Raw genomic sequence first — 922,746 nt, forward strand, 5'->3', positions numbered from 1 at the left:
TTCAATGAGGAGTATAAAATGTTAGATTATTTTGCATTGTTTTTAGTGTTTTTAGTGTTTTTTGTTATTTTAGTGCTGTTTTACGGAATCATCGTAGTACACGATATCCCTTATGAAATTGCAGTTCACCGTCAACATCCCCATCAAGATGCAATTCATGTTGCCGGTTGGATCAGTTTATTTACTTTAGGTGCTATTTGGCCGTTTTTATGGATTTGGGCGACCTTGTACAAGCCAGGAATCGGTTGGGGTATGGTTCACCATACCTCTGATAGCGATATCAAAACAAGCAAATTAGAACTAGATATTCTTGAATTACAAAAGCAGGTCGAATTACTAGCTAATAGCCAAATTAAAGAAACCAAAGGGATATAATCATGGATATGCTCATTATTTTAACCTACACAGCTCTATGTGTGGCTATTTTCAAAACGTTTAAGATCCCATTAAACAAATGGTCAGTACCAACCGCTGTTTTAGGCGGCGTAGTTCTACTGTCTTCTATTATGATTATTATGAACTATTTACATCCCTATGCTAAATACGGCAAAGAAGTGTTTGCAACTATCCCCATTACACCATTAGTTGCGGGTAATATTAAGTCTGTAGATGTTATTCCAAATATTGAAGTTAAAAAAGGTGACGTGCTGTTTACCTTGTATAACGAGGAACAAACAATAGCATTAGAAAAAGCTGACGCTGCGGTAGAACAAGCAAAAAATCAAGTACTGCAAAATGACCAAGCATTACTTGCTGCTACAGGACAAGTTGCAAAAGCTGATGCAAATAAAGATAGAACCAAAGCAAGCTATTATCGTTATATGGAAGGGCACTTAAAAGGTGGAGAAAGCTCTCCTTTTACTCAACAAGAACTGGATAACAGAAGAGAGTTTTATGAAGCCGCGCTGGCAAGTCTCGATTCAGCTCAAGCGACTGAAAGAAAAGTCCGCTTATTAACAGAGTCGAATATTTTGGGTGAAAATACTCAAGTTGCTCAGTTAAAAGCTGCTAGAAACAGAGCTCAGTTAGATCTTGAACGTACTTTTGTTCGTGCTCCAGTTGATGGCATGCCGACCCAAGTAGCACTTAGACCCGGAATGCGAGCAGGTATATTAGCACTTCGTCCGGTGATGAGCTTTATACCAACCGAGAAACGCCGATTTGCCGCCCGTATATGGCAGAATTCATTACTACGGCTAGAGAAGGGCTTGGACGCTGAAGTTATTTTAGATGCAGTACCTGGACACGTTTTTAAAGGTAAGGTTGTTGAAATTTTACCGGCAATGGCTGAAGGTGAATACCAAGGTAATGGCGTACTAAGAGGTGCAGGCAGCCTAGCAACTCACGGTTTTACTATTGCAATAATAGAACTAGAAGAAAACTTGGATGATTACAATTTACCACGCGGGGTTCAAGGTCAAGCCGTCGCTTTTAACCCTAAAGGAGATTTTTTACATACTTCTATGGTGCGAAAAATATTATTTCGTATGATGAGCTGGATAAAGTACGTTTATCCAATAAAGTAAACCTTCTTGCGCGCAATGATTGAGAGCTCTGTTCGTTAGTAATGATTATTACTGACTGTGTCCAAGATATGGTAAAAGTAGTGTTATTGCACCAATAAATTCAGAAGTTTTAGGTTTTAATGTAGGGGCTATTGAGATAATACTAGCCCCAATCATTATGCTACAGCTGACACTGACTTGAGTACTTAACGAGTACGTTTAACTACCTTAACTTTAATCCAGACCAAGCACGCGTCAGCGCCCAAACGGCTAAGATAATAAAGGTGGTATGTACAAAGGTAAAGTAAGTAATAACATAAACCCAAGTCCAAGCGGATTCAAAACCACCTAAGATTACCATCAACACTGAAACAACACCGAGGGCAATAAAGGCAATAATATTAAGCTTGATACCTAATTTTGCGTGATAGTGACTTATGCTGTTTGGTGGCATATTCTTGATTGCTAGTATTAACCAAATAAAGGCAATGCCTGGCAAAAAAGTGAGGTTTAAAATTGAAGCAAGTGCGGCATTAGAGGCCTGTTTAATTTGTTGTTTATCAACCGCAGTTATTGTATCCGTTTGTGGCAATACCATAAGTAATTCCTTTACGTTAATTCGTTTACTTAGCAATAGCAAAAACTAAGAATAAAACCAAGGATAAAATTATTACTTTGGTTGAAAGTTGTTTAAGAACAATAAACATTCTAGTTTTTAGCTAGGTTTACTCAAAGTGTATTCAACTCATTAATTAGCAACACGTTGAGGAAAAGAGGTCATACAAAGGCAAATATTATCGGCCTTTGTGTACTTGCTGTATTAATCGTGACAACTCAATATGGAACATTATAACTCCACCACAAAGACTACCGAAGTAAAGATTAAGCTGTTGTGGCATTTCCATTAAAGAAAATATCAAAAAAATCAATGGAGCCTTGCTCTAAATCAATTTCATTTGGCGCTATTGCCATATCAGGAATTGATTCTATAGCACCAGCAATAATATTTTCTGCGACCAATAAATTAACGTTTCTAATGGTTTTGTCGGTAATGCCAGAGCGGATCATCTCACCAAACAAGTTCTTTACTTTACTGGCATTAGTTTCCATTTCTTTTCTTTTATCAAAAGGTAACGACCATATTTTTCAGCTAAAGGTGCGCTAAAGTATTCTTGTTATTCGCAAGTACACAAAGCACGTTCACGCATAACAAGATTGAACATTTATGCGGTTATTCTACTTTGGTAATAATGAGATAAAAAAGCTCATCTCCAAGGCTTTTTCTTTTAAACTTTTAAAACGTCCCGAGGCGCCACCATGGCCGGCCTCCATATCTGTTTTAAATAACAACAAGTTGTCATCTGTTTTAAACTCTCGCATTTTTGCTACCCACTTCATTGGTTCAAAGTATTGCACTTGTGAGTCGTGCAACCCCGTGGTGACAAGTATATGCGGGTAGTGTTGAGCACTAATATTATCAATGGGCGAATAAGCTAAAATACTTTGATAAGCCTGTGCTTCGTTCGGGTTACCCCATTCGTCATATTCATTGGTGGTTAGCGGTATGCTTTCATCGAGCATAGTCGTTAATACATCTAAAAAGGGCACATGGGCGCCAATACCTAAATATAGCTCAGGTGCTTGATTGATCACAGCTCCCATTAATAAACCACCAGCACTGCCGCCAGAAGCAAATATTTTATCTTTAGCACCATAACCTTGTTCAACGAGGGCTTTAGTAACATCAATGAAATCATTAAAGGTATTTTGTTTATGCGCCATTTTACCGGTTTCATACCATTCTCTTCCCAACATTTCTGAACCACGAACATGGGCGATAACGTAAACAAAACCTCGGTCGAGTAAGCTTAACGTTTGACTGGAGAAATCAGGGTCTATGGTAATGCCATACGCACCATAACCGTATTGTAATAGTGGGTTAGAGCCATCCTTTTGAAAAGTATCACTGCGATAAACAATGGACACAGGTACTTCTGTACCATCACGTGCGGTAATAAATAAGCGCTCGGATTGATAATCTTCTTTGGTAAAGTCACCTAAGACTTTTTGCTGTTTAAGCAGCTTTCGCTCACCGGTAGCTAAGTCAAACTCAAATAAAGAGCCAGGTGTTGTTAAACTTGAATAATATAATCTTGCGGTGCTACTTTTCGGCTCAGGGTTATCACCAAGACAAGCAAAATAACACGGGTCATCAAAAGACAAAGGATATTGATGACCTGCATTTTCACCCTGAGTAGTGTGAACAATAAAACGAATTTGGCCATGTTCACGTTCGGTAACCACAGTGAAGTTTTGGAATAATTCAATACCCTCTAGTAACACATCTTTTCTGTGAGGGATCACTTCTTGCCAGTTATTTATATCATGAACCTGACTGATAGCAGCTTTCATTAACTTAAAGTTTTTAGCTTGAAAATTGGTCACAATATAAAAGTGTTCACCCATTTTATCCGCATGGTATTCGTGTTGTTCTTGATACGGAAAGAGCTCTTCAAACTCACCATCAGGCTCATCAGCACTGAGTGCTAAATAATGTGTTGATTCAGTGGCATGTAAACAAATATAAATTTGAGAGTCATCTCTGCTCTTATCTAAACTCATGTAAAAACTGTGATCGTCTTCTTCATAAACAAGAACATCATCAGATTGTGGCGAGCCTAATTTATGACGGTAAACTTGCGTACCTAATAAGGTCTCTAAGTCTTTCTTTACATAAAATACGGTTTTATTGTCATTAGCCCAAACAATTTGTCCTTCAGTTTCAATGAGCGTATCGGGTAAATAAGGGTCGTCAGAGTCAGAAGATTTGTTCAGGTTTTTAAAGTAAATGGTGTAAATACGACGACTGTCAATGTCTTCTGATATTGTCATTAATTGATCATTAGGGCTGATGGATAAATCCCCTAAATCATAAAAATCATGGTCTTTGGCTCGGTCATTAACATCTAATAACAGAGTTTTGTTTTCACCAGTAAAGCTGGTTGAACGGTAATAATTTGAATACTCTTGTTCACCATTAATTTCGCTGTGATACCAATATTTACCATCTTTTTCAGGCACGGTATTATCGTCTTTTACGATACGGGCTTTAAGCTCTTCAAATAATGACTCTTGTAACGATTTTTGCTCGGCTAACATAGCATCAGCATAGTTATTTTCATCATTTAGGTGTGCCAATACTGCTTCATCGCTACGCTGGTCATCACGCATCCAATAATAATTATCCACACGATGATGATTATGAATTTCCATTTTATGAGGAATTTTTTTAGCTATTGGTGCGGTAATGTTTTTGTTTGACGTATCTGATGTAACTGAAGATGTTGGCACTAAGTGCTCCTAGGTAAATGATGTGGTATCAATGTTGTTAATTAATTGTCTGGTTGTTAATGATCTTAATCAAAGTTTCACCAAAACAGTCTTTTAACGGCAGATAATTATCTTTATAGTATGCCAAAAATATTTAGTAACTATTATATGTATGAAAAACTGGGAAAAAACAGCACTCTAATTGATGCTGATTATAACAGTATTATGCACTCTTATATTAAAGGATTATCTCGATGCAAGTAACCGCTAAAGTGACCGAAACAACAACTATTTCAGCGGCCGAGCTAGCCACTATTGGTAGTTTTTTCTCAGGACTAGGCGCTGTAGTCTTAGCTATTGTCACTATTTACGCAGTATATAGATGGAAAGCACTTAAAAAGAAATTAATCAATTGAGCGTTTAGAACATAGCGTCTAAAACTCACCATAACCACTGTTTGCAATAACACCGCCATCTAGTACTAATGTGTGTCCCGTCATCCAACTTGATGCTTGTGAGGATAAATATATGGCAGCGTCAGCAATATCTTCTGTTTGACCTAAACGCTCTTTTGGCACCATTTTTTTATCAAATTGTGCTTCTTGTTCGTTAACAATATATTCAGTTAACTTACTTAGGAAGAACCCCGGAGCTATCGCATTAATGTTTATATTGTCTTTCACTAAATCAGCAGTAAGGTGATGTGTCATTTGAATAATTGCCGCTTTACTCGCTGCGTATGAATAGTTGTTTGCTTTAGAGTTGTTGATACCATTGATTGAAGCGATATTAATAACCCTCGAAGGACTGTTACTTGTGGCAGAATCGGACAATAATGCTAATAACTTTTGTGCGACAAAAAAGGGTGATTTGGCAATAAAACTCATCACCTTATCCCAACCTTCTTCTGGAAAATCTGCAAAGGGTGCGCCCCAAGCAGCACCGGCGTTGTTGACCAAAATATCAAGCTGACTTTCATGTGAACTATTCATTACTTTAATATCATATTCATAATTCGGTTAACCCACTTTAATTGTTACCACAAAGCGGTCGGATTTATGAATCATCATCCTTTTTAATTACCACTCTGATACGAAAGCGGACGTTATTCTCTATTCTAATTCCCATATATTTTCTAAAGATTCACATGCGCCATATTACTGATAAGTCTCAGTATTAACCCGAAAGCCATCGGATTATATTGTAATGCATTGATAATTGTATTGAATTTCATGTTGGGTATTCCGGAGACTTCTCAGTAATATCCAAGCTTTAACAAAATAAAAAATTTTCAGTATATACATCATTGAAATTATGGGATATTAATGTGAATTAAATGTTATTTATGGTGCGTGTGTTACTGAGACGTATACATAATAAGCTGTTAGGTATTCAAATGAGCAGGAAGCACATTTTAAAGCATAGTATTTTAATCTTTATGCTTTTAGGGAGTTTTACTTCTTTAATCTCAATACCTCTTATTGGTGGAAAAAACTTATTTAATCCTGAGTATTATTCTAACGCTAGCCTTTTTGCTGCAATATTAATGTATGCACTTGCCATTATTTTTGGTTCTGTTTTATCCTTACCCGCCGCTTTTATCAATTATTTTTTATCAAAATACTCTTTCGAAAATAAATTCCATGAGTACTTCTTTAAATCTAGGCTTTTAACATTTTTATATGGTGTAGTTAATGGGTTTATTATTATGGTATTTCTCGCTCTATTTTCCATGGTAAGGGAGTTCAAATTAGAATTTGAGTTCGATGTTTTTCTTTTTATTTCATTACCCTGTATAGTCTCTTCAGTATTTTTTTGCTTCTACAGGCGCAAGAATACCTAACAAGAAAATAAACAAGGACAGTGAAGTTCCCCCGTTTTAGTGGACACCTCCTCATAACATTGAGGAGGCTAAAATGCCTAGATATACCCAACCTAAAAAGACGTGGTTTTACCCTGTTAATTTCAAAATTAAAGCTGTCGAGCTAAGCTTACGAAACGACATGTTATCTAAGGATGTTGCTCAAGCGTTGGATATTCACCCGTTAATGCTAAGCCGTTGGCGTAAAGAATACCGAGAAGGGAAGTTTAAAAAAAACCAACACTATCAGAGCAATAGTGAACTCATGAGTAAAATCCCCACAAAGAAAGAACTAAATAAAATTAAACAGCTGCAAAAAGAAAACGACCGTTTAAAAATGGAAAATGATTTACTAAAAAAGTGGCAACGGTATCTGGCGGAAGTCCATCAGAACGATTTGGATTCATCGAAAAACACAAAGAAGCCTTAGGTGTTAAATACCTTTGCTCATGGCTTGATGTCTCTCGTAGTGGCTTTTATGCATGGCGACGACGTCCACGTTCAATGCGTGCTATTAATGATGCGGATTTACTTTTAAATATCAAACAAGTCTTTAATAACAATCATCAAACCTACGGCAGCCCACGCGTATTTCATGCATTAAAGCGTGAAGGTATTACAACGAGTGAGAAGCGTGTTGCACGGTTGATGCGAGAAAATGGCTTACGCGCTAGAGCGCTCAAGACTTATAGCAGGCCAGCTAAGGTGAAGTTCTTTTATAAAGCGATCAAAAACAATCGTAAAAACATAAGTAAGCCTGATGCTATCAATCAGCAATGGTCGGGAGATATTACGTACCTGAAAGTAGGAGTGCGATGGTATTACTTAGCCGTTGTATTAGATTTATTTTCACGTCGTATCATTGGTTGGGCTTTTGGTCAGAACAAATCAACAGCGCTGACACTGAAAGCGCTGCAGCTAGCAATAAAGAAGCGTAAACCGACACAACCCTTGTTATTTCATACTGACAGAGGCGCTGAATATCGAGCACATGTAGTGCAGCAGTTCTTAGTTAAACATAACATTACGGCGAGTATGAACCGTCCAGGTTGTTGTACTGATAATGCTGAAGTTGAATCATTTTTTCATTCATTAAAAGCTGATTTAATCAGAGGGAATGTCTTCGCGACTACTGATAAATTACATTCAAAATTAAAAGGTTACATGAACTATTTTTACAATAGACAACGATTGCATTCAAGTTTAGGATATAAAACACCTGCTGAGTTTGAATTGGCGGTGAATTAAAGTGGATGGTGTCCACTTTATCGGGGGAAGATCACAGTTAACATTTGGCTACGTTTCGCTTAGCTACACAATTTCAGCCAACTATTACTTAGCCTGTTATTTGGGCGTTAGCTTTAAAATCAAACTGTAGTATTTAATTAACTAAAGGAATAACAAATGAAAATAAGGATTATATCTGCCATTTTAAGTACTCTATTCACAACAAGTGTCTTAGCTGATACATCAGGATATTATGCAGGTGCATCAGTTTTAAGTGCTGAAACTGACTTAGCTGGAGAGTCTGAATATAATTCAGGCTATGAGGTTCACTTGGGGTACAAAATAAACTCATCGTTTGCTGTTGAAGCAAGCTATCTAGATCTAGGTGGTTATGACACGACCAAGTCTAATGTGAAATACTCAATCGATAGTGATGCAATTTCACTCTCAGCACTTTATACATATCCTATCGGGAATTTTAATCTTATAGGAAAACTAGGCTATTTCTCCCAAAGTAGTGATGTAACGGCAGTTCCAATTACAAATAACTTTTCAGACGACTCAAGTGGAGGAGTATTATTTGGAGCAGGCCTTTCATATAAGTTCAATAAAATGATTGAGATAAAATCAGAATTTAATGTGGCGTCAGATACAAATTACGGTGCAATAGGATTAAATTTTTATTTCTAATCAAAGCTAAAAGTTGTTAAAGCAGGACAAATAACAGTTGGTTTTTGCTCCTGCGTAGCTTATTTTAGCCAACTATTTTTTCCTGTTAATCAAGCGTTAGTGCTATCGAGAATTGATTTGTATATTAAACATCGAGATATATTTTTGAAGCATTTAGAGCTTCTTCATAAGCTTATCGAAAAAGTTGAAGATAGCTCTGTAAATGAATCAGAGTTGCTTAATGCAAGACTTGTTGATGATATGTTTCCATTCAACGTACAAGCAAAAATCGCAACAAATTTTGCTTTAAGAGCTTGTTGTCCTTTATCTGGTAAAGAATATAAAGAGTTAGAGGGTGATATTGATAGTTTTTGCGGACTTAAAACGTATGTTGTAACCGCAATTGATTATATTAATAAATTGTCTGAACCAACATTAGAACAGCTAAACATCAACGTTCAAGACACTGCTGGGTTTAAAGAAATATCTATGCCAGCTTCAGAATATATGTCTTCATTTGTGCTCCCCAATTTCTTTTTTCATATCAGCATGGTATATGCTATTGCAAAGAACAATGGTGTTTCAGTTACAAAAGGTGATTTCGATGGAATACACCAGTATCCAAAGGGATTTAGTTGGGAGGCATGACAGCACTAAGAGGGTGTATAAAGTAACAAATAACAGCTGGCTGTTGTTCGTGATTCAAATATTTTAGTAAACAATTTTTAGCCGTTTATTGGGGTGCGTTACATGCTTTTAAAACTGTCGGTTTTATAATTTCAACATGTTTCAGTATCAAAAAGTACCAATAAAAATCACTTGACATAATATGTCTTACTGGTTATTTTTGACATAATATGTCAAAAAAGGAAGTAGAAATGGATATTTGGAATTTTTTTACAAGTTTTATTGTGCAGTCTATAGCGTTTTTGACCCACGAAGTGGGTGTTGGTGAGGCTGTGGCAATCATTTTGTTCACTCTGATAGGTCGCTTGGTTTTAATGCCAATTAATCTTTTAGCTATGGCGAATATGTATAGAAATAAAAAGGCAATATCAGCATTAAAACCAGAATTGGATAAAATAAAAGTTATACATAAAGATAAACCTAATGAAATAGCCAAATCTACAATGGCGTTATATAAAAAGAACAACATTAAAATTCTAGATAAAAAGAGTGTTATTAATATCGCCAGTCAGGGCGTTTTTGGTTTTGGCATGTTCCAAGCTCTTCAACAGATAGTGTTTAATAGTAAGTTTGCTTGGATTGCTAATATTGCAAAGCCAGATGTTGCACTCGCATTATTGGTCGGAGTTATTACCTATTTTTCTATGATCATGATGCCTGGTAGTGCTGAGCAAACAAGCACCTTATTATTTATTATTCCCGCTATTATTTGTATTATTACCTTAATCAGTTTCCCATCAGCTATCGGCTTATATTGGGCAACATCTAGCGTTACAAGTTTACTGCAATCATTGGTGCTTAATAACTATTTTCAAAAACAAGAAATCAATAAAGCGATTTAATCTACAGTTGGCTGTTTTTCGTTCCTCAAACATTATAGCCAACTATATTTTCTGCTTAAGCAAGTGTTAGCAATACATCAGCAAGGAGTAGCAATGCAAGCAAGTAACGAAAGTTCTGAAGCTGAATCTCAAGTTAAATCAAATGAAATGGAATTTTATGTAGTATCCCCAAAAAAATTCTTAATTTTATTCATCGGCACATTTAGTCTATATACCGTTTATTGGTTCTTTAAACATTGGAGCCAATACAAAAAAAGTGCGAATGAAGATATGTGGCCAATTATGAGGGGAATATTTTCTATCTTCTTTACTCATTCTTTGTTTGCTTTATTCGAAATGAAATACACAAACAAAACTGGAGAAAAGCCTAAAAGCATTAATTATTTGGCAACCATATATGTGGTATTTACTATTGGTTGCCAAATTTTTGGTCAATTTTCAGATAATGGCTACGGCAACCCAATAACCTTTTACTTTAGCTTATTAATTCTACCTGTATCGTGTTGGGTTTTGTATCAAGCGCAATCTTTGGCAAACTTTGCTGGTGAAGATGTACATGGCGAATCAAATAGCAATCTAACGGGCTTAAATTATTTTTGGTTAGCATTAGGAGTTGTATTTTGGTTCTTGGCTGTTTTCGGTTTGTATGCAACCCTTGTTGGCATGTAACCGTATTGCTAACCAGCCAATTAAGCGGGACTGCTCACCGTTTGCTCGGTTCCGTTCAGCTTCACTTTTAACATACAATTCTTAGCCCCTTATTGGGCCGTTTGGCATCAACAGAGTATCTGACTATGGCGTTTCCTGTTAAGAAAGTAAGTGTCCCAATTAACAGTGAGGTATTTAAAACCCTTAGTGGTTCCTATTACTCAGACTCATACTATTTTTGTTCAAGCAAACCAGGCAGAGTTGCACTTCAAATTTGGATAGACCACGCATCTAAAATACCTAGTTGGGTTAATTTTTTAATGGCCAGTCGAAATAAAATTGTATCAGTATTTGGGTTGAATAATATTGGTCATTTAGGTGACTTAGACGCAAATAAACTACTTTGTGAATATCAAGTAGGTGATAGGGTTGGGATCTTTACCTTACTTTTTTTAAGTGACAATGAAATTATTTTAGGTGATTCGGATAAACATTTGGATGTAAATGTTTCCGTGTATACCGAAGTGGGTAAACCCCATGAAGTTTCAATGTCGACTGTGGTGCATGTTCATAATTTTCTTGGTAAATTATATATGTTTTTCGTGAAGCCTATGCATAAATTAATAGTACCTTCATCCATTAAGCGAGCGGAGGGCTCAGATGCCTGAACCAGATCCATTGAGAATCAAGACGTTTACCACACCGAAAGATCTCGGTGAGTGGCTAAAGGTGAATCATGGCTCTGAAAGAGAACTATGGGTGAAGATATACAAAAAAAATACTGGGATTGAGAGTGTGACTTGGAATGATGTCGTGATCGAGGTTCTATGTTGGGGTTGGATTGATGGTATCAAGAAGTCAATCGATGACCAAGCCTATCTTCAGCGCATTACTCCCAGAAAAATGCGAAGCAATTGGTCTAAAAGGAACACAGAGCATGCTGAACGATTGATAAGTGAAGAGCGGATGATGGAATCAGGACTCGTGCATATTCGTGCTGCAAAAGCGGACGGTCGTTGGGAAAACGCCTATGTAGTAAGTGAAATGGAAGTACCTGCAGATTTCCTGGCGGCACTGGAGAATAAGTCGAATGCTAAAGCGTTTTTTGAAACGCTCAATAAATCCAGTCGTTATGTTATCGCTTACGGATTGATAAGTGCAAAGAAGCCCGAAACCAGACTAAGGCGGTTTGAAAAATTCATGAATATGCTTGTTCACGAAGAAAAGCCCAAATAAGTATGACTCGGCATAATTAGTGACTAAAGCTGGGCGTTATCGATACAAACTCTAATCCGGATTTAGTCTTAGCCCTTTAGTACTAATGTCTCGAATGTGATATAAGGTAGCATTCTCAGAGCAGATAGACATGTTAGTTTTGGTGTTTTTGCCGCTTGTGCTAATAATTGAACTTGGCAACATCGTTCCATTGCAATAAACCACCACACGGCTGACTCGACCGTTTCACCGACTGTTAATAGGCCATGATTTTGTAATATTTCCGCTTTATTGTCAGTTATCGATTGAGCGGTGTCTATTGCACCATTGATAGTCGTTCGGTCATGATCTTGGTATTTCTCACGATTAGTTAACGATTCCACGTCAAACATCTCGTCAAGGAAAAACTCAATATCGCAGCGGTTAAGAATAGGTGCTGACATAATATAGTCCAATCAAAAAATCATAATTGGACTGTATAATAATGACGAGTAAAAGGTGTCACCTAGGTGACAGTGCAGGTAACTTTATAATAAGCCAGTCAGACTATGCCAATCTAAAACTAGTCTAATTTCATTTTAATGACTAATAATTTTGTTCGTTGGTTTTAATTAATTACTTTAGTTTGATGTAAAGTAACTATCTACAGAAAATTATCCTTTACCTTTTTATTAAAACAGCTCAAAATAGTTTCATAAAAAATACAAAAGAAAACATAAGTCATTGATTTTGTTAGCGTGTAAACACTAAAGAATCACATGTTAAATACATGGAAATTGGTATATAAGTTTATGAATTATAAAGATATAAGTAGTATTTTGTTTGTGTGTATGGGCAATATCTGTCGTTCACCCAGTGCTGAAGCTGTTTTTAGACATAAAATGCAAGCAAAAGGTTTGGCATTAAAAGTTGATTCTGCGGGTACTGTGGGTGCACATGCGAAACAAAAACCTGATCATCGCGCTCAAAAAGCGGGTGTTGCGCGCGGTTATTCTTTTGATGGCATTAAAGCACGTAAAGTGACGGTGCAAGATTTTACCGACTTTGACCTTATTCTAGCAATGGACTATGACAACGTTGAAGAGCTAAAAAAAGTAGCGCCACCAGCGATGCATGACAAAATACAGCTAATGCTAAATTTTGCTAGCGAACATGAAGAAGATCAGGTGCCAGATCCGTATTATGGCGGCGCTAAAGGTTTTGATTATGTGCTAGATCTAGTGGAAGCAGCAAGTGATGGTTTGTTAGAGAAAATATAATTTGTTCGCCTAGCTTTAGCTATTAGTTAATCTTTTCTGTTAACAACAATAGATGAGTGCGATCTTTTATCACCGCATATCACCATAATCAAGAAACACCACAATAAAAAAAACCTTAGCTTTTGGCTAAGGTTTTTTATTTGAATAAAGGTAAACTGATTTACATTTATTCGAAACGTGTTTTCACCGAATCAGCCAATAACGCTAATATAGTGTCACTGACAGTTAAATCAATACAAGCATCAGTAATACTTTTTCCGTAGGTTAACGGCGTACCAGCCTTTACTGCTTGATTACCTTCTTCAATAAAGCTTTCAATCATGACACCAAAAAGGCTGTCTTCACCTTGGCTTATCTGATCAGCAATAGAGCGCGCAACATCAATTTGTTTATTGTGATCTTTATAGCTATTACCATGGCTACAATCAACCATAATACTTTGCGGTAATGATGCTTTTTCAAGTCTCTGGCGAGTATCTTTAATATCAGCAGCATGATAATTAGGTACTTTGCCACCACGTAAAATTACATGAGCAAATGGATTACCATGGGTTTGGTAAATACACATTTGACCACTTTTATCCGGAGAATATAATACGTGTGGAACGCTTGAGGCTTGAATAGCGTCAAGGGCAATTTTAACATTACCGTCAGTACCATTTTTAAAGCCAACAGGGCAAGACAGCGCAGAAGCTAATTCTCGGTGAACTTGGCTTTCTGTAGTACGCGCACCAATAGCGCCCCAGCTGATTAAATCAGAAATATACTGACCGGTAACCATATCTAAAAATTCAGTACCTGCAGGTAGTCCTAAGTCATTAATTTCGACTAATAAGTTACGGGCAAGTTTTAGCCCTTTGGCAACATGAAATGACTTGTCTAAATCAGGATCGCTAATTAAACCTTTCCAACCAACGGTAGTACGTGGTTTTTCAAAGTAAACGCGCATAACAATGAGTAATTCATTTTTATACTTGTCACGTAATACGGTGAGTTTTTTAGCGTAATCAATTGCAGCTGTGGTGTCGTGAATAGAGCAAGGGCCGATAATGACTAATAAACGCTTGTCTTCACCACTAATGACCGCTTCAATTTCTTTGCGGCTTTGCATAATAAAATCTGCAGTTGCCGTACTTAAAGGAATTTCTTCAGCAAGCTGTGCAGGGGAGACTAAATTTTCAATTAGCGTGGTGCGTAATTCATCAGTTTTAATGGTCATGAAATTCTAATATATCGTTAGATTAAGTTTGGTTTACTTTGGCTTCTTTAAAGGTTAACAGAAGGCCGCGTATATCGCGCATACATAAAGTAATTTATGCGCGATAACATAGCTAAATTAGTCGCTAATGTGAACTGTTATTACTCATTAGAAGTAATAAAAGCTGAATAACTCATCGATAAATTGATATAAGACTGTTATTCGTTATTTAATTTAATATTTGTAACGCTGTAAGCCTGTTTCAGTCAGTATCTTAGCGGTTATTTCTTCTACGGAAAGCTTGGTGGTATTGATGAAAGGTATCTGCTCATTTTTATAGAGTTTTTCTACTTCTCTCACTTCCATACGACATTGCCTTGCTGAGGAATATTTACTGTTAGCCATTCGGCCATCTCTAATATCAATTAAGCGCTGTGCATCTATGGTTAACCCGAATAACTTTTTATGAAAAGGCTTTAAAAAGGAAGGGATTTTAAGTTCTTCCATATCATCGTCGGTAAACGGATAGTTTGCTGCTTTGATGCCATATTGCAGTGCTAAATAGAGTGAACTTGGTGTTTTACCTGAGCGTGAAACCCCTACCAATATAACATCTGCTTCCTCATAGTTGGTGACGTTTGAACCGTCATCATTAGTTAACGCATAGTTCACCGCTTCAATTCGGTAATCGTAGCTCTTTTCGTGAATGCTGTGGGTTCTATGGGTTGTAGGTTTAGCTTTTATCGCTAACTCTTTTTCAAGTGGGGCAACAAACGGTTCTAAAAAATTATACAGGACGGCATCACAGCTCTCAATAATTTCACGGTTCTCATTATTTACAAAGGTATGAAACACTAACGCAGGTTTACCACCGCGGCTGGTTGCTTTGTTAATCCGCTCTTTTGCAGCGAGCGCTTTCTCAGTGGTTTCGATAAACGAAATGGTATGGTGCTCAAATTCAGTAGGGAAAAGTGATAGTAGTGCGTGACCAAAAACTTCTGAAGTTATGGCGGTACCATCCGAAATGTAAAAAGCTGATCGCATAATTAATTCTTCTTATTGAATCGTTATTTATAAGTATTGGTGTTGTTTTGAACGTTTTAAACCCATCGACGAAACATTTAAGCAACATCACTTCATTGTTGCTGTGATATATACCCGTTCCACTTGAAGATGCAGGATTCAGCTGGAATTATAAACGCCTTTAGGCAAGGCATTGATTGAAGAGAATGGTTGTTCCCTTCTCAAAATCAATAACGTAGCATACAGCGTTTCTAAACCAGCCCTTTGGGGATGTCTGAGCAAATCATGCGCTTCGTTGCATCTATTTTTAAGGGAACAACCCTTAATAAAAAGATGCGTCTTGATCATGAATCGCTCAGTCACCCTGAAACTCGCATCTTCAAGTGGAGCGGGTATACAATGCAATAACCATTATTTCATCACAGCGCCATAAATTGAAATAGCTCAAGCACTCTGGAACCTACATCTTGATTGGTGAAGGGTATAATGAAAACTTTTAAGTTATATTTTATTTTGTCTTTTAGTTTGTACAACTGGCAGTGTAGAATGTATTCAGCGACAAATAAATAGATAAACAAATAATCAAATTTATTTTTTAATTGGAGAAGTGACGTGCAAGAAAATGTTCTTTGGTATCAAAGCTTAGGCATGAACGATGTAGACCGCGTAGGTGGTAAAAATGCATCGCTTGGTGAAATGATTTCGAACTTAGCTAATGTTGGCGTGCAAGTACCTACTGGGTTTGCGACTACGTCATTTGCATTTAATGAATTTTTAGAACAAAGCGGTATTAATGAAAAAATTTACCAACTCCTTGATGGTTTAGACGTTGATGATGTTAATGAGCTAGCCAAATGTGGTGCTGTTATTCGTCAATGGATTATTGATACGCCATTTCTTCCTCAAATGCAGAATGATATTGAAGCTGCATACGCAAAACTTGCCGGTGACTTCTCTGAAGATGCTTCTTTTGCAGTACGTTCTTCTGCTACAGCAGAAGATATGCCAGATGCCTCTTTTGCCGGCCAACAAGAAACCTTTTTAAACGTTCGTGGTTTTGATTCAGTCATGATTGCTATTAAGCATGTTTTTGCTTCATTGTTTAATGACCGAGCTATTTCATACCGTGTTCATCAGGGCTATGACCATCGTGGTGTTGCCTTATCTGCTGGTATTCAGCAAATGGTGCGTAGTGATATTTCTGCTTCAGGCGTTATGTTCTCTATTGATACTGAGTCTGGCTTTGACCAAGTTGTTTTCATTACCTCAAGTTTTGGCTTAGGTGAAATGGTGGTGCAGGGTGCGGTAAACCCTGATGAATTTTATGTTCATAAACCAACCTTAGCTAAAGGAAAACCTGCAGTTGTACGTCGCAATATTGGTAGCAAAGCTATTAAAATGGTGTACTCAGATAGCCAAGAACATTCTAAGCAAGTTGAAATTGTTGATATTGATGAAGCTGATTCTAACCGTTTTTCATTAACCGATGCTGAAGTTGAAGAACTAGCTAAACAAGCGGTTATCATTGAAAAGCATTATGGTCATCCAATGGATATTGAATGGGCAAAAGATGGCTTAGATGGCAAGCTATATATTGTTCAAGCACGTCCTGAAACGGTTAAGAGCCGTGAAAATGCCAACGTAATGGAACAGTTCCAATTAAAAACTGATGACAAAGTAGAAGTTGTTTGTGAAGGACGTTCAATTGGTCATAAAATTGGTAGCGGTGAAGCGAAAGTTTTATCGTCACTGGCTGAAATGGACAAAATTCTACCGGGTGATGTATTAGTTACTGATATGACTGACCCTGATTGGGAACCTATCATGAAACGCGCCTCAGCGATTGTAACTAATCGCGGCGGAAGAACTTGTCATGCTGCTATCATTGCACGTGAAATGGGTATTCCTGCGGTTGTTGGTTGTGGTAATGCGACTGAGCTTATTAAAGCCGGCGATAACATAACAGTTTCGTGTGCTGAAGGTGATACCGGTTTTATTTACCGTGGCAAACTAGATTACGATGTGAAAACGTCTGAAATTAATGATATGCCAGAGTTACCACTTAAAATCATGATGAATGTTGGTAACCCAGACAGAGCTTTTGCTTTTGCCCGTTTACCTCATGCTGGTATTGGTTTAGCGCGCTTAGAATTTATTATCAATAAAATGATTGGTATTCACCCTAAAGCACTGCTTAATTTCGATACTCAGCCTGCTGAATTACAAGATGAAATTAATGATATTATCGTGGGTTACGAAAGCCCTGTTGAGTTTTATATTGCTAAGCTAACTGAAGGTATTTCTACGTTAGCAGCCGCATACTCACCAGAGAAAGTGATTGTGCGTATGTCTGATTTCAAATCAAATGAGTACGCTAACCTTGTTGGCGGCGAAGCGTTTGAACCACATGAAGAAAACCCTATGATTGGTTATCGTGGTGCTGCGCGTTATATCTCTAAAGATTTTAGAGATTGTTTTGCCCTTGAATGTGAAGCGATAAAACGTGTTCGTAACGACATGGATTTAACTAATGTTGAAGTAATGATCCCGTTTGTTCGTACGTTAGGTGAAGCCGCAGCCGTTATTGATATTTTAGCTGAGCATGGTTTAAAACGTGGCGAGAATGGTTTACGCATTATTATGATGTGTGAATTACCATCAAACGCGCTATTAGCTGATCAGTTCCTTGATTATTTTGATGGATTCTCTATTGGTTCAAACGATTTAACTCAGCTAACGCTTGGTTTAGATAGAGACTCAGGTTTAATCGCGCATTTATTTGATGAGCGTGACCCAGCGATAAAAATATTACTAGCGATGGCGATAAAAGCCTGTAAAGCACGTGGTAAATACGTAGGTATTTGTGGTCAAGGACCTTCAGATCATGAAGACTTTGCTGCTTGGTTAGTAGAGCAGGGCATTGATAGTGTCTCGTTAAACCCAGATACCGTATTACCAACATGGTTATACCTTGCAGAGCAGTTAGCGAAAAAAAGCTAATAAGCCGTAAGTTATCATTTAGTAAGAAAAGTCAGTTTAGTATTATGGCTAATACTTTTCTGATGACATAAAAAGCACGTTAACTTCTTTGGAGTAACGTGTTTTTTTATGTCTATAGATCATGAGTTATGGGATATGAGTTAAGAGATTTGGATTTGGCAGGCAAGTCATGAACACAAACTCATCTTCTACTTTAGCGTTGTTAACGAGCTAGTTCAGAGGTTTCAAATGGTTGGCTAGAGCAGGGTGATGCGTTTTTATAATGAAAAAAACTTTGCTGTTGGCTGACATGAATATGACTAAAACTAACGCTTTTTGCATCGGTGCGGTGCATACAAGCAGACAAATGACTTTTGTCAGGTTGATGGCTTTGATGATAAATTGCTAAGTCAGCAACACTCCTCATGGGCATTCGGTTTGCGAGGGCTAGTCGAGACGTACTGACATGTTCAAATTCAACCGATGAGGAAGTAAAAGGACTGTTTAGTTCTATTTTAGTTAACTGCTCGCCATTCCATTGCCACGTTTGTTGCACAAATTGGCCACTAGCATCGAAACCAAAGGCTAATAAGCTAAATGATGCATAATCATTAAGTGTTGACTGCGACAGTGCTTGATGCGCCTCTTGTAGCGTTTTTTTCGCTGACAAGGTTTTCACTAATAGTCCACGGCTGATCAAAGCGCCTTGAGGTTTAATACCTTGATAATAATTTAACAAGCATAAACTTAAGCCAAACTCATTAGTGCTTATCCAAGTGCCATTTCCATCGGGATCAATCGGCATTAAGGTTGAGGTATTATTTATGGTTAATGGCTTAGGTGCTATGGCCAAGCTTCGACTTCGTTGTTCGTCGCGGTTAAAAAACACATGATAATCATTGTTATCAACCAGCCAACTTACGGTGCACATGTATCACTCTTTTGCTGTTGGCTACGCAAAAAAGTGGCAGTGGTTGGTGCCACGCCAAATTCATTGTTAACGTCATGCCCTAAAAACTTTGCAATAGCTGCCATCAGCGCTAAATGGTGCGTTAAATGACTTGAGGCAAAGCATAATTCACGTCCCATGGATGATGCCATTTGTGCTGATTGCTCACTACACACTGATACTTCACTTTGAACGGTAGTTGGCAAGGTCAACAAGTCTGCATCGAATGTTATAAGCCACTGGTGTATCACGTTTAATTCAATAAGGCCTTCACTTCGAACAGTCTCAAGCGCTAAGCCTCTGCGGCGGATATCGTAATTAATTTTTTCTAAATTGTCACTGCTCATTAATGCCATATAAACGTCGAGAATATGACGTAAATGTTGACCAATTGAGCTATTAAATAAAGGCTTAGGCGCCATCATATAGGCTTCATCGCTAAGGCCCGTGATAAAGTCTATCATTTGGTCTAATGATTCGATGCTACCGTTAATTATTTTATTCATTATTCAATTCCGACTGCAAATGTGTTTGATGTCGTAAGGGATACATCCCATACAACACTGCTATTGGCGCTAAACACCAATAAAATAAAGCTAAGGTATTATCCGATTCACCCATTATCATTAAAACCAATGACAACAGCGTAAAAAACACCACAAGCCCTCTTTGAGACAAATAACTTTTCTTTATGATAAATGCTAAGGGTTGCTGTGCATTAGCATCATCAAAAAACTGTTTGTTAAAACTCAACCTAAAAAAAGTGGTTAAAAAGGCAATAACAATAATGCTCGCCAACAAAACATAGTGTTCGGTGAAGCTGGTAACACTGCCTCTAATAACCCAGGATACGGCATATAACACGATGGCTGAGTAGAACACGTAGCGTTGATTTAACTTATCTATGGTATTTTTAATTCCCCAAAAAATGATACTCAATACAACCGTCAATCCAACCACCAACAAACCCAGATCCATTACATTGTTGTCCGTGATGAAAAATAGCGTTAATACCCAGAAATAACTCTCACAAAATAGAAAAACACCATCGATGGTAAAGACTACTTTTTGTCGCCAATCGATTATGGCAGCGTTATCAATTGGCGTTAGCTGACTCTCGTTATATTTAGCCTGTTTACATAAGGCATAATATGCCGCTACTGAGAGTAAGGTACTAATAACCAATAACCACAGTGTTTGTCGCTGTGCGAGAAAATACCCGCCCATTAATATGCCTATTTTTAAAAATATAACGATAACAATCTGAAAGTTACCGAATTGTTTTCCTGTTTTATTTTCTGCTTGGCTGCCGGTTTTAGATTGGGTCATAGCACTAAATAAAGTACGTTGGGTGATCCAATAAAAACAATTGTAAATACCGTTAACCAAAGCTGCTAATACAAACACTGTAACGCTGGATTCTATTAAAAAGATTATTAGGATTAAACTAGCAACTAAAGCTAATTCAGCCACAAAAGAAGCAATTAAAATAGTGCGCCAATGGCGGCGATCATATAGTGCTTTCCAGCCCATAAGGGCTATCATAAAACCAACACCCGTCAGTGCTATAAATGCACTAACTTCAGTTAATCGATAACCTTGCTGCCATAACAAAACGGGAATGAAAAACGGTAACAAACCTATTAATAGTGAATGAATACCAGCAAAGCGATAAAATAACCGAGCAACTCCCGTCATTAGAAAATATCTGCCTGACTAATATCAAGCTGTTCAAGCTGCTTAAAATAGGGTGTTAAATCTTCTTTCTTACCAAAACGAGGGTAATCATGCATTTTTAAATAAGGTCGTGAGTTCACTTCTAAAAATATGCATTTTTGATCGCTATAATCTTTGGTAATGTCGTGTTCAAAAATAACATCAATGCCTAATATATTGGCGTCAAACAAGTCTAGTACTTTTAAAAATAACGCTGTGTTTTTCATCGATATAGTTGTTTTATCAATCGTTTTAACAACACCACCTGGTGCTAATGAAATACGATAAAACAAAGTGATCACTTCACCTTCAGCAGGAATGTCGTCTAACGTTAAGTTTTGTTTCTTCAAAAACTTAACTGTGATGGCATTTTTCTTAAGGGGTGAAATACACGGAAACAGCTTCATTGATTCACGCACTACATTTTCTTGATCAATAAGTTGATGAATTGTCGTTTTTCCGTCGCCCATAACAAAGGGAGCAAAACGTTCAATCACCGACATTACTTGGCCTTTAATGACTACCACACGGTAGTTTTTCCCTTGTAAATACTGCTCAACCACTGTTGTTGGCCACCACAGTTTAGCCAAAAAAATGGCCTTGTATAATTGTCCATAGCTAGTAATAGGAAAATGACTGCCACGAGAGAAACCACTTACATTGGGTTTAATAACTAATGGAAATCCATGTTCTTTAGCAAATTGATGAGCAACCCAAGGGTTAAAGAATATTTTACCCTGGGCATGAGGAATACTGCCTTTTGAAAAGACATCGCGCGCCTGTTCTTTAGAGCGGCAGCCCTTGCGAGTTTCTAATGAATTGTAACTGCTGCATCCACCCATGAATTTTTGACTGATCCACGCGTAAATAAATTTCTTAATGGCTTTCATTGCCAACCTCATTTTCTTTTATGGTATGTTGACGCATCAACCCTAGTTTTCTGAAAAATATTGCCTTATGAGGCTGATTTTTAGGAATTTGTTTAGTGACATTTGCCAGTGCGTACATGGCGTTAAAAACAAAACGTATGTTGTCAATTGTTCGGCGCTGCTGACACAATAAAACGAGCGGCATTGGCACGAATAAGTTAATTTCTATTACCTCAAACTCTCCAGCCACTAACGCTGCTATTGAGTTTGCACGAACACCCAGTCGAGAAATTTTAAATTTACCAATGGCGCTTGCGTGTTGAGATATTTTTTCAAGCTGCTCGCGAGACAATTTTGGCGTAATGTCATGGTATTGCGTTGTTTCGTTATAAATCCCGTTGATTGGGAATTTAGCTGAACTTGTATTATTCACCTGTGTAACCGATAACACCGCGTGTTTGGCTAAATTTTGATGGTTGGCAATAGTGAATATTTCAAATTCAATCGCACCACGCGCTGCCTCTTGAACCAAATAACGCATGTTGCTTGCCTTGCGTTGCAGGCGTAATTGCTGCATTTGCATTAAGTTGTCGGCACGAGATATCCCTCGTGAATTTTGACCCCATTCGGGTTTAACAAATACAGGAAATTCCGTTGGCTCGCGCGTACCGTCATCCACCCATTGCTCCACGCGCCACTGATTAGGGATCAAACGGTCGATATCTAATTTAGAAAATAGTCCCTTACTTTCATTGAAGTAAGGGGCGTTTAATCGAAAGTAATACCAAGGTTTAACGCACAATCGAATGCATGATACGACGTAGCTTAAAATAAGTAATATTCGAATAATCATCTACCTACACAGCCTTAGTTATTGGTTAATTATACTGACGACGTACAATGGCGCCATTAAGGGTTGCTGAAATAAGCCCTAAAATAAATATAGATACTGCCGCATAAAACAGTGAACCACCGTCGCTTATGCCGTTATGCAATACTTCAATGCCTAATGGTGTTACTAAGTGAAAAAACATTGCACCCGCCATGACACCAGCGGACAACAAGCCACCAAGGGTATGAATCAATGCGCGTGATGGTACATTTTTTACTAAATTGAGTTTTTTTACTGCCCAAAAGGCAATCGGAGATAACAATAATAACGATGCAGTCAGTTCGAATATGCCAACAGCGACAGCGCCATGGCCGACAAACCATTGGCCAAGGCCAGGATTTATTGTTTCTTGCATCCATACACCTATGGTACCGAATATATGTTGGGTATCGGGATGACCAGAAAATTTATATGGCAATGAAGATAAAAATACCTTACAAGTCCATGCGACAACGACCCAACTAAAAATGGGGATAATGCGATTTTTCATAATTATTCTCTTTCTCTATTAGGCGGTTATTTTAAAAGTTCAGGCCAGTTATTATCGGCTTCAATAATGAATTTTTCAGCGTCTTTTAACCAATCTTCTTTAACTGCAGCGTTATAGTTTAAGTAAAGTTTATTATCAATTATTGTCCACTGTAGAGGATCACCACTGGCTGTACGGCCATCTGCAGCAGCCCAAGCGCAATAACCACCGTATTGTGGCGCATATTTTTCTGGATTCGCTTTAAAAAGTGCCAAATGGGCTTGAGAGCTAAACTGCCAAGTTGCTTTTTTGTATTCAAAGCTATAGTCGCTATCTCCTTTTACTGGCTTACCTTGTTCGAAATAAGCGACTGAGTCGTAACCCGAAACGGCAACATCACTGAAATACTCTGTATATATTTCTGATTCAGCATGGGCACTTGCGGTAAATAACAACAAACAACTCATAAAGGTGAATGCGGTAAAATTTTTAATGATCATGTTCATGTTCAATTCTCTTAAATTTTTAATAGTACGATTGGGCATATAGATAGCCTTTCAAGCCTTTTTCTTTCAATGTTTTTATTTTTTTGTGATATTAATTCAATTAATTGAATAGTACTTCAATCAAAATTACTTACCTTTGAGGGGGAAAAACACAGACATTGGTAAAAATAGCGATCGTGTTAACTTAGGCATTTCATCCAAAAATTTATTATTACTCATTAAATTTTACTGAAAACACCTACTTTAAGATCCGTTTTTTATAGGAAATGGTGGCTGATATTCAAGATGCGTCAAAAGACTTAGGTAGAGAATTATCTATCTCTTCTACTTATTGCTCAAAGGTTGGTGTAATAATTTTTTGAATCATGATCATTGCTGAATTAACAGAAGTGTTCATATAGTCTTATATACCCGTCACCATTCAAAGTGTAGGATTTCAGTGGAAATTAAAATCACTTTAGGCAAGGAAGATAATTTAAGCATAGTCATTCTATGGTTTGATTATTTAACGCCGTATAAAATGATTTTAAACCCATCGAAGAGGCGCTTGAGCAACATCACTTAATCGCTACTGTGATTTATAATGGCGCTACATGGATGGTGTTATTAGAGAATGCAGGAGCATATTCTCCTGAACAACCATTATTTCATCACAGCGCCTTGAATTGAAATTGCTCAAGCACTCTGAAACCTGCATCTTGATTGGTAACGGGTATAAATAAATATTCATTTTTCAGTGATATTATTGAATATCTGCCTTTTAATGCAGTAAAAATTCATTTTCAACATGATATACTCGAAGCATTGTCCTGTTTAAAAGAAAAGTTAAGTCGTTATGCTTCCCCATATTAGTCATCAAAATCATCTTCCTCCTTTATATAATGATTTTATTAGTTCATTAAAAGATAAAAACTTTACTGGTGATATTAATGCCAGTTACAGCGCGAGACTATCAGTCGCAACCGACAACAGCATTTACCAGCAGTTGCCACAATTGGTTATTCAACCACGTACTCAATCCGATATTGTTTTACTGGCTACAACAGCAAGTAATGAGCAATACCTGAGTATTAAATTCAGTGCACGTGGTGGCGGTACCGGTACCAACGGGCAAAGTTTAACACCAGGTGTTGTGGTTGATTTATCTAAATACATGAATAAAGTATTAGAGATTAATGTTGAGGAAAAGTGGGTACGTGTCGAAGCGGGTGTGGTTAAAGATCAGCTTAATGATTTTCTACGTCCCCATGGCTTTTTCTTTGCTCCTGATTTATCCACCTCGAATCGAGCAACTGTTGGCGGTATGATCAATACCGATGCTTCTGGGCAAGGCTCGTTAGTTTATGGAAAAACGTCTAATCATGTTTTAGCACTAACGTCGGTACTTGCTAATGGTGAGGTCTTAAATACTGAGCCAATGACATTAGCGCAAGCTCAAAACTTAGCTCAGAAAAGTACTGTTGAGGGCGAAAGTCAAACCCAAACTCATGCAAGCTCTCATTCAACGTCACACGCGACTTCTCATGCAAGGATAATGGCGCAAGTGCTTGACTCATGTATTGAAAATCGCGAATTAGTGTTAAAGACATTTCCACGATTAAATCGTTTTTTAACGGGGTATGATTTAGAGAACGTATTAAAAACAAATGATGATGGTGACATTATTGGCGTTGATTTATCACGCTTGATCACTGGCTCAGAAGGTTCATTGGCATTTGTTTGCGAAGCAAAGCTAAACATTAATCCTATTCGTGTTGCTAAAACACTCATTAATATCAAATACGATAGTTTTGATTCCGCACTTCGTCACTCTCCTTCGCTCGTTGAAGCCAAGGCAACGTCAGTAGAAACGATAGATTCAAGGGTATTAAATCTCGCGAAACAAGATATTGTTTGGCACAGTGTCAGTGACTTAATCACTGATGTGCCAGGAAAAGTGATGGATGGCATTAATGTTGTTGAATATAACGGCGATAGCATTGAAGGCTTAGCCGCTCAGGTTGCACAGCTCACTTCAGGCCTTGATGTTTTAATTAGCAAAGATGGTTCATTAGATAAGTCATCAGAAAGTCGTGGCGTCATTGGTTATCAAGTGACTTCAGACCTTGCCAGTATTAACAAAATTTATGCCATGCGTAAAAAAGCGGTTGGTTTGTTGGGTAAAACTGAAGGCAGTCAAAAACCGTTAGCCTTTGCTGAAGATACCGCCGTACCACCAGAAAACCTTGCTGATTTTATTGGTGAGTTTCGTGCACTACTTGATGGTTACGAGTTAAATTATGGCATGTTTGGCCATGTCGATGCGGGGGTATTACATGTACGCCCAGCCCTTGATATGTGCGATCCTGAGCAAGAAAAGTTATTACGTACCATCTCTGATAAAGTCGTTAAACTAACCGCTAAATATGGTGGTCTAATGTGGGGTGAACACGGTAAGGGCTATCGCAGTGAATATGGCCCTGAATTTTTTGGTGAACACCTGTTTAACGAGCTAAGAAAAATCAAAGCAGCATTTGACCCGCTTAATAGAATGAACCCAGGTAAAATTTGCACACCATTTGACTCAAGCGAGCAATTGGTGAGCGTTGATGATACCAAGCGCGGTTTTTACGATAGACAAATCCCTGTGACGGTTAAAGAGTCATTTACTGCCGCTATGGATTGTAACGGCAATGGTTTGTGTTTTAACTATGATGCCGATAGCCCAATGTGTCCGTCGAGTAAAATTACTCGAGATAGACGTCACTCTCCTAAAGGACGCGCTGGTTTAATGCGTGAATGGTTGCGTTTATTAGAGAAGCAGGGCGTTGATATTCTAAAACTTGAAGACAACATTAATACATCGAAAAGCATCTGGTCGGTTAAAGAGATACTAACGAATGCTGCTGATAAACTTCGACTTAATTTTATTAGTAAACCACAACAAGATGAAAATGGTAATGGTGACTTCTCTCATGAAGTAATGGAGGCAATGCAAGGTTGTTTAGCGTGTAAAGCGTGTGCAAGCCAATGTCCTATTAAAGTCGATGTACCCGATTTTAGGTCACGGTTTATTAATATATATTACTCTCGTTATGCCAGACCATTAAAAGATCACCTTGTCGCTAACGTGGAGATACTTGCGCCGTTAATGGCTAAAGCACCTAAAATCGTTAATGCGGTACTTAACACTGAGCTCTATGACAAGTTATCAGCCAAAACTATTGGTTATGTTAATACGCCATTATTATCAGTGCCTACCTTAAAAAAACAAGTGAAAAAAGCAGGCTTCTCTGGTTTTGATTTAACTAAATTACAGGGGTTAACCACGCAGCAACGCAAAGGTTATGTACTGATAGTACAAGATCCTTTTACCTCATTTTATGATGCTACTACGGTAGAAAGTATGATGAGCTTGATTAAAAAATTGGGTTTAGAGCCGATTTTATTACCTTTTAAACCAAATGGTAAAGCGCAACATGTTAAAGGGTTTTTAGCGCGATTTGCTAAAACAGCAAAATCAAGCAGTGACTTTTTAAATCAACTAGCGGCACTCGATATTCCAATGTTGGGAATGGATGCTTCGATGGTCTTGTGTTATCGCGATGAATACGCGAAAACCTTGCAAGAAAAACGTGGTGATTTTTCGGTATTACTGGCTCATGAATGGTTATTAACTTTTATTAAAGAAGATACGGCTTTTAAAGGGGCATTTAGCTCAACAGAGCACTCAAAAGCTCAGGCATTTAAACTCTTCTCTCATTGCACCGAGAAAACAGCTTTAGTGAACAGTGAAAATGAATGGCAATCAATTTTTGAACACTTCGGTTTAGCCTTAGAAAAAGTCAGTGTTGGTTGTTGTGGCATGGCAGGCACTTACGGGCATGAAAAAACTAACTTAGATAATTCGAAAGGTTTATTTGAATTAAGCTGGCAGGCGAAGTTAGAAACGCTAGCGAGTGAACAAGTATTAGCAACTGGGTTTTCTTGTCGATCACAAGTGAAACGTTTTAGTGATTTAAAAGCCAGACATCCTGTAGCGGCCATCTTGGATTCTTTAAGCTAAAAGTCAGAAAATTAATGCACTTATTGGACAAGACAATGATCTTGCTCAATAAGTGCTGATGTTTAATGTTGATATATTATATTTATATTATTTTAACGTTTTGCAGAGTGATTTATGTCAGAGCAACGCTTAGTTCTACTATTAAAAATTTCTATTTGCATTGGAATATCTCTGATTCTGCTAGGGATTTATTTACACTCATTTAGTGATTATATGGAGTCACTCGGCGTAACAGGCATTATTATTAGTGCTATGTGTATTGCCTTTGGTTTGGTATTTTCTTTACCGACAAAAATGTATCTAACCTTTCTTTTAGTTAAACGTGAAAGCGAAGCAAAAGAGCAATAAGAGGTAGTAATAGGAAGTAAGCGTTAATTTCACTTCATTTATTCGGTATAAATATATTTATTGTTAAAGCCATACTAAAAGAGCTATGGGTTTGTGTGCCAGTTTTGACCATATCTTCAATCAACTCCTGTCTAAAAACGTTTATAATTCCCGTTAAAACCTCCATGCTTATGTAGTTTGACTATATATCATTAAAAAAGCCGTTATTACTGCTACCTAAAGCCAAGTTTTCGTGTAAAATCAATCGCATTTTTATTATTTAAATTAGTCTATTGGTAAATGGCTTAACTAGCTGGCCTTTTTTCATAAGAAAAGCTAATTAAAGTCGTTTATTTACCCCGTTTTAGAGGAAATCATGAACTTAGACACCACCACCATAGATAGCATTGTAGCGCAGGCTGAAGTTGCCATTGCACAAGCATCAGACCCAACAGCACTTGATCAAGTGCGTGTTAACTTTTTAGGGAAAAAAGGTTTATTCACCGAGCAAATGAAAGGTTTAGGTAAATTACCGAAAGAAGAAAAACCTAAAATGGGACAAGTAATCAATATTGCTAAACAAGCAGTACAAAAATTACTAACCGAACGTGGTGAATTATTACGTGCCCAAGAGATTAAAGAAAAATTAGCGGCGGAGTCTATTGATGTCACTCTACCAGGACGCGGCACTCAAATTGGTGGTTTACATCCAGTAACTCGCACTATCGCACGCATTGAAAGTTTCTTCGGTGATTTAGGCTTTGAAGTAAAAGATGGTCCAGAAGTTGAAGATGATTATCATAACTTTGATGCCTTGAATATTCCTGAACATCATCCTGCACGTCAAGACCATGATACTTTCTACTTTAACCCTAAATTAGTATTACGTACGCAAACATCTGGTGTACAAATTCGTACTATGGAAGTTGAACAACCACCATTGCGTATTATCTCTCCAGGTAAAGTATATCGTAACGATTATGATCAAACGCATACGCCGATGTTTCATCAAGTTGAAGGTTTGATGGTAGATAAAGACGTTAGTTTTACTCACCTTAAGGGAATTTTGCATGATTTCTTGCATCATTTCTTTGAAGAAGAAGTAGAAATTCGCTTCCGTCCTTCTTACTTCCCATTCACTGAACCTTCTGCGGAAGTCGATATCATGGGTAAAAATGGTAAGTGGTTAGAAGTATTAGGCTGTGGCATGGTTCACCCAAATGTTTTACGTAGTGTTGGTATAGACCCAGAAGTTTACACTGGTTTTGCTTTTGGTATGGGCGTTGAACGCTTAACTATGCTGCGTTATGGCGTAAATGATTTACGTGCATTCTTTGAAAATGATCTTCGCTTCTTAAAACAGTTCAAGTAGGAAAACTCATAATGAAATTTAGTGAATCTTGGTTACGTGAATGGGTTAATCCTGCACTTTCTTCGGATGATTTAGCGCATCAAATAACAATGGCTGGCTTAGAGGTTGACGGTGTTGATCCGGTAGCAGGCGAATTTAGTGGTGTTGTTATTGGTGAAGTGGTTGAATGTGGCCCACACCCTGATGCAGATAAGTTGCAAGTAACAAAAATTAGTTTAGGCGATTACAGTTCTACTACGGTAGAAAAAGGCGAGTTAGTTACTATCGTTTGTGGTGCTAAAAACTGTCGTCTAGGTTTAAAAGTTGCAGTGGCAACGGTCGGCGCAGTATTACCAGGCGACTTTAAAATTAAGAAAGCAAAATTACGTGGTGTACCTTCTTTTGGTATGTTGTGTAGTGAATCTGAAATTGGTTTAGCTGATGACTCAGATGGCATTATGGAATTAGCAAGTGATGCGCCATTAGGTCAATGTGTCCGTGAATATTTAGACTTGAATGACGTTACTATTGATGTCGATTTAACAGCTAACCGTGGTGACTGTCTAGGCCTTAAAGGTTTAGCTCGTGAAGTAGGTGTGTTGAACTCTTTAGAAGTTAGTGAACCAACAATTACTGCTGTAGCGCCAACAATTGATGATGTTATTACCATTAATATTGAGGCTAATGAAGCATGTCCTCGTTATTTAGGTCGTGTTATTAAGGGTATTAACCCTAACGCAACCACGCCACTTTGGATGGTAGAAAAACTTCGTCGTTGTGGAACACGTTCAATAGACCCTGTTGTTGATGTTACTAACTACATCTTACTTGAATTGGGTCATCCAATGCATGCCTTTGATTTAGCCAAACTAGACGGCGGAATCAATGTACGTTTCGCAAATAAAGACGAAAAATTAACATTATTAGATGAAAACGAAGTCACGTTAAAAGAAGGTACTTTAGTTATTGCTGATGAGAACAAAGCATTAGCCATGGCAGGTATCTTTGGTGGACTTGAATCAGGTGTTACCAATAACACCACTGATCTATTTTTAGAAAGTGCATTTTTTGCACCGTTAGCTATCTTAGGTAAAGCGCGTCAATACGGCTTACATACAGACTCTTCACATCGTTATGAGCGTGGTATAGACCCAACGTTACAGCATGACGCAATAGAACGAGCGACTGAATTATTGCTAACCATTGTTGGTGGTCAAGCAGGCCCAGTTGTTGAAGCTAAATCTGATGCAGATATTCCACAAACAAAAGACGTAAACTTACGTCGTAAAATGTTAGATAGTCGCATTGGCCATCATATTGAAGATGCACAAGTGAGTGAAATTCTTACGCGTCTTGGTTTTACTGTAACCACTACAGGTGAAGGCGAAGCTAAAGTATGGCAAGTGATTGTGCCAGCATATCGTTTTGATATTAAAATCGAAGTTGATTTAATTGAAGAAGTGGCACGTATTTTTGGCTATAACAATATTCCAAATATTGCGCCAAAAGCTACTTTGAAAATGTGTGAGCAAAAAGAAGCTAACCTTTCTTTATCAAATCTGAAACAAACATTAGTAAATCGTGATTACCAAGAAGCGATCACCTACAGTTTTGTTGATCCGAAAGTACAAGCCTTATTGCACCCAGGACAAGAGGTGATGACGCTACCACATCCAATTTCTTCTGAAATGTCGGTAATGCGTCTAAGTTTATGGACCGGTTTGTTACAGTCGATGGTTTACAATCAAAATCGTCAGCAAGGCCGCATTCGTTTATTTGAAACTGGCTTACGTTTTGTTCCAGATGAAAGTGCAGAAAACGGTGTTCGTCAACAAAACATGATTGCAGGTGTTATTAGTGGTCTTCGTGTTGATGAACATTGGAGCATGGAAAAAGCGGCAACCGACTTTTATGATATTAAAGGTGATGTTGAAGCTTTATTGGCACTGACTTGTGATGCACAAGGTTATGAGTTTTCAAAAGCTGAGGTTGATGCTTTACATCCGGGACAAACGGCGCAAATTACTAAAAATGGCGTTTTTGTCGGTTGTGTTGGAACCTTACACCCTGAATTAGAAAGAAAATTAGGCTTAAACGGTCGAACATTAATTTTCGAACTATTATTGTCTGAAGTTTTAGTGCAAAAAATCCCTGAAGCCACCGATATATCTCGCTTTCCTGCCAATCGCCGTGACCTAGCAATAGTAGTAAAAGAGGATGTTGATGCAAAAAATGTGTTACAACTTATTGAAAAGGTTGGCGGAAATTATTTAATTGATCTAAACTTATTTGATGTATACAAAGGTCAAGGCATTGATGACGGTTTTAAAAGTCTAGCCATAGCCCTAGTATTACAAGATACCAGTAAAACTCTTGAAGAAAAAGACATCACTGATGTCATTGATAGAGTTGTTGCAACATTAAAAACAGAACTAAATGCATCACTGAGGGACTAAGCAATGGCGCTTACCAAAGCAGAAGTAGCAGAACATTTATTTGAAAAAGTTGGGCTGAGCAAGCGCGACGCAAAAGACATGGTTGAAATCTTCTTTGAAGAAATTCGCGAAACTTTAGAAAGCGGTGATCAAGTAAAGCTTTCAGGTTTTGGCAATTTCGACCTACGTCTTAAAAGCGAACGCCCTGGTCGTAATCCAAAAACGGGTGAAGATATTCCAATTTCTGCCCGTAAAGTGGTTACCTTTAGACCAGGCCAAAAACTGAAAAGCCGTGTAGAAGACGGAAATAGTGACTAATAAATATAGCGACTAAGATAAGGAATGTTAATTTCGCTAATTTAAGCTGAATAATTTAATTATTCATTTTTACTTCCTTATTCTGTAGGTGAACCAGTACTTGCTGAAATAAAATAATAAAACCCGTATTAGTGAAAGCTAATACGGGTTTTTTATGGATAAAATAACACTAAAAGGTGAAGGAGCACTGGTTAATTAATTTAGTATTAGTGATTAATGGTTTTAATCACTGTTAAGGTTGATTCGCTCTTTAGGAATAAAATTAGCTACATCCTCTTTTTTAGAGGTACTAGCATCAATTTTACTAATTAATACCTTAGCATCGCTTACAGAAAAGCTTAACGGTATGTTTTCTGCGTTACTTTCCTTGAAAGCCAATTGATTTAATGTAGAAGATTGCACGCAACCAGCTGTGTAAGTTTGCTTATTTATTAATAAAGCATATTGATAGAGGTATTGCGTTGCTATTAAGTAATTTTTGTCAGCTACTGCATTTAAATATTTACTACGAAGTAATCTTTGCTCGCGTTTAGTGAGCTTGTTATATAAAGCGGATAAATAATGACGCTTTGTGACCCCTAGCGAAATAAGTATTAGTAACACTATTATGACGATTGAATTTATGACTGTTTTAATAGTTAAATTAAATGACTTTAAAGGATTACCGGTACTAACTTTGCTTAAGGCCCCGTCAGAAACTGTCCATTTGGATGATGGAATCAACAAACGCTCCAGTGTGTTGCTTTGGCTATTCCACCAGTAGATAACTTGTTCATCGATTACATAATGTCCCGGCTTTTCAAAAATATAAGTAAAAGACTCTACCCGAGTACCTAATAACGTACCTCGATTAGACTTATCAAAAACTTGAGCAGGTTTGTGATAAATGCTGATTCCATCTAACGTGGTTTTATTACTCGCCACCTTATTATCCGTCGATCCATCATGCGGTGTTAGATCAGTAGCTCCTAAATTATTCGCTACCAAGTTAATTGGCTTTATCATCATTGCTGGTGTGTCATCGGCGGTAATTGTTATCGTCTGCGTGATGGCTTCTCCTACCGCATAGTTCTTTTCTTCATCGAACTGCCCGTCAACAATTAGCGTTACCTGTGGCGAAACGATGAAATTTTCAATACCCTCAAGCGCTTTCGGCAAATCAATAGTAAAACTACTTTCTTGGGTACTAAGTTCGCCGCTGACTATGCCATCGTGTTCAGTATTAATGGAGATGTCTACATTAATCGGCTCAATTCGATAAGTACCAGATACCGAAGGATATAGGGTGATTTCATGGGTTTGTGTTGCCCACGTTTGACCATTGGTGCGTTTGCTACCATTTATTGTTGTCGTATTGTTTGCCTGCATCACGACATTTTTCATGGTGAAATGTTGAATTTGGCTACCTGTCGCAAACCATCGAACTGTCGATACTTCGATCGCAAGTATGAGAGCTTGTCCGACTATTTGTTGTTCTTTTCGATTAACCTTCAAGTTAATCGTTAACTTACCTTGATTAACTAAATCTTCTATATCTTGTGCTGCTGTCGCGACTGGTATTATCGTTAGCTGACAAATCAGAACAAGGAAGGTGAGTAGGGAAATCAATTTTTTATTCATCATTAACTCCTTTATTCTCATCTTTATTATTATCTTTATCAGTGGTTATCTTTTTATGATTAACAGCTTCTTGCTGCATATAAAATTTTTGAGATAAAAAATATGCTGGGTTTTTTTGTACTTGTCTCAACCACATTTCATTTAGATTCGGATCAAGAAGAAGTTGCTCTGCACTGAGCTGTTCTATTTCTTGCTCTTCGGGGGCTACTTCACGTTCAGCCCCATCGCCAGTTTGTGGTTCGTCACCTAACTCTTTTATTGACTCTCCGTCTTCTTGTGCCTGACTAGCAGATAAACGGTTTACTTCATCAATGATGGCCTGAACGATTTTAATGTTAGTGTTTGCGGCACTATTTTGGGGAACAATTGTCAATATTTGTTGATATAAGTTACGAGCACTTAAGTATTCACGTGCATGGGCAAGGGCATTTGCATTGGCTAATTGACTTTCGATATCCGTAAACTGCCCATATAGAGTTGCTGCATTTTTATATTGCTCAGCGCCATAACTACTATAGGCTTGCCATTGAGTACTTTTAAATGTGTTACTTGCCTGCTGGTAATGTCCCAAGTTAAACAGTAGTTGTCCTTGTTGATCACGGGTAAGCCAAAAATCAGCAAATTGCTGTGGTTTTACATAGGCGAAAAGGCAAGTTGCGATAACTACTATGCTAATTAATGTACTTTTATTAACGTAACGTTTATTAAGGTAGCTTCGCTGATTGGTTCGTACTGAAAAGTTAAACCACAGTGTTGATATTAATTTTACCATTGCAGAGTCCATCCTTTTCTAAACCAGAACAAGAAAATACCCGCCACAACAAATACCATAGGGTAACCCGAGTCATGCCATGGCCTGCTATTGTCATCAACAATAACAAGATTGTGCTTAATGTAGTTATTAACCCGGTTAACATCACTGTTATCATTACTCATTAATATCAGACGACCATTACTCTCACTCGTTAATGCCTTCAATTGCTCAAGTTGTAAAGGAATAATATCAGCAGTTAATGTTGCTGATTCCTCTTCCGATTGTGCTGATTTACCTATGCCCCAAACAAGTAGTTGTGCTCCTTGTTTGTTAAAAAACGTTTTAAAGCTATTTACCGTATTACTGGTTGCGCCATCACCTATTAATAAAACGGTGCCAGGCACGTTAGAAGTTGCTAATAAATTATCGACTAAAGGGATAATCGTTTCTGGTAATTTACCGGCAACAGGCATGACTTTTTCATCTAATGCATCAAGAAAGTGGCGGATCATTTCTCTGTCATTAGTTATTGGCATGACCACATGAGCACTACCAGCAAAGGCAATGAGCGCTGTTTTACTATCGCCCCTGAGTTCAAGTAATTCGATGGTTTTTTGTTTTGCGCGTAATAATCTTGATGGTTGCACGTCGCCTTGTTCCATGGTTTTAGATACATCAAGTGCTATGATAAGTGGTGCATTATTCTCACTAAAAGGTGAGGGTTGTTGTTGCCAAGTAGGTCCCATTAGCACGATGCAAAGTGGGACTGCTAAGATTAAGGACATTTTCTGTGGAGACAACCAGTTGTTATTATTACCGCTCACCGTTAAGTGCGACAATACTTGAGCCGACATTAAAGACCGCCATTGCGCTAAACTATCATCGCGTAGTGAAAAGGCGCGAATGATGTAAACAATAATGATGAATGCTAACAACCAATAAGGGCGCAGAAAGTGAAAATGCTGCATATTATCAAAAAATAGCGATAGGTCATCAATCATGATTTACCTCTCAGCACGTTACGTTGTTGTTTGGATAATTGTAGGCGGATTCGAATATTAACAATAAATAAAGCCAGCAGATAAATACTGACAAATAATACGATAGGGTAATGATGAATACTGACTCTTGGCCTAAAGGATAGTGAGTCAAATTGCTGTGGCTCAAGTCTATCAATCTCAGCATAAACTTTTAATAATTCTTCACTGTTTAGTGCTTGAAAACTTTTACCTTGGGTAATTTCTGCCATTGCTTGCAGAACCTCAAGATCTACTTTCTCTTCACCAACAGCGCTTGGATCGCCAATGGCGATGGTATATATCTTAATATCTCGTGCAGCAGCAACTTTAGCGGCTTCTACTGGCGGAACTTTTGAAGCAGTATCATTGCCATCAGTTAATACAATTAACACACGATTTTGGGTGTCAGATTGTTGAAAAACGCTGATGGCTAAGCCAATGGCATCACCAAAAGCGGTACTTTGACCTGCCATGCCAATATCGCTTTCGTTCAGTAAAGCTTGCCATGTAGCTATGTCATCAGTAAAAGGGGCCTGCAGATATGGCGCATCACCAAACAGGATAAGACCTAATCTGTCATGTTCGCGACTTTTAACAAAGGCATTGAGCACATGCTTAACAGCGACCAATCGATTAACTTTCTCACCTTTACCTGTGTCGTTTGTACTGCTTTTTGTTGCACTAGAATCAGTGTCATTTTTTGCTCTATTCGTTAGCTCATTGGTGTCGATAGGTAAGGTGAAATCTTCGACTGCCATAGAGCCGGATAAATCGACTGCTATCATTAAGTCACGCGCGGACTTTTCTTGATTAATCGGTGCACCAATCATTTCAGGTTTAGCGATAGCAGTGACAATACACAGCCATGAGAAAGCAACAATTAATCTTTGCAGGTTATTGCGATTAAGTAATACCGCGCCACTTTGTGGTTTTTCACCGGTTACATCAACAAGTCGAGCAAAGTAGGGCACCTTAATGGATGATTTTCGTTCTTTATAAGCAGGTGCAAACAACGTTACAGCAAAAGGGACTATGAGCAATACAAACGCCCAGGGATAAACAAACTCGATCATGTTGCCACTCCATCATCTGTATCACTACAAGCTGGTGTTACTTCAGTTGCAACGGGCAATTCATGATGCTTGATCCATAATTCTATTTGTTGGCGTAGTTGTATCAGCCCTGTATTAAACGGAATATTGTTAAGGTCTATTTTGTCCATATAGGCAAGTTGAGTTAATAACCTTTCACAAGAGTAATAATCTGATGAAGACAGCGCTTCTTTTTCATGAAAATGGCTTTGACTACACTGTTGGTCGAGCCATTTTACCCAAGGTATTCCCCTTAACACCGTAATTTCTTGTTTGCATTTTATCGCAAAAGAAGTATTAGGGTTTTCGCCAGTATCATCGTTACTTTTATCTCCACCATTGTTATTATTAATAGGAAAGGAGTTACTTTCTTTCAATTGACGATTATTAGCGAGCATCGCCGTTTTCCTAAGTAATGCGGGTAATTGCCTAATATCTTCTTCATTAGAAAGAGAGCATTGAGCAAGCCAAACAAGGGCTTCGCGTCGGTAAGCGTTAGCCTGATAATTCTTCCATGATAGATAAACTTTTTTGATAATAAGCATTATCAATAAAATAAAAAGTAGTTGCCAAGCAATCGTTTGAGGCCAAAAGCTAATCATGTCTGGTGCTTTTGTTTCGACAATGGCCTCGAGTAAATAATTACCCCAAGGTTTTTCAAAACTCATGATTTAATTCCTGTGGTATGTCCTGTTTTAGCGCCAGTTTGACTTCCTGCTTTGTGACCAAGGGCTTTACGTAGTTGTTGTTCAACAGGAGCAATGGTATCTATTTCGATTAACGGGATACGGTACTTTTTCGCCGCTTTGACATAACTCTCTAACTGACGAGCTATTTCAGCTTCATAATTTTTTTGAACGTGCTTTTTCTCTGAAGAAAACTGGATCTGTTGCACACCATCACTGACAATCATTTGTGACATTTTGGGTAAGGTCTGCTCTAAGGGATCAAAAATGTGACAGGCAATAACTTCATTATGCTGCCTTAATTGCTTAACAAAATCGGTGCTTTTATCGTTAAAACCATGGCCATCACCAATTAAAATGATTAAACCATTATGACTTGAGACTTTATTTAAGGTTGCCAACATTTTGTTATAGGACTCGCTATCGTCAACTTGTTGGTGAGCATTATCTTTGCTCGACAGGTCGATGGATAACTCGTGATTTTTCTTCAATACTTCAGCGAGTAAATTGACAACATGTTGTCTGCCACGCTTAGCGGGTATAACTTTGGTTTGTTGATCATTATAAATAACTGCGCCAATGCGATCACCACTATCACTTATTTGCCAAGCAATTAAAGCGGAAAGCTCAGCGGCAATCACTGATTTCATTTTATTTGAACTACCAAAGAACATCGTCATACGTTGATCTATGGCTAAAAATACATTGCGCTCACGCTCTTCGGTGAACACCTTGATATGGGGTTTTCCGGTTCTTTGCGTGACCTTCCAATCCATAGAGCGAATATCGTCGCCTGGACGATAATGGCGCAGCTCTTCAAAATTGAGTCCGCGACCACGAAGTTTAGAGACGTTCTTACCACTTAAGGCACTGTTTGCTGGCTGATTGGGTGTAAACGAAAAGCCTTTAGCTAAATACTTGAGACGACGTAATTCATTTAAGTCAACGTAAATTGCTGACTTATCTTTAGAGTCATCTGCAGACTTTTTTTTATTAGGAGGTGTGTTGGTGTTCATCTGAACCCCTTAGGCAACAGCCACCTGTTTAAGTATTTCATCTATTACCGCATCAGCAGTAATACCGTCAGCTAAAGCGTCGTAACTGAGTACTAAGCGATGGCGTAGAACAGAATGAGCCACAGATCGAACATCGTCAGGGTCAACGAAGTCTTTTCCGTTTAGCCAGGCTTGCGCGCGGGCACATTTATCAATGGCGATACTCGCTCTTGGACTTGAGCCAACAGTTAACCATTGCTGCAACGGAGAGTCAGGATATCGTTCGGGTTTTCTCGTTGCCATAACGATGGCTACAATGTAATCGATGATGGCTTGACTGGCATGGATGGTATGGATTTCATCTCGGGCAGTGAAAATATGTTCAGGACTAATATTTTCAACAGTTTGTACGCTCTTTTCTTCGCTGCGTACTAATTTTATGATCTCACCTTCAGCAGCATCATCGGGGTAATCAAGATTGATTTTCATGATGAATCGATCCATTTGCGCTTCTGGTAACGGGTAAGTACCTTCTTGCTCAATTGGGTTCTGGGTTGCTAATACCATAAAAAGTTCAGGTAATTTGTAGGTTTTACCGGCAACGGTGATTTGTCTTTCTTCCATCGCTTCTAATAGTGCGGCTTGTACTTTAGCAGGCGATCTATTGATTTCATCGGCAAGTAACAGATTATTAAAAATAGGACCTTGTTGAAAAGTTAGTACGGGTTTGCCGTTAACTTCTTGGTAAACTTCTGTGCCAGTGACATCAGAGGGTAATAAATCGGGCGTGAATTGTACTCGACCAAGATCTACGGCAAGAGAGCGTGCTAAGGTTTTAATTGAACGGGTTTTTGCTGTGCCGGGCAAACCTTCTAATAAAATATTACCATTAGTTAACAGGGCAATAAGTAGCGAGTCTACAACATGTGACTGACCAATAACTGATTGCTCAATTTGTGTTTTTAATAATTGTAACTGCGCTAGCGCATTAGACTTATTACTCTCTTGGTCATTCATTTTGCTACTCATAAAACAATCCTTTTTTATTCCACTTTAATTAGCTCATTTCCTAACAGTTAGCTAACAAGTAGCTAATTGTTTTACATAACGGAAACCTTATTGATTTAACTGTTGCCTAAGCGTTTGCATCACATTACTGGGCACTAACGGGGCAAGTTGTGCTAAACATTGTTTTGCTAAACCGCTTTTATGGCGGACTTGCATGTCACATAGCGCATATAAATGTTGCGGGTTATTACTCAGTTGAAATGCTTGATACAAAGCACCATAAGCGGCACTAGGTTTCTGCTGCTCTAAACTTAAGCCATAAACATAAAAATAATGACTATTTTGGGGGGCAAGTTGTGTAGCAATGGCTAATGCTTGTGCTGCTTTTACTTTATCTTGAACCCTAATATACGCGAGTCCTAAATTATAGGGCAGGCTGGCATCATCAGGGTTTGCGGATTTTCCTTGCTGCAATATTTCAATACTTTTTTGGTTTTCGCCTCGTTGATAATAAACTTGGCTCAAATTAAGGTAAGTTCGTGCAAAATGTTTCTCTATTGCGATGCCTTGTTTGAAAGCTTTAATGGCTTGATCGTATTGTCCTTGATAGGCGGCAATAATTCCTCGATTAGAATGAGAAAAACTACGATCATTATTAAAATGCTGACTTTCGATATATTCATTCAGGGCGGGTGTTAATTGTTCTTTTTGTGGTACGGATAAGTTTTGCCACAAACTGGTTAAGGCAAAAGCAGCATTGATTCTTACCGATAACACTTTGTCGTTTAATAAAGGTGATAATATGCGCCACTTTTCAGCAGCAGCCATATTTTGAGCCCCTTCGATTGCACCTAATCGTATATTTTCATCAGGGTTTTTAACGGCTCTAGCAATAGCGATAATAGTATTGGTATTAGATACGCTAGCCATTTTAGTTAATGCAGAGGCGCGGATAATGCCAGCATAACTGATAGTCTGAGCAATGCGAGATAACTCTGAGGAAACGCCTTGAAGTTGTTGCTCATTTAACGCTAAGTTAATAGCAGAGAAAACCGCGACAAAGTCTTTTTCAGTTTCAACCGTTGATTTAGGATACCAAGCATTAACCTTGCTAGCACTCCATTGGCTATCTTTATTCTCATGACAACTTAAACAGGTATCAGGTGTGCCTAATTTCTGGGCTAAATTAGGCGTTGGTATATGAAAGCCATGATCACGTCTGGCATCAATTTCCATATATGTCGTCTCAGGCATATGACAATTAACACATTGTGCACCAGTAGAGCTTTCAGGATGTTTATGATGTTGTGTTGATGCGTAGTTATCACTTTGATGACACTGCAAGCAAAGTGTTTCGATTGGAAGTTTTAATTGTGCAGTGTGCGGGTTATGACAGTCGCTACATACCACGCCATTTTTGTACATTTTTGACTGTAAAAAAGAACCATAAACAAAATCTTCGTTGTAGACTTGTCCGTCAGGGTGATAATTGGTGCTTGAAACTAAATCAAGTAAATAACGCTCACCAAAGGCATTACCTTTTACATGGTCGTTAGTACTTACTTGAGTTCGTCTGCTATGGCATTGCGCGCACACTAATACTTGTTGGCTATGTTCAATACTTTTTGGAGTTAAGGTTTTTTTATTGCCTTTTGCTTGCCAGTTTTGTACTGATTTTGATAAATCATGGCTAAAGCCTTTGCCATCTAATGGCATGTTATTTATTGTGTTTTCAGATTTATCTTTAGATTGCTTAGCCCAAGTCAAATGTTCACTGGCGGCCCCATGGCAGCTCTCACAAGCGACATTAATTTCACTAAAAGTAGTATTGTAGGAATTTGTTTTGATATCAAAGTTCTTATCTACATTGGTTGAATGGCAGTCAGCACACATGTAGTTCCAGTTTTGACCAGTATTGGTCCAAAAGAATTCTTGATGTTTTTCAGTCATATCGGGATAAAGGTTGAACCATCGTTGTCCCCCTTCTTCTTTGACTCGAGAGTCCCAAGCGAAAGGTATCAGCTGAACTCGGCCATCATCGAACTCAACCATATATTGTTGTAGTGGCTCATAACCAAAAGTATATTTAATTTGATAGTCATGAAACTTACCATCTTCACCTTTGATATTGACCCAGAACTGAGGGCCTTTTTTAAAAAAGGTATTCAGCTTGTCAGACTTTTTATCTTGTGTAGCCAATGTGGCGTTATTAAAGTCACCTAAAACACTTTTGCTATCGGCATGTTTCATTGACATATCATGATGTGACCCTTGCCAGTCTTGATAGGCTTTTTCATGACAACCAATACAGGCTTTTGAACCAACAAAAGTTTGAGCAAAACTTTGACCTATAAAAGTATTAAGTACTAAAAAAAGCAGTCCAAAATAGGCGCTTTTTGGTGATTTTATCATGTGGAAATAATGCTCCAGGAAATTATTTAACATCTAAATTTTGCTCATGACTAATCTGAATCCGATGTCTGCCATACGTACATTATTAGTAGCGCCATCACGCATGAATACTAAGTTTTCTGTTGCGGAAAACTCATAACCGCCACCGCGAATAACTTTCATTGCTTTTTGTTTAAGGTTTTCTTTATCACCCATAAAAGGGTTATGACTCTCTGTGAAGGTATAAGCTTGTCGGCTCATGTCATCAAGACAAAATTCCCATAAATTCCCCGTCATATCGTATAAACCAAGTTCGTTAGGCTTTTTGAGGCCAACAGGGTGGCTTTTATTTTTTGCGTTATCAGCAAACCAAGCAACGTCATTAATATTGTTTGAACCACTGTATCGATAGTTTTGAGACTTATTGCCACCTTTTGCAGCATACGCCCACTGAGCTTCGGTAGGTAAACTAAATTCTTTACCAGTAGCACTATTTAATCGTTCAATAAATAAAAGCATATTAAACCAACTTATGTTATTTACCGGACACTTATCACAGGCGAAGAAACTATTGTTCCACCCCATAATTTGCTCGAACAGATCTTGAGTTAATTCATATTTCCCAATGTAAAAAGCATCAAGACTGACTTGCCTGACAGGTTTTTCACGGTTTCTCGCTAAAGGTGAGTCAGAGCCCATCGCAAAGCTACCTGCTTCAACTAGTACCATGTTTTTCATTAACTCATCGAGCATTGGTTTAGGTAACGAAAATACCCGTTGTTTTTTATTTTCACTTTCAACTTTATCAGCAGATGATTCTATTAACGCTTCTACGGATTTTGCATGACCTACTAGGCTTACAAATAATAAGCTAGTAATGATGGAGAACTGTAAAATAGCGCGTAGTGAAGGCGATGAAAATATATAAAATTTGTTCATAACAACAGTGGATTCTTACTAAAGTAAAGTGGATATAAGTTGATGGAAATTAAATATTCTAATGAAAAAATTCTTACTTTATAACAGTCAACGAACAGCTATAAAGTAAGAAAGTTAAAGCCATCAAAACAGTTGATGGCTTTGCTTTCTGCAACATTAATATTATTAAGTGGTTATAAAATCACTCAGTTATTAATGAAGTTTATGGCACGAAGCTTCCTGGTTTTTGACGCTGAGGAAACTCTTTAAACGTTGCTTTAAATTGAGCAACTTTCATCATAGCAGGGGCCATTAAAAACATGTGTTCAGCCCACCATTGACCATAACCTTCAGACTCATGATCCATACGTTCATAAGGGTCCATTCTTAGGTTGAATATTTTAGGTGCACGTAATGTTGTCCATGGGTTTTGCCATACTTCTAAACCATGTGCTCGTTGTTCTTTAAAAACGAATTTATAATCTTCGTATCGTAATCCAACAATGTCACCAGTATCTGAAGAATAGATAAACTCTTTACGAGGACCTTCTTTGGTTATATCTAAGAAGTGCGGTAAAAAGTTATAGCCATCAAGATGCACTTTGAATTTAGTGCCACCAACGTTCGTGCCTTTCTTGAGTTTACTTTTGATGTTTGTATCACCAGCAACAGCTAATATAGTTGGCATCCAATCGATTAATGAAATCATTTCATTAGAGACTTGGTTAGGCTTAATTTTACCCGCCCATTTAACCATCATAGGAACACGGTAGCCGCCTTCCCAGTTGGTGTTTTTCTCACCTCTAAATGGCGTGTAACCACCGTCAGGCCATAAGGCTAATTCAGCGCCATTATCTGTGGTGTACATAATAATAGTGTTTTCAGCTATACCTAGTTTATCAATTTTATCCAGTAATTGACCTACATGACCGTCATGTTCAACCATGCCGTCAGCATATAAACCTTGGCCAGTAACGCCATCAGACTCAGGCTTTAAGCGTGTCCAAACATGCATACGGGTAGAGTTGAACCAGACAAAAAATGGTTTTTTAGCGGCGTGAGCTTTATCGATAAACTTAAGTGCGGCGCCTAAAAACTCTTCATCGATAGTTTCCATACGTTTTTTAGTCACAGGGCCGGTATCGGTAATTTTACCATCGGCAAAGGAATGGATAGCACCACGAGGACCGAAACGCTTTTTAAAGGCTGGGTCTTTAGGGTAATCAGGATGCTCTGGTTCATCTTCTGCATTTAAGTGATAAAGGTTACCAAAAAACTCATCAAAACCATGGTTAGTCGGTAAATGCTCATCTTGGTCACCTAAATGGTTCTTACCAAATTGGCCGGTCATGTAACCATGAGGCTTAAGTAATTCGGCAATGGTAGGGTCTTTTTTATTAAGCCCTTCTTTTGCACCAGGTAAACCTACTTTAGTTAAACCTGTACGCATAGGGTGTTGTCCGGTAATAAAACCAGCGCGACCCGCAGTACAACTTTGATCACCATAGGAATCAGTAAAAATAATGCCTTCATTAGCAATACGGTCAATATTAGGGGTTTTATAACCCATAATGCCGCGGTTATATGCACTGATGTTAAATGGGCCGATATCATCGCCCCAGATGGCGAGAATATTAGGTTTCGCGGTATCGGTTGTTGCCATTACTGCACTAGAAGCAGCAATTAAACTTAAACCTAAAACCAGTTTCTTTAACTTATTTTGAGTTACCATTTCTTTTCCTTTTCACAATGGATAAGTATATTGTTCAACGGTTAATGAGCAATATGCGAATTAGTATCATTTCTAATATTACACAAATTTTTTGATAAATCTATTGTTAATGAGAGGTCAATTTGTAGCCGTAGTAGTTGTTTTTACTATTGTTTATTACATTTTTTATAAAATTAAACAGTAATGTAAAGCAAACTTAAAAGCCCAATAAACATTGGGCTTTTAAGTATAGGTAAATAGCGTATTATTTACCTTCAGATTTTTTCAAAAAAGTATCATATACCGCTTCAACTGACCAAGAGCCAGTAGGTTGGCTAGGTGGATAGTCTTTAAAGGTTGATAAAAACTTAGCTGTTTCTGATAAACCTAAATAGATATACGGCGCTTTATCAATCATCCAATCGTAGTAAGAATTAGAGTTTTCTTCAGCTTTACTCCACGGGTCACGACGTAAGTTTAAGATTTTAGGCATTCTTAGCATAGTGAAAGGTTCTGTCCAAAGGGCCAAGGTTTTACCACGATTTTCTGCATAAACCATTTTCCAATCACCAATACGAATGGCAACAGGGAAACCTTCATCATTTAAATAATGATAAATGTTGCGTGGGCTTTTCTCTGTTTTACCCGTAAGGTGGGGTAGCATATTATAGCCATCAAGATGAATTTTTGATTGCTTATTACCAAAGCGACGTTTGCCTTTAAGCATGTCTTCTTTGAGTTTAGTATCACCTGCAGCGGCAGCTAAAGTTGGCATCCAATCTAAATGAGCCATCATTTCGTTTGAAATTTCACCGGCTTTAATTTTACCAGGCCAGCGCACCATCATTGGAACACGATAAGCACCTTCTTTTTCACTGTTTTTTTCACCATCAAACGGTGTTATACCGGCATCTGGCCAAGTATTGTAGTGCACGCCATTATCGGTAGAGTACATGACAATTGTACTGTCAGTAATTTTTAACTTATCAAGTTGATCTAACATCATGCCAACATGATTATCGTGAGCGACCATCACATCGTTATAGAACCCTTGACCTGAAAGACCCACATGTTTTGGATTGATGTGTGTTCTAAAGTGCATGCCTGCAGTATTAACCCAAACAAAGAAAGGTTTTTTAGCTTTCACTGCTTTATCAACGAATTTCATGGCTGCAGCGACAAATTCATCATCAGCTGTTTCCATGCGTTTTTTAGTTAAAGGGCCGGTATCTTCAATTTTACCATCGGCATAAGAGTGAATAACACCGCGTGGTCCAAATTTTTTCTTAAAAGCAGGATCTTTAGGGTAATCAGGGTCTTCTGGCTCTTCCTCTGCATTTAAATGGTAAAGGTTACCAAAAAATTCATCAAAACCATGATTAGAGGGTAAATGTTCATCTTTATCACCTAAGTGGTTTTTACCAAATTGACCTGTGGTATAGCCCTTAGCTTTTAACATTTCTGCAATAGTAATATCTCTATCTTGAATACCTTCTTTAGCGCCAGGTAAGCCAACTTTTGTCATGCCGGTACGTAAACCTGATTGTCCAGTGATAAACGTTGAACGACCAGCGGTACAGCTTTGATCTGCATAATAATCGGTGAACATCATACCTTCTTTAGCTATGCGATCGATGTTAGGTGTTTTAAAACCCATTATACCGTGGCTGTAGGCACTGATATTGGTACGTCCTATATCATCGCCCCAGAAAAATAAAATATTTGGCTTCTCCGCTGCTGTTGCGGATGCAGTCGCTATCAAGCTTGCACCCATCATCAACATTTTTAATTTATTTTTAATCATTTTTTCTTCCTTATGATGATTACCAAAGAAACAGGTTATTTTTGATCTGCAAAAATAACAATGTTCGTATAAATTACCAACAATACGTTATTAATATGATGTTATTTCTTAATAAAGGCAATAATTTAACAGTAACTTATACGTAGTATTTAGTTATTTAGTTATTTAGTTCACTTGATTTAATAATAGGTGTAATGTGAATATTTGTTGTTTTTTGATTAATTATCACAAAAGTTAATGAAAATAAAAAAGCCCAATAGTTATTGGGCTTTAGCCATTACTGACAGAACGTTAAGAAATCAGCAATTATCGGTTTGGACTTAGTTGTTGTATTTTTTTTAGTGCAGCCTGTGTTCTAATGCTTTTATAACCAATATTACTCGCACTTAAACTACTACCTTCTTGGAAAGGATATTTGTCAATAGTTGACATGAACTGTGCAACTTGTTGTTGTGCCGGGACAAATAACCACATGTTATCCGCATACCAACGTAAGTACATTCCTGACTCTTTTGCAGCCGTTTCAAAGGGATCTGCATGTAAGTTGGTAATGGTAGGCCATGCAGGGACTTTACGGTATGCAGTGCTAATTCCGCCTTCTTCTTCTGCAAAGGCAATTTTCCATTCATTCCAACGTACAGCATTCAAATCACCGGCAGCATTGAAATATAATTTACTCGTGCGCGGAGATGCTTTTTCTTGGCCTTTAAAGAAAGGTAAGAAGTTATGACCATCAGGATGAATTTTCCATTTTTTACCGTTAGCTTTGTAACCTTTTTTAAGCTTGTTAACTATGTTTGGCTCACCCGCTGCCGCTAATAGTGTTGGCATCCAATCTTCATGAGACATCATGTTATTAAATTTACTGCCTGCCTTGATTGTACCAGGCCAGCGAACGAGTTGAGGAACACGCATACCGCCTTCTGTTGTCGTTCCTTTTTCGCCTCTAAATGGTGATGTACCGCCATCAGGCCAAGTAAATTTTTCTGCACCATTGTCGGTTGAATAAATAACAATGGTATTATCTGCAATTTTTAAATCGTCTAATTTATCAAGTAATATACCCACTTGATCATCATGTTCTAACATACCATCAGCCGTTAAACTTACGCCTGACTTACCGCGATACTTTTCTTGCAAACGTGTCCATACATGCATACGAGTTGAGCTATGCCAGATAAAGAAAGGCTTTTTGGCTTTATGCGCTTTATCAATAAACTTCAAGGTACCCGCTAAAAACTCTCCATCAGCTGTTTCCATGCGTTTACGCGTCATAGAACCTGTATTTTCTATTTTTCCATCAGCGAATGAATGGATAACACCGCGAGGACCATATTTTTTATGAAATTCTTTATCTTTAGGATAATAATAAGTTTCAGGCTCTTCTTCGGCATTCAAATGATATAAATTACCAAAAAACTCATCAAAACCATGATTAGTCGGTAAGTGTTTATCTTGATCACCTAAATGGTTTTTACCAAATTGCGCAGTCATGTAACCTTTTTCTTTTAGAAGATCAGCAATGGTAGGTGTCCAATCGGGAATACCGTGTGTTGAACCTGGCATACCAATAGTTAATAAACCGGTTCTGAAGGGTTCTTGACCTAAAATGAAAGAAGCACGGCCAGCAGTACAACTTTGTTGTGCATAATGATGGGTAAACAAAGCGCCTTCATCAGCAATACGGTCGATATTTGGTGTTTGATAACCCATCATGCCTTGGTTATAAGCACTGATATTGTAATAACCAATATCATCACCCCAAATAGCTAGTACATTAGGCTTAGCTTTGTTGGTTGTTGCTGCTGCACTGGTGGCGATGGCAAGTACACCTATGCCTAGTGCTAACTTCTTAAGCCGATTATTCATTTCCATAGTATTCCCTTTAGTTACAGTCAAAATTCTAATTATTATGGTGAAAAACTCAGTAACGCATCTTACGTATCCAGTGAAAACGTCGGTTATAGTCTCAAATTTAGCGTCAGCGTAAAAACTTACTTAGGCTAATTATTACTCAGAATGTAGCGTTTATATAATCGACTGAGAGTATCTTCAGCTGTGGATTTATCTACGTTGATTGCGTTGTAGCGAGGTTCAAGTAATGCAGTGTCGCTTTGTTATTGCCACATTATATTAACTCGGTTAACATTTAAGTATGCAAATTCCGAAAGGATTTAGTTATAGTTAGTGCGATAAATAAACTAGATGGTTTATAGAAAAAGGACTTTTGATAAGCAATGGATCTTCAAAAAACAATTCACAGCGATAAAAAAATAAGAGGCATGTCGACCTCTGATATTGATGAGCTAGCCCTATTTCAAGAGAATAAGAACCGTCGTTATACCCAGTTATATACTGGGCAATTACAAGGGGATTACCTGGAGATCAATTTAGGGAAATTACAGGTCTTTCGTGAAAATCTTAATGTAGGCGCATTGATAGAGGCGACGCCCGCGAAAAACTTTGTGCCTTTCGCTGCATTGCTTTCAAACAGAAACGATACAACTTTTTGTGGTAAACATATTGAACAAAACGCTATTCTCCAAGCCACCGGTGGTGATTGGGATGTCAACTTTAAAAATCATTTAAATGTGATCGCCGCTGTTTTTGATAGAGATACATTTTCCCATGATATTCACATGCTCACGGGGCAAGAAATTCCAAATGATTGGCTAATTAGTAAAGCCTGCCTGACAGATCCCCTTGCATTAACTCAATATGCGACAGGGGTAAATAATATTATTAATGTAATAAAAGCAAAGCCTGAGGTTATAAAAACCGAAAATTCATTACGTATGATAAATGATACTATTTTAAGACTGGCATATAATGTTCTTAAAGTCACAACACCCTGTACTGAAAAACGAGTAAACCAGTCAAAGCGTTGTGAAGGTGTTCGTCATGTCATGGATTACTTGCACCATTATGGGCAGAACATACCAACAATTCCTGAACTGTGTAAAGTAGCCAAATTAAGTGAACGAAATCTTCAATACGGTTTTAAAGAATACTTAGGGGTAACGCCTATACGTTATTTGAGGTTATTACGATTAAATGGTGTCAGGCGTGATTTATTAGTTAATCGCGGTAAAAAAGATAAAATTGTCGATGTGGCACTTGATTGGGGATTTATAGAATTAGGTCGTTTCGCAAGTGAATACCGTCAACTTTTTCAAGAGTTACCCTCTGCGACACTAAAAAGACTTAAGCTAGAAAATTAAAAGATAAGCTGTTATCTGTTACTCATTAGTAGAGATCGACATACTTTTATTTTGTTCACCATACACACTCTTGCGATTTAATAAGTGCTCGTGAGTCGAAACCTAGTAATGTGAGATATCCTCTTTGTGGTGATTCATTGTAAGTGACTTAAAATATGGAATTTTGTGTGTTACGGAAATTGCATATTATTCAATAGGGTAACATGCTAACTTAGGTTTTCATCTACTCATAATGTTTAGACTAAAATTTTGTAATTGTTAACTGATAGGCGATAAAGGATTATTAAAAATGATAACAGTAAAGACAAAAAATAAAACTCATCTTGGACTTTTATTGTCCACAGCAGCACTTTTAGGCAGTAATGTTGCATTAGCTCAAGCGGATAAACCAAAACTCATTTTACAAATTACCGTTGATCAGCTCCGCGGGGATATGCCAACCGCCTATCTAGATAAAATGGGAAAAGGCGGCTTTAGATATCTGCTCGATGAAGGCATAGTTTATAAAGATGCTCATCACGATCATGCTAATACAGAAACTATCGTTGGTCATGCAACGCTTGCTACCGGAGCACTGCCAGCAGTACATGGCATGATAGGTAATGTCTGGTTTGATGATAAATTACAACGTTTAGTCTATAACGTTGAAGATGCTAATTACCCATTGTTATCAGCAGATGCAGGGGTTAATCAAAAAACAGAAATTGATCCCACACAGCGCACAGCAAAATCGTCAGGTCGTTCCCCAAATAATATTCAAGTTTCTACCTTTAGCGATGAGCTAAAGATTGCCTCAAATGGTAAAGCTAAAGTCTTTGGCGTATCAGTAAAAGACCGAGGGGCGATCTCCATGGCAGGACATATGGGTAAAGCCTTTTGGTTCTCTAAAAAATCAGGAGAATTTGTTACCAGTGAATATTATTATGACAAATATCCTGAGTGGGTAACAAATTGGAATGAAGCAAAACCCACTAAGAAATATCATCAGAAGCCGTGGCAGTTAAGCCAACCTCAAGATAAATATGTATTTGCAAAACAAGATGATCAAGCATGGGAAACTAAATTCCCCGGTTTTGGCCGAACTTTTCCGCATCAATATGGCGATATGAGTAATGCTTATTTCAATACTTTTCTAACCTTAAGCCCTGCAGGGGACGAGCTGACGTTAGATTTTGCTAAAGCAGTAGTTAATAACGAACAGCTAGGACAGGACGAAGTTACTGACTATTTATCGGTAAGTTTCTCATCAACAGATTATGTTAGTCATATTTTTGGACCTTCAAGTTTAGAAGCTGAAGATAATATGCTGAGATTAGACCGCACGTTAGCCAATTTACTCACCTTTATTGATAAAAAAGTGGGTTTAGAAAATACCCTTATCGTATTATCTGCCGATCATGGCGCTGCTGAAGTACCGGCATATTTATCGTCATTAGGCATGAAAACTGATGTGGTTGCTCCTAAAGAATGGGATAAAGCACCGAGTATGAAAGCCCTTAAGAAACAGTTTGGCTTTGATACTGCGTTAATTAAAAGCTACTTTCATCCTTACATATACCTTGACCGAGATTTAATTGCTGAACGTAAGCTGTCGTTAAAGCAAGTTCAAAAAGCTGTTGCTATGGAAGTTTCAAAATTTGATGGTGTTGCGCTTGCTGTAACGAGCAGCGATATAGAGACTGGTAACACTCCCCAAGATTATCTGCATACTTTAGTGGTTAATAACCACAGTAAAAACCGCTCTGGTGATGTCTATGTTGTACTTGAAGCCCATCGTTTTGTTGCTGATATGGAAGGCTTAACTGTGGCGGCGACCCATGGCTCTCCTTGGGGGTACGATACTTTTGTGCCACTAATTTTTGCAGGGTTTAATATTGATGATGATAAGGTCTATAGACGAGTGAGTACCACCGATATCGCAGTAACGTTATCAGCAGTACTCGGGATTAAAGCACCATCAGGAGCCCAAGGGCAGATTCTTGAAAAAGTACTTGATAAGGATTAGTACCCAATATTATAGTCAGAAATAAGCAGAATAACTTGGCCGTTATTCTGCTTATTTTTATTATAAAAAGTAATTTACTTATTATAATTACGAGGTCGTATTGAATTTTAAGGAAAATTAACGCTTTAAAGTAAACTAATTATCTTAATGATTAGGCTAAATTCACTTTCTAATTTAAAATTAAGTTTTTACCGCTAAAGAAATGCCATGCGCCGCTCTAGTTATCCCGACCAAGAAGTCAGTTCCATCAACTGGCAAGCATTCAAACTTATTTTACCTTACCTATTCGAATATAAAAAACGTATTGCGTTTGCTATGTCATGTTTAGTTTTTACTAAAATAGCCAGTGTTTACCTGCCTTTCATATTAAAAGATATCGTTGATACATTAGACGCTAATAGTACAGGTACTGATTCCGCTTTAATTATTGTTCCTTTAGGTTTAGTGGCCGCTTATGGTTTAGTGCGGTTATCCATCGTAGTTTTTGCTGAAATCAGAGATACGCTATTTGGCCGAGTTACTGAAAGAGCTATAAGGCGCATTGGTTTAAAAGTTTTTCGTCATTTGCATTCCCTTGATTTAGATTTTCACCTGAATAGACAAACGGGAGGATTATCTCGTGATATAGACCGAGGCACTTCGGGCATCAATTTTTTAATGCGCTTTATGGTCTTTAACATTGTACCCACCTTGCTTGAAATAGTGATGGTGGTGACTATTTTATTTGTGAAATATGGCATATGGTATGCGGTTATAACGCTTTCCTCAATTATTGCCTATATTGCTTATTCAGTTTTTGCCACTGAGTTACGAACTCGCTATGTCCGTGCAGCCAACATAGCAGACTCATCAAGTAATACTCGTGCTATTGATAGTTTACTAAATTACGAAACGGTGAAGTATTTCACCAATGAAGAATTTGAAGCGCAAGCTTATGATCAACAGTTGTCAACGTGGGAACAGGCAAAAATTAAAAACCGTTTATCTTTATTTGCTCTAAACGGTGGCCAAGCACTCATTATAGCCGCAGCTATGACTGCCATGCTGGCGCTTGCAGCTAGTGATGTTGCTGCAGATGTTATGACCCTTGGAGACTTTGTTCTGATAAATGCCTTTATGATGCAGTTATTTATGCCACTTAATTTTTTAGGCTTTGTTTATCGCGAGATAAAGGGCTCGCTGGCAAATATTGAAAACTTATTTGGTTTATTAGCTAAAGCACCTAAGGTACAAGATGTTCCTGACGCTGCAATGTTAAATTTGGCAGAGCAGGGTGATAGTTCGGTTACTGAAGCGAGTATAGTTTTCAATAACATTGCCTTTGCCTATAATGCCAAGCGACCTATCATTAAAGGGATTTCTTTTAAGGTTAATGCAGGTGAAAAAGTTGCTGTTGTTGGTCAAAGTGGCTCAGGTAAGTCAACCTTAGTAAAATTGTTATTTCGTTTTTACGATGTTGACTCTGGCAACATTCAGATTAACGGGCAAGATATCAGTCAAGTGAGTCAACAATCACTACGTAGCCATATTGGTATTGTACCGCAAGATACTGTGCTTTTTAACGACACTTTATTTAATAATGTACAGTACGGTTGTCCAACAGCCAGCGAAGATGAAGTATTAAAAGCCATTGAACTAGCACATTTATCTGAATTTATTAGCAGTTTGCCTGATGGGTTAGAAACGGTAGTGGGAGAGCGAGGATTAAAACTTTCAGGTGGTGAAAAACAACGAGTTGCCATTGCCCGTACAATCTTAAAGAATCCACAAGTCTTGGTGTTTGACGAGGCAACCTCCTCACTTGATAGTCATTCAGAACAAGCTATCTTAACCGCAATAAATGAAGTGACTAAAAGTAGAACCAGCCTTGTCATCGCACATCGCCTATCAACCATCATTGATAGTGACAATATTATTGTCATGAATCATGGTGAAATAGTTGAGCAGGGTAATCATCAACAATTACTCGAACTTGAAGGTCAATACAGTAAAATGTGGCAGCTACAGCAATCTTAGCGCTAGCGAGTCATGAAGATGAACTACAACAAATAACAATGTTAGAGTAAGAACGTTATGAATAAAGACGAAGAGCAATTAACAGACCAACAATCATCAGTGGAAGTTGATGCAACCAAACAATGGCTAGATGAAATTATAATAGGATTGAATTTTTGTCCTTTTGCGAAAAAAGAATTTGTTAATAACACTATTTGTTATTTTAAATCGGAAGCTGAGCAAGTTAAACCTGCTTTACAAACAGTGATAGAACAATGCCATTATCTACAAGAACATGAAGAGATTGAGACGACTCTGATCATCTTTGCAGAAGGATTTCGTCGTTTCGACCGCTACCTCGATTTAGTAGATTATGCCAATGACTTGATTATTGAGTCAGGTTTTGAAGGTATATTCCAGTTAGCAACGATGCATCCTGAATACTGTTTTGCGGATGATGATTTTGATGATGCGAGTAACTTTACCAATCGTTCTCCTTATCCAATGCTGCATATTATCCGCGAAGCAAGTATGGCAAGAGTATTAGCTGTGTATAAAGATCCTGAAAAAATACCTGAACAAAATATGGCCTTAGCGGAGCAAAAAGGTAGTAATTATTTTCAAGACGTTTTAAAACGCATACATCAAAATCACCCACAAAAATAGTTTGTATTTCAAAGCTAAACTATAAGCTTTGAAAACAGATTTGCGGAAAACTATTTAAAGATAACCAATCAATACGCTAAATTACGTTTGGTTAACGCTATTGTTTGGTTGAAACTTATACACTGTTTGTTCGTTATATAACATGTATAGGTTAGCGTATGAAAACTAGTTACCACGGTAAAGAATATCGCTTTAATTGCTTTGAAGATCTTTGGGCGTTTTACCGCGTCATTCTAGTACAGCAATCTATCCAACGTATAACGATCAGTAGCTAATTGCTTACACTGCAGGCATAGCGTATTAGTTGACTAAGGTCGCTTTATTCAAATTCTGAGGTAAAATGAAGCACTTTTCATAAATACTCCTGTTGAAATATGCCCGTTTTAGAACAATTCTTACTTATCGCTATGGTCCACTTTCTAGCTGTAGCAAGCCCAGGTCCTGACTTTGCGCTTATTTTAAAACAAAGTATTCGCTATAACAGACGCATTGCCATTTATACTAGTTTCGGTATTGCCGCGGGCATTATTGTTCATGTTACTTATTCTTTGGTCGGCATAGGCCTTTTAATTGCCAGTGATGAGCGTTTATTTACCGCATTAAAATATATTGCTGCCAGCTATTTTTGTTATATAGCGTGGCACTGTTTTAAGTCTAAAAAACCTGATAGTGAGTCATCAACTTTTGCCAGCGAAGATCCTGATAATAATGCGTTAACACAGAACGAGATAACAAAAACCGAGACGACAATCGATAACCCATCGGCTAAAAAAGCCTTTTTTAGTGGTTTTTTAATCAACGCCTTAAATGTTAAAGCAACATTATTCTTCGTGAGTTTATTCTCCGTAGTAATAGCACCCGAAACACTATTGAGTATCAAAATTGCTTATGGTGCTTATTTAGTTGTAGCTACAGCGGCTTGGTTCTGTTTCCTCTCTTATATGTTAACTCAAGAGAGAGTTCGTTACGTTTTACAGCGTAAAGGCTATATTTTAGACCGTATTATGGGGTTAATCTTATTGCTATTAGCGATTCAACTTGTGTTAAGTGATCTTAATTAACCGCTATTTATTTTTCAGTTTACCTTTGTTTGTCTCTTCAAATTGCCGTTAAATTGAGCTGTGAGCAATCTGTTATCATTTCCAGTATAATAGATGACAAATGTAGTATTAATGAATTAAAAAGGGTTAGCTTTGCCAGAAGAAAATATAATTGTGTCCATTGGTGGTAGTGTTGAGCGTGCTGTAAAAGGCGAGTACTCAATTAATGTTAAAGCTATTTTAACCGAAGCGTGGCAGCACACATTACAGTCGAGAATGTCTATCAATATAGGTCTGCTTTTAGTCACTGTGTTCGGTATGATAGTGTCGTTTATTGCGAGTAGTTTTTTTGGTGGTATTGAGCGTGTTATCGAAGACCCTCAGTCGCTGCAACTGATCAATGTCATTGTGACTATTGCTGTATGGCCTTTTATGGCTGGCATAGAAATGATGGGTGTATTCCACGCAGTGAGCAAACCAACAAAAATCAACATGGTACTCTCATTCTTACATCGTGGAAGTTGGGTTGCACTTTGTGCGCTATTAACCTCTTTATTGATTAGTCTCGGTTTTCAATTGTTAATTATACCCGGTGTGTTATTAGCCGTACTACTGTCACTAACGATACCTTTAGTGGTAGAAAAGAATCTAACCCCAGTACAAGCTATTGCTTTATCTGTTAAAGCATTACGCTTTAAGATCATGCCACTATTAGCTATTTATTCGGTACTGTTTTTGGCTTTAATTTCGTTAGCTTTTCCTATCGCATTATTGATCGAGTCGAGTTTGGCACCACTTGCCGTTATGGTGTTTTTATTTGGTCTGTCTTATTTAGCACCATGGTATTACAACATTAAAGGTGTCTTGTATCGTGAAATATTTGGTGTTTATTCCGAGCAGAAGACTACTGATACGGCATTAAGTCATTCCGCCAATAAAGACTCTGATCACAATGGTTCAGATGATACTTTTTCTGCCTAATTTAATCATAAATAAGGAGTTTTTATGAAAATAATGTTATTCGTTCGTTTTGTCGCATGTTTTTCGTTAGTCATTGCGGTAGTCGCGCCTTTTACTTTTTTAGTGCCTAAACCTTTAATTACTATCGTAGAGGTCGCTGTTGAACCTGTTACTGATAAGGTTGTTGTTCAGGTTGTTGAAAAAGTAAAAGTAATAGAGAAACCATTACATCAGGTAAATTTACCTGATTTTGCTGCTATTTATGATATTCCAACAAAAAAACGTCAATTCTTTGATTTTGTTCGTCCAGCAATAGAAGCAAAAAATAACGAATTAGCTGAAGATAGATCGAAACTTGAGCATTGGCATGAGCAGATCTCACTTGGTTTAGGGCTTACTGTAGAAGAACAAACGTCACTGCAAACCCTTATCAAGGCTTATCGTATTAATAAAGAAGCTTCAACTTTACAGCAGATTAATGATTTGTTGATACGTGTTGATATTATCCCTACTTCATTGGTATTGGTTCAGGCTGCTAATGAGTCTGCTTGGGGAACATCACGTTTTGCCCGTATAGGTTTAAACTTCTTCGGTATTTGGTGTTATAGAACGGGCTGTGGCATGGTTCCAGGAGGGCGTAATACTGGAGCCAAACATGAAGTAGCTGCATTTCAAAGTGTTGATGCTGCTGTTTCAGGCTATTTTAATAATATAAATAAGCATAATGCTTATCATGTGTTTAGAACGATTCGTGCTGAATTAAGAGCGCAAGACCAGGCGCTTGATGCTGAAATTTTAGCAACAGGCTTGTTACCTTATTCTGAGCGTGGTGTGCAGTACGTGTTAGATATAACTGACATGTTAAGACATAACCAACGTTACTTTGTTAAGCCTGCTAGTCAGCAACAGACTGCGTCAGCAGATTAATAATTTAAGTTTATTAGCTAAATAATCTTTCAAACGTTTAGTTCAGTTATTTAAAAATTAATAAACAAAAAACGGCCAATGTTATTAACATTGGCCGTTTTTATTTGTGTTGCTTTAGCGAATCAGTTAAAACTTAATCCAACTGCAATTAACTATTTTACTTCAACTACATTGAGCAGCTGATCAGCATTAGGTTGATTTTTCGTAGACAAGTCTTGTGGTGCTTCAATCGCTACTTCATCAAAGGCAGTATCACCACCATTAATAATACCCGAAGTACTGTTAATGCTTTTAAAATCAAACAAGTTACTGTCGCATAAATGTGAAGGAACTACGTTTTGCATTGCAGTAAACATAGATTCAATACGCCCCGGAAATTGATCATGCCAATCGTTTAACATGCGTTTTATATTTTGTCTTTGCATATTGGGCTGAGAGCCACACAAGTTACACGGGATAATAGGGAAATGTTTTAATTCACTGTATTGAATAAGCTCACTTTCTTTACAAAAGGCTAAAGGGCGTATAACCACATGTTCACCATTATCAGAGACAAGCTTTGCTGGCATTGCTTTCATCTTACCGCCATAAAACATGTTCAACATTAGGGTTTCAATCATGTCATCACGATGATGGCCTAGTGCTATCTTAGTGGCACCAATCTTTTTAGCTGCTTTGTATAAAACAGCACGGCGTAATCGAGAGCATAAACTACAAGTCGTTTTACCTTCAGGTACTTTTTCTTTGACAATACCGTAAGTATCTTCTTCAACAATATGATACTCAATACCGAGTTTATCGAGATACTCGGGTAAAATATGCTCAGGAAAACCTGGTTGCTTTTGATCTAAATTAACCGCAATGATGTCGAAATGAATGGGAGCAGATTCTTTTAATAGCATTAAAATGCTTAACATGGCATAGCTGTCCTTGCCACCAGACAAGCAAACCATCACTTTATCGCCATCTTCAATCATGTTGTATTGCGCAATGGCTTGACCAACATTACGCCTAAGTTTCTTTTCTAATTTTATAAATTGTGTTTTTTGAGTTGGCGATAGTTTCGTTGTGGGTAAGGTTAGCTGTGCTTCTGTCATGTTTTTTACTTTATTGATGTGAATTAACGGCGGGAATTATAGCAGTTTGATAATACCAATTGCACTAATGAAGTGATCATTTTTCGATGCTCTATATCCAATAATATCGTTTATTTCAAGCCCAGTAGTCAGCGATTACCCCGCCAAAGATCTTATGTAAGTACATTAATTGACTACTAGAGAAATAGCCATAGGAAAGATGCTGCCTTCAATACAAACCAGTAGCCAGTTTTACTTTAACACTACACACATATTTAGCGCTTATTTTAGCTCAGTATTTTAAAATATCCTTAATATAAGCTTTATTCAATAACCGTTATATATGTTAGAATTTAACAATATTACTATTTAAAATTATTAGGCGTATTTCATGTCTGAACACTCAATTATCGACATTTGTGTTGAACCTATAGAACTTTATAAATTACTCAAAATTTCCAATATAGTTGGCGATGGCGAAGCTAAAACCCTGATCAGCGAAGGTAAAATTTTAGTAAATAAGAAAGTAGAAGTGCAAAAGCGTAAAAAAATTCGCCGTGGCGATGTTATCGATTTTGACGGTAAAACGATTGAAGTTGCTTATACTCCGGCTAAAAAAACAGCAGAGTTTATTAGTACCGTTGTTTCAGCGAATAATAAATCAAAAATTAAAAAAAGAGCTAAAAGTAAGGCGCGTGCTATTGCAGCAGTCACTGCCAGTGACTCATCGAAAGAACGCCCGAAAAGAAAGCCTACTTCAGTTTAATTATTTGTTAAAAGTTCAGAGTCATTTAAAATAAATAGCAGTTTTTTAATTGGGGACAACTCAATTCCCGTGAATTTAAAAATAGCATGAGATAGCTTTAGATATAGATAACCGAGAAGCTTATTAATAAAGGTTTTTCGGTTTTTTTTTGAGGTTATTAACCCCTAATTTGGTGCTGCGACGGGACTCGGTTTCCGCTATGTACACTTTTGTATATGGTTCTTTGTTGTTGTTGTTGTTGTTGTTGTTGTTGTTGTTGTTGTGGGTGCTCGTTGTTACCTCTGGTGTTACATTTGACGAAAGTTATTACAGAACTGACCATAAACTAACTAAGCCTATTCATTAGAAAAAATCATATGAAATTAATGATCATTTTGTGCTCAAAGTGGAAGGTAGAAGTAAGTTAGGTTCCAACTTCCGCTATTGGCTCATGAGTAGTCATTATAAGTTGGATTTACAGAGCTAATTTTCACCTCTTTCTGACCTATTATTAGAGTTAAAAAACAATCTGATAATGGCGAGTTTGTACTTAAAACCTTAAACAAGCTGTTTTACCAACTCTTCAACACCTCTATATGCATTGCTAAGCGACTCCCCATGTCTTGCATCAGCAAATTCTTGGTACTCAGATTTAATCTCGTAAAACTCTTCCACTCCTAAATACTTACTTGCTGTTTCAACATGTGGTGCTAAGAAATTCATCTTTTCTCTAATGCCACCAATTTCAAAGCCAAACTCGCCGCTAGAAGATATAAGAATAAGCTTTTTACCAGACATTATTGGCTCAATAGGAAAGTCACCTCTGGCCAAATCAAAAGTAAATGTTTTATTTATGCGTACCACTTGGTCAAACCAAGCTTTAAGTGCAGCTGGCATGCCGTAATTATACATGGGAGAAGAAATGACAATTATGTCAGCTTGATCCACTTCATCAATTAACGTATCAGATAAAGTCAAAAGTGATTTTTGTTCTTCACTTTGTTTTTCATCAGGTGTAAATACAGCAGCAATCCAATCTTGGCTAATAAAATCAGGTGGGTTTAGCCCTAAATCCCTATAGATAACTTTATCTTTACTATTTAAAGTAATCCACTTATCCATAAAATGAGCTGCAAGTGATTTTGAAATCGAATTGTACTCTTTAACATCGTTATCTGTTCTTCTCGCACTTGTGTCTATATGTAGTAGTGTAATCATGTTTTCATTAATCTGTTTGAATAATTTGTGGACCTATTTTGGTTGGATTACTTCTTGTTGACAAACGATGAATACTACCTTATAGATGAGTAAAACTTATCTATGAGATTTAAAATGCATTCCCAACTTCCCCCCTTAAATAGCATAAGAGTGTTTGACGCTGCGGCTAGATTAGGAAGCTTTAAAAAAGCTGCTGAAGAACTTCACGTAACACCAACAGCAATTTCACATCAAATTAAAACACTAGAAGAAGCGCTTGGTACTTTATTATTCGTACGAAAAACACGAGTTATCGAGTTAACCCCAGAGGGTAAACTATTAGCCGAAACTGCATATAACATTTTACAACAATTGACTAATACCATTAGTGAGATATCAAATACTAAAAATATAATTACAGTGAGTACGACGTCATCTTTTGCAGCAATGTGGTTGGTGCCAAATTTAAGCAAATTTAATCAATTGTATCCAGACATTGACGTTGCAGTAAAAACAGGTGAACAAGTTGAAGACTTAGAAAAAGATAGAAGGATAGATCTCGCTATTAGATATGGTACTTATGATAATCCATTGAAAAACTCAATATTATTAACTACTGAGGAAATAGGTGTATATGCCACGCCTAACTATATTAAAAGCATAAATTTATTAGGAAGTGCGAATCTATTAGAAACTAAATGGGACAATAAAAATCTTACCGAGATTTCTTGGCATACACTATTTAAAGACAATAATAACCATGAACTAGTGTACAAAACTCGTCAATTCACTCAAGAACACCATATTATTCAAGCAGCATTAGCTGGGCAAGGTATTGCTTTGGTGAGTTCCCTTCTTGTTCAAAATGCAATAGAACAAGGCTGGTTAGTTAAATATCACTTTACTGAGAATAGAAAAAAAATAGACGGGTTTAGTTACTATCTAGTGATTCCTGAGCACAACCTGCGCAGCAAAAGTATCATGGCATTTAAAAACTGGGTCGTAGATGAATTAATGTAGTTTAAGGAGAATTTTTTCCACTATATGGACCTCCCTGATACCTTTTAGATATTAATGTCCGCTTACATATCGTTTAAGTGCCTAATTCTGGGGTATTTCAGCTCCCGCACATGTTTCACCGCATTTTCACAATATGAATGATTTTCTCCCACATGATTCAACAGCCATCAATAGACTGATACGGATTGCCTTACCCTCGCGCATGCACGCCTCGACGGACAGCACTATTTTGGTGCAAAGAAGAACCCTTCAACACTGTAACCGCTATAGATTACCAGACAGTGGTTACTTTTTTTTGTCGTATAAAAAATTAACTGTTTGTAATAAAACAGTTAATTATTAAATCGAAATAGATGGCATGGCTGTTGCTATCTATAATTTGACAACAATCAACAATCAACAATACCCAAACGAGCGACTTACCGCTTCAGGAGCACAACATGCAGACCATCACCGCTGAAACCATCATGGACCGTTCACCGTTATCATTCCGCCCTGATAGCGGGGTGATCGTCGCCCTGCGCCAGCTGCTAACCGCCAGTCTGTCCGGTGCACCAGTGGTTGATGGCGATAACAATCTAATCGGCTTTCTGTCCGAAGCTGACTGTATGCGCGGCGCGCTGATGGGAGGCTACTTCTCGACCATCGGCGAATTAGTTCGTGACCGGATGACAACCGAAGTTGAATCGATCGGTACCAATACTAACTTGGTCGATGTCGCAGAGAAATTCTTGCACAATAATCGCAGGGTACTGCCAGTGGTTGAGGGAGGCAAAGTGGTGGGGCTGGTGCAGCGCCGCGGCGTACTCGAGCAACTTCTGGAGCAAATCGACAGCAAGGGCGAGCAGGTTGAGTATAGGAAGAAAAAACGTCATTTATCCTAAAATCTAAAGTATGAATCTGAGCTCATTTAATTAATTTATAATTACTTTGTCTGCTGGTGTTACGGCCATAGATTTCACATATCTGCCGTCAAAACTTAAATTATCTTTATCGCTTTATATGGTCCAGCAGCGCTAATGTATTCTATGTGGCATTACTCGTCCTTAAATATCTAATCGTTTTGCCGCTTTATATTCCGAGTGCATAAATGCCCAAACGGATATGATCCCAACGGCGGAAATCAAGATTAGCATATTCATAAAGCTAGACCAGCCACCCGAACTATCTGCCAGTCTTCCCCCAATAAAAGCAAATGTTGCACTGGCCGCAAAGCCGAATGCATCAATTAAACACACCAATGTCGCACTATGGGGGCCGCCGTATTCAATAGAAAATATCGACATGGGTAGGTAATAGGCTGGTGAAATTGAAAAAGCGAATAAAAAAATGGCTCCCAGCGCAACTAAATAGTTAATTTCAGCGCTTAAATTAAATAAAGGTAAATACTGTAAGGTAAGCACGCTCAATAAACTTAGTATGAGCGATAGGGTTAATACTGTCCTGATCCCCCGCTTTGAAAAGCGGTCGTAAAATGCAATAGAGGCTAAAAGCCCGGTCAGAGACCCAACTGGAAATACTGTAGATGCCATTGCTGCCTGTGAGGGCGTCAGTCGGTAGCTTTCCATAAGATAAACCGCAACAAAGTCCAAAAAGGCCATCATGCACGTAAGCACCATTAACATTATCACCACGAGTCAAACTCTGGGGCTTTTTGCAAATGCCACTAGTCCATCAATCGTGCCAGTACCTTGGAGAGGGTGATTATATTTGTTATTCAGAGCCTGTTTTGATGCAATGGTCAGCTCAAAATTATCGGCATTGGTTTCGTTCTCTTTGAAGAAATTAGGGTTATCTGGTTTTTCTTTCAGGTAAAAATAGCAGCCGACTAAAATGACGAGTGAAAAAACCGATGCGATAAACGCTACCGTTCGCCAATGCATGAAGCTCAACAGCCAACCGAAAAATAGAGTAGCTAACACTACACTAAGTCGCGAGCTAGTTGATAGGATGCTCCAAGCTCGTCCATAATGTTGAGGGTGATACCACTCTCCGACCAATTTAGTTAAACCGGGCCAACCCGAAGATTTAGTGCAATAAAGCAGAAATGAAAATCCAGTAAAAGCCATGACATTGGGTGACAGCCCAAATGCAATGACAAACACCGCAGTAAGAAAAATGCCGATTAAAAAAGTAAAGCGTCCACCAATCTTATCGGCAAGAGGTCCCCAGATTAGTTTGCCAACCAATGCACCTATGGTGCCATAAGCCGCAAAATCACCAAGGTTTGTTTTTGTTAACCCCAAGGACTCATCGGCAAGCAAGGCAGGGCTGAGAATTGTGACCATTTGACGACAAATCATCATGGCGGCATAACCCAGATACATGGATACTAGAATATTTAATTGCTGTGGCGGTCGGTTAGACATAATTTCTCTTCGACTGTCGTCATTATAGCCGATGGCTATTTCTACAAAGCGATGGCTCTGTTAGGGTTAATTGTTAAGCTTTATCTGACACTAAGTTATTCAATTGCTTACGTCAACTTTGCGAATATAGCGTGCATAACCTTTCAAATATTTATGTCCGATTACCTATCGATAACACACCTGGTTTTGAGTAACATCGGCTAATAGATTTTGTCTTCAAAGTGGCAGGAAACGTCCATGCCTCATGAACTATTTGTGATTTATATATCAATTTTTTCTGATAGTTCAAGTGCGTCATCTACTTCTATACCAAGATAGCGAACGGTACTTTCTAGTTTTGTATGACCAAGAGAAATCTGAACTGCTCTCAGGTTTTTGGTTTTTTATAGAGCAAGGTTTATTTAGTGCGACTCATAGAATGAGTGCCGTAGGATGTTACATCCAAGCCAATACCGGTGATCCATTTTTTGACTATTCTGGCATATTGCCGAGTCGTTAAATGAGATCCATTTTTGTAAAGTTGCCCTCGTTTTTTTATTATCTCAAATTGAACGGGAGTTCCTGTCTTTTGTTGAATTAACATTGCTCGAGATTGAATGTTTTCCCCATGAGCAATATCCGACACTTTGAGTTAAATAAAGTCACATGCTCATAATTTACAATCCAGAGCTAAATTAAACATTGTTAATTCACGGAGGTTATCTGCCAGATAAAGTCTGGTTCTAATAGACCAAACCTCCTCAAGTTTAAGGAGAAAATTTTGACCAATAAGCTTTCCTTTATGCCAGCTAGGCTATGGGGTTTAAGGGGTTATGTTGTACATGATAGTGCTCTTTTGATTAAAGGAACTATAAGTATGGCTCAATGCTAATGGTCAAAGTTGTGTAGGTTTGTAGAGGTTATCAGCTCGCCAAACCTAATGTGTAGTGGGATGTTGAATTTGTTCCCTTAACTAGAGGTGTTTTCATGCATCTCATAACTACTTAGGTAATCTGTTTCTTTAATCCCTATTTTGGTCAGTAATGTGGATACCTGTTTATTTGCCATCAAGTTTTATTACATATCGTTCACGAACAAATAAACCAATCCAAATACCTATTAACATCCCTATAACTGCGACGATTCCACCCGGAGAAAAGGTTGGTAAGGCGAGTAAAAGTTGTGAATCATTGCCTCCAACGGCTAACGATGCGCCAATACCCATACAAGTTCCTGCCATAATATGTAATAACCATTGTTGCCAACTTGACCGTATCAATTCAAATTTTTTCGTACGCCAAGCAGCTGAAAACATACCCACTAGCAAAGATAAAAATAATAAATAACTCTCTACTGGGGGCCATAAAGAGTCATTAATACCTGCTAGTGCATGGCTTACTTGATATAACAGCCCAGATGGTGGCCATTTAGGATCGAAAAGAAAGACAAAGCCCCCGATAAGTCCTATTGCCATCATTGTCAGCCATAGTTTTCTCCTCTGCTTATTACCAGTAAAAGCCCAAACTAACGACGCTACTGAAATAGAAACAAGTATGGCTAATGTTATATTGGTAGATAAGAACAGTTTTATATGACTGGTAGAAGGACTCCACTGTGCCAAAATTGTCCACCCAATTAGCCAACCCAATATAGTGAAAATCATTTTTGAATCACCACGAGATAGTTTACTCAAAGTGGAGACGCCACAGCCTTGGTTGAACGCGGTACCAAAACCAAAAATAACACCACCAATGGCAAACCAGCTATTGGCTTCATAAGTTTTAAAGTTTGTATGAATACCAAAGTAGTTAGCGTAAATCATGGCTATCCAAGTGAGAACACCACTCAAAAGCAGTGCCAGGAGAAACTCTGGTTTTCCACTCTTAAATTCGTTAACGCCCCTCACCATACACAAACCGATAGACTGCGCTAGAAAGCCAATAATACAAACAAGTAAGAGCGAAATTGGTAGCAACATCATAATTTCCATGTGATTTTATCTAAGGAGCCAATTGTTTGTCCTAAATATCCGACTATGAATACAATAACTTAAAAGTACAAATGGTGGGGAGTTTAATATCATTTCTTAAGCTCACTTTTAGGAATCTATAAATTAAATGTAATTAAAACTATAGAATAAATAAGAGTTATTAGTGCGAAATATTATTTTTATTACCAATTGGAAGAATGTGCAAAAGTAAAAGTTATATCAAGAAAGTAAAAAGTGAATGTTTATGATTTATATCAAATAAACTCATTGATTTAATACAAGTTGTTGACAATACGTTACATTTACTGCAATTTAGATGTGCATAATGGATCATAAGCGAACCTTCATATTAAGGAAAATAAGATGTATTTCTTTCAACAAGATTCTTATAACAAAACACTTTTACTAGCAATAATGTAAGAGTAAGTAACATTATGATGAGTTACCGCTATTTTTGAATTTACTACTTTATGTTTAATGCCAACTTAAGCTTATAAATAAATGAGTTAGACTAAGTCCGAGCCTGTCAATAACAAGTGGAATTAAGGGATAAAATGTTACTTACAGAAATAAAAAGTCAAATACAAAATGAAGGTTATTTTGTTGGTACATGGGATGTTATCGATGAGGCTATTGATATTTATATTGAGACACCTTCTGGGATTGATGAGTTTAAAGAGTTATTAAGTAATTCAGGCTTAGAGTGTTTTCCAAAAATTGTAAATGGTACTGTTGCCAATATAGAGAAGTCTTTAACTGCAATCCCACTTGTAATATTCAACAAAGGTATCCCACTCCAGAAGGATAAGAGTGAGATTAAGTATGCTCTTTTAGTTGGAAAAATAGCAGCTGTAATGGCCAAAGTGGATGGCGAAATCGTTCAAGAAGAAGTATGGCAAATTAGAAAGGATATATATAAATTATCATTTTTAAGTGAATCAGAAAAATACAGAGTATTTATTCGAAGCGTCTATGCTCTTCAGCTTAAATCCTCCAAAGAAGAACTCATGGAAGATTTTTCAATACTCTCCGCCAAAGCGAAAAAACAGGCTTTACGTATCGCCCAAGACATTGCAATATCTGATCATTATATAGACAGGAATGAAATACTTTTATTATCTGAGTTATATCGCTTGTCTGAACTTCCAACTAATACAATGACTAAAGATTTAAGAGAGCACGCTAAAAATAAGAATGTAACTTTAGAGGGTAAAAACACTCCAAAGCAGGAAGAGCCTGAATTAGTTATCGAGTTAGATGATTCTTTTGAAGAAATGCTAAGTGAATTTGAGAATTTCTAATGACTTTTAAAGACCTTTATATTCCATTAAATTTAACTACGGGTTATCAAAACCCCAATGACGACTTTTTTTCACCTGTATTGTCATGTGCGAGAAAATTTGATGTTGGGGTAGGGTACTTTTCATCAAACTGGCTTGGTGATGTAAAACAAGGGATTCATCAATTTGCATTAAATGGAGGGAGGAGTCGTTGGATTATTTCTCCCAATTTGAATTTGAAAGATGCAGAAGCTATGAATCTAGGCTTTGAGCGGAAATCGATTGAACAAATGCAAAATGATATGGAAAACATTGTTTTAGATGAATTGGCCTTAATGGACATTGATAGCCGTACTCTTTTGAGTAATCTGATCGTAGCAGGTGTTTTAGACTTTAAAATATCTTACCCATTAAGCGGTGGAAATAATCTTTTTCATGCAAAGATGGGCGTTGCTATTGATGAAGAAAACAACCAAATTGCTTTTAATGGTTCATTTAATTTAACAGGTAATGCCAAAAGTAATTGGGAATATATTGACGTATATACGGATGAAACATCTCGCGAGCAACAGCGTATCCTTTCTATTCAAGAGAGGTTTAATACAATGTGGGTAGGAGAGGATTCTTTTTACCAGGTATTTACACCCTCTAAAAAGCTATTAACTGGTATTGATAGCTTCTCAAATGAAAAGAATAAAATTTACCCTAAGCATAATAAAACTGATCATATCAATTTACGCCCCTATCAAGAAGAAGCGATTAAAAACTGGGGAGAGAATAAAGGTCATGGTATGTATGTTATGGCCACAGGCTCAGGAAAAACCATTACAGCATTAGCCACGGTTAAAAAATTAATTACTCGCGTTAAAAATGCTAATCAGCCATTATTTATTGTATTTGTATTACCTTTAAAACACCTGTTAGATCAATGGCACGAAGAAGCCGCTGCATTTGGTTTTGATGCAATAAAGTGTTACGAAAACAGTCTGAATTGGAGAGAGCCTCTTAATGCTAAATTATCACATCAACTAATACAAAAGTCAGGCGTTGTAAAAGCTATGGTCACTAATGCAACGCTAGCCAGTGACAATTTCCAAAGGGTTTTACAAGGTATAAAAGTACCTATTATGATTGTAGCTGATGAGGCCCATAACTTAGGCTCCCCTACATATTTAGATGCTCTCCCAAAGAATGCCGATTATCGCTTAGGCCTAACAGCTACGCCTCTTAGACATAACGATGAAGAGGGAACAGAAGCATTATTTGATTATTTTGGTGATGCAGTATTTGAATTCTCTTTAGAAGATGCAATAAATGCCGGCTTCTTAGTTAAATATAAATATTACCCTTCTATTTGTGAATTTAACTACGACGAATACCAAGACTATAAAGCTATCACTACAAAGTTAAATAATGATGAGCAGAGTAAGTTTGACGCTGATAATGAGATGGAGGAGTTATTAGGTGGTGCGTCTAATAAACTGATTATATTGCGAAAAGAACTCGAAAAACTTAAAAAGAATAACCAGTTGCAACATACCTTAGTTTATTGCGGTTCCCATACCGATGATGAAGGTAGTCGGCAAATTGAAAAAATAGTAGGTATGTTAGGCCATGAACTAGGAGTTAAAACCCGTAAATTCACTGCATCGGAGAGCCTTGAAGACAGAAAATTAATATTAGATCAATTTGCAAGGTGTGAGCTTGATGCCATTGTCGCGATTAAATGTTTAGATGAAGGTGTCGATGTTCCGGCTACTAAGCAAGCCTTCGTTATATCTTCAACTTCAAATCCAAGGGAGTTCATTCAACGAAGAGGTCGCGTATTGCGACGCTCACCAGGGAAAGACGAAGCTGCTATATATGACTTCATAGTCACTCCGCCTGCTGGAGATGTTAATCCGGCTCTTATTGAAAAAGAGATACGCAGAGGACTTGAATACAATTCACTTGCAGAAAACAAAGATGAGAATGAATCCCTTTTATTAAACCTTGCAGACTTACACGGAGTAGAACTGTAATGAAAAGTCAGAAAGAAATTATTAGTCAGCTGAGCAAAGAAGAGCAGCTGATATTACAAAATGTTATGACGCTAGAACAAACAAATTTGTATATCAAAGACTTAAAGGAAAATCGTTCAAAAGAGAAAGAAGTAATTGAAAACGTGGTCAAATTAATTGAAAGAGAGATACGTAATGAAAATTAAAATGATTACGATTAAAAACTTCAGGCAGTTTTGGAAAGAAACAACTTTAAACTTCTCTTGCTCTACCACCAAAAATGTAACTGTGATTCATGGTGCCAATGGTAGTGGTAAAACGTCATTGTTAAATGCGTTTAAATGGTGCTTTTATGGAAAAACTGATTTTGATACTGGTACTGAAAATATTTTAAATGAAGCTGCGATTCAAAGTGCAACAACAGGCCAAGAGATAGAGTTAATTATCTCAGTGATGTTTGAGCAAGATGGTTGCAACTATGACGTGAGCAGAAAAGCACTATTCAGAAAGCTACCAAGTAATAAAGTCGAAGATTTAAAAACCATTGAATTCAAAATTCAAAAAACCATGGAATCAGGTGAAACAATCACTATAGACACCCCAGACTCCGAAATTAATAAAGTACTCCCTGAAGGCTTACATCCATATTTTTTCTTTAATGGAGAACGAATTGAAAAGTTAGCAGGTGTAAATGAAAGTGGTCAAATAAAAGAAGCCATAAAACGACTGATGGGACTTAAACAAATTGAGCGCGCAGAGCGACATTTGAAAAAAGCATCGGAAAGCTTTCGCAAAGTAAATGCTCAATCTTCAGACGCGACATACCAGTCACTGTCTGAAGGCGTCGCTAGATTAAATGATGATATAGAAAATTCGAAAAAAAAATTAGCGGATTTAAATTTTGAATACCGCGAAAAATCAAAACGAAAAGAAGATGTTGAAAAAAAACTAGAGACCTACAAAGAGTCTAAATCTTTACAAAAAGAGCGTTCATTATTAAATGATTTAAATGAGAATATATTAGCTGATATGGCGTCAAACGTACGACAACGTAAAGAGCTGATTGATAAAAACAGAGCAGTTGTTTTATCACAAGGCTTAGTAAATAAGTGTGAAGCATTAGTCGATCTTAATCGCAAAAAGGGTCTTTTACCCTATAAAGTAAGAGCTCCATTTATTGATGACTTAATTGAACAGGATAATTGTATTTGCGGTCGAGCTATACATGGAGAAGGCAAAGCTTTACATGCACTAATGAAAGCTAAAGAAACAGCAGGTAACGATGAGCTTGATGAAGTCTACTCTAGTGTTTCGTATCTACTTAAAAATCAAGCCGGTAATCTAGAAGAATATAAGACTAAATTGCAAGAACTCACTATTACACAAGATGAACACAGAAAAAACAAGAAGAAAAACGAAGGTAAAATCTCTGAGATAGGTTTAAAGATAGGCGCTATCAAAAACAGTGAGGTTAATGAGCTTGAAGAACGCCTCGAGACGTTAACGAAAGAACTAAAAGATATGGATTTTGATATTCGTACTTTAGGAAGAGATATTCCAGATTTAACGAATAAAGCGGCCAGTGAAACTAAAGCGTTAGAGAAATTAGAAAAAAAACAAAAAGAACACTCGTTAGTTGTAAAACGTATTACAGCATCAAACAATGTAGCTAAAGTGTTTAATGAATTAAATGATTATTTTACCGATCAAGTAAGGAACAATTTATCTGATAAGGTAAATGAAACATTTGGCCAAATTATTCGTAAAAATGTAAGAGCATATATAGATGACGATTTTCAATTGAAAATTGAAAAACAGTCCAAACATGGTGATATAGAAGCTAAAGAACAATCAACAGGGGAAAAGCAGGTTACTAGCTTATCATTTATTTCAAGTATTATTTCGTTAGCTAAAGAGAAGCATGAACAAGGAGGAAAGTTTTTTAAAGGTGGATTATATCCTCTTGTAATGGACTCACCTTTTGGCGCTTTAGATGACGATTACCGATTTAAAGTCGCTGAACGGGTTTCAAATCTAGCTGATCAAGTCATAATTTTTGTTTCTAATTCACAGTGGAATGGCAATGTGAAAAAAGCATGTGCAGACCGAGTTGGTAACTCATATCGCTTAATTCATCATGCAACAACCGATGTTGCCAAAAACATCGATAATAACGAATACCTACGCTATTCAAGTGATGGTTTCGAGTTCTCTACATTGGAGGAAACATCATGAGTATTGAGGCTAAACGTTTAGATGATGTTCGTATTAGACGTCCGAAACAACATGATGATTTATTACTTATTTTCAAACAAGATAAAATATTCGCATCAAACAAGAATGCACTCGTATTTGCTGCTTCTTTAGGGTTTAAAAAGCAACAGCGTCAATCATTTGATGAGAGTAGTGAGCCTATAATGTTACGAATATTTGATGATAATACAGATATACCTTTTATCTATTCATTGGCGTTAGCTGAAACAGACGACATATCAATGATGACCAAGAATAAATTTAAAGAGGCAGTATTAATATTTGAAGAGTATGCAAATGGCGGACTTTCATATATTAGGTCAGTGTTAGACCCCGCGACTGCCTTAGTATCTTTAGAAGCAATCATTTCAGAGTTAGATGAAACCAACACAGAAGATATGTTTAAAGATTGGTAACACCCCATACTAACAAGTTGATACAAGCCAAATACATTAAAAAACGATATTGATTTAAGTTGTTATGTAAAATAATAACTTAAATCAACATTACGTGATCTGTTGAGTAAAATAAGTAGCTCATAGAAAGGAATATATATGTCTCATAGCATCATCCCCGCATCCCTTGCTATTAAATCAATGCGTGACAATGGTTATAAAACGGCTGCTCACGCCATAGCAGAGCTCATTGATAATAGTCTTCAAGCTAAAGCTAAAACAGTACAATTACTCTGTATCGACGGTTATACCGTCAATACCAAACGAAAACTTCAACAATTAGAAGAAATTGCCATTTTAGACGATGGTATTGGAATGAGTCCTAAAATTTTACAAGAGTCATTACAGTTTGGTGGGTCAAGCCATAGAGACGACCCAAACGGCATTGGTAAATTTGGTATGGGTTTGCCTAACGCTTCAATCTCACAATGTCGAAGAGTAGATGTGTGGAGCTGGAAAAACGGTAAAACATACAAAACATTTTTAGATGTAGATTTAATTGAGTCAGGAGATATTGAATCTGTACCTGTACCAGTCGAAGAGGAAATACCGGATAAATGGTTAGAGGCAAGTAAAGCCTCACAATCCGATTCCGGCACACTTATTGTGTGGTCAAAACTGGATAGAGTAAACTGGAAAACTAGTAAATCTATTTATACTCATTCAGAGAGGTTAGTTGGGAGAATGTATCGATACTTTATTCAAGAAAATAAATGTCAGATATTATTTAAATCTTATCTTGAAAAAGTATCACTAAGCCTTTCAATAGAAGAAGTATTTAAAGCTAATGACCCTCTTTATCTATTAAAGGGAACATCACTTAAAGCGTTACCCGTTCCGTTTCAAAATGACTGTTTATTTAGAATATTTGAGAAACCACAAGAAATAGAAATTGATTTAGGTGATGGAAAATCATCTGTTGTAACCATTACCTATTCTTTTGTAGACAAAGAATGTCACAGTAGCATTCGTTCATTACCTAACATTAAAACTGAAGTGGGCGGGACTGAATGGGGTAAACATTGTGCTGACAATATTGGTATTTCAATTGTTAGGGCAAAGCGCGAGTTGGAGTTAACAAAAATACTCACCAATGGTAAACCGCAAGAGCGTTGGTGGGGAGTTGAAGTCGCTTTTGAACCTGCATTAGACGAGTTTTTTGGCGTAACAAATAACAAGCAAGCAGCTGTGAACTTTGAAGATATAGATCTTAAAAAAGAAGCACATCTAAATGGCTATGAAGATGATGAAATTGAGTTTCTGAAGGTATTTAAACATGAAGATCCATATCGTTGGTATATGCATAAAATTGTTTCTGAAATAAAACGTAATATTAAACATCTTCGCAAGGAAACTCCGAGTGATAAACGGTTAATTGGTGACGTAAATTACGCAAAAAATGTACCTTATTCGGAACAAGTTTCTGATGTTGTTATCACATCTAGAGTAGATCGGGGTTATAAAACAAAAGAAGAAGAAACTGTTTCAACAGAGAGTAAAGACGACCAAATAGCATTACTTGCAAAGGAGTTTGAATTTACAAGTAACTTACCAAAAGTTGAAGCAAAACAAAAAGCGGCAAATGCCATTGAAAATAATCATAAGTTGAAATTTTTAGAAGGTAAATTAATAGGCAATGCTTTTTTTGATGTGACATCAAAAGCAGGGATAACTTTGGTGACTATCAACGAAGATCATGAGTTTTATGAATTCTATACACGATTGTCGCAAGAGCACGGTGAATTATTAAAACTATTACTTTCTTCTTGGGCACGCTGTGAAGGTGAAGCATCGTCAAGACAACAGAGAGATATGCAGGACATTAGAGGGCAGTGGGGCAGGATGCTTTCCGATTTCTTCTTTGATTTAAAGTCAGAAGCATAAGTAACTTATTGTGTGCGGTTAGGAGTATATACAATGGAAAATGTTCTAGAGAATAAGCTTGTAAATATTAAAAGTTGGAAGCTTGGTAGTAAAACAGCAGTGCACAAACCATTGTTGATATTGTATGTACTCAGCCAATACAAAAAAGGCCATAAAAGGCTCTTTAATTTTGAATATGAGCTTTATGACCAAGTAAAATCTTTGCTGGAAAGATATAACCAAAATTCAAAGAGTCAGCATCCTGAATATCCATTTTGGCGTCTTCAAAAAGATGGCTTCTGGGAAGTTAAAATTCAAAAAGAAGTTTCATTAACTTCCAGTGGTGATGCACCTAAGAAAAAACTATTTGAAAGCAAAGCTGAGGGAGGATTTAAGCCTCTGTTTTATGACAAACTATCTTGTGATAAACATATAATAGATTTGTTGTCTCTATCTCTTTTAAAAGCCCATTTTACGGAAAATTTACAAAATGCCTTAATCAAGTATTTTGAAATTAATTTAACACCACTAGGTACAGAGAATCTAAGTGAAGATCTTTCTACTCAATTCAACTATGGTTCGCTATTAGAAGAGCTAATCTCTGAATTTCACATGTAATCTCTTTTATTTAAATGACTAACTATATAAATATAAGTTACCTATTGATTGTTAAGTGTTTTCCCCGTACATTACTTGAAATGTAATTTATATGAAATCAGTGCAAATGGATGAGCCGATGATTTATACCTCACAACTTCCCAAGCATTTGACACATGCTAAAGGAAGGTCATGTTTACGTTATTCTATCAACGCAAGATATCACCCATTTTAAAACCAGTGAGAATGATTATTCAGCTTGCGTATTAAGTTGGATTGATCACCGTGTTGGACAAATAAAAAATCAAGATATTAAATCCATATTCAATAAAGACGATAAAGCTAATCAAGAACAATTGATGAAATCAATAGGTGAGCTTGATAAGCATTACAGTCTTTATGTTGACGGTGATAAGAAAATACAAAAAATTAAAGATAAAGCATTTTGGGAGTTGAACTAAAAGATATGGCAAATATTAATGATTACAAATTACTTAGAGTAAAGTGTGAACGATATTATCAAGAATTAAGCAAGCAGACAGGAACAAAAGTTAAGTCAGATAATGACAAATCACGATTAGGTTTTTATTTCTTTATTTTAGATAACTTATTTGGACTAGCTGAAGCTGACGAATTAATAAAACATGTAACTGATACTGATTTTAATACAAAGTTAGGGGAAGATAGGAACGATGATTGTGGAATAGATGCAGTCTATATTGACTATGAACAGAATATTATCAATCTTTTAAACTTTAAATATCGTGATAATTTCAAATTGGATTCTAAGCAGAAGCTTAATGATGTTATTAACTCTACAAAATATATAAACGCAATTTATTCAGGCGATATTGAAGATTTAGAAGGAAAACCGAAAGAGTTTGCATTAAAAATAAAAGGCCTTTATGACAGCAAAGAAGTGTGGAAAACTAATCTTTATATTGTTAGTAACGATACATCCCCCGTTGATGTAAATGATAAGCATATAAGGAATGTTGTTAAGGGTTATGATATTGAAGTTAATCCAATATCTTTAAGTGAAATTACTGATCTTATGTCAATAAGGCCGGAGCCAATAAATGCAACATTAATATTACCTAACGATGCATTGATGTCATATGCAGAAAATGATTTATCAACATCTAGATCTTATATTGCTAGGTTAAAAAGTAGTGATGTGGTGAGAATTACATGTAATAACTCAAAACTGAGAGATCAATATGATCTTGAGCACTACGATGAATTAGAAGATGTACAATTAGATTTTAGTGTTTTATTTGATAATGTCCGTGGGTTTGTTCAAAAATCAAAGTACAACACAAATATCTATAAATCTCTTGAAGACAACCCCAGCAAGTTTTTTATGTATAACAACGGTATTACCATTGTAGCAAAGGATATAAAGGCTATTCCAGTTAATGGACAAAGTCAGATGAAAATTACCATTAATAATTTCCAAGTTTTAAATGGTGGTCAAACAGTTAGAACTATTCATAACTTCAATAAAGACAATGAGCGAAATATCATTGATTACCTCTCCAAAAGCGAAGTTCTAGTGAGAATGTTTATGATTGATGAAGAAGAAGGGGAAGTAAACAAGATAGCTGAGTATACAAATAGTCAAAATACTATTTCGGCCCCAGATTTAAGATCACTCAATCAAAAGCAAATAGAGTTGGAAAACTACTTACGAGAAAAGAAAGTAAATTATGTTAGGAAATCTGGTGATATAGGTAAAGAAGACCTGGATTATGAATATACAATATCTATGGTGAGGTTTGGCCAACTTCTTTTCGCACTATCTGGAAACCCAGAGAAGTCTACAAGTAGTAAAAAAAGTATCTTTGGTAAAAAGTATGATGAAGTTTTTTCAGACGCAAGTAATTATTTAGAAAATTCTTATTCTATAATTAAGAACTATCACGATATTAAAGCTGCCTACAGTAGGTTGGCTTATGAAAGTATAGATATAAAACATTATTACATTTTGTACTTAAACGACCTTTACCCTAAAATTTCAACAGATACAAAAATTGAAATATTAGAGAAACAAATTATAGATTTCAAAGTTGAAAAAGAAACAACAGCTGTTAGAAAAATGAGTAAAGTTCCGTTCAAGGAAGCACTAATTGAAGTATTAAAAAATGAAATAGTCTAAATAAGAGACGTTTTAAACGCCCTCGTTTTAATAGGGCGTTTAAAACTTGACGTATCTATTCAAAAATAGCCTTTTCAATTTTATTAGTTCTTGGTCCACTTCTAGGAAGGATCTTTTCACCTTTTACAGACCACATAGCTTCACCTAAGATTGGTCCATTTAAATAGAGGTTTTTGGTGAAAACCTGTTTGATAATCACTTCTAGACCTAATTGTTGTTTATTCATTTGCCTTAATATGACATCAACGTATATATCCCACCCAACAGGACGAAATAAGAAGTGACCTCCAGTTTGGTTATTTCTAAAGTCACAAGATTTTTTTAAATTGGATGAAACAGCTCTCAATTCTTCACAATAAAAAAATGTTAAATTATAAAATTTGCAAACAAAATCAAAAGCTTCTTTTCTGGACTTTGGCTTATAATCATCTATCTGTTCAATGGGTTTATTAGCTACAAACGAAACCAATTTTTTTACATTATCATATATGTTTACAATTGAAGTTATACTTGAATTATCATTAGGCTGTATACGTCCCGACTTAAAAGAGATATTCGATTCTTTAAAGTGTGTGAAATGAGATTCTTCTATTAACCACCTGGTTATGCAAGCAGGTATATCGTCCTCATCAAGAGCAATAATTGCATCCTTACTAACTTTTTCAGCTTTTTTATTTAAGGTGGTAAATAGCCTCCTCGATTGTTTAATCCCTTCATCAGAATCTAAATGCCTAACGACAATCACATTTAATAACTCTTCACCAAGGGAAGGATCTATTTTCAGGGCTTGTTTTATGCCTTCTACGCGATGTTGACCATCGAGTGCAAAAAATGTTTCTTTCCTGTTTACAGATAAAAAACCAATACAGTGCTCGGCAAAATCAGGGAATTCAAGCTGTAAAGCTTCTTCGCTCGATGGCCGTAGGTTACTTATTTCATGCCAACTCGGCTCACCATTAAAAACGGCAACAACTAACGAATTGAAAAATCTATCTTTGTTGTTTAATAAGTAATCAGATATTTCCTTTCCGCGATCGAGTTTTAACTCTCTTTGTATTTGTGTGGATAGTTTTTTTATCCGATGTAGATCATGTGCAAATCCGATTAAATCGTTAATATCTGATAAGCGCATCATGCAACTATATGTATCCCATGATCCTATCTTCCCCTTTAAACAAGGTAAAACTAATTTACTACTTTTCAAATTCTTACACCTCGAACAAATGAACGAACTTTAGCCGAAAAGTCAGCTTGATTACAGGGGGGAATAAATACATCAGCTAATGCTGACTCTACTAAAGCAGTTGAGCTACCATTATCAACTTCTGCATAATGGTAAACGAGATGCTCTTTAAAGTAATTAATTAGCTTCTTAACTTTAGGTCTACCGCTATAACCAGATGGGCGTACATAGTCTTTAAATCTTTTTTCAATAGTATTATTTGTGCCTATATCTCCCGCTTTTCCAACATACATAACATATGAGTTTGTAGGTAGGTTTGGAGTGTTAAAGCATACAGAAAACATATACACACCTTGATGAGCAGGAAAGGTATGATCTGCGTGATCTGTATATTTAACCGTCTGCCAGTTTAATGGGGGTAAATTATTAGCGTTTTCTAAAAACATAGGGGTGAGTATGAATTCAAAACTATTTTTAAAATAACTTAATACTAATTCAGTTTTTTCAGAAGGGGTTAACTTTGCGATAAAATCTTCAGTATCATCATATATACTTTGCATTTGCTACTCCTTTATCAAAGGGATGCAATAAAGCTAGAAGTAGCTTTATGATTCCTTAATGCTGCTATCCCATCTTCGACATGTGTAGCCCAAGCAGATTGTAGCGCTTTACCTTCTAGTTTTGGGTATTTTAGCTTTAGTACTTGCTCGGTAATTAATTGTGTTTCACCGAGCCAAGTTATTTTGTCTAACGTTAAACTACCATCGAGTTTCTTTTCATCAGCCTCAGTAAACGTAAAGCCTGATTCAACAGAGCGAAAAAAGGCAATACGTGCCGATACATTTGGTGTGATATCGGTATTACTTTTTAAACGTTTTAATTGTTCTTCAACGGTTTTAGTTAATTGCATGCGGTTAGGTAACATTAGACAGCCTCCACGTAGTTTGTTGTTTGTTGTGTCTTCCAAAAATAGCCTTCAGCTAATTTAGATGCTTTAGTTTCACCATTGAATTGAATTTCATAAGCGTGTGAAATACTGTCGCCAAATTTACCTTGAGTAAAGTACTTTTCATCTACTTCGGTGTCAGTTGAAAGAATTATTACTTGATGACTGGCATCAGGGAAGTATTGTTCTATCAATTTGTCTCTGTGGTGCGAATCTAAACGTCCTAATGGTGTATCAATAATGATAGGCAGCTTACGACCTGAAGTTTTCCCAAGCGCTTCTAGAATAGCGATAGCGTATATTTGTTTCTCGCCTGCGGAAAGCTCTTTACGGTTAATGGTGTTGTTGTGCTCATCAATTAACTCAACATCAAACGTGGTGATATTAATACGTGCAGAGATATTTAAATCATCTTTTCGGGCAAGTTTTTGATAACTTTTAATGAATTCAGCTTCAAGCTGTTTCACTCGTATTTCAGTTAACTCTTTGGCAAATTTTTCAAGTAATGAATTGGTGTTCTGCGCATTAGTTACGGCTTCAGATACGTTACTTGCTGATTTATATTTGTCATGAATTTTTTGAATCGATTTAGCGAGTTCAACCGCTTTTTCTATTTCAGATTTTGCTTCCGTTAATTTATTATTTCGCGCTAAAATTGCTTTTGTTTTTGATTCATTGAAGGCTGTAACCTCTTGAAGTTTATCTGCAACACGAGATTCGTCTGGTGCTCGGGCGATATTAATTGCTGCGCCATCTAAGGCAAACTCAACACTGGTAAGTTGTGATTTAAAGTGTTCAAATTCTTTACGCGACTTTGGTGCGGTAACTTCAATTTGATGAATTATTTGACCACGTTCGCGCTCTGATAAATCAAGCTGTAATGCTATGGCTTCAGAAGTGTTTGATGTGGTTTGGTAATTACTTAAACAGGCTTCTATAGCTGTTTCTGCACTTTGTTTCGCTGCGTTATTACCAGACAAGCTTTCAATAAGTTGAGACTTATATTTTGTAAACTCATTTACAAAAGCTTGTTTTTGCTTTGTTTCTGCTTCGGCGTCTAACGTTTTAAGTAATTTGTTTAAGGTGTTTTTTGCTAGCGTAAAAGGTAGAGAGCTTTCCATTTCTTTACGAATGCTTGCTTCAAGGTTAGCTTTAGTCAGTTGTAATTCATTAACTTTAGCTTCTTCTTGTACTTTTGTTTTAGCCCACGCGCCACCTAAACTCATTACATCGCTTTGCGCTTTTAAAATGCTATCGTTAATTGCGCTAATGGGTACAACAAGTGAGTCAGCATCATGAACTAAACTATCGTAACTATCTTCATGATTTTTTCTTTGCTGCTCCAACTGCGCAATTTCATTTTTAACTTTATCTGGCATTGATTGGCTTAGATGAGGTTTTAAGAAAATATTTAAATCATTTTTTAAGCGTTCAATAACATCAATACCTAATAGTCTTCTAACGGCTGTTTGTAATACCGCGCCCGATTGGTCTTCAGCTAAGTCAGCAATTTTTTCACCATCAAAAAAGAATAAGTCGGCAACACCAATAGGAATTAACTCATTTAAAAACGCTTGGCATTGCTCGTAACCTAATGCAGCTTCAGCTACCTCATTTTTGTATAAGGCTAATTTGTCTTTTTGACCTTTTTTCCAGCTGCGGATAACTTTATATTCGTTTTCTACACCTTGCTGGCTATAGGTAAACACTAACTCAATTGAAGCATTGTTGTGTTGAATACCGTTACCTTTATGAATTAAGGCTGCTAATTGCTCTTGGTATTCTGTTGAGGTCATATTAAAACCAAATGCTGCACGGCCATAAAGGGCAACGCGGACACCAGTTAAAATTGAGGTTTTACCCGCACCATTTAAACCACCAAATAAGATGATAGATTTATCTTCAGAGGTTGGCGCAAGGCTAATATCGTTCACGCCATTAAATACACGAAAGTTATTTAAAGTAAGGCTTTTGATAATCATGTTAAAACTCCTTCTTTAATAATGCTTCAACGGTGGCAAGTTTGTCATTGAGTGAGCTTATTTCTTCTTGAAAAACATCATAACCAGCTCTACTTTGTTGGTCATGTAGCTTATCTTTAATTTCTTCTAATGTGCCCCAATCTTGTTTTAAGATGGTAGCCACTTTATTTTGTACGCCGCTACGTCGGCTAAGACCTTCCATTGATATTTCTAGGTCAAGCAGCTTCATTACCATTTGTGGTACAACATTATGTTGTTGTCCCAGCTCAGTAAGAATGTGGGCACCTTGTTTATCAAAGGTTGAATTGTCGTTATAAACCCAATTTAAATCTTTACCGTAAACACTACGGTAAATACCGGGTAATGAGTCATCCCAATCAGGTTCATTAGGATCGTTTAACCACTCTTGGCGAATAGCGTGTAACTCAGGTTTAGTGATTAGCTCAACCTTGTGTCCGGCTTTATTAAATTGCTTCTCTTGTACTAATAACTTTCTAAGCCAGCGTTTACGGTATTTTAACCAATAAGGGCCCGGTACATGGGCGCGCTCAAGGCTAATATCATCACCATCTTTAGCACGTTGGAAGTTCACTCGGCCGATGCGACGTTTATAATTTCGGTATCTATCTTTGTTCGTTATTATATTTGTTTTGGCTAATATATTTCTTCCAATTAGGAGAGGCTCCATCCAAGCTTCACCATTTTGAATTAGGCTCTCCATTGCTCTATCACGTGTCACTACTGTGCATGTCCAGCAACCAAAGCGAGAATTACCACAAGAAGGAGTACTGTCATCAATAACCATTGGGCATTCGCCTTGGTCAGAGGCATCTTTATATAAATTCCAAAGTGTTAGGTTTTTAGACGCCCATGGGTTTTGCCATTCTAGATCGTATTTGTCAGCCCATTTTTTACCGATACCAAGTGGGGATGTTGTTACTTCAAGACTACAGGCTCTAAGTATTTTCCAAACATCGTCCATACTCCATGTATCAATCGGTGTGTAAATATAAGCGTTTGCAAGGGTCGTATGGCGAGCAAAGCGGGAGTTTTCTATTTTATGTTTTGCAATAACTTGGGCACGTGAAGCACTTTCTTCACTACGAGAGCCTAGTGTTACAATCACTTCATCATGCTGAGAGATTTTACTTTTGATAAAGTCACTCACAGGATTTATTTTCATACGCTCAGTACACCAACGAAAACTCTGGGTCGGTGCTGGGTAACCTTTACCGAGTAAACATGCCCAAAAGGATTGGTTCGCTTCAGGCATTACTTTATGGGTGCTGATAGGTAATTGGTCAAGCTTAGCTTGCTTATGTATAGCCGCTAATGAATTATCTATATGATCTACTACTTTTGGCGTTTCTACTAAGGTATCTGATGCAACGAGGTAAATATTTTTAGTACGTTTTTCCTTTTCTAGCGCTAACACAGATAAATAAATCAAAGTGGCAACAGCAGAAGAGTCTTTACCACCACTGTAGCCAATAACCCAAGGGCGATTATCTAATGTATAGGCTGATTGCACTCGATGAATTATATCGATTAACCTTTGGCTAAGGTGAGGTTCATAATCAGCAATTTTACCGTTTTGAAATATCAGTTTATCTAAGTACTTTTGGCATTCTTGAGCATTTAAAACGATTCGTACATCTTTGTATTCATCAACTTCACTGGGAAGAATATTATTTTCTTTAGCATCTTTCTCTATTTCATCAGGCGTTCTTTTGACCTTTTTGTAACGGATACCTTCAAGATCATCAATATATTGGTTTATTAAATTCACGCACAGGCTTAACGTGTTTTCAGCCTGCCTTAAGTGCAATTCTGCATTGAGCGCGTTTTGATGCTGCTGCTCTAAATGCTTATAAACATTGCTAATTGAAGAGAAAGAATCAGTTTTTGACTTATTAACAAGCGCTAAATAGGCTGATATAGCCTTTTTTTGCTGTTCATTCAAAGGTGATTTTTTAAAATGTAATTTATTAATTTCTGATAACTTTTCCATGTTATCAGTAACTTTACTATTTTTAGGTATTTCTGAAAATAAAGAATAAACGATGTTGATTAACGACTTAAGTTTAAGCGTGTTCTCTTCTACTTTACTTCTCAATAAAACTTTTTCCGACATGTATTTCGGTAAATGGTCCTTTAATTTAGGAGGTAAAGTTTTCCAATTTTTGTATCGTTTGAACCCAGAGAAAAACTCATTATTTACGTAATCGAGTTGCTCATCATCTAAGTTGTCTGCTTGAAATATGTTACTCATTTTTGTGCCTGTAATTCTAATGTGCGCTCTTCAGGAGATAACGCTAAGCCAAGTTCAATTTTTAATGCATTTGCAACTAATTGAATATTTATTGTCGCTTTGGATAAGCGGCCTTGTTGATTGATACAACGTTTCGCAAATGTTGTATTGGATTTACGCCAATCAACTTTATCTAATTTTTTTAACGTATCACGCCATTCATCGGGCTGAGCCGTGATTAAGGTATGTCCCATAACTCCAAGAGCATGAAGACCTATACCATGTGCATGAATATATTCTTGCCTAAATTGTGAAGGTGATAGCTCTTTGTTACATACCATTTTCCATTCAGGCGTGAAACTAAATATGGTTTGCCAAAAGTCAGCAGCTATTTCTTTTTCTTGCTCTGAATAAGGCTCTTTTGGACTTTTTCCCATTAGGGAACGGGTTGCTTGTTTAATACCACTTAATGTGAAAAGTTTTCCGCTGCTAGAGCTGATATTGGACTTTTCCATCTCGGTAAAGCCTTTAAATGGCTGTATATTGGCAGCAAGATAACGTGCCACTTCAGAGCTGGGATCGCGTTTGTCGTAACAATCAGCAAGCGATGTATTTGGTTTAACAGCATACTTATTTAAGTCAACAAACATTTGTTGGCTACGTACTAATCCTTCATCAACAAAAAATAGGACCGGTATGTTATCGGATCCGAGATCAGGGTTTTCTTTTAATGCTTCTTCAATCGCTTTACGACGGTGTTGTCCATCGTTAATGAGTATTTGAGCATCTAAAGGAACCTTTAATATACCAAGGTTTGGCGTGTTAACGGGGTCACTGTCAGTGAAGGTAACGGTTGTATCAACAGACACTGTTAGTGCAGAGAACACATAATCGTTAGGGTTTTCTACCAAATACTTAACCATGGCAGGAATTCTTGATTTATTGAGTGTTCGCTGTGCCCTAAGTTCGGGTGGAACTTCTTCTTCATCGAAAACAAATATTTTGGGAATCGTTCGCAATGGACACGTTGCAATATAAAAAGGCCTGCCAGCTTGCGTGCCTCTTACCGCTGGAAATGAAAAACAATAGCCTGAATCTTGATGGTTGTTCATAATTACGTACCTAACGTTAGTTTTTTACGTTACTTTAATGGTAGTACGTAATAATTATTACGTTATATTGTTTATTTATAATAAAAGCACCGTTATTCTAGTTAGGAATAATAACGTTTTGCTGTCAGTAAAACCAGTGTTTTTGATAGGTAGGAAATGAAAAAACGTTACTTTGATTAAGGTTTATTCAATTTATAAAATTTATTACCTTTCAGCACTATTCCTTGGTATTGGAATATTTTTTGTAGAAGCTCCCAGTCAGGTAATTGTTCTAGCGGTAACCCTTTAAGTTGCTTAGTTATTCGGTTTTCAAACGTTTTTTGTTTGTTATATTCAGTGCAGCTATTCGGTAAGTAAGTTGATTTATCGTATAGCGGTGGGTAAGGGTATTCATCACCATAAAAGAAAAAGTCGATATCTAAATCGAGCAGGCGAATTTTAATGCGCTCGGTAAGTAGTGGCAGCGCTTTGTTATTAAAATCATCGTATTTGAGTAGGGTTACTTTACCTGAGCGAATATGTACTTTAATCACATCTATATCGTCTATGTCACCATAGAGTTGAATGGCGCAACCCACATATACGCGTATTACCGCTGGCATTTGATTAAGTAAATCCCGGTTGAACGAGTATGACTTACTGTGTTGTAGCTTTCCGCAATTAAACTCTTGGTATGCTTGGCTACAAGCGTTGGCGATGCTTTCTGGATTTCCTACTGAAAAGAGTAGTGATTGTGCTAGGGCTATGGCTTGGCTATATGATTCAAAGAGCGCTTTTATATCTCGCTGTAATCTGGCTGGCATGTGAGACTTAGCTTTACGTTTTTCAAATAAACTCAAAGCAAAATATACCAATACATGGCTACGACGCTGTTTTTGTGCCTGTTCAAAGCTCGCTGGGCTCATGGTGGCAGCCATTAATTCAAACGCTTTTTTATGACTACCCATTACGCGACGTAAATTATCGCTGCATTCAAATTCATCGTTAGCGGGAATTCTTCCGAGAATTAGGCATTGTCTCCAGAAGTCATCAAGTAGCTCACTGTGTTTTTCATAGAGTGATTTTTCTTGTGCCTTTGACGATAATTTTGTTGGCGAAGGTCTAGTCGTTAATTGCTGCCAAAGTGCATCAGCAGGTTGTTCATTACGTTGATATTGTCTATTTAAGTAAAATTCTTCTTCGAGTGTTTTATCTTTGAAAATGGCAAATATGCCTTGGCCTAAAGCAACCGTTTTAGCTTTTAGTGCTTGTTCAATGTACGATCGAATTTCTGCTTGGTTATAATACTTTTGAAAAGTATTCCACTTAGTTATCACGCCATCTTTATAGCGAGTAAATTGCTCTAACTTGGCTGCGCCCGCTACCATCACAGAAACAACCAGTAATTTATCACTTAGTTGCCATGCATTTTTAAGGGTTTGTGTACGCTCGTTCACGTCTTCAATAACATTTAATACAAAGCCTAAATTAACAATGTCACTATTAATTTTCTTACCTTCAGGTTTGTGAACTGGATCCCAGCTATTGATATTTAAACCATGCGCTTCAAGTTCGTTGGCATCGTCGCCCTTGCCACAACCATAATCGAATATGCTGTAATCACCCTCTAAAAGGTTATGTCGTGCGAGTCTTTGAAAAGGGGCTGAAAGTTTGTCTCTGTTTATTGCGGTTAAGTGTCTAGCAATGGTGTTGGGCTCAATGTTATCTGTTTGCACTTCTTCATCTGTGGAAGAGGAAATTGTTGCCAGAGGTTTGAGCCTGCCTTCGGGGTTTAGTTGGTAACCTTTACGGTTGATAAGCTTTTGCCATTGTTGTTTAAAACCTATGGTTTTGGTGTTTTTGTATAGCTCAATTGCTTCACCTTCCGTGGTTATTGCTTTGAAGGATTCTATTAACGGATAGTTTGTTAAAACAAAAGTTTCTTTACGATGCAAGATCGGTGGGTTATCTGATTTTTGGTAGTTAGCTTTCCGTTTAGTTAGCTCTTCTAAGTCAATTGTTATGCTTGTATGAAGTGCAGGGTAAGCGTATGTATCAAAGTCGGGATAGTTGAGCAGGGTTATTTTAAAGTCACGCTTATAAAGTTTAAGTAAATTCCAAGGTTCGGTAATATTGAGTTTATTGATGGTGTCTAAAATATAACTTAGTAATGTTACTGATAATACTGATTCAATTGCAGAGCGGTGCAGGTAAATAGCTGTAGGTAACTTTTTTCCCCCCTGTAGTGATTTAACCTGCTCGCGGTACTCAATAAATTTCATTAGTAGGCTATTTGGATTGGTTCTTGTTTATTGGCTTCTGCTCGATTTGACTCTGATTCATTTGATACAAAAAGGCATTACCTTGCTTTTTAAACGTTAGTTTATCGCTTTCTCTCAGATGCATTAACTCACAGCCGGAAATATTCAGCAGCTTTTGTACTTCTTTACTGGTTAGCCAAACGTTAGTCATTTATATTAATCTTTTTTGTTGAGCGTTATTTCAATTCTTTAATTGTTATAAATTTTTGCTTTCAGCTAACTACTATTACTTATGTAGCACCTGCTAGCTACTATTATTTATGTAGCACCTGCTAGCTACTATTATTTATGTAGCACCTGCTAGCTACTATTATTTATGTAGCACCTGTTAGCTACTATTATTTATGTAGCACCTGCTAGCTACTATTATTTATGTAGCACCTGCTAGCTACTATTATTTATGTAGCACCTGCTAGCTACTATTATTTATGTAGCATCTGCTAGCTTCTATTATTTATGTAGCATCTGCTAGCTTCTATTACTTATGTAGCTCCTGCTAGCTTCTATTACTTATGTAGCTCCTGCTAGCTTCTATTACTTATGTCGCTTCTGCTAGCTTCTATTACTTATGTCGCTTCTGCTAGCTTCTATTATTTATGTAGCTCCTGCTAGCTTCTATTACTTATGTAGCTCCTGCTAGCTTCTATTACTTATGTAGCTCCTGCTAGCTACTATTACTTATGTAACTCCTACTAGTTACTATTGCGTATGTAACTCCTACTAGTTACTATTGTACATGTAACTCCTACTAGTTACTGTTGCGTATGTAACTCCTACTAGTTACTGTTGCGTATGTAACTCCTACTAGTTACTATTGCACATGTAACTCCTACTAGTTACTGTTGTGTATGTGACTCCTACTAGTTACTGTTGTGTATGTGACTCCTACTAGTTACTGTTGTGTATGTGACTCCTACAAGTTAGTTAGTTAGTTAGTTAGTTAGTTAGTTAGTTAGTTATTAAACCTATCGCCTTGGGAGGTAATAATGTTAAAAGCCGTAATTACTGGTGACTTAATCAAATCTAGAAAGATAGCAGCTCAAGATTTCGATGTAATTAGATATCGTTTAGAACAAGTTCTAACCTATTTAAGTGACAAGTACGACGCTGAGTATGACGTATACAGAGGGGATTCATTTCAAATTATATTTCCAAGTATGAATTATTCGATAACAAGCGCTTTGCTAATAAGACTAGCCTTAAAATCAGTGAAAACATCGGGACAAAAATTTGATGCGAGGATCAGTATAGGGCTAGGTACCGTAGAGACTCAAAGAACAAAACTGCGAAGTTCTACAGGAGAAGCTTTTAATTTATCAGGTATAGGGCTAGATAAGCTTAAGGGGCAGAATATAGGCGTGTTTACCAATTCAACAGAATTTCAAAGTAGAATTAGTCTGTTGATTAAATTTGTTGATGCAAAAATAGATAATTTAACCCAAGTGCAAATACAAGCTCTCTATGAGTACCTTATAGATGAAAATAATAACCATGATGAGATAGCCAAAAGGCTAAATAAATCAAGGGTGAATACAACTAAGCTGTTAAATATGGCAAGCTACCAACTATTTGATGAGTTTATAGACACATTTGAAACGCTAAAGAGTGAATTAATACATGAGTGAATCTGTTTTATTGTTAGCCTTATTGTTACTTGCTCATATTCTAGGGGATTTTTATTTTCAACCTTCGTCTTGGGTTGAGAATAGGTATGAAAAGCACCTGAAGTCTATTCGATTATATCAACATGTTTTAATTCATACAGTTTTTGTATTTACCATTTTGCTTTGTGCAGGGTACTCATTAGATGTTGTGTGTTATGGCAGTGCATTTGTCTTAGTTACTCATTTGTTTATCGATGTTGTGAAGTCTTATTTACCACGTACTTCAACTTACTTTTTTCTCGACCAAGTAATACATATTATGATGCTCGTTATTGTATGGGCATGTATTACCAGTGACTATGATAAAGTCATAGCCCATCTTTTTCAGAAGGTTGATTATAAATTTGTGGTAGTGCTGATTGCTTATAGTGTGGTGCTTAAGCCTGCATCTATCATTATTAGTATGTTACTTGAGCAATGGAGTGAAATAGCCAAGGGTAACTCAAATAGTGGTGAAGAAGAAGGAAGTCGCATAACAACAGTTGAGGGTGAAGATATTAAGTCGCTTGTTTCTGCGGGTAAAGTCATAGGTATGGTTGAAAGGGTTCTGATTTTGACTTTTGTGTTATTGAATCAATTCTCTGGTGTTGGTTTTTTATTAGCAGCTAAATCAGTATTTAGGTTTGGCGATTTAAAAGAAAAAAATGATCATAAAATGACTGAGTATGTGATGTTAGGTACCTTGTTAAGTGTCACCATTACTCTATTTATAGGGTTAATTACTTTGTATATAGTTAAGGGAAGTTTAGGCATTAAATAGCGCTTTTAGTACTGTAAAAAAAGGATTTATATTTTGGAAAAAGAAAGCTTCAAACAAGAATGTACTCGCCAGTTACTTAACTACTTTGAGTTACTTAACTACTTTGAGTTACTTAAAAAAAACAAGCTTAATACTGGGCTTAAGCATCGAGTGCAGGGCTTTATTAATGCAGGTGAATTTTTAGGTATTATTACTCGTTCTGAGGCTATTTCCTTAATGGACGAAACACACTTTTCAGTTTTCGGAATAACTAATGAGCAGCGCACAGCTCGCAAGGCTGAAATAAAGGCTGTAAGAAGTGGCCATGAAGATAGTATATTTGATATACCGGCGATTGAGCGATTAGTTAAAAGGTAAGTTGTATTCTTAACTTTTCTACGGTATCGATTAAAGGAATCTCCCAAAAGGAGGATATCATTATTTCTTGACTACTTGGAAATATACGTAACTGAATAATTATAAAAGGTTATTTAAGTTTTTAGTCTATAGTGCGATAATGATTTTAAGTTGTAATTATTAAAGAAAACAGAATGGAATCGACCTTTAAAGAACCCGTTAATGAATGCCAGCCTGGCTCATATAAAGTAAATATGGACTCTGAACAAACATCCTCCCATGAGAAAACACCTCCTACACCAGAGTTAACTCAATTAGAGCTGATTGCTCAATGGCGCCTTAATCTTCAACAATTATTGAAAGACCTCGGCTTCTCATCTTCTGAGAACAATCTTACTGATGAACTAAAGGGCTTATCGTCTGATATTAAAGATAAGTTAGATTATTTAAATAAAACAGATTGTTTGCTTCAGGAATATGATGACTTTACATTGTCTGATGCTGGCTTTGAGAAATATAAGTCGGCTAATTTAGCTATTGTTCGTTACTTGACTCAGCTTCACCAAGAAAAAAAATCTAAAGAGAAAGGTGATAAAAACGTAAAGTTTTACTTCTTCTCTCGATCCAAACATATTAAGCAGCAAGTAAATACCATTCCTTGGTTATTTGCACTTTTTCATTTGGTACTACTGATTGTTGCAACATTAGCGCTAACTATTGGTGGTATTGCAGTAGCGGTATTGAGCCAAATGAATGGAATAGTGTTGATATTTTTAGCGGCAATTGTATTTACTCTTATTGGTATAGTAAAAGACAAAGTTAAAAGTTACAAAATAAGTGCATTAACACCTTTTCGTTTTATAACAAGCTTACTTAGTATTTGTTCATTAACAACGGTACTTTATGCACTGATACTTATTGCTGCTCCTGCCATTATAGCTTGGGAGTTCAAGCCATTTTGGCGTGATGACGTAATGATAATTGGCTTGGGGATTTTTACTTTTATTCTGTTCGGTCACTCTGTTGAGGCCCCAGAAGAAACAGCTAAGTTATCAAGTGCAGAGGCTATAAAGTAATGTTGCGTTTAATTATTGTTTTATTACTGTGTTTTTATAGTTTATCTGCCAGTGCAGTAGGTATTGATATAGACAAAGCATGCGAAGAGCGAGATGAGCAGAAAAAAGCATTGCTCAGTAAAATGTCTACGTCAATAACCGAAGCTTTTCTTGCGGGGCAATGTACTGGTTATCAGCAAACTTATTATAGAAGCTCTTATAATGCACACTCTTTTGAAGAGCTATCTATGGCTTGCTCTGAATTTGTTGAGCAAAAAGAAGCACTACTGCCTTTTAATATGAGTACTACGTTGAAGGAAGCTATGTTTGCAGGAATGTGTACCGGTGCCATATATAAGGTGGCAGAAAATTGTGGTGTAGATGAACAGTATATTCAATACCTTGTTATTGCAAAGGGCATGAAGGAAATGAGCGAGAGCCAAGCTGTAGTTCATATTATTACAGGACTGAGATGCCGATAAGGGATTATGATGGCGAGAAAAGGTAATAGCATTGCTGCGATAGCATCAAGGGCATTAGGGATTGAGCAAAAATTTCTACCGGAGCGTTTACGTAATAGGCTTAATTATTATGTTAAAGATGAGAGCTTAAAGGAACAACTTTTAGATGAACCTGATACATCTTCTGAATCCGTAGATTATAAATCTCGCACCGTTCGTGCAGGGAATAAAAATTTCATCCGAAACTTAGTCATTCTTGATACCTTGTTTGAGGATAAAAGAGTAGTAACAAAATGGTTAAATGGGGCAGAGCTTCCTAAAGGTAAGCTGGAACAACACTTTGCTGAGTGGCGTGCTAAAAAAATGCTTTATCAAGCATTAGAGTCTCGCTTACCAGAGTTAAGTGAATTTTTATCTAAAGGTAATATTGACTGGGTGGAAGATGAAATTCCTTACCCATTTAGTGATGGAGAGTTTACCTCTGTTGAATTAATTGCCAATGTTATTACTGCTGACAACAATCCTTCACCGTACGATAGTGCGATTAAAGCGGTAATAACTAATCAATTTGGTGAGCTAGGGCAAATATTGGAACATGCTTCTGCAGAGTTTTTAAATGGTGAAGGGCAGTGGTTAAACCTTCTATATCAAGCTAAACGGAAAGAATACGAAGAATTCCATACACTCCTAAATAAATATTAATATATTTCCAATAAACTCTTTTTTGTGAAATTCACAGTTTGATACTTGCTCCTGAAGTCACCGCACAGTGTGGTGAACTATTGGAGTACAAGCAATATGTATCATTTAATTCTTTTTTCATTGCTCAATGCGAGCAATGAGCTCTCTAACTATGATTCTGTTATTAAAGCAAACCTACTGGTAATTGTATCAGGAGGTTCACATGAATAATTCGCAAGACGAATTGGTTATTAATTATCATATTACAGAGGTCTGTAATTATTCATGTAAATTTTGTTATGCCAAGTGGGACCGCCCTAACGAAATACATACTCAGGGGGAAGATGCTGAATTAATGCTTGAGAAACTGGCTAGTTATTTTTTTAATGATGCTGGCAATAAAGTAAAGGCAGTGTTCCCTTATAAAAATGTTCGTATAAATTTTGCTGGAGGAGAGCCTTTAATTCTTAAAAAACGCTTTTCACAACTAATCATAAAAGCTAAGGAATTAGGCTTCAACTTATCGCTTATCACGAATGGACATTATTTAACTAATACGTTTATAGATAATTACGGCTCTTTATTCTCTATGATTGGTATTAGTTTTGATAGCCAGTCTGTTAATACTCGAAAAGGCATTGGTCGTATAGATCGTAAAGGTAACTCTTTTGATTCAGCTGTCTTATTGAATACAGTTGCACGGTTTCGTCAAGTTAACCCAACCATCACGATAAAAGTAAATACTGTTGTTAACAGCTTAAATTATCAAGAATCATTTTGTACGTTAATTAATGAGTTAAAGCCTGATAAATGGAAGGTTTTTCAGGTTCTCCCTGTGTTGAGTAATCAGCTTTTAGTTACTGAGGAACAGTTTTCTGTTTTTGTAACAAATCACGATAAGTTAGAAGGGGTGATGGTTGTTGAAGATAATGATGCGATGACTAACTCTTATTTAATGATTAATCCTCAAGGTCGATTTTATCAGAATAGTCAGACACAAGATGGCTATCAATACGGTGATTTGATTTTGGATGTTAGCGTTGAGCAAGCATTAAGTGTTTGTGAAATTAACTGGGAAACGTTTATTAGTCGGTATAAAAAAGATGTCATTAATGATGTGGTTAATCTGATTAGTAATGGGGAATACCAGTTCAAACAGACCAAAAACTCCTTCACTATGAGACAAGGAGAAGTAGCATGAGTAATATTATCGATGATGAGCAGTTTGCTGGGCTTTTTAAAGAGTCGATTGCTTCAGATTATAAAGATGCACTTTTGTTTATGAAAGCTGATCCTGATATTAGTTTAATGAAGTTTCGCAAAATACTTGAGTCGTTATGTTTATTGTACAAGGAGCATTCTAGCTATGAATTTGAGAGTGTTAATTTATACGATCAAATAGAAGAGTTAGCAGGTAACAACATCATTGCTGGTGTTACTAGGGAGTCATTCCATGAAGTTAGAACTTTAACTAATGAAGGGGTCCATATTTCTTGTGATATTGGTTATGAAAAAGATGGCATCGCAGTTAAAGAAAAATTAGACATAAATGCTATTGAGTCAAGAAAAGGAATACTAAATTTATTAGAGCATGCATTTTTGGGATTAGGTATTGATAAAGCTCTACCAGCTTATGAAATGAAAGTTGCAGGAGGGCAAGAGCAGAAAAACTTATGGTTTATGAGCCTAACATCCAATAATCATAATGATCATTTTCGTTTAGGTGAGTTATACCTAAAGTTAGCTGAATGCTATGAAAGGCTGATGCTAGATGACAATACATTTATTGAGCGGTCAAATTCAATGTTTTTTTTTGCTGCGGAAAGTTATAAAGCGTCTTTTCAATTCTGTTCAAAAAGGAGTATCCCTTCCGTTATAGACTCTCAGGGAAAGGGCATTTCAATTTCACCTGAAAGTTGTGACGCATTATTTAACTACTCGCTTTTATGCTTAAAAGGGAAGGTTGATAACCAAGGGGCTGTAGAAGCAAAAATCATTTTACGAGCTCTGATAAAAAGAGGGTTTACCGATGCTTATTCTTATTTAGGCTGGCAAAATTATGTAGATGAAGATTATAAAAGTGCATTTAAATACCTTAATCACAAAAAGGTAACTCAAAACGTTTACACGTTTCATAAGTTAGGTATCTTATATTCTGAAGGAAAAGCTTGCCCCATAAATATTGATAGAGCTATTGATTGTTTTCAAAGAGCATCTGAGTTGGGAGATACCGAGTCAATGTTTGAGCTAGGTAAGTTGTACCATAAAGCTACTGAGGTTGATAACAATGATGCCCTTTCTCAGGAGTACCTAGGAAAAGCGGTTGTTAGAGGGCATATCGATGCAGTGATGTATCTTGATGATAACTATTTGAAGCTACAAGATTCATTTAATAAGGTTGTGGAGGAAACTATAGTAATGTTAGATGAAGCACTCCTACAAGCAAAAAAAACACCAATTAAAGCGAATAGTAAACAGGGTAGAAATGAGGGTTGTTCTTGTAACTCTGGAATAAAGTATAAAAATTGCTGTGCTACACAGTAACTTAACTTACTTGAAGTTTTACAGGTAAAGTTTTTAGTGAAGGCCTCCTCACAACATGAGGAGGCTTATTTTTTTAAAAGGGTTTTATAGCATGCTAACTAGCAGGAAAGCCTAGCATTTTTTATGCTACTTAACGTGCTCTGTATAGACATATACAATGAATTCTTGTAGTTTTACATCTACTTTCACATGAAAGTCTGGAACATTTAAAAACACGAACCAAGGATTATAAATGGAGTTTAAGCAACTGCTTGCGCAGGACCCCGCCGAATGTAAAATACATTTTGTAAGTAGCGCAGGTCAAGGAGAGGCTGTTTTAGACATATATTTGGCAGGGGAGTTCGAAGAAGACCAACAATTCCAAAGAAGGAAAAATTTCTCTAGAAAATATGTGATTTCATTAATTGGTTTAGAGAGAAACACATACTACCTTTTTGCTGGTGTATTTGAGGTGTTAAGTGTGGAAAAAAATAAAGTAGGCCAACTACATTTTGGAGATTGTCTCTGGAAGTATAATACGGTTGAAGTGCCGGGATATGAAAAGCTAGTAGGCCGATTACTAGTCAAACCGAAAGACACAATTGGGCAATCAGTTTATAGATTGGCATGTGGTATTATTGACGATATAAATGTGTTGGAATATTTATCTAAACCTTTCGATTACTCAAACTTGAATAGTACAAGCAGTACTAAAAGTACTGAAAAGGGCTTTAAGCAAGAGGTGGAAGAGGCTTACGACTTACCACTTGATATAATTAGACAAAAAAGTAAAAGCTACCCTTCTAAACCTAAAAAAATTAAAACTTACACCTCAACATTTAAACGAAACCCTTTTGTGGTAGTCGAAGCACTTCGTAAGGCTAATGGGATTTGCGGTAGTTGCCTAAATAAAGCTCCTTTTATAAGCAAGTCTACAGCTAAGCCTTATTTAGAAGTACACCACATAAAAATGCTCGCTGATGGAGGTGATGATACTGTCGAAAATACCATTGCCCTTTGCCCTAATTGCCATAGAGAAAAGCATTTTGGATAATTCAGAGTGTAAATGACTAGGTAAAGTATTTTAGATTTAATGTAGAGGGGGTTATAAAGCTCACTCCAATATGATTTTTGTGTAAGGTTTAAAGTAATCTAACAGGCATGGTTTAGAGCCGTTGGGTTTAACCCTTAACAAAACCGTCGCCGTCACTAAGCTTGTACAGCTTATCTTTGGGTTTAGCTTGCTTAACCTTTGTGTTGGTTAGTGGTTTTGTTAATTTGGCCATTTTGGAGTACCGCAACTTGATAGATTTGTCTGGTACTCCTAAAAAGTGGGGATGTCACGGAACTGCATGAAATAGCTTTAGACATAAAAAAACCCGTAAAGCCTTTGGTTATGGGCTTTACGGGTTTTCTTAGAGGGTTATTAAACCCTAATTTGGTGCTCGCTACGGGACTCGAACCTGTGACACCTTGCATGTCATGCAAGTACTCTAACCAACTGAGCTAAGCGAGCACATGTTGATAACTCAACGAGCGCTATGTTAGCTTTTGGTTAATCGCCTTGCAAGTAGTTTTGTTTAATTCAATTGAAAAAAAGATTCGTTTGCTGGTTTTACCAGCAATATGTCCGAAAGTTGTGCTAGTCATCTATTTTACCTGAAGAAATATGTATCAAGGTGTCAGTTTCTTCCGGCACAAAAGTATTATTTTTAATTCGCTCTTGAATTATTCGTAAGCGCCAAGCGAGCAATATTGCTGCTGTGGTCAAACCAACAATAAAACCAATCCAAAAGCCATAAGGTCCTATTCTTGGAACAATCCAATCGGTGACACCTAAAATTAAGCCTACAGATAAACCCACAAGCCAATATGATACAAAGGTTATATATAATATAGATTTAGTGTCTTTATAGCCGCGTAATGCGCCTGCAGAGACAACTTGAATAGTATCTGAAAATTGATAAATGGTAGCAAGTAACATTAAACTGGCTGCTAATTCAATAACGGGAGCTTCTGTACTGTAAATACCAGCAATTTGTGTTCTAAAAAGTACGGTTATTAGCGCCGTGATACAAGCGAGGGCTAAGCCCAGAACGATAGAGTACATGGTGTAATCTCTTGCTTGTTTGAAGTCTTTATTACCAATAGCAAAGCCGACTTTAATGGTGGTAGCCATGGCTATGCTTAACGGCACCATGAATACTAGACCAGTAAAGTTTAATGCTACTTGATGACTTGCGACCACTTGCGCGCCAAAGGGCACTAAAATAATAGCAACAATAGCAAAAAGACTCACTTCAAAAAGAAGTGATAAAGCGATTGGAATACCTAAACCTAATATTGCTTTGATTTCTGCTAATACGGGCCAATAAAACGCACTAAATAAGTTTGCTTGTTTTAGTACCTTTGAATAAAAGCAATAAATAAGCATACTGATAAACATAGACCAGTAAACGAGTGCTGTGGCTACTCCACACCCAGCACCGCCTAGAGCAGGCATGCCAAATTTTCCATAGATGAAAATATAATTAGCAGGGATGTTGACCAGTAAACCTATGATACTAATAATCATCGTTGGCTTAGTGTATGAAAGGCCTTCGGAATAATTTCTTAGTACAAGGTATAAACAAAAGCCAGGAGCACCCCAAACAATAAAACCTAAGTAATCGAACATCAACTCTTCAAGGTTGCTCTCTAAAGTGACGAGTGGTGACACTATAGGAATGAGTAGGTAGTAGAGAAGTATCAGTGATAAACCTAACACTAAAGATATCCAAGCGGTTTGATAGGTTTGTTCTACTATTTTGCTATAGTTTTTGGCACCGGCCAGCTGAGAAACAATAGCAGAAAGTGCCATTATTAAGCCATAAATGGTCAATATAAGTGGTAACCAAATACTATTCGCTACGGCAACCGCGGCCAAATCAGTAGCGCTGACGCGTCCGGCCATAACAATATCGACAAAGCCCATTAAGTTTTGAATTAATTGCGCGATTAAAATGGGATAAGTGAGTTTTAATAAGCTTTTACTATGGGTGAAGAAATCAGCTAAATTCATGTCATTGGTTACTTTAGTAAAGAAGAAGGGGAGCGATTATCGGTATTGCCAAATTTCAAGCATCATAGATGAGATAGCCTGAGCAAACAAGGCAAACAGTCTCTTTAAAAGTAAAGTAATCCAGGTTTTTATTAGTACAATTTACAGAGTCTTGAATGAGGATGTCTAGAAGACTTGCTCATCATCACTATCTACGGTTAATTGAATCTTTTTTCTGTATTCATCAACATGCAAATTGTAGTGAATCTCCATACAACAAGAAGGGCACTCATCGTAATAATCTTGATCACCAGCAGAGGCATCTAGGGTCGCGTGCAAATGATGACCACAGTGAGGACAAGTAATGCGTTTTTCACTTAGTTTAATGGTCATATAGCCTCCGTAAGTAAGGGGTATTCGATTTCATATAATCGAGTTTATTCAGTATAACTATTTTTAATTAAATGACTAAAAAACAGTCGAAATTTTTTCTGGAAAACGAGTATTTGTATATCTACTTATTATCTTAAATTATTAGTGTAATGGTAATGACATAATTCTTGATAAGGTTGCTTTGGCTTGATCAATATAAATGCCGCCGAAAATATTAGCGTGATTTAAAATATGGTAAAAATTATAGACTAGTTTTCTTTGTTCGTAACCATCATCTAAGGGATATTCTGCTTGGTAGCCATGATAAAAATCATCAGGAAAGTGACCAAATAGTTCGGTCATGGCAATATCCACTTCTCGGTCGCCATAATAGCAAGCAGGGTCAAATATCATAGCTTGTTCACCAGAAAAACCAGTATTACCTTGCCACAAGTCACCATGAACCAGACAAGGAGACACTTGATGGTGCAGTAATGCGTCGTGACAAACTTGGGTAATATGCTCAATATTACCTAGCATAATGGAACGCTCAGACAGCAATTGTAATTGCCAAGCAATTCGTTGATCAGAAAAAAAGGTTGTCCAGTTACTGCTCCAATGATTGGGCTGAATTGTACTGCCAATGAAATTATCATGTTGCCAACCGAATTGACCGTGGCGATTTTCGTAATGCATTTGAGCGAGCTGTTGACCAAGTTGATACCAAAGCATAGGTTTTGCTTTACTAAAGTCAATATAATCGAGTACTAAGAAGCTCTTGTCTAAACTAGTGCCTATAGCTGTCACGTTAGGACTGGCAATATTCGCTAAGCTATTAAGTTGTTTTAATGAGTATGCTTCCGCTTGGAAGTTTTCTAGATAGTCTTTGTTGTTGATTTTTAGAAAATAACTGCGGTGTCCGTCAGTTATTTTGAATGATAAATTTGGAGGTGGCTCTTTATTATCATATGAACAAGTGAATGAGGAACTGCTGGCCGGTCTTGTCGATATTTCTTTTTTTTCTGAAATATAAAATGACTTCCCAGTTTCAACGCTAATGGCTTGTTCAATGCTATGCCACATAGTTATCTCCAAGAGTAATTATATGTTCTTTAGTATAGCTGCTTTCCTACAGAGTGTTGTCTTGAAAAAAAATATTTATTTAATACATTTTAGTCATCTGACTGAGTCTCTAAATATTGGATTTTATCTGCAACGCCATCCCATTTTTTAGCCTGTTCTAATGGCGGTTTTACTTCGGTAATTCTGGGCCAGTGTTTTGCTAGTTCGGCATTCAGTTCAATGAATTCTTGCTGGTCTGCGGGTACTTCATCTTCTTGGTAAATAGCACCTGCAGGGCATTCAACAGGACATAAGTCACAATCAATACAATCATCAGGGCTAATCACGAGAAAATTAGGTCCTTCATAAAACGCATCAGCAGGGCACACTGCCACACAGTCAGTGTATTTACATAATATACAGTTATCGGTTACTACAAATGCCATGGCTTTATCTAAATTTGTTAATTTTTATCTTAATAATGGTGTGGATCATACCTTTGTTGGGAGCAAATTCAATCTCTTGTTTATAAAATGATGGCGTACAGGTAAAATAGTGAAAAATATTACTCTTCCTATGCTGGATCTCAACAGAATGATTCGTTTAACCAATATTAAACTTCCGCTTGATCATCAAGAGCACGAACTTGAACAAGCAATTTTAACTAAATTATCAATAAAAGCCGTTCAGTTAATAAAATTCACCGTGTTTAAACGTGGTTATGATGCACGTAAGAAAAATAGTATTTTCTTAATTTATACCCTTGATGTTGAAACGAATGTTGACGAAGCGCTTCTTGCAACATTTATTGCTGATACCCAAGTAAAAGAAACGCCAGATATGGCTTACAAATTTGTTAGCCAAGCACCAAAGAACCTTAAAAATCGCCCAGTTGTTATTGGTATGGGACCTTGTGGTTTATTTGTAGGTTTAGTGTTGGCACAAATGGGCTTTAATCCTATTGTGTTAGAGCGTGGTCAAGAAGTTAGACAACGCACCAAAGACACTTTCGGTTTTTGGCGTAAAAAAATATTAAATACTGAATCCAATGTGCAATTTGGTGAAGGGGGAGCAGGTACATTCTCAGACGGTAAGCTTTATAGTCAAGTTAAAGACCCTAAGCATTATAGTCGTAAAGTGCTTCATGAATTTGTGGCAGCGGGTGCACCTGAAGAGATCCTTTACGTAAGCAAACCCCATATTGGTACGTTCAAATTAGTAACTATGGTTGAAAAAATGCGCGCCAAAATTTTTGAACTTGGCGGTGAAGTTCGATTTAACCAGCGAGTAGATAAAATTCACTTTACTGATGTTGAAGGTAATGAATGTACCGCGCAGGGCATTGAAGGTTACCAAAACAAAAAAGTGACAGGGTTAACTCTCTCTAATGGTGATCATATAGAGACTAACTATATTGCTTTAGCTATCGGACATAGTGCTCGTGATACCTTTAGTATGTTATTTGATGAAGATGTTTACATGAAAGCAAAACCCTTCTCTGTTGGCTTTCGTATTGAACATGAACAAGCGGTCATAGATGAAGCACGCTTTGGCAATAATGCCGGTAATGAAATTTTAGGCTCGGCAGATTACAAGTTAGTTCACCATTGTAGTAATGGCCGTTCAGTTTACAGTTTTTGTATGTGTCCAGGGGGAACTGTTGTTGCCGCTGCCTCGGAAGAGGGCCGTTTAGTGACTAATGGTATGAGCCAATACTCTCGTCTTGAGCGTAATGCGAATAGTGCTATTGTTGTGGGTATTGAACCGGAAGATTTCATCACCAGTGAGTTTGCTTCAGATAGAGATTATGTACTTGCGGGTATGGAATTTCAACGTAACTTAGAAGCAAAAGCGTTTAAACTTGGCGGCGAAAGTTATGATGCGCCAGTACAGCTTGTAGGTGATTTTCTTGCAGGACGTAAAAGTGGCGAACACGGCTCAGTAGCCCCGTCTTATAAACCAGGTGTAACTTATTGCGATTTAAGTGAAACCTTACCCGATTATGCGATAGCTGCAATTAGAGAAGCACTGCCTGCTTTTGATAAAAAAATTAAGGGTTTTTCAATGGCCGAAGCAACATTAACCGCAGTAGAAACTCGAACTTCATCACCTATTCAAATTACGAGAGATAAAGAGACCTTACAAAGCCTTAACGCGCAAGGTCTTTACCCTGCTGGTGAAGGTGCGGGTTATGCGGGTGGAATTTTATCTGCAGGTATTGATGGTATTAAAATTGCTGAGGCAATGGCATTAGCTATTACAGCTGAGCAGTAAATTAATGTTCCTATGCACATGGCTTAGGGACGTCATCCCCGTGGTATATTAATCGGGGATCCAGTTTTTAGTTTTATTGTGCCGATGGATTCCCGACAAGAGAACTCGGGAATGACGATGAATGGATTAAGGATGATTGAAATCTGACTAAGCTTTTGATGTCTTGGTTATTGGTGATGCTCTCGTCGTTATTCGTTAAGGTTTATCAGTTAAAGGTATTGTAGATAATTCAGTAATCCCTTTTATTGTTTGTTGTTGCCATTTTTCTTTTGGTAATTGTCGCCTAATATTTCGCATACTTTTCCAAATAGATTTAAGCGCTAGATGATCAGCCAACCACTTTGGTGTCTCCCCCCGACCATCAGCAATAAAAATATATTCAATAGCAATTTCACTACCTTCCTCTTCTGACTGCTTAGGCATTATTTTCCAATGAGCACTGTGGGTTTTAACTTGTAAGTAATCCTTTAAATTGCTCACAGCCAAAAGCATATAGTCTTCAACGTTTACGGCATCTGTTAATTTTATCTCAACACTTAAGTCATCGTTTTGCCAATAAAGAGAATTGAGTATTAAAATTCTTGCCTGTAAAGGCCAGATTTTAGTCAGTTTTATATAGAAGCTATTTTCTGTCGCTGAATATTGCTTAATTATTTTGCTTTCACTGGCATTAACTAACCAATGTTGGGTGTTATCGACATTTTGTAAAAAGAATAAAAACCCAGAGATACTTGATTTGACTGTCGCCGTAGCCTTAATTTCAATTAGCTTGTCGTCAGTTTGACCATTTATTATAGCGGGACGGTAACTAACGCTTTGTGCGCTGGTTTTTTTCCATAACTTCCATGGGACTTGTGCGGCATAGGATAACTGTAGAGAACTAAAAAGTAGCAGTATGATAAGACAGGACGTTTTTTTCACTAAATTCAGCTGGTTATTAAATTATTTATCAATAGTATTACTGATTTTTCGGTAAAGTGCTATGTAGATTCGGCGCTGATAGTTTTGTCATTTATTCCACAAACATAACTTTGTTATAGGATAGTTTTGACAGCAGTCGAATTTAAAGCAGGTATAAACAGTATTAATTGTTCAAACCTTGTTGAAAACCCTTGTTTAAAAAGGGTAAGGCTTTTACAATAATCGGGTAAAAAACCTAATTTAAAAAAAGAGCTATAGGCTCTTTTTTATGTTCAGGATGAACATAAAAAAGCTATTGCAGGACGCAGCGGCTAATACCATTTATTTTTTAACTATTAAAACTCAAGCGACGCTTCGTGTGCGCCGCCACTGATAAGGAAAAACATGCCTGTAATTACTCTCCCTGACGGTTCACAACGCTCTTTTGAAAATGCTGTATCTATAATGGATGTTGCTCTTGATATTGGTCCTGGTCTTGCTAAAGCAACCATTGCTGGTCGTATCGATGGAAACCTTGTAGATGCCTGTGAACTAATTACTCAAGATGCTTCTTTGCAGCTTATTACGAGCAAAGATAGCGAAGGTCTTGAGATCATTCGTCACTCATGTGCACATTTATTAGGGCATGCAATAAAACAGTTATACCCAAATGTTAAAATGGCTATCGGTCCAACGATCGAAAATGGCTTTTATTATGACATTGATCTTGATGAATCAATTAGTGAAGATGATTTAGTTAAGCTTGAAAAGCGCATGACTGAACTAGCACGTACTGGTTATGAAGTTGTTAAAAAGACAGGTTCTTGGCAAGATGCTTATGACGCCTTTACTGAACGTGGCGAAACATACAAATTAGCCATTCTTGATGAGAACATTGAGAAAACAGATACACCGGCTTTATATCATCACCAAGAATACATTGATATGTGTCGTGGTCCTCATGTACCAAGCATGCGTCATTGTCATCACTTTAAATTAATGAAAGTTGCTGGTGCCTACTGGCGTGGCGATTCAGACAACAAAATGTTGCAACGTATCTATGGCACAGCATGGGCTGATAAAAAGCAACTTAAAGCTTATATAGTACGTTTAGCGGAAGCTGAAAAACGCGATCATCGTAAAATTGGTAAAACATTAGATTTATTCCATTGGCAAGAAGAAGCACCAGGCATGGTGTTTTGGCATAACGATGGTTGGACTATTTATACTGAGTTAGAGAAATTTATTCGTGAAAAGTTACACGAATATGATTACGACGAAGTTAAAGCACCAATGATGATGGATAGAAGTCTTTGGGAAAAATCAGGTCACTGGGACAAATATGCTGATGGCATGTTTACTACTACCTCAGAAAAGCGTGAATACGCAATTAAACCAATGAACTGTCCTGGTCATGTTCAAATTTTTAATCAAGGTTTGAAATCTTACCGTGATTTACCATTGCGTATTGCTGAATTTGGCTGTTGTCATCGTAATGAGCCTTCAGGGTCTTTACATGGTTTAATGCGCGTTCGTGGCTTTACTCAAGATGATGCTCATATTTTCTGTATGGAATCACAAGTTCAAGCTGAAGTTAAAAAATGTATTGAAATGGTATATGACGTCTACGGCTCGTTTGGCTTTGAAGATGTTGTTGTGAAGCTTTCTACACGTCCAGACAACCGTATTGGTAGTGATGAAATCTGGGATAAAGCAGAAGCAGGTTTAGCACAAGCATTAACAGACAGTAATATTGCCTTTGAATACTTACCGGGTGAAGGTGCTTTTTACGGCCCTAAAATAGAATTCACTTTAATGGATTGTTTAGGTCGTGCTTGGCAATGTGGCACAGTACAACTTGATTTTGCATTACCAGAGCGTTTAGGTGCAACTTATGTTGGTGAAGATAACGAAAGATATACTCCGGTAATGATTCACCGAGCAATTTTAGGTTCATTAGAACGTTTTATTGGTATTTTAATCGAAGAGTTCACTGGCAAGTTTCCAACATGGTTATCGCCTATTCAGACAACAATTATGAATATTACCGATAAACAAGCACCATATTGTGAGAAAGTTGTTAAAAAACTAAAAGAAAATGGCTTTAGAGCAAAAATAGACTTGAGAAATGAGAAGATAGGCTTTAAAATCCGCGAGCACACTTTGAAGCGAGTTCCTTATTTATTAGTTGTTGGTGATAAAGAAATGGAATCCGGTGAAATATCCGTTCGAACTCGAAGTGGTGAAGATTTAGGAAAAATGTCGGTTGATGACTTTATTGCTAAGTTATCTGATGAAGTTAAATCTCGTCAGTAAAACTAAAATAACGATAAAGTTATAAACGGATAACATAATAAAAGCAAAATAGTCTGCCTTTTCTATAATTCTATAGAATAAAGGCAGAGATTAAATAAATTAAAGAGTTCTTTGGAGGAACATGGCTATTAAAGGTGGACAACGAGGCGGGCGTAAAGAGCCAGCTCATCGTTTGAATGAGTTAATTACAGATATCCTAGACAACGAAATTCGTTTGATTAAGTTTGACGGAGAACCTGGTGGCATCGTTACATTAGATGAAGCAATGGACCAAGCGGATGACGCTGGTGTTGATCTTGTTGAAATTAGCCCTACTGCTAAACCACCCGTTTGTCGTGTGATGGATTACGGCAAGTTTATCTATGAAAAAGCTAAAGAACAGAAAGAACAACGTAAAAACCAGAAACAAATACAGGTTAAGGAAATTAAATTCCGTCCTGGTACAGATGAAGGCGATTATCAGGTGAAATTACGTAACCTGAAACGCTTTTTAGAAGGCGGCGACAAGGTCAAGGTAACATTACGTTTCCGTGGCCGTGAAATGGCCCACCAAGAGTTAGGTTTACAACTTTTAACGCGTGTTAAAAACGATTTAGAAGAGTTAACCGTACTTGAGTTCTTCCCGCGTCGTGCGGAAGGACGTCAAATGGTGATGGTTTTAGCCCCTAAAAATAGATAATCCTTGGTTTGACAAGTAATTAAACTTTTACTTTTTATTAAATAGAAGTTTAATTCACCAATTTTATCTTTACGCTGGTAGTACAGGCTTGCAAGTAAATTGATTGTTTTCACGTTATATTGTGATAAACGTCAGTTTCGCCCTCGCTACTTAATATTTGGCATATACCTTTTTTTTATTAGAAACGGTATAAATTTGAGAATTATTCACATGCCTAAAATGAAAACCAATAAAGGTGCTGCAAAGCGCTTTAAAAAAACAGCCTCTGGCTACAAGTTCAAACAAGCTGGCCTTCGTCATATCTTGACTAAGCGTCGTACTAAAGTTAAGCGTCATCTTCGTGCTAAATGCATGATCGCCGCATCTGACATTAAGTCAGTTAAAAAACTTTTACGTCACGGTTAATTAGGAGAGATAGAAAATGGCTAGAGTAAAACGTGGTGTACAAGCTCGTGCACGTCACAAAAAGGTTCTAAAGCAAGCTAAAGGTTATTACGGAGCACGTAGTCGTGTTTACCGTGTTGCTTATCAAGCAGTAACTAAAGCAGGTCAATACGCTTACCGCGATCGTCGTCAACGTAAACGTCAATTCCGTCAGCTTTGGATCGCTCGTATTAACGCAGCAGCTCGTCAAAATGGTTTATCTTACAGCAAATTCATTAATGGTCTTAAAAAGGCTTCTATTGAGATTGATCGTAAGATCCTAGCTGACATCGCAGTATACGACAAAGCAGCATTCACTTTCTTAGTTGAAAAAGCGCAAGCTTCTTTAGCTGCTTAAGTAAAGTAATGTAGGCTTAGCTAAAATTTAGTTAAGCTTAAAAAAAAGGACGCTTTATAGCGTCCTTTTTATTTTTAAAAGATAGTGTTTAATTAAAATTATTTTATTACAGTCCATTTCTACATAATAATTCTTACCATTGTGATAGAAACCTTAAGTAACGTTAGTTAAGCAGCAATTTTTATACGTGCTGAAAATATTTAATCTTTAACCAAAATAAATAATCAAGAGAACTAAGTATGAACCTAGCTGATAAAGTTTTAGCTGTTAATAACGATCTTCCTATCCGTACGGATTCACCTGTACATAGCGGTAAAGTACGTTCTGTTTATTGGTTAACAGCAACAGATAGCAAACGTCTTATCGAAGAAAAAGGCTATGATGTTCCCAGTGATACTTCGTTAGCTATTATGGTGATAAGTGATCGGATTTCTGCTTTTGATTGTATTTGGTCAGGTGAGAATGATATGCGTGGTGTTCCTGGTAAGGGCGCAGCACTTAATGCAATATCAAACCATTGGTTCAAAATGTTCAAAGAACAAGGTCTTGCCGATAGCCATATTCTAGATATTCCACACCCGTTTGTATGGATTGTACAAAAAGCTAAGCCGGTAATGATTGAAGCCATTTGTCGTCAATACATTACAGGTTCAATGTGGCGTTCATATACTAAGGGTGAAAGAGACTTTTGTGGTATTGAATTACCTGAAGGATTAGCGAAAGATAGTAAGTTAACTTCACTACTACAAACACCTTCTACTAAAGGTATATTAGAAGGTATTCCCGGTGTACCAGCGGTCGATGATGTAAATATTACTCGTAAAAACATTGAAGATAATTTTGAAGCATTCAACTTTAAATCAGTCGATGATATTGCACGGTATGAAAAACTGCTTACTGAAGGTTTTGATGTTATCTCTACCGCTTTATCAAAAATAGACCAAGTGTTTGTCGATACAAAGTTTGAGTTTGGCTATGTCAAAGATGTTAATGGCGATGACAAACTGATTTATATGGATGAAGTAGGTACGCCTGATTCTTCAAGAATATGGGATGGCGAACAATACCGAGCAGGTAAGGTTGTTGAAAACTCCAAAGAAGGTTTCCGACAGTTACTATTAAACCATTTTCCGGATGCTGATATTTTATTAAACAAAGATCGTATGAGTGAGCGTGAAGCATTAGCACGTGACAATAAACTTCCGCTATCAGTGCTGATGGATGTATCAAAAACTTATACCGATATAGCAGAAAAAATTACCGGTAATAAAATTGTTTTATCTGATAATCCTAAAGCTGAAATTATTGCCATTTTGCGTGAGCAGTATCAGTTAATTGATTAGTTTTTAGCTAATTTAATTAATAAAAAAACCAGCTTAGTGCTGGTTTTTTTATATCCATTTATACATCAAAGATAATAAGCCTTAATAATGCGGCCTAATCTTTGCCACCTTTTTCAATTATTTCTCGCGCCATTTCATCAGCAATGATACCAGTAGGTCTTGCTTGAGCGTCTGCTTTAGCGTAAATATCTAATAAAGTGTGATAAATATCGCCAACCTTTTCGGTCGCTTTTTCATGATCATAATTATTTTCAAACGAAATATTGATGATACCACCTGCATTAATCACATAATCGGGTGCGTATAATATACCGCGTTCTAACAAAGCTTGATCATGGCGAGGCTCGGCTAATTGGTTATTCGCACAACCTGCGATAATTACTGCCTTTAAACGGCTAAGCGTATCATCATTAATAGTGGCACCAAGAGCACATGGGGCATAGATATCGACGTCTTGATCGTATATTTCATCTAAGCCAACTATGGTGGCATTAAACTCAGTAGCAGCCATGTCTAAAGCTGTTTGATTGATATCAGTGATAACAAGTTCTGCCCCAGCTTTGTGCAGGTGCTCACATAATTGATAACCTACGCTACCTAAACCTTGAATGGCGACTTTTAGACCGGTTAGATCATCACGATTAAGTTTATGTTTTACTGACGCTTTGATACCGAGGAAAGTTCCAAGCGCGGTAAAAGGTGCAGGGTTACCACTTTTGCCTTCTGTGCCTGTTACAAACGGGGTAACGCTGTTTGTGATGTCAATATCACTGGTAGTAATATTGACATCTTCTGCACTTAAATAACGTCCATTTAGTCTATTTAATGCTTCACCAAAGGCTTTGAATAACGCTTTAGATTTTAGTTTTTTAGCATCACCAATAATGACAGACTTTCCTCCACCCATGCTAAGACCAGCCATAGCATTTTTATACGTCATACCTTTAGATAATCGTAAAACATCAACCAGGGCTTCATCATCGTCAGCGTAATCCCACATTCTACAGCCACCTACAGCTGCTCCAAGCTTGGTACTATGTACGGCAATTATAGCCTTAAGACCACTTGCTTCATCGCTGCAATAAACCACTTGCTCGTGGTCGTCAAAATCGGGTAAATCAAATAAAGCCATTGTTTTTCTCCATTCTTTCTTGCTAGAAAAGGCAATTTAAATGTGTTGTAATGTTGTTAAGGAACGATAGCACCTAGAAAATACTCAAGCTAGTTACTGATAAAATTAACAATTTACACTTAGGACGCAAGCTGTAAGCGAAAAGCTACAACATGCAAATTTATCGTGACAAACAGCGTTATGCTATAAATAACTAATCTAAGATAAATTCGAATAACTGAGAATTAAAATGACCGAAGCAGTACAAATGACAGAAGCGCAGCAACAGCAATGGATAAAAACGCAATATCAAGTTGCTACTAAATACCTAGCCGAGAAAGGTGTTGTTACACAGAGTGTTCAGGTTGATGAGAGTCGTTATTTAGTACCGATATTAGCATTGTGGAAGTTAACATCAATAGACGGTAATAAGTTTTGGGTTTTATGTGGAGACTTACCTAGCGATCACAGCGGTGTTGATGTTGCTCCTAATGCTCGTGAAGCATTAAGACATTTTTCCTTAAAGTGGCAAATGCAAGCTGAAAACTTATTACAAGCGAAGAATGAAGAACAAAATAAATTTGCTCATTTATTAATTGGTCGTGCTGATGGTTTGTATAAGTTATTTAATGATGAGTCATTGTGGCAATCAAAATAAATCACATTAAGTGGTTTTAGATAATGGTTGTTCCCTTATCGAAATCAATAACGTAGCATAAAAAATTTCTAAACCAGCCCTACGGGGATGTCTGAGAAAACCATGCTTTTCGTTGCATCTATTTTTAAGGGAATAACCCTTAATAAAAAGATGCGCCTCGATCATGAATCGCACAGGCATCCTGAAATGCGCATCTTGAAGTATCATGGGTATAGAAATAAAAAAAGAAGGCAGAGCCTTCTTTTTTATAGTCAAAACATGAAAGAAAAGATTATTTTAGTTCATCAATGAAAGCAACTGCACGGCCAATGTAGCTAGCAGGTGTCATTTCACATAACTGAGCTTTAGCATGTTCAGGTAATTCAAGCGTCATGATAAAAGCACGCATAGAGTCGCCATTAACACGTTTGCCACGAGTTAATTCTTTTAGTTTTTCATAAGGTTTTTCAATACCGTAACGACGCATAACCGTTTGTACTGGCTCTGCTAATACTTCCCAATTACTGTCTAATTCAGCTGCTAAGTTAGCTTCATTTACTTCTAACTTACTAATGCCTTTTAATGTAGCACCATAAGCAATCATTGTATGAGCAAAACCAACACCTAAGTTACGTAGCACTGTTGAGTCAGTTAAGTCACGCTGCCAGCGAGAGATAGGCAATTTCTGCGATAAGTGAGTGAATAATGCGTTTGCAATGCCTAAGTTACCTTCTGAGTTTTCGAAATCAATAGGGTTAACTTTATGTGGCATAGTTGATGAACCAATTTCACCAGCGATAGTTTTCTGCTTGAAATGACCCATAGCAATATAACCCCAAATATCACGATCAAAATCGATTAAAATGGTATTAAAACGTGCGATTGCGTCAAATAACTCAGCAATATAGTCATGCGGTTCAATTTGTGTGGTAAATGCGTTGAATGATAAACCTAATGAAGTAACAAACTCATTAGCGTATTCATGCCAATCAACTTCAGGATAAGCGCTAAGGTGAGCATTATAGTTACCTACAGCGCCGTTAATTTTACCTAACATTTCAACGTTAGCAATTTGCTCACGTTGACGTTGTAGACGCACATAAACGTTAGCCATCTCTTTTCCTAACGTGCTAGGTGAGGCTGGCTGGCCATGAGTACGACACATCATTGGAATCGTTTTGTATTCAATCGCTAAGGCTTTCATCGCCGCTAAAATGTTATCCATTTCTGGTAATAATACATTTTCACGACAATCAGTTAACATTAATGCGTGTGATAAGTTGTTGATGTCTTCTGAAGTACAGGCAAAGTGAATGAATTCAGTCACAGCGTTTAATTCAGCGTTATCAGCAATTTTATCTTTTAAGAAGTATTCAACCGCTTTTACATCATGGTTAGTTGTCGCTTCAATTTTTTTGATCGTTAAAGCATCTTCTTCACTAAAGTTAGCAACAATATTATTTAATACATCATTTGCTTGTTCAGAAAATGCAGGAACCTCTGCTATTGCGCTAGTAGCTGCAAGTTTTTGTAACCAACGTACTTCAACAGTAACACGGTATTTAATTAGGCCAAATTCACTAAAAATAGGGCGTAATGATTTTACCTTGCTACCATAACGACCATCTACAGGTGATATTGCACTTAATGCTGAAAGTTCCATAATTTTTCCTAGGTTATATTAATATTCTCTTTAATTAATCGGCTTAATTTAAGAGTTAAATAGTGTTTAAATTTTATCGAATAGATTTAAGTAATTCTTTTGCGGAGTCGACTATTTTCTTACGACTGAGTAATATGTGGCGTCTTTTACCGCCGACTTGTCGCCATAATACGGCTGCACGAATACCCGCTAATAGTAAGGCTCTAATTTTATATTGGTTTACATTTTGCTTTAAAATACTTGGCTCGCCAGTGACCTGAATTTTATGACCTAGCGGGCTAATAATATCGCTATAAATACTAGCAAAGCTCGCCGTTAAAGTGTCACTGGTCAGAGTGTAGTGCTCAAGTTGCCGCTCGATTGCGTTTATACGCTCACCGAGAGCATTAAGCTGTTTAGGCTGTTTAGCAAGACGTCTTTCTAGATTTATTAAGCTAATGATATAGCGAGTTAATTCGGGATCTTTGTGCTTTTTTGCACTACTTGTACCATTATCATTGCCTAAGTGGTTGATTAAGAGCTCAAGTCCTGTCTTGATATTATCGATCTCACCACCATAAACCGCTAAGGTATTTACTGGCGAAGTTTCAATGATACTTTGTAATAAAACACTGAATTCTTCATCAGTGATTTGACCTGTACGGGATACTTGTTGTACTTGATAAGCTACTTGGCAAATAGCGGCAAAGGTAATTGTTTGATCTTTCATTTTTTCTCTAGTATTTAGTTTATCTAGTCATTAGATGGGCTTGGCTTAGGCAATGCCTATAAGTTAGCGAATAAGGGTATCAATAATACCACCGCCTAAACAGACATCATCTTGATAAAATACAACGGACTGTCCAGGAGTCACTGAACTTTGTTGCTCAGTAAAGTCTATTTGATATTCTTCGGTAGCAGAGTCGGTTATAGGAGTAACAGTGCAGGAAACATCTTCTTGACGATAACGAGTTTTCACTGTGCATTGAATGCTAGATGTTAGTGCTTTTCTATCAACCCAATGTAATTGATTGGCAATTAGGCCTTTAGAAAATAGGCGAGGGTGGTTATGCCCTTGTCCAACAATCAGTACGTTGCGTAATAAATCCTTTTCAACAACATACCAAGGCTCTTCACCTGCATCAGCTAAACCGCCAATGCGTAGACCCTTGCGTTGCCCTAAAGTATGATACATAAGCCCATCATGATGACCGACAGCAACACCTTCTGCTGATTCAATAATACCGGGCTGAGCAGGTAAATATTGACCTAAAAAGTCTTTAAACTTACGTTCACCGATAAAGCAAATGCCAGTACTGTCTTTTTTGTTATGGGTGATTAATCCAGCTTTTTCTGCAATAGCACGTACTTCAGGCTTTTCAATATGGCCGACAGGAAATAAAGTGTGCGCTAACTGTGCTTCGTCGAGTGTGTAGAGAAAATAACTTTGGTCTTTGTTATTATCAAGACCTCGTATCATTTTCCATGAATTATCGCGTAGCTCACGTTGAACGTAATGTCCTGTAGCTATGTAATCTGCACCTAAGTCTTCACAAGCAAACTCTAAAAATGCTTTGAACTTTATTTCTTTATTACACATGATGTCAGGGTTGGGTGTACGTCCAGCTTTATACTCAGCAAGGAAGTATTCGAAAACATTGTCCCAATATTCAGTAGCAAAGTTGATAGTATGTAATTTGATATCTAATTTGTCACAAATAGCCTGCGCATCTTCTAAATCTTGGGATGCAGCACAATACTCATCAGTATCATCCTCTTCCCAATTTTTCATAAACAAACCCTCTACTTGATAACCTTGCTCTTTAAGCAAATAAGCAGAGACAGAAGAGTCGACACCTCCAGACATACCAACAATGACTTTGGTTTGTTCTGGGGCTTTAGTATTTGAGGCTGTTAACATGTGTTTTGACCAATAGATTTATTAAAAGTAAGTGTACTGAAATAAGAGGCGAAAAATTATAACATGCACAACTAGTAGGATATAGATTAAAGATTAGATTTTAGCTGCGATAACGGAATTTTATTGCCAGCTAAGTAATCTTCGACGCACTCTAACACCATAGGACTACGTAATTGAGCACTCTTTTCTTTTATTTGCTCAAGAGTAAGCCAATGAGTGTCAATGATTTCATCGTCTTGTGGTTGGCCTTTTAGCCATTGCTCTAACTCAACAACAAAACAAAAACGTAAAAAATATAGCTTAAGATCAGGTCGGTGAAAATAATAAATACCGCATAAAAAATCGGGTTCTACTCGTAATCCTGTTTCTTCTAGTACTTCTCGCTTTATGGCTGCAGTAAGACTTTCATTTTCTTCTAAATGCCCAGCAGGTTGATTAAAAACGACTCGACATTTTTCTTGTTCTTCAACAAACAAAAATTTACCGCCGTGATGGATAACGGCAGCAACAGTTGTATTTGGTTTAAATTGATTTATACCATGGTCGTTTTCATTAGATATATTAGGATCAGATGTGAGGGCGCTGTTGTTACTGCTCAACTTTATATTCCCCATTATTAATATTGTCTAATGTCCAGTTACCAATACGATATCTAATGAGTCGCAGGGTAGGGAAGCCTATATTTGCTGTCATCCGTCTAACTTGTCTATTACGACCTTCTGTTATGGTAATTTCTAGCCAAGTCGTTGGGATACTGGCACGCTCTCTTATAGGAGGGTTACGTGGCCAAACGTTAGGTTCGAGCATAATGGCAACTTTAGCCGGTTTAGTCATACCATCCTTTAATTCGACACCTTGACGTAATTTTGCTAAATCTTGTTCTGAAGGCGCCCCTTCAATTTGTACCCAGTACGTTTTTTCTGTTTTCTTAACTGGATTGGCAATCTGATGTTGTAATTTTCCATCATTGGTAAGTAACAATAAGCCTTCACTATCTCTATCTAATCTTCCTGCGGCATATATACCTGGTATGGTAATGAAATCTTTTAATGTACGACGGTTGTTCTCATCGGTAAATTGACAAAGCACGTCAAACGGTTTGTTAAAAAGCACGACTATCTGCTTTTCATCAAGTGGTCGTACCTTTCGCTGCTTTTTAGCGGTATGTCTTGTATAGCCTTTGCTTTGATTCATTTGTAGACTAATTTTCCTTTAAAATATGTGATGCCTTTCTGCCTGGCTATATTAATACGCTTTGAATTACTATACTATGTGCGCGCAAAAAATAAATTTTAGCTTGGGTGAATATGCATTAAATTCTAATAGATATTTATGTGTTCACCGGAGCTTTTTGGCTAATTAAAGTAGGAATCTCAATGAGCACTGATAACTCAAAAATCATTTATACTATTACCGATGAAGCGCCTGCCTTAGCGACGTATTCTTTATTACCAATTATTCAAGCTTATACTGCTTCTTCAGGCATTAACGTTGAAACACGTGATATTTCTTTAGCCGCTCGTATCTTAGCTAATTTCCCAAAATACTTAACTAAAGAGCAGCGCGTTGATGATGCATTATCTGAGTTAGGTAAGTTAGCTAAAACTCCAGAAGCTAATATTATCAAGTTACCAAATATTTCAGCGTCTATTCCACAATTAGAATTGGCTATTAAAGAATTACAAGCAAAGGGTTATGACTTACCTCATTATCCTGCAGAACCACAAAATGAAGCGGAAGAATCAATTAAACTAACTTACGCTAAAGTTTTAGGTTCAGCGGTTAACCCGGTATTGCGTGAAGGTAACTCTGATCGCCGTGCACCTGGTTCTGTTAAGCAATACGCACGTAACAACCCACATTCAATGGGAGCATGGTCTCCTGAATCGAAATCACATGTTGCTCACATGGAATCTGGTGATTTTTACGGTAGTGAAAAATCAGTAACTATTGATGGCGCAACGAGTATAAATATTGAGTTTGTTGCTCAAAATGGTGACGTGACATTATTAAAATCAAAATTACCATTACTTGATAAAGAAATTATCGATGCTTCAGTAATGAGTAAATCAGCATTAATCGAATTTTATGAAACTGAAATTGATAAAGCTAAAGAAGAAGATGTTTTACTTTCATTGCATTTAAAAGCAACCATGATGAAAGTTTCAGATCCAATTATGTTTGGCCATGCAGTTAAAGTATTTTATAAAGATGTATTTACTAAACATGAAGCTACCTTTGATCAGTTAGGTGTCGACGCTGATAACGGTATCGGTGATGTTTACGCTAAAATCGCACGTTTACCTGCTGCTCAAAAAGCAGAAATAGAAGCCGATTTACAAGCTGTTTATGCAACTCGTCCTGAAATGGCTATGGTTGATTCTGATAAGGGTATTACTAATTTACATGTGCCTAGTGATGTAATCATTGATGCATCAATGCCTGCTGCTCTTCGTGCCTCTGGTATGATGTGGGCACCGGATGGAAGTCAAAAAGATACTAAGTTTATGATCCCAGATCGTAACTATGCTGGCGTTTTCTCGGCTGTAGTAGATTTTTGTCGTGAAAATGGTGCTTTCAATCCAACGACAATGGGTACAGTTCCTAATGTTGGCTTAATGGCGCAAAAAGCTGAAGAATATGGTTCACATGATAAAACTTTTACCATGTCAGCTACCGGTGTTGTTCGTGTTGTGAATGATAACGGTGATATCTTGATTGAGCAGAATGTTGCACAAGGTGATATTTTCAGAATGTGTCAGGTTAAAGACGCACCAATTCAAGATTGGGTTAAATTAGCGGTAACTCGTGCTAAAGCAACGGGTACTCCAACTGTATTTTGGTTAGATGAAAATCGTGGCCATGATGCAGAAATGATCAAGAAAGTTAATACTTATTTAGCTGACCATGATACTAACGGTTTAGACATTCAAATTCTTGAACCTGTTAAGGCTTGCGAATATACGCTTGCACGTGTTGCTAAAGGTGAAGATGCAATCTCAGTTACGGGTAATGTATTACGTGATTACTTAACTGATTTATTTCCAATTTTAGAACTTGGAACAAGTGCTAAAATGCTTTCTATTGTGCCATTAATGAATGGTGGTGGTTTATTCGAAACTGGTGCTGGTGGTTCTGCGCCTAAGCACGTTCAACAATTCGAAAAAGAAAATCACTTACGTTGGGATTCTTTAGGTGAGTTTTTAGCACTTGCAGCATCACTTGAACATGTTGCAATATCGACAGGCAATGCGAAAGCACAAGTATTAGCTGATACATTAGATTCGGCAACGGGTAAATTCTTAGATACCAATAAATCACCATCTCGTCGAGTTGGAGAGTTAGATAACCGTGGTAGCCATTTCTATCTTGCTATGTATTGGGCACAAGCCATTGCAGAGCAAACTACAGATACTGATCTTAAAGAAAGCTTCACAGGTGTTGCTCAAGCACTGACTAAGCAAGAAGAGAAAATTGTAGCTGAATTAAATGCAGCTCAAGGTCCAGCTATCGATGTTAATGGCTATTATTTTGCGGATACGCAACTTACAGAAAAAGCAATGCGCCCAAGTGAAACATTGAATACAATTTTATCTGCATTGCTCTAAGTCAATTTATTGCTTTAAAATAAATATGTAGTTAAGGTGCTAGTAAATAGCACTATATTAATCAAAAGCTAAAATATAATGTTTAGTTTTTGATTATCTTTATTATTATATTTAAGTCTAATTTATGTTTATTCATTGTAATGATAATAGGTATCACTAAATAGTGATTAGTGCCTTATCCTTTTTTGAATTATTTTAGTAAAATAACCTTTTTATACTTGTTTAATGTGGAGCTCGCCCTATGACTAATCAAATCATCATCCCCACTACCGGAGATAAAATTACCTTTGTTGATGGTAAGTTATCAGTACCAAATAATCCGATAATCCCTTTTATTGAAGGTGATGGCATTGGTGTTGATGTAACACCCCCAATGCTAAAAGTTGTGAATGCAGCAGTTGCTAAAGCGTATGCCGGCGAAAGAGAAATTGCGTGGATGGAAGTCTATGCGGGTGAAAAAGCGACTAAAATGTATGATAGTGAAACGTGGCTTCCTGAAGAAACACTTGCCATATTACAAGAATATAAAGTTTCTATTAAAGGACCTCTAACTACACCCGTAGGTGGTGGCATGAGTTCTTTAAATGTTGCAATAAGACAAATGCTTGATCTTTACGTCTGTCAACGTCCTGTTCAATGGTTTACTGGTGTTCCAAGTCCAGTAAAAAGACCTTCTGAAGTTGATATGGTCATCTTTCGTGAAAATACCGAAGATATCTATGCTGGCATAGAATATAAAGCGGGTAGTGATAAAGCGAAAGCGGTGATTGAATTCTTAACTGAAGAAATGGGTGCTAGTAATATCCGTTTTACTGATAACTGTGGTATCGGTATAAAGCCAGTATCAAAAGAAGGAAGTCAACGTTTAGTAAGACAAGCGATTCAATACGCAATTGATAATGATAAAGACTCGGTAACTCTGGTTCATAAAGGTAATATTATGAAATTCACAGAGGGCGCTTTTAAAGATTGGGGTTATGAGCTTGCTCGTGATGAATTTGGCGCAAGTTTGATTGATGGCGGACCTTGGAGTACGCTTACAAACCCAAATACAGGTAATGAGATTATCATCAAGGATGTTATTGCTGATGCCATGTTACAGCAAATCTTGTTACGTCCTGCTGAATATAGTGTTATCGCCACTTTAAACTTAAATGGTGATTACCTATCTGATGCTCTTGCTGCTCAAGTTGGTGGTATTGGTATTGCTCCTGGAGCTAATTTAGGCGACGAAGTTGCTGTATTTGAAGCAACTCATGGAACAGCGCCTAAATATGCCGGTAAAAATAAAGTAAATCCTGGTTCTGTAATTCTTTCTGCAGAAATGATGTTAAGACATATGGGCTGGCTTGAAGCGGCTGATTTATTGCTTAAAGGCATGTCAGGAGCAATCAAAGCGAAAACAGTAACCTATGATTTTGAGCGCCTTATGGATGATGCGACGTTAGTCTCTTGTTCAGCGTTTGGAGATTGTATTATTGATCATATGTAAATATTGATCACATATACTATCGAAAATCATCCAATAAAAAACACAGCTTAATAGCTGTGTTTTTTTATCTTATTAGCGTAACATTTTATATTTATTCTAGTTCGCCATCAGCTAATTTGATACTTGCTGCATGATGACCTTTAGGGCCATCATTTAGTTCGTAATCGACATCCTGTCCTGCTTTTAATGTTCGATATCCATCCATCTCAATAGTTGAATAGTGTGCGAAAATATCTTCTCCGCCACTATCTGGGCGAATAAAGCCAAAACCTTTCGCATTATTAAACCATTTAACTGTACCGTGTGCCATACTTCAACTTCCTTCTATATCCTTTAGTATTCAATTATGTTTTACTTATATTTTGGTACCATGCTTTAAAAGAGTAGTTAAATATAAGTAAGTGCATAGACAACAGACTAAGCGACTAAAAACTAGCCACCTATAGAATCGTAGATAAATTAATAAATTTGTCAAGTTTAAAAGCTGTTTTTTTTTAATTATTTTAAGCTTAATTGCACGAAAAGTTACAGCAAAAGTAAAAAGTAGAGACTAAGATAAATATATGAGCAACTGGAAAGAGTTATTTGACACCGAAGGCATTGTAGAAGAGTCAGTTAAAGAGCAAATAGAAGAGCCGGCTAAATACTATGTTTTTTTACTTAATGATGACTACACCCCAATGGATTTTGTTGTAGACGTCTTGTGTAACTTTTTTAATAAAAGTGAAGAGCAAGCAACAGATATAATGTTAACCATTCATTATAAAGGAAAAGCCCTTTGTGGCACATATACTGCTGAAATAGCAGAAACAAAAGTAGAACAGGTTGTCCAGTACGCTTTTGAAAATCAGCACCCTCTTAAGTGTGTGATGACAAAAGCCTAAAGTTATAAATTGGAGTAGTTATGCTAAACAAAGACTTAGAAGTATCACTTAATTTAGCCTTTCGCCAAGCTAAAGAATCTCGCCATGAATTTATGACTGTTGAACATTTATTGTTGGCCCTATTAGATAATCCCTCAGCGATCGAAGCACTTGGTGCTTGCGGAGCGGATTTAACAAAACTTCGCAAAAGTTTATTAGACTTTATCAGCGAAACAACACCTACGATTCCTGTAAGTGAACATGAGCGTGAAACTCAACCTACGTTAGGCTTTCAACGGGTATTACAACGCGCTGTATTTCATGTGCAATCATCAGGTAAAAATGAAGTCAGCGGCTCAAATGTATTAGTGGCAATTTTTAGCGAACAAGAATCACAAGCCGCTTATATCTTGAAAAAATCTGATATTAGTCGTTTAGATATTGTTAATTATATTTCTCACGGTATTGCAAAAATTGATGATGAACATTCCCCACATACTTTGGATGGGGAACAGCAAAGCGAAGAAGAACCGCGTACCATTGATAACTTTTCGGTAAACCTTAATGAAGAAGCGATAAAAGGTAATATTGATCCTTTAATTGGTCGTGACGATGAACTTGAACGTACTTTACAGGTGTTGAGTCGACGTAGAAAAAACAATCCGCTGTTTGTTGGTGAGGCTGGTGTGGGTAAAACGGCTATTGCTGAAGGTTTAGCTAATTTAATTGTCAATAAAGAAGTGCCTGAGTTTTTAGCTGATGCGACCATTTATTCTCTAGATATGGGGGCATTACTCGCAGGTACTAAATATAGAGGCGATTTTGAAAAACGTTTTAAATCATTATTAAAAGAGCTAGAAGCAGATAAGAATGCTGTGTTATTTATTGATGAAATTCATACTATTATAGGTGCCGGTGCGGCTTCTGGCGGTATGATGGATGCTTCTAACCTGCTTAAACCGTTATTGTCAGCTGGGAAAATTCGCTGCTTAGGTTCGACGACATACCAAGAGTATCAAAGTGTTTTTGAAAAAGACCGAGCCTTAGCCCGTCGTTTTCAAAAAATTGATATTGCGGAGCCGAGTGTTGCTGATACCACTAAAATACTGCAAGGTTTAAAAGAGAAATATGAAAGCCATCATGGCATTCGTTATACTAATAAAGCCTTACATGCAGCAGCTCAGTTGTCAGCTAAATATATTAATGAAAGGTTTCTTCCTGATAAAGCCATTGATGTCATTGATGAAGCGGGTGCTAAGCAACAACTTGTTGCACCTAATAAACGTAAGAAAGTTATTAATAATACCGATATCGAAAGCATTGTTGCAAAAATGGCGAGGATTCCTGAAAAGTCAGTATCACTTACTGAAAAAGATGGACTTAAAAATCTAGACCGAAACTTGAAACTTGTTGTGTTTGGTCAAGATCAAGCTGTTGATGAGCTTTCGTCTGTTATTCGGTTATCTCGAGCAGGGCTAGGTAGTGAAGAAAAACCAGTAGGCTCTTTCTTATTTGCCGGTCCTACAGGTGTTGGTAAAACAGAGATAACACAACAGTTAGCTAAAATATTGGGCATAGAGTTGTTACGTTTTGATATGTCAGAATATATGGAGAAACATGCTGTTAGTCGTCTTATTGGTGCTCCCCCTGGATATGTAGGTTATGAGCAGGGTGGTTTACTAACTGATGGGGTTATAAAGCATCCTCATGCGGTCGTCTTATTAGATGAAATAGAAAAAGCTCATGAAGATGTTTATAACATTCTATTGCAAGTGATGGATCACGGTACACTAACCGATAATAATGGTCGAAAAGCCGACTTTAGAAACATTATTCTGGTGTTAACAACTAATGCAGGGGTACAAGAAACGGTACGCCAATCTATCGGCTTTAAACAGCAAGATCATAGCCTCGATGCATTAAGTGAAATAAATAAAGTCTTTTCACCTGAGTTTAGAAACCGCTTAGACAACATTGTTTGGTTTAATCATTTAGACAACATTGTTATTCATCAAGTAGTAGATAAATTTATTGTCGAATTGCAGGCTCAGCTTGATGATAAAGGCGTTTCACTTGAATTAACCAAGCAAGCTAAACAATGGTTAGCTGAAAATGGTTATGATAAAGCCATGGGAGCAAGACCGATGGCTCGCTTAATACAAGAGCACTTGAAGAAAACACTAGCAAATGAGTTGCTCTTTGGTGAATTGACCCATGGCGGTACTGCTAAGGTCGATGTTAAAAAAGATAAATTGGTCTTTAATTTTGAAAATAAGCAAGAATTGATTACTGCGAAATAATAATTCAAAGGTAACCGATTAAAAACCTAACGAGTTCGTTAGGTTTTTTTATGTCTGTCATTTAGTCTGTTATCGATAGGGGAGTGGCTATTGATTGATAAATGGTGTCATTACACTTTAATGTGGCTCCCAGCTCATTATATAGAATGACTCGAACTAGTGGCACATGTCGGTTTAAAGAGAGCACAGTCCATCGCTTTGCCGATAATACTATTAAAGAATCAAGTAGCTCTATTATCGATGTAACTTTTCTTCAGACGAAAAAAAACCTGCATATAGCAGGTTTCGTTTCACATTTTAATGTGGCTCCCCAAACTGGGCTCGAACCAGTGACACATGGATTAACAGTCCATCGCTCTACCAACTGAGCTATTGGGGAATAAACTTTTTTAACTTCTGTTTATTAATGAAGTTGAATGTGGCTCCCCAAACTGGGCTCGAACCAGTGACACATGGATTAACAGTCCATCGCTCTACCAACTGAGCTATTGGGGAATAAACTTTTTTAACTTCTGTTTATTAATGAAGTTGAATGTGGCTCCCCAAACTGGGCTCGAACCAGTGACACATGGATTAACAGTCCATCGCTCTACCAACTGAGCTATTGGGGAATAAACTTTTTTAACTTCTGTTTATTAATGAAGTTGAATGTGGCTCCCCAAACTGGGCTCGAACCAGTGACACATGGATTAACAGTCCATCGCTCTACCAACTGAGCTATTGGGGAATCGCGTTAACCTCAGTGGCTAACGGGGCAGAATAATAAAGACCTGTGGCCTATGTGTCAACACAAAAATAATAAATTATTGAAATAAATATTGTTTGTTGAAGATGTGTTCAGAATAGGTTCTTTTACACCACTATTAGACGGTTTTTTGTACTCCTTGATAACTTGGTAATTTTTTAGCCTGATAATAGTGTAAATACTTAGTTATCCACGATTCCTGTGGATAACTATGTGGACTAAAGTGTAAGTTTACGTTGCTAAGACGGTTTGATTGGCTTGGCTACAAGTCAATAAAAAACTACAATGTTTTTAATTTCCTTAATTTCAATAGCTTATGGTGGTTGTGTACTTTATTTAATAATTAGATTGATTTTTAACCACCTCATTTTTTAACTATATTACTTGTGTTTTATTATTCCTTGATATCCCAATTGTATAAGTTTGAGGTTCTTTTAGTTATGACACCTCAATACAGGAATGTGTTACGTATTTATTATTATGGCATTAAGCTAACAATCGTTTTTGATAAAGGGGGGGGATCGGATAAATCTACACTAGGTAAAAGTTAGTTAATCTTTTACAATGTACTGCTACATATTATTTACCCTGACAGACTCATAGAATCACTGATAATATTAAATGACCAAAACTAATACTGTTACACCTAATAAAAAACGAGTTAATCTACTCGAAGACCCTGTTGCTAATACTTTAAAGCGTATGACCATTCCAATGATATATGGCATGGTGCTTTTGATGACATTCAACTTAATAGATACATTTTTTGTTGGACTTCTCGGGACACAACCCCTCGCAGCTATCAGTTTCACATTCCCTGTTACCTTCACTGTACTTAGTTTAACTATTGGTTTAGGTATAGGAACCTCTGCAGTTATCGCTAAGTATTTAGGGAAAAAAGATACAAAGTCTGCAAAAAATGCGGCAACAGCTGCATTGTATTTAGCCGCAATTATAGTTGCGTGTTTATCCACAGTGGGTTATTTCATTACCGATCCATTATTTACTTTACTTGGTGCCCAGCCATCTTTATTGCCTTTAATTCATGAATATATGGATATTTGGTATATCGGAAGTGTGTGTCTAATTGGTCCTATGATAGGCAATGCAGTATTACGTGCATCAGGAGATACTAAAACACCCAGTATGATAATGGGGAGTGCCGGACTGATTAACGCCATACTTGACCCTATTTTTATTTTTGGATTCGGGCCAATCCCAGCGATGGGTATACAAGGTGCAGCAATTGCCACATTAATTTCGTGGATTTTTGGTTTAGGTTTCGTATTGTACATTTTAACTAAAAAGCACGATCTTATTCATACAACTATGCTGCCTATAAAAGAGCTGATTGTTGCCTGTAAAGATATCTTAAAAATAGGTCTGCCTGCTGCAAGCGCAAATATGTTAACCCCCTTAGCTGCCGCAATTATGACTGCAATAGTGGCTTCTTATGGTGAAGCAGCTGTAGCAGCCTTTGGTGTTGGCTCAAGACTTGAATCAATAGCTTGTTTGATAGTACTAGCCTTATCGATGACTTTACCTCCATTTATTAGCCAAAATTTTGGAGCGGGTCAATTACATCGCGTCGAAACGGCTTACAAAGTTGCAATAAAGTTTATCCTAGTCTGGCAAATAGTCATTTATATTATATTAGCTCTATGCGCACATTGGATCGCAAGTGTTTTTACCAAAGAGACTGAAGTTGCCGATTTAATTAAACTCTTTATTTGGATACTCCCACTAGGGTATGGTTTACAAGGCATTATCATATTAACTAACTCATCATTTAATGCTTTGCATAAGCCAATGATTGCTTTGGGGTTAAGTGTCATACGATTATTTGTTTGTTATTTACCATTAGCCTATATAGGTAGTTTGTTTTACGGCTTAGCGGGTTTATTTGCCGGTGCTTTGCTTGGCAATGTATTAATGGCCATGATTTCTTACCGATTATTTAGCAAAGAGTTTATTCATAATGAGTCAGCTTCACCGGAGCAAGTGGTATGAAAAAATTAACTATTTGCTCAGAATATACTCCTAGTGGTGATCAACCAACAGCGATAAAGCAACTGTTAGAAGGTATTGAGTCGGGTTTAGCCCATCAAACGCTTTTAGGTGTAACCGGCTCAGGTAAAACTTATACCATTGCCAATGTGATTGAAAAACTTAATCGACCTACCATGATGTTAGCGCCCAACAAAACGTTGGCGGCGCAATTGTATGGTGAAATGAAGGAATTTTTCCCAGATAATGCCGTTGAATACTTTGTTTCATATTATGATTATTATCAGCCTGAAGCTTACGTGCCAACGACAGATACTTTCATAGAGAAAGATGCTTCAGTTAATGAACATATCGAGCAAATGCGGCTATCGGCTACTAAGGCACTGTTAGAGCGCCGAGACGTGATTATTATTGCTTCTGTGTCGGCTATTTATGGTTTAGGTGATCCTGACTCCTATTTAAAAATGATGTTACATATCAGTCGAGGTGACATTATAAACCAACGCGATATTTTACGTCGTCTCGCTGAACTACAATATACTCGTAATGATGTTGCTTTTGCGCGTGCCACTTATCGAGTGCGCGGTGATGTTATTGATATTTTTCCTGCTGAATCTGACCGGCTGGCTTTACGTGTAGAGCTATTTGATGAAGAAATAGAGCGGATAAGTCAATTTGATCCGCTAACAGGACAAGTTGAAAGAACACTGGATCGGGTAACAGTATACCCAAAGACACACTACGCAACGCCTAAAGAGAAAATCATAGCAGCAGTAGATAAAATTAAAATAGAGCTGAAGCATAGGTCACAACAACTCAAAGATAATAATAAATTAGTCGAGGAACAGCGCCTTACTCAACGAACCCAGTTTGATATTGAAATGATGACTGAGCTTGGTTATTGCTCTGGTATCGAGAACTATTCTCGCTATTTATCAGGGAGAGAAGAGGGAGGAGCACCACCAACCTTATTCGATTATTTACCTGATGATGGTTTACTTATTATTGATGAATCTCATGTTACCGTGCCACAAATTGGCGCTATGTATAAAGGAGATAGATCGCGTAAAGAAAACTTGGTGGAATATGGCTTTAGACTACCGTCCGCTTTAGATAATAGGCCAATGAAGTTTGAAGAGTTTGAAGCGATCTCTCCACAAACAATTTATGTCTCGGCCACACCAAGCAAATTTGAATTAGAGAAATGTGGTAGCGATATTGCGGAACAAGTGGTTAGACCGACAGGGTTACTTGACCCAGAAATCGAAGTTAGACCGGTTGAAACACAAGTTGATGATTTATTATCAGAGATAAATAAACGACTACCGCTAGACGAAAGGGTCTTAGCCACTACATTAACTAAACGTATGGCCGAAGATTTAACGGATTACTTGTATGACCATGGCATTAAAGCGCGCTATTTGCATTCAGATGTTGATACGGTTGAACGGGTAGAAATTATAAGAGACTTTAGACTAGGTAAATTTGATGTTTTAGTGGGTATTAATTTACTTCGTGAAGGTTTAGATATGCCAGAAGTATCTTTAGTGGCAATTTTAGATGCGGATAAAGAGGGCTTTTTACGTTCCGATCGTTCTTTGATTCAAACGATTGGCCGAGCTGCGCGTAATCTCAATGGTCGAGCAATACTGTATGGAGATAGAATTACGGGCTCTATGCGACGTGCTATTGATGAAACAGAACGACGTAGAGTGAAGCAACACCAGTACAATTTAGACAACAATATTACCCCCCAAGGCGTTGTTAGAAGAATTACCGATGTTATGGGCGTGGGAAGTTATAGTGATGCTAAGTCACTTGATAAAGTTGCAGAAGCTAATACAAATTATCATATTAACCAGCAGGCGGAAGAACCTCTATTAACCACGTCACAAATTGACACTAAAATAGTTGAGCTTGAAAAGCTAATGCAGGGGCATGCGCAGAATTTAGAATTTGAACAAGCTGCTGCTATGCGCGATAAGATAGCAAAATTACGAATACAGCAACTATCTACTTAACTTGAACTAGCTAAATATCCAATCAAGGTTTCATTTTATTTGATTCTCAAGGCAAAGCGTTAATGAATAGCTGGCTATTTATCGATGTTTTAACGATGAGAATCGCATAAAGAGGAATGTTGAGAAAGTACCGCTTCTCCAAAGTTCAGGTTATTTAAATAGAATTCAGATTATTTCAGCTCTTGTATTGAATAATGACCGAGAATATTAGCAATCGCGTCACTACTACAGTGTGGAAGGTGGCTTATCTCTTCTATTATTTGGTCTTGAATATCGACAGGAAACAATAATAGCCGTTCCATATAAAGGTGGGCCTGAGTTTCATTATTTGAGTCAATCATCTGCTTTAAAAGTCGTGCTTGATACTTCCAAGTCGCACTCATAAGACATCCTCAATTATTCATTGAACACCTTCTAAGTTTAGAGCTAAAGCGACCTAACGGTTATAAAATTTTTGTCTTAAAAGTAAATAATGGAAAGATAATAATCTATAGTTAGATATGCTATTTAAAACATTATGTTAAATGGTTCACAAAATAGAATAAAAGAGGATTCTGTCCGAATTGCCGCTGTGGAGGAACCTCTCGTGATGATTTCCTCGTCTGAATCGTGTAAAACTTCGATGACACATCTCTTCATCAATTGCTAACTTATCAGCAAAATTCTACTAAATATAGCTGATAAAATAGCTGATGTAGTTTGACTCTGATTCAAAGATAGTCGCAATATGTGCACCTAATTTTGTTTCAGGCAGAGTTTCATTTTTGTAATTTACTCTACCTGAAATTAGTTCAACGTTCTTTATTCGTATGGGATTGGGTCAGTGGCATTGTTTTCTTCAAAAGCTTCTAAGCGCTCTTGGCACGAACCGCATTTCCCACATGCTTTCTCTCGACCGTTATAACAGGTCCAAGTATTACTATAATCTAGCCCCATTTTTATACCATCAGCAAGGATCGCTGTTTTATCGACGCTTAAATAAGGACTAAATATTTCAACACTTTCATAATTTGCAATTTTACAAACATCATTCATTTTTTCAACGAATTCAGGACGACAGTCTGGGTAAATAGCATGATCGCCCGAATGAGCACCATAATAAACCTGCTCTGCTCCAACCGATACAGCATAAGCTACGGCTAACGAAAGTAAAATCATGTTACGGTTAGGCACCACAGTTGACTTCATACTTTCTGCTTCGTAATGACCTTCAGGAATATCAATGTCATCTGTTAATGAAGAGCCAGCAAGTAATTGATTGATTGCTGAAATGTCGATTACCTTATGGTTAACCGCTAACTCTTTACAAACAATGCTAGCGCACTCCAACTCTTTTACGTGGCGTTGGCCATAATCAAAGGACAAAGCAAAGACTTCTTTTCCGTCTTTTTTAGCACGGTTTAATACAGTAAAGGAATCCATGCCACCAGAATAAATAACAACAACTTTTTCAGCCATTTGAAAGCTCTCTTAATTGATCTAAGGTATAATAATAAACAACTGTTATTTTACTTGAAATAAGTAACAGGCTAAAGCAGAAAGTGAATACCACATAAAATAAACCACATTGCAGAAGAGAAAACCATAACACCCATGAACTATAAAATTAATGAGCTTTTTGAAACCATTCAAGGGGAGGGCTCCTTCACGGGCCAGCCGTCAATTTTCATTCGACTACAAGGTTGTCCTGTCGGATGTTCGTGGTGTGATACTAAACATACTTGGGATATAGAACTAGACGACCAAGTCAGCCCTGACATTATGTTAGCTAAAAAAGCTGAGACTTCTCAGTGGGCTAATTTTTCGGCTGAAGATATTCTAGCGTTAGTGAAGGAAAAGCATTTTAAAGCAAAGCATATTGTTATCACTGGCGGTGAACCTTGTATGGTTGACCTAACGCCACTTTGTGAAACCTTTGAAGACCTAGGTTATAGCACGCAAATTGAAACATCTGGTACCTTTGAAATTATTACCACAGAAAAGTGCTGGGTAACCGTATCTCCTAAAATCAAGATGCGCGGTGGTTATGATATTTTAGCAACCGCTATGTCACGTGCTAATGAAATAAAGCACCCCGTTGCTACAGAGCAAAATGTAGATGATTTAAAAGAGCTATTGGCAATGCATCAGGTTGAAAATACCCCGGTATATCTACAACCAATTAGCCAAAAGAAGCGGGCAACCGAGTTAGCAATAGCAACATGTATAGCTAACAATTGGCGCTTATCGGTGCAAGTTCACAAATATATTGGTATCGAATAAAGGAAACTGGGTCGCTTAGTTAACCGGTAAAAACTCTGGGTACGCGTTTAGACACTCGAGTTAATAATTCATAATTAATGGTATCGCTGTTTTGTGCAACGATATCAATACTTAAATTTTTGCCCCATAACTCAACTGTATCTCCGATTGCAGTATGCTTTAAATCTGTAATATCTACAGTGATCATATCCATTGAAACACGGCCAACGAGAGGTGCCTGAGCGCCATTAATAAATACAGGTGTACCTGATTTAGCGTTGCGAGGATAACCATCAGCATAACCAATAGCTACTGTTGCTAGTTTCGTTTCTCGTTCAGCTTGCCAATTGTTGCCATAACCTACTGATTCACCAACGTTCACTGTATGTATTGCAATAATATTAGCTTGTAATGTCATAGCGGGGATGAGTGGTTGGCTTTTGGGACTATCACCTATAGGGGATGCACCATAAAGTGCTAAGCCTAATCGATTGTAATGACCATGACTTTCGGGCCAGTTCAAAATACCTGCAGAGTTGGCCATACTATATTTACAACCATGTTTTGCAACTAATGCCTTTAATTTAGCGAGTTGCTTGGCAGGTCTAGCACAATCAATTTGGTCAGCTGTGGCAAAATGTGAACATAATACCAAGTTATTTATTTGTTGAGCTGATAATTGCGACATAACGTTGTCAATTTGCTCAACTTGGAATCCTAAACGGTTCATTCCCGTATCGACTTTTAGCCAAAGTTCACCAGAAAATTCAGGGGTTATTGATTTTAGCCACTCTAGTTGATAATTACTGTGCAGCATTAAAGCAAAATTATTTTCTAACGCTATCTCAAAGTCACTTTCGTTAAAAGGACCTTCAAGAATGAGTACCGTGTTTTTAATGCCAGCATCACGAAGCGCTAGCGCTTCATCAATAAAAGCAACCGCAAATACTTTAACTTTTGAACTTAAAGCGTGAGCTACTTTACTGGCATCATGGCCATAAGCATCAGCTTTGAGAACGGCAATGGTATTGCTGTTACTTGCAAGATTATCAAGATATTGATAATTTTTAACGAGAGCGTCTAAGTTGATAATGGCTTGTGTCAGTCTGGAAGTATAACTCATGTGATAATTCTAATGTTTTACTGATGAATAGTGGAGGAAAGTAAAATTAAGGCAACGAAATAAATGTCGTTAATTTTTCTATTTATTATAAGTTATCCGTGTACCATGATCAATATTGCGGGCCTTAGCTTAATCCTTGATTTTATGGTTAAGCGATTATATTTAAAACAAGATCCTAGTAACCATAACGAGAGAATTTCATGAACACGCAAGCAAAGTTAGTTAATGAGCTTAAAAATATAACAACAGAAGGACAAAACCCTAACACGCTAGATATAGACTTGCTTGATTCACTTGGCGTACTTAAAAAAATAAACACAGAAGATCAAAAGGTTGCTTCAATTGTTGGGCTGTTACTCCCTGAAATATCCCAAGGGGTTGATCTTATTGTTGACGCTTTTGCTTGTGGTGGTCGATTAATTTATATCGGTGCGGGGACTAGTGGGCGGTTAGGCGTACTTGATGCGGTTGAGTGCCCACCTACATTCAGTGTATCGAGTGAGCAAGTTATAGGTATTCTTGCGGGCGGTGCTGGCGCTATGTATAAGGCAGTTGAAGGTGCTGAAGACAATAGAAAACTGGCAATTGATGATTTGAAAGCGATTAACTTATCGAGTAAAGATATTGTAGTGGGTATAGCTGCCAGTGGTCGAACGCCGTATGTGATATCAGGAATGGCTTTTGCCAGAGAACAAGGCGCTAAAGTGATAGGTGTTAGTTGTAGCGCTAATAGCAGTTATGCACAAAACTGTGATATTAATATTTGTGCTGTCGTTGGCGCAGAAGTATTAACTGGATCCACCCGAATGAAGTCAGGCACGGCACAAAAACTCATTTTGAATATGCTTAGTACTGCCAGCATGATCCGCAGTGGCAAAAGCTATCAAAATCTTATGATTGATGTGAATGCCAGTAATAAGAAGCTTTATGCACGTGCTGTCCGTATTGTGATGCAGGCGACAGAATGTGATTTTGATACAGCAGAAATGGCACTAGCCCAAGCAAATAATCAAACAAAATTAGCCAGCTTAATGGTCTTAACAGGCTTAGATAGCACTCAAGCAAAAGCTGCGTTAGCTTCTAATAAAGGCTTTTTACGTAAAGCGGTAGAGCAACAAGGCTGTTAATGTAACGTCTATGAAATTAGTTAATCCTATCAAAGTAATTATCTTATTCCTTAGCTTTTATGCATGTTCTTTTATCTTGCCTGTTAGTGCTAATACTAGCAAACCGGTAGAACACAATATAATTGTTGGCGCGGAGCAAGTTGAGCAGTATCTTCCCCAGCTAAAGGGAAAAAATGTCGCGTTAGTAGTCAATCAAACATCTAAGGTCTTTGACGAACATTTAGTGGATGTTTTGTTGAAGAAAGATATAGATATTAAGATGATCTTTGCACCCGAACATGGCTTTCGTGGAAATCGTGATGCGGGTGAAAAATTTGATTCAAGTATTGATACTAAAACGGGCATACCGCTCGTTTCTCTCTATGGTAAAAACCGCAAGCCATCGTTAAGTACGATGAAAAACCTCGATGTAATCATTTTCGATATTCAAGACGTTGGAGTCCGTTTTTACACTTACATCAGTACTATGCATTATATGATGGAAGCCGCGGCTGATGCGGGAGTTGAATTCATGGTGTTAGATAGGCCTAACCCTAATGGCGCCTTTGTTGATGGCCCGATACTTGAAGAAGAGTTTCGTTCATTCGTAGGCATGCATCCAATCCCTTTATTACACGGAATGACTGTGGCTGAGCTTGCGCTTATGATTAAAGGAGAAGGGTGGTTAACAAGTGAAAAAGAGCTTTCTCTTACCGTTCATAAAGTACAACATTATCAAAGAAATTCCCCTTATAGTTTACCAATAAAACCAAGTCCTAACTTGCCAAATGCGCATTCAATTGCTTTATACCCCTCATTAGCCTTTTTTGAAGCAACACCTGTTAGCATTGGCCGAGGAACGCCTTTTCCATTTCAGGTGATCGGTCATGAAAATATACATATTGGCGGCTTTAATTTTACCCCCATTTCAATGCCAGGAGCGGCGAGTAAACCTAAATTCATGAATATAAGGGTACAAGGAGAGGACCTTCGCCAGGTTGTTAGTCATGGTTTAAATTTGCGTTATATTTTGAGCTGGTATAAAGCCTTTGCAGAGAGAGAGGTTACTTTCTTTAATAGTCCAAAATTTATGGATAAATTGGCGGGTACGGATAAATTAAGGAAAGCCATTATGGCAGGAAAAAGTGCAGAGCAGATTAGATTAAGTTGGCGAGCGGGAATTATCGATTTTAAGCAAAAACGCAAACCTTACCTGTTATACCACTAATACTAGAATTAGTGGTTATCCCCTTAAGAAATTATTTAAGCTGCTGTTTTGTTACTGCCGGTATTTTTTACCTTATATAGCGCTTTATTTGCACGAGTAATTAAATCATTAAGATCTTCATCATACATTTGTGCGACAGCGGAACTACAGGTTATTTTAATATCATTTGGCCAGGTGGCTTTCTGTATTCTTGCTCTTATTTTATCTGCAACATCAATCGCTTGAGATAACTCAGTGTCTGGGCATACTAATAGAAACTCTTCTGAATTCCATCGGGCTACCGTATCACTGGAGCGACAGGTATTATCAACTTCATTGACAAACTGCTGTAGAATTTTATCTGCTGTTTTATGACCATAATTTGGATAAAGATCCTCAAAATAATCGATATTGAGGAAGATAATGCTTAGTTTTTGTAGATCAGTGGGCGCCAATTGATCAAAACATTTTCGTAATCCAATGCGATTTAGTGCGCCTGTTAGCGGGCAACTCATGGCACCAAATTCAATAGTTTGACTCGCTTGCTCAGGTATTTCAACCTCCACTTTTTTAGCTGGTACTAAGCGTCGAATAACATAGCCCAACGCTATACTCCATAACATAATTAATACGCCAACAAGTGTTGTTGTGCCAATATACTTGCCTTTTAATTCAATGCGTTCAACGGTTAACTCATATTTCCCTGGCTGAACTTGCACAGAGGGTGTTATGGCAATGGAATAAATATTTGAAAAATCAGTACCACCATTATTTAGCATTAAATTATGACTGTTATTCCACCATTGAGGGATAGAAAAATCAGATAGTTTTAGCCAAATAGGGTTAGTTACGTATGCTTCTAAATACTCTAAGCTATTGTGTTTTAATATTGTTTCGTTTCCTTTTACAGAATAATTAGTATTGAAGTTACGTAGCTCAATACGAGTACCCGGTTGTGTTGGGTGACTATGCTTAATCCATAAGCCGATTTGCTCATAATTAGATAAGTCTAAACCAGTAAAGGGGGCTTGTTTGCTCAAATCTTGTAGATTTATGATTAATTCACAATAAGACTGAGCTAGATGAGATTTTGTTATTTGGCAGGTGAATTCAAGACCATGATTGGTTTTTACTACTTTAGCAACCGATGCACCCAGCACTTCACGATCATCCACAACCTTAATATCTGCAGCATTTAAATTGATTACCTTATGCTTATCAATGTTAAGAAACAGTAATGCTAAAATGAGTAAAGATAAAAATATCAGTGAAATAGCGGCATAAAGTTCTTTGCTTTTCTGAGGATTATTTGCTGTTTGCATAGAAAAACTGTTCCTTAAACTAGGTGAGCGTGTTCAATCGTTTTATCTCAAAAGGTAAAATTAAGATAAATTTTATTTGAGGATAATTGAACATCAAAGCAGTACTACCTTAAAAGTAATACAGCATTAGTAATATTACCAATATCATTAGCCTATAGCTAAATTAGTAATGATCAATTGATTTACATCAAAAGGGTTACAGTCTTTAAAGTAGTGACATGTTTATAGCTATTACCATTATTTTATTGGAATCCTTTGAATTGAAATAATTCAAAGGATTCTGCACCATGTATCTCAATTGGTAAGGGATATAAAACCACAGAAAAAGGCATTGAATAAAGGCTGTTCCGGTAACCTGTTTTCACTAAAAAGAGGTATACCACTCAATAGATAGTTAAATTATCTAAATAATTCTTGGCTTGAATTATGCGTTTAATTGTACGATTTACAGCTAATGAAAATTAAAAAAGCTTTTGTTTATATTGAATATATTAAAAATAATATTAATCAGAACATTGTGAATATCCTTTAAAATATACCCTTAACTGACTAATTCAATCCATTGCAAAAATGCTCTTATAGGCTAAACTTTTTGTAAATTAGTAAAAAATATTTACTTTGCCAATGTATATCGCTGTTTGAGGGGTAAATATGGATTAATTTTCATACTTCGGGGGTATCATTATGAGTCAATATTTTCTCACCACCTGTTATCAATCAGCATTATCAGTGGCGCAATTTATGCCACAGAGAAAAACCAACCTTTTAATCGTTTTTTATCATTTCCTATGTATTCAATTCAATATGCCGTCGCCAATTGGTTTATATCTTCATAAATCAGGCAATTCTTCATTAGCAAATTTTAAAATGTACTTATCCTTTTTAGATTGTTATCGATCCTTTTGCCTCTGGTTTGTTATCTCACTTTCATCGTTTAAATGTGTAAGTGCCCTCATAAAGATATCAATACCTCGAGATCTCTACCCAGAGACAGACAATTATCTCGTTGATTATGGCTAATCCTTAGTGGGTGCCTAAACAAGAACAAATCAACAGTTACATTTTGAATAAAAATAAATAGTTATACATTTCAGGTACAAAAGGGAAAGTATTATGAATAGTTTTACCAATAGAGAGCAGATTACCATTCCTCAACAATTTGCGCTTCGTTCTTGGGTTTCTCTAGAACCCGGTCTAGAGGAAAATGAGTGGGTATTGATAGACAACCGCAGCGGAGCTATTTGTACCTGTAATGACAGTGCAGGGGTATTGTTGGTCGCTTTACAAAATGGCACCACTTGCGACCAACTAGCTGATGCATTGACCAGTCGATTCGATGTGTCGGTTATAGAAGCCAGACAAGATGCACTACTTTTCATTCAACAACTCAGTGGCACAGGATTTGTTTATGAAAACTTCTAATACTCGAGTCGCCATTTCTGGTTTTGGTGGTCTTGATATTCCACATGCAGGAGCCAGTGTTGCTCGTGCATTACGTGCAGGTTGGCAGGGACCACTTATTATTGATGCTCTGGTTGATGATTCCGCTATGACTGGAGCTTGGCAACCCGGAATAGTTGATACAGTGACACGAATCCAAAGCCCTCTTAAAGGAGATGAAGCGTTTTATTTAAGCTTAATCAATGCACAAAAAAAACTAGGATTTAATGCTTTTATCCCGTGTTTAGAACAAGATATTGCTGCCACGGCAAGACTAGCAGATCGACTACATAAAAATGGCATAAACACACTGGTACCCAATGCCGATAAAATGGCTCAGTTGAGTCCACTTACCTTAGCTTCTTATCTACACCAAAATCATATCGCATACCCTCACAGTTTAATTGCCCACCATTTGCATGAAGTCGCACATTATGCCGATCATCTTGGTTATCCTGTGCTAGTCAAAGGGGCAGAGTTGGAATTAATTGCCCATAACGCCGAACAGGTATTACGTTTTTCATCTGCGGTGCTTGAGCGAGATAGACGCTCAGGAGTACTACTACAGGCGCGTATTGCCGGTGAAGCTTATTCGCTGGTTTGCCTCATTAATCAAGATGGTGAGCGCATTGAAAACCTCTCATGTAGAAAACTGGCTATAAATAGTAATGGTCATTCGGTTTGCAGCAGCATCATAGATAGCCCAGAGTTAGAGGCGCAAGGACTGGAAATCATCAAAAAGCTAGGTGCTCAGGGACCTATAACTTTAGATTTAATCCACCCAACTGGTGGTTCAGTTTACTTTTTAGAAGGCGTCAAATCCTGTCTCCCTGATTGGTGTATGCTGGCTCATTGGGCCAATAAAAACTTAGCCGTAGAACTACTGAAACTATTAACTGAACCTGAGGTTGATGAAACGATAGTCCCATTAAATCGTTCAAATGAGGCCCCGTTGTTAGTTCGTAGTATCACAGAAGACGTAGTGCGACTCGATGACATGCAACATCTGGATCGTCATGGCCACATAAATATGACAGAAATGAATAACTGTCAATCACCAAGTAATAACAACAATAAACCAATAACTAATGGAGGCGGACTGCGTGTCGCGGTTACCGGAACCAGTAGTTTTGATCTTGTTAATTCGGGTATTGGCGTTGCCAGAGCGTTGCGCAGTGCTTCTGACGACTTGCATTTAATTGGTCTATGTTATGGCACCTTTGATTCTGGGGCTTATAACAAAGAGTTGTTTGATGTTTGTTTTCAGTTACCTATAACAGAAAATGAAAATACCTTATTCGAGCGTTTTAAAAAAATTATTCAAATGCAGCCCATCGATGTGTTGATTCCTTGTTTAGATGGCGAAATACCATTTTTTATTAAATTTGCCGATGAGCTAAAAAGAATGGGCGTTCATACTTTATTACCCAATTTAGATAGTTTTGAAAAACGCAGTAAAACACAACTATTTAGTGGCATTTATGAGGCGGATCAACAGGGCTTTATAATCCCTGAAACTATTAGTGCCCGTAATGAAGATGAAGTATTAGCAGCCGTTAAAAAAGTCGGCTTACCTGCCGTGGTAAAAGGACCTATCTCATTTTGTGTGTCAGTCATTGATGAAAGTCAGGCAAAAGCTGCATGGCACACACTCTATTATGATGGAATGAAAGAGGTCTTGATTCAGCCAATGATCAGCGGGCCAAGTTTTGCAGTGGCTACCGTATGTAACCATCGGCACGAACCGCTAACGATGCTAACGGTAAAAAAATTGAGTTTATGCCCCAAGGGCAGCACCTGGCGTGCCATGCGTTTGCCACAAGTAGAATTAGAAGCAGCCTTTGCCCGCTTCTTAAAAGAGATCAAATGGGTTGGGCCGGTAGAGGGCGAATTCATTAGAGACGAGATCCTAGACCGTTTTTATCTTATAGAGATTAATCCACGTTTTACTGGCTGGATCTATTACTCAGCAACACTAGGATCGAACCATCCCCAGCAGGCTGTCCATACCGCACTAGGTGAAGAAATCATCCCTGAACCAGACAAAACAAATCTGGTATTTGTAAGAAGTTCTACTGAACTACGTTTACAGCCTTATCAGTTAGCCTCTTTTTCGACCAAGGGATATCTACATCATAATCGAATTGCTTCAGACCAAATTAAGGAAAATTGATATCATGACAATTGCACTTAAACCCTATCATCGGCCAATTATAGAGGTTTTGCCATTTTTGGCTTTGGAGAAACACCAACTCCATAATATAACGGTAGCAGCAGATGAACCCTTAACTCTGGATACTGTTGGGTTATTGCAAAAGTTTGGCTCTCCACTTTATGTAGTTTCAGAACAAAGATTACGTCAAGATTTTAAAAACTTCAAACGCAGTTTTAGTGATGAACACGTTAATACCAAAGTGGCATATTCCATAAAAACTAATTACTTACCAGCAGTTTGCGCCATACTTCGTCAAGAAGGTGCCCAAGCTGAAGTAGTTTCTGGCATGGAATATGAGTTAGCACGCACCTTGGGTATCCCGGGCAAAGATATTATATTTAACGGGCCCCATAAAACTCAGTCAGAACTGAAATTGGCACTTAGCGAGGGGGCATTAGTAAACATTGATAATTTCAATGAACTAGAACACATAGACAGAATTTCTGAGGAGCTCATTACTCCGGCTAGAGTGGCTATTCGAGTGAATTTTCGTTTTGGAACTAACCCTTGGACCAAATTTGGCTTTAACAATGAAAATGGGGAAAGTTTAACAGCGCTCAAGAAAATTTCCCGCAATAAAAAGCTTCAATTTGAAGGATTCCACTGCCACGTAGGTACCTTTGTTTTGGTCCATGAACTTTATGCCAATGCCGTCGAAAAGCTCATAGAATTAGCAAAACAAGCACGAGAAATAGGGCTCAACCCGACGAGTATAGATATTGGTGGGGGCTTTCCTTCGGCCAATACGCTTAGACCTGAGTATGACTTACCCGGAGGCAGTCAACGTGCAAATAATGATTACTTGCTACCTTATGCGGAACATATTTTCGGGCAATTACGTAAACATAGTGAGTTGTTTGGAAATAACCCAACATTGATACTAGAGCCTGGACGAGCGATAGTCGATGCCTCGACACAACTCTTAAGCACCGTCATTGCAAAGAAAGAAATAATTGGAGGTCGAAACGCGGTTATTATTGATGCAGGGGTTAATCTGGTTCCTACCGTTTGTTACTACAATCATCAAATAAAGACAGTTGCCGCAACGAAAAGCGAAGAAAGAGGGTTATTAAAGCCAGTCGATATCTTTGGTCCTTTGTGTATGCAAAGTGATAGATTGCGTGAGCAAATATTGATGCCTGCATTAAATGTCGGCGATCATCTCAGTATCGGTAATGTTGGTGCATATTGCCATACTCAGTCGAATCAGTTTATTCAACCCAGACCCGCGACCATATTATTAGGTGAGCATGGGCCAGAACTTATAAGACGTGCCGAGACTTACAAAGATATATTTGCGCTTGATCTATTACCAGGCCGACTGCGTGATGATAAATGTCAATTTTAACAATCATTTTACCGTTCAATGCAGGTCATTCGCCCAACTTGCCTTTTTAGACCGAAAAACGTCTGGTCTATTAATTTTTTTAGCCATTGCCATGGTTTCTGTGTGGTCGGCTGTTGCCGCTGTGGTTGGTGTATTAATTAACAATAGCGTAAGCCTCGTCATTAAAGATTATACTGTGCAAGAATGGAGGCTTGGCATCGCAGGTTATAACGGCGCAATAGTCGGTATGTATTGGGGTGACTCTATATTTAGCATCATGGGGTTGTGCTTGTTTCTTGTTACATTGCTAATTTGCCTGTTGATTGAATTTCGATTACGCGCTTTGCTCATTCCAAAGCAACTGCCAATATTGTCTCTTCCCGCTATGGTTAGTATTTTGGTCATGGTATTCACCATTTCATTGTTTTCCTTCGATACAAATCATCTTTTATTTACAGGGGCGGCTGAGCCTGTCTTGCAAACATATAGCAGAGAAGTTGCGATAATTCTCGTGGTGTCCGCTATGGCGTATCAATATCCGCTAGCCACGTTACAAACCCTTGGGATCAGCTTAACAGGTGGCCTCGTAGCTCAATGGTTAACGGGATTAAATTTATATGCTTTGGTCGACTTATGGGCAATTAACTTAGTGCTGGCTTATTTCTCGATAAAAACGCTATTTTTAAAACATGCTAGGTTAGCTACTATCGCGGCAATATTTAATGCGCTGTTAGCTTGGATTATTTGGTATTTCTGGTTAATCACTGGATTAGAACAGTTAAGCGCGCCTCTGTTAATCCCCTTTATCATGAGCAGCTTGATAACACTAAGTTTGTACAGACAATATATAAATCATAACTTACTACAAAGCGAGCTTTGGAGAACATTTAAGTTAATGCTAATCAATCGCTTAAGGGCTAAACAATGTGTGGCTATTACGGGCTCAGGAATACGTAAAGGAACACTACCAGATTATCCCTCCGGGCAATGGTTAGATCCCAAGGTCCCAATCACTAGTTATACTTTGGCTGAATTTAAAGCATCGAAACGTTGCCGTTATCTCTACTGGAAAGCATCCTATGACTATTATCAGCAAGCGTTGACAATTAACAAAAATAACATTGATGAACAACTCGATTATTTGTTGAACCATTATTTATCGGGGTTATTTACTGAAACAGTTGATAGCCTTTTTAATACTGAACAGCATCCGGTTTACGAATGTTATGGTTCAATAAAAAGGTTATATTGCCTTGATTGCGCGAAGCAGCAAGCGTGGCCTCCTATACCTCTGTGGTCACAACGCGATCTTCATTGTCAACATTGTTCGGGGTTATTAAAGCCACAAATTCTGGCTGCAGATGAAAATATTGACTCAGAATGTTACCAAGCCTTGCAAAAAAATATGATGGAATGTGGCTGTTTGTTGGTGATTGGTGTACCTACAATAACCCCCGTAGTGTCGATGATTATCGAAAACGCCAACGCTAATAAAATACCCATTATTTTTATCGGTACAATACCCTTTGGTTATTTCGTAGAAGAAAAAGATGTACAGCTCACAGGTGACATCGCGCACTGGCTAGCAGAGATTAATGGGTTCATAAATCTACTCCATCCGTTGAAGTGGGGCTGTAAATGGAAAAAATGACAACTATCCTGACCAAGTTAAAACTAATCGTGTTTCTCGCTATCTGTATGGCGGTTATAGCGCTGATATTATTGCAGTTGCCTGAAAATCAGCAGGGAAAAGTTATCTTGTTGTCGAACACTGACTCGGAAGATAAATATTCGATGTCAGCTACCTTAATGCACGCTAAAGGAGTTGGACCCCATCCTGCTGCTGTTTTACTACATGGCTGTTATGGAGTTTCAAATAAACACCATCAGTGGAGCAAAACCCTGAATGAATGGGGTTATACAACATTGATTGTAGATAGCTTTAGTTACTTAGGTATCAAAGATATTTGTACAGCCGATGACAAAATATGGCAACAGTTTAACCAACGAAGACCAAAAGATGCTTTGGTCGCACTAAATTATTTACAATCTCTCAGTGAAGTAAATCCAGACAACATTGTTTTATTCGGCTGGTCTTATGGCGGTGCCATAACATTAAAAGTATTAGAGCAGAATTCTGCTACAAAAAAGCAAGGTTACAGTGCTGGCATCGCATTTTATCCGAGCTGTTGGCAGTACCAACAGTACCTAATGTCGGGTAAACAATATAAAGCTAATGTACCTGTACGCATTTTGATGGGTCAAGACGATGAATGGACTCAACCAATTCATTGTCAGCAACTATTAAATAACAGTAAAGCTGATTCACAACAGCAATTATGGACGTTTACTGGGGCGTATCATAATTTTGATGATCAACAACAGCGCTACCAGTTATTAAATAATGTTCGGCGAGAATCAAAGCAACAGCCCTGGGGAAGTGTCCGTGTTGGTTATAACAAACAAGCACACCTTGATGCACAAGCAGCTGTACGAGAGTTTTTAAATAACAACTTAAGTGAGTAAAACAAAGATTGAATATTTTATTGAGAATGTTTAATTGGAGGATTGAGTTCTACCAGAATGTAGAGCCGCTCCATGGTTAGCTTTCCTCTAACAAAGCAAATAGCCGACTAACAGTTCAGTTAAGCGAATTATTGCTTTTAGGTAACCTAAACGGAGCAACTATACGCGCTAGACAATATTATTTCTTACCGTAGAGCTGTTCAGCTTTGTTATACATTAACCATGAAGTGACTACATATTTCTCATCAGAAAGTGGAATATGACCTTTATGTGTATGAGTAAAACCCGCAGGAAAAATAACTAAAGAACCTTTTTTAGGTTTAACTTTTATTCCTTGATAATGAAATTCAGTTTCGCCACCTTCTTCGACATCATTTAAGTAATACAAAAAGGCTAAGACTCTGTGTAGTGGTTTATTGTGCGGCAGTTGCGGAAAAATTTCTGAATGCCAGTAATGATAACCACCAACCCCTTGTTCATATTTTTGAACAGTAAAGTTGTCGTAGCAAAAAACGTACTGGATCAGTTGGTCTAGATAAGCGGTGCCTAAACGGTCAAAGTTCTCTTTAGTCACTGAAGCAGGCATGCCTGTTTCTGGATCTGTCACCGTTGGATTCAGTGCTGAAATTAATGCCATATAATGCTCAGTTAAATAAGCTTTTACATGGGGATAGCTGGCATTTACAAGTTCAAGTTGCAGTGCTTGCCACTCTTTATCAACCATAGTGACATCATGACTATCTTTTAGGTCTGTATTCACACCGCTACCAACTCGACCACTAACGACTTTATTACTTTTTTGATGGCCTTGCATGAGTTTGTCGCAGAGTTCATCGGATAGGGCATTGTTAAACACACCAATAAATTGGCTCATAAGAGATCCTTTAAAATATTATCCAGAGGGATAATGACATGTTGCTTTCACTTTTTCATTAATTATTTAACATCAAAATAAAGATCTGTTAACACTATTGCAACAAATGTAAGGTTGGTGTTATATTTTTATGGCTTTGATGAAAAATCATTGTGTACTGAATTTGTATAAAAAAATCAATAATTATAATTAACGTACTAGGAAACAAACATGTCAAATAATAAAAAATGGCTTAAATTAGCAACAAATAAAACAGTAGTACTCACTACAATAAGTGTTCTGTCACTATCAATATCGTCGGCGCTTCATGCAGCACAACCCGTCGGAGTACAAACCACAGATAATTTATTATCTGCAGTCGCTAGCTCACCTTTACCGAAGCGTTTTATTATCAAATATAAGCAATCGGGTGATTCTCAATCAGGTAACCAAAGTGTTATGAATAACGCTGCAGGTTTTAGCGATATGGCAAGCCCTACAGCTTTTGCTCAGTTAGCGGCAGTTAAGACAAAATTAAATAAAATGGGCGCTAAAGTTAAAGGCGAATACCCAGACATCAATATGATCAGCGCTGAATTGTCTACATCCGATGTAATGAGCTTAGCGGTCGATGATAATGTTGAATACATAGAAGAAGATTTACAACGTCGTTTTATGGCTCAAACCGTACCTTATGGTATTGGTATGGTTCAAGCTGACCAAGTAGATGATACGGTTGCATCAGCTAACTCTGGTGGTAAAAAAATCTGCGTTATTGACTCAGGTTTAAACTTACCTCATGAAGATATGGGCGCACAAGGCGGCACCATTACCGGTACTAGTGATAGCGGAACAGGCAATTGGTTTGATCACGGTGGGCCGCACGGCACTCACGTAGCAGGAACTATTGCAGCACTGAATAATGGTATTGGTGTTCGTGGTGTTATTGGAACCGATCCTAATTTACATATTATTAAAGTCTTTAATGAAGCAGGTTGGGGTTATTCTTCTGACTTAGTTAGCGCGATTAATAAATGTGTAACGGCTGGCTCAGATGTTATTAACATGAGTTTAGGTGGAACGGGTTCAAGTGTTAGTGAAAAAAATGGCATCCAGGCCGCTTATGATGCAGGTGTATTGCTTATCGCAGCAGCGGGTAATGATGGTGTTGCAACTAGCCCTACCGATGTAGAAAGCTATCCAGCATCGTACGACTCAGTAATGTCAGTAGCCGCTATAGATAGCGCTAAAGTATTAGCTGATTTTTCTCAGAAAAACAGCCAAGTTGAAATATCAGGTCCAGGTGTTGATGTTTATTCAACTTACCCAGAAGGACTAGGATCAGTGGTTGAAGTGTCAGTTTCAGGCACGGCTTATTCGGCCAATGCCATGGAAAACCAAGGTAATGCTACTGGTTCTTTGTATGACTTTACTACCGGAGAAGCAATTGATTCAGGCGCTAGCGGTAGTGTTTGTTTAATTCAACGAGGTAATATTTCTTTTCACGATAAAGTTAAAGCCTGTCAAGACAGCGGTGGTGTAGGTGCAATTTTATATAACAATGCAGCTGGCAGCTTCGGTGGCACTTTAGGCGATACAAACGCAACGAGTATTCCTAGTGTTACCGTGTCTGATACCGATGGCGAAGCAATGTTAGCGAATATTGGTTTAAGCACTACAGTCAATATTGGCGCTGGTAACTACGGTAAAATGAGTGGTACTTCAATGGCGTCTCCACATGTTGCCGGTGTTGCTGCGCTAGTTTGGAGTCATCATCCAACCTGTACTAACGTTGAAATACGTAATGTACTTAACGCTACCGCACAAGATCTTGGCGCGACAGGACGTGATGTTAAATTTGGTTACGGTTTAGCCCAAACTAAAGATGCCATTGACTATATTGCTGCTAATGGTTGTGATGGAAGTGGTTCAGGTGGCGGCGGTGGTACAACACCAGATGATACCGTACTCGAGAATGGTGTTGTTAAAAACGGTTTAACTGCTTCTACAGGTAACGAATTAGTCTTCACCATGCAAGTACCTGCTGGCGCAACTGATATCAACTTTGCTACGACTGGTGGTACTGGTGATTCAGATTTATATGTGAAGTTTGGTGCAGAGCCAACAGACAGTGTTTACGATTGTCGTCCATATAAATCAGGTAATGTTGAATCATGTGCAAGCACACAAGAAGGTGGCACTTATTATGTGAAACTTAAAGCATATAGTGACTTTTCCGATGTTACTTTAACAGGTAGTTTTACTGAACCTAGCACTGGTGGCGGTGACACTGTTAATCCAATTGATAGCACAGTGAACGATGTTACTGTTGCTAGAAGATCATGGACGCGTTACACCCTAGACTTAGCAGAAGGTTATGCAGATTTAGCGGTAACACTGTCAGGTGGTTCAGGTGATGCAGATTTATATGTAACGCAAGGTAAGCAATCAACAACGTCTACTTACGATTGTCGTCCTTATAAAAATGGCAATGATGAAAGCTGTAACTTTACCGCACCTGCTAGTGGCACTTGGTACATTGATATCTACGGCTATTCAGCAGCATCGGGTTTAACGCTTAACTTACAAGCGACACCAGAGTAATTTGATAAGATAATTTCAGTTAATAGAATGATTTAATAACTGATCTAATAAATGATTTAAAACTGTTAATTTAAATAATTGGTAATCAAAATATTAAAAAAGGGTAACGCAAGTTACCCTTTTTTTGCTTGTTATAAAGTGTAACGATAGCGATCAACTTTATTGACGGGCTTAACTTTATTGATTAGCATAAGCGTCGAATATTCTTACATTTTTAATAGTAGAGCATACGTTACAGATGAAAAACACTTGGATTGGCTTAGTACTAGTATTATTGATTGCATTGCAATCATATGCTGCTGTGGCTGATTCAAATGAAAGTCATGTAGTCGATTCTCAACATATTCAAACAGAACATTCCCATGATAGTGATGATATCGAAATTTCCGATGAATCATCTGACTCTGAACATAACATTAAAGATTGCCATCATTGTGGTCACTGTCAAGGCGCTCACACTCAATGGGTTGCGACTAATAAATCGACACTACCAACCCCTGAATTTATCATCACCAATCAATATTTTTATACTGATCATTTAGATAAAGTCTTCACAGAAGAACCTGTACGCCCCCCAATCGTTTAATTTAATTTTAAAACTAACTCCGTAACAAATTTATTCTTAACTAGCACTTAGCTTAATTTAATTTAAGTAAGCCTAGTGGGTTTATCTTGGTTTAGTTGCGGCATTTTATTATTAAATTAAGAGATTATTATGAAATCTTTCTCAGTAAAATCTGCTGGAATCGTATTATTGATAGGCTTCTCAGCAAGTTTATCTGTTAGTTGCTTTGCTTTTGCCAAGTCAACGTTATCAAGTGAATGGCTTGATCAACAAATCAATAAACACCCTGATATTGTCTCAGCACGTGAGCTCATGAATGCTGAGTTTTACAAAGCACAGGGCAGTAAGTTACCACTTTACAACCCCGAACTATCTACAGGTTATGAACGCGAAGGTGATGGCAATAATTACAATATTGGTATTAGCCAAACGATCGACTTGTGGGATAAGCAGGTTGTTAATGTTGCCATCGGCGATAAAATATTAACGGCGGCCAGTAAACAATTTACTTATGCGATAGCGCAAAAAAAAGCACAAGCCTTAAAAGCACTTATTAATTGGCAACTTGCCATGGATAAGTCATCACTTGCGTTTGAACAAGAACAACAATTAGAGATCTTGCTTAAAATTGTGACTAAAAGGCAGAAAGCGGGTGATCTTGGTCAAGTTGATGCTGAGCTAACCTTCTTAAATTTGTCGCAATTACTCAATAAAACGGCCCAAATACAAGCACAATTAACCCAAGCGCAAGCTCAAGTTAATGAGTTATTGCCTGATTGGCGTCCTGATACGCAAGTATATCCAGAGCAGGGCTTGGGCGTTACAAACTTTCAAGTAGCTGAACAGTGGTTAACGCAGCACCCGCAAGTATTAGCCTCTCAAGCACTATGGCAGATGCAAAAAAGCAAAGCTCAATACGCCATGCTTGAAACCAAAGCCGATCCTACCATTGGAATAAGTGCCGGAAAAAATGATGTCGATAATGTCATCGGAGTCACTTTTTCCATGCCACTCAATATTCGTAATGATTACCAAGCCAATGCCAAAGCTGAAAACCAACAAGCTAACGCTGCCGAGGCAAGTTTTCGTTCAGTAATGCGCAAACAAAAGTATTTAATACAGGCAAGTACCGCCTCATTAATCTCTAATAAAAAATACCTTGGTCGTTGGCAGCAGTTAATGCAAGGGCGCGGCGAACACAGCGCTCAGTTATTGCAAAAACAATGGCAAGTAGGTGATTTAAATACCTCAGATTATTTATTGGCATTACAACAAAGAGCGGAAGGTTTATACGCGGGTATTGAATTACAAGCCCAGTTCAAAATAAGCGAAGTGCAATGGCTACTCGATGTAGGTCAATTAAGTGTGGCAACCAAGCTATTAAACTAAACCTATTATCTCACTTTACGCTGCTCGATAAGCGTAAGTTGTTACAGAATTTGGAATTAAAAAATGAAAAATATAATGACGAATATTACCAGCAATAAAGTTTCTAAAAAAATGAAACTCATTACCTTAAGCAGTTTATTTATCGGCTTAGCTGTCGCTTCAACCACTGCATTATCATACAAGGATACCGCGCTAGTAAATGCGGCGTCGGTAGAGCAATCAATCGAAATAAAAATTGACCATGATCATGACGCTGAAAGTGAAAACGTACTTGATAAAAGTGGTCATGAACACGGTAGTGATGACAGCAAAGACGATCATGCGACTGAGGAAAAATCTGATGACGGTCATGACCATGGTAGTGAAACAGCAACTAAAGCAACGACTGAAGCAGAACATGAAGAAGGCATAAGTTTTAGTCCTGAAAAAATGGCACTCGCCAATATCAAAGTGACTAGCTTAAAGCCGGCAATATTCGCCAAAAGTGTCTATGCACCAGGAGAAATAAAAGCGAACGGTTATACCAGCTATATTGTCTCCCCACGTACTGAATCGGTAGTGATCAGTCGTCATGCCATTTTGGGTGAACATGTTACTAAGGGTCAGGCTTTGGTTACATTATTTAGTGAATCAATGGCTGAAGCACAAGCACAATATCGTGTTGCATACAGTGATTGGCAGCGCACTAAAAAGTTGGGTCTTGGCACGGTTAGCGAAAGCCGTCTGTTAGCCAGTGAAACAGATTATATCTCTGCTTATGGTCGATTAACTGCCTTTGGTTTAACCAAAGCAGCCATTAAAGATATTGTAAAAAACAACTCTTCAAACCTCGGCGAATATACCTTAGTGGCTCAGCGTTCTGGTGTGGTTTTAAGTGATGATTTTTCTCAAGGGCAGCGTGTTCCTGCAGGTGAAAAAATCATGGTATTGGCTGATGAAAAAGACTTATGGGTTGAAGCGCGTGTTTCGCCAAATAAAAAGTTAAGTCTTCCTATTGGCACCATAGCAAAAGTTGAGTTTGCCGGGCAAATACACGTGGCTAAGGTCATTCAAGAAGCCCATACCATTGACCCAAGTACCCGTACCCGAATTGTAAGATTGTCGGTTGAAAATACTGACGACAGTTTGCATTCAGGCATGTTTGTGAATGTTAATTTTCAGTTTGATAGCAAAAGTCCCGTAATAGCGGTACCAGAAACGGCATTAATGCGCGGTGCAGATGGTGATTGGACGGTATTTGTTGAAGACCACCCAGGTGAATTTAAAGCGGTTGAAGTTGAATTAGGCCAGCCATTAGGTAATTACCGTCAAATTATCGGTATCGCGCCGAATACCCGCGTGGTGACAAAAGGTGCATTTTTTGTTGCGTCAGAAATAGCAAAAGGCGGATTTGATCCGCATGGCCATTAGGGAGGAATAAGATTATGTTTAATAAAATGATTGATTGGTCGATCAATAATCGACTGTTAGTAATTATCGCCCTGATTGCCACGATGGCAGCTTCTATTATGGTGATCCCAAAACTAAACTTAGATGCTTTTCCTGATGTAACGAATGTTCAAGTAGCGGTAAACACAGAAGCACCGGGCTTAGCTGCAGAAGAAGTAGAGCAGTTAATAACCTATCCAATTGAAGCGGTAATGTATGCGTTGCCTGATGTAGAGCAAGTACGCTCTATTTCAAAAACGGGTTTATCGGGTGTTACTGTTGTCTTTAAAGAAGGTACAGATATCTACTTTGCTCGCCAGTTAGTATTTGAGCGTTTACAAGCGGCAAAAGAGTTAATTCCTCAAGGCGTGGGCACACCAGCAATGGGACCAAACACCTCAGGTTTGGGTCAAGTTTTTCAGTATTTGTTAATTGCAGATAAAGATTCTGGTTATGATTCTATGACCTTAAGAAGCTTGAACGATTGGATAGTAAAGTTATTGGTTATGCCAGTAGATGGTGTTACCGACGTCTTATCTTTTGGCGGCAATGTCAGACAGTATCAGGTCAACATTGAACCGAGTAAATTGTTGTCATATGAGTTAACGCAAGACGATATTGTTACCGCACTCGATAACAATAATGCCAATGTTGGCGGTTGGTACATGAACCGTGGACAAGAGCAGTTAGTTATTCGTGGCACAGGTTGGTTTAATAGTGGCGAAGCAGGTTTAGCTGATATCAGACAAGTACCGGTTAAAACGGTTGATGGTACTGTGGTGACTATCGATGATGTGGCTAACGTTGCATTAGGTAGTGAAATACGCCAAGGCGTGGTTACTATGACGCGCAGAGATGCACAAGGTAACATTGAAAACTTAGGTGAAGTGGTTTCAGGCATAGTATTGAAACGAATGGGCGCAAATACTAAAGCAACAATTGACGGTATCAATGCACGTATTCCTATGATCAACCAAGCACTACCTGAAGGGGTACGTTTTGAACCTTTCTACGACCAAGCAGATTTAATTACTAAAGCGGTTGATACCGTAGTAGAAGCATTAGCGCTCGCATTTATATTTATCGCTATCGTACTTGCACTGTTTTTAATGAACTTGCGCGCAACCTTTTTAGTGTTAATTTCAATTCCTATTTCAATCGCTATTGCCTTAATGGTGATGTCTTGGATGGGTTTATCGGCAAACTTAATGTCGTTAGGTGGTATTGCTGTTGCTATTGGTATGTTGGTTGATGGCTCTGTTGTGATGGTTGAAAACATGTTCAAACATCTAAATAGACCAGATTCAACACATTATAAAAATGCTCAAGTGAGAACGTTAGGTACAGATGCTGATCCCCATGATGTTGAACACGATGAAGAGGGTATTCCTCTACGATTAAAAGAAGCAGGGAAAGAAGTCGCACGTCCGGTATTTTTTGCTGCCTCTATTATTTTAGTGGTTTTTACCCCGTTATTTAGCTTTGAAGGGGTGGAAGCTAAACTGTTCCAGCCGATGGCTATCAGTATTATTTTAGCGGTTATTTCAGCTATTTTAGTAGCACTGTTCGTGGTACCAGCCTTAGCAACTTTTATGTTCAAGAAAGGTGTTAAAGAAAGAGAAAGTTTTGTCTTAAAACCATTAGATAAGCTTTATCGCAAGGGTCTCAAAGCGGCGATGAAACACACGAAAGTGGTCATTATTGCCTCATTCTTGTTACTTGTGGGGGCGGCATCTTTAATACCACAAATAGGGACGGAATTTGTACCAGAATTAGAAGAGGGTACTATTAACCTAAGAGCAACATTAGCGCCATCAGCAAGTTTAGAAACAGCCTTATCGGTTGCACCTATCCTTGAACAAAAGTTAATGGAATTCCCAGAAGTTGAATATACCCTAAGTCGGATTGGTCGTGCTGAAATCGGCGGTGATCCTGAGCCAGTTAATAACATCGAAATATACATTGGCTTAAAACCTGTTTCACAATGGTCCAGTGCCGAAAACCGTGTTGAGTTACAAGGTTTAATGGAAGAGAAGCTTGAACAATTCCCGGGGTTATTACTTAATTTTTCACAACCCATAGCGACACGTGTTGATGAATTACTGTCAGGGGTTAAAGCGCAACTTGCCATTAAATTGTTTGGACCAGAGTTGGATATGCTGGCGAGCAAAGGTCAAGAAATTGAAGCGGCAATCAAACAAATTGATGGCGCAAGAGATGTAGCTTTAGAGAAAATCGCTGGTGAAGCACAGTTAGTGATTAAACCGAAAAGACAGCAATTGTCACGTTTTGGTTTGTCGGTTGGCGATGTCATGGAAGTAGTTAAGAATGGTATTGGTGGCGTTAGCGCTGGCCAAATAATCAATGGTAATGAACGTTACGATATTTATGTTCGCATTGAAGAAAAATACCGTGATAACCAAGAAGCTATTGCAGACCTTAGAATACAATCACCTACAGGTGCTTGGGTACGTTTAGGCGATATTGCTACCGTCAGTTTTGAATCCGGCCCACCACAAGTGCGCCGTGATGATGTACAGCGACGCGTGGTAATTCAAGCCAATGTTCAAGGTCGAGACATGGGGAGTGTTGTTAGCGATATTCGCGCAGTTATTGATAGCAAAGTAGACTTACCTGCAGGTTATTCTGTAGTGATTGGTGGTCAGTTTGAAAACCAACAACGCGCGCAGCAGCGACTTGCTGTGGTAGTGCCTTTATCACTGGCGTTAATAGCGTTACTACTTTACTTTGCCTTCGGCTCTGTTGGTCAAGCGATGCTTATTTTAGTGAATGTACCCTTGGCCGTTATTGGTGGTATTTTCTCACTGTATATTTCAGGTCAATACTTGTCAGTGCCAAGTTCAGTCGGCTTTATCACCTTATTTGGTGTCGCCGTGCTTAATGGTGTCGTGATGGTAGAAAGCATTAACCAGTTGGTAAAAGATGGTATAGATACCTCAAAAGCTGTTTTTGATGGGGCAGTATCACGTTTACGTCCTGTATTAATGACCGCTATTACCTCGGCATTAGGTTTAATCCCAATGCTGATGTCCAATGGCGTTGGCGCTGAAATTCAAAGGCCTCTGGCGAGTGTGATTGTTGGCGGTTTGGTTACCGCAACCTTACTCACCTTGTTTGTGTTACCGGTTTTATATGCTTGGTTCTCAAAAGCCAAAATCAAAGATCTTAGAGGATAATTTATTAAGCTAAAGGGTAACGCAAGTTACCCTTTTTTATAATGATGAAAAATGTAATAACAAGAGTGATATAAAAGGCAAAATACGATTGATTTAATTTAGGCGAACGAATTAGCTCAACTCGTTATAAAAAATATCTCTTAATAGCAAAAGAATCTAATTTTTATTTTTGTGTTCACTGTTTATTTATACAAGTCGCTCTAATTCCTTCTTTCTACAAGAAAGCGTGCAAATTGCCTCCTTTCACACATCAACCACTTGCACCCTTATTTTTAACTCATTGATCTATCTATAACAATAAAGTAATCTCTTTCTATTATAAATTATGGACAATTTATCCCAGCTTGTAGAAAGAAGGAATTTTGCCTCATAATAAACTGTTATAAGCCAATCGCGTTTTCGTACTTAGGAGTTTTTGTGAATCGATTAATGATCCAGCCCATATCATTTCTACTTTTGATTTCATTAATGACAGTTTTGGTTTCTTGTAATAATCTTGATGCAATTAATTTTGAGTCAAATACAAAGGCTGACATTGACGAATTTATAGATGAAAAATCCGGTCAGGTGGTTTCTATTTCCTTAGTTGATGAAGATAATATTTACCAATACCATTTTGGAAAACTAAATAATGGAAGTACTCCAAACAATCAAACAGTTTACGAACTTGCCTCCATTACAAAAACTTATACGGGGTTAGTTGTTGCTAAAGCGATTCTAGACAGAAAAATTGAGCTAAATACAGATATACGTCATTACCTTAAAAATAATGAATATGAAAATTTAGAGCTATCAAATAAGTATATTACTTTCCGACATCTTGTTACTCACACCAGTGGGCTCCCAAAAGATTTTGCTTACAGTGAAGAAGATGCAGCTAAAGGAATTATCGTTGAAAAGTTATCAAAGTATTCCCGAGATAAATATTTTGAAGATTTAGAAAAAGTGAAGCTTAGCTCTATCCCTGGGGCGCAATACCAATATTCAAATGCAGGTACTAAATTAGTTGCATATATATTAGAGTCCGTTTATAAAAAACCTTTTGAATTACTTGTATCAGAAATTATCACTACTAATTCGGGAGAGATAAGTACGGAATTTAGAAGTATTAATTACGAACAAGATGAAATTACCATCGGTATAAATAAATATGGTGAACGTATGCCTTTGCTCAGCCCATACTCATGGGCTGAAGGGGGGTTAACTTCAACAGTAGAATCTGTAACGAGCTATATCCAGCATCAACTATCATCAAGCTCAGAAGTTACTCTTTCTCATAAACTCCTTGATGGCGATAAAAATGGTCACGGTAGAGCATTTTTTTGGAATACATATGAGTACGATTCAAGTGAACAAATGTTGTACCATAGCGGTGGCTCATTAGGTACGTCTAGTTGGCTTGCTATATACCCGAAGAAAAAAATGGGTATCTTCATCATTACAAATATTTCTACTAAAAGCGCTCAGGAAGAACTAAATATTTTGTCAAATAAGATTGTTGACAATTTAATGGCATATAACAAGGCATTAAAGTCGGATTCGTAACAGTTTGCTCGGTTCCACTTCGTTTCACATTTTAGCAAACTGCTACTCACCGCTTAATGCGGCGTTATGTGCTTAAATCAATCGGGGTATTATGATACTAGGTCTATTTGTTATTTCTCTGTTAGCTTTAAAAGCTCTAAGTGTTATTAGCGTGTCATGGACGGTAGCAATTATTATTTCTGCTGCGCTTATTGCCGTTGATATTAGTTTTTACTTCCACAAAAAACATCTTTTAGCTGTAATTACTAGAGTCGCAGATGCCGCAGACAATGTTATAGGTGATCTCGAATATCAAATAGGTAATAAAGAAGATAAAGAGTAGTAATCACATAACAAGAACATCAAACGGAAAAATTACAGTTGGCTTTTTTCGTTCTTAAAAAATTATAGCCAACTATATTTTTCCGCTTATGTAAGCGTTAGGAGTTCAAGTGGATTGGAAGATTACTCTAGCATTGGCGGGTTGGTTTTTTGCTATTACTCAATTTTCTTTTACTTACAGAGAAACTAGAAATAAGAATGAATCAGAGTTACTCGAAAAGACTCTAAATTATTTTAATCAAGGAGCTCAAGCCAGAACTATAGGTATTAGTTTAGTTGAAGGGATTTGGATCAAAAAACAGAAAAACTTAGATATAATTTTACCTGTACTTTTTTCCCAAGTTTTGTATTTGTTGACAGAAGTGAAGAACTCAGCTCAAGAAAGTAGAAACTTGTTTAGGCTTCTTAGCTTAATCGAAATAGTCCTTCCTCATGCAAATAGCTCAACTAATGAGCTTGCTGAAATATCAGAGGCATTAATGTGGGGAGCGCAAATGGAAGAAGGTGTAGGTGTTTCAGGTGTAAGTCTTCGAAGTTGGTTTGTTAAATTTAACAACGGTGATACTGGCATGTGGGATGCGGAGATAGAGAACTCCTAACAAGTTACTCAAACGGGCAATGAACAGTTGGCTGTTTCACTCCGTTCACAATTTTAGCCAACAGTTTTTTTCCGCTTAACGTGGCGTTAGAGTTTTCTATAGTTTGGAGTATTATTCTGCATGGAACTCAATATTAAACCTATAAATAATGCTCTTCGCATTGCTATAGTGAATCATGTGATTTTCTTAGTACTGATGTATTTTCCAATTAATAATTGTGATTATTCACCTTACGGCTGTTCACCTGAAAAAGGATTATCGGAGGCCTTACTTTATCTTCTTATCTTTGGTTTATTAGCGATTATTGAAGGCATTATGCTCTTAGGTATAGCTGCAAGCATAATAGATAAATCGATCCTAAAAGTATCGCAGTTAAATGCATTTGTATTTCTAGTTACTTTTGTTGTATCTACTTACACGTTGTTAGACTTTTACTATGCACGTATGTAGCAAAAAACTCTAACAAGGCATTAAAGCAGGACAAAAAACAGTTGGCTTTTGCTCCTTCGTCGCTTATTTTAACCAACTATTTTTTGCGGGTAACACCAAGGGCCTAGCAGAATATCGCACTTCACCTCTCCGAAACCTATAAAGGGATAAGATGAATAGACTTTGTGGTCTAGATTTATTGCGCGCCATTGCGATTATCTGGGTAATGCTTTTTCATGCTACTAAATATGGCACACCATCTAGGGAGTTTTCAGGGCTGGGTTGGATGGGTGTCGATTTATTCTTCGTACTCAGTGGTTTCTTAATAGGAAGTCAATTATTTAAATTGGTTGCGCAAAAGCAGGAGATTAGTTTAAGTAAATTTTACTTAAATCGCGTCTTTAGAATTCTTCCCGCATATATTGTAGTTTTAACAATTTACTTTTTAGTTCCTTTCACTCGGGAGGGAAATGGCTTACAACCCTTATGGCAATTTTTAAGTTTTTCGGTCAATTTATTTATAGATACGTCCAACAGCAATACATTTTCACATGTTTGGTCACTATGCATTGAAGAGTATTTCTATTTATTTTTTCCGATAGTTGTATTGCTATTAATGCATCGAAGTAGCTTTACTAAAATCTTAGTTTTATCATTATTTATTGTTGCCTTCGGAATGTATTTACGAGGATATATCTGGGTAAATGAATTAGGTTGGGGGCAGTCATATATCGAAAATATATATTATCCTACATATACGAGATTAGACGGCCTTTTAGCTGGTGTGTTAATAGCAGCACTTAAAGTGTTTAAACCTAAGTTGTGGAACTTTATAATGAACCACTCTAATAAAGTTTTATTTGTAGGTATTTCAGGGTTAACGCTTGCGGTATGGATTTTTGAAGCTCGCTTTGGATATATGGCAACAGTAATTGGTTTTCCAATACTGTCTTTTAGTTTCGCATTTTTGGTTGCTGGAGCATCTAGCCCGTATTCCGCATTAGGTAAATATAAAGTACCAGGATCCTATTTTGTGGCTACTTTAGCTTATAGCCTTTATCTGACTCATAAATCAGTATTTCACATGGTGAATACAACCATTGGAAAGCAATTAAGCGCGAATGGATATGTCACATTCTTTGTATATGGGGTGGCAGTTTTTTTAGTTGCCATCATTTTGTATGTAATTGTAGAGCGCCCATTTCTTAAACTGCGTACTGCGGTCATAGCTTGGGATAGCAGAAGCTCTTAAAAAAGTAACAGAAATAAACTCGTAATTTGATATAAGAAAGGCCTTATATTTGGCCCTATAAGGCGTTCAAACGGACAAAAAATAGCTGGCTGTTTTCATTCCTCATCACGATAGCCGACAATCATTCGCCTGTTATTTAGTGCTGTTTTTCTAATCTCGTAAATTGTGCTCATGTTTAATGACATCAATATCATCACTGAAATCACTAACGTTTTTATTTACCATTATCTAGCGCCTCTAATCAACTGCTATTTAGAGGCTATTTTGAGCTTCATGCAAATAATGAGTATGCTACTTTTCACCGCAATACATTTGGTTGATTTTTAGATACCATTTTTCAACATGCTCACTGAAATGTGACACTTGGAATGCTTGGCTAGTTTCAATAAGCCATTTTAAAGTTCCGAAAACTATAAAATCAGCATATAAGGGAGTAGAACCACTAATAAACTCTGACTTAGTTAAGTAAGTATCTAAAATACTGAGCTTGCTTAGTAGACTTGCTTTAGCTGTTTCATGATTTTCCGACTGTATTAATTCCAATTTGTTACCGAAAAACTTCTCGCGTGATGTTTTAAAGTAATCTTTATCTTTTTCCTGCAAACAATCATGAATATCTGCAATGGCCATTTTCGCTATATCGCCATGTAAGGTGTTTGCCCAAGTTTCAATAAACTTAGCTAAGGCTTTACCTTCATTGGAATTAAATAATGAGGGTTTTAATGGATATTTTTCTTCTAAATATTCAACAATGTCAAAAGATTCATTGAGCGCAAAGCTTCCATCATGTAACACCGGCACCGCTTTAAATTCGCCATTAGATATATCTTTTATCTCTGTAAACGCAGTATCAACGCCGGAAAATTCTACTTGCTTGTGTAATAATGCTAGGCGTACTCGCCAACAATAAGGGCTAAATATTAGATTGTTTTTACCTGCTAATTCATAAAGCTTGATCATTTTTAAGTCTCGTTGATTAATGTCGTTAGGGTTACTTAATTACATAGTAAATTGGATGGCTGCTCATGTGTTACATGACTATGCTTTTTAGTTTTAAGCCATGTTAGGTTATTCAAGCTACAGTAAAAGCTGATAATTTTCAATTTGCTTTAGATAACTTTGCTAGTGTTCCTTTATTTTCTCCGGTGTACTTTAATTGACGTTTTACTGATACATCTCAGTAATATCCAAGTTAAGAGATAAATTAATCTTTTTCAGTTTATAAAGCTTTGAAATTATGTGATATTAATGCCTATTGAATTATTTTTATGAGATAGAAATTACTGAGAAATATCTATAATAAGCTGTTTTGTTTTTCTCAGGGTAGGTGGTTAATTAAACTATGGATAGTAACGAGTTAATCATTCAATTGGATGTAACTATAATTTGCCCATTATTAGGGCGTTACACGTACAAAAAAGGGTTTGAACATGAATCTAAAATTTAAGTTAATATTCTCAGCAGCTATTCTTATTTTGATAAATGGGTGTAGCACTTATAGCGCAGAAGATTATGGGGATTCTGATGTCAGTAATAAAGAATCTTTATGTATAAATATGGAGCCGTCTCAAGAGATGAAATGTAAGGAAAGAGAAAATAGCTTACTAATCGGATTAGGTGCGGACAAAAATTGTAATCACCCATATGAGTATGAAAAAAACAGATGTAAAAGAGAACAAGAAAATCAACAAAAGGCACTTGACGAATCGCTTAAAAAACACATAAATAAATAGTACGTATAACCAGCGCTTCAAACGGAACAAAACAGTTGGCTTTGTTTCGCTTCACGATATATAGCTAACTGTTCCGCGCCACTTATTACGGCGTTATGTGCAAATACGTTATACGCAGAATGTATTACTGAATATATTGGTACTCAGGTATTACGAAGAAGAGAATTATGGTTTTAGGTTTTAATGCGTTAGAAATTATCGAGTTTACTAAGATATACTTGGCTATTTTCTATTCAATCGTAGCAACATTTTATACTTTTAGATTGATTAACAAGAAACGACAGAATGGTAAATCATTGGTGTTTGCAGGAAAACCGTTTTGCAAGACTTGGTGGAACCATATTGCCTTTCGTTTTTTCCGTATCTCTATATGGATGGTATGTTTATTTAGACTGTTTTACCCTAATATTGATAATTATTTGGGTATGATAAATATCCTGGAGTTACCATCAGTTATAACACTAGGGTTAATATTATTAACGGTTGGCTTCCTCTCTACTGCATTAATTCATTATAGTTTAGGAAAAGAATGGCGTTCTGGTATTGATCCTTCTGGACCAGCCAGAGTTATTACAAGTGGGGCTTATCAATTTTCACGTAACCCAATGTTTGTTTGTATAGCCGTTGCGCAACTAGGTTTTTTCTTCGCTATGCCTTCTGTTTTTTCATTGGTATGTTTAACTATTGGTTTATACACGCTAAACAGTCAGACTTTAGAAGAAGAGATACATTTGTCTCAAAAATTTCCTATAGAGTACGCTACTTATGTATCAAAGGTGCGACGTTGGGTATAAGTTGATAAATAGCACACAACAGGGCGCTCAAGAGGGTAAATTTACAGTTGGCTTTTTTGTTCACTCCGTTCACCTATTATAGCCAACTCTATTTTGCCCCTTAAATGGGCGTCAGTCATTAAGGGGGTTACTTGAAAATTTCTGAGTTACATGAAAAAGAGCTTTTAGTTGCAAAATCTTTATTAGAGAATCCAGGACTTGCTGCAAAAATAACTAACCTTATAGGTACTCCTATTGAAAAAGGTTTAGATTTACTTCCTGATGATTGGAGTAAAAATATAGCTAAAGTGACAGAGAAATCTCTAATTAAGGCATCTGATGCTGCGATATTTACGATGAAAGATATTCCTGGAGAAGGATCGTCTAATATTTGGCATAAGTTGGGAGTTGCAGTTAGTGGTGGTGTCGGTGGTTTCTTTGGCTTGGCGGCAATAGCTGTTGAACTACCTATTTCAACATCAATAATGTTGCGTTCTATAGCTGATATTGCTCGTAGCGAAGGTGAATCGATTACAACACCTGAAACTCAAATGGCTTGTTTAGAGGTGTTTGCATTGGGAGGGCCAAGTGATCTAGATGATGGGAGTGAGTCAGGGTATTTTGCGATAAGAGCAGCACTAGCAAAGTCAGTTGCTGAAGCAACAGAATTTATTCTAAAAAAGGTATTACCGATGAAGCAGCTCCTATTTTAATTAAATTAATTGCTAAAATCGCTGAAAAGTTTGGTGTTCAAGTTACTCAAAAAGCAGCTGCACAAGCCGTTCCTGCTATTGGTGCAGCTGGCGGCGCAATCATAAATACTTTATTTATTGATCACTTTCAAGACATGGCTAGAGGTCATTTTATTGTTAGAAAATTAGAACGTGTATATGGATATGAAGTAGTCAAAGACGCATATGATGCATTACCTAAAAATGGCTAACAAGTTACTCAAACGGACGAAAGACAGCTGCCTGTTTCACTCATCTCCATTTTAGCCCACAATTTTAGTCTCTTAATGAGGCGTTAACTATGAACATCCTAATGAACTTTGTGTATCCCATAGTAATTCGGCATAACGTTCGATCGGAATGTTCATTTGCTCTTGCAAGCATTGACCTCTAGTAAGTAGTTCTTCTCTATTTATCGAAGGGATGTCGTTTTTGAATGCGAGTACGATCGTGTTTCCACTGTCTACTTCGAAACAGAGTAGTTGATTTTCAAATTCGAACGCGAGTAATTCATCTAACTCTTCTCGTAAGTTAAGTGTCGTATGGCAGATATTGAGCACGAGGACACCGTGTTTGTTGAGTGCATTTTTACAATCACGCAAATAGGATAATTGTATTTGTTTCGGCTCCATGCCTTGTGAGTTGTATAGATCTGAAAATATAATGTCGCTTTTAATAACGGTATTTTTCATGTAGTTCACAGCATTGTCTATATGAATAAAGAGGCGGTCAGTGTCGGGCAAGTAAAAATATTCTTTTGCGGTTTTAGCGACTGCTTCACGGTACTCAATCGCGTGTACATTCAGTTTTGAGAAACTACTGAGCAGGTTCTTTGCCATAGAGCCTGCACCTAATCCTATGACGGTGGCTGTTTTTACTGTGGGGATAAATAATAAACCCGCCATCATGGCTTGGGTGTAGCCGAGATGTAATCCATTAATGTTATTGAGTTTCATGCAACTTTGATATATTTTCCCATCAAAGCTGAGAATTCGGCTGGTCTTTGTTTGGTACACATAAATCGGGCCGTGCTCATCTGCTGTTGATAAGATACATTTTCCATTGATATCCATGGTATTTTTAAGACCTTTTAAATCCGTGTATTTAGCTGGTAGGGTATTATAATGAAAAATAGCAATGTCGAATGAGTCTGCTCTATAACAAGCGTTTTAACAAGGACAAAAAATAGATGGCATTAAAAGTAGATTTTAAACAGTTTCTTGACGAAAAGGGCGAGGTACTAGCGCTTACGGAACAGGCAAAAACGGTATTCAACTTTCTGACTAAGATAGTGTTATCGGTTTCTGAGAATATCGAACAGCCACTCATTGACGTTGATTTAAATTGTAATACCCGAGGGACTGAACTGTCATGTGAGGGAAGTATTGAAGCATCATGTAGCTCAATAAATATAATTGAATGGCATTGCGACACCTGTGAAGCGTCTGGCACTATTTCTAATTGGAAAGGAAGTATGTGGGATATTCAAAAAAGGACAATTCATTAGTCCGTGAGTTAGCTTCGTAAATCAGTTTCGTAAGTCAGCTTCGTCGTTCAAGTTTTAAATTCAGCTTCGACTCTCAGCTTCAAGGAAATTAGAGGGTTCATTAAACTTGATAAAAGGTGCAAATAGCTGTGATCAACAACAGCAATATTGTACTATTTTTTTAGAATGAAATTTAATTGCTAGCTATGGATAATAAAACACAGGAAAAAGCCGACTTTACCCTTGCCAATGCCTATGGTGGCGTTGAAATGGTTCGCGCCGATTATAAAGGTCAAGCGTTCTCTAAACATGTGCACGAAGGTTACACGATTGGTGTGATTGAAAAGGGCGCACAACGCTTTTACCGTAGTGGTGAAATTCATACCGCCGATACAAACTCTATTATTTTGGTTAATGCCGATGATGTACATACGGGTGAGTCTGCTTCATTGGGTGGTTGGCAATATCGTGCCATGTATCCTTTGCCTGAACATTTTGAAAATATCAGTAACGACCTCTATGACAAGGGAAAATTTGCGCCATATTTTGGTTCTTCTGTGATTAACGATCCGCTATTAACAGATCAATTAAGACTGTTATTTAATCAAGTAGATAACAATGCTTCGCAGCTACTAACAGAAACTATCATGTATAGCTTGATGTTAAGGTTAACCTTAAGGCATTCATCACTTCGCCATGTGCCAAAAGATATTTCAGGCAGCAAAGCAAAACTGCTACGGGTAAAAGAGTATTTAGATAGTTATCCCGCTGAAGATATATCGTTGAAACAATTGGCGATAATTGCGGGTTTAAGTCAATACCACTTTATTAGACAATTCAAAAAAATGTTCGATCTTGCCCCGCATAGCTACCAGATACAGGCCAGATTAAAGAAAGCAAAAACGTTACTAAAAGCGGGGGTTAAACCCGTTATGGTGGCGAGTGATTGTGGCTTTCATGATCAAAGCCATTTCAATAGACACTTTAAAAAAGCCTTAGGTACTTCCCCTAGTAAGTTTCAAAAACAAGCAGTTTTGTACAAGAACTAAAAACGATTCCCCTGTAAACTCTTTCAAAATATTGAAGGAGAGCGTTAATGCCAAGTAGAACAGCTATTGCTGAGGGATCTACCCCTAGTGATTTTAAAATTATGTATCAAGCCATCGTTGATATATTCCCGCTTTCACTCGCTGTGGTGCCTTGGGGAATTCTGTGTGGCTCATTAGCAATCACTGTCGGTTTAACCCAGTTACAAGCGCAACTTATGTCATTGTTAATTTTTGCGGGCGCAGCTCAACTTGCCGCATTAACTATGATGGGCGCAGTTGGTTCTTTATCTTCGATGTTTTCCTCAACCTTTGTTATAAGTTCCAGACATTTGCTTTATTCAGCTGTTTTTCGAGAACATGTTAGAAAAAGTTCTTTAGGTCTTCGTTGCAGTATTGCCTTTTTTCTTACCGATGAAATGTTTGCGGTAACCTGTGCTTATATGGCGAAGCATAAAAAATTTAGTGCTGTTTACGCACTCAGCTCTGGTATTACTTTTTATGTATTTTGGAACGTTGCAACTTTTACAGGCATTGTTGCTGGCCAACATATCCCAAATCTTGAACATTTAGGGTTGGAATTTGCGATAGCGGCAACCTTCATTGCGATAGTTATTCCGACAATCAAGAATAGATCGACCTTGATATCCGTTATCAGTAGTGGTGTAAGTGCGATTGTACTTTCAATATTTATGAAGGAATATGCGCTCATCGCAGCCACCTTTATAGGTATGTTTTGTGGCTATTTAACAAAAGAAAAGAGTGTTATTAATGAATGATTTTTGGTTAGCCTTACTCGGCATGACATGTATTACTTTTACCTGTCGATACTTCTTTTTCTCAACCTCAGTACCGTTTGAACTTGGACCAAAAGTAAAACGCTTACTTAGTTATACCGCGCCTTCTGTATTAACAGCGATGTGGGTCCCGATTGTTTTTCTTGGACATCAAGAATCTAATGGTGATTTTATTACCAGCCCTTTTTTAATCGCCGGAGTTACTACTGTAATCTTTAGCCTGAAAATAAAAAATACGTTGGCCATTGTCATTTTTGGTATGAGTGTATTTGCTTTGTTGAAAATATTTTTCTAAGTGGGTAAGCAAAGTGCAGGGAGTAGCATTCCTTTTACAGTGAGCAAAAACCCTACTTAAGTGTCATGGACTTAATTTCTCTAATAGGTAAGCTTAGTTAAGCAATATAATGCCAACTAGGAGTATTTAGATGTTCACAATAATTAGAACTTTTGTCACGAGTGTATTGATACTGGCTACGTTCGTTTCACCCGTCAGTTATAGTGCCTCGACCTTAAGTGGCACCAAAACAATAAATTTAATCGCTAAAGACGGTCAGCGTATAGCTATTGGCAATATCGAATTTTTACCTTCATCAGATAAAATTAAGTATCAGTTACATATTGATCATACTCGTTTTAAAGATTATTTTTTATCGATGAAAGAGATGAAATGTTTAGAAGGACCTGAACTCTGGTGTCATATCCGATATCCCTATGCGCAGCCTCGTACTGTAACACGGGACGATTTACGTTGGTTAGAGCACGACTTGCTCTTTATGTTCAAGAAAAATAATGAGTTTGGGGCTAACTTCTGGAATGGTGTTTATTATTCGATGACGATAAAAGAAGGCGTTATTCTGGGTGAAGCACAAGCGATAGACCTTAACTTGCTTTCAGCACCGCCTGAAGATTTAGATACGCCTTTTTACTCTGAAGACTTACGAGATGAAATAGAACGCGTACAACGTTGGTTACCTGATTTAGAAATTCGTTAATTAATTACTGTGTCATGAGTGAACTAAAAAAGAGAATAACAGTTTAATGTTATTCTCTTTTTTATGATGAAATTGATTGAAGAAATAATTAAACGACAGGATTTGTTTCTTTTAACGCTAATATTTCATCTTCTTTACGTTGAGACACTGTACTGCGCTGTAAAAGCCAACAAAGCAGATAAATCAAACCATAAATCACCATGCCACCAGCGAGAACCCCATTCCATGTGCCATATTGCCAACAGGCAATTAAGTAAAAGCCACCCAGACTGCCGCCAACGTAATAGTGCACAAGATATAACGCAGTTGCTGTTGCTTTAGCGGTTTCCGCTTTTTGACTCACCCATGCATACGCAAGTGAGTGGGTGAAAAAAGAGCCAGAGCTAATAAGTAATAAACCGATCAGCATAGTGTATAGTGAATCATATGCGGCAACCCACATACCTAACGCACTGACGGTTGTCCCTAAAAGCATGCCTTTGATCGGACTGTATACTTGGCTCCAACGACCACTGATCTTTGCTGTAATAGTACCGCTGAGATAACACAAAAATATCATCGACGTTAAGCTGATTGACAATGAATAGGGTGCTGCGACAAGACGAAATCCCATGACTGTGTAGAGGTTAACGAATATTGCAAAATTCAATCCACCTATCAGCATAGCCAACCATAATTTTTTTTGTTTTAAGTGACAGATCACTTGTCTGTTATGGCTACGGAATTGTCCTTTCTTTTGCGTAAAATATAGTTGCTCAGGCAACAGTCTGTTCACTAAAACTGCACCCAATAAGCTGGCAACAGCCATACCAATCACCGCAATTTCCCATCCCCAATATTCAGTGATAAAACCGCCGTACAAACGACCCGTGATCCCGCCTAAAGAGTTGGCACTAATATAACTGCCAACGGCAAGCATTAGTGCTTTCGGGGTAAATTCTTCAGCCATGTAGGCCACAGCAACCGCTGCAAAGCCAGCAATAGATATGCCCATTACCCCGCGCACTAGGGTTAACATCAACAATGAATCTGTTAGCAACATTGCCAAGCCAGCAAAGGGCAATAAGAAAAGGCTTAGCATCATCACGTTACGACGACCAAATATTTCTGAGCCGATAGCCCATGGCACCAACGTCAGCGCTAAGGTGAAGGTACATGACGCTAGTAGCCAGTTTATTTCAATGGCACTGGCGTTAAATTTTTCAGCCATCAAGGGCAACATCGGCTGGAACATGTATAAATTACAAAATACGAGGAAAGATCCTAACGCTAACGCAAAACTTGCACGGCGGTAGGCGGCGGTTTTTATTTCAATCATGGTGACGAGCTCGGAAAGTACTGTTTAATAACATGCACTATTAGATGAATTAATAAAACAGTAGCAATATTAATTTAATAATTAAAGTATATAATAACTATGACTACGATAACTAAAGGTTATAGCTATGAATACACGGTTACTGACGTACTTTGTCAAACTTGTAGAAACAAAAAACTTTACTCGCGCTGCTGAACAGTTACATATTGCGCAGCCGGCATTGAGTGTTGCTATCAAAAAATTAGAACAGCAACTAGACCTGCCGTTATTTCATCGCAATGAACGCAAAGTAACACTGACTCATGAAGGTGAAGTATTACTTGTGCATGCTCGTCTAATTCTTCAGCAAATAAGTGATGCTAATATCGCGATGGCTGAATTAAAGGGTTTTGAAAAAGGCGAAGTAAAACTCGGCGTTCCTAGCATGTTAGGGTCATACTTTTTCCCTGAAATATTAATGGCATTTAAACGAAAGTACCCCAATCTTAAGCTCACCATCATTGAAGCAGGAACACAATCCATTCGCCAAATGCTGTTAGATGGTGAATTAGACTTAGGCGTTATACATAACGAAGATGTGCCTCAGCGACTTGAAACCGAGCATTTGGTTACCTCGCAAATGGTCGCAGTAGTGAGTGAACGGCATCCTCTGGCTTCACAACCCTACATAAAATTTGAAGACTTCTTTAAAGAAGATTTGGTGATGTTTAAAGCGGGATATTTCCATCGGGAATTTATTGACGAAATTTGTGAAAAATATCATTTCAAGCCGAAGATATCCTTCGAAACAAATTTGTTGCCAATGATGTTAAACATAGTGCGACATGATTTTTCGATATCAGCCTTGCTTGAACTAGTTACTGAACATGAAAACGGCGTCGTTGCTATTCCATTCGAAGAGCCTGTACATCTAAATATTGCCATGGCTTGGCGGAAAAATGGCTATTTGTCGTTAGCAGATAGAGCATTTCTAGAATTCGTTAATGAATATGGTAAACACGCTTAAAACTATTTAACCTAATTACTTGTGCGTTGAAATTAACCTTACAAAAAACAGATAAAATATCCGTTACTACACTTAGTTTACCTGTTCAGGTAAACTAACGGATAATTCTCCATTGCACAGTCTCTTACCGTTTTTATGCGCATTATTCATACCTCAGATTGGCATCTTGGCCAATATTTTTACGGCAAAAGCCGCGCCAATGAACATCAACAATTTCTTACCTGGTTATTAGCACAAGTTACTCTACATAACATTGATGCGATTATTGTAGCGGGTGATATTTTTGATACCTCAACACCGCCAAGTTATGCCCGTGAAATGTATTTTGATTTTATTGCCAAGCTCCATGTGACCCAATGCCAGCTCATTATTTTGGCCGGAAATCATGATTCTGTCGCTATGTTGTCTGAATCACAGGCCGTATTAGCAAGCTTGTCTACTCGTGTTATTACTCAGGTAATACCCGCGTCGCTGAGTGAAGATGAGCTTGAAGAGAAGGCACTTTCACAACAAGTTTTTCCATTACATGATGCTGATGGGAAAACCACAGCCATTATTTGCGCCATTCCTTTTGTTCGTCCGCGTGATGTGATCAGAAGTCGAGCAGGGCAGTCGGCAAGTGATAAGCAGCAAAGTTTACAACAAGCGATTAGCGATCATTATCAGTATTTATATCAACAGGCACGCAAGCAAGCTGACGCGTTTGAAAAAACGGAGGGCATTGTCTTACCGATTATAGCAACCGGGCATTTAACGGCGCTTGGCGTATCAATAAATGACAGTAAAAGTGATTCCGTAAGAGATATTTATATTGGCTCGTTAGAAGCCTTTCCAGCCAGTGCCTTTCCCCCAGCCGACTATATAGCTCTTGGCCATATTCATAGAGCACAACAGGTAGCAAAATCAGAGCATATTCGTTATTGCGGCTCGCCTATTGCGTTAAGTTTTGATGAAGCCAAGCAAGATAAACGAGTGCTGATGGTTGAGTTTACGTCAGGAAAACTTAATCAAGTTGAAGCGCTTATTGTGCCGTGTTTCCAACCACTATACATGGTGAAAACATCGGTAGATGAGCTTGAAACTTCACTTCAAGAAACACTGGTCGCATTTGAAGAACGCCAAGTAGCGGAAAAGTTTCCTGCGAGTGTTAAGGCTTGGCTTGATATTGAAATTGATAATGGTGATCACTTAAGTGATTTATCGCAGCGAGTCACTGAACTAGCCGTAGATATGCCTTTTGAAGTGTTATTAGTTCGTCGATGTAAAAAGGCGCGTCAACGACGACAAGCGCAATTATCGCAGCAAGATAACAGCACCTTGAGTGAGTTATCGTTAACAGAAGTCTTCGATTCACGCTTATCTCAACTTGAATGGCAAACGGATGAAGAAGTCGCACGTAAAACACGGTTAACACAATTATTTACAGAACTGTCGGTGGAAATGAAACAAGCCGCTTCCATTACGAATCAAAAAAGTGATGCGGATAAAGCGCTAATTACTAGTTCATCAGCCCAGGCAGAGTCGACATCGCAAAGTGTTTTATCAGAAGAAGAGAGCACAGAAGCTGAAAAAGACAGTGCTATCGCTGAAAAAGACAGTGCTATCGCTGAAAAAGACAGTATGACGCCTGAATCACTAGAGCAACACAATTCATGAGAATATTAAGTTTACGCTTTGAGAACATCAATTCACTCAAAGGCAGTTGGAAAATAGATTTTAGTGAAGCTCCTTTTGATAACAATGGTTTATTTGCTATTACCGGTCCTACTGGGGCAGGTAAAACAACTATACTCGATGCCATTTGTTTAGCGCTTTATCATCAAACACCACGTTTAACCGTGTCTAAAAAACAGAATCAGTTAATGACTCGTCACACCAGCCATTGTATGGCTGAAGTTGAGTTTGAAGTAAGAGGCCAAGGTTATAGAGCTTTTTGGAGTCAAAAACGCGCCCGTAATAAACTTGATGGTAACTTATTAGAGCCTGTTGCAGAGTTAGCTAAACTCGATGGCACCATAGTGTCTGATAAGCTTAAAATGGTGCGTAGTGATATTAGTGAGTTAACAGGGCTTAACTTCTCACGTTTTACCAAATCTATGATGCTATCTCAGGGAGAGTTTGCTGCCTTTTTAACATCACAACCGAATGACCGTGCGCAATTATTAGAGCAGCTTACGGGTACTGAAATATATGGCGACATATCTAAGCAAGTTTTTGATAATCATCGCAGTGCCAGTGAAGCGCTAAAAATTTTACAAGCGGAAAGCCAAGGTGTTTCTTTGCTTGATGATGAGCAAGTAAAAGCGCTTGAGCAACAATTAACAGAAATTACTGAGCAAGAGAAAACGGTAAACGCGCAATTACAACAAGCGCAACAAGTTAAAGCCTGGTGCACTAATTTTTCGGTCAATGAACAAAACCAGCAAGCAGCGAAAACACAACTACTTGAAATAGAAAAGAAAGAGTTAGCCGCAAAACAAGATCTTGATTTACTGACGCTGTCGTCATTAGCTGAGCCGATTAAAGCACCGTACGAAAAGATGGTACATTATCGTGAACAATATCAGCAAACCTTACAACAAGTGACCAGTCAAACAGAACAATTGGCGATACTTGACCAAGATATTGTCGTGAGTGATGAAGCGTTAACGCTACTAAAAAATCGCCATGGTGAGGCTGAAGCACAACGCAAAGTAATTGAGCAAGTATTGCATGATAAAATTCAACCACTTGACCATAACATTACCCACCAACAAAATGCATTAACCGAAACAAAAAACACCATAGCCGAACAAAGCGAAACACTTGGTGTGAATGCTAATGCGTTGACTGCCTTAGAAGCAGAGCATCAAAAAGCACAAGAGACTGTTCAACAGCAACAAGCGTATTTATCGCAAGGGCAGGCGTTAGCAAAATTGCCAGAAAAATTGCCTTTATGGCAAAACCAATATCAGCAGTTAAGTCAACTGCAAGCTAATGTTGTGGCGTTAGTTAACGAGCAAGATAACACCGAAAAAGCGTTATTAACCTTGCAAACTCGACAAAAAGAGCAACAACTTCAGATCACGCAAAGTGAAGATGAGTTAAAGCAACTGAATAGCCGTAAACAGCTGATGGGTGACAAAACACAACAGCTAATTCAGCATAGCCAAGCAGCTCAGGCGATCCTATCAAGTAGGGTTACCAGTACTTCCACTAGTACTGGAAATAATGATAAAGGTGAAGGTGTCGTTAACGAGTTAACCGGTGGCATGCTCAATCAAGCGATTCTAGACCGTCAAAATCAGCAACTTGCTTTAAAACAAGCACAACAGTTGGCGCAGCGTTTTCATGTCCTAACACAAGAACAGCAGGGGTTATCTGGGCAGCAGAGCCAAGACAATCAACAGCTGGTTATCACTGAGCAAGCGCTGGTACAACTTCGTCAACGTTATAGCGCTACTCAACAGCAGAAAAAAGATGTAGAAACCTTACTCGCTCAGCAGCAAACTATTATGGCGCTGAGTGAACATAGAGCAAAACTTCAGCCTGAAGAGTCTTGCCCATTGTGTGGTTCAACAGATCACCCAGCGATTAATGAATATCGATCCCTTGACAGTGACGAACATCAACAGCGTTTAAGCCAATTAACACTTGAGCGAGCGCAACTTGAAAAGCAAGGTAAAGAGCTAAATGGCGTTCAAGCAAATTTAACTGCGCAACTTGAAATGCAGACAAATCGTTTGCAAGGCATAACAAGCGAACAAAGCAATTTAGCGCAAAACTGGCAATCGCTAAATATTAATCAGTACGTTTTATTAAGCCAAAATGAACAGTCATTTTCATTACAAAATGTTGATGTTGAACAGTCAATTAATCATCAGCTAACGATGGTGTTTGGGCAGCTTGAAGAGTTACTTTTATTGCAAACATCACTGCAAGAAAATAGCCAGAACCAGCAACAAAACAGTGAGCAAATTAGCCATTGTGAAAAGCAGTTGTCGACGCTATTTAATCAGCTACAACTATTGCAAGAACAAGGTAAGAATCAACAAGGTTCAAAACAAAAGTTTACTGAAGAATTACGCTTGAAACAACAGGCGTTTTTGGAGCTGAATGCTCAGTTGTTAGCTGACATTAAAACGACTGAAATAACACTGCCTCTTGGTGGCGTAAATGAGAAAATAAAGGAGCAAGACCAGGAACAAAATCTGGAACAAGAACAAGCGCAGAAGCTAGTCATTTGTATTGATGAAAAGTGGCTTGAATCATTGAGTAAGCAGGGCGCTGATTATCAGCAAACCGTGACGACTCACCAAGCGGCTAAAACTCAGCTTGATAGTCTTGTAAATGACCTCGGGTTGTTAAAGCAGCAAGTTGTTCATCAACAAAATCAAGTTACCCAGATAAAAAGCCAATTAACGCAACAAGAGAACGATTTAATACAAGATTATTCGTTACGCGTTACTCACTTTGTTGAACTGGGTATTACAGGTGAAGATATGCAAGACTCTGTTTTATTAAGAGAAAGTATTAATAGTCAACGAGAGTTGAGTGAAGCTGAGTTTACTGTAGCTGATCAACGCCATAATGAGAAAAAAGCAGCTCAACAGCTTAACAGAGGACAGTTAACCACCTCGAAATCTTTATTGGATAATCTATTTCCTAAAAATGACAATGCAAAAAAGGACTGGTTAGCATTACTTACTGACAGTAAGTTTACTGATGAGGAAGAGTTCTTATTAGCGCTACTTAGCGCCGAGAGAAAGCATGATTTAACTAAGCTCGCAAACGACATTGACGATAGTAAAAAACAAGCAAAAATCTTGCTGTCACAAAGTGAAAAAATAACCCTTGAATTGAATGTTAAAAAAGATACGTTGAGTGAAAAAGGGGCTGTTGATTTTGTTGAAAGTTCAGTATCAGAATCATTGGTAAATTTGTCAGATTTGTTGAAACAATGTCAGCAAAATATCGGGCAGTTTAGTCAACAAATTGAACAGGATAATAGTAACAAAATTCAACAGAAAACCTTGCTAGAAAAAATTAAATTTTCACAAGATGCTTTGGATGTTCTTAGTCACCTTAATGCACTTATTGGTTCAGCTGATGGTGCTAAATTTAGAAAGTTTGCACAAGGCTTAACACTCGCTAATTTAGTCCATCTTGCCAACGCACAATTAGAACGTCTCTTTGGTCGCTATCAACTTCAATGCCAACAAAATGATACCTTAGAATTAGAGGTACTCGATACCTGGCAAGGGGATACTGCGCGTGATATTAAAACTTTATCTGGCGGTGAAAGCTTCTTAATAAGTTTAGCGCTCGCTTTAGCACTATCAGATTTAGTCAGTAATAAAACCAGTATCGACTCTCTCTTCCTCGATGAAGGTTTTGGCACCTTAGATAATAACACCCTTGAAGTAGCACTTGATGCGCTCGATAACTTAAATGCTAGTGGCAAAATGATTGGTGTGATCAGCCATGTTGATGCCTTAAAAGAACGCATTGGCGTGCAGATTAAAGTTAAAAAACTCAGTGGCCTGGGAGTCAGCAGTTTGGATAAACAGTATGAGTTTCATGCTGAAACTGTTAGCTAACGATTATTGATTAATTATTATTGATCATAAATAGGAAAGGGTACATTTTTGGAAATTTGGATTTATTTCACTTTATTAGCCGCAACAATGCAGGCTGTAAGGACCGCAGGACAAAAGCAATTATCGGGTAAGCTCAATTCCATGGCCACCACAGGTGTACGCTATGTATTTGCCTTACCTTTTGCATGGGCCTACCTATGGTGGATGCTTGATTTTAGACAAGTAGCAGTACCAGCACTCAATAACGATTTTTTACAATACGCATTAATTGCTTGTGTGATGCAAATAGTGGGCACCGTGTGTTTAGTCGCCGCCTTTCGTTACCGTAACTTTGCTGTGGCAACGAGTTTAGCTAAAACTGAAGCAATACAAGTGGCGATTGTCGGCGCTTTAGTATTCGGGGCTACACTGTCTGGCTTAGGTTGGTTTAGTGTCATTGTCGGTGTGGTTGGCGTGTTTTTAGTGTCTAAAGTGCGGTTTAACTTAAGAGATATCTTGGCTGATTCGCAAGGTCTGATTGGTATGGGATATGGTTTAGCGGCCGGTCTTGGTTTAGCTATCACCACTTTGCTTATTCGTGAATCAAGTTTGGCACTTAATACTGATTTGATGGTAAGCGCTGCGGTTACCTTGGTGTTTATGATCACGGTGCAATCGGTTATTTCACTTATCTACGTATACATTCAAGATAAATCACAATTACCGCTGATGATGAAGCACTGGCGGTTATGCTTATTTGTTGGCGTTACCAGTGTATTAGGATCAATAGGCTGGTTTACTGGCGCGAGTTATCAAAACGCTGCCTATGTAAAAGCATTGGGACAAGTTGAGTTTTTTATTACCTTGGCATTAACTTATCGGGTATTTAAAGAAACGGTCACCCTAAAAGAATACCTAGGCATGTTCCTCATTGTTTTAAGTGTGGTTATCTTACTACTGTGGTCGTAGAGTCTGGTCATCAAATTAGGTCATGAGCAAAGGGTATCAAATTGACTTGATTACTCAGTAAAGCAAGGTACACTGCTCACCATAACATTGAAGATTATACTCACACGAGTATTTACATAAATATTAACAAAAGCATTAAAGAAGAGATTACTATGAAAATTGCTGAAAAAACCGTTGCTCACTTTCACTACACCCTTAAAAATGAAGCGGGTGAAGAAATAGAATCATCAGACGGTCATGAGCCTTTAACCTATTTACATGGCGCTAACAATACTTTACCAGGCTTAGAGAAAGCTTTAACAGGTAAAGAAAGAGGTGAAAAGTTTTCGGTAACTTTACAACCAGAAGACGCTTACGGTCCGTATCAAGAAGGATTAGAGCAACGTGTACCAGTTAAACATTTACACGGTTTAGTCAGCAAAAATGCTAAATGGAAAAAAGGCATGACTGCTGCTGTGCAAACTGACGCAGGTCAACGCCAAGTTACCGTACTAAAAGTGGGTAAATTTATGGTTACTGTTGATATCAATCCACCATTAGCGGGCAAAGTACTGACTTTTGATATTGATATCGTTGACGTACGTGAAGCGACTGAAGAAGAAATTCAACATGGACATGTTCACAGTGCTGATAGCAGCTGTGGTCATGATCATTAGAGTCCATTAGATATTAATTAGCCGTTGTTACGGCTGAATAAAGACTAAATAAAAAGCGCTAAGTAGTTAAACTACCTAGTGCTTTTTTTATTTGAAAATTTAACACAACTTGACCTTTAATCAATTTATAATGAGTTATTGTTCAATTTGAAATCTTTTATTTAAAGTGTGAAGTTCTTTTGTCTATTATTCCTAACTTTATCGGTAAACGTTGGTTAAAAATATCATTACGCACAACTCACCTAGTTGGTTTTGCTGGTGTTTTTGCTTCGATTTTGACCGGAACAGAACAAGATGTTTACTGGGGCATCACTATTGTAAGTGGCTTAGGTTTAATATACCCGCTCCACTTGAAGATGCTCGTTTCAGGAAATCTGAGCGATTCATAATCAAGGCAAATTTTTTTATTAAGGGTTATTCCCTTAAAAAGAAATGTAACGCAGAGTATGATTTGCTCAGTCTTCCCCAAGGGGCTGGTTTATAAACGCTTTATGCTGCGTTATTGATTTCGATAAGGGAACAACCATTCTCTTCAATCAATGCCTTGCCTAAAGGCGTTTCTAATTCCAGCTGAATCCTGCATCTTCAAGTGGAACGGGTATAAGCCTCGAAGCGTTATCTAACTTTGTCTGGTTTGTACAAATCAGGGCGCTTGCTATGTACGTTAAATTGACCCTGCTTACCTGTGTTTTCTTTTTTGATGAATATACCCGTTGCCAATCAAGATGCATGTTTCAGAGTGCTTGAGCAATTCTAATACAAGGCGCGCCTCTGTAGTAATGGTTATTCCCTTACAAAGAGGCGAAACGACGTAGTGGTGTTGCTCAAGCACTTCTTCGATGGGGTTAAAAACGATTTAAGTGGCGTTATTCATTTGAACAAGGGAACAACCATTGTTTATAATAAATGCCTTACCTAAATCATTTTTAGCTCCCACTGAAATCAAGCACTTTGAATGGTAACGGGTATATGCTTGGCATTGTTTAGTTGCGATAATTATTATCTCAGGCATGATCTCCCATGCACCCAGTTCAGTGCGTTATTATTCATTTGTTCATGGTAAGAAAATTACTTCATTAAACGACACCAAAGGATAGTTTCAATTGAGTCATTCCCCGTTATTAGAAAAAACTGTTGAGTTATTACATGAAGCAACTATGCAAGCGCCAGTGCTTGATCTTGCCTGTGGTAGTGGCAGAAATGGGCTTTACCTTCTAAATCAAAACATCCCTGTGGTTTTTGCCGATATAAAAGAGTCGGCTCTAGAGCAGATTGAAAGTACAGTAAATCGTCATTATTGCGAGGAAAAATCAACGGCGAACTTTTGGCAAGTTGATTTTGAGCAAGACAGTTTTGAACAAGAGGAGTTAAAGCCTTTAGCGGGTAAGTCGTTTTCAGCGATTATCGTTTTTCGTTATTTGCATCGACCTCTATTTGAACAAATCAAACAAGCTGTTATCCCTGGTGGTTATGTTGTGTATGAAACCTTTACCGTAGACCAGCCACAATTTGGCCGACCTAAAAACCCTAATTTTTTATTAAACCATGGTGAGCTGGCTAAACTCTTTTCTGATTGGGATATTATCTATAGCTTTGAAGGCGTCATTGATGCAAAAAACGCTGATGCTAATAATGAATCAGGAAAACAAGCTATTGCCCAGATTATTGCAAGGAAACCATTGTTCTAATAAAACCATTGCGGTAAGGAACCCTTATCAATTTTAGATAAACACTAACTCGCCAAAGTATTCAGGTCTATGATAATCAGGCTCAGATACATCAATATTGTTCCATACTGCGTACTGTGGCTCTGTTCTACCGCCACAGCGATAGAAGTTGGCAAACCACTTAGCTTTATTCACGCTTTCGCCAGTTAGTTGCTCAATTGCTGCAAAGGGTAGAGCTATTTCAACACACCACTCATGATCATGTTCACTTTCTATTTTAACCGGTGAGCTAATACTACTTTTACGTTGGATTAAACTCGCGGCTTCAAGGCTGATAAATTGACGATTATCGCGTCCTTCACCATAAGCGAGATGAAGTGTGCCACAACAATTCACTTCTAAGTTAACGTAGCTACTGCCAAGAATTCCGGAAGGACTAAAGAAGAACTCCACACAAGAATCTTCACAGACAAGCATGTTATTTAATTCGGTTTGTTTGGCGAAGCTGTATTTGTCTTGGGCAATTATCTGGATGAACAAAGTTTCGTTATTTGCAGTCAGCTTTACTTGTGTGTTTTGCTTTCTGCCAGCTTGATACCATGGGAAATGATTAATTTCTATGGCATCTATTGTTTGCCAATCAGGGCTGAAGCTGGCCGATTGGTTAGTCGATACTGTTTTGTTAATAATATACTGGCTCATTGTTTATCTCTACTTATCGAGTGTTTAGCAGAATATGGCTCAGCCACTTGTTTGCTTTATCACTTGGTGACTTGAGTAATGTTTAGCACTAATACGGTATCTAAGGTGATCAATTGCCATTGGATATTTAAGTCATATAAACTCATGCCATAAACTTTATCATCAGTTTTACCGCGTTTATAGGCAGGTCGAGGATCTTGTTTTAATACTTGCTCTATTAATAATCCTAATTCACTATCACGTTGTTGATATTTTATCAGGTCAGCTTGCATTTGCTCACTAAATACAACGGATAAAGCGGCATCAGGTTGCTCTTGTGCAAAACCTGCATCAGCATCAATAATCGCGTCAGAATAGGGCACATAAGGCTTTATATCGATAATAGGCGTGCCATTTAATAAATCTAAACCAGAGATATGTAAAATGGTTTGCTTTTTTTCTGTCACAACCTTATCGAGTTTCACTACGGACATGCCAATTGGGTTTGGCCGAAAAGTTGAACGGGTTGCCAGTACACCTGTTTTTACATTACCGCCAAGTCGAGGCGGGCGTACCAAAGGCTTCCACCCTTGTTCTTGTGTGCCATGAAAGACAAAGAGTAACCATAGGTGACTAAATTGTTCAATATCACGAACTAACTCATGATTATTAGCGTCACCAAGTAGCACTACTTTACCTTTTGCCGCACTGACTAAATTTGGCTGACGAGGTATGGCAAACTTCTCTTGATAGGGCGACTCAATGACGCCAATGGCATCAAATTTAAAGCTTTGTGCATCATGAGTGGTTTCGCATGTGTTTGACATTTTATTGTTCTACTTGCTCGTCAGGGACAGCTAATCGATAAGCTTTACCGTAACAAACAACTTGTGCGACACAATGTTTGGTTTCTATATCAATACAGCTAGTAAAAATAATGGCGTTGGCTTTTTTCAAATAAGCAGCTTGTCTCGCTTGTGTACGCGCATTAATTGCATCGGGTGCGGCAAGATGTGGCTCTTTTTGGCAATCTTCACCTTCAACCAAACCTACATATTGATAATTTACGTTAAAATCTTGTTCGTCATTAAATATTTTAACTTTACTAGCGCTAAAATATTCCTCGGCATTATCAGCCTTAACGTTGCTTTCAAAGGTATAGTTACCTGTACATCCCCCAAGCATAGTTGTTAATAGAACGACTGTTAGTGCTAATTTTAAAGGTCTTTTTGGGATAGAAATAAAGCTCATACAATTTCCTGAATTAAAAAGCATTAGATATTAAAAAAGGTATAGTGAAACTCGTATCTTGAAGTATCATGGGTATATATATTAAAAAAGGTATAGTGAAACACCATACCTTTTTTGTTAAATATTTTTACTTAAGATATTACTTCAAGCATTACTTGAGGTATTACTTAACACGCATACCGGCTTTAGCGCCATCATCTGGATTTAATATCCATAAGTCTTTATCACCAGGACCAGCAGCAAGTACCATGCCTTCTGACATACCAAAACGCATTTTACGTGGTGCTAAGTTAGCAACCATGACCGTATGCTTGCCGATTAAATCTTCTGGATTGTAAGCCGACTTAATACCCGCGAAAACTTGACGAGTTTCTGTGCCTTCTTCATTAAGTGCTAAAGTTAGCTGTATTAATTTATCAGCCTTTTCAACATGTTCAGCATTAATGATTTTAACTATTCGTAAATCAATTTTTGCAAAATCATCAAACTCAATTTCTTCAGAAATTGGGTCTGCAGCTAAAGGATCAGCAAGAGCAGCTGAATTATCAACTACTTTAGCGGCTTTCTTTTTCTTAGCTGGCTTTTTCTCTTCTTCTACTGGTGCGCCTAAGCTATCTTTTGAAGCATCAGTCATCGCATTAACTTTATCCATATCAACACGTTGTAATAACGCTTTGAACTTATTGATTTTATGGTCAGTTAATAAGGTTTTGTGTCCTTCCCAAACAAGCTCGTCATTTAAGAAAGCAGCGGTGCTATCTGCAAGTACAGGTAGTACAGGTTTTAAATAAATCATTAGCGTGCGGAACATGTTGATACCTAATGAACAAATGTCTTGCACTTCTTGTTGCTTAGTTTCGTCTTTAACAAGCTGCCATGGTTCTTTTATAGCAATATATTCATTTACTTTATCAGCAAGCGCCATTATTTCGCGCATACCACGGCCGAAATCACGTGATTCATAATGAGCAGCAATACTATCACCCGCAGCCATTACTTCATCCGCTAGTGCTTGATCATCAATGTTCGTTGATAACATGCCATCAAAACGTTTGGTGATAAAACTGGCACAACGAGAAGCGATATTAACCACTTTACCCACTAAATCAGAGTTAACACGTTGAACGAAGTCTTCAAGATTTAAATCTAAGTCATCAATCTTGTGCGTTAATTTAGTCGCGTAGTAATAACGTAAATATTCTGGGTTTAAATGATCTAAGTAAGTACGACCTTTGATGAAAGTCCCTTTAGATTTAGACATTTTCTCTCCGTTCACGGTAACAAAACCATGAGCGAAAACAGCCGTAGGCTTGCGGAAATCAGCGCCTTCTAACATGGCTGGCCAAAAAAGGCTGTGAAAGTTAATAATGTCTTTACCGATAAAGTGATATAGCTCGGCGTCTGAATTTTTATTCCAAAAGCTGTCAAAATCGATAGTAGAGTCTTTATCACATAGGTTTTTAAAACTGCCCATATAACCAATAGGCGCATCTAACCAAACATAGAAAAATTTACCTGGAGCATTAGGTATTTCAAAACCAAAGTAAGGCGCGTCACGGCTAATATCCCACTGCTTTAAACCTTGTTCGAACCATTCAGTCAGTTTATTCGCTACTTCTTCTTGCAATGCACCACTGCGTATCCAGTCTGATAACATGGTTTCAAAAGCAGGCAAGTCAAAGAAGTAATGTTCAGAATCTTTTAATATCGGTGTAGCACCTGAAATAGCTGAACGTGGGTTAAGCACTTCTGTTGGTGAATAAGTCGCACCACAGTTGTCACAGCTATCGCCATTTTCATCTTCACTTTTACATTTCGGACAAGTACCTTTAACAAATCGATCAGCTAAGAACATGCCTTTTTCAGGATCATATAACTGAGAAATAATGCGGGTTTTAATATGACCTTTCGCATGTAAAGCGTTGTAAATTTTTTCAGAGTATTCTTTGTTTTCATCGCTATGCGTTGTGTGGTAATTATCAAAGCTAATATGGAAGTCACTAAATTCTTTAATACGCTCTTCACGCACACCATTGATCATTTCTTCTGGTGTTATGCCAAGCTCTTGCGCTTTAAGCATAATTGGCGTGCCATGAGCATCATCAGCACAGACAAAATACGTTTCATGTCCACGCATTCGTTGAAAACGTACCCAAATATCGGTTTGAATATGCTCTAACATATGGCCTAAATGGATAGAACCATTGGCATAAGGAAGGGCACAAGTAACTAGAATTTTGCGCTTTTCTGCTAAAGAATGCGATGCAGTGTTTGATGTAGCTTCAGATAAAGTAGTGTCAGACATGAAAAATAGTTGTTTTTGATGGTAATAATGTCGGCAATAGTACAGAATTTAGCGATGATTTTCATTAGTTGAATGCAACTAATTTCGCTATTTCTCTTATAAAGGTCTCCAAATGACTATGTTTGGTAAAATTTTTTCAAAAAAAACGCCTAAAACTGACATTAAATCAAACGGTGAAGCACTTAACACATCCGAAATTGAACAGTTTATTAAAGACACATTATCGCATTATATTTCAGACAATTTTCCACATGGTGTTCTAGCCGTTTGTCAGCAATTGAGCATCACCCAAAAGAAAAAAATCACTATCAAGCTACTTATGCCATTTGTCTGTCAAGGTGAATTAGATTTGTTGGCACAAACGTTAAGTGAAAATTTAGCGCGCACTGTTAATTTTGAAATCGACTTAGCAATAAAACCAGTGCGCCAATTCTCGCTGGGTAATGATAAAAATAAAGCAGGGCAAGAGGGGATGCTACAAGGTAAAGTAGCTAATATTATAGCCATCGCCTCAGGTAAAGGTGGCGTAGGTAAGTCAACCACTACGGTTAATTTAGCGTATGCCTTAATGTGCGAAGGTGCCCGGGTAGGGATTTTGGATGCGGATATATACGGCCCATCAATTCCTTCCATGCTTGGTCTTAAAAATGAGAAACCAAGCTCTAGTGATGGCAAACTTATGACGCCTGTAGATGCCAAAGGTTTGAGTGCCATGTCTATTGGCTTTTTAGTTGATGAAGCTGATGCCACCGTTTGGCGAGGTCCTATGGCCAGCTCTGCATTCAATCAATTATTAAATGAAACCGATTGGCCAGCGCTTGATTATTTACTCATTGATATGCCACCTGGTACGGGAGACATTCAATTAACCTTAGCGCAGAAGGTACCTGTTGCAGCTGCTGTGATCGTAACCACACCACAAGATATCGCTTTAATAGATGCTGTTAAAGGTATTGCCATGTTTGATAAGGTTAAAGTGCCGGTATTAGGTATTGTCGAGAATATGAGTTATCACCTTTGCGAAAACTGTGGCCATAAAAGTCATATTTTTGGTGAAGCAGGCGGTGAGCATATGGCAGAAGATCATGAAACAAAACTGTTGGGACAATTGCCGTTAGATATTACTATTCGCCAAGATGCTGATTTTGGTGAATCTGACATAATTGAAAATAGCGCTGGTGAAATAGCCAATCATTACCGTAAAATAGCCCGAAATGTTTCGGCACAATTATTTTTACAGTGTGACACTGCCAGCCCATTAACCGCGACTGTAGCCCATAAGGCTTAAGCGCAACTAAGGTAAAGACAAGCCATTATGAGATTATGTGATAAAGATATAGAACAATACCTTGATGATGAGAAGATAATTATCGAGCCAAAACCTGACAGTTCAATGATCTCAGGCGTCAGTGTTGATATTCGTTTGGGCAATGAATTTAGAGTTTTTCAAGATCATACCGCTCCGTATATTGATTTAAGTGCTCCTAAAGGTGAAGTCCAAGAAGCGATGAACTCAATTATGAGTGATGAAATATTCATTGCTGATGGCGACGCCTTCTTTTTACACCCTGGAGAGCTAGCATTGGCTGTGACTTATGAATCAGTGACATTGCCAGATAATATTGTCGGTTGGTTAGACGGGCGATCTTCACTTGCCCGTTTAGGCTTAATGGTTCATGTAACCGCGCATCGTATTGACCCCGGCTGGTCTGGTCAAATAGTCTTAGAGTTTTATAACAGTGGTAAATTACCCTTAGCGCTACGTCCAAAAATGAAGATAGCGGCGTTAAACTTTGAAACTATGTCATCAAGCGCCGCACGCCCTTACAATAAACGCGAAGACGCAAAATATAGAGATCAAAAAGGCGCTGTTGCTAGTCGTATCAGTCAAGACGAGAAAGTTAACAAGTAAAGAATCATAGAGTTAGTTAGTCAAATAGCGAGCTTAGCTCGCTATTTCTATTTTAGCAGGACTAGAAATTTGATTTACGCAGGTTTCTAGGGCATGAATAAGTTTTTCATTATCATGATGGTGTGGCACTTTGTTATGAGTTAAATCTTGGCAAATGACATTAACTTTATCTGAGCTAATTCTCTCATCTTGGCAAATAACGCTGTCAACTGGCATGCAACCGATATTTCTTTCAATCCAGTTAAGCTTCTCATCTAATGTTAATTTAGCGGCAGGGCTCTGCTCAGCAACAATATTATCGATAAAAACACAATGTCCTTTACGTTTATCTATTGCTTTGGCGATATCTCTCACTAAAAGTGGTGGTACAACACTGGTTAAAAAGCTGCCTGGACCTAGAATGATAAGATCAGCATTCTCAATCGCATCAAGACAGGGCTTAACCGACTTAACTAATGGCGCCAACATTAAATCGGTTGGCATTATTGGCATTTCATCTACAGAGAGTTCACCGAGGCGACAACGTCCTTCAGGATAAAAAGCCATTAAGTCTGTTGGCGTTTCAGACATAGGTAATACTTGTGTTCTAACACGTAATATACGGCGCACGAGTTTAATTGAATCCATAGGGCTAGATTGCACTTTGCCCAGACCATATAGAATCAAGTTACCCAGGTTATGTCCACCAAGCTCATCATTACCTTCAAAGCGAAAATTGAATAGCTGACTACCAATGGAATTTTGATCCACTAACTGAGTTAAGCAATTACGTAAATCACCCCATGCAATAGTACTACTTCTTTTTCTTAGTCTGCCTGTTGAACCACCGTTGTCGGTAGTCGTTACAATCCCGGTGAGTTTGTTACCCATAAAAGATAGGGTACAAAGCACACGGCCTAAACCGTGTCCGCCGCCAATGGCGACAATGTTAAGTTTTTTGAGCTGCATACGGTTTGCTGCTTTCATTATGTATGGCTAAGTAAGACAAACCATACCGTTAAATAGCAAAAAGATAAAGTAACTAAGCGTAAGGAAAGCAATATACCTATACCCGTCACCAATCAATATGCAGGTTTCGGAGTGTTTAAGCAATTTCAATTCAAGGCGCTATGATGAAATAACCTTGGTTTAAAATGAATGCCTTGGCTAAAGCACTTTTAACACCCACTAAAATCTTTCACTTTGAATGGTAACGGGTATGTACTCGTTACCATTCAAAACTGATGGTATAAGGTTGTGAGGCATCCAATTTTGATGTTGCAGTAAAGAAATAGGGGATTACCCCTATTTCTTTACTGCGCTAAAACTGTAATGACTCACAAACGCTGCGAAATAAATCTTGAAGTAATTTGGTGACCTACATTTCGGATGTTGAAATAGAGTGAACAATGGTTTGTATGTTGAGGACAGATAACGAGCTATTTTTAGCTGTTCAATAATTACACTATCATTACAGGAAGTTAGTTAAAATTAGATAAGAAATAACCACCTTGGTTATTATGCGATCAGTTAATGCAATTCTTTATAAATAAATGCCTTTTTTTATAAATAAGTGTTGACAGTTTCTTAGCTGCTGCTTAGAATGCGCCTCGTTTTCAGCAAGTGTTAGGTCCACTGGTTGAGAGCATGTTTGATAGCTATTAGGCCAGTTATTGAACGACTCGAATATTTCGGGGCTATAGCTCAGCTGGGAGAGCGCTTCGCTGGCAGCGAAGAGGTCTGCGGTTCGATCCCGCATAGCTCCACCATATTAGGTTTTTTGTTAACGTTAAACTCTTGAGTTTTCATTAACAAAAAATAGATAGTTTAATTGGTTTGTTAATATTATTTATAATGTAAACGCTAATTTGTGTCCCTATCGTCTAGAGGCCTAGGACACCGCCCTTTCACGGCGGTAACAGGGGTTCGAATCCCCTTAGGGATGCCACTATTTTCTTTATCTCTTCTATTTATAGGTGAGGTAAAGGCAATTAAGTTTGCTTAAACTTATAAAAAACTAAGCAATGTTTTGAAATAGTATTTATCAATGTTTACTTTGAAAAATCTAGTTCTGTATTGGGTAAAGTCGTTCGGTCTCACAGGCTCAACACTCACCTAACACAAAACTAACGAAGTATACTTCGAAAAAGCTAGTTCTGTGTCCCTATCGTCTAGAGGCCTAGGACACCGCCCTTTCACGGCGGTAACAGGGGTTCGAATCCCCTTAGGGATGCCAATTCTCTTTTGAGAATGAGCATTAAGTAAAAAAGTTGCTTAAACTTTTAAAAAATTAAGCTGTTCTGAAATAGCATTATGCTAGTTCTGTGTCCCTATCGTCTAGAGGCCTAGGACACCGCCCTTTCACGGCGGTAACAGGGGTTCGAATCCCCTTAGGGATGCCAATTCTCTTTTGAGAATGAGCATTAAGTAAAAAAGTTGCTTAAACTTTTAAAAAATTAAGCTGTTCTGAAATAGCATTACGCTAGTTCTGTGTCCCTATCGTCTAGAGGCCTAGGACACCGCCCTTTCACGGCGGTAACAGGGGTTCGAATCCCCTTAGGGATGCCAATTCTCTTTTGAGAATGAGCATTAAGTAAAAAAAGTTGCTTAAACTTTTAAAAAATTAAGCGGTTCTGAAATAGCACTATGCTAGTTCTGTGTCCCTATCGTCTAGAGGCCTAGGACACCGCCCTTTCACGGCGGTAACAGGGGTTCGAATCCCCTTAGGGATGCCACTTTTATCTATACCTGTAAAGGAATGATGAAAGAGAGCATGCAGTTATCTTATTACTGTTAAGTCCTGTATTTTAAATACAGTATTTAAAATAAGAAATTAGAGTTTTAGTTTTTCAATGTCTTTAATTATTGACCTTGATGAAATTAAATCAGCAGAGTGATCTGCTAGATAGTTTGAAATGATTTAGTGTTACTAGTTAAATCAATCAGTGTCCCTATCGTCTAGAGGCCTAGGACACCGCCCTTTCACGGCGGTAACAGGGGTTCGAATCCCCTTAGGGATGCCACTTTCTTTCTTGAATGAATGAGTAAGCGAGTAACTACACAAGAAAACCCACGTAATATGTAAATATTACGTGGGTTTTTTTTTGCCAAATTTTTAGTGCTTATTATTTTATACCAAGTCCATTAAGTTATTTCCCACTCAGCGAGAATTAAAAGGCTTAAAGGCAAGGCATTGATTGAAGAGAATGGTTATTCAGGAGAATATGCTCCTGCATTCTCTAATAAGCTGCATCCATGCAGCGTCCTTGTCAAAATCAATAACACAGCATGTAAGCCTTTACTTTTTATTAGGTACTCGCCCTAGGGAGCTTGTCAGAAAAGCAATAACTGCACAAATTTGTGAGATATAGAATGACTATACCAGCAAAAATTATGTTTGTTATAACTCTTCTGACATAGCTCTGAGGTGGGAATAAATTTAATGGAATTGGTATTATTGTGAGTTTATCGTTGGCAGCGTTTTATTTTCACTTTATAGTATTATTAAATATGAATTTTCATCTGATTGAATTGTAATGAGGAAGTAATATGCTCAAAATTAACTATCCTATAAAAGGCGCGTGTCAATGTGGACAGGTGACCTATCAATTATTAGCTGCACCACTTATGGTCGCTGCGTGTCATTGCCGTGAATGTCAAAAGCTATCAACAAGTGCTTTTAGTATTACAGCCGTAGTTAATGCTACCGATGTTGTTTTTTCTGGAGAAATGTCAGATTGGAGTCGCTTGGCTGATAATGGCAATACTAACGGGGCAAAATTTTGTCCATGCTGTGGTAATCGTATCTACCATTTTAATCCAAATTTTCCTGATAAAATAAAATTAAAACCGAGTACGTTAGAAGATACTAGAGTCATACAGCCCACTATGCATATTTGGACCAGTGAAAAACAAGCATGGTTTAAATTGCCATTAGACTTACCCTCTCATGAAAAGCAACCGTTCTAATTCTCTTAATTGAATATTCGTCATAAGTATTACTAGAGCGTAATGAAAAGGATAATGGATGTCAGAAAATAAGAAAACCTCTATCTCTCTTGTGTTAGGTAGTGGTGGCGCAAGAGGGTTAGCGCATATCGGTGTTATACATTGGCTAGAAGAGCAGGGGTTTGAAATTACTTCTATTTCTGGTTGCTCAATGGGCGCACTCATTGGTGGTATTTATGCAGCGGGTAAACTTGATGTATTTGAGCACTGGGTAAGAGACATAAGCAAAGTTGATATATTTACCTTACTGGATTTATCGTGGCAAAAAAATGGCTTGGTTAAAGGTGACAAAATAATTGCGACTCTTACCGAGTTAGTAGGAGACATCAACATTGAAGAACTTCCCATTAAATATACAGCGGTTGCCGCTGATATCGCTTATGAAAAAGAAGTCTGGTTAAGCTCGGGTAGTTTATTTAGTGCGATTAGGGCTTCTATTTCATTACCACTATTTTTTACGCCCTTTCATTACAATGGTGTGGACCTAATTGATGGGGGTGTACTTAACCCGGTGCCCATTGCCCCTACGTTTAGTGATAACACTGATTTCTCAGTCGCGGTGAATCTAGGTGGAAGTATTAAAACACTAAACGATGCAGAGACTCAGGTAAGCCTTATCGAAAATAAGCCTTCGAGTAAATTGGATAGTTTCTTAGCGCGATTTAAGAGTAAAGCTGTGTTACACAATGCGAATGAGTGGGGCGCTTATGACGTTGTCAATCAGGCGTTCGATGCTATGCAGAGTACTATTGCTCGACAAAAATTAGCGGCATATCCAGCGGATTATTTTGTTGAAATAGCACGTAATGCGTGTGGTACATTAGAATTTCATCGTGCAGATGAAATGATAAAGCTGGGTTATGATACCGCACAAGCTTCGTTAACTACGCTAAAAAATAATGAGTGAACAGTTTAACTTTCTAAGAATTAACGGTTTAAGAAGTACTGTTCCTCTTTTTCATTAAGTGCCCATACTATAAGGAATATAACGTGCTAAATGGTATTCATCATGTGGCAATTATCTGTTCTGATTATGAAAAATCTAAAGATTTTTATACTCGAATTTTGGGATTTAGAATCATTGCAGAAAACTATAGAGCAGATCGAGATTCTTTTAAATTAGATTTAGCATTAGCTGATGGCACTCAAATTGAGCTGTTTTCATTTCCTGGTGCACCTAAAAGGCCGAGCTTTCCAGAAGCTCAAGGACTTAGACATTTGGCTTTTAATGTCGAAAACGTTGAGGCGGTTAGTCAGTATTTGACGAACCTGGGTGTTGATGTTGAATCAATTCGAGTGGATGAGTATACGGGTAAACAGTTTACATTTTTTAGTGATCCTGATGGTTTGCCCTTAGAGTTGTATCAGCAATCTTAATTCGAAAATATAAATGTGAATACACCGTTTTATAATAAAACTTATGCATTATGCGTGATACAAGGGAAATGAAATGAACTATCAAGACGTTATCGATTTTTGGTTTAAAGAAATAGAGCCGGCTCGCTGGTGGGTTAAAGAGTTAAGCTTTGATCAGGAGATATTAGCAAGATTTTCTGACCTTCATCAGTCGGCAATACAATGTGAATTAGTGCATTGGCGTAAAACAGCCTCTGGTCGCCTTGCCGAGATTATTGTCTTGGATCAATTTTCACGGAACATGTATCGAGATACCCCACAATCCTTTGCTTACGATGGAATGGCCTTAGCTCTAGCACAAGAAGCAATTGCTTTGGGCGCAGATAAAACACTGGAGCCGATAGAGAATAGTTTTTTATACATGCCTTTTATGCACAGTGAATCATTAGTTATTCATGAAAAAGCCATAGCGCTTTATCAGGCTAATGGCATAGTGAGCAATGTTGAATTTGAAGGCAAACATAAAGATATTATTGAGCGTTTTGGTCGTTATCCACATCGAAATATTATCTTAAATAGAGAATCTACCGACGAAGAAGTTGAATTTTTATCGCAACCTAACTCCTCGTTCTAATTTATATTGTTAACCCGATGACTAAAAGCAGGGCGCTCGGGTAACATATTTTGGTACCTCATGTTAAAAGTCATTTGGTTAAGCTTAATAAATAAACTAACTAATGAACAAATCAAGAACAATAATCTTCAGAGAGTTTAGAGATTAACTTTGTTTGCTGGTTAAGGCGAAGGTTATACAACCCATAAGCGACTCCCGTGACTACTTCTAGTAGCTGGGGAGTGCGTTATCATACTTCAATAATTAATAGTCCTACTATCTACGGGCTTTACTTAACCATCAATGTTTCCTGATCAAATTATTTTATTGTTAAAATTTTAACTAAATTTTACTGTAACTTTAAAATTGTCGACAATTATACTTAAGTCTACTTGATTAATTCAAGATTTCAGATATTATTGATTCATATTATTTTGTTTGTCGACAATGTTATGTGATTCGACAACATTACCTTAAAGTTAATATTTAGGTTCATAAGGCACATTATGCTCTTACAAAATCCAACCAAACAAGCCGCAGTGACTACTGCTGATAAAGTTTTTGAGCAGCTTCAATTTGCCATTGTTGAAGGTGAGATGGCTGCGGGTAGTAAAATAAGTGAGCCTGAGCTTGCTAAGCGTTACCAAATAAGTCGTTCCACATTGCGTGAAGCGTTAAATCGTCTTGAAAAATGTCATTTAATAGAGCGCAAAGCAAATGTTGGCTCACGTGTAGTTGATTGCACCATAGAAGGTTTACTTGAGTTATATATAACGAGAGAAGCACTTGAAGGTATGGCATGTCGCCAAGCGGCATTAAATATGACCGATGAAGAGATAGAACATATGCAAGATATGCTCACTCAACATGCAGGTGATAAAGCGTTGCAAGATGGCGTAGCTTACTACCAAGAAAAAGGTGATCTTGATTTTCATTATAAGGTTATTTTAGGTAGCCATAATAAACAATTAATCGAATTGATTTGTGGCCAGCTATATCACTTAATTCGTATGTATCGTTGTCAATTTGGTATGAATAGCCCTAGAGCGAGTCGTGCTTTTGATGAACATTCACGCATAATCCAAGCAATTGCAGATCGAGATGGAGAATTGGCAGAAATGCTAATGCGACGTCACATTGCTGCATCACGTAAAAATATCGAAAACAAAATATCAAAAGAAATCGCTCAAAAAGAGCAAAACAAAATACAACTCATCAAGTCTTAAGAGGAAATATATCATGACTAGTCAATTATCTGCAGGCGCAAAATTTCGCCAAGCGTTAGTAAATAACAAACCACTACAAGTTGTAGGCACAATCAATGCTTACAGCGCTATGATGGCTGAGCAAATAGGTCATCAAGCCATATATTTATCAGGTGGCGGTGTAGCCAATGCCTCTTATGGTTTACCAGATCTTGGTATGACGTCATTGAATGATGTTGTTGCTGACGTACAAAGAATTACCGGTGCTTCAAGTTTACCTTTACTTGTTGATATCGATACGGGTTGGGGCGGTGCGTTTAATATAGCTAAAACTATTCGTGATATGGAAAAAGCAGGCGCAGCAGCTGTTCATATTGAAGATCAAGTAGCGCAAAAGCGTTGTGGTCATCGTCCAAATAAAGAAATTGTTTCAACAGAAGAAATGGCTGACCGTATTCGCGCCGCTGTAGATGCACGTATTGACCCTGATTTTTTCATTATGGCCCGTACAGACGCTTTTGCTCAAGAAGGTCTAGAAGCGGCTATTGAACGTGCTAAAGCATACGTTGCAGCAGGTGCTGACGGTATTTTTGCAGAAGCGATTCAAACAGAAGAGCATTATCGTGCTTTCACTGAAGCTTTAGATGTTCCTGTTCTTGCCAATATCACTGAATTTGGTCAAACAGAACTTTGGAATAAAGAACAATTAGGTGAGTGGGGTTGTGCGATGGTGCTTTATCCATTATCAGCATTTCGTGCCATGAACAAAGCCGCTGAGTCTGTTTACAGAACATTATTAAATGATGGTGATCAAAAAGCTGAAATTGACAACATGCAAACACGCATGGATTTATATGACTACCTTGGTTACCACGATTATGAGCAAAAACTAGATTCGTTATTTGCTGATGGAAAAAATAAGTAATTTACCTATAAAAATATTAAAGAATGAGGAAAGAATTATGTCAGATAAAAAAATTAGTGGTGCAGGTTTACGTGGTCAAAGCGCAGGTGATACGGCTCTTTGTACTGTTGGTCAATCAGGCAGTGGTTTAACCTATTGTGGTTATGATATTTCTGATTTAGCTGATAATGCTACCTTTGAAGAAGTAGCTTATTTATTATTCAACGGTGAATTACCTACCAGTGGTGAATTAGCTGAGTACAAAGCTGAATTACTAGCGATGCGTGATATTCCGCAAGCATTAAAAGAAGTATTAAAACTAATCCCTAAAGAAACACATCCTATGGATGTTATGCGTACCGGTTGTTCTTTTTTAGGTAATGTTGAACCAGAAGTTGATTTTTCTGAGCAAAATAAAGCAGCTAACCGTTTATTAGCGGCATTCCCTGCAATCATGTGTTACTGGTATAAATTTTCTCATGACGGTGTTGAAATTGATTGTACTACTGAAGAAGCGTCACTTGGTGGTCACTTCTTACGTCTGCTTAATGGTGAAAGCCCATCTGCACAGCATGAACGTGTTATGGATGTTTCGTTAATTTTATATGCTGAGCATGAATTTAACGCGTCAACATTTACTGCCCGTGTTTGTGCATCAACCTTATCTGATATGTTCTCTTGTATTACTGGTGCAATCGGTACTTTACGTGGACCACTTCACGGTGGCGCTAACGAAGCGGCTATGGATATGATCCAAAAGTTCACTTCTCCTGCGGATGCTAAAGTTCAGATGGCTGGAATGCTAGAGCGTAAAGAAAAAATTATGGGCTTTGGTCATGCAATCTACCGCACGTCAGATCCACGTAATGTCATTATCAAAGCATGGTCTGAAAAACTAGCAGCAGAAAATGGAGATACATCACTTTATGATATCTCAGTTGCTTGTGAAGAGTTCATGTGGGACACGAAAAAATTATTCTGTAACGCTGATTTTTTCCATGCTTCGACTTATAACTATATGGGTATTCCAACTAAACTGTTTACTCCTATTTTTGTTTGTTCACGTCTAACTGGCTGGGCTGCACACGTAATGGAGCAACGCTCTAATAACCGTATAATCCGTCCAAGTGCTGATTATACTGGTGCTGAACCACGTACAGTTAAGCCTATCTCTGAGAGATAGTAGAGACTGGTTATTTGCCACAACTTCATCGTTATTGAATGAGTGGCAAATACCATTACTTATACCAATTGCACTAATAAATTGATCAACTTAGAGTTATATTAGCGAGCTTAAAACAATCAAAATTACTTAAACATAGTCGTTCTATATTTCTTTAATTTTGAGCGGTTATTAGTTTGCTAATGAACTCCCAAAGGGCGAGTATAAAAGGCCTACACGCAGCGTTATTGATTTTGAGAAGGGAATAACCATTCGCTTCAATCAATGCCTTGCCTCTAAGCCTTTTAATTCTCGCTAAGTGGTCAATTAATTAATGTACTTGGTATTAATTGAGCTTTAAAGATTTAAGCAATGTATACCCGTTACCATTCAAAGGGCAGGTTAAGGCCCTTGTAGTTGAACACCTTGATTGGTAACGGGTATATGTTATTTGACAATTCTTTTATTTGATATTTTCCTGGATTAACTTATGAATTATGATTACCGCAAACCGCTTCCTGGTGCGAATATAGATTTTTTTGATACGCGTGAAGCAGTTGAAGCCATTACTCCTGGTAGCTACGCCAAACTACCTTATACCTCTCGTGTTTTAGCTGAGCAATTAGTCCGTAAATGTGATCCAGCTGCACTTACCGATTCTTTAAAACAACTTATTGACGTTAAGCAAGAGCTTGATTTTCCATGGTACCCAGCACGTGTTGTTTGTCACGATATCTTAGGTCAAACAGCTTTAGTTGATCTTGCTGGTCTTCGTGATGCAATCGCTGATCAAGGTGGCGATCCGTCTAAAGTTAACCCTGTTGTGCCAACACAGTTAATTGTTGATCACTCTCTTGCAGTGGAAGCGCCGGGTTTTGACCCTGACGCGTTTGAGAAAAACCGTTCGATTGAAGATCGTCGTAACAAAGATCGCTTTAAATTTATTGAGTGGAGCAAAACAGCGTTTAAAAATGTTGATGTCATTCCTGCTGGTAACGGCATTATGCACCAAATCAACTTAGAGAAAATGTCGCCTGTTATTCAAGCACGTGATGGTGTTGCTTTCCCTGATACTTGTGTTGGTACCGATTCACATACACCACATGTGGACGCTTTAGGTGTTATCGCGATTGGTGTTGGTGGTTTAGAAGCTGAAACAGTAATGCTAGGTCGCCCATCAATGATGCGCTTACCTGATATTATTGGTGTTAAGTTAACGGGTAAACGTGCGCCAGGTATCACAGCAACCGATATGGTGCTTGCGATCACTGAATTTTTACGTAACCAAAAAGTTGTTTCAAGCTACTTAGAATTTTTCGGTGAAGGGACTAAAGATTTAACCATCGGTGACCGTGCAACTATCTCAAACATGACACCAGAATACGGTGCATCTGCAGGTATGTTCTACATCGATCAACAAACGATTGATTACTTGAAGCTTACTGGCCGCGAGCCAGAGCAAGTTAAATTAGTTGAAACATACGCAAAACACACTGGTTTATGGGCTGACGATTTAGTTGACGCACAATATCCACGTGTTATTGAATTTGATTTATCAACGGTATGTCGTAATTTAGCAGGTCCATCTAACCCACATCGTCGTTTAGCGACAGCTGATCTTGTATCAAAAGATATCGCTAAAAATCTTGATGCTTGTAAAGCACAAGAAGCTGAAGGATTAATGCCTGACGGCGCGGTAATTATTGCAGCAATCACTTCTTGTACTAATACCTCTAACCCACGTAACGTTGTTGCTGCTGGTTTAGTTGCAAAACGTGCAAACGAGTTAGGTTTAGTACGTAAACCTTGGGTTAAGTCATCATTCGCTCCGGGTTCAAAAGTTGCAAAACTATACCTAGAAGAAGCCGGTTTATTATCTGAAATGGAAAAACTAGGTTTTGGTATTGTTGGTTATGCATGTACTACTTGTAACGGTATGTCGGGTGCCTTAGATCCGAAAATCCAAGAAGAAATCATCGACCGTGATTTATACTCAACTGCAGTATTATCAGGTAACCGTAACTTTGATGGTCGTATTCATCCACACGCCAAACAAGCTTTCTTAGCGTCGCCACCATTAGTTGTTGCTTATGCGCTTGCCGGTACCATGCGTTTTGATATTGAAAAAGATGTACTTGGTCAAGACCAAAATGGTAATGACATTACTTTGAAAGATATCTGGCCATCAGATGAAGAGATTGATTCAATTGTTGCATCATGTGTTAAACCTGAGCAATTCAAAAAAATCTACACGCCAATGTTTGATTTAGGCGCTTTTGAGCCTGCTGAAAGTCCATTATATGACTGGGATCTTACCAGTACTTATATTCGTCGTCCTCCTTATTGGGAAGGTGCCTTAGCGGGTGAACGTACAATGAAGGGCATGCGACCTTTAGCAGTACTTGGTGACAACATCACAACCGATCATTTATCACCGTCTAACGCTATTCAGTTAAACAGTGCTTCAGGTGTTTACCTTGATAAAATGGGCGTTCCACACGAAGACTTTAACTCATACGCAACGCATCGTGGCGATCATGAAACAACACAACGTGCAACATTCGCTAACCCGAAATTGTTCAATGAAATGTGTCGTGATGATAAAGGCGAAGTTAAGCAAGGTTCACTTGCACGTATTGAGCCTGAAGGTACTGAATCTCGCATGTGGGAAGCGATCGAAACTTACATGGAACGCAAACAGCCATTAATCATTATCGCTGGTGCTGATTACGGTCAAGGTTCATCACGTGACTGGGCAGCAAAAGGTGTTCGTTTAGCGGGTGTTGAAGTTATCGTTTCAGAAGGCTTTGAGCGTATACACCGTACTAACTTGATTGGTATGGGCGTGTTACCACTCGAATTTACCAAGGGTGACACACGTAATACTTATAGCATTGATGGTACTGAAACTTATGATGTTGAAGGTACTACCGCTCCAGGTGGTGCTATGACTGTGATTATGACGCGTACAAATGGCGAAATAATTAAAATTCCAGTGAAATGTCGTTTAGATACAGCCGAAGAAGTTACCGTGTACAACGGCGGTGGAGTGTTACAAAAGTTCGCCACTGATTTTCTTCAATCAAATGCTAGCTAAGTCTCGCTAAAATAATCATTTAAGCGGCACTTAACAGTTATGTTAGTGCCGCTTTTTTATTAATTAAATAAAAGGTAAACGTGATGTCTCACGATTCTCAAGTGCATAAACCTCAAGTGAAAATTCCTGCTACATACATTCGTGGAGGTACCTCTAAGGGCGTATTTTTTAATTTAACCGATTTGCCAGCAAGCTGTCAGGTTCCAGGTAAACCTCGCGATAACATGTTATTGCGCGTTATTGGTAGCCCAGATCCATACGGTAAACAAACCGATGGTATGGGCGGAGCAACCTCTAGTACTAGTAAAACGGTAATCTTAGCTAAATCAGAACAAGTGGGTCACGATGTTGACTATCTCTTTGGGCAAGTGGCCATTGATAAAGCGTTTGTTGATTGGAGTGGCAATTGTGGCAACCTTACTGCAGCTGTTGGTTCTTTTGCTATTAGTTCAGGATTAGTGAGTGCAGACCGAATACCTGAGAACGGTATTTGTGAAGTGCGAATTTGGCAAAAGAATATCAGCAAAACGATTATTGCCCATGTACCAATCACTAACGGTGAAGTACAAGAAACTGGTGACTTTGAACTCGATGGCGTAACTTTCCCTGCAGCTGAAGTGAAAGTTGATTTTGTTGCACCGGTAGACCCAAGTGAGGCGATGTTCCCTACGGGTAATTTAGTTGATGATCTTGTTGTACTTGATATCGGCACGTTTAAAGTGACTATGATAACAGCGGGTATTCCAACCATTTTCTTAAATGCAGACGAAATAGGTTATACAGGTACCGAGCTTCAAGAAGCAATCAATGGTGATGAAAAAGCGTTAGCGCGCTTTGAGACCATTCGTGCTTATGGCGCAGTGAAAATGGGCTTAATCAGTGATATTTCTGAAGCTGCCTCACGTCAACATACCCCTAAAGTAGCGTTTGTTGCACCAGCACAAGCATATACTTCTTCTAGTGGTAAAAATATTGCGGCTAGTGATATTGATTTACATGTACGTGCACTCTCTATGGGTAAATTACACCATGCCATGATGGGGACAGCTGCTGTTGCCATTGGTACTGCAGCGGCCATTCCAGGTACTTTGGTCAATATAGCGGCTGGCTCGGGAGAAAGAAGCGAGGTAACTTTTGGTCATCCATCAGGCACGCTAAAGGTTGGCGCACAAGCTGAATGTGTTAATGATAACTGGACGGTTAAAAAAGTGAGTATGAGCCGAAGTGCTCGCGTACTTATGGAAGGTCAGGTAAGAGTACCTGCATTGTTTGAATAGATTTGAAGCGGTTTAATGTTTGACGTAAAGATTTATTTCGTAGGGTTTGATCATCTTTTTATTGATAACGCTTATATGAATATCTTTTAGCATTGACGAACTGTTATAAAATAAAAAGCGCAGATTACTCTGCGCTTTTTTTTATCTAGTAATCGCTAGAATTAGTATTAGAATTTAAATTCAGCACCTGCATAGTAAAATGCACCATTAAATCCAAAAGGAGCCGAACGACGTGAATAAGTAAATACGCCAGGGCTACTTACTACAACATCGCCACTTGCATCCACTATTGTTCCTGAACGTGAGTTACCTATAGTGTTTTCATCAGGGTAAACATCAAACAAGTTATTACCACCAATGTTAAATGATAAGCTCTCAGTTACTTGATAGTTAACACGTAAGTCAGTTAATACTTCAGCACCGTAAGTTTGTGTGCCTCCGTCAGTAACTGTATATTCACCATAGCGGTTAAAGGCTAAATTAATACTTACATCACCAATAGTATACAAACCACTTAAGCTAATTCGATCTTGTGGTTGCCATTCTTCAATAATAGAAACGGCTTGCTCTGAAAATACATCACTTGGATCGATACCACCCAATGCACTGTCTGGTGGTGTATAGATGTTTACCACATCAGTTTCAGTAAAGTTTGCGGCAGCAGTTAAATTAAAGTCACCACCGAGTAGTTCAGTATTCCATGTAGCAATGATATCAATACCTGTCGTTTCAGTATCAGCACCATTTAGGAAAAACTGACCTGCACCAGCGCCGGATGCAATAAGTGCTGCATCTAAAGCGGGTGATAAACCTTGACCTAGGGAGTTACTTAATACGATTCGATCATCAATATCAATTGAGTACCAGTCGATGGTTAAGTTAATATCATCGGTAATATTAATGACAGTCCCTAAACTAAAGTTAGTGGCTTCTTCTTCTTTTAATTCAGGTATACCTATTGCTTTAGCTAGGTTTGAGTCATTGCGAAAAGTACCCACTTGAACGGCAATTTGATCGCCGCCAGGATTAGCAGGGTCTGTTTGGAACTGAGTACTTATGTTGTCAGTGTAAAGTTGTTGCATTGATGGTGCTCTAAAACCTGTACTCATGGCACCACGTATAGCAATATCCTCAGTGATAGACCAGTTAGCGGCTAATTTGAAGTTGGTACTGTCGCCAAAGCCTTCATAATCATCGTAACGTACAGCGCCGCTGACGATTAAGTCTTCAGTAACTTCAGTTTCAGCATCAATATAAAATGAGATGACATCGCGGGTTTCATCTACGGCTTGCATTGGCGCTGTACCACCAAACCCTTGCGTACCGGCAGAACGGTCATCAGGATATAAGCTATTGCCAAATTCATCGGTATCATAGTCGCGATAAGAGTATTCATCACCGGCAGTTACTTTAAACTCATCCGTTCTAATTTCCGCGCCCATGGCTAGTGAAAAGTATTCATAGTCTTGGGTATAATCAAGGTTTAATGTTTGCAGTGATAACTCTAATCCGTATGCTGACGCTTGGCGCGGAATCGATGCTCTAATTTCATCTGCGCTTAAACTTGAGCTGTAACGTAATGAGTTAGCAAAAGAAGAGTTAATGGTGTTACTGGTAACATAATCAATATTGTTCTGCCCATAGGTATACGAAAAATCTAAAGACGAGCCATCTGAAAATTCTGTTTGATAACCAAAATTATAAGAAATGTCTTTTATTTCAGTATTAATTTTAGGTAAAAAACCGGCTGGAATAGTGGCATCGCCATCTTGTAGTGGGGCATTACCGCCATTGTTATTGTTATGGCGGAAAAATGCTGCTGATTCATTATCGCGATTCGAGTAAGTGAGGAAACCATACAATTCACCATCACCCAATTCATAACCGCTATTAATGGTTAAACCAAACTGACTGGCATCGGCATCACCAATTCTAAAGGTAGACCGAGTTGCTGTTGCTTCTCTAGGGTCGCCTAATAATAAATCACCATTAGCCTGCTCAATACATCCTGAGAATTGACATGAGCCATGCAAGCCTGCACGATTAGTAAAGCCACGATCTCTAAAGTTAAGGGTTGTATTAAGGTAACCATTATCTCCTAAGCTAAAGCCCTTAGAGATGTCTACATTGGTTGTTTCACCATCACCTTCTGAATATTCACCATAAGATACCGCTACTTTACCGCCTTCATCGGCATCATTTAGTACGATATTAATAACACCTGCTATGGCATCAGAGCCATATTGTGCAGCAGCACCATCACGTAATACTTCAATACGTTTGATTGAAGCTGCAGGGATAGCATTCATATCAGTACCCGCTGTGCCTCGGCCAACAGAAGTGTTGATATGAATTAAACTGGCTTGGTGACGACGACGACCATTAATTAGTACTAGGGTTTGATCCGGACCCAGGCCTCGTAATGTTGCTGGGCGTAAAGCATCGGTACCATCACTAATAGAGGAGCTAGAGAAGTTAAATGATGGGGCAATGGCTTGGAGCATTCGGCCAACTTCTGTCTGACCAGTATTTGCTAACGCTTCCGCTGATAAAATATCAACAGGCACAGGTAAGTCTTCGACAGATCGACCAGCCACTCGGCTACCGACTATGGATATTTTCTCTACTTCTTCTTCTTGTGCTTGAGCTGGTTCTTGAGCTAATGCTGTTTGGCTGGCTGCACCGAGTAAAATCGGTATTAGCGCGGCATGTATGTTTTTATTTCTCATTGTTATATCTCTCTTGTTATGTGAATCAACTTGAATGCTCAGTTGACCAGAGTTATTAACAACAGCGATTAGACCAGAGCCATTTAATAATTTTTTTAGGCCCGGGTTAACAGGATAATAACCTTTCAAAGTATTTGCTTGATATTGCTTGGCTAGATCAAAGGAAAAAATTATCGTTTGATTGGCCTTTTGGGCAAATGCAATTAAAGCTTTATCAGCTCGTTGTTTATTAATATCAAAGCGAATTAGTTCCTCTGCCTGGACATGACTTATTGTTGATAACATCATCACTAAGGAGATATTAAGCAACAAGGCATGCCTAAACGAGGCTTGATTCAGACGAAGTTTATTTCGCCAACTGTGCAATAGTAATAAACAGTTAAGCAGGGGGAATCCTCTAATTTATTTTTTGTTTTTTTTTATATTGTTCTATCTGTAGTTAAATAGCCAGTAAAAAATACCAGCTATTTATCAAGTAAATAAGAGAGGATTTTCGAGATGATGGTGATTATTCTGCGGAGGACAGTAAAATAGTGCCGCTGGAGTTTTTGCGATAAATAATGCCAAAGTTACTTTGTAATGAGGTTAATAGACCATCAATATCCCCGGCTTTGAAGTAACCCGCGACAGTTAACTCAGATAGTTTACTGTCAACAATCTCAAAGTTACTGGAGGTATAGCGGCTAATCTCAGCCAGTGCCATTGATAAAGGCTCTCCTTCAAAAATAAGCATACCTTGCTGCCAAGCTAGGTCACGGTTAATTTGATCTAAAGAGACTTTCTCGACTGGTGTTTTAGTAATCGGTGCTGAATTTTCTGCTATCACCGCTTTTTCACCAGAGATGACTAATGTGGCTTCAAGTATATCGGGCATAAATGCCGTACTCACTGAAAGTAAGGTGTCTTTAATATCAGTGATTGAAGTTGTTGCTTTGGTAATTAATACTTTTCCTTCGGTAACAACTAATTCCATTGCTTGATTATTGTTTCTTTGGACATTAAATATTGTACCCAGTGCAGTAAAAGACTTTTCACCAACGGTCACGGTAAAAGGACGATTTTTATCTTTAGCGACATCAAAACGGGCTTCGCCTTGCACGAGTGTAAGTAGGCGTTGTGTGGGGCTATAGTCTACTTTGATAAGACTGTTAGTATTTAACTGAATTTGAGAACCATCTTGTAAAGTAAAACTTGTCTGTTCACCCACTTGAGTTTTCAAGGTTTGAGTTTGGGTTAATGTCTGTTCATGATAAGACGGTAAATAAGGTAAAAATGATTCATTGACGAAGGTATTGATACCTATGATAGAAATAATGGCGACACTTGCTGCTAGGGCGATAGCAGAGTATTTGTTTCGTTGATTGCCTACTTTGGGTTGTATTAACGGAAATAGATCACTTAATTCATTCAAAACACTTAAATCATCCCAGTAAGAAGCCATCTCAAGTAGCGCATTATGATGTTGAGTCTTTTGCTTACACCACTCAACGAGCTCTTGTTGTTCAGATGCACTTAATCCTCGATCCATACGACTAATCCAAAGACAAGCAAGGTCTTGGATACTATCTTCTTGGATAATACTGTCATCTTGTTGTTTGTTATCTTTACCGAATAGTTGGCTTACATTACCCATTCTTATTACTCTATTTCAAAACTGTTTTTTTTACTTGGAGGCTATGAACTTGGTGATTTTGTTTAGCACCTTTAACACTATGACCGTGATTCATTCGTTTTATATACTTTGTACTTTTAAGGAGACCCTGTGCTATGTGTTTTTCGACTGTGCTCTCACTCAAATTTAAATAGCTAGCAATTTCTTTTTGGCTTAATCCGTAAACTTTTTTTAAAATAAAACATTTACGCACTGAACCTGATAGTTGATCGGTTGCTCGACAAAAAAATAAGAACTGTTCTTTGCTTTCATAATCGTCTTCAACTTTTCCGCTAGTTAATTGAACAGGTGGCTGAGAAAAATCCTCTAGAGAATCATTATATTTATTGTCCCATCGAGCTACATGGTTCAACGCAAGGTTTTTTGCCGTTTTGAGCATATAGCTGCGAACGTACTTAATTTCTTGCTTTAAGTCGGCTTCATAAGTCTTAATAAAGGTTTCTTGGACGATATCATCGATATCGTCCGCTTTGACGATATGACTAATCAAACGGCCCATATTTCTTTTAGTACTTAGAAAAAGGTTAGTTAATGTCGAGTTTCTTGCCATCCATGTTTGCTCACTACATTTTAACTTGCATGGATAATACGCATGGGGTTGAATGAATGTCTAACCTTTATCACATCTTTTTTCTTTTATTTATTCGCTAGGCAGTTTATAAAGAGTAATTACATATCACCGCTATAAAGGATTCAAGCTTGACTACAATGACCACCCCCGCAAAATTTTTGAACAATTCACTACTAAGTTATCTTTGTGCCAGCCTCCTGCTAGGCAGTTTTATTGCTGTTAAGGCTAACGCTGCGACATTAACGGTTACTGATAATCTAATATTACGTGACGTTGATGACAAAGCCGTTGAACATGGTTTTTTATCAAAAAAACGAACGATTGATTTAACTCAAGGGAAACATACTTTAGTCATTAAATATAAAGATGTTTTTGAAGATTTAGATATGGGTGAGGATAGACTGGTAAAGTCTGATTATTTCGTCGTTAAACTGGTAGTAGAAAATCAGCAGGAATTATTTTTATCGACAAGTAAAATTAGTGATTTAGCTTCGGCCGAGCGCTTTGTTCAATCACCAGAAGTTATCTTGCTCGATGAAAACAAACAAGAATTGGTGTTAGAATTAGAGACACTTAGTGATTATAAATTGGGTAAACAGGTAACTAAAGTAGTTACCACATTATCAGCCCCAGTAGTTATCTCTCAAAGCAATAGTCCAACCATAACTACTGCTGTAGATAGCCAGGCCTTTAATAACAAAGTTATCAACAAGGTAGACACGGTTCCTATGCTCAAATACTGGTGGCAGAAGGCTAGCAAAGATGAGAAAGAAGACTTTCTTAAGTTTATCAATAAAAAATAAAGCAGTTAAGTAGGAAACGTCCTCCTTTTTACAACGATTCACCCGTTATCATTTAATATACATTTTCAGATTTTGCTGGCCTACTTGGTTTTAGGCGCAGCAATGAATGGATTACAACCTCCAAAGGCTAGTATTTTTTTAGGTAACGGGTTCAGTACATTCACCACTTAAATTAAGGCGCTAACATGAATTTGTTATCTTTTCGTTCACCTATAAATACGTTGTTAAACTTAAAGCGCATAACATCGTACTCGACACTTTTGATTTGCTCATTGTTACCAAGCTACGCTTTTTCTTTTGATGATACAGGGATTGAAGTTTCAGGTCAGGGCAGTGTGGTGGTTATACCTGATCAATTTTCATTAACGTTAACAATTACTGAACGTGGTCGCGTACCGAATAAGTTAAAAGCATTAGTAGATAAAAAGAGTAATTCAGTCGTTAATGCAGCTAAAAGCCTTGCAGTAAAGGACAGAAATATAACTTCTGCACGGGTTAATTTACGTATAGTGGAAGAAAAACCCTCAATTCAAGTGCAGGGCCTTGAACTTAATAACGCTAGGCAAGGCAGTGTTTATATTGATGGCCAAAGTATTAATCAACAAACAAATACTGTTAATGGACAAAAAAGACCATTATTTGAATTAAGTCGTCAAATTACTGTTAATTTTAATAAAATTGATGACTACGATAGTTTTATAACGAAAATTATTAAAATAAATGTCAGTCATATTTCCTCACTATCTATGAGTGTCGAGGGAAGAGACGAGTATTACCAACAAGCTTTATTAAAAGCTATTAGCCATGCAAGGAAAAAAGCTCAGCGTATGGCTGAACAGGCAGGGCGAAAAATAGAAAAATTACAATTAATTAGAGAGCAGTCAAGTAATCATTATCGTCCTATGTATGCAGAGGCAATGATGAAAGACTCAAGTCCAAGAGCGCATTCATCATTAATCGGTAGTCAAAGCATTACCGCCCGTGTTTTAGTGAAATTTAGCCTTCAAGATTGATAAATGAACTAATAACTCGGAATAGTTGGCCATTTGTTCGAGAAAAGCTTTAATTATCGTGTGTTTTTAGGTATGTTAGCGCTTTTTATCATAGCTTTCTTCAATGGTGCCTTTAAATGAGTAATCAAGCTGAATTTTATCATGAACTATTAGGGCAAACTAAAGCGCTAATAAACGATGAATCTGATATTATTGCAAACATGGCAAATATCAGTGCTTTGCTGTTTGAGCGATTAGCTGATGTAAATTGGGTTGGCTTTTATCGTCTTATTGATGATGAATTGGTGCTTGGTCCTTTTCAAGGTAAAGTCGCTTGTATTCGAATTCCTGTCGGTAAAGGCGTTTGTGGTACTTGTTCTTTTACAGGAGAAGTTCAGCGTATATCAGATGTTCATCAGTTTGATGGTCATATTGCTTGTGATGCAAGTAGTAATGCTGAACTAGTTGTTCCTGTTAAAATCGCTGGTAAAGTGATTGCTATTTTAGACATTGATAGCACAGTGTTTGATCGATTCAACCTAGAAGACGAACAAGGCATTGTGTCGATAGTACAGGCTTTCGAGCAAAATATTACTGCTATGGACAATGCGTAAGTTTACCCTGTAGTCTAAAATTTATAGAGAAAGTGAAAGTTTAATGAAAGAATTTGTAGTCATTCATGACTATCTAGTAACCCAAGAAATTGTTGGGGACTGGGATGGTCAGGAAGAAGAAGTTGCTGAGCGTATGAATGAAATTTATCATACTATGTACGACTTAGCGGATGAAAATATCGATACGGAAGTGTTAGAGCAGTTGTTGGCACTCATTTGGGATACCTGGATAGGCCAAGAAGCGATTGCTGAAATAGAAACAGATGATATATATGATTGGTGTAAGCATGTGCTCGATAATCCTGAGCAACATCTTCAATCTGAAGAATAAAGAAAGATAAACATTGGCGCTATTTTCTTGCTAGAGTCGTTCTTGATAGAGTGATTCTTGTTTAAAAATAAAATCAGCTTAATTTAATTAAAATTGTAAAAAAGTGTAGCTATGGAAACTGAAATTAAACGTACAAGTACGAAAGACATCATTGCTTATTTAACTGAAAAATTCCCAGAGTGTTTTTCAATTAAAGGTCCTGTTAAACCCCTTAAAATTGGTATATTCCAAGATCTAGCTGAAAAGCTTGATGATGATGAAACGGTGAGCAAAACACGTTTACGTCAAGCATTAAGACATTATACAAGCAGCTGGCGTTATCTAAAAGTTATCAAGGTTGGTAATTCACGTGTAGACGTTGATGGCAAAGACGTTGCTGAAATTGATGAAGATCAAGCAGCTTATGCCAGCAAAACGCTTAAAGAAAGCCAAGAAAAATTTGGTAACAAAAAAGCGACAGACAACGATGCCAAAAAGCCTTATAAAGGTAAACAAGGCTCAACAGAAGCAGCTAATAATAAGCCAGCTGATAAAAAACGTGAATCAACTAAATTTAAAACAGTTAAGTCAACACCGAAAAAAACTGTGAAAAAAGAAGTAGAGCCACTTAAATCTGTTGAATCAACTACAATTAACGTAGGTAGTAAAGTTAGAGTGCAATTGGGTAATTCACCAATGAAAGCGACTATCACTGAAATTTCAGGTAAAGATATCAGTGTACAACTTGATTCTGGCATGGTTATCAAAACTCAACTACAAAATATCTACTTGTAAGCAGTCAAAAGTCGCCATAATTAGGTTTGGCGGCTAGGCCTAGCAGAAACCGTTAGGTCACTTAGAAATTGAATAGGAAGTTAATGCATGCAAAAATTTTGTCGTATCGCTCTCGCCGTATCTTTATCGTTAGGTTTATCTGTAAGCGCTATTGCGTATGAAAAACCAATCACTCCAGAAGAACTCCCTGTACTCATGCCTGAATCTCAGCATGCTACAGCAAGCAAGCGCATTACGGCACGATTCACTCGTGCGCATTATAAGAAAGTCACCATTGATGATGCTCTATCAGGTGAAGTTTTTGATCGTTTTATTAAACAACTCGATTATGCGAGAAATATTTTCTTAGCAACTGATATTGATGATTTTCAGAAATATCGTCTTGAATTCGACACTGTATTGACACGTGGTAAGTTGGAAACCGCTTACGATATTTATAACCTAAATATGCAAAGACGTTTAGAACGTTATGAATATGCAGTCAGTTTATTAAATAGTAAAGGCGATAAAAACCCTTTCAATTTCACCAAAGAAGAAATTTATTCTTTTGATCGTGAAGACGCACCTTGGCCTGCTAGTGAAGCTGAGTTGAATGAATTATGGCGGTTAAAGGTTAAATCAGATGTTTTAAACCTGACATTAACCAAGAAAGAATGGCCAAAAATTAAAGAAGTATTAACTAAACGCTATGAGTACGCGATTAAACGTTTAAAGCAAAGTGAAAGTGAAGATGCTTTCCAACTTGTAATGAATAGCTTTGCTCGTGTTGTTGAGCCACATACTTCATATTTATCGCCGCGAAATGCAGAACGATTCCAAGTTGATATGAACTTGTCACTTGAGGGTATTGGTGCAGAGTTACGTTCAATTGAAGATTATACTGTTATTCACCGTGTTGTTACGGGTGGACCGGCAGATAAGTCTAAACAATTAAAATCAAAAGACCGTATTGTGGGCGTTGCCCAAGGCGATAAAGATTTTGAAGATGTTATCGGTTGGCGCTTAGATGATGTAGTCGAATTAATTAAAGGTGCTAAAGGCACTACAGTTCGCTTACAAATATTATCAGGTGATAGTGACGATGAAGCCAATATTAAAGTGGTTTCTATCGTTAGAGATATTATCAAATTAGAAGATAGAGCCGCAAAGTCAGAGGTTTATCTTGAAAATCCAGATGTGGCAGACAGTAAAAAATTAGGTGTTATTACTATACCTAGCTTTTACAACAACCTATCTAAAGATGTAAAAAAAGAAATAGCCAAACTTAAAGAGCAGGAAGTTGAGGGCATCATTGTTGACCTTCGCGGTAACGGCGGCGGCTCATTGAGCGAAGCGACTTTATTAACAGGTTTGTTTATCGATAAAGGTCCTGTTGTTCAAATTAGAGATGGCGCAAATCGTATTCAAGTAAATAGTGATCGCGATGGTGTTAGCTTTTTTGATGGTCCCCTAACTGTAATGGTTGATCGCTACAGTGCTTCAGCCTCTGAAATATTCTCTGCTGCCATTCAAGATTATGGTCGTGGTGTCATTATTGGTGAACATACTTTTGGTAAAGGTACAGTGCAACAACACCGAGGTTTAGGTCGCGTATATGACTTATATGAAAAGCCTTTAGGAAGCATTCAATATACTATTGCTAAATTTTATCGTATAAATGGCGGTAGTACACAGCATAGAGGTGTACTACCTGACATCTCTTTCCCTGCTGCGGTAAACCCAGAAGATTGGGGCGAAAGTAAAGAAGAAAACGCACTACCTTGGGATCAAATTCAAAAAGCCAAATATTCGCCGTTGAATGAACTCAATACAGATATTGAATACCTGAGTTCACTTTATCAGCAACGTATTAAAGAAAATCCAGAGTTTAATTACTTATTGGAAGATATTAGTATTTATCAAGCGGAAAAAGATGATAAAACTATTTCATTAAACCTTGTAACACGTAAATCTGAGCGTGAAGAACGTAAAAGTAAACGTTTAGTACGTGTTAATGAACAACTTGTGCTTTTAGGTAAAGAGAAAGTAACCGATTTAGATGATTTATCTGATGAACTTGATGATTTAGACCCATTTTTAGATGAGGCAGCTCGGATAACATTTGATTTTGTATCTTTAGGTAAAATCGCAAAAAAATAATCAGTATTTGCATAATTAAGCCGCCCATCGAGGCGGCTTTATTTTTATATAAAGCCTACCGTTAAATAACTACAATAATAAAAGGTTTACATTACATGTCTGAGTTAAATCTCCCAAAACAACCAAGTATGCTCGATGCAAGCATTCCAGTGATCACTTTAATTTGTTTACTTACCCTCGCCGTATTTTATTTTGGTGACAACTCGTCTTATGGCCCGAATCAAATAGCACTACTTATATCCATGGGCGTTGCTATTATTGTCGGCGTAAAAAATGGGCACAACTGGCACTCTATTGAAAAAGCCATTGTAAATGGCATTTCTCTTTCCCTTGGTGCGGTTTTAATCTTATTAGCCGTAGGCTCGCTGATTGGTACTTGGTTATTATCGGGTACCGTACCAACAATGATTTATTATGGATTACAGTTATTAAATCCATCATGGTTTTATGCTGCGGCCTGTGTAATGTGTGCGATCGTCTCTATGAGTATTGGTAGTTCATGGACTACTGCAGCTACAATCGGTGTTGCTTTAATTGGTATAGCTCAGGGATTAGATTTATCTCCGGCTGTTACTGCAGGTGCTGTTATTTCTGGTGCTTACTTTGGTGATAAAATTTCTCCACTTTCAGAGACAACAAATTTAGCTCCGGCTATCGCAGGTAGTGAACTTTTTGCTCATATCCGTTATATGTTTTGGACAACCGCGCCTTCTATTGTTACGGCGCTAGTCTTGTTCATCATTATTGGACTTAATGAAACTATCACAGTAAATAATGACAGTATTGATTTGTTAAGCCAGCAGTTAGCAGAACAATTTAATATTTCGGTCTTTAATTTAGTGCCACTCTTGGTTTTATTAACGCTGGCCATTAAAAAAGTACCTGCCTTTCCCGCAGTTGCAATTGGTGCTTTGATTGGTGGCGTTTGGGCATTGGTATTTCAACAAGAGTTAATCGTACGTTTAGGCGGAAATACCGATTTGATTACAGCAAATGTAAAAGTGATCTGGACGGCGTTTTTTGACGGGGTGGTGATTGAAACAGGCAACAGCCAGCTAGACTCATTACTCAGTGGAGGTGGTATGTCTTCTATGTTAAATACTGTTTGGCTTATCATGTGTGCGTTAAGTTTTGGTGCGGTATTAGAGCACTTAGGTATGTTGAAAAAGTTTGTTGAGGTTATTTTAGCTTCAGCTAAATCAACCGGTAGTCTTATCGCGAGTACTGTGGCCACGTGTATCGGCACTAACATTTTAACCGCGGATCAATATATGGCTATTGTAATGCCTGGTCGTATGTATAAAGAAGAATACGAGCGAAGAGGTTTAGATCCCTTGGTGTTAAGCCGTACTCTGGAAGATGCAGGTACCATTACTTCACCACTAATCCCATGGAATACTTGTGCCGTTTATATGTCAGGGGTGTTATTAGTTAACCCACTTGATTATATGTTTTATTGTTTCTTTAACTGGATTAATCCCATCCTTGCTGTTATTTATGGCTTTATTGGTTTTAATATAAAGAAACTAACGACTAAAACGGCTAAAGAAACAACTCAACAAGCAACAGCTTAATTTTCATCTCCAAAGTAAGGCTCTATTATGTCATCTATTTTATCAGACACAGCACCACGGTTTTTAGCGGACTACCGCCCAGCTGACTTTACTATTAATACAGTAAATTTAACTATCCATTTAGATGATACTTGTAGTCAAGTGGTCAGTGAATTGACCATAGAGCGAAAAGGTGACGTTCAACAAGCATTACAACTAAATGGTGAGCACTTAACATTAGTATCATTAGTGCTTGATAATCAGGCGCTCAGTAAAGATCAATATCAAATTAATGAGACGTTATTAATTATCCCAGCAAGTAGCTTGCCAGATAGAAGCCATTTTACGCTCATTATTACTACCGAGATAAACCCACAAGAAAACACGGCGCTAGAAGGGTTATTTAAATCAGGTGATGCTTTTTGTACTCAATGTGAAGCTGAAGGCTTTCGACGCATCAGCTATTATCTAGATAGACCTGATGTGATGGCAACATTTACCACTAAGGTTATCGCTGATAAAAACCTATATCCCTACTTATTATCTAATGGTAATAAAGTGGCGAGTGGTGAGTTGTCGGCCAATAAACACTTTGTTACTTGGCATGACCCCTTTCCAAAACCTTGTTACCTTTTTGCCTTAGTCGCAGGTGATTTTGACTTACTTGAGGATAACTTTACGACGGCGTCGGGCCGGGAAGTTGCCCTTGAGATATTTGTTGATAAAGGCAACTTGGCGAAAGCTGAACATGCCATGACGTCACTGCAAAAATCAATGGCATGGGATGAAGAGACATTTGGTCTTGAATATGACTTAGATATCTACATGATTGTCGCGGTAGACTTTTTTAATATGGGTGCGATGGAAAACAAAGGCTTAAATGTTTTTAATTCTAAATACGTACTTGCAGATAGTCATTGCGCAACAGATAGTGACTATTTTAATATTGAAGCGGTTATTGCCCATGAGTATTTTCATAACTGGACCGGAAATCGCGTCACCTGTCGTGATTGGTTTCAACTAAGCTTAAAAGAAGGCTTAACCGTGTTTCGAGATCAGCAATTTAGTGCCCAAATGCATTCAAGTGCGGTGACTCGTATTCAAAACGTACGCGTATTACGTTCTCAGCAGTTTGCTGAGGATGCAGGTCCAATGGCGCATCCAATACGACCTGAAAAAGTACTTGAAATGAATAACTTTTACACGCTAACAGTCTATGAAAAAGGCTCTGAAGTTATTCGTATGTTGCATACATTGATTGGTGTAGATAAATTTAGACAAGGCATGGACTTATATTTCTCTCGTTTTGATGGGATGGCTGTGACTTGTGATGATTTTATCAATGCTATGAGTGATGCTAGCGGTAAAGATTTAGCTCAATTTAAGTTATGGTATAGCCAGTCCGGAACACCTGTGATTAAAGCACAAGAAATGTTTGACTCACAAACTAACATTTATACATTAACTTTATTACAGCAATCACCAATAACTAAAAATCAACAGAATCCACAAGCTTTACATATTCCAATCAAAGTTGAATTAATCAGTGACAATAATGACGAGGCTTCGCAAAGTGAGTTATTAGAATTGACCCAAACCGAGCAAAGTTGGCAGTTTAGTGGTTTTACCAGCAAACCAACGTTAGCAATGCTTGCTGATTTTAGTGCGCCAGTTAAGTTGATTTTTGATCAAAATAATACCAGCCTATTAACCATTATGCAGCAAGCTGATAATAGCTTCTGTCGCTGGGATGCAGGTCAGAAATTGTTAATGTCATACTTACATCAATTAACGTTTGATATTGATTACACTATCCCTAATGAATTAATCAATGCAATCAATGCAATCAATGATATGTTAAATAGTGGTGGCGATCGCGCCTTCATTGCGGAGCAATTATCATTACCGAGTTTCGATGAAGCTGCTAGTTTGATGGTTGATATTGACCCAATAGCATTGACTAATGCGATAACCACACTTGCTACTTTTATTGCGCGAGGTACTCAGCAACAATTACTTGTTAGCTATAAAGCTTGTCAGCAGGACGATTTAAAAGATAATGCTGTAGCGAATAGAGCATTGAAAAATGTTTGTTTGTCCTATTTAAGCCTTTTACCTGAATACCAGTACTTGGTTACGCAACAATACCAGCAAGCGACGAATAATGATGACATATTAAAAGAGAACATGACTGATAGTTTGGCTGCTTTAACCTGTAGCTCAAAAAATAATTTAGACGATTTAAATGAACAATTAGAACATTTCGAAAATAAGTGGCAACAAACTACATTAGTTATGGATAAATGGTTTGCCCTGAATGCTAGCGTGGTCAGTGAAGATGTTTTTACACAACTTGCCAACCTTTTAGAACATCCACAATTTAGCTTAAAAAATCCGAATAGAGCACGCTCGTTAATTGGTGCTTTTGCAATGAATAATCCTAAGTATTTTCATTGTCCGACAGGGCGAGGTTATCAATTCTTAGCTGATCAAATTGCTAAATTAAATGAAATTAATCCACAAGTGGCCTCAAGACTAATAACACCGTTAATTCAATTTAAAAGTTTTGCCCCTGCACATCAAAAGTTAATGAAAGCAGAGTTAGTTAAATTACAGGCATTAACCAACTTGTCTAATGACTTAAAAGAAAAGCTTGATGCTGCACTCAATGACTAATTCAACTTATAATATCACTTGGTAGTAACGTGCTTTGATTTCAAATTAGCACGTTACTAGTATTTATATCCGTAAATGTATTTAATAACATGAAATATTACTTCTCTCTTAAAATAACGACTAATGAATTTCTCCCTTACTACCAAGGCACAGTTCAAAATGTTGTCGTCACAACGACCCAAGGTGTTAAAGTGCAATTTCCTGCTATGCACCTACGAAAGTACCTTACCGTTAATGGTATTCAAGGAGATTTTTGTTTACAAACTCAACAAAATAAATTTTTATCCTTATCTAAACTGAATTAATTTCGCTTCAGTGTTATTAAATAGAGTAATCACTTGAAACAGTGGTCCGACCATTCGCCTTGTGTATTTACAATCCTAAGTTAAACAAATAATCGTTATTTCATGAGCTTATAAAACAAACCTAGTATTGTAATATTTAAATTTCAAACGCACGTTTAAAACAATGCATTAAAGCGGGCATTTAGTTGAATGCAAGTCATTAAAATATAGCGCTTTAACTCCAATGTTTACGCTTGCTACCTAAGTCAAATGATGTAATTATTGCTGTCGTTAGATAAATAATATAACAAGAACTAACTTTTGATTACATTAATGTAGATGAACTTTCGGTGATATTTTATCTTTTAGCATCATGTTCTGAACAGGGGAGAGAATAGATGAAAAACAAGCCTCAACATGGCTTTGCCAAAAAACCTTTAGCTGTAGGTATTGCTGCCGCGCTTTCAATGTCGTTGTTAACTTCAATGGTTAATACTGCTCAAGCAGCAAGATGGGAGCTCGGTGATGTAGAGATCAGTTTTGATTCTACTTTTAGTCTCGGCTCAAGCTGGCGAACAGAAGATAGAAACTGGAATGACAATATAGGTAAGTCTAACAATGCCAATAGCGCCTTAGGCTTTGATAATACTTACAGACCTTACTCACCACTCAATGTGCCTGTTAAAGAAGATGTTTGGAAAGGTGCTGGTGGTTATTCTACCAATGGTGATAACGGCAATTTAAATTATAATGCCGGTGAAAGTTTCTCCAAAATATTTAAAGGTGTTCATGAATTAGATATTCACTATCAAAATGTTGGTGTTTTTGTTCGTGGTATGTATTTTTATGATTATGCCATGATGGATGATGATAGAGCATCCTCTAATGCGCTTACCGGTAATGTTTTCGATCCCTGTCGTGATAGCGAAGCGAAAAAACAAGTCTGTCAAGATATCCGCCTACTCGATGCTTATGTTTATGGTGATTTTGAAATCGGTGAAATGCCATTCTCAGTTCGTCTTGGTGATCAAGTCATTAGCTGGGGTGAAAGTACGTTAATTTCACATGGTATCAGTGAGATCAATGCTGTTGATATTGCACGTTTACGTGCACCGGGTGCTGAATTAAAAGAAGCATTTATTCCGGTTGGTTCCTTATGGGGCTCATTGGGCGTTACAGATAACTTCAACATTGAAGCCTTTTATCAATACGCTTGGGAGAAAACTATTTTACCACCACCAGGTAGTTATTTTTCGACCAACGACTTTGCCGGTGACGGTGGTCAATACAATAATGTTCAACTTGGTTTTGGTGGCAATCCTGACATGAACTTAGATTACCTAATGGCTGGTCTAAATGAAATTGGTGAAGGAGTTCGAACAGGGAAAATATCACCCACGCAAGCTGCTGGAATGTATGGTGCTTATGCTACTAATCTTACCTTAAGAGCACCAGGCTCTAAAGCTGAAAATGATCCTGATGATGGCGGCCAATATGGTTTGCGTTTATCTTGGTTCTTACCTGAATTAAATGATACTGAAATAAGTTTGTATCATGTCAATTATCATAGTCGTCGACCAATATTCTCAGGCGTTACCGCAGATTATAGTGCTGCATCAATAGGCGGAGATATTGGATATCTTGTAGGAAATGAAATTAACGAAGGTAACTATACTGAGTTAAATAGTTTCTCTCGTGTTGAGTTAGATTATGTAGAAGACATTAAAATGTACGCAATGAGTTTTAACACAACCTTGGGTACAACAGCCTTTGCCGGTGAAGTAAGTTATCGTCAAGATGAGCCGCTGCAAATTGATGATGTTGAACTACTATTTGCTGCAGTTCCTCAGCAAGTTTATAATTCAGGAAACCCTGCGGGCGCCGCACTAAATGGTGTTTCGCAAATGGTTAATGCTGATGGTAATCCTTTCGGTCCTGGTGAAAGAGCAAATGGTTATATTCTCTCTGATACTATGCAAGCACAAATGACATTAACGCATTTGTTTGGACCAACGTTTGGCGCGAGTCAATTAGTAGGCCTCATTGAAGTCGGTGGCATTAATATTAATGATATGCCTGAGCAAAGTGAATTACGTTTAAATGGCCCAGGTACCGCTCGCAGTGGTGGTGTTAGTAATGGTGCTCCAGGTTTAAACAAAGCGTTACAAGATGGTGTTGAAACTAACCCATTCCCAACAGAATTTGCTTGGGGTTATCGTGCAATAGCTAAGTTTGAATATACTAACGTTATCGCTGGTATCAACATAGCGCCACGTGTTGTATTTTCCCACGATGTTAGTGGTATTACCCCTGACCCATTGTTTATGTTTATTGAAGGCAGAAAGTCAATGGCGCTAGGAGTAACCTTTGATTATCAAAGTCGTTGGTCAGCCGATTTGAACTATAACAGTTTCTTCGGTGGTGTTGGCACCACTAATAAGATGGAAGATCATGATTATGTTTCTTTCAGCGTAAAATATTCAATCTAATTTAAGGCAGAAATCATGAGAAATAACATGAATAGAGTCAAACTATTATCATTGACCATCTCTATGGTCTTATCGGCGGGTGCTTTAGCAAAAATACCAGCTGATCAAGCGGCAACATTGTCGTCAGAATTAACTCCTTTAGGTGCTACACGTGCGGCTAATAAAGATGGTTCGATTCCAGAGTGGACAGGTGGTATTACTAAGCCACCTGCTGGATATACTCCAGGTGATCATCATATTGACCCTTATCCAACAGATAAAATTGAATATACTATTACAGCGAGTAATCTTGCAGATTACAAATCGTTGTTAACACCGGGACAAATTAAATTATTTGAAACTTATCCTGACACCTATAAAATGAATGTTTATCAAACACGTCGTAGTGCTTCATATCCAGAGCATGTTTATCAGGCTGTTAAAGATAATGCGACACGTTCAGAATTAGTTAAAGAAGGTAATGGTATTAAGCAAGCTGCTGTTGGTATTCCTTTTCCAGTGCCAGCAAATGGTCTTGAAGCTATTTGGAACCACACATTACGCTATCGTGGTGAAAGTGTTACTCGTCAAGCGGGTCAGGCTGCACCGACAGCATCAGGTAGTTTTACTTATGTTGGTTTAAATGAAACATTGTTATTACCATACAGTGTTCAAGGTGCTTCACCAGAGGAGCTTGAAAAAACTAATATTTTGTTTAAGTTCAAACAAAAATTAACTGAGCCTGCTCGTCTAGCTGGTACCGCTTTATTAGTTCATGAAACTATGGATCAAATTAAAACACCTAGACAAGCATGGACCTATAATACGGGTCAACGTCGTGTACGCCGTGCACCGAATGTAGCTTATGATGCACCAGGTACAGCGTCAGATGGTTTAAGAACCACCGATGATTTTGATATGTATAATGGCGCACCAAACCGTTATAACTGGACTTTAAAAGGCAAGCAAGAATTATTGATTCCTTATAACGACTATCGACTGCATAGTGATAAAGTTAAGTATGAAGATATTCTACAGGCAGGGCACATTAATCCAGACTTAGTACGTTATGAAAAGCATCGTGTTTGGGTAGTAGAAGCTAACCTTAAAGAAAATACTCGTCATATGTACAAGAAGCGTGTTTTTTATATCGATGAAGATAGCTGGCAAGTAGCGGTTACTGATATTTATGATAATCGCGATGAGCTTTATCGTGTAGGTGTAGCACATGCTATCAATTATTATGATGTACCAACACTTTGGTCAACGCTTGATGTGTTTCATGATATTCAATCACGTCGTTATATAGCGATAGGGTTAGATAATGAAGCTAAAATGTATGACTTTTCTAAAAAGCTTAACGAGCGAGATTTTACTCCCGCTGCGCTAAGACGAGAAGGTCGTAGATAATCAGTAATATGAAAACGGCTGACAGATGTTAGCCGTTTTTTTTAGTGTTAATTTTGCACTTATCGTAAATTTAACTTAATTTAGTTCTATATTTATTTTTATCATTAGAAAAGTCAAAAGAGTGTTGTTATGCGTTTATTAGTTGCTTTTGCAGTTATATATTTTATCTCGATTTCTCCTGTTTGTGCTGAAAATACAGCGTCAACTATCAATATCCCAACTCCAGCAATAGAGTCTCCATTAGCAAGTAAATCATTATTATTAGACATTTCACTTATTGGTCAAGAAAAGCTAGTAACGGTCGGACAGCATGGCCATATATTACTTTCTAACGACGGTAAAAAATGGCAACAAGCCAATGTACCTGTACAAGTTACATTAACCAATGTGTTCTTTTTAAATAAACAGTTAGGTTGGGCTGTTGGTCATGACGCAACGATATTGCACAGCCAAGATGGTGGGCTCAATTGGCAAGTTCAACAATATTTACCTTTACTAGAAAAACCCCTTTTTGATATTTATTTTAAAAACCCTCAGCAGGGAATTGCTGTTGGTGCTTATGGCCAGGTATTTCGCACCAATGATGGTGGTAGCACTTGGCAAAACGAATTTCATCAAGAGATTTTGTTAGCTGATGATGTTGAATACCTTAATGAATTAAAGGCTGAAGATGAAGCCGCTTATCTAGACGAGATTACCTTCATTTTGCCGCACTTTAATCGTTTGGTTCAAGACGGTAGCAGTTTATTTCTATTAGGTGAAACAGGGTTATTGGCAAAAAGTGATGACTTTGGCCTGACCTGGCAACAATTTGATAACTTTTATCAAGGTTCTTTTTTCTCATTGGCGCGAACGAAAACGGGTAATGTTTTAGTCGCAGGCCTTCGTGGCCATGTTTTTCGTAGCCTCAATAATGGTTCGCAGTGGGATGAAGTTCCCACCAATACCACTGCATTATTAAATGATATTGTTTTTGCTAATGATGAGCGAATTTTCATTCTAGGAAACAATGGTATGTTGCTTATTAGCACCGACGATGGTGAAAGTTTTAGCAAAATACCTCAGCAAGATGGAAAAACGTTAATCGCGGGTGTGTGGTTTAAAGGTCAGTTAATTGCAGTCTCTGATGTTGGTATTAAGGTAGTTGATTTATCTCAAGAATAATTACAGCTACGTAAAACACACAAAATATAATAAATTTAATAAAGTTCGGAATGTATTAATATGAAAATTTCTCTGGCTAACCGTATTGAAGTAGGCCTATTTCGTCATAAACTCCTGGTGTTAATGTTATTCATTATCACCAGTGCTTTTTTTCTCTTCCAAGCGACTCAAATTAGACTCGATGCTTCGTTTACTAAAAATATACCGCTAAACCACAGTTACATGAAAACCTATTTGAAACATAGGACAAACTTTGGTGGTGCGAATAATATTCTAATCTCTGTCTGTGATAGTAATGGCGATATATTCAACGCTGATTTCTTTAACGCCTTAAAAGGTGTACACGACAAGTTGTTTTTCATTCCTGGTGTTGATCGGATCCAAGTAAAATCACTGTTCTCGCCTAGTACTCGTTTTGTCGAGGTCGTTGAGGATGGATTTGCCGGCGGTCCAGTTATCCCCGCAGATTTTCAACCATCAGAAAAAGGCCTTGGCGTAGTTAAGGGCAATATAGAGAAAGCAGGTATTGTCGGTAGTATTGTTGCTGACGATTATAGTTGCGCTATGGTTAAAGCGGCTTTATTAGAATTTAATCCTGATACTGGTGAAAAATTAGATACGCTTGAAATAGCAGAAAAACTAGAACAAGAAGTTCGTCAAGAATTTGAACGCGATAATATCAGTGTACATATCATTGGTTTTGCCAAAATGGTCGGCGATGTTGCTGAGGGTGCTAAGGGTGTAGTATTATTTTTTGCCCTAGCAATAGCCATTACCGCAGTGATGGTCTACATTTTTTGTCATTCTATTCGTTTAACGGTTTTACCTATTCTTTGTTCTTTAGTTGCCGTTGTTTGGCAAATGGGCATGTTATCAAGCCTGGGCTTTGGTCTTGATCCTATGTCGATATTGATTCCCTTTTTAGTTTTTGCCATTGGTGTGAGCCATGGCGTACAAATGATAAATTCGGTCGTTAAAAAAGTTGCAACTGGTTTAACGCCTGCTTCAGCAGCTCAAGCAAGTTTTCGAGCATTGTTGATTCCTGGTGGTGTAGCATTACTCTCCGATACGGTTGGTTTTTTAACGCTACTCTCTATTGATATTGGTATTATCAAAGAACTTGCTATCACCGCTTCGATAGGTGTGGCGATGATTATTTTAACTAACCTTATTTTATTGCCAGTATTACTTTCATTTACCAAAATAAAAGTGAGTGCGAAAGTTGGTCAATTAAGTGAACAAAGTGCTGTGTGGTCATTTATGGCTAGTTTCGCCAGTAAAGGTCCTGCAAGAATAATACTGTTCTTTACGGCTATTTTATTCGTTGTTGGCTTTTATCAAGGCCAAGGTTTGAAAATCGGTGAATTACATGCGGGTGCTCCGGCGTTACATGAATCTTCACGTTACAACCAAGATACTTTCTTAATTACTGATAGGTATGCAATTAGTGTTGATTATATGTCGGTAATTATTGAGACAAGCGCTGATGCATGTACTTATTACGATACCATGTCAACGATAGACCGCTTTCAATGGCAGATGGAAAATGTTGCGGGTGTGCAATCGGCGGTCAGCTTATCTTCTATCTCTAAAATTGTTAATGCCGGTTACAACGAAGGCAATCCAAAATGGCGAGTGATTCCACGTAATCAGCAAACGTTAGTGCAGTCCATTGCACGGGTACCATCGTCTAGCGGTCTTCTTAATAGTGATTGTAGTGTTATGCCAGTGATTTTATTCTTAGAAGATCATAAAGCAGATACGATTAACACTGTCATTGAAGCAGTTAAAGTTACCGCTAAAGAGTTGGGTAGTGAACACGTTCAATTCAAATTAGCCTCTGGGCCAGTCGGTGTTATGGCCGCAACGAATGAAGCGGTTGCAGAAGCTCAGTTACCTATGATGCTTTATGTTTACGGTGCTGTCATTGCATTGTGCCTAATTAGCTTTAGAAGCGTCAGAGCAACTTTAGTCGTTGTTTTACCTTTATATGTAGTTTCTACGCTAGCTCAGTGGTTAATGACGGCACTTGATATCGGATTAACCGTCTCTACCTTACCTGTTATTGCATTGGGCGTTGGTATTGGTGTCGATTATGGTATCTATATACTATCTACCATGAGTACTAAGCTAAAAGAGGGCATGAATGTCCATGATGCATACCTTGAAGCATTAAAAGAGCGTGGTAGCGCTGTACTTATTACCGGCTTAACTTTGGCCATTGGTGTGTCGACTTGGTTTTTCTCAGATTTGAAATTTCAAGTAGATATGGGAATATTACTAACCTTTATGTTTTTGGTTAATATGTTGGCCGCTATTATTATTTTACCTGCACTCTCAGCCTTTTTATGGCCAGAGAAAAGGAATGATAAAAAATAAGAATCGTGACTGAATAGTTTTCGCTGAGGACATCAATGCTAATATAAAATGTTGCCACTAAGTTGTTATATAGCAGCGTTCAACATTTACAATTTTACTTTACATGACAAAAAGCACTTAATTAAATACTTAACCGTATAATTAAGTGTTTTTTTTTTGCTAAAATTAAATAAAAAAAATTTGGCTATATTGCATAAATAAACAATAAAAAAGCTGTTTAACCAGTATCTATTTATGATAACTGCATAAACATAATTAACTGTAAAATAAACGGTTCGTTTACTGCTACATCCCTTAAGAATTAACTCACTAAAATACAAAATAACACTCGCAAAAGCCTAAATTTATTCATAAAATCCGATGGATAGTCTATTCTGATAGACATTATATAAAAATATAAAGTATAAAGGTTATTCTTACGACTGCTTTGGTCGAAAGCATAAACTTTATCAAAACCAAAAATCAATTATTTAAGCTTTTTTTAAAAGGGAACATCCATGGCGTTAGTAAACGGTTCACCCTCGGTTATACTTAGCAATGTTGCACAACTTATCCAGCAAAAAGTAAACGACAAAACAGCTCCCTTAGTAGAGCAGTTTGCTAATTTATTGTACGGAAACTTGTCATCTTTAGATCTCGACCATCGTAATGAAAGTGATATGTATGGTGCGGTGCTTAGTTTATGGAGTTCACTTAATGAGCATAAAGATGATGCTCCTGTTATTCATGTTTTTAATCCTTCAGTAAGTAGAAATGGTTGGAAATCTAGCCATACGATTATTGAAGTGATAATTCAGGATATGCCTTTTTTAGTCGATTCTATCCGCATAGCCTTAAATCGCTTAGGCGTGTCGCCGCATTTAATGTTAAATGCTCCCCTTAAAATTACTCGTGATAAAAAGCACGAAGTAATTGAATTAGCACCTATTGTTGACAGTAAAGTCAAAGCAAGTTCAGAAGAGACTGTGTTTTTAATCGAAATTGACCGTCAATCAAGTCAAGACGAGTTAGACGCGATCAAAACTGCCTTACTCTCTGTTGTAGAAGACATTCGTTTAACAGTCAGTGATTGGAAACCAATGTTAACTTGTTTAAACAAGGTTATTGCTGATGTTAAGAAAGGTAAATATCCAGGACTCAAAACGGATAAAGAAGATACTTTAAGTTTCTTAAATTGGATTTCAGAGAATAACTTTACCTTGATGGGTTATCGTTCATACGACGTTAAAGCCGTTAAGGGAGATATTTCATTAGAAGCGAATGTTGAATCAAGCCTTGGTTTGATGAAAAACTCGCAAGGTTCTAAATCTCGCTTAGTATCTAGCTTAAGTGAGACTGGGCGTAAAGTAGCTCTAGATCAAAATCATCTTATTTTGACTAAAACTAACTCTAGTTCACGTGTTCATCGTCCCGCCCAGTTAGATTATATTGGTGTTAAACGTTTTGATGATAAAGGCAATGTTGTTGGTGAAGAACGCTTTATCGGGCTTTTCGGCTCTGCTTATTACACTAATAGTGCGTTAGATTTGCCCTTTATCAACTCTAAAGTAATGTCTGTTTGTAAAGCGTCTCCTTTTGCAAAAGGAACTCATAATTATAAAGCGTTGATTAATATATTAGAAACGTATCCAAGAGATGAGATATTACAGTCTTCTGTAGATGAGTTACTTCATAATGTAACGGGTATCTTGCAGATGCAGGAACGTGATTATACCGGGTTGTTTGTTCGTCGCGATACCTTTGATCGTTTCTACTCGTGCATGGTGTATGTTCCAAGAGAGCGTTATAACACCCAGCTACGTATGGATACGCAAAAATTATTGCAAGAAGTGTTTAATAGCAATGAAGAAGTCGAATTCACTACCTTCTTCTCAGAATCGGTTCATGCAAGAACCCATTATATTGTTCGAGTGAACTCAACGAAAGCAGATATAGACGTGAAAGAAATTGAAAAGAATTTAAATGAAGCGGCTCGTAACTGGGATGATAAGTTAGTCAGTGCTTTAGGGGCTAATCGTGGTGAAGCTGCAGCGAAAGCATTAAGCCGTAAGTACGTTAAATTTCCACAAGCGTATAAAGATGAAGTATTACCAGGCTCAGCTATTGTAGATATTGAGAAGCTTGAAAATATCAATGCTGACAATGAGCTAGAAATGCTTTTCTATCAACCGCTTGAAGAAAAACCGGATAGCCGTTTTGTTAAGTTAAAATTATTCCATAAAGGCGAACCTATTCACTTAAGTGATGTGTTACCTATGTTGGAAAACTTTGGTTTACGTGTTATCGGTGAAAGACCTTATGCGATTAAAACAACAGAAGATGAAGCGAGTTGGATTTTAGATTTTTCAATGTACCTAACAGGTGAAGGGAAATTTGATGTCTATAAAGTTAGAACGCTGTTCCAAGATGCTTTTGCCAAAGTTTGGCATGGTGACTTAGAAGACGATGGTTTTAACCGTCTTATTTTAGGTGCTGGTATTGAAGGACGTGCAGTCTCTATTTTACGAGCCTTTGCTAAGTATGACCGCCAAATTGCGGGTCGCTTTAGCCAAAGCTACATTGAAAATACTTTCTCACGTTACCCTGAAATTGCTGAACAGTTGATTAAACTATTTACTTTGCGTTTTGATCCAAAGAGTAAAGCAACAGCCATTGCGAAAGAGAAAACAACGAATAAATTATTAGCTGAAATTGAAAGTTCACTTGATAACGTCGCTAACTTAGATGATGACCGCATAATTCGACGTTTTGTTGAAATGATTAATGCCACTATCCGTACTAACTATTTTCAAGCAGATCCTGTTAAAGGTGATAAATCATATATTTCATTTAAAATATTGCCTGAGCAAATAAGTGAAATGCCACAACCTGTGCCAAAATTTGAAATTTTTGTCTATTCTCCACAAATTGAAGGTGTACATTTACGTGGTGGTAAAGTTGCTCGTGGTGGTTTACGTTGGTCAGACAGAAGTGAAGATTTCCGTACTGAAGTACTTGGTTTAGTTAAAGCGCAACAAGTTAAAAACAGCGTTATTGTTCCTGTTGGCGCTAAAGGTGGTTTTGTATGTAAGCAACTACCTAATGGCTCTCGTCAAGAAATCTTTGAAGCAGGTAAAGAGTGTTACCGCACCTTTATTCGCGCCTTACTCGATATTACTGACAATATTGTTGGCGGTGAAATAGTTCCACCAAAAGATGTCGTACGTTTAGATGAAGATGATGCTTACTTAGTTGTTGCCGCTGATAAAGGCACAGCAACGTTCTCAGATGTTGCTAATGCTATATCTGATGAATATAACTTCTGGTTGGGCGATGCCTTTGCCTCAGGTGGCAGTGTTGGTTATGACCATAAAGCTATGGGTATTACAGCCAAAGGTGCATGGGAGTCTGTGAAACGTCATTTCAGAGAAATGGACATTGATTGTCAAAGTTCTGATTTTACCTGTATTGCTATTGGCGACATGGCGGGAGATGTATTTGGCAATGGTATGTTGTTATCAAAACATATTCGTTTACAAGCTGCATTTAACCATATGCATATTTTCATTGACCCAAGCCCTGAAGCCGCAAGTTCGTATGTAGAACGTGAACGCTTATTCAATTTAGCCGGTTGTACTTGGGAAGATTACAATAAAGAGCTAATTTCTAAAGGCGGTGGCATTTTCAGTCGTCATGTTAAATCTATCAAGCTTACCCCTGAAATTAAGAAAATGATTGGTACGCAAAAACAGAGCATGGCGCCTACTGATTTAATGCAAGCGTTACTAACAATGAAAGTTGATTTACTTTGGAACGGTGGTATCGGTACTTACGTTAAAAGTAGCAAAGAATCACACTTAGAAGTGGGTGACAGAGCTAATGATAATTTACGAATCAACGGTACTGACTTGCAAGCCAAAGTTGTCGGTGAGGGTGGTAACTTAGGTTTAACTCAATTAGGACGCATTGAGTATGCTGCCAATGGCGGTCGTATTAACACTGACGCCGTTGATAATGCTGGTGGAGTTGATTGCTCAGATAACGAAGTAAACATTAAAATATTGCTAAATAGTTTGGTACAAAATGGTGACTTAACTATTAAGCAACGTAATAAACTTCTTGCTGATATGACTGATGAAGTCGGTGATATTGTTATTGAAGATTGTTATCGCCAAACACATTCATTATCTATTACAGCAATGCGTGGCGTGAATCAGTTAAAAGAACAAGTTCGCTTTATCCATGAACTTGAAAGAGCAGGTAAATTAAACCGTGGTTTAGAGTTTATTCCTGATGATGAAGAAATTGCTGATAGGTTAGCACAAGGTCATGGGTTAACACGTCCAGAACTCTCTGTATTACTTGCTTATAGTAAAATGGTTCTCAAAGATGATTTCGTCCATGTTGAAATTACAGATAACCCTTATCATAATAGTTTACTTATTGAAGCGTTTCCTAAACAGTTACGCGAAAAATATCAAAATGAAATGCAACAGCATCCATTACGTGCAGAAATTATAGCCACTAAACTTGCCAATAAAATTGGTAACGATATGGGCTTTAATTTTGTTAACCGCATGCAAGAAGAAACGGGAGCAAGTATTGCTGAAATAGCTAATGCTTATACTATTGCCAGTGCCGTATTTGAGCTAGGAGAGTTTTGGAATCAAATTGAAGTATTAGATAATCAAATATCTACTGCTATTCAAACCGAAATGTTGTACCAGTATCGTAGAACAGTTCGACGTGTGACTCGATGGTTCTTGCGTCATCGTAATAAATCGTTGTCGATTGCAGAGTCAATTACTTTGTATCAACCAACGTTTGCTATCATATCTGAGCAGTTAGCAAGCTTTATGATCAGTGAAGAAATTGAAGCTTTAGAGCGAGTGGCGAGTGACTTAGTTGAGTCAGGCGTTCCTAAAGTTATTGCAAAACGAGTTTCTCAATTAAGTACTTTATTCTCGACTATGGATATTGCAGAAATAGCCCATGAAAATAATTGTACTGTAGAACAAGCTGCCAGCTTGTACTTTAAGCTTGGCGCTCGTTTAGAGTTACATTGGTTCTTAGATCAAATTACTCGCCAACCCGTTGCAAACCACTGGCAAGCACTTGCTCGTGCATCCTTTAGAGAAGAGTTAGATTGGCAACAGCGTTCTTTAACTTCGGTTGTATTGCGCTGTCAATGTGATGCGCAATTTGCGGATTTAGAACAGTTGCTTACCGTGTGGATTGATACTAATGAACAACCACTAGAGCGCTGGAAGCATATTTTAGCTGACTTTAAAATTGGTCAGTCTCATGATTTTGCTAAATTCTCAGTAGCCTTACGTGAATTAATGTTATTAAGCTTAAATTGCCAGCCTGTATCACCAAAATAAACGTCAAAAAAACATTGACGTAAATTTATTTTGGCCAATCAAAGCTAGCATATTGTAATGTTAGAGTTAACTGATAAAATCCTCGCTTAGCGGGGATTTTTTATTTTTATTATTCGTAAACAAACCGAGGCATTATGTTTTATCCAGCCATTCGTAAAGTACTTTTTCAGTTTGATGCTGAAACCATCCATGAATTAACCATAAAGGGTTTGAAGAGTACGGGGAAGTCACCGTTTAATGCCTTTTATAAGCAAACTGTGCAAGACAAACCATTAACTGTTATGGGTATCAATTTCCCAAATCCTGTTGGTCTAGCGGCAGGACTTGATAAAAATGGTGAGTGTATTAATGCCTTTGACGCGATGGGGTTTGGTTTCGTAGAGGTGGGCACAGTAACACCACGACCGCAACCAGGTAATGATAAGCCGCGTATTTTTCGTTTGCCAGAGGCTAATGCAGTAATAAATCGCATGGGCTTTAATAATAAGGGGGTGGATTACTTAGTATCGCAAGTACAAGCGGCAAACTTTAAAGGCATTTTGGGTATTAATATTGGTAAGAACAAAGATACCCCTGAAGAAAATGCTAAAGATGATTACCTTCACTGTATGCGAAAAGTCTACGACTTAGCCACTTATATCACGGTGAATATATCGTCTCCAAACACGCCTGGCTTGCGTTCACTGCAATATGGAGATGCATTAAATGAACTATTGGCCGCGTTAAAAGCAGAGCAGACCATACTTACTGAAAAATACGGCAAGTATATACCGCTCGCCGTTAAAATTGCGCCTGATTTAACGGGTGATGAAGTGAAATCGATCGCTAAATCTTTAATTGATAATGGTATAGATGGCGTTATTGCGACGAATACTACCTTAAGTCGTGAAGGTGTTGAAGGTCTTGAATTTGGCACTGAGCAGGGTGGTTTAAGTGGTCAACCGGTTAAAGAGAAAAGTACTCTAGTCATTAAATTACTCAGTGAAGCGCTTAATAATAAATTACCTATTATCGGGGTGGGCGGCATAGCATCAAGTGATGATGCCAATGAAAAACTTGAAGCGGGCGCAAGTTTGGTGCAAGTCTACACTGGCTTTATTTATCAAGGACCACCTTTAGTTAAAGAAATTGTGAATGGTCTATAACAGGTTTTAACGGCAAGTCTTTATGTATTATGTCGAATATTATCCTTTTGTTACAAGTTCTTACTTGCTGTAGTGAGCCAGTAGGCTAGACTAGCCGGACAAAAGGAATAAACAATAATTATTAACAGAGAGTATATCAATGAGTTTCCTGAAAAAAAGTGTTTTAGCGTTAACAATTTCTACCAGTTTAGTGGTTGCTACGGCAAGTTTGGCGCAGCCAGCAAGTTCTGAAAAACATGCTGTTTATGCAACTGAGTTACGTCAATCAGTGTTTAAATTATTAGGTGGAAACATGGGGCCATTAGGCGCGATGGCGAAAGGAAAAATTCCACTTGATGCTAAAGTTGTCGAAAAAAATGCAATACGCATAAATCAATTATCTTTAATGATTGCTGATTATACTCGTACTGATACCTCTAAGTTTGATGTAAAAACAGAAGCTTTAGCTAAAATTTGGCAAGAACCTGAACATTTCAGTAAAAATATCGACCTATTAACAGTCGCTTCTTCTAAATTAATTATTGCTGCTAAATCTAATAATGAAAGTGAAATTAAAAAAGCTATTGGTGGCGTTGGTAAAACCTGTGGTGGTTGTCATGATGACTTTAAAGAAGAATAATTACACGCGTAGTTATTAAATAAAAGTTACTATTTTAAAAGCCTTTAACACAGTTAAAGGCTTTTTTATTATGGCTAATTTACGATTAAAAAATATATATGAAATAGCTAAATGGGCTATTATTTTAAGAGAGAAATAGCTTAAGGAAATTTGCAGTTTTACTCTAGAATTATGTAAATATATGTATTAGACTGGAATAGCTTCTATTTTTTAAATAAGTATTATTTAACATAACTTTATAGGGATTTATTATGAAAAAACTTTTAATAGCATCAACATTATTAATATCTACTTCTGCACTAGCAGATGCACCTGGTAGTCAATCTTGTGGTTGGGGTAATATGCTTTTTGCTGGTCAATCGGGTACTCCAAGCCATGTTCTTGCTGCTACAACTAACACGTCAACTGGTAACAATACTTTTGGTATGTCATTCGGTTCTAATGGTTGTTCAACTAAAGGCACATTGACTTACGGCGGTAAGGAAATGATTGATGTTAGTATGATTATGGACGAATTCAGTGAAGATGTTGCTCGCGGTGATGGTGAAGCAATAACTGCTGTTGCCGTTTCTTTAGGTGTTGCAGAAGCAGATCGGGCTTTATTCAAATCAACGTTACATAATAACTTTAATACATTATTCCCTTCAGAAGAAGCAACAACAGAACATGTAGTAAGCTCAATGTTTTCTTTAATGAAAAATGATGCGACTTTAGTTAAATACACCGTATAGTATTAACTGCTATCGATGATAAAAGGCTACTGTAGGTGGCCTTTTTTAATTATATTACTTTTCTATTTTTCGTTAAGTTAACTCACTATCTCTATTCCTATTAAATATAATCTATGAAATTCAAAGTTGTCCTTCTCTCAATAATATTACTTTTTTTAATCTCTTCAAAAGCTAATTCGCAACCACATAAAAATATTACTCAGTTGGCTAAAACAGAGCAATGGCGTGCATTGTTACATATAAATTTACAAACTGAAGCTGATGAACTTGAAAGCTACGTTGATGATGTAAGTTTCTTTTTAGCGATAGATGGTGCAAAAAATCCAGAAAATGAATTATTAGCGACAATAGCGTCACTAAAAAAGCGGGATGAAATACAATGTAAATTCCCAGCAAGAACATTATTTTTATTTAATAATGTCAAAGGTCTTCGTGAAGAAGTTAAACCTTATGTTTGTCAGGAGTATCTGGACTGGCGTAGCACTCTAAAGACGACGAATGTAGTTTTAGTGTTTGCTTCAGCGCAATTAAATAGCCCTTCATCTATGTATGGTCATACTTTTCTACGTTTTGACCCCGATAATGTTGAACAAAACTCAACCTATCTTTCTTATGCATTAAACTTTGGCGCCACAGTACCTGAAGGTGAGGGCGGTTTTTTATATGCAGCAAGAGGCTTAACCGGTGGTTATCCGGGATACTTTGCGGCTAACCCATATTTCGAAAAAATTAAAGAATATAGTCGGTTAGAAAACCGTGACTTGTGGGAATATAAATTAAACTTAACGCAAGAAGAAATAAATACCATGTTGGCTCATATTTGGGAGCTACAAGGCATTAGTTTTGAATATTATTTTTTTGATGAAAACTGTTCGTTTCGTTTGTTGGAGCTACTTGATGTTGCAAGACCTGGTTTAAACTTGGCCAAAAATTTTCCGGTGACAGCAATGCCATTAGATACCGTAAGGGTAGTGCAAGAGGCTAATTTAATAACCGAAACTAATTACCGTCCGTCAATTTTAACGGAGCTAAAAGCACAATTAGCCATGTTAAATACTGAAGAAAATGAATTAGCACTGGCGTTATCTCAGGAAATTGAAGTATTAAATAGCGAAGAATTTATCAAGCTTAACAAAAAACAGCAGCAACGTATTGTTGATAGCGCCTATCGCTACTTACGTTATCAAAATACCTTCAATGGACGACCAAAAGAAACTACACGTCGAAGTTTTTTATTGCTTAGACGTCTAAATGAAAACCGAACAAAATTAAACATACCGATTGAACAACCACACAGACCTGACTTAGGTCATAAAACCGCTATGTTTGGTTTCAGTCTAGGACAAAACCTGGATAAATCCTTTGCAGAAATTAAATACCGAGGTAGCTATCACGATTTGTTAGATCCCATCTCAGGCTATTATACGGGTATGTCATTAAATATGGTGAATGCAATGGTGAGGGTTTACGAAGGCGGCGATGTGAAACTTGAAAAAGCTGAACTTCTAGATATCATTTCTTTATCTGCAAGGAATGACTATTTTTCTCCTTGGTCTTGGAAAGCGAATATTAGCGTTGAACAACAATGGACAAAGGATAAAGAAGTGCTGGTTACTCAAGGCTCAGGCGGTGGCGGAGTCAGTTATCAACCTTTAGAAAATAGTTATGTGTTTTTATTAGCTACCGGTCGTCTTGAATTTAATCGAAAGCTTGATACTTACGCTGCAGTTGCACCCGGTTTACAGTTAGGTTTTCTATATTATTGGCCGAAAACTACGTTGTTAGTTGATGCAGAACATTATCAATTTTTGTTTGACCAAACACAGCGAAGTCGAGTGAGCGTTGAGCAAAGTGTAGGACTTGGACAAAATGACAGCGTACGCTTTTCAGCTAATTTTCATCGTGTTGAAAGCAATACTCATGATAATAAAAGCTTTCAAGAGTTTAAGCTTGAGTACCGTCACTACTTTTAAAGTGCATATACCCGTACCCATTGAAACTGCTTAATGGAATTGGTCATTATCAATAACCAATTAACAAAAACCATTAGGCAGTTGATAATCCCTTCTTAATAGCCGTTATTTAAATTATAAAATGTTAGCAATACTCAGTTGAGGGAACTAATAGTAAAATTCTTCAATTACAGGTGCGTTGATTACCACTAACCAATAAACAAAAATGACACAGCAAGCGGCAACAATACAACCAAGAATAATCTTTGAATGTGGGATAGCATCAGAAGATTTAACTTGCGCTGTTGTCTTTTTACCCGTGATCATGGGCAGCACTAAATTCTCTTTTTTTACTCGCCAATAAAAAGTGATAGCGGCGATATGTAAAACAATCGCGGCAATCATAAAATCAAAAGTATTATGATGCAAAAATTTCATTACCTTTTCTAATTCATTACTGATACTGCCGTAATAAGGGCCTGACGAAAACACATCATCATTAATGAATAAGCCGCTGATTGCTTGTGCTGATATCAGTAATATCATTAAAATTACCATCAAAGCACCCAGTGGGTTATGACCCGCTGTGCTCTTAGCGGTATTTGGACTTCGTAAATATGAAAGTAGTGATTTTGGAGAGGGGACAAACTGTGAGAATCGCGCATGTTTAGGACCAATTAATCCCCATAAAATCCGAAATGCAATTAAAGCTAAGGCAACAAAACCTAATTGTATGTGAATTTCAACCAGATCAGCACCTTGCTCAGCGGTATACCAGGCCGCTAAAATAGTAGCGGCAAAACCCCAATGAAAAATGCGTAAGGGTAAGTCCCAAATTAAATGTTTTTCAGTCACACGATAACCTTTAAATGTTTCAGTAGAATATAAACAAGAGGTTTATTTTACCCTAACTAACTCTATGACGTTAAGGTAATAAATGTACAAAGAGAGATTTATTTTTGCTTTCATGTGCAAACATTAACGTAAATAATAAAGTATTGGGTATTCAACATTTAATTTTTTTGTTTGATTTTAACGTCATGCTAAGATGAGGTAAAAAATATCAATAAAACACAAACAATACAATATGATAACAAGAGCAATATTATGAAAAAACCTCAATTTATTAGTGCTATTTCTTTGCTACTTATTAGCTCACAACTGATGGCTCAAACCACGTTGATAAAGAACGTTAACGGCTATACTTTCACCGACAATTCGCTCACACAATTTTCTGCAATTTCGTTTACTGATGACATCATCAATAAAGTATATCCGATTGGAGCAGTACTTCCTGCATCTAAAGGTGTAATTGTTATAGATGGACAAGGTCAAACGATGCTACCGGGACTAATTGATGCACATGGGCATGTTATTGGCTATGGACACAGTTTATTACGTGTGGATCTGGTTAATGCTACTTCAGAGCTTGATGCCGTTAATCGCACGATATCTTATGCCAAGGATAATCCCTCTATGAGTTGGATCCTTGGTCGTGGTTGGAATCAGGTGCAATGGTCAAATAACAGCTATCCAAATGCGAAAAGTTTAGATGAAGCATTTCCTAATAAACCAGTGTGGCTCAGACGAGTTGATGGTCATGCTGGCTGGGCGAATTCAAAAGCGATGGCGTTGGCGGGTATAACATCAGCAAGTAAAGCCCCGGTAGGAGGGGATATCATAAAAGATAAAAATGGTCTGCCTACTGGCGTTTTTATTGATAATGCAATGACGTTGATAACTGCTAGTATTACTCCGCCATCGCCTATGGAAGATAAAATCGCTTTGAAAAGAGCAATGCACTCATTAGCAAGTTTAGGATTAACCAGTGTACATGACGCTGGTATTGAGCAAAAAGATATTGCGTTATATAAGACGCTTGCTAGTGAAGGAAATATGACTATTCGTATTAATGGTATGTTGTATCTACCTAGTACAAATTGGCAGCAACAACTAGAACAAGGACCTTATAGGACTGAAGATGAAATGTTTGCTGTTAACAGTGTCAAAATTCAAGCAGATGGCGCATTAGGCAGTCGAGGTGCATCATTAATTAATGATTACAGCGATCACTCAGGTCACAAAGGTTTGTTGTTACACGATAAAAAATCATTACAGCACTATATTGATTTTGCGATGAATGCTGGTTTTCAAGTTAATACTCATGCGATTGGTGATAATGCTAATAAATTGATATTAGATCTTTACCAACAGGCTATACAAAAGAGCCAAACTAAAGCATTACGCCATAGAATAGAACATGCTCAAGTATTACGTTTAGAAGATATCTCTCGATTTTCCTCACTTAATGTTATTGCTTCGATGCAAGCGACACATGCCACGAGTGATAAAAATATGGCCGTTACTCGACTGGGGGAAAAACGAATATTAGGTGCCTATGCGTGGCGAAAGCTTCTTGATAGTAATGCTATCATTGCCGCAGGCTCAGATTTTCCAGTAGAATCACCCAATCCATTCTTTGGTTTACATGCCTCAATTACCAGACAAGATCATAAAGATTTACCTATCGGAGGCTGGTATGCGGACCAGAAAATGACGCGTACTGAAGCATTAAGAAGCTTTACCATTGATGCGGCATATGCGGGGCATCAAGAAAAGCTTATAGGCAGCTTAGAAGCCGGTAAAAAAGCTGATTTCATTTTACTTGCGGATGACTTACTGACTATGCCTGAAAGCACAATTTGGCAAAGTCAGGTATCACAAACTTGGGTAGCAGGTAAAAAGGTTTTCTCTGCTATTGATGTTCCATCAGTTGAATAAAGCAATGGCGTAAACAAAAGCTAATTTTAGCCATTAAAAAAGCCGATAATAATAATTATCGGCTTTTTATTTTTACTGTAAAACAATCTTCTTACTAAAGAGTATTAATAACTCTCGTTATGTACACTGAGTACCGCACGACCCGATGGATCTGCGTTATTTTGAAAGCTTTCATCCCAAGCTAAGGCTTCTTCTGTACTACAAGCAACAGATTTTCCGCCAATAACACAATCAGCAGCTGTAGCTAATGGGTATTTGTCTTCAAAAACAGTACGGTAGTAATAACCTTCTTTGTTATCAGGTGTATTTACCGGGAATCTAATGTGAGCATTTTCAAGCTGTTGTTCAGTAACAAGTGACTCAACATGGGCTTTTAAACCATCAATCCAAGAATAACCTACACCGTCTGAGAATTGCTCTTTTTGACGCCATAAGATTTCTTTTGGTAAGTAACCTTCAAAAGATTCACGTAAAATAGCTTTTTCCATTTTACCATTGCCACACAACTTATCTTCAGGGTTGATGCGCATTGCAACATCCATAAAGTTTTTGTCTAAAAATGGTACGCGCGCTTCAATGCCCCAAGCCGACATTGATTTGTTTGCCCGTAAGCAATCAAATTTATGAAGTCGATCAAGCTTACGGTTAAGCTCTTCATGGAACTCTTGTGCGTTTGGTGCTTTATGGAAGTACAAGTATCCGCCAAATATTTCATCAGCACCTTCACCAGAAAGTACCATTTTAATACCCATTGCTTTGATTTTACGCGCCATTAAGTACATTGGCGTAGAAGCACGGATAGTTGTTACATCATAGGTTTCTAAGTGATAAATAACTTCTTTAAGTGCATCAATACCTTCTTGTTCGGTAAACACTACACTGTGGTGAATAGTACCAATACTATCTGCGACGGTTTGTGCTGCAATTAAATCAGGAGAACCTGCAAGGCCACAGGCAAATGAATGTACTTTTGGCCACCAAGCTTCAGCTAAATCGTTGTCTTCAATACGACGAGCTGCAAATTTTTGCGTAATCGCAGAAATGAGTGAAGAATCTAAACCACCTGATAACAATACGCCATAAGGTACATCAGTCATTAAATGACTTTTAACCGACTCTTCTAACGCTTCACGAATTTTAGTCGTACTAGTGGTATTATCTTTTATCGCGGCATATTCTTGCCAGTTACGTTTGTAATATTGTTGTAATTTCCCAACACGGCTATCAAGAATATGCCCAGGAGGAAATTCTTCAACGGTTTTACAAATCGGCATTAACGCTTTCATTTCTGAGGCAACATAAAAGTTACCTTCACTATCATAACCCGTGTACAAAGGAATAATACCAATGTGATCACGTGCTATTAAATAAGAGTTATCTTTTTCGTTGTACACAATAAAGGCAAACATACCTTGTAATTTGTCAACAAATTCAACACCAAATTCTTCATATAGAGGGAGAATAACTTCACAATCTGAGGCTGTTTGAAATTCATAATCAACGTTTAAAGCACTGGCTAATGCTTTGTGGTTATAAATCTCACCGTTAACAGCAAGTACATTGCTTTTATCACCATTGTATAAAGGTTGAGCACCATGCTCAGTATCAACAATAGATAAACGTTCATGCACTAATATGGCATTGTCGCTGTGATAAATTCCAGACCAATCAGGACCGCGGTGACGTAAAAGACGAGAACATTCTAACGCTGTAGGACGAAGTGCATCAGCACCTGTTTTTATATCTAATATACCAAAGATTGAACACATTGAAGCGCTACTCCTTTAATTATTGTTTGAATCGAATTGTGGACTGAATACATATTCAGCCTGTACACAGTGCCACGTTGGTCAAATAAATCAACCCAAAAAGTGAAGTTTTTACACTAAACTGTATGAGTGCTCGATAAATAAGCAATAAATTATATAATATTCTTGCGAATAGTGTATTTTCAGTAAAGAGCAGTCTTGATTTGAGTTATTTGAATAGTTAGGTGAGATTGTATTTTTGCCTTTGTCATAGGATACATAATTCAATTGCACATTAGCTGATGGGGTTTGATCATTAGCAATATACTGCTATATACTGCTTATAGGTATCATGTGATAAATTTTTGGAATAATAATTAAATTACTCAAATACTGTTTTCTTTTTATCAGTGGATTAATGTGCAGTAAAGCTAGCGCTCACGAAGTCTTAATGGCGTTTAGCCAAGAGATCCCTCCTTATATTATTGAAACAAGTAATTCTGGGATTGAAATTGATATCATATCTGCTGCTTTGGCATATAAGGGACATACACTAAAACCTTTGTACTTTCCTTTAGGTCGAGTTCCTATCGCTTTTCGTCAGAATCAGGTCGATGCTGCGATGGGCGATATGGGCGTTCATTTAAAGGATGGTTTTTATGCGAATCCGGCCGTTATTTATGACAATATTTTTATTACCCTTAAAAGTAGAAATATTACAATAAATAAACCGAGTGACTTAGACTCCCTTCACGTTGCTTCCTTTCAAGGCGCGGAAAAACGATATCCCGACTGGTTAAACAATGTCGTTAAAGAAAACCGATTTTTTGGCGTCAGTGATCAATTAAAACAAGTTGAATTATTACAACTAGGGCGATTCGATGTGGTGCTCTGTGACCGTTATATTTTCAAATACTTTGTTAATAAAATTGAGTTAATGAAAGAATTAGAAATTAGTGATGTTGATGAGCATAATTTTATCACAGTAGACCCAATGAATTACCGTCCAGTATTTAGAGACAAACAAATACGAGACGACTTTAATTTAGGACTGAGGTATTTAAAAGAAAGTGGAGAGTTCCAAAAAATATACGATAAGTATTTAGCCTCGTAGTTATTCACGGAGAACTTTTTCGGTTATTTACGTTCAGTTAAAAAAACTGAGTTTTCCTTCAATAAAGTATAAGCGGCGACTCCCACTAAACAGAGCCTTTTCGTTATGCACTTGTCCTATCGATTTATTGTTAAAACCATGTTTGACTGTTCGGTCGATATGAACCTTAAATAAGTAACAACCACTAAAACACCTCAATTTTACAAAAGCTTTGATATCCATTTATAACCGCGAGGATAACGATAATTTAGTGGCTGTAATTGTTAAGCGAGCGCCCAATTCGCTGCGAAATAAACACCAATATAACCTACGGTATATGCAATAATTAAATAAATAGCATTTCGTAAGTAACTAATGAAATTCAACCCTTTAACTTTACTCATCGCGATAATCCCAGCGGCTGAGCCAATAACTAGGATTGAACCGCCAACGCCAGTTGCATAAGTTAACATTAACCACTCGGTGATTTTCATATCAACACCTGATTTTAATAACGCAGCCGTTAAGGGCACGTTGTCGATTACAGAGGACATGAAACCAACTAAATAGTTTACGGTAATGGCAGGTAAATATTGATATAGCTGAGTAAAACCATTAAGTACGCCAATTTCTTTTAAAATACCTACCAGTAATAGCACGCCTAAAAAGAAGAGTAGGGCATCATATTCAACTTCCCTTATATAATTTAAAGCATCTTGATTATTTTTATTAGGTAATAGGTTTGCAACTAAAAACATAATAGATAAACCAAACAAGAAAGTTAATACCGGTGGAATATGAAATAGTACATTGGCGAGTAGCGTACCTGAAATAGTTAATACAAATATGAGTGCAATGACGATATCGGATTTTGCAATCTTAATACGTGTTTGTGCTAATTTCACTTCTCCGGATAGTTTCATTGATAATAAACTTGCTAACGTTAATACGCCTAAAAAAGAAGGTAAAATTAGAATGAGTAGATTCGAAATAGTCACTTTATTTTCTAGAAATATCATCAAGGTAGTTACATCACCAGTAATAAGTGAAACACCACCGCTGTTAACCGAAAATATAATTAACGTGGCATATTTTAATCGTTTTTTTACCTCTAATTGTAAATTCATCACCACCGCAATAGACACTAAGGTTGCAGTAACATTATCGGCAAAGGAGGAAAAGACAAATGCAAAAATGGCAATGACAAACATTAACCCACGCTCAGATATCCTTTCAGGTAATATTCTTTGTACTAGTGCAGAAATAAAACCTTTGCTGTTTAAGTAAGCAACAAAAGTCATTGCCGACATTAGGAACAACCATAAGGTGGCAATTTCAAGTAGATTTTCGTTAAGTTGGTGGGTCGTTTCACTTGCTAGGTTATTGTTTATTGGAAAAATAAAAGCAAGAATCCAACAAAGGGTACCAAAGAAAAGTGTGGTTTTAGCTTTGTTGATGTGAATTAGGTCTTCAGTAATGATCATCAAAAAGCTGATGATAACTAAGATGAGAATAACAGTATTAATCATGATAAGGGCTACTAATGCGTTAAGAGGCTTCGATACTCGTTAACATTCACGCGAATTTCAGTGGGAGTTAAATCAGTCCATCGTTACTGTGATTAATAATGATGCTACATGAGCGTAGCTTATTAGAGAATGAGTAGCATATTCTCCTGAAAAACCATTATGAATCATAGCGCTTTGAATTGAAGTTGCTCAACCACTCTGAAACTTGCATCTTAATTGTTAACGGGTATTTAACAAGTTAATTGTTAATGAAATACCTGCTTAATAAAAAAAGAAAATACTAAGCCTTTATGCTACTAATTTAGTGCTAGGGCTAATACCAAAATCACATGAAGATGCCCGTTTCAGGTCGAATTAGAAACACATATGTCTAAGTGGTTTAGGTAGCTAGTATTGGTTGCTGTTTAATAAGGGTATTCGAAGGGGGACCACGATTACAGCAAGGCAAGGTATGATTTATATGGTTTTCTACTGGTTTGACTTTAAAAAGCTGAGTCGCGTGGTCAAACGGTTTTATATAGGAATTACTGTTTAAAAGGGCGGTGTCTTCAAGGGATTCTTCCAATGAAAATTGGTAATTATATTCGTTAGTTAAGTCAGTTTCTGCTAAACAAGGCTGAGCATAACTTGTACTTAAAAAGCAAAAGCATAATAAAAAATACAATAAAGCAAAAGCCTTATGAGTAGTCATTATCTAATCGAATCATTAATTATCACCATGGCGGCTCAGTATATACAAAAGTAATTTTTAAGGGAATGTTAATTTACTTCTAAGGTATATAACCACTTCACTTGAAGATGCAGGATTCAGAATTATAAACGCCTTTAGGCAAGACGAATATTTTAAGCATAGCCATTATTTGGCTTGATTAGTTAACGCTTCATTTGAAAATTAATTTTCTTAAGTTTTAGTTAAGTTTACTATCTTAAGCTACTGGCACTAAGTAGTTTTAAGGTTTTTTATTAAAACGGTTAAAAATAATTATATGAATAGCATCTAGGGATATGTCGATGAAAAAAACACTCGCTTTGGTTTTATTTTTAATAGCTTTTACTGCTTCTGCCACTGCAGCAGAACAAGTGGATAGTCCTCAACAGTCCCTAGAACAGGCGTTGCTAAAGCAAGAAGGTAAGGTGGTATATATTGATTTTTGGGCATCATGGTGTGGTCCCTGTGTTAAATCATTTCCTTGGATGAATAAAATTCAGCAGCAATACAAGGAACAAGGTTTCACTGTAATCAGTATAAATTTGGATGCCGATGAAACGAACGCTCAACAATTTCTACATGATAATCCCGCGTCATTTGCTGTTCTTTATGACCCTAAAGGCACTATAGCCAAACATTTTTCTATTCAAGGCATGCCAACAAGCATGTTAATAAACCGTGATGGTGTGATTAAATATCGTCACAGTGGTTTTTTTACCGGTAAAATAAATCAATATGAAGATGAGATTAAACGGTTACTCAACTCATCATCATCATCCACTCTTTCTAAAAAAATTCCTAAAAAGACTCATAATATGGCTCATAACAAGACAAAGCGAGACAACCATGAAAGCTAATAACCCCGTATTTAAAAAGTTATCGCAAAGTAATACTTCAAAATTGAACGTGTCAAAATTTAAACTTGCTTTATTAACTGCTGTCACTGTCAGTCTTAGCGCCTGCAGTAGTTTAGGGGTAGAGCCTTGGGAACGTGATTTGTTAGCAAAAAAAGAAATGGCGCTAACATCAAGCCCGATTGATGCCGCTTTAGATGATCATATCTATTTTTCTAAAGAAGCATCGAGTGGCGGAAAAAGTTTTGGCGGCGGTGGGTGTGGGTGTAACTAATGAATAAACTAAATAAGACAAGTAAGAAAACCAATAAAAAACCTAATATAAAAGCAGCGTTATCGTTAGCGACCAGTGCTTTACTTGGAACGGGTGTTTTATCGGCTGGCGTGGCGCAAGCAACAGAAGCTGACGAATGGCAATTTGATAGTGCATTTTTGGTTTACTCGGAAGCAGACAGAGTGAGTGCAACTGAAGCGATTATTGCGGGCACAAAAACCTTTGCTAATGATGAAACCCTAAGTCTGAAAGTAACGATTGATGCACTAACTGGTGCATCAGCAAACGGCGCGGTTGCACAACCTAATGCGCAAACATTCACTCGTCCTTCAGGTAATGGTCAGTATGTTACGCCCGCAGGAGAAACACCGCTGGATGATACATTCCATGATACCCGTGTTCAACTTAATGCCCAATGGACACAACCATTATCGGATAATATTACCGGTAGTGTCGGTGGACATTTCTCTAAAGAATATGATTATTTGTCTTTAGGTGTTAATGGAAATTTAGCTTATGACTTTAATAAGAAAAATACCACTGTATCAATGGGTTTAAGTTACTTTCAAGATACATTTACCCCAGAAGGAGGTATTCCAAAGCCGCACTCATCAATGTTAGTTGGCGACTCTAGTTCACCTGAGTGGGACGCTGAATTCGCTAAAACCAGGATAGGGGATAGTGATGATAAGAGTACAGCTGATATTCTTGTTGGTGTTACCCAAGTGATAAACCGTCGTATGATCACCGCATTTAATTATTCATATTCAATGGTTGACGGTTATTTAACAGACCCCTTTAAAGTGGTTAGTGTGTTAAATACTGACGGGTTAGCACAAGATTATATATATGAAAGTCGCCCAGACTCTAGGGTAAAGCAGAGTACCTTTATGCAAGCTAAATATAATTTTGATGATAGCTTACTTAATACTGTTGCAGACGTCTCTTATCGCTATATGTGGGATGACTGGGGAATTAATTCTCATACTATTGATACTCGCTTTACTATTCCTGTTGGCGCAACAAGTTATATTGAACCGCATATTCGATTTTACCAACAAAGTGAAGCTGATTTTTACCAGCCATATGTTATTGATGAGCAAGCACCTATAGGTTTTGTTAGCGCCGATTATCGTATTGGCGAAATGACAGCAATTACTGTCGGCGCAAAATATGGTGTGGTACTTAATGGGGGAAATGAACTTTCTTTCAGGCTTGAATATTATCGTCAAACGCCAACTAATGCAGGATTTACTGATCCGAATGCGTTAAACGGACAAGATATTTATCCAGTAGTTGAGGCTATTATTGCACAAGTGAGTTATTCATTTTAAACTGTTATCACTACATATTTAATTATTGTTTTCAATAATATGAAAAAAAAAAGAACACTTAAATACAGCAGCCAACAAGACAGCCATAGCATTAGTTTTAATGCTATGGCTAGTCCGTGTGAGGTGATAGTCCAAACTCGAAATAAGCGGTTAGCAGAGCAAGTTGCTCAATGTGTTAGCCATGAGGTTTGGCGTATTGAAGACAAATACAGTCGATATGATAGCAAAAGTGTTTGTAGTCAAATAAATAGCAGTGCCGGTAATAAAATTGCCATTGATGAAGAAACATTCCTGTTACTCAATTTTGCTGAGCAATGTTATCAATTAAGCGATGGTCTTTTTGATATTAGTTCAGGTGTACTGAGGAAAGTGTGGTCTTTTGATAGCTTAAGCGGAGAATGTCAACACTTTCCTAGCGCAACTGAGGTTAATAAATTACTTAGTTTTGTTGGTTGGAATAAAGTCGATTATGATCAACAAAGCATTACTTTACCACAAAATATGGAACTAGATTTTGGTGGTATAGGCAAAGAATATGCGGTGGATCGCTCTATATTATTAGCAAAACAAATAACGGGTGAACCTATTTTAGTCAATTTAGGGGGCGATTTGGCTGTTACAGGTCCAAGACTTAAAGATCAAGCATGGCAAGTAGCGATTGAACACCCTGACAGTGATGCACTTGGTCAGCCGCAAGATATGATTGTTGCACTTAACAAAGGGGCGTTAGCCACTAGTGGAGATGCCCGACGATACTTGATCAAAGAAGGTATTCGTTACGGACACGTGTTAAATGCTACAACCGGATGGCCGATAATCAATGCGCCACGCTCAATTACAACCGTTGCACCTCAATGTATTCAAGCAGGAATATTAGCAACGTTGGCGTTGTTGCAGGGGGAACATGCAGAACACTTTTTAACGGAACAAGACATTACTTTTTGGGCGAGAAGGTAACTAATCTCATGAGAATTTTATTAGTAGAAGATGACCAAGGGCTTGCTGAAGCGTTGCAGCAATCTTTAGTGAGAGAAGGCTTTGTTGTCGATCATTTATCCAGAGGAAAGCTTGCTTTAACCGCTTTAGCTGTGCCTAGCCATGATATGGTTATCCTTGATTTAGGCTTGCCAGATATTGATGGTTTACTGGTCTTGAAAGAAATTAGATCTAAAAAGAATGACTTGCCAGTTATTATTTTAACCGCTAGAGATAGCATTGACAGTAAAGTTAAAGGCTTAGATTATGGCGCAGACGATTACTTAGCAAAACCGTTTGATATGCAAGAGTTATTGGCAAGGTTAAGAGTCATAGAGCGCCGTTTAGGCACCGCCTCTAGTTCAATGATTACGATTGACCGAGTGAGTTTAGATACCAAGGCTCATAAAGTATATTTACTGCAATGTAACCAAGTAAATAACAAAAAAAATAGTGAACAAGAAGGTAAGATAGACGCGCAGAATGGTGCAAGTGAAGTGCACTTTTCTAAAAAAGAGTTTATGGTATTAAAGGCATTGATGGAAAATGCTGGACGTATTCAATCACGAGAGCAAATTGAATCTAAACTTTATCAATGGGGTGAAGAAGTGCTGAGTAACGCTGTCGAAGTGCATATTCATAAATTAAGAAAAAATCTGCCCAATAAATTCATACAAAATGTCCGTGGTGTAGGTTACATCATTAATCAGCCTCAAGATTCACTGTCTTGAAATGAGCTGTCTTTAAATTAAGTGTCTTCACATTAACTCACACATAGAAACAAATTTATGAGCATTCGCCGTTTTCTGGTATTAACTTTAGTTGCCGTATTAACGCTAATTACCTTTATTGCGGCTATTCAAGGCTACAAAGCGAGTATGACACGTGCTGAAAAGCTATTTGAACAGCAATTAGTCGACTTTGCACAAATAGTAAAAGGCCTTCATCAAACCTTTGATACTAAGCAACGGCAGTTTGTTACGATCAAGCAACAAACTAGTTTTGCCTTTCAAGTGTGGCAGGGAGATACCTTAGTTATCCAAAGTGCTAATTCCCCGGTAAAACCGATAATGAGTTTGAATAAGTCACCGACACACTTTGGTGAAGTGAATTTTGCCGGACAACGTTGGCGTGCCATCTATTTATCCAGTAGCCCGGATCATTCCTCCGATTATTTCACAAGTATTGCCTCTGATAATGCCCTTGAAGCTAACGACAATGAATTGGTGATAATCGTAGCTCAACCGTTAAAGAAGCAGTTTCTTCTTGCTCAAGAGGTAATCCTTGCGGCAGTTACCCCGATGATAATTGCCATTGTTTTATTGTCATTTCTTATTTATGGCATTATTACTCAAGGTTTAAAACCGCTACATAAACTAACGACTGCGCTAGCCAATAAACGCAGTAATGATTTTACGCCATTAGCATTACACGTTGATAACAGTGAATTAAGCCGGGTAGTTATTACCTTAAACGACTTGCTTGCTCGTTTAAACTTAGCTTTTGAACGAGAACGACATTTTGCTGCTGATGCAGCTCATGAGTTGAAAACACCGTTAAGTGTGCTAAAAATCAATGTTCATAATCTATCGCAAGAGTTAAATGAGCAGGGACAACAATATCCAATAAATTTAATTAAACCACTTAAAGTTAGTGTTGAGCGAATGGGGCATGTGATTGATCAAATACTGCATTTAAATCGTACCAATCCCGACCAAATAAATCAGAGTCAACAACAGGTGAAATTAAAAACACTGTTGCAAGCTGTTATTGGAGATCTCTATCAAGATATAGCAAATAAACAGCAAACAATTACCTTATCCAGTGATGAGATAACCTTTAAGGGTGATGAACTTTCTTTGCAGTTAATGTTAACGAATTTAATATCAAATGCTAATAAATATACACCACAACAGGGTGAGATAAAGATAAGTACTAAGTACATTCAAAACGACAACCATCAAAGAAAATCACAAAATAAAATTGCTATTATCATTGAAGATTCAGGCGAAGGTATCCCTGCAGATGAATACCATCGGGTATTTGACCGATTCTATCGAGTGGGTGGCGATCAACATGACTCAAGTGTACTCGGTTGTGGTTTAGGCTTAACCATAGTTAAACATATTGTTGATATGCATCGCGGCAAAATTACATTGTCGCAATCAAAATTATTAGGTGGATTACGCGTTGAAGTCTTATTTGATCACGTGCTTGAGCAAAAGCTTGAAAAGAACCTTGAGCAAAGCCTAGCGCAAAAAGAATCACAGGCGAACTCAGTTGTACGTTGCGATGGACAAGTAGATAACAAGGATGAACGTAGCTAACATGCTTAAAAGATCAGTAATGCAGCATAAAGTAAAGCGTGTTATCAGTTATATGTTACTGGTAATGACAAGCTATAGCGCCTTAGCCCAGCGAGAAGAGTTCAATATTATTTTGAAAAGTCACCTTTTTTATCCTGCTGAAATGACCATACCTTCAAATAAAAAAATTAAACTGATTATTGATAACCAAGACGCCAGTGTTGAAGAGTTTGATAGTTTTTCACTTAACCGAGAGAAAGTGCTTTTTCCTAAGCAAAAATCGATTATTTATATTGGTCCATTGTCCCCTGGGCACTATGACTTTTTTGGTGAATATCACCCAAGCAGTGCCAGAGGTACTATTATTGTTACCGATCCAGAGTTAGGGACAGCTGTTGATGGGGGGACTGATAATGTTAATTAATACCGTATTAGTTTTTTTACAAAACATCCTGCCAATTTTTGTAGTGTTTAGTTTATTGTTTGCTCAGCAAGATGCTAGGTATAAATCAAGAACGATGGAAGCTTCGCAATTAAATAAGCAATCAAATAAGAATGAAAAGAATAAGCTTGATTACTTACCGATTACTTACTTACTCACCACAACAGGTATTGGTTTAATCATCGTCTTTTTATTAAGTTACTATATGCCAAGGTTAAGTCAGTTATTATCAGGCACAGGTCTAGAAATTCTTTTTTCAATACTATTTAGCTTAATTTATTGCTTCATTGTCATTTCATTTTTACTTCACAAAACTTCAAGCCTTAAACAGTGGCAAGATAAAACGTTTTTTGATCAGCAAACGTTAACTCAGCAGAAAGCATTGCTAAGTCTTGCCATCTTATTATTGGTTTTTTGTGTTCATGGTAGTTATTTTAGTCTTTATGTCATGAGTTTAACTATTCAAAATACGGCCCTTGATACCTTGTATTCTGGCATTGTAGTTGGCGTGATAATCGGTACTGGGATTTGTTTGAGTATTGCCATTTTATTGTATTTTATCTTAATTACCTTGGCTAAAAAGTTAAGACGTCAAATTGTTTGTTATTTTTTACTGTTATTTGGTATTGGTCAGTTAATTCAAGGACTACAGCTGCTTGAGCAGGTTGATATTATTTCTAGTAATGCACACTTATGGAATACTAATTATCTTATTGCTGAAGACTCCGAGCTAGGCTATTTTCTTACTATTTTATTTGGTTATGAAGCAACACCGTCGGCTATGGAGTTAATTGTCTATTTAAGCGCGATTATCGTACCAATATTCATTGTTAAAATAATCACCTATAAACAGAACTCTACCGCTTCTTTTATGAAAGGGACTTCTTAATGTTTACTTCTCTTCGCCAGCGCCTTTTCAACTTTACTCCGCTTATTATGAGTTTGGTTTTATCAAATGCGGTCTTAGCTGATGGCGTCGTAGTTGATAAGGTCTATCATCCTTATGTTTTACCTAACGAGCGAGAAGTTGAATGGCGTATGCTCGCTCAACGAGAAAATGGCGTCAGTAATGATTTAGCACAACGTTTTGCGTATGGTCAATCGGTAACTGACAACCTTATGTTGGAATTTTACCTTGTGGGTGAACGTGATAGTAATGATGATTTCTCCTTAAGTGCCTATGAGATAGAAGCACGATGGATGATTACAGAGCAAGGTCAATATTGGGCTGATTGGGGATTGTTATTCGAGATTGAAAAAGAGCGTGAAGATAATAACTGGGAAGTGACTTCAGGCGTTATTGTCGAAAAAGAATTTGGCCGTACCAGCTTAACCTTAAATGCCTTTTTAATTTATGAGTGGGGCGACACCCTTGAAGATGAAATGGAAACGGAATTTAGGATGCAATATCGCTATCGTTATCTTGAACAATTCCAACCCGCCATTGAGGTATATTCGGGAGAAGATTATCTTGGTATAGGCCCTGCATTTATGGGCGTTCAACGTTTTAGTGGGCAGAAGCAATTGAAATGGGAAGCGGCTTTTATTACTGGCATAAACAGTGAAAGCCAAGGACATATATTACGGGTTGCTATCGAATATGAATTTTAATCTGGTTGTTTTTGTAAAGTACCCAACCGTATGATGGGTACTTTACATTACTGATATTATTACTGAAATTATTTTAAATAAAAGCCAACATGCTGATGTAATCTAACCATCATCTCTTCTTGCTCACCAATAATATCTAGTTTTTTAGCAAAGGTATGTAATGCTTGTTCAATTTCATTAACAAACTTACCGTAACCATGGCTGGTTTTATCTTGTTCACTGGCAACAAAAACTAGCTGAACACTGTCTACCAATTTAGCCGAATTCCATTTACAGGTATAACCGCAACTTGTATGTAATGGGTTGTAGCTAAGCATTAATAACTCACCAGAAGTAACAACGTTTTCATCTTCGCCAGAACGTATTATAGGTACTAATCCATTAGCGATTACCGCACCGTTGTTTAAGTTTTGCTTTTTAGCTGCACCGATAAAAGCATCAGCGATCAGGTTATAAAGCGGGTTGTAACGCTCTTGAGGATTTTCGTCATTGCTCACTAGGGCACGAACTCGTCGGTTAATGGGAAAATCGACTACGGCATAAGTTAATGCTCTGGCTTGTGCAGATAAGGTGTGTTGATCTGCCATGTATCTGTCTGCAATAGGTCTAAACTTATGCGCTTGGCTACCTTCAATACCTTTACTTTTAGCAAATAAATCGTAAGTTAAATGTTGATGATCACTAACTCGGATTTTTTCTGGCGCAATTTCAGTTTCATTTGCAAAATCCATTAAGGCTTTAGTAACCAGTTGGTGGAACTTCGCAGACTGCCCACGAATATCATCGCCGTTTGCTAAGAATATCAAGGTGATTTTCTTTGCTTTGTTCGTTCCATTGAAGAAAGTATTTCGACTAGTGTGGTATTTGGGGTTATATAAAAACAGTACTTGTTGTTTAGTTTGTGCGGTAAATTTTTCTGGACTAAAACGTACTCGAGCGAACTTATCGTTGGCGATAAACTGTGCACTCTCAAGAGAAAACTTATCATTAATAGCAAAGAACTTATTTGCAAGGTGCTGATATAGTTTTTCGTATGGCGTTTCACTACTGCTATCTATAAGAGGTTGATACTGCGCTATTAATTCATCGGTTAACGGAATTTTAGCCATCAAATATTGATTTTCTCTGGCAGATGAAGGGATATAAGCTTTGTGTTGTAAGTTTTTTGTACGTGAAATAGGCATAGTCACACCTGTAAAGTTGAGTGAAATTAAATTTATTGATGCAATTATACGAGATCTATCGTACTACTGTATGATGTAAATCAAAAGAAGAGCTAGCAAAATGTTAAAAGTTGTAATTGGTTGTTTATTGGTCACTTATTGCTTTTGTATAAGGGTATACGTCGGTGTTTACTCTTGTATTTATGCGTATTATAAAGCATGGTAATAACAATCAAGATTGCTACAAGGTCGATATTCTATGAAAAAATTAAAAAATGAAGCTGAATTACTTAAAAAAGCATTAACCATTGGTGAAAAGTATGCAGTTAACCGTGGTTATAATAGTTTTTCTGCCACAAACTCTGCCAAAGATAAGATAGAAAGTCTTTATCGCTTATTAGTCAATGATAAGCTAATTCAAGCATTAGCGGTTGAGAACGAAGATCAACCTAATATGAAGCATAAGTTAGCACTTTGGATTGCAAAACAGTTACCAGAGGGCCATGAATTACTGAAGTAATGAGTTGAGACAAGGATAAATGAAGCAAAGTCTTATTAAGCTTTGCATCATTTACCGATTATTACCCCATTAGACTAAATATTCTAAAAACTAGCCAGTAAGCGTAATTTTCCATGGCATTCAACCATCAACACTGCTAGATTAATATTGGGATTCTAATTAGGAATTAACAATAAGGTACTTGGGGTTAATTTGCTTAGGCAAATTGATAGTCAGAGTATCGTTAACATTCATGCTAATACTATAATAGTAATGAAATAAGCAACGAAGTAGCAGTAGAGAGCGAAATTATGTATCAAACTGACGATGTACGCATCAATAAAATTAAAGATCTTTTACCTCCAATTGCTTTATTGGAACGATTTCCTGCGTCAGAGCAAGCAACTAAATCAGTCGTTGCTGGCAGAACTGCTATTCACAATATTCTCAAAGGTAAAGATGATCGCTTATTAGTGGTTATTGGACCTTGTTCTATACATGATCCTGAAGCGGCACTTGAATACGGGCAACGCTTAGTAAAGCTTCGTGAAGAGTACAAAGATAGTCTTGAGATTGTCATGCGTGTTTATTTTGAAAAACCACGTACTACCGTTGGTTGGAAGGGCTTAATTAATGACCCTTATATGGATAACAGCTTTAAATTGAATGATGGTTTACGTTTAGGTCGTAAGTTACTAGTAGAACTAAATGACCTTGGTTTACCTACGGCGGGCGAGTTCTTAGATATGATCACACCGCAATATATGGCAGATCTTATGTGTTGGGGAGCCATTGGCGCTCGTACTACTGAATCACAAGTTCACCGTGAATTAGCATCAGGACTTTCATGTCCAGTTGGATTTAAAAACGGAACTGACGGTACCATTAAAATTGCGATTGACGCCATAGGCTCAGCTTCTGCATCACATCACTTTTTATCAGTTACAAAATTTGGCCATGCTGCCATTGTTGAAACGACAGGTAATAGTGATTGTCATATCATTTTACGTGGTGGGAGAACGACTAATTTTGATGCTGATAGTGTTAAAGCGGTAACCGAGCAATTAACTACCTCTGATTTAAACACTAAGGTAATGATTGATTTTAGCCATGCTAACTCGAGCAAAAAATTTGAAAATCAAATGATAGTCTCTACTGATGTCAGTGAGCAAATTAGCCAAGGCAATGAAAATATCTTTGGTGTAATGGTTGAAAGTCATTTAGTTGAAGGTAATCAAAGTCTAGTTAAAGGTAGAGCAGCCGTGTATGGACAAAGTATTACTGATGCTTGTATTGGCTGGGATGATACTGAAAAATTATTAAGCCAGTTAAATGGAGCCGTTGTTAGTCGCCGAAGCGCTATAGACTAAGCGACGCTAACTTAAGTCCCACTAATTTAAGCTAATAAGGGCTAACAATTCCCTTTATTCTTCATTCATGATAAAACGTCTAATTAACTCTTTATAATTAGACGTTTTTTTATGCTTCAAACGCCGCCCGTTATCGATCAAATCCAAGCTAGCCAGCAGTCCATTAATGCCATTTTACATAAAATTGAAACCGTAGTATTAGGTAAACCCAAAGAGTGTCGTTTAGCGCTTGCCTGTTTACTTGCCCAAGGGCATTTATTAATAGAGGATTTACCCGGTATGGGTAAAACCACACTGGCTCATGTATTAGCAACCACACTGGGTTTAAGTTATCAGCGCACCCAATTTACCAATGATTTATTACCGGCTGATGTTGTCGGTTTTTCAATTTTTGATAAAGAGACTAATCGCTTCGAACTTCACAAAGGTCCGATATTTAATCAAGTGGTACTTGCTGATGAAATAAACCGAGCGAGTCCAAAAACACAGAGCGCACTGCTTGAGGCCATGGCCGAACAACAAGTCAGTATCGATGGTATTACCCATGAATTACCTACGCCATTTTTTGTGATTGCTACTCAAAACCCACTCTTTCATGCTGGAACTTATCCCTTACCTGAGTCGCAACTAGATCGATTTATGATGCGATTATCTTTGGGTTTCCCAGACTTAAAAGCTGAAAAGCAGATTTTATTGAATATGAGTCAGCGAACAAATCAAACATCAAAAAATGTGAAGGTAGATAACGAGGCGATGATCGAACAAGAAGAGCTTATTGCCATACAAGAAGCAGTAACTCAGGTTAACGTATCAAATGATGTGCTTGATTATGTTATTGCCTTAAGTCATGTCAGTAGACGTGCTTATAGTGGTCAAGCTAATGTTGCAAACACCGCATGGGATAATTCGCCTGAAATTAACTGTAAACCATTATCACCAAGAGCATCAAAAGCATTATTACAAGCGGCTAAAGCAATGGCTTTTATTGATAATCGTGATTATGTTTTACCTGATGATGTGCAAGCAGTATTTTATGTTGTCTGTCAGCACAGATTAGAAATGCAACCGAACCAAAAAATAGGGTCGAATCAGGTTGATAGTGCTAGTGTGGCGAATCAAATACTTAACTGTGTTGATGTGTTAAACCCCCTTGGTTATTCATAAGGTCTACTTATGGGAGTAATGACAATATTTTCATTGCCAAAATCAATCAAAAAACTGGTTGATAAAACCTTTGAGCATTGGCTTTCTCGCAGGATCCCTAATAGGAAAGAACATCAACTAAACAGCCGTAATATCATGATATATCCAACACGCTTTGGTTTGTCGTATCTAGGATTTGTTGTGCTGGTTTTTTTATTGGGAACCAACTATCAAAATAATATCATTTTATTATTTAGTTACTTACTGACGAGTTTATTTATTAGTGTGATGTTACATAGCTTTTATAATTTTTCACAATTGCGCTTTTATAGTATGGCCAAACAACTGGGTTATGCAGGCGACGAGTTAAAATTTCCTATTCAAATAAGCTCGGTAAAAACGCATTATGATATAAATGTTCATTTTACCGATCGCACACTAAATAGCCAAGTTGAAAAGATCGGCCAATGTCCGCAGGGCAGTCAAGAAATTAACTTATCATATAAATCATCTAAACGTGGCAAGCACAACTTGGGTAGAGTCACCGTATTTAGTGAGTATTCTTTAGGTTTCTTTAAAAGTAAGACACTTTTAGATTTTGGCCACTTCGCCATTATTTACCCTAAACCAGCCAACTTAATTGTCGGTCAATATCAGTTGTCTGCTCATTCAGACGAACCGAGTATAGAAAGTTATCAAACGTCTAATTTAGTGGGTACCGATGATTTTTCAGAACTTAAAAGCTTTGTCATAGGAGAATCGAGAGCCAGAACCGCTTGGAAGCAGTTAGCCAAAGGGCAAGGTCACTATTCTAAACATTATCAAGCAAGCCAAGGTCAATTAACGTGGTTAAAACTTGATGACATGCCAAGTAATGATGTAGAAACGCAATTGTCTTATTTGTGTTATCTAGTCAATGAATTAACCGCAACCAATCAACATTTTGGGTTAGCGCTTTCTACCGATATCAATAATAAGTCAATGAATATCTCACCTAACGCTGGCTATAATCACCAACAAGCTTGTTTAACAGCACTGGCATTATATTCATGAATTTCTTCAAGATGAAAAATACTCAGCCATCCTCGGGCTATCTTGGTAAAGGCAAGAATAAAACGACAATAAACTTTAGCTTAAGCAGAAAAAATGCTTGGTTACTCTGGTTATGTCAATGTTTAAACATAGCAGTTATCGCCTTAGAATTAAGTACTTGGATGCTTGCGATTATTTCATTGTCACTTGTATGGCAGGCACTTTTATTACATCAAAACCGACACCGAGTTAAAGCGAGTAATAACAAAAGTACTGGTAAATATCCTAATCGTCGCCAAAATAATGACCTAAACACGCATCATAATAGGCAACGGGCCTTCAATGTTGCACCTATATTGCTCGGGATGTTTGCCTTGTTGGGCTGCTTAGCCATTGCGATTACGGCAAAAGAAGTCGGCATACTAACAAGTATGCTGCATTTACTTTGTTTTTCTTATGTACTTAAAGCCTTTGAACTAAGAGCCCGTAGTGATTTTTATCAGCTATTACTTTTAGGATTATTTGTGCTGGCCTCTTCGCTTATTTTTAGGCAAGATTTAGCTTTCACCCTTATAACTTTCATCTTATTGGTTATCAATTTAGCGGTGTTGTTACAACTTTTCTCATGGGAGAAAACTTTTGCAACGAATATAAAAGTAGTAGCTATTTTATTGGGGCAGAGCACTTTATTGGCTGTTGTACTCTTTTTAGTATTTCCTCGGTTATCACCTTTTTGGCAAGTCCCAATGGCAAAGTCAGCTGAAACTGGTTTGTCTGACACTGTTAAACCTGGCGATATCGCCAATTTAACGCGTTCTACTAAATTGGCATTTCGCGCTGATTTTGGCCGCCAAAAAGTGCCTGCTTATTCACAGTTATATTGGCGTGCAATGGTGTTAGAAGATTACGACGGTCAACAGTGGAGTAGACAAAAGGCGTCGAGAACAACACCATCAAATAAAGCGGTGAGTTCAGATAACAGCTCAAGTGATAAACCTTTAACGTTTGATGCTAGCACAACAGATGTTTTGCCCTTAAATTATCAAGTTATTGTAGAGCCGAGTTATCAGAAATATCTATTTGCATTAACGCCAGCGGTTGTCGCAGGTGACAAAAGTGGCATCAATGCTCAAGCTGGCTTCACCTTTCGCAGCACAAGAATTATTAGCCAAGCTAAATCTTATCAATTAACTAGCTATTTAACTGCGCCATTAGCCCTTGAGCTATCACAAAAAAGTAAGCAGGTTAACTTGCGTTTTCCTGCGGGGAGTAATCCAAGGCTAGAGCAGTTTGCTCTGCAATTACAGCGCAACTACGCTGATGTGCAAGCCAGGGCACAAGCAGTATTAACATTTATCAACAAGGAAAACTATTCATATACCTTGCAACCACCGCTCCTTGAAAATAACAGCTTGGACCAATTCTTTTTTGACACCCAATCAGGATTTTGTGTTCATTATGCTAGTGCTTTTACCTTTTTAATGCGCGCTTCAGGTGTTCCTTCACGTATGGTTACGGGCTATTTAGGCGGCGAATATAATGGTGAGGATGCACAACAATCAAACTCAATAGGGCACTTGAGCGTATACCAATATGATGCGCATGCTTGGTCTGAAATTTGGGTAGCAGATAAGGGCTGGCTTCGTATTGACCCAACGAGTGCAGTAGATCCCCAGCGCGTTAATTCTGGTTGGTCGTCTGAACTTCTACAGCAGCAATCAGCACTTAATAATAATTTAATCAGTTTATATCAATTAAAGAATAGTGCGCTGTTGAACGCTTTACGTTTACAATTTGATGCCCTTGATTACCAATGGACCCGTTGGGTTATTGGTTTTACCACCAAACAACAATATAACTTATTTAAAAACCTATTTGGCAAGATGGCTTCGTGGAAATTTGCACTAATTATTGGTGTTTCATTGATTATCAGTATGGCTACGCTTATGTTGTTTTTGCATCTGTTAAATCGCACTAAGAAAAAACAGCAAGTATTATCTAAGTGGCAGCTAGTTTATCAAAAAGCGTTGGCTCAATTAGCAAAGCAGGGCATGGAAAAACCGGCAGGAATGACAGTTAATGATTTTGCAAAACAGGTAAGAGCTCAGTATCCAGAGTTAGCCATTGCCTTTACTCGATTGAGCACCAGTTATAATACCCTGTGTTATCAAACGCTATCGACCAATGACCAAGATAAATTAGCATTAACTATGCAGCAACATTATCAACAGTTCCTCCAAATTTTGAAAAATTAATCATAAAATATTTTTCATTACCTTTATTCATATAATTGAAACATTTAACCAGTAGTCTAGGGATCAGGGAAGATATTTACCTTGTCGAGTGGCGTTATATCTTCTAAGTTTAAAGTAAGCCTAAGTTAAATTTTATCTTTATTTTATGTAGGAATAGCACTCATTACTTAGGCGGATTTTTACGTAACATTATAAATGGAGAACCTGTTATGCCAAATATCCCAAGTGATTATGACAATATTTTTGAGCGAAAACTGAGTCTAGCTGAGCGTTATAGAATGGCTGTTTTGGTGGCTGTGATAAGCTACTTTACTCTAATTGGCTGGATAGTTGCGCTGATTATTTATGATAAGCACCAATCATCATTAGCAAGCTTTCATTTACGTCAATCGTTAGGTCTCATTATCACCGGCGCAATCCTTTCATTGATCCCTTTAGTGGGATGGGTACTAAACATAGGTGTCTTTTTAGGCTGGATAGTAGGTATTTATGCTGCTATTCAAGGAAAAGAATACAAAGTACCCTTGTTAGGTGATTTTTATCAACGGCACTTAGATTTTATTCAATAAACCTAATTTATTGACTTTGATATAGCGATTGATAATAACCTGCTTTAGCCTGTAAGGTTTTATGATTTCCTTGTTCTATCAATCTACCCTTATTGATGACGATAATTTCATCAACATGTTGAATGCTTGATAATTTATGGGCAATGATCAGCACTGTTTTATGCTGAGTTAAGCGCGTTAAGGCCTGTTGGATATGTTTTTCACTGTGATTATCTAATGCTGATGTCGCTTCATCTAATACGATAATGCTCGCATCGCGCAACATAGCACGAGCAATGGCTATACGCTGTCTTTGTCCACCAGATAAATTTCGACCATTTTCACCTATTTCGCTATTTAAGCCTAAGGGCAACTCTTTAGCAAAAGCCATCACATTAGCATTTATTGCTGCTTGTTCAATCTCTGAGTCTGTTACATCGCGATTACAACCAAAGCTAATATTGTTTGCCAGCGTATCATCTATTAAAACAATATCTTGTGAAACAAAGGCAAACTGTGCTCTAAGGGAGCTTAAGCTATAGTCTTCAATGGCAATATCATTAATTAAAATACTTTGCTTTGGCGATTGATATAAACGCAATAATAAGCGGGCTAAAGTGCTTTTACCGCTGCCTGATTCACCAACAAAGGCAACACTCGTTCCGCCTTTAATGTGCAATGAAAAATTAGAGAGTGCGGGCTGTGTTTTCCCCTGATAGGTGAAAGATAAATTGTTAAAGCGTATGTTTGAGCACGTTTTTGATAAGTGTTTTGTGCCGATATCATGTTCTTCTTGTTGATCTAAAAAACTAAATAAACTCTTGGCAGCTATTAAGCCTTTTTGTAATTGTTGATTGATATTACTGAGTTGTTTTAGTGGCTTAAGTAGTGAGCCCATGGCAATTAATATTAAGGTAAAACTGCCTGGGGTGAGTTGATTTAATACTTGGTCAATACTGGCAAGTAATAACACAGCAGCAATAGCGAAAGAAGCAATAAGCTGAATAACAGGATTACTAATGGCACTTGTCGCCTGAAGTTTCATATTTTGTTGGCGATTATTATTATTTGTTTTTTCAAACTGTGCGCTTATCTGTGTTCTAGTATCGAGTAAAACAATTTCTTGTTGATTCAAAATGGCTTGCTCTGTTTTGTTACTCACTTGTCCCATACTGTTTTGAAGTTTATGGCTAATATTTTTGAATCGTTTCGAAACCTTATTAATAATTAGCGCGATAATGGGGACTATCACTAAAAATATTGCCGTTAATTGCCAACTGTTGTAAACCATCATAGAAAATAATACCAGAATGATGACCGACTCTCTGATGGCAATAACCACTGCACTTGAAAAAGCTTGAGATAATTGCTCGGTATCATAAATTATTTTAGAAATAAGGCTGCCGCGACTATTTTGATCAAAATATGTGCGAGGTAAAAACAATAGTTTGTCAAAAGCTTGTTGTCGAATACGATAAGTAACTTTACTGCTGATGTACGCAATAGCATAACTTGAAGTAAAACTTGCGATACCGCGCAAGAAAAATATAGCTACAACTAATAAAGCGCCTAATTGTAGGGTGTGGCTATCGGCTTTACCTAAACCCTGATCAATCAGTGGTTTAACAAAATAAATCATACCGGCATCAACGAAACTGAAAAGGCATAGAGCAGCCAATGCAATAAAGATAAGTTTTTTATATACTCGATAATAAGAGAATAGCCGAGAGTAAAGGTTAGCGTTGCCGCTTGGTTTTGCTATTGTTTTACTGACTTGTGTCATGAGTTTTAATTTTTCCAACGGTTATATGACCAATACCATTGATTCGGGTATTGTTTGATTATTTGCTCAAACCGTCGGTAAATTTTTGCCATTATTTGCTCAACAGTTGGTTCAGTTTCTTGCTCTTCTGATGCTTGACTAGTTAGGTTTTGATTTAGGTATAAAGTTTCAAAAAACACTTGTACTTGTCCGTCTCCTTGATAAACCGCGTAAGCTAACAGCAGAGGTTTATTGGTCATCTTTGCTAATAACGCTATACCTGCGGGCGCCTTAGTTTCTTGACCAAAGAAGGTTACGTCTGTTTGGTTTGCATAAAGATCACAATGCAAAGAAAGATAAGCATTACCACCTGACATTTTTAACAGCTCACTAAATGCACTGCTTGAATTTTTATTGATAGCGGTAATATTAACAGCAGAATAAAAGTCCATTGAGTCTGCTAAGAAGCGCGGAATATTGGTTAAGGTGACAGATTCTTTAGCAAACTTGGCTACTGCTAATGGCACTGCTTCATAACAACCCAAATGCATAGTTGCAATACACGCCCCTTGACCTGATTGTAAAATACGTAAAGTATCCTCGTCACAGAAAATGTCAGGTTCAACCTCACAAAGCCAAAAAGATTCAGCCACGCCGAAGGCGCAATTACCATAAGCATCGAACGCTAAATTGGTGGCTTCTTTCATACTCAGTTCGGGCATTGCCTTAGTAATGTTCTTTATCGCTCTCACTCGTGTTTTTTTAGCAAAATATAATAGGGTTTTGCCGATATGTTTGATCAGCATTTTACGCTTATTTCTTGTTAGTTTGGTTAAACCTGCGAGCAGTAATCTCAGTAACTTACTGAGTGACTTTTGTTTAAATGACATTAGCGGCACACTTTCCATAACACTAGACTCTAATTTCTCTGAATTGTTAACTGTCATGGTGACGTTCAACCCAGCTAATGAACTGATCTATTTGTTTTAAGTTGGCTGATAACGCTTGTTCAAAAGGCAACTTCAAATTGAATTTTTGCTCAAGTTCAAGTATTAACATCATAAAATCAAATGACTTTATCGTGCCGAGTAAATGATCGGTTAAATCAGTTAAGGGGCAATGAGACTTTTCTTCGATAAAATGAATAATGCTTTGCTGTATTAACATGGTGTTGCCTCTTTGGGAGATAATTGATTACTGGTCTTGTTAGTGGCAGATGCTTGTTCGTCATTATTAAGCAGCGCCTTGATATCTACTTTTCCGCTGATATTGCGGGGCAAGCAGGCGTAGAGATTAAATTCATCAGGCACCATGTAAGCAGGTAAATGCTGTAAGCAATGTTTTCTTAATTGACTAATCATTTGCTGATTTGAATCGTCTGAGTGCTGAGCAGGGTTTGATATCAGTGCTGTCTCGATAAAAGCCATGATTTTTGTGTTACCCGCGATTTCGGTTTGTGTTGAAACTACGCACCAAGTTATGTCGTTTGAAAAGTTAACAATAGCGTCTTCAATTTCTGCCGCTTCAACCCTGTGTCCAGATATTTTGAATTGATGATCATTACGGCCGTGAAAAACGATGTTTTGCTGTTCGTCATAATAGACAATGTCACCCGTTCGGTAATAACGTATGGGGGCTTCTGCCATGTTGGAATTTAAGGTAGCTAAGGTAATAAAAGCTTGTTGTGTTTTATCGGCATCTTGAAAGTAACCGTCAACAAGCTGATCGCCAGCTAAGTACAATTCGGCTAAGGTATTGGCTGAGGTAATTTTTTGATTATCGGTGACTAATATCGCAGATAACCCAGGTAGGGCTTTACCAATAGGTACTGAGGCTGATTTGATGATTTGGCTATTGCTCAATTCATAATAGGTAGCCGTAATGGTGCACTCAGTTGGACCATAAATATTTATTACACGGCTATTATGAGCACATTTTTGCCATTTAAGGGCTTGATTGGTTAATAACTTTTCACCACCAAAGCAACTAACTCTTAGGTGTGGCAGTTGTTGTGGTTTGAGTAAGCTGAGCCTATCCATAAATGAAAGTACGGAAGCAACGCCTGAAAACACGGTTAATTGGTGTTGTTTTATAAATGCTATCGGACACATGAGCTGTTCACTCGGGATAACATAAAGTGCAGCACCTTTGCTCCAGCAACTGAACATGTCATGTACAGAGAGATCAAAAGATAATTCAAAAAAATGACTCACTTTGTCAATCGCTGTTAAGTGTAATAATTTATCGAGTCTACCAAGGTGACTGACAATGTTTTTATGGCTAACCGCAATACCTTTAGGGACTCCAGTACTACCAGACGTAAATAAAATATAGGCATATTGGTTCGTTGTATTTAGCTTGAAATCAGCGTCGTTCAATTGCGCTGATAATGGGGTAGAACTATTTGCTAGTGTAGATAATGGTATTGGAGTCGAAGAAGAACACATTGTCGCAGCCACTGCGACATCAATTTCGTCAATGTTAAAACATTGGTGATGCCAGTTTTTTGTTAACCATAAGGGAGTATCAGCGCCTAAGTAAATGACGAGTAAAGAAGATTCAGTTAATTGTAATAATTCAGACGGGTCTTCATTTTCAGCAACAAGCAGCACTTGGCTATCGATTTGTGACAATACTTTGCTTATACGATTGGCGGGCTGTTTATTATTAAGCGGAACATAGGCGTTATTGGTGCTTAAAATCGCTAATATGCCAGCATACATCTGCCATTGTCTCCCACCATAAATGGCAACGGGTTGCTGTTCTTTGTTATGTTTATTAGTGAGGTGAGCAATATAATTTCCCCAACGCTGGCTTAATTCAAATAACATTCGATAAGTAAATTTTTTTACTTGTGCACTATTGGCTTTACCGTTGCTATCTTCGGTATACAATGCGGTATTATCAGGGAACTGACGTACAGCGTTTAAAAAGCTTGCTTGGTATAAATTCATAATGATAATTCAGGAGCTGATTCGATGAATATAAATTTAACCAAAGTCTGAATTTAGTTCAGTATGAGTAATGTCGACAAACTGTCGAAACAATGTATATCTTTGTTAAAAAGTGTAAATTATAGCTAAAAATTAATAGAAGACTTTCTTAGATATATTATTAATTTTACTCGTATTCTTTATAGCCTTATGGTTAAATTTATCCTAGTTTTATTACTCAATTTATAACGTATTTTAATTACCCTGTTTTAGGGAGTTTTCTCCTTTTACCAAACCATTAAGGCATTATCTTGATCCATCTTTATCCTGCCAACAAAATGGAAAACTTGTTGCTCTTGCTCAACAAAATTTCCCAGCTTTCCCCTCTAGGTGTATTTAATCAAGAAGTCATTGTGGTACAAAATGCAGGTATGCAGCATTGGCTTAATTTAGCCATTGCACAAGAACGCGGTATTAGCATGAATATGCGTTACGCGTTACCAGCTCAGTTTCTATGGAAGCTAATAAGGTCGTTGGCTAGTGATGAGAAGGTGCCTGAACAGTCACCTTATTCAAGGGAGGTGCTTTGTTGGCGTATACATGCATTGTTAGCGCTAGATTCTGTAGTAGAAGATGATGATTTTAGTCAAGCTACGCACTATTGGCGAGGTAAAAGTACGACAGACGAAGAGGATAATAATACAGTTAATGAGAGCAAACATGCACAGCTAAAACGGTATCAGTTAGCCACACAATTGGCCGATTTATATGAGCAGTATTTGATTTTCAGACCGCAGTGGTTAGACAATTGGGAAAAAGGAAATTTTGAACTAGACGGCTTAGAAAAAATATCAGCCAGTGAGCATAAATGGCAAGGCAAGCTGTGGCGATTATTAATTGCCCAATTACCTTATAATCCTGTTGAATTAATGCATGATGCTATTGCTAATATTCAGGACAAAAAAGAGCTTATTCCACCGCGTATTAGTTTTTTTGGTCTTAATACCATGGCACCAATGTGGTTAAATTTTATTAATGCCCTAAGTGAGCATGTTGAAGTACATTTTTTTCATCTTAACCCGTGTTTCTCTTATTGGGGAGATGTTCGTACCGAGAAACAAGAAGTTAAAGAAAAATACGCTTTAAATAAGTTATCACAATGGTCTGATGGTGTGGACGATGTGCAAAGTTTTGTCGGTAATCCGTTATTAGCCAACTTGGGCCAGCAGGGGCGCGAGTTTATCTCAATGTTACAAGATTACAGTACCATCGATGTTGAGTTATTTGAGCAAGCTAAAAGTGCCCAAGCAATAAGTAATAATAAAGAAGTAACGAGTATTTTACATCAGCTGCAAAACGATATTCTTGAACTGTCTGATGCAAGATCTCCCGATGATGAAGCCATCACTCCCAAAGCAGTACAACATGATGATTCAATTGTGATCACCAGTTGTCATAGCGCATTACGGGAAGTCCATGCACTACATGACTATTTATTGCATCAATTTAATCAAGACAAAAGCTTAACACCTAAAGATATCTTGGTTATGTGTCCACAAATAGAACAATATGCCCCCTATGTAAATGCCGTATTTACCCGTGGTTGGCAAGACATAGCAGGTGAAGTGCCGCCACTACCTTGTTCTATTGCTGATCGCAGTGCTAAAGATAGTGACCCGCTAGTAGCCGCTTTTACTGAATTACTGACATTGCCGGATAGCCGCTTTGGTGTCTCACAATTGTTATCTTTTTTACGTTTACCTGCCATGGCTAATAACTTTTCGATTAACGGCGAAGACTTAGCTAAAATTTCTGCTTGGCTTGAACAAGCCACGGTACACTGGGGATTAGACTTAACCCACAAACAATCATTGTTAGGGCAACAAGCAAACGCTTCATTTACTTGGCAACAAGGCTTGTCACGTTTACTTCGTGGTTTTGCTTATGCCGACAGCGAACAAATTTATCAACAACAACTGTTATTGAGTAATGTTGAAGGTAGTGACAGCATCTTACTCGGTCAGTTAATGTTATTTATCGAACAATTACATTACTTTAGTGAAAATCTGCAAAGATCTCGCACCGCGATACAATGGCAAACTTTTTTACTTGAACAATTAAGCCATTTATTTAGCCGAGTCGATGCCGACAACGTCAGTAATGAAAATAGCCTGATGGTGATTGAGCAAGCAATTGCAGGCCTGGTCGAACATTGTCACCACGCTCATTTTGAAGATGATATATCACTATTAATTGTGGTTGATTATTTAAGCCAACATTTTAGCCAAGGTGATGCCAGTAAGCAGTTTATGGTCGGGCAGGTAACCTTTTGCTCTATGTTACCTATGCGTAGTATTCCGTTTAAGGTAATCGCGGTTTTGGGGTTGAATGATGGAGAATTCCCTAGACAACGACAAGCCTTAGGTTTTGATCTTATGTCGTTGTCAAAAGCTAAATTAGGCGATAGATCACGACGTGGGGATGACCGATACTTATTTCTTGAAGCTATAATCTCGTCAAGAAACTCGTTATACCTGAGTTATCAAGGCCGAAACATCAAAAACAATAATGAAAAACAACCGTCATTAGTTGTAAAAGAACTAATGGAATATCTAGCACAAGGTTACGGTTGGCAGTTTTCAGAAGAGCAGCTCACTTCTGATAATAACAATGATGATACCAATGCCGAAAGCAATCAATCAGGTATCTATCAATTAGCCATGCAAGCCTTTAATCCTAATAACTATCGAGGAACTTGGCCAAGTTTTGATGCTAATTGGTTAGCGCTAGGACAAAGTTCCAATAGCGATAATGACGAGAGCATGGGAGAAGGTTCTACGCTTGCTATTGAAAGTCTGGCTGTAACACCAGAGCAAACGGTTGAGGTCAGTTTATCTTGCCAGCAGTTGATACGTTTTTATCAGCATCCTGCAAAAATGTTTGCCCAGCAGCAACTTAATTTATATTTTGAGAATCACGATGTCTTACTTGAAGATGTCGAACCCTTTAGCGTTAATCACTTACAAAGCTATTTATTACGACAAGATTTACTCAGTGCCGCATTAACTGGAACAATAGAGTCTCCATCAAATAAAGATGGGTCTGAACAGGTGATAACCCGCGCGCACTTATCAGGTAAGTTCCCTGATTTACCGACTACAACTAATCTATTTAAAGATTATCAGCAGGATGTTCAACAATTTAGCGAAGAAATTAGCAAAGTTAACTGTGAGAATCCTGAGCTTATCGATTGCAATCTAGTGCTAGATATTGACGGTACTGAAGTTGATGGACCTAGCGCCCAAAAAATTAGGGTTTCACTAAATACGAAATTAGCAGTGAAGAATAATTTGTTAGTGCACTATCGTAGCTCAAGTGCCAAAGCCAAAGATAAGTTTGTTATGTATTTCCAGCAACTTGTCGTACAGGTATGGCAAGATCAAGCTATTGCCAATGAAACTAATATTACTGATGACAATCAAAGGTTACAGCAAGTGACTGAAACTATTGGTTTATATTTTAACACCAAAGCCCAGAAAGTAGAGCAGTTCAATGTGGCAAACATTGCTGATGCAAAATCAAAATTGATTAATCTTGTTAAGATGTTTTTCAAAGGTCAACAACAGGTATTGTTATTAAATGGTGAATTGGCAGAGCAGGTATTTACTAAAAAACGAGGGCAACTCGTCGAGATGACACAAGCACGTTTTGAAGGTTTATGGATAGGTGATATGAGCACGCGTGGTTTGAGTGATGATGATTACCTTAGCTATTTTTGGCCAGAATGTCCGCAGTATCATAATCACCAAGCTGACATTGAGTTTATCTATCAAGACTTATATCAAGTAGTCGCCAAACAAGCCGCTAAGAAAGCGAGTAAAACGACTGCTAAGCCAAGCAAGGAGGCTAAATAATGACTCAATTTGATACTTCAGACTCTCAACAAACAGCGACTAAAGATAATCATCAAGAAGTAACACTACAAAATCTTGATGCAGCGACCATTGAGTTAACGGGTAAACATCTAATTGAAGCCAGTGCTGGTACAGGTAAAACCTATAATATTACGCGTATTTATCTACGCTTATTACTTGAACGTGAGTTAACGGTTGAACAAATATTGTTAATGACGTTTACCAGAGATGCGACTCAAGAATTACGAGGGCGAATTGATGCTTTTATTCGTTTAGCCCTCAGTGACTGGGATAGTTTGTGTTTAAAAGACGCTTACTTTGCCACACTTGCTCAACGTATTGAAAAAAAACAGCGAGAATTTTTACTCAAACGCGCACTACTGTTTTTAGATGAAGCAGCTATTTTTACTATTCATGGTTTTTGTCAGCGGGTATTAAATCAATATGCGTTTACCAGTGGTTTACCGTTCAATGCCAATATGGCAGCCAATTCGTCTGAAATAACTCTACAAGTTTGCCAAGATTGGTATCGCAGTTTAGCTAAGTCTGATCATGAGTGTTTTATGTTGCTAGCAAGTTTTTGGGCAACACCAGATCGCTTTTTATCCAGTTTTAGTAAAGCCATAGGTCACACCAGCACTTTATCCGTTGTGGATGTCGAAAGTATTGAGGCTGAATTTATTGCCTTAGTACGTCTGGCAGCGCAAACATTAACGGCCAACAGTGATTTATTTGAAAATGGCTTAATACTGGTTAAAAAGGGCGCAGACCAAGAAAAAAGACGCGATGAGTTGTCTCAATTAAAAATCTGGCTTGAGAGCATTATCAGCAAAGAGTTATCACTGCTTGATGTTGGCGAGGGTAAGGTAAAAATGCCAGATGGTTTTTTTGATGGCAAACGTTATGCAAGATCGACCTATAAAGCTGAGTTACTAGAAGCTTTTGCGCCGGTAAAAGAAGTTAAAGAACAAGTTAAGAAAATAGCGAACAATATCAACAAAGCTAGAGCGTACGGCATTGTTAAGTCTGGTATTTACATTATTAGACAGCAAGTCATTGAGCAGAAAAAAGCACTTAATTTATTAGACTTTGACGATCTTATTAATACTTTAGCTAATTGTCTTCAGTCGGATAGTTCAGTTGATGAACATTCTCAGTTACTCGCTAAACAGCTACTCGCACAATACCCTGTAGCCTTAATAGATGAGTTTCAAGATACTGACCCTAAGCAATTCGGCATATTACAATCGATCTATTACGGCGACAATGCTAAAAAAGCTAATGCCGGTTTATTCCTTATTGGCGATCCAAAGCAGGCTATTTATGGTTTTCGTGGTGGTGATATTTTTGCCTATCTCAATGCACGTAGCGGCTGTGACCACCACTGGCTGATGGATACTAATTGGCGTTCAACGCCACAAATGATTGAAGGTTATAACCAGTTTTTTACCTACAAACGTAATGGGTCTTCATCTGAAGAAACGGTGTCTAACGAAGTAAATAAGCAACAAAGTGAGAGTGTCTTTGGTTTTGGCATACCTTATTTACCAGTACTAGCAGGAAAGAAGTCGGCCCAAGCCCAACAAGTTATCTTAGACAGTGATAAAGCACTGCAATTTATTCATTTTACTAATGATGAAACATCCGATGATACTAACCCGCAAGGTGACAAAGTTAGTCAAGGTAGTCGTCCTATGTTGGCTAACTGGTGTGCGAATGAAATAGTGACTCTGTTGGCCTCGAAAGAGCAAACAGGTAAAGTAAATCCAAAAGACATCGCCATACTTGTCAGAGATGGTGCTGAAGCGCGTGATATTAAACATGCCCTGCAACAAGCGGGGCTTGATAGCGTTTTCTTATCAGATAGAGCTAATTTATTTCATTCTCAGCAAGCTAAGCAATTATTAGGTTTACTCAAAGGGGTATTATTACCTGAAAATGAACGATTGTTTGTTGCCGCACTGTCATGTGGATTGTTAGGTTTTGATGCTAAAAAGTTACACCAATTACAGCAAGACGAAATGGCTTATCAAACGTTGAAGTTTGCTTTTGTAGATTATAGAACGCAATGGCAACGCCAAGGTTTTATCACCATGGCGATAAACTTGATGCACAACTTGCTTGATGTTCCTCAAAACAATAAAGATCGTTGTTTAACCAATGTGCTGCATTTATTTGAGATATTACAAGCGGCTAGTGTTCGATTAAGTCAAGGACAAGAGCTTCTGCATTGGTTTGAACAGCAGTGTCACCTTGAAACCAATGATGTTGAAGCTGAGCTACGTTTAGAGAGTGATGGTGATCTTATTCGTTTGATTACTCAACATGGCTCTAAAGGACTTGAATATCCTTATGTCTTTATTCCATTTGCTTGTCGTCATAAAGATCCGTTAAAGTTTGGCAACAAGTCAGTGAGTTATCTTGAATACCACGATGCAAACGGTAAGCTGTGTTTAAGTCTTGATGGCTCAAAAGAAGCCAAGAAAGCTATGAGTAATGAAGCTTATGCCGAAAGTATCCGTTTGCTTTATGTGGCGATAACCAGAGCCGAACGAAGATGTTACGTACTGTGTTGCGCCTTTGATGCATATCATCTATCACCTTTAGGCAAAACACTGCAGTTTCAAGAACAAGAGAGCATCATTAAACCGTTGCAAGTACTTAAGGCAAGTGCTGAGCACGCTATTGGTATTCGTGAAGTATCACTTGATTGTTCTATTGACCTTTACCTTGAAAAAAATGATGAAGCCGCGCTACATCAACCGAAAAATAGCCCACAAGAGTTTGCCAATACCGAAGTCAGTAAATTCATTGGTAAGATAGAGCGAGATTGGTGGTTGAGTTCATTTACCGCCTTAAGCCGCAATATCCGCCATGCAGGTGTTTCTAATCCAGATAGAGATACTACTGACATAGCGAACAGGCAATTAGATACTGATTCCGAACATCCTGATATCGAACTACTTAGCGCTGAGCAAATTTGCTTTAAATTATCCAAAGGTGCTCATACGGGTAACTTATTACACGATATTTTAGAGCAAACTGATTTTTCTGAACCAGATTGGCAAGAGAGTCTGGAAAAACCTTTGTTAGCCTATGGTGAGTTAAACGCGAGTAACGCTAACAGTATAAGGACGTCATTTACCTCAGATGATTTAATTCAGTGGTTAGAACAAGTGATTAGCGCACCTTTCATTTCGAGTCACCACAGTGCACTCACTACCGATAGTGAAAATGCTGGCTGTCTAGCCGATATTGCTATCAATAGAACGCTACGTGAAAGTGAGTTTTACTTTCCTATGCAAGGCGAGGGTACTAACGCTTTAGCTAATTTGCTAACCGATCACCGAAATAGGGCTGAGCGTTCTGATACTGGCAATAGTATTAGTACTGGTCGGAATAGTGGGATAAGCAAAACATTAAACAACTCCTTAAAATATCCAGTAATGTTACCTAGCTATAAAAAGCTCTCAGGCATGATGCATGGTTTTATCGATTTGATCTTTGAATACCAAGGGAAATATTATCTGTGTGATTATAAATCTAGTCACTTAGGTGATAGCTTTCAAGATTATCAGTTTGATGCATTGCTCGATAATGTTGAGAAAAATTATTATGACTTACAATACCTAATTTACTCATTAGCATTACACCGTTATTTAAAACAAACTTTGGTAGATTATGATGTTAATCAGCATTTTGGTGGTGTGTATTATTTATATCTACGTGGTATGACAACTGAGCCTGAACATAAAGGTGCAGGGGTTTATTATCGAAAAATTACAGAGCAAGAAATCAATAATTTAGATGCGCTCTTCTCTAATAAAGAAAGTAATGAAAAATGCAATGAGGAAGCGTAGCATGGTTGATAATAGTATGAATAAGCCAGTATACAGCCGTTTTAACCAAGTAAAAGACACTATCCAAGGTGTTGAAGCGATTGATTATTTCTTTGCTAAAGAAATGCTCAGTGCGTTAACAGCTCTAACAAATAATCAATCACTCACAGAAGATACAGCGGGATCAGGATCTGATACAACGGCTAATATAAGTTGCCAACATAACTTATACCATTTGTTCTTAGCCTTAAGTGCCAGCCTACGCGCAGGGCACAGTTGTTTACCTTTGAGTGAGGTTGCAGATCAATATTGGGGCAAAGGTTTTACCTCCACCAAGAAAACAAATAATGTAAATAAAGATAATCAGCAAGATAGTGAAGGACTTACTGAGGAACACACTCAAGAGCTCAGTCACGCTGGTTTTGTTTTTGCGCCGTTAACGCAACTGCAAGTGATGTTAAGCGAGCTAAATATTTTAGCATCTGATCAACAATTATTGGTTCTTCAACATGATAAATTATATTTGCGCCGTTATTTTCAGTTTGAAAGTGATTTGGGCGAAGCCATTCATGCGCGGTTACTGCAGCAGTGCCAGTATGATAATGACAGCATTGGTCAGTGTATCGGCAAGTTATTCCCTAATGATTTAGCTCAAGTAGAAGCGCAAGACACAGAATCATTAGAAATTGATTGGCAAAAAGTCGCGGTAGCGAATGCGATTAATAAAAACTTTAGTGTTATTGCTGGCGGCCCAGGTACAGGTAAAACCTATACCGTTACTAAATTATTAGCCGCTTTGGTTATGTTAGAACAAATGGGGTTAGCAAAAACAGGACAACAGCAGGGCACAGCTGTTCTTAATATTGCATTGGTTGCGCCTACGGGGAAAGCAGCACAACGCTTGTCAGAGTCTATTGTGAATGCAATCTCTGGTTTTAAAAATTTGATTGATGACAAAGTGCTCGCTGAAATTCCCACGCAGGCACAAACACTTCATCGCTTATTAGGAGTATTGCCAAACTCACCAAACTTTAGGCACCACCAAGATAATCGCTTGCCCTATGATATTGTGCTTATTGACGAAGTGTCTATGGTCGATTTACCTTTAATGACCCGAGTTTTTCGTGCGTTAAAAGACACGGCTAAAGTCATCTTATTAGGTGATGCTGACCAACTACCCTCGGTAGCTGCCGGTAGCGTGTTAGCCGACATAGCGCCTCGTCCACATGGTGGATTTAGTCTTGAGAATGAACAATATTTAGCTCAAGTTTGTCAACTTTTGCCAGCTCAAGTTAGCGATTATTTTTCAGCGCATAGACTACCTAGTCAAAGCGCAGAACAAAGCAGCTTCGATTACTTAACCTTCTTAGTTAAATCAAGACGGTTTGACGGGAAAGGTGGCATTGGTCTGATTGCTAATAGCGTTATCAAAGGGGATGTTAAACGTAGTTGGCGACTGCTTAATGATTCTCTTAGTCAGAGCACTCAAGAAGGTTTCATTCAAGGAGACTATCTTCAAGGAGATAAAAGCCAAAAGCAGCAACCGAGCCAGTTAACACTTGCCCAAGGGGATCTTACTACTTGGTTAGCACCGCTAGTGAAGCAATATTATCAACCGATTGAGCATTGTTCTACTGTAAGTGATGCTTTTGTATTATTATCACAATTTAGAGTCTTATGTGCTACTAGACAAGGTGATTATGGGGTTGAGCGACTTAATGAAGTGATCAAAAGCTATTTAGGTAAAAACAACGCACCTTATCAGCAGCATCAGCAAACGCTTTATCATGGTCAGCCTATTATGATAAATGAGAATGACTACCGCTTAGGTTTATATAATGGTGATATAGGTATTATCTGGAAAGTGATCGACCAAGCAGGTAAAACACATCTTATGGCGTGTTTTGAAGATAGCACTCTTGAAAGTAAGAGTGCAGAAAGTAAAGTGGATGAGAGTACAGAAACTTCACAGCCACCAATCAGACAGATATTACCTTCACGTTTGCCTCAATTTGAAAGTGTTTATGCCATGACCATCCACAAAACCCAAGGTAGTGAGTTCTCTCATGTTGCTATGGTTATTTCAGCTACACAATCTGAGCAGCAGACCTTACAACAAGGTAAGCAACAAGGTGGTAGTAGGTTATTATCTAGAGAATTACTTTATACCGGTATTACTCGGGCGAAAAAGCAGTTAACCATTGCTGCTAATCAACGGGTCTGGCAACAAGGGGTTACGGCACAAGTTAAACGCCATTCAGGTTTATACCCGTTCCACTTGAATATGCATGATTAAGCTGGAATTAGAAACGCCTTTAGGCAAGGCATTGATTGAAGAGGATAGTTATTCTATTGTCGAAATCAATAACGCAGCATAAAGCGTTTCTAAACCAGCCCCTTGGGGGAAGGCTGAGCAAATCATACTCTGTGTTACATTTCTTTTTAAGGGGATGACCCTTAATAAAAAAATACGCCTTGATTATGAATCGCTCAGACTTCCTTAAACGGGCATCTTCAAGTGGAGCGGGTATATATTTATCCTCAAAGTGATAAAACTGATAAGATAGAGCTTTAGCTCAACTTCATTATTTTTTTACCTTCTTTTTTTAGAACAATATAGGATTTTAGTCAGCTCATGCAATTGATTGATATAGATAAAGTACGTTATAGAAAACATTTAAATATTGTTATTGTCGCTTTCATTAGCTCGTTATTAGTGTTGTCTCTGCTTTTTGGCACAGTGCTCATTAGTTTGTTTGCTAATGTAGGAGATGTTAATGATTTTCTACAAACGGCTAATGACGCCGTACAAGCTGAGCCCGACAATAATTTTAGATTTAACCTAGTAGGCGTTGTGCTGGCACTATTCGTTAATGGTGCAATTTTATATAAAGTTAAAAACAGCGCGTTCTTTACTGAAATTTATTATGTTTGGCAGGTAAAACAAATACAAAACTTAGTGTATCGTAAACTTAAAAAAATCAAACTTGCGGCTAAAAATGGTGAAGAGGCAGCAATGATCATCTTATCTTTTTATTATCAAAGCCAATTACAAATCTATAAGCTTGATGATAATACGATTACTTTATCAACGATTGAAAATCATCAACAGCAACTTAATGACCTCATCGCAGAAAGTGGCTTAACTATCAGTGCTGATCAGTTTGATAAAAGCCTAATAGCTACTTATAAGTAGCTGGAGATATATTCTTCAAACCTTGTATCGAAGTAGGTACAAGGTGCGAGGGACGCGTTTTGAATTGCTATAAGTCAAATTCCAGACAATAAAAAACCAGCATTCTAAAAAGAGTTGCTGGTTTTTTTAATTATTCCGACTTCAGCAATTAATTAAAAAGGAAGTCTAAGTCAGTTACTGGCTTATCTAGCGCGGAAAATAATGCGACCTTTTGATAAGTCGTATGGCGTCAATTCAACAGTTACTTTATCGCCTGTTAAAATACGAATGTAGTTTTTACGCATTTTACCAGAAATATGTGCAGTTACGACGTGACCATTCTCAAGTTCAACTCGGAACATAGTGTTAGGTAAAGTATCTAAAACTGTACCTTGCATTTCAATATTTTCTTCTTTCGCCATGGGGCGCTAAACCTCTAATGTTGTGCAAATTAGCCATTGAATATCTCTGTATTAGGGATATTGTTGGGCGGATAAAAAAGCTGCGCGAATGATGCCTAATTGCTTGGCTAATGTAAAGGCTTGTGGCTATTTATTTAGCAATTTTAGCTTTATTAACACTAGGTTTGGTATTTATAAGCCATTGACCGTCAATAAAGCGCTCAAAGGGGAAATATCGGTCTTTATAATTCATCTTTTGACATTCATCAATCTGATAACCAAGATACAAATAAGGTAAAGACATTTGTTGGGATAAGCTAAGTTGGGTAAGAATTGAGAATACCCCTAATCCATTCGCTTTATAGTCAGGATGATAAAAAGTATAAACGGCAGATAAACCGTTGCTCAAAACATCAGTTACAGCAACGCAGACGAGTTTATCTTCCTTAGGGCCATTTTCCTCATTTGCAGGCGCCCAAGTCTCTATGAAGAGTTGTTGGGTCAAATTACAGCTTAAAAAGCTTTCAAACTGCTGAAAAGAGGCGGGGTACATACTGCCATCTTGATGTAAGGTATTAATATAGTTTTCAAACAGAGGGTAATAGCTATCTTTTAACTGTGAAGATTGTTTAATAATAAAATGACTATTACGTTTCTTCGATCTTTTTTGGCTTTTAGAGGGGAGAAAGTCACTAGTTAATACGCGAATAGACTGACAAGCATTGCAATTAGGGCAGCTTGGTCGGTAACTTTGATCACCACTACGACGAAAACCTTGTGTCATTAACCAGCCATAACTTTCACTGTTATGAAGGCGCTCATCAACAGCAATCAGTAATCGCTCTTGTTGATCGGGTAAATAATTACAGGGAAATGTTTTAGTTATGCCTAATTTATAGGAAGTATCACTCATTGATAATTTGCCAATTGCCTACAACGCCTAATGTTAATTATAACTAATATTACCGAATTAGACCTAAATCTAAATAACCGTTAATGTTCGTGGTTGCCAAAAATCATCTGGCATTGTTTTAGTTAAGGCATGTTGTTGTTTGTGAATAAAAATGTCACGACTAGTTTCTTTCGCGCCCATATCTTCGAGAAAAGGATTAAGTAATTGACAATCAATAAAGTTAATATCAACTGACTTAAGTAATTGTCCTAAAGCAATAAGTGCAAATTTTGACGCATTGCTTTGTTTATAAAACATTGACTCACCAGAAAAGAAACCATTAACGGCGACCCCATATAAACCACCAACGAGTGCTTTATTATCATGCTCATCGGTATACCATACTTCTATAGAATGGGCATAACCTTGTTGATGTAATGTCAGGTAAGCAGCTTCCATTTCAGGCAAAATCCAGGTGCCATCTGTTCGAAACGGCGCATTGGCGCATAATTTAGTTACTTGGCTAAAATCTTGATTTAACGTGATTTGATAAGGTGATTTGTTGATGGCTTTACGTAAAGTACGATTTATACGTAGTTGATCAATGTCTATGATCGCTCTGGGGTTGGGTGACCACCACATTAAGGGGTCGTTATCGCTGTACCATGGAAAAATACCCTGACTGTACGCCGCTATTAATCGCTCTGGTGATAAATCACCACCAAGCGCTAATAAGCCATTGGGTTCAGTTAGGGCACATTCTATCAAGGGAAAGGTCAAACTATTATCATCAAGTTGATATAAAATTTGACCCATTAACATTCCTATCGATAGTATTTAAAGTGAAGCTAATCTCAATGAATACTTATATTCACTGCAAGCTTTACTGCAAAAAATTATAAGGCGTCTAAGTAACGCTCTGAATCTAATGCAGCCATACAACCAGCACCAGCAGAAGTAATTGCTTGACGATAAATATGGTCAGCAACATCACCCGCGGCAAAAACACCTTCAACACTGGTTTGTGTTGCGTTACCTTGCGTGCCACTTTGAATGGTTAAGTAACCGTCTTTCATATCAAGTTGGTCTTTAAATATATCAGTATTTGGCTTATGACCAATGGCAATAAATACACCTGATACTTCAAGCTCTTCAGTGGCATCTGAACCCATTTCTTTTAAACGTAGGCCAGTAACACCCATGTTATCGCCCAAAACTTCGTCTAACGTACGATCAGTGTGTAAAACGATATTACCGTTAGCAACTTTCTCATATAGGCGATCAGTTAAAATCTTTTCACTACGGAAAGTATCACGACGGTGAATTAAATGAACTTCACTCGCAATGTTTGATAAATAAAGTGCTTCTTCAACAGCAGTATTACCACCACCAACAACGGCAACTTTTTGGTTTTTGTAAAAGAAACCATCACAAGTAGCACAAGCTGAAACACCGCGTCCCATAAAGGCTTCTTCTGAAGGTAAACCAAGGTATTGTGCTGAAGCACCCGTACAAATAATTAGTGCATCACAGGTGTATTCACTGCTGCCAGTTAATTTATAAGGCTTAGAAGAAAAATCTACTGATTCGATATGATCGAAAATAATTTCAGTATCAAATTTTTCAGCGTGTTTCTGCATACGCTCCATTAATGCTGGACCAGTAAGGTCATCTGCATCGCCTGGCCAGTTTTCGACATCAGTTGTAGTGGTTAATTGACCACCTTGTTGCATACCTGTGATCATTACTGGTTTTAAGTTGGCGCGGGCAGCATAAACTGCAGCAGTATAACCAGCAGGGCCTGAGCCTAAAATTAGTAGGGGACAGTGTCTTACGTCGCTCATGATTTCTCCAAGAAATAGATTACTTTGAAATTGTTACTTATCGTTATTAGTTGGGATGATAAGGAATTAAAACAAGGGGGTAAATAATTACTTCGTTATAAGATACATAAAAAAAAACGCACTTTTGCTAAAGTGTAAGCAAAAGTGCGCTATTTATACCCGTGACCATTCAAAGTGCAGGATTTCAGTGGGAATTAAAATGACTTTAGGCAAGGAAAATAATTTAAGCATAGTCATTCTATGCTTTGATTATTTAACGCAGTATAAAGTTATTTTAAACCCATCGAAGAAGCGTTTGAGCAACATCACTTCATCGTTGCTGTGATTTATAAGGGACAAACCATTATTTCATCACAGCGCCTTGAATTGAAATAGCTCAAGTACTCTGAAACCAGCATCTTGACTAGTTACGGGTATACTATAAAAATTACTTTTACAGTACTCAATATTTATTAAACCCTTACGCGTTTAAAGCAACACTTGGCTCAACATATTCGTAACCTAGTACATCTGCAACTGGCTTGTAAGTGATTTTACCCGCAGCAACGTTTAAGCCGGCTAGTAAATGCTCATCATCTAACAATGCTTGCTTAGCACCTTTGTTTGCAATAGTAACAGCAAATGGCATTGTTGCATTTGTTAACGCCATAGTTGAAGTACGTGCAACACCACCTGGCATGTTTGCAACACAGTAATGTACAACACCGTCAACTACATAAGTTGGTTCTTGATGCGTAGTAGCTTTTGACGTTTCAAAACAACCACCTTGGTCGATAGCAACATCAACAACAACAGCGCCTTGCTTCATCATTTTGATGTGAGCTCTTGTTACTAATTTAGGTGCAGCAGCACCTGGAATTAATACAGCACCGATAACTAAATCAGCTTCAACAATTAACTGGTCCATTGCATCAGCAGTAGAATAAACAGTTTTTAAACGACCATCGAATTCAGTATCTAATTGACGTAAACGCGGTAAAGAACGGTCTAAAATAGTAACGTCTGCGCCCATACCTACTGCCATACGTGCAGCTTGAGTACCAACAACACCGCCACCAATAACTAATACTTTAGCTGGAGCAACACCTGGAACGCCGCCTAATAAAGCACCTAAACCGCCTTGTGCTTTTTCTAGTGCATGAGCACCAGCTTGAATAGACATACGACCTGCAACTTCAGACATAGGTGCTAATAAAGGTAAACCACCTGAAGCAGCTGTAACTGTTTCATAAGCAATACAGATTGCGCCAGAAGCAACTAATAATTCAGTTTGCTTAGGATCTGGTGCTAAATGTAAGTAAGTAAATAAGATTTGACCTGGACGAAGCATGTTACATTCAACAGGCTGTGGCTCTTTTACTTTAATGATCATATCTGCTGTTGCGAATATTTCCGCAGCGCTATCAATTATTTTTGCACCGGCAGCGATATATTGTTCATTATCAAAGCCAATAGATGCACCACCATTATGTTCAACAATCACTTCGTGACCATTTACTGATAATTCTTTAACACCTGCAGGTGTAAGGCCGATACGGTACTCGTGGTTTTTAATTTCTTTAGGTACACCGATAATCATAATTTTCTCTCTTATATTTACTTATTGTATTTAGTGCAGCTTCATAGTGGAACTTTTTGAAGTGCTTTTGTTTTAGATACGACTAGTATATGAGTAAACTAATAGAATAACCTGTCGTTATTCTTCAGGATGCGATATATAATACTAAAAAATAGACTTTAGTCAGAGTTATATATATGAGCCTTGTTAAAACCATTGATCGCATTGATAAAAACATTCTTGTTGAACTACAAAAAAATGGTCGTTTATCTAATGTTGAGTTATCTAAACGGGTAGGGTTAAGTCCAACCCCTTGTTTAGAAAGAGTTAAGCGTTTAGAAAAAGAGAAGTACATTAGTGGTTATAAAGCTATTTTGAACCCTCATAAACTTGATGCTGCTTTATTAGTGTTTGTTGAGATCACGCTTACTAAAACCAGTCCAGATGTTTTTAATGACTTTGCTGCTGCCGTAGATGGACTTGATGTGATTCAAGAATGTCATCTGGTTTCGGGCGATTTTGATTTTTTACTTAAAACCCGAGTTAAAGATATGCTTGCCTATCGAGAATTACTCGGTGATACCTTATTAAGATTGCCAGCGGTAAGTGAGAGTAGAACGTATGTTGTTATGGATGAAATTAAATCAACCAATCTACTTGCCATCAAACGGTAGCACCAAATAATCCAAGCTTTAGTCACCACAGCAGTGCTTTTCGCTAAATGGAGTAAGTGATTTTTGTATAGAACTCAGCGTTCTCTGTGGTACTTATTATTACTATCTTGGGTTTAAAGGACTCTCGCCGTGGTAAATTTCCCTAGTTGATTGAAATAACATGCGGTAATACTAATTTGTTGCTGCCAACTAAGCGCTAATTTGATACTTTAGCTCTGCTATACGTAATTTTTACGTATTATTTTCCTATGGTACTTATAATTGTCTTCAGATCTTATAAAAAATTCCGATGTTTCGCTTGAAGCATTGACCAATAAACAGCTTACAGGCGTGCAACGTCTACTGGAAGCTGGGTTATTGTTTTTCACTGTTTTTGCCATGTTCATGATGTTGGCGTTATTTAGTTTTGATCCCGCTGATCCAGGTTGGGCTCAAACAGGTTATCAAACACAAGTGCGTAACTTAGGTGGCGCTGTTGGTGCTTACCTTTCTGATTTATTGTTAAACCTTTTTGGTCTTATTGCTTATAGCTTACCTTTTGTTATTGCCATTGTAGGTTGGCTGTTGTTTCAACGTTTTCATGAATTGATGAAACTTGATTATCTGACCTTAGGGCTAAAGCTCATTGGTTTTTTCATGTTCTATCTTGGTGTAACGTCTTTAGCCAGCATGAACTTTGATGATATTTTTTACTTCTCTGCGGGTGGTATTTTAGGCGATGTGCTGAGTAAAACTTTATTGCCATACTTCTCATTTGTTGGCTCTACCTTATTATTCTTACTTTTTACCTGCGCGGGTTTTGTACTATTAACCGGATTTTCATGGCTTAAATTTATAGATAGTGTTGGTCGATATACCATTGAGAGTGCACTTTGGTTAGCGAATTCACCTAAATTGATTAAAATGCACTTTGGTACCAGTGACAACAGCGATGATGATGAACTGGGTATTGCTAAAAGTCGCTTAGGTAAGAATCGTTCAGGCAAAAACAAAGCGAATGTTAAAGATGAACCTTTAACATCTGATGAGTCTCATTCAAAAAAATCACCAGCTGCAAAAGAAGCGACCGATTCTTTACCTTCTGGCATGCATGCTCAAACAGCGATAATTGAATTACCTGAACCTTTCAATGCTGAAAACGAGCAGATAGCGCCGCGCAATATGACTGAAAAAAGCGAACCTTTTATTGATATTGCCGAGCTAATGACTGAATTGTCTGCTGGCAATGTTCAACAGCATGTAAGTGAAAAAGAAATTACCGCTGCTTTTGCTGAAGTTGATAAACCTGACGTTGCTGATGATTTCCAATCTCCAATTCCGGCGCAGTTAGCACCCATTGAACAAAGTATTTCTAATAAAAATGGCCAGGTTAATCTTGTGCCTGTTGAAGAAAAACCTTCTCAAGAAATGCCGTCTATCGATTTACTCGATCGTCCAGATAAAGCAAAAAACCCGATTAACCAAGATGAATTAGACATGGTTAGCCGTTTAGTTGAAGCAAAATTACTCGACTTTGGTGTACAAGCACAAGTAGTTGCTGTTTACCCTGGGCCTGTTATTACACGCTTTGAATTAGATTTAGCACCCGGTATTAAGGTAAATAAAATAACCAGTTTGTCGAAAGATTTAGCCCGAGCTTTATCTGCTATCAGTGTGCGCGTGGTTGAAGTTATCCCAGGTAAATCAGTGATTGGTTTAGAACTACCCAATAAACACCGTGAAATTGTCTACTTAAGTGAAGTTATTGGCTGTGCGGCTTTTGAAGAGTCTCCATCACCACTTGCTATGGTTTTAGGTACAGATATTGCCGGTGATCCTGTAGTGGTCGATTTGGGTAAAATGCCACATTTACTGGTTGCTGGTACTACCGGCTCTGGTAAATCGGTTGGTGTAAACACCATGATTGTCAGTTTGTTATATAAATCAACGCCTGAAGATGTGCGTATGATTATGATTGACCCGAAAATGCTTGAGCTTTCGGTTTATGAAGGTATTCCTCATTTATTGGCTGAAGTAGTCACGGATATGAAAGATGCTGCTAATGCCCTGCGCTGGTGTGTTGGTGAAATGGAGCGTCGCTACAAAGTAATGTCAGCGGTAGGTGTACGTAACTTAAAAGGTTACAACAAGAAAGTACTTGAAGCTATTGCTGCCGGTGAGCCATTAATTGACCCAACTTGGCAACCTAATGATGGTATGGACCAAACGCCACCGATGTTAGAGAAATTACCAAGCATTGTTGTAATCGTTGATGAATTTGCTGACATGATGATGATTGTTGGTAAAAAGGTTGAAGAGCTTATTGCCCGTATCGCGCAAAAGGCTCGTGCTGCAGGAATTCACTTAATTCTTGCGACACAGCGTCCTTCTGTAGATGTTATTACCGGCTTGATTAAAGCGAACATACCTACGCGTATGGCCTTTCAGGTATCATCAGGTTTGAACTCTCGTACCATTTTAGATCAACAAGGGGCAGAGCAGTTACTCGGTATGGGTGATATGCTTTATTTACCGCCAGGTACTGGTGTACCAACGCGTGTTCATGGTGCGTTTGTTGATGATCATGAGGTTCATGCGGTCGTAAAAGATTGGAAATCTCGTGGCGAGCCTAACTACGTAGAAGAAATTTTATCAGGTGAACACGACCAAGATATTTTACTACCTGGCGAACAAGCTGAAGGTAGCGAAGCTGAAGAAGTTGATGCACTTTATGATGAAGCGGTTAATTTTGTTACTGAAAAACGCCGTGTTTCAATTTCGAGTGTGCAAAGACAATTTAGAATAGGTTATAACCGCTCAGCGCGAATAGTTGAACAAATGGAACTGCAAGGTGTCGTATCTACACCGGGCAATAATGGCGCACGTGAAGTACTTGCGCCGCCACCTGTGCGTGATTTTTAAGTTAGACTTTGAGCCTATTCACAGCGTTTAATTTATCCTTAGAATTAGTTCAAGGTAATGTTATCGCTTATTATTTTCCTTGTGTCAGTTAAACGCTGACACAATTTATTTTTTAAAAGTAAATATTAGAAGTAAAACTATGCAAACCAATTTTATAAATCAGTCATTTTTTCGTAAATTCGCTTTGACCAGTATATTACTGCCCGTACTGAGTCTATCTCACTCAATGGCTTATGCAGCCGAAACACCGGTGAACACTGTTAATGCAACAGCTGCTTTATTGTCACCATCAAACGAAGCAAAAGAACACTTAATGACTAAGCTAGGTAAATTAGCTTTTTTTAGTGCAGATTTTAGCCAAAAAACTCTAGATAGCCAAGGTGAATTATTACAACAAGGTTCGGGAACACTTGCGATTAGCAAGCCCAATCTGGTCAATTGGAAAACCATAACACCGGATGAAACCTTAATTATCAGCGATGGCAATACCTTGTGGTTTTATGACCCGTTCATTGAACAAGCCAGTGCTTATAGTTTAGCTAAATCAATTCACAATACGCCTATTTTGTTGCTAACCAGTGATGAACCTCAACTATGGCAGCAGTATAATGTTATCGAACAGAACGACGTTGCTGCAAGTGGCTTACGTTTTGTCGTGATGCCAAAAGATGAAAGCAGTCAGATTAAAAAGCTCACGCTTACTTTCAGTGAAACTGATAACAATGCTGTGCAGTTAAGTGAATTTTCTTTTCAAGATGCTACAGGGCAAATCAGTCAAATCAGTTTAAGTAAATTTAACAGTAAGACTGAGCCTGCTGCCACGTTATTTAGCTTTAGCTTGCCTGAAGGTGTAAGACTTGAAGACAAACGATAATCCAACGGGTAAGTCAACTTCAGGGTTAGGTCATAATCAAGGGAATAGTGAAGGACAACAAGACTCACTGTTTGACCTTACTCCTGACAATGACGAGGTAACCTCTACCGATAATACTTCAATGCAAGGTAACGCTGCCGCCAGTAGCTTTATGCCGCTTGCTGCAAAAATGCGCCCGAAAACGTTAGCCGATTATGTTGGGCAACAGCATATTTTAGGTGGAGACTCTCCTTTAGCTCAATCCATTGAACAAGGTCATTGTCATTCGCTTATCTTTTGGGGGCCGCCAGGTAGTGGTAAAACCACACTCGCTGAAATTATTGCACAACATGCTAATGCCGAAATAGAGCGTGTATCTGCTGTAACTTCAGGTATTAAAGAAATTCGAAGTGCTATTGAGAAAGCAAAATTACGCGCACAAGGCGAGGGCGCTAATAAACGTAGAACCGTGCTATTTGTTGATGAAGTACATCGCTTTAATAAATCACAGCAAGATGCGTTTTTACCGCATATTGAAGATGGCACCATTATTTTTATTGGTGCAACTACCGAAAATCCGGCATTTGAGTTAAACCAAGCGTTATTGTCACGTGCACGTTTATATACCCTGAAAAAATTAACCCGTGATGATTTAGCCCAAGTATTACAACGCGCAATCTCATTATGTGAAGCTGAACAACAGCTGAGTATCAAGTTAAGTGTTGATGCCAAACAAAGTCTACTTAATCGCAGTGACGGTGATGCGAGACGGTTGCTGAATTTATTAGAAAACTGTCTCGATAGTTCCGTTACAACACATGAAAACAAGCAAGATGATCAGCACGGTGAACAGGGTGTAAGCGGTGATATTAAAACGATCACCGTTGAACTAATCGCCCAAGTTGCCGGTAGCAAAATTGCCCTTTACGATAAAGGCGGCGATGCTTTTTATGACCTAATCAGTGCTTTTCATAAATCGGTGCGTGGCTCTAGCCCTGATGCCGCGCTTTATTGGTATGCAAGAATTTTAACCGCAGGTGGCGATGCACTTTATGTCGCAAGACGTTTACTCGCCATTGCCAGCGAAGATATAGGTAATGCAGATCCGCGCGCTATGCAACTTGCCATTAACGCTTGGGATACTTTTCATAGAGTTGGTCCAAGCGAAGGTGAACGTGCTATTGCGCAAGCGACGGTATACATGGCACTAGCACCTAAAAGCAATGCGGTTTATCAAGCGTTTAATAAAGCAAAAATATTAGCTCAACAAACGTGTGATTTAGATGTTCCACTTCATTTAAAAAATGCCACCAGCAGTATTACCAAAGACCTTGGTCATGGTAGTGAATATCGCTATGCCCATGATGAAGTTAATGCGTTTGCCGCAGGTGAGAACTATTTTCCAGAAGCGTTAGCTAAAGGTGATAGTTCGCATACTCGTTTGTATCAGCCAACTGAACGTGGCTTAGAGAAAAAATTAAAAGAAAAGCTCGATTACTTAAACCAGCTTGACAGGAATAGCCATGACCAACGCTATTAGTAACTTTACAATATACGCCTTTGTAGCCCTTGGTGGCGCTTGTGGGGCAAGTTTACGCTTCTATATTTCGCAATTAGTGCTAAATTGGCTCGGAAAAGGTTTCCCTTTTGCCACATTGATGGTTAATATCATCGGCTCATTTACTATGGGTTTGTTATATCAACTAATAGAGCATGAAATCCTCAATGTTAGTGTGCATAGAACCTTAATAGGAATAGGATTTTTAGGTGCATTTACCACCTTTTCTACATTTTCATTAGACTCCTTGTTACTATTACAACAAGGAGACGTGTTAAAGGCGGCGATAAATATTTTACTGAATGTTTCACTGTGTATTGCTGCTGCAGCATTGGGAATGTTTATGGTAACCACTTTAACAAAATAACCGCTGATTATTTAATCGCGGCGTAGAATATACGTAAAATAATTTTAATAACTTCATTAACAAGAATGTGAACAATTATGCTTGATGCAAAACTACTTAGAACTGATTTAGATAATATCGCTCAACAACTTACCAAACGTAACTTTGTATTAGATACAGAGGCGTTAAGTGCATTAGAAGAGCTACGTAAAGCTATCCAAGTGAAAACTCAAGAGCTGCAAAATGAACGAAATACTCGTTCAAAGTCTATTGGCCAAGCTAAAGCACGTGGCGAAGACATTGCACCATTACTTGCTCATGTAAGCCAGCTAGGTAATGACCTTGATGCGGCTAAAACAGAGCAAGACGAAGTTTTAGCTAAAATTGATGCGATTGCGAGTGCTATCCCTAATCTTCTTGATGATTCTGTTCCAGAAGGTAAAGATGAAGATGACAACGTTGAAGTAAAACGTTGGGGCACGCCACGTGAATTCGATTTTGAAGTAAAAGACCACGTAGACTTAGGTTTTTCAGTAGATAAAGGCCTAGACTTTGAAAGTGGCGCTAAACTAGCTGGCACTCGTTTTGTCGTTATGCGTGGCAAAATAGCGCGATTACATCGTGCTATTGCTCAGTTCATGCTTGATACCCATACCGAAGAACATGGTTACCAAGAAATGTACGTACCATACTTAGTTAATGCAGCGTCATTATACGGTACAGGCCAATTACCAAAATTTGGTGAAGACTTATTTCACACAGACTTATCAAATAAAAAATTCTCATTGATCCCAACATCAGAAGTACCGTTAACTAACTTAGTACGTGATGAAATTGTCGATGAAGATGACTTGCCAATCAAAATGACAGCACATACACCGTGTTTCAGAAGTGAAGCTGGCTCTGGTGGTCGTGATATTCGTGGGCTTATTCGCCAACATCAATTCGATAAAGTTGAAATGGTACAAATTGTTAAGCCTGAAACCTCAATGACAGCGCTTGATGAATTAACGCGTCACGCTGAAATCATTCTTGAGAAACTTGAATTACCTTACCGTACTGTACAATTATGTAGTGGTGATGTTGGTTTTAGTGCCGCCAAAACCTTTGATTTAGAAGTATGGTTGCCTGCACAAGATACTTATCGTGAAATTTCATCGTGTTCAAATATGGGTGCTTTCCAAGCTCGTCGTATGCAAGCACGCTTTAGAAATAATGAAACGAACAAACCAGAATTGTTGCACACACTTAATGGCTCTGGTTTAGCAGTAGGGCGTACCTTGGTTGCTATTTTAGAAAACTACCAGCAAGCAGATGGAAGCATTAATGTTCCAACGGTATTGCAACCTTACATGGGTGGTTTAACTAACATAGGTTAATCACCTTGTAGTTAAGATGTATTAGTATTTTGATAAACGCGACTTAGTCAACTAAGCCGCGTTTTTTGATCTAGACAAAGGGCGTGAACTCGGACGATTATGCGCCAAGTTCATGGATAAGAAAGATAGTGTGTTAGAGCAAGCTCGATTTGCTGCCGATAATAGTGATTGGCAAGGTTACACGCTCGCTGGTAAAGCTGTTGTAACTCGTCATTACCAATGGAAAATAGAAAAAGCATAATAGTCTCAGGCTAAAGCTCAAAGTCACCCAAATTAGGCTTTAGTCTCATTTAGGTGTAAACCTGCAAACATGAACAACTCAAGAAAACCTCAACAGAGCCTTTAGCTAGAAAACAGGATTTAGCGCAAATCAAAAACACTCAAATAGTAATTTTTAGGCTTTAGTTAGTCGACTGCCAGAATGGCAAAGATGCTTTTACTTGGAGTTCTGTATGATTTTTTCGAGGTGTGTTACTGATACGTTTTAGTAACACGCTTTAATATACATGTGATTTAACATTACTAGTTTCTAATACTTTGAAAGTATGGGATATTAATGTAAATTAAATGTTGTTTATGGTGCGTGTGTTACTAATACGTATACATAATAAGCTGTTAGGCTTTTCTATAATTCAGGTGAATATGGATATTATGACGAATAAAAGTACTAAATTAGAAAAAGTAGGGTTTGTGTTAGTAGCACTCATAGTTTTGTTACAGGGTTTCTATGGTACTTTTGCTTTCATTGACCCAACCATATTTTCTGCCATCAGAGGCACTGAACTTTTTTCGAGTATGGACGCTGATTGGGTGAAAATATATGGATCGCGTACAATCTTCATTACCTTAATTTTTGGTTATCTTTTATATACTCGAAATTATATTGTTTTAATGTGGGGCGCATTATTTGCAGTTGTTATGCCAATTACCGATGGTTTACTTGCATATGAAGCTCAAGCACCACTTAAGGTTGTTGCTAAGCATGTTGTGACAATTGTGTACTTATTAATTATATTCTTTGTATTAAAAAAGGTTATTGCCCAAAAAGCCTAACAAGGCAATAAAACAGGACAAAAAATAGTTGGTTTTTGTTCCTTTGTTGCTTATTTTACCAACTATTTTTTGCCTCTTATTGAGGCGTTATTAAGCCTAAGGAAGTATCGTGCAACTGGCCGATGGAAGAATTAAGTTATTACCATTTGATAAATCAGATTTTGAGCTGTTTTTAGAAATATCTACTTGCCCAAATATTATGAGGCACGTTTCTAAGCCTTTTACTTATGAAGAAGCAAAATCAGCTTTCGAAGTTAGATCTCGACCTTGGAGTATTGAAAGTGAAGAATGGCTTTCGCTATCCATAACTGAAATAGAAAGTGGTGAAAAACTTGGTAGTATTGCGCTTAAAATAGTGAACCATGAGGCAAAGATTGCTGAAGTCGGCTTCATCATAAGGAAAAGTGCCCAAGGAAGAGGCATTGCTAATAGTGCATTAAAGCTCCTCAAAGAGTATTCGTTCAGCGAATTAACACTTAATAAGTTAGTCGCATTTTGTTCCGTTCATAATGCTGGTTCATATAAGTTACTCGAAAAGCAGGACTTTGTCCGTGAAGGTTGCTTTAAAGAAAATACCTTTATCAATAATCAATATATAGATGATTATGCATATGGTTTGTGCAAGTCAGCTTGATAACAAGCTAATTAATAAGGATAAAAAACAGTTGGCTGTTTTCGTCCCTCAACACTTTAGCCAACAATTTTTTGCCCGTAATTAGGGCGTTATATTTTTAGGAGAGTATGGATGCTTCCAACTATCATGATCATATTTTGTGGTTGTTTTATCCTTGAAAGGATAATTCCCGGTTGGCCTTTACCAAATATTAAAACATGGCCTATTCGTGTATTATTAATTAATACAGTTCAAATAGGGATTGTATTATTGGCAGGGATTTCATGGGAACTATGGCTTTCATCTTGGTCAGTTTTTAACTTATCAGAACAGGTTTCTCCTACTTTAGGTGGGTTTATAGCTTATTTTATTGCTACTTTTCTTTTTTATTGGTGGCATAGATGGCGTCATGAGTTTGATTCATTATGGATCGGCTTCCACCAAATTCACCATAGTCCAAGAAGATTAGAAGTTATTACGTCATTCTATAAGCACCCTGGTGAAATGATTGTTAATTCACTTCTAGGTAGCTTGTTAGTTTATACATTACTTGGGCTTTCATTAGAAGCTGCAGCAATTTACACTTTTTGTACTGCGATTGGTGAGTTCTTTTATCATACCAATGTCAAAACACCTCACTGGGTTGGTTATATCTTTCAACGTCCAGAAATGCATCGAATACACCACCAATCTGGACGCCATAAAAATAACTATGGCGATATTGTTTGGTGGGATATGCTTTTTGGCACTTATGAAAACCCCAAAGAGTGGATACATTCCTGTGGTTTTACACCAGAAAGAGAAGAGCGCTTAGTTGATATGCTTGCATATAAAGATGTGCATAAAAAAATATAAGCAGTTAAAGCAGGACTTTATACTGTTATCGCTACACAATTTAAGCAAACTAATAAAAAGCCTCTTAACCTTGGCGTTATAAGCAACATCAAATGGAGAGTTCGTTGTACCAATTATATTATTATCCTTTAAATGCCAGTATGGCACCTCACTTTATTCTGAAAGAACTAAATGTAGATTTTGAATTAATCATTGTAGATAGAAAAAGCAATGCTCAAAAGTCGCCTAATTATTTAGCTCTGAATCCAGCAGGAAGAATTCCAACTTTAGTTGATGATGGTCTGGCTATTTTTGAAAGTCCAGCGATCTGTATCCATCTAGCAGAAAATCACCCTTCTTCAAATTTAATACCTAAAGTAGGTGAGAAAAATAGAGCATTGTTTTTCCAATGGCTGATGTATTTAACAAATACGGTTCAAGCAGAATTGATGGTATGTTTTTACCCTCAAAAACATACCACAAATGTTAAAACTGTTGATAATATTATTGAAGCACAAGAGATCCGAATAACAGAAATGTTTAATCTTCTAGACCGCGAACTTGAAAATAAGGACTTTCTCGTTGGCAACTCTATTAGTGTCTGTGATTATTTTTTGTTCATGTTAACTGTTTGGGCAGATGAATTTAAGAAACCACCTTTAGGATTTAGTAATTTATCAAGATACCTTCGTAAATTAGCGAAGCGTGATGCAATAATTAATGTTTGTAAAAAAGAAAATTTGAGCCTAACAGACTATCAGTAGGTTGCTTATAACAAGCCATTAAACAGGGAATTGAAGTTCCCCCGTTTTAGTGGACACCTCCTCATAACATTGAGGAGGCTAAAATGCCTAGATATACCCAACCTAAAAAGACGTGGTTTTACCCTGTTAATTTCAAAATTAAAGCTGTCGAGCTAAGCTTACGAAACGACATGTTATCTAAGGATGTTGCTCAAGCGTTGGATATTCACCCGTTAATGCTAAGCCGTTGGCGTAAAGAATACCGAGAAGGGAAGTTTAAAAAAAACCAACACTATCAGAGCAATAGTGAACTCATGAGTAAAATCCCCACAAAGAAAGAACTAAATAAAATTAAACAGCTGCAAAAAGAAAACGACCGTTTAAAAATGGAAAATGATTTACTAAAAAAGTGGCAACGGTATCTGGCGGAAGTCCATCAGAACGATTTGGATTCATCGAAAAACACAAAGAAGCCTTAGGTGTTAAATACCTTTGCTCATGGCTTGATGTCTCTCGTAGTGGCTTTTATGCATGGCGACGACGTCCACGTTCAATGCGTGCTATTAATGATGCGGATTTACTTTTAAATATCAAACAAGTCTTTAATAACAATCATCAAACCTACGGCAGCCCACGCGTATTTCATGCATTAAAGCGTGAAGGTATTACAACGAGTGAGAAGCGTGTTGCACGGTTGATGCGAGAAAATGGCTTACGCGCTAGAGCGCTCAAGACTTATAGCAGGCCAGCTAAGGTGAAGTTCTTTTATAAAGCGATCAAAAACAATCGTAAAAACATAAGTAAGCCTGATGCTATCAATCAGCAATGGTCGGGAGATATTACGTACCTGAAAGTAGGAGTGCGATGGTATTACTTAGCCGTTGTATTAGATTTATTTTCACGTCGTATCATTGGTTGGGCTTTTGGTCAGAACAAATCAACAGCGCTGACACTGAAAGCGCTGCAGCTAGCAATAAAGAAGCGTAAACCGACACAACCCTTGTTATTTCATACTGACAGAGGCGCTGAATATCGAGCACATGTAGTGCAGCAGTTCTTAGTTAAACATAACATTACGGCGAGTATGAACCGTCCAGGTTGTTGTACTGATAATGCTGAAGTTGAATCATTTTTTCATTCATTAAAAGCTGATTTAATCAGAGGGAATGTCTTCGCGACTACTGATAAATTACATTCAAAATTAAAAGGTTACATGAACTATTTTTACAATAGACAACGATTGCATTCAAGTTTAGGATATAAAACACCTGCTGAGTTTGAATTGGCGGTGAATTAAAGTGGATGGTGTCCACTTTATCGGGGGAAGATCAAATAAAAGCAGTTGCTTTTGCTCCTGAATCGCTAATTTTAACCAACTACTTTATTGCCCGCTAATGGGGCGTTATGTTTTTCTAGAGGTTTGAGTGCAATCTAAGTTATTAAAAATCAAATTGAATCCCAATTCTCGAAGCCATTTAGATACTTTGATCTCTTATATGCGCGAAAATATTGAGTTTCCAAAAAGCGAAATGGAGCAAAAAGGTTACTTTTGGGATTCTGTATTTTATGAAAAAGAAGATGAATTTGAATGCATCTATATCGTTATCAAGTCCGATGATTTTTCTAATATAATGATGGATGAAAGTGAATTAGTAGTAACTCCTTTTAGAGATGTTTATGAAAAATTTAGAACTACTTGTTGGGCTCCTGAGCCTTATATAGATTTGGAACCAGTATTTTGTTTTAATTCATCATTAACTTTTTCAGGTTAAAATAGAGTAATCAAAACACAACAAGCTGTATTCAAGCGGGACAAATTACAGTTGTTTTTTGTTTCTTCGTCGCTATTTTAATCAACTATTATTTGCCCGTTAAACGGGCGTTATGTTTAAAAGGAGTTAAACTATGTTTTGGCAAATCTCGTTCTGGCTATTAGTGGTATTACTAATTGTTCCGTTCCCATTTAAAATCTATGAATATATAACAAGAAAAGATCAAAGCCCTTTAAGGGTGAAAGTTGAAGAAATGTTAAACGCCATTTTTCTAGCTATAGGCTTAATTGCTTTTTATGGTTTCATAAATAATATCAACTATTTCACACCTATGTTTTGGAAAATCTGGCTCGTTATTGCAGTTTTCTTATCTACAGTAGGGTTTTACTGGTCACCAAAAATTAAATATTCTGTTGAAATTATGGGTAAAAAGAAAGTTACTGTTCTTATGGCATTTAGTACGTTGATTTATCTGCCAATGTTTATAGCTGTTTATCAATACGCTGTTTAAATATAACAAGGTATTAAAGCAGGACAAATAACAGTTGGCTGTTTTCGTCCCTCAACACTTTAGCCAACAATTTAACGCTCATTATTAGAGCGTTAAGTATACAAACAAGGATGTCATTTCAATGAAGTATTTAATTTTATTATCAATTTTAGTTTTATCTGCATGTACTACAACACCCGAGGTAACTTCAAATTTAGCATCAACAGACGTGATGAAGTTAATTGAAAAAACAGCGGCTAATGCACCAAATGCTATAAAAGGTACATTTCAAGTTTCAATAAAAGCTTCAGAAGCAATAAGAAGAGTAGTTTATTTAAACACTGAGTTAGATTATAGAGATAGAAGAAGTATCACAATAGAACTTCACCCTAAAACAATCGCAGTATTTACAAAAAAATATGGCTTGCAACCTGACGAATATTTTATTAATAAAAACATTGAAATTACTGGTGAAGCTGAGCAAGTGAAAATTTGGTTTTTTTCTAATGGTAAGAGAACTAATAAATATTATTTTCAAACTCATATAAAAGTTAAATCAATAAACCAAATCAAGGTGTTGAGCTAAGTATACTTAACAAATCAATCAAGCGGTTCACGCAACAGTTGGCTACGTCCCGCTTTGATCTTGTATTACTTTGGTGGACAGTTATTTAATTGCTACTAAGAGGGTTAATCAATGCACAGACGGATTGGAGATAAATAGTGAGTTATATTGTTCAAGAAATTAAATCTCAACACGATATTCAAGTGTGCGAAATTATTAAACAAGTAGGTAAAGAATACGGTGCTACTGGCGAGGGGTTTGGTCCATCTGATTCTGAAGTTCAAGCGATGAGCCAGAACTACAAAGATGAAAGCTCTAGCCGCTATATCGTCGCAAGTATAGAAGGGCGTATCGTCGGTGGCTGTGGTATCGCTGCTTTTAATAACAGTAATGAAATTTGTGAATTACGAAAATTATTTCTTTTACCAGAAAGCAGAGGTTTAGGTATTGGTAAAAATCTTACCGAAGGTTGCCTTAAGTATGCCAAAAGTAAAGGTTATAAAAAATGCTATTTGGATACCCTAACAAGCATGAAGTCAGCAATCGCTTTATACGAGAAGTTGGGGTTTAGCCATCTAGATAAGCCACTTCAAGGTACTATTCATAACGGTTGTGATGTTTGGATGCTAAAAGAGCTTTAGGCGTAGCTAACAAGGATTTAGAGTAGGACTTTAAATAGTTTGCTAGGTTTCTGCTCAGTAACACATTATAGCCAATCATTATTAAGGCTATTATTTTGGACGTTATATTTTAAAGGACTATCGCTATCATAAAGCTCTACTGTATTTTACCTTGTGTTTTTCTATTCGCTGGCTGTCAATCAACAGAAAGTAAAAAAGTAGAGGAATCATTCCCTCTAAAAACAATCCCCTCTAACCCAACAATTATTGATAATCATGCCTTGGGTAAGTTCTCTACAATGCAAGTTCCAATTAAGGAGCAAAAAGTAGTTCAATCACCCATCAACTCTTTTAATGAGCATGGTCAGGATATTAAGAGAAAAGAAAAAGTTAACGACAATGCTTCTCCGTTGTTGAACCAACAGGCCTGTAGAGATAATGTAGAAGTAACTTATCGTGTTATTGACCAAAATGCAGTGAGTGGAATGTTTCTCGCAAAAGTTCAAGCTCAAGGTGTAATACTTTCGTTATCTGAAGATCACAAAGATTTGAAATTAAGGACTACGGGGTGGTTTACAAAAAACGTAAATTTACAAAAATGGCAACCGTATTTAAAAAAACCTCCATTAGCAAAAGGCATTTTGTTAAACCTTGGCTCAGAGTTTTGGGACAGCAAAAGTAATTGGTATTTGTGTGGTGTAAATTAAAATGTAACCAGTTGTTAAACAGGCAAAAATATAGTTGGCTTTTACTCTTTCGTCACTTATTCTAACCAACAATATTTACCCTGTTAACAGCGGGTTATAACTCTATCGGATATCGAAATATATGAATCTCGTCGTAACTACTTCACCTACGCAGGAAGATCTTAAAGCATTAAGTGTTGGTATTGGGTCTTATAATAAAGATTACCTACCTGACGAAGTTGGTTATGAAAAAGATACCAAATTTGCTGTCATTGCTAAAGACACAAATGGAAAAGTCTTAGGAGGCATTAGAGCCAATGCATTTTGGAACTACTGCACGATTGAATTGCTTTGGTTATCTGAAGAAACTAGGGGCTTAGGGCTAGGTACTAATTTAATGGAAGCAGCTGAAAACTTTGCTAAAGACAGAGGGTTTGGCTACATGCGAACTGAAACACTTAGCTTTCAAGCTAAACCTTTCTATGAAAAGCTAGGTTACAAAGTATTTGGTGAGTTACCTGATTATCCAAAAGGTCATACAACATATTGTTTAGTAAAAAAACTATAACAAGTCGTTAGCATTTCAAAGTGGTAAAGGTGTAATTTTTAGTTTAGCGTTATAGTAATTATTGATTTAAGGTGAAGTCCTAATGAATAAAATTATTGAAACTATTTTAATTTTACTACTTTTAAGTGTGGCTTACTCATCTAAAGCGGATGAGCCAGCAAAATATAACAAGATACTATTTAAAAGCTTTATTTCTGAAAAAGACGGTAAGGATGTTCAAATTAGGGAAGCACTTTTTCCTCCTAAATGGAAAGCTCCTCGTCACTATCACAATAGCAATTTATTTATATATGTTATTGAAGGTGAGTTTGAAGTAGAGCTCGAAGGTAGCACAAAAATCACTTATCGAAAAGGTGAGGCTCTTCAAATGAATTCAGGCATAGAAATGGAGGCGCGTAATCCAAGTAATGAAAACTCATTAAAGTTGGCAGTATTTCAAGTTGGTAATCCTGATGCCGCATTTGTTGTACCAGTAGAGTAATCTACTGCTAACAATACCTTCTAACGGACAAAAAAGCTGTTGGTTTTTTCGTCCCACAACATTTTTAAAACAATATTTTTGCCCTTTATTAGGGAACTAAGTAACTAAGGAAAGTTATGTATATTTGGAAGATATCACCATTAATTGAACAATTAAAATCTGACGGTTTAAGTCAAAAGGAGCAATTGAAGTACTTTTTAACTTATAGCGTCCTAATGATTATTGCCACAGATCCACTTTTATCTGTTGGTTTAGTGTATGGATTCTATGACGCAGTCAATACTGCATCTATGAGTATATTGACTATTGTTGGGGTTATTTACTGTTATAAAGTTAACAAATCAATTGATGATAAAGATTTTATTCTTAGGTTTGTTACCATAGGCTTACCGATTACTGTACGTTTATTAGTGCTATCAATTGTTGTTGGTATTCTCTATGGAGTAGTTGACGCAATTTTTCTTGAATCCTCTTACTTAGATGAAAGTGATACTTATCAAACAACATCTGTAGACGTTTTAATTACAGGTATTTTACTATTCGTTTATTACTATTATTTTGCAAGTAAACTAAAATGTTTTGGTAAATAGTAACTTAACAAGAATTTAAAGCGGGACTGTTAACCGTTTTCTCGGTTTCATTCCGCTTAACATTTATCGAGTTATTAATCAGCTTCAAGGGGAATGTTGTGAAAGTAATACTATTAATAACTATCTTCTTGTCATTCTATTCAAGTGCAGAAACTATAGTTGTAGAAGATACTTTATTTTATGAAGTAGCCCCAACATCTAAGGATGACTTACTGGAAACTTTGAATAGCACTTCACCAATCAGAGAAGATGGTAATGTTTTTCATGGTTACACTAAATATGAAATTAACTGGCGATTTTGGTGGAAATCAAATAACAATCAATGTGCTTTTACTAAGATCGAAACAACACTGAAGTTAAAATATACGATGCCCCAGCTTAAATCTTCAAAGTCAGACGTTAACGTTGTTTGGTCTAATTGGTATCCTAATTTGGAAAAACATGAAAAGGGACATGGGAAGTTAGCGAAAGATACCGCATTTAAAATAGAGAAAGATTTACTTTCTATTGGTCCAAAAGCCAATTGTAATCTATTAGAAAAAGCGGGAAATAAATTAGCTTATAAATTAATGGCTACATTAAAAAAAGCTAATAAGCAGTATGACATCAAAACAAATCATGGTGAGACTCAAAATGCTTGGTTATATTTGCATTTGTAGCATTAATGGCTCAGTCATTACTTTGGTTAACCGTTGGCTAGCTTCCGCTTCTGACATTTTAGTCACGCATTACAAGCCTGTTATACAGGCGCTAGGGCACTAAGAAGGTTAGGTTATGAAATTTATCATTGCTATTATTTTTTCTGTATTTTCATTAAGTGCATCAGCTGAAGATGGTTTAATTACTCAATTTGTTATAACCAAAGTCGTTGATGGTTCAAATACCAAGCATAGTTATAATAACGCAGTATTAGTAAACTTTAATGACGTTCATTCGTTCGATTTTAAAGGATTATATTCATTAAAATTAACTACTCGAACCGAAGACTTTAAGAAAGTTAATGTATTAATAAACCTAAAGGATTTATCAACAGGTAAGCCTTATTATGTTGGTGGACGTGCTACAGATTTGACTGTAGGTGAGAGTACAAATTTCAATTTTAACCGTGACGGTATTACTTACACTGTGGATATTGATACGTCATATGGTAAGTTGCCCTAAGAAGAACATCAAACGGAAAACATAGTTAGTCTTTTTCGTTTCCAAATTTAAGCTAACTATTATTTGCTGCTTAACGTGGCGTTAAACATTAGTGTTAGCCACTATGAGTGGACATCTCAATGTTAGATTATGTCTAGCATTTGGTGATGCATGACTAAGGAGAATTCAGTGAAAATTTATGGAGATATTCAATCAGGGAATTGTTATAAGGTAAAACTTCTTACTTCACTTTTAGATATTGATCATGAGTGGATTGAAGTGGATATCTTAGCAAGTGAAACTCAAGCAGAGTCATATTTAAAAAAGAATCCAAATGGCAAAATACCATTACTTGAACTAGATGATGGAACATTTATTTCAGAATCAAATGCAATTTTAAATTATCTTGCAGCTGGGACTTCATTAGTTGGTACGTGTCGTTTTACCACTGCTAAAGTCCTACAATGGCAATTCTTTGAACAGTACAGTCATGAGCCTTTTATAGCAGTTGCTCGATTTATCGCCAAATATTTAGGGTTACCTGAAGAGCGTAAAGCGGAGTATGAAGCTAAGCAACTTGGTGGACATAAGGCGCTTAAAGTAATGGAAGAACAATTACAATGTAGCCCTTATCTTGTTGGTTCTGAATTAACTATGGCTGATATATCATTATATGGTTATACACATGTGGCTGATGAAGGGGGATTTGAACTGTCAGAATACCCATCAATTCAACAATGGATTGCTCGTATTCAAGCTAATCCAAAGTACATAGGTATGGAATAATCGGTATTTAACAAGCCATTTTGATGAACAATAAACAGTTTATTGTTTCGTTTCTAAATATTTTAGCAAACAACATTTGCCTTTAATTGGGGCATTGTATTTTAAGGTTTTGTATCGTGAATAAATTAATAGATGATTTCATTGCGATGAACCAAGCGGGTTTGGTTCTTGAGTTATGTGAAAAGTATTATGCTGAAGATGTCATCATGCTTAATAATGGTAAAGTTTTCGCGAAATCCATGCGGGAATCTTATGATAAGCAAAAAGGTTTTGTTAGTTCAATTAAAGAGTTTACTGTTGAATTAGTATCAAAAACTATTGATGGTAATGTTGCCGAATTAACCTTTAATTATAAAATGATGAACTCGGACTCTACACTAAATGAGTTTACGGGTAAGCATATTCAAACTTGGAAAAATGATAAAATAATCAAAGAAGAGTATGTGTCAGTTTAAATTATGACAAAAAAACTAACAGGATACATCACCGATGGTTGTTGTTTGTGCGTCATATATTCAACCCGCTATTAATTGCTGCTTTACGTGGCTTAGGTTTCTAATGGAAATAATATTAATTCGGCATGGAAAGCCTACTTCGGCAAATAACCCCGTTCTAAATGCGGTAGATTTTACTAAATGGGTTCGTCGATATAACTTCTCTGATGTTTCAACAAATAGCCGACCTGACAGTATACTTGATGAATATAAATCCCATTACATTGTATCAAGTGATCTTGAGCGTGCGATACATTCTGCAAGTATCTATACTGGTCAGTCACCTGAATTAACCTCTAAACTTTATCGAGAAATGGAAATCCCGAGATATAAATTTCCACTTCGATTTAAAGCGATGACTTGGGTTTATATCAATAGAGCTTTTTGGATGCTCGGACTAAAAGGTTCTTTCGAATCGTATCGCCAAGCAAAAATTCGTGCTGAATTAGCTTCGGATCACTTAGTTGAATTAGCACGAGAACAAGATAAAGTGATTTTGTTTGGTCATGGGTATTTAAACCTGCATATTCGAAGATCGTTAATAAAAAAAGGTTGGAAACTAAACTCCAAAAGCAATGGGTTTTGGGGTATCTCAAGTCTCGAAGGTTAACAAGTGATTCAAAGTAACACGCAGCGGTGGATGCATTCACTCAGTGCAGTTATGTAAACTATTACTTCACCCGTTAGTGCGGCATTATATGCTTTCTATCCAACACCAATAGTGTAAACATTCAAGTAGAGTCCTATGGCAAAAAAATATAATAATTTTTCTGAATTTTATCCATTCTACCTCAGCCAACATACAAATTTGATATGCCGTCGACTTCATTTTGTTGGCTCTTGTTTTATTCTATTATTGATTTTTTACGTAGCAATGTACGGAGGTTTCCATCTCTTGTGGTTTATACCTGTGATTGGGTACGGTTTCGCTTGGATGGGACACTATATATTTGAAAAAAATAGACCTGCTACTTTTGTATATCCGATTTACAGTTTGATAGGTGATTGGGTTATGTTTAAGGATATGGTAATCGGTAAAATTAAATTCTAATTACAATAGTATAAGCTGCTATATAGATTTTAAGTGCTTATACATCTCCATTTAAACCTTTTATTACTTTGATGCATCTAAACTACAAATTTATTTATTAAGGAAAATAATGAAATACTTAACTTCTATTTTATTTATAACAATATTATTAATTTCATTTAGTTCAACTGCGACGCCACCGAAAAAGATTTTAATTATTGCATCAAACATCATTGATATGGGGGATGCTGAAAAGCATGATGCAAGAAATAACTTATGGGAAGTAGCCCCTCCTTATCATATTTTCTTAAGTCATGGTTATGAAGTTGATTTTGTTTCTCCTAAAGGAGGGCGGGTTGAATTCATGATGGATCCTCTAGGGATCAGCAGCTATACCATAAAATATGAAGGTTTTTTAGATAAAGCTAATAACTCTTTAGCTCCAAAGCAAGTTATTACCGATAATTATTGGGGGGTATATATTGGTGGCGGTTATGGTCCATTGTTTGATGTTGCTAACAACAAAGAGTTGCAGTTAATTATTGCTAAAATTTATGAAGCAAATGGTGTTGTAGGTTCAGGAGGTCACGGAGCAGGTGCTTTTGCTAATGTCACTTTATCTTCTGGTCAATTTCTAGTTAAAGGTAAAAGAGTTGCTGGTTTTCCTGACTCAACTGAAAAGTCTAAACCATGGGCAAAAGAAGGTAGTTTATTACCTTTCTTAGTTGAAAGTCAGTTGAATAAAAACGGTGCTATTGCACAAAATAAAAAAACGTTAAAAGATAAGTATGAGGTGGTAGTTGATCAACGAATTGTTTCTACAATGTTTTTACCGTCAGCAGCGCACGTAGCTAAAGAAATGATAATAGTAAACAAACAGTGATGGTTTGCCCTATGTTCGTTGGGTAACCGCGGATAATAATTATAGAGGCCGTAGTGTTTACGATAAATTATCAGACAAAATTAAATGGCTAACTTACCAAGTTCCGGCAGATATAAAGTCGGTATAAAAGTGATTCAAAAGTTTAAATACAACAGGTCGTTCACATGGCCCCTAACATGACCATAAAATGACAAAATACTTGGAGTTTCATTTCTAGATAATAACGAGTCGATAATGAAAGAAACTCCTAACTCCTTCGCACAAAGCATCCGCTAACTAAGTTCTATCAGTTCTCTTTACGTAATTTAAGCAACCAGGAAGTGTGGCTTCTCTCTGCATCATAAAACACGGCCATGGTGAAGAAAAACATGAGTAATAATATGATGTGTGCTGCTAGGCTTATCCCAAAGTAGATGATACTGCCGAGATAGGCCGCAAATGCTCCGCTCCACATAAGTGCTAGGATTGTCATAATATAGAATCTACTGACTGGGTCAGGAATATGTCTCAGTGGGTTTTTGCTAGAGTCAAAAATATATTTGTAGTAATCGTATATCTGAAGTGCAAATTTTTTCATGACAAGCTCTCTTTGTTAATTGTCTCTCTTATTAATGTACGGTAGCTTTTCGCATTTGGATTGGTATTGCGCTATGTATCTCCACATTTTGAAAATATTCTCCAGTCTCAGTGTTAAATTATTTAGCTGTTAACACATAACAAATTAAGCAAGGAGTGTAGTGGGGCTTAGGTATTGTGTTGTTTGTACTTAGTCTTATTAGTGGTTTATCAATAGTGTTTGGTGGAATCCATTTTCCTCTCGACATTTTAGCTGCTATTTCAGTCGCAATATTTTTATCCTTGGTCGTATTTACATTACGTAACAAAACCAGTTACTTATTCAATTATTTTGTGGAGAAAAGCTCTAATAATAAAGTAAACTAGGACACGTACCTGAAGCTACGGGTCATCTTGTTAAACCCTTCTAATCGACTAAATTTTGCCTATTCTGACGGGCGATATATGGTTGGAATATAGGACTCTCTAATAAAGGAATATATATGGATCTATTAACTCAAAAGAATATCGAATCAGTTGTAAAAAAACATTTAGGGTTTGCAATGTTTTTAGCAATGGTCCCTATTGTTTTTCTAAAAAGCATTGAATTTTTTTCTGGTGGAAATCAACTTGATTCATTATTGATTTTATTAATGCCGTTAAGCATTGTAGGTGCATGTGGGCATTTTATTCAATGTGTTTTAATTGATTTGACTGTTACTAATAACACAGAATAAGCGCCACTTTGCTACACCATTTTAGTAAAACCTTAATAGCTTCATAAATGGGTATTGGTTGCGAAATAATCGGGTTTAGTATGTGCTTTAAATGACAATTATGTCTCGTTTTTTCTTTTTCAAACAACTGTCTATTAAAAGGTTATTAAAGGCTTTTACAACATATGCTAAAAATTCTGTTAATACTTCCGCCTGTTATTTCAATGGCACACGTTTTTTTATCAATAATATTATATTTATTTGATATTCAATACTCTGGGAATTTATTAATTCTTTTTAGTTTACCAATAATAGTGGTGACTTCTATTCATATTTATATTGCGATCTTTGATTACTCTCTATCTAAAAGCGAGCATATTGGCTATGCACTTGTTCACATTCCATTCTCAATTACTTTTTCTTTTCTAGCTCTACTCTTTTTTATTCCTAAGGATAATGGACAAGTTGATGCATCGAGAAAATCTAAAGATACTTTATTACAATGCGTAGATATAAGAGAAGCAGAGTGTGTGAAGAACTTGTATCAACGTAAAAACTTGGTTATAAAAAACTAAAGTAGGGCATGCAGCAGTTGACTATGTACCACTTAGATAGACATTTAACCAATCTCATATTTAGTCAGTTAAAGGAGTTTATCTTGGGTACATCAATTAATCATTCCAATAAAATGAGTATTAAGCCGATACTTTAAGCTGATTGATAACTTGTAGAGCAGAAATATAACAAGTAAATTAACAAATAAAAGATAACCCGGAGTATTAATGAATATTGAAGTAGTAGAAAACCCAGAGCAAGAATTAATTGATTATCTGAATAAACAAATTAGTGACTTCAATTGGGCTAATTGGGAAGTAAGTGAACGAATCCCCTTAGCCGTACAAATTAAAAGTGATGAAGGTGAGGTTATTGCTGGTGCTGCAGCTCGTTCATTTGGCAATTGGTTATTATTAGATACATTGTGGGTTTCAGATGAATTACGTGGCCAAAATATAGGTAGTAAAATTCTCAAAGAGGTAGAAGCGTTAGGTAAAAAACGCGGGTGTATAAAATGCCTTTTAGATACGCTAAATTTTCAAGCAATGCCTTTTTATGAAAAACACGGCTATAAAACTGAGTGGATACAACAGGGTTATCCTAAAACTGGTTGTAAGTATTTTATGGTTAAAGAGTTATAATTAGCTCTTGTAGTTATAACTAACAATGCGTTTAAACGTTCAAAATGTAGTTGGTTGTTCTATCAATTTTTACCTCTTTATGGGACCTTATATACCATGAAAATACTTGTGTTAATGTTAACTGTTTTGTCTTTTTCCTGCTTTGCAGAGATTGATCTTGTTAAAATTGATAAATCTGAACGCAGAATGTATTTGCTTGAAAATGGAAAAACAATTAAAGAATATCATGTTGCTTTTGGTGAAAATCCGAAAGGGCATAAAGAAAAAGAAGGTGATGAAAAAACACCAGAAGGTATTTACATATTAGATTACAAAAAGGAAGATTCATCCTTTTATCGTGCAATGCATATTAGTTACCCTAATCAAGCCGATTTAGATAATGCAAAAATAAAAGGCTTTTCAGCAGGGGGCTTAATTATGATTCATGGACAACGAAATGAGCTTGCTGGGGTTTCAGCATTTACGCAGCGGTTCAATTGGACAAATGGGTGCATCGCATTAACGAACTCAGAAATGGATCAATTTATGTCTTTGGTAAAAGTAGGTACAAAAATCCATATAGAGTGGTAAAGGGCATATAGCCATTGATTTAAGCGGGCCTTGTGACCCTTGGCTAGTTTTCGTTCCACTAGCCTAATAGCCAATTATTTTTCCTCTTAGGGGGCCGTTATATTTAAAGGATTAAATACATATGTCATTTTTAAAATCATTCTTCATCTTTTTAGTGCTTTGGTTAAGTGGTTGTAGTTCAAACCCCAATTACTATGAACCCAAAAATTGTGGCTCTGCAACTCCAGTATGTTTAGCCATAGCAGGCGTTGCAAATATGGCTACTCATGATAGTGGACCTTCAAAAAAGTGCTCTGATATGACAGGTGAAAGAAGAGAACAGTGTATGGCGAAAGTTGATTCGTTAAAAAAGCACATTAAAGATGCGAGTGAAAAAAGATAAGGTAAATCAATGTGATGCCCAACAGTAGTTGCTGAACGTACGTCACTATTTTAGTCAACCTATAAAAGCCCTTCAGTGGGCCGTAGAGTGTTAGTGTCACCTAGATACTACCTATTTTTAAAATGGAGCATGGAATGCCAAAACAAAATATTATTATTTTTCTTCTCACCCTTATATTAAGTGGTTGTGCATCAAACTCAGCGTTAAACAAGAAAGCCGACAATGATGAAAAGGCTGGTGATTATTATGAATCTATAGGACAGCCTGAAGCAGCTGAAAGATCACGTAAAATGGCTCAGGATAACCGTGATGATTCATTGAGTGTTGAAGCGATTTTAGTCGATCTATTATTTAGGAAAGATGATAAATAACAATAATTTACATCATAAATCATTAATAGGGACTCAATACGAGTTTGGGTTATGCAGCTCAATTTCAGTCCCTTTTATTTAGCCTTAATGAGGCCTTAGGAAAATAAGAGAGGATATGGATTATTTAATCGCAATTGTACTGTTTGCAATCTCATCGTCAGTTACTCCTGGTCCAAACAATATTACGATTATGGCTTCTGGTGTCAATTTTGGTATTCGTAGAAGTATGCCATTATTTTTGGGGATCTGTGTTGGGTTTGCCGTAATGTTACTGCTTGTCGGTATTGGTTTTGGGCAGATCTTTGAAAAAATTCCTACTTTACATATCTTTATAAAATTTATTGGTACCTTGTATTTACTGTATTTAGCTTTTTTAATCGCTACGGCTGATGAAATAACTATGTCAAATACTCCAGCCAAGCCGTTAACTTTCATGAAAGGCGCTTTGTTTCAATGGTTGAATGCAAAGGCTTGGGTGGTAGCAACGGGAGCAATAGCTGCGTTTACAACCGTTGGTGTAGATTTTTACACCCAAAATATCATCATAGCCTTAACATTTTTGGTTATCTCGTTTCCTTGTGTAGGTATTTGGTTGTTTTTCGGATCAACGTTGAAAAAGCGACTTAAATCTAAACAACACCGGAAAGTGTTTAACTATTCTATGGGGGGATTATTAGTTATATCAGTAATCCCTGTAATAAAAGAATTGAGTGTTCAACTTACCCAATAAAAAAATAAAGTAGGGAATAAAAGCAGTAGGTTATGTGCTGTTTTAACAATTAACTAAACGATACTTTAATTTGTTATTTTGGGTGTTAGTTAGAAAGGAATCACAAAAATGCTAAATCGGATAATTATTCTAATAATCGCAATGACGTCACTAAATATTAATGCCGAGACGGTATTGGAACTAGGCGAATACCCACCTAATTATTTAGGTCGTGATGTTAATGGCAACGATGTTACGTTAGAAGATAATAAGGGAAAAATTGTCGTTATATCTTTTTGGGCTTCGTGGTGTTCACCATGTTTAAAAGAACTTCCTATTTTAGAGGGTATCCAAAACAAAGTTGGAGACGACAAAGTTAAAGTAGTTGCTATAAACTTTAAAGAAAATAGTAAACAATATCGTCACATTAAAAATAAACTGTCCTCTTTAAAATTAACGCTAACTCATGATAAACGTGGTGCTATAGGTAAAAAATTTGGCGTTAAGGGTATTCCAAATTTATTTATTGTTGGTAAGGATGGTAAGCTTTTATTTCATAAAATTGGTTATGGTGCATCATCAATAAATAAAATAGTAAAAGTGTTAAATGAAGAGCTTGCAAGCTAATAATACCTTCAAAAGGATTAAAAACTGTTGCCTGTTTTCGTTTCTTAATTATTAAAGTTCAGTATTATAAGGCACTTTACGTGGGCGTTAGCACTTACAGCGCAGACAATACTTTGATGCATTTTGAGGTAACGTCGGATCCTTTACCTGTTACATAAGCTGTAGTAATGGCACCTTCTTTCATAATGCATATAGCATCGAGTAGGAGAGGATGATCTGAAGTTAACTTCTTTTGTATTAATTGTCTTACTTCTTCTTTGTGCTCACTGCAATAGCGAGAAATATCACTGCCCTTATCACTAAATTCTGCCGCAGTGTTAATAAAGAAGCATCCTCTAAAATTACCGAGCTTTGGATCCTTGTTATCGAACCAATTCCCAAGTGAATTAAATAGTTGCTCAACAACCTCTTGATCAGACTGACTGTCTGACAATTGCTCTTCTAACCATGTGATAAACGTTTCATGCCTTTGTTTTAAAGCGGCTAAAACTAACGTATTTTTACTTTCAAAATGGCTGTAAAGCGTTCTTTTAGCCACACCTGAAATTTTCAATATTTCATTGATACCAATAGAGTTTACGCCATTGTCGTAAAAAAGCGCTAGTGAAGTACTTACCAAAAGTTCACGTTTCTTATTCATTTATTTCTCCTTTGCTATCAATATCTATATTGACAAATGTATACCGACTTGTCTACTATAGCAGGTAGACAAATCGGTCTACTCTGTGTGAGGTTTTTATGAATAATTATTTGCTATCCGTTATAGCTGGCTTTGGGGCATTCTTAGCTATAGGTTTGTTGTCCTATATGGAAGCTAGTTTGGGGGATGTTGCTTTACTAATGGCACCGTTTGGGGCAACCGCAGTATTGGTGTTTGGCGTCCCTGATAGTCCGTTAGCTCAACCTAAAAATGTAATTTTAGGGCATTTTATCACTGCATTCATTGGCGTGGTATTTGTTCAATATGTCGGTGTAACACCACTAACGTTAGCACTAGCTACTGGGCTTGGTGTCACGGCAATGTTGGCATCTAAGACTACGCATCCGCCAGCAGGAGCTAATCCTATTCTCATTATGCTATCAGCTCAGGGGTGGGGGTTTTTGATCACACCTGTGTTAATAGGGGCAGTTATCATCGTTTTAGTGGGTAAAGCGTTGCGTATGTTGCAAAATAAATATTCTAGATTAGAGAACTAACAAACGTTTAATAGTGATTCACAACGTAGGGTATTCTTAAGTAGATTTAAGTGTTAATAAAATAGAGGGTTTACAAATAGTCTGATAGAGGGGACTAACATTTATTGCTGAAACTCTTGAGCGTTATGCCCATATTGTCTACAATAGCGCACTTTTTATTTACTACAAGTCACGAACATGAACGACACTACCTCGCTACCAGCTTTACCTGATCGCCTTTCTGTTAACCCTCGCAGCCCACATCATGTGGAAGAAATCTTCGAGCACGACATAGGTATTATGCTAAACGGCAAAGAGCATTTTGATGTTGAGGAATATTGCATCAGTGAAGGTTGGGTAAAAATTCCAGCACACAAAGCATTAGATCGTCGCGGACAACCTCTTATGAGAACGGTAAAAGGCACAGTTGAAGCGTTTTATCGTTAAGATATAATTAGAAAACCGATAATTTAGCCAACGTTGATGCCACTCATCAGTTGGCGTAATAGTTAAGTAGTGTTGCAAGGCCACTTACTATCATCGCTTAGGGTCTAGGAGAATTTAGACCCTATTTTTTCTTATACTGCAATATATCCCTCCTTTCTTCTAGTCAATGCGAACACAGCTTAGCCTTTGAATCCGCTAGTAAAATATTTCACTAATTACCCTGTATATGAATGTTTGGTATTACTAGGCATTGAGTAGCTTTATAGATCTATTTGTGATTAAGTTGAAAAATAATTAATAAATAGTGTGAAAATATTTGTCCTCTAAGTGGGACCTTCTATCTATCAACCTTCTAAAGGATATTTCATGGCATATGAAAGAATAATGGGACTAGACGTTATTGATGATCAAGAATATCAAAAGTATCGGGAGGCAATGATGCCTATCCTAAAATCTTTTGGTGGTTCATTTGGTTATGATTTCAGGGTTTCTGAAGTGTTGTTAACAAAAACAGCAGACAATATTAATCGAGTTTTCACCATAGCTTTTCCAAATCCAAAGCAAATGGATGATTTTTTTTCAGATCCTGATTATTTAGTTGTTAAAGAAAAAATTTTTGATAAGTCAGTCAAAAGTAAAACTACAATATCGGTACATGAAACAGAGCTGTAATAAGCACTTTTATAATATCAATTTAAAAGTGATATACGAGTAAACTTAATGTTGTTTGTTAACCAGAACGTTACCTGCTCATCATAGAAGGAATCTAGATTGAACATAACTAAAAAGAACCTTAAAGACGCTGTAACAGAAAATATTCTTTCCGTAGAGCAATCAGAAAAACTTATTGAATTTTTGAACGCTCAACCTAATATTGGACCGAAATTCGATTTCACTCATATTCTTTATTATTTTGGCGGCATGATTGCAATAGCTGCTATGACGCTTTTTATGGGCTTAGGCTGGGAGTCATTCGGAGGTCTTGGTATTGTATCAATCTCTCTATTGTATGCTGCTATTGGCTTGAAACTTACCAATAGTTTTAAAGCTAAAGGTTACGATATCCCTGCTGGGATATGTGGGACTTTTGTTATTGCGTTAACACCATTAGCTGTTTATGGATTGCAACATGCCTTAGGTGTATGGCCAGATGAAAGTGTCTATCGAGAATATCATCGGTATATTAAATGGCATTGGCTGTATATGGAGCTAAGTACATTAGCTGTTGGTGCTATTTTCGCATGGAAATACAAATACCCATTTTTAATGATGCCGATTGCAGTGACGCTTTGGTATTTATCAATGGATATCACCGCAATGCTTTCTGGTGGAGATTTTGATTGGGAGCTAAGAAAATTAGTTTCTATGTACAGCGGTTTATTGATGATTGCATTAGCTTTTTGGATTGATATTCGATCACGAAATAAAGCTGATTATGCTTTTTGGATCTATTTATTTGGGGTGATTGCCTTTTGGATAGGAATGTCACTTCAATACTCGGATAGCGAACTCTCTAAATTCATTTACTTTTGTATTAATCTCATCATGATCTTTGTTGGGGTAATGCTGGTTCGTCGAGTATTTGTTGTTTTCGGTGCTTTAGGTTGCAGTGGTTACATAGGTCACCTTGCGTTCGATATATTTCAAGATAGCTGGTTATTTCCTATCACATTAACCGTATTAGGATTATTGGTCATTTACCTTGGCATTCTATGGCAAAAACATGAGCAAGGGATCACAGATAAAGCGAGAAAAATATTACCTGTAGCACTGCGTGAATTATTAGAATCTAAGTAATATGCAACAGTATAAAAGAGTTATCTGAAAGTACTAAGGCAACGGTATATAAGAATTGTTTTTTGTCCAAGCTAACTGCAGTGTAAATGACTTATCAGAAGTAATGAATAATGACACGCAACCTTATACCGTTACGTGTCATGACTAGTTCGTTATGGTTTTGTTGAATTCTCTATTGCTTGTATTTCAACGGCTATTTTCTCTGCTTCTGCAGTAATCATTGAATAGGATTTAATATCTCCATTTCTTTGTGCATGCATCGCTTGCTCAAGTTTAGCTTCATAAAGTTTATTCAATTTTTTTACTGGGTCTTTCTTAAATATTGAGAACATTTAAATCACTTTTAAGTTGGTTATCTAGGTTAATACGGTTATAAATGGATTTTAGTTTTTATTATTTACATTTTATTTTTTTAGGGGTTATCAATGTCTCACTCACAAACAAACTGCCTTTGTGGAGCAGTCAAAATTACCGCAGAGCAAATTAATCCTAAATTTACTGTATGCCATTGCCAATCATGCAGAACCTGGGGTGGAGCTCCTTTTTTTGCAGTTAAATGCGGTACTAATGTTAACATCGAAGGAGAGGAAAACGTTAAAATGTATGAATCTTCTTCTTGGGCATCTCGTGGTTTTTGCACTCAATGTGGAACGCATTTGTTCTATAAACTTAAAGGAACAGGTGAATATAATATGCCGGTAGGTTTGTTTCCAAACTTGAAAGGCTTAGAAATGGATATGCAGTATTTTAGTGATATGCGTCCCAGTTATTATTGCTTTGCCAATGAAACAAAAGAAATGACAACCGCTGAGATAATGGCGTATTTTGCAAAAGAAACCTAACTTATTAAATAATTAACTGTTATGAAAACAGAAATAAAACATATGCATAGCTTCATGATTCATATGTTTTAGTTAATACTTATCAAATACGTAAAATGGATTTATGTATCAGTGAGATACCAGGAAGATGATTTATGAACAACCTTTGTACTTATATAGCGGCAACAAAAGGTGAGATCAGCGTTGTGAAGTTAGTAACTTCCCAATCGTTTGACAAATCATATGTGTATCAAGACATTGTTGTTAAGTGCACGGAATCAGTTTTTCAATTTACCAATGGCGTTGTAATGAAATATTGCAGCGAATCTGATTTGATTGAAGCGAATGAGCAAGTATGTGCTGAATGTTGGATTTCTTATGAGGTGATTGCTGAGTCTGGCGATACTCAAGTATTTCCTAAAAAGAAGACGTTCATAAATCATTGCCAAGAAGATTTCTGGCTAAAAATTAGCAACAACTCCGCCAATGTATAATGCTAAGGTGTTATTAAGGGTAAGCACGACAGAGTAGGCTGGTGTTAGATAATGTTCAATATGACGTTTTAATTTGTATTTATTAGACTAATCTCATTAATAAGAGTAAGAAAACAGTTAATTACATTAGGGTCTGTTGATCTTTCGAGATTGTTTTTGCAGCGACTTGTAGGGTGTTTATACAAGGCAGAGCCTTTGTCATGTGGTTGTTCTGGACAATATGCTCCTGCATTGTCTAATAAGCTACATCCATGTAGCGCCACATAAAAAAGCGATAACGCCGTAAAAATGACCAACAAACGCTGTCCGAAGGATTCGGCTAAAAGCGTTTTACTCTTTGTTGAGTAGTATTTGCTTAGAATGACTAGGCTACATACTACTCGCCGCGATTAAAACGCTTTTATCTCGAACAAAATTTAACCGCGAAAGATCAACAGACCCTAGTATGGAGCAATATGAAAGTAGTTAAAATAAAACAAATTCTGTTATTGTTAACTAGTTTATCGCTAGTTTCCTGCAGTTTGATAGATACCCAGCAACTTCACGATGATACTCGCCCAATTATCGTTATTAGTAATTACGAACAAGTAAGTGGTTGTCGTTACATTAGTGAATTAGTGGGATCAGAAGGGCATTGGTATAGCTTTTTTTTCATTTCTAATACCGAACTCACTATTGCCAGTATCAATGACTTGAAGAACCAAGCAAGTGACGTTGGCGCTAATACCATTTATATAGAGAAACATATGGGATTTGGAACCTCAGTGACTTTTCTAGGACAAGCATACGACTGTCCATTTTCTTGAAGTATTGGCTCATCATTTTTCACCGTATATTCTAACTAAACTGAGTCGGTAGAATGACATCATATTCATTTTATAATGTTGTGAAACGTAGATCGAATTTTTAATATTTATGTCATAAATTTAACTGCTTGACGTTTTATGGGTACCGAGTTTATTTACACATCAAAATTGAAAAAGAAAGAGTTAATTGTCATTTTTATATCCGCTTAAGTATAAAAAATCTGTAGCCTAATTCAGGACTACAGATTTAATGATGCAATTAACCTGTCGTTAGTTAATTTATGTCGTTAATTCGTGCTCTTATAAGTAATCTGGCGCATCTAGCGTCTGTCCATGCATTTTACCTGTAACTGCTGCCATGTAGGCTTTAGCAGTATCGTTAGCAGATAAACCTGATTCCGTATCCATACCCATCATTGCCATTGTTTCTTTAACAAATACTGGGGCAACAACATTTACTCTAAAGTTATCGACTTCTAAAGCTGCTGCTTTAACAAAACTCTCTAATGCACCGTTAGCCATACTTATTACCGCACTACCGTGCATAGGCTCTCTTGATAAAACACCTGATGTTAAGGTGATTGAACCGCCTTCGTTTATAAAACTCTTTCCTAAACGTAGTAAGTTTATCTGTCCCATCAATTTGTTATTTAGTGCCGTTTGATAATCGATGTCAGTTAAGTCATCAAAACCTGCGAAAGCCGCTACCCCTGCAGTAGAAATCACTGCGTCTACATGACCAACTACTTCAAACATGTTGCGGATTGATTCTGGGTTACCTAAATCAACTTTTACATCACCGTTAGCATAATTTGCTGAAATAACTTCATGGTTAGATTTAAGGTTAGCTTCAACTGCTTGTCCGATAGTGCCGCTAGCACCTACTAATAAAATTTTCATATCAATCTCCAAATGGTCTTCTTGTTTAAGTTGTGTGTATTATATTGATTGTATAAAATAGAAAAATAACCTTGAAAAGAAATGATTATTCTCATGAAGAGAAAGATAGATTTATTAAAAGCGATGAGTACCTTTATTGTTGTCATTGATAAAGGAAGTTTTAGCGCGGCATCAAGAGAACTCAATATAGTGACTTCTGCTATAAGTCGACAGGTCTCAGATTTAGAAGATCACTTTGCGTGTCAATTGCTTTATAGAAGCACCAGAGCCATGAGCCTCACCGCTGAAGGTAAACAGTACCTTGAACAATTTAGAAATATAATCGGTAGTGTTGAACAATTAGAGAATAAATCAGACGACTTGAATCGAGTATTATCGGGACACTTAACCATTTCAGCCCCTAGTGGCTCTGCATCGTTAGGCTTTCTAAAATCAGCCAGTGATTTTATGAAATTACATCCAAAGGTAAAAATATCTTGGTTATTCGTCAATCGATTCGTCAATATGGTGCAAGAGGGGGTAGATTTATCTATTCGGGTTGGGGAGTTACCTGATTCCAATTTTATTGCCCGACGATACGGTTCTACCCAGATTAACTTTGTCGCTAGTGAGCAGTACATCAACCAACATGGTAAACCTAAACACCCAAAAGAGTTGTCCAAGCATCAGTGTCTAGTAGATAGCTCTAATCGCTTTCCTTTACGTTGGCGTTATCAAGAAGAAGGCAAAGAGCATCATGCTCCTATTGATTCTTTTGCTGAAGCGAATGATGGCGACATAGTTGCAAAATTAGCAACAGAAGGTCTAGGCATCGCTTATCTACCGACGTTTCTGACTCAACAGTATTTAGATAATGGAACATTGATACCAATATTAACTGAATTCCAATTTGACCGCATTCCTGTTTCATTGGTTTATCCTGCTAAGTTAATGATAAATCCGTTGATGAAATCTCTAGTAGGTTACTTATTAGAAGACTTGAAGAACGATTAACCTGATAGTTTATTCTTGAGAATCACCCATTCTATCTAATTCTGTTTACAGGTTAATGGTGTTTTAGCTTGAGTCAAAACAAAATTAAATTTCACTATGCGAAATCATCTTTCCAAAGTTAAATCGCCACTGAGTTGACACTAGTGTCAAGTTCGTGCGAGTCTGATAGACCAAATTATCAGCAATATTTTTAATCTATATCAAAAAATATAATAAAAACTAGGAATAGAACATGGAAATTTTATATCAAGTTGAAGATAAGCCGCCTATTGGTACCTCCATATTACTTGCAGCACAGCACTTACTCGCCGCTTTAGGAGCAATCATAACTGTACCGCTAGTCGTTGGTGGTGTTTTGAATCTACCGGTAGAGGATATTGTCGTATTGGTTAACGCGGCAATGCTAGTTTCGGGTGTAGTTACTATTATTCAGTGTAAAGGGGTTGGGCCCGTTGGAATTAGGCTTCCTTGCGTTATGGGAACCAGTTTTACCTTTGTCGGCGTTTCCATCGCTATTGGATTTGAACACGGAGTGGCAGGAATACTAGGCTCGGCTTTAGTTGCATCACTCGTTATGATTATTGGCAGCTTTTTTATGCCAATGATTAGACGATTTTTCCCACCAATAGTTACAGGCACAGTTGTAACCCTAATTGGACTGTCATTAATTCCCGTCGCCGTTGATTGGTTTGCAGGTGGTCAAGTAGGACAAGAAGGTTATGCATCACTGCCTAATTTAGCGATAGGATTATTTGTTTTAACAACGGTTATACTGTTATCTATTTTTGGCAAAGGGATCTTATCGGCAGCCGCTGTGGTAATAGGTATGGCGCTGGGATTCATGGCATGTGTGGTCTTAGGTTTGGTCGACTTTAAGCCAGTGCAAGATTCTCCATTATTTGCTTTGCCAAGTCCTTTTCATTTTGGTTTAACTTTTCCAATTAGCGGCATTATCGGTATGTCTATTGCCTACTTGGTGACAATAGTTGAATCTACCGGTGACTTTTTAGCACTATCGAATGTGACAAAAACAAAATTAACCGGAAAGAAATTATCTAGTGGAATATTATGTGATGGGCTAGGTTCAGCTTTAGCGTCATTATTTTCTACTACCCCTTTTTCCTCTTTCTCACAAAATGTAGGTATTGTTGGCATGACAGGCGTAGCAAGTCGCTATGTTGTTGCCATCACGGGCGCCATGTTGATTCTTGCTGGTTTATTTCCAATCATTGGTGCCTTGGTAGTAGCTATACCACTTCCTGTGCTTGGTGGTGCTGGCTTGGTTATGTTTGCAATGATAATTACTGCAGGGGTAAATATTTTATCTCACACTAAACACACTAAAAGAAATGGCATTATTATCGCGGTAAGTATTGGCGCGGGTATGGCAGTAACTGTACGTCCTGAGTTGTTAAGTCACTTACCCGACTTCCTTAAAATCATTCTTGCTTCTGGTATTACTACCGGCTCAGTAATTGCGTTGCTGTTAAATGCGGTGCTTCCTGATGGCGATATAATTGTTGAGACTGAAGAAGAAAATCCTAGCGACAATGAAGTTGAAAGTTCCCCCAACTTGATTCAAACACCTTAACAGCTTAACTATGAAACAATGGCCTGATTTATCAGGCCATTGAAAATGCATGAGCAAACCGTTATTTCGAAGTGATTCATTTCAAGGTTTTACTTCAACGTGATAGAAATTTTAGTTCCTTGCTCACTTGAAAGCGTTAATAACCAGCCTTGATGTTCACATAAACGTTTTACAATCGATAAGCCAAAACCATACCCCGTACTTTGACTACCTTTAACTGCGGGTTCGGTTATATTACCTGAAATGCTTTGTTGTATACCTGGACCGGTATCAGCAACAATCAGTGTTTTATCTTGCATCTCAATGATGACCTTACCTTGTTGAGTATATTGAAAAGCATTGGCAATTAAATTGTCTAATAATACCGTTAACATGCCTGATTGCGCATAAACGTCTACATTACAATTATCATTTACTTCCACTTGTATTGGTTTGTTATTGATGAGGTGATTCTGGTCAATAATAGATTGCTCAATTAAGGGCAGTATTTTTATGTGCTTTTTGTCTACTTCGGTATGTTCTTCCCTTGCAAGGGTAAGCAACGTGGTAACTGTTTGCTCCATTTGCGTGCTCGCTTGGGATATACGATCGATCACGGGATTACTTACATCAGTCGAGTGTTGATTACGATAAACCTCTACCGCATTTTTTATAATAGAGACAGGGGTTCTAAGTTCATGGCTGACGTCACGAGTAAAACATTTTTCTCTGACCAAACTTTGGTTAATTCGGGTCATCGCGGTTTCTAGGGTCTGCGCTAAAATTCCTATTTCATTATTAGGGAATTGCTGTGCAAACTTATCGGGGATTTGTTCAGGGGCAACACCATTAACTAAATCGGCGAGTTGCTTCAATGGCATAGCGGTTTTTCTGCCTATCTGCCAGGCGATAACAAAGGCAAGTAATACTAATATTAAGCCTGCAATCAACATTAATTTTAAGATGCCTTTAGTGAAAGGGCGGACTAACAGCATTTCACTGACTTCTGCGACAAGGTAAACATCTTCTGATTTGGGTAATGCTAATAAATGATAGTGACGACCGTCTTCTCCTGAAAATTCTTTTCTGTTTGGTTCAGCAATATATCGCTGCTTGATGTCATCAGGTAAAGTACTTTTTGAGAAGTACAACGTCATATGGCTCACGCGAGGGGCTGACCAAGACTTATCCTGATCATAACCTTGTTGTAAAAATTGAGCTTCTTGTCTGACTTCACGTTCAATAAATTCATCTTCAATGTTGTACATTAAAATGAAACAAAACCCGCCCCAAACCGCAGATATTAACAAGGTAAATAAACAAAATTGGCTAACAATTTTTCTACTTAAACTGTGAAATTTCACTGGGTTTTTAGGTGTTGGAATTTGAGGTTGATTAGTTTTATTGTTATTTATCATTGTTTATTACATCGCTTTTTACATGACTTTCTACATTTAAGAGGAAGCCAATACCGTGCATGGTTTTAATCATCGGATAATCAAAAGGTTTATCTAACATATTACGCAACTGGTAAATATGAGATCTAAGTGCGTCGGATTCTGTAGGCTCATCTCCCCATAACTTCTGGGATAACTTTGAACGACTCACGACTTGAGGATAAGCTTCCGCTAAAATTGTGAGAATACGATAGCCCATAGTATGTAATTCAAGGTTTTGTCCAGAACGCGTGACTCGTTGTCTTTTTCTATCAATGCATAGCTGATCAAATATTAAGGTATCATTGGTTTGTAATAAATGGCGTCTTGATAAAGCGAAACAGCGAACTTCGAGTTCTTCTAAAGAGAAGGGCTTAGTTAAATAATCATCTGCACCAAGAGTAAAACCTGAAATTTTATCCTCGATACTGTCTCTTGCGGTGAGCATGATAATGGGTACATGATGGCGAGCTTGTTTACGCAATTGCTTGCAAACCTCAAGCCCATCCATAACGGGTAAATTCAAATCGAGAATGACTAAATCATAATGATTAGTTAATGCCAGTTCCAATCCTTGATCACCCTGGGTTGCAAAGTCTAATACATGTCCTTTATCTTCCATGTAGTTAGCAATATTTTGGGCGATACTTTGTTGATCTTCAACGACTAGAATATACAAAGATTGATTATTCATTTAGTTTCTCGAATTAAAGTGCCCTGTAATATTTTGATGCTAAAAATAGTAAAGAGCTGCTTTCGTTAGCAATTTTCTTACAAGGTTTTTAACATGTCTTGCGCTGCTTTGAAATTAGGTTTTGCAGTAATAGCTTTATCAACTAATACCTTTGCATTATAGCTATTACTTGGATTGTACTTATCGGCTTCAACTGGACCGCCTTTAGGGCTGACGATATCAACAACAATGCCATTGATTATAAACACAGTATCCGCTTTTGAGAAATCATCAAATTCGTATCCGGGTTGTTTATCTCCTTGGTCATTACCACTAACGACCATTAACACTTTATTGTTGTCCGATTTTAATGCTGCTTGAGCAGGTAAAGCCGTCATCACTAACGTAGCAAATAGCGTGATTAATACTACTGTGTGTTGTTTTAAAATGTTCATTTGTTTCTCTCGCCTTAGTATGACGACATTATGATCGAGACTACGTGAAATAGATGTGAAACTGTTTTGGCTCAAGCAATATGTGATACTTTTTTGTTAAACATAATATTTTATATATCGGCCATTAATTGCTTAACCGAACTCTTTAAACTATGTCGACTAGCGTATACACCTAATAAGGTAACTGTGGACAAAATAATGGCTAATGTTATGAACAATATGAATAAGTCAGGTTGATAAGAAAGTGAGAACTGAGATTGATAAATTAACATACCGGTAATGTAGGTACCGGCTATTGCACCTATTGCTATGATTAAGGCGGTAATTAACCATTCAATAATATTGAGCTGCAAACAGGTGTTTTTTAAAAAACCAAAGCTCATTATCACGCTGTTCTTTTTCTTTTCTTTGCTTTCAAGTGCATTAATTGATGACAAAATCACAATAATGGCGAGTAAAATAATCATCACCGCAAAACCGCTGATAACTTTGGTGATCATGGCTAAAATGTCATCAAACTGTTTTGTTAATTCCTGTAGGGAGACCATTCTTATAGTAGGGTGATTTTCCCATAATTGACTAAGCAGTGGCCATTGATCCTCATTCAGTTCTAAACTAGACATATTATATTGCGGCGCATTGATGTGTTGCAGGGCTGTCTGGGGCATTTGCACCCAGAAAGTAATTGAACCTGCGCCGGGTTTAAATTCATGACTCGCTGTAATAGTAAAAGTGTAGCTTTGTTGGTGAATAATAAAGGTAAGCTCGTCTCCTAGGGATAAACCTAAATCGGTCATTACTTCATCTTCAAGGGATATTTGTTGCCAGTTTTTAGTCTCTTTTTGCCACCATGCCCCTTGAACCAAGCGGTTATTCTTTGGAAGTTTTTCACTCCAATGCAATCTAATAGCGTTTGATAATGTCGCTAAGCTGTCACTGGGCTTTTGTGTAAATTCACTGAGTGTTTGGTTGTTGATTTTCACTACTATGGCATACAAGTAAGGCTTAGTTTGACGCAGATTAATATTATGTTGTTTTGACCATTGCTCGATTGCTTTCATTTGAGGCTGACTTGCTTGTGAAATCATCACATTACCATCATGTGTTCTCTGGTATGAAACCATGGTGTCGCCTAAGTCTTTTAAAAGCATGAGCGTAAACAATAATAAAAATGTGCTTAATCCAATTCCCAACATTTGAGTGCTTTTGCTTAATAAACGCTGTTTCATCATAAACAAGGTAAAAGGGATGAGTCCTGAAAATTGTTGGGTAGCTTTTTCACCTAAGCTTAATACTGTCCAGCTTATCGCTGCCATTAATGCGATAGTGATTGAAATACTACCGACTAACATCAGGGTTAATAAACCATTATCTGAGTACTTCACAGCAACAAAAACAAGAACCACCAAGGCGCATAGTTTAATGAGCGCTAACGAAATACTTTTTTGATTTTGATGAAACAACTTAGCCACAGATGTTTGACACAAGGTTAACCAAACAGGTGAATGAAAGACGGCAAACAGTAATACACAAGTTGCGACCGTTTTAGCGGTAAGCCAGATCTCTAATTGCCAGGTGATTTCAGCAAATGTTTCAGATAAGCAACCGATGACCAACCAATGAAATGAACTAGATAAAATCACCACAACAGGTATAAGTAGCACTATATTAATGAACCATTTAATCAGTGATAACTGTAAACCTGTTGCTTTTGAAGCGCCTAAGCTCATACAAATTGCTGAAAAATACTGTTCTTTTTTTAAGTGTACTTGCGCTATTTGTTCAATAGCGATAGCAGCCATAAAAAATAAAATAATGGAGGCTAAGCCTAAAAAGTTTTCAGTGCGTTGCCAAAAGGAGGCTAACGGATGAGAGCCGTTTTTATGATGAATTTTCGCTGCGGGAAGTTGCGCTTGTTGCCACTCAATGAGTTGATGTATCTGTGATTTTGATGCCGTAACAAGGTAACGATGCTGAATAAGATCTGTTGGGAAAGCTAACTTTTCCATATCATCCACATTGATGATAGCGCGCATAGCTACATTATGTCCTTCCATCAATCTATCAGGCTCGTGAATTAGCACTCTTGATACGATAAAGGCTCGTTCACCTATGCTTATAGCGTCACCAATCGATAATGTTAGGCTGGCAAATAGACGGCTGTCTAACCATATATTTCCTGCTGTAGGACCACCGTTGGTTTCTGTTGCTGGACTCTGCAAAGAAGTTGAAGTGAGTAGTTTCCCTTGTAAGGGGTAGTCATTTCCTACCGCTTTGAGCTTGGACCGTTGCCACTTATCGTTGAATGTTAACGTAGCATTAATCTGCATTGTCTTGACCACATTATCACTGAAATTGCTCAACGAAGTTAACTGAGCCGTTGTTAATTTATCTTTTTGAGTTAATACCGCATCGGCACCCAAAAGATTTTGTAAATTTCCTTCCAGGTACTTTTGAATGCTGTTGCTGGATAACGATAAAGTGACGATAAAAATCATTAATATCGCTTGAACCCAGCGCAGTAATTGTTGGTGAGGCTGGCGGTATTCTTGCGTGAAATAGTACCAAGCCAATAGCATATGATGATTTAACATGATGCTACCCGCTGCTCTTCTGTAGAGAGGTATTTAGTGATGTCTTGTTCTTCAGTGGGATTAATCGATGACGTTTTAGTGAGCTCTCCATCTGCAAGGGAATAAATGTTCTGTGCTTTACTGGCAAGGGCATTGCTGTGAGTGACTATGATTAAAGCGGCATTATTTTCTTGGCAGCAGGCAAATAAAATATCAGAAATTTCATTCGCATTATGTTGGTCCAAATTACCCGTTGGTTCATCGGCAAATATAAACTTGGGTGAAAATACTAACGCACGCGCGATGGCAACACGTTGTTGTTCTCCACCACTTAATTGTGATGGTTTATGATCCGCTCTATCGGACAAACCTACCTTTTCTAACCACTGCTTTGCTTTGCTTATTGCTTGTTTATCACCACGTAATTTCAATGGTAAAGCAATGTTGTGCAAAGCAGTTAACTCAGGCAGTAAATGAAATTGTTGAAAAATAAAACCAATGTCTGAGCGTAAGTTATCAAGTGTTGAAGTGTGTTTATCATTAAGGTAATGACCATGACCTGAGCTGGGTTTTTCTAAACCTGAAAGCAGCATAAGTAAACTTGACTTACCAGCACCTGAAGGGCCTGTTATGGCGTAGGATTGTCCTTGGTTTATAGTTAAATCAAGATTTTTAAATAAGGTAATAATTGAAGCCTTATTTTTATTAGTCGTGTTTTCAGAAGTAGAGTTTTTATGTCCAAGACTGCCAGAAGAGTTGTTTGCAAAGGATTGAGACACACTTTTTAATTCAATTGAACTAGTCATAAATTTACACCACAGTAATAATTCATGCTGGTATCGTATGGGTATGCCTGTGAAACGAATGTGAAATTCAAGAAAGTAATAGTGTAATTTCAGCTTTCATATCTAAGCTTTACACCATGTATATTACAAAATAGTGGCTTAAATAAGTAATGGATAACAGCATAAAATACTATCAATGAAATCTATAAACAGAATCTACCAAAAAGGCAATTATCAATAGATAATGCGAGTGCTAACCTGTATCTGTAATTTACAACTTTTATCTAGTAACAAATTTGGAGATTCTTATGGTTTATGAAAATTATACAACGTTTTATGCTAGCCAAAATCAAGCTGTCCTAACGGTCACTTTTGACTTTGGTCCTGTTAATATTCAAGGCATTTCGATGCTTGATGATCTTAATCGCTTATCAGAAACTTTAGAAGATGATCGCAGCGTTAAAGTCGTTGTATTTCAATCTGCTCATCCTGAAATTTTTGTTGCTCATGCAGACACAAACTTCCTTAAAGATATATCTACGCAGGCAATACCTAGGGAAGAAATAGAATTACTTTATTTGCAAAAGGTTTTACAGCGAGTTAGTGCGCTTCCTCAAGCAACAATCGCTAAAGTTGAAGGCTTTGCCCGTGGAGGTGGACATGAATTTATGCTGGCGTGTGATATGCGTTTTGCTGCAAGGGGTAGAGCGAAGTTTATGCAGATGGAAGCGGGTATGGGCATTTTACCTTGTGGTGGTGGTGCATCTCGTATGGCTAGACAAGTAGGTTTGGGTCGTGCGTTGGAAATAATTTTAAGTGCTCGTGATTTTGATGCAGACCAGGCTCAAGCATATGGGACTATCAACCAAGCACTCGATGCCGATAAAATTGGTCCGTATGTAGATGAGTTAGCTAATCGTATCGGTCAGTTCCCAGCCGAATCAATCGAAGCATGTAAGCGTGCGGTTTATGCATCTATTGATCTACCAATTGAAGCTGCTCTTAAAGAAGAAGCTTATTGGCTATATCAATCTATGAGTAAAACACCGGCTCAACAACGTTTTCAATATGCTGATGATAACGGTGCGCAAAATGATATGGATAATCAACGTAATTGGGACCAGTTAGTCATGGGCATTCAGGAGGTCAAATGAGTACTGAAAAGAATAAATTAGTGATTAATAGATTTCTTGAACGATTTTCGGCTAATGATGTGGAAGGTGTACTATCTCTGCTAAATAACGCTGCCATCTGGAAAGTCATGGGTCGAGAAGGTGGTTTACCTCTTTCAGGCGAAATGGACAAAATTGCTGTCGCTGATTTGATGAATACGGTCAATAATATATTCCCAAAAGGTATGACACTAACGCCTTCAGGATGGACAGCTAGCGGAGATCGCGTTGCTGCTGAGGTTGAATCCTATGGTCAAAAATCTGATGGGACTATTTACAATAACATGTACCATTTTTTGTTTGAAATTAAGGATGAACAAATCATAACTATTAGAGAGTATATGGATACATTACACGTAAAATCGGTTTTTATTGATAACTAACGTGACAAAACGCCATTGGGGGACACAATATGAATGATATCGATTTAGATGATTACAAATTGACTATGCACAATAAAACCGTACTCATTACGGGGTCAACCGATGGCGTCGGTCGGATCACGGCTGAAAAATTAGCATTACGTGGTGCAACAGTGTTGATACATGGACGTTCAATCAATAAAATTAATGATACCGTTGAAAGTATCAAAGAAACAACGGGTAATGTCCAAGTGTATGGTTATCATGCTGATCTAAGTGCGTTAGTACAGATACGACATCTTGCTGAAGAGATATTATCAGACCATCCTAAACTTGACGTATTGATCAATAATGCGGGTGTCGGACCTGGGCCCAGCGAAAAGCAATTTATGCGAACAATTAGTGAAGAGGGTTATGAATTACGCTTTGCGGTTAATTATTTAGCAACAGCGATGTTATGCGAACTATTGTTACCTGCACTAACGCTAACTCAAGGTCGTATCATTAATATTGCCTCGGCGGCGCAGCGACCATTGAAGTTTGATGACTTGATGATGAAAAATGCGTTTAATGCTTCATCGGCTTATGCTCAAAGTAAGCTGGCAGTGGTGATGTTCAGTACTTTTTTTGCTGAGCAGATTCGTGATGAAGGTATTACAATTAACGCACTCGACCCTGGTTCATTTCTAAATACTCGTATGGTTCAACAGGCTTATGGCGGCTCAAACAATAGTCCTGAATCAGGAGCACTTGCCCAATTGTTTCTAGCTTGTGCCCCTGAGTTAAACGGTGTGACGGGACAATATTTTACACAGCTACGTCCCGACAGAGCGAATGAACAAGCTTACAATTTAACCGCTCAAAAAAGGCTTTGGGCACTTACTAAACAACTTATTGCTATTGAGTGAGTTTAGTCAATTAACAGCAGTGCTTTTATTTTCGCTGTGTAGAACGGCCGAAATTTTAATTTATGCAGTTATAATTTAACACTTATTTGTTTAGCGATTCATCCCAATAAGGATATCTGCCATATTGTTCGGATAAATAGTCTATAAAAGCTCTTACTTTAGGCGCTAATAAACGTGAACTGGGATAAACCGCCCAGATAGCAGCATTAGAAATCAGAGGATATTCTTTAAGAATTTGAACCAGTTCCCCTGATTGTAAATGACGATAGACGCTCCATGTGGCATTCATAGCGATCCCTAAACCATCAACGCACGCATCTCGCATGGCTTCACCATTATCGGTTCTAAAATTGCCTTTTGGTTTAATATTTATATGACCTGCAGGGGTATCAAATACCCACGTTTCAAGGCCATTTAAAATTACACACTGATGATCGCGTAGATCTTGTGGCGAATTAGGCTCGCCAAATTTTTTAAGGTAATCAGGAGAGACACAAATAATACGTTTATCCGGTGATAGCTTGCGGGCTATTAATGTTGAATCTTTAAGCTCAGCATCACGAATAGCGATATCAAAACCACCTTCAACTAAGTCAACTATGTTATCTGTTAGGCGGATATCGACTTGTATGTCAGGATACAGGGATAAAAATCCCTTCATTGCTGAGACAATATGCATTCGGCCAAAGGAAGCAGGGGCCGTGATGCGTAACCTTCCTTTTGGAGAGGCTTGCCCTACACCAACAGATGCTCGAGCGGTTTCAATGCTAGAAATTACTTCTTCAGCGTGTGGGAGAAAGGTTTCACCTTCTTCTGTTAATGATACTTTTCGAGTGGTACGGTGCACCAAACGGATGCCTAGTCCTTGTTCGAGTTTGTTAATATGTGCACTTGCTACCGCAGGTGATAGCCCTAAATCATTTCCAGCTTGGCTGATGTTATTAGTGGCGGCCAGTCGTAAAAAGAGCTTTAGGTGTTCTATATTCATATCCAATCTCCTAACATTATATAGATAACCTATAAGCTGATTAAGTATAATGTCCTATTGCTATCTTTTTATATAGTAAATATCAATATATTTAGCAGTGTAGTCTGTAGCAGAAACAATTAGCTTATTCCTTTATTAATGACAGCACACGGTTGTAGATAATACTATCGGCGTTTTAACAACTTAGAAGAGCAATAATATAATAGGCTCAAATCTAGTGTTTACAATATTGTTAATGCTATGGGAAATCGGTAAGTCAATTTTCACCTCACAGATATATTTTTATTGATATCCATTAAATTTTAACTTCTGTTGTTTGAAGATAAAATGGCTGAACTAACAGTGACTTTCTCCGTTTATTAATCAATGTAGAACGAGTAATAAAGATCTGTCGATTGCTCAATACCACTGACAATTTCTAACCAAAATCGATTTAAAATGAACATTCTCACCGTAAGTTCATTAATGGGTTCATATACGCCAATACCGTACTTCAAATAAACTCTGTTGCCGACATAACCACTAACCGTTGCTTGAATTTGATCGCCTTCACCTTCAGTATCCACTGCGATATTACTAATCAGTGGTATTTTTTCGATTTGGTCAAATAATCCAGCGCTATTGGTAGCCCCAAAGCCGACCAACAAACTGGCTGCAACGGTGCTTTTTTCTGCCCCTGCCCCTGCATCTAAGCCTCTTCCTCTGACTAGATAAGATAAAATTTCAGGCATTTCCAATGTCGGGGTTGAGAAAAGTTCCATATTTAATGTATTGGCTAATCCGGTTACCCGAATGCCGACATCAATATCTTCAGATTTAATATGTCTACTTGCACGGAGATTAAAGTAAGGATTATCCATTGGTCCGTTGAAGGTGAACTCTCCCTTTTCTATTTTAAGTTTTTGCCCGTATGCTTGAAAAGTACCATCAGACGATTGTATATTGCCAAATAACTGGAATGGGTTTTTCTCTTGTTGGCTAATTTTCAATTGGCCAGATAAATGGCTTGATAATCCTTGTCCGGATACTTCAAAAGCGGGTTTGATATTTACGCTAATGTCGGTTTTTATATCAAAACCAGAAGTTTCTTTAACAACAGCTTTGCCATATTGGTCAAGAATGATGACATCATCACTCAATGAAACGCTGCTTTGAGGTAGTTTCTCGATATTAAACGTGCCGTCTACCACGTCAATATTGCCACTTATGGTTAATGCTTTTTCTACCAGTGAAAAATTCAACGTGGGCGAAATGCTCATCACTAATTGTGGAGGGAAAACTAACGGCAACGCGTAGCCTGTTAAATCTAAGTTCATCGACAAACTGTTTTGCCATGACATATTTCCTTGTACTTTTGCCAGTTTATCGGCGAGATAAAAGTCAGCGTCCATTGTCGCTTGATTATTATTAATCATGACTGAAGAGGATATGTTTTCTAAGGTATTGGCATTTTGCAGCAATCGAAATTTACCTTTAGTTAATGCTATGTCACCGTTAAACAAAGGAGAGCCGAGAGTGCCATCAACGGATATATCCGCTGTTACTTTACCTTCTAAAGTAATTACATCTGTTAAAATGCCTTGGAAAGGTAATAAGTTTATTTGATTTAATGATATTTGTGCATTTACCGTGGAATCAGTAAAAGAATAGTCGGCTTTAGGGTTACTCACTAAGTTATTATCAGTAAAACTATCATCAATAAAGTCAATGCTTGAAGTGATATCTACCAAGGGAAGGTTATTAGTCGCTATTAGCGCTAACTTGCTCGTTAATTGCTTTTCATCAACAGTCAAAGCAAACAAACCTTGCGACCACTGTGACAGCACATGCTCGCCAAAATCATCACTCACTTTTAAATAACCCGGCGACATCGTAAAGCGCGCCTTTGCTGAGATAGCTTGCTGGGTAGACCAATTTATCTGAATATCACCGTCAATTTCACTAATGATCTCAGTGTCTTTAGGTAAAAATAATTCGTCAATGACAGCAAGGTCAATATTCATTTTAAGGGCAACATCACCAACATTACCGAGATTCACTTGATGGGGCAAACAAAGACCAAACCCTTCACCTTGCCAGCAATGACTCGCTACCATGCTTTCTTGTTTGGCTAAATCGACATTAACATCGAAGTCTTTATTATTTTTAAGGGTAATATTCTTATAGGTTAATGCACTTTGCTCAATAGTACTCTGCCATAAAGTAAATTCATCATCCCAATGACCAGACAGGGCAAGTTTGCCAGCAAAATCACCTAACCACTGAGCGTTTATTTGATGATTACTCGCGTTGCCTGTTATATCAAATAGGATATTTTTAATGCGATAACGCGTAGATTCGTTCACCCAATCCAAATAGTCATTCTTTACTGTTAATTGAATGTCGTGACCACTCATTGGTTGATAGTTCGCCTTAATAGCTAACGAATCACTATACCATTGTTGCCAATTTAACTGGTTTAATTGACTTTGTAGGTTAACAGTAGGATTGTCTTGCGCTCCGGTAACTGAAAAATCACTGGTAAAACTGCCGTGTATCTCTTGATGCCATTGATTAACATTATCTACTGTTAACTTTCCTTTAATATCCCAAAAGTCACTATCCGAGGCTTGCAGTGTTAAGGCACTATTATTGAAGTCGATCAGCAGTTTACCTGGTTGTAGATTACCTAATTGATTTAAACCAATATCTGCTTTTATCGTTAGGTCTAGTGCATTTATATTTCCTGAAATGTCGGTATCGCTTAGCGAGACAGACCATGCTTTTTTTGACCATGCACCATGACTGTTGATGCTTCCTTGCAATCTACCGGTAATTAAATCAGGCAGTGTTTTTGTTAACATCGCAACTTGTTCTTCACTGGTGCCTAACTCTGATAGCGCCGGTATGTTTATTTCGGGCAAGGTAAAACCGGTTGATTGAGCAGATAACTGCCAACTAATATCGTCAGCTAATAAGCCTATATCACCCGTTAAATATACTTGGCTTTCTGAGTCTTCATCGTTAAAAATAAACTGGTCAATAGTAGCGCGGTTTTTCTGATAACTGGCTTTGAGTTTCAGCTGTGCATTATTATAGCCATAACCTTTAATCTGACTGGCTAAATCCATCGTTTGTTGTTTTACATCGCCTGAGAGAGATAACAATAATGAGGAATACTCACCATACTCAGTTAATGATAAAGGCGTTGGAATTTGTTGAGCGTCTATGGTTAGGTTAAAGGGCATGGCTTCATCAATGAAGTTAATTTTACCTTGGCTTTTAAGCGCTAAGTTACCTTTGCTGATCACATCAAATGTTAAATCTTCAAATGAGCCTTGTATTGATAATTGTTGAGTACTGTCATCAATTTCTGACCACCATGCCACCTTGTGTAGTTGGCTTTCTAAGTGAGTTGTAAGCTGGTAGGGAGGTAGTAGCTTTGCCTCAGCAGTTAATTGGTTGATAGAGAACGCTGATGTGGTGGTTTTAAATTGGCTGATACTGACATCGGTATTAATCCAAGTAGCGCTTAGATGATTATTGTTTGAAAGCCACAGTGAATTTCTTGCTTGGTGATTGTCTATTGAAGTAGCTTGAGCATGTTCTGGCTGAGCCTTAGTGTTAACAGTCAAAGTGTCTACAGCCAAACTATCGAGTTGTAATTGCTCAATGTTCAGCGCAATAGGCAGGTTAATTTCTGGTAACTTAGTAAAAGTATTATTGACTAACGAAGTTGTGCTCTGGTTGTTAACAGGCGTTGTTTGTTCTTCTCCAACGAGTAATAACGTCAACTGCTTTGCTCTGGGTTGTAAGAAGTTAAACTCACTTTTACTGATCGACAATTGTGTAATAAATTGCTCAATTGTGATCTCGGTATCATTGATAACTATCAGACTTTTTTTAAGCTCAACTGAATCAGCGTTAATTGAAAAGGGCATTACAAAAAGTTGAGATGCGGTATTATTTACTGATGAAACTTGCTCATCACCCTCATCGTCAGACAAGTAACGTAAAGAGAAATAGTCAGCTTTTGCTGATTTAATACATAAGGTTTTATTCCAGACACAAGCAAAGTTAATCTCAGTTGATAAGCCATTTACCCTAATATCAAGATTTGCTAACTGCAACTGAAATGAGTTTAATCGTACATCTCGAACTAAAGCTCCGCTGTTATAGTCAAAGGTAACACCATCAAAATTATTGAGTAATGTTAAGGTGATATTTGTGCCCCAAGGAGTCGTAACGAGTACGGTGATAAAGCAAAGTGATATTGCCAAATACTTAGATACAACCAAACTAATTCTGCGCCACATCATAATTCAGCACCTAAACTAATATGAACTCGCCAGCCTTTTTCATCATCATCAATGCCGTAGGCAAAATCAAATTTAACTGCACCAACGGGAGATAGGTAATGTAAACCTGTGCCAAATGAATAGACCGGATTAAATTCACCTTTATTTGCCACACTGCCGCCATCAGAAAATAATGCCATACGCCATTTATTGGTTAGATAATATTGATACTCAATGCTTGCTACCATCAACCGCGTACCGCCAACGACTACTTGAACAGAGTTTTCAGGGTCAGATGATGAAGGCACGGTAGAACCAATGGACTGATAAGCAAAGCCACGAATACTTTGGTCTCCACCGGCATAAAATCGTAATGAAGGGGCTAATTCGGCGTCTCTATCAATATAGATAGCCCCTAATTCCGCGCGGGTCACTAAACGGTGCTTTGGTTTTAATGTGGTAATGTAATTCCAACGTCCGTGTATTCTAAAAAAACTATTGTCAGAGCCTGCTTTTAAATGTGCTCCTTCTATATTATATATTTGTCTAAAGCCTGAACTTGGATCCAAAGCCGAGCCACCACGAATAGTTCTAGACCAAATAATACCGGGAATAATGTATTGCACGTTATCTTCTTTAGACCAATCAATATTAGGTTCAACTTCGTCTAAATTATAACGCCAAGCTTCCTGATGCAGTCGGGTATAAAATTGTCTATTCCAGTTGTCTTTACTGAGCACCCGACCGATTTGAGCAGAATAAAACTTAGATTTTAAATCAGGATATTCATCATTTTCAACCGTCACTTTAACTTGTAGAAGGTCTTCAGTCGGATGACCTAACGGAATACTGTAAATAAAGTTACCAGTAGGATTTTTAGGAGAGTACTCAATTTTTGTTTCTTGAAAGTGGCCATATTTATTTATAAGCGGTGTGCGCCAGCCAACGGAAAGACGAAACTTAGTATCGGTGGCATAACCGACACCAAAATCAAATTGATGACTTTTTGCTGGTGTCAGTGTCACATTGATAGGAATGCTGTAATTATCATTTACTTTGTCTTCAATTTTCTGAGCGGGAACCGCCTGTACATTACCGAAATACTGCGTAGATTGAAGCTGTTGCTGCAATTTATGAAAATCATGGGTGTTATAAAAATCGCCTTTTTTAAAAGGGATCATACTGGTTAATAATTGTGGTTTAAGATCAAAGTCATTGAAATTTACTTCACCAAAGCGATATCTAGGACCACTATTATAAGTAATGGTGATGTTTGCATAATGATAACCTTGTTTTATTGTTATATTACTATCGACTAAACTGCCGTCGAAATAACCTCGTTGTAGTGCCAAGGACAATAAGTCAGATTTTACAGTTTCATATTTACCATGATGAAGTTTATCGCCATGGTGAATGTCAATATCATTTAGTAAGGCAATAAAAACCGGATCGTTTTGTGCAGCGCCAGTTATGTTGATGTTGATATTATCGAGCAAAGTTGGTTCGTTTAATGTGATGATAAGGATCAGTTTCCACGGATCTTTTTCAACAACAACACGAATGTCAGCTTGGTAATAACCTAACGAATTTAATGCTTTGAAGGCATTATCTTTGGCAGAATAGATAAAGGCAGAGCGTTCTAAATCAGATGTTGGTAAAGTACCTAAATACGAATGGATGTTTTTTTCAACAGCCTTTGATAGTTCGCCATCAAGTGTCACCTTTAAATTGCTTGCAAGAGCGACGTTGGTGAAAAATAGGAACAAGAACGATACTACTAACATTTTGATTTTTAGATTAAAAATCTTTGATAGCGTCTTGAGGTAATGTGGAATGTTCAAAACCATTAAGTAGATATTATTCCTGAAGAATTTGTTACTGTTAGAATGGCAAATATTACGCTATAAATAGCATTGTGACTACGAGTATTAGCAAACACTCGGTGACGTCATGCGGTGTTTTTAAAGGGGTAACTCAAACCAAATTTACCTAAAAAGTCTCTAATACCAAGTTGATTAAGTTCTCTCCCACTCAGCGAGAATTAAAAGGCTTAGAGGCAAGACATTGATTGAAGAGAATGGTTATTCCCTTGTCAAAATCAATAACGCTGCATGTAAGCCTTTTAAACTCGCCCTTGGGAGCTTGTTCTATGCCCATTAACATCGTTAAATTCATTTGATTTAGAATGACTAGACCTAAACAAATTCGCCTTGTTATTGAACATCTAACATAGCTCTGAGTTGGGAAGAAATTTAATCAAATTGGTATAAAGTGATTGACGAATAATAAATAACTTTATAACTTCGTGGTAATTAGCTTTTTCATGACCTAAAAATACTTTGGGTGATGTATTGAAACGATACAACAAGTGAAAAGCTAAAAATCAAATTGCAGATAGACAGTATTGTAATTACTACCACCTTTAATACGACCAAACTGCGAAGCTGATTCAAATATAGAAGAGCGATGGTGAATACCATAGCCAAGCCACGTACCTTTTAATGCATTAACATTGAAAATATCACCCAAATTTATATCTATAGAAAAATCTATCGCATTCATTAGCTTACTTGGGCTATAGCCTTTTTCTTCCATCTCGGTTCTCTCAATATAAGTCACATCAGAAATATATGAAATCCCTTCGGCAAACCCTAAGCGCCATCGAACAGGCCAATGAATGGTGTAATAAGCTTTGATGCCAAGTTGATATTCTTGTTCGCTATCTTGTACATCTGATCTCCAGTGCCAAGCCAATCCTGTGATTAGATACAATTCAATGGGTAAACTAAATAATTCATCCGTTAGCGGTACGCCATAGAAAACTGAAGTGAGTTGATTGTTGAATTCGTCTTTTTCAGTGTCACCGGCGAGAATTTCGCCAATATTAGAAGGGGTTGCCCAGCCATGAGCAACGCGCAGGTAGCTACCATTACTGAGGGAGCTTTTTCTACTTTTTGTTTTATCATTAAAAAATGCAATACCAAGGTAAGCTTCACTTTGCCAGCGTTTATCAACAATAGCACTTTGATAAGCGTTATTATCTAATCCGGTTAGGCCGAGTGAACCAATGAAGTATAAGTTTGAAATTACATGGTATCTTGATTCAATGGTTGCATTTACATCAATACCCGCACCAATGCGTTCGTCTGTTAATTCATTCAAGGCATAATAATAACTATTAAACTCAGCACTTTTATACCGCGCTGATATTTTTGGCATAAATTCCCAGCTATCGTTTTGAAAGTACCAGCTACTGATGAAATTAGCATACGGTTTACCATCAAGATCACTCAATATTTCCACATCAAAATGATGGCTGTCACTTGTGTTTTTACGCCATTGAAAACCAAAATCAAAGGTATCTGCTTGTGTTTCATTTTGGTATTCAGTGGGAATATCGACAAAGCGCAGACGACCAAGGGCATTTAGTTCCCAGTCAGCTTTTTTTAACAAGTGACCGCCACCTTCGATGCCGCGTAAGAAAAAAGTATCACCTTCATAAAACATCATAGGTACGATACTGTTAACCTTATCATCCTCGGCATCAAATGGGATGCTAGCACTCCTGACGAGAAGACCTAAACCCCAGGGTTTTTCTTCAGAATTAGGTTTAGCGATTGCATTTATACTGAATGACAATACTATTAATGAGACGATTAAGCGCATAATTACTTCTCTAAAATCAATGGGGTTTACATCATTTATGTTAGCAGTATAGTGAGAACCCGTGGGAATTAATGTGAGGTAAATAACAGTATCACTCGCTATCCCATATTCTATTTAAACTTTTTAAGATAGGGTTGCTAAATTTAGCCAACAGTGATTAATTAACAAACTTTAGCTCGATAGGGACAAAATAATTTAACTCGGAGTAACAATGTCGTTGATCTCAAATACACCTAAACCACCATACTTTGCCGTAATCTTCTCGTCTACACGGACTGAAGGTGATAATGGGTATGGTGAAATGGCCAACAGAATGGTTGAATTAGCACAGCAGCAATCAGGATTTTTGGGCATTGAATCAGCCAGAGAAGAGCTTGGTATCACTGTTTCTTATTGGACAGACCTCGACTCTATTAAAAACTGGAAGGCGAACGTGGAACATTTAGAAGCTCAAAAAACGGGTCGTAAGTCTTGGTATGATTCGTTTAAAGTGCGAATTTCAAAAGTAGAACGCGATTACGGTAACTAATACTATTGGTATAAGTCTATAACTATTATATTTTTGTTTAAAAGTTCTCAACAATATTTTAAACTGATTTAATACAAAGAGTTGTTCACGTAAAACTACGCATATCTGATAACCCGCAATAGTTGTCTATTTAAGTGTTCGTGACCTTTATCAGGAGTATCTTCACATTAAACCTCTATGGATAGTCATATTTATCACTGTGCTTATTTGGTCGGGAATATCTCCTAAAGATCAGTTCACTTGGTTTCTTGAAGTGTTTCCTGCATTAATCGGGGCTGCTTTATTAATAGTTACATACCGCTCGTTCCACCTTACTTCGATGCTATATTTCTTCATCTTATTACATTGCATTGTGTTAATGATTGGCGGTCATTACACCTATGCTGAAGTACCTTTTTTTGATGGTTTATTCGGTGCAGAGCGCAATAACTACGACAAAGTGGGACACTTCTTTCAAGGCTTTGTTCCTGCACTTTTAGCGAGAGAAATTTTAATCCGTAAAAATGTTGTCAACGGTAACGTTTGGCGAAATGTTATTATTGTTTCTATCTGCTTAGCATTCAGTGCTTTTTATGAGTTAATTGAATGGTGGGTTGCGTTAATGTCTGGTGAAGATGCAGAAGCCTTTTTAGGAACACAAGGTTATGTCTGGGATACACAGTCAGATATGGGGTTGGCCTTGTTAGGTGCAATTTGTTCTTTAATGGTCTTATCAAAAATTCATAATCACCAAATACAAAAAGTCACTAGTAATTAAATCGAGACTGCTAGTAGTGGCATAGCTCTGGCTCAGTTATGCTGTGTGCCTAAGTTAGCTCTCAATTTTAGTCCTTTATTAAACCTGTAAGCTTAAGGAATTATTCAAATGCCTCATGTAGAAATTAAATATTCAGATAATGTAGAGTTCGATACGAACAAAGTTTTTGACGCGATAGAAGCGGTCATTACAAAGCACGATGTAAGTGCAGGGGAATGCAAATCAAGAGCCTACCCATGCTCTCAATATAAATACGCACACATACTTGTTACCGTTTCGTTATTACCTAAACCACATCGAGACAAAAGGTTTACCCAAAAGTTAAGCAGTGAAATAGAAGCGGCAGTAAAAGCGCACTTAAAACAAAGCTTATATTTTTCGTTAAACATTGAATACAGTTTAAATTACTATACTACCAACATTCATAGCGTTGAAGGAGATAACCTGCAGAGAATGGACGACAGGTAAAAAGTTAACTATAACTCCGGACATTATCAGCCTTTTAAAGGGCGTTATACCCCAACACGGATGAGCACATGTATCTTTTATTGACAGTTATCGTTTCAAGCTTAATTGCTGGTTTGGCTATGCCTTTAGGGGCTGTCATTGCACATTTTGAAAGTATCAAAGAAAAATTGATTGAGGAAGAGTTTAGACACAGTGTTATGGCATTTGGGGGCGGGGCGTTATTGTCAGCTGTTGCGCTAGTACTAGTGCCTGAAGGCATGGCTGTTCTAGAACCGCTGTCGGTATGTTTTTGGTTTATAGTCGGTGGGCTCAGTTTTATGTCCCTTGATATTTACCTAAAGAAAATAGATACCCCAGCGAGTCAACTTGCTGCAATGCTGTCTGATTTTATTCCAGAATCAATCGCCTTAGGGGCTGCATTTGCGACGGGAGAAAGTACCGCTTTTCTACTTGCAGGTTTAATTGCATTACAAAATTTACCAGAAGGGTTTAGTGCCTATCGTGAGTTGAACGGGACTTCCGTTTATAAACCGAAAAAAATTATCATCATGTTTACGTTAATGGCTTTACTTGGCCCAATCTCTGGCGTTTCTGGTTATTTATGGTTATCTGATTACCCAGAAATTATCGCAGCGATTATGCTATTTGCCTCAGGCGGTATTCTCTATTCAATATTCCAAGACATAGCTCCTCAAGTAAAACTAGAAAAACACTGGGCTCCACCAATGGGCGCTGTACTAGGTTTTGTTCTTGGTATGCTTGGTTTCATGTTTACAGCATAAAGCACTATTTTTAGCCTTGATGGTACTTCGTCACTTAACAATAATAACAGGATTAACAGATGTCTGAAGTCACTATTTATTACCTTGAAATGAACACACTAACTGAATTAAACCCTAAGCTCGAGTCCAGAGGTTTGACTGTTACACAGGTTGAAATTAAAAATTTCCGCTTCAACCGTTTTCTTTATCAGTATGTTGGAGAGCCATGGGAATGGACTGATAAACTTACCCACAGTGATGAATCATGGAAAACTTATGCTGAAAGTCCAATGGTCAGTACTTATGTGGCTTATTATCGAGGCGCTATTGCAGGTTATTTTGAACTACAAAATACTTCATCAGGTGATGTAGAAATTATGTACTTTGGCTTGGCACCAGATTTTATCGGTAAAGGCTTCGGCGGCTATCTTCTGACTTGTGCCATTAAATCAGCATGGTCTCTGCCTGATGCAAAACGTGTTTGGTTGCATACCTGTAGCCTTGACCACCTAAGTGCTTTACAAAATTACAAAGCGCGCGGTTTTAAAATCTACAAAGAAGAGGTGGAACAAGGTTAGCCTGTGACATAGGGTGCGATGGTAATCACTTTGAGGATATATCTAATGTTTAATCTTCCTATGAAAGGCTGTTAAGTGCCATTGTGGACATTAAGCTTTAATTTTCTCATATTTTATAATGCATCCTATCGTCAAATTACTGAGAAGACTCAGTAATATTTATGCTTTTCTATTAACAAAGTAAAAAATAATAGAATAAGGGTTTGAAATTAATGGATATTGAGTTATTTTATTCAACATTAAAGTAGATGATGATTACTGATACGTCTACATAGTAAGCTGTTAGCAATACATGGAGGTTTTGCGATATGGATATATTTGAAATAACAATAGGTGGTTTCCACACTTTTTTAGCTGTATTGGCCTTAATCTCTGGAGGTTACGTAGTATTTAAAACCAAGGGTACATTTTTTCATAAAAAAGTAGGCTACATTTATGTATCCTCTATGGTTTTCATGAATATAACCGCACTGTTTACTCATGTTCTATTTCAGTTTGGCCCTTTTCATTTACTTGCTATCTTCTCACTGTTAACCGTTTTATTCGGTATTTCTGTTCCACTATTCTTCAGGCATAAAGCAAACTGGCTACAATGGCATTACTCTGGAATGTCATGGTCTTATGTCGGTTTGTGGGCAGCTTTTGTAGCAGAGGTTGTTGTTCGGCTTCCTTTAGAAGGTTTAGGTGTGTCTTTTTGGCAGCTTGTTATTGGAGCATCGTTACTAGTTACGTGGCTTGGCGGTTATTGTATTAAAAAGCATGAGATTAGCTTAGCGCAAAGTATTGCTAACAAGTAAAAACAAGGACAAGTAATAGTTGGCTACGTTTCTCTACACAACTTTAGCCGACTAAATTTTGCCCCTTATGTGGGTGTTACATTTTTAAAGGACTATTAATGAAATATTTAGGATTGATATCAATAATTTTTCTGGCTGGTTGTCAGTCAACACCATCTTTTTGTGAGAGTGAGCCTGATTCAAATTTATGTAATCAAAAAACTTATCAGTATAATACCGATCAAGCACTCGAAGAGTTTGCATCTAGAAAATCAAACAAAGCTTTTGCTCTAGGTCAGACATCTGATGGTTGGGAGTTTTATGGTTACGGAGAAGGTTATAGCTCAACATACAAAGCAAAAGCAGCAGCTCTTGAAGCGTGTCAAACAAGACTAGATAAACATGGTGTTGAAGGTAAATGTGAGTTAATTCGTTAACCAAATATAACAATGCCTTAAGTGGCTAAATACAATGGAGTCCGCATGAAATATCTAGCGCTAATATTTATACTCCTTCTACTTTCAGGTTGCTCTTCTAGATCTGTTAGTGAGCAAATAGTAGAGCGTGCCCTTGAACACGCTACGGGAAATGGTATCAGTTACAATGGTGCAAGCTGCGCAGACATTAAGCGTAATGGTTCCGGTGGTAATTATGAAGAATGGTATCAAAAAGACGGTAAACTAGCTTGTGCATGTAACAACTAGTATATACAAAGGCACCGTGATGTTATTGGCTACGACAATAAAAGCTTAACGAAGTACTCAAAAGGAGTCATAACCCTTGGTTTTTGCTCCTTTGTCGCTTCTTTTTTATTGCTTAGGGTAATTGCACTGGGGCAGTGTAAACCCAATCTCTTCCTTTTACGGGGGTATGGCAAGCGATACACGATTGATTTAAATCGTTGTCATCACCATAAGGTTTTTGTTCTTTACCTAACCAACGCGCCCATCCCCAACCTGTGCCATTCGCTTTAAATTTATTACTATCTTTATACATGAATTCAGCATGAATAAACTCTTCTGGGGCAATTGCAGTAGGCCAGTTATTTTCAGTCGTTTGTTTCCAAACCAACTTTCCTAATATCGTACCATCTGGCCATGGGTTGGTTTGATTTGAGCGTGATGCTTTGATGGCAATATCATTACCTAAAATAATTCTCATACTCTTGTTGTCTGTTCGATGGGAAGCTGAAATTACGCGCCAGTCTTTATATTTCTCGGGTAAGGTTAAACCTTCTAAGTTTGGTTTTACCAGGACTTTATTATCGGTAGCAAAGGTTATTGCAGGGAAAAGGGATAACGCAATAATAAGTAAATTTCTCGTTTTCATTCTAGTCGTTCCTTGAGTTAGTTATGGTGTTCATCTCAGTACCTTTAGTAGAACGATGATTAGCGATAATTATTTCATTTAACGTTATGTTTTTGTTTGTCACGATTGGACTAATTATTTACTTTTTTACGTATTATATTCACTTCACCAATCTGTCTTTTTAGTAAAGTTAAGCTGTATTGCTTTCACGCTGTTATTGATCATGCTTTATTTTTGACGAAAACTCCTATAACTACAGCTTATTAAAATTCTTTCTTATTTGAAGTAAATCATTAATAAAATGTACTTTTTTGGCTTTAAAATACTTTCATTATTTTAATCATGAGATAAATAACGAGAATCTTGCGCCAAATATCGAACTAAAACTTATTGTTTTATCGTCGAAGTTAATTTCATTTTGATTATTTATGCTATTCATAATAAGCTGACTCTGCTTTGATATTTAGGCATGAGACTATGTTGTCTATTTGAATGTGGTAATTATCGAATAATACATCATTGTTTTGTTGTTATTAGCTCCTGAATGGAGGCGATTGTAATCAATAGTGCTCTCGCATAAAGCGCTTTGGTTGCAACTAAGGTAAGGCATCGCAATTAGGGTTGGTTTTTCTCTGTTCATTATTATAACCAACTGTTTAAGCCACTTGAGGTGATTTTTATTATTTAACTCAAACCTAAATATAAATACGAATTTAAACTTAACCATGGAAAGAAACGTAATGAAATTAGAATCAATAGCGTTACACGAAGGCTATAAATCCGAAGATACAACGAAAGCGGCTGCAGTTCCTATTTACCAAACAACCTCTTATACCTTTGATGATACTCAGCACGGCGCCGATTTATTTGACTTGAAAGTTCAGGGCAATATTTACACACGTATCATGAACCCAACGACTGATGTGTTGGAAAAACGTATTGCGGCAATGGAAGGTGGCATAGGCTCAGTTTGTGTTGCTTCAGGTATGGCTGCAATTACTTACGCACTGCAGTGTATTTGTGAAACGGGCGATAATATTGTTAGCACCAGCGAGCTTTACGGCGGTACCTATAACCTATTTGCTCATGCATTACCTAAGCAAGGCATTGAATCTCGCATGGTTAAGCATGATGATTTCGAAGGATTTGAGCGATCAATTGATAAGAAAACTAAAGCTATCTTTTGTGAGTCTATCGGTAACCCTGCCGGTAACGTAGTTGATATTTCGCGTTTAGCTGACATTGCTCATAAACATGGTGTGCCGTTAATCGTCGATAATACAGTGGCGACGCCTTACTTGTGTCGTCCGTTTGAGTTAGGTGCCGATATAGTGGTGCATTCACTCACTAAGTACATTGGTGGTCACGGTACTTCAATTGGTGGTGTTATCATTGATTCTGGTAAATTTGACTGGGTAGCCAATAAAGAACGTTTTCCAGTATTAAATGAACCAGATCCTGCTTATCACGGCGTGGTATACACAGAAGCCCTAGGTGCAGCTGCTTACATTGGTCGCTGTCGTGTAGGTCCATTAAGAAATACGGGCGCTGCAATATCACCAATGAATTCTTTTCAAATTCTACAAGGCCTTGAAACACTTGGTTTACGTATGGATCGTCATTGTGAAAATGCTGAAAAACTGGCTGCCTATCTTCAACAGCATGATAAAGTTGAATGGGTTAACTATGCAGCATTACCTGAAAGCCCTTATCGTGCAAACTGCGAAAAAATCACCTCTGGTAAAGCCTCTGGTATTTTAAGTTTTGGTATTACTGGCGGACTTGAGTCAGGCACTAAGTTTATTGATGCGCTGCAAATGATTTTACGTTTAGTTAATATTGGTGATGCAAAGTCGCTAGCATGTCATCCTGCCTCTACTACTCATAGACAATTAAACGAGAAAGAACTTGCAGCTGCAGGTGTAAGCTCTGATTTGATCAGAATATCTGTAGGTATCGAGCACATTGACGATATCATTGCTGATGTTAGCCAAGCGTTAGATAAAGTATAATAACGAGCAATAATGACGCGTTAACGCGCGTCTTTATTGTGCGTTTTACTCCTTTTTAATGATATTTAAAATCGACTTTATTAAATGAACCTTATAGACAGGTATTTCGTAACCTCACTCATTATTTGGGTCATTGCTACGATTGAATCTATTGGTGGCCTTGCGGGTTACTGGTCTATTACCGGCAATGCACGTTTCGTTATTTTGTTTATTGAATGTGCTGTTCTTGTCGCGCTTCTTGCTAATTGTTATGCCATAAAAAACTGGGTATATCGTCATTCCACAGAAACATCACACCGGGTTATCGCGTGGGTTGCTTTTATTGCTTTGGCCTTGTGCGTTTGTGGAGATGTGGTTAATTTTAATTTACCACTGACATACTATCGCTATGGCGGCATTGTAAAACATGACTATCTTGCCGACTCAGTCACTTTTTTTGCTCCAGGTTACGCTTTATTTCTAACGGTTGCTTGCTGGCTCGCTGTCGCCAATGGCATCAAACCAAAATTGCTGATTATTTGGGGGCTTATCGCATCTTTAATAGGGGTGGTATCCTTTGTTTCTATGCATCTGTCAGGTACTGGAACACATGTTTCCATTGTAACGGGTAGTTATGCTGTGCTCATCACTCTTGTTGGTGTTAGCGGATTTATCTTGTTAACTGCGTATCATAATTCAGTAATAAAGCGTGTCGTTTGGCTTGTTGCCATTGGGCTTGTATTAGCTGCGGTTGCTGATGGCGTTATTGGTCAATTTTGGATCTACGGCAATGGCGGGGAAGGTTTCTTTCCTGTTGCGAAATACGTAAATTGGTCACTGTATATTGGTTCTCAGTGTTTGCTAATACATATAGCTCGTCTTGCGGTTTGGCATACAAAGGGCACTTATAATTCCGTTGCCTAACGGTGTTCATAATTCCAATGATTAAAACGTGATTGTGACGATCCAGATATAACTAATTACTACACTTGAATATTAATGTAGCCCTCAAAGATGAAATAGTTGTTAACTCTATGGTATCGTTGGTTACTTAAGCTATTGCTCTTACTTTGGTAAGCGTAAAGCGTCTACACCTAAAATGACAACGATAATGGGTGAGTTGTTATGGACTTAAATGTCATAACAAAATTTTTAGCCCATTCTTTGGGTGTTATAGATAGTACCGCTATTCGGTATATCTATATTTAACGAGGAGATAGACAATGTTTAGTCATGTTATGATTGGTGCAAACGATATACAAGAATCAAAGGTTTTCTATGATGCCATTCTTGGTGAAATGGGCTACGAAGCCGGCGTAATTGATGATAAAGGTCGTTGTTTTTATTTTACCGACAGTGGTGTTTTTGCGCTGAGTAAACCTATAGATGGAAAACCAGCGTGTCATGGAAATGGTACGACTATTGGTTTTGCAGCTAAAACGCCTGCTATTGCTGACGCATGGCATGCTGCTGGTGTCGCTAATGGCGGAACTACCTGTGAAGATCTTCCGGGTGTGCGTGAAGGGGCAATCGGTAAGATTTACCTAGCGTATTTACGCGATCCTTCTGATAATAAAATTTGTGCGCTTCACCGTATCGGTTAACCGTCGACTCTTTGAATAACATAGTTGCGTTTCACGGTAATGAGTAAATATTTTTGTTAGCCGTGAACGTAAGCTATGGACAATACTCGATATTCATATAAACCGTTAACTAGTCAGCCGTGTCGCTAATTGAACCCGAGACAAAACTTTAACAAGATTAGGTTTTATTCCTTTAGCACATCATCCCAATGATAATTGTACTTACTCATAGTCAAAGAGTGCGATATTATATGCGTATACGCAGCTTATCAGTTATACCATTTATATTAGTTTAGTGAACAAAATTCAATGAGGATAAATCTTCATGTTCAAGGCGCGTGATTGAGCAATAGCTGGCTATTGGGATTGAGTGCAACGCAGAAAGTGTAGATGTAGACCATTTGAAGATGGGCAATTAATTAGTGTAATTGGTATTCGGTACTTATTACCCCTTTCATAAGTAGGCTAATTGCCGACTTCTACCTAATTTAGCTAACACTATTTTACCCATTGACTTGGGTGATATTCGTTTGGAGTATTTCTTCGTGAAGAGTATTGATTTATTTGTAAAAAACTGGGGCACTAAACATACTATGATCCCGATTGAAAAGCATGATATTGACGCGCTTGAAACAGAGTTAACTGCTTTTTTACCCGATTCATATAAATATTTAATTTCCACTTATGGTTTGGTTCATACGCCCAACGTATTGACTAAAATCGTTGATTTAAATGTTGAAATATCCGATGTTCAAGACTTCTTGAGCCTAGATGATGTCGCTTCACTGTCTAAGTTATATGAAATGAGTGGCATGCCAAAAGGGCATATTTTATTTGCCTCTGACTGTAAGGGCAACATGTTTTGTTTCAAACTTGCCGAGTGTGAACATAAGCAAGTAGATGTTTCAGTATGGTTTTATAATCATGGTCTGTGCACCATAGAAAAGGTTTCTGATTCTTTCAGCGATTGGTTAGAACAATTCAATAAGCTTGAAGAGTGCTAGTAATAAATACACTTCATAATATAGTGAGAGTCAGGTGAGTAACCCCAACATTGAAGCTGAGATAAGCTTCCGATTTCTAAGTTTAGATAAGTTTCAAGCGTATTCTTTAGTGCGAGAAATTTTAGGCTCTACTCATGAAGAACACAGTGTACACAAGAGTTATATCGCTTGTGTACCGTTAACACAGCAAAATTTTGAAGATATAAATGATTACTACGTGCGTCAAAGAATTGAGATAGAAGCCTGTGATATCTTGGTTTCAGTAAACGCTAATTCAAAATCTGGCATTGTTGATATTCCGTTAATAGTGAATCGTATGCTTAAGTATATTGACTGTAAGTTAACTTTTTCTTTTACTGCGACCTAAAAGTGCTGTAACAACTCGTGAAATAGCTATATATACCCGTTACTATTCAAAGTGCAGGATTTCAGTGGGAATTAAAATGATTTTAGACAAGACAAATAATTTAAGCATAGTTATTCTATGGTTTGATTATTTAACGCAGCATAAAGTCATTTTAAACCCATCAAAGAAGCGCTTGAGCAATATCACTTCATCGTTACTGTGATTTATAAGGACGCTACATGGATGTAGCCTATTAGAGAATGCAGGATCATTTTCTCCTGAATAACCATTATTTCACCACCGTGCCTTGAATTGAAATTGCTCAAGCACTCTGAAACTTGCATCTTGATTGGTAACGGGTATATAGCGTATGCTAGCCGCCATTAAAAATTTTGTTGTAATTTATGACCATTAACGTAAAAAACATTCCGGTTCCTGAAGTTACTTGTGCGAACTGTCAGGCATGTTGTTGTAGCTTAGAAGTGATGCTTCTAACCGACACAGGGGTCCCTGATCGACATGTTTATGTGGATGAATATGGCAAAGAAACTATGCTACGCTTTGACGATGGTTGGTGTTCAGCATTAGATCGCGATACGCTCATGTGTAGTATTTATGAGAACAGACCTTGGGTTTGTCGAATATTTGAAATGGGATCTTATGAGTGCATAGAAGAGCGAGAAGAAAAAATGTAGTGTCTTCTGCATTACTAGTTATAAAGTAGGGAGTTACCCTATAAATTTACATTCCAACATTGATGCTGTACACATTCATTTCCTTAATGACCCCATTAGTGTTTTCAATAAAAGTACGATCTGAGTAGTGCTTACCTTTTTACTCAGTTTTTTTCACGGTACAATAGTAAAAAACAAGTGGGTGAAACTCACTTGTCTGTTTTCTGGGTGCTTTTTGCATCGTCAGCTAATCCTATAAGAGCAAATAATTTCATGAATCCATATACAGATATTGCCAATTTAATTGCAAACCTAGAGTCAGAGATTAAAGCTCTTACACTAACAATAGATACCTTGAAGCAAGAACCACAAGGCTTTAATGAAGAAATAATCTTTAAATATATTGATACTGCAAGCACGGGTAAAACCAAAGACTATGTAAGATCATTAGGCGTAAAATCTGAGCGTGGTTCTCTGTTCTCATCGGGTGACGTTAGCAAATTAATTAAAAGTGGCGCTGAAGACATTTCTCCTGAGTTACTCGCTATAGCACGTGAAGTGGTTAAAATGAAAAAGATAAAACGCTAAGCACGATTAGTCTGCAAAACATCTATTTGAAATTTACCCTCTTACTTACATTACAGTAGGCTTTATTCTATGAAAAAACGTTTTACTTCAGTGGTATCAACGCTGATTCTTGCTTCATTAAGTTTTAATGTTGTACAAGCACATGCCAAATCAGATAACTTTTCAGCAGAACAGTTATCACACGTAATAGAAATAAAAAAACAAGCACTTGAGAGCGATCTCGCTTGGGACCTAGTTGAGTCTTTAACGACCGAAGTAGGGCCAAGAATGCCCGGCACACCGGGTGATGAAGCGGGTGTTGCATGGGCCGTTGCTAAGTTTAAAGCAATGGGTTTTGACAAAGTATGGACCGAGCCTGCTACGTTTCCTAAATGGATCCGTTACTCTGAATCAGCCTCTGTTGTAAGCCCCGCGCCACAAACGCTACATATAACCGCGCTAGGTAATAGTATTAGTACACCTAAAGAGGGTCTTGAAGCCCAAGTTATTGAATTTGAAAACTTAGCTGAATTAGAAAATGCTGCTGACAATGCTGCCAAAGGCAAAATCGTGTTTATAAACTACCATATGGATCGCGATCGAGATGGCAATGGTTACGGGCCGGCGGTCAAAGCACGTAGTCGTGGTGCTGTAGTTGCTGCACAAAAAGGTGCTGTGGGTTATGTGATGCGTTCAGTCAGTACGGCAACTCATCGTTTTGCTCATACTGGTGGTAGCCATTATAAAGAAGGCGTAACTAAAATTGTTTCTTCAGCTATCTCAAATGCAGATGCTGATCAATTACATCGCTTAGTTGCTTTAGGAAAACCCGTTACTATCAATATTAATGTGCAAGCAAAATCAATGGGTGAGGGGACTTCATACAATGTTATTGGTGAATTTACGGGTAGTGAATTTCCTAAAGAACATGTACTTATTGGTGGCCATTTAGATTCTTGGGATCTTGGTACTGGTGCATTAGATGATGGTGCAGGTATCGCGATAACAATGGCTGCGGCAAAATTTGCCACGTTAAAAGGCCAACCTAAACGTAGTATTCGTGTGGTATTATTTGCCGCAGAAGAATTTGGTTTATGGGGCGCTAAAGCTTATGCAAAAGCAAATGAAAAAACGCTTTCAAATATTGTAGCAGCGGCAGAATCTGATTTTGGCGCAGATAAAATTTGGGCATTTGAATCCAATGTTCATGCGAGTTCATTACCTTTGGTTAACGAAATTGCTGCTATGCTTAAACCGTTGAATGTTGAGTATATTGCTAACAATGCGGCGCGTAACGGACCAGATCTTATTCCACTTAGACCGTTTAAGGTTCCTGCGTTTGCTTTGTCACAAGATGGTACCGATTATTTTGATTATCATCACACTGCAGATGATACATTAGATAAAGTTGATCCTATAAAGTTACGCCACAATGTTGCAAGCTATGCAATATTCGCCTACATGGCAGCTAATGCCAAAACGCGGATTATTGGTAAATAACAATAATACCAATTCCATTAAATTTATTCCCACCTCAGAGCTATGTCAGAAGAGTTATAACAAATAAAATTTGTGCCGGTATAGTCATTCTATATCTCACAAATTTGTGCAGTTATTGCTTTTCTGAAAAGCTCCCAAGGGCGAGTTTAAAAGGCTTACATACGGTGTTATTGATTTTGACAAGGACGCTGCATGGATGCAGCTTATTAGAGAATGCAGGAGCATATTCTCCTGAATAACCATTCTTTTCAATCAATGCCTTGTCTCTAAGCCTTTTAATTCTCGCTGAGGGGAAATAACTTAATGGACTTGGTATAAGGTAAATACAAAGCATTCGAGTATGAATGCTTAAGTTACTTAAAAAGCACTGGGCAATTACTCGGTGCTTTTTTATTTCCGTAATAAAAGTATAAACTATCGAACTTGTTTTTAAGCCATGTTAACTTATATACCCGCTCCACTTGAAGATGCATCTTCAAGTGGAGCGGGTATAACTAAAAGCGTGTACTTCGAGGAATTTTCATTGGTTGTAGGTTATAAAATTAGTTCACAAATTAACGATATGGATTTATCTGTTATTCATAGTTACTTGTCTCAGTCTTACTGGGCCAAGAATATTCCAATAAATACCCTGGAAACCGCCATTCATAATTCTTTATGCTTTGGTGTTTTTACTGAGGATGGCAATCAAGTTGCTTTTGCTCGTATGATTACTGATACCGCGACATTTGCCTATTTAGCTGACGTTTTTGTACTTGAAGAACATCGGGGTAAAGGGATAAGTAAATGGTTAATGCAAAATATTATAGAACATCCAAAATTACAAGGTATTCGCCGAATGACACTTGCTACGAGTGATGCCCATGGTTTATATCAGCAATTTGGCTTTACCTCACTTAGCTCTCCGGCGTCTTTTATGGAATTGCATCAACCCGATGTTTATAGCCGTTCTAGTTAAGTGTAAAGTTTATGGATTAATGGGAATGGATACTTAAAAATGCATTCCAAAAAATATTTTTGTCTATTTAACCTGACATTAAAGGTATAACTTGTCACGTGAGTAGGGTTTCACTTCATTTTATCTGTTATTCTACTCGCTTTTAAATCCCCAGCTTAGGTTTTACTATTATATGAATCGTACACTTCTACCGACACTCGTTGGTGTTTTAACTAGTTTATTTGTCATTTGGTCGCTGCATACCTTTTTAGTGGTTGATGATTGCCTAGATCACGGCGGCTCTTTTGATTATTCCTCCGCTAAATGCCTACTTGAAGGTGGTGACGTTTATACCTCTAATTTAGAAACCTTTGCGCTTGTACTATATTTTGTTGTTGGTTTTGGTGTTTCGTTTTTAGTGTCTACGCTCATCAGAAAATTACTGAAGAACAAAGATTAGTAAACTTATAGGGCTACTCTGTAAACTAACCTGAACTCTGGATAAGCAGCACTTGCTCAACATTCCTCTTCATCCAATTCTCAGCGTTAAAACGTCGATGAATAGCCAGCTATTCATAAACGTTTTGCCTTGATAATTGAATAAAATGAAACATTGATAAAGCTTATAACTACTTTAATTGTATTACTTTTTATACGTAACAATCTAAGTTGTTGATTTTACTTAAACATCAAGCACTCATTATCCAGAGTTCAGGTTAACTAAATAAAGACTCGCGAGTAAATAGTCTTTAAGAAGTAATACAGTAGTCACTAAGCTTTCTATAAACGACTGATTTTGTGGTTTTCAATAATAACATTTACGTTATTTACTGGCCCGAAACTCATGTTGAAACTTCATACAAGATATTATCTTCAAGCAAATAACATATTCAGATAAATCTAGACAATATTTTACAAAATATAAATGAGGGTAATCAGGTCTATTAAGCTAGACACATTTACTTATATCTGGAATTTCCTTTGCTACGAAGTTTTGCAATTCAAGCTATTATCTTTTTAGTTGCCTTTCAACTGCTTTCTTTTTTACGAGAAACCAGTATGTTAGCAACCGATACGCCACTGACAGAAGTCGTTACCGCGACGCAGGGTTTAGACATAGATAAAGTCCCAACACTAATGGGTGATACGGTCTCATTAAACTCTCAAGGTAAAACTACAATATTGTACTTTTTTGCACCTTGGTGTCAGGTTTGTCATGCCAGTATCGGTAATTTACAAGCCTTATTTCAAAAAAATGAAAATATTGATGTAGTTGCCATCGCAATGGACTATACCGGTACGAAAGAAGTCATGGGTTTTACCAGCCAACATCAGTTAACCTTTCCTATTGCCTTGGGTAATGAAGCGATTAAGCATGCTTTTGAAATCAGTGGATATCCCAGTTATTACGTTTTAAATGAAGAAAATGTGATTATTGGTAAATCTATGGGATATTCTTCAGAGTTAGGGCTATATTTACGATCATTATAAAAAATATTTAATTAGATCTGTATAGTGATCTTCAAATTGTTTGTGTACACTGTCTTATTCAATTAGTCATTGGTTTTATACCAAACAATCTAAGAAATAATTATTATGCAAATTACTGACAATTTTGACAGCGGTAACATTCGCGTTATTGACGCATCTGATGCAAGCAATATTCAACTAGAAATAAAAAAAGACAATCAGTCTGATTTTTATCAATGGTTTCACTTTAAGTTGCAAACTGACCTAAGTGCTAATGGCGATCGTCTAGAGCACGTAATGCATTTAAATAATGCAGGTAAAGCGGCTTATGTTGAAGGTTGGGAAGATTACCAAGCAGTTGCTTCTTATGATCGTGAACATTGGTTCCGTGTACCTACCCAATACGATGGTGAAAAACTTACTATCACGTTAACACCTGAATATGACTCAGTATATTTTGCCTACTTTGCACCTTATAGCTATGAACGTCATCAAGACTTGATTCATAACGCGCAAATGCACCTTGATTGTCAATTACAAGTATTAGGTCAAACACTTGATGGCCGTGATATGACGTTGCTTAAAATCGGTGAAGAAGGCGAAGGTAAACGTAAAGTTTGGATCACTGCTCGCCAACATCCAGGTGAAACAATGGCAGAATGGTTTGTTGAAGGAATGTTAGACCGTTTACTTGATGAAGATGATGGCGTTGCCCGTGCTTTATTAAACAAAACAGTATTCTATATTGTTCCTAATATGAACCCAGATGGTAGTGCTCGTGGACATTTACGTACTAATGCTGTTGGCGCAAACTTAAATCGTGAGTGGTTAGAGCCTACGATGGAACGAAGCCCTGAAGTGTTTCTTGTTCGCGAAAAGATGCTAGCAACGGGTGTTGATATGTTCCTAGATGTTCATGGCGATGAAGCTTTACCAGTAAACTTTGTTGCCGGTTGTGAAGGTGTTGTTGCTTACGATGCTCGTCATAAAGCACTTGAAGATAAGTTTAAAGAAATAATGATCGCTATCACGCCTGAATTCCAAGATGATCGTGGTTATGACAAAGACGAGCCTGGTAAAGCAAATACTACTGTTGGTACTAACTGGGTTGGTAACCAATTCAAATGTTTAGCTTACACCATCGAAATGCCGTTCAAAGATAATGACTTACTTCCAGATTATAGTGTGGGTTGGTCTGATGAGCGTAGTAGCTTATTAGGCAGAGACTTCTTAACAGGTGTTTATCACATGGTAGATGATTTACGCTAGTTATTGAGCTTATAACTGTATAGGCCAATTAATATATTAAAAGCACTGATTTCCTTTGGTTAACTTTGTGCTTTTTCATTACTAATGAAGCTTGTACAGTTTTAAGCTAAACGCGAGTTAAAATAAAAAAACAATAAGAATAATAACAATCAACAGGAGTTAACTGTGCAAGAATTAGTCAATAGTATTAACGGTGTCATTTGGAGCCCAGCGCTTATTTACTTGTGTTTAGGAACGGGTTTATTTTTCACCATCCTAACGCGCTTCGTTCAATTACGTCACTTTAGAGAAATGTTTCGCTTATTACTTTCGGGTAAAAGTTCAGATCAAGGTATTTCATCTTTTCAAGCATTAGCTGTTTCGTTATCAGGTCGTGTAGGTACTGGTAATATTGCCGGTGTTGCTGCGGCAATCGGTTTTGGTGGTCCTGGTGCAGTTTTTTGGATGTGGATCGTAGCCTTTTTTGGCGCCGCAACCGCTTATATAGAATCAACCAACGCGCAAATATATAAAGAAGAAGAAGACGGTGTTTACCGTGGTGGCCCAGCTTACTACATTGAAAAAGCCATGGGACAGAAATGGTATGCCTGGATATTCGCTATTTCTACGATAGTAGCTTGTGGTGTGCTATTACCAGTAGTTCAGTCTAATGGTATTGGTGATGCATTGGTTAATGTTTTTGGTAACGGTGGTACAGTACCTTCATTTTTAGGTGATCTACCCTTAACTAAAGTCTATGCAGCAACGCTTATTGTTTTAATCTTAGGTTTCATCATCTTTGGTGGCGTAAAGCGTATCGCTAACTTCACTCAAATTGTTGTTCCTTTTATGGCGTTGGCTTATATCATTATTGCTTGCGTTATTATTGCTTTGCACATCGATATTTTACCTGATATTTTCATGTCAATCATCACTGATGCCTTTACGCCTATGGCTGGTTTTGGTGCTGCAATTGGTTGGGGTGTTAAACGTGGTGTTTATTCAAACGAAGCGGGTCAGGGTACAGGACCTCATGCAGCAGCTGCTGCAGAAGTTGAACATCCGGCACAGCAAGGTTTAGTTCAAGCATTCTCTGTTTATATTGATACCTTATTTGTTTGTTCAGCTACCGCGTTTATGATTTTAATTACTAAGTCTTACAATGTAATGCCTGAAGGAAGCAGTGTTTTCTTAGTGCAAAATCTTGCAGCAGATGTTGTGATCAGTGGTCCTGCATTTACGCAGATTGCAGTTGACAGTGTGCTAACAGGTTTTGGTAAACCGTTTATCGCTATTGCGTTATTCTTCTTTGCCTTTACTACGGTACTTGCTTACTACTTTATTGCAGAAAATAATGTTTCTTATATCAACCGAACCATTAAAGTTCCGGCATTACGATTTGTTTTAAAATTAGTTATGATGGCTGCAGTATTTTATGGAACAGTAGCACAACCAAGTGCAGCTTGGGGTATGGGCGATATTGGTGTTGGTTTGATGGCATGGCTTAATATTATCGGCATTATCATTATCTTCTTTATGGCAAAACCTGCAATAAAGGCATTAAAAGATTATGAAGCGCAACAAAAAGCAGGCGTAACAAAATTTACTTTTGACCCTAAGTCGTTAGGCATTGAAAATGCAGATTTCTGGGAAGAACGTTTTGCTAAGGAAAACCCTGAAGCAAACAAAGAAGCGAATAAAGACAATGCAAGTTAGTTAACGCATTGATTTGAAAAAAGCCGTTCATAATGAACGGCTTTTTTATTGGTTTTTTTTAAGGAAAAAGCTCACAAATACCAAGACATTTGTTACTAGTAATACTCTTGGTGTTTATTAGCTACTAGTATTAATAGACTAGGAACAGCTTGAGTAGCTTGATACTTGATTACGATATTCAAGGGGAGAAAGTTGGGTATGCTTTTTAAAAGCACGGGCAAATGTACTGGGTGAGCTGTAACCTAGTTGATAGGTGATTTCGGTGACTGAAACCCTCTTATTCGCTAGTTTTTCTTTAGCTAACATTAGGCGAACAGAGGTTAGCAAGGCTAAAAAAGATTGTTTTTCAACACTCAGTTTTCTTTGCAACGTCCGTTTACTCATATGTAGTTTATAGGCAATGACTTCTTCTGTTGGGCATCCTAAAGGTAATAAATCATTAATCATTTTAATAACTTTACTACTTGTTTCGCCATTATCCATTGAATCTAGGTGTTTATTAATAACCACTTCGTTCATTTCAACTAACTCTACATCATGTGTAGGTAGTGTCTCAGTGAGTAACGCTTTAGAAAAGGCGATGCCATTTACTGCTTGATTGCCATATACAGGGCATTGGAAATACTCTTCATAGACTTTGTTGTTTTCTTCGATAGCAAAAGTAAAATATACCCCAGTAGCGGGTATATTTTTACCTGCGGCTAATCGGAACATTTTTAAGAAAAACCCTATACCCAGTTCAATAGCGCAGGGGTGGACCTTAATTGTATTACTGGAAGTTAATCGACGCTGATATTGAATTAATGTTTCTTCACCATCTATGCCATCACGCTCTGTTAATTCAATCTGCATTTCGGTATTAATCAACTGACTACTGGCAATATAACGTTTTAATCCCTCTTCTAAATTCTCACTGGCAAGCCATGCCAACCCAATGCTTTTCAAGTAAACCGGTTGGAATAAAGAGGCTGCAACTAAACCAAGTTCATTATTATGGGTTGCTTCTACTGCCAGTTTCCATAACGTTGCCATGTTCTCCATAGGCACTCGAGTTTGAGCATCACTCGTAATATCAATGTTAGCCGCTGAGAAAATTGCCTCAGGAGCTACATCATAAATAGACAGTACTTGGCCGATGAGGCGAGGAATAGTGGACAGTGTCGTTTGGCTCATATGTTCTCTATGGGGTTACTCTCAGAGAGCAACACTAGGTCGTTGAAAATGTAGAAATTAATCTATTGTCCTATTTGGCACATTAAATGGCACAAGATGTTGAGCTAGATTGAGTAAATTCTAGCATTATATAGCTGTTACCACTGTAAATAATTAATTTATCTAGGCTTGTTATGTTATTAAAAGTACAAAAAAGATTTTCTTCAGTCACCACTATTTCATTGGTTACTTTGTTGCTCAGTGGCTGTATAAATATTACTGACCAACAACATTCAGGATTTCTCAAAGACTATCAAGGGTTTGAAGATGTTTATGACCCAGATTACACCAAGGTTTATCGAAGTGAAAATTTCACCATAGACATGCTTGCTGATTTGAAACGAGTGAAGTTGGTGCCTTTTGAAATGTGGGTTACGCCAACTGCTGATGCTAAGTTCAGTCCTGAAGAGTTAAATGAATTGTCACAATATTTCCATCAACAAATGAGCGCTCGACTAAGCGCTAATAACTACGAAGTTGTTGAAATTATGGGTCCACGAACTCTCATCATCCAAGGTGCATTTTCGGGGGTGAAATTTGAGGATCCAGAACTAATGCCTACAGATTTTGTTCCTTTTCGCATGGTAATGAATGCCGGTAATTTAGCTTATTTGGAAATAGTTGATAAGCAAGATGTCACCACAAAAGTCTCTGTTGAAATTGAATTTTTAAAAGGTATTCGCCGAGAGAGAGTACTGGCCGCGATCAGCACTAAATATGTTGATACCACCATCGCTAATTCAGGTGAAGATAATATGACGGTCGTTAAAGAGTTGCTTGATATGTGGGCAGCAAAGTTTGTAGACCGATTAGTTGAGATACGCGCTGACAAGTATGCAGAGGCGTAGTACTAGTCGCACCATTTAAAACAGTAGATACACAATAATTAATCAATCAGGAAATTTATCTGTGATGAGTTTTGACCAATTTATAAAACCGTTAGTTATCGCCATATTGGCAACAACATTGCTAAGTGCTTGTGAAAAAACACCTCAAGTGGAAGCTGATCCAGAGTTAAGACCAGTAAGAACTTTATTGGTCAAGACTGTTGATGTTAGCCAAGCAGTTGAATTCACGGCTGTGGTGGATGCGGTAAACCGAGCTGATTTAGCATTTAAAATATCAGGTAACCTAACGCACTTTGTAGTAAAGCAAGGCGATAAGGTTAACAAAGGTGATGTTATCGCAAAATTGGATGACACAGACTTAAAAATCTATGTAGCAGAAGCGCAAGCGCATTTTGATACCGCTATGGCGGATTTAACTCGAGCTAAAAACTTAGTTAAAACAAACTATATTTCGGCCTCGGAATTTGACCAGATAAGAACCAAGGCGCAGTCAGCCAAAGCACAGTTAGCAAGTGCAAACAACAACTTAGATTATAGTACATTACGCGCTTCATTTAATGGTGTTATAGCTAAGGTTTACAGCAAGAACTATCAAGAAATCAATGCCAAAGAGCCTATTGTTCGACTTCATGATTTAAGTGAAATACAACTGATTGTAAATATCCCTGAAAGCATCATGATTCACTTGAAAAAGAACGCTGCACAAGGTGTAGTTAGTGCCACCTTTAATTCAATTGAAGGTCACAGTTTCCCTCTACAGTTCAGTGAAGTAGCCACTCTTGCTGATGAACACAGTAAAACGTATGAAGTGATATTTACCATGAAGGCACTTGATGGTTATGTCATTTTACCGGGGATGACGGCATTAGTTCGCGCACAGTTAGCGTTGGCACAAAGTGAAAATCATGTTTACCCAAGCTTTTATTTACCCAGTCATACTGTACTAAAAGACAGTCAAGGCAATTATGTTTATGTAGTGAATAAACACAAAGTAGGTGTTGGGATTATAGTAAGAAAATCTGTGATTATTGGCAATATTACCTCACAAGGTATTGAGGTGTTTACCAACGTTGCGCCTTCGGTAACGTCGGGCCCAAATGCTGGCATAGTGTCAGGTGACCATGTGATCACTGCTGGAATGAGTAAGGTGTCTGCTGGCAGCTTAGTTAAATTTACTCAAACGAGTGATTTAGCCACAACTTCCAGTAAGAAAAATAGCAGAGACATTCTATGAATATTACCCGTTTGGCAATTACCAACAACAGAACAACGTTCATGTTGTTACTCGTGATTGTTTTTTTCGGCATTAATGCCTTTAAAAATATGCCTAAAGATTATGATCCTGGTTTTATCATTCGTACCGCACAAGTTATTACTCAATTTCCGGGGGCTAGTCCACAGCGAGTAGAAATGCTGGTTACAGACAAATTAGAGCGCGTTATTCAAGAACTGCCTGAATTAGACTTTGTTAAAAGTGAGTCACGTACAGGTATCTCTATTATTAGCGTTAATATTAAAGAAAGTTACCGCGATTTACGTCCTATTTGGGATAACCTACGTCGTAAAATTGAAGCGGCTCAAGTTGAGTTACCCGCAGAAAGCCAGCCGTCAGTGGTTAATGATGAGTTTGGTGATGTTTTTGGTATTGTTATTGGCTTAACTGCAGAAGGTTATGATTACCGTGAATTAAAAGACATCGCCGATCAAACAAGAGATGCCATGCTGCGTTTATCCGAAACGGCAAAAGTACAAGTATTTGGCGAACAGCAAGAACATATCTTCCTTGAATATGATAATGCGCACCTAGCCAGCTTAGGTATTTCTCCGAGCCAGTTAAGTGACCAGTTATCTAGTCGAAATATTATTATCTCGGGTGGCAGTATTATTATAGATGATGAACAAATTACCCTTGAACCCAGTGGTAACTTTGAAAATGTTGATGAAATAAAAAGAACGATTATTCAAATCCCTGGTAGCGATCGTCTACTTTATTTAAGTGACTTGGTCACTATCAAGCGCAGTTATGTTGATCCTGTGCAGAGTAAAGTTAGCTTATCTGGAGAGCAGGGCATATCGATTGCTATTGCGATGAGGCATGGCGGTAATAATATTTTACTGGGTCAACAGGTGAATGAGTTACTGGCTACATTGAATAAAAGTTACCCTATTGGCGTAAACTTTGAGGCAGTTTCTTTTCTACCTTTTGATGTAGAAAAGAAAGTTGATGATTTTTCTGGCAACTTAATTCAAGCCGTTATTGTTGTCACCTTGGTGATGTTATTTAGTTTAGGTTTTAGAACAGGCCTCATTGTTGCGGTACTGATCCCAACGAGTATGATTTTTGCGATACTTATCATGTCACTGCTAAATACTGGTATTGACCAGATTTCTTTAGCGGCACTAATTATCGCCCTTGGTATGTTAGTCGATAACGGCATAGTCATGTCAGAAAATATTATGGTGTCGATGGAAAAAGGCAAAAATGCCATCGATGCAGCAGTGGACTCTGCTAATGAGTTAAAAGTACCACTATTAACTTCCTCACTGACCACAGCAGCGGCATTTTTACCTATATTTTTAGCAGAATCGTCTACAGGTGAATACACAGCGTCGCTATTTAAAGTAGTGAGTATTACCTTATTGTGTTCTTGGGTCTTGTCGATGACGGTTATCCCGATGCTTTGTGTAAACTTTATGAAAGTTAAAAAGACAACGGGGCAAGTTGATAGCCCGCTATTGGTCACATACCGAACCTTATTAAAAAATTTACTGCGTTTTCGTTGGCTAACATTATCCATAACCTTCGTCATGATTATCATTTCTGTTTGGGGGCTTTCATTCATCCCTAAATTGTTTTTTCCACCGTCAGATAGGGCATTTTTCAAAATGGAATTAGAAATGCCCATTGGTACTACGTTAGCGGCGACTGAGCGAGTTACTCAAAGTATCGAAAGCTATATTAATGAAGAATTGAAAGCTAAAACCAATGAAGACCTAGGTGTTACTAATTGGGTTACTTATGTAGGAAATGGTGGTCCAAGGTTTTTATTAACACATAACCCCAAGCCGACCAGTAGCAATTACGCCTTAATGGTTATCAATGTAACGAGCAATAAAGAAGTGGATCAAACCATGGAAAAATTGGAACGATTTAGTTTGGATAATTTTCCTGATTTATTGGTTAAACTTCGTAAAATAGAAAATGGCTCTCCTATTGAAAACCCTGTAGAAGTGCGTATTAATGGTACTGATACTGAGCAGTTATTTACCTTGGTTGAGCAAGTTAAAAAGCGAATGAGCGCTATTAACGGAGTAAAAGGTGTTAGTGATAATTGGGGTATGCCAATTAAAAAATTACAGGTTAATATTAACCAAAGTCGTGCTCGTCGAGCAGGTGTATCGAGCAAAGATATCGCTGTATCATTACGCACTGGCATGTCCGGATTAGAGTTAAGTCAATATAGGGAAGGGGACATTGTTATTCCTATTACGATGCGTACCCAAGCAGGCGACCGCCAAGACATTGGTAAATTACAAGCACTAGCAGTGTACTCTCAGGCAAATGGCAGTTCAGTACCTTTAACACAAGTTGCTGATATTAAGGTAGTGTGGGAATCTGCTCAAATTTTACGTCGTGATCGCTTAAAGACCATTACCCTTGGTGGTCAAATAGATAATACCATTACCGCAAATCAGGCATTTAAAGAATTACTACCTTGGCTTGAAGAACAGCAAAAAAACTGGCCAATCTCCTACTCATATGAGTTAGGTGGAGAATTTGAAACCTCAGGCAAAGCGAATAAATCAATAGGTGACAAATTACCTATTGCCGGTTTTCTTATACTTTTATTACTTATTGCGCAGTTTAATTCGGTTAGAAAAGCATTCATTATATTGTTAACTATTCCCTTAGGCCTTATTGGCGTAACGACTGGATTATTAGTAGGGCAATCTTTCATCGGTTTTATGACATTATTAGGCATAGTTTCATTGGCAGGTATTGTTATTAATAACGCTATAATATTATTAGAACGTATACAAATAGAGGAGCAAGCACTTCCTGGTAATCATTTTCAGGCGATTATTAATGCAGCTCAGCAAAGATTCAGACCGATTGTGTTAACGACAGCGACCACCATTTTTGGCTTAATTCCACTATACCTTGGAGGCGGCGAGTTTTGGCAACCTATGGCGATAGCTATCATGGGTGGGTTACTGTTCTCAACTGTCTTTACTTTAGGCGTTATCCCCGTGGTTTACGCAGTATTGTTTTCTATCAAGGAGCAGTGAAAATAAATAAAACGTTCACGTACGCTAATTAAAATAGCTCAAGCTCATGTTGCTCTCAATCTTAAGAACAACATGAGCTCAATCATGCACCTTGTCTTGATTTATTTTCTCTTCGTACAACTGTTCACTCCTTAATGAAATCGGTATTAATTCATTCTTAGCTATTTCTACTCGCTGGATTAGTGAAATAGCAAAATAGGTCAGGTATACTAAGCGACATTAAATCAGGCGGCCTTACTTTGTTTAAAGCTAAAGTGCCTGCTTAAACGTTTTAACTATCATTGCATGAGTATCTAAATGGCCGTTATTAATTGTCCAGGTTGTAAGAAAAAAATCTCCGATAAAGCAAAAACTTGTAATCACTGTAACCTTGATTTATCTGAGATCGACTCTGATAAACTTGCCAGCCTAAACCGCGTACATTTAATCAATAAAACTCAACGTTTAATGAACTACTCTTTTATCGCCATGTTGTTATTTTGTGGTGGATTTCTCTTTATGTTTTGGGATGGGGTCGAGCCAGGCAGTTGGCAACATAATCTAGCGATGGTCAGTGCCATTATTGGCTTTGTCATGTATATAATCATTCGTGCCATGCTACTCTTTACCAAACGCAAAGCTAGATAACCTGTTCTGATACAAGACGTAGATACAACGAATCAATATTTATACTAATTTTCATACAACTTAATACCTCGGAATTCTAATGGATGTAATTAAAACCATAGACGCCATGTCAAATGACATGTACTTACGCCTAAAATGTGCTGCGGAAACAGGAAAATGGCCTGAAGGTACTGTTGTTGATGCAGCGCAACGTGCTACTGCTTTGCAATTGAGTATGGCTTATCAAGCCCGACATCTTAAAAATGATGAAATGCTGACTATCGGCCCTGATGGCCACGTTGTTGAAAAAAACAAACGTCAGTTAAAATCTGAATTTTCTAGCTACAAAGCTGAAGAAGAATTGAAAAGCTGTACTAAACCCACACAAGCGGATATCGCTTATTTCAGTAACAATGAGCTGTAAGCCTGCATTTAAGTCGCTCTTGTTATTCTCCAACTGAAAGAATTAAAAAAAACTATGATCTTCTCCAAATTATTTAAAACAAAAGTTAAGTGGCAACATAAAGATGCGACTGTCCGTATCACAGCAATTAATGATGAATTATCCGCTGATAACAGTGAACAACTACGCATATTAACTGATCTTATTAACCAAGATAGCAGTGATTTAGTGCGCCGTGCTGCTTTGATCAAAGTAGGAACTCTTGATTGCTACCTCGAAGCAAGTCAGAATAATAATCAAATCAAAGTAAAACAATTTGCTGCAAAACAAGTACATGACATTTTGACCACTGATCACAATGTTGTGATCAGCGGACAGCAAAAACAAACACTATTAGACCAACAAGAAACAACCCCCGTACTGGGAACAGCTTTATTAGAAGCTTGGCTTGCCCACGAACAAGATAGCGCTATTATGATTTCGCTTTATCAGCAAATTAGTGCGCGCAAAACAACAACACATTTATTAACACACAGCTTTAGCCAAAAGCAAAACCCTGACTTTCAAGCTTACATAATTAACCAAGTTGATGATGCTAAGGTTTTAGAGAAATTAAGTAAAAAAGCATGCAATCATGTATTAGCTCAACAAATTGAAGATAAACTAAGCGCTATACAAGTCGCCATTGAGAAACCACAAAAATTAGAGAAACAAATACAACTGACGTTAGCAAAACTTCAAGCGTTAAAAGATGTTGGTGACTATGGTGTTTATAAAACCCGTAAGGCACAGTTAATTAACGAATGGCAGACACTAGCACTTGATTTTGATGTTTTCACGGAAGAAAAAAGTGTCGTATTTAGTGATAAATATCAAAGCATTATTAGTCAATTAGAAAAATTATTCATTGCTAAAGCTGAAAATTATCAACAGCAAATCATTAGCGACAAGTTATCGCATGATAAACAGCAAGACAAAAAAGAATTTACTCAACAGCTTAATCATATTAGCCAATCAATCACGACAGCCGTTTTTTCTAGTGACAAATTCGATGAAGATTCTTTTAAAGAGTTGCTGCGTAACCTAACAACCAATATTAAAGCTTCTGTACTTAATAAAGATGAACAACAGAATTTTATTAGCCAAGTTGTACAACTGTCTAAGCGTTTGAATGAAATACCTGAAATTGCTGAATCGGTTAGCCAAGCTACCCACTTAATTTCTAAAATATCACAATTGACTTTACCTAAGTCTTTAGAAGAGTTGAACGACCGACAACAAACGTATAATGATTGGTTAAAAGCTTGGCGCGTTATTGAAAAGAAAACTGCTGGTATTTTGCCAGAGTCTATTGTGCAGGCTCAAAAAGAAATAGTCTCTACTTGGCAGGGCGGATTGAAGTCATTGCAAAGTCAGCAAAAAGAACTTTTCTTTCAACACAAAAAGAAACTACAAGACATAAAACGTTTACTCAATAATGGTAAATACAAAGTTTGTTTTGGTTTGTTCAAAGGCGTGAAAGAAAGTATTCATCACTTGTCTGTACAACAATTGCAACAATTACAACGTGACTTTGACCAAGTAAGTGAGAAAATGGTCGAACTTAGCGATTGGGAACATTATATCGCTACACCACGTAAGCAAGAGTTATTGCTTGCTATTCAAACACTGGTTGAAACGCCATTGGATAATCCCAATGAGCAAGCAAAAAAAGTTAAAGAGTATCGTGGTACATGGAATTCATTAGGTCATGCTGATGAAGATGTTGATAAGCAACTCAATGAGCAGTTTAATCAATGCTGTGAACAAGCGTTTGCTCCTTGTCGTTTATTCTATGCCGAGCAAGATAAAATGCGTTTACAGCATTTAGATCAACGTCAAAAAATACTAGCAAAAGCAGAGATGTTTGTTACACAGCTAAATGATTCACAAGAAACATCTAAGCCAGATTTTAAACAACTTGACGGTCAACTCAATAATTTACAACAGCAATGGAATAATGCTGGTGAAGTTGATCGTAACCAATACAAAAAACTGCAGCTGAAGTTTAAAGAAGCTATTGCCCCGATTAAAAGTGCCATTAGTGTTTTTCATGCAAGTAATATCACAGCAAAACAAGCGTTAATCGCTACAGCTGAAGAGTTACTAGCAAGTGAAGATGTGTTAGCAGCAATTGAGTCAGCTAAACAGTTACAAGAAAAATGGCGAGAAGTAGGTTTTGCTGGAAACCATCAAGAAAATCAGCTGTGGCAGAAATTCCGCCAAGTTAATGATGAATTATTTGGTAAGAGACAACAGTTTAAGTCTGATCAACAAGCAGTTTTATCGACTCAACAACAAGTGTTTATTGAACAAGTGCTTGTCATTGAAGAGTCTCTTGGCGCTGTAAAAGATGAAGATGATAAGCAAGTATTACAGTCGATTGCGCAACAAGCAGAAATGTTACTTAAAGATGTTATTGCCAGTAAACCTGTTATCAAGTCTGTTGCTGCTCGTATTGAGAAAATCAGTAAGCAAATTGAGCAACTCATAAAAACGAAGACCCAAGCTAAAGAACAACAAACATGGTCAAACTTGTTTGAGTTAATGTCCTTACACGCTCAAAATAACCAAGAGTTACAAGCATTAAAAACATCAGCTGTTTACAATAATATGACCAGTTTTTGGCAAAAACGTTTCCAAGAGCATGTTAAGTTAACTAAACAAGCTCAAAATAGTGCTCGTTTTGATAAAACCTTAGAAATTGAAATACTTGGCAAAAGTAATTCACCGGTTGAGTTAGCCGAACAACGTATGAAAGTTCAAGTTCAATTAATGCAAGAGCAAATGCAATCAGGTACTGAGATTGATTTGAATAAATTGCTAATTGATTGGTTGATGTTAGGCTCGCTTGTTGAGAGTGACTTACCGTTAATTGAACGTTTAAAAGCTATTTATTGCCAATAAATTAAGAGTTTAATCATTCTTGAGTCTTCAGTTTTGCTCATTGAAAACTGTAAACTAAACGAAAAAACATAAAGTATATCAAAAGTCAGTTTGTTTCTTATCTATGAGGCAAACTGATTTTTTATTTCATCTGATAAATAAACGCGGAATATAGCTATGAAAACTTATTTTACCCTCATGTTAGTTTTATTATCTCACACGGTAACTGCAACCACTGTATCTGAACAGGAACAACAAAAAAATAGGATAGTTAAAGGGATTTATCAACTAACCGACGGCGCCTTAGCATTGTGCCCTAAACACAATTCAGAGGCATTTAATGAAACGCTTACGTTATTTAAACAGCGTTTTCCTGACGTAATGCGCTTAGTTAAAAATTCCCCATATCGACCTGCCGAAAAACAAGAAAAGACTGAATCTACCCCCGCATTAACGCAGCAGTGTTTATTTAAGCAAAGAATGCTAAATAACATTATAGTGACAGAAGAAGGTCAACAAACAATGACTAAAGCATTACAGACACTAACAAGTGGTGAGACTTAACGGTATTCGGTATGATTTAAAAATTAAGGTAGTTGTGATGACTAAGACTACCTTTTCTTATTAAACCAATCTAATAATTACTCTGCCATAGTAATAAACCAGCAAACCCAAAGCTTCTGCAACGTTAAGCTGACTAAAAAGTTAATCAGTCTGGTATTAATACTTTCCTTCTCCAATACTTCAGCGTACTCTTACTTCTTGTTTTACATGATAAAAACTAAGAGAAACAAAGTATGTACCCGTATATTAAGTTAATCGCGACCCTGTTTAGAGCCAAAAATAGTCCTCAGATGAATTTGGATGAAAAAAGCGTGCTGAACTGCCGTGCGGGGTTAACTGATATTGATGTCTTTGTTGAACTTAATAATGCGCGTCATTTAACGTATATGGAGTTTGGTCGTTGGGATTTTGCTCTACGTACCGGTTTACTGAGTCTCATGAGAAAAAACAAATGGGCCTTCGCTGTGGGTGGTGCTAGTGTGCGCTATCGTAGAAGAATAGCTTTTTGGAAAAAATTTACTGTCACTACTCAGGTTATTTGTCATGATGGCCGCTGGTTTTACTTCTTACAAGAAACCCATATCAAAGATAAAGTTTGTTCATCAGCATTAATTAAAGCTGCGTTTACCTCAAAACAGGGGTTAGTACCTGCTACTGAAGTTTTAGCTGCCTATGGTAAAACCACACCAAACTTTGACGTACCCGATTGGGTTAATGCCTGGATTGATGCAGAAAGTCAGCGACCTTGGCCGTAAAAAAATCCTCTCAGTACAAAAATATTTTACCTATGCTAGGGTCTGTTGAACTTTCGCGGTTAAATTTTGTTCGAGATAAAAGCGTTTTAATCGCGGCGAGTAGTGTGTAGCCTAGTCACTCTAAGCAAATACTACTCAACAAAGAGTAAGACGCTTTTAGCCGGATCCTTCGGACACCGTTTGTTGGACATTTTTACGGCATTATCACCTTTTTATGTGGAACAACCACATGACAAAGGCTCTATATTGTATGAATACCCAACAAAGCGCTGCAAAAACAATCTCGAAAGGTCAACAGACCCTAACCAAAACTGATTAAAACCAAACAATTTATTAGAAGAATCATTATGAAACTTATTTATGCCTTATTATGTACCTTTTTACTTTCATCTTGCGTGTATTATGGCGTTCAGCGAGACTTTGGTGGTGATTCGTCTGCGCCATGTACTTCAGGCTCAAGTAAACAAAATGCAGAATGTAAGGCCGAAATAAAAGCGTTAAATAATGAAATTGGAAGCAAAAGTAATGATTAGAGCAGTAAAAGAACAAGACGTAAGTAGTATTTGTACTATTTACAATCATTTCATAGAAAATACCGTTGTAACCTTTGAAGAAGAAGTCGTCACAGCGTCAGATATATTAAAGCGTATAACAAAAATAACCGCCGACGATTTACCTTGGTTTGTTGCAGAAGATGAGTCGGGAAATATCATGGGTTATGCCTATGCGACTAAGTGGCGAGATAGATTTTCTTATCGATTTTCAGTTGAAGTGACTGTGTATTTGTCTCCTGAGCATACTTCAAAAGGTCTCGGCACTAAGTTGTATCAAGTACTATTTGAAGAATTAAAGCGTATAAAGATCCACAGTGCTATTGGGGGAATTACCATACCTAATGAAGCGAGTATCGCTTTACATGAAAAATTTGGCATGGTGAAAGTGGCTCATTTTAAAGAAGTGGGTTTAAAATTTGATCGTTGGTTAGACGTCGGATATTGGCAAGTAACACTGTAGAATACGTTATCATGGCAATAAACTGTCATAGCCACATGGTATTTGCCTTTCTATAGGCCAATCCTGTATTTAATAAGACAATAATCAATAAGACAGAATTAATAAAAAAGCCAATCAAAAACACTTCAAAAATTAACCAAAGAACCCATCGACTCAGCCAAAAAAACAAAGTTAAACTCATACAGCGTAAATCATCATTCAACTGTCAGCAAAGCCGTACACTACGCCAGTTTTTTACTTGTGCTATGTATCTTACAATTTCTACTGACCAACGTAATTCGCTTACATCTTATCAATGATTGTGATTAAGTAGTGGTTATCAAAAAGAATTAATTCAACTGAAAAAACGTCAAAGGTACGCATTTATGCCGTCGAAAACCATGTTATCTAAAAAACACTTACTTTCAGGTGTTGCACTCAGTGTTATGTTGGCCTTACCAACCACTTTTGCAAAATCACCTATTGATAATGAAGCCTCGATAGAAGAAACAACACCTAAATGGTCGGTTAATTCGCCACAAGGTAACTTCACTTCTGCTGATATAGATGTACGTTCAGGTACTTGGATGAATGTTGATTTAAGCCCTGATGGAAAAATCATTATTTTTGATTTATTGGGTGATATTTACACCATGCCAGCTTCTGGCGGCGAAGCAACGCCGTTGATGACTGATATCGCCTGGCAAATGCAACCGCGCTTTAGCCCTGATGGTAAGTACATCGCATTTACTTCTGATGAAGATGGTGGCGATAACTTATGGATTATGAAAGCGGATGGCAGTGAAGCAAAAGCAGTAACGACAGAAACCTTTCGTTTATTAAACAGCCCTGCATGGTCACCGGATGGTAACTATATTGTTGGCCGTAAACATTACACAGGCACTCGCTCTTTAGGTGCCGGTGAAGTGTGGATGTATCATAAGTCGGGTGGTAATGGCGTAATGTTAACTAAGCGCCCCAATGAGCAAAAAGATTTAGGCGAGCCAGCATTTTCTCATGATGGAAAATATGTCTATTTCTCACAAGATGCTACGCCAGGTAAAAGCTTTCATTATTCAAAAGATTCTGAAAAGGGCATTTATAAAATTAAGCGTCTTGAGCTTGAAACGGGCGAAATTAAAGTAGTTGTATCAGGTAAGGGTGGTGCTATAAGACCGACACTTTCACCTGATGGCAAGTATTTAGCGTTTATTAGCCGTGATGATTTTCAATCAAACTTATATCTGTACAACCTTAAAAACGGTGAGCAAACCAAAGTTTATGATGCTTTAGACCGTGATATGCAAGAGACATGGGCTATTCATGGAGTGTATCCTACGATGGCGTGGACACCTGATAGTGAAGGTTTAGTTTTTTGGTCTGGAGGTAAAATCAACAAATTATCCCTTGATTCTAAAAAAGCTAAAGTGATTGATTTTCATGTTAAAACAACAAAGAAAATTCAAACGGCCGTACGCTTCCCACAAGATTTAGATCAAAAAAGTTTTGATACAAAAATGCTACGTGATGTCAAAGTATCTCCTAACGGTAAGCTTGCTGTTTATGAATCTATGGGGCACCTGTATACCAAGAGCTTGCCCAAGGGTAAGCCTAAGCGTTTAACTAAACAAAAAAGTCAGTTTGAGTTAAACCCGAGTTTTTCTCGTGATGGTAAAAAGATTGTTTATGTTAGCTGGGATGATAAAAATTTAGGCCAAGTACGTGTTGTTTCTAGCCGAGGCGGTAAAGGTAAAACGATAACGCGTGAACCAGGGAAATACGTTGAACCAAGCTTTTCACCTGATGGTAAAACCGTGGTATACCGCAAAGTAACGGGTGGTTTTATTACTGATCCTACTTGGGGTTTGAATCCTGGTGTTTATGCTGTTTCAGTAAAAGGCGGTAAGGCTAAACTCGTTACTGAAGAGGGCGTTCAACCACACTTTGGCGCGCGAAACGATCGTATTTATGTGACACGTGATGGCGAAACGCCGCATATTTCGCGCATAGATATTGATGGCCAACATGACACCAAGTTATATCAGGGTAAGTTTGCGTCAGAATATCGGGTATCACCGGATGGTAATTATCTTGCTTTTGCCGAGCGTTTTAAAGTCTTTGTCACACCTTTTGTCGAGCGTGGTGACGTTATAGATATAGGTCCTAAAGCTGAAAACTTACCGGTAGAGCAATTATCAATGCGTGCTGGTGAAGGTATTAATTGGAATGGTAAATCAAATGAGCTTTATTGGAGTCTTGGTGCTGATTTATATCAAGCATCTATTAAAGGTTTGTTTGATATTACAGCCAAAACAACTGATGAAAATGATGATGGGTCAGAGCCTGAAACTAGTGCATCTACCGTAGTTAACGATATCAATGTTATTAACTTAAGTTATAAACAAAAAGTTGATATTCCATCTGGTCATGTTGCTTTTGTTGGCGGTAAAGTTATCACAATGGAAGGTGAACAAGTTATTGATAATGGTATTGTCCTTGTTGAAGGTAACAAAATCAAAGCCGTAGGTTCTAAGGGGCAAGTAAACATCCCAAGTGATGCGACCATCATTGATATTACGGGCAAAACAGTGATGCCCGGTTTAATTGATGCGCATGCTCATGGCCCGCAAGGCAGTAATGAAATTATTCCACAGCAAAACTGGAAAAATTATGCGGGTTTGGCGCTAGGGGTAACGACAATTCATGATCCATCAAATGATACCACGGAATTTTTTGCAGCAAGTGAAATGCAAAAAGCCGGTAAGATAGTTGCGGCACGATTATTCTCAACAGGTACTATTTTATATGGTGCTACTATCCCAGGGTATACGTCACATGTTGATAGTCTGGATGATGCTAAATTTCACGTTGAACGTTTAAAAGCGGCAGGGGCCTTTAGTGTTAAAAGCTATAATCAGCCACGTCGTAACCAACGCCAGCAATTTATTCAAGCAGCGCGTGAATTAGAGATGATGGTTGTACCTGAAGGGGGCTCATTACTACAACATAACTTAACTATGGTTGTTGATGGGCATACTACGCTTGAACATTCTATTTCTACCGCTAAAATTTATGCTGATATCAAACAATTATGGTCTCAATCTGATATGGCTTACACGCCAACCATGGGCGTGGCTTATGGCGGTATTTCCGGCGAAAACTATTGGTATGATACGACTAATGTTTGGGAACACCCTCGTTTAAGTCAATATGTGCCTAGCGAGTTTTTAGATCCTCGCTCTATGCGTCGACCAAAAGCACCACTTCATCACTATAATCACTTCAACGTCGCAAAAGTTGCCAAAGAAATGCAAGACTTAGGTGTGGTAGTTAATGCTGGTGGTCACGGACAACGCGAGGGTTTAGCAATGCACTGGGAAATGTGGATGATGGCTCAAGGCGGTATGTCACCCCTGCAAGCCATTCGCACCGCAACTATTTCCCCTGCAAAATCACTTGGTTTGGATAAAGACTTAGGTTCATTATCCGTTGGTAAACTTGCTGACATGATTGTTATTGATGGAGATATCACGCAGGATATCCGCCTAAGTGATAAAGTTACCCATACTATGATTAACGGCCGTTTGTATAATGCCGACACCATGAATGAAATTGGTAATTATGATAATAAACGTGAAAAGTTCTATTTCGAAAATAAATAGTATTTTAGATTAACCGATTTAATTGATAGATCATCTGTTTTAGTAAAGGTTAACCTTGGGTAAATAAAAGCCAGTAAGCATTGCTTACTGGCTTTTTTACTCCCATAAAAAGAAATTTGTCAAATATTCAAAGGACAATAACGTATGCGTACTAGTTTGCAAGAAAAGATCGTTGCAGTGTGTGATAAAAAAGTGGCGCAAAAGGGCACTAATGTCGGTTTATCGTTTTATGCATTTTTTGCCAATAAAAATGATGACCCTGATTTATTGATGGAAGCAGCAACATGGTGGATTATGACTCATAAACTCGACCACTTTGAAAAGGCGCTTAAAATTAAAGCGTTGGTAATATCGGAGCAGTAAGTTGCAAAGTGTTTGTGCTATTTACAATAAAATAAAGATATTTAACAATTAATAGAATCATAATATTTGTATGTTTAGTCTTAATATCCAACGTAATGTTGATTAATTAATCAAAAAAACCATACAGTGATTATGGACTTACAATAAGTAACGACCTAGTATGGAAAGTGAAGGTATTACCTTAATTCAAAAATTAATATTAGCAGAGGTAAAAATAACTAATATTTATCGGCATTAATTATGGTGGGGTACTGACTTACATTATTGTAATTGACCAAAGGATTGAGATAAAAATGATAAGGATCTTTCTATCTAAACAGCGGCTAACGGAAATAGAGCTGGTATGAATGATTTTAGATCATCACAGGCTAAATCCTCTATACAGGTCATTTCCCTTGGCTTTATCTTCATCATTTTTTTGGTGGTTTTATTCGCCTTTATGGCGGTACAAGAAAACAAAAAACATGCTGACCTCAATGACAAAATGTATAAACACCCCTTTTCGGTCAGCATTGCGGTATTAGAAGCAAATGGCGACATATTAGCTATGCACCGATATATGAAGGACGTCGTGCTAGCTAGTACCAAAAATGAATTGGATCTAGCTATTTCTTTGGTAAATCAACATGAACTTGAAGTCTATCGCCATTTTGAATTAATCAAAGATCGTTTCCTTGGCGATAAAGAAAAAATTAATGTCGCTTTCACGTCCTTTGTTGAGTGGAAGTATATTCGCGACGAAGTACTTGTTTTGAAAAGTAATAACCACGATAAATTAGCTGCTCGTATTACCACAGGAAAAGGCGCAGATCATGTTAAAAAGCTAAACCAGAACATGCGTTTTTTAATCAATTTTGCTAGTAATAAAGCACTAGAATTTAAAGAAAGTAGCATAGACTCCCATCATTTGAGCAAAACATCATTTTACTCCCTACTTATTTTTACTATCTTATCGAGTATATTAACGGCCTTTCTAGTCATCTTCCTAGTGAGAAAAGCTGATAATTCTCGTAATGAAAGTGAAGAACGCTTTGAAGCTATCTTCAACAATGCTGAAGTTTCTATTTGGAGTGAAGACTTTTCTATCGTTGTAGTTGCACTAGAAAAATTAAAACAGGAAGGAGTAAAGGACCTAAAAACGCACTTGTATGAAAATATGGACCTTGCTTGGGATTTAGTGGCAATGGTTAAAGTTAATTCTGTCAATAATGCAACGTTAAAGCTCTTTGGGGCAACAACCCAAGCAGAATTTATCAGCAAAATTGACCAAACTTTCGGTATAGATGCAATTGACGTATTTATTAACGAAATGTGTGCCATCTGGTCTAATCAAGAAACTTTTCTATCAGAAGCGAATTTTAAAAAGTTAGATGGGCAAGAGATTAAAGCACTTATCTCGTTTCAAACACCGTCATCAACAAATAATTTCCGTAATGTAGCTGTTAGTATTGTCGATATTTCTGACCATAAAAGACTCGAGAAAAAGCTCAAGCTATCATCTCGAGTCTTTAGTGATACCCATGAAGGCATCATAATTACCGATGCGGATAAAGTCATTGTTGATGTTAACCCAGCGTTCTCCAATATTACTGGCTACAGCCGAGAAGAAGTCATAGGCAAAAACCCCAATATTCTCAGTTCAGGTAAACATCAACCTCAATTTTATTCTATGATGTGGAAACAAATCACTGAATTAGGATATTGGCAGGGAGAAATTTGGAATCGCAGAAAAAATGGTGATATTTATGCCGAATTACTAACCACCTCTACACTGAAAGATTCAGATGGTCAAATAGTTAACTATCTAGGCATGTTCACAGATATAACACATAGCAAACGCCAACAAGAAACTATGCGTCGAATGGCTCATTACGATTCTCTAACTGAATTACCCAACCGAGCACTACTACTTGACCGTTTTAACCAAGCCATCGCTCATTCAAAGCGCTCAAGTACATTACTCGCAGTTTGCTTCCTAGACTTAGATGACTTTAAGCCTGTTAATGACATTTATGGTCATGATGTCGGTGATAAACTACTCATTGAAGTAGCCCATCGCCTTCAATTAGCTTTACGCTCTGAAGACACAGTTTCTCGTCTCGGAGGTGATGAATTTTCTATGCTTTTAGGCGATATAAAATCAACGAGTCAATGTTATGAGATGCTTGAACGAATTATTCACTCCGTTAGTGCTACTTATTTTATTGACGAAAACTCCATCGATATCAGTGCATCTATTGGTGTAAGCCTCTCACCAATAGATGGCGTAGAATTAGACTCATTACTACGCCATGCTGACCAAGCTATGTATCAAGCGAAACAACAAGGTAAAAAAAATTACCAGCTTTTCGATTTAGAGCAAGCACAACAAACAAGTCTATTACATGTTAAATTACATGAAATTCAGCAAGCCTTAATTGACCACGAGCTGTGTCTTTATTACCAACCAAAAGTTAATATGGCTTCTGGTAAAATAATTGGAGTTGAAGCTTTAATTCGTTGGCAGCATCCAGTTAAAGGACTGATATCTCCGTTAGAATTCTTACCCCTGATTGAAGGTACAGAGATAGAAATTCAAGTTGGTGACTGGGTCATTGATCAAGGTTTGGCTCAACTTGAACGATTAAATAATCAAGGTATCAATATTGAAATGAGTGTTAATGTCTCTGCTATGCAGTTTTTAAATGCTAGTTTCCTTAATAGTCTTAATGCCGCACTCCATAGTCACCAAAATATAGATCCTCATCATTTCAAATTAGAAGTGTTAGAAAGTAGCACGCTAGGAAATTTAGAGCGTATTAGTAAAATCATTAGCGCTTGTCGTAATGACTTAGGTGTTAAAATCGCATTAGATGATTTTGGTACAGGTTACTCATCATTATCCCATCTTCGTCAACTTCCTGCTGATACTATAAAAATTGACCAAAGTTTTGTTCGAGATGTTTTAATCGATCCGGATGACTTCGCCATTATTGATGGCGTTATTGGGCTGAGTAAGTCATTTAGTCGAAACGTCATTGCAGAAGGTGTTGAATCGACAGAGCACGGGCTGATGTTACTTTTGATGGGTTGTAAAAATGCACAAGGTTATGCCATTGCTAAACCTATGCCTGCCAATATGTTAGTGGACTGGATTAAAGAATACGAACCTAACCAAACTTGGCTAGACAGTAGTAAAATGGTGATGCCGCTTCCAGTAAAAAGAGTTAAACAACTTGAATTGATATTAAATCATTGGCTTAAAAATCTAGAACGGTTTTTACAAGGGGATATGAAAGTAGCAAAGGATGCATGTGTTATGAGTTGTCATTTTGATAAATGGATTATTCGTTTCAGACAAGAAAATTTATTCGAAAATCTATGGATTAATAAAGTACAACAAGCTCAAAATGTAGTTCAATTTGTTGCAGAGGAACTTATAAGTAATCGTCAGACAAGCACTAACCCTTCGACAAAAGCTGAATTGAGTAAATTGCATAGTGCATTTGAAAAATTATTATCGGTTCTGGATAAACAAGCTGTTTTAGAATATAAAAAATAATGCCCATCAGACATTATTTTATTTTGAACTTACTGTTGTCGTGAGCCATTAAAATGCGAACGCCCACTGACGTTGGCTTTATTAATACCGTTGCTCATTTAATCGATTGGGCAGACAAAATCCTGCATTAGGAAAGAATAATTGACATAAAACTGACTAATTATTAACTACTATGAATGGCAAGTTGTTAGACCAAGAAAATGGATTAATGACAGTTTCAATTATACTAATGAAAAATTAATAGGCCGACTCTTAATTCAACAGTCGACTATTTATTACTTTACGTTATACTGCCGCGCTTAAATCAAGTTTTTACTATTAGCGGAGTACCATTATGCACGATCTTTATTACAAAGGGCGTATTCACACCAGACATAACCATGTAACCACAGGTTATAATACTAAGCGTTCCGTTAAGCTTGGTAGTGAGAAACAACCATTAACGCTAGTGGTTAGTAGTGAAGAAAGAAAAATAGAAATAACAAAGTTAGTTAGCGATAACGACTTATTTGCTGAAATTACGGTAGATAGTACTGTCGAAGAAAATATAGTTGAACTTGAAGGCCTATTAAGTAAACCTACGACGACTCGATTTGATAAAACTCCGAACCGTAATGATCCTTGCTCATGTGGCAGTGAGAAAAAATATAAAAAGTGTTGTGGTTAATAGCCTTCTATTTTTCCGTGATATGTTCCCACTTACTTCAAGATGCCAGTCTAAGAATAAGATGGGAAGAATAAAGACATTTAATTGTTGTAATCATATGCAATAGATTGAAATACAACAATTAAACGTCCGATTTCTACAGTAGTTTAAGTAAAGCTAAAATATTTAGTACAATTTACTGTAATCAACTAAAAGTTATAATCTAGCTGTATGCCATAGACTGCTGGTCGGTCGACAAAACCATAAAAAGTGTCTGTTCCAAAGGTACTACCCGATAATGGATTGTTACCCACATACGTTAATACTTCTTCATTCGTCATATTTTTACCAAACAAAGCAATGTTCCAGTTTTCACTTTCAAGGGCAATGCGCATATCTACCTTGTCATAAGAGTCAACTTCATAAAGCGGATTTAAGTTAACATCAACATTTTGTTTTGCCGAGTGGTAAAGCCCTAGCGTAGTTCTGAAGTATTCAAAACCTAAAAATGAGATATCAGTGAAATAGTCAAAACCAATGCTGGCGGTAAACTTAGGCGTATATTGTCCTGATTTACCCGTATAATCACACAGTTGATTGCCATCAGCACCTATATCACCATCAGGAACTTGTCTGCTGTGACAGTTACCATTTGTAAAGTCTTTGTACTCGTGGTCTAAATAAGCAACACCGTATTGCATTGATAAACCATCAAGTATTATCCAACGACCATCCACTTCAACCCCTTGCACTACGGTTTCTTTAGCGTTACCAACATTAAAGCCAAGTACTCCATCAAACTGACTAACTTGCAAGTTGTCGTATTCGGTGCGGTAAAAAGATAAGTTTATTTCTAAGGTATCGTCTAACAGTAAAGATTTTATTCCCATTTCATAGGCAGTGGCTTCTTCTTCTTCAAATTCCCATGAATTAACGTTATTAGCTCTGGCATCAAAACCACCCGCTTTAAACCCTGTGGTTGCAGAAGCATAAGCCATAATATTTTGATCAATTTTATAACTGATATTAATTAGTGGCGTAAAAGAGTTTTCTTTACGTTCACCCTTTAAGTTATGTCCTTGCGGTGATAAAGGGCTTTGATCACTTTGAATACCAAAGACAGCATCGAATAAGGCCGGTGCCATAGGGTTGGTGGTAATATTACCAGTACCTAGATCAGTAATATTCATAATACGAGATGATGTCTTCTCTTCACTCGTAAAACGGGCACCTAAGGTTAGAGTTAGTGCCTCGGTAAAATGATAACGCCCTTGGAAAAAGGCAGAAAACATATCTGTGTCTAGTTGATAATTACGACCTGCACCATGTCCAGTTAACGGTGATAGTGCGCCACCAGACAATAAACCTAAAACGCTGTTGGTGGGTATTTTAATATTGTCATCGAAGCCAAGTTCACTGGTTTGATAAAAAAGTCCGCCTAACCAATCGAACTTTTCACCTAATGGAGAAACCAACCTAATTTCTTGACTGAACTGCTCATATTCTTCATCTATGAAGACCGAAAATATAGGTGCAGCAGTATAGTCACAATCACAGGTTTCAACAAAATCGTATGAAACGAAACCTGATACCGAGGTAAGGGTGTAATCCCCTAATTTAAAGTTAGCCGTTAACGTTGAATTAGTTAAGCTGTTGTTATTACTTTCTTCTGCATCAGCTTGGCGTTCATAATTCAATTCACTTTCTGATATTGCGTTAGGATGACCTAAAGCCCCGAGTATTTGGCTAAAGGTAGCACCAGGAATAGGTGAGCCTGCAAGAGAGGGCTCGTCTTTAATCACTTCGATTTGTCGCCCAGTACCATCAAACTCATCTTGTTCTACTTTGAATAAGAAGTTCATGGTATCGCTTGGTTCCCACATTAAGCTCAAACGAACAGCGCTTTCTTCTCGAATTGTTTCATCACGGTCTTTAAACGTGTTTTCAACATAACCATCTTCTGAATAGTCTCGAACGGCTAACCTTGCTGACAAAGTATCCGTTAAAGCACCCGATACCATGCCGGTGAATTCAGTAGCACCTATGGTAGGTTGATACTGTAAACCAAGATGAATTTCTGTGTCTTGTGTTGGTTTTGCTGAAGATAAGTTAAGTGCACCGGCAACAGAGTTTTTACCAAACATGATTGATTGCGGTCCTTTTAAGACTTCAATTCTTTCTAAGTCAAGAAACGGCATGCGTAGTAACTGTTGACGGCCATAATGTACACCATCGATATACTGGCCAACAGATTGCTCAAAACCTTGGTTATTTCCGGTGCCAATGCCGCGGATAAACATTTGGGTACTTATGCCTGTTTCTGTCATATGTAGATTTGGAACTGAGTATTGCAAGTCATCAATTTTTTCTATGCTTTTTTCTTTCAAATCGTCTGCACTAAGCACGTTCATTGAGATCGGCGTTTCTTGCGCATTTTCCGATCTTTTTTGTGCTGTGACTTGAATAACTTCTAAGGTTACTTGCTCTTGTGCTGTTGCAGCATTAATTGCTAAAGCACAGGCACTCAAGGTGAATATGCTTTTTATTGCCTTGTTTTTCATGTTTTCTCACTTTTTTATTATAATTATTGTTAGAGGCTTTTGAGCTTTTAAATTTAGCAAAACACAAACATGAAGTTCAAAAGCCCCTGATAATATAAAGATCAGTGATAGTGAAGATAAGGTGATAAACGGTCAACTTTGAGTGAAAAGCGGTCAATTTGTGGTTAACTGGTGGTAAATAACAAAAAGAGAAATAATGATATGGTTCAACAAAATGCTTTGTCCGCTAACTTTACTGGTCAGGTCTTTGCTCATAAACTTAACTTTATTTCGACCACGTTATCTGAAAGAGGCATTGATTTATCACGTTTGTTAAAAGATACAGATATTGAACCGTACGGGTTAAATGACCGTGAATATCAAATAAATAAGGATCAAATAGTCACTTTTTATCGAAATGTTGTGGCATTAGATATTCCTGGTATTAGTTTACTGCTGGGAGCCGCAATAAAACCTAAAGATTACGGTTTATATGGCTGTACATTATTATGTTGTAACAGCTTACGGTCAGCCCTCGAATTTTCTATTCGCTATCATAATTTGGTTACTAAAACGGTTAATATGACGCTGCACGTAGATTGTGAATCAGAACAATCATGCTTTCGTTTTGAAGATCTTTTGCATACCATTGATCTAGCGGAATTTAATATTGAACTACAGTGCGTAATTGTGTTGTCTTTGGTCAGAGATTGTATGGATAATGAAAGTTTCTCTTTTGATGCGCTACGCTTTAGTTTTGCTAAACCTAAGCATCACCGAGGTTATGAAGAATTTTTTGGCTGCCCAATAACCTATGGAAATCCTCATAATGAATTTGTATTTGATGACGATAAATTGTCATTAAATACTCCTAGGAGTAATCCTTTTGCAATGCCTTTGCTACTTAGCCAATGCGATAACGTATTAAATTCAGTGGCCACAAAAAATGAATTCTTAATTACTATCAATCAATGGATAGCGGCGAATATGCATAAGGATCTTTGTGCAGAAAACTTAGCGAGTGACTTATATCTCACTCCAAGAACACTGCGTAGAAAGTTATCTGAGCAAGGCACAAGTTTTAGAGATATAGTAAAAGAGTTACGCTGTAGTGCGGCTAAAAAATTAATCATCGAAACTCAATTAACAATAGAGGATATCGGTTGTGCTATCGGCTTTAATGACGTGTCCAATTTCAGAGCGGCTTTTAAAAAATGGACAGGGCAAACTCCATCAAATCTTAGGCAAATTAATTAATCGCCTAAATGTATTGGCAGTTATCTCTGTGTTAGGTAAGTGGATATCTAATACAGCTCAGTAATATCTACTTATTGATAGAAAGTTGATCTTCATCGTTTCTAATTATTTGACATTGTGGGATATTAATTGGTATTCATATCTCGTCGTCCTTATGACAACCTGACAATGGCTAATGTAGTAACACGAAGTATCTAATAAAAATCTAAGGAGTTGGTGATGCCAACAAATAAACATAAACGAAAAGCGTCTGCTCATTCTAAAACTAAAGCAATAAAAGGCTTTCAATCCTCTGGCCTGATATCATTACATCCAAAAGCCTTTGTCATAGGTGGCTTGTTTTTTGTTGCGCTAGGTTTATATCTATTAGCTTTTGAATCTCAAAATAATGCAATGTTTGGTGTTGCTATGCTTTCTCTTATTGCCGGTGGTTCAACCACCATTTATGCGAACTTTGCTCTAGCTAAGAAAAAAACAGATTAGGGTAGGGTCGTTATCAAAGTCCTTTGTTTTAAATTTAAGCGTTAATTTATTTTTACTTCAAAAATCACACCGTTAAAATAATCAATTGTAATTGTATGATTTCTAACATTAACGTGTGTTTTTTGAACGTTATTATCTAATCCTTCCTCGTGTTGAAAATTGTTACATAAAATACGCCAATAATCGTGCTAAAGAGTAGCATTCTGTCTCACTTTAGATTAAATTTGCGCCTTTAATTTACTACAGTTAACAAGAGCGCCTTATGTTAGAAAATACTCTCCCTCAACTCGAACAACTGATTGAAGATATCATTGCAAAAAATAACCAGCTAAAAAACCAAGTGGCTGAACTTGAGCAGCAAAAATCATTGCTGCTTGATGAAAACGAAACCTTGCAACTTGAAGCACTTGACGGTGAAGAAAAGCAAAAACAAACAAATAATGTATTAACCAGCCTATTAGGCAAATTACAAAGTGTAGAAGAGGTTAATTAATGATTGCTGAAGACTCTAAAGGTATCAGCATTGAAATAATGGGCAAGCAACACCAGTTTAATTGCTCAGCTGAACAAGCAGAGGATTTAAACCAAGCCGCTAACAGTCTTGCTGTTATGTGTGCTGACATTAAGAAAAAAAATGGTATGGCTAACAGCGAGCGTGCTTTATTGGTCGCGTCAATTAATTTAAGTTATTCACTGTTAATAGCGAATAATAAAATTAAGCGTTATCAACATGGTGAAGATGCTTTAATTTCTACATTAAAAAGTGCCTTATACCAAACGGATTAATTTTCGTAAAGTGAGCAATACCTGAGTCCTATTGGGTTTATAAACGCTGTTACTTTTTCAGTATTGCCGTTATCTGTTAGTTAACATAACAGCAATACTGGGAAATTTATGTCTAGGAACTTTAACTCTAGGCACTTAGTAGTCTTATTTAGGAAAATTTTCATTATGGCTGATGCCAGCATTGAATTTAAAGGTACAAGTTTTACCCTATCTGTTTTACATTTGAAAACATCAAAACTAGCGGATATCCGTGCTGATTTAGTAAAAAAAGTGGCCCAAGCCCCAGATTTTTTTTATCTAGTTCCTGTCGTGGTTAATATTGAACAACTTGATTGTTCGATTGATTACCAAGCGGTAAAAACCTTAATTGAAGAATTTAATTTCACCTTCGTTGGTTTCACTGGTTCGGTTGATAAAGAACAACGTAAACTCATTCGTGAACTTGGTTTTTCTTTTGTGAATACAACAAGAGTTGATACTTCACAGAAGGCTGCTATTGCAGAAAAGGCCATAGTTGCTGAGAGTAAAGTAACAGCTGCTATTCCTGAATGTAATTTATACACAGACAAAGTTCACCGAGGTCAAATTCGTTCTGGCCAACAAATTTATGCTAAAGATCAAAATCTTGTAGTGATTGGTTCTGTTTCAGCAGGTGCTGAAGTGATTGCCGACGGTAATATCCATGTTTATGGCTCATTACGTGGCCGAGCAATAGCCGGCGCAAAAGGTCATCACAAAGCGCAAATTTATTGCCAAAATCTTGAGGCTGAACTGGTCTCTATTAATGGTAACTATTGGCTGAGTGAATCAATGGAACAGCACTGGGGTTCACCGGTATACATTCATTTGACTGATAGCGAACTAACGTCATCAAAACTCATTTAATTATTAACTTATAAAGGATATTCGGTCTATGGCACGAATAATAGTGGTTACCTCAGGCAAGGGTGGTGTTGGCAAAACAACATCAAGTGCTGCAATTGGACTTGGATTGGCGTTAAAAGGTCATAAAGTCGTTTTAATCGATTTTGATATTGGTCTACGTAACCTTGATTTGATCATGGGCTGTGAACGTCGCGTTGTTTACGACTTCGTTAATGTCATTAATGGTGAAGCAACTTTAAATCAGGCATTAATTAAAGATAAGCGCGTTAGCAGTTTGTCTATATTACCTGCCTCGCAAACGCGGGATAAAGATGCGTTAAATAAAGAAAATGTTGGCAAAGTGCTAGAAGAGCTTGGTAAAACCTATGACTTTATAGTTTGTGATTCACCTGCAGGCATTGAAGCCGGTGCTATGATGGCACTTTATTATGCAGATGAAGCGATAGTAACTACCAATCCTGAAGTCTCATCGGTACGTGATTCTGATCGCATTTTAGGCATGTTAGCAAGTCGCTCACGCAGAGCAGAACTTGGCTTAGAACCGATAAAAGAGCATTTATTATTGACGCGTTATTCACCTAAACGCGTAGAAGAAGGTGAAATGCTGAGTGTTGAGGATGTTGAAGATATTCTGTCGATACCTCTGTTAGGTGTGATTCCAGAATCACAAGCAGTACTTAAGGCATCGAATGCTGGAGAACCAGTAATTTTAGATACCGAAAGTGATGCCGGTAAAGCTTATCAGGATGTTATAGAACGTCTATTAGGTGAAACAGTTGAATTTAGGTTTTTAGTTGCCGAGAAAAAAGGCATTTTCAGTCGTATGTTTGGAGGATAACATGGCACTTTTAGATTATTTTTTACGTAAAAAAGAAAAGCAGGTAACAACGGCGTCCAAAGCCAAAGAGCGCCTGCAAATCATTGTTGCGCATGAACGTAATAGTCGTAATAAACAGCCCGATTATTTACCACAGCTTACTGAAGATATTCTTAAGGTTCTCCGTAAATACATTAAAGTATCTGATGAAAGTTTTTCGATAAATCTTGATAAAAAAGATGGCGATTTAAACGTATTAGAACTGAATATAGAATTGCATGATGAGCAAACCGCTGACTAAGGTTTTCTCTTTAATTTGTTAGCAACCGGATTAATGAAATAGTCCGGTTGCTAACATTCGTGTTTCTATTTTTCTGCGCACAACAAGATCACAAACTTAATGAAAATGGTATTAAGTAAGTTCCCCACGTAGGCTTATATCCATTTGTTGGCACATTTCATCATAGCTTAAGTTTTTACTTAACAAATAATGTAACTTGGTTAATGTTGCCTCTAAGGTCATATCATGGCCACTGATAACTCCCGTCTCACTGAGCGCATTACCTGTCGCATAACCCGACATATTTACTGTACCTTTAATACATTGGCTACAATTGACCACAACAATACCTTGTTCTTTCGCTTTTCTTAAACAAGCAAGTAAGGCTTTATCTTGTGGTGCATTACCAACACCGTAGCTTCGAAGTATGAGGGCTTTAACCGGTTGTTTTATAACATTCTCGATAACTTCACTACTTATACCTGGGTATAGGTGAACAACACCAACTGGCTGTGGGGTCATGGTTGAAAGTTGTAAGGGTTCAACTTTGTCTACCGGATGTGCAAGCGTACCAGCAACCAACTGAATATTGATACCCGCTTCCAGTAATACCGGCATATTAGGTGAGTCAAACGCGTTGAAGCCATCAGCATAGGCCTTAATACAACGGTTACCGCGATACAGTTTGTTATTAAAAAACAAACTTACTTCACTGATGGGGTAGTTAGCGGCAATGTATAAAGCGTTTAGTACATTAACTTGCCCATCAGAGCGGAGTTGACTCAACGGAATTTGTGAGCCTGTTACAATGACAGGTTTACTTAAATTTTCGAACATGAATGATAAGGCTGAACTAGTATACGCCATGGTATCTGTGCCATGTAGAACAACAAATCCATCGTAGTCATCATAATTGGCTTTAATATCATCAGCGATGCGCTGCCAATCACTGGGGGTCATGTTTGATGAATCAATTAAAGGCTGATATTCACTGATAGTAAATTCAGGCATTTCACTACGATGAAATTCAGGTAAGGCATTGATAGATTCAGTAAGGTGACCTTTTGCGGGAACAAAGCCTTGTGTGCTTTGCATCATGCCAATGGTACCGCCAGTGTATGCAACGTAAATTCTTTTTTTCATCATAACTTTGACTACTTATTTATTTCGATAATTTAATGTGATCAGTATTCATTAATATTGATATACATTAATGAGATCAGTCTTTATACCAATTAAATTTATTAATGGTTCAAATTTTAATGAGAATAAATTTTCAAGAACAAGACGCTTGATTGAGCAATAGCTGGCTATTGGGATTGAAAGCAACGATGTTATTGGATATTTAGACCATTTTAAAAGATCACTTAATTAGTTTAATTGGTATTAGTTTTATTCAAGGACGATATTATATCTTAGCAAGCGGGAAGGTTGCTATAGCAGTGACAGCAAACGGGTTAATTTACTGAGCAAGGAAAGATTGTTGCTCAAAAAAGTGAAAACAGTATTGAGCCATAGTACCAAAGAAGATGTGGCATAAAAAAAGAGGTAGTTAAATGCTTAACTACCTCTTTAATTTAACCATTACACACTGTAATGGTTAACTGGTTTTTTATGAATTATGACTGCTTTAGTTTGCACCACAAGCAACACATAACGTATAACGACCTTGGGGATCATTAAACTGATTCATCAGACCAAATTCGTTTTTCATCATAGTAATGAACTGTGATAATGGTTTGCTATTCACTGAATTAGTCGCTAAATCAATAGCGATTTTCTCTTCATTTGCTGAGAATAAGCTTACCAATGTTGATGATTGACCCAATAACTGTTGCATGATTTTGTTACGTGAAGATTGTTCTTTTTCAATTAACAAAGTGTCGTATTGTTCAAGTTTTGCTAGTGTTGCAGCAGCAACAACAGCATCAGTTAAATTACCAAGTTCATCAACTAAGCCAAGCTCTTTCGCTTTTTTACCAGACCAAACACGTCCTTGAGCAATCGCATCAACTTCTTCTAAAGTCATATCACGATTAGTGGCAACAAGTTGTATAAATTCTTGGTAACCTCGGTTAATGGATAATTGGAATAAATTAGCCATACCTGGAGTCAACGCTTGAGTCGGACTAAAACCAGCAATATCAGTGGTACCAACTCCATCAGTATAAATACCCATTTTGCTTAATGTATCTTCGAACGTCATCATCATGCCAAAAATACCAATTGAACCTGTGATAGTAGAAGGGGCTGCATATATTTTATCTGCTGGTGCTGAAATCCAGTAACCACCTGAAGCGGCATAAGTACCCATTGAAGCAACAACAGGTTTACCTGCTTTTTTCAATAACTCAACTTCTTGACGAATAATTTCTGAAGCGTAAGCACTGCCACCAGGGCTATCTACACGAAGTACTACCGCTTTAACATCATCATTATTTCTCGCTTTACGCAGTAACTTAGCTGTACTGTCACCGCCAATGGTGCCAGGCTTTTGTGTTCCATCTAAAATAGTGCCTTTAGCAACTATAATGGCAACTTTATCGTGACTCTTTTCGGCAAGCTCAGCGCTTTCTTCTATCGATGAACTCGTAGCAGCAATATAATTTTTGTAACCAATATGGTTGTAACTATCACCTTTTTTGTTTTCTCCGACTAACTCAATTAGCTCAGAGCGCATTTCCTGGCGAGACTTCAATTGGTCAACCCAGTTATTTTTAAGTGCATATTGAGCAAAGCTACTATCAGCCGCACTAAATTTAGCAACTAAGTTATCAATGTTCTCATCAAAATTGTCAACACCAAAACCACGTCGCGCAGCAACATCTTCTTTGTACTGCATCCACAAATCAGCTAACCAAAGTTTGTTAGCTTTTTTGGCAGCATCTGACATATCATCTCTAATAAAAGGTTCAACGGCTGACTTAAAAGTACCAACACGGAAAATGTGTTGGTTTATTGCTAATTTCTCTAATGCCGATTTAAAGTACATGTTATAACGGCCATAACCATCAAGTAACATAAAACCTTGTGGATTTAACCAAATGTCATTGGCGGTACTGGCAAGGTAATATTGGTCTTGGGAAAATTGGTCACCAAGGGCAATAATTTGTTTACCGCTACTTTTAAAGTCTTCTAGCGCTGCTGCGATGTCTTGCAACTTAGTCAAACCTGCACGATTTAAACCTTGTAGCTGTAAAACTAATATTTCTACCCGATCATCTTTTTTGGCTTTACTAATAACATCAATGATATCAGTAAGTAGAACTTCTGGTTTATCATCTTGTTGTTCCATGGCTTCACTTAAAAAAGCTTCCATAGGGTCAACTTCACGCTTTTGTTCTACCACATCACCAACAAGGTTCAGTACTAAGGCCGTTTTTTCTGGCACTGTTACTTGCTCTTCACCGCTTGATAGGATGACGCCAATGAATGAAAATAACAGTATAAAAAATACTAGGTTTAGCACAACAGAGCGAGTAAACGTTAATACTCGCCAAATTGAAGAAAAGATCCGTTTTATAATGCCTGGGTTATTATTCATATATATTTATCTTAAATTGATTAAATTAAAAACTCAGAGCTATACTACCTTAATGTTTACTAAAACTTAACAAATGACCTAAGGTAGATTGTAACTATTTATGGCAATTGCCTTTTTACAACTATTTATAAGACTTTCCGCATTTTTTTAAGATGTTTTGAAATACTTTACTGGTTTACACGTTCTTACTATTAATCGTATTATTTTATTAAAAGATAACAACTATGCAAAGATTACAACATTACTACCAGTGCTTTTTAGCGCAACTTAAAAATTTTGACGGTATTCCTGCTTTATTATTGAGGCTATACCTTGCTCCTGTGTTTATCATGGCAGGTTTTAGTAAAACTCAAATGCTTAATGAAGAGGTTACAGGCTTTAGTGCCATCATGGCAGACCCTAATATTATTGCTTGGTTTGGTAATAGCGATTGGGGTTTAGGTTTACCATTTCCGGCTTTACTGGCTAATTTAGTTATTCTGGTAGAGTTTTTTGGCGGTTGGTTCTTATTATTTGGTGCATTAACTCGCTTAATTAGCATTCCATTAATGTTTACCATGATAGTGGCCGCCACATCAGTACATGCAGATAACGGTTGGTTTGCCATTACGCCAACGAATAGTGATATTAGCCCAGCTAAAGTGGCCGTTTGGCTTGGTATTGATAGTGCACAAGCTAGTTTAGATAACAGCGAACAAACGGCTACCCGTCTTGAAAAAATGCGAGAGTTAATCGAAGAAAATGGCAATACAGATTGGCTTTATGAAAATGGTAATATTGTTGTACTAAATAACGGTATCGAATTTTCTACTACCTATTTCATTATGCTGTTGTCATTATTCTTTATTGGAGCAGGGCGCTATACCAGCGTTGATCATTTTGTTGCGAAGCGGTTTTTGATTGAAGAAAAGAGATTTAGTTAGCAAGATTAAGCTAATAAGTATAGATATAAAGCCGAACAACTCTAATAGTTGTTCGGCTTTTTTTATTATGCAATTCAGTTAACTACGAGCTCGTTTCTTTTTAAGGCGGGGAAGTAAATGCCCGAAGTGGTAAATACTTAATCCTAATAACACCATAAACGCACCTAATATCAACTTATCATTGATAACCTCACCATTTAATACTGCGCCTAAAGTCAAAGCAATCACTGGTGTAATTAAGGTAATCAAAGTTACGTTACTGGCTGATAACTTCTGCAACACAGTAAAGTAGGCATAAAAACCAATCAATGAACCAAAGACACCTAAATAGAGTGTTGCCCAAAGAGACTTTGCTTGCCAAGTTTCAATCGGTAGAGTGCCATCAAGTAATAGCCAGCTCACTAAAAACAGTGGTGTTGCAACCGATAGCGCCCCGACCGTAGTTGCTAACGGATGAATAGCCAATGAAACACTTTTAACTAATACACCACTTAAACTGAAGAAAAATACCGCCATTAAAATAAAAATTATTCCGTAAATGCCATCATCCGCTAAGGTAAAGTTATCTGAGCAAACTACCGCTAAACCAATTAATGAAATAGCCATAGAGAATTTACGCATACTACTTATATTGGGTTCGGATAATATTTTCTTTGCTAATAAAGCTGAAATAACGGGTGATAAGCCAAAGACCAAAGAAATAATGCCAGACGATAAATAAGCGGCAGATAGATAAGAGCACAGCATGCCACCAAAAATACCTAACGCCGAAAAGCTGTATAACTTTACGGCCTGTTTGTGCCAAGGAATATGAATATTGCGTATTTTAATCACTAGTGCGCCTAATACTAAGGCAATCAGCATTCGAAGTAATACCGCTAAACTTGGATTAATTGATTCGCTACTCCACACTATACCTAATGGAGTGGTAGACCATATTAATAGTACCGCCAAATAGGCAATTGACACTGACATTTTTCTCTCCTTTTTTACGTTTAAAATTTATGTTGTTAACGTTAGCTTTTAAAGTAAATATCAGACGGACTATTTATTAATCCGTTTGATATAAAGCAGAAAGTTGCGGTTTTTTATGAGGAACAGTTGAGAAAACAAAAAAGCCGCAAGAGTTAATTTCTGCGGCTTTAAAAGTGAACTAATTAAATTTGATTAATTATGAATTTTCAATGCTTCGCAGAGGGGAGGCCAATTTGACTGACGATTAACTAACCACAGTCGATTGACCACAAACAGACAGTTAGTAGCTGCCGCTTTAAGGTTTCGAATATTTATCATGGCGAGTAAGGTGCTTTGCATTCTTTATGTAATCTTATTTTATCTTGAGTTGTAATTTACAGGTTAGTTACGATTTATAGTGGCGGTTGGGTAAATTTAAGTCAAGGATAAAAACCATTCAATGATAATTAATGTTAATTTTTTATTATAACAACGTGCACAAGCACAAACTTAACGATAAACTTCTACGATAACCACTTGTTAGAAGCATTTTATGAACGCTATTGAATTATTATTACAACGACAGTCAACACCTGTGTTAACAGAGCCTGCACCAACTGAAGCAGATCTAGCCACATTATTATCAGCCGGTATGCGAGTACCGGATCATGGCGGATTAAAACCTTGGCATTTCCATGTTATTACCGGACAAGGTTTACAACGATTAAGTGATATCTATGTAGAAGCAACGACAATCAACATGGCTAGCCAAACTGGACTTATTGAAGGGGCAAACATAGATGAACAAGCCTTAAATGAGAAAATGGCGAAAGTAGCAAAAAAGCCATTTAGAGCACCGATGATTATTGTTATATCAACACAATACGTTGAACATAATAAAGTACCACTGCAAGAGCAGTTAATTACCGCGGGTTGTTGTGCACATTCGATGCAAATGGCTGCATTCTCACTAGGTTATGGCGCTATGTGGCGTACTGGAGGATTTGCATACAATGAAACGGTTAAACAAGGTTTAGGGTTAGAGGCAGGTAATGATATTGCCGGATTTTTATATATCGGCACCCCAAGTAAAATATGTAATACGAAACCAGCGAAAAGTTATCAAGATAAAGTGACTTATTGGCAGTAGCTTTATATTAGTTTATAAAACCATTTGATTAGACAATAAAAAAGGCGACATAATGTCGCCTTTTTCGTATCTAACTCATTAGCTAATGCTAAAAAGCTTAACTATAGAAAGTTAGAACGCTGCGTTGTTAGGCGTTCTTGGGAATGGAATTACGTCACGTACGTTTTGCATGCCTGTTGCATAAGCTACTAAACGTTCAAAACCTAAACCAAAACCAGAATGAGGTACAGTGCCGTAACGACGTAAATCTCTATACCAACCGTAATCAGCAATATCTAAGCCCATTTCTTCTAAACGGCTATCTAATACGTCAAGACGTTCTTCTCGTTGGCTACCACCAATGATTTCGCCAATACCTGGTGCTAAAATATCCATAGCAGCAACCGTTTTACCGTCATCGTTCAAACGCATGTAGAATGACTTAATATCTTTCGGGTAGTTTTGTAAAACTACTGGACCGTTAAAGTGCTCTTCAGCTAAATAACGCTCATGCTCAGAGTTTAAATCTACGCCCCAAGATACTTGATTTTCAAATTTCTTACCGCAGTTTTCTAATATAGTGATAGCGTCAGTGTAATCAAGGCGAACAAAGTCGGTATTGATTACTGAATTCAAACGGTCAAGAACAGTCTTATCTACACGTTGTTGAAAGAACGCCATATCGTCAGGACGCTCTTCAAGTACCGCCTTAAATACATACTTTAGCATTTCTTCTGCTAAATCTGCCGCGTCTGATAAATCAGCAAAAGCAATTTCAGGTTCGACCATCCAAAATTCAGCTAAGTGACGGGTAGTGTTAGAGTTTTCGGCTCTAAAAGTAGGGCCAAAAGTATAAACTTTTGATAACGCGTTACAATATGTCTCTACGTTTAATTGGCCTGATACTGTTAAAAAGGTCTCTTTACCAAAGAAGTCTTTGTTGTAGTCAACTTTACCTTCATCGTTGCGAGGTAAGTTTTCCATATCTAATGTGCTTACACGGAACATCTCGCCAGCGCCTTCACAATCACTACCCGTGATAAGAGGAGTACTAATCCAGAAGTAACCTTTGCTATGTAAGAATCTATGAACAGCTTGCGCTAAACAATTACGTACACGAGTTACCGCGCCGCCAATATTAGTACGAGGACGCAAATGCGCTTGCTCGCGTAAAAATTCAATACTGTGACGCTTAGCAGCCATTGGGTAAGTATCTGGGTCTTCTACAAAACCTAAAACTTCGACTTCAGTGGCTTGAATTTCGAATGCTTGTCCTTTACCTGGAGATTCAACCAAAATACCAGTTACTTTTACTGAACAGCCAGTGGTTAGTTTAAGAACATCGCTTTCATAATTGTCTAATTCATTTGGCACAATGGCTTGAATAGCATCAAAACATGAACCGTCATGTAATGCTAAAAATGAAATACCAGCTTTCGAATCACGACGTGTTCTGATCCAACCGTGGATGGTAATGCTTTCATTAACAGGGAAGTTACCTGCTAATACATCAGTAATAGATATAACTGACATCTAATGACCTCTTATTCTTATGTAATTGATTGAAATTGCGTATACCATGTTAATTTCGTTATGTTCCATTCACGCTAAGTGAGGGATAAATCTTAACTAATTGGCATTATGCTGAAAATGGGGTGATATGTTACCGTGACAAGGCTTAATTGCAATGCTTAATTGCAATGAAAATAACAAATACCCATAGGAATAATTAATTATCCATTTGCTATAGTAGTATAAAGCGCATAAACGGATGAAAGCAGCTGCGATGAAACAAAACAGTGATGAATATACCAAACTAAAGCAAAAAATTGACAGGAGAACAGCAACCGACTTTTGGAGCTACGCCCAAATAACGTTAGTTATTCTCAGTTGGTTACTTTTTATTGTCGCACTGGTGATGTCTTATTATGCTGCGCCAGATAAAGATTTTGGGGTGTTACGCTATTATGACATTGAAATCCGCCAATTTTGGTTAACGCCATTAACGGGTTATCTCTACATTTTGTTATGGCTGAGTGCTTTGGGCAGTTATTTAGCACTAATGACGGATAAATATCGTAGTCGCCGTCGCAGTGATGCGCCTCTTGGTAATTTGATATTCTTACTGGCTGTTAACCTGACTTGGTTAGTCTATATCTTAGTTAAGGTACAGTAATCCTGGTGTGAACAGATCCCTGCACACTTAACTAATTAATCACTTAAACAATCAACTAACATTTAAAGCACCCCGTTAAAGCATTCATCTTCATCTAGAACCGTTGCCATGGCATTAACCAACGTAATTAGTTGTTCTGTGGTGATGATTAGTGGTGGGATGATATAGATTAGCTGACCAAAAGGTCTGATCCAAACACCTAATTCAACAAAACGTTTTTGTATCTGCGCTACATTGACATTTTGTTTGCACTGTATCGCGCCAATACTCCCTAAAACCCTCGTATCTTTTACCCTTGCATGTTTTTCTAACGGTTTAAGGTGGCTAACAAGCGTATTTTCAATCGCTTGTACTTGAGATTGCCAATCATTTTCTAACAGTAAATCAATGCTAGCATTCGCTACAGCACAGGCGAGGGCATTTCCCATAAACGTAGGTCCATGCATGAAACAACCTGCAGCACCTTTACTGATGGTTTGTGCAATGTGCGTGGTACACAAGGTTGCGGCAAGGGTAATATAACCACCTGTTAGGGTTTTACCTAAACACATGATATCTGGATTAATACCTGCCCATTCGCAGGCAAACAGTTTGCCGGTTCTTCCAAAGCCTGTTGCAATTTCATCGACTATAAGTAAAACATCATACTTATCACAGAGTAAGCGACAGGATTTTAAATATTCAGGGTGATAAAAACGCATACCACCGGTACCTTGCACTATAGGCTCGATAATAAATGCGGCTATGTCATTATGATGCTCTGCAAATAATGCAGCTAGCTCAGTAACATCGTCACTTGACCATTGTTCACCAAACTTTATCGTAGGCGCCGGAGCAAAGAAGTGCTGCATTAATACTTGTTCAAATATTTGATGCATACCCGTTATAGGATCGCATACCGACATTGCGGCAAAGGTATCACCGTGATAGCCATTTTTAACGGTTAACAGCTTAGTTTTGGTTAACGTAATCTTCTTTTTTTCAGCGACTGCATGTTGATACTGAAGAGCCATTTTCATTGCAACTTCAACACTAACTGAACCAGAATCAGACAGAAAAACTTTATCTAAACCTTCAGGCGTTAAATTAATCAATTTTTCACATAAGGTAATAGCACTTTGATGCGTTAAACCACCGAACATAACATGCGACATTTTTGACGCCTGTTCCACAAGGGCTGCATTTAACTTAGGGTGATTATAGCCATGTAAAACAGACCACCACGATGACATACCATCAATGAGTCGCTCTCCGCTGGCTAAATTGATTGTTACACCTTCTGCGCTATCGACTAAATAGCTTGGTAGTGGCTCTGACATTGAAGTATAAGGGTGCCAAACGTTCTCTTTATCAAAACGAAGTAGTGAATTTTGTTCAGATGGGCTCATCATTGTATGTTTATTGTTCATTTGTTAACCAAAAGTATTGTTAGTCGTTGACATCACGAGTAGTCTGGCTAGACTACTCGTTAAGTTAATTAGATGCAATTGAGTTCTATGTCAGATTTATATATGTCAGAAGCCGTACTAACACCACCGTTATCAACACAAGCACAATCGTTGAATTCTATCCTTCGTCACAATTGGAATTTAAAAGAAGTAGAAGCATTATTTGCTATGCCTTTTAACGACCTCATGTTTAAAGCACAGACGATTCATAGAGAAAACTTTAACCCTAATGAAGTACAAGTCAGTACTTTATTATCGATTAAAACTGGTGCTTGCCCAGAAGATTGCAAATACTGTTCTCAAAGTGCACGTAATAAAACTGACCTAGAAAAAGAAAGTTTATTAGCCGTTGAAAAAGTATTAGAAGCAGCGCAAAGAGCCAAAGAAATGGGTTCAACCCGTTTTTGTATGGGTGCTGCTTGGCGCAACCCTAAAGAACGCGATATGCCTTATGTACTCGATATGGTTAAGAGTGTTAAAGCGCTTGGTATGGAAACATGCATGACGTTAGGTATGTTATCGGGCGATCAAGCTGATCAATTAAATGGCGCTGGTTTAGATTATTACAACCATAACCTTGATACTTCTCCTGAGCATTATAATCAAATAATCACTACCCGTACCTTTCAAGATAGACTTGATACTTTGAGTAATGTTCGCAGTGCCGGTATGAAAGTATGTAGTGGTGGTATTGTTGGTTTGGGTGAAAAAGCGGTTGATCGCTCATCTTTATTAATACAACTTGCAAATTTAAACCCACAGCCTGAAAGTGTACCCATTAACATGTTGGTAAAAGTGGAAGGTACACCTTTAGCTGATATTGATGATTTAGAGAGTTTTGACTTTATCCGTTGTATTGCCGTGGCCCGCATCATGATGCCACATAGCCATGTGAGATTATCTGCAGGACGTACGGCGATGAATGAGCAGATGCAAGCGATGTGTTTCCTTGCCGGTGCTAACTCAATCTTTTATGGTTGTAAATTGCTTACTGCAGAAAACCCTGAAACGAATCAAGATATTGCTCTGTTTGAAAAACTAGGCATAAATACTGAAACAGTGGCTGGCGATACTGAGCGTTCAGATAATATTGTTAAAACAGCGATTGTTGATCAACAAAACAGTGACTTGTTTTACAACGCATCAGCATAAGTACTTTCTAAATAACCCCTATGGCGATGTCAGTGCAAATAATGCTCTTTTTATAAAGAAACTACCCTTAATAAAAAGAGCTAACGCTCATGAATTGCACAGTCATTCTGAAACTCGCAATTTCAGGTAACATAGGTATAATCGTTATCATTAAAAGTGATAACGATTAAACTCGCTATCCCCTTGTTAAGCTTATCCATTTAAGTAGAATTTCATTATGAATTTTGATTTTATTCAACATGATGTCATTGAGCAAAAAACTAAGTCTCGATATCGTCAATTGGTTTGTAATAGTACGACAAGTCAAAGCAATGAAATTATTATCAATGGAAAGTCATATCTGAACTTTTCGTCTAATGATTATTTAGGTTTAAATAATCATGCTGAAATAAACAAAGCGTTACAAGAAGGGGCGGACCGATTTGGCGTTTGTTCCAGTAGTTCAAGTTTAGTTACTGGCTATCACTATGCTCATCAAGCATTGGAAGCTGATATTTGTCAGTGGTTAAATAAACCTAAGTGCCTATTATTTTCTAGTGGTTTTGCCGCTAATTTAGCGCTATTCCAAGCGTTAGGTAAAAATGAAGAAAGCCATTTTTATTTAGATAAACTCAGTCATGCATCTATGATTGATGGTGCCTACCATAGTAAGGCAAAGGTAAAACGATTCAATCATAATAATATTGAACATTTAACAACGTTATTAAGTAAAACCACCAAATATCAAAATAAACTAATTGCCTCTGAAGGAGTCTTTAGTATGGATGGTTGCCAAGCTAAAGTATTAGAGCTCGCAAAAGTTGCAAAATCACAACAAGCCTGGCTTTATTTAGATGATGCACACAGTATTGGTGTAATCGGTAACGAAGGACAGGGCAGTAATTACTTTGCGGATATAGATATTACGATGGCGACCATGGGTAAAGCAATCGGTACCAGTGGCGCATTTTTAACCTGTAGCGACGATCTGCACGAGTATATGGTTAATTTTTCTCGTCACTACATTTACTCAACAGCAATATCACCAGCTGTCGCTTGGGCCACTAAAAAAAGCATCGAGCTTATTCAAAAAGAGCAATGGCGCAGAGAAAAAATCAGTGAATTGAGTGCATTATTTTCGAAATTACTGGCCCCAGAAATTGAGTTAGTTTCCACAGAATCTTCAATTCATGCCATAATAATTGGCGATGAGAAAAAAGCACTGACGTTAAGTGATAAGCTCAAAAAACAGGACATTTGGTTAACTGCTATAAGGCCGCCAACAGTTGCAGTTAATAGCTCAAGGTTACGCGTTACCATCTGCGCGAACCATAACATTAAAGATATCATATATTTAGCAGAATGCATTAATAAGGCAATAGCTTAATGTTTCAAACAGAACATAAAAATACAAACAGAGTAAAGATTGGGAAAAGTTTCGGATCTGCCAGTAAATCTTATGATGTATCAGCAAGGTTACAACGTTTTTCCGGTAAGCATCTAATGCCTTGGTTACCGAATCGTAACGACCTAACGGTTTTAGATTTAGGCTCAGGCACTGGTTTTTTTACTGACTTATTAGCGAGTACTTATAACCAAGTTATTGGTTTAGATATTTCAAATGAGATGCTGAATTTTGCCAAAGAACACCGTAATAAAAAAATATTATGGCTAGAAGCCGATGCCCATAAATTACCGCTGCAAGATAACAGCATAGATTTCATTTATTCCAATTTAGTCATTCAATGGTTTGATCCACTCGATGAAGCCATTACTGAAATGTTAAGAATATTAAAGCCTGGTGGATTGCTTATTTTCACCACTTTAGTAGACGGTACATTACACGAGCTGAAATCTTCTTGGAAACAAGTAGACGACGACCAACATGTTATCGATTTTAAAACGGTTACAGAGCTTAATATTTTATTCAATAATGAAAATGGTAAATTGGTCGAACAAAAGTGCCAAGATATCGTATTGGAATATCAAAACGTAATCCATTTAGCACGTGAGTTAAAAGGCTTAGGTGCTAATCATTTAGCGCAGAAACAAAACAGAGGTCTGTCAGGAAAAGATAAGTGGTTTAAAATGACAGAACACTATCAAGATTTTCTAGAGCCTAGTGGTATTTATCCAGCAACTTATCGTTTGTTTTCTGGTTTAGTGGTTAAATTAAATAACTAACGTAACTAAATCAGTTAAATCATTACATAACGGTAACTATCACCACGCCAGATACTAAGCCTTAGCCTTTGTAAAAAAGTTCTAAGGCTTTTTAATGTTATTCATTATTGTAGTATGCGGAAAAATCAACTTAATAAAATCGACCGATAAACTCATTTAAGAAACTTTACTTAAGAAATAAATATGAAACAATTTTTTGTTACCGCAACAGATACCGATGCAGGTAAAACATTTGTCAGCTGCGCTTTAATTCATGCATTTACCCACCACAACAAACCTTCTACAAATGAGTTGATGAAAGTTGCGGCGTTTAAACCCATTTCTGCAGGTTGTGAATTAGTCGGTGGGCAGTTGATAAATGAAGATGCAAAATTACTCAGTGAGTTTGCTAACTGTGGTCAAAGTATTGCCCATATCAATCCCATTGCTTTTGAACAACCCATCGCACCGCATATTGCCGCAAAAAAAGAAAATAAACAGATTACGATTGCAGATATAAATCATCATTACCAACAAGTTAAATCACTTAACGCTGATGTTACGTTAGTGGAAGGTGCTGGTGGATGGCGCTTACCGCTTGGTGAAATGACAGTTTTATCGAATGATAATGCTGATAAAAGTAGTGATAACAATAAACCGAGTTACCAATTTCTCTCAGACTTTGTCAAAGAGACTAATCTAGAGGTTATTCTAATTGTTAATATGAAGCTGGGTTGTTTAAATCATGCATTATTAACCTATGAAACTATTAAAGCGGACGGCTTAAATTGCGTTGCCTGGATTGCGAACTGTGCCACTAGCGATCCGATGAACAACTTTTCAGAAAATATTACCGAGTTAGAAAAAATTCTACCAATACCTAAGATGGCACAGTTCGACTTTATTGCTGATGTGAATGAAGAGGGTAAAGACGTTTCTTACTTTGAAAAAATTAGTCATGCGGCTAACCAAATTAATTTGTCTGTGCTGGTTTAGTAATTTTTTGTATTGCTATTCTCAAGTTGATTTAACTAAACTTAAATCATCTTATCAAAAATATAATCCTACTTGGTTTACATCAACTCGCGGCCTAGTAATAATTTAAATTTAGGTAAGCGAAACCAATTTAAAAAATTAAATTTCTTTGTCTGACAACTTAAAAGACTTTAGAACAGCAAATTAATTTCTAATGTTAGAAAATAATTTGCCAACTAAGATTAACTTCAAAATCAATTCTAACAACTAACCGACACTATTTTTCTAATTCAGTAAAACAAGCACTGGCAATAAATCCAGATCGCGTTTTGTAATCTGAAGATTTACTTACCTTGTCATCTATTTGAGCAATGAGTAACTCCGGTAGAGTTACGTTTATTTTATGACTCTTTCCAAGATAGGGGGTTATATCAATACTTACTATTGCCCAAAAAGCTTGTGAAAATGTATGCGGATTTTCCAGTATATAATTTTGTCTATGGCTTTCTAATCCCTTTGCATTAGGCACTTTTTCACCGTATTCGGCCAATATAGCAAGGTGAGATTTAATCGCTTTTGTAATTTCTTCCATGCCTAAATCAATAGTTTTTTCTGTAATTGCACACCCAGGAAGATCGGGTACTGATACCTGATATTCTGATTTATTGTCATCGTATATAAACACAATTGCATACTTCATTTTAACTCCTAACACGTCTAAAACGGCCCATAAATTATCATAACTCTAATGACTCTACATGGCAATATTTTGGTAACTCTGACAACCCCGTTATATCTCCTTTGAATGACCCTGGTAACTCTATACGCCTAAGGTAAGAAACCCCAGTAACTCTTAAACCTTTATGTAGGTGACTGTTTACTATTTCTATAGGTTTTTATTTATGTGATATACGTTTTATAAATAAATCTAATAAGGTTTTTAGCCATGAAATTATTTTGAATAAATATATTTGATAATGACTAATTTATTAAGAGTGCTCAGAGTTATTTATTTAGTGTGGATCATGCAGAATTTGATCTCTATAATGAAATGAATGAGAGATTAATTTGTCAAAAAACGACCTAACATGAACCGGTAAAAACTGGATCTCCCTAGGCTTAGATAAAAGCTAGGAAGCGAATTAGGTAATTGCTTTATTGATTGAGCGAGGAATAATATGAAAGAACTTTTAAAGGGTAATCCTGAATTATTGATTACTGTAGTTGGCATTGGTGGCTGCGGCTGCAACACAGTAAATATGCTTCATGAAAATAATCTATCAAGCCAAGTTAACCTCGTTGCTGTTAATACTGATCTTGCTGCATTAAATAGCATTAACGTTGAAAACAAAATTCTAATAGGCGAGAACTTAACTAATGGTTACGGCGCAGGCTCAGATCCTAGTATTGGTTATCAAGCAGCCCAAGAGAGTGAAGGGATGCTTCGTAGTGCGATAATGGATAGCGACATTGTTATTATTACTGCAGGTTTTGGTGGTGGCACTGGCACTGGGGCAAGTCCTTTAGTGGCCAAAATAGCACGCGAGCTAAATATTAGCTGCTTAGCTATTGTGACTTTACCCTTTGAATCAGAAGGGCAAATTCGAATGGATTATGCCCTACAAGGTATTGGTGACATAAAAGAGCCTATACATGCGTATATTACGCTTTCAAACGATCTGTTACTTGCAGGATTAGGTGAATCCGTTGGCTTATTTTCTGCCTTTAACCAAAGTAATGAAGTGCTTAAAAACCTTTTAATTGCCTTAGTGCAAATGCTGAATGAAACTGGCTATGTCAATGTCGACAAAAATGATTTTTCAACCATTTTGTCTTTTGAAGGGGAATCTATTCTAGGAGTTGGTAAAGCTAATTCAGAAGAAGAGGCATTCGACGCACTTGATCAGGCACTTAATAATCCACTGGTTTCTATTGCAAACATTGATACAGCGAAAGGTATTATTTTTCAATTGTTTTGTAAATCAGAACCTAAATTATCAACCTACAATGGTTTAATTGATCACATCAGAACAAGGGTAACAAATCGATCTGTTTTGATTGTACCAGGTGTAACTCTTGACCCAAATTTGACTTCGGAAATTGAAATATTGATTATAGGGTCGGGCATAAGTAGCAGTAAACCTGAGCCTATCAAAGACACTATTATTATTGACAAAGAGACTTGTGAATTAGTACAAAATGTCGAGTCAACTGAACCCGAATATATCGATGATGAACTCAGTTTCATCAATCAAGGTGAATCAATGACCGATATTCCGGCCATAACGCGCAAATTAATGGCAATCAATCGCGATTAATAAAACACTTCTTTACACGATAATGATTCTTATTTACAGTTATTGTTCAATAGTTGTTATAGGAAGGGCCGAATAAGAAATTATCGGCTGCAATGAATGAAAGATAAAAAGCTACTTAACCCAGAGTGTTTAATCGATCTAATCGAAAATAGACGCTTTGGTGTTGAATACCAGCCAATAGTTAGTTGCAAAAGCCAAGAGATTTTTGCCTATGAGTCTTTGGCTAGATTCTATTCTGCTAATAATACGCTTATTAGACCAGACCTTGTTTATGAGTCACTCCATACAAGCCCACTGAGTTTGTTCCAGGTTGAATATCAACAGAAAAAGTTACAATTATCTCATGCTGTTGATGACCATGATATTTTTGTTAATTGAGAACTCAGAAATTAATGACGCCATTATGAGCTTGGCCATGATTGATAACTTAGCGAAAAGCAATATCCACACCGCTATAGATGATGTGTGTAATCCTCAATCTATGATTTCTACTTCAGTAATTCAATTGGTTAACTATATAAAGCTAGATAAATTTGTTGTGCAAAACCAAAAAAATCATAACTTCATGTTGCTAGTTAAATCAATTATTGATTACGCACATAGTGCGAACAAAAAAGTGATCTTAGAAGGGGTAGAAACGTATGAAGACTTGCAACTAGCTCAACAGCTTAAGTGTGATTTTGTACAAGGTTTTTACTACCGTGACCATTTTAAGAATGTCACTTAATAACTTTTAATCAACGAAATAACACCATACACTATAGCTAATTCTTATATCTTCCTTTTTAAATAAAGAGTATCAACATGAAAGTTAACATCAATTTTACGAAAATAAACAGTATGAAAAAATCTATTCTAGTCATTTGTAGCTTAGTAAGTCTCGTTGGATTTTCCGCGTTAGCAACCGATTTAAAAGTGGGCGACATTGCACCAAATTTTAAACTACAAGCAACGACTGGTGATTATTACCAATTAAGTGATTACAAAGGCAAACAAGCAGTGGTTTTAGCTTGGTATCCAATGGCAAATACCCGTGGTTGTACTATTGAATGTAAATCGCTGACAGAACAAGGACACCTAATTCGAGAGTTTGATGTTAGTTACGTTATGGCTAGTGTCGACCCTATTGATGATAACAGAGACTTTGCTGAGAAAACGGGTGCTGACTTCCCCATGTTAAGTGATCCTACTAAAACAGCGGCGAAAGCGTATCAAGTGCTTAATATGTTCAAAGTTGCCAGTCGCGTGACTTTCTATATCTCTAAAGAAGGTAAAATAGTCAAAATTGATGATGATATTTCACCAAAATCTGCTGCTCAAGATATGGCTAATAATTTGGCCGCTTTAGGTATTGCTAAGCAATAACTAAATAATGTCAAAACCCAACAAAAAAGGCCCGAGCAAGACAGTTGATATATATTGTAAGGGCTGTAATTTCCTGCTGTTTAAATACCGTAAAGGCGGAAAGGGCGCCTTACTTAAATGTTTTAAAGAACGCATTAGTCGAAACTTTACCGAAACGCCTTGTACATGCCCAAAATGTAAGAAGGTATTTGCCCGAGATTGCTTAATTAGAGGTACACCTGCCTTTAAAATGATCGGCGGTAAAGTGTGGTGTAAATAGCTTGTTATTTCGATGTTATCATTGTGATTAATTCTGTAAGCAAAAACAAAAAGACACATTTCCAGAACAACTTAAAGCAGTTATAAGTTATGCGATAGTTATCATACGCATAAATAACTCCTATTAGGATTGGATCATTGGATATCGAACAAGCAAGAATAAAAGCAATATGTCATCACATGACCACTATCAGCATTGATAACAAACCTTTTGTGCCATTAGTAAAAGTTAAACGAAGTGAAGCTTTACTTGCCGGGCAAATTAGAGTGATGTTATCGAAAAGGCGCTCTAATCGTATTCATTATTTTTTGCAGACATATTCGAATAAAATCACCTTACTTAATGATGATTAGTGCTATATAACTTTTCAATTAAATCGGCAAATAAACTAACAAATAAAGCCTACTATTTTTATTAATAGGTGAGCTTAATTCACTTGGTTATATTAATGAATATTTAAAATGCACAAAATAGTAATATTCTGCAATGGAATCTACCGACTAGGTATTAAATAATTATTAAGATAAATAACAATTACATAGCATATTACGCGTTACTTTTAACTGTGTGTTATTTACCGTGATTTATATTGTAATAGGAAAAACATCATCAATACGGAAGTTAATTTGAGCAACCAATGACACTTAACTCAAAGTATTAAGCTGTTAATTTTCTTTGGAAGAATAATAACTAATATTGTGGTGGATGCTAATTCACTGACACTTGATTGAGCTTTTTAATCAGGTATATAAACAGAGTGAACAAGACATTTATCAATGACTATTTCGATAGCTACTTATTTATGAAACAACTAGACCTTAATTCTCTTTCAGTATTTATTACACTGTATCATGCAGGCTCAACTCAAAAAGCTGCTTTAAAACTGAACCGCTCACAATCTTATGTTTCTAAAGTGCTATCAAAGTTACGAGAAGATATTGGCGACCCATTATTTGTCCGAACGGCAACCGGATTAGAGCCGACAAGCTATGCAAATATTATTGCGCCTAAGGTTAAGGAAGCATTAGCGCAGATGCACAGTGCCCTTGAGCCCGAGTCTTTTAATCCTTTAGCACTTGATAAAGTTACTATTCATTTGGCAGCACCTTTTATTATCCCAATAGGTAAAATATTGATTAATAAGATAAGGCAGAAAACCCCTGCAGTTATTGAGTTGAGAGAGTGGAACTTACACAGTGAAGTTTTACTTTTAGAAGAGCAGGTTGATATAGCGTTTCATGCCCTTAAAGACAGGCCTCAGAGCCTATACCAAAGGAAAATCATGTCAGTAAGTGGCCAGTTTATTGGCAATAGGCAAGGGGAGTTTATCAAAACTATTTTCGATAATTACAACGAATATAGTGGAATGTACAAATTATTGGATGCCGACATTAAGCCGGGTATTATCATAGACAGTCAATATCTGTCAGGCCAGTTAATGGATGAACACTACACCTATGGCCTTGCTAATGATAAGGAGAAGAAAAATACTCCAACAGATGTAGCTATGATCTGCAAAGCTGCCAGTAGATGCTCCCCAAAAGTACAGTGGCTTATGGATCTGTGTGCGCCTATCGTAAAACAGTCACGCTGGTAATCGCCATTGTTAGTCCTATATGATTTTGAACTTAAACATTAACCAGAATCATCAATCACAGAGCTTTTCAGTTAATTGTTCAAGTTTTTCATCATTCTCACTATTGATGTAAATATCCAGTGCGCCTCCCAAAAACACCACAAAACTAAAGAAAGCTATTCCTGGCGTTGAATTAACTGCCGCGTAAATAAGTCCTCCAGAGCCGACAGTTGCTCTGGTGTATGCCAAAAAGTAACTTGTTTTCTCTCCTCCGTAATACAGACTTTTTTCTTGCATTGCTATTATTTTAATCTCTTCATCACCACATTCTTCGTTTGCTAACACATTGAAAGAAAGGACTGTTGTTAGTAATACTGTTGTTATTAATTTTTTCATTGTTTAGATATAGCAGCTGCTACCTATCCATTAGATCTGCATACAGACAAAAAACGTGCGTACATAATGCCAGAATTAAAAAAGCTCTTTGGAATAACGTTTATTCTAAAAGTAACGATAGGGTGTAATAGCTAAGTTGTAGAATTAGCCTGAGTGGCTTTATTATTGTAGTCATCTCGTTATTACCGCATTTAGGACATAACGATTATACAGTCTAATTAATAAATATTTATTGCTAACATTTTGATATTAAAACAAACTACAATTATTATGTACTAAACATATAAATATTAACATGGATGTTCTTATTGATTTACTCATCTAAAATTCTTCAAAAACCTCAAAAGTCATCCGTAAAAAGTAGAGAAATAAGTATTATGCTACTCGATGTAAAATTTACTAAAAACACATGTACTAAGCTCATCGGCCTATGGCTTAAGTTCTTTCTCTTCTATTCTTTGCTTCCTTTTTCAACCTCTGCTCAAGAGGCCTCTTTTCGTTTCAAGAGATTAGGCCTTGAAGACGGTTTATCTCAAATCAGTGTTAATGGCATCGCCCAAGATGTAAATGGCTTTATCTGGTTTGCTACTCAAGATGGTTTAAACAAATACGATGGCTATCAAATAACAACATATAGACATCAACCTTCAGATCCTAATAGTATTATCAATAATCATATACATTCTATTTTTAAAGATTCAAAGCACAACTTATGGATAGGTAGTTATGGTGGTTTGAGCAAATACGAACCAAAAACAGACAATTTTACTCATTATAATTCACCATCACTCAATGACTCGGATGGAAAAGTTGGTTACATACAGTCACTATTCGAAGACTCTGATGGAGAACTTTGGCTATCATCCAACATGGGGTTATATCGATACAGTATTGATACAAACACTTATATTTTATATCTACCTGACGATAATAAGCCTAATAGCGTAATTCATAGTGAAATAAAATCTATTGCTGAAGATTCAATAGGGAATATTTGGATAGGAACAACTATTGGAGTAAGTAAATATAATAAACGCAATAATACCTTTACTAATTATCAACACTCTCCTGAAAATCCACATAGTTTAAGTAATAATTTTGTATTGAAAATATATAAAGACTCCCATAATAACTTATGGTTTGGGACTTTTGGTGGCGGACTTGATAGATACGATAATGATACAAGTAAATTTGTTCACCATAGAACAAACACACAAAATAAAAATTCATTAGGTAATAATTATATACGAACAATTCTTGAAGACAGTGCAGGCATGCTCTGGCTAGGCACTAACAATGGTTTATACGCTTTTGATTCAAGCAAACTCATATTCCAGCGATTCAGACATTCCGTAAATGACAGACACAGCTTAAGCCATGATGTCATTTATTCATTATTTCAAGATAAAGATGGTTCATTATGGGCAGGAACATTAGGCGGTGGAGTCAACCTATTTAGGCCAAGTACCAATGTCTTTAAACATTATAAGTCAAACCCAAATAACCCAGAAAGTCTAAATGCGAATATGGTGTATGCGATCTATGATGATGATGAATACGTTTGGGTAGGGACTTCTGGTGGGGGACTTAATAAGTTAAATAAAACCACAGGGAAATTTTCCAACTTCACGGAACCGGAAACCAGCGTTGGTTTAGGTTTAAATAAGGTTAACTATATTATCAAAGCTTCAGAAGCCGAATTATGGTTAAGTACAAATTCTGATGGCCTGCTAAAATATAATAAAAATACGGGCAACATTACTCAATACAAACATCATCCAGACGATAGAAATAGCCTGAGTAACAATAGAGCACGAGGCTTAGCTATAGATAAAGAGGGTAACTTATGGATTGGTACCGCAGGGGGAGGCTTGAATAAGTTGGATCCTATTAGTGGTCAGTTTACCCATTTCATGCCCGATACAGACAATCCAAATAGCATCAGTACTAACTTTATCCGATGTTTACTTTATGACTCTAAAGGAAGATTGTGGACTGGCTCTTATGGCCAAGGCTTGAACCGATTCGATTTTGATACGGAGACTTTTATTAACTTTAACAAGGACTCTGTAAAAGAACCAATACTGAGCAACAAATTTATTCGCTCAATTTTCGAAGATAAGTCAGGTAACATATGGGTCCTGACTAATGGTGGCATTATTAAATATGATGAAAGCAAGGGCAGTTTCCACTCTTACACCACTACCGATGGATTACCGAGTAATGTCGTATATGGCGCATTAGAAGATCAAAAAAACAATTTATGGTTAAGTACTAACAATGGGCTAAGTAAATTCAACCCTCAAAACATAACATTTGAAAATTATACTAAAGAAGAGGGGATCCAAGAGAACGAATTTAATACGGGTTCATTCTTCAAAAATAAAACGGGTGAAATGTATTTTGGTGGCATAAATGGCTTCACTTTATTTCATCCTGATAAGATTAAAAAAGATAAAACAATCCCAACAGTTAGCTTCACCAACTTATTACTTTATAACGATGCAATAGCAATTGGCGAGTCAGAGAGATTTTCTAGTCATATAAGCTCAACTAATGCGTTGAATTTCGCTCACAATGATGACGTTATCACCTTCGAATTTTCAGCATTAAGTTACTCCCAAGCAAATAACATCTCTTATAGATACCAATTGCAAGGATTCAGTGATAACTGGATAGAAACGGATCATAACCACAGAAGAGCTACCTTCACCAACTTGTCCAAAGGTGATTATATTCTCAAGGTTAAAGCATCGAACAGAAATGGGAGCTGGGGAGAGGAAACCACGGATTTAAGAATAACTATTGCAGCAGCATACTGGGAAACAACGTGGTTCAGAGGATTGTTACTCGCTATAGGATTTATAGTGTTCGTTATTGCAATTCAATGGAGAGAAAAGGCATTAAACAATCAAAACCTAGTGCTAGACATTATGGTTAAGGAGCGTACCAAAGAGCTTGAATCAAGTCAGGAATATTCTAATAAGCTCGAAAAATTAGTACAAAAACGTACCCTAAATTTACAAAAAGCCAACACAGCCTTGGAGCAGTCATCAATTACCGACGCACTCACAGGTATTCGAAATCGTCGTTTCCTTGATCAACAACTTTCAAGTGATTGGGCAATACAATCTCGTAATAATTTACCCTTATCTATTTTAATGATAGATATTGATTACTTTAAAAAATACAACGATTATTACGGACACCAACAAGGTGATGAGTGTTTGCAAAAAATAGCAAAAGAGATTCAATCAGTCATAAATCGTCCAACAGATAATCTATGTCGATATGGTGGAGAAGAGTTTGTCGTCATTACCTACAACGATGCTGAGGGTGCAAAGCATATTGCTAAACTTATTCTGAAAAAGCTTGATGAATTAGCCTTAGTTCACCTTACATCGGATAAAGGCATAGTGTCTGTCAGTATAGGCCTAGGAACTATGATTCCATCAATCGAAGTAGCGCCAGCTCGGCTGCTTAAGTATGCAGATGATGCATTGTATCGAGCGAAGAATAATGGCCGTGATCAGCTATGTTAATAAACCTAACAACATCACATTTCAACAAGGTGTATTACCCTTTTTATCGCCAGAATAGCGTAGTATCACGATAAACTTAATCATGGGTTAGTCAGACACTCAAAAAAAATCAGACTCGAATTAAATGAAATAAACACGGTAAAACAAATACTTAAACATAACGCGTTACATAGTTCTTTGCTTTTATTAAGCAAGTTGATCGCTCTTCAGTTGAAATCAACAGAAATGCCCTTGTAATAAATCTTTATTACAAGGGCATGAAGAGGAAGTACATATCTAAAAGTTAAAGTATGCTTATTTAGACATTACAACAATGGACGTTTTTCTCGTTATACTCTGTTACTTCGCACAGAATCATAACCGCTTATTAGTGAACCTCTGTCGGTCCATGACGATTGAGAATATCTATTATTTCTGATTCTGCACTCTCTGGCATCATTACTTTGACCTGTGACGTTTTTTCGTCGATGAAAAAGTTTTCCCTTGGGATATCCTTATTCACCAGTTCATCAGCCACATTTTCAAGGGCAAATTTATCTGTATATGTTGCTGTAATAGTCTTGTACATGACAACTTCTCCTGTTTGGCAAATATATTATATCAGCTACAATCGATCTCGTGAGACGTGTAAACGGTTTTGAAAGGCCTCTTATAAAGATCCCGAAAGGAGAAAATATTGTCATAGACAGCCACTCATACATCCTGATTGGAAATATCATTCTCCCTTTATATATTTTAGACCTGAGCACTGAATACTGCCAATATGCAGAAACAATACTTTATTATGAAAAAGGTTTTTCGGGGCAATGTAGATGTAGTAGAAAATTTGTACAGGCGATTAGGATTTCTAACATAAACAAACTAACCTGCGCATAAATTCCTGAGTAAAAGATAATTTAAAAATAAGTATATTCTGGTTAGTCAGACACAAAAAAGCCACTTAAATTGTCATTACGACAACTGCTAAGTGGCTTTATGTTTTACTCATATGGTCGGAGTAGACAGATTCGAACTGTCGACCTCACGCCCCCCAGGCGCGCGCGCTACCAAGCTGCGCTATACCCCGACAATGTAAACTCTAGGGTTTAACAAGTTTACCGCTTGTATATTAATGATTTATCAACGTATTGCAATGACAATTAAGAGAATAGTTAGTCTAGATGAGCTAAACGGCTAACTATTCTTCTATATGATTTATTTTAAGTCGTTTACAGCTTTTCTTGCTGGGTAAATAACTTAATAAAATGTACGCCGTCAATCATTAACGGAAAGTCCGCATTCACAGTTATTGGCGAAGAAAATTGACGCGAGTAACTTTGAAAGTTGCCATTTTGATCAACAAAAACAGATTTATCTTTATCAAAGATAATAATGCCTTTATCGGTGGTATTGGCAATAACTCTATCTTTATTCAATGTTGGTAAATCACTACCATTATTATTACCGGTAACGTTACAAGCTAACCATTGGCTCATCAAGGTTGGTTGTAAGTCCATATTACTGGTATTAAACGTAACATCTTTATGAGTTACCTTATTAGCAGGCTGCGGGTAAATAAATAGCGCAGGTTTAGTATTTAAACGCGTTTCACTACTTTGATTACCTATAGAGCTGATCCAAATAATATCTTTTTGACTTTTTTGTTTTTGAGCCAATAGTAAAGCATCAACAAATAATTCAAATTGATATTGGTTGTTATTTTTATCTGCTTTCTTAGCATCAATAGCAAGGCTATTTTTAAAATAGATAATATGTAAGCCAGGGGCTTTATTATTTAACTTTTCAGCGAACAATAAGCTAGAGACATTTTCTAATTCAGTTTTTTCATTGAATAATGCTTCAAACCAACGAGGCTCTTTAACAGCAACATCCGCAACAGTGTCATCTTGCAGAGCAGTAGCTGAAAACTCATCAGAGATAACCGTTAAGCTCGTGGTAAGAGCTTGTTGATCTAGGCGCTGAAATAAAAGCGGCTTAATACCTTGCTTTAAAATATCGTCTTGATAAATACTCGGTAAGGAATACAGCAGATTAAACCAAGCATCATCATTAAGACCGGTATCAATATTATTGGTTAAATGTAAAGTAGTCGCACTTGCTCTTCGAATAAATTGATTAAGCTGAGGAATTGATACTTGTTGCTCTGTTAGGATCAAAAAGGTCGAATTAGTCGGGGCTTTATCAGCATTTTCATTGAGGCAAAGACCTGAATCAAGCGTAGGGTAAGTAGGAATAGCATGACTAAATGATAGTGGGCTATTTTTACGCTCTATATAATCTTCTATGTTAAACAAACCATATTTAGTTAATAGGGTTTTGGCTGTTGCAGGATAAGACAAAGGTAACACTGTGTCTTGACGTAAAATATCATAATCAAGGTTAGCATCAGCCCATATATGGCTTACATGACTAAAGAAAAATGACACAACTAAAGCAAAAATAACAAATCGGGCAAATATTGTTTTTTGTAATTGCTTCAAATGTTTCCATGCGTAATTACTTACAATGAATTCAAAACTTAAGATAATGATAGCCAGTGCACCAATGAAGGTATACAACAGACTGTTTTCTTTAGCTAAGTCTTGTATTAAGCTTATAATTTGTGCACTAGAAGAGGCATTTAAATGATAACCCAAGCGACTATAAATAAAGCCATCTAATACTAGAAGCAATAAACCAATGGTAAAAATGATAGAGCCACTGGTTCTAATAAACTTTGTGTGCGGCAGAATCAGCGTTAATGGAAATAACACTAAGACAAAACTCATAAAGGTTAGAAACGCAATATGACTCACCCAGGTAGTTACTAAATAAGCCTGACCAAAGAGTGTCGTTGGTGCAGATTCACTAAATAAATAGTAAGAGGAGAGTGCAATTGCTGCTAAAATATTGAAAAATGTGAACCAATGGCTCCAACTGATCAAATGTAATAGTTTTTTACTGTAGCTTTTTGTATCAAATGAAACCATTGATAATAATTCTTCTTGTTGCAGGTAAAATTAAATAAAAGGGTTTAAACCGATTGTTTTAAGGCTTTAGTAAAATTGTCTACAACAGCAACACGTTTGCTTTCAGGTACTTGGGCAATAATATTTGTAACAGCATTACCTAAGCACATTAGGGCTAAATCGGGAGTTACTTCTTCTTTCACAAGAACATCTAACAAATCTTGGATAATTTTTTCTACACGTTCGTTCGAATATTTAGATACAATAGGCATAATAATAGTTTTCGTTAATGATAAATTTAATTTCTCTAGTTTATCAAATGCCTGCACACTTTAATATATACCTAGTATAAAAATAAAAGTCGTTGCAACTTTAACTAACATCAGTCACTGAACATAAGAATCATATGAGCTTAATAATTAATAACATTGCACTACATTTTTTGTCTAAAAAAGAAGAAACAGGTGAAGTAGTATTACGCCTAGGTCCAGAGAATGTTGAATTCGCACAAGAAAATGCGAAAGTAACCAACTTTGTTGATGGTTTACATGCCATTTATAATGCAAAAGGCAGTAAGGCTTACGGCAGTTTTTCATCTATGCCTAGTGAAGGTGATTCAGCGCGTTTTGTTGATTTAATGGAAAGTTATTTAACTGAACAACAAAATTTTTATGATTTTAGTGTGCAAGCGGGCAATGTATTAAAAAATGAAATCGAAAAATATGACATAGAAGAGACAGGTTACTTTGTTATATGCCATTACGAATACATGGGTGGTCGTTACTTATTTGTTGCTGTTATCCCAGTGTCAGAGCATTACAGCGTTGATGGCGAGTTAAATATTTCAGCCGCGCAACACCTAGATACAAATAAATTACAACTCGCTGCTCGTATTGATTTATTCGATTATAAAGACAATAGCCAAGGCAATCGTTATATTTCTTTTGTTAAAGGCAGAGCGGGTCGTAAAGTGTCTGATTTCTTTCTAGACTTTTTAGGCTGTGAAGAAGGTTTAAACTCAAAAGAGCAAACGCAAACATTAGTACAAGCGGTTGAAGATTATGTTTCAGTTAATCAATTAGACCCAGCAGAAAAGCAAAAAACACGTAAAGATTTGCTCAGTTACTGTAAAGAGCAAAAAGCGAGTTCTCAAGATGTATCACTTCAAGAGGTAGGTAAAGTAATTGAAAGCGCAGGAACAGAACAAGATTTCTATCAGTTTTGTCAAACGCAATCATACCCAATTGAAGAATCATTTCCGCATGAGCAAGCAGTGGTTAACAAAATCACTAAATACTCAGGTTACGGTAATGGCATAAGTTTAAGTTTTGAGCGTAGCCACTTTGGTGAAGATGTCGTTTATAATCCACATAACGACTCACTCATCATCTATAAAGTGCCACCAAATTTAAAAGAGCAGTTAATGGCGCTTCTTGATAGTGAAAAAGTTGAGACTGATTAGAAAGACGAAGAGTAATCGGGTATAAATAGCATACTTTTATAGTAACGTGTTACCTTAAGGTATCGCGTTACCTTTTATGGTGACTCCCATAAAGTAGAATAAATACATATAAAACAGTAGTGTAGGTTAATTAAACATTTACTCTGCTGTAATCATACAAAATTGGAATTACGAACATGACAAATGAAAGCAATACCTCAAATGATACCTTAAGTAACACCTTAACTATCGCTCGACCTGATGATTGGCACGTACATTTACGTGATGGCGCCGTTTTAAAAAATACGGTGGCTGATATTAGTCGTTATTTTGGTAGAGCCATTGTTATGCCAAATTTAGTGCCTCCAGTAACCGATGCAGCTTTAGCAGAAAGTTACTATCAGCGAATTATGGCAGCAGCCCCAAGTGCTCACTTTAAGCCATTAATGGTTTTATATTTAACAGATAACACCAGCGCACAAGATATTATTGAAGCGAAAGAATCAGGTTTAGTTTATGCGGCAAAATTATATCCAGCCGGTGCAACAACAAACTCTTCATCGGGTGTAACTGATGTTGCCAATTTAACTGACGTATTTGCAGCAATGCAATCGGTTGAAATGCCATTATTAGTTCACGGTGAAGTGACTGCTGCTGATATTGATATTTTTGATAGAGAGCAGGTTTTTGTTGATACTATTTTAAAACCATTGGTCGCTAATTTTCCTGATCTTAAAGTAGTTTTAGAGCATATAACCACTAAAAATGCTGTTGATTTTGTTAAAACTGCTGGTGATAATGTTGGCGCTACTATTACCGTACACCACTTATTGTTTAACCGTAACCACATGTTAGTTGGCGGTATTCGTCCGCATTTCTTCTGTTTACCTATTTTAAAACGTAATACTCATCAACAAGCATTAATAGAAGCAGCCACAAGCGGCGACAAAAAATTCTTCTTAGGTACTGATTCTGCGCCACATGCTCAACATGCTAAAGAGTCAGCTTGTGGTTGCGCTGGTGTTTATTCTGCCCACGCAGCGATTGAGTTATATGCTGAAGTATTCGAACAAGAGAATGCATTGGACAAATTAGAAGCATTTGCCAGCCTTAATGGTGCAAACTTCTATCAATTACCGGTAAGCACAGATAAAATAACGCTAGTTAAAAAAGCATGGAAAGTACCAGCAACAATGAGCTTTGGCGATGATGTTGTTGTGCCTGTTCGTGCCGATGAAGATATTTTGTGGCAAGTAGAGGGTTAATAATTACTGCCACTAAGCTTTAGGCTTTTATTTAGTCTTTACTATAATAAAAGCTAAAGTTTGGACTAAGTATACCCCGTATAAATAAAGTAGAAAGCAAAAGTATAACTGAGTTTAATTTAAGGAAAAAAATGCAATTATTTGTAGACGATCTTACCGTTATTGATTTTTCATACCTGTGTAAACAGCGCGGTATTGTTGGTGAGAGCTGGATTGTTGACGTACTTCTCGATGGGTCGTTAAATGAAATGAGTATGGTGCTAGATTTTGCTGTGGTAAAAAAACAAATCAAAGCAATTATTGATGATGCTGTTGATCATAAACTGTTATTGCCTATTCAAGAGCAAGCATTAACCTTAGCAGAATCGCCGTATAATGAGGGTCATCAAACGATCGACTTTATCAGTGATGCAGCAAGTTACTATTTACAGTCTCCAGCCTGTGCTTTTGCCTCAATTGATTGTTTAACCATCACCATACCTGAAGTGACTAACCACTTAACGGCTATTATTTTGGCGCACTTGCCAGATAACGTACAAGGTTTAACACTCGTCTTGCGTCCTGAAAATATTCCAACGGATTATTATCATTATACTCATGGCTTAAAGTTACATGATGGAAATTGCCAGCGTATTGCGCATGGTCACCGTTCAAAAATACAAATTCTAGTGGATGGCGAAAGAAGCACTAAATTAGAAGCTGCTTGGTGTCAGCGCTGGGAAGATATTTATATTGCCAGTGAAGCCGACAGAATTTCTGTCAACGATATTCAGCTATCTGCTCATGCAATAAACAATTTAACACCCGATCACCAATATTTTAGTTACCATGCACCTCAAGGTCGATTTGATATTGCCGTTGATAGCAAAGTACTTGATGTGGTTGATTGTGATTCGACTGTCGAATTATTAGCAGACTTTATTTTAAGACAAATAAAAGCACAACATAACGAACTGGCAAATAATGATGTAAAAGTTATTGCTTATGAAGGCGTCGCTAAAGGAGCAATTGTTCATGGTTAACCCGACAAACAATATCTTCGCAAAAAAATTAAACAAAACCTTAATTTCCTTAGCGCTTATCACTAGTTTTAGTGTCAGCTCTCAAGTATTGCCAACGCAAGAACAGATAGCATTAACCGGTGAAGTTAAGCAGGGCGGTTTGCTGGTTGGTAAAACGTTAGCGGAAAATACAGTAACCTTAAATGGTAAAGCGATCACCGTTTCAAAGTCTGGTGATTACACCTTTGGCTTTTCCCGTGACGATAAAGAAAGCTATCAATTAGTGATCACCTCGGTTAATGGTGATCGGGTAGAGAAAACATTAACGCCCGAAAAACGCAGTTATAATATTCAGCGTATCGAAGGTATTAAAACAAGCATCATGCAACCTAACCCGAAATCGGTAGCCAGAGCAAGACAAGACAGCAAGCAGGTCAAAACTGCTCGAAAAATTGCCAGTTCACTCAACTATTTTGCCCAAGGTTTTATTCCTCCTATTGAAGGCACAATTACAGGCGTTTACGGTAGCCAACGTGTTTATAACGGCGTACCTAAAAACCCACACTTTGGTTTAGATTATGCGGGTAACACTGGCGATCCAGTTAAAGCTCCGGCTTCAGGCACAGTATTACTTTGGGTACCTGACATGTTTTATTCAGGTGGAACCATGATTATTGACCATGGCCATGGCGTAAGTTCTACCTTTTTACACTTAAGTAATTCTTATGTAAAACAAGGTGATACTATTAAACAAGGTCAAGTAGTCGCTGCAGTTGGTAAAAGTGGTAGGGCAACCGGGCCTCATTTAGATTGGCGTATAAACTGGTTCAATGTAAAAATTGATCCTGCGCTGGTCTTAAAAGTAAAACCTCTTCATTAACATTTTCTCCACTCTAAATTTTCTCTAAGGTTACACTATGGCAGAACATGGCTATTCGCTGCTACGCATTATTATTATTGACAGTTTTTGGCAAGGGCAAGTCAACGAACTTGATTTAACTGGCCACACTCAACTTGAAGGCACTAACGGCGCAGGTAAAACTTCATTAATGCGTTTGTTGCCGCTTTTTTACGGTATGCGACCGAGTGATATTGTCAGTAAAGTTGATCAGGCAAAAAACTTTGCTGATTTTTACTTACCACGCGAATCCAGTATTTTAGTGTACGAATATGCAAGACCATTTGGTCAGAAGTGCCAAGTATTAGCGACCAGCGATGGTAGAGGTGTGCATTTTAAATTTATTGATGGTGCATACGATAGTCAGCTTTTTATTTCAAGTACTCAAGGTAGTAAGGCTAAGCCATTTACTATTAGTGAAATAGAAAAAAATTACCGTAATATTGGTAAAGAAAGTTCAAAGTTTTTAGGCATAGATAAATACCGTCAAGTTATACAAAATTTGCGCAGCGGCCGTAAACACAAAGAAATAAGAGTACTACAAAATCGCTTTTCTTTTAGTGAACAAGCATGCCCGCATATTGATAAAGTGATCAACGGCACAATAGAAAAGAATCTTGATTTTGAAGCCGTTAAACGTATGTTAGTGGCGATTGCTAGTGATCATCTTGCCCGAAATACCAGCGATGAAAAAGAGCAACTCAGTTTAAATAAAGCCGATATTACTAACTGGCTTGCTGATATTCAGGCAAGTCGTGCTATTAAAAAAGTGGCCGATAAAATTTCAGTTTGGCAAAATGATTTCAGTGCCTTTGCTAGTTTAGTCAATAAGTTACAACATCTTCATGCTGAAACTTTAGCGCATCAAGAGCGCCTTGAAGTAAAGCAGCAACAACGAGATGAGCTTAAAAGAAGTAGTATCGCAAACCGCAGTTCTCTTGAGTCTGAATTAGCTAATACCATTGAAAAATATCAAAAAGCAATATCTGATCTTAATGCCAAAATTGAAGCAGATTTAAGTAAAATTGAATTACTCGACGATGACAAATTTAACTATGATGACGATGACGCCAGTAGTTATCAAATTAAGGCAGATCAAGCACCACAAATTCAAGCAGAGCTGACTGAAGTTATTGCCGTTATTGATGCCTTTGAAGGTAACATCACTAAAATAGGGCAAAAGTTTGATAAGCTGATTCAAAAAATTGAAGTAGAAAAACTTAAAGCTCTTAGTACAAATAAAGAAAGATCGGCTCAGATTACTAGCGAATCAAATGGTCAACTAGCGCATATCAATGAAGTTTTTCATCAACAAGAACAATCTCTTAATGCTCAACTCCATAAAGAAGAGTTGAAGTTACAAAAAGATCAGCAACATTTTCAGCATCAATTAAGCAGTGCTCAACAACAGTTAACACAGCCCACAATACCACTAGAATTAACAACCGATATTGAAGAAAATGTTATAGCATTCTCGCAGGCACAACAAAGTTATAATCAATTGCTGCAGCAAGAATCAGCGTTGCAAAAACAACAATATCAATTAGACAAACAACAAGATAAGCAATTAACTCTTCGCAGTGAAGCGAATCGTTATCTTGAACAATTACGACAAGATTATCATCAAGTTGAATTGCAACTATTGCCGCAAGCTGACTCTTTACATCATTACTTGATCAACGAACCTCAAGCCGCTGATTGGCAAAAGACTATTGGTCGTTTACTCACGACTGAACAACTTTCACGTACCGATTTAAACCCGCAGTGGTTAGAGAGTATCAATGCTCCAGCAAGTCTTTATGGCTTATCGATAGACTTACAACAACTGCCTTGTGACGATTCTTTATTTTTAGACGAAGCGCAGCTACGAGAAAAGCGCCAAGTAATAGAGACTAAGTTACAAACACAAACAGATAAGATCACTCAGCTTGATGAGCAGTTAAAGTCTTTAGCTAAAGAAATTAACCAGCTAAAAGTAAGTGCTTCTGAGCATGCACAAAGTGTAAACCAGAAAAAATTAACAATGGGCCAATTGCAAACGCAACAAGAAAGCCTGTTAGTTAAAAAACAGCTAGCCATTAAAGCGCATCGCCAAACGATTGAGACACAATTACAAATTTTTAATCAACAATTGAAAGCACTAGAAAAAAAGCAGCATAGTTTTGAAGAAAATAAAGCTGAACAATTACATGAATTGACTAATGATAAATTAGAAAAGTGCATGGTAGTTGAAAGTGATAGAGATAATCAGTTAACGCTATTATCTGAGCAGCTCGTCGCATTAATAACCAGTGCTAAACAACGTACCGCTGAACTTAAAAAACAACAAACCAGTGATATTAAGCACCTTGATCCTGAGGGTGAAGTAGATAAGAGCATTGCCAAACGAGTGCAGTTAGAGAAAAACCTACAGCAATGTTCTGTGTTTGCCCAAAAAGCACGCGACTATCAAAGTTTTATTAATGAACGTTATTGTCACCGTGATGCCTTAGTTGAAGAAAACCAAAACAGAAAAATTATCAAACGTAACCTAGAGTCTAATTTTGAAGACAGTAATATTGAGCTGACAACAAAAATTAATGACTTAAAACTGTTAATTAGAAAAAATAATCAAGAAAAACAAGCCACTGATGATTTACTCGTTCAGCTCAATGACAATAAACGTTTATGTGAAATGTCAGCAATTGAGAGTGAGCTATCTGAGCAAGAGCCGGCAAACCAAGCTGATTTAACCGTAAGTTTTTGTCATGACTTTTATCAGCAATTTAAAACTATTGAAAAACGCTTAGCAACGCAACTAAATACCTTTAGTGAACGCTTTAGGAAGGACCATTCTGGTAGTGAGCTATTTGATAACTGGCAAAAACTACTGCTTGATAACGATAGTTATTCAGGTGCAAAAGCATTATTCAAGTATCGCGAGCCCATTAGCGAGTTATTAAATAGTGCCGAGCAGAAGCAACAAAGTACCTATCAACTGGTTACTGTTAATGCCACCATGATTAACGAGTTTTATCAGCACATAGAAAACTTTGGTCGACGTATCAAGCAAATTGGTAAACGTTTATCAACAAAAGTGACGGCATTAGCGCATTTTGAAGCCTTAGCTGATATCAGTGTTACCACAGTAATGAAGCAAGAAGAGTTAGATTACTGGGGTCCTTTGCAAAAATTTGCTGAAGTGTTTGAGTTATATAAAGACCAATTACGAGATGGTTTAGGTGATGTACCTGATGACTTAGTGTTTGCTATGCAAAAATTGGCGAGTTACTTACCCAACGAAGGGTTTGTTTTAGCACACAATAATTTGTTTGATTTAGAATTTACTATTGTCGAAAAAGGCCAAGTAAAACACGCACGTAATGCTAAGCAGCTTAAAAAAGTGAGTTCAACAGGATTATCTTACCTAGCTATGTTGTCTTTATTTGCGGGTTTATTAGCGATGTTACGTGGTGACAGCAAACATGCTAGCCAAATAATTTTACCGGTAGATGAGCTTGGTGAACTAGCAGCAGAAAATATTGATCTGTTATTACAAATGTTTAATGACAACCATATCAGCATGTTATCTGCATCTCCATCTACAGACCGCCATATATTGTCCTTGTATCACCGTCATTATAAGTTAAAAGATAACAAAATTTATCATGCTGATATTCCACAATCTCGTTTAGATGAGTTACTCGCGCAACGTAATCAAACAGTAACAAATGCACAAGAAGATAAAGCAGGGGAGCCAACTAATGTTTAAACAAAGTATTCAAAAGCTACTTTGTGGCGCAGTTATTTGTCAAACAGCACATGAAGCTGAATATCTATACTTAAAAGCCGAAAGTCATAACGACAAGGTGAATGACTTTTTAGCTAATTTAGATAGAAAACTAACCTATCTTGATAGCGCTGATGCCTATTACTGTACTTTTAATCAGGTCGATGAAAATAACTATCACGAGCTCAGTATTTTATTTACTGAAATGCGCAGCACCTTTAGACCTTTAGTCGAATTTTTAGATTTACTGTTAACGGCAACGCAAGCTGATTTACCTATTCGCGCTAAGTCTGTTTTGAATATTAATGAATTATTCGAACCCTTTGAACATGATCAAACGTTGAGTGAGCAATTACGCCGACTGACATCAATAAAGCCTTTTAAAACTAATAAAACTGAAACGCGAGAGCAATTAGTCATGGTTTTTCAAAAGCTTGAAGAGATGCATTATTTTGTCCGTAAAAATACCGGTAGCAGCAGATATTATGCCACCGCACGATTTGACTTAATTTATTTACTGATTGAATTTTTAAATGATGCTGAACTGATCAGTTTACCTGAGCAAGAAAAAAGCCAACAAGATGAGCTGCTTTTCTAATGGCTGGTTTTGACTCTAATCAGGTAGCAAGCTTACTCAGACAAATTGGTGCATACAATGAACTATTGGCTAATGCCTATGTTTATGGCTCGATAGCCAGTGACGATCAAGATGCGAACACCCTTAGTTTGTTACATAAATCTGGCTTGATCAGACCTGACGATTCTCCTGGTGAGTATCGAGTAACAACCGATCTTAAACGCATGTTAAATCGACTAATGCGTAAACAATCAAGTTATCGTCAACTGACCGATATGGGTAAAGTGATTGAAGCTATTGATGAAGTCGTCATCGATTATCAACTTGCCATTACGTCTAAAGAACAAGAAGATGCCGAGTATTATTTAGATCAACTCGATGATTTACTTTATGAAACAAAGGATAGCTTAAACAATAACTTAGATACTATGCATTTTGCTATTGTCAGTCAGTTTGGTTTCGTGAGTAGCTTGTCTAATAAAATTCGCCAAAATGAACGTTACTTATCTCATGCGCAAAAACTGCTAAATGAGCTGCAACAGATTGACCCGCACGACTGTTATGAATGGCTTGATTGGCTAGCGTGCCCGAATGAGTTTGCTCGGAAAATCACTAGTTTTGTTTATTGGTATAACCAAATATTGCCTAAGTTGCGTTTGATCATTGATAACATGCGCATTAGCCTGTTTCGCTTACGTCGTGATGAAAAACAAGCGAGCCAATTACGTAACATGGCGCGATTTTTACGTAAACATCCAGAATTTACCTTGGATGAAAACCTGTTCGAGCTACCAAATTTACCTGAAACATTAAAATACGCACCACACATGCCACTTAAAAGTTATGTGGATACCAAGCAAACTGGTATTGAACAACCTTTACTTGAATTGGTTCAGTCTCTGCGTAAACAAAGTATTGTTACACCGATTAAAGCAAGAGAAACTAGCGAAGTCAGCGTTAAACCGATTGAAAGAATTGCCGCTGAAGAAGACTTTTTTGAGCAACAAACTGAATTATTATTTGAACGTGTGATCATTAATAACAGTGCTATTTCAGCGTTAAGTTTTTACCAAGAGCTGCAAAACAGTTGGTTAGAACAATCTCAAACCATTACACCTAAAGCTTGGATTGAATTAGTCTTTAGTTGTTATTGTAAATTAACCAGCGCTCAACAAAATGCACTGACTATAAAAATGAAAGGCGTTGCGGTAATTGGCACCACAGATAACTACGGTTATAGTGATGTAGTTATTGAATTGAGAGGTAAGTTGAAAGCTAGCGCATAAGGCCATTACCTAGCGTAAACAACAGTTGAATAAGCTGGGCGATTCAATCTGTTTTTACAAGAGCAACAATAAAACACAATGTCGCTTTAGCTTTGATTGAACTTACCTAACAATTGTAATTAATACCGCTTTAAGTGAAAAATAAATATTGATCTACCTCATCAAAACGTGACCATTCAAGGTTAATTAGGCAAGATTAGTAGTAAGATAATCATCCTCATTTCAAATAAATTAAGAGTTATCATGGTAGTTGATCTAAATAGCCGTTACGGTTTAAGCCCTACACACAGTGAAGTGGTAGAAGCCTGTAAAATTATTGAGCCGTGCGATGCCTTAGATATGGGTTGTTCAAATGGGCGAAATGCTGTTCACCTAGGCCAACTTGGATTTAATGTAACCGCCATAGATGCTAATCCTGGTGCCATTAATATGCTACAAAGCATTATTGATGAAGAGAAAATGAACAATATTAAGGCGCAAGCATACGACATTAACAATGCGAACCTTGGCGAGGACTATGGTTTTATTAGCTGTACCGTAACGTTAATGTTTATGGACCCAACTCGTGTTGATAATATTCTTGCCGATATGCAAAAGCGTACTCTGGCAGGTGGTTATAACTTAATTGTTTGCGCCATGAGTACTGAAGAACACCCATGCCCTGTTGGTTTCCCATTTACCCTAAAAACAGATCAGTTACGTGAAACTTATGAAGGATGGGAGCTGATTAAGTACAATGAAGATGTTGGTACTATGCACAATGGCGCAAAATTGCAGTTTGCGACTATATTGGCGCGTAAACCTTTCTAAAGTTTTTGTAAAGCTTGTTTTAAGTCAGTCCAATAGTACTTAACTTAAGCATCAACTCTTTTCCAAGCCTCTTCATTGAGGCTTTTTTATAATTTCTATTTAGTGAATATATTGGTGTTTAGCTAATTACAAATCAAAGTAGTTAATATGTAAAAGGCAAAAATATAAGCACAGGAAAAATACCACAAATCAAACTAAACTTATTTATGAAACGTTATAACATGAGGATAGTGATTATGAAAATGTTAGACATCCACAGTGAAATTCAAACAGGTATTATAAATTACCTTTCAATTCACCCAACAGCGTCAGCTTCAGCACAGCGTATTTGTAATCAATGGCTTGCTAATGAAAGGTACTCTCATAATATTGATCAAGTACAAACTGCAATTAATGGTTTAGTTGCCCGGGGTGAAATTCATAAACACTCTAACGCGGATATATACACATTATAGTAAGGTAGGAAACTCAGATCACCAAGTGACAATCGATGCGTTACAGCTCTACCTGTACCAATAACTTATGACATGTACAATTTATCGAAAATTATTCGCTAGTCTATCTTCATTTTTAGTCATAGCTACACCTGCTAGGTTGCCAACAAGAGCACATACGTGAGCATAATATCTCTGTAACGTTACTCGAAACGACCAACCAACGGAAATTTTACTTTTCTGCGATTTTTCAAGTTAACAGAAAAAATATTGATCTACCTCAAGATAATGAAAAGTAGTTACTGTCTAAAAAACAAACAGCAAACTAAGATATTAGTATTCCTTAAATATTTATACCTAGGAGGGAATATGAAATATTCAACATTATCTATATTTGCATTCGTTGCAGTTGGTTTATTCAGCTGTGATTTAGGACCTGAATCGCCTAAGGGCTTTAGTTTACCCGAAGGCAATAGTGAAGAAGGCAAGGTAGTCTTTGTAAAATACCAATGTTTAGCATGTCATAGTATAGATGGATTAGAGCCGTTATCTGAGCAAAATGATAACCCCGAATTCTCGGTGTACCTTGGTGGTACAACAACAAAAGTGAAAACTTACGCTGATTTACTTACCTCAGTTATAAATCCATCTCATAAGTTTGCAAGAGGCTATAAACTCAATAGTATTCAAACTGATGGAGTTTCTAAAATGACAGTTTATAACGATGTGATGACAGTCACTGAATTAGTAAACTTAGTGACATTTTTACAGTCTAATTATGAATTAACTCCTTTTAGAAGAAGTGATTATCCGTATTATGGCTATAACGAGGGGGTTAAATAAATCATATTCATAACTAATTATAAGGAGAATTAAAATGAGTAAATTATTATATCTCGTTGCCGTTGATGGAGGTGAGTGGGGAGAACGTGCAGCTGATCGAGCTATTCATTTAGCGGAAAAAACTCATGCTAAAGTAAAGTTAGTTACTGTGATAGATTGGCCATATATACACCCAATGATCATCGAAGGTGCTGCTGCTCCTTTATTAGATAAAGAAGCAGAAGAAATGACCGTTAAAGCTAAAGTAATCACGCCATTGGTTGAAAAATATAACACTTTATCGCTGAATATTACCACTGAATTACTTTGGGGAGATCCTGCAGTTATATTGAAAGAACAAGTTGAGGTTACAAATGCCGATATGATATTTGTTGGTCGCCAGGGAAGATCTTCTGTTGTTGATACCTTATTTGGTAGTGTCGCGAATAAACTTGCTCATAGTGTCAGCGTACCTATTGTATTGGTTCCATGATTTATTTTCCTGTTGTTAATTTCGATCATAGAGAACCGGTTATCTAACAATTAGTGAGGATTATTGATGAATATTACATTCTTGGGTGGTACTGGAACAGTCACAGGTTCAAAATATTTTGTAGAAACAAGTACCACCAAAATTTTGGTTGATTGCGGATTATATCAAGGTTATAAATGGCTCCGAGCTCGTAACCGAGAGCCATTACCCCTAGATTTAAAAAGCTTAGACGCCATAGTACTTACCCATGCACATCTAGATCATTCAGGATTCATTCCCGCTCTTTATAAACAAGGCTTCCGTGGCCATGTTTATGCTCATCAAGCTACGATTAGTTTATGTTCTATTTTGCTACCCGATAGTGGTCATATCCAAGAAGACGATGCAAAATTTTATGGGAAACACAAAATAAGTAGACATGAAAATCCGGAACCTTTATATGACAAAGCAACAGCTGAGGCATGTCTATCCTTGTTTAAAGCAGTGGATTTTAATGAAGAATTTATAATTGGCGATATAGAAATAGAACTGCAAAGTGCTGGGCACATATTAGGAGCCGCGAGTGTGATCCTAAAAGCTGATGGGAAACGTGTGGGATTTTCAGGTGATGTTGGCCGTCCCGATGATATTATAATGTATCCACCGAAACCACTTCCTCCAGTAGATTTGTTACTACTTGAATCAACTTATGGTAATCGACTACATGATAAAGAAGATGCTTTTGAACAGCTTGCTGAAATTGTAAATTCAACAGCTAAAAAAGGAGGCGCACTTCTAATACCGAGTTTTGCCGTAGGTAGAACCGAAGCAGTGCAACATATGCTGGCTTCGTTGATGAAAAAAGAACTTATTCCTAAGTTACCTGTTTATCTTGATAGTCCCATGGCGATCAATGTTTTCAATATTTATTGTGAACATTTTGATTTGAATCGGCTGAGCAACGAAGAATGCCTTGAAATGTGCAATGTTGCAACGTTCACTAGAACAGTAGATGAATCAAAAGCATTATCTGAATTGATTATGCCTCATATTATTATAGCAGGCAGCGGCATGGCGACTGGTGGACGAATTTTGCATCATCTAAAACGCTTATTAGGTGATTATCGTACCACTGTATTATTCACAGGTTACCTTTCTGGTGGTACCCGAGGAGCCAAAATGTTAGCTGGAAAGGATAATGTAAAAATACATGGAAAGTGGTTGCCAGTTAAAGCAAGAGTTGAAGTATTAAATGGATTATCGGGACATGGTGATTATGAAGATATAACCCAGTGGTTACAGATTTCAAAATTACACCCCAAAACTAAAGTTCTATTAGTCCACGGTGAGCCCGAGGCTAGTGAGTCGATGCGTGATCATTTAATGCAACATACTCAGTTCGATGTTGATGTAGCCAAATATCATGAAATATTAAGGTTATAAAATAGCATAGAAGCAGGGTGGCTAAGTATGAAGTTTCACTTCGTTTTGAAGCAAAACACAATTTTCCTGTGACTGCAGACAACATTGTAGCCAAATGACATCACGCGAAGGATCAGAGTACTTTATTAATTACTGCCCGAACACAAAAATGGATGGTGATAGCGATGTTATTACTTGTGAAAAATATTCAGGTATTTAGTCTTTTCAATAAACTCAGTCCTCAACGTTACATCAAAGTATTTCACTCCCTCTTTGTAAACAAAATCAGGTTAAAGCACCATCAGCCAGATCACCGCTGTAACTAGCGCAATTCCATTTCGCTCACCTGAATTAAGACCAGTCTGAGCAATTTTTTATTGCTTTTAATTAAAAATAACGATAACAGCGTTACCCTATGGTCCCACCGTGCAGGCATCAATTTAACAGGCGCTAAATTAGTGCATCGGCTGGATATTACGCACTATATACTCCCAGTTTCATTATTAAATAATAACAAACAAAATATTACTCATTATAAAACAATAGGTTAAATTATGGCGTGATAATTGTAATACTGTTAGTCGTGGGGTAGTGAGCGCGGTAAGAACATGCTGTTTAATGCGTTAATAAAACCACTTGAACTGATTAGCCTGACCTTCTGGCACTGAAATTATCAAATAAAAATTAGTGTCATAATATCGTCACAGACCATTGTTAAGTTATACAAAGGTTGTAAGAAAGACGCACTGGAGTTGTATTTAAAACACAGGAAACGTGCTTGGGTTTGGAGAAAAGTAGTAGCAAGCCTGGAAGAAAGTGATATTAGAAGTTGTCGGGTGTACTGTAAATTAACGTTTAGATAAACCATCGGGGCTAATTGCCATGTCGGCAATTAATTTAAGCTCTGAGAATGAGAATAATATATTACTTTAAGAAGCTATGGAGGCTCGTTATGGAAAATATGAAGATTGCTTTAGTTACTGGTGCTATCGGTGGAATTGGCACGGAGATATGTCGTCAGTTGGTAAAAGATGGTTATAAAGTATTGGCTACTCATCGGCCGGGCAAAGAAGACGTCGCAAAGCAATGGCTTGAAGATGAATCATTTGACTCAATTAAGCTAAATCTGTTGTCCCTAGATGTTACAGATTCAATAAGTTGCGGTGAGACATTAAAGCAAGTAATGCAGGACTATGGCACTATCGATGTCTTGGTTAACAATGCCGGCATTACTCGAGATTCTGCTTTTAAACGCATGACTTTTGATAAATGGAACGATGTTATCAACACCAATCTTAACAGCCTGTTCAATGTTACCCAGCCTGTCTTTAACCCGATGTGTGAGAAAGGAAGCGGGCGCATTATCAATATCTCCTCTATCAATGGCCTGAAGGGCCAATTTGGCCAGGCAAACTATGCCGCAGCTAAAGCTGGAATGATCGGTTTTTCAAAATCATTGGCGCTAGAGTCTGCCCGTAGTGGCGTGACAGTCAACGTGATTGCCCCAGGTTATACGGCCACGCCAATGGTTAATGTTCTTAAAGATGAAATTCTCGATTCTATTAAGGCGCAAATTCCACTGCGCCGTCTGGCTACGCCGCAAGAAATTGCCAAGGCAGTCAGCTACCTAGCCAGCGATGATGCGGCTTATATCACAGGTGAAACGCTTAATATTAATGGCGGCCAATACATGCACTAATCCCAGTGCACCACAAACTTACAGACTTAATAAAGGAATTATTGATGAATAAAGTATATTTAGTATCAGCAAAGCGTACAGCAATTGGAAGTTTTGGCGGGGCATTAAAATCGGTGCCGGCCGCTAATCTGGCCGCAGCGGCCGTTAAAGGCGCCTTGGCTGAGGCCAATGTCAATCCGGATCAATTAGATGAATTGATCATGGGTAACGTCATATCTGCTGGGCAGGGCATGGGGCCTGGACGTCAAGCCGCCATTGCTTCGGGTGCTCCCGAGACAATACCAGCTTATACAGTTAACATGATCTGTGGCAGTGGCATGAAAGTTGTCATGGATGCAGCGTCACGCATCAAGGCTGGTGATGCCGACCTTGTGATGGCCTGTGGTGGTGAAAATATGTCACGGTTCCCTTATATCGTGACGTCAGATATTCGTTTTGGCAGCAAAATGGGCAATCTGGAGTTATCTGATTCGCTGATCACCGATGGCCTGACCGATGTCTTTAATAACTACCACATGGGCATTACCGCCGAAAATATTGCGGAACAAGTCGGTGTTAGTCGTGAAGAGCAAGATGCATTTGCCTTAGAAAGCCAGCGCCGTGCCGTTAGCGCCATAGAAGCCGGTAAGTTTAGCGATGAAATCGTACCAGTTGAAGTAATGGTGCGTCGTAAGACTGCTGTAGTGGATACCGATGAATATCCGCGCCAGGATGCCTCGCAGGAATCTTTAGCTAAGATGCGTGCCGCCTTTAAAAAAGATGGCACAGTGACCGCAGGAAATTCCTCAGGTGTTAATGATGGCGGGGCTGCAATTTTAGTTGCCTCGCAGGGCGCTGTTGATCAGCATCAGCTTAAGCCTGTCGCCGAGTTGGTGAGTTATGCTCAAGTGGGCGTCGATCCAACCGTGATGGGACTGGGTCCTGTGCCGGCAATTAAAGAGGCACTAGCTAAAGCCAATCTTAAATTTTCTGATATCGAATTGCTGGAACTCAATGAAGCCTTTGCTGCTCAGGCATTAGGTGTGATGAAGCAGTTATGTGTTGAGCACGATGAAGATTTGGATAACCTCAAACAACGCACTAATGTTAATGGTGGTGCTATTGCGTTAGGACATCCATTAGGTGCCTCTGGTAACCGGATCATAGTCACTTTGCTCCATGAAATGAAAAAACGGGGTAACAAGTTAGGACTGGCATCACTTTGCATCGGCGGTGGTATGGGTACTGCTGTGATTGTAAGACTGCTTGACTAATCACCCGATGCATCATCGAATTATTTTTTGATGGTGCATAATAAACTGAATATAATCAACGCTATGGTAAGAAAATTAACGAAAATGGAGGAACGAATGGATAAGGGTCTATTGCTGCAGGAAATAGTGCAGACAACAAAAAAAGATCAGCATAACGGACTAACAAATAATGAGAAGTTAAAGGTTGAGGCATTGCCATTTAAAGGCTCTTACGAGACACTTTTTAACGATTTTGTCACTTGTAATTATATCCGAGGTTATAACTAATTCTTGAGCCAACCTGATAAAAATTTGGCAAAACGAAGTACTAAAAAGTGATAAATATAATTCAAATACTAAAGCATGAGCAGATTCTGTATTAAGTCAGTCGAATAAATAAACCAGCTGAAAAATTATTATATTTTTATCTAAGCTTCTTTATTGAGGCTTTTTAATACACGTAATAAAGGAAGTAGAGTTCATTTAGTGGTTAGAATTGTTGTTAAGCTTATTGTCCTAAGAGTTAACATGTAAAAGACAAAGGTATACGCATAGGAAAAATATCCTAAATCAAACTAAACTTCTTTATGAAACACTATAAAATGAGGATAGTGATTTCAGTTAATGGTTTACTTGTCTGAGGTGAATAAATAAACGCTCAGACTATAGTAAATAGGTATTCATCTAGCCACAGATACAACCATTTGGCATATACTTTAATGGTATTGAAAAGCTCGAAACACTTTGTTCTATAGGAGACTGGTATGTTCTTAAAAAATAGAAATAACTGCGATATAGTAGATGTAGAAAACCTTTGTGATTTAACTAATTTATTTCACTATAAAGTTTTAGGAACTTATCAAGTAGGTGAAGAATTACAAGATCCGCAAGAATTTAATAAAATGGATTTAATCTTTCTTTCAGGAGAAGAACTACCAAAGTGTTGGACGGATCCAAAATATCGAAAGCATGAAAAATAAGTTTGTTAAGTTTTAAATGGCATTTTGAATAAAACACTTCCATACGGGCTGTTTTGTATCAATACAAAGCTAACTTATTGGTAATGCTAGCTGAGTAAAATGTTAAATGATTTCTAAAACATTTTGATTATACTCAAAGTAGTTATATAGGAAGTTCTAACCATAAGGATATAATTTTTTGAAATAGGGATTAAGAAAAAGTATTACCTATAATATTTTAGCCATCGGTTAAAAGTAGTAAATTGATATCTCTAAATGAAGATCGGGTGCCATTATTAAACTTTTCTTAATCTGAATAATGACAGGGACAACCACTCTTTAATAAAACATACTCACTATGTCCGATACTCTTCAGTATTGGACATAGTGAGTATAATGATTTAAACTAGCTTCAACTGCCTTATCTGCTTGGTTTTACAAATAATGTTATTAACTAAACCCGTTCCTTTATATCCACCATACATTGATTTATGTGATTTCGACTTTGATGACTATCCTCAGTTAGATAAAATATTTTCATCTAATGAACCCTGGTGGCTTGAACAATTTAACTGGGGAAAGATTTTCCTTACTTACATTGGCAGAAATAAATCTGCACATACTTATGAGCGCTTTAGGAATGACGTTGAACGTTTTCTTTTATGGTCATTCATTGTAAAGAAAAAACCAATCGACCAATTACGTAAATCAGACTTATTAGAATATGCTGACTTTTGTTGGCAGCCACCAGTTGATTGGATTGGCACATCTAATCAAGAACGTTTTAAAATAACCAATGGATATTCAGCTGCTAATGAACTTTGGTTTCCATACAAGATTCAAGCACCTAAAAGCTTAAAGTCACAATTCGTCATTGATAAGAAAAAGTATCGTCCATCACAACAAACGCTTTCATCAATGTTTACCGCCATTATCGTTTTTTATAATTACCTGATGGCTGAAGATTTTTGTATTGGTAACCCTGCACAAATTGCTAAAAAAGATTGTCGCCACTTTATAATCGACTCTCAAGTTAAAGAAATCAAACGTTTAACCGGTAGCCAATGGCAATTCGTCTTAGATACTGCTGTTGAAATGGCTGATGAAAATGCAATGTTTGAACGAAACTTATTTGTAATAGCGTCCTTAAAAACCCTATTCTTAAGGATTTCAGAGCTATCCGAGCGTCCTAACTGGTCACCAACTATGGGGCATTTTTGGCAAGATGACGATGAAAACTGGTGGCTTAAAATCTTTGGTAAAAGCCGAAAATTACGTGATATTACGGTTCCTATCGACTTTTTACCCTTTTTAGAACGTTATCGTGCTTCTCGTGGTTTATTAGGTTTACCCTCAAGCAATGAAAATTCTATTCTTGTTGAAAAAGTCCGTGGTCAAGGCGGCATGACATCTCGACATTTACGACGTTTAGTACAAAGTGTTTTCGACCAAGCACACGAAAATATGCGCAGATCAGAAGGTGAAAACAAAGCACTAAAACTCAAAGAAGCTTCTGCCCATTGGTTAAGGCACACCGGAGCTAGTATGGAAATTGAACGTGGGCGCCCTCTTAAAGATATTTCTGAAGATCTTGGTCATGCCAGTATGGCAACAACGGATACTGTTTATGTTCAGAGTGAAAACAAGAAACGTGCAGAAAGCGGTAAACGCAGAAAGGTAGACTAGCTAAACACAATGTAGCTACTCAGAATTATACTTTAATTGTTTTGCTTTTTTATTACTGAGAGTGTTAAATAAAACAGCGTGCTACGTAATTAATCACCCGTAATGACAAGCAAACTTTAGTAGAATTCACGTAGAGACAGGTTGTACTTTAGGCTAAGTAGCCTGAAGGTACCATTAATAAGGGCTTGTAGCGATAGTGCACTTGATTTGAACCCTTTGTCATTATCGTTAAATTTCATCATAATTGATTAGATAAACAACAATAACAATACTATTTAGCCCGGAAAATGGTGATAAGCGCCCTGCTGTTAAACTTTTTACTTGTGCACTATTAATGGTGTTCACTTAAATGTTTTGTCTGTTTTTTACTGTTGGCACGTAATAAAAAAGCCCTAACAGTTATGTTAGGGCCAGCATTAAGTAGATAATTCAACCTTTCAAATTAGTGTTGATTGTTAAAAACTAATTATTATATTATTCTTTTTCGAGCTAACACCGTTAACGCAATTAACATTAAGACCACTGTCATTGGCTCAGGTACATCAACAGGACCTGCAGAATTAACGGTAAAATAAGCATTATTGCTGCTAACGTCGGCGAAAGAGGCACCAAACTCATCACCAAAAATCACATTCGTTAAATTCAATGTATCCGTTCCAATACTGGTAACGTTAAAATTTACACTCGCTAACACAAATTGGCTCAATCCATCTTGCACTGGTAAAAGTTCATCCCACCAAGCATAACTAATTTCAGATAAACTCATACTGTCAGTCATAATATCAAAAACACTTTGATCGCTACCAGCAACACCTACATTGAGTTTATTACCAAAACTGTTAGAGACATAATCTATTATTGAATTGTCCCACGATAGAGTAAAATCAAAACTCGCTAATAACTTTTTAAAACCCAAACCATCTTCTTCAATATCGCTAATGATAAAATCTGCTGTAAGCACGTCACTATCTTGGTTTAGCTCTACTGAGAGTAATGTCGCCTGACTATTGAGTGAGACTAAAAGCATGCTTATTAACATTATTATTTTTTTCATGGTTATTTCCTTTTAAATTTATTGAATGAATTATTCTGTCGCACAACGCGAACGAGTACATAAAGACATTAATGCTCTAACATCTAGACTGTTAACGACACTATCGTTATTAAAGTCATGTTGAATATCACCTGTTTCACCACGGCGAACCATCATAGAAAATTGAGTCACATCATTGCGATCTATGTCTGCATCGCCATCAAAATCACCGACAAGTTCAACCGCACTTTGCAATTTCAGCACAACAATCACAGGATCATGGTCTGATGCTCGATACGCATCTTCAGCAAAGTAAGTTGAAAGTTGTTCTGATGATTTATATTCGGTGTTGTAATCAAATATACGAGGCTCATCAGCATTGATATGCCATACGGTAGTATCAACTACTTGGCTAGCTAAGTTATCACTAGCAAGTGCATGGTCTAAATAACCAATTTCACCACCAAAGCTATATGAATATCCAGCACGGCCTAAATGGTCAGCGACTAAGTTATGATAATTACTTTGAGTAATCGCATTAATGGGATCTTCTTTACCGTAGGCATTCAAATCACCAATAATTAAGAAATCATCATCGTTAGTGCCGGTAGGTTTTGTGTTTAACCAAGCCGTTAAGCCATTGGCAGCTTGAGTTCTCAGCTCATTCCAACACCCTTGACCGTCTCCTTGATCAAGATTATTGCCAGAGGCACTTCCACAACTTCCTTTCGACTTAAAGTGATTAACCGCAATGGTTAGCTCTTCATTTGTCGCAATTTCTTTAAACGTTTGTACTAGCGGTTGACGGTTACCAAAATCAAAAGGACTTTGATTTGACGTAACAGCATTTCCTACCAGTGCGACGGTGGCGGGATTATAAATAATGCCTACTGATATTGCATCGCTTCCAACACCCGCTTGGTCAATGCTCACATAAGCATATGTACCCTCTCCAACTTGATTATTAAGTTGAGTAACAAGATCTGCAATGGCTGAGTTACTGTCAAAACCATCGTTTTCTAACTCCATCAAACCAACAATATCTGCATTAATTTCTTTAAGCGCAGAAACAATTTTACTGCTTTGACGGGTAAACTCTTCTAACGTATCTGCCCCTCGCGCAGTAGGGAAACCTTGACCTGCACCATCACCATTGAAGTAATTTAATACATTAAAGCTTGCCACTTTTAAAGAGCCACCTTCATCGAGTTCAGGTTGTGTTGTTCTCACATTTGTCGCACTAAATTGTGGTGTCGTTGTTGGCAACACACGATATTGATTGAAACTATAATCAATCACACCGGTTAAACCCGTAACCGAATCACCTAAACGTAAAGTATTTTGATGATTCAGTCCTGGTGCAGGAAATGGCACATTATCAGGGTTTTGCGCATTGTTCATATCATCTAATGTGATTCGATTTCGGCTATTTTTATCCGCTAAATCAATCGCTTGTCGACTACCTGCGTTATAAATATTCGTAGGTAATATCAAGCGTCCATTCGACAACGTTAGCTGACCAAAACGAGCCAGATTATAAGTATCACTAACTTTCAAAGTATCGTTAAAGCTAACTGACATGCCTTCGATAGTTTCCCAATAATCAATACTTGAAACCGGTAAAGATACCGTTGTAGGCTCAATTGATTCACCAACACCACAATCAATAAAGTCTGTTGTCGCCGTCAATTGGGTACGGCCAAAACTCTCTTTGATGGTACCAAGTATTCTTACTTTATTGCCAACTGTAGGGAAGTTAGCAATGTTATTAAAGTAAACAAATATTGCTTCAGAGGTCATCAAATCAGCATCAGTATCGTCTGCTTCTTCTTCTACAAAATAGCCTTTTAAGCTTGGCACGGCTGACGTAACAGAGCCTTCAATAACTTTAACTTCACCAATAACGGTTGAGTCATTGTTACTGCCTTGAATTACATTAATTTTGTCAGCTTCATCACCACACATTCCAATAACAGGATCTTCACCTGTACCAGGATCTGTCGGAGAAGTATCAGCGAGATGTGAGCCCAAATTTTCAAAAGTATCTTTAGGATTTGACTGCCACTGATCTGCTTTAATAAATTCATCCGTTCGGTCGGTATCACCTGATGTTATTGAAGATAAACGTAGTAATGAAGTATCTTTACCCCAATTTTCTCTCACACCATAAGTACCAATATTATCGATAATCGTATCGCCATGTACGAGCTCTACATAATCATCACCATTGAAATTAACAGCACTTACAAAATGGTCGATAAATGGTACTAATAAACTATCATCTGCAATTTGACTAGAGCCAAGTACCACCACATCATTAGCAAGTAGTTCACCCGTTAATGTATAGGTACCAGTAGCGGTAAGACTTCCATTTGAATAAAGCTTGAATTGATAGTCCTCTAATGAAACCGTACTATCTGTTGGGTTATAAATCTCTATTGCTTTATTAAAGCTTGAACCTTCAACGTATTCAGAGAAAAATAAATCAGCCCCTGGCGTTGGCGGATCTACTGGGTCAACGGGGTCGATCGGGTCAACATCTGAACATGACGCACTGTAAAGTGTTGAAATCCACTCTGGGTGATCAATAAATGGGTTACGATTTCCTTGAAACTCATAAATTTTATTATTTCGATTAATTTCAAATTCATCGACAGGATCTGATTCACTCCATGCCAATAAGGTACATAACTTACCTAACTTGGATTCACCGCCAGAGGTTAAGGTATCAACTACTTGCAGGTCGGGTGTTACAGAATCTAAACCGGCATAACGAGTATCCATATATAATACGATACGGGCAACATCACCTTTGACCGCATCTCTTGGTTCAAAAGAATTTCCATCTACGCGGTTTTCAGGAGATTCTGGTAATGGTGCATCACTATTATCAAAATCTAAGTTACCTCTTGAAGAGTTAACGGATATATCAGTAGGTCTTAAATGATGAATATCTGAATAAGCCATCGCGCTAGAACTTGGGAAGCCATGACTTTTCGCCCAAACATGTTCACGATTCCAGTTATCAGGGTTGGTAGATTGTGAACCACTACCATTGGAATTTTTTGCTTTAGAAATACCACGATAAAATAAGATAACATTATCAGGGTTCATCGGGTCTTCATCAGTAACTGTTAATGCTGTCCATGCTTCTGAATAGGTTAACTGCTTATGATTTGCTGAGATGACTTCATTGATGTTGGTTCGAATAACCTCGGTACTTTGTACAGAATCAATGGCGTTAAAAACAGCGGCATAATAGGTAGCATCAACAAAGTCTTCTGCATTTTCTATAGTGCTTAAGTCTGGGCAATTATAACAAGCATCTGTGACTGGACCTTGACTACTATCACCTCCTCCATCTTCAACACCAGAAGTAACGATTACGTTATCCAAACGAATATATTCAGAGCCAGAGTTGTTTGCCATAGAAGCTTTAATTTGAAGAGTACTTCCTTCTGCAATGCTTTGTGTTATGGCTGCAGACGTAAAGTCATCAATCAATGTGTGACTACTGCTGCCTTTACCTTGCCAGTTTTCTACCTTAACAAAAGGCGCATCATCTATTGAATAGGAAAGATCAAAAAAATCAGCTGATTCAAGGGTGCCACTTTCTTCTGCTAACACAGAAATGTTAATATTCTGCTTGCCTTGAATATCAATTTTCTCCGATAGCCAATCTACACTGCCATCTACATCTCTTGCTTCGACTTTATTATTCGTGACTTTAAACCAATCACTGTTTGCTGTTAATTGTGCATTAGTAACATCAATAGACCAGCGAGTAACACCGTCCATATCGATGGTTTCATAAACTGCTCCTTTATTGGTTAATGCTGGGTCAGAAAAGTCTTCAGACCACAGTGTTTCAGCACTTAAAGCACTGTAGCTAACAAAGCTTGAAGCAACACAAAGTGCAATCGAGTTTAATTTTAATTTATTTTTGCCAAAAAATAGACTTGGCACTACCTTACGAGTCTTCATTTCATTTCTCCAAATTTTCAATGAATTTACGTTAAAAAAGTACTTCTATTGGTTAAAACTTCAACTTGATTCTGAACGATAAATGTTACAGTTTTGTTATTTAACGGTAAGATTGTTGTTATTATTGACCAAATAGTCAACTACTAAGTGCATATAAAATAAACATATTTAATAAAACACTCTATCTGGTCAATTAGAGTAAGGGTTTGAGGTTGATTTTATTTTGTACAGCCCGAATAAAAAAGACTAAAAATCGATGGCTCGATGGTATTAGATGAGAAAGGAACGATTGGTTAAGCCATACTGGAGCCAGTATGGCAATTTACTAGGAGTAATCTATTAAACTTTTAGTTGTGGGTGTGATACTACATGAATAACAATCAACGGAGACTAGCTCATTATTTTCGTTTTGCAATCAACAGCGCTGACACTATCAACAGTGATCCAATGGTAAGTCTGACTAATTCTTCTGGTGTTCCCCCTTTAGCTTCACCAAAAACAAACAAGGAAGCAAACATAGCCAGTGGTACTACCGCATTATTGAATGTTGCTAATACACCAACACTTGTTTGAGTTCCGCCTTTATTCCAAAGGAAGAAACAAAGCCCTGAGGCAATTATCCCCATATACACTAAAACAAACCACTGTGTTGGTGTTGCGTTCAATGGAATAGGTGGTTGCTGAGAAATTAATAGCGTAGCAATGGTAGTAAAAATGGCTGCACCTAGGTATAAAAAACCAAAAATAGAGCTGTCAGTAATATGTGCTCTACTTCTTTTCCAATCGCGATAATAAACTTGCCCAAAAGCAAAGGCCAGATTAGCTACTTGCATCAAACCAAATCCTAACCAAATTTCGTTTGAATCTATATTGCCCATTTTTATAATTGCGGCACCAAAAACAGACAGAACAGTGGCCACTAAATACCAAGGGGTAAAACTACGTTGTCTAAGATCGTTAATAATAACGATATAAAGTGGCGTAAGTACGCTAAATAGCGCGACAAGGTGTGATGGTAGATAGCGAAAAGCGGAAAGATAACAGGTATACATTACACCGTATTGAAGTGCGCCAAGCAATATCAACTGCCGTTTTTCCTTCCCGTTGGTATTACCGAATTTCATAAAGGGAATAAAAGCAATTAGCGCAAGTAACAGGCGAGTATCTGCTATTTGAAGTGGGTCAAGACCTTTGAGTGCGTTACCAATTAGACCAAAGGAAAAAGCCCAAATTAGCGTAGTGATCGCTAGATAAATCATTAAAAATCTCGAATAATTAGTGTTATACCAATCTGATCAAACAACTTCCCATTTTCGAGTGGTCTAAAAACCCAATAACTGCGTTGCTTTCAATCGCAATAGCCTGCTATTACTCAATCAAGCGCCTTGTTCTTGAATTTTTATCCTCACTGAACTTTGGGAACTAACTTAATCAAATTAGTATTAAAATGACCCCAGCCAATAAACTGGGGCTGATGAAAAGTATTTTACCAGTTGTAAGTAGCACTGATAGTGTATTGTTCACCACGACCTGGCGTACCAGGTATCTCTTCAAAAGATTCATCCCAAAGATTGTCTGCTGCAAGCACAATATCTAGACCTTTAATCTGTGAAGGAGAAACCTTTAATGAAAGGTGTGTGAATAGAGCATCGTCGTCACCGTTTCGTAGAATATTTTCTTCTTGTTTGCGCCACTCATTATCAACACGAACTTCTACGATGTCGCTAGGATGCCAAATAACACCTAATGTTACCCGATGATCGGGGAAGTTCAATGCATAAAAGCTAGCATCTATATCCGCAGCGCCATAATCTTCTGATTTTTCAAGGAAGGTGTAGCTAGTGATTATTTCTGAGTTTTCAAAACGCTTTACCGCAAGTAGTTCTAAACCTAAGGTATCTATATCGACCGGGTTTGCTGAACGAGCAGAAGTTGAACTCAAGCTATAAGTCCAATCGGTTAAGTCATTATCTTGTCGATAAAAGATAGCAGAATCAAGGCGCCAAGTTTCGCGATCTAATACCAAGCCTAGTTCGATGTTTTTAGTGGTTTCTCGCTCAAGATTATAATTACTTCTAAACAATCCACCACTATCACTACCACCTATAGCCGTATAACCGGCTACTTGGCTGGCTTCTGCATAAGAGAGATAAATCGTTTGAGAAGTATCGTCAGCATTGATTGTATCCCACGTAATATCACCAATCAGTGATACTTGAGAATCGTCTCGATTAGTATCATCAAAAGCCGCGCCGAGACGGACAGTTAACGCTTGGTCATTTTGTAGATCCATTCGGTATTCAGGTAATACACTGAACTTGTAATAATGACGAGAAGTAAAGTTATTTTCTAACGTGGTTGATTTAATACTGTCTGCTATAAACTGCGTTGAATAATTCAGTGCAAATGATGCTGTTTGGGCATGGCGACCGGATAACGCTATCGATTTAACATCAGTTTCGTGAAAAGCTTCAAAGATATCAGGGTTTTCACGGGAAAAAACATAATGGTCTTTGTTATTACGATAGTAAGTGGAAATTTCAAATGTGCTGTCTTGCGCATATTCCTGTTTATGATTAAGTATTAATAGTTGTGTTTCAAGATCTTCAGTTTCATTAACATTAAATGGCGTGTACATATTTGGCCAGCCAAAAAATTTGTCTTGAGAACCAAAAAACAGATCGGTCTGTGATGAAGGCCCAACTAACTGAATACGAGCAGAGGCACGTTGAAAATCATGATCGCCATTTTCTATCGTGCCATCACTTTCAGAGCGAGAGAATTCACCTTCTAAACCAAGAGTCCAATCAGTAGAATCACCCAGTGCCATACTCACACCACTGTGTATTCGTTGTAAATTAAAGTTGTTATTACCTGCGCCAATTGAAGCACTGCCTGCCGTTTTTATTGGTGTCCAGTTGCGGGAAACCGTCCCTACCGAGCTATTAACACCGAGCAGCGCATTATCTGCACCAGTCAGTACATTAGCATTACTTAACATTTCCTGAGCAATAGGAATTTCTGCAAAGTAATGTCCAGTTTGCGGATCAAGTAATGTCGCGCTGCCAACCCTAAAGCCAGTATTTTCGAAAATACCACCACGAATAGTTACATCAGCTTGAGCTTCTGCCATATTGCGTGACTGTAGATCAACGCGTGGGTGATATTCTAAATTAGAAACTGGCGAACCAAAAGTTCCCACAGGCTTAGTATTAGCCGTGGTTGAGCTTTCAACCGTGATTTTCTCAATATCATTACTGACATCTTCATTTACTTTAGTGCTTACTTCATCACTTACTGCATGAATTTCATCGGATGCCGATGAAACAGTCGATAGGCTAAATAACAAAGCGGGCAAAGCAACTTGTACAACTCGAATCATGTTAATGTTCTCTATTTACACTGTTTTATCTATCTGTAAAAACGATTGTTTTTCACTCAATCACTCACTTGCTCAAGAAACCACATGACTAGCTTACAGAAAGAGTTATTACTAATCTTTGTGTTATACCGTCGGGTTTAAAATATTGGAACAACTTCACGAAAATATCGTAATATGGGTAGGGTTCAGCTGAAAGGTAGTAATCGTATGTTAATTCAGATTATATCTTAGCGAAGTACAATTTTATACATGATAGCCATTCTCACTTAATAATGATTTACAATTGAACACATAACAACCAGAGTGATGACGATTTATCCGCTATTACAATAATCAGTAGGTTTTGTTAAGACCAAATATGAAAACACAACAAACTAAGAATGATGTCCACGAACCAGAAACTATTTATTTTGCTGGGGGCTGCCTTTGGGGCGTACAGGAGTTTATTAAGCACCTACCTGGCGTTATTGCAACAGAAGCAGGTCGAGCTAATGGCTTAACCAATACAACCAAGAGCAGTTATGATGGTTATGCTGAATGTGTAGAAGTAATCTTCATCCCAAACACGGTCAATGTTATTGAACTTATAAGTTACTTTTTCGAAATAATTGACCCTTACAGCATCAATAAGCAAGGCGAGGATGTTGGAAAGAAATACCGAACTGGAATATACAGCAAACAAAGCAGCCACCTCAAAGCGGCTATTGGGTATATTACACGTCGCGATGATGCAGATAAGGTTGTAGTGGAAATTTTACCATTGCTAAACTATGTGAAAAGCGATGAGGAACACCAAGAAAGATTAACTCGGTTCCCCAATGACTATTGTCATATTCCTAAAAAAATATTACATAAATACAAGTAGTTAAAAAAAGGACCGCAGACGATTTGAATACCCAATTTTATTGATTTAGATGTTCATGAATTTTGCAAACCGCCTTAGCCTGGTTTCGGGTTTCTTCGCACTTATCATTCCGTAAGCTATAGCATAACGATTCGATTTATTTAGCGTTTCAAAAAACGCTTTCACTCTCGGCTGGCTTTCAGCTGCGGCAACGAAATCTGCAGGCACTTCCATTTCACTTATTAAACATTCAACATGCTCCGTGTTCCTTTTAGACCAGTTACTTCGGGTTGTTCTGGGAGTGATGCGCTGAAGATAGGCTAGTTCATCAATTGACTTCTTAATACCGTCAATCCAACCCCAGCATAAAACCTCTATTACAACATCATTCCAGGTCAATCACACTGTTTTAACAAATACAAAGCTAGACATACCGAGAACATTTAAGCATTTTATTCTTTACCGTAAGTAATCAGGCCCTGACTATCAACGACAACCAAATATGATTGCCCAAAGTCACCTTGTTGGCATAAATCTATTTCATTCCCCCCCACATAAAGATCGGCACAATTATTTATAGTGTAAGTTTCACTCACTTCGCCAGCAATGGTCTCGGTAAAGTCAGCATCACTACCCAATATTTTTACGCTTAAAGCTGTGTTTGCAAAAACTCGTACTCTAAAAACATCGTTTTGATTCGATGGCTTCATTTCAAATATGCTTAATACATCACTGTTATTATCCATCCAAGCGATAGCCCAGTATTTCCCTTTATTTTGTACATTATATTTAACATCCGCTGTACGCGCACCACTGTTTGTATCTTTTATCGCAAACTCGAATTTATGACCATGGCTGGACCACTTGTGATCTATTTTTCTACTGACTTTATTCTCCAGTAAATTAACGACTTTAAAGTCACTATCGTAAACACCTCTTGTATATAGGTTACTTTTTGCGTAAAAAGTGGTTGAAGCATTAACAGCGTTAATATAACTGATCTCTGTACTATATTTTTTATCCATCTTATCAACCACTTTATCTATTGCTGATTCATCATCGCAAGCGGTCACACCAATAATTAGACCGATAGTTAGTGCCGTTTTTATTCCATGTTGTAGTACGTTGTTCAAATTAATTCTCCAAAATAATTGACTGAGCTTAAAGTCAAAATGATTTATGTTTCAGTCGGTGCATTATTAGGGAAAGGTAAATGAATCAATATGATACTTTTGTTATTTTTTTGTCAATCATTGTTAGAAAGTGTTAGTAAGTGTAGATTCTATAGTGTTTGGGCAACTATTATTGGCCCTTCTTCCGCAACGCAGAGCTAACTAAAATTTAAATTAGAATTACTGCAAAATTAAAATAAATATGGTGTAAATTATCGGTTAAAAAAATTGCATTCTACCCTTTATATTCAGAATAATAGACGAAGCTAATTCACTTTTCATGTGTTCTCGTAGTGAACCCAAGTAAGCATAGTTCAAGCTCCTATCTCAGTTTCTGGTCGTATCAGCGGACATAAAGTAACGGGCATCGGTTGAATTCAAACCACAAAACGGACATTATCTGTTCTAAATTGATTCGGATTAGAGTTGGTAATACTCCGATGTAACGGGATTGTGTACTTTTTGGCTGCTCTATACCTGTGATTATTGAAGATAAAATCAAGTGTCTTCAATAATCACAGGTATATGCTTTTACTTTTCATTGAGTGATTGGAAGTGTCGGCTCAATGTATGGACGCCGAACTTAGGTGCAGTCATATCCATAACCAATACATTTAAGAAAAACTCAATAGGGCCATACCGCTTGTCGTTCAAAAATACCTTACACAATTTTAATAAACAAATACGTACCCAATTAGGAATAAATGTTATTTTGACCGATTTTCCTACAGCTTCAAATGCAACTTCTGCAAGCTCAATTTGAGTGAAAATTTCAGGTCCACCAACTAGAATCTCTTTTTCAACGTTACTAATTGTATCTATGCACCTTAGCCAAATCATCTCCATGTATAGGATTTGATTTATATTCTCCATTACCAAACAAATAAATCCTACCTTTATTAGCCATATTGTAAAACTCAGTCATATCTGAGAAAAATCCTGTTGGCCTCACCACGCAATAATCTAAACCTGATTCTTTCAGCTCTTTAACAAATTTTTCTTTGGCTGTAAAAATTTTCAGTTGTTTAAGTTTGTCTCCATGTAAAGCAGATACATATATAAATTTTTTAACACCACTACGCTTAGCTTCGATAAGTAAGTTTAAGTTCGCTTGAAAATCGACATCCATATAAGACAAACCATCTTTCTGCCTTGTTATACCTAATGAAGAAATGACAACATCTACTCCATCACAGCAGTTAGCTAAAGAAGAGGCTCTGGTCACTTCAGCTTCGAATATATCAATATCCTGTTGAAATTCATCCAGCTTTTCTGAGCTACGCGCTAAAGCAACAGGTCGCATATTTTTTGCTATAAGGTTTTTAACAATGAACTTACCCAAATATCCAGTTGAACCTGCTACCAATATGCGTTCCATCATTTATCTCCATAGATTACTGCTGAGCAGTGATTGCACATAACGAGACTGTAGAATTACTCGTTTTTATATTATTTATTAATTAATTTGTTAGCTCTTTCTGTTACTTGCCTTGAAAAAAACAACGTTACCAATTTGAGTGATTACTACGTTGTTAAAGCCACTTCGTAAAACTTCTTCTAATTCTTCCTTTTTATCTTGTCTGTTATTAAAGATACCTTTTTTGTTATATGCATTCATCACCAATTTAGCCATAATATTCTGTTCAGTATCATAAATAGCTGTTGAACCAAAAATAACACCGTCATCAGTTAAATAGTCCCCCAAGTTTAATAGAGTTAAACCTTTTGCTTTGAAATTACCTGGCACACAATGCAATACGAAATTTAAGCCTATACTTTTGAATTGCCTATTTTGTAGAGGTAAAGGCTCCAATATATTTGCTTTATATGTCGTTACATCTATTGGCTTAATATTTTTTTTTGTAACTTCCAAGCAGTTTTCGCTAAGATCAAGGAGAGATAAATTTTTAATTATTCCAGAAGCGCGACATTTTTTTAACAAAAAACCGGTACCAGCCCCCACTTCCAGATGATTTTTAGATACATTATTTATATAAAATTCAACTATGAGCTTTGATGGGCACCTAAAGAAAATGGGTGAAACACATTTGAATACATATACATCATAAATAGACAATAAAGTCTTACTGTAAACGCTTACAGCTTTATATGCTTTGGCATTAATATCATGAACAGTTTCCATCTGAAATATCCTTTTTATTTGGAAAATACTGAGACCTAACGAGTCTGTAGAATTACTAGTTTTTATATTATTTATTAATCGTAACACTCTAACGGCATTGGTTTTTTTAAACAATCAAAACGTCTACGTTTTTGGCGCTTTTTATTTTCTCATCTCTGAGCATTAAATAATGACTGGTTTTTAACTTGTTTTGTCTTTTGAGATTATTTTATGGGGTGAACAGGGGGTACCCTTAGTATAGGCTGTTTCTTAACTTCTCTATATTATGAACCAAGCAATACATCTGCCACTGGGTATTCGCGCAAAGTGAATTTATTCATGCCTTTATTGACGGTGATGTTACCAAATACAGGCTCGATTGTGCCTAGTCGCTTACTGTATTGTCGTCGCAGCGGGCAAACCTTACAGTCTTTTAAATAGCTAGTTAAATGGGTGTAACTTTTTCCAGCAACATTGATAAAATGATTCTGTAACCACATGTCCTTGCCCGCTGGACAACGGCAGGTTTCAGTGTCTTTATCAAAGTAAAAATCATCACTACTTAATTGTTTAGCTCTACCTTTACTGCGCTTTAATCGCCGTTTCTCTTTTTCTGTTGCGTAGGTTTCGTTGAATTGAAACAGTGGATTTGTTCTAATAAAAGAGCTAATGTGCCCTGCTCCTCTTATAGCGACACTATCATCGTGTTTACGTAAACGGGTTACCCCAACGCGTTTTTTGCCAACGTTAATAACTAAACGAGATACGGCGCTTTCTACATTAACTTTAATGACATAACAGACATTTTCACGCTAAAATGCCATAGGCTAACAAGGAGTTACCGTGATTGAAGTAAAAGATTTATGTTTCATTCGTAATGATGGCGATAACAAACAAAGCATTTTAAATAAGCTAGATTTGTCTATACCCGAAGCACAACATCTTGCATTACTTGGTGATAGTGGCTCAGGTAAAACCACCTTTTTACACATTTTGGCAGGCCTGCTACAAGCAGATAGCGGCTCAGTCAGTGTTAACAACCAAGAGTTATCATTGCTTAATGAGCGAGAACTCGCGCTTTATCGCCGTAAAATTGGGCTTATATTTCAGCATTACCAATTGCTTGATTGCCTCACCGTAAAACAAAATATTTTATTCCAGCACAAGCTAAATTTTCCAGGTGAAGCCGCGAGTGAGTTTGACCATCTCGTCAATGAGTTAGGGCTACAAAATAAGCTTAATGCCCTGCCTCATCAACTGTCAGGTGGTGAACAACAAAGAGTGGGTATCGCCAGAGCCCTACTTAACAAACCTCAAATTATTTTTGCCGATGAGCCTACTGGCAACTTAGATCAAAAGCGTTCGCACCAAGTGGTTAAACTACTTACCGAGTTATGCCATGCACGACAAATTAACCTAGTCATGGTGACTCATAGTCATCAATTAACTGATTATTTTGATCAAGTTAAAGTGTTAAGAGATGGTCGTTTTGACTAGTTTTACTAATGAAATCAAAATTATATTAACCACCCATATCGCGTTTTATCGACGACATCCTTGGTTGATGGCCTTGTTTATTTTAGGATTTAGTTTAGGCAGCGCTCTATTAACCGCCATTTCGGGGCTTAATCAAGAAGCCAAAACACGTTATCAACATTCCTCTGCATTAATCAATAACCCCGTCACGCATTTAATTAAACCGCTCACGGGAAAACAGACTATTGATGGTAATCTTTGGATAAACTTACGGCAACAGGGCTTTATTAATGCACAGCCTGTTTTACGCGGTAGATTAAAAGCCAATGACGACAAAACGCTGGCAATTCAAGGTGTAGATACTTTGTTGTGGGTGAATCAACTGCAGCAAAACAATTCGCAATACCAACAAGCTGATGAAAACGACAATAAAACACCTTCGCACTTTTCCCTGTCTACCTTGTTAGTAGATTCACAATTTGCTGGTCGACTTCAAACTAAAACAGGTAGCCAAGCACAATTTGTCTTGAAAAATGGACAAGTTCAACCAGACATCCGTTTAATGGATAATGTAGGGCTTTGGGCCATTACTGATATTGCTCATGCAGATTATTTACTAGAAGCTAAAGGACAATTAAGCTTTATTGAGCTGTCGCATGTTACCGAGCTGCAAGTAGTTCAAATAAAACAGTTGATTGCAGGGAAAGCACAGCTAATTGATGCCGAACAACAGTCCTTTGATGTACTGTCACAAGCGTTCTTTTTTAACCTTACCGCCCTTGCCATGCTTGGTTATATTGTTGCGGTCTTTTTGAGCTTTAACGCGATAAAACTCACACTAACGGCTCGACAAAAATTGATTAAGCAAATGCAGCTGTTAGGCTGCACCAAGCTAAGTATTCAACTTAGCCTTAGTATCGAACTTATTATTGTTAGTCTTTGTACCGCGCTTATAGGCACTTTAGGCGGCTACTTCATTGCTAATGGATTAGTGCTTGATGTAAATCGTACTTTGGTGGGTTTGTATCAACTTGATAAAGCGCTTGTTATCCATTGGCAGTGGACTAATATTTTATTGGGTTTTGCACTGAATATATCTGCCTTAGCGGTAATATTGTTAACACAAGCCAAACAAGTTGCCAGTAAAGTCCAATTGATATTTTACGCCTTATTGGTGAGTACATCGGTAGGCTTAATTTGGCTACTTAATTACGCGACCAACGAATACCAAGCGTTATTGCTGTGTTTTACCCTATTGGTCTTGTTCATATTACTGGTGCCTAAAGCGCTATCGGGTTTGGTCGCATTACCTTTTACACTATCTAATCCGTTAGCCCAATGGCTACATGCCGATACGCGATTCCACATAAAAGATCTACATATTGCCATTATTGCCATTTTAGTTGCCCTTGGTAGTGCCATAGGCATGCAAATTATGGTGAAAAGCTTTAGTACCACGTTAAATGCACACCTTGAAAAACAACTAAGTGCTGATATTTATTTGCGTTCAAATGAAATCGATCACAACCTAAGACAAACACTCAGTCACTTGCCTGAAGTTGCACAGCTAAGCATATATATGAAAAGCGAAGGCAAGGTAAATAATGTACCTGCAAAGCTTTCAAGTTTTGGTGAAAGCTTTGAACATTATCAGCAAATATCGCTAACATCTGGTTCACCCATCAGTGATAAAAACTTTATGGATAAAGGCTGTTTGGCTAATGAACAAAGTAACATTAAATTTGGTCTTTCTTTAGGTGATGTGGCTGTATTTGAGCAAAACTCTACGCACTTTAATTGCCGCATAACCGGCTTCTTTTATGATTATGGCAATCCAAGTATATCGCTACTTACCTTGGAAAAAAGACAAAATTCAGCAACACTGAATACAGAGTTTATTGGTTATTCAATTCGCCTAAACACTAGCACCACTGTTGTTACATTTAGTGAGCGTTTAGTGAACGAGTTCAAACAAGACAGCACACTAATTTTACCCAACAAACGATTTAAACAAATAGCTAATGCTTTATTCGACGATACCTTTGTTGTTACTAAAGCGCTTAATGGCTTTATTCTCGCTATTGCCCTATTAAGTCTGTGTACTAGCCTATTAAGCTTAAGTGTTAATCAACTAAAACAATTAACCATATTACGAAACTTAGGGGTAACACAGCAGCAATTATTAACCATGAAGCTACTACAAACCGGAGGCATAGTGTTATTTACCGCGCTATTTGCTATTCCTCTAGGCTTTGCCCTTGGTTTTGCTTTATTAAAGTTTGTAATGCCTATCGCGTTTGGCTGGACCATTCACTTTAGTTTAGATTTAACCAGTTTACTCATCATGTGTTTAACACTGGTTGGTGTCTCCGTGTTATGTGCTTATTTACCGATACGAAAACTAACCAACTTAGAAGCAAAGGAGCTATAACCTAGTGATGAAAATTCAGGTAGTGAAAAAATTACTCATCAGCTTTGTTTTAATGTGTTTTGCTTTTTTACTCAGTGCTTGTGAGCCTGTGGAGCAAAAGTCGACCCCCTCTGCATTACAAATGTCCAGTGGTAAGCCAGTAACAAGAGGCACTGAATTAACCTTTCCCAAGGATCATGGCACTCATGCTGAACAAGGCATTGAATGGTGGTATTTAACCGCTAATTTGCAAAGTGACACAGGTGAAACCTTTGGTGTTCAATGGACACTCTTTCGCACCTTGATGCCGAGCAACATTGAATCTACATGGTGGGATAACAACCTATATTTTGCCCACTTTGCTATGCAGCATAACCAAGAGCATGTTGCCTTTGAACGTTTTTCACGAGCGGGCCAAGCAAAAGTGACTAGTTCGCCATTTAACGCCGCCATTGATAATTGGCAATTGAACAGTATCAATGAAGACTTTTTACCACTGAAGCTAACTGCAGCACATGACAATTACCAAATAGCGTTAACCTTAAGCGATAGCCCAATGACATTGCATGGCGACAATGGTTACAGCCAAAAAACGCAAAGCGGCCATGCGTCCTATTACTTTAGTTATCCCTTTCTAAAGGTAAAAGGTAGTTTAACGTTTGCCGGACAAACCTATAAAGCGACAGGTAATGCCTGGTATGACAGAGAATGGTCCGCCAGTTTACTCGATAAGAATCAACTCGGTTGGGACTGGTTTAGCCTAGTCGACTCGCAAGCAGAAGAATCAGATTCAAAAGGACTAATGTTGTTTTGTATTCGAGGTAACAAAAACAGAGCGGATCCAATAGCTGAACCAAAAGAAGAACAAAGCAGCAGAGACAATAATGGGCTCAGTAACGGAAACAGTTATGATTATTGCCGCGGTACGCGCATAGCGCCCGATGGTGAAGCAACGGATATTTCAAAAGAAGGTATTAAGCTGTCAGTCGTTGAAACCGTGACGATAGATAACCACGACTATCCAAGCAAGTGGCAAGTTGAATTACCTAATACCCCTGACATTATTATTGAAAGTATCACCAAAGATTCGCGCAATAAATTAACTATTCCCTATTGGGAAGGCCGAGTTAAAGCAACAGGAGGCTTTAATGGTAAGGGGTATGCTGAGATAACTGGGTACTAAACCCCAGACATTACAACTGCTCTTTCGGGGTTTCTTATTGTTGCTCAATGCTACACTGAAGACATTAGGCAACTAGCGCGAATAGTACTTAGGATTTTGTTTTGTATCGTAAAATCTCATCGCCACTATCATCAAGTTTTCCTGTTGGTAACCAGCCAACATGCCTATAAAAACCGTAAGCCCTAATATTTGAATTTACACCCGCTGCTAGCCAAAGCTCAGCTAAGCCTTGAGAGAAAAGGCAATCAACAACCAGAAATAGTAATTTTTTTCCAACACCGTGCCCCTCATATTCGGGTAATACTGCTAATACGAGTACTTCGCCAGTTTGAGTATTTCCATAACAATAAGCAATGACTTCACCTTTATCTAATGCCACCATCCCAATATAAGTATCATTTTCCAATTTGGGTGACCAGATTTCAGTAGTTACACCGATTGCGATTAATGTATCCTTATCGATTGAGTTGTCTCGTGTAGCACCTCGAATTTCTGCGCATATATCTAAATCAGAATCCAGTGCTCTTCGATAAACTAATGTCATTTTTCGCTTCCCAATTTACTAAGTACAAAAATATAACATCCTAACACTGACTTATCAATTATGTATTTATCTTATTAAAACCAATAACTTAATTAAATACAGCCTGAGATTTTTATTTAATTTGTAGCACATGTGTAGCAATATGGTTTGGACTTCTATTACATAAACAATATCGCTAATGCCACAAAACGGTCCTAATTTTCATGTCAATTATCACCAATATTATGTCCACTTTCTTCAAGGATAGCTGACATTAGCAGTATTTTTCTATCTCGCTTTCGCCACCGAAGCGCCATAGAGTTACAACTACTTTTATCGCACTTCAAACTTGATACTAGGGTTGTTTACACGTGCTGATCAATTAGAATCGAATTACCATCTGGGTCTTGAATAGAAACACTAGAAGGACCACTTGCACCAGTAATAGATTTTGTATTATGTTAACACCTTGAGCTTCAAATTCTTTTAAAAGCTCTCTAACATCGGCATACGACTCTAGAGTTAGGCTCATATGTGTTATAAATACATTACCCACTTACCTTTATACGCATACCAGTGGAATAGATGATATCTTCGCTTGGACATGAATATTTTGGTGTGATAGATGAGCAAGACTGATTTGGTTTGTCAAAACAGAAATCAAATCGAGTTTGCGTTTTTACTGGCTGAGTGAGAATGCTTTTAGGTAATTCTGACCATTTCCAGTTTTGAATTACATTTTCAGCTGCTTTAGCAAAGTACTTGCTTGTTGAAGCTACTACATTTATGTCTTTAACTTCATTTTGTGGTGTTATTACATATTCAATAGTTGCGCAGCCCTCAATAGACTTCATCACCTCTTTTTTTGGATATCTAGCAGGAAATCGATCTAGTTGACTCCATTTCGAAGATTGAATTTCGTTATGAGTGATTGATAAATCCGAATACTCATTCTCCACTTTTGTTGATGAACACCCACTCATAATAAGAATAGTGATTAGAATACTAATATTACTTTTCATAGCTGAAACTTCCTTGCATTTATAACGCCAGAATAACAGGCTAAAAATTGTTAGCTAAAATCAGCGAGGCACGATCAGTGGCCAACTATTTATAGTCCTAGTTCATTTGCTTGTTAGTAGCACTGTTTAATAAGATTAAAATAAAATCTCATCGTCGCTTATTTTTTCAGATGCTAAATTTTTATCTAGCTCAGATCGCGTAAAGAAAATTTTTTAATTTTTATTTGAACGAGCCCTGTTTTCATTCTTCATATTTCTATGGTTAGTTAACACCTTTGACTTCCCTTTCCATTCAGGTAATTTTAACCTTTTATTCGGATGTTTTTTATTATATTGCTCCACATAAACCGTGTATTTACTCCATAAGTCATCAACATCTTCATTAAGAATATCTTTAATTGCTACTTTAAAACTCCAAGGTTTAATTTTTAGTGGTGACTGATTAAATTTGTAAGTAAACTCTGAATCATAATTATCAGCAATCCAATTTAAGAAAAATCCCGTTGTTGTATAACCCGAAAGATAACGATCATTGACTTGAGTTTGTCGATTAATGCTTCCTGTATCCGGTGAACGAGTTAGATGATGCCTGCCTCTGATACGCACCAGATCAGCAACCCCTTCAAGAAACGCATAATAATCATGACCAGACGCATATAGATCTTTAATAGTTTCTGGCTGTGATTGATAACCATGTACAAGTTCATGCCAGAATACACCGTAAATCTCATATTTTACAGCATCGTCAGGCTGATCAGCTAGGGCATATTGCAGATATCGAGTACTAAAATAAAGCTGCATATTTTTACCTGAGCCACCACGTGCAGCTAACACGTCACTCCAGTTATACTGAAAAGTCACGGTATCAAATTCAGGCACTTCAGTAATATTGCGATAAAGATTTTTACACACCTCCAGAGAGACCTCATTAATTGCTCCAATTAAGTCAGGAACAATTCGATTGACTCGCTTAAAACCTTCCGAATTAGTATCTTGATGTGCCAGTATTACTTTTGGATAGTGAAAACCTTGCCAAGGGTTAGCTGGATCGTAAGAAACAACAAAACGCTTATTAAGCTTGGTGTGTGCACCAAATTTATTTTTAACAGTTAAGCTTACATCATGGCCACCTGGTTTGTTAAAGACCACCTTAGGGTTTCTTTCATTACTGGTGGCAGGCGTAGCATTTTCAAAAGTCCAATGCCATTCTGTTGGTGAGTTAGGTGACTCATCCTTAAAAGAAATTTCTTGATCAAACTTAACTTTGGTTGCCGATGCCGAGAACTGCGCAACTGGCTCTTTAGTAATACCTCGTAGCTCCAGCTCTGCAATTTGTAAGTAGGTATCACCCCAGGTCGTCGGTTTTGTCTGAGTAAAGTGATATCGGTACTGAGAATACTTTGTTGTGTTACCCGCAATCTGGTATTCGTTCGTGACTCCTCGACCATTAAATTTCTGCTCGCCTCGAGTATCAATGGTTGTCCAATGTGTATCATCATTAGAAGCTTCAAGTATCCATTCTTTAGGATCTCTACCTGGCGCGTCACCAGCAGAGGTAACCTGATAACTGGAAAGAACTTTAGGTTTTTGAGTATTAAAAATAACCCAGGCCGATTTATGCATTGCTAAAAATTTAGAGCCTTTGTCTCCATCGAACAGATTATTAACGCCTTCTGTCGTAGGTGAATCTTTATGCTCTGTTGTCGTTGAAAAAGGTAAATCAAGAAAGTTAACCGACGCAGCAGATACCGCCTCCTGCGTTGCTTCTCTTTCTAATTTATCTGCTGTAACACAAGCAACTAGCCCCCCGGACATAACAGCCATGGTAAGCATTTTTATCAGTTTCATCTTATTTCTCTTGTCTCTGGTTAAGTTGTTTTAAGGTTTATTGCGATTCACTTTAACTATAAGAATAAATAACGCTCCATAAATACCTACAACCAAACCAAGCATCACAACATAAAATACTGATAATACTGACGGTATTCATTTGGCCTCCCCTTATTAATGGGTTTATATTATTTTGAGTAAATGGAAGTTAAACCATTACTGCTGTAATGATTTAATAACCTCAAAACAAGATCCCAATGTGTGATAATCACATTTAGCCCCAGCTGCACTTTTTTCGTTAGAGTATTTCGAATTATCACGATGCAAAACCCTAAACCATGCTCCATGCTGATGATCAACAAAGTGTTGCCAACTATATTTCCACAGTGATTGATAATGTTTTAAATATTTTGAGTTGTCTGTTGCCTTATATAATAAAGCCGCGGCAGCAAAGCTTTCAGCTTGCACCCAAAAGTATTTATCATCGTCACACCAGTTGCCTTCAGGATCAAAACCGTAGATTAGGCCTCCATGACTATCATCCCAAGACTTATCAAAACTGCCATCAAATAGCTGCTGAGCCTTTACTACTAACCAGTCTTGCGGCGCATGACTGTTTAATTGTAATAATAGTTTTGTCCACTCGGTTTGGTGTCCTGGTTGAAACCCCCAAGGACGATAAAGGTTTTTAGGGTCGTCTTTGTTATATAACCAATCAGGTTGGAAATCTTTAGTGTAGTGCTCCCAAATTAAATTATTGGTAAGCGCAGCTTGTTTACAACTAATATTTTCTGCAATAACTTCTGCTCGCCTTAAAAATACTGAGTTATTCGTTGCTTCATAGGCCGAAATCATCGCTTCACAAATATGCATATTCGCATTTTGGCCACGGTAGTCAGATAAGACTCCATCAATACTAAGAGTATCTGCATATAAACCATATTCAGCCTGCCAAAAACGCTCTTCAAGCAATTGATAGACATCATTTAACTTGTCATCTTTTTTTATCATGCCCGCTTTACGCGCTGCCGCATAGGCCAGTAATACAAAGGCATAACCATAGGCTTGTTGTGTCATATCTAGTGGCTTATTATCTTGTAAAGTCCAAGCATAATTTTGACTATCACTTTGCCAATGTACTTGTTCTAAATAATCTAAACCATGCTGTGCGGTTTCTAAATATTTCGGGTTATTGAGTATGCTGGCAGCCGTAGCGTAATTCACTATAATCCGGGTGCTACTGACTAATTGTTTAAAACCTTTATTAAAGGTTGTGCCATCATCATAAAAATTTTGAAAATAGCCTCCATGTTCATCTAATACACCATGGTCATAAAAATCGAGAATACTCTTGCAGTGCTCGACTAAAAAAGAATGATCATAAAAATTCATCAACGGCTCCGGGAAAAAATATCTAATAATTGCGTTTGTTTCAAGCCTAGCTCTTTAACAAAAGCAACTGCTTGCTCAAAATTAGGCAACGCTGGAAATGCCCCAGCTTTGGTAACGGTAAGTGCACCACAACTCGCAGAAAAGTTTATGATTTGCTTCAACAATTCATTGTCATCAAGTAATTCAGTCAGTTGTTCAAAATGACTCAAAGCAAATAACAAAGCGCCAATAAAAGCATCGCCACCCGCTGTTGTATCTACGGTTATAACTTTAGGAGGGGAAATAGCATCTAAAATGGCTGCAGTATAGTAAGTGAGAACATTTTCGCCATCAGTTATTATCAATAATTGACAATTTGCATCGAAACAACTTTGTATATAACTCTCAATATTTCCTTGTGCCAAGTAGGTTAGTTCTTCTGAAGAGAATTTTAAAACATGTGCTTGCTTAACCAGTTTATTAACGACACTTATAGACACTTTTCCGGTTGCCCATAAATTGTGACGAAGATTAACATCAAAACTAATAATTGCTCCATGCACTAACGCTCGCTCTACCGCATACTCTGTACAATCAGCGATATCCTTCTCCGTTAAGGTATTACTGCAAAAATGAAAAATAGGTGATTCACAAAACCAAATTTCATCTACTTGTGACTTTTCAAATAATAGATCCGCAGTTTGGTGACGGTGAAACGAAAAGCTTCTCTCCCCCATTTCATCCAATAAAACAAAAGCTAAAGCTGTTTTTGCATGTGGATGCTTACTGACAAATTGAGTATCCACTTGATACGTGTGCAGTGCATTAATTAAAAAATCACCAAATGCATCGTCACCAACTTGACCGGCAAAAAACGCTTTCCCGCCTAACCTTGAAACAGCAACAGCGGCATTTGCAGGTGCTCCACCTGGATATTGGCGGTAATTATTTAAGGTTAAACATCCATCTTCTTGAGAGCCAGTATTAAGAAAATCTATTAAGGCTTCACCAAAACAAATAACGGGTTTCATAGATTAGCCTCTACTGGAGTGGTGATTTCATTTTTTTGATTTGCACGATACTTTGCCGTGTAAAGTGCATAGCCAAAGATATAGATATAAGCGCATGCAGGCACAATAAAACTTGCTTGAACTGAGCTAATGTCTGCAACATATCCTTGAATTAACGGTAGAATAGCTCCACCAACAATGGCTTGGCATAACAAACCTGAACCTTTAGACGTTAACGGTCCTAAGCCACGAATGGCTAAGGTAAAAATAGTTGGGAACATAATAGAATTGAAGAAACCAACCGAAATCACGGCCCACATGGCGAAGTGACCACTACTCGACATAGTGACAATAAGCAATGTCATAGAAAGAATGGAGTTACAGGCAAGTACATAACTTGGCTTGATAATACGCGTTAAGTAAGCACCAACAAAACGGCCAATCATTGCAGCGCCCCAATAATATGAAACCATATCACCGGCTTGTTTTTCTGTGAGACCAGCAATATCTTTTTGGGTAAAATAATTGACTAAAAAACTGCCAATAGATACTTCAGCGCCAACATATACAAAGATACCAAGCGCACCTAAAAGCAGTGGTTTTTGTTGCCAAATTGATTTACCGTCACTCGCGTTATCGTCAGGCGTTTCGGCAATAGACTGTATCACGGGTAAATGTAAAAACTTAAAACCTATCGCAACTAATATTGTTGCTCCAGCCAGTAATAAATAAGGTAATTGTACGCTTTTTGCATCAATCACCTCTGTATGGGCTACCGCACCAAAAATTAACGCACTACCAAATATTGGCCCAAGGGTATGACCTAATGAATTAATCGCTTGTGCTAAGTTAAGACGACTGGCCGCCGTTTTTTCTTTACCTAGTGATGCCACATAAGGGTTAGCAGAAACTTGTAAAATAGTAATGCCTGAAGCAAGTACAAATAGTCCCGCTAAAAACACCCAATACACACCAATTTCTGCGGCAGGATAAAACAAACTACAACCTGCGGCGATAGTTAACAGTCCGGTAATAATGCCTTTTAAGTAACCAATTTTACTGATTATTTTTCCCGCAATCGGCGACATAATAAAATAGGCGCCAAAAAAGCAAAACTGTACTAACATTGCTTGCACGTAATTAAGGTCAAATGCTGCCTTAAGGTGTGGTATTAAAATATCATTTAAGGCGGTAATAAAACCCCAAATGAAAAAGAGTGTTGTCATCGAAGCAAAAGCAAAATGATAACTTTCATCGGCTCCTGTTTGATGACTTACTGATGCTGTTGGAATATTGCCCGCCATTATTTATCTCCTACTGCCGAATTATCCGTTGAAAATGATAGAGGTCTATCAGCAGTCTTAGCCCCCCATTGGGTGTTTGGCACAGATGAAAGCTCAAAGTCTAGTTTAACGGGAGCTGAAATATAGCTATCGTCAATCCAGCTCTTGCTGCTATCAATATTATTTACTTTTAAACTTGTAATATAACGGTTTTCACTTGACGTATTTGGCGCATTAATTGTTAAATTTCCTATTTTTGTTTTTGAGAAAATAGGACTTGCTAGCACCATGTCAGCACGACCTGGTAATAATGGGTATATGCCTAACGCTGAAAAAACATACCAAGAAGACATTTGACCTAAATCATCTTGGCCAGGGATGCCTTTAGTGGTGTTATTCCATAATAAGTCAATGGTTGCCCGCACAGTGTCTTGAGTTTTATATGCTTGTCCGGTGAATAAGTACATCCAAGGTGATGCAATTGATGGCTGGTTAGACACGTCAGAATAGGTGGCGCTATCTCTAAATAAAACCCAGCTACCATCAGGTTTATGAAAATGGTTATCAAGGCGGTTTGCCATCACTTTATCACCGCCGACCATCTCTTTCAGGCCATTACCATCAAAAGGTATCATCCATAAATACTGTGCAGGGCTACCTTCAACAAATAGATGTTCACTGTTTGCATCAAAATCAGCTTTCCAAGTACCGTCTTTATTACGTCCTTGAATATAACCTGCTTCTTTAGTTGCCTGTGGGTTGAACAGGTTTTTCCAGTAGCCTGAGCGTGTTAATAGTGCTTGTGATGATGCGTTATCGCCTAGCTTGCTGGCTAATTGCGATAAGGCAAAGTCAGCAGACGCTTGTTCAAGTGTTTCTGATGCACCTTCCCAGCTATTTGATTGATCCGAAATATAATTAATGGATTGCCATTGATCGAGTGATGGATGTTGTCCTCGACAAAATACAGGACAACCTTCATCACTTAAATCAAATGATGTTGGTTCATTAGCCGCTTTGAGTAAAGACTGGTATGCGCCTTTGATATCAAAACCGGTTGCACCAAAGGCAGCAAAGTTAGCGATAGCAATGGTAGATGGATCACCACTCATTACACCTGTAGCACCAGAGTTATGGGTCCAACGGTCCCAAACACCATTATATTGTTGAGCTTGGTTATATAACGATTGAGCAATATCACTACCACGGGTAGCATCAAGCAACGTTACCAGTTGCAATTGCGATCGATAAACATCCCAACCAGAAAAATTTGCGTATTGCGCCTTTTGTTTATTATTAATTTTATGAACTTTTTGATCAAAACCTAAATATTCGCCGTTAACATCACTAAATACATTAGGGTGGAATTGTGAATGAAATAGCGCAGTATAAAACGTGGTTAACTTATCTTTATTAGTAGAAACAACTTTAACTTTCTCCAAAGTTTTATTCCACGTTTGGTAAGCTTCTTTTCTTACTTCTTCAAAAGATTTTTCTTTAGTTTGTGAGCTGTTAACTAAGGTTTCTGTTTGCTCTTTAGCTAAATTTTCACGTGCGTTGGCTAAGCTGACATAAGAAATACCGACTGTCATGGTTACTGTTTTTTGCTGTGAGAGATCTAAATCAACCCAAGCACCAGAGCCTTTACCTAATTTAGGAATACCTTTTTCACCATATCCCATGCCACCTTTAGCACTGTCACTATTTTTAGTAACTGTGTCGTCTTGCCAACCACCGGTGCCTGAAATTGGCACGTCTAATTTGGCGACAAAATGTAAAGTGTAATAATCGCGACGGTTGAATTCGCCTAAATAACCACAAAAATTACCGCTAGTAACGTGACCTGTTATTTCGCCTTTTTCTTGATCAATTTTGGTATAGGCATCACCGCTGCCTAATTGAGAATATGAGCTTCTAAACAGTAATTTTGCCTGTTCTGGATTATCAAAGGTAAAACGTGCAATGCCCGTTCGGGTTGTTGCGCTTAATTCAACATCAACGCCATTATCCATTTTTACCTGATAATAACCTGGTGTTGCTGTTTCGTTTTGGTGAGTAAAGCCTGCACTGTAATAAGCATCTAGCATATCGGTATCTGGCGAATGTTTGATAGCAGAAGTAAAAGGTAATACAGGAATATCACCCGAGGCACCTAAACAGCCGGTACCCGATAAGCGCGTAAATGAGAATCCTTTAATTCGACTTGCGCCATAATTGTAACCTCCTGGCCCCACAGGAATTCGACCTTTTTCGCCGAGCACTTGCTTGGTCATGCGCTCGCTTTCTTTGAGTAAATCTTTGGTATAAGCATGCTCAGGGCCAAAGTTAAACATACCATGAGGCACCACAGCGCCAGGCACAACATTAGCGGCTTGACGGTGGTTATATACCCCTTCAGTGCCAATAAAAGGATTAACGTAATCAACAGGGTTACTAACCCACTCTTCTGGCGCTGAGCTGGTTTTATTTTCATTGTCAGCATTGTTGTTTTGGCTATTACAGCCTGAGATTGATAAGCCAAGTGTTAGTAAACACGTCGCTGTAACTTTAAAAGTGTGCATATTTTATCCTTAACCCAGCTAAAAGCTGGGTTATTTATTCAATAGGTTCAGGCAAAGTGTTTTTTAATGAGTGCTCATTGAGGTTGGGCGATTTTTAGTCTCAATTCCCCAATGTTTATTTGGTATGTTTGACATAACAAATGTTAAGGTGCCGCCGTTAATGATGTCATCATGAGTAATAAAACTACGGTTTAACGGTTTTCCATTTAATCGTGCGCTTTTAATAAACTTATTTTTCTTTGAAAGCTTATTGGCTTTTACGGTGAACGTTTTACCATTAGCAAGATTCAACGATATTTCGGGTAATTGCGGCGCGCCTATGGCGTAACTTAAATCACCTGGGGCTACTGGGTAGAAACCCATGGCTGAAAACACATACCATGCTGACATTTGTCCAACATCATCATTACCCGCAAGACCATCGGGCTGATCAGATGATAAGGTATCCATTATTTGACGAATACGTTCTTGTGTACGCCAAGGTTTACCTGCGTAATTATAAAGGTAAGCAATATGATGGCTTGGCTCATTACCGTGTGCGTATTGTCCAATTAAGCCCGCAATATCTTCATGCTCTTTAATTTTTTCATGACTTAATTCTTTATTAAATAATAAATCCAAACGCTCTTCAAAGGCTTTGTCTCCACCAATCAAATCGATTAACGTGTTTACGTCATGAGGTACGTAAAAAGTATATTGGAAGCTATTACCTTCGGTAAAGGGCCCCATTAACTTAGCGTCTTCTGCATCAAAATCAGGGTTCCATACGCCTTCACTGTTCTTTCCTCGCATAAAGCCAACACTAGGATCGAATAGGTTTTTATAAGATTGTGCGCGTTGGTAAAAGGTTTTTGCAATATATTTTTTGCCCATTGCTTCTGCCATACGTGCGATCGTGTAGTCGTTGTAAGCGTATTCTAAGGTAATAGATACTGATTCGCTAAGCTTGTCCATAGGAACATAGCCACGTTTAATGTATTCTGGAATAGCATCATATTTAGGATTATTAGCGGTATCTGTCATTGCTTTTAAGGCAAGTTCACTATCAAAGTTTCGAATGCCTTTTAAGTAGGCATCAGCGATTACTGATACAGCGTGATAACCAATCATAGTCCAGGTTTCGTGAGCCTGAAAAGACCAAATAGGTAACATATTGTCATAGCTCTGTTGATAATGTGCCAACATTGAGTTAATCATGTTAGGGACTTTATCAGGTGCAATGTAAGTTAGTAGTGGGTGTAGTGCGCGATAGGTATCCCATAAAGAAAACAAGGTGTAATTTTCAAAACCGTCTGCTTGATGGATTTCACCATCAACACCGCGATATTGACCATTAACATCTTGATAAATAGAAGGTGCCTGTAAAGCATGATAAAGCGCGGTATATAACTGGCGTTTTTCAGATTTTTTACCTTTTGCTTGCACAACAGATAATTGTTCTTGCCATTGCTTTTTCGCTTGAAGTTTAACGTCATCAAAATCCCAGCCAGGGTTTTCAGTGATTAAATTTTCCAGTGCATTTTTACGGCTAACGGCTGACAAACCGACTTTAACCATTAATGGCTCTGTATTAGCATCTTTAAAATGTGTTAGCACTTTAATTGCTTTACCAGCAGTATATTGAATAGCAGAGTTAACAATAGTCGAAGGTTTACTGCCTTTTTTTGTCAGGCAGCCATTACAGCGATAACGTGAATTGTCTTGGTTAATTAATTCAATACTGTCAAATGGGCGAGAGAACTTGATCGCAAAATACATATCTCTTTGTTTTGCCCAGCCATTGGTAGAACGGTATGCCAATAGGGTTTGATTATCAATAACTCGCACATCACTCCAGATAACCTTATTTTTAAAGTTATAGATAGAAGCCGTTAAATCAAGTAGGACATGTGCTTGCTCATTTTCTTTAAAGGTATAGCGGTGCATGCCCGTTCGAGCTGTTGTGGTTAATTCAGCTTTAATTTTATAATCACTTAATTCAACGGAGTAGTAACCTGGCGAAGCCTTTTCTGCATTATGATTAAAGCGAGAGCGGTAACCTGAATCTGGGTCAGTCTCACTACCCGCCTCCACATGAGCTTTTCCTGTCATTGGCATAATAAGTAAATCACCCAAATCAGAATGACCGGTGCCACTAAAATGAGTATGAGAAAAGCCCGTGATAGTTTTATCATCATAATGATAACCTGCACTGTGCTTGTATATTTCACTTTGTGGGTCACTACCTCGACTTACTGCGGCAGTATCAGGGCTTAATTGCACCATGCCAAAAGGAACAACAGCGCCGGGAAATGTGTGTCCATCTCCTCCAGTACCAATAAAAGGGTCTACCCATTGGGTTACATCGTTAACTTGAATGGCTGAACTTTCTTCTGCATGGGTTAACATTGGCATTGCCGTCAATAGGCTAATAACAGCAACTGTATTTAATGCCCAATCACGAGAAGTTTTTTTTAATGTACTCATGTCGTTGGATAAGTATTTCATGTTACGACTGTCCTCTTATATTTTTGGAACGTTCCAATTGCGTATCAATATAACGTTAGATTAGCTACAATTCAATAACTTTAAAGTTATAATAGAAAATTATTCAACAGGGAATAGGTATAATGAGTCGTAGCGAAAAGCCAAAAAGTGTCACTGTTATTGATGTAGCTGAAAAAGCAGGGGTATCAAAGTCCACCGTTTCATTAGTATTAACCGGGAGTAGCAAGGTAAGTAGTAAAGCTAAACAAAAGGTAGAAAAAGCGATAGATGAATTAGGTTACGTTTATAATAGGGATGCGGCTTCACTACGGAGTAGAAAGTCTAATCTTATTGCTATTGTAATTAACGACTTAAAGAACCCATACTCTGCTCAACTGGCCGTTGGATTAGAGCAACAAATTCGTCAGATGGGCTTATTTTCCATGTTAGTAAACAGTGCTGAAAATGTAGATACCCAAACATCTTTAGTACGTAATCTAAAAGAATATAATGTGGCTGCTTTTATTATTTGTCCAGCACCTAATACCTCTGCTGATTGGGTTAACTCTCTTGTTGAACAAGGCTTTCCTGTTGTACATATAATGCGAGAAATTGCAGGTGCAAAAGTAGCTACTGTACTTCCTGATAATTTCACTGGTACAAAGTTGGCAACCCAGCACTTGATAATGAAGGGGTATAAAAAGATTGCTTTTATTGGTGGAAACGAAAGTATTTCAGATTACCATCAACGTTTATCGGGTTATATCGAGGCTATGACTCTGGCTAAAGTACCTTTTTCTAAGAAGCTTTGCGTTCAATCTAATACGACTCGTAATGGTGGTCGTAGTGCTATGAAAGAAGTATTGACTCTTACCTCAGATATTGAAGCGGTTGTTTGCTTTAGTGATGTCATTGCTTATGGCGCAATAGAACAAATTCGAGCATCAGGAAGACAGCCAGGAAAAGACATCGCGATTGTTGGTTTCGATGATTTAGAAGACTCTCGCTTAATGTCACCTGCATTAACCACTATCCATGTTGATGCCAATCAAATTGCAATTGCTGTTTGCCAAATACTAACGAATATTAATAATGGTAATCGAAACAAAATATTGGTTGGCGTTGACTTAATCGAACGAGATTCAAGTTAACAAGTTCATTTTTATATTTGCCATATTGAAGCTAATCCCAAATTTATCCTGTGTCTCGCTATCAAAAGTATAGCGTCATACTAAAGCCTATTTTTTATTCTTACTGACTGTAAATACTACAAATAAGTGTTTTCCTCTCACTTTTTTGAGTGAAATTCACACAAAAAATCACAAATAATCTTTGACTATTTACAAAATAAGGGTACCTTACGGGTTGGAACGTTCCAATTATCCTTTGTTTATTTTAGCTAGTTTACTCCCTTTTACCTGAAATAACGAGGATTAATAGTTAACCTGTCATAACGGAACGTTCCACTTAATATAATAAAAAATTTAATACGATATAATCGTCAGGGGAAATACATGAACAAAAATTTCAAAGAAAAGCAGAAACCTTCTTTATCAAGATTAGCGATATTGATTGGTGCTGCATTGTCACTACCAACATTTACAGTGTCTGCATTAGAAGAAGTTGAGCAGCTTGATAGCGAAGAAACTATTGAACGAATCGCGATAACTGGTTCGCGTATCCGTTCAGTTAATGCACTTGCTCCAAGCCAAATTACTTCAATTAGTGCGGAAGACCTTGCTTTAACGGGTCACATCAATGTTATGGATGCATTGCTTGACTTACCTAGTGTTGCTGGCGGTTTAACCAATGAATCTGCTGGATTTAATTATGCCAATACCGGCATGAATACCGTTGATTTACGTAACCTAGGACATGAAAGAACGCTTGTTTTAGTTAATGGTCGCCGGTATGTATCAAGTGATGTTGGTGAAATATTGGCTGATATAAACTCTATTCCAACGTCTTTAGTAGAACGTATTGATATTACCACGGGCGGTGGCTCTGCTAGTTATGGCTCTGGCGCTATTGCTGGAGTGGTTAACTTTATTTTAAAAGATAATTTTGAGGGGGTTGAAGTTGAAGCCCGCCTTAGTCAATCTGGAGAAAGCGATAATAAAAGTGACATGATTCGTGCCACTATTGGGGGTAACTTCGCCGAAGATAAAGGTAATGTTGTTGTCAATTTTGAACGTTCAACGGCTGAAGGCTTAGCATCTCGTGATCGTGGTGTTACAGGTGTTAGATTAAGAACTGTTGACGGGGAAAAAGTATTAAATCCCGCGGACTTAAGTACTTATGCACCAAAGTGGCGCTATGATATTGGCAATGAAGAAGTCTCTTGGCAAAATGGTGCTGTTGGTGATTGGAATGTAGAAGATGATGGATATCGACATGCAGATAGCCGAACCATCTCAACGCCTATTGACCGTACAATTTTCAATGCACTAGCGAACTATTACTTGAACGATGACCTACGTGCTTTCGCTGAATTTACTTACGCCAAAACAGAAACTTCTAACCCTTCAGATTTATATGCTATTGGCTCCGCCTATCGTGGCGCTGAAATTAGCATTGATAACCCTTTTGTACCTGATGAATTGCGAAACATAGCTCTCGCAGAAAATGATAGTCAGTTTATTCAATACCGTGGACGCCTTAACGAATTTGGACAAGGAGGTTTTGACGCAGAGCGTGTTGTCACACGTTTTGTGCTAGGCCTTGATGGTACATTTGCAGAAGATTGGGATTGGGAATTAAGTTATAACTATGGGCATGTTAGCAATGACCAGGAAGGTAATGACGTTAACGAAGTTGCCTATAAAAAAGCGACTGATGTCATTGTTGACCCTGATACCGGTGAAAACGTTTGTCGTGATGAAGCTTATGCTGCTATAGGCTGTGTGCCAACCAATGTGTTTGAACCTTTTACTCAAGAGATGCAAAATTTTTGGACTAACTTAACTACGCTTGATGGCACATTAAAACAAGAAACATTCGTAGCATCCATTTCTAATAGCAGTCTATTTAGTTTACCTGCTGGTGATGTTGGTTTTGCTGCTGGTTATGAAAGACGCAGTGAGTATGCTGAAGAACATCCTGATTCAGCGACAAAATCGGGCTTAACAGGCGGTGTTCAAATTGACAGTTTAGAAGGTTCATACGATGTTGATGAATTCTTCATGGAAGTTAACATTCCCATTTTAGCTGATATTGCCTTTGTTAAGTCACTTGGCGTCAATATAGCGGGAAGAACATCAGACTATAGCCACGTTGGCCGCAATGAAAGTTGGCAGGTTGCTTCACGTTGGGAAGTTAATGATGATATTACTTTTAGAGCACAATATTCAGAAGCGTTTAGAGCACCTACCATTGCAGATATGTTTAATGGTGGCACTCGTCAAGGTCTCAGTCTTGCCGGCATTGATCCATGTGATGGTGTTTCGCTCAGCTCAGCAGATGATGGTGTTAGTGCAGAGCATGCTGCAGCTTGTCGAGCTATTCCGGCAATTGCTAATGCGATTCAAGATGGTGGTACTTTTAATGGTGCTCCTGATGATGAAAAAGAACGTTATTCATTTTTTGGACCGTCACCGGATTTAGAAGTTGAAACTGCAGAAACAACGACTATCGGTTTTATTTATACACCGTCTTATCTTGAGGATTTAACGGTGTCTTTAGATTATTACAGTATCTCTATCGACAATATCATTACTGGTGTAAGCGATGACTACAAAGCTGAGCGTTGTTTAGAAGGTTTACCTGAATTTTGTCGTGCTATTGAGAGAGATAGTTCTACAGGTGTAATTCAAACGACTTATAACTATGTTTTTAACTTAGCGGGCCGTGAAGTAGAAGGTTACGATTTAGAAGCAAACTATATGTATTCTTTAGGTGAATATGGTGATTTAAATTTTAATCTGCTTTATAACTACGTTACTAAACATCAAACGAAAGCGTTGCCTGACTCGGACTGGGAAGATAATTTAAATGAATTACCTTACTTCGAACAACGAGCAAACTTTAGTACCACCTACAGTTATGAAAACCTGACTGTTAATTGGACCACGGTATTCCAAGGCAGCATTTTTGACGATAAAGATGCTAGCTACTTTAACAATGATATAGATGCCGTTGTTATCCACAATGCACAAGCTCGTTATACCTTTGGCAATGAAACACCAATAGAAGTTTATGCTGGTATTGATAATGTTTTTGATCAAGATCCACCGTTCTTACCTGAAGGGTATAAAAATGGTCAAGCACAAACAGCTACCGCTAGTCCTTATAGTCGTATTGGTCGCATGTTTTATGTAGGTACGGTCGTAAAATTTTAAGATGATCGAATGAGTTACTCATGAGTAATAAGTAAAGAGTAACTCCCATACATACTTCGTTTCAAAAATAAAGATGAGAAAATTATGAAAAACTTTAAATTATCGCTAATCGCTATAGTTGTATTGTCAACTACTTTAGCAGGATGTAATGGTTCAGATAAATCACTAGAGATTACCCCAAAAAAAGCAGAAAGTGTAACGGCTAGTTCTGCACTACGTAATATGGCTATAGATTCAGGCAACACTATCTCCTCACCAGACGGTGTCAATGTACCCGGAGGAGAAGGCATAAATAACTTAATTGACGGCAACGATGGCTCTAAGTTTTTATCATTTAGTGACAGTGTATCTGTTGAATTTAGTGCAGCAAAACCTTATGCCTTAAAAGGATATGCTTTGATATCAGGTAATGATGCCCCCGAACGAGATCCGGCCGAGTGGACAGTAGAAGGTTCAGGCGATGGCACAATATGGGTTGAGATTGATAGCCGTTCTGGCCAGACTTTTGGTAGTCGTGGTGAAAAGCGTACCTTTGAAATGCTGACTAATGAAGTTGAATATCAACATTATCGTTTTAGTTTTGCAAACAACCCAGCGACCGCTGCAGGCATATTCCAATTAGCTGAAATAGAATTGACTGTTGTGGCAGATGCGCCTTTGGTTGATTTTGCAAGTAATATCTCGCGTGCTGAAATAGGTGAAAACGTACAGTTTTGGGATAGATCTTTAGCTAACCCAACGGGTTGGCAGTGGACATTTGAAGATGGAGAACCGGCAACGAGCACGAACAGAAATCCTGCGGTTACTTTCACTTCACTTGGTGCTAAATCAGTAACACTGGTTGCGTCTAACGATAAAGGTTCTAATGAAAAGGTACAAGAGCAAGTTGTACATATTTGGGATTCTCAAAACCCATGGGCAGGTTATGTAAAACCTACCGTTACGCTTGTTGCTCATAAACCAGAGCATGAAGGACAAATAGCATTTAGTCGAGTTATGCCTGATATCGAGGCCGTCATTCATGACATCTCATTACAGATAGTTAAAGTACTGTATAAAGATGTTGCTGAAGCACCATTATTTAAAACGGTAACCTTTGAAACTGATGAATATGACTTCCCTGCTGCTAAGAGTGGTACAGATGAAGACATGATCTTAATGATGGATGTTGCTCATCTTGCTAATAAAGCAGCTGAAGGTGATGATGCCTTGCGCGATGAAGTGATAGGTATGTTATGGCATGAATTAACCCATGGTTATAATAATTCGCCAAACTCAGGTGAATACGCAACGGGTGATGAATACCATTCATATTTAGAGAGTTTAGCTAACTACATGCGTATTAAAGCCGGCTTTCATGAAAGTAGACGTGTTGGTATTAAATGGGTTGATAACTGGAATGTTGATGCCTATGAGCAAACATCATTTTTCTTAGAGTGGGTAGCAAATAGCCATCGTAGCGTTGACTTTATCTATTTATTTAATAAAGCCGCAGGTGACCTAAAAGAATGGAGTTTTGATGCCGCCTTTAAATCTATTTTTGGTGAAGACAAGGGCGTATCAGTATTTTGGCAAGAGTATCATGATGCACAGGGTATTGAACCTCCTTATCCAACACCAGTAGATGGCTATAGAAACTTTGCGGTTGATGAAGGTGTGAGCATTTCAACTAATGCTACTACCGTTATTATTCCTGATTGGGATGCATATGAAGGGGAAGATAAATTAATTGATAATAACGTTACCAAAAAATTTAACGCGTTTATTGAAGGTACATGGTGGCTAGAGGAACATGCATCTCACTTATTTCCTATCAATGATATTACCAATGTGGAAGTTACTTTTGAATTACCCGATGCCATTGTTTTACATAAATACAGTGTAACAACAGGTAATGATAACCCACAGCGTGATCCAACGTTATGGACTATATCAGGCTCTGTGGATGGTGAAGTTTGGACTCAATTAGATAGCGATAACTATCCTTCTGATCCAGAACGATTAATCACTTTCCATTATGACATTGATGATGCAGTGACGGCTTATAAGTATTATCAGTTTGTTTTTGAAAATACTCAACCAGCGGGTGATAGTATTGGTGGTGATAATGGTCGCTTGGTTCAAATTGGCGAAATTGCACTACTAACAGAAGAGTAAAATTAGTCCTATATATTTATATGAGACCCCTTTCTCTTGAAAGGGGTCTCTATTTTTTCTGTATTTATACCTTAATGAGTTCCTGATAAATTTACATCGCTTTAGAGCTTCCCTGCTGGTATCACGTTGTAAAATAAAAGCATAATAATTAGTCTCGTGCTCAAAGCGACCTTAATAAATTTACAGTTTAATGGTGGTGCGATGAACATTTTAGAGTTTATATTAATCCTATCCTGTCAGGCTTTATTAATCCGAGACCTAAATAGATTCGGGAACTATTACCTTCTATGACACAAGATATATACATTAAAGCAAAAGATTAAAGGGATTTTGATCAAAGAAGTAAACATCTAAAATATAAGGTAAAGTAACACGCACTTTACCTAAGTTCAGAAATTAATTTTATAAAATCAAGGGATAAATATGGTTAAGATGTTGGGTTTATGGTTGCTTTTGATATGTTTACCAATTTTTACTAATGCCAGTCAAGATGTTATTTTTAACAAGCCTCTTTCATCTCTTGACCCTCGATATACATATACGTACGAGCTAATGGAATTAATTTTTAAAGCGACGCCTGAATATACTAATGCTCAAGTTAAAACAACAGAAATGAATATGACTAGAAGCCGAATATTTCATGAGTTGAAGAAAGGTAAATTACTTAATGTTGTCGCGGAAGCTCCTCAAAAGGAATGGGATAGTAATTTAATTGTTGTACCTATTCCAATTAGAAAAGGTCTTCAAGGTTTTAGGATATTTATCGTTAAAGATAAAAACCGTAAAAAGCTTGTCCAAGTCGGTCGTTTAAAGTCTCTAAAAGCTTTACATACAGGTTCTGGAAATGAATGGTCAATAAGACTTGCGATGGAACAGGCTGGTTTTGCTGTCGTGACGGCAAATGGTTATGAGTCGTTATTCGCTATGTTGTCAAAGCAGCGTTTTACTACTTTTGGCCGAGGCATTAACGAAGCCTACAGAGAGGTAGAAAGCCATTTAGCTTTATATCCTGACTTTGTAGTTGATAACCATATTTTATTGGAAATTCCGTTAGCTACTTATTTTTATGTTTCACCATCATTCCCCGAGATAGCAGACCGTATAAGGCTTGGGTTACTTCGATTGATAGAAAATGGTGAGTTTGATCGATTTTTCTTTCAAAAGTATTGTTCAGATATTTTAAAGGCTAATATGTCTGAAAGACTGCGGTTTAAAATCGATAACCCCCAAGTATCACAAAAAAGAATGATTTCTTTAGTGGGAGATGGCTTTCTTCTTGATTCTAATAAGTCTTATAAAAAAGTTTGTCTGTCAATGACACAATAAAAACCGATTATTTTTATAGTCGCTTACGCAAGTGAAAAAGCCAAATTTTCCTGTTACCAATTAAACGATAAAAATAATGTATTAGAAAATATAGGTCAAATAAGTTGAGTCTAAAAGGACTATAAAGCCCACAAAGTGATCATAAATTCTATCGCGAAATGTGCCCCTGAGAGAGATATAAAGCTAGTTTTCAAGCTTTCCATAGTAATTGTAAGCCCATAGACTTATGGCCAATATGACTCAACCACTACTGTTAGCTATAAGCCAGAGCGATAATTAATTTGGGAATTAACTAAAGGCAGAAGCTAGCTTGGATAACCATAGAATAATAGTTATCGGTTTAGATGCTCATAATAAATTGACTCAAGCGACTGTTTTAAAATAAAAAAATTACAACACCCCTGAACCATTAAATCGCATACTGACCAATAAATATTCGTTCTAGCTTGATGAATTCAAATATAGGATCTACGCTTTATTTGGCTTGCCCATGACATGACACCGCAAGGAGTAATTCATGCCAAACACTCTTAAACGACTTATTCCTGATCCTGAGGTCATTAAGCTTCAACAATTGCTGAGCTCAAACGGCTATTTCGAAGAGATTAAACCTTCTCATGGTCTATTTGATGGTATTACGTTTGATAATGCCGTTCTATTCCAGCTTCAACACATCTATAAAGATGGTGATCCATTAAAACCAGACGGAGTTATTGGTGCGAAAACTTGGTGGGCTTTAAAAAACCCTTCAGGCGAAAAACAGCGTAATCACTTATCAGCTAGCATCCCTGTAGGGTTAACCACAAAGCGCCACCAGCTCATAGAATTAATTATTGAAGAGCACAGTAAGCCCGTATTTGAAGTGCCTGACGGCTCTAACCGCAGCCCAGATATAGACGGTTATTGGGGCAATACTGGTGTTATCGGATTAGCCTGGTGTTGTGCCTTTGTCTCATGGGTTTTAAAAGAGGTCACTGACTCCTATCCAATAGCAAGCACACACCATTTAGGTGTTCAGAGGATGTGGCGAACTGCTAAACTACTAAACATGACAACAGAAATCCCTAAACCTGGAGACATATTTGTCCAGCTATTTGCAGGGGGTAAAGGTCACACGGGATTTGTTGTAGCGGTCACCGAAGATGGGGAAACAATATACACAGGCGAAGGGAATTGTGGTAATAGATTAAAAATAGGTAAGCGTTCCAATAATTCTGAATTACATTTCATTGACTGCCTACAAGATAATCAAACTCTCGACTTTGAGCGTATGGCCTTTGATGTAAACAGTACTATTGACAATACAACGAGATAACTTGAATTAGCAAATAACATAAGCACCAATTGTGAAGGGTTTAAGATGGCAACAAAAAATATTATGGTTTGCTTTGATGGTACTTGTAATCACCCTAAAGTCGCTAAGCAATAACGAAAATGGTTTGGGCATAGGGAAATCGAAGATAACGGCATTACTAATGTTCTAAAACTACATGTATTCTTCGGTGGTAACCTAGAAAAATGAGTTTTTACACAGGCTGGCCACATTCAAGACATTAGCACTCACTTGTTAGCATTGGGTTCGGATTAAGTTTTTGTATCGGTAATTCTTGCCATAATCAGAATTTTAAAGTGTGCTGTAAGAAGCGGAAATGCACCTTAAAGGTTCCCTGTTTATGGCTTTATTATGTGTCTTCATTTAACTCAATCCTAGTTAATTTCCACTACTTTCCGAGTATCCCATCATTATTTTTACGTCGGTAACGCTTTTAGAATGAGAACCTTCGCAATGGGCAATAAATTCATCTGCTAGTGCGTCGAAGGAGCTACGTGGCTTATAATAGTAAAAGATCCGTGCGACATTGCCACACCACAGGTTATCTAGCGTCGTTTTTTCTTCGTCCGAAAGATACGGTTGGTTCTGGCTAATTACGTATTTATAGTAGCGGCCTAGCTGACGGACCAGCTGCTCCAGTTCTGGACAGCTATTTTCTGGCGGACATTGTTGCCGATTAGCCATGACTGCATCATAACGATCGAACAGCGTCATTGTATGCAGCGACACTAAGTCTTTAGTTATAGCTACGATGTTTTGCTCGGCGCTGTGGGCAGACTTGGCGGCGGTAAGTGCCTCGGTGAGAGCGTGTGCGGAATCTGTCGAGGCTTTCTGAGCTTTTTCGAGAGCGACAGTGACGTCTTTGCTGTCAATAGTGGTTTGGGCAGCTTGATAAGATGAGAGCAAGGCGCCGAGCAGCGCGACCACCACTCCAATCAACGTGCTGACCGACGCAATCAGCCCCATTGCCCCTTGGCGTCGACCGCATTCGCTGCAGACTCTCGCCCCATCCTCGATAGGTTTCTTACACCAATTACATGACATGGCTGGCTCTCCTTCTAATTGCTAAATACCAATTTACATATAACGAACTTATAGAATAGTTCATTTATTATAAATTACTCCATAAAACAGGGGTACTAAATGTATTCAACACAGTAAAATCAATAAGTTAGATAAATAACAACTAAAGTATAGTTTCATTTGTAGAACATGTGTAGCAATTTGGTTGGGACTTCTATTACATAAACAATATCTCTAAAACGTAGCTAATTGCCACATCGAAGACCTAGTACTCACTGATTTGAATTAATTAGGATTAGTTTTTCTATAAATAAGGTGCCTGAAAAGCAAATTAGAACACGCTGTAACGATAGGCTTCGTCAGTCTGGGCTGACCTAAGGCCGAAAGTAAATGAAATCTACATGCTTTGCTCTATAAGGCTTGCTGTCAATACATCCAATTTTTAATTATCTAATCCCTTACAAAACACCTGTAAAAAAATCAAGGGGTCAGAACACTTGAATACGTCTTAAATATATTAAAGCATTCTGTTAGAATACTAAGCTATTGATTAATGAGCACCGAGACAACATGTCAGAATTTAAAGCATTTTCACTTTTAGAGTCAATTATTGACCGCGTTAATCTTAAAGGCTACAAACAGCCAACACCGATCCAAAAAGAATGTATCCCAGCGCTTATAAATGGCAATGATCTTCTTGGTATAGCGCAAACGGGAACAGGAAAAACTGCGGCCTTTTCATTGCCTATTATCAATAAATTTGGGCGAAATAAAATTGATATTAAAGCTAAGAGCACGCGCTCGCTCATACTAACGCCCACAAGAGAGCTTGCCTCGCAAATAATGCAAAACATTGATGACTACTCTGATGGTTTGGGGCTTAAAACTAAGGTTGTTTATGGTGGTGTAGGAAGACAAGCTCAAGTTGACTCTATCGAACTTGGACTTGATATTTTAGTGGCCACCCCTGGAAGGTTATTGGATTTAATTGAAACGGGCGATATAAATTTTAAGGCGTTAGAAGTATTTGTGTTAGATGAAGCAGATACAATGCTTGATATGGGATTCTTTAAGGATGTTCAAAGTATCATATCGAAACTGCCAAAGAGCCGACAAACACTATTATTTTCAGCTACTATGCCTGCGGAAATAGAGATACTTGCAGAAGCCATATTAACGGACCCAACAAAAATTCAAATTACTGCTGAAACGGTTACTATCGACTTGGTTAATCAAAGTGTGTACCACCTTGATAAATCGAATAAAGTACCCTTGCTATTTAATATCCTGACAAAACCTGACTATGAAAAAGTGCTCATCTTTTGTAAAACAAAGTATGGCGCTGACATCATTGTTAAAGCACTAGAAAAGGCATCAATAACTGCCGCTAGCCTGCACAGTGGTAAAACACAAGCAGTTAGGGAGGAAGCGTTACAAAACTTTAAAGACTCTACTTTAAGAGTATTAGTTGCAACTGATGTTGCTGCTCGTGGAATTGATGTTGATAATATTACGTTAGTCATTAACTATAACCTTCCTGAAGATCCAAGAAACTACATACACCGTATAGGACGAACTGCTCGTGCCGGGAAAAGTGGTATGGCTATTTCATTTGCTGTAGAAAATGATATAAGGCAATTAACTAATATTGAAAATAGCATAGGGCAAGTCATTCCTGTTGTTACAGAACAGCCTTTCCATAAAGAGTTTTCAAAAGCACCTATACAAGATAAGAAAAAGAAACTGGTTAAAAAAACAAAGAGAAAATAAGGACAGACATAAATTGTCCTTTGAAACGAGCAATATAGTGGAAAATATCTACCATCAGTGCCACGCGATAGCATTTACCTTGTGCACTTAATTGCATTTAACACTTCCACATCTAGTTTATATTAAATTTAGAGCTTATTCGAACGGTCAGGCTTAGGTATATTGCGCACTTTTTCCACAAAGCCGACCTAATTCATAGGTTAAAATCATCTAATGTAATAACCACTTTGATACGAGAGCGAACGTTTTACTAACTACTTACTATAACTTGTCTGTGCGCATTGAAACCATAAATCACTCTCGTATGAGAACTGAAGCTTTAGGATCATAAAACTGACATGATTTTTATGGCGCTCTAGGCACGAAGCGCCATAGAACCTTTAAGCCTATTTTGTATCGCATCGTGAAGGTTTTTTGATATTAACGGATTATTCTACTGATAGCAGCAGCTCAACTTCATCGTTGACATAAGCTGTACAATTCAATTTTGACCCACTTTATTTTAGTGCAATTGCACCATTTAATTTACCATAAACTGTCCCAATACACATGATTACATCAATTAACCTTTAAAATCAATGGTTTGTTTTTTGGTATGCATCTTGCTTTGTTGGTAGTTCAATTAAATTGAGTTTATAGGACTCATTATGGTTATTTTTCTACCCGTAGAATATTCAATAAAATTATTTGGCCTTAAGCTCACTTTAATCTGTTTAATTACATTAATGCTGACCTTAATTAATTTTGTTCCTTTGGATGGCACTACAAGTTCGGTCCTATTTTCTGCTGTTATTATTTATTTTTTTGTTGGACTAACATTAACTGTTTCACACCAAGAGCATCAGTTCAATTCTATAATAAATAGTCTTGACCCCATAAGTTTTGACTACCGAAGCTTGAAGTTCGATACGTTATTATCCAAAAACACGACGATTTCATTATTAAACTCTTTTCGAGAGTTATCGCGTATTAATCAACAGCAAAAAAATAAATTAAAGGAAGTAAATCACTCTGCAAGCCAAGTAATAGAATCAACGACATGTTTATCGAACAATGTGGAAAAGCAATTTAATGCAACATCGTCGACCGCGGCTGCAATTACAGAGATGAGCCAATCAATCAGTGAAGTTAGCAGTAAAATTTCCGCAGTACACAACTCCGCTATGCATGCTGATGAAATAGTACAAAGCGGGCAAATCCATATCATCTCCTTAACGGGTGCAATATTAGAGGTAAGCAAGGAAGTATCTCAAACACAACAAGGTATGCAAGAGTTAGACGAGTTGGCACAGGAAGTCACGTTGATCACTGAATCTATCCGAAAAATATCATCACAAATCAATTTATTAGGATTGAATGCATCTATTGAAGCTGCACGCGCAGGTAGTGTTGGTCGAGGATTTGCCGTTGTGGCAGAAGAAGTTAGAAATCTAGCCATAAGCACCCATAGTTCTAGCGAGCATATAGCCAATAAAATCAATCAGGTATTAAGCCAGAGCAGTGATACTGTTGAAAGTATGAAACTTGTCGTTGAAAAAACAAATGCTTGTGGTGAAAAAGCAAAAAGTGTTAATAAAATGCTGAAAGATATTGCTTTAGCAACAAACTCTGTACAGCAGGAAACAGAAGTCGTTTCAGTTAATGCAGAGCAACAAGTCTTGGCTACTGAGGAAATATCACGGCATGTTGAGCAAATTGTTCAAAGCTCTGAAGCCAATGCTGACATTGCGAAACAAACTGAACTTGTGGCTGAACACTTGAGAAAACTTACCTCTTAGCTGTTCTGGTAATTGACTTATAAAAAGAGGGTTACTAACAAATGAATCATTATCAAATAATTGTACTGTTACTATTTATCCTAGTTAGCTTTTATTTAAAATTAAATAACTCTAAAAAAGATCGCATTAAAACTCAACGTCAAGGCTTGCTTAATATAAAAGGTTTGAAGCAGCTTATTTATTTCATTCAACAACACAGAGGAATGACGGCGGCTTATTTAAATGGTAAAAAAGAAATATTACCTAAAATAACTATCATCAGACAATGCATTCAAGAAAACATTAATAAAAATAAGCTAACTTTTTCTAATGATAATGAACGTTGGCAAAGTTTTCTGGATCATTGGCAAAGACTTGGCACAGCTAGTGTGGGAGCAAGTGCGGATAATAGTTTTGATCAACATACTCAATTGATTAGAAACCTCTTATATCTACTTGAAGACGAAGCCGAAAAAGGCTTGTTGTTTTCTCAATTTTTACCTCAGTTTCCTCAAGCGGGCTATGTATGGCGTGAAGTGATCGGTGTAACAGAAGTTGTTGGTCAGGCAAGAGCCATTGGCGTGGGCGTTGCAACACAAAAAACTTGCTCTAGTACCGACAGTATTCGACTAAGTTACTTACAACAACAAATTAGTGAAGTGATCAAAACTGTATTACATCAACTTTATTGCTTACCACAATATTTAGATGAACATAATAGGTTAATTAAAATCACACAAGAGCAAACCGAAATGTTCTTATCCACCGTTGACCAAGCTTTTCTTAGTGCCGACAAAATCACGTTAGATCAACAAGTATATTTTGAACAAGCCAGTTTGCTTATTCAGTCTATCGATGATGTATTTAAACATCAGTTAATGCAAATCAGTAACTCTTTGGATGTAAATTAAAGGGTCCATGCTAGCTATCAATATCGTCTTATTTAAAAAAAACTCATCAATACCTTATCTAGCTATTTTAATTACTGGAAATAATAAATGACAATAACATCAGTAGCTTCTGTAGCTAAAACTGCATTATCTTTACTCACATTAGAAGAAATCAAAGGCTCGACTCATCAAGTGGAAAGAGGTGTTCTAAGTACCTTTGAAGATATAACACTAACGAGTCACTTTCAGCCTATATACAGTATTGATCATCAGAAAATAATTGGTTATGAGGCACTCATTAGGGGGAAAGATAATGATGGAAATAACATCACCCCAGACGTAATATTCGACACACCGTGTGATGAAAGGAGTAGTGTTTATCTTGACCGTTTATGTCGTTATACCCACGTTGCCAATTCTCAAAAATTAGAGGATCAAGATAAATGGTTGTTTATCAATGTTTCCAGTCTAGCCTGTGAAAAAGGTCGAAATTATGGAACTTTTTTTTCCGATTTATTAAGTTATTTCAATATTCCCGCTGAAAGGGTCGTGGTTGAAATCATAGAGGATCACTGTAACAACAATGCTCAATTATTGGAAACATGTAATTATTATAAATCTATGGGCTGCCTCATTGCTATCGATGATTTCGGTGCCGGGCACTCAAATTTTGAGCGTATCTGGAACCTTCGACCCGATATAGTTAAGTTAGACCGCTCAATACTTTTAAGAGCAATAAAGTCGAATCATACCCAAAAGATGTTAACCAGTATTGTCCAAATTTTACACCAATCTGGTTGTTTAGTTGTAATAGAAGGGATAGAAACTGAGGAGCAGGCATTAATTGCCATCGACAGTAATGCTGATTTTGTTCAAGGATTTTATTTTTCTCGCCCCCAAGCTGCTAGCTACATCCAAACTGAAACAAAACCATTGTTTGCTCACTTAGTGAAACAAAATATCGCTATAGAACAATATCAATTACATCAAGATTTACATTGGTCATCCACTTACCGTAAGACATTTTTACAGGCTGTAATGACAATAAAAACAGGTGAAAGCATAAATAGTGTTATAAAGCCGCTGATGAATTTGAAAAAAGTAATTCGTTGCTTTCTGGTAGATAATCAAGGACAACAACTGGGTGAGTCTTATATAGTCGACCAAGGAAAACTAAACCCTGCAGGGCAATTTTATCAATTACAACTGGGTAAAGACGCTAATTGGTATCGCAAACATTATATACGTAATGCCCTTAGACAGCCTAATCAAATGCATATTTCACCACCTTACCAATCTATTACAGGAGATGGGCTCTGTATTACCACCTCAATGTGCTTTGATACTGATGAAGGACAAAAAATATTATGCATGGATATTTTAGCTGGACACTAATCTTGATTTTCTAGTTTCTATAAACTAGGCCATTGGCAGTAGTTAGTCTTTTCAGCCATAAATGGCTGCTATTAGTGAGAAACGGAATAATATAAATATTATGGTTAACTTCCGCTTTGCGCCTTTGTTGACTTTATAATATTAAATACAGTTACTTACAGAACCCCAAGTAAAATCACCTTTGCCATTCTGATACTCGACTAACTAAAATAGAAATTCGATATGGTGTTATTTTACTTTGATCTAAAGACTATTTTGATGTGTTTTTGAGTTATTTATGAGGTGCGGAAAGACAGGTAAAGGTAATAATTAACCTATATTTATTGCAAGGAAGCACAATTAATATTGTAAGTATTTTACGGATGATGAATAGAAGTAGCTAATAAGATACGACCCTATGAGGTATTCATTATGAATAATAATCTCCTCCCCGACCATAAAACGCTAAGGGAATTAGCTGAAAACTCACCCGACAAACTTGAACTCATTCTTAGGGAAAATATTGCCGCAATCATCGATAAAACATCAGGAAGCCACCGACGACGTTTACAAGGATTGCAATTTCAGATAGATGTACAAAGAAAGCTGGCAAAAAATCCTGTCGATTCCTGTATCCGAATATCGCGAATGATGCAGGATTCTTTTATTGAATTGAATAGAGCATTAAATAATTTAACTAAAAACCAGCCAATTTTGGACAAAAAAAAGGATTTTGATATCATCTACTTAACGGATATAGGATGACATAACCACCACTTTGACGAAAAATGAGTGCATCACGTAGTAATGCTGAAGAAATAATGATGCCCTATTTTTTATGCTAACTAAACTAAACTAAACTCAAAACAACTACAAAAAAAGCCTTAGATTTTGGCTTATTTCTTTTATTAGTGATTTCGGCACGGCGTGCTCTGCAGCGTACTTATCCCATTGAGATACCGCTTCGATTGTTTGATTTAACACATCATCTATTTTTCGTTTGCTAAAGATTGGGCTCAACTTTTCAAAGCTGTAGAAATCATTTCTGGTGAAATTATCTTGTTTCCCGTTAAGTGTCATCCAATGTTTACTTACCCAATGACTATCGGGTTTGTAGCTATAGGCTAAATCGTAAGCTGGAGCTAGTTGCCATTTATGGTCTTTATCTAACATAAATCCAAAGTTTTTGGCGTGATCATCATGATTTCGAGATATTACGTTAAATACCATGCGTTTAAATAGCTGCATTGCATCGTCTGGACTCAGTTTTAATTTTCTTGCTGTGTTAAATAGTTCAGCATAAGAGTATGAGCCTATTTGTTTGTAGCTTACATGCTCAAGTCCATTGAGTGTTTGTACGTGTATTTTGTCATTACCGTTTCGATCAAATCTTTCGGTGATAAAATGTCTGCGTTTACCTTCATTAAGTAAATGGCATGGCATCATATCGATACCACATTCTTTCGCTAATAAGTGGTAGGTATATTCCATCGCGCCATAACCCATAGGATCGCCAAAGGTCTCTTGATTTTTATTATGTTCACTGACGCCGTCAAATTTCATCAAGTAGTGGGTAAAACCTTCAGGCGCATCAGTTTGGCCTGAGCGAACTTGGGTTAAGTCGTTATTGAAAGCAAGCACAGCTTTTGGCCTTGCACCACCAGCGCTCATACCAACGGACATAAGAGACATCATTGCTTCTTTGTCTTCTTGGCCATTATTTTCAAGGTCAACGCTAAATTGTTGTCGTTTATCTAATACGTCTTGTGCGATAGAAACGAGCGATTCAATGTGTATTGGCTGTGAAGCATTAAGGTTTTTTCTTTTTGTGGCAGGTGAGTAAGTTAAAGCCCCCATGCCGCGCATACCTGTGTATTGTAGTCGTTGTAAAGGCGTGATATCACTGGTTGATTTACCTTGGCTGGCTATCCAAGCATTCATAACAGCATTACCAAAATCATCCGGTAGTGAGTCGGCGATAAGTCCTGGTAGTCCTTTAAAAGTATTCTGGTCTAGCTGGGGAAATGAATAAATATTTTTAGCCAGCGGCATTTTGATTGGCGATAACTCAATGCCTGTTTTGATAAAACTGGGGAAGTATTCAAACGATCCCATTTGGGTATCGGTGTTGTAGCTAACTGCGCCTACGTCAAACGCTTTGTACTTAACCTTTATGACTTCCATTACCATGTGGGAGTATCCTTACTTTGGCTGCTATTTTTGCTATTTATTATTTTACTGGTACTTTTACGTGCGCTAGTTGCTCTTTTACGTTCTTTACCCTGAAGTTCAATTAATTGAACCGGAGATATCTCTTGTTTTGGGATAAACGAATTAAGTTGCTCTGTTAGATCAAGTGCGATAAGAATAGCTATCATGGATTCAAGCGTTGATTTACCTTTTTCACCATTAGTCACCGCTTTGAGGGATAATCCTGCTTTGTTAGCTAAAGCTTTCTGGGTGAGGTTCGCATTGAGTCGGGCGGTTTTAATTCTATCGCCCAGTTCACCCGCAATAGCATGCGCTGTTAATTGATCAATATTCATAATATGCCCTAAAAGATGTTTTATATGGGATATACTCGAGTATAACCCTTAAAAGGAGTATTACACGACAAGCATAAATATTCAACAATAACGCAAACTACCCTTTATAGGATGATTAACTGCTAAAAACAGTAACAAACCTCCCTAAAGGGATTATTAGATAACCTAGATAAATACAGTGAAAGAGTCTAATGTGCCCTACTCGTTTTCACTGTTGAGGCTGAAATTCAAGGAAAAATACAATGGGTCTTCAATATAAAACGTCGAAGATGACGTCAGATTTTTACAAGGTATTAATGCACGCTTGAGTAAAGTACAGAGGTAAGAGCATAGGTAAGTAAATTATTGAATTACAACTTTATCGCCATCGGCTAGTCTTTCTGCACCTCTTATCGCAACATTATCACCATGTTTTAGTGAACCGGTTATCGCAACGCGTTCTTTATTTCCTTTACCCACAACAACGGCTAAACGAGATACGGTATTGTCTGCATTCACTTTAATTACGTAACTGCCACTTTTGCGCAAAATAAGTGCATCGCGCGGCACAGTTAAGCTTGCTGTTGCTTTTTGAGTTGGCACGCTAACACTAACAAGTTGGCCTGCAGCCCAGTGTTTATTAAATGCTTTGGGTATATTAAGTCTAACTTCAAAGGTTTGCGATCTTGGATCAGCTCTTGGGATTTTAGCCGTAACAGCAGCCAAGGTTTTTTGATCGCTTGCTGACATACTCAATTTGTCACCTTTATTGATGAAAGCTAGGTATTTAATCGGGATGTATAATCGCGCTTCTAAATGCTCGGTATCAAGTAATCTAAGTAAAATATCACCACGATTTACTTCACTACCCACTCTTATCAAGCGCTCGGTGATGATTCCGGCAAATGGTGCGGTAATGATGGCACGTGATAATTGTTCATTAATTTGTGCCAATTTTAATTGGGCAATTTCTAAGTCAGCCGCTGCTAAATCATGCTCAGAACGCATTTGATCTAACTTAAATTGCGAGACAGCTTGAGTTTTACTCAGTGCTTGTAAACGTGACAATTCATTTTTTATATAAGCGACATTGATTCTTGCTCGACTTATCTGCGCCTTTTGTTCTGCTTGTCGTAGTTGAATAGGTAATAAATCCATTCCCGCAAGTTTATCTCCTTGAGCGACAAAGTCCCCGGGTTCAACTAAGTAATCTACTCTCGCGTTTAGTGAAGCCGTTATTGGGATGTGTGATCTACTATATAAGGTCGCGTTGAGTTCAGTTTTTGCTGCCATGGGCATATTGAGCACAGGTGCTGCTTTTACTGGTTTTGCGACGACTTTTGTTTCGTTTTTTTCAACAACATCTGCAGCAAAGCTTACTTGCATTAAGTTCATTGCAATTAGGGTAGTTATTACTACTTTTTTCATCATTTTATGTACTACTTTTGCTGGTATCGTATTTACTTTTGCAGTATTTATTTGAGCTAAGTTTACTTGTGTTAGCTTTACTTGATTTATTTTTAGCATAAATTTCTCTTAACGATTACTAATACGTAATTCTTGTTCTGTTGCTGAGATGGACACGATATTGGTTGTAGGTGAAGCATGTTTACCTTGTGTCATTCTCAGTAAACTTGGGAACAATACTAAGGTGAAAATAGCACTGACCGTCATACCGCCTACGATTACAGCGGCTAGTCCGCGGTATATTTCGCTGCCAACACCTGGCATCAACATTAAAGGCAACATGCCGAATAAACTGGTTAATGTACTCATGTAGACAGGTCGAGCACGAATACGAATAGCTTGAGCAACTGCATCACAACGAGACAAGCCCTCTAAGCCACCTTGGTTGGTTTGATCTACCAGTAAAATGGCATTATTAACAACCAAGCCAAGTAAAATAATAAAGCCGATCATCGTTAATAAATCTAATGATTGATAAGTGAAAATATTTAAGATACTTAGTCCGATAACACCACCCGCAGTCGCTAATGGCATCACTAATAGTACCATTAGACTATCTTTGGCTGACTTGAAAAGTGCTGTCATCAGTAAAAATAATATAAGTAACGCTAAGATAAAGTTGCTGATCATATCGCTTATAGCAGAAGCCATCTGATTAGCATTACCACTAAGAGAAATAGCCGAGTTCTCGGGCAGATCTAACTGCATTTTTGGAATGACTTTTTCATTAATAAGCGCTGTTGCTTCTTCAAGTGACATCGTCGCTGGTGGTGATACTTGAATGCTGACGGTACGCTTACCATTGATTCTTTTTAACTCAGTAGGACCTGCTGATCTGGTAATATGAGTTAACTCTCCTAAGGTCTGGATGCCAGCTAACGGAGTATGCATGGGCATCATGGCGAGTTCGTCAGGGGTTTCCCACTGCTCGCCACGCAATATGATATTAGATCTATGGTTACCATCAAAATACTCGCCAATGAATAAACCACTGGTGTAAGCACTAATAGCTCTAGCGACGTCACTACGATTCAATCCAGCTTGAGTAATACGTTGATCATTGGGTAGTAAATTTAGTTCTGGCTCAGCTAAGTTAAGGCTTGGAATAGGAAATGCGGTGGTGTTTGGCATATTTTCGTTAATCGCAGCAATGCCTGTTTTCGCTACCTCCATTAACCCTTCGATATCGGTACCATGAATATCTATATCAATGGTACGGCCATTACCATTGCCAGAGATATTAATCATAGAGCCACGAAACATGAATACGTCGGTATCTGGCAAACCTGAAAATACATCCGCTTTAACCACTTTCATTAGCTCTTCAACCCGGCTCGGATCATCAGAATAGATAAAACCTCCTGTTGCATTAGAGCCAAACGAGTAAAAATTATAACTTTTTATTTTTGGTGATTTCTCTCCCGTTAAGTACGGTGCTAATCGTTTTTTAACCAGACTCGCCATTTCATGTTCAATAAAGTCAACATTGCCTCCTGGCGGCATATCTAGGCTGAAAAAGAAACCATCGGTTGGTGCTCTAGGCATGAAATCTGTTTTTGGTAATAAGGTAAAACTAATGATTAATGAGCCAGCAAGTAAAAGGCTGATCCAAGTTACTCGTTTGAACTTACTGTTAGTTAACTTCATTACAAGTACAGTGAGGCGTTCCCAATAATGCGCGAATGGGTCAATATCACTGACGTCTTTTAACAAGTATTTGCTGGCAATAGGCAATACGGTAATCGCAGAAAGTAGTGAAGCAATAACAGCAATAGAGAGTGTTAGCGCTAAATCTGAAAAAAGCTGCCCTTCAATACCCTTCATAAATAATATCGGAAGAAATATCGCAACACTGGTCGCGGTTGAGGCAAATAAAGCGCCGGTGACTTCGGTAGTCCCCTTGAGCACCGCTTTATGATTATCCATGCCTTTACTTTTGAGTCGGACAATATTTTCTTGCACTATGATGGCGGCATCAAGCACTAAACCAACAGAAAAAGCTAAACCTGCAAGGGAAATAACATTCAGTGTTCGGTCAAAAAGACTTAAGGCAACAAAAGCGACTAATAAAGACACGGGAATGGTGATCGCGATAATCAAAATATTCCGCATACCTCTCAGAAATAACCATAAGATCACTAACGAAAGTAATACGCCTAGACCTAGGTTATTTTGCACCAGAGATAACGCATTTCGAATATGTACGGAAGAGTCAAAACTTAAGTCTATTGTTAATCCTTCTGCTTTTAATGGACCCTCGTTCAGCTCTTTAATCGCGATGTTAATTTTATCAAGTAACGCGACTATGTTTTCACCATTTTGACGCCTCAAGGTGAGGTAATATGACGGTTGTCCGTTTCGTAAGTTGAAACCTTGTCGATCGGCTAACGTGTTCTCTACTGTTGCTATATCTTGCAAATAAATTGGTCTTTCATCACTATAACCAATAATCATTTGTGTGAGGTTATCTAGGCTATACTGACCAGAAAAACGTACCACATATTGGCGACGGCCAACATTAACGGTACCTGCCGAGGTATCATTTGAATTGGTAATGACTGAGCTTATTTCAGCAATAGATAAACCTAAAGAGGCGGTTTTAACTGGGTCAAAGGTGACTCTAATTTCTCTTTGCCTATGGCTAGCAAGGTTTACTTCTCCTATACCTGGAATTCGTGCGAATCTTGGCTCAACTACATCTTCAATGAGTTTTTGATATTGACCAAAATCTTCAACCGGATTATCCGGCAAGGTTTTAATCATCATGGTTGCGGTATTACCACCACCATTAGCTGAAACTATTGGCTCAATAGCGTCAATGGGTAAAGGCGGAACTTGGTTCAAGTTATTAATGACATCGAGCATGGCTTTTTGCATATCAGCGCCGACATCAAAGGTGAGGTTAATTCGCCCAAACCCTTGGTTTATCGAGGTATCAACCCGAATAACACCTTGCGTATTTTTTACTACATTTTCGATGGGTTCAATGATCACCGACTCTAACTCAGACGGTGCTGCACTTCGCCAACCGGTAAAGATAGTTATTTGAGGCTGTTCTATATCAGGGGTTAATTGAATAGGTAATTTAGCGACACTTAACAGGCCAAAAACCATAACTAAAACGACAATAACAATAATTGCTGCAGGGTTTTTCAGTGCAGCTCGTGTGTAGTTCATTTAACCAATCCATAATAAAAGCAGCAAACATTGTATTATAGTGTTTGTTAAAAATATCCGTATTTAAGTAAATTGATGTAAATAAATGTGTCTATAAGTAATTCATTAAGTGTTTATTAATCAATAAGAACCTCCCTACTCTTCATCACCTTAATTACGCTCTGCTTTAGTATCGCTTGAACTGCTTGTATGGTTAAGTTACTTCGCTATACAATACCGATGTTTTTAATCGTCTATTAAGTATATCTCTTGAAGCCTAACTGTAATGCCAGCGTGAAACCCAGCTTAAAAATCAACGTTAAAATAAGTAAACGATTGCAGAATATTCAACAAATGGTGACATCACAATATGATCATATTTGGGATTGCTGTTGTGATCATGGCTTGCTTGGTTGCGCTTTATTATCGCGTCCAGACGCTACCACGGTTCATTTTGTTGATATTGTTCCCCAACTAATGGCTGAACTAGAAAGCAAGCTCCACCGCTTTTATCCAAGTTCAACTTGGAAAACTCACTGTCTTGATGTCGAACAATTGCCTTTAGCGCAATATGAGGGCAAACACCTCATTATTATTGCCGGTATTGGCGGTGATTTGATGATTGAGTTTATCGAAGCAATATATAAGCAACACAAAGAGTTGAATATTGATTTTCTACTGTGTCCCGTTCATCATCAATTTCCACTGCGACAGACATTAATTGCGCTAGATTTTAGTTTGAAACACGAGGTGCTGATTGAAGAGAACCGACGTTTCTATGAGATAATATTAGTTTCAACGACAAGTGACGAAAATAACAAAATCCATCCGGTTGGCGATAATATTTGGCAATCACAATCAAGTCAACAATCTGAAATTACTAGTAAATACTTGAATAAAACCCTTAATCATTACCAACGTATTCAACAAGGTTTTCATCAAGGTAAGACAAACGACGTTCAATACATCATTGATGCTTATCATGCTGTGGCACGGTAAAGGCTTTTCTCAGGTCATAGGCCTGTTAGCTGTTAAAACTGTGACCTAATACTCTTCGTCATCTGAATAGCTAACCACTTTATTAGCGATTGAATAAGAAAATCCTTTTGATATTAAATGCCGTAAGGCTTTTTGCTTTAATTTAATATCTTCAATGGGATCTTCACCAAACTTTCTGATTTTTAGCGTCAGTGCTTTATCAAAGTAATCTTCGTCGGAGGTTTCTATCGCACTAACGCACTCATTGATAACTTGGGATGAAAAACCTTTGGCATAGAGCTTCTCTTTTATTTTGTTAGGACCTATGTTTTTCTCTGAAAAACTCATCGTTAAGCGTTCAGCATAACGACGATCATCAACAATTCCTCGCTCTATTAGATAATCGAGCGCCGGTTCATTGAATTGTTTATCGTCTTTAAAGAGTAAGTTTGCTTTTTGTAGCAAGGTTTTAGCTGAGTAATCACCATATCTTTCGATCATCCACTGCATATATGATTTTACGCGGTCATAAGAAATAACTTGTGGCTTGGCATCTTGCTTTCTTTTATACATGGTAATGTGAAATCCTATCGCTCAGTATCCATTAATTCGCCGCTATGCTTCAGCTGGTTTTTGATAATTTGAAGTTCGACTCAGAAATATTTCTACGCCAATAAAAGCAAAAGGAACAACTGAGGCAATAAATAAAGACAACCAAATGAGTAATGACCATTGCTGCTTATTAGAAACTATTAGCGATAGAAATAAGTAAAGCATGAATAATACACCATGAGTCATACCCAGTTGAAAAACAAAATCTCGACTGACCAAACCAAACGAAATGCTTAAAATTGCTAAGAAAGATAAACCTTCTAAAATGCTGATGGCACGAAAATACTTGAGCATTAATATTACCTGTAAAACGAAAAACGGTATTATCCTGTGGTAGGCGCACGGGGTCAAATTTATAATGATAGTTAAGCTCTAGATAAACTGTTTTTATTAAAATCTTGCCGTGCGATAAGGATGAGATCAAGGATACTTACTTTGATTTCATCCTTATTTTTAGGTGTTTTGGAGGAATGCGATAATATTCACTAGATATCGCCTAATACATGTAATCAACTGATTTACATAAGATAGCTAGGTAACGCGTGACCTTTTAATGGTGTCGACAAGTCAACATACTGAGACTAAAGGTTCATCGCGTTATTATCTTTTTTGTTGCTTACGCAACTCAGTTGCTTGCTCAAAACCAATACCCCAGTTATCAGTGTTTACTTCATCTATTACAACAAAAGTAGTTGAAGGGTCTTTATTTAATACCTCAACCATTAACTGCGTACAGCCTTTGATAATGGTTTGCTTTTGTTCGTTTGTTACACCTTCTTCAGTAATTTTTACATTGATATATGGCATGTTTTTTCCTTTTTGGTGGGCTACATTGGTGAGTTAATCCTTGGTTGTGATTATTTAACTCTTATATCGCTATACATTTTGTTAACGATTTGCCACTTTCCTTCTTCTTTGAGTAACCCAAGAAAATCGATATAGTTAAAGTCAAACAACGGGCAATGAATTTTCGCCATAGCTTGGTCTTGCACTACATCGATGGCTAATATTTTAAAAGCAATTGGCTCATTAAGTTCAGCTGGTGTTGTTCGCTCTGCCACATCTTTCAGCCACTGGATTAATGAACGCCGAGTTCCTGGCGCTTTTAACCAAGCATCTGTGTGGAATATTGAATCTAGCTTCGCGACATCGCCATGATAAAGGCCATCAAAATAACTATATAAAATGTCCTCAATTGCATTAAAATCACTTTTTGCCTCTCCCGGTACTGTTTGAATATGTTTCATGTTTACTCCAAAATTTATAAGGGAAAAGTCACGCCCTTACAGCGCCAAACGTTAATTTCGTTAACTTTTATTTTTAGACTATTCTGTGGATGACATCGCCTGTTCGGCTTGATCTGTTTTAATGAAGCTTGGCATGGCTTGTACCGCATTTAACATCATTATTGTTTTTTCACCGATGATAATATCTACTGGGAAGTAAGCCCCCCAACGAGAATATACCGTCAACATAATATCTGCCGCTGAAGGTGCACTCCCACCTAAAAACTTATTGTTGGATAGCTGTTTTTCAACAACTTGCCACAACTGATTGATAGTTTTGGCCGCTGAGTTGAGTGTCTCTTGTTTTACTTTTTCATCGTTAATATGCTCTGCTAGAAAGAATAATTTACTGTAGGCAGGATGCATGCTGGCATTAGCAAACATAATGTCTTGAATTGCCTGTTGACGATCATTTTCAGTATCAGGGAAAAGTGCGCTGTTATGTTTGTTAAGAATATGAAGCATAATGGCCGCACCTTCAGTTAGTGTATTGTCACCATCAACCAATACTGGCACAGCACCAACTGGGTTGATGGTTTTAAAATTACTCAGCTGTTTCACATCAATAATCGTAACCTCTTGACCCAATTCGCGTAAGACAACTTGAGTGGCTACTGAGCAAGCGCCTTTTGAGTAATAAAGTGTATACATGGTATTTTCTCCAAAAGTTAAATTAGTTAGTTCATATCTTCGTTGGCACATTAGTTGGCTAATGGTTACCTCGCGGTGATGAATTAATAATACAGAGACAAGTTGTTTCCATATATACCTACAATGGATATATACTGTTCTCATATTGAGAACAACTGCTTATCTGTTAACGTATGGAGCAGAGAAAGTTAAATGTAATATTGAAATTTAAAGGACGAGTTAATGGATAAATTACGCGCAATTCAGCTATTTGTACGCTTAGCCGATTTAGGTAGCTTTACTCGGGTAGCTGAACAAGTTAATTCATCCAAATCAATGATTAGTAAAGAAATAAGTCGACTTGAAGCCGATTTAGGCACCCGTTTGTTGCACCGTTCAACCCGTAGCGTCCAGCTAACCCATGTTGGTGAAGGTTATTTACAGCGAGCAAGAGAGATACTGTCAAAATTGGATGATGCCGATAATTTTGTGCAAGATTTACAACAGAACCTTCGTGGTAAACTGAAAATAAATGCCCCTATGGCTCTCGGTATTACCGATTTGTCACATTTGTTTGCTGACTTTATGAAGGCTAACCCTGAAATTGAGCTTGATATTCATTTAGGCGATGAAAGCGTTGATTTGGTAGAACAAGGTTTTGATTTAGGCTTTAGAGCATCAAGTCAGCCGATAGATTCAAATTACGTTGGTAGGCCACTGACTCGTTTTACTTATAAGGTTTGCGTGTCACCAGACTATCTTAAAATGCACTCTACCATTACTCACCCTAGAGACCTTAAAGAACATAATTGCTTTATTTACAGCTACTTTCAGGGCAAGAATGTATGGCCAATTGAAGGTGGTATAGAGGTAAAGGGTAGCTTACGTGTTAATAATACAATGTTTATGATGGAGTCGATTAAACAAGGATTAGGTATTGGTTTTATTCCCGACTTTGTTTGTCAGCAGGCAATAAACAGTGGTCAAGTTGTTGAAGTATTGGCGGATTCTAAAAAGTCTATGTTAACCTTATATGCTTTATATCCGGTGCGGAATTTTGTTCCGCCAAAACTAGTGCAATGTATTGAATATTTAGAGCAATGGTTCGCTGATAAAGATAAACCTTGATGCTAAATGCCGTGAAATACTCAACCTTTGTACGAGATCTCGTTTAGCGTCAATATTGCTTAGTGTAACCTCTCCATCGCAGATGTTACTTATTTTTCATAGCACGTTTAGAAACGAGTTCATCGACTGATTTTTTAACAAAATCGTATTGATGGTAATCGTCATCAACAATGTCGTTGTCTATTTTAACAATATCTAAATCAATAGGTCGCGGACCATTTTTATTGCTGGTGCGTACTCGCCCCAATTGATTTTCTATAATCTTTAAGTGAGCTTTTAAGTCAGTTGCATTAAGCACACAATCAAATGAAAAGGCGGTATTAGTAAAATCTGCCTGCTCGGTAAATCCCACAGGCTCAGTACTTAGCAATGTTGCCATACTTGCCTGGGAATCGATTTTTTCAATCAGCTCAAACGCTTGGTGTATATTTACTTGTGCATTAATGTTTGAGCCGACAGCGACAATGTAAAATGGCATTAAGCTGAACGTTCCGCAGTAATAGAAACATTTTTTGCGTAGCGTAAAGCGCCAGGTTTAGCCACTTGCAATTTAGCGTGGAGTACACCATCAAACGAGATAATTAAGTCTAATAGCACGCCCAATAACCGTTCAATAGTTTTGTAACTGGAATTGAGCACAACCTCTAAAATTTCTTTATTGATGGTGCGGTAATTAACGCAATCTTCGATGTCATCAGATAACATCGCTTTAGATATGTCTGCTTCAATCCAATAATCAATAATGAGTTTTTGTTTGTTCTTGCGTTCTTCTTCGGTAATACCGAGAATGGCGTAAATCTCTAATTTTTCAACATATATGCTGGACATTGTAAGTGACTCCCTCCGTCTATCTGTAATGTTTGTCCCGTGATGGAATTGTTTTTTGCTAAAAATTCAATCGCTGAATATAAATCAGCTAACGGTACTTTACGCTGTAAAAGGTTCATATCTTTGCTATCTATCTGAGTAGCTACTTGGCTAGAATCCTGTTTACTTTTCGCGGTACTCGTTTGATCCATCGCATCTAAAACAAAGCCCGGCGCTATCGCATTAACTCGTACATTGGGTGCACATTCGATTGCTGCCAATTCAGTTAATGTTTCCTGCGCTTTTTTTGAGATGAAATACGCCGACTTATTGGTATATAGGTGCGATAAATTGGCATCTGAAATATTTATAATTTGGCACGGCTTGTTTTGTTTTACTAGTGCCTGAATTAACAGCCAAGGACTCGTAAGATGAATATTTAGATTGCTTTGAATTTGCGCTAAAGACGATTCAAGTAATGAGCCTTGACCAAAGACGGAAGCACTGTTTATCAGTAATTCAATATGAGGTACTTGCGCCAGCAATATTTCAAATCGTTGCTCAATTGTCGCTGGATCATCTAAATTTGCCTGCCATAAGACCACTTTGATATTAAGTGCTTCTAATTGCGCTTTTAATGCAATGGCAGCCGTTTCAGAATGATTGTAATGCAGCACAATATTCTTACCACTTTTGGCAAACTCTTGATTGAGGAACGCGCCGATGCGCTTTGCTCCTCCAGTGACTAACACCCAAGCAGCGCTATTCATCAATCTCTAATCAACTGCAAAAATTCAGCACGGGTATCTTTACATTTCATGAACGAACCGAGCATACATGAGGTTTTCATTTCAGAGTTTTGTTTTTCAACACCACGCATACGCATACATAAATGCGATGCAGACATAACCACACCAACCCCTTTTGCACCGGTAACATCCATAATGGCATTGGCAATTTCTTGCGTTAAATTCTCTTGAATTTGCAAACGACGTGCGAACATATCAACGATACGAGCGAGTTTAGATAAACCTAATACTTTGCCGTTTGGGATATAACCAATGTGGCAACGACCAGTAAAAGGTAACATGTGGTGTTCGCACAACGAATAGAGTTCAATGTTGTTTACCACTACCATTGAATTACAATCTGAGCTGAATAAAGCTCCGTTAATAACAGTGTCTAAATCTTGCTCATAACCCTGAGTGAGAAATTTCATTGCTTTAGCTGCGCGTTTTGGCGTATCTACCAAACCTTCACGGCTCGAATCTTCCCCTATTTGTTCAATAATCGATTTAAAATTTTGTTCCACTTGGTTACCTGCTTATTTATGTTAATTCTTTATATTAATGCATTATGGTTTGTGATGGTTGCTTACACATGCTGATCTATTAGGATTGCATTACCATCAGGGTCTTTAATAGAAAAACTTGAAGGACCGCTTTCACCACTAATAGATTGTTGTATTATTTCAACACCTTGAGCCTCAAATTCTTTTAAGAGTTCTCTAATGTCAGTAAAGGATTCTAGCGTTTTACAGTCTTTATCCCAACCAGGATTGAAAGTCATTATATTACCTTCAAACATGCCCTGAAATAAACCTATAGTATGCTCACCGTTTTTAAGTATTAACCAGTGTTGAGTTTGATCACCACCAATGACTTCGAAGCCGACCTTTTGATAAAACACTTTTGATGCTTCGATGTTACTTACCGCCAAACTTACCGAAAATGCACCTAATTTCATCTTATACTCCTCAGTTTTATGACTAAAGCTTGGTTACAAGGTTAATCGTAGTGACGCTTAGACTTTAATAAAATAAGGTATCGCCACTAAAATAACACCTACAATAAGCAACATAGTTACACTAGACATAAAATATGGGAAGACAAAAAGTGATAAACCGATACAGAAAGGAACAATAGCTCTTTGCTTCCTACCATACATGAAATAGCCAATACCTATACCACCAAACAAAACACTCCAAAGCATTATTGATGCACTATCCATTTAGAATCCTCTTATTGATACTAGTCGACTAAATGATGAAATGAAGTAGACCACAGCCAAGGGTTGCGTGTCCAAGCTTATGTTCTTGTTCTATTTTTGTGCCACATTATACAGAGTAATAAGGCAAGTAGTCCACTAAGATAGGTTGCGAGTAAAGGAATTATCGTAAGCTGATATGCGTGTTCATAATCTTCTGGGTAATATGAATCACCCGCTAAAAACCACGCTGAAATAGCGCCTACAATTAACCAAATAGCTGATGCCAGTCGCTTATGGCTAGGTGCTGTAGCATAACCAACAATAACCACACAAAAAGCAGCAACCGCCCCTATAATCGGTTTTTTCCAAACACCAGCTAAATCAGCAAGTAGTCCCGCAGAAAACGCGGAAATGACAAATGAAATAATGACTATCACAATTGATAAAGTAAAACCCTTAACTTGATTCATATTCAGCCTTATTAAAAAACACAATCGCTTATTATGTTGATGTATCAGAAACCTTATTTCCTAGAATATTAAATAACTTACACTAAATCATAGGTTATACCAATCGTATTAAATGGTGTATTTTCATTAAATTAAGAAAAATATTAAGCAATAGATATTTCTCTAAACGCTATAAAATACTCTGGTCATAACGACTAGCACTGTATTTTGGGAATATCTCGCCATTGACTGGTGTACTGAGGGCTTAAAAACGCTCGTCGCATTTGCCACTTTTCATGATGCCCTTCAGCGGCCAATTTTAAGGTGCTATCTCCGTATCTATGGTTCACATTATCTAAGCATTTCATTACGTTACTATTAGTGTGATCGGGCATAAATAAGTCTGGCTGTATAAACGTTTTACTATTTAATTCGATTGCACCTACACCACAACGGTAAAATTTTATCCCTGCTTTGTATATAGAATCAATAACTTGGTTTACCGCACTCGCCATTTCACAGGTATTTTCGGTCGCTATGATAAATGGAAAAACCATGGCTTGCTTGTAATACAAGTCATCATATGGCGAGTTAGAGGCAAATATCATTAACTTTTTAATGAGTGAATTTTGTCTTCTCACTTTCCTTCCTACAATGGCTGCATGTGTTACCAACGCAGAGCGTAATTCATTTTTTGTGGTAATGCGCTGTCCAAAACTTCGTGTTGAGAAAATCTCTTTTTTGGGTGATTTCACCTCATCCCAAGACAAACAACTGATGCCGTTTAATTCATTCACGGTTCTTTCAGTTACTACGCTAAATTGTTTTCGTATATGTTTAGGATCTTGCTCTGCTAACTGCGCGGCGTTGTTAATACCCTCAAGCCCTAATCGTTTCGATATTTTTCGCCCGATGCCCCATACCTCATCTACCGCCATGCGCTTGAGTATTTCGTCTCTGCTTACTGCGCTATTAATAACGGCTACACCATTAAAACTAGAGAGTTTTTTGGCTGCATGGTTTGCCGCTTTTGACAGTGTTGCTGTTTCACCAAAACCAACACCGACGGGAAGTCTCGTTTCTTTCCAAATGGCTTTTCTTATTTTATGTCCATATTCGTGCCAATCCTTTATGCAGCTTTCATAATGATCAAAATATAAAAATGACTCATCAATGCTGTATATATACTGGTTATCACAAAAGCGGCCTATGACATTCATCATTCGTTCGCTCAAATCCGCATACAACTCATAATTTGAAGAACGAACAACCACGCCATGCTTTTCAAGTAGTGATTTAACTTGAAAGTACGGTATAAATTTTGGAATACCAAGGCGTCTTGCAATCGGACAGACAGCGCAGATACAACCATCATTATTAGTTAAAACAACAACGGGTTTATTACGTATGCTGGGGTCAAAAACTTTTTCAGCACTTGCGTAGAATGATACTGCATCAACTAAAGCATACATGCCGCTAACTCTGGAGATTTATGATGTAAGCGAATAGAGCGAGTAACAACGCCCTCTAGTGAAAATTCATCTTCAGGGGTAATTGAGACAGGCGCAAAATCAGCAGAGGCCGATAATAGCCTAGCTTGCACCTTGTCGATCAATTTACAGACGAAACAACCGTTGTAATTAGCCACAACAACATCACCATTTCTAGCGGTTAATGATCTGTCGACAATAAGAATATCGCCATCAAATATTCCTACCCCTTTCATTGATTGGCCAGAAGCCTGCCCAATGAAGGTAGCATTGGGATGTTTTATGATTAATTGATCAAGCGATAAGCCTAATTCTTTATATTCTGCTGCTGGAGATTCAAAGCCTGAAATACCAGCTTCGGCATATATTGGAATAACTTTCATATTAAAACCGCACTATACTGTAATTACATACAGTATAGTGCGGTTTACTTAATTTATGAAGTACTGAGTCTATAATTCGAGTTTTTCTCATGCTTTATTAAATTCAGACAGCAAACCCTAAATATTATTGAGCCATCGACTTACATGCAGTGACTATTATGTGACAAGCGTAATTATTTTAACTTTGTAGCACCCTACTTTACTCTTTCATTTGTTGTTAAATGTGATCAAAAAACTCAGATTTAGAACTATACTGAACATAAGGATGAAGGTTGGAAATACAGATGCTCAAAAAGATTTTGTTTCTTATAACTTTTATTTTGCTTATTCAACAATATGGCAATGCACAGTTAAGCCCCCCGCTTAACCAAAGTAAGTGGACAGTACCTGTGCTTTCAATCGATGGTGCGATCGGACCAGCGGTAAGTGAGTACCTCGTCACAGAAATAACCAAAGCTAATAATGATTCAAGCATTCCGTTAGTGATCATAAAGCTAGATACACCCGGTGGTCTGAGTTCAAGTCTACGAGAGATAAATCAACAGATATTAAATTCTACAATACCCATTGCTTGTTTGGTTTATCCTCAAGGTGCACGTGCGGCAAGCGCTGGCACTTATATGCTATACGCATGTCATTATGCCGCTATGGCGCCAGCAACTACCCTAGGTGCCGCTACGCCAGTCAGTATAGCCCCACCAGCGTCAAATCAAGGTGAAGATAAAAAAAACAAATCACCTTCAGCTATGGAAAAAAAAGTATTAAATGATGCCATTGCCTATATCCGTTCGTTAGCACAACTACGCAACAGGAATGAACAATGGGCTGAATTAGCCGTCTCTGAAGCGGCAACCCTTACTGCAGAAGAGGCGCTCGCTGAAAATGTTATTAACTTTATTGTACCAACAGCCGAAGCGTTATTTGCCACTATCATAAAGCAAAAGCATTCAGAACATCATTTTGCTGAGGTGACAACAGACAACACACAACTAAAAGCGGTCCCCCCCAATTGGCGTAATGACTTTATTGCCACGATCACCAATCCAAATATCGCCTATATTTTAATGCTTATAGGGATCTATGGTTTAGTGTTGGAGTTTTATAGTCCCGGCGTAGGGGTAGCAGGAATTACTGGGGTAATTTCGCTTTTGATTGCGCTATATGCTTTTCAACTTTTACCTTTAAATTACTCAGGTTTTGCCTTGTTACTCGTAGGGATAAGTTTGCTAATCATTGAATCTATCATGCCTAGTTTTGGCGTGTTTGGTATTGGGGGCACTATTGCTTTTGTACTCGGATCTATTTTTTTAATCGATACTGAGCAACCGCAATATCAAATTTCACTCCCTCTTATTGCTGCTTTTGCCTTTGTATCAATACTATTTTTTGTGCTTTCCTTGGGATTAATGTGGCGAAAAAGAAAGAACAAAATCGTAAGCGGACAAGAAGAATTGATTGGCGCTATTGCTTTTGCCGAAGCAAGTTTTACTCATCAAGGTTTTGTGACAATTAATGGTGAGCGTTGGGCGGCAGAATTTACACAGCCCGTTAAGCAAAACCAAGCCGTTAAGATTAAAGCCATTGATGGTTTAACCTTAATTACCATCCCTTGTAGAGAAGAGGAGAACAATCATGGACGTTGTGTTTAATAATACCCAACAAATATTCACCGTTGTGGTCATTATTCTATTAATTGCATTACTGCTAAGTGCATTTAGGATTTTGCGTGAATATGAACGTGGTGTAGTATTTTTTCTTGGACGTTTTGACAAAGTCAAAGGGCCTGGTTTAGTGATTATTATTCCATTAATTCAACAGATTGTTCGTGTTGATTTACGAACCGTAGTAATGGATGTACCAAGCCAAGATGTCATCAGTCGAGATAACGTATCAGTAAGAGTAAATGCTGTTATTTATTTCCGAGTTATCGACTCACAAAAAGCGATAATCAATGTCGAAAATTACTTACAAGCCACATCACAATTAGCTCAAACCACCTTGCGTTCGGTATTAGGTCAACACGAATTAGATGAAATGTTGGCAAGCAGAGAAATGCTTAACATCGACATTCAAGAAATATTAGACGCAAGAACTGATGGCTGGGGGATAAAAGTATCTAATGTTGAAATAAAACATATCGATCTTAATGAAACCATGATCAGAGCGATAGCAAAACAAGCCGAAGCTGAAAGGACCCGTCGAGCCAAAGTGATTCATGCACTGGGAGAAATGGAAGCGGCAGAAAAGTTGAGTGAGGCGGCCAATAAACTGAGCACAGAGCCTAATGCAATAATGTTACGTTATTTACAAACATTGACAGAAATTGCGGGAGAGAAAAACTCTACTATATTATTTCCTCTGCCTATGGAGTTACTGAAAGGATTATTTTCTCCAAAAAATCATGATAATAAACAATGACTGTAAATTTCACTACACCGTTAATTGGACCAGCCCACACCATTCAACTGGACCAAGAGTGAAATTGAATACGAGCATCAAGTCATAACAGCACTCTAAATAGAGTCTCATCTAATGTTATATGTTATTTCCATAACAAAAAATAACGCGTTACCAAGAATTAAATATAAACTCCATATATAACAAGTAGTTTAGTGATTGCAGTTGGGTTTTATATTGTTTAAAGTAAATGACTTAAATTTACGTTTTAGGAACATTTTGAGCGAATGTTACTGGAGGTTTGAGAGTAAACGTTTTAATTTTTCGTGATATAACGTCAAGATGTGACTTATCTTATCCACTTAAAGCATCCCTCCGATTACCATAGATAATTATGACCGGCAGCAGAACTTTTTTTGTCTATCAACCAAACAAGTGCATCATCACGTTCGGTGAACACTTCAATATTTAACGCGTTAGAACTTGGAATAGTTGCTGAAAAATCAGCACTCATCTTAGCTAATTTATTGGGTGCAAATACTGCTATTTTATCTATGGCGGGCAAAGTACCAAAATGGATTAGCGCATCAAGTTGCGTAGAATAGGAATTGGTTTTATTAATAAGTAATGAAAATGATTCACTAAACAGTGAGAGTAATAATTGATGAAGTTCATTTACCATGCTAAGGGTAATATCTGCGCCATTATCAACCGTAATTTCTGCGAGGTCATGACTAAGTATGCCGACTTTGGCAAATGATATTTGGTGTATTTCCATATGTTAACTAAATCCCTATTACTGATGTTGTTATTCCCTAACAAATATTAGTATAGCTAAACATATGGATTATTGTCATGTGTTTTATAATATTGATAACTTTAACTTTTTATACTGGCATCTAACGGTGCTCAATGCACACTTATACTAAATATTTACCAATGAATGGGGTCAACTTTGTAATAATTAGTCAGTTGACGATAAAGTGCAGGATACTCTATAGATAGTTGCTTAGATTTCTCAAAAAACACTTCACTCACTACGGCAAAAAACTCTGCTGGCTCAGTGGCACCATAATAATCAAATATTGATGGTGTACCCGCAGCGGCTTGCTTTTGTAATATTTTAAACTGTTGTGAAAAGATTGTAGACCAACATTGATAACTTTGATCTTTACCCAAAATGGGCGCGCCATTGGCTTTACCATTTTCTTGATCTAGTTGATGAGCAAATTCATGGATTACCACATTGTGGCCATCATTGGGTAGTTCTGCACCATGTAGACTGTCTTGCCAAGATAAGACTATTTTGCCAAAGTCCCATGATTCACCTGCTAAAGCGACTTTTTTGGTAAATTGAACACCATCAGCATTACGCTGGTTTTGCTCTTTAAGAAAAGCGCTTGGGTAGATTAAAATCGTTTTTAATTTAGGGTAATAATCCGTTTTTCTATTCAGCAGTAATAAACAAGCTTGAGCAGCAATGGTAATTTTTATTTCTTCCGTTATTTTAATACCGTTGCAACCGATAAAATCTTTCTCTGCAATAAATACTTGAATATGTTGTTTAAGCTGTAGCTGTAAATCTGTTGGCATTTGCTTGAAGTAAGGCATGCGTTGCTGGATTATTTTACGCCATTGCTTTTTGAAAGGTAGGCTTCTTATTTTATCGCGCTTATGTTCCCGCCAATACGGCTTTGCCATTAAGTAGCCAATAATCGCCATACCAATAAATAGGGGCAAAAGAATAATCAAAATAAAACCTTAATGATACCAATGTATTAAAATAGTGAACCTTACTCATATCTTGGTATGAATGAAGACAATTTCAAGCGATTAGTACTTTCAATCGTAATAATAAGAAATAACGGTCAGTACCACTTAAGTATATTCAAGGGATACTGACCGTAGATATAACGCTAGATGGCGTTTGTTAATTGGTGATAATAACAACCGCGTTTGACTTGGTTCTAATCGTTTCACTTATATTAGATAAGCTCAAGTAAGCGGGTTGTCGGCTATCAAGGGAAAAAAACTGTGGTACCGGATTATCTGTAAAAGCGCTATGCCATTCAATGACAGCAAAGTCGTCAATATCTAACTGGGTTGTGGTGCCATCTACCAACTCAGCTTCTACCAATACACGATAACTTTTGTAACCGACTCTTGGGGAGTTATAGTCAACTTCTACATTTTTCCATGTATCTGAACCGCTTAATTCAACAGTTTTAATTAAGTTTTTAGGACTATTTTCAAAGGCATCAAATAACTTTTGTTTCTTTTTTCTTCCTTGCCAGTAATAGTGTAATTTAACGGCTTTTTTACTTTGATAATTTGCTTTAATGGTAACTTGTCTACTGGCAGAATAAACACGCCAAAAACTTTTTACACCAAAAGACGTAGATTGTTGGTTATTAAGTGCTAAAGCAATACTTGTATTACCACTCGCGCCATAATTATTTAAACTCATGATACTTCTATCAAAAAACAAACCTCGTTCTGGGCTATCAAACGTTGAAAAGCTCTCAAAGTTACTGCCATTAACTAAATTTTTACCCAGACGATATTTTACATTTTCGTCTTCTATCCATACTTCACTCAGCTGTTTATGCCATGGTAGGTGATACAAACTCGCTATCTTGCTGCCTTTTGAAAAAGTTAATTCATGTTTAACGGGTGTGTTAACACCGGCTTTAACTTTAACCTGTGTATTGTTAACTGATTTAACGGTCACTGATGGTCTTTTGGCGGTAATTATACCGTGACCACCCGATTGGGTAATAAGGGTATTTCTAACCTTAGAAAGTTCGGTTAAACGCTTCATCACAGTATAACGATTAGTACCTGTTGCAGGCGTTGGCTTATAACCCTTAACGTATAAAGGAACTATTTCCGCGCGATGAAATTCACCTTCATCTAACCAAACATACAAAATGAAACTATGTTGTGTGGCGCTGAAGTTTTGATCAAAGATAAAATTGCCCATTGAGTACGCAATGAGCTTGTTGTCATACAGCTCTAGACCCTGAGTTACATGAGGATGATGGGCAATGGCGAGTGCTGCGCCATTATCTAATGCTGATTTTAATCGTTGCTCGGTAACACCTGTTGGGCTGTTAGCGTACTCTTGACTACCATGATATTGCACTATGGTGACTCTATTTTGCCCCACTTCTTGCTGAACAGAGTTAATAATATTAGTCATTGAACCATAAGCAGCGCCGCCGTGTTCGTGATTAGCTGTTTGCGTAGGCTCTGAACTTCCTTCCCAGCCGACATAACCTAGCATAGAGAATTCGGTATTGTTAATTGTATCGTGATGAGCCTTTAGTGCTTGTTTTGCATTCATCCCCGCACCAGAAAACCCTAAAGGACTTTGCTGTAAAAAGGCTAAAGTCGACTCCATACCTGGCTCTAAATAATCATAGGTGTGATTATTACCCAAACTTACGTAATCAACACCTGCCCACACTAAAGCGTCGAGTATTTCAGGTCTAGAATAAAATGTAACTGACTTAGGCGCACGATCTCCAGGTGTTTTATTGGCAATTTGTGTTTCTAAATTAACTGCTGCGTAATCCGCAATACTCATATAAGGTTTTATGTTTTCAACTATCGCCTTACTATCACTGAGCCTAGTCTCTGGATAAATCAAAATAGAATCGCCAAAGTAAGGTTTATAATAACGTCGATCCATCATGACATCACCACCAAAAGCTAACATGACTCGCTTAGCTTTTTTGGTAACTAAAGTGAGGTCTGCAATAGCAGCATGAGTTTTTTCTTGATTCTGAGAGAAAAGTTCATAATGACTAAACGTTTGAATGCTTTTAAAGTAGCCTTTTTTAACAAAGTTGAGCTGATAGATATCTTTAGTGGCTGTAGGTATGACAAAACGTCCCTGTTTATCGCTGGTAACTGATTTATTGTTTAAGGTGATATTTACCATACTAAGAGGCTGTTGTGATTCATCAAGCAAACGCCCTGTAATGTTGACCGTTTGATTTGCATTAACATTAAGCTGAAAACCAAAAGCAGTTATTAAAATTATTATCGTTATAAACTGTCGCATATTTGTTCCAAGTTTGTTGCCTCTACAAGGCTATTAATAAGTTATCAATCAAGTATATACAAACAAAAATAATAAATTCATTCTTATCCATAGCTGATATATAACCTAAGGGCATGGGTTGATAATATCTTTACAAGATAGCTTTCAATCCTAATAGTCAGCTATTACTCGTTGAAGCGCCCTGCTCTTGAAAATTTATCCTCACTTAACATTGCTCATTGACTTAATTTAGTTGGTATAACCTGCCTTTATGGCTAAGCAAAACTTAAGTCTTATCATTTTTCAAAATAAAATTACATTATGTTAATTCAAGATAATTAATAACTGTTTTAACAAGGTGATGAAAATGGCTGATACTAACAATACCCAAGTGCAAATAACAAAAAGCAACAATAGCCCTGCAGATAACCTCGTGACTAGTTCAGCAACTAGCCAAGTAAAAGATAGCACCCCAATAAATAATAAGGTGATTCAGAAAACCTCCGCTCTAATGAGATGTTTTGATTTAGTTGAAGAAGCGAACTATAGCTATGTACTGGGCTATAACTAATTAGAACGGCTATTTCGCGAAACAATTGACAGTTCATGACTCAACGACTGAGAAAATCGAATGAGTAAGTTAAGTCAGCTCTGTTAGTCGTTATAGCTATAATCCAAACAAGTTGACTGTGTGTTATCAATAGTTGTGCTTCGTCTACAGACAAGTACAAAATAGGTACGGACTATTATGAGTGATTTAGTGAAGTGTTTTTTAACTGGAGCTTGGGTTGCTTAAATAGCTTTCACCTAAAAGTAATATTAGATGAAAGCCTCTACTCGACTATCTTTTACTATATGACGTCTTATTGAATAAATTTTCCGGCTAAGATACCGCCAAACTTTTCATTTTCTATCACCAGTGTACCGTTGACAATCACCTGCTCTACGCCTACTGAGTAATTATTCCACTGGTTAAAGTTTGCCATAGGTGCAAAATTTTGTTCATCAAAAACAATCACGTCGGCCTTATAACCTACTTTTAAAATACCTCGTTCAGTAAGGCCAAGGACTTTGGCTGTTTGGGAAGAACTTCGATTGATAAATTCGGCCATAGTGAGCAATTTTTTATCGACTACATATTTTTGATATTTTTGCGGAAAACTTGCATATTTCCTTGGATGACCGTTCGTACCATCCGATGAAGTGACTACCCAAGGTTGCACCATGAAACGTTCAACATCCTCAGGTGACATATTAAAAGAAGCTACTCTAACGTCGCCTTGAAGTACCATCCAAATAGCCGTATCAACGACAGATAAGTTTTTCAGCTCTGACACCTGTAGTAAATTCAAACTTACCAGCGTTTTATCAGTAAACTCAGTAATATAAAGAGAATCTGGCCCTCCTCTTCGGCGAACATTCTCGGTGATTTCTTCCGCTAATATTGCTGATAAATCAGCTTGCTTTAAACGTTGATGAAAAGCTTCTTTTGAATCAGCCATTACCCATTTAGGCATTACCGCACTGCGCAGCTTAGTACCTGATGCTAACCAAGGGTATTGATCGGCAGATATTGATGTGCCATTTTCTTGTGCTTGGGTAATCATTTCAATCGCTTGCTTACTTTGCCCCCAAACATCAACACCTAATGCCTTTATATGTGCTAAATGTAAATGTATATCAGCTTTGTCGGCAATATTAATTGCTTCGTCTAAGGCGGCAGTAAAACCTATGTTAAAGGTACTTTCATCACGCAGATGTGTGTCATAAATCCCGCCATATTGACTAGCAATTTTCGCTAAGGTGATAACTTCATCTGTATTAGCATAACTACCAGGCACATAATACAACCCTGTTGATAGACCAATGCCGCCGGCTTCCATCGCTGTTGTTAATAGCGCAGACATTTCACTGAGTTCTTCAGGCGTGGCGTAACGCTCTGCTCTGCCCATGACTTGTTCACGTAAACTGCCATGACCCACTAATAATGCAGTGTTAGTCCCAATACCATTAGCTTTTAGCTTTTTAGCCATAGCTGTTATATCTACTGGACCACCGCCATCGTTACCATTAACAACGGTAGTTACCCCTTGAGTTAAGTAATTTAAGTTATGGTTTTTATCTTTACTTAGCAGCTCAGCTAAAGAGTGAGTGTGAGGGTCAATAAAACCCGGACTTACGATTTTATTCTTAGCATTAATGATTCTTTCGGCTTTAATACTGTGTTCACCACTAAGATATAAACCACAAATAACTTGCTGACAAATCGCCACATCGAGTTGTTGGGCTTGACCACTTTCGCCCGTGTAAACAGTGCCATTAGTGATTAATAAGTCAATCTGTTGAGTTTTAGGCTGTTGCTCTTCAGTCGTGCAAGCACTTAGTAGTGCCACACTTATCGCCAAAGCGATTACTTTTTTATTAAATACATTCATAGCTTTTCCTATTCTTTATCATGATCAGTTTCTGATAACATGTTAATCATCAATATATTAGCGGATTTAAAGGCAATACGTTTTATCTTAGTACGATCGGTATTATCACCCATTTCATAGGTAATGGCATGAACCCCGAACTGATCAGAGAAGTACTGCTTTGACACACCTAAGTTTGGGTTATTCCCTGGTCTTAATACCACATTAAAGTTAGGCATTTGTCTGTCCAATTCACCTAACCAATGCCGAACAAAATAAGAGCTTTCAACGCCATAGTCTACTGGCATGGTATAGAAAATATCATTTTTAGTAGAGTGAAAATCTACTGCAAACTTAATTTTTTGCCCTTGCGCTACTAAGCCCTTTAAATAGTCATTTATTAACTGAGTTTCAATCTGAGAAAAGTCATTCCAATCACGGTTTAAATCCATGCCATTAGCATTACTACGCCAATTACCAGCATGTACACCATCTGGGTTTATATTGGGAATAACGAGAACATTATATTTTCTAAGAAAATACTTACTAAGTTCGCTCTCTGATAACAAGGTTTCAACAAACGGAAATAAGGCCAGAGCACCGGTAACTTCTGGCGGATGTTGCCGACCTAGAATCACCACCCACTCATTACTATTTTCATCTCGACTTTCAATTTTGTAAATAGGACGACCTTGAGTAGACAACCCTAAAATACTTTGGGTAAAAGCACTCTGTACCGTTAGTTCTTCTGCCCAATCAACATAATATTGATTATTGATAATTTCTTGTGCGGCAATTGTGACTGACTGAGGAGATGCTTTCACTTTCATGATTAAGCGCTCACCTTTTAGCTGATAATCTTGTAACTGCCACGACTTATTACCATCACGACTAATTTTAGGGGGGTAACGATGTTTATCACCCTGTACCTGCATGGTAATAGTGATATCCGTAACTTGTTTTGCCTGTATTTTAAAAGCATACCAAGGACTTGAATTGATAGGCGTATTTTCAGGGACTAAAGTAATTGAATATTCATATTCACCCGTCCTTTTACATTCATCCATCCGACCAGCAGCAAAATCACTGGTTAACTTTACTTGCTCATTGTTACAGGACTGACTATTAGCGTTGGTATCCTTATCTGCTGTAGGTTGAAATTCCTCTTTTAAAGAAAGAGCTGCTGTTGGTGAAATATCAGTCCCCGTGTTTTTAGAAACGGTTGGCGGAGTCTCTTCAACTGCAGTTTGAGGGGCTGAACAGGAAAATAAAAAGAATAAGGGCAATAGCAAAGTTAATGAATTAAGGGAATTTTTCATAATTGGTTCTTTATAAACTTGCATGGGTAAGAAAATATGGCCTGACTACTTTGAGTCAGCCAAGCCATAAGGTTTGTGACTAATTAAGCGTTAAAAACTAAAATTAGCACTGGTATAGAAGTATCTTCCACGGCTTGAATGTAATGAACCGTCATAACCAAAGGTGGTATCAGCCAATGGTGGTTCTTGATCAAAGATATTATTAATACCAAAACTTAGACTCACACCTTCATATCCCATAAAGTCATTACGAGTAACGTAAGTATTTGCTCGAGTTTGCGCTTTAGAAGTATAGAATGTTGTTACGCTATCAACGGTTTTGGACACACTGGTATTATCAACTTCACCAACGTATTTAACAAATAAACCTGCGCCCCATAGCGCATCATTTGATTTCCATTTTAATGATGCAGTTGCTTGCCATTCTGGAATACTGCTGGTCCCAACGATATCACCCACTGCAGTACCTAATACTGCAGGATCAGCACCAGCATCGACGATTAATGAGGCATCACCACCAGCTTCTTGGTCAAATTTTAATGTTCTAGCACCATTTAATGATAAGCCAAAATCACCAACTGACGTATTCAAATCATAATTGATCGCTATATCGTAACCCGTAATGGTACGGGTGTTGAGGTTTTCATAGCGGCGATTAATTTGAACAATTTCTCCTAATGGATTATCAGCATCAATAGCGCCTCGAATAACGTCAGGATTTGATGAACCTTCTCCTCTTGCTATCAAATCTAAACGTGAGATATTTTCATCTGAAAGGACGCCAACAGTACCTGTTGTCTCAATTTCCCACCAATCATAGGTAAAGGTTAAATTATCCATAAGCTGTAATGTTAAACCGACACTGATGTTTTCACTTTCTTCAGCCTCTAAATCTTTGTTACCAGATGTTGATAAATTATAATTGCCATTACCAGAGCCACCATCGGCTAAAGTATCTGAATTAACAACAACGTTACCATTGGCATCAAGGGAGTTTTCAGCATAATCATCTACACCTGTAGTCAGGGTAGCGCCTGGAGAATTTAGCTGTATAAGGTTAGGCGCTCTAAAACCTTTAGATACTGCACCTCTAAATTGCAGCATTTCAACCGGGAACCATGAAACTGCCATTTTCGGTCGGGTTATATTGCCGATATCACTAAAATCTTCATAACGAGCGGCTAATTGTACATCTAGACTATGAATAGCAGGTAGATCCGCTAATAAGGGTAAAGCAAGCTCTACGTAAGCAGAAAGCACTTTACGCTCACCAGAGACATCAAGGCGAACACTACTACCTTGTAAACTACTTAGATTAACCGGATCTGCATTACCTTCAATAAAGGGTTCTGAGCCATCAAAGTTTGAACTATTGTCTTCATCTAAGGTTTCTTTACGATATTCTAAACCGAAAGCTAAACCGGCTTCACCACCAGGTAATTCAAACATAAATGGATTTGATGCTTTAAAATCTACCATGGTTAATGACGTTTTTGCACTACGTTGAGCGGTAGTTAAAAACGGGTCAATGCTCGATTGTGGATTAGGCGTTGAATCGATAATACTCGCTGGATTATTTGGATTAACCCCTGTAAAAGGGTTATAAGCGTCAGCGGTATCTAAACTAAGCTGGGCTAGTAATAAAGGAGAGCTGATACGATTACTCATGTTATCGTCAGTTTTTGCCTCACTATATAATACCCCCGTGTCCCAATCCCAATCATCGTAAGTACCACGCAAACCATTTAAGAAACGGTAACTAGTACTTTCAACTTCAACTTGACGTGGACCGACATCAGTTGGGCGAATACGTAAATTATAAGCAAGTCCTTCAACGGGTACTACAGCAGGATCTAAACCTGCAATACGATTGGGGTTTACACGGCCATCGGCAAAATTTACCGGTCCAAATGGGTTGTAATAACTGTGTGCTGGTACATCGAAAGTACCATTACTTAAAATAGCTGATTGTTCCCATTGACGCTTAGTTTTAGATCGGTAATAAGTAGATTCGTTATAAAATTCAACGCCATTATTAAACTCATGACTTAAGTTAGTAAAAAGATTCAATCGATCAATATCAGGTACTAAAGTACGTTCTTCATTACGGTTAGGACGTAATGCTCTATCGTGACTACCTGCGGCGTCAAGACAAACATCCCCCATAACTCCGCCACCGGAAGCTAAAGCACCACCACCACAACTGCCAGCAGATTGCTGTTCGCCGGCATTGTTAATATATGAAGTTGGGCGAATGATGTAATCATCAATTTTGCTCGGTAAACCAATGTAATGTAAGTCTGCATAAGGTTCTAGAGTTGAACGGTTATCAAAGTCGGTATCGCCAGCAAATTCTTCAGGTGCTCGTGAACGTAAATCTTGATTACTCGAAAAGCCATTTTCTGATGCTTGTAAACCCGTTTTCTTAGCGTAGTTTGCACTGATCATGAAAAACGTTTGGCTGTTGTTAAACTCAAAACCTTTGTTGCCAGATAAGGTAAAATCATTGCGGTCAGTACCTTGCTCTGCGCCATAACGTACTTTGAAATTACCTCCTTCAAAATCTTCTTTGGTCACGTAATTCACTACACCCGCAACAGCATCAGAGCCATACAATGCGCCAGCACCATCACGTAACACTTCAACACGAGCAAGCCCTGAAATAGGTAAAGTATTAGAGTTAACTGAGGTTACTGGTACGCCAAAATTTGTTTGAGTAATAGGATGGTTCACCATACGGCGACCATTAAGTAAAACTAAGGTATTACCTTCACCTATACTACGTAAGTTAACCGAGCCAACATCACCACGTGCTGCATTTGTTCCGGTATTACCACCACGAGTGCCAGTAAAGCCAACGGCACCTATTTGAGGAATTGAGCGTAAAAGTTCATCTCCATCTAGAGCGCCAGTTGCGATAATATCTTCTGCACTAAGCTCAGTAACAGGTAACACACTTGTCATAGTGCTGCCCTTGATATTCGAACCTACGATAGAAATCCTTTCAACTTCTTCCTCTTTTACTTCTGTTTGCTCCGCAGCAAAGACAACTTGAGAAGTAAGTGCTGTTAGCACGCATAAACTCAAATGTGATAATTTAGACTTAAGCATTGATCTATCTTTCATGACATCCACCATTGTAATTTAGCTTGTTTTATAATTGTCAGGTTATTAGCTACCTGATCATTTAGTTACGTTTCATTCACCTTAACCATGAACTTAAATTACAGCTTTAACAATTGACCCTTTATTGCTTATCTATAACCTAGGGTTATAGGCTGAATTTTATCTAAGTATATTAAAGCTATCTTTAGCGGAAAAATTAACCTTATTCAGCTAAATTATAGAAAACTATTATAAAATAGTAGAATGAGTTATTGATTTAACTAAGAAAGCGAAGAATTAAAGGTGACAGATAAAATCATTGTAGGGTGATCATTACCTATCACTGCCTGTAACAAGCAAATGATAGATAATTAATGATGCTGCAGTTGTTAAAAGTTAAGAGTTAAGCGATTAAAGCCTTTAGTTGGCGATTGGCAAAATAGAGTTTATCAATGTGTACCGTACCGGAAACCTTTAAATCATCCAATACTCTGTGCACTCTATTTAATTCTATTTTCTTACTTGTTGCCCATAGTTCAATAGCAATATCAGTCGTTGACTCTCGGTTATTCTTGAGCACCCTATGGACTAGTTTTTCCCTAAACTCTAACAAATCAAGTAACAAACTAAAACGCGCTAACCTTGACCAATGATCTTTTGCCTGCACTTTTTCCGTTTGCTCAATTAACCAAGCAAGACCAAGGATTTTACTTACTTGACAGTAACAAGGAAGAATTTCTGTCACCGATAAATTAAGCTCTGAAGCCGTTTTAACAATGTCGCAAAAAACCACACTCGATACTTTTAATTGATGAATAGTATCCACTAACACTAGACCGCCCACTTCACTCTTAAGTTGATACAGTGATTCATCAACAGGCGAAAAAGGTAAAGTAATTTCGTCACCATTGAGTTGTTGTAGGGTGTTTATTCCAGGTGAATAACGCTGCACTATAGTAGCAATACTATCATCTGAGCTGGAATGGTTGATAAACCAGATAGCCATCAAACGATAAAATCGTTGCACCTCTATCATCATCTTAATTTGTACTTGTGCCGAGACGTTCCCATGTAATGACTCAATTTCAGACCAAATATTATCAAGTGAAAAAACTTCTTTCGCAATAATAAAAGCTTTAACAATTTCGGCTATAGTCGCACCTGTCTGCTCTCTTACTGCATGTATTCCACCACGATTAAATATTTCATTAGCGACACTAGTAGCGATAATTTGTTGTGCTAAAGGATGGCTGAGAATATATTGAGTATATTTATTAGCTAACACATCAGGAAACGCTGATAATAAGTACTTTTGGAAATAATCATCCGTTAATAATTGTTTTTCTTCTAATAAAGCATCATGCACATCCATTTTTGAATACGCCATCAACACCGCTAACTCAGGTCTAGTTAACCCTTGTTGTGCTAAATTTCTCGATTGTAGCTCTTCATCATCGGGCAAGTATTCTAATTCACGGTTTAGCCCGACACTATTAACCAAGTATTGGCTCAAACGGGTAAAGCTATCAAAGTGAGACTGACTGTTCGCCTCATCAATACTTAACGCTTGCGCTTGATAATAATTATTACGCAGTACCATAGCGCCAACTTCGTCTGTCATTGTCTCTAACAAGTGATCACGTTCAGCTTTTGTCATGCTTTTATTGTCAACTAAACCATTAAGCAATATTTTGATATTCACTTCACTGTCTGAACAATTAACGCCTGCTGAGTTATCAACTGCATCGGTATTAATTTTACCACCACCTTTTGAAAACTCTACTCGGGCAAGCTGGCTACAACCTAAGTTGCCACCTTCACCAATGACTTTACACTGTAATTCGTTGCCATTGATGCGTAATAGATCATTAGCCTTGTCCCCTACTTCGGTGTTAATTTCAGTACTGGCTTTGACGTAAGTTCCAATGCCACCAAACCAAAGTAAATCGGCCTGACACCGTAAAATTTGGCGAATTAATTCATCTGGCGACACCTGTTTTATCTGGTTATCAATATTAAGTAATTGTTTTATTTCTGTCGTTAATTCAATATGTTTGACCGAGCGACTAAAAACACCCCCTCCGTAAGAAATTAATGCTTTGTCGTAATCCTGCCACGATGAACGTTCAAGGTGGTAAAGCCTGTTTCGTTCAACATAACTCAAGGCACTATCAGGATTTGGATCGATAAATATATCGCGATGATCAAAAGCAGCCACCAGTTTTATTGTTTTTGAAGATAACATGCCATTGCCGAAGACATCTCCGGACATATCACCAATACCAATCACACTGATTTCATCTTGTTGGACATCAACATCCATCTCACTAAAATGCCTTTGTACTGATACCCATGCACCTTTAGCAGTGATACCCATCTTTTTATGGTCATAGCCAACACTACCTCCCGAGGCGAACGCATCACCCAACCAAAAACCATAATCATTAGCTATTTTGTTAGCAATATCAGAAAAAGTAGCCGTACCTTTATCTGCAGCGACAACGAGGTAACTATCATCATCGTCAAAACAAACAACATTTTGAGGTTTAACTATTCCGTTAGCAGTATTATTATCAGTGATGTCTAATAATGCAGAGATAAAAACCTTATAACAACTGATAGCTTCGTTAGTAATACTTTCACGCGAGCCGTTAACGGGTAGTTGCTTAGGTACAAAGCCACCTTTAGCGCCTTGTGGCACGATAACAACATTTTTAACTTGCTGCGCTTTTACTAATCCTAATACTTCAGTTCTAAAGTCTTCTTGCCTATCAGACCATCGTAAACCACCCCGGGAAACGGGAGCAAACCTTAAGTGAACCCCTTCAACTTGAGGAGAATAAACAAAGGTTTCTACATAAGGTCTAGGTTGTGGTGCATCGTCTATTTCGCCGCTACGTATTTTAAAGGAGCAATAAGTTTTTGGCTCACTCGTAGACGATTTTTGATAAAAGTTAGTTCTAACAGTTGCCGAGATAGCGGCGATAAAATTACGTAAAATTCTGTCATGATCTATTTTTGAGACGGTCGTTAAGCATTGCAGTAGATCAGCTTTAATGAGCTCAGTTACTGCTTTTCGTTGTTCAATACCTTGGTCACTTAGTGCAAAACGTGCTTCAAATAAGTTGACTAAACCATGAACGATACCAGGGTAACTAATCAAGGCTTGCTGGAAGTACTCTTCAGAGTAACCAAGACCTAATTGACGTAAATACTTACCGTATGCACGGATAACGACAATTTGTCTGATGTTAAGATTGGCACCAAGTAATAACTTGTTGTAACCATCACTTTCAAAATTGCCCGCCCAAACTTGCGCCAATGCATGCTCAAGATTTATTTTTATAACGTCAATATTTGTATCTTCATTGGGGTACTCAAGGGTATAACTATAAACTTTGCTACGAGTATCGCTATTTGAACAACTGACTTTGAAGCTAAATTCATCCACAGGTCTAAAACCAAACTGCTCTAGAATAGGAATAGAGTCACTTAACGCAATGCTTTTCTCTACAGTATATATATTTAAGGTAAGCTCACTTTTATTTTGTGTTGAACGATAAATTTGAAACTGATGAGTATTTTCACCGTGTAAACACTCGATGTTATTTATCGCTTCGATGGCTTGTTTGGGAGAAAAGTGCTCTCGATAGCTTTTTGAAAAAGCACTACTATATTTCTTCAATAACAAACTTGCTTGTTCGCCCTGCCATAATTGCGAAATCATTGCGGTTAAATTTTCATTCCAACTTTGCGTTTTAGTTTCAATGCTAATTATCAGCGCTGCGGTGTCGATTTTATGAGTAAGACTTGCACCTTTTTTAACAATAAAATGCCATTGCGCTAGATAATTATCATTAAGCATTGAACGACGAGATAAGATTTCACCTTGATAAGCTCTGGATAATTCATCCTCAATTTCATCACGTAAATCGGTACAAAATGCATCTTTAGAAACAAAGACCAGCACGGAAATTTGTTCATTAAAGTCATTTTCTCTGATAAAAACACCGGAATTACTTCTTACGTTAAGGTTATGTATGCCCTTCGCTAAAACAAGTAGTTGTTCAACGCTACTTTCATATAATTCTCTTTTAGGTAAAACCGCAAGAATATGGATGAAATTCCGATAATCATGGCTATCCAATTTCAGGTTAAGCTGTTGTAAGACTCGTGCTAACTTAGCATTTAGAAAAGGGATTTTATTAGGGTGGAGGTTATTAGCAACTTGAGTAAACAAACCTGAAAACTGATGAATAACCGTTAGGTTTCCATCATTTGAAAATTCCTTAACACTGACCAAATCAAGGTAGTCATGCCGATGAATAGTTGATTTTACTAATGACTTACTGACTTTCAGTGAACTTTTCATGGCAATTAATTGTTTAAATTCCGCACTAGTAAGTGTTAACGCAGGTTTACTTACTTCAGCATCATCATTAAATATACCTAGAGAACCTTTTTTAGGTATCGCGTTACCACGAATATTTACAGTTATTGAATTATAACTAAGGAAAACAAAATGTTCATGACAAAGCCATGTTAAAAAGTTTTCGGCATCAATATCATTAAATTCCATCGACTGATGATTTATCCCTCTACTTTTAGCCATCATTAACGGCCAATCTCGAGTCACTTTAGCGATATCAGCCAACAATTGTTGAATTGTTTCGACAAGCTCACCTATCACCTTTGGTCCTAGTTGGTTAGTAAGCTCTATATATAAAATTGACTCGTCTGGAGAAACATTATCCGTTTGTTCTTTGCCTTGTAAAATTTGACTTCGATTGACGACTGGATGCAAAAACATATTAATTTTATAGCCATGTGCCATTAATAACGCTGAGATTGAATCAACAATAAAAGCCTTGTCATCAGTAATAATATATATAACTACCCCATCAGCTAACGCATCTTGTTGTGTTCTATTTTCGATAACAACTTTATTTTCATTTGTACTACGACAACAAAAAGATTGCCATAATAACAAGGCTATTTGATAACGCTGTACCATTGAAAGCGTTTTTAAATCAGCACTGAGTGCGCTATTAAACATTTGCTGAGAGAATCGTTCAAAAGCAATAATATCTGCTTCCTGGTAGCTTTCATTTATAAAACGACATAATTCTAAATCAGTAGTGACAGTCACAATAAATTGCCTTAATTGGTATAATAAGAGCCATTCTCATAAGGGAGAAGGTGCTAACACCAAATGGTTTATTAATGAATCCAGTTGGTGTAAGTAAAAGCGTAGCTATTGCCGCTTTTACTGGCAAATTCATTTCTTTGTTGAGGGTATAACCAAATGTTGTAGCGAAATTTTTATGCCTTAGCTGCAACTTATGGTACTTAATCACCTGCGACTTAAGCACATAACCCAAAGTTATTACCTAGCAAAGATTAACTATTATCCATTTACACCTTGCTACCTTATCTTAAAGGTATCGACAAAGAATCACCTGTTACCACAACAGTTGCATGTTTCCTTAATTTAAAAGATACCAATATGAACAGAAAGCAAAACATAATTAAAACGGCTATTAATGAACAAGTTATTGATCACAATTTAACGGCTATTGGCGTAATGGATTTAGATGGTTTGAAAAAAACTGTGAATGACGCCTATGCCGCTTTTCCTGCTAATTTTTTTCATACCTTTGCGGTCAAAGCTAATGCATTAGTTAAAGTTCTAGAGCCTTTACGTGAATATGGCATGGGAGCTGAAGTAGCAAGTCCTGGAGAGCTATTAATAGCTGTTACCGCGGGTTTTACAGCTGAAAATATTATCTTCGATTCTCCAGCAAAAACACTGCAGGATTTACGAACCTGTATAAAAAAAGGAATCGCGTTAAATATAGATAACTTGCAGGAACTTGAGCGTATTGATGCACTAATGCTTGAATTTCCTGAAAGTACATCAGTAATAGGTTTTCGTGTTAATCCTCAAATTGGGGGCGGAAAAATAGGGTCAACGAGCACAGCCACAGCAACCTCTAAATTTGGTTACGCCTTAGTAGATGGTGACAATCGTAATGAACTCATCAGTATTTATAAAAAACGTCCATGGTTAAAGAGCATTCATACGCACTCTGGCTCTCAGGGCTGTGAATTATCTTTAATGGCAAAGGGGATTAAAATAATTACTGAACTTGCAGAGGAAATCAATTCTCTGGTCGGCCTCCAACAAATAACACGATTAGATATTGGCGGCGGCTTACCAGTTAATTTTAGTTCGGAAATAATTAAGCCAAGTTTCAAAGATTATGCTGATATTTTAAAAGCCGAAGTCCCGTTATTATTTACCGATAAGTACCAAGTAAAAACTGAATTTGGACGTGCTATTGTTGCTAAAAATGGCGTTATTATCACTCGCGTTGAATATACAAAAAATTCTGGTGGACGCCATATTGCAACCACGCATGCGGGTGCACAAATCATTACCCGCACTGCTTTTTTACCTAAATCATGGCCTATAAGAGTGACTGGCTATACCACAAAGGGTGAAGAAAGAACCGCGCAAACATCAGAAGTGGTCACAACCGATGTGGCAGGTCCGTGTTGTTTTTCCGGTGATCTTATTTGTAGTAATCAACCTTTGCCAAAACTAGAGAGCAATGATTATGTCATGGTGCACGATACCGGCGGCTATTACTTTACCAATCATTTTGATTATAACAGCCTACCCAGAGTGGCGATCTATACCGTAGCTGGTCACGATGATGATCTAACAATCGAATGTATCCGCCAAGGTGAATCTCTAGAGGATGTGCTAAACAAAATGTAACGATTCTTATTCGATAAAAGCATAAAAATAAAACCTCAATTAAAAATACTCAATCAGGTTCACTTTGTTTTAATTTACAGCAAAGCAGAGCCTAACTTTTGAGTTACTAATAATAAAGTGAGCTTAGCTATGGAAATAAATATCAGTATTCTTGAAACGCTCGTGGTAGCACTCATCATTCTTTTTTCAGGGTATTATTGTAATAGTAAAGTTTCATTCTTACGAAATAACAACATTCCAGAGCCCGTTGTTGGCGGCATTATTTTTTCAATATTGGCAGCAATCGCCCACTCTATTTTTGACATTCATTTTAATTTTGATATGAGTTTTAAAAATCCACTGATGACGGTATTTTTTACCACCGTAGGTTTAGGTGCTAGTTATTCACTATTATTAAAAGGCGGCCCAAAAGTTGTCTTATTTCTAGGTGTGGCAACCGTGTACTTACTCGTACAAAATGCTATCGGTGTTTCAATCGCAATCGGCGCTGGAATGAACCCTTTAATGGGTTTAATTGGTGGTTCAGTGACGTTATCAGGTGGTCACGGTAATGGCGCAACTTACGCTGATTTATTCATTACAGAATATAATATGCCTGCTAACATCTTTGAATTGGCCATGGCTGCAGCGACAATGGGCTTGGTTTTAGGCGGCTTAGTTGGCGGTCCAGTGAGTAAAAGGCTCATTACTCGTTATAATCTTAAAGCAGATGAATATCATGAGGAACTTGATGACACGATAACATTCAATCCAGAGGACCATGATTTAGTTACCCCCAAAAAAATGATGGAAACCTTATTTATCATTTTATTATGTATGACGGTTGGCCATATCGTTTATCTTAATTTAAAAGCTGCTGATATTGTACTGCCCGCTTTTTTAATGCCATTGTTATTTGGCGTAGTCGCCACCAATTTATGTGAAGTATCTAAGCGTTACACTATCAGTAGAGCTTGTATAGATTTATGGGGAACGATGGCGCTTTCTATTTTCTTAGCTTTAGCATTAATGTCATTAAAAGTTTGGCAATTAGCGAGCTTAGCAGGCCCTATGGTAGTGATCATTTTAATCCAAACAGTCATGTTAATGATATTTGCTTATTTTGTTACCTTTAGAATCATGGGCAAGAATTATAATGCTGCTATTATTGCTGGTGGTCATTGCGGTTTTGGCTTAGGTGCAACGCCTACAGCAGTAGCCAATATGGAATCTCTTGTCGCAAGGCATGGGCCGTCACCACAAGCTTTTTTAGTCGTTCCGTTAGTTGGTGCATTCTTTATTGATATTACCAATGCTTTGGTTATTCAACTCTACTTAAGTCTTCCTTTTGTCAGTCCATAAGTTACTAATGAACAACCGTCATTTCACGAAGTCAGTGGTTTTTAGAGCTACTTACAACAGCTGTGAAAACCAAATATCAATTACCATTATTTAAAAATTAATAAAATAAAAATCATTACTTCCTTTATCTACTCAAGTCTATCCTATAACCTAAGGTTATAGGATAGAACTAAAATAATAAAATTTATATTATTTTCCCATTGAATTTTTATTTAAAGATTAGATATCCAACAAGGTGTTTAAATGATTATACATAACAGAACCCCTATCTTAGAGGGGTTCATGAATGAGTAACAATAATACTCTTGCCTTAATTATTATTATTTTAGGGCTGTTTTCTGCAATATTTGTCAGTAATTCTGTTAATAAAACTTGGCTAGAGCAGTCTTATGTTTTTGATACCTACCAAACAGACTCAGGTAATCCTGCATATATATACAAGGGTAAAGAAGTTGTTATTTCAGGTATTGTTCCTTATCAAAAATCACCACTTAAACAAGAAAACTTAAATAAGCTAAACGAAGAACCTCTACTAAAAGAACAGTGGGTTGAAGATAAAGCACATAAATTAAAGCTGCTAAAGCCTGCTTTTCATTTTGGCATTTGGTCTTTGTTACCCGCTTTTATCACGATTGTTTTATGCTTACTTACCCGCGAGCCACTTACCTCACTGTTTAGCGGTATAGTGGTTGGTTCATTAATGTTAGGTCAATATGATTTAACTGATGCCGTTATCATTCCTAACTTGGCCAAAGAAGGCACCGCAGCGTTACTGTTACTCTATTTATGGTTATTGGGCGGGTTATTAGGTATTTGGTCTAAAACAGGTGCAGCACAAGCCTTTGCTAACTATATGACACTTCACTTTGTTAGAGGGCCGCGTTCAGCGAAAGTGATTTCTTGGTTACTTGGCATCTTATTCTTTCAGGGTGGCACTATGAGCACCGTATTAGTGGGTACAACTGTTCGACCTTTAGCGGATAAAGCCAATGTAAGCCATGAAGAGATGAGTTATATTGTCGACTCTACTGCCTCCCCTATAGCCACTATTATTGCTTTTAATGCTTGGCCAGCCTATGTGCAAGCATTGATATTTGTTCCTGGGGTATCATTTTTAGCGACTGAATCGGATAGATTAAATTTCTTTTTTAGTAGTATCCCCTTTAGTTTTTATGCCATCTTTGCCGTACTAGGTACCTTACTATTAAGCTTAAATATCACCACCTTTTCAGGTAAGAGAATTCGAGACGCCCATCAAAGAGCTCTAACAACAGGTAAGCTAGATGCTATAGGTGCAAGACCATTAAGTGCTAAAGAGTTACACAGCTGTGATGTACCTTCAGGATATAACCCTCATGTTTTAGAATTTATTTTACCGTTAGTCACCTTAATATCGATTGCTGTATTCACTTTTATATTTTTAGGCTCACCTAAAATTAATTGGGCTTTTGGGACTGCTTTATTACTATCAGCAGGTATCGCATTAGCAAAAGGCATGTCATTAACACACGTAATTGATGGTTTTGGTAATGGTTTAAAAGGTGTGGTGCTTGCTTCGGTGATATTAATGTTAGCCGTTATTATAGGCAGTATTAGTAAAGAAATAGGCGGTGGTTTATATTTGGTTTCACAACTTGGCGAGCAATTACCTTTTTGGACTTTACCACTGATATTACAATTAATTACTATGGTTATTGCCTTTTCTACAGGTACAAGTTGGGGAACTTATGCCATCGCATTTCCGTTAGCCATGCCTTTAGCCTGGGCTATTTGTCAGTCTCAAGGACTTGCTAACCCCGAACTTTTTATGATGGTTTGTTTTGCTACGGTACTTAACGGCAGTGTATTTGGTGATCAATGCTCGCCAATTTCAGATACCACTATACTGAGTGCGATGACCACAGGTTGTGATTTAATGGATCATGTGAAATCGCAGTTAGTACCTGCAACGTTTGCCGCAACATGTGCGGCTTGTTTATGGACATTAACCGTTTACCTGTTTGCCTAAGCTATACCCATGATACTCAAGGTGCGAGTTTCATGGGTATATATAATAAATTACCCCTAACCAACTTAGGATATAAAAATGCGCTTAAGACATATTGAGATTTTTCATGCAATTTACACCACTGGCTCAATTACTAATGCAGCAAAAATATTACATGTTTCACAGCCCTCTGTTAGTAAAGTGCTATCTCATGCTGAAATGCAACTCGGTTTTGACTTATTTGAACGGGTCAAAGGTCGTTTGACTCCAACCGATGAAGCCGAAATGCTTTTTGATGAAGTTGATAAGATATACCAACAGATGCGCTCGATAAAAAATACGGCAGAGAACATAAAAAAATCAGAGTACGGCCAAATAAATATTGCCGGTAGTCCTGCATTAGGCTTTGATGTTATTCCTAGTGCAATTGCAAAATACCACCATAAACATCATCAGGTGAACTTCAACGTACAAACCGTGCATAACGATGCGGTAATGCAAACCTTATTAGAACATAAATGTGACCTAGCAATATTATTTGCACCCAATGTCATGCCTGGCGTAACTTCAATTGAGTTGGCTCAGTCAGAATTAGTCATTGTTTATCCAAAAGTAAGCTTCCCAGATTGCCCTAAAGAGTTGACCTTAAACCAACTAAAAGAGTTTGAATATATCGATATTGGTGACAGTGGGCCGTTGGCAGATTTATTATGGACTAGAATGATGAAAGACAACATCAGTTTAGAGGCGTTAATAAAAGTACAAACCTATTTTATTGCTGCAAGGCTAGTCGCTCAAGGTGTTGGAATTTGCGTGGTAGATCGTTTTACCGCTGAAGGTAATTTATCGGATAATACGGCTATTGCATCTTTTAATCCACCATTAACATTTCCTGTTAAAGCTTTGTATCTAGAAAACAAAAGTCTGTCTAAGGTAAGCCAAGAGTTTTTATCTTATTTAACCACAGAGTTTTCTGACGACTCAAAATAATAACCAAGAAAACATATAATTATAATGTAAATCAGGAGACAAAAAACACAGTACATTTAATGCTTGTATTGGTACTGTGTTTAAATTGTCTGCTAATGAATATTAACTAATAGGCCTCGGCAACCGCCTCTTCTACTAAGTTAACAAGCTCCTCATAACCAAACACCACTAAAGGTTTTCCATTAACAAAAAACTGCGGTGTCGCTCGTACTTTTAATGTTTGTCCATCTTGAATATCTTGTGCAATAGTTTTTGCTATGTCGCTGCTCTGCCAATCGGCATCAAGTTGGTTGTGGTCTACATTTAGCGTTTTTATACCCGCTAATGCACGGGTAGGATTTGATACGTGATGTTCAACCCAGCGCTGTTGGTTAGCAAATAACAATTCAAGTGCCGGCCAAAATTCTCCTTGTAGATGCGCAGCTTCTAACATTTTTACAACATCATCTGAGCCTTTGTGTAATGGCGCATAACGCATAACCACGTTAACTTTCCCTTGATATTTCTTAACTAAGTTATTAATTAATGGATAGAATTGACTACAAGTACCGCAAGCGGGATCAAAGAATTCAACAATAGTCACTTTCGCTTGTTTACCACCTTTAGAGGGAGCACCAATACGTTCTAATGCCGGTAATTGTTCGCTAGCTACCGTTGATGGCTGTTGGCTTTTGTAAACTCCAACTGCTGCAATGAATATGACGCCGATAAATGCGGCAACGCTGATAAAAATAGTTTTATTATTCATGATTATTCCGAGTAAAGATCCTAGTAAATTTATAGTTTATACCCAAGCCACTTGAAGATGCGTGTTTCAGGACGCTTGAGCAATTCATGATCAAGGCGCCTCATTTTATTAAGGGTTATTCCCTTAAAAAAGGAGGCAACGAATAACATGGTTTGCTCAGACGTCCCCGCAGGGCTGGTTTAGAAACGCTTTATGCTACGTTATTGATTTCGACAATAGAATAACTATTCTCTTCAATCAATGCCTTGCCTAAAGGCATTTCTAATTCCAGCTGAAACCTGCATCTTCAGGTAGCTTGGGTATATGTTCTGTTAAGTGTTTTTGTTATTAGTTTGAATGAATGATTTTTTAGCAAGAAATAATAACAGCCCTAACAGTGAAAATGTAATCAATGACATCACCGGGATGTTGATAAAGCCAAGTAAATTAAAGTGGGTTTCAGAGCAAGGAATTCCAAGAACACAGGGTTGTGCCGCTTCTGGGATAATGCCTGCAACAACTAACACATGAAATAGTGCAACAAACCAGCCAAAGATAACCAATGGGCTAGCGTAGCGAATAATGCTTACATCAAAAGGAAAAAGTGCCAAAGGCAGCATAATCACTAAAGGGTAAAGCGCAATTCTTTGATACCAGCACAACACACAAACGGGTAACTGCACTATTTCGCTAAAAAATAGACTGATTAAGGTGCCACTTGTAGCTAATATCCATGCGAAGAAAAGTAAATTCCATGGTTTATTATTCTCAGCGCCAGCTGTTTGTAAATTATTCATTTGCTTTTATCTGTTCAATATAAATGAGCGCTAAGTGTAACTAATTTTAGTGGTTGTCATCTGTATCATTTTTGTAGCTTTACAATAAATTATCGTTAACTTTGTTTTAAGTCAGATAATTGACCAAATCAATCAGGTATTACTCCCTCATACATAGCATTATCTATATAGACGAGTTGTTGAAAAATGATATTAATGGCGGCTAAATAGAAATTTTGATTAATATTGGCATAATCATCAAATTCACTATGATAGTTTTTATGAGTACCTACACCAAAATATATAAAAGGGATCCCTGCTTTACTGAACACACCATGATCACTTGCCATGAGCCAATTTGCTCGATTGACATTAGAGCCTACGCTTTTAACACGTCTGAAACCAGGCGTTAAGTGAATAACTGAGTTAGTCTTAAAGTGATGTTGAAGTTGAGTTAATTCATCAAGTTGCTGACTTGAAAGTAGTTGTGCAAGATCCTTTTTTAAAAAACGTAATTTTTTAGTTTTCTTACTCCCTGCAATCATGTCTAGATTTATGTTTACTTTAATCTTACTGAGTATATTTTTCTGCTCAGCAATGAAAGCTTTAGCCCCTAACAAATCAACTTCTTCGCCATCAGTAAATAACAAAATAACACTGTATTTCAATGGACTATTCTTAAGTAATTCAGCATAGAGCAATAAAGCTGCTACCCCTGAAGCATTATCATCTGCGCCGTTGTAGATTTTATTACGTTTAGTACCAAGGTGATCATAATGAGCAGTTAATACAATGTATTCGTCTTTTTGATGAGTACCCGGTATACAAGCAATGACATTAGTGCCTTGCTTGGACTGAAATAGAGTTGATTGTTTGAAGTGGTGGCGATATTGGTTGTTAAATGCGGGTATTGAGAGAGTCTTAAGCGCAGAAACAAGGTAATCCTGACTTTCAATACTGCCTGGGCTAGCAAATTTACGACCTAAAAATTGATCTGATGATAAATTTTTTAAGTGCTCAAGCACTGATAAATTGTCTTTGTCAGATATAACTGGTGATAGTTGTACTGAGCTTCGCCAAGGACTACTCCAAGCTATTGATACATAAAGCAGGCTTAGGAATAGCAAAGATATTATACTTCTATTCAATGATTAGTTGTCTCATGGTATTTAAGGAAATTAAGTTTCGCGATATATTGCTTCTGCGTATCTTTCGTTTTTGTTAGCGCCACCGCTTTTTTCATAGCATATTTAGATAACGCTAATTTATCTTGCTTGTAGTAAGCTTTAGCTAAGCCAAAGTAAAATTCATGTTGTTCATCATCAAGTTGAATAGCTTTCTTGTAATGCTTTATCGCTTGGTGATAGGACTGCTTAAAAAAAGCTTCATTACCAAGTAATGCATGATAGTAAGGGTTTTTAACACGTGCTTTGTGTATAAATGCGTCTATTTTTTGTGCTTCCTCAGGTCGTCCTTGTATGGTAAACAACAAAGCTAGATTACCGAGTGAGGTAAGATTATCACCTTGTAGGCTAATAGCATGACTATAAGCACTTTCCGCCATATCGTAATGACCAGAGAGTTTATATAAAACCCCTAAATTTCCCCAAGCGGAAGAAAAATCACTATCGGTAATGGTCGCTTTTTTAAGATATTGGTAGGCCAGTGGGTAGTTTTTATTTAGCATCTCCTCTGCCCCTTTATTATTATAAAACATAGCGAGTAATGTATGCTTTTCAATAGTGTGAGAAGGAAAGCTTTTCTTTGCAACAAAAGGGTCAAAATCGATTCGAATTTTTCTTGCTCCCCAAACGACGCGCTTATTAACTTCATCACTTTCTTCTACCAGTAAATTCACATGACCTGTTAATAAACTATATTGGCCATTCCTTACCCAATATTCAGGAACATCAACATCTTGAAAGCTAATGTTCATGCCCGCTTCATCAGCTAAAGCATACGCTAAGATGGTGAGTGACATACAATTAGCTAATTTATTATGGTAGGCCTGTCGTGCGGTAACATTGGCATTACCGTCGTAACTTAACGCGATACTCTCTTCATTAAACAGGTGATCAAGTAATACTCGCGCTTTTTGCTGAGTGGTTAGGTTATTACCTAATTTATCCTGAACCATGGCACGCATGCCATCGTCGAGCTGAAATATCTCTAGTTCTGTTTCGATATGAATGGGTTCTAAAGAGAGGAATTGATTATCTAAGTATAAGTCTGTTGGCGAGCTAGCTTGGTTAACATGGAGGTTTTGATTACTTTGACAAGCAAGTAAAAGTGGAAAACATAATAAAAGACTACATAAATTGCTTTTCATAACCACTCCAATAACTCGAGGAATGATCAAAGCCTATTATAAAAAATAAAAAGTTGCTACTTGAGTAACTAACTATTCATATTTAATTACAATTTATGCACTAACTAATACTTAATTTACAACGAAGTTTGAGCGATTATCTTTCGCCCTTACCTAAGAAATAGACAAAACGTAACGTAGTATTATGATCCGAAGTATTAGCATTGGTACTGTGGTAAAAGCGCCAATCTAGTTGTAAAGCAAAATTATTATTAAGCTTATAATGTGCGCCAACACCCGCATTAACTTGGAATCTTTTCGTTTCTATGTCTTTTTTCCACAACGTTTCACCAAAACCTGTCGTTAGGTAAGGTCTGAAGTCGCTTTCACTATTAAAATAGAATTGACTGTCTAAGCTATAGTTTTCATAATTAATTTCTGCAGGGCTGAAACCGTCGGTAAACTTACCTTTGGAGTAAGTCACTCTGCTTGAAAATTGACGGGTAAAATATAAACCTAAACTGTATTCAGTCGTTGTGTCACCCTCAACTTCCCATAAATCATCTAGCTCTGTCTGACCCACACCATAACTAACACCAATAATACCAGTATCAATAGGATCTCTAGCTCTTGATGAACGTTTGGCAGTACTTGGCGAGTAATGGCCACCATCACCCATTTGTAATGAAATATTGAAGCTAACTTGACTATCAGTTTGACCTGCATCACCGTAAGGGATTTCGTTAAAACTTACATAACCAGTACCTGCTCTGATAATTTCTTTACCGAACATGTTGTTAATACCAACACTCATACTATCAACTGGATCAAGAAAGAATAATGCAGTGCTACCCAAAATACTTGAGCCCCAAACATCACCGCCGTCTTCTCTAATATCCATTTCGGTATTAAATGCCCACTCACCATAGGCCCAACCAAGTACAGGGGTAATGACTAAATCTTGAATTGAAGGTACTTCAGCAAAGGCTTCAATGCCGTATTCCCAGTAGAAGGTCGACATAATCGTTGCGTATACGAATGAATCCCACTGACGATAGCCTGACTTACGGGCTACTTGATAATACACACCACCAAAATAAGGATGACCGATCAGGTTTAACATGCCCGTGTCTCTGTCCCATACAGGGCCAGATTTCACGTTCTCAGTCCACTTATTAAAAACGCCTTCTTCTTTATCCCAATTTGAGATGTCTTCTGGTAATAAAGCAATTAAACCGATAACACCAAAACCGTAGGCAAAAATTGAGTTAGTTTGAGACCAAAGCCTGTCACTATCCTCACCGTTTGGATTCGAAAAAATAGACACTTGATAAGGGGATTCGAAAAAATCATCTGCTGGTGATAAATTTTCAAAACGGGTATTAGTCGCCATTTCTCGATAAATTTCATCAAGATTTTCAACGGTAATTGCGGGACTCAGCGCTACATCAGTTTCTGCTTGCTGTGAGCTAACAGGTACTTGCGATTCAATGTCTTGGCTGGCTTCTGCTTGAGCAAATGAGTGAAAAGGTAATAAAGAGGATGTTACGAGTGATACGGCTAAAGCAATACGTTTAATATGTTGTGTATTAGCCTTACTGGAAGTTTTATTCGTATCCATAATGATCACGCGCAGTCCTTAAGTATTAACAATGTTCAATCTCTTTATAATCAGCAATAGCTTTTTATATCACTTTTATAAAATCATAAAAGCAAAAAGCCGCTAACTTTTCAGTTAGCGGCTTTTTTGAATGTGGCGGTGAGATAGAGATTTGAACTCTAGAAGGGCTACAAACCCTTGCCGGTTTTCAAGACCGGTGCTTTCGACCACTCAGCCATCTCACCAAGTTACTTTAAAGAAAGATTTTGCTATTCCTCAAAAGTGGGCGCATTCTAAATACTGGTGTTCTATTTGTAAAGCGTTAAATCTAAAAATTGTTAAATAAAGTTATATAAACACATAAATAGCGTATTTTAATAACAAGTTGTCTTAAAAAGCATCACTTCACGGTGTTATTGTTACACAGGAGTGTTAACTGTTTTATTCATGCCAATCGTTTAGCAAACTAAAACGTAAATAAAGCATCCGTTAAGATATTAATAGTTTTATCACGGAGAAGTAATGCAGGCCCTACCCCCAACCTTTAGTAATATGTTGTGCTCCGTCATGCCATTTCCTTATTACTAAATGATTTGTCAGTCTATGAACTTTTTAAATTAAGTAAAAACATATCTTTATCAATAAATTAATCCTATATTAATTTATTGATTTACTAAAAAAGTTAAATAATAAAAAACTGATTTACAAATAACTCTTGAGGGATAACAAATGACAGTAAAAAATCTTATTTTGGCCGGCGTAACCACCAGTTTATTATTGGGTTGTGCTACAGGTAATACCCCTGCTGATAAAAAGAAAAATGCCGTTAAAGAAACGTCTGAAGCGCTACAACAAATCTATGAAGATCATCCAACAGCTAAAGGTGTATTAAGTAAAAGCTTAGGTTATTTGGTTTGTACAGGTAGTGATAGTTATTTATTTGCCGCATCTACTGGTGGTGGTGTTTGTGTCCTTAAAGTGAATGGACAGTCAGAGTTTTATCGCTTTGCATCGTTAGGTGTTGGTGTTGGCATTGGTTTTAAATCAGTAGCTTTTGTTTATGCTTATAGCAGTGCTGAAGCGTTAAGACGTTTTAAAGAAGAAGGTTGGGATGCCGGTGCTCGAGCTGAAGCGAGTGCAAAGCACGAAGAAGAAGGTGGACAAGCCGCAGCGAATACTTCTTATGATGTTGATGGGGTAAGAATCTATCAATCAGCATTATGGGGGGCAGCAGCTCAAGCGACAGTGCAAGGTTATAAATTTTGGCCAACTGACTTTACCGATGATGTAGTGCAAAATGCTGAGTAAAACTAGCAATCTTATGCCTATTGCCTTGATGAAAAGTAACTAAAGGCATTAGGTAGCTTAGCTAGTGTGTACAGTGAATGAAATTAATGTCATTCACTGTTTTATCCTCCAACACCAACTAATTTATCTTCCTCACCCTCCCCACGCTTAAATCTAATGATGTCTGTTCTTGTATCAACCTTGAAATAAATTTTTAAAATTGACAGAGAAATCAGATCATATTTCGGACCATATTTGAGACATAGTTGACCTAAGTATCTAAAAAGATTAATGTCTTCTTATAACGTTCAGCTGAAATTATACTTTACAAATTTATCGCTTATTAAAAGGCGATAATTAATAATTTTAAGCCAATTGCTCCTTTATTAAAGGACACAGCTGCAGCGAATAAAATGTGCTCATAGCGCAAGACAAGGTTTCAAACAACAAACTGCTTTATGGAATTTATTTTAACAGGGACAATCATTCATGATTAATAACAATAACAAACTAATCATCTCATCAGTGTTCGCACTCTCACTTACCGCGTGCGGCGGTGGTGGCTCTGACACCCCAGAGGTACTACTAACACCGGATACCGTAGAAAAACCAGTACCAGTACCAGTGCCTATAGCAGAACCCGCGCCACTCCCCTCTGAGACTACTATTAGATCAAGTGGAAAAGTTATTGATGGCTATGTCGTCGGCGCAACCGTTTGGTTAGATTTTGATGGGGATGGAAAATATGACCAACAAACAGAACCCTCTACCGTATCAGGTGAGTCCGGTGATTACAGTTTTGAATTCTCTGAAGATCAAGCAGCATGTGTCCCGTATTCAACCACTTATGTCGACGTTCCCGTAGGCGCGATGGATCTTGACCTCGGTGAAGTTACTGAAGCTTACCAAATGTCATTCCCACCATCCATCGAAGCAATATCTGATAATGATATCCGCAACATTTCACCACTCACCACGGTTATTTGGGGACAGCTAAAACGCCAACTAAAAGCTAGCGGTAAAGGCAATTTAACTTGTGACCAACTCAAACAAGATAGTGCCCTTCGCAACGAAATAAAAAATGAAGTTGAAAATGTGATGCTTAACTTGGTGCAGCATTACAACCTATCAGAAGAGCAAATATATTCCGACTTTATCGCCTCTAAAGATAGTGAAACGTATGACCATGCTCAATCAATCGTCAAAGGCCTAAAAGCAGCATATAAACACAAGAAAAAGCTTGAAAAAATTTACCCTGACGCAGCTGAAATACGCGTCACTGTTTACCAAGATGCAGTCAGAGATGAAGAGCTGGGATTCACAGATGCGTGGTATCGCGATGAAATTATTTTCCTTGAAACAGAAGATTTTTCAGAATTTGTAAAACTTGCTGACGATCAATCACTCTCTAAGGTTGATATAATCCTATCTAAGTTTCATGAAAGCGGACAACCTTGGGGCGATCAAAACGTTGGAGGATGGTTACGTGTTCGTCAAGATATCTATCGTAACGATGATAACTCTTATCGTTGTGGCAATGTAGAACGTGTCAGTTTCGAAGAAAACAGCGTGCTGTATGAACTAAGTAATATCGTACCCACAGTATCATTTGCAACAATAGAAGAATGCTCAAATGATAATCTAGAAAATCCTTATGAACGTAGCTACTCATACCGCTTCACCGAAGGAAATTCAACTTACTCTACTGACTTTTACTTTAGAGAACAAAACGCAGAGTTCACGGCTCTACCTGATTGGATCAACATAAAAGACAAAAGCGACATGTTAGCTGCTACTGAGATAATCAGCCACATGTCTTCCTTTGCCATTGGTTGGGACCAAGATGTGCTTGTTGATACCGATTACTGGCGTAAACGCCTAGAATACGACAATATTATTATTGACAAAGATAATCAAAATAACTGGGTCAAATCAATTAAACAAGAAGACAACACTATCCTCTTTGAATGCAGTGTAGATGGGGTGGTTTGGGTTACCTGTGAAGGCTAATGATTAAACACAGGAGGTGAGAATAAACTCACATCCTGTGTATTCAGTAAAAGGTTGTCGATTATCCATTTTGGATGAAAAATCGACAGCCTGTACTTACCTCATAAATAATCCATTAAAATAGCCTCAACCATACTTTTTCATGTAAAATCCCATCGATAAAGCATCATGCTTTCACATTGCTAAATTCAAACCATCATTAGTTATCTGGAAAATATAAATCATGCGAGTAGCCGTTTCTCAGTTCGCCACCTCTTCGAATTCCCAAGAAAATCTAGAAAGCTGCGTTCGTATGATAAATAAGGCGGCAACCTGTAAACCGTCAGTGATCGTTCTTCCTGAATATTGTAATACACTTTTTTCTAATGCTCAGGTTGGTAATGCGTCTTTAGGTAAGAGTCAATCTTGTTACGTCGACCATAATCAGGCCTGGAATGAAGCTTTGCCGATTGAGGGTGAGTTTTTACAAGCCATAGCACAACAAGCGATAAAACATGTTTGTTATATTGTGCTCAACGTCACGTTACGACGTGACCAGTCCCGCAATATCCCGGATACTCAGCAAAACAGTTCGTTTAAATCTAACATTAGTGTCACTTCATGCTTATTTTCCCCACTTGGAGATCTCATCAATCAAACGGATAAACAAACGTTGATTGGTTATGAAAGTGATTTTTTCACTAGCGTGAGTAAAGAGCCTGAAGTTGTAGTGACCCCTATTGGTAAATTCGGACTGCTTACTGGTAACGATAGCATGAGCTTTGAAGCATCACGGGAGTTAGCCTTAAATGGTGCGCAATTACTGTGTAATTCAATTAATACCTTCGCAATAGATCAAAGCAGTTTACATGACCCAGCTCGAGCTTTTGAAAACAATATATTTGTAGCTACGGCAAATAAAGTGGCCGTATTAATACCATCAGAACAAATGGAAGAAGATCTTAATCTTACTAACGTTGGTGCTGGTCAAAGCCAAATAATTGCTCCTAATGGCAAAATACTAGCGAAGCTCACTAATAATGAAGAAGGTTTTATTTTTGCTGATATAGATTTAACTGAAGTGGTAACTGAAACAGAAATTCAATCAAATGTCGGGCTTAATCACAAATCCCGTCCTGATGGCACACAGTTTTCAAAACAGTTGCGCCCTGAGCTTTATCAAGCGCTAACAGAAGCTATAAAGCAAACAGAGAATACGAAGGGAGCGCCACAGTATGAGAGTACTGATAAGGTGCCATTAACGGCTAATGTTGCAATATTTGCAACATATAAGTCTAACGAACAAGCCATTGAAGATGTTTGTCAGTATATTGAAAATAATGTTACTGACATTATTCAATTACCTGAATTATTCTTTATTGCAGATAAAACAGTCACCCATGAAATTGAACAAAGAGCTCAGATTGAAAGCTTGAGCAAGCAGCTGATTGAACAAGTCAGTGCCGTGCTAAGACCTTTTCAATACCTATGCACTAGTTTGATTATTGAAGGAGTCCATCAGGCGGTGCTTATCAATGAGCATGGTTTATTGGCAACACAGCAGCAGTTACATTTTTGCCAAAGGTATCAATGGACTCCACTCGGTGATGAATTAACTATTATCGAATTACCCTTAGAGCAAGGCAATATTATTATTGCCATGCTAACAGCCGATGACGCTAACATCCCTGAAGTAGTCAAGGTTTCGACGCTACATGGCATCCACGTATTACTGGTCCCGTTTGATATTCAAGAGCCAAGCGAGGTTGCATATAGTTTGTTATCCCGCGCTGCTGAAAATCGAATTTGCATTGTGGCAGCAAGTCGTGAAAAAAGCTTCGCTCACCAATTAGCAGCCGATAACACGAGTGACAATATCTATGGTAAAAACAAAGTAAAAGAACAGAAATCAACAGGGTTAATTGCTAATTTAACGACCGACCCAGCTTTATTACCTCAGTGGAGAACAAGACAATTTACTGGCTATATCAACCAACCTCTCGTTAAACTTCAGTACGGTAAAATCACCAAAGCGGTTGTTCACCCTATTGCGGCCTGTAGCAAAGTTTAAGTAGATCATAATCATTCCATACAATAAGACCTTATTTTAAGCTTTTGAATCAGGATTAAATACTGTGCGAAGGATTAGGCTAACAGCGCTTTTATCTCGAACAAAACTTAACCGCGAAAGTTCAACAGCCTCTAGTTTAACAATTATAGCGTTACTCAAATAACCAATAGTAACCGTAGGCAGTTAATAATGCGGGGATGGATGAATATATAGTCGCTACAAATGCGACTTTAGGTGACAAAGCTATTGCAGGAAACAATGCATCTCCATCATTACTTATTGCATTACCTATTTGCGCAGAGAGCGGTATTGCACCCGATAAATATAAAGACGTAGTAATAATTTGTGGTCCACAGCCCGGGATCATACCAATAATAACGCCTGCTACCGGCGCGAAGGCGCTAAACTGATTAAATACATTTTCAAGTTGAAAGTCGCCATATAACATAGCTAACTCGAACAGCAGAAATGCCACCACAACCCAGCTAGTTACAAAGTTTGTATCAAGTGCTACTTTTTGGAAGACTTTATTTTGTTGTGCTTTTTTATCTTCTGAAATTATGGATTCGTAATTTGTTACTTCACGCGTTGCTGCCCAAAGAAATATAAAACCTAACGTGATGACAGCGCCAACTAAAATTACGGTTGTTTCATTGATATGAAATAACGACACAACATCTATTTGTCCAGCCATAAGCAAGCCAACAATCGCGCCAGGAACCATAAGCCACTGCCATAAAAGCCCCTGATATTTTAAACGTTTTGGAATAGTTACTTTATTTGCTGATATGCTTGATTCAATCTCACGTGAGACGACAGTATTACGCAAAAATTCAGGCCCATGAATACGGTTTACAACACTACCAGAGATAATCCCAACGGCAAAAGACAGCATAAGTAAAAATATGCCAGTAGTGGGCTCTGCCGCTAATAATAAAAACGCCGCATCTCCCATTGTTGAAGTCAATACAGCGGTAACAGCACCAAAGCTCATTCGTCCACTGACGTATTGTGTAATAACCACAATTGCGCCACCACACCCAGGTAAAACCCCCATAAAACTTGCCGTAACTATTTCTCTAAAAGGTTTTACTTCACCTTTATGATTGGTATACAGATGACTAATTTTATCTGCAAATAAATGATAAAGTGTCAATGTCATGGCAACAAATACCGCGACTTGCCAAAATGCATCAGAGAGCACTCTTAAAGTAAGATCACGAGTTTGAGTCTGGATAAGTAAAATACAGATAACAATCGGCAAAAGCATACGCTGATAATGTGGTACTAATGCCCGAAGCCTTATTGAATGCAGCTTAATTATATGCGGTTTAGCAAACAAAAAACTCATCGATAGGTTCATTGACTTACGGCTTCCCACTTTATTGACATCATGATTTTTCTTAAGACTTTGTTGTTATTCATCTGTTTAAATCTCTTCAATTTAGAGTCAATTATGATCATGCCTTTCTTGAGCAAAGTTTTATAACGTTGTTAATGAATAGAAGATGTCTCTTGTCCCATGATTTTTTGTAACGATGGGAGCTGCAAACGACAACCATCACAATTTGCGTAATTCTTAGTGAATGATAAAATTGCTGGTAGCGTTATGCTCATCCCCTTAAAGGCTGTTAATTTAATATCGTCATTTAAATAGTTAGCCTCTGATGCTTTCATTAAATAGTCATGGGGAATCATTAGATATTCCAGCGACAAATCTAAATAACCAAACACTTCATACAATGACGTCAAGTTATGACAAGTGCATATCCAGGCCATTAATAAGTCGGAGGATAGTGGATTAACACCACGAGCGGCACTAAGCAAATCGTAAGCCTGCAAATAGAAAGTCTCAGCTTGATCCAACTGTTGATTATCAAAACAATCGTTGCCATTTTTCAACAATGATTGCCAGTGAGAATGTTCCATAACCTCCCTCCTAATTCACTTGGAATAAATAAGTACTAACACGGTTTTTGTTCATCAGGTGTTAGTAACTTAACGTCATAAAGCCTGGTATAAATTGTCGTATTGAACATAATCAAAGCAACTATCGAAGTAATCGTTATATTCTTCATCGTTATTCTTATTAAAAACACCGAATGCAAATGATAATCATTACTAAATACAATTGCAAGGCTTCTATTTAGTAATTGATGAAACTTGACGCTATATTTCGGGAAGCCATATACGGAGATATATTATCTGTTGGCAGTTGCCATGATTGGTTTGTAGATAAGGTGTTAACGTTGGAAAATAAAACTAGCGGTAGTGTTCAACTATCTACCGTTAGTGACTTCGTGTTGGACACATTCACTTTCTTGATCAAAAACAAGCATAAACTCAATGACTTTTTCTGATTTTAAATGCACCGAAATTTCCATATCCATCTGACGGCATAAACGTTTCACAATCGATAAGCCTAAACCAAAATGATCCTCAGAAGTTCTTGATTGATCTTTTTGCCACAAGGGCTCAAACATATTGTTAAGATCATTATCATTCATCGCTACAGATAATTGATTGCTAATTAATAATGCCGTTGTCCCTTCACTCGTGTGAATATCTATATCGACAATAGTGTTTTGAGGACTGTAATACAGTGCATTGTTAATTAAATTAGTGAGTATGTTTTATCCAAAATGATTGAAGAATTATCCTTGTTAGCAGAAAAAAACAATATAGATACCGCAATGCTTTATGTGTCTGACCATGGTGAATCACTTGGGGAGAACGGGATTTATTTACATGGTTTTCCTTACGCCTTTGCACCAAAACAACAAACGCACATACCCATGCTCTTTTGGAGCAATAATCAAAACAAAACTGATCAGAATTGTTTAAATAATTTAGCTGACAATACATTACACATGATAATGTCTTTCACAGTATTTTAGGATTAATGAAGTTTAAATCAAAAACATACAAGCCAAATCTTGATATATTTCATCAATGTAATACCCGTGATTTATTGGTTAATAATACGACTGATGAGCAATAATAAGTAGAACTATGCCGACACTATCACAGCTAGTTAGGTTACACCTTAGCCCGGTTGTATTTTGAGGGCGATACGCCGGTCCACTGTTTAAAAGCGCGAGTAAATGAGCGGGGTTCGCTAAAACCCAATGCAGTAGAAATATCGGTAATGTTACGGTTAGTCATCAGCAAATAATCAATCGCCAAGTCGCGTCGAATTTCATCCTTAATCATTGGGTAGCTTGTCCCTTCAACTTTAAGGCGACGGCGTAACGTTTGTGCACTCATATTTAAACTCAGGGCAAGTATTTCAAAACTTGGACAAAAAAGAATATCACTCTCATCATGTATCAGTATTGCTCTAATTTTGGCTTTAAAACTTTGACCACTGCCTGGAATAGTTATTAAATCAGCTGGTGAATCTCGCAAAAAACGAGTGAGTTCTGCTCTGGTTCTAACGCAAGGTAGATCTAAGTATTTCGCATGAAAACATAACTTTACTGCGGGACGGTTAAAACTGTGCCGACATGTAAAGAGTAACTTTGCTTCCTGAGAATGCTGTGGTTTAGGATGAGTAAAACAAACTTGGCTCAACGGAATTTTCACGTCAATTAACCAACTGGAAAAGCGATGCCAAATAATTAACCAGAATTCGAGAAAGAAATGTTTAGGATCAAGTTCAGGATGACTAAAAACGAATTCTAATTCAGCAACCTCTCCTACCCTGGCAAGCTTCATTTGCACATCATCAGTGACTAAATTGTAAAACGAAATGCCCTGTTCGAGCATTTTATCCAGGCTTTTATAGTGAAAGACATGATGAGCCATAAAAGGAAATATTCCCGTCTTACAAGGATGCTTAGTACAGCCAAGAAATTCATCATTGAGCTTTGCCCACACATATTGCACTAAACGAGTCATTTGCTCACCATCAACTCGTTGCTGGTTGGGCGTAATAGTGATACCTAATGATAATAAGATTTTGTCACCATCAAAGCCTTTACGCACAGCACAAGCGAGCGCTTGGTTAAAATAATGAATATCAACTTTGGCCATGATTACTGTTTCTACTGCTCTATATTTATAACCAACTATACCTTATATTACATCCTACCTGTAATGTTTAGTGACTTATATCGTTACATTTTGTCATTTTAATTAACTTTAATACTCCCTATAGTAATGGCATCTATTATTAAATCTTATCTTTTGATCCTCATGCATCGATACCCAAGTGTCGATTATCAACTATCGATAGATGAGATAATAAATAACGTGTTTGCACTTCCCTAAACAAGTACGAGCAATAAGCACCTAATTTTACTAAGAAAATTTAAAAGAGAACTATTATGGACCTTTCACTAACTGAAGACCAAGCGATGATAAAAGACATGGCGGCTAAGTTTGCACAAACTGAACTTGCGCCTGTGGCTGAAAAACTCGATCAACATGGTGACCGCGAACTGTTCTTAAGTAATTTGAAAAAACTCGCTGAGCTCGGTTTTATGGGACTCAATGTCGGTGCACAATACGGTGGCGCTGAAGCTGGCACGGTAGTTTTTAGTCTAGCAATGACTGAAATTTCACGTGCCTGTGCATCAACAGCCGTCACCATGTCAGTCACTAATATGGTGGGTGAAGTTATTGAGTCTGTGGCGAGTGAAGCACAAAAAGAAAAATATCTACCTAAACTTTGTAGTGGTGAATATGCCGCAGGTGGCTTCTGTTTGACTGAGTCAGGTGCGGGTTCAGATCCATCAGGCATGAAAACTAAAGCTATTTTAGAAGGCGATGAGTGGGTCATTAATGGCGCTAAGCAATATATTACTAGCGGTGAATATGCAGGTGTATTTGTATTATGGGCGGTAACGGACCCTAGTGCGCCAAGAGGTAAAGGTATTTCGTGTTTCTTAGTTGAAGCCGATGCACCCGGTTTAATTATATCACCAGCCGAGAAAAAAATGGGCCAACACGCTTCTGCTACCAATGAAGTTGTTTTTGATAATTGTCGACTACCGAAAGATGCCTTAATGGGCACACTCAATCAAGGTTTTAAAGTCGCTGTATCTGAACTCGCTGGTGGTCGTATCGGCATTGGTTCACTATCTTTAGGCATAGGTTTAGCTGCCATCGATTTTGCCCGTGATTATGTTAATGAGCGTCAACAATTTGGTCAAAAAATAGCTAAGTTTCAAGGAGTTCAATGGATGCTAGCTGATGCTTATACCGATCTAGAAGCAGCACGTTTATTACTTATGAACGCAGCGGATAAAAAAGACAAAGGGCAACCTTTTGGTAAAGAAGCTTCAATGGCCAAGCTATTTGCTTCAGAAAAAGCCAATCAAGTTTGTTATACCGCTTTGCAACTCATGGGCGGCGCAGGTTACATCAAAGACTACCCACTCGAACGTTACGCACGAGATGTTCGTGTAGCCTCTATTTATGAAGGCACAAGCGAAATTCAACGCGTTATTATCGCACGTGATTTGTTACAAGAAATAAACTAATTTAGGAATTTACCATGGATTTAAATAACAAAGTCGTTGTCGTCACTGGCGCCGCTTCAGGCTTAGGTTTAGTTACTTGCCAAGAATTAGCCAAACAAGGCGCAAAAATTGTTGCCTTTGACTTGAACGAAGATGCAGGAAATTCACTTGTTGCAACGTTAGGCGAAACATCAATTTTCGCTAAAGTAAATGTTACAGACGAAACTTCAGTTGTGGCCGGTATAAAAGCAGCTGTTGATGCTTTTGGCACCATACACGCTTGTATTAATTGTGCAGGCATTGCTCCTGGTGGTAAAACCGTTGGTCGCAATGGCGCCTTGGCTTTAGAAAAATTTTCACAAGTTATCAATATCAACCTGATTGGTACCTTTAATGTACTACGTTTAGCTGCTGAGCAAATGGCGAAAAACGAACCCGATGCTAAAGGCGAACGTGGCGTAATTATCAATACTGCCTCAGTTGCCGCCTACGATGGCCAAGTGGGTCAATCAGCCTATAGCGCTAGTAAAGGTGGCATTGTTTCGATGACTCTACCTATTGCTCGCGATTTAGCACCACTGGGTATACGTATTATGACCATAGCACCGGGTATTTTCGATACCGCCATGATGAAAGGATTTAGTGACGAAGTTCGCGATCCACTTATCAAAATGGTACAAAGTCCTAAACGTTTTGGCGATCCGGTCGAATATGCTGATTTAGCTGCTCACATCATTACCAACAGTTATCTCAATGGCGAAGTGATTCGTCTTGATGGTGCTATTCGAATGGAGCCTAAGTAATACCAATTTGATTAAATTTCTTTCCAACTCAGAGCTATGTTAAATGTTCAATAACAAGGTGAATTTGTTTAGGTCTAGCATTCTAAATCAAATAAATTTAATGATGTTAATGGGCATAGAACAAGTTCCCAAAGGGCGAGTTTAAAAGGCTTATATGCTGCGTTATTGATTTTGACAAGGGAATAACCATTCTCTTCAATCAATGCCTTGCCTCTAAGCCTTTTAATTCTCGCTGAGTGGGAAAGAACTTAATCAACTTGGTATAAAGTTTGCGTTTTTGGGGGGCCGATTGCTAGCCTCCCTTTTTTTTCTGTTAATTTTAATTTTTCTGTTGGAGTAGTCCATGTTAAGCGATATTAAAATTTTAGATCTTTCCACCCTACTTCCTGGCCCATACGCCTCAATGATGCTTGCCGATCTCGGCGCAAAGATTTTACGAGTTGAATCACCAACTCGCGTTGATTTAGTCAGAGAAATGTCACCCCAAGTAGGCGCATCATCCGCTGCTCATCAATATTTGAATCGTTCTAAAGAATCCATTGCTCTGGATTTAAAACAACCAGAAGCTATTGAAATTATTAAAACACTGATCAAAGAGTATGATGTGGTGCTTGAGCAGTTTAGGCCTGGCGTCATGGACAGGCTCGGCATTGGTTATGAAGCGCTAAAAGCAGTTAACCCTAAAATAATCTATTGTGCGATCACTGGTTATGGTCAAACAGGGCCTTACAAAAATCGCGCAGGACATGATTTAAATTACCTAGCCATTGCTGGCATTAGCAGTTATTCCAAAAGAAAAGAACAATCGCCTATTCCTCAGGGCATTCAAATAGCCGATGTTGCCGGCGGTTCGCTGCATGGTGTTATTGGTATATTAACCGCACTACATCACCGTCAACGTACAGGAGAAGGTCAAATGATTGATATCAGTATGACCGACTGTGCTTTTGCATTGAATGCAATGAGTGGTGCAGGTACGCTCGCTGGTGGTGAAATACCAACAGCTGAATCTCAACTGCTGAATGGTGGGACTTTTTATGATTATTATCAGACCAGCGATGGTCGTTACCTGTCCGTTGGTAGCTTAGAGCCAAAATTCTTTACTGGTTTGTGCCAACTACTCGACTTAGAGCACCTTCTGCCACTAGCAAGCAAGTCCTCAGCACAACAACAAATTAAAGACAGTTTTACTCACGCTTTTAAGCAAAAAACTTATCAGCAATGGCAGGCAATATTTATCAAGCTTGATTTATGTGTTGAGCCAGTACTTAACCTAAAAGAAGCTAGTGAGCATCCTCAGATAGTTGCCAGAGAGTTGATTGTCGATGTGCCGCATCCGAAAACAGGCATGCAAAAACAACTAGCTTGTCCCATTAAATTTTCAGCTTACCAAGCTGAATATCAACAAGCAGGTGGTGAGCTAGGTGTAGATGGCAAGCAAGTACTATCTGAACTGGGTTTAAGTAATAGCAGAATAACGGCGCTTGAAAAAAATGGCGTAGTAACCTTTTAGAAAACCTCAGCTAAAAAGCTCCCTCGCAGAATCGTTTAATTAAAATGATAAAGTCTACTTTATGCTCCAGTAAAAAATAGCTAAGTAGACTTTATTGTTATTCTGCTAACTTAGCTGTTTTACCGGCTTTTTAATGCGAGAAACAGACAATATCTTTCTATTTCTGTTTTTATACAAATATAGATACAAACCTGTAAACGCCAATATTAATGGACTTAGTCCTAAAACACACCAAATTAACTTACTGGTTAAACCACCAAAATGACCAAAGTGTAATTTTCTAAAACTATCAATGGTTACATGTAATGCATTCGCCGATCTCACATCTTCTGAGTGAATCATTTCCCCTGAGCTTTTATCATAAGATATCGTACTTGAATAGTTACTATTAAGCGGGTTTGCTGAGTTCACTGTACCGTAAAACATGATATCCATGGCGGGTTCAAATGGCATTAATAAGTAGGTTGCTTCAAAGTTTTTAATTGTCTCTTGATTGCTGTTTAACAATGTTTGTATTGAAAGCTCTTGATTATGCAGTTGGTGTTCAATTAAATAAGGCTCTTCAACAATATGTTCTGATACCTCATGTATCACCAGTGAAATGTTCCAATAAGCTCCTGTAAACGCGAGAATAAGGATAACGGGTGAGCTTGATATACCAATCATTTTATGGAGATCACTAAAAAATATTCTGCGGGCAAGTATTAAGCGTAAAGTGAAAAAATTGATCCAAAACTTACGGTATAAAATGATGCCACTTATCCCTAAGAATAAAAGTAATAACGACACAACAGCACCTAGAAACATACCGTTGGTTTCTAGTAACAATTTATAATGTAAATCTAGTAACCAATCCGTTAAATCATCTGATGTACCTATCGGTTTAGAAAGTAATTCTCCGCTATATTGGTTTACATATAATTTCGACCAATTTGTTGTCTGCTGCTTAATGAGATAAGCGGTATCTGTTCTACTTTTATCATCAAATAATTCCCAACTACCTATTTCATGAGCTGGGTATTTTGATTTCACGTTCGCCATCAATACATCTAACGATAATCTCTCACTAGGACTAGTGTTACTCACTTGCATTTTATCAGGCATCAATAAAGTATCTAACTCAACCTTAAAGACTAATATACTCCCTGTAAGGGAAATTATTAACAAGGGTAACATGGCAAAAAGTGCACCAACGGAATGCCATTTATATAATTTTTTTCTCATAATATTTTACAGTGACATGTGGTATTACCTAACGTAATACCACTGCACTTTTCCCTAAAGTGACCAGCTTAATGTGGCTGAATAATTAGCGGGTGCACCGTAATATCCTTGAGCCCAATATAAGCTATTGATATATTTTTCATCGGTTATGTTATTGGCATTAAGTGATAAGCTAACATTATCGGTAATGGCATAAGCCATCATTACGTTCACAACTGCGTAGGCATCTTGTTTGGTGACTATCTCTTCACCTGCGTTAGCAAAGCCATCACCAACAACACCTTGTTTACGTGAAATATCATCTTGCCAATTCATGTTGACACCTATCGATAAACCTTCAATGATAGGCACGGTGTATGTGGCGGCAAGTTTAATAAGTGTAGAAGGGGTATAATCAGCAACAACGTCATCACCCGAAATGTCAAAGTCAGTGAAGCCAAAACTCAGCTGTAAATTGTCATAAATTTGCCCTGCAATTTCCAATTCAAACCCGTTACTGCTAATTCCTTCAGCCCCAATGTAACGTTGTAAGTTAATAGGTAAATCTGTCGTGCGAACATCGAGCTTGGCAACATTCGTTTGTTGTACATCAAAGTAAGCAATTGAGCCGATAAGTAAACCATCAAAAAATTCACTTTTGATCCCTATCTCTTTACTTTCACCCGTTATGGGCGCGAGGATTTTTTCATTAATATCTAATTTAGTCTGTGACACAAATGTTTCGGTGTAACTGGTATAGGCCACTAATTCTGGGGTAATTTGATAAACAGCACCTAAATAGGGAATAAATTCTTTATCCGAAGCATCTTGAACAACGTTGTATGAACTGCCCTCTACATTCCAATCGTTATAACGGCCACCAGCGATTACATGTAAGTTATCTAACACTTCAAAACGTGCAGTAAAGTAGGCTGCTTTTTGTTCATTAGTAACATCACTGCCTGTTAAGCCGTCAGTAAATATCGGCTTTGGGGTATTTCCGTCCCATTCAGGTAATGGTGGCATAACAGGGAAACCATTTCCTGTTGTGTAATCATAGAGTGATTTATCAACATAACTCATCTTGGCGTAATTGATACCCGCGACAATTTGATGCTCACGGCCGAATAATGAAAACTCACCATTGATGTACGCATCAAATAAGTTATGTTTATCATCTAGGTCATATTCACTCGCATATCCCAGTAGACCTAACTCAGTATTTTTATCTGGTGTACCGTAGACATAAAATAACTCAGTATCTTCATCTGTTTTTTTATGTGAGTAAGTGGCGCGTAAACTCCATTGAGAATTAAAATAATGACCTAATTCAACCACGGTATTATTTTTAACAACTTGCCAGTTTGACCAGTTTGCTGAAGTATTAGTTGAAGCATCATAATCAGTGGCGCTACCATCAGTATAATAAAGAGGATTAGCTCCCCAGTTATTACCTTTCGCATCACTTTGGTTGTAACTGTGACTTATTGAAAGATAGGTACTGTCTGTCAATTCTGCACCAATAAAAGCATAGGCGACGCTTTTATCTTGTTCATATCGATCCAAATAAGATTCATTGTCTTGTTTAACTAACACAACACGAGCACTCACTTTATCAGTAAGTGGTGTTGACGCATCTACCTCTAAACGCGTTTTATCCCAAGAGCCTACGGTTCCTCTAACACTTACTTCCGTTTCTTCTGTTGGACGTTTACGAATAAAATTAATCGTTGCTGATGGATTACCAACACCCGTCATCAAACCGTTTGCACCGCGAATAACCTCTATACGTTCATAAATGGCAGTATCTTCATCTGCATGGTTGTTACCAGACGTTAAAGGTAAACCAACACCATCAATTTGAAAGTTTGTTACGTCAAAGCCGCGTGCGGTGTAATAAGTTCTATCTGTTTCAATGCGTTCAACATTGATACCTGTTGCAGAATCTAATGCGGCATTGATGTCAGATAATTGAAAGTCTCTCATTTGTGCACCAGTAATTACGGACACAGATTGCGGTATTTCGATAATAGATAAATCTAAACGAGATGCCCCACTCACTTCATGAGCACCGTATCCTTCGATATAGGTGCCTTGAACTTCAATTTTTTCAACATCTGAATTTTTGCTGCCTTCGGCAAATGCATTAGTTGTCGTTAAAATTGTGAGGGTAATCAAATTTAAAGGGAGGTTTTTCACTGCGTTAGCCTAATAAGTATCATGTTGTAATTGCGCACATAATACATAAACCCATATCAACTGTAAATACTAATCATTAGCGTTACTGTAAGTTACTTGTACAGTACTAATTAGGAAGGTAGTTCTGAATTAAATTACATTTTTGCTGCATTACTTCCATTTTTAATAGGTATTGTCATTGGACAACACTGAATCTGGTAACTATATTTATCGACTGAGCAAGAGAATAATTTTTTGTGCTTACCTGCCTAGATATTTCTCCATTTTTTATTTCAACAAAGGACTGATTAATATGAGTGAAAAGCCAATTTTAATTCTATTTCATGGTATGGGCGTTCATACCGCAGATTCATTTAAAAAAGAGGTTGTTAGTGCTGCGAATAATGCTCTCGGGCGATATGAAGGATATGGCAACATTAAATTTGAAGACAAAGTAGATATTGTCTCTATTGGTTATGACAAACACTTTGAACAAATAAGACAGCAGCTAGCAGATAACGCAAGCGGTATCACAGATGTGCTTAAAGCAAAGTTACCTGGTGTTAGTGATCCGAGCATTATCCAAGATTTACTCGATTTGGAGAGCTCACTGGGTGATGATAAGTTTGCTTATACCCATATCCTAGATGTTGTGTTATATATGACTGAAGTTGGTCAATATGTACGGGCACAAGTCAGTGAAGAAATTGTAAAAGTGATACATAACAACCATCACCGACCTATTCACGTATTATGTCATTCATTAGGTACAGCCGTTGCACATGATGCGTTTAATCAAATTTATACCAATGATAATTCTCCATTACCCGCTCAGTTACATACCCTATCTTTCCCTATTACTAGCTATTGGGCATTCGCTAACGTAAGCCGACTTGTAACGTCATTTACAGGACTACCCTCACCATTTGATTCTGTGGTCAAACCTGGACACCAAGGCTTTATTTCGATGTTTTACAACATTAGGCATGTACTTGATCCCTTCACATTAAAGCCATTTAAGCGATTCGATCCAAATGGTAAAAAGAATTGGCTAACGCCAGATACATTTAAATATGATTACAAGCCAATTGTGACAACTAAAGTCAGCCGAAAAAATACGCATGACATTGCTGGTTATATTGAAGATCCTGATGTTTGCCATGACTTCTTCAATACCTTTTTTGATTTTTACCCTCCTGAAGAGATAAAAAAGGCCGGAGATAATCAGTTTAAAAATATTCAAGGAGATTACCTGAAAATTAAAGAGTATGTTGAAAAGTTAGAACAATTGGATCTTGAAGGAATTGCAGAATTTATAAGCATGATGAAATCCTTTACCGACTATATTAAGGAGCTCAAGGATGAGTAAGATATTAATGCTATTGATACTCGGAGTGTTGATTAGTTTTAATGTCACCGCTGAAGAGTCTACTGAAAAAAATAATGATTGCTCATCGTTTAACACAAGCGAAACAACACTTTTTAAAGGGTCCTACTCAAGTGGTAAAATATATGGTGAAGCGCTTTGTCAATTTTATACTGGTCATGAACAAAGCCCAACTTTCGAAGAATTAACGAGACTATCAAATGTTTGGCAAGCACAGTTACTATTAGAAAGTGCAGCTCTGATACAGTTAGTCCCTAACTTAGCAACCTATCCTAGTATATTAAACAATTCATTTATTAACGATTATCCAGTTACGACAGTAACAAGTAAAGGCAGTGATCAATTATCAATAAAAAATGAGAATACTGTCATAAGGTCAGTCTTTAGTGATAGAAGTGCATGTGGGAATAGCTTTGGTAACAATATGAATTGTAGAGAAATAATCAGCAACTATACCTCTGTTGCTAATTTACCCGCTGAGCCAATTAAAACGATACAAAGTGGTAATGCATTAAAGCAGTTAAATCTCTATTCTAAACAATGGCAAAACTATTACACCAAGGCGCGCTCACAGACTTTCATTGATATTCTGTTGAATAGCTATATTAACAGAAAAGACTATCAAAAAGGTCAGCCTGTATCGCCCCCAAGTGAGCAATGGTTTACGTTGCATCCTTCTATTGTCTTGGAGTATGTTGATGGCGCAACAGACGGAGAACAGTTTAAAGAGGCGTTAGTTGTTGAATGGTTTGGCTACAATAATTGGGATTCTTCACTGCCGATAGGTGTCTCTTTGGTTACACTCTATTCAGATAGGGCATCCGTTGACGATGTAGGTCATGGCTTGATGTTCCATGTTGATAATAACTATTCTATTGGTGTGACAAAACATGATGATGAAGCAGGCATTTTCATTACCGTTGATTTACTTAAACTATTCGAAGATAAGCAAAGTAATTATAAAAGACAGGTATCAAAAATTAAGGAGTATTTGAATTAAGGTTGTTGCTTAAGCAGTATTGACCTTTTCACAGATTAACTCATATCACGTATGTTACTGATATACTTCAGTAACATATTAAAAACGACAGACCTTAACTGACTATAATCAGGTTAGTTCTTGATATTACCGATATCAATAAGCAACGGTAAAACGTTTTCTTTTATGTTTAACTACCTCAGCTTCATCTAATAAAGCAATGGCAAAATCTTCCAGTGAAATAGTTGATTGTCCTTGTTCATCAACTAGTAACTCATCAGATCCCGTTCGAAATATTCCCGTACGCTCTCCTGGCACAATGACAGCCGGCGGACTTATATAACTCCAATCAACAGACTCATTTTCTTGGCAAAGTTTGTGCTGTGCTAGACACGCCAAAGCGATATCACGCCAAGCTGTAGGCACTAAGTCAGTATCATCAACCACTAACATTCCATTGCTGTTCGGCACAGTTAAACTGGCTGCGCCTCCCACCAATAACAAGCGTACTTTGGTTTGTGCAAGCCCTGATAATAACGCTTTTGCTGTGTCGACTAGTTGACTCTCTAACCCTTGCGGTGGCCGTGTAGCACTTATGATAAGGTCTTGTCCACCGCTCCACTTCACAACTTCATCGACATTATCAGCATGACCAATAACTACCTTCACCGACGAATCAAATTCATTAGCCCGAGCATTATTTCGCAACACGGCAGTTATCTCATGACCTCGCAATAACGCTTCAGTTATAACCCTATTACCCACATTACCCGTTGCACCAAAAACTGTAATTTTCATTTGTAATACCTTTTATTAAGTTTAGCTTGTTATCGATTTGATAAAGCCAGTCTACAAACAAGTTTTGATAACAGCATTAACCTAGGTTTAGTGTTTGAATAATATTAATCATTGGCAATATACTCACAACTAAATTACTTTTTGACTAAACCTAGGTTAATTACCTACGAGATTTTCTCGGTTAAACTTCACTTATCAATTTATACCAAACGTATTAATTAAAGGAATAACAACGTGACCAACGAGCAAATTGCCCAATCCTATCTAGCAGACTTAACTATTAGCGAAGGTCCGCTAGCTATAGACTTTTTAAATGAACTGCAAAGTAAACATATTGCACAATATAGTTTTAATAATATTGCCGTGATTTTGGGACAAGAGCTACCTTTAGACCCTGAGTCGCTATTTAATAAAATTGTTGAAAGACGACGTGGCGGTTATTGTTTTGAACATAATAAGCTTGTATTTACCGTGTTATCTGAACTTGGTTTTGATGTACGTTTGTTGCTGGCTAAAGTGATTTATAACCAAGATGTTGACGTTGCCAGAACGCATAGGGTGACACTACTTACGTTAGCAGGAGAAGATTATATTGTTGATGCTGGCTTTGGGCATTTAGGCGCTCGTTTTCCGGTAAAAATAGTGCATGGCTTGATACAAGATCAAGGAGATGCTCAGTATCGTATTACCCAAAATGTTAATGGCGATTACTGTTATCAAGTATTTAAATATGGCGATTTCTTTACGCTATATACCTTTGATTTACATCACTATACCGAAGCAGATTGTTTATTAGGTCATTTCTACTCACATAAACATCCTAATGCAGCTTTTGTGAATAATTTAGTCATTTGTCGTAAGTTCTTCAATGATATTCAATCATTGCGAAATAATGAATTTCATCATGTTATAAATGGTATTACACAAACAACTAAAATAACCAGTATTAAGCAATTACATCAATTATTAATTGATGTTTATCAACTCGATATTGATATTGCTATCTCTGAGTTTTTATTTAATAAGTTTGTTACACCCTTTCAGAATAAAGTTTGATAACAACAGATGAAATCTACACTAATTGATAATTTTACTTTACTGCTTTGGGTTAGTTTAATGGCTTCTTCATTTGTCGTTTCAGAGCAATTACTCCCTTATGCTAATCCGATTGCAAGTACAGCATTAAGATTTATATTAGCAACGATATTGATGATGCCTTTTATTGGGCGAGCATCCATTAAACAATTGAACTACAAAATATTACTGCGTTATAGCGTCATCAGTTTATTTTTAGTTTTATTCTTTATTGGGTTATTTGAAGCACTAAAAACCACCAATGCAATGCGTACTTCGGTGATTTACACCCTGCTGCCTTTAATCAGCGTGTTACTAACTTATATCGGTCTGAAGTTCGTAACACCTAACAAGCAAATTGCTGGTTTTTTGATTGGCACACTAGGTGCCATTTGGGTACTAGTAGCGTTTACACAAGAAAAACTAGTATTGATAGAATGGCGACTAGGCGATAGCATATTTTTAGTCGCTTGCTGTTGTTTAGCTTTACACGTGATTTTAATTAAAAAGTGGGCAACTGACGTTCCGCCAATGTTGGGAGCATTTTATATAATGCTACTAGGTAGCTTAATTTTATTACCTTTTTTAATCTTTTTTGGAGACTTAAATAATATAGCTTGGCATGAAGATGAGTTCTGGAAAGTATTATTATATTTAACGTTATTTACCACAATCGCAACTTTTTTCTTACAGCAACATTTATTAAAAAAAGTGGGCCCTAATCGCCTCTTAGGTTTCACCTATCTTATACCAAGTATTGTACTTATACCGCAAGGGCTAGCAAATATGTCTCAACTATACAGCGCGGTACCAGGAATAATGTTAACCTTTCTAGCACTTTATTTGATCTCCCCTAAACATCAGTAATTATCTTTGGAACACAATAAATGGATAACGTAAATACATGAGCCTACAAATTCATATGGAAGACTTTATCCAATTTTTTTCAGGTAGCAAGCTGAGTATTGATAAAGCTAATTTTGATCAGTTTGGTCTTAAGGCTAAAATCAAACACTATCAAAAAGGTCAGCTGTTAATTACTCAGGGACAACCCGCGCCTAAGCTGTTTTTTCTAATCAAAGGCATGGTTCGTTACATGAGTGTGTCTGCTACAGGTAAAGAATTCACTCAGTCTTTCGCTTTTGCACCCGGTATTAGTGGTTCTACCCGAGCGATGACCAGAAACGCAAACGCCCTGTTTAGTATTGAAGCTTTAGATGATGTGATTTGTTTGGAATTTGAATGGCATGTGTTTTTTGAACAAATGCAATCACAACCCGGATTTTTGGCCGCGTACAATCGTTTACTTGAAAACATGTTTATAAAAAAAGAAGAACGTGAATTCGCTTTTGTACAACAAAGTGCTGAGCAGCGATATTTAACTTTTTTAGATATGAATCCACAACTACGTGACAAAATATCACTTAAAATGATCGCCTCACATATTGGTATTACCCCAATAGCACTAAGTCGTATTCGAAATAAACTCAAATAGATGAACCTAGCTTTATCCATTACAGTCAAAGCTAGGTTGATTACGGATGAGTTTGCAACGCCTTGAATTGAAATTGTTTAAGTACTTTTTAAACAGACGTATTGATTGGCAACGGATGTATCTTCATTACAATGCTATGTTTATAAAGAGGTAAGCCATTTATTGGCATCATCAATTGAGGTAGTGAAATTGTGTTTTACCCCTGCTCTGTCATAGCAGCGGCTCATTTGAGTTTTTATTAACGATTCACCTTCAACATTCATCAATACTATCGCACAGGCTATTAGCCCTCTTGATCTTCTATTTATCAACGAGTTAATGAGTGCTTGTTCTGCTTCAGGAGTAAATAAGCTTAATTGATGCAGTGTGATCACTTGATTCCACTTTGATACTTCCAAAGTGTGGATGCAAGTCTCTAAAGCTTTTTCGTATTGTATTAGCAATTCTTCATTAAAAGGCCCTGTTGCATCTACTAGCAATAATTTGCCTTCAATTTTGACCTCAAATAAACCATGTTCCATGAAAATCATTAAATAACCTATAATTTGATCCAAGATGTCCTGAATATTTTCAGTCTATTCAGGTCAATAATGCGAAGGTGGTTAACTTCAAAAAAGCACCATTTTTATCGTCCTGAGATAACACTTAATACCATCACCCTTACCTATCATGCATTACGTCAATGTATCACGGTTAAACTTTAAATTGGCTTGTTAATGTTTGTAAATTATTAACATGGTCGTCTAGCTCATTGGCTTTCACTTCGATTTGATTGATAAGACCATTACTTTCTTGACCACTACTGACAATGCCATTGATATTAACATCTAAAGAAGACGTCACATTACTTTGTTCTTGAACACTGGTGGAAATTTGTAATGACGTATCACTGATATCATCACTTGCTGAAATGATTTTTGTAATATATTCAACCGAATGCAGCATCATTTCAGTTGTTTCTTCTCCTTTGGTTTTACTGTTTTGTACAACCACTACCGCTGAGCTAGTTCCTTGTTGTAATTCAGCAATCATTAGACTGATCTCTTCGGTGCTTTGTTGAGTTCGACTAGCTAAAGCTCTTACTTCATCGGCAACGACTGCAAAACCACGTCCTTGCTCTCCGGCTCGCGCTGCTTCAATAGCCGCATTAAGCGCTAACAAATTAGTTTGCTCTGCAATGGCTTTAATGACATCGATAACACCAACCATTTGATCAACCGTTGTGGCAAGTACACTTATCACTTGGCTGGCATTATCCAAGTCAGAAGAAAGTTCATTCACTGATAACATCGATTTATTGACGACTAGACCAACTTCATTAGCTTGCTCTTTTGCTTCAAATGCTGACTGTGATGATTGCTGAGATGTTAATGAAATATCTTTGGTACTGGCTGCCATTTCGGTGATAGCTGTCGCTAACATGTCTATTTCAATATATTGTTTTTCAAATAATACGTTAGCCTCACTGACATCGGATTTTACGGCGCTTGATGTATCACTAATGACTTGGGTTGTGGTGATAATAGTATTAATCATTGCTTGAGTTTTGTTAAAAAAATGATTGATTTGTCCCGCTAATTCACCCATTTCATCTTGAGTATTTATTTCTAATCGTTTAGTTAAGTCACCATCACCATGTGCAATATCTGTCACAGCGATAATCACTTTTTTTAACGGGTCAGTGACAATTATACGAGTAAGAATAAATAAAATAAGCACGAGTAAAACGTCCACTAACACCACACCGATGATGATTTGTATTAATGCTGCATTAATTTTTGTATTGATCGCTTGTTGATCAATACTAATCACAATATCACCCACAATAGTTTTTTCGTCATATTCATCATGAACCAGAGGTTGCTTTATCTCTGCTCCCTTTATACCTTGATTATGCTTGGTATATTTAACTTCACCGTCTACTGTTTTTATTTCAATACCGTAAACATAAGGTGTTTCTAATTCAGATGACGCTATTTTGACTATCTGATCAGATAAATCCATCCATATAGCCGCGGGTAAATTCAGCTTTAATCTTTCTGACACTAAAGTAATACTTCTATTGGCTTCAACTAATAAAGAAGACTTTACAACTTTATAGTCATAAGTTCCTTTCGCAATTAACACGATACTGACCAGAATGGTCGACATTACAATCAATCGAAATTTAATACTCAAGTTAGACAAAATCTTGATAAGTTATTACTCCAAAGCTTAGCTTGTGACCCTGTTATTAAGGTCATAGATAAATTTACCGTCATTGTTTTAATACTTAAATGCTAATAACTCAGTTGTACACAACCGTATGTTAATAGACATTAAACATAGTGAATTGCATTGCTAAGTGTTTTAGTGACTTTAATAGAAACTAGGGTATCGATCGTGCTAGTAAAACCGGCTAAATCAGAAGTCACACAGGTACTCATAAGTATTATGTTTGTATGTCAAATATCACTAATAAAGTAACGACTAACAATCGACAATTAGTATTAATCCAAAAGAATTAGGGCTTTAGTGCTAGTACTTCCGGTGAGGAAGGTTTAAGAGGTTATTGGAATAAGGGCTAAAATTAAGTCATCTAATATGATTTGCTCCCCCTCAGGATATATTAGATTTAACAGCCAACGGGACAGCTCGGAGAAGACTTTAGAGTGATAATGTCCATTTAAATTGTTGGATATAATAAGCAACACTGGACATGAGCAACTGCTTTTGTCCTTATTAAAAGACTTGTTAGACGCTGACTACTTGGATGTCGCAGCAAGACTTAGTTTATTAAGTACCGCTGTTATTTTATTTATGACTTTATCGCAATCTTGAATGTCATGACGTGCTTTAATGTATGCAGGGTTATTATATGAAAGCCAAACTTTTTTTTCTGAATCTTCTGTAATTAGAACTTTTTGCGGGAGATCAATTGCTGCATTTTGAGCACACAGCATTAATGGGGTACCAATCTTAGGGTTACCAAAAATAATAACTTCCGTTGCCCTTAGTTCCAAATTCACATCAGAGGCATTTTTTTTGTGATCAATTCTGGCAAATAGTGTTAACCCTTTACCTTTTATTATGGACTCAAACCTATCAGCAGTTTCTTTAGCTGAGTATTCACTTTCAAGTGTAATCAAGCTTTCTTCCGCACTAACATAAGAAGAAACTACTAAGATAAAAATTGCAAAAGATATAACTCTAATCATAATTTTCCCTTTTTATTATTTGATGCTGCTGAGATTAATCAGTAAACGTCTACTGCCCAAATAAATAACTCAGAGATAGTTGGCCATAACATTAAGACTCAAAGCCTAGCAAATTTTTACCTGGCTTTGTTGGTTTTCTTGTTTGCAGCGATACTTGCATCTAGACCAACAACAAATTTTTTTAATTCTATTAATGATACATTTTCACTGTCAGTAACTTGTGATTTATAGCTATTTACTGCTTTATAAAAAACGTTATCAGCTTTTTTAGTAAAATCTAATTTTTCATATAAAAGCCCTAAACGAAGGTATGATAATGCAAGGCTAGCTGGGCCTGTTTTATGCAATAGTTCACTAGAGCGATCTGATTCTTGCAGTCTGATTACAGATTTCATGGCATAAATGCCTACTTCAGGTGAGCTATTTATATATTTTTTATAAGAAATATCTATTTCATTGAGTAAAAAGTCAGGTGAAATATTATTAGCCAGGCTAAAGTTTGAAGTCATTGCGGTAAGTACAATTAGCGTAGATTTAATGAACATATTCATATTAATTTCCTTATTAAATACATGATATTGCTAAACACCGTAGCAGCTTTTAGCCCTTGTGAATTCCTTGATAGCAGTTCATTATTACTTACTACGTACCAGCCATATTAAACATAAAAAATGCAAAGGCACCAAGTGATATACAACCAACAACAACTATAGCCGTAAGAGTTTTAGATTGTGACATTGAGCCTATGAGTGCAAACCACCATTCAAATTCTAATGCCTCTTTTATAGTAAATGAGCTAGGCATTTCTTTCATTCTTGATTTGTTATCATCCATAATTCAATTCCTAATGTTGATGATTTTCTTGTACTGCTAGCACCTCACCAAGAGGCAAATAATATTGAGTTAAAATAAGCGACACAGGAGCAAGAGCCTGTTGTTTTTAGAACTAATAATTTCCTTGTTAGTTGCCAAACCACTCAAGCGCTAATTTTTCATGTTTGTTTATAAAAGAGTTTTTCAGTGCCATATAGACATTGATATCGTTATCGCTTTTAGAAACAGCCTCACTTTTAAGAGAACCATACTCTGAAGCTATTATAGGGTGTGCAATTAAGTACGCTTTAAATACCTTATGCCGATGTAAGTTCAAATCACTACTCTGGAACGCATGCACATGATGGCTACGTTGATTGCCACCTTTTTGAAAGTAGCGCCTACCTGAAATACCATTTTCACCTTTGATTGTATAACCAAGTGCAGCAATATTTTTATCTGCTGCATCGAGCTCTTCAAGGTTTGAAACTTCAATTAGAATATCAACGATTGGTTTTGCTGATAAACCAATTACGGAAGTACTGCCGATATGATCGATTTTTACAGCGTTATTACCGATCGCTTGGGTTAGAGCTACTTTTTCAATTTCAAAAATATTCTTCCAATTTGGATCGTAATCAACTACTTCAATAACTCTATTACTCAAATTGTTCTCCATTGGAAACTAACGCTTGCTAAGCGGAAAATAATGGTTGGCTATAATCGCGTAACGATGACCCGCTGTTATTTTCCGTTTAAGCAACACGTTACATTTAAATTTATTAAAATGAGTAATTAACGCCTAAATTCAAACTATCCCAGCTTCCTGATTTTTGATATTTATCGAAATCAGGTAGCACTTGATAATCAACAAAAACACTAAATTGGTTATATATTTGATAATTAAGACCCACGCCATAACTAAAACCATCTGTGTTTTCAGAATACTGATGAGGATAAGTTACACTTGTGTTTCCACTTAAATCAGTATGGAACTCTAAAGTGGTTATTTCAGTTTTTGTTTTAGTATATCCGGCTAGTGCATAAACATTAAACGCTTCAGTTATAGAATATGATGCCTTTGCGAGTATGTGCCCTTGGTAATCTAAATCTTGTTTGTATTTTTTATCTTCAAATCCAGGTTCGAGTAAGTTAAATGAGTAGCCTGATGTACCTTTATGAAGTCTAGTCTCAATAGAAAATATGTCGTTAATCTTATATCCAGCAATTGCACCTGCTGATTTAAATTCTCTACTTTGATATATCGAAATTGTTTGAGAATTATATAACGCGCCTATGTACCAACCATTTCTTTCTTCAGCGAGTGCGGTTGAAGCATAAGTTGAGGCCAAAATGCACATAGTAAAAGATAATGCTTTTTTCATGTTAAGTCCTTTTAGTTTTACTCGATAATATTACCGAATAATTGATTAAATTTAACGTCCTGTTAACAATTTAGATGTCATTGTCTAGAATAAGCGTTGAAGGAGAAAAAGCCAACAGTTATCTGTTCTTTTAAACGACTTGTTAGATTTTTTCTTTCAACTTTTTAATAGCGCTATAAAGAACAATATCTTTTTCTGATCTCAGATGTTCAGGCATACGATCAATAATAACTTGTGGAGTAATTCCATAGCCTACAAATTCCCTCCCGTCTGGGTATGTATCTCTTTTAGTACAAATTCTGAAAGATCCGCCCCCGGGTAAATCAAAGAAAATTGGCTGTCCCGTACTGCCATATGTTTTTTCACCAAGGGTAGTAAAGTGTTTTAGCTTATCAGCATAGATTAAAAAATCCTCTGCTGCTGAGGCTGTATTCCTCCCAATCAACACGTAGGTAGGTACAATATGACTATTTTCTTTCGCTTTGAGCGATTCCATAGCTCCTGACTCCCACGCATTATCTTGGGCATAAATTTTATATTTTCCACTATAGTTTCCCCATGCTTTAAACGCAGCAATATGTTTTCTGGTTTTCCAAATCGAGCCCTCTAACCCTTTATTAGTAAAGAGGGATAATATTTCAGCTGCAATACTTGAATTACCGCCACCATTAAACCTTAGATCAATAATTAGTCCCCTAGATTGTTTAATTTCATCATAAACATCATTGAAGTCTTGCAGGATTTTTTTATCATGAAACCCATTAAGAGCTATGTAGGCTATCTTATGATCCAACCACTTAAACTCAAATAACTCTCCATTGGATTTGGGTAGTTTTAACGACACTTTATCTATTTTTTGATGTCGTGAATTTCTAGTAAGAGTTAAGTCTTTGAGCTCCCCTAAAGGAGTTTTTATTGTAAAATTAACTTTGCTATCAGGTGCTCCTCCTAATAAATTTCTTACACCGTCGTTCCACAAAATATGCTCGGTTGAGCTAGCAATATAAGGCATAACATTAGCTTTTAAATGAGTTTCTAATTTGACACCTTCAACAGAAATAATGGTAGAGCCTAAGGGAATTTCAGCTTGAAGTTCCCTTTGTACTTTAGTAACTACAGCTTGCTGATTAGCCTCGGTTAAACTTAAGGCTGGCCAGTCTACATAGTTAGAAGAAAGTCCTTTTGGTAGGTAAATATTAGTATGTCCATCGTGTAATAAAGCATTGAATTTCATAAGCTCACGATAATACTCATAAGTTGTTTCAGTAGCTAAAACTTTAGGAATATATTCTCTATATGCGCTATCAAAATCTAAGTCCGGTACTTGATCAAAATACGCAAAGTTGTAACTCGCTTCTTTCCAAAATAATGACAAACCATATAATTTATCTTCGTTTGATAAATTATATGGTAGATTTACAACCTCTTTGGCAGAAACAGAAATAGATACAATTAACAAAGATGCTGATAATTTTTTGCTAGAATGGTGAAGCGAAGCGGAATCGAGCAAAATATTAGCAGTATTGCTTTAAATTTTTGTTAGCTGTATGCAGACACCCAACTTAATTTATGAAATAACCAACAGGTAGCCATTGCCCGCTATTTTTACTTAGGGTTAAAGTTTCAGTAGACGATTTTTTATTTTGAAACTCTGTTTTAAATTGAATAACCAGGTATTTACCATCTGGAACGCCAGGGAGTGTTGAATATTCTTTAGCACTTAACTCTGCTCGTGAAGTAACTTTACCTAATGGAATACGAATCCCCTTGAGGATACTCTCCCATTTATTTTGTGATAGTTGTGACTTAAAAAATGAGCCTGCTTTTTGCCAACTTTCACCATATTGCCCTGCATCTATAATGTTAAGCCATTCTTGAGCAGCACTTGAACCTGACATTGGGTTCGCCCAAGCAACAGACGAGATGCATAGAGTTAAAATTAGTATTAGTTTTTTCATGATAATTCCTTTTATACTTGAGTTGATTGTAATTGCTGAACATTAAAGTACAACTAACGCCACGTTAAGAGGCAACTGCTATTTGTTCTGCTTGAAAGGCTTGTTATGTGCTTTTACACTCTTGAAAATTAGTTAACCAATCCTTTGATTCTCTGAGTGATTCAAATTTAGATGTAACTTCACCATTTGTTGTTTGAAAAGTAAAAAAACGCTGGTCAACCTTGGAACCAATATTATCAATAACCATCCAATCCATAATTGTTGTTCCATCATCAAACCTTTCAATTTTTACTGTAATAATTTGATATCCATACTCTTCGCACTTTTGTTTCAGCTTATTAAAGTTAATATATTTCTTAACATAAGAATCAATTTCGACAGGAATAGGATCGGGTGTCATATTTGCTACAGCAGATAAACTAAAAACTAATAAAGATAAAAATATAATTCGATAAATCATGCAATACTCCTTTTGCACATAACGCCCAAATAACAGGCTATTATATGCATGTACTGCTAATTAGATCGTTTTGCTTTTTAATTTCACTAGCATTATTATCTGCTTCAGTAATAGCCAAATCTATTTTAGCTGCGGTACATTTATCAGATAGCTCTTTATCCATAAGATAAGTTTGATCTTTCTGCTGCTGGTTTAACCCCTCAGCCCCACTATATTGATCTCTATCTTCTGGGGTTCTGTCTTTTTGGTATGGTGGTGGTTGACTGGCACCACATGCTGATAATAAAACGATCAGCGAAAGAGAAAGTAGTTTAATGATTGACACTCCTTGTGCATATAACACACAAATAACAGGCTGAGTAATGGTTAGCTAAAATGTGAAGCGAAGTGGAACGTAGCCAATTGTTACGTATCCTTGTTTATTTTCTTGTTAGCAATATATTTTTATCACTTAAATGACTAATACTTAGCCTCAAGGGTCCCGCTCCAAGTCCCATGTAGCTTTGCCCATGCAGGTCTAATTTTATAAGTCACAGTACCGGACTCACTATTAATTATCTGGTTACTAATAAAAGTAATCTCTCCTGGCTTAAGTAGAACGGGTCCGTATTTTTCAATACTTTCTTTAAGTATAATTGTTTTATTATCTCTTCTCCAAACATATGTTTTAGGTGATATTTCTGTTTTAATATCAAAGGCAACATGAGCCAATTTTTTAGTCAAAATTAAATGGTTATGTGAACCAATATTTTCGATGTATATATAGATACTTCCAAGTTCAGATGTTTCGACATACATTTTTAAGTCAGTGCTCGTAGCAACGTTACTAAATACTAGCCCTAGTAATATTATTAATAATTTTTTCATAAAACATCCTTTTAAATCGATTTTTATACAGACTATTAGTTATTGAACACCTGTATTGCTAACGTCCCACTAAAGGGGAACTTCATTGTCCTGATTAATTTGCTTGTTATGTTTCTATTTGAACAAAGCACCTAATAGATCAAAGATACCTACTGATGCATTTGGAATATCAGCAATAGCGGCTCCCTCTCTTTTAATTTGGTAGTTATTAAGCATACTCTTTAGAGCTTTGGATTCGAACCACACACCCAAACAAGAAGGACAATAGCTAATACCATCAATGTCAGCTATAGAACTTAAAGCGCCACAATTCACAGGGCATTTAGAGCTAGTAGTTTCATGAACAGACTTTGATAATGTACTAAAGAATTTTTGTGGCTCAAATTCTTTAGTGTATTGAATTGAATCAATAAAGCTTTTTGGTAGCCATGACCCCTTACATGATTTACACCCATAACCAGTATGAGCTTCAGCTTTATCAGCCTTTAATACATCTCCATCGACTAGACACTTCATTTCGACTCCTTGAAACATAACAGCTTATTATGGAGACTTCTCAGTAATATCAGCCCCATAATATTTATTTAACTGACATTAATATCCCATATTTTCAAAGCTTTATATACTGAAAACATTGTATTTTTTTCAGTATTTGGACATTACTAAGAAGTCTCAGTAATGTCCAATATAGAATGAAATACAATTAGTAATCCAATTAATAATTAACATCCCTGCCCCTTTAATTAATGGTAAAGCACTTAATACAGAGAGATTCTCTACAAAAGAATAGCAAACATGATCCTGAATATTACACACTGATTTTTAATTAATTATTTTAGTTGTCTTCTTGTTATATTATTGTTTATTTTACATAATATGTAGTGTTTAGTATTAACTTGTTATAAGGATATTTTAAATTTATGCATAACGCTCAACTAGGTATTGGCATCCTTAAATACTTTAAAACTATGACAAAATACTCTGCATTACTTGTTCTTTTCTTATTCTCAATGATCGCCAATTCTATCAATGCACAACCCTACGTAGCATTGGATAATCGAAATAAAATTGAATTAAATGAACATGACCTCTGGTTTCAAACTCAGTCCTTCGACACCAACCCTAGCTTTTTAGCCTTAAGTAAATTGTACCAAAATGCCAATAGAGTCACGTCTACATTCGGCGGTAGTGGCGCTTATATTTCAAAGATTAAATTTACCAATACTAAGGTTCAAAAAGATACTTGGTTTGTTAATATTCATGCCGTTTACTTAGATGTAGGGACAGCTTATTGGCAACCTGAACATGGCGAACCAATAGTATTAGAAAGCTTTGGCCAGATGGTAAGTGAAAATCCAAAGCTGGCTCATTCACAAGCTTTTTCTCTATCATTAAACCAAAACGAAAGCGGTACGCTTTGGGTTTATATTCAAGCTAAAATGTTTGCAACACCTGTTGTGGTAGAACTTTACAGTAAAAAAGAGTTCTACAAAAAACAGTTTCTAACCAATAGTATCTCCACAATTTCATTTACAGTAATGATGACGCTAGCTTTAATCGCTTTCTTCATTTACCTCAGAACCAAGTATTTAGTTACTTTGGCTTGTACCGGTTATATTGGCATACAAGGCCTAGGTTGGTTTACTGCATCAGGAAGCTTTAGCCATCTATTGACAGTGTCTGCATTTAATCCTGTCTATAGCGGCATCATTATCTTTCCTTTTGCTATAGCCTCTGCCAGCCAGTTCACTAAGTTGCTGTTTAACTGCCCTCAAGAACATCCTAAATTGACTTTAACATTTAACTTACTATCAATTGTCTGCTTGATTTTAGGCATTATTATGCCCTTTATCCCTTTTACGCAGAGCTTCTTAATATCGCATATCATCGCAACTATATGGATTCCGCTTTGTATTGGTACCGGCATATTTATGCTCGCTAAAAATGATTTCAGGGCGAAGTATTACTTAATAGGCAACCTTGTATATGGTTTTACTTTAGCTGGCTATATTTTATCTCACCTCTATAAAATAGACTGGGATATTTCTCTTGAAGTTATTGTGCAAATTGCATTAACTATTGATTGCATGTGCATTCTGCTTTCTTTATCGGAGTGGCTGCAAATTCAACAAAAAGAGTTTCATCGCAGTTATGCTATTTCTCGTATTGACCCATTAACGCAAATCGGCAATCGTTTTGCTCAAAATGAAAAGCTGGCTAGCTTAAAAGGACACTACTGCATCACTTTCATTGATCTTGATGGATTTAAAAAAATTAATGACAAACTCGGTCATGAAGAAGGCGATAAAGTGCTCATTGCAACAGCCAATATAATGCAAAAGAAACTGCAAGGACTTGGATCTATATTTCGCTGTGGTGGTGATGAATTTATTTGGGTAGTCGATATTGAAACTGTGCAGCAAGTTGAATCGATATTAATGCAATTGTCTGATCTACTGCTTCAAACGGAAAAAGAGCTACAGCAAAGAGGATGGAGTGAAGCTGGGCTTAGTTTTGGTATTGCCACCAGTTTTGAAACGCTAAATCAATCAGAGTGTTTATCACTAGCTGATCAACGAATGTATAAATACAAACAGGATAAGAAATCAATAAAGGGTTTGGCTGCTTGTAGTTAGCCACATTCCCAAACTATTTGGTGGTTACCCAGAGAATTTGTGCATCATTGTCACTCACAGAAATAACTAAATGCCCCATCATTGCATCATAATAGACGCTATCGCCTTCTACTAAGTTCACGGGTTCATAGAATTCGGTAAGTAATTGTACTTCCCCTTCAAGCACCAACATGTACTCTTCGCCACTATGGCGTACCCATTCACCGAAGTCATCGAAACTTCGCGCGTGAACTCTACATTTGTATGGCATCATTTTTTTATGGCTAAATTGCGTGGACAGTAACTCATGCTCATACGTGGAAGTTAAATGATAATTACCTTGCCCCTTTAACGTTACATCACGGCGCCCAACTGCTTGAGCGACTGTTGGCTTGGTAAATAATTGCGGTAATTCAATATTTAAACCAGTTGCTAACTTTTGCATCACAGTAAAGGTTGGCGAAATTTGTTCATTCTCAATTTTAGATAAAGTTGAAGGCGCCAAATTAGTCAAGTTACCTGCTTCTTTAAGGGTTAACTTGTTCCTCATTCGGATCGACTTTAACTGCGCGCCGATGCCAATAGCCCTTACTGCGCGTACGTCATGTTTACTTGCTACTGTCATTGACATGTATATATCCTTTTAACTGTTGCTCACATATCATTTTGTTTCCAGAACAAGAGACAAAGCGCGCTATTAAAATGAGGTGAAGACTTTAAAAACAGCGACAATACTTACGCTAAAGTAAATAAACATTGTCGTTGTTTACTGCTGATAAAAAGCAGCTACTTAGAAAAGACCACGGTCTTTTTCCCGTACATGAATATGCGATGTTCGATATGACAACGCACCGCACGCGATAGCGTTAAACATTCTATATCTCGTCCTTTAGCCGCTAAGTCTTTAGGGTAATAACCGTGATCAACTGTCTCAACACCTTGGCTGATGATTGGCCCTTCATCGAGGTCATCACTGACATAATGCGCAGTCGCGCCCACTAACTTAATGCCGCGATCATAGGCTTGAAAATACGGTCTTGCCCCCTTAAAACCGGGTAATAACGAGTGGTGAATATTAATGGCTTTACCGGACAGCTTTTGACACAAATCGCTCGATAAGACCTGCATATAACGTGCTAAGACCACCAAGTCTGCATCAGATTCTTGAATTATCTGCCACACCTTGGCTTCTTGCTCAGGTTTAGTGTCCTTCGTGATGGGTAGGTGGTAATAAGGAATTCCATGCCACTTTGCTAGCTCTTCTAAATCAGGATGATTAGAGATGATCGCGGGGATCTCAATATCCAAATCGCCGGTGCGATAGCGGTATAATAAGTCGTTCAAGCAATGATCGTGTTTGGACACCATGATCACAACTTTGGATTTATACGGACTGGAGGCCAATTGCCATTGCATTTCAAATTCACTGGCGCGTTGCTCAAACTCTTGGCTAAAGGTTTCTGCGCTAAAGTCTGTCGCCGTCTGTGCTCTAAATTCTATGCGGATGAAAAAACGATTGACCGCGGTATCATCAAACGAGTGAATTTCATTTATGTAGAAGCCTTTTTCGCACAAAAAACGGGTCACCACATCAACCGTGCCAGGACGACTAGGACAATCGGCGGTAATAATATGCGTTTGTGATACGGGTTTGATATCGGACATGTTCGATCCTATTTTGAAGTGAAAACCGCTTAGCTTGCACTGAATGATTTTAAAGGAACAGTGCTAATTGAATAGTGTTATCCATTCAAGTTATTCAGTTAAACATAAGCGTTTTTATAATGAGTGATCGCTACCCTTAACGCGCATTGAAACAACAAACAATGTGCATTAAGGGGCGATTGGTTTTAGCTACACAAGTGTTAAACGATCGTCAGGCCGTACTCTTGGCTACCTTGTTGGATCCATAACCACACGTAGTCAGAAAAACTGCGGCGAACAACCAGCTGAAAGGAATTTTCGCTCACGCGCAAGATATGTGCACCGGTTTTAGCAAAGGTGGTACCCACGACTTTACCCACGGGAAAGCTATCAAGGTGTAAATCATAACCGGTCGATTTTTTCATCAAGTCGATAACATGCTCACCACTCAGTTCAATCAGGGTTTGCGCGCCACTGATATCACTGACGGCAAAGTGGCCGGTTAAATACGAACGCAGCTTTTGCTCGACTTCATCTTCACTGCCTGAGGCGACAATAATTAACCATTCATCGGGCGCTAACCACATGATTTGAGCCAGCTCACTCTTAGCGCTACTACATGGGGTAATAGGCAGTGCAACGCCTAGGGCTTCTTGCACACCGGCTAAAAATTCAGCATCTGCACAGTTGCCACGTAAGTTAAGGTGACCCAATAACTTATGCTCATGCAAGACAATGCCACCCGCGCTTGATTGGCCAATTAATTGGTCAAGCTGTGCATGGTGTAGCGGTGATTCTACTTGGATTGAGTTAGACATTTTGACGGTCTCCCTTTGGATCATAAAATACTGGGCTGCAAATTTCAGCTTCAACAGTGGTGCCATCACTTAATGGCAAAAAGACACTCTCACCTTTGCGGCTAATACCGCCTTTAACGACTGCTAAGGCAAACGAGTAGCCCATACAAGCACTGTAATAACTTGAGGTAACGTGACCCACCATTTTCATTGGGATGGATTGGTTTTTCTCAAAGACAATTTGTGCGCCTTCAGGCAGTACAAAGGTCGGGTCTTTAGGTTTTAAACCCACCATTTGTTTACGGTCATCACGTTTATTATCAAAGCGCGTCCAAGAGCGTTTACCAATAAAGCTAAAGTCTTTTTTCTTGCCAACTACCCAGTCCATGTCTAAATCTTGTGGCGTCACCGAGCCATCGGTGTCTTGTCCGACAATGATAAAGCCTTTTTCTGCGCGTAAAATATGCATGGTTTCGGTGCCGTACGGGGTGATATTAAACTCTTCACCGGCCGCCATCACTGCTTTCCAGGCATGCATGCCATAGTTCGCTTGCACGTTAATTTCAAACGACAGCTCGCCCGTAAATGAGATACGGAAAATGCGTGCTTTAACACCCGCAACCGTTGCTGCGCGCCAATCCATGTACTTGAAGCTGTCATTACTGACATCAATATCACAGATTTTCTCTAAGACTTTACGCGAATTAGGTCCTGAGATAGTCATGGTTGACCAATGGTCAGTCACGGTTGAGAAATACACCTCCAGCTCAGGCCACTCGGTTTGATGCCACAGCTCTAACCATTGCAATACGCCCGCTGCGCCGCCGGTAGTGGTGGTCATGATGAAACGGTTATCATCAAGACACACGGTAACACCATCATCAAAGACCATACCGTCTTCTTTACACATGACGCCGTAGCGACATTTTCCTACGCCTAACTTGCTCCATGGGTTGGTATAAACACGGTTTAAAAATTCGCGTGCATCTTTACCTTGGATATCAATTTTACCTAAAGTCGAGGCATCTAAAATGCCGACACTGTTACGCGTTGCTAAACATTCACGCTCGAGTGATTGCTGCATGGTTTCGCCTGGCTGTGGGAAATACCACGGGCGTTTCCATTGACCCACATCTTCAAACTCAGCGCCCTGTTCTAAATGCCATTTATGCATAGCGCTAAAACGTGCTGGGTCGAACAAGTGCTTCACATCCGCACCCGCTAACGCGCCAAAGGTGGTTGGCGTGTACATAGGGCGGAAGATAGTGGTGCCCGTTTCTGGAATGGTTTTACCTAACGATTTAGCGGTAATCGCCATGCCGTTGATATTACCTAATTTCCCTTGGTCCGTACCAAAACCTAACGCGGTGTAACGTTTGACATGCTCAATCGATTCAAAGCCTTCACGGTTAGCCAGTTCAATACCTGCAGCGGTGACATCATTTTGATAATCAACAAACTGTTTTGGCGCGCGACTGGTTTTTTTACTGTGCGGTATGTGAAACAGCGCCATGGACGCATCTTCTTGTGGGTCGCTGGTTGTTGGCGAGTTCCCCACGTAATGTCCGTCACCTTTGCCCGCCGCCTCTGCTGCAACAGCGCCAGTAGTGAAACCATCACTGATGACTTTTGATAACGCGTAAACGCCTTCCAGTCCACCGCAACTGTGTTGCTTTTGCACGGTATCACCAGGGACAAAGCCCGCAATGTCTTCGTTCCACACTGGACGAGAGCCGGTATGTGATGACAAATGAATCACGGGACTCCAACCACCTGAGCTGGCAACCGTATCACAGACAATATGTTTCGCCGGGCCAGTAACACTGTGATTACTCGCATTGATTGGCGCAACGTCAACGCCTTTGACGCGTTTGCTGCCCTTAACTTCAATCACGCCATGGCCAAAGATGATATCGATGCCCAGTTTTTTGACTTTATTGACCAAGTCGCCATTTGACGTGCTTCGCGTATCAACGATAGCGACCACTTTACGACCGGCTTGATGCCAATCAATCGCTGTTTTGTAAGCATTATCATTGGTGGTCATTAACACCAATTGCTTGCCTGGTACTACATCATAGCGATTAATGTAGGTAGACACCGCATTGGCTAACATACAACCTGGCACGTCATTGTTACCATAAACCAGCGGACGCTCATGAGCGCCAGTGGCTAAAATCACTTGTTTTGCACGCACTTTATGCACGCGTTGACGAGTGCTTTGCAGTTGGTGCTCACCTAAATGGTCGGTGCGACGTTCATTAATACCCACCAAGTTATGGTCGTAATAACCAAACACCGTGCTGCGAGGAAGTAACATCACGTTATCCATGTCGCTAAGCTGTGCCACGGTTTTTTCCACCCATTGACTCGGCAACTGGCCATCTATTTGCTGCGTTGAGCATAATAAACTGCCGCCAAATTCATTTTGCTCATCACTGATGATAACGCGTGCGCCTGTTTGTGCAGCAGATAACGCAGCGGCTAAGCCTGCTGGGCCACCACCAACAATCATCACATCACAATGATGGTGCATTTTGTCATAACTGTCCGGGTCACTTTGTTGAGGACTTGCCCCTAAACCAGCGCCTTTGCGAATTAAGTGCTCGTATGACATCCATAACGATTGTGGAAACATAAAGGTTTTGTAATAAAACCCGGGCGGCATCATCGAGCCACCGAGTTTGCCCACGGTGCCCATTAAATCGAAATCAACATTGGGCCAACCGTTGGTTGAGCTTGCTGTTAACCCTTGATACAGGTCGGTTTGTGTCGCGCGCGGGTTCGGAATAGTGGTCGCTTGCGTCGAGCCAATTTGAAAAATGGCGTTCGGCTCTTGCGAGTCACTGGTAATAATACCGCGAGGACGTGAGTACTTAAAACTACGCCCAACGACATCAACACCATTAGCTAACAAGGCTGATGCGACGGTATCGCCTTCAAAACCTTTATACTCTTTGCCGTTAAAGCTAAAGGTTAAGGTGCGGTTGCGATTAATGCGTTTGCTGCTTCCAGCGATCCGATTAACTTGGCTCATGATTGGCCCTCTTCACTAGCGGTAACACTGGGCTTTAGGCCCATTTTGTAAGTTTCCATGATTTCATAGGTCACGGTGTTTCGGGTCGCGTTGAAATATTTGCGACAACCGGCGGCGTGTAGCCACATCTCGTGATGTAAACCGCGCGGGTTTTTACGGAAAAACAAGTAACGTGCCCATTGCTCATCACTAATTTCTTCGGGTTGAAGTGGGCGCACGATATGAGCTTGCCCAGCAGGGCTAAACTCTTCTTCTTCGCGCAGCTCTTCACAATAAGGACAGTGGATAAGTAACATAATAAATTCCTCTTAGTGCGCAACACCGGCAGCGCCGTGTTCGTCAATTAATTCGCCTGATGAAAAGCGGTCGATACTAAAGGGTTTGGCTAACGGGTGTGGCTCATCGTGGGCGATAGTATGCGCAAACACATGTCCTGCGCCCGGCGTGGCTTTAAAACCACCCGTGCCCCAACCACAGTTAAAATACAGTCCTTTGATGTGTGTTTTCGAAATGATAGGACAGGCATCTGGGCACGTATCAACCACGCCGCCCCAGGCGCGATTAAGGCGCACACGACTGAAAATAGGAAACATTTCGATAATGGCGGCAATAGTATGCTCAACCACATTAAAAGAGCCGCGCTGACCATAACCGGTATAACCATCAATACCCGCGCCGATGACCAAGTCACCTTTATCGGATTGACTGACATAACCGTGTACATGATTGGACATGACCACGGTATTTAAAATCGGTTTTAATGGCTCTGATACCATCGCTTGCAGTGGATGAGATTCAAGCGGTAATTCCATGCCGACCATCTTGGCGATAACACTGGAGTTACCCGCAGCAACACACGCCACTTTACCGGCCGAAATAAAGCCGCGATTGGTTTCAACGCCCTCTACTGCGCCATCTTTGCGGCGAATGCCAGTGACTTCAGTTTGCTGTAATAAATCAACGCCTAACGCATCGGCTGCGCGAGCAAAACCCCAGGCAACCGCGTCGTGACGAGCAGTACCTGCACGGGCTTGCCATGAAGCGCCCATCACTGGGAAGCGTGCATTGGTTGAGCAATCTAAAATAGGCACCATTTCTTGTACTTGTGCGGTGCTCAATACTTCACCATCAATGCCGTTAAGACGGTTAGCATTCACGCGGCGTTCAATATCACGCATGTCTTGTAGGGTATGGCCTAGGTTTAATACACCGCGTTGACTAAACATCAAGTTATAGTTCAGCTCTTGTGCTAAGCCTTCCCATAATTTTAAGGAATGCTCATATAAGTGAGACGCTTCATCCCATAAATAGTTTGAGCGCACAATGGTGGTATTACGCGCGGTATTACCGCCGCCTAAATAACCTTTTTCAATCACGGCAATGTTCGTGATGCCATGCTCTTTCGCTAAATAATAAGCCGTTGCCAGACCATGTCCACCACCGCCTATGATAACAACATCATAGTGTTTTTTCGGGGTAGGATTACTCCAAACCCGCTGCCAATTCTCGTGGTAAGTTAACGAGTGTTTTAATAAACCAAATCCTGAATATTGTTGCATGGTATACCCTTTTTCTACATTGTATTATTGGCTAAACAAGGATAGCTAAGCCGCTTAGCGCTCCGTGGGTAAATACCCAAGTTACTTCAAAATGCAGAATTCAGCTGGCATTAGAAACGTCTTTAAGCAAGGCATTGATTGCAGAGAATGGCTGTCCCTTCTCAACATCAATAACGCAGCTTAAAACGTTTCTAAACCAGCCCTGCGGGGATGACTGAGCAAAACATGTTCATCGTTACATCTGTTTTTAATAGAACAACTATTAATAAAAAGATGTGCCTTGACCATGCCCCGCTCAGGCAACCTGAAACTCGCCTTTTGAAGCAGCTTGGGTATTAATTAGCGGTAGACCGGATTTCTTTCACATAAGTCCAACACTTTACTTCGCACGTCATCAATCACTTGCTCATTAGTAATGTCGTCTAACACATCACAAATCCAACCCGTTAATGCTGCTGCTTCTTCAAGTCCAAAACCACGACTGGTGATGGCCGGTGTGCCGATACGCAGGCCACTGGTAACAAACGGCGATTGTGGGTCGTTAGGCACGGAGTTTTTATTGACCGTGATATTGGCGCGGCCCAGTGCAGCATCGGCATCTTTACCGGTAATACCTTTATCGATTAAATCCAATAAAAACAGGTGATTGTCCGTACCGCCAGAGACTACGTTATAACCACGTGTTTGGAATGTTTTCGCCATTTCACGGGCGTTATCGATAACCTGTTGCTGATACTCAACATACCCCTCACCAAGTGCTTCTTTGAAACAAATTGCTTTGGCCGCGATGACATGCATCAATGGGCCACCTTGACCGGCAGGGAAAACGGCTGAATTTAATTTCTTAGCCAGTTCGTCATTTTGTTTCGCTAAAATCAAACCGCCACGAGGGCCACGTAAGGTTTTATGGGTAGTGGTAGTCACCACATCCGCAATCGGTACCGGGTTAGGATAAAGACCTGCCGCCACTAAACCAGCAACGTGCGCCATATCGACAAATAACCATGCGCCAATGCTATCGGCAATGTCACGAAAACGCTGCCAGTCAACTACACGTGAATACGCTGAGAAACCGGCAATAATCATTTTAGGTTGATGTTCTTGGGCGAGGCGTGCTACTTCGTCGTAATCAATTTCACCGGTAGCTTCATTTAAGCCGTATTGCACCGCGTTATAAATTTTACCGGAGAAGCTCACTTTGGAGCCATGGGTTAAATGACCACCGTGCGCTAAACTCATGCCCAGCACCGTTTCACCGGGCTTAAGTAACGCCATAAAGACTGCGGCATTGGCTTGTGAGCCAGAATGAGGTTGTACATTGGCGTAATCAGCGCCAAATAATTCTTTTGCACGATCAATGGCCAGTTGCTCAATCACATCAACGTGTTCGCAGCCGCCGTAATAACGTTTACCAGGATAACCTTCGGCGTATTTGTTGGTCAGTTGACTGCCTTGGGCTTGCATCACGCGCGCACTGGTATAGTTTTCTGAGGCAATCAGTTCAACGTGATCTTGTTGACGTTTATCTTCTTGCTCCATGGCTTGCCAAATACTGTCATCGAAACCGGCTATTTGATCATTTTTGTAAAACATTTTGCTTTCTCCGCGGCTAAACATGCCGTAGTTTTTATTTTAGGTTGTTTTGATACTGGCTTGATCACAAGCCAGTAATTGTTCTATTAACGCCATTACTACAATAAATTACGAACTCTACGTAGCAGTGACTTAATTAATTATGCTGCTAAGCGTGTTTGGCGGACATATTCGCCCCTTTCCTTACTTCAACAGTTTTATCTTCAGACATTTCCTCTTCTTCACGTTGATATCGGTCTAACTCTTCCGCTGACATTTTTGGTGAAAAACGTCCAAGTGCGGCATAGGTCAAACCAATTAATGGAGATAACCAACAGGCGAATGCTAGCGGAATATAAAGTAGGTTTTCAATATTACCTTCAGCAATCCCCAAACCTAGTGCGGTAATAACAAAAGCACCACCAGCATTCCAAGGTATTAGCGGAGAAATTAAGGTTCCACCTTCTTCAACAGCACGTGATAAGTTCAATTTCGAGTAACCTTTATCAACATAAGCTGGTGCAAACATTCTTCCTGGTAACGCAATGGAAAGGTAAGGGTCGCCAGCAACAAGGTTGGTTGCTATTGCAGCACCTGTAGCTGATGCTTGTAAGCCAAAAAATGACTTAACTCGGCCAAGTATTGCCGTAATAATAGTTTCCAGACATTTGGTACGTTCAAGTACGCCGCCAAAACCTAACGCAATGACAACTAACGTGATAACCCAGGTCATTGATTGAACACCACCACGATTTAGCAAGCCATCAATTTCAGAAACACCGGTTTCAATTTTATAACCTGATTGCATAAAGTTAAATATTTCATGCAATGAAGCGCCCTGAACGAATATAGCGAGTAACGCACCAGCCAATACACCAGCGAACAACGAAGGTAAGGCAGGCATCTTTTTAAGGGCAAGCACAATGACCAGTAATGGAGGTAGTAACACTAATAAGCTGATATTGAAATTGCTCTCTAGACCATTAGTAATAGCTTCTATTTTAGAGAAGTCGACTTCATTCGAACCAATTAGATTAAATCCGACAAATATATAGATGACCAAAGCAATAAGCATTGCAGGTACCGTTGTTGGTAACATATTACGAATATGATCAAATAAATTAACGCCCGTTACTGCAGGTGCCAGATTGGTAGTATCAGAGAGTGGTGATATTTTGTCACCAAAGAAAGCACCGGAAACTACAGCCCCTGCAGTCCAGTACATTGGAACATCAAAGCCAGAACCGATACCCATCAAGGCAAGGCCTACGGTACCTGTTGTACCCCAAGATGTTCCTAAAGATACAGATACTACGGCACATAACACCATGGCTGCAGCTAAAAATATTTCTGGATTCAATACTTTTAATCCGTAGTATATTAGCGCTGGTACAGTACCTGAGGCAATCCAGACGCCGACGATCATACCAACGGTCATTAGAATAGCAATTGACGGAAGCCCGACACGAATAACGTGCATCACTCCTTTTTCCATATCATCCCAGCGATAACCACGAAACCATCCCAAAGTGGCTGTAATCGCGATTCCAATAGCGAGAGGAATATGAGGCGTAAAGTCGCCGTAATAGAATAATTGAATGCCTAGAATTGTCAGTGTCAATATTATCGGCAGTATTGCCATAAATAAACTGGGTTTTATTATATTTTTTTCAGTCATTATTTACTCCTGTTGAGTTATCGGTTGTGAATAATAATTCAAAGATTTGAACTATTTCTCACCACCCTGATAACACTAAAGGCTAGATGTAAACTCAGAATTAATAACTTGTATAAAGATGTAAACAGGATTTTTAGCGGTGTTACATGAACGACAAATGACAGGAGAGTTTTCTTTTAAGTCTCTATATATGGGGCGTACAGCTGAGATAGATTACTAACTATTTTTAGTTTTTTATTATCTAATTTATGATTAAACTGTGTTTTAGCTATAAATAAACTAGGTTATAAGCACAATTCCAACCTAGATTATCTATTGTTAATTTAAGAGATAGCTTATTTTAATGTGATTCAACTGCAGTAGGTTTCAGCTTTAGCTAAACTTTGCTCCATAATGGGATTGAGTTGTAAAAGCAGTTGTGAAACTTGCTTAATGGTACCCTTTTTGGCGTTCTGCTCGAGTTGACGTAATAGATTACTGGCTTTAACAAAACCGAGCATATCACAAGCACCTGCGAGTGCATGGGCTTGATGTTCTACTTCATAATGATCGCCACTCGCCAGGCTTTGTTTCAATGCAGGCCAAAGTTGCTGTTGAGTTTTACAAAAGCTTTCCATGAGTTTTGCTAATTTAGCCGGACCTAAAATCTGTAGATGGGTTTCGATCATTGATACATCAAGTAACGGCATATTGCTAGTAGTATCTATCTGCTGAATAGCTTTAGATAGTTTGGGTTTTTGTGGGTCGAGTGCACGCTCTATAGCCTCTAATAGTAACTGTTGCTTCACAGGTTTAGCGACAACATCTTGTAATCCAGCATTAAAATAGTCTTGAATATCGTCGGGCCGAACGCTAGCAGTTAACGCGATTATCGGCGTTTTATAATTGCAGCATTTATCGTTTTCGCGAATTTTGGCACTGATATCTAGTCCGCTTATTCCTGGTAAATGCATATCCATTAAAATGATATCAAAAGTCTCTCGATTGGCCGTTTCTATGGCATCATGACCATTATCAGCCAATATCACTTGGTGTTTTTCAAGCAACCCCAGTACTACCTGTTGATTAATTTCGACATCTTCTACTAATAAAATTTTGAGTGGTGGCAGTTCCGGTAATACTGCTTTAGCTTTAAATTCACTCGCTTTAGCTACTTTTAGTTTTACTTCAACCCAAAAAGTACTACCTTGGCCTACGGTACTTTCTACACCAATCTGTCCGCCCATTTCCTGACTTAATTGACGGCAAATCGACAGTCCTAAGCCTGTCCCACCAAAACGACGCGTGATCGACTCATCGGCCTGAGTAAAGCGTTCAAATATGTGCTGCTGCAATGCCGGTTCAATGCCAATGCCGCTATCTTGTATTGAAAAACGCAATCGATGTTGATGTTCACTTTGTTCAAGTTGTGAGACGCGGAGCAATATTTCACCTTGATCGGTAAATTTGATCGCATTAGCCAATAAATTAGTTAATATTTGGCGTAAGCTACCTGCCGCGTCATGGTAACAATCACCCGCGACTGGTGTATCAAGTTTCAACTGCAAATGTTTTTCATTTGCTTTAGGTTGCATCAAACTAATAAGACTATGTAGTAACTCATCCAAAGAGAAAAAAGATTCAGAACAGACATAACCCCCCTCTTCCAGTTGAGCGAATTGCAATACATGGTCAAAGGTTTCAAGCAAGGCTTCTGTTGAATCATGCAAAATCTTCACACGATGAGATTGGGGATCAGTAAGCTCATTATTTTGTAGTAGTTGAATCATGCCAAGCATACCATTCATTGGCGTACGAATTTCATGACTCATGGTCGCTAAGAACTGTGATTTCGCTTTGTTAGCTTCTTCGGCAACTTCTTTCGCTTGTTGCAAACTCATGGTTCGACGTTCTACCATTTGTTGCAACTGATCGCGATTATAGCGTAATGCTTGCTTCTCTTCTTCTCGTCGATTTATATCATGACGAATCGCCAGTCGCATATCATTAAGCGCATTGACTAATTGATTCAATTCATCAGGGGAATTAGGTTGTCGACGACTTAATGCTAGGGGAGCTTCAAGTTCACCGTCACCAATCGCTTTACTGTAACCCGCCATACTTTCGAGATGTCTAGTGATAAGTCTTTGTAAAATCATCATTATCACTAACATGATCAGTACAACCAGAAGTGTTTGGTTTAATAAAATATTAAAACCAGTTTGCCATAATCTAGCGTGTATGGTGGCTAGGTTGGTGGCAATAATCAATGTACCTAATTGGCGTCTATTACTTTGTTCATTTCTACTATCAGTATTGCCAATCCGCTTGTTAGGAATGCTAAGTTCAAAGCTTGATTTCATCACCTTGCCCTCAACAACTTGCTCAGGCAAACGCATAAGTGTTTTATTGGTATGGTCTTTAAGTTCAAGGCTAGCAATATCTGGCAGCGCTTTAATACCTTTAAGTTGTAGTTCAAGCTGAGCCTGATCAAAATCCCACATACTACGAGCCAAACTGGCGATGTAACTAGTACTAATTAATTGGATCTGCTGATCGATATTACGCATTTCTCGACGGTAATCTAAGGTAATTTGTACCGCGGTCGACAGCATAATAAAGACAAAGCTATAAAGGGTGGTATAAACCATCATCCGATAACTTAATGGGTGATCTTTAGGGTAACGGATCAAACGACGTAAGCCGAGTATGTTAGGAAAATTCACGGGGTATTCGCTTTAGTTGATGACTCAAGATAAGTCTTACTGTACTTAGTAACTAACTGCTGTATTTTACCACTTTGATGCAACTCATTTAAGCGTTGGTTAATATAAGGTAGGTGCTGACTGAGCTCACTGTGGGAGCCTAACGCCAAATAATAGTACTCGGTTTTTAACTTAAATGGAGCAGCGATAATTTGTTTGGTATAGCCAAATTTTTGAGTTTGTAATTTACCGCTAACAATGCCTAATGGTATGAAATCAATTCTGCCTTGAGCTAATTTTTTTAAATTCTGTTGGCCCTCTGAAACGTACTCTACCTGATTATGCTCTTCAATAAATTTATCTAAACTATCACCGAAACTATCACCAAATAGCAAGCCCACTGTTTTTCCTTTTAAATCATTGAGTGAATGATAAATTTTACTATTGTTCGGATTGACATAAATACCAATGGGATCGTCAACAATATGTTGCTCACTGAAGTCAAAATCAGGCTCGCGACTTGCTATCCTATAGGCCGCCACCACAATATCAGCATGTCCTGTTTTAACTTCCGACAAACAACGTTTCCAATTACCTAAGGTATCAAGCCTAACTTGGTAGCCAAGTTCGGCGAAAATCAGTTTAACTACTGCGGGTGCAACACCAACTAACTGTTCCTGTTGAACCCAAGAGACAGGTGGATAATAAGGATGGCCACATGCGATTAGCTCTCTTGTTTGACCTTTGGCTGATTGGAACACCATCATTAAACCAATGATTATCAAAAAACAATGAGCTAACCAGGATGGTTTCATACGACATCAACAAGTTTTGGTGTGAATAAATAACCTGCGCCATGCACAGTCAAGATTAAGCGTGGATTGGTAGAATCATCACCAAGCTTGCGACGCAAACGACCGATTAAGACATCAACCGTGCGATCCGTTGGTACCCATTCTCGGTTACGTATCTGATCGAGAATTTGGTCTCGAGTCATTATCTGGCCAACATGGTCCATCAGACATTTTAATAACTGAAATTCACCTTCAGTTAATTGCACTGTTGTTTGTTCTTCATCGATAAGTTGACGTCTAACAGGGTTCAGTTTCCAACAATCAAATGCCTTTAAAATATAGTCATCATTATCTGCAGATTTTACTTGTTGGCATAGTCTGACACGGCGGATGAGATTCTTAGCCCTAGCCAAAATTTCACGAGGATTAAAAGGTTTGGTCACATATTCATCTGCGCCACATTCGAGTCCGATCAGACGATCAACTTCGTCCTGACTGCCCGTGACTAAAATAATGCCAACTTCGTTATTTACCCGTAACTCTCTGGTTAAAGTCAGGCCATCTTTACCAGGCATTCGGATATCGAGCAAAATGAGATCTACTGTGCCAAGGACCAATAACTCTTCGGCCTCTTCAGCAGTCGTTGCACATGAAACGTCATAACCTTCATTTTCAAAGTAACTACTTAAAACCTGACGAGTCAGTTCATCATCATCAACTATTAAAATTTTAGTGTCAGATAGCATTATTAGTGTCCCCTAATTATTCTTCTTATTATTATTTTAGCTCAGTCTATCGATAAATTTCATCCCGTCAAGTCACAAAAGTGGCTTGTAAATGCCTTGGCATACCTTGTTTACAACTTTGCACATGTTATTTATCGTGGGTTTACATCGTACCGTTAGTGTTTTGTTCGCTGGTGTATAAACCACCAAGCCAAACAAGAAGGTTGGCGATTAAATTCCCATTTGGTCAGCCCTCACCTTCTTGAATAATTATAACAATTCCACAATAAGTACAAGGGTATAGCATGAAACACACAAGATTAAAGTCAGTATTACTTCCTTTAGCGTTAGCGTTACCTATCTTCGCCGCACAAGCTGCAGAAGATGCGACTGAAGCTGAATTACAACGCCAGTTTAATGAAATTAAAACACGCTTAGCGCAGCTAGAACAAGGCAAAGTAGTCACAGCAGAGCAAGAGTCAAATACAGAAATGAGTTTCTATGGCACGTTGCGCCCTACTTTTGGTGTAACTAGTACCGATGACAACGATAGCTGGGATGTAGGCGACGCACTGTCACGTATAGGCTTTACTGCTGAGCATAAATTGAGTAATGGCATGATTGGCTTTACCAGAGGTGAATTTAAAGTCCAAATCCAAGGCGATGCTCACTTTGGTGACGCCCGCAAAGCTTATGTTGGTATAAAAGGTGACTTTGGACGAGTCGCTATTGGTAAACAAGATACTACTAGTTATGCAGTAATGGGAGTGGTTGATATATTTAACCGTACTAATACACCCTTAGCTTATGATGATGTCGGTGTATTCCGTAAGCAGGAATTAGTTTCTTATCGTAAATCTTTTGGTAACTTGCAATTACGAGGTGAAGCACAATTCTCTGGTGAAAACGATGATGTAGATGGCAGCGAACTGTTCAATGCTGGTGCAATTTATACAGGCAGTGATTATACGCTTGGTTTTGCTTATCTAACCAGAGACTTTACAGGTGCTGATGAAAATAGCATTGCTGTAACAGCGTCTAAAAGTATTGGTGATTGGTATTTTGCTGCCGCTTATGGTGGTTTTTCACGCGATGTAGTTGATGGCGATATTACGACAATAGATGTCGTAGCGACCTATGCAATCAATAGCGAATATAAGTTATTGTTTGGCGCATCACAATTTGATGATGAGCAAGCTGAAGTCAATTCAAAAGATGTTGCACGCTTTAATACAACGCTTGAATGGCAAGGCAGCAAAGATTTCCGCTTATTTATTGAATACCAGCATAACGAATATGACAATGACGACGTTAACCTAGCCGTTAGCGATAGCGACCAGCTAACCGTTGGTATGCGTTACAACTTCGATGTTAAGTTTTAATCAAAATGATGATGCGTAGAATCAATCTTTTTGAACTATAAATCATCACTTTAATATTAGCGCGGCACTCAATTAAACCAAGTGCCGCGTCATTTAAACTTACGGTTCCTATTCACAGTTCCGACTTCAATCAAGGCGACAAGAGAATTTTATGATAAGTGCTTTTGACATGGTTAGTATAGGAATTGATCCATCCAGCTCTCACACTGTTGGCCCGATGCGCGCTGCTTTTCGTTTTAGCAAATTACTTCAACAAAAAAAGGTGCTAGAGCGTGTCAGTCATGTAAAAACTGAATTATTTGGTTCTCTGGCACAAACTGATATCAGTCATGGTAGCTGTAAAGCTGTGCTTTTAGGATTAGCCGGGTTCGAACCGGAAACCATTGATCCGGATATTATTGATGCATTCCTACTACAGGTTGAAACCACTCAGCGTTTATCATTACTCGGCGTGCACGACAGTAGCTTTCCACGCCAAAATGCCGTTACCTTTCATGGTCCACAAACGTTACCTGACCATGCTAATGCGATGGAGCTTAGAGCTTATAACGGTGAAGAATTATTACTTAGCCAAATTTACTATTCGGTTGGCGGTGGTTTTATTGTTAATAAAAGAAAATGGAATCGTTAATCACCTTACACGATGTCAATTCCAAGCTTTTAATGAAACCCCAAAAGAGTCTATAAACACAAAAACCTCATAGACCTAGCTGTCCGAATTACACCAACATATTGCGTTATAACAACAGAGATTAAAATATGAAACGTTTACTAGCGACAGTTTTTACACTTTTACTTATTTCTTCAGGAATGACTTATGCTGAAAAAATAACGGCAATCAATGATACTTGGGCACCATTTATCTCCCCTGACCTTCCAGGCCAGGGCATTGCATTACAGATAGTACGGGCTGCTTTTAAAGAACAAGGCCATGAAGTAGAAATGACATTCGTACCATGGGCAAGATCTATTAAATCGGTCAAAGAAGGAAGAGTTGATATTCTCGTTGGCACTTGGTGGACAAAAGAACGTAGTACCTTCTTAAATTATAGCGATGATTATCTCGTCAATAATATAAAATTTATTAAACGCGCTGATGATTCATTTGAATTCGATGGTTTAGACAGTTTGAATAGAAAAAACATCGGGATCATTCGTGATTATGGGTACGATGATGAATTTAAGAATGCAGTTAATTTTAAGAAAATTGCAACCAGTAATCTTATTAATAACCTTAAGAAATTAACGCACAATCGTATAGATCTCACGTTAGAAGATGAAATAGTAGCGCGTGCGTTCATAAAAAATGAAGCACCTGAGCTTAAAGATAAAATTTCATTTTCAACTACTCCACTATCGAGTAATACATTACATATTACCAGTGGTTTAAAAAATCCAAAAAGCAAAAGAATTATTGCTGATTTCAATAAAGGATTAGAGAAAATAAAAAATAATGGTGTTTACGATTCAATATTGAAAACAAACGGACTAATGTAAAGATTTATACCCGTTACCATTCAAAGTGTAATATTTCAGAGGGAATTAAAATGACTTTAGGCAAGGAAAATAATTTAAGCATAGTCATTCTATGCTTTGATTATTTAACGCAGTATAAAGTTATTTTAAAGCCATCGATGAAGCGCTTGATAACGGGTATATATAACAATTAATTAGCACTAGGAATACTAAGTGAGCATAGAAAATAATTATCGAGAAATCATTGCAACCATTGGTGAAGACATTAACAGAGATGGCCTAATTGATACCCCTAAACGTGCTGCAAAAGCGATGGAGTTTTTAACGCAAGGTTATCAACAAAACATTAATGATGTGGTAAATGGAGCATTATTTGAGTCTGAAGCAGATGAAATGGTTGTAGTCAAAAATATCGAATTATACTCGATGTGCGAACACCATATGCTGCCATTTATTGGTAAATGTCATATCGCATATTTTCCTAGCGGTAAAGTTTTAGGACTATCAAAATTTGCTCGAATCGTTGATATGTATGCGAGGAGATTACAAATTCAAGAAAACCTAGCCAGAGAAATCGCATTATCTATACAAGAGATAACCGGTTCTATTGGTGTAGGTGTCATTATTGAAGCGCAACATTTATGCATGATGATGCGTGGTGTAGAAAAACAAAACTCATCAATGACAACATCAGTAATGTTAGGGGAAATGAGAGAAAATCCCTCTGCAAGACAAGAGATGTTGTCGTTAGTTAAGTAACTGTTAGGAGCATTATGCCTTTTTAGACCATTTTTCTTTATGGATAAGTTGGCTAATGTTTTCTCTGGGTAACCAACCAAACGTTTCTAACTCTGGTTTATCTTTAAAGTTTGAAACATACCCTAAACATAAATAGGCAATTATCTCGATGTTGTCAGGTATACCTAATGTTTCTCTCAATACATCATCATGTATGATACTCACCCAGCCCAAGCCTATATTTTCAGCCCTTGCCGCTAGCCAAATATTTTGAATCGCACACACTGTGCTATAGAGATCCATTTCAGGTTTTATTGTTCGTCCTATGACAACAGGACCATTTCGTTCTCGATCACAGGTAACACATATTCCTAATGGTGCTTCTAAGATACCTTCCAATTTGAAACTTTGATATTCTGCTCTTTTTTCATCTGAAAATTTCTGAGCTGATTCAACGCTGGCTGATTCATAACCTTTTTTTAGTGCATTTTTTGTTTGTTCTTCAGTAACCAATATAAAGTCCCAAGGCTGCATAAAACCAACACTAGGAGCATGGTGTCCGGCCTTAAGGATACGTTCTAATACTTCATCAGGAATAGCTTTAGGGATAAAGTCCTTTCGCACATCTCTACGTGAGTGAATCACCTTATATAACGCATCTCTTTCTACATCAGTAATATTCATATTCGCCTTTAACAAACCGTTTAATCGCCTTGTTGTGTGAATTATTAGCTACAGGCTAATTTTGTTTGTTGTATACAGTCTTTTTGGGATCGTTCAGTTGACTCTCCCCCCATACAAAAATCAAGTCTTAGCGTTCTTTTTTCCACAGTAAAACTATCCTCTGAAGAAACAGGAAGCCATTTCCATTTTTTCAGCATTCTACGCGAATATTTACCAATACTCTTGTTAGGTATTGAATTAATAATTTCTACATTTTCAGTTTTACCCGAGTCTGAAATATCAAATGATAGGATTGCGCAGCCTCTTATCCCTGATCGAGCAAGTTCTATTGGATATTTGGGAGTATTTTTATTTTCACGCTCCCACGTAAATTTACTCGTTGGATTTATATCGGTAACCTGTACATCAGCGTAAAACTTCTTTGCTGAGCTACTGATGGATACGATCATAAGAGCGAAAACAATTAACGTCACTAATCTCTTCATATAAACTTCCTTGTTTAATCAATTTACATAACGCCTTGTTAGGCTTTCGCACTATCTTTTATTGCTTCCGTATTCGCAATGCGCTTGATGATCCAAACATTCAACGATTTGTTTACCTTGTTCAGATGAAAAAGCGTATTTACTTATTATGTTTTAACCACAGCAGTCACTGTCACTTGAACGTCCACCGATTAAATAAAATCTTTTACCCTTTCTATATCCACGTAAGACACCGAATCCAATAAAAAGTGAGATCGCGCCTAACAATGGAATATCTATATAAAATAGCAGTACGCTAACTGCGACTAGAACTACACCTATTAATATTTGCATTAATTTTTCCTAAATATTTCGAGTCTAATGAGAGTAATTAGCACTAAAAGTTACCCTGTTATAGGCTAAATCCATTCTTGCTTTTCTGACGATACGGTTACTTCACTATGATGTTCGCCCGTATGAGCAGTAGATGAAGGTTCAACCATCATAAAGTGCGTATCTGGCTGTGCTTTAGGGCAATGTTCAACACCTTTAGGAACGACATACATTTCACCGGCGTTAAGTACAATATTCTCACTTCTCAATTGCAAAGTAAGTTGCCCTCTAAACACAATAAAAAGTTCATCTTCATTATCATGTTTATGCCAGACAAGTTCGCCACTACCTTTGGCTATTTTAACTAATTGACCATTTGATTCAGCGATAACCTTTGGAGTCCATACTTCGTTGAACAGGCCAAACTTTTCACTAATATTGATTTTATTCATTGAACCCTGCTTAATATATAGCGCCCAGTTACTGGGCTACGTAATAATTGAATATCTTTTTCTCTAAACAGAACAAACGGCAAGTCATTTTTTTAATTTATTATTCTGTTTTCAATATACTAAACAAATGATTATCATAGAATTTACCGTCTTTATATATTGCTTTCTTGTGTATAGCCTCTAATTTTAAACCACATTTATCTAAAACGCGCATGGAAGCCGTGTTTTCTGAAAAGACAGATGCAAAAAGTCTCACAATGTCTGTAGTTATAAATATCAGTGGTATTAATTCGCAAATAGCCTGAGTGGCAATACCCTGTCTCCAGTAATCTTTTGCAATCCAATAGCCTATTTCAGCAGAGCGTTGATATTCAAACTCCCCTCTATCTGCTCCAATACACCCAATCAAAGTACCATTACACTCTATTGCTTTAACAATCCCACATTTACTTCCAGTCGAAATCCACCATTGTGCATCTTGTAGAGTATAGGGTTTTGGTATTTTTGATGATAAGTATTTAACGACTTCTGGTTCATTCAAAATATGTGTAAGTAGTGCTGTATCTTCTTCTTTGAATTCTCTAAGAGTTATCATCGTGTTTATTCAATCTGCAAAGGCTAAAGGAAAACATAATTCCCTAAAAATGGGCTGGAAGTTTAACAACAATAAATGAAGAGTATAAAGTCAAATGGCTTATTTTTCTTGTAAGTTAGCTTGTTATAAGACTAACTCATTGTTTAATGAGTTACAGCATAATCAATAATTACACCATAGCCACTGTAAACAATAATAAATAACCCCATGTAACGAATTATCTTCAAGAAACTAGGACTCAAATTGAGATTAAATTTTGCGGTATCTAAAAATTTACCGTGAGATATTTGAACAAGCATAACGCCCAGTGCAAAGACAACAATAAAATCTATCCAGTATGCTAAATCCATTGTTCAACTCCAACCCTTGAAAGGTTCATAACGGCTAAATAAGAGACTGATAACGCGTTTATACACAGTGACTAATTTGATAATGTCTTTGCAGATTTACGGTAACTTTACCCCAGTTCGAGTTTTTCACTCTCAATTGATGCCTATCAAATGCTTGCTGGTCAGTAAACTCCTCATAAACATTAAACTTATTACTATTGATACTATCTTGAGTTACGTCAAAAATTAAGCAACCAGACTCTTGCCTTGTCAACATTTCATGCGTGATAAGCGCTTCTTGCACTTTAGCTAAGTCAACATCAGGAACAACGATGTGACCTTGTAAAATAATTTTAGACATTGCACTGCTCTCCTGAATGTATAACAACTTATTATGGTCATGCCTCAGTTATACTGAAACAAAAAAAACATCTAATTATCGTTAATATCACACAAAATCAGCGCATTATAAACAGTGTAATCACTATTTTTTATATATAGTTTAATCTAACGATTATGTTTCATTAACGAATAACGCTCTCTAGATTTTACAGCGTTATAGCGTCTACATGTGGCTATTGGACTCCATGCAAATGTGTTATCGTTTAGCCAATAGATATACTCAAAGGTTTGTTACTAAAGATGTTGTTTGAACTGATTTTTCTCTTCTTCGCAGGTATTTTGGGCGGCGTTATTAACTCAATTGCAGGCGGCGGAAGTTTCATTACATTCCCCGCACTTATGTTTGTCGGCATTCCCCCTATTCTAGCAAGTGCGACCAATACTTTTGCGTCGTGCGCGGGTTATATGAGTGGTACTTATGCTTTTCGAAAAGAAATTTCTACTCATAAAGATGAACTGTCCCAAATCATAATAATCAGCTTAATTGGCGGTATTACTGGTGCATGGTTGTTACTGAAAACGCCTGAAGCAGTATTTCGTGAAGCCATTCCTTGGTTACTTTTATTTGCTACCCTACTGTTTGTCTTTGGTGGACAAATTAATACTCGATTAAAAAAAATGGCGTCCAATCACCGTTATGCCTCATCCGTAGGTGGGATTTTACTGTTAATTATACTCTTAGGTGTGTCGGCATATGGCGGTTTCTTCAACGCTGGACTAGGCATTATTACGCTCAGCTATTTAGCATTAGCTGGTCATACTAATATCAATACCATGAATGGGTTAAAGTTATTAATCTCATCGACAGTGTCACTGATTGCCATCGCACTGTTTATTTATAATGATGTCATTGCCTGGTATGAAGGCTCTATTGTGTTATGTGGCACCTTAGCAGGAGGCTATGTTGCGGCGAATGTATCTCGCCAACTCCCTCAAAAACAGGTTAGACGATTTGTTATTGTGGCGAGTGTTGCTACCACACTTTATTTCTTTTTTGATATTTATGTAGGCTAACTCTCAGGTTGTAGTTCAGTGGATATAGCCAGTAATTAAGAACTAAAGAGCACTGTTACCAGCAAGCTTACTGTTTAAGAACGAATAAAAAAGCCTGCTTCTTTATCAAAAGCAGACTCGATTTAATTTATTAAATAATGACGGAGCTATTTCACTGTCTTTTCGGGTGATATTTTACCATCCATCACTTTCTGGCTAAGTCCGTAATAACGCATAGTAAAGGTGAAGTCTGTGCCTTTGGTGTCGATATTATTTACCGCATTGTCGCTACAGTTAAATGAAACAGTTACCGTACCATCTTTGTTTTCTTCCCACGTATGAGAACTAACATTTTTTACACCTTCAATTAAGTAACGACTGCTGTCATAAGCGGTAATTGAGGTAAAATACTTGGATTCTGGGTTTTCAAAAGTGGTAGATAGACATTCCCCACTATTTAATATTACCGAGTTAGTATATTTGTTAGCTACATTCACTTCGGGTGATGAGCCTCCCCAACCATTTGCATTCTCTAAATTCCACTGATGAAGGTCTGTGATATCTTTTGAAGTACGTGGAAAGGTATATTCAAAAGCTGAACCACTGGTTTCTTTAGTTAAACGTGCAGTCCACTCTTCAACTTCTTCAAAGTCGTAATTAGGCAACTGATAAGTACCAAATTTGAAGGAATCATCTTTGATCAACTGCTGTGCACTACGTGCTGCATCTAAACCTTTTTCAGTGCCTGTTCGATAGATTAAGAAAGCGTACTTCGTTTCAATCGACACATTATAATCACCTTCACCCACGACGTAGTATTGGCCATGACCACCTTCGGTAACTACTTGAACCGCAATATACACATCACTTTTTGGAATAGAGAATTTTACTTTGCCATCAACTGCCTCAGTGATAACTACTGAATACAGAGTATCGTCATTCATTTGTACCGTTGGTGCAGCTTTGCCTCGTGGCGGTAACTGTTTCATGTGTGCAATATGATTATTAGCACCAAATTTCAGCCAATTATTGTAGTTTCTAGCCGTTTCAGCTTTAGCATAATTGCCTTCAGTAATTTTTATTTTATTACTGTTAACATTTTCATCTACATTCATTTCTACAGGTTGGTTTTGAGCACAAGCTGAAAGCAGGCTAATTACTGATAATGCGACAATTGATTTTTTAACGTTCATTCTTAATATCCTTTTAACTGAGTATGTTAAGTGTTGTGTGCTAATTCATTGTAAGCATAATAGCTGATCAATGAATCCCGCTCCAATGACTTAATTTCATAATTAATATGCGTACCATACATATTACTGAGTACCAATACGTTCCATCTAGTGATATAGATTTACTCATTACTCCATTTTTATAGATCGATACTGCATGTAATTAATTGAACAATCCAGCAGTTAAAAGAGTCGGCGTGAATACGAATGTGCTTTTATTGAACGGAAAAAGCAGATTTAATAACCTATACTCCATGGGTTTAATGCGATTTAAGTTGTGTATTAAAGAAACTAACCTTCGGAGAAATCACAATGAAAATAGTTAACATTATTTTATTAATGCTATTAGTCAGTCTAAATGTTGTTGCTCAGGACCGATTAGAAATGTTTAAAGATTATGACTTAAGTAAAGAAGTCCTTTCTGTCACTACAGTTAAAGTAGATCCCAACATGGAAGATGTTTATTTGGCTGGATTAACAAAGAGCTGGATAAAAGCAGTAAAAATTCAGAAGGATTTAGGGCACATAAAAGACTGGAATATATGGGCGAGTGAATTACCACAAAGTGGAGATTTTAATTTGGTTTTAACCGTCACTTTTGAAAGCTCTAAAGATCTAGATCCTAATAAAGCTAAGTATGATAAGTTCATGAAAATATGGGGAGAAGAAAATCAAAAGATCTCTCAGGAAACCTCAGCAAAATACCCTGAAGTTAGAGAGTTAACCGGTGAATACCGATTGAGAAAAATAATTTTTAAATAATAATGTTGAGCTTTGCCATAACAAATTTATAGAAAAACAATATTTTGTTTTAAAATTTAACAGCGCTAAGCAGAAGATTCATATTGCAACTTCTAGCTTCCGTTTAGCGCACATTAAAGCTCTTTCTCAACTTTAACTATAGATTAAAGATTCAACATTTCGTGTCTTCTTTTCTTCTTTATTTACTGGTTATTTTTTTAATTTAACCGCTGTTCCAAAAACCATAATTTCAGATGAGCCATCCATTATTGCACTTGTTGTAAAACGAATACCTACAACCGCATCCGCTCCCTTTTCTTCTGCATTCGCAACTAGACGTTGAATGGCGATGTCTCTCGCATCAGTTAGCATCTCTGTATAACCACGTATTTCACCGCCGACAATACTTTTTAGGCCTGCCATTATGTCCCGTCCAATATGCTTCGCTTGAACTACATTACCAGTGACGACACCGACAATTTCTTCTATTTCTTTTCCTGGGATTGACTCAGTCGTTGAATAAATCATACAAGCTCCTTGAAAAATAACGCCCAAATAACAGGCTAAGTAATCGTTGGCTAAAATGTAAAACGAACTGGAACGCAGCCAACGGTTACGTGTCCTTTTTTACTTACGTGTTAACTGGTATTTGAACGCAATAATGCGACGTGTTGCTCATAGCCAACTTGATTAAAATTGCTAGAATGATAATTCATAAAACCATGTAAGTATTCAACTTGTGTTGTTATTACATTATGTTTTGTTGTTAGCACTTCTTTAAGCTTAGAAACATCAAAATGTGATTCATTTTTAGGAAAGATTAAATTTATTTTAAAACAAGGCTCTATTTTAGTGTAATTCCGTATTTGTGAACCATAAAAGCAAAACGCTTGTTTAATTATATGATTTACCTTATTGGTAGAGAGTCTCCAAATTGCTGAAGCTCCTACACTGAAACCAATAAGCGTTGTTTGACTATCGAGAGATTCTAACCTTCCTACTACTTTTGAAACGTATCTATCAAGCCCAACGGTAGTGATGAAACATGAATATGCCTCAGCTTCATTGATAAAATCCATACTTTTTCCTTCGTATGGATCAATAATCGTATTTGCCCCGAGTTTATCCTTTAATGTTAATAAAGCGGGTGTGATACCAAAAACATCTGAAACTATAATTACACTCATAAACCTTGGTTGCCAATTTTCGCCCAAATTACAGGCTTAAAAGAGTTAATCTATAAGCTCAACATTCGTTTTTTCAATCTTGCTAAATCAATCGCGTTTGAGCGCACCGTTAGCTTAATATGACTATTTTCATACTCTTCTTTAGTAACACTCATTCTCGATCGAATTTCACCTATGATACCGTTAGCGGTATAAGGAACAATAATTTCCTCTTCAATCATCTCTTCCTGCGCAATACCCACAATATATTTATGCAATTTACTCACATCAGCCGGATTACGAGCAGATGTCATCATGGCATTAGGAAACTCTTCCATCAGTGCTTGTTGTTGCTCAATGCTAAGTTGATCTGATTTGTTCAGTACCAGTAACTTTTTACTGTCTTCAACACCAACTTCGTCCAGCACTTCGTGTACGACATCGAGTTGCGCACGAAACGAAGGATCAGAGGCATCGACTACATATAGCAGTAATGATGCATCCTGCGCTTCTGCTAAGGTTGAATGAAATGAGGCGACTAGATCGTGCGGTAGTTTTTTAATAAAACCAACAGTGTCCGACACTAATATTCGTGGTTGAGTGATAGGAAATAAGGCACGAACCGTAGTATCAAGCGTCGCAAAAAGTTTATTTTCACCTTCAACATCACTACCGGTAATAGCTCGCATCATTGATGACTTGCCCGCGTTGGTATAACCAACCAAAGCAACACAAAAAAGCTCAGAACGTTGGGTACGTCGGCCTTTCATTTCATGTTGAACACTCACCAATTCTCGCTTAAGTTCGGCTAATTGGTCACGCACGGCACGACGGTTCAGCTCTAGCGTAGTTTCGCCAGCACCTTTACCCATTTGACGTTCTTTATCACCACATGAGGTCTCACGAAGTCGTGGCGCTACATAATTAAGTCGAGCAATTTCAACCTGTAATTTCGCGGTTTTGGTACGGGCATGACGACTAAATATTTCAATAATAATGCCGGTACGGTCAAAAACCTCTACGCCTAATTGATTCTCGACATTACGCAGCTGAGATGGGCTTAAATCACAATCAAATACCACCACATCAGCACAAGCAAATGGAAGGTTGTCTGATGGGATATCTGAAGAATTAACCATAAATTCAACGTCATCAGTTTCTTCGCCAACAGAAAGGTCTTCAACTTCTTCCATGTCTTCAACCTCACCTTGATTACCCGTGAGATGCGCTATTTCTGCCAGTTTTCCTAAACCTAGTACATTAACTTTTTTAGTCGAACTCTGCTTTTGCGACTGAGTGCCGACTACTTTAAAACCGAGTGTAGTCACTAAACGCGCAAGCTCTGCCAGTGATTCTGTTGCTTCATCACCTTTAAAGTCAGGTGTACAAATAGAAATAAGTAAAGCGTTAGTGAGTGATGCTTTTGCTGTTAGTTGCATAATTTTTTATGTTAGTGCACTTAATACCCATTGGTAAAAATGCAAACCTAAGTTTTTATCTAAAGTAGTTTGATCCTACGCTGTTATAGCTGAGCTTTATAGAGCAAGAGAAAACTAAATACCAAATCTGCTAAGTTATTTCCATATTAGCGACATTAAAAGGCTTATCGGTACATCCTTAAATGTAGATTATGATTAGGGTCTGTTGATCTTTCGAGATTATTTTTGCAGTGATTTGTTGGGTATTTATACAAGGCAGAGCCTTTGTCATGTGGTTGTTCCACATAAAAAGGCGATAACGCCGTAAAAATGACCAACAAACGCTGTCCGAAGGATTCGACTAAAAGCGTTTTACTCTTTGTTGAGTAGTATTTGCTTAGAATGACTAGGCTACACACTACTCGCCGCGATTAAAACGCTTTACTCTCTTTAAAAAAGGCGAACAAAATTTAACCGTGAAAGATCAACAGCCCCTAATCTACAACTAATTCAGGCCAGTTAACGTTGGCATTATCCACGCCATTCTTACAACTCATTGGATCGTTTCCTTTATAATTTCGACAACCCCAAAACTCGCCTTTTTTGCTCGTACGTAACACCATTTCCGCATCACATAAACTGCACGTTGGTATCAAGCTTTTGCATAAATCATTCAAGCAGGTTTTAAAACCTGGGTAACGTTTGCGTGTCATTGGACTTTCACATTTAGCACAAGGCTTTTCTTTATGTTCACAGCGAGGAGAATTAGAACAGGCATAGAAGGTACCAAAACGGCCGGTACGTTTTTTTAATAGCCCTGTTTCACACGCCAGACAATGTAAGTCGTCTACCAATGATTGAGTTGCTGTACATTCAAATTCATTCAGTTCAATTTGATGATCGTTCACAAGTTCTTTAACAAAGGGGTTTGATTCGGTCATATCTGCAATAATATAAACCCTGTCTTTCGCTCTGGTGAGCGCTACATAAAATAATCTTCGCTCTTCTGCATAAGGAAATTTTTCTTTTTTCGCAAGTAATGCTTCATTAAGTGCAGGAGTTACTTTCTCAGAAGGAAAACCATGAGCGCCCTTTTTCAGACCAACAATAATGACATAATCAGCCTCTTTTCCTTTTGAAGTATGGAAAGATTGGGCATCAATGGTCAGTAAGGGATATTGATTATTTAACCTGTTAAGATCTATGTTACTTGGTAAAAGAAACCAAAAACGTGCTAATAAATAAACGGTAACAGGCTTACATACTTTAGCTGAAATAGCCGCTAAAACATCGTCGATTGCACCATTGGCCATTTCATCTATCAGTCCTGTTTTTCGAGAGCGAAATTGACTATTATCTCGTTTGAGCAACGACACCGCAGGTGCATTAACTTGTTTCAACGAGGTAATTGTTTTAGTGATTTGTGCTGGGTTTTTGCTAATAAAATCGGTTGCAACTTTGCCAATTTGGTTGTTAAATCGAAAAGTTTGATCTAATGCTGATTGAGTTGTTGATCCAAAGTAATTAGAGAATTGAGTCGTTAAAGTGACATCAGCACCACTAAATCGGTATATAGCCTGCCAATCATCGCCTACTGCAAAAACAGAACATTCTTTATTGTTGTCACGTAACGCTTTTACCAAACGTGCTCGTGGCTCGGATATATCTTGAAATTCATCAACCATGATATAACGCCAAGGAGACTTAAATTGACCTGCTTGAACATAGGTTAACGCTTTATTAATCATATCTTCAAAATCAATTTCATGGTGCTGTGCTAAGTGTTGTTCATAAGCGCTTAAAATAGGCTTGAGCAATGCTAAGGCTTTTTCTGTTTGTTTAGGCTCTTCCGAGTTAGCGATAATACTGTTTTGTAAACTACTCGCTAAGGTGCAGTCTAAAGTTGTATCTAGACAAGCAGCTTTATAAAGCCCAACCAATTGCGTAAATGTTTTAGCAAGCTCGGTTATTCTGCCACTCTCATTGAGTGTGGCTAGTATTACGTCGCTAGCTATTAGTTCAATTGGTCTTAGTTCAATTGGTCTTAGTTCAGCAGATATATGTTCACCAGACATTAATTCGCTAGGTGTTCTTTCGCTAGGAAAGAAATCAGCGGGTGATAAGTCAGAACGATTTTTTAGTTCAATCAATGAGGCCTTCAAGGCACTTAGTAATTGACCTGTTTTATGTTGCGCATAGGTAAATTCAAGACACACAGTATTAAATTTATTATGAGTATCACGTTTCCACTGAATACCCTCATGGTATTCATCTTTATCTATGTATGGCGCTGTATCGTCGTTCTCATCAATCCCATAATATTCAATATAGACATTGAATTCAGGCAGAAAGAAGTCTGGCTGATATTGTTTTCGTTCGATTGATTTCACATCGTAAGCGTATTTAGCTTCATACTGATACTCTATGCCATAAGAGAATAAGCTATTGGCAATATAAAGCTCCCCGAAGCTTTTAACTTGCTCACCTTTAAAACTGCGAATATCATTGTCCGTTAAGTACTGGTAGTACTCGCCTTTGCTTTTAAAGTCAAAAGCACTGCGTTCAACGTAATAGTACTTGCCAAAATACTCGAGGATGAGCTTGCGATACTGCCTATCTTCTTTAATGAGTCTTTCAAAACAACTTTGAATCCATTTAGATTTTGCTTTTTCATCATCTGCGAATACTGATAAACTGGGTTTTCCCCCTTCAACCTGAGCGATAATACTCAGGCCTAAACGATGAAAGGTAGTCGCGCTGATTTTATCAGTCGATAACTTATCTCTAATTCTTTCATCCATTTCATTAGCTGCTTTTCGGCCATAGGCTAACAATAATATTTCATCGCTCTTCGCTTGCAGGCTATTGAGTAAATAGCCTGTCCGACCAATCATCACACTGGTTTTTCCGGTTCCCGCGCCAGCTAATAATAAATTATTGTCATTATCGATAATGCAGGCTCTGCGCTGACACAGTGATAATGGATTAGACTCGACATTATCAAAAAAGGCTTCATGAGTTTGAAGTTGCTTACTGATGTAGCTTTCTCGACAATCAGCTATTCCCTGCTGTTGCCAATGTTGGTAATACGATAATCGCTGTGTTATTTCAATAACATTGGTCAGTGAACTTGTTGCTTTACTTGACCTGTTTGAATTAAGCCACGGCAACCAACGGACTAATTCTTGCTTCGATGCCAACTGAATTCGTTCAATTATTGAACGACGCAGATATCGATTAGTCTTGAATTTTTCTATGGCGGTTAATAACGTTTCAACACGATGAATGTTGGCTACTGCCCAACGTTGCTCACAATTATTTTTGTGCTTACGCTTTGATTTATAGGCAAGCATGGTGAAAACATAGCTTTTGCTTTCTGTTTTAAATGAAATTATTTGACCAAAAAAGCTGAGATGAAAAGTGGGAGGAACGATAAGCTCTTCCCACTTGATAGTGGTCAAACTATCTTCAACGTCAATAACTACACCACAATCACTGATTTTTATCGCTGTTGGTATACCAATGAATCGACGAAAAAAACTGGAAGGGATACAGTAGCCAGATAGCGGTTCAATACTATCGACAGCCGTTTGAGAGTTACTGCTCATCAATACAACATTCGTCTTGTAGAAATGCAATCACAGAAAGCAATTTGTCATATTCAACGACGCAATAAAGAACCCGTCCTTCACGACGCTGTGTAATCAACCCTGCAGAAGCCAAACTAGAGATGTGATGTGATAATGTTGAACCAGGTATCTGTAACTCTTCTTGCACTTCACCCACAGCAATACCTTGCTCACCTGATTTTACTAAGCGTTTAAATATTGCTAATCGAGTTGGATGGCCTAATTCTTTTAAGGCTTTGGCAATTACATCTATATCCATAACATTCTCACAAAATTGGTGTTTCACTTATATAATTCGATATTACTAGAAATATATTGACTCGGATAGTTATTTCTTTATAATTCGAACAATCTAGAAATAACGAATTAATCAGTTTGCGAGAATATTTATTATGACAATTACACAACAAATGGTATTTGATACCTTAAACATGTTTGCTTTTTTAGCCGTAGAGCTAACCGTACTGTTTTTACTGATCAGTTATATTGTCGGTGTTCTTCAGGAATATATTCCGCCAAGTAAAATTCAGAGTATTTTAAGTAGTAAGAATGGCAAAGGTTATATCGTCGCCGGGTTTCTTGGTGCCATTACGCCTTTTTGCTCCTGCTCAACAATTCCTTTTTTAAAAGGATTACTTAGAGCAAAAGCCGGCTTTGGCACTATGATGGTGTTCTTATTTGCTAGCCCATTACTTAACCCAATTATCATTGGTTTATTTGGCGTTACCTTTGGTTTAAAAGTTACGGCATTCTATTTTACCATAGCAATGGGTGTTTCAATTGCTGCGGGTTATTTGTTAGAGAAATTTGGTTTCGAAAAATACATTAAACCTGAAGCCTACATTACTCCTGAAAGTAAAGGCTGTGCAACTAGCTGTGGTAATAATGGTAAGACTGTAAGTAAATGGACTAAGATTTGGCACAGCACATGGTCTGATTTTAAGAAAGTACTGCCCTATTTAATTGGTGGCATAGCATTAGGCTCAATGATTTATGGATTTATGCCAACAGAATTTGTTGCCAGCGTAGCAAGTGAGAGCAATCCCTTTGCAGTACCTATTGCAGCAGTGATTGGCATTCCACTCTATATTAGAGCAGAAGCAGTAATACCTTTAAGTGCAGCATTAGCAGCAAAAGGCATGGGGCTTGGTGCAGTAATGGCATTAATTATTGGCAGTGCAGGAGCGAGTTTAACCGAAGTAATATTACTTAAATCACTCTTCAAAAATCCAATGATAATTGCCTTCTTAACGGTAATATTATCAATGGCGGTAGGTGCTGGTTATTTGTATTCATTTCTTTTCTAAATAGAGTCTGAAACACAAAGTGTGTAATTGCTCATTTAAAATGAGTAATTACACATTTTCTCTCTGCTTCTCACTCTGTTCAGAATCTAGGGTTGTAGGATTTACATTGCTGCTTTCTTCCGTGAAAATAACAAAATTCAATGGTGCAGTCATTGAACCATTTAAAACTGCTAATTCAATATGTTTATAAGTATTCATGATTATACCTTCTTGTTAATTTACATTAATAAACTTGTTTACTAATTTAACTATAAACTTAGTTTTTAGGGTTTCAGCACCAGTATCTTCGCTATAACGAGGATCACTTATCAAAAAATTCTACGATAACAAGTGATCCATTTTAGATACCTCTGTAACGCTTATAGCTGAGTCGCTAATTCCAATCCTTGTTTAATAGCACGCTTCGCATCAAGCTCCGCTGCAACATCTGCACCACCAATAAGATGATAGGGCTTATTCAAGCCTTCGACTAATTCTCTGGCAGGATCTTGCCCCGCACAAATAATAATATTATCCACATCAAGTACCTGTCTTTCTCCAGCGATACTTAAATGCAAACCTGCATCATCAATCTTATGGTACTGACAAGATGGAATCATTTTTACTTGTTTGTTTTTAAGACCCGTACGATGGATCCAACCTGTGGTTTTCCCTAAACCAGCACCTACTTTGGTCTCTTTACGTTGGAGTAAAAATACTTCACGTGCGGGTGCTGATACTTGAGCTTTAACACCTTCGATACCTGCACGTGCTTGAAGAGTCATATCCACGCCCCACTCTTTCATATAAGCTTCAATATTCTGACTGGTCCCTTCACCTGAATGCACTAAGTACTCAGAAACATCAAAACCGATACCACCAGCACCGATAACAGCTACTTTTTTGCCTACCTTCTTTTTATGTCTTAGCACATCGATATAGTTTAGAACTTTTGCATGCTCAATACCTTCAATTGGCGGTGTACGTGGGTTTATTCCTGTCGCAATAACGACTTCATCAAAATCACTATCGTTTAATTCAGCTGCCGTTACTTTGGTGTTTAACTTCACTGTGACGCCTGTTAACTCAAGCTTGCGGGCAAAGTAACGAATAGTTTCTGAAAACTCTTCTTTACCTGGTACTTGTTTGGCAATATTAAATTGACCACCTACTTCACTGGCACCATCAAAAAGAGTTACCTCATGGCCTGCATCCGCAAGTGCGGTAGAGGCAGACAAACCAGCTGGACCTGCACCAATGACTGCCACTTTCTTCACTGTTTTTGTTGGAATTATATTAATTTCTGTTTCAAAACAAGCTCGAGGATTAACTAAACAACTAGACATTTCTCCCGAAAACACATGATCTAAACAGGCTTGGTTACAACCGATACAAGTATTGATTTCATCGCTACGACCTTGTGCTGCTTTGTTAACAAACTCAGCATCCGCTAGGAAAGGACGTGCCATTGAAATCATATCAGCATCACCATTTTGCAACACAGCTTCGGCAACTTCAGGGGTATTAATTCGATTTGAAGTGATTACTGGGATGTTAAAATGTTCTTTATATTTAGCCGTTACCCAAGTAAAGGCTGCTCGTGGCACTTTAGTTTGAATCGTAGGTATCCGCGCTTCATGCCAACCGATACCTGTATTAATAATAGTTGCACCAGCTTTTTCAATCGCTTGTCCAAACTGTACCGCTTCTTCAAAAGTACTGCCGCCTTCAACAAGATCCATCATAGATAAGCGGAATATTATGATAAATTTTTCGCCAACTGCTTCGCGGATTCGACGAACCACATCAACACCAAACTTAATGCGGTTTTCAAATGCTCCACCCCACTCATCATCACGTTGATTGGTTCTTAGAGCGGTAAATTGATTAATGAAGTAACCTTCTGAGCCCATTACTTCAACACCATCGTAATTAGCTTCTTGCGCTTTTACAGCCAGATCAATAAATCCTACTAGCTCTTCTTCTATCATTTCAGCGGTAGCTGCTTCAGGTTTAAATGGGTTAATTGGTGCTTGAATAGCTGACGGCGCGATAGGTTTTTTATTAAAAGCATAACGACCTGTATGTAATATCTGCATACATATCTTACTGTCATACTTATGAACTTCATCTGTTATAACTCTATGTTTAGCAATATCTTCCGCTGTTTCAATCATCTTAGTGTCGTGGTGAGTAGCACCGCGCTTAGTTGGACCATAACCACCGGTTACAATAAGACCACACCCACCTTTAGCGCGTTCACCATAAAAGGCAACCATACGTTTAGTGCCTTCGGGATGCTCTTCTAAACCCGTGTGCATTGATCCCATTAAAACTCGGTTCTTTAGTCTGGTGAAACCAAGATCAAGTGGTTCAAACAGTTTTGAAAATTGTTGCTCAGACATCGCTTACTCTCTTTATATAGCTAGTGTGAAATTTCAGGACTTTCACTGATTAAGTTAAACAAATGAGGAGATATAGCCAAGCCACTCGAAAATATTTATTTCGGGTATCTTGTGTATAAATCCCTTAAACCAAAGTTGACACTGTCAAGTTAAGATAAATAAAAGATACACCGTAAATATGACAGTGTCAAGATTGCTTGTTTTAGGGATAATTGCTAAATTAGCCTTATGAATAATATTAATGAAAAATCAACGTATCACCACGGTGATCTCCGCGAAACTTTGCTGGTTGTTGCAACAGAAATGTTGCAAGAAAATGGCATAAAAGAAGTATCGTTACGTAAGCTTGCATCCCGCGTGGGAGTTTCCAGAACTGCACCCTATCATCACTTTAAAGATAAAAATGCCCTGCTTTGTGGCATGGCAGAAAAAGGTTTTGAACAATTACATCAGATAAACAAATGTGGTTATGAAGATGAGGAATTATCTATAAGAGAACATTTTTATCGATTTATTCATGATTACATTCAGTTTGCTCATAACAATCCTGACCTTTATGAATTAATGTTCGGACGTACTATCTGGAAAGACAAAAGTAGCACCCAGGAGCTTCGAGACTCAGCCTACCCTTGTTTTCAATTTCAAGTGGCAATGACGCAAGAATGGCAAAAGAAAGGACTATTTAATGTCGATGATAATGCCTTGCGGGTATCGCAAGTATTGTGGGGCACGGTACACGGCATAGCGAAGCTATTTATTGATGGTATCTATACAGATAACAGTAAAATTGATGAAATTTGTGATTATGCGGTCAGTATGTTTTTATCAAATTCAAAAAAATAAGAACTCGCTAGCAGTAATAAATATTACTAATAAAGCTGTGTCCCTCTCAACTATTGCCCCAATCATTGCCTCAGCTACTGCTCTCAACTAACAACTTAATGGCAATGGCCAGCGTCATCAGCACAATTAAGGGTTTGATCAAAGCGACGCCTCTGTGTATTACTAAATTAGAGCCCAGTCGCGCTCCAACTACCTGTGATGCAGCCATGGCAATAGCCAAACTCCAGACAATATGTCCGCCCAATAAAAAGATAATCATGGATGTGGTATTTACAATTAACACTAAGGGTTTAGTAAAAGCAGTTGCTTTTCGCATGTTAAAACCACGTAAAGAGGCAAAAGCAACCGCGAAAAACGACCCCATTCCTGGACCAAAAAAACCACCATAAAGTCCAATCCCCCCACCGACAAGGGGAGCAAAAGTTTTCTCTGATATTTTTGGAGGTAAATCTTCATCAGTAATGGTTGGAGAGAACATCATATAAAGTGCCAATACAATAAGCAGATACGGCATCATTACTGACAAATAGTCAGTGGATATTTGCTGTACTAAATAGGTACCTATCATAGCGCCCACAAAGGCATAACACAGAGCAGGTCTCAGGGCTTTCAAATCAATATATCCCTTTCGAAAGAAATTAATTGTTGAAGATAGTGTGCCAAAGACACTTTGAAATTTATTGGTTGCTAAGGCATTAAGAGGAGGCAAACCTGCCCATAATAAAACAGGTAAGACAATGGCACCGCCAGCCCCAGCAATGGAACTGATAAAGCCGGCAACAAAAGCAACTGCGGTTAGACCGATAAAAAGCATTAGTGATAATTCGATTTTTTGCTCCAGTCTTTTGAGAGACACCTTACCCGCTAACGATCTAGGTCATCACCCTTATATTAAGTCAGGATATCATACTAAAATTCAAATAAAGTACGTAACGATAACAAGCTTAGTATGCTGTATTTATTATATAATTTATAATTTAAATTTCTAATAGTGAATATTTTTCACCAACATAATATGAGCCACAGTCTGATAGCGAAACCGCTTTAAGGGTTGGAAATCATCCTCATCAATCTCATTGCTTTATACATAGAATTAAACAGTTGAAAGATAATAGGTTTAGTATAGATTGTTGTGTATTCAAGTAGATGGTAATTACTAAGGTGTCTTTATAATAATCTGTTATACGAGTGGAAGTATTTGATGAATAAAGATGAAACAGAAGTTGAGGGCGAGCTATGAGAATTGGTACACCAAGAGATTATAGTGAAGACATGTATAAAGTTTATTTTGAGTTAGGAGAGTGGGAAGGAAGAGCACTAGACATTCTCTCTTCATTTGTCGGTGAATATCACTCAAAACAAATTTTACATCTAGAGTTTGGGTATGAAGTGGCAATGCCTATTCAATGTATACCAGATGTTGTAAAACTTTTGAGCAAAAATAATATAGCTATTTACCAGATAGTACGTGGCGGCAAAATAGAGGAGGCATGGCGTTAGTCATACATTTAATATAACAAGAATTTAAAGCGGGACTGCGAAAAGTTTCTCAGTATCACTACACATTTAACAAACAATTTTAACGTCATATTTTGAGCGTTAACTAAATCATCATGGAAGAGTATGCGTTTATCTAAAGTTTTATTAATTTCTTCTTTGTCTCTATTTCTTTGCTCATGTGCCGTTATGCCAACATTTACTGAGAAGTTTGATGAAAAATGCCAAGCAGTTCAAAAAAAAGTGGTGCTTTCCATTGAAGATGCTGGAATGTTTGGTGAATTAGAATGCCCCAGTAAGGATGATTGTAAAGCTCAGTTCTTAGGGCAAATATTAGGATCAGTGATTATTTTTCCTGTAAGTGCAATAATCTCTGGTTCAATCGCTGTTATTGGTAATTCTGTTTATTGGTTGAATGAACAAGGGCAATGCGGCGAATAAATTAGGCTAGCAAGAAATATTCAACTACACGTAACCGTTGGCTGCGAAAGTGATGAAAGATCACTTCACTTCATATTTTAACCAACACTTTTAAGCCTCTGATTGAGGCATTAACTGCACAGGAGGTTTTGTGAAATACTTTGCATATGGTTCAAACATGTCACTTTTAAGGCTTAAAGAACGGGTACCCAGTGCCAAAAAACTTGAAATAGTGACACTTAAAAAGCACCAACTACGTTTTAATATGAGTGGTGATGATGATTCTGGCAAGTGTGATTCTTTTGAAACGAATAATCATGAAGACATAGTTATTGGGGCTCTGTTTGAGATAGACGAAAATGAAAAAGACGCTTTAGACAGAGCTGAAAGCTTAGGTGATGGATACGATGAAAAATTTGTCTTTGTTCAAAGTAACTCCGGTGAGGTGTTTGAGGCATTAACCTACTATGCAATCAAAGTAGACGCTTCGTTACAGCCTTATTCTTGGTACCTAAATCACGTTATTATTGGGGCAAAAGAAACAAAATTACCTACTGATTATCTTGCAATCATTGAGTCTGTTGAATGCATCGAAGACCCAGATACAAGCAGAGACGCAAAACAGCGTGCAATGTACGTTTAAGTTGATCCTCAATTGACAACTAATCTCAAGAAGGCAATCTTTTTTACAATCCGACATTTTTATAATAGCTTTAATCAATCATTATCATCATTTTAATCGATTTTATCGATTATTATTTTTGGTCTAATATTAAGTTTCTAAACACGTGATATTAGGAAGATATGATGAAAAAGAAACTTACCACCAATGCTGGCTGCCCCGTAGCTAACAACCAAAATGTTATGACCGCCGGTCCTCGTGGACCTCAATTACTACAAGACGTTTGGTTTCTAGAGAAACTAGCACATTTTGATCGTGAAGTTATACCGGAAAGACGTATGCATGCCAAAGGATCTGGTGCATACGGAACTTTTACTGTTACTCATGATATTACACAATACACAAGAGCAAAGATTTTCTCTGAAGTAGGGAAAAAAACCGAGATGTTTGCTCGATTTACCACAGTTGCAGGTGAACGAGGCGCCGCCGATGCTGAGCGTGATATCAGAGGGTTTGCGTTAAAGTTTTATACTGAAGAAGGTAATTGGGATTTAGTAGGTAATAACACCCCAGTTTTCTTTTTACGTGATCCGTTAAAATTCCCCGATTTAAACCATGCCGTAAAACGAGATCCTCGTACCAATATGCGTAGCGCGCAAAACAATTGGGATTTCTGGACCTCGCTGCCAGAGGCTTTACATCAAATCACTATCGTTATGAGTGATCGAGGTCTACCTGCAACTTATCGACATATGCACGGCTTTGGTAGCCATACATTTAGTATGATCAACGCAGACAATGAACGCATATGGGTTAAGTTTCATTTTGAATCGAATCAAGGGATACAAAACTTAACTGACCAAGAAGCTGAAGTCGTTATTGGTCAGAACCGAGAAAGCCATCATGCTGATTTATATGACTCGCTTGAATCGGGCGATTTCCCGTCTTGGACTTTAAAAATTCAAGTTATGACTGAAGAGCAAGCAGAAAAATCTCCTTACAACCCTTTTGATTTAACGAAAGTATGGCCACACAAAGATTATCCTCTTATAGAAGTGGGCGTAATGGAATTGAATCGAAATCCAGAGAATTTTTTCGCAGAAGTAGAACAGTCTGCATTTAACCCTGCGAGTATAGTACCAGGCATAAGCTTTTCTCCTGACAAAATGTTGCAAGGTCGCTTATTTTCTTATGGTGATGCACAACGTTATCGTTTGGGCGTGAATCATCAACAAATACCGGTTAATGCGCCACGTTGTCCCGTACATAGCTATCACCGAGACGGAGCAATGCGAGTTGATGGCAACCATGGCAGTACTATAGGTTATGAGCCAAACACTCAAGGTGAATGGCAAGAACAACCAGACTTTTCTGAACCACCTATGGAATTATCTGGTGCTGCCGCCCATTGGAATCATCGAGAAGATGAAGATTATTTTTCACAACCGGGTGACTTATTCAGGTTAATGGATAACAGCCAACAGCAGGCTTTATTTGACAATACCGCCAGATCCGTTGGCGGTGCGAGTATTGATATCCAAAAAAGGCATATTTCACACTGTTTAAAAGCTGATCAAGCTTATGGTGCAGGTGTTGCTAAAGCACTTGGAGTTTCACTAGATAGTATCTAATACCAAATCCATTAAGTTATTTCCCACTCAGCGAGAATTAAAAGGCTTAGAGACAAGGCATTGATCGAAGAGAATGGTTATTCAGGAGAATATGCTCTTGCATTCTCTAATAAGCTGCATCCATGCAGCGTCCTTGTCAAATTCAATAACGCTGTATGTAAGCCTTTTAAATTCGCCCTTTGGAGCTTGTCAGAAAAGCAATAACTGCACAAATTTGTTAGATATAGAATGACTATATCAGCATAAATTTTATTTGTTATAACTTCTCTGACATAGCTCTGAGGTGGGAATAAATTTAATGGAATTGGTATAAATAAATTAACGAGGGTTCAGTGATAAGTATTTATCTCAATCATTATCTGAATCATCGTTAACTGTATTTAAAGTTCATTTACCCCCTTTTATCATTGACACCAGCCTCTTCCTCCCCCATTGTTCACGATTTACCAAGCTCCCGTAAATTTTAGCGAGAATAAATGCCTACTACCTCTGCCAATAAGCAAGAACTACAGGGTTACTTCCTGATGTTTGGTTCGATCCTTATATTCTCATTGTTGCCTTATTACATACAGTTTTTGGCGCCTGTGGATGGTAATACCCTGTTTTCTTTTCGTGTGTTATCACAGTTAGGTTTTGGTTTTCTATTTTTGGTTTTGACTCGACAACTGTTCGCGCTTAAAGCCGTATTTGTACAGCCAAAAGAGTTGTTGCTGTTGTGCTTAACATCCCCCTTGATCGCAATACAATGGTGGATATTTTTTTGGGGCCCTGTCAATGGTGAAACTATTAATATCGCTATGGGTTATTTTTTATTACCAATTACCATTAGTTTAACCGGCCGCTTCTATTTTAAAGAAAACTTAAGTCCCCTATTATGGCTCGCTGTGGGCGCCGCCTTAATAGGAGTGAGCGTTGAGTTATATAGAAGCCACTCATTTTCTTGGGTTACCTTACTTATTTGTTTGGCTTATCCGCCGTATTTTATCTTGCGCCGCAAAAGCAAAATACCAACAACAAGTAACTTTGTTGCAGAGAACATTTTTGTCACACCGTTGGCTTTATTACTGCTGTATTTTACCCAGCAACAGCAACTCCCCTTTTTGCCTTCATTAGATTGGGGAATTCTATTGTTATTAGGCTCAGGGTTATTGGGCACTGTTGCCATGCTGTTTTTTGTTTCCGCATCAACACGTTTAAAATTTACAATCTTTGGTATGTTAAATTATGGCGAGCCCATATTGATGATGCTGGTCGCTATATTTTTATTAAATGAAGTCATTAGCCCAGAACAACTATGGAGCTATGGTTTCTTTGGTATCGCGGTATTGTTGGTTATCGGTGATAGTTTACTGCGTATCATAATCAGTAGGAAAAAAGCTTTTCCCCCACGATAATCCAGAGTATAAAAACAAAAAACCGCTAACTTTGCAGCGAGCGGCTTTATTAATACTATAAAAAATTTGTTTAAAGACAAACCGCTTTAATACGAATTTTATCTGTCCAACTAAGAAAACCATGATTGGTTAAATATTCAACGTTAATCATTGAAGTTCCGTTCGGACATTCAACTAACAGGTTTTTGTAAGCTTGATCAACATAGTTAGTATCGTAAACAAAACCTAGTATATTTTTTTGAGATTTTTCAATCTCAATAACTTTGCCAATCTCAATTTCGTTAGCACTATTACTTCCAACATCCACTTGCGACATATGAACACTGCTAGTGCACGCACTTAGCATCGCCACCGTAAGTAACAAAAATAGTTTTTTCATTACTACACCTCATTACAGTAGGCAGAAACAACAACTTCTCTTTTAAACATAAGTACATAACCTGTTGTTTGGTGTTTGGTGTAAACTCCTTCGATTTTTCCTGTTGGACATTGGCCTTTAAGCTCATCAATGGCTTCATCAACAAAAGCATTGCTAAAGTTTATTCCTATGAAATTCCAGCTAGATGATGAGGTTGTTATTACGTTATCTCTATGTGCTGGAATTTGTGTCATAGAGACGGTATTCAAACCAACGCAACCTGTGAGTGACATTGCAAGTACTGAAAATAATATTGTGTTTTTTAACATGAGATTTTTTCCTAAATTTAGTGAATCTGAGTCTTATTAATGCAGTAACCGTTGATGCGTACAACTTCGCCACTGACAGGCCCTACGTTGGTTGCTTCGCGAACCGACGTTAATCCTGTTAACTTTTTGCTTGGACATGCTTTAATGACTTCAGAGAGAACTTCATCAGCATAAGCGTCGTTATATACAGGGTTACCCGTTTTAGGACCAAAATTACTAATAGCCAAAATAAAAGCCACTAATTCTAAGTCGTCGCTAGTTGAGGATGATTTTGCTACCTCTGCCCCTATCTCTGCAGCTTTAGCTGCATCAAAACCAAATTCATTCACCTTAATTGTGAATGGCGTTAACGTACCTTGTGACTGATCTATATCACCAATATGAACATGGTGAAGCTGACTACACCCTCCAACAAGTAAAAAGCTGAGCCCAAGAATACTTTTCAATTTTATTGGCATATGTGCCTACCTATTTATTACGTGGATTGATAAAGCGTGGCGCTATTATACTTTCTAATCAAACGAGTAGATCTGCTTTATTGTTTAGTAAGTGTCGGGGAAACGTAAGAAACTGTAAGCTACAGCTCCACTAGTGGTAATTTCAGCTGTTAATTAATCATTTGTAGCTTGAGTTTACTTGAGGCGAACGGAATTACGCGCAAATAGAACGAGTATGCTACAGTGTTAATCACTAAATATCATAGGCATACTACAATGAAATTATATCACTGCCGCGACTCTCGCTCTGTCAGGCCGTTATGGGCTCTCGAAGAATTACAGCTCGACTATGAACTGATTAATATGGAGTTTCCGCCAAGATATAACCATGCAGGTTATTTAGACATTAATCCTTTGGGTACTGTGCCGACTTTCATCGATAGGAACTTAGTCATGACAGAGTCCGCTGGTATCTGTCAGTATTTGGTTGATAAATATGGGACGAGTGAAATAGGTTTAAGCATTGAACACCCAGAATACGGTGATTACCTTAATTGGATTCATCGAAGTGATACTACCTTCACTTTTCCGCAAGCCTTAATATTAAGGTATGACCGTTATGAAAAGCCTGAACGCCTACAACCACAAGTCGTTGAAGATTATAAAAAATGGCTGTCATCACGTTTGAGTAGCGTTGAGGTTGCACTTGAAACCAGTGATTACCTTTGTGCTGGTAAATTTACGATAGCTGATATTTGTGTTGGTTATGCCCTTTTTCTCGCTCACAAAACCGAGAACGATCAAAATTTCGGACCACATACTCGTGATTATTTAAAAAGACTAATGGCTCGGGAAGGCTTTAAGTCAGCAATGAATCAACAAGCAGATCTTGCACCAATTTTCTAATTAGCACAGGGTCACTCATTAATGTGACTTGCAATGAGCAATTCAGAAGATACAGCGCGAACTATTTTATCGGTAATTTGCGCTGAATATTGATGCCTTAGGAGAATAAGCTATAAAAAGCTAATGAGTTATTTTTCTGCTTCTGTAGCTGCAGCCGTTGCAGCTGTCGCTTTTCTCATTGCCGCTTTAATTTCCTTAATATCGCAGCCATCAAGCAACAATAATACATCGGCGATAGAACTTCGTAGTTCAGTACTTTCTTTAAGGGCTTTTTTGTTTTGTATATGCGATATCGATTCTCGATTCATCACAGTATTAAGTAATTTCTTCAATCCGTCTTCGTCATCAATATCTAGCGGAGCAAGAGGATTGGGAGTGACTTCATTATATGCATTATAAATAAGAGTGAGTGCTTCTTGAGATTCTTTTAATCGTTGCATTTTTTATTCTTATTAAATTGAATAGTCATTTCAGATTACATCAATAAAACACTTTGTCTATAAGATATTGAACAATATTGAAATAATCTTCTTTAGTAACGCTACTGTTTTAGATTTCAATATAAGAAATGCCCAAGCGCTTTATAATAAAAAGCCCCTACATTGCTGTAGAGGCTTTCTTTCGTATCAGTGAGCTTCTAGTTTAAATTATCACCTGTAAGCCACTTTTGATTTTATGGGGATACAGGACTTCTTACACAACTCACATAATTATATTCCATATTAGTTGATATTTGTTCCCCACCCTTGCCTAAATCAATAACCTTATAGGTCGCACCTGAATCGTCTGTTGTTGATGTCCAATAATTTTTACCAACTGACCAGTTGTATTTGGTATAAAACTCATAGTCGACAGCAGGATCTGCAGTTTTATCGTTCCATAGTTTCGTCAATTCTGTAGCGGTAGGTAAACGGTAATTGGTATGTTTATTATAAATCAGTTCCTGACAAACACTTTCAGCTTCGTCATAAGTTAGCATAATAAAAGATTGATTTTCTGGACCACTCATACCATCTTCAATATTTACGTCTTCACTGGTAATAGTTAAGTCTAATTGTATTACGTCACCCTGTATGAATGTTCCAGTAAAACTTAAATTATCGGAACTCAATACTTGCACTGCACCTAGGTTAGCATATGCAGGGTCATGTTCACCGCCAAGACCACCAACAGTTACATTCACAAACACCTGTTCAGTTCTCGTAAGACCATTGTAAAATTGATTTGTAATCAGTCCTGTTTGAGGATGAATCGAAGCTGCAGAGTCTGAGTCTGAATTGTCAAGCAAGTCACTTATAGACCAAAAAATATCCTCTTGGTTATTTAGTATATGTTTTGATCGATCAGTATATTCCCCTATTGCAATGTATTGATGTGTTTGGCCTGGAACAAGGTATAAATCATTTGGTACCGTTGTAATAGTAGCCGTGACTAATTCAGCATCAGAAATAGTGAATTGTTGTATATCTGAAAAAAATTCGCCCTCTGCATCTGTATAACTTAGGGTAATATTTACGTTACCTTTGTCAATAGCAGTTAAAATGCCATCAGAATCAACTGTCGCAAAATCAGTGTTATCACTTTCCCAGTTTATATTATCTTCATCCGTGATGACTTTATTGATGCTACTGCTAAAATAGCCTCTTGCCGTTAATTGTGAACGAAGACCAATAGGAAATGAATCTTGATCTGACTCTATGTCGACACTTAACAGTACTTCGGGAGAAACCGTAACAGGAATTTCATCAATAATAGTCCCAAATGTGGCCCTTACCCCTGCATTTCCAGGAGAAAGGCCTCTGAACGTTCCTTTCGGCTCAATCGCTTCTAAAATCGTATGATTAACGGCTAGCCAAGTGACTTTATCAGTCATAGGACCCGTTGAATCGTCAGAGTAAGTTCCTTCAGCGATAAAATTGAATGTGTACCCAGCAGGAACACTAGTTTCACCCGGGATCTCTGGCGAGACAGTCAAACTAACTAAAGTTGCATTAGTTACCGTTAATAATGAAGAACTTTGCAACCCTTGAAAATTAACCGATATAGTAGTTTCATCTGCAGACAATGTTTCAGCAATGCCTGTCAGGCCATCGATTTCAGCAACAGCTGGATTACTACTTGCCCAAACTATATCATTACTATCTAATTCATCATTAGTTTCGTCACTATATGTTGCAAAAACTTGATACTGTACATCTACGCCAAGAGCTACGGTATTTACTTCTGAATAAATCTGAATTTCAACAACTTCCGCTGGTGTAATCGTTATGTCAATAATACCCGTAACAAATTCACCTTCAGCATCTTGCGCACCATTATAAAGCGCATTAATTGTTGTTGTCCCTTCACCAACTCCAGTCACAACGCCAAAATAATCGACAGTAGCAATACTCTCATTATCGCTTGACCATGTTGAACTTGTACTCGAAGCACTACGTGTTTCATTATCCGAAAATGTTGCTACGCCCTCTACCAGTTGGCTAACACCAACGGCAAAAGAAGTATGAGTTGCATTAAGATCAATGTTGGTGACATATACAGAAACAGGGGGTTCACTACTACCACTGTCGCTTCCACAGGCTGTGATGAAACATAAAAGAGTGATTAAGAGAAGTCCTCTTAATTGATGAATAGAGTTAAACATGAAAAATTGCTTCCTTGTAAGTTGTTTTATGGAATAACGCGTAGACAGGCGTCTAACTTTGTCTCGTATTAAAGTTGAAATATAATGAAGGTATTCTATCAATAATGGTGTGACTAAAGTATGCAGATTCCGAAAGGTAGTGATGTCTTAAGAGCAGTTTTTAGACCTGTTATTATTATTTTTTGACTCAATATTAAGGAGGGATTTTAATATGCTCAATGCTAAGAGCTGATTTAACTTGATTGAAGTATATTCAAAAATGGCTTGTTCAATGAAAGACATCTTGGAGTTTTTCGCTTAAAAAACTTATTCAATTTGAATGATATAAATTTGTTTACTACATATATTTATATCACTCTATTATTCAATTAATTATTCAGTTAATTAACTGACTAAATTTTGCTGTACTACCTAATGCCTCGGCATCTTTTACAACATGCGCTAACAGTCTACCTATTGTCGGGCTGCCAGCAGCAGGTGCCGTACCGTGATGTTCTGCAGAGAAAACATAACCACTAACGTTATTACCTTCTCTATTTACCCCATTAGCTTTTAACGCAACTAGCTCAACAGTATCTTTATCAATACCATATTGAACTTTTGAACTGAAACCTAACTTTGGTGCCACTAACACTTTAATGTCACTAGGATTAAATTGTGACTTCATAGCTGCCATCATTAATCGTTTGGCAATGGCTTCAGACACAATATAAACATGCCCTACTCCTTCACCTTTCCCATCCACAGAGTTGATGGTTCCAGAACATGAGAATAAAGAGAGTGAAAGTATGGATAAGGTGATTAGTTTTACTATATATTTCATAATATTCCCAAATAATTACTGAATCGTTTGTTAGTTAATAGGTCAAAAAGCTGTTATTCGCATAACGCACGAACTTTAACAAGTGCATGATCTATTTCTTTATCATTATTAGCCGTTAACACTAACTCTCTCGCCTTTTTACACTGTTGTGCTTGAGATTGTTGCTGCTTGACAATATCGGTTGAGGTCAAAGCTTGATGACCCTTGTGTTGGCAAAATGCTGAAGACACCCCACGAACATTGGTGTGTTTACCTTGAGTTTCTATCGCGACACAACGACCTTCACCAATACCGCCTTCTTGCATCGCAATTTTCCGCTCATTACCATCAACATTGATGGTATATAAAAACACACGTCGATCACCTTCTATAATAGACGTAACAGCGAATCCTAGTGCGGCACCATTTAGGGTATGAAGTGCACTATCACCTATAGCCAAACCCAAAGCACCACCCGCAATAGTGCCTTCTAATATTTTTGAATCCGCTGTTGTTATCAATACTGACGAAACATTGCCATAAACGATATCATGAACCTCTTTTGCTTCTAAATAGGAGGTGAATGTCAAACTCATCGCCGTAATCATAGTGATAGTTTTAGTTAAATTCATGTTATCTCCCGCGTTAAAATTGCGAATGCATGTCGTTTAATGCTTGGTGTAAACTGTCATCATCGTGGTCTATTAATGGCTCATTCAAGCTCTGTTCATTCTGATCGTCATCTAATATAGCTAAATCATGATGGTGCTTATCGTCATCAAGTGGGCTATCAAAAGCATCAACTTGATTGGTATCTATCATATCTGCATCAGCCTCATTACTACTCAACACTTGCATATCAGGTAAGTTGCTCATAGTTGGTGCTCCATCCTTTGGTGCAATATCTTGAGGACTAATTCCGATCATCTGCAAGTAGTGATCGATAGGGGCACTTGTTAAGGCAATGCTGACCGCCACTGGTGCTTCTGATACTGGATCAGCTTGCGCTTGTTCTGTTGCACTCACTGTCGATGGTTCTTCATAGTCTTTATTAGCAGTTACATCAGAATCAACATTATCAGCAACGACGATAGCATCTAGATCTAGGCTGACATCAGCAATGAAATCACTTTGGGGCTCATCATGAGCATCAACTACTGGAGATGAAGGCGCTGGCGCTGGATGATTGAATGTTGGAGTCACGGTCATATCCAACACTTCTGAGCCTAAAGTTAGTTTACCACTGTGACCGGGGCCACGACTCAATATGTTTACCTGAACATGCATAATGACATCATCATGATGTGAGCCCTGCAGAGCTACCTCAAACCTGTCTTCATGAACGCCAACCGTTGATGCAGAGCCGTGTGGCCCGCTATGGGTATTGGCATGTTCTTGATAGTTCAATTGGCCAGTCTTTGGATTTATCGATAAAGTGCCCCATTGACTACTATAGCTCGTTTCATAGTGTCCATTAACCAGTATTTTCCAGCCCTGCTCAGCGACAGGAACTGGCGTTTGTGTTGGCATTAATGTAGGTATTCCTAAAGAAGCACCAATATGATGACTACCGGGTGGTGCTGTAACCACTATGGGCTCAGGTTTGGCATTGGCTGCCATATTGAGCGCCGAGTTACTATTGCCGTACTCATCGGTCATGATGGCTTTTACAATGCCACTAGGTGCTACTTCAAGGGCGATACCATGAGCTAAGCTATTTGCATCTAGTACATGGTCAATGCCATTAACACTGAGGTGTTCGCCTACTTTTGCGTCAGCTGAAGCATGAACTGTGGCGGTAACGGTACCCGCATGACCTTGAGCAATCTCTGCTTTACTATAAGCGTTGTCGCTGCCAGCGCTCTCAAAGGTAATGGTTGGCATACCTACTTTTGTGTCGGTGTCATAATGCATAACTTGCGTAGCGTTTGCAGTATTACCCGCATTGTCGGTCGTTACAACGCTAGCCGTTATTGATGAATCAGAGGCAAGCTCAACACCAGCGATGTTTACGCTAAAGTGTCCGCTATGATCAACTGTTGCAGCATAACTATGTTGCCCGACGACCAAGCTAATGATATCACCTTGGTGCACATCACCACTTACTTGACCTGTTACGCTAATATAGGTACCGCTCTCTTGTGCATTGATGACATTGTCGCTAGTGATAGGATCAATTTGAATCGTTACACTTGCTTGGGTATCAATTTGAACATCAAGCACTGATGACACAGCTGGCAGTATAGATGATGGCGCTAGGGCTTTTGCTGATAGACTATGATGACCTTCAACTAAGTTCGATACTGTTACACTAAAATCTCCGCTGGCATTAGATAATGCGTGGCCTACCGGGGTATTACCGTCATAAATACTCACTTTAGAAAAAGGAATATCAGTATGGCCAGTGATAGTTGGTGTGGTGTCACTGGTTAAGTCATCGTTGTTAGCACTACCTGAATCACTCGCACTACTTAAATCGATACTGACATGATTGCTTGTTGGTGTATTAATAACGGTATGCCCTGCAGGCAAGCTATTTGTTACAACTGGTTGATGCGGCACGCTGCTGCTAATCACTAAGTTACCTGCCGTAGTGCTACTCACCGTGGCTTGCGCACTAAAGCTAATATATCTGCTGGCTACACCGCCATGGTTATCGCTCACCTGTACTTCAAAGATGTCGACGCCAGTATAAGTTGAAGTAGCTGGATTGTAGTTCATATGGGCTACTGAATTATGCTGGGTGTAGGTGTAGACACCGCTATCAGGGTCGATAGACAAGTTACCAAAACTCCCTGTTGTTTGCGGTGCTGAGAAGCTAAGTGAGTCGCCAATATCGACATCCGTAGCGACTAAGTTACCTTGAATGTGACTTGTTTGGTTAATTGTCAGGGTCGGCAAGTCGTTTACTTCTGTAACACTTAATAGTGCAGTGTGACTAATTGAGTCTTGATGCCCGTCATTAGCAACATAACTAAAGTGAGCATCTCCATTGAAGTTTAACGCGGGCTTGAAGATAAGCTTATCAATATTGTTTGCGGTAATAGCTTGTCCTTGAGTGACAACGTGACCATTGAGGAGCAGAACACCGCTTGAGGCATCAGGGATTTTGGTGATAGTTAGATGATCAAGCGCATCACTGTCGCTGTCTTGATAACCGAAGCTTGCGGCACTAAATTGTATATCAGTATCCTCATTAGTGCTGGTTGTCAGTGTTTGTACGGTAGGTTGATGATTTACATTAATATGAATATTTAAATTACTTTGACTATTGTCGTGATAGTCGCCATGGACATCAACGATACGATAGATAAATCCTGGGGTATCGCCATTGAAACTGGGATCGGGTGTAAACGTATAATCCCCATTGGGGGCAATGGCAATATGACCAACACCTGTGATGCTCACATTTTGTCCTGCATGGACGGTAACATAATGATGACTACTAGGATCTTTAAACTGTAAATCTTGTAAAATGAGCTGCGCACCATCGTCCACATCAGTAGCCCCTTGAAGTAAATTGCCAGTCACCGGCCCACTAAATTGATCTGAATTTGCGCTAAAGCTCTGAATGGCTGGACGGTCGCTAGTCCCCGTTATAACAACCTGTGCTTGTTGGCTTGATTGATGTGCACTGCTGCCAGTGCCTTCTTGCAGTTGGTAGTTAACCAAAACCTTGTGTTGAACGCCATTAGCAAGATGATCATAAGCTACGTTAGCGGGATCCACTTCTAAGGTATGCCCATCGGCCGCTAAGTTGAATCCGGGCGGGATTTGACTGCTAAAATTAACACCATCCGTAGAGTATTGTAATTGACTGATACCATTACCTTGGATGCCTGCGAATAGATTTAATCCTTGCACTGCGCCAGCTTCTTGCAGTTGTAAGCTTGGGGTATCGCTGTGACCCTGTATTGTAATTGCAATGGTTTCGCTGGCACTACCATCGGGTGAGATAACCGTTAGCGTATCAGTTAATTGTTGCCCTGCTTCTAAAGCATTAACTGTCGAAGAAGCGTTATTAAGTGCGTAATGCCAGCTGCCGTTTTCATCAAGCGTTAGCTGACCATACTGACCAGAAATTTGCGTATTGGCTGCAAACTGCTCTTCTCCGGCATCTGGGTCAATCAAGGTTAAATGGCCTGATATCACATTGTTGGTAGAATCTTCCGTAATTTCAGCTGAAATGTTCGACTGAGATTGTCCATCAATGGTAGCAGCATCATTCACTGGATTGATATGCAGTGTATTAGTCGCCTCTTGTGAATCAGTAAGTCCATCGTTGACAGTGTAAGAAAAATTCACATCACCATTAAAATTATTCGTAGGTACAAACTGTAATTTACTGATGTCTGAAGTGGTTATTACTTGGTTCACTGATACATCATGACCATCAAGCACAAATTTTCCTGATGTCACACTTGGCAAATTCGTCAGGGTGATTGATTGAAGTGCGTCGCCTGAGTCAACATCGGTAAAACCAAATTGGCTCGCTTGCATTTGATAGTTAACATCCTCACTGCCATTAGATAAGTTTACGTGATTAACTGTTGGGGCGTCATTTGTACCAATAACATTGATGTGAAGATCGTAAGGGGTACCGTCTCGACTATGTACCCGATAAATAACCTCCTCTGTTTGACCTTCAGCAAGATATTGCAAGCTAGCATTATCAACATGATAACCCCAGTTTCCACCGCTATCTATACGCAGTTCGCCACCAAAAGAATCTTGAACTTTAGTTTCACCGAACTGACTATATTGGAATGAGTTTTCACCACTATCAGGGTCAACCACATTAAGTGTTCCACTTGCAAGCTCGGTTACCATGCCTGCATTACTACTGCTATTAGGGCCATCTTCAACAATACTACCTGTGTTCACCTCGGTAATTACTGCACTATCTCTAACAGCCGCTAATGTTGTTGTTGCTCCAGTATGCGTAATCCCCCCATGGCCGTCTTTTACATCATAAGTAAAATGAACTTGACCGTTGTAATCTTGCTCAGGATGAAAAGTATACGTACCGTTATTATTGTCACTAATTGTTCCATGATCTGCGACTAAATTGGCAATACTGAGTTGACCTGCATCGTTATCATCAACATCGGTTGCATTAGCAAGTAGGTCAACAGCATTGAGTTGTATATTGGTATCTTCACTACCTTGCGCTATTTGAACTTGTGCTGATACTACTGGCGCATCATTCGTGCCATGAACCGTAACCGTGATATTTTGATGGGCACTACCGTCAATCGACTCAACGGTAAAGGTTTTTTGATAACTATCACCTGTACCTAAATGCTGCAGTTTGTCATTATCAATTGTATACGCCCAATTACCACGGGCATTAATAAAAAAGCTCCCGCCTTCTGAAGTAGTGATATGTTGTGCGATAAAGCCAGCTTGACTATGATCGGGGTCGATTACTTGTAAATTACCGCCACTGTATACTTGATTAGGTGTACTTCCCGGTGAAATATTATCTTCATAAGCGTTATTATCAAAACTAGAATATCGGCCGACTTCAATCCTAGCTTGATTATCTTCGCCAATCACCTTAACCATAATTGTTATTTTTTGCCCGTCATTGGTTTTAACCTCGTAAGGTATTTCCATTGACTCGCCAGCATGCAAACTACTGATAAGATCATCCGCATGGCGATTACTGGCGCCTTGTAATCTAAATTGATAAGAACCATCAGGCCAAACATCAAAATGACCTGGCTCGTAGCCTAGCCCAAGATACTTTCCGCTAAAGGCAAACTGGGTATTATCACCGCTGTCAGGATCAATAAGCTGAAGGTTACCTTTGTAAATGTGAAATTGACTATCTAGCGCTTGCGTTTCGGTTAATTGAATAACATTAGAAACCAGTGTGGCTTTATCATCAGTACCTTGAATGGTTAAATCGGCTGTTTGTTGAGTATGACCACCTTGTCCATCATTTACTTGATAGGTAATAGTGATAGTTTGTGATTTTCCATTGGCAAGGTGATTATAAGCTGGGTTTGTTGCATCTACTATCAAGCTATGGCCATCAGCTGCAAAAGATAGTCCCGCAGGTACATTTGTAGTACTAGGTGCGCCGTCAACAGAGTATGAAAATTGTTCTACATGTAGTGTATCGCCCTCTTTATCGGTCGATCCGGTAAGTAGATCTATGTTATGGCTTGCCCCTTCTAAAATGCTATCGGTCAATGGGGTTACATCTGGCTTGTCATTAACTGCCGCGAGTGTTGTGCTAGCATCGGTATGTGTCACACCACCATGGGCATCTTTTACGTCATACGTAAAATGTACTTCACCGTTGTAGTCTTGTTCTTGAGTAAGTGTATAAGTGCCATCGTTGTTATCGACAATGGAACCATGATCCACCAGTAAATTATCAATACTGAGCTGACCTGCATCATTGCTGTCGACATCAACCGTATTAGCTAATAATTGTGCAAGAGTAAACGTTTGGTCGGTATCTTCAGTGCCACTTTGTAAAGAAACTTCTGAAGAGCAATATGGTCGGTCGTTACTGCCATGAATAGTGATCACTATGTCATGTGCTGTGCCATCTTTCGCGCGTATAGTAATGGTATCGGTAAGCGATTCTCCGTCGCCTAATTTATCAATGGCAGTACCTGCAGTACCTGGCATTGCACCATTGTGTTGACTGCCAGCGTTAACATTATAATACCAGCGGCCATCAGCATTTAATATAAGGCGTCCATAACTGCCATGATAAGTGTACCCCTGAGTCCCACCCTGGTTGGTATCAAATTCATTTTCTCCTGTATCTGGGTCAGAGATGTTCAACTTGCCGTCAGCGTATAACATTGCACCGGTTAAATGACTCATTCCAACATGCGCTTGATCTGGCGACATATCTTTTCCGGCGGTATTTTCAGTCACACTGCCAGTGTCGACTCCACTGATAATTGCATTGTCTTGAACTGCTGCAAGTGTGGTGGTTGCACCTGTATGTGTTAGACCACCATGAGAATCTTTTACATCATAACTAAAATGCACATCACCGTTGTAATCTTGATCTGGATGGAAGGTAAATGAACCATCAGCATTTGTAGTCACCACGCCATGATTTGAAGTGATGGAATCAACCTGTAATTGATTTAGATCATTACTATCGATATCACTCGAATTTGCTAATAATTGCGTTTGAGTAAGAATAATATTGGTATCTTCTGTCCCTGTTTGCAGTATAACTTCAGCAGATACCTTTGGTGCATCGTTGGTACCTTGTATTGTTACAACAATATCATGTGTTGTTCCATCCGCGGAGCTAACAGAAATAGTATCAGTGATACTTTGGCCTAATCCTATCGATTGAACTGCACTCGATGAATTATCAACGGTATAATTCCAGAAACCCTTTTCATTTAAGATAAAAGTTCCATGAGCCTGGTCAGTTTGCTGACCAACAAAGTGAGATTCTCCCTTGTCAAGATCACTTACTGTTAATTGACCATGTGTAGCGATGCCATGATGTATAGCCGTGTGACCTTTAAGCGTATTTACCGCATTAGCATTAACATCCTCAGTAACGCTAGCTGTTGAAGTGCCTGCAATAACAGCCTTATCATCCGTACCATTAATGGTAACAGTCACTTGTTGCGAAGTACCATCAATAGAATGAACTAATACCGTATCAGTTAAAGACTCGCCAGTTTTTAAGCCTTGAATGCTCGGCTGGGAATTGTCTGCGGTATACGTCCAATGACCAAGATTATTAATCGATAAAGTACCGAACTGCCCTTGCAGTGACTCTGCACTAAACTGTGCCTGACCATTATCCAGATCGGTAACAGTAAGTGCGCCGTCAACACGCAGCTCTTGTGAAGAGACTCCTGAATGAATGTCTTTATCTTCAGTCAACGACGCTGTTGAAGTACCACCAATAATTGCTTTATCATCCGTACCCTTAATGCTCACAGAAACTTGTTGGGAAGTACCATCAACTGAATGGACTAATACTGTATCAGTTAACGACTCACCGGTTTTTAAGCCTTGAATAGTCGGCTGAGCGTTATCCGCAGTATAAGTCCAATGACCTAAGTTGTTAATTGATAAGGAACCGAATTGACCTTGTATATTTTCAGCGGAAAATTGATTCTCACCCGCATCAACATCAGTTACCGTTAGCGCGCCATCAACACGAAGTTGTCCTGAGTGAACGTCTTTATCTTCAGTGAGTGACGCTGTGGAAGTACCGCCAATAACTGCTTTGTCATCCGTACCATTAATAGTGACGGTGACTTTTTGCTGTGTGCCGTCGACCGTATGAATAAGCACTGTATCGGTTAGTGATTCGCCAGTTTTGAGGCCTTGAATAGTCGGCTGAGCGTTATCCGCGGTATAAGTCCAATGGCCTAAGTTGTTAATTGATAAGGTACCGAACTGACCTTGGATATTTTCAGCGGAAAATTGATTCTCACCCGCATCAACATCAGTGACAGTAAGCGCGCCATCAGCACGAAGTTGTCCTGAGTGAACGTCTTTATCTTCAGTAAGCGAAGCAGTGGAAGTACCTAATATAATGCCTCTGTCATTCGTACCTTCAATTAATGTTGTTAGTTTAGCTGTTACCGTATTACCTGCATTGTCTTTAATTTCATAGTAGGCAAAGTCTTCGTGATGTTCACCTGCTCGAAAATTTTGCACTTTTGTATTATCTAATTCGTAGGTATAACTACCATCGGCCTTAAAGTGATATACACCAAAGCGACCAACAAAGTCTGTTGTTGTAACGTGAGTACTATCTTGGTCATCGTTACCTAACACATTGCCTGATGTAGCCAAATCCCCTTGACCTTCAAACGCAGTACTTTGATCATCCTTTGCAAATATCGAAGTATCCACAAGATAATGTTGTTCTGTCGATACGGTTAAAGAGTGCCCTTCTGCATTATTCACGGTCAATTCGGCAACAACTTTATCTTCATTCAATAATGAAGAGCCTGATACTTCTATTTGAAATATCCCATTAACTACCACACCGTTAAAAACTTGATTACCAATGATTAACGTCACTAAATCATTATCTTTTATGTCCCCACCTACCGTACCTGTTATTTGAACTAATGCTGAATATTCTACATTATTGATGGTGTTATCTAGCGTAATTTCATTAAGTGTAATAACTGCTGAAAGCGGTATCTCTTGGTGTAGAGGCTCAGGTACTTTTTGTTGGATTTGTTCAGGAGGTTGCACTGCAGCTATTTGCGGGATTTCTTTTGATAACGCTTGTGTGTAACCACCAGTTTTAGGTTTGTCAGTTAACTGTTCCGTTGCATTAGCTAGTGCTTCTGGCGTTATTGTTTGATTTAGAGGGGGTACTTGATTTGGAGATTCTTTTAAAACATTTACAGAATTATTGCTCGCTGTATTCTCATTGCCTACTTGCGAATCCACATTATATTCACTAGAAAAATGAACGGTTGCACCTTCTGGTGTTGTTACCCCCCCTCCTTTGCCTATTCGAGTCAATTGAGGTGTTTTTGCATTACCCTCGGTTTGCTCTGATGTTTCATCTAGATTAGTAACCGAATCGCTGATGTTTTCATTTAAAGGTTTGCTTGTTTCATCGATTAAGCTGCTCTTGTCTGAATTGCTCGCTAATAAATCAGAGTCATCCGTATGTTCTTCGGGACTTGCCTCTACCCCTGATTTTTTTTGATTCTCAGCTATCAGTATTGATGACTTGTCTGCAACCAAATCAGCATTAGAAGCACCTTGATAGGTAGATGTGCTTTTAAACTCTTTCGCTTTTAAACGCTCTACCTCTTTATCCGTTTTAAGTGCTTTTTCTTGAGATAGCTTTAAATCACGCGCTTTTTTGGCTTCTTCTTTACCAACTTCATCTTTTGGATTTGATTTATCTTTATCGTTTGTCATAGTAAAGCCTCTTATCTTTCACCAAAAGCACTAGTTACGTTAGTAAATACTGGTTTCCATAAATATTGAAATATTGTTTTATCACCCGTAACAATATCAGCCTCACCTGTCATGCCTGGAATTAACTCTAAGTCACCAGGATTTTTGCCAAAATAGGGTTTATCAATGGCAATTTGCACCTTATAAAAAACACCACCTCTTTCATCTGCATCTGTACTTGGTGATATTTTTTTAACTATGCCGTCTAAAGCGCCATATCGACTGTAATCAAAGGCATCTATTTTAATTCTGGCCTTTTGACCGATAGAAACAAAACCAATATCTCTTGGGGATAATTTAGCTTCCAGCAATGCTTTCTCTGTTACGGGGACAATAACCGCGACTGTCCCCCCTGGAGGAATAACACTGCCAACGCTACTACTCGGTATTGATTGAATGATGCCATTAACAGGCGCAACAACAGTGCTTTGTGAAACATCTGAATCTGATGATCTTTGTCTTGCTTCAACGGCAAGAATTTCACCTTGTGTTTCTGTTAATGTTTCACCTACAAGTTTTAAGAGAGACGCTTTCTTATTATTAAGTTGCTCATTTAAATTAGACATATTTTTAGACAGCACTTGCTCTTTCCCTTCTAAAACACTCAGTTCACGTTGGTATGAATCAAGTTTTTGTTGGGTTTCTAAAAGTTTTAACTGCGAAATCCCTCCCGTTTTAGCAAGCGTTGTCATCATTGCGAGTGTTTTTTCAGAAGCAATAATTTGATCTTTTAGTGCCGGAATTTCTTTTTCTATCGCATGATATTCTGCTTGAGATTTAGCCACGTCAGATTTTGATAATGACTCAATAGCAACAAGCTCACCATTCATACTACCTAATGCTTGACGTTGTTGAAGTGCTAACCTTGGATATACTTCGTTATAATCATTAAAGTTTGCCTCTCGTCTTTCTTTAAAAGCCGATAATCTTTCTTTTTTCATCATCAAATTAGCATATTTACTTGCCAGCTCTTCTTTTGCAGATTGACTATTAATTGCAATAAAATTCACTAAAACATCGCCTTTTTTGACCACGTCACCTTCTTCGACAACAATCGCGTTAATCGTGCCGCCTAGCTGACTTTGAATAACTTGTCGGTGACCAAGAGGAACAACTTGTCCTTGTGCTTTCGCTATTTCCTCAACTTTTGAAAAAATAGACCACACCAACAAACAAAATATTGAGCCTAAAATCATATAGGTAATATTTCTGATCACTTTTCGTTCTATAGGAGCTTCAATAGCATCAGAAAACTCATGCTCTGGCCATTGACGGTTAGCAAGTTGGCGGTTATTCATGATTTGATGACTCCATTTCTTGTGAATTTTTTTCAGGGATTGGTCCTGCATAAACTACGCTACCTTTATCTAAAACAATCACTTTATCAGCGAGTTTTATTAACGCGGGGTCATGACTACTAAAGACAATTGTCGCCTTACCTTTTAAAGCTAAAATCGTGTTGCTAAATGCTTCTCTCGCTTGAGGGTTTCTGTTTGCTAGGGGTTCATCTAAAATAATAAAATTAGACTTTTTAAGAAAAGCTCTCGCTAAGTTTATATAACTCCCTTCTACGGCAGAAAGCATGTTTGACGCGTTATTTTCTAACTTGATATTCAAATTTGAATTTAGCGCGATAAATAATGACTCACCTCCTGCATGTTTTAATGCAGCAATTAATTCTTCATCAGTCGCGTCAGGTTTTGCAATGCGCAAGTTATCCGCTAACGTACCTGGAAATAAATCAGGCTCTGCGGGGCAATATCCTGCGTATTCTCTAAAGGTTTCAGGGTCATATTGTTTTAAGTTTTTATTGTTCACCATAATAAAACCCGCCTGAGGTTCAACTACGCCAAGTAAAGACAATAACAAGGATGTTTTGCCACAGGCATTAGGGCCAATCACGGCGACGCAATCACCTGATTCAATATCAGCCGAAACACCTGATAATACGGGCTCTTGATTCGCACTGTATCTCAAGGTTATTTGGTTTATTTTAATCGTTGGCGCAGTTTCTCTGTCGGGTTGCTCCATTCGGTATTCATTTTGTTCTGGACTTGCCCCCATGAACCGATCGAACTGTTGAATAGCACCACTCATCATGGTGAATTTTTGCCCTGATGAAAAAGCTAATTGAGCAGGTCCGGTAATTCGCCAAATCAACATCACACAGGCGATTAAAGCGCCAGCGGTAATGCTTTGATTTAAGACTAAAAAGATCCCCGTAAATACAGTCGCTAACGCCGTAAGCATGCTCAATGCATGAGCCGTAGCCGTTTTTAATCCGTTACGTTTTGCGAAAAGGAAGTTTTGTCTACAAGATTCTCGACACTGCCTAAAAAACTCAACTCTTCGTGCTTCAGTTTGTCCACTGGCTTTAAGTTGCAACACATTTTTAGATAACTCATTAATAGAGTTTTGATATTCACTGTTTATGGTCGGCACTACACGTGCGGTATAGCGATTCAGTAACTTCATCACTAAGTAATAGACAAACAGCATAATAATAGGGACTAAGACTAACCAGCCACTTAAAAAGGCAATGGCTGAAAAAGCAATGATGGTGAAGGGTAAATCGATTAACCCTGCACCACCGGGTCCTGAAACCATGCCTCTTACTTTTTCCGCATTTCTCATTCTTGCGATGTGATTTGACAGACCAACGCGAGACAATACCATCAGCGGCATTCTTAATAGTCTACTGAAAGTTATATCTGATAAGTCACGCGCAAACTTATTACTAGCACTGGCCACTATTTTGGCTCTAATAAGCCGACTGCTAATTAATATGGCTAAGGCGATAAAGGCGCCTAAGGCGATTTGAGGTAGTACATCGGGTGCTTGTCCGCCAATGACTCTGTCATAAACAGACATAGTAAATAAAGGTACCGCTAATCCCGTTAAACTTGATAACAAACTCAGCCAAAATACTGGTTTATACCATTTCTTTTGTTTTGATAAATGCTGTGAAAAGGTTTTACTTGAAGATTTCTTAGTTGGCAGATTTTCTATAATAATGACTTTTGCCTGCTCAAAATCTTCCCTAAAAGAAACCCGTTGCCAAGACTGTTCACTAGTTAACTGCTCATATTGATTGTTTTTACGTCTAGAGACAAAGGCCTCATCTTCTTGAGGAATAACTAAAAAAGGTAATAACGTATGGTCTATATCTTTTTTGTTCATCGGCCGCACATGAAAATTAATGCTGTATTTTCTTAATACATCTAAGAGTTCAGTGGTATCTAATTTATCTAGCCGCGTATCTACTGAAATGCTATTCGCTTGAGAATGTAAGCCTAACTGTTGCAATAGTGCGATTAATGCAACTTTAAGGTCATTATGATTATTCATGAGTTGACCCTCTTTTTTCAGACAATACCGTATTTTCCCCTTCCTCATTTGTCAGGGTCATTGTGACATCGCTAATTTCCGATAATTCATCAAAGTAGGAAACCGCTAACATGGTCATCTCACCTTTAAGTGATCGAAGTAAGGTTAACAACCTTGCTTGGGAGTCTGAATCAAGTGCAATCATGGGTTCATCCAACAACAGAATAGACGGACTTTGTACCATGGCGCGTATTATCGCCATTAACTTTATAGCGCCTTTACCAATCATCTTATTGTTGTCTTCTGTTACCTGTGTTGCATAGCCTGCAGGTAATTGTGCGATGGTATTTGTTAACCCTAAAACGTTAGCGTATTGCATTGCTAAACTTTCGTATTGCGGTTGAAACATGGTCATATTTTCTAATAAGCTGCCTGCAAATAACGTTGGCCAAGGTGGAACATACAAAACCGATTGACGAAATTCATTTGCTGCATGTTCGGCTATCTCCACACCATCAATAGAAATACTGCCAGCATTTACATGTTTAAATAAGCCTAACGTTTGCAGTACTGCGCTTGCATGCGTTAGAGGATTAGATTGAATAGTACAAAGCTGACCTGATTGGATAGTTAATGATAGTTGAGTTAGTTTTGCGCCCATGTGTTCAAAGTTAACCGCCTTAAACTGTATTGGACCTAATGGCAGTTTTTCGTTATAGATTTTGGCACTAGTAAATGCTTCTTTGGGTAGTGACAATAATTCATCAACATTAGCCATGGCCACTTTTGCTGTCGCAATTCGAGACCGAAGACTGACAATAGCACTTAGGGGAGCAACAGCCCTACCCGCTAAAATTGAACAGGCTGCTAAACCACCCGTTGTTAAATCACCATTTAATACTGATAAGCAACCCAGTAACACTAGAATGAGTGTTGTGGCTTGGGAAGCACCTTGAATTAATTCTTGCAGTTTGGCTGACAACCAATCTATTTTTTCTTGTTCTGCTAATCGTTTAAAATTTAATTCACGGTATTCTCGCGATAAACGTTGCTCTAGTGCTAACGCTTTTACTGTCGTAAGGCCTGACAATACATGAAGTAAAATTGACGACCGCTGGCTGTCTGTTGCCGATAATTCATCCGTTACTTTTGATAGGTTTTTACTTATCAGTAACACCAACGAAATAACAACAAACCAAACTACGATGGGGATAAAAACTAAAGGTCCGCCAATATAAGCTACTAAACCGAGAAAAATTAGCACAAAGGGAAAGTCCATCATCGCAACGGCAGCTTGCCCTGAATATAAATCTCTCATTGTTGCGATACCCGACAAGCTATTGAATAAGCTTCCACTACCCATTTTATCTAGAGGTTGGTGATCGGCTTCCATTACCTTATTAACAACATTTATCGTGGTTTGTAATTCAAAGTTAGCCGCAGAAGAGGCAAGCACCCAGCTTCTTGCGTACCGAAGAAACAGCTCAAGTAATATGGCTATGGCGACCCCAATAACTAGTACGGTTGCAGTACCGTAACTCTGGTTAGGTAAAATTCTATCGTAAATTTGTAGCATGGTGAAAGGCAGCGCTAACGATAATAAATTGATAAATACTGATGAGAGCGAGAGTTGTGTTAACGCGGTGGTATTATTCAACAAGTTAAAAGTAGATTTCATTCCATTTAGTTCCTTACACTTACTTATTATTTTTATATATCATCACTTTATAGTAGTAGAAGCAGATGAAATAAAAAGTATTATCAAAAAAAACAATGAATATATTTTAAATAATTGTTTTCTTTGAAACCGACTTAAAGTTCGACTTAAAACCACTTACATTCAATAACTTACTTCTTTGATGATGTAATAACAAGCATGTTCTTATTACTAAATAAATTTCATTAAATTTACTTAACGTTTAATACGCTGTGAATTGGTATTTAGATCATGATAGAGATGCCGGTACTCATCGGGTAATTAAGGATTAAGCAACTTGTTTACAAAGGAAGCTAGTATTAAATGATTCAACACGTCACTGGTTGTAGGCAACGCTATAAAATGTCATGCTCAGCTTCGCTCACCTTTTAGTCAGTTATGTGTACACTTTGTAAAAAATAACTAAGTGAACTTAAATTATGGTCAACCTAATAAAACCTTATCTTATACAAGCACTGCTTAGTAATTTTATCGTCGAGTTAAAACGTAAATACGCTGATAAAAAACGCATTAAAAACAAGTTAAATCATCAGATAACGGTTTATCTTGCTATAGATGACCCTTACAGTTATTTATTACTGCAAACTCTCGCTGAGTTACAGCACAGATATCAAATAGAGTTCGATTTCAGAACTGTGCTTAACAAGCAAACAGAAATGTTTCCCGCACCTGAATTATGGGCGAACAATGCATTTCAAGATGGTGTATTTTTAGCAAAGCTTTACCAGCTAAGCTTTCCAGAACAACCGCCTAAAGTGAGCCAGCAACAAACCTTTACTGCAACAGCTCAGCTACTCCACTATGAACTACAGCCGGGATATTTAACCAAAGCACTCGAAATATTTTCTAGCTATTGGCAAGGAGAAAATGGCACGCTAGCCTCTTTGATTGACCCCGTGATACAAAACCATAGCGAATGTTATCAGCAGCATTTAAACAGTAACGAAGCAATGTTAAAACAACATGGGCATTATCAGTCAGCTATGCTGCATTATGGCGGTGAGTGGTACTGGGGAATTGATCGATTACAGTATTTAGAAAAACGTTTAAATAATTTACAGTTGTCTGTTGATCAAAAAGTACTTTTTGACCAAACCCATCACATCCAGCAATCAGACAATGCATTACCTGTTGCTAATGATGAAAAATCGCCTTTAATTATATATTGGTCAATACGCAGTCCTTATTCATATATTGGCTTGTTACGGGCAAAACGTTTAGCCGCTCATTTTCAAGTTCCCCTTGTGGTCAAACCAATATTACCTATGGTGATGCGACGTATGTTGGTACCAAAAACCAAACGTATGTACATTTTACAAGATGTAAACCGTGAAGCCACGGCTCTTGATATACCCTTTGGGAAGGTAGCAGATCCATTAGGACAAGGTGTAGAACGCTGTTATGCACTGTTTGAATACGCTACCGAAAACCAGTTAGGTATTGAGTTTTTATTAACCTACGCACAAGCTGTATGGTCAAAAGGGATATGTTCAGAAACTGATGCAGGATTAAAACATATTGTCGAAAAATCAGGCCTTAACTGGTTTGAAGCTAAACAATACCTCGATGACAATCATTGGAAAAGTTGGGCTCAAAACAACTTACTTGCCTTATACCAGCATGATAAATGGGGAGTACCTAGTTTTAGTTATGAAAATACCACGGTATTTGGGCAAGATAGATTATTACAAATACAATACGCGATAGCATCTTCACAGCAGAAAGGTTAACGCTAATAGAGGCTATTAGCGTCCTAAGCTCTTAATTCAGTGATATTAATTCATGTGCTGTTGTTGTCGCTTTAATGATTTGTTTTTAGTGATCGATTCCGTCTTCTCACCCGCATAAAGATTGAGTCCATTAAAGTGACTTTTTAATTTCGTTGCCTCGTAATCTAGTTCAATTTTTTCAATAACAAGCTGATGCTTTTCAGGAAATAATGCTTCTACCGATTGTGAAATCAGCTCAAATAACTTCTTCAGACTAATTTTATGAATTTGCCCTGTTTTATTAAAAATCCACTCGGTAATCGCCATAAAATCATCAAAAGGTTCGTCTGACAACATATGAGGTAAAGCGTATTTAAAACGCCCTGAATTACCAATCATATCCCAATATCGCGCAAAGCGGTTAATACGTTGCATGGTGCTAAAGCTCACCCTGTCTGTACTTAAAATATTAAAGGGCGGTAATGGATTAAAACGCAAATCGAATGATTCTGTGTGCCTTATAATTGGGCTACCTTTCAAGCGTTTCAAAATGCCCATTTGAATCTCATGTGGACGACAATGATAGAGTTGGTTAAAACTATCTTTAAACGTATCGAAAGTTTCACCTGGTAAACCAAAGATGAGATCTGCATGAATATGTGCGGAGGTATTATCCCTTAACCACAATAAATTCTCTTTTGATTTTGCGTTGTTTTGCTTACGACTAATATTCGCTTGTACCTCAACATTAAAGGTTTGTATGCCAATTTCAAATTGCAAACTGCCCTCAGGAAACTGTGCTAACAATTCTTTTAATTTTCTTGGAAGGTGATCGGGTACCACTTCAAAATGTAGATAGAGATCCTCAGTCATTCTGTCTAAGAAAAACTGCATAATTTGCATAGTGGTATTAATGTTTAAATTAAAGGTTCTATCAATAAACTTGAAATTTCTGGCACCACGTTGATAAAGGATTTCCATTTGCTCAAGAAAGGCCGTCAACTCAAATGGCGTGGACGATTTATCTAAAGAAGATAAACAAAATTCACATTTAAACGGGCAACCGCGAGACGCTTCAACATATAGCAGTCGATGCTTTAGATCTTCATCGGTATAATACTCATACGGCAATGCTATTTCTTCGAGCGGAACAGGTTTCGAATTAAGCACTTTTTTATCAGGTGGCGTTTCGTTGATAATGTCTTTACACAGTTGGTAAAAACTAATATCTGCCGGTCCCGTTAAGACATAATCTGCACAGGCAACAATCCCTTGTTGCTCAGTTTCATAGCTCACTTCTGGGCCGCCCAAAACAACCTTAATTTCTGGTGCGATCACTTTTAACAAGTTAACCACATCGGTTGTTTCAACGATGTTCCAGATATAAACACCAAAACCAACGATATCGGGTTTTGTTTCTAATATTTGTTCAACGATATCAATGGCGCGAGTTTGGATAATAAACTCTTTTATTTCACAAAATTCCTTTAACTCTTTTAAGTTCGCATAAAGGTAACGTAGACCAAAACTGGTGTGAAAGTACCTTGCATTTAGTGTCGCAAGGACAATCTTAGGCGAAGCTTTATCAATTATCTGACCGCTTTGATGACTAAGCGCAGTGCCCTCTTTGATTAAATCTGTCTTTATAGACTCAGATTTAATTAGCTCTGATTTTTTTGAACTAAGCGCACTATTTTCTGTGGTAGGGATCTGGGTAACAGCTAATTCGGGATGATTTGTGTGCTCTGACATACTGGATTTAAATACCTTGGATGAAATACTGTTACTGATGATGCGGTAATTATACGGTGATCGCTGACGTTATTCAGCAATATTGTTGATACGACCAATAGAGCTAATTAATTATTTTGTTAGGTGCAACCATTGAATTTTTCAAATTTTGCTAATAACTCAGAGGCTATTTTGTTTTGCCCTTTAATTTTTAAGACTTCGATTATACATTCGATGGTGCATAGACCACCTTTAGGCTGATTGGCTCTCAGTTTGTATAATGAATCATTTTCCGTTTTCAAAGTGAATTGTGGAGCATTTTTTAAATAAGCACTTTGGTTGAATATTTTTTTTGCTTCCTGCCATGTACCATCAATAATAATGATGTTTTCATATTCTTCAACGACTGCCAACGATTCGGTTTCTGATGACTCACCCTTCGAATATAATAATACCGCCTCATTATTTTCTATTAATCGAATAAGCTCTTTATCAGGATTTACTCTTTCCCAAAGTAACCGTTCAACAATTTCATTATAATCGTCTATAGCAAGAGAGCCAGTATTGGTGCCTCTATGCAATTCACGTTCATGTGTTAGTAAAAATATTTTCATTTTTTTTGCATTGTTCCGCTTTTGGTTAGTGTTGAAAGACTTGTTCGCCAAATTTGAAGATGGGTAGCTCGTAACCTACATTTATACCCAAGCTACTTCAATATGCAGGATTCAGCTGAAACTAGAATCTTGAAGTGGTTTGGGTATAGTTCTTAAAGTGCAATGTGCTGAGCCTTACTGGTATGCAATGGTTAATAGTATAATTGGCTAGCGTAAGCAGCGAAAGATAAACATAACAATGTACACAACAATGTCATAACTCAAATCGACATATGTTTTGCTCTCAAAAAGGAAAAACAACAAGATTTAGCCTATAATTTAACCACCCAAAAAAGAGGAGTTATATTATGAGTAATCAACATTCTTGGGCATTATCAATGAATCAAATTGAAAATTGTAGTTGTAGTCACGGATGTGGCTGTCAGTTTGGCGGTTTCCCAACCAGTAAGGATGGTGGTTGTGAAGCAATACTAGGCTTTGAAATACTTAAGGGTCACTTCAACGATTTAGACTTAAGTGGTTTGAAAATGGTGTTTGCTGCCGCTTGGCCAAGTGCTATGCATGAAGGTAATGGCAAAGGAGCTCTTTTTATCGATAACAGTGCTAACGAAGAACAAGTCGGTGCGCTTGCTACCATAATGTCAGGACAAGCAGGTGGCATGCCTGTTGAGGTACTAGGTACTTTGTTTAGTGAATTTGATGGACCAATAATGGCTGATATTAAGTTAAATAGGCAAGACTATACATCAACGGTAACAATAGAGGGGATTATTGAGGTTGAACAAGAGCCACACATTAACCCCGTTACTGGCGAGATTAATGAAGTGCATATTTCCTTCCCTAAAGGTGGTTTTATGTGGAACGATGGTTTTGCCGGAAAAACCAAATTAATGAAAATTAACCATGGCAATATGGCTTTTAGTTACAGTGATACCTTTGCTGCAAATGCTGTTGTTAATTGGCCAAATGCTTAACTAAAGATACATCAATGCCTGATAACAGAATGGTATTAATAAATCGAACTTTTATCATGATTAGTGTGTGCCTACTCATTTATTTGAGTTGGCATTACATGCTTTATGATATGACTATGAATATGGACCCAGTAGCAAGTTGGTCTGTGGCTGATGTATTCATGCTGTTTATCATGTGGGCTATTATGATGGCAGGAATGATGCTGCCATCGGCAATTCCAGTAATATTATTGGTTGATAAACTAAACCGACAACGAATTTCGTCAAATAAAACCTACACACCAACCATTATTTTTACCTTCGGCTATCTCATAACTTGGTGCTTATATAGTGTAGTTATTACCTTTTTGCAGTATTTTCTCCACCATTTAAATCTACTGACACCCATGATGGATAGTGCAAACCTAAGCTTTAGTGCGTCAATTTTAATCATTGCTGGTGTCTATCAATTTTCTTCATTCAAACAAAACTGTTTAAATCTGTGTAGATCACCATTGTCTATGCTGAGTAAAGGTTGGCAAGAAGGTTTTAAAGGTGCATTACTCTTAGGCCTAAAACACGGCAGCTATTGCGTAGGCTGTTGTTGGTTTTTAATGACAATATTATTTGTAAGTGGGGTAATGAATCTAAAATGGATACTTATTTTAACGCTGATAGTTGTTGTAGAAAAAATTATGCCAAAAGGAGAAATAATCAGTAAATACTTAGGTGCATTACTGATTATGTTGGGATTAAGTTATTGGTTCTAGGTACAACCCATCAATTTTGAGATTTTTTTTAAGAAAAACTTAATGATAAGTTAACTTGCTACTCACCAACATCACCCTTAAGAAATCTATTTTCATTTTCTTTACTTGGCAACATACAGCTGTCGTACCGCCCAAATAAATAATATCTATTTCGAGCAATACGATCATAAAGCCAGTTTCTAATACCCTTGGGGAGTATTTTGAATGCAGTGAATAAACGCCATGGGTAGCTAAGTTTGCTCATCGTATTTAAAAACGCATCACTCTTATCAAAACATTGATTACCTTCTACCAATAGCATGGTATCAAAATGATCAGTTGGCATTTTAAAATAATTTAATATGCTCTGCCCTTCTGGTGATTGAACGCTGCATAATTTAAAGCGCTGTTGTGTATCAACCTTAACGATAAATTGAGTCCAAAAATCACAAAGTTTACAAACACCGTCAAATAGGATCACACAATCATTTTCGCCAACGTTAGGCGGATATTTTACAACGGACATGTGCTCTTCTTCTTAATATGAATAAGTGTTGGAAAATCCGATGATATAACCAACTAAAGGTTTAAGAGCGAAAGAGCCGACTACATTTGTCACCTGTCATTGACGTCAATTTTCTTCCGCCTTTTGTAACCATCCAATAATATCAGCATTCCCAATGCTGCAATCAAATGTTTTATTGTATACCCGTTCCACTTGAAGATGCATGATTCAGCTGGAATTAGAAACGCCTTTAGGCAAGGCATTGATTGAAAAGAATAGTTATTCTATTGTCGAAATCAATAACGCAGCATAAAGCGCTTCTAAACCAGCCCCTTGGGGAAGGCTGAGCAAATCATACTCTGCGTTACATTTCTTTTTAAGGGAATGACCCTTAATAAAAAAATGCGCCTTGATCATGAATCGCTCAGATTTCCTGAAACGAGCATCTTCAAGTGGAACGGGTATATGATCACTTATCGCTGTTAATACTTCAAAAACAAACGTGTCAAAGTGCTCAAATAGTTTGGCTAAAATATAGGTTAAGAAAAGCCACCAATATCTATTGCCATAACTAAATGCCGGTTTCATAAATAGCAAAATTAGTGGTATCGCAATTAATGGTAAAAACTGAACTAAGATGTAATATCGTAAATCGCCTGCACCGTTGCTCTCTGTGTAATCCCAATAAAGCACTGATGCTCCCCCGATCATGAGTAAGGGATATAGCAGACGTTTACCTACATCAACGGAAAAGTATTCCGCAATAATAATCGCGATTAATGCCATAAAGGCCAATGTCATGGGTAATCTGTCCCAAACTAAGGTCTGGTTACTTGGCCAAAGATGATAATAACCCGAGCCAAAACCAATCAATAATAGACCGAGAAATAAGAAACAATAGCCAACTTTTAGTTTATCTAATTTCGTTATTTTATTAGAGACAAATAAACTGTAAAGCCCCATAAATCCAACAATAATGAAGGGAAGATTAGAGAGCACATTGTAAAAATTAGGAATTGATAAGAAGCTACGATTGTCGGAAAAATCATGATATTCAAGTGACTGAGCTATCGGCTCTTGCAGTAATACGCCTACAATGATGCATAGCAATATGATGGAAATACCGATAATCCCTTTACGATTATAACCCTTTATAGCGCACTTTTTCTCTCTATCTTTCATATATATAACTATCCTTGTATAGCTAAGATCTACTATAGAGATAATGTTTAGGCTTTAAAAGACTGTTTAAATAAAATATTGATATAAACGATAACATCAAACAAAAAACCGTAACTCGTTAAAGTTGCGGTTTTTAGAATATGGCGGGCAGATTGTGATGAGTATGGGCAATGGTTTTGTTCGATAAAATTGCCATTACAGTAAATAAAAGACCAATATGAAGTTCACACTTTAAATATTTTTACCGTAAGAATATTCAAGTACTCTTACGGGTATACATGAGTGAGTATTATATTTGAAGTACACTTTGAAAATGTAATTATGCTTCACAAGTAACGCTCAGTGAGCTATTCCAGTTTACGCCCTACCTTAAACAACACTTCTTATATTTCTTTCCACTGCCACACGGGCAAGGATCGTTGCGGCCAGCTGTAGGTAATGAACTAACCGGCACACTGTTCTCTAAAATTGTATTTTCGTCGTATAGGATATCAGCCAATAAACCGTCTTCACCCATTAACGATTCAAATGCATCAGAGTCTTCGTTTGACATATTGTCAGCTACTTCATTGTTCGAATCATCAACAATCCAAGCATTTAAGGTATCAACAACATTAAATTTCGTTTGAATGTTGCCAGACTCAATCAGCGTAGCTGCATTAGCCTTATCCCATGCTTTTACTTCACATTGTTTGAAGCGATCTTCATCAAATAAATCGTTGTCACATAAGTCAATAAACTGAGGTTTAAAGTCATCAAGTTGATATTTAATGCAAGAGTCTGCTAATACACTAATTAAAAAGCTATTATTTGAACTCGGAAGAGCCAAAAATGCAGCTAACCATCGCGTTACATGTTCAACTAATTCAGTCTTATCAATAACCCCTACTTCGTATTGAGCAAATACAGCTTCAATAGCAGATGCTTTACAATACATAGCTTGATGGCCATCAACAATATAATCAGACAATGTTTGTGTACTACCATCGGCCACATTAAAAAATAAGGTTGCCGTTAATTCAGTGAGAGCATCACCAAATATTGCTTCAATGGGTGTTAAATATGTGTCACTGCGGGCAAATAACTGTAAACACTTTGCTAACGCTGGAGAATACTTTAATTCCGCTAATAATAAAGTACCGAAAAATACAATAGCCTCTTGTTCATCTGTTAATGATGTATCATCTGCGATAAATTGATCCATTAGCCGTTCTAACTCAGGATAAAATACTGACCAATTTACTTTCGCAGCCTCTAGACCTGCAATAGTTAATTCATTGTCATTTGGATTACTTATTGCCAATAAAATTTGTTCTAGGTTCATGTAAAGTTCCGCGTTAAATAATCAATTATGAGTGCATGTACCGAATATTATACATTAAAACTTCTTATTCCCGTTACCATTCAAATTATCAAATGATCAACGAAAAAAAACCACGACTCGTTAAAGTTGCGGTTTCTTGGAATGTGGCGGTGAGATAAAGATTTGAGCTCTACAAAAAGGTTTCGTGCCAAACCCTGAACTTCATATTTTTAATCAAACCAGCAGCTCTCACACGACACGTTGACACAGCGAACGTATGAACTACCTAGTGAAAGCTGAGCAACAATACTTGTACTGATTGATAAAAATATTATGGAGTTATAAAGCTAAGCGGCGGATTATATGATGCTCTGCTCCTCTATACCCGTCCCACTCGAAATAAAGTAATCAATAACTCTGTGCCCATTGGTTACTCCATTAGATAATCATGCTTCTTAATCTGCGGCATAGAGTTCTATAAAATGTTTTTGATTCCAGCCAATCATTACTTTAGTACCTATTTTAAGGGCTGGTACAGAGCGAGCGCCTATAGCGTCAAGCTCTTTTCTACCGCGCTGCATTTTCGCATTTGTTAATCTGTATTTAATGCCATTATCATCCAAGTATTTTTGAGCTTCACGGCAATGGGGACATTTATCTGAAATATATAAAACAACGCGTTTCATCACTAACCTATACATAACTGTTAAAGACTAACTATTTTACTGAACTCTCAAAAAAAAACAAAGATGAATTAACATTGTACCGATTGAAAACATGTAATGTTGATTGAACTTCACGGTAATGACTTGCCTGAATAGCCTTGTTCTTCCGCTTTTTTAGACCAGAGAATGGCCTTTTCTTTATCCGCTGTAATACCTTTGCCATCGGCATACAAAAGTCCAAGGTTATACTGAGCCTTTGCATCACCTTGTTCTGCTGCTTTGCTGTACCAATCAAATGCTTGCTTGTAATCCTGAGCAACTCCCTGCCCATTTTCATACATTACTCCAAGACTATACTGAACCCCTGCATTACCGTCTTCAGCGGCTTTGGAATACCATTTTAACGCTTGTTTATAATCTTGTGTAACACCTTTACCATTATAATATATAAGCGCAAGGTGATATTGAGATCTAGGATTGCCTTGTTCGGCTGCCTTAGTGTGCCACTCAATAGCTTGGTTATAATCCTGAGCAACTCCTCTCCCTTTTTCATAAATGATGGCTAGGCTATATTGATCCCTAGCATTACCTTGTTCAGCGGCTTTTCGATACCAGTCAACGGCTTTGGTGTAATCTTGTTTGACTCCTTTTCCTTTCGTATACATATAACCAAGATAGCTTTGAGCCTTTGCACTCCCTTGGCCAGCAGCTTTATTAAAGAGAGTAATAGCTTGGGGGTAATTATTATTTTTATATGCTTCTTTTCCTTTGTCAAAATCATCATTTGCAATTGAAGAAAACGATACAAGTAGAAATAAAAAGTGGGGGAATAAACGCACTGTCAATCATCCTTATTGTTGCTATAAAACAAATAACCTATTTCATCATGGTGACAAGATCAAGATAATTAAAAACTATAAGAATAAATATTCAGCTCTATTTTATTTTACAGTTATCCTTTGTTCTCGCAGAAGACATAAACCTACAATAATTTTATGATGATTTTCTAAGGCTTTCTTATGCCACTGCGAAAGTTAGCCTTTGGAAGTTTATACTGAAAGTTTTTGTTTGTTTTGTTCTAAAACGGACACGGTTGAACAAGCATATTACGTTAACAGTTTCCTGATAGCGGACGTTCCCCTCAGATGAAAATATGTATTTTTGATGATAACTTTTACCAATAAGTCGATCTGTCTGGCTGGTAACTCAGCCAACTTTGCTGTCGTTCACATAATAGCATTGGCATGGCTTAATGAGTAAAGCGGAATAAAAAATTTAAATTATAATTATCTTTTAATGTCATTTAAAAATGGCTGAGATTTTTTGGTGATTAGGAATAACAATAAAAACGAGCGATAGAGTGCCAATAGGTCGAAACATATGACTATGCACATATTCATAATAATTGCTTAGCTCATCGGACTAGCCTTTTCCGTCCATCGAACCTATAATTTTTAGTACTTTTAACATTGACAGTCTTTTTTCATGCCATACGCCTATCATTACTGGGAGATCTATATATGTCATCATCATACGAACGTCGTGGGCGCGCCACATCAAACGAAATGTACAATGGCCTCTCTTTTGTCCAGCATTTCGAGGTCGACCATTTACAGCGCTGTGGAGCGAGGCTTCTGTTTGTGCGTAATGTCTACCGTGGCGATGTGCTCGCTGTACTACGAAACCATAAAGAACTGATGGCCGTTGATTTTGACGGTAGCGTCGAGTTACAACCTAAAATTACTCTGCGTTAATAACGCTATACCTCATTGTTATATTCAATAATAAATACAGATCCCGCGCGACAATCTTTGGATAAAAACCTTCTAAGCAGCACCGGGAATCTTCGGTCTCATGCGATCCAATTGAATTAGAAACGACTAAGAGAAGTTGTTAAGGCATATCGGCCACGATTTCGTAATATAGCCAAAAATAAACGTTCAGATAGAGAAGACGAACGGCAGGAATGAGTTGAAGCAGTCAAAGATATTGTTCTCGTTCTATTACTGTATTTTGTTTTTTGATAATGAAATTAGTCTCAAAACCGATTTTGAGAACGTCCGCTATGCCAATGATCATTAAGTTGGCTGTCAACCTGCTTAAGTCAACTACTGGTGTTCGGTTGGCCTCGATAAACATCCACATTTTCAAAATATCACTTCTGCATTGCGCACAAAGTGAACCTAAAAACATAAATCCCAGAAAGAAAAAAACCCGTTAATCTTTCGAACAACGGGTTTTTCTTAATGTGGCGGTGAGATAGAGATTTGAACTCTAGAAGGGCTACAAACCCTTGCCGGTTTTCAAGACCGGTGCTTTCGACCACTCAGCCATCTCACCTGAAGTTTTCAAGTATAAAGGAGATAAACTACACTCCTTTAATTTGCTTTTAAAGTATTTAAAAGCAAAAAACCGCTAATCTTTCAATTAGCAGTTTTTCTAAATGTGGCGGTGAGATAGAGATTTGAACTCTAGAAGGGCTACAAACCCTTGCCGGTTTTCAAGACCGGTGCTTTCGACCACTCAGCCATCTCACCTGAAGTAAACAAATAAGCTTGTAAAACAATGCTTGCTTGAGAACGAGGCGAATACTAAAGTCTCTCTAATAAGTTGTAAAGCACTATTTTAGCTTTTATGCTTGTTTTCAGTTTGTTTGCTAAAAAAACAGTCAGCTTGCTTTGTTTTTCAGCAATTTATAAAAGTTAGAAGAAGGAATGACACCATGTCAGAAAAAAACACCTGCCGTTGCCCCTGGTTAGACACATCAAAGTTAGATTATGTTAAATACCATGATGAAGAATGGGGAGTTCCTGTAAACGAAGACAAAAAGATGTTTGAATCATTGGTATTAGAATCAGCGCAAGCTGGTTTAAGCTGGTATACCATCTTAAAGAAGCGTGAGGGTTATCGTAAGTTGTTTGCAGACTTTGAGGTCACCAAGGTAGCAAAGTTCACTGATGATGATGTAGAGCGCTTAATGCAAGATGCTTCAATAGTACGTTATCGGCGTAAAATAGAAGCAGCGATTAATAATGCGAAGAGATTTATTGAAATACAGAATGAATTCGGTAGTTTCACCAAGTTTATTTGGTCTTATGTAGATAACAACACTATCGTGAACAATATTAATAGTATTGAAGATTATGTCGCTACCTCGCCTATTAGTGATGCGTTAGCTAAAGATTTAAAAAAACGTGGTTTTAAGTTTCTCGGTTCAACGACACTCTACTCACACTTACAAGCAACAGGTTTAATCAACGATCATTCAAACAGTTGCTTTAGAAAGAATGCCTTTAAACTCTTGTAAATGATAAACCGCATATTTTTACAAACGATCAGGCTGATGGCTGTACTATGTAAAGTAAGAAAGTATAAACATGCAGAGTACTAGAGTTAAAGTGTTGTTAATACTTATAATTTCATTACTGGCTTAACGCTCTTTTGCTACTCTACATGGTAAATAGGAAAAACTATTTTAATTGCTTGTTACAAAAGATAACAAATAATAGCCCCTTTTAAACAAAGCTAAACGTAGTATTTTAAAAATCACCATGCCATAATATGTCATAAGGAACTAAGTTAGCGTAAGTCAGTTATGTATGAAAAGTAAGAAAGACTTGAACTTATCTAAAATGACCTTATCTTAGTTTATAACAAGTAAATAGAATTACATTCTTAAGGAAGTTTTATGCAATCTAATATGAGTTTTCAAACGGCGAGTAAAAGTTCGGCGATAGAAATTAATAAAGTATTGAGAAATACTTACATGCTGTTATCAATGACACTTGCATTTAGTGCCGTAACAGCTGGCGTTTCAATGGCAATGAACCTATCACACGGTGTTGCACTTGTTATGATGCTAGTCGCGTTCGGTTTAATGTTTGTAGTAAACAAAAAAGCTGATTCTGCTAGTGGTGTTTATTGGATTTTTGCTTTTACTGGTTTAATGGGCGCATCATTGGGTCCTATGCTTAGCGCATACGCTGCAATGGATGGTGGTCCGGCAATGATAATGCAAGCACTTGGTGGAACCGCATTAATATTTTTCGCACTGTCAGGTTATGCGCTTACGAGTAAAAAAGACTTCTCATTTATGGGTGGCTTTTTAATGGTAGGTTTGATTGTTGTTGTTGTTGCAAGTCTTGCTAACATCTTCTTTCAAATCCCTGCTCTTTCATTAGCGGTAAGTGCTGCAGTTATCATGATTATGTCTGGTTTAATTTTGTATGATACAAGCCGTATAATTAATGGTGGCGAACGTAACTACATTCGCGCTACGGTTTCTTTGTACTTAAACATATACAACATCTTTGTGCATTTATTGTCGTTACTTGGCGTATTCGGCAGCGATGATTAGTAAATATTAAAAATTTACGCTAAAAAACATTATAATCATTTATAATGTTTTATAATAAAAGCCTCGCGATTGCGGGGCTTTTTTTTACCCTTTTATAGCCCTTTATTGTCTTTTTAAAGTTTGGATGTGTTGTGAAAACTCTTGCTGTAGTAGTAACTACTCCCCCTTATAGCCATTTAACCATCACAGCATTAACGTATGTTGAAACAGCATTAGCCGCTGGTATTAATGTTATTGGTGTCTTCTTTTACCAAGATGGTGCAATGCATGCGAATGAAAACATTAGTATTGCCAGTGATGAATATCAAGCAATAGCGCACTGGCAGCGATTAAATCAACAGTATCAATTACCCCTGCACATTTGTATTACTGCCGCTGAAATGCGTGGTATAGCCTGTGATTCAATGGATAACGAACAAATAAACGAAGCATTTACCGTATCCGGTTTAGGTGAATTGGTTGAGTTAACAACAAAAGCAACACGCTTGGTACAGTTTTAATGACATCATCAGATCAACAAGAAGATAGTAATTTGTCGGAAGTAAATGGCCTGGCAATTATAAATAGCAAAGCCCCATTTAGTAGTAACTATGGTAAAGATGCCCTTGATGTTGCGTTAATCTTTGGCTCATTTGAGCAGAAGGTCTCGCTATTTTTCCAAGGTGATGGTGTTTATCAATTAATTGCGAATCAAGATGCTAGTTTGGTGTCTATTAAAGACTATTTAAAAACATTTTCAGCGTTTGAATTCTACGATATTGAAGACATCTATGTATGCCAACAGTCGTTAGTGAATAGACAGCTTGACGAGGCATTTCATATTGATGATGTGCAAGTATTAGCGAGTGTTGAGTTTGGTAAAGCACTTAATCGCCACCAACATGTACTTAGGTTTTAAGGAAAGTTAATATGAGCACATTACATTTAGTAAGGAAATCAGCTTTTACCACCAATGACTTCGCACAATGCTTAAGTGTACTTGATCAACAAGACTCCATCGTATTGATGGATGATGGTTGTTATAACCTTAAACATTCTTTGATGGGTAGTTTAATCAAGCGAGCTGATAGTACGATCACTATCAATGTTATTACGAATCATGCACAGGCTAGAGCGATTGAAACGATGGCAGAGGTAAAGCATATCGAGATGGTGGATTTAGTTGAACTTACCTTTACCCATAATAAAGTGATCACATGGCAATAATATTAACTTTTGAAAACACTATAATCCCGACAGACAGGCAAGGTTATTTACTTGATCACCTGTTGTGGCAGAAAGATTTAGCGCTAGTCATGGCAAAAAATGATGAATTTGAACTGACAGAGGCACATTGGGAAGTTATAAACTTTGTTAGACAGTTTTACCTAACTTATAACACTTCGCCTGCTATCCGTGCATTGACTAAAGCAATGAAAGCCGAATTTGGTGAAGCTAAAGCTAGCAGTCGTTATTTATACAAGTTATTTCCAGAAGGCCCAGCGAAACAAGCAACTAAATACGCTGGTTTACCAAAACCTGCTCGCTGTATTTAACCGTTAACTAAATACCCCGATAACGGTATACCGAGACTTTACACCTTAATGTTAACTTGAAAACCACTATTACCTGTAGGTGCAGGTAAGTTAGTAGGATTTGCCGATTGAATAAGCTGTAATGCCATTTGCCCTTCTAACTCTTGCTGACTTTTAGATACAGCTGCGCTGAGAAATTCTGCTCCAGACGTTGCTTTCGCTGCTACAGAACTATTTTGATCTAAACTAACTGACATAAACTTCACTCTTCGTGTGATACCAATTTCAATATAGCTTTATCGGCAAAATGATTAATAACTTAAGTCTGTAAACACTAATACTTTAAGCATTCAATAAAAAGAATAATAAGTGCTAGAGTTTTTAATTTCCATCTAAAAAACAAAAAAGCGCATATTACTAAGTAATATGCGCTTTTTTAATTCGTTTCGTTAAATTAAACGAACTTTATTTTAACGGTAAGCTAGGAACCGTAATTCCAGCCATTTCAAGCATAACTTGAACAACTTGACAGCTATAACCAAACTCGTTGTCATACCAAACGTATAATACTGCGCGATCACCATCAACAATTGTTGCTTGTGAATCAACAACACCTGCGTAACGTGAACCCACTAAATCAGTAGAAACGATTTCAGTTGAAGCAGTGTAATCAATTTGATTTTGCAAAGGAGAGTTCAATGAAATATTACGTAAATAATCATTCAATGTTTCTTTATCAGTAGATTTTTTCAAATTCAAGTTCATGATAGCCATTGAAACATTTGGCGTTGGAACACGAATAGCGTTACCTGTTAATAAGCCTTTAAGCTCAGGTAATGCTTTAGCAACTGCTTTTGCAGCACCGGTAGTACTGATAACCATATTCAATGGAGCACTACGTCCGCGACGAGGCGCTGGATGGTAATTATCAATTAAGTTTTGATCATTAGTGTATGAGTGAATCGTTTCAACATGTCCATTGCGAATACCATATTCATCATTAAGCGCTTTTAATACCGGCGTAATCGCATTGGTAGTACAGCTAGCTGCAGAGATGATTTTATCAGTGGCTAAAATCATGTCTTGGTTAACACCATAAACGATATTTTTGATATCGCCTTTAGCAGGAGCAGTTAATAATACTTTAGCAACACCTTTTGATTGTAAATGCTGACCTAAACCATCTTCGTCAGTCCAGATACCTGTATTATCAACAACTAATGCATCCTTAATACCATGCTCAGTGTAATCTACTTCAGCAGGTGATTTTGCATAGATAACTTTAATAAAAGCACCGTTAGCTTTAATTACGTTGTTTTCTTTATCGATAGAAATGCTGCCGTTAAAAGCACCATGAACTGAATCACGACGTAATAAACTTGCGCGTTTCTCTAGGTCATCACCGCCTTTACTTGGACGTAAAACGATAGCACGAAGATTTAATTTAGCATTTGGTCCAGCTCGTTCTATTAATAAACGCGCTAAAAGACGACCGATTCTACCAAAGCCGTAAAGTACTACGTCTTGGCTTTTTTTATCTGAGTTTTCGCGGCTCTCTGCTGATAATTCTTTATCTAAATATTGTTCAATAGAAAGGTCATTGGCTTGGCCAAGGTATAAATAGTTATAAGCTAACTTACCTACATCGATGCGTGCAGGGGTTAAATCCATTTTGTTAATTGCTTCTACAAAAGGGTAACTTTCACGTAAACGCAATTTATTTTCTTCATGCAAAGCAACAGACTTATGCGCTTTAATGATATCAATAGAAGATGAATTTAATAATGGGCGACCATAAACTAAAATTTCAATGCCTTTGTTGCGAAAAAGCTGTCCAATAATTGGTTGCATATTTTCAGCGAACGTTTGACGTTCTTGCCAGCTTGCTTGATACTTTTCCTCAAGATGAGAAGTCATTACTTAAACCTTTTATTTCAGTCAATTGAACATTAGGCTATTATCTCAGGGTACTAAAAGCGATAATAGCTAGTGGAGAGTATATTTACAGGCGTATTGTAATTCAGTATGAAATATTTCTCTATAGTCTACAAAAAACTTTTTGGTATTTTCATGATTAATTTTCGAAAAATAAAGCAACTAAAATCTCGTTATGGCATGAAGTGTGGATCAGCCTTATTAGCACTATTTCTAACTGGTTGTGGAGATAATGCTAACTTAGCGCAACTTTGCCAAGATAATGAAGAGATATGTAATGAATTTGGTCAAGATAGTTGGTGTAAAAGCCAACGGATAGAAGTCGCGTTAAATAGAATTGAAGTTAAAGACAAAAATCTTGATGCCGATAAATATAACTTACTTATTGCGTATGAAGGTTACATAAAATGCATGTCACTGGCTTCACAGATCCAACATATAAAATTAAAAGAAAAAACAACCCTTAGAAAAAAAAATTTATTACAAGCTAAAGCTAATTTATCGCTGTTGTCTGAACAAAGTGCTAATTCTAAACACCCTCACCTACTCTATTATTATTGGTCAAGGGAGTCTAACGAGTTAGCTTTAGAAGAGTTTCTACAATTAGAAGGCTCGGCTATCCTTGAAAATTCAACTGCACAGTATCATTTAGCAACTTATTATGTAAAACGTAATACGAAAAAAACATTAGGCTTATTATATCGAGCGTTAGAGCTTCACCAACCAGGCACAGAGCTATCTCCTGAAGTTTTACAAACACTGACAACAATCTTCACTCAGAAGAAACAATATAAGCAAGCATATATTTGGTTACGTACTTATCAACTTTTATTAGATAAACCAGATGACATGATCGAGACAAGTTTGAATGGTTATCAACAAGCAAAAAAATTAGATGCCGACTTTCTTGATAAAGTAGCTAGCACTACCTTAGCTAAAATTGAAGCTGGGAAATTTACAAGCCCGAGTTACTAAGGTTTATAAAAACAAGATAAGAGAAAGGTAAAGAATAAGCACTAATACTTATTCTTTACTCAATATTGATGTTTATTCTGGGTAGAACTTCAAGCTAAGTGAATTAACACAATAGCGTTTACCTGTTGGTTTTGGTCCATCATCAAAGACATGACCAAGGTGAGATTGACAATTAACACACTGAATCTCGACACGTTGCATACTGTGTGATTCATCTGACTTATAGGCGACTTTAGTTTCAATTGCAGCAAAAAAACTAGGCCAACCACATCCAGCATCAAATTTACTGTCGCTGCTAAACAAAGGTTGTTCACAGCAGGCACAATGATATAAGCCCTGTTGCCAGTGATCGTTATAAATACCACTGAAGGGTTGTTCTGTAGCCGCTAACCGACATACTTTAAAAGCAGCATCGGTTAACTTATCTTTATATTCATCATTATTTTTCATGGTCGTTACGTTTAACCATCAACTAAGATGGTTTCTTTGCCCTTTGTTGACCACTGAACATGATATTTTTTGCCAGCGGTTTTGTCTATGCGTTCAAAAGTGTGAGCACCAAAAAAATCTCGTTGGCCTTGTAATAGATTAGCAGGTAATGTTTCACTGCGCATAGAATCATAATAAGCAAGTGATGAAGACAGTGCACCAATAGGCACACCCTGCATTGTTGCATGACAAATAGCCTTGCGCCAATTGAGTTGACGCTTATTAAGTTCCTTAACGAAAAAGTCATCTAACAGTAAGTTATCTAAGTTTTCATTACGCTCATATGCATTCGTTATTGATTGTAAGAATGCAGCTCTAATAATACAACCGGCGCGCCAAATTTTTGCAATACTTGCAAAATCTAATACCCAACCATGTTCTTTAGCGGCAAGTTTCATTAGCTGGAAACCTTGTGCGTAAGCACAAATTTTAGCGCAGTACATTGCATCATGTAATTGTTCAATAACTTGTTGTTGCTCAGCTGCAGATAAAGGTGCTAGCTGAGGTCCTTCCAATAAAGAAGAGGCTTGAGTTCTCAACTCTTTAAATGAAGAAATAGAACGTGCATATACCGCTTGAGCAATAGTAGGAGCTGGGCAGCCCACTTCTAAACTGCTCATTGCAGTCCAAAGTCCGGTACCTTTTTGCCCTGCTTTATCTAAAATCAACTCAACAAGTGGCGTATTGGTATCAGTGGATTTGTGACGTAATACTTCAACTGATATTTCCATCAAATAACTGTCTAATGGGCCGTCATTCCACTGAGCAAAAATATCCGCAATTTCATCACAGGTTAAATTCAGCCCGGATTTTAATACATGATAAGCTTCACAGATAATTTGCATGTCTGCATATTCAATACCGTTATGGACCATCTTGACATAATGACCGGCTCCCGCTGGTCCAATATAAGCAGCACAAGGCTCGCCTTCAGTGATAACTTGTCCTGGCTTAGTACGGTCTATCGGTTTACCTGTTTCAGCATCAACTTTAGCGGCAATAGCTTCCCAAATAGGTTTAACTCTAGCCCACGCATAAGGAGACCCACTTGGCATTAAAGATGGCCCAAAACGAGCGCCAACTTCGCCCCCTGATACTGCAGAAGAAAACAATAAGAAGTTACTCTTGTACTTCTTTTCTCTAGCAACGGTATCGGTCCAAAGACTGTTACCTGTATCAATGATAATGTCATCCGGTTGAATGCCTGCGCCAATAAGGTTTTCACATACTTGATCAACCGGTGCTCCTGCAGGAACACTTAACACAATTAAGTGTGGTGCTTTAAGTTGTGACAATAATTCAGTATAAGAAGAACATCCATAAACACGTGGAGTATCTGTAGCATTTTCAGCTTCATCTTGAGCAATGACCGCTTGAACTTTTTCATCACTTAAATCGAATGCCGCAATATTAAAGCCATTATCAGCTAAATTAAGCACCAGGTTTTTACCCATAACGCCCAGGCCAATAAAGCCAATGTCACACAACACTTTATCTTGTGTCATAAATGTTTATCCTGTATCAAATAAGGTCAATAGCTTAAATTAATCGGCTATTCTTCAAAATTTTTCGCATTCTACCATCTATTTTGAAAAGTATTGTACAAAATGAATAAATAAATAAGCTCAATAATAGTATTTTCGTAATTTAGTCAAAATATTACCATAAAATTGAAATTACCCGTCATAAATAGCATCTTTTCCTTGTATTAATCTCAAAATGGTGTAATTTTACTACATATTGAATTTGAGAGGTTCACCATGAAAATTAAAGTTGGCATAAATGGTTTTGGCCGTATTGGTCGTTTTGTATTCAGAGCTGCTGTAGAGCGTGATGATATTGAAGTTGTTGGTATCAACGATTTAATGGACATTGAATACATGGCGTATATGTTGAAGTATGATTCAACACATGGCCGTTTTAAAGGTACTGTTGATGTTGTTGACGGGAAATTAATTGTTAACGGTAATCCAGTTCGTGTTACTGCAGAACGTAACCCTGAAAATTTACAATGGAATGATATCGATGTAGATGTTGTTGTTGAAGCTACCGGTTTATTCCTAACTGATGAGACTGCACGTAAACATATTACAGCCGGCGCTAAGCAAGTTGTTTTAAGTGCACCTTCAAAAGATGATACCCCTATGTTTGTTTGTGGTGTCAACTTAAACGAATATAAAGGCCAAGAAATAGTTTCTAATGCTTCATGTACTACCAACTGTTTAGCACCTATTGCTAAGGTCTTAAATGACAATTGGGGCATCCAAGATGGTTTAATGACTACTGTACATGCGACAACAGCCACTCAGAAAACTGTTGATAGCCCATCAACTAAAGACTGGCGCGGTGGTCGTGGTGCAGGACAGAACATTATACCTTCAACTACTGGTGCTGCTAAAGCGGTAGGTAAAGTAATTCCAGCGTTAAATGGTAAATTAACTGGCATGGCATTTCGAGTTCCAACGCCTGACGTTTCTGTCGTTGATTTAACTGTTAACCTGATAAAACCAGCAACTTACGCTGAAATTTGTCAAGCGATGAGTGCTGCCGCCGAAGGCGAGTTGAACGGTATTTTAGGTTACACTGAAGATGCTGTTGTTTCTAACGACTTCATTGGTGAAACTTGTACTTCAGTTTTTGATGCGAAAGCGGGTATTGCGTTAACTGATACTTTCGTTAAAGTTGTTTCTTGGTATGATAATGAAATTGGTTATTCAAACAAGGTATTAGATCTTGTTGCTTTCATCAGCCAATATGAAAAATAAGTAATATTTTATATAAATCAAATCTATATAAATAAAAAAGCTAGGTCATTGACCTAGCTTTTTTTGTTTACGCGATAGTAAAAATTCAATGATACCAATCGGACTAATTTATTAATGACTTAGCGGATGGTAGCGTTAATTTGTTGTAATACTAATTGAGGATCAACAGCTTTGGTAATTGGACGTCCGATCACCAAATAGTCTACGCCAACATCAATTGCCTGTTTTGGAGTCATAATGCGTTGTTGATCGTCTTGTGCTGAGCCCGCAGGTCTAATTCCTGGCGTAATCAGTTTAAACTCTTTACCCAAGTCTGCCTTTAATTGCTCTGCTTCCCAAGCTGAACAAACAACGCCATCTAAGCCGCTTTGTTTTGTTAAGTTAGCTAAAAAGTTAACTTGCTCTGCTGGTGTTTTATTAATACCTAAGCCATGAAGGTCTTCTTGTCCCATACTTGTTAGCACGGTTACGGCTATTAATAATGGTGCATCATTGCCATAATTATCTAATGCCTGTTTCGCTTTAGTCATCATCTGACTGCCACCACTGGCATGCACGTTTACCATCCATACACCTAAATCAGCCGCAGCAGTAACTGCTTTTGCCACCGTATTAGGAATATCATGAAATTTAAGATCAAGAAATACGTCAAAGCCTTTACCCGTTAGTTGCTTAACAAATTCAGGGCCGAAATAAGTAAACATTTCTTTGCCAACCTTTAAGCGGGCATCTGTAGGCTGAATCTTATCAACAAAAGATAAGGCATCTTGTTTTTTATCAAAGTCTAAGGCGACAACTACTTTTGGATCGTTCATGGTTTTTCCTATTCTCAATTCTTTCTCGCGATTTAAATCGCTATTACTGTTCAAGTTAAATTAATAAATGCTAGATTCACAGCTAGTTTCTTCAATATTGAGGAAAGCGCAGGGAGCTGACGGTAGTCAGTGAGTACGGTTGACAAAAATATTGATGAAACTAGCAAAGAAGCTAATTTTTATTCGCCTTCGAGACCACGCACTGGTTTAAGCTGTTCCCACTCGTGACATGATGGGCACGACCAATAATGGGTTGAACTGTCAAAACCACAAGTACGACAACTGTATCTATGCTTAACTTTTAAATATTCACTAATTAATTCTTTAATTAAATCTAAACTAGTATTACTAACATCAGTATTAGAGGGTGTCATTTGCATATTTACAAAGTGTTCGAAGCCACGGATAGTCGGTCTACGCTTTAGTGCTGACAAAATAAAATCTAGTGCCTTCTTCTTACCATGTTTATTTTCAACATGGCTAAGATAACAAATTAAAGCGCTAGAGCTAGCTGTCTCGTCATAAACCTTTTTAATAAAGCTATAGAATTCATCCAGTGCATCTAATCGAGTATAACAAGCTAACATAGGGTCAATAACATCAGGAAAGAACTCATTATCTTGATGATAGATGGCTTGGTAACACTTAGCCGCTAACTCACATTGCTCGTGGTTTTCATAAATCTTTGCCATCAACCAATTAGCGCGGCATGAATTGGGATCGAGTAAAAGTGCTTGCTCTAGTAACTCAATCACCTCAATAAATTGATCTTTTTCAAAAGCCGTTGTTGCTAATTCACAATAAAAATTAGCTAACGTATGCAGTGAACGTTTATCGTTATATTTAACAATTAACTTTTGTCTATCTATGCCCTGCTGCCAATCTTTAGTGGATTGAAATATTTTTAATAAATAGGTTAAAGATTTTAGACCGTAGTCCTTTGACTTTAATAATTTAATAAACATGGTTTCAGCACGGTCATATAAACCTGCGCTTAGGAAGTCTTTTCCTAACTCAAAGACCGCTTGCTGCTTATCTTTAGTAGGCAAGTGATTAAGTCTAACAAGATGTTCATGAACTTTTAATGCACGGTCTAATTCGCCACGTTTACGGAATAAATTGGCCATAGCGAAATGGGCTTCAACACTATCGTCCTCAACTTTTAAAGCATCAAGCAGTGAATCGATAGCCTTATCTTGTTGATTAGATAATAAATAATTCAACCCTGTTGAGTATTTTATCGATAAATCTTGTTTTGCAATTTGTTGGTTTTGTTTGATGCTATTACGGCCCATAAACCAGCCATAGGCCATGGCAACGGGTAATAATAAAAAGAGTAATTCAATCATTAGCGCTCTTGAGACAAGTTATAAAGAGGATTAGGACAAATAGTATTATCTACTTTTCCTGGGATTTATTTTTCGCGAGTGCCTTTTTACTTTTTCGTACTATACGCCAAAGAATAGTAACAAGCAGGCCTAATGCAAAACCTAATCCGGTAAATAAACTTACGGCGGCAGCTACAGTTATTTCTGTACGCGCAACCAAATAGTTTAATGTAAGTAATTGATCGTTTTGGCTACCGAAAATAAACGCTACGGCAAGTAAAACTAAAATTAAAAAGAGTGTTAGATATAATCGCACTTTCATCAGCCTTATCAAATTCTGCCAAAAAAAAACGGCATGGTTAACATGCCGTTTATTATCTAATTTTTTAGTTAGCTTTGCAATTTATGCTACAGAAAGATTAACTCTTTCACGTAACTCCTTGCCTGGTTTAAAGTGAGGAACGTATTTACCGCTTAACTCAACCGATTCACCAGTTTTTGGATTTCTGCCAACTCGTGGAGCGCGATAATGCAATGAAAAACTTCCAAAACCTCGAATTTCAATACGCTCTCCTTTTGACAAGGACTGCGCCATCAATTCTAAAATTTCTTTTATAGATTTTTCCACTTCTTTAGCGGATAAATGACTTAATTTATCGGCTAATTTTTCAATAAGTTCTGACTTAGTCATTCTGACCTCTCAGTATTTACCTAGCACCGCGCAATTATTACTAATTAGTATAAAAATTATAGTAAAAATTGGCTCCGCCAATGGCGTTAAAAATAAGAAAAGAGTATCACCACGATAGTGATAAATACTCTTTTCACCTGCTGTAGTAATTACAGCACCATTGCAAAGTAAAACTATATCCGGTTAAGGAATATTAGTTTTTAGCGTTTTTAAACGCAGCAGCCATAGCACTTAAACCAGTTTCTTCTACTTGGTTTAGGTTATCCATTGCTTCACGTTCATCAGCTTGATCTTTTGCTTTGATAGATAGACTAATAGTACGGTTCTTACGATCCACACCCATAAATCTAGCTTCAACGTCGTCACCAACTTTTAATACTGTAGATGCATCTTCGATACGCTCTACAGAAATGTCGCTAACACGTAGGTAACCTTCAACACTTTCAGCTAACAAGATAGTTGCGCCTTTAGCATCAACTTCAGTTACCTTACCAGTAACAATAGCACCTTTTTTCTTATCTGCAAGATACATATTGAACGGGTCGTCTTCAGCTTGTTTAACGCCTAACGAGATACGCTCACGTTCAGGGTCAACTTGAAGAACGATAGCGTCGATTTCATCGCCTTTCTTATAATCACGAACAGCTTCTTCACCGCCAGCCCATGAAATATCAGATAAGTGAACTAAACCATCAATGCCGCCGTCAAGACCGATGAAGATACCGAAGTCAGTAATTGACTTGATCTTACCTGATACTTTGTCGCCTTTGTTGAAGTTTTTAGCAAACTCTTCCCAAGGGTTAGCAATACACTGTTTAAGACCTAAAGAAATACGACGACGTTCTTCGTCAATTTCTAATACTAGAACTTCTACTGTGTCACCTAAGTTAACAACTTTAGATGGGTGGATGTTTTTGTTAGTCCAATCCATTTCAGAAACGTGAACTAAACCTTCAACGCCTTCTTGGATTTCAACGAAACAACCGTAGTCAGTTAAGTTAGTTACGCGACCAGAAAGTTTAGAACCTTCTGGGTAACGGTTAGCAATTGCTACCCATGGATCTTCGCCTAACTGCTTCATACCTAGAGATACACGAGTGCGCTCACGGTCGAATTTCAATACTTTAACTTGTATTTCATCGCCAACATTTACGATTTCACTTGGGTGCTTAACGCGTTTCCAAGCCATATCTGTGATATGTAATAAACCATCAATGCCGCCTAAGTCAACAAATGCGCCGTAGTCAGTAAGGTTCTTAACGATACCTTTAACTTCTTGGCCTTCTGCTAATGACTCAAGTAATTCATCACGTTCTGCACTGCCTTCAGCTTCGATTACAGCACGACGTGAAACAACTACGTTATTACGCTTTTGATCAAGCTTAATAACTTTAAATTCTAGAGGCTTGCCTTCAAGGTGAGCAGTGTCACGTACTGGACGAACATCTACTAATGAACCTGGTAAGAAAGCACGGATATCGCTAACTTCAACAGTGAAACCACCTTTAACTTTACCGTTGATAACACCGATAACAGTTTCTTTTTCTTCATATGCTTTTTCAAGCACTTGCCATGCTTCGTGACGTTTTGCTTTTTCACGAGAAAGAATAGTTTCACCGAAACCATCATCTGTTGCATCTAAGGCTACGTCAATTTCATCGCCAACAACTACTTCAACTTCACCAGCAGCGTTTTTAAATTGATCAATTGAGATAACACTCTCAGATTTTAAGCCAGCATCAACAATTACATTGTCTTTGTTAACGGCTACGATTGTTCCACGGATGATTGATCCAGGACGTGTTTCGATTTCTTTTAAACTTTCTTCAAAAAGTTGCGCAAAATTTTCAGTCATAACTTGTTATAAACTCAGCTATTAATCCATTCAACGTCATTGTTTCATGGGGTGGTTAAGTATGCCCAGTGCATCCATACAGTAGGCTTTCTATTAAAAGTTCTTTAATGCTAGCAGTTATTACAAATTTAGCTAACTTAAAGGTATGTGTTTTACGTTAATTTGCCATTGGCAAACATAAGGATTTTATTGACGACTTCTGTAATAGAAATATCAGTAGAATCAATAGTTAACGCTCCTTCTGCCGGGATAAGAGGAGCTACCTTGCGGTTTTGATCTCGCTCATCTCGTTGACGTATGTCATCCAAAAGGCGCCCGATGTTAACATCAATTCCTTTTTCTTTCAACTGATTAAATCTTCGGTCAGCTCGTTCTTCAGCACTAGCAGTTAAAAATATTTTTACTGGAGCTTTCGGAAAAACAACGGTTCCCATGTCGCGACCATCTGCAATTAAGCCAGGGCTAACGCTAAATGCACGTTGTCTTCGTAATAGCGCTTCTCTAACACGTGGAAATGCTGCTACTTTCGATGCTAATCCGCCAACTTCTTCAGTACGAATAATTTCAGTAACATTTTCACCTTCTAAAATAACTTTAGCTTCACCTTGACTATTAATTTCAAATTGAACATCTAAATGTGCAGCCATAGGGATAAGAGGCTCTTCATCATCTAATGAAAGTTGGTGATGTTGAATGGCAACAGCTAAGACGCGGTAAATAGCTCCACTGTCAAGAAGGTGCCAACCTAATTGGTCCGCAACTATCCTTGCAACGGTTCCTTTACCAGCCCCACTTGGGCCATCAATGGTTATAACTGGTGTGCTTTCCTGCATACTTTTTTCTCCTAACATCAAAAATCGGCGCAATTATACGGGATTTATAGAGTAATACCAATCGGACTAATTTATTGATCACTTAGCGAGAATTAAAAGGCTTAGAGGCAAGGCATTACTTGAAGAGAATGGTTATCCCTTGTCAAAATCAATAACGCCGCATGTAAGCCTTTTAAACTCGCCCTTTGGGAGCTCATTAGCAAACTAATAACATCATAAAATGAATGAAATATAGACTAACTATGTTTAACTCATTTTACTTGTTTTAAGCTCGCTATTGTAGCTCTAAGCTGACTAATTAATTAATCTGTTTGGTATAATATCGCGCAAAAATGTTTTTCTATAACATTATTAACAAGAAACTTGTGCTAGCTTGTCAAAATAGTCTGGGAATGTTTTCGCCGTACACTTAGGATCATTAATAGTAACAGGGGTATCACTCAAAGCAACAAGAGAAAAACACATAGCAACTCTATGATCATTATAGGTATCAATTTCTGCATGTTTCAGTGATTTTGGTGGAGTAATTGAAATATAATCTTTGCCTTCAACAACCTCAGCTCCAACCTTTCTTAGTTCCGTCGCCATTGCGTTTAATCGGTCTGTTTCTTTTACACGCCAGTTATATATATTTCTAATGGTTGTTGTACCTGTAGCAAAAAGTGCGGTGGTAGCAATAGTCATTGCCGCATCAGGAATATGATTCATATCCATATCTACTGCTGTCAACGGCTTACCGATAACAGTGATTGACTCATCCTTCCAATGAATTTCTGCGCCCATTTTTTCAAGAACATCGGCAAAATGCTTATCACCCTGAACACTGAGCTTACCAATACCATGAACAGTAACTTCACCACCTTTTATAGCGCCAGCTGCTAAGAAATATGACGCAGAAGATGCATCACCTTCCACCATATATTTATCTAGCGCTTGATATGACTGATTACCGCTAACGATGAAAGACTTGTAGTCATTATTTTGAACACTGACATTAAATCTACGCATAATATCAAGCGTAATATCAATGTAGGGTTTGGAAACTAACTCACCATCAATTTCTATTGTGGTATTGGTTTCTAGTAAAGGTGCAATCATCAAGATAGCAGTTAAAAACTGACTCGATATAGAACCATCAATGGTCACTGTATTGCCAGTTAACGCTTTACCTTTAATTTTCACAGGTGGGTAATCTTTATTTTCCAAGTATTCTATATCGGCATCAAGTTGTGCTAAAGCATCAACTAAATGACCAATCGGCCGCTCTTTCATTCTTGGTTCACCGGTTAAGATAAACTCACCTTCACTTGCCGCAAGTGCAGCACACAATGGTCGCATCGCCGTACCTGCGTTACCTAAGTACAGTTCCAATGGTTTTTTAACATTGAAAAAGCCACCATTTCCGATAACAGTACACTCAGTACCACAATCGCTTAACGTATATTCAATACCAAGGCTTTTTAACGCATTTAGCATATGGTTAATGTCATCACTCACTAATAAATTAGTGATTTTTGTAACACCATTCGCTAACGCCGCAATTAACAAGGCACGGTTAGATAAACTTTTAGAACCAGGTAAAAATATTTCTCCATTAATTTTACCTATTGGATTTAATGTTAACTGCTCCACTTTATCTATTCCTCTTTTCAAACTGTTGCATAAATTCGACAAGCGCTTGTACACCTTCAATAGGCATTGCATTATAGATACTTGCGCGCATGCCACCTACAATTCTATGCCCCTTGAGTGCAGTTAAACCTGCGGCCTCTGATTCAATTAAAAACTTTTCATTTAAAGTTTCATCTTTTAACCAAAAAGGAATATTCATCTTGCTACGATATTTGGTATCAATAGTATTTTGATAGAAGTCACTATCATCAATAGCTCGATACAATAACGCCGCTTTAGCTTGATTAATTTTAGCAATAGCTTTTACGCCACCTAAATCTTTAAGCCACTGGAATACTAAACCCGCAAGATACCAAGCATACGTTGGAGGAGTATTATACATTGAGTCATTATCTGCAGCCAATTTGTAATTCATAATACACGGCGTTGCTGTATGAGCATGACCTAGCAAGTCTTCTCTAACTATAACAATGGTTAAGCCTGACGGACCAATATTTTTTTGAGCACCAGCATAAATGAGGCCGAATTTTGAAACATCAATTTCATGAGATAATATTGTTGATGACATATCAGCAACTAAAGGCACACCATTAGTTTCTGGTATTTCATTAATTTCGATACCGTTAACGGTTTCATTAGGGCAATAATGAACATAAGCCGCGTTGGGACTTATTGGCCATTCTGTTGGGTTAAGGACACTAATATTGCCATTATCTTCTTTGGTGATGTTAATAACATTAATATCACCAAAGTTTTTTGCTTCGGCTGCTGCTGCTTTAGACCATGAGCCATCAACAATGTAATCAGCAGTTTGTCCTGTGGGTAATAAATTCAATGGAACAGCAGAAAACTGTCCACGTCCGCCACCATGACAAAACAAAACTTTATAATTATCAGGAATAGACATAAGCTCACGTAAATCTGCTTCTGCTTTTTCAGCCATAGCAATGTAAATACCACTACGATGGCTTAATTCCATCACAGAGCTACCCGTACCTTGCCAATTTAAAAACTCATGTTGTGCTTTTGCCATTACAGGTGTCGGCAACATAGCTGGACCAGCACAAAAATTAAAAACTTCTGACATTATCTTTCCTACTTTATTAACTACGATTTGAAATATTTATTTACTTATAAAAACACATTAAAAAAGGCGGTTATTAGCCGCCTTTTTAGTGTTGATGCGACAATTATTCTTGATTGTCGTCTTGTGAGGTATCAGCAACATCCTGTTGAGCGCTATGCTCTGGATTATGATCCACACTTGTTTCAATGACTTCATCACCCTCAGCAACTTCTTCAAGCTCTGCTGGCTCTTCAATTTCATCAATACGTTGCAGTGCTACCACATGTTCATCATCAGCAGTACGTATCAAACGTACACCTTGAGTATTACGACCAATAACGCTCACTTCATTGACACGAGTACGAACTAAAGTACCACTGTCAGTAATTAGCATTATCTCATCAAGATCTTCTACTTGAACTGCACCAACTACTTTACCGTTACGTTCACTAACTTTAATAGAAACAACACCTTTCGTTGCTCTACTCTTAGCTGGATATTCAGCTAAATCAGTACGCTTACCAAAACCATTTTCAGTAATGGTTAAGATTGGACCATCATTCTTAGGTATAATCAGCGAAACAACTTTTTGCTCACCTTCAAGCTTGATACCACGAACACCAGTACCGGTACGACCGATTGGTTTTAACGCCCATCGTTGTTCACCCGTTTCTGGATCAAGTTTTATTTCACCTGTTTCGCTATCACGTACTTTTTCGTTAAAGCGGACAACTTTACCCGCATCCGAGAACAACATAACATCGTTAGTACCGTCGGTAATATCAACACCGATTAAGGTATCATCATCACGAAGGTTTAAGGCAATAATACCGTTAGCACGTTGATTAGAGTAGGCATCCAAACGCGTTTTCTTCACCGTACCAGAAGCTGTTGCCATAACGATATATTTATCATCGGCATAATCACGCACTGGCAAGATAGCAGTGATACGTTCATCACTTTCTAATGGCAAGATGTTTACAATAGGTCTACCTCTTGCTGTACGACTTGCTAATGGTAATTGGAAAACTTTCAACCAATATAATTTACCACGGTCTGAGAAACATAAAATAGTGTCATGTGTATTAGCCACAAGTAAACGTTCGATGAAGTCTTCTTCTTTCATCTTAGTTGCTGCTTTACCTTTACCACCGCGACGCTGAGCTTCGTAATCACTTAAGACTTGATACTTAACATAACCTTCATGTGAAAGTGTCACTACAACATCTTCTTCAGTGATTAAGTCTTCTAAAGACAAATCATGTGAAGCATTAGTAATTTCAGTTCTACGTTCATCACCAAACTCATCACGAATAGCAACAAGTTCTTCACAAATAACTTCCATTAAACGAGCAGGCGTAGCCAAAATATGCATTAATTCTGCAATAAGGTCTAATAACGCTTTGTACTCGCTTAGAATCTTATCGTGTTCCATGCCAGATAGTTTGTATAACTGTAGGTCGACGATTGCTTTTGCTTGCTCAGCGGTTAAGTAATATAAACCATCACGAATACCATATTCAGGTTCTAACCACTCAGGGCGTGCTGCATCATTACCCGCTTCGCTGAGCATGTTAGCAACATTACCAAGTTCCCAACCTTGAGAAATAAGCTTTTCTTCAGATTCTTTTCTGTTATTCGAATTTTTAATCATTTCGATGATAGGGTCTATATTTGCTAATGCAATGGATAAACCTTCTAGGATATGAGCACGGTCACGTGCTTTTCTTAATTCGAAAATAGTACGACGAGTAACAACTTCACGGCGATGCAAAACAAACGCTTCTAACATCTCTTTGATATTAAATATTTTCGGTTGGCCATTGGTTAATGCCACCATATTTAAACCGAAAGAAACCTGCATTTGCGTCAGTTTGTATAAGTTATTTAAAACAACTTCACCTACTTCACCGCGTTTGATTTCAATAACCATACGCATACCGTCTTTATCAGACTCATCACGTAAAGCAGAAATACCTTCAAGACGTTTATCTTTAACAAGCTCAGCCATTTTTTCAATTAAGCGTGCTTTGTTTACTTGATAAGGTAGTTCGTGAACAATTATTGTTTCTTTACCCGTGGTTTCATGAACATCAATACTTGCACGTGCACGAATTTTTATTTTACCGCGACCGGTTCGGTATGCTTCTTCGATACCTGCACGACCACTAATAATACCTGCTGTTGGAAAGTCAGGACCAGGGATGTGTTCTAAAATTTCTTCAAACGTTAATTCACTGTTATCAATGAGCGCTAAACAAGCATTGATAACTTCAGTTAAATTATGCGGAGGAATATTGGTTGCCATACCAACAGCAATACCTGAAGTACCATTAACGAGTAAGTTAGGTACACGGGTAGGCATAACCGCTGGTATATGTTCTGTACCATCATAGTTAGGTACAAAATCAACGGTTTCTTTATCTAAATCGGCTAGAATAGAATGTGCAATTTTAGACATTCTAATTTCGGTATAACGCATTGCAGCTGCGCTATCACCATCAACAGAGCCGAAGTTACCTTGTCCATCGACAAGCATGTAACGTAAGGAGAATGGCTGTGCCATACGAACTATTGTATCGTAAACTGCAGTATCACCATGAGGGTGATACTTACCTATTACATCACCAACCACACGGGCTGATTTTTTATAGGCTTTATTCCAATCATTACCTAATACATCCATGGCGAATAACACCCGGCGATGTACAGGTTTTAAGCCATCACGAACGTCAGGCAATGCGCGCCCAACTATTACACTCATGGCATAATCTAAATAGGAGGTTTTTAGTTCATCTTCAATATTAACTGGAACTATTTGTTTGGCCAGATCGGACATAAATCGATGGTATCCCTTAACTAATTCTTTTGCTTAATAATACTAGCAATATAGCGAGGCTAATTTCTAGTAGTAAATAAACGGTATTTTAAAGATTTTATTGTTATCTAATAGACACTAATAATAGTAATCAACGCAGCATACTAGCATAAAAATTGTTGATGCCATACAGCTTTATTTAAAGGTTTTTTTAGGGGTAATAATCAGCTTAAAAAAGCACCTAAAAAGCGTAGATTTGATCTATCCCCTTTGCTTAAAAATGACTTTCGTTTAGAATCGAATGATTGAAAGTCAATTTAAAGTAGTGAATCTATGTCAAGCCAACCCCTTAACGTAAATGAAGATGAAATCGCAAAGTTCGAACAAGTTGCTAGCCAATGGTGGGATTTAACCGGTGACTTTAAACCTCTACATCAAATTAATCCATTGAGAGTCCAATTTATAAGTCAGCATATTGCGCTTCAGGTTGAAGGCACTGATTCGAAGAATGGCTTTTATGATATGCAAATTATTGATGTTGGTTGTGGTGGCGGTATTTTATCAGAATCACTAGCAAAACTAGGTGCCAACGTAACGGGTATTGATATGGGCACCGAACCACTAAATGTTGCAAAATTGCATGCGTTAGAAACTGGCGTATCCATTAATTATCAAAAAATAACTGCCGAAGAAAAAGCACTGGAAAATCCAGGTACTTTTGATGTGGTTACTTGTATGGAAATGTTAGAACATGTTCCTGACCCTGCTTCGGTGATTCAAGCATGTTCTACCTTGGTTAAACCAGGAGGCTTGATTTTCTTTTCAACGCTCAATAAAAGTATCAAATCTTATTTACTTGCCATACTTGCAGCAGAGAAACTTCTCAAAATTGTTCCTGATGGGACTCATGACCATGATAAGTTTATTCGACCTTCACAACTTATTGGTTGGGCAGAAGAACACGGATTAAAGTGTATTGATGCCAGTGGTATCCATTACAATCCCATTACAGGAAACCATAAGCTCAATGACTCACTGGATGTTAATTATATATTGTGTTGTCGTAAGCTTTAAAAATAACAACATTAATGTCTGATTTATATTATTCAGTTTTGGATAATGTAATAGCAATTAAGACTATTTAATACTACAAACCATTCACTGCATTGAATGGTTTTTTTATGTCTGAGGATCTAATGAAGCCATCCTGGCCCTGCCCCAATAATTCAAGCATTTTCTACCTTAGTTAAACCGAGATACTTGATTTTCTTTTTAACGCTCAATAAAAGCGTAAAATCTTATTTACTTGCAATACTCGCAGCAGAAGAACACAGATTAAAGTGCATTGATGACAGTGGTATCCTTTACAATCTAGCTCAATTAAGCTCAATTCAGCCCAATCCAACTACAGGAAACCATAAATTCAACGATTCACTGGCTGTTAATTATATATTGTGCTGTCGTAAGCTTTAAAAATAACGACCCTAGCTGTTCATTAAGTTCAAAAACTTGGTAAATTCGATGTTTCAGGTACCTGCGGAATAATTGTTGTATAAACAATCAAGTTGTTTAAACATTAATCTGCGCTTAGATTTAAATCATAACTAACTGTAAAATATCTATTTTATTTTGTTTATATTAATTTACTATAGCGAACATAAATATTGACCAAAAATAATTTATAAAAATAATTTATCTTAAAAAAAGTAAAATAATCGTTGCTTTTAGTAAATTCCAAAATCAAATTGTCTTACTAGGTTAGTCATCACTAACCCTTAAATTAAGGCAAAAATAATCACAAAGATCAACTCATTTTATCACTTGCAAAACAGGTCAAACCTCACTATCTTGTGTCTAGAATTATAAAAAACCCTAGATATTGTGCATTTGATGCTCAGTTGTTATTTTTAATACTACGTATTAAGTTATTTATTTCTAATACGTATGTGGGATTTTTTATTAGGGACGTTTTAGATCCTTTTATTAGGAATAAGAAACAATAACAATAATCGCTTTACAGGTATTTCATGAATAACAACCTCTTTGTAACTAAACGAAATGGTGAGAAAGAAACCATTGATTTAGAAAAAATTCACCGTGTCATTGCTTGGGCTGCGGATGGCTTAGAACAAGTTTCTGTTTCTCAAGTTGAATTAAAATCTCACATTCAGTTTTATGACGGTATCAAAACTGAAGATATTCATGAAACTATTATTAAATCAGCTGCTGATTTGATATCTGAAGAGACTCCAGATTATCAATACTTGGCAGCTCGTTTAGCAGTATTTCATTTACGTAAAAAAGCCTACGGACAATTTGAGCCACCGGCCCTTTATGATCACGTAGTGAAATTAGTTGAAGCGGGTAAATATGATCAGCATTTGTTAGCTGATTATACGAAAGATGACTTTGAGCACATGTCCAGCTTTATGGACCATAGCCGTGATCTAAACTTCAGCTATGCAGCCATGAAGCAGCTTGAAGGTAAGTATTTAGTACAAAACCGTGTTAGCGGTGAAATTTACGAAAGTGCTCAATTCCTCTATATTTTAGTTTCGGCATGTTTGTTTGCTAAATACCCTGTTGAATCTCGCTTACGTTACGTAGAAGATTTTTATCACGCTATTTCTCGCTTTAAAATATCATTACCTACTCCAATCATGGCCGGTGTTCGTACACCAACACGCCAATTCTCATCTTGTGTATTGATTGAGTGTGGCGATAGTTTAGATTCAATTAATGCTACATCTAGCGCTATTGTTAAATATGTATCTCAACGTGCTGGTATTGGTGTCAATGCTGGTCGTATTCGTGCTTTAGGTAGCACGATAAGAAATGGTGAAGCATTTCATACTGGTTGTATCCCATTCTTTAAGCATTTCCAAACAGCCGTTAAAAGTTGTTCGCAAGGTGGTGTTCGCGGCGGTGCTGCTACATTGTTTTATCCTTTATGGCATCTTGAAGTCGAAAGTTTACTGGTACTTAAAAATAACCGTGGTGTTGAAGAAAACCGTGTGCGTCATTTAGATTATGGTGTGCAATTTAACAAGCTGATGTATCAACGTTTAATTAAAGGTGGCTCTATTACCTTATTTAGTCCTAGTGATGTTCCGGGACTATACGATGCTTTCTTTGAAGACCAAGAAAAGTTTGAGCGTTTATACGTGCAGTATGAAAACGATGATTCAATTCGCAAAAAACGTATTAAAGCTATCGAGTTATTCACGCTGTTTGCACAAGAACGCGCAAGCACCGGCCGTATCTACTTACAAAACGTAGATCACTGTAATACCCATAGTCCATTTGATTCAAGTAAAGCGGCTATTCGTCAGAGTAATTTGTGTTTAGAAATTGCCCTGCCAACTAAGCCAATGAATGATATTAATGATGAGAATGGAGAAATTGCGCTTTGTACACTTTCTGCATTTAACTTAGGTGCTATCGACTCATTAGATGAATTAGAGGGATTAGCAGATCTCGCTGTTCGCGCTTTAGATAGTTTATTAGATTATCAAGACTACCCTATTGCTGCAGCGCAAAGTGCTAGCATGGCGAGAAGAACATTAGGTATAGGTGTTATTAACTATGCATACTATCTTGCTAAAAACGGACTTTACTACTCAAACGGTAGTGCGAATAACTTAACTCACCGTACTTTTGAAGCTATTCAGTTTTACTTACTCAAAGCGACAAATGAATTAGCGAAAGAGCAAGGTGCATGTCCTAAATTTGATGAAACTCTTTTATCTAAAGGGATCTTACCGATTGATACTTATAAAAAGACAATCGATGACATTACCGGTGAACCACTTCACCTAGATTGGGAAAGTTTACGTGAAAGTATTAAAAAGCATGGTGTAAGAAACTCAACAGTTTCTGCATTAATGCCATCAGAAACATCTTCACAGATATCTAACGCAACTAATGGTATTGAGCCACCTCGTGGTTTAATAAGCATTAAAGCCAGTAAAGATGGTGTATTAAAACAAGTTGTTCCTGAGTATGAAAAACTAAAAGGCAATTATGAGTTACTCTGGAATATTCCAGATAACCAAGGCTATTTAGAATTGGTTGGTATTATGCAAAAGTTTGTCGACCAAGCGATATCAGCAAATACTAATTATGATCCGAATAAATTTGAAGGCGGTAAAGTCCCCGTTAAACAAATCTTAAAAGATATACTAACGGCCTATAAACTGGGTGTTAAAACACTTTATTACCATAACACCCGTGATGGTGCGAGCGATGATATTGAAGTTGAAGACGATAGTTGTGCTGGCGGAGCTTGTAAAATTTAATCATTTTACTTAACCCTCTTATATCTCAAACTTACTATATAAAGCCTAGCAATGTACTAGGCTTTTGCTACTACAGCACTGTAGTCCCAAAGGAATAAAAACATGACGTATACCACGTTTAATCAAGTACCTAATAACGCACTTTTAGAGCCAATGTTTTTAGGTAATAGCGTTAACGTTTCTCGCTACGATCAGCAACGTTATATTGCTTTTGAAAAATTAATTGAAAAGCAATTATCATTTTTTTGGCGTCCAGAAGAAGTTGATGTATCTAAAGATAGAGCTGATTGGCAGAGCCTTACTGAGTCAGAAAAACATATATTTATCTCTAACTTAAAGTACCAAACACTTTTAGATTCGATGGCTGCACGTTCTGTTAATGCGGTATTACTTCCTTTGGTTTCTTTACCTGAAGTAGAAACTTGGGTAGAAACATGGGCTTTTAGTGAAACCATTCATTCACGTTCTTACACCCATATTCTTCGTAACTTATTTACTGAACCAGGTGAAATATTTGACGATATAATCGTTAATCCAGCCATTTTAAAGCGTGCTTCTAGTATTGCTAAGTTTTTTGATGACGTCATTCTTACGACACAGTTACTTCAATCACAAGGTGAAGGAACCTATGAAGTTGAAGGTAAAACAGTTGAAGTATCAACCAGAAAACTTAAAGAACGTTTATTCCTTGCTGTTTGTTCTGTTAATGCATTAGAAGCTATTCGATTTTATGTAAGTTTTGCTTGCTCATTTGCTTTTGCAGAACGTGAATTACTTGAAGGTAATGCCAAAATTATAAAATTGATTGCGCGCGATGAAGCACTTCATTTAACGGGTACTCAACATATTCTTAATAATTGGAGATCAGGTAAAGATGATCCTGAGATGAAAATTATTAGTGAAGAACTTCGTGATGAAGGTTTACAAATCTTCTTAGATGTTGTCGAGCAGGAAAAAGAATGGGCCCAGTATTTATTTAAAGATGGCTCAATGATTGGACTGAATGCCGATATTTTAAATCAATATATTGAATATATTTCTAATCAGCGTTTAACCGCCATCGGTTTTGGTGCACCTTTTGACATTAAGAGTAACCCGTTACCATGGATGAATGCATACCTTGTCAGTGATAACGTGCAAGTTGCGCCGCAAGAGACTGAAATATCGAGTTATTTAGTCGGACAAGTAGATTCTTCCGTTGATGCAGATGACTTTGACGATTTTGATTTGTAGGCAAGTATACTGATGGCACTTGCCTTAATTGAGTGCTTTTAAAGTATATGAAAGTAGAAAATACGAATCAAGATGTGAAGGATACCGTCAGATTGCAGCTAAAAATTAACGTTCAAAGTAAGGTTGTTCATTATGAAAATAATGAACAAACGTTACTTGATTGTTTAGAGTCGTCCAATGTAGAAGTGCATTACCATTGTCGTGATGGATTTTGTGGTGCATGCAGAGTTACGTTAGTAGAAGGTGAAATTAACTACCCGTTAGGTGAGCCTTTAGCTTATGTCGGTGACAATGAAATTTTACCTTGCTGCTGCGTACCTGTAACTGATATTACCTTGTTAATAGAAGAATAGTACTAACTCCTCATACTAATGCTTTCATCACCCGTGGCTTAGCTCTGGTGATAACGAAAAAAGCCACTAATATACCATCCGACTTATTGTCTTAAAGCTCCCTATAAACAATTTTAGTCACTGTAAATAAGATACTAGACAAACTACTATGCAACCATTCTGTGGCATGCACAATACGTTTACATAGCCTTGACTAGCCCAAGCAACTTCAATCCATTATGTATTGCAATAAAATAGCATCACTGAGGCTAAGTTTTTCCATGTAGCGTCACACCAAAGGTGATAACGCCGTAAAGATATCCAACAAACGCTGTCCGATGGATTCGGCTAAAAGCGTCTTACTCTTTGTTGAGTAGTATTTGCTTAGAGTGACTAGGCTACACACTACTCACCGCGATTAAAACGCTTTACTTTCTTTAAAAAAGGCGAACAAAATTTAACCATGAAAGATCAACAGGCCCTAGTAAGTCTATAGAAGTTTTCTACATTTAAATTATAGTTAGATTAATTAGGTGTCGTAGTGAAAAGGCTGTTTTTTTATATAAGAAAAAAGCGTAAGAAAATAATTTTACTTACGCTTTTTAACATGTCATCGATTGGGCTGCTTTAACACTAAAAACAGTCTATAAACATTTTAGCGTGGTAAATAAAAGACCATCACAATACAGAATAACGCGATAAGCCAGAAAGCTTTAAAAAAAAACCTTACCCCTGTATTTCTATCATTTGGGTGTTTATCGGGCAATTCCATACCACAATGCTGACATTGATTTTTTTCACCTTCACAGGTATTTTCAGTTTGACAAAACAAACACGTTTTAGTTGTTTGGCTCATACGAGTTCCCTTTTAATATTCATTTGTGCACAGCTACTGTGAGGTCAACTGATGATACAATTGCGGTAAACGTAATGGCAATTGAGCTGGTCTTAATATTTGTGTAAAACCGTCATTACCAAATAAATAAGGTAAGTATTCTTGTGCATCAACATCAATCGTTATACAAAAAGGTTTGATACCTAGTCGTTTTGCTTCGTTAATTGCTTGATGAGTATCTTCAATGCCAAAGCGACCTTCATAGTGGTCGATATCATTGGGTTTACCATCAGTTAAAATAAGCAAAAGTTTGTCTGCCGTTTTTTGTTCACTAATAACCTTTGTCGCTTGACGAATTGCCGCGCCCATTCTGGTGTAAAACCCAGGCGTAATCGCTTGTATGCGTCCTCTTACATGGTCATTATATTTTTCATTAAAGTTTTTCAACATAGTGAAGCGAATATTGCTTCGTTTTACTGAAGAAAATCCGTACATAGCAAAATTATCACCAACCGACTGTAATGCTTCACCAAACAGCAAGAGGCTGTCTTGTACTACGTCAATAACACGATTGTCATTATCTAAATGGGAATCTGTCGACATTGATAAATCGGCTAATAATAAACAAGACAAATCACGATTATTGCCTCTATATGATTGAAATAATCCTTTTTCCGCTGTTGCTGCCGTTTTACTCTCAACATGAAAATCGAGCCAAGCATTTAAATCAAGCTCTTCGCCTTGAGGTTGAGCTTTTAACCAATATTTAACACTGCGTAACTGTTCAAACTGTGCTTGAATCATTCTTGCGGTTTTTTGCAATTTCACTGGTAATTTTGTTGGCGTGGCATCACGAGGTAACATAGGTTGCAATAAACAACGATCTTCTTGCAACGTTTGCGTTTTATAATTCCACTCCGGTAACTTTATGCCCTCACCTAGCGGAATATCATCTTCAGATGCCGAAGGTAAGTCTAAATCTATTTTTATCTGACCACTTTTTTGATGTTCTTGTTTCTTGGTTAAGGTAATCTTATCTAAATCATCAATAGTGCTTTGATAATCTTCTTCATCTTCATCACTGTCATCTTTACCACGATCCATTTTTGAAAACTCGCTCCAAGAGAACAAGCTTTCAAGACGAAAGATCATCATGCCACCTCGACTATCATCAGAATCTACACGTTCAGCTTTTTTTCTTGAACTCTGCGCTTTTTTAGCTGATTTCTTCTCCCCATCTTGATCTTCGTTTTCATCTGATAGCTCATCTTCATCAATATCTGCCATAAGTACATCATCACTACTAGCAGAAGGATAAAGCCACAAATATACCGCTTGTGGGGCAAAATTTACCACTGGGAATTCGTTAACGGAACCAGGAATTAGGATGGCATCCCTGATTGATTGCTCCATCGTTCTTTCTACCGCGGGCATTTGATCTAGCGGTGGACGCATATCAACAAATGCTTTGGCTAAACGACGATATCGGTTATGTAACGCAGGGAATTTTTCTAATACGGCGACGACTAATGCTTGATTGTCTTTAGCCCAATGACGAAAACTGCCGCTATGATGGGCAGCTAGAACAGCTAACCAAATATAAAGATCATAATTAAGTGCTTTTTCATTAAATACTGCTAATGACTCAGGTAAGCGTAAGCTTTCCTCATCTTGCCAAGCAAGGCTTACCAGTTGGTTATCACCCGATATTTTTTGCAGAAAGCTTTTACGCGTTAAATACTCTCGTCCTGTAGCCGCTTCGACACGTTTAACAACATCACCACCTAGCGCTCGAAACACCATCGCGACTGATTTACTTACTTGATCAAAATTTACGCGTGCGTCATCAAACTCGGGGTTTGCTTTACGAGTAATATATTTATGCCAAAGTCCACCAACCCACTCTTCCATAACCGTAATACATTCATTTAAATAAATAGTAGTTATATTGTATCAATAAAATGGCTCTTTGCCGTGATATGGGTCAACAGAAAGTTATTTTGCTTTATCAAAATTTAAAATGGCTCATTGAATAGGAGTCGTTCTTGCATACTATCGGATATTTTTACCTGCGTGTAGCCAAGTAATGTGCTCTAAACTTATTTGCGGATTTCAATACGCTCTTTTTTGAGCGTAACGATAAAGTAGGGTTTGTGGGGATAAGCGAATAACGAGGAATTAAAAAAGAGGTAGTTTTTTCGCCATTGCACGAGATAAGTTTAACATGCCGATCAAAATAAACCCCGCATGCAAAGTAACAAAATAAATTAATCCCACCATGATAGACGCTTGTAGTTGTGAGGAGAAATAAATCACAATTAACGGTACTACCGCAAGCAAAACGCCGGCTAGAACAGACAGTTGTAGACTTCTTATTAGGTGAATTTTACCGATTCCGAGATTCTGCATTCTTACTTTATTATTATCAATTTGGGCTACGACAACACCATCGTGAACTTTATATTGCTGATATTGACGGTAATAGTAAAGTAAGACTAAAAAAAATATGCCGGGTAATAACAGTAAATTTGCTAAGTATAAAGATTGACAAATTACCGCGAAGTTTCCACTTGGGCTAGGACCTCGATTAATCATACTCCCATCCTTGATCTTATGATCGAATGAAATTAAATAAACCCATAAGCTTTAATTAAGTTAAATAGATGACAGAAATAATTAAAGGTAGCAGCGTAATATAGCTTAAGAAGAGTAAACGCCAAAACTTAGGAGCGTTATTAAGCTCCATGAATATATCTACAATTTGTTGACCTTTTATTACGACAATCACTAACGCTGCAATTGTATAAAAGCTTCTATGATCAATAAATTCTGGTAAATAAATGGCAATAACACTTAATGCAATAAGTAAAAGCCAACTCTTTGTTGCCGCGGCTATATTAACGGTTTTATTATTTTGCACTACATTACCCTTAGGCATAAATTAAGTTATGTTGATAATCAGATTCAACTAAATAACATATATCAACGGAAATAAAATAATCCACAATAAATCCACCATATGCCAATAGCTCGTACCGGCTTCAAAGCCAGAAATCTCATTATTTTGATACTTACCCTGCCAAGCGCTGTAAGCAATGAAAGCGAGGATAACCATGCCCAATAAAACATGCATTAAATGAAAAGCAGTAATTAAAAAATATAAGGTGAAAAAGGTATTCGTTTCAATCGTTATACCTTGCTCAAATAATGAAAGGTATTCCCAAATTTTGACCGAAATATAAATGATAGCAAAAGCTTTAGCTGTTAATAATAAAAGTACCGCTTGTTTAGCTTGCGCTTTATGTATTTTAGTCAATGCGATCGCAACAAAAAAACTACTGGTGATTAACGCAATGGTATTAATTAAACCTGCCGTTTGATGTAACTGCGCTTTACCTTGGCTAAACATTTCTCCGTTTAACTGTTCACTGACGGAAAAACCAATAAAAAAAATGGCAAATACAGTTAACTCAGCCAAAATGAAAAACCACATGGCTAAATCACCAGGCAGTTTTTTATCAGGGAGTTCAATCGCTATTGATGGATTGGTCATATAATCTCTAGATAACTAGTCAAAGTAAATTCTGGCGACATCCATCAAAGCTTGCACCGTTAGAGGATCATCCGTTAATGGCTCAGCCAAACAACAGCGACAAACATCCAACGGGTTCATACCAGAGCTCATCATTCTGGCTGCATAAATCAACAATCGGGTTGAAGCGACTTCATCTAAATCATTTTGTTCTAGTCGGCGTAACGCACCAGCTAGCTCAACTAATTTAAAGGCTAGATGAGGGTCAGCGCCAGCTTCTTTTATCAGTATTTGCTGTTCAAGCTCTGCACTAGGATATTCAAAACGTAAAGCGACAAAACGTTGTCTAGTACTTGCCTTCATACCTTTTAATAAATTTTGATAGCCGGGGTTATAAGAAACCACCAACATAAAACCTGGAGCAGCTTCGAGCAGCTCTCCGGTACGCTCTAAAGGTAATATCCGGCGGTCATCAGCTAAAGGATGCAAAACGACCGTAGTATCTTTACGTGCTTCAACCACTTCATCTAAATAACAAATGCCACCTTCACGTACCGCACGTGTTAATGGACCATCTTGCCAATACGTGCCATTAGGACCAATTAAATGTCGACCGACTAAGTCTGCTGCAGTGAGATCATCATGACAAGCCACTGTATATAAAGGCTTATTAAGTTTTTCGGCCATATGGGCAACAAAACGTGTTTTACCACAGCCTGTTGGACCCTTGATCAATACAGGAAGTTGATGTTCAAAAGCATAGTTAAATAATGATACTTCATTGCTTTGTTCTTGATAAAATAATTTGTCAGTTGCCATGGGAGACGATTATCTGTGGTTATTAAACTTGATGCTAAAGTACCCTGCTATTGACCAAAGTACAATTCCCCAAAGCCGCTTCGTTGATAAAGATCAATGACAATGGCAAAATAAAGTCTTTATAGTTAGGTATTAAACAAATATAAGCTTGGCTATTAAACTCGCATTCGTTAAAATCACGTTATTCGTAGGCGATACTTTTTAATATCGCTCTAAGTCCATCTTTAATTTCGGTATTATATGCAACTGTTTATTGAATACTTTCCTCTTCAAATTTTCTTTATCATTAATTCAATCGCCGGAATTTACTGGGCTACTGGCAGTTTAATTGTCGCCGCTTTCGTGCAAATTTTTTACTATAAAATCAAGAAAGAAAAAATTCCCGCTAAACAATGGATAATTTTTGGTTTGATTGTTGTTTTTGGCGGCCTAACAATATACTTGCAAAATGATGCTTTTCTCAAATGGAAAGTAACCATTATTAATGCTTTTTTCGCTGCTGCATTATTAGTGAGTAATACCTTTTTCAACAAAAATATTATTAAAGAATTTTTAGCTGAGTCGTTATCACTACCAGAAAACATTTGGTCAAGATTAAACCTCGCTTGGGCTTTATTCTTTCTATTTTGCTCGGGACTAAATTATTATATAGCCTTTAATTACGACCTTGATACTTGGGTAAACTTTAAAGTCTTTGGTCTAACCGGCTTAATGTTTCTTTTCTCTATCACTTCTATTTTATTTCTATACAAGTACTTAGAGGTAGAAGAAGAGATAAATGATACCGATACCATTAACAATGAAAAAACTAAAGAATCTACTTAACAGCTCTATTTAAAACGGGCTAACTAACCTATTGTTTAAAGGAAACCATTCCATGTTTTATGTTATATACAGTGAAGATGTTGAAAACTCACTCAGCTTACGCCTATCTGTTCGCGACAAGCATATTGGACGTTTAAAAGACTTACAAGCGCAAGGAAAACTGTTACTAGCGGGTCCATGTCCAGCTATTGATAGTGAAGATCCTGGTGAGGCTGGATTTACTGGTTCATTAATTGTTGCAGAATTTGATAGCTTAGCTGCCGCACAAACATGGGCAGATGAAGATCCTTATATCAGTGCTGGTGTTTATAAAAAAGTAACGGTTAAACCTTATAAAAAAGTATTACCTGCTTAATAAATAAAATAAACAACTAAACTCAGCCCTAATGTTTACTCCTTCACTTGTAAAATAACGAGTAAACATTAGCGTAATTAAACTCATATCAACTAGAGCTTACAACTGAAAAATGATCCGTAATAAAATATTTTTAGCATCCGCATTTTTATGTCCTTTATTGATGATTAACCCTGTTCATGCGGCCAAAAACATTGAAGAGTGTCAGCAACAAAATGCTGAGACAATATCTTCTGCTCCAATGTCTAGGTGTTTAGATGGTGTGATATCCCTTGTCGATCGAGAGTTACAAACTTGGGTAAATTTACATACCTTTAATTTAGAAGAAAAAGCCTTAGTAAATGGCCGTTACTCTGCCTTAAAAATGTTTAAGCGTTCGCAAAATAACTTTATTACTTATAGGGAAAATGATTGTCGTTGGCAATACCTAGCAGTATCGCCCGAAAGAGGTGCGGACTTGGTCTATAAAACTTGTTATGTACAATCAAGCCAGAACAGAATCACCGAACTCAGTAAAATTATAACGACTAATCCCACTCTTTAGAAAGTTAGCCGAGCAACATCTTAATCAAGCTCTCAATCAAGTAAAGCTTGCTCGGTTTTATCGACCAGTTCAACTTCATCACTTAGCATGACAGCCAACCAACGACCTTCTGGTGAACTTTCTAACCCTATCTTTAATATCATGGTCAGTGGCACACTTAATAGCATACCAACAGTACCAAGCAACCATCCCCAAAAAATTAGAGATAAGAAAACAACTAAAGTGGATAGCCCTAGACCTTTACCCAAATACCTAGGCTCAATAATATTACCCATTACCATATTTATTAAAACAAAACCTAAACCGATAGCGCCGGCCTCCCCTATGCTTAATTGTAATATAGCGAGTGTCATTGGTGGCACTGCGGCAATAATAGAGCCAATATTTGGTATGTAATTAAGCAGAAACGCTAATACTCCCCAGAGTAAAAAGAAGTCTAAACCAAAGCCCCATAACATTAGTGACACAATGCAACCAGTAGCAATACTGACTAAGGTTTTGATAGCAATATACTGATTCACCGAAGATAAAAACCGTTCAATTTGATTTAAACGCATTTGAGGATCATCTAATGCTAAATGTAATTTATGTGGAATCGTCGATGATTCAAACAACATGAAAACAACAGTTAAAATAATCAAAAACAAGTTTGTCATCACAGAGCCAAAACTGGATAACATATCAGCCGCTAACCCCATCGCTGCAGCAGGGTCAAAATATTCAGTCACAATCGATGAAGAAAGTTGGATGTCATGACTATTAAGGAAACTTGTTAACCAAGTAAATTGTTCTTTGAGTTGTATTCGGTACTGAGGTATCTGCTGAGAAAGCTCATTTAAAGAGCTGCCTACTAATCCCGTTAAAAACACAGCCATAGTAACAAAGACCACGATAACAAAAATGACAGAAACAGCCTTTGGTATTTTATACTCACTGGCTTTATTGATTAATGGGTTACAGATGATGGCGATAAATACTGAAAGTAAAAACGGCACTAAAATATTAGCCGCGGTTTTAATACCCGCAAAAATGATAAAAATAGCGGCGACTGTTACAAATGCTTTCGCAATAGAGCTATTATTTGAACTTGAAACCATGAAAATTATTCCTTAACTATTTATCGTTTCAATATACCTTATGCTTAAGTCCAAGTAATCAATTAGTTATGTACTCACCTTAAATCGAGTATTATCAGATAGCTATTAGTGCCCTCAGTAATAAGCTGAGAGCACTTATTACTTAGGTTAAGCAATCTTTCTTAATAGGCCTTGGGTATTTTGTCTCATAGTTCTTGCCACCATAAAATAACCAATAGCAGAAACAAAAATAGCGCCACTTAACGGTCCTAATAACCAAATATATGGATGCATTCGGCCTTCAACATTAAAGAGTTGTTGTTGAATGACCAGTAAAGCCACATCACTTACTATTGCCGCAACTAGGCCAGCGATAGCTCCCAATAGCATGAATTCATAAAGCGTTGCAAGTTTGATCAGTCGGCCTTTAGCTCCTAGGGTTCGTAATATCACCACTTCTTGCATACGTTCTGCCAAACTTGCTTGCACCTGTGAAACAAGCACTAAAGCACCACTTATCAATACAATTGATAAAACAAAGCCTATCGCTAAGGAGACTTGCGCAATAATCGATTGGGCTTGCTCTATTTGAGACTTGATATCAATCATACTTATCGTTGGGTAACGTTGTAATAAATGGCTAATATCCTTGGTATGTTTATCTTCCAATTTCGCAGCACTAAAGTAGGTTACTGGTATCTTACCAGCCATATTCGGGCTTAAAATCATAACAAAATTAGGTTTTAGTGATCCCCAGTCAACACTTCTAAAACTAGTAACCTTGGCCTCTATTGGTTGTTCATTAACTAATAGAGTGATGGTATCGCCCAGCTTTAGCCCGAGCGTTTCTTGCCAACCATCAAAAACGGACACTTCAATCTCATCACCAGTATCTTCATTCGTGAACCATTTTCCTTCCGTTATTTCATTACCTTCTGGTAAAGACTCTAACCAAGTTAAGTTAGGCTCTCTGTTGACCCCTTCTCTCGCGTCTTCATCTTTTTCTTCGCCTTCTTGCTTTGAGACGCTTCGAGCAAACTCTTCACCATTAACCGCATCAACTCGTCCGCTAAAAACAGGATAAAACGCTTCATGGGCAATATTGTTTTCGGTAAAAAACTGCGTAATTGGATCGACTTCTTGCTCACTAATATTAATGATAAACATATTAGGTGCATTAGGTGGAACTTGCATTTGCCAGTCTGTAATGATGTCATTTTTTAAAACAACCAAAAATAGCATTAACTTAATTGCTAACGCGAAGCTGATCAGTTGAATCGCATTAGCATTGGCTCTTTTTTGTAATGTCGCTATCGCTAATGACCAACTAGAGCCAGGTCTAAGCCCTAAATTGCGCCCAGCAGCAAATAATAATCGAGATATACCAAATAAAACAGCAATCACTAATAAAGTAGAGGCAAATAAAATTAAGGTGGTAACGATCTCACCACTAAATAACCACATTAAAACAAAAATAGTCATAAACGAGAGGAAAAGATGAAGTCGACTCAGTGCGAGGGTATCACCTAAGTTGCGACGTAAGACACGCAGTGGAGGAATATCAAATAAATCGAGTAAGGGTTTAAGGGAAAACATTAACGCGCAAATTAGCCCAATAAAACCAGATAATAACCAAGGACGCATGCCTGCTTGTGGTAGCTCAGTGCCCATGAAGTTTGCTAAATAATCAGCACCAATGGTTTGCAGAATAAAGCCTAACAGTAAACCAGCAATAATAGAAAATCCGGTCACTAAACTAAGGTGCAAAAGAAATATATTACGAATAACTTTACGACTACCCCCGAGCGTTTTCATCATAGCAACGGGATCATATTGTCGTTCACAATAACGTTTCGCTGAAACTGCCATCGCAACGGCAGCTAACATAATGCCAAATAAACCTGCGAGTAATAGAAATCGCTCTGCTCGGTCTAAATTGTTTCCCAAAGGGGATTGTCTATCTTTAATCCCTTCCCAGTTTTGATTACTTTTAAGTTGTGGCTTAAGCCAAGCATAGTAATTACTCAGCTGTTGTTCATTTCCAGCAAAAAGTAGGCGATGAAATACCCTGCTGCCCGCTTGAACAGCTTTGGTGACAGGAATATCTTCATAGCTTAATAGTACGCGTTTATTACCAGATAAAGAGAAAAATGGCGCATCAGGCTCTTTCACTAACACTTTACTGACGTTAAAAATCCCCGCACCTAATTCAACATTATCGCCGACCTTTACATTAAGCGTATAAAATAAACCTTCGCTAAGCCAAATTGACCCCGCCTTAGGACCAGTAGCAACTTCATATGCTTGGCTGGTTAAGTTGTCCTTAATAGTAAGCTTACCTTTGAGAGGGTAAGCATTAGAACCCGCTTTTACTGAGCCTAATACCAATTCATCATTAGCAAACAGCATGGAGTCAAAATAGAGTACCTTTGCCGTTTTTAGCCCAAGTTCGTTTGCTTTTGTTAGTAGTTGTGGATCAAAAGCGTGATTGCTAGACAAACGGCGATCGGCGGCAATAAAGTCACTACTTTTTTGTGCGATATTTAAACCAATTCGTTCTGTAATTGCAGACAAACTAAAAACGGTAAGTACTGCCAACGCTATTGCTGCAAAGATGATAGTTAATTCACCACGCCTGAACTCTCGTGAGAATAACTTAAAAGCCAATTTAACCCACATTGACAGCTGCTCCTTCACTAATTTTTTCCAATTGACCACCTTCAATATGTATAATGCGCTGGCATTGCTTCGCTAACTGTTCGTCGTGAGTCACTAGTACTAACGTAGTTCCATTTTGTTTATTTAAATCAAATAATAATGTTTCAATCAGATGTCCATTTTTACTATCGAGATTCGCTGAAGGCTCATCAGCGAAAAGTATCTTAGGTGAGCCAATGAATGCTCTCGCAATTGCAACTCTCTGCTGCTCACCTCCTGATAGTTGAGATGGGTAATGCTCAAGTCTATGTGACAGTCCTACTTTATCCAATAACTCAATTGCTTGGGCTTTAGCATCATGATCGCCTGCGAGCTCTGCTGGCAACATTACATTTTCAAGTGCGGTTAAACTTTGCACTAACATAAATGATTGAAAAACAAAGCCAATTTTTTCTGCTCTTACCTGAGCACGCGCTTCTTCATCAAGTGTGCTTAAGGCTTCGCCATCGAGGTGCACATCACCTTGACTCGCAACATCTAATCCAGCTAATAAACTTAATAACGTAGATTTACCTGAACCTGAAGCACCAACAATAGCTACTGATTCTCCCGACTTGACAGAAAAGTTTATATCGCTAAGGATAGTAAGGCTTCCTTCAAGTGTACTAACACGCTTAGTAAGCCCTGACACTTGAATAACATTTAACTGAGAAAGTACTGACATGACTCGTTTTATCCTAAAATCTATTATTATTTTAATTTTGACAAACCTATCATTTACCAGCATGGCAAATGATAAAATTTTACTTATTGGTGACAGCTTAAGCGCTGGCTATGGACTTGAGCAAGCACAAGCATGGGTTCATTTGTTACAAAATAAATATAGAGAAGATAATAAACCTGTCACCATCATAAATACAGCGATCAGTGGTCAAACTACGGATAATGCCTTATTGAAAATTGATGCTTGGCTTGACACTCACCAGCCTAGCCATGTGCTAATTGAATTGGGTGGTAATGATGGTATCAGAGGTTTTCCAGTGAAGTTACTGCAAAAACATTTAACTGAGCTGGTGACCAAGAGTCAACAATATGGCGCGAAAGTCGCTTTAATGGAAATTCAAATCCCCCCTAACTTGGGGCCGAGATACCGTAAAATGTTTACTGATAGCTATACCAAAGTGACCAATCAAACGGGCGCCCATCTTATGGCTTACTTTATGACAGATGTTGCCATAGATTCTTCGCTAATGCTCAATGATAACTTACACCCCAATGCAAAAGCACAACCTATCATCCGTGATTTTATGTATAGCGAAATTGATAAATGGTTACAAGACTAATATATACCCGTAACCATACAAAGTGCATGATTTCAGTGGGAGTTAAAAGTGCTTTAGGCAAGGCATTTAATTTAAAACAATGGTTACTCCCTTGTTCAAATGAATAACGCCGTATAAATCACTTTTTGCCCCATTGAAGAAGCGCTTGAGCAACATCACTACATCGTTGCACCTTTTGTAAGGACGCTACATGGATGTAGCATATTAGAGAATGCAGGAGCATATTCTCCTGAATAACTATTACTACAAAGGCGCGCCTTGTATTGAAATTGCTCATGCACTCTGAAACATGCATCTTGATTGGCAACGGGTATCGACCAAATCACCATGAATAGTTAAATCAAGCTAGTCTAACAGGTTGTTTTTAAGGTAAACTTAACTGTAATACGGTAAGTACTTTCTAAGGTATTTATCGAGTAAAATAGCACCTGCTGATTTATAGTTATCAAAATATATACCTGCATAATTTCAATAATACCCAAAACATTTCTGTTTAGTAAATCAACGCAAACTAGAGTAATACTATGGACTTTATCTGGATACTTTTCGCTTTCATCTGCGGCTTGGCAGCAAAAACAATCTCTTTGCCCCCCTCTATCGGTTTCCTTGCCGCGGGGTTTATCCTAAACATTGCAGGTTATCAAGCCGATGAAAGCTTAAGCGTATTAAGTGACTTAGGTATTACCATCATGTTGTTTACCATAGGTTTGAAGCTTAACGTAAAAAACCTATTCAAAACGGAAGTTTGGTTAGGTTGCTCTTTACATACCTTACTTTGGATTGTTGTCACCATAACTTTTGTTAAATTACTCGCGTTAATGTCGGTGAATTACTTCAGTGATTTAGACTTAATGACCGCTGCATTGATCGCTTTTGCTTTGAGTTTTAGTAGTACTGTTTGTGTAATAAAACTATTAGAAGAAAATGGAGAGATGCGTACTCGCCATGGTAAGTTAGCCATCAGTATTCTGGTCATTCAAGATATCATTGCTGTTGCTTTTTTAGTTTTTGCCACAGGTAAGATACCCTCGGTTTGGGCCTTTTCGTTACTTGGTTTATTTTTAATTAAACCCTTAATTAATAGAGTTATTAATCATGTTGGCCATGGTGAACTAATTACATTAATGGGCTTCTTTCTCGCACTAGGTAGTTATGAGTTATTTGAGTTGGTCAATATTAAAGGTGACTTAGGTGCATTGCTTGTTGGTATGTTCTTAGCTTCACATCTTAAAGCGACTGAAATTAATAAAGCATTAATGAACTTTAAAGATATATTTTTAATTGGCTTCTTTCTTTCTATTGGTTTTACGGCGATACCGACATTAGAGATGTTAGGTTTAGCGACACTATTAATATTATTGGTTCCTATTAAGTTTTTGATGTTCTACGGTATTTTTACCCTATTAAAAATACGTTGTCGTACTGCATTCTTAAGCGCACTAACCTTGAGTAATTTCAGTGAGTTTGGGCTAATTGTTGGCGCGTTAAGCGTATCTTCTGGATGGCTAAGTAATGATTGGCTGGTGATCCTTGCATTAAGCATGGCTATATCCTTTATTTTAACCAATATAATTTATCGGTTCGCCCATACGATTTTTACCGAACACAGAGGATTTTTATCGCGTTTTGAACGACAAACCAAACTTGAAGAAGATAATTTTTCTCAACCGTGCCAGCGCCCTATTGTTATCATCGGTATGGGTCGTGTTGGAATGGGGGCTTATCAAGCAATTAATAGTCACGGTACTAGTCCTGCATGGGGCTTAGATGCTGATAAGGAAAAAATAACGTGGTTAAATAGTAAAGGAATGCAAGCCTATTACGGTGATGCTGAAGATATCTATTTTTGGGAAAGTATCGATCTATCACAACTCGAACTTGTGTTACTCGCGTTACCTTCAGTACAAGATATTATTAATATTACTAAACAGCTAACGGCAGCAAATTATAAAGGAAAAATTGCCGCGGTAGCCCGCTACGATGATGAACGCAAACAACTAGAAGCATTCGGCATTGATAAAGTCTTTAACTTTTATACTGAGGCTGGGGTAGGTTTTGCTGAGGAAAGCCTCGCTTTATTGCCTAAAAACATGCGATAAATAGGGAAATATCATAGCAATTTACCTTATTAAACCAGTTAGGTCAGAAACAGTGCAAAGCCAATGCGATATTGGTGGGAAACCAGTATCATCACCATGACAATTACTAGTATAAAAGAAATAAAAGTCACACTACAAGCAAGCTAAGGCATTGTCTTAAAAGGTAAATATAAATAAACAAAAAAAGATTAGCAATTTAAAAAACTTACACTAAACTTAATTACACAAGCTTGGCATGACGTAAGGTTTTTGTTGCTAAGATGTTAGTTAATTGTGTTACAAACCTAGTTTATTTTTGTTTTTATCTTAATGACCAGATAATGGTTCATTAGCGCACGGCTCAAACCCCTGAGCCAATCTTTGAGCCCAAACGATTGTTTGGGCTTTTTTTTATTCAATTTATTAATATTTATTTAGATTTAATCAAAACAAGAGTCATTTATAACTTAAAAAGACGGTTGAAGTTATCCGTTGAGAGTTTAGCTATTTCTTCAACAGATTGACCTCGAATACTTGCCAGATGTTTGGCAACTTCTACAACATATGCGGGTTGATTTTCTTTACCACGATGAGGAACAGGTGCAAGGTACGGTGCATCAGTTTCAATTAAAAATTTATCATCGGGTACTAAAGCAGCGACTTCTCTTAATGCTGTGGCATTTTTAAAGGTAACAATACCTGAAAAAGAGATGTAAAAACCCATTTTAATTGCTTGCTCAGCCATCTCCCAGCTTTCGGTAAAACAATGAAGTATACCACCTACCTGATCAGCCCCTTCACTTCGAAGTAACGCTAAAGTATCTTCCTGTGCCTCGCGGGTATGAATAATCAGTGGTTTGTTTAATTCTTTGGCCACATGAATATGTTTTTTAAATGAGTCAATTTGTAGCGCTTTTGTTTCAGGTGCGTAGTGATAATCTAACCCCGTTTCACCAATCGCTATAACACGGTCATCTTGGCTTAATGCTAATAGCTGCTCAGGTATAATTTCATCTTTTTGATTTAAAGGATGAGCACCACAAGTAAGATATACATTGTCATAATGAGCTGTTTTGGCTGCCATTTCAGGAAAGTCAGCTAATGTAACGCTAACGCATAGTAGTTTAGTTACCTTAGCTGCTGTCGCCGCCTCAATAACATTATCCAGTTTATTATCATGTAGCGATAAGTTAAGTCGATCTAAATGACAATGAGAATCTATAAACAACGAGGAGCTCCTGTGCTTTTAAAAAAATGTTTTAATAATGAACGTTTGTTACTTATTAAGTAGGGACAAGAAGCCAAACTACATAGTTAGTGTTGGCTCTGAAGAATTTAAATGTCGAGCAATTATTTGCTCAATTTGATGACGAACTTTTTCCGGATCTTTAACAAAAGTGATACCAACACCAGGAGGTGTACCATTTTGCGCACCAACGGGAGTCAGCCAACAAACTTCACCTTGAACGATGGACTCTTCTAGTGCATCTGGCAATAATATATGTAATTCAACTTCATCGCCTAAGTCGTACTGACGCGGTGTACGTACAAAAATACCACCCTCATTAAGAAAGGGCATAAAGCCAAGATATAAATCACGGTCGGAATAAAACTCTACGTTTAATGGAACCAAGTTGCTCTCCTATATCTATGGTCTAACGATATCATTTATCGTCATAAGTAACTGTTCACCGACGAATTGTCGATTAGCTTGAAGATAAGATTTTATCAGTTTATTACTAGTGATGATAGCTTGATATATTTGATTAAGCACTTGCACTGAAATTTTCTGTTTAATAAGCAATAAGGTCTGATCCGTTGCATTAACAAGGTAATATTCTCTCATTAGATTGCAGGTTATTTTTTCTAACCAACGTAAACTGTGCTTATTATCAACAATCTGACTCAATAACTTTTCTTCACTTTGACCATGTAGTAAATAATCTAATAAATATTGATTAAAAACCTGAAATTCTTGATGAACAATTTTATCGGTTAATTCAGGTAAATGAGATAAATTAATATAAGCAGTGTCATTAGCTTTATTAGCCAAAGTAGCACTACTTGATAGTTTAGCATCACCAAGGCTCGATACATTGAGCTGTGCCAACAAGGCCTCGCCTATCATAGGTCTAATGACATAAACAGCACACCGACTTATTATTGTCGGTAATAAGCTATCAAGATCGTCTGTAATTAATACAATATAACTATTGGCACTTGGCTCCTCTAATGTTTTTAGTAATGCATTAGCTGCAGCAATAGTCATTACCTGAGCTTGTGGTATCAATATCGTTTTCACCTTGCCTAGGTGGGCAGTCTTTTCTAGAAATGCATTGCCACGACGAATGTCGTCAACCCCTAAAGTTTTATTCTCGCTCTTCAACAATAAGTGGTCTGGATAGTTATCACTTTTCCTAAGCAGGCAGGCCTTACATTGACCACAGGCTTCACTGATGGTTTCAGTTCCTGCAGCATTAGTTGTTGATAACGGATTTTGACATATTAACAACTCAATTAACCACTTTGCCAATGCACCTTGCCCAGCACCTTCTATACCTTGAATGATAATGGCATGTGCTAAGGTATCTTGTTGGTTTTGTCGGCTCAATTGCACTTGCTTTTCGTGGCAAATTTGTAGCATATTCCTTCTCTAACCTTTATCCGTATTAGTAATAAAGCCAATAACAGCTTTTTCTACGTCTTGATGCACTTTTAACATTGCTTGTGCTGCATCAACGGTAATAATGGAGTCATCTTGTTCGGCGAGTTCTCGATACTTATTATGAACACGAATAAAAAATTCCATTTTTTCTAATTCAATGCGATCTAGATCACCCCTTGCTTTCGCACGAGATAAGCCAATATGCGGGTCTATGTCTAAATAAAGGGTAATATCAGGACGAAAGCCTTTTAACGTGATATCACTGATGGTATTCATTATCGTTTCGTCAAACCCTCGACCTCCCCCTTGATAAGCGCGCGAGCTCAAATCATGACGGTCGCCTATCACCCACTTTCCTGCAGCTAGAGCAGGTAATATTTTATTGGCAAGTAATTGACTGCGACTGGCATACATAAGGAGTAACTCTGTTTCCACAGTAAGTTTTTCTTGATGATCTACCGATTTAACCATATCACGTAAGGATTCAGCTAAAGGGGTTCCACCGGGCTCTCTGGTATTAATATACTCAATACCATGTTTATTTAGGGTACTTTCAATGACTGCAATAGCCGAGGACTTACCAGCACCTTCCATGCCTTCAATGACAATAAATTTTCCTGTAGACATACCTGAGCTTTTACCTTTTGACAGTTGTATCGATGAGTGTAATCAATTATATAGTTTATATTATTCAGTCATATGTTTACTTTGATTTATTTTTTCTTTGCTCTTTTAAGTAACGTTTAACGGCAAAATTATGTTCAGCTAGCGTTTTACTAAAAACATGTTTGCCATCACCACCACTAACAAAGTAAAAATAATCACTCGCTACTGGATTTAATGTAGCTTGTAGGGCTGACAAACCCGCCATTGCGATAGGCGTTGGCGGTAAACCATTAATTCTATAAGTATTGTAAGCCGTTTTTTCGCGCAGGTGTGCACGGGTTATATCTCCCGCATAGCGATCACCTAAACCATAAATAACCGTAGGATCGGTTTGTAAACGCATATTTTTTCGTAAGCGATTAACGAAAACCGATGATATTATGGGTTGTTCGGCAATATAACTTGTTTCCTTTTCTATGATCGAGGCCATAATCAATGCTTGATAAGGTGTTTTGTAAGGTAAGTTTTCCGCTCGGCTCTGCCATAACGCACTCAATTGCGTCTGCATATTGACGTTAGCACGTTGAAGCAGTGTTATATCTTTCGTATCAGCTGTGAATGCATAAGTATCAGGAAATAACCACCCTTCTGGATTTATTGAGTCAATGCCGAGTTTTACCGCTATTTCACTAATCGATTTATCATCAATTGTTTGTTTAATATAAGGATGCCCTGCAAGTATAACTAATGCATCTTTAAAAAGTGTCCCTTCGATAAAAGTGACAGAGAATTGGTGCTCTTTTCCACCAACGAGCTGGACTAATAATTGCGCTAAGGTTGTACCTTCGGTTATTAAGTAGGTACCCGCTTTAATATTTGCTTTTTGTGGAAATAGACGACCATAATTTCTCAACCAAAAACGGGTTGGTATCCATTGTTTTTGTGCTAATTTTTTGGCAAATGAGCTAACAGAACTGCCAGGCATTACTTTTAAATAAGTATTTTTTTCTATTGTTAAAGGGGTATGTAACGCCTGATCAAATTGATAGCTTAAGGTGGCTACTGCACCAAGTAATGCCAACAAAGTAATAATAATAAGTTTTTTGAGCACGCTTTGTCCTTAGTTAATTTGACAAGAAAACGACAAAAAAATCGTTTAAATAAATCCTTTCATTCGTCTTTGAAGCTTCAATACAACATCAACGTCAAGTAGGCGATTATTGTACGTTTTTACCGGCATTATGCCCATCAAAGAATTAGAGATAAACATAGCTTGTGCGTATTTAAGTTCTTCGAATGAGGTTTTACATACTTTTATTTCTGTGTTTTTGGCTATAAGCACCTGTCTCATAATACCATCAACTCCTGAGGTTGATATTTCAGGGGTGCATAACTGTTCATTCAACCAATAGAATAGATTTGAGCTGGTCGCCTCAATAACATCGCCTTGGCAATTAGTCACAATAAGATCATCCTCGCTGCGCTCATCAACTTCAGTTCTTAATAATACCTGCTCAAGTCTATTGAGATGTTTAATCCCCCCAAGCATTGAGCTAGTCGCAATCTGATATTTACTATCTCCTACATTGATTCCTTGTTGAGCGAGCGTTTCATAATGACTTGGAAAATCAGATATCATGATGATTATGTTTGCAGCATTATCACCTAGCCCTACTCTAGAGTAACCTCTGCCACCACTGCCTGCAGTTATCATTACTTTAAGTACCGCTAGCGAATATCCTTTGACGACCGATGCCAATTGTTCTCTTAAACTTATGTTTGAAGGTAGCTGCAGTTTTAATTGCTGACAGCCATGAGTTAATCGCTCGATATGCTTTTCTAATAATACCACTGTGCCATTAACGATTTTAGCTGTGGTAAATAGCCCATCACCGTAAGCAAGTCCCCTATCAGTTACCGCTATATCTGTTTGTTGTTGACCATTTATAGAGCAATATTTCATTGAGTGTCGCTACATTAATTATTGACATAAAAAAGCCTGAAGACTTCCTCCGCATAGAGGTTAGTATTCAGGCTTACTCATTACTTTTCAAGTGGTTTACATTAATTGTGAATAACTAATCAAAAGTAAACTAGAACAAACTAAATCTTCTTAAAGATTAATGAGCCGTTAGTACCACCAAAACCAAACGAATTACAAAGTACATATTCAAGTTCAACATCACGTGCTGCACCAGCAATATAATCTAGATCACAACCTTCATCAGGGTTATCTAAATTTATCGTCGGTGGAACTTGCTTATTCACTAGTGCTTGGATACTGAAAATAGCTTCAATAGCTCCTGCAGCGCCTAACAAATGTCCCGTCATAGACTTGGTAGAACCCATCATTACATTCTTTGCACCAGCACCAAATACAGTCTTAACCGCATTAGTTTCAGCCATATCACCGGCTTGTGTAGAAGTACCGTGGGCATTGATGTAACCAATTCTACTAATATCTACTTTCGCATCATTAATAGCATTTTGCATAGCACGCGCTGCGCCATCACCATTTTCAGGTGGTGAAGTCATATGGTAAGCATCACCGCTCATACCAAAACCAACTAGCTCAGCATAAATTTTTGCGCCACGGGCTTTTGCATGTTCATATTCTTCAACAACGATAACACCAGCACCATCACCAAGAACAAAACCATCACGATCTTTGTCCCAAGGACGAGATGCCGCTTCAGGGTCATCATTTCGACGAGATAAAGCGCGAGCAGCACCAAAGCCGCCCATGCCTAGTGTTGTGGACGCTTTTTCAGCACCTCCGGCAACAACTGCGTCTGCATCACCGTAAGCAATCATACGGGCAGCATGGCCAATATTATGAACGCCACTCGTACACGCTGTAGTTATGGCAATATTAGGACCTTGCAGGCCAAACATTATTGATAAGTGACCCGCAATCATATTGATAATGGTTGAAGGCACAAAAAATGGCGATAACTTACGAGGATTACCTTCGGCTTTGATTAGCTTGTTATGATTTTGTTCAATTAAGCCTAAACCGCCAATGCCTGAGCCAATAGCAACACCAATACGTGGTGCATTTTGCTCAGTAACTTCAAGACCTGAGTCTTTAAAAGCTTGTACGCCCGCTGCAATACCATATTGAATAAAAAGATCCATTTTTTTGGCTTCTTTTCGTTCCATATAATTCTGGGCATCAAAGTCTTTTACTAAGCCAGCAAATTTAGTGGGGTAATCTGTGGTATCAAAATGATCAATATTACCTATACCACTTTTACCAAGTAGCAGGTTTTGCCATGTTTCTTCTGCGGTGTTGGCTAATGGGCTAAGCATGCCAATGCCAGTTACTACTACACGTCTCATAACAGAGCGGCCTCCGAAAAATTAAATGTATTATACCAATCGTACTAATTTATTGATCACTTAGCGAGAATTAAAAGGCTTAGAGGTAAGGCATTGATTGAAGAGAATAGTTATTCCCTTGTCAAAATCAATAACGTCGCATGCAAGCCTTTTAAACTTGTCCCTCGGAAGCTCATTAGCGAATTGATAACATCACAAAACAAATGAAGTATAGACTTACTATAAGTTAACTCATTTTGCTTGTTTTAAGCTCGCTAATACAGCTCTAAGCTGGCCAGTAAATTAATATGATGGTATTAATCAATGATAGTCTTCTATTGAATAATATCGTCATCTTATAGATAAAAAAAAAGCGGTCACTTACAATTAAGTATACCGCTTTTATTATTTTACTAAGCTCGATAATATCGAACTTATTAACAATTACTGGTTAGCAGTAACGTAATCGATTGCTGCTTGAACTGTTGTGATTTTTTCAGCTTCTTCGTCAGGAATTTCAGTATCAAATTCTTCTTCTAACGCCATAACTAATTCAACAGTGTCTAATGAGTCAGCACCTAAGTCATCAACAAATGATGAATCAATTTTTACTTCTGCTTCACTAACACCTAACTGTTCAACTGTGATTTTTTTTACGCGTTCTTCGATATTACTCATTTTATTTCCTTTACTGAAAGTGCATTTTTTCAAATTGCGTGTAGTGTATTCGTCAACAGCTTGCCTTGCAAGCAACTAATTCACTTTTTTAAGCTGGTCTAACCTGTTGAAGTATTGAAAAATATGATTAAAAAACAATGTAAGCCTTAAAAATCAAGGCTTACACCATATACATGCCACCATTAACGTGGATTGTCTCACCCGTAACATAAGCTGCGGCATCTGATGCTAAAAAAGCGACAGTACTAGCAATTTCTTCTGGTTTACCTAAACGATTCGCAGGAACTTGTGAAAATATACCTTCTTTTTGTTCATCTGTTAACGTTTGTGTCATATCTGTATCGATAAAGCCAGGTGAAACAGTATTTACAGTAATACCACGAGAAGCAACTTCACGTGCTAAGGCTTTAGTGAAACCTAATAAACCTGCTTTAGCTGTTGCATAGTTAACTTGGCCAGCATTACCCATGGTACCTACAACAGAGCCAATATTGATGATACGGCCTGTACGTTTCTTCATCATAGGACGAATAGCAGCTTTGCTCACTTTAAAAACAGACGTTAAGTTAGTTTCAATAATGTCTGACCACTCATCATCTTTCATACGCATAAATAAATTATCACGGGTGATACCAGCATTATTTACTAGAATATCAATGGAACCATGTGCTTCTTTAATAGCTACAAACATTTCAGCGATAGATTCATCACTTGTCACGTTTAGCACCAACCCCATACCACTACCGTTATCAGCAGTTAAATACTTAGTTATGTTATTAGCACCATTTTCTGATGTCGCGGTACCAATTACCGTTGCACCCAATGACTGTAATTGTGTAGCTATTGCTTTACCAATACCACGACTTGCGCCAGTAACTAAAGCGACTTTACCTTCTAAAGAAAACATATTCTTACCTGCTCTTTTTATTTTATAACGTTACCTTGTTCAATAAGGTAACGAATCATTTATATTAAATTATTTTATACCCGTTCCACTTGATGTTGCATGATTCAGCTGGCATTAGAAACGCCTTTAGGCAAGGCATTGATTGAAGAGAATAGTTATTCTATTGTCGAAATCAATAACGTAGCATAAAGCGTTTCTAAACCAGCCCCTTGGGGAAGGCTGAGTAAATCATACTCTGCGTTACATTTCTTTTTAAGGGAATGACCCTTAATAAAAAAATGCGCCAGGATTATGAATCGCTCAGACTTCCTGAAACGAGCATCTTCAAGTGGATCGGGTATATCTTACTAAAATATAATCGTTTACTTAACAACGGTTATATTTCACTAGTCACTAAATCTTTTGCTTGCTGCAATGAATCCATTGTATTGAAACTAACACTGCGTAGTGATTTATTTATACGCTTATTCAAGCCTTGTAATACTTTACCTGGACCTACTTCAACCACTTTTTCTATACCGTCATTTGCTAGCAAACTAATAGTTTCGCTCCAACGTACAGGCGAATATAATTGCTTAACTAATGCAGCTTTTATTGCTTCACCTGCGATCTCTTCAGCGACATCCACATTATTTACAACGGCAATTTTCGGCTGGTTAAAAGTGATACACTCCAGCTCTATAGCCAATTTAGCTGCAGCATCACTCATTAAAGCACAATGTGATGGTACGCTCACTGGCAATGGTAAAACACGTTTTGCCCCTGCGGCTTTACAAAGCACTCCAGCACGCTCAACAGCTTCTTTATGACCCGCAATAACAACCTGACCTGGAGAATTAAAATTAACCGCTGAAACAACTTGCGTTTCCATTGCTTCATTACAGGCATTAATAATATCTTCATCAGCTAAGCCAATTACAGCTGCCATGGCGCCAACACCTGCCGGAACACAGGCTTGCATGAATTCACCACGTTTTTCAACTAATACTACCGCGTCACTTAGGGAAAACACACCGGCACACACTAGTGCTGAATATTCACCTAAACTGTGGCCAGCCATAATATCAGGGGTCACAGTCGACTCTGCTTGCCAAACACGCCATAAAGCAACACTAGCCGTTAACAATGCTGGTTGAGTAAAGTTAGTTTGATTTAGTTTTTCTGCTGGACCTTCGTTAACTAATTGCCATAAGTCATAACCTAAGGCTTTAGAGGCTTCTTCAAAGGTTGCTTGTACTATACTGTTTTCTGCAAAGTCACTGAGCATGGCAACAGTTTGTGAGCCCTGTCCTGGAAAAACGAATGCTAATTTATTTTGCATATTGATACTCTATTTAAATTTTTTGTTAATAAATAACCTGAACGCTACTTAATATAGATTTCTTTAGCAGCTACTTTACTGAATTCTTCGTTAAATTCACTTGTAATAGGCGAGCTATTAACACGTGAATTTGCCTTGAATTAAGAAAAAATGTCAAGTTAGCAATATTAAAGCAACTTAAGCATTATAATTCAATACATTAACGAACTCTTAAACTGAGTTCAGGTTAAACACGTTGATTTTAGTATTATTAGTTTAGAAAAAGATATTTTAGTAAAATTAATATTTACTAAATAAAGCATGGTTAGCGACAAGTAAAGCCGTGTTCTAATGAGGTTTTAATTTTCTCAGGAACTTGCCTTTCAACTTCTTTAACTGCTTCTTCTATTGCAGATAAAAAAGCACTTGAATTGGCATTACCATGACTCTTAACTACTATACCGCGTAATCCTATCAAACTTGCGCCATTGTACTGGTCGGGGTTCATGGTTTTAAACAGTTTTTTAAAGCTTGGTTTAAGTAATGAGCCAAATAATTTAGCCACTAAGCTAGCACTAAAAGCAGTTTTCGATTTCTCATAAACTAACCGGGCAACACCTTCACAGGTTTTTAATGCAACATTACCAACAAAACCATCACAAACAATAACATCGGCTTTATTGGAAAAAATATCGCTACCTTCAATGAAGCCTACATAGTTGATATCTTTATTCTCGGTTAATTCAAGTGCTGCAAGTTTTATATGGTCACTACCTTTAATTGCTTCTTCACCCATATTAAGTAAAGCAACGCGTGGTTTATTAATACCATCCACTTGCTCAGCCATGACTGAACCCATCACACCGAATTGGTATAATACATGGGAATCACAAAACACATTGGCGCCCAAATCAAGCATAAAAACATGTTTATTTTTATCATGGGTAGGTAATGATGAAATAAGTGCTGGGCGCTCTACTCCCGGTATATTTTTTAATACAAAATGTGCCATCGAAAATAAGGCCCCGGTGTTACCGGCACTTACACAAGCCTGTGCACGGCCTTCATGAACCAGATCAAGTGCTTTTCGCATTGATGAGTCTTTTTTGGTTCTGAGTGCAACAATGGGCTTATCCGACATTAAAACAACTTGAGAGGTCGGGAAAATACTTAACTGTTTATGAGTAGCTAAATTTTCTTTAGTGATTTCAAAATGAGCAAGAGTTTCTGTAATGATGATTTCATCACCACAAAGAATGAGGTGCAAATTTGGCTGATGACTTATAGCCGTGATTGCTGAAGAAATTGTTATAAGGGGGCCTTGGTCGCCCCCCATAACATCTAACGCGATGGTTAGATCTGTATTTAAGCTCAAACTAAGTAAGCCTAATACTTTACTTTAACGAAGTAATCGCTTAAACAGCGATTACTTTAACGCCTTTGTAAAAGCCATCAGCAGTTATATGGTGACGACGATGCGTTTCACCTGATACTGGATCTACTGATAAGTTTTCCGGTGTTACTGCATCATGTGAACGGCGCATGCCACGTCTTGAACGAGACTTTTTGCTTTTTTGTACTGCCATGAGTTACTCCTAAATCGGTTATTAGTTAAATAGCTGTATGCTTATTAACTACTTGAATTGTTTTAATACATCAAATGGATTTGGCTTCTCAAGCTCTTCTGGCAACTCACCCCAAACTGAATCAGCATCAGCTGAACAATCTTGAATGTTGTGCCGTGGAATTAATGGGATCATGAGCATTAACTCTTCTTCCACTAATTCGCGTAAGTTTACTTCACCATTTTCATCTAATTCTACTACGTCATAATATGACGGGATTTTTTCAGCAGCTTCCTCATTTTTGGCAGGACTAAAAGTAAACTCTACTTCAAGTGACTGATCAAAAGTTTCGTTACACCGCTGACAAGTTAATGCAACTAATGCCGATCCCGTACCTGACATTACTGTCAAACCACGTTCATCCACATCAAACTTAACACTTACTTGAACATGCTCGCTTCCGCTTTCGCATTCTGCAAGCAGTCTCGTCATATCCGCTAATTTAAATACACCTTTGCACACGAGTCTACGTTGCGCGCTACGGGATGGACTAATTGTTATTGGAAGTTTAAGATTCTGCATAAGGCGCGCATATTATAGTCCCTACAGGCAAGTGTCAAAAGAAAATTGCACTATTTTGTTTAAAAGCTCAAGATAGACTCAATATTAACAATAATTGTATAATAATTGTTTGTTTCGACAACAATCGCTATGTAAATATACAATACCGCAAGTTAGACTAAACAGATTAATTTATAGTTCGACTTAGCACTTGGGTAACTAGCTTATAATAAGCAACAACGGTAAGCATAGTTATTACTTCATTCATTTTGTGATGCTATCAGTTTACACTGAGCTCCATAAGCGGCTATTACCTAAGTAAGTAAAAAGGTTTATATGCTGCGCTATTAATGTTGAATAGAATACTATAACTATTCTATTCATACCTTCTTCTAAGTCTTTTAGGTCTCACTCAATACTCAATAACTTAGTTCAATGTGTCTTAAACTCTTTAGTAAAAGAATATATTTAAAAGGATAAATATGAAAACCTTAGTGCTTGGCTCTACTTCTCCGTTTCGTAAAACTATTTTAGAAAAACTCCAACTACCTTTTCACTGTGCAAAACCTAATGTTGATGAGACCGAACAAAAAAATGAATCTCCCCAAGCTTTAGTTGAACGCCTCGCAATAGAGAAAGCAAAAGCGGTTAGTTCAGAATATCCAAACGCTTTAATTATAGGATCGGATCAAGTAGCAGTATGCGAAGAAGAAATTTTAGGTAAACCTCATAATTTTGACAATGCTGTTGTTCAGTTAAATAAATTTAGTGGTAAAAGTATTACGTTCTATACCGGCCTATGTGTTTATGACAGTGAAAAAGATAAAACTATTGCTTTAGTGGAACCTTTTATCGTGCATTTTAATCAGCTGAGCCAAAAAGATATAGCAAACTATCTTAATGCTGAACAACCCTATAATTGTGCTGGTAGTTTTAAAAGTGAAGGTTTAGGTATTTGCTTATTTAGCAAACTTGAAGGTGATGATCCAAATACCTTAATAGGGTTACCTTTGATCAAGCTCGTGGGGCTATTAAAGCAACATGGTATCGATGTATTAGCTGAGCAAAGCAAATTGACTGTTTAACTGAATCACAAAGGTAAGTGCCCACCTATTAATATACGGGCACTTATCTCTTTTAAAATTGTTAAAGCACTATCAGTGTTCTACTACTGGTAATATTAACTGTTGTAACTCGATAAGGGAGTCAACAACGGCTATTGGTTGATAGTGGTTTAATATCTCACGATCATCCACACCTAAGGTAATGCCTATTCTATCAATACCCGCTGCTTGAGCCATTTGCATATCATGATTAGTATCTCCAATCATAACCGCTTGCTCTGGCTCAACACTCAGCTCTGCTAATAAACTCAATAACATCTGTGGGTCAGGTTTAGAAAGTGCCTCATCTGCACAGCGTGACGCATGAAAGAAATGTTCAGTTTGGGTAGCCGAAAAGACTCGTTGTAAACCATCACGGCCTTTACCTGTTGCCACAGCTAACAATCTATTATTATCCTTAAGTGCTTTTAATAACGATAGAGCATCTTCAAATAAAGGTGCTGGAGTATTATCACCTTCAACATATTGAAATTTATATTGCTCAAGCAATGCTGTAGTTTGGCTTTGAGAAGCCCCAGGGAATAAGATATCAAGAGCTTTAGGTAAACTTAGGCCAATGATATCTTTTACACCCTTGACTGTAGGTATGGTTAACTGACAGTGATCGGCTGCCGCTTGCATTGATGACACAATACGAGCAATTGAATCCATCAAAGTGCCATCCCAATCAAAGATAACTAATTTGTACATCGCCATATGGATTACTCTTTAACTAACTTAGACAATAGTTTCTCTAAACTAGCTTCAAGCGGTGCTTCAATTTTTAATCGCTGCTCCGTGTTTGGATGAGTAAATTCAATACTCGCTGCATGTAAGAAAAGGCGTTTCAACCCTTTGCTTTTCATTTGCTCGTCAAACTCTTCATGACCATATTTTGCGTCCATAGCAATAGAGTGACCACTCGTTTGACAGTGAACTCGTATTTGATGTGTTCTTCCCGTTACAGGAAAAGCTCTCACCAGTGTTGCACCACGATAACGTTCCAACACTCTAAAGCGTGTTTCAGACTCTTTTCCTAGTTGGTTATCGACAACTACCACTCGTTCGCCTGATTTCAAATCATTTTTCTTTAGTGCATCAGTAACGCGAGTTAACTTAGTCGGCCAGTGACCTTTCACTAACGCATGATAAAACTTTTGTACATTTTTATCACGAAACTGTTCATGCAAATGACGCAAGGTCGAACGCTTCTTGGCGACCATTAAGCAACCAGAGGTATCTCTGTCTAATCTATGGACGAGTTCTAACATTCTCGCTTCGGGTCTTAACGCACGTAGCGCTTCAATCAATCCAAAGCTTAAGCCGCTACCACCATGTACAGCCATACCTGATGGTTTATTGATAACAATTAATCGGTCATCTTCAAAAAGAATTTGTTTTTCTAGATTAGCTACTATGTGTAATCCCGTTGACACTGCATCTTTTTCTTCTGAAACTCTAATAGGAGCAATACGTACTTCATCATCGATAAGTAATTTATAAACAGGTTTGATCCGTTTTTTATTGACTCTTATCTCGCCTTTACGCATTAAACGATAAAGGTGACTTTTAGGAACTCCCTTAAGTGTTCTTAATAAAAAATTATCAATACGCTGCCCTGCATCTTCACTATCTATGGTAATAAAGCGTACTTTTGGCTTTTCAGGCTCAGCAGCGATTTTCTCTTGAACGGGTTTTTCAGGCGTAATTTTTTTCTGTTGGGGCTTTTTTACAACTGAGTGATGTTTGGTCTTTAATTTAATTTTAGGCACGTGATTGGCTTTTTGAGTCTTAGTTTCTTTCATGGCTGCAGTTTAACACACTTTATTTAGCTAATAATGTAATTAACTCCCTTTTTTGTTGGCTAAACACCAAGGATAGTGGGATAATAAAAGGGTTATTAGTTGATATTTAACGCTAACAGCGGATTAAGTAGCCATATGAAAGAATCATACAAGGCTAATCAACGTAACAATTTAACCTTAGAAGCTTTAAAGAGAGACGTAAGAGGCAAACTGCGGCCACATCTATATGCGAAAATTCATTTTATTAACTGCACCTATGAAGCGTTAAAAAAATAGAAAAAAGACATATTGATAGTACGGCCTATTGCATTAATTGACACAGTAAAGTATCACTTTTGATAATTTACCCGTTGTAGATTGTCAACGAAGCATAAACAGTTTTAACATTTTGATTTTAATTTGTTATTAGCCCAGCACCATAAAGCAATTATTATAAAATAATACCGGAGCAAATGCGCTGGTATTTTGCACAGCACACAGGCTGAGCACATAAAGAAATAAATTAACATTGCCTATTTAAGTAAAAGGCGGTGATATAAAAAACAATCAGAATTTATAACAGCTTAACCTGGTTTTATGACAGGTTAACCGTGACAACCGTGAGGTTGACAAATTGCTGTTACCAGAAAAACAGATTGCTTTGTGTCCTAAGCAAATGGTGTGTTGTGACTAAAAATGAGTCCGACAAACTATGAAACGTATGTTAATTAACGCTACCCAATCAGAAGAATTGCGCGTAGCACTAGTAGATGGCCAAAAACTTTACGATTTAGATATTGAAAGTCCAGGTCACGAACAAAAAAAATCTAATATCTATAAAGCTAAAATCACACGTATTGAGCCTTCTCTAGAAGCTGCTTTTGTTGATTATGGTGCCGATCGCCATGGTTTCTTACCAATGAAAGAAATCGCACGTGAATACTTCCCTAAAGGCTATACATTTCAAGGCCGCCCTAACATTAAAGAAGTATTACACGAAGGCCAAGAAGTTATCGTTCAGATAGATAAAGAAGAACGTGGCCAAAAAGGCGCGGCTCTTACTACCTTTATTAGTCTTGCTGGTAGTTATTTAGTATTAATGCCAAACAACCCACGTGCTGGTGGTATTTCACGTCGTATTGAAGGTGATGAACGCACCGAGTTAAAAGCTTCGTTGAGCAAACTAGATTTACCTAAAGGCATGGGCTTAATTGTAAGAACTGCTGGCGTAGGTAAAGATTATGAAGAATTAAAATGGGATCTCAGTGTCCTTTTACATCACTGGCAAGCGATTAGTGATGCAGGCAAAAGTCGCCCTGCTCCTTTCTTAATTCATCAAGAAACCAACCTGATTTTACGTGCTATTCGTGACTATTTACGTCGTGATATTGGTGAAGTATTAATTGATCGTCCTAAAACGTTTGAAAGTGTTAAAAAACACATTGAGGTCGTTCGTCCTGACTTCTTAAATAAAATAAAGCTATATACCAGTGATGTACCTTTATTTACGCATTATCAAATTGAAACTCAAATAGAAACGGCCTTCCAACGTGAAGTACGCTTACCTTCTGGCGGATCAATTGTTATTGACCCTACTGAAGCAATGACTTCTATAGATATTAACTCAGCACGTGCAACTAAAGGTAGTGACATTGAAGAAACTGCCTTTAATACCAATTTAGAAGCTGCTGAAGAGATTGCTCGTCAACTTCGCTTACGTGATTTAGGTGGCTTGGTTGTTATTGACTTTATCGATATGACACCTGTTCGTCATCAACGTGAAGTAGAAAATAGAATGCGTGATTCAGTTCATCAAGATAGAGCACGTATTCAGCTTGGTAAAATCTCTCGCTTTGGTTTATTAGAGATGTCTCGCCAACGTTTACGTCCTTCAATTGGTGAAACAAGCCAAGGTGTATGTCCTCGTTGTAGTGGTACAGGTCATGTTCGTGGTGTTGAATCTTTAGCGTTATCTATATTACGATTAATGGAAGAAGAAGCGATAAAGGAAAATACGTTACATGTACAAGCACAAGTACCTGTACCTGTTGCAACCTACTTATTAAATGAGAAACGTCGCTCAGTGATGCATGTTGAAAAACATCATAATGTAAGAGTTTTGATCATTCCTAATCCACATATGGATACTCCGCAATACGAAGTTCTGCGTGTTAAAAATGATGAAACTATCGTAGAAGCAAGTTATGAATTACCGGTAAAGAAAGCTGAACTTGAAGAAGCTAAAATGCCTAAGTTTGATAAAGTTGCGGCTAAACGTGATGAACCTTTGATTCAAGGTATGACTTCACCAACACGTGCTCCTAAAGTCGATGAGTCGCCAGTAAAAGCGGAAATAACTACGGTATCAAAACAAACGAAACCTAGTGGATTCTTTGGTTGGTTAAAGAGCCTCTTTGTTGCTGAAGAAGTGGTTGAAGAAGTTAAAGAAGTAAGTACTACTCAACAACCTAAAAAACCACAAGAAAGACGTGGAAACCAGCAAGCTAAGCGTCGCAACAATCGTGGCAATAACCGTAACCGTAACGACCGTAATGGCGAAGATGCTACTAATCGTCCTATTCAAAAAGAAAATGAAGCAAGAGATACTCGTCCTAGTCGCGATGAAGAAGTCAATAAACCTAAGAGACAGCCTCGTAAAACTATCGCTGTTGATAAAGAAAAAGTTGTTAAAGAAGAGAAGAATACTGAACGTCGTCAACGTAGGAACAATCGTAAAAAAATACGTGTAACACCGACAGATAAAGTCATCGAAACAACTGAAAAATTAGCTGTAGTTAGTACCCCTGAAATTGAACAGGTTAATACTCCTACTGTTGAGAATGTAGAGGTTGTAGCAACTAACGATGATAAACCACGTAATAGACGTTCTCCAAGACACTTAAGAGCAAATGGTCAACGTCGTCGTCGTAATAATGCTGAAAATAATTCTGAAGCTACACAACAGGATCAGGCATTAACGACTGAAAATATAACTACCGATGAGTCAGTAGAAGCACGTTATCCTGCAACTTCTGTTACTGAACAAGAAGTAGTGGTTACTTCAACTGAAGAAGTTGCGGTTGAAACAATTGCAGCAGCACCTGTTGAAACTAAAGCAGTTGAAACTAAAGCAGTTGAAACTGAAGCAGTTGAAACGGTTATTGATGTGCCGTTAAATGACACCAAAGAGCTTGATACAACGAAAACTGAAGAAGAAGTTTCCACAGCAGATGTTGCTGAGCAAGTGACTGAAGTTCAGCAAGAGCTGCCGTTAGAGCAAAAACAAGACGTTGTTGTAACGACAGAAGAATCTCCTGAAGTAAAAGAGGCGAATGTCGCCGCTCCAGTTGAAACGGATGTTACAAGTCCAGCTATTGAAACTGTTAAGCAAGAAACAGTAAATGATACTGCACCAGTTGCTAAAAGCGTTGAAGTTGCGGAAACTGTCATTGCAACGCAAGAAGATAAAGTTGTAGCTCCTAAGCCTGCTAAGAAAGCATCCTCTGCAGTCAAGAAAGCCGCACCTAAAGATAAAAAGTTAGCAAGACAAGTTAAAAAAGCTAACCGTCTATCTGGCCATGCAAAAGCACCAATGACTAAAACAGAAACAATCACGACTATTAAAGATATACCAACAAGCTTTATGGCTGACAGTGAACGACATGTTCATCAGTCGTCAGGTAGAACAGCTATTATTGCTGATGTGGTAAATCGTAGTAGTGCGCAGGCAACTAAGCCATAGCATAAACGTACGTTAAACTTAAAAAGCCAGTTATAAAAATTATAACTGGCTTTTTTTTGTCTGAATTTCACCTGATTTTGATAAAGACTGTTAATTAAGGCCGAGTAAGATAATTCATACAAAATTTTGTTAATTCATATTTTAAATCATGCTATTTATAATAGCGCATCAGCATAACAAATCATTTATCTTATGATCAGGAAACGCTATACAAGGCTATAACTTATCATTAACAAAATAGCTTGACTGTTGCCTTAGGCTGGCGTTAAATGGTGGGTAGTTGAAAACTCGCTGTTTATAAATAAGATCAGGCATTATCGTTACTTAATTTAATAGTGACGTAATAGATTTAAAAGAGAGTAATAATTATTATGAAAAAATGGTTTTTTTCAGACAATGGTAAAGTAACAGGTCCTTTAGAGTTAAAAGAATCAAATGAATTAGTTTCAAAGAATCCTGATTTATATGCCTGGCATCCTTCATATACGCATTGGGTTCCTGTTAGTTGTATTGATGAATTTGAAGTATCAATGACACCACCACCTCCTCCAATAGAGATCCCAAAAGATCTGATTGATGGTTTAATTGGAGAAGAAAAAGAATTAATTACAACATTAGACCGTATTGATAAGACTATAAAAATCACTTCAGATTCTTTATATGAAATAGATGCTGAGTTAGATAATTATGGCCAAATTGCTCATAACTTAACTGAAGAAGTTAGAGCGGTAGTTAAGACAATTGAAGAGCAATATGCGGCTTTACAGAAAAATCTAGCTAACGTAATTAAAACGGATTATTAATCACTACTCGTTGGTTACTTACCCGCTAAGTGGTTCATCATATTAATTATATAAACTAAAGTTCACAGATAAGAGTATTTACGATGAAAAAATGGTTTTTTTCAAATAATGGCGAAGTAACTGCCCCATTCGACTTAGACGGGGCAAAAGATTATTTAGCGAGTAACCCAAATGTATATGGCTGGCACCCTTCATTTACTCAATGGAAACCCGTCAATTGTATTAGTGAGTTTGCCGATATATTGCCAGTTACAGTGCAGGCTCCGTTAATTCCAAAAGAAATTTCTGACAAATTCATAGCTAAAAAGCAACGCTTAGTATCAAAGTTGGCCTCAATTGACGATAGTATTAACCATAGTCAGTCATCTCTAGGTAAATTTGAAAAACAAATTGAAGACTATAAAACCTTAACACAAAACTTAAATGATAATGTCAAAGATGCTATTGATAATATTGAGAAAAAACATAAAGGCTTAAACCGAAAGTTATCACAAGTTAAAGATGCTGTGCATATAGCAGGAAAAGAAATGACTGAAGTTGTCGACGACTTTGATCGAAGAATGAGCTCTAATGACATCTTTATGCCCTCTTGTAAACCAAGTGCACTAGCGATGCAAGACATCAGCACTAGTGAAAGTGATGAAGCACAAATTAGTAAATCTAAGCTGGCTCAAGAAAAGCTAGCAACACCTCATAAGCGTGTTGATATAGAAGAAGCCAAAGCAGAACAACCAATTGAAACTGTAAAAGCTACACCTGTACCAGATAAAAAAATAACACCACCTGACGTTGATATCCAATACGGTAATCGAATGACAGTTGACGTTGATCTTGGTAATAGAATGGCTGCTGAAAGTATCAACAGTATGAAGAACATGATGAAATCTGTCTTCAAAGGTGACAAAAAAGTAGAGAAAGCGAAGAAGCCTGAAAAAGTGGAAGTCAAAACAGTGGAAGTCAACAAAAGCAATGATCAACCATTATCAATGGCTGAACGTTTAAAAATGGCACAAAACAACCACTAAAAACATTACTGTCATCTATATAGCTAGTTCTATAATAACCAAAAAAAGGCCAGTCATTATTTTAATGACTAGCCTTTTTTATGTTCATTAACGAGTAATAAGTTAAATTATCACAAGGTCTATTTTACATATGCTAATGCTTGGTTAGCTAATTTGGTGATTTCAGACCAATTTTTGTTTTCTACAATACTATTTGAAACTAACCATGAACCACCACAACAAACAACATTCGGTAAAGCCAAATAATCACGCACATTACCTAGGTTTATACCGCCTGTAGGGCAAAAACGAATATCAGGGAAAGGCCCACCAATTGATTTAATAGCATTAACGCCACCCGAAGCTTCTGCAGGGAAAAATTTCAAATGATCATAACCATAATCTGCACCGTCCATAAGCTCAGAAATAGAAGATATACCTGGAATTAACGCAATATTACCCTCATTACCCGCTTGTAATAAATCTTTTGTTAAACCTGGGCTGATAGCAAATTTAGCACCCGCATCATAAGACTGCTGCAATTGCTGACGGTTGGTAACGGTACCTGAGCCCACAATGGCTTCTGGTAATTCCTTTGCAATAGCACTGATCACTTCAAGTGCTGCCGACGTACGTAAAGTTACTTCTAATACTTTAATGCCTGCAGTCAATAATGCTTCCGCAATCGGTAACGCCTCTTCAACGTTGTTGATTACTAATACAGGAACAATAGGCCCCATGTTGAAAAGGTCCTTTGGCATAATTTGCCAATTTTTTGATACTGTCATAATTCCTCTTTATTTTCTTGGCGATACTTAACCTAAAGGGTAAATAGTCGCTGAGTTCTTTATCTGGTTAATTATAAAAAGGAGTCAAGATGCAACTCCTTAGTCGTTATCTGTTCTTATTGATTATGAATCGAATAACGAACACGCACCTGTTTCAGCTGAACTCAAATTACGACGCATAAAGCCAAATAGCTCACGGCCCATGCCTTCATGATGACCATTTACTTGAAACTGAGCAACTTCACGTGAAGCTAATTCTTTTTCATCAACTAATAGAGTAAGTTCGCCAGTTTCGCCATCTACATTGATCATGTCGCCACTTTTAACTTTAGCAATTAAACCACCATCGAGTGCTTCAGGGCATAAATGAATGGCTGCAGGCACCTTACCTGAAGCGCCAGACATACGTCCGTCAGTAACGAGAGCAACTTTAAAGCCTTTGTCTTGAAGTACGCCTAACAATGGCGTTAATTTGTGTAATTCAGGCATGCCACGAGCTTTAGGGCCTTGGAACCTTACTACGGCAACAAAATCTTTTTCTAGCTCACCTGCGTCAAATGCAGTCTGTAATTCATGTTGGTCTTCAAAAACAACAGCAGGTGCTTTAATGACGAAGCTACCTTCTCGAAGTGATGACGTTTTAATAACCGAAACACCTAAATTACCTTTCATTACTCGTAAACCACCATGAGAACTAAATGGCTTAGCAACGGTTGCAATAATTTCATCATCAAGTGACTTTTCTACGCAATCAACCCACTTAAGCTCACCATTGTCTAAAACAGGTTTTTTGGTGTATCGAGTTAAACCGCGACCACAGATAGTTTCTACATCTTCGTATACTAGCCCACCTTCAATAAGTTCTCGGAATAATAACGCCATGCCGCCAGCTTCTTGAAATTGGTTTATATCCGCATGGCCGTTAGGGTATATGCGTGTTAATAATGGAACAGCTTCAGAAAGATCATTAAAGTCTTGGAAGTTAATAATAATGCCTGCCGCTTTAGCAAAAGCAATTATATGCATAGTCAGGTTAGTTGAACCGCCTGTTGCAAGTAACGCTACAATAGCATTAACTACCGAGCGTTCATCAACCATTTTCCCAATCGGCAGATAGTTACCCGATTGTTGCGTTAAACGAGTCGCTTGACGAGCAGCAGCTTTTGTTAATTCTTCACGAAGTTGTGTATTAGGGGCAATAAAAGATGCACCAGGTAAATGTAAGCCCATGACTTCAACCACTAACTGATTGGAGTTTGCTGTGCCAAAGAAAGTACAAGTACCTGCAGAGTGATATGACGCAGATTCAGCCTCAAGCAATGCGACTTCGTCCACTTCGCCTTTAGCATGTTGCTGACGAACGCGAGCTTTTTCCTTGTTTGGCAGACCTGAAGGCATAGGACCTGCTGGGATAAATACCGTCGGTAAATGACCAAATGTCATACTTGCGATCAGTAAGCCAGGTACTATTTTATCGCAGATGCCTAACATTAATGCACCGTCAAACATGTTATGAGATAAACCAACAGCCGTTGACATTGCGATTACATCACGGCTCATCAAGCTTAAATCCATACCCGGCTGGCCTTGTGTAACACCATCACACATGGCAGGGACACCCGCAGCAAATTGTGCAACGCCACCAGCTTCTTTAACCGCCGCTTTAATTATGTCTGGATATGTCTGATATGGCTGATGAGCACTAAGCATATCGTTGTAAGCAGAAACAATAGCGATATCTGAATGATTTATGCCGCGTAATGATGACTTGTCATCCTTTCCACAAGCAGCAAAGCCGTGTGCTAAGTTACCACATGATAAACCGGCACGATGAACTGTGTCTGATTTTGCGGCATCAATTTTTGCTAAATATGCAGCACGAGTTTTAGTACTACGTTTTATAATTCTGTCGGTAATATCTACTATTTGCTGTTTCATTTATTCTCTCAACTTATATACTTTTAAATTTTGTCTAGTACTTAAACTTATTTGACAAGTGAGTTATGGTGCCCAAAAAATTTGAGTGTTTAAGCTAGGGTGTTGTAAAAATGCTCTGATAGGCATTTCAAACGGGTCATCGCCATTTAACGCTTGCGTTAATACCGTCTTCTTTCCTTCGCCACAAGAGTGAAGGAAAATGTTTTTGCTGGTCATTAAACTGGCAAAAGTAAAGCTGATACGTTGATGCGGTGCCGTTTTAGGTTGAACTTTCAGTAGTGCTGCATCATTCGTCTCATCGAGACCAGAAGTGATTTGGTCGCTACATGGGAATAATGAAGCCGTGTGACCGTCTTCACCCATTCCTAAAATTAATACATCCAGTGGTAATAATATTTTACTTGCTGCCACGTTTAAATCTTCAAGGGTTTCGTCTGTTAACTCATCACCTTGTTTAAGATGAAAAAACTTAGCTTTCTCAGCTTTGTTTTGTAGTAGGTTTTCATGTACTAAACGGGTATTGCTTGCCTCACTATCGATAGGAACCCAGCGCTCATCAGCCAAAGTAATGGTTACCTTTGACCAATCAATATCACTTTGTGATAGCACACTAAAGAAACCTTTAGGCGTAGACCCCCCAGATACAGCAATGCTTGCTTTACCCTTCTCCTTGATCGCTTTAGCTAAAATATCACTTACAGTACTTGCTAGTTCATTATCTAAATCATTACGTGCGTTAAATTCCGTTAATTCATTCATAACTATTCTACCCACTGGCGATCATCACGCGCAATTAACGATATAGAAGAGACTGGTCCCCATGAACCTGCAGCATAAGGTTTAGGTGCTTCATTTGTTGTCTTCCAAGCTTCAATAATGCTATCAGCCCAGATCCAAGCCGCTTCAACTTCGTCTCGACTAACAAATAATGATTGATTGCCATTTAACACTTCTAACATTAAGCGCTCATAAGCATCAACAACACGCTCATCGTTATAAGTATCAGAAAAACTTAAATCTAATTTATTTTCTTGAATACGCATCTGTGAAGCAATACCGGGTATTTTATTCATCATTTGCAATTCAACCCCTTCATCAGGTTGTAAGCGAATGGTTAGTTTATTAGCGGGTAAATCGCTATAGCTGTCTTTGAAAATATTATGTGGCTGCTGCTTAAAATGTACCACTATTTCACTATGCTTCTTCGGCATACGTTTACCGGTACGAAGGTAAAATGGTACGCCTTTCCAGCGCCAGTTATCTATCTCTGCTTTTATCGCGACAAATGTTTCGGTATTACTATTTGCGTTAGCACCTTCCTCATTTAAATATCCGGGTACTGAAACACCATTTAAGAAACCGTCGCTATATTGTCCGCGAATTGCTTTATCTTTAATATTTTCTCGATTTATCGCTTTTAATGCTTTAACAACTTTCAGCTTTTCTGCACGAACACTCTCAGCGCTTAGGTCCGCTGGTGGTTCCATGGCCAAAAGAGATAGTATTTGCAATAGATGATTCTGTACCATATCGCGAAGTTGGCCTGCTTCGTCATAAAAGCCCCAACGTCCTTCAATACCAACACTTTCTGCTACCGTGATTTGCACATGATCGATACTATTTCGATCCCAGTTATTCGTAAACAATGAGTTGGCAAAGCGTAATACTAATAGGTTTAAGACTGTTTCTTTACCTAAATAGTGATCTATGCGGTAAGTTTGATTTTCTTTAAAATATTCAGAAACTTGATTGTTGATTTCAATAGAAGACTCTAGTGAGTGACCAATAGGTTTCTCCATCACAACACGATCAGCATCAGTAATTAAGTTCGCGTGGTGTAAACCTTTGCAAATATCTCCATATATAGCAGGTGGTGTCGAAAAGTAATAAACACGGGTATCGTTTCCATCGGCTAGCGCGTCATTTAATTTATTAAATGAACTGCTATCTTTGAATTCTAGTGCTTGATAAACCAAGCGATTAATAAAACGTGTAAGCACAGCTTCATCGATCGTTTCTTTAACATACTTATTTAAGTTTTCTACAACAACACTTTTAAATTCTTCAAGTGTATGGTCTTGTCTTGCTGCGCCAACAATTCGACTATCTTTATTGATTAAACCGCATACTTCTAATTGATATAATGCAGGTAGTAGCTTACGGCAAGATAAGTCACCCATAGCACCAAAAATAACAATTTCACTTGCTGATTGACAATCTAAATTACTCATAGAATTTCTCTTATATAAATTTATTGCTTTAATGTTACTTATATTTTTACTCATCCGTCAAAACACATGAGTTAACAGTAAAAATCGGTTGTAACTAAACTACATATAAGCCTAATTTAGCGCTTGTTTAGTCGACAGTAAAGAACTTTTTGTAATTTTACTACATAAATTCAAATTATATCTCTTTCTTTGTCTTTTAATGCATTATAGCAATTACCAGCGCCAAAACACCTAAGACTACTGTGATAGCAGTATTACTTAAAGAAAATTACATTTTTATTTACTGATATTTAAAGATCAAAACACTAACTTATGAAATAAAATTTCATTTTTTCTGTTCCTTACGCAGAAAATAAATTACAGTATAGACAAAATAGCCTATTATTTGACGCAAGCTATCATTGAAATATCGTTATAACTTTAGATAAATAAGCTCTAGGATCAGTCCATAATGAATATATTAGAAAAGATCACTAACGAACTAGACATGCTCAGCAAATCTGAGCGCAAAGTAGCAGAAGTTATTTTAGCGTCACCAAATACCGTTATTCACTCAAGTATTGCGGCACTTGCCAAGCAAGCCAATATTAGTGAACCAACCGTTAACCGTTTTTGCCGTCGATTAGACACCAAGGGTTATCCTGACTTTAAATTACATTTAGCACAAAGCTTAGCCAATGGTACGCCTTATGTTAATCGCCATGTAGATGAAAATGATACCGCTGATGAATATACCTCCAAGATATTTGAATCGACTATGGCTAGTCTTGAATTAGCACGTAAAAGTTTAGATGCTAATGATATCAATCGCTCTGTCGATGTTTTAACCCAAGCCAATAAAATCTCGTTTTTTGGTTTAGGGGCATCTGCCATTGTGGCTCATGATGCTCAAAATAAGTTTTTTCGCTTCAATGTCCCTGTTGTTTATTTCGATGACATATTAATGCAACGTATGAGTGCTATAAATAGTCGCCAAGGGGATGTAGTTGTCGTGATTTCCCATACAGGACGTACAAAGTCACTTGTTGAAGTGGCCAGTTTAGCGAAAGAAAACGATGCCACTGTAATAGGGATTACCACCACTGATACCCCACTTGCTAAAGAATGTAGCATAGTGCTTTCGGTTGATGTCAGTGAAGATACTGATCTTTATATGCCAATGTCGTCACGCATTGCGCAATTAGCTTTAATTGATGTTTTAGCGACAGGTTTCACTCTACGTCGCGGTAGTAAATTTAGAGATAACCTGAAAAAAGTAAAAGATAGTTTAAGGAGTTCACGCTTCGAGAGAAAAGATTAATGATTAGTCGCTGATGATTGACACTGTATTTCAATCATCATTAACACCAGCGATAAACCTATTTAGAACGTAATTAAAAATATAAGAGGATTAAAATGCCTAGAAGAACAAAAATTGTTGCTACCTTAGGTCCTGCAACAGACGATCGTGAAATTTTAAAAAATGTATTAGCTGCGGGTGTAAACGTAGTTAGACTTAATTTCTCTCACGGTATTCCACAAGATCATATAGATAGAGCCGACAATGTCAGAGCAATAGCAAAAGAATTAGGCGTTTATGTTGGTATATTAGGTGATTTACAAGGCCCTAAGATTCGTGTTTCTACCTTTAAAAATGGCCCAATTAAATTAGCCATTGGTGATAAGTTTGAATTAGATGCAACCTTAGAAAAAGGTGAAGGCTGTCAAGAAAAAGTGGGCATTGATTATAAAAAATTAGTACAAGATGTTAACACTGGAGACATTTTATTACTTGACGATGGCCGTGTACAATTAAAAGTATTATCTACCTCTGATAATTCGGTATTCACTGAAGTTACTGTTGGTGGCCCTTTATCAAATAACAAAGGTATTAACCGTCAAGGTGGCGGTTTAACTGCACCAGCCTTAACCGCTAAAGATAAAGAAGACATTAAATTAGCAGCAAAGATCAATGTTGATTTTCTAGCGGTTTCATTTCCTCGTGATGCAGCAGATATGCGTGAAGCACGTTTACTCGCGCAAGAAGCTGGCTGTGATGCTCGTTTGGTTTCTAAAATTGAACGTGCTGAAGCCGTTAATGATGACAAAATTCTTGATGGTATTATCTTAGCTTCAGATGTTGTTATGGTAGCCCGTGGTGATTTAGGCGTTGAAATTGGTGATGCGGCATTGGTTGGTAAGCAAAAGCATATTATCACTCGCTCTCGTCAATTAAATCGTGTAGTAATCACGGCAACACAAATGATGGAGACCATGATTGAGCAACCTATGCCAACACGTGCTGAAGTTATGGATGTAGCAAATGCCGTATTAGATGGTACTGATGCGGTAATGTTATCAGCAGAAACTGCTGCAGGTAAGTATCCTGTTGAAACAGTAACAGCAATGGCTAATGTTTGTGTTGGTGCGGAGCAGCATCGTTCAGTTAATATTTCAAACCATAGAATGGAACTGACTTTTAGTGAAGTGTCAGAAACAATTGCACTATCTGCTATGTACGCTGCAAACCATTTAGAGGGTGTTAAAGCGATTATATCTTTAACCGAATCAGGTCAAACCAGTAAGTTAATGTCACGTATCACTTCAGGTTTACCGATATTCTCATTATCTCGCCATCCAAAAACATTAAATAAAACCGCAATATACCGTGGTGTTTATCCGATTGAATTTGATTCAACTCACGTAAACAATGACAACTTATCTGATGAGATGTTAAAAGTGGTAAGTGGCAAGATTGAGTTAGCAGTAGGTGATAAACTTATTTTAACCCATGGTGATATGATGGAAACCGTTGGTGCTTCAAATACATTGAAAATTTTAACTATTTCTAAAAGACACCTTAAGTAATCTCAACATTATTTAAGAAACTCCCAGATAGTTAATGTTAAAAAGGCCATATGTTATCAACATATGGCCTTTTTTTAGCTTAGAATCTTTATGAATAAAGTTATTAACTATTGACTGCTTGTTTTACTTTATCCTTATAACTACGACTCACTTTTAACTCTTTACCATTTTTCAATACTAAAAAGTATTCCCCATTTACTTGGCTACAAAATTTATCAATAATATTTTTATTAACTATGGTTGATCTATGATTACGAATAAATTGCTTAGGGTCTAAACAGGCTTCTAATTCTTTCATTGTTTTTCTGAGAATATAGGTATTTTCTTGTCTAGTATTTTGCTTAGTTTCTAAGGTATGTACACACATATAATCACCTGCGGCATCAATCCAAAGAATATCTTTTACAGAGACACGATTCACTTCGCCCGCATCTTTAATCGCTAAGACATCTGAATAGCTAGATAACGTTAATTCTTGATCATTGTCTAATTCGGTTAATATTTTCTGATAATCATTACCGGTAACGTCACTAACTAATCGAACCAGTTTCGATTTATGTGCCGTATCTGCACTGCTTTTAAAATAGTGTTGTATTTTATCAATAGTTTGCTCAAGCCTTTCTTCATCTGCTGGTTTTAATAAGTAATCCAGCGCGTGTACTTCAAAAGCTTTTAAAGCGTATTGATCAAAGGCTGTAACAAAAACAACGACAGGCATAGCTAAACCTTGCTCAATAATACTTTCTATTACCTGAAAGCCATTAAGTCCTGGCATTTGAATATCAAGAAACATGAGGTCAACTTGGTAAGCTCGTATCGCCTCTAATGCTTCTCTACCGTTACAGCACTGTTCAATAACATTAATATCATCATGCGCTCGTAAACGTATCGCTAAACCTTTACGAGCCAGCGGTTCATCATCAACGATAATGGTTGATAGTGACATATAAAATCCCTAATTAATTGGTTCTCATAAATGGTAACGGTACGCTCAGATCAGGAAACATAATTTTAGCTTAGCTGAAATGGCATACGTAGATTTACTTTAACACCAGTCGGCTGGTTATTGGAAACAACTAACGAAAATTTTTCATTATACAAAGCTTGTAAACGTTCGCGCGTATTAACTAAACCGACACCACTTTCACGATGTAAGTTTCCATTAATAATATCTGCACCGGGGCCATTATCGGCAACTTCTATCAATAAATCATCGGCAAAACGATTAACGGAAATAGTAATACTACCGCCCTGCTCTTGTACTGCAATCGCATGTTTAATTGCATTTTCAGCTAAGGGCTGCAAAATCATGCTGGGGACTAAGGCTTGCTGACAATTATCATTTATTTGAAAATCAAGTTGTAACCTATCTTCAAAACGGACTTGTTCGATAGCAAGGTACAACTGTAACGCTTGTATTTCAGATTCCAAGGTTACTTTCTTCATCGGGTCTTTATCAAGAGAATACCGTAAAAACTCACTGAGCTTAGTTACCATGGTATTTGCCGTTTTATTTTCTTCTATCAAAATAAGCGTTGAAATAGCATTGAGGGTATTAAATAGAAAGTGCGGGTTAAGTTGATAGCGCAACATTTTTAACTGCGCTTGATGAGCAACCGCATTTGCTTTTAAAACATTTTGTTTTTCTATCTGCAGCATTTGATAGTATTTACTACCAAAATATAGACCACTCCAACTTAAAATAATATAAAAAGACCCTAAGCTATTTTGAGTGTACATGAACCAAAATTCTGGCTCATAACCATGCTTATATATTTCCCAGTAGTTGATATTTTTAACTATTTGCCATAATACACCGGTAAAATAAGAGGAAAGAATGACTACTAAAGCAATCTTAATCGGGGGAAAGTTCCACGCTTTTCGATAAATATAACGCAGCGGTACAGTAAACAACCAACCGGCATAAGCATTCAGAAAGATAATTACTACGAAGATATCCCGCGAGTCATGTTGCAATGAGCCAAGATAATGCACAAAAGCAAAGCCAAACCAACCCGCGGTATGGGCTAGCCAAAATAGACGACTTCTATTTTCCAGTAATTCTTTCCAATTCACAAAAATAACCATTTAATTGATGCTATAACGAAGTATGCGCTAATAATAAAATGATTTCATTGTCTTTGACCTTAGTAATCTAGCGGCTTATCGCATACTTACTGTATAAAACAACCGAATTTTTCGCTGCAAAGACAACATAGCACCGAATGATTGACTGAATGATTATTATATAGACTATCACCGATTAATCGCCAATATCACCTATCTTAGATGGATTTTTGCCACTGGTAAGTAACACTATTTAAGGATATAAGCTTAGCAACACAGCATTGGTCCTAAAGGCTGGCCACCTAATAGATGCATGTGGATATGGTAAACTTCTTGCCCACCATCACTGTTACAATTGATAACTAAGCGATAGCCCTTCTCATCAATCCCCTCTTCTTTGGCAAGCTTTTTAGCAACAGTAATCATACGCCCTAAGGTTAATTCATCATCACTGGTGACATCATTAATAGTAGCTATGTGTTTATTAGGTACTATTAATATATGACTATCAACACGGGGGGCAACATCTCGAAAGGCAGTTACCAGTTCATCTTGGTATAACAAGGGTGTTAGAATTTCTTGACGAATAATTTTAGAAAATATGGTTTCTTCACTCATAGTAATATCTCTTTATAGGTTCTGGTTAATATACGAGTAGTTTACCGCCAAATAAATATAAATCACCTCTTTACTACAATTTATTGACCTTAATCAACATGGTAGTTACCGCAAGTGTGACATCCTTACCTCTCACAGAGGATATGCACATCAAACAAAAATTACTTAGGCAGCATCATGGATATAGATTTTAGCGAAATCAACTACTTAAAAGATCCGGCATGGCAAGATTTACATGCTGATTATGAACAATTTCTGCTATCAATGACAGGTCCAACGGTTATTGATGTATCAGGGAAGGATCAACAAAAATGTCGAGTATTTACTACCTTACTACATGGTAATGAGCCTTCTGGCATCATTGCTATGCATCGCTACTTAACGGAAGTATTACCGGAAGATAAACCTACAACAAATTTACGTTTTATTATCTGTTCGGTTGAAGCCGCTGCTAGTAAACCATTATTTAGCCAACGCTTTATCAAGGGGGGCATCGACATTAATCGTTGCTTCGGAAGGGATTGTTCATTTGAATGTCAAGATGTTGGGCAAACAGGTTATTGTCAACGAGCATCATTGATTGAACAAGCGATCAGAGAAGTTACTCCTGAAATGGTGATCGATCTTCACAACTCTTCAAGCTCTGGTCCTACGTTTGCAGTTAGCTCAGTCGTGACTACTGAAACATTGTCATTAGCATCACTTTTTTGTCAAACCTTAATTTTATCTGATTTGAATATGGGCTCGATAATGGAGCAAAATTTTGATTGCCCTTTTATCACTATTGAATGTGGCGGTTGCCAAGATGAGCAAGCACATGAAATTGCCTTTTCAGGTATTAGTCAAGTTGCCCAATGCGGGAATATTGGTTATATCCATCAAGAAAAACCAGTAGAAGTGATTTATCGTCCACTTAGATTGCAATTAAAGCCAGAAATCAAACTATCTTATGCTCAACATGATGAAGGTTATAGTGGCGTTACACTTAAAGACAATATTGAATGCTTCAACTTTGGTAGTGCTCATCAAGATGACATGATCGGTTGGATTGACGGTAATGGTCTTGATAATCTGCAGCTTATTGATAAAAGTGGTAAAAACGTGCTTGATCAATACTTTTATGCTCGAGAAAATCAATTAGTCTGCCTTCATAATCTACGTTTATTTAAGGCGACAACCAATAAAAATACGGCGATAAATGACTGCTTATTTTACGTTGTGAAGCTCTCTTCGCCTGAGATATAACTTATCAAATACTGCAGCCATGGCTACAAGTCTGATATTTTGCAGCTTTTATAAAATATTGAACATTACTTGAAAAGTAATGTTCAATATAACTAGCTAAGCACCGTAATACCGGTCTTAGCTATCTTTCCAGTATGCCAATAGTACTCGTTATACTCTATGAATTGGCAAGTACTTGATTAAAACGCTCAAATCCTTTCGATAAATCTTCAATTAAATCGTCTACATCTTCCAAACCGATATGTAGTCTAATTAGCGGAAACTCACAATCAAATGTAGTCGCACTTCGAATAGCGTTTACATTAGTGATACCTAAAATTAAACTTTCAAAACCTCCCCATGAGTAACCCATTTTAAAATGATGTAAACCATCTAAAAATGCTGTTAATGCTTCTTTATTACCGCAGTTAAGTACAAAAGAAAATAAACCATTAGAGCCTTCAAAATCTCGTTTGAAAAATTCATGACCTGGACATGACTCAAACGCGGGGTGTAATATTTTAGCGACTTCTGGACGTTCTTGTAACCATTGAGCTACCTTAGTTGCACTTTTTTGGTGCTGTTTTAATCTTATCCCAAGAGTACGAATGCCCCGAAGTGCTAGGTATAGATCATCAGGAGAGGTACATTGTCCCATCAAATAACTGTAATCTCTCAGTTGAGGCCAATATTTTTCTACCGCTGTCGCTGTGCCTAACATTACATCAGAATGACCAACAATATATTTGGTTGCTGCTTGTATACTTACATCAACACCATAATCAAACGGCTTGAAGTTAATACCTGCGCCCCAAGTATTATCAAGCATAACGATACAATCATGCTTATGTGCTATAGCGCTAATAGTAGGAACATCTTGTACTTCCATGGTAATAGAGCCTGGTGACTCTAAGAAAATTAGACAGGTGTTATCTTGAATCAATGCTTCAATATCAGCACCAACCATAGGATCATAATAGGTGGTACTAACACCCATTTTAGCTAATATTTTATCGCAATAATCACGCGTAGGCTCATAAGCACTATCAACCATTAAGATGTGATCACCTTGCTTAACGAAAGCTAAAATAGCATTGGTAATAGCTGCAGTACCTGAAGGATATAAAGCACAACCTGCTCCGCCTTCTAACTCAGTCATCGCATCGCTAAAAGCAAAAGAAGTCGTAGTACCTCGACGACCATACACCATGGTTTGATTATGTCGGTTGGCCACAGCATTATTCATCTCTGCGACAGTATTAAATACCACGGTAGATGCGCGTGTTACCGCAGGGTTAACAACCCCATTAGTCCATTTAGCACTACGTCCAGCATTTACTATTTTAGTATCTTGTTTCATATTCACTTCCATTAAAGGGATTTAACTTTAGGGGCATGCATAATACTTTCAGCTATCTAGCCATCTAAAACTTTATAATGTATTTATAACCTGAATCAACTCAACTGGCTAGGAATTGTTAGAAAAAATTTGAAAATAAACACTAGCTTCATAATTAATGTGCATTAATATTAATGGCGATGCTAGCGTTTAGTGACCCTTTAAAAAAGACCCATCTGATCGCCGGCAATTGACTCAAAATCTTTACCAATAAAAGGTAATATATCATCCGCTATCGGTTTGAGTTGCTTTTCTACATAAAAATCATAATCTAGTTTGCTGGTATTAAATTCTAATGGTTGAACCCCATCAAGTGTAATAACATATCGAATTAAACTGCGGTGTTTATAGGTCGGCTTGTCACCTAGCTCTTTAAGCTTTTGATTAGCCAATAATGCTGCTTTTATGTGCGGTGGGGTATTTACATAATCACTGAGTTTTCGTCTGATTTTTTTCTTATATATCAGCTTCTCATCATGAAGCCCTTGTTTTAGTTCATCAACTATCTTTTTAATGTAACCCTCAATAGGTTGATCATTAAATATCAGTCGGTATAACTCTTGCTGAAAATCTTTACTTAAATCAGTCCAGTCACTGCGTACAGTTTCCAAGCCTTTAAATACAAGTTCACCATCAGAAACACCGGCATAACGTTTTTTAGTACCAATACTTTTTTGATCTTTTACCGTATGGATTCCACGTATGGTTGGCATCAAAAATTTAGTAAAATGCGTTTCAAATTCAATATCTAATTGGCTTTCAATGTCAAAATCACGCTTTAGTCTATTTTGCCACTTATCATTTATATATGACCGTAACTCTGCACCTAACTGCTTTGCCTGAGTTTTGGTTTTCTCGGCGCCGATAGAAACAAAAATAGAATCGGTATCACCGTAAATGACTTGATACCCTAACTTTTCAATCCAAACACTGGTTTTTTTTAAAATTTCATGGCTTCTTTTGGTAATTGACCCTGATAACCTAGGGTCAAAAAAACGACAGCCTGTTGAACCCAAAACACCATAAAAGCTACTCATAATTATCTTTATCGCTTGAGATAAAGCGGCATCCTTTTGCAATTTTGCTTTATCACGTTCTAACCAAAGTGACTTGATGATATCTGGTAAAAAATGTTCCGTTCGAGAAAAGTAAGCGCCGTCAAAACCACGAATTACATCATCAAAACAATCATCACTGAGTTTTTCAGATTTACTGTGTGCTGATTTTTGCTCACTGACCGCTTTAAGTCCTTCAATAAGTCCCATCGGGTCTATTTTAAAAGTACGAATAATACTCGGATACAATGATTTAAAATCAAGCACCAGTACATTTTTATATAAGCCCGGTTTGGAGTCCATGACATAACCACCAGGAGACACTAAGCCAGATTCACCATCGCCCATATTGGGCGCAATGTAACCACTTCGGTGTAACTTAGGTAAATACAGATTGGTGAAGGCTGCAACAGATCCACCTACTCTATCAATAGATAAACCCGTGAGTTGTGCTCTTAATTTAGCAAAATCAAGTAACCGAGTTTTTTCAAAAATCAACCAGACTAAACGACAGTCTTCAAGATTATATGCTGCTAATGCAGATTTGTTATGATTAAAATTATCGGTAATTTCCTGCACTCGGTTTTCAACATCTGCCACCTTCTTTCCTAAACCAAGTAAGCTATGGGAGACATTATCTAATGAGAAGCTAGAAAAGTTGTAAGTGGCAGTTTTTAATAAGTCGATACCATCAAGAACTACACGACCCGCTATTTCGATAAAGTTCTGATCGGTATTATTGGCATTTTTACGCCAGTAAGGACAGGTGCTATCACGGCCTATAGAAAAAGGAATGCCATGAAGGTCACATCGTTTTTGTAAAAGCATGAAATCAAAATTAATGACATTCCAACCAATAAGGATATCGGCATCGAACAGGTTAACTTCTCGAATAAATTGCTGTAATAATTGTTTTTCATCCGTTTGCCAATGAATATAGCTATCAGCATCTGGCTGAGATTCGCCAATCATTAACACACGTTTAAAGACTGTGTGATTGTTATTTGCATACAAACCAATAGAGTACAACTCACCTTGCATAGAGCACTCTATATCGATAGAAAGCATAGTTAAACTATGTTGTTGCTCTATTGTTGCTCCCTTACATTTAACTTGTTTGGTGAGTTGATAATCTCCGCACAGCTGATGATTACCAAGATAGTCAATATCTGCTGTTATATGGCGCTCCATCAAAAAACGATCATCAGGGCGAATATCATCTTCATAACATTTTATATTTTGAGACTTTAAAGCATCTCTAGCACGATAGAAGCTTCGCATACTCGAAAAATACAAGGCAGCAACATCACGTTGAGTAAAGGTTTTTAACGATAAAACTTGATGCTTCTCAAGTAATATTCGTTGGTCATCTAAGATAGATTTAGCCGTTTCTAGATGCTCTACTTCGACAAAGAATACCGCTAACTCATTAGTTACTTCTAACTTAACGGGTCCGGCATCAGTCTTCAGCCATAAGGTTATTACTAACCCAGTGCGTTTATCTTGCACCTGTCGGGTCAATAAAAAACCATTCTGTATGCCTGCTGTTTTTAAATTTGTCATTTTATGGTTAAATTTTTCGTCCGACACGACCAAACCTGTTAATATATACAGCAGTGTAACCGATCTCCTGTTTTTTGGAAACTAGCAACAATGTTATCTGATAAGTTAAAACAAGCAATTCGTCAGGCGTATAAAGCCATAGGCGAGAATTTAACGCATTTCAATCCACGTAAGCAGCAAACGTTACTTATCGCTGAAATCGCAAAAACCTTAGCGGGTGAATACAGCAAAGACAGAAAAATAATTACCATTGAAGCGGGTACCGGAACAGGTAAATCACTTGCTTATAGTCTTGGAGCTATCCCACTTGCGCTTGCTCGTGATAAAAAGGTCTGCATCTCAACGGCTACTGTCGCACTGCAAGAGCAGTTAGTTGATAAAGATTTACCTTTCCTAAAAAAGTATGCCGGTCTTAATTTCGACTTTACCCTGGCAAAGGGAAGACAGCGTTATGTCTGTCGTCAAAAATTAACGCTGGCTGTTACAACCGGCTCTGGCAATGAACCTGCACAAGCGGGATTTACCTTTGCCGAAAAGCCTGATGCTAAAGATATTAGAACCCTCAATAAAATGCATAAAGCATTACTTGATGGCAGTTGGTTGGGCGATATAGATTCTTGGGAGACACATTTACCTCAACATATTTGGCATCAAGTTCAAAGTGATAAACATAGCTGTTTAAAAAACTTATCTGAGCATACCCACTGCCCATTTCACAAAGCACGTGAAACCATGGACCAAGCTCATGTATTAGTAGTAAATCATAGTTTGTTATTAGCAGATTTAGAACTCGGTGGTGGTAAAATACTCTCACCGCCTGAGGATACTTTTTATATTATTGACGAAGCACACCATCTACCTAAAGTCACTCGCGATTTTTCAAGTGCGAGTATCACCTTAAAAGGTTCAATTGAATGGCTAACTAAGCTCAGAGATACCGGCGATAAAATGGCTAAATTGATTAAGTCAAAAAATTCCATTTCTCCGGCATTGAAATTGGGAGATGATTGCCAAGATTTATTAGTGGAAATGCAAAAAGTCATTAATTTTATTGAAGCTAATGCGAATGTATATTTTTTGGAAAATGAATCATCCGCCCAAAATAATAACTTTACTAAAAATTCAAAAAATGATGAGCAAGTTTATCGATTTGAAAATGGCATCATTCCTCAAACCTTAAAGAACTGGGCTGAAGATCTACAAAGCCTAAGTAAGAAATCGTTATCACATTTAAATAAACTCTATAACGGACTCATTGAGGCGGTAAAGGATGGCGATACACAAATGTATGTCGCTGAGCCATTACTTGCAGAAGCTGGCTTTATGCTTCAGCGTTTAGAGAACCTACAATCACTGTGGTTTATGTATGCCAAATCAGATAGTGATAAGGGTGCGCCGATGGCACGTTGGTTGGAAAAAATCACCCTCAAACGTCAAGATTACTTATTAAGTGCATCGCCAATAGAAGTTGGTTTTACCCTAGAGAATATGTTGTGGAGTCAATGTGAAGGCGCTGTCCTTTGCTCTGCGACATTACGTGCATTAAACTCCTTTGATCATTTTCGTTTTCAAGTAGGTTTAAAAAATAATGATGGTAGTCAGTATCAACAAGTCGACTCGCCTTTTGATTATCAAAACAATTCACAACTCGTCATTGCAAAAATGGATAATGAAGCCAGTGCTCCTGAATTTACGGATGAAGTGATTGCTAAATTGCCAAAGTATCTCAAACAAGGCAACGCAAGTTTAGTGCTCTTTTCTTCTTATTGGCAGATGAATAAGGTTGCACTAGCATTGAGGGAAGATCATAAACTTGAAATTATGGTTCAAGGCGAATTATCACGCCAACAAATAATAGCGCTACATAAAAAACGTTGTGATGATAACAAAGAAAGTATTATTTTTGGCACTCAAAGTTTCTCCGAAGGACTTGATTTACCTGGCGATTATCTTAATAACTTAATTATTACTAAACTCCCCTTTTCTGTGCCTACCTCTCCTGTTGAACAAGCACAGGCCGAATATGTTACAGCCAAGGGAGGTAATCCATTTATGACGCTATCAGTACCAGACACATCAAAAAAATTGGTTCAAGCATGTGGTAGGTTGTTACGAAATGAAATGGATGAAGGGGTTATTACCTTGTTGGATAAACGCGTAGTAACTAAGCGTTATGGCAAACAGTTACTCGATTCACTTCCCCCCTTTAGTCGAGTATTTGAAAAGTAGCAGAGTTGCAGTTACCTCTTATTATTCGGGCATAAAAAAGGCTTAAAATAAATTTTAAGCCTTTAATCAATTCTATAACTATTGTTAGGTTTTAGCTTCAGCTTCTTCTAAGGCTTTTTCAAAGGCTTTTGTCGTGGCTCTAACATCGGCTTGCTTGGTAAATTCAATATTTACCCCCGTTTGTACAAGTTCTTGGTAAAAGTCTCCAACGACACAACTTCCAACTTGCTGACAAACAATCGCATATTTTAATATTGCGGGTTCATAAGCTTGTAAGGCACCTTTCTTAAACCATAACAGTGATTCCTGAAGATCTTTTTCTACGGCAATACCATTAAGGTACATTTGAGCAAGACTCACTTGTCCTTGAGCAAAACCTAATTCAGCTGATTTTTGAAATTTTTCTAAGGCAAGTGCCGCTTTATTGCCATCTTTAGCGAACTTTAAATACTCTAGGCCAGCAAAGTTTTCTTTTTTACCCGGAATAAAGACAGAGCTTGATTTAAAATGAGAGTCAGGAACTACAACATTACCATCAAGCATGTTACCTACAGGTCTACGTGCTAAAACAATGGCACCAGACCCAACTAACGCTTGTAGTTCAGTCTTAGTATAATTATGACGTTTCTCTTGGAAAAACTTTTCGAATCTTAGCTGTGCGTATCGAATAGCTTCATTTAATTCATGTTCTTGAAGATAAAAATAACTACTAAAGTTAATGGTTACCACATCCCCAGTAATATCGGTAACTTTCGCCATTCTGAATTTTTCGGTTGGCCGAAGGTTATCTTTGATGACGCGGAAATCGACATAATAAAGATCATTTAACTGTGGTTCAGCGACCATTGCATTGGTTTGTTCATTTAATTTGAGGTCTTTGTAAAAAATACTACCTGCTACTGCTGCGGCAGCCAAAATAACAAAAATAATTATTTTGGTTCGATGCACAATTAACCAAGGATCAGGATCTTTAGTATCGACTGTGTAATGGTAATAGGGTTCTTCCTCTTTATCTTCAGCGATAGAAGAATTCACACTTGCTAATGCTTCTTCAGATCCCGCGAGTGATATAGTTTGTTGATCAACTTTTGCTTCGGGCAGATGTTCATCTTCATCATCCTGGCGAATGGCAGCTAATGGCATTACTGATCCTTTTTTATTCTTATTTTTATTTTTATTTTTATTTTTAATAAATTACCATTTGAACAAAAATTAAACAAGCGTTAATTTTATGTTACTAGGATTTAACATATATCTTTTTAACTTAGATTTTATGTACCAATGAGCTAAGAACCCCAATAGTAATCACTTTCATTCAAATCGTAACTAACTAATTTTATTTTAAATAATCGTTAGACAAAATATTATTTATTTTAACAATTCGAGTATACATGTTTTTATTATTATTTAAACGGTCGTTTGATTATTGCTTGTAAATTCATATTAAACGGCTAAAACCCAGTGCCAATATTCTATAAAGTTACGGTTAGTATGTATTAGACTAACCGTTCAGGATAAGATACTGCTCACTTAGATAGTATTATTTGCGATTAAAACATGAAACAAACCACCAAAGTTACCTTATTATCATTACTCGTTTTCCCAGGGATTGGCCATTTAGTTTTAAAGAAATATGCAATAGCAATTGCTTTTATTGTTAGTTTTGCTTATTTGTTACTGGAGCTAGTAAAAGATATACATGATAAAACTCAGCAAGTGATCGATAGTATCATTCGAGGAGAAATTCCCATGGAGGTTTCAGCCATTCGCCAAGCATTAATTAATCAAGGCGCTTTGGATAACCCTAATCTGACGACTATTGGTTACTTACTTTTAATCATCTGGGCTATCGCAGCATTTGATGCCTATAGAATCGCAAATATCAGCAGTAACAATGTTACTGAACAGTCATCATAAATAGAAAACAGCGGAGTAATTAACTGGCTTTTATCTCTATTAACGCTAACTCCTTACTGTTTGGCTATGTATCGCTTTTTTATTTGGCTATTGCTGGGTATAATTAAGCTGTTTCCTTTTTTGAGCAATATTAATGAATTACCTACCGTTAGAAAGTTTAAAAAATGCCTGGATTTTCAAGCATAAAAGTTTACCTATTGCAGAAAATGATTTAGCCAAAATAAAACCTATGAGTATTGAACGAGCAAATATTGTATGGGACACCTTTATCTCTCGTCAGGTAGATCATCCTGATTTTTTCAAAAAAGGTGATTGGCCTTCAGATAACAATAATTGGTTAGAGCAAGGAAAATGGGAAGGTATTTGGGATAGCAATGACCAAGCACTTCCACAACTAATAGAAAGCCATTTAGACTGGGATCAAAATACCGTTGTTTACTACTGTAGCTCTCGAGATAACGTCATTGAAACAAGCTGGCTTACCTTCCAACGATGCTGGAAAAACTTCTTGTTCATGGATGATGGACCTATATTGTTAGGTAAAAAACGCCAACAAGCGGTGCAATTTACCAGCAATGGTTATTTTAAAGTTGGCCAAAAGCCAAATAATATTTAAACAAGCTTCTATTTAAATTATTCTTTCATTACAACGGTCCTACTTTGCATAAAAAAAATCGCCATAACCAGGGATATAATTTTACGGCTTTAGTTAAAGCTCACCCTGATTTATTACAATTTATTATAAAAAATCAATATAATAATCAAGATACAATCGACTTTGCTAATCCCCAAGCTGTAAAAGCGCTTAACTTATCTTTATTAAAAAGCGAATACCATGTGAAATTTTGGGATATACCTGATGGTTATCTTTGCCCAGCTATCCCTGGAAGAGTCGATTATATCCACCACCTTCAAGATTTGTTAGCTGCAACTCCAAAGACCTTACTACCAAATAAAACACCTATCAATGTATTAGACATAGGTACTGGGGCAAGTTGTATTTACCCGATTTTAGGTCAAAGAGAATATGATTGGCACTTTGTCGCTTCTGATGTTGACCCAATTTCAATTAAAGTAGCAAAACACATTATTTCAGCTGATAAATCATTAAATAGAAATATTAACTGTCGACTACAACCCAACAGTAATCATATATTTAACGGCATAATAGCTGAAGATGAGTTCTATCATTTAACCATATGTAATCCTCCCTTTCACAGTTCATTGGCTGAAGCCAGTAAAGGTACAACACGTAAAATAAAGAATTTAAATAAAGGTAATCATTCTTCAAAAAATCAAGATAAAACACTCAATTTTGGTGGACAAAAAGCTGAACTTTGGTGTCCAGGTGGAGAGCTAGCTTTTATTGGTAAGATGATTAAAGAAAGTAAGGCTTATCAAAAGCAAGTACTTTGGTTTACCTGTTTGGTCTCCAAGAAAGATCATTTGTCCAAGCTTAAACTTAGCTTAAAGAAGTCTGATGCTAAACAAATAAAGGTCATTGATATGGCTCAAGGACAGAAGATAAGCCGTTTTATCGCTTGGAGCTTTTATGACATTAATTAAAAGAATGCTAAACATTAGGGTCTGTTGATCTTTCGCGAATAAATTTTGTTCGAGATAATAGCGTCTTAATCGCGGCGAGTAGTGTGTAGCCTAGTCATTCTAAGAAAATTCTACTCAACAAAGAGTAAGACGCTTTTAGCCGAATCCTTCGGACAGCGTTTGTTGGTCATTTTTACGTCGTTATTGCCTTTTTATGTGACGCGACATGGATGTCGCTTATTAGATAATGCAGGAGCATATTGTCCTGAACAACCACATTACAAAGGCTCTGCCTTGTATAAATACCCAACAAATCACTGCAAAAACAATTTCGAAAGATCAACAAACCCTATATATTGCGTAGCATTCTTTTTATTATTTACGCTTTTTCTTGACAAATAAGATCACCCGCAACCAGTTTTCCTAAACAAAACAATTGCCATTGTCCTGCCAACATTTTGTGCCAGGTTTCATTATCCGTCAGTGGTTTGGTCGCAATCACAGTCACAACATCATTGCTGGTAGTTTCTTTTTGAAAGTCGACTGCCATTTCAGCATCAATAAGGCTTGCTTGACCAAAAGGCGCTCTGCGAGTAAGCCAATGTAAGTTATTTGAGCAATAGGCGAATAAATATTCTCCATCAGTGATAATGATATTCGCAACGCCAAGCGTATCTATCCTTGCCGCCAATGAAGCTATAAAATCAAACAATAACTCTGCGTCAACTTGCTTGGCGCCAAACTCAAGATGCAATTGGTCAAGTATCCAACAAAAGGCATGTTCACTATCGGTTGTACCAATAGGTAAATGAAATTCAATGGGCAGCTCATTCTCAAAGTCTTTTAATTGACCGTTATGTGCATAGGTCCAGTTTCTTCCCCACATTTGTCTAACAAATGGATGAGTATTTTCAAGACAAACCTTACCTGAATTAGCTTGTCGAATATGACAAATCACCGCTTCACTTTTCATCGGATATTTTGTAACAAGCTCAGCTATTGGAGATTGTGCACTTGGCTTAGGGTCTTTAAAACTACGACAGCCCTTACCTTCATAAAAAGTTACACCCCAGCCATCTCGATGAGGCCCAGTATTACCACCACGTTGCATTAAACCACTAAAGCTGAAACAGATATCAGTTGGTACATTGGCACTCATTGCTAACAATTCACACATTTTTTAACCTCTTAATACAACCAAGCACTTATAAAGTAGATTGTGCTTGGCTAAACCTACAATTTATTCTATAAATAGAGTATATCATTGACTAAAAATTATTTTAAATTCAAATACTTTTTCTCTCATTTCTCTTTACATAAAACATACACTAAAAGGAAATCCTTGTGGATATTATTATTTGGTTAATCGTCGCGCTAACCCTAACTTGGTTTATGAGCTATACAAGGGCATCATTATCAAGTTTTACCTTATGTTTTGCCGCTCTAATGGCGTTAGGGTCTTTATTTAACATAATCGGCATAGTTTCTTGGTTACTTTTTGCTGTCATAGCCTTGCCGATAAATATTGATAATATTCGTCAGCAGTTTATTAGTATGCCTTTATTGGCTATTTTTAAAAAAATAATGCCGCAAATGTCTTCGACAGAACAAGAAGCTATCGATGCTGGCACCACCTGGTTCGATGCAGATTTATTTCGTGGTGACCCTGACTGGCTGAAACTTCACAATTACCCTCGCCCTAGACTGAGTTCACAAGAAAAAGCCTTCTTAGATGGGCCTGTTGAACAAGTTTGTGCCATGGTTAACGATTGGTATATTACCCATGAAATTGCTGATCTTCCACCAGAAATATGGCAGTTCTTAAAAGAAAATAAATTTTTTGCCATGATTATTAAAAAACAATATGGTGGATTAGAATTTTCAGCTTATGCTCAATCTAGAGTATTGCAAAAACTCACCGGCGTGAGCTCGGTTCTTGCCAGCACGGTCGGTGTTCCAAACTCATTAGGTCCTGGTGAATTATTACAGGAATACGGTACAAAAGAACAGCAGGATTACTACTTACCTCGCCTAGCGAAAGGTGAAGAAATACCTTGTTTTGCGCTAACAAGTCCTGAGGCAGGATCCGATGCAGGATCTATCCCTGATTATGGTGTTATATGTCATGGGCAATTTAACGGAGAAGATGTTTTAGGAATGAAGTTGACGTGGGATAAACGTTACATCACCCTTGCCCCTATCGCTACAGTGCTTGGATTAGCCTTTAAATTACAAGACCCCGATAATCTTCTATCTGAGCAAGAAGACTTAGGTATTACTTGTGCACTTATCCCAACTGATATTGAAGGAATAACGATTGGTCGTAGGCATTTTCCCCTAAACGTTCCTTTTCAAAATGGACCAACCCAAGGGAAAGATGTTTTTGTCCCACTAGATTTTATAATCGGTGGTTCAGACATGGCAGGACAAGGTTGGCGTATGTTAGTGGAGTGTTTATCTGTTGGGCGCGCAATTACATTGCCTTCTAATAGCACGGGCGGTGTTAAAACCGCAGCGTTAGCTACAGGTGCATATAGCCGCATAAGACGGCAGTTTAAGATGCCAATAGGTAAAATGGAGGGTATTGAAGAGCCACTTGCCCGTATCGGTGCTAATGCCTATTTAATGGACGCTGTCACAACGATGTCAACGGGTGCCATCGACTTGGGAGAAAAACCTTCTGTTATTTCAGCCATAGCTAAATACCATCTTACTGAAAAAATGCGTTCTTCTATTATTGATGCGATGGATATTCATGGCGGAAAAGGTATTTGTATGGGACCGAATAATTACCTAGCGCGTGGTTATCAAGGCGCACCTATTGCTGTGACGGTTGAAGGAGCCAATATTCTTACTCGCAGTATGATAATTTATGGTCAAGGTGCTATTCGTTGCCACCCATACGTATTAGCAGAATTAGAAGCAGCAAATAATAGTGATAATGAACAAGCGCTCAATGATTTTGACCATGCCCTTTTTGGTCATATAGGTTTTAGTCTCAGTAACATTAGCCGTAGTTTATGGTGCTCAATTACCGGTTCACGTTTCTTAGGCAGTCCATATGATGATGGGACACGCCGCTATTATCAATTACTGACACGTTTTAGTGCCAATTTAGCCATGCTTTCAGATATTTCTATGTTATCACTTGGTGCAGATTTAAAACGTAAAGAGCGAATTTCAGCAAGGTTAGGTGATGTACTAAGTCAACTGTATTTAGCGAGCGCGACCTTGAAACGCTATAATGATGAAGGAAGAAATACTGCTGACCTTCCTCTAGTACAATGGGCTGTAGAGGATTGTCTCTACAATATCCAACATGCTATTGATGAGTTAATTAGTAATTTTCCTAATAAAATTGTTGGGAAATTATTACGCGTGATCATATTCCCTTTAGGTACCTGGTTAAAAAAACCTAACGATGAAATATCACATAAAGTAGCACAATTATTACAAACCCCTGGCTCCGCACGTACTCGATTAGGTCAAGGACAATACCTAACCCGTGATGGCAATAATATTTTTGGCAGGTTAGAGCAAGTACTTGAAGACATCATTAGTTGCGAGCCTATTTATGAAAAAGTATGCCGAGAATTAAATAAAAAACTACCTTTTTATCACCTAGATAAAGTAGCTGAGCTCGGACTTACTAATAACATTATTTCAAAAGTAGAGGCTGAATTATTAACAACGGCCGAGGTTGGGCGTCAGTGGGTAATTGCCGTTGATGATTTTGATAGTAAAGACATGACCGCATTTTCAGGTTCTGCATAGCAAGTTCACTGAACAGATATTTCCTACAATTAATAAGTATTCTTGCCTCTAGCACTAATTAATTTAACTTGTGTTAGCGGCAAATAAATTCATTTTCATTATTACCACGGGTTAATAAAATGTTACGATAAGGTTAACAATGTAATAATAAAAATAGAGCACAAGATGCCTGTAGAAGACATAAACACCCAAAAACTGGCTGAACTTAACAATAAATCACCAATAAAACCCCGCTCTAAAGGCGAAGTAACCCGTGAAAAGATTCTTATTGCAGCCATTGAGGTTTTAGCGCTCAATGGCATTAAAGGTACTACCCATAGAGCTATTGCTAGCAATGCGGACTTACAACTATCATTAACAACCTATTACTTTAAAGACATTCAAGAGCTTATTCATCAAGCTTTTAGATTAAACTCAGAACGTATTTTATCCCGCACAGATACTTTCTTAAAAGCAGCTTTTATCGTGGTTATAGATATAGAAAAAAATGAGTTGAGAAAAACGATAGTGAAAGAAAAGTTGTGTTTACAATTGAGTGAAATGGCTTCTGAACATTTAATTGATAATATCAAACATCAAGCTATATCATTGGCTGTAGAACAATTGATGCTAACCGAGATTCAAGTAACACCTGAGTTATGTGTGCTTGTTAAAGAGCATGAGTCAGTAAAACTATTACCTTACGAGCAGCTATGCCAATTTTTCAACAAAGTTAACCCTGAGCTTGATGCCAAAATAATGTATACCGTATTCTCTCAACTTCAATATGGTCAGCTTACAAAGCAAATAAATATAGATAGTGAGTTAATTGAACAAACAACACGCAGAATAATTGCTTGGATTATGTCAATAAAATAAGAATAACAAACGGATTAAGTTCTTGGTCAGCTTAGAGCTATATTAGCGAGCTTAAAACAAGAAAAATTAGTTAAACAAAAATGCACGGTTAAAACCGTGCATTTTTATAGTAAAGCTTAGTAGTTTTCTTTAATGTTAAAGAAAAGACATTAGCTCTTGGTCCAGTTGCATTAAGCTTTTTGGATCAACCATCATAGTTTTTGCTAAAGATTTTGTTCTAGGTAATATACGTTCAAAATAGAATTCAGCCGTTTTAATTTTCGCACGATAAAAGTCACGGTTTTCAACATCACCAGCTAATTTTTCATAGGCTGATTGTGCCATTTGAGCCCAAAAATATCCCATAACGACATAACCAGAATACATTAGGAAATCAACTGAAGCTGAGCCAACAATGTCTCTATCAGACTTAGCTTTAAGTCCTAGGCGTACTGAGTACTGCTGCCAATTAGCAATAGACTTACTTAACGGCCAAATAAAGCGATTCATTTGACGTTTATGTGGGTTACTCGAAATTAAGCTATTATCTTTACAAAAACCAAGCACTTCTTTAGAGAAGTCATTTAAAGACTTACCGCGTGTCATTAATATCTTGCGGCCTAATAAATCTAGCGCTTGTATCCCTGTAGTTCCTTCATACAGTGTAGAGATTCTTACATCTCGCACTATTTGCTCCATGCCCCACTCTTTTATATAACCGTGGCCACCAAATATTTGTAAACCGTGATTAGCACTTTCAGAGCCAAGCTCAGTTAGAAACGCTTTTAATATAGGAGTTATAAAACCTAAACGATCATCTGCCGCTTGACGCTCTTCTTCTGTTTTCGCCATAGAAATATCATCAACGATTTTGGCAGTGTAATAAATCATTGCCCTACCGCCTTCTGAAATTGCTTTCTGAGTCATCAGCATTTTACGAACATCTGGGTGAACAATAATTGGGTCAGCAACTTGTTCAGGAAACTTTTTGCCGGTTAAAGAACGCATTGATAAACGCTCTTTGGCATAAATCAAAGAATTTTGGAAAGCAAGTTCTGCTGAACAAACGCCTTGTAACGCTGTACCAAGTCGTGCTGTATTCATAAAGGTGAACATACATTCTAAGCCTTTATTTTCTGGACCTATCAGCTCACCTACTGCATTATCAAAATTAAGCACCGCTGTCGCAGACGCTTTAATACCCATTTTATCTTCTATCGAGCCACAGGTAACATTATTAAAATCACCTAAGGTACCATCTTGACTAGCTTTTACTTTAGGTACGATAAATAAAGATATACCACGTGTACCCTTTGGTGCATCAGGTAATCTTGCTAATACGATATGGATAATATTATCGGTTAAGTCATGCTCACCCGCAGAAATAAATATTTTTGTACCGGTCAGATTGTAAGTACCATCGCCATTGGGTTCTGCTTTCGTTTTAACTTGTCCCAAATCAGTACCACATTGAGGCTCAGTTAAACACATAGTACCTGTCCAAGTACCTTGAATTAGGCGTGTTAAATACAGCTCTTTTTGCTTATCATTGCCATGTGCATCAATCGTATTCATTGCCCCATGACTAAGACCTGGGTACATTGCCCAAGACCAGTTGGCTGTACCTGTCATTTCTGATTGAACTAAGCCTAATGAAGGTGGTAACCCTTGGCCACCATGCTCTAATGGGTGTGATAATGAAGACCATCCTCCATCAACATATTGCTGGTAAGCTTCTTTAAAACCCTTTGGTGTAATTACTTTGCCATTATCAAACTGACAACCCTCTTTATCACCACTTTGGTATAAAGGCAGTAGTTCATTTTCACAGAATTTTGCACACTCTTGTAGAATTGCATCAACTAAATCAGGACTGGCTTCTTCAAATTCTTCATATTTTTTATAATGATCATAATAATTGAAAACATCTTCAATCAAAAATTTAATATCGGCTATCGGTGCTTTATAACTTAGCATTATTTACTCCACAACTTTAATGTTCTATTTATAATTATATAAGTAGATTAAAGCACTGGTCATACCACTAATTCAAGCGTTTTTTGTGTTTTTATTTAAGTCATTGAATATGTTATAAATAAATTGATACTATCAGTATTTTGTTAATAGCTAAAAGATACTTAATTACTGTAAATCATACGTAAAGGAGCAATAATTTAATATTTTTAGCTAAATGGAAGTTGTTTGATTAGGTGGCAATGCATTTATCTTTCAACTATCAGAGAAGGTAAAAAGATAAATTACTTAATTAGAATCACTGAATTCGGCACTAATAATTTTTAAATAAGAAGCGATTGATTAAGAGCAAAAACGTTATGAGATATGGCAGTAAAGTATTTAGTAAAATAGCGGGATGCTAAGTATTAATTTTATATGTACTGAAGGGTTTAAAGGAAATAGTTTTAAAAGAATAAAGTAGAGAGGTTATATCAAAATAATTGAATAAATATGGGATTTTATATCTAAGATGAAATATTTATAGATTTGAACAAAGTTGGCGGAGTGGACGGGACTCGAACCCGCGACCCCCGGCGTGACAGGCCGGTATTCTAACCAACTGAACTACCACTCCGCGATCTTTGTTTGCAAGTTATACTCAATGAACTTTGTTCAATAATTATAACCTTTTTTACTGCGTAAATTTTAGCAGGACTTACAACCCGCATCAACTATGATGATTTTAACAAAATTGGCGGAGTGGACGGGACTCGAACCCGCGACCCCCGGCGTGACAGGCCGGTATTCTAACCAACTGAACTACCACTCCGCTGTTTTTTGCTTTGAGTATTTAACGAAGCTCTCTTCGCATCAACTATGATGATTTTAAACAAAATTGGCGGAGTGGACGGGACTCGAACCCGCGACCCCCGGCGTGACAGGCCGGTATTCTAACCAACTGAACTACCACTCCGCTGTTTTTTGCTTTGAGTATTTAACGAAGCTCACTTCGCATCAACTATGATGATTTCAAACAAAATTGGCGGAGTGGACGGGACTCGAACCCGCGACCCCCGGCGTGACAGGCCGGTATTCTAACCAACTGAACTACCACTCCGCTGTTTTTTGCTCTGAGTATTTAACGAAGCTCTCTTCGCATCAACTATGATGATTTCAAACAAAATTGGCGGAGTGGACGGGACTCGAACCCGCGACCCCCGGCGTGACAGGCCGGTATTCTAACCAACTGAACTACCACTCCGCATCTTTTGTTCTAAATCACATTAATTGAACGAGTTCAACTATTGCGACCTTTACTTGCTTCAACAACATGTCGTTGAATGCGGCGAGATAATACGGTTATGACGCGGCGCAGTCAACACCTTTTTTAATAAAAATTACTGCTTGAGCATTTGACGAGCAATATGATGAAAATCCAAGCTTATTTTTATCTATATCGCCAAATTTAATGCCATGCGGCTATTACTTTATTTACTTTTTGTTTTTTTGCGTCGTAAAGTAAAAAACAAAACAAGAGCAATGAGGATAATGACACTATTACCAGCGGCGATAATTATAATAGTTTCTTGATCTTTTTCATCTTTCGCTTGTTGTTGCACCAACAAGGCCTCTGCTCTATCTTGTTCGGCTTTAATAAGTAGTTCATCGGCAGTTGCAATTATTGAAACTGTTCCATCAACATTCACTTGACGGTCCGTATTAAGCAACTGGTTAATTTCTTCTACATTAAAACTGAACTCGGGTACGACTAATCGAAACTCTCGTCCTGAAATGGTTTTTCCAAAGGCACTGACATTTACTCGGTATATACCTGGCTCTGTATTAGTAATAGTGGCAGTTCTGCTTTCCCCTGTTTCTTCCATAATAGAAAAAGCTTCAGTTTGTCGGTCTGGAAAAGTCAACTTCCCTTGGAACACAAGACTATTAGGATCGACATGACTAGGATCTATAGCTAAGAGCAATTGATGAGGCTTTTCCGGGTCTTCAGATTTAACAACACTGAGTTCAACCGGTATCTTATGTAATAAGATGGGTGTCTGTCTTAGCTCACGCGTTGTCATTGGCAATTTCACCAAGTAAACGGGCTGCCACTCTCCAGGGGCAAAGTCTAGGATAAACTCCCCTGTAAACGTATTGTCATTCGCATATTCATCTAAGCCATGACCATCATCCCGAAAAGACGTTACTTTAATCGCATCTGCGCCAAAGTTTTCATGATTTGAATTATTGGTGCTGTAAAAGTTAACATCTAATTTGACAACATTTTTAAAATGTGGACTTTCTATCGCATCATTGCCATTGAACAGTTTACCTTCAACTTTTAGTGTCTCACCCGAAAAGGCTATGTCTGGTAAAGGCTCAACGGCAATTTTTACATCAGAGATTACTAATATCTGACTATTAGGTAAAATATCACCTACTGCTTGCCAAGGACCCGGCATGGGCTTTTTAATCTTAATCATGTCAAAAGTACTGTCATCAAACCATTGAACTTTCTCATGATCAAATTGGTTAACTCTGATTTTACTACCATCAGGTCTGATGAGAATAATAGGGGTACTGCCGCTTTTACGATAAAATATTAACGTTATTTCTTCTAAATCAGCATCAAGACGAAACCGATTATCAAAATATGGTATTTGATTAGTTATATTATCTTTTTGATAATATTCAACAGTAGTTTTATTAAGCTTATTATTTTCAGTCTTACTTTCTATATCACTATTAACAAATGCCCCAGCATTAGATGCTGCAATAAACGACAACATAAAAACAATCAGCTTTGATGCTTTGATTAATGGTAAGTTGCAACAATGATGCTTATTTATTTCCAAAGTGGATCCCCTCCTTTTTTACCGATTACAGCTACCCGTTCTGTATGTGCTACTAATTCATCGGCCGAAGCAGCAATAACCTTTAATTTATTACGAGTCGACGATACTCTTCTGATTGCATTAGCATCGGCATTAGTGCCATCACCTGACGACAAATTGAAACTTGATTGCTTACGCGTCATCTCAATGTAGACATACGCTAATAATTGGGCATCAATCAATGCCCCGTGATATGTCCGGTCTACTAACTTGTCTACTCGGTAAAATCTCGCTAAGTAATCTAATGTTTTTGGAGAGCCCAGTTCATCTTTTGAGACTTTCAAGGTATCGGTAATAGTACAGATGTCTTCAGTCATCGGTACTTTATCTTGGCTGCGTCCCATTGAATTAAACAAAGAAAACTCATGATCCATAAAGCCAACATCGAACTTGGAATTATGTATAACCAACTCAGCACCACGAATAAAATCAATAAACTCGTGTACAACTTGGGAAAAAATGGGTTTGTCTGCAAGAAATTCATTGGTTAAACCATGAATATTAATAACCTCTTGCTCCATCTGAAAGACTTGGCCACGTTGATCAAGAGGTTTTATGTAGGCGTGATATGTTCGACCCGTTAATTGACGATTGATCATCTCAACACAACCAATTTCTACAATACGATGTCCCTCTCTCGGGTTGATACCTGTAGTTTCAGTATCTAAAATGATTAATCGCTTATCTTTCTCTGAGTCTTGAGTATCGGTTATATTGTTCACTGGTGAGCCTTCTCTGTAATATTTTTCACGGTTAACATTATTTCTTAAATTCAGCTTTGATCATTATTTTTCGGGTAACGCTTGGGGGAATTCGATTAAGTTAATTTGCATACGCTTACTGGTAAAACATAAGGCAATTAACGCAGATACTATCAGTCCTTGGCAAACTAACCATAACATCGAAGTTAACTGCCAATAGAAAAAGCCAATAAGGTTAATACTAAAATCAAATATTAACGCCATCACCAACATTGTTCGACAATAAGGCCAAATCACTTTTACCCAATTTGCTGAGTTTGGCCGACGTAAGCTGATAATTACCACAACAAATAAACCAATAACTCCTGACGCTAAACTCAAAAAAAACAAGTTTGTTTCTGGGTATATCCATTGCATGGTCGCCACTCTATCTTTCATATTAGTGACCGACATAAGCCAGACTAAATAACCTCGCAAGACAAATAACAACACTAAATAAAAACGTTTTGATAATTTTAAGCAATCAAATTTGTCAAAATCTTCAATAGAATACTCTTGATATTGTTTAGGCACTCGGTGTTTTCTCATTTTTTAACTGGCGTTCTTGATGTAACAAACTCTGCGCGGCCGTAATTGCTTTAACAGCCTTAGAATTAAACTCTCGTGTATATAAAGTATAAACAACCCACAAGCTCATAAATATCAATAAAAAGGGATGGAAAAACCAACACATAGCAGCTAAAGCAAAGTAATAAGATCTTAGTCCGTAGTTATAAGAGTGAGCAGCTTGATCTTGAACAATAGCCATTTGTTTCGCATACGCCGTTAAATTCTCATTTGTGCCTGAAAGATCAAAAGGCGTGGCTCCTATCATTACATTCAAAAACCCGTATTGGCGCATCGACCACGTAAATTGGAAAAAAGAAAGTACAAAAATAAAAGCTAATAAGCTGAGTTTTAACTGTATCGCTAAGTGATTTACCTCAGCCGCAAAAGGTAATGATGAAATAACTATCTCTAACGTTTCTACTTTTGCAAACAAGGTAAAAATACCAGCCAGAATTAGCAAGGTGCTCGAAGCAAAAAAAGCAATGTTACGTTCTAAGTTGGCGAGTAAAGCGGCTTCTGAAACCCTCACTTCACGCGAAATAACCTCATACATCCAATGAATTCTATGCTGATGTAATGAGCGTGCAATGCAATCAGTTGTCTTCGCTTTTCTGCGTGCAAATACGGTATAGCCATACCAAGCAACAATAAAAACAGATAAAGCTAAAATATCGATTAGAGAGAAAGGCAAAGTCTATTCCTTAATAGGTAACGGGGATAACAAAAAGTAAGATTATACGCCAACAACTTTTATTGACCAACAACTTCATCTGATTCATAAAAGGTATTTTGTATTACTATATAACATCCAACTCAGAATAATTAATGTCTGGGCATAACTCACTACACACTTGAGTTTTATATGTAATTGCATAACACTGGCATTATACCCGTTCCACTTGAAGATGCATGATTCAGCTGGAGCGGATATATAATAATTTACGCGTTTTGATATTTTAAGAATCAAAGCGCAATATAGGAATATCTATGAAATATATCAAACAACTTGTACTATTAGTTGCTATGTCGACAACACTAACCGCTTGTAATACTTCCTCCGCTCTGCCATCTCCAGAAAAATTACCAGGAAGCTGGATTGTTAGTTCGATTCACGGTAAACCTGTTATTAGTAATAGTAAGGCTCAATTAGTCTTTACTGAAGAAAATAAACTAACAGGCTCAGCATCATGTAATAGTATTTCAACCAGCTATATCACGCAAAACAACACCTTGAAGATTTCCCCGATAGCAACCACTCGAAAAATGTGTTCTCCTTCACTGATGGAGCAAGAAGCTATTTTGTTACAATCTCTTAGCAAAGTTAAACGCTTTCAAGTTCATAATGAAGAGTTATCATTGTTTGACCAACAAGGTTCCTTACAATTAAAAGCAAAAAGAACCTAGTACTAATGATACATTTGTGTAATATCAGAAAATGAGCTTTCTATACCTTTTTGCTATATAGCAGTATAAGTTATAACAAAATATCACTTCTTTTTTCATAACAACTAGCTACCATTAAGCTATTAAAGTAACTAATTCACAGGAACCACTATGTCTAAAATATTCGAAGACAACACCACTGCTATAGGTAATACACCTTTAGTTAAATTAAACCGCGTGATTGATGCTGAAAATGGCGCTAATGTTTATGCCAAAATTGAAGCCAGAAATCCAAGTTTCAGTGTTAAATGTCGTATCGGCGCTAGTATGGTTTGGGATGCTGAAGAAAAAGGTTTATTAACCCCTGGAAAAGAAATTGTAGAACCAACAAGTGGTAATACAGGTATCGCATTAGCATTTGTTGCTGCGGCACGTGGCTACGGCATTACCTTGACTATGCCTAGCACTATGAGCTTAGAACGTCGTAAGTTATTATCTGCGTTAGGCGCAAAAGTTGAACTTACCGATGGTGCTAAAGGTATGGGCGGTGCTATTGCTAAAGCGCAAGAGCTTAAAGATTCAGATCCAGAAAAGTATGTATTATTAGGGCAATTTGATAACCCTGCCAACCCAAAAATTCATGAAGAAACTACCGGTCCAGAGATTTGGAACGATACCGATGGTAATGTTGATATCTTTGTTGCTGGTGTTGGAACGGGTGGTACTCTTACAGGTACAAGCCGCTATCTTAAGTTAACTAAAGGTAAAGCAATTACCACAGTAGCCGTTGAACCTACAGATTCTCCAGTGATTACTCAAGCGCTTGCTGGTGAAGAATTAACACCTGGTCCTCATAAGATTCAAGGTATAGGTGCTGGTTTTATTCCTGGCAATTTAGATCTTGATATGGTCGATGCTGTTGAACTGGTTTCAAATGAAGATGCTTTTGCTATGGCACACCGTTTGATGAAAGAAGAAGGTATTCTTGCTGGTATCTCATCTGGCGCAGCTGTTATTGCAGCAAAACGTCTTGCTGAACGTCCTGAAAATAAAGGTAAAAATATCGTAGTGATATTACCGAGTTCAGCTGAGCGTTACTTATCAAGTGCACTTTTTACTGAAACCTTTAGCGATAAAGAACTTGTTCAGTAATATGTTACTGACATAAATTTATACTTCTATTTTATAAAAGGCACCTAGGTGCCTTTTATTTTTTAAAAATTAGCGCTAATATTTAGCTTCACTTTAGCAAAGTAATTACGCTACTATTGAATAATAACCCCACCTTTTTTGATTTACTTGCATGCCCTATTTAAAAAACAGTCTTTTAGCACTGTTATTATGTTCAATCACTTTATTAACAGCTTGTGGTGAAGATAATTCGAAGAAAATAACCGCGGTTGATGATCCAGAACTAGTTGCTATAGCCTTCTTTGACGCCCTTTATAATGAAAAGAACGTTGAAAAAGCGGCCTCTGTTTGTAATCCTCAATTAGCACGTCTTATTCTTCATTACCGTTCGCCTGGAGCAGTAGCTCGACACTTATTTAATATGTCCTACGACAAAGTTGAAATAAAACCAGATAGTGCTGGTGTTAAAGTACGTGAGCAATTTAAAGACAATGCAAATATCACCATCTACTTTGATGGCTATTATCAAAACAATCGTATGAAAGACGTTAAACGCCTGGCCATTATCCAGCGTGATGGTAAATGGTTTATTGATAAAGTATTAAAAGACCCCTTTTAAACTTCCCATTCCAACTAATACCATTCCGCTTAATTAAATAGTTCTAGGGATTGGTATAACTAATAAGATGAAATAATGTTAAAAATCGGCACTTATCAACACTTCAAAGGTAGTTACTACCAAGTACTCCATATTGCTAGACATAGTGAAACTGAAGAATATATGGTGGTTTATCACCCCGCGGATAATAAAGAAGATATTTGGCTGCGCCCTTTGGCCATGTTCGATGAGGTTATCGAACGAGAGGGTAAAAAACTAAAGCGCTTTAGCTTTGTAAAGCCATAACGCGTTAGTCCTAGTAAATAGAAAGATAATAACCTTGAGTAGTAGCCTTAGCCTATAGAGAAAAAATGATGCTCCTGCCAAGGTACTTTCTCATGTTGAATCTCGGTTACCTTTGCTTGTTCTGGCCCGTGGGCCAACCAAAGCAGCATTTTCTCTATATTCTCCTCATCACCACAGAGGAGCACCTCTACATCACCATCCGCTAAATTACGTGCGTAACCACTTAAGCTATATTCAATGGCCTGTTGTTGAGATGAAGCTCTAAAATAAACCCCTTGTACCCTTCCTGAAATATGCGCAATATAGCTAACATTCATACATGTTTCTCTTCTTAAATCAGTATTATTATCAGTAAAGTTTGCACCTTAGCCAGTCATTGACTAAAATCGGCACAAATTTCTCTTTCACAGAATAAATGACCTTGTGTTATACAGCGTTATTTATTCATTAAAAGTAAGTATAGACCTATGTCAGCAAGAATTTCTTTAAATGTTGGTCGTGAAAAATCTTTATTACGTAAACACCCATGGATTTTTTCGAAAGCAGTAAACAAAATCAAAGGTAACCCGATGCTTGGGGATACTGTTGATGTATTCGATAGTAAAGGTAATTGGTTAGCTAAAGGTGCCTATTCACCTGAATCTCAAATAAGAATTAGAGTTTGGAGCTTTGACGAGCATGAAGAAATTGATCGTGATTTTTTCTTTGCTAAATTACAAAGTGCTCAAGCAAGACGTGATTGGTTTATTAGCCAAGGAAAATTAACCGGTTATCGATTAATTGCTGGTGAATCTGATGGTTTACCCGGCGTAACTATTGATAAATATGATAACTTCATTGTTTGTCAGTTACTTAGCGCCGGCGCGGACTTTCATAGATACACCATTGTTAACTGTTTAACCGAACTTTACCCTGGTTGTCATATCTATGAGCGCTCAGATGTTGATGTGCGTAAAAAAGAAGGTTTAGAGCCTGTAACTGGCTGGTTAACAGAGCCTCAAGACTCAACTGAATGTATCATTGAAGAACACGGCATCAAAATTCATGTAGATATCGCTACAGGTCATAAAACAGGTTTTTATCTTGACCAACGTGACTCTAGACTTGCTGCAGGTAAATTCGCAAAAGACAAGACTGTTTTAAATTGCTTTTCTTATACCAGTACATTCGCACTACACTGTGCGGCAAACAATGCCAAAGAAGTGATTAATGTCGATGTATCACAAGATGCTCTTGATATGGGTGAACGTAACCTCGCTTTAAATGGCCTATCGGATGCTAATGTATCTTTCGTTAAAGAAGATGTCTTTAAATTATTACGAAGATACCGTGAAGAAAAGCGTACCTTTGATATGATCATTCTTGACCCACCTAAATTTGTCGAGTCAAAAGCGCAGTTAACTGGCGCCTGTCGAGGTTATAAAGACATCAACATGATCGCTATGCAGCTATTAAACCCTGGTGGTTTATTATTGACTTTTTCTTGCTCAGGTTTGATGGAAGCAAGCTTATTTCAAAAAGTTGTTGCTGATGCCGCATTGGACGCCAAAAGAAAAGCTTATTTTGTTGAGCGCTTACAACAAGCAGCAGATCACCCTATTTCTTCTAATTACCCTGAAGGTTATTATTTGAAAGGTTTAGTTTGCCAAGTTGAGTAGTTAAGCTGAATTATACCGATGGTTTTAGGCTTTAATCTGAGCGAAAATAAAATCCTAAAACCATACGCTAAACACTAAAAAGCCAGAGTTTACTCTGGCTTTTTTATATATACCCGTTCTACTTGAAGATGCAGGATACAGCTGGAATTAGAAACGCCTTTAGTCAAGGCATTGATTGAAGAGAATGGTTATTCCCTTCTCAAAATCAATAACGCAGCATAAAGCGTTTCTAAATCAGCCCTTTGGGGGAAGACTGAGCAAATAATACTCTGCGTTACATTTCTTTTTAAGGGAATGACCCTTAATAAAAAATGAGCCTTGATTATGAATCGCTCAGACTTCCTGAAACGAGCATCTTCAAGTGGAGCGGGTATAAATAAATATTTTGCTAATCTATTTCTTCAATGGTTATACCAATGAGATAGCAATTCTTACTCTCTTCTTCAATACGAACGACTCGACCACGAATATCAAGCGCTTGTATTTGACTGCTGGCAGAGTCAACTCTCACTTTTACATGGGTCGATATTGCTAATGGATGTTCAATTTCAAACGCCATTCCCGTCGCACTTAAATCACGACAAGTCGCCGACAGTTGACTATTTACTTCGTCATCTATCACGGTAACAATAACCTCACTGTTTAACATCATGCGGTAAAAATCGCGTTTATCATCAAAATCTTTCATGAGCTCTCCTAAGCAGATTTATATGTTTAACTCTTTTATTTATACTGAGCAATGACTGACCTGTCAACTAGCAGCCATAAAGAAGTAAGCGCTTGCTTAAATCAATAACCTAAATAACAAACTGATTATTAGCTTAATTTGTGACCTAGAATTTAACTCCTTATCTCAGTATACGCTCAGTTAAGAAAAACCTTTTAAATAATTTAAAATACGCTTAACTGATATTGGCGCTGAGGTACCTAAATTTTGTGCAAACAATGAAATCCTTAGCTCTTCAATCAACCATCGGGTAGCCAGTAACTCATTGTCTACTGGTTTATCCTTACGTTGCTTGCTCATAATCACTTGATACATATCGTTAACTTTAGATACCTCAATAAGCTTTAATCTATCTTGATTAGGGTCACTTGGCAGTTTTTCTAAACGGCGTAACATGCCTTGTAAATATCGAATAATATCATCTAGTTTGCTCAAACCTGAGTAAGTTACAAACCCTTTGAATACTAACTGCTCGCATTGTTGTTTTATATCACCATGAGATTGAATAACATTTAAAGGCACACTGCCTTTCATTTTTTTAGTCACTTCATGACGCAACGTTAATGCACGCTCGACTTTAATGGCTGCAGTTAACACACAATCGGCTATTTCAGCTCTAACATAATCACAACACTTCGCAAATTGCTTTTCTTCCCTAGGAAGCAGTCCATTATTTTGGTTTTGAGAAAATTGTTGAACCAAAGACAAACAAGCACCTTGAATACAGTCTTGTAATAACTCATTGATTGAACCAAAAGGATTAAAGTACAAACCCAATTTGGCTTTATTCGGTAGTTTTTCCTGTAAATATTTTAATGGTGTTGGGATATTCAATAAGATAAGTCGGCTAATCCCTTTCAGCATAGCTTCTTGGGCATGTTGTTCTTGCTCAAAAAGCTCGATAGCAACACTATTTTTATGATCAACCAATGCAGGAAATGCCTTAATAGTGATGTTGGCAACTTTCTTTTCATAACCTTTAGGTAGTGAACCAAAATCCCATTGCGTTAAATCAGCTTGCTCAATGCCCTTTTCTGCAACCTGTTTAATCGATGCTTTTACTTTACCTTGCAGTTCAGCTTTAAGTTCGTTGAGGTCTCTGCCTTGCTTTATTAACTTCCCTTTGTCATCGACTACTTGAAAATTCATGGTTAAGTGAATTGGTAAGGTAATATCCTGCCAAGCATCTTCAGGTAATCGTACCCCAGTCATTCGTAACAATTGTTTTGCTAGCGCATCTTGTAAATGTCCCTGCTCAGCAGGCATAGCTGCTAAACAAGCTTGTGCATAATTAGGTGCGGGAACAAAATTACGTCTTAATGTTTTAGGCAAAGCTTTAATTAGTGCGATGGCAAGCTCATCTCGCAGTGCAGGGATCAGCCAATCAAACCCAACCTCTTGCACTTGATTTAATAAGGCAATCGGCAATACAACACTGATGCCATCATCAATATCACCAGGACTAAAATGATATGTTAGCGGTAGGGTAATACTATCTTGTTGCCAAACGTCAGGGTACTCAATAGTACTTAATTCATCCGAAGACTCATTCAATAAAAAGGCTTTGCTAAAATCTAATAACTGTTCGTTCTCACGTTTAGCTTTTTTCCACCAAGCGAGGAAGCTACGTTGACAGTTAACAGTATCAGGAAGTTTATCACTGTAAAAATCAACTAAATGCTGTTCATCAATTAAAAAGTCTCTGCGACGTGCTTTTTGTTCAAGCTCTTCTATGCTTTCGACCAATTGCTGGTTTTTGCTTAAAAACTTTTCTTTAATGACGCAGTCACCATTGACCAATGCTTCACGAATAAATATTTCACGACAAGTAACCGGTTCAATGACATTAAAATTGATCTTACGTTTACTAACAATACTTAAGCCATACAATGTTACTTGCTCAAAGGCCATTACAGCACCTTGTTTTTTCTCCCAATGAGGTTCACTGTAATTTCGCTTAACTAAATGCTGAGCAAGCGGTTCCAGCCACAAAGGGTCAATCTTGGCATTCATACGAGCAAACAATCGACTGGTTTCTACTAGCTCCGCAGACATTAACCATTTTGGTGATTTTTTAGTTAGCGCTGAGCCTGGAAAGATAAAGAACTTCATTCCCCGAGCTCCTTTATACTCGCGGTTTTCATCCTGTTGACCGATATGACTAAGTAAACCTGACAACAATGCTTGATGTACAGGAGTTAACGCTGAGTCTTGCTCTGTCTCTTTTGTCTTATCTACTGCTGTGCTTGCTGCTTGACCCTGCTGAACATTCGGCATAGAAAACTGATAATCAATCGACGTTAACGTTATTTGCTGTTCTTTTAACGTTAGTTTTAATTGACTGAAAATATCTTGCCATTCACGTAAACGAACATAAGAAAGAAACTCGCGCTGACATAACTTCCTAAACTGATTTTGCGTTAAGTCTTTTTTCTGCTCGTTAATATACTGCCAAAGATTAAGTAAGCTTATAAAATCAGATGACTTATCTTTAAATCGGTTATGCTTTTCATCACTCAGCTGTTGTTTCTCATGCGGTCTTTCTCGTGGATCTTGAATACTTAATGCACTAACAATAATCAGTATTTGTTCGATACAACCAAATTCTATGGAAGAGACGACCATTTTTGCCAAACGAGGATCTATAGGGAACTTTGCTAATAGACGGCCTGATTTCGTCAACTGTGTCGCCGTTGACGAAGCTTTACCCTTAGCGTTTTTATCCGCGTTTTCTATGCTTTCAACCGCAGCAATTTCTTCCAATAAACGAACACCGTCAGTGATATTACGATTATCAGGGGCTTCAACAAACGGAAAATTAGCAATATCACCTAAATCCAGCGCATGCATTTGCAATATGACGGTTGCTAAATTGGTACGTAAAATTTCAGGGTCTGTAAATTCAGCACGACTTTTATAATCATCTTCTGAATATAAACGAATACAGATACCTTCAGAAACACGTCCACAACGGCCAGAGCGTTGATTAGCACTTGCCTGTGAAACTGGTTCAATAGGTAAACGTTGTACTTTAGTTCGGTAACTGTAACGTGAAATACGTGCCGTTCCCGGATCAATCACATACTTGATACCTGGTACTGTTAAGCTCGTTTCAGCAACGTTGGTTGCCAATACAATATTTCGTCCACTGTGGGGTTTAAATATTTGATTCTGCTCACTAACCGTTAAACGAGCATACAGAGGCAAAACATTAGTATGACGTAAATTAGCTTTAACTAGCGCAGCAGCAGTATCGCGTATTTCCCGTTCACCATTGAGGAAAACCAGAATGTCACCATTACCGCAGTCACTTAGCTCATCAACCGCCGACAAAATACCACTGATAATATCAACTTCTTGCGGTGATTGGTCGTCATCATCAATCACTGCACGATCATTTAATGGTCGATAGCGCATTTCAACAGGGAATGTTCTTCCTGATACTTCAATAATAGGTGCTGGTAAGCCATTCTTACTAGAGAAATGTTTCGCAAAACGTTGTGGGTCAATGGTCGCTGAGGTAATGATTAACTTTAGATCAGGTCGTTTTATTAGTATTTGCTTTAAATAGCCCAAAATAAAATCGATATTTAAACTACGCTCATGGGCTTCATCGATGATAATTGTGTCGTATTTAAGAAGTAATCTATCCCTTTGCATTTCCGCCAGCAAAATACCGTCAGTCATCAATTTGATATAACTTTGCTCGCTGACTTGGTCATTAAAACGAACCTTATAACCTACTTGCTCACCTAACTTAGTGCCTAACTCTTCCGCAATACGATTAGCAACGGTTCTAGCGGCAATACGTCTAGGTTGAGTGTGACCAATAAGACCATCCACACCTCGACCAAGTTCAAGACAAATCTTGGGAATTTGTGTAGTTTTTCCAGATCCTGTTTCACCCGCAATGATAACCACTTGATTAGCATCAATAGCTGCTGAAATTTGCGCAGCATTCTCTGAAATGGGCAAACCTTCGGGATACGTTATTTTAGGTAAACTTCTGATTTTTTGTTGTTTATCTTGAATAGATCTGAGGATATGTTGTTGTAACGGTTCGACCAACTTAATGTGCTTTTCTGATAATGATAGCATCGCCAATTCAGTCGGTGATTTTTGTCCAACCTCTTTAGTAATCGTTTTTTTCAGATTTATTAACCTTTTTCTAAAGCGTACAGCATCGCTTTTTTTTGCTTGTGGCAATAATTCAAAAAGTTTTTGTAAATGGGAAAATGAAGTAATAACAGACTTAATCGAAACAGACAAAACAAACTCGGATAGAAAATCAAAAGAAATATTTTAACAGTAATACACTATAAATGGCAGTGAGTAACGTATTATAAATAGTCTCTTAAACGCACAAAAGGAGCTTCACAGCTCCTTTAAAAAGATAAAACAAGAGTAGGAAAAAACTTTAACGGCTATTTATTCACACCGATGCATGTTCCTTCTCAATAGAAGTCCTTGCCTTACCGTGTTTATAACAAGCTTGTAAAACTTCATTACGAGAGATAGTACCAAGTAGATTACCATCGTCATCAATCACCGGATACACTTTAGGTTTATCCTTTCGCATGGTTTGCCCTAGCTCAATAATACTGTCGTAGGGTTTTACTGAAAGTACCTCCCTACTCATAATATTTTTAATAATCGCCACATTTTCATTGAAATAGATGGTTTCTAACATTTTTTCTAAAACATCCCCTTCTGAAATAAAGCCAAGTACCTTATAGTTTTGATCAACTACTGGTCCGCCAATTTGCTTCGTTTTTAAGAAGCGTAATGTGGCCTCTTCTACAGACATAGTCTCGGTAAAAGTTACTGGGTAGTGATTCATATATTCTTGTATTTTTAATGATTCCATTTTAACCCTTAACTAAATCTTTATTTAGTTTTTCATTGATATAAAAACCTCGGTTACACTATTAATAACTGTAGATAAGCCTCTGCAAAAAAACCAATTTTTGCTTATCTTTATTAAAACTATATTACATTTTTAATAGTAGACTTAGCGGTTTTATTGAACAACAATGATTCAAACATAAAAATTTTTAGAAGGAATTCAATATGCCAAGTAATTTATTTCGTTTTTTTATACTGGTTATTGTCATCTACAGCTTAAGTGCCACTGCCTTTTCACATAAAGATGAACAAGCAAAATTAGATCAAGCTTGCGAGGACGCAAGACAAATTGCGCTAGCACCCAGAAGAAAAGAAATTTATCAAGAATGTATTCAAAAGTTTAAAAAAAGTGAAGCTGTTTGTCTGAGTGAAGCAAAAGCATATAACGGTAACAGAATAAATGGCGCACCACTGTTTTATGAGTTACCGGCTTGTGAGAAAGCCTTCGCTTTTAGAAAGAAACACGCCGCATAATTACCACCTGCTCGAGTGGGCATATCCGTATAGAAACACTATGAGTTGAGCGGGTATAGATGACCCTTTTATCATCTGAGTCATTACTGTATAGCACTGTTATTTTTGCTGTCAGCTCACCTTATTCTTGTGGTGTTTATTTTGATACTGACGACTGTATATATTTTTTGTTTAGCTGAATAAAAACCCACACTAAACTGCTAGGGAACACGACTAAGAAAAGATACTTTGCATATAACAAAGGTAATAGCACTGAGCTAGCAATTATCAAAGCATACATACACATCAAGCCTTTATGCGCTTTAGCAAAGGCAAAAGAAGCAACAAAATCTCCAACTACGCCACGATTGTCTAAACGAGCAATCAAACAAGGTAATACGCCGACAATCATAGATAACAGTGAAAATAACCAGGCGAGCACAAAGTTAAAAGCATAAAATTCAAAAGTCATATCACCACGCGCTTGTGTTTGTATATCGAAGACTTTTGAAAGGAATGAATTTTGATCTACATACAAGCTATACAGAGCAATAGCATCAGTCATCCAAATAAGAAAACATAAAAACTGTACCACGCATACTAAGCCGATATTTGCGAACAAAGTTCTAAAGTGAAAAGTATCACTTTTACCTTCTTTATTTAGTAGTAGAGGGTGTAGAACAAGGCTCACTAAAGGAATGAATAAAATAAAACCGGCACAAAAAGAAATGTACATGGTAGTAAGCTCATACGCGCCAAGGTAAAACTGAATAACTTGCGAGATGAAAAAGATCACTAAACTTGCGAAAAATACCAAACCGTAACTAACGATTTTTTCACCTGACAAACCTGATACGCTCGAAGACTCTGACACAATATCCACCAATAACTCAACTAATTAATATGCTTTAATTGTGATTTTAGCTTAACTAGCAACTCTGAATATTGATGTAAAATAAGACAAAAGCAATCCCGCTCTTTTTCTTTCATTATGAACAGCTTAACTCATAGAGAGTTTGCGCTAGATATTCTGCTTTACCTTAATACTTTTTGCGGTTAAACCTCGCACGCCAACAAGGTTGCCAATCAACATCAAAGCACCACCGATAAGTAACGGAAGCTCAAACGCTTCGTTATAAAAAAACACGCCTACCATAGCTATTAGGGGTAACCTGAAAAAATCGAGGGTGATAATGGTCGTTATTTCAGCATATTTCATTGCCTTTGCTAAACAATAATGTGCCGACAACGCACTCAATCCAATCACAGTAAGCCAAAGCCATTGTTCACCTTGTGGCCAAACCCAACTTGATAAAGACAAAAATAATCCAATAGGTAATTGAACAATGCACATGAAGAGTAAAATGGTTAACGGAGATTCAGTTTTTGCCAATGACTTTGTTGTAGTATGCGATATGGCAAAACAAATAGCTGAACCCAAAACAATAATAGAGGCATAATCAATTAAAGCGTACCCGGGCTGTACTATGGAAAGTACACCTAAGGTCCCCAGAAATATAGCGATCAACTTATTCATGGTCACTTTTTCATCGAGAAAGAAACTCGCAATTAACAGCGTCCATATTGGCACAGTAAACTCTAAGGCAAAAACTTCCGCCAGCGGGAGTAAGCCAATACCAAAAAACCAGCCATATTGAGCAATAAAGTGAAAAACATTGCGAAACAAATGAAGTTTAATCACATTAACTCGTGGCTGACTTGCTAGTGACTTTAGCTGCTTATCTTTAAAAATTTGAGACCGAATAAAGTAAACAGCCGAGAGAAATACCAAGCCAATAGCACTGCGAATACATAATGATTGAGCAATAGTTAACTCGCCACTTAATTCACGTGCACCTATAGCAAGAATGCAAAATGAAGCCAGTGCGCCTGACATCCATAAAAAGAGCGCCATAATAATTGTACTCGACTCTTAAAAAAGTAATTTATTGGTAAATTGTAATCGGCGCACTAAAGTAATAAATAAAGACAACTACCTTTATTCATTACTTTAGTTAGAGATTGTCAGAGAGTAAATAACTCACTGTTTACAAATAAAATAGTGCTTAATCATAGTGGAACTATTGAAATAACCAAGTCTTTTATTTGCTGTAATCATCAACTTTTAGTGCTATTTAGTTATACCCCAATTCATAAATAGGGTTATCATCATGCTCGTATAAATTTTCGGAATTTTGTCTTTTTTGCTCATTACCCTGCCGATCATCTTTACTATTTTTATCAGCATCTTGTTGGTAAACATTTAGCATTTCTGCTGATAGAATCATTCGTCTATTACTCATATTACAATTGTTCAACATATGACTACCCTCAATTTAATCAGTTGCTTCGCACTTTTGCGTTGCTACTAAGGTAGATTGCATCAAGAGTGCCAACATTTCTTATAAATTGACCTTTGATTTTTATATGTTTTATTTTAAATATCGAAGTTTGATATTTAAAATTTTATTTTTGATAATTACATTATCATTTTGCAACACAGACTTTGCAAGTTAGGAGTTAAATTCTACAGTTAACTTAATCGCTAGGAGAAGTATCAGTGATGTAATCATTATCTGATTATCCTCAGCCGCAATTTACCCAATGGACTGCTCATGTTCGCACTAAGCGAACTTGAGTATAACGTTAAGTTTTTAAAAATAGGCGTTATTATTAATGGTTACTCGAATAAATCAGCAATGTTCTATTTAGTCACAGTATTTTTATTAGCCAATTTTTTATCTAATGATTTTAAAGCATTTTCATGCCAATACTGCCAGTGCATATGAAACTTATCTTCCGTTAAATGACTTGGCTGTAAGTAATCTTTATACGTATAACGATAGAATTGACGTGGTTTATGTGGGTTATTTACATCTTCTTCCGCCACATAGTTAGCATTATGTTCATCTAACCATTGAGTAAACTCTGCTGCATACTTTTTACCTGACTCCTCAACTAATTTTTTATAACCATCAAAAAAGTCTGTTTTTAAGTAGTGCGCCATTTTCCTGTATTCATTTTGATGTTTTTCATTCATAAAGCGCACAGCTAAATAGCCCCAACGATATACCCTATCAGTACCGTCTTTATATTCAGTATTAAAAATATCCGTTAAACTGGGCCAATCTTCTGGAGTTGTGTCATTGACCAATTTGAAAGTTTTTGGATTATTATCTTCCTTAGCAACATATTCAGCGAGTCCTTCAGACCACCACACCATATGACTTGGAAAATGATTAAAAGTATCGTATTTAACAAAGCGTCCATCTAAATAATGAACAAACTCATGGTTTAAGTTCCAAACAGCAAATTCAGGTCGTACCCAAAAATGTTCAAATGAGTAAAAAGTCGCAATATTGTTAGGATCTTGTGTCGTTCCCTCAATGTACATACCACCGTTATCGGTATTAATATCAAAAATTAGCTGACCGAATTTATTATACTCTGCGTGATTATCAAAAATAACGACCCGTAATTTATCGTTAAAATCGTTAGCAACGGGCTGATTATTAGTCGCTAATATTTCATGGAAATTACTTTCTTGAGCGATTAACTGCTGACAAGCATCACTTAACTGTGCTGCAGACATGGCTTGGGCTAAAATATATATTTTACTTGAGCACTCATGGTTAATAGGCAATGCTTGTTCAATTGATGGGGAAATGCAGCGACCGACTAGCGTACCCTCTTCACATTCAGACTTTCCACGAAAAGTGTTGACGACATAAGGCACACTAAAAAGTGTCTTATTTTGCTCTACTGATGTTGCTTTATCATTGGTTAACGCCGCCCATATACTGTTATCAAGCGTATCCATTTCACCTTCAATCTTGAGGGTTAATTTATCGTCATCTAAACGTTTCTGATCCTCAGCTGAGTGCTCATAGTAGTCATTCCAATATTCTTTCGTATATAAATTATAATACTGTGCCAATGCCCAAAGAGCGTGTTGCTTAGGCCAGTCATCCCCCACTAAAGTACTATTTTTAGCAGTGATAAATTGAATTAATGCCTGTTGAAGTTCACCTTCACCATGTACACCTTTCATGAATTCAGCAGTATTTTTTCTTCGGGCTTCGTAGGGTAAAATAGCGCCAGCACGTAATACTTCCCACAGTGCATAATCTATCGCTGTGTCTTTATCAGAGTTCACTGTAGTTGTATTAGAAAGATCAGCGGAAGCATACAGGTTAATTAACTGACTTAACGGCTTTACCTGCTCTACTATAAATGGTTGTAAAGGTGCTAAAAAATATAAACGATACAAAGCAACAGCGTAATTTTCATGCAAGCGTGCTGTAGTCTGACTCACCTCAAAAAAACCAGGCATATTATATAAATTGTCTAATGCGCTATTAACAGATATTGCGGTTTCTTCGGTCCAATCTTTATCTGCACCAAAGCTACTGTAAATTCTAAGATAAAAAGTAAGCTTCTCTAATTTATCATTAGTTAAGTCTCCTTTTAAAGCTTCCATTGATATTTCATCCGCAACAGCTTTTAGTAATCCCTGTTGATAATGATTAAAATCTTGGCTCCATAACTGCTCTATATCAGTCGCTAATACTTGAGCAACCATTGGATTTACTATTGGTACTAAGACAGACTGCATGACCTTAGTAGTATCAGCCTCATCGTTAACACTACACGCAGTAATTACAACAGATATAGCGAGAGTCAGAAGAAGTATTGTTAGTTTATTCATAGCATTTTCATTATTGTTATATTGAATAAAATCAATTATTGCATACAATATACCAAAACACATTAAGTAATTAACTAAGTTGTTAATATGGTTTTTGACACAATAGTTACAGTGAACTAGCTAACTTAAGATAGTTATTAACTGTTAAAAGCTAATCAGGTAACATTAGCCAACTTAAAAATATATAAATTTATATGTTGGAATATTATGAATATTGTTTGTGCTAATTGTTTCACCACCAACCGCATCCCCGATGATAAAGACTATAACAAAGGCAAGTGTGGTAAATGCCAACAAGGGGTTTATTCACCCAAGCCAACAGAATTAACGGCTAATACTTTCTACCCTTTTATAGAACGTAATGATTTACCTGTGATTGTTGATTTTTGGGCCAGCTGGTGTGGCCCCTGTCAAAACATGGCGCCTGTTTACAATAAAGTAGCGCAATCATCACCCTCTTTACTGTTTGCCAAAATAAATACCGAGCAAGTTCAACAAATTTCTGCTGATGCGAATATTCGTAGTTTACCTACCTTAGTCTTTTTTCATCAGGGTGAAGAAGTTGATCGTATTTCAGGTGGCTTGAATGAAATGCAAATGAAGCAATGGGTTGTTCAGTGCTTGCAGAAAATTGCTAACTAGGATTTTGTCATTAAAAACCATCTATAAAAAAAGCCGCGAAAGCGGCTTTTTTTTAATTATCTTAATAGGGTAAAACTACCTGATAAAAGTTACTGTACTGGGATAGTAATATTCCCTGTTGCCACTTCACCAGCTTTAGTTTCCAATGAATATTCGAAACTAATGCTGTTAGATTCTGAGCCCGTATTATCTGATAAATACTCCCCAGTATGCAATCGATAGACCTTCTGAGTTTCGGTTTGATCTGAGCCCAAAATAACAGAACGGTTAATTGTCCTATGTGTTACAGATTCATTTGCTGCTAACTTAGCAATACCGACAGCAGTTGCGTTTATTCGCCCATCGCTAACCACGTGAAAGTCATTGGAACTTACTGATGAAGTGCCATCATTGATTACAGAGGTTTTACGTAACGTTAATTTCTCTAATGCATTAATATTCAGTGGAAAATACAAATAAACTGAATCATTCCAGTTATAAGAAGAGGAAGTATCTCCTGCTGAATTACTTGACGTTATAACATTACCATTAGTGGTATAATTTCCATTGTCGAGCTTAATATCTGCAATTGTAAAAACTTCATCAGTATTGGAGTTTATCTCAAAAGTTAATTGATCGTTATATATATCAGCACGTTCAAGAGTCGCTTTATTCGTTACCGATTGAATATCATAGCGGTATGAATCAGGCGTCGTCAACGGACTCACTGGCATTACGGTTAAGCGAGTATCGTTCAAGCTCAATGTAAAAGTAACAGGAAAAGATAGACCACCAGTAATGAGTGTTGTACCTTCAGATACATGATCATTTGCATCTGCATTACCCATTAATACGGTAAACCCTTGGTCATTTGTTAATGATATATTTTCAAGTTCAACTGTTATAGCCTGAGAGTAGAATACACTAAAGCTAGAATCTACTGAGTTAACTTCAGTAGCAGCAAGAACAACTTCAAGTGGTGTTTCACTTTCAAGAATCACTTGTGGTGCAAGTGCCAAATCAATCACTGCTGCACTTGGAATAACGAAACAACAATTATTAGAACTACCATTTTTTAGAATACTTAAATTACCTTCAGCTAACTTTCTTATGGTAAAAGAACTACTTTGGTATTTAACTTCATTGCTTGTGAATGCGGGTAATTGAAAGCTTACCGTATCTTTTATTTGCGTAGTAATAACATATTGGCTAGTTGATTCATCATATGTGCTATCAACAACACTATCTTCTAAATAAAAAGTAGCACCAAGCAATGGCTCTGCTGCTTCATCAACCAAAGAAAGCCTAATTTCAAGATCTGAAGCCACTGGTACTTCATTCATATGTATTCTTGAAAATTCTTTTGTATTCGCTGAACCTATATATAAATTACGACCGTGTAAAAAGTTAGTAAGCTCAGGTACGTAATCAGCTTCACCATCTTTATCAAAATCTAAATTAGCACTAATACTAGTATTAATAAATTTTGGCAAGGTAATGGTATATATACCCGTTTCAACATTAAATGAAGATACATGCTGGTATTTATATGCTGATGAATTAGTACCTGAGTGAGAATAAGCAATAAACTCTAATGTAGATAGAGCATTACCTGTTTCATTATCAATAACCGAAATTTCTACATCTACCGACTCTGATACAGCAAAGTTACCAACATCTTCGATGCTATCTTTACTTCCGAATGCAGTTTGCGTAAAAAAGGTTCTCGAAAGGAATTTATCATCTGGACTTGAGATAATGATATCTATATCTGAAGATCGAGGTAAGCCTGTTAACTCAAAATCACCATCGGTAACTTCAAAGTTAGAAATGACGTCTTTAGAGCCAACTTTTACGGTAATTATGGCATTACCAATGGGTTTAAAATCTAGCGCATCAACAACAACACCTTTGATGCTAACTGAGTTTTCAGCTTGGTCTAATAACGCTTTGACATCAGAACTGTTGTCTTCAACTTCTAAACAACCATTCAGTAACACGACAGCTAGAAGCGACGTGGCAAGGTTTAAATACTTCAATTTTACTTCCTTTTAATATGAAACAAAGGAAGTAAAAAATAATAAAACTTTTATGCATCCCTTGCATGGTAGTACCAATCAACACTGATACCTAAATCGGACGCAATTTTATCTATAACAAGTTATTAACACAAGAAGAATACTTTATAAGTAGATGATATTTTGATGAATATCTCTCACTTTGCTGTAACAAAGAGGCAATAAGCTGCCGCATAACGGATAATACTTGTCACCCTAACCGATATTAAATTCAAATAATTGTTAATAAAACTTGCTACATATAGAGAGTTACTCTGTATAACTCAATAAATTTGGCTTTATCCAGCTAAATAGTTACCTAAGCAATATTTATAAAAGTGGCACAGACTATGCCTTATGAATGTTCTTAAGAATAAATTATTGAAAACACTAAGCTAGAGAAGCCTTATATATGATGATCAACAACAATTACGCTCAACAAGTAGCGCAAGCAAAATCTAATAATGCATTAGTAGTCAGTTTTGATAACACCACCCCTGCCGTTCAACGTATTCCCGGTGAAAAAGATACCGTGACTTTATCTGACAAAGCGTTAGCCATGATGAACGGTAATGAGATTAAAGAGATCGCGCCCACTTATTTAAGACCCGAATCGGCAAGGTCACTTTTAGCTAAAAGTGAAACATTAAACACAACTCAAGTTGGCGATGCCAAAGAAGATGTTGTCGTTGATAATCGTTTCAGTGAGATAATGCAAAATATATTAGATAAACGATTAGGTATAGACCGAGAAAAACTTGAAGAACTTGAAGCGCTGATGGAAGAAATTGCTAACAATGAAAATATGAGTCCAGAAGAAAAAGAATTAGCGTTGGAAAAACTGGCTGAAATGCGAGAAAAGATAATTGAAGAAGGCAGAGAGATACAAAAAACAGTTGAGCAAACCGATTAGCTTTATCATCTATTTCATTCGTTTTACCTAATGGGCTAGATGTTTATTATTTAAAATAAAATGTAATCGATTAAAGCATTAACTTACTTACAAAATAAATGGCAAGCCTTTATTTTATATGGCATTATCACTTCAAACCGCAGTGACATTTAAACACATAACCTATGAAAATAAACCTTTATTTCATTATATTATTAGCTAGTTTTTCGAGTATAGCAGACAATAAAATAACCTACTTTATTGCAGATAAATCTTCATCGCCTATTCAAGTATCGACTAAAAATAGCGAACAGGTAGGCATAGTTACTGATGTAATTAATGCGATAGAAAAACAAAACATTCACTTTTCCCATAGTATTTTGCCTTTCAAACGTATGATGAAGTACATGAAAAATCCAAAGGTTAAATGGATAACCTATGGCTCTGCTGCTTGGCCAGGGCTACAATCTCTATCACTGTCTAAAACGCCTATTATGACAGTAAAACACCGTTTTTTGACCTTAAAACCTAATAAACACAATGAAATCAGCGATCTATTTGGAAAGAGCCTAGTGTTAATTCGCGGTTTTAATTACCCTGGTTTGGCAGCTTATATTGAGCAAGACAAGTTTGATATTATCTATGTGAAAGACCATGAAGCAGCGATAAAAGTCATCGCTATGGGCAGAGCAGTTGCTTTTCCGGAAATGAATATAAGACTAAATTATCACCTTAAAAACATGAAATTACCTCGTGATAATTTTAACTTTCACTACATTGGCAATATTATTGCTGATTATGATATTAACTTATGTTTTTCTCTTAATTTTCCCGAACTTTTAAAGGTAAAAATAGAGGGGATTTTAGTGGAAATGAAAAGCGATGGCAGATTAGAAAATATAATTAACGCCTATTAGCTCTTTATATTCAACGATATTAATCTTTTAAGACTCCGATCGTTCACTTTTAGCTTTCATCACTCAAGGTATATGCTAAGGGGTAATTTAATTACTGATTAAGCTGAAAAACGCTTTTTTCAGCTTGTAGGATGAGAGTGGCTAACTCACCATTACTTTTCATCCGTTGGATTTCTTTATCGACAATAGGGACCAATACTTTGTTATCTTTATGAATATAGTGATATAAAGATAAACGTACTAATGGCTTTTCCATGCTCTCAACATTGTTTAAGCCAAGCCTTTTAAGTGCTAGATTTCCATCGAGAGTATTCGTTAACAACACATCAACCTTTCCACTCAGCAATAGTTTAAACATATCGTCTGTAGAGCTCATTTCGTAAATATTAGTAAGCCCTTTGGTAATATTATTGGTATGTTTTACACCGCGTATTTTAGTTAAACGATACTTAGCTAAATCTTCCTTTAATAGGATAGAAATTTTAGAGCTTTTCAAAACAAACGGCATCGTTTCTAAGTAATAGTACGGCGTGGGTACTCTGATTGTATTGGGGTTTTCATCTCCATAAGTCCAAATACGCATGATCTCACCATCATTAATACCTGTATTGGCAAAATGCTGTGCCCGATTACCCGGTAAAGGACTGATCGTAATGTTAATGCCAATATTTTTATAGATTTGTTTGAGTACAATGCGCCCTACTTCTTGCTCTATCAATAACTCAATAGAAGCAAAATCATAGGTTTTATCTGAAGACGATTTGAGGGGATTACTTTTAGGTTTTGTCGCTAATTGAATAACTGATTTGTTTTGAGATTGAACACTTGAGAGTACAGCATGGTCTGCCGATAAGGCGAACAATTTACTGCTGTAACTGCTGAGAAGCAAATAACAAAGGCATAACAGTAATCTCACTTACTCTCCAACTTCTCTACATAACCGTAAATTAATATACCATTATCAATTTTACTTGCTTATATTTTCTCTATAGCTATTTCATCTAAGTAACACCATAGAAATATTAACTGGGGAAACACGGTCTTATAAGTAGGATATTGTATAAATGGAGAACTAGCATGGAAAAGAAAGCGTTTAAACTATTACCTTGTATCTTTTGTACCATTGGCTACAACTGTTACATAGCAGGTCATAATGTTACCGCTAAAGGTTATCAATCACTGGTGAAACTTCAAAATAAAAAACCAATAACGGAAGAAGTTAAAACCTCAACGAGCAAACCTTGAAGCTAGCTTTTATAGCTGTTAATTTCTAGCGATTAACGTTTAGTTATTTGATTGGAATCGCCGTGACGACAGCAGAAAGACGAACGAAGGCTATATTCATGTATGTTCTTCATGGATCATGCACATAGTGATGCTAGACATTGACGTCCATTCACAATGAGATTAGTTAAAGATAAATTGAAAAATTGAGATAACCATAAAATATTGTAAATACCATGAATACAAAAAATAATTTAAATACAAAAATTCAAGGGGATGTTTATCCCCTTGAATCAAATAGCTACTTTTGCATCATCTGTTGTCTGTGCTTTACTTGATGTTCAGCAAACTCTTTTGAAGATACTTGTGCATCACCATTAGTGTCGATATCGGCGAAGCTTGGGGCATTAGCAATGTTTCGCATAGGATAACCCTGCTCAGCACGCTTTGTTATTCTTGCTGCTCTAGCGTTATAAAATTCTTGCTCTAAAATAATGCCATCGCCATTTATGTCGAATTCAGAAAATGGGGGCATATTACTATTTTTGCCCATACCAGCTCCCTGACTACGTCCCTGTCCCATTTTAGACGATTGGCCTTGAGTTCCAGAGCGATTTTGCATTTGTAGCTGCTGACCCGCTATAAGCTCTTCTTGGGTTAACTGCCCATCGAGATCCTTATCAAAGACTTTAAATGAAGGTGTATTGCCAGCTCCTTTCATAGGACGACCTTGAGCTGCTTTCATTGCCATACGCTCACTTCTCACTTGAGTAAACTCTTGCTCACTGATAAAGCCATTTCCATCTTGATCGTAGCTAGCAAAAGGAATAGGACCTCGATCTGGCAATTCCTCTGAGACCGCTGCCATAGATGTAACACTCAAAAAAGAAACCAGAACTAAGGGAATACTCTTGAATAGTTTTTTCATCATTACTCTCCTATCAGTTATAAAAATTTGTTCTAAAACTCTTATTCACTACAAATATGATAGGCCGATTGCATGAAACAAATTTGACTTGGATCAATAATTAAAGCATGAAATTTCACATTATATTTTTGGTTTAGCCAATATCCCCATCAACAACAAAAGTACGATTGGCTTTGTATTCGTTTGATTGCCCTAGCCTATTAACAAACGCTAAGTATTTTTGACTCAAGTGCCGAAATAAGAGAAAAAATCATTGAAAAAAGGTAGAAAGACAAAAAGTAGCTAAACCTTGAGTAAAGGATAAGTAAACAGCGCTAAGTGAATCATATTAAAACAAAAATGGAGTAAAATCGCATACCAAATTTTACCTGTATTTAGATAAACCAAGCCATACAAAAAACCAGCCAAGGTAGCAACTAGCATATAATTAAAACCACCTGAAAAATGTGCAATACCAAATAATAAGCTTGTCAGTATTAGTCCCGTTAAAGGGTTTATTAGCTTTGTTAACTTTTGCTGAATGAATCCTCTAAAAAACACTTCTTCAATAATGCACGTTAATAACAAATTATTTAACGCGAACAACCACCACCAACTTGGCAATTGAGGATCATATTTAATTAATGATAATAAAATGGCTAGGCTAAATAGTAGAATAAAAACTAGCACTACTAGAGCACTTAACCGCAAGCTATTGTGCGCCTTAGAGAGAGTGATCGGTTTTTGACTTATTAAGAGTGCTGGAGACAGCATCAAAAGAACAAATAGAATCATCGGTTTATCAAAGTTTAGGTACAGTGTGAATGGCATACTGTTAATGCTTTTTTCCACATCGTTTAACACCTGTAAATTATTAAATCCTGGCAATAAGTGCGCAGCTAAGGCAATACAGCTAATAATAACTAATGCCGTAATGACCGTATTAATTCTTCGATTCCATAACTTATTTGAGGGATTGCTTGAGGGCTTAGTAGATATCTTTTTAGCATAGTAAGACATGGCCAATAAAAGCGTAACAACACCAAGACCAACCAAATCTATCGCGTTATAAAACAGCCCGCTAATTAAAGTACAGACTAAGCCAAATGGCCATAATTTAGGTTTTACAAAAGCAGTAATCAAAGTAATGACTAAGAATAACCAAGGGGTAACAGATGGGAAAAGGTCTTGTGTGAACAACATAGGATAGTTAATTAGGGTAATTTTAGGTCAAGTTAACATAATGTTAGATGAGGTTGAATTTTTAAATCAAAAAGTAAAATACATACTAATTAATTTTACTGTGACCCCATTGATTCACTCTAATGCTATTAACTTGTTACAATAATGTTTTTCAACCAAGGTAATACTTCATGATTTTTCAATTAGGTAAACATTCACCCAAAATATCAGCGAGTTGTTTTATTGCGCCCAGCGCTAATGTTATTGGCAAAGTAGACATAGCAGAAAATGCCAGCGTTTGGTTCAACGTGGTAATTCGAGCTGATTTAGATAAAGTCACCATTGGTGAAAATTCTAATATTCAAGATGGTTGCATATTACACGTTGACGAAGGATTTCCAATCAATATATCTAAAAATGTAACCGTAGGACATAAAGCGATGCTACACGGCTGCACGATAGATGAAGGCAGCTTAATAGGTATGAATGCTGTGGTATTAAATGGCGCCAAAATTGGCAAAAATTGCTTGATAGGCGCGAATACTTTGGTAACTGAAAATATGTCAATTCCCGATGGTAGTTTGGTCATTGGTTCACCTGGTAAAGTAGTGAAGCAACTTGATGAGAAAGTAAAAGAAATGATCGCAAAAGGAGTTGAACATTATGTGCATTGTAATCATCAATATAAAAATGAATTGAAACTGATAGATTAACTTTTAAGTTACCTTCCCCTTGGTAGCTGAACGCTGCTCAGTAAAAAATTCAATAACAAACTAGTACAAACCACGAACCCTGCCGCCTACATTTATAAAAAGTTCATCCATGAACAACGGCAGCGCTCGACATCAGGACAATAAGCTCCTGCATTGTCTAATAAGTCACATCCATGTGACGTCATGTCTCGGGTCGAGGCTTACCATTGCTAGTTAGTCATTTCATTGCTGAGATGGGAATTGGAGTATTTGGTGCTGGTAAATTGCTTAACTGGTGTACTCCTCGTGGTGCCTTAGTCGAAGATCCAGACCTTAGTAAAATGGATTCCCGATTAAACACTTCGGGAATGACGGCTTCGAATGCCAATGGCATAACAACACAATCATCTCCCCTATCCACAAACACCAAACCTGCTTGAATCAAGTCCCGCAATGAAAGGCTATATTCATCATGACGCTGCATGGATGCAGCTTATTAAACAATGCAGGAGCATATTGTCCTGATGATGAACAAAGCGCTGTTACGTCGAAGATATAGCCTTGAATGTAGGATTACACTTAATTAGTACTTGGAGTTTATTTCCCTGCTTGGCGTCGCGGTGGCGACCACACCCAAAGTGAGACTGCCTCCGGCCTCCCCTTGGAACCCCTCGGAGTCCCTACTCAGCAGAACAATCAATAACAAACCAGCACAAACCACGAACCCTGCCGATTTATCATCCCTGAACAACGGCAGCCCTCGACGTCCTGTCTCGGGTCGAGGCTTGCCATTGCTAGTTGGTCATTTCATTGCTGAGATGGGAATTGGAGTGTTTGGTGCTGTTAGCCAAATTAAATGATTCTCTATTTTTTGATCATCCAAAAAAATAACCCAACATTATTACTCCCTCATCTATCAACAAACACAAGTCTGCTTGAATCAAGTGCCAAAATTAAAGGCAATATTCACGTATGTTCATCGTGACGCTGCATGGATGCAGCTTATTAGTCAATGCAGGAGCATATTGTCCTGATGATGAACAAAGCGATGTCAGCACATGGATGTGCCATCAGCGCTATTACGTCGAATATATTGCCTTGAGTGGAGGATTGCACTTGATTAGCAGCTCCGAGGGAGACCAAAGCCGAAGGTTAGAGCGGAGGCAGTATCCTTTTCTTCTTGGGTGTCGTCGCCACCACGACAATAGCTTTGACTATCAATTAAATTAGTTCTAACCTGTAAACCAGTTTTTAGAATGAAAAAATACAATGTTAAACGTTCCGAAAGATGGATACTTATGTAAGTTCACAACACTGAACAAAAATATCATCAACTCTATATATGAAAATAATTTGTGGCACGCTAGAGTCGATACCCTGAATGATCCGTTCGAATTCTATTTTAATTTTATAAAAGAACTCCCTAACTCTACGGGTGATTTGTGCAAATTAATGGATGAATCTAACTATTGGGTCAAGCCTCACTTAATAGTTCAAGAAAAAGAAGCAGCTCTACAATTATTAGCTTCATCTAGGGAAAGTGAAGTACGCCATAGCATAATAAATAAATTAATAGAACACGAGAAGTTATTAAAAATACAAATGCAAACTTTATGTGTATGTAGTCTATCCGAAGCTTACGATGAACCATTAATGTGGTCACACTACGGTGATGGAATGAGAGGCATTTGCTTAATGTTTGATAAAGAAAAACTCAAAGGGAGTTCATTAGAATTCGAAAAGGTTGAATATGAGAATACTCCTCCAAAATTAGACTTTTTTAAACAATATAAAAAGTACAAAAATAACGAAGAAATGGATTTAGGCAAATTTTTACTCACAAAGCATACTGGCTGGACTTATGAAAAAGAATTCAGGTCAGTATCTTTCAAGGTAAATGAAAATATAAATCAACTGGGTTTTTTAAAGAAACTAAATAAAAATTCGTTAAAAGCAATAATAATGGGCTCTAAAATTTCTCAAGTCGATAAATCATTACTTATAACATTATCTGAAAAATTTGGGTTCGAGCTTTATATTGCGCAAGCTAATACTGAAAATTATAGTGTTGATATAAAAGAATTTAAATAAAAAACCCGCTAGTTAGCGGGTTTTTATTAAGAATTACAAGTTGTAAGCGTTAGCCTACCAACCTGTTTTCTCTTTAAGTGCTACGCCGATATCAGCTAAAGAACGAACAGTTTTAACACCGGCCGCTTCTAGTGCTGCAAATTTCTCATCAGCTGTACCTTTACCACCGGCGATAATCGCGCCAGCGTGACCCATACGCTTACCTTCTGGTGCAGTAACACCAGCAATGTAAGATACTACAGGTTTAGTAACGTTAGCTTTGATATATTCCGCAGCTTCTTCTTCAGCAGTTCCGCCAATTTCACCAATCATTACGATTGCTTCAGTTTGTGGATCGTTTTGGAACATTTCCAATACGTCGATGAAGTTAGTACCTGGGATAGGGTCGCCACCAATACCTACGCAAGTAGATTGGCCAAAACCAGCATCAGTTGTTTGTTTAACGGCTTCGTACGTTAATGTACCAGAACGTGAAACAATACCAACTTTACCTGGTAAATGGATGTGACCAGGCATGATACCAATCTTAGTTTCGCCAGGAGTAATAACACCTGGACAGTTAGGACCGATCATACGAACGCCAGTTTGAGTAAGCTTAGCTTTAACGTCAACCATATCTAAAGTTGGAATACCTTCAGTAATAGTTACGATAAGCTCGATGCCAGCATCGATAGCTTCTAAAATAGCATCTTTACAGAATGGAGCTGGAACGTAGATAACTGTTGCTGTTGCGCCAGTTGCTTCTACAGCATCACGTACTGTGTTAAATACTGGAAGGCCTAAATGCGTTTGACCGCCTTTACCTGGGCTTACGCCACCAACCATTTGTGTACCGTAATCAATAGCTTGTTCTGAATGGAAAGTACCTTGACCACCAGTGAAACCTTGACAGATAACTTTAGTATCTTTATTAATTAATACAGACATTATTTGCCCTCCGCAGCTGCTACAACTTTAGTTGCTGCATCAGTTAGTGATTCAGCAGCAATGATGTCTAAGCCAGAGTTTTTAAGAACTTCACGACCTAATTCAGCATTAGTACCTTCTAAACGTACAACAACTGGTACTTTAACGCCTACTTCTTTAACAGCGCCAATAATACCTTCAGCAATCATGTCACAACGAACAATGCCACCAAAGATGTTAACTAAAACAGCTTTAACGTTATCGTCAGAAAGGATGATTTTGAATGCTTCAGAAACACGTTCTTTGTTTGCTCCGCCGCCAACATCTAGGAAGTTAGCTGGCTTGCCGCCGTGTAAATTAACGATATCCATAGTACCCATTGCTAGGCCTGCACCGTTAACCATACAACCAACAGTACCATCAAGAGCTACATAGTTAAGCTCCCATTGTGCTGCATGTGCTTCACGTTCATCTTCTTGAGATGGATCGTGGAAAGCGCGCATTTTAGGTTGACGGTAAATAGCATTACCATCGATACCAATTTTGCCGTCTAAACAATGAAGGTTGCCTTCGTCAGTAATAACTAACGGGTTGATTTCTAATAAGGCGAAATCACAATCTTCAAACATTTTAGCAAGACCCATAAAGATCTTAACAAATTGCTTCATTTGCGTAGGGTTTAAACCAAGTTTAAAACCTAATTCACGTGCTTGGTAAGGTTGAGCGCCAACTAGTGGATCAATCTCAGCTTGGTGAATTAATTCTGGAGTCTCTTCTGCGATCTTTTCAATGTCAACACCGCCTTCAGTAGATGCCATGAAAACAACTCTTTGAGAAGCTCTATCAACAACAGCACCAAGATATAATTCGTTGGCGATATCAGTACAGCTTTCAACTAAAATTTTAGCTACTGGCTGTCCGTTTGCATCTGTTTGGTAAGTAACTAAGTTCTTACCTAACCAGTGTTGAGCAAACTCTTTGATTTCTTCTTTTGATTTAACTAGCTTAACACCGCCAGCCTTACCACGTCCGCCTGCGTGTACTTGAGTTTTAACAACCCACATATCGCCGCCAATTTTATCAGCCGCTTCGGCAGCTTCTTGAGGTGTATCGCAAGCGAAACCTTCAGAAACTGGTAAACCGTATTCAGCGAACAATTGTTTCGCTTGGTATTCATGCAAATTCATGGTGTTTTATCCATTTATCTGTAAATGAAGACTGTTTTTACCCCTACCTTTCATTTTTAAAAAGATAAAACTAAGTAACAGCCTGTGAAAGTTTATCGATTATAGTACAAAAGCTCTAGTGACGGTAGCCAAAAGAGCTAATACTATAGTCTACTAACTATATTTTTTTGTACGACTTATACGTCTAAAAGAAGACGTGTTGGATCTTCTAACAATTCTTTGATTGTTACTAAGAAACCAACAGACTCTTTACCGTCAATTAAGCGGTGATCATAAGATAATGCTAAATACATCATAGGTAAAATTTCTACTTTACCGTCAACTGCCATAGGGCGGTCTTGTATTTTATGCATACCTAAAATCGCTGCTTGAGGTAAGTTAAGAATAGGTGTTGATAATAGTGAACCAAATACACCACCGTTTGTGATAGTGAAGTTACCACCAGTCATATCAGCCATAGACAATTTACCGTCACGACCTTTAATAGCTAACTCACGAATTCCATTTTCAATGCCAGCCATACTTAGTTGATCAGAATCGCGTAATACTGGAGTAACTAAACCACGTGGCGTAGAGACAGCGATAGAGATATCAAAGAAGTTATGATAAACAATGTCATCACCGTCAATTGACGCATTTACTGCTGGGAAGCGTTTTAATGCTTCAGTTACCGCTTTCACGTAAAAAGACATAAAACCAAGACGAGTGTCATGAGTTTTTTCAAACAAGTCTTTATATTGCTTACGTAAATCCATAATTGGCTTCATGTTAACTTCGTTAAAAGTCGTTAACATTGCAGTAGAATTTTTCGCTTCTAATAAACGTGTTGCAATCGTTTTACGTAAACGCGTCATTGGCACACGTTTCTGAGTACGTTCGCCAAGTTCTTGTACTGGTGCAGCTACCGGCGCTGCTGCTTTTGGTGCGGCAGCAGGTTTGTTAGCGGCGGCTTCAACGTCTTCTTTTGAAATACGTCCACCTTTACCAGTACCAACAACGTTGGCAGCCGTTAAGCCTTTCTCAGTCATTAAACGACGTACTGAAGGACTAGCAAGATCATCTGAACTTACTGCATCTTCAATTGGTGCCGCTGTAGCAGCAGAACCTGCAGTAGCGCCAGCGTTTAGCTCGCCAATTTTTTGAGCGCCTAAAACAGTATCGCCTTCAACATGGATAATTTTACCAATTACGCCATTATCTTGAGCAACAACTTCTAGTACTACTTTATCTGTTTCAATATCAACTAAGTTTTGGTCAACTGATACAGTATCACCTTCAGCTACATGCCATGTGGCAACAGTTGCATCGGCAACTGATTCAGGTAATACAGGTACAACGATATCGATTACTTTAACAGCTCCTGATGCCGCTGGAGCGCTTGCTGCTGCAACGGGTGCAGGTGCAGCAGCTTCACTGCCTTCTGAAAAGCTACCAATCACTTGGTCGCCTAATACAGTAGCACCGTCAGCTTGGCTAATATCGGTCATAACACCGTCGCAAGTTGCAGGAACTTCTAATACTACTTTGTCCGTTTCAATATCTACAAGTACTTGATCACGAGTAAATTTTTCACCAACTTGTACATGCCAAGTTGCTACTGTTGCATCAGCAACTGATTCAGGTAATACCGGAACTTTGATTTCGGTTGTCATTTTTTTAATCCTTTCAAACTTTCTTTGCGCTCACTATTTGAGTAAGCGCACCAAAGAGTTAATCTATTGTTAATGCTTGAGTAACAAGCGCTTGCTGTTCTTTAACATGAAGTGACATATAGCCGACAGCTGGAGCTGCAGAAGCCTTACGCCCAGCATAAGTCAACGTAGTACTTTCAGGGATAGCTGCTCTAAAGTTATGCTGCGAACAATACCAAGCACCTTGGTTTTGCGGCTCTTCCTGACACCAAACAAATTGCTTCACATGCTGGTATTCTTTCAATACAGCTTGTAGCTCTTGTTCAGGGAACGGATAAAGTTGCTCAATACGAACAATAGCAATATTATTTAGCTCATTTTTACGACGTTGATCAAGTAGTTCGTAATAAACCTTACCACTACAGAAAACAACACGCTCAACCGCTTTTGCATCAAGCTCATCAATTTCACCAATAACATTGTGGAATACACCCGTCGACATTTCTTCTAATGAAGAAACCGCTAATGGATGGCGTAACAATGATTTAGGTGACATAACCACAAGAGGACGACGCATAGGACGAACCACTTGACGACGCAGCATATTAAATACTTGCGCAGGTGTTGATGGCACACATACTTGCATATTGTGATCAGCACAAAGTTGTAAGAAGCGCTCTAAACGAGCTGATGAATGCTCAGGCCCTTGACCTTCATAGCCATGTGGTAACAACATAGTTAAGCCACATAAACGGCCCCACTTTTGCTCACCTGAACTAATGAATTGATCAAATACCACTTGCGCACAGTTAGCGAAATCACCAAATTGTGCTTCCCAAATGGTTAAACCTGCAGGCTCAGCAGTGGTATAGCCATATTCAAAGGCTAATACTGAGACTTCAGATAACACTGAATCATGTACATCAAATGGGCCTTGGCCTTCTCTGATATTTTGCAGTGGTAAATAGGTACTACCGTCTTCTTGATTATGCAATACAGCATGGCGATGGAAGAAAGTACCACGACCAGAATCTTGACCTGTGATACGTACACGATCACCACGATCAACAATGGATGCATAAGCTAAGTTTTCAGCCATACCCCAATCAAGTAATTTCTCACCTGTTGCCATTTTCATGCGATCATCGTAAATCTTTTTAACACGCGAATGCACTGGATGACTTTCTGGGTAACTTGACAATTTAACCGCTAGTTCTTTTAATTTCTCAAGCGATATTTCTTTGTCGTAGTCATCATCCCACTCATGGCCTAAGTATGGAGTCCAATCAACTGAATGCTCAGTCATTGGGCGCCATTGATCAACCGTACATTGACCTTCATCAAGTAACTTACGGTAGTAGGCTGTTAATTCATCAATTTTGGCAGTAGTTAAACTACCTTCCGCTGATAATTTATCTGCGTATAATTGACGTGGTGTAGGATGCTTTTTAACAATTTTGTACATAAGTGGCTGCGTAGCACTTGGCTCATCAGCTTCGTTATGTCCATGACGTCGGTAACAAACTAAATCGATAACAACATCACGTTTAAATTCATTACGGTAATCAAGTGCAATTTGCGTTGCTAAGATAACTGCTTCAGGATCATCACCATTTACATGGATAATTGGCGCCTGAACCATTTTAGCAATTTCAGTACAGTACTCACCAGAGCGAGTATCTTCAGCAACTGACGTGGTAAAACCTACTTGGTTGTTGACTACAATACGTACCGTGCCGCCTACTTTAAAGGCGCGCGCTTGTGACATATTGAAGGTTTCTTGTACAACACCTTGACCTGCAATCGCAGAATCACCATGAATGGTAATAGGTAGTACTAAATCACCTTGATCACAGTCACGTCTATCTAGACGAGCGCGAACTGAACCAATAACAACTGGGTTAACGATTTCTAGATGTGACGGGTTAAATGCCAGCGCTAAATGAACGGTACCACCCGGGGTAACGAAATCTGAAGAATAACCTTGATGATATTTAACATCACCTGAGCTAAGTATTTCATCATGCTTACCGGCGAACTCATCAAATAATTTTGACGGGTTTTTACCCATGACATTAACAAGTACGTTTAGACGCCCACGATGAGCCATGCCCATAACCACTTCTTTAGTACCGGCAGCGCCAGCACGAGTGATTAATTCTTTAAGCATTGGGACAAGTGAATCACCACCTTCCAGAGAGAAACGTTTTGCACCTGGGAACTTAGCTCCAAGGTATTTCTCTAAGCCGTCAGCAGCGATTAAGCCCTGAAGAAGTTTAGTTTTTTCATCAACAGAAAGTGCCGCTTTAGACTGAACAGACTCAAGACGTTGTTGTAACCAACGTTTTTCGTCGGTAGCCGTCATGTGCATATATTCAGCACCAATAGAACCACAATAAGTGTTTCTTAATGCTTTATATAAGTCACCTAACTTCATGGTGTCTTGGCCGATGGCAAAAGAGCCAACGTTATATTCTTTATCGAAGTCGTTTTCAGATAAATCGTGATGTGAAAGCTGCAAGTCACGTACTTTGTCACGTTGCCATAAACCCAAAGGATCTAAATTAGCATTCTGATGACCGCGGAATCGAAACGCGTTGATAAGCTGTAAAACTTTGACTTGTTTAGCATCATTGCCACTAGAAACAACTACTTGTTTATTGGCTTGTTTTGCTAGGGCTCTAAATTCGTCACGGATGGCAGAGTGGCGGTATTCAACCTCACTACCTTCGACTTTCGGGAGTTGACTAAAGATACCTTGCCATTCTGCAGATACAGAGGCGGAGTTATCTAAGTATGATTCGTACAATTCTTCAATATAAACGATGTTGCCACCGTTTAAGTGGGAAGACTCTAGCCAAGCCTTCATTACACCTTCTGGCATTGCCGTGTTCCTTTGCTTGTCTGTAGCAAAAAAAAATACGTAATAATTATTTTATGCGTTTTGTTAAATTTATTATTGAAGTATTTATTTATAGAATAAATCAACACTTTTGCAGTAAAGAAAACAAACTACTTATAAAAATTATTACAATGTTTAAAATTATTATAAAAATACAGAGTATCCCCTACTAAGACGCTTTTATAAGAAACTATTAAAACGCTCAATAAAGAAACTACTCTGCTTATTCTGTCATAAAAACCAATTAAATAAACCTAGACTAAAGCAGTAGTTAAATTCTGTTTAGCTAGGTTTGGTATTTATTAAACCGCTCGGTTTAATAACATTGATTTGATATGACCAATCGCTTTTGTTGGGTTTAGTCCTTTTGGACAAACATCAACACAGTTCATGATGCCATGACAACGAAATACGCTGTAGGCATCTTGTAAACCATCTAAACGTTCTTCGGTTGCAGTATCACGGCTATCGATTAAGAATCGATACGCATGTAATAAACCTGCTGGGCCGATGAACTTATCAGGATTCCACCAAAAAGATGGACATGATGTTGAACAACATGCACATAAAATACATTCGTAAAGGCCGTCTAATTTATCACGTTCTTCAATCGTCTGTATGTTTTCACGCGCTGCTGGTTGTGCATCATTAATTAGGTATGGCTTAATTTTTTCATATTGCTGATAAAATTGAGTCATATCAATAATTAAATCACGTACTACCGGTAAACCTGGTAATGGACGTAAAATGATCTTATCGGCTTTCAATTCTGATAAAGGCGTAATACAAGCTAAGCCATTTTTACCATTCATGTTCAAGCCATCAGAGCCACAAACACCTTCACGACACGAGCGACGGAAAGATAAGCTTGAATCTGTTTCTTTTAAAAGAATCAGAGCGTCAAGTACCATTAAGTCAGAACCTTCTGGAACTTCTAACTCATAGTCTTTCATGTATGGCGCATTATCAACATCAGGGTTGTAACGGTAAATCGAAAATAACTGTTTCATTACAATGCTCCTTAATATACACGTGCTTTCGGAGGGAAAGCTTCGCGGTGAACGGGTTTCATATTAACATCACGTTTGGTCATTTCTTCAGTCTCTGGTGTGTAGACTGAGTGACATAACCAATTTACGTCATCACGTTCAGTGAAATCTTGACGTGCATGAGCACCACGAGATTCTGTTCGGAAGTTTGCTGCTTTTGCAGAACAAAAAGCTGTTTCCATTAAGTTATCTAATTCTAAACACTCAATACGTTGGGTGTTGAATTCTGATGACTTATCATCTAAACGAGCATCACTTAAACGTTCACGTATTTCAGTAAGCTCTTTCATGCCTTGCGCCATGGCTTCGCCTTCACGGAATACTGAGAAGTTCATTTGCATACACATCTGTAAATCTTTACGGATTTGTACAGGGTCTTCACCTTTAGTAGAAGATTCCCAACGATTAGTACGTGCAAGCGCTGCTTCTAGATCAGATTCAGATGCTTCTGTAGCAGTTTGTGTTTCGTTTAAGTAAGTACCTAAGAAGTTACCTGCTGCACGACCAAATACTACTAAATCAAGTAGTGAGTTACCGCCTAAGCGGTTTGCACCATGTACAGATACACAAGCGATTTCACCAACAGCGAATAAACCTTCAACGATAGTTTCTTTACCATCACTGCCAATATTAAGGGCTTGACCATTAACATTACAAGGTACACCACCCATTTGGTAGTGACATGTAGGTATAACTGGAATAGGCTCTTCTGCTGGATCAACATGAGCAAAAGTTTTAGATAAATCACAAACACCAGGTAAACGTTTATATAACGTTTCACGGCCTAGATGATCAAGCTTCAACTTAATATGTGGACCCCAAGGACCGTCACAACCACGACCTTCACGAATCTCTGTCATCATTGAACGAGCAACAACATCACGCCCTGCTAAATCTTTAGCATTTGGTGCATAACGTTCCATGAAGCGTTCGCCGTCTTTATTCAGAAGGTAACCACCTTCTCCACGACAACCTTCAGTAACAAGTACACCCGCACCAGCTATACCGGTTGGATGGAATTGCCACATTTCCATGTCTTGCATTTGAATGCCAGCACGAAGAGACATACCAACACCATCACCGGTGTTGATGTGAGCATTGGTTGTAGAAGCAAATATACGACCAGCACCACCAGTAGCAAGTACAGTAGCACGTGCTTTAAAGTAAACAATTTCGCCAGTTTCAATGCAAATAGCAGTTGTACCAACGACAGCACCATCACTGTTTTTAACCAAATCTAATGCATACCATTCTGAGTAAACATTCGTTTTGTTTTTAACGTTTTGTTGATATAAACAATGAAGTAGTGCATGACCTGTACGGTCAGCTGCGGCAGCAGTACGAGCGGCTTGTTCGCCACCAAAGTTTTTAGACTGGCCACCAAATGGACGTTGGTAAATTTTACCTTCTTCCGTACGAGAAAACGGTAAACCCATTTTCTCTAATTCTATAATAGACTCTGGGCCTGTTTTACACATATATTCGATGGCGTCTTGGTCACCGATATAATCGCTACCTTTAACGGTATCGTACATGTGTTGTTCCCAGTGATCTTCATGGGCATTACCTAAAGCTACGGTAATACCACCTTGAGCCGATACAGTATGAGATCGAGTTGGAAATACTTTAGAAATCAAGGCACAAGATTTGCCTGATTCTGAAATTGCTAATGCAGCGCGCATACCTGCACCGCCTGCGCCAATAACAATGGCGTCAAATTCACGAATTGGAACGCTCACTTATACACCCCACACAGTTAAAGAGCCAAACATTAAGTAGGCTAATAAAGTAACAGAAAAAATAAATTGTAATGCACCGCGTAGGAACGCAGGTTTTACATAATCAGAAAGAACTTGCCATACGCCAATTTTAGCGTGAACAAGTAATGCTAATAACGCCATTACTGTTGCTACTTTAACACTCATACAAGCAAAGAAACCTTGCCATACATCATAAGTAACACTAGGTGTTACTACGAAGAAACCTGCGAGAAGTAAAGTATATAGTACAAGAATAATTGCACTAGCTCTTAAAAGAATGAAATCATGCACGCCATTTCGGCCCGCTGATGTGACGACGTTTACCATAACCAAACTCCTATAACTGCTGATACTGCTAACCAAATAACCATGATTAATTTGGCAGTGGCATTACCTGAAGCTAGTTCTTCAAAATGGCCTAGATCCATTAGCAAGTGACGAACACCCGCTAAAACATGAAAGGTCAAGGCAGAAAGACAGCCGAAAATAATGAATTTAAAGAAAAAGCCATCAAGGTAACCTTGAATTTGGGCAAATCCTTCAGCAGAAGAAAGAGAGGTTGAAAGGGTAAACAATAAAATACCAATAGCAAAAACCATAATTACACCAGATACACGGTGTAAAATTGAAGCATTAGCTGCTGGATGCATTTTTATCGTAGTTAAATCTAGGTTTACAGGACGTTGTTTTTTCACAATTGTTGCCTAAAGAGCTCGAAAGCCTTCAACTTTTATTATTGTTACTCATGAACTGCCTTTACTTAGCTGACTTAAAATCTTAATTGAAACTTAAAAATCAATATAAACAAAAGCAATTCCCGAAAGTGAACGGTAACTTTTACAACTTTACAAACTCATGTACCAATTCGGACATAAGTCTAACTAACTTCATTATGCGATTCTAGCTAGGTTTTGTAATATTATTCAATTTTACAAAAGCAAATACAAAAGCAAAAAAAGTAGGTAACTTCATAAAAAGCTACAGAACGCAGCGATTATATAGTTGATAAGATCGAATTACAATTTTACCGTATCCTAAGTTACATATGGGGCGTTTTTTGAACAGTAATTTGCGTTGCATTAAACTTTAGTATAATTACTCTTACATTTTAAATTCATTTCAGGGTAGAATGTCGGCAGTTTAAAAAACCCAGAAAAGTCACAAAAACTGACGATTTATTCACTTAGCTTTTTAATCTTTGTATTAAACAACTTAGTAGAATGTCAGTAAATGTACATAAATTATAATTGATAGGGGATAAAACATTATGGCTGAATCAAAAGCCACTCTGAGTATTGATGGCAAAGAAATTGGTGAATTTCCAGTTTTAAAAGGTACTGCAGGTACTGACGTAATTGATATTAGAACTTTAGGTAGCCATGGCTATTTCACCTACGATCCGGGCTTTTTAGCAACGGGTTCTTGTGAATCATCTATTACCTACATTGATGGCGGCAAAGGTGTTCTACAACACCGCGGTTACCCTATTGATAGCTTAGCTAAACAAGCTGATTACCTTGAAGTTTGTTATATCTTATTGAATGGCGATGCGCCAACTCAATCAGAGTATGAAGAATTTAAGTCAATCATCACTACACATACCATGGTACATGAGAAGTTAGTTCATTTCTTCCATGGTTTCTTACCTGATGCACATCCAATGGCTATGCTTTGTGGTGTTGTTGGTGCAATGTCATCTTTCTATCACAGTGACTTAGATATCACTGACCCTGCACAGCGTAAACGTAGTGCTCATAGATTGATTGCTAAAATGCCTACTATCGCTGCAATGGCTTATAAATATAGTGTTGGTCAACCATTTGTTTACCCACGCAATGAGCTTTCTTACGCTGAAAACTTCCTTCACATGATGTTCTCAGTACCTGCTGAAGAATATATAGTAAGCCCTACTGTAGCTAATGCTATGGACAGAATCTTTACTTTACATGCTGATCATGAACAAAATGCTTCAACTTCTACTGTTCGTTTAGCCGGTTCTTCTGGTGCTAACCCTTATGCTTGTATAGCAGCTGGTGTTGCATCTTTATGGGGCCCAGCACATGGCGGCGCTAATGAAGCATGTCTTACTATGCTTGAACAAATTGGTAGCTTAGAAAACGTTGCTGAATATGTAGCTAAAGCTAAAGATAAAAATGACCCATTCCGTTTAATGGGCTTTGGTCATCGTGTTTATAAAAACTTCGATCCTCGTGCAACAGTCATGCGTGAAACTTGTCATGAAGTATTAAATGAACTTGGTATCAGCGATCCTTTACTTGATGTCGCTATGGCATTAGAAAAAGTTGCTCTTGAAGACCCATACTTTATTGAGAAAAAACTTTACCCGAATGTTGATTTTTACTCAGGTATCATCTTAAAAGCAATCGGCATTCCTTCAAGTATGTTTACCGTGATTTTTGCTATGTCTAGAACGGTAGGTTGGATTGCTCACTGGGATGAAATGTTGTCTCAGCCGGGTCAAAAAATCGGTCGTCCTCGTCAGAAATACACGGGTGAAATTAACCGTGAATTCGTACCATTAAATAAAAGATAATGATTTAATGCTTATTTAAGCATCAATGAATTGATAAAAAAGGCAGCTTTCGCTGCCTTTTTTGTGCTTTTTTATCGAGAAAAACAACCAATCACCATATTACTTGCCTATAGTTGTTATTCACATAAGAAATACTTTAATCACTTTTAAATACCCTCATCACGATAGATTGTCGTTCAATTTTTGATATAGAATTATATTTAACTCACAGGAACTAGGCGTTATAATAACGACTTTCCCCTTCTTAATTACTCAATAAGACTCTTTAAATTCATTATGTCTGACTATTCTTTACGTTTTGGTGGCATTAGCCGTTTATATGGCGAACATGGCGCGAATGTTTTACAACAAGCAAATTTTTGTGTTATTGGCATTGGTGGTGTTGGATCTTGGGTAGCTGAAGCCCTAGCCCGCAATGGTATTGGAAAAATAACCTTAATAGATTTAGATGATATATGCACCACGAATATTAATCGTCAGATCCATGCATTAACTGACACTGTTGGACAAAGTAAAGTTGATGTTATGGCTGAGCGCATCAAACAAATCAACCCTGAGTGCCAAATTAATATCATTGAAGACTTTGTAACGGTAGAAAATCTCTCTAGTTTAATTACCAAAGATTTTGATTATGTCATTGATGCCATTGATTCTGTAGACATTAAAACACGCCTTATTGCTTATTGCAGAGGTAGTAAATTACCGATTATCACCATTGGTGGTGCCGGTGGACAGGTGGATCCAAGCAAAATTGAAATCACAGACTTGAGCAAGACTTATCAAGACCCGTTACTTGCTAAAGTAAAAAATCAGCTACGTCGAGAGTTTAACTTTCCGCGTGCTGATCTTAAAACAGCAGGTAAACGAAAGTTCTCAATCGATGCCGTATATTCAACAGAACAATTACGCTACCCTGCTGATGGTAAACAAGGTGAAGTTTGCTTGGCTAAACCTGATAAGAGTAATGGCGAGCAAGGTGCTACGCGTTTAGATTGCCAAAGTGGTTTTGGTGCAACAACCCATGTCACAGCCACCTTTGCTTTTTTTGCCGTGGGTAGAGCCATTGACAAACTATTAATAAAACATCAAAAATAACATTAAAAAGACTCAATATGTAAACAGGTATCTACACTGTTTACTTATTGCTGTGCCATTGCTTTAATTTTTTCAACGATAGCCAATACACCATTACCGCGTGAAGGGCTTAAGTGTTGCATTAAACCTAATTTTTCAAAATAATCATTAATATTAAATTGGTGTATTTGTTGCGCCGTTTGATGATTAAAAGCAGCGAGTACAATCACTAATAAACCACGAATTATTTTTGCATCACTATCTGCAGTAAACGAATACAAACCTTGAGCGCTGTGTTCAGCTTTAATCCAAGCAAGGCTTTCACAACCTGCTATCAATGTATTGTCATCACGTGATGCTTTATCTAAACGTGGAAGATTTTTACCTAGCAACATAATTTCTCTATGTCGGGTATCCCAGCCTTTTGTTCTTGAAAAAAGAGTAATAATTTCATCTATCTCTTTCACGGGTGAGTCTAGTAATACATCTTCTTTCACTCGTGAGTTTGATTGTTCGATAGTTTCTTCCAATAATATGTTTTTTAAACAATCAATGAAATAGTCAATTTCTGTGACAGTATTGTAGGGAGCGAGTGAGACTCTTAAGCAACCATCAATTTTCAAATAAGCCATTAACGGCATTGCACAATGGTGGCCTGAGCGAATAGCAATACCATGCGTATCGAGAGACATGGCGATATCATGATTATGGTGCCCTGTTAAGGTAAAAGCGATAACGCCAATATCAGGGGTCCCTTCAACTATAAAGTTAACTTGCGCAATTTTATCTAACGCTTGATAACAATAATTAACCAGCTTTTGTTCAAATAAGCCATAGCTATTACTAACATCAGTTAACAAAGGGCCAAGAAACTTAATACTCTCAGCAAAAGCAATGACACCTGCAATATTTGGAGTGCCCGCTTCAAACTTAAAGGGCAATGAGTTAAATGTTGTTCCTTGAGTAAAACTCACCGTTTTAATCATTTCCCCTCCCCCTTGATAGGGAGCCATGCTTTCTAGGTGCTTCTTTTTACCATAAAGTACACCAATACCTGTTGGACCGTACATTTTATGCGCTGAGAAAACATAGAAATCACAATCGAGTGACTGTACGTTTACAGAAAAATGAGCCACAGCCTGGGTACCATCTATCACAGTAATGGCGCCAACAGATTTTGCTTTAACTATCACTTGTTCAATAGGATTTATTCGCCCCAACACATTAGAGATATGGGCGCAGGCTACAAATTTGGTTTTATCACTGATAATATTATCTATTTCATCAACATCGATATATCCAGATTCATTGATAGGTATGACTTTGATTACAGCGCCTGTTTGTTCTGCAACAATTTGCCAAGGTACAATGTTTGCGTGATGTTCGCTAACGCAAATAGCTATCTCGTCTCCAGGTATTAAAATATTTCTCGCTAAACTTTGTACGACGACATTTATGCTTTCAGTTGCACCTTTCGTCCAGATAACTTCTTTAACACTTTTAGCCCCGATGAATCCTTGAACCAAGCTACGGGCTTTTTCAAAAGCAAACGTTGCTTTGCTACTTAGCTGATGAGAAGCTCTGTGAACATTAGCATTAAAATTACGGTAATAATGTTGCTGACAATCGATTACTTGTCTTGGTTTTTGCGTAGTCGCCGCATTATCGAAGTAAATCAAAGATGGCATTAAATCATCTTTTTCAATTAATGATTGATCATGACTTTCTATCAGCGGAAATTGTTGACGAAATAAGTGGGGTGAAAAAATGTTCATAAAAGGCTCATGCTAAGCGTGAAGCTGCTGAAAAGTAAGTTAATAAATACACGGATATTATAACTCAATTTCCCTCAGGAATTTAAGCACTTAGTTTAAGAGTAATTATATCCCCTGACTTAGAGAGGAAAAATAAACCTGAACTGTGCTGGGTAAAGGGTTGAATTTAGACTATAACTAATAGGGTGTCCTCTATGAAGGGTTTCTAAAATGAGTTTCTTCGCCTACTTTTACCAACTCAAAGCCAGTCTCAAAAAATTTTTAAATTCAAATAAAACTATAACGCCCAAACAAGAAAAGACCAAATACGATCAAGAAATAAACGCAAATTTAAACTATAACCTCAGACAAAAATGTAAAAGAGCAGCTCAAGAAATCCGGTATACAGAAAATTTTACCCATTGGCCAATAACTGAAGCTAAACTTAAAAAAGAAGCTAAGAAAAACTCTTTAATCTATTTAGATGTTACCCGTAAAAAAAGAATGCCATACACACAGAACGATCATTCCGAAAGTAAAGTTATTGCTGTTATAGATAAGGGAAATCAGGCTAATAAAGTTGTGGTAATAAAGAAGCACCGATAGTGTCAAATTGTCTTGATACTAATACTTAAAACGCTCCCTCCAATATATAGACTTTTCTAACCGGGTCGTCTTCCCATTTTGCCGCTTGCTCGACCCAATATTTTACACTAGCAAGTTGACCTTGTTTATATAAAGCCAACGCTATGTTGTAATGAAAACTTGGCATCAAAAAATCGTATGGCTTGGTATTTAGTAGACCAAGGTATTCTTCAGGAAAATCATCGTTAAAATATCTCAGTTGGGTATGTCTACTTAATGGCTTAAAAGAAGCGTAAGCTGACTCGATATTACTTGATGCGAAATTAGCGATTGAGTTATCGAGTAAGCTTTCGATTGAAGCAGATTTCTGACAACTTTCAGAAATATGAACACCTATTTGATTGGCATAACCTTTCGGTGTACCTAAACGCCAATGTTGCTTTTTACTTGAACCAGTTCGTATTTCTTCCAAAATAGGCGTGCTAGCGTTAATGCTGTGAGCCCATGGAATATTTATTAATATACTTGCTCTTAATTCTTGCTGTTCACCATGATAATACCTGTTTAATACCGCCATATTATGCGCAAAAGGTTTTTGCTGTATTCCTTGGCATTTAGCGTGACCTTTAATTAAAGGGTATTCATCAACAAATCCGAGCAAGTGGCTTACTTCATGGCTAAATACATCAGTATTATCGTTAACATCAAAATATAATATACCTAAGTGTACGTTAGCCCCTCCATCTTTTAACATTAACCCGATATGTCGAGTATTAACTTCTTTCGCCACACTTTCCCAGCGTAATTCATCACAGGAGATAGCGTGTTGGGCTTGGGCCTCACAATCAAGATTTTTGATACTAATATATCGGGGTGTCGGAAGACATATATATTCTGCTAATTTTTGCTGTTCTTTAAAACCTTTAATCAGCATTTCAAGGTGCTTTAAATGACTTAGGCTAGTAGCAAAAAGTTGTAAACTAGTAATGCAATTTTTTGAATTTTCTATATTCAGATCAATTTTATTTTTAGTCGTACTTGTTAATACTGAACTGTCATCTATTACTGAATATCTATCTATATCAGTTAATAAACGCTTAGTTTGAGCATTACCATATAACTTCAATAAATCAGATTTTAATAACGATTTAACCCGTGTAACATCCCCTAATTCAATAGCCATAGTAATCCGTAACAAAAGCACGGCGACGGCTAACTCATTATCGGGTAATACATCAGGTAAAGCTCTTAATGTCATTTCTGCTGTTACAGTTTTCCCTTGTCGATAATACAGTTGTGTTAGGTTAAAAATTGCTTGTTTTGAGCCTAAGCGAATAGCTTGTTCAAACCACATAATAGCTTTACTAATCGATTTCGTATTTGATTTTTGCTTTGCTGCTTGTTGATACCAGTTACCAAGCTTTAATGCTGCTATTTTTTTATTTTTTGCTAACTCTCGATTAAGGGTAAGCCAATGAGTACTGCCTAGCTCAGTTTTACGTTCTTCAATGGTTAACGCGGTAATGTGATTATGTTTAAGGGCATAAGTTATTTGGCCTATTCGATAATGATTACTCGACAACTGCTCAGTTAAATACGAAGACAAAAAAAATGAGCTTGATGACAAAGACATCGTCAAGCTCATTACTAATATTAAAAGGAAAGTTTTACTAATATGCATTTTGGTAGCTAAATAATTTAGCCTGAGTTAATCAGGCTAGATTGTTAAGGCTGACTTTCAGCGACTTTTTTAGTGCGCATTAAATCTAGTTCAAGCTTCGCGTATCTATGCTCAACAAATTCGTAAACATTAGTACTTAATGCCAGCTTAAAGTAATTAGCTGCACTTCCACGATAACCTAAGGTTTGGTTATATTTACCTAAATAGAAATAGGCTTCGCATAAACGTTCGGTCAGCTCTTTATTTGATCTTATATCTTTTGTTAAGTTTTTAACAAAATCTCCTTGTGAAATTTCGCCTAGATACAGGTAAACAACCTGTTTAGCCCAAGTACGTTCATCAACTAATTCTGAACGTTGTTTCAACGAGTATTTTGCCGCAAGTGGATCTACCTCATACTCAGTTAAATACAACCACAACAAGCGGTATGGATCATCTTGCTGCTTTTGATGAAAGGCTTTAAAGTCAATACTGGCAAGTTCAGGTCTAGAGCCATAATAAAGCGCTATACCTCTATTAAGATACGCATACTCATGATCAGGTGCTAGATCTAATGCCGAATCAAATTTCTCATAGGCTTGAGCAAACTCTTGCAATTGTGTGTAATGAATACCTAAAAAATTATAAGCATCAATTAAGTCGGGTTTTAATTGCAATGCATGAGAAAAGTCAAATCTTGCTAATGATCGTAAACCAACACTGTCGTATAAAACACCACGGTCATAAAATAACTGTGCTCTTTGAACGTCAGATATTTTCGCTCTATTTATCACTTCAGTTAAACGTGCAATCGCGATTTCACTCTTATAGTTAATACTAAGGGGTTCAGCAATTACAATATTATTCATTATTGATGAAGAAATATTATTGTTATTCTCCCCCTGACTTGAAGCACAGCCTTGTGTCAACAGCGTACTACTTAAGAGTAAAATTAGAATAATTGTTTTGATAAAAGAATGCACAAAAATGCCTTATAAATAAATAACTAACAACTGGAATCATTTCATTATAAACAAAAAAGGAGCCATGTGGCTCCTTTTTACTTAATGAAATGTAAAAGTTTTTTACTAAACTATTACTTTACATAATTACTCAGCAGCTGGTGTTGCTTCTGCAGCTGGTTTTTCCATAGCTTCTTTGATACTTAAACGTACACGGCCTTGACGGTCAACTTCAAGTACTTTAACTTTCACTTCTTGACCTTCAGTTAATACTTCACTTACGTTATTAACGCGCTCTTCAGAGATTTGTGAAATATGTACTAAACCATCTTTACCTGGAAGAACATTAACGAACGCACCAAAATCAACGATACGAACAACTTTACCTGTGTAAAGTGTACCTACTTCAATTTCAGCAGTTAGTGCTTTAATGCGGTTGATTGCATCTTCAGCTTGCTCACCAGAAGTTGCAGCAATTTTAACTGTGCCGTCATCTTCGATTTCAATAGTAGTACCCGTTTCTTCAGTAAGTTGACGAATAGTTGCGCCGCCTTTACCAATGATGTCACGAATCTTATCTTGGCTAACTTTCATTGTATGAATGCGAGGAGCGAATTCAGAGATATCATCTCTGTGTCCACCAATAGCTTCATCCATTACAGATAAAATGTGAGTACGTGCAGCTTTTGCTTGGTTTAAAGCAATCTGCATAATTTCTTGAGTAATACCTTCAATTTTAATGTCCATTTGAAGTGCAGTAATACCACCAGTGGTACCCGCTACTTTAAAGTCCATGTCACCTAAGTGATCTTCATCACCTAAGATGTCAGAAAGAACAACGAATTTTTCGCCTTCTTTAACAAGACCCATTGCGATACCAGCAACAGATGCTTTAATTGGAACACCAGCATCCATAAGTGCTAATGAAGTACCACATACTGAAGCCATTGAAGATGAACCATTTGATTCAGTGATTTCAGAAACAACACGTACTGCATACGGGAATTCTTCAAGTGAAGGCATAACTGCCAACATACCACGTTTCGCTAAACGGCCATGGCCAATTTCACGACGCTTCGGGCTACCAACAAATCCAGTCTCACCTACACAATAAGGAGGGAAGTTGTAATGAAGCATGAATGGGTCAGTCTTATCACCCATTAACGTATCAAGACGTTGTGCATCACGTTGAGTACCAAGCGTAGCTGTAACTAATGCTTGAGTTTCACCACGTGTAAATACTGCAGAACCATGAGTTCTTGGTAATACACCTGTCATCACGTCTAAAGCACGAATTGATTCAGGATCACGACCATCGATACGAGGGTTGCCATCAGTAATACGGCCACGTACCACAGTTTTTTCTAAATCATGGAACAAATCTTTAGCTTCTTGAACGTCAACATCAGCATTTTCTGCTAATAACGCTTCAAGTACTGAGCTACGGATTTCTTTAATTTTCTCGTAACGAACAGCTTTTTCAGTAATTTGGTATGCTTCGTTAACTTGTGCTTCACTAAGTTCAGCAATTTTAGCTAATAATTCAGCATTTTTAACAGGAGCAACCCAATCCCATGAAGGAGTGTTAACTTCTGCTTTAAATTCTTTGATTGCTGAAACAGCTACTTGCATTTGCTCATGGCCATATACAACAGCACCAAGCATTACTTCTTCAGACAATACGTCAGCTTCAGATTCAACCATTAATACCGCTGAATCAGTACCTGATACAACTAGGTCTAATTGACTTGTTGGTAATTCAGATTGAAGCGGGTTAAGAATGTATTGACCGTCAGTATAACCAACGCGTGCTGCGCCAACAGGACCACTAAATGGAAGACCTGAAATAGCTAATGCTGCAGAAGTACCAATTAAAGAAATAATATCAGGTGCAATTTCAGGGTTAACTGAAACAACAGTGATAATAACTTGTACTTCGTTAGTGAAACCTTCTGGGAATAATGGACGAATTGGACGGTCAATTAGACGTGCAATTAGTGTTTCTTCTTCTGAAGGACGGCCTTCACGTTTAAAGAAACTTCCAGGGATTTTACCAGCAGCGTAAGCACGCTCTTGGTAGTTCACTGTTAATGGGAAGAAATCTTGTCCTGGTTTCGCTTCTTTTTTACCTACAACTGAAACAAGTACACAGGTATCGTCCATGCTTGCCATAACTGCAGCTGATGCTTGACGTGCAATTGCACCTGTTTCAAGTGTTACTGTATGTTTACCAAGTTGAAATTTTTTAGTAATTGGATTTAACATCTAATTAATTTCCTTAAATTTGTCTTTATTAATAATATTTACCAATCTGTACAATTATTTATTCACTGAGTATCTTGGTCAAAGCTACGAATAGCATGCCCAACTAAGTGGAACAAAAAATTATACAGTTTGGATTGGTTTGTGTTTGAAAAGATATACATACCGTTTTTAATTTATTCAAAAATCAGTACATGTAAATTTTCACGGTCATTATACTAACTGAGCGTGTGAATGCTAGCTTCTAAGGGCAATTATTACTTTAAAGCACAAATTTATGCACCCTTTTAGTAACTATTCGTAAAAGTGTAAACCGCAGAAAACAAAAAAGGAGCCAATTGGCTCCTTTTAGTCGTTTAAGTTACAGCCGTTAGCAAATTGCTATTAACGACGTAGACCTAATTTACCGATTAACGCGCCGTAACGGTCAACGTTTTTACCTTTTAAGTAATCAAGTAATTTACGACGTTGTGCAACCATGCGTAATAAACCACGACGTGAATGGTGATCATGGATGTGCGCTTTAAAGTGACCTTGTAAGTGGTTGATTTGTGTAGTTAACAAAGCAACTTGAACTTCTGGAGAACCAGTATCACCTTCTGATTGAGCATATTCTGCAACGATTGCAGCTTTTTCTGTAGCATTTAAAGACATTATAAAATCCTTAGTGTGTTAACCCTACCCTCAATATTAATTGAGTTAAGAGTGATTAAAATACGCATCAAGCCAAACACTAATTTAGCCTTGATGACGAAAGAGCGCGTATTCTAGCAGCCAATAACTAAAAAGCAAGTGATTAGTTCAATCCAGAGCTTTATTAATTCACCTGCCCCCTAATAACCGTTCCAACTGAATTCTGGATCTTCAGTTACGATGGCGATATAACAATCTAACTCGCTAGTACTGTTCTAGAACAACGATACGTTTAGGTGCAACTAAACCATCATCATTGATAAAACCTACGCCAATAAATTCAGCGTCAGCATCATTTTCATCTTCGCCAAGGTACACTTGAACACTGCCTGCTTCAGGCTGGTTATAAGCTTGTACTGGGTTACCGTGACGTAGGAAATTGGCTGACATATCATCAACATAGACACAATGCATACCATCGACAGCACTATTCATAGGCAACAACAATGGGTCAAGAACATCCGAGGGCGTTATTTCATCCGCATTAGCTTGTTCAAGTAAGGCTTCAAGCTCAGGCAGTGTTATCATTTTTTCTACTGGATAATTACCTACAGCAGAACGTCTAAGGTGAGCCACATGAGCACCACAACCTAATAATTCCCCTAAATCATCAACGATAGTTCGGATATAAGTCCCTTTAGAAACATGAATATTTAGTTCAACTTCATCATGTTCAAAACGTAATAACTCAAGATTAAATACCGTGATATCACGTGCTTCGCGCGGTACTTCAATACCTTCTCTAGCATATTTATATAAAGGCTGACCTTGATGTTTTAGTGCAGAATACATAGACGGAACTTGTTTAGTTGTACCACGAAAACTGTCTAAAGCTTTCGCTAACTGCTCACTTGAAACGTCAACTGTTTTTTCACTGACAACTTCACCACCAGCATCACTTGTCGTAGTACGAATACCCAGCTTGGCGGTTACTTGATAGGTTTTATCTGTATCAAGTAAGTACTGTGAGAACTTAGTTCCCTCACCTAGACAAATTGGTAACATACCCGTTGCTAATGGGTCTAATGCACCCGTATGACCTGCTTTCTGGGCAAAGTAAATTCGCTTAACTGTTTGTAAAGCATGGTTTGATGACAGTCCATGGGGCTTATCTAATAACAAAACACCATTGACCTGACGGCCTTTTCTACGTTTTGCCATTACTTATTCGCCTTTCTCACTATCAACACTTGGTTCATCGTCAACCTGAGTATCATCAACTTCTGCGTCGCCATTTTTATCACTAGCGACAGCTTGGTCAACTAAGGCGCTCATGCGAACACCTTCACTCATTGAACTATCATAAACAAAGCGAAGATGCGGCATAATACGAGCACGTAGACGTTTACCTAACAATGAACGAATATAACCTTCAGCTTCAGCTAATACTTCTAACGAGGCTTTTATTTCATCTTGATTATCATTAAAAAAAGTAACAAATATTTTAGCGTAAGCTAAATCACGAGTAACTTCGACAGCTGAAACAGTCGTCATACTTAAACGAGGATCTTTAATTTCGCGCATTAAAATAGTCGCGATTTCTTTTTGGATTTGCTGACCAACACGGTCAGTACGGGCATATTCTCTAGCCATCGTATACTCCTATGAAACTGTTATTACTAACAGCTTTCAATTATCAATAATTAACACAAAAGGGGCATAAGCCCCTTTTGAAAAATAGTTTACTATTAGCTCGAATCTAGTTGGTTCAAATATAAGGCGGAAGCACGAAGTTGACGCATGTCAATAAGTACTTCCAACGCAATAATTGTGCCTACTAGCAATGAGATACTAGTTATAACGAACGCTTAATTTCGATGGTTTCAAAGACTTCAATTTGATCACCAACACGTACATCATTGTAGTTCTTAACACCGATACCACACTCAGTACCGTTACGAACTTCTTGTACGTCATCTTTAAAGCGACGTAATGATTCAAGTTCACCTTCGTATATAACAACGTTTTCACGTAATACACGAATTGGAGCGCTACGTTTAATAACACCTTCAGTAACCATACAACCGGCAATAGCACCGATTTTAGGCGATTTAAACACGTCACGTACTTGTGCTAGACCAATGATTTCTTGCTTGAACTCTGGCGCTAACATGCCGCTCATCGCTTGCTTAACTTCTTCGATTAATGCGTAGATAACACTGTAGTAACGTAAATCGATGTTTTCTGATTCAATCACTTTACGCGCAGAAGCATCGGCACGAACGTTGAAACCAACAACAATAGCATTAGATGCAGCAGCTAATGTAGCATCTGTTTCAGTGATAGCACCTACGCCAGAACCGATGATTTTAACTTTAACTTCGTCAGTAGATAACTTAAGAAGTGAATCACTGATTGCTTCAAGTGAACCTTGAACATCTGACTTAATGACAACATTAACTTCTGAAATATCGCCTTCAGCCATACTAGCAAACATATTTTCAAGTTTAGCTTTCTGTTGACGAGCAAGTTTCACATCGCGGAATTTACCTTGACGGAACAAAGCAACTTCGCGCGCTTTCTTTTCATCTTTTACAACAGTCGCTTCATCACCTGAAATTGGAACACCACTTAATCCGATAATTTCAACTGGGATAGATGGACCTGCTGATTGAATAGTTTTGCCATTTTCATCGCGCATTGCACGAACACGGCCATATTCTAAACCACAAAGTACAATATCACCTTGCTTCAATGTACCTTCTTGTACCAATACAGTTGCTACTGGGCCACGGCCTTTATCTAATTTAGATTCAACCACAACACCATTTGCCATTTTATCTACAACAGCAGTTAGCTCTAATACTTCAGATTGTAACAATATAGAATCAAGTAATTCGTCAATACCTAGACCAGTCTTAGCTGATACATGACAGAATTGAACCTCACCGCCCCACTCTTCTGAAAGAACGCCGTGTTGTGATAATTCACTTTTAACACGATCTGGATCAGCAGACTCTTTATCCATTTTGTTAACGGCAATGATAATAGGCGCTTCAGAAGCTTGAGCATGTTGAATTGCTTCAATTGTCTGTGGCATAACACCATCATCTGCAGCAACAACAATCACTACGATATCTGTCGCTTTTGCACCACGAGAACGCATAGCAGTAAAGGCAGCATGACCTGGAGTATCCAAGAAAGTGATCATACCATGACCAGTTTCTACGTGATAAGCACCAATATGCTGAGTAATACCACCCGCTTCGCCGTCAGCTACTTTTGCTTCACGAATGTGATCAAGTAGTGATGTTTTACCATGATCAACATGACCCATAATAGTAACAACAGGTGCACGAGTAATCTCTTCACCAGTATCATTACGGTCAGCAAGTACTGCTTCTTCTAAAGCATTTTCTTTAACAAGTACAACTTCGAAACCCATATCTTCAGCAACAAGTGCTGCAGTTTCTTGGTCAATTACTTGGTTAATGGTTGCCATAGCACCCAATTTGAACATTGCTTTAACAACTTCAGCGCCTTTCTTAGACATTTTATTTGCTAATTCAGCAACAGAAATTGTTTCACCGATACGAATATCTTGTAATTTAGTTTCAACAGGTTTTGTAAAACCATGTTTTAAACTTTGTGGTGAAGACAAAGTTTTACCTTTACCACGGCCACTATTACGACCACGAGCATTACGATCTGGCGCTTTTTTCTTCTTACGTCGACGGCCACTTTCATCAGCAGAGTCACTTTTATCTTCCGCTTCTTGTGCGTAGACAGAAGACGTTAAATGTACAACTTCTTTTTCTTTTGCTTTACGTTCAGCTTCTTGTTCTTTCCAACGACCTTCATTTTCTTCAGCAAGCTTTTTAGCTGCTTCGGCCGCTGCTGCCGCTTCTGCTTCAACTTTCGCTAGCGTTTCTTTTTCTTGTGCTAAACGAAGTTTTTTAGCTTCTTCTGTCTCAGCTACCTTTTCTGGTGCTTGTTCAACATTTTTAGCTTTTTCTACAGCCGCAATTTTTGCTTTAGCTGCTGCTTCAATTTTAGCTTCAGCTTTACGCTCAGCTTCAACTTCAGCTTTAGCTGCTGCAACGCCTTTCTCATTTTCGGCTTCTTTCGCTGCTGCTTCTGCTTTCGCTTTGGCATCTGCTTCAGCTAAAATGGCTGCTTCAGCTTCAGCTTTCGCTGCTTCTTCAGCTAATTTTTCATCTTCAACTTCACTACGCTTCACGTAAGTACGTTTTTTGCGAACTTCAACATTAACCGACTTAGCTTTACTTCCGTGACCCATGGTCAAAGTAGACTTAGTTTTACGGTTTAAAGTGAGTTTGTTCGGTTTTGCTTCCGACTCATCACCATGTTGTTTTTTAAGGTGGCCTAATAAGGCTTCTTTTTCATCTTGCGAAATAGCATCGGTAGCCGATTTATTCACGCCTGAGTCAGCTAATTGAGTGACTAAGCGATCCACCGGTGTTCCGATTTCTTTGGCAAGTTCTGCTACAGTTATATCTGCCATCTATATTATTCTCCGGTGTTATTATTCTTCGTTAAACCAACAAATGTTACGCGCAGCCATGATTAGCTCGCCCGCTTTGGTTTCATCTAATTCTTCAATATCGCTTATTTCATCGATACCCTGTTCAGCTAAGTCTTCGAGTGTGCGAACACCACGACTTGCTAAAACAAATGCTAAATGACGCTCTAAACCGTCAAGGTCAAGTAAGTCTTGAGCTGGCTCAGACCCCTCTAAAGTTTCTTCGCTAGCTAACGCTTGTGTCGTTAATGCTTCTTTAGCACGTTCACGAAGCGCTTCAATGATCTCTTCATCAAGACCATCAATATCTAGCATTTCAGCGGTAGGAACATAAGCAATCTCTTCTAATGAAGTGAAGCCTTCTTCTGCTAGTAATGTGGCAAAATCTTCATCAAGATCTAACTTATCAATAAACAAGTTTAATACTTTATCGTTTTCTGCCTGATGCTTCTCTTTCATGTCAGCAACAGTCATTACATTGAGTTCCCAACCAGTTAACTGGCTAGCTAAACGAATGTTTTGACCACTACGGCCAATCGCCATAGCTAAATTAGCTTCTTCAACGGCAATATCCATAGTGCCTTTGTCTTCATCAACAATAATTGAAGCGACTTCAGCAGGTGACATAGCGTTAATTACATATTGAGCAACGTTGTCATCATATAATACGATATCAACACGCTCTCCACCTAACTCGCCAGAAACAGCTTGTACACGTGAACCACGCATACCAACGCAAGCACCAACAGGGTCTATACGCTTATCATTACTTTTAACGGCAATTTTAGCGCGAGAACCAGGGTCACGAGCTGCGCCCTTAATTTCTAACATCTCTTCGCCAATTTCAGGCACTTCAACACGGAAAAGCTCAATGAGCATTTCAGGTTTAGTACGGCTTAAAAATAATTGCGCGCCACGTGCTTCTGGTTTGATTTCATACAACAAACCACGTACACGGTCACCCGGACGAAATGTTTCGCGTGGTAACATGTCATCACGGTAAATAACGGCTTCAGCATTATTACCTAAATCAACAATAACACTCTCACGACTTGCTTTTTTAACAACACCGGTAACAATCTCACCTAAGTGCTCTTGATAAGCTTCAGTCACTAAAGCACGTTCAGCTTCACGTATCTTTTGAACGATAACTTGTTTAGCTGTTTGCGTAGTTACACGGTCAAATTTAACTGACTCAATTTGATCTTCAGAATAATCGCCTACGTTCAATTCAGGAGCATCATATTGCGCTGCTGCTAAACCAATTTCTGCGTATGGGTTTTCCATCGGTTCGCCATCTTCAATGATCAACCAACGACGAAAAGTATCAAATTCACCACTTATACGGTCAATGCTGACACGTACAATGATGTCTCCTTCGTATTTTTTCTTGGTAGCTGTTTCTAAAGCAGTTTCCATTGCTTCAAAAATGCTTTCTCGTGGTAATGCTTTTTCATTAGAAACCGCATCAACAACCAGTAATATTTCCTTACTCATGCTACTTAGCCTTTAATTTATGTTAACTGTTTTTGATCTATTCAAGGTTTAAAACTTTGCGACAAGATTCGCTTTATCTACGTTGCTGATAGCTAATTCGTAATCGATGCTATCAACTTCTACTATTAAGGTATCGTTTTCAATGGCAACTAATGGCCCTTTGAACTTTCGACGACCATTTAAAGGCATCGAAATTTTTACATTAATAGTTTCACCAATGACTTCTTGAAAATGTGCTAATTCAAATAATGGTCGATCAACACCTGGTGATGAAACTTCTAAGCTGTATTCACTACTAATAGGATCTTCTACATCTAATATTGCACCAACTTGACGGCTTACTTCCGCACAATCGTCAACATTAATGCCATTTTCATGGTCAATAAACAAACGTAAAACTGAGTTGTTGCCTGCACTGATATATTCAATGCCATGCAAAGTTTTACCAGTTTCTTCAACTGCAGGTCTTAATAAGTCAGTTAGTTTTTGCTCAAATTTAGCCAAGCGTTTTCTCCTGTTACTCTGCTCTCATGATAAATACATAAGCAGCATAGTATAAATTTTAGATATAAAAAAAGGGCACATAGCCCAACGAGATTTTTACTGTATTTGTCTATAATTACGTAATTTATCCGCGTAAAAAAACAAAAAAACCCCAAATCAGGGGCTTATTTCACTGTTTTCCCCCTAGATTAAACAAAAAACGATTTAATCTGGTTATTAATAGCTAAACTACTAATAATATTAATAAGAATATAAACAACATAAAACATGTTAATTTATTCAGTGACATCTTATTAAGCTCTATTGCGGCAAATTATATAGTGGCTCGACAACAAGCGCAAGAGGGATTAAGCATTATCCACTAGAAAAGTAGATTATTGTGCAAAATCTGTCTTATCAATATCGAGGAAATATTTGCTAAAATTAATTTATATTTTACAATATGTTAGTATTGCCCTTATAATGCAGCTATAAATATGACTATCATTTCATATAAAAAATAGCACTGATTTCTACAGTATATCTATTACCCTCGATAGATTTCTAACGGAGCATTTAATTTCATTATGTATAAGTTTTCTAAGTTATTTATCAAAAATATATTGTTTGCGTTAGTTTTCATAATCGCTTTAGGTGGCATTGCATTTTTCTTGCTTTCCACTTATGTGAATCAGCAAACGCTTTCGCAACAAAAAACCATTCAAACTATTAGTCAACAATTTGTTGCCGATGATATTCCTGCACAAGAGATCGCTACTACGTTGTCGGCTGTTTTAAAGGCCAGCGACGATTACCAAACCTTAATTATTAAACGTGATTCTCTAATACTCGTTAATTATCAAAATAATTATATTCATCCTCTCGATTCTTTTTTAGCACAACGTAAAACAGTCTCGGTAAGTGAGTTTAATTTACAAGTTCAATACCAATTAGATTTTATCGGAATAATTAATTTTTTAACGCAACTGTTTATCGGTGTTATTGCGTTATCAATTATATTTGTTTTTATTTCAGCAAGATTGAATTATAAATTACAATTAACTATTTTTAGTGTGATCAGCAAGCAAATTGGTAATGAACTAGCAAAAATTAATAATGCCGATTTCATTACCAAGGAACAGGATAATCAACAACTACTTGAGATTCCTGCTTTAGAAGAAGGTATTGCCGAAATCAAGACAATGATGACAGAGCAATTTAATAATACAACCAATCTAGAAATAGAAGCCCATGTAGACAGCTTAACGGGCATTGAAAATCGAAATCGATTTGTCCAATTTTATGAAAACGAAATTGTAAATGACAGCCCGGTTAATTTTGGTGTTCTTCTAATTACTCGTTGCTCTGAGTTACAGACCATTAATCAAATCCACGGTTATAGCTCAGGTGACAATTATATTGTAAGAGTGGCCGAGATAATAAAAACGGCTTTGATTTCAAGACCTACGGGGAAGATTTTTCGTCTCAACAGTTCCGATTTTGCCACTATATTACCTAACGTGAAGCTAAAGCTAGCTGAAGACTATGCCAGTGAGTTAACAATTAAGTTTAATGACTATCAGCAAGTCAATGAATTAGATTCTGTGGCCTTCACAGGCTTAGTCTATTTTGATAAATCCAAGCCATTAGGTGAATTATTAGCGCTAGCCGATACCGGAGTCAGTGTTGCTCAAACACAAAAAGTAAATTCATGGTATTCGCAAAAAGATATTGATATTTTAAATGATAGCAGCGCAAACTATGGCAATCAAAACTGGCGACAAGAGATAGATAGTGTATTAGCTGCTGGTCGCATCAGCTTATTATTACAGCCAATCCAACCAAGTGGTCGTAATACTCGCGTTTATGGAGAAATATTAGCGCGTTTCCTTAACGCTAACAATGACATGTTACCTACAGCAACATTTATTGCTATGGCAGAAAAACTAGACAAAATAACCGATGTAGACCGACTTATCATAGACACGGCCATTAAAGAGATAACCAGCAAAAATATGCTCGACAGTAGCTATGGTATTAATATTAGTCCTCGGAGTATTAACAATGAGCACTTTATGATCTGGCTAGAGCGTAAGTTATTGCGCGAACCAAGTGCAGCCTCTCGATTAGTGTTTGAAATATCAGAACTAGGTCTTCAACAAAATATTAAAACGGCTAAACGCCTAGTTGACATGCTACACCGTGTAGGCTCAAGAGTGACTGTAGAGCGATTTGGTGTAGGCTTGACTTCATTTAAGTTCTTCAGAGATTTAACACCTGACTACATTAAAATGGATAGTTCTTATACTCGTGATATTGACGATGATAAGAACAATCAATATTTCTTACGCTTAATGGTAGATTTAGCTCACAGACTTGGCATTAGCGTATTAGCTGAAAGTGTCGAAAGCCAAGAAGAAAAGCACACATTAGAAAAACTCTTTATCGATGGTTGTCAGGGCTATTATGTTGGAAAACCTGCACAATTATAATTAGTCTTACCCCTTTGTATTGCTTGAAGCCGAATGTATCATAAGCATTCGGCTTTTTTACAGAAGTAACATTTGTTATTTCAAAGCAAAGAAAATGAATAAAAGCGTAATACCCTTACTGCCGGTGTGTTGTTATATAAACTAAAAACACGGATAATAGCGGCATAATTATCGTAAATAACCTAATGACCTTTAAAGTAAATGACTGATTATCTGTTACTTCTCGTTGGCACTGTACTCGTAAACAACTTTGTTTTAGTACAATTTCTTGGCCTATGCCCTTTTATGGGTGTTTCGTCACGTACTGAAACAGCTATAGGCATGTCATTCGCCACTGTTTTCGTCATGACTTTAGCCTCTCTACTGAGTTATTTAGTTACCACATATCTGCTTGTACCACTAAACCTTGAATACCTAACCACCATGAGTTTTATATTGGTGATAGCCGTCGTCGTACAATTTACTGAAATGGTTGTTCATAAAACCAGTGCTAGCCTTTATCGCTTATTAGGTATTTTCTTACCCTTGATCACCACAAACTGTGCGGTCTTGGGTGTTGCCTTGCTGAATTTAAGGTTACAACACGGCTTTTTTGAATCAATTATTTATGGCTTTGGTGCTGCGCTAGGTTTTTCATTGGTATTAATTATGTTTTCTGCCATGCGTGAAAAGTTAGCCAATGCCGATGTACCTGCACCTTTTAAAGGTACTGCTATTGCAATGATAACCGCAGGTTTAATGTCATTAGCATTCCTTGGTTTTACCGGTTTGGTGAAAATTTAACATGAACATCCTTATTGCCATCCTTGTTTTAGGTAGTATTGCTGCCGTTTTTGGTGCCCTATTAGGTTTTGCCTCCGTACGTTTTAAAGTTGATGCCGACCCCATAGTTGATCAGCTTGATGCACTACTTCCTCAAACTCAATGTGGCCAATGTGGCTACCCTGGTTGTAAGCCATACGCGCAAGCCGTTGCTGATGGTGAGGCTATTAATAAATGTGCACCTGGTGGTGAAGACACTATCAAGAAAATAGCAGACTTAATGGGCGTTGAAGTTCAACCTATTGATGATAGTCATGTTAGCGGTGATGCTCCAAAAAGTAACCGACCTAAAGTTGCTTTTGTTATTGAAGAAGATTGTATCGGTTGCACTAAGTGTATACAGGCTTGTCCGGTTGACGCCATTATAGGCGCAGCAAAACAAATGCATACCATTATCATAGATGAGTGTACCGGTTGTGACTTATGTGTTGCTCCCTGCCCTGTAGATTGTATTGAAATGCGTGAATTGCCAGATACTATTCATAATTGGCAATGGGATTTAACCAGTATTCCAGTAAAGCAACTGGATTAGGAGAATATGGTGGAATCAGTAATAGAGCGTATCACGCGTGGAAATTTTTGGGATTTTCATGGTGGTATTCATCCCCCTGAACAAAAGTTTCTAACGTCGAATAAGCCAATCAAGCATCTTGCTTTACCAAAACAGTTAATTATTCCACTGCAACAGCATATCGGCCGAGAAGGTGATTTACTCGTTAGCATCGGTGAACATGTACTAAAAGGGCAAGCGCTAACGTTAAGTACTAATCCTATGGTAGTGCCAATTCACGCACCTACTAGTGGAACAATCAGTGCAATCAAAATGTCGGTAATAGCTCACCCATCTGGCTTAAGTCAATTGTGCGTATTTCTTGACGTAGATGGCGAAGACACTTGGCGTAAAAGAAACGTTTGTGAAGATTTAGAACAGCTATCTAACCATGAAATAGTTAAAATAATTGCTGATGCTGGTATTGCTGGCATGGGTGGTGCTGGTTTTCCTACCCATATAAAAGTAAGCAGCAAGCCCGATATTAAATTTCTTATCATTAACGGCGCAGAATGTGAGCCCTACATCACCGCTGATGATTTATTAATGATGGAACAAAGTAACGCCATTGTAGACGGCATAAAAATTCTTGATAGACTGTTGACCCCTACCGTTATTTTAATTGGCATAGAAGCCAACAAACCCAAGGCTATTAAAGCGCTACAAAAAGCCACCGCTGCTATTGAGAAAATCAAAGTTTGCATCGTGCCTACAAAGTACCCTACGGGTGGTGAAAAGCAACTGGTTCAAATTCTAACAGGTCAAGAGGTCAAATCAGGTCGACTGCCCATACATGATGGCATTGTGATGCAAAACATTGCTACGTGTTTTGCTATTAATGAAGCGGTTAGGCATGACACTCCCCTTATTCGTCGTGTTGTTACGGTAACTGGGCAAGCATTAAATAAACCGCAAAATGTTTGGGCATTACTTGGTACGCCAATTAATTTCTTGCTTGAGCAATGTAGTGTTGAAGGTATTGAGAATCAAAAGCAACCGGTGATCATGGGCGGTCCTATGATGGGCTTTAGTGTATCAAGTGAGCTTGTCCCTATTGTTAAAACCAGTAACTGTATTTTAGTACCCAGCAAAAAAGAAATGCCGAGTGCTTTTGAAAAGGAAAGTAACGAGGTTGAATGTATTCGTTGTGGTCAATGTAGCGATGTATGTCCAAGCCAATTACTTCCGCAAGAGTTGCAATGGAGCGCAAAAGCTAAAGATTATTCACAATTAGAGAAACTTAATTTACGTGATTGTATCGATTGTGGTGCCTGCGCCTATGTTTGTCCAAGTCAAATTCCTCTGGTGCATTACTATCGTATTGCTAAAGCTGAAATACGTGAGCAGCAACAATTAGACTTAAAAGCAGAAAAAGCTAAGATTCGTTTTGAAGCACGTAAATTACGCTTAGAAAAAGAAAAAGTAGCTCGACAAGAAAAACATAAAAAAGCAGCCGCTGCACGTAAAGCAGCTATGAACAAAGCAACACCAGAAGCCACCGGAGCTAAATCTGCGGTTGCTGCAGCACTAGCGCGTGTGAAAGCGAAGAAAGCCTCAAAAGATCAAAGCCAAGTAAGCACATCTGACTCACAAAAGGATTTGCCTGCAGATTCCGCTGATGATCAAAAATCTCAAGTCGCCGCTGCTATTGCCAGAGCTAAAGCTAAGAAGAAGCTTAAAGAAGAAGCCACTCAGAAACAGTCAGGTAGTGATAGTATTGTAGATAGTGCAGTAGAAGAAAAGCCTGCTTCAACTGAGCAAGTTGGCACTGATGATAAAAAAGCAAAAATAGCAGCCGCTATTGCTAAGGCCAAGGCTAAGAAGCTCAATAAATCTGCTGATGCTTCTGACTCAGAAAAAATGACTGAAGATACTTCACCTGAAAAGACAGTAAGCACTGATGATAAAAAAACAAAAATAGCTGCCGCCATTGCTAAGGCCAAGGCAAAAAAACTCAGTAAAGCTGCTGAGGTTACTGACTTAGAAAAAGATACCAAAAATAGTTCACCTGAACAGACAGCAGGTTCGGATGATAAAAAAACTAAAATAGCTGCCGCCATTGCTAAGGCAAAAAATAAAGCGATAGCAAAAGCTAACGTAGAGACTATTATCGAAAAGAAAGTAGAAGTTAACGAAACAAGCGTTCTTACTTCTACGGACAACTCAATAAAAACAGATAGTAAACCCTCAAAGCCAGAAAAAATTGAACAAGAGAATACTGCTGAAAGTGAAAGTAAGCCTGTTGCCGCAATCGATAAAAAAGCAAAAATTGCAGCTGCCATTGCTAAAGCTAAAGCGAAGAAAAAACTAAAAGAAGCCAGTACAGTTGAAGAAAATGACCAAGATGGTGTATAAGGCATGAGTAAAGACAAACAAACTCGAATAGAAATTTATCAGCGAAACAACCCGACGAGTCGACATAATTAATGGCATTTTGGATAGCAAGTTCACCACATAACCATAACCACACGAAAACACCTAACTTAATGCGTTTGGTGATATACGCGACCCTACCTGGCGTTTTAGCCCAGTGGTACTTTTTTGGTTGGGGAAATTTAATTCACATTGGCTTAGCCATGACAACCGCGATTATTTGTGAATTTACCGTACTGTCATTGCGTAAAAAGCCTATTTCCCATGAATTATTTGATGGTAGTGCACTCTTAACAGCTTTGTTACTCGGCATCTGTTTACCGGCATTAGCGCCGTGGTGGATCACCGTTATTGGAACAATGTTTGCTATTGTCATTGTTAAGCAGCTTTACGGCGGACTTGGCCATAACCCATTTAACCCTGCCATGGCTGGGTATGTCATGTTATTAGTATCTTTCCCTTTACAAATGACACTCTGGCAACCGCCACTAACATTAGTAGCTGTGGATCTAAACTTTACTAATACATTAACAACAATATTAACGGGGTTTACCGTTGAAGGTTATTCAGTAGAACAAGTACGCACCAGCATTGACGGTATTACGATGGCAACACCGCTTGATACGTTAAAAACTAACACAGGTCTAGGCTTAACTGTCCTTGAAAGCATTAAAAATCCGATTTTTGGTGAAAACCTTGCCTTAGGTTGGGAGTGGGTAAATGCTGGATTTCTGTTAGGTGGACTATTTCTTATTTCAAGAAAAGCTATTGCTTGGCAAACCCCGATAAGCTTTTTATTAAGCTTATTTATCTGCTCTTTTATCGGCTATAGCATCAGCCCAGACAGCAGCGCTTCTACTATGTTCCACTGGTTTTCTGGTGCAACCATGCTAGGTGCATTTTTTATTCTGACAGACCCTGTTACCGGTGCTACCAGTAATAAAGGACGTATCATTGTAGGTCTACTTGCTGGCTTATTGGTTTATTTAATCCGCACTTCAGGTGGTTATCCTGATGGTGTTGCTTTTGCTATTTTACTTTGTAATATGTCTGCACCCTTGATAGATCAGTACACTCGTCCTCGCACCTATGGTCATTTGAAGGGAGATAAGTGATGTCTGATAACACTGACTCGTCACAAGGGAAATCTGAGCCTGAAAGTTCAGAAAATAATAATGATAAAACTAGCGTAGATAATTCGGTAAAGTCACCACTGACTATTGCCATCTCTAAAAACACCAAAATTCTTGCGCTCTTTGCTATTGCTTGTACTTTAGCAGTTAGTTTAGTCAGTGAACTGACTAAAGATCGCATTAAAGTTCAGGAACAACAACAGCTATTAAGAACATTGCATAGCATTATTGAACCAAGTCGTTATGACAACGACATCGCCAATGATTGCATTATGATGAGTGCGCCTGAACTCGGCTCAAATAAAGTTAAAACCGCCTATATTGCGAGAAAAGCAGGACAAGTTGTTGCCGTTGCTATAACTAGTACCGCGCCACAAGGCTATAATGGTAATATTGATTTTATTATGGCTATTAACAATGACGGTTCAGTCAGTGGTGTTCGAGTGCTCAAGCACCAAGAAACCCCAGGTTTAGGTGATAAAATAGAAATTAGAAAAAGTGATTGGATCAAGAGCTTTACCGGCAAACGAATACTTTCAGAAGATGATAGTCGCTGGGCAGTTACTAAAGATAACGGCATGTTTGATCAATTTACTGGGGCGACCATTACGCCGCGTGCTGTAGTAAAAGGCGTTAAAAGCACGCTAAATTACTTTAACCAACACAAAGGCAGTTTAATACCTCGTCCAAATGCCTGTGGCGAAGCCTTATCAACAACTAAATCGATATCACCAATTAGCGAGGCTGCTAATGAGCAATGAAATAGCACCACCAAATAGTAATGACGCTGATATTACTGACAACACTGATGAGCAAGAAGCTGCGGCAGTACTTAAAGCTGAACGTAAGGCAGAGTATAAAGAACTAGCCATACAAGGTTTATGGAAGAACAACCCTGGCTTAGTGCAACTGCTTGGTTTATGTCCTCTACTGGCCGTAACATCAACCGTGACCAATGCATTAGGTCTTGGCCTTGCCACCATGTTAGTACTCATCTGTTCCAATATTACCGTGTCAGCAATACGTCACTGGGTACCTAAAGAAATTCGTATACCCATTTTTGTTTTGATTATTGCTGCCTTTGTAACTTGCGTACAATTGCTAATGAATGCCTTTACTTACGGCATCTATCAATCATTAGGGATATTTCTCCCGTTAATCGTGACTAACTGCGCCATTATTGGTCGAGCTGAAGCCTACGCATCAAAAAACCCAATCAAACAATCAGCCTTTGATGGGTTAATGATGGGATCAGGCTTTGCCATTATCTTAATTTTACTCGGTGTAATAAGAGAAATCCTTGGGCAAGGAACACTTTTTGATGGTGCAAATTTATTACTTGGCGACTGGGCTAGTGTCCTTCGAATTGAAGTAATGCAACTCGATAGTCAATTTTTATTAGCTATTTTACCCCCCGGCGCCTTTATCGCCATGGGGATTTTAATTGCACTTAAAAATGCTATTGATAGCCATATAAAATCCAAAAAAGCAGTTGATACTGAACAAGTAATAGAGAGAGTTCGAGTAAATTTTGACTCTTAATCTTAAACATTATTAAAGATTAATAACGATATATACGTTAACAATAAAATAACTCTAAAGTTTAAGCTTCGATATGGCTCACATATTAGACCTTATATCTAGAGCTTTGCATATAAGATAAAATAAAAGAGTCAGGCCATGAATAAAGAAAAACGCATAGAAATGTTAACTCGGCTGCGAGACGAGAATCCAGAGCCAACCACAGAACTAAACTTTTCTAGCCCGTTTGAATTGCTCATTGCCGTTCTACTCTCAGCCCAATCAACTGATGTTGGGGTTAATAAAGCGACTGCCAAACTTTACCCTGTTGCCAATACGCCTCAAGCCATTTTAGATCTTGGCCTCGATGGGTTAAAAAGCTACATAAAGACTATTGGTTTATTTAATACCAAGGCACAAAACACCATTAAAACGTGTCAAATGTTGGTCGATTTACATGGTGGTGAAGTACCAGAAAATAGAGCCGCACTAGAAGCACTGCCCGGCGTTGGACGTAAAACGGCTAATGTGGTTTTGAACACTGCTTTTGGCTGGTTAAAAGATAATGAAGGTAACTACTTTTTAGCGGTAGATACTCATATATATAGACTTGCTAACCGAACTAAATATGCCCCAGGTAAAACCGTAGATCAGGTTGAAGCAAATATCATAAAACTAACACCAAAAAAAACAGAGTTTATGTTTAACTTACACCATTGGTTCATATTGCATGGGCGTTACACCTGCACAGCCAAAAAACCAAAGTGTGGCTCTTGTATCATTGAAGATTTATGTGAGTACTCTCCACCAAAAGAAAATGTAAAGAAATAAATCTAATAAAACCTAAGCACCACTAGAGACTCTTGATTGAGTCTTTTTTTTGCCTTTACATAATATACCCTACAACTTATGATAGATAAACAAATAACCAACCTTTAACTATGTAATGAATAAATCAAGCAATAAAGTGCAAGTGAAGATTTATAGAGATACTGCGGGGCACCCATTCCCTCTAGTTGTCCGTAACGGCGTCTTTCCTGCTTGCTTGTATCTCAATGCTTATCTGAATGGAAATCACAACTCGCCATTATCTGAAGGCAAAGGAAGAAATACTGCCCAAGCACCTGCTTTTTTCACACTCAAGAAATATGCTTACGAGTTAAAACGGCTTTATTGCCACTTTGATCTCAATGGTATTGATCTTGTTAAGCGTGTAGCGAGTGGAGAGTTCTTTTCACGAGAGGAAGTCGATGGCTTTGTTCGAGCGTGTAAGTTTTATGCCAATCAGGAATCTCCCCAAGAGAATTCAAGTGTAACTAGTATTTCTGACAAACGTATTAGAGATGCTATTCATGCGACAGCCAATAGCTGCCCACAAGTGTCTACGCATACTTTTAGCCAACTCCTAATTCGCTTGAGGGCTTATATCGTGTATCTGTATATTTGCCACCACTATGACCAAGCACCTAGCAATCAAAAAGTAAAAACTGATGACCAATTTAATAAGTTCACACTTTATATTAACTCATTTATTTCAAGCACTAGAAATAACAACACAATAACAAAGGATGCCTTTGAGTCGGCTATCCCTGCTGATAAATTCTTCCGTTTACTTGAGATAATCAAGGAAAGTTCATCTGATAACCCGTTCAAATCTAGTAAGTTAAGAAACCAGATCATCATGCAAACCCTAATTGATTCAGGGGTGCGTATCGGTGCGCTTTTGAAACTAAAAATCAGCGATCTTGTAGATGATTGGGGGAATCCAAGATTTCTTATCACTCGAACACCAAATGACCCAAGCGATACAAGGTTAGACCCTGCGTCCAACAAAACCAAAGCGCTGTCCGTATCTATTTCGTCAGATTTAATGAAGCTCATCAAGCTATATATATCAACCGTAAGAGCAACCTATCCGAATGTTCACGAGCATGATTTTGTCTTCATATCAGAGAAAGGACAAACATCAGGTCAGCCTTTAACTTACAAGTCTATGCACAAAATAGTGAAAAAATTTGGCTATACCATCAACCTCGAATTGCACCCTCACAAATTGCGACATAAATGGAACGAGGTATTTGAGGACAAGGCGAAAGCAAAAGGCTTCACGCCAGAGAAAATTGAAGATTTGCGTAAGTACGCAATGGGCTGGGTTGAAGACTCGGCTATGGCATCGGTCTACAACGAGTTCCAGTTAGCAGTCACTGTCGCTGAAATTTCATCGAAAAACCAAAGTAAATCAGTGCCCAACCTCAGAGGTAATCATGAATAAAAATCAGCTAGCGACTCTAAAAAAAGAGTACAAAGAACAGCGATATTTTTCAGGGAAAACAGAGGGGTACTCCTTTGATTTTCTCTCCGACGAGTGGGTAGTCGGATACAAAGAAACTCTATATCTGGATTGGATGAATGAGTTGGATATGGAAACCTTTATTGATTTAAGGTTGGTAATAGCGCATGCAATCAAGCATTCTGTTTTTAGTTCAATCAGGGGTTATGCCTCTACCCTAAAGATTATCATTAACCATCTCAATGTTTATGCGTTTAAGGCATGGTGGTTAACCCTTGATGACCATAAGAAGAGAATCAGGGCTACATTAAGCTTCTTTTCTAGGCGCAGCGAGGGGTACCAGTCGACAGTACTTGGACCTCTGTATGAGTTCGTAAAAGATGAAATTTTAGGTAACAAGAATAAAATAACAGGCATCCTTGATGATAAAACAGGCGCTTACAGTGACGTAGAGCATAACAATTTGTTAGAGGCGCTACGAATTGAGACTTTACAGGCTTTGGAGGGTAAAATGCTACAGCGTAAGTCCTTTATACGCTTAAGAAATGTTATTGCATGTCAGTTAATGGTCGCGATAGTAAGACGACCTACTCAACTCGTACAAATCAAATGGTGTGACCTTTTACGCGTTGGTCAAGAATTTAAGTCCCATAAAGAAAGTGACCGAGATTGGCAACCTGTTACGCAACATCTCTTTTCAGATGTTGAGCAATTTCACCTTCGAACCTTCAAAGGCAAAGATGGTCAGTTTCGTGGTAATGCAGAATCACGCTCACATCGCTTAAGCCCTGACTTATCAGAATTATTATTAAGATACTACCAAGCCTATGAAATTTACCTCTGCCATTCACTGTACCAACACAATATCACCCTAACAGATGAAGAAGTGAAAGAGCTAATGAGGCGCTTCCCTCTGCTGCCAGACCTAAGTTTATTTTCCTCTGAGTTTCATTCAAAATCAGAACTGTTAAGCACGGTGAGTGACACATCAAAAGCGCATCATCAAACCCCAGACTCGCTCGGAAAAAGTATCGCCTATTTATTTAACTCAAAGCTCAATGTAAAGAGTGACAGATCACCCAGTAAGCCATTGAAACTCAGTAATAATCGGTGGCGACATACACAGTTAACACTGGCAATGTGGATAGGATTAAGCCCTGCACAAATTGCAGCAATCACAGGGGTTACAATTGAAGCAATCATGCCTTATTTAGACCTAAAGGCTCAAGAGCGAGTCAAAATAGACCAAGCTTACGCAGGAAATAGCATCATCCAGCGCTTTGATAATACATCGATTAAAGAGTTGCAGAAGCACAGTGATTTTAGCATCAAAAGTCCCTTCGAAGAAGAAATTGGGCATAAGCTCAACCCTGCTAACTGCTCTAGCTGCCAGTCAAAAGGAGGCGCACCAATGGCGTGTTATCCGTGTGACAACTTTAGGCCACTGGAAACTGCTAAACACCAGCAGTATCTTGACAAAGCGGAACAAAAACTGGCTATCAATAGCCAATCTGGACACCCTGCCACCGTGAAGCGACTACAGACGGTGATTGTTTACATAAAGGCAACCATAGCGGTTTGCGAAGAAAGAAACACACTAAAGCTCGGATGTGATAAATGAACACATTGAACCGCTATATAGCAAACCAACGTGCTTACGTGACAGAAAAACAGAAACAGCCTTTAACGGGTTTCACCAATCAAAAGAGTGAGCAAGCAACGTGGGTGGATATTGCTATCACCTTCACGAATTCACAAGGTATTAAAGTTAATTTCTTATTCAACAACCAAAATCAACCCAATGCTAGATTTGGCTCCACGTTAACGCAGGACGATAGATTAGATGCAAAAACACATCATTTGCTCATTGCCTACACGCTCGATGTGTTAAAAGAAAAAACAACCAATGGCCATAAAAAAGAAAAAGTCAGCACTGCCAAACGGTTTCTATCTGCACTTGATGATAATGTTTCCTCTGCCAGTCTCGATGAAACTCAGGCTGCCATAGATAGCATGAAGTATAGCGCTCCGCTCTCCTTTTTTTTCGCCTGGCTGCATCAACATAAAATGATTCCTGCCAGTTGTAGCCCGTCAATCACAAAAACAGTAAATATCATAAGAAGCAAAAGTGGTGATGATGCATTGGAAGCTGAGCAAAGCAAGATCCCTGATGAAAAAGCGCTACTGGCGTTGGGAGCTATCTTTAAAGATATTATTCCGCCTTACGTAAATATAGACGACAAAAGTGACATAAGCACTTGGCAAGCACTAATACACGTAACGCAACATCATAGAGATAGCTTCACCTGCACGATGGCAGCACTGGCAATGGCATCCCCCAACCGAGTCGCAGCAGAGCAGATTCTGTTAACTAAGCAGCGCCTACAAAGCCACACTGAAGAAGTAGATGGAAAAGATAAAACGGTTTACTACCTGAACTGGCGTGGCTCAAAAGGGTTTAAAGATTATCAAAACCATATTAATGCTGAAATGGCTGAAAGTATCGATAGAGCATTGCAGTACACGGCGATGACAACGGAGCCAGCAAGAGCGTTAGCACGATTCTACATGAAGCCTTCCTTAGCCTTAAAAGACGTACTTGGTGATTTTCAGCCAAGCACAGAAAATATGACTGCGCTCATACCAGCAATGAACAAGCCTACAAACCTGATACATCTTGGGCTTCTACTTGACTTTTTCGATGGCACAGATAAATGTATGAGAGTCACAGCAGATACCAAGGGAGCTATTGGTGTATCAAGTGGTAACCAATTCCCTATATTCATTAAACCCATCGTGGAATTATCTGCATTTGATAAGCTCATTTTCATGAGCCACTGCCCATACGCACGCTCTCTGACAGGTTCAAATTGGATAAGTAAGCAGCAATCTGAAAAATTTACCGCAGGGAAAAAAGAATTGACCGTTGCTGAGTTTCAAAATCACACCATTGCAATGAACCAATACAATATCACTGGATATAACAAAACATATAGAAAGCGTGTGGACTATGAGAATGCCTTATTTACCTATACAGATTATCAATTAAACAGTCAAACTGGCTCACCCTTTATATTGAAACCTATCGCTTCATTAGGAAACATCTTTGCTAGTGATTGCAAAAGAAATAATGGAAAGACAGTCAAATCCATTTTTGAGAGACATGGATTTTCATCGAATTTTGCCATCACACCACATCAATTGCGACATTGGCAAAATGATTACTTGGCTAAAAAAGGGTTACCCCACCAACTCATAACTATGTTGTCAGGTCGAAAGTGTGCAGAGCAAACTCTGACCTACATCCACACGACAGATGCACAAAATTCTTCTGTAATTAGTGATATCCTCTATCATGAGGAAGCTGAGGAAGCTGAGGAAGAGGTGCAAGAAAAGGTCGGCATGCGCCTACAGAGCAAGCAGCAATATGATGCTGCAACAGACAATTTAAGCCCAACATTCGTACATGAAACTGGGTTTTGCGTTCAAAACTTAACACTATCACCTTGTACTTACATGACCGAATTTATGACGCAATGCGCTTTGTGCCCATCTTCATGTCACATTGCACACGACAGCAAAGCCATTGAATTATTAAAGAAAGACTTACAGGTCCAAATGCACAATTTAGAACAAGTTCAGGGAGCTATTAACTTTGAAACAAGTTCAGGAATGCAGGAGTGGTATGAGACACATTACAAGAATACTTCCATGATAAAAAACTTGATTGAGGTACTTTCTGATAAATCCATCAAAGAAGGGAGTATTGTACGATTTTTAACACGCTCAAATGTCATGCGAATTACTGATTTAAAGACCAAGACAGTGACTGAAAATAAACTATCGCTACCTAATTCAAAAGAGGCACTTCAAGCTGCTATAGAAGCAAAAGCTAAACCAGCTAACGATTCGGCTAAAAATAATTTTTTAGGCTTTTTAGGGACAATATAAGGAAATACACATGGCAATTAAATCATTAGATATAGACCAGCAAATATCCATTCAAGCCTTAATTAGAAGCTGGAAAGGAAAGCTCACTTGGGAATTATTGGTAACCAAAATTGAATCTAGCCTTGCGATCACTACCTCTCGACAAACGCTCGATAAATATATCAATATCAAAAATGAATACAAAGAGAAAAAATTCTTACTCAAAGGGCAACCTGTTTCTTCTGACAAAACCGAGCTTCTTTTCTATCTTCAAAAGGATATTGATTTAGCTGAAAAAGTGATTCAGCTAGAGGCAGAACTAAAAGTGGCAAAAGATGAAATTGGCTACCTACAAACCTTTATTCAAAAGATTGTAAGTATTGGTCAAAGCAATCCTAGTGTAATGTCTATTTTTAGTAAGGTGATGCAAAATATTGAATCAGAAAAATAATTTCCTAAAGAATTTAGCTCAAATCTAAACTGCTACAATTAATGCTTCTTTTGCTATTTCTAGAAAAGGCCTCATAAATTGTTTATAACTAGGTATCATTCCTTGTCCTTCTACTTTTCTATCCACGCTTCTAAATCTACTGTTTTAAACCTCCAACTACCTCAAATTTTGAAACCTGGAAGTTTTTTATCAGCAGCTAAGCGGTATGCTGTCTTTTTAGTAAGTTTCAAATACTCACCGACCCCTTTTAGGGTTATGAGGAAGCTTTAAAATAAATGCATATTAAGATGCTATGAACAAAATGCAGGAGTTGTCAGTAATTGTCAATTTAATTGGACTTAAATCGCTTTAAATCAGCACATTAATACAATGTATTACAATAAGAAAATTTAAGTAGAGTTATTCGAAGATGAGAATTAATTAAGGTACTAATTCGTACCTTAATGTGATCAATCAATAATTGATTATAAAGTTTTTATGAATTTATAATATTTTCAATCGCTGCGATTTTCCCTATAAATTGAGACCGTTTATGTTTAGCTAAATTTAGTTTTAGCTTTAAAGTATTTAAAAGCTGTGGGTATTGATTCACGCACCTTTCATACTCTTCAGTCTCTGCTGTGCTAACAACTAAAAGCTCCTTATATTCTACAAGCTTACTTTCTAATACAAATTTAAAATCGACTTCATTAGTATCTTCTCTATTCTCTTTACACTCACCCATTAAAAATATATTTTTAAATTTTTCTGAATGATGATATCTGATATTTCTTGTGTATTTAGTACCGTTTTTAATTAAATAACCATCATTTACTAATTTGTAAACTTGTCTATAAATAAATGTTCTAGCTTCAATTTCAGTTTTGTAGTCAGTAAATTCAACCATATAGGCATTTTTCAATTCACTAATTGAAAAGTTATTTATTCTTCTTTGCGCTAACAGCACGTAAATACTTTCATTTAAGTTGCTCATATTCATACTCAAAATACTACCGGTTTTATATAGCCATCCTTGCACTTAGGATTCCTAAGTATACAATAATCTAATAAACTTAGAAAATCTAAGTATTCAAGGTACTTTATTAAGATGATTCATTGGAAATTTCGATTAACCCAATTCCTAACCGCATCAAGAGCGCTAGAGTTAAGAAAAATATTTCTCAAAAAGAGTTGGGCATTAGGATTGGCTTGGATGAAAGTTCAGCCAGTAGCAGAATGAATCACTACGAAAAAGGTCGACATACGCCTGATGTATTAACATTAAAAAGGATGGCTGATGAGCTAGGAGTCCCTTTAGCTTATTTTTTCTGTGAATCTGACCTTTCAGCCGAATTAAATTGTTTAATCGACAAATTAAGTGAAGAAGATAAGATTCAGCTATTGAAAAAGCTAAAAAAAGCATAATCACTTAACCATATGCAAAACATGACAATTAAAAAACACCATTAAGCTACAAAAAGCTTGGCTTAATATAACTCACAAAATATTCATTTTGTTTAGATTCACTTGGGGTTATTTGCAAGTATTTGGATTGACTTAGCCATTTCTTTAAGTTGCTCTTTCCTTGACCTTGATAATGTATTTGATTAGAAATCATATAGACACCAAGAAATATACTACTTACAGGTTTTTTATTATTTTCTATATATCGTTCAACCTTTAATAAGTTTTGATTTACTTCAGCCCTCTTATCGCTACTACTTAACAGACTATTAATAGAAGGTTCCGAAATGAAGTGATTTGTGAGGTCCTTGTCCGAAAGTATTATGCAATTATTTACCCTATTTCTTAACATTAATGATAATGAGTTATCAACTGCAATAATTATGGGCTCTTTACCCATTTTATAGATGTAATCGATGGTTGCTCGTCCGAGTTCGCCGTCTCCTGTTCCTAGAATAACGTTAAGACAGTCAGGTTGGGCTGCAGCATATAAAGATTCCGCTAAGAAGCAAAAATCATCGCTATGGGGATTAAATTCTTCACTTGTAGAGCGGTGAACGACATCCCAGCCTAACTGAAGAAAGCTTTTTTCTAACCGCGGGAATTTGATTAGATCTATGACAATGGTTTTTTTTAAAACCTCTCCTAAATAGTTAATTTTTTCTTCCAGTAGTCGAGCTAGAGAGTTAAAAAATGTCATGTCCTCAGGAAAGGTTCCTGCAAATTTTCTAAGTACTGATATAGCTATATTTTGACCATCAACAATCACGTAATTCACAATAAGACCTTATAATGATGAGTTGTAAAGTAATTATCATAAGTGAAATAAATATTTGAATTTTCGTTTTATATTTTTTAAGAGAATTAATTTAATTAGCACCTCAAACATCTGCAAAATAAAATGCCGTTATTTAGGCAACGGGCCAGCCTAAATACTAACCAATTGCCAAATTCCTCTTTAAAAAAAATATAATCAATTATTCAAAGGCACTTGAAATGATTGATAAATCATATGGTCGAATTCAGCCGTTAGTGACTCACATGACTTAAACTCAGTAAAAACCATATCGCGATTTCGGTTTGTTTCATTAGAGCCACCACGATGCCAAAGTGCACTTTGGAACAAAATAACATCTCCAACAGTTGAATTTAAAATTACTTCAGCGTCATAGCGTTTATCATTAAAACACGGGTGAGGTAATGTTTGTGTTCGTGGTACAACACGCAATGCTCCATTAGTATTATTAGTATCTGACAGCGGTATAGCCACTATAATAGGACACGGTATAATATTTACACTTGCGTCTTGGTGCCAATTACTTCCTTTATAACCAGCATAAGAGCTTCTTAACCAAGAGCGGTTTAATAAAAACTTCCCGCCAAAATACCTTTTCAATACACATTCAACGGTGTCATGAAGCATTGATGTATCATTAAATATCTTACTGCTGGTATCATAAAATGCGGTTTTAGAATCATTAGCGGCAACTTCTGTGTTTTGTAGTTTCAATGCAACTTCCTTTAGCTTTGAAACATAATTGGGTTCTATCACTTGTTCCAACACACAAAAACCATTAGTAATTAAAGAGAGTAAATTATCCATAGTTATAAACCTCCGACAATTGAATAAAATAATGTTCATTACTCGCCCAAAAAGCCTTCAGAGCCTCAGGTAAATAGTTGCCATTTTTAAAAGTATTAGCAGTAAAGTAATTTATTAAAATGATCAGCTCTTCTGGTTCATGCAGCTCGGAAAAAAGCTCATGACCTATATCGGCTAAACCCACAACTTTCGAGTCAAGAACCTCTTCCCCATATGGCTTATCGGTTGGTGTATCACACCAACCGATAAAATATTCTTGAAATCCTATAGATGGAAACGGCAATCCAGATTCAGAATTAATACAAACTTTACCTGGTGGGTTATATATAACCTTTGCCCCAACTTCTTTAAACCAAAGCAACTTTGCACCTGATTCTTCGCTCACTTCTCTAACAATAGTTTCGTAAGCATGTTCAAAATCGTCCTTTTTAAACATTTCACAGCGACCGCCAGTAAACTCCCAGCCACCTTTAATCGTTTTAGTTAAGACTAAGCCCGATTCACAAAACAGTAAACAAATAGCTGATGTTGTGGAGGCACCGCTTGGTCGAGTACCCCCTGTATATAACTCCCAAGTTGCACCCCAAGGCCAACTTCCCATCAAGGCCGCTTCTGGTTCACCATAGGGGTTAATAGATTTATTTAAAATAGTCATATCTTTACCTCGATAATATAATTGCTTGATAACCATTTGAAACAACTTTAAATTGTCTCAAATGTTGTAAATCACTGGGACTAATACTAAAACATCGAAAATAATTACGATGTTCAAGTACAGGAATATGTTGCTTAGAATGTGATAATAAAAAACCAGTGTGGGTGTTTATAACGGTTGTCACTAAGCCTTTTTCAACACGTTGTTTTATAACGTCGAACTGTAATGGAAGCTTTGTTGTTTTATTGACAAACACCAAAGGAGCTAATGAAGTAACTTTTTTATCTATGTGAAGGCTATCCACATCAATAAATTCATCTGCTGCTATGGTTTCTTCAAATTGACCAAAAACAAAATTAGTTTTTATTACATTAGGCGAGTAAATACTATATTCAGAATTACCCATTTGATAATAATTAAAATCTAAAGGAATAGGACGTAGCTGAATCAAATAAATAGAGTTATTCGCGATAAATCCTTCGACATTAAACTCAAATCCTAGCATAGCTTTAGCTTGCTTTAATGTAGGGATAAAGCTCTGTATGTTAGAAATAAAACTCTGTCCCAATTTAGTACTACTTTCACTTGTCGACTGAAAGTACTCAAGATTTCCGTTTTCATTAAACCTATATAAAAATGTATTTCTATCCAAAACCAACTCAAACAAAATACCTTCGCCGTCATAATGAAGAATGAAAAATTGCTCTTCAGAAACAAACGCCTGAAAAATAATAGCTATAACTTTATCTTCCTCATGGTAAACCAACTCTTGATGACACTGCCTTAATGAGTTGATATTTAGATACAACGATTTGCCATTCGAACTATTTTTTCCCCGTGCTGACATAATTGAGAAGTCATCAATCGTTGTCGATGTTTTAACAGAAAATTTTGCCTGAACACCAAAATGGTAACTAGGGATTACATCCAGGCAATTCTGCAAAAACTCATCAACATCTGGCGAATACTTAACGACAAGAGCTAGAGGAACAGTCAAACTGGATAACTCTAAAGCCAACCAATCTAACGCTTTTAATCCCATAGCCTTACCGCCATATTCCTCAAACACAGATTTATTTAGAATATGTTTTGAGGATTTATTTTCTAACCAGCTTTTTGACATGATTTTTTTCCTTGTATTGTAGTGGTAGTGGTAGTTAAATTGAAAAAATTTGTATAGCCAGAATGCCAACTAAACAGGCTAAAACACTGCCATCGGTTGACTAACGTTCGAATACGCATAGGTCTTACTTCTGCAGCCGCTTTCTTTAATGCATTAGTTAAACTAGTACAGCCAGAACGAGGTGAAAACTGCCAACCAGACTTTAAAGCATTAAAAATTTCGTTAGGCCCATAGCAATCAGGCATAACTGCGGGTACTCCTAATTCAATGGACTCCATCAACGACAGACCTAGAGGTTCATATTGACTTGCCAATACATACACATCACTACTTTGTATATCTTTACTAATAACATTAGCGTCTTTACACCAAGGCAGTAATTTGATGCGGTGCGCAAGATCATGGTTTTGAATAAACTTTCGCATATCACTCTCACGTTTCCCCTGCCCTCGCATAACCAACTGAGTATTGTCTGACAACATACTGAAGCTTTCTAACAAGCCCATAACGTTTTTGTCATCAGTGAATCGGCCGTGGTAGTAGTAGGTTATTGGTGAACTAGATGGGGCGATAGAGGACAGCCCGTGAGGTTTACTCATACCGCAACGAATAACATCTATAGGAATATCTTGATTAATAAATGGCGAAATAGAGCGTTTAACGTTTTCAGCTAAACAAATAACTCGACTTGAGCTCTTCATCATTTGAACTTGACGCTCATGGATAGCTAGTCGTTCAGCATTTAATTTCCCTTGATACTCTTCATACTTAAAAGCATGAATAAAACTAATAAGGGGGATACCTAATTTGTTACAGAGTGCAATTGCCAATTCAGATAGAAACCAGTCGTGGCAAACTATGCAATCAAACTCTTTATAAGCAATTAACTCAATTAGGTCGCTAAGGAAATTTTCACAATTCCAGTCAACTAAAGTTTCTACCTTGTTTGACTCCTGCTTAATTTCAACGATTTCAAATCCAGTATCAACACAAACTCTCGTATAAATATCAGTATTAGCATTGTATTGAAAAGAAATAACAGTCATTGCATGGCCGTTTAATTTTGCTTGTTTAGCAAATTCAAAAACCACTTTATCGATACCACCTTGTTTATTAGGTGGATAAGAAGGTGTTAACACTAAAGTTTTCATCATCAATCCCCGAACCAAATATTAATAAAAACATTGCATTTTGTTGCAACGCAAAATAAAGGTAACGAATCTTAATTGACTAAAATTTATAAAAAGATATTTCCAAAGAAACCTCAATTTAATTTTAGCCAATTCGAATCGAGGTTTAATTATGTAGGGAGAGTATATGTGGCTTTTCGGTTTTGTATTTTTTGATTAATATCAATAGCGAAGCGAGTTAACAATATAGATAGTTAATACTTAACTAATGCCTAATAACTGTCTTGCATATTAAAAACAGCAGAGATTCATTCATTGATGAACGATTAGCAAGAGCAACCACGTAATCGATTATTTGGTGTGCCAATGGTAGTTTTTTTGGTTCTGGCAGTAAAGCCCTGCATACCGTAGCACTGCCAGTAATTGGAAAGTAGGTCAGAGATCTAGCTGGCATAAAAGGTTCAGGTATGGTGACCCCTACGAGCAAATGTGCGTATTCATCCCAAGTGATTTACCACTTAACCCTTTAACATTCATCGTTAAATATATAATGCAACATCTAATAATGAGGAACCAAAGTGGGTAAGTTAAGTGGTTTAAAGTCAACTGTACGCATGGTTTTTAGTTTATATTCAAGCTCATCACCTTGAAAATGTTTATTACTTCTTGCTTGGTATTCAGCAGCTAACTGCTTCCATTGCTGTTTATTCATAAAGTATGTTTTTAAATAAATAGGATCACTCTCGCCTGTGCTTTGTTTAGTTTGCAGATAGTTACCGTCTTTAGATAACCAAGCTCGCTGAATATTTTCTTCTATTTCCAATAATTCGGTGTTGCCCGTTTCCAAGGACTTTAAAAATATTGTAGATTTAGGCTTTTCTTTACCTTTCGGGTATTTATGTAATATAGCAAGCTTTTGCTGATAATAGCTTAGCGCTATTTTACTTCCTGAAATGATTGTTTTACCACCTGGGTAAATCAGCTTTTCTGGACTAAACAAGTCCACTATAACAAAACGACTACTGGTACCTGGTGTAGCTAAAATAATATATTGGTCGTCTATTGAGGTTAAAATATTACCCTCTGTAGCAAAATAACTATCTAACATTCGCTTATCTTTATAATATTTTGTATTTTTTGTTTCATAACTATAAACAACATAACCCTTTTCATAGAGTAAAAAAGCATGTTTCCCATTGTATGTAACAACAACTTGCTTCAGCTCTTCACCTTTCAGTGGTCCAGTATCAATTTCAACTGATTGCTTTAACGCAACATTCTCGATTACTGGAATTAGCTGTTTACTACCAGCAAATAACATTTGCTTTAATTTATATTTTCTTGAACCTCGATATGTTAAAACTTCGAGTACTGTTCGCCCTTGAAAAGTATTAAGCTGATTTTCATCTACACTACTAGGCTGATGCATTAAGGTTTGACCATAACGTAAACCTTGGTTATAAGGCCTACCACGGTAGTCTTGTTCAATAGGACTATCGTCAAATTTATGCATTGATATATGTTCGCGGTCAATAGCAACAATCATACTACGAGGTAATAAGGAAAAATAAGCATGTCCTTTCAAGGTATGCTCAATAAGGCGATTATTTTTTATATCCCATTTAAGTAGACCTCCGTGATTAAAAGATCCAATGAGATAATTGTTTTTAGCACTGAATTCTATAGGAGAATTGGATCTAACAGTCGCACGATTAGGTAACTCTTTTTTTACCAAAAACTCTTCATCTTTCACAACAGCTAAGTAACTCGATTCATTGTCTTGGTAATTAATAGCCATTAAATCTGCATCATAGGAATACGTAACGAGACTCACATTTTTTCCAGGACTAAACAATTTATTCATTTTTTTATTAGAAAAGCTATATTGATACCAAGACTTATCTGTTGCCTGAAAAGCCATATACTGCTCATTTTTGCTAAAGCTGACAGTTTTATCTATAACATCACCATCAAATGAAAGTTCCTCCGCAGAATAAACGTCATATTTCCAGCTATGTAAATTAGTTATGTGGATTTTATTTGTAGCTGATTCAAAAATCACATAATACTGCCCATCTGGGGAGAAAGAGTGCCTCCCAAATGCTTTAGGTAGTTTTTCAAGAGGAATTTCGTCCACTTTATGAGCCAAAAAATCCCAATGAACAATAGCTCTAGATCTATACATAACAACAACCCCGTTATTCGTCGCTGTCACTCGATAAACATCAGTACCTTTTTTACCAGGCAATGTATAAAAATGACCATTAGTCAAATCCCAAGCTTCAACATCAGAACCACCTTTAGCCACGGCTAAATACTTTTGATTAGGTGATTTACTAACTACTTTTTTCTGATAGCTATATGAAGAATTCTTTGATTTATCTGGGCTAGATATTTGATGAACAAAAGCAGCTCCACTATCATTAATAGTGTATAGCGACTCACCATCAATAATAAAATCCGAAACAGGTATTGAATGTAAATTAACTAGAAATTTTGACTCTCTGCTGGCTACGTTCGTGCTGCCAAAATCATTCTTTTCATCGAACCAAATAACTGATCCTTTTACCTTGCCGGGCTTTAATTTAACAATATTAGATTCATCACATACCTCCCAATTTTTTCTTTTGTTGGGGCACTTAAGTACAGTACGATTAGACGATTCAAAATCCTCAAATATTAATTGCTCTTTAATGGCATAGGCTAACTGTTCGCCTCCTGCAAACACTATGTTAGAGGTTAGTGGCTCATCTGGCGTAAACTGATAAATCACTTTTTTAAGTTTGCTATTATATACAACATACTGACCACCCCCATCATTTCCCAACCAATATTTACCATCACTCGACGCTGTAAAATAACTTACCTTAGGCGTTTCAAGCTCAGTTATTAATTTAGGCTTGGTAGATGAGAGTAGCCACTTATATGTAACTTCATTCGTAAACAAGGTCAGGCTATTACCGTTAATTTTAATGATAGGTTTCTGGGATACTTGTCGCCCAACGTTGGCAATAATAATATTAGAGCCACGTGTTAGGTCCCATTGTCTGAGCTCACCGCTAGTATCAATTGATAATAATAGTGCCGACTTCGTAGGGTGAAGTACGAGCTGTATAATACTAGACTGATGCCCCTCGAGCTCAGATATAAGTTTTAACTTACTATCATATAAAGCGATTGTGTTATCAAAGCGGGCAGCAGCAATCACGTTATTTTCAACTGACAATACTCCATCAGCTGCAAAAAATTTCTTTCGGTTAGAATCTAATAAACTAGACTTCAAGCCCAATTTAGATAACACTTTCTTTGCGCCTTCCATTTTACTATTAGGTCCTGCATTAGCTAAAGCCAAAATTGCCGCATGCCTTGCTTGTTCTTTGTACCCTTTACCTTCCGATTCAACCGCTTTTAACTGGTATAACAAGGCTCTACAGTGTTTTTCATCAGATGATTTTTGCTCAGTTAACTTCTCTGCCTGTTCTTGTTTAAGCCCTGCTATATTAGCCTGCTGTTGTGCTAGTTCAATTTGTGCTAAATCATTATTACGATCGAGGACTATTATTTTTTCCCTCTGAAAAACGAATATTGCAATGAAAATTACAACAGGTACCAGAAGAATATAAAGTATATTTTTATACCGTTTAATTTTCTTGCTCTTTTTATCACTTTTAATAGAGGCAGAAACAAACGATATGACTGCTGGTGAAAGCAACTCTGAATACTTGTTCAGGTAAAAAGAAGCAACCTCCAGCTGATTACCTTTTAACAAACTATTTCTTTTGGTAGTTTTACTTTGCTCTTGTTCCCAATTATCGGCGAATTGCTCATTAGCTATGCACCACTCTTTAAGTTCTCCCCACTTAGTATGCCATGCAGTAACTCTAGGCCATTTTATTAATGACTCATGTAGTAGTTCATAACCATATTGATCTTCGTTTGGCTCTTGTGAAGCAATCTTAACTTTTTTGACGATGTGTTTATCAACAAAATGTTCTAATAGCTTTTTTAAATCAGGGCCGGCTTGATGAAGATGAAAAGCTTGGGCCGGTTTAGCAATTAATATTTCAGCTCCGCCTACGTCGTACTTTACTGTGTGTACCAATAAATAAAAAAATTGATAAAGTAATAACTTTCCTTGAGATGACTCGAGTGTGAATTGCTGTTCACTGAAAAAATCTTCCAGTATTTCATCGGCACTGGTAATTAAACAATGCTCAATGGCACTTCTTCTTCGCTGCTCTTCTTCATAATCACAGGCGTTGGTATTTTTTTTATCAAACCCTGCTAATGTGTCATAAATGTCTTGGGTGATATAAAGCTCATGCGGATGAGCTTTATCTTTAGTTGTTTGTGCCGCTTCAAATAACTTTAAAAAAAAGAAGGAGATAGCAGGCAGTGATTGAACTGCACAAAAATCAAACTCGATTCGTTCTTTAAGGTTTCCTTCAAAGTTAAAGCCTTGTGTTAGTTTGGCAAACAATCCTTTCCAGTAATCTGTATTATTAACTTTTGAGTCAATGTCGATATACTCAACGTCATCTATCAGTTTGTTCGTATAATTTTCAAGGGAGCGTTCACCTATTCCATTTACAATAGCATTGACATAACTTTTGAATTCATGGCGGCAGCCAATTAAAAAATGAAGTTTTGGATAATTCTTATACAATTGAGCAATAAAGTTAGTAAGCGCTTGTTTCTCTTCGTCAAAGTTATTTAAATCAATTAAGTTAAAGAAACTTTCAAATTGATCTAAACATATACAATGAGCAACCTCTTGAGAGTTGCTCTCTTTACCTGTTTCTACAAGTTTTAAGTCATTGGCGATATTTTCTTGTATTAACCCTATTACACTGATTAAGTCTTTTTCTTTTTCCGAGAGTAAACTTCTAACTGAAATTATTGAAAAAGCAAAACTTTCACCTCCCTCCCAGTGAGCCTTCTCGATCCTTGGTACGATACTTGCGGAGATAAATGAGCTTTTACCAGCTCCCGTTGGCCCTGAAACTATAATCGGGCATTGGTATATGAACCCCTCAGGCTTAACCCATGCATCCTCAACCTTTTGGATATAATTATACGTAGGTTCGCAATCAAAGGTCTTGTAGAAGCCTCTTTGATTATAGGACCAAGCATTTAAGCCAGGAAAGGGCTGATAATCAGGATTGATAATACTATCTATGTTTTCTTTTCCATAAATTTCAGAATAAAGCTGTTCAGCAATATTGAAAAACAGCTCGTTATTTTCACTTGATGACGTTCCTATAAACCTAACACCTGCAAGCTTAAGATTATTAATGGCCTTTTGAATTGAGTTTTTGTCTTTTTCTTCTTCTGCATCGATACTTGCTTGGGTTACACATACAAACACTTTTTCGGGGGGAATAGTTTCATGTGTAATGTGAGCTTTTATATTAATTAACTTCTCATTCAATCCACATACGTTTTTCATAACACCAGTATCGGCTATTTCGCCTGTAGCATAGACATGAAAATTATCATCAAAAGATAAAAAATCTAAACGCTGTTTATGTGCCTTATCGTGCAACAGACTATCAAAGCAGGCTAATGCATTTGTTAAATCATAACTATCCCCGCTATTATTATTTTTTTTGGGGCCTTTAAACTGCCTAACATAGGCAGTACTGGTCATAGTTTGGTTTAAAATAGAGAAAGCGAGAGTGCCAGCCTTATCGGTAGCCACTTTATCGCATATAGGGTTAGAACGACGATTAAATACTTCGCAACGTCCTACTGTAGCGTCATTTGAACCTATATCGGCAGTATCAAATTTGATATGACAAATTGACTTTCCCCCCACTTCTCCAACTAACGGAAAATAGAAGTTAGTAGATTTATGTTCTGTAGTCTTAGTCATATAAGTTACCAATAGATTATTAAGTTAGCGTTTCAATCACATATTTTAAACTCAGTAAGCGGTTAAATTTCAGCTGGAGACCCTGAGTTGTTATCGTTTAAATATTCCAGTCTAATATCCATAACTATTGCAGTCATATTCACCCTAGTGCTTAAAAGAACATGAGCGAGTATTATTAATAATTACATTTCAATAGCTGCTTTTTTGCGAAACCCTATATGAATATCGCCAATTAATTTTATGTCTAGCTTACATTCACCAACGTACATCAGTTCGGTTTCATTAACATGATCAATGAAACCTTTGAAAATAACCAAACCACCAACCCGAATGATAAGCTGTTCTAATCCTACTTTATCATCCACGAATGCCCTAAAATTTCTCATTGAACTATCATTAAATAAATCTATTTTACTTTTTATTTCGTCCGCATCTAGGTGTCTATATTTCTTTTTTTCATGTGTATAAAGTTTTGTTCTTGGTTTGATCTCACATTCAAAATCTTTAGGCTCCTTTGTATTACCACAGAACCTTATTTCCAAATAACCTATATGTATGCCTTCTTCAAACCACTGTTTTGTATTTGATTCACTTTGTGCAGCAGTTCTGACTTCAGTGAATAATCTTTGGGAAATATTATTGTCCATATATTGATATATAGGTTCTAGGCCTGCAACTCCCATCCACTCTTCTGTTCTTATGTTATAAGTTACTAGAGGGCATTTTTTATTCACTAGCAGTGGACTTTGATTAACCATTGGCAGTGGATATATAAAATCTTCAACGACTTGTGAGTCTGTTTCAATATATTGTTTGGTCCATTCATCAAAGCTATCACGCAATACACTAAGAAGCTCTTCATTAGGTGAGATGTATTCATTATTTTTAAGCTGATAAATATCTCCTTTAAATACCGCACTAGTCCAGCTATCCAAACAGTTTATTGAGGGCGCTGTTAACATTTGCGTTACCTTCTCAGTCGATTCTGAATAAAAATAAAAATGGGTTCGGTCTGCGGGAAAAGGGATATACATCTCACCAAAATTTCGGTCATAGTTTGGAGTAATTACCGATATGCCAACGTTATGCTCTTCAGCAAATTCAACTAGGAGCTCAATTTCATCAATTGAAGTAACTTCCGTTATTCTTTGTATAAATGTCCTATTCCACTCTACACGCCAATTAAAGAGTTCATTGTTTTCGTCAGCAAGGCGTTTAGTGAGAGATCTTACTTGCGTATACCCAAGAATAACGATGATGTTTTCTAAATACTTTTTCATGTATAACCTCTGTAATTTTTTTTCTGGCTAGCTGTCAAAGGCATATTGGTAAAATCCTTTTTCACAGATTGTAAATAAGGCTTTTTAGTTACCTTATCTTCAGTTTCTTGTTTGTATTGACTAAAGGATTTCAAAGCAAGTAAAAAGCTATCAAGCTCTATGTTTGTTTCGATATTTTTTAGGTGATAATATTTATGATTACCATTTTGGTGTTGTTCAGATTTTTCAAAATTGTTCTCGAGATATCCTTTAAATTCTTTTTTATATTTTTTTGCATTAACAATAAAATTTTCACTTTCAGATGCCCTGTTTTCTCCTGAAGCAAAAAAGGCATTAAATATTTCACGTGTTCTGGTATTGAGTACTTCCGCATTGAGTAAAAAAACTATGGCTTCCTTATTACACTGTTCGACAAGGAGTCCCACAAGACTATTAAGCTCACTGAGAATTTTATGCTCAGCGTGCATAGTTTGATACACGTTATGTAGTACGCCATGTTTCGACTGTAATTGCGCGCCAAAACAAAAAAAATCTTCCATTTCACCGATAGCATTCAGCATAACAAGGTCTAACTCTGGTTCATTAATTTTATAATTTAACTTTATAATGCGATCTTCCGAATTTGATTTACCTTGAACCCTATCACTCCTATGTTCTATCTTATGAAATTGATAATATTTAATAATTTCTTTTTTATCATGTTGACAGTATTCAAGAATAGGTACGATAAATTCGTTATCTTCTAACTTTTCTATTTCTTGAGTCGACAGTGTTGTACCATCGATCAATTGGTAATTTTTTAAAGAATCTAAAGAATCAAATATATATTTAGAATACCCATCTTGTCTCAACCTTTTTAATGGTAAGCCGATTGTTTTTTCTAAGCCCAATAAACTATTTATTTTATTCTGTCGACAAAGAACACTGTGATGAAAGACAGCTTTATTCAAATAACTACTAGAAAAATCTGCACTTGAAGTATTATTTTCAGATAAGTATAAGTTTTCGATACTTTTGGTAAATTCTGGCCCCCAATAATGTGCTTGCTCTTTATTATCTTTAAATTGTTTAATTACTTGCTTACTCGATTTAGGACTACCAAAGATATTATTGAACCACCAACATAAATAAGATCTTGCATCCAGTAACTTGGAATTTTTTTTCTTAATTTCGAAAAAGTCAACAGCCAAATTAGGATATTTTATTTCACAAAATCGAGCTAAAAAAACATCGCTAATAACATTCATTTCTCTATTATGGTTTAGCGTATTTAAATCTGTTTTTTTCACTAAGCTTTTATAGAAGCCAGAAAGGCGTATATTAAGCGTACGAGGCTCATACGAAAATTCACCAATATCGAACAACTTTGTCAGATAATACACTCCGTTAATTACCCCTGAAATCGCATTAGGGTTTAAATTATTTTGATTATTATTCCACGGGTAATCAAAAGAAGAACGAACTCCATTCACAGCTTTAGCCTGATCACTATGCCAAAATACTTTTCGAACGTTATTGCGCTGTTCACCATGGATCTGTTCAAGTTCGTTTTCTATGCTTTTGTCAAATTTATCTTGAGCTAAATAAATAAATACAAATAAAAAACCAATTGATTTTGCTAGCGGTACGGGGACTTCTAAGTTCTTATTGATATTGCCATCGTGGCTATTTACTAGTGATATGTCTGATATAACCTTCTTTCCTAAACTTGCTAACTCTTCTCTTTTTAGTAAGTCTCTTAAAGTGCCATCATCAGAAAGACATGTTTCAAATTTAATGTCACGAGTGATTTTTTTTAAATCTACGTAATACCTACTTTCAGTCGTTTCTACAACACCCTCTCTGATGTGCTGATACAACGCATTAGTAATGCGTTGTGCACTTTTTGATTTACCAACTAACGTGCTAGGTTTGGTTTTCTTTTTTAAATGATTAATTTCTTTTTCTATTAAATTTATCGAAAGTTTTTCGCGTTTTACTTTGCATTTCACTTCGCGTAATTCATCTCTTAGCTTAACTCTTTGGATAATCCTTACAATTATATTTTTAGTTTTGTTATCTTTAATTTTCTCTATATTGGCTTGATAAACGATCAGTTTGTCATTATTGCTTAATGCCTTATTTTCCTCGACCATTATTATCACCCGTCTGATTCCAACAGGTTGTTCTTCCCATAACTCCTTTTGGAGACGAGCTGCCTTTAAATGTTTTTTATCATCATCCGTCAATTTTAGATTATTACATTCTAGGTTTAAATTGTTTATAGCATCCCTTTGAGCGCTAAAGTCTCGAAGTTTAGCCTTTTCATCCGAAGAAATAGCGCCCTCTATTAGTAAAGCATACTTATTATGCACCTCCTCTAATCGGTTATAAGTCTTAACTCCAATGGCACTTTTAATATTTTCAGCGCTAATTGAACCCAATTCTTTATTTTTCTTCGTTCGATAACAAATACCAGTATCAGTTACGTCTAACTTTTCTAAGGCCAAAAAGCATGTACTAAACAAACCCAGAAAGCTTTTTTCAACCAGTAACCTCGGCGTATACTCACCTTCGTTCATACCACTCTCCATTTATTCTATTGATTATATTCAGGTTTAACTTCTGATAGCACTTTAAAAAAGCAGAAAAAATTGTAAATAAAAGATAACACCGAAGTGACTGGTTAAGCTAAATCCAGCCTCAAACCAGCGTTACCTTTTCAGTTAGAACGGTGAAATTAATTACTAATATCCAATTGCTTTAAGGTCTTCTTCTTGATCTTTTATTTTTTCGTCTAGATTAGCAATACTTTGTGTTGTCGCTAACAAGCTATTTTCTAGACTGGAAATAACATCATCATTAATCACTTGAGGGGCCGTTTCATACTCAAGATAGTCATGGAAATAATCGATGCCATCAAAAAGGATCCTCTGCATTTTAAAGCATTCACTAATACCACTACACTCCTGGTAATAAAGAATGCCGTCCCTATTTAGGGTTAATATATCTGGTTTAAAATAGGTGGTAAATGCTAATTCGCCATGAGTAAAATAACCATATTGAATGTAGTTCCCTTCTGCTACATCTGTAAAGCTAATCAACAGCGTTGATTCATCTTTTTGAATAACAGGTAACACTGTAGGATTTTGTTGCTTTGTTTGAACTACAAAACTATCAACGCCAGAGTTATCGCCTTGCATTATATTAGGCAAGAGGTGTTGACGAAAATAGTTTTCGGCTCTACTTTGATGGATTGCTATTTTATATAGATGTAAGTCTGCGATATTTACCTTGTGATCTCCATTAATGTCTTCTACGCCCATTAAAAAAGAAACATGTTCTATTTTTTTTGCGGTCACAGATATCATTTTCCCAATGACATCTGATACCCCCGTAGTGAGTAAATTAACGTTATGCGATTCAAGTGTAGTTAATTGCTGGACTGATATCAGGCTTGATAAACTCCCTTTTATTATGGCATTTTTATTACCAGTATCTTCCCCTCCAGAGGCGACGATTCGTACAAAGATTATCTCATCAGACTCTTGTTGAATGGCATGGCTCAGCTTTTCCACATCGATTGAATAACGACCGTTTCCGTCAGTGCTATTTGATTGTAATAACTCAAACCCGTCAAGAGATTGGACCGATATCATCGAGTTTTTTACCGGTCCTTCTAATTCAACATTCACAACTCTGACTATTTTATCTGTATCTTCATTCAAGTTAACAACTTCATGCTCAATACCTATGTCATCATCCTCGTTTTTGTCTATTGTTACATTATCTGATGATTGAGTACTTGTTTTATCTGAGCCACAGGCTGTAGTAACTAAGGCTGCTAGTATGATAATTAATATATTTATATAGTTTTTCACAATGTTCTCTCTTAATATTCCACTTTTTAGGAAAAAATTAAATAACTAGTATGAGTACGTATCAACACCTTCGATGATTACTTTGGCGTCGCTTATCCAGTCGTTTGCCCCCGAGTTGGGAATACCTCCATTTTTTTTCATATACTCGATGACTTCCTTATAGCTCTCTAATTGCTTCTGACCACGGGCAACAGCCTTGTAATTGTTTGGTTTTAACTCGCGGATCACAATTTTATTTTTTGATTCATCAAATTGGATTGCATCAAACCGGTACGATTTTGGCCTCCCCTTAGTTGGGATCAGATGTTCGGGAATTTTGACAGAAAACTCATGTTTATGCGTCCCCCCATACTTATTGTCGTAAAGAGCATTATTTTCCCACCTTTTGTGCTCTTTTATTCCACGTTTTGAAGAAAAACGAAGCGCCCCTCTTTTAGTTATTAGCATTTTGGTGGCTTGCTTAGTGGTGATAACAAGCTCTTCCTTACCAATTTTTGATATTTTAGTGAAACCTGGCTTTAATACGGCAAACATAGAGCCATGTGTTTGAGGTATGCCACCCAACGATTCAGTCAATATAGAAAATAAAAAATACGCGGCATCTTCCAAGCCTTGACTGAAATAATGTGATTCTGCAATAAGAATATAATTTCGATCATTAGGGATGATATATGAACGATCCATCTGAAAGCGACTTATATGATATAACGCCATAAGAGTATCTAAATCATCACTATCTACATAGGTTCCTTCATCAATAAAATCAAAAATAAGTTTATCGAAAGGATGCTCTGATAGCATTAACATGAGCATTTTTTCTATATCAAATGTTGCGAAAGCATCAAACACATTCTCTAGAGCTACTTGTTTATCTGTTCCACTAGCAATATCAAGTGCAATATCAATAAGCTCATCTCCAAAGAGTAAACGACGCGTATTAATTTCTCGGTTTGAAAGCCCAGAAATATTACTAACTAGTTCTGATAAGTCTGTTTCATACTGAAATAAAGCCTCACTTTCTAATAGCACTTCATTCGAGCAAGCGGAGTCAACAACAGCAGTATAGACTTGTTGTAGTAATAGTTTTTTAGCTAGCTCTTTGTCTTTAAAGTTATTAACTTCAAGTGATAACTTATTTCTCGTTCCAAAATAATTAGGTGATCCTGTGATATCGAATTCTACGTCAACTAATGCAGGGTAATTAGACGCTTTTTTTCGATAATCATATTCAACTTTGATGGAATACGGGTTCCCATTTACAGAAGAATTATAAGTATTAATATTTTCTTGTCCAAAATCTTGATAAATATTTTCACCCAAGGTTATTCTTCGCTTATCGTTCGGGATAAGCTCACCAGAGAAATCTGAAGCATAAATCTTGTCTGAACAGTTATTCAAATAATCTTCTGTTAGCAGTGACAACTCATTAGAGTAATTATCTCTAGCTAAAATCAGTTGGTTTAATTTAGCTTCTTCGTTTAAAAACCATTCATAATCATATAAACGAATAGTGAGTTCTTTTTCATCACTAAGATTGTTTAACTTATTAAACAACTGAATAACTATTGTGATGTTTTTCGCATTAATGTCAGCGCTTAAGTACTGCTCTTTGTTATACGAAAATGAAAATTTGGCTATGCCATCATTAATATCTTCAGGTCTTAATGATATAACTTCATTACTATCACTCTTATTTTTTAAAAGTCGCACACTACTAATGGCATCTTGATTAACAACATTTATAATCACATCAAGAGTAACTCCAGCTTTAATGCAATACCTTAATTTTGTGTAAGTAATACATTCAGTTAGCCCTGCTTGAAATTCATGGAACTTAAATGAGGGCGCGGTATCAACAACGAGCTCTGGAATAATTATACTAGTACTCGGTGCCGGGGTAAGTTGGCTCCCACTCGGGCTTTTTATTTCAAGCTTAAGAAAAATACGTTCTCCGTGAAATGAACTCGCATCAAAAGTTACACGTTCACTACCATCATTTTGAGTAGAAGAATAAGACCCAACATCCACTAATTTTGAATTGGTATAGCTTGCATTGTTCGCCCAGTGGAGCCTAGTGTTCTTAACTTTTCCTGAACTATGGTTAGAGCTGAATTGCACCGTTACCTTACCGGCTTCGTCACTGCTTGCTGAAAAGCCAGATACGGTAGGTGCTGTATCTATAACAAGTTCAGGGATCAATAAGCTAGTGTTCGGTGGCGGGGTAAGTTGGCTCCCACTCGGGCTTTTTATTTCAAGCTTAAGAAAAATACGTTCTCCGTGAAATGAACTCGCATCAAAAGTTACACGTTCACTACCATCATTTTGAGTAGAAGAATAAGACCCAACATCCACTAATTTTGAATTGGTATAGCTTGCATTGTTCGCCCAGTGGAGCCTAGTGTTCTTAACTTTTCCTGAACTATGGTTAGAGCTGAATTGCACCGTTACCTTACCGGCTTCGTCACTGCTTGCTGAAAAGCCAGATACGGTAGGTGCTGTATCTATAACAAGTTCAGGGATCAATAAGCTAGTGTTCGGTGGCGGGGTAAGTTGGCTCCCACTCGGGCTTTTTATTTCAAGCTTAAGAAAAATACGTTCTCCGTGAAATGAACTCGCATCAAAAGTTACACGTTCACTACCATCATTTTGAGTAGAAGAATAAGACCCAACATCCACTAATTTTGAATTGGTATAGCTTGCATTGTTCGCCCAGTGGAGCCTAGTGTTCTTAACTTTTCCTGAACTATGGTTAGAGCTGAATTGCACCGTTACCTTACCGGCTTCGTCACTGCTTGCTGAAAAGCCAGATACGGTAGGTGCTGTATCTATAACAAGTTCAGGGATCAATAAGCTAGTGTTCGGTGGCGGGGTAAGTTGGCTCCCACTCGGGCTTTTTATTTCAAGCTTAAGAAAAATACGTTCTCCGTGAAATGAACTCGCATCAAAAGTTACACGTTCACTACCATCATTTTGAGTAGAAGAATAAGACCCAACATCCACTAATTTTGAATTGGTATAGCTTGCATTGTTCGCCCAGTGGAGCCTAGTGTTCTTAACTTTTCCTGAACTATGGTTAGAGCTGAATTGCACCGTTACCTTACCGGCTTCGTCACTGCTTGCTGAAAAGCCAGATACGGTAGGTGCTGTATCAGCAAATACTAGAGCCGTATTAAAAAATACAGCAAGTAAAAATAACCTTTTCAGATTATTTAGAATGACACCTTTGTGTTTTTTTTTGCTTATCATCATTTAATGCTCCCAATTAGACTAGTGAGTTCCCTACATGAGTAACGTAATTGCAACTTATGTAGTCCACGAATTAATTAAAACATTTTGAATAAAAAGCATTTTCGGTTTTTATATTTTAATGAAAAAACTTGAGTTAAAAACCTTAATAGTTTGTTAATAAAGCTTGGTTATGTTTTCGAAGTTGAATAATTATCGGTTTAATACAGAAACGAGTAATCTGTGCAGAATAAAAGTGCACAGTCTACAAATACAATTAACAAGCAAAAGATTAGACGTAATGTGCGGAATTCAAGGGGGATAAATCAGCATCGATTATATGGGGCAAAACTTGCTGAGCAAGACATTGAGCTACCAGTTTGTATTTTAAAAGGTTTGGATCAGACTAGTGAAGTTCAATATTTTATAGATATAAATTCGACTCAAAAAGGTGTACCCAAAACTTTACGAATTGAGCTAAGGGAATTTCTGGCAGGTTGTTTTTGTAAAGGATTTCGAGTTAAATAGGCTTTATATATTTACTTAAACTCACTACACTTACAAAATTCTTTTTTTTTGTAATGGACTTACGATAAGGCAGCCAACTAAAACTAAATAAAATCAACGACCTTAACTCAAACACTCATTGGATTAATTGTTTTTTGGTAGTTATAAAGGGAGTTTAAAGATAAAATCGGTGATTAATTTTACCTATTAACTGCGTTAAGACCTAGCAACTAAAATTCAATAAAAAAGCGCCAATTCATGTTATAAGATTGGCGCGACAAGTCTCTTGGAATAAGATTAACTCCGTCTATTTTATATAGACCATTTAGATTACAGGTACCATTTCTCTTCCCACTTTTGAGCCCCATAAAACTCTAATATTCTCTCTATCTTCATCACTTTCTTCTTGGGCTTCCTTATTTTTAAAAACTTCATCAACGACAGCTTCCCATTCTGCTTCTTTTCTATCAAAGGTTGCCCAGTTTGGGTATTCCGTCAATAACATTAAGTTCCAATCATCGGGGTTGTTACGATTGAAGCTGATTGCTTTGTATGATGTTATCCAGCCCTTCTTCTTGAATTCTTCATAAATCGGGTAATAACCACTGTTAAGGTTTTTTAAGTAATCTTCAAGTTTACCGTCATTCACTTTTATATAGGAGACCTCCCAGACAGTCCCCAGAGTATAAGGTTTGTCTTCGGCATAAACGTTAAAGCTAATCATCACAATAATAATTGTTAAAAATATACTTTTCATTTTTATTTCCTCAAATTAAATTTCAAAAAGAAAACAAGGAAAACATACTACCCAAGACTTAATTCCTTTCATAAGAGGTTAATTATTGTACAAGAGTACTGATTACGCAAAAAAGTAATCGCTTATTTAATGTTAAAGACAGATAAACGTTAATAAGCACGCTAGGTTGACGTAACCAATTCAAAAGCTTAAGGTCTGTTAAAAGCTCAATGTGGCGTTTGTATGACTGAATATTTATTAGTTTTACACATAAACTAGCGAATACAATGTATGAATAAACTCCAACCTGATCGCAGTGCAGTGCAACCTATTTTATCCCCCTTAACCATAAACAAAGAAAAAGAGAGCCTTATGAAGTTTTTACATACCATGGTACGTGTACGTGATTTGGACCAATCGCTTGATTTCTACATCAATAAACTTGGCTTAATTGAAACAAAACGTATTGAAGTACCTGCAGGTAAATTTACCTTGGTTTATTTAGCTACCGAGATTGGCGGCCCGGAAGTTGAGTTGACTTACAACTGGGGCTCTACTGAAGATTATACTGCAGGGCGTAGCTTCGGTCATTTAGCCTTTGAAGTTGATAACATTTATCAAACGTGTCAAACATTACAAGACGGCGGCATAACAATTAACAGACCGCCTCGCTGTGGTCACATGGCTTTTGTTAACTCACCTGATGGAATCTCGATAGAGTTATTACAAAAAGATGGTTCCCTAGAGCCACAAGAACCATGGTTAAGTATGGAAAATAGCGGTAGCTGGTAAAGTTAGTTAACAATGCAACACTTATGTATTAATAATACATAATGATTGAACGACTAATATTAACTAAAAAAGCCCTGTACCGATAAAATCAGTACAGGGCTTTCTCATTTTACTGCTTTGATTAGCGTTGTTTATTTTAACTCATCTCTTTCAACTCAACTTAATCACTAAAGCTACTATTATCACTATTGCTTTAAAGCTTCTTTTAACGCTGCTAAGCATAAGGTGACATTTTCATTGCGTGCAGCATAGCCCATTAAACCTATACGCCATGCTTTACCAGCAAAAGCACCTAAACCCGCGCCAATCTCTAGGTTATATTCATTCAGTAAAAAATTTCTTACTTTAGCGTCATCAATACCCTCTGGAATATAGACTGCATTTAACTGTGGTAATCGTTCATCTGCTGGCACAATAAAGTCTAAACCTAACTCAGCTAACCCTGTACTTAATTTATCGTGCATGGTTTTATGTCGAGCCCAGCTATTTTCTAGACCTTCATTTTGTAGCATTACTAACGATTCATGTAATGCATATAAAGAATTAACAGGAGCAGTATGATGATAACTGCGCTTTCCTTCTCCCGACCAATACCCCATAACAAGTGATTGATCAAGAAACCAACTTTGGACCGCTATGCCACGATTTTGAATCACCTCTGCAGCTCTATCACTAAAACTTACTGGTGATAAACCAGGGACACAAGATAAACATTTTTGACTGCCTGAATACACTGCATCAATTTGCCACTCATCAACACGTAACTCAACACCACCTAAAGACGTCACGGCATCAACAATAGTTAAACAATCATGATTTTTAGCGATAGCACACAATGTTTTGGCATCAGATAATGCTCCTGTAGACGTTTCAGCATGAACAAACGCAACAAAATTTGCTTGTGGGTTTTCTTTCAGTGAAGCCTCTAATGCTTGCGGGTCAACGGCTCTGCCCCATTCACCTTCAACAACCACTAATTTAGCACCAATACGATTAACATTTTCAATCATACGCATGCCAAATACACCATTAACACAAACAACTACGGTATCATCAGGGGTAATTAAATTTACAAAACAAGCTTCCATACCCGCAGAGCCAGGAGCCGATACGGCCATAGTAAACTTGTTTGTCGTTTGAAATGCATATTGAAGTAATTCTTTTACTTCATCCATCATGGCAACAAAACAAGGGTCAAGATGCCCAATGGTAGGTCTTGCTAAGGCAGATAAAACACGTGGGCTAACATCTGATGGACCCGGTCCCATCAAAGTGCGCTGTGGTGGAAAAAAAGATTGAATTGTCATGTGAGCCTCTTAAAGAATAAATGATTAAAAAGTATACCTATTACCATCACAACGGCTTGAATTGTAATTACTCAAGCACTTAGAAACATGCATCTTGGTTGATAACGGCTATATAATTATTTCTGTGACTTTATCATGCTTTAAATCTCACCATAAGTAGAATTAATTAACATTATCCTAGTTATTCACTTGATAAATACTGCCTATTTTACGTTCATCGTAAACCCAAGCGGATTACTTTATCTTGGCAAGTTTTTGCAAGTTAGCTCCATACTGTTATGATACCGCCATTATTTATTACCTCAAAGCACACATGGCCCTTAAAGCAACTATATACAAAGCTAATATCGAACTCGCCGATATGGATCGTAATTATTACGACAGCTTGCAACTTACCCTTGCTCAACACCCTTCAGAAACACCACAACGATTAATGGTGCGTCTAATTGCCTACATCCTCAATGCCCACGAAGATTTACAGTTTGGTAAAGGCGTTAGTGATGAAACCGAGGCTGCCCTTTGGCAAATAAATTACAGTGATGAAATTAACCTGTGGATTGAACTTGGCCAGCTAGATGAAAAGCGCCTTAAAAAAGCCTGTAACCAAGCAAAAGCAGTAAAATTATACTGTTATGGCAGCAGCGTAAATACCTGGTGGTCACAAGCTGAGCAAAACCTGAATAAATTTGAGCGTTTAGCCATAGAGCAGTTCGAGCCAAGTACCTGCGAAGCATTAGTAAAGCTTCTCAGCCGTAATATGGAATTTCAATGCAGCATTCAAGATGGTCAATTGTGGTTAACTTCAGGTGAAGAAACCCTATTGATTGAAACAATAAAACTCAAGTAAGAGACGGCCCTTTATGACATTAACAACAACAACTAAAAATATGACTAACAAACGTTTAAAGCCAGTAGTCTTAGCTACTTCTATAACACTGCTGTCACTAGCCAGTTTATCATTAACCGGTTGTAGTAATATGCATTTAGGGTTTGATGAAAAGACGGAGGAAAGCGCCTCTGTCACTGTCACTGTAGATGACACCATTACTTTAGAGCAAATTACCAAAGATGTTAGTTACTTAGCTAGTAATGATCTTCAAGGTAGAAATAACTTTACGCCTAATATCCGTCAAGCCGCCGATTTTATTGCTAAGCGTTTTAACGAAGTAGGTCTTACGCCAGCACCAAGCGATCTAAATTTTAAACAGCAATACTTGGTGCAGCGAATCACGCCAAATACGCTTACGGTTGAAATTAATGGCCAAGCCTTTGATAGCGAATCATTATCGATGGCCACAACAGCAACAGATTTTGATTGGAACAGTAACGTTGTAACAAATAATCTTCCCGTAAATATTGTAATGGTTGGTGAAGACGACAACATGCGAAAATCACTAAGTGAGTTAAATAAACAAGGTGGTCAGCATCTGGTATTACTTCACCCAAAACATGAAGAGAGCTTTAAACGCTATCAAAGTTACTTTGCTCAAGGGTTAACTAAACTCGTTGATGAAAGCGCCACTGAGCAAGGTGGTGTTATCGTTATTGCGTTAACCGATATTAGTAAAGTGATACAATTTAACGTCAAAGGCAATGCCAAGGTTAGCACTAGCGCTTTAAGTAATGTCGTCGGTATTTTACCTGGTAAAAGCAAAGCTAACGAAATTGTACTTTACTCAGCTCATTATGATCACTTAGGCGTTAAACCTAGTATTGATGGCGCACCTAACAGTAATGCACAACAAAGTAGTGATATTTTTAATGGTGCCGATGATGATGCTTCTGGTGTGTCTGCCATTATCAATTTAGCGAATCACTTTGCTAAATTGGGCAATAACGAAAGAACCTTAATGTTTGCCGCGTTTAGCGCCGAAGAGATCGGAGGTTTTGGCTCAAAACACTTTTCTACAAACCTAGAACCAACGACAATAACAGCCATGATTAACATTGAAATGGTCGGTAAACCGGCTGTATTTGGAGATGGCACCGTTTGGATGACAGGTATGGATCGCTCAAACCTAGGTGAACAACTAAACCAAGCATTAGCACCACAAAACCTGAAAGTTTATGCTGACCCTTACCCTAAGCAAAACTTATTCTATCGTTCAGATAATGCAACATTAGCTAGGTTAGGAGTCCCTGCCCATAGCTTTAGTAGTACGCAGCTTGATAAAGACCAACATTATCATCAAGTCACAGATGATATTAATAGCTTGAATTTACCCTCAATATTACAAGTGGTTAAAATGTTGGCAATAGCAACAACGCCTTTGGTTGATGGATCTATTACGCCATCACGTATTGACCCGAATAAAGTAAAACGTAGCGGACTTATTTACTAGGTACAGTTCTAGGTAAGTTTACTTACTAAATTCGATGATAATGACTGTCGCTATTCGCTTGACTCAACAAGCTATGCGGCAATCACTTCTAATGGGCAACGTAATAGAAATTCTAAACGGGTTTTCTTCTCAACTTGAAAACCATGACGCAAGTACAAACCCCGAGCTGGATTTTTCAATAAAACATTTAAGGTGATCGGTAAGCACAATTGTAACGCACGCTTTTTCACCACCGTTAGTACCTTACTGCCAATGCCCTTGCCCTGATACTTTGGCATAATTTGTATCTGTCTAATATGCAAACTTTTACCGGTATTATTAAGCGATAACACGCCCATTTTCACCAGCCCTATAGGTTTACGGTCTGCTAAAATAATATGGCTTTCATAAAAGTGCTCTTTTATTCGAACCAAATGTTGCTCATCCGTCATACGAATACCTGCCGCTAACAAATGTTGGGTCATCGTTTTTCTACGTAACTCCAACAAAAAATCTATGTCTTCATGCTTAACTTTTCTAAAGCCAACGGTAAATTTCATTTACGGGGTTTCCATGTACATAATGTTACTGCTAAGTTTACTTCTTTTGTTCGGTTGGCAACACCTGTTGGTCTTAATTTTATAGCATTCTGTCGAGCTTTCATTGAATTAGCCACATGCATTAAGGCACACTAATGATAATGCATATCATATAAGTGAGATAAGAATAGAATGACATTTAAAAAATCCCTGTTAGTTGTCGCTGTTGCCACAGCTTTACTCAGTGCTTGTTCAGAAGACAAAGTTTCTCCTCAAAATAACGAACAAACAGCTGCCCCTGTTAAGGTAACCACAGTTAAAGCATCATCAGCCTCAGAACAGGCCAATGCGTTATTTGACACTATTTTTAAAGAAGGGGTTAACCGCGACCCCGTGAGACAAACCTCTTTAGGCATTAAAACAGATTACGATAAATGGAACGACCTTTCAGAATCAAACGCAGCAAATGAGTTAGCAATCGCTAAAGCAAACCTTGTACGAGTTCAAGCTATTGACGTTACCACGCTTGATATACAAACTAAAATAAGCCTAAACTTATTCATTCAAAATCTAGAAAACCAGATCGCAGATTATAAATGGCGCTTTCATAGTTACCCTGTTAATCAAATGCATGGCACCCATTCACAAATACCTGCTTTTTTAATTAACCAGCACTCAATCAGTAACGTTAAAGAAGCACAAGATTATATCGCTCGTGTTCGTGGTGCTCAAAAATTGCTAGAGCAGCTTGTTGAACAGCTTAAATTGCGTGAAGCAAAAGGTATTATTGCCCCAAAATTTGTCTTCCCACATGTTATTAGAGACTCAAAAAACATTCTTGTTGGCGCCCCGTTTGATGACGAAGCTAACAGCACAATATTTGCCGACTTCACTCGAAAGATTAATAAACTAAACATTAGTGATGACGAGAAAGCAACCTTAATTACTGACGTAAAAATAGCATTAATTGATAACTTAAAACCAGGTTACGAACAACTAATTACTTACTTAGCAACGCTTGAGAAAAAAGCCGACACCCGTGACGGTGCTTGGAAATTTACTGACGGTGAAGCCTTTTACAATAATGCTTTAAAGCGCACTACCACAACTGACTTAACTTCAGAGAAAATTCATAATATTGGTTTAAGTGAAGTATCACGTATTCATAATGAAATGCGTGTGATTATGAAGCAAGTTGGCTTTGATGGCAGCCTGAACGAGTTTTTCGATTTCATGCGTACCGACCAGCAGTTTTACTATCCAGCTAACGACGAAGGAAAACAGCGTTATATAGCAGAAGCAGTCGCTCTGATTGACGATATGCAAAGCCGCTTAGATAGCTTGTTTTTAACCAAACCCAAAGCAGCATTAAAAGTTAAAGCCGTTGAAGGGTTTAGAGAAAAATCTGCTGGTAAAGCGTTTTATGAACGCCCTGCTCCGGATGGATCCCGTCCAGGGATTTATTACGCCAATCTTTACGACATGGAAGCTATGCCGACTTATCAAATGGCTGCGTTAGCATATCATGAAGGTATTCCGGGCCATCATATGCAATTAGCAATCAAACAAGAATTAACAGGCATTCCAATGTTCCGTAAATTTGGTGGCTATACAGCTCATACAGAAGGCTGGGGACTTTATTCAGAAATGATCCCAAAAGAAATAGGTTTATACCAAGACCCTTATTCTGACTTTGGTCGTTTAGCCATGGAATTATGGCGAGCATGTCGCTTAGTCGTTGATACGGGTATTCACACTAAACAATGGACACGTGAACAAGGTATAGAGTACTACGCTACAAAAACTCCTAATGCTCTATCTGATGCCGTTAAAATGGTCGAACGCCATGTAGTTATGCCATCACAAGCGACAGCTTACAAAATTGGTATGAATAAAATCATTGAATTACGTGAAAATGCTCGAGTTCAATTAGGTGATAAATTTGATATTCGTGAATTTCATGACGTAGTATTAAAAAATGGTCCAGTACCGCTTAACGTCTTAACTGACCTAGTTAATGACTATATAAAAACTAAGAAAGCCTAGAGAACAAGAGCGTCAAACGCTCTGCATAATAATTAATAATCCGCACTTCAATTTGTACTTTGAAGTGCGGATTTTTTATTATAAAATAACCTATTTTAGAGTAAATTTGATAACGGACTTCGCACGCCGTTCGCCCCATATTGTGAACAGAAGTATTTTCATCTCATAATAAACTGTTAGTTGTCATGCATATCGTGGTTCAAGGAGAGATAAATGGATTTATTTTTATCGTTAGGTCTGCCTATAATTATCATTGTTGGATTTATTCGGTTATTTAAGGTCAAGTGGCCCTTTGCACTATCAATTATTATTGGCTTATCCGCATTTTCTACTTTTATAGTTGACTTCACTTACTGTGAAATCCTAAAAACACAATGTGAGCCTGATGCTTTAAATGCTGTAGGTTATTTTTTTCATTGGCTATTAGTATCTGCAATTACATCAGTTTTAGATTTTTCATTCTATAAACTATTTACTAAAAAGTAGAGCATGTAGGGCGATAGCAATAACTTCAAACGGAAAAATACAGTTGACTGTTTTTACTCAGATTTTGTTCCACTTTGGTGGACAGTTATTTAATGCAATAAAGGAAATTATGAATTCAAAGCTAACCGTAATTTTATCATTAATATCAATACTATTTTGTAGTGATTTACACGCGAACACTGGAGATATGACATTTGATTCACTCGTTGATAGATTTGAATTAGTGGCTAAACATGGAAAAACGTGTGCGCGTATACAACAAAAAAATAGTGTTGAGTGCAGAGAGTTTATGTCTTATTTAAAGGCTGACTTTAAAAAAGATTCAATAGAATTTAACAGTAAATTTAGCGAGTTCATTACATTGGATCTTGAAAAAGCATTACGTGGTTCTAATGCTATAGTCGAAATAAGCGATGTCTTTTTTTCAACCGCTATAAAAAATCATAACAATAAAATTAATTAGGACAAATAACAGTTGATTGTTTTTCCGAATATGAAAGCGTTATTTAGCAGGAAGGATCCTTAGGTATGAGTAAACAAAAAGCATTTTGGGCAGTATGGATATTTTTTGCATTATTTGAAATTACATTTTTCTATCTCATAGGGGAGCTGAAACAAGTTGATTTCGGTAAATCTATTATTTTAACTATTATTTCTTTACTCGCTGCATATCCAATATATCGCTGGGTAAAAAGTAATGATGAATTTCACTAAGCAACGACATGACAACTAAATAAACAAGGGTAAGTAACAATTGGCCGTGTTCTACTTCGTTTCACATTTTAGCAAACTATTATAAGCCCCTTAAATCAGGGTTAACCCTACTTGGAGATGTTTCAGTGTGTATTAATATTCGACTAGAAAAAACTCGCGATATTCAAAGTATTCATGCAATTACTATTGCTGCATTCCTTGATGCACCACATACAGACCACACGGAGCAATTTATTGTAGATGCATTGAGAGATTCCGGAGCGTTATCAGTTTCACTTATTGCTGAAGACTCATCTAAAATAGTTGGCCATGTTGCTTTGTCGCCAGTTACTATCTCAGATGGTTCAAAAGATTGGTATGGTTTGGGACCAATTTCTGTTGTTCCAACTGACCAAAATAAGGGAATAGGCTCTAAGCTAATGCATGCAGCTCTGAGAGAATTGAATAATCTCAACGCTAATGGTTGTGTACTACTTGGTGATCCCAATTACTATCGTCGATTTGGTTTTGAGCCCATAGGGGGCTTAGTGCTCCCTGATGTTCCACCCGAATATTTTCAAGCAGTATTACTTAAAGGTTCTTACCCGACAGGCGTTGTTACATATCATGAGTCCTTTTCAGCGCAGAGCTAACATGCTCATCGCACTGAAAAATACAATTGGTTATTTTTACTCTAATAGTGTACAAAAATTTAGCCTCTCAATAAGGTGTCATTTTTAAGGATAGATTTGTGCTTAAATTCATCGTTATAATATTATTTTTATTATTGTGCTCTTGCTCATCTGTTCGTTTTGCTAATGATTCTGGGGCAGTCACAATCGAAAAAGAAAAACCGTTTTGCGACATTAAAAAGGTTGATCCTAATTGTAAAATTGAAAGGAAGATAAATTAATCGCTTTGGTGATTTATACATAATATGTAAAATGAACTAATACTAAAAATAGATATTCAAAGAGTATGAAAGAGCGTAAAAAATTGCTAAGAATTAACGATGTAGTAAAGATATAACTAGAGCATTAAACGAAAAATCACAGTTAACTGTTGCTCATGCGTCAATCGTTTTAGTCAATAATGTTATTGAGCTAGATTAGGGTTTACAGAGTAATATAAATTTTATGATAGGCATAGCATGATTAATAAACTTGATAATTTGAATGAAGAAGTTGCAAACCAAATTTTCACTGTATTTCAGAATTCTTATAAAATTGAAGCTCAACTTATAGGTACTCTCAATTTTCCTCCTCTATTGAGAAGTGCTAAAGATATAGAAAATTCAAAAACCTTATTCTATGGCTTTAGTGAAAATGAATGTCTCGCTGCAGTTATAGAGATTGTTATAGAAAATAAACAGTTAGACATTAATAGTTTAACTGTTGACCCTAATTATTTTAGGAAAGGTATCGCAAACAAATTAATAACCTATGTTCTAGATAAATTTTATTTTTCAGAAGCCATTGTTGAAACGGCCGTTGTAAATACTCCAGCAATCAATTTATACAAGAAACATGGCTTCGTTGAATTCAAAAGATGGATTCCATCTCATGGCATTGAAAAACTAGCAATGTCAGTTAAAGCAACGTTATGAAAAAAAATTCAAACGGGACAAAAACAGTTCGCTGTTTACACCGTGATCTTATGCCACTTTAGTGGACAATTATTGCCCTTTAGCGGGCATTCTATGAAATGGAGTTTCTATGAAAATTTTCGGTTTAGTTCTCGGTTTATTTATATCAGCCTGTACTTATTCTCCTGGAGGTAGCGGCGTTAATAGCCAAGATTGCTCTCAGGTTCAAAGAGAATGTGTTCGTGGCGTGTATAGTGAATGGTTCCAAAAAAATGGCGATTTAGCTTGTACTTGTTCTGGTACTTAATTTTCATATGACAAGATAATAAAACGGGACTGCCGGCTCTTAGTAGAACGTTAGTTTTAAAATAAAACAGTCGTTCAACTTTACACAAAGGAATTATTATCGGTGAGTCCTCTAAAAGTGGATGATTATTATAGGATATTAATACTTTCTATTAAGAATACTCTTTATTTTATAGTGCCATTAACGGTGTTAATGTTTTTTATTGAAATTGGATTTGAACTTAATGAAGGTGGTTCTATAACGTTATTTTTTACGCCAGAATTCATTATTAATTTTATATTCCATGAGTTAATGCTCAGTTTATATTTTGTTGTATTTCTATTAAATTTTGCATTTCATTTAATATTACTTAAGACTCGAAAATAGCAACATAACAAATAATTCAACCTATTGTTATTTAACCAGTTATCAAGGCATTAACGGTATGGCAGGTATATGTCGTTAAATTTATGGATAAACTGATGAAACTTAGCTTTAAAAATACCACCGTAACCCTAGGTTTATTCTTTATATTTATAGGCATTGTCTTTCTAACTGTAGAAAACACGTTTTATCAATACCTTGACGAAAATCTTGTTCTTCATGAAAGTTTATTTTTGCCTCTGGGTGTTTTAACAATAATTATAGGTACATTATTACTTGTTTATTCCGTCCTTAAAAAAATGTTCAAATCATTGAATAAAAGAAGTTAATTCACATAACCAGTAGTTCAACACAACAGGAAATTGTTGGCTACATTCTATTTCACTACACAGTTTTACTCACTCTATTATTTACCTCTTAGTAAAATGTTATTTGCCTTAAGTGCTCTGTGCACGCCTTATTGTTCCTATTCTGAAGCAGTTACGGGTACTGTTGATGCAATGAGTAGCGCATTCTGCTGGGAAATACCGTATTCTAAGGCTTAAGTCTTGAAGTTAAGTTAGGAGAATACTAGTGGCTAAGCAAAATTACTCTTTCGAAAAACGCCAGAAAGAAATAGCTAAAAAGAAAAAGAAAGAAGAGAAACGCTTGAAAAAAGCAGGTGTGGACAATGAACAACCGCAGGAATCTCAGCCTACTGAGGGTGCCGACAGCGCATAACCTGTTGTTCAACCGAGATAGAATACAGTTGGCTGCTTTAGATCCGTTTAATATTTAGCCAACTGTTATCACTACCTTAAATGGGCGTTACATATCCATGGAGCTTCGATTGTATAGAGCACTAATAATTATAGGCGTTTTTCTTCTTAGTAGCTGCTTAGGCATGCCTAAATTGGTCAAGCCAGTATCAGACTTTGAATTAAATAATTATTTGGGTAAATGGTATGAAATCGCTCGGCTTGACCATTCTTTTGAAAGAGGATTGAGTCAAGTTACCGCTGAATATAGCTTAAAAAATGATGGTGGTGTTTCAGTTCTCAACAGTGGGTTTTCCGCGTCGGATAATGAGTGGCAAGAAGCCGAAGGAAAGGCTTATTTTATCAATGAAAACACCGAGGGATATTTAAAAGTATCATTTTTTGGGCCCTTTTACGGCTCTTATGTTATTTTTGAGTTAGACCATGAACACTATCAATATGCTTTTATTTCAGGACCAAACTCTGATTATCTCTGGCTTTTATCAAGAACGCCTACTGTTGAAGCTGAGGTGCTTGATAAATTTTTCACTATGTCAAAAGAACGTGGTTTTAAAGTAGAAGATATAATCTACGTAGAGCAGGACGACTAGTTAACAAGGCAATTTAGTTGGATTCGTAGCAGATTTCTCGGCTCCACTTTGTTTCACCATTTTATCAAACAATTAAATACCGCATACTGCGGCGTTATGTTTACATTAAATTATGGAGAATTATCATGACTAAACCAGTACGAGCATCTAACACGCCCTTTACAGTAGAAGTTGAAGAAGGTAAAAAATATTCTTGGTGTTCTTGTGGTAAGAGTGAGAAACAACCATTTTGTGATGGTTCTCATAAAGGCTCTGAATTCTCGCCGGTAAGATTTACCGCAACAGAGTCTAAAAAATTATTTTTTTGTGGTTGTAAGCTCACGGCATCACAACCATTGTGTGATGGTAGTCATAAATAAACCTTACAAAAGATAAGTAAAAATACGTAGCTGTTGGTTACGTTCCACTTAGTTTACATTGTAGTCAACTATTATAAGCCCTCTCTTGGGCATTATATTTATCGAGGGAATTCTTATGATTTCGTGGCCATGCACACTAAAGTTAGATGGCGATGACGAGTTGATTTACTTGGGTTCTGAGCAAGATTTCATTTCTGAATGCCGTGAATTACTGCTTTGTGATGACGATTATGTTATTGACTCTTTTGGCAATAGCTATGTCATCGAATTAACGTCAGGCAAGTTAGAGTTAATCAAAACAAAGCGGATATTAGTTGCAAACGAAGTGACGAGTTTAATACGCGCTCATGAGTTTAAAAAGGCTAGTCTTTGCCTCACTAAAATTCATTTTCTGACAGTCTCTGATGCGATTAAGTCATTGACCTATTAATAGTAAAAATAACAAATCACTTACGTAACGACAAACTAATAAACTAGCACAAAATACCGTTGGCTTTTTCCTTCGTCACTTACTCTAGCCAATTAAACTTTGTCCATAAGCTAGATCGCTACGCTTTATAAGTACAGGAGGCTTCATGAATTTTTATGATAACCCAGTAAATGTCAAACAGTACATTAAAATGTGTAACGGTTATGATGGAACTAATATCTATAAACTTCTGAGCAAGTCATTGCCAGTTGGCTCGACATTACTTGAGTTAGGCTCAGGTGGTGGGTTGGATATTGAGTATTTGAAGAGAGTCTATTCAATTACAGGATCTGATTTATCAGATGCCTTCTTGAACATTTGTAAAGAAAAACATCCTGAAGTACCTTTTTCAAAGCTCAATGCGAAAAACCTTGAATTGAATGAACTATATGATTGTATTTATTCAAATAAAGTACTTCATCATTTGACCAAAGAAGAACTAAAAGAGTCTCTTTTACAACAAACAAAATGTTTATCTACTAATGGTCTTATAGCCCATTCATTTTGGCTCGGCGACGAAGATGAAGAAATGAATGGTTTGTTATTTACTTACTATCATCGAGACGAACTAATCAGTATTATTTCAAAATCATATGACATACTTTCTACGCTGAGTTATCAAGAATTTAAAGAAGATGATTCGCTCTTTGTGGTGGCGAGAATCAAATAAGTCAAAGAGTACAGACTCATAACAACCACACTCAATTTAAAGGCAATGTCAGCTTCTATTAGACTAGATATAGAACTATAATTGTCAGGAACTGCACAAAAGAATCAGGTATTAATGAACAATAATAAAGAGATAGTCGACCGTCTGCGTGAGCGTATTCCGACATTTAAATGTACGCCCGGCTGTCACGATTGTTGCGGACCGGTAACAACGTCTTCAGAAGAAATGTCTCGCCTGCCAGTGAAAACTGACGCTGAACATGAAGCCGCATTAGATCAGTATAATTGCGTTCACTTGGGCCCTAATGGTTGTAAGGTTTATGATGAACGTCCGTTGATCTGTCGAGTGTTTGGCACAACACCGAATATGGCCTGCCCCAATGGTTGTCGACCAGAAGAGATGATTGACACTAAAATTGAGCGTCATATTCATCACTACATCAAGAACACACGACAAGTATTAGTGTAAGTGAACAATAAGGTATTTTGACTTTAGTAAATTGTGTCCTAGCTCAACAAGCCCATTAAACGGGTATTATGCTTCGAATCAAAAGGTGAAGAAGATGGATAAAGCACTTCAAACAATGATTAATAATATGCCTGAGAAAACAGGCAAGAAGTTAGACGAATGGCTTAAAATCTTGCATAAAAAAAACATCGAAAAACATTCAATGGCGGTGAGTTTTTTGAAAACTGAATTCGGATTAACACATGGATTTGCCAACACAATAGTCACTTTATCAAAGGATAAAAATGAATCTTCTGAAGATTTATTAGTAAATCAGTATATTGGCAAAGAGTCACTGACACCAATTTATGAACTGCTGATTTCTACCATCGTAAAACTTGGTAGCGATGTTATAATTACACCCAAAAAAGGCAGTGTGAGTTTAATTAGAAAAAAACAATTTGCCTTAATAAAACCAGCAACCAAGACAAGAATAGACTTAGGCTTAAAACTAAAAGATGTCGATGTCCAAGGGCGTCTTGAAAATTCTGGCCCCTTTGGCACTATGTGCACTCATAGAATACAACTACAAACTATTGCTGATATTGATGCTGAAGTCGTTAAATGGCTTTCGATGGCTTATGATAAATCTGTCTAGTTAACACATAACAGCTTGGTTAGTCGGTATAGATATCAGTGCATCAGGTAAAGTCAGCTTCCACTTAGCTTCTCGAGAATTTTCCATCATTATGTCGGTATTCCAAAAGAAATATATGCAATATGCGTGAGACTTATTTAATTGAAATATAAAAATTTTAGGAATATTAATGAATATTGAAAAATCATTAGCCCTCATACCTGAACTCAAAGAACAAGTCGATCTGTTCAAAACAACGTTTACACAAGAAAATCACCTCTCTGAAGAGAATATAAAAATAGTCGCATGGGCAACAGCTATTGCTAGTCAATCTAAAGACCTAACAAATTTTATTAAATTTGAAGTTGGTGAGCTATCCGATTCAGATAAAAAGGTTGTTCTTAGTGCAAGTAGTCGAATGGCGGTGACAAACCCTTACTTCATGAGTAGAAATGCTCACCCATTGAAAGCAGGGGGAACTCTAGATTCACTCAAGATGAGACCCTTTCAAGATCTTAATATTGAAAACTCACAAGGTTACCATTATGCCTGTATCGCCATATCACTAATCAATAATGGTTTTGTCTGCTTCAACAGCCATATAAGCAGCCTTAAGGCTGATTCACAAAAAGATGCAGCAATTGATCAAGCGATGAGATTAGTAGCCTCTATTTGTGCGATAAAACAACTGCTCTTTAATGAACACATTTTTCAATAACCAACAGCAACTTATTTCACATAGAATAGAAAGTAAATCTATTAAACCGTTTTTAGTGTGACTATAAGTTATCTTAGCGCTTCACATTTTAGCTCACTATTACTTAGCCCCTTATTTGGGCATTATACAAATCAGGAACTTTAATTATGGAATCCATTTTAGCCTTTTTAGTCTTGTTTTATTTGATTGCTTTTGCTTATGACAAAACAATTGATAATGAGATTAAAGGTAATCAAGCATTAGCGAATAAGTTAACCGAATTTAAATACTTTCATTCATTTCAATCACGTCCAAAAGCGCTATCTTGCGTGTTGAGTTTCAAATTTTTTGGTATCTCAACTGCGTTAAATATTGTTGGTAGTGTCTTTTCATTAATGATGTATTTCGGTTTAGTGGTTGGACTATATTTACTGGTTCAATAGATCTCAACAGTCAGTGTCAACTGCCAAAAAAAACAATTATTACCTTGCCTAAAATCGGTGCTAATACAAGCTGAACTTTGCATTTTAGGTAACAGTGGTAGTTATAGTTTTGTATGGCTTTTATACCCAAACCATTGAAGATGCGTGTTTCAGGACGCTTGAGCGATTCATGATCAAGGCGCCTCTTTTTATTAAGGGTTATTCGGGAGAATATGCTCCTGCATTCTCTAATAAGCTACATCCATGTAGCGTCCTTAAAAAAGGAGGCAGCGAAGAACATGGTTTGCTCATACGTCCCCGCAGGGCTGGTTTAGAAACGCTTTATGCTGCGTTATTGATTTCGACAATAGAATAACTATTCTCTTCAATCAATGACTTGCTTAAAGGCATTTCTAATTCCAGCTGAAACCTGCATCTTCAGGTAGTTTGGGTATATATAACTTTTAAATGAAAAAATGGGTAATCGATGAATTTTGATATTTCAGAACTAGGCGTTCAAGAAAAGTACCGCCTTTTAAATGGCGGTGTGACCCCAAGACCTATTGCTTGGATAAGTACGCGTTCAAAGGACGGGATTGATAACCTTGCACCCTACTCTTTTTTTACTGTGGCAAGCTGCAATCCTCCGGTACTTCTTTATACACAGGTGACTCAACGAAGCGGCATTGATAAAGACACTTTGCAAAATTTAAAAGAAACCAGTGAATGTGTGGTTAACATTGTTAATTCTCATTTATTGGAAAAAATGAATGCAACCAGTGCCAGCATTGCCATTGATGAAAGTGAGTTTGACTTAGCACATGTTAAAAAAACCAGCAGCTGTAATGTCGGTGCTTTTTCGGTTGCTGAATCACCCATTCGATACGAATGTACTTTACGAGAAATTATTTCTGTTGGTGATTTACCTGCAGGAGGCACCATTGTACTTTTAGATGTGAAGTCTGTGTACGTAAGGGATGATCTCTTCACTGATGAAGGCATTAACCAAGCGTTAATTGACTCAGTTGGTAAAATGGGTGGCGATGGTTACAGCCCTACTTCACACTATGTAACGCTTAATCGCCCATAGAAAAAATAATCAAATCATGTATTGGCGTTTTATTCGATAGTTTAGTTATAAAAATCATCTGTTTTTGTTAGCTGTCTTCGTATAGAATCCGCCCTATAATTTTTACTAAGTAAAAATTCTCCAAATCAGAGAAATACCAAACGGGGAAGTTCCAACAGTAACAGTTCATGAACGCCCCTTCTTATCCTTTTCTAAAATGACAAAAAAAATGACTGATAAAGTAATAGCAACTCACAATGGTAATTTTCATGCAGATGATGTTTTCAGTATCGCTGCACTTAAGAATATTTTTCCTTCTTTTAAGCTCATACGTACGCGTGATTTAGAGGTTATTGGTAAGGCAGATATTGTGATAGATGTAGGTGGTGAATATGATGCCGATGCTGGCCGTTTTGATCATCATCAACGAGGCGGTGCTGGCGAGCGCGAAAATGGTATTCCTTATTCTTCATTTGGTTTGATTTGGCAGAAATATGGCCTCGCAATATGTCAAGGTAACCAAGAAGTAGCTAATAGTGTTGATGCCGGTTTAGTATCAACGATTGATGCGATTGATTGCGGTCATGTTGAAGGTGTTGCTCAAGGTATCAGCCTAAGCCAAACTATTTCAATGTTTAACCCAACGTGGCAAGAAGATAGCCACTTTGATACTTGTTTTGATGAAGCCGTTGATTTTGCATCACGCGTATTAACACGATTCATAGCTTCTGCTAGTGGTGGCATTAATGCTAAAGACATTGTCGCTAAAGCTATTGATAATGCAGAAGACTCAAGAGTCATAGTGTTAGAAAAGTATACTCCGTGGAAAAGAACAGTTCATGCCTTATCTGAAGAGGCGTTATATATGGTTTACCCATCACCTTCTGGCCAATGGCGAATTCAAACCGTACCTGTTGAACCTGGTTCATTCGAAGACAGAAAACCACTCCCTAAACAATGGGCTGGCTTGTCTGATGATGCGCTTAAAGAAGTTACTGGCATTGATGACGCTATGTTTTGCCATAATGGTTTATTTATTGCGGGTGCAGAGTCATTTGAAAGCACAATGAAAATGGCATCTATCGCACTTCAGGATTAATATTGGTGGTGATGGTTATAAGCCCTACGCCAACTATGTAGGGCTTAAAGTAAACCTTAAAACAAATTAATAAAAGTTCATGGTTTAACTGTTATAAATCTTTCCATTCTTTCAATTTTTTTGCTACTTCAATTACTTTTGGTGCTTCTGATACTTCTGGTACTTCTACAACTTCAGCGACTCCACCTAACTCTTCTAATAAGGCTTCGATTTCTGCTTTTAAATCTTTATCAGCAATTTTATTACTGTTGATTTTAGCATTTTTTAGATGTTCAATAGCGCTTGTTTTATCACCTAACTCTACTTGCAATGACGCAATGGCAAAAGCGATTGATGAGAGAAAATCTTTGGAATTAATCGCTTCAGCTTTTAGTAGTGCTTTCTCATAAATCGAAATAGCTAATTCAAGATCATCAGTAAAATCAGCAAGTGTTTCCCACTGCACCGGATGGTCTTTATCGGTACTTTCATTATCTTCACATACTTTTTTTAATTCAGCGTAACATTCATCGAAGCGAATTTGATTTTTTCTATGAACCGCTTGCATTAAGTCTTTAGCTAACGAGTGCACGTGCTTGTATATTTTTGTATTCATGATTTACCTTACTTTATATTGTTCATAAAAATCTTACGGGGATTATAACGTAAAACTAATCAAGCTGTTTGATCAAAATATTGAATCACAACGTAAACTCGGTTAGTGTCATGAAATAGACATAATAAAACCTGCAGATAATGGATTATATAACCCGATAAAATTGAGAATTTAATGAACAATATAATTCTAGAGTCAGTTATTACTTGTCCTGAATGTGGTTTTAATAAAAAAGAAATCATGCTTACTAATGCGTGTCAGTATTTTTATAAATGCACTTCATGTCACATTATTATTAAACCTCTCCCCGGAGATTGTTGTGTTTATTGTTCATTTGGAACCATTAAATGCCCTCCAATTCAAGAAAAAAGGGCGTGTTGTAATTAATTCATATAAAATATCATTAAACAAATACAAAACAGTTGGCTACCTTCATTTAACATGTTTTTTAGCCGCCATTATTTTGCCTCTAATTGAGGTGTTATATTTTTCTGAGAACCTATTATGAATTTAGATAAATCGACAAAACGCATAGCAAAAAGAGTTAAAAAGGGATTTCAGGGGTATCCTCAAATTTCACTCGCTTATTTTGGTGAATCAGTGAACTGCGCAACCCAAGTTGTTGTAGGTTTTATCCAAGAAGAAGGCGCATCGGCCCAAGAGCAAACATTTTCCAGTAAAGACGATGCAAGAAAAGACGAAACGATTCAAACAACCTTATTAAAAATTATTGAGCGAGCAGACGCAAAAACAGTGGTAGAAGTTGCAGGTGTTGCGCTTATTAAGTAGATATTTCGCTAATTAAGTTATAGCAAAATAGATGGTAACGGTGAAAATTCGGGGCACTTGTTATTGGTAACTCCCGCCTAGTGTTAATTTTAGCAAACAATTACTCATTCCCTTATTACGGATTGATATAGCCGTTTTACTTCAAGAGTAACGTTCAGGAGCACAGAGAGTTAGATGAAAAGTTTACTTAAAAGTATTCAGTATGACATGTTAGATTTTATTGAGGGCGAAGATGAAGGTGACGCTGATTATACCTCAGAGGATGTGAAGCTTTGTATAACAAGCCTATTAGAATTCATGTCTTCTATGGCGTCTGAAGCACAGACCTTAGAAAGCTCAAAAGAACATGTTAAAACAGTAGTTCTGTCTCTAAACTCATTAAATCATCAATGTGGTGACTGTTTAATAGAAACAGATCAGCGTGAGGATATCTGTGAGTTCATTAAAAAAGTTATGTCTGCCGCAAATGTAGTGTTTTCAGGGGATATCACAGAAGAATGGAGAGAATGGTAAAAGAGTAATGTTTTAACTAATTATGGAGTGAATTGCTAACGCGGAAATTCTAACCGTGGCAGAATTCCGCATTACATTTGAGTTATACCACTCGTATTAACCGTAGTCACTCCGGTTTTTCGCTACTGGGCTCACTCTTGCCCAGTGAAATAAGTACATAATAATAAGTTTTGTTATAGCGCTAACAGTAGCTAAAACGATTAACGGCCAACCTTGAGCAAGGCCCATTGTCATTGCAAAAGCAATGGTAGAAATATCCATCATTAAAATGAATTGGCTCATACGAATATCAATAGCTCCAGTTTTACCTGAACTAATGATTAATTTAATTTGGTGAGTGTATCCTTGGGCAAGTAACAAGGTAATGATCATAATAAGAATTGTCGACACTTGTTTACTGTGATCAGCAAAGCTCTCATTAAGAGCTAAACCTATTATTCCTAAAGTAAAACTCACACTCACCAATACTAGGCTGGTAACCGAGGCCTTAGACTTTCTGTCTTTCCACATTTCAACCAATATCAATATCACCAAAATTGAAGCAATCAGCCTTGGCCAAACAATATAATGATTAAATATATCAATACTATAACCATATACAAAGAATGAAAAATAAGCCAAAAAACTCATGGTGAATTGGTTTTGTGATAATACATCAGTCACCTTTTCCTTACCGTTTTCTTTTCTTAACCACAGTTTACTTAGCTGTAAATAGACACCGTATAAGCTCACAAAAATAAACAGCGTATTTATTGTACCAAAAATGTTATACCACATACTAATCTCCAGAATACAAATTGTCGACAATAATACATCAACATACTTTTTAATCAAGTTATTAATATAATATTACGTTAGATTGTCGACAATACAGCGCAGTTGGCATATGATGAGTAAAGTAGATGGTATAGCAATTATTTAGCTGGAATTGTTAACAAGTACACTTTTAAAGGACACGGAATGATCAAACCAAAAGTAGCAATTATTACCGGTGCTGGGCGAGGCATTGGCGCCGCAACAGCAAAGCTTTTTTCAAGTCACGGTTATGCCGTTTGTATTAACTACAAATCTGATGAAAACTCAGCGAATAAACTGGCTAAGTCAATTAGGGCTGAAGGAGGTCTCTGCATTACCGTACAAGCGGATGTGTCCTGTGAGAGTGATGTAGAGCGCTTATTTTCCACCGTAGACAAAGCGTTAGGCACAGTCACTGTTTTAGTAAATAATGCAGGCATTTTGAAAAAACAATCTCGATTAGAGGATATGACAGCTGAACGTATTAATTCGATACTAACCAATAATGTCACGAGCTATTTTTTGTGTTGTCGCGAAGCGGTTAAACGTATGTCAACTCGCCACGACGGTTTAGGTGGTGTTATTGTCAATGTATCTTCTGGCGCAGCTCGCTCTGGCTCACCCAACGAGTACATCGATTATGCTGCTTCAAAAGGAGCCATAGATACCTTAACTAAAGGTTTATCACTTGAGGTTGCTGCAGAAGGCATACGTGTAAACTGTGTACGCCCAGGACTAATTTATACCGATATGCACGCCGACGGCGGAGAGCCTGAGCGCATTGAGCGGTTAAAAGAAATTATTCCATTACAAAGAGGTGGACAGCCTGAAGAAGTGGCTGAGGCTATTTACTGGTTGGCGAGCGAGAAATCTTCTTTTTCTACCGGTAATTATTTAGACTTGGCTGGTGGTTTGTAAATTTAATTGAGCTACTAATCTTCTTTAGTGGCTCATCTTGAATTTATCATGAACTCGACCTTGCAACTTAACCAGCAGTTAAGGGAGCAAGAATTTCATCGGGAATAGGTTGCAAGCGCTTTTGTTTATCCAAGCAAACCATTTCAATATCGCCAATCACCGCAGGTTTGCTCGCATTGGGACGCCATAACTCTTGTCGCCATAACGTTTTATACTTCCCTTCAAATTGGTAACTGGTACGTACGTCACAAATTTCAGCAAATTCAACACCATCTTGAAAAGTTAAGTTGGCTTTATATACGGCAAAACCTAAGCCTTTTTCTTGCCATAATGTTGCCAATTTTTCACTATCAATCACATGTTCACGCGCACGTTCAAAATACTTGAGGAAATTAGGGTGATATACCACGCCAGAATGGTCGGTATCTTCATAATATATTTGTACGGGGTGATGGTAAATTTTACTCATTTTAATTCCATATGTTTTCTTCAAAGTAGCTCGAAAATAGCTAACGCCTCTTTAGCTACTGACTACTAATGATAGTTTAAGTTGTTTCATGCCTTCTTCTATTGATATCAGCGGTGTGTAGCCTAAATCTTTTTTGGCAGCACTTATATCAAAGTAATGACTAGTCGAAAGTTGTCTGGCAACAAACCGTGTCATTACTGGCTCTTTTTTTATATTCAATATTTTATAAAGCCACTCCAACGTCGCACCAACAATATACGCGACGGTACTGGGTACTCTTTTTGTTACGGGTGGTAAATCAACACAATCAAGAATGTTATTAAGCATGGCAGCCATAGTAATTGGCTGATCATTGCTAATAAAATAGGCCTTACCAATACAAGTCGCATTAGCTTTGTTTAACGCGACTGCCGCTAATATATGCGCATAAGCGGCATTATCAACAAAGATGGTATCGACGAGTTTATCTTCTTTTCCAACAAGTTTTAACTTGCCTGCTCGGGCACGTTCTAATACTCGAGGTACAAGATGGGGATCGTTTGGTCCCCAAATTAAGTGCGGACGTAACGCTACTGTTTTTAAGACATTCTTTTGATATGAGTTTAGATTGTCGCCTTGGAGAGTAGCTTGTGTAGTGCTTTGATTGCCACTTTTCTTCAAGTCTTGTGAGGCATTTAATACTAGTTGCTCTGCTAACGCTTTAGACTCACCATAAAAATTTAAAAAGTTATCAGCATAGGGCTGAGATTCATCAATACCAGCCTCATCAACACCAGCAAAAGTGACACTCGGGGTGCTGGTATAAACCAAGCGAGTAATGGCAAGCTCTTGACAGGCTTGGATAATATTCTTAGCACCTTGTACATTCGGTTTAAAGTAATCGTCTTTACTGCCCCAAACGCCTGCTTTGGCTGCTACATGAAATACCAAATCGCATGAATGCATTGTCTCTTTGAGAAGAGCAAAGTCAGTTATATCGCCTTGCACCATATTAACGCCCATTTGGCTAAGTTCAGGATAATGGCCCCGAGCAAAACCCGTCACTTTAATATTAGCTAAGCGCAGTAATCGACAGATAGCTGTACCCAAAAAACCGCCAGCTCCGGTAACAAATACATGGTTAGTTTGCCCTGCTAGCTCGCTAAGTGGTTGTTGCACAGCCTCGTTAAAACGGGCGGTAACATCGATGCTATTATCGCTATTACTTTTGCCTTTGGAATGACTAGTAGCGTTGTTTTGGGAATGTTCAATCATGAGGGAGCTCTATTTATACGCTAAATTAGTTAAATTCATCTTGTGCCCACACGGCAAGCTTTTCACGAAATATTTTAGCATTATGACGAATATCCACCGGGAATTTTTCATGGATTAAAAAGTGTGATATCGCAGATGTTTGTTTATGAGCAAGTGCAGCTACTTTTAACGCTGAGAAGAGGATTGCCTCATCAAAATCTTTCTTGTTTTTAGCTTCATCCGTTAACTCAACACACAGTAACGGCACACTTTTATGGTTAATTTTCACCCCCACTAAAGCTGTGCGTTTTACTGAATGATGGGTATTAAATATTCGCTCACAAGGGATAGAAAATAAAACCTTTTTATCGGTCTCAACACGATGCGCTTTACGTCCACACATCCATAACGCCCCTGCATCATCAAGATAACCCAAATCCCCCATACGATGCCTTACTACATCACGCTTTGAACATGTAGCGTTAGGATCAGCATCAAGAATTTTCGCCTGCTCAGTTGCCGATGCCCGATTATAATATTGATGGCTAACCATATCGCCTTTAACGACGATCTCACCAATGGTATTGGCAGGCAAGACTAAGTCGTCATGCCATATTTCAATGGGCTTCTCAGTGATCTCGATAATACTAATTTCAACGCCATTTACGGCGGTACCGACACAAATACCGCCACCATTGTCGGTTATATGGCTCGTTGCAAGTAAATCTGCGCTGGCTATTTTAGTCAGTGGTAGCGATTCGGTAGCGCCATATGACGTTAACACAGGCACATTGTCGCTTAGTAGTTGGGTAAACCGCTCTATCGAGGTCAGGGTCGCTGGTGCGCCCGCAGAAATCACTCTTTTTAAGCTATTTAATTTAATAATAGGTTTATTAACTGACTCAGTGTCTGCTTTAGCAGCTGAAACATTGGTTGTTCCCGCCTGCCCTAATACTTCTATCAGTGCAGGATTAGCAAATAAGTTAGTGCATTGATATTTTTCAATGGCTGCAAAGATAAAAGCAGGGTTTGCCTTTATCGGTTTACTCGCATCCATATCAGGCACAATGGAGGCCATACCTAATGCTGGGCCAAATAATGAGAACAATGGAAAGGTTGCTAAATCACGTTCGCCTGGTTTGATGGCATAATCTTCTTTTAGCGCGGTAATTTGTGCTTCAAACATTTTATGGCTGTAGACCACGCCTTTAGGTGTACCCGTACTACCACTGGTAAAGAGAATAGCTGACATAGCATCATCGCTAAGTTTTACCATGTCAAAAGAGCTATTTCCTTGTGGTAAATCTTTGTTTTGTACCGGGTAACAAGTGAGTAGTTTGGTTAAACTCATTCCACCAATAAGAGAAGAGAATACATTTGCGCCAACGCCAGAACCAGCTTGTGTAACCGTTAACAGTTTTTTAATGCTAGCTTTCCCCCAGCCAAATAATACTCTGGCGATGTGGGCTTTAGGGATGCCAATAAAAGCATCAGGTGCAGATTCAACAAAACATTGTTTAAGGTTCTTAATGCCCATGCCTGGGTCAACTAAAATAGGAACAATTCCTGCTTTAAATAACGCAAACGTTAAGGCAAAAAAATCAATACTTGGGGTCACCATCAACACCGCTTTCATGCCTGACTTTAGGCCATAAGCATTTAACGCATAGGCAATTTCATCACTGCGTTGGTGTAAAGAGACAAAATCAATTTCTTGATAAGTAAGTTTGCCTCGTTGGCTTTTTTGTACGGCAACAGCTAACGCGTTGGGCGTTGCTATTGCTGCATGTGCGAGATGGCGACATAAATTAGCTTGATTGGACTTATCCATGGTCTCTGTCATTTACACTTTACCTATTAAATAAGTCCTGTTAATTCTAAGCTAATTTGGTTTCGCTTGTTTTTAAGAAGTTCTCTATCAACGGAACCACTTCATCGCTGGCATCTTCTAAAATGTAATGACCACAATCATCAAAAGCATGTACTTGTGCATCTGGAAAACGGTGTTGCCATTCATCTAAAAAGTGTCTATCAAAAACGAAGTCTTTCAGGCCCCAACAAATTAGCATAGGTATTTTCTTAAACTGCGCTAAATTGTCGCTAATGTCAGAAACTAACTGATAATTCCTATCGCCTACTTTTAACGGAATATCTTGAATAAAGCGTAACGTTGAAATACGATTTGTCCATGAATTGAAAGGTGCTACGTAGGCTTCGCGTACTTCTTTCGACATTGGCTTTCGCTTTACACCAATATAGGAAGCAACACTTGAAAAGGCATTAAACCCTCTCACTAATGCAGCGCCCACAAAAGTATTTCGTCCTAACCATAAAGCAGGTGGCAGTTTTTTAGCTTTAGGTAAATGAAAAGCACCAGTGTTTAAAATGACTAGACGTTTGACTCGTTCAGGGTGACGCGCAGCATAACCCATCCCTATCATTCCGCCCCAATCATGTACCACTAGGGTAATATTTTCTTTTACCTCTAAATGTTCAAGTAATGCTTCTAGGTCATCTATGCGATTCGCTAGGGTGTAATCATAACCGTCATCATCGGGTTTATCAGACAAACCACAGCCAATATGATCTGGCACAATACATTGATGACTCTTGCTTAATTGGCTGACTAAATTACGATAATAAAAAGACCAACTTGGATTGCCATGAACCATAACAACCGGAGAGCCCTGCCCTTCATTAACATAATGGTATTGATGGCCATTACGATTAATAAAATTGCGGGTAAAGGGGAATAGTTTTGTTAACTTATTTTCTAACATACTTTTTGAGATAGTATCTGACATAGTTACCACTTAAGCCCCAACATCATACAATTCAAGCCACTGCCTATTCCTAAAAAGCTGACATTATCACCTTTTTGCAAGAAGCCTTGATCATGAGCCATCGCTGCCGTTACCGGCAAAGAAACCGTACCCATATTGCCGAGTAGCTTAAACGTTGGAAATTCTTTTTCAGGGTTAATGCATAAAGCGGTCAACACTTGTTTTTGATTAGCTGCGCCCACTTGATGACAAATAACTTTATCAACTTGTCCTTCAACCCATTGACGTTGTTCTAAAAAATGTTCCCAGGTATCTTTTGCTAAAGAAACACCTTCTTTCAGTAAACTTACTGCATCAGTGCGCATAAATTCACGGAACAGTTGTGGGCCCACTTCTTTTAAGCCCCATTGACATAAATTGTTATGTTCGGGTGCTGATAAGTGACTTGCGCCTAATAATTGATGATTACGGTCAGTATCAAGGTTTAAACTACCATCGGTAAGTAACACCGCAACAGCACCTGAACCACCCGTGAGCGTCGCTAAAGAGCGAGCATAATTTTGCATTGTTGGATCAGCCAGCATGTCATCAATAGTTACATCAACAATATGGCGTGCTGATTCACACGAAACAACAAGACCCGCTTTAATTTGTCCAAGTTCAATGCGATTAGCAATATCTAAAATACCCGATAAAACGCCTAAACAGGCATTACTGATATCGTAAATTGCCGTGTCTTTTAACACACCAAGCTTAGCGGCTATTCGACAAGCGGTAGCCGGCTCATGTTGATCACGACATACACCAGTATAAACAACTGCGCCTATATCCGCTGCTGCTATGCCTGTTTCGTTCATAGCTTTTTGGGCCGCAACAATAGCGCCATCTGAAAGCATATGATCTGTCGGCCACCAACGACGTTCCTCGATTCCAGTTAACGCAGTGAGTTGCCCTTTTGGAATACGAAACTTTTGATATAACGGGGTCAAACGAGATTCAAGCTCTGCACTGGTTACCACTTCAGGGGCCAGTTCATAAGCTAAGCTATTAATAAAGACGCGGGAATATTTCATTTATGTGACTGTTGCTTATTATGTCTAGGTTATCTGTTGTAATACACTTTTAAATCCATCGATGTAATGAGGAAAGATGCTAACTAAGTAACCAATGTTAATTATTTATGACTCTGGGGCGCCATTTGAGCAAGAATATGCCAAGGATTCAACCAAAAACATGATTTATCGATAATCTACCCTAAATTAGGGTGAATTAACTCAAGTTATCGTAAGTTAACCATAGTTAGCCAATATCACAAATTAAAAAGGCCCTCATAATGAGAGCATATACTCGTTACCAATCAAGATGCATGTTTCAGAGTGCTTGGGCAATTTCAATACAAGGTGCACCTTTGTAGTAATGGTTATTCCCTTACAAAAAGGTGCTACGCCGTAGTGATGCTGCTCAAGCGCTTCTTTGATGGGGCTAAAAGCGATTTAAGCGGTGTTATTCATTCGAACAAGGGATGTACTATTGTTCAAATGAAAACCTTGCTTAAAGTACTTTTATCTCCCACTGAAATCACGTACTTTGAATGGCAACGGGTATAAATAATTCAAGATAAGCATTGCTGCTTAGTTCACGTTTTAATTTTCTTTTAACTATTTTTTAGCTAAATATTCTGAGCGTATTAATCTAGATAAAATTAATAAAAATAGTGCGAACAGAGCTAAAAGCGACAAACTACCACTGCTTGATTTTTCAGGGGTAACTTCAAGTGAAATTGTACTGTTATCAACTACGGCTATGCCGCCAGGATCATCAATAACCCCATTAACAATACCGTCGCTATCATTTGCACCACCATCTTCAATGAATAACTTTAAACAGGTATCACCCACATTGAGACCCGTTCGATAAAGCTCACTTTGTGGTGGCGGACAAACGCCATTAACAGCGACACTTGTAGAAAGTACATTGTTACTATCTTCAGCAAAATCTGCCCATTGATTTTCTGAATTTACCTTACGATAAACAGAGTATTCAACGATGGCAGCAGACAAGGGTAAAACAATGGCAACTGAGCGACCAAAAGGTGCAATATTGTGTATTTCAAAATCAAAATAGCCCATGGTGTTTTTTAAACTGTCTTGTTCAATTAAACCTGTAGCCAAGATTTCTTGTTGCGAAAGCGCTATACCATCAGAGGTTTGTAACAGCGCAAACTTACCTAACTTTAAGTGTAAACCAGGCTCAGTTTCAGCTAACTTCACTAACGCCGCATTAATATGTAGTGGTTGTAAGTAAGGAATGGTTGAATTATCCATATAGGCGGGTAATCCGTCTGAATCTTCATCACTAAAGCCTTCGGCCAAATCGCTTAAGCCGTCTCTATCGCTATCTAGGCCACGTAATGTTTGTTGAGTCGCCAATAAAACTAAAGAAATCAGCTTAGTTTGTGACAACTCTTCAGTACCACTATTGGTACTATTACCGCTGTCAGTTACCGTGACGCTAAGATTAATCAGGCCCTTGTTTTCTTCCGGTAGGCTCAAACTTTCAACTGGAAAGACAAATTGTAATTTATCCGTTGAAAGCACAGCATTTAAGTAGTCAGGAATTTGCCAGTCAATTTGATGAGTATCTTGAACATTAGAGTCTTTAATACTCAAAACGACCGTCACTGCACCATCATTCATAGCAACACTAGGTACTTGTATGCCTTTTTGCCAAATTGCTAGATCAATATTTGGCGCAACATTACCTTCTGTAACTGTGATGATATGTTCAGCATGAACACCGGCATTTACGCCTTGTTCAAAGCTAAGAATGAGTTGTTCATCACCCTCTACTTGAAAATCATTATTCACATTGATATCGATAAAACCTGCAGTACCCTGTGCGATTACTATTTTGTTATCGGCAATATTGTAGTCCGCATTATCGACAGTACCTGTGATTGTCAGGGGTAATGTCACTGGATAAGCAGGTGCTTCACCTGATAACACAACTTCTACCCTAGCAATCCCACCTTCAGCAACAATTTGTGCCGACGAGAAGTTCACTAATGGATGAATATTTAATACTTGCGATACATTGGAAATATTGCCGGCGTTATCTACTGCTCGCCATAATATTGGTACTAAGCCAGAGCTGACATTTTTAGCGCCTGTCTCAAAACCTAATGCCGTTAAACCACAACAATTTCTGCCATCAAGACCATCACGTACTGTAATACTGGTTAAGTCTATTAATCGCTGTAAGTCTAATCGAGTAAACGTATGGTCGGCATTGATATGCACAGCTTGTGGCGGCGTAATAATTGGCGCGTAATCATCCCGCAAAGGATGGCTGCCTGCTAACGCTTCTGCTACGTTGCTAACACCATCAAAGTCAGTATCTAAGAGTCCATCATCACCATTAAGCGGGTCAAAGTTATGCAATAGTTCAAATTCATCGCTCATGCCATCGGCATCATCATCTAAATCCGCATTATTACCAATTAAATCGCCATCAGTATCAAACTGTTCATTTGCATCTAATGGCAACTGGTCTTGAAAGTCTGATACACCATCATTATCATCATCACTATCAAAAACATTACCTAAACCATCACCGTCAGTATCAAAAGCCTCTACCGAGTTATTTGGAAATGCATCGTCGATATCTCTGATACCATCATTATCATCATCACTATCGCTGTTATCACCTAAGCCATCATTATCAGCATCAAGCCATTCCGTTGCATCAAGAGGGAATAAATCAATACTATCTAGGCGACCATCGCCATCATCGTCGGTATCGGCATTATTACCCGTACCATCTCTGTCAGTATCAAACCATTCTAGTGGGTCATCATCGAAAGCATCTATCGCATCTGTGAAACCATCGTTATCATCATCACTGTCCGCATTATCACCAACGCCATCACCATCGTTATCATATTGCTCACTGGCATTTAGCGGATAAATATCATCGCCATCTAATACACCATCACCGTCATCATCTTCATCTTCATTATTGCCAATGAGATCACTATTAGTTGGGTGATTAGCATCAGTATTAAGCCATTCAGCTGGGTTAAGAGGGAACGCATCGACACTATCGGGGTAACCGTCACCAGCTAGTGTGACATTATGGGTATCAGCATCAGAGTCAGCATTATCACCTATGCCATCGCCATCAGTATCCCTCCACTCTAGCGGGTTCTCAGTAAAGTCATCCGGAAAACTGTTACAAGGATCAACTCCTGTTGGGTCAAGAATACTGTCACACACACCATCATTATCATCATCATAGTCAGCATTATTGCCAATTCCATCAAAGTCAGGATCACGACTTTCAAGTAGCTCATATGGAAATTTATCAAGATCTGTTGGTAGTGGTGGCAAGCTATTAATTAATCCATCATTATCAATATCAGGATCAGAGTTATCACCAATACCGTCACCATCAGTGTCAAAATTTTCAGAGTTATCTAATGGAAAGATATCAACATCATCGGTGAAACCATCGCCATCATCATCGGTATCGGCATTATTACCGGTGCCATCGCCATCGGTATCTATATATTCATTTAAATCTAAAGGAAAAGCATCACTGCCATTAGCAATACCATCACCATCGACATCAGCATCGCTATTATCGCCAAAGCCATCACCATCTAAATCAAACTGCTCTGTGGCATCTAAAGGAAAGACATCTGTTATATCAAGTTCACCATCGCCATCAGCATCTGTATCAGGGCCATCACAAGTACCATCACCATCGGTATCAAGTCGCTCTAATGGATCAAGTGGACATGCATCGACTCCATCTTGAACACCATCACCATCGTCATCATCATCAGCATTGTTACCTATGCCATCATTATCAGTATCGACTGTCTCTGTTGAATCCAGCGGTAAGTCGTCATCTACATCAAGTACACCATCTCCAACACCCGTCACATCATGGGTATCATCATCTGTATCAGTATTATTACCGATGCCATCACCATCGGTGTCATACCATTCAGTATTATCATAAGGAAAAATATCAAGGGTATTCACAATGCCATCATTATCAATATCAGGGTCTTGCGCATTGCCAATTCCATCTGCATCTAAATCAGCATTAACATTAAAATCTAAAGGGAAAGCATCGCTGCCATCATTGACACCATCACCGTCATCATCTATATCAGCATTATTACCAATACCATCAAGGTCGGTATCTATAGTTTCGAGTGGATCTAAAGGGAATTGATCATAAACATCAAGAACACCGTCTGCATCATCATCAGCATCAGCATTATTGCCTACGCCATCAAGATCAGAATCCAAGCTTTCTTGTAAATTAAGTGGAAATACATCAAGAAGATCTGGTACACCATCGTTATCATCATCGGTATCGGTATTGTTACCTAAGCCATCATTATCGGTATCAAGCCATTCACTGGGATCTCTAGGCAGTGGGTCATAAATATTAATAGCAAGATCGCCATCATCATTATTGTCATCGCCACCATCTAAACCATTATCTAAGCCATCACCATCAATATCGTTGTCGCTATTATTACCTGTGCCATCAAGATCGGTGTCAATCCATTCAAGAGGATCGGTAGGGAATAAATCGATGGCATCATCATAGCCATCGCCGTCTGTATCTACGGCAAAAGCACTGGTACTAATGACAAGGGTAAGTATGCTTAAAAATTTAAAGCACCATATTTTATACTTCAACACACGTTTCTCCACGGAGAGTATTATCTGGAATTAAAACCAGATATTTATGTCTTATAACTTCAGTAAAGTTATAAGACATAAAGGGATAGAATAAGTTTAACTGCAACAATCCGTTTACAGGTCTTCTTTATAACGGCCAATGTACATCTAACTTGAATAATTAAAGTGTTACTAACACGTAACGTTAGTAACCAACTTGGCGACCAAAGCGATAATTAAAGCCGATAAATACAGTGCTAATACTGCCAAAATCAGAATAGCTAGGATAATGTTTGAAACCTATATGCATAGCTGAGTTTTTGGTGAAGCTTTTTTGAAGGGAAATGGACATAACAGGATTGATATCCCCTTGCTCTGCAAAGTAAACATCATCTAAATTAAGATCCGGATCAGGAATTAGTTTATTTTCGCTGAGGTTAATGGATGCGCCCAATTGAAATTCAAGCATAAGGCTACTGATAAATTTATTATAAGACTTAGGGTAATAACGATAACCTAAAGATAAATCTACCGTCTGTAAGGTGAAGTCAAAACCTGCTTTATCCCATACTTCACTTGTTTCGTCCAAGTCGCTAATCGCCACTTTTTCAAGGCGATTATAACTGACCTGCCAATTAAACGCTTTTTGATTAAAGAACTCATCACCTATTGAAAGGCTATAACCATAGCTTTCATCTTGATCAACTTTATGCAGTTGCACTGAGCTTTCTAATGCGTGGCTTTTACTTGCCAACATAACAAAAAAAACACATAACACTTGAGCGATGTACGGAAGTTTGTTCGAGCTCACTATTTTACACTCCTGCCAACATTTTGTCGGTTTTTAGTCGGTATTAGCGGGACTACTAATAAATAGAGTTAAGCAATTATCACACCAAAATAAATTGATAATCATTTTGCAAATATGTTTATGCAGAATTGGTGTAAATCAGAGAGAGTAAATTGGAGTTGGAATAGATATTGACGATTAATTGACGAGTAATACCAATCAGATTAATTAATGGTTCAACTTCAGTGCAATATAAGCAATGAAGATAAATTTTCAAGATCAAGGCGCTTGATTGGATCATAGCTAGCTGTTGAGATTGGAAACAACGATGTTTTTGGAATGTGCATCCTTAGCCTACACAAATAAACTCACTTGTACTCACTCTACTTGATGAGGCTTTTGCAGGCTTTCAAGTAGAGTGAGTTTATAAGAATTTAACGTCCTAGCGCTAATCCTTCTCGACGTGGATCAGCTCCGCCAACAAGCCCATTTTTAGTGACTTCAATTGCATGTAAACCACTATTTAAGGCGCGAATTTTCACCGTATGTCCTCTCGCTTCAAGCGCAGGTTTTAGTTTAGCAACATCAGTATCTAACTCCAACGTAGTGACGTAATTTCGGTTGGTTACTTTGGGCAAATTAACAGCTTGTTGTACATTCAGTTGCCAATCGAGTACACCGATAATAGTTTGCGCTACATAATTAATAATACGACTACCACCGGGTGCACCAAGAATCAAACGTAATGAATTATCTTCATTAAAGACCATCATCGGTGCCATCGAGCTACGAGGTCTTTTTAATGGTTCTACTCGATTTGCTACCCATTTTCCATCACGCTTTGGCGCCAATGAAAAATCAGTTAATTGATTATTTAAAATAAAGCCCTGCACCATTAGGGCTGAGCCAAAACCATTTTCAATACTACTGGTCATTGATATGGCATTACCTTGTTTATCAACAACCACCAAATGAGTGGTTGATGGTCTTTCAATTGCGTTATCATTAGCTAACACTAAACTATTTTGTGGATTGCCTGCGATTGCCTGCCCCATATCTCTTTTTTCATCTATTAAAGCCGCACGTTTAGCGAGGTAATCTTCGGCTATTAATCCTTTAACGGGTACGCTGACAAAATCACTATCGGCAATGTATTTATTTCTATCCGCAAAGGCTAATCGTGAGCTTTGTGTTAATAGGTGTATCGCATGTAAAGAATTTGGTGGGTATTGGGCAAGTTCAAATGATTGTAGTTGAGCTAAAATCTGAATAACGCTGATACCGCCCGAGCTTGGTGGCGCCATGCCACATATCTTATATTGATGATAAGGACCGCATACAGAAGCGCGTTCTATTGCTTGATAATTTTTCATATCATCCAAACTTAATAACCCAGGTGAAACAGCTGAATTTTGCACCTTTGCAACTATTTTCTTGGCTATCCAACCTCGGTAGAACACCTCAACCCCTTCGTTAGCAATACTATGAAGCGCTTTAGCCAGTTTAGGGTTTTTTAAGGTATCACCTGCTTTTATACCAATGCCATTAGGTGAAAAATAGTTTTTAATCTCAGGTAAAATATGAATACCTGGATTGAAATTCATACCCAATAATTGTTCTAAACGCGGCGATACAATAAAGCCCTCTTCAGCTAACTCAATCGCCGGCTGAAATAATACTTTCCATGGCAACACACCAAATTCTTCATGTGCTTTATTAAGCGCCGCAAGTAATCCTGGGACACCAACAGATTTACCACCCACAACGGCATCAGACCAGCTAAGTGGCTTGCCATTTTCATCTAAAAACAACTCACTTGTCGCATTTTGTGGCGCAGTTTCTCTACCATCAAACGTCGTTAGTTTTTGGTTTTTATTGTGCCAATGCAGCATAAAGGTACCACCACCAAGACCCGAGGATTGCGGTTCAACTAAGCTAAGTACAAGTTGAGCTGCAATAGCCGCATCAACAGCACTACCACCTTTATCAAGCATTGCTATACCTGCTTTACTTGCATAAGGATTGGCAGCAACCACCATATATTGCTTAGCAAAAACAGCTTTCTTTTGATTAAAGCCCGTTGCGGCTTCGGGTTCACGGATTTCACGTTTCGCCAGCGCTGTCTGGCTTATTAAAAGGTGAGCAACAATAAATGCGAGTGTAGAAAGTCGTAATAAAAATGAATGATGAATCATCAAGTTTCCTTAAGGGATTTGTTCGCAGGTCTAAAAGATAATTGGAATTGGTTAAATTGTTTAAATTTTTCAAGTAGCGGTTGGTATTTACCCGCATGTTCGGGTGTAATCAGCTCAGCATCATAACCTTGCGCTGCTGAGTCATAAACCTGTTCTGTACTCTGCTCCAAAAGGGCTAAAGCATAACAGCTTGCTTCTAAACTAGATAAGGCATTTTTTTTCGCTACTTTTCGAATAAGGTATTGACCCGCATTCGCTAAATAATCGGGTAGGCATACTTGCGGTAATTGTTGTAATTTTGTTGATAGCATAAACATGCGATAGGCTTTTTTCCAGGTACCATCAAGAATAATTAAACAAAGAGGTTTAGCATCAAGTTTGGCTTTGAATTGAGTCGCGCCATCTATATTTTCATTATTTTTATCGAGATGAGTCAATTGCGCGACTAAGTTTTGATTAAGAGTTTGTGCTTTTTCACCAGGATAAAGTAAAACGAGCTGATATTGCTCCATTAATTTTAAGAAGCAAGCTTCCTCATCAAAATTCTCACCGACGATAACTTGGCAAGATTGTAATGATTTTTCTAATAAAGCAACAGTGCCTTTTGTTTGTGATACTTCACTAGGATGTTGTAGTACAACGACATGAATATCATTTGCAATATCTACGATAAAAGTACAAATACAAGCTTTTTGGGGCCGCTGACAACAAGGGCAAAGTGTTCGAGACATAGAGGAGTAAAATAAAGCGCAATTAATAAAGCAGTCATTGTATACTTTATTAGTGAAATATAAATACTTTATAAATCACTAACTGATAACTTTTAACGACTGACATTCAATGACTAGTATTTAAGCGCATGACATTAACATTTAAAAATCTTCCTCTAAAAAAACAACACAGCATGCTAGTTACGATCATCGCTATCCTCGCTGTTCTCGCCTATTTATTCAATGATGCAGTTAGTGAATTTTTCGTTTATCAATATCAATTGATTAGCCAAGGTGAGTTATGGCGTACATTCACTGGACACTTTTTTCACACCAATGGCATTCATTTATTATTAAATTTAGCCGCATTAGCCCTTCTGTGGGCATTGCATGGTCATTTTTATAATGTAAAAAGCTACAGTTTACTCTTTATCACATCAGCCTTGACCTGCAGTACCGGTATGTATTTTTTCTCTCCTGAAATTCGTCAATATGTTGGTCTTTCAGGCGTTTTACACGGAATTTTCGTTTTTGGCGCCATCATGGACATTCGTCATAAAGATAAAACTGGTTACTTATTATTTGTCGGAGTATGGCTAAAAATAGCACATGAACAATTTTACGGAGCAAGCGAGCAAGTATCGTCGCTAATTGATGCCAATGTAGCAGTCGATGCACATTTATGGGGAGCTGTAGGTGGATTGCTCTTTAGCAGTTGTTATGTGTTGATGACTAAAAAGACAATTTCATCATATAATAATGAGCGCTAAAAATGGAAAAAAAGACTAAAGGTGTAAACCATTAGTCTTTTTTATGTATTAGGTAATACGCTTAGTACTAGTTTCTTTTAAAAACCATTCGGGTTTTCAGACTGCCAACGCCAAGTATCTTGGATCATGGCAGTTAAATCGAGCTTAGCTTGCCAATCTAATAGTTCATTTGCTAAAGAAGCATCAGCATACACAGTCGCTAAATCTCCAGCTCTGCGTGGTACTACTTGATAAGGAATATCTTGTTTACTAATGTCTTTAAAGGTATTAACGATCTCTAGTACCGACGTACCATTACCGGTACCTAAGTTAATTGCCTGACAACCTTTAACCGTACCTTTAGCATGACCGAGACTTTCTAATGCTTTTACATGGCCTTGTGCTAAGTCAACCACATGAATATAGTCGCGTACACCGGTGCCATCTTGCGTATCATAATCATCGCCAAAAATTTGCAACTGCTCTAAGCGCCCTACTGCCACTTGTGCTACATAAGGTAATAAATTATTAGGAATGCCATTAGGGTTTTCGCCAATTAGTCCTGATTGGTGCGCGCCAATAGGATTAAAGTAACGTAAACAAGCAATGGACCAAGATGCATCACTTTTGGCTAAATCAAATAGAACATGTTCAACCATCAGCTTGGTTTGACCATAAGGGTTAGTTGCTGAAGTAGCCATGGTTTCGTTTAATGGTGAAATGTTATTCCCATAAACAGTAGCTGAAGAACTAAAAACTAAATTCTTTACCTGATATTTTGCCATGACTCGCAATAACGTAATCGTTCCTGAAACATTATTTTGATAATACGCTAATGGGATTTCATTCGACTCGCCAACCGCTTTTAATCCCGCAAAGTGAATTACCGCTTCTATCTTATGTTCATTAAAAACCTGTTCTAGCGCGTTTTCATCACAAACATCCGCTTTAATAAAGGTGACGGTTTTATTCGTGATTTGTTTAATCCGTTCCAGTACTTTAGTTGACGAATTAGATAAATTATCAACAATAACAATCTCTTGTTCTTTGGTACTTTGCAATAATTCAACAACGGTGTGGCTACCAATATAACCAGTACCGCCTGTGATTAATAAACTCATATATCCCTACTCTTTTCGATTACTAACTGAAATCGTCTATTGAACTAGATCGTTAAAATAGACTAAAACAATTCAACGTGATACCAACTATTTTAGCGCTTAGTTTTTGACTTTGATACTAATTTCTATTTTTGTTAGTGGGCTCTACTGTTAATTTTTTATACTAGCCTCGATAATAGCTTTCAACGTGCTTTATAAATTCATCTACTCTACTCTTAGGTAAAGCATTAACGCCTGCCGCAGCTGCTCTACCACCGCCGGTTGGAAACTGAGCACAGATATCACCAGCGCCCTGTTTATTATTTAGCGGAGCGCGCAAACTTAAAGTATAACTTTGTTCCTTTTGACCTTCATTTTTCGATTGAAGATGAATGTCAATTGGATTAAGCGTGATAACAATATGCGCTTTATCTGGTGCTTGGTTTGCTAATTCATTACCAAAAACACCGCTTACTCTGCGAGACCAAGGTGCATCTTCGAGCACTATCGTTTTAACTACGTCACTATCACTCAAGACATCTGCGGCACACGCTTTCGCCATATCGGCTAAATATGCAGTCTTCAGCTGATTAAAAATAGAATCTTCTTGATTAATTAATACGAAAGGGTCGGGATATTCTAGTAATGCCTGATATAGCGCTGCAGGATGAAAGTGTAAGTCACTTAATTCCTGTCCATAGCCATTATAATTAATATATGTACCTAACTCATTAAGCTGATTCTGCTGATGTTTAGATAAACCAACTTTCTGTGCTAAATCGCTGGCACTAACATGCATATTATCGCCAAAAGCTGCGGCAACTGCCCAATGGCTATATTGGCCTTTCAAAAAACAATTTACCAATAGACTAGTACAAGTATTCGCATCAGTATTAAGTAATGTCGTTAATTTATTCGATTTTGGAATGTCACCTGTTCTATGGTGGTCAACATAAAACACGTCAATTTGACTATCGAGTAGTCCTTGTAACGCTTGATTATTCTTTTCCAAAGAGATGTCTAACACGGTTACTGAAGACGCTTTGGTGATATCTACTTGTTTAAGTAAGCTAATATCACGCTTAACACCCGTAATAAGCAATGATTCTTTAGGTGCGGCTAAGCGTAATTGAAGTAAAGCAATAATGCCGTCGGCATCGCCGTTAAATACATCATAATGCATAGTGGAAATATTCCTGACTTTTATAATTGATAGTTATACCAAGTCCATTAAGTTATTTCCCACTCAGCGAGAATTAAAAGGCTTAGAGGCAAGGCATTGATTGAAGAGAATGGTTGTTCCCTTGTCAAAATCAATAACACAGTATGTAAGCCTTTTAAACTCGCCCTAGGGAGCTTGTCAGAAAAGCAATAACTGCGAAAATTTGTTAGATATAGAATGACTATACCTGCACAAAATTTGATTGTTATAGCTCCTCTGACATAGCTCTGAGATGGGAATAAATTTAATGGAATTGGTATTAGTTGAACGTTAACTGGCTCTTAGCTTAGCGTCATTTCACTAATAAAGCCCTGCTCAATTAAATGACTTACAATTTGCTCTGCACATTGCTCAACAGATTGCTCTGCTGTTTTAACATGAATTTGCGGCGCAGTGGGTACATCATAATTTGAGTCAATACCGGTAAAGTCTTTTATCTCGCCCGCTCTTGCTTTTTTGTATAACCCTTTAGGATCACGCTGTTCACACACACTGATCGGGGTATCGATAAAGACTTCAATAAATTCTCCGTCTTCAAGCTTAGCTTTGGCTAACGCTCTATCGCTGGCAAAAGGAGAAATAAAGGCAGTTGACACGATTAGCCCGGCATCAAGGAATAATTTAGCGACTTCTGAAATACGACGAATATTTTCAATGCGCGCTTCATCACTAAAACCTAAGTCACCATTAAGACCATGACGTACATTATCACCATCAAGTAAATAACTATGACAACCTAGCTTAAACAACAGCGCATCCACCGCATTGGCTACGGTAGATTTACCCGAGCCACTTAAACCGGTATACCAAAGTAACGCTGGTTTTTGCTGTTTTAACGTAGCGCGTTGTTCTTTGCTGATTTGTTGGTTATGCCACACAGTATTTTCTGTTTTCATGTTTGTTGTTGTCATGCTAGATAAGCTCTTTATTGAAGTGTAATCAAGGTCACTAATTGGGTTACATAAATCAGATTATGCAAATTATTTAACGACCAAGTTAACAGGAAAATTAAAACGGATAAACAATGGGAATAACCAAAATTACCGTTGCGCTATAAATCAGTGAAATAGGTAAACCAAAACGGACAAAGTCCTTTAACTGGTAATTACCCGCGTTATACACCATCACATTGGTTTGGTAACCATAAGGACTGATAAAGCTGCCGCTTGCAGCAAAAGCAACCGCCATCACAAAAGGCGTAGGGTCTACGCCAAGGCCTAAGGCAATATTATAAGCAATAGGAAAGGCTAAGGCTGCCGCAGCGCTATTGGTGATCAGCTCAGTCATTATCAGCGTTAAAAGAAAGATACTAACAAAAGCGATATAGATACTTTGACCGTGTAAGAAACCTTCAATATTTTGCGCCAACATAACAGCAATGCCGGTATTTTCAATGGCTGAAGCCAATGTTAAGGCACCTAATACGATCATCCAAATTTCTAAAGGAAAGCGGCGTTTTATTTCATTAACTGATAGTGAATCACTGAAAATTAAAAATGCCAAATAGATAAATAAGCAGCTCAGTAAAGGCAGTGGCGTAAAAACGGACACTAAAATACTGGCGATAAAGCCCCAAACAGTGGTGTAATCACGCCAACCATTGAGCATATTCTCAGCCTGATGGCCTGATAAGATGTAAAAGTTTTTTGACAAGTTAGGTCTAGTGGCAAAGTCTTGCCCTACCGCTAACACCAGAAAATCTCCAGGCTGTAGTACGATATCGCCTAATTTTCCTGATAGTGCGCCACCTTCTCGGCGAACCGCCACAACAGCAGCATCAAAACGCGCACGAAACCCGGCTTTTTTTAAGGTTTTTCCTGCAATAGTTGAATCCGCTTTTACCAGCACTTCCGTTAAATTATCACGTAATAAATCATCTTGCTCTGCATACAAATTCAAACCATCAAACTGTTGTAATGTTAGCACTTTGGAGATATCACCACTAAAAATAAGCTTATCTTGTGCTTGGAGGCATTCTTCAGGGCAAACTGGTGAAATTAATCTACCTTGACGTACTATTTCAACAAGAAATAAAGAGTTCAAATTTCTCAAGCCATTTTCTTCAATACTTTTACCAATTAAGGTAGAAGCTGTAGCTACTTCGGCTTCGAGCAAATACTCATTGGTCGCTAAATCATCGTCATCTAAGTCTGGTAAGGTACGACTGCGCACTAAAATAACAAATAAACATAAAACAAAAGCCGATAAACCAATTAAGGTGAAATCAAAAAAGCCAAAACCATCATGACCTTGCTTAATCAATAAGCTGTTTACAATAAGATTGGTAGAGGTACCCACTAACGTCAATGTTCCCCCTAAAATAGCGGCAAATGACAGCGGTAATAAAAGCTTACCGGGATTAATGAGTTTGTTTTTTTTCACGGTATTGATGAGTGTTGCGACCACCGCAGTGTTGCTCATAAGCGCTGAGGCTAAAGCAGTACCAAGTAATAATCGTAAGGTCGACTTTACTTTTGAGCCATTAAAAACACCGGCTGATAAGCGCCTTAAAATACTGGTTCGTTCAAAAGCGAAAGAACACAGCACAAGTAAAACAAGGGTGACAAGACCTGGGTTAACGGCATTCGTTAAAATGTCATCAACACTGACAAACGACAGTGCCAAACACAACAATATCGTCACAGAGAAAACCCGCTCTGGTACGTGGCTGTATTTAACTAAGCTGATAAAAGTGGCAACAAACACACCTATCATCAACCACTGCTCTATTGCCATTTAGTTTTGCGTCCTAAGGGAGTATGTACGTCATTTCCGAGGTATTTAATCGGACGTGACAGGATGTTACTTATTAGACAATGCAGGATGCATATTGTCCTGGGTTCATATCAATTAAGAGCATGGTTCCTCAATTGATGAAACTAATCATTCACCTTTAAACTGAAGTGTTCAAGTTAAAGAAAAAAGCACGGAGTTGACGTTAGTCAATGAGTACTTTTGACGCATAAATTGGACGCTACAGCAACAAGGAGAATGGTTAGTAACTATTAAATAGCTATTTAGTAATGTCGCGCGCACCCCAGTGTGGAAACTGCTTGCGAACTAAGGCATTCAACTCTAATTCAAACGCTGAATACTCCTGTGCTTTTTCATCGATAGCATGGTTTATCATGCCCGCACCAACCGTAACATTACTTAATCTATCAATAATAATGAAAGCACCAGTGCCTTGATTATCTTCGTAAGCATCGAAATGTAAGGTTTCGCCAGCAACAAAATTAACAATACCGATGTCATTAATCGCTAGTTGTGAGCTAGATAAACTTTCCATAGTGTTAACGTCATACTTGCTAACAATGTTTTGTGCATGACCTGTAGTCATTTTGCTGCCGTGCTTGATAAAATACTCACGACCAGGCTCAAGTTCATTTTCATGCATCCAAACTACCGTTGCACTGAACTCTTTAGCTGATATCGGTAAGCTACCCTTTTTAACAATAATTTCGCCGCGGCTAATATCAATTTCATCTTCAAGGGTTAGCGTTACGGCCATACCTTTATCAGCGCGCTCTAAATTACCATCGTAAGTGACGATTTCTTTTACTACACTCTCTTTACCTGATGGCAATGCAACAATAGTATCGCCAACGAGTACGTGACCTGAAGCAAGTGTGCCGGCAAAACCACGGAAATCTAGATTAGGTCGGTTAACATATTGCACTTGAAAACGCAGTTGGGTGAATTGCTCTTGCGTCTTCACATCAATAGTATTAAGTAGCTTCATTAACGTAGCGCCAGGATACCAAGGCATGTTTACGCTTTCGTCTACCACGTTATCGCCATTAAGTGCTGACAGTGGCACAAAACGCACATCAGAGAACTCTAATGATTCAGTGAATTCACGGTACTCTTTTTTGATTTCTTGGTAGCGTTCCTGAGAATAGTCAACCAAATCCATTTTGTTTACCGCAACAACAATGTGCTTGATACCCAACAAAGAACAAATAAATGAATGACGACGGGTTTGTGTTTGTACGCCATAGCGCGCATCAATTAATATAATCGCAATATCACAGGTTGAAGCACCTGTAGCCATGTTACGGGTATACTGTTCATGGCCTGGGGTGTCAGCGATAATAAACTTACGCTTGTCGGTTGAGAAATAACGATAAGCAACATCAATAGTGATGCCTTGCTCACGTTCAGACTGTAAGCCATCAACTAACAGTGCTAAATCTATTGCTTCGCCGGTAGTACCTGATTTTTTAGAGTCTTTTTCTATAGCAGCAAGTTGATCTTCAAAAATCATTTTTGAGTCATGCAATAAACGCCCAATTAAGGTACTTTTTCCATCATCTACGCTACCGCACGTTAAGAAACGTACTAATTCTTTGTTTTCATGTTGCTTTAAATAAGCTTGAATATCTTCTTCAATTAAGTCTGATTGGTGACTCATAAGTTTTTCCTTCCAAAATTGTTCATCAATAAAAGTGCTATAAAGTAAATGCGGCTTAGAAATAGCCTTCCATTTTTTTCTTTTCCATTGAACCAGCGCTATCGTGATCTATCACGCGCCCTTGACGTTCAGAGGTTTTCGTTAATAGCATTTCTTGAATAATTTCAGGTAAGGTATTAGCCGTTGACTCAACTGCGCCTGTTAATGGGTAACAGCCTAATGTTCTAAAACGAACACTCTTCATTTGAACTTCTTCATCCTCACCAATTGGCATACGGTCGTCATCAACCATGATTAAGGTTCCATCACGCTCAACAACAGGACGCTTCTCAGCTAAATAAAGTGGCACAATTGGAATACTTTCTAAGTAGATGTACTGCCAGATATCAAGTTCAGTCCAGTTAGATAATGGGAAAACACGTATGCTTTCGCCTTTATTTACTTTACCGTTGTAGATATTCCATAATTCTGGACGTTGGCTTTTCGGATCCCAACGATGATTTTCATCACGGAATGAATATACACGCTCTTTCGCTCGTGATTTTTCTTCATCACGACGTGCGCCACCAAAAGCAGCATCAAAACCGTACTTGTTAAGCGCTTGTTTTAAGCCCTGAGTTTTCATCACATCAGTATGCGTCGCACTACCGTGGGTAAATGGGCCCATGCCCATTTCAATACCTTCTGGATTTTTGTGCACTAGCAACTCAAAATCATAGTCTTTCGCCATTTGATCACGAAAGGCAATCATCTCTTTAAATTTCCAATTAGTATCAACATGTAATAACGGGAAAGGAATTTTACCTGGCGCAAAGGCTTTTCGAGCTAAATGTAGTAATACTGCCGAGTCTTTACCGACAGAATACAGCATCACGGGATTATCAAATTCAGCCGCTACCTCACGAAAAATATGGATAGATTCAGCTTCAAGTGTTTTTAAATGGGTTAAATTCATTGCTAATACAAACTTTATGAAAAATTAATATCCTTATAATGCCATAAATAGATATATTTTCCATATAAGAAACGTATTCAATATAACCAAAAGTAATATAGGGGGTTGGAGCTAATCTAATTATTAGGATATTTCGGCTACATTTTATGAATGGTCATGCTCGAAAATGTAAAATTAAAAAAAAGTCAGCATTGCGCTGACTTTTTAAATAATGGATCTGAGCTTATACCAAGCCTAAATACTTAACCTCGCCTTATTATCACTCACAATCTTTTCACCAATACCACTAACCTTAGTTAGCTCATTGACCGATTTGAAGGCACCAACTTGTTGACGATAAACAATAATGGCTTGAGCTTTAGTATTCCCGACGCCCTTTAATGTCACCAACTGTTCAAAGGTTGATTTATTCAAGTTAACAACTTGTGATTTTACTGATTGTGCACTTTGTCCTTGTGCAGCCTGAGTAACATTAGTTTCTTTAGCAAGACCTAATGAAGAGTTAACAAGTAAAATAATACCTAAAGTTAAGACTGAAAGGGTTTTGTTGAGGTATTTTGGCTGAATATTCATCTTTAATTCCTTGTAAAGTTATACCAATTACACTAATTAATTGCCCACCTTCAAATGGTCTAACTCTACAATTTCTGCGTTGCGCTCAATCCCAATAGCCAGCTATTGCTCAATCACGCGCCTTGAACTTGAAGAAGTATCCTCATTGAATGTTGTTCACTAACTTAATGTAAATGGTATTATCCATTAAAAAAGCAACTGAATAGTGTCTAATAAAAAACCTAGTAGCAACTGGACAGTCATTACTAGGTTTAGATCGATAACTCACTTTTGTCAAAATACACCTTAAGCATTCAAATTATTATTGGCTTGCTCGTTATAAGCTAACAATGATTTATATTATGTCTAAGTTTTGCCAAATGATTCTATTGCCAAACAATTTTTGCAAGTTGTTGTTCACCTTCGGCTAAGTTCATTTTGATAATTTTGTTATTTTCACCTATGGTGATCAAACGTGGAATACCACCCGACGCAAAACGTCTGTATATACTACGGTCATTATCAACCGCTAATGCGACCTTAATACCACGCTTATCACGCCAAGCAGTAACCGTCTCAAGATCTTCTTCTCGAGCAATAGCAACTATTTCAATATCTTCCATTTCAAGTAAAGGGGAACTGTTTAATGCTTTAAGTAAACGATTAGAGTCATGACACCAAGTGGCAAATAAAATAACTAATTTACGTTTTCCTAATTGCTGTAAGTCCAGTTCTTCACCGTCAATAGTGGTAATAGCTTCAATGGGTAACAAGTCGCCTGAGCTCACATATTCATCATGTACTATCGCTTGCGATTGGTTTAGTGGTAAAGCTTGGCAAGCAGACAAAACAACCGCTAAACTGACGGTAAAAAATAAGCGTTTTAATTTACTCTCAGTGGTTTTAACCATGAAAAATATCCCTAAATAAACTGAATTTTGTTAACAAACCTGAACTTTGTTTAAACTTTTAACTGCTCATCAAACAACGTTGAGGTTAACTATCTAGTATTTAACCCTAAATTCAACTATTTTCCAACAAACAAAACAAAAATACGTATCTACTAGCGCTTTGGTCATAGCTTAATTAGAATAGCTGTCATTATTTTATCGTCTATTAATTACTGTAAGGAAATCATGAGCAAAGCAAGCAGCCTGTTAACCCCGGTATTGGCCAAGCGCCGAGGTAAAAATCCCGATAAGAAGAGTTGGCATAATTTACATGGCAGCAGCAGTAGCTTTGCTCTTTATCAAGCAGCAAAAACAGCGCAAACGCCTATATTATTGATAACAAGTAATACTCCTCAAGCGCTTAAAATTGAGCAAGAGTTACTAAGTTTAGCTAAGAGCGATAGCCAAAATAAGGCTAATATCTGCTTATTTCCTGACTGGGAAACACTACCGTACGATAATTTTTCACCTCACCAAGATATTATCTCTCAGCGTCTTGCTACCTTGTACCAATTATCACGTATGGAGTCTGGCATAATTATTGTGCCGGTAACCACTCTAGTACAAAAGCTTGCTCCTAAACAATATATTGAAGCGAACAGCTTAATAATAAAACAAGGCGATAAGAGAGATTTACATCAAATGCGACAAGCCCTGGAAGCAAGTGGCTATCGTAATGTTGATCAAGTATTAGAGCATGGAGAGTTTTCTGCTCGAGGCGCTATTTTAGATCTTTTCCCTATGGGAAGTAATAAGCCATTTCGTTTAGATTTCTTTGATGATGAAATTGATGAAATTAGACTCTTTGATCCAGAAAGTCAGCGTTCAAAAGAGAAGATTGATGAAATTAATTTATTGCCCGCGCACGAGTTCCCCATCGATGAAGCGGGTATCAGCTTATTTCGTAGTCAATTTCGTGAACAATTTCAGGGCAATATTCATAAAGAGTCTGTTTATCACAAAGTCAGTAATGGCATTTTGCCGCCTGGCATCGAGTATTACCTACCACTGTTTTTTGATAATAAACAGGACACTGAAAAAGAAGGTGCAACCTTAAGTAATACTCTTTGTGATTATTTAACTGATAATACTCTGGTCGTTATTAGCGGAGATATTGAGCACTCTTTAACGCAATACTGGCTCGATATAGAGTACCGTTATGAAAATAGACGTTACGACCCTACTCGGCCTTTATTACCGCCAGAACAGCTATTTTTAACCGCTGATACGCTTTATAGCGCGTTAAAACCTTTTGATCGCATCACCATTGCTAAGCAAACGACAATAGAGACGATTAAAACTCAACGTAGTGACAATCAGGCTAGCGAAGACCTTGTTACTGCTGAAGTCGATGCTGAGACAAGTGCTGAAGTAAAAAGCAAAAGTAGCGAAATATGTTTTGATGTTAAACCGCTGCCTGATTTAACGATTAATCATAAACTGAAGCAGCCGTTCGAATTAATCAACCAATTCATCGCCAGTAAAGAGACGCCCAACAAAGTGCTTTTTGTTGCGCAAAGCCAAGGTCGCCGAGAAAGTGTGCTTGAGTTACTTGAGCGTGACAATATTAGACCTGCTCAGTTTGATAACATTGACGACTTTATTAACGCAACGGATACCCTTGGTATTACCGTTAATAGTTTAACTCAGGGTTTTGCCTTCCAAGCGAAAGGTAATAGTCAGAAAAATGCGATTGCCCTAGTTACTGAAGCCGAATTATTAGGCGATCATGTATCTCAAGCTAGAAGACGTACCAAAGCGCAAGATTTACAAGCTGATGCGTTATTTAAAAACCTTGCTGAGTTAACCATTGGCCAACCTGTGGTCCATATTGAACATGGCATTGGCCGATATTTAGGTCTACAGACCATTGAAAATGGCGGCATAGTTACCGAATTTCTGGTGCTTAGTTATGCTAACGAAGCCAAACTTTATGTCCCTGTTAGCTCTTTACACTTAATTGGTAGATATTCAGGTGCTGATAGTGACCATGCGCCACTGCATAAGCTAGGTAATGATACTTGGAGTAAAGCTAAGCAGAAAGCAGCAGAGAAAGTCCGTGACGTTGCCGCCGAATTACTCGATATTTACGCAAAACGTGCCAGCAACCATGGTTATAGTTTTAAACGTGATAAACAAGACTACCAAGCTTTTAGTGACAGTTTTGGTTTTGAAGAAACCTTCGACCAAAAACAAGCCATTAATGCCGTAGTAAGCGATATGTTGTCGCCAAAAACCATGGACAGGCTTGTGTGTGGTGATGTTGGTTTTGGTAAAACAGAAGTCGCTATGCGTGCTGCATTTGTAGCGGTAAATGATGGCAAACAGGTAGCTATACTTGTCCCCACCACATTACTAGCTCAACAACATTATGAAAATTTTAAAGATAGATTTGCTAACTGGCCAGTAGTTACCGAAGTATTATCACGATTTAAAACGGCTAAAGAACAAAAAGAGGTCATCGCTAGAGTTGAATCGGGTAACGTTGACATTCTCATCGGTACCCATAAATTACTTCAAAACAGTATTAAATATAAAGATTTAGGGTTACTGGTAGTCGATGAAGAACATCGATTTGGTGTTAAACAAAAAGAAAAAATCAAACAGCTACGCAGTAACGTTGATATTCTAACACTAACGGCAACCCCTATTCCTCGTACCTTGAATATGGCCATGGGAGGCATGCGCGATTTATCAATTATTGCCACGCCGCCAGCAAAACGCTTAGCGGTTAAAACCTTTGTGCGCGAGCACGATGAAGCATTAATTCGGGAAGCTGTATTACGTGAAACCTCACGCGGTGGTCAGGTGTATTATCTGCATAACCATGTTGATACTATTGATAAAACTGCAGCAGACATCCAAAAATTAGTGCCTGAGGCTCGTGTCGTCACGGCCCATGGACAAATGCGTGAGCGTGAGCTTGAACGCATCATGAGTGATTTTTATCATCAACGCTTTAACGTCATTGTTTGTACCACAATTATTGAAACGGGTATCGATGTACCCAGTGCCAATACCATCATTATGGACAGAGCAGATCATCTTGGTTTAGCACAATTACACCAACTGCGTGGCCGTGTAGGTCGCTCGCATCATCAAGCTTATGCCTATCTGTTAACGCCGCATGAAAAACGCATTACTAAAGATGCTAAAAAACGCTTAGAGGCTATCGCCTCTCTGGAAGATTTAGGCGCAGGTTTTACTTTAGCAACTCACGATTTAGAAATTCGTGGCGCGGGTGAGTTATTAGGTGAAGACCAAAGTGGCTCAATGTGCCAAGTTGGCTTTAGTTTGTATATGGAAATGCTCGATCAAGCCGTTGCAGCACTTAAAGAAGGTAAACAACTATCATTAGACCAAGTAATGTCTACGCAGACTGAGATTGAGTTACGTGTACCAGCGCTGCTACCTGATGATTACATTTTTGACGTTAGCTTACGTTTAAGTTTATATAAACGTATTGCCAGCTGTAAAAACAAAAATGAGCTAGATGATATTCAAGTTGAGCTCATTGACCGTTTTGGTTTATTGCCTCAACCAAGTAAAAATTTAGTCCAAATTGCCAAGCTACGCCTTAAAGCGCAGACTATTGGTATTTCGCGAATTGAGGCGAGTGCCACAGGTGGCTCGATTGAATTTAGTAATGATACCAGCGTTGACCCTATGCTAATTATTGGTTTAATTCAAAAAAATCCAGCAGTGTATAGCATGGCTGGAGCGAGTAAATTGAAGTTTGTAAAAGCCAACGATGATACTCAAAAACGCTTTACCTTAATTTCTAATATCTTAAATGACTTAGCTAAATAATGACTCAGATTTTCACTACCAAACAAGGTACATGTTTTTAGAGTGCTTTTAATGGGAACGGGTATAATGGTAAACTTGGGCAAGTAACGTTTTCGCTAAACTTACTTTGCTCAAGCCTCTAAGCAATACCTATTAGATTGATTAATAGTTCAAATTTTAATTAGAATAAATTTTCAAGAACAAGGCGTTTGATTGAGCAATAGCTGGCTATTGGGATTGAAAGCAACACTGTTATGGGATATTTAGACCATTTAAATAGATCACTTAGTTAATTTGATTGCTATATATGAACGTAAAAATAAAATAAAATTAAGTTAGCTCAACTGATACACTTTTGTCTTAACATACGGACTTTTAATGAAATACCATTCAATTCTTACCCCTGCATTAACCTCATTATGCTTATTAACAAGTTGTAATGCTTTGGCTACCAACAGCGCTAAAGTCTCGGCAGTTGAAGAAGCTCGTTGGTTTGAAATTGAAGTTATTATTTTTAAACAAGTTACAGATAACTCAAAAAATACCGAAAAGTTTTCCCCGAATGATCTCACGAGTAAAAAAAGAAATGCTATTGACTTAATAGCACCTTATTTACAACCGAATATAGCCTCATTAAAAAAATTACTGCCCATTTGTGAACAACAACAACAAACAAAATTACCGTATGACATAGCTATTACGCCATACAACCTTTGGCCTGAAAGTATTGATACTGAAGCTGCAGCTCTTCTATCAGAAAGCAAAAATGGTCAAGATATCAATAAGGCTCAGCTTGATGCGAATGAAGGTGTAATGCCTTCAGCTAAGATGTCGGTAACTGTGCTTCCTGAAGTCACTAATGACACCTCTGGAGTTTTAGCCAAAGATGATTTAACGGAGCAAGGCGAGCAACCACAGTATGTCGCGGTTGATGTACCGGTTTATAACCAATATCCGATTAATCGCCAAATGCCGTTATGTGTGATCCCTGCTGAATTTTTCCAACAGCACTTAACTTCAGAGCAATTTGAAAGCTTTAGCATCGATGGTTTCCCCGTAGATAAACTAACAAACACCATCAATGGGCTTGAACAATGGCGCGATGATGAAAATGGTGAAATCACCTGGGCAAGCGATACTCCTTACTTAATTGGCCAGGATTCTCTTCGTTTGAAATCTATTGCTAACCGTATCAAACGATCACGTAATTACGCGCCATTATTGCATCTCGGCTGGCGACAAATGGGTGAAAGTAAAAGAAAATCAAAAGCGATGAAGTTATATGCTGGTGAGCATTTAGATTTACGCTACCAACAAGCAGTAGCTCAACAAGTGTCTGAGCAACAGGCACTTGAAATACAGGTAATTTTAGAACAAAGAAAACAAGCTGAAGAGCTGATTCGTAGTCAAATTAATTTAACTGGCAATGAAGCTGCACAAGCAACTACAAACGCTACCTCGTCCATGACACCTGATAATGTTACAAACAATGTGATAGAGAATTCAGCAGCGTTCAGTGAGTTAACGATAGCAGAAGAATTACGCCAACAAGCAAGACAGCAACAGCTTGACACTCTATTTCAGCAACTTTCGTTAGTAGACAATCAAAAAAGTAACTCTGCCAGCACAAATGTCGATAACAGCAATGAGTCCGTTAATAACGAAGAGAATATCAAAAATATGGTTGCTGAGCTGTCATCTGATATTATGGAAGAAACAGTACCATTAAGTGTAAATAGTACCACAGAAAATCAAAAGCAAACCACACCACCTATTCAGCCTTGGTCAATAGATGGGCTTTTCAATGTGCACTTAGATCATTACCTGTATATCGATACCGAGTTAAATATTATTGACTCATCTAATAACTCATCGATATTAACGGCAAAGCAAAAATTAGCAAATAAACAAAATACAACATCAAGTCGTAATAAGGTAATTTCCTTTAAACAAGATCGCCGTGTGATCACCGGAGAGATTCATTATTTTGACCACCCACACATAGGCATGATAGTGCAAATTAGACGTTTTGATCCGACAAAACCTGCTGATGAAGCGGTTAGTCAGTCGAAAAAATAAAGTATCAAAGCTTAAGATAAAAAAAGATAAAGTATTATCAACAAACAATCACAGTAAAGGTTAACAAAATGGATAAAGAAATAGAAATTCAAGCAGCAGTTTTTCGTCGTTTACTGGCGCACTTAGACTCACGCAAAGACGTACAAAATATAGAATTAATGAATTTAGCTGGTTTTTGCCGTAATTGTTTTAGTAAATGGACAGTGAGTGAAGCAGAAAAGTTAGGTGTTGACGTTGATATAGATGCTGCCCGTGAACAGGTTTACGGTATGCCTTACAGTGAATGGAAAGAAAAACATCAATTGCCAGCAACTGATGAACAGATGGCTAAATTTAATGAGTTAAATAAAAAGTAGACCTGTCGCTACCAGTGAAGTTGTAGCTGATACGCCAGTATTTTATCAAATACTGGCGATATGACTGTATGAGCTGCTCTAATTCGAAAGCAGTCCAGCAAAGCTATGAAAATTGAGTTATTTCATCTTCAGTTAATTCACGCCACTCACCTGGGGCTAAATCACCCAAGGTTATTTTTCCTATCTGTTCTCTATGTAAGCCCACTACCCTATTACCTACCGCTGCAAACATACGTTTAACTTGATGATATTTCCCTTCGGTGATAGTAAGTAGAACTTCACTTCGATAAGACGCTTCATCAACCAAATTATCTATTTCTACCCGCGTTAATATTGCAGGTCGAGTAAGTGAGTCTTCTCCTTGTAGCTGAAGTCCACTGTCAAACCTAGCGACTAATGCAGATAACTTATCATCGTCAATTTCGCTGCGTAGCCATACACGGTATGTTTTCTGGCACTGCTTTTTCGGCGAAATAACGTTATGCGACCAGCGACCATCATCGGTGATCAAGACCAAACCTGTGGTATCAGCATCTAATCGGCCAGCAATATGCAAATCGAAGGCTTTATCTACCTCAAGAGAATGTAATACCGACGGGTAGATTTCATCAACATTTGAACAAATGGTGTCTACTATCTTATGTAAAATATAATAGCGAGAGCCACGCGCGCTAAGTTGTTGACCATCAATAGTAATAAGATTGTTTTCATGTACTTGCATTGCCGCATTTTTAGCGACTTCATTATTAACACGTACCTCACCGCTTTTAAGCACTTTTTTAGCTTCGGTTCGGGTGAGTTCAGTACTTTTACAAATAAATTTATCTAAGCGCATATTGGCAAGCAAGGCCTTACTGTCAATGAAAATAAGCCGCTATTATCCGCATTGCTTATCAACAAGCAATAACTAATAACATTTAGTTGTAAAAATGGAAAATAAACAGCTCATATTAAATACAAAAAAAAATTGAAAATAAGTTAAGCTGTTATTATCAAATATAATTTTGTTGAAGGGACTTAGCATATTGAAATTTTTGCCAAAGCTATCACAGCACACTATTCGATTTACCGTAGTAAGTATTTTCATTTTAGCTACGGTTGTTACTGCCGTTATTGCCATCAGTTTGCAATATCACTTCAGTAAAAATATGGCTACTGAATCCGCTAGCCAACTATTTTCTTTATCGAGTCAAAAAACACAAGAGCATTTACAATCACTCGATAAAAGAGCTCAAAATATTACTCGCATGTTCGCCAAATTTGGAGACCTTGTTGAGGGTAATAAGGTAAGTAATTCTGTCGGGCCTGTTTTTTCAGAAGTGCTCAAGTCTAGTAGTGACTTTTATGCAGTATATATAGGTTTTGGAAATGGTGACCTCTATGAGTTAATCAATTTAGACGCGAGTCCAGCAATTCGAGCACAAGTCGATGCTTCAATTTCAGATCGCTGGCTTACCATTGAAGTTACTGGCGAAGCTAGCAAAAGAAAACGCGTTTTTAGTTATCTTAATGCAGACTTTACTGTACGGATAATCCGTGAAGAAAACACCGATTATGACGCTAGTGTTCGGCTATGGTATTTAAACGCTAAAATGGGAGAAGTTCATAAAACTGATCCCTATATGTTCCAAAATTTGCAAGCCCCAGGGCAAACCTATTCAGCTAAAATCCCTGGCTCTGATGCTGTCCTTGCGGTGGATATTGCGTTATCTTCTATTGATCAATACCTAACCAACCAAGGTTCGGCACATAACGGTAATGTAGAAAAAGAAGTCTATTTATTTCAAAAATCAGGGGAGATAATCTCAAGTAACCAAGGTAATGCACCTAAGATTGCTAAGATAAAAGTCAATAAAATCGCACTGTCCAATAAACAAAAGCAACTAATCGCAAACACTCCACCGCTAAAAGTATCTAATGAAACTGATTGGGCCCCTATTGATTTTTCAATATCAGGGCAACCAAAAGGTTATAGCATCGAAATACTGTCTTTAGTTTCTCAGATGACTGGCTTAACGTTTGAATATACCAATGGTTTAACATGGTTTGAGTTAGTTAAAGAATTTGAAAGCAACAGCATCGATATACTCCAACCAGTATTTAAAACAGAAGAAAATAATCAGAGAGGAATATTTTCAGAAAAATTTATTAACTTGCCCTTTACTATCATCACTCAGAAAAATGTAACTAAAATAAGTAATCTAGGTCAATTACAAGGCAAAGAGTTAGCAATCACTCAAGGCTGGTCAAACACCAAGCTCCTTAAACAACACTTTCCAAGTATTAATATTATTGAATACCCTTCGAGTAAAGCGATGTTAAAAGCGGTGGCACAGGGCGAGATCTTTGCTGGTTTTGACAACGAAGTTATTTTTCGTTATATCCAACAGCAATTTTTTATTAAAAACATTCAATATCACTCCGAGGTAATTTTTGCTCCAGCAGACCTAAACGACTCTTTACATTTTATGCTACATGATTCACAAACCGAGTTAATGACCATTATTAATCTAGCTATAGATAATATTTCGGAAAAACAAAAAAGTGCACTTAAAGCAAAGTGGTTTACTCAAAGTAAGGCACAAAGCAAACAAGGAGTAGTCCCTTATGCGGAATTAATATCGTTAGCCGATAATACCCTTCGTCATGGGCAACTGGTGCCATCAGTGATAAATGATATCGAGAGTTTTATCTACTTAACTCCTACTAATTTTAACGAAACAGAGTTTTTAGCCATAATAGTACCGCGTGAAACTATTTTGGCTCCCAGTGCTGCCAAGGTAAAATTATCAATCATCATCACAACAATTTGTTTATTACTGGTGCTGCCTGTGAGTTGGATTTTTTCCAGCCCAATAGTAAAACCTATTAAGTTACTTGCATTAGAGAATGAGAAAATTAAAAACAGAAAATATGAAGAAGTCAATTTAGTTAAAAGTAATATTAAAGAAATTGATGAGCTTGCCTATTCATTAGTCGAAATGTCTGTTGCGATTAAAGACCATGAGCTAAAACAGCAAGAATTGATGGACTCTTTCATACAACTTATCGCACAAACTATCGATGATAAATCGGCATATACCGGTGGTCACTGCAATAGAGTTCCTGAATTAGGCCTAATGTTAGTGAATGAAGTTGTTAAAGATAATAGTACCTTTAAAGATTTTTCATTTAAGTCCAATGATGAATACCGTGAGTTCAAAATTTCTGCTTGGTTACACGATTGCGGAAAAATTATTACCCCTGAACATATCGTTGATAAAGGCAGTAAACTTGAAAGCATATATAACCGTATTCATGAAGTAAGAATGCGCTTTGAAGTACTATGGCGAGATGCTGAAGTGAATTATTATCAGGCTTTAATCGAAAAACCTGAACAACAAAAACAACTACATCAGTTACTGATAGAGCAACAAAGGCAATTAACACAAGACTTTGCTTTTGTAGCCAATGCGAATGTAGGGAGTGAGTTTATGGCTGAGGATAAAATTGAGCAATTACACCTCATTGCTCAACAAACTTGGCAACGTCACTTTGATGATACTTTAGGTTTATCGCCAGTAGAAGAGTTACATTTAGCAAAACAAAACCAACAGCAAGGTCTCCACCAACCAACAGATGCGCAATCACAGAGATTTCCCGTAACTGAACAGTTATTGACCGACAAAGCAGAACATATTTTTAGACGGATTAATCCCGTAGAATTCGATGAAAAACTCGCTATAAAAATGTCTGCACCTGAATATATTGCTAATTTAGGTGAGTTATATAACTTATCTGTTTCTCGTGGCACATTAACAGCAGAAGACCGATATATTATCAATGAGCACATTATAGGTACGATCAAAATGTTAGAACAACTGCCTTTTCCTCCTGAGCTTGCTAATGTTCCACGATTTGCTTCAACACATCATGAAACCCTTATTGGCACGGGATATCCAAGACAGTTAACGGCTGACCAATTAACTATCCCTGAACGAGTATTAGTGATTGCTGATATTTTTGAGGCATTAACGGCTGCTGATAGGCCCTATAAAAAAGCAAAACCCTTAAGTGTATCAGTTAATATTTTGCATAAATTCGCCATTGATCAACATATTGACATTGATTTATTCGAGCTATTTTTAACCTCTGGCACTTATTTAACTTATGCCAATAAGTACATGAACAGCGAACAAATTGATGAGGTTGATATCACTAGATATCTGCGAGTGTCATCAGTGAATAATGAAACCGCTTGAAAGTAGAGTAATACTCTTTAAAATTTTACATTAAGCTAAGGTCAGTTAATTATTATTGTTAACTAACTATTCTGTGTCAGCTAAATAACAATAACCCTGGTTAGTTAGCTCTGTCGATAAGACGATTGATAGTTGTAAAAAAGGCTTCTGAGTTCATTCAGAAGCCTTTGATCAATTAGATAAACAACACCACTATATTAGTCAATAATAGTTATCTCACAACCTTAGTAAGTTCGTTAGTAAAGCACTGCTCAGTACGACAAATACTATTATCGTGCAAGGCTTGCTTGTAATCGTCATCACCTTGATGGGCAGTACCAAAGCTTCGCACAATAATAGGTTGAGTTGTTTCTATTATTGAAGAGAAAAACACTTTCATATCGTCATGTGTTAACTTTTCAACTTCAGTAACAATTATTTCTTTGCTATTAAAATCAAACATTTTTTCATTGATTTCTGACCAGTAATACCGTGTGCGCTCATTTAAGTTCTTATCTTTAGCTTGTAAATCTTTAATGAGCCCTTGCTTGTATTCATTAAATTTTTCAGCGGTCATCTCATTTAATGTCCCTCTAAAATCAGTCATGAATTGATCGATCCGACGTTTTAATTCTACCGGTCCTGCTTTGGGCGATTGAATTAAAAATGACAATCCAGGTAAATTTTCTAACTTGGTATTTCGGCCACTAACAATATAGCCAAGTTGTTGATCGGTACGGATAGATTTAAAGAAAGGAGCGTTTATCATGCTACCAAATAAGCCATATTTAGCTCGATTAGCGAATGAATCATCATTACTAATGTAACTTTCAACAATGGTCGAATCGTTATGATCTACCACTAATTCTTGAACTAACGCATGACTCGTGTTGTTTAACTTAACAACTTTATTAGCACGTTCTTTAGCTATAGAGTTGGTCATATTTAGCGCATAAAGGCTTTTGCCCAATTGTACCGACTCTGCTTTAAGCATATTACCGTGTACCAATACTTCGACTTCAATCGCCTTATGAAAATCGTTAATATATTGCGCTAACTGTTTTGTTGTTACTGTTGAAAGTGCACTGGCTAATGCTTTTGCTGAATAGCTTTTAGTACTTTGCATTTGGCTCAATGCTGAACGTGCTTGGCTATATGGACGGTCAAATTTAGCATTGTTCCATTTACGTACTAAGCGCTCTTTGTGTAAATTAAAAGCCGCTTCATCTATATCCAAATGTCGAACGCGTTTATTGATTGTACTTAACAGCATGGCTTGTTTTTCATCATAGCCATTTACGCCAAAGCCCATTCCTGCACTGGTAGACCAAACGTTATAGTATAATTCAGCTTCTTTGGCGGGATAACCAAACTCATTTAAACTGTCTTTTAATAACGCACTGTAAAGATAGTTTTGAGCGCGTGATAACGCACTTTTTCCTGCTTGGTCAGAGTAAATTTGTACATTAACAGATGCTTTAGGCACTCTAAACTCAGTGTCTTGCTTGTGCCATAAAGTAAAGCCTGATTTCTCAAAAGCAACGACTGGCTTGCTCGCATCTGACTCTAATTTTTTCATTGTTAGGTTCGTAGCAATAAATGGGTTAGGTGCTGGCAACGAAAATGCATCAATGGTTTTAGGTGATTGATAACGACTCATCTCTTCTGCATTGATTTTAGTCATTGCATAAGGCGTATTGTATTCAGGTTGCACTTGATCTGTTGTTAAACCTTTAGCAATTAACACTAATCGCATTTTTTCAGGTGTTATCTGCGCCAAGTATTCAGTGATCAATTGGTGAGAATAATCACTATACAAATAGCCTTCATTGAGAATGTTTTTTGGTGAAAAATACTGTAACTGTCTTGAAAGGTTGCTAGCGGTATCTGCTGCCCCCTGTTTTTCTAAAAAATCAAAACTATTTTTTGAGATAGCCGCTTGTTCTGTAAAGTACTGCTGGTTGTATTGCTTATTTGATAACAATTGTAAATATGCAAATACCGCTTCAGTGACTTGTTGATAATCAGCTAAACCTTTAGGTGTCAGTGTAATTCTTACAGTAAAACGCTCAAAATCATCTGGACCATAAGCGCTAGTACCTAAAGATTCTATTAATCCCTGGTTTTTTAGATGGCTATATAAGCTGCCTTTACCTTCTTGACCTAATAAAGATGAGATAATACTAAGTGGTTTTTCTTCAAAATACTGAGTTGACTTGTTAACAGGAAATGCCAACGTTAGCTTTCTTATATCTTTCATTGGCTCTATATTGATTTTTACGCCTAACTGCTCAGGTAAATAGGGCTTAACCTTAACAGGAGTAGATTTTGAACCATTATTTGGAATGGCTGTGAATTTTTCACGTGCCCATTTCTCTAAGGTGTCTAGGTCTTCACGACCTACCAATGACAGTGACATACGGCTAGCACTATAATTCTCTTTATAAAGTGCTTTTAAGTCATCAATAAGCACATCATTTTCGCGGTCCGCTAATGTATCTAAATTACCGACCGAAAATTGGCTTGATGGATGCCCAGGGTTTCGTGTGTCTTTCAATACTTCTCTAATACGGCGGGCATCATCTTTAATTTTCATGCTGTATTCAGAGTGAACCGCATTTTTTTCGCGGTCTACGTATTGTAAATCTAAACTAGGTGAAATAAAAAATTGCGCAAAACGATCAGTCGCTTCTTCTAATGAGTCTTGATTTACTTGAAAAAAATAATTGGTGTGTTCTTGACCTGTTCCAGCATTTGACCAACCGCCGTTCGCTTTTAAATATTCATTGTATTCACCCACTTTAGGGTATTTATCAGTCCCTAAAAACAACATATGTTCTAAGAAATGGGCAAGACCTTCACGGTCTTTAGGATCGGCCATATGACCTATATGTACATCCATTGAAGCAGCAGATTTATCAGCGCTACTGTCAGAAACGAGTATCACTTTTAAACCATTATCAAGTTCGACATAACGGTATTGGCGTTGATCATTTTGACTTTTAACCACGGTTTCTTGATTCACTAATACCGATTGAGTGTTAGCAGTAGACTCCATAGTGTTACAACCACTAAGAGTACTAACGCCTAATGTTGCGGCAACTAACGCTGCAATTAAAGTATAATTATTCTTTCTCATTGTTATCCTTGTGCTAGTGACTTTATAGCCACCAATATCCTATTGTTCGTAGTAATATACACACTAAAATAGGGTTAGTGAATGTATTAAATACGAAACAAGTAACATTTAATTTACCTAAAATTAACTTTAATTACCTTTTTTTTTGTAAGAAGTGAACTAAAAGGTTCTATTTGACTCGCCAGACTCTGTTTGGGACATTCATTTTTTACTTGAGCTTGATTTCCTGATTGGACAGATGTGAATACTAAATTTTTCATGTTATAACGAGAAATAAAGACATAAGTATGGAGTTTTCTGGTTAGCGCTGCCGTGGGATCCGATGAGCTAAAACTGCAGGTTAAATTTTGTCAGTTATCGATACTTGACGAATGCTTTTCCTTGCTCAATCTCAGTTCAATTAATGTCAATCCGCGTTTATGGGATATTTGTGACCTGTAGATGATGTAGCTATATTAATTTAGTCTTAATGTTTGCGGTGAACTTAGCAAACTATAAGTTTTATACTGGTCACTTTTTGGGGAGGTATCACTACAAGTTTAGTTTAGAAGCGCTTTATATTGCGTTATTGTTCAACAATAACGCAATATCGCTTTAGTTGATTAGCGTAATTTTTTACATACTATTCTGAATAACTATTATCTTTAATCAATTCCTTAAATAAAGGCGTTCCTAAATGCCGGTTGAACCCTGTATATTTAAAAATAACATAGCTATAACATAAACAGATAAGTGCCATTTTCAGAAGGAAAATTGACTAAAGCCAAGTTAGCTACTCTGCTTCAGCTAAATACCAATAACCTTGGTTCAGTAACTCTGTCGTTAACTCAACAAAAGCAGCATTATGGCTCCAGTCACTAAGATCGTCAGGTAACAACATCACTTTGTCACAAAGTAGTTTCACACCATTAGCAATTTCTGCTGAAAAAGCCAATTCACTACCATTGATATAACACAAACCCTGTTCAATAGTATCTTCGAAGTAAAAAGCACGTAAGCCGCCTAGACGTTTGATAGCATGACTGTTAAGCAAGTTACTCACTTCAGTAAGCTCAAACGGTTCATCCGGTATTAAAATATCTAGATCATGTTTCGCGGTAGTTAAAAACTGCCCCGTGAATTTTTTAAAGTTAATGTCATCATCAAGTAGATTCTGAACTTGCAACTTAATACTCGCGTAATCGTTGTTGCTTACCTCGCCACTATTACTAGTAACCAGCCTATTAGGATCGGTTAATAACTGGCTACCTTTTTCATTATCAATCAAATGATCAGCAAAAGCACTAAGTACACTTACCGCTGAATTACCTCGAAAACCGACAGAAAAGCTCATTGAGGTGTCAAGGGATATACCTTCATGGGGGAATCCAGGTGGAATATACAAGATATCTCCAGCGTCGAGTTCTACATCGATGATAGCCTCAAATGCCTCGACATGTAATAACGCTTCGTGGGCTGCAAATTCTACGTGCTCACCGCTATCTCCAACTCGCCAATGACGTTTACCTGAGCCTTGGCAAATGAAAGTATCGTAGTTATCTATGTGTGGACCAACACTGCCACCGGGCATAGCAAAACTTGCCATTAAGTCATCTAAACGCCAGTGAGGAATAAATCGGAATGCTTCAATAATTCCTGCCGACTCTTCAGAGAAATTATCAAGGGCTTGTACTACAAGAGACCAGTTCTCAGTGCCTAAATGTTCATAACTTTCAAATGGGCCAAAAGCAGCTTGCCATTGTCCGTCTTGTTTATGAACCAAACGAGACTCTATTTGCTCCTCCATCGCTAGACCTGCCAATTCGTCAGGAGCAATAGGGTCAACAAAGTCTTTAAATCCCTGCCGTATTACTACAGGTTTCTTTTGCCAGTATTCGTCTAAGAATTCTTGCTGAGTCATTTGGTTCAAGTTTAAGGTATACATAGTGTTCTCATTATTCTCATTTAATTATTGCAGCTAATTTAACTCTCGCTAATTTTAAGCTACGGACATGCCTGCAATCTTGTGCCAAAAACCATTACATTCTGTGACACCGTCGAGTTCTTTTCTCGTTGGGTTAACAAGTTGCTCTCTAAAGTTATCAAGTTGGGTAAAAGCTTCTGTGCTATCTGCACTAATGCGGGCAATATCAACCCCCATTGCATCAAGGGCTGGCATTTCATTGATGAGATTATACTGGTAACCAGACAAAGTTTGAATACCATTTAGCACAAATACTCGTTCTCCTTCGCGACTATTCATTCGGCGACCTTCCGGGTACTTAATGCAACAATACTCACAATCATCTTTTGCTTTATCTTCAGAGCGAGCGGTAAAGCAACGGGCAGAATAGGCTAACGGTAGGTAACCCCATGAAAAGACTTCACATTCGAACTGCTGTCGAATACCTGCCTCTGTCGCTTGTTCTAATAGTATTTTTAACCAATCACCACTGAGTTCAACAGGCATTAACCAGCGCGTCATACCTTGTTTCAACAAGACTTTAAGGGTTGATAAGTTATAACAATTAATCGCAGGCCCTGCGACAAACGGCATTTTAAGCTCATGCATAATTTGCACTGCGCTTAAATCATTGGCTTCTACCAGAAATTCACCGTTATCACACAAGCGCTTTAACACTTGTATTTCAGCAGGTGACTCAAGCAAAGTCATTGTTGAAACAACCACCTGTTTATTAGTATCTTGGGCAACGTCTTGCGCTAAGCCAAGCCAATCTTTAGCGCGAAGTTCACGCCTTTTTGAACAAACCGTTTCGCCCAAATAAATGACATCAGCACTCGATTCTTTCGCTTGTTGGTAGAAGTCTACCACCTCATTTTTCGGCCAAAAGAATAGGCTAGGTCCTAAAGAGAATTTCATGATTTTTCCTAAATTTTATCGCTATCGCTAATTTTATAGTTTTTAAGTTTTAAGATGAGTGACAATTATTGCCACTTTCTGTGATATGCACCTAACGTGGTTTGTGAACCTTCAGACAAATTAGCTAAGGTATTCATCCAAGCACCTTCAACAGTAAAGTTCTCTGGGTTCTGCTGATATCTGTCTAACGCCATTCGCCACGTTTTAGCTACTTGCTCGACATAAGCGGGGCTACGTTGTCTACCTTCAATTTTTACCGAGACTATGCCCATGGCAATTAGGTCAGGAATAAGCTCTAACGTATTCAGGCTGGTAGGCTCTTCTAAGGCATGATAAACATTATTATCAACTTCAAAGCGACCTTTACATAGTGTCGGATAACCCGCATTTTCATCTTCTTGGTAACGGTCTATAAGGACACCATTTAAGCGAGATTCTAAGCCTTTATCTGTTTCTTGCCATCTAACATATTTCGCCGGTGAACACGCGCCTACCGTATTAGGTGACTCTCCTGTCATATAGGACGACAAATAACAACGCCCTTCTGCCATAATACATAAACTACCAAAGGCAAAGACTTCTAACGGTACCGGACTACTTTTAGCTAACTGTCTAACTTGTTGTACAGACAATACACGCGGCAGCACAACTCGCTGAACATCAAAGTTGTTTTTAAAAAACTTTATCGCTTCAAGGTTTGTGGTTGAGGCTTGTACTGATACATGACGTTCAACATCAGGGTATTTTGTTGCGGCGTAATCCAGCACACCTAAATCGGCGATAATTAAGGCATCTGTACCTATGGCAACAGCATTATCAACGGCTTTGTGCCAACGTTCTTCACCACCTGCATGGGCGAAGGTGTTGATGGCTACATGCAGTTTTTTACCTCGCTGATGTACATAATCAGCAGCTTTGGCTAATTTACCATCATTAAAGTTAAGACCAGCAAAGTGGCGGGCATTGGTATCATCTTTTAACCCGATATAAACCGCATCGGCGCCATTATCTATTGCTGTTTTTAGCGCGGGTAAATTACCAGCAGGACAAAGTAACTCCACATCAACTCCCAATTGTCATCATTATTAGACATAAAAATTTTCAGCAGTGTATGTTGTTCATCATTCTGATTTATTGATGTGTATTAAAGAAAACTTGATCTGCAATATTAATTTATTTTTTAGCCTTGCTAGAATGCTTGCTAGTCAATAAGCAGCATCAGAGTAAATAAAAGTGCTAAAAATCCCTTCATTATTACCCTTTACACAATCGATAACGGCCAGTATTATTCCCTCTTTATCGTTAGTTGAGAAAAAAATACCGTTACGATTAAAGGAGAAATTGATCAAGGTAATGCCAAAAATATTGCAGCCAAGCTTACGTTTTGTACCGTTTAGCGCGCAAAAGTCTGTACTTATTCCAGCACTACATTCTATTTTTAGTGAAGCGATTACCGACGGTGACTTTGAGTTTTTACAAGACAAATGGCTAAAAATTTCCATCCTCGATTTACAACTAAATTGGTGGTTAAGCTTTGATCAAGACCAATTAATCATGGCCTCGCCTAAAGATAATATTGCTGAAGATGTCAGTTTTAGTGCTAACGGTGATGACTTGGTGCTCATTGCAGGGCGTAAACAAGACCCTGATACCTTATTTTTTCAACGTCGTTTAAAAATTGAAGGCGATACTGAACTGGGATTAGAAGTAAAAAACTTAATTGATGCCATTGATATTGAGCAACTACCGAGCTCTATTCATGGTTTAGTAGATTTTAGTGCCTGTTTTTTACAAAACACTCATGATGAACTTGCTGTAGCAAATGGCTAAACATTCAAAGTTTAATCATATCAATAAAAGTAAACCTGCCAGGCAGTAATGCCTCGCAGGTTTATTTTTACTGCTAAGAAGTAGACCGAAGGTGAAATTACACTAAGCTAGTCGCGTATGCTCTTGCTTTGGCTAAATCTTCTGAAGTATCAACACCTTCTACAGGTACGTGGCTATTTGCTACCGCGACGTGAATTCTCTCTCCTTGATATAAAACTCTTAGCTGCTCTAGCGCTTCAACTTGTTCTAATTCACTTGTGGGCCAATTGACATAATCTTTAATGAAGCCAGCGCGATAAGCATAAATGCCGACGTGTCTTAAGTAAAAATCACCTATTACGCGAATATTTTCTTCGGTAGTAGCATCTGAATTTAAAAAACGCTCTCTATCATAAGGAATAGTTGCTCTAGAGAAATATAAGGCATAACCATCTTTATCAAGTATTACTTTAACGGCATTAGGATTAAACGCTTCATCTACAGAGTCAATATTAATAGCCAAGGTCGACATGCGTGCTACATGACTACTTTGTTGCTGGTTAGCTAGATTATTCGCTACTTGTGCGATATTTTCTGGCGGAATAAAAGGTTCATCACCTTGTACATTAACAATGATTTCATCGTCACTGAATTGATATTTTTCCATGACTTCTGCAAGACGTTCAGTGCCCGATTGATGGTCCGCACGAGTTTTACACACTTCAGCGCCAAAACTGTTTACTACTGCAGCCACTTCATCATTGTCTGTCGCAACAATCACTTGACGAGCACCACTTAATTGCGCCTTTTCAACAACCCATTGGATCATAGGTTTGCCATTGATATCTGCTAACACCTTTCCTGGCAAACGAGATGATTGATATCTAGCAGGGATAACAACAACAAAGCTGGTATCGCCAGTAGCTGGTTTACTCAATACTGAAGGGTCACTAGCAGCCATGATTAACCATCCTGCTCAGTAGACTGGTTAGCATTAATTTCACGCGCTTCATTTTCGAGTAATACTGGAATGTCTTTTTCTATGCTATAAGCTAAACGGTCAAAGTGGCAAATAAGCTCTTGCGCTGCTTTATCATAATCTAACTTACCTTTACATACTGGGCAGGCAAGGATTTCCATTAATTTTGTATCAAAAGCCATGTTAACTTCTCTCTGGTTAATATTTAATCGATGAGCAATGTTTTCATTTACCGAATGTATTAGTGAATGTATTGCCACTTATATTGTTTACTGTATAACTGATTGTACTGCGATTTGAGTTCTATCGATGATTAACTGTCTATCTGCGTCACTAAAAGTGGCATCCACGGGTAAATACCACCAGTTTTCTTTACAAAAACCATGGCACTTAACGGCATCTTTTTCAGTCATTAATAATGGTATATTATCATCAAATTCGTTGAAGTCAGCAAGGACAAAAGCATGATGATCAACAAAACTTTGCTGATTAATGACCTTAAATTGATGCTCTTTTAGTGTATCGAAAAATCGCTGTGGCGCGCCAATGCCTGCAATGGCATTAACCGAATCATTTAATCTAATAAAATCCGTTAAATAGATGCGCTCACCGGTAAGTAGGTTACACAGCTCTGTTGCTGCCAATGTCATGTGCATACACGGATAATTCTTTTCCTGGTAATCCTGATCATTTTTACCATTATAAATAACTAAATCACTTTTAGGTAAACGCCACAGCCCTTCTCTCAATGGGCCCGCAGGTAATAATAAACCATTACCAAATAAACGTTTGCCATCGACAACCACTAGCTCTAAATCACGGGCTAAACGATAATGCTGTAACCCATCATCACTAATAATAATATCGCAGCCTTGAGCAATAAGTAACTTCGCACTCGCTATACGATCACTACCGACAGCAATAGGAACCTGACAACGTTGCTGAATAAGTATAGGCTCATCACCGGCTTCTATAGAGGTAGACTTTTCATCAAGCAAATAAGGATAGTGAGGCGCTTTACCGCCATAACCTCTAGAAATGACGCCTGGCGTTAAACCGAGTAAACGAGTCAGTTCAACCAAATATAAAACTATCGGCGTTTTACCATTGCCGCCAACACCGATGTTACCCACAACAATAACAGGCTTACTTAACTGACATGATTTTGATAAGCCAATTTTATAGCTGAGTCGTCTTAATGTACTGATCAGCCAAAATAACGCAGATAAAGGCAGTAACATTGGTACTAACAGCCATTTAGCCGGATGGTCATTAAACCAAACTTTCTCAATTAAGCGCATACCACCTATTCCTTATTCAAATTGGAAACTATGCAACTGGGCATAAGCACCTTGTTTGGCAAGTAAACTTTGGTGGTTACCTTGCTCGACAATTTTACCTTGCTCCATAACTATTATTTTGTCTGCATTTTCAATAGTCGATAATCGATGGGCAATAACAATTGAAGTACGATTTTGCTGTAATGTTTGTAGCGCATCTTGAATATGACGTTCCGATTCTGTATCTAACGCACTGGTTGCTTCATCTAAAATTAAGAATGGCGTATCGCACAATAAAGCGCGCGCAATAGCGACACGCTGACGTTGACCACCTGAAAGTAAAGCCCCATTTTCACCAATATTGGTTTCAAGCCCTTGCTCCATGTGTTCTGCAAACTCCATCACATGCGCACTTTTAGCTGCTTCGATAATTTCAGCTTCAGTCGCTTCAGGTTTACCATAAGCAATATTATTGGCTAAAGTATCATTAAACAATACGACTTGTTGAGATACATAAGAAAACTGTTTACGTAAATCTTTTAACTGAAATTGTTCGATATTAGTATCATCAATTAATATCTCACCGCGTGTGGCATCATAAAAGCGTAATAATAATGAACTGGCCGTTGATTTACCGCTGCCGGAACGTCCAACTAACGCTAAGGTTTCACCAGGCGCTAAGTCAAAAGTAATATCGCTTAACGCAAGTTTAGTGTCTTGTTCTTTATCGCTTGTTGTCATGGTGTTGGTATTTTTATAAGAAAAATCAACGTGTTTGAAGGACAAAGTTCCTGAAGCTCTTTCAAGTTGTTTGTCACCATTATCTTTTTCTTTTTCATGATCGAGTATCGAAAAGATACTGGTGCAAGCCGCCATGCCTTGTTGAAATTCACTATTGACATTAGTTAGCATTTTCAGAGGTCTTAGCAACATGGTCATATACGTGATAATACTGACAAAAGTACCTGGAGAGATACTGTCGCGTAAACTATCTGAAGTAATGGCATAGAAAACAAAAGCTAAAGCAAATGAGGCTATTACTTGAATAATGGGTACGCTGGCTGATTTTGTTGCCCGCATTTTCATGCGCTGCTGACGGTTATGTTTATTTATTTTGGCAAAACGTGAGAACTCTCGTTGTTGACCACCAAACGTTAATACCACTTTGTGGCCATTAAAGGTTTGTTCTGCCGCTGTGGTAACCTCTCCCATCGCCCCTTGAATATTTTTACTCACTTTTCTAAAGCGCTTTGATACCACACTGACAATCACAGCAATAATAGGCGTGATCAATAGAAAGATTAATGATAACTGCCAGCTGTAATAAAACATCAACCCAAGTAAACCAATAATAAAGGCGCTTTGCTGCACTATGGTTAAAATAGATTTACTCACCGAATTTAATACTTGCTCGGTATCAAAGGTTATTTTTGAAATAAGTGAGCCGGTAGATGTTTGATCATGAAAAGCCACGGGCATTGACATGATATGTTCAAAAAGTTTTTGTCTTAAATCAGCAACGACATTATTGCCGACCCAAGCTAGGCAATAATTAGCAATAAAGTGAGCTATACCGCGAACAGTAAAGGCCACAATAATAAACAATGGCGCCCACTTCATAAAGTTAGCATTAGCCCCAGAGAGACCTTCATCAACAAGCGGTTTTAACTGTGATAGAAAATATACATCGATAGCTGCATAACCAAGCATACCAATGATTGCGGCGACAAAGCCGAGCTTATAAGGTTTCGCATAACTAACCAGTCGTTTAAAGTTTTGCCATGTGGTTGCATTGGCTGAGTCGGAAGAAGATAAGGCGTTCGTTTTTGGAGATGATGCCATTAGTTAAGATTACTCAAGTATTTTAATTGCCTAAACGAAACGTTGATAAAACATTAACAATACTTACGTTAATCATAGTTACTTTTATCATGCTTACATTATCGAAATTGCATTTTACCGTGAATTAGCGATACAACCAACAAAAACTATAACCAGAACAAGTTCAACAGCAAGAACAATGAATAATTTAGTGCTGATATCGTTAGATAATCTGAAATTTCTTTACTACGAACAAATTCCAAAGATCTAAAATTCAAAAATTTTTATCGACAAATATTCCCCTAAAGAAAAGGTCTGAGTGCTATTAATGACTAAACCAGAACGGGCGTAAATCTTCAGTAAAGCTTTGTGTGCTCATTCCCTCTTCATCAACGGTTATGATGATTTGCCCCAGCTCCGCACTATTTAACAATTGAATTTTACTATCATGGTAACGCTGACGAACAATAGCGACGGGCATATGCCAACGATTTAAGTAACCTGCACTAACTAACGCAACGTCAGGTGATAATTGACTAAGAAATGCCTGACTTGATGATGTTTTAGATCCGTGATGAGGTACTTGTAAAATATCAGCATTAAGCTGGGGATAAAATTTTAGTAACTTCTGCTCAACTTTCGAGGAAATGTCTCCGGTTAAAAGCAGTGTAGTTCCCAGTTGATCACTAATTAAGATAACACAAGAGTCATCATTTTTTTGCTTGCCCCTATTAACACTTTCATTGGAAGGATCCCAAGCTAAAGGCCATAAGATGTCAAACCTTAACCCTTGCCAAGAAAAACTATTACGTGGCTGACAGTCAGTAAGTCGCCTATTACTAGGGCCTAAATTCGTAGTAGTTGAGAGAGCATTAAGTGATAAGGCTTTAGAATTAAAGAGTGTTTTATCATTACTGATTATTTCATCAATCGATATATGCTCTATCAAGGTCCTAAGGCCGCCAACATGGTCATTATCACTGTGACTTAATATTACTTTATCTAGCTTCTCAATGGCTGAGTATTGTAAAAATGGCAGTATCACCGCATCACTCATAGTAAAACCACTGGGGTAAGCTGCTCCGGTATCATATAAAATGGCCTGGTCATCTCGTTTAACTAACACCGATGTTCCCTGACCAACATCAAAAAAAATCACTTCCCATGAGCTAAAGCCAGACTCAGCTTGGAAATTAATGGCATCCTTAGGCGTTTTTACCTCTTTTGACAAAGCGTAAGTATTTAAAGAGGACATAATTGGCTCATGATAACTAAACACAATCGCGCTGAGGGCTAGCAAAACAAAAGTGATTTGTTTACCCCCCTAGTCCAGAGGCATGGCGACAGGTAAAGTATTGAAAAAGCAGCATTACCCACTAACAGTACAATCATTTGTTGAACGAATGAAAGTGAAATAATTGCATTAGGTAGCTCACTAAGTAAATCAAGGTAAAACCACAACCAGGTTAACGATTGCAGGGATAACATCATAAACCATTGCGCTAATGACTCACTTATCGGTATCAAGACCACTGACATGAGTGCTGTAGGTATGCTAAAAGCACTCATCCAAGGCACAGCAATGATATTAGCAAATAAACTAACTAAGGATATCTTTTGGAAAAATAATGCAGTTATCGGCATTAACATCACGGTAAGTGCTACTTGAATAATAAATAGCGTTTTGAAGAAACGCCAAAGATATGGACCCTTATTCATCCATGCTTTAAATCGCCATAGTGATACAAAGATAATAGCCACAGCATAAACAGATAACCAAAAGCTAGCGGTTAATAAGCTAAAAGGAGTGATAATCAACAAAATAAAGATTGTCACTAAAATTAAACGTTTCGCAGAGAATTTTATGCCAACAACGCGACTTAACCAGTACAAGTTTAACATCACCAAAGCACGTTGGGTTGGAAGAGAGAAACCCGCTAAATATGCATACGCAGTTGCAAGTAACAAACTCACAGCAATAGCAATATAACGGCTGTTAATGTGCTGCCAGCAAGGATTTCTCAATGGGATATATTGAAAAAAAAACATCACAATAAAAAACGCACTACCAGCAAGTAACCCTATATGTAAACCCGAAATAGCAATAAGGTGACTAGTACCAGTCACTTGTAGTGTCTGCCAAAGGTCGGTATTAAGTGAACTACGCTCCCCAAAGGCTAATGCCAATAAAATGGGGGTAAGCTTATGATTTGGAGTAAGGCTTTGATAGTGCTCAAATAGTGCTTGCCTCATTGTGATATTTGCCATTAGCAATTTATTCGCTTTTAAGCTTTTTAAGTCTTCCGCTTCTTGATAATTTGAATTTTTCTTCTTTCTCGGATTAACCACATAGCCTGTTGCGACGATGTTATGTGCTTTGAGCCAACTTAAATAATTAAACGTGCCTATGTTTGCTAATCCATGGGCTGGCTTTACTTTAACGTTAAGAGAGAGCCTTTGACCTTGAGCAAGGTCAATAGTCGACTTTTGCCAACTTAGCCTAATAGTAATTGGGCTTTCAAGTAGCTGTTGATTTATCTTATTAACGAGAAAATTAAAGCGTTTAGTGGAATTAGCTTTCTGTTGAACAGCGCTTTCCTTTATATGTTCGCTCAACATGATCGGTGGCTTAACTTGGATACTAAGTACCTCACCTTCAATAAAAAATGCTTGTTTATTTTCCATTAGTTCAATAAGAGGTGGCGGTAACAGGTTATGATAGAGGTAAGCTTGAGCTAAAATCCATAAAGCGCCAAACCATAATCCTGAGCTATAACGTAGTTTTTTATGGGAATAAAAGCCAATAGCGAGACAAAGAAGTAAAAATAGCTGAAAAAGCGCTGGCACTTCCTGCAAAAATAGGGACAATATAGCACCAAGAAAAAATGTCAGTAACCACCAATCCATAGTGATATAAATCCTTTTATGTTTAGTGGTTAAATTATCGAACGAACGCCTTATTGGCATTTACGATTGCTTTACTTAGCAACATATATATTTACTTAATATATATGTTGCTAAGTAAATTATTAATCACACTAATTTTTAGCTAAGGCACCTGTAGAAGTATATGCCCAAAAAAACCATAAAACGTATGATGCCAGATCATCAAACGATAAAAGAAAACAAATATCTGAAAGTTTTTGGCGATTTACTACACAATCCCAACCTTTGGCACTTAAATCGTCACTCTGTCGCTAAAGCTTTTGCTGTTGGTTTATTTTTTGCTTTTATTCCGGTGCCATTTCAAATGGTTTTGTCGGCCGGTATTGCCATTATAGTACATGCAAACCTACCGCTATCAATTGCATTGGTTTGGATAACAAATCCGCTGACCATGCCTTTCATATTTTACGCCTGTTATTTGGTTGGCACATGGGTATTAGCAGTCCCTGAAGAAGATTTTGCCTTTCAAGCAAGTTGGCAATGGGTACTCGATAGCTTATCAACCATAGGTCCTGCATTTTTAGTTGGCTGCGGTGTACTTGCTGTTATTTTTTCTATCTTAGGTTACTTCGTTATACATTCGTTTTGGCGTTACCAAACTATAAAAGCATGGAAAAGTCGTCCGCATCGTTAAGTCTTTCGGTGAACTGACCGGTCAGCCAAAATAAAGAGTTAAGAGTTCACACTATAGTTAATACTAATAAATAAGACAATAAGACAATAAGACAAGTATCACAGGGGTAACTCTATGGTTGCTATGCAACCACTGACACCTAGTCTATTTGTTAAGGTTATCTTGCCGCCATGTGCTTCAATAATTTGTCGGCATAAGACTAAACCTATGCCTGAGCCTTTACTTTTTGTGCTATAAAAAGGCACAAACAAATTCTCTAGATTGCTTACACCTGTGCCATCGTCCACTAATGACAAACTAAATACCTTTCCATTAACTTGCCCGCTAATTGCAACCTTACCTGCTTCACCAGCACTTTTTACCGCTTCTACGGCATTTTTAACCAAGTTAATAAGCACTTGTTCAAATTGCACTGCATCAATGACTAAAGTGATGTCGTCTATGTTTTGTACTTCAATGCATTCATCCGGGTATAAGGCTACCGTCTTATTAACTAATTCCAGTACCGAACTTGGCTGTTTTTTTGGCTCAGGTAAACTGGCTATTTGCTTATAACTATTAACAAACTCAGTTAAGCTATTACTGCGTTGTGAAATGATAGATAAGCCTTCAACCAGATATTCTTTATGGTTTTCAAGTTTCTCTTGTCGGGCAAGTAAGCGCCTTAAACTTTGGCTTATTGAAGCGATAGGAGATAAAGAGTTGTTTATTTCATGACTAATAACCCGCACTAACGCTTGCCATGCATTTCGCTCTTCACTACGAAGCATAGTGCTAACATCAGTAATAAACACTAACTTTTGTGGTTTGCCATTTTCGCGATATTCTTCAAGGTGAACATTAAACTTACCTTGCTGATTAGCAAAAGAAAGCGACATTACTTGGCTATTACCACTGTTCATTGCTGCGATTTGACTAAATTGTGAGAATGATTCAATTAAGTCAAATTCTTGCTGCTCAGCAGGTATTTGCAATAATTTTTTTGCGGCGGGGTTAGTCAAGACCAATTCATTATTCTCATTTAAAGCGAGAATAGCGACATCAATATGGTTAATTACAGTAGTTAGTAACAATTGACTTTCTGTCGTCTCAATTCTTTGCTTATTAAGGCGTAAACTAAGGCTATTTATCGAATCAACTAATTCATTTAATGCTTCATCACCATCACTAATACGGGCTCTCAGACTATAATCGCCTTGTACCATAGCATCGAGTAAATGACTTAAACTTCGAAATTGATAAGCTGACTTTTGGTGAAGTTTACTGTGACTATAAACAATCACTAAACTACTAATAAGCACAGTTAATAAAATCAAATATAGCGATATATTCGCATATATCATCACCCCAATTAGCAAGAAAAATAGCGGCAAAGAGGTAAATAAAAATAGCTGAGTTAACTGTACTTCAAATGATTTCTTATTTTGTTGATTCTGTTTCATATTGTCTTTGTTACACTCGACTACTTTGCCTGCTACTGACTTTTATAGCAGCTGGTTTAAATTTTATCTAATCGTCGATAAAGAGCACTACGGCTTAAGCCCAGTGATTTAGCTGCTTTAAGTACATTACCATCAAAGTGCTTCAATCTTTGATCAATTATGGTTAATTCTAAATCAGCTAAACTATCTAGGGTTTGCTTTTCTGTAAACTCTCCCTGCTTCACATCTACCTTAGCGGTATCAGTTTGCGTAGTATTAACTGATAAGCCCAAGTCATTTACATTGATAAAAACACCTTGGCATAGTATCTGTGCTCGTTCGAGCACATGGTTTAACTCCCTGATATTCCCTGGCCAATCATAACTAACTAAGGCATATTTCGCCTGTTCATCTAAAACCAACTTATTTCTGCCGTACTTATTTGCCCATTGAGTTAAGAAAGCATCAGCAAGCAAAACAATATCTTCCTTTCGGTGTCTTAATGCTGGAATTTCAATTGCAATAGTATTAATACGATATAATAAATCTTTACGAAACTCTCCCGCTGCTACCATTTGATTCAAGTTAGCGTTACTCGCACAAATTAAACGCACATCGACCGACTGGGTTTTACTCGCTCCCACTTTCTCAAACTGCTGATCTTCTAAAACACGTAATAATTTAGCTTGTTGTGAATAGGGAGTGTTGGCTATCTCATCTAAAAATAAGCTGCCACCATCAGCCAATTCAAAGCGACCAATGCGTGTCGATTTAGCGTCAGTAAATGCCCCTTTTACGTGGCCAAACATCTCACTTTCAAATAAGGTTTCACTCACTGCCCCCATATTGACCGAAATTTGGTTTGCGTCTTTTCGATTTGAGTGTTGATGGATATAACGGGCAAACATACTTTTGCCGGTACCATTTTCTCCTGTTAGCAAAATACAGGCATGGCTTTGAGCGACTTGTTCAATCAAGGCTAATGTTTTTTGCATAACAGGTGATTGGCTTATGATGTCACCTTTAAATTCGCTATCAAGGCGTTGCTGCAATAACTGGTTTTGTTGAGTGAGCTTTTGCGAGTTCTTTTCGCTGCTAGCTAACTTCAATTGATTATTGATAATACTGATGAGACGTTCAATATCCCAAGGCTTTTGAATAAAGTCGTTTGCACCATTTTGCATAGTACTCACGGCAACTTCTACCGTAGCCCAGCCAGTCATAACCACTATAGGTAAGTCGTCTTCAAGTTTTCTAATGTCCGCAATGAGTGTCAGTCCCTCTTCCCCAGAGGTGGTATCAAGAGAGTAATTTAAGTCCATTAATACCAAATCAAATTGCGTTTTTTTAATCGCAGCTAAAGCTGAACTTGGTGTTTGACAAAGGTTCACGCCATAACCTTCCGGTACCAGTAAAATCTTTAAGGCTGACAGAATATCTAGGTCGTCATCGACTAATAGAATGTTTTTATTCATCGTTTCTTTCTTTTAAATCCCATGGTCTTACATAAATAACAACACTAAAAAAATATAATTAAGCAGTTAATATATACTCTTAGCTGCTTAATTTTCAAAGTAGGTGTTATCTACCATTATTCATAGTGTAATGCTTGGCTTGGCTCTAACCTTAACGCATTTTTTGTTGGTAAGTAAGTCGCTACCAGCACAGTAGCAACCACTATGCTCACCATAATAATTACTATTAATACTAGTGACGAATATGAAGTACCAAACATTTGCGCCATAGCAAAGCCCATAAAACCACCGGCTACAATACCGGGTATACCACCCCAAAGTAATAATTTCACACCAGCAAAGACAAACTCTCTGCTGATTCTTTGCTCATCAGCACCTAACGCACGTTTAATGCCTATTTCCTGCGTTCGTTGGCTTATCATATTTGCCATAACACCATAAATACCACTTGCTGCTAGCACCACACCTGCAATAGCAAATATTGCCGTTAAGCTACTAATAAAAACTACCGGCGCTGTAATTCTATCGTTACTTGCTTGATAAGTTTCAATACGGTATGAAGCTAGTTCACTATCAATACCTTGTAAAGTCTTACGCAAATGCTGTACCGCAAGGCTTCCTTTTGAACTTAATTGCATTGCAATAGTAAGCTGATTTCGTGGTGCTTGAGTTAACGGTCTATAGATTGCAGGCATACTTGCTGCATCACCGTCTCTGTTACCTTGAATCGTATGCTCAACTATGCCGACAATAGTCACCCATTCAATGTTGTCTTGCGTTGTCTTCGCTAAACGAAACCTTTTCCCCAAAGCACCCTGCTCAGGAAAATGGCGCTTGGCAAAGCTTTCTGAAACCAAAGCTGTCGCTTTAGCCAAACCATCATCACTATTGTTAAAATAACGCCCTTGGCGTAATTCAACGCCCAGCTTTGCCAAAGAGCCTGGCATAGTGGCAATATCATTAGCACTCGGATAACTATTGTTACTATCCTTGCTATATTCTTTACCTTCTATAATGACTTTCGAGATTGAACTATAGTGCCCTGGTAACGACGTTGCTAACATTACCGCTTCAATTGAAGCACTGTTTTCTAAACGTGATTGCAACGTTTTGGCAAAGTGTGCCTTTTTAGCATCCGTATCATAATTCGCTGCAGGTAATAAAACACTTGCCACTAAACTATTTTCGGTATCAGCCCCCATATCACTATTGGTTTGCTCATAAGCAGATTGCACCATAACGGCAGAGGATATTAATACCGTCATAGAAATAAATATTTCACTAATAACCAGAAAACGATTCAGGCGACCTGCCTTCTTCCCTTGTGCGCCTCGAGTACCATCTCGTAGTACGGCATTAAAGTCACCCCCTGTACTTCTCCAAGCAGGCAAAAATCCGGTGACAAAAATAGTGCTAATAAGGATGGTTAAAAACAGTGTTACCGTATAAGTATCAATGCCAAAGTCCCACCAAAATGCTAATGGGTCTGCAAAAAAAGTAGCTACAATTGGCTCTGTAATCTCCAAGCCCCAGGCCATAACTAAAAAACCTATCATTCCGCCAAGCGTGCAAATTATGGTACTTTCCCATAACATCTGACTAATTAATCGTGACCTAGGTGCGCCTAACGCGACTCTAATTGCTGTTTCTTTCCCACGCTCTAATGCGCGCGATAATAATAAATTTCCAACATTTATCGACGCCAACAGCAAAATTAACAAGGCAACAGTATGCATGGTATAAATGACCGGAGCACCATCAGCGCCACCAACACCCGGAATTGATGTGACATGAGCACTAATACCAGTATTTGTTTGTGGGTGTTGATTCTCAATTCGTTTCATAACAACGCTTAGTTCACGATTTACCTCAGCCATAGTCACGCCATCTTCTAAGTGTGCTAAACCATGTAATGTTGTGCTATTTTCTCGGACTAATTGTTTAGGATCAATTTGTAAAGGTAACCATATCTGGGCATTTCGAGGGAACAAATATCCTTGTGGCATCACACCCACCACGTTGTGTTTTTCACCATTAATGCGCATGTTTTGTTTGAGTACATCATTTTCGCCGCTGAACTGGTTTTGCCAAAGATCATAACCAATAACAACAACCTTTTCAGAGCCAGATTTTTCATCTTCAGCCCTAAATTCTCGTCCTAAAATAGGCTTTGTGCGAGTCAGTTGAAATATATTCGCTTGTGCCATTATCGCCGGAAATCTTATCGCCCCTTCAGTTGCTGAAACAACAACATTAGCGTTGTTATAACCACCGTACTCTTTTAAACCCTTTACGCTACTTTTGATTTCAGCATAATCTAAGGCATTAATTCTATAAGCATCTTCTTTGCCATTTATAGAGCCACTGACCATGACGAGAGAGGCCCCATCTTGAAAGTCTAAGTCTTTAAACAAAATAGTGTGAAAAAACGAGAACATATAAACACTCAAACCTATGCCTGTTGCCATCACTAAAGTAGTAAGCGCAGTAAAGCCTGGCTTTTTTGATAACAACCTGATCGCATATTTAAAATCTTGCCATATCATAATCATTCTCCCTAAGCTGCTACCGTGTCATTTGATTTATTTTCTTTGGTTAACGAGTTATCACTAATCACCTGTCCATCTAAAATATCAATATTACGAGAAGCTCGCTGCGCTGAGCGAGGATCATGTGTCACCATACAGATAGTGGTACCTTCTGCATGTAATAAGTCTAAAAGTTCCATTACTGCTTCAGCATTTTTCGAATCTAAATTTCCGGTAGGTTCATCAGCAAGAATAATTGAAGGTTTCCCAACGATGGCACGTGCTACCGCGATACGTTGCTGTTGGCCACCAGAAAGTTGCGAAGGAAAATGCTTAGATCTGTGCGACATATTCACTTTTTCTAATGCTTCCTTAACCATTGCCTTACGCTGGTCTTTGCTTAGATCTTTACGATAAGTAAGTGGCAATTCAACATTCTCTTCAACATCAAGGTCACTGATCAAGTTGAAAGATTGAAATATAAAGCCAATTTCCATATTACGAATTCGGGCACGCTCTTTTTTAGATATATTAGAAACATCATGTTCAGCCAACTGATACAAGCCTTCAGTGCTAGCATCTAATAAGCCTAATAACGAAAGCAAAGTAGATTTTCCACAACCAGAAGGTCCTGAAATTGAGACATATTCACCTTTATTAATAGTTAACGTTATGCCTGCTAACGCATGGGTTTCTACTTCATCGGTAAAAAATACTTTTTGAATGTTTTCTAATTTAATTAATGTATTACTCATAATCTGTCCTTATGATGGTATATTTCTCGGTAAGTGTTTTTATAGCTTAGTATTAGTTAATTCTAACTTTTTGATATTTTTGCCAACTACTTGAATCTGAAATGATCACTCTGTCTCCAACAGCTAACCCTTCAATTACTTGTATTTGGTTTATAGAGCCTTTACCTAATTTAACCTGTGTACGCTGTGCTAAGTTGCCATCTTGATTTAACTTGTAAATGGTTGTGTTAGATTGCCTTTGCGAAAAGATAGGACGACTCACATACAAGGTATCAGCAATATCGGTGATCATGATTTCACCATCGACACTCAAATCGGGTCTTGCGTCACTGGGTAATGCTTCTGTGAAGGTTACATCTACTTGTACATTGCCATTAACAACGGCGGGGTCTACGCGAGCAACAATGCCACTTACTGTGTTATTACGTGTATCAATAGTGACTAGCTGGCCGATACTGACTTCGCCAATTAATAGTTCTGCAACTTGTAATTCGGCAATAAGTGAGTCTTGTTGAGCAAGTTTAGCTAAATTGCTGCCCATATTTACGCGCTGCCCTGGTTCAACAGAGACATCTTGAACAACACTATCTAGACTGGCATAAATCATCAGGTCTTTAACCTGTTGTTCAGCTCGCTCAAGTGTTTTGCGCATTTTATTGATACGTGAATTATGGGCATTGTCTTGAACAACAATATTGTCGGTCATGCTAACCAGCACTTCTTCTTGAATTTTCCAGCGTTGATTAAACTGTTGGGTTTCTAACTTAGTTTTTTCATAATCAATTTTTGAAACCGCGCCGGTTTTATTGTTAAATAACTCGCGTTGGGCATCGAGCTTTAACTTACTACTCTGATAGTTTAGCTTGGCATCGAGCATGCGTGCTTTTTGAAAAAGTAATCCCGACTTTTGCTCAGCCTGACTCGCTTTGCTTTCTGCAATAATAGCTTCAAGCTCCCACTTAGTTTCTTCCTGCAATTGTTTTAATCTTGGATTACTAAGCTCAATAATCAGCTCTCCTTTTTTCACCGATTTCCCTGGTTTTACAACAACACGTTCAACATGGCCGTCAACACTTGCTGCTAACCATTTAATTTTATCTGGCACCAGTAAACCAGCACCTCGAACTGAAATAGAGAACGGTCCCTGCTTAACTTCGCCATATACCAAGGTATCATTATCAATAACGTAGTCTGCTTGTAGCAAAAAGGCACTATAGTTTAAGGCTATAGCGAGAATGGCTATGACTAGAGCCAACGGCCACACTCTTTTAAGTAAGGTTTTCTTTTGTTTTTTAACGGCGATATCCAAGGGTAATTCTCCAACAAATCTTCTTACTAAGACTTACTGCAGTCTCTATACCACAATTAATAACCACTTGATAAATATCACTTAAATTTACATATTGAAAGGCTTTATACAAACTAATGTTCCATGAATGGGAAAATACAGCTTTTTTGCTTTCCCATTCATGGGAAAGTTCTTCTTATTAAGGGAAGTTTGTTAATGAGAAAGCGGTTACGGAGTTTTGAAGGGGAGTCGAAGTAGTCTCCGCCAGCATAGACACTGACGGATAAAATAACAACTTATAAGGAAGAGCAAAAACTATGGGGCTTAGTCTTTAGTTTGATCTTTAGTGATTCCAAAATGTTGGTAAGCTCTATCTGTTGCTATTCTGCCACGCGGAGTACGTTGCAAAAAGCCTTGTTGGATTAAAAAAGGCTCTATTACATCTTCTATAGTTTCTCGTTCTTCACCAATGGCTGCAGCAACATTGTCCAAGCCAACAGGTCCACCCATAAATTTATCAATAATGGCATGTAATAGCTTCCTGTCCATAATATCAAAGCCTTCACTGTCAACTTCTAACATGTCTAACGCAGCAGCGGCAGTTTGTTGACTAACCACCCCGTGCGATTTTATATCGGCATAATCACGTACTCGGCGTAATAAACGATTAGCAATACGTGGCGTGCCGCGAGAGCGGCGTGCAACTTCAAATGCCCCCTCCTCATCTATTGTTAAGTTCAAAAAATGTGCCGAACGGCTGACAATAGTTGATAAGTCTGCAACATTATAAAACTCTAACCGTTGAACAATACCAAATCGGTCACGTAAGGGTGACGTTAATGCACCTGCTCGTGTGGTAGCGCCAATAAGTGTAAATGGGGGTAGGTCTAACTTGATAGAACGCGCTGCAGGTCCTTCACCAATCATAATATCTAATTGATAATCTTCCATTGCAGGGTAAAGTATTTCTTCAACCACAGCACTTAAACGATGGATCTCATCTATAAAAAGAATATCGTTTTCTTCTAAATTAGTTAGTAGCGCTGCTAAATCACCGGCTTTTTCTAATACTGGTCCGGAAGTTGTGCGAATATTAACACCCATTTCATTGGCAACAATATTAGCTAAAGTGGTTTTACCTAGACCTGGAGGGCCAAAAATGAGCAAGTGATCTAAAGGTTCGCCACGATTTTTTGCGGCTGGAATAAATATTTCCATTTGCGCTTTAACATGCTGTTGCCCCGTATAATCTTGTAGCATTTTAGGACGAATAGCACGATCTACCCTTTCATCTTCTACTGAAGCAATTGGTTCAATTAAGCGATCTGCTTCTATCATAGGTTACCTAAGTTCAAAATGTGATTAATCCGTTGGCTATATCATTGATTTTAATGCATCGCGAATAATGTTTTCGCTAGACATGCCGCGATTATATACGGATTTAACCGCTTTATCTGCCTGTACTTGTTTATAGCCAAGTGAAAGTAAAGCATTAATAGCATCGCCTTTATTATCATTAACAAAAGTAGTTTCTTGGCTCAATTCAGCAGAGAGTTGTTCTGGTATCACGCCATCATCACTAACTAAGTGTATTTGTTGTGCTTGCCAATCTTTCAAACGATCACGCATTTCAATAAGCAAACGCTCTGCTGTCTTTTTACCAACACCCGGGATTTTTACAATGGCGCTAATATCATCGTGACGAACACAACTAACAAATTGATCAGCAGACATGTTTGATAAAATAGCTAACGCTAATTTAGGACCTACACCATTAACTTTAATTAATAACCGGAATAACTTACGTTCTACTTTATTGGCGAAGCCATAAAGCAATTGAGCATCTTCACGTACAACAAAGTGAGTATAAATAGTTGCCTGCTGTTCAAGCTCAGGTAAGGCATAAATACTCGTCATTGGCATGGTGACTTCATAGCCCACGCCAGCACATTCAATTAATATTTCAGGAGAGTTTTTTTCCACAAGCATGCCACGTAAACGACCAATCACAACAAGTACCAAAGGCTATTATTAATGAATCAGATACTACCACTATATATTTATACAGTAAAGTGACCTAGTTGAATTTTGCTGACGTTGCCTAATATTTAAAACGAAATAACTCACTACGAAGAACACAGAGGCTTAGCTTCACAGACAAAAAAACGACTGAAAACTAATCTTTCTGGATTCCCGATCAGAAACTTCAGGAATGACGGCTATGCTGATGGGGATTTATAGAAAAGCGGGTTAGCGTAAACGCCCTCTAACGATTTTTGTAGCTTGACCGGCTAATATGGCGGCACTGGTATGACTATGACCATGACATAGTGCTACCGCTAAGGCATCGGCAGCATCGGCCTGAGGAGTACCTGGTAACTTTAAAATACTTTTTACCATATGCTGTACTTGGTTTTTATCTGCTGCGCCTGTACCTACAACAGCTTGCTTAATTTGTCTTGCTGAATACTCTGCGATGGTTAACCCTGAATTGGTTGCCGCCACAATAGCTGCACCCCGTGCTTGGCCAAGTTTCAAAGCTCCGCCAGGATTCACCCCCATGAAAACTTGTTCAATGGCAAACATATCCGGTTTGAATTGAATAATTAACTCAGATACGCCAGCAAAAATTGTTTGCAAACGTGAAGCTAAATCTTCACCTTGACTCATCGCTTTAATGCAACCACTACCAAGGTAGGTAAAACGTTGCTTTTCTTGTTTGATAACGCCGTAACCAGTAAAGCGTGAACCAGGATCAATTCCTAATATTATTGTCAACAGCGAGCCTTTTGATTGATATCTTATTCTTCAATAGAGGTAAGTTATATTAATGCCATAAAAAATGCAGCTAAAACATACGTTATAGCTGCATTAACATTACTGATATACAGTAATCATAACAAACAGTAGTTATCATTTATCTATTGATAAACGGTTACCTAATTATGCTTGTTCTTCGTCTTTGTTCTCTTCAGCTTTCTTTACTGCAAGAACAGCAACGCCTAATTCTCTTAACTGTTCAGGGTTAGCTTTACCCGGTGCATTAGTTAATGGACAAGCCGCTGTATTGGTTTTTGGGAAAGCCATTACGTCACGGATTGAACTTGCACCTGTCATTAACATCACTAATCGATCAAGGCCAAAGGCTAAACCAGCATGTGGCGGCGCACCATATTGTAGCGCTTCAAGTAAGAAGCCAAATTTCTCTTCTGCTTCTTCATCACTAATGCCTAAAATTCTAAATACTGCTGCTTGCATATCTTGATTGTGAATACGTACAGAGCCACCACCAAGTTCACAGCCATTTAAGACCATGTCATAAGCATCTGATAAAGCGCCAACAGGATTTGCTTCTAACTGCTCAGCGGTTAAATTAGTCGGTGCAGTAAACGGATGATGAATAGCATGCATATGGCCATCTACTTCTTCAAACATTGGGAAATCAACTACCCAAAGCGGTTTCCATTCACCTTGAAGTAAATCAAGTTCTTCACCTAATTTAAGGCGAAGTGCACCTAAAGATTCAGTTACAACATTATATTGGTCTGCACCAAAGAAAATAATATCACCTGTTTTCGCATTTGTACGTTTTAATAAAGCGATAGCTTCATCACTTGATAAGAATTTTAAGATGGGTGACTGCAAACCTTCAACACCTGTTGAAAGAGCCGCATCAATATCATTCACTTTTAACCAAGGCATACCTTTAGCGCCGTAAATGCCAACAAATTTGGTTAATTCATCAAGGCCCTTACGTGAGAATTTAGCTGCACCTTGAGGTAAACAAATTACTGCAACACGGCCATTTTCATCGTTCGCTGGTCCTGAAAACACTTTAAATTCAACATCTTTTAAAATATCATCAACATCAATTAACTCTAATGGGTTACGTAAATCTGGCTTATCACTACCAAAACGTGTCATTGCCTCAGAGTAAGGCATACGCGGGAACTCACCTAAGTCAACATCAAGCAACTCTTGGAATAATTCACGGATCATTTTTTCCGTTACTTCCATTACCTGATCACTACTCATGAACGAGGTCTCAATATCTATTTGTGTGAATTCAGGCTGTCTATCAGCACGTAAATCTTCATCACGGAAACATTTAACTATTTGATAGTAACGTTCCATACCCGACATCATCAATAATTGTTTAAACAATTGTGGTGATTGTGGCAAAGCGAAAAATTGACCTTTATGAGTACGACTAGGAACTAAATAGTCACGTGCACCTTCAGGAGTAGCCGCTGTTAGTATCGGTGTTTCAATATCTAAAAAACCTTGAGACTCAAGTGAACTACGCACTGCAGAAGTTACTTTAGCGCGGAAACGTAAACGTTCAGTCATTTCAACACGGCGTAAATCTAAATAACGGTATTTAAGGCGAAGTTCTTCTGAGTTGACTTGATTAGAGTCTAAAGGCAATGGCGCTGACTTATTTAGAATGGTAAGTTCTAGACCAAGTACTTCAATACCACCCGTTTTCATGCCTTTATTTACTTGGCCTTCAGGACGAGCGCGCACTTTACCTTTAATTTGTACACAAAATTCATTACGTAAGGTGTTGGCTTTTTTAATCACCTCAGGTAAATCAGGATCATAAACAACTTGAACAAGACCTTCACGGTCACGTAAATCTAAAAAGATCACGGCGCCTAAATCACGACGTTTGTTAACCCAACCACATAAAGTTATTTCTTGTCCAATGTGAGATTCGTTCACCTCACCACAATAAAGACTACGCATGTATTTTTGCCTTATACCAATTCTATTAAACTTAGTAACAAACGCTACTTTACGTTTGTTACGATAATTTTGGGCATATTATAAAGCAAAGATTATTAATGTCACCCCAGAACAAGCGGATGGGTAAATTAAAGCACTACAAGTGGGTTTTAGTTAAAAATATAATGATTTTTACCTGCAGCTTTTACCTTGTACATCATGGTATCAGCAATTTTAAGTAGATCGGTGTCGTTATCACCATCATTTGGATACATAGCTATACCAATACTACAGCCAATAAAGGCATTGGTTTTCGATAGTTCAAACTCTTTTTGCATCATCCTTAATACTTTTTCGGCGACATAGGCCGCTTCATTAGGACTATTTAGACCGGTAAGTAGTAAAACAAACTCATCGCCGCCAAAACGTACCACCGTATCTGAACTTCTCACACAACCCTGCAAACGAAGGGCTACTTGTTGCAACAATTCATCCCCGACACCATGGCCATGAGTATCGTTGATATTTTTAAAACCATCTAAATCAATGAATAATACTGCCATTTTAAGGGATTGTCGTTGATGGAACGCTATCGCTGTACTTAATCTATCTTTTAACAATACCCGGTTAGCAAGCCCGGTTAGTTCATCATGTGTTGCCATATGTTTCATAATTTTTTCAAGCTGCTCTCGGTGTTTTATTTCAACTTGTAATCGTCTATTCCACATGACAATAACGCCGAGCACCAATAAAATGATGACACCAATTTGAGCCCCAACCTGTAAAACCACATTTTTATCAAGCCCAGTATTTATTGCTAAGGAAAACCAATTATCGTAAATGGCTTGTTTCTCTTTTTCAGTGATCGATAACAGCCCCTTATTAATTATTCCTTTTAATAGCGGCAACTGCTTGTTTATTCCAAAATGACTTTTCTCTAAGCTGACATCTTCCATCATTGATATCATCAAAGTGACGATGTTTTCCTGCTTCAATAATTGTGTCGCCGAGGCCATAGTCGTGATGAAACCATCAACTCGTTCCTGTTGTAGCGCAACAAGTGCTTGCTCTCGGTTATCCACTAATTTAAAAGTGATTAAGGGGTGTATTTTTCTTAGCTTGGCAATTAAATAATAGCCTTTGACGATAGCGACTTGTTTACCATAAAAATCTTCAAGTTTTGATTTTCTACCATAATATTGTGGATGTACCATTACCCATGGCATTTGCCAATAACTATCAGTGAATATCAGCAGTTTTTCACGCTCTGCTGTTGGCGTAATACTGCCAAGCATATCTATTTTATTATCTAATAATGCTTTATATAACTGTTGCCAACTATCAAAAGGCAGGTAGTTGAACTCAATACCAGTGCTATCACTAATTAAATGCGTAATATCACGATTAATACCTGAAAATTTACCTTGTTCGTCAATAAACTCAATCGGCGATAAATTCTTAATGATACCTAAGTTAATTTTTCCGTGGGATGCTAAGAAGTCTTTATCGGCATCACTTAACATAATTTTTTGTGCTTGTTTTTTATAATAGTGTTCTCCCGCGTTACCGTTCAACCACCTATCTTCAATTTTAATAAGGCTATTAATATCTAACTCGTTAAATCCTCTATTAACGATTTCCACAAGTTTATTATTTTTGTGATGAATAACAGGCGATAGTTTTAAAGTAATGACAGGGCTGTCTAAGCGATAAAAAAGTGTTTGCAAGTTACTTTGCACTAATCTTGCACTAATTAAATCAACTAATCCGACGATGCCTGATATTTCATCTCGCTCAGCGGCATCCAACATCGTAATCAAGCTACTAAAATAGCGAACATTCAACTGTGGGTATTGTGCTAACAATTGGTCTTTAAAAGTAGAGTCTTGCCAAATACCAATGACACCGCCGTTGAACTGTTGATTAAATTGCTCTAATGACTCAAATGGCATACCTTTAACGTCTTTAATTCTATTATTGAGAAAAACTTCCACTGTAGAAGAGTAAATTGGATTGGCAAAAGCTATATCATTAGATGTTTTAACATGATCAGGGTAAGCCAAGAGTATGTCGGCTTTTTGCTCTGTTATAAGATCTAACCCTTCAGTCATATCACGGGGAACAAACTCAACATTAATCCCTACTTTTTTAGACCATAAGCGCCAGACCTCAATCAATAACCCTTGCGGTTCACCTGAAGGGCTAACCCCCATATAAGGAGGGTAATGTGATGAAAAGGCGACCAATAAACTGTCTTTTTGCTTAGTTAAGCCTAACCATTTTCGCTCAATGGCTGCTCGCTCTTCTCTTGATACTTGTGCAAACCCTTGTTCAATTAAATTAAGTAGCGAATTATTCCCCTTAGCCACCGCTACCCCATAATCACCTTGCTGATATCGTAAAACCTTATGAGGAGGGAAACGCTGCCTTAAAGTATCGTAATCAGGAAAATTATCAGATAGTTTTTCTAAACCTGTAAACACTAAAATTTCGTTATTTAGGGCTCCTCTGTATAGGTCATGCCGATTATCATACGTTTTCAAAGCAAACTCAGGGTGATATTTTTGCAGGTTCTCAATATGAGCTGAGCCTTTCACTACCCCAATGCTGTAGGGTTTTAAATCTGCTAGGTTGTTAACATTACTGAGTTGTTGATTTACGTAAAGGTGGGTATAAATAGAAAAGAGTGGTTGGGAAAACTGTAGCGTTTCTCGCCTCGAATCAACAATTGATAAGCCACCATGAATATCAACATTACCTTTAGCTACTTCACTTAGTGTCTCTAGCCAAGGTAGCACAATAAACTGTACTTCAACTTGTTGCTTTTTAGCCCATAAACGCCACATATCTGCCATTAAACCAATAGCATTACCTTGCTCGTCAATAGAGTGATATGGGAAAGAAGTTTCATTAATAGCAATGGTTAATGGTTGCTTAACTGTTATGTCAGCCTTTTCTGCAAACACTGTTTGGCTGAAAATAACTACAAACAAAGTAATTAAAATAATGTAACTGGTCAGTTTATAAAAAAAATTCAAAAAAACACCCTATAAATATAGCGTTGCTAATAAGATCGGTTAAAATAAGCCATTATATATCCTAACTTAACATAATAGTGAATAGAACAAAGAAAATGCATGATTCTGATACCGATTTAATTTACTCACAAGCGCATAATCAAGTAAAAAACTTTACCTTTGATGCGCAAGTCGTTGAAGTTTTCCCCGACATGATATCTCGCTCTGTGCCCGGCTATAAAACTATTATCGATACCATAGGTCGTCTTAGCCAACGCTTCGTCCAAGATGATAGCAACATCTATGATCTTGGTTGCTCTTTAGGTGCTGCAACGCTTGCTATGCGAAAAGGAATTACCGCTAACAATTGTAAAATCATCGGTGTGGATAATTCTATCGATATGGTAAAGCGCTGTAAAATGCATGTAGATGCGTTCAAAGGAGATACACCCGTAACGATTATTGAAGGTAACATTCAAGATATCGACATAGAAAATGCCTCTATGGTAGTACTAAATTTCACTTTGCAATTTATTGAAAAATCACAGCGTCAAGCATTACTAAGTAAAATAGCCCAAGGTTTAAAGCCCGGTGGTTTATTGGTTTTGTCTGAAAAAATATCCAGTGATGATAACGTGATTGATGATGTATTAATTAACTTACACCATAACTTCAAACGTGATAATGGCTACAGTGAATTGGAAGTTGCTCAAAAGCGTAGCGCATTAGAAAAAGTCATGTTGACCGATTCACTTGATGTACATAAAGAACGGTTAACACAAGCTGGTTTTCAACATGCTTCATTATGGTTTCAGTGTTTTAACTTCACCTCACTTATTGCAATAAAGTAAAACTATCAAAAAATGTATTTATGCATATGCCTTAAAATTGAGTGTGATTAAGTAGTTACCCTCAATTAATACCATTTGTATTAAATAAGGTTACAGAATTCAGTGAGGATAAATTTTCAAGAACAAGGCGCTTGATTGAGCAATAGCTGGCTATTGGGATTGAAAGTAACGCTATTATTGGATATTTAAACCACCTGAAAATGATCACTTATTTAGTGCAATTGGTATAATTACTAACAAAATATAAAGTACGCCCATTAAAACGACTAATTAGAATCCTATGAAACAGTTCAACGAATTTTACCAAAAAATTGCTACCAATCGTTTAGGCCATTGGCTAAACACCTTACCTGCACAATTGAGCCATTGGCACGAAAATGAGCTACATGGTGAATTCAAGCATTGGCAGAAAACACTTGATGCATTACCGGTCGTAGATGCTAATTCAGCGATTGATATAACAAATACCGTTAAAGTGGGCGAATTAGGTGATTTAGATCAGGGACAATTTAAGCGCCTTGAAAATTTAATGAAAAAGTTTAAACCTTGGCGTAAAGGTCCCTATCATATTCATGGTTTACACATTGATACTGAGTGGCGGAGTGACTTTAAATGGGATCGTTTAGCTGAGCATATTAGTGATTTATCGGGTAAGTATGTTTTAGATATCGGCTGCGGAAGCGGTTATCATTTATGGCGAATGCGCGGCGCAGGAGCTAAATTTGTTGTTGGTATAGACCCAACTCAGCTATTTTTAATGCAGTTTAATGCCATAAAACACTTTATTGACGATAGCCCAGTGCATTTACTTCCTCTAGGTGTTGAACAACTACCTGAGCTAAAAGCGTTTGATACAGTATTCGCTATGGGCGTACTTTATCACCGTAGATCGCCAATCGATTTTCTTTATCAATTAAAAGCACAATTAGTTAAAGGTGGTGAATTAGTTTTAGAAACACTCATTGTCGATGGCGATGAGAATACAGTATTAGTGCCCGGTGAACGTTACGCAAAAATGCGCAACGTTTGGTTTTTACCTAGTGAAAAAGCCATGTGCGCTTGGTTAGAGCGATGCGGCTTTACTAATGTTCGCGTGGTCAATACTGATATTACAGCATTAGATGAGCAACGAAAAACCGAGTGGATTGATACAGAGTCATTGCAAGACTTTCTTGATCCAAATGATAGCAGTAAGACTATTGAAGGTTACCCTGCCCCTAAACGTGCCATATTTATTGCTAATGTTTAACTACTAATAGCTAACTACCAATAGCTAACTAATTGGTGTAACTTATAAAACTAGTGCTAGTGTAAAAACTAGTACGAATACTAAAGCCAAGGTAAAGGCTAAGCAGTTAAATTAAGATAAGGAACGCTATGAGTGATGTTTGGTTAGCAAGACGACTTAAAAAAGTGACAAACAGGCAGCAAGATCACCGTGACCCTTTCCAGCGAGATCGTGCTCGAGTAATGCACTCTGCCTCTTTTCGTCGCTTGCAGTCTAAAACCCAAGTGATGGGTAGCGGACAAAGTGATTTTTACCGTACTCGCTTAACCCATTCATTAGAAGCAGCACAAATAGGCTCCGGCATTACCGCACAACTGCGCTATAAATTTCCCGAACTCTGTAATGCCCTTTTTCCTACTAGCGATAGCTTAATAGAAACCATTTGCTTAGCCCATGACATCGGTCATCCTCCATTCGGCCATGGTGGGGAAATAGCATTAAATTATATGATGCGAGATCATGGTGGTTTTGAGGGTAACGGCCAAACACTTCGCATTGTGGCGCGCTTAGAAACATTTAGTGAACACTTTGGTATGAATTTAACCCGAAGGACACTACTTGGTTTAATGAAGTACCCACAATTACTAGAAACGCTTAGCAAAGAGATAAAGCCAACCCGTGTTGGAAACTTTCGACAACTTAAAGCCAACGAGTGGCATCCCGCTAAAGGTTTGTATAGGGACGATCAAGATATTATTGACTGGATACTTGAACCTTTATCAACAGCTGATAGGACTTTATTTCAAAGTATGAGTTGCCAAAGTATAGGCAAGCAAAACCTACGCTTGCAAGACAAAAGCACCCATCATAAAACCCGTTTCAAGTCACTCGACTGCTCTATCATGGAGTTAGCCGATGATATTGCCTATGGTATTCATGATCTCGAAGACGCCATAGTCACCAAAGTGGTTAACCGTGATGATTTTGACCGAGAAGTAATAAGAAAGTTACAACAAATAGACGATGTTTGGTTGCAAGAATACAGCATGACCTTAACAGACAAGCTATTCAGTGATCATCATCACTTGCAAAAAGATGCTATTGGCGGCTTAGTTAACTACTTAATTACTGCGATTAAATTAACTGATTTAAATGAGCAAGATGATATAAATTTTGCAGAGCCACTGCTCCGTTATAATGCAACCTTATCTGCATCCACAGCAGAAGCACTGAAGATATTTAAAGATTTCGTTTACTTTTATGTCATTAAATTAACCAGTCTTCAGCGCTTAGAATACCGAGGTCAGCAAATAGTAATGGAGCTTTTTGAAGCGTTATCATCTGACCCGATACGCTTATTACCCAGTAATAGCGCTAAACGCTGGCAACAAGCAATAGATAACAAAACAAACTCACAACGAATAATAGCCGATTATATTGCCGGCATGACCGATGATTACGCCACAAGACTTTATCAATCATTGTTTAATGCCCATGGCGCGTCAGATTACCAATTAAACTAAACATACCAATAAATACTACTATTTAAACATGAGATTAATGCAGTCATGCTAGAGATATATGCAGGGAAAAACGCTTTAAAAACTATCCAAGAGCAAGGTTTTAAACAAGAGCTATTTACTAACTTTCTTGGCGCGAGCGGCGGGCCAAAATGGTTTATCTTATTTGGTTTAGATAAATACCTCTTTGGAAATTTTTTCAAAAATAGAACGGCAGAGCTTAATTTAATCGGTTCAAGTGCTGGCGCCTTTCGCGCGGCAGCATTAACACAAAATGATCCGGTACAAGCTATTGAACGCTTAGCTTATACCTATGCAAATACGGTTTATTCCGCCAAACCGAGTCCACAAGAGATATCTAAGCAAGCTGTTTTTATTGTTGACCAACTATTTGCTGAAAATGGCGCTCGTGAGATCATCAACAATAATGTGTTCAAGGCCCACTTTCTAGTCGCTAAATGTAATGGTTTGAGCTCTTTTGATAATAAAATTATGCAAGGTGCTGGTTTAATTAATAGTATGCTGTTGAATAAAATTGATAGAAGGCTGCTCGGTAAGCAATATCAACGCTATATTTTTAAACACCCAAACAGTAATGTGATCATCAAGGATCCGTATAATTTCAGCAACGTATACGAAACGCTAACCCCTAACAATATTAAAAGTGCCTTACTGGCTTCAGGTTCAATTCCTATGGTGATGTCAGGTATCAAGGATATTGAGGGTTCAAAAAATGGTACCTACCGAGATGGCGGTATAATTGATTATCATTTTGACTTTTCATTAAGCAGCAACAGATCTGACAAACAAAGAACCAGTATACGCAGTCCAAAAAATGGCACTACAGAATCAAGGCACGAACTTACGCTTTATCCACATTTTAGCTCCGAGCCCAAAGCAGGATGGTTTGATAAAAGCTCAAACAGAAAAGTATTAGCCAGTAGTTATGAAGACACTGTTTTATTAGCGCCCTCAGAGAAATTTATTCAATCACTACCTTATGGGAAAATTCCCGATAGAACCGACTTTACCAAACTTGATGCACCAACAAGGATTAAATATTGGTTAAAAGTATTAGATGAAACAGATAAATTAGCCGATTGTTTTAATGAATTTGTGGGTAAGCAGGATATAACGAAAATAAAGGCATTTCAGCCTTAGTTTTTAGCATCGTCATTCCAAGTGATAATCTGTCATTTTCAAAGTATCTGATCGGGAATTCATGATATTTTCCCCTAAAATTGCTACTGAGTTTGCATTACACCGAAGCAGTAAGCTTTGAACGAGCTCTAAATCGGGCAATTAAACTCTGGCTAGAAGCAGAGAGTAAATCATCTTCAGCCCCATCTATAGCAGATAAGATTCGGGTTCCTAACTGCTTTCCTAATTCAACGCCCCATTGGTCAAAGGAATTCACTTGCCATAAAACCCCTTGAACAAATATTTTATGTTCGTATAGCGCGAGCAGAGAACCGATGGTTTCAGGAGTTAATAAGTCCATAACCAGCGTATTACTTGGAGTATTACCTTTCATGGTTTTATGCGGAGCAATGAGTGATATTTCAGCGATAGATAAAGCACTCATCTCTAGCTCACTTTCTACTTGTGTTAATGTTTTGCCCTGCATTAAGGCTTCACTTTGCGCAAAACAATTGGCTACGAGCACTTTGTGATTTTCGGTATATTGGCTTCGACCTTTTAAGGCAACAATAAAATCTGTTGGAATGATATCATCACTTTGATGCATTAACTGCATGAAAGCATGCTGCCCGTTAGTGCCCTCTTGACCAAAAACAACAGGAGCCGTTAACCAAGACAATTTATCCCCTGATTTTGATACAGACTTACCATTACTTTCCATGTCTGTTTGTTGTAAATAGCCTGGTAAAGCTCTTAACGAATGAGCATAAGGTAAAATAGCTAAAGTCGGGTACTCAAGTGCATTACGATTCCAAATGCCAAGCAATGCCATAATAACCGGCATATTGTTTTTAAAATCAGTTGATGTAAAATGCATATCCATCTCGTATGCACCTTGTTTTAACTTATTAAAATTATCATTACCTATAGCAAGAGCAAGAGGTAATCCTACCGTTGACCATATAGAAAAACGGCCTCCAACCCAATCCCACATCGGCAAAATATGCTTTACATTAATTCCGAACTCTTTTGCTGCTTCAATATTACTGCTCACTGCAAACCATTGTTTTTCAATGGCCGCTGTAACATTGTTTAGCTTCGTATTTTTTTCAGACGCACAAGATAACATCCACTGCTTCACAGCCTTTGCGTTTAGCATGGTTTCTTGCGTGGTAAAGGTTTTCGAAATCACGACAACGAGTGTTGTTTCTGAGTTTAGCTTCTTCAGCTTTTCTTCAAGTGCCCCGCCATCAACATTAGCAATAACATGAACAGCGATAGACAAGTCTCGATAATGCTCTAAAGCTGACAAGCTAACTTTCACACCATAATATGAGCCACCAATACCAATGGCTAAAACATCAGTAAAACGCTGACCAGTATGACTAGTTAGAATACCTTTTTGTACATCATTAACTACTTTAGCCATTTGCAGTTCAGCTGCTTCAACCTCATTGGCAAGTGTATCGCCGAGTATCTTTTGCTTAACTACCTGAGGAGCTCTTAATACTGTATGCAATACAGAGCGCCCTTCTGTATTATTAATCTTATCGCCTTTAAATTGCCCAGTAATACTTTCTGATAGGCCAACTTCTTCAGCTATTTCAATTAATTGTTCTAGTTCAATATCAGTGATATTTTGCTTGGAGTAATCTAAATATAAATGAGATGTCGACAAAGAAAAATTATTAGCACGTTCTTTTTGATCGAACAAAGAAACAATTGAACGTGTTTTTGCATTATTGGCTAATGAGGTTAACTTCTGAATATTCATAAATTACTAATTTTATTGTGCAATCTAGACCTAGGGAACTAGCGTTTGCTTTGTTATGATTATTGATAGAATAGACTAACACTGTATTTTTTATAACCTATTAGAGTCAGGTAATAAAAGGTGTCAGTAAATTAACTTAGTTGTTTAGAGGGAATATTATTAATTTCTGTAGTGAAGAATCTGATCATGAGGTGATTTTTTATCTTCTTACATAGTGTTTACATTCCCTGTAAACAAAGCTCCAGTTTCATTTAGTAACGTCATTCCCGAAGTTTCTGATCAGGAATCCATTAACTTATCTCATCACTGAAGTCTTTTTCATTTCTATTAGCGAAGGTTCTGTGTCCTCTGTGGTGATGTGTCACTATCACTGAGCACTTTCTTACGAGTCAATATTACTAAAAAGCAGACTCTTTCACACTTCTGTTTAACCTTTCACTATTTCTTGTAAATATGCTTTAAAGTCATCAGCCATTTCAGCATGTCTTAGACCATATTCAACATTAGCTTTCATATAACCAAGTTTAGAACCACAATCATGTGACTTACCTGTCATATGAAAAGCCTCAACAGTCTCAATCTTCATCAAACTAGCAATAGCGTCTGTAAGCTGAATTTCATCACCTGCGCCAGGGGGCGTAAATTCGAGCATATCCCATATTTTCTCTGATAGCACATAACGGCCGACCACCGCTAAATTTGAAGGTGCTTCATCAACAGATGGTTTCTCAACAACGGCAGTCATCGCTTTAGACTCACCTGCAACAAGTTCATGACCTTTACAATCGGCCACACCATAGTTGCTCACCATGTCCATAGGAACAGGCTCAACCATAATTTGACTGTGCCCAACCTCATAATAGCGTGTAAGCATCGCCGATAAATTTTCAGTTTTTAAATCGCTACTAGCATCATCTAAAATTACGTCAGGTAAAACGACGACAAATGGTGACTCACCAATAATCGGACGTGCTTTTAAAACAGCATGACCTAAGCCCTTAGCTTCACCTTGGCGTACATGCATGATAGTAACGCCTTTAGGGCAAATAGCTTGTATTTCATCTAATATTTGGCGTTTTACGCGTTTTTCTAGTGTTGTTTCAAGCTCAAATGACTTATCAAAGTGATTCTCAATTGCATTTTTTGAAGAATGCGTTACTAAGACTATCTCTTTAATACCTGCCGCCACACATTCATCTACTATGTATTGGATCATAGGCTTATCGACAATAGGTAACATTTCTTTAGGGATAGCTTTTGTTGCTGGCAGCATACGCGTACCTAAGCCTGCTACGGGGATTACAGCTTTTGTTATTTTGTATGTCATTTTTATCCTTAAATCCTTACAGATAGATAATTCTAAAGGGGCTAGCAAAATTGTTTCAAGGAAATACACTGTTCCATTCAATAATTAAAAATGATACCAGTAGTATCATTCCTTTTTTGAGTAATCTACTAACAGTATACAATCTACTTGCTATAAAACTCTCGATACCATTTTACAAATTCAGCCACCCCTTTTTCTACAGTCACTTGAGATTTATAACCTGCTGCATCAAATAAGTCATTAACTTCTGCATATGTTTGATAAACATCTCCAGCTTGCATTTCACGAAAATTTTTCTTTGCTTCTATGCCAAGTTCATCTTCAATAGCTTTAACAAATCCCATCAAATTAATTGGTGAGCCATGTCCTATATTATAAACAGAGTATGGTGCAGAGCTAGAAGCCGGAGAGCCTTTCTCAACTTTCCATGAGAGATCTCGAGCAGGAATAACATCCGCAATACGAACTACTCCTTCAACAATATCATCTATATGAGTAAAGTCACGCCACATGTCACCATTATTATTAATGTCGATGGTGTCGCCATCTAAAATCTTTTTGGTAAAAATATAGGGCGCCATGTCTGGGCGTCCCCATGAACCGTATACCGTAAAAAATCTCAAGCCAGTCGTTGGAATATCATAAAGGTGAGAATAACTATGCGCCATCAATTCATTAGACTTTTTTGTTGCAGCATAAAGCGATATAGGGTGGTCTACTGAGTCACTCGTCGAAAAAGGAGTTTTATTATTCAAACCATAGACAGAGCTGGAAGAAGCATATATCAAATGCTCTATATTATTATTCCTACAACCTTCAAGAATGGTTAAATGACCTATTAAATTAGAGTCGGCGTAAGCCATCGGATTCTCGATTGAATACCTAACACCCGCTTGTGCCGCTAGGTGAATCACACGATCAAATTTTTCACTGGTAAATAATGCAGCTATTCCTTCTCGCTCTATAAGGTCTAACTTTATAAATCGAAAACAACCGTCATTATTTTTGACATTGTTAATTGCAAACTTGCCTAACTCGGTTAAACGAGCCAGTTTAAGATTGACGTCATAATAATCATTTAAGTTATCAATGCCAACAACATCATGACCTTGTTCACATAAACGCTGTGTTACGTGAAATCCTATGAATCCGGCAGCACCGGTAACTAAAAACTTCATTCTTCTACCTCAATCTGAACCGAATAAATCACGTGTATATACCTTCTCTGAAACAGAACTCAACTCGACGCACATTCTATTTGAAATAATGACATCTGAAATTTGAGTAAACTCATTTAAATCCGGCATAACTTTAGAGTGAAAAAACTCAGCTTCTGTTAATTCAGGTTCAAATATTACAACTTCAATGCCTTTTGCTTTTATTCTTTTCATAATCCCCTGAATAGAAGACGATCTGAAGTTGTCAGAACCACTTTTCATAATCAGTCGATAAACACCAACTACCTTTGGGTTACGCATGATAATAGAATCGGCTATAAAATCTTTCCTGGTGCTATTTGCTTCGACAATGGCACGCACAATATTATTTGGAACATCCTTGTAATTAGCTAATAGCTGCTTAGTATCTTTTGGTAAACAATAACCACCATAACCAAAAGAAGGGTTATTATAATGATTACCAATACGGGGATCTAAACCTACGCCTTCAATAACTTGCTTTGAATCTAAACCATGCGCTTCTGCATAACTGTCTAATTCATTAAAATACGCTACACGCATTGCTAAGTAGGTGTTTGAAAATAACTTGACAGCTTCAGCTTCAGTTGAATCGGTAAATAAAATATTAATATTTTGTTTTATAGCACCTTGTGCTAATAAATTAGCAAAAACTTCAGCACGTTGACTTTTTTCTCCAACAATGATTCTTGATGGATGTAAGTTATCATAAAGAGCCTTTCCTTCACGTAGGAATTCAGGAGAGAATATTATATTTTCACAATTAAACTGTTCTTTTACACTTTGTGTATAACCCACCGGAACAGTTGATTTAATAATCATAACAGCCGTAGGATTATTTGCTAAAACATCTTTAATAACTGCCTCAACAGATGAAGTGTTAAAATAATTAGTTTCTGGGTCATAATCTGTAGGTGTTGCTATTACAACAAAGTCAGCATTTGCATATGCTGATTCTTTATCTAATGTCGCTTTAAAATTAAGTTTTTTATTAGATAAAAAATATTCAATTTCAGTGTCAGAAATTGGTGATTTTTTATTATTTAAGAGATTAACTTTCTCTTCAATTATATCGACTGCGACAACTTCATTATGTTGTGCTAACAGCATTGAATTAGATAACCCAACGTAGCCTGTACCAGCTATAGCTATTTTCATTTTTATTCCTGTTGTTTATACTTGGTAAAATTTTTAAACCAACGAACTAATTTAGTAACACCGAAACTACTTAATATTTCCATAAGCACAGATTTTAATGCTATTTATCTATAACGAACCACTTTATTATACCTAGTTAGCGTAGTAGATCGTATTTTAGCTTTTAAATTAGATGTGAATTATATCAAGGAATACCAAAACAAAAGTTGATCAACTATAAAAAAGCGAACTTGTCATATAGTCGCGACTTTTGGACTGATAACTTGAATTTCACTGAGCAGTTGTCGATTTCCACTATTTAATAAGATAGTTTTTAGTCCAAAATATTTATCCAAATAATTTTAATCGCTTTATCGAAGAATAATTACCAATATAATTTCTTTAAAATCTGCAGTACATACTGATTAATGATGTATTGAATAATTAGTTTATTGATAAAAGCGGTATTTGGGAATCATTTTTCTGGCTGATAGCATTATAGGGCCAAGGTCAGCTAAAGAGATTACAACTTTCGTTATTCTGTTGTTAAACTAAATTATTAAGCTTTAGCTTTAGCTTTAGCTTGCCAAACTAGATCACAAATACCATCTTTGGGAACAAAGCCTGTAGGTGCTTCTAAAAGTATTCTACGGATTGCTTCATGTGAGAAGTTGTGACAGGCATCATCAAGTCGAATGAGTAATTTTTCTAAAGCCTCCCATGTCAACAGTGTTTCGTGTGCTGACATAATTCGTCGATGATCGGTTTGTGTTACATCATCGCCTATCAATAACTCTTCAAACAATTTTTCACCTTGTCTCAGACCTGTGTACTTGATTTCTATATCACCATCAGGATTAAGCTTATCCTTAACATTCATTCCGCTTAAATGGATCATCTTAACTGCAAGGTCAGATATCTTAACGGGATCTCCCATATCTAAAACGAATACATCACCACCGGTCCCCATAGCTCCTGCCTGAATAACTAACTGAGCAGCTTCAGGTATTGTCATAAAATAACGAATAATATCTGGATGAGTTACGGTAATAGGGCCTCCACACTTTATTTGATCTCTAAATAAGGGGACAACAGAACCTGACGATCCTAAAACATTACCAAAGCGCACCATGCAATAACGTGTATTAGATTCTTTCCGAGCTAACGCTTGTAAAATCAACTCTGCCATTCGTTTAGTTGTACCCATAACATTCGTTGGCCGTACAGCTTTATCCGTGGAAATAAGCACAAATGTTTCAACTTTAGCTTCCATAGCCGCTTCAGCCGCATAAAGAGTACCAAATACATTATTTCGAACCCCTTCAACAACATTATGCTCAACGACTGGTACGTGTTTATAAGCTGCAGCGTGATAAACAGTTTGCACCTTAAAGGTGCGCATAACAGTCATCATTCTATTTTTTCTCTGGACGGAACCAAGTAAAGGTACAACCTGACAATCATACCCTAATTCATCAGCCTGCTTTTGCAGTTCTCCATTAATCTGGTATAAGGCAAATTCTGAGAGTTCAAATAAGATTAATTTTGTTGGCTTTTGTTTTAAGATTTGACGGCAAAGTTCTGAACCAATAGAGCCACCAGCACCTGTAACCATAACAATTTTTTCGTAGGTATTAGCTTTCAATAGACACTGATCAGGTTTGACTGGGTCACGTCCTAGTAAATCCTCGATGGAAACTTCACGAAGTTCATCAATTCTAGCTTTACCACTAACTAAGTCTGCAGAGCCCGGGATTGAGAGAATCTCAACAGGTAATGCTTCTATTTTGCTTAAAACTCGCGCAATGCGCTTTTTATTCTCTCTTGGCATAGCAAGTAAAAGACGCGAAACAGAAGAATCTTCAATCAGGCGAGAAAGATCATTACGTCTATAAACAGTTATTCCTTGGATAATACGTTTATGAATTCTAACGTCATCATCAATAAACGCAACTGGATAGTATTCATCCCCGTGTAGTAAAGACTGTGCAAGTTGTCTTCCCGCAGAGCCTGCACCGTAGATGATAACCTTTTCTTTATGCTTATTTTTTATTGGTGAGGATGCGATAAATGTTCGCATCAAAAAACGGCTACCACCGACTAAAACCAATAAGAAGGCCGAAAATATTACAGGAACAGTACGAGGTAAATCTATATTTAGAAAGAAAGATAAAAAAACTAAAGCTACTGTAGTAAAGCATACTGACAAAGCAATACTCACAGCCGCTTTACTATTTATATATCTGAGAACGGCCCTATATAGTCCAAGTTTAACATTAGCAATTAAGGTAATAGGCACTAAAAAAGCAAGTAGAATCCATGAAGGGGTATGAAAAAAGATAGATGTTGTATCTAAACGAACAAGCATTGCAGTCCAAAAAGCAACACTCACAAAACAAAGATCTGAAAAGAGAGAAATGATCCGCTTGGTAGGTCTAGAAGCTTTAAATAAAAAATCCATATAAAAAGGAGTCACTTGTTTAAATTGTGAATTAATAAAATATTTACGAATACGACATTATACACAATGTCTATGATTATGACATTTAAATGATGTTGAGTTTTCGTAACTTAAACAATAAATTACTAATATCAATAGAAAGTGAATAGTTCGAGCTAAGGTTTTACAGTTTGAATTATACATCAACTAACCCGATCTCCCGATCCACTACCACTTGCTGTTTGAATTATATATCTAAAGTATTTTTTAATTGTGAATGTTCTAATCATTTTCTGGTCTGTCTCTGCCAATAATTTAGGGGTAGACATATCAATAGTATTAACTTGTGCAAGTCCTGTGATACCAGGTAATACACTATAAACACCACAATTATCACGTTCAAATATTAACTCTTCTTGATTGAATAAATTAGGGCGAGGTCCTACAAAACTCATTTCACCTTTTAACACATTAATTAACTGAGGTAATTCATCAATTTTTGTTTTACGTAGAAAACCACCTAATTTAGTAATAGAAGTGGTACTTGCTAGGTGGCTAGCGACTGATTTTGTATCAACCGACATAGTACGAAATTTAATAAGATTAAATGGTTTTTTATTTTTTCCTACTCGCGGTTGGATAAAAATCGGCGATCTCGTATCAAAATAACCAAGGATAATAACAATAAGTAATATTGGAAAAGTGACAATCAGACCAAAAAAAGCCATTAAAAAATCGAGTATGCGAATTAAAATATGATTCATAAATATTTTATCATTTTTTGGTTAAACGACTGAAAGTATCAGCCATAGTAAAAGGAGGATTCCAATTAAGCAAATTTCTAGCCCTGCTTGAGTTCACTTGAAGATCACCAACTAGCTGGTCAACTTGAGCTTGTTTACCGGTAAGTTTCCCTAGCAATTTAAAAATAAAATTGGGGACTGGAAATTGCAACAAACGTTTATCTAAGCCTTTTGCAATTCCTTTGGTAAATTCTTTAATAGAAATATCCACACCATCTGAAATACAAAATATTTCGTTTTTCGCCTTTGGATGTTCAATACAAACCGAGATAAAATTCGATAAGTTATCTACAGAAATGAAACTGCGCTTATTATTACAGAAACCAAAAGGCAACACTGGTACTTTATTTATTAAATTAACTAATTTGCCAAAATTACCAGGCGCATTTTTCCCATAAACAAGAACAGGACGAATAATAACAACTTCTAAATCTGTCTCATCGGCTATTTTCAACAATGCATTTTCAGCAGCAAACTTTGACTGTGTGTATTGTGAATGTGGCGAGACAATTGAAGAGTCATCGAATATTTTTTTACCTGTAGTATCACAACCTAAAACCCCGATTGAGCTAATAAATATAAAACGTCTAACCCCTGCTTTGGCTGCTTGTTTGCCTAGGTGATCGGTACCATTAACATTTACTTCATTTAGTATTTTCAAGTCATCTGAGTTATTATGTGCAATTGATGCAAGATGCACAATAGTATCAATACCTACTAAATGTGAAAACCAATCAGTTTCCCCATTAATATTAAGTTCAATCTCCCGACTTTTTGAAAGTTTGTTTTTATCTATTTTTCTGACTTGTTTTACTATTGTACAACTGTCATTAATTGTTTTGCATAAACAAGAACCGACAAAGCCATTTGCGCCTGTTATTAATACTTTTTTTTTATTCATCTGTAATTATTCTTTCTTGCAATATATTGATTAAATTTTTAGTTTGACAGACCATATTGAAATGCTCATTAAAATACTTGATTCCGCTAGCCCCCATTTTGTTTCTTTCAAATTCATCCATCAAATGTAGTCGTCTAATATTTTTTTCAAGTTCATCAGAATTACCAGCTTCAGATACTAAGCCACAGTTTGATGCTTGAATAACTTTAGAGCCCTCACCATTTAGAGCAGCAATAATGGGTTTACCCGCAGATAAGTAACTTTGGATTTTACTTGGTATAGTAAGGTTAATAATTTCATTATCGGTTAAAGTTACAAGTAGAGCATCTGACTTATTATAAACAGAAGCCATAACCTCCATCGGGAGTCGGCCTACTATTGCAAGGTTATTCAAATTGCGAGTTTTCTTTTGCTCTTTTAACCATTCTAATTCACTGCCACTACCAACTAAAACAATTTTAAAATTGATAAGATCATTCATTTTTTCAGCGACATCTACAATAGTTGCTAATGATTGCGCTTTACCCAGATTTCCAGCAAAAACCACACAAAAAGAACTATCTAACAATGTACTTATCTTTTCAGGAAGCTCGATTTCTGCAATATTTCCTGGTATTTTTATTGAATTTGGGTAGTAAATAATTTTACTATTTTTTACATATTCAGAGATCGGTTTGTGAAAACCTTTTGACTGGATAAGTATTCCATCACAGCAGCTATAAATCCACCTTACCATTAACTTAACAATAGCTAATACAACTGTATTCTTTACATAACCAGTTGCTACTAGGCTCTCAGGCCATAAGTCCTGCACCCATAAAAAAAGTTTCTTTTTTGTTTTCCATTTATAAATTATTGCTGGAATGACTGAGGTTATAGGAGATAGTCCAAAAGAAAATATCACATCAAAGTCTTTCTCTTCAATTCGATTTAAATACCTCGTACCAGAAAAGACAAAAGATAAATAGTTTAATAATAAATTTTTAGCTCCTGATTTCCCACGAGGTCTTAAAGGTACTCGATACACCTTAACAGAATCATTAAAGAGTTCTTTCTTAAATCCCTTTGAAGAGAACCCTGAGTAGATTTCACCTTCCGGATAATTTGGCTTACCAGTATAAACTACAACTTCATGGCCCTCTTCTACAAGGGTTTTAACAAGATCATTGATAATAAAGGGCTCTGGATAAAAGTATTGTGAAACAAGCAATATTTTCATTACTTTTTCCAAACAAATTTATTAACATAATCTGTATAACTAGTAATAATTCGTACCACTTTATCTGATACATTTGGTGCAACGTAATCAGCGACTATATTCAGAGTTCGTTTATCACCATCGTTTTGATCTTCCAATATGTCAATAGCCTGTAATATCCGATCAATCTCCATACCAGTAAACATAACCGCGCCTTCTTCAAAACCCTCTGGTCTTTCTTGGGCTTCACGAATATTGAGCGCTGAAAAGTTCATAATAGAAGACTCTTCGGTAATAGTCCCACTGTCACTTAAGACTAATTTAGAATCACATTGAAGCTTTACGTAATCAGAAAACCCTAGTGGTTTTAACAGTTGAACCAATGGTGAAAACTGAAGGTTTAACGCTTCTATTTTTTTACGGGTTCTCGGGTGCGTTGAAACAATAATTGGTAAACCAAAGTTATCTGCAAGCGTATTTAACACGCTAACATATTTATGAATATTTGATTCTGAATCAACATTTTCTTCTCGGTGAACACTGACAACAAAGTATTTTCCCACTTCAAGCGCTAAACGAGACAATACATTGGATGAATTAATACTCTCTTTATAAAAAGACAGTACCTCATCCATCGGGCTACCAGTTTTGATTATGAATTCAGGCTTTAACCCTTCGCGTAATAGATATTCACGAGCAATATCACTATACGGCATATTAACATCAGATATATGATCAACTATTTTACGATTTATCTCTTCCGGCACACGCAGATCAAAACAACGATTTCCCGCTTCCATATGAAAAATTGGAATTTTTCTACGTTTTGCAGAAATAGCAGAAAGCGCACTATTGGTGTCACCTAAAATAAGTAATGCATCAGGCTGCAGATCAGAGAAAACTTTATCTGATTTACTGATAACTTGTGCCATTGTATCAGCGGCCGTTTCACCCGCACATTCTAAAAACACATCTGGAGCACGAATACCTAAATCATCAAAAAATATCTGGTTTAACTCATAATCATAATTTTGACCAGTATGAATTAATGTATGGTCGCAGTATTTATCTAATTTGGCGATTGTTCTAGATAAACGGATAATCTCTGGCCGAGTACCTACAATGGTTGCTACTTTTAATTTTTGCATCTGTATTTCTCATATCTATATTTATAGTCATCATGCATTTCTGAAATAAGTGCCTTCCACGAAGGTATTTCTAAATTTAATGCATCACGTAATCGATTTGAACTTAATGAACGATCTATATGTAGATCGGTTGATTCGATTATCTCTATCTTTTTACAGTATTTTTCTGCAATAGCATGGAGCAATGTAAATTTATCGATTGGCTCAACACTTAACTGATATAAGCCAACCAAGTCACTTGCAGGTAGTATTTTTTCAATAAGGAACCGAGCAATAACACAAGTTGGTAAGCCCGAAAAAATTGCTTTAGAAAAACCTTTTGTTCTACTTTCTTGAGATAAGAACCAGTCAACTAAACTTACAGTCGAGTTTAACTCATGACCTATTATTGAAGTTCTAAGCGTAAGATGAGGAGCATAATCAACTTCACCTAAACATTTTGAACGACCATATAAATCTAAAGCATCAGGTGTATCGTTCTCTGTGTATAAGCCTTTTTTTCCATCAAAAATACAATCAGTAGAAAAATGAATTAATTTGCATGAATAGTTATCACATAAACTCGCAAGCTGATGAGGCAACAGACTATTGATAGCAATTGCATCGACATGCTGCTTTGAAATACTATGTTGTTTAATTAAACCAATACAGTTAATAACTACAGCGGGGTTAATTACTTTAAAAACAGCTTCTATAGTTGCTAAATCACTGACATCAACACCTTTGAAAAGCCTCTTTTCACAATCACTGAAAAATGGCTCTTTACCCTCAATACTACGAACCGTACCATAAACATCTAAATGAGCTGCATCACTGAGGCCCTGAAACAGGCTATAACCAAGCATACCTGTTGCACCAATAATTAAAACTTTCATTTATACACCTTCTGGAACAGATACATTACCCGACTCTATTTCACGCATAAAATTGAGCTTACGTAGCAAGGTTTTCATTCCCTCAACATCTAAACGCTCAGTATTGTGTGAGTTATAATCCTCTACCGCAGATAAGTCTTGTTCACCTTCTTCAAAGTATTTTGAATAATTCAAATCACGATTATCAGCAGGTATACGGTAATAATCACCTTGATCTTGAGCGACAAACATCTCTTCACGACTACACAATGCTTCAAATAGCTTCTCACCATGTCGTGTACCAATCACATTAACCTGATGTTCAGGTTTGCTTATCATTTCGAGAATAGCTTGAGTTAAAACCTTGATCGTTGCAGCTGGTGCTTTTTGTACAAAAATATCACCGTTGGTACCATGCTCAAAAGCATGTAATACCAAATCAACCGCATCATCTAATGTCATCATAAAACGCGTCATTGACGGATCCGTAATTGTCAGTGGTGTGCCTTCAATAATTTGACGGATAAATAACGGAATAACAGAGCCACGAGACGCCATCACGTTACCATATCGCGTACCAGATATAACCGTATTAGTACCTTCTAAGTTACGGCTTTTAGCAACAATTACTTTTTCCATCATTGCTTTAGATATGCCCATTGCATTGATCGGGTAAACAGCTTTATCTGTACTTAAGCAAACCACACGACTTACACCATGAAAAATTGCAGACTCTAAAACATTTTCGGTACCGAGGACATTTGTTTTAACAGCCTCTAATGGATAGAACTCACAAGAGGGAACCTGTTTTAATGCTGCAGCATGGAACACATAATCAACGCCACGCATCGCGGTTGAAATACTTTGCGGGTCACGAACATCACCGATATAAAACTTTAAATTGGCATTATTAAAGGTTTTACGCATATCATCTTGTTTTTTCTCATCACGAGAGAAGATGCGGATTTCTTTTATCCCCGTATTTAAAAAACGTTTCAATACTGCGTTACCAAAAGATCCTGTACCGCCAGTTATTAACAAAACTTTATCATTAAACATCATTAAATATCCCAATCACCTTTAAACACATTTGAATTTTTTGAAATAGATTTAAATGATAAATTATAAAAAACATCATAAAAATTTTCCTCATTATAAAATAAATTAATATTTTCTATACCCTCTTTTTCTATAATTCCCTCTATATATTTTGCTTTATATGCTATAACAGGAGTTTCGCAGTATAATGATTCAAAAATAGGTAAACAAACAGTTTCGAAAGTAGATGTAATGAGCACAACCTCGCTTGTAGAGATTTGCCTGTAAAATTCACTCTTTTCCAACATTCCTATAAAATGAATATTATTAAAATCCCCCTCAAGTTCTATCTTTTCGGATGTAATATAAAAATTGAGAGATGAATTAATTTCCGCCAACTTATATACTAATTTGATATTTTTATGTTTATCTAATGGATTCGTAATAGGCACTAAAATCTTATTTTTCTCCCTGGAAGAATAAATGGTATTACTTATCCGTTTTATTCCTGGCCATTTGACATCTCCATCCAGTCCAAAGCCAAAAGTACGTATAAAATCATCTTTAACCATTTGTGTTTGAAAAACATATTTAACTTTAGATTGGAAAATTTTTAAGTATCCCCTAATAAGTTTATATTTCATATCCCCTGACTGAATAATTAGATAATTATGGAAGTAAGTGACTCTATTTTTAAAAGGAAAAATAAGATTGTAATTATTGAAGTTAATTGTTTTTATACAATCAAAATACACATAATAGAAACTTAATAAAAAAGCATTAAAAATGAGAGAAATAAAACCATTAGTTTCCTTTTTTATCCATCTATAGTTTTTTGGACATACTTCAGGTTGGTGTGGTGAAAGAATAATATAAAAATTATCACAGTTAACTTTTTTTTCACAAAATAATTCTAAAATAGCCTTCCCACCACCATATTTCGCAGCAGTAGCGCTAATTAGAACGTTACAATTTTCCATCTAACCTTCCTTTAAAAATTTTAATTATACTTAATGCTGATAGCATTAATATAAAACCAATAGAAAAATAATGTGTCGCTCGTACAAATATTTCTATAATAAAAACAACAATCCAACAGTGAGATAGAATCAAAATAGAAGGAATATTTTTATCATTTTTATGATTCAATATAAATTCAGAGGATACAAAGCATTGCTTCAAATATAGTAAAATCATTAAAATCCCTAACACACCAAATTCAGATATAGATTTAGCACCTAAACTACCACCATCTTTTAAGTTTTTATAAGAACCAACTAAATCATATATCCTTTCGCCAAATTCTCCCGTTTTAAAAGCAATACCCATTTGAAATATGCCTAAACCCAGTCCATTCGTTGCGATTAAAGAGTTTATAGCATCTTGCCACCCCATGAGAAAAACTAATAAGCTAACATTTGTAGTGTCTTCATCGTATGTCATCCGACTTGTAAAATAAATAAGAGTATCTGGGTTTGCATCTTTCAACGAATAGAACAAAAAAAACCCTATAGTGGTAAAAAATAAAATAATACATATTCGTAAAACCCCTGTGCCTACAAAAAAAAGATATAACATGATAAGAGAAACTACTAGCATGACACTACTTGGTAAACAAAAAGCTAAAAATAGAGTGCAGCACAGTATCAATACCCGTTGCTTCTGGTTATAAAGCACCCCTGCGGGGATCAAAAAATAAGCAGCAGTTAATGCAAAGTGGCTTGGCTCTGCGAATGGAAATATTGCTTTGTGTAAATTAGTATAACCAGGAAAAGGATAATTGAAGTTAATCAGGATTGAAAAAAATGCGATTATAATGAAATAATACGAGATGTTTCTAATTTGAATATTAAGTTCTTTGTCTTTGAATTTAACTAAAAATTTAGAGAGTAATAATGTAAATAAAAGGAAATAAAAAAATAAAAACCAATTTAGCATAGCTTTATATGATAAAACCTCATAATTCTGAACAACAGAGTTAATGATAGAAAACAGAACAACAAAAGATAATAAAAAATGAAGCCTAGTAAGCCTCACACGAAAACTAAAGATATAAAGCACATGAATTATCAGCATTGATAATACTAGTCCAATTGTCATTGAACCAACATTAAATGTAACCAACATGAAAGAAGGGAAAAAGCTAAGAAAAAACACAGGCAGATATATATTTTTTTCTCCTCTAAAAATAGAGCTTGGGATCACTTTCTAAACTTCCTATGTAGTTTATTTACAATTGGTGAATTTACTGAGAAGTTAAAAACAAACAAAAGACAAAAAACCAAGTCTTTATTCGTGAGACTGCCTCCTTTAAACTTATAGTATAAATACTGAGCGATACATTTCCCTTTACCTCCCACAAACAAGTCTAAAGAATGACTATATACAGAATTAAAGGTGGTATCAGTAATTTGTTTTCTCTCTTTAATCTCTATTAATTTTTGGAACAACTTTTTCCGCATATCATGACCAAAGCATGATTCAAAATATTTAATTGAAACCTCTTTTTTTATAGAACATTGAATCGCATTTTTTTCTTTAGTTATTTGCCCATCATGTTCTCTGTATAAAAGTAAAGTTTCAGGTATATTCCCAAATTTCACACACTGATCCGAAGATATTCTACTCCATAAATCGTAGTCTTGTGCCGCCGGTAATTGATTATATTTATGTTTCTGAAATATTTCTGTTTTACCAATAACACTTGGATGCGCAAATGGTGTTCCAACAATCATTTTAAAGCGTATATCTTCATTACTAATTGGAAGGCGTGTAATGTTTTTATTAATATTACGCCCTGTGAATGTTCTAAAGTATGTGCCACAAATATCTATATCATTATCTAACATATATTTAATTTGTTTTTCAATTCTGTCTAACAGGGCTACATCATCAGCATCCATACGTGCTATGTATAAGCCTTTAGAGCAATTAATGGCTTCATTTAATGAGTAAGCAAGCCCCTTATTATCTCTGCTGATTAAATTAATTCTGCTATCAGATTTAGCGTATTTTTTTAATATGTTTAATGTATTATCAGTGGAACCATCATCCACTATAATTATTTCAATTTCTTTATATGTTTGATTTATTATACTATCTAAAGCTTCCGGCAAAAACACACTACCGTTATACACAGACATTACTACTGAAATTAATGGGTTACTCATTCTCAGACCTTGAAGTTTTGATAAGAAAGGCAATCAATAAAATATTGATTATTGCAACAGCTGAAATTATCCAAGAAACACCATATAATCCTAATTTGTCAATATAAACACTCATTAAAACGAGTAAACATAAAGCAACTATAAGATTAGGAGCAATCAATCTAGATGTAATTCTATGGAAAATAAAGTATGAATTTAAAAAGCCGATAATAGAAAATAAAAAGTTGGGTAGCAACAAAGACGATATTAAATACCCATCAGAAACATATTGAATGTCTAAAAATAAAACAACTAATTGTGAACTGAAAGTATCAAAAATCATGTACAAAATAAAAAAAGAAATAATGCTAACCGCACATACATATTTAGCAGCCTTTTTAAAAGAAATTGTTTCATTGAATATTTTTGGCAAAAAATATAACGAAAAAACACTTAACAAAAAAGTTGGAACTAAGTTAGATACACCTTGCATTAACGAATAGGAGGCTACATCAGCAGCAGTTAGTTTCACAGAGAGTATGCTTCTTACTCCCATATCTCTTGACCACCCGATTAATGAAGTGATAATTAAAGGTAAAGATATTATATATAACCTTCTCTGGAAGATAAAATCAAATTTAGTTTTCGAAAACAATTGAAATGATTGTTTTTTAACTAATATAACAACCGACATCAAAATAATTATCAGCACCGAAAAAGCCTGTGCTGATATAGCTTGTTTATTGGGGAGAAGATAAATGAGAAATGGGACTGTAACAAACGAGATCTTCGTTATTCCCCCGAAGAAGTTTAGCCAAAAGAGAATTGCTTTATCAAAATTTTGATTGAAAAATCCTAAAAAAGGATCTTTTAATCCGAAAAGTATTACTAGAGTAGTAATTAGCGCTTTATTTTCAAAATCAATAACATAAATTATCACCATTGAGACTATAGCTGGAATTAATAAGAAAATAAGAAAATTAAAAATTGGAATTCTATTTAATGTGTGAAATTCTCTTTGGAAATATTGATTAAAAGGAGCAAATAAACACAATGAAAATAAAGTAGAATACGACATTATAGCAAAGTATTCTCCTACTTCTTCTTTCGAAAATACTTGTGCAATAATCTTATTAAATAGCAATAAAAATATCAGAATCACAACCTGATTAGCTGTAGTATATAATAAATTTTTTTTATTGCTTATCAAAGTACATTCCAGCCCTTCGGTATCCCTTTATAATTGCCTACATGATCATTTCGCCAGATCTTTGGACAATACACCACTTTTCCAGGTGTGCTATTGATCCAAGCAGCCCACCAACTAAAAGTAGAGTTTGCGGTTATGTTAATTTGGCATTTCGACATTAAAAACATGTCGTCGTATTCATCAACAGTTGAATCTACAAAAACAACATCCTTAATAAATGAAAAATTTTCTTTACACCAATTAATATCATTTGAAAACACAAAAAACTTGCACTCAGGATAATTATCATTAATTAGGTTTACCGCTTCAGAGTAATAATCAACTGTTAAATTTCGATATTCAGATAATGCCAAATAATCCCCTCTTCTTACATGAATAGAGACTGAATGTGGGGTATTGCAAATCTGCCTTAAATAGTTAGGAACTTTATTTGAAACTTTCCCTTCTAAATCGAATTCTTTAAGTAGTTCACATCGAAAGTCAGAAAAATATTCTTCAGTTTGCCAATACCCATCAAGATATTTTATACTTAAATCAAAAACAGTTTTATCGTATGTAGCTCTTTCTTTTTCTTTGTAATACCCTTTATGGATATTTATTGATGTTGAATTATTTATAAAATCACTAAGGTTACGGTATTTACTACTTTCCAAACCTCTATACTTTATTTTTTCAATTAATGTAGCTTGATCTATAATTATACCAAATCGTTCTAAACTTAATTTAAATTCAGTGCGACTAGAGTTTAATAACTCAGTATCAAATTTGACGGAAGCATTAACTTTATTTTTCAATGCAAAAGCTAAAGCATATTGAAACATTTGATTACCAAGACCGCCATTTATTTTTATAATTTTACTGTTATTCATTGAGAATATTCCTTTAATCAAACTACTTTATTACAAAGACTTTACACGATTTAGGTAACATGATTATTCATCGAAAAATACAGAGAGCCAACCAAGAGTAGGGTTATGCAACATTCTAGATTTAAATTTATAATTTCAAGTTCATTTATTTACAAAATAAGTAAATATGTGAAACAAGATGAACTACATATACTAGAATTCTAGTAGGAGTCTTTTTCCTAATCGCGATGGTTCTTCATCTATTGATACGCGTAGTTGATCATTCGAGTCGCAGCAGAGCTGCGACTATCATCACTAGTCAAAGAAGCTTTAATATCTAGCTTCGAAGAACTAAATCGCTATGCTCATATGTCTTTGCCATAGCTCCCTGTATAAGCAAGTATTTATAGCCCATACCATTCAAAGGCTAAATTACCAATATTATGCAGCCACACAGTTTTATATCTAATTTAAATTCAAGATAGCACCAAAAATTAACCACACAGTATTCCCGACAACAGGTTAATTTCTTTTACAATTTCATTCTGATGGTTACCAACGAACAAACCGTTCTCATCCAAGTATTCCGCTGCTTCTAAGCTACCTGATACTTCATAATCAAAATATTCCAGTACTTCTACGTTTTTTAAGAAGTTACCAGTAACAATAGGACGACACTCGATTCCATTATCAGATAATAGCTTAACAAGTTCAGCTCTAGTATATGGTGCATTTTTTTTGATAATCAAAGAAAAACCAAACCAGCTACTATTACCTGTCTCTTGCTGAATACTTAAGTAAGGGTGATTTGAAAATAGGCTTTGAAATAATTTTGCATTCTTACGGCGTGTTTCAATAAAGTCAGGCAATTTTTTAAGCTGCTCAATGCCTAACGCACCACTCATTTCTAATGGTCGGGCATTATACCCCGGTAACATGAACTTAAATGATTCTTCAAATGGGTCATCACTTTTCTCACCGCTCACTTTATTAAACTTTGGTAAATTTCGTGTCCAACCATGTGCTCGGATGCAAAGTAAAATGTGATAAAGCTCTTCATCATCTGTTACAACACAGCCACCTTCCATCGTCGCCATATGATGAGAAAAGAACGTACTGTAAGTACCCATCTCACCAAATGTGCCTGCTTGTTTACCATCAATAGTTGCGCCCATTGATTCACAGTTATCTTCCAAGATAAAGATATCTCGCCCTGCAATAATTTCATTCATTCTAGTGAAGTCATTTGGGTTGCCCAATAAATTAACAGACAGAATTGCGCGAGTTTCTCCTGTTATAGCAGTTTCTAGCTTATCTAAATCCATATTTAGCGTATCAAGATCGATATCAACAAACTTAACCTTTAACCCATACTGCTGAAGTGGAAAGTAAGTTGTAGACCAAGAAACTGCAGGCACAATAATTTCATCACCACGCTTAAGCTTTAATGACTCATTTTTAGTAAAGAACAATGCAGCAATCATCAATAAGTTCGCTGTTGAGCCAGAGCTTACCATTAGAGCATATTTTGAACCGAAAAATGTCGCAAAATCTTTTTCATACTCAGCAACTTCCTTTCCCATGGTAAACATATCAGATTCAATCACTCGTTGAATCGCAGAATATTCGTTATCATCCCACGTACTACTTGCTAAAGCGTAATTAGTCATTACAATACTCACTTAAATAAAAATCATAGGTCTTTTGAATGCCTGCTTGTAAGCTAGTTTTGTAACCCCAGCCAAACGTTTTTAGCTTTGCATCATCAATTAGTTTTTGTCTCATCCCCACAGGTTTACTTAGGTCATGCTTAAACTCTCCCGTATAACCAACCACATCAGATACTGCTTGATAGTATTCGTTAATGGTATAGTCTGTACCTAAGCCTACATTGAGGTTTTGTGGCATAGCTGCAAAGTTATCTAGTGCATAAAAAATAAACTCGGCTAAATCTTCTGCATACATAAATTCACGACGCGCTTGACCATCACCCCATATATCAATTTCTGCTATATTATTCCTCTTAGCTTCATCAATTTTACGAATAACAGCAGGAATCATATGAGAGTGATTAGGGTCAAATTTATCAAAACGGCCATATAAGTTACATGGAATAATCGTTTTATATAAACGGATCGAGTTTTCCTGACAGATGTATTCACATAGACGTGTACTTGTCACCTTAGCGAGAGCATAACCTTCATTAGTTGGCTCAAGTTCACCTTTAAGAATTAAATCTTCAGACAAAGGGTTAACCGCATCTCGAGGGTACATACACGAACTACTTAGATTTAAAAATCGTGTAACTCCCGCGTCATTTGCAGCAGTAAGGATATTTAGCCCCATCAGCATATTATCTACTAAAAACTTAACAGGTTTCGCCATATTGGCTTGGATTCCTCCAACAATACCAGCGGCATGGACCACCATGTCTGGTTGGTGCTTGTCAATATACTTATGCACTGAGGGAGCGTCTAACAAATTCAGTTCAGAACTACTTGGAGACAAAAAGTCATGCTGATAATCAGATGCAATGGCAAGTACATTTTGGCCAACCATTCCGTTAGCACCAGTTAATAAAATTTTCATTCTTAACTACTCAACCGCAACTGATTTGTTATAGCCATGATTTTTTAAAATTGCATGTTGCTTCGCTTTATTTAAATCATTATCTACCATTTCTGCACACATTTCTTCAACAGTAATCTGCGGAACCCAACCAAGTTTTTCTTTTGCTTTAGTCGGATCACCTAATAACGTTTCCACTTCAGCAGGACGGAAGTAACGTGTATCGACTTTAACGATCACATCACCTACTGATACACCTTTGGCATTATTGCCGGTAATTGCTATCACTTTTGCGATTTCATTTACACCTTCGCCAGTAAACTCTAGTTCAATACCCACATTCTGCGCTGACATACGTACAAATTCACGAACTGATATTTGCTTACCTGTAGCGATGACGAAGTCATCTGCTACATCTTGTTGCAACATCATCCACTGCATACGTACATAATCTTTAGCGTGACCCCAATCCCGTAATGCATCCATATTACCTAAATATAAGCAAGGCTCTAAACCTTGTGAGATATTAGCTATTGCACGGGTAATTTTTCGTGTTACAAATGTCTCACCTCGACGTGGTGATTCATGGTTAAATAAAATACCATTACATGCATACATTCCATAAGATTCACGATAGTTTACTACAATCCAGTAAGCATACATTTTAGCAACCGCGTATGGTGAACGTGGATGGAATGGTGTTGTCTCTTTTTGCGGAATCTCTTGTACTTCACCATACAATTCAGATGTTGAAGCCTGATAAAATTTTGTTTTCTTTTCTAAACCTAAAAAACGAATAGCCTCAAGTAACCGTAATGTACCCATTGCATCTACATCGGCTGTATACTCTGGACACTCAAAAGAAACAGCAACGTGAGACTGAGCGCCCAAGTTATATACTTCATCTGGCTGCACATCGTTAATTATACGCGTCAGATTCGATGAATCCGTTAAATCACCATAATGTAAAAAGAAGCTTTGATTATTTTCATGATTATCTTGATAAATATGGTCTACACGCTCAGTATTTAGCGAAGATGCTCTACGTTTAATACCGTGTACTTCATATCCCTTTTCTAACAATAATTCGGCTAAATATGAGCCATCTTGACCTGTAACACCGGTAATTAATGCAACTTTTTTTTTTGACATTTTTTAATTCCTTTACTCAATTTTAAAATATTGCCGCTTAGCGGAAAATAAAAATTAATTGTTTAATGTTTAATGTTTAATTGTAGCCATTTATGTTACAAACTTTGAATATTATTCAGACTGGTTTTAACACACATTGGCCTTTAAATAATTTCAAGCCTCTACGTGGTAGCGTAGCCAAGACGCATTAACAGATGGGCGTCAGTGAATAATTCGTCCATCTGTTAATGTGATTCTTAAACCATCCGTTTCATCAACGCTTTTAAAACCTAATTGTGCTAATAAGTTTGCAGGTTCTTGTATGCCCTGCACTTGAATGTTTATTAATACCAATGCGTTTACCTGTTAAAAAAGGCGTCGTAAATAAAGAGGTATAACGGGTGATGTATTCTTCCGCTGCGAGGTAATCCACTGTTAGTTCAACTGATTCGGCAAGTGATGTACATTCAATCTGCTCAATGGTAATCACTTGCTCATCGGCTTTACTGATTTCACCATCAGGACGGTAAAACTTAAGACCGTTACGATCAAAAGGTATATAGCTACCCGTAACCATAATGGCTGGTATTTTATCTTCCTGAGCAACGAAAGCTAATGCCGGTGTTGGTAATACACCGTAATAGATAACGTTACGGTTTAGTTGTTTTAGCGAACTGGCACATGATTGTGCCATCGCATTGCTGCTTGGGCGATTGTCTATGGCAATAGCAACCGTTTTAAAGTTGAAATTGCGTTTCATACCCGCGATGAATGCAACAGCAAAAGCTGCATATACATCAGAGGTAAATTGGGTTACTAAATCGCGGGCACCACTGGTGTCTAATGCAACGCCGCTTTCTGAGATAACTGTAGCGCTCACTAAATTTAACTTGCTTGTCATAATCAATGTTTATACTCGCCCGTAACGATCTTCAAAACGGACAATATCATCTTCACCTAAATATGAGCCTGACTGTACTTCTATCATTTCCAGTGGTAATTTACCTGGGTTTTCTAACGAGTGAACAATGCCTATTGGAATATAGGTTGATTCGTTTTCTGTGACTAGAAATGTTTTTTCTCCATTGGTAACACTTGCCGTGCCTGATACAACAATCCAGTGCTCTGCTCTATGATGATGCATCTGGCTGGATAATTTTTCACCTGGGTTAACAGTTATACGTTTTACTTGGTAGCGTTCTCCATTATCTATAGCGTCGTATTTACCCCATGGACGGTACACTTCTCGGTGAATTTTGAATTCACTGCGCTTTTCAGCTTTTAGTTTTTCAACGATTTTCTTAACGTCTTGCACTTTATCTTTACATGCCACCAATAAAGCATCTTTGGTATCAACGATAACCACATTGTCTAATCCTACAGTGGCTATAAGTCGCTCCCCACCATGAATTAAACTGTTGCTTGTATCTTGTAAAATAGTATCACCAAAGGTTGTATTACCTTCTTCGTCTTTATCATTGACTTCCCATAAAGCAGACCAAGCGCCAATATCGTTCCAGCCGGCATCTAATGGCACTACAACTGCATCGGTTGTATTTTCCATTACCGCATAATCTACTGACTCATCAGGACACAGTGCAAACGTTTCGGCGTCTAATCGAACAAAATCTTTATCGTGTGTGGTATGATCTAATGCTTTTTTACATGCCATAAATATTTCAGGGCGATATTTTTGTAGCTCTTGCAAGTAACGGCTTGCTTTGATTAAAAACATGCCGCTATTCCAGTAATATTCACCACTTTCTAAATAGTTCGCTGCGGTATTTGCGTCTGGCTTCTCTACAAAGGCGTTTACGTCATAACCACTTGAACCTAATACTGGATTGCCACGTTTAATATAGCCGTAACCTGTATGGGCTTGTGTCGGGACAATACCGAAAGTAACAAGCTTGCCTACTTCTGCAAGTGGGATCGCATTTTTAACAGCATCAGTAAAGGCGTCGGTATTTTGAATAACGTGATCTGCGGCTAATACCAGTAATAACGGGTCATTGTCATTTACTGTCACTTCAGCTGCCAATGCGATTGCAGGGGCAGTATTGCGACCAACGGGCTCTAGAATTATTGAGCCCGTTATATCTAACGCTCGTAACTGCTCCGCAACAATAAAACGATGTTCTTCGTTACAAATAACCAAAGGTGAATTCACTTCAAGGTTAGACAAACGTTGTACCGTTGTCTGAAGCATGGTTAGCTCACCGCTTAAGGCAAGAAACTGTTTGGGATATAACGAGCGACTAAGCGGCCACAAGCGAGAGCCTGAGCCACCAGCCATAATAACGGGAGTGATCATCTATATTCCTAACTTTAATGTTGTAATCAAGTTATCAGCTTGTTTATCTTTTTGAAAATACCACTTGGTATGAATATGGACGTCGTCATGATTTAACAACGCCATTTCTGAAAACCAGCGATAATCGTTATGTTGAGCAACAGGTAATGAAGATATGTCACCATTAAAGATAACTTCATAGGCTAACACAACGTAATGAGTTGTGAAGGGGTCGTCAGAAAAATTATCATCATAAAAATGCTGATAGACTCCCTTAAAACAACTTGGCGATTTATCCATTCCTAACTCTATTTGTAGTAAACGCGTGTATGCTTGTTCAATGGGTTCATCTTTTAAGACTCTGCCACCAGGCACAAACCATGCACGTTGTGCAGGTCGATTAACGCGTTTTCCTAATAAAATATTACCTTGGCTATCTCGTACCAGTAAATCGATCGAGACTAATGGAGTTGAGGCAACAACCGTCTTAAATGTATCTTCGGCTAACATCCGTATTATTTCTTTCCCATACATCAATGAAATGTTGAATTTTTTCAACATCAATACTCAGATCATTTTATCATTTTAGACAAATTATGTCGTGATTGAGACACATTTTTGACCTTTCAAAAACAGCTCTTTCCCCTATAAAAAATGCATCACCGGTCTTCCCGCCATACTATTTCTATTTTAGTCAATAGGTCGACTTATTTAAATAATTAATATTTAAATAAGCTTCCGCCCTTTGGTTTAGCTCCAATAAGCAAGATTTAGCATTTTTTGTATAATTCTAATTAATTAAAAATTTGTTAACTAACTTTGTCAAACTGATCGTTTTCAATGATTACTGTATTTTCTTTACCCAGCATATTTAAAAGTAAAATAGACCGTTCTAAACCATCTTTACATTGGTATATACCTTTTAGGCCAGTTAGGGGACCTTTTAAGATAACTAACTCATCACCTATACTTAGATTGATTAAGGTTTCTAAGTTAGTTAGCTCAGATTTATTATTTAAATCACTTGATAACTGGCTAATAAATTTAGTGGACACTTTGCCGTAATTTAAGCCAAAACGTACGAAATTACCCACACCTCTGGTGGAGCGAATAGCATTAAAATTATCTTTTTCAGTATCTAGCTTAACAAATATATAATTAGGAAATAGAGCTTCTTCTAGGATGACTTTATGTCCTTGTCTTTTTTTTAGCTTCTTGACTTTAGGAAAGTAAACTTCAATGTTTTGTGAAATTAAGTTTTCAACAGCCCTTCGTTCACTTTTAGGTTTTGTTGTTAATAAAAACCAGCTTTCGTTCATTTTATTTCCCATAAACTAAATACTATTAAGCATTTCTTTCTTTTCTCATCACTTTATTGACACAAAGAATTATACATAGATCTGATTGATTTATCAGTAATAAATAATAACCAAGTACTGTTGTTTATTATTTATTACTTATTCAAAAAATTGGGAGTAATAGATATATAAGTCTAGGATTATTCTTGCTTAATCAGTGGCTTGCTGATAAATCAATATATTATACTTCTGCTATATTGTGTCATGCACTTCATTTAACCGTAGCTTTTGGATTAGTAAAGTATCTCACTAAAACAATAAGTACAGATAACATGCCACCAAGAATAGTACCTAACACAACAATTAATGCGCGTTTGGGTTTATCTTTGGTATCAGGCACTTGAGCGGGGTCTATGGTTTTAAGTACATATTCTTTTTTCACCATAGTTAACATCATATTTTTAGTCTGTTCTTCAATCAACTGATAAAATACAGTTTCCATAGTAGCCACTTTAATATTAACTAATTGATTAGTTAAAAAATCTATTGATGCTTTCGCCTCAATTTGGTCTTGAGCACGCATAAATTCGTTAATATCTTGAATTAACCACGTTAACCATTGTTTAGCTAATGCTGGAGAGAAAAATTCAATGTCTATGTTAACCATAGATGAATCTTTGTCTTGAGAAATAGTTATCAACTCAGAAAACTCCTTATAAGCCTCCCACGAAGATGGTTCTGGTTTTTTCGGTGCTTTTACTTTTCTAATCCATTTATTGCTAACCTTATCATATAATTCTTCATCTATAATTAAAGTATCACTTGCTCTATCCCATTTTTTAGATGCCATCAAAGGTACTAATAAATCATGCTTGGTAATGAAATTTTCGATAAAAGAGCGAGAGTTGATAATTTCTAATGCAAGTCCCGTTTTACCACCACCGCCAAGGTTAATACCAGCCATACTGGCTAAACCACCAAATTGTCCTGCAAGGGCTCCTAGACCACTTGCTCCCCCCTCACTTGATGATGGGGCTAACATTACTGAGGCTTTATATATATCGGGTCTTGACAGTGAAAAAAACACCGAGGCTACCGCAAATACCATGCTTATAATGATAATAGTAAATTTACCTGCCCAAATTGCGCGCCAAAGTTCGGCTAAGTCAATTTCATCGTCTTGGTTTTGAGTGTTTTGTAGAAGTAATTGCTGTTGTAACAATTGTGTATTCACATCATTTGGCATTGCTTGGGTATTTTCTACTGACTTTGACACTTTTCACCATATCCAATTGGCATATGTTGAACGTATAGATTTAACGAACAACAATAAAATTTTCCGCATTATACGAAGAATTCGAACAAAATTAAAGGGGGAAGTAGTTCTCTTGCTTTTTATTTTGGGTTATTTGGTTGATGTAAAGCCTTAGTAAATTTACACCGTAAAAAAAAGCCTAAAATAATTAAAAAATTAAGGTAATAAAACTACCAACGATAATACCCTTGCTTGGCTATACTGAGAAAGTAAAAGTATTTAAATGATGTGAATAAATAATGGATTTCCGATCAAAAAAATCGGTAATGACGATTGTTTGATTTATTCACCATTGAGAGTAAAAAGAAAACAATCAAACATAAAAAACTCAGTGTAGCGTGAAACGCTTTTGTACTCTTTATAATGTAATTTCAACTCAAGCGACTACGGTATTTAAGAGGTTACAGGCTCTGACTAAAGTGACGTTCGGAATAACAACGTTATTGGGTTCATCAAAAAACTAAGTAAAAGCATCTTATTCCCTTTGCCAGTCAAGATTCTTTTCGCTGGCAAAGGGTAGTGAATATAATACAAAGCATAAATTCTAATTAATGTACTAACGAATAATCTGTGTTAAGACACTATTCATTAAGATCATATAGGTTTTATTTAAACTAATTATTTACTCGAATCCGATCCTCAACTTGACTAGTTCACTCAACAAATCTGCCAAACGTTCAATTTTTATATTACTCAGCTGACGATAATCAAAATATGGGCAAACGATAAGTTTATTATCTCTATCAATAGCAAATTCATCATCTAGCCAACTTAAATTAGCAACGAGTTTACCGCTATCGATTAACGCTTTAGCGTGACCTTTACCACAAATAATGTGCACTCTCTCTACACTTGGTACTAATTGTGGCGGTGAAAATAGTAAGGCTGTTTTACTCTGTGTTTGTAATAAATATTTATCTCGATAACCTTGCCAAGTAGGTGTTATATCTGAATAGTCGAAATGTTTTTTATCTAAAGCATAAAGTAACTTAGCATATACATTGAAGACTTTTCGCCAACCATTACCACACGCCTGGTTAATCACATTAATCTCACCTTTAACAAGTGAGGTAACTTCAAACAAACTTTGATATTCAAGCATGTTAGGTTTATTTGCAATATAGACAGCAAAACTAAAATCGTTGTCACCAAAACCTATATTCATCTTTATCATCCTATTTATTATCAATATTGGTTAAGTTCTATTAACTGTTCTGTTTTGACTTATGTTCTCGTCTTTTTATTTAAAAGTCTCTAAGGAAACTAAGTTTTGCGAGATTAAAGTAGTATTCATTTATCAACTTAATCAACTTCTAACAGTTGACCAATACATGTACTTATTTCACAGAACAATATACGCTATAATTATCCAATAAAAAGTTAGACTAATCATACAAATATATAAGTAATCTGAACATTATGGACATAAATACACAACCCACGATTCTTTGGCACGATTATGAGACTTGGGGGATCAACCCAAAGTTCGACAAACCGTCTCAATTTGCCGGCATTCGTACCGATCTCGATTTAAATATCATTGGCGAGCCAGAAATGTTTTATTGCACGCCGCCCGTTGATTACTTACCACATCCTGAAGCCTGCTTAGTTACAGGTATCACGCCACAAAAAGCGCAACGTGAAGGTTTGTCTGAGGCAGAATTTGCTGCACGTATTCATACTTTATTTACCCAGCCAAATACTTGTGTTGCTGGCTATAACAGTATTCGCTTTGATGATGAAGTGACTCGTTATTTACTTTATCGTAACTTTTACGACCCTTATGCACGTGAATGGCAAAATGGAAATAGTCGCTGGGATATAATAGATATGGTTCGCGCTTGTTATGCACTTCGTCCTGAAGGCATTAATTGGCCAACCGTTGAGCGCGATGGTGAAGAAGTTGTCAGTTTTCGTTTAGAGCTATTAACGGCTGCAAATGGCATTAGTCATGAAGCGGCTCATGATGCAATGAGTGATGTTTACGCCACCATAGCAATGGCTAAATTGATCAAAGAAAAACAGCCTAAACTTTATGATTTTATCTTTAACTTGAAGAATAAAAATCAAGTGAAGGATTTGATCAATACCGCAGATATGACGCCTATTGTGCACACTTCGAGCAAGGTGTCATCAATTCATGGCTGTACAAGTTGGTTTGCTCCAATAAATTATCACCCTGTAAACAAAAATGCGGTGATCTGTGTCGATTTAGCACGAGATATCTCACCATTATTAACCCTAAGTGCTGAAGAGATCAAAGCGCGTTTGTATACTCGTTATGATGATTTAGCGCCAGATGAACTACCAATTCCAGTAAAACTTATTCATGTCAATAAATGCCCTGTTATAGCGCCAGCTAAAACGTTACTACCAGAAAACGCAGAGCGCTTAGCAATACCGCGCGATGTTTGCTTAGATAATTTAGCTCTATTGAAAAAGCATGCTGAGTTAAGAGATAAATTAAGCGATGTTTTTGCCACCTCAGACTTTGATAATGATGACGTAGATGCAGAGCAAGCGTTATATGGTGGCAGTTTCTTTAGTCATAGTGATAAAGCGCAAATGGATATTTTACGTGGTCTATCACCTGAGCAACTCGCTAATCATCCATTTCAATTTCAAGATGAGCGTTTAAGTGTATTACTGTTTCGCTATCGAGCAAGAAACTACCCGTACACGCTATCTACAGAAGAACAACAGAAATGGCAGCAGTATTGTCAGAACAAACTGCAATATGGCGGGAAAGGTATTTTATCACTTGATGAGTTCATGATGAAGATTGAAAATCTAGCCCATGAGCATGAAACTGATAAAGCAAAAATGTCGGTATTAAAAGCCTTGTATGAATTCTTGCAAGGGTAACTCACTCTCAAAATAACTATTACTATTGATTATTCTGCTATGACTCGAGCAGAATAATCAAAAACTAATCTTAACTCTTAACCTTAGTTATCAACTAAGCTATTTACTAAAATGATTAACTGAATTATTAACTGAATTATTAACCCAGTTTATTGGTAAGTTGTTCGCTCTAATTCATATTTTTTCATTTTATCGTAGAGTGTTTTTCTGGCTAAATTGAGCTCTTCCATGGTGTCTTTAATACAGCCTTCATTACTTGCCAACGCTTCCTCGATAAGAAACTTCTCAAAAAATTCAACCCGTTGAGTCAAGCCCATACTGCTGTTCATTGAATTAGCGTTGGTATTCTTTTTAAGATTAAACGCTGCCGCCTCACCCAATAAAATGTAACGTTCAGCCAAGTTACGTAATTCTCTTACATTGCCAGGCCAGCCATAACTTAACAGTTGTGCTTTATGCTCTTGTGATAATGGAATTAATTCTTTTTTATAACGCGCTGAGGCTATTCTAGCAAAGTGTAAAAAAAGCAAAGGCACATCTTCAATACGTTCTCTCAAGGGAGGAATATCTACTTTTACTAAATTCAAACGGTAATATAGATCTTCACGAAACAAACCTTTCTCGCATAACTCTAATAAATCTACCTTGGTCGCAGCAATCACTCTGACATCAAGCTCAACACCCTCGTTAGCACCTAAGCGAACCACTTTTCTTTCTTCTAATACTCTTAAGAGTTTGACTTGTAAGGCCATTGGAGTACTTTCTATTTCATCAAGAAACAAGGTACCACCGTTAGCGTATTCAAACTTACCAATGCGTTTTTTATCAGCGCCCGTATAAGCGCCCTTCTCCGCACCAAATAGCTCACTTTCAATAATATTTTCTGGGATTGCACCACAGTTAAGTGCAACAAAATTACTATCTCTTCGAATACTATGGTCGTGTAAATAACGAGCGACTAACTCTTTTCCGGTACCAGTTTCACCATCGATCATTATATCTGCAGGTGCATCCATCACTTGATTTAGTATATTTCGCATTTGCACAATGTTAGGCGAATTTCCTAATATTCTGGGGCCTGGTAAACAATGTGTTTCTATTTCTTTTTTGAGTTGTCTATTTTCAAGCACTAAAGAGCGCTTATCTAGCGCTCTTTTTACCGTATCAACTAGGTCATCATTATTAAATGGCTTTTCAATAAAGTCGTAGGCACCATTGCGCATCGCTTTCACTGCCATTGAAATGTCACCAAAACCGGTGAGTAAAATAGTGGATAACTCTGAGTCAATATTTTTGACCTCAGCCATCAATTGATGTCCATCCATTTTAGGCATATTAATATCACTAATAACCACGCCAGGCCAAGTATCACTTAGCTGATTAAGTAATTGATGCGCTTGTGAAAAGGTTTGCACTTCAAAATTTCTTAATTCGAATGTTTGCTCAATAGCGCTTCGAATATGTTCTTCATCATCAATAACAAAGACGACACCCAATTTTTCGGTTTCCATATTATTTTCCTTACGTTATACAAATCCGCATAACTACCTGATCAATCTTGCTGGTTAAAACTGACGATAACTGCGTTGTTTTCAATCCCAATAGCCAGCTATTGCTCAATCAAACGCCTTGTTCTCACCAATTTTCCCTACGCAATTTTTAATCATTTAATTAAGCGAAATGGTATTACCTGTTTACAGGCAAGCTAATGGTAAAAATAGCGCCGCCATCTGGGTGATTACTTACGTTAAGTTGACCTTGCATTGATTCAATAATTCGGTGCGAGATAGATAAACCTAAACCTAAGCCAAAGTTTTCTTTCGTGGTGAAAAAGGCCTCAAAAACTCTGTCGATATTATCAACTAAAATACCGGGTCCGTTGTCTCGTATTTCAATGATAACGCGTTCTTTAACGTCATACACAGAAATCGATATTTGTTTGTGTTCTTGTTCACTAAGCGCTTGTATGGCATTACTTAATAAATTAACCAGTACTTGTTCAAACCGAATAGCATCGCCATATACATGCACAGCTTTTAAGCAAGGTTTATTAGTAAATTCCACTCTAGCGGCTTTAGCTTGGTGTTTTACAATACTCATCGCTGCCATCAGACTCATTTGAACATCAACAGCAGTCGTAACACCGGTGCTTTTTTTAGAGAAGCTATTAAATTGACTGACAATATCACTGAGTCGATCTACTAAACCAATAATGAGTGACAGGTTATTTTTTACTTTGTCTGTCATACTACGTTCTTGATACGCCAGCGCATTTTCTGAGTAACTACGTAAGGCTGTTAACGGTTGATTGATTTCATGGTTAATACTTGCTGACATACTACCTATGAGCGCCAGTTTTTCTGATTGAATTAGTTCATCCCGCATTTTATTCATTTGAGTTTGTGCTTGTTGACGTTGCGCAATTTCCTCATGTAACTTGACATTACTCGCACTTAAATCAGCCGTACGCTCTTTAACTTTTTTTTCTAATAACTGTTGAGATTGCTTCAGTCTTCGCGCATTTTTAAGTCGTTCATTAGCAAATAACAATAAAAACACCATCAAGAGATAACCACTAGCGCTGAGGATGATTAATAAATTTTGCTGCTTTTTCATTAGAGCTACAGAGCTCCACAAATGAACTTGCCAATTAGCCGTTTTCATCAGTTTATTCAGCGCAAAAACTTCTTCAGACTCTGTATTATTTGAAGTAACTTCTAATAACTCGCTGCCTAGGTCATTTGGAAGGTAGTGATTTGAAATATCTTCCACGTTAAGTGAAGATATCTCTTTATCGGTATAACGTTTTTCTGCAATTAAATTAAGCTGTTTTGCTTTAGATAAGTTACCAATAGTTTTTAACCGCCATTCTGGTCTATCTGAAATGAAGACCACATCATCGGGTGCAACGATTAAGAAGTTAAAGCTGTCATTTAATACCGTTTTTTTATACTGTTCTTCAATATCTGCAATACTTATTTTTAAAGCAATAACACCGGCAATAACACCATCAACTACCACAGGGTAAGCATAATAAAAGCCCCGCTTACCACTACTTAACCCTACAGCATAGTAATGGGAAAGTTTACCTTTTAGCGCATCTTGAAAATATGGTCTAAACATGAAGTTCATACCAACAAATGAATTAGGCAATTGCCAATTGCTGGCCCCAATAGTAATACCATTTTTATCAATAAGGTAAATATCTGACGCCTGAGTCATCGTTCTAATATCTGCTAATAACTGATTGAGTTTGGTTATTCTTGATTGTTCGTTAGGTGAGGTTAAGGCTTGTGACAGCAAGGGGTGTTTTGATAGTACTGTAGGGATCCTGTCAAAGCGACCAAGAATATTGTCTATGTAACCCACTAAGTTAGATAACTGTTGACTCGATTGTTGGTGCATTTGTTGGTATGCATTGCTCATACCTATCATTTGGGTCAGTTCAATAGTCAGGATTAGGCCAATCACTGCAACAGTGGCGACAATATAATTTTTACGCTCTGATTTTCCTTGATAGACCACAATTTTACCTTATGAATAAACTAATAGCAGTTTCATTAATTTTATCAGGTATTAGCTATCAATGAACGCCTTGTCTACTGTTATGCAATCGCTATTTGATATGAAACAACACATCGTTCCATATCAAATATTGCATTTGGTCAGACTAAATTAGTTTATATTGGAATAATTAAAAATCAAATCTCACACCTACTTGTGCTTCAGACATGTCTTCTCCTGTTGAAGGTAAACGTGTTGTATCATTATCTAACTGCTCAAATGATGCCCACATACGAAACTTCTTAGAGAAGTAACGAATATATTCAACTTTAATAGAGCTAACATCGCCTTTTATGTCACAAGAGTTTACCGCATATCTAGCATGGACTTGATTGTTGTCTTGACGCCACTTACCATATAAACCTACGGTTGAACGATCTTCATCAACACATGCGGTTACGCCGCCTACTTTACCAGATTCTTCTGCTGATACTAACCTCACGTTACCAGAAGAGTTACCTTTATAAAGATCAAAATCTTCTTCAGCTAAATGATAAAAGGCTGATACGGTAAACGCTTTTGAAATATCATACCAAGCACGAAAACCATATAAATTACCGGTATTTTCACCTTGCTGGTCTGCTGCTAATGCTGCTTGAAGTTTCAAACTTTGGTTTTTATATTGCGCTGCTACTTGGTATTGATCAATAGAGTCGCCATCTTGTTTCTCTGTTTGAATGGCTGCACCAAACTTCCAATTATTATATGTTTTTTGCCATTGCAGCATATCATCATCACGAATTGCGCCTTGGCGTAATGAGTCTAACCCATCAGAAAAGTAAGCACTGCGCACATACTGATGCCATATAATGGTTTGAGAGCCATAGGTAACAGTACCAAAATTTCCTTTAAGGCCAACATATATCTGTCGCATTCCGGCTTTTTGGTTTTGATTGAAATTAACGCCATCATCCCCGCGTAAACCATACTCAACTTTACCTAAGCCTGTTAAACCGTCAGCCAATTGAACTTCAGCCTTAACACCAATCCGACTCAAAAAATCTCTACCATTTGCAGCATCATCAGAAGTACCACTATCAACATAGTCGGCACCTAAACGGAGCGAGCCATAGAATGAACTCTCAACATCACTTGCATTTGCGCTTGCGCAACTTAATAACAGTACGTTTAAAAAAAATAGTTTGCTTGTTTTATTCACTTGAACACGTTTCATGTATTTCCCCTTTATTTTAAGAAGTTATTATCTTTATAAATCGTCAACGATGATTACGTTAAGGCGACAGTTTGTTATCGCAATGTTCACGCCAATTTATTTGTAAAGCTCCAGATAAAAATAAATAACAAAATAACAATCACTTACATTAAAAATAAAAAATTCGAAGGGGCAATGTTTGGGGGGGATATCACCCCCAAGACTCACAAGCGTATATAGAAATCCCCCCATAATGAAAAACTAAGGTATTTAAAACCAAGAGATAAAGGAGGACGATCAGCCACTACTCCCCAAAATGAACAGGGCCATTAGCAATAAGTCTTTCAAGTTTATTGCGGTATGATAATTGGCGGTTTTCCACACATAGTCATTTTTTTATGGGTGGATATTGATACGTAACATAGGCTAATATAATGAGTTAAAAATATAATTACCTTTATTAACAATAAGATGAAAACATGGCAGTGTCTTTGCAAAACATAAATTAGAACTATTATAAAAAACAACACTGTGAGGAAATTTATGACAGATATTCAAGACAAAGCAACGCCATTGCGTATGCTCGTATTAGGGCCAGCATTAATGCTGTTCACCTTATTAGTTCCTTCTCCCTTTGAAGGTATGTCTTCAGATGCATGGCACACCCTAGGTTTAGCATTGTGGATGGCCACTTGGTGGATATCTGAAGCAACCCCTGTTTCAGTTACCGCTTTTTTACCCTTAATCGTTGCGCCAATTGTTGGCATAGCACCCATTAAGGTAACAACATCGTCTTATGCACACCCTTTAATATTCCTTTTCCTTGGAGGATTTTTTATCTCCATAGCGATGGAACGATGGAACTTACATAAACGAATTGCCTTAAAAGCAATGTCGTTATGTAGCACTAAAC

795 protein-coding genes, 21 tRNA genes and 7 pseudogenes (1 of these 823 only partly in view) are annotated in these 922,746 nt (G+C 37.5%); 423 read left to right on the forward strand and 400 right to left on the reverse strand.

From position 1 onward, the window contains the following. Nucleotides 1-18 precede the first annotated feature (18 nt). Together CXF79_RS11335 and CXF79_RS11340 are read left to right on the forward strand one after the other, a co-directional pair. On the forward strand, nucleotides 19-375 hold the full coding sequence (locus CXF79_RS11335; protein WP_101154990.1) for a DUF3302 domain-containing protein: 357 nt from the start codon (nucleotides 19-21) through the stop codon (nucleotides 373-375). Between the two features lie 2 nt (nucleotides 376-377). After that, on the forward strand, nucleotides 378-1,526 hold the full coding sequence (locus CXF79_RS11340; protein ID WP_011043817.1) for an HlyD family secretion protein: 1,149 nt from the start codon (nucleotides 378-380) through the stop codon (nucleotides 1,524-1,526). A 202-nt stretch (nucleotides 1,527-1,728) separates the two neighbouring features. On the opposite strand, the gene CXF79_RS11345 is transcribed toward CXF79_RS11340, so the two are convergent. From CXF79_RS11345 to CXF79_RS11355, 3 genes are all read right to left on the reverse strand, one after another. Next, nucleotides 1,729-2,103 (reverse strand): hypothetical protein, encoded by a 375-nt coding sequence (locus CXF79_RS11345; RefSeq protein ID WP_011043816.1) that lies wholly within the window; start codon nucleotides 2,101-2,103, stop codon nucleotides 1,729-1,731. Between the two features lie 284 nt (nucleotides 2,104-2,387). Further along, nucleotides 2,388-2,615, reverse strand: a complete 228-nt coding sequence (locus CXF79_RS11350) for a hypothetical protein (protein ID WP_198560058.1) — start codon at nucleotides 2,613-2,615, stop codon at nucleotides 2,388-2,390. Nucleotides 2,616-2,741: 126 nt separating this feature from the next. Beyond that, nucleotides 2,742-4,856 (reverse strand): S9 family peptidase, encoded by a 2,115-nt coding sequence (locus CXF79_RS11355; protein ID WP_101154991.1) that lies wholly within the window; start codon nucleotides 4,854-4,856, stop codon nucleotides 2,742-2,744. Nucleotides 4,857-5,089: 233 nt separating this feature from the next. On the opposite strand from CXF79_RS11355, the gene CXF79_RS23390 reads away from it, so the two are divergent. Continuing rightward, nucleotides 5,090-5,251, forward strand: a complete 162-nt coding sequence (locus CXF79_RS23390) for a hypothetical protein (protein ID WP_157825873.1) — start codon at nucleotides 5,090-5,092, stop codon at nucleotides 5,249-5,251. An 18-nt stretch (nucleotides 5,252-5,269) separates the two neighbouring features. Here the strand turns inward: CXF79_RS23390 and CXF79_RS11360 are convergent, their stop codons facing one another. Further along, nucleotides 5,270-5,827 (reverse strand): SDR family oxidoreductase, encoded by a 558-nt coding sequence (locus CXF79_RS11360; protein WP_232769151.1) that lies wholly within the window; start codon nucleotides 5,825-5,827, stop codon nucleotides 5,270-5,272. Between the two features lie 924 nt (nucleotides 5,828-6,751). Between CXF79_RS11360 and CXF79_RS11370 the strand changes: the two genes are divergently transcribed. From CXF79_RS11370 to CXF79_RS11400, 7 genes are all read left to right on the forward strand, one after another. Continuing rightward, nucleotides 6,752-7,944 (forward strand): IS3-like element ISCps9 family transposase gene (locus tag CXF79_RS11370; RefSeq protein WP_101154993.1). Its coding sequence is split into 2 segments (ribosomal slippage): nucleotides 6,752-7,057 and nucleotides 7,060-7,944, totalling 1,191 coding nucleotides; the frame shifts between segments, so codons are not numbered across the junction. Between the two features lie 156 nt (nucleotides 7,945-8,100). Beyond that, nucleotides 8,101-8,613 (forward strand): outer membrane beta-barrel protein, encoded by a 513-nt coding sequence (locus CXF79_RS11375; protein ID WP_101154994.1) that lies wholly within the window; start codon nucleotides 8,101-8,103, stop codon nucleotides 8,611-8,613. Between the two features lie 144 nt (nucleotides 8,614-8,757). Continuing rightward, nucleotides 8,758-9,240, forward strand: a complete 483-nt coding sequence (locus tag CXF79_RS11380) for a DUF1993 family protein (protein ID WP_157825874.1) — start codon at nucleotides 8,758-8,760, stop codon at nucleotides 9,238-9,240. 230 nt (nucleotides 9,241-9,470) lie between these two features. Continuing rightward, a complete protein-coding gene (locus CXF79_RS11385; RefSeq protein WP_011043808.1) occupies nucleotides 9,471-10,121 on the forward strand; it encodes a YidC/Oxa1 family membrane protein insertase in 651 nt (216 codons plus the stop codon). A gap of 93 nt (nucleotides 10,122-10,214) precedes the next feature. After that, complete coding sequence (locus tag CXF79_RS11390; RefSeq protein WP_011043807.1) at nucleotides 10,215-10,790, forward strand: hypothetical protein; 576 nt, start codon at nucleotides 10,215-10,217, stop codon at nucleotides 10,788-10,790. 125 nt (nucleotides 10,791-10,915) lie between these two features. After that, nucleotides 10,916-11,437 (forward strand): DUF2867 domain-containing protein, encoded by a 522-nt coding sequence (locus CXF79_RS11395; RefSeq protein ID WP_101154996.1) that lies wholly within the window; start codon nucleotides 10,916-10,918, stop codon nucleotides 11,435-11,437. Further along, complete coding sequence (locus CXF79_RS11400; RefSeq protein ID WP_101154997.1) at nucleotides 11,430-12,005, forward strand: YdeI/OmpD-associated family protein; 576 nt, start codon at nucleotides 11,430-11,432, stop codon at nucleotides 12,003-12,005. The genes CXF79_RS11395 and CXF79_RS11400 overlap by 8 nt, the downstream gene beginning before the upstream one ends. Before the next feature lie 68 nt (nucleotides 12,006-12,073). Here the strand turns inward: CXF79_RS11400 and CXF79_RS11405 are convergent, their stop codons facing one another. Continuing rightward, nucleotides 12,074-12,427: an acyl-CoA dehydrogenase N-terminal domain-containing protein gene (locus tag CXF79_RS11405; protein WP_101154998.1), complete on the reverse strand. Its 354-nt coding sequence runs from the start codon at nucleotides 12,425-12,427 to the stop codon at nucleotides 12,074-12,076. A 348-nt stretch (nucleotides 12,428-12,775) separates the two neighbouring features. On the opposite strand from CXF79_RS11405, the gene CXF79_RS11410 reads away from it, so the two are divergent. Further along, nucleotides 12,776-13,243 carry a low molecular weight protein-tyrosine-phosphatase gene (locus CXF79_RS11410; RefSeq protein WP_011043803.1) on the forward strand — a complete coding sequence of 156 codons (468 nt, stop codon included), beginning with the start codon at nucleotides 12,776-12,778 and terminating at the stop codon, nucleotides 13,241-13,243. Nucleotides 13,244-13,409: 166 nt separating this feature from the next. Here the strand turns inward: CXF79_RS11410 and CXF79_RS11415 are convergent, their stop codons facing one another. Together CXF79_RS11415 and ppsR are read right to left on the reverse strand one after the other, a co-directional pair. Beyond that, nucleotides 13,410-14,462 carry a 3-deoxy-7-phosphoheptulonate synthase gene (locus tag CXF79_RS11415; protein ID WP_011043802.1) on the reverse strand — a complete coding sequence of 351 codons (1,053 nt, stop codon included), beginning with the start codon at nucleotides 14,460-14,462 and terminating at the stop codon, nucleotides 13,410-13,412. 213 nt (nucleotides 14,463-14,675) lie between these two features. Next, nucleotides 14,676-15,485: a posphoenolpyruvate synthetase regulatory kinase/phosphorylase PpsR gene (gene ppsR / locus CXF79_RS11420; protein WP_011043801.1), complete on the reverse strand. Its 810-nt coding sequence runs from the start codon at nucleotides 15,483-15,485 to the stop codon at nucleotides 14,676-14,678. 591 nt (nucleotides 15,486-16,076) lie between these two features. Here ppsR and ppsA point away from each other — a divergent pair. After that, nucleotides 16,077-18,464: a phosphoenolpyruvate synthase gene (gene ppsA / locus CXF79_RS11430; RefSeq protein ID WP_101155000.1), complete on the forward strand. Its 2,388-nt coding sequence runs from the start codon at nucleotides 16,077-16,079 to the stop codon at nucleotides 18,462-18,464. Between the two features lie 202 nt (nucleotides 18,465-18,666). Here the strand turns inward: ppsA and CXF79_RS11435 are convergent, their stop codons facing one another. The 7 genes from CXF79_RS11435 to CXF79_RS11465 are packed head-to-tail and all read right to left on the reverse strand — an operon-like array spanning nucleotide 18,667 to nucleotide 23,844. After that, nucleotides 18,667-19,374, reverse strand: a complete 708-nt coding sequence (locus CXF79_RS11435; protein ID WP_101155001.1) for an NRDE family protein — start codon at nucleotides 19,372-19,374, stop codon at nucleotides 18,667-18,669. After that, nucleotides 19,362-19,898 (reverse strand): DinB family protein, encoded by a 537-nt coding sequence (locus tag CXF79_RS11440; protein ID WP_101155002.1) that lies wholly within the window; start codon nucleotides 19,896-19,898, stop codon nucleotides 19,362-19,364. Before CXF79_RS11440 ends, CXF79_RS11435 begins: the two co-directional genes overlap by 13 nt. Next, nucleotides 19,891-21,090, reverse strand: coding sequence for a hypothetical protein (locus CXF79_RS11445; RefSeq protein WP_101155003.1), 1,200 nt, complete (start codon nucleotides 21,088-21,090; stop codon nucleotides 19,891-19,893). Before CXF79_RS11445 ends, CXF79_RS11440 begins: the two co-directional genes overlap by 8 nt. Further along, nucleotides 21,090-21,998 (reverse strand): cyanophycin synthetase, encoded by a 909-nt coding sequence (locus CXF79_RS11450; RefSeq protein WP_101155004.1) that lies wholly within the window; start codon nucleotides 21,996-21,998, stop codon nucleotides 21,090-21,092. Before CXF79_RS11450 ends, CXF79_RS11445 begins: the two co-directional genes overlap by 1 nt. Continuing rightward, the gene (locus CXF79_RS11455) at nucleotides 21,985-22,830 is read right to left on the reverse strand and encodes a hypothetical protein (RefSeq protein ID WP_101155006.1); all 846 of its coding nucleotides are present in this window, start codon (nucleotides 22,828-22,830) and stop codon (nucleotides 21,985-21,987) included. The genes CXF79_RS11450 and CXF79_RS11455 overlap by 14 nt, the downstream gene beginning before the upstream one ends. A 25-nt stretch (nucleotides 22,831-22,855) precedes the next feature. Next, nucleotides 22,856-23,359 carry a hypothetical protein gene (locus CXF79_RS11460; RefSeq protein ID WP_198560059.1) on the reverse strand — a complete coding sequence of 168 codons (504 nt, stop codon included), beginning with the start codon at nucleotides 23,357-23,359 and terminating at the stop codon, nucleotides 22,856-22,858. A gap of 26 nt (nucleotides 23,360-23,385) precedes the next feature. Next, a complete protein-coding gene (locus CXF79_RS11465) occupies nucleotides 23,386-23,844 on the reverse strand; it encodes a YHS domain-containing (seleno)protein (protein ID WP_101155010.1) in 459 nt (152 codons plus the stop codon). Between the two features lie 835 nt (nucleotides 23,845-24,679). Here CXF79_RS11465 and ydiJ point away from each other — a divergent pair. From ydiJ to CXF79_RS11490, 5 genes are all read left to right on the forward strand, one after another. Beyond that, nucleotides 24,680-27,889, forward strand: coding sequence for a D-2-hydroxyglutarate dehydrogenase YdiJ (gene ydiJ / locus CXF79_RS11470; RefSeq protein ID WP_101155012.1), 3,210 nt, complete (start codon nucleotides 24,680-24,682; stop codon nucleotides 27,887-27,889). Between the two features lie 114 nt (nucleotides 27,890-28,003). Continuing rightward, on the forward strand, nucleotides 28,004-28,237 hold the full coding sequence (locus tag CXF79_RS11475) for a hypothetical protein (protein ID WP_011043785.1): 234 nt from the start codon (nucleotides 28,004-28,006) through the stop codon (nucleotides 28,235-28,237). A 355-nt stretch (nucleotides 28,238-28,592) separates the two neighbouring features. Beyond that, nucleotides 28,593-29,588, forward strand: coding sequence for a phenylalanine--tRNA ligase subunit alpha (pheS, locus tag CXF79_RS11480; protein WP_011043784.1), 996 nt, complete (start codon nucleotides 28,593-28,595; stop codon nucleotides 29,586-29,588). Between the two features lie 11 nt (nucleotides 29,589-29,599). Next, nucleotides 29,600-32,023 carry a phenylalanine--tRNA ligase subunit beta gene (gene pheT, locus CXF79_RS11485; RefSeq protein ID WP_101155014.1) on the forward strand — a complete coding sequence of 808 codons (2,424 nt, stop codon included), beginning with the start codon at nucleotides 29,600-29,602 and terminating at the stop codon, nucleotides 32,021-32,023. Between the two features lie 3 nt (nucleotides 32,024-32,026). Next, nucleotides 32,027-32,320: an integration host factor subunit alpha gene (locus CXF79_RS11490; protein ID WP_011043782.1), complete on the forward strand. Its 294-nt coding sequence runs from the start codon at nucleotides 32,027-32,029 to the stop codon at nucleotides 32,318-32,320. 222 nt (nucleotides 32,321-32,542) lie between these two features. Here the strand turns inward: CXF79_RS11490 and CXF79_RS11495 are convergent, their stop codons facing one another. The 12 genes from CXF79_RS11495 to CXF79_RS11550 all read right to left on the reverse strand — a co-directional run bounded on the left by CXF79_RS11495 (nucleotide 32,543) and on the right by CXF79_RS11550 (nucleotide 48,192). Then, complete coding sequence (locus CXF79_RS11495; protein ID WP_232769152.1) at nucleotides 32,543-33,943, reverse strand: BatD family protein; 1,401 nt, start codon at nucleotides 33,941-33,943, stop codon at nucleotides 32,543-32,545. Continuing rightward, complete coding sequence (locus tag CXF79_RS11500; protein WP_101155018.1) at nucleotides 33,933-34,712, reverse strand: hypothetical protein; 780 nt, start codon at nucleotides 34,710-34,712, stop codon at nucleotides 33,933-33,935. The genes CXF79_RS11495 and CXF79_RS11500 overlap by 11 nt, the downstream gene beginning before the upstream one ends. Beyond that, nucleotides 34,706-35,695 carry a VWA domain-containing protein gene (locus CXF79_RS11505; protein ID WP_101155020.1) on the reverse strand — a complete coding sequence of 330 codons (990 nt, stop codon included), beginning with the start codon at nucleotides 35,693-35,695 and terminating at the stop codon, nucleotides 34,706-34,708. The genes CXF79_RS11500 and CXF79_RS11505 overlap by 7 nt, the downstream gene beginning before the upstream one ends. Then, nucleotides 35,692-36,786: a VWA domain-containing protein gene (locus CXF79_RS11510; protein WP_101155022.1), complete on the reverse strand. Its 1,095-nt coding sequence runs from the start codon at nucleotides 36,784-36,786 to the stop codon at nucleotides 35,692-35,694. Before CXF79_RS11510 ends, CXF79_RS11505 begins: the two co-directional genes overlap by 4 nt. Beyond that, nucleotides 36,783-37,472, reverse strand: coding sequence for a DUF4381 domain-containing protein (locus tag CXF79_RS11515; RefSeq protein WP_101155024.1), 690 nt, complete (start codon nucleotides 37,470-37,472; stop codon nucleotides 36,783-36,785). Before CXF79_RS11515 ends, CXF79_RS11510 begins: the two co-directional genes overlap by 4 nt. Continuing rightward, nucleotides 37,469-38,506, reverse strand: coding sequence for a DUF58 domain-containing protein (locus tag CXF79_RS11520; protein ID WP_011043778.1), 1,038 nt, complete (start codon nucleotides 38,504-38,506; stop codon nucleotides 37,469-37,471). The genes CXF79_RS11515 and CXF79_RS11520 overlap by 4 nt, the downstream gene beginning before the upstream one ends. A 9-nt stretch (nucleotides 38,507-38,515) precedes the next feature. After that, nucleotides 38,516-39,502: an AAA family ATPase gene (locus CXF79_RS11525; protein ID WP_041737786.1), complete on the reverse strand. Its 987-nt coding sequence runs from the start codon at nucleotides 39,500-39,502 to the stop codon at nucleotides 38,516-38,518. A gap of 99 nt (nucleotides 39,503-39,601) precedes the next feature. Then, nucleotides 39,602-41,905, reverse strand: coding sequence for an ammonia-forming cytochrome c nitrite reductase subunit c552 (locus CXF79_RS11530; protein ID WP_232769153.1), 2,304 nt, complete (start codon nucleotides 41,903-41,905; stop codon nucleotides 39,602-39,604). A 33-nt stretch (nucleotides 41,906-41,938) separates the two neighbouring features. Next, entirely contained in the window at nucleotides 41,939-42,823 is an 885-nt protein-coding gene (locus tag CXF79_RS11535; protein WP_101155028.1) for a formylglycine-generating enzyme family protein, read from the reverse strand. 202 nt (nucleotides 42,824-43,025) lie between these two features. Then, on the reverse strand, nucleotides 43,026-44,534 hold the full coding sequence (locus tag CXF79_RS11540; RefSeq protein ID WP_101155030.1) for an arylsulfatase: 1,509 nt from the start codon (nucleotides 44,532-44,534) through the stop codon (nucleotides 43,026-43,028). A gap of 244 nt (nucleotides 44,535-44,778) precedes the next feature. Next, entirely contained in the window at nucleotides 44,779-46,317 is a 1,539-nt protein-coding gene (locus CXF79_RS11545) for an arylsulfatase (protein WP_101155032.1), read from the reverse strand. Nucleotides 46,318-46,623: 306 nt separating this feature from the next. Next, nucleotides 46,624-48,192: an arylsulfatase gene (locus CXF79_RS11550; RefSeq protein WP_011043772.1), complete on the reverse strand. Its 1,569-nt coding sequence runs from the start codon at nucleotides 48,190-48,192 to the stop codon at nucleotides 46,624-46,626. Nucleotides 48,193-48,554: 362 nt separating this feature from the next. On the opposite strand from CXF79_RS11550, the gene CXF79_RS11555 reads away from it, so the two are divergent. The 7 genes from CXF79_RS11555 (at nucleotide 48,555) to CXF79_RS11585 (ending at nucleotide 57,131) form a co-directional block, all read left to right on the forward strand. Beyond that, nucleotides 48,555-49,538, forward strand: coding sequence for a helix-turn-helix domain-containing protein (locus CXF79_RS11555; RefSeq protein ID WP_011043771.1), 984 nt, complete (start codon nucleotides 48,555-48,557; stop codon nucleotides 49,536-49,538). Nucleotides 49,539-49,827: 289 nt separating this feature from the next. After that, nucleotides 49,828-51,543: an alkaline phosphatase family protein gene (locus CXF79_RS11560; protein ID WP_101155034.1), complete on the forward strand. Its 1,716-nt coding sequence runs from the start codon at nucleotides 49,828-49,830 to the stop codon at nucleotides 51,541-51,543. 207 nt (nucleotides 51,544-51,750) lie between these two features. After that, on the forward strand, nucleotides 51,751-53,559 hold the full coding sequence (locus CXF79_RS11565; RefSeq protein WP_011043769.1) for an ABCB family ABC transporter ATP-binding protein/permease: 1,809 nt from the start codon (nucleotides 51,751-51,753) through the stop codon (nucleotides 53,557-53,559). A 57-nt stretch (nucleotides 53,560-53,616) separates the two neighbouring features. Further along, nucleotides 53,617-54,204: a DUF1415 domain-containing protein gene (locus CXF79_RS11570; RefSeq protein WP_101155036.1), complete on the forward strand. Its 588-nt coding sequence runs from the start codon at nucleotides 53,617-53,619 to the stop codon at nucleotides 54,202-54,204. A gap of 374 nt (nucleotides 54,205-54,578) precedes the next feature. After that, nucleotides 54,579-55,265 (forward strand): LysE family translocator, encoded by a 687-nt coding sequence (locus CXF79_RS11575; protein ID WP_011043766.1) that lies wholly within the window; start codon nucleotides 54,579-54,581, stop codon nucleotides 55,263-55,265. Between the two features lie 132 nt (nucleotides 55,266-55,397). Further along, nucleotides 55,398-56,225 (forward strand): hypothetical protein, encoded by an 828-nt coding sequence (locus CXF79_RS11580; RefSeq protein WP_011043765.1) that lies wholly within the window; start codon nucleotides 55,398-55,400, stop codon nucleotides 56,223-56,225. 24 nt (nucleotides 56,226-56,249) lie between these two features. After that, on the forward strand, nucleotides 56,250-57,131 hold the full coding sequence (locus CXF79_RS11585) for a glucosaminidase domain-containing protein (RefSeq protein ID WP_101155038.1): 882 nt from the start codon (nucleotides 56,250-56,252) through the stop codon (nucleotides 57,129-57,131). A gap of 152 nt (nucleotides 57,132-57,283) precedes the next feature. On the opposite strand, the gene ttcA is transcribed toward CXF79_RS11585, so the two are convergent. Then, a complete protein-coding gene (ttcA, locus tag CXF79_RS11590) occupies nucleotides 57,284-58,228 on the reverse strand; it encodes a tRNA 2-thiocytidine(32) synthetase TtcA (RefSeq protein ID WP_101155041.1) in 945 nt (314 codons plus the stop codon). A 370-nt stretch (nucleotides 58,229-58,598) separates the two neighbouring features. On the opposite strand from ttcA, the gene CXF79_RS11595 reads away from it, so the two are divergent. Further along, nucleotides 58,599-58,973, forward strand: a complete 375-nt coding sequence (locus CXF79_RS11595) for an RNA-binding S4 domain-containing protein (protein WP_101155043.1) — start codon at nucleotides 58,599-58,601, stop codon at nucleotides 58,971-58,973. Between the two features lie 537 nt (nucleotides 58,974-59,510). Here CXF79_RS11595 and CXF79_RS11600 read toward each other — a convergent pair. Continuing rightward, nucleotides 59,511-60,170: an FMN-dependent NADH-azoreductase gene (locus CXF79_RS11600; RefSeq protein WP_101155045.1), complete on the reverse strand. Its 660-nt coding sequence runs from the start codon at nucleotides 60,168-60,170 to the stop codon at nucleotides 59,511-59,513. A gap of 102 nt (nucleotides 60,171-60,272) precedes the next feature. Between CXF79_RS11600 and CXF79_RS11605 the strand changes: the two genes are divergently transcribed. Together CXF79_RS11605 and CXF79_RS11610 are read left to right on the forward strand one after the other, a co-directional pair. After that, a complete protein-coding gene (locus CXF79_RS11605; RefSeq protein WP_232769154.1) occupies nucleotides 60,273-61,169 on the forward strand; it encodes a LysR substrate-binding domain-containing protein in 897 nt (298 codons plus the stop codon). A gap of 440 nt (nucleotides 61,170-61,609) precedes the next feature. Beyond that, on the forward strand, nucleotides 61,610-62,053 hold the full coding sequence (locus CXF79_RS11610) for a CBS domain-containing protein (RefSeq protein ID WP_101155050.1): 444 nt from the start codon (nucleotides 61,610-61,612) through the stop codon (nucleotides 62,051-62,053). Nucleotides 62,054-62,215: 162 nt separating this feature from the next. Here CXF79_RS11610 and CXF79_RS23630 read toward each other — a convergent pair whose 3' ends face one another. From CXF79_RS23630 to CXF79_RS11625, 4 genes and pseudogenes are all read right to left on the reverse strand, one after another. Next, nucleotides 62,216-62,773 (reverse strand): hypothetical protein, encoded by a 558-nt coding sequence (locus tag CXF79_RS23630; RefSeq protein WP_232769155.1) that lies wholly within the window; start codon nucleotides 62,771-62,773, stop codon nucleotides 62,216-62,218. A gap of 33 nt (nucleotides 62,774-62,806) precedes the next feature. Then, a complete protein-coding gene (locus CXF79_RS23635) occupies nucleotides 62,807-63,538 on the reverse strand; it encodes an MFS transporter (protein ID WP_232769156.1) in 732 nt (243 codons plus the stop codon). A 260-nt stretch (nucleotides 63,539-63,798) separates the two neighbouring features. Then, nucleotides 63,799-64,307, reverse strand: a pseudogene (locus tag CXF79_RS23525) (tyrosine-type recombinase/integrase). Nucleotides 64,308-64,574: 267 nt separating this feature from the next. Then, nucleotides 64,575-65,498: a YeeE/YedE thiosulfate transporter family protein gene (locus tag CXF79_RS11625; RefSeq protein WP_101156288.1), complete on the reverse strand. Its 924-nt coding sequence runs from the start codon at nucleotides 65,496-65,498 to the stop codon at nucleotides 64,575-64,577. A gap of 563 nt (nucleotides 65,499-66,061) precedes the next feature. Here CXF79_RS11625 and CXF79_RS11630 point away from each other — a divergent pair. From CXF79_RS11630 to CXF79_RS11670, 9 genes are all read left to right on the forward strand, one after another. Continuing rightward, complete coding sequence (locus CXF79_RS11630; RefSeq protein ID WP_101155052.1) at nucleotides 66,062-66,808, forward strand: tellurite resistance TerB family protein; 747 nt, start codon at nucleotides 66,062-66,064, stop codon at nucleotides 66,806-66,808. Further along, a complete protein-coding gene (locus tag CXF79_RS11635; RefSeq protein WP_101155054.1) occupies nucleotides 66,808-68,808 on the forward strand; it encodes a DEAD/DEAH box helicase family protein in 2,001 nt (666 codons plus the stop codon). The genes CXF79_RS11630 and CXF79_RS11635 overlap by 1 nt, the downstream gene beginning before the upstream one ends. Beyond that, entirely contained in the window at nucleotides 68,808-68,993 is a 186-nt protein-coding gene (locus tag CXF79_RS11640; protein WP_101155056.1) for a hypothetical protein, read from the forward strand. Before CXF79_RS11635 ends, CXF79_RS11640 begins: the two co-directional genes overlap by 1 nt. Continuing rightward, the gene (locus tag CXF79_RS11645) at nucleotides 68,983-71,022 is read left to right on the forward strand and encodes an AAA family ATPase (protein ID WP_101155058.1); all 2,040 of its coding nucleotides are present in this window, start codon (nucleotides 68,983-68,985) and stop codon (nucleotides 71,020-71,022) included. The genes CXF79_RS11640 and CXF79_RS11645 overlap by 11 nt, the downstream gene beginning before the upstream one ends. Further along, nucleotides 71,019-71,456: a DNA phosphorothioation-associated protein 4 gene (locus CXF79_RS11650; RefSeq protein ID WP_101155060.1), complete on the forward strand. Its 438-nt coding sequence runs from the start codon at nucleotides 71,019-71,021 to the stop codon at nucleotides 71,454-71,456. Before CXF79_RS11645 ends, CXF79_RS11650 begins: the two co-directional genes overlap by 4 nt. Nucleotides 71,457-71,594: 138 nt before the next feature. Then, nucleotides 71,595-73,379 (forward strand): ATP-binding protein, encoded by a 1,785-nt coding sequence (locus tag CXF79_RS11655; protein WP_101155062.1) that lies wholly within the window; start codon nucleotides 71,595-71,597, stop codon nucleotides 73,377-73,379. Between the two features lie 33 nt (nucleotides 73,380-73,412). Continuing rightward, entirely contained in the window at nucleotides 73,413-73,976 is a 564-nt protein-coding gene (locus CXF79_RS11660; RefSeq protein WP_101155064.1) for a hypothetical protein, read from the forward strand. 155 nt (nucleotides 73,977-74,131) lie between these two features. After that, the gene (locus tag CXF79_RS11665) at nucleotides 74,132-74,416 is read left to right on the forward strand and encodes a hypothetical protein (RefSeq protein ID WP_232769157.1); all 285 of its coding nucleotides are present in this window, start codon (nucleotides 74,132-74,134) and stop codon (nucleotides 74,414-74,416) included. Between the two features lie 5 nt (nucleotides 74,417-74,421). Next, nucleotides 74,422-76,113 (forward strand): AIPR family protein, encoded by a 1,692-nt coding sequence (locus CXF79_RS11670; protein WP_101155066.1) that lies wholly within the window; start codon nucleotides 74,422-74,424, stop codon nucleotides 76,111-76,113. A gap of 55 nt (nucleotides 76,114-76,168) precedes the next feature. On the opposite strand, the gene CXF79_RS11675 is transcribed toward CXF79_RS11670, so the two are convergent. From CXF79_RS11675 to CXF79_RS11710, 8 genes are all read right to left on the reverse strand, one after another. Beyond that, entirely contained in the window at nucleotides 76,169-77,317 is a 1,149-nt protein-coding gene (locus tag CXF79_RS11675; protein ID WP_157825877.1) for a DGQHR domain-containing protein, read from the reverse strand. After that, nucleotides 77,314-77,856: a hypothetical protein gene (locus CXF79_RS11680; protein ID WP_101155070.1), complete on the reverse strand. Its 543-nt coding sequence runs from the start codon at nucleotides 77,854-77,856 to the stop codon at nucleotides 77,314-77,316. Before CXF79_RS11680 ends, CXF79_RS11675 begins: the two co-directional genes overlap by 4 nt. A gap of 14 nt (nucleotides 77,857-77,870) precedes the next feature. Next, nucleotides 77,871-78,221 carry a DNA sulfur modification protein DndE gene (gene dndE / locus CXF79_RS11685; RefSeq protein ID WP_101155072.1) on the reverse strand — a complete coding sequence of 117 codons (351 nt, stop codon included), beginning with the start codon at nucleotides 78,219-78,221 and terminating at the stop codon, nucleotides 77,871-77,873. Continuing rightward, nucleotides 78,221-80,224 (reverse strand): DNA sulfur modification protein DndD, encoded by a 2,004-nt coding sequence (gene dndD, locus CXF79_RS11690; protein ID WP_101155074.1) that lies wholly within the window; start codon nucleotides 80,222-80,224, stop codon nucleotides 78,221-78,223. Before dndD ends, dndE begins: the two co-directional genes overlap by 1 nt. A 1-nt stretch (nucleotide 80,225) precedes the next feature. Next, the gene (locus CXF79_RS11695; RefSeq protein WP_232769158.1) at nucleotides 80,226-82,496 is read right to left on the reverse strand and encodes a DNA phosphorothioation system sulfurtransferase DndC; all 2,271 of its coding nucleotides are present in this window, start codon (nucleotides 82,494-82,496) and stop codon (nucleotides 80,226-80,228) included. After that, a complete protein-coding gene (gene dndB / locus CXF79_RS11700; protein WP_101155076.1) occupies nucleotides 82,493-83,587 on the reverse strand; it encodes a DNA sulfur modification protein DndB in 1,095 nt (364 codons plus the stop codon). Before dndB ends, CXF79_RS11695 begins: the two co-directional genes overlap by 4 nt. Before the next feature lie 176 nt (nucleotides 83,588-83,763). Continuing rightward, the gene (locus tag CXF79_RS11705) at nucleotides 83,764-85,848 is read right to left on the reverse strand and encodes a DNA phosphorothioation-associated putative methyltransferase (RefSeq protein ID WP_101155078.1); all 2,085 of its coding nucleotides are present in this window, start codon (nucleotides 85,846-85,848) and stop codon (nucleotides 83,764-83,766) included. Between the two features lie 7 nt (nucleotides 85,849-85,855). Next, nucleotides 85,856-86,038, reverse strand: coding sequence for a hypothetical protein (locus tag CXF79_RS11710; RefSeq protein WP_101155080.1), 183 nt, complete (start codon nucleotides 86,036-86,038; stop codon nucleotides 85,856-85,858). 835 nt (nucleotides 86,039-86,873) lie between these two features. Between CXF79_RS11710 and CXF79_RS11715 the strand changes: the two genes are divergently transcribed. The 9 genes from CXF79_RS11715 to CXF79_RS11755 all read left to right on the forward strand — a co-directional run bounded on the left by CXF79_RS11715 (nucleotide 86,874) and on the right by CXF79_RS11755 (nucleotide 94,421). Further along, a complete protein-coding gene (locus CXF79_RS11715) occupies nucleotides 86,874-87,512 on the forward strand; it encodes a hypothetical protein (RefSeq protein ID WP_101155082.1) in 639 nt (212 codons plus the stop codon). Continuing rightward, the gene (locus tag CXF79_RS11720; protein ID WP_101155084.1) at nucleotides 87,505-88,311 is read left to right on the forward strand and encodes a DUF3307 domain-containing protein; all 807 of its coding nucleotides are present in this window, start codon (nucleotides 87,505-87,507) and stop codon (nucleotides 88,309-88,311) included. Before CXF79_RS11715 ends, CXF79_RS11720 begins: the two co-directional genes overlap by 8 nt. 33 nt (nucleotides 88,312-88,344) lie before the next feature. Beyond that, complete coding sequence (locus CXF79_RS11725; RefSeq protein WP_101155086.1) at nucleotides 88,345-88,668, forward strand: hypothetical protein; 324 nt, start codon at nucleotides 88,345-88,347, stop codon at nucleotides 88,666-88,668. Between the two features lie 173 nt (nucleotides 88,669-88,841). Further along, nucleotides 88,842-89,723 carry a hypothetical protein gene (locus CXF79_RS11730; RefSeq protein ID WP_101155088.1) on the forward strand — a complete coding sequence of 294 codons (882 nt, stop codon included), beginning with the start codon at nucleotides 88,842-88,844 and terminating at the stop codon, nucleotides 89,721-89,723. Continuing rightward, complete coding sequence (locus CXF79_RS11735) at nucleotides 89,723-90,184, forward strand: hypothetical protein (protein ID WP_101155090.1); 462 nt, start codon at nucleotides 89,723-89,725, stop codon at nucleotides 90,182-90,184. Before CXF79_RS11730 ends, CXF79_RS11735 begins: the two co-directional genes overlap by 1 nt. A 9-nt stretch (nucleotides 90,185-90,193) precedes the next feature. Next, nucleotides 90,194-90,865, forward strand: coding sequence for a hypothetical protein (locus CXF79_RS11740; RefSeq protein WP_101155092.1), 672 nt, complete (start codon nucleotides 90,194-90,196; stop codon nucleotides 90,863-90,865). Nucleotides 90,866-91,067: 202 nt separating this feature from the next. Further along, on the forward strand, nucleotides 91,068-92,045 hold the full coding sequence (locus tag CXF79_RS11745) for a viperin family antiviral radical SAM protein (protein ID WP_157825878.1): 978 nt from the start codon (nucleotides 91,068-91,070) through the stop codon (nucleotides 92,043-92,045). Further along, complete coding sequence (locus CXF79_RS11750) at nucleotides 92,042-93,388, forward strand: DUF4145 domain-containing protein (protein ID WP_101155094.1); 1,347 nt, start codon at nucleotides 92,042-92,044, stop codon at nucleotides 93,386-93,388. The genes CXF79_RS11745 and CXF79_RS11750 overlap by 4 nt, the downstream gene beginning before the upstream one ends. A gap of 232 nt (nucleotides 93,389-93,620) precedes the next feature. Further along, on the forward strand, nucleotides 93,621-94,421 hold the full coding sequence (locus CXF79_RS11755; RefSeq protein WP_101155096.1) for an HNH endonuclease: 801 nt from the start codon (nucleotides 93,621-93,623) through the stop codon (nucleotides 94,419-94,421). 75 nt (nucleotides 94,422-94,496) lie between these two features. Here CXF79_RS11755 and CXF79_RS23640 read toward each other — a convergent pair. From CXF79_RS23640 to fdxA, 6 genes and pseudogenes are all read right to left on the reverse strand, one after another. After that, a pseudogene (locus CXF79_RS23640) lies at nucleotides 94,497-94,653 on the reverse strand (integrase arm-type DNA-binding domain-containing protein); the annotation flags it as partial. 153 nt (nucleotides 94,654-94,806) lie between these two features. Continuing rightward, nucleotides 94,807-94,883: transfer RNA gene (locus CXF79_RS11765), tRNA-Val, on the reverse strand. Nucleotides 94,884-95,009: 126 nt separating this feature from the next. Further along, nucleotides 95,010-96,428 (reverse strand): MATE family efflux transporter, encoded by a 1,419-nt coding sequence (locus CXF79_RS11770; RefSeq protein ID WP_011043708.1) that lies wholly within the window; start codon nucleotides 96,426-96,428, stop codon nucleotides 95,010-95,012. 165 nt (nucleotides 96,429-96,593) lie between these two features. Beyond that, the gene (locus CXF79_RS11775; protein ID WP_011043707.1) at nucleotides 96,594-96,800 is read right to left on the reverse strand and encodes a CPXCG motif-containing cysteine-rich protein; all 207 of its coding nucleotides are present in this window, start codon (nucleotides 96,798-96,800) and stop codon (nucleotides 96,594-96,596) included. A gap of 141 nt (nucleotides 96,801-96,941) precedes the next feature. Beyond that, nucleotides 96,942-97,862, reverse strand: a complete 921-nt coding sequence (locus tag CXF79_RS11780; protein ID WP_101155098.1) for a fructosamine kinase family protein — start codon at nucleotides 97,860-97,862, stop codon at nucleotides 96,942-96,944. Nucleotides 97,863-97,951: 89 nt separating this feature from the next. Then, complete coding sequence (gene fdxA / locus CXF79_RS11785; RefSeq protein WP_101155101.1) at nucleotides 97,952-98,287, reverse strand: ferredoxin FdxA; 336 nt, start codon at nucleotides 98,285-98,287, stop codon at nucleotides 97,952-97,954. 148 nt (nucleotides 98,288-98,435) lie between these two features. Here fdxA and CXF79_RS11790 point away from each other — a divergent pair, with 148 nt between their 5' ends. After that, nucleotides 98,436-100,115, forward strand: a complete 1,680-nt coding sequence (locus tag CXF79_RS11790; protein ID WP_101155103.1) for an NAD(P)/FAD-dependent oxidoreductase — start codon at nucleotides 98,436-98,438, stop codon at nucleotides 100,113-100,115. 195 nt (nucleotides 100,116-100,310) lie between these two features. On the opposite strand, the gene CXF79_RS11795 is transcribed toward CXF79_RS11790, so the two are convergent. Then, nucleotides 100,311-101,036 carry a hypothetical protein gene (locus tag CXF79_RS11795; RefSeq protein ID WP_101155104.1) on the reverse strand — a complete coding sequence of 242 codons (726 nt, stop codon included), beginning with the start codon at nucleotides 101,034-101,036 and terminating at the stop codon, nucleotides 100,311-100,313. 384 nt (nucleotides 101,037-101,420) lie between these two features. Between CXF79_RS11795 and thrS the strand changes: the two genes are divergently transcribed. The 5 genes from thrS to CXF79_RS11820 all read left to right on the forward strand — a co-directional run bounded on the left by thrS (nucleotide 101,421) and on the right by CXF79_RS11820 (nucleotide 106,134). Beyond that, entirely contained in the window at nucleotides 101,421-103,331 is a 1,911-nt protein-coding gene (gene thrS / locus CXF79_RS11800; RefSeq protein ID WP_101155106.1) for a threonine--tRNA ligase, read from the forward strand. Between the two features lie 121 nt (nucleotides 103,332-103,452). Beyond that, nucleotides 103,453-104,010, forward strand: coding sequence for a translation initiation factor IF-3 (infC, locus tag CXF79_RS11805; protein ID WP_011043701.1), 558 nt, complete (start codon nucleotides 103,453-103,455; stop codon nucleotides 104,008-104,010). Nucleotides 104,011-104,220: 210 nt separating this feature from the next. Next, nucleotides 104,221-104,415, forward strand: a complete 195-nt coding sequence (gene rpmI / locus CXF79_RS11810; RefSeq protein WP_033094689.1) for a 50S ribosomal protein L35 — start codon at nucleotides 104,221-104,223, stop codon at nucleotides 104,413-104,415. Between the two features lie 16 nt (nucleotides 104,416-104,431). Then, nucleotides 104,432-104,791 (forward strand): 50S ribosomal protein L20, encoded by a 360-nt coding sequence (gene rplT, locus CXF79_RS11815; RefSeq protein ID WP_011043699.1) that lies wholly within the window; start codon nucleotides 104,432-104,434, stop codon nucleotides 104,789-104,791. 239 nt (nucleotides 104,792-105,030) lie between these two features. Continuing rightward, complete coding sequence (locus tag CXF79_RS11820; protein WP_011043698.1) at nucleotides 105,031-106,134, forward strand: phosphoribosylaminoimidazolesuccinocarboxamide synthase; 1,104 nt, start codon at nucleotides 105,031-105,033, stop codon at nucleotides 106,132-106,134. Nucleotides 106,135-106,228: 94 nt separating this feature from the next. Here CXF79_RS11820 and CXF79_RS11825 read toward each other — a convergent pair whose 3' ends face one another. Further along, the gene (locus tag CXF79_RS11825; RefSeq protein ID WP_011043697.1) at nucleotides 106,229-107,266 is read right to left on the reverse strand and encodes a Leu/Phe/Val dehydrogenase; all 1,038 of its coding nucleotides are present in this window, start codon (nucleotides 107,264-107,266) and stop codon (nucleotides 106,229-106,231) included. Nucleotides 107,267-107,495: 229 nt separating this feature from the next. Between CXF79_RS11825 and CXF79_RS11830 the strand changes: the two genes are divergently transcribed. Then, nucleotides 107,496-107,903, forward strand: a complete 408-nt coding sequence (locus CXF79_RS11830) for a DUF4826 family protein (RefSeq protein WP_041736999.1) — start codon at nucleotides 107,496-107,498, stop codon at nucleotides 107,901-107,903. A 271-nt stretch (nucleotides 107,904-108,174) separates the two neighbouring features. Here the strand turns inward: CXF79_RS11830 and purB are convergent, their stop codons facing one another. The 5 genes from purB to CXF79_RS11860 all read right to left on the reverse strand — a co-directional run bounded on the left by purB (nucleotide 108,175) and on the right by CXF79_RS11860 (nucleotide 112,639). Further along, on the reverse strand, nucleotides 108,175-109,545 hold the full coding sequence (gene purB / locus CXF79_RS11840) for an adenylosuccinate lyase (protein WP_101155110.1): 1,371 nt from the start codon (nucleotides 109,543-109,545) through the stop codon (nucleotides 108,175-108,177). A 73-nt stretch (nucleotides 109,546-109,618) separates the two neighbouring features. Then, entirely contained in the window at nucleotides 109,619-110,254 is a 636-nt protein-coding gene (gene hflD, locus CXF79_RS11845) for a high frequency lysogenization protein HflD (protein WP_011043694.1), read from the reverse strand. A gap of 63 nt (nucleotides 110,255-110,317) precedes the next feature. After that, nucleotides 110,318-111,445 (reverse strand): tRNA 2-thiouridine(34) synthase MnmA, encoded by a 1,128-nt coding sequence (mnmA, locus tag CXF79_RS11850; RefSeq protein ID WP_101155112.1) that lies wholly within the window; start codon nucleotides 111,443-111,445, stop codon nucleotides 110,318-110,320. A gap of 86 nt (nucleotides 111,446-111,531) precedes the next feature. Next, nucleotides 111,532-112,044, reverse strand: a complete 513-nt coding sequence (locus CXF79_RS11855) for an NUDIX hydrolase (protein ID WP_232769159.1) — start codon at nucleotides 112,042-112,044, stop codon at nucleotides 111,532-111,534. Then, on the reverse strand, nucleotides 112,034-112,639 hold the full coding sequence (locus CXF79_RS11860) for a pseudouridine synthase (protein WP_011043691.1): 606 nt from the start codon (nucleotides 112,637-112,639) through the stop codon (nucleotides 112,034-112,036). The genes CXF79_RS11855 and CXF79_RS11860 overlap by 11 nt, the downstream gene beginning before the upstream one ends. 182 nt (nucleotides 112,640-112,821) lie before the next feature. Here CXF79_RS11860 and CXF79_RS11865 point away from each other — a divergent pair, with 182 nt between their 5' ends. Both CXF79_RS11865 and icd read left to right on the forward strand, forming a co-directional pair. Next, the gene (locus CXF79_RS11865) at nucleotides 112,822-115,053 is read left to right on the forward strand and encodes an NADP-dependent isocitrate dehydrogenase (protein WP_101155116.1); all 2,232 of its coding nucleotides are present in this window, start codon (nucleotides 112,822-112,824) and stop codon (nucleotides 115,051-115,053) included. 241 nt (nucleotides 115,054-115,294) lie between these two features. After that, nucleotides 115,295-116,545 (forward strand): NADP-dependent isocitrate dehydrogenase, encoded by a 1,251-nt coding sequence (gene icd / locus CXF79_RS11870; protein WP_011043689.1) that lies wholly within the window; start codon nucleotides 115,295-115,297, stop codon nucleotides 116,543-116,545. 91 nt (nucleotides 116,546-116,636) lie between these two features. Here the strand turns inward: icd and cspD are convergent, their stop codons facing one another. Beyond that, complete coding sequence (gene cspD, locus CXF79_RS11875) at nucleotides 116,637-116,855, reverse strand: cold shock domain-containing protein CspD (protein WP_011043688.1); 219 nt, start codon at nucleotides 116,853-116,855, stop codon at nucleotides 116,637-116,639. A 253-nt stretch (nucleotides 116,856-117,108) separates the two neighbouring features. Between cspD and clpS the strand changes: the two genes are divergently transcribed. Together clpS and clpA are read left to right on the forward strand one after the other, a co-directional pair. After that, nucleotides 117,109-117,429, forward strand: coding sequence for an ATP-dependent Clp protease adapter ClpS (gene clpS, locus CXF79_RS11880; protein ID WP_011043687.1), 321 nt, complete (start codon nucleotides 117,109-117,111; stop codon nucleotides 117,427-117,429). 20 nt (nucleotides 117,430-117,449) lie between these two features. Further along, nucleotides 117,450-119,708 (forward strand): ATP-dependent Clp protease ATP-binding subunit ClpA, encoded by a 2,259-nt coding sequence (clpA, locus tag CXF79_RS11885; protein WP_011043686.1) that lies wholly within the window; start codon nucleotides 117,450-117,452, stop codon nucleotides 119,706-119,708. A 303-nt stretch (nucleotides 119,709-120,011) separates the two neighbouring features. Here the strand turns inward: clpA and CXF79_RS11890 are convergent. From CXF79_RS11890 to CXF79_RS11905, 4 genes are all read right to left on the reverse strand, one after another. Continuing rightward, nucleotides 120,012-120,087, reverse strand: a tRNA-Asn gene (locus tag CXF79_RS11890). Nucleotides 120,088-120,127: 40 nt separating this feature from the next. Further along, nucleotides 120,128-120,203: transfer RNA gene (locus tag CXF79_RS11895), tRNA-Asn, on the reverse strand. A 40-nt stretch (nucleotides 120,204-120,243) separates the two neighbouring features. Beyond that, nucleotides 120,244-120,319, reverse strand: a tRNA-Asn gene (locus CXF79_RS11900). 40 nt (nucleotides 120,320-120,359) lie between these two features. Beyond that, nucleotides 120,360-120,435: transfer RNA gene (locus CXF79_RS11905), tRNA-Asn, on the reverse strand. Nucleotides 120,436-121,074: 639 nt separating this feature from the next. On the opposite strand from CXF79_RS11905, the gene CXF79_RS11910 reads away from it, so the two are divergent. Together CXF79_RS11910 and uvrB are read left to right on the forward strand one after the other, a co-directional pair. Next, nucleotides 121,075-122,463: an MATE family efflux transporter gene (locus tag CXF79_RS11910; RefSeq protein ID WP_101155118.1), complete on the forward strand. Its 1,389-nt coding sequence runs from the start codon at nucleotides 121,075-121,077 to the stop codon at nucleotides 122,461-122,463. Further along, on the forward strand, nucleotides 122,460-124,481 hold the full coding sequence (gene uvrB, locus CXF79_RS11915; RefSeq protein WP_011043684.1) for an excinuclease ABC subunit UvrB: 2,022 nt from the start codon (nucleotides 122,460-122,462) through the stop codon (nucleotides 124,479-124,481). Before CXF79_RS11910 ends, uvrB begins: the two co-directional genes overlap by 4 nt. A 170-nt stretch (nucleotides 124,482-124,651) precedes the next feature. Here the strand turns inward: uvrB and CXF79_RS11920 are convergent, their stop codons facing one another. After that, nucleotides 124,652-124,864 (reverse strand): hypothetical protein, encoded by a 213-nt coding sequence (locus CXF79_RS11920; protein ID WP_011043683.1) that lies wholly within the window; start codon nucleotides 124,862-124,864, stop codon nucleotides 124,652-124,654. Nucleotides 124,865-125,282: 418 nt separating this feature from the next. After that, nucleotides 125,283-125,939 carry a 7-cyano-7-deazaguanine synthase QueC gene (gene queC / locus CXF79_RS11925; RefSeq protein WP_011043682.1) on the reverse strand — a complete coding sequence of 219 codons (657 nt, stop codon included), beginning with the start codon at nucleotides 125,937-125,939 and terminating at the stop codon, nucleotides 125,283-125,285. Between the two features lie 135 nt (nucleotides 125,940-126,074). On the opposite strand from queC, the gene queE reads away from it, so the two are divergent. Continuing rightward, complete coding sequence (gene queE, locus CXF79_RS11930) at nucleotides 126,075-126,743, forward strand: 7-carboxy-7-deazaguanine synthase QueE (protein ID WP_101155120.1); 669 nt, start codon at nucleotides 126,075-126,077, stop codon at nucleotides 126,741-126,743. A 19-nt stretch (nucleotides 126,744-126,762) separates the two neighbouring features. Here the strand turns inward: queE and alr are convergent, their stop codons facing one another. Beyond that, on the reverse strand, nucleotides 126,763-127,845 hold the full coding sequence (gene alr / locus CXF79_RS11935; protein ID WP_101155122.1) for an alanine racemase: 1,083 nt from the start codon (nucleotides 127,843-127,845) through the stop codon (nucleotides 126,763-126,765). Nucleotides 127,846-128,045: 200 nt separating this feature from the next. Here alr and murQ point away from each other — a divergent pair, with 200 nt between their 5' ends. Continuing rightward, nucleotides 128,046-128,972 (forward strand): N-acetylmuramic acid 6-phosphate etherase, encoded by a 927-nt coding sequence (murQ, locus tag CXF79_RS11940; protein WP_101155124.1) that lies wholly within the window; start codon nucleotides 128,046-128,048, stop codon nucleotides 128,970-128,972. 10 nt (nucleotides 128,973-128,982) lie between these two features. Further along, nucleotides 128,983-130,179, forward strand: a complete 1,197-nt coding sequence (locus CXF79_RS11945) for an exo-beta-N-acetylmuramidase NamZ family protein (protein ID WP_101155126.1) — start codon at nucleotides 128,983-128,985, stop codon at nucleotides 130,177-130,179. 35 nt (nucleotides 130,180-130,214) lie between these two features. Here CXF79_RS11945 and CXF79_RS11950 read toward each other — a convergent pair whose 3' ends face one another. After that, nucleotides 130,215-131,480 carry a GGDEF domain-containing protein gene (locus tag CXF79_RS11950; protein ID WP_101155128.1) on the reverse strand — a complete coding sequence of 422 codons (1,266 nt, stop codon included), beginning with the start codon at nucleotides 131,478-131,480 and terminating at the stop codon, nucleotides 130,215-130,217. A gap of 1,113 nt (nucleotides 131,481-132,593) precedes the next feature. Here CXF79_RS11950 and CXF79_RS11955 point away from each other — a divergent pair. Genes CXF79_RS11955 through CXF79_RS11975 form a run of 5 tightly spaced genes read left to right on the forward strand, consistent with a single transcriptional unit; the run spans nucleotide 132,594 to nucleotide 138,988 of the window. Further along, nucleotides 132,594-132,902 (forward strand): PqqD family protein, encoded by a 309-nt coding sequence (locus CXF79_RS11955; protein WP_011043674.1) that lies wholly within the window; start codon nucleotides 132,594-132,596, stop codon nucleotides 132,900-132,902. Then, on the forward strand, nucleotides 132,889-135,093 hold the full coding sequence (locus CXF79_RS11960) for an ATP-grasp domain-containing protein (protein ID WP_101155130.1): 2,205 nt from the start codon (nucleotides 132,889-132,891) through the stop codon (nucleotides 135,091-135,093). Before CXF79_RS11955 ends, CXF79_RS11960 begins: the two co-directional genes overlap by 14 nt. Nucleotides 135,094-135,097: 4 nt before the next feature. Next, nucleotides 135,098-136,483 (forward strand): alanine racemase, encoded by a 1,386-nt coding sequence (locus tag CXF79_RS11965; RefSeq protein ID WP_101155132.1) that lies wholly within the window; start codon nucleotides 135,098-135,100, stop codon nucleotides 136,481-136,483. Beyond that, entirely contained in the window at nucleotides 136,464-138,113 is a 1,650-nt protein-coding gene (locus CXF79_RS11970; RefSeq protein ID WP_101155134.1) for an urea transporter, read from the forward strand. Before CXF79_RS11965 ends, CXF79_RS11970 begins: the two co-directional genes overlap by 20 nt. Next, nucleotides 138,101-138,988 (forward strand): dienelactone hydrolase family protein, encoded by an 888-nt coding sequence (locus tag CXF79_RS11975; protein WP_101155136.1) that lies wholly within the window; start codon nucleotides 138,101-138,103, stop codon nucleotides 138,986-138,988. Before CXF79_RS11970 ends, CXF79_RS11975 begins: the two co-directional genes overlap by 13 nt. Nucleotides 138,989-139,166: 178 nt before the next feature. Here the strand turns inward: CXF79_RS11975 and CXF79_RS11980 are convergent, their stop codons facing one another. Further along, on the reverse strand, nucleotides 139,167-139,862 hold the full coding sequence (locus CXF79_RS11980; protein WP_101155138.1) for a 2OG-Fe(II) oxygenase: 696 nt from the start codon (nucleotides 139,860-139,862) through the stop codon (nucleotides 139,167-139,169). A gap of 210 nt (nucleotides 139,863-140,072) precedes the next feature. On the opposite strand from CXF79_RS11980, the gene CXF79_RS11985 reads away from it, so the two are divergent. From CXF79_RS11985 to CXF79_RS12030, 10 genes are all read left to right on the forward strand, one after another. Then, entirely contained in the window at nucleotides 140,073-142,445 is a 2,373-nt protein-coding gene (locus tag CXF79_RS11985; RefSeq protein ID WP_101155140.1) for a S8 family serine peptidase, read from the forward strand. 238 nt (nucleotides 142,446-142,683) lie between these two features. After that, entirely contained in the window at nucleotides 142,684-143,031 is a 348-nt protein-coding gene (locus CXF79_RS11990) for a DUF2946 domain-containing protein (protein WP_101155142.1), read from the forward strand. A 129-nt stretch (nucleotides 143,032-143,160) separates the two neighbouring features. Beyond that, a complete protein-coding gene (locus tag CXF79_RS11995) occupies nucleotides 143,161-144,399 on the forward strand; it encodes a TolC family protein (RefSeq protein ID WP_101155144.1) in 1,239 nt (412 codons plus the stop codon). Nucleotides 144,400-144,462: 63 nt separating this feature from the next. Then, on the forward strand, nucleotides 144,463-145,809 hold the full coding sequence (locus CXF79_RS12000; RefSeq protein WP_101155146.1) for an efflux RND transporter periplasmic adaptor subunit: 1,347 nt from the start codon (nucleotides 144,463-144,465) through the stop codon (nucleotides 145,807-145,809). Nucleotides 145,810-145,823: 14 nt separating this feature from the next. After that, on the forward strand, nucleotides 145,824-149,024 hold the full coding sequence (locus CXF79_RS12005) for an efflux RND transporter permease subunit (protein WP_101155148.1): 3,201 nt from the start codon (nucleotides 145,824-145,826) through the stop codon (nucleotides 149,022-149,024). A gap of 417 nt (nucleotides 149,025-149,441) precedes the next feature. Continuing rightward, nucleotides 149,442-150,569, forward strand: a complete 1,128-nt coding sequence (locus tag CXF79_RS12010) for a serine hydrolase domain-containing protein (protein WP_101155151.1) — start codon at nucleotides 149,442-149,444, stop codon at nucleotides 150,567-150,569. 91 nt (nucleotides 150,570-150,660) lie between these two features. Continuing rightward, nucleotides 150,661-150,891 carry a hypothetical protein gene (locus CXF79_RS12015; protein WP_101155153.1) on the forward strand — a complete coding sequence of 77 codons (231 nt, stop codon included), beginning with the start codon at nucleotides 150,661-150,663 and terminating at the stop codon, nucleotides 150,889-150,891. Between the two features lie 109 nt (nucleotides 150,892-151,000). Beyond that, the gene (locus CXF79_RS12020; protein ID WP_101155155.1) at nucleotides 151,001-151,489 is read left to right on the forward strand and encodes a hypothetical protein; all 489 of its coding nucleotides are present in this window, start codon (nucleotides 151,001-151,003) and stop codon (nucleotides 151,487-151,489) included. 120 nt (nucleotides 151,490-151,609) lie between these two features. Then, nucleotides 151,610-151,939, forward strand: a complete 330-nt coding sequence (locus tag CXF79_RS12025) for a hypothetical protein (protein WP_101155157.1) — start codon at nucleotides 151,610-151,612, stop codon at nucleotides 151,937-151,939. A 151-nt stretch (nucleotides 151,940-152,090) separates the two neighbouring features. Continuing rightward, the gene (locus tag CXF79_RS12030; RefSeq protein WP_101155159.1) at nucleotides 152,091-153,170 is read left to right on the forward strand and encodes an acyltransferase family protein; all 1,080 of its coding nucleotides are present in this window, start codon (nucleotides 152,091-152,093) and stop codon (nucleotides 153,168-153,170) included. A gap of 291 nt (nucleotides 153,171-153,461) precedes the next feature. On the opposite strand, the gene CXF79_RS12035 is transcribed toward CXF79_RS12030, so the two are convergent. Beyond that, complete coding sequence (locus CXF79_RS12035) at nucleotides 153,462-154,130, reverse strand: glutathione S-transferase N-terminal domain-containing protein (RefSeq protein WP_101155161.1); 669 nt, start codon at nucleotides 154,128-154,130, stop codon at nucleotides 153,462-153,464. Nucleotides 154,131-154,600: 470 nt separating this feature from the next. Here CXF79_RS12035 and CXF79_RS12040 point away from each other — a divergent pair, with 470 nt between their 5' ends. The 4 genes from CXF79_RS12040 to CXF79_RS23815 all read left to right on the forward strand — a co-directional run bounded on the left by CXF79_RS12040 (nucleotide 154,601) and on the right by CXF79_RS23815 (nucleotide 156,619). After that, the gene (locus CXF79_RS12040; RefSeq protein ID WP_041736995.1) at nucleotides 154,601-154,903 is read left to right on the forward strand and encodes a hypothetical protein; all 303 of its coding nucleotides are present in this window, start codon (nucleotides 154,601-154,603) and stop codon (nucleotides 154,901-154,903) included. Between the two features lie 167 nt (nucleotides 154,904-155,070). Further along, the gene (locus CXF79_RS12045; RefSeq protein ID WP_101155163.1) at nucleotides 155,071-155,697 is read left to right on the forward strand and encodes a methyltransferase family protein; all 627 of its coding nucleotides are present in this window, start codon (nucleotides 155,071-155,073) and stop codon (nucleotides 155,695-155,697) included. A 131-nt stretch (nucleotides 155,698-155,828) separates the two neighbouring features. Next, nucleotides 155,829-156,389 (forward strand): EcsC family protein, encoded by a 561-nt coding sequence (locus CXF79_RS23810; RefSeq protein ID WP_269801461.1) that lies wholly within the window; start codon nucleotides 155,829-155,831, stop codon nucleotides 156,387-156,389. 17 nt (nucleotides 156,390-156,406) lie between these two features. Beyond that, a complete protein-coding gene (locus CXF79_RS23815; protein ID WP_269801474.1) occupies nucleotides 156,407-156,619 on the forward strand; it encodes an EcsC family protein in 213 nt (70 codons plus the stop codon). A gap of 87 nt (nucleotides 156,620-156,706) precedes the next feature. Here CXF79_RS23815 and CXF79_RS12055 read toward each other — a convergent pair whose 3' ends face one another. Next, nucleotides 156,707-157,480, reverse strand: a complete 774-nt coding sequence (locus tag CXF79_RS12055; RefSeq protein WP_101155165.1) for a spermidine synthase — start codon at nucleotides 157,478-157,480, stop codon at nucleotides 156,707-156,709. A 116-nt stretch (nucleotides 157,481-157,596) separates the two neighbouring features. Here CXF79_RS12055 and CXF79_RS12060 point away from each other — a divergent pair, with 116 nt between their 5' ends. The 5 genes from CXF79_RS12060 to CXF79_RS12080 all read left to right on the forward strand — a co-directional run bounded on the left by CXF79_RS12060 (nucleotide 157,597) and on the right by CXF79_RS12080 (nucleotide 160,728). After that, nucleotides 157,597-157,914, forward strand: coding sequence for a hypothetical protein (locus CXF79_RS12060; RefSeq protein WP_101155167.1), 318 nt, complete (start codon nucleotides 157,597-157,599; stop codon nucleotides 157,912-157,914). A gap of 185 nt (nucleotides 157,915-158,099) precedes the next feature. Next, nucleotides 158,100-158,942: an AraC family transcriptional regulator gene (locus CXF79_RS12065; protein WP_101155169.1), complete on the forward strand. Its 843-nt coding sequence runs from the start codon at nucleotides 158,100-158,102 to the stop codon at nucleotides 158,940-158,942. 47 nt (nucleotides 158,943-158,989) lie between these two features. Then, a complete protein-coding gene (locus CXF79_RS12070; protein ID WP_101155171.1) occupies nucleotides 158,990-159,718 on the forward strand; it encodes an AzlC family ABC transporter permease in 729 nt (242 codons plus the stop codon). After that, nucleotides 159,711-160,031, forward strand: a complete 321-nt coding sequence (locus tag CXF79_RS12075; RefSeq protein ID WP_101155173.1) for an AzlD domain-containing protein — start codon at nucleotides 159,711-159,713, stop codon at nucleotides 160,029-160,031. The genes CXF79_RS12070 and CXF79_RS12075 overlap by 8 nt, the downstream gene beginning before the upstream one ends. A gap of 130 nt (nucleotides 160,032-160,161) precedes the next feature. Beyond that, nucleotides 160,162-160,728, forward strand: coding sequence for a hypothetical protein (locus CXF79_RS12080; protein WP_101155175.1), 567 nt, complete (start codon nucleotides 160,162-160,164; stop codon nucleotides 160,726-160,728). Nucleotides 160,729-160,816: 88 nt separating this feature from the next. Here CXF79_RS12080 and CXF79_RS12085 read toward each other — a convergent pair whose 3' ends face one another. Next, complete coding sequence (locus CXF79_RS12085) at nucleotides 160,817-162,046, reverse strand: MFS transporter (protein WP_101155177.1); 1,230 nt, start codon at nucleotides 162,044-162,046, stop codon at nucleotides 160,817-160,819. A gap of 127 nt (nucleotides 162,047-162,173) precedes the next feature. On the opposite strand from CXF79_RS12085, the gene CXF79_RS12090 reads away from it, so the two are divergent. From CXF79_RS12090 to CXF79_RS12120, 7 genes are all read left to right on the forward strand, one after another. Next, nucleotides 162,174-163,052 carry a LysR family transcriptional regulator gene (locus CXF79_RS12090; RefSeq protein WP_101155180.1) on the forward strand — a complete coding sequence of 293 codons (879 nt, stop codon included), beginning with the start codon at nucleotides 162,174-162,176 and terminating at the stop codon, nucleotides 163,050-163,052. Between the two features lie 135 nt (nucleotides 163,053-163,187). Next, nucleotides 163,188-164,708 carry an exonuclease subunit SbcD gene (gene sbcD, locus CXF79_RS12095; protein WP_101155182.1) on the forward strand — a complete coding sequence of 507 codons (1,521 nt, stop codon included), beginning with the start codon at nucleotides 163,188-163,190 and terminating at the stop codon, nucleotides 164,706-164,708. Next, nucleotides 164,705-168,631 (forward strand): AAA family ATPase, encoded by a 3,927-nt coding sequence (locus CXF79_RS12100; protein WP_101155184.1) that lies wholly within the window; start codon nucleotides 164,705-164,707, stop codon nucleotides 168,629-168,631. The genes sbcD and CXF79_RS12100 overlap by 4 nt, the downstream gene beginning before the upstream one ends. A 48-nt stretch (nucleotides 168,632-168,679) precedes the next feature. Then, nucleotides 168,680-169,579: a DMT family transporter gene (locus CXF79_RS12105; RefSeq protein ID WP_011043646.1), complete on the forward strand. Its 900-nt coding sequence runs from the start codon at nucleotides 168,680-168,682 to the stop codon at nucleotides 169,577-169,579. Between the two features lie 152 nt (nucleotides 169,580-169,731). Then, nucleotides 169,732-170,235, forward strand: coding sequence for an FKBP-type peptidyl-prolyl cis-trans isomerase (locus CXF79_RS12110; RefSeq protein ID WP_011043645.1), 504 nt, complete (start codon nucleotides 169,732-169,734; stop codon nucleotides 170,233-170,235). 179 nt (nucleotides 170,236-170,414) lie between these two features. Continuing rightward, nucleotides 170,415-170,624 carry a hypothetical protein gene (locus CXF79_RS23400; protein ID WP_011043644.1) on the forward strand — a complete coding sequence of 70 codons (210 nt, stop codon included), beginning with the start codon at nucleotides 170,415-170,417 and terminating at the stop codon, nucleotides 170,622-170,624. 714 nt (nucleotides 170,625-171,338) lie between these two features. Further along, entirely contained in the window at nucleotides 171,339-171,923 is a 585-nt protein-coding gene (locus CXF79_RS12120; RefSeq protein ID WP_101155186.1) for a class I SAM-dependent methyltransferase, read from the forward strand. Nucleotides 171,924-171,956: 33 nt separating this feature from the next. On the opposite strand, the gene CXF79_RS12125 is transcribed toward CXF79_RS12120, so the two are convergent. The 4 genes from CXF79_RS12125 to metG all read right to left on the reverse strand — a co-directional run bounded on the left by CXF79_RS12125 (nucleotide 171,957) and on the right by metG (nucleotide 176,139). Then, entirely contained in the window at nucleotides 171,957-172,604 is a 648-nt protein-coding gene (locus tag CXF79_RS12125; RefSeq protein ID WP_011043641.1) for a carbohydrate-binding family 9-like protein, read from the reverse strand. Between the two features lie 59 nt (nucleotides 172,605-172,663). Then, nucleotides 172,664-173,410 (reverse strand): tRNA (N6-threonylcarbamoyladenosine(37)-N6)-methyltransferase TrmO, encoded by a 747-nt coding sequence (tsaA, locus tag CXF79_RS12130; RefSeq protein ID WP_101155188.1) that lies wholly within the window; start codon nucleotides 173,408-173,410, stop codon nucleotides 172,664-172,666. A gap of 1 nt (nucleotide 173,411) precedes the next feature. Then, nucleotides 173,412-173,834 (reverse strand): Rcs stress response system protein RcsF, encoded by a 423-nt coding sequence (gene rcsF / locus CXF79_RS12135; protein WP_011043639.1) that lies wholly within the window; start codon nucleotides 173,832-173,834, stop codon nucleotides 173,412-173,414. 163 nt (nucleotides 173,835-173,997) lie between these two features. Further along, entirely contained in the window at nucleotides 173,998-176,139 is a 2,142-nt protein-coding gene (gene metG / locus CXF79_RS12140; RefSeq protein ID WP_011043638.1) for a methionine--tRNA ligase, read from the reverse strand. A gap of 112 nt (nucleotides 176,140-176,251) precedes the next feature. On the opposite strand from metG, the gene apbC reads away from it, so the two are divergent. Further along, nucleotides 176,252-177,427: an iron-sulfur cluster carrier protein ApbC gene (gene apbC / locus CXF79_RS12145; protein ID WP_101155190.1), complete on the forward strand. Its 1,176-nt coding sequence runs from the start codon at nucleotides 176,252-176,254 to the stop codon at nucleotides 177,425-177,427. 27 nt (nucleotides 177,428-177,454) lie between these two features. Next, the gene (dcd, locus tag CXF79_RS12150) at nucleotides 177,455-178,051 is read left to right on the forward strand and encodes a dCTP deaminase (protein ID WP_011043636.1); all 597 of its coding nucleotides are present in this window, start codon (nucleotides 177,455-177,457) and stop codon (nucleotides 178,049-178,051) included. A gap of 33 nt (nucleotides 178,052-178,084) precedes the next feature. On the opposite strand, the gene CXF79_RS12155 is transcribed toward dcd, so the two are convergent. Then, nucleotides 178,085-179,017, reverse strand: a complete 933-nt coding sequence (locus tag CXF79_RS12155; protein WP_232769160.1) for a gluconeogenesis factor YvcK family protein — start codon at nucleotides 179,015-179,017, stop codon at nucleotides 178,085-178,087. Nucleotides 179,018-179,723: 706 nt separating this feature from the next. On the opposite strand from CXF79_RS12155, the gene CXF79_RS12160 reads away from it, so the two are divergent. The 16 genes from CXF79_RS12160 (at nucleotide 179,724) to prpF (ending at nucleotide 191,652) form a co-directional block, all read left to right on the forward strand. Then, a tRNA-Ala gene (locus CXF79_RS12160) sits at nucleotides 179,724-179,799 on the forward strand. A gap of 103 nt (nucleotides 179,800-179,902) precedes the next feature. Further along, a tRNA-Glu gene (locus CXF79_RS12165) sits at nucleotides 179,903-179,978 on the forward strand. Nucleotides 179,979-180,190: 212 nt separating this feature from the next. Continuing rightward, nucleotides 180,191-180,266, forward strand: a tRNA-Glu gene (locus tag CXF79_RS12170). 90 nt (nucleotides 180,267-180,356) lie between these two features. Further along, a tRNA-Glu gene (locus CXF79_RS12175) sits at nucleotides 180,357-180,432 on the forward strand. A gap of 90 nt (nucleotides 180,433-180,522) precedes the next feature. Continuing rightward, nucleotides 180,523-180,598 (forward strand) — tRNA-Glu (locus CXF79_RS12180). Between the two features lie 91 nt (nucleotides 180,599-180,689). Next, nucleotides 180,690-180,765: transfer RNA gene (locus CXF79_RS12185), tRNA-Glu, on the forward strand. A gap of 212 nt (nucleotides 180,766-180,977) precedes the next feature. Continuing rightward, nucleotides 180,978-181,053 (forward strand) — tRNA-Glu (locus CXF79_RS12190). A gap of 526 nt (nucleotides 181,054-181,579) precedes the next feature. After that, nucleotides 181,580-181,999, forward strand: coding sequence for a GFA family protein (locus CXF79_RS12195; RefSeq protein ID WP_011043633.1), 420 nt, complete (start codon nucleotides 181,580-181,582; stop codon nucleotides 181,997-181,999). A gap of 58 nt (nucleotides 182,000-182,057) precedes the next feature. After that, entirely contained in the window at nucleotides 182,058-182,945 is an 888-nt protein-coding gene (locus CXF79_RS12200; RefSeq protein ID WP_101155192.1) for a patatin-like phospholipase family protein, read from the forward strand. Between the two features lie 83 nt (nucleotides 182,946-183,028). Further along, nucleotides 183,029-183,415 carry an SMU1112c/YaeR family gloxylase I-like metalloprotein gene (gene gloA2 / locus CXF79_RS12205; RefSeq protein WP_101155194.1) on the forward strand — a complete coding sequence of 129 codons (387 nt, stop codon included), beginning with the start codon at nucleotides 183,029-183,031 and terminating at the stop codon, nucleotides 183,413-183,415. Nucleotides 183,416-183,488: 73 nt separating this feature from the next. Beyond that, nucleotides 183,489-184,028, forward strand: a complete 540-nt coding sequence (locus CXF79_RS12210; RefSeq protein WP_101155196.1) for a DUF924 family protein — start codon at nucleotides 183,489-183,491, stop codon at nucleotides 184,026-184,028. Between the two features lie 485 nt (nucleotides 184,029-184,513). Beyond that, a complete protein-coding gene (locus tag CXF79_RS12215; protein ID WP_011043629.1) occupies nucleotides 184,514-185,233 on the forward strand; it encodes a GntR family transcriptional regulator in 720 nt (239 codons plus the stop codon). A gap of 13 nt (nucleotides 185,234-185,246) precedes the next feature. Then, nucleotides 185,247-186,137: a methylisocitrate lyase gene (prpB, locus tag CXF79_RS12220; RefSeq protein WP_011043628.1), complete on the forward strand. Its 891-nt coding sequence runs from the start codon at nucleotides 185,247-185,249 to the stop codon at nucleotides 186,135-186,137. 37 nt (nucleotides 186,138-186,174) lie between these two features. After that, nucleotides 186,175-187,299 (forward strand): bifunctional 2-methylcitrate synthase/citrate synthase, encoded by a 1,125-nt coding sequence (gene prpC / locus CXF79_RS12225; RefSeq protein ID WP_011043627.1) that lies wholly within the window; start codon nucleotides 186,175-186,177, stop codon nucleotides 187,297-187,299. A gap of 469 nt (nucleotides 187,300-187,768) precedes the next feature. Next, the gene (gene acnD, locus CXF79_RS12230; protein WP_101155198.1) at nucleotides 187,769-190,375 is read left to right on the forward strand and encodes a Fe/S-dependent 2-methylisocitrate dehydratase AcnD; all 2,607 of its coding nucleotides are present in this window, start codon (nucleotides 187,769-187,771) and stop codon (nucleotides 190,373-190,375) included. A gap of 83 nt (nucleotides 190,376-190,458) precedes the next feature. Continuing rightward, nucleotides 190,459-191,652 (forward strand): 2-methylaconitate cis-trans isomerase PrpF, encoded by a 1,194-nt coding sequence (gene prpF, locus CXF79_RS12235; RefSeq protein ID WP_101155200.1) that lies wholly within the window; start codon nucleotides 190,459-190,461, stop codon nucleotides 191,650-191,652. A gap of 167 nt (nucleotides 191,653-191,819) precedes the next feature. Here the strand turns inward: prpF and CXF79_RS12240 are convergent, their stop codons facing one another. The 3 genes from CXF79_RS12240 to CXF79_RS12250 form a co-directional block, all read right to left on the reverse strand. Beyond that, the gene (locus tag CXF79_RS12240; protein ID WP_232769210.1) at nucleotides 191,820-194,669 is read right to left on the reverse strand and encodes a TonB-dependent receptor plug domain-containing protein; all 2,850 of its coding nucleotides are present in this window, start codon (nucleotides 194,667-194,669) and stop codon (nucleotides 191,820-191,822) included. Nucleotides 194,670-194,889: 220 nt separating this feature from the next. Further along, nucleotides 194,890-196,014, reverse strand: coding sequence for a FecR family protein (locus CXF79_RS12245; RefSeq protein ID WP_101155202.1), 1,125 nt, complete (start codon nucleotides 196,012-196,014; stop codon nucleotides 194,890-194,892). 10 nt (nucleotides 196,015-196,024) lie between these two features. Beyond that, the gene (locus CXF79_RS12250; protein ID WP_232769161.1) at nucleotides 196,025-196,552 is read right to left on the reverse strand and encodes an RNA polymerase sigma factor; all 528 of its coding nucleotides are present in this window, start codon (nucleotides 196,550-196,552) and stop codon (nucleotides 196,025-196,027) included. A gap of 209 nt (nucleotides 196,553-196,761) precedes the next feature. Between CXF79_RS12250 and CXF79_RS12255 the strand changes: the two genes are divergently transcribed. The 18 genes from CXF79_RS12255 (at nucleotide 196,762) to CXF79_RS12340 (ending at nucleotide 224,042) form a co-directional block, all read left to right on the forward strand. After that, nucleotides 196,762-197,427 carry a YccT family protein gene (locus CXF79_RS12255; protein ID WP_101155204.1) on the forward strand — a complete coding sequence of 222 codons (666 nt, stop codon included), beginning with the start codon at nucleotides 196,762-196,764 and terminating at the stop codon, nucleotides 197,425-197,427. A 185-nt stretch (nucleotides 197,428-197,612) separates the two neighbouring features. Continuing rightward, on the forward strand, nucleotides 197,613-198,440 hold the full coding sequence (locus tag CXF79_RS12260) for an SIMPL domain-containing protein (protein ID WP_101155207.1): 828 nt from the start codon (nucleotides 197,613-197,615) through the stop codon (nucleotides 198,438-198,440). A gap of 116 nt (nucleotides 198,441-198,556) precedes the next feature. Continuing rightward, a complete protein-coding gene (locus CXF79_RS12265) occupies nucleotides 198,557-199,033 on the forward strand; it encodes a GAF domain-containing protein (protein ID WP_101155209.1) in 477 nt (158 codons plus the stop codon). 43 nt (nucleotides 199,034-199,076) lie between these two features. Then, nucleotides 199,077-199,364, forward strand: a complete 288-nt coding sequence (locus tag CXF79_RS12270; RefSeq protein ID WP_011043618.1) for a hypothetical protein — start codon at nucleotides 199,077-199,079, stop codon at nucleotides 199,362-199,364. Between the two features lie 111 nt (nucleotides 199,365-199,475). After that, nucleotides 199,476-200,138 (forward strand): RNA chaperone ProQ, encoded by a 663-nt coding sequence (proQ, locus tag CXF79_RS12275; RefSeq protein WP_011043617.1) that lies wholly within the window; start codon nucleotides 199,476-199,478, stop codon nucleotides 200,136-200,138. 87 nt (nucleotides 200,139-200,225) lie between these two features. Next, nucleotides 200,226-202,277 (forward strand): carboxy terminal-processing peptidase, encoded by a 2,052-nt coding sequence (gene prc, locus CXF79_RS12280; RefSeq protein WP_101155211.1) that lies wholly within the window; start codon nucleotides 200,226-200,228, stop codon nucleotides 202,275-202,277. Nucleotides 202,278-202,372: 95 nt separating this feature from the next. Beyond that, entirely contained in the window at nucleotides 202,373-203,851 is a 1,479-nt protein-coding gene (gene nhaC / locus CXF79_RS12285) for a Na+/H+ antiporter NhaC (protein WP_101155213.1), read from the forward strand. Between the two features lie 27 nt (nucleotides 203,852-203,878). Then, nucleotides 203,879-206,506: an aminopeptidase N gene (gene pepN / locus CXF79_RS12290; protein ID WP_101155215.1), complete on the forward strand. Its 2,628-nt coding sequence runs from the start codon at nucleotides 203,879-203,881 to the stop codon at nucleotides 206,504-206,506. An 89-nt stretch (nucleotides 206,507-206,595) separates the two neighbouring features. Next, nucleotides 206,596-206,811, forward strand: a complete 216-nt coding sequence (locus tag CXF79_RS12295; RefSeq protein ID WP_011043613.1) for a DUF2835 family protein — start codon at nucleotides 206,596-206,598, stop codon at nucleotides 206,809-206,811. A gap of 377 nt (nucleotides 206,812-207,188) precedes the next feature. Continuing rightward, nucleotides 207,189-209,279, forward strand: coding sequence for a DUF1302 domain-containing protein (locus CXF79_RS12300; RefSeq protein ID WP_101155218.1), 2,091 nt, complete (start codon nucleotides 207,189-207,191; stop codon nucleotides 209,277-209,279). Between the two features lie 27 nt (nucleotides 209,280-209,306). Continuing rightward, nucleotides 209,307-210,668, forward strand: coding sequence for a DUF1329 domain-containing protein (locus CXF79_RS12305; RefSeq protein WP_101156302.1), 1,362 nt, complete (start codon nucleotides 209,307-209,309; stop codon nucleotides 210,666-210,668). A 129-nt stretch (nucleotides 210,669-210,797) separates the two neighbouring features. Beyond that, entirely contained in the window at nucleotides 210,798-211,832 is a 1,035-nt protein-coding gene (locus CXF79_RS12310; RefSeq protein ID WP_101155220.1) for a WD40/YVTN/BNR-like repeat-containing protein, read from the forward strand. Nucleotides 211,833-211,892: 60 nt separating this feature from the next. Then, a complete protein-coding gene (locus CXF79_RS12315) occupies nucleotides 211,893-214,211 on the forward strand; it encodes an efflux RND transporter permease subunit (protein ID WP_011043609.1) in 2,319 nt (772 codons plus the stop codon). Nucleotides 214,212-214,708: 497 nt separating this feature from the next. Continuing rightward, entirely contained in the window at nucleotides 214,709-219,574 is a 4,866-nt protein-coding gene (locus CXF79_RS12320; protein WP_011043608.1) for an NAD-glutamate dehydrogenase, read from the forward strand. Nucleotides 219,575-219,708: 134 nt separating this feature from the next. Beyond that, nucleotides 219,709-220,719: a quinone-dependent dihydroorotate dehydrogenase gene (pyrD, locus tag CXF79_RS12325; protein ID WP_101155222.1), complete on the forward strand. Its 1,011-nt coding sequence runs from the start codon at nucleotides 219,709-219,711 to the stop codon at nucleotides 220,717-220,719. A 139-nt stretch (nucleotides 220,720-220,858) separates the two neighbouring features. Continuing rightward, complete coding sequence (locus CXF79_RS12330; RefSeq protein WP_011043605.1) at nucleotides 220,859-221,338, forward strand: c-type cytochrome; 480 nt, start codon at nucleotides 220,859-220,861, stop codon at nucleotides 221,336-221,338. Nucleotides 221,339-221,589: 251 nt separating this feature from the next. Further along, nucleotides 221,590-222,069 (forward strand): DUF3015 family protein, encoded by a 480-nt coding sequence (locus CXF79_RS12335; RefSeq protein ID WP_101155224.1) that lies wholly within the window; start codon nucleotides 221,590-221,592, stop codon nucleotides 222,067-222,069. A gap of 113 nt (nucleotides 222,070-222,182) precedes the next feature. Further along, nucleotides 222,183-224,042: an Lnb N-terminal periplasmic domain-containing protein gene (locus tag CXF79_RS12340; protein WP_101155226.1), complete on the forward strand. Its 1,860-nt coding sequence runs from the start codon at nucleotides 222,183-222,185 to the stop codon at nucleotides 224,040-224,042. 147 nt (nucleotides 224,043-224,189) lie between these two features. Here the strand turns inward: CXF79_RS12340 and CXF79_RS12345 are convergent, their stop codons facing one another. Next, nucleotides 224,190-224,876: a cytochrome b/b6 domain-containing protein gene (locus tag CXF79_RS12345; RefSeq protein WP_101155228.1), complete on the reverse strand. Its 687-nt coding sequence runs from the start codon at nucleotides 224,874-224,876 to the stop codon at nucleotides 224,190-224,192. A 252-nt stretch (nucleotides 224,877-225,128) separates the two neighbouring features. Between CXF79_RS12345 and CXF79_RS12350 the strand changes: the two genes are divergently transcribed. Next, on the forward strand, nucleotides 225,129-226,802 hold the full coding sequence (locus CXF79_RS12350; protein WP_101155230.1) for an amidohydrolase: 1,674 nt from the start codon (nucleotides 225,129-225,131) through the stop codon (nucleotides 226,800-226,802). A 104-nt stretch (nucleotides 226,803-226,906) separates the two neighbouring features. Here the strand turns inward: CXF79_RS12350 and asnB are convergent, their stop codons facing one another. Next, nucleotides 226,907-228,571 carry an asparagine synthase B gene (gene asnB / locus CXF79_RS12355; RefSeq protein ID WP_011043600.1) on the reverse strand — a complete coding sequence of 555 codons (1,665 nt, stop codon included), beginning with the start codon at nucleotides 228,569-228,571 and terminating at the stop codon, nucleotides 226,907-226,909. A gap of 397 nt (nucleotides 228,572-228,968) precedes the next feature. Here asnB and CXF79_RS12360 point away from each other — a divergent pair, with 397 nt between their 5' ends. After that, the gene (locus CXF79_RS12360) at nucleotides 228,969-229,664 is read left to right on the forward strand and encodes a substrate-binding periplasmic protein (RefSeq protein ID WP_011043599.1); all 696 of its coding nucleotides are present in this window, start codon (nucleotides 228,969-228,971) and stop codon (nucleotides 229,662-229,664) included. Between the two features lie 263 nt (nucleotides 229,665-229,927). On the opposite strand, the gene nhaD is transcribed toward CXF79_RS12360, so the two are convergent. After that, entirely contained in the window at nucleotides 229,928-231,172 is a 1,245-nt protein-coding gene (nhaD, locus tag CXF79_RS12365; RefSeq protein ID WP_011043598.1) for a sodium:proton antiporter NhaD, read from the reverse strand. Nucleotides 231,173-232,183: 1,011 nt separating this feature from the next. Between nhaD and CXF79_RS12375 the strand changes: the two genes are divergently transcribed. Genes CXF79_RS12375 through CXF79_RS12415 form a run of 9 tightly spaced genes read left to right on the forward strand, consistent with a single transcriptional unit; the run spans nucleotide 232,184 to nucleotide 239,677 of the window. Then, entirely contained in the window at nucleotides 232,184-232,738 is a 555-nt protein-coding gene (locus CXF79_RS12375) for a TlpA disulfide reductase family protein (RefSeq protein ID WP_101155234.1), read from the forward strand. Between the two features lie 49 nt (nucleotides 232,739-232,787). Continuing rightward, nucleotides 232,788-233,009: a DUF4266 domain-containing protein gene (locus CXF79_RS12380; protein WP_011043595.1), complete on the forward strand. Its 222-nt coding sequence runs from the start codon at nucleotides 232,788-232,790 to the stop codon at nucleotides 233,007-233,009. Next, a complete protein-coding gene (locus tag CXF79_RS12385) occupies nucleotides 233,009-234,343 on the forward strand; it encodes a DUF3570 domain-containing protein (protein ID WP_101155238.1) in 1,335 nt (444 codons plus the stop codon). The genes CXF79_RS12380 and CXF79_RS12385 overlap by 1 nt, the downstream gene beginning before the upstream one ends. A 39-nt stretch (nucleotides 234,344-234,382) precedes the next feature. After that, the gene (locus CXF79_RS12390; RefSeq protein WP_101155240.1) at nucleotides 234,383-235,300 is read left to right on the forward strand and encodes an FAD:protein FMN transferase; all 918 of its coding nucleotides are present in this window, start codon (nucleotides 234,383-234,385) and stop codon (nucleotides 235,298-235,300) included. An 8-nt stretch (nucleotides 235,301-235,308) separates the two neighbouring features. Further along, nucleotides 235,309-236,049, forward strand: coding sequence for a response regulator (locus CXF79_RS12395; RefSeq protein WP_101155242.1), 741 nt, complete (start codon nucleotides 235,309-235,311; stop codon nucleotides 236,047-236,049). 57 nt (nucleotides 236,050-236,106) lie between these two features. Continuing rightward, nucleotides 236,107-237,645 (forward strand): sensor histidine kinase, encoded by a 1,539-nt coding sequence (locus CXF79_RS12400; RefSeq protein WP_101155244.1) that lies wholly within the window; start codon nucleotides 236,107-236,109, stop codon nucleotides 237,643-237,645. A gap of 52 nt (nucleotides 237,646-237,697) precedes the next feature. After that, nucleotides 237,698-238,048, forward strand: coding sequence for a cupredoxin domain-containing protein (locus CXF79_RS12405; protein ID WP_085961203.1), 351 nt, complete (start codon nucleotides 237,698-237,700; stop codon nucleotides 238,046-238,048). Beyond that, nucleotides 238,038-238,955: a hypothetical protein gene (locus CXF79_RS12410; protein WP_101155246.1), complete on the forward strand. Its 918-nt coding sequence runs from the start codon at nucleotides 238,038-238,040 to the stop codon at nucleotides 238,953-238,955. Before CXF79_RS12405 ends, CXF79_RS12410 begins: the two co-directional genes overlap by 11 nt. Beyond that, nucleotides 238,955-239,677, forward strand: a complete 723-nt coding sequence (locus CXF79_RS12415; protein ID WP_011043588.1) for a hypothetical protein — start codon at nucleotides 238,955-238,957, stop codon at nucleotides 239,675-239,677. Before CXF79_RS12410 ends, CXF79_RS12415 begins: the two co-directional genes overlap by 1 nt. 68 nt (nucleotides 239,678-239,745) lie before the next feature. Here CXF79_RS12415 and CXF79_RS12420 read toward each other — a convergent pair whose 3' ends face one another. Next, entirely contained in the window at nucleotides 239,746-240,861 is a 1,116-nt protein-coding gene (locus CXF79_RS12420) for a DUF3083 family protein (protein WP_101155249.1), read from the reverse strand. A 238-nt stretch (nucleotides 240,862-241,099) separates the two neighbouring features. Here CXF79_RS12420 and CXF79_RS12425 point away from each other — a divergent pair, with 238 nt between their 5' ends. The 6 genes from CXF79_RS12425 to CXF79_RS12450 all read left to right on the forward strand — a co-directional run bounded on the left by CXF79_RS12425 (nucleotide 241,100) and on the right by CXF79_RS12450 (nucleotide 247,708). Beyond that, nucleotides 241,100-241,360 (forward strand): DUF5062 family protein, encoded by a 261-nt coding sequence (locus CXF79_RS12425; protein ID WP_041736989.1) that lies wholly within the window; start codon nucleotides 241,100-241,102, stop codon nucleotides 241,358-241,360. 287 nt (nucleotides 241,361-241,647) lie between these two features. Next, complete coding sequence (aroG, locus tag CXF79_RS12430; protein ID WP_101155251.1) at nucleotides 241,648-242,709, forward strand: 3-deoxy-7-phosphoheptulonate synthase AroG; 1,062 nt, start codon at nucleotides 241,648-241,650, stop codon at nucleotides 242,707-242,709. Nucleotides 242,710-242,820: 111 nt separating this feature from the next. Further along, the gene (locus CXF79_RS12435; protein WP_011043584.1) at nucleotides 242,821-243,873 is read left to right on the forward strand and encodes an AAA family ATPase; all 1,053 of its coding nucleotides are present in this window, start codon (nucleotides 242,821-242,823) and stop codon (nucleotides 243,871-243,873) included. Nucleotides 243,874-243,891: 18 nt separating this feature from the next. Then, nucleotides 243,892-244,905 carry a DUF58 domain-containing protein gene (locus CXF79_RS12440; RefSeq protein WP_101156309.1) on the forward strand — a complete coding sequence of 338 codons (1,014 nt, stop codon included), beginning with the start codon at nucleotides 243,892-243,894 and terminating at the stop codon, nucleotides 244,903-244,905. Continuing rightward, nucleotides 244,902-247,139 (forward strand): transglutaminase TgpA family protein, encoded by a 2,238-nt coding sequence (locus CXF79_RS12445; protein WP_232769162.1) that lies wholly within the window; start codon nucleotides 244,902-244,904, stop codon nucleotides 247,137-247,139. The genes CXF79_RS12440 and CXF79_RS12445 overlap by 4 nt, the downstream gene beginning before the upstream one ends. Nucleotides 247,140-247,348: 209 nt before the next feature. Next, on the forward strand, nucleotides 247,349-247,708 hold the full coding sequence (locus CXF79_RS12450) for a DUF4870 domain-containing protein (RefSeq protein WP_011043581.1): 360 nt from the start codon (nucleotides 247,349-247,351) through the stop codon (nucleotides 247,706-247,708). A 7-nt stretch (nucleotides 247,709-247,715) separates the two neighbouring features. Here CXF79_RS12450 and msbA (CXF79_RS12455) read toward each other — a convergent pair whose 3' ends face one another. Genes msbA (CXF79_RS12455) through CXF79_RS12470 form a run of 4 tightly spaced genes read right to left on the reverse strand, consistent with a single transcriptional unit; the run spans nucleotide 247,716 to nucleotide 252,403 of the window. Further along, a complete protein-coding gene (msbA, locus tag CXF79_RS12455) occupies nucleotides 247,716-249,470 on the reverse strand; it encodes a lipid A export permease/ATP-binding protein MsbA (protein ID WP_101155255.1) in 1,755 nt (584 codons plus the stop codon). Between the two features lie 5 nt (nucleotides 249,471-249,475). Next, on the reverse strand, nucleotides 249,476-250,396 hold the full coding sequence (locus tag CXF79_RS12460; protein WP_101155257.1) for a lysophospholipid acyltransferase family protein: 921 nt from the start codon (nucleotides 250,394-250,396) through the stop codon (nucleotides 249,476-249,478). After that, on the reverse strand, nucleotides 250,386-250,616 hold the full coding sequence (locus tag CXF79_RS12465; RefSeq protein WP_011043578.1) for a hypothetical protein: 231 nt from the start codon (nucleotides 250,614-250,616) through the stop codon (nucleotides 250,386-250,388). Before CXF79_RS12465 ends, CXF79_RS12460 begins: the two co-directional genes overlap by 11 nt. Continuing rightward, entirely contained in the window at nucleotides 250,610-252,403 is a 1,794-nt protein-coding gene (locus CXF79_RS12470; protein ID WP_101155259.1) for an AMP-binding protein, read from the reverse strand. The genes CXF79_RS12465 and CXF79_RS12470 overlap by 7 nt, the downstream gene beginning before the upstream one ends. A 290-nt stretch (nucleotides 252,404-252,693) precedes the next feature. On the opposite strand from CXF79_RS12470, the gene recC reads away from it, so the two are divergent. The 4 genes from recC to CXF79_RS12495 all read left to right on the forward strand — a co-directional run bounded on the left by recC (nucleotide 252,694) and on the right by CXF79_RS12495 (nucleotide 263,331). Next, nucleotides 252,694-256,296 carry an exodeoxyribonuclease V subunit gamma gene (gene recC, locus CXF79_RS12475; RefSeq protein WP_101155261.1) on the forward strand — a complete coding sequence of 1,201 codons (3,603 nt, stop codon included), beginning with the start codon at nucleotides 252,694-252,696 and terminating at the stop codon, nucleotides 256,294-256,296. Further along, nucleotides 256,296-260,156, forward strand: coding sequence for an exodeoxyribonuclease V subunit beta (gene recB / locus CXF79_RS12480; protein ID WP_101155263.1), 3,861 nt, complete (start codon nucleotides 256,296-256,298; stop codon nucleotides 260,154-260,156). The genes recC and recB overlap by 1 nt, the downstream gene beginning before the upstream one ends. Nucleotide 260,157: 1 nt before the next feature. Beyond that, complete coding sequence (recD, locus tag CXF79_RS12485) at nucleotides 260,158-262,431, forward strand: exodeoxyribonuclease V subunit alpha (protein WP_101155265.1); 2,274 nt, start codon at nucleotides 260,158-260,160, stop codon at nucleotides 262,429-262,431. A gap of 339 nt (nucleotides 262,432-262,770) precedes the next feature. After that, complete coding sequence (locus tag CXF79_RS12495) at nucleotides 262,771-263,331, forward strand: DUF3087 family protein (protein WP_101155267.1); 561 nt, start codon at nucleotides 262,771-262,773, stop codon at nucleotides 263,329-263,331. 182 nt (nucleotides 263,332-263,513) lie between these two features. Here the strand turns inward: CXF79_RS12495 and infA are convergent, their stop codons facing one another. From infA to ald, 5 genes are all read right to left on the reverse strand, one after another. Beyond that, complete coding sequence (gene infA / locus CXF79_RS12500) at nucleotides 263,514-263,732, reverse strand: translation initiation factor IF-1 (RefSeq protein WP_011043571.1); 219 nt, start codon at nucleotides 263,730-263,732, stop codon at nucleotides 263,514-263,516. A gap of 130 nt (nucleotides 263,733-263,862) precedes the next feature. Next, on the reverse strand, nucleotides 263,863-264,624 hold the full coding sequence (locus CXF79_RS12505; RefSeq protein ID WP_011043570.1) for an arginyltransferase: 762 nt from the start codon (nucleotides 264,622-264,624) through the stop codon (nucleotides 263,863-263,865). 69 nt (nucleotides 264,625-264,693) lie between these two features. Then, complete coding sequence (gene aat / locus CXF79_RS12510) at nucleotides 264,694-265,410, reverse strand: leucyl/phenylalanyl-tRNA--protein transferase (RefSeq protein WP_198560080.1); 717 nt, start codon at nucleotides 265,408-265,410, stop codon at nucleotides 264,694-264,696. A gap of 89 nt (nucleotides 265,411-265,499) precedes the next feature. Next, on the reverse strand, nucleotides 265,500-266,447 hold the full coding sequence (trxB, locus tag CXF79_RS12515; RefSeq protein ID WP_011043568.1) for a thioredoxin-disulfide reductase: 948 nt from the start codon (nucleotides 266,445-266,447) through the stop codon (nucleotides 265,500-265,502). Between the two features lie 460 nt (nucleotides 266,448-266,907). Next, complete coding sequence (ald, locus tag CXF79_RS12520; RefSeq protein ID WP_011043567.1) at nucleotides 266,908-268,026, reverse strand: alanine dehydrogenase; 1,119 nt, start codon at nucleotides 268,024-268,026, stop codon at nucleotides 266,908-266,910. A 176-nt stretch (nucleotides 268,027-268,202) separates the two neighbouring features. Between ald and lrp the strand changes: the two genes are divergently transcribed. The 35 genes from lrp to CXF79_RS12700 all read left to right on the forward strand — a co-directional run bounded on the left by lrp (nucleotide 268,203) and on the right by CXF79_RS12700 (nucleotide 294,190). Beyond that, on the forward strand, nucleotides 268,203-268,679 hold the full coding sequence (lrp, locus tag CXF79_RS12525; protein ID WP_011043566.1) for a leucine-responsive transcriptional regulator Lrp: 477 nt from the start codon (nucleotides 268,203-268,205) through the stop codon (nucleotides 268,677-268,679). A gap of 261 nt (nucleotides 268,680-268,940) precedes the next feature. Then, the gene (locus CXF79_RS12530) at nucleotides 268,941-271,580 is read left to right on the forward strand and encodes a DNA translocase FtsK (protein WP_101155271.1); all 2,640 of its coding nucleotides are present in this window, start codon (nucleotides 268,941-268,943) and stop codon (nucleotides 271,578-271,580) included. Between the two features lie 139 nt (nucleotides 271,581-271,719). Next, on the forward strand, nucleotides 271,720-272,454 hold the full coding sequence (lolA, locus tag CXF79_RS12535; RefSeq protein ID WP_101155273.1) for an outer membrane lipoprotein chaperone LolA: 735 nt from the start codon (nucleotides 271,720-271,722) through the stop codon (nucleotides 272,452-272,454). A 121-nt stretch (nucleotides 272,455-272,575) separates the two neighbouring features. Beyond that, nucleotides 272,576-273,973, forward strand: coding sequence for a replication-associated recombination protein A (locus CXF79_RS12540; RefSeq protein WP_198560081.1), 1,398 nt, complete (start codon nucleotides 272,576-272,578; stop codon nucleotides 273,971-273,973). Next, a complete protein-coding gene (crcB, locus tag CXF79_RS12545; RefSeq protein WP_011043562.1) occupies nucleotides 273,957-274,358 on the forward strand; it encodes a fluoride efflux transporter CrcB in 402 nt (133 codons plus the stop codon). The genes CXF79_RS12540 and crcB overlap by 17 nt, the downstream gene beginning before the upstream one ends. Nucleotides 274,359-274,435: 77 nt before the next feature. Continuing rightward, nucleotides 274,436-275,716, forward strand: coding sequence for a serine--tRNA ligase (serS, locus tag CXF79_RS12550; protein ID WP_011043561.1), 1,281 nt, complete (start codon nucleotides 274,436-274,438; stop codon nucleotides 275,714-275,716). 112 nt (nucleotides 275,717-275,828) lie between these two features. Beyond that, nucleotides 275,829-275,957, forward strand: coding sequence for a hypothetical protein (locus CXF79_RS23820; protein WP_011043560.1), 129 nt, complete (start codon nucleotides 275,829-275,831; stop codon nucleotides 275,955-275,957). Between the two features lie 410 nt (nucleotides 275,958-276,367). Next, entirely contained in the window at nucleotides 276,368-276,769 is a 402-nt protein-coding gene (locus tag CXF79_RS12555) for a DUF4267 domain-containing protein (RefSeq protein ID WP_232769163.1), read from the forward strand. A 109-nt stretch (nucleotides 276,770-276,878) separates the two neighbouring features. Next, nucleotides 276,879-277,403: a GNAT family N-acetyltransferase gene (locus CXF79_RS12560; protein ID WP_101155278.1), complete on the forward strand. Its 525-nt coding sequence runs from the start codon at nucleotides 276,879-276,881 to the stop codon at nucleotides 277,401-277,403. Between the two features lie 111 nt (nucleotides 277,404-277,514). Then, the gene (locus CXF79_RS12565; RefSeq protein ID WP_101155280.1) at nucleotides 277,515-278,237 is read left to right on the forward strand and encodes a sterol desaturase family protein; all 723 of its coding nucleotides are present in this window, start codon (nucleotides 277,515-277,517) and stop codon (nucleotides 278,235-278,237) included. Between the two features lie 104 nt (nucleotides 278,238-278,341). Then, a complete protein-coding gene (locus CXF79_RS12570) occupies nucleotides 278,342-278,980 on the forward strand; it encodes a glutathione S-transferase family protein (RefSeq protein ID WP_232769164.1) in 639 nt (212 codons plus the stop codon). 83 nt (nucleotides 278,981-279,063) lie between these two features. After that, nucleotides 279,064-280,256, forward strand: a protein-coding gene (locus CXF79_RS12575; protein ID WP_101154993.1) for an IS3-like element ISCps9 family transposase whose coding sequence is annotated in 2 segments (ribosomal slippage) — nucleotides 279,064-279,369 and nucleotides 279,372-280,256 — 1,191 coding nt in all. Because the reading frame shifts where the segments join, the coding sequence is not laid out codon by codon here. A 199-nt stretch (nucleotides 280,257-280,455) separates the two neighbouring features. Then, nucleotides 280,456-280,731: a hypothetical protein gene (locus tag CXF79_RS12580; protein ID WP_332871599.1), complete on the forward strand. Its 276-nt coding sequence runs from the start codon at nucleotides 280,456-280,458 to the stop codon at nucleotides 280,729-280,731. A gap of 133 nt (nucleotides 280,732-280,864) precedes the next feature. Beyond that, the gene (locus CXF79_RS12585) at nucleotides 280,865-281,242 is read left to right on the forward strand and encodes a hypothetical protein (RefSeq protein ID WP_101155286.1); all 378 of its coding nucleotides are present in this window, start codon (nucleotides 280,865-280,867) and stop codon (nucleotides 281,240-281,242) included. Between the two features lie 121 nt (nucleotides 281,243-281,363). Beyond that, nucleotides 281,364-281,807, forward strand: a complete 444-nt coding sequence (locus CXF79_RS12590; RefSeq protein ID WP_101155288.1) for a hypothetical protein — start codon at nucleotides 281,364-281,366, stop codon at nucleotides 281,805-281,807. Between the two features lie 137 nt (nucleotides 281,808-281,944). Further along, the gene (locus tag CXF79_RS12595) at nucleotides 281,945-282,427 is read left to right on the forward strand and encodes a GNAT family N-acetyltransferase (protein WP_011043297.1); all 483 of its coding nucleotides are present in this window, start codon (nucleotides 281,945-281,947) and stop codon (nucleotides 282,425-282,427) included. 278 nt (nucleotides 282,428-282,705) lie between these two features. Further along, nucleotides 282,706-283,113 carry a hypothetical protein gene (locus CXF79_RS12600; RefSeq protein WP_101155290.1) on the forward strand — a complete coding sequence of 136 codons (408 nt, stop codon included), beginning with the start codon at nucleotides 282,706-282,708 and terminating at the stop codon, nucleotides 283,111-283,113. 121 nt (nucleotides 283,114-283,234) lie between these two features. Continuing rightward, nucleotides 283,235-283,660: a GNAT family N-acetyltransferase gene (locus CXF79_RS12605; RefSeq protein WP_101155292.1), complete on the forward strand. Its 426-nt coding sequence runs from the start codon at nucleotides 283,235-283,237 to the stop codon at nucleotides 283,658-283,660. An 82-nt stretch (nucleotides 283,661-283,742) separates the two neighbouring features. Continuing rightward, nucleotides 283,743-284,141 (forward strand): cupin domain-containing protein, encoded by a 399-nt coding sequence (locus tag CXF79_RS12610; RefSeq protein ID WP_101155294.1) that lies wholly within the window; start codon nucleotides 283,743-283,745, stop codon nucleotides 284,139-284,141. A gap of 116 nt (nucleotides 284,142-284,257) precedes the next feature. Then, nucleotides 284,258-284,731: a hypothetical protein gene (locus CXF79_RS12615; protein WP_101155296.1), complete on the forward strand. Its 474-nt coding sequence runs from the start codon at nucleotides 284,258-284,260 to the stop codon at nucleotides 284,729-284,731. A gap of 98 nt (nucleotides 284,732-284,829) precedes the next feature. Further along, a complete protein-coding gene (locus CXF79_RS12620) occupies nucleotides 284,830-285,390 on the forward strand; it encodes a DUF922 domain-containing Zn-dependent protease (protein WP_157825879.1) in 561 nt (186 codons plus the stop codon). Nucleotides 285,391-285,505: 115 nt separating this feature from the next. Further along, nucleotides 285,506-285,892, forward strand: a complete 387-nt coding sequence (locus CXF79_RS12625) for a hypothetical protein (protein WP_101155300.1) — start codon at nucleotides 285,506-285,508, stop codon at nucleotides 285,890-285,892. Between the two features lie 168 nt (nucleotides 285,893-286,060). Continuing rightward, on the forward strand, nucleotides 286,061-286,657 hold the full coding sequence (locus tag CXF79_RS12630) for a glutathione S-transferase family protein (protein WP_101155302.1): 597 nt from the start codon (nucleotides 286,061-286,063) through the stop codon (nucleotides 286,655-286,657). Nucleotides 286,658-286,773: 116 nt separating this feature from the next. After that, nucleotides 286,774-287,112, forward strand: a complete 339-nt coding sequence (locus CXF79_RS12635; protein ID WP_232769165.1) for a hypothetical protein — start codon at nucleotides 286,774-286,776, stop codon at nucleotides 287,110-287,112. Between the two features lie 103 nt (nucleotides 287,113-287,215). Continuing rightward, complete coding sequence (locus CXF79_RS12640; protein ID WP_041736930.1) at nucleotides 287,216-287,761, forward strand: hypothetical protein; 546 nt, start codon at nucleotides 287,216-287,218, stop codon at nucleotides 287,759-287,761. Nucleotides 287,762-287,896: 135 nt separating this feature from the next. Then, nucleotides 287,897-288,202 carry a DUF962 domain-containing protein gene (locus CXF79_RS12645; RefSeq protein ID WP_011043308.1) on the forward strand — a complete coding sequence of 102 codons (306 nt, stop codon included), beginning with the start codon at nucleotides 287,897-287,899 and terminating at the stop codon, nucleotides 288,200-288,202. Between the two features lie 109 nt (nucleotides 288,203-288,311). Beyond that, nucleotides 288,312-289,064 (forward strand): type 1 glutamine amidotransferase domain-containing protein, encoded by a 753-nt coding sequence (locus CXF79_RS12650; RefSeq protein ID WP_232769166.1) that lies wholly within the window; start codon nucleotides 288,312-288,314, stop codon nucleotides 289,062-289,064. A 1,058-nt stretch (nucleotides 289,065-290,122) separates the two neighbouring features. Beyond that, nucleotides 290,123-290,356 (forward strand): hypothetical protein, encoded by a 234-nt coding sequence (locus CXF79_RS12665; protein ID WP_101155311.1) that lies wholly within the window; start codon nucleotides 290,123-290,125, stop codon nucleotides 290,354-290,356. Between the two features lie 164 nt (nucleotides 290,357-290,520). Next, complete coding sequence (locus CXF79_RS12670) at nucleotides 290,521-290,910, forward strand: hypothetical protein (RefSeq protein WP_101155313.1); 390 nt, start codon at nucleotides 290,521-290,523, stop codon at nucleotides 290,908-290,910. A gap of 207 nt (nucleotides 290,911-291,117) precedes the next feature. After that, nucleotides 291,118-291,531: a GNAT family N-acetyltransferase gene (locus CXF79_RS12675; protein WP_101155315.1), complete on the forward strand. Its 414-nt coding sequence runs from the start codon at nucleotides 291,118-291,120 to the stop codon at nucleotides 291,529-291,531. Nucleotides 291,532-291,627: 96 nt separating this feature from the next. Then, nucleotides 291,628-292,101 (forward strand): L,D-transpeptidase family protein, encoded by a 474-nt coding sequence (locus CXF79_RS12680; RefSeq protein ID WP_041736935.1) that lies wholly within the window; start codon nucleotides 291,628-291,630, stop codon nucleotides 292,099-292,101. A gap of 121 nt (nucleotides 292,102-292,222) precedes the next feature. Further along, entirely contained in the window at nucleotides 292,223-292,483 is a 261-nt protein-coding gene (locus CXF79_RS12685; protein WP_101155317.1) for a hypothetical protein, read from the forward strand. A 134-nt stretch (nucleotides 292,484-292,617) separates the two neighbouring features. After that, the gene (locus CXF79_RS12690; RefSeq protein WP_011043317.1) at nucleotides 292,618-292,854 is read left to right on the forward strand and encodes a hypothetical protein; all 237 of its coding nucleotides are present in this window, start codon (nucleotides 292,618-292,620) and stop codon (nucleotides 292,852-292,854) included. A 115-nt stretch (nucleotides 292,855-292,969) separates the two neighbouring features. Then, nucleotides 292,970-293,584 carry a LysE family translocator gene (locus CXF79_RS12695; protein WP_011043318.1) on the forward strand — a complete coding sequence of 205 codons (615 nt, stop codon included), beginning with the start codon at nucleotides 292,970-292,972 and terminating at the stop codon, nucleotides 293,582-293,584. 108 nt (nucleotides 293,585-293,692) lie between these two features. Further along, nucleotides 293,693-294,190 (forward strand): TlpA disulfide reductase family protein, encoded by a 498-nt coding sequence (locus CXF79_RS12700; RefSeq protein ID WP_101155319.1) that lies wholly within the window; start codon nucleotides 293,693-293,695, stop codon nucleotides 294,188-294,190. 94 nt (nucleotides 294,191-294,284) lie between these two features. Here the strand turns inward: CXF79_RS12700 and CXF79_RS12705 are convergent, their stop codons facing one another. Continuing rightward, nucleotides 294,285-294,830 carry a TetR/AcrR family transcriptional regulator gene (locus CXF79_RS12705; protein WP_101155321.1) on the reverse strand — a complete coding sequence of 182 codons (546 nt, stop codon included), beginning with the start codon at nucleotides 294,828-294,830 and terminating at the stop codon, nucleotides 294,285-294,287. A 98-nt stretch (nucleotides 294,831-294,928) separates the two neighbouring features. Here CXF79_RS12705 and CXF79_RS12710 point away from each other — a divergent pair, with 98 nt between their 5' ends. The 4 genes from CXF79_RS12710 (at nucleotide 294,929) to CXF79_RS12725 (ending at nucleotide 297,610) form a co-directional block, all read left to right on the forward strand. After that, nucleotides 294,929-295,387 (forward strand): HPP family protein, encoded by a 459-nt coding sequence (locus CXF79_RS12710; protein ID WP_101155324.1) that lies wholly within the window; start codon nucleotides 294,929-294,931, stop codon nucleotides 295,385-295,387. A gap of 177 nt (nucleotides 295,388-295,564) precedes the next feature. Next, nucleotides 295,565-295,813 (forward strand): DUF3297 family protein, encoded by a 249-nt coding sequence (locus CXF79_RS12715; protein WP_011043322.1) that lies wholly within the window; start codon nucleotides 295,565-295,567, stop codon nucleotides 295,811-295,813. A 366-nt stretch (nucleotides 295,814-296,179) separates the two neighbouring features. Then, the gene (locus CXF79_RS12720) at nucleotides 296,180-296,485 is read left to right on the forward strand and encodes a DUF1330 domain-containing protein (protein WP_101155326.1); all 306 of its coding nucleotides are present in this window, start codon (nucleotides 296,180-296,182) and stop codon (nucleotides 296,483-296,485) included. Nucleotides 296,486-296,584: 99 nt separating this feature from the next. Then, a complete protein-coding gene (locus tag CXF79_RS12725; RefSeq protein ID WP_101155328.1) occupies nucleotides 296,585-297,610 on the forward strand; it encodes a DUF2157 domain-containing protein in 1,026 nt (341 codons plus the stop codon). Nucleotides 297,611-297,762: 152 nt separating this feature from the next. On the opposite strand, the gene CXF79_RS12730 is transcribed toward CXF79_RS12725, so the two are convergent. Then, on the reverse strand, nucleotides 297,763-297,942 hold the full coding sequence (locus tag CXF79_RS12730) for a DUF6435 family protein (RefSeq protein WP_011043326.1): 180 nt from the start codon (nucleotides 297,940-297,942) through the stop codon (nucleotides 297,763-297,765). Between the two features lie 93 nt (nucleotides 297,943-298,035). Between CXF79_RS12730 and CXF79_RS12735 the strand changes: the two genes are divergently transcribed. Both CXF79_RS12735 and CXF79_RS12740 read left to right on the forward strand, forming a co-directional pair. Then, complete coding sequence (locus tag CXF79_RS12735; RefSeq protein ID WP_101155330.1) at nucleotides 298,036-298,452, forward strand: GFA family protein; 417 nt, start codon at nucleotides 298,036-298,038, stop codon at nucleotides 298,450-298,452. 134 nt (nucleotides 298,453-298,586) lie between these two features. Beyond that, a complete protein-coding gene (locus CXF79_RS12740; protein WP_101155332.1) occupies nucleotides 298,587-298,925 on the forward strand; it encodes a hypothetical protein in 339 nt (112 codons plus the stop codon). Nucleotides 298,926-298,993: 68 nt separating this feature from the next. Here CXF79_RS12740 and CXF79_RS23645 read toward each other — a convergent pair whose 3' ends face one another. Next, nucleotides 298,994-299,287, reverse strand: a complete 294-nt coding sequence (locus CXF79_RS23645) for a hypothetical protein (protein ID WP_232769213.1) — start codon at nucleotides 299,285-299,287, stop codon at nucleotides 298,994-298,996. 93 nt (nucleotides 299,288-299,380) lie between these two features. Between CXF79_RS23645 and CXF79_RS12750 the strand changes: the two genes are divergently transcribed. Then, nucleotides 299,381-299,731 carry a DUF4156 domain-containing protein gene (locus tag CXF79_RS12750; RefSeq protein ID WP_101155334.1) on the forward strand — a complete coding sequence of 117 codons (351 nt, stop codon included), beginning with the start codon at nucleotides 299,381-299,383 and terminating at the stop codon, nucleotides 299,729-299,731. Between the two features lie 300 nt (nucleotides 299,732-300,031). Here the strand turns inward: CXF79_RS12750 and CXF79_RS12755 are convergent, their stop codons facing one another. Further along, on the reverse strand, nucleotides 300,032-300,631 hold the full coding sequence (locus CXF79_RS12755; RefSeq protein ID WP_101155336.1) for a short chain dehydrogenase: 600 nt from the start codon (nucleotides 300,629-300,631) through the stop codon (nucleotides 300,032-300,034). A gap of 93 nt (nucleotides 300,632-300,724) precedes the next feature. Between CXF79_RS12755 and CXF79_RS12760 the strand changes: the two genes are divergently transcribed. Beyond that, a complete protein-coding gene (locus CXF79_RS12760) occupies nucleotides 300,725-301,624 on the forward strand; it encodes a LysR family transcriptional regulator (protein ID WP_232769167.1) in 900 nt (299 codons plus the stop codon). Between the two features lie 232 nt (nucleotides 301,625-301,856). Further along, nucleotides 301,857-303,215, forward strand: a complete 1,359-nt coding sequence (locus CXF79_RS12765; protein ID WP_101155340.1) for a nucleobase:cation symporter-2 family protein — start codon at nucleotides 301,857-301,859, stop codon at nucleotides 303,213-303,215. A gap of 89 nt (nucleotides 303,216-303,304) precedes the next feature. Here the strand turns inward: CXF79_RS12765 and CXF79_RS12770 are convergent, their stop codons facing one another. From CXF79_RS12770 to CXF79_RS12790, 5 genes are all read right to left on the reverse strand, one after another. After that, the gene (locus CXF79_RS12770) at nucleotides 303,305-304,612 is read right to left on the reverse strand and encodes a sensor histidine kinase (protein ID WP_101155342.1); all 1,308 of its coding nucleotides are present in this window, start codon (nucleotides 304,610-304,612) and stop codon (nucleotides 303,305-303,307) included. Continuing rightward, entirely contained in the window at nucleotides 304,602-305,324 is a 723-nt protein-coding gene (locus tag CXF79_RS12775; protein WP_101155344.1) for a response regulator transcription factor, read from the reverse strand. Before CXF79_RS12775 ends, CXF79_RS12770 begins: the two co-directional genes overlap by 11 nt. Before the next feature lie 77 nt (nucleotides 305,325-305,401). Further along, complete coding sequence (locus CXF79_RS12780; protein WP_101155346.1) at nucleotides 305,402-305,758, reverse strand: hypothetical protein; 357 nt, start codon at nucleotides 305,756-305,758, stop codon at nucleotides 305,402-305,404. A gap of 110 nt (nucleotides 305,759-305,868) precedes the next feature. After that, nucleotides 305,869-308,352 carry an ABC transporter permease gene (locus CXF79_RS12785; RefSeq protein WP_101155348.1) on the reverse strand — a complete coding sequence of 828 codons (2,484 nt, stop codon included), beginning with the start codon at nucleotides 308,350-308,352 and terminating at the stop codon, nucleotides 305,869-305,871. Then, entirely contained in the window at nucleotides 308,346-309,137 is a 792-nt protein-coding gene (locus CXF79_RS12790) for an ABC transporter ATP-binding protein (RefSeq protein WP_101155350.1), read from the reverse strand. Before CXF79_RS12790 ends, CXF79_RS12785 begins: the two co-directional genes overlap by 7 nt. 287 nt (nucleotides 309,138-309,424) lie before the next feature. Between CXF79_RS12790 and CXF79_RS12795 the strand changes: the two genes are divergently transcribed. From CXF79_RS12795 to CXF79_RS12805, 3 genes are read left to right on the forward strand one after another with little or no spacing between them, the layout of a single operon-like run. Continuing rightward, the gene (locus tag CXF79_RS12795; protein WP_011043338.1) at nucleotides 309,425-310,270 is read left to right on the forward strand and encodes an enoyl-CoA hydratase/isomerase family protein; all 846 of its coding nucleotides are present in this window, start codon (nucleotides 309,425-309,427) and stop codon (nucleotides 310,268-310,270) included. After that, nucleotides 310,267-310,671, forward strand: coding sequence for a nuclear transport factor 2 family protein (locus tag CXF79_RS12800; RefSeq protein WP_101155352.1), 405 nt, complete (start codon nucleotides 310,267-310,269; stop codon nucleotides 310,669-310,671). Before CXF79_RS12795 ends, CXF79_RS12800 begins: the two co-directional genes overlap by 4 nt. Before the next feature lie 29 nt (nucleotides 310,672-310,700). Then, entirely contained in the window at nucleotides 310,701-311,558 is an 858-nt protein-coding gene (locus CXF79_RS12805; protein ID WP_101155354.1) for an SDR family NAD(P)-dependent oxidoreductase, read from the forward strand. A gap of 82 nt (nucleotides 311,559-311,640) precedes the next feature. On the opposite strand, the gene CXF79_RS12810 is transcribed toward CXF79_RS12805, so the two are convergent. The 4 genes from CXF79_RS12810 to CXF79_RS12825 all read right to left on the reverse strand — a co-directional run bounded on the left by CXF79_RS12810 (nucleotide 311,641) and on the right by CXF79_RS12825 (nucleotide 320,489). Next, a complete protein-coding gene (locus CXF79_RS12810; RefSeq protein WP_011043340.1) occupies nucleotides 311,641-312,546 on the reverse strand; it encodes a LysR family transcriptional regulator in 906 nt (301 codons plus the stop codon). 359 nt (nucleotides 312,547-312,905) lie between these two features. Beyond that, entirely contained in the window at nucleotides 312,906-316,844 is a 3,939-nt protein-coding gene (locus tag CXF79_RS12815; RefSeq protein WP_101155356.1) for a translocation/assembly module TamB domain-containing protein, read from the reverse strand. Further along, nucleotides 316,841-318,607, reverse strand: a complete 1,767-nt coding sequence (locus CXF79_RS12820) for an autotransporter assembly complex protein TamA (RefSeq protein WP_232769168.1) — start codon at nucleotides 318,605-318,607, stop codon at nucleotides 316,841-316,843. The genes CXF79_RS12815 and CXF79_RS12820 overlap by 4 nt, the downstream gene beginning before the upstream one ends. 592 nt (nucleotides 318,608-319,199) lie before the next feature. Continuing rightward, on the reverse strand, nucleotides 319,200-320,489 hold the full coding sequence (locus CXF79_RS12825) for a MipA/OmpV family protein (protein ID WP_101155360.1): 1,290 nt from the start codon (nucleotides 320,487-320,489) through the stop codon (nucleotides 319,200-319,202). Between the two features lie 211 nt (nucleotides 320,490-320,700). Between CXF79_RS12825 and CXF79_RS12830 the strand changes: the two genes are divergently transcribed. The 8 genes from CXF79_RS12830 to CXF79_RS12865 all read left to right on the forward strand — a co-directional run bounded on the left by CXF79_RS12830 (nucleotide 320,701) and on the right by CXF79_RS12865 (nucleotide 325,062). Beyond that, on the forward strand, nucleotides 320,701-321,018 hold the full coding sequence (locus CXF79_RS12830; RefSeq protein ID WP_101155362.1) for an antibiotic biosynthesis monooxygenase family protein: 318 nt from the start codon (nucleotides 320,701-320,703) through the stop codon (nucleotides 321,016-321,018). 166 nt (nucleotides 321,019-321,184) lie between these two features. Further along, entirely contained in the window at nucleotides 321,185-321,775 is a 591-nt protein-coding gene (locus tag CXF79_RS12835; RefSeq protein ID WP_101155364.1) for a DUF2238 domain-containing protein, read from the forward strand. 108 nt (nucleotides 321,776-321,883) lie between these two features. Further along, nucleotides 321,884-322,243, forward strand: a complete 360-nt coding sequence (locus tag CXF79_RS12840) for a hypothetical protein (RefSeq protein WP_011043347.1) — start codon at nucleotides 321,884-321,886, stop codon at nucleotides 322,241-322,243. Between the two features lie 68 nt (nucleotides 322,244-322,311). Continuing rightward, nucleotides 322,312-323,025 carry a ZIP family metal transporter gene (locus CXF79_RS12845; protein WP_101155366.1) on the forward strand — a complete coding sequence of 238 codons (714 nt, stop codon included), beginning with the start codon at nucleotides 322,312-322,314 and terminating at the stop codon, nucleotides 323,023-323,025. Between the two features lie 59 nt (nucleotides 323,026-323,084). Then, nucleotides 323,085-323,582, forward strand: a complete 498-nt coding sequence (locus tag CXF79_RS12850; RefSeq protein WP_011043349.1) for a GNAT family N-acetyltransferase — start codon at nucleotides 323,085-323,087, stop codon at nucleotides 323,580-323,582. 308 nt (nucleotides 323,583-323,890) lie between these two features. Further along, the gene (locus tag CXF79_RS12855) at nucleotides 323,891-324,379 is read left to right on the forward strand and encodes a DUF2306 domain-containing protein (RefSeq protein ID WP_101155368.1); all 489 of its coding nucleotides are present in this window, start codon (nucleotides 323,891-323,893) and stop codon (nucleotides 324,377-324,379) included. Nucleotides 324,380-324,477: 98 nt separating this feature from the next. Further along, nucleotides 324,478-324,795, forward strand: coding sequence for a hypothetical protein (locus CXF79_RS12860; protein ID WP_101155370.1), 318 nt, complete (start codon nucleotides 324,478-324,480; stop codon nucleotides 324,793-324,795). 45 nt (nucleotides 324,796-324,840) lie between these two features. After that, a complete protein-coding gene (locus CXF79_RS12865; protein ID WP_101155372.1) occupies nucleotides 324,841-325,062 on the forward strand; it encodes a hypothetical protein in 222 nt (73 codons plus the stop codon). A gap of 112 nt (nucleotides 325,063-325,174) precedes the next feature. Here CXF79_RS12865 and CXF79_RS12870 read toward each other — a convergent pair whose 3' ends face one another. After that, nucleotides 325,175-325,687 carry a cytochrome P460 family protein gene (locus CXF79_RS12870; protein ID WP_101155374.1) on the reverse strand — a complete coding sequence of 171 codons (513 nt, stop codon included), beginning with the start codon at nucleotides 325,685-325,687 and terminating at the stop codon, nucleotides 325,175-325,177. Between the two features lie 719 nt (nucleotides 325,688-326,406). On the opposite strand from CXF79_RS12870, the gene CXF79_RS12875 reads away from it, so the two are divergent. The 13 genes from CXF79_RS12875 to CXF79_RS12935 all read left to right on the forward strand — a co-directional run bounded on the left by CXF79_RS12875 (nucleotide 326,407) and on the right by CXF79_RS12935 (nucleotide 338,702). Beyond that, nucleotides 326,407-327,678 carry an O-acetylhomoserine aminocarboxypropyltransferase/cysteine synthase family protein gene (locus CXF79_RS12875; RefSeq protein ID WP_101155376.1) on the forward strand — a complete coding sequence of 424 codons (1,272 nt, stop codon included), beginning with the start codon at nucleotides 326,407-326,409 and terminating at the stop codon, nucleotides 327,676-327,678. A gap of 84 nt (nucleotides 327,679-327,762) precedes the next feature. Further along, nucleotides 327,763-328,581, forward strand: a complete 819-nt coding sequence (locus tag CXF79_RS12880; protein WP_101155378.1) for a hypothetical protein — start codon at nucleotides 327,763-327,765, stop codon at nucleotides 328,579-328,581. 299 nt (nucleotides 328,582-328,880) lie between these two features. After that, nucleotides 328,881-329,261, forward strand: coding sequence for a VOC family protein (locus tag CXF79_RS12885; RefSeq protein WP_101155380.1), 381 nt, complete (start codon nucleotides 328,881-328,883; stop codon nucleotides 329,259-329,261). A gap of 524 nt (nucleotides 329,262-329,785) precedes the next feature. Next, nucleotides 329,786-330,244, forward strand: coding sequence for an SMI1/KNR4 family protein (locus CXF79_RS12890; RefSeq protein ID WP_101155382.1), 459 nt, complete (start codon nucleotides 329,786-329,788; stop codon nucleotides 330,242-330,244). 34 nt (nucleotides 330,245-330,278) lie between these two features. Next, on the forward strand, nucleotides 330,279-330,611 hold the full coding sequence (locus CXF79_RS12895) for a hypothetical protein (protein ID WP_101155383.1): 333 nt from the start codon (nucleotides 330,279-330,281) through the stop codon (nucleotides 330,609-330,611). A 383-nt stretch (nucleotides 330,612-330,994) separates the two neighbouring features. Next, entirely contained in the window at nucleotides 330,995-331,285 is a 291-nt protein-coding gene (locus tag CXF79_RS12900) for a YkgJ family cysteine cluster protein (RefSeq protein WP_011043361.1), read from the forward strand. A gap of 252 nt (nucleotides 331,286-331,537) precedes the next feature. After that, nucleotides 331,538-331,852, forward strand: coding sequence for a hypothetical protein (locus CXF79_RS12905; RefSeq protein ID WP_041736943.1), 315 nt, complete (start codon nucleotides 331,538-331,540; stop codon nucleotides 331,850-331,852). A gap of 69 nt (nucleotides 331,853-331,921) precedes the next feature. Beyond that, nucleotides 331,922-333,331 (forward strand): M28 family peptidase, encoded by a 1,410-nt coding sequence (locus tag CXF79_RS12910; RefSeq protein WP_101155385.1) that lies wholly within the window; start codon nucleotides 331,922-331,924, stop codon nucleotides 333,329-333,331. Between the two features lie 523 nt (nucleotides 333,332-333,854). Beyond that, on the forward strand, nucleotides 333,855-334,289 hold the full coding sequence (locus CXF79_RS12915) for a GNAT family N-acetyltransferase (RefSeq protein ID WP_101156314.1): 435 nt from the start codon (nucleotides 333,855-333,857) through the stop codon (nucleotides 334,287-334,289). Between the two features lie 172 nt (nucleotides 334,290-334,461). Continuing rightward, nucleotides 334,462-334,728, forward strand: coding sequence for a hypothetical protein (locus CXF79_RS12920; protein WP_011043365.1), 267 nt, complete (start codon nucleotides 334,462-334,464; stop codon nucleotides 334,726-334,728). Between the two features lie 521 nt (nucleotides 334,729-335,249). Then, on the forward strand, nucleotides 335,250-335,759 hold the full coding sequence (locus tag CXF79_RS12925; RefSeq protein WP_041736945.1) for a TlpA family protein disulfide reductase: 510 nt from the start codon (nucleotides 335,250-335,252) through the stop codon (nucleotides 335,757-335,759). 105 nt (nucleotides 335,760-335,864) lie between these two features. Further along, nucleotides 335,865-337,007: a M14 family metallopeptidase gene (locus CXF79_RS12930; protein WP_011043367.1), complete on the forward strand. Its 1,143-nt coding sequence runs from the start codon at nucleotides 335,865-335,867 to the stop codon at nucleotides 337,005-337,007. A 165-nt stretch (nucleotides 337,008-337,172) separates the two neighbouring features. Next, nucleotides 337,173-338,702, forward strand: a complete 1,530-nt coding sequence (locus CXF79_RS12935) for an alanine/glycine:cation symporter family protein (protein ID WP_011043368.1) — start codon at nucleotides 337,173-337,175, stop codon at nucleotides 338,700-338,702. A gap of 138 nt (nucleotides 338,703-338,840) precedes the next feature. Here CXF79_RS12935 and CXF79_RS12940 read toward each other — a convergent pair whose 3' ends face one another. Next, on the reverse strand, nucleotides 338,841-339,875 hold the full coding sequence (locus CXF79_RS12940; protein ID WP_011043369.1) for an AraC family transcriptional regulator: 1,035 nt from the start codon (nucleotides 339,873-339,875) through the stop codon (nucleotides 338,841-338,843). 173 nt (nucleotides 339,876-340,048) lie between these two features. On the opposite strand from CXF79_RS12940, the gene CXF79_RS12945 reads away from it, so the two are divergent. The 15 genes from CXF79_RS12945 (at nucleotide 340,049) to CXF79_RS13015 (ending at nucleotide 359,531) form a co-directional block, all read left to right on the forward strand. Continuing rightward, on the forward strand, nucleotides 340,049-340,762 hold the full coding sequence (locus CXF79_RS12945; RefSeq protein ID WP_101155387.1) for a DUF3313 domain-containing protein: 714 nt from the start codon (nucleotides 340,049-340,051) through the stop codon (nucleotides 340,760-340,762). Nucleotides 340,763-340,826: 64 nt separating this feature from the next. Then, a complete protein-coding gene (locus CXF79_RS12950) occupies nucleotides 340,827-341,996 on the forward strand; it encodes an efflux RND transporter periplasmic adaptor subunit (RefSeq protein ID WP_101155390.1) in 1,170 nt (389 codons plus the stop codon). Beyond that, entirely contained in the window at nucleotides 341,993-345,052 is a 3,060-nt protein-coding gene (locus CXF79_RS12955; protein WP_101155392.1) for an efflux RND transporter permease subunit, read from the forward strand. The genes CXF79_RS12950 and CXF79_RS12955 overlap by 4 nt, the downstream gene beginning before the upstream one ends. A 297-nt stretch (nucleotides 345,053-345,349) precedes the next feature. Next, complete coding sequence (locus tag CXF79_RS12960; protein WP_011043373.1) at nucleotides 345,350-345,679, forward strand: hypothetical protein; 330 nt, start codon at nucleotides 345,350-345,352, stop codon at nucleotides 345,677-345,679. A 79-nt stretch (nucleotides 345,680-345,758) separates the two neighbouring features. Then, nucleotides 345,759-346,082 (forward strand): YeaC family protein, encoded by a 324-nt coding sequence (locus tag CXF79_RS12965; protein ID WP_011043374.1) that lies wholly within the window; start codon nucleotides 345,759-345,761, stop codon nucleotides 346,080-346,082. Between the two features lie 54 nt (nucleotides 346,083-346,136). After that, a complete protein-coding gene (locus CXF79_RS12970; RefSeq protein ID WP_232769169.1) occupies nucleotides 346,137-349,007 on the forward strand; it encodes a DUF349 domain-containing protein in 2,871 nt (956 codons plus the stop codon). Between the two features lie 156 nt (nucleotides 349,008-349,163). Beyond that, a complete protein-coding gene (locus tag CXF79_RS12975; protein WP_101155394.1) occupies nucleotides 349,164-349,550 on the forward strand; it encodes a hypothetical protein in 387 nt (128 codons plus the stop codon). Nucleotides 349,551-349,783: 233 nt separating this feature from the next. After that, a complete protein-coding gene (locus tag CXF79_RS12980) occupies nucleotides 349,784-350,305 on the forward strand; it encodes a thioesterase family protein (protein ID WP_101155396.1) in 522 nt (173 codons plus the stop codon). Nucleotides 350,306-350,407: 102 nt separating this feature from the next. Next, the gene (locus CXF79_RS23650; protein WP_101155398.1) at nucleotides 350,408-350,620 is read left to right on the forward strand and encodes a hypothetical protein; all 213 of its coding nucleotides are present in this window, start codon (nucleotides 350,408-350,410) and stop codon (nucleotides 350,618-350,620) included. 32 nt (nucleotides 350,621-350,652) lie between these two features. Then, nucleotides 350,653-350,838: a hypothetical protein gene (locus CXF79_RS12990; protein WP_101155400.1), complete on the forward strand. Its 186-nt coding sequence runs from the start codon at nucleotides 350,653-350,655 to the stop codon at nucleotides 350,836-350,838. Further along, nucleotides 350,810-351,319 carry a GNAT family N-acetyltransferase gene (locus CXF79_RS12995; protein ID WP_011043380.1) on the forward strand — a complete coding sequence of 170 codons (510 nt, stop codon included), beginning with the start codon at nucleotides 350,810-350,812 and terminating at the stop codon, nucleotides 351,317-351,319. Before CXF79_RS12990 ends, CXF79_RS12995 begins: the two co-directional genes overlap by 29 nt. 365 nt (nucleotides 351,320-351,684) lie before the next feature. Continuing rightward, the gene (locus tag CXF79_RS13000; RefSeq protein WP_232769170.1) at nucleotides 351,685-354,960 is read left to right on the forward strand and encodes an amidohydrolase family protein; all 3,276 of its coding nucleotides are present in this window, start codon (nucleotides 351,685-351,687) and stop codon (nucleotides 354,958-354,960) included. A 144-nt stretch (nucleotides 354,961-355,104) separates the two neighbouring features. Then, nucleotides 355,105-355,323: a DUF6500 family protein gene (locus CXF79_RS13005; protein ID WP_101155402.1), complete on the forward strand. Its 219-nt coding sequence runs from the start codon at nucleotides 355,105-355,107 to the stop codon at nucleotides 355,321-355,323. 343 nt (nucleotides 355,324-355,666) lie between these two features. Beyond that, nucleotides 355,667-358,864, forward strand: coding sequence for a putative bifunctional diguanylate cyclase/phosphodiesterase (locus tag CXF79_RS13010; RefSeq protein WP_101155404.1), 3,198 nt, complete (start codon nucleotides 355,667-355,669; stop codon nucleotides 358,862-358,864). A 334-nt stretch (nucleotides 358,865-359,198) separates the two neighbouring features. After that, on the forward strand, nucleotides 359,199-359,531 hold the full coding sequence (locus CXF79_RS13015; protein WP_011043384.1) for a PBPRA1643 family SWIM/SEC-C metal-binding motif protein: 333 nt from the start codon (nucleotides 359,199-359,201) through the stop codon (nucleotides 359,529-359,531). A 188-nt stretch (nucleotides 359,532-359,719) separates the two neighbouring features. Here the strand turns inward: CXF79_RS13015 and CXF79_RS13020 are convergent, their stop codons facing one another. Next, nucleotides 359,720-362,071 carry a TonB-dependent receptor gene (locus CXF79_RS13020; RefSeq protein WP_101155406.1) on the reverse strand — a complete coding sequence of 784 codons (2,352 nt, stop codon included), beginning with the start codon at nucleotides 362,069-362,071 and terminating at the stop codon, nucleotides 359,720-359,722. 201 nt (nucleotides 362,072-362,272) lie between these two features. On the opposite strand from CXF79_RS13020, the gene CXF79_RS13025 reads away from it, so the two are divergent. The 7 genes from CXF79_RS13025 (at nucleotide 362,273) to minE (ending at nucleotide 366,579) form a co-directional block, all read left to right on the forward strand. Beyond that, nucleotides 362,273-363,307: an AraC family transcriptional regulator gene (locus CXF79_RS13025; RefSeq protein ID WP_101155408.1), complete on the forward strand. Its 1,035-nt coding sequence runs from the start codon at nucleotides 362,273-362,275 to the stop codon at nucleotides 363,305-363,307. A 219-nt stretch (nucleotides 363,308-363,526) separates the two neighbouring features. Continuing rightward, nucleotides 363,527-363,790: a hypothetical protein gene (locus tag CXF79_RS13030; protein ID WP_101155410.1), complete on the forward strand. Its 264-nt coding sequence runs from the start codon at nucleotides 363,527-363,529 to the stop codon at nucleotides 363,788-363,790. 262 nt (nucleotides 363,791-364,052) lie between these two features. After that, nucleotides 364,053-364,283 (forward strand): hypothetical protein, encoded by a 231-nt coding sequence (locus CXF79_RS13035; RefSeq protein WP_011043388.1) that lies wholly within the window; start codon nucleotides 364,053-364,055, stop codon nucleotides 364,281-364,283. Then, nucleotides 364,283-364,576: a cell division protein ZapA gene (locus CXF79_RS13040; protein WP_011043389.1), complete on the forward strand. Its 294-nt coding sequence runs from the start codon at nucleotides 364,283-364,285 to the stop codon at nucleotides 364,574-364,576. Before CXF79_RS13035 ends, CXF79_RS13040 begins: the two co-directional genes overlap by 1 nt. Before the next feature lie 165 nt (nucleotides 364,577-364,741). After that, on the forward strand, nucleotides 364,742-365,461 hold the full coding sequence (minC, locus tag CXF79_RS13045) for a septum site-determining protein MinC (RefSeq protein WP_011043390.1): 720 nt from the start codon (nucleotides 364,742-364,744) through the stop codon (nucleotides 365,459-365,461). A gap of 28 nt (nucleotides 365,462-365,489) precedes the next feature. Further along, nucleotides 365,490-366,299 (forward strand): septum site-determining protein MinD, encoded by an 810-nt coding sequence (gene minD, locus CXF79_RS13050; RefSeq protein WP_011043391.1) that lies wholly within the window; start codon nucleotides 365,490-365,492, stop codon nucleotides 366,297-366,299. Between the two features lies 1 nt (nucleotide 366,300). Further along, nucleotides 366,301-366,579, forward strand: a complete 279-nt coding sequence (gene minE / locus CXF79_RS13055) for a cell division topological specificity factor MinE (RefSeq protein ID WP_011043392.1) — start codon at nucleotides 366,301-366,303, stop codon at nucleotides 366,577-366,579. A 111-nt stretch (nucleotides 366,580-366,690) separates the two neighbouring features. Here minE and ansA read toward each other — a convergent pair whose 3' ends face one another. Together ansA and sppA are read right to left on the reverse strand one after the other, a co-directional pair. Then, nucleotides 366,691-367,704, reverse strand: coding sequence for an asparaginase (ansA, locus tag CXF79_RS13060; protein ID WP_011043393.1), 1,014 nt, complete (start codon nucleotides 367,702-367,704; stop codon nucleotides 366,691-366,693). A 484-nt stretch (nucleotides 367,705-368,188) separates the two neighbouring features. Then, on the reverse strand, nucleotides 368,189-370,102 hold the full coding sequence (gene sppA / locus CXF79_RS13065) for a signal peptide peptidase SppA (protein ID WP_101155412.1): 1,914 nt from the start codon (nucleotides 370,100-370,102) through the stop codon (nucleotides 368,189-368,191). A 224-nt stretch (nucleotides 370,103-370,326) separates the two neighbouring features. Here sppA and CXF79_RS13070 point away from each other — a divergent pair, with 224 nt between their 5' ends. Then, on the forward strand, nucleotides 370,327-371,025 hold the full coding sequence (locus tag CXF79_RS13070; RefSeq protein WP_011043395.1) for an HvfX family Cu-binding RiPP maturation protein: 699 nt from the start codon (nucleotides 370,327-370,329) through the stop codon (nucleotides 371,023-371,025). A 78-nt stretch (nucleotides 371,026-371,103) separates the two neighbouring features. Here the strand turns inward: CXF79_RS13070 and CXF79_RS13075 are convergent, their stop codons facing one another. Next, the gene (locus CXF79_RS13075) at nucleotides 371,104-372,000 is read right to left on the reverse strand and encodes a DMT family transporter (RefSeq protein ID WP_101155414.1); all 897 of its coding nucleotides are present in this window, start codon (nucleotides 371,998-372,000) and stop codon (nucleotides 371,104-371,106) included. A gap of 532 nt (nucleotides 372,001-372,532) precedes the next feature. Between CXF79_RS13075 and CXF79_RS13080 the strand changes: the two genes are divergently transcribed. Then, nucleotides 372,533-373,129, forward strand: coding sequence for a nitroreductase family protein (locus CXF79_RS13080; RefSeq protein ID WP_011043399.1), 597 nt, complete (start codon nucleotides 372,533-372,535; stop codon nucleotides 373,127-373,129). Between the two features lie 111 nt (nucleotides 373,130-373,240). Here the strand turns inward: CXF79_RS13080 and asnS are convergent, their stop codons facing one another. Further along, complete coding sequence (asnS, locus tag CXF79_RS13085; RefSeq protein ID WP_011043400.1) at nucleotides 373,241-374,641, reverse strand: asparagine--tRNA ligase; 1,401 nt, start codon at nucleotides 374,639-374,641, stop codon at nucleotides 373,241-373,243. 253 nt (nucleotides 374,642-374,894) lie between these two features. On the opposite strand from asnS, the gene CXF79_RS13090 reads away from it, so the two are divergent. Then, nucleotides 374,895-375,284: a hypothetical protein gene (locus tag CXF79_RS13090; protein WP_101156323.1), complete on the forward strand. Its 390-nt coding sequence runs from the start codon at nucleotides 374,895-374,897 to the stop codon at nucleotides 375,282-375,284. A gap of 62 nt (nucleotides 375,285-375,346) precedes the next feature. On the opposite strand, the gene bioA is transcribed toward CXF79_RS13090, so the two are convergent. After that, a complete protein-coding gene (gene bioA, locus CXF79_RS13095) occupies nucleotides 375,347-376,693 on the reverse strand; it encodes an adenosylmethionine--8-amino-7-oxononanoate transaminase (RefSeq protein WP_101155416.1) in 1,347 nt (448 codons plus the stop codon). An 87-nt stretch (nucleotides 376,694-376,780) separates the two neighbouring features. Here bioA and bioB point away from each other — a divergent pair, with 87 nt between their 5' ends. From bioB to bioD, 4 genes are all read left to right on the forward strand, one after another. Further along, nucleotides 376,781-377,884 carry a biotin synthase BioB gene (gene bioB / locus CXF79_RS13100; protein WP_011043403.1) on the forward strand — a complete coding sequence of 368 codons (1,104 nt, stop codon included), beginning with the start codon at nucleotides 376,781-376,783 and terminating at the stop codon, nucleotides 377,882-377,884. A gap of 217 nt (nucleotides 377,885-378,101) precedes the next feature. Continuing rightward, nucleotides 378,102-379,250, forward strand: a complete 1,149-nt coding sequence (locus tag CXF79_RS13105) for an aminotransferase class I/II-fold pyridoxal phosphate-dependent enzyme (protein ID WP_101155418.1) — start codon at nucleotides 378,102-378,104, stop codon at nucleotides 379,248-379,250. After that, nucleotides 379,250-380,047: a malonyl-ACP O-methyltransferase BioC gene (bioC, locus tag CXF79_RS13110; RefSeq protein ID WP_101155420.1), complete on the forward strand. Its 798-nt coding sequence runs from the start codon at nucleotides 379,250-379,252 to the stop codon at nucleotides 380,045-380,047. Before CXF79_RS13105 ends, bioC begins: the two co-directional genes overlap by 1 nt. 183 nt (nucleotides 380,048-380,230) lie before the next feature. After that, nucleotides 380,231-381,022, forward strand: coding sequence for a dethiobiotin synthase (gene bioD / locus CXF79_RS13115; protein WP_101155422.1), 792 nt, complete (start codon nucleotides 380,231-380,233; stop codon nucleotides 381,020-381,022). Between the two features lie 256 nt (nucleotides 381,023-381,278). Here the strand turns inward: bioD and CXF79_RS13120 are convergent, their stop codons facing one another. After that, nucleotides 381,279-381,701: a type II toxin-antitoxin system HicB family antitoxin gene (locus CXF79_RS13120; protein WP_101155424.1), complete on the reverse strand. Its 423-nt coding sequence runs from the start codon at nucleotides 381,699-381,701 to the stop codon at nucleotides 381,279-381,281. A gap of 478 nt (nucleotides 381,702-382,179) precedes the next feature. On the opposite strand from CXF79_RS13120, the gene CXF79_RS13125 reads away from it, so the two are divergent. The 7 genes from CXF79_RS13125 to CXF79_RS13150 all read left to right on the forward strand — a co-directional run bounded on the left by CXF79_RS13125 (nucleotide 382,180) and on the right by CXF79_RS13150 (nucleotide 386,540). Beyond that, complete coding sequence (locus CXF79_RS13125; protein ID WP_101155426.1) at nucleotides 382,180-383,319, forward strand: cell division protein FtsZ; 1,140 nt, start codon at nucleotides 382,180-382,182, stop codon at nucleotides 383,317-383,319. 96 nt (nucleotides 383,320-383,415) lie between these two features. After that, the gene (locus CXF79_RS23655) at nucleotides 383,416-383,697 is read left to right on the forward strand and encodes an EAL domain-containing protein (RefSeq protein ID WP_232769171.1); all 282 of its coding nucleotides are present in this window, start codon (nucleotides 383,416-383,418) and stop codon (nucleotides 383,695-383,697) included. Continuing rightward, the gene (locus tag CXF79_RS23660; RefSeq protein WP_232769172.1) at nucleotides 383,678-384,046 is read left to right on the forward strand and encodes an EAL domain-containing protein; all 369 of its coding nucleotides are present in this window, start codon (nucleotides 383,678-383,680) and stop codon (nucleotides 384,044-384,046) included. The genes CXF79_RS23655 and CXF79_RS23660 overlap by 20 nt, the downstream gene beginning before the upstream one ends. Before the next feature lie 113 nt (nucleotides 384,047-384,159). Then, nucleotides 384,160-384,684, forward strand: coding sequence for a peroxiredoxin family protein (locus CXF79_RS13135; RefSeq protein WP_198560060.1), 525 nt, complete (start codon nucleotides 384,160-384,162; stop codon nucleotides 384,682-384,684). A gap of 7 nt (nucleotides 384,685-384,691) precedes the next feature. Continuing rightward, nucleotides 384,692-384,943, forward strand: coding sequence for a hypothetical protein (locus tag CXF79_RS23665; RefSeq protein WP_101155430.1), 252 nt, complete (start codon nucleotides 384,692-384,694; stop codon nucleotides 384,941-384,943). Between the two features lie 137 nt (nucleotides 384,944-385,080). Continuing rightward, nucleotides 385,081-385,296, forward strand: a complete 216-nt coding sequence (locus CXF79_RS13145; RefSeq protein WP_011043412.1) for a hypothetical protein — start codon at nucleotides 385,081-385,083, stop codon at nucleotides 385,294-385,296. A 449-nt stretch (nucleotides 385,297-385,745) separates the two neighbouring features. Then, the gene (locus CXF79_RS13150; RefSeq protein WP_011043414.1) at nucleotides 385,746-386,540 is read left to right on the forward strand and encodes a LysR family transcriptional regulator; all 795 of its coding nucleotides are present in this window, start codon (nucleotides 385,746-385,748) and stop codon (nucleotides 386,538-386,540) included. A 51-nt stretch (nucleotides 386,541-386,591) separates the two neighbouring features. Here the strand turns inward: CXF79_RS13150 and CXF79_RS13155 are convergent, their stop codons facing one another. Continuing rightward, nucleotides 386,592-386,915: a hypothetical protein gene (locus tag CXF79_RS13155; RefSeq protein WP_011043415.1), complete on the reverse strand. Its 324-nt coding sequence runs from the start codon at nucleotides 386,913-386,915 to the stop codon at nucleotides 386,592-386,594. A 377-nt stretch (nucleotides 386,916-387,292) separates the two neighbouring features. Here CXF79_RS13155 and CXF79_RS13160 point away from each other — a divergent pair, with 377 nt between their 5' ends. Then, nucleotides 387,293-390,457 carry a two-component regulator propeller domain-containing protein gene (locus CXF79_RS13160; protein WP_198560061.1) on the forward strand — a complete coding sequence of 1,055 codons (3,165 nt, stop codon included), beginning with the start codon at nucleotides 387,293-387,295 and terminating at the stop codon, nucleotides 390,455-390,457. Between the two features lie 367 nt (nucleotides 390,458-390,824). Here CXF79_RS13160 and CXF79_RS13165 read toward each other — a convergent pair whose 3' ends face one another. The 4 genes from CXF79_RS13165 to CXF79_RS13180 form a co-directional block, all read right to left on the reverse strand. Continuing rightward, entirely contained in the window at nucleotides 390,825-391,025 is a 201-nt protein-coding gene (locus tag CXF79_RS13165; protein ID WP_011043417.1) for a hypothetical protein, read from the reverse strand. A gap of 421 nt (nucleotides 391,026-391,446) precedes the next feature. Further along, nucleotides 391,447-391,523: transfer RNA gene (locus CXF79_RS13170), tRNA-Pro, on the reverse strand. A 142-nt stretch (nucleotides 391,524-391,665) separates the two neighbouring features. After that, nucleotides 391,666-393,426 (reverse strand): DUF3413 domain-containing protein, encoded by a 1,761-nt coding sequence (locus tag CXF79_RS13175; protein ID WP_101155432.1) that lies wholly within the window; start codon nucleotides 393,424-393,426, stop codon nucleotides 391,666-391,668. A 44-nt stretch (nucleotides 393,427-393,470) separates the two neighbouring features. Then, nucleotides 393,471-393,734, reverse strand: a complete 264-nt coding sequence (locus CXF79_RS13180; RefSeq protein WP_425457419.1) for a DUF1414 domain-containing protein — start codon at nucleotides 393,732-393,734, stop codon at nucleotides 393,471-393,473. Between the two features lie 77 nt (nucleotides 393,735-393,811). On the opposite strand from CXF79_RS13180, the gene yejK reads away from it, so the two are divergent. From yejK to CXF79_RS13270, 17 genes and pseudogenes are all read left to right on the forward strand, one after another. Beyond that, complete coding sequence (yejK, locus tag CXF79_RS13185) at nucleotides 393,812-394,867, forward strand: nucleoid-associated protein YejK (RefSeq protein WP_101155433.1); 1,056 nt, start codon at nucleotides 393,812-393,814, stop codon at nucleotides 394,865-394,867. Nucleotides 394,868-395,043: 176 nt separating this feature from the next. Further along, a complete protein-coding gene (gene pyrC / locus CXF79_RS13190; RefSeq protein ID WP_101155434.1) occupies nucleotides 395,044-396,111 on the forward strand; it encodes a dihydroorotase in 1,068 nt (355 codons plus the stop codon). Between the two features lie 131 nt (nucleotides 396,112-396,242). Then, nucleotides 396,243-397,133: a 6-carboxytetrahydropterin synthase gene (locus CXF79_RS13195; protein WP_101155435.1), complete on the forward strand. Its 891-nt coding sequence runs from the start codon at nucleotides 396,243-396,245 to the stop codon at nucleotides 397,131-397,133. Next, nucleotides 397,126-397,992 carry a M23 family metallopeptidase gene (locus tag CXF79_RS13200; protein ID WP_101155436.1) on the forward strand — a complete coding sequence of 289 codons (867 nt, stop codon included), beginning with the start codon at nucleotides 397,126-397,128 and terminating at the stop codon, nucleotides 397,990-397,992. Before CXF79_RS13195 ends, CXF79_RS13200 begins: the two co-directional genes overlap by 8 nt. Before the next feature lie 37 nt (nucleotides 397,993-398,029). After that, nucleotides 398,030-401,761 (forward strand): ATP-binding protein, encoded by a 3,732-nt coding sequence (locus CXF79_RS13205; protein ID WP_101155437.1) that lies wholly within the window; start codon nucleotides 398,030-398,032, stop codon nucleotides 401,759-401,761. Further along, on the forward strand, nucleotides 401,754-402,377 hold the full coding sequence (locus CXF79_RS13210; protein ID WP_011043425.1) for a hypothetical protein: 624 nt from the start codon (nucleotides 401,754-401,756) through the stop codon (nucleotides 402,375-402,377). Before CXF79_RS13205 ends, CXF79_RS13210 begins: the two co-directional genes overlap by 8 nt. Beyond that, nucleotides 402,377-403,642 carry a hypothetical protein gene (locus tag CXF79_RS13215; protein WP_101155438.1) on the forward strand — a complete coding sequence of 422 codons (1,266 nt, stop codon included), beginning with the start codon at nucleotides 402,377-402,379 and terminating at the stop codon, nucleotides 403,640-403,642. Before CXF79_RS13210 ends, CXF79_RS13215 begins: the two co-directional genes overlap by 1 nt. A 243-nt stretch (nucleotides 403,643-403,885) precedes the next feature. Next, nucleotides 403,886-404,452, forward strand: a complete 567-nt coding sequence (gene tehB, locus CXF79_RS13220; RefSeq protein ID WP_011043427.1) for a tellurite resistance methyltransferase TehB — start codon at nucleotides 403,886-403,888, stop codon at nucleotides 404,450-404,452. A gap of 236 nt (nucleotides 404,453-404,688) precedes the next feature. Beyond that, nucleotides 404,689-404,907: a hypothetical protein gene (locus CXF79_RS13225; RefSeq protein WP_101155439.1), complete on the forward strand. Its 219-nt coding sequence runs from the start codon at nucleotides 404,689-404,691 to the stop codon at nucleotides 404,905-404,907. Between the two features lie 348 nt (nucleotides 404,908-405,255). Then, on the forward strand, nucleotides 405,256-405,729 hold the full coding sequence (locus tag CXF79_RS13230; RefSeq protein ID WP_011043429.1) for a hypothetical protein: 474 nt from the start codon (nucleotides 405,256-405,258) through the stop codon (nucleotides 405,727-405,729). Nucleotides 405,730-405,763: 34 nt separating this feature from the next. After that, nucleotides 405,764-406,201, forward strand: coding sequence for a universal stress protein (locus CXF79_RS13235; RefSeq protein WP_011043430.1), 438 nt, complete (start codon nucleotides 405,764-405,766; stop codon nucleotides 406,199-406,201). A 66-nt stretch (nucleotides 406,202-406,267) separates the two neighbouring features. Beyond that, nucleotides 406,268-407,623 (forward strand): MBL fold metallo-hydrolase RNA specificity domain-containing protein, encoded by a 1,356-nt coding sequence (locus CXF79_RS13240; protein WP_101155440.1) that lies wholly within the window; start codon nucleotides 406,268-406,270, stop codon nucleotides 407,621-407,623. A gap of 61 nt (nucleotides 407,624-407,684) precedes the next feature. Beyond that, nucleotides 407,685-407,822, forward strand: a pseudogene (locus CXF79_RS13245) (excalibur calcium-binding domain-containing protein); the annotation flags it as partial. A 732-nt stretch (nucleotides 407,823-408,554) separates the two neighbouring features. Beyond that, a complete protein-coding gene (locus CXF79_RS13250; protein ID WP_011043433.1) occupies nucleotides 408,555-409,301 on the forward strand; it encodes an SDR family oxidoreductase in 747 nt (248 codons plus the stop codon). A 44-nt stretch (nucleotides 409,302-409,345) separates the two neighbouring features. Next, on the forward strand, nucleotides 409,346-410,554 hold the full coding sequence (locus CXF79_RS13255) for an acetyl-CoA C-acetyltransferase (RefSeq protein WP_101155445.1): 1,209 nt from the start codon (nucleotides 409,346-409,348) through the stop codon (nucleotides 410,552-410,554). 743 nt (nucleotides 410,555-411,297) lie between these two features. Further along, nucleotides 411,298-411,513, forward strand: coding sequence for an acetyltransferase (locus tag CXF79_RS13265; RefSeq protein ID WP_101155449.1), 216 nt, complete (start codon nucleotides 411,298-411,300; stop codon nucleotides 411,511-411,513). 423 nt (nucleotides 411,514-411,936) lie between these two features. After that, the gene (locus CXF79_RS13270) at nucleotides 411,937-413,178 is read left to right on the forward strand and encodes a tyrosine-type recombinase/integrase (protein ID WP_041736950.1); all 1,242 of its coding nucleotides are present in this window, start codon (nucleotides 411,937-411,939) and stop codon (nucleotides 413,176-413,178) included. Nucleotides 413,179-413,647: 469 nt separating this feature from the next. Here CXF79_RS13270 and CXF79_RS13275 read toward each other — a convergent pair whose 3' ends face one another. The 4 genes from CXF79_RS13275 to CXF79_RS13290 all read right to left on the reverse strand — a co-directional run bounded on the left by CXF79_RS13275 (nucleotide 413,648) and on the right by CXF79_RS13290 (nucleotide 421,577). Next, nucleotides 413,648-414,232: a PEP-CTERM sorting domain-containing protein gene (locus CXF79_RS13275; protein WP_101155451.1), complete on the reverse strand. Its 585-nt coding sequence runs from the start codon at nucleotides 414,230-414,232 to the stop codon at nucleotides 413,648-413,650. 30 nt (nucleotides 414,233-414,262) lie between these two features. Beyond that, nucleotides 414,263-418,195, reverse strand: a complete 3,933-nt coding sequence (locus tag CXF79_RS13280) for an ExeM/NucH family extracellular endonuclease (protein ID WP_101155453.1) — start codon at nucleotides 418,193-418,195, stop codon at nucleotides 414,263-414,265. 398 nt (nucleotides 418,196-418,593) lie between these two features. Further along, on the reverse strand, nucleotides 418,594-419,454 hold the full coding sequence (locus CXF79_RS13285) for an EamA family transporter (protein ID WP_101155455.1): 861 nt from the start codon (nucleotides 419,452-419,454) through the stop codon (nucleotides 418,594-418,596). 227 nt (nucleotides 419,455-419,681) lie between these two features. Further along, nucleotides 419,682-421,577, reverse strand: coding sequence for a TonB-dependent receptor plug domain-containing protein (locus CXF79_RS13290; protein WP_101155457.1), 1,896 nt, complete (start codon nucleotides 421,575-421,577; stop codon nucleotides 419,682-419,684). A 358-nt stretch (nucleotides 421,578-421,935) separates the two neighbouring features. On the opposite strand from CXF79_RS13290, the gene CXF79_RS13295 reads away from it, so the two are divergent. Next, nucleotides 421,936-422,442, forward strand: a complete 507-nt coding sequence (locus tag CXF79_RS13295) for a peptide-methionine (S)-S-oxide reductase (protein WP_101155459.1) — start codon at nucleotides 421,936-421,938, stop codon at nucleotides 422,440-422,442. Between the two features lie 45 nt (nucleotides 422,443-422,487). On the opposite strand, the gene CXF79_RS13300 is transcribed toward CXF79_RS13295, so the two are convergent. The 5 genes and pseudogenes from CXF79_RS13300 to CXF79_RS23915 all read right to left on the reverse strand — a co-directional run. Beyond that, complete coding sequence (locus tag CXF79_RS13300) at nucleotides 422,488-422,820, reverse strand: YdeI/OmpD-associated family protein (RefSeq protein ID WP_101155461.1); 333 nt, start codon at nucleotides 422,818-422,820, stop codon at nucleotides 422,488-422,490. A gap of 53 nt (nucleotides 422,821-422,873) precedes the next feature. Next, complete coding sequence (locus CXF79_RS13305; protein ID WP_101155463.1) at nucleotides 422,874-423,554, reverse strand: hypothetical protein; 681 nt, start codon at nucleotides 423,552-423,554, stop codon at nucleotides 422,874-422,876. Between the two features lie 847 nt (nucleotides 423,555-424,401). Further along, nucleotides 424,402-424,974: an SDR family oxidoreductase gene (locus CXF79_RS13310; RefSeq protein ID WP_198560062.1), complete on the reverse strand. Its 573-nt coding sequence runs from the start codon at nucleotides 424,972-424,974 to the stop codon at nucleotides 424,402-424,404. Nucleotides 424,975-425,061: 87 nt separating this feature from the next. Beyond that, nucleotides 425,062-425,736, reverse strand: coding sequence for a class I SAM-dependent methyltransferase (locus CXF79_RS13315; RefSeq protein ID WP_101155465.1), 675 nt, complete (start codon nucleotides 425,734-425,736; stop codon nucleotides 425,062-425,064). 232 nt (nucleotides 425,737-425,968) lie between these two features. Beyond that, nucleotides 425,969-426,383: pseudogene (locus CXF79_RS23915) on the reverse strand (transposase); the annotation flags it as partial. 175 nt (nucleotides 426,384-426,558) lie between these two features. On the opposite strand from CXF79_RS23915, the gene CXF79_RS13325 reads away from it, so the two are divergent. From CXF79_RS13325 to CXF79_RS13335, 3 genes are read left to right on the forward strand one after another with little or no spacing between them, the layout of a single operon-like run. After that, complete coding sequence (locus CXF79_RS13325; protein WP_011043448.1) at nucleotides 426,559-427,212, forward strand: ABC transporter ATP-binding protein; 654 nt, start codon at nucleotides 426,559-426,561, stop codon at nucleotides 427,210-427,212. Further along, complete coding sequence (locus tag CXF79_RS13330) at nucleotides 427,196-429,622, forward strand: FtsX-like permease family protein (RefSeq protein ID WP_101155467.1); 2,427 nt, start codon at nucleotides 427,196-427,198, stop codon at nucleotides 429,620-429,622. The genes CXF79_RS13325 and CXF79_RS13330 overlap by 17 nt, the downstream gene beginning before the upstream one ends. A gap of 7 nt (nucleotides 429,623-429,629) precedes the next feature. Then, complete coding sequence (locus tag CXF79_RS13335) at nucleotides 429,630-430,784, forward strand: lipocalin-like domain-containing protein (RefSeq protein ID WP_101155469.1); 1,155 nt, start codon at nucleotides 429,630-429,632, stop codon at nucleotides 430,782-430,784. A gap of 88 nt (nucleotides 430,785-430,872) precedes the next feature. Here the strand turns inward: CXF79_RS13335 and CXF79_RS13340 are convergent, their stop codons facing one another. From CXF79_RS13340 to CXF79_RS13380, 8 genes are all read right to left on the reverse strand, one after another. Beyond that, nucleotides 430,873-431,328 carry a GNAT family N-acetyltransferase gene (locus CXF79_RS13340; protein WP_101155471.1) on the reverse strand — a complete coding sequence of 152 codons (456 nt, stop codon included), beginning with the start codon at nucleotides 431,326-431,328 and terminating at the stop codon, nucleotides 430,873-430,875. 527 nt (nucleotides 431,329-431,855) lie between these two features. Further along, nucleotides 431,856-432,329 (reverse strand): energy transducer TonB, encoded by a 474-nt coding sequence (locus CXF79_RS13350; protein ID WP_101155473.1) that lies wholly within the window; start codon nucleotides 432,327-432,329, stop codon nucleotides 431,856-431,858. Between the two features lie 213 nt (nucleotides 432,330-432,542). Further along, nucleotides 432,543-434,177: a basic secretory protein-like protein gene (locus tag CXF79_RS13355; protein ID WP_101155475.1), complete on the reverse strand. Its 1,635-nt coding sequence runs from the start codon at nucleotides 434,175-434,177 to the stop codon at nucleotides 432,543-432,545. A gap of 198 nt (nucleotides 434,178-434,375) precedes the next feature. Then, nucleotides 434,376-435,551 (reverse strand): AGE family epimerase/isomerase, encoded by a 1,176-nt coding sequence (locus tag CXF79_RS13360; RefSeq protein WP_101155477.1) that lies wholly within the window; start codon nucleotides 435,549-435,551, stop codon nucleotides 434,376-434,378. Next, nucleotides 435,551-436,561, reverse strand: a complete 1,011-nt coding sequence (locus tag CXF79_RS13365; protein WP_011043456.1) for a carbohydrate kinase family protein — start codon at nucleotides 436,559-436,561, stop codon at nucleotides 435,551-435,553. Before CXF79_RS13365 ends, CXF79_RS13360 begins: the two co-directional genes overlap by 1 nt. Further along, entirely contained in the window at nucleotides 436,558-437,844 is a 1,287-nt protein-coding gene (locus CXF79_RS13370) for a sugar MFS transporter (RefSeq protein ID WP_011043457.1), read from the reverse strand. The genes CXF79_RS13365 and CXF79_RS13370 overlap by 4 nt, the downstream gene beginning before the upstream one ends. Then, entirely contained in the window at nucleotides 437,844-440,384 is a 2,541-nt protein-coding gene (locus CXF79_RS13375; RefSeq protein ID WP_101155479.1) for a GH92 family glycosyl hydrolase, read from the reverse strand. The genes CXF79_RS13370 and CXF79_RS13375 overlap by 1 nt, the downstream gene beginning before the upstream one ends. A 63-nt stretch (nucleotides 440,385-440,447) precedes the next feature. Then, complete coding sequence (locus tag CXF79_RS13380) at nucleotides 440,448-442,871, reverse strand: GH92 family glycosyl hydrolase (protein ID WP_269801465.1); 2,424 nt, start codon at nucleotides 442,869-442,871, stop codon at nucleotides 440,448-440,450. Nucleotides 442,872-442,993: 122 nt separating this feature from the next. On the opposite strand from CXF79_RS13380, the gene CXF79_RS13385 reads away from it, so the two are divergent. From CXF79_RS13385 to CXF79_RS13405, 5 genes are all read left to right on the forward strand, one after another. Next, a complete protein-coding gene (locus tag CXF79_RS13385; RefSeq protein ID WP_011043460.1) occupies nucleotides 442,994-444,001 on the forward strand; it encodes a LacI family DNA-binding transcriptional regulator in 1,008 nt (335 codons plus the stop codon). 363 nt (nucleotides 444,002-444,364) lie between these two features. Then, on the forward strand, nucleotides 444,365-447,187 hold the full coding sequence (locus CXF79_RS13390; protein WP_011043461.1) for a TonB-dependent receptor domain-containing protein: 2,823 nt from the start codon (nucleotides 444,365-444,367) through the stop codon (nucleotides 447,185-447,187). An 84-nt stretch (nucleotides 447,188-447,271) separates the two neighbouring features. Continuing rightward, complete coding sequence (locus CXF79_RS13395; RefSeq protein WP_101155483.1) at nucleotides 447,272-449,344, forward strand: basic secretory protein-like protein; 2,073 nt, start codon at nucleotides 447,272-447,274, stop codon at nucleotides 449,342-449,344. A 423-nt stretch (nucleotides 449,345-449,767) separates the two neighbouring features. Continuing rightward, on the forward strand, nucleotides 449,768-450,670 hold the full coding sequence (locus CXF79_RS13400) for a hypothetical protein (RefSeq protein ID WP_101155485.1): 903 nt from the start codon (nucleotides 449,768-449,770) through the stop codon (nucleotides 450,668-450,670). A gap of 517 nt (nucleotides 450,671-451,187) precedes the next feature. Further along, nucleotides 451,188-451,985: a CHAP domain-containing protein gene (locus tag CXF79_RS13405; RefSeq protein ID WP_101155487.1), complete on the forward strand. Its 798-nt coding sequence runs from the start codon at nucleotides 451,188-451,190 to the stop codon at nucleotides 451,983-451,985. 396 nt (nucleotides 451,986-452,381) lie between these two features. On the opposite strand, the gene CXF79_RS13410 is transcribed toward CXF79_RS13405, so the two are convergent. After that, nucleotides 452,382-453,047: a hypothetical protein gene (locus CXF79_RS13410; RefSeq protein WP_101155489.1), complete on the reverse strand. Its 666-nt coding sequence runs from the start codon at nucleotides 453,045-453,047 to the stop codon at nucleotides 452,382-452,384. A 549-nt stretch (nucleotides 453,048-453,596) separates the two neighbouring features. Here CXF79_RS13410 and CXF79_RS13415 point away from each other — a divergent pair. The 5 genes from CXF79_RS13415 (at nucleotide 453,597) to CXF79_RS13435 (ending at nucleotide 459,582) form a co-directional block, all read left to right on the forward strand. Beyond that, the gene (locus CXF79_RS13415) at nucleotides 453,597-454,796 is read left to right on the forward strand and encodes a DEAD/DEAH box helicase (protein WP_101155491.1); all 1,200 of its coding nucleotides are present in this window, start codon (nucleotides 453,597-453,599) and stop codon (nucleotides 454,794-454,796) included. A gap of 647 nt (nucleotides 454,797-455,443) precedes the next feature. Beyond that, on the forward strand, nucleotides 455,444-456,574 hold the full coding sequence (locus CXF79_RS13420; protein WP_101155493.1) for a methyl-accepting chemotaxis protein: 1,131 nt from the start codon (nucleotides 455,444-455,446) through the stop codon (nucleotides 456,572-456,574). A 41-nt stretch (nucleotides 456,575-456,615) separates the two neighbouring features. Beyond that, complete coding sequence (locus CXF79_RS13425) at nucleotides 456,616-457,464, forward strand: nitrate- and nitrite sensing domain-containing protein (RefSeq protein WP_101155495.1); 849 nt, start codon at nucleotides 456,616-456,618, stop codon at nucleotides 457,462-457,464. A gap of 87 nt (nucleotides 457,465-457,551) precedes the next feature. Continuing rightward, on the forward strand, nucleotides 457,552-458,838 hold the full coding sequence (locus CXF79_RS13430; protein WP_101155497.1) for an EAL domain-containing protein: 1,287 nt from the start codon (nucleotides 457,552-457,554) through the stop codon (nucleotides 458,836-458,838). Nucleotides 458,839-459,249: 411 nt separating this feature from the next. Further along, entirely contained in the window at nucleotides 459,250-459,582 is a 333-nt protein-coding gene (locus tag CXF79_RS13435) for a DUF3135 domain-containing protein (RefSeq protein ID WP_101155499.1), read from the forward strand. 105 nt (nucleotides 459,583-459,687) lie between these two features. On the opposite strand, the gene CXF79_RS13440 is transcribed toward CXF79_RS13435, so the two are convergent. The 4 genes from CXF79_RS13440 to CXF79_RS13455 form a co-directional block, all read right to left on the reverse strand. Beyond that, nucleotides 459,688-461,007 (reverse strand): type II toxin-antitoxin system HipA family toxin, encoded by a 1,320-nt coding sequence (locus CXF79_RS13440; protein ID WP_101155501.1) that lies wholly within the window; start codon nucleotides 461,005-461,007, stop codon nucleotides 459,688-459,690. Then, a complete protein-coding gene (locus CXF79_RS13445; protein WP_011043473.1) occupies nucleotides 461,001-461,363 on the reverse strand; it encodes a helix-turn-helix domain-containing protein in 363 nt (120 codons plus the stop codon). The genes CXF79_RS13440 and CXF79_RS13445 overlap by 7 nt, the downstream gene beginning before the upstream one ends. 342 nt (nucleotides 461,364-461,705) lie before the next feature. Then, the gene (locus CXF79_RS13450; RefSeq protein WP_101155503.1) at nucleotides 461,706-462,869 is read right to left on the reverse strand and encodes an efflux RND transporter periplasmic adaptor subunit; all 1,164 of its coding nucleotides are present in this window, start codon (nucleotides 462,867-462,869) and stop codon (nucleotides 461,706-461,708) included. Nucleotides 462,870-462,878: 9 nt separating this feature from the next. After that, nucleotides 462,879-465,986 carry an efflux RND transporter permease subunit gene (locus CXF79_RS13455; RefSeq protein WP_101155505.1) on the reverse strand — a complete coding sequence of 1,036 codons (3,108 nt, stop codon included), beginning with the start codon at nucleotides 465,984-465,986 and terminating at the stop codon, nucleotides 462,879-462,881. Nucleotides 465,987-466,301: 315 nt separating this feature from the next. On the opposite strand from CXF79_RS13455, the gene CXF79_RS13460 reads away from it, so the two are divergent. Continuing rightward, nucleotides 466,302-466,964, forward strand: a complete 663-nt coding sequence (locus CXF79_RS13460; RefSeq protein ID WP_232769174.1) for a tRNA (adenine(22)-N(1))-methyltransferase — start codon at nucleotides 466,302-466,304, stop codon at nucleotides 466,962-466,964. Nucleotides 466,965-467,009: 45 nt separating this feature from the next. Here the strand turns inward: CXF79_RS13460 and CXF79_RS13465 are convergent, their stop codons facing one another. The 5 genes from CXF79_RS13465 to CXF79_RS13485 all read right to left on the reverse strand — a co-directional run bounded on the left by CXF79_RS13465 (nucleotide 467,010) and on the right by CXF79_RS13485 (nucleotide 469,492). Then, complete coding sequence (locus tag CXF79_RS13465; RefSeq protein WP_101155509.1) at nucleotides 467,010-467,516, reverse strand: regulatory protein RecX; 507 nt, start codon at nucleotides 467,514-467,516, stop codon at nucleotides 467,010-467,012. A 42-nt stretch (nucleotides 467,517-467,558) separates the two neighbouring features. Continuing rightward, complete coding sequence (locus CXF79_RS13470; RefSeq protein ID WP_232769175.1) at nucleotides 467,559-467,849, reverse strand: DUF3817 domain-containing protein; 291 nt, start codon at nucleotides 467,847-467,849, stop codon at nucleotides 467,559-467,561. A 306-nt stretch (nucleotides 467,850-468,155) separates the two neighbouring features. After that, a complete protein-coding gene (locus tag CXF79_RS13475; RefSeq protein WP_101155513.1) occupies nucleotides 468,156-468,362 on the reverse strand; it encodes a 2-hydroxymuconate tautomerase family protein in 207 nt (68 codons plus the stop codon). Nucleotides 468,363-468,412: 50 nt separating this feature from the next. Then, nucleotides 468,413-468,802 carry a nuclear transport factor 2 family protein gene (locus tag CXF79_RS13480; RefSeq protein WP_101155515.1) on the reverse strand — a complete coding sequence of 130 codons (390 nt, stop codon included), beginning with the start codon at nucleotides 468,800-468,802 and terminating at the stop codon, nucleotides 468,413-468,415. Between the two features lie 78 nt (nucleotides 468,803-468,880). Next, complete coding sequence (locus CXF79_RS13485; RefSeq protein WP_101155517.1) at nucleotides 468,881-469,492, reverse strand: glutathione S-transferase family protein; 612 nt, start codon at nucleotides 469,490-469,492, stop codon at nucleotides 468,881-468,883. Between the two features lie 222 nt (nucleotides 469,493-469,714). Between CXF79_RS13485 and CXF79_RS13490 the strand changes: the two genes are divergently transcribed. Then, entirely contained in the window at nucleotides 469,715-470,599 is an 885-nt protein-coding gene (locus CXF79_RS13490) for a LysR family transcriptional regulator (protein WP_011043482.1), read from the forward strand. An 85-nt stretch (nucleotides 470,600-470,684) separates the two neighbouring features. On the opposite strand, the gene folK is transcribed toward CXF79_RS13490, so the two are convergent. The 9 genes from folK to CXF79_RS13535 all read right to left on the reverse strand — a co-directional run bounded on the left by folK (nucleotide 470,685) and on the right by CXF79_RS13535 (nucleotide 475,717). Beyond that, nucleotides 470,685-471,077 carry a 2-amino-4-hydroxy-6-hydroxymethyldihydropteridine diphosphokinase gene (folK, locus tag CXF79_RS13495; protein ID WP_011043483.1) on the reverse strand — a complete coding sequence of 131 codons (393 nt, stop codon included), beginning with the start codon at nucleotides 471,075-471,077 and terminating at the stop codon, nucleotides 470,685-470,687. Then, nucleotides 471,077-471,427: a dihydroneopterin aldolase gene (locus CXF79_RS13500; RefSeq protein WP_011043484.1), complete on the reverse strand. Its 351-nt coding sequence runs from the start codon at nucleotides 471,425-471,427 to the stop codon at nucleotides 471,077-471,079. The genes folK and CXF79_RS13500 overlap by 1 nt, the downstream gene beginning before the upstream one ends. Next, nucleotides 471,400-472,176, reverse strand: a complete 777-nt coding sequence (locus CXF79_RS13505) for an SDR family oxidoreductase (protein WP_101155519.1) — start codon at nucleotides 472,174-472,176, stop codon at nucleotides 471,400-471,402. Before CXF79_RS13505 ends, CXF79_RS13500 begins: the two co-directional genes overlap by 28 nt. Then, a complete protein-coding gene (folE, locus tag CXF79_RS13510) occupies nucleotides 472,176-472,718 on the reverse strand; it encodes a GTP cyclohydrolase I FolE (protein ID WP_011043486.1) in 543 nt (180 codons plus the stop codon). The genes CXF79_RS13505 and folE (CXF79_RS13510) overlap by 1 nt, the downstream gene beginning before the upstream one ends. 62 nt (nucleotides 472,719-472,780) lie before the next feature. After that, nucleotides 472,781-473,152 carry a VOC family protein gene (locus CXF79_RS13515; protein WP_101155521.1) on the reverse strand — a complete coding sequence of 124 codons (372 nt, stop codon included), beginning with the start codon at nucleotides 473,150-473,152 and terminating at the stop codon, nucleotides 472,781-472,783. A gap of 57 nt (nucleotides 473,153-473,209) precedes the next feature. Continuing rightward, nucleotides 473,210-473,416 (reverse strand): hypothetical protein, encoded by a 207-nt coding sequence (locus tag CXF79_RS13520; RefSeq protein WP_011043488.1) that lies wholly within the window; start codon nucleotides 473,414-473,416, stop codon nucleotides 473,210-473,212. 77 nt (nucleotides 473,417-473,493) lie between these two features. Further along, entirely contained in the window at nucleotides 473,494-473,865 is a 372-nt protein-coding gene (locus CXF79_RS13525) for a hypothetical protein (RefSeq protein WP_041736963.1), read from the reverse strand. Between the two features lie 194 nt (nucleotides 473,866-474,059). Next, the gene (locus tag CXF79_RS13530) at nucleotides 474,060-475,316 is read right to left on the reverse strand and encodes a Y-family DNA polymerase (protein ID WP_101155523.1); all 1,257 of its coding nucleotides are present in this window, start codon (nucleotides 475,314-475,316) and stop codon (nucleotides 474,060-474,062) included. Further along, complete coding sequence (locus CXF79_RS13535; RefSeq protein WP_101155525.1) at nucleotides 475,304-475,717, reverse strand: LexA family protein; 414 nt, start codon at nucleotides 475,715-475,717, stop codon at nucleotides 475,304-475,306. Before CXF79_RS13535 ends, CXF79_RS13530 begins: the two co-directional genes overlap by 13 nt. 284 nt (nucleotides 475,718-476,001) lie before the next feature. Between CXF79_RS13535 and CXF79_RS13540 the strand changes: the two genes are divergently transcribed. Then, nucleotides 476,002-477,366 (forward strand): NfeD family protein, encoded by a 1,365-nt coding sequence (locus CXF79_RS13540; protein ID WP_011043492.1) that lies wholly within the window; start codon nucleotides 476,002-476,004, stop codon nucleotides 477,364-477,366. After that, entirely contained in the window at nucleotides 477,350-478,135 is a 786-nt protein-coding gene (locus tag CXF79_RS13545; protein WP_011043493.1) for a slipin family protein, read from the forward strand. The genes CXF79_RS13540 and CXF79_RS13545 overlap by 17 nt, the downstream gene beginning before the upstream one ends. Before the next feature lie 358 nt (nucleotides 478,136-478,493). On the opposite strand, the gene CXF79_RS13550 is transcribed toward CXF79_RS13545, so the two are convergent. From CXF79_RS13550 to CXF79_RS13560, 3 genes are all read right to left on the reverse strand, one after another. After that, a complete protein-coding gene (locus tag CXF79_RS13550) occupies nucleotides 478,494-478,892 on the reverse strand; it encodes an STAS/SEC14 domain-containing protein (RefSeq protein WP_011043494.1) in 399 nt (132 codons plus the stop codon). Between the two features lie 155 nt (nucleotides 478,893-479,047). Beyond that, nucleotides 479,048-479,869: a zinc-dependent peptidase gene (locus tag CXF79_RS13555; protein ID WP_198560082.1), complete on the reverse strand. Its 822-nt coding sequence runs from the start codon at nucleotides 479,867-479,869 to the stop codon at nucleotides 479,048-479,050. Between the two features lie 175 nt (nucleotides 479,870-480,044). Then, nucleotides 480,045-482,183: a CapA family protein gene (locus CXF79_RS13560; protein ID WP_101155529.1), complete on the reverse strand. Its 2,139-nt coding sequence runs from the start codon at nucleotides 482,181-482,183 to the stop codon at nucleotides 480,045-480,047. 346 nt (nucleotides 482,184-482,529) lie between these two features. Between CXF79_RS13560 and CXF79_RS13565 the strand changes: the two genes are divergently transcribed. Then, entirely contained in the window at nucleotides 482,530-482,733 is a 204-nt protein-coding gene (locus CXF79_RS13565) for a hypothetical protein (RefSeq protein ID WP_011043498.1), read from the forward strand. A gap of 292 nt (nucleotides 482,734-483,025) precedes the next feature. On the opposite strand, the gene CXF79_RS13570 is transcribed toward CXF79_RS13565, so the two are convergent. The 4 genes from CXF79_RS13570 to CXF79_RS13585 form a co-directional block, all read right to left on the reverse strand. After that, the gene (locus CXF79_RS13570) at nucleotides 483,026-484,597 is read right to left on the reverse strand and encodes an N-acyl-D-amino-acid deacylase family protein (RefSeq protein WP_101155531.1); all 1,572 of its coding nucleotides are present in this window, start codon (nucleotides 484,595-484,597) and stop codon (nucleotides 483,026-483,028) included. 8 nt (nucleotides 484,598-484,605) lie between these two features. Beyond that, nucleotides 484,606-485,895, reverse strand: a complete 1,290-nt coding sequence (locus tag CXF79_RS13575; RefSeq protein WP_101156325.1) for a M14 family metallopeptidase — start codon at nucleotides 485,893-485,895, stop codon at nucleotides 484,606-484,608. 90 nt (nucleotides 485,896-485,985) lie between these two features. Continuing rightward, entirely contained in the window at nucleotides 485,986-489,021 is a 3,036-nt protein-coding gene (locus CXF79_RS13580) for a TonB-dependent receptor domain-containing protein (protein WP_232769176.1), read from the reverse strand. A 382-nt stretch (nucleotides 489,022-489,403) separates the two neighbouring features. After that, nucleotides 489,404-494,149, reverse strand: coding sequence for an NAD-glutamate dehydrogenase (locus CXF79_RS13585; RefSeq protein ID WP_232769177.1), 4,746 nt, complete (start codon nucleotides 494,147-494,149; stop codon nucleotides 489,404-489,406). A gap of 357 nt (nucleotides 494,150-494,506) precedes the next feature. Between CXF79_RS13585 and CXF79_RS13595 the strand changes: the two genes are divergently transcribed. The 4 genes from CXF79_RS13595 to CXF79_RS13610 all read left to right on the forward strand — a co-directional run bounded on the left by CXF79_RS13595 (nucleotide 494,507) and on the right by CXF79_RS13610 (nucleotide 500,102). Then, on the forward strand, nucleotides 494,507-495,784 hold the full coding sequence (locus tag CXF79_RS13595; RefSeq protein WP_101155535.1) for a diaminopimelate decarboxylase: 1,278 nt from the start codon (nucleotides 494,507-494,509) through the stop codon (nucleotides 495,782-495,784). Between the two features lie 129 nt (nucleotides 495,785-495,913). Next, the gene (gene gltS, locus CXF79_RS13600; RefSeq protein WP_101155537.1) at nucleotides 495,914-497,125 is read left to right on the forward strand and encodes a sodium/glutamate symporter; all 1,212 of its coding nucleotides are present in this window, start codon (nucleotides 495,914-495,916) and stop codon (nucleotides 497,123-497,125) included. Between the two features lie 286 nt (nucleotides 497,126-497,411). After that, a complete protein-coding gene (locus CXF79_RS13605) occupies nucleotides 497,412-499,133 on the forward strand; it encodes a Na+/H+ antiporter NhaC family protein (protein WP_101155539.1) in 1,722 nt (573 codons plus the stop codon). 78 nt (nucleotides 499,134-499,211) lie between these two features. Further along, on the forward strand, nucleotides 499,212-500,102 hold the full coding sequence (locus tag CXF79_RS13610; RefSeq protein ID WP_011043506.1) for a LysR family transcriptional regulator: 891 nt from the start codon (nucleotides 499,212-499,214) through the stop codon (nucleotides 500,100-500,102). A 106-nt stretch (nucleotides 500,103-500,208) separates the two neighbouring features. On the opposite strand, the gene CXF79_RS13615 is transcribed toward CXF79_RS13610, so the two are convergent. From CXF79_RS13615 to CXF79_RS13640, 6 genes are all read right to left on the reverse strand, one after another. Next, nucleotides 500,209-500,850 carry a DsbA family protein gene (locus CXF79_RS13615; protein ID WP_101155541.1) on the reverse strand — a complete coding sequence of 214 codons (642 nt, stop codon included), beginning with the start codon at nucleotides 500,848-500,850 and terminating at the stop codon, nucleotides 500,209-500,211. A 311-nt stretch (nucleotides 500,851-501,161) separates the two neighbouring features. Beyond that, a complete protein-coding gene (locus CXF79_RS13620) occupies nucleotides 501,162-501,626 on the reverse strand; it encodes a disulfide bond formation protein B (protein ID WP_011043508.1) in 465 nt (154 codons plus the stop codon). A 128-nt stretch (nucleotides 501,627-501,754) separates the two neighbouring features. Continuing rightward, nucleotides 501,755-502,753 (reverse strand): M20/M25/M40 family metallo-hydrolase, encoded by a 999-nt coding sequence (locus tag CXF79_RS13625; protein ID WP_232769178.1) that lies wholly within the window; start codon nucleotides 502,751-502,753, stop codon nucleotides 501,755-501,757. Continuing rightward, complete coding sequence (locus CXF79_RS13630; protein WP_101155545.1) at nucleotides 502,750-503,934, reverse strand: tetratricopeptide repeat protein; 1,185 nt, start codon at nucleotides 503,932-503,934, stop codon at nucleotides 502,750-502,752. The genes CXF79_RS13625 and CXF79_RS13630 overlap by 4 nt, the downstream gene beginning before the upstream one ends. 136 nt (nucleotides 503,935-504,070) lie before the next feature. Then, nucleotides 504,071-505,534 (reverse strand): acyloxyacyl hydrolase, encoded by a 1,464-nt coding sequence (locus tag CXF79_RS13635; protein WP_101155547.1) that lies wholly within the window; start codon nucleotides 505,532-505,534, stop codon nucleotides 504,071-504,073. 133 nt (nucleotides 505,535-505,667) lie between these two features. After that, nucleotides 505,668-505,758 (reverse strand) — tRNA-Ser (locus CXF79_RS13640). 484 nt (nucleotides 505,759-506,242) lie between these two features. Here CXF79_RS13640 and CXF79_RS13645 point away from each other — a divergent pair. The 3 genes from CXF79_RS13645 (at nucleotide 506,243) to CXF79_RS13655 (ending at nucleotide 510,860) form a co-directional block, all read left to right on the forward strand. Continuing rightward, nucleotides 506,243-506,821, forward strand: a complete 579-nt coding sequence (locus tag CXF79_RS13645) for a hypothetical protein (protein ID WP_101155549.1) — start codon at nucleotides 506,243-506,245, stop codon at nucleotides 506,819-506,821. 468 nt (nucleotides 506,822-507,289) lie between these two features. After that, nucleotides 507,290-508,810 (forward strand): hypothetical protein, encoded by a 1,521-nt coding sequence (locus tag CXF79_RS13650; RefSeq protein WP_101155551.1) that lies wholly within the window; start codon nucleotides 507,290-507,292, stop codon nucleotides 508,808-508,810. Between the two features lie 223 nt (nucleotides 508,811-509,033). Further along, nucleotides 509,034-510,860, forward strand: coding sequence for a nitrilase-related carbon-nitrogen hydrolase (locus CXF79_RS13655; RefSeq protein ID WP_101155553.1), 1,827 nt, complete (start codon nucleotides 509,034-509,036; stop codon nucleotides 510,858-510,860). Nucleotides 510,861-511,011: 151 nt separating this feature from the next. On the opposite strand, the gene CXF79_RS13660 is transcribed toward CXF79_RS13655, so the two are convergent. The 3 genes from CXF79_RS13660 to CXF79_RS13670 form a co-directional block, all read right to left on the reverse strand. Further along, entirely contained in the window at nucleotides 511,012-512,211 is a 1,200-nt protein-coding gene (locus CXF79_RS13660; protein ID WP_101156331.1) for a putative manganese transporter, read from the reverse strand. Nucleotides 512,212-512,354: 143 nt separating this feature from the next. Next, nucleotides 512,355-512,789, reverse strand: a complete 435-nt coding sequence (locus tag CXF79_RS13665; protein WP_011043517.1) for a hypothetical protein — start codon at nucleotides 512,787-512,789, stop codon at nucleotides 512,355-512,357. Nucleotides 512,790-513,139: 350 nt separating this feature from the next. Next, nucleotides 513,140-513,490: an ATP-binding protein gene (locus CXF79_RS13670; protein ID WP_101155555.1), complete on the reverse strand. Its 351-nt coding sequence runs from the start codon at nucleotides 513,488-513,490 to the stop codon at nucleotides 513,140-513,142. 30 nt (nucleotides 513,491-513,520) lie between these two features. Here CXF79_RS13670 and CXF79_RS13675 point away from each other — a divergent pair. After that, nucleotides 513,521-513,679: pseudogene (locus CXF79_RS13675) on the forward strand (sulfatase-like hydrolase/transferase); the annotation flags it as partial. A gap of 220 nt (nucleotides 513,680-513,899) precedes the next feature. On the opposite strand, the gene CXF79_RS13680 reads toward CXF79_RS13675, so the two are convergent. After that, entirely contained in the window at nucleotides 513,900-514,895 is a 996-nt protein-coding gene (locus CXF79_RS13680; protein ID WP_101155559.1) for an AraC family transcriptional regulator, read from the reverse strand. 293 nt (nucleotides 514,896-515,188) lie between these two features. Between CXF79_RS13680 and CXF79_RS13685 the strand changes: the two genes are divergently transcribed. The 3 genes from CXF79_RS13685 to CXF79_RS13695 all read left to right on the forward strand — a co-directional run bounded on the left by CXF79_RS13685 (nucleotide 515,189) and on the right by CXF79_RS13695 (nucleotide 518,641). Continuing rightward, nucleotides 515,189-516,346: an acyl-CoA dehydrogenase family protein gene (locus CXF79_RS13685; protein WP_101155561.1), complete on the forward strand. Its 1,158-nt coding sequence runs from the start codon at nucleotides 515,189-515,191 to the stop codon at nucleotides 516,344-516,346. 14 nt (nucleotides 516,347-516,360) lie between these two features. Then, nucleotides 516,361-517,128 carry a 3-hydroxyacyl-CoA dehydrogenase gene (locus CXF79_RS13690; RefSeq protein WP_101155563.1) on the forward strand — a complete coding sequence of 256 codons (768 nt, stop codon included), beginning with the start codon at nucleotides 516,361-516,363 and terminating at the stop codon, nucleotides 517,126-517,128. A gap of 343 nt (nucleotides 517,129-517,471) precedes the next feature. Beyond that, on the forward strand, nucleotides 517,472-518,641 hold the full coding sequence (locus CXF79_RS13695; protein ID WP_101155566.1) for a CaiB/BaiF CoA transferase family protein: 1,170 nt from the start codon (nucleotides 517,472-517,474) through the stop codon (nucleotides 518,639-518,641). Between the two features lie 105 nt (nucleotides 518,642-518,746). Here CXF79_RS13695 and CXF79_RS13700 read toward each other — a convergent pair whose 3' ends face one another. Continuing rightward, a complete protein-coding gene (locus CXF79_RS13700) occupies nucleotides 518,747-519,865 on the reverse strand; it encodes a PepSY-associated TM helix domain-containing protein (protein ID WP_101155568.1) in 1,119 nt (372 codons plus the stop codon). A 54-nt stretch (nucleotides 519,866-519,919) separates the two neighbouring features. After that, a complete protein-coding gene (locus tag CXF79_RS13705) occupies nucleotides 519,920-522,043 on the reverse strand; it encodes a TonB-dependent siderophore receptor (protein ID WP_101155569.1) in 2,124 nt (707 codons plus the stop codon). 292 nt (nucleotides 522,044-522,335) lie between these two features. Between CXF79_RS13705 and CXF79_RS13710 the strand changes: the two genes are divergently transcribed. Both CXF79_RS13710 and CXF79_RS13715 read left to right on the forward strand, forming a co-directional pair. Further along, on the forward strand, nucleotides 522,336-523,391 hold the full coding sequence (locus CXF79_RS13710; RefSeq protein ID WP_101155571.1) for a lipase family protein: 1,056 nt from the start codon (nucleotides 522,336-522,338) through the stop codon (nucleotides 523,389-523,391). Next, complete coding sequence (locus CXF79_RS13715; protein ID WP_101155573.1) at nucleotides 523,384-524,409, forward strand: hypothetical protein; 1,026 nt, start codon at nucleotides 523,384-523,386, stop codon at nucleotides 524,407-524,409. Before CXF79_RS13710 ends, CXF79_RS13715 begins: the two co-directional genes overlap by 8 nt. A gap of 135 nt (nucleotides 524,410-524,544) precedes the next feature. On the opposite strand, the gene CXF79_RS13720 is transcribed toward CXF79_RS13715, so the two are convergent. Further along, complete coding sequence (locus CXF79_RS13720) at nucleotides 524,545-525,186, reverse strand: NAD(P)-dependent oxidoreductase (protein ID WP_101155575.1); 642 nt, start codon at nucleotides 525,184-525,186, stop codon at nucleotides 524,545-524,547. 234 nt (nucleotides 525,187-525,420) lie between these two features. Here CXF79_RS13720 and CXF79_RS13725 point away from each other — a divergent pair, with 234 nt between their 5' ends. Genes CXF79_RS13725 through CXF79_RS13735 form a run of 3 tightly spaced genes read left to right on the forward strand, consistent with a single transcriptional unit; the run spans nucleotide 525,421 to nucleotide 527,755 of the window. Continuing rightward, nucleotides 525,421-526,242 (forward strand): arylamine N-acetyltransferase family protein, encoded by an 822-nt coding sequence (locus tag CXF79_RS13725; RefSeq protein ID WP_101155577.1) that lies wholly within the window; start codon nucleotides 525,421-525,423, stop codon nucleotides 526,240-526,242. Nucleotides 526,243-526,251: 9 nt separating this feature from the next. Next, on the forward strand, nucleotides 526,252-527,127 hold the full coding sequence (locus CXF79_RS13730) for a DMT family transporter (protein ID WP_101155579.1): 876 nt from the start codon (nucleotides 526,252-526,254) through the stop codon (nucleotides 527,125-527,127). Nucleotides 527,128-527,164: 37 nt separating this feature from the next. Further along, the gene (locus CXF79_RS13735) at nucleotides 527,165-527,755 is read left to right on the forward strand and encodes a Crp/Fnr family transcriptional regulator (protein WP_232769179.1); all 591 of its coding nucleotides are present in this window, start codon (nucleotides 527,165-527,167) and stop codon (nucleotides 527,753-527,755) included. Between the two features lie 140 nt (nucleotides 527,756-527,895). Here the strand turns inward: CXF79_RS13735 and CXF79_RS13740 are convergent, their stop codons facing one another. From CXF79_RS13740 to CXF79_RS13800, 13 genes are all read right to left on the reverse strand, one after another. Further along, nucleotides 527,896-528,285 (reverse strand): hypothetical protein, encoded by a 390-nt coding sequence (locus CXF79_RS13740; RefSeq protein ID WP_101155581.1) that lies wholly within the window; start codon nucleotides 528,283-528,285, stop codon nucleotides 527,896-527,898. A gap of 163 nt (nucleotides 528,286-528,448) precedes the next feature. Further along, entirely contained in the window at nucleotides 528,449-529,933 is a 1,485-nt protein-coding gene (locus tag CXF79_RS13745) for a methyl-accepting chemotaxis protein (protein ID WP_157825880.1), read from the reverse strand. Between the two features lie 566 nt (nucleotides 529,934-530,499). Further along, nucleotides 530,500-530,952 carry a DUF302 domain-containing protein gene (locus tag CXF79_RS13750; protein ID WP_101155585.1) on the reverse strand — a complete coding sequence of 151 codons (453 nt, stop codon included), beginning with the start codon at nucleotides 530,950-530,952 and terminating at the stop codon, nucleotides 530,500-530,502. Between the two features lie 116 nt (nucleotides 530,953-531,068). Beyond that, the gene (locus tag CXF79_RS13755; RefSeq protein ID WP_101155587.1) at nucleotides 531,069-531,503 is read right to left on the reverse strand and encodes a hypothetical protein; all 435 of its coding nucleotides are present in this window, start codon (nucleotides 531,501-531,503) and stop codon (nucleotides 531,069-531,071) included. Between the two features lie 91 nt (nucleotides 531,504-531,594). Further along, complete coding sequence (locus tag CXF79_RS13760) at nucleotides 531,595-531,786, reverse strand: hypothetical protein (RefSeq protein WP_101155588.1); 192 nt, start codon at nucleotides 531,784-531,786, stop codon at nucleotides 531,595-531,597. 127 nt (nucleotides 531,787-531,913) lie between these two features. Continuing rightward, nucleotides 531,914-532,432, reverse strand: a complete 519-nt coding sequence (locus CXF79_RS13765) for a GrpB family protein (RefSeq protein ID WP_232769180.1) — start codon at nucleotides 532,430-532,432, stop codon at nucleotides 531,914-531,916. 115 nt (nucleotides 532,433-532,547) lie between these two features. After that, nucleotides 532,548-533,150 carry a porin family protein gene (locus tag CXF79_RS13770; protein ID WP_011043545.1) on the reverse strand — a complete coding sequence of 201 codons (603 nt, stop codon included), beginning with the start codon at nucleotides 533,148-533,150 and terminating at the stop codon, nucleotides 532,548-532,550. 142 nt (nucleotides 533,151-533,292) lie between these two features. Then, nucleotides 533,293-534,660 (reverse strand): S41 family peptidase, encoded by a 1,368-nt coding sequence (locus CXF79_RS13775; protein ID WP_101155592.1) that lies wholly within the window; start codon nucleotides 534,658-534,660, stop codon nucleotides 533,293-533,295. A 52-nt stretch (nucleotides 534,661-534,712) separates the two neighbouring features. Further along, nucleotides 534,713-535,108 carry a DUF4019 domain-containing protein gene (locus CXF79_RS13780; protein WP_101155594.1) on the reverse strand — a complete coding sequence of 132 codons (396 nt, stop codon included), beginning with the start codon at nucleotides 535,106-535,108 and terminating at the stop codon, nucleotides 534,713-534,715. A gap of 103 nt (nucleotides 535,109-535,211) precedes the next feature. Further along, nucleotides 535,212-535,568 carry a hypothetical protein gene (locus tag CXF79_RS13785; protein ID WP_101155596.1) on the reverse strand — a complete coding sequence of 119 codons (357 nt, stop codon included), beginning with the start codon at nucleotides 535,566-535,568 and terminating at the stop codon, nucleotides 535,212-535,214. Between the two features lie 40 nt (nucleotides 535,569-535,608). Beyond that, nucleotides 535,609-535,893 carry a hypothetical protein gene (locus tag CXF79_RS13790; RefSeq protein ID WP_101156335.1) on the reverse strand — a complete coding sequence of 95 codons (285 nt, stop codon included), beginning with the start codon at nucleotides 535,891-535,893 and terminating at the stop codon, nucleotides 535,609-535,611. Between the two features lie 134 nt (nucleotides 535,894-536,027). Beyond that, on the reverse strand, nucleotides 536,028-536,435 hold the full coding sequence (locus CXF79_RS13795) for a hypothetical protein (protein ID WP_101155598.1): 408 nt from the start codon (nucleotides 536,433-536,435) through the stop codon (nucleotides 536,028-536,030). Nucleotides 536,436-536,549: 114 nt separating this feature from the next. After that, complete coding sequence (locus tag CXF79_RS13800; RefSeq protein ID WP_157825881.1) at nucleotides 536,550-536,951, reverse strand: zf-TFIIB domain-containing protein; 402 nt, start codon at nucleotides 536,949-536,951, stop codon at nucleotides 536,550-536,552. A gap of 404 nt (nucleotides 536,952-537,355) precedes the next feature. On the opposite strand from CXF79_RS13800, the gene CXF79_RS13805 reads away from it, so the two are divergent. Further along, nucleotides 537,356-539,071, forward strand: coding sequence for a diguanylate cyclase (locus tag CXF79_RS13805; RefSeq protein ID WP_101155602.1), 1,716 nt, complete (start codon nucleotides 537,356-537,358; stop codon nucleotides 539,069-539,071). 13 nt (nucleotides 539,072-539,084) lie between these two features. On the opposite strand, the gene CXF79_RS13810 is transcribed toward CXF79_RS13805, so the two are convergent. From CXF79_RS13810 to CXF79_RS13860, 11 genes are all read right to left on the reverse strand, one after another. Beyond that, nucleotides 539,085-539,681, reverse strand: coding sequence for a helix-turn-helix domain-containing protein (locus CXF79_RS13810; protein WP_101155604.1), 597 nt, complete (start codon nucleotides 539,679-539,681; stop codon nucleotides 539,085-539,087). Nucleotides 539,682-539,836: 155 nt separating this feature from the next. Beyond that, entirely contained in the window at nucleotides 539,837-540,715 is an 879-nt protein-coding gene (gene purU / locus CXF79_RS13815; protein WP_011043292.1) for a formyltetrahydrofolate deformylase, read from the reverse strand. A 200-nt stretch (nucleotides 540,716-540,915) separates the two neighbouring features. Next, nucleotides 540,916-541,512 carry a sarcosine oxidase subunit gamma gene (locus CXF79_RS13820; protein ID WP_101155606.1) on the reverse strand — a complete coding sequence of 199 codons (597 nt, stop codon included), beginning with the start codon at nucleotides 541,510-541,512 and terminating at the stop codon, nucleotides 540,916-540,918. Continuing rightward, nucleotides 541,505-544,528 (reverse strand): sarcosine oxidase subunit alpha, encoded by a 3,024-nt coding sequence (locus tag CXF79_RS13825; protein ID WP_101155608.1) that lies wholly within the window; start codon nucleotides 544,526-544,528, stop codon nucleotides 541,505-541,507. Before CXF79_RS13825 ends, CXF79_RS13820 begins: the two co-directional genes overlap by 8 nt. Next, the gene (locus CXF79_RS13830) at nucleotides 544,525-544,824 is read right to left on the reverse strand and encodes a sarcosine oxidase subunit delta (RefSeq protein WP_011043289.1); all 300 of its coding nucleotides are present in this window, start codon (nucleotides 544,822-544,824) and stop codon (nucleotides 544,525-544,527) included. Before CXF79_RS13830 ends, CXF79_RS13825 begins: the two co-directional genes overlap by 4 nt. A gap of 12 nt (nucleotides 544,825-544,836) precedes the next feature. Next, the gene (locus CXF79_RS13835; RefSeq protein ID WP_101155611.1) at nucleotides 544,837-546,087 is read right to left on the reverse strand and encodes a sarcosine oxidase subunit beta family protein; all 1,251 of its coding nucleotides are present in this window, start codon (nucleotides 546,085-546,087) and stop codon (nucleotides 544,837-544,839) included. 339 nt (nucleotides 546,088-546,426) lie between these two features. After that, nucleotides 546,427-547,680, reverse strand: a complete 1,254-nt coding sequence (glyA, locus tag CXF79_RS13840; RefSeq protein WP_101155614.1) for a serine hydroxymethyltransferase — start codon at nucleotides 547,678-547,680, stop codon at nucleotides 546,427-546,429. Between the two features lie 148 nt (nucleotides 547,681-547,828). Beyond that, nucleotides 547,829-549,337, reverse strand: coding sequence for a Na+/H+ antiporter NhaC (gene nhaC, locus CXF79_RS13845; RefSeq protein WP_101155616.1), 1,509 nt, complete (start codon nucleotides 549,335-549,337; stop codon nucleotides 547,829-547,831). 350 nt (nucleotides 549,338-549,687) lie between these two features. Further along, nucleotides 549,688-552,042, reverse strand: a complete 2,355-nt coding sequence (locus CXF79_RS13850; RefSeq protein WP_101155618.1) for an ATP-binding protein — start codon at nucleotides 552,040-552,042, stop codon at nucleotides 549,688-549,690. Beyond that, nucleotides 552,039-552,836, reverse strand: coding sequence for a substrate-binding periplasmic protein (locus CXF79_RS13855; RefSeq protein ID WP_101155620.1), 798 nt, complete (start codon nucleotides 552,834-552,836; stop codon nucleotides 552,039-552,041). Before CXF79_RS13855 ends, CXF79_RS13850 begins: the two co-directional genes overlap by 4 nt. Further along, nucleotides 552,833-553,561: a response regulator transcription factor gene (locus CXF79_RS13860; RefSeq protein WP_101155622.1), complete on the reverse strand. Its 729-nt coding sequence runs from the start codon at nucleotides 553,559-553,561 to the stop codon at nucleotides 552,833-552,835. Before CXF79_RS13860 ends, CXF79_RS13855 begins: the two co-directional genes overlap by 4 nt. 284 nt (nucleotides 553,562-553,845) lie before the next feature. Between CXF79_RS13860 and CXF79_RS13865 the strand changes: the two genes are divergently transcribed. From CXF79_RS13865 to folE (CXF79_RS13880), 4 genes are all read left to right on the forward strand, one after another. Next, the gene (locus CXF79_RS13865) at nucleotides 553,846-554,922 is read left to right on the forward strand and encodes a porin (RefSeq protein ID WP_101155624.1); all 1,077 of its coding nucleotides are present in this window, start codon (nucleotides 553,846-553,848) and stop codon (nucleotides 554,920-554,922) included. A 151-nt stretch (nucleotides 554,923-555,073) separates the two neighbouring features. Continuing rightward, entirely contained in the window at nucleotides 555,074-555,553 is a 480-nt protein-coding gene (locus CXF79_RS13870; protein WP_101155626.1) for a serine dehydratase beta chain, read from the forward strand. A gap of 128 nt (nucleotides 555,554-555,681) precedes the next feature. Next, nucleotides 555,682-556,419: a substrate-binding periplasmic protein gene (locus CXF79_RS13875; RefSeq protein ID WP_101155628.1), complete on the forward strand. Its 738-nt coding sequence runs from the start codon at nucleotides 555,682-555,684 to the stop codon at nucleotides 556,417-556,419. A gap of 192 nt (nucleotides 556,420-556,611) precedes the next feature. Beyond that, nucleotides 556,612-557,157 (forward strand): GTP cyclohydrolase I FolE, encoded by a 546-nt coding sequence (gene folE, locus CXF79_RS13880; RefSeq protein WP_101155630.1) that lies wholly within the window; start codon nucleotides 556,612-556,614, stop codon nucleotides 557,155-557,157. 12 nt (nucleotides 557,158-557,169) lie between these two features. Here folE (CXF79_RS13880) and bluB read toward each other — a convergent pair whose 3' ends face one another. The 6 genes from bluB to CXF79_RS13915 all read right to left on the reverse strand — a co-directional run bounded on the left by bluB (nucleotide 557,170) and on the right by CXF79_RS13915 (nucleotide 560,354). Continuing rightward, on the reverse strand, nucleotides 557,170-557,820 hold the full coding sequence (gene bluB, locus CXF79_RS13885; protein WP_101155632.1) for a 5,6-dimethylbenzimidazole synthase: 651 nt from the start codon (nucleotides 557,818-557,820) through the stop codon (nucleotides 557,170-557,172). Between the two features lie 44 nt (nucleotides 557,821-557,864). Next, the gene (locus tag CXF79_RS13890; protein ID WP_101155634.1) at nucleotides 557,865-558,305 is read right to left on the reverse strand and encodes an energy transducer TonB; all 441 of its coding nucleotides are present in this window, start codon (nucleotides 558,303-558,305) and stop codon (nucleotides 557,865-557,867) included. Nucleotides 558,306-558,703: 398 nt separating this feature from the next. Next, a complete protein-coding gene (locus tag CXF79_RS13900) occupies nucleotides 558,704-559,069 on the reverse strand; it encodes a cupin domain-containing protein (RefSeq protein ID WP_011043275.1) in 366 nt (121 codons plus the stop codon). Between the two features lie 100 nt (nucleotides 559,070-559,169). Then, nucleotides 559,170-559,664: a GNAT family N-acetyltransferase gene (locus CXF79_RS13905; RefSeq protein ID WP_101155640.1), complete on the reverse strand. Its 495-nt coding sequence runs from the start codon at nucleotides 559,662-559,664 to the stop codon at nucleotides 559,170-559,172. Between the two features lie 143 nt (nucleotides 559,665-559,807). After that, a complete protein-coding gene (locus CXF79_RS13910; protein WP_101155642.1) occupies nucleotides 559,808-560,014 on the reverse strand; it encodes a hypothetical protein in 207 nt (68 codons plus the stop codon). Nucleotides 560,015-560,072: 58 nt separating this feature from the next. Next, a complete protein-coding gene (locus CXF79_RS13915) occupies nucleotides 560,073-560,354 on the reverse strand; it encodes a putative quinol monooxygenase (RefSeq protein WP_101155644.1) in 282 nt (93 codons plus the stop codon). Between the two features lie 281 nt (nucleotides 560,355-560,635). Between CXF79_RS13915 and CXF79_RS13920 the strand changes: the two genes are divergently transcribed. Beyond that, nucleotides 560,636-561,409 (forward strand): sulfite exporter TauE/SafE family protein, encoded by a 774-nt coding sequence (locus CXF79_RS13920; RefSeq protein ID WP_101155646.1) that lies wholly within the window; start codon nucleotides 560,636-560,638, stop codon nucleotides 561,407-561,409. Between the two features lie 146 nt (nucleotides 561,410-561,555). Here the strand turns inward: CXF79_RS13920 and CXF79_RS13925 are convergent, their stop codons facing one another. Further along, a complete protein-coding gene (locus CXF79_RS13925) occupies nucleotides 561,556-562,581 on the reverse strand; it encodes a DUF1254 domain-containing protein (RefSeq protein ID WP_101155648.1) in 1,026 nt (341 codons plus the stop codon). Between the two features lie 351 nt (nucleotides 562,582-562,932). Here CXF79_RS13925 and CXF79_RS13930 point away from each other — a divergent pair, with 351 nt between their 5' ends. Next, nucleotides 562,933-563,382, forward strand: coding sequence for a hypothetical protein (locus CXF79_RS13930; protein ID WP_011043269.1), 450 nt, complete (start codon nucleotides 562,933-562,935; stop codon nucleotides 563,380-563,382). A 189-nt stretch (nucleotides 563,383-563,571) separates the two neighbouring features. On the opposite strand, the gene CXF79_RS13935 is transcribed toward CXF79_RS13930, so the two are convergent. From CXF79_RS13935 to CXF79_RS13960, 6 genes are all read right to left on the reverse strand, one after another. After that, on the reverse strand, nucleotides 563,572-563,889 hold the full coding sequence (locus tag CXF79_RS13935) for a heavy metal-binding domain-containing protein (RefSeq protein ID WP_011043268.1): 318 nt from the start codon (nucleotides 563,887-563,889) through the stop codon (nucleotides 563,572-563,574). Nucleotides 563,890-563,999: 110 nt separating this feature from the next. After that, nucleotides 564,000-564,548, reverse strand: a complete 549-nt coding sequence (locus tag CXF79_RS13940) for a hypothetical protein (protein ID WP_198560063.1) — start codon at nucleotides 564,546-564,548, stop codon at nucleotides 564,000-564,002. A 50-nt stretch (nucleotides 564,549-564,598) separates the two neighbouring features. Beyond that, entirely contained in the window at nucleotides 564,599-565,966 is a 1,368-nt protein-coding gene (gene hflX, locus CXF79_RS13945) for a GTPase HflX (protein ID WP_101155652.1), read from the reverse strand. A gap of 164 nt (nucleotides 565,967-566,130) precedes the next feature. Then, a complete protein-coding gene (locus CXF79_RS23675; protein WP_101155654.1) occupies nucleotides 566,131-566,364 on the reverse strand; it encodes a hypothetical protein in 234 nt (77 codons plus the stop codon). A 75-nt stretch (nucleotides 566,365-566,439) separates the two neighbouring features. Beyond that, nucleotides 566,440-569,553, reverse strand: a complete 3,114-nt coding sequence (locus CXF79_RS13955) for a UvrD-helicase domain-containing protein (RefSeq protein ID WP_232769181.1) — start codon at nucleotides 569,551-569,553, stop codon at nucleotides 566,440-566,442. Further along, nucleotides 569,543-569,833 (reverse strand): ArsR/SmtB family transcription factor, encoded by a 291-nt coding sequence (locus CXF79_RS13960; RefSeq protein ID WP_011043263.1) that lies wholly within the window; start codon nucleotides 569,831-569,833, stop codon nucleotides 569,543-569,545. Before CXF79_RS13960 ends, CXF79_RS13955 begins: the two co-directional genes overlap by 11 nt. 133 nt (nucleotides 569,834-569,966) lie before the next feature. Between CXF79_RS13960 and CXF79_RS13965 the strand changes: the two genes are divergently transcribed. After that, entirely contained in the window at nucleotides 569,967-570,881 is a 915-nt protein-coding gene (locus CXF79_RS13965; RefSeq protein WP_198560064.1) for a permease, read from the forward strand. 48 nt (nucleotides 570,882-570,929) lie between these two features. On the opposite strand, the gene CXF79_RS23405 is transcribed toward CXF79_RS13965, so the two are convergent. Both CXF79_RS23405 and CXF79_RS13970 read right to left on the reverse strand, forming a co-directional pair. Continuing rightward, on the reverse strand, nucleotides 570,930-571,079 hold the full coding sequence (locus tag CXF79_RS23405) for a hypothetical protein (RefSeq protein WP_157825882.1): 150 nt from the start codon (nucleotides 571,077-571,079) through the stop codon (nucleotides 570,930-570,932). Nucleotides 571,080-571,240: 161 nt separating this feature from the next. Beyond that, nucleotides 571,241-573,265, reverse strand: coding sequence for an NADPH-dependent 2,4-dienoyl-CoA reductase (locus tag CXF79_RS13970; RefSeq protein WP_101155660.1), 2,025 nt, complete (start codon nucleotides 573,263-573,265; stop codon nucleotides 571,241-571,243). A gap of 228 nt (nucleotides 573,266-573,493) precedes the next feature. Here CXF79_RS13970 and CXF79_RS13975 point away from each other — a divergent pair, with 228 nt between their 5' ends. Further along, nucleotides 573,494-574,108, forward strand: coding sequence for a TetR/AcrR family transcriptional regulator (locus CXF79_RS13975; RefSeq protein WP_101155663.1), 615 nt, complete (start codon nucleotides 573,494-573,496; stop codon nucleotides 574,106-574,108). Nucleotides 574,109-574,178: 70 nt separating this feature from the next. On the opposite strand, the gene CXF79_RS13980 is transcribed toward CXF79_RS13975, so the two are convergent. Further along, the gene (locus CXF79_RS13980; RefSeq protein ID WP_232769182.1) at nucleotides 574,179-574,964 is read right to left on the reverse strand and encodes a TSUP family transporter; all 786 of its coding nucleotides are present in this window, start codon (nucleotides 574,962-574,964) and stop codon (nucleotides 574,179-574,181) included. Between the two features lie 380 nt (nucleotides 574,965-575,344). Here CXF79_RS13980 and CXF79_RS13985 point away from each other — a divergent pair, with 380 nt between their 5' ends. The 5 genes from CXF79_RS13985 (at nucleotide 575,345) to rarD (ending at nucleotide 579,672) form a co-directional block, all read left to right on the forward strand. After that, entirely contained in the window at nucleotides 575,345-575,608 is a 264-nt protein-coding gene (locus CXF79_RS13985) for a hypothetical protein (protein WP_101155667.1), read from the forward strand. 123 nt (nucleotides 575,609-575,731) lie between these two features. Further along, the gene (locus CXF79_RS13990) at nucleotides 575,732-576,046 is read left to right on the forward strand and encodes a hypothetical protein (protein ID WP_101155668.1); all 315 of its coding nucleotides are present in this window, start codon (nucleotides 575,732-575,734) and stop codon (nucleotides 576,044-576,046) included. A 130-nt stretch (nucleotides 576,047-576,176) separates the two neighbouring features. Then, nucleotides 576,177-576,668 (forward strand): gamma-glutamylcyclotransferase family protein, encoded by a 492-nt coding sequence (locus CXF79_RS13995; RefSeq protein ID WP_101155670.1) that lies wholly within the window; start codon nucleotides 576,177-576,179, stop codon nucleotides 576,666-576,668. Between the two features lie 164 nt (nucleotides 576,669-576,832). After that, on the forward strand, nucleotides 576,833-578,278 hold the full coding sequence (locus tag CXF79_RS14000; protein WP_101155672.1) for a catalase: 1,446 nt from the start codon (nucleotides 576,833-576,835) through the stop codon (nucleotides 578,276-578,278). A gap of 476 nt (nucleotides 578,279-578,754) precedes the next feature. After that, nucleotides 578,755-579,672, forward strand: a complete 918-nt coding sequence (gene rarD, locus CXF79_RS14005; protein ID WP_101155673.1) for an EamA family transporter RarD — start codon at nucleotides 578,755-578,757, stop codon at nucleotides 579,670-579,672. Nucleotides 579,673-579,742: 70 nt separating this feature from the next. On the opposite strand, the gene CXF79_RS14010 is transcribed toward rarD, so the two are convergent. Genes CXF79_RS14010 through CXF79_RS14020 form a run of 3 tightly spaced genes read right to left on the reverse strand, consistent with a single transcriptional unit; the run spans nucleotide 579,743 to nucleotide 580,817 of the window. Beyond that, entirely contained in the window at nucleotides 579,743-580,051 is a 309-nt protein-coding gene (locus CXF79_RS14010; protein ID WP_101155674.1) for a hypothetical protein, read from the reverse strand. 2 nt (nucleotides 580,052-580,053) lie between these two features. Next, the gene (locus CXF79_RS14015) at nucleotides 580,054-580,359 is read right to left on the reverse strand and encodes a hypothetical protein (protein ID WP_101155675.1); all 306 of its coding nucleotides are present in this window, start codon (nucleotides 580,357-580,359) and stop codon (nucleotides 580,054-580,056) included. Between the two features lie 17 nt (nucleotides 580,360-580,376). Then, nucleotides 580,377-580,817 (reverse strand): hypothetical protein, encoded by a 441-nt coding sequence (locus CXF79_RS14020; RefSeq protein WP_101155676.1) that lies wholly within the window; start codon nucleotides 580,815-580,817, stop codon nucleotides 580,377-580,379. Nucleotides 580,818-581,072: 255 nt separating this feature from the next. Between CXF79_RS14020 and CXF79_RS14025 the strand changes: the two genes are divergently transcribed. After that, complete coding sequence (locus CXF79_RS14025; RefSeq protein WP_101155677.1) at nucleotides 581,073-581,702, forward strand: glutathione S-transferase family protein; 630 nt, start codon at nucleotides 581,073-581,075, stop codon at nucleotides 581,700-581,702. Nucleotides 581,703-581,830: 128 nt separating this feature from the next. On the opposite strand, the gene CXF79_RS14030 is transcribed toward CXF79_RS14025, so the two are convergent. The 8 genes from CXF79_RS14030 to CXF79_RS14065 all read right to left on the reverse strand — a co-directional run bounded on the left by CXF79_RS14030 (nucleotide 581,831) and on the right by CXF79_RS14065 (nucleotide 600,095). Beyond that, nucleotides 581,831-582,142 carry a hypothetical protein gene (locus CXF79_RS14030; protein ID WP_101155678.1) on the reverse strand — a complete coding sequence of 104 codons (312 nt, stop codon included), beginning with the start codon at nucleotides 582,140-582,142 and terminating at the stop codon, nucleotides 581,831-581,833. 233 nt (nucleotides 582,143-582,375) lie between these two features. Continuing rightward, on the reverse strand, nucleotides 582,376-584,346 hold the full coding sequence (locus CXF79_RS14035) for an Ig-like domain-containing protein (protein ID WP_101155679.1): 1,971 nt from the start codon (nucleotides 584,344-584,346) through the stop codon (nucleotides 582,376-582,378). Between the two features lie 376 nt (nucleotides 584,347-584,722). Further along, entirely contained in the window at nucleotides 584,723-585,169 is a 447-nt protein-coding gene (locus tag CXF79_RS14040; RefSeq protein WP_101155680.1) for a hypothetical protein, read from the reverse strand. A gap of 53 nt (nucleotides 585,170-585,222) precedes the next feature. After that, a complete protein-coding gene (locus CXF79_RS14045; RefSeq protein WP_101155681.1) occupies nucleotides 585,223-585,780 on the reverse strand; it encodes a hypothetical protein in 558 nt (185 codons plus the stop codon). A gap of 13 nt (nucleotides 585,781-585,793) precedes the next feature. Beyond that, nucleotides 585,794-595,051, reverse strand: a complete 9,258-nt coding sequence (locus tag CXF79_RS14050) for a VCBS domain-containing protein (protein ID WP_101155682.1) — start codon at nucleotides 595,049-595,051, stop codon at nucleotides 585,794-585,796. Between the two features lie 11 nt (nucleotides 595,052-595,062). Beyond that, on the reverse strand, nucleotides 595,063-596,388 hold the full coding sequence (locus tag CXF79_RS14055; protein WP_101155683.1) for an HlyD family type I secretion periplasmic adaptor subunit: 1,326 nt from the start codon (nucleotides 596,386-596,388) through the stop codon (nucleotides 595,063-595,065). Next, nucleotides 596,381-598,438 carry a peptidase domain-containing ABC transporter gene (locus tag CXF79_RS14060; protein WP_101155685.1) on the reverse strand — a complete coding sequence of 686 codons (2,058 nt, stop codon included), beginning with the start codon at nucleotides 598,436-598,438 and terminating at the stop codon, nucleotides 596,381-596,383. Before CXF79_RS14060 ends, CXF79_RS14055 begins: the two co-directional genes overlap by 8 nt. Next, nucleotides 598,431-600,095 carry an ABC transporter transmembrane domain-containing protein gene (locus CXF79_RS14065; protein WP_101155687.1) on the reverse strand — a complete coding sequence of 555 codons (1,665 nt, stop codon included), beginning with the start codon at nucleotides 600,093-600,095 and terminating at the stop codon, nucleotides 598,431-598,433. Before CXF79_RS14065 ends, CXF79_RS14060 begins: the two co-directional genes overlap by 8 nt. Nucleotides 600,096-600,553: 458 nt before the next feature. Here CXF79_RS14065 and CXF79_RS14070 point away from each other — a divergent pair, with 458 nt between their 5' ends. Next, nucleotides 600,554-601,864, forward strand: a complete 1,311-nt coding sequence (locus tag CXF79_RS14070) for a DsbA family protein (RefSeq protein ID WP_101155689.1) — start codon at nucleotides 600,554-600,556, stop codon at nucleotides 601,862-601,864. A 45-nt stretch (nucleotides 601,865-601,909) separates the two neighbouring features. On the opposite strand, the gene CXF79_RS14075 is transcribed toward CXF79_RS14070, so the two are convergent. Continuing rightward, the gene (locus CXF79_RS14075) at nucleotides 601,910-603,595 is read right to left on the reverse strand and encodes a B12-binding domain-containing radical SAM protein (protein WP_101155691.1); all 1,686 of its coding nucleotides are present in this window, start codon (nucleotides 603,593-603,595) and stop codon (nucleotides 601,910-601,912) included. Between the two features lie 119 nt (nucleotides 603,596-603,714). Continuing rightward, nucleotides 603,715-604,188 (reverse strand): tRNA-uridine aminocarboxypropyltransferase, encoded by a 474-nt coding sequence (locus tag CXF79_RS14080; protein ID WP_232769183.1) that lies wholly within the window; start codon nucleotides 604,186-604,188, stop codon nucleotides 603,715-603,717. A 347-nt stretch (nucleotides 604,189-604,535) separates the two neighbouring features. Here CXF79_RS14080 and CXF79_RS14085 point away from each other — a divergent pair, with 347 nt between their 5' ends. Next, nucleotides 604,536-605,162 carry a DUF1326 domain-containing protein gene (locus CXF79_RS14085; RefSeq protein WP_011043232.1) on the forward strand — a complete coding sequence of 209 codons (627 nt, stop codon included), beginning with the start codon at nucleotides 604,536-604,538 and terminating at the stop codon, nucleotides 605,160-605,162. Between the two features lie 14 nt (nucleotides 605,163-605,176). Continuing rightward, complete coding sequence (locus CXF79_RS14090; RefSeq protein ID WP_101155695.1) at nucleotides 605,177-605,911, forward strand: DUF2182 domain-containing protein; 735 nt, start codon at nucleotides 605,177-605,179, stop codon at nucleotides 605,909-605,911. Between the two features lie 58 nt (nucleotides 605,912-605,969). Here CXF79_RS14090 and CXF79_RS14095 read toward each other — a convergent pair whose 3' ends face one another. The 7 genes from CXF79_RS14095 to CXF79_RS14125 form a co-directional block, all read right to left on the reverse strand. Continuing rightward, nucleotides 605,970-606,416: a thiol-disulfide oxidoreductase DCC family protein gene (locus CXF79_RS14095; protein ID WP_101155697.1), complete on the reverse strand. Its 447-nt coding sequence runs from the start codon at nucleotides 606,414-606,416 to the stop codon at nucleotides 605,970-605,972. A gap of 258 nt (nucleotides 606,417-606,674) precedes the next feature. Next, nucleotides 606,675-607,577 (reverse strand): ceramidase domain-containing protein, encoded by a 903-nt coding sequence (locus CXF79_RS14100; protein ID WP_101155699.1) that lies wholly within the window; start codon nucleotides 607,575-607,577, stop codon nucleotides 606,675-606,677. A gap of 364 nt (nucleotides 607,578-607,941) precedes the next feature. Further along, a complete protein-coding gene (locus CXF79_RS14105; RefSeq protein WP_101155701.1) occupies nucleotides 607,942-608,901 on the reverse strand; it encodes a DUF1186 domain-containing protein in 960 nt (319 codons plus the stop codon). Between the two features lie 434 nt (nucleotides 608,902-609,335). Further along, complete coding sequence (locus CXF79_RS14110) at nucleotides 609,336-609,566, reverse strand: glutaredoxin family protein (RefSeq protein WP_011043222.1); 231 nt, start codon at nucleotides 609,564-609,566, stop codon at nucleotides 609,336-609,338. Between the two features lie 110 nt (nucleotides 609,567-609,676). Continuing rightward, entirely contained in the window at nucleotides 609,677-610,384 is a 708-nt protein-coding gene (locus tag CXF79_RS14115; protein ID WP_011043221.1) for a tetratricopeptide repeat protein, read from the reverse strand. A 1,410-nt stretch (nucleotides 610,385-611,794) separates the two neighbouring features. After that, a tRNA-Ser gene (locus tag CXF79_RS14120) sits at nucleotides 611,795-611,885 on the reverse strand. A 106-nt stretch (nucleotides 611,886-611,991) separates the two neighbouring features. Next, nucleotides 611,992-612,082 (reverse strand) — tRNA-Ser (locus CXF79_RS14125). A 185-nt stretch (nucleotides 612,083-612,267) separates the two neighbouring features. Here CXF79_RS14125 and CXF79_RS14130 point away from each other — a divergent pair. The 6 genes from CXF79_RS14130 (at nucleotide 612,268) to CXF79_RS14155 (ending at nucleotide 615,437) form a co-directional block, all read left to right on the forward strand. Further along, entirely contained in the window at nucleotides 612,268-612,852 is a 585-nt protein-coding gene (locus tag CXF79_RS14130; RefSeq protein ID WP_101155703.1) for a DNA-3-methyladenine glycosylase I, read from the forward strand. Between the two features lie 381 nt (nucleotides 612,853-613,233). Next, a complete protein-coding gene (locus CXF79_RS14135) occupies nucleotides 613,234-613,902 on the forward strand; it encodes a Bax inhibitor-1/YccA family protein (RefSeq protein ID WP_011043164.1) in 669 nt (222 codons plus the stop codon). Between the two features lie 131 nt (nucleotides 613,903-614,033). After that, entirely contained in the window at nucleotides 614,034-614,402 is a 369-nt protein-coding gene (gene tusD, locus CXF79_RS14140) for a sulfurtransferase complex subunit TusD (RefSeq protein WP_101155705.1), read from the forward strand. Next, nucleotides 614,402-614,800, forward strand: a complete 399-nt coding sequence (tusC, locus tag CXF79_RS14145) for a sulfurtransferase complex subunit TusC (RefSeq protein ID WP_041736900.1) — start codon at nucleotides 614,402-614,404, stop codon at nucleotides 614,798-614,800. The genes tusD and tusC overlap by 1 nt, the downstream gene beginning before the upstream one ends. Nucleotides 614,801-614,811: 11 nt before the next feature. Beyond that, the gene (gene tusB, locus CXF79_RS14150; protein WP_101155707.1) at nucleotides 614,812-615,108 is read left to right on the forward strand and encodes a sulfurtransferase complex subunit TusB; all 297 of its coding nucleotides are present in this window, start codon (nucleotides 614,812-614,814) and stop codon (nucleotides 615,106-615,108) included. Further along, nucleotides 615,108-615,437: a TusE/DsrC/DsvC family sulfur relay protein gene (locus CXF79_RS14155; protein WP_198560085.1), complete on the forward strand. Its 330-nt coding sequence runs from the start codon at nucleotides 615,108-615,110 to the stop codon at nucleotides 615,435-615,437. The genes tusB and CXF79_RS14155 overlap by 1 nt, the downstream gene beginning before the upstream one ends. A 38-nt stretch (nucleotides 615,438-615,475) precedes the next feature. On the opposite strand, the gene CXF79_RS14160 is transcribed toward CXF79_RS14155, so the two are convergent. Both CXF79_RS14160 and CXF79_RS14165 read right to left on the reverse strand, forming a co-directional pair. Continuing rightward, on the reverse strand, nucleotides 615,476-615,673 hold the full coding sequence (locus CXF79_RS14160; protein WP_101155711.1) for a hypothetical protein: 198 nt from the start codon (nucleotides 615,671-615,673) through the stop codon (nucleotides 615,476-615,478). A 208-nt stretch (nucleotides 615,674-615,881) separates the two neighbouring features. Continuing rightward, complete coding sequence (locus CXF79_RS14165) at nucleotides 615,882-617,333, reverse strand: glyceraldehyde-3-phosphate dehydrogenase (protein WP_101155713.1); 1,452 nt, start codon at nucleotides 617,331-617,333, stop codon at nucleotides 615,882-615,884. A gap of 153 nt (nucleotides 617,334-617,486) precedes the next feature. Between CXF79_RS14165 and CXF79_RS14170 the strand changes: the two genes are divergently transcribed. Next, nucleotides 617,487-618,326, forward strand: a complete 840-nt coding sequence (locus tag CXF79_RS14170; protein WP_232769184.1) for a DUF2989 domain-containing protein — start codon at nucleotides 617,487-617,489, stop codon at nucleotides 618,324-618,326. Nucleotides 618,327-618,398: 72 nt separating this feature from the next. On the opposite strand, the gene msrB is transcribed toward CXF79_RS14170, so the two are convergent. Further along, complete coding sequence (gene msrB / locus CXF79_RS14175) at nucleotides 618,399-618,776, reverse strand: peptide-methionine (R)-S-oxide reductase MsrB (protein WP_101155715.1); 378 nt, start codon at nucleotides 618,774-618,776, stop codon at nucleotides 618,399-618,401. A gap of 11 nt (nucleotides 618,777-618,787) precedes the next feature. Further along, the gene (gene gndA, locus CXF79_RS14180) at nucleotides 618,788-620,320 is read right to left on the reverse strand and encodes an NADP-dependent phosphogluconate dehydrogenase (protein WP_011043155.1); all 1,533 of its coding nucleotides are present in this window, start codon (nucleotides 620,318-620,320) and stop codon (nucleotides 618,788-618,790) included. Between the two features lie 255 nt (nucleotides 620,321-620,575). On the opposite strand from gndA, the gene gap reads away from it, so the two are divergent. Then, nucleotides 620,576-621,580 (forward strand): type I glyceraldehyde-3-phosphate dehydrogenase, encoded by a 1,005-nt coding sequence (gene gap / locus CXF79_RS14185; protein WP_011043154.1) that lies wholly within the window; start codon nucleotides 620,576-620,578, stop codon nucleotides 621,578-621,580. 119 nt (nucleotides 621,581-621,699) lie between these two features. Here gap and pyrF read toward each other — a convergent pair whose 3' ends face one another. The 9 genes from pyrF to gyrA all read right to left on the reverse strand — a co-directional run bounded on the left by pyrF (nucleotide 621,700) and on the right by gyrA (nucleotide 632,639). Further along, the gene (gene pyrF / locus CXF79_RS14190) at nucleotides 621,700-622,395 is read right to left on the reverse strand and encodes an orotidine-5'-phosphate decarboxylase (RefSeq protein ID WP_101155717.1); all 696 of its coding nucleotides are present in this window, start codon (nucleotides 622,393-622,395) and stop codon (nucleotides 621,700-621,702) included. A 179-nt stretch (nucleotides 622,396-622,574) separates the two neighbouring features. Next, nucleotides 622,575-623,744 (reverse strand): lipopolysaccharide assembly protein LapB, encoded by a 1,170-nt coding sequence (lapB, locus tag CXF79_RS14195; protein WP_011043152.1) that lies wholly within the window; start codon nucleotides 623,742-623,744, stop codon nucleotides 622,575-622,577. A gap of 49 nt (nucleotides 623,745-623,793) precedes the next feature. Next, nucleotides 623,794-624,045, reverse strand: coding sequence for a lipopolysaccharide assembly protein LapA domain-containing protein (locus CXF79_RS14200; protein ID WP_011043151.1), 252 nt, complete (start codon nucleotides 624,043-624,045; stop codon nucleotides 623,794-623,796). Nucleotides 624,046-624,126: 81 nt separating this feature from the next. Next, the gene (ihfB, locus tag CXF79_RS14205) at nucleotides 624,127-624,414 is read right to left on the reverse strand and encodes an integration host factor subunit beta (RefSeq protein ID WP_011043150.1); all 288 of its coding nucleotides are present in this window, start codon (nucleotides 624,412-624,414) and stop codon (nucleotides 624,127-624,129) included. 193 nt (nucleotides 624,415-624,607) lie between these two features. After that, nucleotides 624,608-626,269 (reverse strand): 30S ribosomal protein S1, encoded by a 1,662-nt coding sequence (gene rpsA, locus CXF79_RS14210; protein ID WP_011043149.1) that lies wholly within the window; start codon nucleotides 626,267-626,269, stop codon nucleotides 624,608-624,610. A 152-nt stretch (nucleotides 626,270-626,421) separates the two neighbouring features. Further along, nucleotides 626,422-627,102, reverse strand: a complete 681-nt coding sequence (cmk, locus tag CXF79_RS14215) for a (d)CMP kinase (protein WP_011043148.1) — start codon at nucleotides 627,100-627,102, stop codon at nucleotides 626,422-626,424. Nucleotides 627,103-627,453: 351 nt separating this feature from the next. After that, entirely contained in the window at nucleotides 627,454-628,734 is a 1,281-nt protein-coding gene (aroA, locus tag CXF79_RS14220; RefSeq protein ID WP_101155719.1) for a 3-phosphoshikimate 1-carboxyvinyltransferase, read from the reverse strand. A 1-nt stretch (nucleotide 628,735) separates the two neighbouring features. Beyond that, entirely contained in the window at nucleotides 628,736-629,821 is a 1,086-nt protein-coding gene (gene serC, locus CXF79_RS14225; protein ID WP_101155721.1) for a 3-phosphoserine/phosphohydroxythreonine transaminase, read from the reverse strand. A 103-nt stretch (nucleotides 629,822-629,924) separates the two neighbouring features. Then, nucleotides 629,925-632,639, reverse strand: coding sequence for a DNA topoisomerase (ATP-hydrolyzing) subunit A (gyrA, locus tag CXF79_RS14230; RefSeq protein WP_101155723.1), 2,715 nt, complete (start codon nucleotides 632,637-632,639; stop codon nucleotides 629,925-629,927). Nucleotides 632,640-632,951: 312 nt separating this feature from the next. On the opposite strand from gyrA, the gene ubiG reads away from it, so the two are divergent. The 4 genes from ubiG to yfaE all read left to right on the forward strand — a co-directional run bounded on the left by ubiG (nucleotide 632,952) and on the right by yfaE (nucleotide 638,502). Further along, nucleotides 632,952-633,692 carry a bifunctional 2-polyprenyl-6-hydroxyphenol methylase/3-demethylubiquinol 3-O-methyltransferase UbiG gene (gene ubiG / locus CXF79_RS14235; RefSeq protein WP_101155725.1) on the forward strand — a complete coding sequence of 247 codons (741 nt, stop codon included), beginning with the start codon at nucleotides 632,952-632,954 and terminating at the stop codon, nucleotides 633,690-633,692. 953 nt (nucleotides 633,693-634,645) lie between these two features. Beyond that, complete coding sequence (gene nrdA / locus CXF79_RS14245; RefSeq protein ID WP_101155727.1) at nucleotides 634,646-636,916, forward strand: class 1a ribonucleoside-diphosphate reductase subunit alpha; 2,271 nt, start codon at nucleotides 634,646-634,648, stop codon at nucleotides 636,914-636,916. A gap of 102 nt (nucleotides 636,917-637,018) precedes the next feature. Then, the gene (nrdB, locus tag CXF79_RS14250; protein ID WP_101155729.1) at nucleotides 637,019-638,149 is read left to right on the forward strand and encodes a class Ia ribonucleoside-diphosphate reductase subunit beta; all 1,131 of its coding nucleotides are present in this window, start codon (nucleotides 637,019-637,021) and stop codon (nucleotides 638,147-638,149) included. Nucleotides 638,150-638,196: 47 nt separating this feature from the next. After that, nucleotides 638,197-638,502 carry a class I ribonucleotide reductase maintenance protein YfaE gene (gene yfaE / locus CXF79_RS14255; protein ID WP_232769185.1) on the forward strand — a complete coding sequence of 102 codons (306 nt, stop codon included), beginning with the start codon at nucleotides 638,197-638,199 and terminating at the stop codon, nucleotides 638,500-638,502. Nucleotides 638,503-639,136: 634 nt separating this feature from the next. On the opposite strand, the gene CXF79_RS14260 is transcribed toward yfaE, so the two are convergent. The 6 genes from CXF79_RS14260 to CXF79_RS14285 all read right to left on the reverse strand — a co-directional run bounded on the left by CXF79_RS14260 (nucleotide 639,137) and on the right by CXF79_RS14285 (nucleotide 643,667). Continuing rightward, a complete protein-coding gene (locus CXF79_RS14260) occupies nucleotides 639,137-639,337 on the reverse strand; it encodes a hypothetical protein (RefSeq protein ID WP_011043139.1) in 201 nt (66 codons plus the stop codon). Nucleotides 639,338-639,370: 33 nt separating this feature from the next. Beyond that, nucleotides 639,371-641,227: a nitric oxide reductase activation protein NorD gene (locus CXF79_RS14265; protein WP_101155733.1), complete on the reverse strand. Its 1,857-nt coding sequence runs from the start codon at nucleotides 641,225-641,227 to the stop codon at nucleotides 639,371-639,373. 267 nt (nucleotides 641,228-641,494) lie between these two features. After that, entirely contained in the window at nucleotides 641,495-641,911 is a 417-nt protein-coding gene (locus CXF79_RS14270) for a hypothetical protein (protein WP_101155735.1), read from the reverse strand. A 55-nt stretch (nucleotides 641,912-641,966) separates the two neighbouring features. After that, nucleotides 641,967-642,236 (reverse strand): cytochrome C oxidase subunit IV family protein, encoded by a 270-nt coding sequence (locus CXF79_RS14275; protein WP_011043135.1) that lies wholly within the window; start codon nucleotides 642,234-642,236, stop codon nucleotides 641,967-641,969. Between the two features lie 48 nt (nucleotides 642,237-642,284). Then, on the reverse strand, nucleotides 642,285-642,869 hold the full coding sequence (locus CXF79_RS14280) for a cytochrome c oxidase subunit 3 family protein (protein WP_041736898.1): 585 nt from the start codon (nucleotides 642,867-642,869) through the stop codon (nucleotides 642,285-642,287). A gap of 15 nt (nucleotides 642,870-642,884) precedes the next feature. After that, a complete protein-coding gene (locus tag CXF79_RS14285) occupies nucleotides 642,885-643,667 on the reverse strand; it encodes a CbbQ/NirQ/NorQ/GpvN family protein (protein ID WP_011043133.1) in 783 nt (260 codons plus the stop codon). Nucleotides 643,668-643,907: 240 nt separating this feature from the next. Between CXF79_RS14285 and CXF79_RS14290 the strand changes: the two genes are divergently transcribed. From CXF79_RS14290 to CXF79_RS14300, 3 genes are all read left to right on the forward strand, one after another. Further along, a complete protein-coding gene (locus CXF79_RS14290) occupies nucleotides 643,908-644,492 on the forward strand; it encodes a septation protein A (protein ID WP_101155737.1) in 585 nt (194 codons plus the stop codon). A 52-nt stretch (nucleotides 644,493-644,544) separates the two neighbouring features. Further along, the gene (locus CXF79_RS14295) at nucleotides 644,545-644,847 is read left to right on the forward strand and encodes a YciI family protein (RefSeq protein ID WP_101155739.1); all 303 of its coding nucleotides are present in this window, start codon (nucleotides 644,545-644,547) and stop codon (nucleotides 644,845-644,847) included. A 112-nt stretch (nucleotides 644,848-644,959) separates the two neighbouring features. Then, on the forward strand, nucleotides 644,960-645,391 hold the full coding sequence (locus CXF79_RS14300) for a lysozyme inhibitor LprI family protein (RefSeq protein WP_101155741.1): 432 nt from the start codon (nucleotides 644,960-644,962) through the stop codon (nucleotides 645,389-645,391). Nucleotides 645,392-645,423: 32 nt separating this feature from the next. Here the strand turns inward: CXF79_RS14300 and CXF79_RS14305 are convergent, their stop codons facing one another. The 3 genes from CXF79_RS14305 to CXF79_RS14315 all read right to left on the reverse strand — a co-directional run bounded on the left by CXF79_RS14305 (nucleotide 645,424) and on the right by CXF79_RS14315 (nucleotide 649,849). Beyond that, complete coding sequence (locus CXF79_RS14305) at nucleotides 645,424-646,488, reverse strand: AI-2E family transporter (protein ID WP_101155743.1); 1,065 nt, start codon at nucleotides 646,486-646,488, stop codon at nucleotides 645,424-645,426. A gap of 147 nt (nucleotides 646,489-646,635) precedes the next feature. Further along, nucleotides 646,636-649,146, reverse strand: a complete 2,511-nt coding sequence (locus tag CXF79_RS14310; protein WP_101155745.1) for an ABC transporter permease — start codon at nucleotides 649,144-649,146, stop codon at nucleotides 646,636-646,638. Beyond that, on the reverse strand, nucleotides 649,136-649,849 hold the full coding sequence (locus tag CXF79_RS14315) for an ABC transporter ATP-binding protein (protein WP_011043123.1): 714 nt from the start codon (nucleotides 649,847-649,849) through the stop codon (nucleotides 649,136-649,138). The genes CXF79_RS14310 and CXF79_RS14315 overlap by 11 nt, the downstream gene beginning before the upstream one ends. On the opposite strand from CXF79_RS14315, the gene CXF79_RS14320 reads away from it, so the two are divergent. Then, nucleotides 649,848-650,468 (forward strand): arylesterase, encoded by a 621-nt coding sequence (locus tag CXF79_RS14320; protein WP_101155747.1) that lies wholly within the window; start codon nucleotides 649,848-649,850, stop codon nucleotides 650,466-650,468. The genes CXF79_RS14315 and CXF79_RS14320 overlap by 2 nt on opposite strands. A 524-nt stretch (nucleotides 650,469-650,992) precedes the next feature. Continuing rightward, nucleotides 650,993-652,567, forward strand: a complete 1,575-nt coding sequence (locus CXF79_RS14325; protein ID WP_101155749.1) for a cation:proton antiporter family protein — start codon at nucleotides 650,993-650,995, stop codon at nucleotides 652,565-652,567. Nucleotides 652,568-653,006: 439 nt separating this feature from the next. On the opposite strand, the gene CXF79_RS14330 is transcribed toward CXF79_RS14325, so the two are convergent. The 13 genes from CXF79_RS14330 to yceD all read right to left on the reverse strand — a co-directional run bounded on the left by CXF79_RS14330 (nucleotide 653,007) and on the right by yceD (nucleotide 664,170). Next, nucleotides 653,007-653,774 carry a TatD family hydrolase gene (locus CXF79_RS14330; RefSeq protein WP_101155751.1) on the reverse strand — a complete coding sequence of 256 codons (768 nt, stop codon included), beginning with the start codon at nucleotides 653,772-653,774 and terminating at the stop codon, nucleotides 653,007-653,009. A gap of 78 nt (nucleotides 653,775-653,852) precedes the next feature. After that, on the reverse strand, nucleotides 653,853-654,179 hold the full coding sequence (locus CXF79_RS14335; RefSeq protein WP_011043118.1) for a PilZ domain-containing protein: 327 nt from the start codon (nucleotides 654,177-654,179) through the stop codon (nucleotides 653,853-653,855). Between the two features lie 15 nt (nucleotides 654,180-654,194). After that, nucleotides 654,195-655,190, reverse strand: a complete 996-nt coding sequence (locus CXF79_RS14340) for a DNA polymerase III subunit delta' (protein WP_101155753.1) — start codon at nucleotides 655,188-655,190, stop codon at nucleotides 654,195-654,197. Nucleotides 655,191-655,199: 9 nt separating this feature from the next. After that, on the reverse strand, nucleotides 655,200-655,838 hold the full coding sequence (gene tmk, locus CXF79_RS14345; RefSeq protein ID WP_011043116.1) for a dTMP kinase: 639 nt from the start codon (nucleotides 655,836-655,838) through the stop codon (nucleotides 655,200-655,202). 76 nt (nucleotides 655,839-655,914) lie between these two features. Further along, entirely contained in the window at nucleotides 655,915-656,928 is a 1,014-nt protein-coding gene (gene mltG, locus CXF79_RS14350; RefSeq protein ID WP_101155755.1) for an endolytic transglycosylase MltG, read from the reverse strand. 45 nt (nucleotides 656,929-656,973) lie between these two features. Then, nucleotides 656,974-657,780 carry an aminodeoxychorismate lyase gene (gene pabC, locus CXF79_RS14355; RefSeq protein ID WP_101155757.1) on the reverse strand — a complete coding sequence of 269 codons (807 nt, stop codon included), beginning with the start codon at nucleotides 657,778-657,780 and terminating at the stop codon, nucleotides 656,974-656,976. A 140-nt stretch (nucleotides 657,781-657,920) separates the two neighbouring features. Beyond that, entirely contained in the window at nucleotides 657,921-659,159 is a 1,239-nt protein-coding gene (gene fabF / locus CXF79_RS14360; RefSeq protein WP_011043113.1) for a beta-ketoacyl-ACP synthase II, read from the reverse strand. A gap of 423 nt (nucleotides 659,160-659,582) precedes the next feature. Next, nucleotides 659,583-659,816: an acyl carrier protein gene (gene acpP / locus CXF79_RS14365; RefSeq protein WP_011043112.1), complete on the reverse strand. Its 234-nt coding sequence runs from the start codon at nucleotides 659,814-659,816 to the stop codon at nucleotides 659,583-659,585. Nucleotides 659,817-659,976: 160 nt separating this feature from the next. Then, nucleotides 659,977-660,723, reverse strand: a complete 747-nt coding sequence (gene fabG, locus CXF79_RS14370) for a 3-oxoacyl-ACP reductase FabG (protein WP_101155759.1) — start codon at nucleotides 660,721-660,723, stop codon at nucleotides 659,977-659,979. 376 nt (nucleotides 660,724-661,099) lie between these two features. Next, nucleotides 661,100-662,044, reverse strand: coding sequence for an ACP S-malonyltransferase (gene fabD / locus CXF79_RS14380; protein ID WP_011043110.1), 945 nt, complete (start codon nucleotides 662,042-662,044; stop codon nucleotides 661,100-661,102). 304 nt (nucleotides 662,045-662,348) lie between these two features. Beyond that, on the reverse strand, nucleotides 662,349-663,398 hold the full coding sequence (gene plsX / locus CXF79_RS14385) for a phosphate acyltransferase PlsX (RefSeq protein ID WP_101155761.1): 1,050 nt from the start codon (nucleotides 663,396-663,398) through the stop codon (nucleotides 662,349-662,351). 40 nt (nucleotides 663,399-663,438) lie between these two features. Further along, nucleotides 663,439-663,609, reverse strand: a complete 171-nt coding sequence (gene rpmF / locus CXF79_RS14390; protein WP_011043108.1) for a 50S ribosomal protein L32 — start codon at nucleotides 663,607-663,609, stop codon at nucleotides 663,439-663,441. Between the two features lie 48 nt (nucleotides 663,610-663,657). Further along, nucleotides 663,658-664,170 (reverse strand): 23S rRNA accumulation protein YceD, encoded by a 513-nt coding sequence (yceD, locus tag CXF79_RS14395; protein ID WP_101155763.1) that lies wholly within the window; start codon nucleotides 664,168-664,170, stop codon nucleotides 663,658-663,660. A gap of 461 nt (nucleotides 664,171-664,631) precedes the next feature. Here yceD and CXF79_RS14400 point away from each other — a divergent pair, with 461 nt between their 5' ends. Continuing rightward, nucleotides 664,632-665,234 (forward strand): Maf family protein, encoded by a 603-nt coding sequence (locus CXF79_RS14400; RefSeq protein WP_011043106.1) that lies wholly within the window; start codon nucleotides 664,632-664,634, stop codon nucleotides 665,232-665,234. A gap of 72 nt (nucleotides 665,235-665,306) precedes the next feature. Here CXF79_RS14400 and CXF79_RS14405 read toward each other — a convergent pair whose 3' ends face one another. Beyond that, on the reverse strand, nucleotides 665,307-665,969 hold the full coding sequence (locus CXF79_RS14405) for an HAD-IA family hydrolase (protein ID WP_101155765.1): 663 nt from the start codon (nucleotides 665,967-665,969) through the stop codon (nucleotides 665,307-665,309). A gap of 5 nt (nucleotides 665,970-665,974) precedes the next feature. After that, a complete protein-coding gene (rluC, locus tag CXF79_RS14410) occupies nucleotides 665,975-667,057 on the reverse strand; it encodes a 23S rRNA pseudouridine(955/2504/2580) synthase RluC (protein ID WP_232769186.1) in 1,083 nt (360 codons plus the stop codon). A 691-nt stretch (nucleotides 667,058-667,748) separates the two neighbouring features. Here rluC and rne point away from each other — a divergent pair. The 3 genes from rne to CXF79_RS14425 all read left to right on the forward strand — a co-directional run bounded on the left by rne (nucleotide 667,749) and on the right by CXF79_RS14425 (nucleotide 672,606). Further along, nucleotides 667,749-670,778: a ribonuclease E gene (gene rne / locus CXF79_RS14415; RefSeq protein WP_101155767.1), complete on the forward strand. Its 3,030-nt coding sequence runs from the start codon at nucleotides 667,749-667,751 to the stop codon at nucleotides 670,776-670,778. 371 nt (nucleotides 670,779-671,149) lie between these two features. After that, a complete protein-coding gene (locus tag CXF79_RS14420; RefSeq protein WP_011043100.1) occupies nucleotides 671,150-671,581 on the forward strand; it encodes a DUF4339 domain-containing protein in 432 nt (143 codons plus the stop codon). Between the two features lie 83 nt (nucleotides 671,582-671,664). Continuing rightward, nucleotides 671,665-672,606: a DUF4339 domain-containing protein gene (locus CXF79_RS14425; protein WP_011043099.1), complete on the forward strand. Its 942-nt coding sequence runs from the start codon at nucleotides 671,665-671,667 to the stop codon at nucleotides 672,604-672,606. Between the two features lie 119 nt (nucleotides 672,607-672,725). On the opposite strand, the gene CXF79_RS14430 is transcribed toward CXF79_RS14425, so the two are convergent. The 4 genes from CXF79_RS14430 to zwf all read right to left on the reverse strand — a co-directional run bounded on the left by CXF79_RS14430 (nucleotide 672,726) and on the right by zwf (nucleotide 677,542). Beyond that, nucleotides 672,726-673,373 (reverse strand): bifunctional 4-hydroxy-2-oxoglutarate aldolase/2-dehydro-3-deoxy-phosphogluconate aldolase, encoded by a 648-nt coding sequence (locus CXF79_RS14430; RefSeq protein ID WP_101155770.1) that lies wholly within the window; start codon nucleotides 673,371-673,373, stop codon nucleotides 672,726-672,728. 123 nt (nucleotides 673,374-673,496) lie between these two features. Continuing rightward, a complete protein-coding gene (edd, locus tag CXF79_RS14435) occupies nucleotides 673,497-675,311 on the reverse strand; it encodes a phosphogluconate dehydratase (protein ID WP_011043097.1) in 1,815 nt (604 codons plus the stop codon). A gap of 63 nt (nucleotides 675,312-675,374) precedes the next feature. Then, entirely contained in the window at nucleotides 675,375-676,070 is a 696-nt protein-coding gene (gene pgl, locus CXF79_RS14440; protein ID WP_101155772.1) for a 6-phosphogluconolactonase, read from the reverse strand. A gap of 2 nt (nucleotides 676,071-676,072) precedes the next feature. Further along, complete coding sequence (zwf, locus tag CXF79_RS14445) at nucleotides 676,073-677,542, reverse strand: glucose-6-phosphate dehydrogenase (protein WP_101155774.1); 1,470 nt, start codon at nucleotides 677,540-677,542, stop codon at nucleotides 676,073-676,075. Nucleotides 677,543-677,993: 451 nt separating this feature from the next. On the opposite strand from zwf, the gene CXF79_RS14450 reads away from it, so the two are divergent. Further along, a complete protein-coding gene (locus tag CXF79_RS14450; RefSeq protein ID WP_011043094.1) occupies nucleotides 677,994-678,842 on the forward strand; it encodes a MurR/RpiR family transcriptional regulator in 849 nt (282 codons plus the stop codon). 95 nt (nucleotides 678,843-678,937) lie between these two features. Next, entirely contained in the window at nucleotides 678,938-680,389 is a 1,452-nt protein-coding gene (gene pyk, locus CXF79_RS14455; protein ID WP_011043093.1) for a pyruvate kinase, read from the forward strand. Nucleotides 680,390-680,492: 103 nt separating this feature from the next. Here the strand turns inward: pyk and CXF79_RS14460 are convergent, their stop codons facing one another. From CXF79_RS14460 to CXF79_RS14470, 3 genes are all read right to left on the reverse strand, one after another. Continuing rightward, complete coding sequence (locus CXF79_RS14460; RefSeq protein ID WP_011043092.1) at nucleotides 680,493-681,335, reverse strand: LytR/AlgR family response regulator transcription factor; 843 nt, start codon at nucleotides 681,333-681,335, stop codon at nucleotides 680,493-680,495. Between the two features lie 65 nt (nucleotides 681,336-681,400). Next, entirely contained in the window at nucleotides 681,401-682,477 is a 1,077-nt protein-coding gene (locus CXF79_RS14465; RefSeq protein ID WP_011043091.1) for a sensor histidine kinase, read from the reverse strand. A gap of 246 nt (nucleotides 682,478-682,723) precedes the next feature. Beyond that, entirely contained in the window at nucleotides 682,724-683,074 is a 351-nt protein-coding gene (locus CXF79_RS14470; RefSeq protein ID WP_101155776.1) for an HIT domain-containing protein, read from the reverse strand. Nucleotides 683,075-683,251: 177 nt separating this feature from the next. Here CXF79_RS14470 and CXF79_RS14475 point away from each other — a divergent pair, with 177 nt between their 5' ends. Further along, complete coding sequence (locus CXF79_RS14475; RefSeq protein WP_011043089.1) at nucleotides 683,252-684,319, forward strand: succinylglutamate desuccinylase/aspartoacylase domain-containing protein; 1,068 nt, start codon at nucleotides 683,252-683,254, stop codon at nucleotides 684,317-684,319. Nucleotides 684,320-684,476: 157 nt separating this feature from the next. Here the strand turns inward: CXF79_RS14475 and CXF79_RS14480 are convergent, their stop codons facing one another. Together CXF79_RS14480 and CXF79_RS14485 are read right to left on the reverse strand one after the other, a co-directional pair. Beyond that, nucleotides 684,477-685,658, reverse strand: coding sequence for a cystathionine beta-lyase (locus CXF79_RS14480; protein ID WP_011043088.1), 1,182 nt, complete (start codon nucleotides 685,656-685,658; stop codon nucleotides 684,477-684,479). A gap of 200 nt (nucleotides 685,659-685,858) precedes the next feature. Further along, a complete protein-coding gene (locus CXF79_RS14485; protein ID WP_101156345.1) occupies nucleotides 685,859-688,315 on the reverse strand; it encodes a DNA polymerase II in 2,457 nt (818 codons plus the stop codon). Nucleotides 688,316-688,405: 90 nt separating this feature from the next. On the opposite strand from CXF79_RS14485, the gene dinG reads away from it, so the two are divergent. Continuing rightward, a complete protein-coding gene (gene dinG, locus CXF79_RS14490) occupies nucleotides 688,406-690,544 on the forward strand; it encodes an ATP-dependent DNA helicase DinG (protein WP_101155778.1) in 2,139 nt (712 codons plus the stop codon). 84 nt (nucleotides 690,545-690,628) lie between these two features. Here the strand turns inward: dinG and CXF79_RS14495 are convergent, their stop codons facing one another. Further along, entirely contained in the window at nucleotides 690,629-691,687 is a 1,059-nt protein-coding gene (locus CXF79_RS14495) for a tetratricopeptide repeat protein (protein WP_101155780.1), read from the reverse strand. Between the two features lie 414 nt (nucleotides 691,688-692,101). Between CXF79_RS14495 and CXF79_RS14500 the strand changes: the two genes are divergently transcribed. The 4 genes from CXF79_RS14500 to CXF79_RS23680 all read left to right on the forward strand — a co-directional run bounded on the left by CXF79_RS14500 (nucleotide 692,102) and on the right by CXF79_RS23680 (nucleotide 694,408). Further along, nucleotides 692,102-692,461 (forward strand): hypothetical protein, encoded by a 360-nt coding sequence (locus tag CXF79_RS14500; RefSeq protein WP_101155782.1) that lies wholly within the window; start codon nucleotides 692,102-692,104, stop codon nucleotides 692,459-692,461. A 133-nt stretch (nucleotides 692,462-692,594) separates the two neighbouring features. Continuing rightward, nucleotides 692,595-693,077 carry a DUF2947 domain-containing protein gene (locus CXF79_RS14505; protein WP_011043083.1) on the forward strand — a complete coding sequence of 161 codons (483 nt, stop codon included), beginning with the start codon at nucleotides 692,595-692,597 and terminating at the stop codon, nucleotides 693,075-693,077. A gap of 44 nt (nucleotides 693,078-693,121) precedes the next feature. Next, on the forward strand, nucleotides 693,122-694,027 hold the full coding sequence (gene rlmF, locus CXF79_RS14510) for a 23S rRNA (adenine(1618)-N(6))-methyltransferase RlmF (RefSeq protein ID WP_101155784.1): 906 nt from the start codon (nucleotides 693,122-693,124) through the stop codon (nucleotides 694,025-694,027). Nucleotides 694,028-694,108: 81 nt separating this feature from the next. Beyond that, nucleotides 694,109-694,408, forward strand: a complete 300-nt coding sequence (locus CXF79_RS23680; RefSeq protein WP_101155786.1) for a hypothetical protein — start codon at nucleotides 694,109-694,111, stop codon at nucleotides 694,406-694,408. Here CXF79_RS23680 and CXF79_RS14520 read toward each other — a convergent pair. Continuing rightward, nucleotides 694,386-695,183, reverse strand: a complete 798-nt coding sequence (locus CXF79_RS14520; RefSeq protein ID WP_101155788.1) for a class II glutamine amidotransferase — start codon at nucleotides 695,181-695,183, stop codon at nucleotides 694,386-694,388. The genes CXF79_RS23680 and CXF79_RS14520 overlap by 23 nt on opposite strands. 167 nt (nucleotides 695,184-695,350) lie before the next feature. Between CXF79_RS14520 and fadE the strand changes: the two genes are divergently transcribed. Both fadE and CXF79_RS14530 read left to right on the forward strand, forming a co-directional pair. Then, nucleotides 695,351-697,780: an acyl-CoA dehydrogenase FadE gene (fadE, locus tag CXF79_RS14525; protein WP_101155790.1), complete on the forward strand. Its 2,430-nt coding sequence runs from the start codon at nucleotides 695,351-695,353 to the stop codon at nucleotides 697,778-697,780. Nucleotides 697,781-697,945: 165 nt separating this feature from the next. Beyond that, nucleotides 697,946-698,638: a TetR/AcrR family transcriptional regulator gene (locus CXF79_RS14530; protein WP_101155792.1), complete on the forward strand. Its 693-nt coding sequence runs from the start codon at nucleotides 697,946-697,948 to the stop codon at nucleotides 698,636-698,638. A gap of 135 nt (nucleotides 698,639-698,773) precedes the next feature. Here CXF79_RS14530 and CXF79_RS14535 read toward each other — a convergent pair whose 3' ends face one another. From CXF79_RS14535 to CXF79_RS14580, 10 genes are all read right to left on the reverse strand, one after another. Next, on the reverse strand, nucleotides 698,774-700,594 hold the full coding sequence (locus CXF79_RS14535; protein ID WP_101155794.1) for an acyl-CoA dehydrogenase C-terminal domain-containing protein: 1,821 nt from the start codon (nucleotides 700,592-700,594) through the stop codon (nucleotides 698,774-698,776). 536 nt (nucleotides 700,595-701,130) lie between these two features. After that, nucleotides 701,131-701,207: transfer RNA gene (locus CXF79_RS14540), tRNA-Asp, on the reverse strand. A gap of 118 nt (nucleotides 701,208-701,325) precedes the next feature. Beyond that, nucleotides 701,326-701,402: transfer RNA gene (locus CXF79_RS14545), tRNA-Asp, on the reverse strand. Between the two features lie 67 nt (nucleotides 701,403-701,469). Continuing rightward, a tRNA-Asp gene (locus CXF79_RS14550) sits at nucleotides 701,470-701,546 on the reverse strand. 67 nt (nucleotides 701,547-701,613) lie between these two features. After that, a tRNA-Asp gene (locus CXF79_RS14555) sits at nucleotides 701,614-701,690 on the reverse strand. Nucleotides 701,691-701,757: 67 nt separating this feature from the next. Continuing rightward, nucleotides 701,758-701,834: transfer RNA gene (locus CXF79_RS14560), tRNA-Asp, on the reverse strand. A gap of 226 nt (nucleotides 701,835-702,060) precedes the next feature. Continuing rightward, nucleotides 702,061-703,428 carry a TIGR03503 family protein gene (locus CXF79_RS14565; RefSeq protein WP_101155796.1) on the reverse strand — a complete coding sequence of 456 codons (1,368 nt, stop codon included), beginning with the start codon at nucleotides 703,426-703,428 and terminating at the stop codon, nucleotides 702,061-702,063. Further along, a complete protein-coding gene (gene dnaQ, locus CXF79_RS14570) occupies nucleotides 703,419-704,189 on the reverse strand; it encodes a DNA polymerase III subunit epsilon (RefSeq protein ID WP_011043074.1) in 771 nt (256 codons plus the stop codon). Before dnaQ ends, CXF79_RS14565 begins: the two co-directional genes overlap by 10 nt. A gap of 63 nt (nucleotides 704,190-704,252) precedes the next feature. Further along, nucleotides 704,253-704,756: a DUF2919 family protein gene (locus CXF79_RS14575; protein ID WP_101155798.1), complete on the reverse strand. Its 504-nt coding sequence runs from the start codon at nucleotides 704,754-704,756 to the stop codon at nucleotides 704,253-704,255. After that, complete coding sequence (locus CXF79_RS14580; protein ID WP_011043072.1) at nucleotides 704,734-705,468, reverse strand: DUF599 domain-containing protein; 735 nt, start codon at nucleotides 705,466-705,468, stop codon at nucleotides 704,734-704,736. Before CXF79_RS14580 ends, CXF79_RS14575 begins: the two co-directional genes overlap by 23 nt. Before the next feature lie 296 nt (nucleotides 705,469-705,764). On the opposite strand from CXF79_RS14580, the gene CXF79_RS14585 reads away from it, so the two are divergent. From CXF79_RS14585 to CXF79_RS14600, 4 genes are all read left to right on the forward strand, one after another. Continuing rightward, nucleotides 705,765-706,181 carry an META domain-containing protein gene (locus CXF79_RS14585; RefSeq protein WP_011043071.1) on the forward strand — a complete coding sequence of 139 codons (417 nt, stop codon included), beginning with the start codon at nucleotides 705,765-705,767 and terminating at the stop codon, nucleotides 706,179-706,181. A 150-nt stretch (nucleotides 706,182-706,331) separates the two neighbouring features. Then, a complete protein-coding gene (cysK, locus tag CXF79_RS14590; protein WP_101155800.1) occupies nucleotides 706,332-707,312 on the forward strand; it encodes a cysteine synthase A in 981 nt (326 codons plus the stop codon). A gap of 151 nt (nucleotides 707,313-707,463) precedes the next feature. Further along, nucleotides 707,464-707,910: a hypothetical protein gene (locus CXF79_RS14595; protein WP_011043069.1), complete on the forward strand. Its 447-nt coding sequence runs from the start codon at nucleotides 707,464-707,466 to the stop codon at nucleotides 707,908-707,910. A gap of 75 nt (nucleotides 707,911-707,985) precedes the next feature. Then, nucleotides 707,986-708,195, forward strand: coding sequence for a DUF1653 domain-containing protein (locus CXF79_RS14600; RefSeq protein WP_101155802.1), 210 nt, complete (start codon nucleotides 707,986-707,988; stop codon nucleotides 708,193-708,195). Nucleotides 708,196-708,242: 47 nt separating this feature from the next. On the opposite strand, the gene CXF79_RS14605 is transcribed toward CXF79_RS14600, so the two are convergent. Next, nucleotides 708,243-708,512 (reverse strand): acylphosphatase, encoded by a 270-nt coding sequence (locus CXF79_RS14605; RefSeq protein ID WP_011043067.1) that lies wholly within the window; start codon nucleotides 708,510-708,512, stop codon nucleotides 708,243-708,245. Nucleotides 708,513-708,662: 150 nt separating this feature from the next. Here CXF79_RS14605 and CXF79_RS14610 point away from each other — a divergent pair, with 150 nt between their 5' ends. Further along, nucleotides 708,663-709,853 carry a class I SAM-dependent methyltransferase gene (locus CXF79_RS14610; protein WP_011043066.1) on the forward strand — a complete coding sequence of 397 codons (1,191 nt, stop codon included), beginning with the start codon at nucleotides 708,663-708,665 and terminating at the stop codon, nucleotides 709,851-709,853. 388 nt (nucleotides 709,854-710,241) lie between these two features. Here CXF79_RS14610 and CXF79_RS14615 read toward each other — a convergent pair whose 3' ends face one another. From CXF79_RS14615 to CXF79_RS14625, 3 genes are all read right to left on the reverse strand, one after another. After that, entirely contained in the window at nucleotides 710,242-710,541 is a 300-nt protein-coding gene (locus CXF79_RS14615) for a PilZ domain-containing protein (protein WP_011043063.1), read from the reverse strand. A 180-nt stretch (nucleotides 710,542-710,721) separates the two neighbouring features. Further along, the gene (gene hrpA, locus CXF79_RS14620; protein ID WP_101155804.1) at nucleotides 710,722-714,849 is read right to left on the reverse strand and encodes an ATP-dependent RNA helicase HrpA; all 4,128 of its coding nucleotides are present in this window, start codon (nucleotides 714,847-714,849) and stop codon (nucleotides 710,722-710,724) included. A gap of 163 nt (nucleotides 714,850-715,012) precedes the next feature. Further along, nucleotides 715,013-715,447, reverse strand: coding sequence for a CBS domain-containing protein (locus tag CXF79_RS14625; protein WP_011043061.1), 435 nt, complete (start codon nucleotides 715,445-715,447; stop codon nucleotides 715,013-715,015). A 203-nt stretch (nucleotides 715,448-715,650) separates the two neighbouring features. Between CXF79_RS14625 and CXF79_RS14630 the strand changes: the two genes are divergently transcribed. Continuing rightward, complete coding sequence (locus CXF79_RS14630; protein WP_101155806.1) at nucleotides 715,651-715,959, forward strand: hypothetical protein; 309 nt, start codon at nucleotides 715,651-715,653, stop codon at nucleotides 715,957-715,959. A gap of 136 nt (nucleotides 715,960-716,095) precedes the next feature. Here CXF79_RS14630 and CXF79_RS14635 read toward each other — a convergent pair whose 3' ends face one another. The 4 genes from CXF79_RS14635 to CXF79_RS14650 form a co-directional block, all read right to left on the reverse strand. Then, the gene (locus tag CXF79_RS14635) at nucleotides 716,096-716,812 is read right to left on the reverse strand and encodes a hypothetical protein (protein WP_041736892.1); all 717 of its coding nucleotides are present in this window, start codon (nucleotides 716,810-716,812) and stop codon (nucleotides 716,096-716,098) included. A gap of 147 nt (nucleotides 716,813-716,959) precedes the next feature. Beyond that, nucleotides 716,960-717,853, reverse strand: a complete 894-nt coding sequence (locus CXF79_RS14640) for a DMT family transporter (RefSeq protein WP_198560066.1) — start codon at nucleotides 717,851-717,853, stop codon at nucleotides 716,960-716,962. Between the two features lie 220 nt (nucleotides 717,854-718,073). Then, nucleotides 718,074-718,259 carry a hypothetical protein gene (locus tag CXF79_RS14645; RefSeq protein ID WP_011043057.1) on the reverse strand — a complete coding sequence of 62 codons (186 nt, stop codon included), beginning with the start codon at nucleotides 718,257-718,259 and terminating at the stop codon, nucleotides 718,074-718,076. 383 nt (nucleotides 718,260-718,642) lie between these two features. Then, nucleotides 718,643-720,646 carry a collagenase gene (locus tag CXF79_RS14650; RefSeq protein ID WP_101156351.1) on the reverse strand — a complete coding sequence of 668 codons (2,004 nt, stop codon included), beginning with the start codon at nucleotides 720,644-720,646 and terminating at the stop codon, nucleotides 718,643-718,645. 207 nt (nucleotides 720,647-720,853) lie between these two features. On the opposite strand from CXF79_RS14650, the gene trxC reads away from it, so the two are divergent. Further along, a complete protein-coding gene (gene trxC, locus CXF79_RS14655) occupies nucleotides 720,854-721,288 on the forward strand; it encodes a thioredoxin TrxC (protein ID WP_101155808.1) in 435 nt (144 codons plus the stop codon). An 89-nt stretch (nucleotides 721,289-721,377) separates the two neighbouring features. Here trxC and CXF79_RS14660 read toward each other — a convergent pair whose 3' ends face one another. Beyond that, the gene (locus tag CXF79_RS14660; protein WP_101155810.1) at nucleotides 721,378-723,306 is read right to left on the reverse strand and encodes a hypothetical protein; all 1,929 of its coding nucleotides are present in this window, start codon (nucleotides 723,304-723,306) and stop codon (nucleotides 721,378-721,380) included. A 430-nt stretch (nucleotides 723,307-723,736) separates the two neighbouring features. On the opposite strand from CXF79_RS14660, the gene CXF79_RS14665 reads away from it, so the two are divergent. Together CXF79_RS14665 and CXF79_RS14670 are read left to right on the forward strand one after the other, a co-directional pair. Next, nucleotides 723,737-724,237, forward strand: coding sequence for a hypothetical protein (locus CXF79_RS14665; protein WP_101155812.1), 501 nt, complete (start codon nucleotides 723,737-723,739; stop codon nucleotides 724,235-724,237). Nucleotides 724,238-724,401: 164 nt separating this feature from the next. Beyond that, nucleotides 724,402-725,133 (forward strand): substrate-binding periplasmic protein, encoded by a 732-nt coding sequence (locus CXF79_RS14670; RefSeq protein ID WP_101155814.1) that lies wholly within the window; start codon nucleotides 724,402-724,404, stop codon nucleotides 725,131-725,133. A 91-nt stretch (nucleotides 725,134-725,224) separates the two neighbouring features. On the opposite strand, the gene CXF79_RS14675 is transcribed toward CXF79_RS14670, so the two are convergent. Further along, nucleotides 725,225-726,049 (reverse strand): substrate-binding periplasmic protein, encoded by an 825-nt coding sequence (locus tag CXF79_RS14675; protein ID WP_101155816.1) that lies wholly within the window; start codon nucleotides 726,047-726,049, stop codon nucleotides 725,225-725,227. A 161-nt stretch (nucleotides 726,050-726,210) separates the two neighbouring features. Between CXF79_RS14675 and CXF79_RS23410 the strand changes: the two genes are divergently transcribed. Next, nucleotides 726,211-726,378, forward strand: a complete 168-nt coding sequence (locus CXF79_RS23410; RefSeq protein ID WP_157825883.1) for a hypothetical protein — start codon at nucleotides 726,211-726,213, stop codon at nucleotides 726,376-726,378. A gap of 280 nt (nucleotides 726,379-726,658) precedes the next feature. On the opposite strand, the gene CXF79_RS14680 is transcribed toward CXF79_RS23410, so the two are convergent. Both CXF79_RS14680 and CXF79_RS14685 read right to left on the reverse strand, forming a co-directional pair. Further along, the gene (locus CXF79_RS14680; protein WP_232769188.1) at nucleotides 726,659-727,288 is read right to left on the reverse strand and encodes an EF-hand domain-containing protein; all 630 of its coding nucleotides are present in this window, start codon (nucleotides 727,286-727,288) and stop codon (nucleotides 726,659-726,661) included. 279 nt (nucleotides 727,289-727,567) lie between these two features. Further along, entirely contained in the window at nucleotides 727,568-728,467 is a 900-nt protein-coding gene (locus CXF79_RS14685) for a CPBP family intramembrane glutamic endopeptidase (protein WP_101155820.1), read from the reverse strand. A 170-nt stretch (nucleotides 728,468-728,637) separates the two neighbouring features. On the opposite strand from CXF79_RS14685, the gene CXF79_RS14690 reads away from it, so the two are divergent. The 3 genes from CXF79_RS14690 to CXF79_RS14700 all read left to right on the forward strand — a co-directional run bounded on the left by CXF79_RS14690 (nucleotide 728,638) and on the right by CXF79_RS14700 (nucleotide 731,229). Beyond that, nucleotides 728,638-729,159, forward strand: a complete 522-nt coding sequence (locus tag CXF79_RS14690) for a gamma carbonic anhydrase family protein (protein WP_101155822.1) — start codon at nucleotides 728,638-728,640, stop codon at nucleotides 729,157-729,159. A 206-nt stretch (nucleotides 729,160-729,365) separates the two neighbouring features. Then, nucleotides 729,366-729,578, forward strand: coding sequence for a hypothetical protein (locus CXF79_RS23415; protein ID WP_157825884.1), 213 nt, complete (start codon nucleotides 729,366-729,368; stop codon nucleotides 729,576-729,578). 829 nt (nucleotides 729,579-730,407) lie between these two features. Further along, entirely contained in the window at nucleotides 730,408-731,229 is an 822-nt protein-coding gene (locus tag CXF79_RS14700; RefSeq protein ID WP_101155826.1) for a DUF2971 domain-containing protein, read from the forward strand. Nucleotides 731,230-731,283: 54 nt separating this feature from the next. Here the strand turns inward: CXF79_RS14700 and sucD are convergent, their stop codons facing one another. From sucD to sdhC, 8 genes are all read right to left on the reverse strand, one after another. Then, complete coding sequence (sucD, locus tag CXF79_RS14705) at nucleotides 731,284-732,156, reverse strand: succinate--CoA ligase subunit alpha (protein WP_011043041.1); 873 nt, start codon at nucleotides 732,154-732,156, stop codon at nucleotides 731,284-731,286. After that, nucleotides 732,156-733,322 (reverse strand): ADP-forming succinate--CoA ligase subunit beta, encoded by a 1,167-nt coding sequence (gene sucC / locus CXF79_RS14710; protein WP_011043040.1) that lies wholly within the window; start codon nucleotides 733,320-733,322, stop codon nucleotides 732,156-732,158. Before sucC ends, sucD begins: the two co-directional genes overlap by 1 nt. A 176-nt stretch (nucleotides 733,323-733,498) precedes the next feature. Further along, nucleotides 733,499-734,974, reverse strand: a complete 1,476-nt coding sequence (gene odhB / locus CXF79_RS14715; RefSeq protein ID WP_101155828.1) for a 2-oxoglutarate dehydrogenase complex dihydrolipoyllysine-residue succinyltransferase — start codon at nucleotides 734,972-734,974, stop codon at nucleotides 733,499-733,501. A gap of 58 nt (nucleotides 734,975-735,032) precedes the next feature. After that, entirely contained in the window at nucleotides 735,033-737,837 is a 2,805-nt protein-coding gene (gene sucA / locus CXF79_RS14720; protein ID WP_101155830.1) for a 2-oxoglutarate dehydrogenase E1 component, read from the reverse strand. Between the two features lie 320 nt (nucleotides 737,838-738,157). Next, the gene (locus CXF79_RS14725; RefSeq protein ID WP_011043037.1) at nucleotides 738,158-738,865 is read right to left on the reverse strand and encodes a succinate dehydrogenase iron-sulfur subunit; all 708 of its coding nucleotides are present in this window, start codon (nucleotides 738,863-738,865) and stop codon (nucleotides 738,158-738,160) included. 11 nt (nucleotides 738,866-738,876) lie between these two features. Then, complete coding sequence (gene sdhA, locus CXF79_RS14730) at nucleotides 738,877-740,643, reverse strand: succinate dehydrogenase flavoprotein subunit (RefSeq protein ID WP_011043036.1); 1,767 nt, start codon at nucleotides 740,641-740,643, stop codon at nucleotides 738,877-738,879. After that, nucleotides 740,644-740,991, reverse strand: a complete 348-nt coding sequence (sdhD, locus tag CXF79_RS14735) for a succinate dehydrogenase, hydrophobic membrane anchor protein (protein WP_011043035.1) — start codon at nucleotides 740,989-740,991, stop codon at nucleotides 740,644-740,646. It abuts the gene before it with no gap. Continuing rightward, entirely contained in the window at nucleotides 740,985-741,359 is a 375-nt protein-coding gene (gene sdhC, locus CXF79_RS14740) for a succinate dehydrogenase, cytochrome b556 subunit (RefSeq protein WP_011043034.1), read from the reverse strand. The genes sdhD and sdhC overlap by 7 nt, the downstream gene beginning before the upstream one ends. Before the next feature lie 572 nt (nucleotides 741,360-741,931). Here sdhC and CXF79_RS14745 point away from each other — a divergent pair. Next, nucleotides 741,932-743,218 carry a citrate synthase gene (locus CXF79_RS14745; protein WP_011043033.1) on the forward strand — a complete coding sequence of 429 codons (1,287 nt, stop codon included), beginning with the start codon at nucleotides 741,932-741,934 and terminating at the stop codon, nucleotides 743,216-743,218. A 276-nt stretch (nucleotides 743,219-743,494) separates the two neighbouring features. Continuing rightward, nucleotides 743,495-744,313, forward strand: a complete 819-nt coding sequence (tcdA, locus tag CXF79_RS14750) for a tRNA cyclic N6-threonylcarbamoyladenosine(37) synthase TcdA (protein WP_101155832.1) — start codon at nucleotides 743,495-743,497, stop codon at nucleotides 744,311-744,313. A 44-nt stretch (nucleotides 744,314-744,357) separates the two neighbouring features. On the opposite strand, the gene CXF79_RS14755 is transcribed toward tcdA, so the two are convergent. Further along, nucleotides 744,358-746,067: a SufS family cysteine desulfurase gene (locus CXF79_RS14755; RefSeq protein WP_101155834.1), complete on the reverse strand. Its 1,710-nt coding sequence runs from the start codon at nucleotides 746,065-746,067 to the stop codon at nucleotides 744,358-744,360. Between the two features lie 210 nt (nucleotides 746,068-746,277). Between CXF79_RS14755 and CXF79_RS14760 the strand changes: the two genes are divergently transcribed. After that, nucleotides 746,278-746,652 (forward strand): hypothetical protein, encoded by a 375-nt coding sequence (locus CXF79_RS14760; protein ID WP_011043029.1) that lies wholly within the window; start codon nucleotides 746,278-746,280, stop codon nucleotides 746,650-746,652. Between the two features lie 25 nt (nucleotides 746,653-746,677). Here the strand turns inward: CXF79_RS14760 and CXF79_RS14765 are convergent, their stop codons facing one another. From CXF79_RS14765 to rimP, 9 genes are all read right to left on the reverse strand, one after another. Next, on the reverse strand, nucleotides 746,678-748,264 hold the full coding sequence (locus CXF79_RS14765; RefSeq protein WP_101155836.1) for a hypothetical protein: 1,587 nt from the start codon (nucleotides 748,262-748,264) through the stop codon (nucleotides 746,678-746,680). Between the two features lie 92 nt (nucleotides 748,265-748,356). Beyond that, nucleotides 748,357-749,274 carry a lipoprotein NlpI gene (gene nlpI / locus CXF79_RS14770; RefSeq protein WP_041736888.1) on the reverse strand — a complete coding sequence of 306 codons (918 nt, stop codon included), beginning with the start codon at nucleotides 749,272-749,274 and terminating at the stop codon, nucleotides 748,357-748,359. Between the two features lie 126 nt (nucleotides 749,275-749,400). Beyond that, nucleotides 749,401-751,518: a polyribonucleotide nucleotidyltransferase gene (pnp, locus tag CXF79_RS14775; protein ID WP_011043026.1), complete on the reverse strand. Its 2,118-nt coding sequence runs from the start codon at nucleotides 751,516-751,518 to the stop codon at nucleotides 749,401-749,403. A gap of 381 nt (nucleotides 751,519-751,899) precedes the next feature. Continuing rightward, complete coding sequence (gene rpsO, locus CXF79_RS14780; RefSeq protein WP_011043025.1) at nucleotides 751,900-752,169, reverse strand: 30S ribosomal protein S15; 270 nt, start codon at nucleotides 752,167-752,169, stop codon at nucleotides 751,900-751,902. 243 nt (nucleotides 752,170-752,412) lie between these two features. Further along, nucleotides 752,413-753,369, reverse strand: coding sequence for a tRNA pseudouridine(55) synthase TruB (gene truB, locus CXF79_RS14785; RefSeq protein ID WP_011043024.1), 957 nt, complete (start codon nucleotides 753,367-753,369; stop codon nucleotides 752,413-752,415). Nucleotides 753,370-753,372: 3 nt separating this feature from the next. Continuing rightward, nucleotides 753,373-753,801: a 30S ribosome-binding factor RbfA gene (gene rbfA, locus CXF79_RS14790; protein WP_011043023.1), complete on the reverse strand. Its 429-nt coding sequence runs from the start codon at nucleotides 753,799-753,801 to the stop codon at nucleotides 753,373-753,375. Nucleotides 753,802-754,003: 202 nt separating this feature from the next. Beyond that, nucleotides 754,004-756,673 (reverse strand): translation initiation factor IF-2, encoded by a 2,670-nt coding sequence (gene infB / locus CXF79_RS14795; protein ID WP_011043022.1) that lies wholly within the window; start codon nucleotides 756,671-756,673, stop codon nucleotides 754,004-754,006. A 21-nt stretch (nucleotides 756,674-756,694) separates the two neighbouring features. After that, a complete protein-coding gene (gene nusA / locus CXF79_RS14800) occupies nucleotides 756,695-758,188 on the reverse strand; it encodes a transcription termination factor NusA (protein WP_011043021.1) in 1,494 nt (497 codons plus the stop codon). Nucleotides 758,189-758,236: 48 nt separating this feature from the next. Continuing rightward, nucleotides 758,237-758,692 (reverse strand): ribosome maturation factor RimP, encoded by a 456-nt coding sequence (gene rimP / locus CXF79_RS14805; protein WP_101155838.1) that lies wholly within the window; start codon nucleotides 758,690-758,692, stop codon nucleotides 758,237-758,239. 566 nt (nucleotides 758,693-759,258) lie between these two features. Between rimP and CXF79_RS14810 the strand changes: the two genes are divergently transcribed. From CXF79_RS14810 to CXF79_RS14865, 12 genes are all read left to right on the forward strand, one after another. Beyond that, nucleotides 759,259-761,163, forward strand: a complete 1,905-nt coding sequence (locus tag CXF79_RS14810; RefSeq protein ID WP_101155840.1) for an EAL domain-containing protein — start codon at nucleotides 759,259-759,261, stop codon at nucleotides 761,161-761,163. Between the two features lie 201 nt (nucleotides 761,164-761,364). After that, nucleotides 761,365-761,946 (forward strand): electron transport complex subunit RsxA, encoded by a 582-nt coding sequence (gene rsxA / locus CXF79_RS14815; protein WP_011043018.1) that lies wholly within the window; start codon nucleotides 761,365-761,367, stop codon nucleotides 761,944-761,946. A 1-nt stretch (nucleotide 761,947) separates the two neighbouring features. Next, on the forward strand, nucleotides 761,948-762,517 hold the full coding sequence (gene rsxB, locus CXF79_RS14820; protein ID WP_011043017.1) for an electron transport complex subunit RsxB: 570 nt from the start codon (nucleotides 761,948-761,950) through the stop codon (nucleotides 762,515-762,517). 6 nt (nucleotides 762,518-762,523) lie between these two features. After that, a complete protein-coding gene (gene rsxC / locus CXF79_RS14825; RefSeq protein WP_101155842.1) occupies nucleotides 762,524-764,890 on the forward strand; it encodes an electron transport complex subunit RsxC in 2,367 nt (788 codons plus the stop codon). 71 nt (nucleotides 764,891-764,961) lie between these two features. Further along, nucleotides 764,962-766,023, forward strand: a complete 1,062-nt coding sequence (gene rsxD, locus CXF79_RS14830) for an electron transport complex subunit RsxD (protein WP_011043015.1) — start codon at nucleotides 764,962-764,964, stop codon at nucleotides 766,021-766,023. Continuing rightward, on the forward strand, nucleotides 766,023-766,802 hold the full coding sequence (gene rsxG / locus CXF79_RS14835; protein WP_198560067.1) for an electron transport complex subunit RsxG: 780 nt from the start codon (nucleotides 766,023-766,025) through the stop codon (nucleotides 766,800-766,802). Before rsxD ends, rsxG begins: the two co-directional genes overlap by 1 nt. Further along, nucleotides 766,792-767,583 carry an electron transport complex subunit E gene (locus CXF79_RS14840; protein ID WP_232769189.1) on the forward strand — a complete coding sequence of 264 codons (792 nt, stop codon included), beginning with the start codon at nucleotides 766,792-766,794 and terminating at the stop codon, nucleotides 767,581-767,583. The genes rsxG and CXF79_RS14840 overlap by 11 nt, the downstream gene beginning before the upstream one ends. Before the next feature lie 138 nt (nucleotides 767,584-767,721). Then, on the forward strand, nucleotides 767,722-768,393 hold the full coding sequence (gene nth / locus CXF79_RS14845; RefSeq protein ID WP_101155844.1) for an endonuclease III: 672 nt from the start codon (nucleotides 767,722-767,724) through the stop codon (nucleotides 768,391-768,393). Between the two features lie 115 nt (nucleotides 768,394-768,508). Then, complete coding sequence (locus CXF79_RS14850) at nucleotides 768,509-769,834, forward strand: site-specific integrase (protein ID WP_101155846.1); 1,326 nt, start codon at nucleotides 768,509-768,511, stop codon at nucleotides 769,832-769,834. Beyond that, nucleotides 769,827-771,473 carry a hypothetical protein gene (locus CXF79_RS14855; protein WP_101155848.1) on the forward strand — a complete coding sequence of 549 codons (1,647 nt, stop codon included), beginning with the start codon at nucleotides 769,827-769,829 and terminating at the stop codon, nucleotides 771,471-771,473. The genes CXF79_RS14850 and CXF79_RS14855 overlap by 8 nt, the downstream gene beginning before the upstream one ends. Next, nucleotides 771,470-773,803 (forward strand): hypothetical protein, encoded by a 2,334-nt coding sequence (locus CXF79_RS14860; RefSeq protein WP_101155850.1) that lies wholly within the window; start codon nucleotides 771,470-771,472, stop codon nucleotides 773,801-773,803. The genes CXF79_RS14855 and CXF79_RS14860 overlap by 4 nt, the downstream gene beginning before the upstream one ends. A gap of 10 nt (nucleotides 773,804-773,813) precedes the next feature. Further along, nucleotides 773,814-774,233, forward strand: coding sequence for a hypothetical protein (locus CXF79_RS14865; RefSeq protein ID WP_101155854.1), 420 nt, complete (start codon nucleotides 773,814-773,816; stop codon nucleotides 774,231-774,233). Between the two features lie 475 nt (nucleotides 774,234-774,708). On the opposite strand, the gene CXF79_RS14875 is transcribed toward CXF79_RS14865, so the two are convergent. Continuing rightward, entirely contained in the window at nucleotides 774,709-775,251 is a 543-nt protein-coding gene (locus tag CXF79_RS14875) for a hypothetical protein (protein ID WP_101155856.1), read from the reverse strand. 83 nt (nucleotides 775,252-775,334) lie between these two features. On the opposite strand from CXF79_RS14875, the gene CXF79_RS14880 reads away from it, so the two are divergent. Next, nucleotides 775,335-775,637, forward strand: coding sequence for a helix-turn-helix domain-containing protein (locus CXF79_RS14880; RefSeq protein WP_101156360.1), 303 nt, complete (start codon nucleotides 775,335-775,337; stop codon nucleotides 775,635-775,637). Between the two features lie 46 nt (nucleotides 775,638-775,683). Here the strand turns inward: CXF79_RS14880 and CXF79_RS14885 are convergent, their stop codons facing one another. The 11 genes from CXF79_RS14885 to CXF79_RS14940 form a co-directional block, all read right to left on the reverse strand. Beyond that, a complete protein-coding gene (locus CXF79_RS14885; protein WP_101155858.1) occupies nucleotides 775,684-776,454 on the reverse strand; it encodes a hypothetical protein in 771 nt (256 codons plus the stop codon). Between the two features lie 195 nt (nucleotides 776,455-776,649). Then, nucleotides 776,650-777,279: a phytanoyl-CoA dioxygenase family protein gene (locus CXF79_RS14890; protein WP_157825885.1), complete on the reverse strand. Its 630-nt coding sequence runs from the start codon at nucleotides 777,277-777,279 to the stop codon at nucleotides 776,650-776,652. Then, on the reverse strand, nucleotides 777,272-777,934 hold the full coding sequence (locus CXF79_RS14895; protein WP_157825886.1) for a hypothetical protein: 663 nt from the start codon (nucleotides 777,932-777,934) through the stop codon (nucleotides 777,272-777,274). The genes CXF79_RS14890 and CXF79_RS14895 overlap by 8 nt, the downstream gene beginning before the upstream one ends. A gap of 4 nt (nucleotides 777,935-777,938) precedes the next feature. Then, the gene (locus CXF79_RS14900; protein ID WP_101155864.1) at nucleotides 777,939-779,057 is read right to left on the reverse strand and encodes a hypothetical protein; all 1,119 of its coding nucleotides are present in this window, start codon (nucleotides 779,055-779,057) and stop codon (nucleotides 777,939-777,941) included. Further along, a complete protein-coding gene (locus CXF79_RS14905) occupies nucleotides 779,039-780,208 on the reverse strand; it encodes a glycosyltransferase family 4 protein (protein ID WP_198560068.1) in 1,170 nt (389 codons plus the stop codon). Before CXF79_RS14905 ends, CXF79_RS14900 begins: the two co-directional genes overlap by 19 nt. A 538-nt stretch (nucleotides 780,209-780,746) precedes the next feature. Further along, complete coding sequence (locus CXF79_RS14910; protein WP_101155868.1) at nucleotides 780,747-786,062, reverse strand: nSTAND1 domain-containing NTPase; 5,316 nt, start codon at nucleotides 786,060-786,062, stop codon at nucleotides 780,747-780,749. Between the two features lie 182 nt (nucleotides 786,063-786,244). Next, the gene (locus CXF79_RS14915) at nucleotides 786,245-787,342 is read right to left on the reverse strand and encodes a hypothetical protein (protein ID WP_101155870.1); all 1,098 of its coding nucleotides are present in this window, start codon (nucleotides 787,340-787,342) and stop codon (nucleotides 786,245-786,247) included. After that, nucleotides 787,339-789,903 (reverse strand): hypothetical protein, encoded by a 2,565-nt coding sequence (locus CXF79_RS14920; protein ID WP_101155872.1) that lies wholly within the window; start codon nucleotides 789,901-789,903, stop codon nucleotides 787,339-787,341. Before CXF79_RS14920 ends, CXF79_RS14915 begins: the two co-directional genes overlap by 4 nt. Before the next feature lie 165 nt (nucleotides 789,904-790,068). Next, nucleotides 790,069-791,202: a hypothetical protein gene (locus CXF79_RS14925; protein ID WP_101155874.1), complete on the reverse strand. Its 1,134-nt coding sequence runs from the start codon at nucleotides 791,200-791,202 to the stop codon at nucleotides 790,069-790,071. 45 nt (nucleotides 791,203-791,247) lie between these two features. Further along, nucleotides 791,248-794,451, reverse strand: coding sequence for a hypothetical protein (locus CXF79_RS14930; RefSeq protein ID WP_101155876.1), 3,204 nt, complete (start codon nucleotides 794,449-794,451; stop codon nucleotides 791,248-791,250). Between the two features lie 808 nt (nucleotides 794,452-795,259). Beyond that, nucleotides 795,260-795,691: a hypothetical protein gene (locus CXF79_RS14940; RefSeq protein ID WP_101155882.1), complete on the reverse strand. Its 432-nt coding sequence runs from the start codon at nucleotides 795,689-795,691 to the stop codon at nucleotides 795,260-795,262. Between the two features lie 351 nt (nucleotides 795,692-796,042). Between CXF79_RS14940 and CXF79_RS14945 the strand changes: the two genes are divergently transcribed. Further along, on the forward strand, nucleotides 796,043-796,462 hold the full coding sequence (locus tag CXF79_RS14945) for a VOC family protein (RefSeq protein WP_011043010.1): 420 nt from the start codon (nucleotides 796,043-796,045) through the stop codon (nucleotides 796,460-796,462). Nucleotides 796,463-796,647: 185 nt separating this feature from the next. Here the strand turns inward: CXF79_RS14945 and CXF79_RS14950 are convergent, their stop codons facing one another. After that, nucleotides 796,648-797,769: a pyridoxal-phosphate-dependent aminotransferase family protein gene (locus CXF79_RS14950; protein WP_011043009.1), complete on the reverse strand. Its 1,122-nt coding sequence runs from the start codon at nucleotides 797,767-797,769 to the stop codon at nucleotides 796,648-796,650. A gap of 313 nt (nucleotides 797,770-798,082) precedes the next feature. On the opposite strand from CXF79_RS14950, the gene CXF79_RS14955 reads away from it, so the two are divergent. Next, entirely contained in the window at nucleotides 798,083-798,616 is a 534-nt protein-coding gene (locus CXF79_RS14955) for a YaeQ family protein (RefSeq protein ID WP_011043008.1), read from the forward strand. 13 nt (nucleotides 798,617-798,629) lie between these two features. Beyond that, nucleotides 798,630-800,111 carry a M28 family peptidase gene (locus CXF79_RS14960; protein WP_101155884.1) on the forward strand — a complete coding sequence of 494 codons (1,482 nt, stop codon included), beginning with the start codon at nucleotides 798,630-798,632 and terminating at the stop codon, nucleotides 800,109-800,111. A gap of 71 nt (nucleotides 800,112-800,182) precedes the next feature. Here the strand turns inward: CXF79_RS14960 and CXF79_RS14965 are convergent, their stop codons facing one another. After that, entirely contained in the window at nucleotides 800,183-800,650 is a 468-nt protein-coding gene (locus tag CXF79_RS14965; protein WP_011043006.1) for a GNAT family N-acetyltransferase, read from the reverse strand. A 171-nt stretch (nucleotides 800,651-800,821) separates the two neighbouring features. Between CXF79_RS14965 and CXF79_RS14970 the strand changes: the two genes are divergently transcribed. The 19 genes from CXF79_RS14970 (at nucleotide 800,822) to CXF79_RS15060 (ending at nucleotide 813,326) form a co-directional block, all read left to right on the forward strand. Continuing rightward, nucleotides 800,822-802,675, forward strand: a complete 1,854-nt coding sequence (locus tag CXF79_RS14970) for a DUF885 domain-containing protein (protein WP_101155886.1) — start codon at nucleotides 800,822-800,824, stop codon at nucleotides 802,673-802,675. Nucleotides 802,676-802,888: 213 nt separating this feature from the next. Beyond that, nucleotides 802,889-803,161, forward strand: coding sequence for a hypothetical protein (locus tag CXF79_RS14975; protein WP_101155888.1), 273 nt, complete (start codon nucleotides 802,889-802,891; stop codon nucleotides 803,159-803,161). 43 nt (nucleotides 803,162-803,204) lie between these two features. After that, entirely contained in the window at nucleotides 803,205-803,624 is a 420-nt protein-coding gene (locus CXF79_RS14980; protein WP_157825887.1) for a hypothetical protein, read from the forward strand. Nucleotides 803,625-803,689: 65 nt separating this feature from the next. Further along, entirely contained in the window at nucleotides 803,690-803,875 is a 186-nt protein-coding gene (locus CXF79_RS14985; protein WP_041736885.1) for a hypothetical protein, read from the forward strand. Between the two features lie 125 nt (nucleotides 803,876-804,000). Continuing rightward, on the forward strand, nucleotides 804,001-804,507 hold the full coding sequence (locus CXF79_RS14990; protein ID WP_101155892.1) for a GNAT family N-acetyltransferase: 507 nt from the start codon (nucleotides 804,001-804,003) through the stop codon (nucleotides 804,505-804,507). Nucleotides 804,508-805,004: 497 nt separating this feature from the next. Further along, nucleotides 805,005-805,460, forward strand: coding sequence for a GNAT family N-acetyltransferase (locus tag CXF79_RS14995; RefSeq protein WP_101155894.1), 456 nt, complete (start codon nucleotides 805,005-805,007; stop codon nucleotides 805,458-805,460). A 109-nt stretch (nucleotides 805,461-805,569) separates the two neighbouring features. Beyond that, the gene (locus tag CXF79_RS23420; RefSeq protein ID WP_011042997.1) at nucleotides 805,570-805,746 is read left to right on the forward strand and encodes a hypothetical protein; all 177 of its coding nucleotides are present in this window, start codon (nucleotides 805,570-805,572) and stop codon (nucleotides 805,744-805,746) included. A 461-nt stretch (nucleotides 805,747-806,207) separates the two neighbouring features. Further along, nucleotides 806,208-806,438: a DUF3955 domain-containing protein gene (locus tag CXF79_RS15005; protein WP_101156364.1), complete on the forward strand. Its 231-nt coding sequence runs from the start codon at nucleotides 806,208-806,210 to the stop codon at nucleotides 806,436-806,438. Nucleotides 806,439-806,682: 244 nt separating this feature from the next. Continuing rightward, entirely contained in the window at nucleotides 806,683-806,829 is a 147-nt protein-coding gene (locus CXF79_RS23530) for a hypothetical protein (RefSeq protein ID WP_011042993.1), read from the forward strand. A gap of 97 nt (nucleotides 806,830-806,926) precedes the next feature. Beyond that, nucleotides 806,927-807,457 (forward strand): lipocalin family protein, encoded by a 531-nt coding sequence (locus tag CXF79_RS15010; RefSeq protein ID WP_442871895.1) that lies wholly within the window; start codon nucleotides 806,927-806,929, stop codon nucleotides 807,455-807,457. 125 nt (nucleotides 807,458-807,582) lie between these two features. Continuing rightward, nucleotides 807,583-807,816, forward strand: a complete 234-nt coding sequence (locus CXF79_RS15015; RefSeq protein ID WP_101155899.1) for a CDGSH iron-sulfur domain-containing protein — start codon at nucleotides 807,583-807,585, stop codon at nucleotides 807,814-807,816. Between the two features lie 115 nt (nucleotides 807,817-807,931). Continuing rightward, nucleotides 807,932-808,246: a DUF4144 domain-containing protein gene (locus CXF79_RS15020; RefSeq protein ID WP_101155901.1), complete on the forward strand. Its 315-nt coding sequence runs from the start codon at nucleotides 807,932-807,934 to the stop codon at nucleotides 808,244-808,246. Nucleotides 808,247-808,391: 145 nt separating this feature from the next. After that, nucleotides 808,392-808,955 (forward strand): class I SAM-dependent methyltransferase, encoded by a 564-nt coding sequence (locus tag CXF79_RS15025; protein ID WP_011042988.1) that lies wholly within the window; start codon nucleotides 808,392-808,394, stop codon nucleotides 808,953-808,955. A gap of 114 nt (nucleotides 808,956-809,069) precedes the next feature. Next, entirely contained in the window at nucleotides 809,070-809,423 is a 354-nt protein-coding gene (locus tag CXF79_RS15030) for a YkgJ family cysteine cluster protein (protein WP_101155903.1), read from the forward strand. A 94-nt stretch (nucleotides 809,424-809,517) separates the two neighbouring features. Beyond that, a complete protein-coding gene (locus CXF79_RS15035; protein ID WP_101155905.1) occupies nucleotides 809,518-810,060 on the forward strand; it encodes a DUF4287 domain-containing protein in 543 nt (180 codons plus the stop codon). 169 nt (nucleotides 810,061-810,229) lie between these two features. Beyond that, the gene (locus CXF79_RS15040; RefSeq protein ID WP_101155907.1) at nucleotides 810,230-810,757 is read left to right on the forward strand and encodes a hypothetical protein; all 528 of its coding nucleotides are present in this window, start codon (nucleotides 810,230-810,232) and stop codon (nucleotides 810,755-810,757) included. Between the two features lie 146 nt (nucleotides 810,758-810,903). Further along, a complete protein-coding gene (locus CXF79_RS15045) occupies nucleotides 810,904-811,179 on the forward strand; it encodes a hypothetical protein (protein WP_011042984.1) in 276 nt (91 codons plus the stop codon). Nucleotides 811,180-811,645: 466 nt separating this feature from the next. Next, nucleotides 811,646-812,248 carry a flavin reductase family protein gene (locus CXF79_RS15055; protein WP_101155909.1) on the forward strand — a complete coding sequence of 201 codons (603 nt, stop codon included), beginning with the start codon at nucleotides 811,646-811,648 and terminating at the stop codon, nucleotides 812,246-812,248. A gap of 208 nt (nucleotides 812,249-812,456) precedes the next feature. Further along, complete coding sequence (locus tag CXF79_RS15060) at nucleotides 812,457-813,326, forward strand: MYG1 family protein (RefSeq protein WP_101155911.1); 870 nt, start codon at nucleotides 812,457-812,459, stop codon at nucleotides 813,324-813,326. 187 nt (nucleotides 813,327-813,513) lie between these two features. On the opposite strand, the pseudogene CXF79_RS15065 reads toward CXF79_RS15060, so the two are convergent. Further along, a pseudogene (locus CXF79_RS15065) lies at nucleotides 813,514-813,921 on the reverse strand (tetratricopeptide repeat protein); the annotation flags it as partial. 174 nt (nucleotides 813,922-814,095) lie between these two features. Here CXF79_RS15065 and CXF79_RS23690 point away from each other — a divergent pair. The 3 genes from CXF79_RS23690 to CXF79_RS15080 all read left to right on the forward strand — a co-directional run bounded on the left by CXF79_RS23690 (nucleotide 814,096) and on the right by CXF79_RS15080 (nucleotide 815,223). Beyond that, nucleotides 814,096-814,308: a GDCCVxC domain-containing (seleno)protein gene (locus CXF79_RS23690; protein ID WP_081428713.1), complete on the forward strand. Its 213-nt coding sequence runs from the start codon at nucleotides 814,096-814,098 to the stop codon at nucleotides 814,306-814,308. A gap of 117 nt (nucleotides 814,309-814,425) precedes the next feature. Next, nucleotides 814,426-814,710 carry a hypothetical protein gene (locus CXF79_RS15075; RefSeq protein WP_101155915.1) on the forward strand — a complete coding sequence of 95 codons (285 nt, stop codon included), beginning with the start codon at nucleotides 814,426-814,428 and terminating at the stop codon, nucleotides 814,708-814,710. Between the two features lie 174 nt (nucleotides 814,711-814,884). Continuing rightward, nucleotides 814,885-815,223 (forward strand): hypothetical protein, encoded by a 339-nt coding sequence (locus tag CXF79_RS15080; RefSeq protein ID WP_101155917.1) that lies wholly within the window; start codon nucleotides 814,885-814,887, stop codon nucleotides 815,221-815,223. Between the two features lie 96 nt (nucleotides 815,224-815,319). Here CXF79_RS15080 and CXF79_RS15085 read toward each other — a convergent pair whose 3' ends face one another. Then, nucleotides 815,320-816,000 carry a hypothetical protein gene (locus tag CXF79_RS15085; RefSeq protein ID WP_101155919.1) on the reverse strand — a complete coding sequence of 227 codons (681 nt, stop codon included), beginning with the start codon at nucleotides 815,998-816,000 and terminating at the stop codon, nucleotides 815,320-815,322. 183 nt (nucleotides 816,001-816,183) lie between these two features. Here CXF79_RS15085 and CXF79_RS15090 point away from each other — a divergent pair, with 183 nt between their 5' ends. Beyond that, nucleotides 816,184-816,936, forward strand: coding sequence for an SDR family oxidoreductase (locus CXF79_RS15090; RefSeq protein WP_011042977.1), 753 nt, complete (start codon nucleotides 816,184-816,186; stop codon nucleotides 816,934-816,936). 67 nt (nucleotides 816,937-817,003) lie between these two features. Here the strand turns inward: CXF79_RS15090 and CXF79_RS15095 are convergent, their stop codons facing one another. The 9 genes from CXF79_RS15095 to CXF79_RS15140 all read right to left on the reverse strand — a co-directional run bounded on the left by CXF79_RS15095 (nucleotide 817,004) and on the right by CXF79_RS15140 (nucleotide 830,839). Continuing rightward, nucleotides 817,004-817,405: a thioesterase family protein gene (locus tag CXF79_RS15095; RefSeq protein ID WP_101155921.1), complete on the reverse strand. Its 402-nt coding sequence runs from the start codon at nucleotides 817,403-817,405 to the stop codon at nucleotides 817,004-817,006. A gap of 51 nt (nucleotides 817,406-817,456) precedes the next feature. After that, a complete protein-coding gene (oleD, locus tag CXF79_RS15100; RefSeq protein ID WP_232769190.1) occupies nucleotides 817,457-818,659 on the reverse strand; it encodes a 2-alkyl-3-oxoalkanoate reductase in 1,203 nt (400 codons plus the stop codon). Between the two features lie 25 nt (nucleotides 818,660-818,684). Beyond that, nucleotides 818,685-820,481: an olefin beta-lactone synthetase gene (oleC, locus tag CXF79_RS15105; protein WP_101155923.1), complete on the reverse strand. Its 1,797-nt coding sequence runs from the start codon at nucleotides 820,479-820,481 to the stop codon at nucleotides 818,685-818,687. Between the two features lie 34 nt (nucleotides 820,482-820,515). Beyond that, nucleotides 820,516-821,442, reverse strand: a complete 927-nt coding sequence (locus CXF79_RS15110; RefSeq protein ID WP_198560069.1) for an alpha/beta fold hydrolase — start codon at nucleotides 821,440-821,442, stop codon at nucleotides 820,516-820,518. A 2-nt stretch (nucleotides 821,443-821,444) separates the two neighbouring features. Beyond that, entirely contained in the window at nucleotides 821,445-822,494 is a 1,050-nt protein-coding gene (locus CXF79_RS15115; RefSeq protein WP_011042972.1) for a 3-oxoacyl-ACP synthase III, read from the reverse strand. A gap of 585 nt (nucleotides 822,495-823,079) precedes the next feature. Then, nucleotides 823,080-827,144, reverse strand: a complete 4,065-nt coding sequence (locus CXF79_RS15125) for a choice-of-anchor U domain-containing protein (protein ID WP_101155927.1) — start codon at nucleotides 827,142-827,144, stop codon at nucleotides 823,080-823,082. A 184-nt stretch (nucleotides 827,145-827,328) separates the two neighbouring features. After that, complete coding sequence (locus tag CXF79_RS15130) at nucleotides 827,329-827,934, reverse strand: hypothetical protein (RefSeq protein WP_101155929.1); 606 nt, start codon at nucleotides 827,932-827,934, stop codon at nucleotides 827,329-827,331. A 413-nt stretch (nucleotides 827,935-828,347) separates the two neighbouring features. Next, complete coding sequence (gene ggt / locus CXF79_RS15135; protein WP_101155931.1) at nucleotides 828,348-830,108, reverse strand: gamma-glutamyltransferase; 1,761 nt, start codon at nucleotides 830,106-830,108, stop codon at nucleotides 828,348-828,350. Further along, on the reverse strand, nucleotides 830,108-830,839 hold the full coding sequence (locus CXF79_RS15140; RefSeq protein ID WP_101155933.1) for a tRNA-uridine aminocarboxypropyltransferase: 732 nt from the start codon (nucleotides 830,837-830,839) through the stop codon (nucleotides 830,108-830,110). The genes ggt and CXF79_RS15140 overlap by 1 nt, the downstream gene beginning before the upstream one ends. 128 nt (nucleotides 830,840-830,967) lie before the next feature. Between CXF79_RS15140 and rrtA the strand changes: the two genes are divergently transcribed. Beyond that, entirely contained in the window at nucleotides 830,968-831,588 is a 621-nt protein-coding gene (rrtA, locus tag CXF79_RS15145) for a rhombosortase (RefSeq protein WP_101155935.1), read from the forward strand. Nucleotides 831,589-831,665: 77 nt separating this feature from the next. Here rrtA and galE read toward each other — a convergent pair whose 3' ends face one another. The 8 genes from galE to CXF79_RS15185 all read right to left on the reverse strand — a co-directional run bounded on the left by galE (nucleotide 831,666) and on the right by CXF79_RS15185 (nucleotide 840,721). Further along, complete coding sequence (gene galE / locus CXF79_RS15150; protein ID WP_101155937.1) at nucleotides 831,666-832,688, reverse strand: UDP-glucose 4-epimerase GalE; 1,023 nt, start codon at nucleotides 832,686-832,688, stop codon at nucleotides 831,666-831,668. Between the two features lie 163 nt (nucleotides 832,689-832,851). Further along, on the reverse strand, nucleotides 832,852-833,850 hold the full coding sequence (locus CXF79_RS15155) for an acetyltransferase (RefSeq protein ID WP_101155939.1): 999 nt from the start codon (nucleotides 833,848-833,850) through the stop codon (nucleotides 832,852-832,854). A gap of 320 nt (nucleotides 833,851-834,170) precedes the next feature. Then, complete coding sequence (cysC, locus tag CXF79_RS15160; RefSeq protein WP_101155941.1) at nucleotides 834,171-834,800, reverse strand: adenylyl-sulfate kinase; 630 nt, start codon at nucleotides 834,798-834,800, stop codon at nucleotides 834,171-834,173. Nucleotides 834,801-834,897: 97 nt separating this feature from the next. Next, complete coding sequence (locus tag CXF79_RS15165) at nucleotides 834,898-836,625, reverse strand: SLC13 family permease (protein ID WP_011042963.1); 1,728 nt, start codon at nucleotides 836,623-836,625, stop codon at nucleotides 834,898-834,900. Nucleotides 836,626-836,902: 277 nt separating this feature from the next. Continuing rightward, complete coding sequence (gene cysN / locus CXF79_RS15170; RefSeq protein ID WP_011042962.1) at nucleotides 836,903-838,303, reverse strand: sulfate adenylyltransferase subunit CysN; 1,401 nt, start codon at nucleotides 838,301-838,303, stop codon at nucleotides 836,903-836,905. A gap of 55 nt (nucleotides 838,304-838,358) precedes the next feature. Next, nucleotides 838,359-839,258 carry a sulfate adenylyltransferase subunit CysD gene (cysD, locus tag CXF79_RS15175; RefSeq protein WP_011042961.1) on the reverse strand — a complete coding sequence of 300 codons (900 nt, stop codon included), beginning with the start codon at nucleotides 839,256-839,258 and terminating at the stop codon, nucleotides 838,359-838,361. Between the two features lie 234 nt (nucleotides 839,259-839,492). After that, nucleotides 839,493-839,831, reverse strand: coding sequence for a ComEA family DNA-binding protein (locus CXF79_RS15180; protein WP_101155944.1), 339 nt, complete (start codon nucleotides 839,829-839,831; stop codon nucleotides 839,493-839,495). Nucleotides 839,832-840,196: 365 nt separating this feature from the next. Further along, nucleotides 840,197-840,721 (reverse strand): TlpA family protein disulfide reductase, encoded by a 525-nt coding sequence (locus tag CXF79_RS15185; RefSeq protein ID WP_101155946.1) that lies wholly within the window; start codon nucleotides 840,719-840,721, stop codon nucleotides 840,197-840,199. Between the two features lie 225 nt (nucleotides 840,722-840,946). Here CXF79_RS15185 and mfd point away from each other — a divergent pair, with 225 nt between their 5' ends. From mfd to CXF79_RS15200, 3 genes are all read left to right on the forward strand, one after another. Then, a complete protein-coding gene (mfd, locus tag CXF79_RS15190; protein WP_101155948.1) occupies nucleotides 840,947-844,570 on the forward strand; it encodes a transcription-repair coupling factor in 3,624 nt (1,207 codons plus the stop codon). A 357-nt stretch (nucleotides 844,571-844,927) separates the two neighbouring features. After that, entirely contained in the window at nucleotides 844,928-846,628 is a 1,701-nt protein-coding gene (locus tag CXF79_RS15195) for a CsiV family protein (protein WP_101155950.1), read from the forward strand. Between the two features lie 68 nt (nucleotides 846,629-846,696). Continuing rightward, entirely contained in the window at nucleotides 846,697-846,984 is a 288-nt protein-coding gene (locus CXF79_RS15200) for a DUF1244 domain-containing protein (protein WP_011042956.1), read from the forward strand. A gap of 103 nt (nucleotides 846,985-847,087) precedes the next feature. Here the strand turns inward: CXF79_RS15200 and CXF79_RS15205 are convergent, their stop codons facing one another. Next, a complete protein-coding gene (locus CXF79_RS15205) occupies nucleotides 847,088-847,819 on the reverse strand; it encodes a pseudouridine synthase (protein WP_011042955.1) in 732 nt (243 codons plus the stop codon). Nucleotides 847,820-848,009: 190 nt separating this feature from the next. Between CXF79_RS15205 and CXF79_RS15210 the strand changes: the two genes are divergently transcribed. Further along, a complete protein-coding gene (locus CXF79_RS15210; protein WP_332871602.1) occupies nucleotides 848,010-851,225 on the forward strand; it encodes an HD domain-containing phosphohydrolase in 3,216 nt (1,071 codons plus the stop codon). Between the two features lie 211 nt (nucleotides 851,226-851,436). Here the strand turns inward: CXF79_RS15210 and CXF79_RS15215 are convergent, their stop codons facing one another. The 4 genes from CXF79_RS15215 to ubiU form a co-directional block, all read right to left on the reverse strand. Continuing rightward, nucleotides 851,437-854,343, reverse strand: a complete 2,907-nt coding sequence (locus CXF79_RS15215; RefSeq protein ID WP_101155952.1) for an insulinase family protein — start codon at nucleotides 854,341-854,343, stop codon at nucleotides 851,437-851,439. A 772-nt stretch (nucleotides 854,344-855,115) separates the two neighbouring features. Continuing rightward, entirely contained in the window at nucleotides 855,116-856,267 is a 1,152-nt protein-coding gene (locus tag CXF79_RS15220) for a cupin domain-containing protein (protein WP_011042953.1), read from the reverse strand. A 54-nt stretch (nucleotides 856,268-856,321) separates the two neighbouring features. Further along, nucleotides 856,322-857,203: a U32 family peptidase gene (locus CXF79_RS15225; protein WP_011042952.1), complete on the reverse strand. Its 882-nt coding sequence runs from the start codon at nucleotides 857,201-857,203 to the stop codon at nucleotides 856,322-856,324. A gap of 65 nt (nucleotides 857,204-857,268) precedes the next feature. Further along, nucleotides 857,269-858,264: a ubiquinone anaerobic biosynthesis protein UbiU gene (gene ubiU, locus CXF79_RS15230; protein ID WP_101155954.1), complete on the reverse strand. Its 996-nt coding sequence runs from the start codon at nucleotides 858,262-858,264 to the stop codon at nucleotides 857,269-857,271. A gap of 172 nt (nucleotides 858,265-858,436) precedes the next feature. On the opposite strand from ubiU, the gene ubiT reads away from it, so the two are divergent. After that, nucleotides 858,437-859,033, forward strand: a complete 597-nt coding sequence (gene ubiT / locus CXF79_RS15235) for a ubiquinone anaerobic biosynthesis accessory factor UbiT (RefSeq protein WP_232769191.1) — start codon at nucleotides 858,437-858,439, stop codon at nucleotides 859,031-859,033. A 97-nt stretch (nucleotides 859,034-859,130) separates the two neighbouring features. Here the strand turns inward: ubiT and kdsB are convergent, their stop codons facing one another. The 6 genes from kdsB to CXF79_RS23700 form a co-directional block, all read right to left on the reverse strand. Continuing rightward, entirely contained in the window at nucleotides 859,131-859,973 is an 843-nt protein-coding gene (gene kdsB / locus CXF79_RS15240; protein ID WP_101155956.1) for a 3-deoxy-manno-octulosonate cytidylyltransferase, read from the reverse strand. A gap of 2 nt (nucleotides 859,974-859,975) precedes the next feature. Further along, nucleotides 859,976-860,173 (reverse strand): Trm112 family protein, encoded by a 198-nt coding sequence (locus CXF79_RS15245; protein WP_011042947.1) that lies wholly within the window; start codon nucleotides 860,171-860,173, stop codon nucleotides 859,976-859,978. A gap of 87 nt (nucleotides 860,174-860,260) precedes the next feature. After that, nucleotides 860,261-861,292, reverse strand: coding sequence for a tetraacyldisaccharide 4'-kinase (gene lpxK / locus CXF79_RS15250; protein WP_101155957.1), 1,032 nt, complete (start codon nucleotides 861,290-861,292; stop codon nucleotides 860,261-860,263). Between the two features lie 12 nt (nucleotides 861,293-861,304). Next, nucleotides 861,305-863,113 carry a lipid A export permease/ATP-binding protein MsbA gene (gene msbA, locus CXF79_RS15255; protein ID WP_198560070.1) on the reverse strand — a complete coding sequence of 603 codons (1,809 nt, stop codon included), beginning with the start codon at nucleotides 863,111-863,113 and terminating at the stop codon, nucleotides 861,305-861,307. A 304-nt stretch (nucleotides 863,114-863,417) separates the two neighbouring features. After that, nucleotides 863,418-864,347, reverse strand: a complete 930-nt coding sequence (locus CXF79_RS23695) for a DNA internalization-related competence protein ComEC/Rec2 (RefSeq protein ID WP_232769192.1) — start codon at nucleotides 864,345-864,347, stop codon at nucleotides 863,418-863,420. Between the two features lie 38 nt (nucleotides 864,348-864,385). Continuing rightward, nucleotides 864,386-865,999, reverse strand: coding sequence for a ComEC/Rec2 family competence protein (locus CXF79_RS23700; RefSeq protein ID WP_232769193.1), 1,614 nt, complete (start codon nucleotides 865,997-865,999; stop codon nucleotides 864,386-864,388). 163 nt (nucleotides 866,000-866,162) lie between these two features. Between CXF79_RS23700 and CXF79_RS15265 the strand changes: the two genes are divergently transcribed. Then, nucleotides 866,163-866,672, forward strand: a complete 510-nt coding sequence (locus CXF79_RS15265) for a DUF2062 domain-containing protein (RefSeq protein WP_011042943.1) — start codon at nucleotides 866,163-866,165, stop codon at nucleotides 866,670-866,672. Nucleotides 866,673-866,770: 98 nt separating this feature from the next. Here the strand turns inward: CXF79_RS15265 and CXF79_RS15270 are convergent, their stop codons facing one another. The 10 genes from CXF79_RS15270 to CXF79_RS15315 all read right to left on the reverse strand — a co-directional run bounded on the left by CXF79_RS15270 (nucleotide 866,771) and on the right by CXF79_RS15315 (nucleotide 881,905). After that, nucleotides 866,771-868,114 carry a sensor histidine kinase gene (locus CXF79_RS15270; protein ID WP_101155958.1) on the reverse strand — a complete coding sequence of 448 codons (1,344 nt, stop codon included), beginning with the start codon at nucleotides 868,112-868,114 and terminating at the stop codon, nucleotides 866,771-866,773. Nucleotides 868,115-868,170: 56 nt separating this feature from the next. Next, entirely contained in the window at nucleotides 868,171-869,568 is a 1,398-nt protein-coding gene (locus CXF79_RS15275; protein ID WP_101155959.1) for a sigma-54-dependent transcriptional regulator, read from the reverse strand. 116 nt (nucleotides 869,569-869,684) lie between these two features. After that, nucleotides 869,685-872,114, reverse strand: coding sequence for an ADOP family duplicated permease (locus CXF79_RS15280; protein WP_157825888.1), 2,430 nt, complete (start codon nucleotides 872,112-872,114; stop codon nucleotides 869,685-869,687). An 11-nt stretch (nucleotides 872,115-872,125) separates the two neighbouring features. Beyond that, on the reverse strand, nucleotides 872,126-872,851 hold the full coding sequence (locus CXF79_RS15285) for an ABC transporter ATP-binding protein (protein ID WP_101155961.1): 726 nt from the start codon (nucleotides 872,849-872,851) through the stop codon (nucleotides 872,126-872,128). 52 nt (nucleotides 872,852-872,903) lie between these two features. Continuing rightward, on the reverse strand, nucleotides 872,904-874,160 hold the full coding sequence (locus CXF79_RS15290) for an efflux RND transporter periplasmic adaptor subunit (protein WP_101155962.1): 1,257 nt from the start codon (nucleotides 874,158-874,160) through the stop codon (nucleotides 872,904-872,906). Between the two features lie 303 nt (nucleotides 874,161-874,463). Continuing rightward, nucleotides 874,464-875,477: a Holliday junction branch migration DNA helicase RuvB gene (ruvB, locus tag CXF79_RS15295; protein WP_101155963.1), complete on the reverse strand. Its 1,014-nt coding sequence runs from the start codon at nucleotides 875,475-875,477 to the stop codon at nucleotides 874,464-874,466. A gap of 36 nt (nucleotides 875,478-875,513) precedes the next feature. Beyond that, nucleotides 875,514-876,149 carry a Holliday junction branch migration protein RuvA gene (gene ruvA / locus CXF79_RS15300; protein WP_011042936.1) on the reverse strand — a complete coding sequence of 212 codons (636 nt, stop codon included), beginning with the start codon at nucleotides 876,147-876,149 and terminating at the stop codon, nucleotides 875,514-875,516. Nucleotides 876,150-876,389: 240 nt separating this feature from the next. After that, nucleotides 876,390-876,917 (reverse strand): crossover junction endodeoxyribonuclease RuvC, encoded by a 528-nt coding sequence (gene ruvC, locus CXF79_RS15305; RefSeq protein ID WP_011042935.1) that lies wholly within the window; start codon nucleotides 876,915-876,917, stop codon nucleotides 876,390-876,392. Between the two features lie 165 nt (nucleotides 876,918-877,082). Next, the gene (aspS, locus tag CXF79_RS15310) at nucleotides 877,083-878,888 is read right to left on the reverse strand and encodes an aspartate--tRNA ligase (RefSeq protein ID WP_101155964.1); all 1,806 of its coding nucleotides are present in this window, start codon (nucleotides 878,886-878,888) and stop codon (nucleotides 877,083-877,085) included. Between the two features lie 149 nt (nucleotides 878,889-879,037). Beyond that, nucleotides 879,038-881,905: a transporter substrate-binding domain-containing protein gene (locus CXF79_RS15315; RefSeq protein ID WP_101155965.1), complete on the reverse strand. Its 2,868-nt coding sequence runs from the start codon at nucleotides 881,903-881,905 to the stop codon at nucleotides 879,038-879,040. A 95-nt stretch (nucleotides 881,906-882,000) separates the two neighbouring features. Between CXF79_RS15315 and cmoA the strand changes: the two genes are divergently transcribed. From cmoA to CXF79_RS15335, 4 genes are all read left to right on the forward strand, one after another. Continuing rightward, a complete protein-coding gene (cmoA, locus tag CXF79_RS15320) occupies nucleotides 882,001-882,735 on the forward strand; it encodes a carboxy-S-adenosyl-L-methionine synthase CmoA (RefSeq protein ID WP_101155966.1) in 735 nt (244 codons plus the stop codon). 280 nt (nucleotides 882,736-883,015) lie between these two features. Then, nucleotides 883,016-883,984 (forward strand): tRNA 5-methoxyuridine(34)/uridine 5-oxyacetic acid(34) synthase CmoB, encoded by a 969-nt coding sequence (gene cmoB, locus CXF79_RS15325; protein WP_101155968.1) that lies wholly within the window; start codon nucleotides 883,016-883,018, stop codon nucleotides 883,982-883,984. A 128-nt stretch (nucleotides 883,985-884,112) separates the two neighbouring features. Further along, on the forward strand, nucleotides 884,113-885,486 hold the full coding sequence (locus CXF79_RS15330; protein ID WP_101155970.1) for an anti-phage deoxyguanosine triphosphatase: 1,374 nt from the start codon (nucleotides 884,113-884,115) through the stop codon (nucleotides 885,484-885,486). A 45-nt stretch (nucleotides 885,487-885,531) separates the two neighbouring features. After that, entirely contained in the window at nucleotides 885,532-886,644 is a 1,113-nt protein-coding gene (locus CXF79_RS15335) for a patatin-like phospholipase family protein (protein ID WP_101155972.1), read from the forward strand. A 97-nt stretch (nucleotides 886,645-886,741) separates the two neighbouring features. Here CXF79_RS15335 and pgi read toward each other — a convergent pair whose 3' ends face one another. The 25 genes and pseudogenes from pgi to CXF79_RS15460 all read right to left on the reverse strand — a co-directional run bounded on the left by pgi (nucleotide 886,742) and on the right by CXF79_RS15460 (nucleotide 915,425). After that, entirely contained in the window at nucleotides 886,742-888,397 is a 1,656-nt protein-coding gene (pgi, locus tag CXF79_RS15340; RefSeq protein WP_101155974.1) for a glucose-6-phosphate isomerase, read from the reverse strand. 427 nt (nucleotides 888,398-888,824) lie between these two features. Then, entirely contained in the window at nucleotides 888,825-889,724 is a 900-nt protein-coding gene (galU, locus tag CXF79_RS15345; RefSeq protein WP_101155976.1) for a UTP--glucose-1-phosphate uridylyltransferase GalU, read from the reverse strand. Nucleotides 889,725-889,867: 143 nt separating this feature from the next. Continuing rightward, the gene (locus CXF79_RS15350) at nucleotides 889,868-890,902 is read right to left on the reverse strand and encodes an NAD-dependent epimerase/dehydratase family protein (protein WP_101155978.1); all 1,035 of its coding nucleotides are present in this window, start codon (nucleotides 890,900-890,902) and stop codon (nucleotides 889,868-889,870) included. A 9-nt stretch (nucleotides 890,903-890,911) separates the two neighbouring features. After that, entirely contained in the window at nucleotides 890,912-892,078 is a 1,167-nt protein-coding gene (locus tag CXF79_RS15355; protein WP_101155980.1) for a nucleotide sugar dehydrogenase, read from the reverse strand. A 538-nt stretch (nucleotides 892,079-892,616) separates the two neighbouring features. Beyond that, nucleotides 892,617-894,518, reverse strand: coding sequence for a nucleoside-diphosphate sugar epimerase/dehydratase (locus CXF79_RS15360; RefSeq protein ID WP_101155982.1), 1,902 nt, complete (start codon nucleotides 894,516-894,518; stop codon nucleotides 892,617-892,619). Between the two features lie 182 nt (nucleotides 894,519-894,700). Beyond that, nucleotides 894,701-895,261 carry a sugar transferase gene (locus CXF79_RS15365; RefSeq protein ID WP_101155984.1) on the reverse strand — a complete coding sequence of 187 codons (561 nt, stop codon included), beginning with the start codon at nucleotides 895,259-895,261 and terminating at the stop codon, nucleotides 894,701-894,703. A 10-nt stretch (nucleotides 895,262-895,271) separates the two neighbouring features. Beyond that, nucleotides 895,272-896,201, reverse strand: coding sequence for an NAD-dependent epimerase/dehydratase family protein (locus CXF79_RS15370; protein ID WP_101155986.1), 930 nt, complete (start codon nucleotides 896,199-896,201; stop codon nucleotides 895,272-895,274). Then, nucleotides 896,194-897,420 carry a glycosyltransferase family 4 protein gene (locus CXF79_RS15375; protein WP_101155988.1) on the reverse strand — a complete coding sequence of 409 codons (1,227 nt, stop codon included), beginning with the start codon at nucleotides 897,418-897,420 and terminating at the stop codon, nucleotides 896,194-896,196. The genes CXF79_RS15370 and CXF79_RS15375 overlap by 8 nt, the downstream gene beginning before the upstream one ends. Next, nucleotides 897,420-898,547 (reverse strand): non-hydrolyzing UDP-N-acetylglucosamine 2-epimerase, encoded by a 1,128-nt coding sequence (wecB, locus tag CXF79_RS15380; protein ID WP_101155990.1) that lies wholly within the window; start codon nucleotides 898,545-898,547, stop codon nucleotides 897,420-897,422. Before wecB ends, CXF79_RS15375 begins: the two co-directional genes overlap by 1 nt. After that, on the reverse strand, nucleotides 898,535-899,422 hold the full coding sequence (locus tag CXF79_RS15385; RefSeq protein ID WP_101155992.1) for a dTDP-4-dehydrorhamnose reductase family protein: 888 nt from the start codon (nucleotides 899,420-899,422) through the stop codon (nucleotides 898,535-898,537). The genes wecB and CXF79_RS15385 overlap by 13 nt, the downstream gene beginning before the upstream one ends. Beyond that, the gene (locus CXF79_RS15390; protein ID WP_101156379.1) at nucleotides 899,423-900,460 is read right to left on the reverse strand and encodes a polysaccharide biosynthesis protein; all 1,038 of its coding nucleotides are present in this window, start codon (nucleotides 900,458-900,460) and stop codon (nucleotides 899,423-899,425) included. A 2-nt stretch (nucleotides 900,461-900,462) separates the two neighbouring features. After that, entirely contained in the window at nucleotides 900,463-901,419 is a 957-nt protein-coding gene (locus CXF79_RS15395; RefSeq protein ID WP_101155994.1) for a glycosyltransferase, read from the reverse strand. Beyond that, nucleotides 901,406-902,644 (reverse strand): hypothetical protein, encoded by a 1,239-nt coding sequence (locus CXF79_RS15400; RefSeq protein WP_101155996.1) that lies wholly within the window; start codon nucleotides 902,642-902,644, stop codon nucleotides 901,406-901,408. The genes CXF79_RS15395 and CXF79_RS15400 overlap by 14 nt, the downstream gene beginning before the upstream one ends. Then, nucleotides 902,641-903,609, reverse strand: a complete 969-nt coding sequence (locus CXF79_RS15405; protein ID WP_101155998.1) for a glycosyltransferase family 2 protein — start codon at nucleotides 903,607-903,609, stop codon at nucleotides 902,641-902,643. The genes CXF79_RS15400 and CXF79_RS15405 overlap by 4 nt, the downstream gene beginning before the upstream one ends. Then, nucleotides 903,602-904,798: a lipopolysaccharide biosynthesis protein gene (locus tag CXF79_RS15410; protein WP_101156000.1), complete on the reverse strand. Its 1,197-nt coding sequence runs from the start codon at nucleotides 904,796-904,798 to the stop codon at nucleotides 903,602-903,604. The genes CXF79_RS15405 and CXF79_RS15410 overlap by 8 nt, the downstream gene beginning before the upstream one ends. Beyond that, nucleotides 904,795-905,667, reverse strand: coding sequence for an alpha-1,2-fucosyltransferase (locus tag CXF79_RS15415; protein ID WP_101156002.1), 873 nt, complete (start codon nucleotides 905,665-905,667; stop codon nucleotides 904,795-904,797). The genes CXF79_RS15410 and CXF79_RS15415 overlap by 4 nt, the downstream gene beginning before the upstream one ends. A gap of 473 nt (nucleotides 905,668-906,140) precedes the next feature. Further along, nucleotides 906,141-907,316: a DegT/DnrJ/EryC1/StrS family aminotransferase gene (locus CXF79_RS15420; protein ID WP_101156003.1), complete on the reverse strand. Its 1,176-nt coding sequence runs from the start codon at nucleotides 907,314-907,316 to the stop codon at nucleotides 906,141-906,143. Continuing rightward, a complete protein-coding gene (locus CXF79_RS15425; protein WP_101156005.1) occupies nucleotides 907,309-908,235 on the reverse strand; it encodes a GDP-L-fucose synthase family protein in 927 nt (308 codons plus the stop codon). Before CXF79_RS15425 ends, CXF79_RS15420 begins: the two co-directional genes overlap by 8 nt. A 6-nt stretch (nucleotides 908,236-908,241) precedes the next feature. Then, nucleotides 908,242-909,366 (reverse strand): GDP-mannose 4,6-dehydratase, encoded by a 1,125-nt coding sequence (gene gmd, locus CXF79_RS15430; protein ID WP_101156007.1) that lies wholly within the window; start codon nucleotides 909,364-909,366, stop codon nucleotides 908,242-908,244. A 304-nt stretch (nucleotides 909,367-909,670) separates the two neighbouring features. Beyond that, nucleotides 909,671-910,246, reverse strand: a pseudogene (locus tag CXF79_RS15435) (phosphomannomutase); the annotation flags it as partial. 9 nt (nucleotides 910,247-910,255) lie between these two features. Beyond that, complete coding sequence (locus CXF79_RS15440; RefSeq protein ID WP_101156011.1) at nucleotides 910,256-911,659, reverse strand: mannose-1-phosphate guanylyltransferase/mannose-6-phosphate isomerase; 1,404 nt, start codon at nucleotides 911,657-911,659, stop codon at nucleotides 910,256-910,258. After that, complete coding sequence (locus CXF79_RS15445; protein ID WP_442871896.1) at nucleotides 911,660-912,199, reverse strand: GDP-mannose mannosyl hydrolase; 540 nt, start codon at nucleotides 912,197-912,199, stop codon at nucleotides 911,660-911,662. 248 nt (nucleotides 912,200-912,447) lie between these two features. After that, nucleotides 912,448-912,969, reverse strand: coding sequence for a transcription/translation regulatory transformer protein RfaH (gene rfaH, locus CXF79_RS15450; RefSeq protein ID WP_101156015.1), 522 nt, complete (start codon nucleotides 912,967-912,969; stop codon nucleotides 912,448-912,450). Between the two features lie 238 nt (nucleotides 912,970-913,207). Next, on the reverse strand, nucleotides 913,208-914,212 hold the full coding sequence (locus CXF79_RS15455; protein ID WP_442871897.1) for a Wzz/FepE/Etk N-terminal domain-containing protein: 1,005 nt from the start codon (nucleotides 914,210-914,212) through the stop codon (nucleotides 913,208-913,210). Between the two features lie 661 nt (nucleotides 914,213-914,873). After that, nucleotides 914,874-915,425, reverse strand: a complete 552-nt coding sequence (locus CXF79_RS15460) for a DUF6942 family protein (RefSeq protein ID WP_198560071.1) — start codon at nucleotides 915,423-915,425, stop codon at nucleotides 914,874-914,876. Between the two features lie 245 nt (nucleotides 915,426-915,670). Here CXF79_RS15460 and sbcB point away from each other — a divergent pair, with 245 nt between their 5' ends. Next, a complete protein-coding gene (sbcB, locus tag CXF79_RS15465) occupies nucleotides 915,671-917,116 on the forward strand; it encodes an exodeoxyribonuclease I (RefSeq protein WP_101156019.1) in 1,446 nt (481 codons plus the stop codon). Between the two features lie 149 nt (nucleotides 917,117-917,265). Here sbcB and CXF79_RS15470 read toward each other — a convergent pair whose 3' ends face one another. The 3 genes from CXF79_RS15470 to CXF79_RS15480 form a co-directional block, all read right to left on the reverse strand. Continuing rightward, nucleotides 917,266-918,627 (reverse strand): sigma-54-dependent transcriptional regulator, encoded by a 1,362-nt coding sequence (locus CXF79_RS15470; protein WP_101156021.1) that lies wholly within the window; start codon nucleotides 918,625-918,627, stop codon nucleotides 917,266-917,268. A gap of 175 nt (nucleotides 918,628-918,802) precedes the next feature. Continuing rightward, a complete protein-coding gene (locus tag CXF79_RS15475) occupies nucleotides 918,803-920,641 on the reverse strand; it encodes an ATP-binding protein (protein WP_101156023.1) in 1,839 nt (612 codons plus the stop codon). Between the two features lie 169 nt (nucleotides 920,642-920,810). Further along, on the reverse strand, nucleotides 920,811-921,854 hold the full coding sequence (locus CXF79_RS15480; RefSeq protein WP_101156025.1) for a porin: 1,044 nt from the start codon (nucleotides 921,852-921,854) through the stop codon (nucleotides 920,811-920,813). A gap of 522 nt (nucleotides 921,855-922,376) precedes the next feature. Here CXF79_RS15480 and CXF79_RS15485 point away from each other — a divergent pair. Then, nucleotides 922,377-922,746: the 5' portion of an SLC13 family permease gene (locus CXF79_RS15485; RefSeq protein ID WP_101156027.1), read on the forward strand. It continues 1,082 nt past the right edge of the window; 370 of the gene's 1,452 nt are visible here — the first part of the coding sequence; it begins with the start codon at nucleotides 922,377-922,379; the stop codon falls past the right edge of the window.

This window comes from Colwellia sp. Bg11-28 (assembly GCF_002836245.1).
Taxonomy (GTDB): Bacteria; Pseudomonadota; Gammaproteobacteria; order Enterobacterales; family Alteromonadaceae; genus Colwellia; species Colwellia psychrerythraea_A.

Bases quoted from the DNA above. Each gene is read 5' to 3' on its own strand.
- CXF79_RS11335 (WP_101154990.1), top strand. From the start codon at position 19: ATGTTAGATTATTTTGCATTGTTTTTAGTGTTTTTAGTGTTTTTTGTT.
- CXF79_RS11340 (WP_011043817.1), top strand. From the start codon at position 378: ATGGATATGCTCATTATTTTAACCTACACAGCTCTATGTGTGGCTATT.
- CXF79_RS11345 (WP_011043816.1), bottom strand. From the start codon at position 2,103: ATGGTATTGCCACAAACGGATACAATAACTGCGGTTGATAAACAACAA.
- CXF79_RS11350 (WP_198560058.1), bottom strand. From the start codon at position 2,615: ATGGAAACTAATGCCAGTAAAGTAAAGAACTTGTTTGGTGAGATGATC.
- CXF79_RS23390 (WP_157825873.1), top strand. From the start codon at position 5,090: ATGCAAGTAACCGCTAAAGTGACCGAAACAACAACTATTTCAGCGGCC.
- CXF79_RS11360 (WP_232769151.1), bottom strand. From the start codon at position 5,827: ATGAATAGTTCACATGAAAGTCAGCTTGATATTTTGGTCAACAACGCC.
- CXF79_RS11375 (WP_101154994.1), top strand. From the start codon at position 8,101: ATGAAAATAAGGATTATATCTGCCATTTTAAGTACTCTATTCACAACA.
- CXF79_RS11385 (WP_011043808.1), top strand. From the start codon at position 9,471: ATGGATATTTGGAATTTTTTTACAAGTTTTATTGTGCAGTCTATAGCG.
- CXF79_RS11390 (WP_011043807.1), top strand. From the start codon at position 10,215: ATGCAAGCAAGTAACGAAAGTTCTGAAGCTGAATCTCAAGTTAAATCA.
- CXF79_RS11395 (WP_101154996.1), top strand. From the start codon at position 10,916: ATGGCGTTTCCTGTTAAGAAAGTAAGTGTCCCAATTAACAGTGAGGTA.
- CXF79_RS11400 (WP_101154997.1), top strand. From the start codon at position 11,430: ATGCCTGAACCAGATCCATTGAGAATCAAGACGTTTACCACACCGAAA.
- CXF79_RS11405 (WP_101154998.1), bottom strand. From the start codon at position 12,427: ATGTCAGCACCTATTCTTAACCGCTGCGATATTGAGTTTTTCCTTGAC.
- CXF79_RS11410 (WP_011043803.1), top strand. From the start codon at position 12,776: ATGAATTATAAAGATATAAGTAGTATTTTGTTTGTGTGTATGGGCAAT.
- CXF79_RS11415 (WP_011043802.1), bottom strand. From the start codon at position 14,462: ATGACCATTAAAACTGATGAATTACGCACCACGCTAATTGAAAATTTA.
- ppsR (WP_011043801.1), bottom strand. From the start codon at position 15,485: ATGCGATCAGCTTTTTACATTTCGGATGGTACCGCCATAACTTCAGAA.
- CXF79_RS11435 (WP_101155001.1), bottom strand. From the start codon at position 19,374: ATGTGCACCGTAAGTTGGCTGGTTGATAACAATGATTATCATGTGTTT.
- CXF79_RS11440 (WP_101155002.1), bottom strand. From the start codon at position 19,898: ATGAATAAAATAATTAACGGTAGCATCGAATCATTAGACCAAATGATA.
- CXF79_RS11445 (WP_101155003.1), bottom strand. From the start codon at position 21,090: ATGACGGGAGTTGCTCGGTTATTTTATCGCTTTGCTGGTATTCATTCA.
- CXF79_RS11450 (WP_101155004.1), bottom strand. From the start codon at position 21,998: ATGAAAGCCATTAAGAAATTTATTTACGCGTGGATCAGTCAAAAATTC.
- CXF79_RS11455 (WP_101155006.1), bottom strand. From the start codon at position 22,830: ATGATTATTCGAATATTACTTATTTTAAGCTACGTCGTATCATGCATT.
- CXF79_RS11460 (WP_198560059.1), bottom strand. From the start codon at position 23,359: ATGAAAAATCGCATTATCCCCATTTTTAGTTGGGTCGTTGTCGCATGG.
- CXF79_RS11465 (WP_101155010.1), bottom strand. From the start codon at position 23,844: ATGAACATGATCATTAAAAATTTTACCGCATTCACCTTTATGAGTTGT.
- ydiJ (WP_101155012.1), top strand. From the start codon at position 24,680: ATGCTTCCCCATATTAGTCATCAAAATCATCTTCCTCCTTTATATAAT.
- CXF79_RS11475 (WP_011043785.1), top strand. From the start codon at position 28,004: ATGTCAGAGCAACGCTTAGTTCTACTATTAAAAATTTCTATTTGCATT.
- pheS (WP_011043784.1), top strand. From the start codon at position 28,593: ATGAACTTAGACACCACCACCATAGATAGCATTGTAGCGCAGGCTGAA.
- pheT (WP_101155014.1), top strand. From the start codon at position 29,600: ATGAAATTTAGTGAATCTTGGTTACGTGAATGGGTTAATCCTGCACTT.
- CXF79_RS11490 (WP_011043782.1), top strand. From the start codon at position 32,027: ATGGCGCTTACCAAAGCAGAAGTAGCAGAACATTTATTTGAAAAAGTT.
- CXF79_RS11495 (WP_232769152.1), bottom strand. From the start codon at position 33,943: ATGATGAATAAAAAATTGATTTCCCTACTCACCTTCCTTGTTCTGATT.
- CXF79_RS11500 (WP_101155018.1), bottom strand. From the start codon at position 34,712: ATGGTAAAATTAATATCAACACTGTGGTTTAACTTTTCAGTACGAACC.
- CXF79_RS11505 (WP_101155020.1), bottom strand. From the start codon at position 35,695: ATGATTGATGACCTATCGCTATTTTTTGATAATATGCAGCATTTTCAC.
- CXF79_RS11510 (WP_101155022.1), bottom strand. From the start codon at position 36,786: ATGATCGAGTTTGTTTATCCCTGGGCGTTTGTATTGCTCATAGTCCCT.
- CXF79_RS11515 (WP_101155024.1), bottom strand. From the start codon at position 37,472: ATGAGTTTTGAAAAACCTTGGGGTAATTATTTACTCGAGGCCATTGTC.
- CXF79_RS11520 (WP_011043778.1), bottom strand. From the start codon at position 38,506: ATGAACACCAACACACCTCCTAATAAAAAAAAGTCTGCAGATGACTCT.
- CXF79_RS11525 (WP_041737786.1), bottom strand. From the start codon at position 39,502: ATGAATGACCAAGAGAGTAATAAGTCTAATGCGCTAGCGCAGTTACAA.
- CXF79_RS11530 (WP_232769153.1), bottom strand. From the start codon at position 41,905: ATGATAAAATCACCAAAAAGCGCCTATTTTGGACTGCTTTTTTTAGTA.
- CXF79_RS11535 (WP_101155028.1), bottom strand. From the start codon at position 42,823: ATGAACAAATTTTATATATTTTCATCGCCTTCACTACGCGCTATTTTA.
- CXF79_RS11540 (WP_101155030.1), bottom strand. From the start codon at position 44,534: ATGGTAACTCAAAATAAGTTAAAGAAACTGGTTTTAGGTTTAAGTTTA.
- CXF79_RS11545 (WP_101155032.1), bottom strand. From the start codon at position 46,317: ATGATTAAAAATAAATTAAAAATGTTGATGATGGGTGCAAGCTTGATA.
- CXF79_RS11550 (WP_011043772.1), bottom strand. From the start codon at position 48,192: ATGGAAATGAATAATCGGCTTAAGAAGTTAGCACTAGGCATAGGTGTA.
- CXF79_RS11555 (WP_011043771.1), top strand. From the start codon at position 48,555: ATGGATCTTCAAAAAACAATTCACAGCGATAAAAAAATAAGAGGCATG.
- CXF79_RS11560 (WP_101155034.1), top strand. From the start codon at position 49,828: ATGATAACAGTAAAGACAAAAAATAAAACTCATCTTGGACTTTTATTG.
- CXF79_RS11565 (WP_011043769.1), top strand. From the start codon at position 51,751: ATGCGCCGCTCTAGTTATCCCGACCAAGAAGTCAGTTCCATCAACTGG.
- CXF79_RS11570 (WP_101155036.1), top strand. From the start codon at position 53,617: ATGAATAAAGACGAAGAGCAATTAACAGACCAACAATCATCAGTGGAA.
- CXF79_RS11575 (WP_011043766.1), top strand. From the start codon at position 54,579: ATGCCCGTTTTAGAACAATTCTTACTTATCGCTATGGTCCACTTTCTA.
- CXF79_RS11585 (WP_101155038.1), top strand. From the start codon at position 56,250: ATGAAAATAATGTTATTCGTTCGTTTTGTCGCATGTTTTTCGTTAGTC.
- ttcA (WP_101155041.1), bottom strand. From the start codon at position 58,228: ATGACAGAAGCACAGCTAACCTTACCCACAACGAAACTATCGCCAACT.
- CXF79_RS11595 (WP_101155043.1), top strand. From the start codon at position 58,599: ATGTCTGAACACTCAATTATCGACATTTGTGTTGAACCTATAGAACTT.
- CXF79_RS11600 (WP_101155045.1), bottom strand. From the start codon at position 60,170: ATGATTACACTACTACATATAGACACAAGTGCGAGAAGAACAGATAAC.
- CXF79_RS11605 (WP_232769154.1), top strand. From the start codon at position 60,273: ATGAGATTTAAAATGCATTCCCAACTTCCCCCCTTAAATAGCATAAGA.
- CXF79_RS11610 (WP_101155050.1), top strand. From the start codon at position 61,610: ATGCAGACCATCACCGCTGAAACCATCATGGACCGTTCACCGTTATCA.
- CXF79_RS23630 (WP_232769155.1), bottom strand. From the start codon at position 62,773: ATGATGGCCTTTTTGGACTTTGTTGCGGTTTATCTTATGGAAAGCTAC.
- CXF79_RS23635 (WP_232769156.1), bottom strand. From the start codon at position 63,538: ATGTCTAACCGACCGCCACAGCAATTAAATATTCTAGTATCCATGTAT.
- CXF79_RS11625 (WP_101156288.1), bottom strand. From the start codon at position 65,498: ATGATGTTGCTACCAATTTCGCTCTTACTTGTTTGTATTATTGGCTTT.
- CXF79_RS11630 (WP_101155052.1), top strand. From the start codon at position 66,062: ATGTTACTTACAGAAATAAAAAGTCAAATACAAAATGAAGGTTATTTT.
- CXF79_RS11635 (WP_101155054.1), top strand. From the start codon at position 66,808: ATGACTTTTAAAGACCTTTATATTCCATTAAATTTAACTACGGGTTAT.
- CXF79_RS11640 (WP_101155056.1), top strand. From the start codon at position 68,808: ATGAAAAGTCAGAAAGAAATTATTAGTCAGCTGAGCAAAGAAGAGCAG.
- CXF79_RS11645 (WP_101155058.1), top strand. From the start codon at position 68,983: ATGAAAATTAAAATGATTACGATTAAAAACTTCAGGCAGTTTTGGAAA.
- CXF79_RS11650 (WP_101155060.1), top strand. From the start codon at position 71,019: ATGAGTATTGAGGCTAAACGTTTAGATGATGTTCGTATTAGACGTCCG.
- CXF79_RS11655 (WP_101155062.1), top strand. From the start codon at position 71,595: ATGTCTCATAGCATCATCCCCGCATCCCTTGCTATTAAATCAATGCGT.
- CXF79_RS11660 (WP_101155064.1), top strand. From the start codon at position 73,413: ATGGAAAATGTTCTAGAGAATAAGCTTGTAAATATTAAAAGTTGGAAG.
- CXF79_RS11665 (WP_232769157.1), top strand. From the start codon at position 74,132: ATGCTAAAGGAAGGTCATGTTTACGTTATTCTATCAACGCAAGATATC.
- CXF79_RS11670 (WP_101155066.1), top strand. From the start codon at position 74,422: ATGGCAAATATTAATGATTACAAATTACTTAGAGTAAAGTGTGAACGA.
- CXF79_RS11680 (WP_101155070.1), bottom strand. From the start codon at position 77,856: ATGCAAAGTATATATGATGATACTGAAGATTTTATCGCAAAGTTAACC.
- dndE (WP_101155072.1), bottom strand. From the start codon at position 78,221: ATGTTACCTAACCGCATGCAATTAACTAAAACCGTTGAAGAACAATTA.
- dndD (WP_101155074.1), bottom strand. From the start codon at position 80,224: ATGATTATCAAAAGCCTTACTTTAAATAACTTTCGTGTATTTAATGGC.
- CXF79_RS11695 (WP_232769158.1), bottom strand. From the start codon at position 82,496: ATGAGTAACATATTTCAAGCAGACAACTTAGATGATGAGCAACTCGAT.
- dndB (WP_101155076.1), bottom strand. From the start codon at position 83,587: ATGAACAACCATCAAGATTCAGGCTATTGTTTTTCATTTCCAGCGGTA.
- CXF79_RS11705 (WP_101155078.1), bottom strand. From the start codon at position 85,848: ATGAAATTTATTGAGTACCGCGAGCAGGTTAAATCACTACAGGGGGGA.
- CXF79_RS11710 (WP_101155080.1), bottom strand. From the start codon at position 86,038: ATGACTAACGTTTGGCTAACCAGTAAAGAAGTACAAAAGCTGCTGAAT.
- CXF79_RS11715 (WP_101155082.1), top strand. From the start codon at position 86,874: ATGTTAAAAGCCGTAATTACTGGTGACTTAATCAAATCTAGAAAGATA.
- CXF79_RS11720 (WP_101155084.1), top strand. From the start codon at position 87,505: ATGAGTGAATCTGTTTTATTGTTAGCCTTATTGTTACTTGCTCATATT.
- CXF79_RS11730 (WP_101155088.1), top strand. From the start codon at position 88,842: ATGGAATCGACCTTTAAAGAACCCGTTAATGAATGCCAGCCTGGCTCA.
- CXF79_RS11735 (WP_101155090.1), top strand. From the start codon at position 89,723: ATGTTGCGTTTAATTATTGTTTTATTACTGTGTTTTTATAGTTTATCT.
- CXF79_RS11740 (WP_101155092.1), top strand. From the start codon at position 90,194: ATGGCGAGAAAAGGTAATAGCATTGCTGCGATAGCATCAAGGGCATTA.
- CXF79_RS11745 (WP_157825878.1), top strand. From the start codon at position 91,068: ATGAATAATTCGCAAGACGAATTGGTTATTAATTATCATATTACAGAG.
- CXF79_RS11750 (WP_101155094.1), top strand. From the start codon at position 92,042: ATGAGTAATATTATCGATGATGAGCAGTTTGCTGGGCTTTTTAAAGAG.
- CXF79_RS11755 (WP_101155096.1), top strand. From the start codon at position 93,621: ATGGAGTTTAAGCAACTGCTTGCGCAGGACCCCGCCGAATGTAAAATA.
- CXF79_RS11770 (WP_011043708.1), bottom strand. From the start codon at position 96,428: ATGAATTTAGCTGATTTCTTCACCCATAGTAAAAGCTTATTAAAACTC.
- CXF79_RS11775 (WP_011043707.1), bottom strand. From the start codon at position 96,800: ATGACCATTAAACTAAGTGAAAAACGCATTACTTGTCCTCACTGTGGT.
- CXF79_RS11780 (WP_101155098.1), bottom strand. From the start codon at position 97,862: ATGTGGCATAGCATTGAACAAGCCATTAGCGTTGAAACTGGGAAGTCA.
- fdxA (WP_101155101.1), bottom strand. From the start codon at position 98,287: ATGGCATTTGTAGTAACCGATAACTGTATATTATGTAAATACACTGAC.
- CXF79_RS11790 (WP_101155103.1), top strand. From the start codon at position 98,436: ATGATTCGTTTAACCAATATTAAACTTCCGCTTGATCATCAAGAGCAC.
- thrS (WP_101155106.1), top strand. From the start codon at position 101,421: ATGCCTGTAATTACTCTCCCTGACGGTTCACAACGCTCTTTTGAAAAT.
- infC (WP_011043701.1), top strand. From the start codon at position 103,453: ATGGCTATTAAAGGTGGACAACGAGGCGGGCGTAAAGAGCCAGCTCAT.
- rpmI (WP_033094689.1), top strand. From the start codon at position 104,221: ATGCCTAAAATGAAAACCAATAAAGGTGCTGCAAAGCGCTTTAAAAAA.
- rplT (WP_011043699.1), top strand. From the start codon at position 104,432: ATGGCTAGAGTAAAACGTGGTGTACAAGCTCGTGCACGTCACAAAAAG.
- CXF79_RS11820 (WP_011043698.1), top strand. From the start codon at position 105,031: ATGAACCTAGCTGATAAAGTTTTAGCTGTTAATAACGATCTTCCTATC.
- CXF79_RS11825 (WP_011043697.1), bottom strand. From the start codon at position 107,266: ATGGCTTTATTTGATTTACCCGATTTTGACGACCACGAGCAAGTGGTT.
- CXF79_RS11830 (WP_041736999.1), top strand. From the start codon at position 107,496: ATGACCGAAGCAGTACAAATGACAGAAGCGCAGCAACAGCAATGGATA.
- purB (WP_101155110.1), bottom strand. From the start codon at position 109,545: ATGGAACTTTCAGCATTAAGTGCAATATCACCTGTAGATGGTCGTTAT.
- hflD (WP_011043694.1), bottom strand. From the start codon at position 110,254: ATGAAAGATCAAACAATTACCTTTGCCGCTATTTGCCAAGTAGCTTAT.
- mnmA (WP_101155112.1), bottom strand. From the start codon at position 111,445: ATGTTAACAGCCTCAAATACTAAAGCCCCAGAACAAACCAAAGTCATT.
- CXF79_RS11860 (WP_011043691.1), bottom strand. From the start codon at position 112,639: ATGAATCAAAGCAAAGGCTATACAAGACATACCGCTAAAAAGCAGCGA.
- CXF79_RS11865 (WP_101155116.1), top strand. From the start codon at position 112,822: ATGAGCACTGATAACTCAAAAATCATTTATACTATTACCGATGAAGCG.
- icd (WP_011043689.1), top strand. From the start codon at position 115,295: ATGACTAATCAAATCATCATCCCCACTACCGGAGATAAAATTACCTTT.
- cspD (WP_011043688.1), bottom strand. From the start codon at position 116,855: ATGGCACACGGTACAGTTAAATGGTTTAATAATGCGAAAGGTTTTGGC.
- clpS (WP_011043687.1), top strand. From the start codon at position 117,109: ATGAGCAACTGGAAAGAGTTATTTGACACCGAAGGCATTGTAGAAGAG.
- clpA (WP_011043686.1), top strand. From the start codon at position 117,450: ATGCTAAACAAAGACTTAGAAGTATCACTTAATTTAGCCTTTCGCCAA.
- CXF79_RS11910 (WP_101155118.1), top strand. From the start codon at position 121,075: ATGACCAAAACTAATACTGTTACACCTAATAAAAAACGAGTTAATCTA.
- uvrB (WP_011043684.1), top strand. From the start codon at position 122,460: ATGAAAAAATTAACTATTTGCTCAGAATATACTCCTAGTGGTGATCAA.
- CXF79_RS11920 (WP_011043683.1), bottom strand. From the start codon at position 124,864: ATGAGTGCGACTTGGAAGTATCAAGCACGACTTTTAAAGCAGATGATT.
- queC (WP_011043682.1), bottom strand. From the start codon at position 125,939: ATGGCTGAAAAAGTTGTTGTTATTTATTCTGGTGGCATGGATTCCTTT.
- queE (WP_101155120.1), top strand. From the start codon at position 126,075: ATGAACTATAAAATTAATGAGCTTTTTGAAACCATTCAAGGGGAGGGC.
- alr (WP_101155122.1), bottom strand. From the start codon at position 127,845: ATGAGTTATACTTCCAGACTGACACAAGCCATTATCAACTTAGACGCT.
- murQ (WP_101155124.1), top strand. From the start codon at position 128,046: ATGAACACGCAAGCAAAGTTAGTTAATGAGCTTAAAAATATAACAACA.
- CXF79_RS11945 (WP_101155126.1), top strand. From the start codon at position 128,983: ATGAAATTAGTTAATCCTATCAAAGTAATTATCTTATTCCTTAGCTTT.
- CXF79_RS11950 (WP_101155128.1), bottom strand. From the start codon at position 131,480: ATGCAAACAGCAAATAATCCTCAGAAAAGCAAAGAACTTTATGCCGCT.
- CXF79_RS11955 (WP_011043674.1), top strand. From the start codon at position 132,594: ATGAATAGTTTTACCAATAGAGAGCAGATTACCATTCCTCAACAATTT.
- CXF79_RS11960 (WP_101155130.1), top strand. From the start codon at position 132,889: ATGAAAACTTCTAATACTCGAGTCGCCATTTCTGGTTTTGGTGGTCTT.
- CXF79_RS11965 (WP_101155132.1), top strand. From the start codon at position 135,098: ATGACAATTGCACTTAAACCCTATCATCGGCCAATTATAGAGGTTTTG.
- CXF79_RS11970 (WP_101155134.1), top strand. From the start codon at position 136,464: ATGATAAATGTCAATTTTAACAATCATTTTACCGTTCAATGCAGGTCA.
- CXF79_RS11975 (WP_101155136.1), top strand. From the start codon at position 138,101: ATGGAAAAAATGACAACTATCCTGACCAAGTTAAAACTAATCGTGTTT.
- CXF79_RS11980 (WP_101155138.1), bottom strand. From the start codon at position 139,862: ATGAGCCAATTTATTGGTGTGTTTAACAATGCCCTATCCGATGAACTC.
- CXF79_RS11985 (WP_101155140.1), top strand. From the start codon at position 140,073: ATGTCAAATAATAAAAAATGGCTTAAATTAGCAACAAATAAAACAGTA.
- CXF79_RS11990 (WP_101155142.1), top strand. From the start codon at position 142,684: ATGAAAAACACTTGGATTGGCTTAGTACTAGTATTATTGATTGCATTG.
- CXF79_RS11995 (WP_101155144.1), top strand. From the start codon at position 143,161: ATGAAATCTTTCTCAGTAAAATCTGCTGGAATCGTATTATTGATAGGC.
- CXF79_RS12000 (WP_101155146.1), top strand. From the start codon at position 144,463: ATGAAAAATATAATGACGAATATTACCAGCAATAAAGTTTCTAAAAAA.
- CXF79_RS12005 (WP_101155148.1), top strand. From the start codon at position 145,824: ATGTTTAATAAAATGATTGATTGGTCGATCAATAATCGACTGTTAGTA.
- CXF79_RS12015 (WP_101155153.1), top strand. From the start codon at position 150,661: ATGATACTAGGTCTATTTGTTATTTCTCTGTTAGCTTTAAAAGCTCTA.
- CXF79_RS12025 (WP_101155157.1), top strand. From the start codon at position 151,610: ATGGAACTCAATATTAAACCTATAAATAATGCTCTTCGCATTGCTATA.
- CXF79_RS12030 (WP_101155159.1), top strand. From the start codon at position 152,091: ATGAATAGACTTTGTGGTCTAGATTTATTGCGCGCCATTGCGATTATC.
- CXF79_RS12035 (WP_101155161.1), bottom strand. From the start codon at position 154,130: ATGATCAAGCTTTATGAATTAGCAGGTAAAAACAATCTAATATTTAGC.
- CXF79_RS12040 (WP_041736995.1), top strand. From the start codon at position 154,601: ATGAATCTAAAATTTAAGTTAATATTCTCAGCAGCTATTCTTATTTTG.
- CXF79_RS12045 (WP_101155163.1), top strand. From the start codon at position 155,071: ATGGTTTTAGGTTTTAATGCGTTAGAAATTATCGAGTTTACTAAGATA.
- CXF79_RS12055 (WP_101155165.1), bottom strand. From the start codon at position 157,480: ATGGATATCAATGGAAAATGTATCTTATCAACAGCAGATGAGCACGGC.
- CXF79_RS12060 (WP_101155167.1), top strand. From the start codon at position 157,597: ATGGCATTAAAAGTAGATTTTAAACAGTTTCTTGACGAAAAGGGCGAG.
- CXF79_RS12065 (WP_101155169.1), top strand. From the start codon at position 158,100: ATGGATAATAAAACACAGGAAAAAGCCGACTTTACCCTTGCCAATGCC.
- CXF79_RS12070 (WP_101155171.1), top strand. From the start codon at position 158,990: ATGCCAAGTAGAACAGCTATTGCTGAGGGATCTACCCCTAGTGATTTT.
- CXF79_RS12075 (WP_101155173.1), top strand. From the start codon at position 159,711: ATGAATGATTTTTGGTTAGCCTTACTCGGCATGACATGTATTACTTTT.
- CXF79_RS12080 (WP_101155175.1), top strand. From the start codon at position 160,162: ATGTTCACAATAATTAGAACTTTTGTCACGAGTGTATTGATACTGGCT.
- CXF79_RS12085 (WP_101155177.1), bottom strand. From the start codon at position 162,046: ATGATTGAAATAAAAACCGCCGCCTACCGCCGTGCAAGTTTTGCGTTA.
- CXF79_RS12090 (WP_101155180.1), top strand. From the start codon at position 162,174: ATGAATACACGGTTACTGACGTACTTTGTCAAACTTGTAGAAACAAAA.
- sbcD (WP_101155182.1), top strand. From the start codon at position 163,188: ATGCGCATTATTCATACCTCAGATTGGCATCTTGGCCAATATTTTTAC.
- CXF79_RS12100 (WP_101155184.1), top strand. From the start codon at position 164,705: ATGAGAATATTAAGTTTACGCTTTGAGAACATCAATTCACTCAAAGGC.
- CXF79_RS12110 (WP_011043645.1), top strand. From the start codon at position 169,732: ATGAAAATTGCTGAAAAAACCGTTGCTCACTTTCACTACACCCTTAAA.
- CXF79_RS12125 (WP_011043641.1), bottom strand. From the start codon at position 172,604: ATGAGCCAGTATATTATTAACAAAACAGTATCGACTAACCAATCGGCC.
- tsaA (WP_101155188.1), bottom strand. From the start codon at position 173,410: ATGTCAAACACATGCGAAACCACTCATGATGCACAAAGCTTTAAATTT.
- rcsF (WP_011043639.1), bottom strand. From the start codon at position 173,834: ATGAGCTTTATTTCTATCCCAAAAAGACCTTTAAAATTAGCACTAACA.
- metG (WP_011043638.1), bottom strand. From the start codon at position 176,139: ATGTCTGACACTACTTTATCTGAAGCTACATCAAACACTGCATCGCAT.
- apbC (WP_101155190.1), top strand. From the start codon at position 176,252: ATGACTATGTTTGGTAAAATTTTTTCAAAAAAAACGCCTAAAACTGAC.
- dcd (WP_011043636.1), top strand. From the start codon at position 177,455: ATGAGATTATGTGATAAAGATATAGAACAATACCTTGATGATGAGAAG.
- CXF79_RS12155 (WP_232769160.1), bottom strand. From the start codon at position 179,017: ATGAAAGCAGCAAACCGTATGCAGCTCAAAAAACTTAACATTGTCGCC.
- CXF79_RS12195 (WP_011043633.1), top strand. From the start codon at position 181,580: ATGCTCAAAATTAACTATCCTATAAAAGGCGCGTGTCAATGTGGACAG.
- CXF79_RS12200 (WP_101155192.1), top strand. From the start codon at position 182,058: ATGTCAGAAAATAAGAAAACCTCTATCTCTCTTGTGTTAGGTAGTGGT.
- CXF79_RS12210 (WP_101155196.1), top strand. From the start codon at position 183,489: ATGAACTATCAAGACGTTATCGATTTTTGGTTTAAAGAAATAGAGCCG.
- CXF79_RS12215 (WP_011043629.1), top strand. From the start codon at position 184,514: ATGCTCTTACAAAATCCAACCAAACAAGCCGCAGTGACTACTGCTGAT.
- prpB (WP_011043628.1), top strand. From the start codon at position 185,247: ATGACTAGTCAATTATCTGCAGGCGCAAAATTTCGCCAAGCGTTAGTA.
- prpC (WP_011043627.1), top strand. From the start codon at position 186,175: ATGTCAGATAAAAAAATTAGTGGTGCAGGTTTACGTGGTCAAAGCGCA.
- acnD (WP_101155198.1), top strand. From the start codon at position 187,769: ATGAATTATGATTACCGCAAACCGCTTCCTGGTGCGAATATAGATTTT.
- prpF (WP_101155200.1), top strand. From the start codon at position 190,459: ATGTCTCACGATTCTCAAGTGCATAAACCTCAAGTGAAAATTCCTGCT.
- CXF79_RS12240 (WP_232769210.1), bottom strand. From the start codon at position 194,669: ATGATGTTATCAACAATAAGTCATGTCCAGGCAGAGGAACTAATTCGC.
- CXF79_RS12245 (WP_101155202.1), bottom strand. From the start codon at position 196,014: ATGGGTAATGTAAGCCAACTATTCGGTAAAGATAACAAACAACAAGAT.
- CXF79_RS12250 (WP_232769161.1), bottom strand. From the start codon at position 196,552: ATGGGCCGTTTGATTAGTCATATCGTCAAAGCGGACGATATCGATGAT.
- CXF79_RS12255 (WP_101155204.1), top strand. From the start codon at position 196,762: ATGACCACCCCCGCAAAATTTTTGAACAATTCACTACTAAGTTATCTT.
- CXF79_RS12260 (WP_101155207.1), top strand. From the start codon at position 197,613: ATGAATTTGTTATCTTTTCGTTCACCTATAAATACGTTGTTAAACTTA.
- CXF79_RS12265 (WP_101155209.1), top strand. From the start codon at position 198,557: ATGAGTAATCAAGCTGAATTTTATCATGAACTATTAGGGCAAACTAAA.
- CXF79_RS12270 (WP_011043618.1), top strand. From the start codon at position 199,077: ATGAAAGAATTTGTAGTCATTCATGACTATCTAGTAACCCAAGAAATT.
- proQ (WP_011043617.1), top strand. From the start codon at position 199,476: ATGGAAACTGAAATTAAACGTACAAGTACGAAAGACATCATTGCTTAT.
- prc (WP_101155211.1), top strand. From the start codon at position 200,226: ATGCAAAAATTTTGTCGTATCGCTCTCGCCGTATCTTTATCGTTAGGT.
- nhaC (WP_101155213.1), top strand. From the start codon at position 202,373: ATGTCTGAGTTAAATCTCCCAAAACAACCAAGTATGCTCGATGCAAGC.
- pepN (WP_101155215.1), top strand. From the start codon at position 203,879: ATGTCATCTATTTTATCAGACACAGCACCACGGTTTTTAGCGGACTAC.
- CXF79_RS12295 (WP_011043613.1), top strand. From the start codon at position 206,596: ATGAAATATTACTTCTCTCTTAAAATAACGACTAATGAATTTCTCCCT.
- CXF79_RS12300 (WP_101155218.1), top strand. From the start codon at position 207,189: ATGAAAAACAAGCCTCAACATGGCTTTGCCAAAAAACCTTTAGCTGTA.
- CXF79_RS12305 (WP_101156302.1), top strand. From the start codon at position 209,307: ATGAATAGAGTCAAACTATTATCATTGACCATCTCTATGGTCTTATCG.
- CXF79_RS12310 (WP_101155220.1), top strand. From the start codon at position 210,798: ATGCGTTTATTAGTTGCTTTTGCAGTTATATATTTTATCTCGATTTCT.
- CXF79_RS12315 (WP_011043609.1), top strand. From the start codon at position 211,893: ATGAAAATTTCTCTGGCTAACCGTATTGAAGTAGGCCTATTTCGTCAT.
- CXF79_RS12320 (WP_011043608.1), top strand. From the start codon at position 214,709: ATGGCGTTAGTAAACGGTTCACCCTCGGTTATACTTAGCAATGTTGCA.
- pyrD (WP_101155222.1), top strand. From the start codon at position 219,709: ATGTTTTATCCAGCCATTCGTAAAGTACTTTTTCAGTTTGATGCTGAA.
- CXF79_RS12330 (WP_011043605.1), top strand. From the start codon at position 220,859: ATGAGTTTCCTGAAAAAAAGTGTTTTAGCGTTAACAATTTCTACCAGT.
- CXF79_RS12335 (WP_101155224.1), top strand. From the start codon at position 221,590: ATGAAAAAACTTTTAATAGCATCAACATTATTAATATCTACTTCTGCA.
- CXF79_RS12340 (WP_101155226.1), top strand. From the start codon at position 222,183: ATGAAATTCAAAGTTGTCCTTCTCTCAATAATATTACTTTTTTTAATC.
- CXF79_RS12350 (WP_101155230.1), top strand. From the start codon at position 225,129: ATGAAAAAACCTCAATTTATTAGTGCTATTTCTTTGCTACTTATTAGC.
- asnB (WP_011043600.1), bottom strand. From the start codon at position 228,571: ATGTGTTCAATCTTTGGTATATTAGATATAAAAACAGGTGCTGATGCA.
- CXF79_RS12360 (WP_011043599.1), top strand. From the start codon at position 228,969: ATGTGCAGTAAAGCTAGCGCTCACGAAGTCTTAATGGCGTTTAGCCAA.
- nhaD (WP_011043598.1), bottom strand. From the start codon at position 231,172: ATGATTAATACTGTTATTCTCATCTTAGTTATCATCAGCTTTTTGATG.
- CXF79_RS12375 (WP_101155234.1), top strand. From the start codon at position 232,184: ATGAAAAAAACACTCGCTTTGGTTTTATTTTTAATAGCTTTTACTGCT.
- CXF79_RS12385 (WP_101155238.1), top strand. From the start codon at position 233,009: ATGAATAAACTAAATAAGACAAGTAAGAAAACCAATAAAAAACCTAAT.
- CXF79_RS12390 (WP_101155240.1), top strand. From the start codon at position 234,383: ATGAAAAAAAAAAGAACACTTAAATACAGCAGCCAACAAGACAGCCAT.
- CXF79_RS12395 (WP_101155242.1), top strand. From the start codon at position 235,309: ATGAGAATTTTATTAGTAGAAGATGACCAAGGGCTTGCTGAAGCGTTG.
- CXF79_RS12400 (WP_101155244.1), top strand. From the start codon at position 236,107: ATGAGCATTCGCCGTTTTCTGGTATTAACTTTAGTTGCCGTATTAACG.
- CXF79_RS12405 (WP_085961203.1), top strand. From the start codon at position 237,698: ATGTTACTGGTAATGACAAGCTATAGCGCCTTAGCCCAGCGAGAAGAG.
- CXF79_RS12410 (WP_101155246.1), top strand. From the start codon at position 238,038: ATGTTAATTAATACCGTATTAGTTTTTTTACAAAACATCCTGCCAATT.
- CXF79_RS12415 (WP_011043588.1), top strand. From the start codon at position 238,955: ATGTTTACTTCTCTTCGCCAGCGCCTTTTCAACTTTACTCCGCTTATT.
- CXF79_RS12420 (WP_101155249.1), bottom strand. From the start codon at position 240,861: ATGCCTATTTCACGTACAAAAAACTTACAACACAAAGCTTATATCCCT.
- CXF79_RS12425 (WP_041736989.1), top strand. From the start codon at position 241,100: ATGAAAAAATTAAAAAATGAAGCTGAATTACTTAAAAAAGCATTAACC.
- CXF79_RS12435 (WP_011043584.1), top strand. From the start codon at position 242,821: ATGCTTCAAACGCCGCCCGTTATCGATCAAATCCAAGCTAGCCAGCAG.
- CXF79_RS12440 (WP_101156309.1), top strand. From the start codon at position 243,892: ATGACAATATTTTCATTGCCAAAATCAATCAAAAAACTGGTTGATAAA.
- CXF79_RS12445 (WP_232769162.1), top strand. From the start codon at position 244,902: ATGAATTTCTTCAAGATGAAAAATACTCAGCCATCCTCGGGCTATCTT.
- CXF79_RS12450 (WP_011043581.1), top strand. From the start codon at position 247,349: ATGCCAAATATCCCAAGTGATTATGACAATATTTTTGAGCGAAAACTG.
- msbA (WP_101155255.1), bottom strand. From the start codon at position 249,470: ATGACACAAGTCAGTAAAACAATAGCAAAACCAAGCGGCAACGCTAAC.
- CXF79_RS12460 (WP_101155257.1), bottom strand. From the start codon at position 250,396: ATGACAGTTAACAATTCAGAGAAATTAGAGTCTAGTGTTATGGAAAGT.
- CXF79_RS12465 (WP_011043578.1), bottom strand. From the start codon at position 250,616: ATGTTAATACAGCAAAGCATTATTCATTTTATCGAAGAAAAGTCTCAT.
- CXF79_RS12470 (WP_101155259.1), bottom strand. From the start codon at position 252,403: ATGAATTTATACCAAGCAAGCTTTTTAAACGCTGTACGTCAGTTCCCT.
- recB (WP_101155263.1), top strand. From the start codon at position 256,296: ATGACTCAATTTGATACTTCAGACTCTCAACAAACAGCGACTAAAGAT.
- recD (WP_101155265.1), top strand. From the start codon at position 260,158: ATGGTTGATAATAGTATGAATAAGCCAGTATACAGCCGTTTTAACCAA.
- CXF79_RS12495 (WP_101155267.1), top strand. From the start codon at position 262,771: ATGCAATTGATTGATATAGATAAAGTACGTTATAGAAAACATTTAAAT.
- infA (WP_011043571.1), bottom strand. From the start codon at position 263,732: ATGGCGAAAGAAGAAAATATTGAAATGCAAGGTACAGTTTTAGATACT.
- CXF79_RS12505 (WP_011043570.1), bottom strand. From the start codon at position 264,624: ATGAGTGATACTTCCTATAAATTAGGCATAACTAAAACATTTCCCTGT.
- trxB (WP_011043568.1), bottom strand. From the start codon at position 266,447: ATGAGCGACGTAAGACACTGTCCCCTACTAATTTTAGGCTCAGGCCCT.
- ald (WP_011043567.1), bottom strand. From the start codon at position 268,026: ATGATTATCGGTGTACCTAAAGAAATTAAAAACCACGAGTACCGTATC.
- lrp (WP_011043566.1), top strand. From the start codon at position 268,203: ATGAGCCTTGTTAAAACCATTGATCGCATTGATAAAAACATTCTTGTT.
- lolA (WP_101155273.1), top strand. From the start codon at position 271,720: ATGCAAACCAATTTTATAAATCAGTCATTTTTTCGTAAATTCGCTTTG.
- CXF79_RS12540 (WP_198560081.1), top strand. From the start codon at position 272,576: ATGCAAGGTAACGCTGCCGCCAGTAGCTTTATGCCGCTTGCTGCAAAA.
- crcB (WP_011043562.1), top strand. From the start codon at position 273,957: ATGACCAACGCTATTAGTAACTTTACAATATACGCCTTTGTAGCCCTT.
- serS (WP_011043561.1), top strand. From the start codon at position 274,436: ATGCTTGATGCAAAACTACTTAGAACTGATTTAGATAATATCGCTCAA.
- CXF79_RS23820 (WP_011043560.1), top strand. From the start codon at position 275,829: ATGGATAAGAAAGATAGTGTGTTAGAGCAAGCTCGATTTGCTGCCGAT.
- CXF79_RS12555 (WP_232769163.1), top strand. From the start codon at position 276,368: ATGACGAATAAAAGTACTAAATTAGAAAAAGTAGGGTTTGTGTTAGTA.
- CXF79_RS12565 (WP_101155280.1), top strand. From the start codon at position 277,515: ATGCTTCCAACTATCATGATCATATTTTGTGGTTGTTTTATCCTTGAA.
- CXF79_RS12580 (WP_332871599.1), top strand. From the start codon at position 280,456: ATGCGCGAAAATATTGAGTTTCCAAAAAGCGAAATGGAGCAAAAAGGT.
- CXF79_RS12585 (WP_101155286.1), top strand. From the start codon at position 280,865: ATGTTTTGGCAAATCTCGTTCTGGCTATTAGTGGTATTACTAATTGTT.
- CXF79_RS12590 (WP_101155288.1), top strand. From the start codon at position 281,364: ATGAAGTATTTAATTTTATTATCAATTTTAGTTTTATCTGCATGTACT.
- CXF79_RS12600 (WP_101155290.1), top strand. From the start codon at position 282,706: ATGCAAGTTCCAATTAAGGAGCAAAAAGTAGTTCAATCACCCATCAAC.
- CXF79_RS12605 (WP_101155292.1), top strand. From the start codon at position 283,235: ATGAATCTCGTCGTAACTACTTCACCTACGCAGGAAGATCTTAAAGCA.
- CXF79_RS12610 (WP_101155294.1), top strand. From the start codon at position 283,743: ATGAATAAAATTATTGAAACTATTTTAATTTTACTACTTTTAAGTGTG.
- CXF79_RS12615 (WP_101155296.1), top strand. From the start codon at position 284,258: ATGTATATTTGGAAGATATCACCATTAATTGAACAATTAAAATCTGAC.
- CXF79_RS12625 (WP_101155300.1), top strand. From the start codon at position 285,506: ATGAAATTTATCATTGCTATTATTTTTTCTGTATTTTCATTAAGTGCA.
- CXF79_RS12640 (WP_041736930.1), top strand. From the start codon at position 287,216: ATGGAAATAATATTAATTCGGCATGGAAAGCCTACTTCGGCAAATAAC.
- CXF79_RS12645 (WP_011043308.1), top strand. From the start codon at position 287,897: ATGGCAAAAAAATATAATAATTTTTCTGAATTTTATCCATTCTACCTC.
- CXF79_RS12650 (WP_232769166.1), top strand. From the start codon at position 288,312: ATGAAATACTTAACTTCTATTTTATTTATAACAATATTATTAATTTCA.
- CXF79_RS12665 (WP_101155311.1), top strand. From the start codon at position 290,123: ATGGATCTATTAACTCAAAAGAATATCGAATCAGTTGTAAAAAAACAT.
- CXF79_RS12670 (WP_101155313.1), top strand. From the start codon at position 290,521: ATGCTAAAAATTCTGTTAATACTTCCGCCTGTTATTTCAATGGCACAC.
- CXF79_RS12675 (WP_101155315.1), top strand. From the start codon at position 291,118: ATGAATATTGAAGTAGTAGAAAACCCAGAGCAAGAATTAATTGATTAT.
- CXF79_RS12680 (WP_041736935.1), top strand. From the start codon at position 291,628: ATGAAAATACTTGTGTTAATGTTAACTGTTTTGTCTTTTTCCTGCTTT.
- CXF79_RS12685 (WP_101155317.1), top strand. From the start codon at position 292,223: ATGTCATTTTTAAAATCATTCTTCATCTTTTTAGTGCTTTGGTTAAGT.
- CXF79_RS12690 (WP_011043317.1), top strand. From the start codon at position 292,618: ATGCCAAAACAAAATATTATTATTTTTCTTCTCACCCTTATATTAAGT.
- CXF79_RS12695 (WP_011043318.1), top strand. From the start codon at position 292,970: ATGGATTATTTAATCGCAATTGTACTGTTTGCAATCTCATCGTCAGTT.
- CXF79_RS12700 (WP_101155319.1), top strand. From the start codon at position 293,693: ATGCTAAATCGGATAATTATTCTAATAATCGCAATGACGTCACTAAAT.
- CXF79_RS12705 (WP_101155321.1), bottom strand. From the start codon at position 294,830: ATGAATAAGAAACGTGAACTTTTGGTAAGTACTTCACTAGCGCTTTTT.
- CXF79_RS12710 (WP_101155324.1), top strand. From the start codon at position 294,929: ATGAATAATTATTTGCTATCCGTTATAGCTGGCTTTGGGGCATTCTTA.
- CXF79_RS12715 (WP_011043322.1), top strand. From the start codon at position 295,565: ATGAACGACACTACCTCGCTACCAGCTTTACCTGATCGCCTTTCTGTT.
- CXF79_RS12720 (WP_101155326.1), top strand. From the start codon at position 296,180: ATGGCATATGAAAGAATAATGGGACTAGACGTTATTGATGATCAAGAA.
- CXF79_RS12730 (WP_011043326.1), bottom strand. From the start codon at position 297,942: ATGTTCTCAATATTTAAGAAAGACCCAGTAAAAAAATTGAATAAACTT.
- CXF79_RS12735 (WP_101155330.1), top strand. From the start codon at position 298,036: ATGTCTCACTCACAAACAAACTGCCTTTGTGGAGCAGTCAAAATTACC.
- CXF79_RS12740 (WP_101155332.1), top strand. From the start codon at position 298,587: ATGAACAACCTTTGTACTTATATAGCGGCAACAAAAGGTGAGATCAGC.
- CXF79_RS12750 (WP_101155334.1), top strand. From the start codon at position 299,381: ATGAAAGTAGTTAAAATAAAACAAATTCTGTTATTGTTAACTAGTTTA.
- CXF79_RS12755 (WP_101155336.1), bottom strand. From the start codon at position 300,631: ATGAAAATTTTATTAGTAGGTGCTAGCGGCACTATCGGACAAGCAGTT.
- CXF79_RS12760 (WP_232769167.1), top strand. From the start codon at position 300,725: ATGAAGAGAAAGATAGATTTATTAAAAGCGATGAGTACCTTTATTGTT.
- CXF79_RS12765 (WP_101155340.1), top strand. From the start codon at position 301,857: ATGGAAATTTTATATCAAGTTGAAGATAAGCCGCCTATTGGTACCTCC.
- CXF79_RS12770 (WP_101155342.1), bottom strand. From the start codon at position 304,612: ATGATAAATAACAATAAAACTAATCAACCTCAAATTCCAACACCTAAA.
- CXF79_RS12775 (WP_101155344.1), bottom strand. From the start codon at position 305,324: ATGAATAATCAATCTTTGTATATTCTAGTCGTTGAAGATCAACAAAGT.
- CXF79_RS12780 (WP_101155346.1), bottom strand. From the start codon at position 305,758: ATGAACATTTTAAAACAACACACAGTAGTATTAATCACGCTATTTGCT.
- CXF79_RS12785 (WP_101155348.1), bottom strand. From the start codon at position 308,352: ATGTTAAATCATCATATGCTATTGGCTTGGTACTATTTCACGCAAGAA.
- CXF79_RS12790 (WP_101155350.1), bottom strand. From the start codon at position 309,137: ATGACTAGTTCAATTGAATTAAAAAGTGTGTCTCAATCCTTTGCAAAC.
- CXF79_RS12795 (WP_011043338.1), top strand. From the start codon at position 309,425: ATGGTTTATGAAAATTATACAACGTTTTATGCTAGCCAAAATCAAGCT.
- CXF79_RS12800 (WP_101155352.1), top strand. From the start codon at position 310,267: ATGAGTACTGAAAAGAATAAATTAGTGATTAATAGATTTCTTGAACGA.
- CXF79_RS12805 (WP_101155354.1), top strand. From the start codon at position 310,701: ATGAATGATATCGATTTAGATGATTACAAATTGACTATGCACAATAAA.
- CXF79_RS12810 (WP_011043340.1), bottom strand. From the start codon at position 312,546: ATGAATATAGAACACCTAAAGCTCTTTTTACGACTGGCCGCCACTAAT.
- CXF79_RS12815 (WP_101155356.1), bottom strand. From the start codon at position 316,844: ATGATGTGGCGCAGAATTAGTTTGGTTGTATCTAAGTATTTGGCAATA.
- CXF79_RS12820 (WP_232769168.1), bottom strand. From the start codon at position 318,607: ATGTTAGTAGTATCGTTCTTGTTCCTATTTTTCACCAACGTCGCTCTT.
- CXF79_RS12825 (WP_101155360.1), bottom strand. From the start codon at position 320,489: ATGCGCTTAATCGTCTCATTAATAGTATTGTCATTCAGTATAAATGCA.
- CXF79_RS12830 (WP_101155362.1), top strand. From the start codon at position 320,701: ATGTCGTTGATCTCAAATACACCTAAACCACCATACTTTGCCGTAATC.
- CXF79_RS12840 (WP_011043347.1), top strand. From the start codon at position 321,884: ATGCCTCATGTAGAAATTAAATATTCAGATAATGTAGAGTTCGATACG.
- CXF79_RS12845 (WP_101155366.1), top strand. From the start codon at position 322,312: ATGTATCTTTTATTGACAGTTATCGTTTCAAGCTTAATTGCTGGTTTG.
- CXF79_RS12850 (WP_011043349.1), top strand. From the start codon at position 323,085: ATGTCTGAAGTCACTATTTATTACCTTGAAATGAACACACTAACTGAA.
- CXF79_RS12855 (WP_101155368.1), top strand. From the start codon at position 323,891: ATGGATATATTTGAAATAACAATAGGTGGTTTCCACACTTTTTTAGCT.
- CXF79_RS12860 (WP_101155370.1), top strand. From the start codon at position 324,478: ATGAAATATTTAGGATTGATATCAATAATTTTTCTGGCTGGTTGTCAG.
- CXF79_RS12865 (WP_101155372.1), top strand. From the start codon at position 324,841: ATGAAATATCTAGCGCTAATATTTATACTCCTTCTACTTTCAGGTTGC.
- CXF79_RS12870 (WP_101155374.1), bottom strand. From the start codon at position 325,687: ATGAAAACGAGAAATTTACTTATTATTGCGTTATCCCTTTTCCCTGCA.
- CXF79_RS12875 (WP_101155376.1), top strand. From the start codon at position 326,407: ATGAAATTAGAATCAATAGCGTTACACGAAGGCTATAAATCCGAAGAT.
- CXF79_RS12880 (WP_101155378.1), top strand. From the start codon at position 327,763: ATGAACCTTATAGACAGGTATTTCGTAACCTCACTCATTATTTGGGTC.
- CXF79_RS12885 (WP_101155380.1), top strand. From the start codon at position 328,881: ATGTTTAGTCATGTTATGATTGGTGCAAACGATATACAAGAATCAAAG.
- CXF79_RS12900 (WP_011043361.1), top strand. From the start codon at position 330,995: ATGACCATTAACGTAAAAAACATTCCGGTTCCTGAAGTTACTTGTGCG.
- CXF79_RS12905 (WP_041736943.1), top strand. From the start codon at position 331,538: ATGAATCCATATACAGATATTGCCAATTTAATTGCAAACCTAGAGTCA.
- CXF79_RS12910 (WP_101155385.1), top strand. From the start codon at position 331,922: ATGAAAAAACGTTTTACTTCAGTGGTATCAACGCTGATTCTTGCTTCA.
- CXF79_RS12920 (WP_011043365.1), top strand. From the start codon at position 334,462: ATGAATCGTACACTTCTACCGACACTCGTTGGTGTTTTAACTAGTTTA.
- CXF79_RS12930 (WP_011043367.1), top strand. From the start codon at position 335,865: ATGCAAATTACTGACAATTTTGACAGCGGTAACATTCGCGTTATTGAC.
- CXF79_RS12940 (WP_011043369.1), bottom strand. From the start codon at position 339,875: ATGAGCCAAACGACACTGTCCACTATTCCTCGCCTCATCGGCCAAGTA.
- CXF79_RS12945 (WP_101155387.1), top strand. From the start codon at position 340,049: ATGTTATTAAAAGTACAAAAAAGATTTTCTTCAGTCACCACTATTTCA.
- CXF79_RS12950 (WP_101155390.1), top strand. From the start codon at position 340,827: ATGAGTTTTGACCAATTTATAAAACCGTTAGTTATCGCCATATTGGCA.
- CXF79_RS12955 (WP_101155392.1), top strand. From the start codon at position 341,993: ATGAATATTACCCGTTTGGCAATTACCAACAACAGAACAACGTTCATG.
- CXF79_RS12960 (WP_011043373.1), top strand. From the start codon at position 345,350: ATGGCCGTTATTAATTGTCCAGGTTGTAAGAAAAAAATCTCCGATAAA.
- CXF79_RS12965 (WP_011043374.1), top strand. From the start codon at position 345,759: ATGGATGTAATTAAAACCATAGACGCCATGTCAAATGACATGTACTTA.
- CXF79_RS12970 (WP_232769169.1), top strand. From the start codon at position 346,137: ATGATCTTCTCCAAATTATTTAAAACAAAAGTTAAGTGGCAACATAAA.
- CXF79_RS12975 (WP_101155394.1), top strand. From the start codon at position 349,164: ATGAAAACTTATTTTACCCTCATGTTAGTTTTATTATCTCACACGGTA.
- CXF79_RS12980 (WP_101155396.1), top strand. From the start codon at position 349,784: ATGTACCCGTATATTAAGTTAATCGCGACCCTGTTTAGAGCCAAAAAT.
- CXF79_RS12990 (WP_101155400.1), top strand. From the start codon at position 350,653: ATGAAACTTATTTATGCCTTATTATGTACCTTTTTACTTTCATCTTGC.
- CXF79_RS12995 (WP_011043380.1), top strand. From the start codon at position 350,810: ATGAAATTGGAAGCAAAAGTAATGATTAGAGCAGTAAAAGAACAAGAC.
- CXF79_RS13000 (WP_232769170.1), top strand. From the start codon at position 351,685: ATGCCGTCGAAAACCATGTTATCTAAAAAACACTTACTTTCAGGTGTT.
- CXF79_RS13005 (WP_101155402.1), top strand. From the start codon at position 355,105: ATGCGTACTAGTTTGCAAGAAAAGATCGTTGCAGTGTGTGATAAAAAA.
- CXF79_RS13010 (WP_101155404.1), top strand. From the start codon at position 355,667: ATGAATGATTTTAGATCATCACAGGCTAAATCCTCTATACAGGTCATT.
- CXF79_RS13015 (WP_011043384.1), top strand. From the start codon at position 359,199: ATGCACGATCTTTATTACAAAGGGCGTATTCACACCAGACATAACCAT.
- CXF79_RS13020 (WP_101155406.1), bottom strand. From the start codon at position 362,071: ATGAAAAACAAGGCAATAAAAAGCATATTCACCTTGAGTGCCTGTGCT.
- CXF79_RS13025 (WP_101155408.1), top strand. From the start codon at position 362,273: ATGGTTCAACAAAATGCTTTGTCCGCTAACTTTACTGGTCAGGTCTTT.
- CXF79_RS13030 (WP_101155410.1), top strand. From the start codon at position 363,527: ATGCCAACAAATAAACATAAACGAAAAGCGTCTGCTCATTCTAAAACT.
- CXF79_RS13035 (WP_011043388.1), top strand. From the start codon at position 364,053: ATGTTAGAAAATACTCTCCCTCAACTCGAACAACTGATTGAAGATATC.
- CXF79_RS13040 (WP_011043389.1), top strand. From the start codon at position 364,283: ATGATTGCTGAAGACTCTAAAGGTATCAGCATTGAAATAATGGGCAAG.
- minC (WP_011043390.1), top strand. From the start codon at position 364,742: ATGGCTGATGCCAGCATTGAATTTAAAGGTACAAGTTTTACCCTATCT.
- minD (WP_011043391.1), top strand. From the start codon at position 365,490: ATGGCACGAATAATAGTGGTTACCTCAGGCAAGGGTGGTGTTGGCAAA.
- minE (WP_011043392.1), top strand. From the start codon at position 366,301: ATGGCACTTTTAGATTATTTTTTACGTAAAAAAGAAAAGCAGGTAACA.
- ansA (WP_011043393.1), bottom strand. From the start codon at position 367,704: ATGATGAAAAAAAGAATTTACGTTGCATACACTGGCGGTACCATTGGC.
- sppA (WP_101155412.1), bottom strand. From the start codon at position 370,102: ATGAATAATAACCCAGGCATTATAAAACGGATCTTTTCTTCAATTTGG.
- CXF79_RS13070 (WP_011043395.1), top strand. From the start codon at position 370,327: ATGCAAAGATTACAACATTACTACCAGTGCTTTTTAGCGCAACTTAAA.
- CXF79_RS13075 (WP_101155414.1), bottom strand. From the start codon at position 372,000: ATGTCAGTGTCAATTGCCTATTTGGCGGTACTATTAATATGGTCTACC.
- CXF79_RS13080 (WP_011043399.1), top strand. From the start codon at position 372,533: ATGAACGCTATTGAATTATTATTACAACGACAGTCAACACCTGTGTTA.
- asnS (WP_011043400.1), bottom strand. From the start codon at position 374,641: ATGTCAGTTATATCTATTACTGATGTATTAGCAGGTAACTTCCCTGTT.
- CXF79_RS13090 (WP_101156323.1), top strand. From the start codon at position 374,895: ATGAAACAAAACAGTGATGAATATACCAAACTAAAGCAAAAAATTGAC.
- bioA (WP_101155416.1), bottom strand. From the start codon at position 376,693: ATGAACAATAAACATACAATGATGAGCCCATCTGAACAAAATTCACTA.
- bioB (WP_011043403.1), top strand. From the start codon at position 376,781: ATGTCAGATTTATATATGTCAGAAGCCGTACTAACACCACCGTTATCA.
- CXF79_RS13105 (WP_101155418.1), top strand. From the start codon at position 378,102: ATGAATTTTGATTTTATTCAACATGATGTCATTGAGCAAAAAACTAAG.
- bioC (WP_101155420.1), top strand. From the start codon at position 379,250: ATGTTTCAAACAGAACATAAAAATACAAACAGAGTAAAGATTGGGAAA.
- bioD (WP_101155422.1), top strand. From the start codon at position 380,231: ATGAAACAATTTTTTGTTACCGCAACAGATACCGATGCAGGTAAAACA.
- CXF79_RS13120 (WP_101155424.1), bottom strand. From the start codon at position 381,701: ATGAAGTATGCAATTGTGTTTATATACGATGACAATAAATCAGAATAT.
- CXF79_RS13125 (WP_101155426.1), top strand. From the start codon at position 382,180: ATGAAAGAACTTTTAAAGGGTAATCCTGAATTATTGATTACTGTAGTT.
- CXF79_RS23655 (WP_232769171.1), top strand. From the start codon at position 383,416: ATGAAAGATAAAAAGCTACTTAACCCAGAGTGTTTAATCGATCTAATC.
- CXF79_RS23660 (WP_232769172.1), top strand. From the start codon at position 383,678: ATGATATTTTTGTTAATTGAGAACTCAGAAATTAATGACGCCATTATG.
- CXF79_RS13135 (WP_198560060.1), top strand. From the start codon at position 384,160: ATGAAAAAATCTATTCTAGTCATTTGTAGCTTAGTAAGTCTCGTTGGA.
- CXF79_RS23665 (WP_101155430.1), top strand. From the start codon at position 384,692: ATGTCAAAACCCAACAAAAAAGGCCCGAGCAAGACAGTTGATATATAT.
- CXF79_RS13150 (WP_011043414.1), top strand. From the start codon at position 385,746: ATGAAACAACTAGACCTTAATTCTCTTTCAGTATTTATTACACTGTAT.
- CXF79_RS13155 (WP_011043415.1), bottom strand. From the start codon at position 386,915: ATGAAAAAATTAATAACAACAGTATTACTAACAACAGTCCTTTCTTTC.
- CXF79_RS13160 (WP_198560061.1), top strand. From the start codon at position 387,293: ATGCTACTCGATGTAAAATTTACTAAAAACACATGTACTAAGCTCATC.
- CXF79_RS13165 (WP_011043417.1), bottom strand. From the start codon at position 391,025: ATGTACAAGACTATTACAGCAACATATACAGATAAATTTGCCCTTGAA.
- CXF79_RS13175 (WP_101155432.1), bottom strand. From the start codon at position 393,426: ATGGTTTCATTTGATACAAAAAGCTACAGTAAAAAACTATTACATTTG.
- yejK (WP_101155433.1), top strand. From the start codon at position 393,812: ATGAGCTTAATAATTAATAACATTGCACTACATTTTTTGTCTAAAAAA.
- pyrC (WP_101155434.1), top strand. From the start codon at position 395,044: ATGACAAATGAAAGCAATACCTCAAATGATACCTTAAGTAACACCTTA.
- CXF79_RS13195 (WP_101155435.1), top strand. From the start codon at position 396,243: ATGCAATTATTTGTAGACGATCTTACCGTTATTGATTTTTCATACCTG.
- CXF79_RS13200 (WP_101155436.1), top strand. From the start codon at position 397,126: ATGGTTAACCCGACAAACAATATCTTCGCAAAAAAATTAAACAAAACC.
- CXF79_RS13205 (WP_101155437.1), top strand. From the start codon at position 398,030: ATGGCAGAACATGGCTATTCGCTGCTACGCATTATTATTATTGACAGT.
- CXF79_RS13210 (WP_011043425.1), top strand. From the start codon at position 401,754: ATGTTTAAACAAAGTATTCAAAAGCTACTTTGTGGCGCAGTTATTTGT.
- CXF79_RS13215 (WP_101155438.1), top strand. From the start codon at position 402,377: ATGGCTGGTTTTGACTCTAATCAGGTAGCAAGCTTACTCAGACAAATT.
- tehB (WP_011043427.1), top strand. From the start codon at position 403,886: ATGGTAGTTGATCTAAATAGCCGTTACGGTTTAAGCCCTACACACAGT.
- CXF79_RS13225 (WP_101155439.1), top strand. From the start codon at position 404,689: ATGAAAATGTTAGACATCCACAGTGAAATTCAAACAGGTATTATAAAT.
- CXF79_RS13230 (WP_011043429.1), top strand. From the start codon at position 405,256: ATGAAATATTCAACATTATCTATATTTGCATTCGTTGCAGTTGGTTTA.
- CXF79_RS13235 (WP_011043430.1), top strand. From the start codon at position 405,764: ATGAGTAAATTATTATATCTCGTTGCCGTTGATGGAGGTGAGTGGGGA.
- CXF79_RS13240 (WP_101155440.1), top strand. From the start codon at position 406,268: ATGAATATTACATTCTTGGGTGGTACTGGAACAGTCACAGGTTCAAAA.
- CXF79_RS13250 (WP_011043433.1), top strand. From the start codon at position 408,555: ATGGAAAATATGAAGATTGCTTTAGTTACTGGTGCTATCGGTGGAATT.
- CXF79_RS13255 (WP_101155445.1), top strand. From the start codon at position 409,346: ATGAATAAAGTATATTTAGTATCAGCAAAGCGTACAGCAATTGGAAGT.
- CXF79_RS13265 (WP_101155449.1), top strand. From the start codon at position 411,298: ATGTTCTTAAAAAATAGAAATAACTGCGATATAGTAGATGTAGAAAAC.
- CXF79_RS13270 (WP_041736950.1), top strand. From the start codon at position 411,937: ATGTTATTAACTAAACCCGTTCCTTTATATCCACCATACATTGATTTA.
- CXF79_RS13275 (WP_101155451.1), bottom strand. From the start codon at position 414,232: ATGAAAAAAATAATAATGTTAATAAGCATGCTTTTAGTCTCACTCAAT.
- CXF79_RS13280 (WP_101155453.1), bottom strand. From the start codon at position 418,195: ATGAAGACTCGTAAGGTAGTGCCAAGTCTATTTTTTGGCAAAAATAAA.
- CXF79_RS13285 (WP_101155455.1), bottom strand. From the start codon at position 419,454: ATGATTTATCTAGCGATCACTACGCTAATTTGGGCTTTTTCCTTTGGT.
- CXF79_RS13290 (WP_101155457.1), bottom strand. From the start codon at position 421,577: ATGATTCGAGTTGTACAAGTTGCTTTGCCCGCTTTGTTATTTAGCCTA.
- CXF79_RS13295 (WP_101155459.1), top strand. From the start codon at position 421,936: ATGAAAACACAACAAACTAAGAATGATGTCCACGAACCAGAAACTATT.
- CXF79_RS13310 (WP_198560062.1), bottom strand. From the start codon at position 424,974: ATGATGGAACGCATATTGGTAGCAGGTTCAACTGGATATTTGGGTAAG.
- CXF79_RS13315 (WP_101155465.1), bottom strand. From the start codon at position 425,736: ATGGAAACTGTTCATGATATTAATGCCAAAGCATATAAAGCTGTAAGC.
- CXF79_RS13330 (WP_101155467.1), top strand. From the start codon at position 427,196: ATGGTCGTTTTGACTAGTTTTACTAATGAAATCAAAATTATATTAACC.
- CXF79_RS13335 (WP_101155469.1), top strand. From the start codon at position 429,630: ATGAAAATTCAGGTAGTGAAAAAATTACTCATCAGCTTTGTTTTAATG.
- CXF79_RS13340 (WP_101155471.1), bottom strand. From the start codon at position 431,328: ATGACATTAGTTTATCGAAGAGCACTGGATTCTGATTTAGATATATGC.
- CXF79_RS13350 (WP_101155473.1), bottom strand. From the start codon at position 432,329: ATGAAAAGTAATATTAGTATTCTAATCACTATTCTTATTATGAGTGGG.
- CXF79_RS13355 (WP_101155475.1), bottom strand. From the start codon at position 434,177: ATGAAACTGATAAAAATGCTTACCATGGCTGTTATGTCCGGGGGGCTA.
- CXF79_RS13360 (WP_101155477.1), bottom strand. From the start codon at position 435,551: ATGAATTTTTATGATCATTCTTTTTTAGTCGAGCACTGCAAGAGTATT.
- CXF79_RS13365 (WP_011043456.1), bottom strand. From the start codon at position 436,561: ATGAAACCCGTTATTTGTTTTGGTGAAGCCTTAATAGATTTTCTTAAT.
- CXF79_RS13370 (WP_011043457.1), bottom strand. From the start codon at position 437,844: ATGGCGGGCAATATTCCAACAGCATCAGTAAGTCATCAAACAGGAGCC.
- CXF79_RS13375 (WP_101155479.1), bottom strand. From the start codon at position 440,384: ATGCACACTTTTAAAGTTACAGCGACGTGTTTACTAACACTTGGCTTA.
- CXF79_RS13380 (WP_269801465.1), bottom strand. From the start codon at position 442,871: ATGAAATACTTATCCAACGACATGAGTACATTAAAAAAAACTTCTCGT.
- CXF79_RS13385 (WP_011043460.1), top strand. From the start codon at position 442,994: ATGAGTCGTAGCGAAAAGCCAAAAAGTGTCACTGTTATTGATGTAGCT.
- CXF79_RS13390 (WP_011043461.1), top strand. From the start codon at position 444,365: ATGAACAAAAATTTCAAAGAAAAGCAGAAACCTTCTTTATCAAGATTA.
- CXF79_RS13395 (WP_101155483.1), top strand. From the start codon at position 447,272: ATGAAAAACTTTAAATTATCGCTAATCGCTATAGTTGTATTGTCAACT.
- CXF79_RS13400 (WP_101155485.1), top strand. From the start codon at position 449,768: ATGGTTAAGATGTTGGGTTTATGGTTGCTTTTGATATGTTTACCAATT.
- CXF79_RS13405 (WP_101155487.1), top strand. From the start codon at position 451,188: ATGCCAAACACTCTTAAACGACTTATTCCTGATCCTGAGGTCATTAAG.
- CXF79_RS13410 (WP_101155489.1), bottom strand. From the start codon at position 453,047: ATGTCATGTAATTGGTGTAAGAAACCTATCGAGGATGGGGCGAGAGTC.
- CXF79_RS13415 (WP_101155491.1), top strand. From the start codon at position 453,597: ATGTCAGAATTTAAAGCATTTTCACTTTTAGAGTCAATTATTGACCGC.
- CXF79_RS13420 (WP_101155493.1), top strand. From the start codon at position 455,444: ATGGTTATTTTTCTACCCGTAGAATATTCAATAAAATTATTTGGCCTT.
- CXF79_RS13425 (WP_101155495.1), top strand. From the start codon at position 456,616: ATGAATCATTATCAAATAATTGTACTGTTACTATTTATCCTAGTTAGC.
- CXF79_RS13430 (WP_101155497.1), top strand. From the start codon at position 457,552: ATGACAATAACATCAGTAGCTTCTGTAGCTAAAACTGCATTATCTTTA.
- CXF79_RS13435 (WP_101155499.1), top strand. From the start codon at position 459,250: ATGAATAATAATCTCCTCCCCGACCATAAAACGCTAAGGGAATTAGCT.
- CXF79_RS13440 (WP_101155501.1), bottom strand. From the start codon at position 461,007: ATGGTAATGGAAGTCATAAAGGTTAAGTACAAAGCGTTTGACGTAGGC.
- CXF79_RS13445 (WP_011043473.1), bottom strand. From the start codon at position 461,363: ATGAATATTGATCAATTAACAGCGCATGCTATTGCGGGTGAACTGGGC.
- CXF79_RS13450 (WP_101155503.1), bottom strand. From the start codon at position 462,869: ATGCTAAAAATAAATCAAGTAAAGCTAACACAAGTAAACTTAGCTCAA.
- CXF79_RS13455 (WP_101155505.1), bottom strand. From the start codon at position 465,986: ATGAACTACACACGAGCTGCACTGAAAAACCCTGCAGCAATTATTGTT.
- CXF79_RS13465 (WP_101155509.1), bottom strand. From the start codon at position 467,516: ATGTATAAAAGAAAGCAAGATGCCAAGCCACAAGTTATTTCTTATGAC.
- CXF79_RS13470 (WP_232769175.1), bottom strand. From the start codon at position 467,849: ATGCTCAAGTATTTTCGTGCCATCAGCATTTTAGAAGGTTTATCTTTC.
- CXF79_RS13475 (WP_101155513.1), bottom strand. From the start codon at position 468,362: ATGCCATATATCAATGTAAAAATTACTGAAGAAGGTGTAACAAACGAA.
- CXF79_RS13480 (WP_101155515.1), bottom strand. From the start codon at position 468,802: ATGAAACATATTCAAACAGTACCGGGAGAGGCAAAAAGTGATTTTAAT.
- CXF79_RS13485 (WP_101155517.1), bottom strand. From the start codon at position 469,492: ATGTATACACTTTATTACTCAAAAGGCGCTTGCTCAGTAGCCACTCAA.
- CXF79_RS13490 (WP_011043482.1), top strand. From the start codon at position 469,715: ATGGATAAATTACGCGCAATTCAGCTATTTGTACGCTTAGCCGATTTA.
- folK (WP_011043483.1), bottom strand. From the start codon at position 471,077: ATGCCATTTTACATTGTCGCTGTCGGCTCAAACATTAATGCACAAGTA.
- CXF79_RS13500 (WP_011043484.1), bottom strand. From the start codon at position 471,427: ATGTCCAGCATATATGTTGAAAAATTAGAGATTTACGCCATTCTCGGT.
- CXF79_RS13505 (WP_101155519.1), bottom strand. From the start codon at position 472,176: ATGAATAGCGCTGCTTGGGTGTTAGTCACTGGAGGAGCAAAGCGCATC.
- CXF79_RS13515 (WP_101155521.1), bottom strand. From the start codon at position 473,152: ATGAAATTAGGTGCATTTTCGGTAAGTTTGGCGGTAAGTAACATCGAA.
- CXF79_RS13520 (WP_011043488.1), bottom strand. From the start codon at position 473,416: ATGGATAGTGCATCAATAATGCTTTGGAGTGTTTTGTTTGGTGGTATA.
- CXF79_RS13525 (WP_041736963.1), bottom strand. From the start codon at position 473,865: ATGAATCAAGTTAAGGGTTTTACTTTATCAATTGTGATAGTCATTATT.
- CXF79_RS13530 (WP_101155523.1), bottom strand. From the start codon at position 475,316: ATGTATGCTTTAGTTGATGCAGTATCATTCTACGCAAGTGCTGAAAAA.
- CXF79_RS13535 (WP_101155525.1), bottom strand. From the start codon at position 475,717: ATGAAAGTTATTCCAATATATGCCGAAGCTGGTATTTCAGGCTTTGAA.
- CXF79_RS13540 (WP_011043492.1), top strand. From the start codon at position 476,002: ATGCTCAAAAAGATTTTGTTTCTTATAACTTTTATTTTGCTTATTCAA.
- CXF79_RS13545 (WP_011043493.1), top strand. From the start codon at position 477,350: ATGGACGTTGTGTTTAATAATACCCAACAAATATTCACCGTTGTGGTC.
- CXF79_RS13550 (WP_011043494.1), bottom strand. From the start codon at position 478,892: ATGGAAATACACCAAATATCATTTGCCAAAGTCGGCATACTTAGTCAT.
- CXF79_RS13560 (WP_101155529.1), bottom strand. From the start codon at position 482,183: ATGCGACAGTTTATAACGATAATAATTTTAATAACTGCTTTTGGTTTT.
- CXF79_RS13565 (WP_011043498.1), top strand. From the start codon at position 482,530: ATGGCTGATACTAACAATACCCAAGTGCAAATAACAAAAAGCAACAAT.
- CXF79_RS13570 (WP_101155531.1), bottom strand. From the start codon at position 484,597: ATGAATGTATTTAATAAAAAAGTAATCGCTTTGGCGATAAGTGTGGCA.
- CXF79_RS13575 (WP_101156325.1), bottom strand. From the start codon at position 485,895: ATGAAAAATTCCCTTAATTCATTAACTTTGCTATTGCCCTTATTCTTT.
- CXF79_RS13580 (WP_232769176.1), bottom strand. From the start codon at position 489,021: ATGAAAGATAGATCAATGCTTAAGTCTAAATTATCACATTTGAGTTTA.
- CXF79_RS13595 (WP_101155535.1), top strand. From the start codon at position 494,507: ATGAACAGAAAGCAAAACATAATTAAAACGGCTATTAATGAACAAGTT.
- gltS (WP_101155537.1), top strand. From the start codon at position 495,914: ATGGAAATAAATATCAGTATTCTTGAAACGCTCGTGGTAGCACTCATC.
- CXF79_RS13605 (WP_101155539.1), top strand. From the start codon at position 497,412: ATGAGTAACAATAATACTCTTGCCTTAATTATTATTATTTTAGGGCTG.
- CXF79_RS13610 (WP_011043506.1), top strand. From the start codon at position 499,212: ATGCGCTTAAGACATATTGAGATTTTTCATGCAATTTACACCACTGGC.
- CXF79_RS13615 (WP_101155541.1), bottom strand. From the start codon at position 500,850: ATGAATAATAAAACTATTTTTATCAGCGTTGCCGCATTTATCGGCGTC.
- CXF79_RS13620 (WP_011043508.1), bottom strand. From the start codon at position 501,626: ATGAATAATTTACAAACAGCTGGCGCTGAGAATAATAAACCATGGAAT.
- CXF79_RS13630 (WP_101155545.1), bottom strand. From the start codon at position 503,934: ATGAAAAGCAATTTATGTAGTCTTTTATTATGTTTTCCACTTTTACTT.
- CXF79_RS13635 (WP_101155547.1), bottom strand. From the start codon at position 505,534: ATGGATACGAATAAAACTTCCAGTAAGGCTAATACACAACATATTAAA.
- CXF79_RS13645 (WP_101155549.1), top strand. From the start codon at position 506,243: ATGACAGTAAAAAATCTTATTTTGGCCGGCGTAACCACCAGTTTATTA.
- CXF79_RS13650 (WP_101155551.1), top strand. From the start codon at position 507,290: ATGATTAATAACAATAACAAACTAATCATCTCATCAGTGTTCGCACTC.
- CXF79_RS13655 (WP_101155553.1), top strand. From the start codon at position 509,034: ATGCGAGTAGCCGTTTCTCAGTTCGCCACCTCTTCGAATTCCCAAGAA.
- CXF79_RS13660 (WP_101156331.1), bottom strand. From the start codon at position 512,211: ATGAGTTTTTTGTTTGCTAAACCGCATATAATTAAGCTGCATTCAATA.
- CXF79_RS13665 (WP_011043517.1), bottom strand. From the start codon at position 512,789: ATGGAACATTCTCACTGGCAATCATTGTTGAAAAATGGCAACGATTGT.
- CXF79_RS13680 (WP_101155559.1), bottom strand. From the start codon at position 514,895: ATGGCCAAAGTTGATATTCATTATTTTAACCAAGCGCTCGCTTGTGCT.
- CXF79_RS13685 (WP_101155561.1), top strand. From the start codon at position 515,189: ATGGACCTTTCACTAACTGAAGACCAAGCGATGATAAAAGACATGGCG.
- CXF79_RS13690 (WP_101155563.1), top strand. From the start codon at position 516,361: ATGGATTTAAATAACAAAGTCGTTGTCGTCACTGGCGCCGCTTCAGGC.
- CXF79_RS13695 (WP_101155566.1), top strand. From the start codon at position 517,472: ATGTTAAGCGATATTAAAATTTTAGATCTTTCCACCCTACTTCCTGGC.
- CXF79_RS13700 (WP_101155568.1), bottom strand. From the start codon at position 519,865: ATGAGAAAAAAATTATATAAATGGCATTCCGTTGGTGCACTTTTTGCC.
- CXF79_RS13710 (WP_101155571.1), top strand. From the start codon at position 522,336: ATGAGTGAAAAGCCAATTTTAATTCTATTTCATGGTATGGGCGTTCAT.
- CXF79_RS13715 (WP_101155573.1), top strand. From the start codon at position 523,384: ATGAGTAAGATATTAATGCTATTGATACTCGGAGTGTTGATTAGTTTT.
- CXF79_RS13720 (WP_101155575.1), bottom strand. From the start codon at position 525,186: ATGAAAATTACAGTTTTTGGTGCAACGGGTAATGTGGGTAATAGGGTT.
- CXF79_RS13730 (WP_101155579.1), top strand. From the start codon at position 526,252: ATGAAATCTACACTAATTGATAATTTTACTTTACTGCTTTGGGTTAGT.
- CXF79_RS13735 (WP_232769179.1), top strand. From the start codon at position 527,165: ATGAGCCTACAAATTCATATGGAAGACTTTATCCAATTTTTTTCAGGT.
- CXF79_RS13740 (WP_101155581.1), bottom strand. From the start codon at position 528,285: ATGATTTTCATGGAACATGGTTTATTTGAGGTCAAAATTGAAGGCAAA.
- CXF79_RS13750 (WP_101155585.1), bottom strand. From the start codon at position 530,952: ATGATTAGAGTTATATCTTTTGCAATTTTTATCTTAGTAGTTTCTTCT.
- CXF79_RS13755 (WP_101155587.1), bottom strand. From the start codon at position 531,503: ATGAATATGTTCATTAAATCTACGCTAATTGTACTTACCGCAATGACT.
- CXF79_RS13760 (WP_101155588.1), bottom strand. From the start codon at position 531,786: ATGGATGATAACAAATCAAGAATGAAAGAAATGCCTAGCTCATTTACT.
- CXF79_RS13770 (WP_011043545.1), bottom strand. From the start codon at position 533,150: ATGAAAAAAGCATTATCTTTTACTATGTGCATTTTGGCCTCAACTTAT.
- CXF79_RS13780 (WP_101155594.1), bottom strand. From the start codon at position 535,108: ATGAAAAAACTAATACTAATTTTAACTCTATGCATCTCGTCTGTTGCT.
- CXF79_RS13785 (WP_101155596.1), bottom strand. From the start codon at position 535,568: ATGATTTATCGAATTATATTTTTATCTTTATTAGTTTTTAGTTTATCT.
- CXF79_RS13795 (WP_101155598.1), bottom strand. From the start codon at position 536,435: ATGAAAAAATTATTAATAATATTACTAGGGCTAGTATTTAGTAACGTT.
- CXF79_RS13800 (WP_157825881.1), bottom strand. From the start codon at position 536,951: ATGAAGTGTCTAGTCGATGGAGATGTATTAAAGGCTGATAAAGCTGAA.
- CXF79_RS13805 (WP_101155602.1), top strand. From the start codon at position 537,356: ATGCATAACGCTCAACTAGGTATTGGCATCCTTAAATACTTTAAAACT.
- CXF79_RS13810 (WP_101155604.1), bottom strand. From the start codon at position 539,681: ATGTCAATGACAGTAGCAAGTAAACATGACGTACGCGCAGTAAGGGCT.
- purU (WP_011043292.1), bottom strand. From the start codon at position 540,715: ATGTCCGATATCAAACCCGTATCACAAACGCATATTATTACCGCCGAT.
- CXF79_RS13820 (WP_101155606.1), bottom strand. From the start codon at position 541,512: ATGTCTAACTCAATCCAAGTAGAATCACCGCTACACCATGCACAGCTT.
- CXF79_RS13825 (WP_101155608.1), bottom strand. From the start codon at position 544,528: ATGAGCCAAGTTAATCGGATCGCTGGAAGCAGCAAACGCATTAATCGC.
- CXF79_RS13830 (WP_011043289.1), bottom strand. From the start codon at position 544,824: ATGTTACTTATCCACTGTCCTTATTGTGAAGAGCTGCGCGAAGAAGAA.
- CXF79_RS13835 (WP_101155611.1), bottom strand. From the start codon at position 546,087: ATGCAACAATATTCAGGATTTGGTTTATTAAAACACTCGTTAACTTAC.
- glyA (WP_101155614.1), bottom strand. From the start codon at position 547,680: ATGTTTTACAAAAATGATCAAATAGCCGGTTTCGATGACAGTATTTGG.
- nhaC (WP_101155616.1), bottom strand. From the start codon at position 549,337: ATGACTGAAAAAAATATAATAAAACCCAGTTTATTTATGGCAATACTG.
- CXF79_RS13855 (WP_101155620.1), bottom strand. From the start codon at position 552,836: ATGAAACCATCCTGGTTAGCTCATTGTTTTTTGATAATCATTGGTTTA.
- CXF79_RS13860 (WP_101155622.1), bottom strand. From the start codon at position 553,561: ATGCTATCTGACACTAAAATTTTAATAGTTGATGATGATGAACTGACT.
- CXF79_RS13865 (WP_101155624.1), top strand. From the start codon at position 553,846: ATGAAACACACAAGATTAAAGTCAGTATTACTTCCTTTAGCGTTAGCG.
- CXF79_RS13870 (WP_101155626.1), top strand. From the start codon at position 555,074: ATGATAAGTGCTTTTGACATGGTTAGTATAGGAATTGATCCATCCAGC.
- CXF79_RS13875 (WP_101155628.1), top strand. From the start codon at position 555,682: ATGAAACGTTTACTAGCGACAGTTTTTACACTTTTACTTATTTCTTCA.
- bluB (WP_101155632.1), bottom strand. From the start codon at position 557,820: ATGAATATTACTGATGTAGAAAGAGATGCGTTATATAAGGTGATTCAC.
- CXF79_RS13890 (WP_101155634.1), bottom strand. From the start codon at position 558,305: ATGAAGAGATTAGTGACGTTAATTGTTTTCGCTCTTATGATCGTATCC.
- CXF79_RS13900 (WP_011043275.1), bottom strand. From the start codon at position 559,069: ATGAATAAAATCAATATTAGTGAAAAGTTTGGCCTGTTCAACGAAGTA.
- CXF79_RS13905 (WP_101155640.1), bottom strand. From the start codon at position 559,664: ATGATAACTCTTAGAGAATTCAAAGAAGAAGATACAGCACTACTTACA.
- CXF79_RS13910 (WP_101155642.1), bottom strand. From the start codon at position 560,014: ATGGATTTAGCATACTGGATAGATTTTATTGTTGTCTTTGCACTGGGC.
- CXF79_RS13915 (WP_101155644.1), bottom strand. From the start codon at position 560,354: ATGTCTAAAATTATTTTACAAGGTCACATCGTTGTTCCTGATGTTGAC.
- CXF79_RS13920 (WP_101155646.1), top strand. From the start codon at position 560,636: ATGTTGTTTGAACTGATTTTTCTCTTCTTCGCAGGTATTTTGGGCGGC.
- CXF79_RS13925 (WP_101155648.1), bottom strand. From the start codon at position 562,581: ATGAACGTTAAAAAATCAATTGTCGCATTATCAGTAATTAGCCTGCTT.
- CXF79_RS13930 (WP_011043269.1), top strand. From the start codon at position 562,933: ATGAAAATAGTTAACATTATTTTATTAATGCTATTAGTCAGTCTAAAT.
- CXF79_RS13935 (WP_011043268.1), bottom strand. From the start codon at position 563,889: ATGATTTATTCAACGACTGAGTCAATCCCAGGAAAAGAAATAGAAGAA.
- CXF79_RS13940 (WP_198560063.1), bottom strand. From the start codon at position 564,548: ATGAGTGTAATTATAGTTTCAGATGTTTTTGGTATCACACCCGCTTTA.
- hflX (WP_101155652.1), bottom strand. From the start codon at position 565,966: ATGCAACTAACAGCAAAAGCATCACTCACTAACGCTTTACTTATTTCT.
- CXF79_RS13955 (WP_232769181.1), bottom strand. From the start codon at position 569,553: ATGAGCAGTAACTCTCAAACGGCTGTCGATAGTATTGAACCGCTATCT.
- CXF79_RS13960 (WP_011043263.1), bottom strand. From the start codon at position 569,833: ATGGATATAGATGTAATTGCCAAAGCCTTAAAAGAATTAGGCCATCCA.
- CXF79_RS13965 (WP_198560064.1), top strand. From the start codon at position 569,967: ATGACAATTACACAACAAATGGTATTTGATACCTTAAACATGTTTGCT.
- CXF79_RS23405 (WP_157825882.1), bottom strand. From the start codon at position 571,079: ATGAATACTTATAAACATATTGAATTAGCAGTTTTAAATGGTTCAATG.
- CXF79_RS13970 (WP_101155660.1), bottom strand. From the start codon at position 573,265: ATGTCTGAGCAACAATTTTCAAAACTGTTTGAACCACTTGATCTTGGT.
- CXF79_RS13975 (WP_101155663.1), top strand. From the start codon at position 573,494: ATGAATAATATTAATGAAAAATCAACGTATCACCACGGTGATCTCCGC.
- CXF79_RS13985 (WP_101155667.1), top strand. From the start codon at position 575,345: ATGAGAATTGGTACACCAAGAGATTATAGTGAAGACATGTATAAAGTT.
- CXF79_RS13990 (WP_101155668.1), top strand. From the start codon at position 575,732: ATGCGTTTATCTAAAGTTTTATTAATTTCTTCTTTGTCTCTATTTCTT.
- CXF79_RS14000 (WP_101155672.1), top strand. From the start codon at position 576,833: ATGAAAAAGAAACTTACCACCAATGCTGGCTGCCCCGTAGCTAACAAC.
- rarD (WP_101155673.1), top strand. From the start codon at position 578,755: ATGCCTACTACCTCTGCCAATAAGCAAGAACTACAGGGTTACTTCCTG.
- CXF79_RS14010 (WP_101155674.1), bottom strand. From the start codon at position 580,051: ATGAAAAAACTATTTTTGTTACTTACGGTGGCGATGCTAAGTGCGTGC.
- CXF79_RS14015 (WP_101155675.1), bottom strand. From the start codon at position 580,359: ATGTTAAAAAACACAATATTATTTTCAGTACTTGCAATGTCACTCACA.
- CXF79_RS14020 (WP_101155676.1), bottom strand. From the start codon at position 580,817: ATGCCAATAAAATTGAAAAGTATTCTTGGGCTCAGCTTTTTACTTGTT.
- CXF79_RS14025 (WP_101155677.1), top strand. From the start codon at position 581,073: ATGAAATTATATCACTGCCGCGACTCTCGCTCTGTCAGGCCGTTATGG.
- CXF79_RS14030 (WP_101155678.1), bottom strand. From the start codon at position 582,142: ATGCAACGATTAAAAGAATCTCAAGAAGCACTCACTCTTATTTATAAT.
- CXF79_RS14035 (WP_101155679.1), bottom strand. From the start codon at position 584,346: ATGTTTAACTCTATTCATCAATTAAGAGGACTTCTCTTAATCACTCTT.
- CXF79_RS14040 (WP_101155680.1), bottom strand. From the start codon at position 585,169: ATGAAATATATAGTAAAACTAATCACCTTATCCATACTTTCACTCTCT.
- CXF79_RS14045 (WP_101155681.1), bottom strand. From the start codon at position 585,780: ATGAATTTAACTAAAACTATCACTATGATTACGGCGATGAGTTTGACA.
- CXF79_RS14050 (WP_101155682.1), bottom strand. From the start codon at position 595,051: ATGACAAACGATAAAGATAAATCAAATCCAAAAGATGAAGTTGGTAAA.
- CXF79_RS14055 (WP_101155683.1), bottom strand. From the start codon at position 596,388: ATGAATAACCGCCAACTTGCTAACCGTCAATGGCCAGAGCATGAGTTT.
- CXF79_RS14060 (WP_101155685.1), bottom strand. From the start codon at position 598,438: ATGAATAATCATAATGACCTTAAAGTTGCATTAATCGCACTATTGCAA.
- CXF79_RS14065 (WP_101155687.1), bottom strand. From the start codon at position 600,095: ATGAAATCTACTTTTAACTTGTTGAATAATACCACCGCGTTAACACAA.
- CXF79_RS14070 (WP_101155689.1), top strand. From the start codon at position 600,554: ATGGTCAACCTAATAAAACCTTATCTTATACAAGCACTGCTTAGTAAT.
- CXF79_RS14075 (WP_101155691.1), bottom strand. From the start codon at position 603,595: ATGTCAGAGCACACAAATCATCCCGAATTAGCTGTTACCCAGATCCCT.
- CXF79_RS14080 (WP_232769183.1), bottom strand. From the start codon at position 604,188: ATGAAAATATTTTTACTAACACATGAACGTGAATTGCATAGAGGCACC.
- CXF79_RS14085 (WP_011043232.1), top strand. From the start codon at position 604,536: ATGAGTAATCAACATTCTTGGGCATTATCAATGAATCAAATTGAAAAT.
- CXF79_RS14090 (WP_101155695.1), top strand. From the start codon at position 605,177: ATGCCTGATAACAGAATGGTATTAATAAATCGAACTTTTATCATGATT.
- CXF79_RS14095 (WP_101155697.1), bottom strand. From the start codon at position 606,416: ATGTCCGTTGTAAAATATCCGCCTAACGTTGGCGAAAATGATTGTGTG.
- CXF79_RS14100 (WP_101155699.1), bottom strand. From the start codon at position 607,577: ATGAAAGATAGAGAGAAAAAGTGCGCTATAAAGGGTTATAATCGTAAA.
- CXF79_RS14105 (WP_101155701.1), bottom strand. From the start codon at position 608,901: ATGAACCTAGAACAAATTTTATTGGCAATAAGTAATCCAAATGACAAT.
- CXF79_RS14110 (WP_011043222.1), bottom strand. From the start codon at position 609,566: ATGAAACGCGTTGTTTTATATATTTCAGATAAATGTCCCCATTGCCGT.
- CXF79_RS14130 (WP_101155703.1), top strand. From the start codon at position 612,268: ATGTCAGAAAAAAACACCTGCCGTTGCCCCTGGTTAGACACATCAAAG.
- CXF79_RS14135 (WP_011043164.1), top strand. From the start codon at position 613,234: ATGCAATCTAATATGAGTTTTCAAACGGCGAGTAAAAGTTCGGCGATA.
- tusC (WP_041736900.1), top strand. From the start codon at position 614,402: ATGACATCATCAGATCAACAAGAAGATAGTAATTTGTCGGAAGTAAAT.
- tusB (WP_101155707.1), top strand. From the start codon at position 614,812: ATGAGCACATTACATTTAGTAAGGAAATCAGCTTTTACCACCAATGAC.
- CXF79_RS14160 (WP_101155711.1), bottom strand. From the start codon at position 615,673: ATGTCAGTTAGTTTAGATCAAAATAGTTCTGTAGCAGCGAAAGCAACG.
- CXF79_RS14165 (WP_101155713.1), bottom strand. From the start codon at position 617,333: ATGACTTCTCATCTTGAGGAAAAGTATCAAGCAAGCTGGCAAGAACGT.
- CXF79_RS14170 (WP_232769184.1), top strand. From the start codon at position 617,487: ATGATTAATTTTCGAAAAATAAAGCAACTAAAATCTCGTTATGGCATG.
- msrB (WP_101155715.1), bottom strand. From the start codon at position 618,776: ATGAAAAATAATGATGAATATAAAGATAAGTTAACCGATGCTGCTTTT.
- gndA (WP_011043155.1), bottom strand. From the start codon at position 620,320: ATGACACAAGATAAAGTGTTGTGTGACATTGGCTTTATTGGCCTGGGC.
- gap (WP_011043154.1), top strand. From the start codon at position 620,576: ATGAAAATTAAAGTTGGCATAAATGGTTTTGGCCGTATTGGTCGTTTT.
- pyrF (WP_101155717.1), bottom strand. From the start codon at position 622,395: ATGAACGATCCAAAAGTAGTTGTCGCCTTAGACTTTGATAAAAAACAA.
- lapB (WP_011043152.1), bottom strand. From the start codon at position 623,744: ATGATTGAATTACTCTTTTTATTATTACCCGTTGCCATGGCCTATGGC.
- CXF79_RS14200 (WP_011043151.1), bottom strand. From the start codon at position 624,045: ATGAAAGTGCGATTATATCTAACACTCTTTTTAATTTTAGTTTTACTT.
- ihfB (WP_011043150.1), bottom strand. From the start codon at position 624,414: ATGACTAAGTCAGAACTTATTGAAAAATTAGCCGATAAATTAAGTCAT.
- rpsA (WP_011043149.1), bottom strand. From the start codon at position 626,269: ATGACTGAAAATTTTGCGCAACTTTTTGAAGAAAGTTTAAAAGAAATC.
- cmk (WP_011043148.1), bottom strand. From the start codon at position 627,102: ATGCAGGAAAGCACACCAGTTATAACCATTGATGGCCCAAGTGGGGCT.
- serC (WP_101155721.1), bottom strand. From the start codon at position 629,821: ATGTCAGAAGTTTTTAATTTTTGTGCTGGTCCAGCTATGTTGCCGACA.
- gyrA (WP_101155723.1), bottom strand. From the start codon at position 632,639: ATGTCCGATCTGGCCAAACAAATAGTTCCAGTTAATATTGAAGATGAA.
- ubiG (WP_101155725.1), top strand. From the start codon at position 632,952: ATGTCAAGCCAACCCCTTAACGTAAATGAAGATGAAATCGCAAAGTTC.
- nrdA (WP_101155727.1), top strand. From the start codon at position 634,646: ATGAATAACAACCTCTTTGTAACTAAACGAAATGGTGAGAAAGAAACC.
- nrdB (WP_101155729.1), top strand. From the start codon at position 637,019: ATGACGTATACCACGTTTAATCAAGTACCTAATAACGCACTTTTAGAG.
- yfaE (WP_232769185.1), top strand. From the start codon at position 638,197: ATGAAAGTAGAAAATACGAATCAAGATGTGAAGGATACCGTCAGATTG.
- CXF79_RS14260 (WP_011043139.1), bottom strand. From the start codon at position 639,337: ATGAGCCAAACAACTAAAACGTGTTTGTTTTGTCAAACTGAAAATACC.
- CXF79_RS14265 (WP_101155733.1), bottom strand. From the start codon at position 641,227: ATGGAAGAGTGGGTTGGTGGACTTTGGCATAAATATATTACTCGTAAA.
- CXF79_RS14270 (WP_101155735.1), bottom strand. From the start codon at position 641,911: ATGATTAATCGAGGTCCTAGCCCAAGTGGAAACTTCGCGGTAATTTGT.
- CXF79_RS14280 (WP_041736898.1), bottom strand. From the start codon at position 642,869: ATGACCAATCCATCAATAGCGATTGAACTCCCTGATAAAAAACTGCCT.
- CXF79_RS14285 (WP_011043133.1), bottom strand. From the start codon at position 643,667: ATGGCAACTGACAAATTATTTTATCAAGAACAAAGCAATGAAGTATCA.
- CXF79_RS14290 (WP_101155737.1), top strand. From the start codon at position 643,908: ATGCAACTGTTTATTGAATACTTTCCTCTTCAAATTTTCTTTATCATT.
- CXF79_RS14295 (WP_101155739.1), top strand. From the start codon at position 644,545: ATGTTTTATGTTATATACAGTGAAGATGTTGAAAACTCACTCAGCTTA.
- CXF79_RS14300 (WP_101155741.1), top strand. From the start codon at position 644,960: ATGATCCGTAATAAAATATTTTTAGCATCCGCATTTTTATGTCCTTTA.
- CXF79_RS14305 (WP_101155743.1), bottom strand. From the start codon at position 646,488: ATGGTTTCAAGTTCAAATAATAGCTCTATTGCGAAAGCATTTGTAACA.
- CXF79_RS14310 (WP_101155745.1), bottom strand. From the start codon at position 649,146: ATGTGGGTTAAATTGGCTTTTAAGTTATTCTCACGAGAGTTCAGGCGT.
- CXF79_RS14320 (WP_101155747.1), top strand. From the start codon at position 649,848: ATGACTCGTTTTATCCTAAAATCTATTATTATTTTAATTTTGACAAAC.
- CXF79_RS14315 (WP_011043123.1), bottom strand. From the start codon at position 649,849: ATGTCAGTACTTTCTCAGTTAAATGTTATTCAAGTGTCAGGGCTTACT.
- CXF79_RS14325 (WP_101155749.1), top strand. From the start codon at position 650,993: ATGGACTTTATCTGGATACTTTTCGCTTTCATCTGCGGCTTGGCAGCA.
- CXF79_RS14340 (WP_101155753.1), bottom strand. From the start codon at position 655,190: ATGCTACAAATTTGCCACGAAAAGCAAGTGCAATTGAGCCGACAAAAC.
- tmk (WP_011043116.1), bottom strand. From the start codon at position 655,838: ATGTCTACAGGAAAATTTATTGTCATTGAAGGCATGGAAGGTGCTGGT.
- pabC (WP_101155757.1), bottom strand. From the start codon at position 657,780: ATGAAATATTGCTCTATAAATGGTCAACAACAAACAGATATAGCGGTA.
- fabF (WP_011043113.1), bottom strand. From the start codon at position 659,159: ATGAGACGTGTAGTAGTAACTGGCATTGGCATGCTTAGCCCATTAGCC.
- acpP (WP_011043112.1), bottom strand. From the start codon at position 659,816: ATGAGTAATATCGAAGAACGCGTAAAAAAAATCACAGTTGAACAGTTA.
- fabG (WP_101155759.1), bottom strand. From the start codon at position 660,723: ATGTTTTCTTTAGAAGGTAAAGTCGCTTTAGTTACTGGCGCAAGTCGT.
- fabD (WP_011043110.1), bottom strand. From the start codon at position 662,044: ATGCAAAATAAATTAGCATTCGTTTTTCCAGGACAGGGCTCACAAACT.
- rpmF (WP_011043108.1), bottom strand. From the start codon at position 663,609: ATGGCAGTACAAAAAAGCAAAAAGTCTCGTTCAAGACGTGGCATGCGC.
- yceD (WP_101155763.1), bottom strand. From the start codon at position 664,170: ATGCAGAATCTTAAACTTCCAATAACAATTAGTCCATCCCGTAGCGCG.
- CXF79_RS14400 (WP_011043106.1), top strand. From the start codon at position 664,632: ATGAAAACCTTAGTGCTTGGCTCTACTTCTCCGTTTCGTAAAACTATT.
- CXF79_RS14405 (WP_101155765.1), bottom strand. From the start codon at position 665,969: ATGGCGATGTACAAATTAGTTATCTTTGATTGGGATGGCACTTTGATG.
- rluC (WP_232769186.1), bottom strand. From the start codon at position 667,057: ATGAAAGAAACTAAGACTCAAAAAGCCAATCACGTGCCTAAAATTAAA.
- rne (WP_101155767.1), top strand. From the start codon at position 667,749: ATGAAACGTATGTTAATTAACGCTACCCAATCAGAAGAATTGCGCGTA.
- CXF79_RS14420 (WP_011043100.1), top strand. From the start codon at position 671,150: ATGAAAAAATGGTTTTTTTCAGACAATGGTAAAGTAACAGGTCCTTTA.
- CXF79_RS14425 (WP_011043099.1), top strand. From the start codon at position 671,665: ATGAAAAAATGGTTTTTTTCAAATAATGGCGAAGTAACTGCCCCATTC.
- CXF79_RS14430 (WP_101155770.1), bottom strand. From the start codon at position 673,373: ATGACAGTATCAAAAAATTGGCAAATTATGCCAAAGGACCTTTTCAAC.
- edd (WP_011043097.1), bottom strand. From the start codon at position 675,311: ATGAAACAGCAAATAGTAGATATTACCGACAGAATTATAAAACGTAGT.
- pgl (WP_101155772.1), bottom strand. From the start codon at position 676,070: ATGAATGAATTAACGGAATTTAACGCACGTAATGATTTAGATAATGAA.
- zwf (WP_101155774.1), bottom strand. From the start codon at position 677,542: ATGAGTAATTTAGATTGTCAATCAGCAAGTGAAATTGTTATTTTTGGT.
- CXF79_RS14450 (WP_011043094.1), top strand. From the start codon at position 677,994: ATGAATATATTAGAAAAGATCACTAACGAACTAGACATGCTCAGCAAA.
- pyk (WP_011043093.1), top strand. From the start codon at position 678,938: ATGCCTAGAAGAACAAAAATTGTTGCTACCTTAGGTCCTGCAACAGAC.
- CXF79_RS14460 (WP_011043092.1), bottom strand. From the start codon at position 681,335: ATGTCACTATCAACCATTATCGTTGATGATGAACCGCTGGCTCGTAAA.
- CXF79_RS14465 (WP_011043091.1), bottom strand. From the start codon at position 682,477: ATGGTTATTTTTGTGAATTGGAAAGAATTACTGGAAAATAGAAGTCGT.
- CXF79_RS14470 (WP_101155776.1), bottom strand. From the start codon at position 683,074: ATGAGTGAAGAAACCATATTTTCTAAAATTATTCGTCAAGAAATTCTA.
- CXF79_RS14475 (WP_011043089.1), top strand. From the start codon at position 683,252: ATGGATATAGATTTTAGCGAAATCAACTACTTAAAAGATCCGGCATGG.
- CXF79_RS14480 (WP_011043088.1), bottom strand. From the start codon at position 685,658: ATGAAACAAGATACTAAAATAGTAAATGCTGGACGTAGTGCTAAATGG.
- CXF79_RS14485 (WP_101156345.1), bottom strand. From the start codon at position 688,315: ATGACAAATTTAAAAACAGCAGGCATACAGAATGGTTTTTTATTGACC.
- dinG (WP_101155778.1), top strand. From the start codon at position 688,406: ATGTTATCTGATAAGTTAAAACAAGCAATTCGTCAGGCGTATAAAGCC.
- CXF79_RS14495 (WP_101155780.1), bottom strand. From the start codon at position 691,687: ATGCCATTAGCTGCCATTCGCCAGGATGATGAAGATGAACATCTGCCC.
- CXF79_RS14500 (WP_101155782.1), top strand. From the start codon at position 692,102: ATGAAACAAACCACCAAAGTTACCTTATTATCATTACTCGTTTTCCCA.
- CXF79_RS14505 (WP_011043083.1), top strand. From the start codon at position 692,595: ATGAATTACCTACCGTTAGAAAGTTTAAAAAATGCCTGGATTTTCAAG.
- CXF79_RS14520 (WP_101155788.1), bottom strand. From the start codon at position 695,183: ATGTGTGAATTGTTAGCAATGAGTGCCAATGTACCAACTGATATCTGT.
- CXF79_RS14530 (WP_101155792.1), top strand. From the start codon at position 697,946: ATGCCTGTAGAAGACATAAACACCCAAAAACTGGCTGAACTTAACAAT.
- CXF79_RS14535 (WP_101155794.1), bottom strand. From the start codon at position 700,594: ATGCTAAGTTATAAAGCACCGATAGCCGATATTAAATTTTTGATTGAA.
- CXF79_RS14575 (WP_101155798.1), bottom strand. From the start codon at position 704,756: ATGAGAAAACACCGAGTGCCTAAACAATATCAAGAGTATTCTATTGAA.
- CXF79_RS14585 (WP_011043071.1), top strand. From the start codon at position 705,765: ATGAAATATATCAAACAACTTGTACTATTAGTTGCTATGTCGACAACA.
- cysK (WP_101155800.1), top strand. From the start codon at position 706,332: ATGTCTAAAATATTCGAAGACAACACCACTGCTATAGGTAATACACCT.
- CXF79_RS14595 (WP_011043069.1), top strand. From the start codon at position 707,464: ATGCCCTATTTAAAAAACAGTCTTTTAGCACTGTTATTATGTTCAATC.
- CXF79_RS14600 (WP_101155802.1), top strand. From the start codon at position 707,986: ATGTTAAAAATCGGCACTTATCAACACTTCAAAGGTAGTTACTACCAA.
- CXF79_RS14605 (WP_011043067.1), bottom strand. From the start codon at position 708,512: ATGAATGTTAGCTATATTGCGCATATTTCAGGAAGGGTACAAGGGGTT.
- CXF79_RS14610 (WP_011043066.1), top strand. From the start codon at position 708,663: ATGTCAGCAAGAATTTCTTTAAATGTTGGTCGTGAAAAATCTTTATTA.
- CXF79_RS14615 (WP_011043063.1), bottom strand. From the start codon at position 710,541: ATGAAAGATTTTGATGATAAACGCGATTTTTACCGCATGATGTTAAAC.
- CXF79_RS14625 (WP_011043061.1), bottom strand. From the start codon at position 715,447: ATGGAATCATTAAAAATACAAGAATATATGAATCACTACCCAGTAACT.
- CXF79_RS14630 (WP_101155806.1), top strand. From the start codon at position 715,651: ATGCCAAGTAATTTATTTCGTTTTTTTATACTGGTTATTGTCATCTAC.
- CXF79_RS14640 (WP_198560066.1), bottom strand. From the start codon at position 717,853: ATGGCGCTCTTTTTATGGATGTCAGGCGCACTGGCTTCATTTTGCATT.
- CXF79_RS14645 (WP_011043057.1), bottom strand. From the start codon at position 718,259: ATGTTGAACAATTGTAATATGAGTAATAGACGAATGATTCTATCAGCA.
- CXF79_RS14650 (WP_101156351.1), bottom strand. From the start codon at position 720,646: ATGAATAAACTAACAATACTTCTTCTGACTCTCGCTATATCTGTTGTA.
- trxC (WP_101155808.1), top strand. From the start codon at position 720,854: ATGAATATTGTTTGTGCTAATTGTTTCACCACCAACCGCATCCCCGAT.
- CXF79_RS14665 (WP_101155812.1), top strand. From the start codon at position 723,737: ATGATGATCAACAACAATTACGCTCAACAAGTAGCGCAAGCAAAATCT.
- CXF79_RS14670 (WP_101155814.1), top strand. From the start codon at position 724,402: ATGAAAATAAACCTTTATTTCATTATATTATTAGCTAGTTTTTCGAGT.
- CXF79_RS23410 (WP_157825883.1), top strand. From the start codon at position 726,211: ATGGAAAAGAAAGCGTTTAAACTATTACCTTGTATCTTTTGTACCATT.
- CXF79_RS14680 (WP_232769188.1), bottom strand. From the start codon at position 727,288: ATGATGAAAAAACTATTCAAGAGTATTCCCTTAGTTCTGGTTTCTTTT.
- CXF79_RS14685 (WP_101155820.1), bottom strand. From the start codon at position 728,467: ATGTTGTTCACACAAGACCTTTTCCCATCTGTTACCCCTTGGTTATTC.
- CXF79_RS14690 (WP_101155822.1), top strand. From the start codon at position 728,638: ATGATTTTTCAATTAGGTAAACATTCACCCAAAATATCAGCGAGTTGT.
- CXF79_RS14700 (WP_101155826.1), top strand. From the start codon at position 730,408: ATGTTAAACGTTCCGAAAGATGGATACTTATGTAAGTTCACAACACTG.
- sucD (WP_011043041.1), bottom strand. From the start codon at position 732,156: ATGTCTGTATTAATTAATAAAGATACTAAAGTTATCTGTCAAGGTTTC.
- sucC (WP_011043040.1), bottom strand. From the start codon at position 733,322: ATGAATTTGCATGAATACCAAGCGAAACAATTGTTCGCTGAATACGGT.
- odhB (WP_101155828.1), bottom strand. From the start codon at position 734,974: ATGACAACCGAAATCAAAGTTCCGGTATTACCTGAATCAGTTGCTGAT.
- sucA (WP_101155830.1), bottom strand. From the start codon at position 737,837: ATGCCAGAAGGTGTAATGAAGGCTTGGCTAGAGTCTTCCCACTTAAAC.
- CXF79_RS14725 (WP_011043037.1), bottom strand. From the start codon at position 738,865: ATGAAACAGTTATTTTCGATTTACCGTTACAACCCTGATGTTGATAAT.
- sdhD (WP_011043035.1), bottom strand. From the start codon at position 740,991: ATGGTAAACGTCGTCACATCAGCGGGCCGAAATGGCGTGCATGATTTC.
- CXF79_RS14745 (WP_011043033.1), top strand. From the start codon at position 741,932: ATGGCTGAATCAAAAGCCACTCTGAGTATTGATGGCAAAGAAATTGGT.
- tcdA (WP_101155832.1), top strand. From the start codon at position 743,495: ATGTCTGACTATTCTTTACGTTTTGGTGGCATTAGCCGTTTATATGGC.
- CXF79_RS14755 (WP_101155834.1), bottom strand. From the start codon at position 746,067: ATGAACATTTTTTCACCCCACTTATTTCGTCAACAATTTCCGCTGATA.
- CXF79_RS14760 (WP_011043029.1), top strand. From the start codon at position 746,278: ATGAGTTTCTTCGCCTACTTTTACCAACTCAAAGCCAGTCTCAAAAAA.
- CXF79_RS14765 (WP_101155836.1), bottom strand. From the start codon at position 748,264: ATGTCTTTGTCATCAAGCTCATTTTTTTTGTCTTCGTATTTAACTGAG.
- pnp (WP_011043026.1), bottom strand. From the start codon at position 751,518: ATGTTAAATCCAATTACTAAAAAATTTCAACTTGGTAAACATACAGTA.
- rpsO (WP_011043025.1), bottom strand. From the start codon at position 752,169: ATGTCTTTAAATGCTACAGAAAAAGCTGCAATCGTTGCAGAATATGCT.
- truB (WP_011043024.1), bottom strand. From the start codon at position 753,369: ATGGCAAAACGTAGAAAAGGCCGTCAGGTCAATGGTGTTTTGTTATTA.
- rbfA (WP_011043023.1), bottom strand. From the start codon at position 753,801: ATGGCTAGAGAATATGCCCGTACTGACCGTGTTGGTCAGCAAATCCAA.
- infB (WP_011043022.1), bottom strand. From the start codon at position 756,673: ATGGCAGATATAACTGTAGCAGAACTTGCCAAAGAAATCGGAACACCG.
- nusA (WP_011043021.1), bottom strand. From the start codon at position 758,188: ATGAGTAAGGAAATATTACTGGTTGTTGATGCGGTTTCTAATGAAAAA.
- CXF79_RS14810 (WP_101155840.1), top strand. From the start codon at position 759,259: ATGTATAAGTTTTCTAAGTTATTTATCAAAAATATATTGTTTGCGTTA.
- rsxA (WP_011043018.1), top strand. From the start codon at position 761,365: ATGACTGATTATCTGTTACTTCTCGTTGGCACTGTACTCGTAAACAAC.
- rsxB (WP_011043017.1), top strand. From the start codon at position 761,948: ATGAACATCCTTATTGCCATCCTTGTTTTAGGTAGTATTGCTGCCGTT.
- rsxC (WP_101155842.1), top strand. From the start codon at position 762,524: ATGGTGGAATCAGTAATAGAGCGTATCACGCGTGGAAATTTTTGGGAT.
- rsxD (WP_011043015.1), top strand. From the start codon at position 764,962: ATGGCATTTTGGATAGCAAGTTCACCACATAACCATAACCACACGAAA.
- rsxG (WP_198560067.1), top strand. From the start codon at position 766,023: ATGTCTGATAACACTGACTCGTCACAAGGGAAATCTGAGCCTGAAAGT.
- CXF79_RS14840 (WP_232769189.1), top strand. From the start codon at position 766,792: ATGAGCAATGAAATAGCACCACCAAATAGTAATGACGCTGATATTACT.
- nth (WP_101155844.1), top strand. From the start codon at position 767,722: ATGAATAAAGAAAAACGCATAGAAATGTTAACTCGGCTGCGAGACGAG.
- CXF79_RS14850 (WP_101155846.1), top strand. From the start codon at position 768,509: ATGAATAAATCAAGCAATAAAGTGCAAGTGAAGATTTATAGAGATACT.
- CXF79_RS14855 (WP_101155848.1), top strand. From the start codon at position 769,827: ATGAATAAAAATCAGCTAGCGACTCTAAAAAAAGAGTACAAAGAACAG.
- CXF79_RS14860 (WP_101155850.1), top strand. From the start codon at position 771,470: ATGAACACATTGAACCGCTATATAGCAAACCAACGTGCTTACGTGACA.
- CXF79_RS14865 (WP_101155854.1), top strand. From the start codon at position 773,814: ATGGCAATTAAATCATTAGATATAGACCAGCAAATATCCATTCAAGCC.
- CXF79_RS14890 (WP_157825885.1), bottom strand. From the start codon at position 777,279: ATGGATAATTTACTCTCTTTAATTACTAATGGTTTTTGTGTGTTGGAA.
- CXF79_RS14895 (WP_157825886.1), bottom strand. From the start codon at position 777,934: ATGACTATTTTAAATAAATCTATTAACCCCTATGGTGAACCAGAAGCG.
- CXF79_RS14900 (WP_101155864.1), bottom strand. From the start codon at position 779,057: ATGTCAAAAAGCTGGTTAGAAAATAAATCCTCAAAACATATTCTAAAT.
- CXF79_RS14905 (WP_198560068.1), bottom strand. From the start codon at position 780,208: ATGAAAACTTTAGTGTTAACACCTTCTTATCCACCTAATAAACAAGGT.
- CXF79_RS14910 (WP_101155868.1), bottom strand. From the start codon at position 786,062: ATGACTAAGACTACAGAACATAAATCTACTAACTTCTATTTTCCGTTA.
- CXF79_RS14915 (WP_101155870.1), bottom strand. From the start codon at position 787,342: ATGAAAAAGTATTTAGAAAACATCATCGTTATTCTTGGGTATACGCAA.
- CXF79_RS14920 (WP_101155872.1), bottom strand. From the start codon at position 789,903: ATGAACGAAGGTGAGTATACGCCGAGGTTACTGGTTGAAAAAAGCTTT.
- CXF79_RS14930 (WP_101155876.1), bottom strand. From the start codon at position 794,451: ATGATGATAAGCAAAAAAAAACACAAAGGTGTCATTCTAAATAATCTG.
- CXF79_RS14940 (WP_101155882.1), bottom strand. From the start codon at position 795,691: ATGAAAAGTATATTTTTAACAATTATTATTGTGATGATTAGCTTTAAC.
- CXF79_RS14945 (WP_011043010.1), top strand. From the start codon at position 796,043: ATGAAGTTTTTACATACCATGGTACGTGTACGTGATTTGGACCAATCG.
- CXF79_RS14950 (WP_011043009.1), bottom strand. From the start codon at position 797,769: ATGACAATTCAATCTTTTTTTCCACCACAGCGCACTTTGATGGGACCG.
- CXF79_RS14955 (WP_011043008.1), top strand. From the start codon at position 798,083: ATGGCCCTTAAAGCAACTATATACAAAGCTAATATCGAACTCGCCGAT.
- CXF79_RS14960 (WP_101155884.1), top strand. From the start codon at position 798,630: ATGACATTAACAACAACAACTAAAAATATGACTAACAAACGTTTAAAG.
- CXF79_RS14965 (WP_011043006.1), bottom strand. From the start codon at position 800,650: ATGAAATTTACCGTTGGCTTTAGAAAAGTTAAGCATGAAGACATAGAT.
- CXF79_RS14970 (WP_101155886.1), top strand. From the start codon at position 800,822: ATGACATTTAAAAAATCCCTGTTAGTTGTCGCTGTTGCCACAGCTTTA.
- CXF79_RS14975 (WP_101155888.1), top strand. From the start codon at position 802,889: ATGGATTTATTTTTATCGTTAGGTCTGCCTATAATTATCATTGTTGGA.
- CXF79_RS14985 (WP_041736885.1), top strand. From the start codon at position 803,690: ATGAGTAAACAAAAAGCATTTTGGGCAGTATGGATATTTTTTGCATTA.
- CXF79_RS14995 (WP_101155894.1), top strand. From the start codon at position 805,005: ATGATTAATAAACTTGATAATTTGAATGAAGAAGTTGCAAACCAAATT.
- CXF79_RS23420 (WP_011042997.1), top strand. From the start codon at position 805,570: ATGAAAATTTTCGGTTTAGTTCTCGGTTTATTTATATCAGCCTGTACT.
- CXF79_RS15005 (WP_101156364.1), top strand. From the start codon at position 806,208: ATGAAACTTAGCTTTAAAAATACCACCGTAACCCTAGGTTTATTCTTT.
- CXF79_RS15010 (WP_442871895.1), top strand. From the start codon at position 806,927: ATGGAGCTTCGATTGTATAGAGCACTAATAATTATAGGCGTTTTTCTT.
- CXF79_RS15015 (WP_101155899.1), top strand. From the start codon at position 807,583: ATGACTAAACCAGTACGAGCATCTAACACGCCCTTTACAGTAGAAGTT.
- CXF79_RS15020 (WP_101155901.1), top strand. From the start codon at position 807,932: ATGATTTCGTGGCCATGCACACTAAAGTTAGATGGCGATGACGAGTTG.
- CXF79_RS15025 (WP_011042988.1), top strand. From the start codon at position 808,392: ATGAATTTTTATGATAACCCAGTAAATGTCAAACAGTACATTAAAATG.
- CXF79_RS15030 (WP_101155903.1), top strand. From the start codon at position 809,070: ATGAACAATAATAAAGAGATAGTCGACCGTCTGCGTGAGCGTATTCCG.
- CXF79_RS15035 (WP_101155905.1), top strand. From the start codon at position 809,518: ATGGATAAAGCACTTCAAACAATGATTAATAATATGCCTGAGAAAACA.
- CXF79_RS15040 (WP_101155907.1), top strand. From the start codon at position 810,230: ATGAATATTGAAAAATCATTAGCCCTCATACCTGAACTCAAAGAACAA.
- CXF79_RS15045 (WP_011042984.1), top strand. From the start codon at position 810,904: ATGGAATCCATTTTAGCCTTTTTAGTCTTGTTTTATTTGATTGCTTTT.
- CXF79_RS15055 (WP_101155909.1), top strand. From the start codon at position 811,646: ATGAATTTTGATATTTCAGAACTAGGCGTTCAAGAAAAGTACCGCCTT.
- CXF79_RS15060 (WP_101155911.1), top strand. From the start codon at position 812,457: ATGACTGATAAAGTAATAGCAACTCACAATGGTAATTTTCATGCAGAT.
- CXF79_RS23690 (WP_081428713.1), top strand. From the start codon at position 814,096: ATGAACAATATAATTCTAGAGTCAGTTATTACTTGTCCTGAATGTGGT.
- CXF79_RS15075 (WP_101155915.1), top strand. From the start codon at position 814,426: ATGAATTTAGATAAATCGACAAAACGCATAGCAAAAAGAGTTAAAAAG.
- CXF79_RS15080 (WP_101155917.1), top strand. From the start codon at position 814,885: ATGAAAAGTTTACTTAAAAGTATTCAGTATGACATGTTAGATTTTATT.
- CXF79_RS15085 (WP_101155919.1), bottom strand. From the start codon at position 816,000: ATGTGGTATAACATTTTTGGTACAATAAATACGCTGTTTATTTTTGTG.
- CXF79_RS15090 (WP_011042977.1), top strand. From the start codon at position 816,184: ATGATCAAACCAAAAGTAGCAATTATTACCGGTGCTGGGCGAGGCATT.
- CXF79_RS15095 (WP_101155921.1), bottom strand. From the start codon at position 817,405: ATGAGTAAAATTTACCATCACCCCGTACAAATATATTATGAAGATACC.
- oleD (WP_232769190.1), bottom strand. From the start codon at position 818,659: ATGATTGAACATTCCCAAAACAACGCTACTAGTCATTCCAAAGGCAAA.
- oleC (WP_101155923.1), bottom strand. From the start codon at position 820,481: ATGACAGAGACCATGGATAAGTCCAATCAAGCTAATTTATGTCGCCAT.
- CXF79_RS15110 (WP_198560069.1), bottom strand. From the start codon at position 821,442: ATGTCAGATACTATCTCAAAAAGTATGTTAGAAAATAAGTTAACAAAA.
- CXF79_RS15115 (WP_011042972.1), bottom strand. From the start codon at position 822,494: ATGAAATATTCCCGCGTCTTTATTAATAGCTTAGCTTATGAACTGGCC.
- ggt (WP_101155931.1), bottom strand. From the start codon at position 830,108: ATGATTCATCATTCATTTTTATTACGACTTTCTACACTCGCATTTATT.
- CXF79_RS15140 (WP_101155933.1), bottom strand. From the start codon at position 830,839: ATGTCTCGAACACTTTGCCCTTGTTGTCAGCGGCCCCAAAAAGCTTGT.
- rrtA (WP_101155935.1), top strand. From the start codon at position 830,968: ATGACATTAACATTTAAAAATCTTCCTCTAAAAAAACAACACAGCATG.
- galE (WP_101155937.1), bottom strand. From the start codon at position 832,688: ATGAGTTTATTAATCACAGGCGGTACTGGTTATATTGGTAGCCACACC.
- CXF79_RS15155 (WP_101155939.1), bottom strand. From the start codon at position 833,850: ATGCATTATGATGTATTTAACGGCGATGCCGACGGCATTATTGCTTTA.
- cysC (WP_101155941.1), bottom strand. From the start codon at position 834,800: ATGACAACAACAAACATGAAAACAGAAAATACTGTGTGGCATAACCAA.
- CXF79_RS15165 (WP_011042963.1), bottom strand. From the start codon at position 836,625: ATGGCAATAGAGCAGTGGTTGATGATAGGTGTGTTTGTTGCCACTTTT.
- cysN (WP_011042962.1), bottom strand. From the start codon at position 838,303: ATGAGTCACCAATCAGACTTAATTGAAGAAGATATTCAAGCTTATTTA.
- cysD (WP_011042961.1), bottom strand. From the start codon at position 839,258: ATGAATTTAACCCATTTAAAAACACTTGAAGCTGAATCTATCCATATT.
- CXF79_RS15180 (WP_101155944.1), bottom strand. From the start codon at position 839,831: ATGAATATTCAGCCAAAATACCTCAACAAAACCCTTTCAGTCTTAACT.
- CXF79_RS15185 (WP_101155946.1), bottom strand. From the start codon at position 840,721: ATGGTTAAAACCACTGAGAGTAAATTAAAACGCTTATTTTTTACCGTC.
- mfd (WP_101155948.1), top strand. From the start codon at position 840,947: ATGAGCAAAGCAAGCAGCCTGTTAACCCCGGTATTGGCCAAGCGCCGA.
- CXF79_RS15195 (WP_101155950.1), top strand. From the start codon at position 844,928: ATGAAATACCATTCAATTCTTACCCCTGCATTAACCTCATTATGCTTA.
- CXF79_RS15200 (WP_011042956.1), top strand. From the start codon at position 846,697: ATGGATAAAGAAATAGAAATTCAAGCAGCAGTTTTTCGTCGTTTACTG.
- CXF79_RS15205 (WP_011042955.1), bottom strand. From the start codon at position 847,819: ATGCGCTTAGATAAATTTATTTGTAAAAGTACTGAACTCACCCGAACC.
- CXF79_RS15215 (WP_101155952.1), bottom strand. From the start codon at position 854,343: ATGAGAAAGAATAATTATACTTTAATTGCAGCGTTAGTTGCCGCAACA.
- CXF79_RS15220 (WP_011042953.1), bottom strand. From the start codon at position 856,267: ATGTATACCTTAAACTTGAACCAAATGACTCAGCAAGAATTCTTAGAC.
- CXF79_RS15225 (WP_011042952.1), bottom strand. From the start codon at position 857,203: ATGAAATTCTCTTTAGGACCTAGCCTATTCTTTTGGCCGAAAAATGAG.
- kdsB (WP_101155956.1), bottom strand. From the start codon at position 859,973: ATGGCTGCTAGTGACCCTTCAGTATTGAGTAAACCAGCTACTGGCGAT.
- CXF79_RS15245 (WP_011042947.1), bottom strand. From the start codon at position 860,173: ATGGCTTTTGATACAAAATTAATGGAAATCCTTGCCTGCCCAGTATGT.
- lpxK (WP_101155957.1), bottom strand. From the start codon at position 861,292: ATGCGCTTAATTGAGAAAGTTTGGTTTAATGACCATCCGGCTAAATGG.
- msbA (WP_198560070.1), bottom strand. From the start codon at position 863,113: ATGGCATCATCTCCAAAAACGAACGCCTTATCTTCTTCCGACTCAGCC.
- CXF79_RS23695 (WP_232769192.1), bottom strand. From the start codon at position 864,347: ATGTCCTCTTTAAATACTTACGCTTTGTCAAAAGAGGTAAAAACGCCT.
- CXF79_RS23700 (WP_232769193.1), bottom strand. From the start codon at position 865,999: ATGGATTGGTGGTTACTGACATTTTTTCTTGGTGCTATATTGTCCCTA.
- CXF79_RS15265 (WP_011042943.1), top strand. From the start codon at position 866,163: ATGCCCAAAAAAACCATAAAACGTATGATGCCAGATCATCAAACGATA.
- CXF79_RS15270 (WP_101155958.1), bottom strand. From the start codon at position 868,114: ATGAAACAGAATCAACAAAATAAGAAATCATTTGAAGTACAGTTAACT.
- CXF79_RS15275 (WP_101155959.1), bottom strand. From the start codon at position 869,568: ATGAATAAAAACATTCTATTAGTCGATGACGACCTAGATATTCTGTCA.
- CXF79_RS15280 (WP_157825888.1), bottom strand. From the start codon at position 872,114: ATGATATGGCAAGATTTTAAATATGCGATCAGGTTGTTATCAAAAAAG.
- CXF79_RS15285 (WP_101155961.1), bottom strand. From the start codon at position 872,851: ATGAGTAATACATTAATTAAATTAGAAAACATTCAAAAAGTATTTTTT.
- ruvB (WP_101155963.1), bottom strand. From the start codon at position 875,477: ATGATAGAAGCAGATCGCTTAATTGAACCAATTGCTTCAGTAGAAGAT.
- aspS (WP_101155964.1), bottom strand. From the start codon at position 878,888: ATGCGTAGTCTTTATTGTGGTGAGGTGAACGAATCTCACATTGGACAA.
- cmoA (WP_101155966.1), top strand. From the start codon at position 882,001: ATGCATGATTCTGATACCGATTTAATTTACTCACAAGCGCATAATCAA.
- cmoB (WP_101155968.1), top strand. From the start codon at position 883,016: ATGAAACAGTTCAACGAATTTTACCAAAAAATTGCTACCAATCGTTTA.
- CXF79_RS15330 (WP_101155970.1), top strand. From the start codon at position 884,113: ATGAGTGATGTTTGGTTAGCAAGACGACTTAAAAAAGTGACAAACAGG.
- CXF79_RS15335 (WP_101155972.1), top strand. From the start codon at position 885,532: ATGCTAGAGATATATGCAGGGAAAAACGCTTTAAAAACTATCCAAGAG.
- pgi (WP_101155974.1), bottom strand. From the start codon at position 888,397: ATGAATATTCAGAAGTTAACCTCATTAGCCAATAATGCAAAAACACGT.
- galU (WP_101155976.1), bottom strand. From the start codon at position 889,724: ATGACATACAAAATAACAAAAGCTGTAATCCCCGTAGCAGGCTTAGGT.
- CXF79_RS15350 (WP_101155978.1), bottom strand. From the start codon at position 890,902: ATGAAGTTTTTAGTTACCGGTGCTGCCGGATTCATAGGATTTCACGTA.
- CXF79_RS15355 (WP_101155980.1), bottom strand. From the start codon at position 892,078: ATGAAAATAGCTATAGCTGGTACAGGCTACGTTGGGTTATCTAATTCA.
- CXF79_RS15360 (WP_101155982.1), bottom strand. From the start codon at position 894,518: ATGGATTTTTTATTTAAAGCTTCTAGACCTACCAAGCGGATCATTTCT.
- CXF79_RS15365 (WP_101155984.1), bottom strand. From the start codon at position 895,261: ATGAATCATATTTTAATTCGCATACTCGATTTTTTAATGGCTTTTTTT.
- CXF79_RS15370 (WP_101155986.1), bottom strand. From the start codon at position 896,201: ATGAATAAAAAAAAAGTATTAATAACAGGCGCAAATGGCTTTGTCGGT.
- CXF79_RS15375 (WP_101155988.1), bottom strand. From the start codon at position 897,420: ATGAAAATATTGCTTGTTTCACAATACTTTTATCCAGAGCCCTTTATT.
- wecB (WP_101155990.1), bottom strand. From the start codon at position 898,547: ATGCAAAAATTAAAAGTAGCAACCATTGTAGGTACTCGGCCAGAGATT.
- CXF79_RS15385 (WP_101155992.1), bottom strand. From the start codon at position 899,422: ATGAAAGTTTTAATTATTGGTGCAACAGGTATGCTTGGTTATAGCCTG.
- CXF79_RS15390 (WP_101156379.1), bottom strand. From the start codon at position 900,460: ATGTTTAATGATAAAGTTTTGTTAATAACTGGCGGTACAGGATCTTTT.
- CXF79_RS15395 (WP_101155994.1), bottom strand. From the start codon at position 901,419: ATGGAAAATTGTAACGTTCTAATTAGCGCTACTGCTGCGAAATATGGT.
- CXF79_RS15405 (WP_101155998.1), bottom strand. From the start codon at position 903,609: ATGAGTAACCCATTAATTTCAGTAGTAATGTCTGTGTATAACGGTAGT.
- CXF79_RS15415 (WP_101156002.1), bottom strand. From the start codon at position 905,667: ATGAATAACAGTAAAATTATAAAAATAAATGGCGGTCTTGGTAATCAA.
- CXF79_RS15420 (WP_101156003.1), bottom strand. From the start codon at position 907,316: ATGACTAATTACGCTTTAGCAAGTAGTACGTGGGATGATAACGAATAT.
- CXF79_RS15425 (WP_101156005.1), bottom strand. From the start codon at position 908,235: ATGAAAATTTTATTAACTGGTGCTAACGGAATGGTTGGCCAAAATGTA.
- gmd (WP_101156007.1), bottom strand. From the start codon at position 909,366: ATGTCAAAAAAAAAAGTTGCATTAATTACCGGTGTTACAGGTCAAGAT.
- CXF79_RS15440 (WP_101156011.1), bottom strand. From the start codon at position 911,659: ATGATCACTCCCGTTATTATGGCTGGTGGCTCAGGCTCTCGCTTGTGG.
- CXF79_RS15445 (WP_442871896.1), bottom strand. From the start codon at position 912,199: ATGTTGAAAAAATTCAACATTTCATTGATGTATGGGAAAGAAATAATA.
- rfaH (WP_101156015.1), bottom strand. From the start codon at position 912,969: ATGGGAAATAAAATGAACGAAAGCTGGTTTTTATTAACAACAAAACCT.
- CXF79_RS15460 (WP_198560071.1), bottom strand. From the start codon at position 915,425: ATGATAAAGATGAATATAGGTTTTGGTGACAACGATTTTAGTTTTGCT.
- sbcB (WP_101156019.1), top strand. From the start codon at position 915,671: ATGGACATAAATACACAACCCACGATTCTTTGGCACGATTATGAGACT.
- CXF79_RS15470 (WP_101156021.1), bottom strand. From the start codon at position 918,627: ATGGAAACCGAAAAATTGGGTGTCGTCTTTGTTATTGATGATGAAGAA.
- CXF79_RS15480 (WP_101156025.1), bottom strand. From the start codon at position 921,854: ATGAAACGTGTTCAAGTGAATAAAACAAGCAAACTATTTTTTTTAAAC.